Annotated in this window: 512 protein-coding genes, 7 tRNA genes, 2 rRNA genes and 1 other RNA gene (2 of these 522 only partly in view); 242 read left to right on the top strand and 280 right to left on the bottom strand. The window is 40.3% G+C overall.

Annotation, left to right across the window (positions count from 1 at the left end; genetic code table 11):
* The 14 genes from R9C00_21860 to R9C00_21925 all read right to left on the bottom strand — a co-directional run.
* Positions 1-167, bottom strand: the beginning of a protein-coding gene (locus tag R9C00_21860; protein ID WPO34349.1) for a DUF4174 domain-containing protein. 286 nt of this gene lie to the left of the window's left edge; the window shows 167 of its 453 coding nt (coding positions 1-167); its start codon is at positions 165-167; the stop codon falls past the left edge of the window.
* A gap of 116 nt (positions 168-283) precedes the next feature.
* On the bottom strand, positions 284-748 hold the full coding sequence (locus R9C00_21865; protein ID WPO34350.1) for a hypothetical protein: 465 nt from the start codon (positions 746-748) through the stop codon (positions 284-286).
* Positions 749-924: 176 nt separating this feature from the next.
* On the bottom strand, positions 925-1650 hold the full coding sequence (locus R9C00_21870; GenBank protein WPO34351.1) for a carbon-nitrogen hydrolase family protein: 726 nt from the start codon (positions 1648-1650) through the stop codon (positions 925-927).
* A 57-nt stretch (positions 1651-1707) separates the two neighbouring features.
* Positions 1708-2109 (bottom strand): ACT domain-containing protein, encoded by a 402-nt coding sequence (locus R9C00_21875; GenBank protein WPO34352.1) that lies wholly within the window; start codon positions 2107-2109, stop codon positions 1708-1710.
* A gap of 62 nt (positions 2110-2171) precedes the next feature.
* Entirely contained in the window at positions 2172-2615 is a 444-nt protein-coding gene (locus R9C00_21880; GenBank protein ID WPO34353.1) for a hypothetical protein, read from the bottom strand.
* Positions 2616-2758: 143 nt separating this feature from the next.
* On the bottom strand, positions 2759-3343 hold the full coding sequence (locus tag R9C00_21885) for a sterol desaturase family protein (protein ID WPO34354.1): 585 nt from the start codon (positions 3341-3343) through the stop codon (positions 2759-2761).
* Positions 3344-3598: 255 nt separating this feature from the next.
* On the bottom strand, positions 3599-4366 hold the full coding sequence (locus R9C00_21890; protein ID WPO34355.1) for an OmpA family protein: 768 nt from the start codon (positions 4364-4366) through the stop codon (positions 3599-3601).
* A 136-nt stretch (positions 4367-4502) separates the two neighbouring features.
* Positions 4503-4892 carry a hypothetical protein gene (locus tag R9C00_21895; GenBank protein ID WPO34356.1) on the bottom strand — a complete coding sequence of 130 codons (390 nt, stop codon included), beginning with the start codon at positions 4890-4892 and terminating at the stop codon, positions 4503-4505.
* Between the two features lie 63 nt (positions 4893-4955).
* Positions 4956-5873, bottom strand: a complete 918-nt coding sequence (locus R9C00_21900) for a mechanosensitive ion channel family protein (GenBank protein WPO34357.1) — start codon at positions 5871-5873, stop codon at positions 4956-4958.
* A gap of 3 nt (positions 5874-5876) precedes the next feature.
* The gene (locus R9C00_21905; protein WPO34358.1) at positions 5877-6062 is read right to left on the bottom strand and encodes a CsbD family protein; all 186 of its coding nucleotides are present in this window, start codon (positions 6060-6062) and stop codon (positions 5877-5879) included.
* Between the two features lie 74 nt (positions 6063-6136).
* Complete coding sequence (locus R9C00_21910; protein WPO34359.1) at positions 6137-6322, bottom strand: CsbD family protein; 186 nt, start codon at positions 6320-6322, stop codon at positions 6137-6139.
* A gap of 262 nt (positions 6323-6584) precedes the next feature.
* Positions 6585-8012 (bottom strand): ATP-binding protein, encoded by a 1428-nt coding sequence (locus R9C00_21915; protein ID WPO34360.1) that lies wholly within the window; start codon positions 8010-8012, stop codon positions 6585-6587.
* A gap of 301 nt (positions 8013-8313) precedes the next feature.
* The gene (locus tag R9C00_21920; GenBank protein WPO34361.1) at positions 8314-9705 is read right to left on the bottom strand and encodes a sigma-54 dependent transcriptional regulator; all 1392 of its coding nucleotides are present in this window, start codon (positions 9703-9705) and stop codon (positions 8314-8316) included.
* Between the two features lie 80 nt (positions 9706-9785).
* On the bottom strand, positions 9786-10142 hold the full coding sequence (locus R9C00_21925) for a response regulator (GenBank protein WPO34362.1): 357 nt from the start codon (positions 10140-10142) through the stop codon (positions 9786-9788).
* A gap of 365 nt (positions 10143-10507) precedes the next feature.
* Between R9C00_21925 and R9C00_21930 the strand changes: the two genes are divergently transcribed.
* Positions 10508-11014, top strand: coding sequence for a DNA starvation/stationary phase protection protein (locus tag R9C00_21930; protein ID WPO34363.1), 507 nt, complete (start codon positions 10508-10510; stop codon positions 11012-11014).
* Positions 11015-11568: 554 nt separating this feature from the next.
* On the opposite strand, the gene R9C00_21935 is transcribed toward R9C00_21930, so the two are convergent.
* The 8 genes from R9C00_21935 to nifJ form a co-directional block, all read right to left on the bottom strand.
* A complete protein-coding gene (locus tag R9C00_21935; protein ID WPO34364.1) occupies positions 11569-12093 on the bottom strand; it encodes a glycine zipper domain-containing protein in 525 nt (174 codons plus the stop codon).
* 37 nt (positions 12094-12130) lie between these two features.
* Positions 12131-12631 (bottom strand): nuclear transport factor 2 family protein, encoded by a 501-nt coding sequence (locus R9C00_21940; protein ID WPO34365.1) that lies wholly within the window; start codon positions 12629-12631, stop codon positions 12131-12133.
* A gap of 55 nt (positions 12632-12686) precedes the next feature.
* Positions 12687-13256: a DUF4136 domain-containing protein gene (locus tag R9C00_21945; protein ID WPO34366.1), complete on the bottom strand. Its 570-nt coding sequence runs from the start codon at positions 13254-13256 to the stop codon at positions 12687-12689.
* A 264-nt stretch (positions 13257-13520) separates the two neighbouring features.
* A complete protein-coding gene (locus R9C00_21950) occupies positions 13521-14567 on the bottom strand; it encodes a 2-oxoacid:ferredoxin oxidoreductase subunit beta (GenBank protein WPO34367.1) in 1047 nt (348 codons plus the stop codon).
* Positions 14564-16414, bottom strand: coding sequence for a 2-oxoacid:acceptor oxidoreductase subunit alpha (locus R9C00_21955; protein ID WPO34368.1), 1851 nt, complete (start codon positions 16412-16414; stop codon positions 14564-14566). The genes R9C00_21950 and R9C00_21955 overlap by 4 nt, the downstream gene beginning before the upstream one ends.
* Before the next feature lie 225 nt (positions 16415-16639).
* Positions 16640-17152 (bottom strand): flavodoxin, encoded by a 513-nt coding sequence (locus R9C00_21960; GenBank protein WPO34369.1) that lies wholly within the window; start codon positions 17150-17152, stop codon positions 16640-16642.
* Positions 17153-17211: 59 nt separating this feature from the next.
* On the bottom strand, positions 17212-18255 hold the full coding sequence (locus R9C00_21965; GenBank protein ID WPO34370.1) for a dihydroorotate dehydrogenase-like protein: 1044 nt from the start codon (positions 18253-18255) through the stop codon (positions 17212-17214).
* 159 nt (positions 18256-18414) lie between these two features.
* Entirely contained in the window at positions 18415-21630 is a 3216-nt protein-coding gene (gene nifJ, locus R9C00_21970; protein ID WPO34371.1) for a pyruvate:ferredoxin (flavodoxin) oxidoreductase, read from the bottom strand.
* Positions 21631-22246: 616 nt separating this feature from the next.
* On the opposite strand from nifJ, the gene R9C00_21975 reads away from it, so the two are divergent.
* From R9C00_21975 to R9C00_21995, 5 genes are all read left to right on the top strand, one after another.
* On the top strand, positions 22247-22879 hold the full coding sequence (locus R9C00_21975) for a hypothetical protein (GenBank protein WPO34372.1): 633 nt from the start codon (positions 22247-22249) through the stop codon (positions 22877-22879).
* A gap of 227 nt (positions 22880-23106) precedes the next feature.
* A complete protein-coding gene (gene rpsU, locus R9C00_21980; protein WPO34373.1) occupies positions 23107-23301 on the top strand; it encodes a 30S ribosomal protein S21 in 195 nt (64 codons plus the stop codon).
* A gap of 260 nt (positions 23302-23561) precedes the next feature.
* Positions 23562-24437 carry a tyrosine-type recombinase/integrase gene (locus tag R9C00_21985; GenBank protein ID WPO34374.1) on the top strand — a complete coding sequence of 292 codons (876 nt, stop codon included), beginning with the start codon at positions 23562-23564 and terminating at the stop codon, positions 24435-24437.
* A gap of 50 nt (positions 24438-24487) precedes the next feature.
* A complete protein-coding gene (raiA, locus tag R9C00_21990; protein WPO34375.1) occupies positions 24488-24793 on the top strand; it encodes a ribosome-associated translation inhibitor RaiA in 306 nt (101 codons plus the stop codon).
* Positions 24794-25017: 224 nt separating this feature from the next.
* Entirely contained in the window at positions 25018-25491 is a 474-nt protein-coding gene (locus R9C00_21995) for a lysozyme inhibitor LprI family protein (GenBank protein ID WPO34376.1), read from the top strand.
* A 67-nt stretch (positions 25492-25558) separates the two neighbouring features.
* Here R9C00_21995 and R9C00_22000 read toward each other — a convergent pair whose 3' ends face one another.
* Positions 25559-34636, bottom strand: a complete 9078-nt coding sequence (locus R9C00_22000) for a choice-of-anchor D domain-containing protein (protein WPO34377.1) — start codon at positions 34634-34636, stop codon at positions 25559-25561.
* A 695-nt stretch (positions 34637-35331) separates the two neighbouring features.
* Between R9C00_22000 and R9C00_22005 the strand changes: the two genes are divergently transcribed.
* Both R9C00_22005 and R9C00_22010 read left to right on the top strand, forming a co-directional pair.
* A complete protein-coding gene (locus R9C00_22005) occupies positions 35332-36609 on the top strand; it encodes a hypothetical protein (protein WPO34378.1) in 1278 nt (425 codons plus the stop codon).
* Positions 36610-36664: 55 nt separating this feature from the next.
* On the top strand, positions 36665-37483 hold the full coding sequence (locus R9C00_22010) for an OmpA family protein (protein WPO34379.1): 819 nt from the start codon (positions 36665-36667) through the stop codon (positions 37481-37483).
* Here R9C00_22010 and R9C00_22015 read toward each other — a convergent pair.
* Together R9C00_22015 and R9C00_22020 are read right to left on the bottom strand one after the other, a co-directional pair.
* Entirely contained in the window at positions 37480-38223 is a 744-nt protein-coding gene (locus R9C00_22015; protein WPO34380.1) for a hypothetical protein, read from the bottom strand. The two genes, R9C00_22010 and R9C00_22015, sit on opposite strands and share 4 nt — an antisense overlap.
* A 15-nt stretch (positions 38224-38238) precedes the next feature.
* Positions 38239-38670, bottom strand: coding sequence for a hypothetical protein (locus tag R9C00_22020; protein WPO34381.1), 432 nt, complete (start codon positions 38668-38670; stop codon positions 38239-38241).
* Between the two features lie 392 nt (positions 38671-39062).
* On the opposite strand from R9C00_22020, the gene R9C00_22025 reads away from it, so the two are divergent.
* The 3 genes from R9C00_22025 to R9C00_22035 all read left to right on the top strand — a co-directional run bounded on the left by R9C00_22025 (position 39063) and on the right by R9C00_22035 (position 41645).
* Positions 39063-39575 carry a hypothetical protein gene (locus tag R9C00_22025; GenBank protein ID WPO34382.1) on the top strand — a complete coding sequence of 171 codons (513 nt, stop codon included), beginning with the start codon at positions 39063-39065 and terminating at the stop codon, positions 39573-39575.
* A gap of 482 nt (positions 39576-40057) precedes the next feature.
* Positions 40058-40486, top strand: a complete 429-nt coding sequence (locus tag R9C00_22030; GenBank protein WPO34383.1) for a hypothetical protein — start codon at positions 40058-40060, stop codon at positions 40484-40486.
* 757 nt (positions 40487-41243) lie between these two features.
* Positions 41244-41645, top strand: coding sequence for a hypothetical protein (locus R9C00_22035; protein WPO34384.1), 402 nt, complete (start codon positions 41244-41246; stop codon positions 41643-41645).
* A 138-nt stretch (positions 41646-41783) separates the two neighbouring features.
* Here the strand turns inward: R9C00_22035 and R9C00_22040 are convergent, their stop codons facing one another.
* Entirely contained in the window at positions 41784-47474 is a 5691-nt protein-coding gene (locus R9C00_22040) for a fibronectin type III domain-containing protein (GenBank protein ID WPO34385.1), read from the bottom strand.
* Between the two features lie 491 nt (positions 47475-47965).
* Here R9C00_22040 and nhaC point away from each other — a divergent pair, with 491 nt between their 5' ends.
* The 3 genes from nhaC to R9C00_22055 all read left to right on the top strand — a co-directional run bounded on the left by nhaC (position 47966) and on the right by R9C00_22055 (position 51666).
* The gene (gene nhaC, locus R9C00_22045; GenBank protein WPO34386.1) at positions 47966-49447 is read left to right on the top strand and encodes a Na+/H+ antiporter NhaC; all 1482 of its coding nucleotides are present in this window, start codon (positions 47966-47968) and stop codon (positions 49445-49447) included.
* Positions 49448-49590: 143 nt separating this feature from the next.
* Positions 49591-49806: a DUF6728 family protein gene (locus R9C00_22050; GenBank protein WPO34387.1), complete on the top strand. Its 216-nt coding sequence runs from the start codon at positions 49591-49593 to the stop codon at positions 49804-49806.
* A gap of 228 nt (positions 49807-50034) precedes the next feature.
* A complete protein-coding gene (locus R9C00_22055; GenBank protein ID WPO34388.1) occupies positions 50035-51666 on the top strand; it encodes a DUF4038 domain-containing protein in 1632 nt (543 codons plus the stop codon).
* 62 nt (positions 51667-51728) lie between these two features.
* Here the strand turns inward: R9C00_22055 and R9C00_22060 are convergent, their stop codons facing one another.
* Together R9C00_22060 and R9C00_22065 are read right to left on the bottom strand one after the other, a co-directional pair.
* Positions 51729-52424, bottom strand: a complete 696-nt coding sequence (locus tag R9C00_22060) for a zinc metallopeptidase (GenBank protein WPO34389.1) — start codon at positions 52422-52424, stop codon at positions 51729-51731.
* Positions 52425-53364: 940 nt separating this feature from the next.
* Complete coding sequence (locus R9C00_22065) at positions 53365-55725, bottom strand: family 78 glycoside hydrolase catalytic domain (GenBank protein ID WPO34390.1); 2361 nt, start codon at positions 55723-55725, stop codon at positions 53365-53367.
* A gap of 245 nt (positions 55726-55970) precedes the next feature.
* On the opposite strand from R9C00_22065, the gene R9C00_22070 reads away from it, so the two are divergent.
* On the top strand, positions 55971-57035 hold the full coding sequence (locus R9C00_22070) for an aldose epimerase family protein (protein ID WPO34391.1): 1065 nt from the start codon (positions 55971-55973) through the stop codon (positions 57033-57035).
* Positions 57036-57301: 266 nt separating this feature from the next.
* On the opposite strand, the gene eat is transcribed toward R9C00_22070, so the two are convergent.
* A complete protein-coding gene (eat, locus tag R9C00_22075) occupies positions 57302-58633 on the bottom strand; it encodes an ethanolamine permease (GenBank protein ID WPO34392.1) in 1332 nt (443 codons plus the stop codon).
* Positions 58634-58907: 274 nt separating this feature from the next.
* On the opposite strand from eat, the gene R9C00_22080 reads away from it, so the two are divergent.
* Positions 58908-60242: a hypothetical protein gene (locus tag R9C00_22080; protein ID WPO34393.1), complete on the top strand. Its 1335-nt coding sequence runs from the start codon at positions 58908-58910 to the stop codon at positions 60240-60242.
* A 52-nt stretch (positions 60243-60294) separates the two neighbouring features.
* Complete coding sequence (locus R9C00_22085; protein WPO34394.1) at positions 60295-61074, top strand: hypothetical protein; 780 nt, start codon at positions 60295-60297, stop codon at positions 61072-61074.
* Positions 61075-61133: 59 nt separating this feature from the next.
* On the opposite strand, the gene rplI is transcribed toward R9C00_22085, so the two are convergent.
* From rplI to rpsF, 3 genes are read right to left on the bottom strand one after another with little or no spacing between them, the layout of a single operon-like run.
* Positions 61134-61577 carry a 50S ribosomal protein L9 gene (gene rplI, locus R9C00_22090; protein WPO34395.1) on the bottom strand — a complete coding sequence of 148 codons (444 nt, stop codon included), beginning with the start codon at positions 61575-61577 and terminating at the stop codon, positions 61134-61136.
* Between the two features lie 38 nt (positions 61578-61615).
* Positions 61616-61867 carry a 30S ribosomal protein S18 gene (rpsR, locus tag R9C00_22095; GenBank protein WPO34396.1) on the bottom strand — a complete coding sequence of 84 codons (252 nt, stop codon included), beginning with the start codon at positions 61865-61867 and terminating at the stop codon, positions 61616-61618.
* Positions 61864-62250, bottom strand: a complete 387-nt coding sequence (gene rpsF, locus R9C00_22100; GenBank protein WPO34397.1) for a 30S ribosomal protein S6 — start codon at positions 62248-62250, stop codon at positions 61864-61866. Before rpsF ends, rpsR begins: the two co-directional genes overlap by 4 nt.
* 344 nt (positions 62251-62594) lie before the next feature.
* On the opposite strand from rpsF, the gene R9C00_22105 reads away from it, so the two are divergent.
* The 3 genes from R9C00_22105 (at position 62595) to R9C00_22115 (ending at position 65358) form a co-directional block, all read left to right on the top strand.
* Complete coding sequence (locus tag R9C00_22105) at positions 62595-63170, top strand: NUDIX hydrolase (GenBank protein ID WPO34398.1); 576 nt, start codon at positions 62595-62597, stop codon at positions 63168-63170.
* 10 nt (positions 63171-63180) lie between these two features.
* Complete coding sequence (locus R9C00_22110) at positions 63181-63285, top strand: MetS family NSS transporter small subunit (GenBank protein ID WPO34399.1); 105 nt, start codon at positions 63181-63183, stop codon at positions 63283-63285.
* Between the two features lie 291 nt (positions 63286-63576).
* Complete coding sequence (locus R9C00_22115) at positions 63577-65358, top strand: L,D-transpeptidase family protein (GenBank protein ID WPO34400.1); 1782 nt, start codon at positions 63577-63579, stop codon at positions 65356-65358.
* A gap of 73 nt (positions 65359-65431) precedes the next feature.
* Here R9C00_22115 and R9C00_22120 read toward each other — a convergent pair whose 3' ends face one another.
* Together R9C00_22120 and R9C00_22125 are read right to left on the bottom strand one after the other, a co-directional pair.
* Entirely contained in the window at positions 65432-67492 is a 2061-nt protein-coding gene (locus R9C00_22120; protein WPO34401.1) for an OmpA family protein, read from the bottom strand.
* A 276-nt stretch (positions 67493-67768) separates the two neighbouring features.
* Positions 67769-68737 carry a N(4)-(beta-N-acetylglucosaminyl)-L-asparaginase gene (locus tag R9C00_22125; protein ID WPO34402.1) on the bottom strand — a complete coding sequence of 323 codons (969 nt, stop codon included), beginning with the start codon at positions 68735-68737 and terminating at the stop codon, positions 67769-67771.
* Positions 68738-68942: 205 nt separating this feature from the next.
* Between R9C00_22125 and R9C00_22130 the strand changes: the two genes are divergently transcribed.
* The 5 genes from R9C00_22130 (at position 68943) to R9C00_22150 (ending at position 72866) form a co-directional block, all read left to right on the top strand.
* Positions 68943-69557, top strand: a complete 615-nt coding sequence (locus tag R9C00_22130; GenBank protein WPO34403.1) for a TetR/AcrR family transcriptional regulator — start codon at positions 68943-68945, stop codon at positions 69555-69557.
* Between the two features lie 61 nt (positions 69558-69618).
* Positions 69619-70542, top strand: coding sequence for an alpha/beta hydrolase (locus R9C00_22135; protein ID WPO34404.1), 924 nt, complete (start codon positions 69619-69621; stop codon positions 70540-70542).
* A gap of 47 nt (positions 70543-70589) precedes the next feature.
* Positions 70590-71804, top strand: a complete 1215-nt coding sequence (locus tag R9C00_22140; protein ID WPO34405.1) for a molybdopterin molybdotransferase MoeA — start codon at positions 70590-70592, stop codon at positions 71802-71804.
* A 55-nt stretch (positions 71805-71859) separates the two neighbouring features.
* On the top strand, positions 71860-72138 hold the full coding sequence (locus R9C00_22145) for a helix-turn-helix domain-containing protein (protein WPO34406.1): 279 nt from the start codon (positions 71860-71862) through the stop codon (positions 72136-72138).
* On the top strand, positions 72051-72866 hold the full coding sequence (locus tag R9C00_22150) for an IS630 family transposase (GenBank protein ID WPO34407.1): 816 nt from the start codon (positions 72051-72053) through the stop codon (positions 72864-72866). Before R9C00_22145 ends, R9C00_22150 begins: the two co-directional genes overlap by 88 nt.
* Positions 72867-72896: 30 nt before the next feature.
* Here the strand turns inward: R9C00_22150 and R9C00_22155 are convergent, their stop codons facing one another.
* From R9C00_22155 to R9C00_22165, 3 genes are all read right to left on the bottom strand, one after another.
* Positions 72897-73940 carry an alpha/beta hydrolase gene (locus R9C00_22155; GenBank protein ID WPO34408.1) on the bottom strand — a complete coding sequence of 348 codons (1044 nt, stop codon included), beginning with the start codon at positions 73938-73940 and terminating at the stop codon, positions 72897-72899.
* Between the two features lie 98 nt (positions 73941-74038).
* Positions 74039-75097 carry a histidine kinase gene (locus R9C00_22160; GenBank protein WPO34409.1) on the bottom strand — a complete coding sequence of 353 codons (1059 nt, stop codon included), beginning with the start codon at positions 75095-75097 and terminating at the stop codon, positions 74039-74041.
* A 6-nt stretch (positions 75098-75103) separates the two neighbouring features.
* Entirely contained in the window at positions 75104-77065 is a 1962-nt protein-coding gene (locus R9C00_22165; GenBank protein ID WPO34410.1) for a tetratricopeptide repeat protein, read from the bottom strand.
* 501 nt (positions 77066-77566) lie between these two features.
* Between R9C00_22165 and R9C00_22170 the strand changes: the two genes are divergently transcribed.
* The 4 genes from R9C00_22170 (at position 77567) to R9C00_22185 (ending at position 80993) form a co-directional block, all read left to right on the top strand.
* On the top strand, positions 77567-78439 hold the full coding sequence (locus tag R9C00_22170) for an ADP-ribosylglycohydrolase family protein (protein ID WPO34411.1): 873 nt from the start codon (positions 77567-77569) through the stop codon (positions 78437-78439).
* A 149-nt stretch (positions 78440-78588) separates the two neighbouring features.
* Positions 78589-79134 carry an RNA polymerase sigma factor gene (locus R9C00_22175; protein ID WPO34412.1) on the top strand — a complete coding sequence of 182 codons (546 nt, stop codon included), beginning with the start codon at positions 78589-78591 and terminating at the stop codon, positions 79132-79134.
* 24 nt (positions 79135-79158) lie between these two features.
* Positions 79159-79935 carry a hypothetical protein gene (locus R9C00_22180; GenBank protein ID WPO34413.1) on the top strand — a complete coding sequence of 259 codons (777 nt, stop codon included), beginning with the start codon at positions 79159-79161 and terminating at the stop codon, positions 79933-79935.
* A 50-nt stretch (positions 79936-79985) separates the two neighbouring features.
* Positions 79986-80993: a hypothetical protein gene (locus R9C00_22185; protein ID WPO34414.1), complete on the top strand. Its 1008-nt coding sequence runs from the start codon at positions 79986-79988 to the stop codon at positions 80991-80993.
* Between the two features lie 84 nt (positions 80994-81077).
* Here the strand turns inward: R9C00_22185 and R9C00_22190 are convergent, their stop codons facing one another.
* From R9C00_22190 to R9C00_22205, 4 genes are all read right to left on the bottom strand, one after another.
* Entirely contained in the window at positions 81078-85214 is a 4137-nt protein-coding gene (locus tag R9C00_22190) for an ATP-binding protein (GenBank protein WPO34415.1), read from the bottom strand.
* A 362-nt stretch (positions 85215-85576) separates the two neighbouring features.
* Complete coding sequence (locus R9C00_22195; GenBank protein WPO34416.1) at positions 85577-85756, bottom strand: hypothetical protein; 180 nt, start codon at positions 85754-85756, stop codon at positions 85577-85579.
* Positions 85723-86025 (bottom strand): hypothetical protein, encoded by a 303-nt coding sequence (locus R9C00_22200; GenBank protein ID WPO34417.1) that lies wholly within the window; start codon positions 86023-86025, stop codon positions 85723-85725. Before R9C00_22200 ends, R9C00_22195 begins: the two co-directional genes overlap by 34 nt.
* Positions 86026-86054: 29 nt before the next feature.
* Positions 86055-86951: a mechanosensitive ion channel family protein gene (locus R9C00_22205; GenBank protein WPO34418.1), complete on the bottom strand. Its 897-nt coding sequence runs from the start codon at positions 86949-86951 to the stop codon at positions 86055-86057.
* Positions 86952-87088: 137 nt separating this feature from the next.
* Between R9C00_22205 and R9C00_22210 the strand changes: the two genes are divergently transcribed.
* Positions 87089-87160, top strand: a tRNA-Arg gene (locus R9C00_22210).
* Between the two features lie 175 nt (positions 87161-87335).
* Here the strand turns inward: R9C00_22210 and R9C00_22215 are convergent.
* The 7 genes from R9C00_22215 to R9C00_22245 all read right to left on the bottom strand — a co-directional run bounded on the left by R9C00_22215 (position 87336) and on the right by R9C00_22245 (position 99069).
* On the bottom strand, positions 87336-89429 hold the full coding sequence (locus R9C00_22215; protein ID WPO34419.1) for a glycoside hydrolase family 92 protein: 2094 nt from the start codon (positions 89427-89429) through the stop codon (positions 87336-87338).
* Positions 89430-89434: 5 nt separating this feature from the next.
* The gene (locus tag R9C00_22220) at positions 89435-90700 is read right to left on the bottom strand and encodes a YdcF family protein (GenBank protein ID WPO34420.1); all 1266 of its coding nucleotides are present in this window, start codon (positions 90698-90700) and stop codon (positions 89435-89437) included.
* 32 nt (positions 90701-90732) lie between these two features.
* Complete coding sequence (locus R9C00_22225; protein WPO34421.1) at positions 90733-91953, bottom strand: Ca2+-dependent phosphoinositide-specific phospholipase C; 1221 nt, start codon at positions 91951-91953, stop codon at positions 90733-90735.
* A gap of 119 nt (positions 91954-92072) precedes the next feature.
* Positions 92073-93734, bottom strand: a complete 1662-nt coding sequence (locus tag R9C00_22230) for a RagB/SusD family nutrient uptake outer membrane protein (GenBank protein ID WPO34422.1) — start codon at positions 93732-93734, stop codon at positions 92073-92075.
* 60 nt (positions 93735-93794) lie between these two features.
* The gene (locus R9C00_22235) at positions 93795-97214 is read right to left on the bottom strand and encodes a TonB-dependent receptor (GenBank protein WPO34423.1); all 3420 of its coding nucleotides are present in this window, start codon (positions 97212-97214) and stop codon (positions 93795-93797) included.
* A 188-nt stretch (positions 97215-97402) separates the two neighbouring features.
* Positions 97403-98437: a FecR domain-containing protein gene (locus tag R9C00_22240; GenBank protein ID WPO34424.1), complete on the bottom strand. Its 1035-nt coding sequence runs from the start codon at positions 98435-98437 to the stop codon at positions 97403-97405.
* A 71-nt stretch (positions 98438-98508) separates the two neighbouring features.
* Positions 98509-99069, bottom strand: a complete 561-nt coding sequence (locus tag R9C00_22245; protein WPO34425.1) for an RNA polymerase sigma-70 factor — start codon at positions 99067-99069, stop codon at positions 98509-98511.
* 624 nt (positions 99070-99693) lie between these two features.
* Between R9C00_22245 and R9C00_22250 the strand changes: the two genes are divergently transcribed.
* From R9C00_22250 to R9C00_22260, 3 genes are all read left to right on the top strand, one after another.
* Positions 99694-100386, top strand: coding sequence for a porin family protein (locus R9C00_22250; protein ID WPO34426.1), 693 nt, complete (start codon positions 99694-99696; stop codon positions 100384-100386).
* A gap of 270 nt (positions 100387-100656) precedes the next feature.
* Positions 100657-101097, top strand: a complete 441-nt coding sequence (locus R9C00_22255) for a fasciclin domain-containing protein (GenBank protein ID WPO38787.1) — start codon at positions 100657-100659, stop codon at positions 101095-101097.
* A 60-nt stretch (positions 101098-101157) separates the two neighbouring features.
* Positions 101158-102246, top strand: a complete 1089-nt coding sequence (locus tag R9C00_22260) for an oxygenase MpaB family protein (GenBank protein ID WPO34427.1) — start codon at positions 101158-101160, stop codon at positions 102244-102246.
* 27 nt (positions 102247-102273) lie between these two features.
* Here the strand turns inward: R9C00_22260 and R9C00_22265 are convergent, their stop codons facing one another.
* The 4 genes from R9C00_22265 to R9C00_22280 all read right to left on the bottom strand — a co-directional run bounded on the left by R9C00_22265 (position 102274) and on the right by R9C00_22280 (position 107916).
* Entirely contained in the window at positions 102274-103911 is a 1638-nt protein-coding gene (locus tag R9C00_22265; GenBank protein WPO34428.1) for a VWA domain-containing protein, read from the bottom strand.
* A gap of 98 nt (positions 103912-104009) precedes the next feature.
* Positions 104010-105686: an FAD-dependent oxidoreductase gene (locus tag R9C00_22270; protein ID WPO34429.1), complete on the bottom strand. Its 1677-nt coding sequence runs from the start codon at positions 105684-105686 to the stop codon at positions 104010-104012.
* Between the two features lie 531 nt (positions 105687-106217).
* Positions 106218-106982, bottom strand: a complete 765-nt coding sequence (locus R9C00_22275) for a hypothetical protein (GenBank protein ID WPO34430.1) — start codon at positions 106980-106982, stop codon at positions 106218-106220.
* 58 nt (positions 106983-107040) lie between these two features.
* Positions 107041-107916 (bottom strand): UbiA family prenyltransferase, encoded by an 876-nt coding sequence (locus R9C00_22280; protein WPO34431.1) that lies wholly within the window; start codon positions 107914-107916, stop codon positions 107041-107043.
* Positions 107917-108256: 340 nt separating this feature from the next.
* On the opposite strand from R9C00_22280, the gene R9C00_22285 reads away from it, so the two are divergent.
* Positions 108257-109462 carry a tol-pal system protein YbgF gene (locus tag R9C00_22285; GenBank protein WPO34432.1) on the top strand — a complete coding sequence of 402 codons (1206 nt, stop codon included), beginning with the start codon at positions 108257-108259 and terminating at the stop codon, positions 109460-109462.
* 29 nt (positions 109463-109491) lie between these two features.
* Here R9C00_22285 and R9C00_22290 read toward each other — a convergent pair whose 3' ends face one another.
* The 3 genes from R9C00_22290 to R9C00_22300 form a co-directional block, all read right to left on the bottom strand.
* Positions 109492-110883, bottom strand: a complete 1392-nt coding sequence (locus R9C00_22290; GenBank protein WPO34433.1) for a hypothetical protein — start codon at positions 110881-110883, stop codon at positions 109492-109494.
* A gap of 2 nt (positions 110884-110885) precedes the next feature.
* Entirely contained in the window at positions 110886-111416 is a 531-nt protein-coding gene (locus tag R9C00_22295) for an RNA methyltransferase (GenBank protein WPO34434.1), read from the bottom strand.
* A gap of 77 nt (positions 111417-111493) precedes the next feature.
* The gene (locus tag R9C00_22300; protein WPO34435.1) at positions 111494-112909 is read right to left on the bottom strand and encodes a hypothetical protein; all 1416 of its coding nucleotides are present in this window, start codon (positions 112907-112909) and stop codon (positions 111494-111496) included.
* A 402-nt stretch (positions 112910-113311) separates the two neighbouring features.
* On the opposite strand from R9C00_22300, the gene R9C00_22305 reads away from it, so the two are divergent.
* The 6 genes from R9C00_22305 to R9C00_22330 all read left to right on the top strand — a co-directional run bounded on the left by R9C00_22305 (position 113312) and on the right by R9C00_22330 (position 124534).
* Complete coding sequence (locus R9C00_22305) at positions 113312-116383, top strand: T9SS type A sorting domain-containing protein (protein WPO34436.1); 3072 nt, start codon at positions 113312-113314, stop codon at positions 116381-116383.
* A gap of 26 nt (positions 116384-116409) precedes the next feature.
* A complete protein-coding gene (locus R9C00_22310) occupies positions 116410-117261 on the top strand; it encodes a family 16 glycosylhydrolase (protein ID WPO34437.1) in 852 nt (283 codons plus the stop codon).
* A gap of 177 nt (positions 117262-117438) precedes the next feature.
* On the top strand, positions 117439-119277 hold the full coding sequence (locus R9C00_22315; protein ID WPO34438.1) for a sulfatase-like hydrolase/transferase: 1839 nt from the start codon (positions 117439-117441) through the stop codon (positions 119275-119277).
* Positions 119278-119341: 64 nt separating this feature from the next.
* Entirely contained in the window at positions 119342-121189 is a 1848-nt protein-coding gene (locus tag R9C00_22320; GenBank protein ID WPO34439.1) for a sulfatase-like hydrolase/transferase, read from the top strand.
* 514 nt (positions 121190-121703) lie between these two features.
* Entirely contained in the window at positions 121704-122789 is a 1086-nt protein-coding gene (gcvT, locus tag R9C00_22325; GenBank protein WPO34440.1) for a glycine cleavage system aminomethyltransferase GcvT, read from the top strand.
* Between the two features lie 65 nt (positions 122790-122854).
* Complete coding sequence (locus R9C00_22330; GenBank protein WPO34441.1) at positions 122855-124534, top strand: hypothetical protein; 1680 nt, start codon at positions 122855-122857, stop codon at positions 124532-124534.
* On the opposite strand, the gene R9C00_22335 is transcribed toward R9C00_22330, so the two are convergent.
* On the bottom strand, positions 124531-126618 hold the full coding sequence (locus tag R9C00_22335) for a ComEC/Rec2 family competence protein (GenBank protein WPO34442.1): 2088 nt from the start codon (positions 126616-126618) through the stop codon (positions 124531-124533). The two genes, R9C00_22330 and R9C00_22335, sit on opposite strands and share 4 nt — an antisense overlap.
* 107 nt (positions 126619-126725) lie before the next feature.
* Positions 126726-127490 (bottom strand): alpha/beta fold hydrolase, encoded by a 765-nt coding sequence (locus R9C00_22340; protein WPO34443.1) that lies wholly within the window; start codon positions 127488-127490, stop codon positions 126726-126728.
* Between the two features lie 213 nt (positions 127491-127703).
* Between R9C00_22340 and R9C00_22345 the strand changes: the two genes are divergently transcribed.
* Positions 127704-128204: a hypothetical protein gene (locus R9C00_22345; GenBank protein WPO34444.1), complete on the top strand. Its 501-nt coding sequence runs from the start codon at positions 127704-127706 to the stop codon at positions 128202-128204.
* On the opposite strand, the gene R9C00_22350 is transcribed toward R9C00_22345, so the two are convergent.
* Entirely contained in the window at positions 128199-130049 is a 1851-nt protein-coding gene (locus tag R9C00_22350; GenBank protein WPO34445.1) for an ABC transporter ATP-binding protein, read from the bottom strand. The two genes, R9C00_22345 and R9C00_22350, sit on opposite strands and share 6 nt — an antisense overlap.
* A gap of 335 nt (positions 130050-130384) precedes the next feature.
* Between R9C00_22350 and R9C00_22355 the strand changes: the two genes are divergently transcribed.
* Positions 130385-132226: a SulP family inorganic anion transporter gene (locus tag R9C00_22355; protein WPO34446.1), complete on the top strand. Its 1842-nt coding sequence runs from the start codon at positions 130385-130387 to the stop codon at positions 132224-132226.
* 107 nt (positions 132227-132333) lie between these two features.
* Here the strand turns inward: R9C00_22355 and R9C00_22360 are convergent, their stop codons facing one another.
* From R9C00_22360 to R9C00_22390, 7 genes are all read right to left on the bottom strand, one after another.
* Positions 132334-133458, bottom strand: coding sequence for a metallophosphoesterase (locus R9C00_22360; GenBank protein WPO34447.1), 1125 nt, complete (start codon positions 133456-133458; stop codon positions 132334-132336).
* A 108-nt stretch (positions 133459-133566) separates the two neighbouring features.
* Positions 133567-134538 carry a phosphatidylinositol-specific phospholipase C gene (locus R9C00_22365; protein WPO34448.1) on the bottom strand — a complete coding sequence of 324 codons (972 nt, stop codon included), beginning with the start codon at positions 134536-134538 and terminating at the stop codon, positions 133567-133569.
* Positions 134539-134561: 23 nt separating this feature from the next.
* The gene (locus tag R9C00_22370; GenBank protein ID WPO34449.1) at positions 134562-136082 is read right to left on the bottom strand and encodes a RagB/SusD family nutrient uptake outer membrane protein; all 1521 of its coding nucleotides are present in this window, start codon (positions 136080-136082) and stop codon (positions 134562-134564) included.
* A gap of 37 nt (positions 136083-136119) precedes the next feature.
* On the bottom strand, positions 136120-139536 hold the full coding sequence (locus tag R9C00_22375; protein ID WPO34450.1) for a TonB-dependent receptor: 3417 nt from the start codon (positions 139534-139536) through the stop codon (positions 136120-136122).
* Positions 139537-139960: 424 nt separating this feature from the next.
* Positions 139961-141007 carry a FecR family protein gene (locus tag R9C00_22380; protein ID WPO34451.1) on the bottom strand — a complete coding sequence of 349 codons (1047 nt, stop codon included), beginning with the start codon at positions 141005-141007 and terminating at the stop codon, positions 139961-139963.
* A 171-nt stretch (positions 141008-141178) separates the two neighbouring features.
* Complete coding sequence (locus tag R9C00_22385) at positions 141179-141781, bottom strand: RNA polymerase sigma-70 factor (protein ID WPO34452.1); 603 nt, start codon at positions 141779-141781, stop codon at positions 141179-141181.
* A gap of 188 nt (positions 141782-141969) precedes the next feature.
* A complete protein-coding gene (locus R9C00_22390; protein ID WPO34453.1) occupies positions 141970-143004 on the bottom strand; it encodes a GNAT family N-acetyltransferase in 1035 nt (344 codons plus the stop codon).
* Positions 143005-143299: 295 nt separating this feature from the next.
* Here R9C00_22390 and R9C00_22395 point away from each other — a divergent pair, with 295 nt between their 5' ends.
* The gene (locus tag R9C00_22395) at positions 143300-143551 is read left to right on the top strand and encodes a hypothetical protein (protein ID WPO34454.1); all 252 of its coding nucleotides are present in this window, start codon (positions 143300-143302) and stop codon (positions 143549-143551) included.
* A 56-nt stretch (positions 143552-143607) separates the two neighbouring features.
* Here R9C00_22395 and R9C00_22400 read toward each other — a convergent pair whose 3' ends face one another.
* The 7 genes from R9C00_22400 to floA all read right to left on the bottom strand — a co-directional run bounded on the left by R9C00_22400 (position 143608) and on the right by floA (position 150426).
* Entirely contained in the window at positions 143608-144105 is a 498-nt protein-coding gene (locus tag R9C00_22400; GenBank protein ID WPO34455.1) for a metallophosphoesterase family protein, read from the bottom strand.
* Entirely contained in the window at positions 144102-145124 is a 1023-nt protein-coding gene (holA, locus tag R9C00_22405) for a DNA polymerase III subunit delta (protein WPO34456.1), read from the bottom strand. The genes R9C00_22400 and holA overlap by 4 nt, the downstream gene beginning before the upstream one ends.
* A gap of 197 nt (positions 145125-145321) precedes the next feature.
* Positions 145322-147589 (bottom strand): tetratricopeptide repeat protein, encoded by a 2268-nt coding sequence (locus R9C00_22410; protein WPO34457.1) that lies wholly within the window; start codon positions 147587-147589, stop codon positions 145322-145324.
* 125 nt (positions 147590-147714) lie between these two features.
* Positions 147715-148038: a DUF2752 domain-containing protein gene (locus R9C00_22415; GenBank protein ID WPO34458.1), complete on the bottom strand. Its 324-nt coding sequence runs from the start codon at positions 148036-148038 to the stop codon at positions 147715-147717.
* Between the two features lie 2 nt (positions 148039-148040).
* Entirely contained in the window at positions 148041-148538 is a 498-nt protein-coding gene (locus tag R9C00_22420) for an RDD family protein (protein WPO34459.1), read from the bottom strand.
* An 82-nt stretch (positions 148539-148620) separates the two neighbouring features.
* Entirely contained in the window at positions 148621-149301 is a 681-nt protein-coding gene (locus tag R9C00_22425; GenBank protein WPO34460.1) for a hypothetical protein, read from the bottom strand.
* Between the two features lie 120 nt (positions 149302-149421).
* A complete protein-coding gene (floA, locus tag R9C00_22430; protein WPO34461.1) occupies positions 149422-150426 on the bottom strand; it encodes a flotillin-like protein FloA in 1005 nt (334 codons plus the stop codon).
* A 400-nt stretch (positions 150427-150826) separates the two neighbouring features.
* Here floA and ispG point away from each other — a divergent pair, with 400 nt between their 5' ends.
* Positions 150827-152806, top strand: a complete 1980-nt coding sequence (ispG, locus tag R9C00_22435) for a (E)-4-hydroxy-3-methylbut-2-enyl-diphosphate synthase (GenBank protein ID WPO34462.1) — start codon at positions 150827-150829, stop codon at positions 152804-152806.
* Between the two features lie 149 nt (positions 152807-152955).
* On the opposite strand, the gene R9C00_22440 is transcribed toward ispG, so the two are convergent.
* The 4 genes from R9C00_22440 to R9C00_22455 form a co-directional block, all read right to left on the bottom strand.
* Complete coding sequence (locus R9C00_22440) at positions 152956-153333, bottom strand: hypothetical protein (protein WPO34463.1); 378 nt, start codon at positions 153331-153333, stop codon at positions 152956-152958.
* 301 nt (positions 153334-153634) lie between these two features.
* Complete coding sequence (locus R9C00_22445; protein WPO34464.1) at positions 153635-156463, bottom strand: prolyl oligopeptidase family serine peptidase; 2829 nt, start codon at positions 156461-156463, stop codon at positions 153635-153637.
* Between the two features lie 191 nt (positions 156464-156654).
* Positions 156655-157458 carry an IS4 family transposase gene (locus R9C00_22450; GenBank protein ID WPO34465.1) on the bottom strand — a complete coding sequence of 268 codons (804 nt, stop codon included), beginning with the start codon at positions 157456-157458 and terminating at the stop codon, positions 156655-156657.
* On the bottom strand, positions 157352-157819 hold the full coding sequence (locus R9C00_22455) for a DUF4372 domain-containing protein (GenBank protein WPO34466.1): 468 nt from the start codon (positions 157817-157819) through the stop codon (positions 157352-157354). The genes R9C00_22450 and R9C00_22455 overlap by 107 nt, the downstream gene beginning before the upstream one ends.
* Before the next feature lie 228 nt (positions 157820-158047).
* Between R9C00_22455 and R9C00_22460 the strand changes: the two genes are divergently transcribed.
* A complete protein-coding gene (locus R9C00_22460) occupies positions 158048-159469 on the top strand; it encodes a hypothetical protein (protein WPO34467.1) in 1422 nt (473 codons plus the stop codon).
* 639 nt (positions 159470-160108) lie between these two features.
* A complete protein-coding gene (locus R9C00_22465; GenBank protein WPO34468.1) occupies positions 160109-162424 on the top strand; it encodes a glycoside hydrolase family 65 protein in 2316 nt (771 codons plus the stop codon).
* Positions 162425-162455: 31 nt separating this feature from the next.
* On the opposite strand, the gene R9C00_22470 is transcribed toward R9C00_22465, so the two are convergent.
* Positions 162456-162842, bottom strand: a complete 387-nt coding sequence (locus R9C00_22470; protein WPO34469.1) for a DUF4296 domain-containing protein — start codon at positions 162840-162842, stop codon at positions 162456-162458.
* A gap of 302 nt (positions 162843-163144) precedes the next feature.
* Between R9C00_22470 and R9C00_22475 the strand changes: the two genes are divergently transcribed.
* The 7 genes from R9C00_22475 (at position 163145) to mnmA (ending at position 170490) form a co-directional block, all read left to right on the top strand.
* The gene (locus tag R9C00_22475) at positions 163145-164023 is read left to right on the top strand and encodes a DUF58 domain-containing protein (GenBank protein ID WPO34470.1); all 879 of its coding nucleotides are present in this window, start codon (positions 163145-163147) and stop codon (positions 164021-164023) included.
* Positions 164024-164167: 144 nt separating this feature from the next.
* A complete protein-coding gene (locus R9C00_22480; GenBank protein WPO34471.1) occupies positions 164168-165058 on the top strand; it encodes a hypothetical protein in 891 nt (296 codons plus the stop codon).
* Positions 165051-166094, top strand: coding sequence for a VWA domain-containing protein (locus R9C00_22485; protein ID WPO34472.1), 1044 nt, complete (start codon positions 165051-165053; stop codon positions 166092-166094). The genes R9C00_22480 and R9C00_22485 overlap by 8 nt, the downstream gene beginning before the upstream one ends.
* Before the next feature lie 139 nt (positions 166095-166233).
* Positions 166234-166596: a hypothetical protein gene (locus R9C00_22490; protein ID WPO34473.1), complete on the top strand. Its 363-nt coding sequence runs from the start codon at positions 166234-166236 to the stop codon at positions 166594-166596.
* Between the two features lie 153 nt (positions 166597-166749).
* Positions 166750-167514 (top strand): N-acetylmuramoyl-L-alanine amidase, encoded by a 765-nt coding sequence (locus R9C00_22495; GenBank protein WPO34474.1) that lies wholly within the window; start codon positions 166750-166752, stop codon positions 167512-167514.
* A gap of 259 nt (positions 167515-167773) precedes the next feature.
* Positions 167774-168988: a thioredoxin fold domain-containing protein gene (locus R9C00_22500; protein ID WPO34475.1), complete on the top strand. Its 1215-nt coding sequence runs from the start codon at positions 167774-167776 to the stop codon at positions 168986-168988.
* A gap of 299 nt (positions 168989-169287) precedes the next feature.
* The gene (gene mnmA, locus R9C00_22505) at positions 169288-170490 is read left to right on the top strand and encodes a tRNA 2-thiouridine(34) synthase MnmA (protein ID WPO34476.1); all 1203 of its coding nucleotides are present in this window, start codon (positions 169288-169290) and stop codon (positions 170488-170490) included.
* Here the strand turns inward: mnmA and R9C00_22510 are convergent.
* Positions 170480-171913, bottom strand: a complete 1434-nt coding sequence (locus R9C00_22510; GenBank protein ID WPO34477.1) for a M20/M25/M40 family metallo-hydrolase — start codon at positions 171911-171913, stop codon at positions 170480-170482. The genes mnmA and R9C00_22510 overlap by 11 nt on opposite strands.
* A gap of 292 nt (positions 171914-172205) precedes the next feature.
* Positions 172206-173111, bottom strand: coding sequence for a hypothetical protein (locus R9C00_22515; GenBank protein WPO34478.1), 906 nt, complete (start codon positions 173109-173111; stop codon positions 172206-172208).
* Between the two features lie 259 nt (positions 173112-173370).
* Here R9C00_22515 and R9C00_22520 point away from each other — a divergent pair, with 259 nt between their 5' ends.
* From R9C00_22520 to pheA, 5 genes are all read left to right on the top strand, one after another.
* Positions 173371-173895: a hypothetical protein gene (locus tag R9C00_22520; protein ID WPO34479.1), complete on the top strand. Its 525-nt coding sequence runs from the start codon at positions 173371-173373 to the stop codon at positions 173893-173895.
* Between the two features lie 200 nt (positions 173896-174095).
* Positions 174096-174168: transfer RNA gene (locus R9C00_22525), tRNA-Gln, on the top strand.
* A gap of 106 nt (positions 174169-174274) precedes the next feature.
* Complete coding sequence (locus R9C00_22530; protein ID WPO34480.1) at positions 174275-175207, top strand: ribose-phosphate pyrophosphokinase; 933 nt, start codon at positions 174275-174277, stop codon at positions 175205-175207.
* Positions 175208-175301: 94 nt separating this feature from the next.
* Positions 175302-175892, top strand: coding sequence for a 50S ribosomal protein L25/general stress protein Ctc (locus tag R9C00_22535; protein ID WPO34481.1), 591 nt, complete (start codon positions 175302-175304; stop codon positions 175890-175892).
* Positions 175893-176041: 149 nt separating this feature from the next.
* Positions 176042-177106 (top strand): prephenate dehydratase, encoded by a 1065-nt coding sequence (gene pheA / locus R9C00_22540; protein WPO34482.1) that lies wholly within the window; start codon positions 176042-176044, stop codon positions 177104-177106.
* Here the strand turns inward: pheA and pdeM are convergent.
* Complete coding sequence (gene pdeM, locus R9C00_22545) at positions 177103-177765, bottom strand: ligase-associated DNA damage response endonuclease PdeM (protein WPO34483.1); 663 nt, start codon at positions 177763-177765, stop codon at positions 177103-177105. The genes pheA and pdeM overlap by 4 nt on opposite strands.
* A gap of 379 nt (positions 177766-178144) precedes the next feature.
* Here pdeM and R9C00_22550 point away from each other — a divergent pair, with 379 nt between their 5' ends.
* Entirely contained in the window at positions 178145-179656 is a 1512-nt protein-coding gene (locus R9C00_22550) for a hypothetical protein (protein WPO34484.1), read from the top strand.
* 77 nt (positions 179657-179733) lie between these two features.
* Here R9C00_22550 and R9C00_22555 read toward each other — a convergent pair whose 3' ends face one another.
* From R9C00_22555 to R9C00_22570, 4 genes are all read right to left on the bottom strand, one after another.
* Complete coding sequence (locus R9C00_22555) at positions 179734-180465, bottom strand: SDR family NAD(P)-dependent oxidoreductase (GenBank protein WPO34485.1); 732 nt, start codon at positions 180463-180465, stop codon at positions 179734-179736.
* An 80-nt stretch (positions 180466-180545) separates the two neighbouring features.
* Positions 180546-181130 (bottom strand): Crp/Fnr family transcriptional regulator, encoded by a 585-nt coding sequence (locus tag R9C00_22560; GenBank protein WPO34486.1) that lies wholly within the window; start codon positions 181128-181130, stop codon positions 180546-180548.
* The gene (locus R9C00_22565; GenBank protein ID WPO34487.1) at positions 181100-181276 is read right to left on the bottom strand and encodes a hypothetical protein; all 177 of its coding nucleotides are present in this window, start codon (positions 181274-181276) and stop codon (positions 181100-181102) included. Before R9C00_22565 ends, R9C00_22560 begins: the two co-directional genes overlap by 31 nt.
* 125 nt (positions 181277-181401) lie before the next feature.
* Positions 181402-181944 carry a YMGG-like glycine zipper-containing protein gene (locus R9C00_22570; GenBank protein ID WPO34488.1) on the bottom strand — a complete coding sequence of 181 codons (543 nt, stop codon included), beginning with the start codon at positions 181942-181944 and terminating at the stop codon, positions 181402-181404.
* A 384-nt stretch (positions 181945-182328) separates the two neighbouring features.
* Between R9C00_22570 and R9C00_22575 the strand changes: the two genes are divergently transcribed.
* The 3 genes from R9C00_22575 (at position 182329) to R9C00_22585 (ending at position 187106) form a co-directional block, all read left to right on the top strand.
* A complete protein-coding gene (locus tag R9C00_22575; protein WPO34489.1) occupies positions 182329-183588 on the top strand; it encodes a DEAD/DEAH box helicase in 1260 nt (419 codons plus the stop codon).
* 176 nt (positions 183589-183764) lie between these two features.
* Positions 183765-184820: a nucleoid-associated protein gene (locus R9C00_22580; GenBank protein ID WPO34490.1), complete on the top strand. Its 1056-nt coding sequence runs from the start codon at positions 183765-183767 to the stop codon at positions 184818-184820.
* Positions 184821-185117: 297 nt separating this feature from the next.
* A complete protein-coding gene (locus R9C00_22585) occupies positions 185118-187106 on the top strand; it encodes a hypothetical protein (GenBank protein ID WPO34491.1) in 1989 nt (662 codons plus the stop codon).
* A 13-nt stretch (positions 187107-187119) separates the two neighbouring features.
* Here the strand turns inward: R9C00_22585 and R9C00_22590 are convergent, their stop codons facing one another.
* Positions 187120-187524 carry a GNAT family N-acetyltransferase gene (locus R9C00_22590; GenBank protein ID WPO34492.1) on the bottom strand — a complete coding sequence of 135 codons (405 nt, stop codon included), beginning with the start codon at positions 187522-187524 and terminating at the stop codon, positions 187120-187122.
* 96 nt (positions 187525-187620) lie between these two features.
* On the opposite strand from R9C00_22590, the gene R9C00_22595 reads away from it, so the two are divergent.
* Positions 187621-188919, top strand: a complete 1299-nt coding sequence (locus tag R9C00_22595) for an amidohydrolase family protein (GenBank protein ID WPO34493.1) — start codon at positions 187621-187623, stop codon at positions 188917-188919.
* 84 nt (positions 188920-189003) lie between these two features.
* On the opposite strand, the gene R9C00_22600 is transcribed toward R9C00_22595, so the two are convergent.
* Positions 189004-190008, bottom strand: a complete 1005-nt coding sequence (locus R9C00_22600) for a methyltransferase (protein ID WPO34494.1) — start codon at positions 190006-190008, stop codon at positions 189004-189006.
* A 323-nt stretch (positions 190009-190331) separates the two neighbouring features.
* Between R9C00_22600 and rlmN the strand changes: the two genes are divergently transcribed.
* Together rlmN and R9C00_22610 are read left to right on the top strand one after the other, a co-directional pair.
* Positions 190332-191384 carry a 23S rRNA (adenine(2503)-C(2))-methyltransferase RlmN gene (gene rlmN / locus R9C00_22605; GenBank protein ID WPO34495.1) on the top strand — a complete coding sequence of 351 codons (1053 nt, stop codon included), beginning with the start codon at positions 190332-190334 and terminating at the stop codon, positions 191382-191384.
* A gap of 159 nt (positions 191385-191543) precedes the next feature.
* Positions 191544-191984, top strand: coding sequence for a MarR family transcriptional regulator (locus R9C00_22610; GenBank protein ID WPO34496.1), 441 nt, complete (start codon positions 191544-191546; stop codon positions 191982-191984).
* Positions 191985-192017: 33 nt separating this feature from the next.
* Here R9C00_22610 and R9C00_22615 read toward each other — a convergent pair whose 3' ends face one another.
* A complete protein-coding gene (locus R9C00_22615; GenBank protein ID WPO34497.1) occupies positions 192018-193064 on the bottom strand; it encodes a hypothetical protein in 1047 nt (348 codons plus the stop codon).
* 492 nt (positions 193065-193556) lie between these two features.
* Here R9C00_22615 and R9C00_22620 point away from each other — a divergent pair, with 492 nt between their 5' ends.
* The 5 genes from R9C00_22620 to R9C00_22640 all read left to right on the top strand — a co-directional run bounded on the left by R9C00_22620 (position 193557) and on the right by R9C00_22640 (position 200300).
* Positions 193557-194753, top strand: coding sequence for a hypothetical protein (locus R9C00_22620; protein WPO34498.1), 1197 nt, complete (start codon positions 193557-193559; stop codon positions 194751-194753).
* Between the two features lie 666 nt (positions 194754-195419).
* Positions 195420-196895, top strand: coding sequence for an RNA polymerase factor sigma-54 (gene rpoN / locus R9C00_22625; GenBank protein WPO34499.1), 1476 nt, complete (start codon positions 195420-195422; stop codon positions 196893-196895).
* Between the two features lie 208 nt (positions 196896-197103).
* A complete protein-coding gene (locus tag R9C00_22630; protein ID WPO34500.1) occupies positions 197104-197328 on the top strand; it encodes a hypothetical protein in 225 nt (74 codons plus the stop codon).
* Between the two features lie 654 nt (positions 197329-197982).
* The gene (locus R9C00_22635; protein WPO34501.1) at positions 197983-199614 is read left to right on the top strand and encodes a sulfatase; all 1632 of its coding nucleotides are present in this window, start codon (positions 197983-197985) and stop codon (positions 199612-199614) included.
* 80 nt (positions 199615-199694) lie between these two features.
* A complete protein-coding gene (locus R9C00_22640) occupies positions 199695-200300 on the top strand; it encodes a hypothetical protein (protein ID WPO34502.1) in 606 nt (201 codons plus the stop codon).
* Between the two features lie 14 nt (positions 200301-200314).
* On the opposite strand, the gene R9C00_22645 is transcribed toward R9C00_22640, so the two are convergent.
* Entirely contained in the window at positions 200315-201400 is a 1086-nt protein-coding gene (locus R9C00_22645) for an IS4 family transposase (GenBank protein WPO34503.1), read from the bottom strand.
* A 653-nt stretch (positions 201401-202053) separates the two neighbouring features.
* On the opposite strand from R9C00_22645, the gene R9C00_22650 reads away from it, so the two are divergent.
* The 4 genes from R9C00_22650 to R9C00_22665 all read left to right on the top strand — a co-directional run bounded on the left by R9C00_22650 (position 202054) and on the right by R9C00_22665 (position 205499).
* Entirely contained in the window at positions 202054-202845 is a 792-nt protein-coding gene (locus R9C00_22650) for an SDR family NAD(P)-dependent oxidoreductase (GenBank protein ID WPO34504.1), read from the top strand.
* Positions 202846-202915: 70 nt separating this feature from the next.
* Positions 202916-203983: a VOC family protein gene (locus R9C00_22655; protein WPO34505.1), complete on the top strand. Its 1068-nt coding sequence runs from the start codon at positions 202916-202918 to the stop codon at positions 203981-203983.
* Positions 203984-204067: 84 nt separating this feature from the next.
* Positions 204068-204778, top strand: coding sequence for a DUF2071 domain-containing protein (locus tag R9C00_22660; protein ID WPO34506.1), 711 nt, complete (start codon positions 204068-204070; stop codon positions 204776-204778).
* 202 nt (positions 204779-204980) lie between these two features.
* Complete coding sequence (locus R9C00_22665) at positions 204981-205499, top strand: DinB family protein (protein ID WPO34507.1); 519 nt, start codon at positions 204981-204983, stop codon at positions 205497-205499.
* A gap of 169 nt (positions 205500-205668) precedes the next feature.
* Here R9C00_22665 and R9C00_22670 read toward each other — a convergent pair whose 3' ends face one another.
* The 4 genes from R9C00_22670 to R9C00_22685 all read right to left on the bottom strand — a co-directional run bounded on the left by R9C00_22670 (position 205669) and on the right by R9C00_22685 (position 209720).
* Positions 205669-205926 carry a Txe/YoeB family addiction module toxin gene (locus R9C00_22670; GenBank protein WPO34508.1) on the bottom strand — a complete coding sequence of 86 codons (258 nt, stop codon included), beginning with the start codon at positions 205924-205926 and terminating at the stop codon, positions 205669-205671.
* A 1-nt stretch (position 205927) separates the two neighbouring features.
* Positions 205928-206182 carry a type II toxin-antitoxin system prevent-host-death family antitoxin gene (locus R9C00_22675; protein WPO34509.1) on the bottom strand — a complete coding sequence of 85 codons (255 nt, stop codon included), beginning with the start codon at positions 206180-206182 and terminating at the stop codon, positions 205928-205930.
* 116 nt (positions 206183-206298) lie between these two features.
* On the bottom strand, positions 206299-208683 hold the full coding sequence (locus tag R9C00_22680; protein ID WPO34510.1) for a TonB-dependent receptor: 2385 nt from the start codon (positions 208681-208683) through the stop codon (positions 206299-206301).
* A gap of 467 nt (positions 208684-209150) precedes the next feature.
* The gene (locus R9C00_22685) at positions 209151-209720 is read right to left on the bottom strand and encodes a Crp/Fnr family transcriptional regulator (GenBank protein WPO34511.1); all 570 of its coding nucleotides are present in this window, start codon (positions 209718-209720) and stop codon (positions 209151-209153) included.
* A 223-nt stretch (positions 209721-209943) separates the two neighbouring features.
* Between R9C00_22685 and R9C00_22690 the strand changes: the two genes are divergently transcribed.
* The 4 genes from R9C00_22690 (at position 209944) to R9C00_22705 (ending at position 216152) form a co-directional block, all read left to right on the top strand.
* On the top strand, positions 209944-210453 hold the full coding sequence (locus tag R9C00_22690) for a DUF4199 domain-containing protein (GenBank protein WPO34512.1): 510 nt from the start codon (positions 209944-209946) through the stop codon (positions 210451-210453).
* A 482-nt stretch (positions 210454-210935) separates the two neighbouring features.
* The gene (locus R9C00_22695; protein WPO34513.1) at positions 210936-213767 is read left to right on the top strand and encodes a TonB-dependent receptor; all 2832 of its coding nucleotides are present in this window, start codon (positions 210936-210938) and stop codon (positions 213765-213767) included.
* 49 nt (positions 213768-213816) lie between these two features.
* On the top strand, positions 213817-215256 hold the full coding sequence (locus tag R9C00_22700; GenBank protein WPO34514.1) for a hypothetical protein: 1440 nt from the start codon (positions 213817-213819) through the stop codon (positions 215254-215256).
* A 353-nt stretch (positions 215257-215609) separates the two neighbouring features.
* Complete coding sequence (locus R9C00_22705) at positions 215610-216152, top strand: hypothetical protein (protein WPO34515.1); 543 nt, start codon at positions 215610-215612, stop codon at positions 216150-216152.
* Here R9C00_22705 and R9C00_22710 read toward each other — a convergent pair.
* The gene (locus R9C00_22710; protein ID WPO34516.1) at positions 216142-218550 is read right to left on the bottom strand and encodes a heavy metal translocating P-type ATPase metal-binding domain-containing protein; all 2409 of its coding nucleotides are present in this window, start codon (positions 218548-218550) and stop codon (positions 216142-216144) included. The two genes, R9C00_22705 and R9C00_22710, sit on opposite strands and share 11 nt — an antisense overlap.
* A 634-nt stretch (positions 218551-219184) precedes the next feature.
* On the opposite strand from R9C00_22710, the gene R9C00_22715 reads away from it, so the two are divergent.
* Together R9C00_22715 and R9C00_22720 are read left to right on the top strand one after the other, a co-directional pair.
* Positions 219185-219730 carry a DUF2062 domain-containing protein gene (locus R9C00_22715; GenBank protein ID WPO34517.1) on the top strand — a complete coding sequence of 182 codons (546 nt, stop codon included), beginning with the start codon at positions 219185-219187 and terminating at the stop codon, positions 219728-219730.
* A 222-nt stretch (positions 219731-219952) separates the two neighbouring features.
* Entirely contained in the window at positions 219953-222145 is a 2193-nt protein-coding gene (locus tag R9C00_22720; GenBank protein WPO34518.1) for a radical SAM protein, read from the top strand.
* Positions 222146-222413: 268 nt separating this feature from the next.
* On the opposite strand, the gene lpxK is transcribed toward R9C00_22720, so the two are convergent.
* A complete protein-coding gene (gene lpxK, locus R9C00_22725; GenBank protein WPO34519.1) occupies positions 222414-223502 on the bottom strand; it encodes a tetraacyldisaccharide 4'-kinase in 1089 nt (362 codons plus the stop codon).
* Positions 223503-223681: 179 nt separating this feature from the next.
* On the opposite strand from lpxK, the gene R9C00_22730 reads away from it, so the two are divergent.
* The 3 genes from R9C00_22730 to R9C00_22740 all read left to right on the top strand — a co-directional run bounded on the left by R9C00_22730 (position 223682) and on the right by R9C00_22740 (position 227683).
* On the top strand, positions 223682-225862 hold the full coding sequence (locus tag R9C00_22730; GenBank protein WPO34520.1) for a DUF748 domain-containing protein: 2181 nt from the start codon (positions 223682-223684) through the stop codon (positions 225860-225862).
* A gap of 301 nt (positions 225863-226163) precedes the next feature.
* Positions 226164-227183, top strand: coding sequence for a protein-methionine-sulfoxide reductase catalytic subunit MsrP (gene msrP, locus R9C00_22735; protein WPO34521.1), 1020 nt, complete (start codon positions 226164-226166; stop codon positions 227181-227183).
* 236 nt (positions 227184-227419) lie between these two features.
* Positions 227420-227683 (top strand): YtxH domain-containing protein, encoded by a 264-nt coding sequence (locus R9C00_22740; GenBank protein ID WPO34522.1) that lies wholly within the window; start codon positions 227420-227422, stop codon positions 227681-227683.
* 75 nt (positions 227684-227758) lie between these two features.
* Here the strand turns inward: R9C00_22740 and hemH are convergent, their stop codons facing one another.
* Entirely contained in the window at positions 227759-228820 is a 1062-nt protein-coding gene (gene hemH, locus R9C00_22745; protein WPO34523.1) for a ferrochelatase, read from the bottom strand.
* A 339-nt stretch (positions 228821-229159) separates the two neighbouring features.
* Here hemH and folD point away from each other — a divergent pair, with 339 nt between their 5' ends.
* Together folD and R9C00_22755 are read left to right on the top strand one after the other, a co-directional pair.
* A complete protein-coding gene (gene folD / locus R9C00_22750) occupies positions 229160-230038 on the top strand; it encodes a bifunctional methylenetetrahydrofolate dehydrogenase/methenyltetrahydrofolate cyclohydrolase FolD (GenBank protein ID WPO34524.1) in 879 nt (292 codons plus the stop codon).
* A 9-nt stretch (positions 230039-230047) separates the two neighbouring features.
* Positions 230048-230695, top strand: coding sequence for a 7-carboxy-7-deazaguanine synthase QueE (locus tag R9C00_22755; protein WPO34525.1), 648 nt, complete (start codon positions 230048-230050; stop codon positions 230693-230695).
* 69 nt (positions 230696-230764) lie between these two features.
* On the opposite strand, the gene R9C00_22760 is transcribed toward R9C00_22755, so the two are convergent.
* The 3 genes from R9C00_22760 to R9C00_22770 all read right to left on the bottom strand — a co-directional run bounded on the left by R9C00_22760 (position 230765) and on the right by R9C00_22770 (position 235429).
* Entirely contained in the window at positions 230765-233119 is a 2355-nt protein-coding gene (locus tag R9C00_22760) for an ABC transporter permease (GenBank protein ID WPO34526.1), read from the bottom strand.
* A gap of 312 nt (positions 233120-233431) precedes the next feature.
* Positions 233432-234889: a sugar MFS transporter gene (locus R9C00_22765; protein ID WPO34527.1), complete on the bottom strand. Its 1458-nt coding sequence runs from the start codon at positions 234887-234889 to the stop codon at positions 233432-233434.
* A 327-nt stretch (positions 234890-235216) separates the two neighbouring features.
* A complete protein-coding gene (locus tag R9C00_22770) occupies positions 235217-235429 on the bottom strand; it encodes a hypothetical protein (GenBank protein ID WPO34528.1) in 213 nt (70 codons plus the stop codon).
* A gap of 369 nt (positions 235430-235798) precedes the next feature.
* Here R9C00_22770 and R9C00_22775 point away from each other — a divergent pair, with 369 nt between their 5' ends.
* From R9C00_22775 to R9C00_22815, 9 genes are all read left to right on the top strand, one after another.
* Positions 235799-237064 (top strand): nucleotide sugar dehydrogenase, encoded by a 1266-nt coding sequence (locus R9C00_22775; GenBank protein WPO34529.1) that lies wholly within the window; start codon positions 235799-235801, stop codon positions 237062-237064.
* Between the two features lie 40 nt (positions 237065-237104).
* Positions 237105-238523, top strand: coding sequence for an oligosaccharide flippase family protein (locus R9C00_22780; GenBank protein WPO34530.1), 1419 nt, complete (start codon positions 237105-237107; stop codon positions 238521-238523).
* Between the two features lie 41 nt (positions 238524-238564).
* On the top strand, positions 238565-239332 hold the full coding sequence (locus R9C00_22785; protein ID WPO34531.1) for an FkbM family methyltransferase: 768 nt from the start codon (positions 238565-238567) through the stop codon (positions 239330-239332).
* A gap of 238 nt (positions 239333-239570) precedes the next feature.
* A complete protein-coding gene (locus R9C00_22790) occupies positions 239571-240599 on the top strand; it encodes a glycosyltransferase (GenBank protein WPO34532.1) in 1029 nt (342 codons plus the stop codon).
* 191 nt (positions 240600-240790) lie between these two features.
* A complete protein-coding gene (locus tag R9C00_22795) occupies positions 240791-241645 on the top strand; it encodes a glycosyltransferase (protein WPO34533.1) in 855 nt (284 codons plus the stop codon).
* A gap of 1 nt (position 241646) precedes the next feature.
* Positions 241647-242843 (top strand): hypothetical protein, encoded by a 1197-nt coding sequence (locus R9C00_22800; protein ID WPO34534.1) that lies wholly within the window; start codon positions 241647-241649, stop codon positions 242841-242843.
* Between the two features lie 690 nt (positions 242844-243533).
* A complete protein-coding gene (locus tag R9C00_22805) occupies positions 243534-244667 on the top strand; it encodes an O-antigen ligase family protein (GenBank protein ID WPO34535.1) in 1134 nt (377 codons plus the stop codon).
* Positions 244609-245697 (top strand): DUF1972 domain-containing protein, encoded by a 1089-nt coding sequence (locus tag R9C00_22810; GenBank protein WPO34536.1) that lies wholly within the window; start codon positions 244609-244611, stop codon positions 245695-245697. The genes R9C00_22805 and R9C00_22810 overlap by 59 nt, the downstream gene beginning before the upstream one ends.
* Before the next feature lie 103 nt (positions 245698-245800).
* Positions 245801-246949, top strand: a complete 1149-nt coding sequence (locus R9C00_22815) for an MraY family glycosyltransferase (protein WPO34537.1) — start codon at positions 245801-245803, stop codon at positions 246947-246949.
* A 168-nt stretch (positions 246950-247117) separates the two neighbouring features.
* Here R9C00_22815 and R9C00_22820 read toward each other — a convergent pair whose 3' ends face one another.
* The 9 genes from R9C00_22820 to gshB all read right to left on the bottom strand — a co-directional run bounded on the left by R9C00_22820 (position 247118) and on the right by gshB (position 256021).
* Positions 247118-247309, bottom strand: coding sequence for a cold shock domain-containing protein (locus tag R9C00_22820; GenBank protein WPO34538.1), 192 nt, complete (start codon positions 247307-247309; stop codon positions 247118-247120).
* 221 nt (positions 247310-247530) lie between these two features.
* A complete protein-coding gene (gene bshA / locus R9C00_22825) occupies positions 247531-248673 on the bottom strand; it encodes an N-acetyl-alpha-D-glucosaminyl L-malate synthase BshA (GenBank protein ID WPO34539.1) in 1143 nt (380 codons plus the stop codon).
* Between the two features lie 163 nt (positions 248674-248836).
* On the bottom strand, positions 248837-249178 hold the full coding sequence (ytxJ, locus tag R9C00_22830; GenBank protein WPO34540.1) for a bacillithiol system redox-active protein YtxJ: 342 nt from the start codon (positions 249176-249178) through the stop codon (positions 248837-248839).
* A gap of 182 nt (positions 249179-249360) precedes the next feature.
* Positions 249361-250257 carry a DUF3078 domain-containing protein gene (locus R9C00_22835; GenBank protein ID WPO34541.1) on the bottom strand — a complete coding sequence of 299 codons (897 nt, stop codon included), beginning with the start codon at positions 250255-250257 and terminating at the stop codon, positions 249361-249363.
* 95 nt (positions 250258-250352) lie between these two features.
* Positions 250353-251180, bottom strand: coding sequence for a mechanosensitive ion channel (locus R9C00_22840; GenBank protein ID WPO34542.1), 828 nt, complete (start codon positions 251178-251180; stop codon positions 250353-250355).
* Positions 251181-251304: 124 nt separating this feature from the next.
* Positions 251305-252105, bottom strand: coding sequence for a DUF3298 domain-containing protein (locus R9C00_22845; GenBank protein ID WPO34543.1), 801 nt, complete (start codon positions 252103-252105; stop codon positions 251305-251307).
* A gap of 211 nt (positions 252106-252316) precedes the next feature.
* The gene (locus R9C00_22850; protein WPO34544.1) at positions 252317-252763 is read right to left on the bottom strand and encodes a 6-carboxytetrahydropterin synthase; all 447 of its coding nucleotides are present in this window, start codon (positions 252761-252763) and stop codon (positions 252317-252319) included.
* 239 nt (positions 252764-253002) lie between these two features.
* Positions 253003-254997, bottom strand: a complete 1995-nt coding sequence (locus tag R9C00_22855; GenBank protein WPO34545.1) for a flavohemoglobin expression-modulating QEGLA motif protein — start codon at positions 254995-254997, stop codon at positions 253003-253005.
* Entirely contained in the window at positions 254990-256021 is a 1032-nt protein-coding gene (gene gshB / locus R9C00_22860; protein WPO34546.1) for a glutathione synthase, read from the bottom strand. The genes R9C00_22855 and gshB overlap by 8 nt, the downstream gene beginning before the upstream one ends.
* Positions 256022-256513: 492 nt before the next feature.
* On the opposite strand from gshB, the gene R9C00_22865 reads away from it, so the two are divergent.
* Positions 256514-258094: a sulfatase gene (locus R9C00_22865; protein ID WPO34547.1), complete on the top strand. Its 1581-nt coding sequence runs from the start codon at positions 256514-256516 to the stop codon at positions 258092-258094.
* A 131-nt stretch (positions 258095-258225) separates the two neighbouring features.
* On the opposite strand, the gene R9C00_22870 is transcribed toward R9C00_22865, so the two are convergent.
* The 3 genes from R9C00_22870 to R9C00_22880 form a co-directional block, all read right to left on the bottom strand.
* Positions 258226-261066 (bottom strand): PAS domain S-box protein, encoded by a 2841-nt coding sequence (locus R9C00_22870; protein ID WPO34548.1) that lies wholly within the window; start codon positions 261064-261066, stop codon positions 258226-258228.
* Between the two features lie 36 nt (positions 261067-261102).
* On the bottom strand, positions 261103-262206 hold the full coding sequence (locus tag R9C00_22875; protein ID WPO34549.1) for an FIST N-terminal domain-containing protein: 1104 nt from the start codon (positions 262204-262206) through the stop codon (positions 261103-261105).
* A gap of 69 nt (positions 262207-262275) precedes the next feature.
* Positions 262276-263619, bottom strand: coding sequence for a sigma-54 dependent transcriptional regulator (locus R9C00_22880; GenBank protein ID WPO34550.1), 1344 nt, complete (start codon positions 263617-263619; stop codon positions 262276-262278).
* Positions 263620-263821: 202 nt separating this feature from the next.
* On the opposite strand from R9C00_22880, the gene R9C00_22885 reads away from it, so the two are divergent.
* The 8 genes from R9C00_22885 to R9C00_22920 all read left to right on the top strand — a co-directional run bounded on the left by R9C00_22885 (position 263822) and on the right by R9C00_22920 (position 274340).
* On the top strand, positions 263822-264202 hold the full coding sequence (locus R9C00_22885; protein ID WPO34551.1) for a response regulator: 381 nt from the start codon (positions 263822-263824) through the stop codon (positions 264200-264202).
* Between the two features lie 10 nt (positions 264203-264212).
* Entirely contained in the window at positions 264213-265352 is a 1140-nt protein-coding gene (locus R9C00_22890) for a sugar transferase (protein WPO34552.1), read from the top strand.
* Between the two features lie 33 nt (positions 265353-265385).
* Positions 265386-267416: an LruC domain-containing protein gene (locus R9C00_22895; protein ID WPO34553.1), complete on the top strand. Its 2031-nt coding sequence runs from the start codon at positions 265386-265388 to the stop codon at positions 267414-267416.
* 25 nt (positions 267417-267441) lie between these two features.
* On the top strand, positions 267442-268143 hold the full coding sequence (locus tag R9C00_22900; protein ID WPO34554.1) for a TolC family protein: 702 nt from the start codon (positions 267442-267444) through the stop codon (positions 268141-268143).
* Positions 268144-268176: 33 nt separating this feature from the next.
* Positions 268177-270402: a Wzz/FepE/Etk N-terminal domain-containing protein gene (locus R9C00_22905; GenBank protein ID WPO34555.1), complete on the top strand. Its 2226-nt coding sequence runs from the start codon at positions 268177-268179 to the stop codon at positions 270400-270402.
* 157 nt (positions 270403-270559) lie between these two features.
* Positions 270560-271750 (top strand): glycosyltransferase, encoded by a 1191-nt coding sequence (locus R9C00_22910; GenBank protein ID WPO34556.1) that lies wholly within the window; start codon positions 270560-270562, stop codon positions 271748-271750.
* A gap of 11 nt (positions 271751-271761) precedes the next feature.
* Positions 271762-273258, top strand: coding sequence for an O-antigen ligase family protein (locus tag R9C00_22915; protein ID WPO34557.1), 1497 nt, complete (start codon positions 271762-271764; stop codon positions 273256-273258).
* Positions 273255-274340: a glycosyltransferase family 1 protein gene (locus R9C00_22920; GenBank protein ID WPO34558.1), complete on the top strand. Its 1086-nt coding sequence runs from the start codon at positions 273255-273257 to the stop codon at positions 274338-274340. Before R9C00_22915 ends, R9C00_22920 begins: the two co-directional genes overlap by 4 nt.
* A gap of 135 nt (positions 274341-274475) precedes the next feature.
* On the opposite strand, the gene R9C00_22925 is transcribed toward R9C00_22920, so the two are convergent.
* The 7 genes from R9C00_22925 to R9C00_22955 all read right to left on the bottom strand — a co-directional run bounded on the left by R9C00_22925 (position 274476) and on the right by R9C00_22955 (position 281845).
* On the bottom strand, positions 274476-275360 hold the full coding sequence (locus R9C00_22925) for a glycosyltransferase (protein WPO34559.1): 885 nt from the start codon (positions 275358-275360) through the stop codon (positions 274476-274478).
* Complete coding sequence (locus R9C00_22930; GenBank protein ID WPO34560.1) at positions 275350-276678, bottom strand: oligosaccharide flippase family protein; 1329 nt, start codon at positions 276676-276678, stop codon at positions 275350-275352. Before R9C00_22930 ends, R9C00_22925 begins: the two co-directional genes overlap by 11 nt.
* A gap of 2 nt (positions 276679-276680) precedes the next feature.
* The gene (locus tag R9C00_22935; protein WPO34561.1) at positions 276681-277490 is read right to left on the bottom strand and encodes a methyltransferase domain-containing protein; all 810 of its coding nucleotides are present in this window, start codon (positions 277488-277490) and stop codon (positions 276681-276683) included.
* 165 nt (positions 277491-277655) lie between these two features.
* Positions 277656-278714: a glycosyltransferase family 1 protein gene (locus R9C00_22940; protein ID WPO34562.1), complete on the bottom strand. Its 1059-nt coding sequence runs from the start codon at positions 278712-278714 to the stop codon at positions 277656-277658.
* 32 nt (positions 278715-278746) lie between these two features.
* Positions 278747-279655, bottom strand: a complete 909-nt coding sequence (locus R9C00_22945) for an FkbM family methyltransferase (protein WPO34563.1) — start codon at positions 279653-279655, stop codon at positions 278747-278749.
* Positions 279656-279682: 27 nt separating this feature from the next.
* A complete protein-coding gene (locus tag R9C00_22950) occupies positions 279683-280720 on the bottom strand; it encodes a glycosyltransferase family 2 protein (GenBank protein ID WPO34564.1) in 1038 nt (345 codons plus the stop codon).
* Between the two features lie 204 nt (positions 280721-280924).
* Positions 280925-281845, bottom strand: coding sequence for a glycosyltransferase family 2 protein (locus R9C00_22955; GenBank protein ID WPO34565.1), 921 nt, complete (start codon positions 281843-281845; stop codon positions 280925-280927).
* A gap of 244 nt (positions 281846-282089) precedes the next feature.
* Between R9C00_22955 and R9C00_22960 the strand changes: the two genes are divergently transcribed.
* Complete coding sequence (locus R9C00_22960; GenBank protein WPO34566.1) at positions 282090-283304, top strand: glycosyltransferase; 1215 nt, start codon at positions 282090-282092, stop codon at positions 283302-283304.
* Positions 283305-283311: 7 nt separating this feature from the next.
* Positions 283312-283938 carry an acyltransferase gene (locus R9C00_22965; GenBank protein WPO34567.1) on the top strand — a complete coding sequence of 209 codons (627 nt, stop codon included), beginning with the start codon at positions 283312-283314 and terminating at the stop codon, positions 283936-283938.
* Between the two features lie 101 nt (positions 283939-284039).
* On the opposite strand, the gene R9C00_22970 is transcribed toward R9C00_22965, so the two are convergent.
* From R9C00_22970 to cobT, 6 genes are all read right to left on the bottom strand, one after another.
* Positions 284040-284585 carry an FKBP-type peptidyl-prolyl cis-trans isomerase gene (locus R9C00_22970; GenBank protein ID WPO34568.1) on the bottom strand — a complete coding sequence of 182 codons (546 nt, stop codon included), beginning with the start codon at positions 284583-284585 and terminating at the stop codon, positions 284040-284042.
* Positions 284586-284658: 73 nt separating this feature from the next.
* Positions 284659-285669, bottom strand: coding sequence for a DHH family phosphoesterase (locus tag R9C00_22975; GenBank protein ID WPO34569.1), 1011 nt, complete (start codon positions 285667-285669; stop codon positions 284659-284661).
* Between the two features lie 273 nt (positions 285670-285942).
* Positions 285943-286887 (bottom strand): acetyl-CoA carboxylase carboxyltransferase subunit alpha, encoded by a 945-nt coding sequence (locus R9C00_22980; GenBank protein ID WPO38788.1) that lies wholly within the window; start codon positions 286885-286887, stop codon positions 285943-285945.
* Between the two features lie 186 nt (positions 286888-287073).
* The gene (locus R9C00_22985; GenBank protein ID WPO34570.1) at positions 287074-287289 is read right to left on the bottom strand and encodes a hypothetical protein; all 216 of its coding nucleotides are present in this window, start codon (positions 287287-287289) and stop codon (positions 287074-287076) included.
* Between the two features lie 556 nt (positions 287290-287845).
* Positions 287846-288931 (bottom strand): IS4 family transposase, encoded by a 1086-nt coding sequence (locus R9C00_22990; protein ID WPO34571.1) that lies wholly within the window; start codon positions 288929-288931, stop codon positions 287846-287848.
* Positions 288932-289125: 194 nt separating this feature from the next.
* A complete protein-coding gene (cobT, locus tag R9C00_22995; GenBank protein WPO34572.1) occupies positions 289126-290175 on the bottom strand; it encodes a nicotinate-nucleotide--dimethylbenzimidazole phosphoribosyltransferase in 1050 nt (349 codons plus the stop codon).
* A gap of 161 nt (positions 290176-290336) precedes the next feature.
* On the opposite strand from cobT, the gene R9C00_23000 reads away from it, so the two are divergent.
* A complete protein-coding gene (locus tag R9C00_23000) occupies positions 290337-291320 on the top strand; it encodes a lipid A deacylase LpxR family protein (GenBank protein WPO34573.1) in 984 nt (327 codons plus the stop codon).
* Positions 291321-291602: 282 nt separating this feature from the next.
* On the opposite strand, the gene R9C00_23005 is transcribed toward R9C00_23000, so the two are convergent.
* Genes R9C00_23005 through R9C00_23015 form a run of 3 tightly spaced genes read right to left on the bottom strand, consistent with a single transcriptional unit; the run spans position 291603 to position 294792 of the window.
* Positions 291603-292496 (bottom strand): hypothetical protein, encoded by an 894-nt coding sequence (locus R9C00_23005; protein WPO34574.1) that lies wholly within the window; start codon positions 292494-292496, stop codon positions 291603-291605.
* A gap of 16 nt (positions 292497-292512) precedes the next feature.
* Positions 292513-293178 (bottom strand): hexitol phosphatase HxpB, encoded by a 666-nt coding sequence (gene hxpB / locus R9C00_23010; GenBank protein WPO34575.1) that lies wholly within the window; start codon positions 293176-293178, stop codon positions 292513-292515.
* Positions 293179-293199: 21 nt separating this feature from the next.
* Positions 293200-294792 (bottom strand): hypothetical protein, encoded by a 1593-nt coding sequence (locus R9C00_23015; GenBank protein WPO34576.1) that lies wholly within the window; start codon positions 294790-294792, stop codon positions 293200-293202.
* Between the two features lie 106 nt (positions 294793-294898).
* Here R9C00_23015 and R9C00_23020 point away from each other — a divergent pair, with 106 nt between their 5' ends.
* Positions 294899-296173 carry a 2-isopropylmalate synthase gene (locus R9C00_23020; protein ID WPO34577.1) on the top strand — a complete coding sequence of 425 codons (1275 nt, stop codon included), beginning with the start codon at positions 294899-294901 and terminating at the stop codon, positions 296171-296173.
* A gap of 234 nt (positions 296174-296407) precedes the next feature.
* Here the strand turns inward: R9C00_23020 and guaB are convergent, their stop codons facing one another.
* The gene (guaB, locus tag R9C00_23025) at positions 296408-297880 is read right to left on the bottom strand and encodes an IMP dehydrogenase (GenBank protein WPO34578.1); all 1473 of its coding nucleotides are present in this window, start codon (positions 297878-297880) and stop codon (positions 296408-296410) included.
* Between the two features lie 456 nt (positions 297881-298336).
* Between guaB and R9C00_23030 the strand changes: the two genes are divergently transcribed.
* The 3 genes from R9C00_23030 to R9C00_23040 all read left to right on the top strand — a co-directional run bounded on the left by R9C00_23030 (position 298337) and on the right by R9C00_23040 (position 301495).
* Positions 298337-299581, top strand: coding sequence for a hypothetical protein (locus tag R9C00_23030; GenBank protein ID WPO34579.1), 1245 nt, complete (start codon positions 298337-298339; stop codon positions 299579-299581).
* A 76-nt stretch (positions 299582-299657) separates the two neighbouring features.
* A complete protein-coding gene (locus tag R9C00_23035; GenBank protein ID WPO34580.1) occupies positions 299658-300692 on the top strand; it encodes a histidine kinase in 1035 nt (344 codons plus the stop codon).
* Between the two features lie 35 nt (positions 300693-300727).
* The gene (locus R9C00_23040; protein WPO34581.1) at positions 300728-301495 is read left to right on the top strand and encodes a LytTR family DNA-binding domain-containing protein; all 768 of its coding nucleotides are present in this window, start codon (positions 300728-300730) and stop codon (positions 301493-301495) included.
* 26 nt (positions 301496-301521) lie between these two features.
* Here R9C00_23040 and R9C00_23045 read toward each other — a convergent pair whose 3' ends face one another.
* Positions 301522-302757 carry a DUF418 domain-containing protein gene (locus R9C00_23045; GenBank protein ID WPO34582.1) on the bottom strand — a complete coding sequence of 412 codons (1236 nt, stop codon included), beginning with the start codon at positions 302755-302757 and terminating at the stop codon, positions 301522-301524.
* A 169-nt stretch (positions 302758-302926) separates the two neighbouring features.
* Between R9C00_23045 and R9C00_23050 the strand changes: the two genes are divergently transcribed.
* The 5 genes from R9C00_23050 to R9C00_23070 all read left to right on the top strand — a co-directional run bounded on the left by R9C00_23050 (position 302927) and on the right by R9C00_23070 (position 308808).
* The gene (locus tag R9C00_23050) at positions 302927-304612 is read left to right on the top strand and encodes a glycosyltransferase family 39 protein (protein WPO34583.1); all 1686 of its coding nucleotides are present in this window, start codon (positions 302927-302929) and stop codon (positions 304610-304612) included.
* A 109-nt stretch (positions 304613-304721) separates the two neighbouring features.
* Positions 304722-305822, top strand: a complete 1101-nt coding sequence (gene hisB, locus R9C00_23055; protein WPO34584.1) for a bifunctional histidinol-phosphatase/imidazoleglycerol-phosphate dehydratase HisB — start codon at positions 304722-304724, stop codon at positions 305820-305822.
* 238 nt (positions 305823-306060) lie between these two features.
* Positions 306061-306606: a DUF2911 domain-containing protein gene (locus tag R9C00_23060; protein WPO34585.1), complete on the top strand. Its 546-nt coding sequence runs from the start codon at positions 306061-306063 to the stop codon at positions 306604-306606.
* Positions 306607-306669: 63 nt separating this feature from the next.
* Complete coding sequence (locus tag R9C00_23065; GenBank protein ID WPO34586.1) at positions 306670-307062, top strand: hypothetical protein; 393 nt, start codon at positions 306670-306672, stop codon at positions 307060-307062.
* Between the two features lie 207 nt (positions 307063-307269).
* On the top strand, positions 307270-308808 hold the full coding sequence (locus R9C00_23070; protein ID WPO34587.1) for a hypothetical protein: 1539 nt from the start codon (positions 307270-307272) through the stop codon (positions 308806-308808).
* A 220-nt stretch (positions 308809-309028) separates the two neighbouring features.
* Here the strand turns inward: R9C00_23070 and R9C00_23075 are convergent, their stop codons facing one another.
* From R9C00_23075 to R9C00_23090, 4 genes are all read right to left on the bottom strand, one after another.
* Entirely contained in the window at positions 309029-309772 is a 744-nt protein-coding gene (locus R9C00_23075) for a LytTR family DNA-binding domain-containing protein (GenBank protein WPO34588.1), read from the bottom strand.
* Entirely contained in the window at positions 309769-310785 is a 1017-nt protein-coding gene (locus tag R9C00_23080) for a histidine kinase (GenBank protein ID WPO34589.1), read from the bottom strand. Before R9C00_23080 ends, R9C00_23075 begins: the two co-directional genes overlap by 4 nt.
* A gap of 217 nt (positions 310786-311002) precedes the next feature.
* Entirely contained in the window at positions 311003-311656 is a 654-nt protein-coding gene (locus R9C00_23085; GenBank protein WPO34590.1) for a hypothetical protein, read from the bottom strand.
* A gap of 82 nt (positions 311657-311738) precedes the next feature.
* The gene (locus tag R9C00_23090; protein WPO34591.1) at positions 311739-313892 is read right to left on the bottom strand and encodes a TonB-dependent receptor; all 2154 of its coding nucleotides are present in this window, start codon (positions 313890-313892) and stop codon (positions 311739-311741) included.
* Positions 313893-314300: 408 nt separating this feature from the next.
* Between R9C00_23090 and R9C00_23095 the strand changes: the two genes are divergently transcribed.
* Positions 314301-316463, top strand: coding sequence for a GAF domain-containing protein (locus R9C00_23095; GenBank protein ID WPO34592.1), 2163 nt, complete (start codon positions 314301-314303; stop codon positions 316461-316463).
* Between the two features lie 301 nt (positions 316464-316764).
* On the opposite strand, the gene R9C00_23100 is transcribed toward R9C00_23095, so the two are convergent.
* The 4 genes from R9C00_23100 to sppA form a co-directional block, all read right to left on the bottom strand.
* Positions 316765-319200, bottom strand: a complete 2436-nt coding sequence (locus R9C00_23100) for an ABC transporter permease (protein WPO34593.1) — start codon at positions 319198-319200, stop codon at positions 316765-316767.
* A gap of 239 nt (positions 319201-319439) precedes the next feature.
* The gene (locus tag R9C00_23105) at positions 319440-322634 is read right to left on the bottom strand and encodes an ankyrin repeat domain-containing protein (protein WPO34594.1); all 3195 of its coding nucleotides are present in this window, start codon (positions 322632-322634) and stop codon (positions 319440-319442) included.
* A 429-nt stretch (positions 322635-323063) separates the two neighbouring features.
* Entirely contained in the window at positions 323064-323432 is a 369-nt protein-coding gene (locus tag R9C00_23110; protein ID WPO34595.1) for a hypothetical protein, read from the bottom strand.
* A 129-nt stretch (positions 323433-323561) separates the two neighbouring features.
* A complete protein-coding gene (sppA, locus tag R9C00_23115; GenBank protein ID WPO34596.1) occupies positions 323562-325325 on the bottom strand; it encodes a signal peptide peptidase SppA in 1764 nt (587 codons plus the stop codon).
* 312 nt (positions 325326-325637) lie between these two features.
* On the opposite strand from sppA, the gene R9C00_23120 reads away from it, so the two are divergent.
* Positions 325638-327227 carry a DUF4384 domain-containing protein gene (locus tag R9C00_23120; GenBank protein WPO34597.1) on the top strand — a complete coding sequence of 530 codons (1590 nt, stop codon included), beginning with the start codon at positions 325638-325640 and terminating at the stop codon, positions 327225-327227.
* A gap of 237 nt (positions 327228-327464) precedes the next feature.
* Here the strand turns inward: R9C00_23120 and R9C00_23125 are convergent, their stop codons facing one another.
* The gene (locus R9C00_23125) at positions 327465-327896 is read right to left on the bottom strand and encodes a hypothetical protein (protein ID WPO34598.1); all 432 of its coding nucleotides are present in this window, start codon (positions 327894-327896) and stop codon (positions 327465-327467) included.
* Between the two features lie 225 nt (positions 327897-328121).
* On the opposite strand from R9C00_23125, the gene R9C00_23130 reads away from it, so the two are divergent.
* Positions 328122-328625: a hypothetical protein gene (locus R9C00_23130; GenBank protein ID WPO34599.1), complete on the top strand. Its 504-nt coding sequence runs from the start codon at positions 328122-328124 to the stop codon at positions 328623-328625.
* 5 nt (positions 328626-328630) lie between these two features.
* On the opposite strand, the gene R9C00_23135 is transcribed toward R9C00_23130, so the two are convergent.
* The 4 genes from R9C00_23135 to R9C00_23150 all read right to left on the bottom strand — a co-directional run bounded on the left by R9C00_23135 (position 328631) and on the right by R9C00_23150 (position 333306).
* Positions 328631-329353, bottom strand: a complete 723-nt coding sequence (locus R9C00_23135) for a class I SAM-dependent methyltransferase (protein WPO34600.1) — start codon at positions 329351-329353, stop codon at positions 328631-328633.
* A gap of 443 nt (positions 329354-329796) precedes the next feature.
* Positions 329797-330795, bottom strand: coding sequence for a cytochrome d ubiquinol oxidase subunit II (locus R9C00_23140; GenBank protein WPO34601.1), 999 nt, complete (start codon positions 330793-330795; stop codon positions 329797-329799).
* Positions 330796-330833: 38 nt separating this feature from the next.
* Complete coding sequence (locus R9C00_23145) at positions 330834-332168, bottom strand: cytochrome ubiquinol oxidase subunit I (protein ID WPO34602.1); 1335 nt, start codon at positions 332166-332168, stop codon at positions 330834-330836.
* A 184-nt stretch (positions 332169-332352) separates the two neighbouring features.
* Complete coding sequence (locus tag R9C00_23150; protein WPO34603.1) at positions 332353-333306, bottom strand: hypothetical protein; 954 nt, start codon at positions 333304-333306, stop codon at positions 332353-332355.
* A gap of 860 nt (positions 333307-334166) precedes the next feature.
* On the opposite strand from R9C00_23150, the gene R9C00_23155 reads away from it, so the two are divergent.
* On the top strand, positions 334167-334415 hold the full coding sequence (locus R9C00_23155; protein WPO34604.1) for a hypothetical protein: 249 nt from the start codon (positions 334167-334169) through the stop codon (positions 334413-334415).
* A 75-nt stretch (positions 334416-334490) separates the two neighbouring features.
* Positions 334491-334829 (top strand): hypothetical protein, encoded by a 339-nt coding sequence (locus tag R9C00_23160; GenBank protein WPO34605.1) that lies wholly within the window; start codon positions 334491-334493, stop codon positions 334827-334829.
* Positions 334830-335015: 186 nt separating this feature from the next.
* Here the strand turns inward: R9C00_23160 and R9C00_23165 are convergent, their stop codons facing one another.
* A complete protein-coding gene (locus tag R9C00_23165) occupies positions 335016-335417 on the bottom strand; it encodes a hypothetical protein (GenBank protein WPO34606.1) in 402 nt (133 codons plus the stop codon).
* Between the two features lie 455 nt (positions 335418-335872).
* Here R9C00_23165 and R9C00_23170 point away from each other — a divergent pair, with 455 nt between their 5' ends.
* The gene (locus tag R9C00_23170; protein WPO34607.1) at positions 335873-338662 is read left to right on the top strand and encodes a pitrilysin family protein; all 2790 of its coding nucleotides are present in this window, start codon (positions 335873-335875) and stop codon (positions 338660-338662) included.
* A gap of 74 nt (positions 338663-338736) precedes the next feature.
* Here R9C00_23170 and R9C00_23175 read toward each other — a convergent pair whose 3' ends face one another.
* From R9C00_23175 to R9C00_23205, 7 genes are all read right to left on the bottom strand, one after another.
* On the bottom strand, positions 338737-343815 hold the full coding sequence (locus R9C00_23175; GenBank protein ID WPO34608.1) for a C25 family cysteine peptidase: 5079 nt from the start codon (positions 343813-343815) through the stop codon (positions 338737-338739).
* Positions 343802-344887 (bottom strand): PorV/PorQ family protein, encoded by a 1086-nt coding sequence (locus R9C00_23180; GenBank protein ID WPO34609.1) that lies wholly within the window; start codon positions 344885-344887, stop codon positions 343802-343804. The genes R9C00_23175 and R9C00_23180 overlap by 14 nt, the downstream gene beginning before the upstream one ends.
* Positions 344888-345567: 680 nt before the next feature.
* On the bottom strand, positions 345568-347202 hold the full coding sequence (locus R9C00_23185) for a DUF4957 domain-containing protein (GenBank protein ID WPO34610.1): 1635 nt from the start codon (positions 347200-347202) through the stop codon (positions 345568-345570).
* Positions 347203-347231: 29 nt separating this feature from the next.
* The gene (locus tag R9C00_23190) at positions 347232-349016 is read right to left on the bottom strand and encodes a RagB/SusD family nutrient uptake outer membrane protein (protein ID WPO34611.1); all 1785 of its coding nucleotides are present in this window, start codon (positions 349014-349016) and stop codon (positions 347232-347234) included.
* Between the two features lie 28 nt (positions 349017-349044).
* Positions 349045-352341 carry a TonB-dependent receptor gene (locus R9C00_23195; protein WPO34612.1) on the bottom strand — a complete coding sequence of 1099 codons (3297 nt, stop codon included), beginning with the start codon at positions 352339-352341 and terminating at the stop codon, positions 349045-349047.
* Between the two features lie 584 nt (positions 352342-352925).
* Positions 352926-353771 (bottom strand): SDR family oxidoreductase, encoded by an 846-nt coding sequence (locus R9C00_23200; GenBank protein WPO34613.1) that lies wholly within the window; start codon positions 353769-353771, stop codon positions 352926-352928.
* Between the two features lie 509 nt (positions 353772-354280).
* The gene (locus tag R9C00_23205) at positions 354281-356149 is read right to left on the bottom strand and encodes a glycoside hydrolase family 2 TIM barrel-domain containing protein (protein ID WPO34614.1); all 1869 of its coding nucleotides are present in this window, start codon (positions 356147-356149) and stop codon (positions 354281-354283) included.
* 385 nt (positions 356150-356534) lie between these two features.
* Here R9C00_23205 and R9C00_23210 point away from each other — a divergent pair, with 385 nt between their 5' ends.
* From R9C00_23210 to R9C00_23230, 5 genes are all read left to right on the top strand, one after another.
* A complete protein-coding gene (locus tag R9C00_23210; GenBank protein ID WPO34615.1) occupies positions 356535-357131 on the top strand; it encodes an RNA polymerase sigma-70 factor in 597 nt (198 codons plus the stop codon).
* Positions 357132-357217: 86 nt separating this feature from the next.
* Entirely contained in the window at positions 357218-358255 is a 1038-nt protein-coding gene (locus tag R9C00_23215; protein WPO34616.1) for a FecR domain-containing protein, read from the top strand.
* Positions 358256-358450: 195 nt separating this feature from the next.
* Positions 358451-361903 carry a TonB-dependent receptor gene (locus tag R9C00_23220; protein ID WPO34617.1) on the top strand — a complete coding sequence of 1151 codons (3453 nt, stop codon included), beginning with the start codon at positions 358451-358453 and terminating at the stop codon, positions 361901-361903.
* A 6-nt stretch (positions 361904-361909) separates the two neighbouring features.
* Positions 361910-363316 (top strand): RagB/SusD family nutrient uptake outer membrane protein, encoded by a 1407-nt coding sequence (locus R9C00_23225; protein WPO34618.1) that lies wholly within the window; start codon positions 361910-361912, stop codon positions 363314-363316.
* Between the two features lie 59 nt (positions 363317-363375).
* The gene (locus R9C00_23230) at positions 363376-364347 is read left to right on the top strand and encodes a glycerophosphodiester phosphodiesterase family protein (protein WPO34619.1); all 972 of its coding nucleotides are present in this window, start codon (positions 363376-363378) and stop codon (positions 364345-364347) included.
* Positions 364348-364866: 519 nt separating this feature from the next.
* Here the strand turns inward: R9C00_23230 and R9C00_23235 are convergent.
* From R9C00_23235 to R9C00_23245, 3 genes are all read right to left on the bottom strand, one after another.
* Positions 364867-365922 carry a hypothetical protein gene (locus tag R9C00_23235; GenBank protein ID WPO34620.1) on the bottom strand — a complete coding sequence of 352 codons (1056 nt, stop codon included), beginning with the start codon at positions 365920-365922 and terminating at the stop codon, positions 364867-364869.
* Between the two features lie 181 nt (positions 365923-366103).
* A complete protein-coding gene (locus tag R9C00_23240; GenBank protein ID WPO34621.1) occupies positions 366104-366580 on the bottom strand; it encodes a hypothetical protein in 477 nt (158 codons plus the stop codon).
* 32 nt (positions 366581-366612) lie between these two features.
* On the bottom strand, positions 366613-368448 hold the full coding sequence (locus R9C00_23245; GenBank protein ID WPO34622.1) for an AAA family ATPase: 1836 nt from the start codon (positions 368446-368448) through the stop codon (positions 366613-366615).
* 426 nt (positions 368449-368874) lie between these two features.
* Here R9C00_23245 and R9C00_23250 point away from each other — a divergent pair, with 426 nt between their 5' ends.
* The 6 genes from R9C00_23250 to brxL are packed head-to-tail and all read left to right on the top strand — an operon-like array spanning position 368875 to position 381939.
* Entirely contained in the window at positions 368875-369471 is a 597-nt protein-coding gene (locus R9C00_23250; GenBank protein ID WPO34623.1) for a DUF1819 family protein, read from the top strand.
* Positions 369471-370046 carry a DUF1788 domain-containing protein gene (locus R9C00_23255; protein WPO34624.1) on the top strand — a complete coding sequence of 192 codons (576 nt, stop codon included), beginning with the start codon at positions 369471-369473 and terminating at the stop codon, positions 370044-370046. Before R9C00_23250 ends, R9C00_23255 begins: the two co-directional genes overlap by 1 nt.
* A gap of 11 nt (positions 370047-370057) precedes the next feature.
* Positions 370058-373552, top strand: coding sequence for a BREX system P-loop protein BrxC (gene brxC, locus R9C00_23260; protein WPO34625.1), 3495 nt, complete (start codon positions 370058-370060; stop codon positions 373550-373552).
* Entirely contained in the window at positions 373552-377397 is a 3846-nt protein-coding gene (gene pglX, locus R9C00_23265; protein WPO34626.1) for a BREX-1 system adenine-specific DNA-methyltransferase PglX, read from the top strand. The genes brxC and pglX overlap by 1 nt, the downstream gene beginning before the upstream one ends.
* A gap of 7 nt (positions 377398-377404) precedes the next feature.
* Positions 377405-379903: a BREX-1 system phosphatase PglZ type A gene (gene pglZ / locus R9C00_23270; protein ID WPO34627.1), complete on the top strand. Its 2499-nt coding sequence runs from the start codon at positions 377405-377407 to the stop codon at positions 379901-379903.
* Between the two features lie 11 nt (positions 379904-379914).
* The gene (brxL, locus tag R9C00_23275) at positions 379915-381939 is read left to right on the top strand and encodes a BREX system Lon protease-like protein BrxL (protein WPO34628.1); all 2025 of its coding nucleotides are present in this window, start codon (positions 379915-379917) and stop codon (positions 381937-381939) included.
* Positions 381940-382051: 112 nt separating this feature from the next.
* On the opposite strand, the gene R9C00_23280 is transcribed toward brxL, so the two are convergent.
* Both R9C00_23280 and R9C00_23285 read right to left on the bottom strand, forming a co-directional pair.
* Positions 382052-382291: a hypothetical protein gene (locus tag R9C00_23280; GenBank protein ID WPO34629.1), complete on the bottom strand. Its 240-nt coding sequence runs from the start codon at positions 382289-382291 to the stop codon at positions 382052-382054.
* A 211-nt stretch (positions 382292-382502) separates the two neighbouring features.
* Positions 382503-383165, bottom strand: a complete 663-nt coding sequence (locus R9C00_23285; protein WPO34630.1) for a helix-turn-helix transcriptional regulator — start codon at positions 383163-383165, stop codon at positions 382503-382505.
* A 178-nt stretch (positions 383166-383343) separates the two neighbouring features.
* Between R9C00_23285 and R9C00_23290 the strand changes: the two genes are divergently transcribed.
* The 5 genes from R9C00_23290 (at position 383344) to ssb (ending at position 386100) form a co-directional block, all read left to right on the top strand.
* Positions 383344-383550: a hypothetical protein gene (locus tag R9C00_23290; GenBank protein WPO34631.1), complete on the top strand. Its 207-nt coding sequence runs from the start codon at positions 383344-383346 to the stop codon at positions 383548-383550.
* Positions 383551-383619: 69 nt separating this feature from the next.
* Positions 383620-383901, top strand: coding sequence for a hypothetical protein (locus R9C00_23295; protein ID WPO34632.1), 282 nt, complete (start codon positions 383620-383622; stop codon positions 383899-383901).
* Positions 383885-384103 carry a hypothetical protein gene (locus R9C00_23300; GenBank protein WPO34633.1) on the top strand — a complete coding sequence of 73 codons (219 nt, stop codon included), beginning with the start codon at positions 383885-383887 and terminating at the stop codon, positions 384101-384103. Before R9C00_23295 ends, R9C00_23300 begins: the two co-directional genes overlap by 17 nt.
* 12 nt (positions 384104-384115) lie before the next feature.
* Positions 384116-385564 (top strand): hypothetical protein, encoded by a 1449-nt coding sequence (locus tag R9C00_23305; GenBank protein WPO34634.1) that lies wholly within the window; start codon positions 384116-384118, stop codon positions 385562-385564.
* 35 nt (positions 385565-385599) lie between these two features.
* Positions 385600-386100 (top strand): single-stranded DNA-binding protein, encoded by a 501-nt coding sequence (ssb, locus tag R9C00_23310; protein ID WPO34635.1) that lies wholly within the window; start codon positions 385600-385602, stop codon positions 386098-386100.
* Positions 386101-386245: 145 nt separating this feature from the next.
* Here the strand turns inward: ssb and R9C00_23315 are convergent, their stop codons facing one another.
* On the bottom strand, positions 386246-386605 hold the full coding sequence (locus R9C00_23315) for a hypothetical protein (protein ID WPO34636.1): 360 nt from the start codon (positions 386603-386605) through the stop codon (positions 386246-386248).
* On the opposite strand from R9C00_23315, the gene R9C00_23320 reads away from it, so the two are divergent.
* Both R9C00_23320 and R9C00_23325 read left to right on the top strand, forming a co-directional pair.
* Complete coding sequence (locus R9C00_23320) at positions 386579-387406, top strand: hypothetical protein (protein ID WPO34637.1); 828 nt, start codon at positions 386579-386581, stop codon at positions 387404-387406. The genes R9C00_23315 and R9C00_23320 overlap by 27 nt on opposite strands.
* A complete protein-coding gene (locus tag R9C00_23325; protein ID WPO34638.1) occupies positions 387406-388647 on the top strand; it encodes a tyrosine-type recombinase/integrase in 1242 nt (413 codons plus the stop codon). The genes R9C00_23320 and R9C00_23325 overlap by 1 nt, the downstream gene beginning before the upstream one ends.
* A gap of 121 nt (positions 388648-388768) precedes the next feature.
* On the opposite strand, the gene R9C00_23330 is transcribed toward R9C00_23325, so the two are convergent.
* The 5 genes from R9C00_23330 to R9C00_23350 all read right to left on the bottom strand — a co-directional run bounded on the left by R9C00_23330 (position 388769) and on the right by R9C00_23350 (position 394232).
* A tRNA-Arg gene (locus R9C00_23330) sits at positions 388769-388842 on the bottom strand.
* A 76-nt stretch (positions 388843-388918) separates the two neighbouring features.
* Positions 388919-389614: a response regulator transcription factor gene (locus tag R9C00_23335; protein WPO34639.1), complete on the bottom strand. Its 696-nt coding sequence runs from the start codon at positions 389612-389614 to the stop codon at positions 388919-388921.
* Positions 389607-391250, bottom strand: coding sequence for an ATP-binding protein (locus R9C00_23340; protein WPO34640.1), 1644 nt, complete (start codon positions 391248-391250; stop codon positions 389607-389609). Before R9C00_23340 ends, R9C00_23335 begins: the two co-directional genes overlap by 8 nt.
* A 245-nt stretch (positions 391251-391495) precedes the next feature.
* The gene (locus R9C00_23345) at positions 391496-392521 is read right to left on the bottom strand and encodes an endonuclease/exonuclease/phosphatase family protein (GenBank protein ID WPO34641.1); all 1026 of its coding nucleotides are present in this window, start codon (positions 392519-392521) and stop codon (positions 391496-391498) included.
* Between the two features lie 229 nt (positions 392522-392750).
* A complete protein-coding gene (locus R9C00_23350) occupies positions 392751-394232 on the bottom strand; it encodes an aminotransferase class V-fold PLP-dependent enzyme (protein ID WPO34642.1) in 1482 nt (493 codons plus the stop codon).
* 344 nt (positions 394233-394576) lie between these two features.
* On the opposite strand from R9C00_23350, the gene R9C00_23355 reads away from it, so the two are divergent.
* Complete coding sequence (locus tag R9C00_23355; protein WPO34643.1) at positions 394577-394792, top strand: hypothetical protein; 216 nt, start codon at positions 394577-394579, stop codon at positions 394790-394792.
* Positions 394793-395394: 602 nt separating this feature from the next.
* Positions 395395-395577 (top strand): hypothetical protein, encoded by a 183-nt coding sequence (locus R9C00_23360; protein WPO34644.1) that lies wholly within the window; start codon positions 395395-395397, stop codon positions 395575-395577.
* Positions 395578-395658: 81 nt separating this feature from the next.
* Here R9C00_23360 and fabG read toward each other — a convergent pair whose 3' ends face one another.
* The 4 genes from fabG to R9C00_23380 form a co-directional block, all read right to left on the bottom strand.
* A complete protein-coding gene (gene fabG, locus R9C00_23365) occupies positions 395659-396405 on the bottom strand; it encodes a 3-oxoacyl-[acyl-carrier-protein] reductase (GenBank protein WPO34645.1) in 747 nt (248 codons plus the stop codon).
* 308 nt (positions 396406-396713) lie between these two features.
* Positions 396714-396902 carry a PspC domain-containing protein gene (locus R9C00_23370; GenBank protein ID WPO34646.1) on the bottom strand — a complete coding sequence of 63 codons (189 nt, stop codon included), beginning with the start codon at positions 396900-396902 and terminating at the stop codon, positions 396714-396716.
* Between the two features lie 188 nt (positions 396903-397090).
* Positions 397091-398002, bottom strand: coding sequence for an ROK family protein (locus tag R9C00_23375; protein ID WPO34647.1), 912 nt, complete (start codon positions 398000-398002; stop codon positions 397091-397093).
* Between the two features lie 16 nt (positions 398003-398018).
* The gene (locus tag R9C00_23380) at positions 398019-398675 is read right to left on the bottom strand and encodes an HAD family phosphatase (protein WPO34648.1); all 657 of its coding nucleotides are present in this window, start codon (positions 398673-398675) and stop codon (positions 398019-398021) included.
* A 481-nt stretch (positions 398676-399156) separates the two neighbouring features.
* On the opposite strand from R9C00_23380, the gene gap reads away from it, so the two are divergent.
* The gene (gene gap / locus R9C00_23385; GenBank protein ID WPO38789.1) at positions 399157-400167 is read left to right on the top strand and encodes a type I glyceraldehyde-3-phosphate dehydrogenase; all 1011 of its coding nucleotides are present in this window, start codon (positions 399157-399159) and stop codon (positions 400165-400167) included.
* Positions 400168-400248: 81 nt separating this feature from the next.
* Here the strand turns inward: gap and R9C00_23390 are convergent, their stop codons facing one another.
* The gene (locus tag R9C00_23390) at positions 400249-403908 is read right to left on the bottom strand and encodes a TIR domain-containing protein (GenBank protein ID WPO34649.1); all 3660 of its coding nucleotides are present in this window, start codon (positions 403906-403908) and stop codon (positions 400249-400251) included.
* A 278-nt stretch (positions 403909-404186) separates the two neighbouring features.
* Here R9C00_23390 and R9C00_23395 point away from each other — a divergent pair, with 278 nt between their 5' ends.
* The 3 genes from R9C00_23395 to R9C00_23405 all read left to right on the top strand — a co-directional run bounded on the left by R9C00_23395 (position 404187) and on the right by R9C00_23405 (position 409305).
* Positions 404187-404789, top strand: coding sequence for a DUF4468 domain-containing protein (locus R9C00_23395; protein ID WPO34650.1), 603 nt, complete (start codon positions 404187-404189; stop codon positions 404787-404789).
* Between the two features lie 41 nt (positions 404790-404830).
* Positions 404831-406129 (top strand): amino acid permease, encoded by a 1299-nt coding sequence (locus tag R9C00_23400; GenBank protein ID WPO34651.1) that lies wholly within the window; start codon positions 404831-404833, stop codon positions 406127-406129.
* 572 nt (positions 406130-406701) lie between these two features.
* Positions 406702-409305, top strand: a complete 2604-nt coding sequence (locus R9C00_23405; GenBank protein WPO34652.1) for a PAS domain S-box protein — start codon at positions 406702-406704, stop codon at positions 409303-409305.
* A gap of 6 nt (positions 409306-409311) precedes the next feature.
* On the opposite strand, the gene R9C00_23410 is transcribed toward R9C00_23405, so the two are convergent.
* The 5 genes from R9C00_23410 to R9C00_23430 all read right to left on the bottom strand — a co-directional run bounded on the left by R9C00_23410 (position 409312) and on the right by R9C00_23430 (position 412885).
* Positions 409312-409962 carry a hypothetical protein gene (locus R9C00_23410; protein ID WPO34653.1) on the bottom strand — a complete coding sequence of 217 codons (651 nt, stop codon included), beginning with the start codon at positions 409960-409962 and terminating at the stop codon, positions 409312-409314.
* A gap of 102 nt (positions 409963-410064) precedes the next feature.
* A complete protein-coding gene (locus R9C00_23415) occupies positions 410065-410736 on the bottom strand; it encodes a GPP34 family phosphoprotein (protein ID WPO34654.1) in 672 nt (223 codons plus the stop codon).
* A 106-nt stretch (positions 410737-410842) separates the two neighbouring features.
* Entirely contained in the window at positions 410843-411682 is an 840-nt protein-coding gene (gene blaOXA, locus R9C00_23420) for a class D beta-lactamase (GenBank protein ID WPO34655.1), read from the bottom strand.
* A 225-nt stretch (positions 411683-411907) separates the two neighbouring features.
* Positions 411908-412276 carry a hypothetical protein gene (locus R9C00_23425; GenBank protein WPO34656.1) on the bottom strand — a complete coding sequence of 123 codons (369 nt, stop codon included), beginning with the start codon at positions 412274-412276 and terminating at the stop codon, positions 411908-411910.
* Positions 412277-412363: 87 nt separating this feature from the next.
* On the bottom strand, positions 412364-412885 hold the full coding sequence (locus R9C00_23430; protein ID WPO34657.1) for a DinB family protein: 522 nt from the start codon (positions 412883-412885) through the stop codon (positions 412364-412366).
* A gap of 84 nt (positions 412886-412969) precedes the next feature.
* On the opposite strand from R9C00_23430, the gene R9C00_23435 reads away from it, so the two are divergent.
* From R9C00_23435 to R9C00_23490, 12 genes are all read left to right on the top strand, one after another.
* Positions 412970-413110, top strand: a complete 141-nt coding sequence (locus R9C00_23435) for a hypothetical protein (GenBank protein ID WPO34658.1) — start codon at positions 412970-412972, stop codon at positions 413108-413110.
* Between the two features lie 114 nt (positions 413111-413224).
* Positions 413225-414151 (top strand): ABC transporter ATP-binding protein, encoded by a 927-nt coding sequence (locus tag R9C00_23440; protein WPO34659.1) that lies wholly within the window; start codon positions 413225-413227, stop codon positions 414149-414151.
* Positions 414152-414178: 27 nt separating this feature from the next.
* Complete coding sequence (locus tag R9C00_23445) at positions 414179-415510, top strand: ABC transporter permease (GenBank protein WPO34660.1); 1332 nt, start codon at positions 414179-414181, stop codon at positions 415508-415510.
* Positions 415511-415792: 282 nt separating this feature from the next.
* On the top strand, positions 415793-417103 hold the full coding sequence (nqrF, locus tag R9C00_23450) for an NADH:ubiquinone reductase (Na(+)-transporting) subunit F (GenBank protein ID WPO34661.1): 1311 nt from the start codon (positions 415793-415795) through the stop codon (positions 417101-417103).
* Between the two features lie 372 nt (positions 417104-417475).
* Entirely contained in the window at positions 417476-418360 is an 885-nt protein-coding gene (locus R9C00_23455; GenBank protein ID WPO34662.1) for a hypothetical protein, read from the top strand.
* A gap of 93 nt (positions 418361-418453) precedes the next feature.
* Positions 418454-421840 carry a transcription-repair coupling factor gene (gene mfd / locus R9C00_23460; protein ID WPO34663.1) on the top strand — a complete coding sequence of 1129 codons (3387 nt, stop codon included), beginning with the start codon at positions 418454-418456 and terminating at the stop codon, positions 421838-421840.
* A gap of 151 nt (positions 421841-421991) precedes the next feature.
* Positions 421992-423236: a gliding motility lipoprotein GldJ gene (gldJ, locus tag R9C00_23465; protein WPO34664.1), complete on the top strand. Its 1245-nt coding sequence runs from the start codon at positions 421992-421994 to the stop codon at positions 423234-423236.
* 609 nt (positions 423237-423845) lie between these two features.
* Entirely contained in the window at positions 423846-424037 is a 192-nt protein-coding gene (locus R9C00_23470; GenBank protein ID WPO34665.1) for a hypothetical protein, read from the top strand.
* Positions 424038-424199: 162 nt separating this feature from the next.
* Positions 424200-425165, top strand: a complete 966-nt coding sequence (locus tag R9C00_23475) for a sensor histidine kinase (GenBank protein ID WPO34666.1) — start codon at positions 424200-424202, stop codon at positions 425163-425165.
* Positions 425162-425938, top strand: a complete 777-nt coding sequence (locus R9C00_23480) for a LytTR family DNA-binding domain-containing protein (GenBank protein WPO34667.1) — start codon at positions 425162-425164, stop codon at positions 425936-425938. Before R9C00_23475 ends, R9C00_23480 begins: the two co-directional genes overlap by 4 nt.
* A gap of 167 nt (positions 425939-426105) precedes the next feature.
* Complete coding sequence (locus tag R9C00_23485; protein WPO34668.1) at positions 426106-427077, top strand: YHYH protein; 972 nt, start codon at positions 426106-426108, stop codon at positions 427075-427077.
* A 12-nt stretch (positions 427078-427089) separates the two neighbouring features.
* The gene (locus tag R9C00_23490) at positions 427090-427713 is read left to right on the top strand and encodes a hypothetical protein (GenBank protein ID WPO34669.1); all 624 of its coding nucleotides are present in this window, start codon (positions 427090-427092) and stop codon (positions 427711-427713) included.
* Between the two features lie 87 nt (positions 427714-427800).
* On the opposite strand, the gene R9C00_23495 is transcribed toward R9C00_23490, so the two are convergent.
* Both R9C00_23495 and R9C00_23500 read right to left on the bottom strand, forming a co-directional pair.
* Positions 427801-429285, bottom strand: a complete 1485-nt coding sequence (locus R9C00_23495; GenBank protein WPO34670.1) for a Gfo/Idh/MocA family oxidoreductase — start codon at positions 429283-429285, stop codon at positions 427801-427803.
* A 127-nt stretch (positions 429286-429412) separates the two neighbouring features.
* Positions 429413-430960: a hypothetical protein gene (locus R9C00_23500; GenBank protein ID WPO34671.1), complete on the bottom strand. Its 1548-nt coding sequence runs from the start codon at positions 430958-430960 to the stop codon at positions 429413-429415.
* Between the two features lie 198 nt (positions 430961-431158).
* On the opposite strand from R9C00_23500, the gene R9C00_23505 reads away from it, so the two are divergent.
* The 4 genes from R9C00_23505 (at position 431159) to R9C00_23520 (ending at position 435282) form a co-directional block, all read left to right on the top strand.
* Entirely contained in the window at positions 431159-432895 is a 1737-nt protein-coding gene (locus R9C00_23505; GenBank protein WPO34672.1) for an ABC transporter ATP-binding protein, read from the top strand.
* A 53-nt stretch (positions 432896-432948) separates the two neighbouring features.
* The gene (locus R9C00_23510; protein WPO34673.1) at positions 432949-433722 is read left to right on the top strand and encodes a TIGR02757 family protein; all 774 of its coding nucleotides are present in this window, start codon (positions 432949-432951) and stop codon (positions 433720-433722) included.
* 12 nt (positions 433723-433734) lie between these two features.
* A complete protein-coding gene (locus tag R9C00_23515) occupies positions 433735-434232 on the top strand; it encodes a hypothetical protein (GenBank protein WPO34674.1) in 498 nt (165 codons plus the stop codon).
* Between the two features lie 324 nt (positions 434233-434556).
* Positions 434557-435282: a hypothetical protein gene (locus R9C00_23520; protein ID WPO34675.1), complete on the top strand. Its 726-nt coding sequence runs from the start codon at positions 434557-434559 to the stop codon at positions 435280-435282.
* A gap of 160 nt (positions 435283-435442) precedes the next feature.
* On the opposite strand, the gene R9C00_23525 is transcribed toward R9C00_23520, so the two are convergent.
* The gene (locus tag R9C00_23525; GenBank protein ID WPO34676.1) at positions 435443-436990 is read right to left on the bottom strand and encodes a hydroxymethylglutaryl-CoA reductase; all 1548 of its coding nucleotides are present in this window, start codon (positions 436988-436990) and stop codon (positions 435443-435445) included.
* A gap of 178 nt (positions 436991-437168) precedes the next feature.
* Here R9C00_23525 and R9C00_23530 point away from each other — a divergent pair, with 178 nt between their 5' ends.
* Positions 437169-437345: a hypothetical protein gene (locus R9C00_23530; protein WPO34677.1), complete on the top strand. Its 177-nt coding sequence runs from the start codon at positions 437169-437171 to the stop codon at positions 437343-437345.
* Positions 437346-437370: 25 nt separating this feature from the next.
* The gene (locus tag R9C00_23535; GenBank protein ID WPO34678.1) at positions 437371-437715 is read left to right on the top strand and encodes an Hpt domain-containing protein; all 345 of its coding nucleotides are present in this window, start codon (positions 437371-437373) and stop codon (positions 437713-437715) included.
* A 12-nt stretch (positions 437716-437727) separates the two neighbouring features.
* On the opposite strand, the gene R9C00_23540 is transcribed toward R9C00_23535, so the two are convergent.
* The 4 genes from R9C00_23540 to truA form a co-directional block, all read right to left on the bottom strand.
* Positions 437728-439527 carry a M23 family metallopeptidase gene (locus R9C00_23540; GenBank protein WPO34679.1) on the bottom strand — a complete coding sequence of 600 codons (1800 nt, stop codon included), beginning with the start codon at positions 439525-439527 and terminating at the stop codon, positions 437728-437730.
* A 181-nt stretch (positions 439528-439708) separates the two neighbouring features.
* The gene (locus R9C00_23545) at positions 439709-440530 is read right to left on the bottom strand and encodes an energy transducer TonB (GenBank protein ID WPO34680.1); all 822 of its coding nucleotides are present in this window, start codon (positions 440528-440530) and stop codon (positions 439709-439711) included.
* 546 nt (positions 440531-441076) lie between these two features.
* Positions 441077-442138: a M42 family metallopeptidase gene (locus R9C00_23550; protein ID WPO34681.1), complete on the bottom strand. Its 1062-nt coding sequence runs from the start codon at positions 442136-442138 to the stop codon at positions 441077-441079.
* Positions 442139-442274: 136 nt separating this feature from the next.
* Positions 442275-443024 (bottom strand): tRNA pseudouridine(38-40) synthase TruA, encoded by a 750-nt coding sequence (gene truA, locus R9C00_23555; protein ID WPO34682.1) that lies wholly within the window; start codon positions 443022-443024, stop codon positions 442275-442277.
* Between the two features lie 940 nt (positions 443025-443964).
* Here truA and R9C00_23560 point away from each other — a divergent pair.
* Positions 443965-444897 carry a HAMP domain-containing sensor histidine kinase gene (locus R9C00_23560; GenBank protein ID WPO34683.1) on the top strand — a complete coding sequence of 311 codons (933 nt, stop codon included), beginning with the start codon at positions 443965-443967 and terminating at the stop codon, positions 444895-444897.
* Here R9C00_23560 and R9C00_23565 read toward each other — a convergent pair.
* Entirely contained in the window at positions 444875-446212 is a 1338-nt protein-coding gene (locus R9C00_23565; protein WPO34684.1) for a hypothetical protein, read from the bottom strand. The two genes, R9C00_23560 and R9C00_23565, sit on opposite strands and share 23 nt — an antisense overlap.
* 113 nt (positions 446213-446325) lie before the next feature.
* Between R9C00_23565 and R9C00_23570 the strand changes: the two genes are divergently transcribed.
* Positions 446326-446604: a hypothetical protein gene (locus R9C00_23570; GenBank protein ID WPO34685.1), complete on the top strand. Its 279-nt coding sequence runs from the start codon at positions 446326-446328 to the stop codon at positions 446602-446604.
* A 110-nt stretch (positions 446605-446714) separates the two neighbouring features.
* On the opposite strand, the gene R9C00_23575 is transcribed toward R9C00_23570, so the two are convergent.
* Positions 446715-446909, bottom strand: a complete 195-nt coding sequence (locus R9C00_23575) for a hypothetical protein (GenBank protein WPO34686.1) — start codon at positions 446907-446909, stop codon at positions 446715-446717.
* A gap of 525 nt (positions 446910-447434) precedes the next feature.
* Between R9C00_23575 and R9C00_23580 the strand changes: the two genes are divergently transcribed.
* On the top strand, positions 447435-448886 hold the full coding sequence (locus R9C00_23580; protein ID WPO34687.1) for a S41 family peptidase: 1452 nt from the start codon (positions 447435-447437) through the stop codon (positions 448884-448886).
* A 68-nt stretch (positions 448887-448954) separates the two neighbouring features.
* Here R9C00_23580 and R9C00_23585 read toward each other — a convergent pair whose 3' ends face one another.
* A complete protein-coding gene (locus tag R9C00_23585; protein WPO34688.1) occupies positions 448955-449416 on the bottom strand; it encodes a GNAT family N-acetyltransferase in 462 nt (153 codons plus the stop codon).
* Positions 449417-449460: 44 nt separating this feature from the next.
* Positions 449461-449934 carry a DUF4293 domain-containing protein gene (locus R9C00_23590; protein WPO34689.1) on the bottom strand — a complete coding sequence of 158 codons (474 nt, stop codon included), beginning with the start codon at positions 449932-449934 and terminating at the stop codon, positions 449461-449463.
* A 141-nt stretch (positions 449935-450075) separates the two neighbouring features.
* On the opposite strand from R9C00_23590, the gene R9C00_23595 reads away from it, so the two are divergent.
* A complete protein-coding gene (locus tag R9C00_23595; GenBank protein ID WPO34690.1) occupies positions 450076-451071 on the top strand; it encodes a hypothetical protein in 996 nt (331 codons plus the stop codon).
* Positions 451072-451242: 171 nt separating this feature from the next.
* Here R9C00_23595 and R9C00_23600 read toward each other — a convergent pair whose 3' ends face one another.
* The 6 genes from R9C00_23600 to R9C00_23625 form a co-directional block, all read right to left on the bottom strand.
* Positions 451243-451647, bottom strand: a complete 405-nt coding sequence (locus R9C00_23600) for a response regulator (GenBank protein ID WPO34691.1) — start codon at positions 451645-451647, stop codon at positions 451243-451245.
* Between the two features lie 202 nt (positions 451648-451849).
* Positions 451850-452470 carry a hypothetical protein gene (locus R9C00_23605; GenBank protein ID WPO34692.1) on the bottom strand — a complete coding sequence of 207 codons (621 nt, stop codon included), beginning with the start codon at positions 452468-452470 and terminating at the stop codon, positions 451850-451852.
* 92 nt (positions 452471-452562) lie between these two features.
* Positions 452563-453069: a phosphoribosyltransferase family protein gene (locus tag R9C00_23610; protein ID WPO34693.1), complete on the bottom strand. Its 507-nt coding sequence runs from the start codon at positions 453067-453069 to the stop codon at positions 452563-452565.
* Between the two features lie 93 nt (positions 453070-453162).
* On the bottom strand, positions 453163-454152 hold the full coding sequence (locus R9C00_23615; GenBank protein ID WPO34694.1) for an aldo/keto reductase: 990 nt from the start codon (positions 454150-454152) through the stop codon (positions 453163-453165).
* Between the two features lie 152 nt (positions 454153-454304).
* Positions 454305-455846 carry a DUF5723 family protein gene (locus R9C00_23620; protein WPO34695.1) on the bottom strand — a complete coding sequence of 514 codons (1542 nt, stop codon included), beginning with the start codon at positions 455844-455846 and terminating at the stop codon, positions 454305-454307.
* 425 nt (positions 455847-456271) lie between these two features.
* The gene (locus R9C00_23625) at positions 456272-457927 is read right to left on the bottom strand and encodes an FAD-dependent oxidoreductase (GenBank protein WPO38790.1); all 1656 of its coding nucleotides are present in this window, start codon (positions 457925-457927) and stop codon (positions 456272-456274) included.
* Positions 457928-458163: 236 nt separating this feature from the next.
* Here R9C00_23625 and R9C00_23630 point away from each other — a divergent pair, with 236 nt between their 5' ends.
* From R9C00_23630 to R9C00_23645, 4 genes are all read left to right on the top strand, one after another.
* Entirely contained in the window at positions 458164-459642 is a 1479-nt protein-coding gene (locus tag R9C00_23630; GenBank protein ID WPO34696.1) for a nicotinate phosphoribosyltransferase, read from the top strand.
* A 349-nt stretch (positions 459643-459991) separates the two neighbouring features.
* The gene (locus tag R9C00_23635; protein WPO34697.1) at positions 459992-462475 is read left to right on the top strand and encodes a DNA translocase FtsK; all 2484 of its coding nucleotides are present in this window, start codon (positions 459992-459994) and stop codon (positions 462473-462475) included.
* Positions 462476-462658: 183 nt separating this feature from the next.
* Positions 462659-463306, top strand: a complete 648-nt coding sequence (locus tag R9C00_23640) for an outer membrane lipoprotein carrier protein LolA (GenBank protein ID WPO34698.1) — start codon at positions 462659-462661, stop codon at positions 463304-463306.
* A gap of 164 nt (positions 463307-463470) precedes the next feature.
* The gene (locus R9C00_23645; protein WPO34699.1) at positions 463471-463896 is read left to right on the top strand and encodes a hypothetical protein; all 426 of its coding nucleotides are present in this window, start codon (positions 463471-463473) and stop codon (positions 463894-463896) included.
* Positions 463897-463955: 59 nt separating this feature from the next.
* Here the strand turns inward: R9C00_23645 and R9C00_23650 are convergent, their stop codons facing one another.
* Positions 463956-467420, bottom strand: a complete 3465-nt coding sequence (locus tag R9C00_23650; protein ID WPO34700.1) for a sialate O-acetylesterase — start codon at positions 467418-467420, stop codon at positions 463956-463958.
* Between the two features lie 160 nt (positions 467421-467580).
* Positions 467581-470019, bottom strand: coding sequence for an FtsX-like permease family protein (locus R9C00_23655; protein WPO34701.1), 2439 nt, complete (start codon positions 470017-470019; stop codon positions 467581-467583).
* Between the two features lie 705 nt (positions 470020-470724).
* Between R9C00_23655 and R9C00_23660 the strand changes: the two genes are divergently transcribed.
* The 4 genes from R9C00_23660 (at position 470725) to R9C00_23675 (ending at position 476826) form a co-directional block, all read left to right on the top strand.
* A complete protein-coding gene (locus tag R9C00_23660; protein WPO34702.1) occupies positions 470725-472623 on the top strand; it encodes a hypothetical protein in 1899 nt (632 codons plus the stop codon).
* A gap of 385 nt (positions 472624-473008) precedes the next feature.
* Complete coding sequence (argH, locus tag R9C00_23665; protein ID WPO34703.1) at positions 473009-474343, top strand: argininosuccinate lyase; 1335 nt, start codon at positions 473009-473011, stop codon at positions 474341-474343.
* A 35-nt stretch (positions 474344-474378) separates the two neighbouring features.
* The gene (locus R9C00_23670; GenBank protein WPO34704.1) at positions 474379-475998 is read left to right on the top strand and encodes an aminopeptidase; all 1620 of its coding nucleotides are present in this window, start codon (positions 474379-474381) and stop codon (positions 475996-475998) included.
* A gap of 21 nt (positions 475999-476019) precedes the next feature.
* Entirely contained in the window at positions 476020-476826 is an 807-nt protein-coding gene (locus R9C00_23675; protein WPO34705.1) for a DUF5995 family protein, read from the top strand.
* A gap of 92 nt (positions 476827-476918) precedes the next feature.
* Here R9C00_23675 and R9C00_23680 read toward each other — a convergent pair whose 3' ends face one another.
* Positions 476919-477326 carry a DUF1573 domain-containing protein gene (locus R9C00_23680; protein WPO34706.1) on the bottom strand — a complete coding sequence of 136 codons (408 nt, stop codon included), beginning with the start codon at positions 477324-477326 and terminating at the stop codon, positions 476919-476921.
* A gap of 178 nt (positions 477327-477504) precedes the next feature.
* Here R9C00_23680 and R9C00_23685 point away from each other — a divergent pair, with 178 nt between their 5' ends.
* Complete coding sequence (locus tag R9C00_23685; protein ID WPO34707.1) at positions 477505-478782, top strand: HAMP domain-containing sensor histidine kinase; 1278 nt, start codon at positions 477505-477507, stop codon at positions 478780-478782.
* Positions 478779-479474, top strand: a complete 696-nt coding sequence (locus tag R9C00_23690) for a response regulator transcription factor (GenBank protein WPO34708.1) — start codon at positions 478779-478781, stop codon at positions 479472-479474. Before R9C00_23685 ends, R9C00_23690 begins: the two co-directional genes overlap by 4 nt.
* A 51-nt stretch (positions 479475-479525) precedes the next feature.
* Here R9C00_23690 and htpG read toward each other — a convergent pair whose 3' ends face one another.
* Entirely contained in the window at positions 479526-481352 is a 1827-nt protein-coding gene (gene htpG / locus R9C00_23695; GenBank protein ID WPO34709.1) for a molecular chaperone HtpG, read from the bottom strand.
* Positions 481353-481744: 392 nt separating this feature from the next.
* Here htpG and R9C00_23700 point away from each other — a divergent pair, with 392 nt between their 5' ends.
* Positions 481745-483280 carry a LysM peptidoglycan-binding domain-containing protein gene (locus R9C00_23700; protein WPO34710.1) on the top strand — a complete coding sequence of 512 codons (1536 nt, stop codon included), beginning with the start codon at positions 481745-481747 and terminating at the stop codon, positions 483278-483280.
* Between the two features lie 244 nt (positions 483281-483524).
* Here the strand turns inward: R9C00_23700 and R9C00_23705 are convergent, their stop codons facing one another.
* Complete coding sequence (locus R9C00_23705) at positions 483525-484949, bottom strand: AAA family ATPase (protein WPO34711.1); 1425 nt, start codon at positions 484947-484949, stop codon at positions 483525-483527.
* A gap of 12 nt (positions 484950-484961) precedes the next feature.
* Positions 484962-486248, bottom strand: coding sequence for a kynureninase (kynU, locus tag R9C00_23710; protein WPO34712.1), 1287 nt, complete (start codon positions 486246-486248; stop codon positions 484962-484964).
* 202 nt (positions 486249-486450) lie between these two features.
* Between kynU and R9C00_23715 the strand changes: the two genes are divergently transcribed.
* From R9C00_23715 to R9C00_23770, 12 genes are all read left to right on the top strand, one after another.
* Positions 486451-486534, top strand: a tRNA-Tyr gene (locus tag R9C00_23715).
* Between the two features lie 70 nt (positions 486535-486604).
* Positions 486605-486677, top strand: a tRNA-Gly gene (locus R9C00_23720).
* Between the two features lie 11 nt (positions 486678-486688).
* Positions 486689-486760: transfer RNA gene (locus R9C00_23725), tRNA-Thr, on the top strand.
* A gap of 73 nt (positions 486761-486833) precedes the next feature.
* Entirely contained in the window at positions 486834-488021 is a 1188-nt protein-coding gene (gene tuf / locus R9C00_23730) for an elongation factor Tu (protein WPO34713.1), read from the top strand.
* 175 nt (positions 488022-488196) lie between these two features.
* Positions 488197-488269 (top strand) — tRNA-Trp (locus tag R9C00_23735).
* 59 nt (positions 488270-488328) lie between these two features.
* Positions 488329-488523 carry a preprotein translocase subunit SecE gene (secE, locus tag R9C00_23740; GenBank protein WPO34714.1) on the top strand — a complete coding sequence of 65 codons (195 nt, stop codon included), beginning with the start codon at positions 488329-488331 and terminating at the stop codon, positions 488521-488523.
* An 18-nt stretch (positions 488524-488541) separates the two neighbouring features.
* Positions 488542-489114 carry a transcription termination/antitermination protein NusG gene (gene nusG / locus R9C00_23745; GenBank protein WPO34715.1) on the top strand — a complete coding sequence of 191 codons (573 nt, stop codon included), beginning with the start codon at positions 488542-488544 and terminating at the stop codon, positions 489112-489114.
* 7 nt (positions 489115-489121) lie between these two features.
* Positions 489122-489565: a 50S ribosomal protein L11 gene (gene rplK, locus R9C00_23750; GenBank protein WPO34716.1), complete on the top strand. Its 444-nt coding sequence runs from the start codon at positions 489122-489124 to the stop codon at positions 489563-489565.
* A 76-nt stretch (positions 489566-489641) separates the two neighbouring features.
* The gene (gene rplA / locus R9C00_23755) at positions 489642-490337 is read left to right on the top strand and encodes a 50S ribosomal protein L1 (GenBank protein ID WPO34717.1); all 696 of its coding nucleotides are present in this window, start codon (positions 489642-489644) and stop codon (positions 490335-490337) included.
* A gap of 2 nt (positions 490338-490339) precedes the next feature.
* Positions 490340-490876, top strand: coding sequence for a 50S ribosomal protein L10 (gene rplJ / locus R9C00_23760; protein WPO34718.1), 537 nt, complete (start codon positions 490340-490342; stop codon positions 490874-490876).
* A 102-nt stretch (positions 490877-490978) separates the two neighbouring features.
* Positions 490979-491356: a 50S ribosomal protein L7/L12 gene (rplL, locus tag R9C00_23765; protein ID WPO34719.1), complete on the top strand. Its 378-nt coding sequence runs from the start codon at positions 490979-490981 to the stop codon at positions 491354-491356.
* 209 nt (positions 491357-491565) lie between these two features.
* On the top strand, positions 491566-492615 hold the full coding sequence (locus R9C00_23770; GenBank protein WPO34720.1) for a site-2 protease family protein: 1050 nt from the start codon (positions 491566-491568) through the stop codon (positions 492613-492615).
* Positions 492616-492647: 32 nt separating this feature from the next.
* Here R9C00_23770 and cas6 read toward each other — a convergent pair whose 3' ends face one another.
* Positions 492648-493445, bottom strand: coding sequence for a CRISPR-associated endoribonuclease Cas6 (gene cas6 / locus R9C00_23775; GenBank protein ID WPO34721.1), 798 nt, complete (start codon positions 493443-493445; stop codon positions 492648-492650).
* Positions 493446-494564: 1119 nt separating this feature from the next.
* Between cas6 and R9C00_23780 the strand changes: the two genes are divergently transcribed.
* Entirely contained in the window at positions 494565-495260 is a 696-nt protein-coding gene (locus tag R9C00_23780; GenBank protein WPO34722.1) for an SAM-dependent methyltransferase, read from the top strand.
* Positions 495261-495265: 5 nt separating this feature from the next.
* Here the strand turns inward: R9C00_23780 and R9C00_23785 are convergent, their stop codons facing one another.
* The 4 genes from R9C00_23785 to R9C00_23800 form a co-directional block, all read right to left on the bottom strand.
* Complete coding sequence (locus R9C00_23785; GenBank protein WPO34723.1) at positions 495266-495910, bottom strand: histidine phosphatase family protein; 645 nt, start codon at positions 495908-495910, stop codon at positions 495266-495268.
* 310 nt (positions 495911-496220) lie between these two features.
* Positions 496221-496841 carry an HAD family phosphatase gene (locus R9C00_23790; GenBank protein WPO34724.1) on the bottom strand — a complete coding sequence of 207 codons (621 nt, stop codon included), beginning with the start codon at positions 496839-496841 and terminating at the stop codon, positions 496221-496223.
* A 32-nt stretch (positions 496842-496873) separates the two neighbouring features.
* Positions 496874-497617 carry a hypothetical protein gene (locus R9C00_23795; GenBank protein WPO34725.1) on the bottom strand — a complete coding sequence of 248 codons (744 nt, stop codon included), beginning with the start codon at positions 497615-497617 and terminating at the stop codon, positions 496874-496876.
* 301 nt (positions 497618-497918) lie between these two features.
* Positions 497919-498896: a polyprenyl synthetase family protein gene (locus tag R9C00_23800; GenBank protein ID WPO34726.1), complete on the bottom strand. Its 978-nt coding sequence runs from the start codon at positions 498894-498896 to the stop codon at positions 497919-497921.
* 229 nt (positions 498897-499125) lie between these two features.
* Between R9C00_23800 and R9C00_23805 the strand changes: the two genes are divergently transcribed.
* On the top strand, positions 499126-500040 hold the full coding sequence (locus R9C00_23805; protein WPO34727.1) for a hypothetical protein: 915 nt from the start codon (positions 499126-499128) through the stop codon (positions 500038-500040).
* 178 nt (positions 500041-500218) lie between these two features.
* On the opposite strand, the gene R9C00_23810 is transcribed toward R9C00_23805, so the two are convergent.
* The 12 genes from R9C00_23810 to R9C00_23865 all read right to left on the bottom strand — a co-directional run bounded on the left by R9C00_23810 (position 500219) and on the right by R9C00_23865 (position 516516).
* Positions 500219-501286: a hypothetical protein gene (locus R9C00_23810; GenBank protein ID WPO34728.1), complete on the bottom strand. Its 1068-nt coding sequence runs from the start codon at positions 501284-501286 to the stop codon at positions 500219-500221.
* Positions 501287-501343: 57 nt separating this feature from the next.
* A complete protein-coding gene (locus R9C00_23815; GenBank protein ID WPO34729.1) occupies positions 501344-501799 on the bottom strand; it encodes a hypothetical protein in 456 nt (151 codons plus the stop codon).
* A gap of 7 nt (positions 501800-501806) precedes the next feature.
* Positions 501807-503597, bottom strand: a complete 1791-nt coding sequence (locus R9C00_23820) for an arylsulfatase (protein WPO34730.1) — start codon at positions 503595-503597, stop codon at positions 501807-501809.
* Positions 503598-503732: 135 nt separating this feature from the next.
* Positions 503733-504773, bottom strand: coding sequence for a sugar phosphate isomerase/epimerase family protein (locus R9C00_23825; protein WPO34731.1), 1041 nt, complete (start codon positions 504771-504773; stop codon positions 503733-503735).
* Between the two features lie 660 nt (positions 504774-505433).
* Positions 505434-506345 (bottom strand): hypothetical protein, encoded by a 912-nt coding sequence (locus R9C00_23830; protein WPO34732.1) that lies wholly within the window; start codon positions 506343-506345, stop codon positions 505434-505436.
* Between the two features lie 140 nt (positions 506346-506485).
* Positions 506486-509590, bottom strand: a complete 3105-nt coding sequence (locus tag R9C00_23835; protein ID WPO34733.1) for an ATP-binding cassette domain-containing protein — start codon at positions 509588-509590, stop codon at positions 506486-506488.
* A 133-nt stretch (positions 509591-509723) separates the two neighbouring features.
* The gene (locus R9C00_23840; GenBank protein WPO34734.1) at positions 509724-510086 is read right to left on the bottom strand and encodes a DUF1987 domain-containing protein; all 363 of its coding nucleotides are present in this window, start codon (positions 510084-510086) and stop codon (positions 509724-509726) included.
* A gap of 22 nt (positions 510087-510108) precedes the next feature.
* Positions 510109-510657 (bottom strand): SiaB family protein kinase, encoded by a 549-nt coding sequence (locus R9C00_23845; protein WPO34735.1) that lies wholly within the window; start codon positions 510655-510657, stop codon positions 510109-510111.
* Positions 510658-510706: 49 nt separating this feature from the next.
* On the bottom strand, positions 510707-514180 hold the full coding sequence (locus R9C00_23850; protein ID WPO34736.1) for a PAS domain S-box protein: 3474 nt from the start codon (positions 514178-514180) through the stop codon (positions 510707-510709).
* Positions 514181-514211: 31 nt separating this feature from the next.
* Positions 514212-515030, bottom strand: coding sequence for a GAF domain-containing protein (locus tag R9C00_23855; GenBank protein ID WPO34737.1), 819 nt, complete (start codon positions 515028-515030; stop codon positions 514212-514214).
* On the bottom strand, positions 515027-515623 hold the full coding sequence (locus tag R9C00_23860) for a chemotaxis protein CheB (protein WPO34738.1): 597 nt from the start codon (positions 515621-515623) through the stop codon (positions 515027-515029). Before R9C00_23860 ends, R9C00_23855 begins: the two co-directional genes overlap by 4 nt.
* A gap of 65 nt (positions 515624-515688) precedes the next feature.
* On the bottom strand, positions 515689-516516 hold the full coding sequence (locus R9C00_23865; GenBank protein ID WPO34739.1) for a protein-glutamate O-methyltransferase CheR: 828 nt from the start codon (positions 516514-516516) through the stop codon (positions 515689-515691).
* 765 nt (positions 516517-517281) lie between these two features.
* On the opposite strand from R9C00_23865, the gene R9C00_23870 reads away from it, so the two are divergent.
* Genes R9C00_23870 through R9C00_23880 form a run of 3 tightly spaced genes read left to right on the top strand, consistent with a single transcriptional unit; the run spans position 517282 to position 519482 of the window.
* On the top strand, positions 517282-517827 hold the full coding sequence (locus tag R9C00_23870; protein ID WPO34740.1) for a DUF4199 domain-containing protein: 546 nt from the start codon (positions 517282-517284) through the stop codon (positions 517825-517827).
* 34 nt (positions 517828-517861) lie between these two features.
* The gene (locus R9C00_23875; protein ID WPO34741.1) at positions 517862-518833 is read left to right on the top strand and encodes a glycosyltransferase family 2 protein; all 972 of its coding nucleotides are present in this window, start codon (positions 517862-517864) and stop codon (positions 518831-518833) included.
* Position 518834: 1 nt separating this feature from the next.
* Positions 518835-519482: an NAD(P)H-binding protein gene (locus tag R9C00_23880; protein ID WPO34742.1), complete on the top strand. Its 648-nt coding sequence runs from the start codon at positions 518835-518837 to the stop codon at positions 519480-519482.
* A gap of 1 nt (position 519483) precedes the next feature.
* Here R9C00_23880 and R9C00_23885 read toward each other — a convergent pair whose 3' ends face one another.
* Positions 519484-520374: an alpha/beta fold hydrolase gene (locus R9C00_23885; protein WPO34743.1), complete on the bottom strand. Its 891-nt coding sequence runs from the start codon at positions 520372-520374 to the stop codon at positions 519484-519486.
* A 140-nt stretch (positions 520375-520514) separates the two neighbouring features.
* On the opposite strand from R9C00_23885, the gene guaA reads away from it, so the two are divergent.
* Positions 520515-522044: a glutamine-hydrolyzing GMP synthase gene (gene guaA / locus R9C00_23890; GenBank protein ID WPO34744.1), complete on the top strand. Its 1530-nt coding sequence runs from the start codon at positions 520515-520517 to the stop codon at positions 522042-522044.
* A 75-nt stretch (positions 522045-522119) separates the two neighbouring features.
* Here the strand turns inward: guaA and R9C00_23895 are convergent, their stop codons facing one another.
* Entirely contained in the window at positions 522120-522503 is a 384-nt protein-coding gene (locus tag R9C00_23895) for a DUF1573 domain-containing protein (GenBank protein WPO34745.1), read from the bottom strand.
* A 50-nt stretch (positions 522504-522553) separates the two neighbouring features.
* Between R9C00_23895 and R9C00_23900 the strand changes: the two genes are divergently transcribed.
* From R9C00_23900 to R9C00_23930, 7 genes are all read left to right on the top strand, one after another.
* The gene (locus R9C00_23900) at positions 522554-523084 is read left to right on the top strand and encodes an HAD family hydrolase (GenBank protein ID WPO34746.1); all 531 of its coding nucleotides are present in this window, start codon (positions 522554-522556) and stop codon (positions 523082-523084) included.
* Between the two features lie 76 nt (positions 523085-523160).
* Positions 523161-524642, top strand: coding sequence for a hypothetical protein (locus R9C00_23905; protein ID WPO34747.1), 1482 nt, complete (start codon positions 523161-523163; stop codon positions 524640-524642).
* Positions 524643-524864: 222 nt separating this feature from the next.
* Positions 524865-525017, top strand: a complete 153-nt coding sequence (locus R9C00_23910) for a lmo0937 family membrane protein (protein ID WPO34748.1) — start codon at positions 524865-524867, stop codon at positions 525015-525017.
* A gap of 240 nt (positions 525018-525257) precedes the next feature.
* Positions 525258-526328, top strand: a complete 1071-nt coding sequence (locus R9C00_23915; GenBank protein ID WPO34749.1) for a DUF748 domain-containing protein — start codon at positions 525258-525260, stop codon at positions 526326-526328.
* Positions 526329-526627: 299 nt separating this feature from the next.
* A complete protein-coding gene (locus R9C00_23920; protein ID WPO34750.1) occupies positions 526628-527416 on the top strand; it encodes a peptidylprolyl isomerase in 789 nt (262 codons plus the stop codon).
* Between the two features lie 133 nt (positions 527417-527549).
* Positions 527550-528182: a NeuD/PglB/VioB family sugar acetyltransferase gene (locus R9C00_23925; protein WPO34751.1), complete on the top strand. Its 633-nt coding sequence runs from the start codon at positions 527550-527552 to the stop codon at positions 528180-528182.
* A gap of 68 nt (positions 528183-528250) precedes the next feature.
* Complete coding sequence (locus R9C00_23930; protein ID WPO34752.1) at positions 528251-528892, top strand: peptidylprolyl isomerase; 642 nt, start codon at positions 528251-528253, stop codon at positions 528890-528892.
* 89 nt (positions 528893-528981) lie between these two features.
* Here R9C00_23930 and R9C00_23935 read toward each other — a convergent pair whose 3' ends face one another.
* Complete coding sequence (locus R9C00_23935; protein WPO34753.1) at positions 528982-530478, bottom strand: hypothetical protein; 1497 nt, start codon at positions 530476-530478, stop codon at positions 528982-528984.
* Positions 530479-530578: 100 nt separating this feature from the next.
* Here R9C00_23935 and R9C00_23940 point away from each other — a divergent pair, with 100 nt between their 5' ends.
* Positions 530579-531247 carry a VOC family protein gene (locus R9C00_23940; protein WPO34754.1) on the top strand — a complete coding sequence of 223 codons (669 nt, stop codon included), beginning with the start codon at positions 530579-530581 and terminating at the stop codon, positions 531245-531247.
* 63 nt (positions 531248-531310) lie between these two features.
* Here the strand turns inward: R9C00_23940 and R9C00_23945 are convergent, their stop codons facing one another.
* The 4 genes from R9C00_23945 to R9C00_23960 form a co-directional block, all read right to left on the bottom strand.
* Complete coding sequence (locus R9C00_23945; protein ID WPO34755.1) at positions 531311-534250, bottom strand: SNF2-related protein; 2940 nt, start codon at positions 534248-534250, stop codon at positions 531311-531313.
* A gap of 255 nt (positions 534251-534505) precedes the next feature.
* Entirely contained in the window at positions 534506-535552 is a 1047-nt protein-coding gene (locus R9C00_23950; GenBank protein WPO34756.1) for a glycosyltransferase family 39 protein, read from the bottom strand.
* A 208-nt stretch (positions 535553-535760) separates the two neighbouring features.
* On the bottom strand, positions 535761-536573 hold the full coding sequence (locus R9C00_23955) for a 2,3,4,5-tetrahydropyridine-2,6-dicarboxylate N-succinyltransferase (protein ID WPO34757.1): 813 nt from the start codon (positions 536571-536573) through the stop codon (positions 535761-535763).
* A gap of 149 nt (positions 536574-536722) precedes the next feature.
* Positions 536723-538264: an HNH endonuclease gene (locus tag R9C00_23960; protein ID WPO34758.1), complete on the bottom strand. Its 1542-nt coding sequence runs from the start codon at positions 538262-538264 to the stop codon at positions 536723-536725.
* Positions 538265-538495: 231 nt separating this feature from the next.
* Here R9C00_23960 and R9C00_23965 point away from each other — a divergent pair, with 231 nt between their 5' ends.
* On the top strand, positions 538496-539098 hold the full coding sequence (locus R9C00_23965) for a hypothetical protein (protein ID WPO34759.1): 603 nt from the start codon (positions 538496-538498) through the stop codon (positions 539096-539098).
* Between the two features lie 253 nt (positions 539099-539351).
* On the opposite strand, the gene R9C00_23970 is transcribed toward R9C00_23965, so the two are convergent.
* The 13 genes from R9C00_23970 to R9C00_24030 form a co-directional block, all read right to left on the bottom strand.
* A complete protein-coding gene (locus tag R9C00_23970) occupies positions 539352-540119 on the bottom strand; it encodes a GNAT family N-acetyltransferase (protein ID WPO34760.1) in 768 nt (255 codons plus the stop codon).
* Positions 540120-540529: 410 nt separating this feature from the next.
* The gene (gene rsxA, locus R9C00_23975) at positions 540530-541102 is read right to left on the bottom strand and encodes an electron transport complex subunit RsxA (protein WPO34761.1); all 573 of its coding nucleotides are present in this window, start codon (positions 541100-541102) and stop codon (positions 540530-540532) included.
* A gap of 218 nt (positions 541103-541320) precedes the next feature.
* Complete coding sequence (locus tag R9C00_23980) at positions 541321-541962, bottom strand: electron transport complex subunit E (protein WPO34762.1); 642 nt, start codon at positions 541960-541962, stop codon at positions 541321-541323.
* Positions 541959-542537: an RnfABCDGE type electron transport complex subunit G gene (locus R9C00_23985; protein ID WPO34763.1), complete on the bottom strand. Its 579-nt coding sequence runs from the start codon at positions 542535-542537 to the stop codon at positions 541959-541961. Before R9C00_23985 ends, R9C00_23980 begins: the two co-directional genes overlap by 4 nt.
* Complete coding sequence (locus R9C00_23990; GenBank protein ID WPO34764.1) at positions 542530-543531, bottom strand: RnfABCDGE type electron transport complex subunit D; 1002 nt, start codon at positions 543529-543531, stop codon at positions 542530-542532. The genes R9C00_23985 and R9C00_23990 overlap by 8 nt, the downstream gene beginning before the upstream one ends.
* Positions 543531-544883: an electron transport complex subunit RsxC gene (gene rsxC, locus R9C00_23995; GenBank protein WPO34765.1), complete on the bottom strand. Its 1353-nt coding sequence runs from the start codon at positions 544881-544883 to the stop codon at positions 543531-543533. Before rsxC ends, R9C00_23990 begins: the two co-directional genes overlap by 1 nt.
* 141 nt (positions 544884-545024) lie before the next feature.
* Positions 545025-546032: an RnfABCDGE type electron transport complex subunit B gene (locus R9C00_24000; protein WPO34766.1), complete on the bottom strand. Its 1008-nt coding sequence runs from the start codon at positions 546030-546032 to the stop codon at positions 545025-545027.
* Between the two features lie 60 nt (positions 546033-546092).
* Positions 546093-546515, bottom strand: a complete 423-nt coding sequence (locus R9C00_24005; GenBank protein WPO34767.1) for a SoxR reducing system RseC family protein — start codon at positions 546513-546515, stop codon at positions 546093-546095.
* Between the two features lie 633 nt (positions 546516-547148).
* Entirely contained in the window at positions 547149-547415 is a 267-nt protein-coding gene (locus R9C00_24010; protein WPO34768.1) for a hypothetical protein, read from the bottom strand.
* Positions 547416-547606: 191 nt separating this feature from the next.
* The gene (locus R9C00_24015) at positions 547607-548989 is read right to left on the bottom strand and encodes a hypothetical protein (GenBank protein WPO34769.1); all 1383 of its coding nucleotides are present in this window, start codon (positions 548987-548989) and stop codon (positions 547607-547609) included.
* Between the two features lie 13 nt (positions 548990-549002).
* A complete protein-coding gene (bshB1, locus tag R9C00_24020) occupies positions 549003-549725 on the bottom strand; it encodes a bacillithiol biosynthesis deacetylase BshB1 (GenBank protein WPO34770.1) in 723 nt (240 codons plus the stop codon).
* 96 nt (positions 549726-549821) lie between these two features.
* On the bottom strand, positions 549822-550496 hold the full coding sequence (locus R9C00_24025) for an RNA methyltransferase (GenBank protein ID WPO34771.1): 675 nt from the start codon (positions 550494-550496) through the stop codon (positions 549822-549824).
* A 27-nt stretch (positions 550497-550523) separates the two neighbouring features.
* Positions 550524-552239 carry an ABC transporter substrate-binding protein gene (locus R9C00_24030; GenBank protein WPO34772.1) on the bottom strand — a complete coding sequence of 572 codons (1716 nt, stop codon included), beginning with the start codon at positions 552237-552239 and terminating at the stop codon, positions 550524-550526.
* A 214-nt stretch (positions 552240-552453) separates the two neighbouring features.
* On the opposite strand from R9C00_24030, the gene cysS reads away from it, so the two are divergent.
* Positions 552454-553956 carry a cysteine--tRNA ligase gene (gene cysS / locus R9C00_24035; GenBank protein WPO34773.1) on the top strand — a complete coding sequence of 501 codons (1503 nt, stop codon included), beginning with the start codon at positions 552454-552456 and terminating at the stop codon, positions 553954-553956.
* Positions 553957-554088: 132 nt separating this feature from the next.
* Here the strand turns inward: cysS and R9C00_24040 are convergent, their stop codons facing one another.
* The 6 genes from R9C00_24040 to rnpB all read right to left on the bottom strand — a co-directional run bounded on the left by R9C00_24040 (position 554089) and on the right by rnpB (position 559601).
* Complete coding sequence (locus R9C00_24040) at positions 554089-554943, bottom strand: dienelactone hydrolase family protein (GenBank protein WPO34774.1); 855 nt, start codon at positions 554941-554943, stop codon at positions 554089-554091.
* A gap of 151 nt (positions 554944-555094) precedes the next feature.
* A complete protein-coding gene (locus tag R9C00_24045; protein WPO34775.1) occupies positions 555095-555508 on the bottom strand; it encodes a hypothetical protein in 414 nt (137 codons plus the stop codon).
* Between the two features lie 62 nt (positions 555509-555570).
* On the bottom strand, positions 555571-556752 hold the full coding sequence (locus tag R9C00_24050) for a sulfite oxidase (protein ID WPO38791.1): 1182 nt from the start codon (positions 556750-556752) through the stop codon (positions 555571-555573).
* A 468-nt stretch (positions 556753-557220) separates the two neighbouring features.
* On the bottom strand, positions 557221-557811 hold the full coding sequence (locus R9C00_24055; protein ID WPO34776.1) for a hypothetical protein: 591 nt from the start codon (positions 557809-557811) through the stop codon (positions 557221-557223).
* A 153-nt stretch (positions 557812-557964) separates the two neighbouring features.
* On the bottom strand, positions 557965-559116 hold the full coding sequence (locus tag R9C00_24060) for a sigma-54 dependent transcriptional regulator (GenBank protein WPO34777.1): 1152 nt from the start codon (positions 559114-559116) through the stop codon (positions 557965-557967).
* A 74-nt stretch (positions 559117-559190) separates the two neighbouring features.
* Positions 559191-559601, bottom strand: an RNA gene (gene rnpB / locus R9C00_24065) — RNase P RNA component class A.
* 268 nt (positions 559602-559869) lie between these two features.
* Here rnpB and R9C00_24070 point away from each other — a divergent pair.
* The 5 genes from R9C00_24070 (at position 559870) to R9C00_24090 (ending at position 567994) form a co-directional block, all read left to right on the top strand.
* Positions 559870-560865 (top strand): Gfo/Idh/MocA family oxidoreductase, encoded by a 996-nt coding sequence (locus R9C00_24070; protein WPO34778.1) that lies wholly within the window; start codon positions 559870-559872, stop codon positions 560863-560865.
* Positions 560866-561037: 172 nt separating this feature from the next.
* A complete protein-coding gene (locus R9C00_24075) occupies positions 561038-563206 on the top strand; it encodes a hypothetical protein (GenBank protein WPO34779.1) in 2169 nt (722 codons plus the stop codon).
* Between the two features lie 142 nt (positions 563207-563348).
* Positions 563349-564032, top strand: coding sequence for a response regulator transcription factor (locus tag R9C00_24080; GenBank protein ID WPO34780.1), 684 nt, complete (start codon positions 563349-563351; stop codon positions 564030-564032).
* Positions 564033-564043: 11 nt separating this feature from the next.
* A complete protein-coding gene (locus R9C00_24085) occupies positions 564044-565309 on the top strand; it encodes a HAMP domain-containing sensor histidine kinase (protein ID WPO34781.1) in 1266 nt (421 codons plus the stop codon).
* A gap of 213 nt (positions 565310-565522) precedes the next feature.
* Positions 565523-567994, top strand: coding sequence for a TonB-dependent receptor (locus R9C00_24090; GenBank protein ID WPO34782.1), 2472 nt, complete (start codon positions 565523-565525; stop codon positions 567992-567994).
* A gap of 81 nt (positions 567995-568075) precedes the next feature.
* Here R9C00_24090 and R9C00_24095 read toward each other — a convergent pair whose 3' ends face one another.
* The 4 genes from R9C00_24095 to R9C00_24110 all read right to left on the bottom strand — a co-directional run bounded on the left by R9C00_24095 (position 568076) and on the right by R9C00_24110 (position 572923).
* Positions 568076-568564, bottom strand: a complete 489-nt coding sequence (locus R9C00_24095) for a hypothetical protein (protein ID WPO34783.1) — start codon at positions 568562-568564, stop codon at positions 568076-568078.
* Between the two features lie 195 nt (positions 568565-568759).
* A complete protein-coding gene (locus R9C00_24100) occupies positions 568760-569956 on the bottom strand; it encodes a Na/Pi symporter (protein WPO34784.1) in 1197 nt (398 codons plus the stop codon).
* Between the two features lie 46 nt (positions 569957-570002).
* Positions 570003-571280, bottom strand: a complete 1278-nt coding sequence (locus R9C00_24105; GenBank protein WPO34785.1) for a porin — start codon at positions 571278-571280, stop codon at positions 570003-570005.
* A gap of 740 nt (positions 571281-572020) precedes the next feature.
* Positions 572021-572923 carry an aldo/keto reductase gene (locus R9C00_24110; protein WPO34786.1) on the bottom strand — a complete coding sequence of 301 codons (903 nt, stop codon included), beginning with the start codon at positions 572921-572923 and terminating at the stop codon, positions 572021-572023.
* 186 nt (positions 572924-573109) lie between these two features.
* Here R9C00_24110 and R9C00_24115 point away from each other — a divergent pair, with 186 nt between their 5' ends.
* Positions 573110-573580, top strand: coding sequence for a DUF1456 family protein (locus tag R9C00_24115; protein ID WPO34787.1), 471 nt, complete (start codon positions 573110-573112; stop codon positions 573578-573580).
* 191 nt (positions 573581-573771) lie between these two features.
* On the top strand, positions 573772-574365 hold the full coding sequence (locus tag R9C00_24120) for a non-canonical purine NTP diphosphatase (protein WPO34788.1): 594 nt from the start codon (positions 573772-573774) through the stop codon (positions 574363-574365).
* Positions 574366-574445: 80 nt separating this feature from the next.
* Here the strand turns inward: R9C00_24120 and asnS are convergent, their stop codons facing one another.
* From asnS to R9C00_24140, 4 genes are all read right to left on the bottom strand, one after another.
* Positions 574446-575876 (bottom strand): asparagine--tRNA ligase, encoded by a 1431-nt coding sequence (gene asnS / locus R9C00_24125; protein ID WPO34789.1) that lies wholly within the window; start codon positions 575874-575876, stop codon positions 574446-574448.
* 168 nt (positions 575877-576044) lie between these two features.
* Positions 576045-576776: a hypothetical protein gene (locus R9C00_24130; GenBank protein WPO34790.1), complete on the bottom strand. Its 732-nt coding sequence runs from the start codon at positions 576774-576776 to the stop codon at positions 576045-576047.
* A gap of 228 nt (positions 576777-577004) precedes the next feature.
* On the bottom strand, positions 577005-578120 hold the full coding sequence (locus R9C00_24135; GenBank protein WPO34791.1) for a complex I subunit 1 family protein: 1116 nt from the start codon (positions 578118-578120) through the stop codon (positions 577005-577007).
* Positions 578121-578208: 88 nt separating this feature from the next.
* Positions 578209-579360 carry a hypothetical protein gene (locus R9C00_24140; GenBank protein WPO34792.1) on the bottom strand — a complete coding sequence of 384 codons (1152 nt, stop codon included), beginning with the start codon at positions 579358-579360 and terminating at the stop codon, positions 578209-578211.
* A gap of 443 nt (positions 579361-579803) precedes the next feature.
* On the opposite strand from R9C00_24140, the gene R9C00_24145 reads away from it, so the two are divergent.
* Positions 579804-580460 carry an ABC transporter ATP-binding protein gene (locus tag R9C00_24145; protein ID WPO34793.1) on the top strand — a complete coding sequence of 219 codons (657 nt, stop codon included), beginning with the start codon at positions 579804-579806 and terminating at the stop codon, positions 580458-580460.
* A 57-nt stretch (positions 580461-580517) separates the two neighbouring features.
* On the opposite strand, the gene R9C00_24150 is transcribed toward R9C00_24145, so the two are convergent.
* Complete coding sequence (locus tag R9C00_24150) at positions 580518-581498, bottom strand: pyruvate dehydrogenase complex E1 component subunit beta (GenBank protein WPO34794.1); 981 nt, start codon at positions 581496-581498, stop codon at positions 580518-580520.
* A gap of 135 nt (positions 581499-581633) precedes the next feature.
* On the bottom strand, positions 581634-583376 hold the full coding sequence (locus R9C00_24155) for a hypothetical protein (protein WPO34795.1): 1743 nt from the start codon (positions 583374-583376) through the stop codon (positions 581634-581636).
* A 593-nt stretch (positions 583377-583969) separates the two neighbouring features.
* Here R9C00_24155 and R9C00_24160 point away from each other — a divergent pair.
* Complete coding sequence (locus R9C00_24160; GenBank protein ID WPO34796.1) at positions 583970-584188, top strand: PspC family transcriptional regulator; 219 nt, start codon at positions 583970-583972, stop codon at positions 584186-584188.
* Here R9C00_24160 and R9C00_24165 read toward each other — a convergent pair.
* The 6 genes from R9C00_24165 to R9C00_24190 all read right to left on the bottom strand — a co-directional run bounded on the left by R9C00_24165 (position 584185) and on the right by R9C00_24190 (position 589258).
* On the bottom strand, positions 584185-585204 hold the full coding sequence (locus tag R9C00_24165) for a glycosyltransferase family 2 protein (GenBank protein WPO34797.1): 1020 nt from the start codon (positions 585202-585204) through the stop codon (positions 584185-584187). The genes R9C00_24160 and R9C00_24165 overlap by 4 nt on opposite strands.
* Before the next feature lie 149 nt (positions 585205-585353).
* The gene (locus R9C00_24170; protein ID WPO34798.1) at positions 585354-585680 is read right to left on the bottom strand and encodes a YbaB/EbfC family nucleoid-associated protein; all 327 of its coding nucleotides are present in this window, start codon (positions 585678-585680) and stop codon (positions 585354-585356) included.
* Positions 585681-585742: 62 nt separating this feature from the next.
* Entirely contained in the window at positions 585743-586969 is a 1227-nt protein-coding gene (gene clpX, locus R9C00_24175; protein ID WPO34799.1) for an ATP-dependent Clp protease ATP-binding subunit ClpX, read from the bottom strand.
* Between the two features lie 125 nt (positions 586970-587094).
* Positions 587095-587772, bottom strand: a complete 678-nt coding sequence (locus tag R9C00_24180; GenBank protein WPO34800.1) for an ATP-dependent Clp protease proteolytic subunit — start codon at positions 587770-587772, stop codon at positions 587095-587097.
* Between the two features lie 208 nt (positions 587773-587980).
* Complete coding sequence (thiE, locus tag R9C00_24185) at positions 587981-588625, bottom strand: thiamine phosphate synthase (protein ID WPO34801.1); 645 nt, start codon at positions 588623-588625, stop codon at positions 587981-587983.
* A gap of 57 nt (positions 588626-588682) precedes the next feature.
* Positions 588683-589258 (bottom strand): hypothetical protein, encoded by a 576-nt coding sequence (locus tag R9C00_24190; protein ID WPO34802.1) that lies wholly within the window; start codon positions 589256-589258, stop codon positions 588683-588685.
* Between the two features lie 187 nt (positions 589259-589445).
* On the opposite strand from R9C00_24190, the gene R9C00_24195 reads away from it, so the two are divergent.
* Both R9C00_24195 and R9C00_24200 read left to right on the top strand, forming a co-directional pair.
* The gene (locus R9C00_24195) at positions 589446-591422 is read left to right on the top strand and encodes a hypothetical protein (protein ID WPO34803.1); all 1977 of its coding nucleotides are present in this window, start codon (positions 589446-589448) and stop codon (positions 591420-591422) included.
* 93 nt (positions 591423-591515) lie between these two features.
* Complete coding sequence (locus R9C00_24200) at positions 591516-592232, top strand: tetratricopeptide repeat protein (protein WPO34804.1); 717 nt, start codon at positions 591516-591518, stop codon at positions 592230-592232.
* Between the two features lie 262 nt (positions 592233-592494).
* Here R9C00_24200 and R9C00_24205 read toward each other — a convergent pair whose 3' ends face one another.
* Both R9C00_24205 and R9C00_24210 read right to left on the bottom strand, forming a co-directional pair.
* Complete coding sequence (locus tag R9C00_24205) at positions 592495-592833, bottom strand: hypothetical protein (GenBank protein ID WPO34805.1); 339 nt, start codon at positions 592831-592833, stop codon at positions 592495-592497.
* A gap of 112 nt (positions 592834-592945) precedes the next feature.
* Entirely contained in the window at positions 592946-593755 is an 810-nt protein-coding gene (locus tag R9C00_24210; protein ID WPO34806.1) for a prolipoprotein diacylglyceryl transferase, read from the bottom strand.
* Positions 593756-593982: 227 nt separating this feature from the next.
* Between R9C00_24210 and R9C00_24215 the strand changes: the two genes are divergently transcribed.
* Together R9C00_24215 and R9C00_24220 are read left to right on the top strand one after the other, a co-directional pair.
* Positions 593983-596067: a PAS domain-containing protein gene (locus R9C00_24215; GenBank protein WPO34807.1), complete on the top strand. Its 2085-nt coding sequence runs from the start codon at positions 593983-593985 to the stop codon at positions 596065-596067.
* 224 nt (positions 596068-596291) lie between these two features.
* The gene (locus R9C00_24220) at positions 596292-598703 is read left to right on the top strand and encodes an FtsX-like permease family protein (GenBank protein ID WPO34808.1); all 2412 of its coding nucleotides are present in this window, start codon (positions 596292-596294) and stop codon (positions 598701-598703) included.
* Positions 598704-598766: 63 nt separating this feature from the next.
* On the opposite strand, the gene R9C00_24225 is transcribed toward R9C00_24220, so the two are convergent.
* From R9C00_24225 to R9C00_24260, 8 genes are all read right to left on the bottom strand, one after another.
* Entirely contained in the window at positions 598767-602855 is a 4089-nt protein-coding gene (locus R9C00_24225) for a two-component regulator propeller domain-containing protein (GenBank protein WPO34809.1), read from the bottom strand.
* A gap of 319 nt (positions 602856-603174) precedes the next feature.
* Positions 603175-606015 (bottom strand): glycoside hydrolase family 31 protein, encoded by a 2841-nt coding sequence (locus tag R9C00_24230; protein ID WPO34810.1) that lies wholly within the window; start codon positions 606013-606015, stop codon positions 603175-603177.
* A gap of 135 nt (positions 606016-606150) precedes the next feature.
* A complete protein-coding gene (locus R9C00_24235) occupies positions 606151-607653 on the bottom strand; it encodes a cellulase family glycosylhydrolase (GenBank protein ID WPO34811.1) in 1503 nt (500 codons plus the stop codon).
* A 189-nt stretch (positions 607654-607842) separates the two neighbouring features.
* Positions 607843-609792, bottom strand: coding sequence for a hypothetical protein (locus R9C00_24240; protein WPO34812.1), 1950 nt, complete (start codon positions 609790-609792; stop codon positions 607843-607845).
* A gap of 32 nt (positions 609793-609824) precedes the next feature.
* A complete protein-coding gene (locus R9C00_24245) occupies positions 609825-611420 on the bottom strand; it encodes a RagB/SusD family nutrient uptake outer membrane protein (protein WPO34813.1) in 1596 nt (531 codons plus the stop codon).
* A 12-nt stretch (positions 611421-611432) separates the two neighbouring features.
* Positions 611433-614600, bottom strand: a complete 3168-nt coding sequence (locus tag R9C00_24250) for a TonB-dependent receptor (GenBank protein ID WPO34814.1) — start codon at positions 614598-614600, stop codon at positions 611433-611435.
* Between the two features lie 433 nt (positions 614601-615033).
* On the bottom strand, positions 615034-617451 hold the full coding sequence (gene galB, locus R9C00_24255) for a beta-galactosidase GalB (GenBank protein ID WPO34815.1): 2418 nt from the start codon (positions 617449-617451) through the stop codon (positions 615034-615036).
* 280 nt (positions 617452-617731) lie between these two features.
* A complete protein-coding gene (locus tag R9C00_24260; GenBank protein ID WPO34816.1) occupies positions 617732-621097 on the bottom strand; it encodes a two-component regulator propeller domain-containing protein in 3366 nt (1121 codons plus the stop codon).
* A 486-nt stretch (positions 621098-621583) separates the two neighbouring features.
* On the opposite strand from R9C00_24260, the gene R9C00_24265 reads away from it, so the two are divergent.
* From R9C00_24265 to R9C00_24290, 6 genes are all read left to right on the top strand, one after another.
* On the top strand, positions 621584-622228 hold the full coding sequence (locus tag R9C00_24265) for a hypothetical protein (protein ID WPO34817.1): 645 nt from the start codon (positions 621584-621586) through the stop codon (positions 622226-622228).
* A gap of 22 nt (positions 622229-622250) precedes the next feature.
* Positions 622251-622661: a transposase gene (locus R9C00_24270; GenBank protein WPO34818.1), complete on the top strand. Its 411-nt coding sequence runs from the start codon at positions 622251-622253 to the stop codon at positions 622659-622661.
* A gap of 21 nt (positions 622662-622682) precedes the next feature.
* On the top strand, positions 622683-624224 hold the full coding sequence (locus R9C00_24275; GenBank protein WPO34819.1) for a hypothetical protein: 1542 nt from the start codon (positions 622683-622685) through the stop codon (positions 624222-624224).
* Positions 624225-624303: 79 nt separating this feature from the next.
* The gene (locus R9C00_24280) at positions 624304-625374 is read left to right on the top strand and encodes a histidine kinase (GenBank protein WPO34820.1); all 1071 of its coding nucleotides are present in this window, start codon (positions 624304-624306) and stop codon (positions 625372-625374) included.
* Positions 625375-625639: 265 nt separating this feature from the next.
* Complete coding sequence (locus tag R9C00_24285) at positions 625640-626695, top strand: histidine kinase (GenBank protein ID WPO34821.1); 1056 nt, start codon at positions 625640-625642, stop codon at positions 626693-626695.
* Between the two features lie 51 nt (positions 626696-626746).
* Complete coding sequence (locus R9C00_24290) at positions 626747-627529, top strand: LytTR family DNA-binding domain-containing protein (GenBank protein WPO34822.1); 783 nt, start codon at positions 626747-626749, stop codon at positions 627527-627529.
* Positions 627530-627660: 131 nt separating this feature from the next.
* Here the strand turns inward: R9C00_24290 and tpx are convergent, their stop codons facing one another.
* Positions 627661-628158: a thiol peroxidase gene (tpx, locus tag R9C00_24295; protein WPO34823.1), complete on the bottom strand. Its 498-nt coding sequence runs from the start codon at positions 628156-628158 to the stop codon at positions 627661-627663.
* Positions 628159-628218: 60 nt separating this feature from the next.
* On the opposite strand from tpx, the gene R9C00_24300 reads away from it, so the two are divergent.
* The 5 genes from R9C00_24300 to aat all read left to right on the top strand — a co-directional run bounded on the left by R9C00_24300 (position 628219) and on the right by aat (position 633114).
* Positions 628219-629241, top strand: coding sequence for a polymorphic toxin type 23 domain-containing protein (locus R9C00_24300; protein ID WPO34824.1), 1023 nt, complete (start codon positions 628219-628221; stop codon positions 629239-629241).
* A 149-nt stretch (positions 629242-629390) separates the two neighbouring features.
* Positions 629391-630635 carry a DUF4105 domain-containing protein gene (locus tag R9C00_24305; GenBank protein WPO34825.1) on the top strand — a complete coding sequence of 415 codons (1245 nt, stop codon included), beginning with the start codon at positions 629391-629393 and terminating at the stop codon, positions 630633-630635.
* A gap of 143 nt (positions 630636-630778) precedes the next feature.
* Positions 630779-631453: a tRNA (5-methylaminomethyl-2-thiouridine)(34)-methyltransferase MnmD gene (mnmD, locus tag R9C00_24310; GenBank protein WPO34826.1), complete on the top strand. Its 675-nt coding sequence runs from the start codon at positions 630779-630781 to the stop codon at positions 631451-631453.
* A 257-nt stretch (positions 631454-631710) separates the two neighbouring features.
* The gene (gene gcvH, locus R9C00_24315) at positions 631711-632088 is read left to right on the top strand and encodes a glycine cleavage system protein GcvH (protein WPO34827.1); all 378 of its coding nucleotides are present in this window, start codon (positions 631711-631713) and stop codon (positions 632086-632088) included.
* A 318-nt stretch (positions 632089-632406) separates the two neighbouring features.
* On the top strand, positions 632407-633114 hold the full coding sequence (aat, locus tag R9C00_24320; GenBank protein ID WPO34828.1) for a leucyl/phenylalanyl-tRNA--protein transferase: 708 nt from the start codon (positions 632407-632409) through the stop codon (positions 633112-633114).
* Positions 633115-633119: 5 nt separating this feature from the next.
* Here the strand turns inward: aat and R9C00_24325 are convergent, their stop codons facing one another.
* The 3 genes from R9C00_24325 to R9C00_24335 all read right to left on the bottom strand — a co-directional run bounded on the left by R9C00_24325 (position 633120) and on the right by R9C00_24335 (position 634714).
* Positions 633120-633344 carry a hypothetical protein gene (locus R9C00_24325; protein ID WPO34829.1) on the bottom strand — a complete coding sequence of 75 codons (225 nt, stop codon included), beginning with the start codon at positions 633342-633344 and terminating at the stop codon, positions 633120-633122.
* A gap of 220 nt (positions 633345-633564) precedes the next feature.
* Positions 633565-634251: a hypothetical protein gene (locus tag R9C00_24330; GenBank protein ID WPO34830.1), complete on the bottom strand. Its 687-nt coding sequence runs from the start codon at positions 634249-634251 to the stop codon at positions 633565-633567.
* Positions 634252-634258: 7 nt separating this feature from the next.
* Positions 634259-634714 (bottom strand): hypothetical protein, encoded by a 456-nt coding sequence (locus tag R9C00_24335; GenBank protein WPO34831.1) that lies wholly within the window; start codon positions 634712-634714, stop codon positions 634259-634261.
* 312 nt (positions 634715-635026) lie between these two features.
* Here R9C00_24335 and R9C00_24340 point away from each other — a divergent pair, with 312 nt between their 5' ends.
* Complete coding sequence (locus tag R9C00_24340; GenBank protein WPO34832.1) at positions 635027-635929, top strand: sialate O-acetylesterase; 903 nt, start codon at positions 635027-635029, stop codon at positions 635927-635929.
* A gap of 62 nt (positions 635930-635991) precedes the next feature.
* Here R9C00_24340 and R9C00_24345 read toward each other — a convergent pair whose 3' ends face one another.
* Positions 635992-636717, bottom strand: a complete 726-nt coding sequence (locus R9C00_24345) for a DUF6090 family protein (GenBank protein WPO34833.1) — start codon at positions 636715-636717, stop codon at positions 635992-635994.
* A gap of 86 nt (positions 636718-636803) precedes the next feature.
* Positions 636804-638612, bottom strand: a complete 1809-nt coding sequence (gene uvrC, locus R9C00_24350) for an excinuclease ABC subunit UvrC (GenBank protein WPO34834.1) — start codon at positions 638610-638612, stop codon at positions 636804-636806.
* 713 nt (positions 638613-639325) lie between these two features.
* Between uvrC and xerD the strand changes: the two genes are divergently transcribed.
* A complete protein-coding gene (gene xerD, locus R9C00_24355) occupies positions 639326-640258 on the top strand; it encodes a site-specific tyrosine recombinase XerD (GenBank protein WPO34835.1) in 933 nt (310 codons plus the stop codon).
* A gap of 194 nt (positions 640259-640452) precedes the next feature.
* On the opposite strand, the gene R9C00_24360 is transcribed toward xerD, so the two are convergent.
* The 8 genes from R9C00_24360 to R9C00_24395 form a co-directional block, all read right to left on the bottom strand.
* On the bottom strand, positions 640453-641538 hold the full coding sequence (locus R9C00_24360; protein WPO34836.1) for a BF3164 family lipoprotein: 1086 nt from the start codon (positions 641536-641538) through the stop codon (positions 640453-640455).
* Positions 641539-641640: 102 nt separating this feature from the next.
* Entirely contained in the window at positions 641641-641832 is a 192-nt protein-coding gene (locus R9C00_24365) for a hypothetical protein (GenBank protein WPO34837.1), read from the bottom strand.
* 393 nt (positions 641833-642225) lie between these two features.
* Positions 642226-642618 (bottom strand): hypothetical protein, encoded by a 393-nt coding sequence (locus tag R9C00_24370; GenBank protein ID WPO34838.1) that lies wholly within the window; start codon positions 642616-642618, stop codon positions 642226-642228.
* Positions 642619-642674: 56 nt separating this feature from the next.
* Entirely contained in the window at positions 642675-643415 is a 741-nt protein-coding gene (locus R9C00_24375; protein WPO34839.1) for a hypothetical protein, read from the bottom strand.
* A 190-nt stretch (positions 643416-643605) separates the two neighbouring features.
* Entirely contained in the window at positions 643606-644379 is a 774-nt protein-coding gene (locus R9C00_24380; GenBank protein WPO34840.1) for a sterol desaturase family protein, read from the bottom strand.
* Between the two features lie 102 nt (positions 644380-644481).
* Positions 644482-645258, bottom strand: a complete 777-nt coding sequence (locus R9C00_24385; protein ID WPO34841.1) for a LytTR family DNA-binding domain-containing protein — start codon at positions 645256-645258, stop codon at positions 644482-644484.
* A gap of 14 nt (positions 645259-645272) precedes the next feature.
* Positions 645273-646310 (bottom strand): histidine kinase, encoded by a 1038-nt coding sequence (locus tag R9C00_24390; GenBank protein ID WPO34842.1) that lies wholly within the window; start codon positions 646308-646310, stop codon positions 645273-645275.
* A 141-nt stretch (positions 646311-646451) separates the two neighbouring features.
* Entirely contained in the window at positions 646452-647558 is a 1107-nt protein-coding gene (locus tag R9C00_24395) for a bile acid:sodium symporter family protein (GenBank protein WPO34843.1), read from the bottom strand.
* A 169-nt stretch (positions 647559-647727) separates the two neighbouring features.
* Between R9C00_24395 and R9C00_24400 the strand changes: the two genes are divergently transcribed.
* Positions 647728-648645: a sterol desaturase family protein gene (locus tag R9C00_24400; protein WPO34844.1), complete on the top strand. Its 918-nt coding sequence runs from the start codon at positions 647728-647730 to the stop codon at positions 648643-648645.
* Between the two features lie 236 nt (positions 648646-648881).
* Entirely contained in the window at positions 648882-649403 is a 522-nt protein-coding gene (locus tag R9C00_24405) for an RDD family protein (GenBank protein WPO34845.1), read from the top strand.
* 395 nt (positions 649404-649798) lie between these two features.
* Here the strand turns inward: R9C00_24405 and uvrA are convergent, their stop codons facing one another.
* The gene (gene uvrA, locus R9C00_24410; protein WPO34846.1) at positions 649799-652615 is read right to left on the bottom strand and encodes an excinuclease ABC subunit UvrA; all 2817 of its coding nucleotides are present in this window, start codon (positions 652613-652615) and stop codon (positions 649799-649801) included.
* A 341-nt stretch (positions 652616-652956) separates the two neighbouring features.
* Between uvrA and R9C00_24415 the strand changes: the two genes are divergently transcribed.
* From R9C00_24415 to R9C00_24440, 6 genes are all read left to right on the top strand, one after another.
* Positions 652957-653256, top strand: coding sequence for a hypothetical protein (locus tag R9C00_24415; protein WPO34847.1), 300 nt, complete (start codon positions 652957-652959; stop codon positions 653254-653256).
* Positions 653257-653651: 395 nt separating this feature from the next.
* Entirely contained in the window at positions 653652-654713 is a 1062-nt protein-coding gene (locus R9C00_24420) for a pyridoxal-phosphate dependent enzyme (GenBank protein ID WPO34848.1), read from the top strand.
* Positions 654714-654942: 229 nt separating this feature from the next.
* The gene (locus R9C00_24425) at positions 654943-656019 is read left to right on the top strand and encodes a DUF1611 domain-containing protein (protein ID WPO34849.1); all 1077 of its coding nucleotides are present in this window, start codon (positions 654943-654945) and stop codon (positions 656017-656019) included.
* Complete coding sequence (locus tag R9C00_24430; protein ID WPO34850.1) at positions 656020-657537, top strand: hypothetical protein; 1518 nt, start codon at positions 656020-656022, stop codon at positions 657535-657537. It begins immediately after the preceding gene.
* Positions 657534-658334, top strand: a complete 801-nt coding sequence (locus R9C00_24435; protein ID WPO34851.1) for a creatininase family protein — start codon at positions 657534-657536, stop codon at positions 658332-658334. Before R9C00_24430 ends, R9C00_24435 begins: the two co-directional genes overlap by 4 nt.
* Positions 658335-658367: 33 nt before the next feature.
* On the top strand, positions 658368-658970 hold the full coding sequence (locus tag R9C00_24440) for an SET domain-containing protein (protein WPO34852.1): 603 nt from the start codon (positions 658368-658370) through the stop codon (positions 658968-658970).
* A gap of 125 nt (positions 658971-659095) precedes the next feature.
* Here the strand turns inward: R9C00_24440 and R9C00_24445 are convergent, their stop codons facing one another.
* On the bottom strand, positions 659096-660256 hold the full coding sequence (locus R9C00_24445) for a BtaA family protein (GenBank protein WPO34853.1): 1161 nt from the start codon (positions 660254-660256) through the stop codon (positions 659096-659098).
* A 231-nt stretch (positions 660257-660487) separates the two neighbouring features.
* On the opposite strand from R9C00_24445, the gene R9C00_24450 reads away from it, so the two are divergent.
* Positions 660488-661648, top strand: coding sequence for a hypothetical protein (locus tag R9C00_24450; GenBank protein WPO34854.1), 1161 nt, complete (start codon positions 660488-660490; stop codon positions 661646-661648).
* Between the two features lie 41 nt (positions 661649-661689).
* Positions 661690-662322 (top strand): LysE family transporter, encoded by a 633-nt coding sequence (locus R9C00_24455; GenBank protein ID WPO34855.1) that lies wholly within the window; start codon positions 661690-661692, stop codon positions 662320-662322.
* Positions 662323-662739: 417 nt separating this feature from the next.
* Here the strand turns inward: R9C00_24455 and rrf are convergent.
* Positions 662740-662851, bottom strand: a 5S ribosomal RNA gene (gene rrf, locus R9C00_24460).
* A gap of 74 nt (positions 662852-662925) precedes the next feature.
* Positions 662926-664539: ribosomal RNA gene (locus R9C00_24465) — 23S ribosomal RNA — on the bottom strand; it runs 1207 nt beyond the window's last position.

The raw sequence follows: 664539 nt of genomic DNA on the forward strand, positions 1-664539 counted from the left end.
TGTTTTTTGAGCGCTAAGAGCTGTTCATCTGATTTTTCCTTAGCAAAAACCAACAGCAAACGGTTTTCCCATTGGTATTGGGAAAGTGGCAAAGGAACTTGCCTTACCTCTTGAAACTTAATCGTAGCAATTAGTGAAAAGAACAGAATATGGATAAAATACAACATAGCCTTTTTCTTGATAAGCTTCTGTTTGAGGTTTCTGTTTTCCCTTACTTAAATAAGAAAACAAAAGGCTAGCTAATAAATCAACTAACCTTTTGTCATTTTTCCTAAAATCAGTTCTATTTCGCTTTGTCCAACACTATTCCTATTTCCATGGCCAAGTTCAGCGTATCGCGGGGCATCGCGTGGGCTATTTCGTAGGTATAAGTCCCTGTTTCTTCGAAGGTTTTGCTAGGAGCTACTTTGTGCTCGCTATCCCAAATATCGAGACCAGGTTCGCCTATGTAGTCACCATTTTGGTCTACTACTATCATATCATATTCCATCTCCGTTACCTTCCCGCTGGGGCTGGTTTCGGTCACCTTCACTTTGGCATGTGGATATTGGTAGCCGTTTACAAAGCGAAAAGTTAATCCCATGTCGTAGGGAACGCTATTGTCTTCTATGGGCACTTCAAATGTACGGGTGTCGCTTCTAAGCCATTGTACTTCGGGCGAGAGTTCTTTATGTTTTTCATATACCCTTCCTTCTGGTAGGCAACCTACCAAAGCGAGTAACAACAATGTGGCGATTTTTCGGATCATGATTTTATTTTTAATGGTTAAAACTGTTTATACCTAAATTATTTACCCTCTGTACATCTTTATTCCCACCTTCCTTTGTATGCAAAAAATGACTTTGATTGGAAAAATATTGCGCTAATGATGCTTATTATTCTGTTGACAAGTTAGTACTTTTTTGTTCCCGACCTTTACACAATCTACTTTTTCTCCCATATGCCTTCCCTTTTCTCCACTACAAGCAAGCCTTCTTCTTGGCTATCCAACTCTCCAAGCAGCTCACCTTTTTCGTTCCAAAAAGCACTTCTTCCACCTGCCTCATAGCCCCAGGCTTCCCCACAATAGTTTGACATTAGCACTGCTAATTGGTGTTTTTGGGAATAGCCCTGGAGCAATTTGTGCCCCTCTCCTATTCCGTTAGTCGTGAAAAATATGCTTGGCAAATAGATCGAACTACCCGCCTCACAAGCAGCATTGGCATGAACCGCATGGTCGATATCTGCACAAATAGCCAAGGAAAGCTGTTCCTCTTCTAGCTTTAGTTGGGGATTAAATGAAAAAGAAGAGCTGAAAAACTCGTCTTCCCCCTCGTGCAAAAACTGTTTGGTGTAAATGGAAATAGGTTGATTTGGGGAAAGGATAAACGAACCGATAAAAAGCTCATTTTCTAGTTTGATTGGCGCTCCGGCAATGATGATGATTCCATGCTCCGAACTTAATTTCTGAAGTCCTTCCAGTCGGGCATCGTCTTTCTGGAAAGCAAGCGTTTGAGCATTTTTCCTTTCATAGCCCGTGAGGGACATTTCAGGAAACGTGATCAGCTGAGCGCCTTTTCTAGCTGCTTCATTTATAAGTCGGTAATGCGTTTGGAGGTTCGCCTGAATTTCTCCTTGCGCAGAGCAAATTTGTGCGGATGCGAGTATCATTTTAAAGCCTTTTTTGGAATAATATCATTCAGCCCGCAATCTAGCTTATCTCACTGTTCATTTATAGTTTTTTGATAAATCGGAGAGAACTTTCATCGCTTTTTCCGCATCCTTTTTATCCACAAAAATATGGTCGTGGTAATAGCCCGCAATTACATTGCAACTGATGCCAAACTTTGCCAGATCGGCAGAAAATAATGCTGTCAAACCAACGGCTTCGAGGGAAGAATGAATTTGTAAAGTGATCCACGAAGCAATGTAACCGTAGGTAAACCCTAATTCATCGGCTTTGCCCTTCTCTATCACTACCGTTACTCCTTCCTCTTCTTTGAACTCACAAACCGTATCGTTCCTATCAATTTTGCTTAGGTCTGTTACGGTCAGAAAAACGTATTCCCCATCGTTCAGCTTCGGGGTCATTTCCTTTATAAGCTTGGCTAAGTTTGTTTCTGCTGGCATTTTTTAAAACTGGTTCTAGGAAAGCTTTTAGTTTCGGCTATAGCCGAGTAATGCTTAGCTTTTTATTGATTCATCAACTGTTTGCTTGGGTCAATAATCATTTGAGAAGGTTTTTCAATTGGCTCAATATTAAACTTGAATAGTTCGGGCTCTTCGGTTTCCATATCATAAATTAGGACAAAGCGTAAGCTATCGCATTTGAGAAAATATTCATATATGAATGCCGTACTTCTTTTTCCATTATTGCTCATTGTAAAAAAGTCCACAAATTTTCCTTCTCTATTTTCCCAATCACAATTTGTTTTAATATCAGATAAGAGCTGTTCTGTTTGGTCTTTTGGAAAGTACTTTTCAGAGAATTCTTTGGCAATACCGTCCTTGGTTAAATTCTCCATAATAAAATCTGATTTATCTTGACCTTTATTATGCTTGTCCAAATTCTCTTGAACATTGCATGAAGAAATCAACATGATCAAACAAAAAATTGCGATGAGATATTTTTTCATTTTTTTAGCTTTTATTATTGGAACAACATCCGAATAATAGAATACTGTCTGTTGTCCCATTATATTTATCCCCTAAAATTAACCGCAAAAGAATATTTTCCCATTGAAATAGTAAAATAATTACCTAAAAGAAAACTACTTGCCTATTTACCTTCTTTGGCAAAAGTCCCAAAAAGTTTGTCCCAAAGCAAGGTGTAAAACCCATAGTTGCAGTCATATTGTGTATGATGCGTTTTGTGGAAAATATGATTTACAAATACGGTTGGTTGGCTTGATGAATTGGTGTTGAGATGTGAAATGACTCCATAAAGCCAATTGAATACCAAAAAGACCAAGAAACTATAAATATTGACGGGAAACAAGAAGCAGGCAACTGTCAATAAAAGCCCGAAAGAAAAGGATTCAAAAGGGTTCATGACGTACAAACTAAATACATTGAAGGAGGTATGTGTATGATGGTCATTGTGAAGAGACTTGAGAAACTTTACTGTATGCGATAAATAATGCAGGAAGTACATGCTAAAATCAAACCCGATTAAAAGTAGCAGAAGATCGATGAAGAAATGGTGTTCCGTAAACTGGATGTACCCCTTGGTGTACAAAAAATAGCCGGGAATGGCAACTAGGATGTTGATAAGCAGCGTCAACAAACTGTTATTGACATCTGATTTTGTCACGGAAAGGGCTTCCATTTTATGCACCCTAGTCCATATATAGTTGATGCACATATTTATCACGTACATCAGTATATTACCGCAAATGAGCACTCCGAAAAAAATGAAGTGATTATCAAGTAAGCTAATCAAGGCTCTTCTTTTTTGGTGGATGATGATAGATTAAAAACCCATTTCAACCTTCTCTTGCAAGTTAACGGAAAAATTGAGAAGATGGGGTCTTGTTCTAGTTTGACCTTGTTTCTACTTTGACAAAAAAAAAACCCAAAGATTGCTCTTTGGGGGATTTGGATCAATTTACTGATAAGGTTATCTTCTTCCTTGTACAGTTTCTATATATTCATGGCTTTCTATCAGGTCATCAAGCCTTGGGATAATCCTAAACTCTACCCGCCTGTTCATGGCCATATTTTCTTTATCCGAATTGGGTGCTACAGGGTCGTATTTACTTTTACCAGCAGCTACCAATATTTTGGGGTCAACACCATAAGAGTCAACTAGCATTTCCACTACCTCAATCGACCTATCTACTGACAAATCCCAGTTATCTTCCTCCCCTTTTATGGGCGAGCTATCGGTATGGCCCTCCACGGCTACTTCTACATTTTGTACACCTTCCAGTACTGCGGCAAAGTGCTTCAAGGCTTCTTTACCTTCTGAGTTAAGATTTGCGCTACCTTTTTCAAACAAGAAGCTTTCTTTCATGGTGATCAAAAGCTCACCATTTTCAGGTTCTACATCGGTATATTCGGTATCAAATTCTTCAAATACCCTTGCAAGCTCTTCCACGGCTCTCTGCCTCATTTGTAGCTGCCCATCTTTCAGTGCCAGCTCAGCCGAGGTCTCCAGCGATTCTTGTACTAACATAGTTTTATCTCTCCTCAGATTCATGTTTTCGTTAGTCACTGCCATCAGCTCATTAAATAGCCTTGTACTGTCTTCCCGGAGCCTGTCTATCTCCATTTGGGCATCTATCTGTGCTGTGGCAAATTTCTTTTCGGAAACACAACTCGACAAGATAGTTGCTGCAAAAATGGAAAGTAAAAATGTTTGTATAACATAGTTTGTAGATTTCATGATATGTCTTGTTATGGGTTAGTAATCGTATTTTTTGATCAGATAAAGAGGAAACCTACCAAATTGGTAGGCATCTCTTCAAATTAAAATACATTTAAATGATGTTAGTGGTATCGGTTAAGGCAAGAGGCATTTATTATCCAAATATCTCTTCTAGCTCAGATTCTACTTCGCTAAAAACATCGTTTGCCTCTTTTTTTACATCTTTCCAAGTATCTTTAGTAGATGATTTTACTTCTTTCAACTCCTCGTTCAACTTGTCCAGTTGCTTGTTGATATCTTTTTTGAGCTCATCAGAGTTTTCCTCTGCGTTCTCATCTATTTCTTTCAAGTCCTGGTTCAACTTATCTATCTGCTTTTCAAATTTGTCTACTAATTCCTTACGCTCTGTTTCGAGGTAGTCTTCTGTAGCTTCGTAAGCCTCTGCAATTTCTTCTTGTGCTTTTTCCTTGTCAGTTTTTTGCTCACAACTGTTCAATGAAAATACCAATGCGATTGCCGAGAAAATGATCAATATACGTTTCATAATATTTCTTTTTTAAGTTATAGGTTCAGTTTTAAATTGAGTGTTATTTGTCGTTAGTTTTGTTTAGTTATAATGTCCGTTGTTTCCATCTAAGCTCAATTCCATATCGGAAAGCTTTTCGCCTCCTTTAGCACCAAAATCCAAGGTGCGGATTGGGAATGGTATAGTTATATCGTTGGCATCCAACGTTTCTTTCACTGTGATAACCATATCGTTACAGGCATCCAAATAACCCGGATTATCAACAGGGAAATCGATCCAAAGCCGTAGGGTAAGAATAATGGAGCTGTCTCCAAATTTCATGAAGTGCGCCATCACATCCTCATCCGACTTCACATAAGGAAGCTCTCTTATGGCCTTCCAAATTACTTCTCTTGCTTTTCTGAGGTCATCTCCATACGATACCCCAATGTCCATGTCAATCCTTCGCCTACCAAAGGCACTATAGTTTACAATGGAATTGTTCACCGTCTCTGAGTTAGGGATCAATACCCGTTGCCCCTGGAAGGTCTTGACATTGGTAGTCCGAAGGTTTACCCCTTCAACCGTACCCATATGCCCCTGTATTTCAATCACATCACCTACCTTGAATGGTTGCCTAATGGCCAAGGTAATACCCGCTATAAAATCTGAAGCAAGTTCCCTGAAAGCCAAGGTAAGACCTAGTCCTACTATACCCGCACCGGCTAAGAGTGATGAAACGGTTTTGTCGAGCTGCAAGGTACCTAAGGCAACAAAAACCCCTACTATAATTACCGTAACAAAAACAATGGTGGACAGTAGATTCCTGATGATATCATTCCAAGATGTTTTGGAAATCAACTTATTTGTAACGTTCCTAAGAACCCTCGCCAAGTAGGCAAAAAGCAATAGTACTAGTACCGAGACAACCAAATTGGGGAGCATACTTATACCCGTTTCTCCCCAATTTTGTAATTTGCCAATCAGCAAATCATATGATTTTTGTAGGTCGGCAGTCATTAACTATAGTGCTTCTACTTCTTTTTCGACCTCTTCTTTCGTCTTACCAAGCTTCTTTTGCAATAGCCCGACCAACTGCTCTCTTTTACCGTCTATCCTTCTGAGGTCGTCATCGGTGATGTTACCATATTTCTCTTTTATTTTTCCTCGGAGTGTGTTCCACTCACCTTTTATCTGTAAGTTATTCATAGTTAATTGTTGGTTTATAGTTTGAAAAATGCCCAATCAACGATCAGGTTTTTATATTTATAGCACCTTTATTTTTATAGTGCCTCTACTTCTTTTTTTACCTCTTCTTTGGTCTTACCAAGCTTCTTTTGCAATAGCCCGACCAGCTCATCCATTTTACCATCAACCTTTTTCAGATCATCGTCGGTGATGTTACCGTATTTTTCTTTTACTTTTCCTTTAATCACATTCCATTCACCTTTTACTTGTAAGTCGTTCATATTTCTATTGTGTTTTAAGTTCAAATTATTGATTTACGCTTATTGTAATAGAAATACCATGCCCCTTGCCAAAAAGGGGATTTAAAGCTCAAAAAGCAGGTTTTAGGAATATTCTTGAGTGTAGGATTCTACAAAGGTGTGGAATGAGTTACACAACATAGAGAAGGGAGACAAAATAAGAATTAGGAACTATTGAAATAAACAAAAGGCTTCGCTGAATGCGAAGCCTTTTGTTTATTTTTCAAATCACCCTCCTTGGTAATTACCCCAAAGGAAGTTTTATTAGGAACGACGTCCCTTTACCCACTTTGCTTTCAACATCTATCTCACCTTTGTGCCCAGTAATGATGTTTTGGGTGGCAGTAAGCCCAAAGCCTACCCCGCTTTTCTTGTCGGAGTAGAAAGGGTCGAAAAGGTTTTCAATTTTCGATTTCTCTATTCCTTTTCCGTTATCTTTTATTTCTATTTCGCAAAAACCTTCTTTACTGGTTTTACTGTTTATCATCAGCTTGGGCGTCTCTATTCCTTCCATTGCCTCTATGGCATTAATGATCAAATTGGTCATTGCCAAAATCATCTGTTTTTTATCCACCAATATATCACACTCATCCTCATCGTACTTTTTAACCAGCTCTACTCCTACCAAGTTAATTCTGTCGGTAGCATTTTGCAGAGAAATATCTAATATTTCATTTATAGGGACTTTTACTTTAGACAAATCGGGCTCTGATGAGGAACTCAAAATATCGGTGATAAGCTGGTTAATCCTACCCGAGTTTCGCTTAATGAGGTCAAGGTACAAACCAACATCATCATTTTCTCCCACCTCCGTATTCAGTTGCTCTATAGCTAGGTTGATATTATTGAGCGGGTTTCGCACTTCGTGGGCAATTTTACGAGCAAGGTTTGCTGCCACCATCAGCTTCTGATGCCTCATTTCCAAATACTTAGCCCGTTTTATTTGCGATATATCATGGACAATGCATTGGTAATCGCCTTTGATTTCCTCGTCCAAGGGAATAACATTGACAAGGACGTTGATCGGTTTTTTATTTTTAGCACAAAGCACTGTTTCAAACTCCCTTACACTGCCATTATGCAGTTGCTCCCTAAACCTTTCTAGCTCCTTTTTCTTATCAAAGAGTTTCTCTAGCCGAAGGGTTTGTAACTTAACTGGCGAAAAGCCTAGTAGCTTCACCATTGCCAGGTTTGTTTTGATAATGTCAAAGTTATCGTTGAAAATGAAAATAGGATCGAGCGAACGGTGGAAAAGGCTTTCTAGCTGTCGGTGCTTCGCCCGCTCTATAGAAAGGAATTTGTAGTGCTCAAGGGTATAATGGATGGTTTTGTATAGCAGTGGGGCAGTTAGGCTGTTTAGGTAAATATCGTCGGTAGCAACTCTTCTCACTATAAGCAAATTGCTTTCGCTTAGGTGGAAGGGCAAAATGGCAATCAGCGGTATTTCTAAGGTAACTTCCTTAATAAAAGCAGTACACTGTTCAATACTCTGCTCGTCGGAAAAGGTGAACTCGTGTAAGACAAGATCATAGTTTTCTATCACCTCTTTTGCCTCTATCTCTTCCGAGGTAAAGGTTAACGACAGATTGCTGTGGTTGGAAAGGAACAATTGGATTTTGTGCTTAAAATGTTCTGTTTCATACACACACAATATGTTTCTATCTTGGTTCATTGCCAATTGTTTAGTTTTAAATTGAGTTAAAATAATACTCCGCTAAAAGCGAATAGGTAGCAAAAAATTAAGAGACATGGTTTTATGATTTTACTTGAGGCCTCTGGAAAACATAGCTTATTGGTGGCTGGTAACAGTTCGGCGCCTCGAAGTTTAAGAGAGGTTGGAAGCTAGAAAAAACACCTCTTAAAGTTTAATTTTTTTCTAACCTCTTAACTCTCAAGCTTAAAACCGTTCATTACTTGAGCTATCAAGTAGGTTTATAAAAAACCAGAGTCATTCTAAAAAAACCCACTCTTCTCTAATAATGGATATTGTATTCCTTCAGCTTGTTATAAAGGGTTTTTCTATCAATCTTCAGCTCTTTGGCCGCTTTCGATTTGTTATTAGCGCAGTCTCTCAGCGTCTTGATAATTACCTCACGCTCTGCAGAACCTGCAGCTGTTTTTAAGTTGCTTGCGTCGTTGCTATCCATCTCAAACTGGAACTCCTCCGCCTGATGCTCTATAATTTCCCTCGGCAATACATTGCTTTCCAAAGAGCCACCCACTGTAAGCAATACCGCTCTTTTTACCACATTTCGCAGCTCCCTCAAGTTCCCTTCCCAAGGATAGGTCATGAAGTAGTGCTCTGCATCTTTGGAGATACCTTGTACGTTCCTTCCAAGCGCTTCGTTCGATTCCTTTATGAAATGCATGAGGTAATGCTTGATGTCTTCCTTCCTCTCCCGCAATGGCGGGATGAATAGGCTAAATTCGTTGAGTCGATGGTAAAGGTCAAGCCTAAATGTCCCGTTTTCGGCAGCCTCTTTCAGGTCTTCATTGGTAGCGGCGACTATCCGCACATCTACTTCAATATCCTTAGAACTACCTAGCCTTCGCACTTTTCGCTCTTGGATAGCTCGCAGCAGTTTCACTTGGTTGTCGTAAGATAGGTTGCCGATCTCATCCAAAAATATAGTACCTCCGTTGGCAGTTTCGAAACTTCCTTTCCGCTGGGAAGAAGCTCCTGTAAACGCCCCTTTCTCATGACCAAAAAGCTCGCTTCCGGCAAGCTCGTTACTCAGCGCACCGCAATCAATAGCCACAAATGGCTTTCCTTTCCGTTGGCTGTTTTCATGAATTAGGCTAGCGATATTTTCCTTACCTACACCAGTTTCTCCCTGCACCAATACGGACATCATTGTAGGCGCTACCAGCTCGATATGTTGGTACACATTTTTGAGTTGGGGGCTTACGCTTTTGATAAATTTCTTGGTGGGCATGCCTGTTTGCGGACTAGCAGGTGCCTCGGCAATCGTGCCATTTCCACCACCTACTGAAACCATCGCTGGCTTAGCAACCATAGCTTCTTTTACGGTAGCCAATATTTCGTCGGGGTAAAGCGGTTTGGTCACATAATCAAACGCGCCTTTTCGTATAGATTCGATGGCGACTTTTACATCTGAATAGCCCGTAATGATGATGACGGGAATATCTGGATTGATAGACTTAAACTTTTGGAGCAAATTAAGCCCATCGATATCAGGCAATCTGAAATCACTTAAAATAACCTGATAGGTATTCGTTTTCGCATTTATGACCGCATCACTTCCCTTGAAGCAAGTATCTACGGTAAATTGTTGCTTCTCGAAAAATTTCTTGAGCAATACACACGTATCGGCATCATCATCAACTATGAGCAATCGGTTCATAATGTAAAGTTAGTGTCTTTTAAATCACGTTTGAAGGATAAAAAATACCATTTCGCTGTAAGCAAGTATACTTCTCCAGTTTAATTAGTACATTCTCTTATCGTATTGATAACTTTTTCAATTTTAAAAGGTTTTTGCATGTAGAAATCAGCACCTTTTTCAAAGGCTATTTTTTTGTTATCTCCACCCAGTGCGCTCACCACAATCACAAAGGGAGGATTTTCCACACCCTTTATTTGAGGAATTAAATTATACCCTTTCCCATCTGGCAAATTGATATCTAACAGCACACCTGCCGGTGTACCTTCTGAGAAAATATTCCAGCCTTCCTTCAAGTTGAGCGCATACTTGGTTTTGAAACCCTGTTTTTTCAATATTGAAGTTAACAATATGCATGTATCCAACTCATCATCTATAATTAGTAAGTAATCTTTCATATCCAATCTATCATTAAAAAAAATAATGCTGCACTTTTATTTATTATCGGGAAAAGTATGCCAAGGTATTTAAAGCGCACCCTAGCAACTATTCAAGTAAAAAAAGCAAAAACTAGTCGTTTTTTTTCTACAAATACTGTGGTTTTTTTTCTACACTTTATCACATAGACCAAACTGCTATTCTTTGTTAAGGAAAATAGGGCACTTGGCATGTCCTTTTCACTAAACTGAAGTGCAAGTGTAAATATGGAATTCGACTAAACCAACGACAAAACTCTTCCATACAGCTTAAAAAGATGGAAAGCTTTGCTGATGGCAATTTTTCACTTGCTTAATTTATTTTTAACTAAAAAAAGAAATAACAAATGAACTACCTAAATCTTGATAAAAAGAAAGTAGAAATAGTAGGAGCAAAACTAAATGAACTTCTAGCTTCATACCATATCTTTTACCAAAACCTAAGAGCCTTTCACTGGAACCTGCAAAGCAATAGTTTTTTTGTGCTGCACGAAAAATTTGAGGAACTCTACAACGATGCTCAAGGAAAAGTAGATGAAATAGCTGAAAGGGTATTGACCCTACGTGTGAAACCTCTGAGCCGTTATTCAGAGTATTTGCAAGTATCGCAAATTGCCGAGGCAAACAGCCAATTAAAAGACAGGGCTATGCTAGAGGTAGTATTGAAAAACTACACAAAACTCATAGAGCAAGAAAGACAAATAATAGAGGTAGCCGAAGATGCCAACGATGAAGGTACAATCGACCTCATTGGTGCGATTATCAGGGAAAGTGAGAAAACTTGCTGGATGATCTCCTCATGGCTAGAGCAAAACGAAAAGTCCGAGCAAAAGGTGGAAATGTCATTTAACTAAAAATAAAAAACACCTTGAATATCCGACAAAAGCTGCCATTTGAGGCAGCTTTTGTCATTTCAACATCAACTACATGAAAAGCATTTTTTGTACAAAAAAGCTACTCCCAATTGAAGTGGCTTCTGTATCCAATGCTGATTTGTATCTTATTATTGAGCTAAGAAATTTTTATTTCCAAAAGTATCTGTCAAGCAGACTGCTTCGTGGTTATAAGGATCATATTCGATAATGACTGCAGCATTCTTCCCAAGAGCTTGATTAGGAATAGTATATTTAATGATCGAATCATCATTGTAAGACACATTTCTTATTTTCCATTGGCCATTTGGCTGCCTAGCCGATGTAGCTTTAACCCAAACACTTACTTGATATCCTGAATACTGTATTTTCAAGGAGAGGTCACATGTATTTGTGTATCAATGTATTGATAAATATATGATATCTAGGCTTTATGACGACATAAACAAGAAGCCTTTAACCTTTCTAACAAGGTAGGGATAAAACAAAAGCCACCCCTCGAGGTGGCTTTTGTTCATTATCAAAGTTAACTAACTCTATTTCACTGTATATCCTTTTCCTTCCATGCAAGCCGAATAAGCTTTTTTGAAATTATCCATCAATTCTTTTTCTGTTGCAGCTGCAGCTTGGGTATTTTGCTGCTGCTGCTTGGCATCACCATAAGCTTTAGCCCTTCGACCTCTCATTGCACCAGCCACTGCTCCTATTGCTGCACCCTTTCCCGTATCGCCAGCTATGGCTCCAATAGCTGCACCCGCAGCTGCACCCCTTGCTGATCCAACTATAGCGGATCCATCCGCTGACCTATCCACTTGCTCTGCTTGAATTTGGGGAGGGTTGATTGGGTCGACTCCTGTTTGCTCCATTGCCCATTTGTAGCAGGCAAGTTCATCAGCATCTTGAGTAGCTGCATCTTGATTTTTGGTGGGGAATATAAATAGCCCAAGACTTTTTCCGATGTTAACCGCCGAAGCAGTTTGAGGAGGTTGGTTTTGCGCATTCAACAATCCAGAAATAAAAAATGCAGTAACTGTTATAAAGATATATCTAATTTTTTTCATCTTTCTAGTTTAAGTAGTGAACAACTTGGATCCGAAACTAATAGGGTGCAACAAAAGAATAACCTAATTGCCTCAAGGCATCGGCTTCGTTGTAGAAGGTAAAGCTTTTTACAATTTTACCATCTTCTACTTGATAGACCGAATTGGCAAGAATAGTCACCTTTCCTCCCCGATTTTTGTAAGTAATCTGAAGTTCTGCCCAGTTGGAAACCCACTCTCCTTTGTTATCGCCATCGGGCACTACCACAGCTATGCTCCTCGACTTGTTGTACTGAATTTTCTCGTAGAGGTTATCTGAATTGTATTTCCAGTTTTCCACCGCTTGAGCTTTATTGGTGGAATCGCCATAAGAAGGACCTAACCCAACATAATTTTCAGCTAAAAACGACTCCATGGCATTGTGATCCATCGCCTCTACAGCACCTACAAAACTTTCGACTAGCGCAACGTTTTCCTTAGAGTTGTCGGGAGCTTTTTGTTCGCAGGAACTAAAAATCACCGTCATGCTTAATACAAGCAGAATTATTGAATTTTCCATGTTATAAGAATTAATTTTTAGTGTTAGCTTTTAATATCTTTCAACACGCTTTACATCATTTTACAGGCTGGATAGGGAATTTACTCATCAGTGCAGTGACAGCTTTAGGGATAGACTTTTCTCGTTTTGCAGAATTTTCTTCTACTGTCTTAGTAGCTACTCCTTGCCAAATCAATTCACCAGCTTTTTCATCAAAAACATCCATCACCATTGTTCCTTTCAGATAATCGCTTTCAGAGTAGGTGGTAGTAGAGCTTCCCATACCCATGCCCCAGCCATAGCTGCCATACCTATACCTACCACCATAGCCGCCATAATAATCGGTATAAGCTGTGGTGCTAGTTTCTTTGTTAACCACCAAAAACAATGAAACAGCCATATCTCCGCCCTTTTCTACGTATTTGAGGTTTCGTTTTTGAAACTCTTCCTTAAAAGCTTCCCTCATTCGTTTTTTATCAAAATCGTTTAAAATTTTATCACTTTCCTTTTGCCACCCCAAAAAGCTATAGGTTTGGTACTTGCTAAAATCAGTTGTCTTATCCGAATCAGAAGTTACCTTCACACTCGAACAGCTAGCTATGATCAGACTAGAAAACAATAAAATGAATGGATAAAATAGTTTCATAGTTGTAGGTTTTTAAATCGGTTAAATAACACTTCGATAGTAATTTATCTCTTTGTTATAAAACAAGCAATATAATCTTTGGATTTATAGCTTTCTCCTTAAACTATAGATGAATTTTTAGCGAATACTATATAAAGAAAAAGTAGCCTTTTTATAAAATTGGAAAATAATGAAGCCATGCCTCTTAAGAAACTAGGTCAACAAAAAAAGCCATCCCGAGGGATGGCTTGCTAATCATTTTCAAACTAGACGATAAGGGAAATTCTATTCCACTACCCAACTATCTTTCCCCCTCAGTAATTTTTGTACATCGGGTTTTCCTTTGGCCTCTTGCTCATGGGCAATTTGCGCTTCGGTAAGTTGGTCGTAAGATGGTTTTACAATACTTTGGAGAATGCCCATAGCTCGAGGTAACTCAGGGTTGTGGTACGACATCTGGGCAATGATATACGCAAGAGCTACATCGTGCTGGTCATGCACTAAAAAATCACTTACAGAGTATCCATCTGCCAACGAAACTACTTTCGGTTTGAATCCATCCATGATAATTCCTTTATCATCATTTTCCCCAAAAACGAGCGGTTTTCCATGCTCTACATTTACCGTATGCTCTTTACGAGACTGCCTAGAGGTAAATGGGTCGAAGGCAGAATCATTAAAAATTACGCAGTTGGTATATAACTCTATGAACGAAAGCCCTTGATGATCATGGGCTGCTTTAAACATATTTTTCATCCCTGCTGCATCCCTATCGAATCCTCTCCCGACCATGGTTGCACCCGAACCTAGCGCTAATCCAGCAGGTACAAACGGTTCTTCCAACACTCCCAAAGGCGATGATTTGGTTACCTGACCTTGCTGCGAAGTAGGTGAATACTGCCCTTTGGTGAGGGAATAGACCTCATTATTGAACATTAGCACATTGAGGTTGATGTTCCTTCGGCAAGCATGGATCATATGGTTACCACCTATACTCATACAATCGCCGTCACCCGTAGCTACCCAAACGGAAAGATCGGGGCGGGCAAGTTTCAACCCAGAAGCAATGGCTATTGGTCGACCGTGGATGCTATGGAAACCGTAGGTATCTACATAGTAAGAAAACCTGCCAGAGCAGCCAATACCCGAGATAAACACAAACTTCTCTTTGGGCACGCCCAGCTCAGGCAGTATTTTTTGTACTTGGGAAAGGATGCCATAAGAGCCACAACCCGAGCACCATCTCACATCGTTTTCAACCTTAAAATCAGCTGGTTTATAAGTAGTATCACACCCGCAAGACTTACTTATTTCTTCTAATATATTGGTCATACTAGTTCTGTTTCGGTTTGAATGATGGCCTCGACTTCGGAAGCTATTTCCATTGCTTTGAATGGGATTCCTTTTACCTTATTTACCTGAATTACCTCTTTGAGGTATTTGGCACGCAGCATGGTAGCCAATTGCCCTTTGTTCATTTCGGGGACAATTACTTTGTCATAATTCTTAAGCACATCTCCTAAGTTTTGAGGGAATGGGTTGATGTATTTGAGTTGAGCTTTCGCCACTTTCACACCTTTTTCATTCAAAATTTTATAGGCAGATTCGATAGCCCCGTAGGTACTTCCCCAGCCCAAAATGAGGCAATCGCTTTCGGTATCGCCTTCCACCTTGAGCAATGGAATATCGTTAGCAATCCCATCTACTTTTTGCTGTCTCAAATCGACCATCAGCTGGTGATTATCTGGATCGTGGCTCACTTGCCCTGTAATGTCAGCTTTTTCCAAACCACCAATTCGGTGTTCAAGCCCTTTCATACCAGGCACAGCCCACTTGCGGGAAAGCGTATCATCGTCCCGTTTGTAAGGTTGATAGGGTTCAGCTGGATCGGCTAATTGCACCTCTACTTTAGGCAGCATATTCAAATCAGGAACTTTCCAAGCTTCGGTACTATTGGCCAAGTAGCCATCGGTAAGTAAAATTACCGGAGTCATGTATTTGAGTGCAATCCGGGATGCTTCATAAGCCATATGGAAACAGTCGCCTGGCGATGCTGCTGCCAATACAGGCATAGGCGATTCTCCGTGCCTACCCCATACAGACATAAGTAAATCCGATTGTTCGGGCTTGGTGGGCAAACCGGTACTCGGACCTCCTCGCTGCACATTGATAATTACCAAAGGCAATTCGGTCATTACTGCCAAACCACTCGCTTCTACTTTGAGCGCCAAACCTGGTCCACTCGTGGTGGTAAATGCCAAGCTTCCTCCGTACGAAGCACCGATAGCGCTACAAATACCGGCAATTTCGTCTTCTGCTTGCAAATGGCGCACGCCAAAGCTTTTGTAAGAAGAAATAAATTGTAAAATTTCGGTAGCTGGAGTAATAGGATACGAGCCTAAAAACAGCTCTAACTTTGCATTTTCGGCAGCAGCGACCATGCCCAAGGCGGTGGCTTCGTTACCCGTGATATTGCGGTAAGTACCCGCCTGCATACTAGCATCGTCTATTATAAACTGCTCAGGCAAGCCTTCAAACCTTTGCCCAAACAAGTAACCAGCATCTAACACTTTGAGATTGGCTTCAAGCATTTCAGGCTTTTTGCCAAATTTCTCTTTTAGCCAGTTGGCAGTAGAGGAAATATCGTGCCCTGTAAGCCAAAAGACTACTCCAAGCACATAGATATTTCTTGTTTTCTTTATGTTTTTGGGAGACATCCCCAAGTTGGAGAGCTCTTGTTGAATATTCTTAGTTACATCGAGCGCGAGCAGGTTGTACTCTTCTAACTCACCTGATTCGAGCGGGCTTTCCTCGTATTGAGAAAGCCTCAGATTCTTACGATTGAACCCTTCCGTATCTGTGATGATGATCCCGCCTTTTTTGAGCAGTTTAAGGTTGGTCTTCAAAGAAGAAGCGTTCATAGCGACCAAAATATCCACTTCGTCGCCAGGAGTATGTACATCTTCTTTACCAAAATTCACCTGATAGGCACTCACTCCGTAGAGCGTGCCTTCTGGGGCTCGGATTTCAGAAGGGAAGTCGGGAAATGTTCGGGCAATTTTTCCAGAGCTGGCTGCCGCATTGGCGAAGAGCTTGCCTGAGAGCTGCATTCCATCGCCTGAGTCTCCGGCAAACCGAATGGTTAGCTTATCGAAATATTTTTGAGTTTTATCCATCATCGGAATGTTTTAGGTCCGGATAAGTGAGAAAATAATAAGTGGTTAAAAAAAAGATTCTTTTAACCGATAGTGATGGAGGCAGGAAAGTTTACCAAAAATAACAAAGCAACCTACTAGCCATAAGACCAGTAGGTGCACTTCGTTGATACTCATTTATAAACTAAACTTATGAATGGTTGCTAAGCTAAGCCTAACACTGAATTTGAATCATTGATTGAAGGCAGCTTACAGACCAGCTTCTTCTTTTACTTGAGCAACCCAAGCAGCAATTCTCTCATCAGTTTTGCCTTTTTCGTTATCCTCATCGATACCTAGACCTAAGAATTTGCCATCTAAAAGACCTTTAGAATCTTCAAACTCATAATCGTCAGTTGGCCAAGTACCTACCAGCTTGATATCTTTATCGCTGATTTTTTCATAGATAAGACCCATTGCATCCAAGAATGTGTCAGGATATCCATCTGCGTCGCCCGTACCGATGAACGCAACAGTTTTCCCATCAAACTCTACATCGTCCAACTCATCAATAAAGTTATCCCAATCCTCTTGAAGCTCGCCAATTTCCCATGTAGAAGAAGCAAGGATAACTATTTCATACTCTGCCATGTCGTCCGCTGAAGCAGACTCTACGTTGTGCAATGCTACTACGTCTTCACCGCCAAAAGCTGCTTGAACTTTACCAGCTATTCTTTCAGTATTACCTTCGGTAGACCCGAAAAACAAACCAATTTTTGCCATTTTTTTAATTATTTTAGATTGAAATAATAATTATGTTTTGAAACTATTTTTTATTCAAATTATACTTCCTCATCATCACTTCCGTGAACCGAATCCACTGGGTTGTAAGGGAATATTTCATCTGAATGCATCAAGATGTCCACATACTGTGCACGCTTGTAGGTAAATGGGTTTTTGAGTTTTTCTTTGGAAAGCTTTCCTTGGAAATCCTCAATATTGTTGTACCCTTTACGCTCCATCCACTCTTGCATTTCCTCCAACACTTTGCCCACATAGCTGATACCTTTTTTGTAAAGTGCACTTACAATTTGCACCACATCGGCACCAGCCAATAGCATTTTTATAGCGTCTTCGCCAGTCAGGACACCTGTATTGCTACAAATATTTCCTTTGATGGTCCCGTGCAACAAACCTGCATAGCGAAGGGCAATGCGGTTGTCGTTAGAGCTACTGAAGTTGTAAGGAAGTTGGTGCTCTTCTTTTTCGATGTCTATATCTGGTTGGAAAAGCCTGTTGAACATCACAAATCCGTCCACCCCTACTTTGTCCATTTGCTTCACTAGGTTAAGAGTGTTGCTGTAATAAGGGCTTAGTTTTACACTTACTGGTATGTTTACCGCAGATTTGATCTCTTTCAATACTTTGATCTGTTCCTGCTCTACATCTTTGCCCGATTTGGTTGGGTCAATCGCATTTGCATAGAAGTTCAGTTCTAGGCCTTCTACACCCGTGTTTGCCATTTTCACGGCATAGTCCATCCAAGTGTCTTCGTACACTGCATTCAGGCTTGCTATGATCGGGATGTTCACTTGCTGTTTCGCTCTCTTAAGGTTCATGAGGTGCTCAGCAGGCCCTGCATGTTCCATTTCAGGGAAAATTGAACCTCTTTCAGAATCTAGATCATTGAACGAACCCAAATCTTGCTCCATGTGGAGGCTTTCGAGCTGGATTTGCTCTTCAAACAAAGATTTATAAACGATAGCCGCTGCTCCGGCTTCTTCCATTTTCTTTAGGTTTTGAGTATCCTGCACAAGGTTACTAGCACCTACGATGATAGGGTTTTTCAACTCTATCCCCATGTATTTGGTTTTAAGCTCAGCCATTTCTTGAGTTAAATTAAATGCTTAAAAAATCAGTTAAAAAATAATAGCCAACTAAATAAATTGAATTCAATATACTGAAATATCCAGTTGGAAGAAGTAGCCTCCAAAAAGCATTTTTGTTAATTTTCAATGAACTTTTTGGAGACTATTATGGGAACCTTATTCGGCTTCTTCAACAGCCCCAAGGTGTTTTAAATCACTGAACCTTCGTTCGTTGTCTTTTATAGCCAACTCTATGAGGCGCTCGGCTTCTTCAGGGTTGCTTCGCTGAAGCGTTCTGTACCTGATTTCGTTGCCTACATAGTCTCTAAAGTCAGCAGCAATTTCTTCGGTTTCCCAAATAAATGGCTTGTCTGCAAGAGCAGGATTGTAGCGGTAGATTGGCCAGTATCCTGACATCGTTGCTTTTTCAGATTGCTTTTTGGCAAATTTCATATCGTACCCGTGAGCAATACATGGAGAGTACGCAATAACTACAGAAGGTCCTTCGTGTTTCTCAGCTTCTACCATGGCAAGTGCAGCCTGATCTCTGTTCATGCCCAAGTTAACTGATGCTACGTATGCATTTCCGTAGGTTGACATCATCAAGCCAAGGTTTTTCTTGCCAGTTTTCTTACCATCGGCGGCAAATTTCGCAACCGACCCACGTGGAGTAGCTTTAGAAGCTTGACCACCAGTGTTAGAATAAACCTCGGTATCGAGTACCAATACGTTTACGTTTCGGTCAGAAGCCATTACGTGATCTAGGCCACTAAATCCGATATCGTAAGCCCAACCGTCGCCACCAAATATCCAGATACTCTTCTCAATGAAGTAATCTTGCAACTCAATGGTTTTTCTTATGATTGGTTTTAATGTTTCGCTTGCTTCTTTCTGCGCCGCAGGCAAGGCTGCTTTTATTTTCTCTGCGTTTTCTTTTGCTTCTTTTGTTACTTCGTTCCACAATTTCTTCGCATTTACCAAACCCTCGGTCAACTCTGCTGTAGTTCCTTCTGCAAGGATGGCATCTACATTGTGCGCTAATTGAACCCTGTTGGCATCAACTGCCAGCCTCATACCGAAACCATATTCAGCATTGTCTTCGAAGAGCGAGTTCGCCCAAGCTGGACCGCGACCGTTAGCATCTTTGGTGTAAGGAATAGACGGGAAAGTACCGCCGTAAATTGATGTACAACCAGTAGCGTTGGCAATGATCATACGGTCACCAAACATCTGGGTAAGCATGTGGATATAAGGAGTTTCTCCACAACCTAAGCAGCAACCTGGATGTTCGAAATATGGATCAGTTACCTGGATATCGAAGTCGACAAACTCCAGTTTTTCCACCCATTTGGTTGGGTTACCAGCCTTGCCTTTTCTTTCGAATTTCTTCGTACCAGTAGGAACAGCACCATTAAGCGGCATTTGGGAAACTTTCACTTGGTCACCTTTTAGTCTCAATACAGGTTCCATCACCTCGTCGGCCCAAGCACCAAGTCCTGCAGGAACAACTTCTTGCATTTTTCCTGACTTTTCAGTGCTTTCAGGAATAGTCACCTCTTTCACACCGTCTGAAGCTGCGTCTATCGCATTCCAGTTCATCTCTACAATTTCACGACCTTTTCTCAAGAATTGTTTCTCTACATATTTCTTAATCATCTCGATGGCATCTTTCTCTGGAAGCACACCTGACAATTTGAAGAAAGCAGTTTGCATCACCGTATTGATACGGTTACCAAGCCCTACGCTCTTCGCAATTTTAGAAGCGTCAACTGCATAGACTTTGATATTTTTCTCCTTGATGGTTTTCTGCATGTCCTCGGTGAACATATCGAAAACCGCCTCAGGTTTTTTACTTGTATTGATCAGGAATGTGCCACCCTCTACTATACCCTCTAATATATCGTACTTACCAATATACTGCGCTCTATGGAGTGCGATGAAGTTACTATTATTGAGCAAATATTCTGAGCGAATCTTGTCGTTGCCAAAACGAAGGTGGGAAATGGTGTATCCACCAGATTTGTTAGAGTCGTACTCGAAGTAGCCCTGAACATACATATCGGTTCCTTCACCAATAATTTTGATGGAGTTTTTGTTAGCACTGACTGTGCCATCCGATCCGTATCCCCAGAATTTGCAACGAACCACATCTTCTGCCTCTGTATCTAACTGCTCTTTTACTTCAATAGACTTGTGGGTTACGTCATCTTCTATACCCACGGTGAAATCGTGCCATCCATCGTTGTCGAGGTGGTCGAACACCGCTTTTACCATAGATGGGGTAAATTCTTTAGAAGAAAGTCCATAACGACCACCTATTATCTTAACATCATTGCGGTCTTGCAATGCAGTAACCGTATCCATATAAAGAGGCTCACCAATAGAACCTGGCTCTTTGGTACGATCAAGTACTGCTATTTTCTTTACAGAAGCAGGAATTTTGTCAACAAAATCGGCAACTGAGAAGGGTCTGTACAACCTAACTTTTAGAACACCTACTTTTTCGCCTTTGGCTAGCATATACTCCAAGGTCTCATCGATGGTTTCTACCGCAGAACCCATTGCAATGATAATTTTCTCTGCATCTGGAGCACCTACATATTCGAAAAGCTCGTATTTACGACCTGTTTTCTCCGCATACATTTCCATGTATTTCTTCACGATAGCAGGTGTAGCTTCGTAGTATTTATTTACAGTTTCCCTTCCTTGGAAATATACGTCGGGGTTTTGCGCCCCAACTTTACAAACAGGGTCTTCAGGTCTTAGCCCTTCTTTTCTGAAATTCTCAATCGCCTCCACGTTTACCATGGACTTGAGCGTTTCATAATCAACCTCCTCAATTTTTTGGATAGAGTGAGAAGTTCTGAAACCGTCAAAAAAATGAAGGAATGGGATTTTAGCTTCTAAAGTGGAAAGGTGGGCAATTGCTGCCATGTCTTGCGCTTCTTGCACATTGGCAGAAGAAAGCATACAAAAACCAGTCATTCTCACGGACATCACATCGGAGTGGTCGCCAAAAATAGAGAGAGACTGCGCGGCTATTGATCTTGCAGATACGTGGAAAACAGTTGGCATCATTTCGCCAGCTATTTTGTACATGTTGGGGATCATGAGTAGCAAGCCCTGAGAGGCTGTAAAAGTGGTGGTAAGCGCACCAGCCGACAATGAACCGTGGATGGCTCCAGCGGCTCCTGCCTCAGACTGCATCTGAACTACAGATAGCTTTTCTCCAAAAATATTTTTCCTGCCGACAGCGGCCCAGGCGTCAGCCTTTTCGCCCATGTCTGATGACGGAGTGATTGGGTAAATAGCAGCTACTTCACTGAAAGCATACGCCACGTGAGTAGTCGCCGTGTTACCGTCACAAGTCACAAATTTCTTTTCTTTTCCCATCTTAAAAAATTGTTTATAGATATGTATGTTAATAAGCTCATGAGATTCAAACAAGGAGGGTTTGAACCAATGCCGTGAAATTACAAGGCATGATCTTGATTAGGTATGAGCCTTATCATTTCAGCCTAATGACTTATATCACGTTTCAATTGCAAAACTTCAAAAAAATAAGACTATTAAAAAACTACATATCAGCATGTTATGAAATTTAAAACGTTTACTAAAAAGATAAAACCAAGCTAGTTTGCTAACCAATTTTTGAAGTAAAGCATCTAATTTTCAAGTATTTTCACCCAATAACTCGACTACTTTTGCCAGGACATATTCTTGAATTATGGTGTAAATATGTACTTGTCATTTTTTCCTACCCAAATAGTTGATGTTTAACCTAGGAGCCCTTTTGTTCTAAATAAATGTTAAAAAAGCAAAAAGTATTCAAATTGTTACATGAAACAATACTCCTTATTAGTTTCGGAAAACCAACTACTTATATCACTTACCATCAAAAAAGCATTATAAATACACTACACTGAACGGCGTGGTTTTTTCTGTTTATATAACTACACGGAATAACACTAAAAAACTTTCAAAAACACAGAAAACTAAACCTACTGCAATGAACAACACACTACTTTCCACTACTTTTATATTTTTTTCACTTTTGATGTTTGGTACACAAACAGCACAAAGCCAAACATATGCTAGCTCCACTCCTATTTCGGATAATGGAATTCCAAAAACTATCAGGCTAGAATGGGATAGAGACAACAATACTGGTAGCTTGCCTTCTAACAACCAAATAGCGTATAAGCTTCTGTCGGCTGCAGCTAAGGGTAAAATCAATACTTATTGGTCTGGCGATTTGAATATTCAAATGACTAGCCAAGAACTTTTTCAAAAGGTTAATGACCTTATTAATAGCTACCAAATGGAGAACAAGACCTCTTCAAGAAGTTTTTCTACTTCTGCTATTACAAACCTGACTGGTTTTGATAATTTGGAGAGCTTTGAGAAGTTTTGTGATGAGCTTCATTTTACACTTACTGTCGAAAGCACAAGTGTTCACCAATTAAAATCTCTAACTCTGAGCATCAACAGAGAGTCTACTTATAATAATAAGGAGGTAATGTTAGGTACATTTTCTTTTAGGGAAATGAAAAACACATTGGTAGTAGATATTCCTGATTCGGTTTGGAACAAGTATATCAGCCAAATGAAATCTGATTTACAAAGATCGTCTATGGATTAAATTAGAACAGTGATATTTAGTATAGATAAATTATTTAGGAAGGGCTGCTCAATTGGGCAGCTTTTTTTGGTAAAAATGAGTACTACAAAGGGGTTGAATGCAAATAATCTCCCAAATGAATAAAGAATTATAGCAATACTTTTCAATAAAATAAAAAAGAACTAACTTTGCAGACCTAAAAAAGGAATCACAAGAAATTTATTAAGTATATAAATAAAGAGGTAAAAATGTTAATCATTAAAGTAAAAGACAATGAGTCTGTAGATAGGGCTCTAAAAAGATTCAAAAAGAAATTCGAAAAAACAGGCGCTCTTAAAGAGATCAGGTCAAGAGCTTTCTATGAAAAACCTTCTGTTGCTCGTAGAAACCAAAAAATCAAAGCGGCTTACAAACAAAAAATGTACGCTAACGAGAACTACTAGTTTTCAATTGGTTTTCTGAAAAGAGACTTAGAGCACTTGCTCAAAATATATTTCCACCAGACCTTCATTGGTTTCTGGTGGTTTTTTTTTATCTTAAACTTCGAAGTAAGTAAATACTTGTATGAGATTAGGCACAAGACTTTCTTAACACAAAAAATAAAATCCGATGAAAATCAAGACTTTGCAATATTTCATAAAATAATCTCATACTAAATACTAAATCTTCCGTATAAATAGTATACAAACCGAACCCAATCCATATGACCAACTCCTTCTTAAATTATCTTTTATATGAAAAGAGGAGTAGTAAACATACCATAAAGGCTTATGAAACAGATTTGTTGCAATTCGAAGAGTTCTGCCTCTCAAGCCAGCCAGATATGGCTAAGTTCGATCCCACAAAAGTTCAGTACGATGATATCAGAGCCTGGGTACTGTCTTTACTAGACGAGGGTATTTCCCCCAGATCGATCAACAGAAAAATTGCCTCCCTCAATGCTTATTATAGATTCTTGCAAACCAAAAAGGTGATAGCCGATGCTCCATCTAGAAAGATGCAATCGCTCAAAACTGAAAAAAAGCTTCCCACATTTGTAAGGGAGAATGAGCTTGCTCAGCTTTTTTCGGAAGAACTATTTGCCAACAGCAAAAGCCCCTTAAAAGACAAGTTGATAATTGAGCTTCTTTATGGGACTGGTATTAGGCTTTCGGAGTTGATCAACCTTCAGGTTCACGACATTGATTTGGGGAGTAAAAAGCTTAAAGTACTCGGAAAAAGAGGGAAAGAAAGAATTATTCCGATATACAATAGCTTACAAGAACTGTTGACAAAATATTTACAACAAGCTCAACTAAACGAGGGTTACGTAATAAGAACTGAAAAGGGGAAAAAAGCCTACCCCGTAATGGTACAGAGGATAGTACAAAAGTACCTTCAACTTGCCACAAGTTCAGAAAAGAAAAGCCCACACGTTCTCAGACATACATTTGCTACACACTTGCTCGAAAATGGAGCAGAGCTTAACGCTATTAAAGAACTGTTGGGCCATGCAAACCTTTCGGCAACGCAAGTGTATACGCATAATTCGATAGGTCGGCTCAAGAAAGTTTTTGAGCAAGCACACCCGAAATCATAGAGTGTTGACCTTATTTAAATTAATTGTTCACTTTTAAAATTTAAAGGTTTATGAAATTACAGATGCATTCGGTTCATTTCACAGCAGATCAGTCGCTGCTTGATTTCATACAAAAGAAGGCAAATAAATTAGATACATTTTTTGACCGAATACAGGATGGCGAGGTGTTTTTGCGCATCGAAAAAGGAAGTCATAGTAGGGAAAACAAGGTCATCGAGATAAAATTAAATATCCCTGGAACTACACTGTTTTCCAAAGAACTATCTACAAGTTTTGAAGCAGCTACTGATGCTGCAGTAGAATCACTGAGAAGGCAACTAAAAAAACATAAAGAGAAAATAATCGCTAAGCATTAATCAATAGCTTAATAAGAATAGTTGAAAGGTTTCGGGTTTCCGAAACCTTTTTTTATATCCGCTACCTGCCTTTTAACTTCCAACCCTTCAAAATTGAAGAAGAACCTTATATTTGAGCTGAAATTTCAACGTTTCCAGTTTACAAGTATCTCATTGGGGAAATTACTTTGTAACCGAACCCAATGCTCAAGTTGATACATTCATTCAAAAACAGAATTTTTAACATGGAATTTAGAAAATTATTTTTTTTGCTTGTAGCCAGTGCAGCCAGCTCTTTGCTTATGATAAGCACCTTGGCTTATGGGCAGATAGAACAAACAACTTTACCACAAGTACAGCAAGTTCAACAAACCCAACAAGTTCAGCAGCACCCTATTGATATTGAAATTGCCAACTGCTACAGTGTAAAGCCAAATACAATGGGGATACTGGAGTGCGAGATAATGGGATATAACAAGTGGAATGGAGAAATGGAACGACTCTATGACCAACTTGCGGCAAGGCTTAACGAAGATGCTAAACTTGTGCTAAAAGACCAGCAACTCGCATGGATGAAATATAGAGACTTGCAGTTCGAGTTTTTTGAGAAAATCTACGGAGACCGAATTCCTGTATTGGCGGCAAACAGAACGGATGTTATTAGAAAAAGGGCTAAAGAACTTCAAGTTCACCTTGATGCCATGAATTCTCAAAAATAAGCTTTAAGCCATAAAAAAACTCCAAACTTAAGTTTGGAGTTTTTTTATGGTCAATGATTTCATCTCATCATTGCTTGACTTCTATAAAGCCTGTAAGAGGTCTTTCCCCATTGCCAAGCTCTATTACATAGAAATATGTTCCTTCTGGCACAGTACCACTCCCAAGTGATAGACTTCTATTCGATGAACCATCCCAGAGTACATCTTCGTTGTTATACCCTTCCATTTCAAATACTGTATCTCCCCAACGGTTAAATATTTTCACCTTATTGTAAGGAAAATATTCTATGCCTTCCACTATCCAAGTATCATTTATTCCATCTCCATTAGGAGAAAGACCTTTTTTGGTTACCAGAACTTCGCTCACTGGCACTTCTACAAATACAAAAATGGTATCTGTATCACATTTTCCTGTAAGGTCACAAACTTCATAGATCAAATAATCTTGACCTGTAAAGTCCACCCTTGAATCATAAATAACTATCCCTTCATCTTCAATCCTCACACTATTCCCACTCATTGGCTCCTCAATAATCCTTACCGAACTTGGGTCTAGGTCTCCATCAGGATCTATATCATTTTCAGTCACATCAATGAATAATGTGCCGCCTTTTATTACTGAAATAACATCCGAAACAGCTTGTGGAGGATTCGAAACTGTCACAAAAACAGAAGCAGTATCGCATAGCCCATCAGGGTTACAAATAGCGTATTCAAATACATCTGTTCCATCAAACGTGCTAATTGGAGTATAGACTATTTGCTTATAAGTATTGATACTCACACTTCCGTTTGCCGGATTTTTGGAGATGAATAAGCTCAGTCCCAAGCCATCGGGCTCAGTATCGTTTGCCAATACATCAATAATCACCGAGGACCCATAAGGAGTAACAGCTTCGTCATTTACCGCAGTAGGATAATTTACCCAAGCCAAGACTGTAATTTCTACAGATGCAGTATCACACAAACCTCCCGTATCACAAATCTGGTAAGATATTCTATCCAACCCAGCAAAATTATAATTCGGCATATAAACTATCTCTTGATCTGAATTTACCGAAGCACTACCATTTACTGGAGGTGAAATTATCAGCGTGGTCAGCCCTAAATTGCGAGTATCAATATCATTTGCCTGAACATCTAAAACCAACTCTGTATTTGCTCTCTCAGTAGCCTCGTCATTTACGGCTACAGGTCTGTCACTTGGATACAAGGTTATCACTATCAAACTAGTTGTATCACAGAAACCATATTGGTCACATATTGAATAGAACACCTGATCTGAACCGAAAAACCCATTTTCTGGTGCATAAATTATTTTATCCGTACCCAGCAAACCCGCAGTTCCATTTACAGGGTCGCCCACAATTTGAAGTGTAAGAGGGTCACCGTCAGGATCTGAATCATTTGCCATTACTTCCACTTCAACAGATCTATTCTGCACTACATAAGCAGTATCTATAACAGCTATTGGAGCTTTATTCACCAAGCTAACCGTCACAGTTACTCTCGCTGTATCCAACTCACCTGCGGCATCTACTATGGTATAATCAAAAGCATCTTCACCGTAAAAATCAATATTTGGAATATATTCAACACTTGATTGGGAAATCACTGAAACAACACCGTTAGATGGATTGGTTAAAATATTTGTAATAAACGATTCACCATCAGGATCGGTATCGTTGTCTTGTACATCAAGCTCTACAGATTGGTTCATAAGAGTAAAGCCTTCATCATCAACAGCAATTGGCTTACTATTTAGATTCACCACAGTGATAGCTACTGTTGCCGTATCACACAAACCATCAGGATCGCAAATTTGATAGGTAAGATTATCTTCACCACTGAAATCTTCATTTGGTGTATAAAGCAAACTATCTCCATTTGTTACAGATACTAATCCGTTTAGAGGTTTATAAATAATAGCCGTTGTCAATACTTGCCCATCGTCATCACTATCGTTTGCCTGAACATCTATGTAAGTCGGTGTTTCTTCATTGAGTGTGATGTAATCATTTTCAGCAACTGGCTTAGCTAGTGTTCCTACACCTTCTATTTGAAAAGTGAATGTCCCCTCATCTAAATCTGAATTTCCAATTATAATTTGAGCTACTCTCTGCCCAATTGCCGAAGGATTAAACTCTATTTGGAAAACAGTATTTGCCGAAGCCGCAAGTATGGTACTTCCAGGCTGCGTTACCACAGTAAAATCACCTTTGTTCAAACCATCGATCTCAATAATTGGTGCTGAAGTAAAAGACAATTCGCCATTACCTGTATTTTCAATAGTGAAAGAGTGAACTTTAGTTTCACCCGAAACTTTCATTTCACCAAAGCTTGTGTTGTCAGTAGTTGAAACTACCGTACTCCCATCTACTATTTCGACACCATTTCCAGAAACAGCTATTTCGGCATCTACACCTACTCCTTGGAGGGTAAATGAATAAGACGGTTCATTCAAATCATCACTTTCAATAGTAAGTACCACTTGTTTTATTCCTGCTGATTGTGGGTTAAAGACCACGCTGAACGGAGATATGCCCCCCACAGCAATTGCAGTTGCAGGAAATGTAGTAACAGAGAAATCAGCAATATCCCCTGAAAGACTTACCACGGGGCTTCCTGTTAAGTTCAGTTGTAAGTTTCCTGCATTGGTGATTTCAAAAGTCCTTTCTAAAGAGCCGATATCTACCAATATGTTTCCAAAATTAGTTAAGTCATTCACCGAAGGAGTGATGTCCCCATTTACTATTTCACGGCTGTTTCCTTCAACAACTATCTCAGGGGTCAAGCCATTTCCTTCTACTTTAAAAGTATAGGTGCCTTCATCTAAGTCATCGTTGATGATAGTGACTAGCGCTTCTCTTATTCCTACATCAGATGGGCTGAATTTCAATTTAAATGCGCTGTTTAAAGCCACCCCTATAGAAGTACTCGGCAATTCTACAACCTCAAAATCAGTTGCATTAGCCCCTGAAATAGCCACTAACGGGCTACCAGACAAATTCAAATCGGAAGTCCCACTGTTGGTAATTGTGTATTCATATGTGACCGTATCCACTCCAATAGAAAGAGAGCCAAAATCGGTATTGTTTGTGTTAGAAACAGTAGAGCTTCCATTTGAAATAGCTACTCCATTTCCAGAAACTTCTACTTCAGGGCTTACCCCTACTCCGCTAATAGCAAAATCGAATACCGTCTCATCCAAATCATTGTTATCGAAAGTTATAATCGCAGACCTACTCCCTAGGGCTTGAGGCGTAAAGCGAATCACGAAACTAGTGGTATCACCTACTGCTACAGGAGATACAGGTAATCTGACAATTGAAAAGTCACTACTTTCCGACCCTGAAATCTCAACCAATCCTGTTGAGGTCAAATCTAACGCTTCTGTTCCTGTATTGTAAATTACAAATGTTTGGTCTTGGTATTCCCTATCGAGAATTACCTCACCAAAACTCGTCCCATCGGCTACTTCCGGAGTATTGTCTCCATCTATAATCTCTATTCCCAAACCTCTTAAGCTTACTTCAGGACTCACCCCAGTTCCTTGAATGGCAAATGTATAATTACCTTCGTCCAAGTCATTGCTACTAACTTCTATTACTGCGGACTTCAATCCTAAGCTAGTGGGGCTGAAACTGACTTCTGTAATTACACTATCCCCTGGCATAAGGATGCTCTTAGGAAGCGCATTAATTGCAAATTCGCTGCTATGTGTTCCAGAAATGTTAGGAGCTTGTAAATCCAACAAGCTAGTACCATTATTTTTGATTACAAATTCTCTCCATACTGTTCCATCCGACACTAAGGCAACTTCAAAATCGGTACCATCTACGGTTGATGGAGTGATATCGCCAGATACAATTTCGTTTCCTTTTCCATAGACTGTGATTTCAGAACTAAGCGCTTCCCCTTGAATAGTAAAAGTATAAGGGCTGGCATCCCAGTCATCATTCGCAATTGTTATTGTCGCTGTTTTAGTACCTATACTGTTAGGCAAGAAAACTACCCTAAAACCGGTTTGGTCACCTGCTACTATAGCACTATCAGGCTCGGAGATAATATAGAATTCACTTGCATCTGCACCAGATATGGATACTTTCGGGTCACCTATCAACAGCAATTCACTTGTACCTGCATTCTTGATCGCAAAATAAGCATCTGCGCTATCTAACAAGACTACATCTCCAAAATCAGAGAAATCTATTTCTGCTGGTGTGATATCACCATTGGTAATAAAACTTCCATTACCATGCACTTCCATTACAGGTTTTACGCCAACACCTTCAATATTAAAAGTGAAGGGGTTTTCATCCAGATCATTCGTACTTATTTCTACTGTAGCTTCTCGTAAGCCTAATCCTCCTGGTAAAAACCTTAAGGTAAAACTCACACTATCATTCACGGCTACAGGTCCTACCGGCTGGGTAAGCACTGCCCAATCACTTGCATTTGTACCAGTAATATTAATAGCGGGTGTACCTGAAAGCACCAAGCCTGTTGTTCCATTATTTTTAATGGTATATGTATATTCTAGCGTATCTATCTGAACAACATTTCCATAATCAGTAAGATCAGCTATACTAGGCGTATTATCACCAGATTCAATATCCTTATTATTTCCTTCTACAACTATCTCGGGACTAATACTACCTCCTTCAATAGCAAAAATATAGGTACTTTCGTCTATATCATCACTTTCAATTCTTACTACAGCACTGAAAGCTCCTAGCGTCACTGGTTTATAGGTCAACTCAAATGTGGTGCTATCACCAGCGGCTATAGTGGTAGCTGGCAATTCAGTTACTTCCCACAAAGAGGCATCTCCTCCAAAAAGGCTTACCTCTGGTGTACCGGTCAAATTCAACGGACTTGTACCTGTGTTTTTAATTGTATATATAATGGATAAACTATCACTTGCCAGCACTAGCCCAAAATCAGTACTATCCGCCACACTTGCTGTAAAATCTCCGTTGACAATTACCGCATTATTACCCAAAATCTCAATTTCAGGACTGACGGCATTGCCTGTAATATCAAATTCATAAAACCCTTCGTCTGCATCGTTTGATTTAATAATTACTACAGCTTCCTGTTCTCCCAAAGCTATTGGATCAAACGTCACATCAAATTCTGCAAATGCTCCTCCTAACACAAATGATGATGATGGTTGAGTTATTTGGTATGAAGTTGCTCCTGTACCCAGAATACTAACAAAAGGAGTTCCTGTGAGCCATAGAGTATCATTTCCTGTATTGTGAATTTGGAAAGTGTGGGCAATAGTTCCAGTCCCAACAATCAAGTCTCCGTAGTCGGTAAAGTCGGCAACTTGAGGTGTTGTATCTTGATTGGCAATAGACAAGCTATTTCCCATTAAATCTATTTCTTGACCTATTCCTGTGCCTGTTACTGTAAAATTGTAAGTTCCTTCGTCTACATCGTTTGTAGATATTTGAAGTTCGGATGTAAGCGCTCCTAAATCGGTAGGATCAAACGTCAAAACCATTTCGATGGAATCTCCTGCCAATACATTCGCAGGAAGCGCAGAAGCAAAGTCTACTGAAAAAGATGAAGCATCTCCACCCACAAAACTGCCTGCTGTTATAATAAGAGTTGCATCGCCACTATTCTTTACAAAGAATGAATGCTGAACAGTATCGCCATAGACATTTACAGATTCGAAATCAGTACCATCTGCTACTTCAGGAGTATTATCCCCATCTACAATTTCTACCCCTTGCCTAACTACACTTACTTCGGAACCAACTCCAGTTCCTTGAATAGTAAAATTATACAGCGACTCGTCCAAATCATCGCTCAGTACTTCAATCACAGCTGATTTCACCCCTAAGGTAGTAGGGTTAAAACTTATTCTGAACACAGTGCTATCTCCAGCAGCAACTGGGTCGCCTGGCATAGTTTCTATGGAAAACTTAGCAGCATCTGCACCACTCAACGCCACTTTTGGAGTGCCTAAATCAAGCTGGCTCGAACCTTCATTTTTAATACTGAACTCTCTCCATTTATTTGCCGAAACATAAGTATTACCAAAATCTCTATTATCTGTAGTTAATGGAGTTACATCTCCATCAGTTATGGCATTTCCATTTCCATAAATTGCAATTTCAGGACTTTGCGCTACTCCCGTGATATCAAAAGTATAAGATGGAGTTACCAAATCGCTGTTGACTATGGTTACGGTAGCGTTTTTTGTACCGACCGAACTTGGCAAGAACACCAACCTAAAACTAGTTTGCCCTCCCTGAGCAGTTATGCTATCAGGCTCTTCCAACACATACCATTCGCTCGCATCGGCTCCTGAAAGGGTGACTTTTGGAACATTGGTAAGTTCCAATTGGCTTGTACCTGTGTTTTTGACTACAAATAGAGAAATCACACTATCCGTTAGTATCACACTTTCAAAATCTGTAAAATCGGCAGTTTCAGGAGTATTGTCACCATTGGCAATAGCATTCCCATTTCCTTCTACCTCTATTACAGGTTTTACAGCAGTACCTTGTATATCAAAGACATAAGGGGCTTCGTCTAGGTCATCATTGCCTATACTTACCGTAGCCTCTCGTAGCCCTAAAGCACTTGGTGAGAAACGAAGCGTGAAAGACACGTCTCCTGCCGCTGCCACGGTAGTAGTAGGCTGGGCAAGTACCGACCAATCTGCAGCATTTGTTCCAGAAATAGTTACAGGTGTTGCTGAAAGGTTCAGGGTAGAGCTTCCCGTGTTTTTGATGGTGAAAGTATAATCTTGGGTATCGGTAAGAATAACATTTCCGTAATCGGTAAAGTCGGCAGTGCTTGGTGTATTATCTCCCGAAGCTATTTCTGTACCGTTCCCTTCTACCGATATTTCGGGACTTTGTGCCTCGGCTGTTATATCAAACGTATAAGTTGGAGTAGATAAATCATTACTAGTGATACTAACAGTTGCATTTTTCACTCCTAAGGTAGTGCTTTGGAAAACCAGTTTAAAATCAGTTTGTCCACTTGCAGCGATAATACTATCAGGTTGATCTAGCACATACCAACTGCTGGCATCTGCTCCAGCAATGGAAACTTGAGGATAACTTGTTAGGTTCAATGCCCCAGTTCCCGTGTTTTTCAGAACATAGGTCATAATAACACTATCAGGCTTTATAACTAACCCATAGTCTGTAAAATCAGCTACAGCTGGTGTCACATCTCCAGAACCTATCAGTGTTCCATTTCCATGCACCTCAATTACCGAACTTACTCCTGTCCCTTGGATGGCAAAATCAAAGAGGGGCTCGTCAAGGTCATCACTCAACACTTCAACCACAGCAGACTTCAATCCCGTACCCGTAGGGTTAAAGCTCACCCTGAATACAGTGCTATCTCCAGCAACAACTGGGTCGCCAGGCATAGTTTCTATGGAAAACTCAGCGGCATCCGCACCACTCAAGGCTACTTTGGGAGCGCCTAAATTGAGCTGGCTCGTCCCTTCATTTTTAATACTGAACTCTCTCCACTTATTTTCAGAAACATAGGTATTTCCAAAATCACTATTGTCTGTACCCTGAGGAGTTACATCCCCATCGGCTATAGCATTTCCATTTCCATAAACTGCAATCTCGGGGCTTTGTGCTACCCCTGTAATGTCAAAAGCGTAAGATGGAGTCACCCAGTCGCTGTTTACTATAGTTACGGTAGCCGTTTTAGTTCCAATGGAAGTTGGAAGAAAAACCAACTTACACTCAGTTTGCCCACCTGCAGTAGTGATGCTATCAGGCTCTTCCAACACATACCATTCGCTGGCATCCGCACCTGAAAGGGTGATTTTTGGAACATTGGTAAGTTCCAATTGGCTTGTACCTGTGTTTTTAACAACAAACAAAGAAATCACACTATCCTCCAATACTACACTTTCAAAATCTGTAAAATCGGTAGCTTCAGGTGTATTGTCACCATTGGCAATAGCATTCCCATTTCCCTCTACCTCTATTACAGGTTTTACAGCAGCCCCTTGTATATCAAAGGTATAAGGGGCTTCGTCTAGGTCATCATTGCCTATACTTACTGTTGCCGCTCGTAACCCTAAAGCACTTGGCGAGAAACGGAGCGTGAAAGACACGTCTCCTGCCGCTGCCACGGTAGTAGCAGGCTGGGCAAGTACCGACCAATCTCCGGCATTTGTTCCAGAAATAGTTACAGGTGTTGCCGAAAGGTTCAGGGTAGAGCTTCCCGTGTTTTTGATGGTGAAAGAATAATCTTGGGTATCGGTAAGAATAATATTTCCGTAATCAGTAAAGTCGGCAGCGCTTGGTGTATTATCTCCCGAAGCTATTTCTGTACCGTTCCCTTCTACCGATATTTCGGGGCTAATCCCTTCTCCACTTATAGCAAAAGTAAATGTGGGATCAGTACCACTATCACTTATAATTTGGACAACAGAACTAAAATTACCAGCAACAGTTGGGCTAAACGATAAGTCAAAAGTTAAAGACCCTGAAGCTGGAACTACTAAAATACCAGGCAACGTTTCAGACCAAAGAGCTGCATCACCTGAAGTGGCTTGAATAGAAGAAATAGTAAGATCAGCCGTACCAGTGTTATTAACCGTAAATGGCAAAGTAGAAGCACCTCCAGCCAAGACCTGTCCAAAATCTGTATTATCCGTCACACTCGTTGTCAAATCCCCATTACTAATTGTATTTCCATTTCCTTCAAGTGAAATTTGGGGAGTTCCTCCTCCACCCACTGAAGTTTTAACTACATCAGGATCATAAGAATTTCGGCCTTCTGAGCCGCCCCTAGCAGGAGCAGCAACATTTAACGAAAATGAAGTTGCATCAAGATAAATAGTACCACCTGCTCCATCATTGCCTGTATCTGAAGCAGGGCTTCCGTTTGTTGTTATATTTTCTCCCCCACCTCCTATTATTTCTATTTCGGAAGCTTTACCAATCACAAATCCACCACCATCTTCAAACGTCTTTCCTTCCCCTTCATCTACCACATTTACAGCCGTTATGCAGATAACTTTTACATAGGCATTTACAAGTCCCTCAGCATAGGAAGCAGACACACTTGCAAAAAGGAAAAGTACACAAAAAGCTAAGTAAACTAGTGGCTTACCTTTGGTTTGAAAAATATTATTTCTCATTGATAACAGAGGACTGAACACCATCTTCGATATATTATTTCTGGCTGATTTATACATGTAATAAAACTGTTATAGCTCAAGCTATAACAAAAACTCGCTTACCTGTACAAACGTATAATTGCCGAATAACTTGCTATATATTACTTATGTAATATAAAAGAGGCTTGGCTAATGGTATAATTTATGTATAAAACACAAATGATTCTATTGTAGAATTAATTTCAAAATAATAGTTGGCACTAGAGTTAAAAGAACAAATATTTACCACATTCAAAATAAAGAAAAGAGATGAGCTTCATGTGAGGTTTTAAAACCAATTATCAACTCTAGCACCTTAACAATTGTAAACCATAGTATAAATCACAATTTCTTTCTAAGAAAAAATGCTTATCACCTGCCCCTAATATTTCACCACTTTTAGCATCTAAACTTCTCATAGATTTTGCTACTTATGCCCAACCCTTCCTATATATTTGCTTTTTTCATCAAAAAAATTAATTCTATTTTGAATTTTAATCTCAAGAATTATGATAATTGCCTTTTTTATTGTTAATTATCTCTTTATTTAGAAAGCCCTTAATACAAGTGGTAAAAACCCTAAACTTTTATATAACTCTAGAGACTTGCAAGCACCATTAGTGCTTATTGACTCTGTTATTCAATTTTAGAACCTAATAACTAAATTAATTCATACCATGCTCAACGAATTAGATCCAATTCTCATCCTTGAAGTTGTCATCGTCCTTATTATTATCATTTCCCAGGTCATTGTATTTTCTGGCAATAGGTTGACGATCAATAACCTAAAAAAAATATTCCCTGCCGGCCATTCTCTTGATATAGAACTACTGCCTCTAACTGGCAACGATACTGATGACGAGGCTGACGACAAGAAGGATAGCCCTACAAAAATGGCTTTGATCAAAAATGACAACCGTTTTAGCAAGCCCTTTCAAGAAATTGTAGAATCTAGTAACAATTACATTCTCAGAAATAAAGGAGGAGTAACCTTTGTAGGTCTAGAAAGCATTGCCGAAAGAAAAGGTGAGTCTATTGAAGGCTCGATAGAACAAGTTTTAGCGTTGCCTCTTTACTTAGGTCTGCTAGGTACCTTTACCGGTGTAATCATCGGTTTGGTAAAAATTGCTATCGTCGGCGTAAGCGACGTTGCTATCCAGTCTTTCATAGGTGGTGTATTAGTTGGTATGATTGCCAGTGCTTTTGGTCTTTACCTCACCGTAAGAAGCAACTCCGTTTTCAAAAATGCTAAGAAAAAAAGAGATGCCGATTTATATGATTTCTTGCAGTTCGTAAGAATGAACATCGTTCCTCGCACACCAAAATTAATGCCCGACGAGCTCAAAAAGCTTCAATACAACATTGCTTCGTTCACCGATGAGTTTGTGAATTACCAAAAACAACTCAACAACACGCTTTCTGATTCTCTAAGAAGATTTGAAGACCTCCAATCTGTCTTCAACAACATAAGAGGGCTCGAGCCCGACTTCGAAAACATGAAACATTTTCTCCAAAACAATTCAACGTTAATGGAGCGCCAAGTAACCAACCTAGAATTGGTAAACCAACGTACGGCAGATTTGGCTGGAGAGATAGACCATAGGATGCAAGCTGTAGACCAACGCATCAGATCACTTGAAACAGGTGATGCTACCACAGTTTCAGCACGGACTGGCAATGGAGAAATACTCGACCAATCAGAGCTTATCAGTCTCAACAAGGCTTTGCTAGACAAAATGGAAAGCTCTGAGAACAATAGCAGGCAAATGGCCACACATATTGGCAACCTTTATAGCTTTTTACAATCCGAACTTCCCAACAGCGGCTCGGGTGGCGGCCCTACTAGCTCTTTTGGATTTAAGTTCTTTACCTTGCTTGGCTCAGTCGCTTTCGCCTTGGGCATAGGCATAGGAATATGGTATATAGCCAATGAAATCGTCCCTCTTTATATGTAGAATGAGCTAATACTTCACAAAAGCTCAATTTTTCAACTCAATAAAGAAAATAAACATGAAACATAATTCAGGGAATTTCTTTTGGGCAAGTTATGCCGACCTGATGACCGCTCTTTTTATCATCACGCTCACACTTTTTGTATTGAGCTATAAGATGTTCAAAGACAAGCAAATCAGGATTAAGGCCATGCAAGAACAATTAGACCTTAAAAGCAAGCTAATGGCGGAGAAAGAGCAAGACTTAATAGAAATAGAAGGGTATCTTGTCTCTGAAAAATCGCTTGCCGACTCGCTCATCCAACAATTGGAGGCTGAAAAAGGAAGGCTTCTGGTGCTTGAACAAGAGTATAGAAAACTTAAAGAAATAGAAGAAGCAATATCCAAACTAGACAAGAAATACTTTGAATATCAGCCGAAATACAAGAGACATATTTTGAAGTCTGATGTTCAGTTCAAAACAGGTAGTGCCGCTATTGATGGCAAATATCACGAAATGCTGAAAAATGCAGGGCAAGAGCTCAAATCTCTTATAGATAGCTTAGAAGATAAGAGCATCAAGTATATGCTAGTAGTAGAAGGAAGTGCATCTAAAGACAACTATGCAAGAAACTACGAACTTAGCTACGCTCGTGCCCTCCAACTCTACAAACTTTGGGAAAGACAAGGCGTTGAATTTGATCAGGACCGTATCCAAGTCATTATATCTGGTAGCGGAACCAGCGGTATAGGTAGGGTAGTTGGTAACGAAAAGCTCAACCAACGTTTCTTGATTCAGATTATACCTAAAATTGGCACAATTGACTTGGCTGATATTGAAGAACTAAGAGAACTGAACAGACAAGTTCAGGAAGGAAGCGTTCCTCCTGAAAATTAAGTATTAGACTCAATTCCAAGTTCTATTGATAAAGCTTCCCTAGTTTCTGCAAAAGATTTTTGCCATACTGGGGAAGCTTTTATTTTCCACAAAGGCACGGGAATCAAGTTATTCGCCGCCAATCGCCTCATCAAAACTTTTTCATCGCCAGGCTCTCGAGAAAACATAAATGGATTTCGGTAATGCTGAGTTCTTAACCTCGAATACTTCTCATCATCTGCAGCTATCAATTCCAACAGCTCTTTCCCCCGGAAAATAAGCGACTCCAAAAACTTCATGGAAAAAGGGGTTATACATGCCCGGTTCGCTTCATCTTTTTTCACCCATTTTGCCCAGTCAAACCCATAGGTAAAATCATGTACGTAGCGAAACCTAATGGCTGAATTACAGCCAAAAAGCTCCAGCAACTGTATTGTTTTCCTACAAAATAGTTTTATATAGGAATACTGTTCCAAGCTATTTTCTTTAGCCAAAGCATGGTTCAACAAGCTCCCAAGCAGAAAGTCAAAGTCCCAAAATATATTTTCTGGAAAATTGACTATTTGAGCCTCTAAAACACCGTGAAATTCTTTTGCTATAAAACAAATAAGCTTCTCATCCTCGCTAATTTCCAGCAACACACTTCCCAATTGGTGAAAAGAAGTAATAAACTCTTTCTGAGGATCGAGTGATAAAAGTGGTTGGGAATTGTTAGTTTTCAAAAAATTGTCCAACTCTCGAAACATCTTTAATTCCGCCATATAAATAAACAGTAGTTAATCAATCACTTCAATTAATTTCGCTTTTTCAAGGCTGTATATTAAAGAGAAAAAATCTTGATCATTCAGTTTGAGCATTCCTCTCACTCTTACTTTTTTATCTACAATACTAATCTTCTTTTTAATATCTACTTGCATTACCGTCTCTGGCCCAGCTCCGCCACAAAAGAAACAACTAGCATAAGGCAAAGAGGACAGCACCACCAAATCACCTTCAACTTCAACGGGCAGTATGTAACCCTCTAGCTCAACCTCTTCTCCATCTAATGCTTTAATCTCATCACCAAAAATAGGCTTTTGTACTTCCATACCCATTGCAGGGTCATTTATCGATTCCCACCTCAATTTGGATAAAGTTTCCCACACATTGCTGTCTTGAACAACAGCTCCAGAAGTAATAAAGCAAAGTATTATCAACAATAATTTCATATACATATTTCTTTTTAGAACTTCAACTATAACAAATCCATCTCAACAACATCCAACAAAGCCATTAATAATGGAATAAATCTTTCCACGACCATGGCACTTCATGTAACTTTCCACTTCATATCACATTTTAGTTATCCCAACTTTACCATAATTTGGCTTTGGAATTGATGTTAGTAAAGTAATGACTGCATCATCCAACATTAGGTTAGCTTTTTCCTACACCTAATTTCTCCTGAATTTTTACAATTCCTACTTACTAGCAGTTATCAAGATTCCAGTTGAACTAACCTGATTTTTGGCAAAGGTCCATAGCATTTACTATTGTAATATTGAAAAATATCACATATAACAGTAGTTGGCTAACAAATAAACCGAAAAATAATAATAAAATGAACAAGCTACTTATAATATCCTTATTGACTTCCATAACTATATCATCGTATGGTCAAATTACCAGCAGCACTGGCAAGGCTGTAAAAACCCCAGTCCAAAAGAATTTTTTCCTCGGTTCTTTCAGCTTTATTCAGGTTGAAGAACAAAATGGAAAAAACATCGCTTCTTCTAAAGATGCTTATAAAAGAATGTCAGGTGAAGGGTTTAGAAACTACTATACATCTTATGCTATCTCTTCAACCAAGCCCCATAAATCGAACTTAAAAATGGCCATCTACCCAAATTATAAAAAAGGTAGCTTGGTAATACAAGGAAAGAAAAACAAACAGTTCATTGCTATTTCTGTAAAGGACAGCTTTGGAAAAATTGTTAATAACAAGTCTTTTTCTCAGGAAATATTTTCATTCGAGCAAGATCTTAATGCTATTAAAACAGATATCTTTTTCATAGAAGTTTCAGGAAAAGATGGCAATGAAATAAACACATATGTGATAGAGCCAGCTGAATAACTCTCAAAAAAATACTCTTTACTGTCAAAACTGACCACCAAAAAAGTCCTCTCAATGGTGGACTTTTTTGGTGGTTCATTATGATTATTGATCCTTTCAGAATAAATTTGCGCCAATAGCAGATATTCCAGTAGATTTTATATGTTTTTATGGCAAAACATCCTCTACTATCAACTGGTTAACAAGTGTTTAAACAATAACAAACAAATAAAGATTAGCATATAATTGACTTTTACTAATATTAAATATAACTTTATCACAACTTCTTAAGCAGAGCATAAAAAACCAACAACTTCAAATTACACTCATTAATATCAAAATTGCTTTCAAACACTACATTCGTAAGACGAACATACTTAATAATATCCAGTTGGAGACTAGCGTTATGAGACTGTATTACTAAACGAAACACGAACATACGCTTAACAATTAATCCTACTATAATTTCTTATGAAGAAAGTGTTAACAAAATTATTTTTTAAATGGTAAGTTTTAAGTTAAATGTTTTAGCGTTAGCTACATTATTGATAGTCAGCGTTGGTTTTTCTTCTTATAGTTATCGAAGGGATAAAAAAGTTAATAAGCTTAGCACCTTTATCAAAAATACTTCTTGGCAGCTTAAAGGCTCTGAGTGGAATGAAAATAAGGCTAAGCTCGATTTGTCTTCTTATTCAATAGAGTTCAAGAACAAGAGTACATATAGAAGAAAAGATCTTTTTGCAAAGGTTCATGTTGGAAACTGGAAACTAAAAGAAATCGATAGAGAAAACTTCATTGTATTAGATGAAGGAACACCAGTAGAAGAGACGTATAAAGTAGTTGAATTTGATACCAAAGACAACTCTTTACGATTGGAAAGAATCAATTCCTCATCAGGATTCTCCAATGTCATCTACGAATTTGGGAGGTAAAAAGTAGAAAAAATATACAAAGACCGCAGTTGCGGTCTTTTTTTTACCCAAATCTTACATCGGTTCTAGTCTATTTTTAAGCAATAAGCATTGAAAGTCTTGGTTTAGCAAAATTCTTATTTTGTAAACACTCTCTTATTCTTGCCTACCCTATTCTTTCCTTCATCCAGATCTCTTCCAATAACTTCATAGTTTAGACACCCCTACTACAAGCTCTATCCCAAAACCAATCTGATTACCTCTTAATTGTAATTATTTCAACTCCATCCAAGCCAGAACGTTGTAGCCCAATAAAATATATCAAAGATTTTACTTTGTTATTCATACGTCACCCCTATACCGTTATCCCTAAACTTTATAACTAAGAAGGAAAGACGTCACAAATTACCTAAGGGGGCAAACGATTTATCTAAAAGGCTTAATCACATTTGAAATAAAATTGTTTTCTATGTTGAAAAATAGGGGTTTTGCAATTATAAATAATGAACTTATACAGTTTAACACCTTTTAAAGTATTATTGGCTAAATATTAAAATCAGCTCTTGGTCAATGAACCTTAAAAGGAGAAATCATTGTTTACTTTATAAGCAGTACCTCTGTGAAGCAACAATTATTAACTCTTTTTCCTAACTAAAAATAGGCTATGAGTAACTTCTAGTCTCAGAATTCATTTCCCTATACCCACTAAATAATAGTTTATACTCTAGCATTTGAATATATAATTATTGAGTTAAGTTTCAATTAACCATAAACAATCATGGAAAAAGTTATTGCTATCAACGAGTTTTACTCATTAGCTGTCGATTTAGAAAAACAACGGCTTTATGTAGAACTGAAAGGTCAATGGATGAACCTAAAGCTACTAAATAGTTTTATGTCAGATGCTAAAGAGAGTGCTATTCATTTTTTTGATACTTATAGCTGCATTACAGATCTAACCGGTCTGATGCCATTCAACGAACGGCAAGCCAAACCTATCGCAATTTCCATTGTAGGCTTTCTTACAAGTAATAGTATGAGGAATAGTGCTCAAATTCTTCCCGAAAGCCATGAAGCAAGTCAACAAGTAATTTCATTGGTACGTCAAACAGGAAAAGTACTTACTGTATTTGGAGATAAACTAACGGCCGAAATGTACCTTGACTCTCATGCTTCTTGAGTATAAATAAGGTTTTACCGAAATTTCTCACTAAATTCCTTATAAATACAAAGGTCTTGAACTTTATTATCAGAATAGTATATACTAAAAAAAGCCACAGCACAAAGTACTGCGGCTTTCTAATGATATATATGAATTTTACTGTCTAAGTATTTTCTTCGTCCAAGTCTTGTTCTTACTTGCGATCTTGAGTAAGTAAACCCCACTAGGAACTCTAGCTAAATCAAGCTTTATATTAATCCCAGATATTGTTATATCATTTATGTAGAGCTTTCCATGGTAGTCAAATATACTCACTGACACCTCCCCTAGCCCAGCTGGTATCTCAATATTCAAATCGCCCTGAGAAGGATTAGGATAGATAAAGAAATGATCGATACTGATATTATCTTCTAACTGCCCAGTGAATAATTGGTCACCAGCTGCTGTCCTTGCAGAAGCTCCATCTAAACTCCACACCTCAATACCACTGATAGCAGCCTGATCTCCAATTGTTTCTATGCTAATTTCTCCATCACTCACTTCTACTTGATACGGACCTAATTTCATCCATTCAGAAGAATTTAGACCAAAGCCACTTTCCACCACATTTCCGTTTATGCTGATATCATAGGATTTATTATTTTCCCACTCCATCATCCATAAATACACGTCATAGCTGCCATCAGGTACATTTGTCAAATCTACTCCTGTTCCACCTCCACTTTTAATCAAAGTTTTACCCAACATGGTGTTTTTATTAGCATCTGTAGGAGCATCTACCAAAGGAATCCACCCCATATTGAACGAGCCTCCTCGAACAGTCATGTTCCCAGTCCATCCAGGCTCCCAATCATTTCCATCGATGGTAATATTATTTCCAGCAAAATTAATTGCACGGTAGAAAACTGGATCAAGCCCTACCACAGGTGGAATATACTCCCAAACAGCCTCGTTGCTGTAACCTGATTCCCCGTCGGCGTTCCATGCTTTTATCCTATAAGAATAATCTTGGGTCGTATCGGGAAGCGCAAATGCGTAAAGTTCCAAGTCGGAAGAAATGCTGTCCAGCCAACTGAAAGAGCCTTCCCCCTCCGATTTTTGCTCGATAATGAAACCTGATTCGTTGTCAGAGTTATCTGACCAAGATAGCTCGAAATTGCCGCCGTTTACCGCAAGCACCAAGTTTGATGGAGCGGATGGCGGATTCGGTAACGGAGCTACATACTCCCAAACTGCCTCGTTGCTATAAGCCGATTCCCCGTCGGAGTTCCATGCTTTCACTCGGTAAGAATAATCTTGGGTCGTATCGGGTAGCGCAAATGTGTATAGCTCCAAGTCGGAAGAAATACTGTCCAACCAACTAAAAGAGCCCTTGCCCTCCACTTTTTGCCCTATCACGAAACCTGATTCGTTGTCAGAGTTATCTGACCAAGATAGCTCGAAATTGCCGCCGTTTACCGCGAGCACCAAGTTTGATGGAGCGGATGGCGGGTTCGGCAACGGTGCCACATACTCCCAAACTGCCTCGTTGCTGTAACCTGATTCCCCGTCGGCGTTCCATGCCTTTATCCTATAAGAATAATCTTGCGTAGTATCGGGAAGTGTGAATACATAAAGTTCCAAGTCGGAAGAAATGCTGTCCAGCCAACTGAAAGAGCCTTCTCCCTCCGCTTTTTGCTCTATCACGAAACCTGATTCGTTATCTGAATTGTCAGACCAAGATAGCTCGAAGTTCGAACCGTTTACCGCAAGCAACAAGTTTGTTGGAGCAGATGGTGGGTCAAGTGGAGGCGTTGCGTTCAATAGCGGAACTAAAGTTTCAAACCATTTTCGCCCCATTTTAATCTCGCCCCAAGGAGTTGGATGAACTCCATCGTAAGTATCTTGTGCTGCATCAAACCCTGTGGCTTGATCTACCAAAATAACTGGAGAGTTTGCCGTACTTTTTGTTGCTGGTATTCCCGCAACAGCATTGTTGAACGGCGTAAAATCCGTTCCCCAAGTATTTGGGATAATTTGAGCAAGCAGTATTACAACATTTGGATTATCCGCCCTCAATACATCAATTATTTGTTCCAATTCCAAAATAGTAGAAGCCACATCTTGCCCCTGCAAAATATCATTTGTACCTAAATGAATAAGTGCAATATCTGCATCATAGCCGTTGAGCCAAGTAGGCAAGTTTGCCAAAATCTCATCGGCTCTCCAGCCCCAGTGTCCTTCATGGTCTTTATCGAAATTCAGATTCGGATACGAAGTATTCCCCCCATTGTTGGAAGTTTCCGAACCAACAAAATCAACATTTGCACCAATCGAATCTAATAATTCCCAAAGCTCGTAGCGGTAGCTGTACCTTTCTGAAGCTCCTTGAGTAATAGAATTGCCTATGGTCACAATACTCGCCCCGTCGAAGGTAGGAATAGAAATATGCTCCCACTCCGCTATATTTGAATATTCAGAAGTATCAGCTCCTTCATAAGCTCTTATTCGGAAATAATGTTTCTGAACCGTATCTGGAGTTGCGGTAGTATACTCAGTTAAGTCTTTCGAAATATTTGCCAAAAATGTAAAACCCAAGTCAATTTCGGCTTTATATTCCATCACAAACCCATCAATGTCAATATCGTTGTTTTGCCAAGACAGTTGAAGTATTCCAGCCGATTCTGACACCATCAGGCTACTAGGAGCTGCTGGAGGAGACGCTGGTTCTGGCAACGTGGAAACCTGTAATGTGGCACTCGCAATTGATATATTTCCAGCAATATCTTCTGCTTTTACCATAAAATCATACTCTGTATCAGCCGAAAGGCTGGTCACATCAAAACTGGTATCAGAAAGAATACTTCCGTTCAATTGGTTTCCATCTTCAAATACGTAATAGCCAGCTACACCAGAATCATCATCGGTAGAAGAAAGCCAAGTCAGTTTCAAACTTGTTTGTGTGATTTCCGAAGCTATCAAACCTGTTGGTACAGAAGGAGGTGTCGTATCTGATGAACCGGCAGCTGCGCCTTCCCACACTTCTACCCCGCTCAAAGCTGCTTGGTCGCCGACGGTTTCTATGCTAATTGTCCCATCCGTCACTTCTACTTCGTATGGACCAATTTTCGTCCATGCGGTAGAGGCTAAGCCAAAACCACTTTCAACAGTAACCCCATTGACCAAAATATCATAAGACTTATTATTTTCCCATTCCATAATCCAGAGATAAATCTGGTACGTTCCGTTTGGCACATCCAACAAATCTACTCCTGTTCCCCCACCATTTTTGATGAGCGTTTTACCCAACATTTCAACCTTATTTGCATCAGCGGGAGCATCTAAAAGAGGAATCCAGCCCATATTAAATGCATCACCTCTGGTAGTCATATTGCCAGCCCAATTAGGCTCCCAATCATTTCCTTCAATAGTAATGTTATTCCCACCAAGGTTGATGGCTCGGTAAAAAGTCATTTCACCAACTGGAGGCGTAGGCGGAATATAGTCCCAAGTGGCAGTATTGCTCAAGGCAGACTCTCCACCCTCATTCCATGCCTTTAGGCGGTAAGAATAATCTTTTGTAGTATCTGGAAGAGGAAAGGAATACACTTCCACATCGGCTGAAATACTATCTAACCAAGAAAAGTTGACTTCACCCTCTGCTTTTTGTTGCAAAACAAAACCTTCTTCATCAGAAGCATTGTCCACCCAAGTGAGTTCGAAATCCCCTCCATTTATTGATAATACCAAGTTTGTAGGAGCTGCAGGCGGGTCAGGAAGTACCTCTACATATTCCCAAGTAGCTACATTGCTAAACTCAGAAGCTCCATACATATTCCAAGCTTTTATACGATAACTATGATTGAGCAACGTATCGGGCATCGGGTAAGAATAAGCAGCTAGCTCCGCATCTATACTATCTAAGAAAGAATAGCTTCCATTACCTACTTTATGTTCAATCACAAACCCCTCTTCATCATCCGAAGTATCGTTCCAAGTGAGTTGGAATTCTGAACTTACCAAAGTCAATATTAAGTTGCTTGGGGCATCGGGAGCGCCAGGAGGTTCAGGCAGGGTAGAAACCTCTAATACTTCACTTTCATCAGAAGAATTTCCAGCTGCATCTTTCGCTATCACAGTAAACTCATACGCTGTTTCAGCTAATAAACCAGTCACCTCAAAACTCGTATCAGCAACTTGTTCGGTATTCAATTTTGTATTTCCTTGGAAAACATCATAACCCACCACACCAACTTCGTCTGTAGCTGGATACCAGTTCAAAGTCAAGCTAGTCTGAGAAATTCCATAAGCCATCAGGTTGGTAGGTACTGAAGGAGGCGTGGTATCTGGAGGACCTTGCGAACCTTCCCACACTTCAAAGCCACTCAATGCCGCTTGGTCACCCACGGTTTCTACACTAATTGTTCCATCCGTAACCTCTACTTCGTAAGGACCAATTTTTTCCCACTCAGTAGAAGCCAACCCAAAACTGCTTTCTACAGTAGCTCCATTGATCAAAATATCGTATGATTTGTTGTTTTCCCACTCCATTATCCAGAGATACACTTGATACGTTCCATTGGGAATATCCAACATATCCACACCAGTTCCTCCTCCACTTTTGATAAGTGTTTTACCCAACATCTCCACTTTGTCAGCATCAGAGGGAGCATCTACAAGGGGAATCCAGCCCATATTGAGAGAGTTTCCTCGGACAGTCAAATTTCCAGCCCAACTAGGTTCCCAATCATTTCCTTCAATAGTAATGTTATTCCCACCAAGGTTGATGGCTCGGTAAAAAGTAAATGCCCCTGCTGGCGGAGGCGGTGGAGTATACGTCCATTCGGCAATATTACTTGGAGCCGATATACCCGCTATATTTTTCGCTTTTACCCTGTACTGATGGTCGATTAAAGTATCTGGGATAGGAAAAGAATAAGTTGTAATATCAGCACTTGCCGTATCCAACTGACTGAACTCAGCATCTCCATCTGCTTTGTGCTCGATCACAAAATAATCTTCGTTGTTCGAATTATCTGTCCAGTCAAGTTCAAAGTTACCTCCTACTAAGCTAAGTGCCAAATTAGTCGGCTTAGCGGGTGTGGTAACAATTGGACTGCCATCTAGCAAAGGCTGCAACATGCCATACCAAACATGAGCCATCTTCACATAACCATTATCGTTGGGGTGAAGGTTGTCATGAAAATCTCCATCATTATAAGGAGCAGAGTCATCTACTTGGTAAACCAAGCCAGCACCAACTTCCATATCAACAACTACTATTTTATCGCCATCGTTGTTGATCCTATCTTGCGCCATCAACTCCACTTCGGCATTGAAATTCGTTACATCTGCCGCATTATTTGGAGCTACATTGATAATCTTCGCCAAAAGCACTGTGATTTCCACACCATTATCCGTCTCGTACCTATCAACTTCATCGAGCAAATCCGCAACTTTTTGTGCCCTAGAAGCAGGAGTTCCAACACCTAAGTCGTTAGTACCAATATGCAGCATGATGTATTGCGCAGGATTAGCAGTCAATAAATTATAAACCCTATCCTTTATAAAATCAATACTCATCCCAGGATAGCCCTCATTATCTATGTCAAATACATTTGGATCTCCCGCTTGCTGGCTCCCTACAAAATCGAAGGCGTAGCCATTGAGCGTAAGAAGGCTATCTAAAGGTCTTCTGTAGCCTTTCCTCTCTATAAGAGGAGTATTATTTAAGTTATGATAAGTGTTGTTATCGAAAGTAATCGAATTACCTAAGGGCATGATTCGAACTTGTGCTTGGAGCGAAGCCGAAAGGTTAAAAAATAAAATCGCACCCAAGCAAAGGCGGATAAGCAATGAATTTCTCATCTGTTTATAGTTTCTGTGAATTTTATCTTTGGCAAATACAGTTAGCTGCATCTACCTATTACATTTAAAATCAGTTAGTAAACCTCTTATTAAGAAGTTGGAGCTATTTAGAAGGAACTGAATCCTGCTTCCTAATTTTCTTTGATAGTAATTAGTAAATTTTATTTGTTGATTAATGGAGTTGGCAAGTGGTTGGGTCTTGCCTTTTGGTAAGTTTGATTTGGTAAAAATACAGGTATGTAAAATGGCCTGCAATTAATATATGTTAAGCCCTGAAAACAAAAGTAAAGGCTACCAACCGAACCCTAGCCAACAAATTGTTTGTGATAAACATTGCTTTGGCTAACTTTGCTAGCCAACTCCTTATACATGCACACCTCTGAGGTGTTTGGATATTTGATAAACCTTCAAATTTCCAATTTTTCAAATCACCTGAAAAAGCGACCAATCATCACCAGCTCAACTATATTGAACCACAATTACATCATATAATGGATAAAAACATCAAAAAACCAACCCTTTTAGCAGCTCTCATTCCTATTCTCTTTCTTGTTATTGCCCTATTTATCAATGTAATGATTTTTGGCGATGATGGCCTTTCGGGCTCCAACCAATTAATTTTGGTGTTGGCATCGGCGGTAGCTGCCATTGTAGCCATGACCCTAGGAATGAGCTGGGACCAGATGCAATCGGGAATCGTCAAAAGTATTAGCTCTGCCATGCCTTCCATGCTTATTTTGTTACTGATAGGCTCTTTGGCAGGAACTTGGTTGCTCAGCGGCATCGTGCCGGCCATGATCTACTATGGTCTACAAATACTCAATGCTAAAATATTCCTTTTCGCCTCTTGTGTTGTTTGTGCTATTATTTCCCTCGCTTCGGGAAGCTCTTGGTCTACCGTAGCAACCATTGGTGTAGCCTTGCTTGGAATTGGAAAAGCCTTAGGTATGTCCGAAGGGCTCATTGCCGGCTCTATCATATCAGGGGCATATTTCGGTGATAAAATGTCCCCCCTTTCCGACACCACCAACCTTGCCCCAGCCGTAGCAGGAACGGACCTGTTTACCCACATACGTTATATGACTTATACCACTATCCCTTCCATTTCCATTGCCCTTATTATCTACTTGGTGCTGGGCTTTGTAGGGACAGAAGGGACTGCCCCAGGCGATATTGATGCCATCCTCGGTTCTATCGATGCTGTTTTCAATATCAACCTCGCACTTTTCATAGTTCCTGTAATTGTGATTGGAATGATTGTAAAAAAAGTCCCTGCCGTTCCCGCCTTGCTCGCTGGTATTTTGTTAGGAGCTGTATTTGCCATTATTTTCCAACCTCAGGTTATTCAACAGATTTCAAGTGATGGAAGCATTGCTTATAATACTTATGTTGCCGTAATGAAATCGATGTACGGTGATATTGCCATTACGACAGACAATGCAACTGTAAACGATCTGCTTTCCACAGGAGGTATGGCGGGAATGCTCGGTACTATCTGGCTGATCCTTTGTGCGATGGTATTTGGCGGAATAATGGAAGCCAGCGGAATGCTCCACAAGATCACCGAGACCATCATCAATTACGCACATTCTACTGGTTCGCTCATAGCTTCTACCGCTACTACTTGTTTGTTCTTCAACATAACTGCATCCGACCAGTACCTAGCAATTGTAGTCCCTGGGAGAATGTTCTCGGAAACCTACCGAGACCGAGGCTTAAAGCCAGAAAACTTAAGTAGAGCGTTGGAAGACTCTGGAACTGTCACTTCGGTTCTTGTCCCTTGGAACACTTGCGGAGCTACCCAGTCCAACGTATTAGGCGTGGCTACAATAGCTTACCTACCCTTCTGCTTTTTCAATATTATCAGCCCGATCATGACCATTATTTTCGGTTATTTTCAGATCAAACTGAGCAAATACACAGCAGAAGAACTGAAAGCCAAACAAGCAGAAGATTTGGCAGCTGCTAATTAACAGCTACTTAAAAAGATTTAACAGCCTCCGCTTTGCACATGCTCAAGGCGGAGGCTGTTTTCGTTTTTATCCACTTATTGAAAACTTTCCCACAAACAGCTAGTTTTTTTTGTAAATAGCATTCAATATCTAAAATTACTAGCATGGAAAAAGACCAAGAAGTAAAAAAAGGGACTCAAAATACAGTAGAAGAATATTTTGCCATAGGTGAAGTATTTACTTATTTCTTCAGAAAAAAAGACCCTAACCGCAAAACCAACTTCAATTTGAGAATGATGCATGGTATCAATAAAATATCGATGCTCATATTTTTGATTGGGGTAATAGTCATCATTTTAAAAAGATTTTTCACTTCCTAGCACCGAACCTTAGCCCTACTTAAGCCTTTTCCAATAAGACATCCTCCATTGGAAAACCTTTCTATTTGGCAAATAACCAAAGTTAGAGCAGTTTAATTTTCTGCCTTTCATCTCATTCCTTACCTACCCCAGTTCTTTTTCAAAACTTGGAAAGGCAACTTGATATCCACAGCTTTTCCACCTATTTTTCAAGTATCAAACATTCATTTTCATTCCTTAAAAAGGGAAATGATCAAATCTGTAACCTTACTTGCTATGCTGCTCTTTTCTTGGTTTTCCAAGCCCCTAGCTGCGGGAGATATTGCCATATGGCAAAAGCTAGAGCTTGAGTTTGAAAGCTCAAAACCGTACGAAAATCCACTATACGATGTAACTTTTAATGCCGACTTCGTTTCGCCCACTGGCAGAACTATTAAGATCAATGGCTTTTGGGGTGGAGAAAATAACTGGAAAATCCGCTTTGCTCCCGACGAACTCGGAGTTTGGACTTTTACCACCAACTGCTCTGAAAAAACAAATCTTGGACTTCATGGAAAAAAAGGAAGCTTTACTTGCGTAAAAAGCGAAAGCTCCCTACCCCTGTTCCAAAAAGGAGCTATTACACGAAGCAAAGGAGCATATCACCTCACCTACTCCGATGGAACACCGTTTTTCTGGACAGCTTGCACAGCTTGGAACGGAGCGCTCAAATCTACCGACGAAGAATGGGAGGATTATCTAAGCCAAAGGGCTAAAAACAACTACAATGTCATCCAATTTGTGACCACCCAGTGGCGAGGATGCGAAACAAATGCTGAAAGAGAAGTTGCATTTACGGGCAGCGGACGAATAGAACTCAACCCTTCCTTTTTTAAGCGAATAGATGAAAAAATTGATAAAATAAATGAATTTGGCTTAGTCGCAGCGCCTGTTCTGCTTTGGGCGCTGCCTTCAGGAGAAGGGATGCATTTAAGCCCGGGCTACTTCTTACCAGAAACTGAAGCAGCTTTACTCGCCAATTACCTTGTGGCTAGGTATGGAGGCAACCAGATAGTTTGGATCCTGGGCGGAGATGGAAAATATACAGGGGAATACGAGCAGCGTTGGAAAAAAATAGGACAAGCTGTATTTGGAGAAGAAAAACCGGGATTGGTAGCCCAGCACCCTCATGGTAGTTCATGGATTGGAGAAATCTATAAAAATGAGCACTGGCTCGACATTGTAGGATACCAATCGAGCCATAGTAATGGCAAGCCGGTAGTCGATTGGGTAAATAAAGGTCCGATGGCTAAAAGCTGGGACAAACTTCCTCCAAGACCGATCATCAACATGGAGCCTTGCTACGAAAAAATTTTTAATATTACTGCAGAAGATGTTCGCAACGCCTCTTATTGGAGTGTATTTGCCACACCGTTGGCTGGCATTACCTACGGAGCAAACGGCATTTGGCCTTGGATACAAAAAGAAGGCGACTTAATAGAAAACCATGGTGGATTGAGCAAAATACCTCCCGATACTTGGAGGCAAAGTATCGATTTCCCTGGGAGTTTGCAAGTTGGCTACCTTTCTGGCTTTCTTCAGCAGTTTGACTGGTGGACACTTAAGCCCACACCAGAACTTCTAACCAAACAGCCTGGAAATACCCAATTCAATCATTTCATTTCGGTAGTAAGCACTGACAGTAAAGATTTGGTGATGGCCTATGTCCCCAAAAAAACCACATTTAAACTTAGAAATCCCTTGGGGAAAACTTATAAAGTCCATTGGTTCAACCCTATAGAAAACACCTACCTCGCAGGAAGCTTTACCGAAAAAAATGGGTTGTTGGAATTTTCCTCACCTAGTTCGCAAGATTCTGTATTGGTATTAGAAGAAAAATAGAACTACAAAAAAAGGCATTTCGAGTAGTTCGAAATGCCTTTTTTATCAAAATCTTTTTGGGATTAGTCATCCATTCCCATGTACTGAAGCACATAGTAGAATAGCATAGTAATGGAACTAAGCGCGGCAATTACATACGTCATCGCTGCCCATTTAAGTGCATCTTTCGACATGGCATGCTCTTCTCTGGTCACTACCCTTTCCCTGTCTATCCATGCCAAGGCCCTTCTGCTGGCATCAAACTCCACGGGCAAGGTGATGAGCGTGAACAACGTGATGGCTGAGTACGCACCAATAATAATCAGCAAGGTGGTATCCCAAGGCAAAAAGCTTGACCCAAAGAACAATGCACTACCAAAACTCACGATAAAAATAAAGTTCAAAATTTTAGAACTTGCATTTTGGATTGGCACCAAGGCACTTCTCAATTTCAAGAAGCTATACGCCGTAGCATGTTGCACCGCATGACCACATTCATGGGCAGCAACCGCCGCTGCCGCAGCATTCCTTCCGTGGTACACCCCTTCGCTCAGGTTCACCGTTTTGGTGGCTGGGTTGTAGTGGTCGGTAAGATCACCTGGGGTGGAAACCACCTGCACATCGAAAATACGATTATCCCGTAGCATTTTATGTGCTATTTCCGCACCGCTCATTCCAGACCGCAAAGGTATCTGAGCATATTTCCTAAATTTCGATTTGAGCCTTCTGCTTACTACAAAGCTCAAAATCATGAATCCAATAATGATTACCCAAATCATAGTTATATCGTTTTTTTAGTTGTTGAATCTAGTTTGTTTACTTAATCAATACTATAACAATTTTACTACAAAATTGTGTTTTCAGCCAAGATGGCAGCACAGAAACGATTCCCAAAGACGTTTTCAGTCGAAATGTCCTCTCATTTGATTTCAACAAGTTGCTATGGGCAATTTTGTCAGCTTTTTTCAACATTCCTGCTATAACATCCATTAGCTAGTTCGCTCCTATGGAGCTAATCCCAAATGATTTCTTCAGGCTACAAACAGGCCACCTCTACGAGGTTTTAATTTTTCTAATCATATCCTAGCAGCAAATTCCTTTCTGCTTCTCCACCGTCGCGGGCGGTCGAAACAACCACAACGAAACCTTTCATTTTTTTTCATCAGCACATCGAATAATTTCCTCATCATCAAACCATCATTTGGGCGTACTCACACAAGCCCGTCCCGTGCAGCCAAGCCACCCAGCGCACAGCCTATTTCGGTCTTGGCTTTGCCCTCTTTCCCCAGTACGCATTTCACATCCAACATTACTGGTGGAATCAAATTTAGTCCGCTCCTACGGAGCTTGACCCAATAAACTTTCCGCTTTCTACAAACAGGACACCTCTACGAGGTTTTTCAACAACACATCAAAAAGTCACATATTGCAGACGGCTCACCGTTGCGGTGCCGCTTGAAAACATTGCTTGTAACGTCTAATCAAAAAACCTTTGACTAATTGATAGAGCGTCGTGGGTGGTAGAAACGACCACGACGGAAATTTTAATCAGCACATTAGCACATCAAATAATTTATTCATCATCAAACCATCGGATAATCATATCATCACACCCTTCCTTTTTGGCTTCTCCACCGTCGCGGGCGGTCGAAACAACCACAACGAAACCTTTCATTTTTTTTCATCAGCACATCAGCACATCGAATAATCACCTCATCGTTATAGCTTCACCTGCTGCTTTCCGCTTTTCAAGCTCATCGTTTTACCCTTCCATTTGAAAGTTCCTGTAAGCCCTTGTGGCAAGGTAATTTGCCCAGAAATACTGTCCCCGTTCCCCTTCTCAAACTCCACCAAAATATCGCCGAGTGGGTGGGGCATTTTTCCTTTCACATTTTCCAAACTTCCTAAGCTCGGGGCTATTTCCACCGTTTTGAAGCCTGCCGAAGCAGGAGCTATTCCGCAGATAGTGTTGAGAAAATCGAAGTTGGGACTGGCGCTCCATGCATGGCAATCGGAGCGTTGCAAATGTGGCTCACCTGTTTCCCCAAACGTGGTCAGCCCTTGGGAAAGCATCAAGCGCCACTTGCCAAGTTGGCGAACATAGCCATCTGCCAAGCCTGCTTTTTTCATCGCCCTAAAGAGGTAAAACTTGAAATACAAAGTAGTTTGGATCAGGTCTTCTTCCGAAAGCACTTTTTCCATCAAAGCCTGTTGTTTTCCTTCGGGAATAGTATTGGTGAGCACTGCCATGATATTGCTATGTTGGCTAAATTGCATCTTTTCAGGAGTTTCGGCAATCAAACCTCTCTTGCTATCATAGCATTTTTCCAACACAGCTGTTTTTATCTTTGATGCTACTGAAAGCCAATGTTCAGCGTCAGCCTCTTTTCCATAAGCTTTATAGAGATCGGCAGCAAGCTGAAGCGTGTACACATATTGCAAAGAAAGGTTGGCAGAATTGCCTGTAGCAGCCCCTTTGGGCACGCCACTTTCAAACTCTTTAGACCAATCGGTAAATTGCCACCAAGGCAATGCCCCTAGCAAGTTTTCTTCGTTTAGATGCCTTTCGAACCATTCCAACACACCTGCTATTCCATGCAAATGTTCTTCTACAAAAGCAGGATCGTTACGATATCGATGGTAGTCGTGCAGCATCGCTATCCAAAAGAGGGAGTAGGGAGGTATGAGCTGTTTAATCTCCGAGGGATAGCGGGAAAGTGTAAGCCCGTTGGGCTGGCGGGAATTATCAAAATGGCGGATAGCATCTCGCATAAGCCTATCGTCCCCAGACACATAGAGGGAAACCAAGGCTTGGATACGGGTATCGCCTATGTAGTTGAGCTGCTCGTAATAGGGGCAATCGGTGTAGCTTTCTGTAGCGCAAAGCCTAGCCGTGCGCCAGCCCACTTTCCAAATATCGCCCAACGTATTATCACCGCTCTCAAACTGGGCATTTTGTTCAAAAGGATAGGCAGTAAAAATGTGTTTGTAATCTTTGATATGAAGTGCTTCGCTAGTAGTTTCAATATCGAGCTGTACATAGCGGAAGGTTCTCAACCATAGTGGACGAAACATTCTATCTTCGCCACCATCGGGAAGAAAAGCATCGTGGTAACCTATTATTTTTCTTCCTTTAACTTCATTTCTGTTTCCCTTCTGCTGGTTCTCATCGTAAAGGGCTTCTGCATAGGTAACTTTTATCTCGCTATCTTTTCCCTTGCTCACCAGCAACTCTGGATAGCCTACGGTTTCCACGCCCATATCGAGCAAGAGCGTTACCCTACTTCGGGTGGGGATAATGAGTGTTCCCTCGCCCTTCAAAAACCCCTCGTCCGATTTTATGCCCGCACTACGGGCTATCTTGGCAAACCGCTCCACTTTTTCTTCTAGTTGGGGAATGGTTCGGGGCACTAAAAAGCGTGAATTTCCAAATATATAGCCTCTTCCCGTTGCAGGTCCCGCCTCTTTAGCTTGCATCCATTTGCTGTCATCAAACCCAGGTTTTTCCCAGCCCCAAGGGTAAAACCCCCCGTTCACCCTGTCGGTAGGTCCACAGGCATAATAGCCTGTTTGGGACTGGTGGGCAATTGCTGTATGTCCCACATTCTGGATCGTTTTCCAACTTTTTCCTGTATTTACCACCGCATGCTCTTTGTGCTTGGCTTGCAACAAAAAACCCGTCCCCGCAGATATTTGAGCTACTTGTGCCTTATCTCCAAAGTTTACCACCAAGGCTGCCAACACATTTTTCCCCAGTTTTAACTTCGAAGTAATATCATACGTTTCGTACCGCCAATTGGATAAATCGCCCCTAGCAGGACCCATGCCCACAGGCTCGCCGTTCACAAACAGACGATAACGGTTGTCGCCCGACACGTACACTACAAAATCTTCGGGCTTCTCGCTCAGCTCAAATGTTTTTCTAAAATGAAAAACGCCATAATCTACTTCAGATGCGGTTGGGTGGTTGATCCAAGGCGCACTCCACATATACGACATTTTGGGGTTATTTTCTTGAGCGAAACTGTTAGTAAAAAGCAAAAAATAAGTGAAGGCAAAAACTAGGTAGATTTTCTTCATTTTATGGTGTTTATTGTTGAGGTCAGGCTAAATTGACAATACAATAAATATAGAATGGAAAATTATCAATTACCGAATCTTGTAGGAAGATATTTTTTTAACATTAAATTTGAATCGGTGGGAAAAACAAGAAGACCCAGCATTCCAATTACGCAGTCATTTTTTTGGACTTGTAACAACTAGGTCTTCCAGCTTGTTTAATTATCCTCAAAACAAAGAAGAGTAACTCAACAAACTAAATAATAATGAAAGATATGCATATCGAAAAAAATCCTTTTGGATTTCTACCAAATGGGCTTCAGGCAGACAAATATGTGCTGAAGAATAAAAATGGGATGGAAGTAACCATCACGAATTTGGGGGCTACGCTCATTGGTATTAAAGTACCAGATAAAAAAGGAGATTTTGACGATGTTTTGTTAGGTTACGATGATCTTGATGGGTATTTGGCAAACGATACGTTTATGGGAGTGGTCTGCGGAAGGTACGCTAACCGCATAGCCAATGGAAAATTCACTCTCGATGGAAAAAAATATTCTCTGGCAATTAACAACGGTCCCAACCATTTGCATGGAGGAGAAAAAGGGTTTGACAAAGCTCTTTGGAAAGGGTCAATTATTGGCAAGGCGGACTTGGTAGGTGTAGAAATGCGCTTGTTTTCCAAAGATATGGAAGAAGGCTACCCCGGCAATGTGGAAGCACGGGTGATCTATTCCCTCAACAATGATAATGAGCTTACCATCGACTATATGGCCGTTAGCGATAAATCTACGGTGATCAACCTTACCAACCATGCCTATTTCAACTTAAAGGGCGAGGGTAAAGGCGATATTTTAGACCATGAGCTGAAACTAAACGCCAGCCGCTTCACCCCTACCGATAACACCAGTATCCCTACTGGAGAACTGCGAGATGTGGCTGACACCCCTATGGATTTTATGGAGTTCAAAGCCATTGGCAAGCAAATAAACGAAGAAGATGAGCAACTAGCTTTTGGAAGCGGCTATGACCACAACTTTGTGATAGATGGGCCTCTTCGCATGCTCAATAAGGTTGCGGAGGTGAAGGAACCGACTTCGGGCAGGACAATGGAACTGTATGCCACCCAACCCGGCGTACAATTTTATACTGGGAATTTTGTGGAAAATGTGAAAGGAAAGGGGAAAAGTATCTACCAAAAAAGATCAGGATTTTGCCTTGAAACCCAGCACTTCCCCGACTCGCCCAACCAACCTAAGTTTCCTTCAACGGTTTTGAAAAAAAGCGATACTTACGCCCAAAAGGCAGTTTTCAAGTTCATGGCAGGATAATTTTTTGGTATTCTGCCATAGCATAAGGCACTTTATGAATCTACTTGATAATTCAGAATCTAAGATTGATAATTAAGAGGTTAGATGCCAGAAATTAGAGGTTAGAAAAAAGTAAAACTCAAAAAGGGTGTTTTTTCTAACTTCTAGTTTCCAGCCTCTAACTTCCCTTGCCCACGAGACATCGGATCATTATCAGTCGCGAATTAGACTACTTTTTAGGTATCAAGAAAATCATTGAGAACCATAATAACCATGGGCAGAAAACTCTATACTTCTGTTTCTTTCCAAAAAAGCTTAAAGGCAAAAAATGAAACGGCTACAAAGCCAAAGAAAATTGCGGCAAGCACTAGGTTGTAAAAAGTCATGGCTATAAGGGCGATGATGGCAATACCCAAGGCAAGTGCTGGGAATAATGGATAAGCGGGAACTCGGAACGGGCGAGGCATATCGGGCTCTTTTTTCCGTAAAGCAAAAAATGCTAGCATGGAAATGATATATAAGCCAAGTGCCCCAAAGCAGGCAATAGTTATGATTTCCCCAGTTTTCCCTGTGAGCAAAGCTATTATCCCGACCAACATATTGATAAGCAAAGCATTTGCAGGTGTCCTAAATTTTTTATGCACTTTTCCCAACCTCTTGGGAGCATAACCCACTCTTCCAAACTCAAAAGTAGCCCTTCCTGCCGCTAAGATTATTCCATGAAAAGAAGCGATCAAACCAAACAACCCAACTGTGACAAGTAGTTCATACATAAAAGAACCTTCGCCCACTACTTTCCCCAAAGCCAAGGGTAAAGGAGAGTCGGAGGCAACATCACTCCCTTCGGGAAAAACAACCGCTTCCCAACCTGCAACCCCTACTGAAGAACTAAATGTGAGCAAGCACAAAACTACCAGGGTCAAAATGGCTGAACCAAAGCCGATCAGTATATTTCGCTGCGGATTGACAGTTTCTTCGGCTACATTAGCCACACCTTCTATAGCCAAGAAAAACCAGATAGCAAATGGAATAGCGGCAAAAGCACCTTCTATTCCATTAGGAAGAGCATTCTGTTGTAAATTCTTAAACTCAAACTCAGGCAAAGTCACTCCGGCAAAGAGAAGCAATTCACCTACCGCTAAAATAGTAATGATAAGCTCGAAAGAAGCGGCAGCTTTTACCCCGTAGATATTCAAGCCTGTAAAAATCAAATAAGCTACAATGGCGATGGCAATGGTATCGAACTGGGGAAACGAAAGGTGGAAATATGCTCCAATGGCCAGTGCAATGGCCGGCGGGGCAAATACAAATTCTACTATCTGGGTAATGCCGGCAATAAAGCCCATATTTTTGCCTAGCCCTCGGTCGGCATAATCGAACGCCCCTCCAGCCTTGGGAATGGCGCAGGCAAGCTCCGTGTAGCTAAACGTAAAGGTCAGGTACATGATGATGATGAAAAATGTGGCGATGGCTAGCCCAAGTGTTCCGCCTTTTTCCAGCCCCAAATTCCAACCGAAATACATGCCCGAGATTACGTACCCTACGCCTAGCCCCCAAAGCATAAGGGGACCTAATGTCTTTTTTAATTTTGGAGAAGAAACACCTTTTTGTTCTGTCATTTGAGGAAATAGCTAGAATATTTAGAAAAGAGGTGATAATTGTAGGTAGGTAAGGTGTCGACTTCAAGATTACAAAATTTGGGGGCAAATATCAAAAAAGAAGAGAGATCGTGATTTATAAATTACCTAAGCCTGTGGTTCTACTTTTTTTGAAACCGCTACAACTTTTATTATGCATTTAGTGACTTACACTATAGGTACCTATAAAAATAGGAAATGCTTAATCTGATAACTACTAGCTGATATTTTTAAAGCATCTCTAACACACATTACAATGAAATCAAAAAATTACATCGGAGAAATTAGGCATTTTTTGCCACTAAGTTTGACGCTTCTGTTATTAAGTTTTCTTACAAGTTCATGCGAAGACAAGGTTGAATACACCCGTGAATACACGGTAATGGAGCCTGTTTATATGAGCCTCGAAGAAATCAGAAAATCTGTGGTGATAGACGAGCCACAGGAAATCAACAACACTGGTAAGCTCTACCTTTACGGACAATATATCTTGATAAATGAGCCAGGGGAGGGTATACACTTGATCGATAATGCCAATCCTTCAGATCCTAAACCTATTAATTTTATCACTATCCCGGGGAACTACGAAATGGCTGTAAGAGGCGATGTTCTATATGCCGACAGCTACATCGACTTAGTAGCCTTGGACATCAGTAATCCTCTAGCCATAACCGAGCTAAACAGGGTTGAAGGTATTTTTAGAAACTCGAATACGCTAGGGTTGTTCGATATGGAAAAAGGAGCTATTATCGACTGGAATGCTGTAGAAAAAATAGAAGTGACCAAAGGAGAAGTTGGCGGTACCTTCCCAAGCTTTTTTAATAAAGGGAACAATGGGTTTATAGCTATCGATGCAATGAGTTTTTCTGCTAGGGAAATGTCAGTGTCTTCTTTTATTGCGCCACAAGGACAATCTACTGGCATAGGAGGCTCAATGGCCAAGTTCACCATTGTAGATAAATACCTCTACAGCATAGACAACAACAACCTTCAGGTATTTGATCTTTCAGACAAGGAAAACCCCTTAGCTTTAAATCGTCAAGAAGTAGGCTGGGGAATAGAAACCATTTTCCCTACTGCCGACAAACTATTTATAGGCGCTCAAAACGGAATGTATATCTACGATAACTCCAACCCTGCTTCTCCACAATTTTTATCTCAGTACCAACATGTAATGAGTTGCGACCCAGTAGTGGTAGATGGCGATTATGCTTTCGTTACCTTGCGCGACGGCTCAGCTTGCCGTGGAGGTTTTACTAACCAGCTAGATGTTATTGACATTAGCGATCCGGCCAGCCCCACGAATGTGATCAGCTACCCTATGTCACACCCACATGGATTAGGTGTAGATGGCGATTTGCTTTTTATTTGCGAAGGCACTTTCGGGCTTAAAATCTTCAATAAAAAAGATTTGATGGCAATTACCTCTAATGTGGTGATGAATACCAATCAGATGCATGCATTTGATGTAATTCCTTATCAAAATAACTTGCTGATGATTGGCGATGACGGCTTGTACCAGTACGACTATTCTGACCCCGAGGAAATCAAGCAAATGAGCGTATTACCTATTGTAAGGGAAGAAAACTAATTCAATCACCAACTTCCTTCTCTTTCGGGAAGGAAGTGTTTTTTAGATTACGATGAAGAAAAACTACCTACTGCTTTTGCTTATATTGGTTTTTCCACTATTGGCTGAAGCCCAATCGACTTCCTTCGCCAAGATACAGCTCAAAAATGGGTCAAAACTTAAAGGCAATATATTAGAATCTATCGATGAAACAGGAATAGTATTAAGGCTAGACTCCGCAACGCTCAAAATCCATCTGAACGAGGTAAAAAGCATCCGATTTTATGATTCTTCAAAAAAAAGGTTTATCCAATCTCAAACTGACATTGAGGCTATTGGACATAAAACCAGTGGCTTTTTCCATTCTATAAAAGGCGGAGTAGTTTTCGGGGATGACAACACGAACGTAAATGCCCATACAGTTAATGGTATTATGTTCAAAGAGCGCTTTGGTGCTGGAGTAGGTATTGGCTACGACCAGCACAACCCACTTTCTACCCTTCCCATCTATGCTCATTTGCGAGGCTATTTGAAGCAAGGCAAGGTATCTCCTTACTATTTTGCCGACCTCGGCTATGCCAACGCTTGGGACAATAGCGAGGATCAATTTGTAGAGGTTCACAACGTTGATGGAGGGTTATTTTTCCAAACTGGAATGGGTCTGCAAGTAAATTACAAAGGTATTTCCATGGTTTGGGGGGTGGCTTGGAGAAGCCAAAAAAGCCAAATTGACTACTCTTATTATAACTATTGGCCTACTTGGAATAGCTTTGCTCCAACTTCTGGTGGTGAGAAAATTTCGGAAAAGCGTAGCATTCGAGGACTTGAAGTCTCACTTGGTTTACTTTTCTAATAAAAAAAATGCCCCGCGCTAAGCGTGGGGCATCTTCCAAATAAGTAAGTAACCTATAATTAGTTGGCAACCACCACAAATTTGATCTCATGCTTCACTTCTTTGTGAAGGTCAAGAGTTGCAGTGTACTCGCCCAACATTTTTACATCATCTTTAATGATGATTTTTCTTCTGTCGATATCAAAGCCTTTTTCAGTCAAAACATCGGCAATTTGGGTGTTAGTCACCGCTCCGAATATTTTACCTGACTCACCAGCTTTCGCTTGGATAGTAAGTGTAATATCACCTATAGACTGTGCTTTTTCCTCAGCATCAGCTTTGATTTTATCTGCTTTGTGAGCTGCTTGTCTGATATTTTCAGCAAGCACCTTTTTGTTAGAAGCAGATGCCAAAATAGCATACCCTTGGGGGATTAAGTAGTTCCTCCCATATCCTGGCTTCACGTTCACTATGTCGTTTTTATAGCCAAGACCTTGTAGATCTTCTTTAAGAATGACTTCCATTATAAAAAGAATTTTTTAATCAGAATCGAGAATAAATTTTATTTGAAACCGTCAGTTACGTAAGGCAACAAAGCAAGTTGTCTTGCTCTTTTTATTGCTCTAGAAACGCGTTTCTGGTATTTCCAGCTAGTACCGGTCAACCTTCTTGGCAAGATCTTACCTTGCTCGTTGAGGAATTTGGCTAAGAAATCAGGATCTTTGTAATCAATATACTTGATATTGTGCTTTCTGAACCTACAATATTTCTTTTGTACTTCAGTCCTGCTAACAGATTCGTTCATTAATGTCATGATTTCACCTCCTCTTTTTTATCTGATTCTGTTTCTTTTTTCTTTTTGTTGAATTTGCCTTGTCTTCTCTTTTCATTGAAGTCAACGCCATACTTGTCAAGCGACACAGTGATAAAACGCATCACTTTCTCGTCCCTTTTCAACTCGATCTCATACTGTTTGATAACCGAAGGATCTGCCTTAAACTCAAAAAGTTGGTAGTACCCAGTCGTCTTTTTGTCGATAGGATAAGCCAGCTTTTTAATGCCCCAGCTCTCTTCATTGTAAATGTCAGCACCAAGCTCTTTCAGAGTTTCTTGGAATTTCTGTACGGTTTCCTTTATCTGTTGCTCAGATAAAACGGGAGTTATAATGAAAACCGTTTCATAATGTTTCAAACTCATTGTAAATTAATGGTTTAAGATTTACTTAATTTTTTCGAGGTGCAAATATAGGTGAATTCCTACGAATAAACTACCTCTTTGTCATATAAAAAAAGCTCAATGGGCTAACAAACAAAGAAAAAATAAAATGTTACCAGATTAAAAAGCTGAATTTTTAGGGCGCACTCACGCAAGCCCCTTCCCGAGCAAGTGAGCCGCCCAACGCACGAACCCATTTCGGTCTCTCTTTTGCTCCCTTCCCCCAGTGCACATCATCGCCAAAATACTGCATGCAAGCTCGAAAGCAATCATATTTTAGTATCTTTGGCAAACGGACTTCCAGCCGATTTAGCAAACCAACAACCATGAAAAAAGTAGAGATCAACAAAAGCCAGCTATTACTCAATGATTTTTTTAAGATTGAAGAAGCTTTTCTCAAATTTGAAAAATACAATGGGGAAATGAGCAATGAAGTAAGAAGGCTCAACCTCGATAGGGGCGACTCGGTCACTGCTATACTTTGGCACAAAGACAGGCAAAAAATGATCTTTACCGAACAGTTCCGTTACCCTACCCACCAAAATGGCGATGGATGGATGCTCGAACTCCTTGCCGGAGGAGTTGCCAAAGGAGAAAACCCTGAAGAAGCTCTTATTAGAGAAATAGAAGAAGAAGTAGGCTATAAAGTAAATATCGTCAAATACCTCTGTAATTTTTACGCTTCCCCAGGCGGCACCTCGGAGCGGGTGTTTTTATACTACGCTGAAGTAGACGATAGCATGCTGGTTGGAGAAGGCGGTGGGCTTGACCACGAGGATGAGGACATCAAAGTAATAGAATATTCCTTAGAAGAATGCTGGGAGCTCTTCATGTCTGGAAAGGTGAATGACGCCAAAACTATAATCGGATTATTAATGTTCAAAAGAGAACTAGCCAACTAAACGAAAAGTTATGACACTGTCAAGTATAATCAGTATGCTACTAATAATAGGTTTTATTGTTGGCGGATTCATATACTTCCTATCTGTTGCCTTTAGGGAAGAAAAAGATGAATAACTGGTTAACAGCTATTCACAAAAACAATCACCTAACACAGAAAACATTTAAACAGGTCTTTATCAAAGTTAACAAAGGCTAATCTTCCTATTTTTTAAATTCCTCTATTAAAATAGGGCAACCTGCAAAAAACAGCCGTTTACCACTATATTTTTTTACTATTTGCCCATTTTACAGAATAATACCCTTGTCTTGGCTGTATTTGCCAAACCCCTCCTTTATAACCCTGTATTTTCGAAGGCGTATACTTAAAGACAACGACTTCGAAGATAAACCCTAACTGACGTTATAATGATGAACAACAAATTCACAAATAAACTAATACAACTACGATCTAGCTTTTTAAAACTGGTGGTAAATGATCCTGAATCCATCATTCGCAATTTCAAACCGAACGTCCAAACCATGATATTTAAAAACTACAAACTCTCCTCACTACTAGCTATTATAGCTCTGTTTTCATTTTCAAACCTGCAAGCTCAATTGCTTGAAGATGGGCGCTACACAAGCACTCAGAAATATATCGAGGTCAGCATGACCTTTGCCGAAGAAAACCTCCAAAACATTAAAAACCCTCGTGAAAAACAACTAGCATGGGAAGTTCAGGCTTTTTACAAGTCAAGAAACTCAGAACCAGCATGGATAAATACTGATGGAACCCTAAAAGCCATGGCTTATCAAATGCCTGCTTATGTATCTGACATGATGCACCCATCTTATTTTAACTTTCAAAAGCTATTCAACTTATTCGAAAAATATAATGCGATTGTAGCATCGGGAGCAGTACCTAGTTCGAGGATGTTGGGCAAAATGGATTTATTTCTTACTCAAACCTATCTGGCTGTGGGCATGGTTAACCTCAATGGATATGTGTTGCCAGAAGAATTAACAGGTATTGAATGGTATTTACCAAGCCGTACTGCAAATGTTGTTAATAACCTCACTAAAGCAGTAATTGAAGGCGATGTAAAAACTCAACTTGATAATCTATTACCTAAAGATGATGCCTACCCTAAGTTGGTAGCACATTTGGATAGGTACAAAGAAATAAAGAAAAATGGAGGCTGGCCGATGGTTTCATCTGAAATTTTGGATGTAGAAATGGGCGATACAAGTGCCGTAGTATCTACCTTGCGCAAAAGGTTGGGAATTACTGAAGATTTAGCTACAATATTTCTTACAGGAGAAGTATACGATGAAAACCTAGTAGAAGCGGTTACATTTTACCAAAAGAGAAATGGGCTTGCAACCGATGGAAAAGTTGGCAAAAACACATTAGACAACTTGAATATTAGCGTTGAGGAACGCATCAGGCAACTTGAATTGAATATTGAACGCTATAAGTGGCTTCCAGACCATAAAGGCAGAAAATATATTTGGGTGAATATTCCTGAGTATATGTTGAGAATGTATGAAGACGGTCAGTTGGTAAAAGAAAATGTAGTAGTGACAGGGGCAAAAAGACATCAAACCCCTTGTTTCCAAAGCAAGTTAACTAACATCGTTTTTAACCCTTATTGGAATGTGCCCATCTCTATTGCTAAAAATGAAATAGGTCCCAAAGTAAGCCAAGATGCCCAATATTTATTAGATAAAAATTACGAAGTGGTGAACGGCTGGGGCACTAATAAAGCGCTGGATAGCACTGAAAATATAGACTGGAATGATAAAAGTTCATATAATAAAATAAGGTTTCGCCAAAAGCCTGGCCCTGGCAATGCATTAGGAATCGTGAAATTCAACATGCCAAATAAATGGAGTATTTATCTTCACGATACTCCTTCTAAAAGCAAGTTTAAAATGGCTCATAGGGCGTATAGCCACGGTTGCGTGAGAGTAAGCGACCCAACTAGCCTAGCCGTTTCTGTATTGGAAAATGATCCGAGATGGTCAGAAAATGATGTACAAAAAGCAATAGCTACGGGAAAGACACAAAGAATACAAATAGTAGAAGAAATTGATGTTTACTTGGTCTATATGACGGCATGGGTTGATGATAATGGTCAACTTCAATTGCGTGAGGATGTATATGGAAGAGACAAAAAACTAGATGCCAAGTTGCAAAATATTTAAAAAACTCATAGCTGTACAAACACAAAAGCCTCGCAGTTAACCTGCGAGGCTTTTGTGTTCTTCAGGGTAAAAATTATTCAATTACAACTTCAGCTCTTCTATTTTTCCTTCTGTTTTCCTTAGTAGTATTCGGCACAAGTGGATTATTTTCACCTTTACCTGATACGCTAATTCTACTTTCGTCTATCCCATTTTTCTTCAAGAATTTAGCAGCAGCTTTTGCCCTTCTTTCCGAAAGCTGCAAGTTATAGTTTGCATCTCCAGTACTATCAGTATAACCAGTGATCGTCACCTTCGTATTGGCATATTTTTGCAAATAGGCAACCACATCCTCTAAGTTATTAAATTGCTGACCTGAAATAATTGCCTTATCGAACCCGAACTGCAAATGGAAAGATTCAAATTTAGGAGCAATTTCAGTTGGAGTTAAATCCTCCCCTACGCCTCCTACTGCTCCATCGCCATCAGCTGATGCAATAAGCTCTTCTGGCTTCACCAAGTACTCATCTGGTATTTCAGTTGAGTTAATCAAGTTTTCATTGTCAAGCTTATTTGAAGTATAAAACTTGATCTTACCTGATTTAGACTGAACCAATGCTCCTTCTTCTCCTCCTACTAGGAAGTCATAATTAGCATTTCTTCCAGCAAAGAAAATATTGATGGCAACTTTGTCCTCAAATATATTTTTATCTCCTTGGTCAATTTTTACATCAAGCTCTTTTTCAAATGGGATTACGATCTCATATTCACCATTTTCATTACTTACAGTCTGATAAGTTTGCCCATCATGCACCATCGTAATCATTGCATTGTCAATAGTCTCTTTTTTCTCTTGGTCGTAGATTTTACCAGCCAAGCGAATCCTATCGAAAAGGTATGCACCATAGATATCTAATGAGCCAAAACCATCATTTCTTGAAGAAGAATAATAAGCATATTTGCCCGACACATTATAAAACACATCTTCGCCTACCGTATTTGTAGGATATCCTAGGTTTTGAGGCTTGCTCCATGTCCTATTGGCTGAGTTATAAGCACTTTTAAATATATCATAACCACCCATAGATTTATTACCTTTTGAGCTATAATAGAAATACCCATCTTCTGCCAAGTAAGGCGAATCTTCATCGTAAGGAGTGTTCAACTCTACAATTGGTACTGGCGCAGTCCACTTGTCATCATCTTCCTTATAAGTAACATACAAGTCCAAATCTCCATTTTCAGAAGCTAAGTCTGAAGAGAAATAGATAGTGCGACCGCCATCGGCTATAAAACAATGTGACTGATAAGCAATAGAAGTCACAGGCTTAATCTTTTCACCTTTAGACCACTTGCCTTCAACATAATCGGTTAGGAATAAATTTCCATTTCTGAAAACAACCAGTTTGTTCTCATCATACATCATTTGAACCGTAGCATCGTGGTGTTTTGGCTTTGTACCATCTGTTATTTCAACAGGAGTTGACCATTCATCATTTTCATCTAGCGTTGTTTTATAGATTTTTTCAAACGTATAACCATCTTCCGCTATTTCCGATTCACCACTTTTTGGCTGTCTAGAAGTGTAAAGTATAGTTCGATAATCATCCATCATCACAGCACTGTACTCCATGTCTTTGGAGTTGATATCAGAACCTAAATTTTTCACTACCATCCCTTTTACAGGTTGAGCATAATACTTTTTAGCTAAAGTAATATTATCCTTCAAAAGGTTGATTTCATCTTCGGGACGTGGCGAGTCTCCTTCTATTGCCTTCAATGCTAACAGAGCCTCATCAAACTTTTCATTTTGATGATAGGCCATTGCCATATAGTAATGGTATCCTCTGTCTATCGAAGGAATTTCAGTATCCTTCAAATCCAATAGCATTGACAAAGCTTCTTTTGGCTTTTTATCATGCATCTCCAAGTAACATCTCGCTTGGAAATATGTTGCTTTAAGTTTTTCCTCATCTGCAGCAGCGGCAGCTTCAAAATAACCCAATGATTTTCTTATATTACCTTCATAATATTCATGAAGGCCTTTTTTCATCATACCTCTATCGGCTTGCCCAAACAATGCCAAGGGTAAGGTGAAGATCAAAATGGAAAGTACCCATTTGCCAAAACAGGTTTTATTAACATATGAAGACATAAGTGTAAGGTTTTTTTAGTTAATATATCATTCACATCCTTTTTGTGAACATACCTTAATTACCAATCTAACGCCTTCATTTCCAAGTATTATGAAAACAATGAAAAGAATTATTTTAATTTTTATTTTATAGTACCATCAAATATTGGTAAAATCCAATATCATACATGGTTTCCTGCTAAAAACCTATTTTTACTACAAAAGCTACAATGTGAAGAAATACTTTATTAGGTTATTTTTTATTCAAAAAAAGTAGTACTCCAGTAAAAAAATTACCTAAGGAACATAATGCTTCCCATCAATCAAGTCACTGCTCTTGATAGTTTTCACCGCATAGGTAAAGCCTTTGTGAATACAGTAAGCCCCTGTCTCTCCATTTTTATTGAGAGCCAAAAATCCAATCTGCACATCTTTATAATTTTTATTCTTCTTCACTATTCTTTCCACGGCTACCTTACAAGCTTCTTGAGGCGATTTTCCTTGCCGCATCAATTCCACAACCAAATGACTACCTACTATTTTTATTACTTCTTCGCCCATGCCAGTTGCTGTAGCACCACCAACTTCATTATCTACAAATAACCCAGCTCCTATGATAGGTGAATCCCCTACTCTTCCATGCATTTTGTAGGCCAACCCGCTGGTAGTGCAAGCTCCAGAAATATCCCCATTTATATCCATCGCCAACATTCCTATAGTATCGTGGTTCTCAACATTGATAACAGGCTCGTAGTTATTTGTCTCTTTCCACTTTTCCCAAGCTTTTTTAGAGTCTTTGGTCAGCAAATCTTCTTTTTTGAAACCTTCCGAAAGAGCAAATTGTAAAGCTCCATCTCCTACCAACATCACATGTGGTGTTTTTTCCATCACTGCTCTGGCAATCAATACAGGGTTTTTAATATGTTCCAAACACGCAACAGAGCCACAGTTGCCTAATTCATCCATAATGCAGGAATCTAGCGTAACCCTTCCATCTCTATCGGGCCTACCACCATAACCAACCGAGCTTTCGGTAGGATCAGACTCGGGAACCATCACACCTTTTACTACTGCATCCAACGCCCTACCCGATTTTTCCAGCACTGTCCAAGCCGCTTCGTTGGCCTCCACACCAAAATTCCAAGTAGATACAACAATAGGCTTGGTCTCTTTTTTAGGCCGTTTTGCCAATAACTTTCCCATTGGTACTCCTACAAATGAGGCTGCCATCGCTGCACCTCTGATAAATTTTCTTCTTGAGTTCATGTTAAATTAGATTGTGGTTGTATAAATACCTGATCGAAAATACATTTAATAAAATAGCACAAGTGCTTATCTTGAAAATTTAGGCTGTTTAAGAGGTAATTCAAAGCTTTAAGCTTCTAAGCGAGAAAAATAATTCAGAATAAATTATACCAACCGGTATATTTCTATTATATTAGTTTCAGAATTAAAGTAATAATTGAGTAAAATGTCCAAAAAAGAGCGTACTACCCAGTTTATCCTTGAAAAAGTTGCTCCCATTTTTAATAAGAATGGGTATGTCGCTACAAGTATGGGTAAAGTGTCCTCAATCACTGGTCTCTCAAAAGGATCGGTATACAGTAATTTCGATAGCAAAGAAGATTTGGCAATCAAAGCCTTCAATTACAATATAAAAAAGGTGATGGGCTATATGAAAACTCATCTTGACAAAGCCAATTCAGCACTTGACAAACTCAAAGCTATTACAAATTTCTATCGCAAATATTACGATTACACCATCACATTTGGAGGTTGCCCTCTTTTAAATGTTGGAGTGGATGCTAATTACCAAAACCCCGCTCTTTTAGCCAGAGTAAGGCATGTGATTAAAAAACTAGAAAGTTCAATAGCCAGAATTATTGAAGAAGGCGTGGTACAAGGAGAGTTTAAACCTGAAATCATGCCTAAAACCGAAGTACTGGCAAGGAGCATTTTTGCCTCGCTAGAAGGTGCTATTTACATGTCTGTCACGCTTGAAAACACCAATTATTTACTTGAAATGGTAGATCAGATTGACAGAATGATTGAAAACGAATTAGTACTAGTACCGAAATCAACATAGAATAGAATCTCTTTTTTTATATAAAAATATACCAACTGGTATATTTAATAAACCCAACCTAATGAAAACATTAATTTTATCATTCCTCAAGGCTTATTATGGCATTCTTTCGGCCATCTTACCTAACCTTGCTGCCAAAAAAGCATTCATGCTTTTTCAGAAAACGAAAAAGATGAAGCTCAAACCCAAAGAAGAAAAGCTATATGATAAGGCAAGACATTTCCAAATCCCTACTAGTAATCTAGACGAAGATGTACATTGCTATCATCTTAAAAACGAAGAAGTACCACCCAATGGAAAAACAGCAGTATTGGTTCATGGCTGGGATTCAAATGCGGGTAGTTTAATGGGGATTGCCGAAAAACTACTATCAGAAGGTTTTGAAATATACGCCCTCGACCTTCCCGCCCATGGCAAATCGAAACTTATCCACTGTAACCTTTATATCTCTTCTCTTGCCTTAAAAGCCCTTTTAGAGTTTGTAGCAGACCCAAAACAAACAATTTATTTGATTTCTCACTCTTTTGGCTCAGCAGTAGTCGGCTACGCCCTCTGGAAGACCGATGCACACGTTGACAAAGTGGTCATGCTCACCACTCCTAACAAAATGACAACTATCTTCAGGGAATTCCAACAGTTTATAGGCCTGGGTGAAAAATCTTACCAAAAAATGTTGGACATCACTAAAAACATAATTGGAGAACCACTTGAAAACGTAGAAGTAGCAAAAAAACTAGCGCTGGCAAACATTCCTCAACTTAGCATTATTCACGATAAATTTGATAAAGTTGTCCCATTTCAAAATGCGAAAGATGTAGTAAGCGCTATTCCAAATGCAAAGCTGATCACCTATGAAAAAATAGGACACTATCGCATGCTCTGGAACGAAGAAGTCATCAACCAAGTAGCAGCAATTTTGAGCAACAAACAGAAAGAGCTTAAAATTGAAAAGAGTGAGGTTCAGCAAAAAGTAAAAATAGCTTAATGGAAGAATTAACTATTTTTGCCCAACACAGATCAAAGTAATTCAATATGATAACCGTAGCTGAAGCCAGTAAAATCATCCAAGATTCCGTTCATATTTTCCCAACTGAAACAGTTCCATTTGGAGAAGCAACTGGCAGGATACTGAGAGAAAGTATCCACGCAGACAGGGACTTTCCTCCCTTTGACCGAGTGATGATGGATGGAATTTGCCTACGGTTTGAACAACTGGAAAAAGGTCAAAATAAGTTTGCTATAGAAGGAAGGCAATTGGCAGGGTCTCCCCCGTTGGAGCTTACCAACCCAGAAGGTTGTTTGGAAATAATGACAGGAGCTCCCCTTGCCAAAGGCGCTGACACAGTGATCCCTTTCGAGGATTTTGACGTAGAAGAAGTGGATGGAAAAAAATATGCAGTCATCCAAATTGCCCCTTCAAAAGCATTCAAAAATGTTCATTTACAAGGTACAGATAAAAAAACAGGCGAGGCTTTACTCGGTAATGGAAGAAAATTGACTTCACCCGAAATAGCCGTAGTCGCAAGTGTAGGGAAAGCAACAATAGAAGTTACCCAAAAGCCTAAAATTGCCATCGTTTCCACGGGGGACGAATTGGTAGATGTACATGAGCAACCATTGCCACATCAAATAAGACGGAGCAATAGTTATGCTATCCAAGCCGCACTTGCCCCTCTACCAGTTGAGTCCAAAAGCTTCCACCTCACAGATGACAAAGCAAGTCTCAAAGAAAAGTTAGGGGAAATTATTGACAATTATGATGCTGTCATTTTAAGTGGTGGAGTTTCCAAAGGAAAAGCCGATTTTGTACCCGAAGTGTTGGAAGAACTAGGAGTTGAGAAACTTTTTCACAGGGTAGCACAGCGCCCAGGAAAACCATTTTGGTTTGGGAAAAACGCAGATGGGAAAGTTGTTTTTGCCTTACCGGGAAACCCTGTTTCTACGTACATGTGTTTCTATAAGTACTTTCTTCCTTGGCTCATTTCAAGTTTAGGCTTAGAACAGCCAAAGCCACTTTATGCTATTCTAGAACAAGATTTCAACTTCAAACCTGACATCAGCTTCTTTTTACAAGTAAAAGTAGTTTCAGGAGAATACGGCCAGCTTAAGGCTATTCCTTTTGCCGGAAAAGGCTCTGGCGATTTTGCAAATTTGCTCCAAGCAGATGCTTTTCTTGAACTACCACAAGGCAGAAGCGACTTTCACAAAGGAGATGTGTTGAAGCTAGTACCGTTTAGGGAACTGTAATTTTAAGTAAGTGGACAAAAGAAACCGTATAATAAAAAAGCCTTAAATTAGCTTGATGGAAAAACGCTATATCACACTAAGTGCGTCAGAAGAGATGGAACTAAAAACCTTGAAAAAGCAGGGTGGTTCTGAACGCGAGCGCGACCGTGCCCATGCGCTGCTCCTGAGCAACAAAGGACATACGATAGATATGCTCAGGGACATATTCGAGGTGCGCAGGGCCACCATCTCGGAGTGGTTTGACAGATGGGAATCCTCAAAGGCGGCAGGATTGATGGATGCCCCCAAGAGTGGGCGGCCGAGTATCTATACGGTGGAAGAGCAAAAAAAATAGCATCCCTTGCCCGGGAAGGGCCTGTCACCTGTCTCCGTTTTTTTGCCCAAGAGGTCTCCACCAAGTTCGGCAAGGACGCCTGTGGGAAGACCGTCAAGCGGATATTGAAAAAGTCGGGTCTTGTCTGGAAGCGCATGCGCAACTCCCTGGAAAACAACCGTGACGAAGAGATGTTCCGTTTCTTCCAACAAGAACTCGACTGTCTGGGACAGCAGGCCCGGCAAGGGGAGATCGACCTGTGTTATTTTGACGAGACGGGGATAAGCCTGTGCCCGAACGTTCCGTATGCGTGGCAGCCCGTTGGCACGGCAAACAAGCTGCCCGCCCGGCGGGGCAACGGGGTCTCCGTCTTGGGCATACTCGACCCGTTGGCCAACACCTTCACGGGGAGCTATTACCATGGCGCGGCAAACTCGGCATGTGTCATACAGGTACTGGACAGTTTCTCCGAGACGATCACGAAGAAGACCGTACTGGTCTTGGACAACGCAGCGATACATAGATCCAAAGAGGTAGGGGAAGCTATGGGAAAATGGAAGAAAAAAGGCCTGTACCTACAGTTTATCCCTGCATACTGTCCCGAACTCAACCTGATAGAGATCTTGTGGAAGATGCTCAAGCATTATTGGATCAGGCCAAGGCACTATGCATCCATGCAATCTCTCATAGAGGCCACCTTGTACATCCTACAAAATTATGGAAAACAATATTCGATTTCTTTTGGGTAGGTACTTAAAACCAAGCTCCTGTTTGGTTGGCTACTTTTTTAACCTTTCATGGAACTTGAGCACTTCTTCAGGAACCTCATCTACTGGAGGAAGCCCAAGTTTTGTACCTAAAAAATAAAGAGTTGAATCACGAACTGCTTCCCATGCATTGGATTTTATATCTGAGCAAATAACATGGCGACCAGCTTTTGGGAAAGCTAAGCTTTTTTTCATGGTAGGATCGGTAGAAAGTTGCTCGAACATTGGGTGCATCGCCGACACATCTACTACCTTATCTTGCTCATCGTCGTTCTTATAATAATATCCCAAAAACACAGGGCATTTCACCTTGGAAAAAGTCTCAGAAGTCATTATTTGGTTTTTTAAGCCCGAAAGAGATTGCACACCCTCTAGCCTATACGAGGTAGTCCAATAGCTGAGCGTCTTAGGATTGTTGGGTTTGAAACTAGTGGACTCTCCACCAATTATCGCCCTAGCCAAATTTAGCCCCCAAGGCTTAGCCACTAGGTTGGCATTTTTATCAGCAAAATCTATTAGGGGAGAATAAAGTATAAGAGCTGCAATATCAGGATTTTCCGCAGCGAGGTAAAGGCCAAACATTCCTCCCGTAGATGTCCCCAATACAATAACTTTTTCCCCAATCAACTTCCCGACTGCAACAGCCTTTTTGGCAGAAGCCAAGTAGTTTTGCGGAGTGAGCGAGTAGAAAGTCGAATCACTTTCTAGCCCATGTCCTTCTAACCGAGAGAGGAACAAGTTACAATTGTAATATTCAGCAATTTGCTTGTGAACAGGCAGCCCTTCCCCTTGCGAAGCAGAAAAACCATGTAAATAAACAATGCTATAAGGCGTCTTTTTCCTTTCCCCATTTGCCCAAACAACCCTAGCTTCGTTATCCTCTTTTATATTTGAATAGGCTGACTCCCAAAGTTTAATAGAATCATCCAGTTCTTCCAAAGGAATGGACAGAGTAGGTAGTTCACCATTTATTCCATCCAAATCAGGTTGAGGGCCAAGGAAATAAACCCCAACCATCACCAACAAAAAGACACCAGTCCACTTAAGGAATTTCATTTGATAAATTCAGATTTAACGTTGATAAAAAATGGTAAAAACGAGTACTCGTGATATCCACACCTGATAATCAAATAATCACATTATCGAACATCACCTCATCCCTCAATCTTTTCCCTTATGAGCGGCACTTTTGCGAAGTAAAAACCACCCTTTTCGCTAAACTCCGGCAGCTTCCCAGTAATATACTCGTATCGGCTCAAAAGGTTTTTCTGCCCTGTTTTGGTAGACTCTATATGCTCGTTCCTAGGTTGAATATTGTTTTTCACTACCAACCAATCATCCTCGTTGTATATTTCAATAGAAAGCGGCTTATGCTCCCCTGCCACATTGTGTTTTATGGCATTTTCCACCAAAAGCTGCATAGTAGAAGGCGGGACAAAAGTATCGTAAATACGCTCTTCCACACGGATATCTACTGTAAGACCCTCTTGAAACCTAATATGTTGGAGGTAAATATAATTTTCTATAAAAATCATTTCATCGGCCAACGTTACCAAATTTTGCTCCTTAAACTCCAACGAATATTGGTACACTTTCGAAAGCTTCAGCAAAAACTTCCTTGCCGCACTCGGATCTTTTTTCACCAAAGCCCTAGCCATATTTAGCGAGTTGAAAAGAAAATGTGGGTTCACCTGCTGGCGCAATTTTTCCAACTGAGCCTTTATATTTTCCTTTTCTTGCCTTTCCGCTTTCACCAGCAGCTCCTCCTTATCGCGGGTAAGCTGGCGGTTTTCCATCTTCAGCCGATAAGCCTCCAAGGCTTTTTCTATAATGATCTTAAACTCCTCATATTCCCAGGGCTTAGATACATAATTGTAGATTTTACCACGGTTTACCGCCTCTATGGTCACCTTCATATCGCTGTAACCCGTCAATAGCATACGCATGGCATCAGGATCTATCGCCAATGTCTTCTCCAAAAACTCAACCCCTGTAGTACCCGGCATCCGTTGGTCGGAAATAATCAATTGAATATCAGAGTTCTCCTTCAATATTTTCAGTCCTTCTTCAGCCGTGTTGGCAAGGTGGATATTATACTCTCGCCTAAAAACCGAGCGAAACGAGCGTAAATTCTCCATCTCATCATCTACATAAAGCAGCGTATGTTCAAACTTTTTGCTACGAGCCTTCCCCTTATTCATCAAATCTTCCATAAAAATTCAGCGTAGATTCTTCAACGATATTAAAATTTTAGATGCCTTAGCCGAATGAAGCTCGGCCATACCCTTTTCACCCAATTCTTTGTAGAGAGCCGAAAGGTTTTTGTTTGCCTCCAAGGCCAAGGTAGTTTTTTCTTCAAATACCTTGTGTGAAAGCCTCCAACCCGTTTCAAAATATGAGAGCGCAAGCCTTTTTTTATCTGCTAACATCAACACATTCCCCATTAGCAAACAAGAATTAGGCATCATAATATGAATTCCATGATAGACATTTTCATAAAAAACAGATTCCCGCTTGGCATAATGATAGGCCGAATCCACTTCCTTTAACTGGTAATAATTCAAGGCAATGGCATGATAAACCGAAGCCTTCTGATTGTTCATCTGCTCTGGCAACACCTTCAGCACTTCTTTCCAAGCCGTTATTGCCGCCTGAGGTTTTTCAGTTTTCCCGTAGGTAATACCCAAGTCCGTCCACACATCGGCCAAAAGCGCCAGATACCTCTTTCTATCTAGCTGAAAAATAGAAGCCGCAATCCCTAGCTTTTCAATGGCCAGGTCATTATCACCCAAATCCATGTAGTGCTTCCCCAGCTTTCTGGCCAATAGAGCAACCTCCACCGAGCTGTTTCCAAAAACAGCTTTATGATAGTTAAAAGCCCCCTCATACAGTTCAAAAGCATAATGATAGACCAATTCACCTCCAAAAGCATTCGCAATGTTAATGTATTCTACGGCTAGCTCTCGCTGTTTCAAACTATCACCTAACACCCTATTCTTTTTCATATCGAGGTACGCCCTGTACCACTCCGCCGAAGTCGTATAAGCCCTCGCCAAAAAGTACTGCTTGCCCAAAAAGCTCTTATAATTGATCAGCTCCTCCCTTTTCTCCGGCAACTGCTCATAAATATCCACTACTTTTGCTCCTACCATAGAAGCACTATCATACTGCCCGTTCCTAAAATGCACCGCCGCTATCGAGCTATACACCAAGGCCACCTCTTGCGAGTTTTGCCCATAAATATGCTTCGTAATTTCCGTAGATTTTCTCAAGTACTTCAGCGCATGCTGCGTAGAATCGCTTTCCATGTACGACCGCCCAATGCTCTCATACAAATTTGCTATATTTTGGTTCAGTTCACCTGTTTCAGGCAAAATAAAATTGCTTGCCATTTCCAAGTACCTCGCCGACATCAAAAACTCTTCCTGTTCATAATAAACATTCCCCACCAATACATATAAAAGCACCGATTCGTCCGTAGGCAACATCCCCTCCTCCTCCGAGTAAATATCCAACGCCCTCAAAATATAAGGCAGCGCAGCCGTATTTCGCCCCTGCACCCTATGGATTTTCCCCAGCAACAAATACATAGAAGCCAAAGCTTTCCCGTCCACCTCTTGCTGGCTTTGCGTAATCAACAACGCTTTTTCAGCATACGGCACCGATTCCGAAGCATAGCCCCTATCCGCCAATAGCTTAGCCGTCACCTTCAGCACCCTCGCCAGCCGAATATCATACTCCTCATAAACCATTTGATAAAGTGCAATCGACTCATCAAAATTCAGCAGCGCATTAACCACATCATTTTTCCGCAGCAGCGAATCGCCCACGGCAAACTTCCTATTGGCAAAATCAGCCAACACCTCCCTACTGTCTACCTTGCTCACCTGCGCATGCAAATCGCTCGCCCCACCAACACAGAGCAGCACGCAAACCACCAAAAAGACATACCTGATTTTTCCCATCTCCAAACAAAACCAATGTTCTCCTGCTAAAGTTTGAGAAAACAAACGACATATACCACACCAAAGCAGAAAAAACTTTGGGCGCACTATGCCCAGCCCGAAAATGGGCAAGGGCAAACCCCGCCCCGGCTGGTCAAGCCACCCATCGCACCAGCCATTTCGGTCTTGCCCTAGCCTCTTTTCCCAGTGCGCATACAAGAGCCGTAAAAAATTCACTGGGGGGGCTTTATTAAGATGGACTAAATAACCGTCATTTTTGTAAAGATATTTAGAGAAAAAAACCTGTAGGGGTTTCACAATTGTAGTAATTAGCATAAACATTCTATCAACCCCGTGAGGGGTTGCAGAAACCTACATTTTACACAAATTCTGCAACCCCTCACGGGGTTGTTTTTCATTTGCTTCGCCAAATCTACAATAATGGAACCTCTACGAGGTTCTTTTACATCTAATAAAATCTCCAAACGGGACAGTTTTCAATGTTGCAGATGGGCCACAGGCTACTATTTAGACATAATCAATTATATCGCTTAAAAAGTCAATCTTAATAAAGTCCCCGTTTGGCAAAAAACAACATCGGCTTTAGCCTAAACCAAACCATGATATCACCATTTATAGAAAATGAAAAAACTCAAAAGCAGCACGGATCTTTACTAATTCCCTATTTTCACTACCTTCGGAAATAACAATACGAGATGAATTCTTAATGAGAAAACAATGCAATTAAAGGACAGATTAAAAGGATGCCTGATTTGCGGAGCAATAGGCGACGCTGTTGGTGGAAAGTACGAAGGAAATGAAATAAATGAAGATATTGATTTTGATTTCGATTGGTCAATTTCCGATGATACCCAACTCACTCTAGCCACTTGTGAAGCCATCTTCAATACCCAAAAAGTCCTGCCTGAAAAAGTTGCCGCTAGGTTTCTCGACTGGTACAACCGAAGAAAATTAACAGGATTGGGCTCTAGCACCCTAAAAGCATTGCGCGAACTGCAAGTTGGCGGCCATTGGGCCCTAGTAGGCCGCTCAGGTGAGTTTGCCGCAGGAAATGGCGCTGCAATGAGAATTGCCCCTCTTGCTTTTAAGAAAGAGATAGACAGGTTAACCATCAAAGACGTAAGCAATATAACCCACAAAAATGACGAAGCATATACAGGAGCTTTAGGGATATACTATTCCGTTCTTCACGCCATTAACGGCAACTGGACTGGCGAACAAAACCTCATCAGTCTTATTTTACCCGATTTACCCGACACCAGAGTGAAAGATAGATTAATCGAATTAAACCAACACTCAGGCTTATCCATATTGCAGATTGGCCAAAAACTCAAGGCAACTGGATACGTGGTTGACTCTGTACCCATTTCAATTTTTGCAGCTCAGAAAATAGGGCAGATGGAATTTAACACCATCATCACCGACCTGATAAAAATAGGCGGAGATACTGACACCACTTGCTCGATGACCGGTCAGATTATTGACACTTTAATAGGCACCGAAGCAATCCCCAGCGACTGGGTGTCAAAATACCAAAGCCTCCAAATTTCAGAGTTAGTTGATGAATTAGCTGAGAAATGGAAAGCTTAGCAATAAACCAGTTCCCTCACCGCCCAAATCATCATTTGTAAATCCCCCCTTCTAAAACCCACTTTTTTTTATGAATTTGGCAGCATCGTGCAACTATCTTTGGTACGAGTTGTCATTAAATCAGAATAGCACTAGAGCTTACATACACTTTGGAAAACAGAAAATATTTAGAACCAAACAAGTCCGTGATAGAAGGCTGTTTGGCTGGCAGTAGAAAAGCACAGTTTGAAGTTTATAGCCTTTATTCAAAGGCAATGTTCAATGTTTGCATGCGTATAGTCAATAATACCGAAGAAGCAGAAGACATTTTGCAAGAAGCTTTTTTGAGTGCTTTCAAGAACATAAAAAGTTATAAATGGGAAGCTGCTTTTGGTGCTTGGCTCAAGCGGATAGTCGTAAACTATTCCATCAATCATATTAGGAAAAGAAAACTGGAAGTGGTTTCTATGGAGGAAAGTAACCCTGTAGAAAAAGTGGAAGAAACTCCACCAGATTACGAACTAGAACTGACAGTGGAAAAAGTAAGAAATGCTATCCAACTGTTGCCCGACGGCTATCGGGTCGTGTTTTCGCTCTACTTGTTGGAAGGCTACGACCACGGAGAAATTGCGGAGATCTTGAACATTACCGAATCGACTTCTAAATCGCAGTACAACAGAGCCAAAAAGAAACTAAGAGAGCTTATTGCCGCATAACCACAAGAATTAGAACAACTAGAAATGGACAAATTAGAAAAATATATCACCGAAAACTTACCAGCCTTTGACCAGCATCGCCCTCCAAAAGCGGTCTGGGCAAAGATTCGGAAAGAGTTGGACGAGGATGCGCTCATTGCTTTTATAGAGCAAAATAAGCAAGAGCTGGAAACACTTTCGCCAAACGAAAACCTTTGGAAAAAAATAGCTGAGAAGCTGGAAGACCAACAACTAGGCGGCTGGATGGAAAACCACCGAGCAGAACTAGATCAATTTAGCCCAAGCAGCAGCCTTTGGGACAAAATTGACCAAGAGCTGGACTCAGAAACTCCACAAAAAACAGCAGCCAAAGAGGTGAAAATGGTGCCTGCAAGCCTGCTGTGGAAAGTTGCCGCTTCATTTTTGATATTACTCGTTTCTGTATCTACATTCCAATATTACCTGAGCCAGCCTACTGAGGACGGTGCATTCCAAGTTCCCGACGAAGAAAATTCGATAGCCGAACTTGTGGAAGCAGAGCAGTATTACACTTCTCTCATTCACCAAAAACAGGTGATAATCAATAATTTCGACTTAGAAAACGAAGAGCTTACGGAAGATTTCCAACAGGAAATAGCCGAATTAGACTCGATGTACCAGCTAATGAAAGTAGAGTTTGAAGAAAGCCAACACAATGAAAATGTGATGAGCGCCATGATTGGCAACCTCCAGCTCCGAATAGAAATTTTGAACCAGCAACTTCACATACTAGAGAAAGTGAAGGCTTTGGAAAATGGCCAAACCCAAAGCATCAATCTCTAGAACGAACCATTCCCAAATCATTTAAAATACTATCAAAACACGCACAAACAATGAAAAATATCGCAATATATAGGCTTTTCATCTTGGCATTCACCTTGGCTTGCTTCACGCAATTTGCCCAGGCTCAAGACAGAAAAAATGAGATCCAGAAAAAAATCAACAAGCAATATAGTGTTGATAAAAATGTACTGGTAGACCTTTCGAACCGCTATGGCGAAGTGAGGGTAAATACATGGCAAAAGAATGAAGTGACCATAGAGGTGACAGTTAAAGCATGGGGGAATAACCCTTCCCAAGCACAGGAATACCTCGATAGGGTAACCATCAATTACAACAATTCGAGCGATTATATCAAATTTGAGACGAATGTAGGAAATAATAATTCTAACTGGAAAAGAGGTGGTTTTGAGATCAATTACTTAGTGAACATGCCAGCAGCCAACCCCCTGAAGCTGATAAACAAATACGGAGCAACCTATGTGGGCGATTTGCAAAACGATGTGGATGTGATAGTGGCATACGGAAGCTTCACCGCCGGCAACCTTTCCGGGTCAGAAACCGAAATAGATGTGAGCTACGGAAGTGCGGAAATTGCTTCGGTAAAAGATGGAGAGATCAATACCAAATATTGTAAATTCCTCAATGTGAAGGAAGGGAAAAAGTTGAGCATCGTAGATAAATATGGCAGGGTAGAGATTGGGGAAATTGACGAGCTGGACATTGAACTAGGTTACTCCAAGCTAGACATAGAGCGAGTAAGCAAACTGCTAAAAGTATATGCAAAATATTCTGGTGGCAGAATAGAAAATGTGGTAGATGGCTTTGAGGAAATCTACATCAAAACCTCCTACGGCTCTTTTGACATAGGCCTGGACGATGCCAACAACTTTGAATTTGAAGTTGAGACACGTTACGGAAATTTCAAAAACTCCACTTCGGGGCTGGACATCAAAAAACAGATTATTCATAATACTTCACAAGAATATGCGGGAGTAAAAGGTAACGGAAGTGCCAAAATCTCTGTGTATGCCTCGTATGGCAGCGTGAAGTTTCAGTAACAGTTAAAAACCATTGGAACTAAAGCCGTCTTTCAGCACACTGGAAGACGGCTTTTTCTTTTTCATCAACACATCAACTCATTCCTACCTTCCACTTTTTGACTGCTTCCTCACTTCAGAAGGTTGAATATTGTATTCTTTCAAATAAGCCCGACTAAAATAGCTTGGTTCGTTGAAACCTACCTTAAAAGATATTTCAGCTAGAGTGAGATCTGTAGTTTCCAGCATTTTCCTAGCCTTTTCTAGGCGATGGAAACGGATATAGCCCGAAGTATTTTTCCCTGTTATCGAAGTGATTTTCCTATGAAGCTGGGTACGACTCATCGCCATTTCTTCGGTCAGGAAAGTAATATCGAAATCAGGGTTTTCCAAGTTTCCATCTATCACCTTATTGAGTTTGATGAGGAAATTATCCGTCACTTTAGTAGGTAGGTCGTCGGTACTTGGAAAAGGACCAAGCTGGGCATAGCGGGTACGCAACTGCCGCCTTATAGCTACACATCGGCTAACGGTCACCAGCAGCTCTTCCTTGTGGAAAGGCTTTGTGAGGTACGCATCAGCCCCCAAATTCAAGCCATTTATCCGGTCTCCGACTGTAGCTTTTGCTGTTAGGAACACTATGGGAATATGGCTGGTTTTTTCATCTTGTTTCAGTCGTTTACACAGTGCTAGTCCATCCAGCTTTGGCATCATGATGTCACAAACAATCACATCTGGAATAAAATGTAGCGCTTTTTCAACCCCCTCTACCCCATTGGTGGCAAGCCTGACCTGATACGTATCACCCAAACATGTTTTCAAATAAGCCCTCAAATCGGGATTATCTTCCACCACCAAAGCAACATTCCGCTCTTCTGGCTCCCCAACTTCTGCCTCCTCTATCTCGTCCACTTCGGCCAGCACATCCGTCACTGTCCAGTTGCTTGTGCTGTACTGTTCCTTAGGTGACATCATTTTGGCTTCGTTGGTAATAGGAAGTAAAATACTGAATTCCGTTCCTTCATTTGGAACTGACTCAACTGATATTTCCCCTCCCATCAACCGTATCAAATCTTTGGCAAGCGCAAGCCCGACCCCGCTGCCCTCATGTTCCCGAGTAGTAGCATCATCGGCTTGGTAGAACAAATCAAAAATATGCTGGAGCTTATCTTCGGTAATTCCAATTCCCGAGTCTTTCACGCTCAATAAAAAATACTCATTTCCCCAAGCTTCCTCCTTTGCGACCCGCACTGTCACCCCTCCTTTTTGGGTAAATTTCACTGCATTGGATAGCAAATTAGATATCACCTGATTGAGTTTTTCAGGATCATAATCCATTACCAACTTCTTCACTTCTGAGTCTACCGATATCGAAATCTTTTTTTTCTCTGTCAAAGCTTGAAAAGGCTCCACGGTATATTTGACAAAAGCAACCACGTCGCCTTGCTGGAACTGGAGAGCCATGGAGCCTGCCTCTATTTTAGAAAGGGCAAGCAGTTGATTTACCAGATTGAGCAAAGCCCGGGCATTTCTGCGGATCATGTTGCTGGCGTCTAACAGGTTGCTTGCCGAGCTATGCACCAAATTATCGGTCAGCCCTAAAATTACGGTCAGTGGCGTGCGGAACTCATGAGTGATATTGGTATAAAACCTCGCCTTAAAATCATTGAGTTCTTTCAAGCGGTTCATGTCCGCTACTTGTAACCTTCTCTTGATCTGAAACCTATAAATAAGCACTAATACAGTTGCAAAAATCAGGAAATAGCTTGTGTACGCCGACCAAGTAGCCCACCAAGGCGGAGCGATGTTTATTCGTAGCGAAATCCCTTCCTCATTCCAAACGCCATCATTATTCGAAGCTTTTACCCTAAACACATATTCCCCTGGGGAAATATTTGTGTAGATGGCTGTCCTTTCCGTACCTAGTTCACGCCAGTCGCGGTCATTTTTTTCCAAAAAAACTTTGTAGTGGTTTTTCTCTGGGCTATTAAAATGAAGGGCTGAAAACTTTATAGAAAGGTCGTTTTGCCAATGTTCTAACTGAACTTCTTCGGTAAGAGAAATATGTTGGGAAAGCGGTGAATCTCCACCCACTTCCAGCTCTTCTCCAAACACTTTAAAGCTTGTAAAAACCACTTGGGGCGTGATGGGGCTCTGAATTATTTCGTCGGGATGAAAGCTCAGAACTCCTTTGAAAGAAGAAAAAAACAGCTCCCCGTTTTTGCTTTTATAAGGATTTTTCCCCGTTATCGAGTTAATAGGCAATCCGTCGGACTGAAAGTAGTTTTGGAAGGTTTCTGTTTGAGGATCGAAGCAAGAAAGCCCGTGGAAAGTCCCAATCCATATACAGCCCTTGTTGTCTTCCAATATCCCATACGTTTTGTTGTGTGCAAGTCCATCTTCGGTGGTAAACTGCTCAACTTCCTTCGTTTTGGTATTGATCCGAACCACGCCCGAAGCATACGTTCTTGCCCACAAATTTCCTTGGCTATCTACAAACTTCGGCTTCCCACCCGTAATTTCATATTTCTCAAAAAGATCATCGGTCGCCATTTCGGTTTCGGGAATTTCATCAGGGTTGAAAGAATAAAATGTGTTCCCCTCACTTCCCAACCATACCGTATTAAAATCATCTACCACTATAGAAGTGATCACCTCACTGAAGCTTCTTCTTTCTTGATAGCCCGGATATCGGTAATGCTTTATCACACCAGTTTCGGGCTCCCAATAAGTAAGCCTTCCCGAAAAACTAATCCACAAATTCCCCTTTTTATCCGTTGCCACCGCATCGCACTTTTCCAAGGCATCCACCTTGTCGTGCAAGCCGTCAATCTGTATAAAAGATCCGTCCGAGGGGTTGAATTTTTCCAAACCATGGTCCGCCGCCAACCACACATACCCATCCTTCCCAAAAGCCATATCCCACACATAATTATGGTTCGTAAGAGCAGTGCTTTCGTTTTTGGCATTATGAATACGATATGGATATCTATAATTAGTATAAATCCCACTTTCAGGATCAAACCTATCAATTCCTTTTTCTGTAGAAAAAAACACATTTTCCTTTTCATCCGAAAAAATCACGCTCACATTATCGCTACTCAAGCCATTTTTAATAGCGGGGTTATGCCTCTTCAGGCTAAACGAACTATTTTGAATAGCCATTTTGTACAGCCCCCCCGAGCCACCAACCCACAAATTCCCCGAGCGATCTTGGCAAATCGAATTTATCCAGTTCCAGTCCATCAGGTTTGGCTTATTCGACGCTAGCCTAACCTCCACAGGCTCAAACATCTTGGTGCGCAAGTCAAAGGTCAAGAACTTCCAAAACTTCTGGGGCTGCAGATCCAAGAACAAAGCTGAAACCCAAAGTTTGTTCGTGTTTTTTTGGTGAAAATATACTTCTAAGCAGTTGTGGACTGGCTTTTTCATCAAGCTATTTTCTATTAGGCTATCTCCATAGGTATAGGAACTGAAGGTCTCTGTCTGGATATCAAAAATCTGTAAGCCTCCATCGAACGAACCAGTAAAAATGGTGCTATCCTTCACCCAATCCGCTCCTTCTATTAAATAATTTACATAGTTGAAAGCAGTATCCGGAACTGGTTGGTAAACCTTTCCCCCCATACTCTCTTCATGAAAACGGAACAAACCATAATCACCCAATGCCCATAGCACACCACCGCTTCCTTCAAACAGATGAAAAACCCTTCCTCTGTACTCAATCCTATCATTTTCGTGGGTAAACCATGTTACATCTTTAATCTCCCCTGCCTTTTGATGGAATGTAGAAGCATCCGGCTCTACTTTAAAAAAACCAGATTTATTCCCCATTCCCAGCCAGATATTTCCATCCGAATCTGGCAAGAGCGTTTGGACTTGCCCAGTCCGCATTACACTATCGGCAAATGCAGAAGTAAGCTTCGGGTTCTCATTATCGGGTTCACTTTCTGACGAGTTTTTTTGTAAAGGCTTCCAACTGAAAGGCACCAAACGGTTATTTTTCCGGTCAAAACGTGCAAGTTCCCCATGGATAGTCCCTATCCAAATATCTCCGTTTTCTGCTTCTTCCAACACGCTTATCACAGCTGTATGTGCTTTATCGAGACGGCTTTCATCTATCACCGGAATTTGGAAGACTTCCATCTCATAACCATCGTATTTTACCAACCCATTTTGAGTGCCCACCCACATATATCCATAGCTATCTTGGATGATTTTTTGGATAAAATCATCTGGCATTCCTTGTTCTATCCCAATCTCTTGCAGTCGAATTGTTTGAGATTGGGCGTACCCCTCCCCTAAAAAAAATAGAAGGGTTATATAGATTAATGTGGCTAAGCGCAATTTTAGTCAGCGTTAAAAACAGGTTGAATCGATAGTTTGCAACCAAAAATGCACAGGTTATCTGCCCTCATTTTAATTAAAAACAAACGAGGAGGAAGTATGCGGAGTTTAGTACCCTATTTGGTTAGCAAATGCTGGTAATTAGTAATATGTTGGAGCAATACAGAAGTTATAGTAATTATATTGAATTTACACGAAATGATGAGGAAATTCAAAAAACAAGGCGTTTTATATTGAGTTAGAAATGTTTTTTACCCTTATTCGGGGGAAACAGCTGACTGCCCACTAAGCAACTTCCAGCCATCTTCTCGTTTGATCACCGTCCCCGATTCTATAATAGTTACATTGGTTTCTACACCACTTTTATCTACCATACGCCCCCTTACCGTACCAGAATAGTTGGCTATTTCATTGGTAAGAGGGAAAACCTCAAGCACCTTCCAGCTTGATATAATAAAGCATTAGTTTCCAAAATCCTTCTTACCGAATCATAATTCATGGCAGTAGCAGAGCCTGGGGGCACCCAAAAAAAATCACTGCTCGAATCTAAAAAATAGAATTCTCCCTTAAGTCCCTCTTTTTTGATAGCCGCATGATACTCATCAAACATTTGAGCTACCTCTTCTTTTACTTTTTCTTTATCCAACTGGTGGGATTGGCAAGAGAAAAAAGCCAGCATGATAAGAGTAACTTTGAGTAAATTCATAATCGTGAATTTGAACTATGGATGGGAAATCAGCCTTTTTTAGGCTTCAATTGTTCCTCACCGCCATTCTTGAAAACAAGCGTGCGATGGGGAAATGGAATTTCGATCCCTTCGGCATCAAACCTTTTCTTGATGCTATAATTTAGGTCACAATTCATAATAAAAGCAGAGGGAGTATCTTTGGCCCACACATAAGCCCGAAGCCTTACAGCAGAATCCATAAATTGGGTAAGGCGGATAATCACCTGGGGAGCGCCTTCTTTCTTATCTTCCTCGCTGCGGTTATCGAGGCAACTGGGATGAGCCAGTGCTTCTTCCTCCATTATTTTCATGGCCTTGTCCACATCCGAATCGTAGCTGATATCCATTTCTACAAAGCGGCAGATTTTTTCATCGGTAATGGAAGAATTCACGATCGTATCGGAACTTATGGACGAGTTCGGGATAATAATCCGGCGATTTTCCAGCCCATTTATCACCGTATGTCTGAGTGTGATATCTTCCACTTGCCCTAATATATCGGCTCCTATCTTTATAAAATCACCTACCCTAAAAGGCTTGAAGATGACGATAAAAATACCGCTCACGATATTGGAAAAGGCCTGCTGTGAGGCAAAGCCCAAGAAAGCGGCAAAAATACCCGCACCTGCAAAAAGACTGAGGGCAAGGTGCTTGAATGCTGGAATGAGGTAGATCACCGTAAAGGAAGCGGCAATAAATATGATAAACGTAACCGCATTTTTGAGGAAACGGTATTTGGTTGCCTCCACCCTTATGAGAGCTGAAGACTTCTCAAAAAAACGGTCGAGGAAAATTCTCAAGACCTTAGCCAGCACAAAAGCCGCTATGATAATCCCTATGATTAGCAACAAATTTTCATGGCGGTCTGAAAAACTCAGTATGTTATCAAAAATATCTTTCAGCATATGTTCAGGAAGTTGAAGGTGTAAAAAAAGCAAGTAAAAGCGTCAGAGCAAAAAAAAGAAGATAAATCGGCAGAGGTTAGACATATTTTTTGAAAATCAACAAGAAAAACATAATTTTGCACACCGAAATACAGAAAGGTCCCGTAGTTCAATGGATAGAATAGGAGTTTCCTAAACTCTAGATGCAAGTTCGATTCTTGCCGGGACCACAAGGCAAGAAACACAAAACCTATTTTTGTACAAAAACAGTCTTTTTCCCGCAAGAAGGCTGTTTTTTGTTTTTCATGGTTTCCCAATGCAGTTTGCCCCTTTTGCAAAAGACATAAAAAAGCCACCCATTCAATACTATCAAATGGGTGACACTGTATGGTTTCAAGTATTTTCTTATTGACCTTCAGCTAATAAGTTCTTCCCTGAAACCCATTGGTTTTGGATTCCCCAAGAAATATTTGGTTCGGAAGCTGTGGTGATTTCCAATTCCCCTCCCTCCAGTATTTCTTGGTGGGTGAGCCAGTTCCGTTCCAAAGGCTCCCCATTGAAAGTGGCTTTTTGGATATAAGCATGTGCCGGATTATAGTTTTTGACCTTGATCAAAAAGCTTTTCCCATTTTCCCAGTTAAACTTAACCTCTTCCAATAAAGGAGCATGAAGGTAATACACAGGCTCACCTATGCAAGCGGGGAACAATCCGCAACTTGCCCACACATACCAGCTCGACATAGTTCCCGCATCGTCGTCCATTGTACGAAGATAAGTTGCCGGATCATTCTTATAAATCCGTCCAACAAAAGAACCTGTTCCTCGACTGTTGTTATTAAAATAGTGCTGTACAACAGTATCTACAGCTATTTTGTGGATAATTGCCTGTGACTTCCAAGGCTGGGAAGTACCTTGGTACATTCCAGTAGTTTGCAAATCTGGTTGGTTGGCATGGTTGTAAAAATCTCCCTCAAAAAACTTATCTAGCTGGCTAATAAACTCTTCTTCACCACCAGTCAATTCCACTAACCCTGTTTGGTCAAATGGAACAAACCAACGATACTGCCAAACAGTGCCTTGGTACATCCCCCTTGCCCCCATTCGGTCCACATCATTTTTAGAAAGGTCTTTAAAATCCTTTATCCAATAAGATTTGTAGCTCAAAGCCTTGTCCAAGAATTTCTTGCTTTGTTCTTTCCTGCCCAAAGAATCAAGGATCTGAGAAAGTGCCCATTCATCGTAAGATGCTTCTAGGGCTTCTTCAGGGTGATTATAAGGCAACTTTTCAACCTCGCTTACAAGTGAATCTGCAATTTTCTCAAAATCCAACTCCACTCCTTTTCTAAAGGCATCTAACAGCACCACAATGGCATGCTCCGTCCTCACCGTAGGAGAAGGTTCGTTTTCCGTGGCGAAATCTTTTTTCCCATAAGGGTAGAGATTGGCGATAGAAGCAGCAATATGTTGGAAGCGTTCAGGATAAACCAAAGAAAGCAACGGAAACTGTGTACGGTAATTATCCCAAATTGCCCAACCATTATACTTAGGCGTTGTTGATTGTCTCACAGAACCATCAATGGTGCGGTAATGCCCATCTTCCTCAGTAATCACATAAGGAGATTGGATGGCACGGTACAAAAATGAGTAGAAAAGCCCTTTACGCTCTTGGTCACCTTTTACTTCAATATGCCCGAGTAACTTGCTCCATGCTAATTCACTTTCCGCTTTCATTTGCTGGAAAGTATATTGCTTGACTGCATTTTTTGCATACTCTACATTTACCGAAGAAAGTGCAATATGGATTTCTACCTCTTTTTGATCTGGGCTGAGCAGAGCTTTCAGCTGATGATCAGCTAGTTCTGTCCATTCTACAGGTTGGCTTACCTCTAAGTAATAATAAATCTTGTATTGGCCATCCCCACAGGTGGTTCGTGCTTCAATCCATCCGCTCAAAGAATTTCCTTCTATATGGTGCGATTCGTTCCTGAACCTGTTCACAATAGAGTGCCCTAGGTCAAAATACAGTCCTTTTTCCCCTTCGGGAAATGTATAACGATGCATTCCATAGTTGCCCGTCACGGTAAACTCAGCAGAGAGTTGGTTGGTAAAAGCTACGCTGTAGTATCCGGGAGAAGCACTGTCTCCTGTCTTCATCAGTTTTGATGTCTCCCAGTTGTTACCTAAAAAAGGTTTTACCAGAATATTACCACCACTTCCTTGGCAACCCACTCCTTCAAAACGGTTGTGCGAAAATCCCAAAAACTCTTTTGCATAGTACTCATACCCAGTATGTGTTGAAGGATATGTATGCGGACCTATACTCAGCATGCTAAAAGGATAAGAAGCAGCAGGAGACATTTGCCCATGATCACCCGAAGTACCTAAGAATGCATTTACCAACTTTATTGGTTCCGCCGCATTTGTTACAGGTTGAGCTCCTTGTTTCTGCTGAGAACAAGAAGCGATAAATAATAATGTGAATAACAATAATAGTCGCATGATGTCTATGGATCTAAAGGTTCTAGTGGATTTTGCTGAAACGAGTCGATACTAGGTAGCCATTCTATGGTAGTTGGAGAGATCCTTTCCAATAATTTGCACGGCATATACCCTAGTTCTTTCATATTCCTATCATAGAAATTTTGCGAACTCACGTAATCGCTATGTCTAAAATTAGTAGTGACTAGGTTGGGCTTATCAGTAGGCACTCCGTACTTAAATAGCAAGCGGGAAGCATTGCGCACATTAGTAGTTGTGTGTCTCGCATGTGGTTCAATAATGATATGCTTTTCAGCAATTCCATATTTCTCCATCAACTCCTTTTTCATTTCAATGGCTTCGCAAGAAGGAGTGCGGTAAGGGTGAACATGCCCTCCAGAAACAATGATAAGAGGCGCCTTTCCTTCTTTAAACTGACGGGCTGCAACCCTAAGGTTGAACTTGCCCAAAGGAGTAAGCGAAACCCCATAAATCTCTGAACCAGCACCAAGAACCAAGATAGAAGCATACGGGTACTCTCCCCAAGAAACAGAAGGGATATAATCCACCGCTGCTTGGTTTCCGAGGCCTTCCATAGGTTCATAGCGTGCAGCTTCGTCTTTATGGTTGAGGTATAAGAGCGAATTGGTAAAATCAAGGCTTCCCCCGAAAAACAAAGAGCTTTTTTCTGCTTGTACCAAAATATCACTTGCCCATGTGTGGATAGTATAGATATAACTTCTACTGTTTACATCATACACTACCGAATCGATGTTAGGATAAATAGCTTTGTCGCCGTTTCCATATACTTTTATAGAATGGTTCATCCCTTCGGCGCAAACCTCCCATGCCTTTTTCAAAAGCTCGGCATCAGAAAGTGAATCATATAACTGGTAAGCCATAGATGGGCGGATGTGTTGGCTGATCAAGCTTGCCATTGCCCCATTATTTTCAAGCAACTTTTCTAAACTCTTGCTTGCCTCAGCAATCTCGCTCTCTGACCACACAAAAGAATCCACTACACAAGCGCGGTCTCTTGAGCAAGTTTCTACAGCTTTTCGAATTGCCTGAAGCTTCGTGTCCTTCAGTTTTGTTAAATTTTTATCACTAGCCAATAACTCTTTTACCTCAGGAATCTTTTGGAAAAGGGTTAGCAAATAAAAATTCTTGTCTTGCACCAAAGAGGCTGACTTTACTTTTCGGTAGCCAGTATTGCTAGAAGCAATGGATTGCCCCCAGCTCATATGTACGCACAACCAAAAGGTGATACATAGAAGAATATTTTTTTTCATATCGATGATGTAAATAATTTAGGGTTTGAAGCTTACTTTAAGTTCCCATTTACTGGATTGACCCTTACAGGTTTTTTATTGGGCAACTGGACGAAATAATCCGTCCCATAATTATTGCCCGGCTTGAAGAAATCGGTAGAAATGACTTGCGCACCACTTTCAAAAGCAGCATTTGCACGGGTCATATCATTCACCTTTGCCTCATAGGTTTCGATATCGGAGCGAGTACGAACTAAGTACCCTTTTTCCACAAAAGCCCTAATCTCTTCCTTCCTAAGAATAGAGTTGTCCAACAATAAAAAAGCAGCATGGTCTTGCCCTGGTTCCGATTGTACAAACATAGCCCTGCCTTCTAAGTTGGGACGATTTTCTACATAAGGGCTGTTTAATGACATACCTGCAGTAGAAGGCAAAAGCATGAATACAAACTTTCCGAGAGATTCTGACAGCCTAGGCCAGTTATGCGCCAGTACTCCTTCTTCTAGTGTAGGGTATTTACCTCTAACCACGTCGGGAGTAATCACCTTTTCCTTTCCTAAAACAGAGAATACAAGCTTATCGAGCTCGTCAAACACCTCCGCCGTATAAGGCAACACTTCCGCAGAATTAGGGAAGATAGGTTTTCCTTTGTCCTTCGCCTCTATCATGATAAAAATAGGAACATGGCTAGGGTGCTTTTCTGACCAGTTTTTTAATGCGGTTAGCGCTTGCTCAAAAGTGGTATAATGAGTACGGAAATCTATATCTGGAATATGAAGCACCTTAAAACCAGGCTTTTCCAACCCCACGCTATCGTATGGCAAGAGGTCAGTCTTACCCATTGTCCTCAAAGTAGAATAAATAGCAGGCTTGCTGAATCGGTTGCCAGTTGGATCGTAATAGACATCAATTTCAAAAGAACGTAGCCCCGAATCCAGTTGCTCATTAAAATCAGGATGATCGTAGGAAAGCCCTTCACTCATTTTCACCTTATTAGGATGGTATTCTTCAAATTTTTCCCTTTGGTCTTCAGGCATTTTCTCAAAATATTGCCCCATCAACTGTTCGAAAATTGGGTCAATATAATTTGAAACGGCGGTATCAAGTGGCAAGGCATAGCTGTTGTGAGTTCCCAACACTTGTATCTGGTTGATCTTGATACTTTCAGGAAAAGAAATTGCTTCTTCTGCGGTAAACTGTGCAGTATTACAAGCGTGCAATAGTAAACCCAATAGAAAAGCGCTTGATCTATTTAGTATATAAATCAGTTTCATGGAAAACTTTATAGAGAGAGGATTAATGAGAAATTAGACATAGAAAAAGAATCTGCCAGGCAAGTTTGCCTGACAGATAAATAGAAAAGCTAATGTCGAAATACAACTTCACTCATTTATCAATAACCCGATCTCTGAGTCACTTTGTCATCTCCCACTACGTCAATATATGTCTGAGGGATTGGGAAATATTCGTTCACTCCTTCTGTGAATTGAGCATTGGTAAGATGCGACCTTTTTGTTTTTTCAACTTCTATATACTCATTTATCGTTTCAGCCGCTACACCCCATCTTACAAGATCGAAAAAACGATGCCCTTCCATAGCCAGCTCTAACCTTCTTTCTAAACGAACCGCTTCAAGAGCTGCATCTGCATCAGTCCAAGCCTCGGTATATAGCTCAATATTGTAATCATCTGCTGGTGCTGAGCCATCTAAAGTCATTACGTATTGGCTATTTTTCGCACGTTCGCGCACTTCGTTTACAACTGCTCTAGCTCCTTCCAAATCGCCCAAAGCTACTTGAGCCTCAGCTTTCCATAAAAGCAAATCGGCATAGCGGATGATGTAATAATTGAGCGCACTTACATATGGCCAACTTTTAACTTGATAATCTGAATTTACAGAAACGATCCTTTTTTTAGGACCATAAGGACCGTAAGTAGCAAGATCTCTAGCCCAACTTGATTCGTATATAACACCCAAATCTAAGTAAGGAATTTCTGGCCTTCCCACAGTATGATCCAACCTAGGATCCACCATATCTATATCTGTAAGGTCTACATTATCGTTTACAGGCAAACCATCCACACCTGTTTTATAAGCATTTATCAAGTTTTGAGAAGGACGGTGGAATCCATATTGGGAATAAAAAGGTCCCCCTGGTGCCGATAACCTATCACCGATACTACCATTATAATTACTTGTTCCCCCATCATTTACAGAATGTTGAACCGCAAAGATAATCTCCAAACTATTATCATTTTCAGGAAGAAACACATCTCTAAAATCAGGGAGCAACGCGTACTTATTACTTTCTATCACTTCATTAGTAGCAGCTAATGCATCACTCCATTTTTGCTGATATACATAACATTTTGCCAAGTAAGATTTTGCCGTCATTTTGTTTGGGCGACCAACTTCTTCTTGCTCTAGCGGAAGGTTATCATATGCAGTTTGGAAATTCTCTTCTATCTTGCCCCATAGTTCATCAGAAGAATATTCAGTGTTTGATGCATAATAATCTTCAATTAATACTGCCGACTCATCTATGTAAGGGATCTGATTATAAATCCTCTTAAGCTCAAAATAGTAATGTCCTCTCAAAAAATGTAATTCACCCATTCTCACAGACTTTAAACTCGCATCAAAATCACTTGACTGTTCCAATAGCTGAATCGCTACATTTGTTCTTTTTACACCTTCGTAGAGAGCGCCCCACTTACGTTGAATATCCGTAATGGTCGGGTTGATGTTGAATATTTCCATTTGATGGATTTGGTTTTGGTCACCGGTACCTCCACCGCCTTTGTAGCTATCATCTGACATTACATCGCCAAAACTCCAGTTGGATGCAGGTGAGTTAAAAGCACTACTTGCCCCATCAAATTGTCCATTAAGCACACTGTATGCCGCTACGATAGCTCCTTCTACATTTTCAGGATCTGTCATATTATCAGGATCAATTTCACCATAAGGTGTTTCGTCCAAAAAAGTATCTGAACAAGAAGCCGTAAATAAAAATGCTGTTGTTAGAAATATATATATGAATGTATTTTTCATTTTTCTGTTCGATTTGAAATTTTTACAATAAAAAACTGATCTTCAGAATAGTCACTACTATTAGAATGAAGCATTCAAACCTAATGTGAAGGTTCTTGATGGAGGGTAAATACCACGGTCTATACCGATATCAAGGTTTCTATTGCTTGAAGAATAGTTCTGAAGACCAAGCTCTGGGGACATTCCATCGTAACCAGTTATGGTAAATAAGTTGGTAGCCTGGCCAAATACTCTTACATCAAGTCCACCAAGCTTTTCCGTCGGGAATGTATAGCCTAGTTGTAAATTATACAGTTTGAAATAAGAACCATCTTCTACATAATAAGAAGATACCCTAATATTGTTGTTAGGATCATCCAAACTCAAACGAGGGATACTAGAATCAGGGTTTTCAGGAGTCCAGGCATCAAGAGTCGACTCACTTTTGTTATAAGCTGCTTGGTTGAAAAACTCTGTCTTATATTTAGTAAGGTTATAGATGTCACTTCCAAAAGACCCGTTAAACAACATTGCCAAATCGAACCCTTTGTAATAAAAGTTCATGTTGACACCTAATATCACATCAGGATGAGGTGAACCTATAAAAGTACGGTCGTCGCTGTCCAGGTCCCCATCATTATCTACATCATTGAACCTGAGATCGCCAGGTTGGGCATTTGGCTGGATTCCGTGGGCATCTATTTCAGCTTGGGTTTTAAAAATCCCTGCTTCTTCATATCCATAGAAAGAGCCAATTGGCTGGCCAATGGTTGACCTAGATATTTCTTGACCAAAGTTTACTCCGTGCAAAGAAGAGCTTGGGATACCTAGGTAAGAAACACCATCCAATTCTGTTAACTCATTCTTATAAGCGGTGAGGTTGAACCCTAGGTTATAGTTGAACTCGTTTGAATGACCTTTGTAGTTCACAGTCAGCTCTAGCCCACTGTTTTTCATTTGACCACCATTGATCCACGTTCCATCACTTGTCCCCCCATAGGTTAGCGGAATAGGTGAATAAACAAGAATGTCGTCGGTAACTTTGCTAAAGTATTCTGCAGTGACATCTAGTTTGTTGTCAAAGAGACCTAAATCCAAACCAATACTTGTTTGGGTTGTCACTTCCCATTTCAAATTAGGATTTGCAACTCTGGTCTGTACCAATCCAGTATATACAGACTCCTGTGCACCATCAATAGCATAATTTGAATACGTCGCATTGTTTTGGTAGCTAAACAACGTAGAGTAAGATGGGACTTGTTGGTTACCAGCCTTACCCCAGCTCGCGCGAAGTTTTAAAGAATTCACAGGGGCTACATTAAAGAAGGACTCGTCACTGATGATCCAACCAGCAGAAAATGCAGGGAATGTTCCCCAGTTGTTTTCACTCAATCGAGAAGTACCGTCTCTTCTCAAAGTGGCAGAGAACAAATATCGGTCAAGCAAACTATAGTTCACTTTACCAAAGAATGATAATAAAGACCAGTCGCTAGCACCACCAGAGTTTAATTGGTTATCTGTACCGTTAGATAGGTACCAGAAATTTGGGTCTTCGTACAAAAAGCTTTGCCTTGAAGCTGAAAAACTTTCAGCATAAAACTCAATTGATTCTTGACCTAACAATACATCAAAACTATGCTCGCCAAGTTCTTTCTGATAAGCCAACGTATTTGACCAAGTTAACTGGTAGTTAAAAGAGTTGCCGGTACTCAAGCTGTTTATAGCATTTGCCGATAATATTTCATCGTATACCGGAGAGAAGTTCCTGTAATTATTGCTATTGAAATCGATACCTAGATTTGTTTTTAGTTCCAAGTCACCTAGTTCAATGCCGGCAAAAACATTTCCTAATAGCCTGATTCTTTTGTCCACATTGTCCTTACCTCGATCTAATTGCCCCAATGGGTTGCTTATATCGTTAATGGGGTTGCCTCCGTAATTTCCATTAATGTCTCTTACAGGTACAATGGAAGGAAATTGGAATGCATTATAAATGATACTCCCTAATGAAGAGTTGACCCCAACATCTGTTGTGCGTGAAAATGTGCCTGAAAAGTTTTCACCTATATTTATCAGGTCCTTTATCTTGTAGCTTGAATTAAAGCGGGCAGTAATTCTGTCAAAACCAGTGTGTTTAACGATTCCTTCTTGATTAAAATAACCCAAACTAAAAGCATGTCTTCCCGTTTCATTTCCCTTAGAAACCGAGAGGTTGTAAGACTGAACTGTTGCCGGGTTAAATATTTCTTGTACCCAATCTACATCAGCACTTGGTATAGTTTGATCATCATCTAAAAAAGCTGGGATAACTGCTTGGTTTGGATCGTTTCCATAAATATCACTTGCAGGAGTGCCACCATCATTCTTGGTCGCTTGCCATAGCATATCGCCATACCCTTGAGCCGAAAGCATTTTTGGTAAGTTAAATGCTTTTTGAACACCTGCATAAGCATTTAACTCAATCACGCTTTCATCACTGCTCCCTTGTTTCGTTGTGATTACAACTACTCCGTTGGCAGCTCTTGATCCATAAATAGATGCCGCAGCAGCATCTTTCAACACCTGAATAGTTTCAATATCCGCTGGGTTTATACTATTCATACCGTTTGATACTGGAATACCATCTATAATATACAGCGGGTCGTTATTGTTGATAGTACCGTACCCTCTTACCCTTACCGTAACATTACCTCCAGGTGCATTATCTGTAAGTACCTGAACACCAGCCATACGACCATCTAGCATTTTATCAACACTTGAAGTAGGAATCGAACTTATTTCCTCCGTATTGACAGTAGCAACAGAGCCTGTTACATCACGCTTTTTCTGTGTGCTATAGCCCATAATGACGAGTTCCTCCAGTTGAGCCACATCTTGTTTTAGAGCTACCTCAATAGTGCTTTTGTTTTCAATATTGATAATTTTCGGTTCAAATCCGGTGAAAGAAACAGAAACTTCCTTGTGAATTGCCGGAAATGTCAACTTGAACTCTCCATCCAAGTTAGAAACAGTACCTAGGGTAGTACCTACTACAATGATAGAAGCCCCTGGAAGCGGATCGTTTGTCTCTGAATCGATCACCTTTCCTGTAATAGTCACATTTTCTTGATACTCTTCTATAGAAGGTTTTTGCTTTTTGCTACCCTCCCTTTCTATCACATAGATATTGTTATTGATACGCTTGAAATCAAATGCCGTTTGCTTGGCTATTTTTTCCAAAACATCCCTTAAACTACCATTTTTAACTCTAATATTTATCAGCTCAGAACTTTGGTTTACCTTCGGGTTATAAGCAAACTGAAGGTCAGTTTTTTCTTCTATCTCATGCAATACATTCGATAATTTAGCCTTACTTATATCAATTGAGATATGGATTTCTTCAAGGCTTTGGCTTGACGACGGATTCGCTAACAAAAACTGGATAGCGATCACTTGAATAACGGAAATATAGATTAATTGCCTTGACACAACCAGTAGTAGGTTTTGTAAGTGAAATTTCATAATTTTATAATGATTTAGTTTTGAATCGTTTTTTTGCCCAAGCCTGAACTCTTGGGCGGAAGATTTTGTCCAGGGCTGCGCCAACAGTTCTGGACTTTTTTTTAATCTCCCACCTTGTAGGAAATTAAAGCTAATTCGTATCGTCTTTTTAACTCATAAGCATTCTATTTTTTGTTAAAAGCTTTATTTTATTCTTTACAACTTCTTCCTCTTATGGATATATTTTTTTTCTCTGTAAACTTATATTCAAAGTTCACCAACAGTTTTAGCCCCTCAAGTACGTTCACCAAATTTTCGTTCGTATAATTTGCACGTACCATGCACTGGTTTGCCAGTTCGTTTTCAAAAGTGATTTCAATATCGTACCATCTCTCTAGCGTTTTTATTACCGTGGCAAAAGGCACCATATCAAAATATAAAGTATTGCTTTTCCACGCTAAATAGGGAGTAAGCTCTACATCTGTGACTGCTATGGAGCGGTCATTGGGATTGAAACTTGCCTGTTGGTTTGGCATTAATAAAGTTTCTTTGTCAAGGAGCGAATCTAACGGAACATCAATTCTACTGACCGTTGGTGCCACCTTCACTTTCCCTGTTGCTACCGTTACTTCTACTTGCTGGGCAGGAAAAGCCCTTATATTGAAAGAAGTGCCCAACACGGTTGTGAACAGCCCATTTGATTCTACAACAAAAGGTTTGTTTGGATTTTTCGAAACATTAAAAAATGCCTCGCCCTGCAAAACTACTTTTCTTGCATCGTCTGAAAACTGCTCGGGATACCTAACCGAGCTTTCCGTATTCAAATTGACCAATGATCCGTCGGGTAGCTTAAAGCTTATCCTTTGCCCTTTCTTTGTTGATTTAGTAACATAATGTACTTCTTTGGGCAAGTTTTTCTGGGTTAGAAAATTCACATATGCCCAAGTAAAAATGCCCAACAGCAGAAATGCCGCTGCCATCCGAGAAATTTGTTGATAACTAAAACTTACTCTTTTGGTAGCAATGGGTAGCTTTCCCTTTATCTGTGATAAAATAAAAACCGCTTCCTGCCTATCCAATTTGTGTTGGCTTTCCATTTCCCATTCTTGCTCGAGTATCTTCTCCAACTCTTCTGGAGAACCATACTTATCAAGCAAGAAATATAACTCCTTGAGCTCTTCCTCGCTACACGCACTTTGCTGCAGCTTCTTTTTTAAGAACTCTTTTCTTCTGACCTTATTCACTAAATTATTTTTACCCTAATACTGAGAACAAAGGCCAAGGGGTGAGTAAAGAAATTGAATATAACAGCTAATTAATGTGTAATTAATATTGTGATAATTATAAGAAGGAAATCGGTGATAGGTGAAATGTGTACCCTCAATGTTTTTAGAGCCAAACGGAGATGAGTCTTTACTGAATTCACAGAAATCCCCATATTGTCAGCAATTTCTTGGTGCGAAAGGTGCTTGTGACGACTTAATATATAGACTTCTTTCTGCTGGGGAGTCAGGTCATTGACAACCTTTGCCTCCATCTTTTTTATTTCATTGAAATTCAAATCATCCAGCACCTCAACAGAGAAAGAAGAATCATTGCTAGGCAAGCTCGAAGATAATTCATAAGCTTTACTATAGCTGTTTTGATGATCTTTGATCAAGTTTTTGGAGATGGTAAACAGATAAGAACTTAAAGATTTTGTTTCATCTATTTTCTGGCGGTTCTCCCAAAGTTTTATAAATGTTTCTTGAACTACATCCTTGCTCAACTCTTCGGATGCGAGTAGTTTCAATGAAAATCCGTATAGTTTATCTCTATATAAGTCATATAAATGTTCAAATGCAGAGACATCTCCCTTCTGCAACCCTTTAACCAACTTTTTAAGTGATATTTCAGACGGAGTTTTAATATGGGTATGAGTTTGTTTAAAAAAATATTCGCCACAAAAAACAACAATTAAGACCTGTTAAACAATCTTGCACTAATCAATTAATTGTTAAGTCTTATTCCTTTTTTAAACAGTATTATCCATTCAATAAAAGCACAAGAATTCTTATTGACTGAAAACCAAGCCATTTATATTGAGGAAACAATAATTTAATTTTAAAAAACTTCACCAACAGATTGAAAACCAAGACTGTTCAAAATCTTGCCAGGACCACGGCCTGAAAATTTTCTAGTTCTTGGAAAATTCATTTCCATATGAAAAACAGTCTTTTTAAAATTACTAAGAGCATGTTTAAAATTTAGGTTTTCAAGCGAAAATGCTCAGATTGAGGTTCTCGCGAAGGAAGAAAATTTTGTAATAGCAGCGCTACCGAGTGTCGGCCCAGTGAAAAATTTTATTTCGCAGTGAGGTTCTCGATATGTGCATTTGCAGCGAAATAGATAAAATTTAAACATGCTCTAAAGGAGATTCCACTGACTAACTTCCCCATATCAATTTTTCTTGAACTCAGGAAAAGCTCTATATTTATTTCGTACAAGTAAAAACCATACTATGAAAAAGTGTATACCTCTCTTTCTGTTGATGTTTATCAGTTTTAATCTGCATTCACAAGTACTCATATCATTACTTTTGGGAGATAAGCTCAACTCGCCAAACTTGGAATTTGGGCTGGAGGGTGGATTCAACTGGTCGGGTAACTCGGGGTTTGAATCCAATAAAAAACTGAGGACTTTTAACCTTGGCTTTTACTTCGATATCCGCCTTAAAGAGCAATTGTTTTTATATACAGGAGTGTTGGTGAAATCTAAACTGGGAGCGGCTAAACTCAGCGATGCCGACCTTGCCATTCTCAAAATAGATAAATTTCAAGAGGAAGGAGACTATAGCCAAGTTCTCCAGTCTTTTGTCATTCCTATTTTTGCAAAATATAAGCTAAAAAACCATTTCTATATTGAAGGAGGTCCTCAGTTGGGGTGGCAATACAAATCTTGGGTTGAGTTCAACCAGTCTAACGCTGATATGAAATCTAAGGTTGAAGTTTTCAACAAAGATGATGTTACCATGCTAGATGCAGGTTTTGCCGCTGGTTTTGGGTATCAGCTTATGAAGGGGAAGGGGATGACTTTCGGTGTAAAATACTATTATGGACTGGTAAATGTCATGAAAAACATTCCCGACTCAAAAAACAACTCCTTATTCCTGAAAATGAACATTCCCGTTGGTGCTGGAAAGAAGAAGGAATAGCTTGGTGAGACTAGGATAAATAAAGTATGAAAAGTTATCATTTACAAGGTAACAATACTTGTCTCAATGTATATCTATCTTCATCTTCCAAAAAACAATAAACTACAAATAATTGACAATCATATCTTTATATGCTTTTAATACAAAAAAAGCAAGTTAGGTTTAAACAAAAAAGTTACTCCCTTCCTTAGGTGCGTATATTTAACCTAACAAAATAATTCAATGAAAACTAGTCTAAAATTAGTAATAGGATTTGTACTTGCTTGTACTATGAGCTTTACCTCTTACGCTCAGAAAAAAAACATTGTTGAGCTTGCGGTGGGCTCTGAATCTTTATCAACTTTGGTAGCTGCAGTAAAAGCTGCAGGCTTGGTGGAAACTCTCAGCGGTGATGATCCCTTTACCGTATTTGCCCCTACTAATGAAGCATTTGCCGCACTTCCTGCTGGCACATTGGAAAGCTTATTGAAGCCAGAAAACAAGCAAACATTGATTTCTATCCTAACCTATCACATAGTACCTGCAAAGGTGATGTCTACCGGCCTGAAAGATGGACAAGAAGCAGCTACGGTACAAGGAGAAACGGTCACCGTAGATTTATCATCAGGTGCTAAAATCAACGGTGCCAAAGTTGTAAGTGCTGATATCAAAGCATCAAATGGCGTAATACATGTGATTGACAAGGTAATCCTTCCTCTATCTATGAACTAAGACCATAAAACTTGGAGAGGCAAAATATCTCTTCAAGTTTTATTTTTTATACCTCAAACCATGAAATACACGAGTGAATTTCTCCAACCGTACAGAACGAAAGGCGACCCCCTTGCTGACGAGCTAATAAGTCAGATTTATTCGGAGGTACAAGCTGGGGCTACGCTACGAGGTTTTATTGCCAGCGTATCTAGAAACAATGAGCCCCTACCAAATGAATTCCCTTCTTTTATATCTGATTTTTTTGAAAATACGAAAGAACTCCCGAGCTGGGCTGATCCTGTAAAAATGAAAAAAGGTGCAGGTGTATTTGCCACCAATGCCCAAGAAATTATGTCGTTACTGGGCTACTATTCCCTCCCTTACTGCTATGCAGCTGCCAACGGAGCAAAAGTGCTTTGGCTCTCCGAACGAACCAAAAGCGATACTTTCCAACGGTTACTAGAGACTGCCCAGTTCATTTTTGATGTATTGGATAAAAATGCATTTGAACCTGATGGGTTTGGAATAAGGAGCATCCAAAAAGTAAGGCTACTGCACGCCGCCATTCGCTTCCATGTACTTCAAAAGCCTGATTGGAAAAGTAAAGAATGGGGAATCCCTGTAAACCAAGAGGATATGGCAGGAACAAACCTAGCCTTTTCACTTATTATACTGAGGGGGTTGAGAAAGATGGGGAAAGGCGTATCTGCCGAAGATGCAGAGGCTTATTTGCACCTGTGGAACGTAATAGGCTCTATGATGGGTATTGAAGAAGAATTGATCCCAAAAAATGCCAAGCAGTTTTTTTGGTTGGAAAAAGGAATAACCGACCGGAATTTTGCACCCTCAGCAGAAGGGACAGGGCTTACCAAAGCCCTGCTCAATAATTTTGGCAAATTACCCATCTCTTTCCCCAAAGGATACCATGTGAGCTTTATGCGCTTTCTGATGGGAGACGATTTAGCTAACTTGCTAAATATCCCTCCCTCTAATTGGACAATGACCTTGGTAAAACAACAGAAAAACATCACTGCACTTTTTCAGTTCGTCCAAGCAGATTATAACAAAAGGAATAGCTCCTCTCTCACAAATACAAGAAGTACTATCGAAAGATATAAGGTGAGTAGAGCATACAAATTACCAAACGGGCTGGGGAAAAAAGCTTAGGATAACTTTTTAGAAATAGCAAAAAAACTACCTCTCTCCTTGCACCCGCTGAGCTTCCTTCATCAGTTCAGCATCGGCATTTTGTTCGGTAATATGCTCGTAATTCCCCTTACATTCCTTGGCTAACCTACGAAGCGATTCCTTTTCCTCTTCTGATATATTTATCCCAAAAGAAAAGATACTTAACTTGATTCCTTTGGAAGCAAACCGATTGGTCAAATCCAGAATTCCTTGACTGATAGTCACCTCCCCATCAGTTGCCAATACCACCCTATTGTTCCCATTTTCCTTATAATTCCGTTCAGCCATTCTATAAGCCATTTCCAATCCATTATAAAGGTTGGTTGCCCCTGAAGCTTTCAGTTTTTGCACTGCTTTTTCTATTTTCTTTTGCTCTTTGGCAGAAGTAGGCAACAATATTTTTTGAGCTTTCCCTGCATATGCCACTATTCCTAGTTCATCTTGCCAACGCATTTGTTCACAAAGGTGAAGAATGGCTTTCTGGAGCATAGGCAGTTTATCCTTTCCACTCATTGAGCTGGAAACATCTAGCAAAAACACCATATTATTGAAAACATATCCATCAAATGCCCCTGACTTTTCCATGATATAAACCGTATCTTTTTGATACAAAAAAATGGTATCTGAACTACGTCTGTTGCTAGCCTCTTGAATTGCAACCGTATGCCCTAGCTCTGTGGGAGAAGTAGTAGGAAAAGTATAGTCTCCGATGTAAAACTCTTTGAATGTTGGGAGTATATGCACCGGCCTGTACGGAGTTGCAATAGGCTTGAAGGAACGACCTGCAGCCATATCTACAAATTTGTGGTAATAATCTACCACTTGATTGAAATAGGAATTGAACTTAATACAATCATCATCCGAAGTAAGAGGCTTTGCAGAACGAAGTACCCTTGCCAACATTCCCAGCCTTTCATTTACTTGCCTATACAAGTGATCTGGATTACCCGACCTCCTTGGGTTCATGCGTTTTATACCGTTCAGATTCATTTCTTTATACCCGTCAAAATCTTCCAAAGCTTGATCTAAAGCAGCCAATCTACTTGAAGCTATTTCTTTGTTGACAGAAGTATATTTCACTACCTCCCTACCTGTTTCCAACAAACGAAACATGGCATCACCTGTTTTTTTCCAAGGGTTTTCTTCTTCGCCTGCCGTTATTGTCTGCTCGTCAACCAGCTTTTTAACAGCTCGAAAAGAGGCTTCGTACTGTCCAACTAATTGCCGGTAAGAATTAAGGTTTTTGTCCCATTCCCCCTGTTTATCGTTCTCAAAATTGCCCAATTCCCATTGGGTGGATAAAACCGAACCCTGTTTTTTTATCCGAGGAATCAGATTGATGATGACCAACAGTTCCCTTTTTATTTGCGCCGCGCCTTCAAGTTCACTTGACCATGAAGCAGAAGCAGCCACTATACCTTCTAACACCTCTGTGTCAATAGGTTTGAAATAAGTAGTAGGATCTACAAACTTTTGCGAAAGTGCTGACCAGGAATATTGCCATTGCAGCCACGTATTATAGATATTCAGTTGATCGACCAAACTATCTCTAAACTGAACTGTTGGGTTTTCTTTACTTTCAGAAGCAGAAGCCCGCAGCAAAAACGATACACATAAAAACGTAAGGAGGTAAAATTTGAACATGCTCTTATATTGATTCCTATTTTTTTAACCTGCAAACATAAAAAAAACAGGCGAAGCAAAAGCTCCGCCTGTTTCTAAACCCAAATACTGATGCAACATTACACCAATTCCTCTACTGGCATTTCCACTTCGCCTACTATTTTGTTCCAGGCTGTGAATCCACCCGAAAGATTGCTCACATTTGTGAAGCCGTTATGAAGCAAAATCATCGTTGCTAAATATCCTCGCAAGCCCTTTGCACAGTAAACTATTGTTTCTTTGGCTTTATCCAACTGATCTAGCTGATCTCGCATGCCGTCCAAAGGCAAGTTGATCGCCCCTTTTATCTTTCCTTGCTTCTGAAGCTCAACCGGATTTCTCACATCCACTAGCTGAAATTCATCAACCGTTTCGGCTAAATATTGCTTCAGTTCCAAGCTATTGATCTCATCAAAATCACCTTTTGAGCTATTTTGTGCTACATAACCAGCAACTATCACCGCATCTTTGGCAGGTGAGAACGGTGGCGCATACGCCAAGTCCAAGTTCGGAAGATCATCAATGGTGAGTTTGGCATAAATGCACGCGCTCAGCACATCTATTCGCTTATCGACACCTTTCTCTCCAAATACCTCAGCACCAAGCAACACCTTCGTTTCCGCATGGTAATAAATCTCTACTATCAAATCCTTCGGAGTTCCATAAAACCCGGGCGTTGCCCCCACTATTACTAAGGTCGATTGGTAAGGGATTCCCTCTTTTTCCAAGCGCCTAGGGTTCATGCCCGTGCGAGCCAGCGTGTAGTCAAACACTTTCACGATCGCTGTTCCATATGCCCCTCCAAATTGTTCATTTCCACCGGCGGCATTTGCCCCAGCAGCCCTACCGCATTTGTTGGAGTGCGTGCCCATTGGAAAAAAGTCCGACTGCCCAGTAATTCGATTCGTAATACTTGCACAATCCCCAGCCGCGTACACATCAGGGATGCTCGTCTCCATCTTTTCATTCACTATGATAGCCCCATTTTTTAGGTGCTCCGCCCCTTCTTTTAGCAAAAGCTCCGTATTGGGTTTTACCCCCACGCCCATCAGCATATAATCCGTATCGAGTACCGAGCCATCGCTCAAGTGCAACTGATTGTTTTCAGCATCTATTTTTTGCAAGCTCACGCCCGTTCTTACATCAATCCCATTATCTTCTAACACCTTTCCGGCCAGCGTGGCAAATTTCTCATCGTAAATAGGCAACACATACGGGGCAAGCTCTACCACCGTCACATTCTTTCCAGCCCTTTGGAGGTTTTCCGCCACTTCAATCCCAATTAGCCCTGCTCCTACTACCGTAAAATTCTTTTTATCTTCCAATACCCCATCCGCCACTATCTTGTCGTAGTTTTCGATCGTCTTGCAATGTGACCATTTCTCATATTCAGCCAAGCCCTCAATTGGCGGCGTCACAGAAGTACCACCCGTGGCAAATACCAATTTGGTATATTCATACTCACCTTTGTTGGTAACTATCGTTTTTTTCTTGGTATCTATCTTGTGAACCGGTTCGTTCAAGTGCACATCAATGTTGAACCTTTTCCTCAGCAAATCCGCCTTCACCACCATCAGCTTATCTCGGTCTTTTATCCTTCCCGAAAGCGCATAAGGAATCCCACAAGTTGCATAACTGATGTTCGCTGTTTTCTCAAAAAGCAAAATTTCACATTCTTCGTTCGTCCTCCTCGCTTTTGCCGCTGCCGAAGGCCCTGCCGAAAGCCCTCCAACTATGATGATTCGTTCTTTGGTCATTTTTATTACTGTTGTTTTGAGTGAATTACCATGTAAAAGAAAGCTTCTCTGCCTCCCCTTCCAATGACATTTGTCATACACAACTATATATTAACATATTTTCATATGTATATACTAAAACAGCACTCCCGAAGCCAAATTATAGGATAAAAATAACTAATCATAAAGTGAAAACACAGCATTCTTCACCAACAGATTGAACACACAACAACTGATCATCGGTACTTTTCAACGTAATACTTGGGCGCACTTTGCCCAGCCTGAAAAAAGGCAAGGGCAAACCCCGTCCCGGCTGCGCAAGCCACCCAACACACAAATCCATTTCGGTCTTGCACGAGCCTCTTTCCCCAGTGCGCGTTTCACCCATCGTGGTCGTTTTTTACGCCCACGATGCTCTGGAAGAAAGTAATTTCAGGGTGACAAGCTTCCTAGAACTTCATTATTTATTACGGAAACAAAGGTCTATTTGAGGAGTACTGACGAAGTATTTACACAAGTGAAGGACTTCTTGGTTAAAACTGTTTCACTTTGTCACATACTATCGTTTATTTCTTTTTCACTCCGATAGTCCAACGGAATTGGATAATGAGTTGGATATTTATTCAAGGTTAATGGTAATTCATTCATCATTTTTATTTTTTCGTAATGCTTAAAATCCGTTATTTCCGACAATTGTAATATGCGTTTCGGATTGTCAATATTCAACACAAAACCAAAAGGTCTAAATGTGAATTCGCATACTACTCCATGAAGGTTTGTAAAATGAATGTGCCCATTTCTATTTTGTCCTTCGTTATTTAAGTACATATAAAACCTAAACTTTTCAGGTAATTCAGTAAGCTTTTCATTTTTCACAAATTCCAAAAGTTCGGGATAACTCTCAGTGAATGAATGATTATTTGAAGCAATGAAAATGGCAATTATCTGCTTTAAAAATTTGAGCAGATTTATAGCCGAAATATCAAATTCAAAAGCTTTAGCATTCTTATCATTCGACTGAATGATACCCATTGCTATTTGTGCAAACTTTTTATAATCCCGAACATATTTTGAACCTAAAAATCCGTTACAGTCAAAACAAAAGCTATATTGCCCAATCCCCCCTTGTTCCTTGCGTGATTTAGGCTTAAGGTTCTCAAATGTATATGCCTTTGCTTTTTGATAATATTCAGTTTGGTCAAGGATATAATATTTAGTTTCTTTATTAAAAGCTGAACGAGGTGGAGTATGCTCAAAATTCAACTCCTTCGTTTCGAGGCATAGTTTACATCTTCCTATTACAGTTCCTTTACTCATTTTTTTCTTTTTAATATAACACTTGCATACCCTCTACCCTACAACACCCAACATTTCCCTACCTAAAAAACTGCACCAAAAAGCACCAAAGAAAGAAGGTGTTAAAGCAAATAGCTGAGATGAAATTTAGACGCATGGTGGAACGGAAATCAGCATTTTTTTCATCTTTCAATACGCTAAAAAACCAGCGAAAAAAATACAGCAGCACAGGCGAGGCACAGCCCAAAAGCGCCAGCGCATGGTAGGTAGTTTGGAAGCTGAAGTAGTAAGTGAAAAAGCCCGCCATGGCTACCCCAAAAAACAGCATGGTGAACACAAATGTCCCACGGATTCCGAGTAGCCTACTGAGGGTCAGGTCACCTCTTTTCCCATCTTCTTCGTGTTGGTAAATCTGGGTCATGGGGTACGAACCCAGTAGCATCATGGAGCTTAAAATAGCAGGGAACAAAATTTCCCACCTCCACACCGAAGCAAGACTTTCCTCACCTATTCCTTCTTGCACCACCATAAAAATGAAAAAACCTTGGAAACTCCCCACCACCAGCCAACTGGCAATTGGGTACTTTTTTAACCTGATTTTATCGTAACTATAGGCTTTGGAAATAAGCCCGTAAAGAAACATGGCAAGGGCAAAAAGCGGGCTCACGAACCAGCCTAAAAGGATTGCCAAACCATCGAAAAGGATCGCTGCGTTCCAAAGGCTTTTATCTACCAGTGGTGGTTTTTCCAAGCCACCGATGCTGCCTTCGTCTTTGTCGTAGTAAGAATTGTAGCCATTGCTAGCGGGGTATAAAAACAAATGGATGGCTAAAAAAGCCAAGGCTATATCCAGCCAATCAAAACTCTGCGACACGCTGATGGAAAAAAGAAAAACAGGCATCAGGAAAAAGGAAAATGGAATGCGGAGATGAAGAAGTGTCGATTTGCTAAGCATTTTTGCTTTTATATGTAAGTCTTTGATCAAAAATAAGTACAACCTATTGTTTCATGAAGCATTGATTACCAACACCTAGTTCTTTGCTTAAAAAGCACTGGTGCTTAGTAGAAAAAATCACAAGTGATTTCCTAACCTCAAAACCCAGCGAGATGTTTGTTAGGAGTCTGTTTAAAAATTTAATCGTACCTCAATAAATCACAACATCCCTTATCTTTGGGAATAATTTCTGATGAAAAACAAACCAAAGGTGTTAAATTGTCATTTATACCAAAGAATAGTGTTCGATCATTTTGGCAAACAGATTGAGCAAACAATTGTATGCACACACTACTAAAGTATGAAAAAAAACTTTTTGCTCGCTCTCTTTTTGATGATACTGGCTTGCTCTTCACTGAAAGCGCAGCGGTTGCCAAGTCTTGATAGCGTAAAAACGCTCCTTACCAACATGACCCTCCAGATCGAGATCACGTCTGGGGTTGACGACTTATATAATTTCAAATTTGCGCGTGCAGAAAGCCAATTCCACTGGATAAGAAGGGCGTACCCCGAGCATCCTCTCCCCTATTTCTTGCTCGGGCTTTCCAACTGGTGGAAGATCGCCCCCAATGTAAATAAATACGCATATGATGATGTTTTCTTTGCCTACATGGATTCTTCCATCATGTATGCCGAAGAGATGTTCGATGAAGATGAAACCAACTTAGAAGCCCCATTTTTCTTGGCAGCGGCCTATGCGTTCAAAGCCCGATTGTACTCCGAAAGGAGCAACTGGACCAAGGCGACTTTTGCAGGAAAAAATGCCCTCAAATACCTAGAATACAGCAAAGCACATAGTGAACTCAGCCCCGAGCTGCTCTTTGGCGATGCGCTGTACAATTACTTTTCCGTCTGGATTCCCGAAAACTATCCTATCCTCAAGCCTATCCTCATGTTTTTTGACAAGGGGGATAAAGAACTGGGGATTGAGCAACTGGAAACGGTGGTAAAGGAAGCTTTTTACGCAAAAGTAGAAGCCCAATATTTCCTCATGAGGATCTATTCTTTTGAAAAATCCCACATGCGCAAAGCGCTAGGACTAGCTGAATACCTTCACATGAAGTACCCAGACAACCCATATTTCCACAGGTATTATGCTCGTTCGCTCTATTCGGTGGGCAACTTCGAAAAGCTCGCCAAAGTATCGCAAGACATCCTCAACAAAATTGATAGCGGAATGGTAGGCTACGAAGAAATAAGCGGAAGGTATGCCGGCTTCTACCTAGGCGACTATTACCGAAGAGTGGAACACAACGATAAACTTTCGAGGAATTATTACCTTCGAGCGGTCAATTTTTCCGAACAATTAAAAGCGTTTGATTCGGGGTACTATTTGTATTCCCTTTCCAACTTAGGGAAAATTGCTATAGAGCTAGAAGAAATGGACGAGGCAAAAATCTACTATGATAAGATTTTGGAGCATGCCGAACGAAAGCACCCCGCCTACAAATCCGCAAAGGAGTTCAAAAAAGAATATAAACGATACCAGAAGGATAAAAGTAGTTGAAAAAGAGAGGCTGATAACTTTCCCTTTGTTCAATTACACACCTTTTGGGCATATGCCAAAATAGCTTGAAAATAGGTTTCGGCTACTTCTTCAATTCTTTTGGATGGCTTGGGATCTCCGTTTTCTAAGCTGGTTTGGCTCAGGGCCAGGTACTCTCTCCTATTATCTTGAAAAAGACCCTCTCCATAGCACATGGGGCTATTTATAAGCCTTGTAAGTGCCAAATTCCGAGCATATACGCCTGGCTCTCCTGCTGCTATACAACTCGTCCCCAAGTACCTCACCGTACGCTCATCTCCGGAAGGGATGCCCAGCTCAGCATCGTACCGCTGGCAAACTTCATTGGAAAATAGCACCGACCTTTTTAAGCCCTCGGAAAGTAATAAGCGCAAAAATGCCAACCTAGCTTCGGGCTTTTCCAACTCCCCTTCCATAAAGCTGCCCGGCACGAAAGCCATGCTGTAGTTCAGCTTGCTTGGCGTCATGTTTCCCTCATCGTCTCGGTGATGCAAGAAGTTTTCCTCATCTACATTGTAATGGACTATAAGCGTGAGGTCAGGGGCAAATGCGTTGATCCGACGAGCCCGCTCCATAAATTCGTAGTGCTTAAAAAACCTGTGGAACACATTCTTTTTATCCGTTTTCCGAAGAAAGCGGGCTTGTTTTTTATCAATTTCATCGGTGGCAAGGGCTTTTTTGATGGCAAGATCGAGGCTATCGGCTAGCCACGTATCGTAATCCATCCCAAAAGAAGTAATGCCCGGCTCGCTGCGGGTAAGCATCACCGTTGCGCCTAGCTCTTCCAGCTTTTCTCTCAACAACAGCACCGTCACCAAGTTCAAGTTGCCCTCATTGAATTTTATGATATCCCCACTTGGCTCTTTTATCTTCACAAACTTCCCTTCAAGCTCTGCCATTTCTTGGCTGCCACCCATATGCCCGGGGTCTAGGGCTATTTTCCATCCGCTAAGCAGGCCATCTTTCGTTTCTTTTTCAGGTTCGAGCGTATCTATTTCCAAGCCCATTTCCCCAAAAGTCAGCAAGCCCTTTTTCTTATAAACCCCTAGTACTTCTTCGGGGGACATCTCTTCAAACAGCTTCAAAAACTCTTTCCTTTCCGAAAAGAAAACTTTGCATTCTCGCTTGTTTTGGGTCTTTGCCCAAGGACTATTGAACATACTAATCCCATCTTCCTCTATGCTAAACCACTCTTCTAACCGCTGGTCTTTTAGCATCAGACGGAGCTTTTCTTGGTAGGTAAAATCAGTGAATTTTTCCATGGGGATGAGTGGCGTTGCCATTTTTCGGATAGGTTCGGGCTTAAATTTGGTTTCGTAGGAGAAGAAGGTGGAAAACCAAAAAAGTGTGCCAAGGAAAAGTATAATACCTAAATAGGTTAATGCTCGACGGAAGATGTACATGCTTAAGCGTTAGTTTTTGAAATATAATCCCAAAGAACAACGCCAACTGTTACCGAAACATTGAGTGAGTGCTTGGTTCCGAACTGAGGAATTTCTACAAAAAAATCGCAGTCGCCCAAAGCTTCTTCCGACATCCCAAAGGCCTCGTTACCAAACACAAAAGCATATTTTTTATCAGTCTTGGGGGCAAAATCATTCAACTTTACCGTTTCGGTTACTTGCTCTACCCCTACCACTTCGTAGCCTTCTTTCTTCAACCGCTGCAGGGCAAGGTTTGTCCCTTCCTCGTATTCCCAACTTACCGACTCAGTAGCCCCAAGGGCAGTTTTGTGGATTTCCCTATGCGGAGGGCGGGCGGTAATTCCGCAGAGCACCACCTTTTCCACATTGAACGCATCCGCCGTTCGGAAAGCAGAGCCTACATTATGCATGCTTCGCACATTATCAAGCACAATTGCTATCCCGTTTTTTTCTTGTTGTTTGAACCCTTCAATATCTACGCGGTTCAGCTCGTCCATTTCCAGTTTCCTCATTCTGTAAATCTATAAAAGGTTTAGAAGCATCTTTTCAAGTTTTACTACTATTTTGATTTTGGAGGCTAGGCGGCAGCCTAAACAGCTTTCATAAATTCCTCCAAACTAGCATTACTTTCCAAATGCAACTTCTTTCGGATACGGTAACGTGCAGTATGGACGCTTGCCTCAGTTATTCCCAATAACCTAGATATTTCTTTTCCCTTAAGACTTAACTTAATCAAAGCGCAAAATTTCAAATCGTTAACCGTGAGGTCTGGAAAATTTTCCTTTAGTCGCTTATAAAAACCTTCATGTATATTTACAAAACGTTTTTCAAACTCTTCCCATAAGTTCAGAGCCAATTGCCTTCGAGCATGTTTCAACGACTTGGCTTCTACATCCTTTTTATCATTGATGTAAGCAACAAATTTATCCAGCAAGTCGTCTCGCTCCATTAGCTGTAGAGTGTAGGTCGCCAGTTCACGTTTTTTATAAGATAATTCTAACTGAGATACCTTTTCTTTCTCTTCGGCTCTTTCCCGTATCACTTTTTGCTCGCTTAACAATTTCGTTCTTTGCCTTCTATTCCAGTACAGCAAGCCTCCTATTATTAGGAAAGAGAGGATAATCAAAATGGCTATTCTTAAGCGTAAGTTTGCCTTTGTCTTATTGGCAAGCATTAAATTCATACCCAACAATTCCTTCTCTTTTTCTTCCAGCTTTTCTATGTGGCTATTCCTGATTTTTAATACCCCTTTATTGCGTTCGCTTGTTGTTTTTAAATATTTTTCGGTGTAATTATAGGCTTCTGTTTTATACTTATAAGCAAGGTCATACCTTTTTTTCCTACTGTATATTGAGGCTATCTGGTTCAAGACAAACGCTTGGTTATCCACCTTTTTTTGCAAGCGTTTTGTCAAATCTAAGCTTTTAAAAAGGTACTTCAGAGCAACCTCATCTTTGCCCAGTTGTGAATAGATCTTCCCAATACTTGCACATACTAGGATCGAATTGCTGTAATAATTCGTAGTATTTGCTTCTGTGATTGAAACCACATCAAAGTGCTTGTCTAATGGCAGCAAAATATCCAACGCCTGGTCTAAACTATCCACAGCAGCAAGTACTGTTGCTTTTACCCGTAAAATATGAGCCGATTCACTGTAAGAGTAATCGTAAGTATCTACCAATAATAAACAGGTATCGAGGTAGTGCAAGGCAGTTTCGTAATTGCCCTTTCGCCTTTCTAGCTCCGCTACATTGGTATAAGAAAACACCAATGACTTATGGGTTATTTTTTTTTCTTTTATACACCTCAAAAGCAACTTGTGCGATTTCATTATGTAGTCAGTCCCTTCTTCTAAGTGCCCAAACTTGCAGTATAAATTCCCCAAGTTGCGAAAAATGAATGCTTCATCTGCAATTGAGCCTACTTTGTTGGATAAATGCAGAGCCTCTGTATAGTAGTTTAAGGCCTCGGGAATACTCATCTGACTATATTGAATATCACCCATTCGGCGCAAACATTTTATCTGACCAAGTGTATCATTACTTTCCCCGCATGCATGGTAAAGTTGCTGATAATATATAAAAGCTGAATTAGGTTGAACCCTATATAATGAGTCTGCAATTCGAAAGTCGGGTAGCTGGCTATTAGCTTTTGCCTCAAGTAAGCATGGAGGTAAACCATTTAGGCTAAAGAATGATATAATAAGGGTGCACAATTGCAACTTCATTTTCGTAACAGTTTTATTTACAAGAACATAAGTACGAACAAAATATACAAACCAACAAGTAAAATTGATGTTAGGCTGAGGGTAGATAAGTTCAATATTGAGGTCAAATTGAGATGCAATTTACATTTAATACGCCAGTTAGGCTGTTAATTTGTAGAACGTAAAAATTAAATATAGAAAATGAATTATAAGTCTACCAGCTTTTTTTTAGCCCTACTATTATTACTCTCATCAGCGGTTTATTCCCAGAGCGCATTCCACGTTTACTCAAACGAAATTCCTTGGAAAAATTCTGAAGTAATTAAAGAAGAAGGAAAAACCTACAGCATCGCAGAAGCTATTCAGAATGCTTCGGCAGGTGATTCTATTATTATCCACGAAGGAATTTATAGAGAAACACTCAAGGTTGACAAAGACAATTTGGTTATTGAAAATTACCAGAATGAGTACGTACTGGTGACAGGATCTGAGGTAGTAACCAATTGGACAAAAGCCTCGGGTATGGCAGATGGAGTAATGGTCGCCGATATTTCAAGTTTTACTATCGAGACCCCATATACCCAACTTTTTGCCAACGGTGTAAACCAGATGATGGCACGTCACCCAAATAACACAACTGGGGATATGATGGAGCCCATGGACCTGAACAGCGGATATGCTTTGCTGAGCAATGTACATAAAGATGCAGGCGTAGGAGCTAACGGTTATGCAACCTTAGAGGGCACTACCCTCCCCGATGTAGATTTAACAAATGGAATATTCAGGGGGACTACAGGCAAAATGCGCCACTATGTTTTCGGAAAAATTTCTGCCTCTTCGGGTAATTCTGTCACTTTTAAAGGAATGAATAATAGTATTTGGAAAGAGGAAGCCGCCATTAAGAACACGCAAATAAAATTCAGTTGGGGTTTTGTGATGCACAAAAATTTGATTGACGTGGCTGGCGAGTGGTATGCCGAAAACGAGAAGTTGTATTACCTGCCTGAGGAAGGAAAGAATATAGATTCTACCCGCATTGAAATTCAGGTTCGAGAAAGAGTATTGGTACTCAATAATACTACAGGAGCGACAATAAAAGGGATCAACTTTATTGCGGGTAACACCGACATGCAAAATACAAATGGCGCTACCATCGAGGCATGCTCCATGCGGTACCTTCATCCTTTTTGGACACCCAACGGATATGGTCAAGGAGATACTGATAAAAAAGGGGTTTATCTCTCCAATAGTTCTGACAACATGTTTAAGGACAATTACATTGCACACTCTTGGGGCAACATGTTTGCCTTGCACGATGGGCAAAACAATAGCTTCCAGAATTGTATTATCAAAGATTTTGGCTGGGTGGGCGTATTTACATCAGGAATCCATATCAACGAAAGCGACAACACCAACATCAATAACTGCACGTTTGGCGATGCTGGCAGGTTCCAAGTAAGAGTAGATGGTGGCGATGCGAAAGTCAATATCATGGACTGCGATTTTTATGGCTCCATGCAAATGGGTGAAGATGCAGGGCCGATAGAAGCAACCAGCACTGGCAGAATCGGGACGATTGACATGAAAGGAAGTGTGATCGCTTACAACAAGGTTCATGATGTGATTGGAGTACCCATATCGAATGGAAACTATAATAAGGTGAAGGCAACTGCTTTTTACATGGAAGATGTGGAAAACTATACGGCACACCATAACCTTATTTACAATATCAAACACGATGCATACGACGGACCTCACGAAATCACAAGAACGGGAGAGTTTTTGTACTTAGGGCCTCGTTACAATGCCATGCACAAGCCTGTTAAGTATTACAATAATACCATTTGGAATGTAGACGAAAACATTAGTATTTGGAATGTTCAGATCGACAATTGGGAAGAGTTGGGAATTACTCCACCAGATACTACTGGCTTGATAGAAAACGGCCACTTTGCCAACAACATCTTCATGAATGGGCCTATCTATAAAATGAGTACTAATAGGCAAGTGCTGAACAGTAAAGGAGGTAAAATTGACTGGGCACAAAACCCTGAAGGAGGCAGCATTTCAACCTATGATTTTACTGAATATGTAGCCCACAGTGCCAAATGGGGGTATCATCTCAATCCAGAAAACAACCAGTTTTATGATTTTGCCGATGCTGATAAAAACTTTGCCGATACCGCAAACGGTGGCTTCAGTTTGCTAACCGCTTCGAGTTCAATTGGTGCAGGTGTAGCCTTGGGTGGAATTACTAGTTCGGCTATGCCAGACTGCGGAGCACTCGAAGGCGGAAACCGTGTCCTAAATGCCGGTGCAGTTCTGTCAGCTCCTGATTTTCAAGAAGAAGGAACGAACTTTATACCACCAACAGAGTGGGTTAAGTTGATCGATTTCAAAACAGAACTTCCTGATACCACCACTTTATTTGAATTTGATGTCCACTACAACACCTTCGAACAAAGAGATATTATTGTTGCTTTATATACTCCTGAGCCAGAAAATGTATTTGTAAACAACAGCAAGGTGACGGTCAGCAAAGGGAGCGATACAGTAACCGTTGCTTTCATGTTGGATTCACCACAGCCTGCTGCAAGCGATTACAAGGTATTGGCAGCACTGCGCCCTGTTGATGGAAATTGGCAGACGAACATTGCAGTCCACACACTATATACCAATTTGGCAACTCCAAAACCCGAAACTGTCGATTTCAAGGGCTTACCTTCGGAAATGTACCCAACGGATAAAACCATTGCATTTGATGTTGATTATGCCATTAACTCACAACGCAAATTACTCGTATCTCTAATATCCCCTTCCAATGAGACAGTTGCCCTCGATAGTGTTCTTTTGAAAGAAGAAGATAACACGACTTCATTTACTCTTGAACTTACAGATACTTTATCGGAAAACTCTACCTACACTGTGAAGCTAGCGGTTCAATCTGTCAATGAATCTCCTGAATATATAGTCGCTGAAGCCTCGAAACCAATAAAAGTATTGCCTAATCCTCCGTTGAGCCTTGGGTCTACAGAGGAATTAAAGCCTATCGTTTACCCTAATCCAACGCAAGACATACTCAATATCCAAATCACCCAAAATAACTCTAGAAACCTTCAGGTGGAAATATATTCTACCACAGGCGTCCTGATGTACGCCGATAAAGTCACGCTCAATGCCACAAGTGCCCATATAAATACCGCAAACCTGCCAAATGGGGCTTATATATTGAGAATACAAGGATACCTGAATGTTATTTTTTCAAAAAATTAGCATCGAATAAATAGTAAAACAGGAAAATGAAAAATTCAATTTTATCATCAATCTTTATATTGTTATGTATCATCTCTTACGCCCAACCCAAAGTACAAGGGATGAAATGGGAAAAGGTGGAAGAATTGAGTGATGAGTTCGCTGGTACTAAAATAAACGAGACAAAGTGGAACATTGACCCACAAGGGCACTCTGAGTTAAACTGGCGTGGACGTGCCCCTGCCCTGTTCCAGAAAGAGAGCTTTGGAATAGGAAATGGCTACCTAACGATTGAAGCAGGCAAATTGCCTGAACCGGTTACTATAAAATCTGGTGGGAAACCCATCACATACACCTATTACGGAGGTATTTTGCGCTCAAACATTACTACGTCAATTGGTCATTATTACGAGTGCCGAATGAAGATGAACAAGACTGAAATGGGCGGAGGATTTTGGCTTTGCCATGCAGGTGAGTGTGGAAACAAGCACGAAATTGACATTACAGAATCGGTTGGGCAACTCACCGAACAGACTCACAAATGGGCTTTTGACTGGGATCAGATCATGCACTCAAACGCAATTCACAGAAAAACTGGATGCAATGAAGCTTCAAGAGACCAGGCCAAGATGATTCCTCCTACAAAAAATTCGGAACGCTTCTACACATACGGCTTTTATTGGAAAAGTGCCAACGAGCTCTTGTTTTACCTCGACGGGAAATATGTATATACACTTACCCCTCCCGTCCCGTTTGACAGAAATTTGTTTCTACAATTCTCCATTGAAGCCTACGACTGGAACCCCATTCCTGAATTGAATAGTAAAGTGGCCACAAGCAGCCTTGAAGATAGAACTACTTATATTGATTACATACACGTCTACAAATTGGTGGATTGAAACAGACTAAAACACTTGCAACCTTTCAATTCAACTAATCCAAATATGGTAAGAAGTATTGGAGAAGGAGCTTCGCTTTGAAAAAGATGGAGCATTAAAAATAAAATAAAGTGACTATGACATGCATCCCTTAGGATGCAAGTACGAAATAGCCACCGTTACATTGGAACTAATAAAATGAAATCATCTTCAAACACAAACCCTGCAATTACCATTAGTCTACTTCTAGTGGTATTAGGCTCATGCTTGTATTCACCTTTCACTGAAGCACAGCCCAATATTCTTTGGATAGTTACCGATGACCAACGAGCCGATGCTTTGGAATGCTTCAACATGGCAACACGAGGCAAAAAAGAAAGTGCCTTAGGTTATGTATCATCGCCTAACATTGATAAGCTTGCCGATGAAGGTGTTTTATTTGTAAATGCTTTTTGCAACTCTCCCGCATGCGGTCCATCAAGAGGATCTATGTATAGCGGGCGCTACCCTTTCCGAAATGGACACTATGCTTTTGAGTTAAGCCATCAAAATCCAGACTTTGTAAAACCTAGCTTTGGTCAAACGTTGCAAAAACAAGGATATGGAACTGCTGTATTTGGAAAAGGAGATTCCTACATCTATAAATGGGGGCCAGGTCAAGGGTATTATTACCCTGGTCACTTCAACTACAAAATGCATTTCAAGCATGACCTCCAGAAAAACAACGTAGGTGATTTGTGGGCACCTGCAACTCAAGGAGATAAAAAGGAATTCGTTTCGTTTCCCGATGGCAGGTTAATTATTTATAGCTATGACAAGAAAACAAAAGAAGCTACAGGTGACGATAAGGTAAAAAAAGACAAAGTCGAAAAAGAGCTGGACATCCTCCGGGCATATACCCGGCTCAACAAAAGCTTGATTTTGGGAGGGGTAAACCCACAGCCTGCTGGAAAAACAGTAGATGGCATGATCGTACATGAATTCAAATCGTATCTGAAAAACCAAAATACTGATTACACCACTAGCTGGGGAGCTACTGCCAAAGGTGCTGACGCCAATAAACCGCTAATGGTCAATCTTGGGTTTCACCTACCCCACACACCCGTTTTACCCCCCAAAGAATTTCGTGACAAGTTCAAGAAATATCAATACGAAGTACCAGAATTCGATACGAAAGAATTGGATCAGCTTCCACCTCAAATGAAAAAAATGTTCAATAGCTTGAATATGTCGCGCATGACCGATGAAGACAAGCAACAAGCTATTCAGGATTACTATGCGTTTTGTGCGTACGGTGACGCCTTGATTGGAGAAGCTGTTGAGGAATTTAAGGCATACTGCAAAAAAAACAACCAAGAATATGTAATTCTATACACCGTTGGTGATCACGGATGGCACCTAGGCGAGCAGGGCATTGAAGCCAAGTTTGGCCCATGGGATAAATCTATTCATGGGGCACTAATAGTTGTAGCATCCGACAAGGCAAAAGTACCTGAAGGACTCATCCAGCGCCAGCTTGTGGAATATGTGGATGTTACACCAACAATCCTTGCTACTGGAGGGGTAGAAATCGAAAAAGAAGAATTCGAATACCTCGATGGTTTTGACCTCATGAATTTTATTGGTAACAAAGAAGAAAAGCGCGAGTATATTGTTGGAGAAATCCACCTCGTTGCTGCTCCCAGAGCCTACTTGCGCTCTAAAGAGTTTGCATTTTCTATGCGAACAAAGCCCGGCAATAAGGCTAATCTAAACGAAAATATCCGCTGGGCATTGGATTGTCCTGTGGAAGATGCTGAGCTGGCCTTATACGATTTACGTACCGATCCGCTAGAGCGCAATAACGTAGCAGCACATGAAAAATATGCCGAGCTGGCACAATGGTTCCGCCAAAAACTTGGCAATATCGTACTAGGCGATGGGCGAATTGAGTGCGATTGGTCTAAACCCAACACCTACGCCTTGAGCAACTTCGCACAGGGTGCTGACAATAAAAAATTGGATATACCCGAAGGATTAATACCTAAAACCCACTAAATAAACCCAGTAGCCTACACTTCACAACTGACTCATTATCATTTATATAAATTATACAAAAAAAATGAAATCACTATACCCATATGTAATCATCAGCATCATTCTTTTAAGTATTTCTGGATGCGCAAAAGTACAAGAGGCACCACAAGAGGAACAGAAACCGAACGTGCTTTGGATCGTAACCGACGACCACCGATACGATGCCATTCGGGCATTTAACAAAATGCTTCACGATCGAGAAATGAGTGAACTTGGATATGTTGAGTCGCCAAATATTGACCGATTGACCGAAATGGGTACAACGTTTATAAGCACATTTTGCCAAGCGCAAGTATGCGCTCCTTCCAGAGCTTCTATGCATTATGGACGCTACCCCTTCCGCTCGGGTATTTATGAATTTGAATACCATAACAACAACGCAGAGCATTGTAAGCCTACCTTGCCCGAGCAGATGGCTCAATTAGGTTATCAAACATTTCATGTTGGCAAATTGGGGGTTCGTATCAAAACAATAAAGGATGGAAAGACTAAATCCTACCCTATTTACCAAAATGATATCAGTTTCAAACAAATGGCTAAAGATGGCCTCACGGGCTGGGGGAAAGATTGGTTTCGGGAGTTGGATGGAGAGAAATTTGACAACCCGATAAAGAACTTAGTTTTCTTTGTCACTCCTGACGGGAAGTTTGAATACAACTCGCTTGAGCTTGAAAAGCAAAGGCCCGAATATGCGGGAATGTCTGAAAAAGTAATAGAGAAATATGACCTACTCAGGCACTATAACGATAGAAAGGGAAAACACCTAGATAAGGGCATGATCCTCTCTGGAGTCAGCTCACAGCCTGCTGGAAAAAACCGAGATGGTTATTACACCTCAACTCTAACCGATTACCTTAAAAATACAGATTCTACCTTTACGGTCGGTTCGCAAACTGTTGGTGGAATAGATCCTTCAAAACCTTTATTTGTTCACATTGGGTACGATTTCCCCCATACCCCTGTACTCCCTCCGGCAGATTACAGAGAGAGGTTTCAAAAATACAAATACAACGTACCTGTATTCGATAAGAAAGAATTTGAAAAAATGCCAAAGCAGCTGATCAATCAGTGTAAAAATGGAGAAACAGACCATTTTTCAGACGAGGAAAAACAAAAGATGGTACAGGATTATTACGCCTTCTGTGCATATGGTGACCGCCTAGTAGGTCAGTCAGTAGATGCCTTTATCGAGTATAGCGAAGCCAAAAAACAGTCATGGGTAATTGTATATGTAAACGGCGATCATGGTTGGAAACTAAACGACCATGGCGCAGTATCGAAATGTACGCCTTGGATAGAAGATAGCCTCAACCCGATTGTAGTGGTATCATCTGATAAAAAGATGTTCCCCGCAGGAAAAGTGGTGAGAGAATATACCGAATTCGTGGATGTTGCACCTACTATATTGGCAGCAGGAGGAGCTGATTTGAAAGATAAAAAATACAATTATCTAGACGGAATGGACATGGCAAAAATCGCTAAAGGCGAAGCTCCTGTCAGGGATTATGTAATTGGAGAGAGCCATGCGGGAACAGGGCCAAGAGCTTATATACGAACAAAAGATTACGTATTCTCCATGAAAACACGCCCAAATAAAAACAAAGGTGAAAAGATGGACTGGGCACTGAATGCTTCTTTCAAAGACCTAGACCCTGGCTTGTATCACGTTACAAAAGACCCAAAAGAGGTAAATAATGTGGCATTTGACCCAGCTTATGAACATATAGCCATGACCATGAAAGATAAACTCATGAATATTGTATTGGGCGATAACCGAGTTGAAGTCAATTGGGAAAAATGGGGTAGTGGAACAGAAATCTACCGAAGTAACTTTGCACCTGGTGCACATGACTACAAGTTGAACTTGAAATAAATTACCACCAGAAGCACCCATACCTCTTTCGTGGCAGAGGCGTGGGTGTTTTTTTCTATGAATATCTAAACCTACTTATACACGCGACCATACCTTCCCAAACTGATAGTATCAACCCACCCACAATCCTCAAAAGCAAAAAGGATTATTCTATCATATCGTAAAACACATCCACTACACTGTAAACTAAATAATCGATTTTTTTTAATAGTCTTCATTATGTTCATTTTTAGACCTAGCTGACAGTTGCGAGTTTCTAGTTACGGGTTACTGGTTATGGACGGTTCGACGCTGCGGTTTCAATAAATTGAATAAGCATTGCCAGCAACCAGGAACAATCAGCGATTGTTATAAATTGACAAACGGCTTAAAAAAAACATACGAAAACTTAGTTTACAATGTACTCACTATCTCCTTACATTCCCCATTTTCCCCTATTATAATCCCAAACCGCTCGCCATCATTCGGGCGTTTTCGTTAGTTTTGCGGAGGAATCACCAAAAGCAACCGCAAAATGGAATTGAAAAAAGTAGCATTAAACGATATACACGAGCAACTCGGTGCCAGAATGGTCGAGTTTGCTGGCTATAACATGCCTGTAAAATACGGCTCAGAAGTAGAAGAGCACAAAACGGTAAGAAACGGAGTGGGCGTATTCGATGTGTCGCACATGGGCGAGTTTATGCTCAGAGGCGAAAAAGCGCTCGACCTTATCCAAAAAGTAACCACCAACGATGCCTCAAAGTTGTTTGATGGCAAAGCGCAATACTCTTGCCTACCCAATGGCAAAGGGGGAATAGTAGATGACCTTTTGGTCTATAAAATGGACGACCAAACCTACCTTTTGGTAGTGAACGCTTCCAACATAGAAAAGGACTGGAACTGGATTGAAAGCCACAACACCTTTGGCGTGGAGATGGAAAATATTTCTGACCAAACTTCGCTCTTGGCAGTGCAAGGGCCAAAAGCTACAGAAGTGATGCAAAAGCTTACGGAGGTAAACCTAAGCGAAATGGGCTACTACACCTTCACCAAAGGAGAATTTGCCGGACAAAAAGATGTGATTATTTCGGCAACAGGCTATACGGGCGCAGGCGGTTTTGAACTCTACATACCCAATGCCGCTGCCGAAGAAGTTTGGAAAAAACTTTTTGAAGCAGGAAAAGACGAAGGCATCAAGCCCATAGGATTGGCAGCAAGGGACACTCTTCGCTTGGAAATGGGTTTCTGCCTCTACGGAAACGATATAGACGATACCACTTCCCCTATAGAAGCTGGCTTGGGTTGGATCACGAAGTTTAGCAAAAACTTCATCAACGATGATATTTTCCAAAAGCAAAAAGAAGAAGGCGTGAGCCGCAAGCTTGTAGGCTTCAAGATGATAGACCGAGGAATCCCTCGTGCCCACTACCCTATCCTCAATGCTGAAGGCGAACAAATTGGCGAAGTGACTTCGGGAAGCATGTCGCCGATGTTAGGTACTGGAATTGGGCTTGGCTACGTTACAAAGGAAATGAGCAAGCAAGGCACGGAAATTTTGATTGGGGTGAGAAACCGCCAGTTGAAAGCCGAAGTAACCCGACCACCGTTTTTGAAGTAACCTTCTTGCCAAGGGTTTATGAATACCAAGCCCTTGGCTATTAGATTCCCAATAACTACAAAGACATGAAACCAGCTAGTTTTTCCCTCTTATTCTTTCTAACTTTTTTGTTTCTTAGCTTAATTTCCTCAGCCCAACCCCGCCCTGAAAACGGGGTATGGAACTACCTTGATAGCGCTAGCCAGCGAGAAATAGTAGCAGAAATTAAAGATGGAAAGCTAAATGGCACTTGGCAGGAATTTGAAAATGGAAAACTTGCCGCACAAGGGCATTTTGCAGATGGAAAGGAACAGGGAACTTGGATTGAGTTTTATGAAAATGGCGATACTTCCCTTGTCACGCACTTTACTGCGGGGATAAAAAACGGGGAGGAAAAAGCGTACTTCGAGCAGCACAAGACCCAAAGTGTTGTTTATTTTTTACTGGGAAAAGAGGAAGGAAAAGCCTACCAGTTTTATCCTAATGGCACACTAGAAATAAAAGCCAGCTACCGAGATGGCGAACCTCATGGCCTATGGGAATGGTTCGACCCTCAATCCAACACCCTTGAAAAAGCCACCTATAGCCATGGAATGTTGGACGGCGAAAGAACCCTATATTTCCCCGGCGGGAAAGTTAAAACTACAGAGCTTTGGCGAGATAGTTTGCTGGTAAGCGTAAGCCCGACCAACAGCCCTACAGGCGGGCAGCTACCTACTGGAGATTTGAAAAACGGCAACGGCAGCCGGTTGCTTTACAGCGACATGGGCAAGCTCGAAGCAAAGGAAATGTACGCTGGTGGAAAGCTCCATGGCTTAACAGTCTTGTACGATACACTAGGAAACCCTGAAGCGGAATATACCTATACAAAAGGAACACTCTCAGGTCCTTACCGAGCCTTTTTCCCCAACGGCGCCATAGCAGAACTCGGTAGCTATGAAAACGACCTGCCCCACGGAAAATGGGTGGAATATGCTGGCGACGGACTGCCACAAGCCACCGGCAATTTTGTAAATGGCAAGCGTGAAGGCATCTGGCACGAGCTGCACATCGACAGCGCCGTAGCGGGAGTTGGGCAATATGCCAGCGATGTAAAAAATGGGGAATGGAAGTACTTTGACGAAGAAGGAAACCTGATTGCAAAAGCCACCCACCACCCCGACCAAACTGCCGATTTTGAAGAATACGAGTGGGACGAAAACGGAGAAAGTTACGTTGCCGCAAAGGGCAAAACCAGCCAAGGCAACCGCACTGGCAAGTGGCTTGAATTTTATCCTGACGGAACGGTGATGTCTTCAGGTCTGTATGAAAATGGGCTGGAAGTTGGTAATTGGAAAAACTTCCATGCCAATGGAGAGTTCATGCAAGAAGAAACTTGGACTGCAGGACTACTTATGGACGTGGGACCGTACTTCAACCTCAAAGGCGACTCGCTCTATACAGGCTCGATCAAAAATGGCGAAGGCTATCGCAAAAGCTTTTACCCCGACGGCACGCCGCTTTCTATGGGAAATTATAAAAAGGGAAAGCCTGAAGGCGAATGGAAATTCTTCACCTCCGATGGTTTTTTAGAAGCAGAAGGCTTGTATGAAAATGGGGAACGAACCGGAACATGGACAGTTTACCAACCCAATGGCAAAAAGAAAGCCTCTGGTGCTTACGAAAAAGGGGAGATAGTAGGCGAATGGAAATTCTACAACAAAAAAGGCAAAAAGGTCGAATACGTAGAAGATTATGGCGAGTATATTGGGGAGCAGGGGTCTTAATGTTTCAGTACCAAGGCTTCCTCCTTTTGGGTCAAATATATAGGGATATTCATTTCCTTGGCTTGCTGTTCCAATTTTTGCTGGGTGTAAAACGAGTTACTTCCATCTACTATCAGCAGCTCACACCTGGGTGCGTACTTCAAGTCTCTGAGCGCATTATTGCTTGCCAATGCATAGTCGAAAACTACAGTGGAGGAAACCTTTCCCCTACTCCGAAGCAGCAGTATTTTCTTTCCTTCCCACACCAACACCACATTGCCATTTTCCAACTTTCTAATGGGTAAATCCTCTATTTTCCCATCTAAACTATACCAATTCTCCTCTTCAATTCCCTTTTCGAGCAGGTGCGGGGCAATGTGAAAAGACTTAGCTTTTTCATCTGACAGTAATTTGCCATCGGCTATGAGGGCAGCTTTTTCCCCTTCCAACATCCCTATGGCAGAATGTTTATTTATCGCATAAAAAACCAAAACCTTCTGCTCCCTCACAGCATAAGCACTTCCCAAGCTCAAGGAAGAAAGCAGCAAAGTCACAGCACTTAGCCCAATGAGCCAACGAAACTTGTAGGAAACCCAAAATAACCCAACCAAAAACACCAGCGCATAGAGTAAAACCAATTCAGCACCTGTGAGGTGGATTTGCGTGATTTGGGAAAAAGGCAGGTGGAAAATCCAATCGATGAGGAAGTTCAAGCCGAACACAAAATAGCTGAGCAAAAAGCCAATTCCCGAAGCAAGCATCGGTACGAATGAAAGCGCCAACAGGCTCAACCCTGCATACAAAATCACCGCAGCAGCAGGAATTACGATCAGGTTAGCCAACCAAAAGTAACTGGGGAACTGGTGGAAATAAAACATACTGATAGGTCCCGTAGCCAATTGCGCTGCCAGCGAAACACAGGTGATGCTCCACACCGCGTCCAATATTTTGGAATCGAATTCCAGCAGATCATAAAACTTTGGGTGAAAAAATACGATGCCAAAAACAGCCGCAAAAGAGAGTTGAAAACCAACTTGGGTAAGCATCATAGGATCGTAGCAAAGCAGGATAAAAGCCGCCACGGAAAGGGTGTTGTAAATATTGGTCCGTCGGCTGAAAGCTTGCCCAACTACCACGAGGGAAAACATGGTGACAGCCCGCATCACCGAGGGGGAAAGCCCCGTGAGCATGGCGTAGAACCATAGGCTCGCCAAAATAAGGAAGGCAAAAAGCAGCTTGCCCCTTTTCTTCCTTCGCAACCCACTTAGCAGCCAAGAAAGCACTTGGAAAATGATGCCTACATGCAAACCAGAAACGGCCAACACGTGCATAGCCCCCGCTCCCGAATAGGCATCTTTTATCTCGTTGTCCAAGCCTTCTTTTATCCCCAAAATGAGGGCGACCACAATTTCTTGGGAAGCTTTGTCGGGAATATATTCTCTGAAAACAGCTTCGCATTTTCTTCGCATTTGGTAGGCAAACCCTAAGAAGTCCATTTCCCCATGGGCTACTAACCGAAAGGAATTTTCGGGAGCATAATGTTGGTGAAAAATGCCTTGCCGAGCCAAGTAGCTTTTGTAATCAAATTCGGCTGGATTGAGCGGCGCACTCACTTCTCTTGGAAAGCCTTTGAATAAAAGTTTATCGCTATAAGCTAGCTTGGTAGAATCCGTCAAAGCAACATAGACTTGCACCTGCCCTCTTGTATCTTTCCATCCTTCAGAAACCTGTACTTTTTCAAGCGACAGCACAAACCGCCGAGTCTTCCCTTTTTCGGTAACCTCACTGGTTATTTCGCCCACAAAAAATTTAGTATTTTCAGTAGAATGGAGAAAATGCTCCGAAGAAGAAAGTGGATTTTTGAGTTCGCAAAAAACATAACCAAAGAGAAACACGAGCGATAAGCCTACCGAACCTACAAGCCAGCTAAGCCGCCTTCTCAATTTCTTGGAAAAGCTAAAAACGAGGGCTAGGTAAACAGCGGAAAAAGTTACCAAAACCCATGAAGCACGGGGAATATCCCAAGGGGCATGCAAATAAAACAATATTCCCCCAATGAGGAAAATCGTCAACCTAAGAAATGCGAAAGATGTCCAAAAGTTCATGTGGTATGCATTGGTACGCTACCAATATAACATCTTTCTTCTTAAGAAAAAAGCAGCCAATTGAGAACACCTCAACTAGCTGCTTTATGTTATCTAACAAGTATTGCTTACCCCGCAATAAAACGATTGAGCACTTCTATAAACTTAACAGGTTGTTCGGCATGAATCCAGTGACCTGCATTGCTTATCATTCGGATTTCGGCTTTTGGGAAAATAGCTTTTATATCGGTATGGTCCGACTCTACGATGTATGCCGAATTCGTTCCGCCCATAAATAGCGTAGGAACATCAACGGGAGCATCACTTTGGATCAGCTCGCCTACCGCCTCTATTTTTTCGGTGATAACTGGTAGGTTAATCCTCCAATCGAAAGCTCCTGAACTATTACGATAAAGGTTTTTAAGTAAAAATTGCCTCACAGGCTGAATGGGTTCATGCTGTGCCAACGCCATATCGGCATCGGTTCTGCTCTTCAAAGAGGAAAGATTGATGCTGTTTAGCCCTTCCAAAATCTTTTGGTGATGGACTGGATAGGCTCTTGGAGCAATATCTACCACTACTAACTTCCTGAGCATTTCGGGGTATTTGGTGGCAAATTTCATGGCAACTTTTCCTCCCATAGAATGCCCAACTACAATAGGCTGAATAATTTTATGCTCTTCTATAAAGTCTCGAAGATCTTCCGCCATGATCTCATAATTAAATTCTGGCGTATTTTCCGATTGACCGTGGTTTCGTTGATCTACGAGGAAAACTTTGTAGTTTTCTGAGAGTTTTTTACCAATGGACATCCAGTTGTCGGAAGACCCAAATAGTCCGTGGAGAATAATAACAGGTAGCCCTTGGCCACTTTGTCTGTAAAATAGTTTCATTGTTATTAGATAGATTAAGTAGGATAAGCACGAATGCTTTTTTTAAGATTATTTTGTACAAATATGTAACTAAATACTCGGTTCAAATTAACTAAACCTTCACATTTTCAGTTAATATTTGCAGATTAGGCGAGGAAAGTGGATTCTTAATTGTTAAGCAGTTTCTGCTTTAAATGTTAGTTTTGCTGTTGACTCAAATTCAAACCCAAAGTTATGAAGCTTTTTTTATTTACCTTACTTTTTCTTGGAAGTGTGCTCGCAATCTCTTCTTGCAAATACGAGTCGGAAACCAACATGAACTCCGAGGAAATGGAGCAAGAACGGCAGGTTCGTGCTTTCAAAAAGCTTTCGGCAGGTGAAATATCAGAAGCTGCTTTTGAAAAAGGGAAAGAGATAAAAGAATTGATTTTGAGTAAAAAAGATAGTTTTTCCATTGACGACTGCCATAAAGACTTCCAGAACCTTTTAGATGAAAAAACTTCAGATTTGGTGATAGAAGCAAAAATAGTTTGCGATGCCGCAGATTTGAAAGAAGAAAAGGCAAAAATGGTTTGGGAAGCCTATACATACAATATTCAAAACGAAATTGCACTAGAAGATAACCTTCAAGAAATAAACGGGAGCTTTTATTATACCATCCCAAAAATGATGGAGGGAAACCTATCCATTCTTCTCATAAAAATAGATAAGAAAAAACTCATCGTTTCCTTATAAAGAGCGATAGGGAGGGGGATTTTGCAGTTTTCTCCTGATCACAGCTTTTCTCACATCCTCGAGGTCACCTTTCGGAATCGCTTTTATTAGTTGCTGGGTGTAAGGCTTCTGGGGTCGTTCGTAGATATTTTCGGCAAAACCGATTTCTTCCACTCGCCCTTTGTTCATCACCAAAATCCGATCGGCAATAAATTTGACCACAGCCAGGTCGTGAGATATGAAAATATAGGTCAGGTTATACCTCTCTTTTAGTAAGTTGAGTAAATTGAGCACTTGAGCTTGTACCGACACATCGAGCGCAGAAACCGACTCATCGCAAATAACGAACTTGGGCTTTAGTGCCAACGTTCGAGCTATGCACACTCGCTGGCGCTGCCCTCCCGAAAACTCATGCGGATATCGGCTGAAATAGGTACTACTTAGGTTCACCGTTTCCAACAGCTCCATTGCCCAATCAGCACGCTCCTTTTCAGTTTTAAAAACCTTGTGCACCCGCATAGGCTCCATTATGGCCTCGCCTATGCTTATCCGAGGGTTGAGCGAGGCGTAAGGATCTTGAAAAATAATCTGGATATCTTTTCGGAGTTGCCTAAGCTGATTTCTTTTCATGGAAAGGATATTTTCCCCTTCAAAAAAAACTTCTCCTTCAGTAGCTTCCACTAATCGTAAAATAGTTCTTCCCAATGTTGTTTTCCCACAGCCTGATTCCCCCACCAAGCCCAAAGTCTCGCCTGGGTACACTTCAAAGCTTACCCCATCTACCGCTTTCACCACTTCTTTGGGTTTGCCCAATAGTGTCTTTCGGATTGGAAAATAGGTTTTAAGCTCATTTACCTGTAAAATAGGTTCATTCGCCATATAAGCTTCTCGCTGTTTTTCAACATCCTCGCTACTTTTTACACTCATCATCAGTGCTTCACCTACCGATTTAAACTTCGCATCGGACACACCCGTGATGTTCCCTTCCAGGTCCGAACGCATAAAATCAGTAATGATAGGAAGCCTCTCCAATCTCATGTTGAGCCTTGGCCTGCACGCCAGCAAACCTTTGGTATAAGGGTGCTTTGGGTTGGCAAAGATATTCCAGACAGGACCCGATTCTACAATTTTCCCACGGTACATCACCAATACCCGGTCAGCTACTTCGGCTATAACACCAAGATCGTGGGTTATGAAAATCACAGAAGTTTCTTTGGCATGCCTAAGTTCTTGCATCAGATCCAAAATGGCTGACTGTACCGTAACATCAAGTGCCGTAGTAGGCTCGTCGGCAATCAGCAAAGAAGGGCGACAAGCCAAAGCCATGGCTATCATCACCCGCTGCTTTTGCCCACCCGATATTTCATGGGGATATGCTTTATAAATTTGAGCTGGGCGAGGGAGTCTTACTTTTTCAAAAAGGGATATTACACGCTCTTTCGCTTCTTTTTTTGATACTTTTTCGTGAAGGAGAATCGTTTCCAACACCTGATCGCCACAGGTAAAAACAGGGTTGAGCGAACTCATCGGGTCTTGGAATATCATGGAAATATCCCGTCCTCTTATTTTCCTGAGCGCTTTTTCAGATTGTTGGTAAAGGTCAAACTGCCCATCATTTATCGATTTGAACATCGCCTTACCATCTGTAACCAATCCAGGGTCACTTATCAGTCCTAATAGAGACAAAGCACTTACCGATTTGCCAGAGCCAGACTCCCCTACTATCCCGACCGTCTCTCCTTTAAAAACCTCAAAATCAATACCTTTTACCGCATGTGTAGCATGAGCGTTATGATAGAAATCTACCTTTAGATTACTTACCGTCAAAATTTTTTCTCCAACTTTATTTTGTGCAGGTACTATCATTCAGAAACGGATGCTCAGGTTATTTTTTGATAGGATTATAAAATGTTAAACTATCCCCACGTGGATACATGATATGTAACGAAGCTTTTGGAATAGTAAGATATTGAAACTTAAAAACTTGAAGAGGAATACATTTTAGGTTAGCTTATCATCATTTATTATCAATAGATTCACTTCTGTTTTACCCCAAGCCCTTGCCTTCTTGTGAAATAACCGTACTTTTGCGGCTTGATTTTATCGACCACACCTTTTACCAATACTCAGCTATTTATTTTAATTAGAAATCTTTTGATACCCGTTCGTATTGAGTGGGTGGCTCAGCTAATATAAACTCTATGGAATTTGTAAGAAAAAGAATGGCAAACGTCAAAAATGACGTGCTTTCGGGCTTGACGGTTGCCCTGGCCTTGGTGCCAGAAGCTGTTGCATTTGCCTTTGTGGCAGGGGTTGATCCTTTGGTAGGCTTGTATGCTGCATTCATGATCGGGCTTATCACTTCCATCTTCGGCGGAAGGCCTGGAATGATATCAGGAGCTACGGGCGCATTGGCCGTGGTAATGGTTGCCTTGGTAGCCAAAGGAAACGCCATGGGTGCCGAAGGAGAAAACTTGGGCTTATACTACCTATTTGCCACGGTTATCCTGATGGGCTTTATCCAGGTTGCAGCCGGCTTGTTCAAACTTGGAAAATTTGTCCGCCTTATCCCTCATCCCGTAATGATGGGTTTTGTAAATGGGTTAGCCATCGTAATTTTCCTTTCTCAAATGGGAATGTTTAAAGAAGGGGTAAAAGATGCATTTGGCAATAACAAATGGGTGGCTGAATCTACCGTAAAGAAGTTTGGGATAGAAGGAAAAGAGGTCTACGATGTAGATACAAAAAGGGTAATGTACTCTTTGGAAGGTAATAAACTAGTCAATCCAAAAACAAACGAAGCTGAATATTTGATAGCTGATGAGCAAGTTTTCAACGCCGAAACCAAAAGCATCAAATTCAACCTTGAAGAAGATGGCATTTATTTGATTGAGAAAAAGGGAAAAGAAAAAGTCTTTTTGCCTACGAACCAACTTCTTCTGATGGCAGGTTTGGTTTTGCTCACTATGGGGCTAATGTGGGGCCTGCCAAAAATCTCTTCGAAAATACCCGAGGCATTGGTCGCTATTGTGGTCGTTTCCATGATCGTAATCTTTGGAAAATTAGATGTGGCTACCGTGGGTTCCTTCATCCGCAGTGGTGGTGGCGAAGGGCTTAAAGGAGGCTTGCCTACGTTCCAGTGGGATATTTTTAATAAAGTCCCTATGACTTGGGAAACCTTGCAATTCATAGGTCCATATGCCTTGATCTTGGCAGCAATCGGTCTTATTGAATCGCTTATGACCCTCAACTTGGTAGATGAACTTACCGAAACTCGTGGCCATTCTAACAGGGAATGTATCGCCCAAGGCGGTGCTAATATTGTTACCGGCCTTTTCGGTGGAATGGGTGGTTGCGCCATGATCGGCCAGTCGATTATCAACATCAAAAGTGGAGGCCGTACTCGTATCTCGGGCATAGTTGCGGCTGTTACTTTACTCATCTTCATCTTGTTTGCCTCAGGGCTTATAGAGCAAGTGCCCATAGCAGCGCTAGTTGGGGTGATGTTCATGGTAGTAATTGGCACTTTCGCTTGGTCGAGTTTCCGAATCCTTCACAAAATCCCTAAAACGGATGCATTTGTACTGATTTTAGTCTCTTCACTCACTGTTATTTTTGATTTGGCAATAGCTGTTATTGCCGGGGTGATCATCAGCGCCTTGGTATTCTCTTGGGAAAATGCCAAGCGAGTGAGAGCCAGAAAAACAACGAGGGCAGATGGCGTGAAACTCTACGAAATATGGGGACCTTTGTTCTTTGGAAGCATCTCAGCATTCAACAGCAAATTTGATGTAAACAACGACCCCGAGGAAGTGGAAATTGACTTTATAGATGCCAGAATCTGGGACCATTCGGCACTAGAAGCCGTGCTCAACCTTGTGGAGAAATACGAGAAAGCAGGCAAAAAAGTAACATTGAAGCACCTTAGCGAAGACTGTAAAAGGATAATGGGCAAAGCATCGCCTAAGTTTGAAACGGTGATAGAAGATGCCATTGACGACCCTAGGTACTACGTAATGTCTGGACAAACCCACGAGCATTAGCAGTAACCGTTTCTGTTATAGCAAAACACCCCTGCTGGCTTAGGCTAGCAGGGGTGTTTTTGTTATAAAAATCCCAAGTTAAAATAAAGTCAAACTTTTAGTACTATTTAGTTTGCCGTATACTTCAACACATCCCTTTCGGAAAATGAACCTTCTTCCAAATACTTGTAAGAAACCGTTGCCGTATCCCCAGCTATTTCCACTACCGAATAGCCAAAATCTTTGGAGGTACTAACTGGCTGAGGTGTATAACCTCCATTATACCCATCGTACTCAGGGCTTATATTTTTACCAGCTCCAGCAGTTCCTACCACTACTTGGTGCATGTCGTTGGATTCATCGCCGTCACCATCATCTATGCGCGCATGGGCAAAGCCATGGTCGTGCCCACAAAAATATACCCGTGAGCCCGCTTTCGCCATACTCTTCCAAAACTGGTCTCTATGGGCTGAATAATCTAGTCCATACGACATATCTCCATGCATGCAGTCTTTGTGATCTACTTTAAATGCGGGCTCGTGCGTAAAGGAAAATATGTGAGAAGATGTATTTTTAGCTAAAATCGAATCGAGCCAAACTTGGTTTACCCTTTTGGTTGCCGGCTTAGGAATGCTTCCATCCAGATTTGCCACAGTTCCATCTGCTGCGGTGTATAAATCCAACCCAACTATCAATACATTTTTATGCTCCACACTAAATGTCACATTTTTTTCATTTGCTGGTCCATTCTGAGGCATAGCATATTTGCCAGAAAAAACTTGGTCCCACACTTTTTTGGTCTCAGGCCAGATAGGGCGATGGGCTGGTGTTCCTGCCGAATCGGGTAAATATTGGGTCGTTTCATGGTTTCCCCTCACCAAATAGACAACAATATCGTTTTGGTAAAGTGGCTCAATTGTATTCCTGAAAGTCATCATTTCTTGCTGAAGCTTCACTAAAGCCAAGCTATCACCTAATTCTTTTCTTCGGGCGTGTCCATAGCAAATATCCCCTGTAAATAGCACAAAATCTGGTGAGTCTTGCACAATTTGCTTTACTAATTTATCAAGTATTTCCACGTTGACCCCACTCCCTTCACTTGTGCCTCGGCAATCGCCAAAGGCTACAAACTTCCATTTTTGCTGAAGGTCAGCTGTGCCTATTTCTTCATTGATTTTAGCATCCTTTTTCTCACACGATATAAGTATGGCAAGTATGAGCAAGAAGCTGGTTGAAAGTATATTCTTCATCATAATATCATTTGTTTAAATAAGGGGTATAGTTTTTTCAATGAAAAAGAGCGGAATACTCCGCTCTTTTAAGTTTAGTGTTGTTTGATTGGATATACATTTCTCAAAAACTTATTGGAAATTTGATTGAACTATCAAATTATTCTTGGTTGACTCTGCAAAATCCATTACCAAAATCCCAAACCTCCCGTACTTTTGAGGTGTGAAATAGCCTTCTATTTTGGGGTTGATAAAATTGGAAACAGTAGGGATACTAGGGATACCAAACCAACCAGGCTTGTAACCACTTTCAAAATTGATATATAATTTATCCGAACTGTTTGCCTTTGCCTCGTTTAACAAGCCTTCTACATCGTTCCATTTATCATTATTATTAGGCACAGTATACTTGTCTTGTACTTTGATGTTAGCTTGAGAAGTATTCATCTCAAAAGTGGTATTGTCTTGCCATGCCGAAGCGTTTATTCCTTTGGGAATATTACTTGCACCAAACCTCCTTAGCAATACAATTTTACCCCTCACATCTTTCAAAGCGGGCACATTTTCGGCTAAGTACCACCTGTTAGGATTGGCAGCTACGTAGCCATCAAAAGTAGCTTCAAACGACTGGGTATTTCCTTCGTCTGTATGCTCTTTTTTTACTGACATAATGATGGTTTCAGAAGGATTTGCATCTAGAAAATTGAAGCAATAGTTCAACACATCGTCAAAATTCATTTGCTGATAAACCACTCCATGATGGATGGTAAATGAATCATAGTAATGCCTACACCTTATGTCCAAAAAACGAGTGCCACTTTCTAGCTGTTGACCAATAGTAAGGTCTTGGCATTTGGCTGTACCCGATAAAATTGCGTGATCGAACCTAGCTCCCGAATCGTGAGTGCCTGGTATAGTAAATTGGGATAGTATTAAGTTGCCATCTATCGCCCCCATCCAATTGGATAAAGAATAAACCGCTGACTTATGCTCATTCGAAAACTCTTCCTCTTGCCCAATTGTATTAGGCTTGATCTCATCCTCTTGGCAGCTCTGCAAAAGAACTAGTGCTACCAAGAGGGTTTTTAATAATTTTCTCATCATTCAAGAAAAGAACCTTTAGCTACTTACCAGCCTGCGTTTTGACTTAATACACCCTTGCTAGCTTCCACTTCGTGAGGAGGAATAGGCCATACGTGGTGAATAGCTGGGTCGAACTGTGGTCTTGCTGGCCAAGCTTCGCTGCCGTCATGTGCATGCAATGGTTCAGCATAGGCAGCATCGGCATCGCCCCATCTTACCAAGTCAAAGTGCCTGTCGCTCCACTCACCAGCTAGCTCACACCTTCTTTCATGCTTAAGATCAGCCATGGTCGCACCTGACTTTGGTGCTAATCCTGCCCTTTCCCTTACCATGTTCAATGGCGCGTCTCCATTTTTTCCATCGGCTATCAATGCTTCCGCTTTTATCAGCAATACTTCAGAGTACCTCATCAAAGGTACGTTCAAGTCACAAGTAGGCTTGTCACCGTTAGGGTTTACTCGCGCCTCGCTGCTGAAAGGCTCAGTGTATTTTCCGAACATATAGCCCGTAACGTTATTTGAAGTTTGTGTCCAAGTAAAGTCTTCTCCAAAGTAATTGAAGACCGTTCCTTCTTTAAAAATAGTCACATCTCTTCTTGCATCACCAGCTTCGTATTCGTCAAACAGCTCTTTGGTTGGTTGGTAATAGCCCCAGCCGTTGTATTTGCCCCAACCTTTGTTTTCGAACATTACTCCAGGAAGAATGCTACCTGTAAGCGTATTGGAAACTACTGACCAAATGTACTCTTCGCTCCAGTTGTTCGCCGAGGTAAATACACCCCTATAATCGGCAGCCGGATTACCTGTTTTTATCAAAGAATGTTGCCCAGAACTAATCACTTTATCAGCAGCTTCTACAGCTTTGGCATATTTAGAGGCATCATACTGAGCCCAGTAAAGATAAGTTTTAGCCATAAAAGCGTTGGCAGCATGCTTATGAGCCCTACCTCTATCGGCAGCGCCATAGCTGCTGAACAACGGAAGTAATTCACTCGCTTTTTCAAATTCTGAAATGATGTATTCGTAGTTGTCAGTTACGCTTTCAGCTCTTGGAATATTAAACTCAATCAAATTATCCCTATCAACAATAGGTACACCCGCTTTGCTATCGCCATACCTATAGGCCAAATCGAAGTACATCAGTCCAGACATAAAATAAGCCTCGCCTAATGCCCTATTTTTAAGAGCAGGATCAATACCTTCCATCTGTGGTACGTTCACGATAATATCATTTGCTCTTTTGATGATTTTGTATTTGTTACCCCAGATATTTCTGGTATATCCTTCATTTCCTGTACAAATGAAATTTTTCATTTTATCAGGATCAGCCTTTACCCTACCTGTTACCATATCATCACTCGCATTGATGAACCAAAAATACCCTCTTCCGTACATATCGTCCCATGTGAGTGGCTCGTACATCCCGTTCAAAGCAGCTATTACATCAGCTTCGTCTTTCCAAAAGCTACCTGAAGATGGACCGCCTTGAGGATCTAGCTCAAGAAAGTCTTCGCTACAAGAGGTAAATAGAAACAAGAATAAAACTATATATTTAATCAATTTCATGATGTTATTTTTTTTAAATAGTGAATAACTAAATAGCCTAGAAGCCAAGGTTTAAGCCAACAATAAAGCTTCTTGACTGTGGGTATCTGCCCATATCAATACCATGGTTTACAATAAGCTCAGGGTCCATTCCAGAATAGTCTGTGAAGGTGAGAAGATTGGTACCTGTGAAGTATAGCCTAAACTTCGAGATTTTGGCTTTTTCCAACACAGTAGCAGGAAGGTTGTAACCAATGGTAAGGTTTTTTAGCCTGAGGTAAGAAGCATCTTCCAAATACCAATCTGATTCTGTTCCGAAGTTGTTGTTGTTATCGTTAAGAGAAAGCCTTGGTATATCAGAACCTGTGTTTTCAGGAGACCAAGCACCTTTGATATCAGAAAGCATGTTATAGCCTTGGGTAGGTTTGAGCGTAGAGAATTTCAAGCCGTTGAAAACAGTTACGTCACTCACACCTTGGAAAAACATGGTGAGGTCAAAGTTTTTGTATTCAAACCTGGCGTTGAATCCATAAGAAAACTTAGGGAATGCGCTTCCTTTGAATACTTTGTCTTCGAGGTTGATAGCACCATCGCCATTTTGGTCAATGAATTTCAGGTCACCTGGCTTAGCCAAAGGTTGGATAAGGTTTCCTTCACTATCCTTGTAGTTATTAATCTCCTCTTCTGTTTGGAAAATACCGTCTGTTTCTATCAGATGGAAAGAATAAGCAGGCTGACCAACATCTGTTCTCAAAGGCTGTAAAACGCCTCTCACATTATCGCCGTGACCGATACCTCCTTCAAAGTCTTTACCCAACACTAGCACTTCATTTTTTATGCTGGTAATGTTGGCAGATAGCTCATACTTAAATGCTTTTTCAAACTCCCTGAAGCCTAACGTCAACTCAAAGCCTCTGTTCTCCATTTCACCCACATTTCGGATAGGACCATTACTAACACCTGCTGTTCCATTTACGGGAAGCCTGAGAAGCATATCTTTGGTAGTTTTTACAAAATAATCGGCCGTAAAAGACACTTTAGAATTTAGCATTTCAAGGTCAATACCAAGGTCGCTTTGTACTGTAGTCTCCCACGTTTTGTCAGGATCGATCAATTCGTCTATTTTGTACCCAAAGTAGTTATCGAACGATGCCGGGTCTCCAAGGAGTGACCTTGTCCTTACAAGAGGCACCGTATAATAATCTCCAATAGCTCCTAAGTTACCAATTTCACCCCAGCTAGCCCGAAGCTTCAAGTCATTGATGATAGACACATCTGACATGAACGATTCATCAGAAATTCTCCATGCGGCAGATACCGAAGGGAACACACCAAACCTTTTATCTTTAGCTAGTTTGGAAGTACCATCTCTCCTCACTATACCTGTAAGCAGGTATTTATCTTTATAGCTATAGTTAAGCCTAGCCAATGCTGAAGTCAACCTATTTTCAGATGCTCCTCCGTTTACTCTCAAGTTTTCAGATCCATTTTGCAAATACCTAAGGCTTGCATCTTCCCTATCAAAACCTCTTGCGGAAGCTGAGAACCATTCATTTGAGTTCATCTGAACTGTATATCCTGCTAAAATATTGAAGTTGTGAACACTATTGATCGTCTTATCATACGAAAGCGTATTTTCAAACAAGGCGATGGTAGTGTTGCTGCTGCTTTGGTCTAGCTGGTTAAAGTTGAAGATCTTACCCGGCTCTAAAATTTTGCTTGTGAAGTTTTTAGCATTTTCATTGATCCTAGTGAGGCCTCCGTTGAACTTATAGCTAAGCCCTTCTATCACTTCATAGTCCAAATAAACATTACCATAAAATGTAGTAGTAGGTCTTCTGTGGTCAAGTCTATCAAGCGAAGCCACTGGGTTGATCAAGTCACCGTAAGAACCTGCATAGGTAAGGTCACTTCTTGGAGTAACACCGCCGTATAGCCCAGCTTCTTCATCTTCCCACACGCTTGCACTTGGAGGGTAGTAAATAGCGGTAATAATTGCACCAGTATAACCAGAAGTAGTGTTTGCACCGTAGTTACCATCAGTATACGACATAGAGAAATTCTCTCCAACAGTTATTTTTTTGCTTAGCTTATAAGAAGAGTTTAGCCTCAAAGAGAACCTTTCCGATTCGGTATTTTTCAACGTACCTTCTACTTTTCTGTAGCCAAGTGCCGTATAATAGTTGCCTTTTTCAGAACCACCGCTCACCGAAAGGTCATAGTTTTGCATCGCCCCTGTCTGGAAAACTTCATCCATCCAGTTAGTTCTGGTTACCAAACCATCAGGGTTTTTAGCAGGGTCTATATAATCCCTTCTCGAATCATCAGCACCAATACCTGCATTATCAAAAGCAAGGTTCATTACGTCTGCATATTCTTGAGCATTCAAAGCATCTAGCTTTTTCCACACTTGCTGCGTACCAGCGTAGGCGTCTAACGTTACTTGAGGTTTAGAAACACCACCTTGCTTGGTCTCTACCAAAATTACCCCAGCAGAAGCCCTTGCGCCATAAATAGAAGCAGAAGCAGCATCTTTCAAAATGGTTATTTTGGCAATATTCCCAGGGTTTGGCATTGGAGCATTTACCACACCATCTACTACATAAAGAGGTTGTTCCTCGTTAAGCGTACCTACACCTCTTACCCTAATCAAAGGAGCGGCGGTTGGGTCTCCACTCGTGTTTATCACAGTTACACCTGCAACATTTCCTTGCAACACATCACCCACATTGGTAATTGGACGAGAAGCAATTTCTTTCACCGCTTTCACATTTTCAGCAGCTCCAGTCATATTTTTCTTGTCAACAGAACCATAACCTACGATCAATACTTCTTCCAACTGCCTCAAATCGGCTACAAGGGAAATATCAAAAGAAGTCTGGTTTCCTACTTCTATTTCTTGGGTAGTGTATCCCACAAAAGCAATGATAATGGAAGAACCTTCTTCTACCGACATTTTAAATTTGCCATCAAAATCAGTTACCGTTCCAATGGTAGTTCCTTTTACCAAAATACTAGCACCGGGAATTGCCGAACCATCAGCAGCATCTTTTACAGTACCAGTGATCGTTATTTCTTCCGTAACCTCCATCACCTTCGGGGTATTCACTTTCTTCAAAGATGGCTTAACCACTATTTGGTCGTTGATGCGCTTGAAGCTCACTTTTGCATCAAGAGCAATTTTTTCCAATACTTTCTGAAGGTCTGTGTTTTTACCATCTATGTTCACTTTTGCCTTCAAAGGAATTGTGCCTTTTTCGTAGGCGAAAGTAAAATCGGTACGAGATTCAATGATCCCAAAAGATTTTTTGAGGGAAACATCGCCTTCATTTATGGTAACTATTACCTCGTGAAGTTTTTGTGCTTTTGCATGGTCAGAGGCAAAAACAATCGATATCATTAGTGTCTTTATGATGAGCCCAAAAAGCAAGTTTCTGGATATTTTTAATAGTTTCTTGTTAAAAGTTTTATTCATGATTTCATTAGTGATGTGAAAGATCTTAAGTTTGAAGATGCAGCCAGCAGTACCTTCATTAGCGTGTTCGAGTACTGATTCTGGTCTTGTTGAAATTGGGGTGCCGCGCAGGCATCCCTTTTTTTGTACCCTGATTTTAGTTCATAAGCAACATCAATGTTTAAGTGAAAGACAGTATTATTCAGTTATTTTTATCCATGAGCTCTCAATGGGAATAGACGATTCTATTCCTGTTTTTTGATTCAAAACTTTCCGATAAGGAACAGCAGTAACTGTTCGAATTTTACCTTTCGAAAAATTTCTATTCTAAAAAAAAGCTGTTAGTTTTCTTCTAAAAACTGAGATAGTACAGTGCACCTTTTCAGCTCTATAGCAAGTATGTTAAAGCAACTGAAAACCAATTAAAATAAACCAATCTTCAGCTCTAGCCACACCCTTTCCCACTGAAAGTGATTATCCCTTCGCTATCTTTTGTATACTCCAGTGAAGTAGCGTATTTTAATACTTCAAGCACATTTTTAAGCGATTCATTTTCAAAAGACGCTTTAATCAAACAAGCCCTGAGCGCTGGGTTTTGAAAGCGTATTTCTACTCCATACCAGTCTTCTACAACCTTTGCCACATCGCCTAAGGAGTCATTATCAAACAATAAAATATTATCCCGCCAAGCTATCATTTTGCTTAAATCGACCGATTCAAACACTTGCCCTTCTTTGCTTTTTTTATCAAAAACATAGCAATCCATAGGCGACAAAATCTCAGGGCTCCTATTGTTAGAATCTATTTTGTTATCAACTACTTCCACCCGCCCCTCTACCAAGGCTACTATGGCTTGAGGCTCTTGGGGAAAAGCCCTTACGTTGAAGCTCGTGCCCAACACTTTTGTACTTACTGTATTTGTTGTTACAATAAAAGGTTTTTTCTTATTCTTCGTCACCTCAAAAAAGGCTTCGCCCTCCAAAATAACTTCTCTGGTATCACCCTTCAAAAAATCCTTTCTAAACCGAATCTTACTATTGGAATTCAATTTTACTTTACTGCCATCTTGCAAAATGTAAGTCACCCTCGCTCCTTTTGGGGCGAACTTTTCTTCCCAAGCCAGCTCTATATTTTTCTCAGCATTGAAATACATATTGAAAACAGATACTCCTATAAGTAAAAACACCGCGATGGAAGCCGCTACCAAAAATGGTTGGTTTACCGACCAAACTCTCCTTGAAACTGCCTTCTTTTCCAGGCTTTTTACGCTCGTTTGATAGTTCTCTATTTTCTGCCTGAGCTTTCTCTGCCCTCGCTTTATATCATAAGAAGAACCTTCCCTTTTATGCTCTAGCCAAATCTTGCTTACCTTCGCAAAAAATTCTTTGTCATCCCCATCTGCTTTTATGCTCGCCCGCAATTCTTCCACCTCTCTTTTCGATGCTTCTTTCGATAAATATTTTGAGATCAATAACCGTAGTCTATCTTCCATGTAATTCCTGTTTTCAGCTTAAAGACAAAAAAAGGAACTACGATTGACTATCGAGGTAAGTAAAGTTAATGTAAACTATTATCGAGATTAGTATGAATGAAAAGTGGGGAATATGACCATTACAAAACATGTAGGACTGACAATTATCAGCATTCTTTATAATAGCCATTATTACAGCGGAAGGGGAAAATAAACGAAAGCCATAGAAAGACTTATGATCCCAGGAAGTAACTCTGGGGCTTTCTCAGTTATATATTTGTTGGCTTTAGTCAGTTGATTATGAACGGTATGAACTGATATAGAAAGGGCATCTGCTATTTCTTGGTACTTAAAACCTTCTAACCTATTCATGGTAAAAATAAGCCTGCGCTGGGGTGGCATGCTTTTGAGCATGTTATTAACCGCCAAACTTAGCTCTTCGTAGTCCAGCAGGGAATCTGCATCGTTTTTTGAAGCAACACTTAGCTCATTATCCAAAGAACTTACGACATGCTTGTTATGCTTTTTTAAAAAATTGAGACTCTTATTTTTTGTAGAAATAAAAAGGTAGCCTTTGATATTGCTTTCAATGGATAATGCTCCTCTTTTCACCCAAAGCTCTAAAAACAAGTCAGATACGACCTCTTCTGAATGATATTCGTTGTCCAAAAACAACTCTGCAAACTCACATAAAGGCTGGTAGTATTTTTCAAATAATCCATCTAAGCCTTTTTGGTCACCACTTTTCAACAGCTCGATGCAGCGTAAATCAAAGCCATTTGTATTTACTTCCATAAATTCGTCTTGGATGAGTCAATAAATACTTTTTTGAGATGAGCAAAAGTATCTAACCCACTCCTAGAAACGAGAAGGAAAGTAATTAAGATAACATGAATTTTTTTGGTAGAATGCAAGGTGTAAATAAAGAAGGGCTTCGGATATACTCCGAAGCCCTTCTTTCAAATATGATACATGGCTAAGTTCTAAGCCAAGAAATGTCTTACATCGAAATAGACCAAAGCATAAGTTTTCCCTTTGGTATCGGTCACCCTTACCAAGCCCTTATTGCCCATAGGGAACGAGAACTTCAGTTCGTATTCCTCATCACTGTGCATCGGCTCTATATTCACAAAACGGTGGTTTTTGGTCACCATGTTTTGCTTAAAGTCCATCTGCCAGTTTATCTGCTTCAAAATATGCCTGTTCGATATTTTCTCCGAATCTCTTTCTTCTGCCTTTATGATAAAAGGAACATAAAAAGGATTGAAAACAGATTTATCGAGCAACGCATTTATATGAATAGTACTTGTAGTATGATGAAGCGTGAACCCTTCTTTCGTCCAAAGCTTTTGTACCGCTATATTTTCAATTTGTGTAATAGTGCGAATAAACTCTATTCCCTCCCGCTCTTTTAAAGCGTAGTTTTGAGCATAGCGCATAATGTCGGTGAACAATCCTGTCCTCCTTTCAGAAGGCAATACACCGTATAATATTCCTTTTACCTTCCCTTCTGTCTCAAAGTTAAACGTTCCAAAGCCAACGGGCTTGTCCCCTCTTCTCACTATCCAACATAGCCTGTTCGGATCACCCTCAGCATAGCTTTGCATCCAGTCCATATACCCCTCGGTCACATCTTGGTTATCGAAAAACGGATTCACACGGTAGTGGTTCACGTAATTCCCAAATGTTTCTCTCACCAAAAAATTCAAATCTTTGTGCTGCTCCAGCCCTGCCAACTCAAAAGTGACATCCTTATTTATCAACTCTTGCTCTCCAACACCCGCCAAATCTTTGTGATAATATGCCAATGTATCGGTCACAATAAACGGCATCGCCAACTTCTCAAAGCTAAGTATCTCACTCAATTTTGGGGTAGGAAGCCTTACAATTGCCACATCTACATTGTTCTCAACTATCTGGGACACAATACTTTGATACTCAACCTCGTCAATTCTTGAGCGGTAAATATTCAGACCAAACCTATTACTATCCGGCTTGTGGTGTTTCAAGTAATTCATATGTTTTTTAGATAGAAGGGGATTAAGAAAAATCAAAAAAAACTGTGGAAAGCTAGCCAAATGACGATGGTAACAAGCAGAAGGCTACCTATCAAATTAGCTGGAAACCTAGCTTCAATCCTCAGCAATTGGCAATTTTAACAATGATTCTATGATTTTTTATGTTTTTTTTGAATTTGTTTGGCTATACTCTTGGTAACCACTGCTTTTTTTTAAATTTCATTTCACATATAGGATAAAAAAGGCTAGATTTGCAGCCTTTAAATCTGATAGTTCAAAATTCATTTATAGAGCAATGGCAATAACGAGACTTAAGCGTAAAGCAAAGAGAAATAAATCTAGGGCAAAGAATAGAGTAGAAACCATAAAAAGGTTAAATGCTAAACCTGTTATCAAAAATGTTGATATCGAGGATCTAAAGAAAGATTTCGCCCCAGTAGCAGAGGAGAAGCCAGCAAAGAAAAAAGCTGCCCCTAAAAAAGAAGCAGCACCAGTTGCTGAAGCAAAGGAAGCTCCTGCTAAAGAAGAGAAAAAAGACGAAGAGTAGTAGAACTCGACGTAACCACATAAAAAAGGCTGCCTTTCTAAAAATGGCAGCCTTTTTTATACCCTAGCCCCTAACTCCACCACTTCCATATTAGAAATCTTCCCCACATTAAGCTCAAACCTTATCAGCGTCCTTACCTTATGGAAGCCCTGAATGCCAGCAGCTCCTGGGTTTATATGCAAAAGCCCTCGCTTTTTGTCAGGTATCACTTTCAAAATATGCGAATGCCCACAGATAAAAATATCGGGCTTTATCTTATCCAACTGTTCCCGAATCTCTGTGGTATATCTAGGCGGATAACCACCAATATGCGTCATCCAAACTTTCTTCCCTTCGCAGTCAAAAAGTTGGTTTTTAGGGCACTCCACCCGAAGATCCTGCCCATCTATATTCCCAAACACCATCCTAACAGGCTTACCTGTAGCTACCAGCTGCTTAGCCACATCCAATGTACCAACATCCCCGGCGTGCCATATCTCGTCGCAGGGAGCAAGGTAGCGAAGTATAGCCTCGTCCATATACCCGTGGGTATCAGAAAGCAATCCTATTCTCATGTATGCAATATCTTAAAGGTGAGTTCTTTCAATACTTCGTGGCTATCCGTCACGCTATCCACCCCTTTTGTCTGCAAGTCTGCTTTGTGCAAAAAGTGGATAATATTCATCGTTTTGGAAAGGGGATAATTTTGGGCTGCTTGCTGATATTCTTTCAAAAAATAAGGATTTACCTTCAGCAGTCTAGCCAATTGGTCTCGCTCCATAGTTCGGTTGTGGTGCAAGAGCAATATCTTGGAAAAGTACGAATACAGCATAGAAACCACAGGAATAACAGGGTTATCCTTAGGATTTGATTGAAAGTATTTGATGATCTGGTTGACCTTAAATACCTTTTTGAGAGCAAGTGCCGATTGCAATTCAAACACATTATATTCCTTGCTTATCCCCACATGTTTTATCACCATGTCCTCGTTGATCTCCACAGTGGAATTATAATTCACCAGCAACTTCTCTACCTCGTTGGCTATCCTGTTCAGGTCATTCCCAATAAACTCAGCCAACATCAGCGCAGCCTTATCGGTAATTCCATGCCCAATATCTTTGCAGTGCTGCGTCACCCAACCAGCCAACTGGTTTTCGTACAGCTTTTTGGTTTCCACCACCACCGCATGCTTGCCCAGCACCTTCGAAAGCTCGCTTCGCCCATCCAGCTTTTTGTGCTTATAGCAAAAAACCAATATGGTAGAAGGAACAGGGTTTTTAGCATAATCTACCAAATGAGCCTGCGCATCCTTCTTCCCAAAATCTTGGATTTCCTGCGCCTCTTTCACCACCACCACTTGCCGCTGTGCCATCATCGGAAACCGGCGGGCACTGTCAACCACCTGCACCAGCTTCACATCCTTTCCATACACCACCGTCAGGTTAAACCCCTTTTCCGATTCCTTCAGGGCATTTTCTTCCACATAATCCGCCAGCTGGTCTATGTAAAAAGGCTCATCGCCGTGCATAAAGTACAAGGGGGCATAGTTGTTTCCCCTCATGTCCTTCAATACTTCCTCTGGTTTTTTCGCCATTTTTTTCTCAAATAAACAAATTCAGTACTTTCTCTTACGCTTATCATTTGGGCGCACTCACGCAAACCCCGCCCCGGGTGGTCAAGCCGCCCATCGCACCAGCCATTTCGGTCTTGCCCTACCCTCTTTGCCCAGTGCGCAATTCGTTCAACATTCGAAAACGTAGAGACGCATTGAATGCGTCTCTACGTTTTTTTCTAATTCATCCCTTTCGCAGCATCCAGCATTTGCTGGAACTGCGGCTGATCAGGGTACATTTCTATCAGTTTTTTAATATATACCTCAGCCTCTTTGTTCTTTTGGATTTGAAGGTACAAGCCAGCTATAGCATAGTTGATATCTGGCGAATTAGGATCTAATTCTAGCCCTCCCAAAAAAGCTTTTTCCGCATCGGCATTTCTGCCAAGCTGCTGCAAAGCCAAGCCCCAATTGTAATAAATCCTTGGGTTATTGCCCACTAGCTTAGCCCCTCTTTCCAAGAAACTCACGGCTTGCTCCATCCGTTTCATTTCCGCAAGCAACAGCCCCATCGAATAATAGGCTGGTCCGTAGCTCGGCTCTTGTTTTATCACATCTTTCAGCAAAGCCATCGCCTCTTCGTTTCTGCCTTGCCTATTGTAAAGGTGCGAAAGATTGATCCTTGCCGGGTTGAAAAGCTCATCCAGCTCAAGGGCTTCTTTGTAAGCAGCTTCGGCTTCGGCAGGCCTTCCTTGCCGATCATGGTACTGCCCAATAGTCATCTGCCCCGGGGCAAAATCCGCTCGTACGTTCAGCATAGTTTTATATTCAGGCATCACTTTTTCTATCTGGGTCTTCAGCTCTGGGCTGACCTGGTCCAAAGGAATTTCGAGCAAACCGCCCATAGCCGAAACTCGTATCGAACGAAGCGAATCGTTCAAGTGTTTGGTCAGATGCTCGTACCTCAGCTCCTGTGGCCAATCGTACATAGAATGAATGGCAGTATGGCGCACATAAGAAGCTTCGTCGTCCAATGCTTTTATCACTTCATCCATCGCTTTCTGATCGGAAATTTGGTTGAGGTAATGCACCGCCGTAGCCCTTGCAATGTCTGGTTGAGATTTATCGTTGAGCAACTCAACCAGCTCTTTTACCGCCTCGGGCGAGCGTGTGCTGCCCTTGGTAAGCGCATCCGAAAAATGCGGGGCACGCTCATCGCCGTACCATTCTACCACCTTTTCGGCAGCCCATTGGTCGGTCTGATCTTCGTGGCAGCCCGTACAGGCATTGGGCGTCCCAAACTCCACCGACTGATCGGGGCGAGGAATCCTAAAACTATGGTCACGGCGGAAATCGTTGCCCATATACACCCTGCCAGTCATATGGCAGCTCACGCATTCGGCACTTTCCGTTTGCATAGGGTGAAAATGATGCTCTGGCGTATCGTAATCTTGGGAAACATGACACTGATTACAGACCATATTCCCCTTAAATTTCAGTTCTAAACTATGAACATTGTGACAGTTAGAGCATTTCACATCGTTGTGGTACATTTTGCTCTGAACAAATGAGCTGTACACATAATCTTCGTCCATGATCTGCCCGTCGGCAAAGTACAGTTCGTCCCTCAAAATCTCTGGAAAATAATCATCCCTAAACTTATCCCCATTTTCAAAGCCGTTTACATAATGCACCCTCCTGGAGTGACAACGAGCACATTCTTCTACCTGCTCTTCCGAAGTAAGGCTAGAGGTCAAGTGCAAATGCGCTTCTGCATTGTAAGGATCATTTTCATTGAAATTGGGCGAATTGACAAACTCCACATGCTCTTTCCCCGGGCCGTGGCAAGCTTCGCAGCTTACGTTTATGATGGAAAAAGTAGTGTTGAAAGAGTTGGTTTTATCATCGTAGTTTTTCTTCACATTGGTAGAATGGCAATCTGAACACATCGTGTTCCAGCTTAGGCCACCCTTCGTCCAGTGAAGCCATTCTCCTGTAGAAATTTTCAGGTCTGGGTACAAATCATACCACTTGTTTTCCAAGCAATCCCATGCTGTACGCAAACATTGGTAGTGACCATTGGGGAAAGCGACGATGTATTGCTGCAAAGGATGTACGCCAAACGTGTAGATAATTTCGTAATCGTAATATTTGCCATCAGGCCCTTCGGTATTTACCATAAACTTTTCTCCATCGCGGAAAAACCTTGACTTCACCCCTTGACTTTCAAAGGTCACGTCGTTAAAATCTGCCAACACCGAAGAATCGTTAGCCTCCATCATGGCTTGGTCATGCTGGGAGCCTATCCAGTCTTCAAAAGCCGACTCGTGGCAAGACTTACAAGATTCGCTCCCCAGAAACGAAGGATCGTTATCCACTTTCACAAAAGGCTTATCTTCTTTTTTCTCTTCTTGACCACAGCTTACCAAATAAGCTGCTTCGATAATAAACAAAGCGGGTATAATCAGGTAAAAAAATATGCGACCTGTTTTAGAAATACGAGGCATTTAGTTTGTTTTTTAAGGGTAAACCTGAAGTTAAAATTCATTTTCATCTATCAAAACAGGTGTTGTTTTGATTTCGGGATAAATATACCTCAAAAAAGAGCATTTCTGATTTCAAGCCAAAAAAATCACATTTTCACCACAAGGTTCACCACCCAAAGTACAAGTAGCAGAGGCAAAATATTTTTGGAGAGGAAGCGCTGCAAAAGGGAATAAAGCCGAGGCTTTAAGAAATAGCTTGCAAGCATGGCAAGGATGAGCGCACAAATAAATGGACCTAGGGGATGATAAGCAAAAGCATCGCCAAAATTAAGGGAAAGAGTACTTAGGCAGCTGCGGGTCATACCGCAAAGCGGGCAAGGGATACCTGTGAGGTTCTTAAAACCACAACTCCATCCCAGAACTGGGATGGAGCGGAAAAAATCAGTTTCTACAATATCAATGAGCCTCATCTTTATTTGGCTTCCGCAGGTACTACTTTCGTATTACAAATTTTGTCATGCCAGCCCCTTTTTTCATTGTCCCAAATCACCCACAAAAAGCCGAGGAAACAAGGAATATAAGATAATATATAACTAAAATATCGACCAATAGCTGTTCCAATACCAATTGGACCACCATCATCGTTTCTTACAACTTTGATTTTCACAGCCTTTTTACCCAAGGTCGCGCCGTCAGCATATACCCACATTCCCACATGATATACTATTCCAAAAAAGGTCGAAATTCCCATCAAGGTATAATAATCTGGTCCAAATATACTCATCGGATCCATTGGATCTTCTGGTTGCATAGTCCAAGTTCCAAACATTGCATAAGTTATTACTGCCTGTACAGACCAAAGAAGAATGCCATCAATAATGATCGCCGCCAACCTCAGTCCAAAACCGACATTATTTTCTGGACCCAAATTTTCTGGATTTCCTTCAAAATCTAATAGTTCGTCTTGCATGAGTGTGATAGGTTTTAAAAATGATAGATATAAGTTATGATTAATATTTTACTGCTGCTCTACAGCTTCAACGTTTGGTACTTTAATAGCGCTGGTTTTCTAGAATGTCTTCATAGGCAACATAAATGGCGATGCCACTTACGGGAATTGTGACCAACAAGCCTATACCCAATACAAGAGCTCCTGCAAAATTCAACAAGACCAATATAATTACAAAGCCAAAAACGCTCCACCAGTTCTTTGTGATGAGCCTGCGGCTGTATTCCATCGCGGGCCAAAAATCTTGGTTTTCGAAGTAAATAATGAGGGAAACAAACACATAGCATACTCCCAAGAAAATGCCGGGAATAATCAAAAATACGCTTCCAATAACCACAAAAATACCGACAATCAAGCCTCCCAAAAACAACTGAAGGACTGCATCGAACCCCCTAAAAAAGTCTCCAAACTCATATGGTTCATCTCTTGATATTTTGCGGGCCATTATGGCATAGCCAACTCCAAGGGGAGCATTGATGACCAAAGCACCAAGCGACCCTAAAAAAGGGATAAAGTTCAAAGCCAATTGAATTACCATATAGAGAAGGGCAAACCCAATAAAGTAACCAATATTTTGTTGGAAAATATCGAAGGCTTTACTTATGTAATCCCCCATTCTGAATTCATAGCCATCGCGGATTTTTTGTTCTATTCGCTGTTCGAAAGAAAGTAAATCGGAGTCGTCCTCATTGAGGAAATCATCAAGTATGTCGTCTTCTTGCATAAGTGTTAAGTTATTTTTTTAGTAAAGAATGAATGTGTAGAGCAATTAAAAAGGCTCGGTTGTACCGAGCCTAAAGGATAATCAAGGAAAATCGGTTCATAACTTCTTTATGCCGTTATGCTATTTAGATGAATCATCATCTGAACTTTTCTTCTTCTTAGGTGTATCTCCGGTATCAGCAACGGAAGCCCTCATATCGGTATCTGCTTTTATGTTTTGCATTTTGTAATAGTCCATAATACCCAAGTTTCCACTTCGGAACGCATCCGCCATCGCCATTGGTATTTGCGCTTCTGCTTCTATCACCTTAGCCTTAGCCGACTGCGCCTTCGCTTTCATTTCCTGCTCAACTGCAACCGCCATTGCTCTACGCTCTTCAGCTTTGGCTTCGGCCACTTTCAAATCGGCATTTGCCTGATCTATTTGGAGCGTCGCGCCTATATTCGATCCAACATCTATATCGGCAATATCAATAGACAAAATTTCAAATGCTGTTCCCGAATCCAAGCCTTTTTCCAATACGAGTTTGGAAATTTTATCAGGGTTTTCCAACACATCTTTGTGCGACCTAGAAGAACCAATGGAAGTTACAATTCCTTCTCCTACTCTTGCCAAGATAGTTCCTTCACCAGCGCCACCAACCAACTGGGCAATATTAGCTCTTACGGTCACCCTTGCTTGGGCTTTCAGTTGGATACCGTCTTGCGCCACAGCAGAAACGACAGGCGTATTGATTACTTGCGGGTTCACAGAAATCTGAACTGCTTCAAATACATCTCTACCCGCCAAATCGATAGCAGCTGCTTGTTTAAATGAAAGCTCAATATTAGCCTTATCGGCAGAAATCAATGCTTTGATAACCGAAGGCACATGCCCACCTGCCAAATAATGCGTTTCCAAATCAGCGGTGGTCAATTGAAGACCCGCCTTGGTAGAAGTAATCAGCGATTCGACAATTAACCTTGGAGGCACATTCCTCAAACGCATAAAAGCCAAAGGAACCAATCCGACATGAACTCCTGAAACTATGGCCGTTACCCAAAGTTTCACTGGAATCACGTAAAGGAAAAAGAATATTGCGATGATTATCCCGGCTGACCAAAGCAGAACAAGAGTTAAATCCATGAATATAGTAATATTTTGTGTTTTGCACGGTAATAGCAACTTGCTAACCGTTGTTTAATTAGTTAAAAGCACGGGGATAATAAAGAAAAAATAGAATCTCCCGATTTGGATTCTAATGTAATAATCTTCTTTGGAATAAGCACACCTTTCAGAAAAAAATAGGGTAAAAGGAAGGTTTAAGTTTAATGACGTAGAAGTTTGACCTAATGTTTAAGTGCAAGTAAAATTTCTTCCTGTTATTTTCTAAAACCCTATCTTCTCCAGATCAATGTAGAAAAATATCCAACATCAACAGCTAATTTTTGTTGTTTGATTTGAAATACTTCCATTATACTAAAGGAACATATTGAATAAAGCTTGAAGGCTTACTAACTTCGCCACTTCAAACAATCTCAAATCCATGGAATCATCAAAGGTTATCCACCCTTATAAATATTGCAACAGTCTGACATCCTACCAGCGTAGGGAAACCATAGAGGTGAAAATTGGGGACATCGCCCTTGGCGGAAATAATCCTATCCGAGTTCAGTCGATGACTACCGTCGATACCATGGACACCCTCGGCAGCGTAGAACAGACCATCCGCATGGTGGAAGCTGGTTGCGAATATGTGCGGATCACCGCCCCAAGCATAAAAGAGGCGGAAAACCTCGCCAATATCAAAAAAGAACTCCGGGCTAGGGGCTACAATGTCCCTCTCATAGCCGATATTCATTTCACCCCCAATGCAGCCGAACTTGCTGCCCGAATAGTGGAAAAAGTGCGGGTAAACCCAGGCAACTATGCCGATAAAAAGAAATTCCAAGTAATAGAATACGACGATGCTTCGTACCAGACCGAGATTGATCGGATCAGGGAAAAATTCACCCCACTGGTAAACATTTGCAAGGAACATGGAACAGCGATGCGGATTGGCACCAACCACGGCTCTCTTTCCGATCGAATTTTGAGCCGCTATGGCGATACGCCCATCGGAATGGTGGAATCTGCCTTGGAATTCCTCCGCATTTGCGAAGACTTGAACTACCACGACATCGTACTTTCCATGAAAGCCAGCAACACACAGGTGATGGTACAGGCTTACAGGCTTTTGGTACAAAAGATGGACGAAGAAGGATTGAAGCCTTATCCGCTCCACTTGGGTGTAACCGAAGCTGGCGATGGCGAAGATGGTAGAATAAAATCTGCGGTGGGCATAGGCACATTGCTGGAAGACGGCCTGGGCGACACCGTTCGCGTTTCCCTTACTGAAGAACCAGAATTTGAAGCGCCCGTAGCCGCTGCGCTTATCAACCGCTACACCCAAAGAGCCGAGCTTTCCAAACCAATTCCAAGCTTAGAAGACAGCCCTAAAAACCCTTTTTCTTATGCTAAAAGAGAAAGTGCAGAAGTACTTTCGGTAGGCGGGGGAAATGTGCCCAGAGTTATAGCCGACTGGAGCAAGGTTAGCGAAACGGAAATGAAAGACCTGAAAAACGTAGGTCACCATTACCTGTCCGAACTGGATAAATGGGCAATGGGCGAGCAAGGTGGTGATTTTATCTATACAGGAAAAACACCGTTGCCTTTTATGCCACCTAACGGTCTCAAGCAAATTATTGATCATGCTGGCTGGCTGGAGTTGGATGACAAAGACAATAGTTTTCCATTACTAAGCAAGGAAGAATTAATCAACGAAGCGCCTCTACACCATCAGCTGAACTTTATCACTTTGAGCCTTTCAGATTTTGATCCGAAGCTTACGCAGTTACTTGAATGGCGAGATAATTTGGTGATTTTGCTTTCTACCGAAAACGAACATGCCATGCCTGAGCTGCGCAAGGTATTTTTCGATTTGATGGATAAGAAACTAAAAACTCCAGTAATTGCCCAACGAGATTTTGTTCCGATGAGTGATGATAAATTGCAGCTTTTTGCCGCTACGGATGTAGGTGGATTGCTCATAGATGGTTTTGGCGATGGAATCATGCTCGGTACTTCCAAGCTTGAAACTTTAGCCAAAGAAGAGCTCCTTAAAAAAATCACTTCGCTCAATAGTCTTTCCTTTGGCATTTTGCAGGCTGCCCGTACCCGCATGACCAAAACGGAATATATTTCCTGCCCTTCTTGTGGAAGAACCCTGTTCGACCTGCAAGAAACCACAGCAATGATCCGCAAGCGTACCGACCACCTCAAAGGGGTAAAAATTGGGATAATGGGCTGCATAGTGAACGGACCTGGGGAAATGGCCGATGCCGATTATGGCTACGTAGGCTCTGGAAAGGGAAAAATCACCCTCTACAAAGGTCAGGAAGTGGTGAAGCGTTCTGTCCCTTCGGAAAATGCCGTGGACGAACTTATCAACATCATAGCCGAAGGCGGCGATTGGGTGGAACCGTAGTTTAGAGGTCAGGTGTTGTGTTAGAAACGTAAACTTTCTCAGGTTATATCAAAAGAAAGATTATACCTTTTCTTTTTCCACAAAAAATGCCCATCTCCAATGGAAACAGGCAAATTACTTTTATCAAATTTAAGTCAAGTGCTCATCAATTAATGGCTCTTGGCAAACTTCCTATTATGGTTGATGTGCTTAGGAAAAGTAGATTCTCCTTTTTCTCTCATCACTAAGCTACCAGCTTCACTCGGCATGTGAGTAGCCTTATGAAGTTTATGGTTGTTTTTCTTAAAATCATTTGACCTAGGCGCTACGGAAATAGTTTCTTTCTGAACAACTATAGGGGCTACTGCACCTTTTAATTTATGGTTATAAGCCAAGTAGCTTCCACTTTTTTTGCTTTTGGTCACAGCCTGTCCTTTTTTAGGTTTTTCCCCTTTATTATCCTTTCCTTTTTCTGGTTCAGTTCCGTTAGCCAAAGCTAGGCTAGCTCCTAAAAAAGTAATAGCAATAATCATTATTAACTTTTTCATAATTATGTGTTGGTTTAGGTGAACTGTGACCTCAGTGCTTGTTTTCCAAGCCAAATATCAATATTATTTCGAGATCACTATTTATTACTTTTTGATTGATGATATAAAAATATTGCTTTCTATTTATATATAAGGAAATGAACAAAGGTTTGTTACGTCCCTAGGTTAAAATCAGGGTTTATACGTATAGTCACCCTACTGGTTTTATGGCTATTTTTTGAGGTTTTTCGGTATTATATGATTTTTCTCATAAAAAAAGGGGCGAATCAACGCCCCTTTTTTTATTTTATTTAAAATTGTACTATTCTTCGTTTTTACCTACTGGCTCATACCCGCTTTTTATGCCTTTATGGATAGCAGGTACTCCGCTGCCCATCCATTGGGGAATGGGTTCACCCTTTAGGTAATGATCAAAGAATTGCCCCATCCTTATGGCAAAGTCTTTTTGGTTTTGCCACTTGAGTGGCCAGTGGGGTTCGCCGTTATAGTTGAGCATCCATGCGGGCTTTCCCAATCGCCTCATCCCTACAAACAATTCAATCCCTTGGTACCACGGCACGTGTCCGTCGGCATCGTTATGCATGATAAGAAGTGGAGTATTTACCTTGTCGAGGGTGAAGATGGGAGAGTTTTCCAAATACCTGAGCGGATACTCCCAAATAGTACCACCTATTCGGCTCTGGGTGTTTTCATATTGAAACATGCGGCTCAGTCCTGTCCACCATCTAATTCCGCCGTAGGCGCTGATCATATTTGGAACGGGTGCGCCTGATTCGGCAGCTTTGAAAAGGTCGGTTCGGGTAACGAGATAAGCGACTTGGTAACCGCCCCAGCTATGGCCCTGCACCCCTATATTATCCTTGTCTATGTAGCCTTGGCTTATCAAGTTGGTAACGCCCGGCATCACCGCATTGAAACAGCTTTGCCCAGGGTAGCCTACTTTATAAGGAATATCTGGCACAAAAATCACGTAACCATTACTCACATAATAGGGGTAATTGATAGTGGAGCGATGTGGTTCCGGAATACGGTGACGATGCAGGTTATGAGAATTCCTTTCGTAGAAATTGACCAACAACGGATACTTTTTATTCGGATCAAAACCTTCGGGTTTGTAGAGCAATCCTTCAAGAGGAATACCGTCGAGGGAAACCCAAGTGACTACCTCGGCTGTACCCCACTGGTAATCGGCTTGCTGTGGGTTGGCTTTGCTCACTTCTTTTACATTTTCAAACGAAAGGTCGGAAAGCTGCACATCAGGAAATTTCACATAGCTTTCCATAGTAAAAAGCAACTCATCACTGTTTTTAGCTTTTATAGGGTTGGAAAGCGCATGCTCGGTTTCATAAAGCTTCGTAAGCGTGATTTTCTTCTTATAATCGAGTTGGTAAAAACCTTCGGCTCTGCTTTTTGCCTGAGTGCCATGCAATAAGATCGGCTTTTTAGAATCAATGTATTTTATCTCATCGTCAAAATGGATATAACGGTAAGAAGTATTTGTTTCCCTGCCGTTTTGGGTAATCCGCTCTGCCTTCCCCTCTACACTTGGGTCAAACGCCCAAATATCGTAGCGGTCATAAATCAAGAATTTTTCATCGCCTTTTGTCCAACCCGCACTTCCATAAGAAGAAGGATAGTCAGGGTAATCGTGGAACTCGCTATAAAATTGGTTATCGATGCTTCCGCTAAGGTTGGAAAGTTGCTTTTTTGTGATATCGTAGGTGAACCAAGCCGTATCGGTTGCCGAATACCAGTAGAAAAAGCGTCCTTCTGGGGAAATACGCGGGTTGCCTTTCACCTTGGCCGCAACTTTGGTTTTTCCCCCCGACCTCACATCTACCAAATAAATATCATTGTAAGGAGGATAACCGTCCCAAGAAAGGGCTTGTCCATAAGGCAAATTCGAATAGCCCAAAGCTACATCGGCATTTCCCTCGGCAGCAAGGATAATTTCGGGAACTTCTGGCGAGCCGAGTAACGAAGCTACCTCATCACCAAGATCATACATTGCCAAATATGCCCGCTTCTTTTCCATTTCCGCCTCAATATTTTGCTGCGTTTGCAAGTAAGTATCCTTGTAGCCCCAAACTTCTACATTCACAATTTCCTCCTCTAGCAATAAGGTATCTTGCAAAACAGGTTCTGGAGAAAAACCAAAATACAGTTTGAAACCATCTCTGGAAAAATGCGGTGCATAATATTGGTTCACCACCCACCCATCAAGCGCAACGTTTGAAGATTCATCAATAAGCTTTTGGGCAGAGTCAAGGCTGTTAGTCCAGTAGTACAAACCAAATTTCCTGATCTGTGCCTCAGTCGTGTCCGTATCGGCAAGGAAGCTGAGCTGTGAGCCCGTTTCGTCCCACGTGAGGTGGCTAAATGTAGCCTCGCCCCGCATCATCGGTTGCAAAGCTTTGTTAGAAATATCATACAGGTAGACTCCTTTTTGGAAAAGGCTGTCGTCGCCAGTAGAGTGGAACATCAAGCCTGTCCCCGTTTTGGAAAGGGAGTATTCGGTCACGTACATAAAGGTGTCTTGCCTGCCTGTTTCCAGTTCGCGCAAAATGAGCTTCGTACCGTTTTCTTCCGACTCTTGCTTTGGCTCGGGCATATTGGCAATGGCAACGCTGTCGCCAGCAACTAGTGAAGTATCTTTTTCGACCTTCTGCTCTTTAAGCAAATAGGCAAGCCAACCGCCTGCTTTCTCGGGCAACTGAAAAGAGGCAACTTCGGCAATTCTGACCGTGTCGGGCTTGGAAAGACCAACAATCAAAAGAGAGTCAGTAGGCAAATCGCTGTCCTCTACTTTGCGACGGCGCATTTCGGCAAGGCTGTCCAAGTGGGGCTTTAAGGTAGCCACTACGTATTTTTCATCGTAACTAAAAGCTGCTCCGCTGGCTCTCTCAAAACTAAATTCAGAGGTAGATTTCGAGTTTTTAATTTTCAAAGTTTCGTCTCCGTGCTGAGGCCGCAAAGAGTAAAGCAACCAATTCCCCTCGGTGGAAATACTTTTGTTACCAACTCGCTTCCAGTCATCGTACACCTCGTGGGTCAGTACTTTTTTTGCCTCTTGGGCAAATGTGCTGCTGCTTGCAACCAATAGGATTGCCGCTATCAAGATTTTTTTCATCGTAGCTATTTTTGTGGTTCGATATTGTCAATAAAACAAATATAAAGGGAATGGTTACAAAACAGGTTTATATTTCGATCAGATTAGTTTTTAATAAAAGCCCTTGTTCAGATTCATTGAATAACCCGAAGCTTTAGCATTATAGATATTACTTAAACCTTCACTAGTGTCCCATTAAAATTGGGACGTTATCAATAATTAAACAAATTTGGCTCATTCAGCCTAAAACGTTCTTTGTCATTTTGAAATTTAGTTCTCTGGAAGAGGTCTCGAAGATGAGTTTTATCGGTCAATGATATACTCAATATCTGTAAGACCTCATATGTGCTTCTGTCAAGTTTCATGTCTTTCTGGACAATTGCCACCAAACAGTAGGTGCATATAGCAACATAGATCTGTATACGGACCGCATTTTCAGTAGTACCCCAGAATTTTTTGATTTTCAGATGTTGCTTTAACCATTTGAAGAACAACTCGACTTGCCAGCGATTTTTATAAAGCTGGGCAACTTGCAAAGCAGAAATGTGCATTGCATTGGTCAAGAATAGAAGCTGGCGCTTTTGTTCTTCATCCCAATATCTGACGAGCCGAAGATGTCCTGGATAATATTGTTTTGGATAAAAACCAGTCAATTCAATTGTAACATCAGAAAGTACGTTCTTGGGCAACCTCCGTTTCCATTTGATTGTCTTGCATTGGAGGTTCTTTTTTGCCCTGACAACGAAGAAAGCCCCTATCTGATGAATCTTATACAACATCTTGAAGTGGTTATATGCACGGTCAAATATGTAATAAGATCCTGGTTCATAAGGAATCTCTTTCATCGCCGTAGAATCGTGTACAGAAGCTTCTGTAATATGAAAGAATGCGGGGATCTGCGTCTCTACATCATATAAATGTATGCACTTTGATTCCGCCTTTTTTCTTACGGAACTTCGCCCACCAGAATACAGAAAGGCACAAGTCAATCGTAGTAGAGTCAAAAGCGTAGACATTGCCGTCAAGCTTGAAGATGTCAGAAACCCGTTTCTGACGGGCTTCATCAACCAGATAGTAAGCATACTCTTCAAAGATGCGATGGTCCCTGTCCTGGTTGGCCCTAGACAAGGATGACCTAGAAACATTCTTGCCCAAACCCAAATGATAAGATTTGGAATGATGGGCATCAAGTGCGACAATCAGATCTCTCAGGCTTTCACGATTGGATAATTGCCCAAACATCAGGGCAAGCAGCTGGTTCCAACAAGTGAAATGCTTCACGTATTTGTTTCCGTCATACTTACGAACGATGTAGTTAAACTTATTCCTATCCAGAAACGATGCTAACTGAGCGAAAACGTATTTATCCTTATGCATTTGCTATTCTCTTTAGGAATGAATGGCGAAAATGCAAATTGAAATCCGTTTAATCGAAAAACACCTACAACTAACTAAATTTCAAATATTTAAAAGAGTCTTATTGGATTTTAATGGGACAGCAATGTTAAACCTTATCAAATTAAGCTTCTGTTTTTGCCAGATTTTTGCTCTAAGTAACGTTGTTAAGAACGGCATAGATAGACTATTTTTTAACCAGCATACAACATGAAACAACTGATTTTTATAATATCCTCTTTCTTAGTAACCAACTTCACGTTTGCCCAAGAAGAAGAGCCAAAATACCACGGTCTAGTTATAGGCGAGGCTTTAGTTGAAGGTGATACAAAATTCGAGCACCTATTGGACGGGTTAAAAAAAGAAGCCCAATCTTTTTCCATTGACAGCAATGCAGATACGGTACTGGAATTGACATCGGGTACTAAAATCACAATTCCAAGTGGGGCATTTACTAATTCTAGTGGGACTACCATCAATGGTGAAGTAGCTGTTTCATTCAATGAGTTTATCAGTATTTCTGATATGATTTTGGAAGGATTATCTACTGTAGATACCGAAGGACGATTACTAGAAAGTGGTGGGATGTTCAACTTGAACGCAACTGATAAAAAAGGCAATGAACTAGCAATTGACGAGGCTAAGTCACTTCAGATAGAGTTAGTGACAGATGCCAAGCCCAAGCCTTTCAAGTTGTATAAAAGTAAAATAGGTAACAGATGGAAACTCCAAAATGAGGGGCGATTGTACCTCATCCCACTTGTGTTTTTTATATCTCCTAATAAAATAGAAAATGGACTACGGCTTGTCAATGGATCCAAATCTGTTAAATACGATATTCTATTTGGAGGCTCTATGGTCGAGTATTACTACCATCCTTATAAATTAGGTTATCCATTTTCCGATAATTTCCCTTTTTCCTTGAAAAATGAGGATGTCAACTTTTTAGATTTTGTTTTTCCTAAGCTAGTGGATAAAAACAAAATCGTAAAAATCATTTCCAACAAAGGAAAAGAAATTACAGCCTTAAAAGTACGCCTTAAAGAGTATAAAACTGATGGGAGTCTAGATTCTGTAAAAATCGATATTCTGAGTAAAAACAACCAATTTAATACAGATATTCTTGAAGAGAAATTGACATCTGTAGTCAACTTAGCTATCCCTTTCCCAAATCTTTACAACCCATCAGAAAACTTGGTAATCAGAGTAGTGACATACAAAACACCAATACTGCCTTCAATTGGTTTGTTGAATGGTATTAATGTCTATACAGCTAATATTATTTCTATGGGATTTAAAAACCTAGATCAATTAATAGATGAACAATCGCCTAGGGTAAGTATAAAAATCAAAAGCGATGTGATACCTGTTGGTCGTTGCTATATCACTTTTAAAAACAGAAAAGTGGTAGCATATGAAACTTTTCAATACAAGAATGAAACGACTTTCGAACAGATTGTAAAAGATGAGCCATGTAAAATAATAGCTTTTGGCATGAAAGAAGGAAAGGTGGTATTTGCTGAAAAAGATTTTGTGGCAACTGGAGAAGAAACTGTTTCGCTTGAGTTTGAAGAGCTGAATTCCAATGAAGATTTGAAAGCCAGAATTCAACGTATTTTTGCTGAGGATTAACGGGTTCAACCCCTATTCGGGTTCATTGAACTAACACGAGGCTTATAGGTGAAATTTATGCAACCCCTCACGGGGTTGTATTGAATTATGGCAACTCCTTCTACAATTGTGTAACCTCTACGAGGTTGAGGTTTGCACAAATATTCTACCCCGTGAGGGGTTGCACAATTGTAGCAATCCATCTTACCCCCAAAACAACGCCGTAGAGCCTGTCACGCATTTCGGAGGATGTGCACAAAATGTTTGCAGTCGTTTTTATAAACCCATGCAATCAACTCCCCTCCCAAATAAAAATCAAAAAAAGGGTGCTTTTTTAGCTTTAATAATGCAAATTGGCCGAAAGATTTTCGCCTTTGTTTTTTATTCCAAACTGATTCAAATTCAACTGCCACCCAAGCTTTTAGATCTTGGGAAAAATATGTTCATCATCCTTGGCAACGACTGGATTATATTTAGAGCATGTTTAAAATTTAGGTTTTCCGAGTGTCGGTCCAAAACCGAAAATGCTCAGATTGAGATTCTCGATATGTGCATTTGCAGCGAAATAGATAAAATTCAAACATGCTCTTATTGAATATCAAATACTTGTAACCATAGGCAACAATTATTTTTGAGGTAATTCTTAAATTCTCAAACATTATGAAAGAATATTTGAAGCACGACGAGTGGTCGATCATAGAAGAAGGTTTCAAACCCGAATACAACCGAATTTCAGAAAGTGTGTTTAGCATTGGCAACGGACACATGGGCATGCGAGCCAATTTTGAAGAGCAATATAGCGGAGATTCCTTACAGGGAAGTTACTTGGCTGGAGTGTATTACCCCGACAAAACAAGAGTTGGATGGTGGAAAAATGGCTATCCCGAATATTTTGCCAAGGTGATAAACGCTCCCAATTGGATTGGGATAAATATAGAAATAGCAGGTGAATCCTTAGATTTGGCACATTGCGAAGTATTGGACTTTCGCAGGGAGCTAAACATGAAAGAAGGCTACCTCGAACGATCTTTTACCGCAAGGTTGAAAAGCGGGAAAGAGGTGGCAGTGAATGCAAAGCGGTTTGTAAGCCTTCCTGCCAAAGATATTGGGGCGATCAGGTATGCGATAAAGCCACTCAACTTTTCTGACTCTATTGAATTCACCCCTTACCTCGATGGCGATGTCCACAACGAGGATTCTAACTACGACGAGCAGTTTTGGGATGAAATCAGCCGAGAAATCCCGACCGAAGACGAAGGGTATTTGGTTTCAAAAACCAAGAAAACAGGTTTTGTTGTTTGTACAGGAATGAAGTTCAGCCTTACCCAAGGCGGAAGGACGGTACAGCTGAACCCAATTCCTTCGGAAAAGAAACAATATGTTTCCCACACATTTACTGTAGATTGTAAAGAGGGTGAAGAAACCGTGCTTTTCAAATTTGGCTGCAACGTTACCTCGCGCGATTATCCTGAGGCTGAGCTTACAGATATTTGCAAGAAATTGCTCAATACCTATGCAGAGAAAGGCTTTGGCGTTCTGCTCCATGAGCAAAGCAGGGCTTGGGGCATGAAATGGGCTACCAGTGACATTATTATAAAAGGAGACGTAGCTGCACAGCAGGGAATCCGCTTTAATATTTTCCAACTCAACCAAACCTACACGGGCGAAGACGAACGCCTGAACATTGGGCCAAAAGGCTTCACAGGAGAGAAATACGGAGGCGTAACTTACTGGGACACAGAAGCATATTGCCTACCATTTTACCTCGCTACGCACGAGCCACATGTTGCCAAACAACTGGTAGTTTACCGCTACAAACACCTGCAAAAGGCGATAGAAAATGCGGAAAAACTAGGCTTTAAAAATGGAGCTGCACTGTACCCAATGGTGACCATCAACGGTGAAGAATGCCATAACGAGTGGGAAATTACCTTTGAGGAAATCCACCGAAACGGAGCCATTGCCTTTGCCATTTTCGATTATATCCGCTACACAGGCGACCATGAGTACATGGTGGAATATGGCTTGGAAGTGTTGATAGCTATTTCAAGGTTCTGGGCGCAGCGTGTGAATTTCTCGGAAGCGAAGCAGCAATATGTGATGCTAGGCGTGACGGGACCCAACGAGTACGAAAACAACATCAACAACAACTGGTACACCAGCACGCTAGCTTGCTGGACGATGAAATATACGATTGAGTCGTTGGGCTATGTGAAGTCGAAAAACGAGGATAAGTACGATGACCTCATTGCAAAAGTGAACTTCAATTTTGAAGAAGAGACAACAAAATGGCTCGACATTTTAGAAAAAATGTACCTTGGCGAAGACAGCAAAAAAGGCATTTTCCTCCAACAAGATAATTTCTATGATAAGGAATTGATTCCTGCGGCAGAACTTCCTGCGGAGGAGACCCCTATCCACGAGCACTGGTCGTGGGACAGGATTTTACGCTCTTGCTACATCAAGCAAGCAGATGTATTGCAAGGAATTTACTTGTTTGAAGATCAGTTTGACAAAGAAACAATTGAGCGGAATTTTGATTTTTACGAGCCGCTTACTGTTCACGAGTCTTCGCTTTCGCCTTGCGTGCATTCCATTTTGGCGGCATCCATAGGCAGAAGGGAAAAAGCCTACGAGATGTATGTGAGAACTTCTCGCCTCGACCTAGACGACTATAACAACGACACAGACGATGGCCTGCACATCACCAGTATGGCGGGAACTTGGATGTCGGTAATCAAAGGATTTGGGGGAATGCGTGTGCAAAATGGAGAGGCTTACTTCGAGCCGTTTGTTCCTGGCAACTGGGAAGCACTCGCATTCAAGGTGTACTTTAGGGGGCATTTGCTCAGCGTAATGGCTACCAAAGAGAAGGTTGCCATTAGCAACCAAAGCGAAGAGCCGATCAGGCTTCACTTGTTTGGCGCAAGGCACAAAATAGAGCCAAACGGCGTGGTAGAAGTAGATGCCAAATAGATGTTTAAGGTATCAAGAAGTAGCCCTAGGGCTACTTCTTTTGCGTTGGTATTGGTTTGTTTGGTTTCGTCTTTTCTTTTGCCTTGTCTCTATGCTCATCTCTAAGAGCATCGATGGAATCGTTTACTGCTTTAAAGATATCGCGAGAGTCTGCCAGCCTATTCATATAATAGTCGAAGCTTTGGGTATAAATTGCACTATCGATACCGTGCTTTTTATATAATTCATTTTGCAAGGCAGTAAAATATGCCTTTTGTTCCTCTTTCCCTTTTATCCTCATGTCCACTTTCGATTCGAGCATCTGCATGTCGACCGTTACATCTATCATCTGATCTTTAGGGATAACACCTTTGGGCAGCTTATTTTTATCACAAGCAACAAGGGATACCAACAAAAGGAAAAAGCCTATTTTTTTCATGTTCCAAAATTATGCATTTCATTTTTGTATAAAACATTAAAAGCCTAGTTTTCATTTTACCGAGGTGGACAAACATAAAGACTCTGCTATCAAAAGGACAGCCCAAAATGAAGGATGGTAGGGGGAACTTGGCGAGCATCTGCGTTAAAAACTGTTAAATATAGAAAAGCAGAACTATTAAGCCCACTAGCGGTTTAAATTTGTTTGCTAGAAGCTGTTCAGAAATATAATTCCCAAACAGTTTCTTACATTTGGCAAACAACCACCAATTTGGACTGGTTGCTAAACAAAACCACGGATATATGAATCTTCAGGAGATAATAGGAAAACTGAGGAATTACGAGATACGGATAAGAAAGGCGATAAACTCGCAGATGCAAGGCGATTACCATTCGGTGTTCAAAGGCTCAGGGCTGGAGTTTGACGATGTGCGCTCCTACCAATACGGGGACGATGTTCGGCATATTGACTGGAACGTTTCGGCTAAAGGGCATGGAGCGTTTGTAAAAACCTTTAAGGAAGAAAAGGAACAAAACATCTTTTTTATTTTGGATGTGAGTGCTTCGCAAGAGATTGGAGCTGACGGAAAGCAAAAAATAGACATAGGAAAAGAAATTTTGGGCGTGCTTACCCTTTCGGGAACAAAGGAGGACAGTTCTATTGGTTTGTTATGTTTTTCGGATAAAAAAGAAAAATACATTAAGCCCAACAAAAGCATCAAACATGCTTACGAGATCATCAGTACGGTATATAAATTGAAGCCCGATTCGTCCAAAACGAACCTTCGCGAGGCAATGGGGCTGGCGTTGAATACCATTAAGAGAAAAAGTATCTTCGTGGTTATATCCGACTTTTTGGACCAAGGGTATGAGCGGAACTTGAAGGCTATTGCCCAAAAGCATGATCTGATCATCATCCATATTTCCGATGAGCGGGAAACTGATTTACCGAAGTTGGGCATCGTACCTATGTACGATAAGGAAAGCAAGCAAACCGTATGGGTAAATACTTCATCGGCAGAGTTTAGGCAAAACCTCAAGCACTTTTACACCGATGGAAGAGCGACGTTGGAGGATATTGCCAAGAAATTCAATGCTAGTTACTTACATGTAAACACACAGGAAGATTACATTCCTAAGTTGATTAGGCTCTTTAAAGTGAGAAATAGACATAAAAGATAGAGTATGGAGCAGGAGTTTGAGGCAAGAGAAGTGAGTTGGGCGGTTTAGAAAAAGAGATAAACATTATTGAACAATATAAAAATAAAGATATTGAACACAGTGCAATTGAGCTATAATGATTTTTTTGGGGCAAAAAGGCATTGTTTGGCTAAGGGATTAGGATTGCTTCTATTTTTGTTAGCTTTTGTAGGGCTTTCTGAAGAAGTTGCTGCACAACAATTGCCCAAGGGAAGGTTTATGAAAGATACGCTAAAGCTAGGTGAGCCAGTGGAGTATTTGCTAACTTTCAAGCACCCTTCTGATATGGAAGTGGTTTTTCCCGACTCCTCTCACGATTTTTCCCCTTTTGAGTTCTTGGAAAAAAAGTACTTCCCTACACAAACTGATAGCACGGGAAGTCTTGATAGTGTCATCTATGTGCTTGCAACCTTTGAGCTTCCTCCCGTACAACATTTGGCAGTTCCTGTGTTTGTAGCTGGCGAAGAAGGAAAAATGGATACTTACAATCCTTTTTCCGATAGCATTTGGCTACAAGAAGTAGTAACAGCCATTCCAGATTCGGTGGTGATGAAGGAAAACACCACTTGGGCTATTGTTCAAAAGCAATTCAATTTCCCCTTGCTTTGGCTTGTGTTGGCCACCATTTTGATATGGGCAATCGTCCTATTTATTATTTTCAACAAGCCGATTAGGAAGAAGTACAAACTTGGCAAAATGAATACCCACCACTTGCAGTTCCTTGAGGATTTTGAGGAACTGGTGAAGGGCAAAAAAGATCACCAAACACTCAATAGGGCTTTATTGATTTGGAAAACATACACCGGCAAGCTTATCGACTTGGCGCTGGTAAGTTTCACTACCAAAGAAATAAACGGCTATTTGCGAAACGATAAATTGCATCAGTCCCTAAGAAATATTGATAAGGCAATTTATTCGGGAGTGATCAATAAAGAAATAGAGCAAGACTTTGAGCTGCTCAAAGAGTTTACTGTTGAAAAGTACAACGAGAAAGTTGAAGAGCTGAAAAATGGATAATTTCAATATAGATTGGTTCAGTTTTAAATGGCTAAGTCCCGCTACGCTTCAGGGATACGAATGGCAGCAATTTTGGGTGCTTTATTTGATCCCTGCCGCTATCATTATCTTGCTGTTGCGCTGGCTTATTCTCAACCAGATGCGCCAAAAGCTGGAAATAGCCCTGCCAGAAGGTAAGGTTCGAAAAAGCAGTTCAGCTTGGCTGAGGTTCATCCCACCTGTTTTTATGGCACTGACCTTGGTGTTTTTATTGGTTGCCTTGGCTCGCCCACAAAAAACCAACGAGCAGATAGAGCAATGGACCGAGGGAATTGACATCATGCTGGTATTGGATATTTCGGAGTCTATGCAGATAGAAGACTTTGTGCCCAACCGGCTGGAAGCTGCCAAAAAAGTAGCCCGAGAGTTTATTGGAGGACGCTTTCAAGATAGAATTGGCATCGTTATCTTCTCAGGAGAAGCTATTTCCTATTCCCCGCTTACCACCGACTACGAGTTACTAAACTCACTGGTAGATGATATAGATTTCAATATGATAGCCAAGGGCGGAACAGCTATTGGAAGTGCAATTGCTGTAGGAATAAACCGCATGCAAGAGTCTGACTCTAAGTCGAAAGTTCTTATTTTGCTCAGTGATGGGGAAAATACAGCGGGTAGCCTAGATCCGATAACAGCAGCAAATATGGCGTATGCTTACGGAATAAAAATGTACACCATTGGGGTGGGAAAAGAAGGGAAAGTTCCTTTTGGCACGGACATGTTTGGAAGGAAGCGTTACATTGAGCAAAGTCTTGATGAAACTGCATTGAGGGAAATTGCCAAAATTGGTGAGGGAAAGTACTTTAGGGCTACCAACAACCGAGCGTTGGATCAGATTTTTAAGATCATTGATGAGTACGAAAAAGCGGAAATCAAAGAAACCCGTTTCAAAGATACGCGCGATTATTACTACATCTATCTCATTTATAGCATCATTAGCTTTTTGGTTTGGCTGGGGCTCAAGAGCACATTCATGAGCAACGTTTTGGAAGATTAAGAAGCTGTTTTGAATTTAATCAATCAAGACTTTCGTCGCCACTAGGCAAGTTAGTTGTCTTATTTGCCTAAAGCACGATTCTTGAGTTTACCTATTATACCTGTAAAGGTGTAAAAGCTTCACAAACCAACTAAAAACTATGTTTGCCTATATTTTATTATTTTTCACACTTCTCCTTGCTCCTACAGAATACACAGAGGAGTGGAAAAAAATAGCCTCCAAAGATGGCGTAGAGGTATATGTGTTGCACAAACCGTCCAAGATTTCCAGTTCGGTAAGTACCGTAGTGAAGCTTAAAAACACAAACTCGTACCAAGTTAAGGTAATTTTCAACCTTTCCATTACTTGCGGACACAGTAGCGAGGCTAAAGCACAGGGGAAAAAATCGGTCATTTTAGCTCCAAACGACGAATCATCACTCCATCATTACAAAGCCTGCCAGAGCAATGGAGCTACAGAAGCCACCATAAAGCTCCTAGAATTTACCGTGACTTCGCTTTAAACTACTTTTGCCTACTCCAAAGTTGCTTCAACAAAATATGTCGGATGTAGGGAATAATTATTTTTTCTATTGTCTTTTGTTATTAATGCATTATATTGATGCTGATTAAAAGCCAATAAGCTTAATTATTCAAAAAGCGAAGATTTTAATGAAATGAGGCAGACATTAGACCAAAACAAGGTAGTATTGGAGCGGATGTATGGGAAGACCGATTACTTCTCTGAAATCAATCCTAAAAGGCAAATTTATATCCACCATAGCGTTTCCCATCCCAACCCTAGGCAAGTAATACAAAGTTGGAGAAAAAGCTCTTATCGTAAAGGAGCGGCATTTGTGATAGCAGGAAAACCTTACGAAAACGAGACTTCTTATGAGGACGGGACTATTTTTAGCGCATTCTCTTCCAAATATTGGGCTTTGCACCTTGGAGTTCACAATGAGAAAAACGAAATTCCCAAACGATATAAAAACAGGACACATACCAGGTTCTTAGAAAAGTATTCCATTGCTATTTCTATTTGCAACGCAGGAGAGGTAACTTGGGAAAGTGGTAAATTCTATTCAGCATTTCGGACAGTTGTGCCCGACACGGAGGTGATAGAATATGTAGACGGCTACAGAGGGAAACGTTTTTTCCATAAATATACCAAAGCACAAATCGAAAGCTTGAGGCAATTATTGGTTTTCTTGTGTAACAAATACGATATTCCTGCCAACTATCAGCCAGATATGTGGGAATTGAGTGAAAATGCTCTTTTGGGAAGATTCGGGATTTTCACATTGGCAAGTGTCCGTACCGATAAGGTAAGGTGTCACCCTCAACCCGACTTGGTGGAGATACTGATGGATTTACACAAAGATGCCGTGATGCCAGAAGACCAAGCAAAGCAGCAAGCCGTTGGCGAGGCAACAACATAAAATGTAACATTATAAATATCACTTTTTCAAAAGGGCAAGGGAAACTTTGCTCTTTTTTTATACCTTCAATTTTCCCTTTCATCTACATTTTAACAAGGATTAAGGCTTTTTAGACTGGGGAAATGGAAAATATCACATAAATTGCATAATTAAATCATTTTTCATCTTAGACAAAAAACGTAATCTTGGCGTCTGGTATTAGTAACTTTTGTGCAATACCACTATGAATCGTTAGCTTGTTTAATAAAATTACTATAATATGAACTTTGTAAAGCAACCCAAAAATCTACTAGCAGCACTAATCTTATTCCTATCCATCAATATTGCTACACATGCAGAAGGAATTGCTTTCGAGGAAATTTTGGGGGAAGAAAACTGGAAAGAAGTACTAAGCAAATCATCTGAAAATGAGAAGTTGATTTTTGTAGACCTCTACACAACTTGGTGCGGGTACTGCAAAATGATGGATAAAAATGTGTTCAGCGACGAGGGTGTTGGGAGCTACTTCAACGAACAGTTCATCAATGTAAAACTTGATGCCGAAACTGAGTTTGGGGCAAAGCTGACTACAGAAAACAAAGTCTCAGGTTTTCCAACCTATTTATTTGTAGATAAAAATGGAAACACGGTAAAAACCGTAGTTGGCTATATGGAAGCCGAAGAATTTTTGAAAGCAGGGAAAGGCTCACTTACTCTTTGGAAAAACTTCAGCGAGCTAGACGATGCCTACAAAAAAGGTACACTCAAAAAAGAACAAGCGAGCGAATACTTAGCCGCATTGAAAGAGAAAGGACTTGAAGACAAAGCGATAGAAGTTGCCAATAGTTTCGTAAAAAGCTTTAAGGAAGATGATTATAAACATGAGGCTAACAATGATTTAGTACTGTATGCGGGCTATGACCTAGAAGGGACAGCTTTTAAATATGTGTTGGATAATAAAGACTCTTTTGATGCCGACTATTTGAAGTCTTTTGTAGAAGCAAGCTACAATCACAACTTGATGAACGCGATAGCTACGCAAGATGTAACAGTAATAGATAAAATCGTGGAGAAAATTGTAGCTTATAACTCTGAAACTGATGATGAATTAGCTCAGGGAGAGTTTTATACAAGGAAAATTTTTTATTTCCAACTTGGCGAATGGGAAAAATACTCAGCCTTGATTAACGATTACAGGAATGAATACGCAAGCACCGATGATGAATTTTTGTTTAGAGAGGCATATTCTATTATTGAAAACTCTGAAGACAAAAAAGGGCTTGAACTAGCAATAAGCTGGATTGAAGAAACTGAAAAAGAAAAACCTGAGTTTAAAGTATTTTTATTGCACTCGTATGCCTTAGGAATGGTTTCCGAATTTGAAGAAGCCTTGGTTTATGCTAAAAAAGCGGAGGATATTGCGGCAAATGAGGAAGAAAAGCAAACAATAAATGAAGTATTTGGTCTGCTCAACAAAGCTATGCAGGCAAAATAACTCTTTCAATAGCATTAGATTGGCAGAATATAGTTTTTGCCAAATAATCGTATTTTTGAGCCCAGTTTCACTGGGCTTTTTTAGTTTTTGAACTTTTTGGGTCTAAAGCGGATTTATACTAATTTACTTATAAAAGGACGCATAAGGTTCGTCAGCTGATATGACATTGTCGGAGGCAAAAAACGCAGGCTTAGCAGCGCTAAGGCAAGGCTTTTTAACGAACGAGAAGGACATAGCAGTCAAAAGATTAAGTGTCATTTTGTGAGTATATTAGTATTAAAGCTTAAAAAATAGTAGGAATGGAACGAGTAATAGTAGGCATGTCGGGTGGAGTGGATTCGAGTGTAGCAGCTTATCTGCTCAAAGAGCAAGGATACGAAGTAGTGGGCTTATTTATGAAGAACTGGCACGATGAGTCGGTGACGATAAGTAAGGAATGCCCATGGCTAGAAGACAGCAACGATGCGCTGATAGTAGCCCAAAAGCTCGGTATTCCCTTCCAAGTAATAGACCTTAGCACCGAGTACAAAGAAAAGATTGTGGATTACATGTTTGCCGAGTACGAGAAAGGCAGAACTCCCAATCCTGATGTGCTCTGCAACAGGGAAATAAAATTTGATATCTTTTTAGAAAAGGCTCTTGCACTGGGTGCTAAATATGTGGCAACGGGCCATTATTGCCGAAAAAGCAGCTTTGAAAACAAAAATGGTGAGGTAATCCACCAACTGTTGGCGGGCAAAGATGACAACAAAGACCAAAGCTATTTTCTATGCCAGCTCAACCAAGCGCAACTTTCCAAAGCACTTTTCCCAATAGGCGAACTGGAAAAATCTGAAGTAAGGCAAATTGCTCGTGAACAAGGGCTGATCACTGCAGAGAAAAAGGATTCCCAAGGCTTGTGCTTCATTGGTAAGGTGCGCCTACCTGAGTTCCTGCAACAGCAACTCAAGCCAAAAAAAGGGCAGATCATTGAAATGGATAGAGAGGCTGAAGTATTTAAGCCGGTAGAGCTAGCTGTTTCAAGCGAAAATGCGTTTGACCAAACCGATTTAGAAGCTTTAGCTGAGCCTTTTGCTTTGCAACCTGAGCTTGGAAAAGTGGTTGGTGAGCACCAAGGAGCACATTATTTCACCATTGGCCAACGCAAGGGGCTGAATGTAGGGGGAACTCCCGAACCACTTTTTGTGATAGGAACAGATGTGGAAAAAAATATTGTTTACACGGGGCAAGGCTCGGATCACCCTGGGCTTTATCGCCAAGCTATATTCTTAAAAAAAGAGGATATACATTGGATAAGACCAGATAAAGAACTGCAAATTGGGTTTTCGGTCAACTATCTTGTTCGTATAAGGTATCGCCAAGACCTAGAAAAAGCTACGCTATACGCCACCGAAAAAGGAATATTTATCTTGTTTGAAAAACCACAGCGTGGAGTAGCGCCAGGGCAGTTTGCCGCTTGGCACGAAGGCGAAGAGCTAATTGGCTCAGGCGTTATTGATTAGATTTTGCCACTTTCCCTTTGTTAGTCATCACGAAGTAAATGAAATCTTCAAATACTTGGATGCCTTTCAAGTATTGCTTCACAGAAATCCTTTCATTGGTCCCGTGAATGCAAGCAAACTGGCTGTTATCCATAAGCATGGGCATTATCCCAAAAGTGGGGATGCCCTTTGCTCTAAAAAAGCCATTGTCCGAAGTAGCAGGCAAAAGCATAGGAAGCACCTCAGCATCCGTATAATTTTTCTGGATAGCATTTTTAAAATAAATGAAAAAATCATTTGGGTTACTCATGGGAGCGTCTACACTTTCCCCTATAATAGACACATCTATTTTCCTCCCAAACCCTCTCAACAACCCTTTTAGCTCTTTCAGAAAAGCTTCTGTGCTTACGCCGGGCAGCAATCGGCAATCGAGCGTAGCAGATATTTTATTGGCTATTTGATTTGCTGGCCCTGGAGGGTTCATTATTTTGGTAATTACAATAGTATTCGTACTAATAGCCAAAGTATTTGGATCGGCTATGAGCTTCTTTTTAAGTACAGAATTGAGAGGACCTCTGCCTGCATTTCTGAGCGCCATTCCTTTTAACCCAGTTTCAACCTTGCCTAGTTCACGCAACATTAGGATGTTTGCAGGCACAAATTGCACCTTCGGTTTTCTTCGAGTAAGTGCATAAAGCGAAGCCAGCATAGTTTTGTTGGCATACCTGCTAGGAGGTGCTGCACCATGTCCATACGCCTTCGATTTTAGGTCAAGCTTGAGCCACAAACTCTTTTTCTCTGCAACCGAAACCCCAAAAACAGGTCTTTCAGGATCGGCACTGAGTACACCTTTCATTCCTCCTCCGCCTTCGCCAAATACCACTACGGCATTCAATTCATTCAAATACTGGTTTATAATAATTTCTGCACCATTTTGTCCTCCAACTTCTTCCCCCGAAACACTTAACAGCGTTATATTATAAGCTAAATCAGCCTTTTTTGCGGTATCAACAAAAGCTTCCATAGCAGCTAATTGCATTGCACCAAGCCCTTTGCAATCGAGCGCTCCCCTAGCCCACACGGTATCATTTGCAACCATCCCGCTATAAGGATCATATTTCCACAAACTTTTATCACCAGCCTCCACTACATCTATATGATTTAACAAAATCACATTCGGCTTGCCTTCGCTTAGCGGATAAAGTGAAGCGGCAAAATTATACCTGCCCTGCTCTTGGGTAAAAGTTCGGATATGAAGCCCCATTTCGGCAGCCTTTTGGGCAAGAAACGTCCCTGCCTCAAGCTCATTTCCTGTTACCGATGGAATCTGTAGATACTCGGAAAGAAGCCTGACTGCCTCGTCTTCAGTAGTAGATTGCGCAAAACTCCCTGCAAAAGAGAGAATGCTAAGTAGTAAAATTAATAGTGTAGCTTGCTTTCTCAAAATGCCCGTTAATTAAAAATTTGCAATCAGAATAGGATTGAAAAACTCCTCCAATTTAATGAATTATCGCCTCAGTTATGAGGAGGCTGTTTTATTTAACAATTCTTTTATTTAAAACGGGTTATTAGGAATTTTGGCGTAATGTACCAGTACTATTTACCTGAATTGGGAAAACAAGCTAAGCAACTGATTTGAGGAAGGATAAATGGTAGGGAGTAAAAATAAAATGCCCGGGATTTCCCGGGCACTTTGTCTGTTGTTCATTGAACAATTAAACCAATTTGCTCTTTTATTAGTCTACTTTTACTACTAAGTATTTCGACGTTTCCCAAAATTTTTCAGGATCAAGGATCACTAAGCTAGAAAGGGCTTTTCCACCATCTTCAGCTTCTATTTTATACGATCCGTTAGGGTGAGCTGTGATAAGCTCTGCCTTTTTACCTGATATTGGGATAGACCTTGTTTCAGTTATATTTATCTTGTTAAATGCTTGAACACTAGCATCACTGTTTATCTGAGCAGATTTTCCAATTCCTAAGAATCCACCGTCTTTTACAACTACGTTGTTTTTGATAAGCTCTTTGCTAGAGCCAGTAGCATAATAAGCAGTGTTTAGCTCAGTAGTTTGCTCAGCAATCATCGTTGCTTTTTCTGTAAGCATGCTATCTTGAAGCGCATTGGCCAATGCCATTTCCTCAAGTTTTCCATTCAAATCTTGGATAGTGAAATCCATGCTCTCAAGTTCTGTTTTCAACATTGCTATAGAAGAGTCACGGCTAGAAAGCTGTACTTCATAATCTTCTTTAAGCGCTGCTATCGACTTTTTCAACTTAGAGTTTTGATACCAAGAACCTTTCAGTTTTTCGTCCAATTCTGCTATTTTTTCACGGTTTTGCTCCATAAGTGAATTGATCACCTGAATGTCTTCCGATATTCTCTGACGTGCATCTACGTCCATGTTTGCTCTGTCACCATTTCCAAGCTCTATATTTTGCTCGCGCTCCCTAATTTCCATTAGGTTTAAGCTTATCTGGTTGAATTCTTCCATAGCAGATACAAAAACAGAATCCTGCTCACTGATTTCCGAAACAAGTTGCTGGTTCTTGCTTCTTAACAATTCTACTTCTTGTACCAACTCTTTGTCTTTACAAGAAGCGAGTGTAATTACTGCTAAAAAGATAATACTAACTTTTTTCATCGTTTTATAAGATTTAGTTAAATCCATTCTATTTGCGTAACTCCTATTAGAAAGGTCGTGCCAATTCCCAAAAAGTGTGTTTTTCGAGCTGAGAAAGGGGATAGACTACAGAATTATGGAGGAGAACACTACCAAAGTGTAGAGTTATTCAACAGAAATGAGGAAAAAAGTGGATACAACCCAAATGAATTTCGGGAGAATCAAACTCAGCCTCTATCTTTATGGTTTAGAATAGGTATTCTCATAGATTAAGAAAAGGTTGAAAACCAGTTATCATTATATACCCAAAAAGCAGAAGGTCCAAAAGTACTGGTATCCTTACCAAGGGACAGGCACGCCCAGTGGAAAACACCATTATAGTTATACCTATAATTACGACTGGCTAAAAAAAGAAGAAAACATACTTGACAGTTGTAAGATAAGTGTATTCCAAGAATTGAAACTGACGGAAAACCAGCTTGAACTAGTTCAGGAGAAAAAGACAAACACCTTCCCCCTTTCTCACCTAAAAAATATTTCCGTGAGCTATAGGTACATCATGCTGCCTATTATTATCGGTGGAATACTCGCGCCGTTTTCATTGGTAGCTATTTTTGGAAACCATGCCCAAGGCTGGTCTGGTATAGTTGGGCTTTTTGCCGGGGTCATGCTTTTGTACTATGGATTCAATGGCTCATACCAACTGGTGATAGAAATGACACATAATACATTTACGACCTTTATAGGTGAGCAAAAAAACGAAGTTGAAGGTTTTGTCCAGAGGATGAAAAGTAAAAGAAGATGAAATCTGCATAAGCTTTAATAGCAAGAGCTTGATTACGGGCAAAAAAACAAAATAATTTTTGCTTCATTAAAGCACTTATTTACAGTAAATTACATTCTCACATCATTTCACACAAAGCATTATTTTAACTTTTTTATGAAAAGAAGTTTGCACAAAAAAATAATTGATATAATTTTGCATCCTCAATCGAGTAATACTCTTGTCCGATGGTGTAACTGGCAACACGTCTGGTTTTGGTCCAGAAGAGTCTAGGTTCGAGCCCTAGTCGGACAACTTGCTAAAATTACTTGATAAAAATAGAAGGAAATGGTCTAAACTGATCGTTTCCTTTTGTTCTTTTAAAAGACCTTTGACTTTAGTCAAATACTAAAAAGACCTCATGTCCACCGTTAAAATCTTTTCCGCTTCGGCTTCAAAATATTTAGCCAAAAAAATATCACATTCCTACGGAAAAGATTTGGGAAAAGTAACCCTCCAGCGATTTAGTGATAATGAAATAGGTCCTTATTACGAGGAATCTATAAGAGGGGTCGATGTCTATATCATCCAATCTACTTTTCCACCCGCAGAAAATATGATGGAGCTTTTGCTGATGATAGATGCAGCAAAAAGAGCCTCGGCAAATACCGTAACCGTTGTATTGCCCTATTTTGGCTATGCCCGACAAGACAGGAAGGACAAGCCAAGGGTTGCAATTGGTGCTAAACTGATAGCTAACTTGCTAACTGCTGCAGGGGCAAGCAGACTAGTTACTTGCGACCTCCATGCCGACCAAATTCAGGGCTTTTTCGATATTCCTGTGGTTCACTTACAAGGTACGGCTATTTTTATGCCTTATATTGAGTCATTAGAACTAGAAAACTTTATCTTTGCAGCCCCAGATATGGGAGGGGTCAAAAGAGCCCGAAAATATGCTAAGCATTTCAAGACTGATATGGTCATTTGTGACAAGTACAGGACCAGAGCAAATGAAATTGCTTCCATGCAAGTGATAGGTGATGTGACTGGTGCCCATGTGATTTTGGTAGATGACATGATTGACACAGCAGGAACACTCACTAATGCAGCAGACTTGATCATGGAAAAAGGGGCGCTGAGCGTAAGGGCAATTTGTACCCACCCTGTTTTGTCTTCGGATAAAGCTTACGAACGAATAGAGAACTCGGCTCTTGAAGCTTTGGTGGTAACAGACACAAAGCCATTGAGGAAAAAGTCGAGCAAAATAAAAGTACTTTCTGTAGCCGACCTTTTTGCGAAAGCTATCAGGAAAATAAATGACAACGAGTCTATCAGTTCATTGTTTTTGGATTAATTATCCTATAAAAAATACTTCATTATACTCTCGGGATGAAGAAAGCAAACTGAGTACCGAGACATTTATTCATATATTTTAAAATTGCTATAGTATGAAAACTATTGAAATTGTAGGTTACAAAAGAGACGGTCTAGGAAAAGGAGATTCTAAAAGGCTAAGAGAAAATGGTGATGTACCATGTGTATTGTACGGAGGTGAAGAAAACGTTCACTTTTATGCTCCAATGATGCTTTTTAGAGATTTGGTTTATACTCCAAATGTTCACTTTGTAGAGCTAAACATTGAAGGAAAATTATACAAAGCTATCCTTCAAGATCTCCAAGTACACCCTGTAAGTGAAGTATTGCTACACATCGACTTTTTGGAGCTTAACGAAACAAAAGAGATCAAAATGGAGATCCCTGTTAAATTCACTGGATCTGCTCCTGGCATCTTGAAAGGTGGTAAATTGGTTACAAAGCTTAGAAAGCTGAAAGTACGTTCACTTCCACAACATATGCCTGAGTTTATCGAGGTATCTATCAATGGTTTGGAGTTGGGTAAATCAGTAAAAGTAAGTTCACTTAAGGCTGAAGATTACACTATCCTCAACAACGAAATGGTAACCATCGGTACTATCGAGATTCCTAGAGCTCTTAAAAGTGCTCAAACAAAAGCTGGTGACTCTGAAGACGAAGAATAGTCATTATTGTTACAAATTATATAAGGAATCCCGGTTTTGCCGGGATTTTTTTTGTTTCAATACCTACCAGAATTTTATTAATGCGCTTGGCTATGTACTTTTGGAAGCATTTGACCTAAAACGTGTAGAAAAATTAAGACTAGATAAAGATGGATCTGGATCAACTGAGAGATCGAATTGACAATATTGACACCCAGCTACTAGAGCTCCTGTCCCAACGGATGCAAGTGGTGAAAGATGTGGGCGAGCTTAAGCGGGCGCAAGGCTCAATTATCTATCGCCCAGAGCGTGAAAAAGCGATAATTGATCGTCTTTCTTCGCTCAATAAAGGATTACTTACCAGAGCTGCCATTCAAGATATCTTCTTGGAAATATTTGCAGTGAGCAGAAACCTTGAGCTTCCTGAGCGCATTGCCTATTTGGGTCCTGAAGGAAGTTTTACTCACCAAGCAGCAGAAAGCAGGTTTGGAGCAAACAGCGAATATATTTCACTAAGAGATATAAAATCTGTTTTTGAAAATGTGGAAACAGAGCGGGTAAGGTTTGGGGTGGTACCGTTGGAAAATAACCAACAGGGAACTGTACCCGAAACCGTAGATATGCTTTGCAGCAAGGACGTCAAAATAGTGGCAGAAATTCCTATGGCTATTCACTTTACCTTTGCTACCAAAGAGGAAGATCTTTCAAAAATCACTAAAATCTACTCGAAAGATATAGCTTTCAGACAGTGCCGCAATTTTATAAATGAGTATTTTGATGCTTCAGTTTCCGAGGTAGAAGTAGCTTCTACTTCTAAGGCAGCGAGACTAGCATGCGAAAATGAAGGCAGTGCGGCTATTTGCTCTCATATAGGCGCTAAGCTCCACGGCTTGCCCGTGCTATATGAAAACATAGAAGACAGTTCTTACAACATGACCCGTTTCTTGATTATTAGTAAGAACATCAAAAATCAGAAAGGTGACGCTGATAAGACCACGGTAGTCCTTAAAACACCGGACACACCTGGTTCGTTGGCTGTGCTTCTAGATGAATTCGAGCAAGAAGGGATCAACTTGAGCAAGTTGGAAAGCCGTCCGGCAAGAGATGGAACGACCTTCAAATATTGGTTTATCGTTGATTTTGATGGCCATTATAAGGATGAAAACATCAAAAAAATCTTCAAAAGACATAAAGAAGACCTCAAGTTCCTAGGTAGTTATGTAAAACTTTGCTAGCAAACTTGAAGAACTTTTCCTTCAACTATTGCAAAAATAGCATCACCGGGTTTGGCAGAAACACCTACAAACCCGGTGAATTTTCCAAATGCAGGCATAATTCCCATTTCCTTCCCAAAATAAAAACAAGGCAACTGCAAGTGTTGTCGCCCTGCCCCTCTCAGCTTTACCGAAGGATGAATATGCCCACAAAGATTATAACACCCTTGTGGAATTTCATCTATAGAAAGTGGCTCATGGCTCAAGACCAATCTTCCTATAATATAATAAGGTAACCCATGAGCTTTAAGCTTTTGGGGTAAGCTATCCATACTGTGCACGTCGTGGTTTCCAACTATCAATTCGAAGGAAATATCCTTCATTTCTTCAAGCCAAAGGCTTAAAATCCCCCACTCATAGTTAGCACGGCTGTGAAACATATCGCCTAACACAAGTACTTTTTCTGCACCCAAAGCTAAAATGGTTTTTTTGAGAGTTCCAAGGTCGGCTAAATGAACTGTAGGCGGAAGTGCTAAGCCCTCCTTTCTGAAATGGCCAACCTTTCCAAAGTGCAAGTCAGCAAGTAACAACATCTTCTTGCTAGGTAAGAAGATGCATTTTTGCGGCAAGAGCCAAAGCTCTTCTCCATAAATGAAATGTTTGATATATATATGTGACATATAAAAAGAAACTCCACTGTCGATTTCCAAACTCCCTTCTTCCTCAAAGTAAAGCTGAAATTATCCCAAATAATCTTCCTCTATTCTCATGACCCACCTAGACTCCCTACCCTTCTAAGATTATTCATCCAAAATTTTCTTTGCTGGTCATATAGGAAGCTTGTTTTTGAAGCGTTAACAAGACTATAAGCAAAAGAATAAGACGTGATAAAATCCGTTATTAGTCTGATTTCTAAAGTTACGAGATGCCGTTTAATTAAGCATTCTATTCAGCTGTGAATATTTTGTTCTTTAAACAAGAAGCTATTTGTAGTCAATTGTTTCAGTAAGATTTGAAACCAGTAGTTAAAGAAAAACTAATATAATAATGAGGAATAAGATGAAATTTTTACTCTGTATAGTTTTGTCCTTGTTCATTTTGGGAGCTGAAAGTTCGATGGCTCAGACCAAAGACAAGGCGAAGTACAAACAATATAAGACAGAAGGGGATACCTATTTACAACAAGGTGCACTGCTCAAAGCAAAAGAGGCATATACTACTGCACTAAACAACAAGCCTAATGATAAATATGTAACGGCTCAATTGGCAACGGTTACTACATCTATTGAAACAAAATACAAAGAAACCATTGCCCTTGCCGATCAGAAATTTGGCAAAGGGGATTACCAAGCAGCCCAGAGCAAATACGAAGAAGCACTAACCTTCAAGCCTAATGATAGCTATGCAAAATCTCAAATAGGCGCATGTAATGTTGATTTGTCAGGTACTTTTGTCAAGAACTTTGGCGGTCGTAGCTACGATGAAGCCCGCGCAGTAATTCAGACAAAGGATGGTGGTGTAGTAATTGCCGGTCGCTCATCCCCAAGTACATCCAGTAATACAGATATGATCATTCTTAAACTTGACCGCGATGGCAACAAAGTTTGGGAAACAAAAATTGGTGGTGACGAGACTGATGAAGCAAAAGACGTAATTGAAACAGCCGATGGAAATATCATTGCCGTAGGCCATTCTGACTCTTACAATGGTCAGCCTGGCATGAAAGATATGTGGGCAGTGAAAGTGGACGGAAACGGAAGTGAGGTATGGAACAAAACTTTTGGTTCGGACATGTCCATAGATGAAGCGAGTGCGGTAGTTGAGACTGAAAGCGGTTTCCTTTTAGTAGGCAATTCTTTTGTTGAAAGCTCTTTGGACATCAAAGCATTGATGATAGACAAAGACGGAGAAAAAGTATGGGAGAAAACATATGGCGGTGCTGCCAGTGAAGAAGGTTCTGATGTAATTTCTACTGAAGAAGGCTTTGTAATTGTTGGCAACACCGAATCGAAAGGTAAAGGAAAATGGGACATTTGGTTATTGAGCATCGATAAAGAAGGAAACCAGCAATGGGACATGACTTATGGAGGTGGAGATAACGAAACTGGAAACTCTGTAATACAAACTACAGATGGAGGCTTACTGATTGCTGGTTCTACTTACAGCTTTGCCTACGCCAGCCAAGATTTTTGGTTGATAAAAACTGACAATAAAGGAAAAGAAGAATGGAATAAAGCTGTTGGCGCATTGGCTGCCGAAGAAGCTTTCACAGTGAAAGAAACAAAAGAAGGTAGTTTCTTGGCTGTTGGTTTCCAAGAAATTTGGAACGAAGAAGAACAAGCGGTTAGTTCAAAAGGATATGATATATTCATGGTTAGCCTTGACCCTAAAGGCGAAAAGCTTTGGGAAAGAAATATAGGTGGCGATAGTGACCAAAGAGGGTTTGATGCTTTGATTATGGAAGATGGTGGAATCATCGTAGTAGGGATGACCAAAATTGACCCAAAACAAGGTGTTGATATCTTGGTAATAAGGGCAAATAGCTCTGGAATGGTAGCCCCAGTAAAATAAATTTTCTAGTATTCATTTCACTCATTGATGGTGTAAAGCCAGCTCCTTTGGGAGCTGGCTTTTTTTAGTATCATTCGCTACAGGTTTTTATGCAAAATCTTGTAAGCAAGGTTTGGAAACAAGAAGGCAACCCAAAGAAAAAACCGAACTTTCGAAGTAGTCAGCAGTCTATAATCTTTTTGGAGTTGGGGTAAAACTTCTGCTATTAAATCCTCAGGCAAAAGCACTGCCTCTTTTCTACCTTCCGTCATAGGTGTAGCGGTAACAGGCGGAATAAACTCCAAGACGTTAATTGAAGAGCTATTCAGGCTATTCTTTAGCCCAATTGTAAAGTTTCGAAGTCCCGATTTTGCAGCACTATATACCAAACCATTCGATTTGGGGAAAGCTCCAAGAGCAGAGGTAGTGTTGATAATAGTTGCTTGCTTTTGGGTGTTCAACAAAGGAATTAGCAATTGTGTCAAAATGATTTGCCCTGTTAAATTAATATTGATTTCCTTCCTTATTTTTTCAAAAGGAATAGCTGTTCCACTGAAGGAATAGTTGAACTGTACTCCAGCATTGTTGATAAGGCAATTGAGGTTTGGGTATTTATTTCCAAGCTCCAGTACTGCTGCTTCTATCTCTTCTTGGACTTCAAGGTCACACTTTATGATATGGAAACCAAGCTTTGCAACTTCCTCAAGTTTTTGTTGGCTTCTTCCCAAAAGAATTACCTTGTTGCCCTTTTCAGCAAAAGCTTTTGCCCATGCCAAGCCTATCCCTGAAGCACCTCCAGATATCAAAATTGTATTTCCTGATAAGTTCATATTATAATGTTAGATTTGGTTACAACTCAAAGATGAGCAGACCCAATCCCTTGGTCATTAACATAGGTTAATAAGTCAGATCAAGAAGCAGAATTAGCAAGTTTAGCCCTAATTCTACTCAACTGGATGGGAGTGATTCCTAGGTAGGAAGCAATGTGATATTGGGGAATTAGTTGCTCAAGCTTGGGAAACTCTTCTTGGAAAATCTGATAATTTACCGTAGCAGAATTGGTGACCATGCGGATATCATGCTGCTCTTTTTTTATCCAATTGAACTCCATGATTTTGAGAAAAAGTAACTCCAAACAACGGTGAGTGTTGAACAGTCCCCGAAAACTAGCATAAGAAAACCGTAATAATTTGACTGGAGTAAGTGCCTGAAAATTGAGTTGGGAAGGAGCAGCAGAAAGAAGGGCAGTAAGTGGAGTGGGAAAAGTACCCTCTACAAAAAAAGTCTTGTTATACTCAGATTCTCCGTTGCTATAAAATACCCTCACAACTCCTTCTACCAAAAAGTAGCAATAGCTTGCTTTTTCACCTTCACTTATCAGAAAAGCATTTTTTCGAATATTCTTTTCTTCTAAAGTCATGTTCAAATCGTCCCAAGCTTTAGCCGTAATAGGATGAAGCTGATTCAGCGTACTATAAAAGAACTGATTCTCCATGATCTACTTTTTCCAAGTTTCAGTTTTCCAATCAACACAATTGGGTCATTTTCTTCAAGTTCGGTATAGGTTTCTAAAAGTAAAACCTCGAATTTCTCACTAAAAACCTTATCCAAATCCATTTCCAAACGATAATTGAAAAACATTCCATGCACCGTTTCAAAACCCTCTCCTTTCCAAAAGGTATCTCTTTTAAAAAACAGAAACAAAAAAAACCTCCCTGAACGAGTTCAAGAAGGGTTGTTTTGAATTTATATATATCAATACTGCTTTATTTCACAGTATATCCTCTACCTTCCATACTAGCGGTAAATGCCCTTTTAAAATTATCGAGCATTTCAGCTTCTTGTTGTTCGGCACTTGCATTTGCGGCAGCTTGAGCATGTTGACCACGGGCTTTCCTTCCAGCATGCCCTCCAAGTGCTCCTGCCGTAGCACCAATAGCAGCTCCCTTCCCTGTATCGCCTGCAATTGCTCCGATCAATGCTCCTGTGGCAGCCCCACGAGCAGCACCTCTTACAGCTGATCCGTCAGGACCTGTTTCTACTTGTTCAGGCCGAACTTCTGGCATACTCAATGGATCAATCCCAGTTTGTTCCACCGCCCATTTATAACTTTCAAACTCATCTTTTTCCTGTTGCTTGGCATCCTGACCCTTGTTAGGAAAAACATACAACCCAATTTTAGGAGCGATGGCATAGATACCGCCACCATCTTCACTAACTACAGCAGTTTGGGCATATGATGTAGTTCCTAAAAATAAAACTGAAACTAATAATGCAACAATCGGTGTACTCAAAAATATCTTTCTCATGGTTAGTTTTAACTTTAAATTGGCAATCCGTTTTGATTTACGATGCTAAGGTGGGCAATTGGGAAAAAACACGAAGCATATAGAGCAGCGAAGCAGTTATTTTTCCCTTGAACAGGAATTTTTTCCCATGAACAAATGGGGATATTTCCAAACTAGAACAGGTGCAAAACAGAAGGCAGATACTTGGGTTTTTATTTACCCCAATAAAAAACGCTCATGTTCAGTCCATTACACCAAATATTTCAACTGTAAAGCTTATATTTGTTGAAATATTATTAAAAACGGATGTTTTTGAATACCTAAAAAGCATGTAGCCCAGTGAGCGGCAAAGTTTTTTAAAGCGTGCTTTGCAGTTTTTACTATCAATTACCAAAAGAATACATTTTGAAATTCGAAGAACTTAATTTGAAGGAGGAGGTACTAGAGGGCATTTTTGCGATGGGGTTTGATGAACCCACTCCAGTACAAGAGCAAGTAATACCAGTAATATTAGAAGGAAAAGACGTGATAGCCTGTGCCCAAACAGGAACAGGGAAAACAGCGGCATTTCTGCTGCCCATCATGGATATGACCTTAGAAAGTACTGGGAAAATCAAAGCATTGGTAATTTCTCCCACACGTGAACTTGCACAGCAGATAGACCAACAGCTCGAAGGGCTTGCTTATTTTACCAACACAAGCTCTATTGCCATCTATGGCGGCGGGGACGGCGCAGGCTGGGAAAGAGAAAAAAGAGCGTTGAAAGAGGGAGTAGATATAGTAGTGGCAACCCCTGGGAAACTACTTTCTTACCTCAAGCAAGGCATAGGTGATTTTAGTGGCTTAGAATTCCTGATTCTAGATGAAGCTGACCGCATGCTCGACATGGGCTTCCTTGACGACATCATGACCATTATAAACATGTTGCCCAAAAAGCGTCAAAACTTGCTTTTTTCGGCGACAATGCCTCCTAAAATCCGTGATTTTGCTGCAAAAATGTTAGTAGAGCCCGTGGAAGTAACACTTGCTATTTCCAAAACTGCCGCAGGTGTTGTACAAGCAGCCTTCATGGTGTATGAAGAACAAAAAATTGATTTGGTTTCTTATCTGCTTAGGGATGATGATGTGCCAAGTGTCATCATATTTTCGAGTACAAAACGAAAGGTGAGCGAGATTACAAAAGCTTTAGCTGCCAAAAACCTTTCGGTAAGGGAAATGCACTCGGGCTTGGATCAGAAGGAACGAGAAGATGTAATTCGCCAGTTCAAAAATAAAAGCTTCAACATCATGGTGGGGACGGATATTGTGGCGAGAGGAATCGACATCGACTCTATAAGCATGGTGATCAATTTTGATGTGCCTAACGATGCCGAAGACTATGTACACCGGGTGGGAAGAACCGCAAGGGCTGCCTCAACGGGCGAAGCAGTTACATTCATCACCAAACAAGAAGCATATAAATTTTCCCAAATAGAAGAACTTATAGGACAGGAAGTACGAAAAGTGAAGCTTCCAAAATCCATTGGCGAAGGTCCTGTATACGACCCAAGTCAAAAAGAATCGAGAGGTGGAGGAAGAGGTTACGGTAAGAAACCTGGTAACAAATCAGGAAAGAAAAAAGGTAGCTTCACAAAAAAACCTAGGCTAAAAAAGAGAAATGACTAGTTCTTTTATCAACTATAGTTTCTGAAAAACAGGGCAAGTGACTGACTTCACTTGCCCTGTTTTTTTTATTTAGCGTCAAAAAAAATCAGACTAAGCATGTTGCAATTCAACTTGTAATGAGATATTTGCAGCTTGATTAATTTGCTTTTAGTTACAATCTTAACCATCGTCCCTATATGCCAAGTTTCGAAAACCTCAGCTTCGGAGAATTAGTAGTCCATTTTGTGGGAAACAAAACCCACGAAGAATATTTGTCGCTCTCGGAGCGTGCCGTAAACCTTGCCCCTGAGGTAGAAGAATTACTCAAACATTTCTTTCTTACCCCTTTCAAAACCGAAACCTATTACCATTTCGACTTGGAGAAAGCGGAAGGACGGAATAGTGTTTTTGAGCTGGTGAAAAGGCTTTTTGATAACGAAAGTGATTTGGTGCCTATTTCTAGGGCTATTGCCGAGCTGCTTTACGAAGAATCGACCCACCCAAAAATAAAAGGTGGTGAATTCTACGTGGTCTATTTCAAAGATTGCATAGTAGAAGACGAAATTGCCGATGCCATTGGTTTATTCAAGTCGGAGAATAAGGAAACCTTCATCAAAGTATATGAAACGGACAATAGCTTTGACGTAAGTGGAGAAGAAGGTATAAACATCAATAAACTGGACAAAGGTTGCCTTATTTTCAATACTGAGCAGGAGCATGGCTACAAAGTAAGCATTGTAGATAACCTCAACAAAGGAGCAGAAGCACAGTATTGGTTAGATGCATTCCTAAAAGTGAAATTGCGTGACGAAAATTTCTACCACACCCAAAACTACATGAACATGTGCCTGGAGTTTGTGGACGAAGTACTTACAGAGGAAAAAGGCGTGGACAAGCTCTCAAAAGTTGCCATCAAAAACGACTCAGCGAAGTATTTCAAAGAAAAAGAAGACTTTTCGGAAGAAGAGTTTGTGGTAGAAGTGATCCAACAACCAGAAATAATTGAAGCATTTAAAGAGTACAAAGAAGAGTACAAAGAACGACCAGAGCGAGCTGAACAGCCCGTTTTTGAAGAGTTCAATATCTCCCCCAATGCGGTAAAAAGCACCAATAAGTTCTTCAAAAGCGTATTGAAGCTTGACAAAAACTTCCACGTCTATATTCATGGAAACAAGGAAAACGTAGAGCAAGGCTTCGACGAGGAAAAAGGAATGAAGTACTATAAACTCTTTTACAACGAGGAAAAGGAGTAGAATCCTTAATGATCCCCACCCTTATAAATTCACATTGATTGTGTTTCCCCGGCTTTTTCGAAGCCACATTTTTCATAAAATTGAATAGCACCTCCTCGGCAACTAAGATTTGCTGGTGGAGGTGTTTTTTGTTTATTAAAACTTAATGTAATTCACAAGAGAGATATGCAAATATTTGCAAACAGAAACCTCAAACATCGCACTGTAAAATATTTATAGCTTATTATATGCTTTTACAAAAAACACAACGTTAAAAATTTAAAGAATAATTACATATAAACAACCTTAATTTTTATCATGAAAAAAATATTGACAAGTCAGCTATTATTGATGTTTCTTTCAATAATTATTTTTTCTGGCTGTGATGAGAAAGAGCCTGTAATAGAAGAAGTAGAGCCTACTTTATCTCAGATTATAATGTCCCCTGGCAAATTATACTTCAACGATACCGATACCAGTAAAATTAGCCTTTCTACACAACCGAGCGGCAGTGAGTTCACATGGTCTGTTAGTTCCAAACCTGAGTGGTTAGAAATAAAGACCTTAACTGGTGAGATAAACCAAGGTATCTTAGAATTAGAAGTGATATCAAACCCTGAAGGACTTGATATAGGAAAGCATGACGGTACTATTGAAATCATTACCAGTGGTGCAGGAAAAGCTCTCTCGGAAGTTCAGCTTTATATAGATGCAAAACCTCAAATAAAAATCACAGAACAACCTGTTACAATTGATGAAACGGAATCTTACAAGAGATTTACAATTTCAAATGAAGGAACTGGTTTTTTGAACTGGAAACTTGACAACACTATTCCATGGATAAGCTTTGATATAAATAATGGAACAATTGCTGAGGATAGAGCAATAAGTGTAGGAGCATATATTAATAGAGATAGTTTAACAACACCTGGCACTAAAAGCATTTATGTACCTTTAGTATCTAATGCTATTGGTGGCGATACTGCTGTATTTTTTGATATTATTGTTCCAGAAGTATCTAGACTATCGAGAGTATGGCCATCCCCATGGTATTATGATTTAGTTTTTGACTTTACCGAACAAAAAGATACTGTACAGTTTGTAAATACTGGGAACAAGGCAGTTAACTGGGAGTTAGCAGATGTAGAAGAGTATTTAAATATAAACATTAATTCGGGCTCAATAGCAGTTGGAGATACCGTCGAGCTAGTTCTCACAATCGATCGCTCAAACCTCACCGAAAATTTGACCGCCTCCAGCTTTAAGATAAAATATGGAGAAGAGTACGGGTTAGATATCCCTGTTAAGATATATGACTACAAGGAGTCAAAAACATTAATCGATGGTCAAATAATAGATGCTGAATATGATAGGCGCAACGATGTCGTAATTGCGGTAACCACATCGCCAAATAAGTTGTTAAAATATGACCCCTCTACCCAAACCTTTACATCCATGCCGCTGAATATGTACCCGTTCTGTGTCTCAGTCAGTAAGGATGGTAATTATGCTGTTGTAGGTCATGATGGCAGGTTTAGTTATGTTGATTTGGGCAAAATGACGACCTTGTTTACGGAGCACATACAATTTAATATTGATGACATTATTATTTCACCTGACAACAACTGGGTCTATACATTCAAGGGATCATCAAGCTCATATAATAACTATGCCAGCTATGACTTGTCTAGGGATACAGTGATTTACGGTAGCGGATCTTATTATTGGGGAACTGCAAAATTGCATCCTACTCAAGATTATATATATACACTTGGATATTCGTACTCTTATTGGAATAAGCTAAATATTGCTGGTGGAGCTATGGTCAGAAATACCTACTACTACAATAGCAACTATTCAATAGGTAGCAATATGTGGATCTCAGATGATGGAGAAAAGATCTTTGGTCAAAGTGGAACTATATTTACCTCCTCTACAGATCAAAATTCAGACATGAAGTATTATGGACGTTTACAAGGGAAAGATGGGTCTTATAATGCCAATCTTATAGCTTTTGATTATAATTCGAAGAATAATATCGCAGCTGGAATCCTTGGGGACTCCTACAGTTCTAGCACGATTGCATTTTATGATGCAGAATATCTGACAAAACAGAATGAAGTAAGGCTACCTGGTTTTTTTGAAGAATCAGAAGCTAATGTAGGCAGGGGAAAAGTAGTCAACTCTTTAGGACAATTTGGTTTTTTTAATGAGGCCGGAACCCAATTCTATGTATTGTTGAGGAAAAACAATAGTAGTTCGTACTACCTAGATGAATGGGCTATTACAACAATAGACGTAGAGTAAGAAAAGGCGGGGCTTAATGATCCCCACCCTTGTAAATCCACATGGACTGGGTTTCCCCAGCTTTTTCAAACCCACATTTTTCATAAAATTGAATGGCACCTCCATCGGCAACTAAGATTTGCTGGTGGAGGTGTCCGTATTTTTGGGCAAACTTTTTCATAATCATCTTGCCAACACCTTTCCCATGGTACTCGGGAAGCACCAACAAATGTGGGTAATATACTACCAAATATCCATTGGAAAGCGCATTTCCAATTCCCACAAGTTTTCCAGCATCCCTAGCGGTCACCAAGTAATCGGAATTTAGCAAAGCTTTATAAAGTTCGTCGGGCTTCTTGGCCGACGACCATTTATTTGCTTCGTATAAGGCTACTATTTCTTCTTGGCTCACTTCTCTAGCATCACTTATCTTTATCATTTGCAGGATTTTTAGGATGTGTACTTTTAATAGCCTTAAAACAATCTATATTTATAGAGAATGAAAAATTTTATTTAACGATAAATCCCCCCACTCATGAAAAAAAACTACAACAACCTATTAACACTACTCGCCCTACTTCTTCTCAGCAGTCAATTTTCTTTTGCCCAACAAACCTATATCCACTGTGGAAAGTTGATAGATGGCGTGGGCGACAAAGCACAAAAAAAGATGACAATAGTGGTGGAAGGAGAAAAAATTATTTCGGTGCAAAAAGGCTTCAAAAAGCCGGGTGACGATGATAAGTTGATAGACCTTTCTTCCCAAACGGTAATGCCTGGCTTCATGGACATGCACGTGCATTTGGAACAGGAAACCAGTCCTACTCGCTACATGGATCGTTTTCGGAAAAATGAGGCAGATATTGCCTTTGAATCTACTGTTTATGCGAAACGTACCCTAATGGCAGGCTTTACCACCGTGCGCGATTTGGGCGGAAGCGGGGTAAATATATCCATGAGAAAAGCCGTAGATGCTGGCTATATCGTTGGTCCTAGAATTTTTACCAGCGGAAAATCAATTGCTACCACAGGCGGACACGCCGACCCTACCAACGGAATGAAAAAGAGCCTAATGGGCGACCCTGGCCCTGCCGAAGGGGTGGTGAACAGCCCTGAAGATGCGAGAAAAGCCGTTCGCCAACGCTACAAAAATGGGGCTGATGTGATAAAAATAACTGCTACGGGTGGCGTACTGAGCGTGGCAAAAGACGGGCAAAGTCCCCAGTTCAACATGGAAGAGCTTAAAGCTATTGTTGAAACCGCCAAGGACTACAACATGATCACTGCGGCTCATGCACACGGAGCTGAAGGCATGAAACGTGCAGTACTTGCAGGAATTACTTCGATAGAACACGGTACAAAAATGACGGAAGAAGTGATGGATTTGATGATAGAACGAGGAACTTACCTCGTGCCGACCATTACGGCAGGTAAGTCGGTAGCTGAAAAAGCTAAAATCCCTAATTATTATCCAGCTGTAGTAGTTCCCAAGGCGTTGGAGATAGGTCCTCAAATTCAAGGGACTTTTGCAAAAGCTTATGAAAGAGGTGTAAAAATCGTTTTTGGAACGGATGCCGGCGTATTCCCCCATGGCGAGAACTGGAAAGAATTTGGATACATGGTAGAGGCAGGAATGCCAGCGATGGAAGCTATCAAATCGGCAACTATGGAAGCTGCCAAACTGCTCCGCATGGAAGACGAACTTGGCTCGATCCAGCCTGGCAGGTTTGCCGATATAGTAGCCACTCCCGAAAATCCGCTTGAAGAAATAAGCACAATGGGAGAAGTTATGTTTGTGATGAAAGGAGGGAAAGTTTACAAGTATACAGAGTAGCGGACAAAAAGCCCAGAAACAAGAAAAGGCAAAGGTGCATTAATTGCAGCTTTGCCTTTTCTTGTTCAAATGCGTTTACATCATTTACACTAACTCAGCTTCCAAAATATACAATGGGGACTTTGTAGGGATCACTCTTGTAAGCTTAAAGCCCGCCTCATTCAATAAGGAACTAAACTCTTCTCTGGTACGCTCGGCTGCCTGCAACAACATCAACATAACCACGTCCATTGATTTTTCAAAAACCTGCCTTTTGTCGTTATCAATCAACATTTCTACTATAAGCAACTTCCCTCCTTCTCGCATCGATTTTCTGCAATTTTGGAGAATCTTCAAGCATTGCTCATCTTTCCAATTATGCAACACATATTTTATGAGTATGCAATCTGCCGGTGTTTTTATCTCTTCAAAAAAGCTACCTGCTTCATAGGCTAAGCCACTATCGGTCGCTTTCACCTGCTCTATTACATGTGGCAAATCGAACAATACAGCGTTGATTTCTGGAGATTTCTGTTTAATATTTTTCAACAAGTTACCTTCCGCTCCGCCAATATCCAAGAGGGTATCAAATCCAGAGAAATCATAACTATCAGCCACTGTAGCGTCATAGGTAGAAGACATACTCGACATCGACTGCGAAAATATCTTCCCTCCTTCAGGATTGATACTCGAAAAATATTGAAATAAATTATCAGCTGCTGGAAAGGCTTGGCTAAAGCTACTTTCTCCTGTTTTTACACTGCTATCGAGATGGTTAAAAATAGTCCACATCCAGTCGCTACCCATCATCCTGATGAAATTACGTTGCGAACCCGGCACATCGCTTCTCAAAAACTCAGATACATCCGAATTAGCCACATACCCTTTCTCGTCGAATATGAAAATACCTTGATCAACTAGGACACGTAATAATCGGAAAAGAACTTTGCTTTCTGCCTCGCATTTCTGTGCGATCTCATCGACTGACATTGACCCATTGGCCACAATATCGGCAATGTTCAATTCAGCAACAATGTTAAGTGATTTGGTCAATAGCATTTGAGGAAGATAACCCTTCAAAATAGCTTGTGGAGGCAATTGATTATGCATGTATACAAAGTTTTTTTTAATAAAAAGGATTCTGATAAAAAACAAACGAATATATACATATAAAGTATACTTATAAATAAAGCTCACAAATATTTAACACTGAACCTGTGCATATAAAAATAATTGTTCTTAATGTTTTTGGTATAACAAAAACATACACAAAAGCCCCTACCCCAAAATCAAAATACGTTAGAACATTGTCTTTTTTGATAGTAAACAATAGACTTTTTATATGAAGGCGAGGTTCTAGGCAAAAACAAAGCCATCACCCAAGGTGTTTCCCTCCAAAAGTTGCTACCTTTGCAGCTTACAATAGTATGTTTATGTCAGAAAATCAACCTGTTAAGAAGGATATACGCAAGTTGGACTTGCCCGCCATTATCGATTTTTTTGAGAGCAATGGCGAAAAAGCATTCAGAGCCAAGCAAATATATGAGTGGCTGTGGAAAAAATCTGCCCAAAGCTTTGCCGAAATGACCAACCTTTCCAAAAAAACAAGGGAAATGTTGGAAGCGAACTTTGAAATAAAGCCCGTTGCCGTCCACCAGTCTCAAAAAAGTAGCGATGGCACGGTAAAATCATCTTTCAAGCTTCACGATGGACACTTGGTAGAAGGTGTATTGATCCCCACCACCACCCGAATGACAGCTTGTATTTCCTCCCAAGTAGGCTGCTCGCTTACCTGCAAATTCTGCGCTACAGGCTACATGGACAGGCTCAGAAATCTCGATGCATCAGAAATCTATGACCAAGTAATTGAAGTAAAAAAGCAGGCGGAGGAAAACTTTGACATGCCTCTTTCTAATATCGTTTATATGGGAATGGGCGAACCTTTACTCAACTACAAAAATGTGTTGCAATCGGTGGAGTTTATCACTTCTCCTAAGGGCTTGGGCATGTCCCCAAAACGGATCACAGTTTCCACGGCGGGCATTGCCAAAATGATCAAAAAACTAGGGGACGACGAAGTGAAGTTCAATCTAGCGCTTTCCTTGCATGCAGCCAACGATGAAAAGCGCGATAAAATCATGCCCATAAACGAGCAGAATAGTTTGCCCGTACTGAGAGATGCTTTAAAATACTATTTCCAAAAAACGAAAAACCCGATTACTTACGAGTACATCGTTTTCCATAATTTCAACGATTCACTCCAAGATGCTGAGGAACTTTACCGCTTCACCAAGCATGTCCCTTGTAAGGTAAACATCATCGAATACAACCCTATTTCCGAGGCAGACTTTGTGAATACGGAAGCCGACAAGCTAGATAAATTCAGCGCCTATTTGGAGCGAAAAGGGGTAAATGTACATGTCCGCCGAAGCAGGGGAAAAGACATTGACGCAGCTTGTGGGCAATTGGCCAATAAGGGAAGTTAGCGGATGTTTTATCATTTTATGTGAAACTTCTGTGAAACTACCACACTTTCTAGCCTTGGTGTTTTAGTTTGTTTTTTTTTCTTTTAAATTGGACGACCGCCCGTGTTGGGTAACTTTTTATCTAAAAAAATTATTGTTTAAAGATTTCTCGCTTAGCCAATGGAGACGGAAAAAGTTTTGTTTGAAATCATCGATTTCATAGCCAAAGCTACCAAAGAGAACAAAGAAGGGGTATTGAGCGAAGATGAGTTTTCCCGACTAACTATCAATCAGTTTTATTACCTCGACCTGATAGGGCGTCTTGAAAAACCCACGCTTTCCAAACTTGCCGAAGAGCTGCAGATCACACGCCCTTCGGTTTCTGCTATTGTGAACAAACTCATAGAAAAAGGCTATGTGTACAAGACCCAATCGGAAGACGACCAGCGAATCTTTTATCTATTTGTATCGGACAGGGGACGGGAGCTCATAGATGCCGAACACAAAATTTACCGAGCTTTTGCCCTCCATGTAAAAACCACGCTCAACCAAGAAGAGCTTACCCAATTCACAAATATCCTCTCCAAAATCCTCAAAAATCTTCCTGATGTAAATCAGTAGTCTTAGATGGAAAGCTCCTATCTCCAACTCCGCTTATTCTACAAACACCTTTCTACTTGGTTGGCGAAATACCATATCGAGGTTCATAAATAATATCTCGCCCATATTTTTACATTGCATAAAGCTTTTTTCTCCATAAAATTCACTGAGCTCAGCACGTAGCTGGCGAATATTTTCTTGTGTAGAAAGGGTATCTTTTGCCATTGTACTTAGCAGAGCATTTAGCTCCTGTTGGGCACTTTTTATCCTTGTCGCTATTCTCGAGCGCTCTTCTTTCTCGTATTGAGCTTGGAGCTGGGGAGTCATATACTTAAGCCCTAGCTGGATAATAGGGTTGTTTTCCTTAAAATACTGCGGCATATAAATCGCCCGCCTGCCCTCATAGCAATGCTGGTCAAAGTCTATGGCCCGCAACCTAAAATACACCTCATCAAAATCGGGGATAATCTCTACCACATAGTTGTCGGAGCGCATATCGCCCAAAAGCTGCACCAAGCAACGCTCGTTGAACTTCACAAACTCTTTTGCCAAACGGTGTTCTTGAACCCCTCCTGCATTGAGGTGGTCTTGGATAAATTTATCGCCAGGAATACCAGCTATATGCTCTTCTATAAGCGTATTCCCAGTTACCAAATAGTTGATTTTATTGGGTGAGAGCAAATGTTCTATTTCCTGACCGTAAATCCGCGAAGCATCAGCTTCTTTCACATAAAAATAATCAAAAAGGTCATTGATTTTGTTCACTATCCTGATGCGGAAAGGTTTCGTATTTCCGTGGAGGCAAATATCAATTCTATCGATATAAAGATGTTCAAAAACAGAGGTATCCCCGCTCGACTTTAAGTGGGCATAAACAAGTTTCAATCCCTGGTGAATCTGCTCTCTGTCCGAATCCGAATAAAACAATGTTTCCCAAAGTGTATCTTCGCCTCGGCTGTCTTGCAGCGCTACAGACCCAGAATAATGGAATAAGTCCGTGTAGGCAAATGGGACAGAAATTTCCCGGTTAGACTCTATCAAATAGCTCCTTAGGTAAGGACTTATTTCAAAGGCTGGTTTTTTGGTTGTGATTACTGCCATGTAAGTGCTGGCATAAGCCTATTTCTAGTTAAAAAAATAAAAGAAAATCAGTGCCAGAATTAGCTCAAAAAAAATAGCTTCATCCTTTAATTTCACTGCAGTTTTTACTCTCTGTAAAAATAAACGATTTTTTCAATACTCTCGCTTTTGAATACCCCATTCTTTTTGATGATAATCGTCATGTTTCTCCGACTGTAATATAGCCTACTTTATTTTTTTTAGGCAAAAAACACTAATAACAACCCCCAATTAATAACTAGATATTGTATTTAGAACCCTTTTTTTGGTAAAAGACAAAAAAGTACCTCTTAATAAAATGATTGCATACCTACCCCGTTTTTAAGCTGTAACTGAAAAGTGCTATACAACTAACTTAGCTTAATTCAACCATCCTTTTAGCAAAAATATCTTACAACAAATTCAATAAAACCAATACCGATCAACGAGCTGCTTCAATAGCAACTATTTCTATATGTTAAAGTATTAATTGAAATGAAACTCAACCTGTATTATCTATTTATTTTCGGATTCTTTCTGCTCTTTGCCCATCAAAGTGAAGCCCAAAAATGGAGAATGTCTTTCCAGCCTGAAGAGCCTGTAGATTTTTATATGACCCAAAGTGATGGAAGCGTGTATGCTATGCTGAAGTCGGAGAACTCCCAGAACTTGTTTCTGAGAGTTACCAATAATGAAGGAGTGCATTCACGCTATTATTTTAAAGAAGACCCTTATATCCAAGTCCCCTTACCCGAAAATGGATACATAGCACTTATTTCAGAAAATACCGATAAAAGAGTGCAATATGTTTATGCATCGCAGCGGATAAACAGACTAGCCTATTCGGATACTAAGAAATTTTTCAGTGCCGCAGAAGGCGCTACGCCCAAAATGATGCTACAAGGACAAAAATCCTCTAAAAGAGAACCTGAAACAGTAGCTGAAAGTGATGGTGGAGTTGCTAATATCCAAGACAATGGTGATTTCGAGCCAACCCGGAAAAAGGATATCAAAAAGGTAGAAAAAGAAGTAGCGGCATTGGCAGAGCAAAACTTGAGTGAAAACCAAAGTACTGCCGAAAGCGCTAGGCTCACCGAAGCACTTGCTGCCAACGAGGAATATAAAAACAAAATGGAAACATTGGAAGCCAAGCTCAACAAACTCAACCAAGCCGTTGATCAGCTTCAGAGCGAGCTAGAGGCTTGTGATGGCAAAGTAAGAAACTATGAATCACCAGTGTATAGCAACAAAAGCATAGTAGTAGGTTTCTCAGGTGGCTTTTTCAACATAAATGAAAAATGTGAAGAATGTGATTTAGAGAAGATTACAGGCACCCCTGCAACTTTAGAAGTAGGCATTTCTTTCAATACTGGCAAAATACACAAAGCAGTAATGGTTACTGGCGGTATGCTTCCTATCAACAAAACTCCCGAATCGTATGTGATGAATCCTATTTTTGGATTGAAAGGAGTATTACAAGCTAAAAAATATGGCGTTTCTGGAGCTATCCAGATGACATCGGATATGAAATATACTTCTGGAAAAGCAGGATTTGGACTTTGGGTAATGCCAAATACATTGCTAATGGCCGAAGTTGGGTTTGTGGCAGGAGATATGAATTTACTTAATACCAAACAAGTAGCACCTTCAGTTGGCCTTTCATTGGTAAGAAACTTTAGAAAATTAAAATAAGGGTTGGTTAAATGGTTTCTATTTGTTCCGAAGGAGGCGAAAGCCTCCTTTTTTTATTATAAATACGTTAGATGAGTAGAAACCCCAAAGTGTTTTCTACAATGTTTGTCCACAAACAAAGGACAGGTGTCATAGCAAAGACCAATTATTCAACTTCAGGTTTTATTCTTCTGGGGCAAATAGCCTTCCCAAAAAAGCCGTACGCAAAAGCCTAAAACAGCTTAAAGAAAAATGTGGTTGCTAGAAAACAGAACCACTTTACACCTTATGTACAAAAGTTTCCAAAAAAGCTAAGCCTTTGGGCTTAGAATAACGTAGAAAACTGAAGTGAAGAAGTGGAAAATTTACTTTGGGACAAAAACCAATAAGGATGTTAAAAAATCGTTTTTATAAAAAAATAAAAAATCCCTAACAAATTTTGAACCAAATACGGAAAAGTATCGTATTTTTACTAATATTCGAACTTTCAATTGGCATCAAAACATGTCAATATTCAAATAGATGAATCTAATAGTCAACGTAACTAACGAAGGGCTTTTTCAATTAAGTTTTAACCTAAATAATATACTATCAATCTATTTCCTGTAGTTTATTGATTATCAATTACTGCGGCTAATAAAAGAGCAACATGGTGCTTGAGCGATAAAATCCCTAAAAACTACCTGTATGCAAAAACTCAATTTAACCCAATCACTATCGCAGAAACTATCTCCGCAACAGATACAGTTTATAAAACTGTTGCAGATACCTACCATGGAACTTTCTAGCAGGATAGAAGAAGAGCTAGAGATTAACCCAGCTTTAGAAGAAGGAAAAGACGAAGGTCCGGAAGATGAAGCAATTGGCTCCGATAGCGAAGAGGACTATGCAGATGATTACGATGAACTTGCCGATGTAGACCCTGTACAGGAAGTCAACATAGAAGAATATATAAGTGGTGATGATATCAGCGGTTACAAAATGCAAGGTGATGGTGGAATGGAAGAAGAAGATAGGGAAATGCCTATTGCTACCATGTCTACCCTTACAGAATCCTTGCTCGACCAACTGGGCTATTTACGCCTAGATGAAAGGCAGCTTACCATAGGAGAACAATTAATAGGCAGTATAGATGGAGATGGGTACGTAAGAAGAGATATTGAAGCTATAGTAAATGACCTTGCTTTTACAAGAAATATCGATACTACCGAGCAAGAAATCGAAGCAATTTTAAAGCAAATTCAACACTTCGATCCGCCTGGAATTGCTGCTAGAGATTTGCAAGAATGCCTGTATCTGCAACTTCTTCGCAAAGACCAAGAAAGCCTAACGGTAAAGCACGCTATCAAAATAGTGATGCTTTGCTTCGAAGAATTTAAAAAGAAGCATTATAGCAAAATAGAAAAGAAGATTGGGCTTACCGAAAGCCAGCTGAAAGATGCTATAAGCATTATTATAAAGCTTAACCCCAAACCGGGCGAAAGCATTAGCTCGTTCTCCAAGACCCAATACCTCACTCCCGACTTTATATTAAAAGAAGTAGCAGGGCGACTTGAAGTTTCCCTCAACTCTAAAAATGCCCCCGAACTCCGGGTGAGTAGGTCTTATGCCGATATGCTCGATTCGTACGACAAGAGCAAGAATAAGAAAAAAGACAAAAAGCTGAGACAAACAGTCACATTTGTAAAGCAGAAACTCGATGCCGCCAAATGGTTTATAGATGCCATTAAACAGCGCCAAGAAACGCTACTAAAAACCATGCGGGCAATCATCATGTATCAAGAAGAGTTTTTCTTCACCGGCGATGAGGGCAAACTCCGCCCCATGATCCTCAAGGACATTGCCCAAGAAATTGGGATGGATATTTCCACTGTATCGAGGGTGGCAAACAGTAAATCTGTTCAGACTGATTTTGGCTTATTTCCCCTAAAGTTTTTCTTCTCCGAAAGCATCACTACCGATACGGGCGAAGATGTAAGTAGCAAAGAAGTGAAACATGTGCTCAAAAATATTATTGAAGCAGAGGACAAACGTAAACCGCTTTCCGATGATAAATTGGAAAAAATGCTAAAGGACAAAAGCTACCAAATTGCCCGACGGACAGTTGCCAAATACCGCGAGCAGTTAGGCATTCCCGTAGCAAGGCTCAGGAAAGAGCTTTAAATACTCACCAAAAAGACACTACCTGTAGGCGCAAGAAATTGCGCCTTTTTTTATCCCTCATCATAACAAAATTCCAAACACACCATCTTTTTAGAGCTACAAGGTTTGGATAAAAACAAAACATTGTGTATATTAAAATAATATTCTCACACACCCAGTTTCAACTCCACTTCACACCACTCTCTTTTTTAACTCATACATTAAAACTATGAAATCAGTTTTTTTACTTGCCCTATTATTTGCACTTACTTCTACTTCTTCCTTTGCCCAAAAAAAGCTCATCCCCATAGAAAATCTTATAGTTGGAATAGGCTATGGAAAGCTACTCGATGGTTGGGGAGATATCCCTGGAAAACACTTTTATATTAGCGCCCAAGCACCACTCAAACAAAGTCGTTTTTTTACCGTGGCAAGCAAGGTTAGGTGGAATTAAAGCTGAACAAGTACACTACGATTATATAGCACCTGTATCGGAAAAGAACAATGGGGTAAACTTGGATGGAGAGATTGCTTTTCACCTTAAAGTAAAACGTTTTGATTTTTTCCCTTCATTAGGACCTTCTCTGAGGTACCATTCTTCAAGGCATATGAAAACCGGGTCTTTCCTTACAGAGGTAAAAGGAGGTGTGGAAAAACTATTAGATTATAGGTGTAAATTATACCGAAAAAGAAGGTCTTGAAATAGGCTACGTAGCCGCTGTAAACTTGGACATTTGGATTGAAGAAAATCTGATAATTGGAGGAAGGGCAGGTTGGATGTCTTACACACATAACACAATGATGCCCAACTGGTCTATTACCCTCAAATATAGGTTAGGAAATGGCTGGTAACTTTAGATAGTTACTTTCCCCTATCAAAACTTGCAATCTACTTTTGTTTGGGCTTACTTAGAAGCTGTTTTGAAACTAAATTTAAAAATGGTTATAGCTTATTTTGGATGCAGAATGAGGAAAAATCGACAAAGATAGTGGATCTATCTGCGGAGATTTTAACAAAATTATGCACCGAAAGAAGCTATAATAAATTTGAAGTTATGTTTCCAAACAGCTTCTTAGATCAAGTATTTTTTATCACAAAAGACCCAACATGAAAACGAAAAGCTCCCTGATAGTAAAATCGCTACTTTTGAGTATGCTAACCGCATTCACTCTTTCTTGTACTAAGCAAGAGGAAGAGGTAAAAGAAGAAACTCCTAAGCCCCCAAACATCGTCTTCATCATGAGCGATGACCATGCCTACCAAGCCATCAGCGCTTATGGCTATGGACTAAACAACACTCCTAACATTGACAGGCTAGCAGATGAAGGGGCTCTTTTTACCCGTGCTTGCGTCACCAACTCAATTTGTGCGCCTAGCCGTGCCGTAATGCTCACGGGCAAGCATAGTTTCATCAATGGCAAAGTAGATAATGTCCAGCCATTCAACTGGGACCAAGACAACTTCCCCAAACTGCTCCAAAAAGCAGGCTATCAAACAGCCATGATCGGCAAAATTCACCTCGATGGCTTGCCACAAGGTTTTGATTACTCGATGGTACTTCCCGGACAAGGACATTATTACAACCCCGATTTTTTGGTAGATGGAGAGAAAAAAAGGTTTGAAGGCTATTGTTCTGATATCATCACCGAAGAGGCACTCAAATGGCTGAAGGAATCGAGAGACGAGGAAAAGCCATTTTGCCTACTCTATCACCACAAAGCTCCGCATAGAAACTGGAAACCTGCTCCAAAATATCTCACACTTTTCGATGACACTACGTTTACTCCACCTGCCAATTATGTAAGCGATTACTCAACCATGGGCACTGCTGCCCAAGAGCAGGAAATGCAGGTTGATGGCCACGCACGCTGGGGACATGATTTCAAGCTGAAAGTTGACCCAGATGGCAATGAAACCGAAATTAATGGAGAACTTAAACGCTTTAGCGAAAGCCAATTGGAACAGTGGGATGCCGCTTACGAGCCAAAAAACAAGACGTTTTTAGATGCAAAACTGGAAGGCGAAGAGTTGGGTGTTTGGAAATTCAACCGCTACATCAAAGATTATTTGCGTACCATCCAGTCGGTAGACGACGGCGTGGGCGAGGTACTTGATTACCTCGATGCCAACGGGCTGACGGAAAATACCATCGTAGTTTATACTTCCGACCAAGGCTTCTACCTAGGCGAGCACGGCTGGTTCGATAAACGATTCATGTACGAAGAATCGTTCCGTACCCCGCTCATTATCCGCTACCCAAAAGCGGTGAAGGCGGGAACGAAGATCGACAAGCTGGTTCAAAACCTTGACTTTGCCCCTACTTTCTTGGAATATGCTGGCGTGGAGATTCCTACCGATATGCAAGGAGAATCGATGAAAGACTTGGTAGAAGGAAAAGCGAGCGAGTGGAGAGATGCCATTTACTACACCTACTACGAATATCCTTCGGTTCATATGGTAAAAAGGCACTACGGCGTAGCAACCGACCGCTACAAGCTCATACATTTTTATTACGACATAGACGAATGGGAGCTTTACGATTTGCAAGAAGACCCTTCGGAAATGAAAAATGTGTATGACGACCCCGCCTATGCCGATGTGCAAGAAATGATGCACAAACGCTTGGTAGAAATGAGGGAAAAATACGGCGACTCCGACGAGAACGACCAAAAATTCTTAAAAGCCTACCTCGACCATATTGAGAAAAGGAAGAAAAAACAAGCCCAGAAGAAAGGGTAGCGAAATTTCCTTCAATTAGATTTAACCCTCCCAATATATAGATTTGGGAGGGTTTCGTTTTATAAATAAATTAAAACGCAATGTTTAGTTATCAACAAGTTGGGAAGAAGGTAATTGTGAAGTACAAAAAGAAGTATGTAAATATTATACAGAAGTTGATAATGTTGATATTCAGTTTGATGGTTTCTTCAATAGGTTTATTCATGTATTTAAAGTCTGTTTTTGACGAAGATTCAGAGGATAAGGTGTTTTTGTTATCATTGGGCTTGTTTTTCTTGCTTTTAGGGCTTTTTGGCGTTATTATGTACGTTAGGGAAATTGTTATTTATTCTAGGTGGCAATTAGAAATTGAAAACCAACAGATATCAATTAAAAATATTCATGGACTAATGGAACCTATATATGGGGTAGATGAAATTGTGCTACAAGGAAGAATAGAGAGGGGAAATAAATATGTGAATTATTATATACAATTGAACTTGTTCAACAAAAAAAGAGAGCTTTCAAAAGCAATTTTTGAATCACCTAGAAGGTGGAGTATTTATGCTGCTATTGATGATTCTTTCAAAGAAATGGAAGAGCTTGCGGAAGTGCTTTCAACTGCAACTGGAAAAGAATATAGAATTATTGAGGAATTTACTGAGGTGACACATGAGTCAAAGTTAGATACATCCTATATTAGTTAATTATTAAAATATTTCTAAGTACATGACAAAAAAATCTTAAAAGCGATTTTGATGTCGTTTCTAATTGTATTGATAAAAGCATTGGTAAGGAAATCAAGCCCGTAAGTAAAGAAGCTTACGGCCCTCCTGCCGTGGTTTTTAATTGCTATTTTTTTGACACAATCATTAAGGTAAATGCCTACGCTGTAAGACCAAACAAAAGCAATGGAAATGACTTTTATCAGGGTGTCTAATCTTTCATAATCAGTAATATGGGTATCTTCCAAATTAAAACCAGCCGACTTGAAAGCCCTGAACATAGTTTCTATCTGCCAACGGTTTTTATAGATGTCTAGGCTTAAGTCTTCTTGGTTATAGGAAACCAATATCAGGTAATCAATTTTTCCATTTTGACCAACATATTTAATACCTGAGAAATAGCCCAACGTATCATTGAGATAAACAATTTTAGGGTGAAAATATACTCGGTTTAGCCGTTGAGCCATTAATAACCAATAAGCTTTCACCGTTTTGCCTTCCGCCAAAGTAATATGCATATTATTGCGGACCCTGATAAAATAACGGATTTGATGGCTCGTCAAATACGCCAACCAATCTTGGCCAACAAACTCTCTATCAGCTGTCAAATAGGCAATCTTATCATCTCCAAAGTTGAGCATAAAACGATTGAGTAGGTCTTTTCGCTCTTTTTGAGAGGAATTGCCCCGCTTATTTCCCAATGTGCACCAAAATACGGGCAGGCCTACTCCTTTATAAATTACTGATAAGAACAAAATGTTGATGTTGAGCTGTCCCAGCTTCCAATTTGTCCGGTCCAGGCTTAATTCATATTTACCTTCTATTGGTAAGGTTTTCATTATCAGCTTACAATAAAGGGCTTCTGCAAAGGTGAATTGGCTGAAGAACCGCTGGACTCTACGAAGTTTTGATGATAGAAGAACCCCATTATCATATCCTGTCGCCAATCGTTTGAAATTCACGCTCCTTACTTTCAAAACCGATATGATTAAATAACTCAACAACGTTATTCTGGCTTTATTTCCTCCCAACTCTTGCTGCAAAATCAATTGCAATTCTTTACTTTTATACAGGCTTGTCATCTAGGTTGTTTTTTTGTCTCGCAACTCAAAAATAACCTTTTGATGGCTTGCCTTTTATTTTTGTCATGTACTCAGAAAATATTTCTTGTAATTCTTTAGACTGTATCACAGTTTGCCACATGGGTGATTTTATATAATTGGAGTAAATCAAAAAAACTATACAAATCAAACCGTGATATAGTCTTTTGTTTAAGAGGGTTGGTGATTTCACCAACCGCCAACAATTAAACTTCTCGTTGCCTGTGGCTCACCTGCAACATTGAGGGTGTATCGTAATATACTATTTTGTTTCGGTCTGTGTAACTTTTCCTTCCCACAACAGGCTTAGGCTTTTAACCAGAGACTTTGAAGTAAACAATCCCCTTTTAGCTAGAAGCTTAGGAGGGGTTATTTTTTATAAGTCAGTAGGTCGAGCTTCCAGCTCGACAATCAATTAAAAACGGTCAGGATGACCGTGCTAAGTCAACTCAACATCATTGCAAAACCCTACCTCGGAAAACCTCATTCCAATACAAAATTCAGGCGTCGTGCCAATAACAACTTGTTTTTTTAGATAAGTAGGGTTTGTTAAGCAAATTCAGGCTAGGTGTGCCAAACTCTTTGGAGGTAATTGTTAATTTGCGAGTAGGTTAATAATTAAACATTGATGGCGGATGAATTTTACAGGGAAAACTTTTTGGCTTACTGGCGCATCGTCAGGAATGGGGAAAGCAACAGCCATAGAGTTAGCAAAATATGACACACGGTTAATTATTTCGAGCCGTGATGTGAATGGGCTAGAAGATACTGCCGAAAGCATTAGACAACTGGGAAGTGAAGTAAGGATAGAACCTCTCGATATGTCAGATACAGAAGCGATTTTTGCTGTAGCTGAAAAAGTGTTGGCAGATGAAAAAATTGCCGGGCTTTACCAGTTTGCAGGAATTAGCCAGCGATCTTTTGTATCTGAAACCCCTTTGGAAAATGATCGAAAGATCATGGAGATCAACTTTTTTGGTGTAGTCGCTTTAGCCAAAGCCGTATTGCCGCACATGTTAAAAAATGGTGGAGGACAATTTGCCGTAGCCTCAAGTTTGGTTGGAAGGTTTGGCTTTCCCTACCGCTCCGCTTATGCAGCTTCCAAACATGCTTTACATGGATTCTTCGAAAGCCTATTGGCAGAAAATTATAAAAATGGCATCCGAGTTTCCATGCTTATGGGCGGGCGGATTCAAACAAACATTTCGAAATTTGCCCTAACCAAAGACGGAAAAGAACATGGTGAATTGGATGCCGGCCAAGCCAATGGCATTTCTGCAGAAAAAGCTGCCAAACAAATAATTCGTGGACTAAAGCGTGATAGAAAAGAGATACCAGTAGGTGCTGGGGAATTGATCATGTTAAAAATCAAGAGGTATTTACCCGCATTACATTATAAATTAGCAAGGACAATTAATCCATTATAAATAACTTTAGGCAACTTCATAGATTAGGTGGGGAAACTCAAAGAAAATAGAAGAACAAATGACAAACAAAATGGCGAAAAGAATTAATGGTATCCAACAACTCGGCGTAGGAGTTATCGATGTAAAAGAGGGCTTTGATTGGTATAGGAAACATTTTGGCATGGATGTGAAAATGTTTGAAGAAGCAGCAGTTGCAGAACTAATGTTACCTCATACTGCTGGGGAAACAAGAGAACGCCACGCAATTTTAGCTCTGAATATGCAAGGCGGTGGCGGATTTGAAATATGGCAACATACCGCAAAAACCCCTGAATTACCAAAATTCGATTTACAAATTGGAGATTTAGGAATCTGTATAGGTAAGTTGAAATCAGCAGACTTACAAAAAGCCTATGCACAATTTCAGGAATTAAAGATTGATCTTCTTACCCCAATAGTTAAAGACCCTTCCGGCAACGAGCATTTTTATTTGAAAGATAGCTACGGAAACATTTGGGAAGTTGTGTATGATGCCTATATATTGAAAAATAGAAAAAACCTTGTAAATGGAGGCGTCTATGGCGTTGTGATTGGGGTTAAAAATATGGAGGAAAGCCTAAAAGTCTATAAAGATATTTTGGGTTATGATACTATTGTTTACGATAAAGATGGCTCGTTCGATGATTGGTCTGGCGTTCCCGGAAGCCAAAATAAGTACAGAAGGATGCTCTTAGAGCATTCGGAATCTCGCAACGGTTCGTTCAGTCCTATGTTTGGCCCCAGCCAAATTGAATTGGTGCAAGTGCAAGACCGCGAAGCTCGCGATATTTATGAAGGGCGGATTTGGGGCGATCCGGGTTTTATCCATCTCTGCTTCGACATCAACGGCATGGACGAATTGAGAAAAGAGGTGAAAGAGAAAGGCTTCCCATTTACCGTAGATAGCGCAAAAGCCATGGATACTTTTGACATGGGTGAGGCAGCTGGCAACTTCGCCTATATTCAAGCCCCTGAAGGAACACTGATCGAATTTGTAGAAACCCACAAAATCCCATTACTCAAAAAAATGGGCTGGAACCTCGATTTGGTAAAACGTGGAGAGAAACCTCTACCCAGATGGATGTTTAGCATGTTTGAGTTTATGAGGGTAAAAGGGTAGATACTTAATAGAGTAAGCCAACCGAAAGGTTGGCTTTTTAGTTAACCTTAATAATTTCCCGATATACTAACTTAACTGCGCAAGATGTCCTTCCTCAAAGCCGAATGGCGAAAATTAGCGATTGCGAATTATGAAGTTGATCCTTCTGTGCTGAAACCACATGTTCCCTACGGCACGGAGCTAGATTTGTGGAATGGTACCTGCTATGTGAGTTTGGTCGGTTTCATGTTCCTCAACACCAAACTCCTTGGGGTCAAAATCCCTTTCCATGTCAATTTTGAAGAGGTGAACCTGCGGTTTTATGTGCGAAGGAAAGTAGATGGAGAATGGCGCAGAGGCGTGGTGTTCATCAAAGAAATTGTGCCCAAACCTGCCCTTACTTTTGTGGCAAATACGGTGTACAAAGAGCATTACGAGACCATGCCCATGTTGCACCGCTGGGAGGAAACTCAGGAGGCAAGAGAAGTGGAATACCTGTGGAAATGCAAGGGAAACTGGCAACGATTTAAGGTAACGGCAGACTCAGAAGCTACGGAAATGCCACTCGGTAGCGAGTCCGAATTCATTACAGAGCACTACTGGGGTTATGCAAAAGTAGGCGAACAAAAAAGCAACGAATACGAAGTAACCCATCCCAAATGGCTGAAATACGATGTACAATCTTACGAAGTAGAAGTAGATTTTGCCCTGACCTACGGACAAGAATTTAACTTCCTCAACCAAATAAGCCCGGTTTCCGTCATGCTTGCCGAGGGATCGGAAATTACGGTGGAAGGGAAACAGGTGTTAAGATGATCTGAGGTTTCGCAATAACAACTTCCTTGTTCTTTGCTTATGACGTACTGGTTGCTGGTTACTTGTTCCTAGTTGCTGGATGAAAAATAAAAATCGATACAACCTGAAATTAAAGGATAACAAGCAACCCAATCAGAAGCGTTAGTAGATAACCAAAATACTTACTAATTTGACTTACCATTAAAACTTAAAACATTGACCTATGAAATCCCCTACCCTCGTCAGTGAATTTGTAGAACAATCTATTTTTAGACTGAAAGAAAACCTTGGGAAAATTGAAAAATGTGTGGCAGAACTGAGCGAAGAGGAAATTTGGAAGCGACCAAACGAATCATCGAACAGCGTGGGAAACCTGATAGTCCACCTGTGTGGAAACGTGACACAATACATTATTTCCTCCCTTGGTGAAAAAGAAGATTTGCGAGAAAGGAACAAGGAGTTTGAAGCCAAAGGGGGTTGGAGCAAAGCCGAACTGCTCGCCAAGCTTTCGACAACAGTACGGGAAGCTTCGGAGGTAATAAGCACAATGGATGAAGAAACCTTATTGAAAATGCGCTCGGTGCAAGGCTACGAGTTTTCCAGCTTGGGAAATATCCTTCACGTAGTTGAACATTTCTCCTATCACAGCGGGCAAATCGCCTTTTGGGTAAAACTCCTCAAAGACAAAGACCTAGGCTTTTATGCTGGTCTGGATTTGAATGCTAAAAATAAGGTGGGGTGATGGCTGCGCGATGGGGAATGTCGCAAAAAATTGAGTACGTGGACAAATATTACCATACAATAAAAACCCGTGGTTTGTCCACTTTTTGGAACAACGGCTATGAGACTAGAATCTAAGAGGCGTCCCCACCACAGCCCTAGGCATTAATTGATTTCTTTTGGGCAGGTACTTAATCGTAGTGAAACCTACACTTTGCAATTAAGATTTCATCTTCTTGGTATTTATAAATGAGCCTATGTTCACTATCAATTCTTCTCGACCAAAATCCTGAATATTTGTGTTTTAATGGCTCAGGTTTGCCTATCCCGTCAAATGGGTTTCGGGCAATATCTTTTAGCAATTCGTTGATTTTCTTTAGCTTCTTTTTATCTGTTTTTTGCCAATACAAATAATCTTCCCAAGACTCATCCACAAAAACATACCTCATCTTATTCCTCGATTAAGCCTTTTGAAACACCCTTTCCAGCTTTTAGTTTTTCAATAGCGGAATCTAGCCTCATTTCATTTTTTCGGGACGATAATTCATGACTAGTAGCCATGAGGGAGTTGTATTCTTCCAAAGACATTACTACAATACCAGACTCTTTCCCTCGATTGATAATCAAGGTTTCAAAGTTCTTTGCAACTTTGTCTAAATAGGATTTGATATCTTTTCTGAAATCTGAAACAGTTGTGGTCAGCATATTTTTTTGTATCTAATGATGTACAAATATATGTACATTATTAATACAAGTCAAGTTTTATATATGGTAAAAACCGACGACGTCGTTTGAAACGACGTCGTCGGTTTGTTTGCAGCCTAAAACAAAATCCTAAACTGTGGAATGGGGAATAGCCCCATTTGGTATTGTGTCACTATCGAATTGGAACGAGCATTAAATGTGTGCCTGTACTCGTTTTTCCTGTTCGTAACGTTTTGGATATCGATGGCAAACTCTTGGGTAGTTTTCTTCTTATTCACCCGATAAGTAATTTTCAGATCGGTTCGGAAATAATCACTATACCTTTCCGAGTACGCCAGCTCTTCAAGCCTTTCTTCCTGCCCTGTCTCAATAGATTTTTCAAGATCTATTGGCGTGTAGTAACGGCCCCCAGCGCTAGTCAGTTTCAAATCCACCGCCAACACCTTGTTCTTACTTCCCAAATTCCACTCTTTTCCACCCAACACATTCACCACATAATTCCCATTAAAAGCCGTATTTCTTTCTATCCCGTCACTCCCCTCGTACTTAGAATTAAACAGAGAAGTAGTTGCTAAAAAGTAGTATTGCTTGCTAAATACCTTTTCCAATGTTAGTTCTAGTCCATAGTTCGTCCCTTTTCCCTCGTTCACTAAAAAACCTTTGTCGGGCGTACCGAAATTATCTCCAGCATTGAGCATGGAAAAAGAGCTAGGGAAAGACTCAACCGGTGCATTTTGGAGCTTTTGATAATAGGCTTCAGCTTTTATCCTGAAATCGGGGAATAGCTGGTAGTTGTAGCCAAGGACAAAATGGTGGCTTTGGGTAAAATCCATGTCTTTATTAGAGCTGACAAACGAGCCATCCGCCAATTCGGAAAGTGTATAATACGTAGGCAACGGCTGTACTTGATGGTGCAATCCATAGCCAGCGTTAAGCGATTGTTTAGAGTTTAGGTTTATCCTAAGCCCAAGGCGAGGCTCTAGTGCCTGGCTTCCGCTTAGGTCAAAATATTGATGATGGAGACCCGTATTAAGGACTATATTTTGCGAAAACTTATGTTGCCAAGTCACATAGCTCCTTACAAGCGTGCTAAAGCCCTCGCCTTGTTTTATTGGAATCCAACCCGTCTCAGTTAGCGTGCTATCCACAAATTTGATGTCGTAAATATCCACTATCGAACCAACCAAAAGATTATCTTTCGCATTGAACTTATGGCTAAACATCAGGTGCGCACTATATTTATTTTGCCTATTATTGATGCTCGTATTATGGATAATTTGGCTTCTATCTTCCACACTTACCGAATCAATTTCCACCGACTCTTTCTGGTGTGTAGCCGCTACGGAAAGTTTGTAAGAAGTATTTGGGGTAAAAAAGTAGGTATGCGAAACACCAAAAACACCTGTTTTTGTTTTGTTATAAATATCAATATTTTCATCGCCATACAAATCGTCTTCCTTTTCACTAGCTACATCCACTTCACTACCTAGCAACTCGATATTGCTATCCCCACCCAAGCCGAAAACGGTGAACGTGCCTGCATTTTTGGTCGGGAGGTTGATTTTGAAATTGAGGTCTTGGTATTGAGGTACTGCTGATCCCGTACCAAAGTTTATCCCCAAGGCTTTGAACACCCCAAGGGTAGAATAGCGGTAATTTACAGAATAAGAGGCTTTAGACTTTGAAGAAAAAGGCCCTTCCGCCCCAAACTCGAAGCCGTTGAAGCCTATTTGCCCCAAAAACTCTCGCTTGCCATTATTTCCATTTTTCATTCGGAGGTCAAAAACACCTGCCAGCGCATTGCCATATTCGGAAGGGAACGCAGCCGTCATAAAATCAGATTTTGCCAAAGAATTGTAGTTCAGCATGCTCACAGGCCCACCTGTGCTGCCAAAAGATGAAAAGTGGTTGGGGCTTGGTATATCAATTCCTTCTAGCCTCCACAGCACCCCGTTGGGCGAGTTTCCCCTGATAATGATATCGTTACGAGCATCGTTTGCTCCGCTTACTCCGGCAAAATTGGTGGCCATTCGGGCAGGATCGTTCCTTGCCCCGGCAAATCTTGCTGTCTGTTCCATGTCAAACGAACGGGCGCTCACCACGGCCAAGTCGTTGTTCAAATCATCAATGCCACCATCGTTAGCGGTTACCACTACTTCACTCAGCTCGGTAATACTCTCCACCAATTGCAGATTGACTTGGGCTTCTTTCCCAGAAAGCACCAAAATATTGGGCACAATCATCTCCTCATAGCCAATCGCACTTATTTTCAACTCCTGCCTTCCAATAGGAACATTTTTAAGGGTAAAATACCCATTTGGGTCGGTTGCCGCACCTATGAGCGGATCGCTACCTACCACCGTTACAGTAGCTCCAATTATGGGCGATTTTGCATCTTTATCAGTTATTTGCCCTCTAATAGTCTGGACAGATTGGGAAAAAGAACTAAAGGAAAAACATAGGAGTACTGAGAGCAAAAATATTTTTTTTACTTCGTTCATAAGGTTTTAAATAGGTTAATGAATGAGTTAGTATACAGGCTGTAATCCTTTAAAAACCGGGGTTACCTTGGTTTTTAATCATAAAGAACCTACAGACCTGAAAGTATTTTCAAGACATAATGGTAAAACAATACCCGACCGAAGGATTCGACCAGTAGCTAGTTGGGGTTGTAGTTATGAGAAGCAGGTGGTTGTATTCTTCTTCCCTTTGGTGTGATCACTCTGCAAATATGTGCAAGCTTGGAGGTATATTTCATTGACGCGCGTCAAGAAAGTAAAACTAAATACATTGTAAACTAAGTTTTCGTTTTTTTTTAAATAAAGCATATTGTTGATTTGCTACCGTAATTGATTGTTGCTTAGTTGAAACTAGTAACCCGTAACTAGCATCTAGTAACCGTCAGCAGGGTCTAAAAATCAAAATAATTAGCATCATTAAAGCACTCGGTTATTTAGTTTACAGTGTACTAAACCGTAATTCTTTTCCGGATCCTGCTGAGCGTTTCGGCACTTACGCCTACATACGAGGCCAGCATATATTGTGGAATTTCTTGGATAAGCCTCGAGCCTTTAGCTAGCAACGCTTGATAGCGTTGCTCTGGAGTTTCGTACACAAAACTTTCGAGCCTTCGCACTATCATGGCAAACAGGCGCTCCGCCATGAGCCTTCCTAAGCGTTCTAGTTGGTGACTTTCCTCAAACAGCCTAACCATGTCTTCTTTTTTGATTTTCCATACCGCCCCATCTTTCATGCAGTCTATGTAGTAAGTAGAAGGCTCTCTGTTCGTAAAACTTGGATAATTGCTCATCATATCATTTTCGAAAAAAAATCCAGAAATTTTCTCATCTCCTTCCTTGAGGTGGAAAAACCTAAAAATACCGGATTCAACAAAAGCCACAAAGTCACAAACATCACCTTCTGCAAGAAGAACCTCTCCTTTCTTATAGACCGTCTTTTGGAAGCAGCTCCCTATCAATTCCCAGTTTTCATCATCCAGTTGATACAGCCCATCAAAATACTTACGGATTTCCTCCATATGTTTTAATTTCAAGTTACAACACCAGTTTGCACAAACTTAAAAAAGCAGGCAATAATGCATACGAAACAACTCTATGTCGGGTCTACATAATTATGATGAAAGGCAAATTCCTTACAAACAAGTAATAATAAAACGACAATCTCTCTTTCCATTAAATTTCAAAACTAAAAAACACAATGAGTTTATTTATACTTGCAATAAAAAAGACCTTACCCGTATAATGAACAAAGGAATAGTACAAAACGCTACAATTACTGGGCTGCTATCTGCCCTTTCGGTTTTTATTTACCTCCTCCTGCTCCACCTTCTTGGGCAAAACCCTTTTGGGCAATACAAATTTATGTATATAGGTATCTATGCCCTCATTTTTGCACTTGGTCTCCGCCACTTTCGCGACAAGAAAAACCACAACCGCCTAAGTGCCACCCAAGGTCTTGGTTTTGGATTTATAGTAACCGCCGTAGCCGCAATAGCTTGTACGTTGATGGTTTTTGGATTCCTTAATAGTTTTGGACAAAGCGCTTTTGATCTCTACCTCAAAGAATCTATTGAACTTCTGGTGGCTTCTAAAGATTTTATAGTAGAGCAACTGGGGGAAGATGCTTATTTAACTACTTATGATAATTTACAAAAACTAACACCATCCGAGCTTGCCCTAGACCATTTTACCAGCATGTCACTAACTGGTGTCTTCCTAACATTCTTATTTATGCTAATTTTTAAAAATTAAAGAAGGTACTTTTTTAAAATATACGTCAAACAATATTTCATTTTGCTTGTTTGAATTGTTGAAAAATTTTTAATTAGCAGTTACTTTTTATATTATCGGCAAGCAGTGTTTGCGCTAAATAAGTCAGCCAAACTATTCTTGTACTACTAAAAAATCTACCTTAAATTATTGACTTGGTTCATACTTGTTTGAAATTGATGAAAAGATAACCTTTCATTAAATGAACAATGTCTGAAAAAATATTTGCGCAACATAAGCCACCTGATAAGTGAGTTCACTTATTTGGTGCTGTTATACGTGCAAAAGCTGACTCACTAAACCCAGTCAAAACTACCTCAGTTCTACTTTTTTATTCACAACCAACTTACTTGGAATCACTGAGTAGGAACTGTGATATACATCACTAAAAAATGACGGCTTGGTGAAAAGACAAGCTTCAATTACAATCTATTTAATTAACATAATCCAAATTTAAAGTAAATATGAGAAACCATAACTCCACATTTTTCAAATCTATCGTTGCCAGCCTGGCAATGATATTATTCATGCTTCCGGCGTATGCCCAGACTTCCATCACAGGGAAGGTCACCGATAAGGAAACGGGCGAACCAATGGTAGGCACCAACATCGTCATTAAAGGAATGACCATTGGCGCAACTACTGATATAGATGGAAATTTTAAGCTTCAAACTAAAGTAAGCCCTCCTTTTACACTCGTCTTCTCTTCTATTGGGTATGACAACCAAGAGGTAGAAGTTACTTCTGCTAGTCAAGTGATAAATATGGGTTTGGCTTCCTCTGTTATTATGGGGCAAGAAGTGGTAGTTTCTGCTTCTAGGATTGAAGAAAACATCATGGAATCACCCGTTACCGTAGAGAAAATGGGAATCTTAGATATTCAAGAAACTGCTACCCCAGACTTTTACGATGCCATAGCCAATATGAAAGGTGTGCAAGTAAACAAGGGTAGCTTGACTTTTACCTCGGTAAATACCCGTGGTTTTGCCACCAACGCCAACACCCGATTTGTCCAGTTGGTAGATATGATTGATAATTCAGCTCCCTTGCTCAATTTCCCTACCGGTAACTTAGTTGGAATTGATGAGCTTGACCTAGAGTCGGTAGAACTTGTACCCGGTGCCGCATCTGCTCTTTACGGACCAAATGCCTTCAATGGAATTTTGTTCATGACCAGCAAAAACCCGTTTGACTACCAAGGACTTAGCGCCCAAGTAAAGTCGGGAGTTACCCGCTCTGATGCTCAAGGGGAAACCAACCCTATGTGGAGTGGCTCTATCCGTTATGCGAAGGTGTTCAACGATAAGCTAGCAGTAAAAGTGAATTTCTCGATGTTGGATGCTACGGACTGGGTAGGCAACGACTATGCTTCCGACAGGCGCTACCCTAACCAATTTGTGAGCAACGACCCAGGCATTACGCCAGACTTTGATGGACTGAATATGTATGGCGATGAATTTAAAATTACCATCCCCATAAACACCTCCATAGCAGATGCGGCTGAAGCAGGGCTATTGCCTGGCTTACCAGCCAGCAAAACATTGGCCGATGGTTTCAGAACGCTTGATCCAATATCTGTAACAAGAACTGGCCTGAGGGAAGAAGACATTATAGATGCCTACGAGGCAAAATCGATAAAAGCAGATGCGGCTATTCATTACAAAATTAATGACGACCTTGAAGCGTCCTACACCTACCGCTACGGTTCGGGTAGCTCTATCTACCAAGGTGGCGAGAAGTACGCCATTAGGGGCTTTAGCCAACAGTTCCACAAAGCGGAGTTACAAGGGAAAAACTATTTCCTAAGAGGATATGCTACCTTAACTGATGCTGGTGATTCGTACAACATGACTGCTTTGGCCACTTTTACCAACGAAGAATTTTCTCCAACAGCAGCAAGGTGGGCGCCTACTTATGGTATTTACTATGGGTTGGCAAGATTGGGCTTGCTCTATCAAGCAGACCCTAGCGTTCCTGCTGGAAAAATATACTCTGAGGAAGAAGCGCATAGGATAGCTCGCGGGGCAGCAGATGCTCCACCTCCACCCGAAGGTGGCTTTGGTATTCCTCCAGCTGGTTCTCCAAGGTTTAATGAAGTAGTAAAAGATGTGAGGGAAAACCGTTATTTCCAACGTAACCCTCCTGGCGCTAGGTTTATAGATAACTCAAGAACTTACCACGTGGAAGGTAATTACAACTTTGCCGATGTAATAGACTGGGCCGAACTGATGGTTGGTGGTAACTTCAGGAGGTACTCGCTACTTTCGGAAGGAACTATCTTCAACGAAGACCCTGAAAACGGGGAGAACTTTGAAAGGATCGCCATCGACGAATTTGGTATTTATGCCCAAATAGCCAAAAAGTTTATTGAAGATCGCCTGAAATTGACAGGTTCATTGCGTTTCGATAAAAATGAGAACTTTGAAGGGCAAATCACACCAAGAATTTCTGCGGTAATGCGTGCTGGTGACAACCATCACTTCCGTACTTCATTCCAAACTGGTTTCCGTAACCCCGATACCCAAGCGCAATTTATCTACTTCCCTTCTACTTCAGGCATATTGCTTGGTGGTACGGAAAGCAATGCGGGTAGGTATGGAATCTACAAAGGAGGTGCGATTTCCCCCCGAACTGGCGAAACGCTCAACCTAGATTATGTGCAGCCAGAGAAGCTTTCTGTATGGGAAGTTGGCTACAAAAGCATTATCAACGGCAACGTGATGGTAGATGTAAACTACTACTATAACTGGTACCAAGATTTTATGAACCAGATAGTGGTGGCATCTAAAGAGCCTAGCACACACCAAGGGCAAACCTTGCCAGCAGGTACGCTTTTCGCCCCTTATATAAATGCAGAAGAAGAAATCACCTCGCAGGGTATAGGCCTAGGGGTTACCTACAAATTGCCAAAAGGCTTTACTTTCAATGGCAACTACAACTGGGCTAAAATGAAACTGAACGAAGATGAAGGAAGTGACTTCATTCCTGATTTCAATACTCCTGAAAACAGGTTCTCACTCTCGTTGGCTAATAGAGATTTGGTAAAAAACCTTGGGTTCAACGTAAGCTACCGTTGGCAACAACAATTCTACTGGTGGAATACTTTTGGTGCAGGCAACATGCCATCGTATGACGTAGTGGACGCACAAGTTAGCTACAGGATAAAAAGTATCAAATCGATGATCAAGGTTGGGGGAAGTAATTTATTTGGTGGAGATTACCGTACCAGTATAGGCGCACCTTTTGTAGGCCAGATGTATTATATCTCTGTTACTTTCGACGAAGCAATGCGCTAGGCTTTACTCAACCCGACTTTTACACATTAAAAAAATTCAATATAGAAAAATGAAAAGACTTATATATATAGTATTTGTCGCTGTCATCTCATTTCTGACAGCCTGCGAAGACAATCTATTAAAAGATACGCCAGCTGTTCCTGCGCCACCACCAGATGTGCCAGCCACGCCGGGAAATGCAGATTTTACCACCGTAGTTTCATTAGGAAACTCGCTTACTGCTGGCTATATGGACGGGGCTCTCTATGACCGAGGGCAAAACAACTCTTTCCCCAACCTTTTTTCTAAGCAATTGATGGAATTGAGTGAAAATACCCTTACCGAGTTCAACCAGCCAGATATAAACGCCGAAAACGGCTATTTTGGCTTAGGCCCGGGTGGGATAATTTTAGGTAGGTTAAAGTTGAACGCAAGCTCACTTCCCGAGCCAATTATACCTGGAGATGCAGTAACTGCCTATGCTGGAGACAAAACGAAGCTCAACAACTTTGGCGTACCTGGCATTTTGCTAGGCCAAGCACTCACGCCAGATACGGGAAATCCTAACTCGCCCCTTTACAACCCCTTATATGCAAGGTTTGCTTCTGCTCCTGGCACCTCCACTATTATAGGTGATGCTGTAGCTAGGCAACCATCGTTCTTTACCTTTTGGCTAGGAAGTAACGATGTATTGGGCTACGCCATTTCTGGTGCTACCAACGATGCTATTTTTACCGATCCTGCTGCTTTTCAATTACAATATGGAGCTGCCATGCAAACATTGCTAGCTACAGGGGCAGATGGTGTAGTGGCAAATATTCCAGATGTAGTTGATATTCCTTTTTTCAAATTGGTGCCTTACAATGCTTTGGTATTGGATCAAGCTACAGCAGACCAACTGAACGACGGCTTTGCCCCTTTCAATGCTGGAGTTGATTTGTATAACTCAACACCTGGCTTGCCAGAAGAAATGAAAAGGTCAAAAGTAGCATTCCAAGCTGGTCCTAACAATTTTGTGATAGACGACAAAGACCTGCCACAAGTGCCGGGCTTGCCAAGTATTCGCCATATAGATGCAACAGAGTTAGTGGGATTGACAGTACCCCAAGATTCTATTTCCATTTGGCTAGCGCAGGGAAAGGGCATTCCTGATAGGTACGTACTTACATCGCCTGAAATCACAAAAGTTTCGGAAAGAACAATTGAGCTAAACCAGATTATAGCGGGAATAGTAGCAGCAAATTCTGAAAAAGTAGCCCTAGTGGATATTTACAATATCTTCAAAGAATTAGCTGGCGCTGGTGTAACCCGGGAGTATGACGTAACTATTTCGGCTGATGTTGCCCCGCCTTATGGAATGTTTTCACTTGATGGCGTACATCCTAATGCAAGAGGCTCAGCCTATGTTGCCAATAAGTTTATAGAGGCTATAAATGCTAAGTTTGGAAGTACAATAAAGTATGTTCCTTTGGAAAATTCTCCTATCAACGATTTTCCTCCTTCAAACTGATCAAGAAAACTGACCCAGAATCAAAATGGCTTCAGAAGGTAATCTGAAGCCATTTTTTTACGTTTTTACCCAACAAAAAGCCTAGTGCTTTCCCGAGGGTTTGGGCAAAGGCTAAAAGGACCTTCTCACTTTTATTTGTTAAAAAGCCAACCTTATTTGTCATATCCTTGTTAAACAACATAACAAGCTTTTGAATAGCCAACCAATCTATTCAAAAATACCCCACAATCACAATCACTTCAACCATTCACTAACACCAACATTCCCAGTAGAACTTACTACCTTAGCACACAAACGCAAGCGACTCTTCAAAAAGACTTAGACCATTTTTAATTTAGCCTTAGGTGCTTAAGATGAAAAGAATTATACTTGTTGTCCTCTCGGTATCACTATTTGTAGTTACCCAAACTACTCAAGCCCAACGCTATACTAGCGATGAGCAATTTGAAGTAGCCTTTGGGCTGGGTTATTTGGACTTGCTCCATGCTGGTATGAAGTACAAGCTCACTCCTGTAAATAAGATTGCAATGAGCTACGGAGGGCTCTTTAACTTGGGGAATAGTGAAAGAAAGCGTTCATCGATTACACTCGAACATCAATACCATTTTGGCAAGACGACATTCCACAGCAAGTCTCCCATATTCTACTTTTCCCAAAAGCTCACCATGCTGAGAGACAACAACTCTACTTACAATACCCAAATGGTATACGTTACCCCTTCTATTGGCAAAAGCTTTTATGGTGATGGACCTTATGGAATAAATGTAGATATAGGCGTAATGGCAAAAATCCACGATTACGGAGAGTCTTTTGGAAATATTCCAGAACAGCAAAACCGACCCAAATATCCAGCATTTTTCCCTGCTATTCGTTTTCAATTTTTCTTTAGCTTATAACCTTCATCTTCTTCCCATATACATTCGTCACTAAGGTTACAAAACCAACTACCGAAACCGAACTTAGTGGCATAAGAATAGCGCAAACCAACGGTGTAAGAACACCCGTTACCGCAAAGCTCAACCCAACTATATTGTAGAGAAAAGAGAGCACATAGCTCATTTTCACCACCTTTACGCTACTGCCCGAAAAGCTGATAAACTTATCTAGCAAATGAAACTTACCTGCTTCCAAAATGGCATCGCAGGCAGGGGAAAAATGATAAACATCATCGCTGATGGAAATCCCAACATCGCTGTTTCTCAAAGCCCCAGCATCGTTCAGCCCATCTCCTACCATCAACACTTTCTCGCCTCTATTTTTCAACTTGCTGATGTAATCAAGCTTATCTTGTGGTGATTGGTTAAAGTTCAATTGGTCTTTTTCGGTAAAAAAAGCAGAGAGTTTTTTCCGTTCTTTATCATTATCTCCTGAAAGCAAGTGCAAATTATATTCGCCCGAAAGTTTGCTTATAACCTCTTCAAAGCCTTTCCTATACGTATTGCTAAACACAAAGCAACCTTTCGGCTTCCTATCTATCGATACATATACTTTGCTACCTTGCTGTGAAACAGGTTCACTTTCGGTGAAAAACTCTGATCCTACTTTAAACTGCACCCCTCCTACTGTAGCCAAAATCCCCTCGGAAGGAATTTCTTCAAAACTTTCGAGTTTGGGTGAGTGAACTTTACTTTCTAAATGCTTCGCCAAGGCTTGACTCAAAGGATGAGCCGAATTACCCACAACCGCTTTTATCTTGGCAATTTGTAACTCATTTAATTTCGAACCCACATAAGTAATTTCTTGCTGCTGATTATCAGTTAGTGTCCCCGTTTTATCAAAAACGATGGTATTGATCTTCGATAAATTTTCAATAGCCTCCGTATTTTTTAGGAATAGCCCGTTTTTTCCCAACAGCCTCAAACTATTGCCAAAGGTGAACGGAATACTGAGCGCCAAGGCACACGGGCAAGCAACAATCAGCACCGAAGTAACCGTGTTCACGATCATGCTGCTATCGGTAAAGTACCAAAAAACCGCCGTAAGCAAGCTAATGAGTAAAATGCTAATGGTAAAATATTTCCCGACCGTAGCGGCAAGATTGGAAATTGCTGACGAACTTTCTTTCTTAAACACATCCTGATCCCAGAGCTGGGTAAGGTAACTTCCCTCCACAGCTTTGGTAATTTCTATCTCTATCCCCGTTCCTATTTGCCTTCCCCCAGCATAAAGCACATCGCCACTTCTCCTCGAAATAGGCTCCGACTCTCCCGTCACAAAACTGTAATCGATATTCCCTTCGCCTCTGAGCAACACTGCATCGGCAGGAATAAGCTCGTGGTTTCTTATGCGAATCCTATCGCCTTTTTGGAGTTGCTTAATAGGTACTGTTTCCTCTTTTGCTCCCAAAATCCGAGTAACGCCTATGGGAAAATACGATTCATAATCTCGGTCAAAAGAGAGGGCTTGGTAGGTTTTGTGTTGGTACCATTTCCCTATCAGAAGAAAGAAAACCAGACCTGCCAAAGAATCCATATAACCTGTCCCCGTATCGCTCAAAATCTCGAAGGCACTACGGAAAAACAGAGTGATAATTCCTAAGGAAATGGGCACATCTATATTGATATATTTCTCTTTTAAGCCTTTCCAAGCAGAAACAAAATAGTCGGTGCCAGCATAGAAAAAGATGGGTAAGGACAAAAGTAAGTTGAGGTAACCAAAAAATGAGCGAAACTCCTCGTCAATGTCATAACCTGCATCGAGGTAATCGGGCAAGCTAAGGAGCATGATATTCCCAAAGCAAAAACCCGCAACACCTAATTTTATATAAAAGCTTTTGTTGAAAGCCTGTTGCTTTTCCTTTTTTCCCGAAGCTAAATTGATTTCAGGTGCATAGCCAATCCTAGCCATCAGCTCCACCAACTGTCGCAGGCTTATATCTTCTTCCGAGTAGGTCAGCGTAGCCTGCTTTTTAGGAAAATTCACTACCGACTGCCGTACGTGCGGGTTCAGTTTATGCAAATTTTCGAGCAGCCAAATGCAGGAGCTGCAATGGATATTGGGAATAAAAAAAGTCACTTTAGCTAATCTCCCATTGCTGAAGGAAAGCAATTGTGCCTTTATTTCTTCATTATCGAGGTAGGCAAACCTATCCCCAAAAGCATCTTTTTGCTGCTTTCCAGGGCTCTGCTCCAAGTCATAATATTCGCAAAGATCATTCCCTTGCAAAATCTCGTACACCGTTTTGCAACCCTCGCAGCAGAATACCTGATTATCGAATTCTACAGGATGCGAATCGCAATCTTCTCCACAATGGTAGCATTGCTGCTTTTGATCTATATCAGCCAGTTTAGCCAAACCTTTACTTTAATTTTTAGATTAAAATCAAATTATTGAGTGCAATTTACACCCAAACCTCCGCACTTTATGAATAAATCAAAACAATCCCTATCCAAAAAAAATCCCCTTCAAGAGACTTGAAGGGGTTCTAAAAAAATATATGTGTACTAATCTACTGGTCTAGGAAAAGGTAAAAGTGAATTATTATGTGACAAAGGTACATGTCCCCAAGGTATACTCACATGACTATTTCCCTTTAAAAAGATGATTAATATCAGTAATCGGGAACGTTCACAAATCTTATTTGCCTACACAAGCAACCTACATGTACCAAATTGTATTTTAAAGAGAAAAAACAAACTTTCCTAAGAAATAAAACCTTAGGTAGGAACAATAAATCAAGAATAATAACCAACATTAATTGTCTAAACCCAAATTAGCATTGTCTTAATAACAATTGTTAAAATATTTGAGAAAGGTAAGTTTTTAAGCTATTTTCAAATGTTTTAATAAAAACATCAACCATTCAACCCATTTTATTTTCCTATAGTTGAAGAAGAAAATGTGCTTATTAAAAGCAAACTTTAGATCACTGTCAAAAAAGTCAGAATTGTAACATTTTGACTTTTTCCAAAAACCTCTTTTTAACTATTTGCTCAAAACTAGTGAAACATTGAACATCAAAGGCATCCATAGGATCAGTTCCAACAAAGGAATCCAAGCAATTATCGGATTCTTGCGACAGGGCATTTCCCCAAAGAAACTTGCTCTTTCGGTCGCAATCGGGATCGCCCTTGGTTTTTTCCCTTTTCTGGGGCTTACTACCGTGTTCAGTGCCTTGGCGGCCATCACCCTCCGTCTCAATATGCCTACCATCCAGTTAGTCAATTACCTCATGTATCCTATCCAAATTGCCCTGTATATTCCGCTCATCAGCCTTGGCGACTTCATGTTCGATGCAGCACCCTTCCCTTTCACGCTAGGGCAAATTTTCGAGCAATTAGAAAAAGACTTATTCGGCACAATCAATACCCTTTGGCTCGCTAACTTGCGTGGAATTTTAGCTTGGCTGATCTTTTCTTTCCCAGTAGGCTTCTCTGCTTACCATATTTCCTTATTCCTTTTCAAGAAAGCACTACCCAAAACAAATTCCGATACCGAACCTCCTCTCAGCACAGCTAGCAGCTTGGCTGCCTAAATCAATGGGTTCGCTCCGATGGAGCTTTGTGCAATCTAGCTTGTGCTACAAACAGGTCGCCCCTAGCGGGGCTAAATACACAAGCCCAATGACGTCTGTCCTGTCTTCAATAGATCAAACCAGCAACTAGAAACCTGCAACCGGTAACTAATCAGCTTACATTACACTTAACCACTTCCTTTGTTTTGGTTTAAAACCCTATCTTTGGCACAAAAAAGTACTTTGAAAGATATTCTCCTTATTACGCCTCCCTTCACGCAACTCAACACCCCCTACCCTGCTACGGCGTATTTGAAAGGCTTTTTGAACACGAAAAATATCAGCTCCTTCCAGCTTGACTTGGGAATTGAGGTGATTTTGGCACTTTTTTCTACGAAAACCCTGCCCTCTCTTTTTGAATTTGCCCAAAAGAACAATACCATCTCCTCTGAAAATGCCCAACGGATTTTTGCCCTCAGGGGGGAATACATCCAAACCATAGACGAAGTGATTGCTTTTTTGCAAGGGGAAAACCAGACGTTTGCTCGGCAAATTTGCTCCGAAAACTTCTTGCCTCAAGCTTCCCGCTTTGCCCAACTCGAAGACATGGAATGGGCTTTTGGCAACATGGGCATGCAGGACAAGGCAAAGCATCTTGCCACCTTGTACCTAGAAGATCTTTCCGATTTTATCATCGAATGTGTGGACGAGAACTTTGGGTTTAGCCGCTATGCGGAAAGGTTGGGGCGCAGTGCCAATTCCTTCGATGAGCTTTACGAGTACCTGCAAGGCGACCCGACCTACATCGACCAACTTACCTTGGCTCTGCTGGAAAAAAGCATGCAGGAACAACAGCCTAACTTGGCTTGCTTGTCCGTCCCTTTCCCAGGAAACTTATACAGTGCTTTTCGCTGTGCGCAGTTCATTAAAAAGCATTTTCCAAGTACCCAAATTTCCCTTGGCGGAGGTTTCCCCAACACCGAACTGCGTTCCATTTCCGACCCTCGAGTGTTTGAATTTTTCGATTTCATCACCCTCGACGATGGCGAGCTACCCATAGAACTGCTGCATGCTTTTGTGAAAAAAGAAATTGGGAAAGAGGAGCTAAAAAGAACGTTTTTGTTGGAAAATGAAGAAGTCGTTTACCACAATTCTTCCCAAAAAGCAGACTACAAGCAAAGCGAAGTCGGCACGCCCGATTACTCGGATTTGCCGCTCGATCGCTACATTTCGGTGATAGAAATAGCCAACCCTATGCACAGCTTGTGGAGCGATGGGCGATGGCTCAAACTCACCATGGCACACGGCTGCTACTGGGGGAAATGCACTTTTTGCGATGTTTCACTCGATTATATCCGCCTGTACGAACCGATAGCCGCAGGTATTTTGGCAGACCGAGTGGAAGAACTGATAGAACAAACAGGGGAACGGGGCTTCCATTTTGTGGACGAAGCCGCTCCGCCTGCGCTCATGCGGGCTTTTGCCTTGGAAATTATCCGCAGGAAACTGACCATCACTTGGTGGACAAACATCCGCTTCGAAAAAAACTTTTCGGCAGACCTTTGCCGCTTACTCAAAACCTCGGGCTGTATAGCGGTTTCGGGTGGGCTAGAAGTCGCTTCGGACAGGTTGCTTGCGCTGATAAAAAAGGGCGTGACCGTGGAGCAAGTCGCCCAAGTGACCCGCAACTTTACCAAGGCGGGGATTATGGCGCACGCCTACCTCATGTACGGCTACCCCACCCAAACCGAGCAGGAAACGGTAGATAGCCTAGAAATGGTGCGGCAGATGTTCGAGCTCGGCATTTTGCAATCGGGATTTTGGCACCAGTTTGCCCTCACCGCCCACAGCCCTGTGGGCATCAGCCCCTCCGACTTCGGGATTATCCCGCAGGAAAAGGAAATCAGCTTCGCCAACAACGACGTGGAATTTGAGGACTCGACGGGAATAGACCATGGCAAATTCAGCTTTGGACTCAAAAAATCGCTATTCAACTACATGCATGAGGTTTGTTTTGAATTTCCTTTGCAGGAATGGTTTGACTTCCGCATCCCCAAAACCACGGTGGAAAAGGACTTTATTGTAAATAGCCTAGAAAGCGAAGAGGATTTTCTCCTCAAACCAAATGCGAAAATTGCTTGGCTAGGCGGAAAGCCTGTGGTGCAAGAATTCACCAAAACGAAAAGGGGAAACTCGTGGCAAGTTCTCCAGCTCGACTTCCATTCCAAAACCGATTCCTTCAACATTTCGGTGGAAAAGGAAAAAGGCGAATGGTTGCTGGAAATGCTGGAAAAAACAAGCGTTGCAGGAGGGACACTCCTCACTTTTGAAACCCTAAAAAATTCTTTTGAAGCTGCCCTCGAAGAAGATTTCGAACCTTTCTGGTACTCCAAACCGATTTACACGCTGCGGGAAGCGGGGCTTTTGGTGCTTTAGAGGTTAGAAGTTGGAGACTGCAGGTTAGAGAAAAATGATTGAACTCTCGCTCCCCAAACCCGTCATTCTCAGCTTGACTGGGAATTTCCCTCCCGCATGCAGTAAGCAAGAGACCCTGAATCAAGTTCAGGATGACTCGTATATTTGGATGGGATGATGAAATTAAATATCAGAAATGACCGAACTCTCGCTCGGCTAGAGCCGAGCGGCATTAGAAAATTCCTGCCTGCGCGGGAATGACACGAATAGCCCCACAACTAGCAACCAACTATTCCTCGCCCTCTGGCTGTAACGCTTCTACTTTTCCCAATACCTGTTTTGCAAACTGCTCTGCTTCTCCGCCAAGGAACTTCACTTCTATGGGAAGGGCAAAAACGGGTAGTTCTTTTAGCATTTCCCCAAGCTCGCCATTTGCCAGTTTGGTCGCATCTTTTTCGGTGGTGATGACGGATACATATTCGCCCGCTTTTTCCACCGAAGCTTTTATTTTGTCAATAATTGCTGCGGTGTATGTGTGGTGATCGGGGTAGCGAAGGTGTTCCACCATTTCGAAGTGCTTGCCGATGTATTCTTCCAAATATTTTGTATTTGCAATGCCTGTAACTAGCACTATTTTTCTCGGGGTTTCGGTGGGAGCACCCAGCAACTGGACAGGTTTTCCATAATCGAAGCAGGTGAAATAAATAGGAATTTGAGAACTGATATAAGCTCTGATCTCTTTCTTAATCGCCAACATATCGTTGGGCAACAAATTGGTTGGGCACTTACTCACAATCACTATATCTGCTCTTTCCGCTCCTTTCCTGCTCTCTCTCAACCTTCCTGCCGGTAGCAGCAAGTCTTTATAAAATGGTCGGTTAAAGTCACTCAATAAAATATTCACTCCAGGTTTTACCTGCCTGTGTTGGTAGGCATCGTCCAGCAAAACGATGTCGGTTTCGGGTTCTTCCATCAGGATGGCAGGGATGCCGTAAAGGCGCTCTTCGCAAACCGTTACCAATACTTCTGATCCGTATTTTTGGAAAAACTGCATAGGCTCGTCGCCCAATTGTGTTGCCGAAATCCCCTCTTCGGCTACCACAAATCCTTTGGTTTTCCTACCGTATCCACGGCTAAGCGTAGCCAGCTTGAAGCTTGGTTTGAGCAGCCTTATCAGGTATTCGATGTGCGGAGTTTTGCCCGTGCCGCCTACGGTGAGGTTACCCACACTAATGGTAGGCAAATCGAAACTGACAGAGTTTTTCATACCAGAGTCATAAGTGCGGTTGCGCAACCAAGTGGCAAAATGATAGAGCAAAGAAAATGGATATAATAGGATTTTGGCAAACATCTGTGTAGTAATTGTTTCTTGTCCCACAAAAATACAATCTGTAGGGTAAGCCATGGCAGATAAACAAGAATATTCACAGAATTCAGCCTTATTTTATCCCAATACCTAATATTTATCTTTTTTTTAACAACCCACGCTTTACTTCTGTTAAATTTTTCAACAAACTTGCAGGAGAATAAAAGTATGCTTTTAACACAATTTGAACCATGAGAAAAAAAATTGCTATCACTATCGGAATCCTAGTGTTTCTTATTGCGAGCACACTATTTTTCCTCTCCGAAATAGCTCGGCAGGTAACCGTAAAAAATGGCAAGGAATGGATAGGAAGAAGGGTAGCAATCGACAATATTTCCCTCAACTACTGGGATGGCTCGGTAGAAGTGGCAGGTTTTACGCTCTTTGAAGCAGATGATTCTACTAACTTCATCAGCTTCGATACGCTTTTTATTGACACAGAACCGCTTAGATTTATCAGCAATGAAATAGTGGTGGAAAAGCTCTTGCTCAAAGGACTGAATACGAATATCATCATGTACGATTCTACATTCAACTTTGATGACCTGCTGGCTTTTCATCAAAAAGAAAAGGCCATGCCTAAAGATAGTACCCAATCTGAGCCACTCAAGTTCAAACTTTCCAACCTAGAACTGAGCGAAGCCCTCATCACCGCCAGAGATGAAGCGATAGGCAAGCAATTTGAAATGAGAAACCTTGCCTTTTTCATCCCATTTATAGGCTGGGACCAAACCCAAGCGAGTGAAGCAGGACTAAAATTCGATCTTAAAAATGGAGGTTTTGTACAGTCAACCCTTAATTTCAATCCAAATAAAGGAGATTTTTCGGCTAATATCATCCTCGAAAAACTTGACCTAACAGGCTACTCCGACTTTGTAAAGAAATACCTAGCATTTGGGGACTTTACTGGGCTTGCGAGCCTAAGCCTCAACCTCAATGGCAATATCAAAGCTCCTGAAAAAACGCTAATAAACGGAAAAGTAGGGTTTGAGGATTTTAAGCTAAAAGACTTCAATAATTATGAATTTACCAAGCTAGCAAAGCTGGATGTAAAGCTAAAAGAAATTGATTTGGACAAGATGCGCTTCATCGTAGATTCGGTTACACTCACTCAGCCCTACCTCTATTTTGAGATGTTCGATTCTACCAACAATTTGCAAGAATTTGTCCAGCAGATGGCAGGAAAAGCCAATAAAACTGCTGCTGACAGATCCTCTAATAAACCTGCTAAGAAAAATGAGTTGTATTATGCGGTGAACAATCTTTATATAAAAGAAGGCATCATCGATATTATAGACAAAAGAACAACCGACCCTTTTAATTATCATCTTAGCCAAATTTCTCTTGCTAGCGACACTATTACCAGCACATCTAACTGGGTGGAAGCCAATGCAAATATGCTCCTCAATGAGCGGGGGAAATTGGTCGCGATGGTTGGGGCAGACCCGACCAACCCTATGGAACTCCTGCTGGACTACACCATCACCGATTTCATGCTCAGCGACCTCAACATTTACTCCAAATACTACATGGGTTTTCCGATTTTGTATGGAGATATGTACTACAAAGCTCGGACTGAAATCCGTTCGGGAGTCCTTACCAGTGAAAATAAATTGGTGATTCATAATGTTGAACTGGGCAGTAAATCGAAGGGCTTGTACGACCTTCCTATGAAGTTTGCCCTCTTCCTGCTCAAAGATAAGGACGGAGTGATCACCTTAGACGTACCCGTGAGAGGTGACCTGAATGACCCGAAAGTGCGGGTGGGAAAAATAGTTTGGAACACGTTTAAGAACCTGATTGTAAAAACTGCTGCCGCACCTGTAAAACTGCTTTCAGGCTTTTTGGGCACCGACCCTAAAAATATCAAAAGCATTGAGTATTCGTACCTCGATACTGCCTTTACCAATCAAAAACAAAAGCAGTTGGACCTCTTACTCGACCTCGAACAAAAGAAACCTGAGTTGGAAATTGAATTGGTCTATTTCAACGATATAGAAAAAGAAAAAGAGCAAATTGCTGTGTGGGAAATGGAAAAACGCTTTGCCGAAAAGAAAAAGAAAGACCCGAAAAAGGACAAAGAAGATTTTGAAAAATTTGTAAGAAAGCAAGCCAAATCGGATACGCTAGAAATTATGGATGCCAGCCTCCTATTAATAGCTCCTGAAATATTGGACTCCGTAGCCCTCGACCTTCAAACCCTACGCAGCCAGCAGCTAGAAACGTACCTTAAAGCCCAAAATGATTCTACCGAAATAGCCGTGCACCTTTCCAAACCAAACGCACCCAAAAACCTAGGCAGCGGTCCTATTTTTGAGGTGAAATACGGAATGAAAGAAGAGTTGTTAGAAAGTGGAAAAAGGGAGGAGTAGTCTTTGTTGCTTTTTAATTCCGAAGCGTTAAAAGCTGTTAAACAGGGGCAAAGCACTAAGGTGATGTGAACCAATTTTTTAGATGTTGGTTGAATTATCATACTGAAGTTGCTTAAGGTTTTTATTTGCAAGTGAAAATGGAAGTGTTTTGCCTTAGATAATCGGGACGCCGACCGGGCACTTTTCGAAGGGAATAGCAGAGCTATTGACGAGGAAAGTAACGAAATATAAGGTAAAACAAGCCATTTGTAACGTAAAGAAATAGCCTTAAACAACTTCACAAACCCAAAACCACAACTCTATGGCCAACATCATTTTCCCCAAACCTTGGGAACAAAACGGACTGAAACCCACCGAAGAAAGCACCTATAACAACCGCAGGCAAATTATAAAAAAACTAGGCTTAGCGAGCATTGGCGTGATGGCTTCCCCTATGCTCCTTGCCAACTGCACAGGCAAAAAACCAGCTGGCGAGGTTGCGGCAACAGCTCAAAAAGCACTTCAGGACAATAACTTTACCTTCCCCGGCATGCTGGACCTGTACCCTGCAAAACGCAACGAAAGGTACAAAATAGAGCGCCCGCTTACCGAAGAATACGATGCTACGCACTACAACAATTTTTATGAATTCATACACCCTAAGGACTCTAATATTTACAATGTATATAAATATGTAGATGATTTTGATACGAGGGATTGGTCGTTTGAGGTGAAAGGGATGGCGAAAAACACAGGGAAATATGACTTGGCTGACATCATGAAAAAAATCCAACTGGAGGAACGAACCTACCGCTTCCGCTGTGTGGAGCGCTGGTCGATGAATGTCCCTTGGACAGGTTTTTCTTTGGCTTCCCTCATCAAAATGCTAGAGCCAGACAGCAAAGCCAAGTACATCCGGATGAGAAGCCATTCGGACAAAAACCAAATGCCTGGGGTGAAAAACCAACCGTGGTATCCGTGGCCGTATTTTGAAGGATTGAAAATAGAAGAAGCAATGAACGAGTTGGCTTTTATGGCAACAGGCTTATACGGCAAGCCGCTTCCCAAGCAAAATGGTGCGCCTATGCGCTTGGTAGTACCTTGGAAATATGGCTACAAAAACATAAAATCGGTAGTGGAACTGGAGTTTACTGACAAAGAGCCCGAAACCTTTTGGCACAAACTTCAGCCAGCCGAGTATCCATTTATCTCCAATGTGAACCCAGAAGTGCCACACCCTAGGTGGTCGCAGGCAAGGGAAAAATCCATTCCCGACGGCGACTGGCGACCTACTTCCAAATACAACGGCTATGGCGAGTTTGTGGCGAAATTGTATGAGTAGGGAACGTACGAAGTATAAAAACTTTGAACAATCTCCCTTTCTAGCTGTTAACATTATAAATACTTCACCTAATACCTTAGCTTTTTTTCAACTAAATAGTGTAGGTGAAGTACTTTCTCCTTTTTTATTTCCTGAAATGAAAGAATCTTAAACTTATTCAGGGTTTTCCAAATCATTTCTTCTGAAAATTCCGTACTTTCAATTGTAACTATTTTTCAACTATAACACATTAGACGATGAACAATAACTCAAAGATATTTTTAGCTGCACTAGCAGGAGCTGCCTTGGGCGTGATAGGCGGAATCTTAGTTGCACCGGCAAGTGGCAAAGAAACCATAGAAGACCTACTAGATAGAGCAGATGATCTGAAAGACGAATTGGAAGACATTGCTGACAAAAGTAAAAAACAAGTGAACGACTTTGGAGACAAAGTTGCCCAAAACATCTCTGAAGCAATCAAAACTGCCAGCGAAACCATCGCTAAAGAGAAAAAAGCATAATCCACCAATTGCAAGAAACACAAAAGCCTGTCCTCTTAAAAGGGACAGGCTTTCACATTTCTATTTATTTTACCTTTACTTTCCAAACTCCGTCGAATTCAATCGTTTCTCATCGGGGCGAGCTTTTTCCATCACCAAGTCTTTAAGCGCTTGCACCCATAATGGGTGATCGTTGAGACTTTCTACCAACTGCAATTTCTCTCCGCCGTGCTCTTCAAAAATTTCTTTGTATTCCTCCCCAATTTCAATCACCGTTTCTAGGCAATCTGCGGTAAAGGCTGGGCTAAAGACTAACATTTTCTTCGCGCCTGTTTTTGCTTTTTCCTCCACTACCTTATCTGAAAAAGGCTGAACCCAAGGGTCGCTACCCAAGCGGGACTGGAACGCTACTGAATATTTTTCAGGTGGAATACCCAAACGCTGGGCAAGCAAACGAGTAGTTTCATAACAAGTCGCTTTGTAGCAGAAATGGTTCTCGTCGTTCACCTCATGCTCACAATCCCTGTCCGAGCAAAGTCCATCCTCATACACCTTATCTAGCTGGCGCTCAGGTAATCCATGATAACTAAACAACACATGGTCATATTCCTCGTGCGGGTATTGCTTTCCACGTTCTACAAACGCATTGATGTAGCCCTCATGGTTGAAATACTGGCTTACCGTGCTTATTTCAGGGATTACCCACCATTTACTGATGATTTCCATCGCCTTTTGCAATGCCGAACCTGTGCTCGAAGAAGCATAATGGGGGAAAAGTGGTAGCAAAATAATCTTCTTCAAGTTCATCTTTTTCATCTCACCCAGCACCACTTCCATCGAGGGTTTTTTATAACGCATGGCATAATCTACATGGAATTCATCACCCAACTCTCCCTGAAGCTTTTCCGCTACCGATTTTGTGTAAATCAACAAAGGAGATCCTTCCTCTGTCCAGAGTTCTTGGTAAATCTTAGCCGATTTTGGCGCTCTAAAAGGAACGATAATGAGGTTGACCAGCAAAGCCCTCGCCAGTGGAGCGATATCGATCACCCTTGGATCATTCAAAAATTGAAAAAGATAACTTCTTACATCGTTGGTGGAAGGACTGTCAGGTGTCCCCAAATTGATAAGCAATACTCCCGTTTTCCCGTTTTTCATTGTTTTTCTGGAGGCGAAATACATTACGCCTCTATATTTTTTTCTATTTCAATCTATTTCCTCGACGCATGCGATGCGTCTCTATAGTATTCTGTATTCTTGTTTGCCTTCTCTACAATTCTAATCTTTAGGTTGCAAACTTACTTAGCCTAACCAAATAAATCAGCGATGTTCTTATAATGAATTCTTATCTATCTATAACCTTTTAGGTAAAAGGTTGATATTGAAAGACAAAATCTTAAATCCTTCTTTTGCTGTAGGATGATTTTCAATGTGAAAGCCTTAACTTTGCAGCTCTTTAGAAAATCACTGAGAAGACATTCATAAAAATATTAGTATATGGAACTGATAGATGGAAAAAAGGTTTCCGGAGAAATAAAGGAAGAAATTGCTGCTGAGGTGAAAGAAATGTTGTCTGCTGGTAAGCGTGCCCCACATTTGGCAGCGATATTGGTTGGCAACGACGGTGGTAGCCAAACGTACGTAAAACACAAAATGAAAGCCTGCGAACAAGTAGGATTCCGTTCTACGTTGGTTCGCTACGACGATGATGTTACCGAAGAAGAGCTTATGGCAAAGATCGACGAGATGAACAAGGACGAAGAGTTGGACGGGTTCATTGTACAGCTTCCTTTGCCTAAGCATATCGACGAAACTAAAGTTACCGAAGCGATTGATCCTAAGAAAGATGTGGACGGCTTCCATCCAAACAACTTAGGAAAAATGCTGTTGGGCATTCCTTCGTATTTGCCTGCAACTCCTTACGGAATCATCCAATTACTGGAAAGGTACAACATTGAAACGGAAGGCAAAAAATGCGTGATAGTAGGAAGAAGCCACATCGTGGGAACACCTATGACTATTTTGATGAGCCGAAAAGCCAAGCCTGGCAACTGCACCGTGACCATGGCGCACAGCCGCACGGCAGATTTGGCTGCGGAAACCCGCCAAGCGGATATTTTGGTAGCAGCGCTGGGCAAGCCCGAGTTCATTACCAAAGACATGGTGAAGGAAGGAGCAGTAGTGATAGACGTGGGAACTACTCGTGTGAAAGACGATACCAAAAAGTCTGGCTTTGCCCTCAAAGGCGATGTAAAGTTTGATGAGGTTTCTCCCAAGTGTAGCTACATCACGCCAGTACCGGGCGGCGTTGGCCCCATGACCGTAGTAACCTTAATTAAAAACACCTTGCTGGCTTCTAAATTAGCCCAAGCATAATTTGCATAAATGACTGAAGAAACAACGATAGTGAAACAAGAGGAGTTGGTAGCCAAAGGGCTGCATTTGCCTGTGATGGAAGCCTTTTATACCATCCAAGGGGAAGGCTGTTTTCAGGGAAATGCCGCCTATTTTATCCGCCTAGCGGGTTGCGATGTGGGCTGCGTATGGTGCGACGTGAAGGAATCGTGGGACGCTGATTTGCATCCTGTGAAAAGTGTGGAGGAAATTGTAGCGGAAGCGGCAAAGCATCCGGCTAGGTTGGCAATCATTACAGGCGGTGAGCCTTTGATGTATGACCTTACCGAGCTTACCAAAGCATTGAAAAAAGAGGGCTTTCGCATCCATATTGAAACCTCTGGGGCGCATCCGCTTTCGGGGCAGCTCGACTGGGTTACTTTCTCTCCCAAGAAATTCAAAAAGCCATTGAAGGAAGTTTGCAAGCAGGCAAGCGAATTGAAAATCATTGTGTTCAACAAATCGGACTTTGCTTGGGCTAAAGAACATGCTGCCCTTGTGGGCGAAAAATGCAGACTCTTCCTCCAGCCCGAATGGAGCAAAACCCAGCAGATGATGCCGCTCATAGTCGAGTTTGTGAAGGAAAACCCCAACTGGCAAGTTTCCCTGCAAACGCATAAGTTTATGGATATTCCGTAAATTATTATCCCAAAAGAGCCAGAGATGTCATATCTCTGGCTCTTTTGGGTTTCCCCACATTAGTTTTATTTACTCGCTCCGCAAGCATTTGGTTGGATTTACGCTGGCGGCTTTGTAGGCTTGCAAGCCTACAGTTATCCAAGCAATGAAAAGGGCGAGCAATCCTGCACTGGCGAAGTACCATATTTCCATATCTATCCGGTAAGCGAAGCGCTCCAGCCACGTATTGACGATGAAAAAACTAATGGGGATAGCGAGTACAATAGAAGCCAACACCATTCGGGTGAAATCTTTGGAGAGCAATAAAACGATGTTGCTTACGCTTGAGCCCAATACTTTGCGTATTCCAATTTCCTTGAGTCTCCGTTCGGCAGTGAAGGCTGCCAAACCGTAAAGCCCGAGGCATGAGATAAGAATTGCCAAAGCGGCAAAGTACCTTGATAGCACGGCGACCCTTAGCTCGGCATTGTACTGCTCTTCGAAGCTTTTATCTAAAAAATGGTAGTCGAAGGTAAATCCGGCATTATAGGACTGATAGAAATCGGTAAGCTCGGCAATCGTATTTTTCTCTTCCCCTTTCGCTATTCTAGCCATCACATTCCATGTCATGTCTGGGTCTAGCCTGAAAAACAAAGGGTTTACATTTTCATGAAAAGATTGGAAATGGAAATCTTTTACCACACCTACTATTTCCATATCGTATTCATCCCAAAGGCGGATGGTCTTACCTATTGGATCTTCCAAGCCCATAATCTTGATAGCCGTTTCATTGAAAATAATTTTGCTGGTATCGGAAATATTTCCATCCATAAAGCTCCGACCTTCTACCATTTCTAGTTTCAAAGTCTCTATCATTCCGTAGTTCAAGCGAACATTTTCAAACAAAATCAAATCATCTGGGTCTTTTCCATCCCAGTTGAGCCCACTGGTATTATTTTGCCTCCCTACCAAGTTGTGACCGATGCTCGAGGCCGCCACTACTCCAGGAACCTTCCTCATTTCTGTCAAAAATGTTTCTAGGTTTTTCTCCACCGCTCCATTTATTTCGAAGTAAATAATATTCTCTTTGTCGTAGCCCAAGTTTTTGTTTTGGACAAATTCAATCTGCTTGAAGATGACAACTACCGATACAATGAGGATAATAGAAAGTGTGAATTGGAAGATCACCAAGCCCCGCCTTGCCCACAATTCTCCCAAAGAGCTTTTCACTTCGCCTTTCAGCACTTTTATAGGTCGGAAACCTGACAAATAGAGCGCAGGGTAGCTTCCTGATACCAAGCCTGTAATAAGAGTGATGGACAGCAGGGCCAAAAGCAGTTGGGAATCGAAGGCAAATTCAATTTGCTTATCGGTAATTCCATTGAACTGAGGCAAAAGAATAAACACGATGATGAGCGCTACAAGAAGTGATAAAATGGCAATCAGCATTGACTCGGCTAAAAACTGGGTAATAAGCGAGCCTCGTTTAGCTCCAAGTGCTTTTTTCACTCCCACTTCTTTTATTCGCCTCGAAGCCCTTGCGGTGGAAAGGTTCATAAAGTTAATGCAGGCAATGAGCAAAATAAAGCCAGCAATAACGGAAAATATCTGGATATATTCAATTCTTCCACCAGCTTGTACCCCATTTTCGTACCTGCTATACAAATAGCGATCTGTATAGGGAGCAAAAAACAGCGTCACATTACTTTCTTCATTTTTCCCTTTTATATATTCAGCTACTTTCTCATTTAGTGCTGCTACGTCTGTGTCTTCGTGTAGTATCAGATAAGTTTTAGGTCCATTGTTCCCCCAGCTCAATACCCAATCGTTATCGTCTTTGTATTCTTCGAAATTCAATACGAAATCGAACTGTTCGGAAGACGTAGTTGGAACATTTTCAAACACGCCCGAAACCATAAAGCTCTTTTCGTGCTGGAACTCGACCATTTTCCCTATCACATCCTCAGTTGTTCCAAACAAGTTATTTGCCAGCTCTTCGGAGATCACCATTGACATTTTATCTGCCAATACTTTGTCCGGATCGCCATGGATAAGCGGATAGGAGAAAATATTGAAGTAATCTTTTCCCACATGATATCCTTCAGCTTTTACATTATGGTCTTTGATAGAAAGCGTATATGGGCTCACCCAAGTAGTAGTTGCGGCATATTCTACTTCTGGGATTTCTTCTGCTATGGTTTCCGCCAAAATACCTGGTGTAGAAGAAGTTGTCATAATCTCTTCTGCATATTGCTGATGCTCCATCGCTCGATAGAGCCTATCGCTTTTTTGGTGGAACTGATCTTTTTTCAGTTCATCATTTACCCAAAGGTAGATAAACAGCGTACAGGCGATCCCCGTGGTAAGACCTATGAGATTGATGAAAAAAGAAACTTTGTGCTTTTTAAAATTTCGAAAAGCGAGTAAGAGGCTGTGGTTAAACATGGAGGTTTGGTTCTAATAAAAAAACAAGAAAGCTAGTCGAAAAAGCTTGTTGTAATGGAAATGGGTGGTGAAAGGGAAAAACAGAAAAGGTTTTGTAAGCTATACTTAAAAAGTATCAAATGGTTACACCTCTTCTTTCAGTCTTTTATTAAATAAATAAACGGATTCTCAATCTTAAAGGACAGGGGTTTGTGATAAGCGGTTGCTTATAGAGCAAAAAATCATAAAAAAAGCCCAACTTTTAGGAAAGTTGGGCTACAAAAAAATATTGAGCTATTTAAGGTCTTGAAAAATCAACCTTCAGATTCATGGTTATAACCCTAATTTTTTCTTTCCAATATTATGCCCTTTGAAACCAAAGAAGGCTAAGTAGATATAACAGAAAACTGGGACGAAAAAGGAAGCTTGCTCCCCAATAGCTTTCATATCTGCCAAAGCACCTTGCAGAGGAGGAATAAGCGCTCCTCCTAAAATCATCATAACCAATAGTGAGCTACCTTGGCTTTTGTACTTTCCTAAACCTTCAATGGATAGTGTGAAAATATTAGACCACATTACAGAATTAAACAAGCCGATGCCTATCACTGACCAGAATGCTAAACTTGAGTCGGTAAAGATAGTGAGTATCAACAGTACAATATTGATACTGGCGAAAATCCCAAGGGTTCTACCTGCCATCGATTTTCCAATAACAAATGCAGCCAAGTTTGCTGCTATTAAAATAAAAAATGGTGCAACAGAAGAAAGACTGAGTTCTTGCCCGCTTTTTACATATGCGGCAAAATAAATTACAGCAAAAGCAGCTATTGACACTCCCAACATCAGCATAAATTTCTTTATGCCCTGCTCCATCTGGCTAAGAGAAATTGCTCCTAAAAATCTGCCAATCATAGCTCCACCCCAATAAAATGCTAAGAAAATATCTCCTTCGCTTTTATCGAGCCCCATTATATTATCCAGTTCAAAAAAATTGATGAGCATGCTACCTATAGTAACCTCACCTCCTACATACATGAAAATAGCAATCATACCCAATACCAAATGCGGATATTTGAAAGCTCCTGCCCCACCTTCTATTTTTTCATCGTTGCTAAAGCTTGGAAGAGGTGTGATCCAAATAATTCCCGCTAGTAGCAAAAATACCGCAGAGAATACTAGGTAAGGAATTTTTACCGACTCGGCAGTTAATTCGCCATCGACGGCAAAATATTGAAAGACTAAATAACCACCTATCAGTGGGGCGATGGTAGTTCCGAAAGAATTGAAGCCTTGGGAAAGGTTCAACCTACTAGGGGCACTTTCTTCTGAGCCTAAAATAGATACATAAGGGTTTGCGGCAATCTGTAAAAGAGTAAATCCTATTCCTAAAAAGAACAAAGCACTCAAGAAATAGCCATACACCTTGTATTCAGCTGCTGGATAAAATAAGGCACAACTAACACATGAAATTAAAAGCCCTGCAATTATTCCATTTTTGTACCCTATTTTGGTAATAGGGTCTCCAAAAGTTGCGGAAATAATGAAATAAATAAGTGAGCCTATAAAATAAGCTCCAAAAAAGGCAAACTGGACCAGCATAGCCTGCAAGTATGTCAGCTCAAAAACTTCTTTTAAATAGGGAATGAGAATATCGTTCATACAAGTAAGAAATCCCCACATAAAAAATAGGGAAGTCAGTACAATGAGCGGTGTGGTGTAATTAGGTCTATTTCCATCTTCAAATTGTACAGCAGCATTTTCTGCTCCTGATATTGGGGCTCCTCCAGCCATAGTTTTTACTTTATTTTGGTTATTAAAAAAAATAGTTTGACCTACACAGTTCAGCTGAACCATGAAAGCGCCTAGTAAATATGGCAGATACACAAGCTGAGCAAATATAAAGTAAAAAACAGAAGGAGGGGTATTCAGAAGCTAGGGGAGCAAAAAAATATCAGGCAATATTCTCTTGGCCCGCAAGTGTTTGCAAAAAGGGTATAACTTGAATTTTGTTATGCAAAGGTTTTACCGCAGATGGAAGTTGAAGGAGTAAAAAAAACAGGTGAGTTGGAAAAAGGATTGTAAAAGAATAAAACTAATATAAAAACGTACAGATATTACCTATTGTTGGTAAGATACCTGCACGCCAACTTGTGTAACACCCACCTCATTTTGTGGCTGTAATGGTTGGGAATCTGATTTTAACCTCTCAACACTGCCTCCAAAAGAGGAAAGCAACATAAGAACAGCTAAAACAGCAAATAAAAAAGGCAAACAAGGAAGTTTTTGTACTAGTTGAGAAAGCATATTAAGATTTTTTGTGTTAAAGTTCATTAATAGACACGTTCGTTTAGCTTGAAACGCTGCACTCAAGTTTAGAAAAGTTTGAGATTTATTTTTTATTCAAGCATCAAAGCTCAATTTTGTCAAAAAACAATAAATGATGATAGTAAGTATGATATATAGAGTGGTAGTATATGCCAAAAGGTATTAATCAAAAAATATACTAGATGTCTGTTTGCTATTATGGAAACTTATTTGAATCCGAATAATTGTATAGCAATTACAATTAATTTTTGATAGTAGTATGCTTCTCATTTTCGAGAGCAAATATATGACCTTTTGATGGAAATAAGATTAAAAAGTTCTAATATTGGCGGATAATTCAATGAAACTTAACCTAACACCGAGGATTCAACCCGAATGAGTCAACAAGGAAAAAAAATTGCTATTATAGGATTAGGCTATGTTGGGCTGCCTTTAGCTGTCGAACTGGCAAAAAAGTACGAGGTACTTGGCTTCGATATAAAACAAGACAGGATAACTGAGTTAGAAAAAGGAGAAGACAGCACTTTAGAAGTTAGTGTTGAAGAGCTAGAAGAAATAGCTGGCAAAATTAACTTCACCTCCAAAAAGGAAGACCTAGCAGAAGCTCAAATTTATATAGTAACTGTCCCTACCCCTATTGACTCCCATAAAAAACCTGATTTAACCCCACTTATAAAAGCAAGTGAAACTGTTGGGTCGGTTTTAAGCAATGGAGATATCGTCATTTATGAATCTACCGTGTACCCTGGCTGTACGGAAGAAGAATGTGTGCCCGTATTAGAAAAGTTCAGTGGATTGAAATTTAATCAAGACTTTTTCTGTGGTTATTCCCCTGAAAGAATCAATCCTGGGGATAAACTTAGGCGGATTCATAATATCAAGAAAGTTACAAGTGGAAGTACCCCAGAAATAGCCGAAGAAATTGATGCTCTTTATAGGAGCATCGTTACCGTCGGAACCCATAAAGCATCTTGTATAAAAGTTGCCGAAGCTGCAAAAGTTATTGAGAATGCTCAACGCGACCTAAACATCGCTTTCGTAAACGAGCTAGCTTTGATCTTTGAAAGAGTAGGCATTGATACAACTGAAGTTTTGGAAGCTGCAGGAACAAAATGGAACTTCTTGCCCTTCAGGCCAGGCTTGGTTGGTGGTCATTGTATAGGTGTTGATCCTTATTACTTAACATACAAAGCAGAAAGCCTTGGTTACAACCCGCAAGTTATCCTCTCAGGTAGGCGGATCAATGACAACATGGGCATGTACATTGCCAATAGGATAGTGAAGTTGATGAGCCGCAAAGGTAGTCAAATAAACGGGGCAAATGCGCTGGTTCTTGGCGTCACCTTTAAGGAAAATTGCCCCGATATAAGAAACTCAAAAGTAATTGATATAATCTCCGAACTTCAGAGCTTCGGTATAAATGTAGATACATACGACCCACATGCTAGTGAGGCTGAGGTAAAAGAAGAGTATGGTATAAGTTTGACCCAAACTTTGGAAAAGAAATACGATGCCGTTATACTTGCCGTTTCTCATAGTTCGTTTGAAGAACTTAACTTATCTTCCATCCAAAATCCTAGCTCAGTTATTTTTGATGTAAAGGGCTTTTTGAGTAAGGGTGAGGCTGATGGGAGGTTGTAGAGAAGAGGTTATTTTCAGTTGTAAAAAAGGCAGGTAGGGCATGAGTCTCAAAGAGAGTTTTTTTAAAAATTTACTGACAGTTAGCTTTTTTGCTTATTTAGCCCAAGCATTTAATTACCTAGCTTCTATATTTATTTTTAGGATTATTACACCAGATGAATATGGTGTGGTTTCTATGATTGTCGTTTTTTCTGGGTTTATAGCCATCTTTTCAGATGCAGGCTTTTCTTTTTCTGTTATTAGAGGAAATTATAATCTCAAATTTCTTAATAAACTGTCAGGAGCAACAGTGATTTTTGGTCTACTTCTATCATTATTACTGGTAAGCATGGCAAAACCAATCTCTTGGTTTTATAATAGCCCTGAATTATTCTTGCCAACTATTTGCCTAGCCAGTACATTTTTTTTACAATCATTTTCTATTATCCCCAAAGCAAAGCTTCAGAAAGAAGAAGAGTTCAAAGCTATAGGCATAGCCACTGTGGCTATGCAGTTATCCAACTCATCTACTCAATTAGCATTAGCACTTTCTGGCTTTTCTTTTTGGGCATTTATCTGGGGACCAATAGTTGGATATATAGTACAAGCCATTGTATACTATAGAAAAACAAGACTCTCTATTAATATTACGTCATTGCAAGAGCTCAAAAAAACCTATACAGAGGTAAAGTCTTTAGTTGGCAATGTCAGTGGGTTCAATATGATTAATTATTGGGCTAGAAATAGTGACTATATGATGATAGGAAAGCTTTATGACAAAGCTACTTTGGGAGTATATAGAAATGCCTATTTTTTATTGATGTTACCAATCAATTTTGTAGGAATGGTTATCAATCAAGTATTCTTACCTACAATACAGAAAGCTGTTAATAGTTCGAGACAAAAATTTGAAAAAGAGTATATATACTTAGAAGGATCACTGTTCCTTTTTGCATTGCCGTTGACAATAATTTTTATAACACTCCCCAAAGAATTAGTTCAACTTATCTGGGGGAACAACTGGATAGCAGTCGCAGAATACCTGCCATACTTTGGTGTATTATGCTTCACACAAACTTCACTTAATCCTATAGGAATAGGCTATATCGTACTGAAAAAAGAACATGAGCTACTCAAAATTGGAGGAATTAATGCAATTATATTAATTATAGCTATAATCAGCGGAGCTATTATATCCACAGAAAGCTTAGTATTTTATTATTCAATTGCTTCAACAATTATTGTTAGCCCAATATTCATATATTTTGCCTTTATAAAAGCATTCAAATTTAATTTAAACAAAGTACTAAAAAATTGGATTCCAAAGATAGTACTCTGCTTTAGTATGCTCATCTGTATACACTTTGATTTTCAAAGTGTAATCTATTTATTATTATTGCTATTAACCATGATTACAGTTGTTACTGAATTCAATAAAATTTCTTGGGTTGTAAAATATATCATAAGGATAAAAAAATAGATATTCACTTTGTTAAATATAAAATAAGATTAAAACCTAAAATGAAACAAATTATCAGAATAACTATCCAAAAAATTAGGCAAGCTATCCTAAAAACTACTGGATTAACAGTTTACAGAAACCTACCTATAGGAATTGAGCCTTTAAGAGATCTTAAAAGTGATTTTAAAAATTATCAATTTCACACGTTCTTCGATGTTGGAGCAAATGTAGGACAAACAGCACTTCACTTTAAAAGACTTTATCCAAAATCTGTAATTTGGTGTTTTGAGCCAGTAAAAAAAACATATGAGGTCCTAAAATCAAATACAGCTAATAAACATATTAAATGCCACCAAATAGCTTTAGGAGCTAAAGCTATGACGCAGGACATCGAAGTACATAAAGATAATATTGATTCAACAATGAATAGCCTAATCAATCCAACTAGATTTGATAATAAACAGACAAAAAATGAATCAATTCAAGTTCAAACTTTAGATTTGTTTTGCAATGAAAAGTCAATTAGTTCAATTGATTATCTAAAAATTGATACAGAAGGTTATGATTTAGAGGTTTTAAAAGGAGGAGTTCAAAACTTGACTAAACAAAGTATATCATTTATTGAAGTAGAAGTAAGTATGAACCCAGAAAATACATACCATGTAAATTTTATAGAAGTAAAAAATTACTTAGAGAGATTTGACTATAGAATCTACGGAATATACGACCAAGTACATGAATGGCAAACACTAAAACCTATTCTTAGACGAGCAAATATCCTTTTTGTAGCTAAAAGAACTTATGATTTGTATAAAATTAAACTTTAACGAAACTATACCCCACACTGTACTATCAAACACATTGACTATCAATAACCTAAACCACAGATAATACTCCAAAAGGAATAAAGAGATTGTTAAATTATATTTTTTGAATATCCATGATGTTCTATTTTCAAGATTGGGAATACTTTGCCATAAAGAGTCACAAAAAGTCCAGTGTGAAAACCAACTTATTTGAAATAAACTAAACTTAGCATGTATTATATTAATAACTCTATTGCCAATGAAGCCATTAGTTAGCATAATCATCCCCGTTTTTAATGTTGATCAATATCTAGCTGAATGCCTTGAGTCAGTATGCAATCAAACATTGAGAGATATTGAAATAATTATCATTGATGATGGATCAACAGACAATAGCCCTAACATCATTAAATGTTTTAGACAAGAAGACGATAGAATTATTTTTCACTCCCAGGAAAACCAAGGACAAGGAATTGCAAGAAATTGGGGGATAGAAAATGCTAATGGAAAATATCTGGGATTTGTTGATTCTGATGATAGCATATCTCTAGATATGTATGAAAAGATGTATCAAAAAGCGGAAGCATTTAAAATAGATATTATTCAATGCGAATACAAGTTAACCAAAAAAGAAGATTTAATCATCGATGGAGGCGAAAAAGCAATTGAATTAAGTGCAAATGCTGAAATTTTTGTTTCATTTTGGTCAAAATTATACAAACGAAGCATTTTTATAAATAATCACATAAGGTTTCCTCTTTCGCCTCCCAAAATGAAACATCAAGACTTTGCTGTAGCTATTCAACCTTTATTTTTTGCAAAAAAAATATATTTGTTGAGAGAAAGGTTATATTTTTATCGAGAGAATAGATTTGGTTCAGTTATGAATACAATTTCTGAAGACCATTTAATTCATTTAGAAATAGCTTTGAATATTAACAAGTCATTTCTTGAGAAACACTCGGCATCAGATACTTGTCTACTTTATTATTCGAAAATTTATTTTTCACACTCTATTAGTAGGTTAAAATCCATAATAGAAAATATGAGACCATTTGATAAAAATAAAAAAGCACTTATTGAGCTTTGGATTAAGACTTTTAGGTCAAGTATTTTCTTTCAACAAGGGAAACAATATAATAAGAATATAACGATAAGCATTGTTATATTTTTAATTGATTGTTACAATTTGCAGCCAAAATTCACCATACTAACTCTAACTTTAGTACACCATATACTCAAATTTAAAAAAGACATATCACAAATGAATACAAAAATATCGTTTTAAGTAGCTCTACAGAAAACCAGCAAGGCAAAACATTCTTGTAGGGAATCGACTCACTTTGTTGTAAATGATATACTTTTGTATTCCTACAAAAAGTATACTTAAAACTATAATCTACCTTAAACTCAAGTTAATCTGGTCGATAATTATCCAACAGTAGCATATTAAAACAGTTTTTTTCTAATCTAAAAATTATGCAAAAAGTTGACGTCTCAATAATCGCAGCAAACTATAACAATGGTGCATATTTAGATGATTTTTTTGAAAGCATTAAAACATCATCTGTTGAGCCAAATGAAATAATAATTGTTGATGATGGCTCTACAGATGATTCATTATCTAAACTTAAAGAAAAGGAAGAACAATTTCCAAATCTTATTATTATACCTTTAAAAAAGAATATTGGATTTGCCAACGCGCTAAATGTTGGTATAAAACACTCTCAATCGGAGTTTATACTAAGAGTAGATCCAGATGATGTAATATTTCAAGATAGAATTAAAATCCAACATGCATTTTTAACTCAAAATAAAAATATTTCGGTTGTTGGCTCAAATGCAACATATTTCGCTAAAAGTAAGGAGCTTTTTAATACAAACTTCCCCAATAAATTTGAAACTATCAAGAAAAGGTATATTAAGGGCGAACATGGAATACTACATGGAACAGTCATGATCAGAAGAGATGCTATGAAAAAATATCAATATCGACAAGAGTTTGTTCCAGCTGAAGATTATGGCTTATTTGGAAGAATGATTGCCGATGGTCATATATTTGCCAATATAAATCAACCATTAACAGGTGTAAGAATACATGAAAACAGTGTTTCTAATGACCTCCCTTATAATACAATAAAAACGACTTTCGTACTCAGAGATAAAATATTTAATACTAAATCGAAGAAAATATTGATATACTGTACATATTTAAATCTCAAATTTTATAGGAAGTTCCTATTTAAAAAGCAAAACATAATAAAATATCTTTTTTTAATATTATCAATAACATTCCGACCAGACAAAGTTTTCAGAAGAATTTTCAACCGATAAAATGATTCATTTTAAAACACAAACTAATGTTGCTACTTTTATTTTCGGTTATGTTTTAATATTTTTTTTTATAGACTGTATTATAAATTATTTTATACATATACCTGTTTTGGTAATATCATACATGGGTGTATTACCTCTAGTATTAATTTTTAGTATAAAATATGATCATGATACTCTTATTTCAATTACAGCACTTACTATAATAGTTATTCTATCAAGCTACAGATACGGTATTAAAATTGAAGATACAGAGTTTATACATATAATTATTTATATATGCATCATTACAATTTATTCTAAAAACATAACTCACATCGAAAACTATGTACACCTTATTTTTTTTGTATCATTTTTCCTTTTCAGTTTTTCATTCATTGGAATTAATCAAGGAGGGTTATCTTCAACTTTAGATGCAAAAGTTTCTTTAAATGATGTTGAATATATTCGTGCTTATAATAACGGACTATTTAGAATACCGCAGATCGCCACATATTTTTTTGGATATATTGGTTTAGTTTACCTACAAATCTTTTTTCTTAAGAGAAAAAAAAGATTTGTAGGTTTATCAATAATATCAATTTTTCTGAGTCTATCTACAGGTTCAAGAACTTTAGTAGTATCTTTTCTTTTATCATTTTTACTCTATCACACTAAACTAACAATAAGAAAGCTTTTAATTGTTACTATATTTATAATTTTAACAATTACTTTAATTATTAAAATAGATTTTTTTCTCGAGCAGACAAAAGGCACTTTTATTTTTCAATACTTTTCATTTATTTATAGCATAAAGAACAACTTTATTAATATATCTAGAATTCAAATATGGAGTTCGTGGCTTTTAGAAGTAAAAGAGTTTTCTTTATTAGACTGGATGACTGGAAGAGCTTTCCATCTATCACATGATGTGAATCAAGAAAGGTTAAACTATAAGATATGGTTTCATAATGACTACCTTAGTATTTTTTATTCTTACGGTATATTTATATTACTTTTTTATATTCTTTTTTATATAAAAATTTATTTTAAATTTAAACGTCTAATAAAAGAAAATATAGTATTATTCATCTTTTTTGTATCTATTCCATTTTGTGCATTCTTTAATGGTTTTTATTATTACTTAACCCCAATACTTTTGTATTTACTTTTTTATCTCATTAAAATTGTATCAGATTACCGTCGTTCTATAACATGAAGTGGTAGCAATAGCCTTCTATTAATAAGGAAATGGCTATAAAAAAATATTAGACTAGGGCTTCATTAAAAGTTATCACGAAGATATATCCTTCTTGAGCTCTTAGCATAGAGATATCAAAGGAGTAATAAAGATTAAACTCCAGATTTGACTATGCTACGCTCTAAAACTGAAGTGTATTTTTTGCTTTTCTAGTTATATATAGCCCTATTTGTGATAATCTCTATTATCAGGTGTTTATAATCCAACCTAAAATGTCAAATATTTCTTTACCTTAAACCACTTAGTATTTCTAAATAATTTAAGAAGAAGCGCTAACTATAACAATGGATTGTTTAACAACAAATAAATTAAACATTGATGTTATTCATTCTTAGAAAAACTATTCTATACCTTGCTATTGGCATATTTCAGAAAAGAAAGAATCATTATGGATCAAAAGTAAGCATATTTTAAGACTAAGAAATCTGATTAAACATTTGATATTCTATTGACTATACATCAAAATACATGATTAGTTTAAATCACCTCGTAAAAAAACATATTATATCCAAGAACTTATTGTTCTTATTTTCAGTCTCTCTAGTTTTTTCTATTAAGTTTAATAGTATAATAATTATTCTTAACTTAATATTCGCAATATTTCACATTATTAAAACAAAATCTTTTATTATAAACAAAGTATCTATTTTGTACATAGCCCTATTCATATGGCTATGTATTGGTACACTTTATTCCTTAAATATAAATACTTCCATTTTTTATTTAGAAAAAAGTCTCTCATATATCGCTATACCTATTATTTTTTTTAGCAACTCTTTTTCTAAAAATGATATATTATTTGCAGTTAAAGGTCATGTTTATTCATGTCTCGTAGCTATTGTAATATGTGCATTAAATGCGATTTATTTAAATTGCACAGAAGCAATTGAATTAAATCGCGGCTTTTCTTACTACAATCCATGGTATTTTTCAAATGCCTTATTGTGTAAACCTATTGGAATACACCCTACCTATTTTTCAGTGTATTTAACTTTTTCATTTTTTGCTTTAGCAATATTTAAGTTCTTTAAACGCCAGAGTTTACATTATCTTGCTTTAACTTTATTCATTGGAATGATAATCATGTTATCCTCGAGGATGGTCATCATATCATTAATAATCAGTATATTTATACTTACAATTGGACATAAGTTTATTAGTAGAAAAAAAATATTTATCGCTTTAAGTATTATTTCTTCCCTGATTATAATAGATATAAATATTAATGATTTAAACAAAACTAGGGTACTTGAGGCAATAAGTTTCAATAAAGATATTAGCAAAGAACGCTTTGGGGGGAAAGCTTATAGATTAAAAATCTGGTCTTCAATAATTGAAGAGTTCCAAAAAGAATCTTTATCAAAACAAATAATAGGAGTAGGTTCTGGTGATGGTCTGGCATACTACCATAAAATATTTTATTCAAACAATCTGGAAGTTGCGTACAAAGAAAACTACAACGCTCATAATCAATATATTGATTATTTAGTTCACAATGGGCTAATAGGTCTTATCCTTTTTCTAATTATTTTATTACATATATTTATAATTACATTAAATCCAAAAATACCTGAAAACATTTTTGGATTTAAAATATTGTTACAAATGCTAGTTTGCATTGTAATATTTTCAATGTTAACAGAATCCCTTCTTTATGTACAGAAGGGAATAGTTTTCTTTGTATTTTACACTTGTGCATTGTATCACATAATTATTAATCGTATTGAAGAAAATAGCAATAATTGGCTCAGTAGGTATTCCTGCAAAATACGGTGGATTTGAAACTCTAGCGGATCAACTAGTAAAGCAATTAAAAAACAAGTTTAATTTTGTCGTTTATTGTAGTAAAAAAGTATATTGCCACAAGGATAGGCTTAATAGTTATAATAATTCTAAACTTGTATACCTTCCTTTAAGTGCTAATGGTGCAGAAGGAGTTCTATATGATATCATTTCACTTCTACACTCATATCTTATAGAAAAAGTAGAGTCTATACTTGTACTTGGAGTAGGAGCAAGCCCTCTATTCCCTTTTTTAAAATTCTTTTCAAAAAACACTAAAATCATATCTCACATTGATGGTCTAGAATGGACTAGGGATAAATGGTCCTCTCAAGCAAAGACTTATCTTAAGTTTTGTGAAAAAATTGCCGTTAAATACGCAGATATCATTATCTCTGATAATGAAGAAATATATAATTATGTTTATAAAAAATATGGATTAATAACACCCGTAATAGCTTATGGAGGTGACCATACAATTGTTTTACCAAATATAGAGCCTAATCCCTTTTCTAGTCTTAATGAAAAATATGCGTTTTCAGTTTGTAGAATAGAACCAGAAAACAACATACACATTATACTGCAATCTTTTTCCCTGCTAGAGTTAGATTTAATAATTATAGGAAATTGGAATGATAGTAATTACGGGCAACAACTCCGAAAAGAATATTCTAAATTCTCAAACATTCACTTACTAGATCCTATTTTTGATCAAATTAAGTTAGATAGTATTAGAAGAAATTGTTATTTATATATACATGGTCACAGTGCTGGAGGAACAAACCCATCTCTGGTTGAAGCAATGTGGCTAGGCCTTCCAATAATAGCATGGGATGTATTATACAACAGATATAGTACTAAAAATAAGGCAAAGTACTTTGATTCGCCAGAATCTCTTAAAATAATCATCAAAGAACAAAACTCTCAAACAATAAAGCAATTGTCTCTTCAAATGAAGGAGGTTGCACATGAAAACTATACATGGACAAAAATAGCCTCGGAATATAGTATTATTTTCAACAACGATTAAAATTCTCACCCTTAGTTTTCAAATAATTATATTAGCCATGCTATTAATCTCTTTCCCCCAATTTTCCCTACCTTTGCCCCATAGTTAAGGAAAATACAATGCAATGCCCGATATAATATCAAGTTTCATTACGGCTTTTATGCTTTCTTTTATGCTGTTACCTTTGGTCATCAAGGTCTTCAAATGGAAGAATATCGTTGATACTCCTGGGGGTAGGAAAATCCACAAAGGTCAAATTCCTTCTATGGGTGGGATTGCCATTTTCTTTGGCTTCCTTATGGCCGTGGTGATGTGGAGGCCTATCGAGGTTTTTGGGAACTTCCAGTATTTCTTCGCTTCTTTAGTGATCATCTTCATCTTAGGTCTTAGAGATGATTTAATCCCTTTAAAAGCTTACCATAAGCTCTTAGGGCAGCTTTTTGCAGCTTTTATGGTTGTTTACCTCAACGACATCAGGCTCAATTCTCTTTACGGGCTTTTTGGTATTGTACACGTCCCAGACCTCTTAGCTTATGCTATTTCAATTTTTACCATCATTGTCATAACCAATTCCTTCAACTTGATTGACGGACTGGACGGACTGGCAAGTACCCTAGCGGTTATTACGCTCACAGCTTACGATGCTTGGTTCTATTTAACAGGGCACAGCCTTTTGAGCTTAATGATTTTTAGCCTTTCTGGTAGTATTATCGGGTTTATAAACTTCAATTGGTCCCCGGCAAAAATATTTATGGGAGATACTGGCTCACTTCTTATTGGCTTCTTCTTGGCATCTATATCGTTGTACTTCATTGATGTGAATTACAACCTACCTGGTAGCTACCCATTGAAGTTTGAAGCTGGTATAGGTACCGCTGTTTGTGTAATGATGATGCCGATTTTTGATACTACACGTATCATGATTTCGAGAAAAATACGAGGTAAATCACCCTTCTCTCCAGATAAAACCCACATTCACCACTTGGTGATGAGGCTTGGTCTAAACCACGCCAATACAGCCTTGATAATGGGAGGAATAAATGTAGTGTTCATAATCATGGCTGTTGCGCTCAAAAACTATGGAGAATGGATAGTAATTCCTGCAGCAATTGCCTTAGCTTTTGGTTTTAGCTTTGTTTTAGACTACTTCCTCAAGGTAAAGTTCCCAAAAAAGAAATCTCTTCGTGCTCAAATATCCGATATGAGTAAAAAGGGAAAAGATGAAGATAGCAGTGATTTTTCTGACGACGATGCAGAAGATGAGCGAGCCTAAAAAAACCGCCATTGTGTAACTTACTGGAGTGATATCCGCCTCTCCCCCTATTCAATTTAGGCATTTGCACCTCACCCACCCCTTCCTTCAAACAAGAGCGCCTATAAAATGAAAAAGCCTATCACTACTGATAGGCTCTTCCCGTGAAAAAAAGACAAAGAATAAATATTAAATTACTTTGACATTTACTGCATTTAATCCTTTTCTACCTTCTTCTAGTTCGTATTCCACTGCATCACCTTCTCTAATCTCATCAATCAAACCAGATACGTGTACGAAGTACTCTTTTTTTGTGTCTTCATCGATAACAAATCCATATCCTTTGGACTCGTTGAAGAATTTTACTGTTCCTTTATTCATTATTGTATTGTAATATAATATATTAATTAAGTGACAAAGGTAGTGTTATTTTGCAGATAACAACAGAAATTTTCCAATTCATTTCAAAAAAAATTAAACCTTAACCTTTTAGCAATATTTTAGGTCACGTTATGTTACAGGCTTAACAATTTAAAAAACTATTCAAAACCTTCCTCAAAACCTAAATTGCCACTTCTCAAAATCCTCTAGTCATGCCCTATTCAGGACAACTCCAATGACTTGCTTTTCATCAGTACACGCTCATAATGTTTCTCATAAAGTGGTAATATTCTCTGAAGTTCAAAGTCTTTAGCCCTATTTAGTGCGTTTTCTTTGAACTTCGGTAAATTCTCATCTTGCAAGATGAAAAGGGCATTTTTAACCATATCCCGAACATCACCTATATTACTCATAAACCCAGTTACACCATTGATATTTAGCTCAGGAATCCCCCCTGCATTGCTGGTAATTACTGGTACTTCACAAGCCATAGCTTCCAAAGCTGCCAAGCCAAAGCTCTCTTTCTCAGAAGGCATCACAAACAGGTCGCATACAGAAAGAATCTCTTCTATCACCTGAAGTTTGCCCAAAAACCGGACATCTTCAAATATCCCTAGTTCATGGCAAAGGTTCTCCATTTTCCTTCTCTCAGGGCCCTCCCCTACTAGCAAGAGTTTTGATGGCATTTGCTTGTTCACCTCATAAAACATATTGATCACATCATCCACCCTCTTCACTTTTCTGAAGTTAGAAATATGGATCATCAGTTTTTCACCCTTAGGACATATCGCAGCTTTAAAATGATCTTTTTTCTGTTTCTTGAATCGTTTTAAATCTATAAAATTGGGAATTACTTCAATTTCAGTAGAAATATCAAAAAACTTGAAAGTATCGTCTTTTAACGACTGGGAAACGGCTGTTACCCCATCGGACTGATTGATGCTAAATGAAACCACGGGTTCCAAGCTCTCGTCCTTTCCCACCAACGTGATATCAGTACCATGCAAGGTAGTCACTACAGGAATGGTGATCCCTTGAGCTTTCAAAATCTGCTTGGCCATATAGGCAGCTGAGGCATGAGGAATAGCATAATGAACATGTAGAATATCCAATTTTTCCGTTTTCACCACATTCACCATCTTACTTGCCAAAGCAAGCTCATAAGGCGGATACTCAAATAGTGGATACGTCCTTATATCCACTTTATGATAGTACAAATTACTATTGATATAATCGAGCCTTGTAGGCTGGGAATATGTAATAAAATGGACATGATGTCCTTCCTCGGAAAGCGCTTTTCCCAGCTCGGTAGCAACTACGCCACTTCCTCCATAGGTAGGGTAACAGATAACTCCTATATTCATGAGATTTGAAAAATTGATCCTACATAATTGATACACCCAATCCAATAAACCGGGTATTCTGAAAATCTTGACTGCCTTTCGTATACTACCTCCAACTAAAAACAGTCTTAACGACAGTATGTTTAGCCGCCCACAAAAAAAGCCCTAGGAATTGATCCCTGGGCTATGCCGCACTCATCTTTTTTATTTCTTGGTAATTGATACCAAAATGTGAATCGTGGAAAACGCATTTACCATCTTCAATTAGCAACACCTGTGGAGACTGGTGTTCAACATCAAACTCTTCAACTATTTTGTTAGAAATTTCTCTGAACCTAATAAGATCTAAGTAGTAAGGAGTAACTCCTTCCATTTCCTTCTCATTCCAAGATCTTTTTAGTCGGTCATAAGCCATTGCACTTACCGAACAACGGGTACTATGCTTGAAAATCAATACTTTCTTATTTGCCGAAAGTTTTTTTATTTCTTCTAACTCTTCTGTTTTTGTTAATGATTCCCAGTTCATTTCAATTAGTTTGTTGATTCCATTATATGGTTCAAAATTAAGAAAAGATGAGCTATATGACCATGAATTAATCAAAATCTCATCATGTATCATACAACCGAAAATGTTTTTTGGTTCAAAAAAAATGGCAAGTACCAATAATTTGATACTTGCCATTTCTTAAAAAAACGTATTAAAGCCCCTTATTCTGCCTTCCTGTTTGCCACCTTGTACACAAAGCCAATGCCCATCGCTTGGCTGAGCTGTACGTCATCGTCTTGGTCTTTGTCATAAATAAGCGCTCCAGAAAGCCGCACACTTATGTATTTGGCCACTTTGGCCGTAATAGCCAAATCTAACCTATGATCAATTTCTTCTAGTGCAAACGTCTCATAGTTTGCATACATTAAATATCTTGCTTTAAGGTTAAGATTTTCAGTCAAATCTTTATCAAAGTCTGCCAATAGCTGAAATGCCAACCACTCTGAACGAACTTTGTCACCAATTGGCACACCATAATTTTTAGGAGGGTCAGCATCCTCGTTCAAATAAAGCGTGGTATCCGTCACAAAAGTAAACCTAGGAGAAAATGGGGATAGCCTTACCCAAAAATAGTCGGCAGGTTTGTATTCAAAACCCCATGAAGTAGTCAAATATCCTGGAGCCATAAACTTTGAAATCCTCCTAGATATCTCCTGACCATTGGCACCTGTTTCGTACTTGAAGCCATTGGCAAACTGGGTCAAAAAGTTGACAGATGCATACATTTGCCATTTTGAAGAAAGGTCATGACCTACTTTTGTGTCAAAAAACAACCTATCACTAGCTTTACGCAAGCTTTGCCCATCATTTTTAACCATCCCAAACTGTGCTTCAAACTCATTGTCCCAAGAAGTTTTATTCTTCTTATAGGCAGCTTTCGCATTGATAAGTGCATCAAAAGCTAGAGAGTTCACACCACCACCAGTCCAGTTACTACTGAAAGATGACTGGTTAAAGTTCAGGCTTCCATTAAATGAATTAGTCCAATAAGTAGTATCGGATTGCGCCATCAAGCCAACCGAAACCAAAAGGGAAACAAGTGTTAGAAGTAGTTTCATACTTTTTTATTATTTAATTAAAAACAAAGGCCATCGGGAGGCAAATGCCAACCGATAGGCCCATACAGAATGATTTTTAATAGGAAAATTGAAAATTATTTGCTGTCGTGCTTGTACAAATGCACATCCGTTTGTGGATAAGGAATGCCAATACCTTCTTTGTCGAAAGTAAGTTTTACTTTTTCCTGCATGTCGAAGTAAATTCCCCAGTAGTCTGCTCCTTTTGCCCAAACTCTCACTACAAAGTTCACAGAACTATCTGCAAGCTCTGAAAGAGCAATGAATGGCTCGGCAGGCTCTTTCAAAATTCTAGTGTCTGCAGCTATCAGATCAGCCAAAATTTGTTTTGCTTTTGCGATATCATCATCATAACCAATTCCAAAAGTCATATCTATACGACGCTTTTCTTCGGTAGAATAGTTAGTGATTGCCCCGTTGGCCAATGGCCCATTAGGAATGATGATCGTTTTGTTATCGAACGTTTTAAGGATAGTCACAAAAATCTGGATCTCGTTTACTATCCCAATAAAGCCTTGTGCTTCTATAACCTGCCCTACTTTGTACGGTTTAAAAATCAAGATAAGCACACCACCCGCAAAATTTGCCAAACTACCCTGGAGCGCCAAGCCTATTGCTAAACCAGCAGCACCAATTACTGCTACAAAAGAAGTAGTTTCAATGCCTACCATAGAAGCTACACTGATAAGTAACATTACTTTCAGTAAAACATTGAAAAGACTGGTAAGGAAAGGAACAAGAGATACATCTACATTTCTTTTTATCATCAAATTTTTCACAAACCCTGTCAAAGATTTGATGATGATCAAGCCAATGATAAGTACTACAATAGCCATTGCAATACCTGGCAAGTATTTCCAAGCCAAATCAATTAGTTGAGCTGAGTAATCGTCTAGTTGTTTCATAAAAATGCATTAGTTTTAATGTAATAATTAGTTTTAGAAATTGTGTTAGATTTTAGATAAAGAACTATCAATTTGAAGATAGCCTGAAACCTTAATAAGAGTTAATATAAAAAGTAAACAAATATTAAATTTTAGTAAAGAATGGTATATCCGCATAGCTTACAAATACCTTGGACGGACCTTCTGAGTAAGGAGCTATTTCGTAAGAGTTATAGTAAAAAACGACTCCATCATCCTTCAATAAAAAGTTATCGTTTGCCTCAAACTTATCCACATAACCCCTCAGTAATTCTGTCAGATCAACCTCAGTATCTATTCCTTTCATCTTTTTAAAAGCCGTCCCCACTGCTTCATCAAGCTTTGCCTTATCTGCCGTCTTTAACATATCTTTTAGCTCAATAACTTCCCCTGTTGTAAGATCATAGTTATAGTACAAGGTGTTTGAATTAGGATGAGCGCCTCCTGTAAAAGAACTGACCGAATAAGTGAGAGCTAAAACTTTACTATCTAGCCGGCTTACTTCACACTCCACTTCATGATACCACCCATAGGACGTATCTGGAAACTTCTCTGCAAATTCTTTGTAAGAATTAAAAAACTCGGATACCAATTCATCGACACTTGTTTTATCCTCATTTTCAGGGCGTATTCCTTGTGCTACACTTTTCAATATGTCTTCATTTATCCTATCCGCATGTAAACCAGATGAGATTTTGGGGAACTTTAACTTTACTGAAGTACAATCTTGGTATTCGTCGCAGTCTGGTATTGTCCTTACAACCTCCTTTATTTCAAAAGAAGTACAAGTGCAATCAGCATGATTGGGGCTTGAATGAGAGCAACTCCAAAAAAACACCAACATAAAAAAAAGAGAATAAAAAGCACGCATACCGTAGCCGTAAAAGCACAAAAGTACTTGGTTCAAACAATGAAAATTTGATAGTAAAATCCGTATTATGCTGGTTGGAGAATCTTGATAGTAATATACTGTACAAATATTAAAAAAAATAAACTGGGGTGGGAAAGTTTTGTTTGAAAATATATGCAACTAAAATAATTTTACCTCCACAAACAAAAATCAGCCACGGTAAAAAAGCTTACCGTGGCTGATTTTTAAGGGATAATATCCACCTATATCATTTGGGCTCGTATACCACATAATTTTTAGAATCTTCCCACATCCTTATCGCCGAAAACCTGATTTCGCCTGACTTCAGCCTTGGGAAATCCTCTTCCAATACTTCTTTAAACTTGTTGTATAAAAACATGGCCAAACCTTCGCAACTAGGCAAAGGCACCACTAATGGTTTAAAAAGCTCTGGATGCTCTTCAAAAACTAACTTTTTGAGCAACTCATCTTCTTGGTCCACTACTATCGCATGATCCAAATGATCAGCTATCCATTTTTTTACTTTCTTGAACTTCCCAAAATCTAACACAAAGCCATTTTCATCCAGCTCGTCACTTTCAAACTCCAGCTCCACACTCCAGTTGTGACCGTGCACTAACTTACAGTGACCATCGTGCTTTGGCTGACGGTGGGCAAAAGGTATATCGGAAAAACGTTTGCAAATTTTCATCATTGAACATTGGTTAAGGCAACTACTCTGCCTCGGTAAATAATTATCCTTCATTATCAGTAACGATAAGAAGACTTTCAAACCACAAAGATAACACGGCTTTCTATTTTTAGTCAGAGATTTTTGTAACTAGAAATGAAAAACCATGTCCATCCAGCAGTTGAAACTAATTACTTGCCCAGAAAACCTATTCATGAATTCGATTTTTGGGTAATCCTATTACTACCAAAAAGTACAGGTGCTTACCTAATACCACTAATGATAAAGTTTAAAATCTCACTGTTTTCCACCGGTTGCTCGTAAGCTGTAGTTTTGTATTTGGGAGGAAGCAATATTTTCCTCTCCACTAAGCTGTTAAGCGTATCGATGTACTGCAAAGAGGTTTTCCCTATAAGCAAATTATCGAGCGAATGGCCTTCCAAATAGTAGAGCAATACATTTCTAAACCCTCGCAGGTAAAGATAATCTTTGGTGAAGCCACCGCCCCTGAATATCCTTGCCGTAAGGTAATAAGCCGCATTAGTATCCATTTTCCCTTCCTCTACCAAGTAAGCAAAAACTTGGCTAAAATCCTTGTCTTGCAGCATTAGCTGGATCGCCATTACACGCAGAGCAAGCTCCTTGAGCCGTTTGATGGTGACATTGCCCGAAAGGTATTCGCTCAACACAGCTAAACCTTCTTGCGTAAGCGTATTGAGCGGCATACCCAGCCTCATGAGGTTAAGGGTTTGCAAACGGGCGTTGATAGTAGTGACCATATGCACACCTATTTCATGATGGGCGAGCGCTGCCACGCTTTTCTCCGAAAACTTCGCTCCCTTTTTTATCCGAACGGTCTTGGTACTGTTGAGCACCAAGGCTTTAGAAGCAAGGTTGGGTACCGTTTCTATTTTACACTCAAAACCATATTCGGCTACTGTTTGCCTAAAAATCTCCTCGGCGTCCTTGTCGGAAAGGTTTTCCTCAAACTTGGAGCTTGCTGGCTCTGGGCTGTACATCAGATATTGTGCATTTGCCAAGTCCTTTGCATTGGGCTCGCCAAAGTACCTCAACGAGTTGTAAAGAAATTTTTGAGTACCAATAGAAGACAAAATATCCACTTTATCGGCATAAGCATTTATACAAGACTGGTAGAGTTGCCTAATCTCTGGGTCGAGGATTTGGTTTACCTGAATATTGTACAACGCACTTTTGAACTCAAAAGGGTCGATGAGCAAGCTGCGATACTTGAACGTAGGGTTTACCTTGAATTTCGAATTGAAAAACTTCTTTTTCTCCGACTCTATATTGATCGGGTTGATGTAATAGAGAATCTCAAAGTTTCTTACCAAGTGGAAAAGCTGCCTATCCACATCAATGATATTTTGCTCAAGCTCAGCAGAAAGCAAGTGTGACCTTTTCACCACCTTGAGCGACGTATGCGTGCGGGCAAAAAGCTTAACTGAATTATGAATAGCCCCCTTGAATTGCTTTTGGATCAGGCTGATCATTTGAGGGTATAGCTCGCCCGAATCTTCATCGCAATAAACCTTTTTTACCTCCGTAGCAAGTACGAGGGTGTTTTCAAACTTATTGGTAAGGTTGCTAAGCAAATAACCTTTCCCAAAAAAAACATCATTGATCGCTGTCTCATTTTCCGTGTCGGGAAACTCCATCTTGCCCAATGAGCTTACCCATTTACTTATTACCTTGCCAAAGCGAACGTTGTCTACATTCACCGTTCCAAGATTGAAAAGCGGAGTATCCCTGTTCCAGCGCTTATGGTTATACGAATGGATATCGAACACCAAACACGCCCCAAACTTGGTTTCTATCTTTTGTACCAATGTCTCCAGCACCTTATAAAAGCCCTCGTGCTTTTGCAGGGAAACCTCCCGCTGCTGCGGAGTAATGGCATTTTTCCAAACAGTTTTTCCCCAAGCCGTATCATAAATAGCTTGAGCTGGCTCACGGTTGAGGTCGTACTCGTAGCGTGAATCCAACCCTTCCATTACGATGGGAAGGTCTTTTATAAAATCGCTGGTGTGAGGATCTTCTTCGTACCACCGCTCCTGCTGGGTGAGCAAGCAGTTTTCTAATAAATCTGGCCTAAGCTTAGCCCCATTGTGGACTGCCGCACAAATGTAGGCAGTGTATTCTTCGATCTTTAACTTGAAAGATCCATCTTTTGCTTCGGCATTGAAAGTAATCCCCCTTTCAATACGGCCGATCATCTCATCGACAGTTAACTTAAGCATCTTCTATTTTCTTACGGAAAGCATGTTTACGGGCAATAGCCTTTTCTTTATTACTCACTACATTCTCTACAAAATCAAGCACTTTTTGCTGAAGTTTCACTCTGTTAAATGCATTTATACGGGTAATCCCACCAGGGCTACAAACATTGATCTCGATGAGTTTTCCTCCGATCAAGTCTAAGCCTACAAAATACAAACCGTCGGCTACGAGCTTAGGACCAATTTTTTTACAAAGAGCCTTTTCCTCTTTCGTAAGCACATGTTTGTGAGCTGTTCCTCCCGCATGAACATTCGCCCTTACATCGTCGGAAGAGGGCACACGCTTCATAGCGCCAATAGCTTCTCCGTTAAGCATAAGTACGCGCACATCTCCATCTTTTGCACCTTCAAGGTATTCCTGCAAAATCACATAATGGTCTTCTCCCCTTTTGCCCGTTATGTAAAAATCGAGCAAAGATGTCACACTTTGCATGGCTGTTTTTTCGATCACAATCACCCCACTTCCGCCATACCCTTCCAGCGGCTTCAAAATCATCTTCTCGCTATCCGATTCTTTGATTACCTTTTTGAGGTAATCTTTATTTTTCGATACGTGGGTGATGGGAATAATCTTGTTTTCAGGATCTTCAAAAGCTGCCGAATACAATTTGTTGTTCGCCTTGCGCAAACCGTCAATATCATTTACTATAAAGGTATCGTCCTTTACAGAATCGAGAAAGTTAAGCATCACTGGGTCGAGCGGCGGGTTCGTCCTCACAAAAATGACATCGAAACCCGACATAGGTACGAGTTGCTCCTTGAACTCTGCCTTTTTATAAAAGCTCATGATGTTCTGCGGTACTTTTTCTTCCCGCTTCAGCATCCGGCAAAACCCGAAGGTCATGCTTTCCCTAATTGTCAGATTTTTAGGCATCAGGATAGCTACTTTATGCCTGCGCGAGGCGGCTTCATGTATCATCCGAAGCGTAGTATCCGTCTCTGGTGCAACCCTATCCCAGGGGTACATTAAAAAACATATGTTCATCAGACTTGAGATTAAGTATTTTAGTCCCTATTTTTTTGGAAATAAGGGCGGAAAATAGATGAAAGAATTAGTATTGGCAACGATGCTTAACTATTTATTTTCAATGAAGTCCCCCTCCCAAACCCAGCGGCAAACACATATACTTTAAATACCTGACTATCAAGCATAAGCAATGTATTGTTTTTTTATATTTAAGCACAAAAAAATCGTTGAATAACCTCATCCATAATCCACCATATTTCTTGCCAAATCACCCCCTTTGAAATCAGGTACTAAAAGAAAGGTTTACCAGCAAAAAAACGTCTAACACTTAGGTATTTATAAGGCTACACCTGCTCACGCATGAGCTATATATACCAGCAATCTCCCATCCATTTGCTCACCTCTCCTATTTTCTAGCTTTACCGTCGGATTTTGATTATAGAAAGTGCATCTTCCAGAAGATTTGCCGTAATTTCCTGACATAAATAAAATTGAAAAACTATATTAAATATGAAGTCTTATTATCAATTATTCATCTTGTTTATATCAATAAACTTATTTGCTTGCCAACCTGAAAAAGAGGAAGCGAAACGCCCAAATATTTTATTTTGCATAGCAGATGATGCTACGTTCGCCCACATGGGTGCATATGGCTGCAGCTGGGTAAAGACCCCAGGCTTTGACCGAGTAGCTCAGGAAGGTGTACTTTTTATGAATGCCTACACTCCAAATGCAAAATGTGCCCCTTCTAGGTCTTGCATCCTCACAGGCAGGAATTCTTGGCAGCTAGAAGAAGCTGCAAACCATGTCCCCTTTTTTCCTACCAAATTCACCACTTATGCCGAAACCTTAAAACAAAATGGCTACCACGTAGGCTACACCGCCAAAGGCTGGGCACCTGGCATAGCTCTCGATTCGACAGGAGACAAGAGGGAACTTACAGGAAAAGTTTACAACGAGTTCAAATTAACGCCTCCCACAAGCAAAATTTCATCCATTGATTACACAGCCAATTTCGAAGCTTTTTTGAAAGACAGAAAAGAAGGAGAGCCTTTTTGCTTTTGGTATGGCTCAACTGAGCCTCACAGGGCTTATGAGTTTATGTCGGGAGTAGAAAAAGGAGGAAAAAAACTTTCAGACATAGATGAAGTACCTGCCTTCTGGCCCGATACGGATAGCGTGAGGCACGACATGCTGGACTATGCTTATGAAATAGAGTATTTTGACCAGCACCTTTCAGCGATGATTGAACTATTGGAAAAAAACGGCGAACTAGAAAACACTTTAATAGTAGTCACTGCTGACAACGGCATGCCTTTCCCAAGGGTAAAAGGAAACAAATACGAGTTTTCGAACCATTTGCCTTTGGCTATTATGTGGCCTGCTGGCATCAAGGGCAAAGGACGAAAAGTAGAAGATTTTGTAAGCTTTATCGATTTCACCCCTACTTTTCTGGAAGTAGCTGGAGTGACCAAAAAGAATTCGAGGATGCAGCCTATACAAGGAAAAAGCTTAACCGACATCTTGTACACTGCAAAAGAAGGGATAATAAACCCAGCAAGAGATCATGTGCTTTTGGGCAAGGAACGCCACGACCTTGGCAGACCCAACGATTGGGGCTATCCGGTGAGGGGAATTGTAAAAGGAAAATATTTATACCTCCATAACTTCGAAACGAGCCGCTGGCCTTCTGGAAACCCAGAAACTGGCTACATGAACACCGATGGAGGAGCTACCAAGTCGTTTATCCTCAACGATAGGCGTACAAATGGGCACTCGAAATGGTGGGACTTGAACTTTGGAAAAAGACTGGAAGAAGAACTTTACGACATAGAAAACGATCCTTACTGCATCCACAACTTGGCTATAGGCACAGAAATGTCGGAGGTAAAAAACAACCTTAAACAACAGCTTTTTAAAGAGCTTGAAGAGCAAGAAGATCCAAGGATTTTGGGCGATGGGCAAGTGTTTGATACTTATATTTACTCACAAGAAAATGTAAGAGGCTATTACGAAAGGTATATGTCAGGTGAGGATGTAAAAGCTGGATGGATAAATGAAACCGATTACGAAACTGCTCCATTGGATTAGAATTCCAATGCTCAAAAGCCATATTTATACAAATAGCCCTATCTATTAAGTTAGATGGGGCTATTCTTGCATTAACTCACAATGGACAGATATTCTTAAAGCTATTCCTCTATCCTATTGAAACACATTGATTAGCGAAGCTTTAGTTCTTCAATCACATTCGTGCATATTGTTTTAGTATATGCCACCTTTTCTTCCAAATCTTCTCTTTGCAAATTGTTTTCTTTGTACCTCTCTATTTGGCGAATGGGTTCTTTGAGCAAATTGATTTTCAACAAATCAATAGTAGATTTTAATTTATGAGCTATTTCTGACATTTTTTGAAGATTATTTTCCTTCAATGCCTCTTCCAAGCTCCTCAAAACTTCAGGCGTATCATCAATAAAGATCTGTATCATTTTATTCAAAAATGCCGTGTTTTGATTGACATTAGATTGTAGTTTAGACAGATCGTACATAGGTTGGCCAGAAGAACTAGTTAAATTATCATCAATGGGTATACCTGACTTTGGACTTTCGGGTAGATAGTCATCAATTTTTTCAAGAAGCGTATGTTCTTCAAATGGTTTGACTACATAATCATTCATCCCAACTTTTTTATAATTCTCTAGGTCTTTTTGATAAGCATTTGCGGTCAAAGCAATTATTGGTACCTCCATTTTCAATTTATTTCGGATAATTTGGGTTGCTTCAATACCGTTCATAATTGGCATTTGAATATCCATTAATACTATATCAAAGTCCCCTTTCTCAAGCATCTCTATCCCTATTTTCCCATTTTCAGCCGTTTCAACTTTAAAACTTTTTTGTTCCAAAATAGTCGAAGCAAAAAAGCGATTGATTCTATTATCTTCTACTAAGAGGATTTGAAACCCTTTGTAATCACGGTTTTTAAACTCATCATCACTTTTAATTTCCAGTATATCCTGCGATGTTTTCTTAAAGGGAATAACGAAGGAGAAGATTGTCCCTTTTTTTAAGGAAGTTTTCACATTTATTTCCCCTCCCATAAGTTCAATCAGTTGCTTACTGATAGTCAGGCCCAGACCTGTCCCCCCATATTTCCGGGAAATACTTACATCAGCTTGTTCGAAACTATCAAAAATGTATTCGAGTTTCTCTTCAGGAATTCCTTCCCCAGTGTCCTCGACTTGAAACAGTAAATACTGATGCGTGGGGGTCTCTTGTTGCAAATTACACGAGAGTTTTACACTCCCGACCTCGGTGAATTTTATGGCGTTGTTCACCATATTCAGAAGTGTTTGATTCAGCCTTACTGGATCTCCCAATACGATTTCTTGAATAAGCTGGTTAAAATAAATATTGAAAACAATCCCTTTTTCTTCAGCTTTATGCTGTACTAGCTGATAGATATTTTCTATTACTTCTTCTATACTAAAAGGAATTTCCTCAAGGTTTAATTTATCTGCCTCAATTTTGGAAAAGTCTAAGATATCGTTGATAATAACTAGAAGATTTTTGGCAGAAAACCGAACAGCATCCAAGTACTTATTTTGTGTTTCACTCAGTTTCGTTTTGAGCATAATTTCCGACAGACCCAATATAGCATTCATAGGTGTGCGGATTTCATGGCTCATCTTAGCTAAAAATAACTCCTTCGCTTTTGCAGAGTCTTCAGCTACTTGCTTTGCTTCCAACAAATCCTTTTCTGCTTTTTTACGATCGGTAATATCTCTTACAAATGCACTAAAATGTAATTCATCTTCAAATGGAATAGGAGTAATTGCCAGCTCTATTGGAAATTCTTCTTTATTTTTTCGAATAGCGCTAATTTCGATACGCTGATTCAACACAACAGCTTTTCCAGTTTTTATATACCTATTCATCCCATCCGAATGAGCTGATACATATTGTTTTGGCATAATAAGTTCGTGTATATAACTGCCTATCGCCTCCTTTTCTTTCCACCCAAAAATTAATTCAGCCTGCTTATTCCACTGAGTAATTACACTCTTAGAATTAATCATAATTACAGCATCCAGCGCTGTATCAATAATGAGACTTAATTTCTCTTCACTTTTCTTTAGTGCTTTTTCTGCTAGTTTTCTTTGGGTAATGTCAGAAACCAAAGCAAAAGTACCTATGATGTTACCTTCTGCATCTTTGTAAGGAGCAGCATTTACCTGAATCCAAATCTTAGACCCATCTTTACAATATTGCTCTATTTCAAACCTTTCAGATTCTTCTGTTTGTTTCTTTTCAAAAGAATCCCAAGCACTGGGAGGAAGAAAAGGTTGAAAAGCCTTCTGGCCTATTAGTTCATCCAAACTGTAGCCTGTCAAGTTCGACATCTGCTCATTGGTGAAAAGGATTTTGTCTTCTTGGTCGGTAATTACAAAACCTTCTTGCAGGTTTTTTAAAAGGTCTATATAAAGCTTGTCTTTTTCTAATAATTCTTTTTCTGCCCTAATTCTTTGATCCGCCTCTATTAATCCTTTTTCATGTTCAAGGCAGGCTTGTATGGACATTGAAAATTTGGAAATCACACTATACAACTTGTTCATTTCCAATTTAGAATAAGTCTTTTCAGAGGCTGAAGAATACAACTTCAAAAAACCCAATTCCCCTAAGCGATAAATGACATAAACACCTTTCTTATCTTTTAATTTATCTACATCATTAAATAAGTTATCGTGCTCTTGAGCCGTAAAAGAGTTGAACTTATTCTGTCCAAAATTCTCAAAAAATGGGCTTTTGATGGAAACCAAAGAGGCTTTGAATAATTTTTGAGGATAGGAGTAAATAACTACAAAATCATTGTGTTCTGGCGATGATGCAGGTATAACCGACTCTTTTAACCATACAGTTGCATAAGTAAAATTCTTGCGTGCCAAAAGAGCTTTTAGAAAGAAATCACAGTTTTCTTTAAGCTTAAGGGACTTCCCTACAGAAAGTGATAACTCATAGAGAGTAGATATGTCTTGGATAATTTCGGTTCTTGTATCTTGCATGTTCGGGATACTGAAGTGTAATGTATTTTTCCAAATTTAATGAATTAGCCCCACTACAACTGTTTTGTTATAGAACTCAATATATCCCCGCCCAGAGGCAATTTCTCCAAGAGTCAAAGCACCTTGTATTTGCAAATCAGGGTTATATTTTTTTACATTCTCATTAATTTCATCTAGTTCGTGTTCAAAATCCTTTTCAAGATACAAAGACCTAGAAATACATTCTATCACAAGTACATCCGTAGATGTTCCGCTCATGCTTTCAATAGCATCTTTTGTAGCTTGCTTAGCTGCAGCAATCAAATTTTGAGGCTTACCTTTCAAAATACTTAAAACGGCATTTTCAGGTACTTCCCCAACACAAAACAACTCTCCTTTTTCATTAGTCGCAATAGGGTCTCGTACAATTTTCTCCTTGTTTTCTTTATTGATCCCCAATGGATAAGCCTTTGCTATTTCAAAAAAATTATCAACCCCTATTGTCTGTTGAGAATCGCTTTCAATTACAGACTGATAAATTTCAAACGCACTCTGCCAATTTAGCTCTTTTACGACATTTTTATGTGCGGAACTAGCTACAAAAGGTCCTTGAATGGTTTTCCAACCATGCCGCACACCAAGGCTGATAGGTTGAGGGAGAAAGACTAATAAAGCAGCATCCTGAAAAAAACCTTTATTGGTAAATATATTAGGTCTTTGTTGGAGGGTGAGAGAACCACAGCCTCCTCCTATATAATTTAAACCATCTCCCAATGTATTGAACAACTCCGATAAAAAGCTTGAGATATTGGCAGTAAGTCCATCGATAAGTACTAAAACACTTTTGGCTTTAGGAGAATATTGTTCAATTTCACTAAGCTTAAATTTTTCTTCATTGAGCCCTTCTATTACGAGTGGTGCGGCATCAATTGCTATTTTTTTTATGACTACACCTCTTTCAAACTTATGTTTACCATTCAGAATAGCTGGGAAAATACCACCAAAGAATTCCCATTTTTTTTTACCAAACTCCATGACTAGTTCATCAAAATCGAATGGAGTATGTTCTGTTGTCATGATTAAAATCCCTTCTGTCTTTTTTAAACCTAGGCTTTCAACATAGACTATGATCTCTTGGAGGTTAAAATTGGTGAAGTACATAATGAAAAATTTGGTTTATGAATACTGGACTTTATTATTTAATTAACTACAAATTAATAACATAGTTAATTATAATTCATTGTTTTTCATCATCTTATAAATAGTTGATTTACCAATTTCCAATACCTTGGCTACTTTCAATACATTCTTATCATACTTTTTCAAATACAATTTAATTATTTTTCTATTGTAATCAGCTAATGTCATTTCTCCTAACATCAATTGGGCTTCGTGATCAATTTCATCAAAAACTATATCTTCTTCCATGATTTCCTTACCATCCGCCATTACCGCTGAAAGCTCAACAATTGCCTTCAACTCCCTCACATTACCTGGATAAGAATAACCCATCAATTTCTTTTTGGCTTCATTTGTAAAAGAAAGTTTGCCCATCTTATTTTCTTTACAAAACTCTTGCAGACAAAATTTGGCAAGTAGAATAATGTCATTTCCGCGTTCTCTAAGTGGAGGAAGTTGAATAGGCAAGCCTAAAAGGCGATAATACAAGTCCTGTCTGAACTGCCCCTTTTTCACCAAGTCTTTCAAGTTTTTATGAGTAGCAACTATGAGGCGCACATCAATTTTTTTCACACCGTTACTTCCTAGTCTAGTAATTTCTCGTTCTTGCAATACCCGCAATAATTTAGCTTGTAGATCTAACCCCAAATCTCCTATTTCGTCAAGAAATAAGGTACCCTTGTCTGCTTCTTCAAATTTCCCTATTCTGCGGTTGACAGCACCCGTAAACGCTCCTTTCTCATGACCGAACAACTCACTTTCAAGCAATTCTGCGGGTATTGCCGTAACATTAACTGCCACAAAGGGCTTTTTCTTTCGGTCCGAATTGTAATGCACAGCCTTGGCGACCAATTCCTTTCCTGTTCCTGTTTCTCCTGTGACAGAAACAGTAATATTAGATTTTCCGGCTTTTCTTAATAAAGCAAACACTTTTTGTAGTGCTGGGCTATTACCTTTAATAATATCATTAAACTCGTACTTCTGGCTTACTTCCTCTTGCAATACCTGATAATCCTTCTTGAGCTGTAGATGTTCTACAACATTTCTTATCGTATTCCACACCCTATCTTTAGCATCGTCATTTTTCACAATGTAATCGTATGCCCCTTCTTTTAGCAGGTCAATTGCAGTTTCAACACTTTCTTGACCTGAAATAATAATAACTGGTATTTCAGGATTGAATAATTTGATTTTTTTGAGAAGCTCTTGACCCGTAAAATCAGGGAGAGAATAGTCCAACGTGATAATAGTAGGCTTTTCATGCAGATGGTTCAACATCTTTTTACCCGTATCGAACCATTCTACCTCAAAGTCAGGATTGAGTGAGAGTGTATATTTCAAATACTCTCCATACCATTTGTCATCTTCTACCAAAAAGATTTTACAATGTCCCATTTTACTAGCAATTGATGAATGTTACTCCAATATACAATTTATTTCTACGTAGTGGAATATTTTCTACCCAGTAGAAATACCAAGTCCACAATCTCAAGACTAGAACAATAATAAAACACAGATATTCAGATACTTATATAAACAAATGAAAATATGGTTTTAGTTTTGAAATAATACTTCCCAAAACCAAAACTATAAAATCATGAGTAAGAAAAACATATTATTAATAGAAGATGATAGAGCCTTAAGAACACTTTTAGAGTTTGTTCTATCAGAGGATTTTAATGTGATATCACAGGAAAATGCTATATCTGCATTGGCTTGGTTAGAGAAAAATACTTGTCCAGATCTAATCTTAACTGACCTTATGATGCCAGAAATAAGTGGAATGGAATTTACAAAAACCATTAGGTCAAGTAGTCTTTATAGGAACATTCCTATCATAATCCTTTCAGGCAAAGAGAATTCAGACTCTCGTATCCGGCTTTTGGCTATTGGCGCTGATGATTTTATCACAAAGCCTTTTAACCCAGTAGAAGTGGTGTTGAGAATAAAAAACATCTTCAAAAGAACAGTTGCCTAAAAACTATACCATGAAAATATTATACATCAATCGCCAGCCAACTCCGAAACTAACATCAATATTAGCCATGTGGGGAGATATAAAGTTTATTAGTAGTGGAAAAAAAGCACCACTGATTATATATAAGCATCCTCCGCAACTTGTCATTTTTGATCAAAAAAGTATCGACATGCCTGTTGATCTCTTTTTTCAAAAGTGTAAAAATGCAACCACTAACCGAGAAATCAGATACATCATGCTGACAGGTTCTGAAAAACGGATCGATACAAATCTATTACAAGACCGACGTTTGTATGACGTTTATAGAGCCCCATACGATTTAAAAGCTATCGCAACAAGGGTAAAAACTTTGAGCACGCATTGGGATAGTATAAATCAGAATTTTAAAACTGAAGAATCTATACCTGTTGAAAAAATCTATTCGACTAATTCTTTTTTGAAGCGTTTTTTAGATGTAACAATTTCATTTTCTGCATTACTATTGCTTTCCCCGTTACTAGCCTTGGTTACCTTATTAATTCAACTGGAGTCCAAAGGCAAAGGTGCCCCCATTTACAAATCCAAACGAGTAGGTAGTAAATACAAAATTTTTGAGCTATACAAGTTCAGGACCATGAGAGTAAATGCCGATAAGCTTTTAAATGATGTCAAAAAGGAAAACCTATACTCAAAACAAAGCAAACCCGAAAGTAGTATTGCTCCAACAGAACAAATATGGCTATTCCATGACAACAATAGCAGAGTATTGGAGAGCGAATTTCTACATCAAAAATCTAACTCCCAATCTAATTTTATCAAAATTAAAAACGACCCCAGAATCACCCGTCTTGGTAGGTTTTTAAGAAATACAAGTATTGATGAATTACCACAGCTTTTCAATGTTCTCAAAGGAGATATGTCTTTGGTAGGCAACCGCCCTTTACCGCTCTATGAAGCAGAAACATTGACTTCTGACGAGCTAGCCACTCGTTTTTTAGCACCAGCAGGCCTCACAGGTTTGTGGCAGGTAACCAAAAGAGGTAAAGGCGAAATGTCTGTTCAAGAGCGCATAGCACTAGACAATGAATACACTCAAAAACATTCTTTTTGGTTCGATTTGAAAATTATTCTCCGAACATTCCCTGCTCTTTTGCAAACTGAAAATGTCTAAAAAAGCCTCCAGCACTCTTTAAAATACTGACTTATGAAAACCATTACAACAATTGGTTTATTGTTAGCAATAAGCCTACTACCGTCATGTCTCTATGAAATGGAAAGTGACTTAAAGGAAGATGTGTCTGATGCAATATCTCCCCAAGAAGTAATTGAAAACTTAGTTGTTTCGGATAACTTTAATTACGAAACAACAAATCAATTTGAATTAAATATCCAGTTTGAATTACCAAACGGGACTACACTTTCATCCGTCCCTTTTACATTGGTAGACTCGGCAGCTAATCAAGAAAATGTTATTTTAAATGGAGTAAGCAACCCAAACGGAAAAAGTAAACTAAACCTGACTTTAGGAGCACATATCGAGAAAATATGGTTAAAAATCAACTTTGTCGGATTACCCACTACCCATGAAATACTACTAGAAAATTCAGTAATCTACTATAATGTAAACGAGTATTCTCATACTAAAAAATCTGTCCTGTGGAAAAGAACGACTGGAGTTGAGTCTTATAATACACTAGGAGGATGGAACTCATTGGGCGTTCCCGATTATCTATTGGCCACTGATGACAATGTAGACCAACAATTATTAATTGACATCAATGTTTCTTTGCCCGAAGGTGCACCCGTCCCTTCTGCTAATCCACAATATTTGAAAGATATAGATATGAATACACGCCTGAACGATGAAGCCGACTTGTGGGTTACTTTTGTTCATGAAGGGGCAGGCTATAAAAATACTCTTGGCTTTTTTACTTACAACCTGGCCTCTCCCCCAACTTCCATAAGCGAAGTACCAGATGATCAGATTTATATTATATTCCCAAATGTCTCTTTTAATAATAGTGGAGGCGGGTTGTACACTGGAAACAAGGTGTATTTAGGCAGATTTCCCGCTAATACTGGTATAGGCTGGTTTTTGATACCTAATGGGTGGAATAGTGGGACACAATCGGTGCAGCCTTCTTTTGAAACAAAGTACTCCATAAAAAGCATGAATGACTATGCAGGAGAAGCCTATCGGCAGTATTTAATCCAACTCAGAGATGATAAACGAGAACTGCTATTATTGGGCTTTGAAGACATTACCCGACCTGGGGGAGACAATGATTTCAACGATGCCATTTTTTATGTTACCGCCAATCCTTATTCAGCAATTACAACTGATGAATTAGAAAGCATTTCCACTTCTGTTGACTCAGATAACGACGGCATCCATGACTATGCCGATGAATTTCCTGCTGATCCGTCGCGGGCTATTTCACAGTATACACCTTCAAAAAATAGATTTGGGTCTTTAGCTTTTGAAGATTTGTGGCCGTCCAAGGGAGATTATGACTTCAACGATTTGGTGCTCGACTATAATGTAAGAAGCATTATGAATGCGAACTACATGGTAAAAGAACTGGAGTTTAGCCTCAAAGTAAAAGCTATTGGAGCTTTGTACCAGAATGGTTTTGGGATTGAGCTGCCTATTTCTTCAGACAAAATCCAAAGCGTTGAAGGCACTTTTTTGAATGAGGGATTTGTTGAGCAAAATAGTAATGGCTGTGAGTTAGGGCATGAAAAGGCAGTAATTGTATTTTTTGAAAATGCATCAAAACTCCTTCCTCGTTCTCCAGAAAGTAATTATACCAATGTTGAAAGGGGAAAACAGTTTGTAGAGCCTTTAGAGTTTATAGTAAAAGTAACATTACAAAATGGAGTATTCGACAACGAGTTGACTGGAGCTCCTTATAACCCTTTTTTAATCGTAAATAAGAATAGAGAACAAGAGATTCATTTATCAGGCCATGCCCCAACAACCAAAATAAATACAGCTCTCTTTGGGAAAAAAGATGACAGAACAAATTTGAGTAGTAAGTTTTATAAGACTGAAAACAATCTGCCTTGGGCCATACATACTCCTGTGTCGTTTGACTATCCCAGTGAAGGGAAAGTCATTACCCAATCGCACTTAAAATTTGCCCAATGGGCAGAATCTGGCGGGTCTATTTACAACGACTGGTACCAAAGCCAACCAAATTACCGCCATGAAGTCATGATCTTCAAAAAATAAATTCACCTACTAACATCAACCTGCTATGAAATACTTAGTCATTACCCTTATACTATTTTTGTTTTTAAATACTTATAGTATTGCCCAGATAACACCACAAGAATCTACTGTCGGGTTTCAAATGAACGGTCAAGAAAATCATATTATCGACTCTTTGGTAGAAGTTGCCTTCCAAAACTCTTATTACCTCCAAACGCTTCATGAGGAAAGAAGCATTCGGCAGACCAAAGTGTGGCAAGAAAAAAATAGCTGGTTATCAAGCTTTCGCTTTGGCGTTCAGCTTTTCAGCGTAACTAATGATTATCAAAGTGAAATCAGCAACACTGCCTTACTGCCATCTATGGGTGTTAATTTACAAATCAGCCCAGATAAAATAATTACCCTCCCAAGTAGAGTTCGCATAGCAAAAAGTAATGTTAGAACCTCAGAGAATGATATTTTGAGGCAACAAAAAATATTGAGGTCATGGGTTGAGCAAAAATACCTGGACTACTTACAAGCCCTTGAAGTTGTAAGGTTGCGTAAAGAACGGTTGCAAGCTCAGTTGGAAATGGCAGTGCTTATCAAAGAAAAATTCAAAATTGGAGAAGCAAAACTAGACGAGGTTATCCAAACTCAAGGAGGAATAGAACAGATGGAAGAAGGTTTAATACGCAGTCAGTTTGCAGCAGAGAAAATATTTCGAGAAATCAATGTGATGATCGGAGAAGAGAAAGCAAGTTTTTAAATCAGCTTTCAACTAGCCAAAGTATCATAAGCCATGACCAAATTTATAGAAATAATAAAAGTGCTATTAGCGAAGTGGAAACTTTGGATATTTTTCCCCATCCTTGCTGTAGTACTTGTTTTTTACCTGACGAAAGACTTACCAAGAGTTTACACTTCTAATGCCACCGTCCACGTCAACCTTCAAACTAATTCGGATTTGAGCCTTTCTGGGCAGGCTATCAAACAGTATGAAATAGGGATGTACTTTCAAAATTTACTGGAATTGCTCAAATCAAGAAGCACATTTGAATATGTGCGGTTAAAGGCTTTGAAAGATTATGTTCAGAAAAAACATCAACTATTCGACTTGGAAAAACCAGAAGGCGGTACCTATGACTTGGATTCTATTCGGATATTGACATTGATAGATAGTTGCCTAGAAAATAAAGGCATATTGAACCTTTCTCAACCAGAGCAGGCAGTTGTTATCCAGTTTTTGGAATCTAATGGAATGAGTAACAAGGCTCTAAACAGCATGATTAAAGGGTATCGTTTGGGGAATAGTTATTTTTTGAAAATAGAAACCAAGACAGATGGGGCATTTAAATCGAAATATTTTGCTGACCTATTCAGTGAGGCACTAATTTTTTATCACATCAACCTCTCACGTGAGCGTATCTCCAAAGACAGACAAATTATGGAGGAGTTAGTGAGGCAGGCTAAGCTCAAACTGGACATGAAAGTCAAAGCCTTAGAAGAGTTTAAAATTAAAAACACCATAATTAACTTGGGTGAATTGACCAAAGCAATAGTAAACCAGACTGTGGATATGGAAATTGCCCTTGCCAAAATTGAGGAAAAAGAAGCTGCCAAAAGGCAAGGAATGCTTGAAATAGAAAAAAATTTCAAAAAAAAAGGAGCGCCACTACCCCTCAGCTTAGATAAAAATGAAAAGGTCATTGAGCTCAAATCTAAATTAAGAGAAGTGCATAGGGCAGAAATTACTAATGCCTTTAAAGAGCAAAAAGATTTGCCGCTCGATTCTTTAGCACTCTTCACAGAGCAGGTGAAGAAAGACATTCAACAAAATATCAAGCATACCATTTCTGAAGTACCTTATGATCCGGCCATGACTCGCCAAGACTTAGTAAGCCGTTACATTGGTCTGCAGTTAGAAGCTGAAATGGCAAAAGAAATTATGCCCATTGTTAAAGCAGAAATCCAAAGGCTAAAAGTGTATGCAAATAGCTTTGCCCCACTAGAATCGGCAATTGGTACATTTGATAGAGAAATCAATACTTCCGAGCAGAGCTACCTCATCTTGCTCAATAAACTAAACTTGACCAAAACGGTAGAACAAGGCACAGGTATAAATGAACTGACTATAAATGATGAAGCATTTTTACCCATCAAACCCGAAGCATCCAAGCGCTTGTTTATGTTAGCAGGGGCTGGTTTAGCCGTTTTTGTAGTAATTATTGCATTTATTGTTGTGATCGAACTATTGGATAGAAGCATTGGAGCAGTAAGCCAGTTTGAGGCAAGCACTCAAATTCCTATGATTGCCGCCTTCCCAAATGCAAACGACAAACGAGTTGAACCTAACTCTCAATTAGCCAATTCGATAAAGCTTTTGGTAAGAGAACAAGTAAAAAACTTGCGGGAAAAAGTGATGGCTATTCCAGAAGGTAATCGTACTTTTTTGCTAACGAGTACCTATGAGTCAGAAGGTAAAACATGGATAGCCCAATCATTGAGCCGCAAATTAATAGACAGTGGATATAGTGTTTTGATGATTCAGGCTGACTGGTTTGGAAAAAGCGAAGTAGTTACTGAGCTAAAGTCCCTAGGAAATCATTTTACTCATTTAGAGTCAGTCACCGAATCTGGTTGCATTCAGGCAAATCATCAAAATGATTCTCCTTTTGACTTTGCAACACAAATGAAATGGAAACAAACCCTTTCTGATTTGAAAATGAAATATGATTTTATTTTCGTCATACCCCCTCCTCTTTCAATTTGTTCTGACTGGCAAGAATGGGCTACAATATTAGATAATAGCATTCATGTTTTTAAAGCTAACAAGACTTTTAGAGCAGTAGACCAACGTGCGGAAAAGGCTTTATTAGACTGCAAATTAAACAAAGTGGGTAGTGTTTTTAATAGAGTAAATATTGAACGCATGGAGGGTTATATCGGCGATGTGCCAAAGCTTCGTTCGAAATTCCGCAAGCTTGTTAAGAGGTGGGCTTATGGAGGATTTAAAAAAGCTGCCTAAGTTTTCCACCTGATGGAAACTTATCCACAGGATCGACTATTACTTGCAGCACTATCACCATTAAAATTAAACAATATACTGAAAATCAATATATTATAAACAAAAAATTTTATAAGCACAAGGTTTGTATTTCATATTCTAAAAAACAATATAGACTATGATTATACAAACCTTACTTCTTTTACTAGAACTTTATTTTATTTTCTATACTGTCCAATGGATTTTAGCTATTTGGGCAGGCAGAACAAAAAAACGGAATAGAAAAAAAACAGGAACAAAACCAACCAACCCTATTGTTTTGATCCCTGCGTACAAGCCAAGTAAAACCTTACTTAAAGTCTTACAATCTATTTTTGATTCCGAAAAGAATGCAAACGTCTTTGTCTTATTTCAAGAAGCAAACCCAATGATTGTTTCTGAAGCCCAAAGGTTTCCTATAAGTTTCGCAGAAAAATCTTTTAAGAATAGAGAGGGTAACCCTTATCACCACGCCCTCCGCTTTGCAGTTGAGGAGATCAATAAAATAGGAACAGTGCAGGGGAAAGACTTTTCCCACTTAATCTTATTAGACAAAGACAACATTGTGGATCGTAATTTTTTCCATAATATTCTTGAAGGCATCCAACAGGGCTATAGCATCGTTCAAGGCAAACGTAAGCCTCACCAAGCTATTTCAGCGTCAGAATGTTATGATACTATTTCTGAGGCAATTAATGATTGGATGTTTAGGCAAGCAAGAGTCAATACATTCGAGTACTTGGAACTAAGTGGCAGTGGAGTTGCTTTTGACCTGAAGGTTTTTAATGAAGCAATTTTACACTTAGATGCCAGAGCTCCCGGTATGGACAAAAATCTTATGGTTCAATTGCTAACCCGGTTTGAAAACCTGTCCATGCTTTATCAACCAAAAGCAATTGTCTATGATGAAAAAACCAATTCAACAGATGACCTACAAAAACAACGAACTCGTTGGTTTGGCAACCAATATTTCAATGCTTTTTATTATGGTACAAATTTGATAAAATCTGCTCTTAAACAACAAAGAATTGCTCCTTTAGATTACTTCCTTGTTTTGTGGAGACCTCCCCGCAGCTTACACATATTTGTAATCCAATTTCTCTTTTGCTGGGAAATTTTAGGCATTAATGACTCATTTCCTTTTTGGACCTTAACAAACCTGTTATTCATCTTCTCAAACCTCTTATTCATTCACAAAAGCCAATTGTGGAAAGAAACCTATAACATCCTCTTTGAAATACCCAAGTTCGCATTCAACAATTTAAAAGCTGTTTTAGCTGGAAGTTCTAGAAAAGCACAGGGTAAGTTTATTCATACCACACATAAATAGCAATCACGGCAGTGGAACTGAAAAAGTACTTTAATTCGGAAGGAGATGATGCCAAGGCGGCAATTCATTCTGGCTTGTATAACTGGCTAATAAAAGAGCGAGCACTTTCCATAGGTGCTTTAGTTTCCTGCCTACTTATTTGCCTTAGCATTAGCTTTCTCACGGTTAAAGTTCATTGGGTGCTACCTATTGTAATAGTAGCGGCTGTGATAGGAGGACCTTTCATTATCAGTGCTATGTTCAAGCCGAAAGTAGGAGTATACCTAATGATCTTCATATCGGTTTTCATGTCTGTTCTGCTCAAATTACTTTCGGGTATCCCCATCGGTTTAGTGATGGACTTCACCATTTTATGTATGATGTTGGGAATGTTGTACCGATGCTACCTGAGCCGAGATTGGTCAATTTTCCATACACCTATTACTATTCCCATAGTTCTATGGGCTGCTTATAATGTATTGGAGTTTGCTAACCCAATTGCCTCTTCACGGGTTGCATGGTTTTATGTTGTTCGTCCTGTCGTAGGCTATATTCAAATATTTTTTATCACTTATGGTATTTTAAAAACCCCAACACAGCTTAAAAATATCTTGGTTTTCCTCCTATGTATGTCCAGTATTTCTGGTATTTGGGGATTGTACCAATACTTTTTTGGCTACTTTGATTTTGAAATGCGGCATATCATCCGCAACGATGCGGTGCATTTGGTCTTTATCCAAGGTAGGTGGCGATCATTTGGAACAATGGGATCGCCTGCACATTATGGTATTGTGATGGCGTATATGTCTATTGTAGGCTTTCTAATGCTTCGTTTAAAGTTTCATTGGCTACTAAAAGTATGCCTTGTAATAATGGCCTTATGCTGCTTTGGAGGAATGATTTACGCGGGAGCTCGATCTGCATATGCAGTACTACCAATAGCAGGAGCCTGCATTGTGGGGCTTTCTAAAAGTGTGAAAATGTATGTGCTGGCTGTTATTGCAGGAATTGGGTTGTTCATTGTCATTATAATGCCTACCAACAATTATCATATCAAACGTATTCAGTCTACTTTCAATGCAAGTGAAGATAAATCTTATTTGGAACGGCAGCATAATCGAGACCGGATTAAGCCATGGATACTGAAGCACCCTATAGGTGGAGGTTTAGGTTCAACGGGTGTATGGGGCGGACGGTTCTCTCCAGGATCTTTTTTGGCATCTTTCCCTCCTGACTCTGGCTATGTACGGGTAGCTGTAGAAACAGGCTGGATTGGACTTATTATCTACCTCTTCCTGTGGGCAAACCTATTGATAAAAGGAGCCTGGGGGTACTTTTTCAATATGAAAGACCCCGAACTGAAAACTATAGCCCTATGTATTATTGTCATTATTTTCCCACTTGCTGTAGTAGAACTTGCTCAAGAAATTTTGGTCAAGCTCCCGTCTAACTTCCTCTTTTGGATTTATGTAGCTATTCTTTTTAGGGCAATTGAAATGGATAAAGAAAAACAAAATCAAGCATCATGAAAAATATAACGATGGTCTCTTGCCAGCATTTCCAATCAGGAATTGGCCATTACGGCTATGAATTGGCCAAGCATATATCCAAAAAAAATGGGCAAGTAGAACTTTACAAACCATTCAAGCCCAATCATCCAGACCAGCATTATCACCAACACAAATGGATCAAACCCATTCATTACCGTTCTTTTAGGCAAATGCATCCATACTTACTGCCATTGTTCATCCGCAATGCAATAGGAAAAACTTCTTCGGATGTGTACCATGCCCACTGGTTCATGTCAGGGTTGGCTTTAACCTATTTTGTTCAAAAACCAGTAGTAGTTACTATGCATGATGTATCCTTGCTCCATGTACTTGAGAAAGGCTCAAGGTATCAACAGTATTACCACTGGGCTATTGAGCGGTTTAGGAAGCGTAGGATTCCTTTAATAGTCGTTTCTGAAACAGCTCGGCAAGACACTATTCAATACGCCAATTATCCACAAGAATTAGTACATGCCATTCCCAACGGGATCAATTTTGAGCGTTTCTTCCCAACCCAAAAGAAGAAAGCTAATGAAAAGTTCACTATTGTATATGCTGGAGGATTAGGAAAGCGCAAAAATGTAGGCTTACTGTTAAAAGCATTCCAGCAGCTGGAAAAGAAATATTCTGTACAGTTGCGAATAGCAGGAGCTTTCCCAGAGCGAACCGAGTACCCTAACATCGCTAAAGAATTAGGCTTGAAAAATGTTGAATTCACTGGGTACTTACCCGATGAAGAGATGAATGCTTTTTACAACCAAGGAGATTTAATGATTTACCCATCTGAATACGAAGGTTTTGGCTTTGCTCCTTTAGAAGCGATGGCAGCAGGCACACCTGTATTATGTGCCAAAGGAGGAGCTCTTTCCGAAATTTCGGGAGGAGGCGCTATGCTTTTGGATTACAATGTAGAAGACCTGGTCAATAAGACCTCTCTATTGATTACAAACACCGACAAACGAATGGAACTAGCTGAAAGAGGGAAGCATTGGGTGAAAAAATACAGTTGGGAACGATGCGCAATGGAAACAACTGAAGTATACCAACATGTTATTCGGTAGGTTACGCTATTCTTATTAAAGCTGTTGAGATAAATCCTTCATCATTTAAATAATTTCATCTACCATTCTTAAAAGTTTATAGTCCGCAGTAAACAGAGACCCCACAATGATTGTATCAATGTGGGGTCTCTGTTTTTACTTGCTTCTCAAGCTCCAAAACCTAGGAAATAACCTCACCAAATCATACCACCAATAAAGAATCAAACCAAAATTTTGAAACATGAATACTGGTGTGGATATCTTTTTTAAGCTGCTTAAAAACTTGATAGGAAGATGCTTAAAAAATACTTCTCGGTAAATAGTATGCCATGGACTTGCATTGCGATATTTCTTATAAAGCACTGGATTCTTGTAAAACAGTAAAAACTCACTTTCCATAATTTTCATTCGCTTTTTTAGCTTTGAGAAATGCTCCAAACGAGGAGGATGATACACACATACCTCAGGGCAAAATCGAATTGTACCTAATTGGCTGATTCGCCAAGCCAGGTCCGCATCTTCATTATGCGGAAAAGGGAACGACTCGTCAAATCCCCCAACTTCCCAAAAAGCAGGTTTATAGTATATGGCATTGCATGTGGGTACAGCGTAACTCCCTTTCTCATTGTCAATCTGATGAGTAAGTGGAGAAGTCTCAACCCTGTTCGTATATGTTTTCCCCTGTATACCAACCAATTCGTTAGTAAATAACAACAGACTTTTTTCTAACCAATCCGAATCTGCTTGACAATCGTCATCGGTGAATGCCAAATAATTGCTTTTAGCTATACTAGCACCTAAGTTTCTTGCTACTGCAGGACCTTGGTTTTGCTGTTCCAGATAAATAAGATTAGGAAGTGAATAACAGAACAAATCTATAATTTCTTTTGTGTTATCCGTAGAACCATCGTTAACCACGATCACTTCAAAAAACAATGGATCTAGAGTTTGACCCGCTAAAGCTTTCAAGCACTGCTCCAATAATTGGCTTCGGTTGTAGGTAGGAATGATAACAGATATTTTAATTAGGTTATTTTTCATAATGAACGGAGGGTGAGTTTGTTTTAACATATTTTTTCCCAGATAGCAAAAGCTTTCTGTATTGTTCCAGAATCAGCTTAAAACAGCCGATGAAACTAATATTGAGTTCTTTTTTTAAAATTCGTTGTGTCCAAACTAGACCAATCACATTGGCTATAAGCGGAGCTACCACAACCCCTATCAATCCCCAGTAGTAGACGATAGTAAATAAGAGGACAATATTTAATAGGGAAATTCCTGTAACTACTTTTGTATTGAGTTTTGGTTTATTAAGTGCATTGACCACGCTTCCAAAGGCGTTGCCGAATGGTAAAGTCAGCGCCGAAGTAAAAACCATACAAATAGCAAGAGGAGCTGCATCTGTATATTCTGTACTGCTAATCAAAATAACCAGAGGTTTTGCAAAAAGACTAATTAGCAATGCCATTGGTAAAAGAATACTTAGCACCAGAGCTACCGTATTTTGAAAGAAAAACTTAAGCAGTTCAAGTTTTTTTGTATTGACAAGCTCACAAACCTTGGGGAAAAAGAGCGATTGAATAGCTGTATTAGGAATCACGATCAACTGAGTAAATTTAGATGCTACTCCTAGTAATGCAACATCTGTAAGTGTGAGGAAACTGGCTATTAGAAACACATTAATTCTCCCCGACAGCAACCCTACTAAATCTCTGAAAAAACCGTGCTTTCCAAACTGGAACATTTCCAAATGCAACCTCCATTTAGGCTTCGCTTTCCAGATCAATATTGGAGAAATATAAAAACATGCTAAGCCTACTGATATAGAACTTGCTATACCCAATACCAGTACTATGGAAGACAAAGGCTGGGTGGTAAAAAACACCCAAACTAATCCTGAAATCAATATGGCTACAAAGGCTAAATTAGTTCTAAAAATTGCTTCCACTTTCAGAGAAGATCGTAGTACTATCAATTGCCAACGATAAATTGCCCAAGCTGTAGCATAAAGTGGATAATAGATCAATAAATCACTTACACCGTGTGGTAAAACCCATCTGCCTGCTGTAAGTACCAATGTGGTAATTAATAAGTCAATTGAAATATTGAGGACAAAACTACATTGTAACACGTCCCAATATTCATTTCCTGTTTTTCCTGCAGAGAACTTTACCAATGCAGACTGTACGATGCTTTCTCTTATTTTCGTCACAAAATAAAATACAGCAGTGAATAGGGTCCAGATACCTACTTCTGAAGGAGTATATTTTTTACTTACCAGTATAAAAATGCCTACACCGACAAGTAAATCTATAGCATTATTAGCTACTGTCCACAATATTTTCTTGTAAGAAAGCATGGTTACACTTGGAAAGGATTTGTCTGGTGCTTTTGGCTTTTGTTAGGGAAAAAGTCAAGAGAAGGCATAAAAGCAGTTTGTACTTCATTCAACTTCCTAAGCGCATATTTCCAGCAGAGATGAGTTAAAATTTTTAGAGATTCTATAGTCTCATCTAGCCTATTGTACTTTGGAAACATCTGTTCTATTTGCTCTTTTGTCCAAGGTTTAGTGAAATAAGAAAGCGTTGCCTCATCAGTCGGATTGATAGAAAAACCAAAGCTTTCGTCCCATTCGATACGGACACTAAAAAGGTCAGGGTAATTCCTCTTCAGCATTTTAAATGGAATAGAATTTTGGGTAAGGTGATATAAAAACAAATCTCCAAAATCGTGAGTTGGCTTTTCCATCCCTAAATCACTCTTTTTTACAAGAGTAAGTTTGTTCTCAATTTCAAGGCTCACCCAAGTATGGGACGATTTTGGGGCTAGGAATTCACCAATCAAGGAAGGCACTTCGATGTAGCCTCTTTTTGCCACCCGCATCATCTCCTTCAAAAATTTTTCAGGGTTAGGAACATGCTCCAATACATGACAGCAGATCACATAATCAAATACTTTATCTTTAAAAGGTAATGATTCACCATCTGCTTCTACAAAAAACTGTTCACCCAATACCTTCAGGTCTCCACTTCTGTGCGTATTATCATGTACATACTTATCTACAACATAATCTGCACGAGGATGTGGATTGTGCCCTCCACCTATTTCTAATACCAAATCGGAAGAAGCTATTTTTAAGTCGAAGCGAGATTTTGGATTGTTTATTTTCATTTTAACACCATTAAAGTTCTTAGTTATATTTTACAATTAATTCAATACAAAAGCAGGCACGCTTTTCATAAAAAACTTACTACCAGAAAGTTACAATCAACTTAGGTTAAGTTATATTTATATAAATTACACTGAGCGGAATGAATTCCTCCAGATGGAAATGTTTTAGGCTAAAGAATGGTAGAGGGAAAGGGTCTCGCTCCCTGCTTTTGACCAATGGTATTTGAGAGCTTGGGCAATACCCTTCTCTTGCATAGTTTGTCTCATTTTTGCGTTGCCCATTACTTCAATAATTGCATTTGCAAAATCTTCTGGGTTGGGATCAACCAAATAACTAGCATTGCCCAATACTTCAGGTAAGGAACCTTTATTTGCCGCAACCACGGCAGTCCCGCAAGCCATTGCTTCCAAAGGGGGAAACCCAAACCCTTCGTATAGGCTGGGATAAAAAAACAGGTCTGCCCCTGCTAAGAAACTTCTTAATTCTACATCAGGAATGAAACCATTGAAATACACATTTTTTAACCCATACTCTTCAATGAGCTTTGCCAATTGTGTATTCGTCCCAATTCCACTTCCTATTTCCAACCTGAACTTAACATTGGCTTTTTCCAAAATACGTGCGGTTTCCACTAAAGCTATGGCATTTTTATGTGGCACACCTAAGCCTCCTATATAGCGAATAGTAAATGTTTCATTTTCCGTTACATTACCAGGGTAAAAAAAATCATGGTTTATTCCATTGTAAATCACATGTACGCGATCTTCAGAAATATTGGTAAAGCGAATAAGATCTTCCTTTGCTTGTTTTGAAACCACAATGAATGCATCTGAATACTTCATTGCCTGCTTCATGTTATATTCATAAAATTTAAAACTCAACTTATCTTTATAAAACAAGTAAGGAATAGCATCATGAACCGTGGTAACAACTTTGCCTTTCGTTTTCTTCTTGAAATGCAAAGAGGTAATCGCATCAGGATAATCTGCATGCCAGATGGTACTATCCTCATTCTTAATGGCCTGATACAAATAGTAAGGAGCAATATAATCTTTCAAAGATCGGAATGAGCGATATGGGTAGGCATTGATAAAAGATTTATCGCCTTCTCCTTTTCGATAGACTTGGACATCCTCTTGGTCATATACATAATTTGCCAACTCAGAAGTATAGCGTCCAATACCACAATTTGCATGACGACAAGATATATAGGTTATTTTCATAGTTGAAAAGTGAGAAAAGGGTCGCAAATCAATTAATAGGTAAATAAGAAGTTGGTACAAATACGCTCTGGGTTGATTTTCCCTGCCTTGAGCTTTTCTAGCAATTTTAAGTTGAATAGAGTAGGCGCATACTGAACACTTTCAAAGAAGGATAAAAAGCTTTCCAAAGTATCTCCGTTTGCCTTGAGTTTTTCCCCATTGAACTCTACCAAAATGTATTTGACCTTTTTATTTTCTAGCGTCTTTTTCGCGCCTTTCAACATCTGCAATTCGTGCCCTTCAATGTCTATTTTGATAAAATCAACTTGGTCAATAGCATGTTCATCTAAAAAATGATCCAGTGTACACGTCTCAATTTCAATTGTTTCAGCGGAGTACTGGGGTTGGAACGAAAGGCTTCCACAACCATAATGAGCCTCATCACTTCTGTAAAACTGTTGCTGGCTGATTTGGTCAGAAAGTGCTATAGGATGATGGATTACACGGTTGTCCACACTATTGATTTGACAGTTTCTTTGAAGTTTTGCATAAACTGCCGGATCTGGTTCAAAAGTATGAATGGTGCTTTTTGGCCTAAATTTCGAAATGTTCAATGTGTAAAAGCCAATATTTGCTCCCACATCTAGGCAAACCGCATTTTCTGGAATAATTTTTTTGATCAGCTGTAATTCTTTTTTTTCAAAAGCATTGAAATAAATACCTCTTTGCACATCGTCGTTAAGGTCAATCTCAAATTTGACACTATCTACCTCTGCAATAAAAGGCTTGACCGAATCGAAGGTATCACCCAAGTGGGCAACGATTCTGGACTTGAATTTTTCTGGCAAATTTATTTTACGTAAACCTCTCAGTAAATACTGTGAGCCAGAAGCCAGTTCTGCCAAATGAGCGGTGAATTTTAGGTAGAATAATTCCCAGAAATAAAGTTTAATCTGATTCATTTTTGATAAGTTTTTTATTGATATTGATTAGATTGATACCATTCCTTCCACTCGCTTTGATTTTTCCCAAGTAGCAGGTTGCTGGTCTTTTATAAATCGAAGTGCTCCTTGTACCACCGAGATATTCATAAACAAGAAGTAATATGGGATGTAGGCTATCTTGTTAGATTTGCCGTGCTTGGAAAGCCGATGTTCTCCCAAAGCCAATCCATAAAACCCTAACTGTCCTAAAAAGAACAGGAAGTAGATCACGCTGTCTAAGGCAATGTAAGTGTTGGATATGAGAAGTAATACGAGTGCCAAAGGGCAAATAGTCCAGCGGAAAACACGATGGGAAAAGTACTGAAATGAAAGCAGAGGATGACGGGTAATATTCCATAGTTGAGGTAGCCTGGACATTGCCTGAAAACCACCTGCACTTATTCTGACCTTCCTTTTGCGTTCTTCTGACAAACTAGAGGAAGGCAGCTCCATCGCTTTCGCATTGGGAGCATAAGCCACTTTATAGTTCTGCAAATTCACTTGGAATGATAGCATAAAATCATCCAAAATAGTATCTTCTTCCAAAGGTTGAAATAAAGCCGTTCGCATTGAAAAAAGCTCCCCTGCTGCACCTACTACGGAGTAAAAATCAGCGTCTTGCTTTTTTAAAAAGGACTCATAGGACCAATACAATCCCTCTCCGTTGCCCGTTGAACTCTTGGTACTTTTCGTAACAACCGTTTTTTCCCCTGCAACAGCTCCAACTTCATTATCTCGGAATTCACAGATTAAATGTTGAAGCGCATCTCTATTTAAGATAGTATTGGCATCACTAAAAACTACAATTTCAGAGTCTATATGTGCCATCGCTCGGTTAATAGCCGCTACCTTTCCTTTTCTTTCTGGAGAATATAAAAGTTTTACCCCATCAAAACTTTGAACAATATTATTAGTCTGGTCGGTGGAACCATCTGTAACAACCCAAATGTCTAAAAATGCTTTAGGGTAATCTAATTGTAGGGTATTTATAATTTTCTCAGCAATTACATCTTCCTCATTATAAGCTGGAATTATCAAAGTCACACTTCTCGTGTAAATTTTGTTTTGAGGTTTATCTTTATCAAATATTTTTTTGACTTGATTAAATATCGTTATCAAAATCCCATACCCGACATAAGTGTAAAATAAAATAGATAGTGCTATCCAAAATATTGAAATTGCCATAGTGATAGTTTGTTAAAAGTGCTTGTAGAAAAGTTTATTAGGAATCGTACTTGAAAATCCTTCTCAGGAAAACTCATATGGTGGGTAATATTTTTCATTGCTTAAAAGAGCAATAAGAGCATCGTAACTCCCTTTAAATAAGGCTTTAATATTCTGATATTCATTCTTAACCAGTTTGGTCAAAGTGGTTTTGGGCAAGCTGAAGACTAAAAAGAATAGAAGAAATAGGGAGAAGTTTGAAACAGAGAAACTTCTGTACATGAACAAAATACGATTGCGAGTTTGGTAATATGTTTTTAGAGGACTGTTTTCACCTACAGATCTCGATTCTTTGTGATATACCAGAGCATTAGGTTCGTAGTAAATCATATATTCTTTACTAATTTGGGTACTCCAATCCAGCTCTTCGTAGTAGATAAAATAATCTTCTGGCATCTTGCCTATTTTATGAACTACCTCACTCCTAACCATCATAGCTGCACCGTGTACATAAGCTGTTTCTTGGGAAGTATCATGTTGTCCCTTGTCTATTTCACCCTTGCCAATAGTCAGATTACGCCCTGTTAGCGGATTGATAGGAGTAAACCCTGCATATTGGATGATATTACTATTAAAGTATTTGATTTTTGGACTAACTGCACCAATGTGTTCAGAAACCAATAACCTCTGTGTAAGCCTTAGTATACATTGATTTGTAACTTCAGCATCATTATTCAAGAAGAATAAAAAGTCGCCTGTAGCAACTTGAATAGCCAAATTATTCGCTCCAGCAAACCCCAAATTCTTTTCGGAACGGATCACTTTCACTTTTGGCAGAATGGTTCTAAAAACTATTGTAGGGTCAAATTTTGATTCATTGTCAACCACAATTACTTCTAGATTGGGATAGCAATCTCTCTGCAGTGACTTAAGCATAGCAACGGTATGCCTCACTGAGTGAAAGTTGATAGCAATAACGCTTACTTTTTTATATAGATCATTCATCTGATGTAATTACTCTTCAAGTATTAACTACACCAACATATCCAAAAACTAACAAAAACAACATAACACATTGATTATAAGACACTTGAAATATAGCTCTTATTTCCAAAATATCCTTTTGGCGGAATGAATTCCATCTAACGGAATACATAGAGCAACACTATATGCATGTAAACAATTGATTTAAAGCATGTTGTACACAAAAGGAGAAGATTTGGATTATCTATATTAAAAACTAAACAGCATGCTTAATAACCAAAATATAATCTTCTTCGCCCTTCCTAAGTTTCATGGGACTTATACATCTACAAGTGCAAGCATTGCAAAAGAGCTAGCAAAAAGTAATCGAGTTTTGTGGGTAGAAAACCCTTTTACTTGGAAAGACATTTTCTCAAATAAAGTAGCCTTTCTAGCACTTTTACATCAATTAGGATTGGCGATAAGAGCCGATAAGGATAACAAAAAACAGATTTCGAAATCAAACAAAGGCATTTACTTCATCACCCCTTTGCCCGTTCTACCAATTAACTTTCTGCCACATGGCTGGCTTTATAACCAATTGTCAAAATTAAACCACCGAATAGTTCTCTACAGTATTAAAAAGAGCATCAGAAAAATGGGGTTTGAAAAATACATCTACATCAATTCATATAATTTTTACTATCCCAACTTGTCTGACCTACTTAATCCATTTTATAAAGTCTACCATTGCGTTGATGGTATGATGCGAAGTTATTCACTAAAACATGGGAAATATTTAGAAAACATCTTGCTTAGTAAGGTTGATTTGGTAATTACAACTTCTCCTCAATTGAAGCGGGAAAAGTCGGTTTATCATTCCAATACATATTGTATTCCTAATGCGGCAGATTTTCAACATTGCTCTAAAGCAACACAAGAAACCACGCTTGTTCCCCCCAATGTGAAACAATATGGTAAAAACCTGATAGGCTATGTTGGTAATATAGAACGAAGGATAGATTTTCCACTGCTCAAGAAAGTTATGACTAACAATCCGAACTGGGACCTTCTGATGATCGGACCAACTATGTCAAACTATATTCCCAGGTGGATTTACGATGTGCCCAATATCCATTTTGTCGGAAAAATTCCATATGCCCAACTTCCCAATTACTTAAAAGCACTCAAAGTAACTTTGATTCCCTATAAAATAGATGCTATTAGCAAAACCATTTTTCCGCTAAAGCTCTACGAATATTTAGGTGCAGGCAAGCCAGTGGTAGCTACCAACTTCAATACAGAAATATTAAATCCAATTTCAGATTTGGTATATGTTACTGATAATTCCTCAGCATTTGAAAGAGCAATAAACCACGCTTTGGAAAATGACAGTAAAGCTATACAAACTCGTCGCCTTGCTTTGGCAGAACAAAATACATGGCAAGAACGAGGAAAAGAATTCCTATCACTTTTAGAGAAAAATGTACAACTTAAGTAGAGAGATAATGAAGAAAATAATAACATATATAAAAACTAATCCTAACGCAAAATACTGGGTTTTAAAAATGCTTTTTCGTCCTAAGCCTTATTCTTCAAGATTGAGATTTTGGGCTAAATGTATCTTCATATTTCCAAAATACCTCCAAAAGGGTATTCCATTGAAATGTAGACTAGATTTAGCGCCGTTTCACAAGCTTGTGATTGGCAAAAAATGCCGAATTGAAAAAGATGTAGTTATTAATAATGGTATGGGAGATGTGGTTTTAGGAGAAGAGGTACATACAGGAATTGGGTGTATTATAAGTGGCCCTGTTACCTTTCACAAACATGTAGGTTTGGCACAATATGTCAGGGTAATTGGCTTACATCATGGCATTCGTGCAGATAGCCCTCATCACTATCAAGAAGTTACTAAAGCCCCGGTTATCTTAGAAGAAGACGCTTTTGTGGGTACAGGTGCTGTGATTATGGGCAAAAAAAATGGTGAGCCGCTAACATTAGGTAAATATTGCCGGATTGGAGCCAATGCTGTTGTAACGACAGACATTCCTGCATATTCAATTGCTGTAGGAAACCCTGCAAAAGTTATTAAGAAATGGGATTTTGAAAAGGAGAAATATGTAAAGGTTTAAATAACTACCACACTATTAAAACAAACATATTTCTGTCACCAAAAAAGGCTAACCAATTGAATTGATTAGCCTTTTTTGGGTTTTCCCTTACAATTTTAATTTTACAAAGGAAGTATTTCCAATAGTTCAATATCAAAATAAATAACGCTATTCCCAGGAATACTGCCCGAGCCTCTTTCTTTATAAGCAAGTGCGGAAGGTATGTAAAACCTCGTCTTTTCCCCTAGCTTCATCAAACTAACAGCTTCTATCCAACCGTCTATAACCGTCCCCGAAAACACAGGCTCGCCATCCTCGTCATATTCTGATACAATTCTGCCTGTGGTAGCCTGAAATTCAAACGGCTCGTCTCTATAAACTGAGCTATCAAATACATTTCCATAAAGCAGAGAACCCGTATAATGAACTTTTACTATTGCCTCATCTGGCACGGTGCTACCTGCCCCTTCAGTTTCTACTATATAATACATCCCCGACTCCGTACTTTCGTATTCGGTAATATCATTTTCCTCAAAATAGTCCAAAATAACTATGTTATCTCTTACCGCCTGATCTTGCCCTTCTGGCCCTGTATCTTCCTCACAAGAAAAAATAAATGCAGGAAAAATAATTGCCAACAAGGTTACTTTTAAGATTTTATGTATCATTCTAATTGTGTTTTTCTTTGGGAAATCTGTTTGTATAAATGCCAAAAAACAGGCTTTGGTTGCCTTTTTAGTGTTACTTATTAAGCTGCTCTCTATAAAAAGGCAAGAGCTTGTTGAAACGCTCCACCACCTCATCTAAGGTCATATTTTTCACGGCAGCACCCGAAGCATTTTTATGCCCACCTCCGTTGAAATGTGCATTGGCAAATTCGCTTACCGAAAAGTCGCCCACCGAGCGGAAGGACATCGAAATATGCTCGCTTCTGTCGGTAAAAAGGACTGCAAGCTTTATTCCTTGGATAGAAAGGGGGTAGTTTACCAGTCCTTCTGTATCGCCGGTTTTCAGCTGGAAACGAACCAATTCTTCAGCGGTAATAGCTATGTAAGCTGTTTTGTATTCGTGGAGGATCACCAATTTTTCATTGAGCGCATAGCCCAAAAACTTGATGCGGTTTTCTGTATTTACATCAAAAATATTCCGATGGATTTCTTCTTGCTTCAGCCCCCTGTCTAGCAAATCAGCTATAATTGTATGTGTTTTGCCCGAAGTGCTGGAATACTTGAACGAACCCGTATCGGTCATAATTCCAGCATAAATACACTGCGCCATAGGCAAGTCGATTGCATTGCTGTCACCAAACAGGTTGATAAAATCGAAAACAAGCTCGGCTGTAGCCGCCGATTTAGGGTTCCAAAGTTCAAAGTCGGCAAAATCTTCTTTCCCCAAATGATGATCTATCAGTACTTTAGTCGCAGTAGACTTGGCAACTATAGGCCCTAGGTTATCTATACGATCGAGGCTCGAAAAATCGAGGCAAAAAAGAACATCTGATTCGCTAATTAAATTTTCTGCCTTCGTATTGTTCCCTTCATACACCAACACACACTCATTCCCTGGCAACCAATTCAAAAAATCAGGATAGTCAGTAGGCGAAATCACCGTTGCTTCATGCCCCTTTTTATTGAGAAAAGCAGCTAGAGCCAAACTAGCTCCCAACGCATCTGCATCAGGCTTGCGATGAGGGAAAATCACAATCTTTCTAGGCTGGTCTAATAGCTCTTTTAATGCCTCAAAATTATCCATACAATCGTTTTTTGCAGAAGTTTCACAGTCATACCAACATCATTGTAGCTGGCAATATCAGATGCGGGTTTTTCCATCTGACTGTAAATCTAACTACGTGTTTTAGAATCTGCAAAGTTGGAAAGATTTTAACTATTATCCAACCCTAGTTTTTTGCCATAATTGCCACAAAAAGCGAAACATAGCACTCTATTTTCTTTTTCACAACGTGTAAAAAAAATAGCTCCCCTTCTGGGAAGCTATCCAACTTCTATTTTTTCAAACTGCCCAGGCCTATTTATACACGCCCATGTTGGCAAATTTATCAATACGCTTGGAAATACGCTCTTGTGGCGAAAGCTTCAACAGCGCTTTTGTTTCTTTCAAAACAATTTCTTTTACAATATGCGCCATCCCAACCGGATCGGTATGCGCACCGCCCATAGGCTCAGGAATAATCCCATCAATAAGCTTTAGCTCTTTCATGTCTTTTGCCGTAGGCCTTAGCGCCTCAGCTGCCTGCTCTTTAAACTCCCAGCTCCTCCACAATATAGAAGAACAAGACTCAGGAGAAATCACCGAATACCATGTATTCTCAAGCATCATCACCTTATCGCCAATCGCAATACCCAATGCACCGCCCGAAGCACCTTCACCTATAATAATACAGATCACCGGCACTTTCAGCATAAACATTTCCTTCAAGTTTTTGGCAATAGCCTCAGCTTGCCCCCTTTCTTCGGCTTCTAGCCCAGGGAAAGCACCCGGAGTATCAATAAGGCAAACAATTGGCTTGTTAAACTTCTCGGCTATTTTCATGAGGCGAAGCGCCTTCCTATAGCCCGAAGGGTTGGCCATCCCGAAGTTACGGAGCTGACGTTGTTTCGTATTCCTTCCTTTCTGCTGACCAATAATCATGAACGTTTGTCCATCTATACTCGCCAATCCACCCACCATCGCCTTATCATCTTTGATATTCCTATCGCCATGAAGCTCTATAAAATCGTTGCTTATCTGGTAGATATAATCGAGGGCATAAGGGCGTGCCGGATGGCGCGAAAGCTGAACCCTCTGCCAGCGGGTGAGGTTTTGAAAAGTACTGACTTTGAGTTCTTTTATCTTGTCTTCCAATGTCTTAATAGCATCTGATACATCAACATTATTGCTCTCGGCCAAGGCCTTCATGCTGTTTAGCTTTTCCTCCAAATCAACTATCGGCTTTTCGAAGTCTAAATGCATTTCCATGGATTTTCTGTTTTGGCGCTTACAAGCACCGGTTTAGTTTGCGAATATCTTTGCTTCCTTGAATAGCACCACTTACATAGTTGGCATTCCCAACACGCTAGCACCTTGCTATTTAAGGCAATATGAACTCATTATCAAGAAAATAGGCAGCTTTTCTTTAAGCATGCCTGCAAATTCCAGCTATTTCTCGACCTGCAAATGTAAATATAATTTCCAGTTGGCAATGTTGGAATGAGTAAAATTTGATTTCCTAGCCCGAAACCAAGTTTTATGAATAGGGCGCACTTTGTGCCGCAGCCTAAAAAGAGGTGCAGCACAAGCCCCGTCCCGGGCAGCCAAGCCACCCAGCGCACCAGCCACTTCGGTCTTGGCTCGCCCTCTTTCCCCAGTGCGCATGTTGGAGATTAGAAGCTAGAAATTAGAGAATAGAAAAAAAGCAAATGACAATCCGTAAAGATTGCCACAAGCCGAGATTTTTTCATAAATCAAGTGGTTCGCCCCGATGGGGCTTATGTATTTTGTTGATTTTAAGTAAGTGGACAAATGAAAACGTACAATGGAAAGTCCTTTAAAAGAGTAGATCGTCTGTAAGGTTACATTTGCCGAGCCTTATTTTGCTCAGTCCAAAGCCTCGAAGAGGCGACATGTTTATAGCCACATAATATAGCTTAGGGTACAGCCCTGAAGGGGCGAAATAAGTATGTCGCCCCTTCAGGGCTAGTTTATTTTTTTGCCCTTTCTATAAATATACCGTCCCTTCGGGACTTAAGAAACTGATTGTTTTCAGTCATATAAAGTTCCATGCCGAATAGCTGATTTTTTATGGTCAGGTACACAGATCGCCTCTATCGAGGCTAAAAATTTGCATGCTCCATGGGAGCATCCTGTTTGTAGCATCTGCAAAACCTTAACCTGCAAGCCCTATCGGGGCGACCTAGAAGAGCCAAATAATCTAAGTACATGACAAAAAAATCTTAAAAGCGATTTTGATGTCGTTTCTAATTGTATTGATAAAAGCATTGGTAAGGAAATCAAGCCCGTAAGTAAAGAAGCTTACGGCCCTCCTGCCGTGGTTTTTAATTGCTATTTTTTTGACACAATCATTAAGGTAAATGCCTACGCTGTAAGACCAAACAAAAGCAATGGAAATGACTTTTATCAGGGTGTCTAATCTTTCATAATCAGTAATATGGGTATCTTCCAAATTAAAACCAGCCGACTTGAAAGCCCTGAACATAGTTTCTATCTGCCAACGGTTTTTATAGATGTCTAGGCTTAAGTCTTCTTGGTTATAGGAAACCAATATCAGGTAATCAATTTTTCCATTTTGACCAACATATTTAATACCTGAGAAATAGCCCAACGTATCATTGAGATAAACAATTTTAGGGTGAAAATATACTCGGTTTAGCCGTTGAGCCATTAATAACCAATAAGCTTTCACCGTTTTGCCTTCCGCCAAAGTAATATGCATATTATTGCGGACCCTGATAAAATAACGGATTTGATGGCTCGTCAAATACGCCAACCAATCTTGGCCAACAAACTCTCTATCAGCTGTCAAATAGGCAATCTTATCATCTCCAAAGTTGAGCATAAAACGATTGAGTAGGTCTTTTCGCTCTTTTTGAGAGGAATTGCCCCGCTTATTTCCCAATGTGCACCAAAATACGGGCAGGCCTACTCCTTTATAAATTACTGATAAGAACAAAATGTTGATGTTGAGCTGTCCCAGCTTCCAATTTGTCCGGTCCAGGCTTAATTCATATTTACCTTCTATTGGTAAGGTTTTCATTATCAGCTTACAATAAAGGGCTTCTGCAAAGGTGAATTGGCTGAAGAACCGCTGGACTCTACGAAGTTTTGATGATAGAAGAACCCCATTATCATATCCTGTCGCCAATCGTTTGAAATTCACGCTCCTTACTTTCAAAACCGATATGATTAAATAACTCAACAACGTTATTCTGGCTTTATTTCCTCCCAACTCTTGCTGCAAAATCAATTGCAATTCTTTACTTTTATACAGGCTTGTCATCTAGGTTGTTTTTTTGTCTCGCAACTCAAAAATAACCTTTTGATGGCTTGCCTTTTATTTTTGTCATGTACTCAGCCAAATAATAACAAGTGGTAAGCTTGCGCAACATCATTGTGCTATAAAGATAAAACCATAAAAAAAGCCAATGCACCTCATAGGCATTGGCTAGTCTTTCAATTATGTAAAAAACAAGTCTATCCCTTCACCCCTTCGTCGCTCACGCCCGCATCTTCAAAACTCGACATCTCGTTCACAAAATTCACCGCCGACTGCACCAACGGATAAGCCAAAGCAGCTCCCGTACCCTCACCCAAACGGAGCGAAAGATGAAGAATAGCTCTCACATCCATATACTTAAGCATTTTAGCGTGACCGCCTTCATCTGAGTGATGGCAGAAAACGGCAAAATCTTTTACCAACGGGTTAATCTGATAAGCCGTAAGAAATGCCGAAGTAGCTATAAACCCATCTACCAAAATCACCATACCCATCGATGCAGCTTGGAGCATCGCACCGGTCATTTGAGCAATTTCAAACCCTCCAACTTTTGCCAAAGTATCAACAGGGTTGCTAGGGTTAATTTCATTCACTTCAAAAGCCTTTTTAAGAGCGTTGATTTTTCTTTGTAAACCTGCATCGTCCACCCCTGTGCCTCGCCCTACGCTTTCTTCTGGAGATATCCCAACAAAGGCGCTCAACAAGGCACTTGCGGCTGTCGTATTTCCTATTCCCATCTCTCCAAACCCGATGATATTACATCCTTCTCCGGCTATATTTTCTACTACTTCCGCCCCTTTATCTATCGCCTCTTCGCACTGCGCTTGGCTCATGGAAGGCCCTTGCATAAAGGAAGCAGTCCCTTGGGCTATTTTGGTGTCTATCAGCAAATCATTTTTCTCAAAATCAAACTTCACACCTGCGTCTACTACTTTCATTTCGATGCCATGTTGACGACAAAAAACATTGATAGCAGCTCCTCCAGCCAAAAAATTCATCACCATCTGAAAGGTAACTTCTTGGGGGAAAAGACTCACGCCTTCGGCAGCTACACCATGATCGGCGGCAAATACCACCATATTAGGCTTTTTAAGCTCAGGGCTTAACGTGTTTTGAACCAAACATACTTTCTTGGCTAAGGTTTCCAATTCGCCTAAAGCGCCCAAGGGCTTGGTTTTGAAGTCTATCTTGTGTTGGATTTTTGGTAGAAGAGCTTGATCAGGTTTGTTTATCAAAAATTCTCTCATCGTGAAAATGGGTTTTAAATAAGTTGAAAAAATTGAGCTGCAAAATTGGCCTTGAAGAGAGTCAAAAGCAAGGCTGGCAAGCCATTTATTTTAAGTACCGAATTATTGGCAATAAATGTGCAAAGGATTCCTTAGATTAGACTAACCAATTAACTATTTGAATGAACCCAATAACTTTACGTCTTCTTATAAAAGCTGCGGCTGTTACTATCTATTTACTCACTTTCCAACTCGCCCCTTCGGCAGGACAAAACTTCGACTTTGAAGCTTTTGTAAGGGCTGATAATGATGTATTAGTACATGTGAATCTCGACCGCTACTATACAAACGGGTTGGAAATTGGGTTTAGAAAAAGGCTCGAACACCCTAATTTTCTGGCGAACGGGGCATTGCTGCACCAATCTGAAGGCATCTTGCTCAACCTGTCTGTAGCACAGCAGATGTACACCACGCGCTTTAAAAGCTTCAAAAACCCTGAAAACATGGACAGACCCTACGCAGGCTGGCTGTTTGCCAACTTGGGTCTGGGCTACTATTTCAAACAAGCTATCATCCAAGCAAACCTCGATGTAGGGATAGTGGGTCCAAGTTCTTTGAGCTACGAAACCCAATATTATGTCCATGAATTTTTGGGAGTGCGGCAGCCCCAAGGCTGGGACTCTCAAATAGCCAATCATCTCTCGGCCAATCTGGCGCTCAGCTACAGGCACGAGACACGCCTAGTCGATAATTTTTCACTTGGGTTTGGAGCAAAAGGAAGCGGAGGAATCACGCAAAGCAACGTAGAAGGCGCACTTTTCTTCAGGTGGGGCAAATTCCACAACCTTGGCAACTCTATGTGGAAAGGCGGTGTATTGAATAATCCAAAAAGACCTTATGCTTACGGAAAAGAGTTTTTTATAGCAGGTGAATTGCTGCCAACATATGTAGTATACAACTCGCTTATAGAGGGAGGAATGTTTGAAAACGAAAGCCCACTGACCGCCACTATTTCCCCATTTATGCTACAAAGCACGCTTTCATTCAACTACTCAGGCAGGCGAACTTCTCTACAATTTGTTTATCATTTACTCAGCAAAGAGCTTGAAGAAGCCTTTGTCGGGTTTCATGCTTTTGGCAGAATTCAGGTAGGATATAGGTTTTAAAAGCACTGTAAATTAAGGTTTCGTAACTTATGATTTCTCATTCTGTTATTTTTCCCAACCTAGCTGAAAGTTACAGGTTGCGTGTTTCTAATTACTGGTTATTAGGCATGGTATCCTTTATTTTATTTGAACGAGAAAAATCAGATGACAAGACCATGAAAACAATGTTTATTCGCTGAATAATGAATAAAATCAGCAACCCGAAACCAGCAACCGTCAACTAAGAACTGAAGGCAAAAATACCTGCCATAATTTAGTTTTCAGTATTCTTAACCAACATTTCTATACCCCATATTTTCTAGCTCCACCAAAGTAAAAGCGTTTCTTATTTTCAATAATCTCAGCAAAATTTGCTTCGCCTTTCAGTACTTTTTTACCAAGCTCGTTGAGCTGCAAAATCTCGCCTTCTTTTGCCAGAAGTGGGGCAAGCAAATCCAAATACCAGAAGTACTGCAAATCACCAAACCCGAAGTAATTTTCCTTCCTGAGCATGCTGCCAACCACTTTTCTTTCAGTACCCAACCCCTCTTCTATCAGTTGTAGCATGTCGGTTTCCAATTGGTTTAGCCCAGTAGCCTTGTCAGGAAAACGGGTAAAATGGGCTTGGAGCGCAGGAGCGAGGTACTTAAAAACAGCATGCTCTTCCTCTGAAAACGGACGGAGCTGCTCATGGTCAGAAGCACACCAGGCCTCCCACACCTTCGCCGCAAAGGCAACATTCTCGCTGGAAAGCTGAGTTCTACTAGCAAAAAGTTCGGGATAATACCCAAAAGCAAGCTCCCCCAAGCCAAGCAGCTTAGTTGAACTTGGGTGCTCCCCCAAGCAAATGAGGGAAATGGGAATATCTACATTCAGCGCTTGGCAAGTTGCAAGTGCAGCAAGCATATTTATTTGGCAAAAAAGGTCGTATTCGAACCAAAGCACGAGTTCATCGAACTTTTGCCAACCCGTTAGTTTATCAAATTCCCCTATGGTTTTTTTTGCATATTCTTGAGCAGGCGTCTCCAGTTGGACCTCAAAAAAATCTTTCCTTTCCGCCCAAAAGGTTATTTCTCCAGGAGTCGCAGTAGCTTTCCCTTCGCAAAGCATTTCCCGCCAAACCATCAGTTCTCCGGGAGTCGCACTTTTTTTGATAGGCTCTACGATAGCATCGCCATTGAGGATGTGGAGTTTCATTTTTTTTCTTTTCTGTTTAATACAAATCATTCAATCGTTCAAAATCTGCTCCTGTAAATTCGGTAAGTGAGCGAAGTTGCAAGTCGGCTATGGAAAAACGAGGATCATCAAAATGGGCATGATCAGGTACTACCACGGTTTTTAGCCTACCCGATTTGGCGGCAAGCAAACCTGTGAAGGAGTCTTCAAATGCCAAGGCTTCAGAAGGCTTCACCCCCAGCTTTACTGCCGTACTTATATACACTGCAGGGTGGGGTTTTCCATACTCTTCATTTTCCGCAGTGGAAACGACTTCGAAATAAGGGCGGATTCCCATTTGCTGAGTCATTGCCTCAATCAGCATTAGTGGAGAAGATGAAGCCAAACCTATCCGCAAGCCTTTTTCTTTAAAAAAATGAAGAATCTTCTCTGCCCCGGGCATCAGCTTGCCTTCCCGTTGAATAATGCCTAAAAACTCTTTTACAATAACCCCTTCCATTTCTTTAGGCTCCATTCCCTCCCATGAGTGTTTTTTGAACACATAAGCTACCGACTCATCGGTACGCATACCGAATGTTCCTTCTATAATTTCATCGGTAACTTTTACCCCAACTTTGGCAAACGAAATAGTTGCAGCTTCGCTCCAATGAGGCTCCGAATCGATCAGAAGACCATCCATGTCAAATATTACAGCTTTTAGCATATACTTAAGGTTGATGTAGGATCATTCTATTTCCTCATCGCTATCTGCCAAAACTGGCAGCGGCTGCTCGGTAATGACCCTCGCTTTTCGCTTTACCACTTCCTGCACAGGCACTTTTTCAATTTTGCAGTCGAGCCAAGATACGATGTCGAAATAAATAAATGCCCGCTTTTCGTAGCGACTATTCTCAAGTGGAAGTAGTTGCGATCGCAGATTTTTAAAACGTAAGATCAATTCTTCTTCCGTCATATCTTTGGTCAGGTTTTTCATAAAACCCAATATGTATTTTTGGAAGTTATGAAGGTCATCTTTTTTCAACAAAAAACGGTATGTTGCCCGAATATAATAGTCAATCACATCGGTATTACCAAGCTCGTAGTGGCTTATGAGCATCACGATGCGGGCAAAGCAGTGAACATCTTCCCTCAAATCAATTTCTTGGGTATTTATCACCTTGTTCAACCAAAAAATCACTTCGTGGTAATTGCTATTACCAAAGTACAAACAGGCGATTTTGTAGTACATAATTAGCTGGGAATGCTTATCGAGCCGGCTTACATATTTCTCCAAATTGTTGGTAATACGGCTAATCCGCTCCACACCAACATCAAAGTCCCCCAACATAAAGTATCGGTTGAACTCATGTACATAAATGTATTTGTAGAGCCTTACCAAAATATTTTCGTTCAAATCTAGCCCTGGTATTTTCCTAACCGATTTTAGCTTTTTGTTGGTTTCCACAAAATCATGATAGAAAAAAAGCTTGTATTGGGCAATCATCAAGTTATTGATCCCCTTAATGTACATCTCCAAATTCGTAACCGTAAACTCCCCCGACTCTTCAATCATTTCCACCCATTTTTTTGCATAGAAATGTCCTTGTTTAAAATCTTGGATAAAGAAACAGTACCCAACTTGCAAATCGTACAAATGAAGTTTTTCCCTGAAAGAAAGCTCCTCTTCCTTAAAATCCGGGAGATTTTCTCTAAAAAAAAGCTTTATCTGGCGGTAACTCTCCTCGTCCCTAATAAAGCCCACCCGCAGATAAATAGAGTTAAGCTTTGCTGATAAGTTGGTGAATTTATTGATAATATTAATGCGGTTATTCACTTCCTGTACCTCGCTCACAATTGTATTTACCCGCTCTTGATTTCCCCTTTTGAAAGTATGTCCCATTACCGATTTCTCCCACTTGTAAATATCAAGTAACAATTCTAACGCTTCAATTTTTTGTGCTTTCCGCTTCGCTTTTCGGAGCACTTCGGCACATTGGTCGTAGAGGCAACGGTTATACAAAATCACTGCGCTGTCCAATAATTCCCGAATCTCAATTTCAGGATTTTGAGAAGAATAATACATCCGCAGACTTTGTAGAATCTTAGAATAAAGATGTGCCTTTAGGTTGGGAAGTTGGCTACTTTTAAAAGAAGGCTCTTGGTTTTTAATCCAAGCATCATCTGCCTGGCTGTTCTTTTCTATAAGGTCAAAAAGCCGAACAAATTTCTTTTGCCCACCAGCACCCTCCTTGGCCATTAGCAACTTAAAATACCTTTTCTCACTCTTCTTTAGTGATTTAATCAGGCGCTGGAGCTTATCAATTTTCACTTTAGACATCGTATTTAAAATTGTATAATCAAGCTGGATTTTGATTTTTAACAGCAATTTTAACAAAATGAGTTCAATTTAGAAATCGTATTAGATTTTAAATTTTGTTTTGCTAATGAATATACTTCCTCCTACTTTAGAACCCACTATTGCAAAGGGGAATACTTCAGCCAACAAGTACCCTTACGATATCACACTTATTCAAATAGGATTTTTAACAATGAGCGAAAAAGTTGACATTTTTGACACCACCCTTAGAGATGGGGAGCAAGTACCGGGCTGCCGGTTAGATTCACAACAAAAATTGATGATCGCCGAAGAGCTGGAATCTCTGGGCGTAGATATTATAGAAGCTGGTTTCCCGATTTCTAGTCCTGGTGATTTCAAATCTGTAAACGACATAGCAAAACTGGTTAAAAACGCTACGGTATGTGGGCTTACCCGCGCCGTTGAGAATGATATTTTAACTGCTGTAGAAGCACTCAAGCCTGCCAAAAGACCTCGTATCCATACAGGGTTAGGCACTTCGGATCAGCATGTATTCACCAAGCTCCGTATTAGCAAAGAAGAGGTGATAGAGCGTGGGCTTTTCGCCGTGAAACTTGCAAAAAAATACGTGGAAGATGTAGAGTTCTATGCCGAAGATGCCGGAAGAACAGACAATGAGTATTTGGCAAAGGTGGTTGAGGCGATGATTGGCGCTGGTGCCACGGTCGTAAATATTCCCGATACCACGGGTTATTGCATACCAGAAGAATACGGACAGAAAATCCGTTTCTTAAAAGAGAACGTAAAAAACATCCATAAAGCAACCATTTCTACGCACTGCCACAACGATTTGGGCATGGCTACCGCCAATTCCATTACGGGTGTGCAAAATGGTGCGCGCCAAGTAGAATGTACCATAAACGGCATAGGCGAGCGAGCAGGCAACACTTCTCTAGAGGAGGTGGTAATGACTTTGAACAAGCATAAATGGTTGGATTTCCATACCGATATAAATACTACCCAAATCTACCCCATCAGCCGATTGATATCGGATACAATGGGTATGTTGGTTCAGCCCAACAAGGCAATTGTGGGAAGCAATGCTTTTGCCCACTCATCGGGTATCCACCAAGATGGGTTTATCAAGAACAGGGACAACTATGAAATTATAGACCCTAGGGAAGTTGGAGTGGCTGAGTCTTCCATAGTGCTTACCGCCAGAAGCGGAAGAGCTGCTTTGCATTACCGCATCAAGGAATTGGGCGTGGAGCTTAGCAGAGAAGAGCTGAATGTGGCATATACTGCCTTCTTGGAAATGGCAGACCAAAAGCAAGAAATTCAAAAAGATGATTTGATAAAATTGCTCGATACAAAGCTGACTATAAAAGTAGCTTGGGCCTAAAAAAGGATTAATAATGCAACTATAAATAACTTGAGATTAGACAAATGATGTTTAGCAACTATTTATTTGGCTCCTTAACATCTCAGTTATAACCAGAAAGCATGGCGAAGCGCAGAAATGCAGTTTTGCCATGTCTTTCTTTTTTATAGGGTTTTCAAAGAAGTTCTCTAAACTAAAAAACCAGCCTTGCACGAGGCAAAAGCTGGTTTTAGATATTTTCAATAAAACTTTATGTTACTTTCTGCTGTAATTAGGAGCTTCCCTTGTAATAGAAATATCGTGAGGATGGCTTTCGGCAAATCCGGCAGCAGTGATTTTTGTAAACTTGGCTTCTTGTAGCTCAGTGATGTTTTGAGAACCACAATATCCCATTCCAGCCCTAAGACCTCCAATTATTTGGTAAATCACTTCACCTACAAAACCTTTGTAAGGAACTCTACCAGAAATACCTTCAGGAACTAGCTTTTTGATATCGTCTTCCACATCTTGGAAATAACGGTCTTTCGAACCGTGCTCCATCGCCTCTACCGAACCCATTCCTCGGTAAGACTTGAACTTACGCCCTTCATAAATGATCACTTCGCCAGGAGCTTCTTCCGTTCCTGCAAGTAAAGAACCAATCATGATACTGCTTGCTCCGCCCGCTATGGCTTTCACCACATCGCCAGAGAATCGGATACCACCATCGGCAATGAACGGAACGCCTGTGCCTTTCAATGCTTCGGCTACTTCAAATACGGCCGAAAGTTGAGGAACACCTACACCGGCAATTACCCTTGTAGTACAAATACTCCCTGGGCCTACGCCTACTTTCACTCCATCTGCCCCGGCATCTACCAATGCTTTTGCCGCAGCTCCTGTAGCCACATTCCCTACTATTACCTGAAGATCTGGAAACTCAGCTTTTACCCTTTTCAAGGCCTCAAGAACTCCTAAAGAGTGTCCGTGGGCTGTATCTATACACACCACATCTGCCCCTGCATTTTTCAATGCACTTATCCTTTCCATGGCATCTGCAGTAACACCTACAGCAGCTCCCACTCTCAGGCGACCAAACTGATCTTTACAGGCATAAGGCCTATCCCTGTTTTTGAGAATATCTTTGTAGGTAATTAGTCCTGCAAGTTTATAATTGCCATCTACTATAGGCAGTTTTTCAATTTTGTATTCTTGCAAAATCTCTTCTGCACTTTCGAGACTTACACCTTCAGGAGCGGTGATCAAGCCTTCTTTGGTCATGATCTCGCTAACTTTCTTCCCAAGATCTTTCTGGAAACGCAAATCGCGGTTGGTCAAAATCCCTATAAGGGTGCGCTGGCTGTCTATTACCGGAATCCCACCTATTTTGTAGTCTTTCATGATCCGGTTGGCATCTGCCAAGGTCTCATCTGGACTAAGCGTGATAGGATCGAGGATCATCCCACTTTGCGAACGTTTTACTTTTCTCACTTGGTCAGCCTGCTTCTGGATGCTCATGTTTTTATGAATGAAACCTATCCCTCCTTCCAGTGCCATAGCAATAGCCAATTGGGCTTCGGTCACTGTATCCATAGCAGCAGCTATAAGAGGAATATTAAGCTTGATTTCACGAGTAAGAAAAGTGCTGGTATCTGTTTCGCGCGGGAGAACTTCCGAGTAATTCGGGATTAACAAGACATCGTCATAGGTGAGTGCCTCGTATAAAACTTTGGATGAATTTGATGGCATAGCAAATAAAATTTACCTTAGATTATTTGCCGGGCAAAATTAGGGATATTCCGGATTATAACACAACTATTTTGAATAGTATTTTTAGATAAACGTTTTTTTTGATCAAAACTACGCTTAGTAAGCTCTGGATGTTTATTCTTTGGTATTAAAAAGAAGACAGAATAGCTTCCAAACATTTTTGGATTCACACTGTTAAGCATAATCTGACTGAGAAGGTTTCAAATTAACTGAAGACATAAACAGTCAAATGTTATAATTTTTTAAAATTCTAAATAAGAGCGAGTAAAACTCGGTTTTTTAGTTATTTTTGAAATAACAAGGAAAAAATAGGAGAGTGTTTTTGAAGGGAATTTTCCGCCAAAGCTTGTCTTTGATACCAAAATTACATTCTGAGTTTTATAATTAACCATAAACTGAACATCGATCGGGGAAACCCGGACAAATAAATTTAGTATGTTCATTAAGTATTTGAAATACCTATACTTCACAATTGTTTGCCTCTGTGCATCACTAACCACAAATGCCCAACAAAACCTGAGTAGCGGCTTTCTCTATGGAAAAGTCACCCTCAATAATGGTGAGCATTATGAGGGTCAACTGCGTTGGGAAAATGAGCAGGCAATGTGGGGCGATCTTTTCAATGCTATCAAACTTGAACCTCCCTACCACGATGCCATCGACCTTGAAAAAGTCAGAAGCCAACAAAATAATGATTCCGAATCTGGTTTCGATATGGGCTTCATGAAGCTCTGGGAAGACCGAGCCCCTCAAATAAAATACTACTTCAAATGCCAATTTGGCGCTTTGCTCCGCATCCGTTCCATTGACAGCGAAAGGGCCGAAGTATTGCTAAAAGACCGCAGCGCTATCCAATGTAAGAACTTCAAAGGTGATTTAAATAAAGGGATTTCCATCTTCGACCGAAGTGTTGGGCTTTTGGAGTTCGACTGGGAAACAATCAAACAAATTGATTTTATAAGCACTCCCTCCAATGTGCGCAGCTCAATAGGCAAACCACTTTATGGCAAAGTCTTGACCAACAATGGTAGCTTTGAAGGCTTCATCACTTGGGATATGGAAGAGCGCACAGAAGACGACCTGATAGATGGATACATGCAAGGAGGCACAAAAGTGACCTTGCTGATGAAAGATATTCAAAAAATACAATCGGAGCGAGATGGCTCTATGATCACGCTAAAATCTGGAAGGAAAGTCTTTTTGGGTAGGCACGACGATGTAGGCAAAGGCAACCACGGAATAGTGATAAGAACCAAGGAGATGGGAAATATAAAAGTAGCATGGAATAGTTTTATTTCCGTCAAGTTTTTCGAAGCTCCTCACGCTGCCCCTTCCTACGACGAATTCCCTCTGCCTACAGCCATCCGAGGGCAAGTCACATCTACCGAAGGAAAGTCCTACGAAGGGAGGCTACTTTTTGACCTAGACGAATCAATAGATGCTGAGGTGCTTGACGGGGAAAACGATGATTTCTCTTATTTCATCCCTTTCAATCTTATTGCTTCTTTGATACCAGAAAATTATAACTATACGCTTGTAGAGCTCAAAAATGGCACTGAACTGCTGCTAGGCAAGCGAGATGATGTGACTTATAAAAACCTTGGAATACTTATATGGGAAGCGAACAAACAACCCGTTTATATCCCATTCAAAAATGTACGACAGGTTTTATTCAAATAGCGAAGTACAGGTTTCAAGTTGCAAACTGGAAACCTGTACTTCCACCTAGAATGATTGATAAACACAGAAGAATACATTGGCGAAAATCCTAAAAAAAATATTATTTCCGCTGCTTTACCTTATTGGGCTGCTTGTATACTACTTTGAGTTTTGGCCCGACGAGGAAACTGCTTCGGCTATCTTTTACATTGCCGCTTTTTGGCTGGCATGTGTCATTTTTTTGCTTTGGATAGGAAATTATCTTATTTATTCCCTACTCAACAGGGCTCTACCTTGGACAAAAAAAACACTCGCTAGGTTTTATGTCCAGCTTGCCTTGAGCGGAATTTACTCGCTCTCTTGCGTAAACCTTACGTATTACCTCTTCAAAACAAACTTTACCGAGCTCCCCCCCGATTCTTATCAGCTTACATTACTCAATATCTATGGCATTATTTTTACCCTACCCGTCATTTCAATCCAGTTTGGGATTTTCTTTATGAACAAATGGAAAAAGGTGGCAGTAGAGAAAGAATCGCTCGAAAAAGAACGGATAACCACGGAACTTCTAGCACTCAAAAGCCATATCGATCCCCATTTTTTGTTCAACAACCTCAACATCCTTTCTTCGCTCATAGAGCCTGACAACGACCCGGCCCTTGCCTTTCTCGATAAGTTTTCGGAAGTATATCGGTATGTGCTCAAGAGCAAGGACAGTGAGTTTGTGACGCTCGATAACGAACTTGGGTTCATTGAAGCCTATTTTTTTATATTGGAAAAGAGGTTTGAAGGACAAATGAAAATCAACTATAAGGTAGACGATAAGTACAAAATGAGGCAAATACCGCCACTTGCTCTCCAAATGCTCATTGAGAATGCATTGAAACACAATAAATATTCTTACAAAAGACCACTGACCATCGATATATTCACCAGCGAAGATGGAGAGCTGCTCACGGTAAGGAACAACTTCCAGCCCAAAGAGCAAATTGGGTCCCAAAAACATGGCGGTTCGGGCTTGAATAACATTCGCAAACGGTATGAGCTTGTGTCCAATGAAGAAATTGAAGTGGAAAAAACGGAAACCCATTTTAGGGTAAGCATCCCTCTCATAAAGCTTGTAGAAGCCTAAAATCCGACCTGTTTCCTGAGCTAAATTTGAAGTGTATGAATATAGTGATTATTGAAGATGAAGCCTTAGCTGCCAATAAACTAGAGCAAATGGCCATGAAGTACGACCCCAACACGGTCGTATTAGAAAAAATCAGTTCGGTGGAAGACGCCGTAGAATGGTTCAAAGAAAACGATCTGCCCGACTTGGCTTTTCTAGATATACAGCTATCCGACGGCACATCTTTCGATATATTGAGAGAGGTAGAAATTGATTGCCCCGTGATTTTCACCACTGCTTACGACGAATACGCCCTCCAAGCTTTCGACCTCCACAGCATTGCCTACTTGCTCAAACCTGTGACCTTCGAAAAACTTTCTACCGCTATCGATAAATTGAAAAAAATGCTAGGAAGCTCCGAAGAAATTAAACCTTCGGAAGCTATAGATAAGCTATTGGGCGCATTGAACCAAGAGAAAAAAAGCTATAAAAGCAGGTTTTTGGTCAAATCGGGAAATACTATTCTTTCAGTGGGCACTGAAAAAATAGCCTACTTCTTTTCCGAAGACAAGGTGGCTTTTTTGGTTACCCACGAAGGAAAAAAATATGCCCTCAACCAGTCCCTCGATCAGCTGGAGCAAATGCTCGATCCCTATTATTTCTTCAGGGTGAACCGGCAAATAATAGTACGGGTAGAAGCTGTGAAAGCCATCCATCCGTATTTCAAAGGCAGGTTGCTCTTGGACTTACAGCCCGATGTAAGCTTTGAAGTAGTGGTGAGTAGCTCCAAAGCGCCTGAGTTAAAGGATTGGCTCGACCAATAGCATATACTCCAAAATAGTTTTCATGCTTACTTCTTCTCAATTTTCTTAATAGGAAACCATTTGCCGTATGTAGCACATCTCCACAACCATTCGATAGGACCAAAGTGGAAAAACTTGAACCAAACGACGCTAAATATGAGCTGGATAACCAGAATAACAACCGCTCCATAATAGATTTCTTCCAAACTTAGCAAGCCAAAATACCCCCATCCAATGATTGGGTAAAACACGAGAATCCCTAAGAATGTGTGCCCCAAATACGAGGTCATAGACATCCTACCGTAGTCTTTGAGCCAAGTGAAACCGATGAATTTTGGAAATGAATCGACCAATTTGGAAAGGATGCTGACATAAGCCAGAGCTAGAGAAAGTTGCCCAATCTCATGAAGAAGCTTATCAAAAATATCAACCCAGCTTTTGGAAAAAGAAGAAACACTTCCTGTAAGGAACATGGTGATGCTGGTAAAGCCTATGCCCAAAGAAAGGAACAAAATGATAGATTTCCACTTTTTTGCATGGACTGTGAAAAAGTCTGCTGAGAAAAGCAAATAGCCCAAAAAGAACAGCCCAAGAACTTTGAACGGGCGACCAGAAGGGATGAAATCGTACCAACGCCAAATAACGTTATGAAAATTTGTTTTGAACACGGTAACCAAATCCGTGCTTTGGAAGCCTAAGACAATTTCCTCGGGCGAAGCATCCGGATACACTTTGAGGGCGGTTTTCTCTAGCACGGGCAGGTCAGCAGCAAACGTGTACATATAAATCACATCCAAAATGATGGGAAAGAAGTACAAGCCTAGCCCCACCCAAATTGCTTTTTTTACATCAACATTTCGGAGTGCGAGCAAAATCATCCCCATTAGTGCATAAAGCATCAGGATATCGCCAGACCAAACCAGGGCATGGAGCAGCCCGATGATCATAAGAAGGAAAAGCCGCTTGAGGTACAATGGGGGAAACTTAGGATTATCTTTGTTTCGGGAAATCTGGATACAAAAACCTACACCAAATAGCAGAGAGAAAATGGTGTAAAACTTGGTATCTACAAAGAATTTGAGATACTGATAAAGCGTTCGATCCACATCAAAACTTCCCATATCTACAATGCTATCGTAGGGTAAAAACTTGATACCACTCCAGCTCAAGATGTTGGCAAATAAAATCCCAACAAGGGCGAACCCTCGCAGGATATCTAAAAAAACAATTCGATCTTTGGCTTTGGTTGGTTGTTTTACTTGGGGCTTTGTAGTTTCTGGCATAATAAAAAAATTAGAGATGGAGTGTTAGACTACCTATCTTTACACAAGGAAGTTGATGAGATAAATCCTAACACAATAGTATGATTTTTCATCTCGATTTCTAAAAAATACCTGAGTTATCGCTATACTTCCACATATTTTTCTGAAACACCCAAATCACTGACCAATCGTGACTGAAAACGCACTTCAAAGCCCATCCAAGCAACGGACAATTTTTTATGCTATTTGGCTTCTCATTTCCCTCATGCAGGCTGGCTTCACCGAGCTTTTCCACGACGAGGCGTACTATTGGCTGTATTCGACCGAAATGGCTTGGGGCTATTTTGACCACCCGCCTATGGTAGCATTTTTAATAAAACTAGGGTATTCTATTTTTGGAAATGAGCTGGGGGCAAGGTTGCTTATCGTCTTACTCAATACGCTAGCGATTTTCCTATTGGAAGAACTTATAAAGCCCGAAAAACCACTCTATTTCTATTTGGTGGTAGCCTCAGTGGCGGTGTTCCACGCAGGCTTTTTGGCCACGCCTGATGCTCCTTTGCTTTTTTTCTCGGCAAGTTTTTTCTGGGTATACAAACGCTTTCTTGATAAACCTTCTTCCCTTACTATTTTACTTTTGGGGCTAAATATGTCCCTGCTTTTACTCAGCAAATATCATGGAGTTTTAGTTATTGGCTTCACAGTACTTTCCAACCTCAAACTCCTTAAAAATGGCAAGTTTTGGTTAGCAGCGCTCATTGGAATAATAGGTTTTGCACCGCACCTCTGGTGGCAATACGAAAACGGCTTTCCCACATTTATGTACCACTTATTTGAGCGCTCGGGCGATAAATACCGCTTTAGCTTTACGTCGGAATATTTACTAGGGCAGCTCTTTGTTCCTGGACCTATTATCGGTTTTTTACTGCTTTACCTAGGCTTCAAGTTCAAGCCTCAAAATAGTTTCGACAAAGCATTAAAATTCAACCTTTACGGAATTTACCTCTTCTTTTTGTTTATGAGTTTCAAAGGAAGAGTTGAGGCACATTGGACATTTGTAGCGGCTTTACCCTTGGTTTATACAAGTTTCAAAAATCCAGCTTCGGCAAAAGCATTTTCCAAAAGCTTGAAAATAATTGTGCCTATTTCTTTGGTACTGTTGCTAACAGCAAGGGCCTTTCTTATGTACAACTTCCTCCCTCAGGGAAAAGTAGAAACCGAGTTCCATGGCTGGGACGAGTGGGCAAAAGACCTTCAAAAAGAAGTAAATGGCTTACCTGTTGCCTTTATGAATTCCTACCAAAATGCCTCCAAATACACTTTTTATACTGGGGAGAAAGCCATTTCTCTCAATAATCCTTACGGCAGGCGCAACCAGTTTGGACTTTGGGACTGGGAAAAAGAAATGCAAGGAGAAGAAGTGATTTTGGTGGCCAATTACGATGCAAAAGGCTACGATTCCCTTCAGACCGATATTAAATTAGTGTTGTATAAAAACATAGAGAACTTCCGCACCTTCTCATACATAAAAATGCCTGTAGAGCAACGAGATTATGAAGTGAAGCGAGGAGAACCTTTCAAAGTAAGGTTTAAATTTGATATTTCAGATTGTCCTAATATTGACCTCGAAAACAACCCTAAATTCAAGCCTGTGGTATATTTTCACTTGCTGGATGGAAAAAGGATGGCACAACAAGGGGTAACGCCCATCAAACCTACTAATGAAATGGTACGAAGCGGGGAAACATTTGAGATCGAATTGGTCATTAATGAAAAGCTCACCGAAGATCGGTATTTCCTGATCCTTGGTATCCGACCAGGTGGGATACCCGCAGCCATCAGCTCTCCTACCATGAAAGTAAAGGTGTTGGAGTAAACAAAAAGGATTTATTTCACAGCAAAAATGACTGGCAGGAAGAATACATCCCAAATCGTGATATTTCCACTCAGAAACTTATTTTTGCAGAAAATGAAATGAATAAAAAATGAAAAAGAAAGTACTTTTTATAGATAGAGATGGGACGATCATTGTAGAACCCCCTGTCGATTTTCAGGTTGATTCTTTGGAGAAGCTCGCTTTTGTGCCAGGGGTGATTACTTGGTTGAGAAAAATAGCTCTAGAAACAGATTTTGAGCTCGTAATGGTAACCAACCAAGACGGCTTAGGTACAGATTCGTTCCCCGAAGATACGTTCTGGCCTCCGCAAAACAAGATGATGGAAACCCTAGAAGGTGAGGGAATTGTATTTGACGAAGTATTGATAGACCGAACTTTTGAACATGAAAACGCGCCAACTCGCAAGCCCCGCACTGGGTTGCTTACCAAGTACATGGACGGTAGCTACGATTTGGAAAACTCGTTTGTGATAGGCGATAGGCTTACTGATATTGAGCTTGCCAAAAACCTTGGGGCACAAGGGATTTACATAGCAGAAGAGGCTTCGGAAGAGGCAGTGCTTAGCACTACTAGCTGGAAGAAGATTTACGAATTTTTGAAGCTGCCAGCTCGCCGTGCTACGGTGGTGAGGAACACGAGCGAGACCAAGATAAACATAGAGCTGAACCTAGATGGAGAAGGAAAGTTTGACCTAAAAACAGGACTAGGCTTTTTTGACCATATGCTGGAGCAAATCACGAGGCACTCGGGCTGCGATCTCAAAATCCATGTGGATGGCGACTTGCACATTGACGAGCACCACACCATTGAAGATACGGCACTTGCTCTTGGCGAGGCATTTTACCAAGCCCTTGGCGATAAGAAAGGCATTTTCCGCTACGGCTGCTTCCAGTTGCCCATGGATGAATCTTTGGCGCAGGTAGCCCTCGATTTTTCTGGGAGGAACTGGTTGGTATGGCAAGCGGATTTCAAAAGAGAAAAAGTGGGGCAAATGCCTACGGAAATGTTCTACCATTTCTTCAAGTCATTTTCCGACACTTCTCGCTCAAACCTCAATATAAAAGTAGAGGGCGACAACGATCACCACAAAATAGAAGCGATTTTCAAAGCATTTGCCAAATCCATTAAAATAGCGATAAAGCGCGACCCTGAAAACATGGTGATCCCGAGTACGAAGGGGGTTTTGTAGAATTGTTAGAATAAATAAGTTTCGGATGATTTGTACCGAGAAACCTATTTCACTTTGGCTAAAAGTTACAAGTTGCTGACGATTCACCGCTACGATTCTTATTACTAGTTTTTTATTATTAGAAAGTGAAAAACCAGAAACCAGTAACTCGTAACCAGCAACCTTCAGCAAAGACTATAAAGTGAGTAAATAACTACTTTAATTAAGTCTGTAAACTTAATTTACAATGTATTCAACTATGAAAAAACTAATTTTCATAACGCTTTTAACTTTTGCCTTTGCAGGGCTTTTTGCCCAACAGAGCAATCCTAAAAAGCGACGAAGCGAGGTAGGTTTATCCACCTTCAAAAAAGGCGAATTCTATGCAAAAGTGACTTACGGCCGCCCTCAGATGAAGTGGGAAAAATCGTACCCATTTGGCTATAATGTGCCTTGGCGCAAGATTTGGCGCACGGGCGACGACGACGCTACCGAGCTGACCATCACCAAGCCAGTAGAGATTTTGGGGCATCAAGTTGATCCGGGAACTTATGCTATTTTCACCATCCCCGATACTGCCCAGTGGACGGTCATTCTCAACGATGAGCCTGGGCAATGGGGACTGTACAACTACAAACCCCAAAAGGATTTATTTAGGGAAAAAATACCAGTGTACCATCCGCCTGGGCAAGTACGTCAGTTTACTATTTCCATTGTAGAATCGAAGCGTGGTGCTGATATTTTTTTGGTGTGGGACCAAACTTCTGTAAGCATTCCTATGGTTTTTCTGAAAGAAGAATGGTAGATTCCCATATTATTACTGGAAAGTCAAAATTAAAACTGAAACTCAAAACTTAAAATAAAACCCATGGCATCTAACCTTAAAAAGAAGCTTATTAAGATTGGCGTTGGTGTATTGGCACTTATTATCGTGTTTTTTGTAATTGTGTATAGCATCAGCGTAAGCGAAGGCATTCGCTCGGGAACAGTAATGAAAGTGAGTAAAAAAGGGATTGTTTTCAAAACTTGGGAAGGACAACTCAATACTGGAAGCATCGCTCAAACTGGTGCTGCAGGTACAGGGGTTTGGGAGTTTTCCATACCTAAAGACAGAGAAGATATTTTCAATGAACTGGTAGAAGTTTCTTTGAGCGGCGAGCGTGTGAAGCTTGTTTATAAAGAAAAATATGCCAAATTTTCGTGGCAAGGCGATACCAAGTATTTTGTGATAGATGTGGAGAAAATAGGGGAAGGAAAATAACTTTCCCATCAAAAACTCCATTTCTTGGGGAAATTTCTTGATCTGTGGTCAGCTGTTCTCAGCCATCAGGTGAGGAAGTTTCCCTTTTTTATTTTTATTCTATCTCCTAAAAAGCACAAAAACCTTCCCGCCTCTCCCCTTTCAGGTTTGAATAGCATTCACCATCTTTGTGACAATTCTGAACCATTTATTCGCATTTCAACCACCATGACGAACAAAATCTTTTCCTCCCTCCTCTTTTTATTGCTCTGCTGCTTTTCTCAACTGGCTGCCCAATCTGTGGTGTTACCCAAGCCTACTGACAAAGAGCAATACATCCAGCTTCGGAACATGCTAAAAGCCACGGACAGCGCACGGGCTTTTGATGCCGACGTAATACTCAGCCCGACCGAGCAGCGGGTAAACCAAAAATTGGTGGCGCTGCGGAAGGAAATGATTGCAGGCTACAAAGCGCAGCATTTTACCCCACCAGCAAGATATTTTTACCAGTCGCAGGAATACATGCTCAACACGAAGCTTTTCGGGCTGTTGGAAAAAATGCCCAAGGGCGGAATCATGCACGTACATTCTTCGGCTATGGGCGATTTCCACTGGATAGTGGACAAAGCCGCAACGCAAGACGATTGCTATGTCTTTTGGGAAGAAAACAATGAAAAGTATGTGAAAGGGCAACTCCAGTTTTTTAAGAAAAAAGATGTACCAAAAGGTTTTGAGTCGGTGAAAAAGCTGGCGAAAAAACACAAAGGCTTTAAAGAAGAATTGTACGATCTCCTGACGTTTGATGAAAGAATAGACGGCGATTCGGTAGATATTTGGTTGGAATTTGAACATAGTTTCCAGCGAATTTCTGGGTTTACCCGCTACCAGCCTATGTTCAAAGCTTACCACACCGATGCCCTTAAAATTATGGCGGCAGACGGTGCGCAACATGTAGAGGTACGGGAAATCCCCATTGGCGGCTTGTACGATCTCAATCATGAAAAAGGGGCATATTACACCTCGGACACAATCATCCGCTACTGGAAGGATATGGAGATGGAGGTGCAAAAGGAATATCCCGATTTTAGCTTGCAAATAGTCTATTGCTTTTTGCGGTTTATGAACAACGAACAAGTACTTTATGATTTGGAAAATGCCTACCGCTTGCGTAAGCAATACCCTGATTTCATAGCAGCCTATGACCTAGTGGCCGAAGAAGATGCGGGGCATTCGACCTTCCATTTTTTAGATACTTGGATGAAAATTGATTCCCTCAACAAGGTTTACGGAACAGATATGCCGCTCTGCCTCCACGATGGTGAGAGCGATTGGGAGTCGGTGGACAACCTCTACGATGCCTTCTTGCTCCGCAGCCACCGCATTGGGCATGGTTTCAACTTGTTCAAGTTTTCCGTGTTGCAAGACTTGGCTAGGCAAAACGATGTAAGTATAGAAATAAGCCCGCTCAGCAACCAAATTTTGGGCTACGTTCGCGACCTTCGCATCCACCCTGCCACCTACTACATGTCCCAAGGCATCCAGATTTCTCTCAGCCCTGACGACCCCGCCATTTTCGGCTACCGAGGTATCACTCCCGATTATTGGGCAGCCTTCATCGCTTGGGAGCTGGACTTGAAATCCCTAAAGAAAATAGCTCGAAATGCGTTGACTTATAGCAACTTGCCTACTGATAAAAAGCAAGCGCAGCTAGAAGTATTTGAGCAAAAATGGCAGGAATGGGTAGTGTTTTTGGATGGAGAGTTATAGGTGATTTGATTTGTTGACTACCACTAATGAAGTTGAAAAATAGCCCCCATATTCCGTCATTCCAGCCTTGAGCTGGAATCCCCTACCTACTTTCATCAATGCCAACTCTTTTGAACAATAGGATGGAGATTCCTGCCTACGCAGGAATGACAACAATGGGGGGCATTCCATTTTTTCATTTCGAATATTGACGAGCCTAGTTGAAAAGCATAAACCTCCCCTACCTATCCAGCCACTGCTTGAAATTTTGAACCCTTTCCCTTGCCACTACTACCTCCTCTTCCTCATATGAATTGATGATAATTTGTAGCCTTGAATTGGAATAGGCGATGATGTCTTTTATGAAGTGAAGATTGACGATAAACTTTCTGGAAACTCGAAAGAAAACCGTAGTGTCTAGCATTTCTTCTACTTTGTCCATGGAATGATCCAATACAAATGACTTCCCATCTTTATCAAGCACATAAGTAGCCTTGAATTTACTATAGACCAACTGGATATTTTTGGTTTCTACAAACCTCAGGTGCTCCCCTATTTTTACCAAAAAGCGTTCTTTTCCTTTCTTGGAAAAAGCATTTATTATAGCATCAAGCTCTAGCGGCTTTTGCTGACTGAAGTTGCTTTCAAACTTTCTAAGCGCTTTTTCTAGCTCTTCTGGATCAAGCGGTTTGAGCAAGTAGTCGATGGAGTTTTGCTTGAACGCCTTGAGGGCATATTCGTCGCAGGCAGTGGTGAAAATGACGGGGGCATTTACCGAAATCTGTTCGAATATCTCGAAGGAGTTTCCATCGGCAAGTTGGATATCCATGAACACCAGGTCGTAGTTGAGGCTTGGCAATGCCCGGCAAGTTGCCTCTACCGAATCGAACGTAGCGAGCATGATATAGGTAGGTTTAATCTCTGCAACCAACTTTTCCAATCGCCTTGCGGCAATTTCCTCGTCTTCTATTATCACAAATCTCATAGCGAACTTTCAAGTTTTAACACTGGCAATTTCACCAAAAACACCTTTCCATCGTTGCTGATTTCCACAGGTGGTGCAGGAAGCAAAGAATACCTCGATTTAATATTTTCTAAACCAATTCCAGTACTGTCTTTCACCTTTTTCTCATGAATGGAATTAGTAACCGAGACAAATTCCCCATCCAGCACTAGCCGAACGGTAAGGGGATAATCTTTAGAAACCACGTTGTGCTTTATGGCATTTTCTACCAACAGTTGGATGGACAAAGGAGGCACAAATCCCTCCGTTTTTTTGGTATCCAACTCCAACTGCAAATTCTCACCAAAGCGGATTTTTTGCAAAAAAACATAGTTTTCCAAAAAAGCTAGCTCCTCTTTCACTTCTACCAATTCCACCTCTCTGTTATCCAACACGTACCGATAAATCTCCGAGAGTTTCCGGATGAAAATCACGGCTTTCTTTTGGTCATCGTACACCAAAGAGCTGAGGGCATTGAGCGAATTGAACAGGAAGTGTGGATTTACTTGGTTTTTGAGCGATTCGTACTGCGCTTTCAAGTTTTCATTTTTCAAGCGCTCTACGTTATAGAGCGCTTCCTTCCAGTTAAGGTAAAAAGCTCTTCCGTGCAAAAACATAGAGATAACTAAGGTGATTAGGATGGAAAAGATCAAAGTATTAATTCCAATTTCCTTAATGATACCATCAACTGGATATCCTTTTACAAAATAGTAATATGAAATAATGATGGTAACAAGAGCCAATACTGTATAGGATACCGAAGTCACAATCCCTATTAGCACTCTCATTACTGGCTTCTCCAACCAACGTATTTTTATCCCGACCAAACTATTCACATAAGAATTCCCCTTGTAAAGAAACACCCAAATTAAAGCAGATACAATTAGCTCATCTATCCCATCTCCAAAAAATATGGCATTGAATATGACTCCCACCACAGCAAGAATTACAATATCTCTTAGTTCTTTAAGGATGGTAGATCGGGCTAATTTCATCTGCTTTTCTTAGGTTTATATTTTATTGGAGTTAATCGCGGTTTGATAAGTATAGACTTTTCACCTTATAAAATGGCTTAGAGTTTCGGCTAAAGCCAATAATCGTTTTAACTTCCAAACGGGGCTTAAAAGCCCCGTCCAGTAATTTTTTATAGTAGTAAAGAGCTGAAAAACTCATTAAAACAAACCGTGATATACTATATTACAATCTAGTTTTTTACTTGCCGCACATATCTATGTACTTTTTGGCACTTTCCATTCCCCAGGCAGGCATAATTGTCTTTTCTTGCCCCTGTTGCTTCTCAAATATAGCATAAGCCTTCTGAATGGTGGCACAAGCATCTTCAGTTCCTCCCCCGAAATATTCAGCTGAACCATACTGCATTTGCCCTAAAAATAGCATCGCACGAGGGTTTTGGGAATCTAACTTTAGTGCCTTTCCATACAATTGATTAATAACTGGAGGAAGCAAGGGACCTAAATTTTGTGGATCATTTCCTAATTTCAACATATTTATAAATCCCTTTAGGGCCAACACCTCAGAATTTTCCTCAATTTTTTCAGCACTTTCCAATACCTTCAAAGCTTTGTTGAATTCTTGATCTTTTTGTTTGACACCTTCCAAATTATTGGCAGCAAAGCTCATGGCAAAGGCTTGGTAATAGACTGGAAGCCATTCGTCAGTTTCTTTTTTAGCAATTCGCTCGAAGTAGTTTATTGCTTTTTGGAAATCGCCAGTAGCATGGCCTTCACCCAGCAATGCCTTCCCTTTCAAAATTGCAGTCTCGTATTTTGAAGACTGGGCAAAACAAGTGCTTGACAATAAGAAAAGAACAAAAAACACATTCAATACTAAAGCTACTTTTTTCATTTTGACTATGAGTTAAAGGGTTAAATTAAATTTCAGTAATTGATTTATCTTGTTGCTATAATTCTTGATTAGAACTCTTCCGCTACAATTCCTCCAATTTTTGGTTGGCACTGCGGCCTATGGTGACGAAACAGCCCAACACAAAAAACTGCTTGGCAGATAGTTTCATAGGCTCACTGGGGTAGTACCCGGTATCGTCTGGCTGCTCGCTAAACTGGTAGCCAAAGACTTGGTCTGCACTCAAAATATTGGAAGCCGATAGGTAGATGATCACATTTTGCTTAGGCAAATACGCCATATTAAAGCTCAGGTCATGGTAAGCCTTGGTCTTGCCCTCGTTAAAACCATCTTTGTTGAGGTCGTTGTAAGGCCTGCCCGAAGTGAAGGAATAGGTAAATCCTATTTGGCTTTTGAGCGTTGGTAGAAACTTCTTTACCACCAGAGAAAAATTATGCTCCGATGTAAAAGTAGGCATCGCTTTTACGGGGAAATCTCTGTAGAGGCGTTCCGATTTCATCCACGAGTAACTTACCCAATAGTCTAGGCTTTTTGCTTCATTTCTATTTCTCCAAAAAAGCTCCGCCCCATATGCATAACCGTCTCCTTCGTTTCCATAAGTCTCGGCATCGTATTCATCTGCAAAGGTCAGCAGGTCATCGTACTTTTTGTAGTACCCTTCCAGTCTAAATATCTGATTGTGAACCACTCGCTGGTAGTTGAGCAAAATATGACTTGCTCGCTCCTGTTCGAGCTTATGAGAAAATCGGAGGAAATTTGTTGCAGGGTTTTGCAAGAAAACACCCGTTGCTAAAGAGATTTGGTCGGTTGCGCTGAGTTTGTGAGCCAGTGACAAACGAGGTGAGAAAGTAGTTCCATCTAAATAAGATCCGTACTCGAATCGTCCACCTGCTTTCACCACCCATTTCTCCGAAAAGTATTGACTCAACTCTACAAAAGCAGTAGAGATTGTATTTTGGAAATTCCCCAAAAGCTCCCTTTCGTCATCACTTACCAAGCGAGATTCGTAGTCTTGAAAATATAGCTCGGTACCTGCATTGAGGAGAGTCTGCGGTGTGAACTCATGACTGTATTTCAACTTTACATGAGAATTGAAGGAAGAAGTCCATTCGTTATTCTCATTAAAATACTTGTCATCTTCATTCAGACCGATAGAGCCACCTACATAAAGTACTCCTTTCGACCTAATAGGCGTTTCCCACACCGAATTGAAAAAAGCATTCTTGTTCGTCACTTTAATATGATCAAACCCCTGTTCGTTCAATAGGGTGGGCTGCTCCAGTTCAAAACCATTGGTAGAACCCATTGCCATCATCCGAATCTTCCCGCCATTTTCCAACTTCTTTTTGTAAGACAAAGTCCCATTCAAACTTTCACTCGCATTTATCCAGTTTACCCGCTGGGGAACTAGCTTTGTATAAGGATTCAAGTTGTTATAAGATAGCTCGGCATAAACCGATTCATCTTCAAAAGCTTGGTTGACAGCTACCGACGCCCCTACCGACAAAAGCGATAACTCGACCGAGGGAACAGGATCGGGATCGGTAGAGTTTAAAGACAGCACCGAGGACAATGCCTGTCCATATTCTGCCGAATAGCCTCCTGTACTAAAGAAAGTCCCTTTGAACAAAAAAGGTGAAAAGCGGCTTCGGGAAGGCAAGCCCGTCACCGTGGTCGAATAGAAGTTGGATACCTCCACTCCATCTACAAATGCCTTTACTTCCCTCGATTCTCCACCACGGACGAACAAACGACCACTTTCCCCTACCTTCTGCATACCTGGCAAAGTAGTGAGAGCGCCCACAATATCGGCACTCGCCCCGGCGGTCATTGCTATGTCCAAGCTCTTCAGCACTACCCCTTCTTTCTCGTCACTTGCCTCTAGTGAGCCTGCGGTAATTGTCACAGCATCTACCGTATTAAATGCCTCTTTGAGCGTGATATTTACATACACAGAGTCGGAAATAGTGATACCTACTTTTTGGGTTTCATAACCGATAAAGCTCACCACCAACACCTGCTTTCCTACTTCTTCTGTCTCAAATGCAAAAGTTCCATCTGGCTTGCTCGTACCGCCATCGTAGGTATTATCCAAATATACATTTGCCCCCACAAGGCTTTCCCCTTTTTCATCTGCCACATAGCCTTTTATAAGGACTTGGGCAGAAAGCAATTGAGCCGAAAAGATCACCAAGAAGAGAGGCAGTAAGTGTTTCATTGTTTTTCTAGTTTTGATAGTTCAAACATCACTAGAAAGAACCCTTTTGGAAACTTTATCTTACCGAACTGTTGAATAAGCCAGACGAGTTGTAATTCTTGGGGCGAGAGGGGGTTATTTGCTCTTAGCCATTATTTAAAATAGTATTTTATTTGGTTTTATTTGCACTTTACAAGTGCATGCAGTAACATTTTATCAAAAAAAACATTAACAGATTAAACAGATTGCTTTTTAAATAAAAGCAAAATATTATTCCCACATACAATCAATATAAGAAATAAAATACTTTTTAAAAGTAAAAAAATCTACTCTTAATTTAATATTAGGTTCATCATACTATCATCGCTTCATTTTACTTTTGTCTTACCAAACAAACTATTTCAACTTAAACTAACAATACAAACACTGATGAAAACCATCAAAGCAAAGATAAGAGCATCTTTTATCTTTATAATACTAGTCTCTGGGCTAGGGGGAGCTGCTTCGTATGTAGTTTCAGACAAGACCAATGCATTTCAAGAAAATAAAAACAATGTAGACAGGCTATTACTTAATTGGGCTGAAGCCAGAAAAAGCGAAAAAGAATTCATATTAAACGACAGAAAATCTATTGATTTTTTAGAAAAAGGAACAAGCCTATCGGTTGAAAAAAGCAAAGAACATACGCACAAATTCAACCAAGTTTTATCCGAACTTAAATCAAGTATTGCAGCAGAAGATGAATACGTGCTTTCAAAACTCACGATGGCAGGCAACCTCATGAATGAATATGAAAACACCTTTGAGGAACTAGTTAAAGAATTCCATCAAAGAGGGTTTAAAGACCACGGCCTGGAAGGAGAGATGAGAAGTTTTGTACATAACCTGCAAAAGGGTATTTCCAGCGAAGAAAAAGTATTTGCCCTTACCCTCCGAAAGCATGAGAAGGATTATATGCTCAGAAAAGATACCCGCTACATCCAAAAACTTCAAAATACCGCAAAGGAGTACAAGCGATACATTACAGAAAGTACAGCAGAGCACGCAACTGCTGAATACAAAGAACAAATGCTTGGCTATATATCAGCTTATGCGAATCAATTCGATAAAATTGTAAAATCAGAATCGAAAATCGGATTTGTGGGGGAAAGAGGCCTCATATCCCAACTATCGGAAATTTCTACTGAAATACAACCTGTTGCAGATGAACTCCAGTTCCTTATCAATGCCAAAGTGGAAAGAGCTAAAGCCTATACCATGTTCTTTTTGCTCGCTTCGATAGGTATAATGATTCTAATAGGCGTGTTTATGACCATTTATTATGCCCGTATTATTTCCAACCCAATTAGTTGGCTAGATGGTAAAGTAAAAAGCTTTATCGAGAATAAGGAAAGTTTTGATACTGAAGCGTTGAAAAGCTTGAACAAGGACGAAATAGGTAACCTGACCTATAGTTTTAAAGACCTCGCCATAAATATCAAATCCAACTTGCAAGACATTTCCGAAAAGAACAAAGCACTAGAACTAAAAAGTTTGGAAGATGAAAAAAGGAATTGGTCCAACGAGGGGTTGGCTCAGTTTGCCGATGTGATAAAAAGTAGCTTTAAAAGTTTAGATGACCTGGCGTTTGAAACACTTATGCTCTTGATAAAATACACAGGTAGTAACCAAGGAGGTATTTTTATTAAAAATGAAGAGCGAGATGTAATGGAACTACAGGCTTCGTATGCCTACGACCGAAAAAAGTACTTAACAAAGGAAATTGAAAAAGGCGAAGGATTACTTGGAGCAGCTTGGCTTGAACAAGATAAAATATATATGTCGGATATTCCTGATAACTATATAAATATCACTTCTGGTTTTGGGGATGCCAACCCCAATTATCTCCTTATTGTACCAGTGATGACCGACAATAACGTAGAAGGACTCATCGAGCTTGCTGCTTTCAAAGACTTCGGACCTCATACCATTGAGCTAATTGAAAATATAGCGTCGAGGTTGGCTACTACAATTTCTTCGGTGAAAACCCAAAACCTCACCAATAGGCTTCTTGAAAAATCGAAGGTAATGACTGAACAGCTTCAAGCTAGTGAAGAAGAGTTGAGGCAAAACATGGAAGAGCTACAGTCCACCCAAGAAGAAATGTCAAGATCAAACGGTGAGCTTCAAGAAAAAATGGCGCAATACCAGCTTTATTACGAATTGTACGACCATGTGCTATCTAGCTTTTTTGATGGCTTTATAGTAATTAACAAAGATTACAGTATAGAATATATAGACGATGCTTTCACCAAGCTTGGGTTCTTCAAAAAAGAGAACTTGATAGGACAACATATTGGAAAACTTTTCAATGGCAACCACTTAGCGATACATTTCCTTACAAATGCCGCAAATATGTACAGCTCAAGTAATGAAAACAAAGCACTCACCAATAAAATAACCCTTCATGATGAGCGAGGCAATGAATGGAATACCTATGTTACCGTTGTGGAAAAGAAGAAGAACGAGGAGAATGTCTATTGTATACTGTTTAGGCTTGGTTTGGATCCACAAAATAAGAGAGAAAAAAATATTCAACACATGATCAATTAAGTACCTGACCAAAAGAAACCTAAAGAGTTGCGTGTTGAATTTCTTTGCTATTGAAAGCTTTAGTTTAGGCTAAAGCCAAATGTACTTATTTGCTAAACGGGGCTTAAAAGCCCCGCCTATTGAGTCTTTTATCACTAGCAACGGGTTTTAACCCGTTGTAAACCATTCTAATCAAAACGGCTTTAGCCCAAACTAAATACCAGTTTATTGTACGGTTACATTTGTCCACTTACTTAAAAACGAAACTAAAAAGCCGCAGATAAAAATCTGCGGCTAGTCTCTATTGAGTGGTAATAAAACCTTATTCGTATTTGAGGGATTTGACCGGGTTTGCCCTAGCCGCCTTCACAGATTGATAGCTTATGGTAAGCCAAGCAACCAAAAAGGAGGCAACTCCCGCTAAAGCGAAAACTTCCCAGCCAATATTTGTGCGATAGGCAAAATCTGAAAGCCATTCTTTCATAGTGTACCAGCCCAATGGCATAGCCAGCGCAAAGGATATCAAAATAAGCTTTCCAAAGTCTTTGGAGAGTAAAAGGACAATTCCTCCTACCGAAGCGCCCAACACTTTTCTCACGCCTATTTCTTTGGTACGCTGCTCGGCGGTAAACGTAGCCAAGCCAAACAAACCTAGGCAGGCGATGAAAATTGCCAGAAATGAAAATACACCAAAGATATTACCCGTGCGCTGCTCAGCCCTGTAAGCATCATTAAATTCTTCATCCATAAATGTGTAATTGAACGGATTGCCCGGCGCCATTTTTTTCCAGTTAGCCTCCAAGCTTGTAATCACGTCGGCTACATTTTCCGTTTTCAACCTAAATGAAATTGAGGATGTACTTCCATCAAGGTGCATCAATAATGGATCTATATTATTCCTCAATGAACTATAGTGAAAATCTTTTACTACCCCAATTACTTCAAAATTCTCAATTTTTCCATCGTTAGAAGTAAATGTACCCAAGCGCATTCCAAGAGGCTTTTCCCAACCAAAATGCTTCACAAGTGCCTCGTTTACCACAATCCCTGTAGAATCCGTCACGCGGTTTTCATCAAAATTCCTCCCTTTTATAATTTCCATCCCCATCGTACCTATATAATCTGTATCCACATTGAAAGCGCACACCACTGTAGTCAACTCACTATCGGGCTGATTTTCAGGAAAAAATGCATTATTATTTCGATTAGAGGCCACGGGTAAAAAGCCTGAAACAGATGCTGATTCTACATTTGCGTTGTTCAACATTTCATTTTTAAATACCGTAATATTATCTCTCAGCACATATGCATCGTTCAAGATCAATACTTGTTCTTTGTTGAAACCTAATTTCGTATTTTGAACAAAATTGAGTTGCTTATAAATCACCACCGTACCTATGATCAGGAATATGGATGCGGAAAACTGAAGGACTACGAGCACATTTCTTAGCAAACCGCTCTTCATTCCCGATTTCACCTTCCCTTTGAGCACAGCTATGGGCTGGAAAGATGCCAAGAAAAATGCAGGGTAACTTCCTGCTATAAGCCCTACCAACATAACTGCAAGCATAAAAAGAGGCACGGTCATCCAAGAATCTAGGTAAGAAAACTGAATATCTTTCCCCGCCAATTCATTGAAATAAGGCATGGCGATTGGGATCACCAACATGGCAATGAGGAAGGACAAAAAGCTCAATAAGGTCGACTCAGCCAAAAACTGCCCTACCAACTGTATACGGTAAGAGCCTAGTACTTTTCGTATCCCCACTTCTTTTGCCCTCTTTGCCGACCTGGCTGTAGACAGGTTCATGAAATTGATACAGGCAATAAGCAAAATGAACAAGGCAATAGCCGAGAAAATGTATACATACTTGATATCGCCGTTAGCCGCCAGCTCACCATCTAAGTCGGAATGCAAATGGATATCGAGCAAAGGTGTCATCGAGAAGCCGGCTTCATTTCCCGCACTCCTAAATTCCTTTAGCGAAGCCCCTATGAATTTCTCTATTTCAGGGCCAATATAGGTTTCCACCATGGCGGGGAACTTCTCTTCCAAGGCTTTGGCAGATGCCCCTTCCTTCAACCGTACATACGTATTGAAATTCATACTCATCCAAATCCCTTCCTTCACCTCGTCGAGCGTGACAAGTGAAGCTATTACAGAAAAGTCAAAATGGGTGTTGGTAGGAATTTCCTCGAAAACACCTGTTACTTCATACTCGTATCGCCCACCGCTTACCACCGTTTTGCCGAGAGGGTCAGCATCGCCAAAAAACTTTTTTGCCGTTACTTCATCCAGCACCACGGTGTTGGGGCGAGTAAGACAGGTCAAAGGATCGCCTTTTAGCAATTTGACAGAGAAAAAGTCAAAAAAATTGGAATCTGCATAGATCACATCTTCTTCTTTGAAACTCTGTGGCCCTCTTTCTGGATCTTCGTATTTCATTAGCCAGCTTCCATGTGACCTGAACCTTACAAAGTCCTCCACTTCGGGGAAATCAGCCCGCATCGATTCGCCAACAGGCGCTCCTACTTGGGCAATTTCCAAATCGTTCCCCCCAAACCTTCCATGAAAATCTACTCTATGAATCCTTTCGGAGTTAGCATGGTACTTATCGTAACTCAACTCATCGAGCACATAAATGGAAATAAGCGAGCAACTGATGACGCCTAAGGCCAAGCCAAAGACATTGATAAACGTAAAGAAGGAATTTTGTCGAAGGCTTCGAAGGGCTACTTTGAAATAGTTTTTAATCATAATTAAAGAGGCTTGGCTTGTAGTAAAAATTTGACACTAGAAATATCATCCGCTTAAATGACAACAGTTGAGGCAGAAAGTCCTAAAAGGGAGAATATATTATTTGAAAAGACGGGCAGTGCCGAAGTCTAGTTGCAAATAGGAGAATGTTTTTGACCAGAGGAAAACAAGTGGGATGGGAGGTAATAAAAAACCCCAGCCAAATGGGCTGGGGTCCTATTTTTGAGATATAATTTTCTTTAAAGCATCTTCTTCACATTTCGTTTTTTCATTTTCTTAGCGAGCTTTTTGGGATTCCAGTTGCGGTTATCTTTTATTTTTTTGTTGGCACCATTTTGCAGCACCACACTCACCACCCTCGGGTTGTCCGTCTGGGCGGCATAATGCAAGGGCGTCATCCCCAAATTATCTTGGTCGTTTATTCCAAACCTGCCTGCTAGTCTGCTTATTCCCTCTACAAACTCCACCTTTGCCGCTAAGTGCAACGGAGTTAGCCCATTTACATCTTTCGACGAAGTATTATACAGATGATCTAGCAAATAAGCTGTGTACTTCATACTCTTTTCCTCCACGGCCAAATGCATTGCCGAATACTTGCTATTACTAGTTTTCCTTTCAGGATCTGCTTTTAATAACAGCTCAAAAATATCCATCCTATCCTTCTGAATGGAATACCTCAATAAGTTTGGCTGACTAGCCTGCTCCCTGAAACCTATATATGGCTCATATTCTACTGAAATTCTGGCTAGTTGGGTGTCATCATTTGCTATGGCGTACTTCAGCACCTCGGCACTTGCCTTTTCTATAAAGCCTCGTTTTGCACTTTTCTTGGCAAACTCCATTGTGGTCACTACATCTACTCCCCTGCTCAACAAAAGCTCGGTTATCCGCTCTAGGTCATTTTGAATTGCCCAATACAGCGGAGTCTCCCCTTTTAAGTTGGCAATATCTATGTTATGCCTACTCATGATCAAGATCTCCGCTATGGAAGACTGTGCCGTTTCACAAGCGATCAAAAGAGGTGTTTCACCTTGTCCATTTTTCAAATCAGCCTGTACGCCCTTTTCCACCAAGACCTGAGCCAGTCCTGATTTTTTTTGTGCAACCGCAAGGTGCAAAGGTGTATTTTGCTCGCTGTCAGTCACGTTGATATTTCCCCCAGCGCCTATCAGCATACCTAATATTGCCCTTGAGTTATTTTCTATTGAAGCAAAAATATACCTTGCGGGAATTGGCTGATCGTACTTTTTCAAAAGCACCTCTACCAAAGGCGGGTAGTCTTTCGCCACAGCTATATCGAGTGGGGTTTTCCCTCCTGTGCCTTGTACGCTCAACCTTGCCCCCGCCGCTAGTAACTTCTGAGTTCCAGAAAAATCATTGTTTTTCACCGCCATTACCAGAATAGGGTCTTTGCCTTCGGGCTGGTAGTTTACATTGGCTTTTTTCTCATTGATCAAGAAGTTTGAGCAATTGGAAACCCTTTCGGAAATAGCAAAATAAAGCAATTCATTCACGTTGGTATTTATCGTAGAATTAAGCGTGTTTTTATTTTTCAATAAGAAATCAAGTGCTTCTTCCTGATCGTGATGAATGGCATGTTCCAAAATATTATGCTCACCACTTGCCCCTACATTTCTCAATAGTCCTTTCTTGGAAGCCATTTCCAAGTACTCTATATCGCTTATGGCTACTTTCTCGTACACCTCGCTATAGAAATTCCCTTTGATGTTTTCTTTCTTCATCAGAGCCTCTTCATTGGACGGGTTGATAGCCAACGCTTGGTTGAGCAAAGCCATTTTTTCCATTGAGGTCTCCGCCAAATCTGCCTTGAATACAAACGCATCGGCATTTCGAGGGTTCAGCTGGATAGATTTGTCCAAGTATTCATCCCTATAGTTTTTGAAAGAGATGTGCTGATACTCGGCAAACAACTGGCTTTTTCTCTTTGCAACTTCCAGTAATTGTTCTGCCGAAGCATTATTAGAAGCCACTACCGGCTGACAATTAACAGGAGCACAGTTCTGAGCAGGCATGATGTAAGCTGCTTCATAAAGCTGGGCTTCCATCTCTTTTTCAGCATTGTCCCTCAGTTCTGAATAATGATCTGACTGGCAGTCGAAATACACCGCATTTGCGACAAAACACCTTTCGTTTTCAATGCTTATTGCCGCAGCAGCTTTATCATATGCCTCATTCCTCTTGAAGATAGACTCAGAAATCTGATCTGTATATTTCTTGTTGATAAGCTTGAGCACTATTTTTTCAACCTCTTCTTTTTTAGCTTTTGCCTCAGGTTTTTCAGGGTAAATCAAAGAAGCTTCTCGGAATGCCTTTGCCGATTCTACATAATTTTTTACGCTCAAAGCTTTTTCACCATCCTGCAAAAAATTATTGTACTCAAGCCCAAGCTCATAATTTACCTCTTCTATCCTCTGATCGATATACGTTTTTTGGTCAATCGGCATCAAAGCTAAAGCCGTATTAAATTTTTGTTCGGCTTGTCTTAATTCTCTCCACGTATCGGCTTCGGCCAAAAGTTGGCTAGCCTGTTCTTCTATTCTTTTGAAATCGGCAATTTTTTTGTTTATCAGCTCAATTTTTTCCTCTGGAGCTTCTTGGTCAGGAATTTCCTTAACGGCAGCCTTGTAATCCGTAAGTGCCGCATAATATTCTTTTTTCTTAAAATGAGCTTCGGCTTTTTTCAGGTAATCATCGTACCTTTTCAACCGCACCTCTAAGGTCATTTTCTTATTCTTCGCTTCCAGCCTACTCGGATGAACCGTATTTGCTTTAGTATAGTAATCTAAAGCTTCCCTAAACTTCCCCGATTCTTCGTAGGTTTCTGCCTTGGTCAGCATTCTTTCATAAGCAGATTGCCTAAACTGCTCTGTTCCACCAAAGTCAATTTGCTCTATGCGAAGGTTCCGCAATGAAACGCTTCTCCTTAAAACTAACTTGGAAGCTTCCCCAGATTTGCCCACCAACAAGGAAGACCAAGCTCTTTTTTCGGTGATATCTGCTCCCCAAACCCCTCCAGAAGACGGGGTTTTTCCTAAGTCAAAATTAATTTTGCCCACATTGGCAGAACCTGAATACACATCCGCAGATATTTTGATGGTGATAATACTGAACTTCGACAGGTCGCTGGAAGTAACATAAGGACTTTTGATTTCCTGCCCGTTTACATAGACAGAACTCCCCAAGTACCACTGCATACTCATTGTCACTTTACAAGCCTCATCTGTTGGCTCAAACCTGTATTTTATGGCAGTAGAGCTTATAGCAGGCGCCAACTGGCTTTGGTTGGGTCGCCAGTTAGACTTTTTAACCGTACCAGAAGAAACCTGATAAGAAGCAGCAACTGGAGTTGGAGTTTGGGCAAAGCCCTGAAAGGATAGTAATAGAATGGAAAATACGATTAATAGTCTGGTCATGATTGAATAAAGTTATAACAGAAGCATCTCTTTTAAGCTTCTCCTAAAAAAGTAGTAATTACTAGTTTATAACGGCAAATTATTCACTTATACAAGATAAATACCCGAAAGCTTTTGTTTTTACGTAGCATATATCAAAACGTTTGAAAAAGGGGGCGGTGATTTCTTTATTTTGGTGCAAAGCTCCTGATCAGGCAGGTGCTTTTGTAAATGCTGAAAAATAACATAAAAAGTCATTGAGTATTTCCGCCTAAAATTCGAGAAACATACAAAAAAGGTTCAATGAAATTGCTTTCATTGAACCTGATATAAAGAGCATGTTTAAATTTTAACTTTCCAATAGAGCTTCCAAACGGGGCTTAAAAACCCCGTCTATTGATTTTTTTCAGCAAACCGTGATATAGTCTAATATTGAATGAAAAACGTTTCCTATTCTATTTTTTCCCCACTTAGCTCCACAGTTCCTTCCGAATAAGTAGCTTCGCCTTTGAAAGCCTTCTCCTCAAAAGTCAAATTAAATGAAACATATTCGCCCTCGAAGTACGCCCCGAAAGTAAGGGTATTGCCTTTCTTTTGGAGATCTTCCCAAGCCATTTTACTATTTTCAGGACCTAGGAAAGCTCCTTTCAGTTCTTTTCCTTCTTTTTGGATTTCAAAATACCCTTCTTGGTACTCGTACGGAGCAGTAGGAGCTTGGAACTTCCATTTGCCTACAGGATCGGCGGCTGGAGCACTTGCTGCGGCCATTAAGCCCAAAAGCAGCAGCTCTAAAAAGATAATTCTAACTATGGTTTTCATTTTGTAATGGCATAAAGTGAAAAAGGTGTTTTTTGTCACTAGCAAGATAGTGAAATGCATAAGAAAACCCCAAGCTTTGCACATTGCAAAACTTGGGGTTTTAAGTTAAATTTTCTTGAGCAGCTCACCTTATCTCAAGCTATAAGGCTCAAACGGCATAAGCACCTGGACTTTTCCATTTTGCGCTTTTAACTTCTTCATTTCTTTTAGTACAGGGTACAATTCGCCTAGTTCGCTTTCCAGCTGGCTTTGCTTCATTTGAGTACTCATCCCTTCCAACAACTCGGTTAAGAAATCTTTCTTTTGTGGGAAATATTTGAGTTGGAAATCACCTGCCTCCAGTTCCGCTTTTTCCGCAGCAATAGCCACAGATTTTTCAAAGTCCCCTAGCATGTGGATAAGCCCACGGTCAAATGCCTGCTGCCCTGTCCAAACCCTACCCGAAGCAAGTTCTTTCACACTATCTTGGCTCAGGCCAGTTCCATCAGCTACTTTTTGGGTGAATATCTCATACGTACGCTCAACCGAAGTTTGGATAATCTGCCTTTCTACGTCCGTCAGTTCATGGCCTACACTTCCAAAATCGGAAAGCTCACCTGTTTTTTCCACATCAAAAGTGATCCCCAGCTTTTCGGTCATCAACTCATTAGGATTGAGGAACATTCCAAACACGCCAATAGAACCTGTAATGGTGTTCGGCTGTGCCATAATGGTATCGCAAGCTGCAGCAATGTAAAACCCGCCCGAAGCAGCTACGTCGGACATAGAAGCAATCACTGGTTTTTTTTCTTTCAGCAACATCAATTCTCTCCAAATAAGGTCGGCTGCCAGCGCACTTCCGCCAGGAGAGTTGATTCGGAATACCACTGCTTTCACATTATCATCTTTACGAACTTTTCTTATTTCAGAAACAATAGTTTCAGCACCCATCACGCCATCGGTACTTTTACCCATTTGCATTTCCCCTTCGGCTACTAGCACCGCTATTTTATTCTTGTTGTACTTGCTTGCACCTTTCACACCCGCTTTCGAATATTTCCCCAGGCCAATAAAGTTGATTTTATCATCGCTTTCTAGCCCAAGCTTATTTCTCAAAATATCCATCACCTCATCGTGGTAGGCAAGGCTCTCGATCAAGCCAAGCTCTTTTGCATCTTCCGCTTCCCTCACCAATGATTGGTCAGAGATTTCAGTAAGTTTCTCTAGAGGGATTTCTCTGTTTTCACTTACCCTAGCAAGGTAAAAATCATACAAGCCGTTGATATAAGCAGAGATTTGCTGCCTGTTTTCCTCACTCATTTCTTTTCTGATATAAGGCTCCACCGCACTTTTGTATTTGCCCACCCTAAAAATCTCAGGCTTCACGCCTATCTTATCAAAAAGACCTTTGTAAAAAGTAAGTTCTGCGCTGAGCCCGTTCAGCTCAATAGCACCCAGTGGATGTAGATAAGCCTCGTTTGCAGCTGCTGCCAAAAAATAGGCTCCTTCGGAAAAATATTCCCCATAAGCCACCACGAACTTGCCCGAATCCTGAAAAGCTACCAACGATTTGCGAATTTCTTCGAGTGAAGAAAAACCAGCACCTACCGTACTGAGATCGAGGTAAATTCCTTCTATCCTGTCATCCATCGCTGCTTTTGCTATGCTTTGCTTTATCTGGTCGAGCCCCATAGGCAGCTCAGGAGCAAAAGGGATGTTCAATTCGGAAAAAGGATCTTCTTGCCCCTGCTCTTTTATGGGCTTATTAAGCTTGAGCGTCAGAATAGAGTTGCTCTTAACCGCGACTTCGTCCCCTCCACTCATGGAAGCAATTCCAATAAGGATGACAAAGAAAAAACCAAAAAAGAGCATGAGTGCAACAAGCGTTGCTATTACGTTTCTGATAAATTTCATAGAGAAGCTATAAAGTTGATATATTACTAATTACTATAATAGGAAAGTTAAGGTTCTTGTTTCGTGGTCTAAAGATAGGGCAAAACGTGATTTGTTGTTTGTTTGGAGAAAATAATTGAGCAAAACGAATCTATTTTTGACAGAATCAGTATAATAAAGCTGTTATCCTAAAAGTTGGCTTCTATATGAAGTGATTCTTTTCTTGTGGCATTTTTATCCTAACACTCAAAAAATACCCTATTTTGCTTTTAATCCATAAAAAAGAATAAACCACCCACTTTTCTAAAATTCGGAAAACAAAACCTCCTTATAATGTTAAAAACACACATTTTCTTTAAAGGTTCGTTTCTTCTTTTATCTCTTTTTTTGACGAATATGTTGCTTGCCCAAGCCCCTGCTTGGACCAAATACGATGAACGCCAGTCGATGTACCCAAAATCGCGCTATGTGATCGGCTTCAATTCGGAGCGAAACGTACCTGAAGCCGATGCGGATGCTGCACTCGACAGACTACTAGACTATGCACGGCTTGAGCTTGTAGAGTCCATCAACGTAACCATTAAGAGTGTGGGCACCATCAACATCACCAACGTAAACTCGAAAACCCACGAATATTTCAAGAAAACAAGCGCTTCGTATTCGAAAGTAAACCTTACTGGCTTGCAAGTAGATACCTACTACGACAAGCGTAAAAAAGAAGCTTTTGCCTTTGCCTTTGCCGACAAGCAAAAACTGGTAGAAGCCTACAAAATCACGCTCAATAAAAATGCTGAGGCCATTAAAAGAAAAGTGGCTACAGCCGAAGAGTTTATAGCTGCCGGAGATAACCAAAATGCACTTAAACATTATTTTGAAACCTTGCCCATGTTCCGTGAATTTGAGGAAGGCTTCACGGTAATAGTAGCCCTCGACCCTGCCAAACTAGCTGAGCTAGACCAGGCAATCACTTCAATAGATGAGCTAAAAAACGGTGTGAACCAAGGTGTTGCCCAACTGCAAAAAGGGGAAACCCTCACCCTCGACGACGTAGCCTACATGATGGCAAAAGGTTATCACCTTCAGCTCAAAAAGCCTGAGCAAACGGTAAAGTTGGCAAACTTCACCTACCAAGATACCAAAATGGCTTCCCCGCTTTCAAAGCGCTGGACGAGCTTATTTGAGAAGAAATTGGTAGATGTAGCCGATTTTCCAGTGACCACAGGAGGGACTAGTTCTTTTTACCAAGGAGGAAACCCATACACGGAAAACACCCAAAAAGAAGTAAAATACGTGATTACAGGCACATTTTGGGAAGAAGGCGACAAGTTGAAGTTCATCTCGATTTTTAGGGAGCTGGAAAGTGGAAAAGCTTTGGCAAGCATGGAATCGACTATGATGCTTTCGTGGCTTGAGCAAAACCAAATTGGCGTGAAGCCCCAAAACTTTGAAGAGGCTTATTCAAACCTCAAGGTGTTTTCTAGGGATGAAATTGTTGGCGGAGGGCTGATGATAGACTCGTGGACCAACAAGGGCGATGAGAATTTGATATTCACCGAAGGGGAGACGATGAAAGTATATGCAAGAGTGAACAAGCCTTGTTACTTGCGATTTATCTACCATACGGCCGATGGGCAACGTGTGCTTCTGCTCGACAACTACTACATAGACCAATCGAAGGTAAATAAGGTATATGAAATTCCTGAAGAATTCACCTGTACCGAACCGTTTGGCGTAGAAACCTTGCAAATAAATGCACGAACCGAGCCATTCGAGGCACTCCATACCTCTTCCCAATACGGTTACGATTTTATAGTGGATAATTTGGAAGAAGTAGTGGCAAACACCCGTGGTTTCAAAAAGACGAAAAATGCCAAGGTGCTCACCGCCGAAAAGCGAGTGATGATCACTACCATGACGGAATAAAACAATTGCCATTGGAGATATAAAATGCCCCCTTGCTGATGTAGCAAGGGGGCATTTTTAGTTTAAGTTAGGCTAAAGTCACTTCGTTTTTACTTCCAAACGGGGCATAAATACCCTGTCTATTGATTTTTTTATAACTAGCAATGGTTTTATCACAAACTAAGCACCCTTCTTAACAAAAATAGCCGACCCTAACAGGCAATGCCCCGGGCCGGCTACGAGCTGGTTATGAAATTTTTATATTTTCCGCGCTTTAAAAGTACCATCTTGGTAAGTAGGTACTCCTTTGGCATCTAAGCCTGTGAAGACCAAAAAATCGCCTACTAAAAACCCATCTGGGTTTACTTCTGCTTCTATCAATGTTCCCGTAAGGTCTTCATCTGGGTTGATGGTAAAAGTGGCACTTTCTACCTCCGCTATGCCCTCCTTATATTCTTGAGAAACTGACTGTAGATTATTTTGCAATAGCCCTTTTTGAGGTACCACACTTATTTCGTAAAAAGTTACAAAAGCCTGCTCCCCCCTTTCTTCTATTTCAAAGTACACGCTTTGTTCTTGACTAGTCTGCCCTTTCCAAAGTCCGTCTATGGCTTTAGGTTCAAAATCAGAAGTATCACTACATGCCGCAAATAAAAACAAGGCTGCTATGGCTAAAAATATCTTTTTCATGGTTTCTAGGTCTTTTGTTTAGATTGATGGTCCAAAGATGCAGGTTTGCCTCGACCTAGGCTACAAAGAACTGGTGAGCCAGTTCTTTTTCTGGTGAGGGGGAAGATTAGGTAATGAGGGGATGGTTTGATTATTCGATGATGGGAAGATTTGATAATGTGCTGATGTGCTAATTTAGTAGTTCAATAGAGGAAATTTCACATTGCATCAAAACCTCACTTTCTCATGAAAAAATTTGTACTGATTTTGCTTTTAAGCTGCTTACAGGCTTGTGGCAACCCTTCAAAACAACTCAATGAAAAAGATAATAAAATTACTCTATTAAATGAAAAAGCAGACTCTTTAGAGAAAGCTCTACACCTTTTAGATAGTGTTGCATTCAAGTATCCTCCCCATGATTATATCAAACTTTTTTTAGGCAACAATCCAATAGATCTAAAACTAGGAGTCTCATTATCTCAGAAGAATCATAAAGGGTTTACTATTCAAATGAACAATCCTCATTTATTGACTAATGATAAATCAAAACCAATAGGCTTGGTCATTTACCTTGCAAGAGATCGAAAACAGCTTTATAAAAAAGATTTCGATAATTATACTGAGTTCAACAACTTCAATAGTTCCAAGCTTGTGTTTGAAAGCCATTATTATCAGAAAAGGCTAATTTTCGAATTTACAAATACAACATTAAGTCAAAGACATGTTATAAATGTTCCATTGATCGATTAGGTAATTTACCCAGCCTCCACTATCAACGGCATAGCATTCTCCTCGTAGGGCTTGCGCTGGAAGTTGCTGTAAAAGTTGATTTTGGTGAAGCCTGCCTTGCGAAGCAATTCTTCTGCCTCGGCTTTGCGGAGCGGGTACAAGTCAATGGCGTTGGATGTTTCTTCGCCTGTGGCTTTTACCTTGAACTTGGTGGCAAACTTTATCTTGTGGGTTTCGGGTAGGTACTCGTAGTTTCTTTCGAAGGTAATTTCTTCTTTGTCGAGCGTAGGGAGAGCAGTGATGTTTTGGTCGAGAATACGGTCGTAGTTAACTATTTGGAAGAGGAGCTTCCCTCCTACTTTCAGGACTTTTCGTGCTTGAACAAAGAAATCAGCTATTTCTTCAGTGCCATCAAGGTGCACCAAGGTATTCCCAAAACAGGCTACTATATCAAAAGCCTCTGCCCCACAAATCCCTTCTATTTTGAGCATATCAAGCTCTTGGAAACTTAGATTGGGCAAGTCATTTTCTTCCTTGGCTCGCTCGATCATCCCTTCGTCCAAATCTATTCCCACTACCTTCCCAAAGTGCTGGCAAAGCTGAGCCGAAAGCCCGCCAATGGCGCAGCCAATATCCAGCACGGATTGAGTTTTTCCAGCTATTTCGGTATTTTTCACAAATTCGACCTGCGGTTTTCCCGTAGAGAAAATAAGGTGGTAATATGTTGCTATGCTTTGGTAGAAGGTCATCTTTTTTAGAGGTTAGAAGCTGGAGAATAGAGATTAGAAAAATAGCAAGGTCTAGCTTCTCCAGTTTTGATGGAGTTTATTTAACATCTTTCCAATTTGATTCAATTCATCGGTATATATCCCGAATAATTCTTCATCGATATAACCGCACCCTAATGCAAATAAGAGCCAAGTTTCAGACTCTGCGCAAACCCATAGCACTTACTTAAATGCTGTTTGAAAACATTTTCATATTGCCTTTTAGCCCACCCTTCTACAATATTTGCACTAACAGATCTCGAGGACCGGACAATTTGAGAGGTGAGAGAATATGTTTCTTCCTTAGGAAATTTTCTAGTCATCCAAAATATGTCCATTGCCAACTTAAATGACCGAGAATACACTTCTAAATCCTTATATGACTGTATCATATCACTTTTTTTCTAATCTCTAACATCCAGCTTCTAAATTTTAATTTTAAATATCCTGAACAAATAATATAGAGAAGGGAAGATGCTGCAAACGCCAAATACTAATGCTCCGAAGAGAATTTTCATGGTGATTTCGGGGGCGGAGGCATCGTAGATGGAAAGGGTACTTCCATCGGTAAACAAGATGAGGTTGGGGTACTGGATCATGAGCCAACCTATAAGGATAGCGGTGATCTGAATTCCTGCCAATAGTCTTGTCCGCCAGACTTTTTCCCCATTTATCAGCTTGAAAATGAATGGAACGAGCACGGTAGCCAACACGCCACAAGCTAGGGAAATGGGCTGCTTGAAAAAGGCTTCGTGAAAGGCAAGTTCTTGGTAATACGAAGAAGCAAAAATGAATAAGCCACAAACGACAGCCGCAGCAAAAAGTCGGTAGGAAAACTTACGGATAAGGTTGTACCCATCTTCAGATTTCACTTCTCCCAACAAAAATATAGCGGCAATATAGGCGGAAAGAATGGTAAAAAAGATTCCTACAAAAAGGGAAAACAGGTTTGCCCAAGGTGCGATGAAATAGGCGTAAAATCCAACATCTACAGAAGTAGGAATGGTTCCGCTAAACATGGCGGAAACGGTAATGCCCAAAAACAACACGGTAACGATGCTGGAAACCCGAAAGATCAGCGAATACCATTTTTCCGAACCATCTTTGAAGGCATCGTAGTGGCGGAAGGTGAAGGCTGCACCTCGGAAAATGATGCCGATGAGGGCAATAAGTATGGGAATGTGCAAAGCTGTGGAAAAAACCGCATAGGCTTCGGGAAAACCGTTGAACATGATCACCACGGCGATGATGAGCCAAATATGGTTAGCTTCCCACACCGGAGCAATTGCCTTGGAAATGGTCTCGTTTCCGCTGTCGCCGGTGAAGAGTTCGATGATACCTGCACCAAAATCGGCTCCACCAAAAATCACATAAAACACAATGCTGATCCCCATTATCAGGGTGACTAATTCGGTAAAAATCATGTTGGTTCTTTTATTTTTTTAATCAAAAAATCATCGCATCATCTAATGACCAAATCATCATTCCCCTTCCCTTCATATTTCTGGTGGATGGCTTTTACTTGGCGGAACATCAGCCAAATTACCGCCAAAGTGAGCAGGGCATATATTGCTACTATGAGGTAAAATGAATACTGAATGCCTGGCATGGCGGTAAGCGCATCGGAAGTTCGCATCACGCCGTAGATAATCCATGGCTGGCGACCTACTTCGGTCACGGTCCAGCCAGCTTCCAAAGCGATGAAACCAATGGGTGAAGCTACTGTCAAAGTCCACAACCACCATTTTAGGTTGAGGTAATTCTTCTTTTTCCAAGCCAAGAAAAAATAAATGATCCCAATAAGCATCATCAGGCTGCCCAGTCCCACCATAATTTGGAAGGCAAAGTGCGTGACGATAACAGGAGGCTGTTCATCTTTGGGAATTTGGTCGAGCCCTATCACTTCCGACTCAAAATCGCCATGTGCCAAAAAACTCAGCGCACCGGGGATTTTTATGGCGTAGTCTACCTCTTGTCGCTCGTCGTCAGGAATACCTCCTATAATGAGCGAAGCACTTTTTTCGGTATGGTAATGAGCCTCCATAGCCGCAAGCTTGGCAGGCTGTCTTTTGGCTACGTCTTTTGCTGCCAAGTCGCCCGTGATGGGCATGGCAAAAGCTGCCACTGCCCCAAAAACCAAAGCTATTTTCAGAGCCTCTTGGTGAAACCTGATTTTATGTCCTCTCAATAACATTAATGCGTGTACCCCTGCCACGGCAAAGCCCGTACTGGCAAATGCTGCAAAGGTCATGTGCAAAGCTTGAGTAAACCATGCATCGTTGAAAAGAGCGGCTATCGGGTCAATATTGGTGTATTCCCCGTTCACGAAATCGAAGCCCGACGGACTGTTCATCCAGCCATTGGCGGCAACTACAAATATTCCAGACATCACACCCGAAATACCTACCACCAAGCCCGAAATCCAGTGGGCAGTTGGGGAAATCCTGTTCCAACCGTAGAGGAAAACCCCAAGGGCAATCGCTTCGATGAAAAATGCCGTTCCTTCCATGGAGAAAGGCATTCCGAAAATAGGACCAGCATGTTTCATAAACTCGGGCCAGAGCAAACCTAACTCAAAAGAGAGCAATGTGCCCGAAACGGCACCTACGGCAAAGAAAATTGCCACACCTTTTGCCCAAGACTTTGCCAAGTCAAGATAAATTTCTTCTTTGGTTTTGAGCCATTTCCATTCGGCAAAAGCCATAAAAAAAGGCATGGCCATGCCGATGCAAGCAAATACAATGTGCCAACCGAGAGAAAATGCCATTTGGAGGCGGGCGGCGAGTAATTCGTCCATATGATAAGTAGTAGCTATGGTTAAAAATCGAACATTCAAAGCTACTTATGAAAAGGCGTTTAGCAAGGGAAATGTTTGCCTTTTTGAGGAAGGAGAGAAACAAAAAAACCGCCCCAATATTTGGGGCGGTTCTAATTCATTGGATTTAAAACTTATAGATTGGATTATCTAAATTTACTCGTACTTATTTTTTAGAGACATTCACTGCGTAATCTCTGATGACAGTCTTACCAGAACCTTCGATAACCTCATTACCCAACTCAAGACTTACGATTTTTTCGTTAGGGTTGATCAAGTTTTCTTTTTCCAACCAGTCGATGAAAGGAATGAAGTCAATAGTAGCTTCAGTGATATCATTTCCATCAGCAGGGATAAAGGCCACATAAAGCTGACCACTTCCACCTACAGTTACGTTCCATCTTCTTCCGTCAATCAACTGATCGTGGTGTGAGATTGGCATACCAAAGTGAGCTTGCATCCAGAACATATACTCACCAGTGATGTTGTTACCACCTGCACGAGTTTTGTTGATATACTCATCATCGCTGTGGTATTCTTTTACCGTCCAGAATTCGAATGCTAAGTTATATTTACCTGAAGCATTTGTTTCACTTTTAAAATGTGCATTAAATACTTCTAGCTCGTTCGGTGAAAATGGGAAGCCTTCGCCAAGAGTGTAGTGGAAAAATGGTTTATGACCTACAACTGATTGCAAATACATTTTAACATTGTTGTTCAAACCAGAAGGCGTGCTCCATGTCCAACCGTAAGAGCCATCGGCATTCGTTATAAGACATGATTGGTAACGACCATCGCCGTTGGTACCCCATACATTATTCTCAAGTTCAATGTTACCTGTTCTAACTCTTTTCCAAGGCGTACAGTCATTGTTTGTTTCATTACCTGGTAGAGATACAAATGTACCTACTTCTCCGCCGCCAGTTTCGCCTCCTCCGGTTTCACCACCGCCAGTCTCTCCGCCGCCGGTTTCACCTCCTCCGGTTTCGCCGCCACCAGTTTCGCCTCCTTCTGAAGGTTCTTCTGTTTCAGGCTCACAAGGTTCTACTTCATATATACAGCTGGTTGAGAAAGAAAATAAGAAAGCAAGAGCAAGTGTTAGGAATAAATTGGATTTCATAGCTTATTCAAGTTTAGTGTAATGTTTTAAAATTGGATTCATGTATCAAACCTTGAGTTTGGGCAATATTCTCCCACCCCAATGTTTGGGTATTTTTTAAAATTGAGTTTAAATTTTACTGCTTGGCAATGCGATCTTTACATTGCTGCTTAGTCTAAGATAGTGTTTGGCATTAGCGTTATTTTGAGCACTCTTTGACCTGATATTTTCAAAAAGGATACCAACTATTAATATTTATTAACAAGAAATAAATATCATGTAATATTCACGTGTTTCATGTCAAAAAAAATATAATACACTTAAAGGATGAAAAACATATAACACACTGCCATCAATAAAAAGGGTTAAAAAAAATAAAAATTGTATTATTTCAATATTCAACCACACACAAACTTATTCTTATTTTTAAAACGTAATATTTATTTATTTTTAAAAAAGCCTATAATTCAATAAAAAACACATTTTTAGAAACAAAAAGCAGCTTCATGGTACGTACACAAAGATTTTGTTAATAAAATCACGAATTACATGAAATTTAAGTAAACCAAGAAACAATTTTGTATAAAATGGGGATTACTGTGTGATAATTCCACAGTTTGCCACGGCCTAGCCACAAAAATCTTGCTAAAGCAAATTATAATTGGCATAAAGTAGCTACGCACCCTCTCTTTATTGGTTAGTAAAAGGTAAATCCCCCTAATCCTAGCTATAGACAATCATCATGTATTTTTGAAAAATAATACTATCAACTATTTTTATTCTAAATAACCCATTAGTTATTTTCCTTTGTTTAGTAAACCTCGAGCATTTGCCCAACCACACAACGACTAACCCAAGATTGGGAATACCTTCAAAGCGACTTGAGGGCATATGGGAAGCCATTCGCCCAGCTAAGCCTGGCAGACCTGAGACCGTACCTATCTGGACGAAAGTCCCCCTCTGCTACAGATGCTGTTCACCCCGACCTCAATTACTACCAAGGACCGGGCTGGTACCGCAAGCAACTTATCCTCAATAATCCTTGCCCAAATGAAAGAATATTGCTCCATTTTGAAAGTGCGGTGCAAAAATCGCAAGTATGTACACCCAAAAGGTTAGAGAGCACGTAGGTGGCTAAGACGAATGGACGGTAGATACCACCGATGCCATTGCCAAGTTTTTGGACAGAGAAGAAAGCAAACGCTTTGAAAGAAAAAATCCCAATAGTTATCCGTTGCGATAATTCGCACGACTTGGAAATGATCCCTTCCGACCTTTCGGACTTCAATGTATATGACGGACTTTACCGTTATGTAAACCTCAACCATGTTCCCGCTACGTACCTCAATGATCTTAAGCTTTACGCAAGCGCAGATGAAAAGGGCAAAAAAGGCTCTTTGACCATAAAGGAAAAGTTTGAAGGAAACGAAAAAGTGGAGTTGGTTTTAGAAATCATCGATCCGGAAGGAAAAGTAGTTGCCACATCCAGCACTTCTATTTCCCCACAAACCGATTATATAGAACTAGGAGAGGTTGTATCCTAAAAAAAGCCTTAGCTATGTAGCACTACAACTCCACAGTTATATACTCGTAAAGCAACTGGAACAGTTGGCAAGAGTACTCAACTAGTAGAAAAACAATTTGGATTTAGGCACTTTGAACTTGTAGTAGGCAGAGTATTTAACTGGATATAAGAAAAATGGGGATGCTTGTGAAAGCACCCCCATTTTTTATGAAAAAAGCCATACTTCTGCTTCTTTGTAATCACCAAACACCCTTCTTTGTACTTTTGAGTTAACTGCCTCATCAAAAGTTTGCTCTATGGACAATTCCATAATAATATCAGGAGGTACTATTACCGCTGTCTTCTGCAGTCCGGCTTTTTCTCCCCTTCTCAATATATTTTCTTCCATCCAATGTTGCAAACTAGGTTTCAAGGCATAGGAAACTTCCGCTACATCAATCAACACAAATTTGACATTGTGTTTCTCTACAAGCTCTATATAGATCAACATTTCTGATTTGTACCATTCCTCACCTTTTTCCTCAGCCCCCGAATTCCATTGCATTTTGAACAAGGATTTTTCCTCAAAAAACTCAAACTTATGGTAGTCACTCTGATGTAAAATCATTTCTTACTTAACTATGAAAAATGGGACAGATAAATTTAAAAAACAGAATAGGTTAAGAGCATGTTTAATTTTTTTTTTGCTTTGCTTCGAGTGTCCACAGAGCGTCTGTCCGGCTGTTAAACCTCGCTTGAAAACTTAAGTTTCAAACATCCTCTAACTTACTTTTTAAACCCCTTTCTAGTCAGATACATTTTCTAAAACAAATTTATTCTCATGAAAGTTATAGCAAAAATTAACTTAGAGTAAATCAATACGGGTTTTTATTTCTCCTACTCTAAAAAGCAGGAGTGAATTAATAAACCAATAATATAATGAACAACACACCGTCTATCCTATATTTTTTACTTCCAACACTCAAAACAAAGGTTCTACAAATCCCTCATTTGAAATACTACACTAATAGAATAAATTAGATACGGTTTAGAAATATCATTTCAACAAATCATAATTATCGTATGAAAACTATAAGACTCATTGCATTTAGTTTAGCTAGTCTGATGATTTCTGCTAGTCTTTCTTTTGCACAAGAAAAGGCTCTATTTAGCCCAGAAGACATCGACGTTCCTTATAAGAAATATGTATTGGACAATGGATTACGACTTTTGGTACACGAAGACCACAAAGCCCCGATAGTTGCGGTAAATGTGTGGTACCATGTGGGTTCAAAAAACGAAAAACAAGGAAAAAGTGGATTTGCCCACCTTTTTGAGCACCTGATGTTCAACGGAAGTGAAAATTATAACGACGATTATTTCCAAGCACTAGAGCGCATAGGCGGCACTGACCTAAACGGCACGACTAACCACGACCGCACCAACTATTTCCAAAATGTGCCCACCGCCGCTTTAGAGCAAGTTCTTTTCCTAGAATCTGACAGGATGGGACATCTATTGGGCGCAATTGACCAGGCAAAGCTTGACGAACAACGCGGGGTAGTTCAAAATGAAAAAAGACAGGGGGAAAACCAGCCTTACGGAAGGATGTACGAACTTGTGAACAACAACAGCTTTCCAAAAGGCCACCCTTATAGTTGGACCGTTATCGGCTCTATGGACGACCTAAACGCAGCTTCGCTAGAAGATGTACAAGAGTGGTTCAAAACCTATTATGGGCCGAACAACGCTGTACTTTCTATTGCCGGCGATGTTGATCCTGATGATATTTTTGAGAAAGTGAAGAAATATTTTGGAGACATTCCTCCAGGGCCTACCTTGGCGAAGCCAGAAGTTGACCTTGCACTTAGAACAGGTGAAAAAAGGTTCAGTTTTGAAGACAGAGTTCCCGAAGCACGGATCTCGATGAACTGGAACGTGCCGCAATGGGGAACAAAAGAAGCTGCTTATCTCGACCTTGCATCAGACATATTGACAAGTGGAAAAAATGCAAGACTTTACAAAAAACTGGTGTACGACGAGCAAATAGCCAGTAGCGTTTGGAGCTATATTGATGCACGTGAAATTGCTGGTGTTTTCAATATCACCACCAACGTGAAACCAGGAGAAAGTGTGGAAAACATAGAAGCAACCGTAGCGGAGGTTTTGGAAACGCTTATTACAGATGGACCAAAGCAAGAAGAAATTGACCGAGTGAAATCGCAATATTTTGCCTCTGCGATTAAAGGGTTAGAGCGAATTGGTGGTTTTGGTGGAAAATCGGATATTTTGGCAAACCATGAAGTGTACGGAGGAAGCCCTGATACCCACAAAGAATGGTTAAAATGGGTTTCGGAAGCGACTGCAGAGGACATCCACAATACAGTAAAAAAATACCTTTCGGATGGTAAACTGACCGTAGTTGCCACTCCTTTCCCCAACTTTACTGCTTCGGGAGAGGGTGTAGACAGAAGCCAGCTCCCTCCTCTTGGAAAGCCAGTTGCCGCTTCTTTCCCCGATATCCAAAAAGCTGAACTCAAAAATGGGATGAAGGTCGTATTGGCTCAACGAAAAGGAGTGCCTACAGTAGTAATGAATATGATGTTTGATGCAGGCTATGCTACCGACAAGGCTTCACAGGCAGGCTTGGCTTCCTTGGCTATGAATATGATGGACGAAGGAACTAGTGAAATGAATTCACTCCAAATCAATGAGAAGCTTCAGACGTTGGGAGCTTCGGTAAACACGTATTCTGACCTCGACAATTCGTACATTTCTATGAACACATTGAAGCCATCGTTTGATGCCAGCCTCGATATTTATTCTCAGATCGTACTCTCTCCTGCTTTTCCGGAAGGAGAATTTGAGCGCCTCAAAAAAGAACAGCTTATCAATATTCAACGCCAAAAATCATCTCCTATCCAATTGGCCATCCGCGTGATGCCTAAGTTTTTGTATGGTGAAGGACATGCCTATAGCATGCCATTGCAGGGTTCTGGATACGAAAACACGGTTTCTTCGCTCACCAAAGCTGACATGGAAAACTTCTACAAAACATGGATAAAGCCAAATAATGCAACCGTAGTTGTAGTTGGCGATATTGAAATGAGCGAGCTGAAATCGAAACTGGAAGAGCGATTTGGAAAATGGAAAAAGGGTGATGTACCTACCAAGAATATTCCTATGGTAAAAGCAACGAAGGGAAATACCTTATACCTAATGGACAGGCCCGAGTCGCAGCAGTCGGTGATTATTGCTGGCTACCTCACCAGCCCTTATGGCAAAATAGATGAAATAGCCAAAGAATCGATGCTCAATGTGCTTGGTGGCGATTTTACCTCTAGGCTCAATATGAACTTAAGGGAGGACAAGCACTGGGCTTATGGCGCAGGAGCTTTCGTAATAAATGCAAAAGGTCAGCGCCCTATGTTGGCTTATGCCCCTGTTCAGACGGATAAAACTAAGGAATCTGCCCAAGAGATTGTGAAAGAATTCAAGATGTTTGTGGGTGACAAGCCTATTACCAAAGAGGAGTTTGAAAAGACCCGTGGGAATACAATTCTCCAATTGCCTGGGCAATGGGAAACCAATGGTTCGGTAGCCAGCTCGCTCAATAACTATGTAAAATATAAGCTCAGCGACGATTATTATAAAACCTATGACCAAAAGGTAAGAAACTTGACGTTGGAAGAAGTCCAAAAACTAAGTAAGCAGGTAGTTCTGCCCGAAAACTTAAATTGGTTTGTGGTGGGCGATAAGGAAAAAATCCTTTCAAGCCTTGAGGAAGTCGGATTTGATGAGATTGTGATCCTAGACGGAGATGGCAATCCTATTCAGCCCGAAGCGGTGAAGATGAAAAGTGAGGGCAAATAACCCTAACTGGAAACAGAAAAAAGGCTGTACTTCCATGGAAGTACAGCCTTTTTAAATTTATACTTTTCTATTTCTTACTTCATCAAATACATCTTGCCAAAACCTTCTTTGAAATACTTATCGCCCGAAGTTTCTCTATGGTCCATTTGCTGGCCATTCATTTGGGTTATCACTCGGTAAAGATAAACGCCATTGGCAAGCTGGTCGCCATATTCGTCTTTCCCATCCCAAGCATATTGCGTCATGTTGTTTCCTATCCGAAGCGCCCCAATTTCATCTTGGGTTATTTCCCGCACTACCCTACCAGAAACAGTCATAATCTGGATTTTCAACTCATCTGGAATTTCCGTTCCCGTAAGGGTAAACACAAACCGGACATTGTCGGAAAATGGGTTTGGATAAGGATAAAAATGGGTGATTTTCGATTCGGTTATCACCTCAAAACTAACTTTATAAGGTTTTACTCCAGCCTTGTTCCCAATCACATCAGCTCCTTGTACCATAAAGGTATAATTCCCATCCGTGAGCTGATCGGGCTGGTAATACACTTGGAAATCATTTTCCCCTACCTGCGACCAATTTATCGTAGGGTCGGAAAAAGGAATTCGAATAAGCTCGCAGCTGTCGCAGGTGGTCATAAACAAGTCGACCCCAAGCGTATCTTCTCGCACCAAGTACTTATTTTCATCTTTCAGGCTCACGGTGATCATAGGGGAAGGTGAAACAATATCCCCATTCATGATATGTTGCCCATCAAAAACTACATCGAGCACCGGATTGGTACTATCCCGACCGACTTGGTAGAAGGACTCCAAGATATTATTTTCATACACCTGTTCAGCCTGCACCCTAGGGTTGACATAAATATTCAACTTATTTTGCCCCACCCACTCTCGCGTATCAAGCTCCACGGAAAACTTTAAGGAATCAAATGCTGCTAGGCTATTTAGCGTATCGTAGAAAGTTGATTGCTTATTTGTCGTCTGATTTTGGAGCGTGTACCTGATAATGAGCGAATCGGAAAAAGTTGAGCCAGTCACATTCTTAAATGTATAGCTAAACCTTGTAGTATCTCCTTCCTCATAATAAGGAATTTGGTCAGTTGGCGCATTATCAGCATAATACAAAACCCCTTCGGGCACTTGCTCAAAAATCACTTTCCAGTCATAAAGCTGCACCGGAGTTTTATTTACAGAATCTTCCGTATTGGCTACCAACTTCAAATAAGGATATTGGGCAGCATCTATAAAACCGATCTCAGTTAGCCCTTCATCCACATCTGAAAGCAAAATTTGCTCTATACCCTGCTGGTTTACACCCACCAAATCAACTTGCCACTTATCGTGGTTCTCCTCTTCTTTACTCACCAAATACAATTGGTCCCATTGCTTAGATGGACCTATCCTTGGTGTGGCTATATCGCCCGAACTTGCTTCCAAGTTTAGGTTAAATGTGTGCTCAATTTTTTGGGCATTGGAAGGAGTCCCGGAAGTATAGCGCGGCAAAAATTCTTGAGCAGTGCCTGGAGCTGCACCTTTCACACCCAAAGCAATGTATGGATCGCCATTATTGATAACATTTCTTAGATTATTTCCATCTATGCCAACCATTTCTAGCGCTTCCAAGTGCCGGTCTCTCAGGTTAGAAAAGTTATACTGACCCGAAGTAATAAACACCACATAATCACCTTCGTTCATTGTGTTTAAAAAGATATGAAACACTTCAGAATAGACAAAGTCTTTTCCATTTGCGGAGGAACTATTTCTCAAGAAAGCAGCAAAACCTGGCTCTCCAAAGCCACAAGAATAGAACTGGATATCGCCCATTTCTCCAGGAGGATCATAGCTTGGCAATGGATAAGGCAAACCTGTTTCCTTATTTATAAACATCATAATGAGTCTGTTGCGGGCGCATTCTCCGTTCACCACCACTTCAAAATCGTTGAGCTTTATGTAATGATCTTGCCAATCTGTCACCGCTCCTCCTACTGATTTCACCTCAAGTTTTAAGTTCGTTTTCACAAACCCCCACTCCCTGTCTCCAAAAGCTTCTAGCTTATTCAATTTGTTTTTATCAAACTGAGCAGCCTTGGTTTGTGACCAACCATTCGGTCCTTCGTTGATAAACGTAAACGAGCTTTCTGTCCAAAGGGAATCCTCTGCATTGCTGATGTCAGAGTAGCGGGTCCTCCAATAGAAAACCGTACTATCGGCAATATTATTCTCTCCTGGCAGTGCCGTTGCCCATTCGGGAGTTAAGCCTGCAAAAACACTCGTTTCTGTTAATAAAGGGCTATTAAAATTCGAGCTTGTATCCACTTGGAACGTATAAAAGCGATCTGGGCTAAGCGGATCTGCATTTTGTGCCAAAAACTCAATATTTTTTCTGCCTACTATGCTAAAAGGACTTGGAGTCAGGATGATCATGTTATTTTTGGGCAAGAACAAATTGAGCATTGCCGTATTGTTATTTTCATCCATTTCGTCCACGGCATTAGAGGCATCTATGCTTACCTGAAAAAGATTGTTCCCTCCTGAAATCAATTTTTCCTCTTCAGATACACGTACAGTATAATACAGCGTGTCGCGATAGACTACCGCACTATACGTTTGAGGGTCATATACTTTAGTAGAACCATCGCTGAATGTACGGCTCACCGAAACTGTAAAATCATTCCCATCGGTAATACCAAGATTGGTCACACTTATTCCCAACTGAATAGAATCTGACTGAGCCGATAGCTTTTCCTCTATATCAAAACTTTTGGCAAAAACACTGCTTTCATCCACCATATAATCAGGAAGGTAGGAAGGAAAAAGCCTTACTGCCGGATCGCCCTGAAGCAAAAATTGCTGTGCATTTGCCTCTGCCAACTCACTACTGGAATATTTCGCTCTATATGCTTTAATAGCTTGTTGCATAATGACCCCAACAGGTTTGTCCACCAAGGCCTTATTGGCAAAAGCTGCTTGATAAAAATAGTTTGTATAATTGAATTGCACACTAGCAAAACCCAAATAAACATGGGCAATGTACCCAATAGCGCCTTTATCGGGAGTCAAAATCCAGTCTTCTCCCAATGAACGGCTTGTTGTAAAAACATTCCCAGAGTTACAGCCATTCAAAAACATAAAGGGGTACTTTCCTTGGTTTTTAAAACCTAAAACAGAATTGCTACAATACCCGATTTCAATATCGGTGGTACTGGTACTTGAATGACCAATGAACGTCATCAGCCCAACACCATCGTTAACCTCCTGGGTCACATCTATAAATTCAACATTTTCAGTGGTAGCTTTTACGATATGCTTTACCTTTGCCCCCCAATAATCACCTATTATTATATCTTCAAGGCTATCCATGTAGCCTTTTAGCTCTTCATGTTCTTCTATACTTATGCCTCCACTCAAGTGCAATACATTTTTCTTCCACATCCCAAAGTTTTCCGGAAGCTCATACTCAATTACCTTGTTGAGGTAAGAGGCAAGTTGAGTTGCATTAATGGCTGAAATCCTACCTGTTGGAATAGCGGGTTCGTCCCCTACTGAACCTTTTAGACCCGAAGAATAAGCATTATCAGAACCGGGAAAACCATATGGAGGGATGAGACTTTGGTACGACCAAGCTTCGCTACTAGGCTTATATCGCTCATATTGTTGAGTCAGCTCTAACCCTTTCCCTGCAATAAGCAAGAATTTCGGCTTGCCATTTTGCAAAGTATAATCAGCAAATCTTCTTATAGCCAATGGATTGACTTCGCCATATGTAAATTGATTGTAAATATTATTTATATCGACTGCTGTAGCCTCATAGCTTCCACCTTGCTCCGAAGATCGGTATGCAGCATAATCGAAGGGGACATTTTCATAATCGCCTGAGGATCCTGACACATTGGGGTGGTAAATAATGTAATAATCGAACTGTTCCGGTCGAATAGGAGACATATCCGCCTTACTGATACTATTCACCGATTTTGTAGCCGTTTCCAAAGCTAACTTTCCATTAGCGGAAGAGAAACCGGGAAAAGCCAGAGTGAGTTGTTTGGAAGCATCATCGTAGTCACTTACTAAGGATCTTATGGAATAAATATCTGTGATATCCCAAGCTCGGGTATCAGGCAATACATTATCAATTTCCAACCTCACATTCGCTTCGCTTTGGGGCAAAATGGTAAGTGCTTTTCTAGCAGCTTCGCCAGCATCTGTGAGTTGCGGATAAGTTAATTTAATGTAGGAAAGTGATACTATTTCATTGAGAGATGTAACTTGACTGATTTGATAGCTGATAAACACACTATCGGCATCCGTAGGTAAATCGTCGTGCCTGAGGTCTACCGAGAACAAACCATTTTCATATTGACTAAAATTAATAAAGCCCACACTTCTTTGGTTCGCAGGGTCTACCCCTACCAATATTTCTACAACATGTGGGGTATTTGATCTTCCCGTCATATTTACCTCCAAGTGTGGCACTACACCTGATGTAGTATAATTATCCAAATAAAACACATTGTTTTCTTTGTAGCTTCCTCCTCTGTACTGTCCAGTATACCCTTTTCCCTGGGTAAAAGTGGAAAGCAATGCTCCTTGATTTTGAATAGACTGGATAAAGGTAGGATACAAAGGTCCTCCACTAAAATTATTAGACCAGTGATAAACCCTCTCTTGCAAATGGTAAGGAACAATGGTAAGCCCAGTTGGGTCTTGATTTATCTCTTCTATCCTTTTTCCCTCGCTTTCATCGAGCGAATACGTTAAGAAATAAAAACTTTCATCACTATAAAGATTATAAAATGGGTTTGTTTGTCCATTTTCATCTTCATACATGAATTTATCTGTAGTACCATCGTTTTTCTGGCCGTAAAATTCGATATAATCGCTCTCATTGAAAATACCATCAGCTTGCCCACTTACCACTATCGCCATTTCCTTTCCTCTGTGAAAAAGCTGTATGTTCTTCGGGTTGATGGTGGATATAGGAAAACCTGCATTGTCCAGTTCGGTATAAGTGAGGCGGTAAATTCCATCTTGCTTCACGCCAACTTTAAAATAGTCTTGGCTAAAATTTATCCAACTGTTAAAATCTTGTGCAAATAAGCTACTTGAGATAAGTAGTAATAACCAAGCCAAGTGCTTCTTTTTATTCCTGTTCATACTCAAATCTTGGTTTTGTAAATTTAGATTTACCCATTCCTAGTTTGATGGAAAAAACATGTGAATATAATGCCTCAGAAGAATCACCAATGTCGGTGAGGGCATAATCTATCACAAAATTTTTGAGGCGAATTCCCACCCCAAAGTTTGGCTGAAAAGTCATGTAGGTAGTGCCATCAAAGTTTTTGATTTCTTGGAACTGCCCTACTCCCCCTCTTAGGTAAACAAGTTGCTGGTAGTCAAGTTCCAGCCCTACATGCGGGTCGAGCGAAAAGGCATCGGTTTTTAGCACTGTATTCCGCTTTCCATCAAGGGTCATGTCAAACTCAGCAGCAAGCAATGCCCCAAATTTATTTTTGATGCGGACCGAATAAGCAACTCCACCTAAGATTCTCGGCAAGGTTACTTCCACCGAGTTGTTGGGGATTGTATTTCCTGTTTGAGAAAAAATCTCGTAGAATGTATCGGGGTTGTAGTTCCAAGTGTTGTAGGTCCCTGTTACATCACGAGCAGCCAAACCAAAATGCCAATTTTTCCTGTCCAGTTGTGCGCCTATGTCTATTCCAAACCCCCAGGCATTGGCAAATATCCCTACCGAACGATGAATCACTTTGAAATTAGCCCCCAGCTTCAAGCCCTTTACAAGCAGCGAACGCCTTGCATAAGAAAACATAAAAGCATAATCGGCAGCGGAAAATGAGCGGATGTTATCATAATTGAGTGAGCCGTTGGCATCGAACAAAAAGCGGGTGTCGGGGATATCATCTACCGCAAAGCGGATGAGCGTGACACCAATATGGCTTCTTTTATCTACTGGAGTGGCAAAACCTACGTAGTCATAGTTAGCAATTCCAGCAAAATAGGAAGCATGCATTGCCGAAACGCTATACTTCTCTTTGATGTTTAGCAACCCCGCCGGGTTCCAGTACCCTGCCGTGGCGTCGTCTACTATAGAAACTTGGCTGTTGGACATTGCCATGCCCCTAGCTCCTACACCTATCGCCAAAAACTCATTACTGTATTTTGGAGTTTGTTGAGCAACCGCTATTTGAACTCCTAATAGCATGAACATGAAACATGTAAAGCTGATGCGAAGTTGTTTTTTTAGCCCCTGATTAAACAGATTGGATATTTCGATATTCATAAACTGTTCCCTGATGTACAGACCGATTTTACGAGATTTTTTTTACCAAACAATAAATTTGCTAGACAAACAATGTATTAAAACAGCATTCCCCATACAAAACGTATAAAAGAGAATAGATATATCAAGTTGGTAGAGTGTGTGTAAGTCCTTGTTTGTCAGGTAGGTTTTTTCCTAATTCCAAAACCTTGGAGGTAGTTATTCAGATTACTAATTCTATTTAGAGACCTATCCAGATCAGCTTTTTTCTTAACGGCATTTTCCTTACTTCCGTACTTTGGCAGCAAGGTGTTTATGGTAAAAAATAAAGAATGAATTAGAAGTATCTAAGGTTATGAGAGTAGGATATTTGATAGTATGCCGAATGCGAAGGTACAAAGTAATCGGCTAAAATTGTAAAACAAAATCTCCATAGAAAATGAGTTGGATAGAAGCATTCGCATTTTCTACAAAAACAACAGCCTTGCCAATGAGATAGTTAGGAACCATGTACATACAAAAAAAGCGTGCTCAAAAAAATGAGCACGCTTTATCATTCATATATTCCAAATAGTTTTTGACTTACCTGTTTAGCAAAAAAGCTAAACCTAACCTGCAAACCTTTAATATTATAACCCTATTCTCCAGCGAGGATCACCGCTATCGCCTTTGCCGGCAAAACTCTGATCTTTAAAATTAAAATCAACACCTTCGTAAGGTGACTCCCAAAGGTCAGCCGCACCACCAGAATAAAGGAAATTAGGGAATCCAGGGATTTCACTTCCAGAAAAAGAAAAATCAGAAGTAGTATATGTATTGATAACATTAAAATTAGTATTGGCCAACCCCTGAAACCCAGCCACTGCATAATCAGGCTCGCCATCTTTATTCCAGCCATGTCCCCAGATTGTATTCTGGATTGTAATACCATTTACTACATCATTTTCACCATCTGAACCTCTCCACCTGAAAATCTGGCGACCTTTCTCTGGAGTTTCGCTGATAGTACACCCATCAATTAACACAGAGTTTGTATTCGATCTACTTATTAAGAAATAAATCACTTTGCTGAAAGTCGAGTTCGTGAAGGAAATATCACCTGCTTCCCAGCTATCTTTATCCACAGCCAATACACCATAACCATTGATACTATCAACAACACAATCGTTAATAGTGAATTTACCAAGCGTACCTACTCCGCCTTTTATACGAGCGATACCTCTTAATGACCTGATTTGACATCCTTCATATTTGATTTCGCCAACTGTACCACTCTTATCTATGTTGAAGATATAGTTGCCTCCAAAGTCACCTGAGAAAGCTACATCTATAAATACTAAAGAATCTATAGTACTGCCTTCAACAATATTAAAGTTTGATCCACAATCGATCAATGGCAATGCAGGAGTAAAGCTATATCCACTTCTGATCATCACTGATTTGTCAAACGCATGCCCATTAGCATTATAAGTCCTTCCTCCTTCTAATAGTACAACGCTACCGCTTTCAATAGATGGGAGTGTGTCGGAAAGAATATCAGGGTTGTCAATTCCAACGAGGTCAACTACCTTATCACCAAAATCAAGCCCCTCTTTGGTCTCGTAAACCTCCCAGCCTCTTACTTTCTCGTCACTATAAATAGCTAGTTGATATTGGCTCAAGGGATCCAATCCTGAAACAATTTTTTCCTCAGCAGCTCTTTCAGCATCACTCACTGTAAATTCTGCTAAAGGGTTCTCCAAACGTAAATCATCAATGGCAAAAACTTTCACAGTTGTAACAGGCGCTCCCACAGTTGACCAGAATACTCTAGCTCTTGTATCGGTAACATCGAAGAATGTTGGTGCCATCATGTTAGATGGGAACTTTTGAGTACGAACATTTCCCAAATCAGATACCTTGCTATCAAAATCAGCCACATCGGCATGTGCAGTAGCCTGTACTTGATAAATAGTATACCACAACAGCTCTTCACCTACTATTGACTCATCTATGATCACAAAGTTTGTATCTGACTCAAATGTGTAATCCACCGTTTGAAACGTATCACGACTTACAGTAATGGTGTAAGATGTAGCTTCCTTCATATTGCCCATGTTTACAATGATTGTGTTTTCTTCAGAAAACAACTCCTCGTTTAGCACAGGTCTGAATAACCTTGTTCTTGGAAAAACTTCCTCGTCTTCTTTACATGATATAAAGACCACGAAGCTTGAGAACACTATTAAAAATATAGAGTATATATTAATTTTTTTCTTTTTCATAACATTACAAATTAGATGTAAAAATCAGCTTAGAATCCATAGCCGTCATTTGTGAGCACTCCCCTACTATTGTCAATTCCTATGGTTGGAATAGGGAATATGTAACGAACTGGCGAAGTATAGTTAGCCCAATCCCTCGTAATCCACTCAGAATAAGTACCTAAGTTTGCGTCGTACATATTGATAAGCCATGATTGGCGCGTCCAAGTATCATCAGGAGCTCCTGCTACTTTTCTAAACTTGTTATAAATCAAGAGGTCGCCGTTATCATCAAGCTTTGTATACAAATAGTCAGGTAAATCGCCTGCGCCTGAATTGGCATCATCAGCCATTTTTTTCAGGTCAGTCACCATCTTAGTGATTTTTGTATCATACAAGTTCCATCTGATAAGCTCGTATTTACGGATCATTTCACCGCCAAACTCCCAAGCTCTCTCATCTACAATTGCATTGAAGAAATTCTCTTTACTAGTGCTCACATTGCTGATGTACAGATCTACTTTATCAGCCCAATCAGCTTCATCAAATGCACGCTGCCTAACTCTTCTTAAAGCACTTTGAGCATCGGCAGATGGACCGTTTAGTTCGTTTTCTGCTTCTGCATGCATTAGCAACACGTCAGCATAGCGCATCATAGGCCAGTTAATACCAGTGCCTTTCGATGTAGATGCACCTGGAGGTGTATCTAGAAAATGACGGCTCCATTTACCTTGTGAAATGTTCATTCCAGATGACGAAACCAGCTCTTGTTCGAAGTCTGAGTTGATCATATACAAACCACATGTTACATCCACTCTTTTATCGAGTGGATCGAATGAGTACAAATAAGTAGGAGGCATGGCCATATAGTTACTACCAGAACCATAAGGGTGGTTACCTGCATCTACTCTAATACCAATGTTCCAAGCTACATCCCCTTCTCCAACAGCAAATGGAACCTCAAAAAGCATATCTTCATTTACTGGAGAGATGAATTTACATTGGTTCATGAACACTTGCCTAAAATCAGGAGTCAACTCCCTATCTTTTAGTTCGATAAGTTTTTTAGCGTAGTCATTGGCAATTTTATAATAATCGAGGTAATCTGCCTCTCTTTCCATGGCCATACTAGGAGTTAGATAATATCCTCCACGCTGCAAAGACAACCTTGCAATCATACCCATGGTATATTCCCTGTTCACTTGCTCAATCCCGAAAGGCAACTGATCAGCCCACATCATTCTTTCTTCTACATCTATCAGGTCTTGAATAACCGTTGAAAGGATCACATTTCTATCCTCTTTGGGTAGGTTGAACTCAATTCCTACTTTAGGAGCTTCAGCAGAAAATGGCACATCGCCAAAATAAAAAATCAACATACTGTACCAGTATGCCCTTAGCGTATAAGCTTCGCCTAACAAGTGGTGCATCATATCTGAAAGTTGAACATCAGAGGAGTTTAGCGCCTCACTATCCTCTATGCCTTCTATAGCTATGTTGGCATCACGAATTGCTTTGTAGCCAATATCCCAAATGTAACCAAGGTCACCATTGTTTTCTTGAGCATCGAGTCTCCATATTTGGTACCTAGCACCGTCGCTAGACCCACCTTGGTGCTCTATATCGGTATTACCCGTCATGTTGTTTGATAGCCTTGACCTGAAACCATCGTGGCTGAAGTGAACATAAATGGCATTTACTGCTTTTCTAGCATCTTCTGCATTTGAGAAGATATAATTACTATCGAAAGTTGATAGCGACTCTGGAGCTAGGAAATCGTCACAAGCCGTCAGCATGAAAGCTGCCAAAGTCATGATTATAAACTTAAATTTCATATCTACTTACTTTAAAGTCCTTTATTAATTAAAAAGTAATGTTAACACCAGCTGTATAAGACCTACTTCTAGGATATGCTGAGTAATCAATACCAGGAGTTAAAGCAGCATAGTTGTTGCTTCTTGTGGTACTCACTTCTGGATCATATCCTGAGTAATTTGTCCATAAGAACAAATTGTAACCAGTAACATATATTCTACAATTCTGCATCTTGATTTTAGAAATCAAGTTTGCTGGCAATGAGTAACCGAGCGTAGCATTGTTCAATCGGATAAAAGATCCGTCTTCTACAGCCCAATCGTGTATAACAGCAGTTGCTGTTCCATAGCCATTGTGAGACCACATTTCTTTACCGTTATTCATTGCCCTCAATTGCTCAAGGTCAGTAACTACGTCACCTGCAACGCCTGTGTAAGAACCATCCACATCAATATACGTGAACCTATTGGCCATGCTCATATTATCTAGCATGTTACCGTACGTAGTCCTGTAGTATTGGTTGAACTCAAGTTTACCTGTATTGTAAATATCGTTACCGTATGAGAAGTTAAAGAATACAGAAGCATCAAAGCCTTTGAAGTTAGCATCTAATCCGAAACCACCAGTTGCTTTAGGCAAAGCGCTACCTATTACTTGCCTGTCTTCACTATTGATCTCACCGTCGCCATTCAAGTCTTTCAACTTCATGTAACCAGGCTTGAGACTGGCTACTCCTAGCGTTTTACTATTGTCAGGCACGCCTTCTTCTAGCGTATAGTTTCCGGAAACCTCATCATATCCTGCAAAATCATCTACAGAGTACATTCCATCGTTCACATAACCATAGATCAAACCGATAGTACGCCCTACAGCTAGGTAGTAATCATCTCTGTCTTTCAAGTCAGTACTTGCCCAGTTTGACTGGAAGAAACGCTCATCAGTTCCATCCAACTCATCTATAGTAGATCGGTTTATACCAAAATTCACACTTGCTTTTAAGCTGAAATCATCTTTCTCAAGAATATAACCGCTCAATGCCAGTTCAACACCTTTGTTAGAAGTAGTACCTACGTTGTTCCACTGAGTATTAAAACCAGAAATAGGAGAAATTGCAGAAGCTAAAAGAAGGTCTTTTGTAGAATTGTCATACACATCTATATTACCATAAATCCTTGCGTTGAAGAGTGTAAAGTCAAGACCGATGTTTCTGTTAATAGTAGTTTCCCAAACAATATCTGGGTTATATAGCGTACGACCCTCTGGCGAATAATAAGCGTTATAATCATTAGTTCCCATACCAGGGCCATTCGATGTATTTGGTGTAAACAAAAACTGAGTGGCATTGGCAGGAATCCTATCGTTACCTGTTTGACCATAACTAGCCCTCAATTTCAATTCCTCTACAAAACCAGCGCCTGACATAAATGGCTCTTCGGAAATTTTCCATCCTACCGCAATTGCTGGGAAGATTCCTAATCTGTTAACCTCAGAGAACTTACTACTTGCATCAGATCGAACAGTAGCTGTTACTAAATACTTATTATTCAATTGGTAGTTTGCCCTAGCGAAGAATGAAAGCCTGTTGCTCTCAGTAGACTCATAAGTAGAATATTCTACAGTATTACCCAAAGCCATGTTGGCAAACATTTCTTCTGGCTGCATTGACTCCCTGAACTCTTCAGCTCTTACAAAGCTTCCATTTCCTCCATTTGAATACGTCTCATGGCCTAGCAAAAGGTCAAGATCATGCATTTCACCCAAATTAAATTTGTAGCTCAACGTATTCAACCATCTGAAAGAAGTTCTCTTACTGTCAGTGATAGTACCAAGTGGAAGGCTACTACCTTCTTTTTGTGATTCACCTGTAAGCGGACCATAATACCTATACCTTGTGTCAAAACTATTTTCAGAAGTGAAAGTACTCTTTAAGGTAAGATTCTTCACGATATCCCAAGTCAAACCAGCATTAAATACATAAGAGTTGGTTTTCCTTTTTCTCCAGTCTTGCTCTGCAAGTTCTGTTGGGTCTATCAAGCTCAATAAGAATGACTGATAATCATCAGAAGCATCAACTGTATTAAGATCAATGTCCAATTCATCGGCAATACCATTCATAGGCCTAGAAGTGACAGCATCTTTTACACGAAGTTGTGAGCTACCAGAAGTACCAGCACCGTCAACTTCAGTATTTGTCACCCTTGCAGATGCATCAAGTTTCAATCCTTTAAAAACCTCATGGTTTATCTTGAAGTTCACAACATCTCTAGTAAACCCAGAACCAACTAAAATACCTTTGTCGTCATTGTGAGTTAAACTCAGTACCAATTTGGTCTTTTCCGTACCTCCATTGATGCTCAAGTTGTGAAATTGAGATACAATAGAGTTTCCGAAAAGCTCATCTTGCCAGTCAGTTGCCTTTTTGTAGTTGTATAGCTCAAGGTCATCGTACTTACCATAATACTTCTCAAAGTTCCTAAGATCAGCCTCAGATCTTAACTTAGCATTTTCGTATTGAGCCATTACGTACTCATAAGGACCAAGCACATCAAGCTTTCTGTCTTGTGGCAGTTGCTTCACCTGAACAAAGCCATTGTAATTTACCTCAGTCTTACCTGCTTTTGGAGATTTGGTAGTGATTACTACCACACCATTCGCTGCTTGTGCACCGTAAATGGCCGTTGCCGCTGCATCTTTCAGTACGTTTATACTTGTAATATCAGCTGGGGGAATGTCTCTTATGCTACTTACGATAAACCCATCTACTACATATAATGGTGAGTTGTCTTGGGTTACAGAACCACCACCCCTAACTCTAATTACGATTTCAGCATCTGGGGAACCATCTGTGGTCAATACATTCACACCTGGGATTCTACCTGAAATAGCTTCAGCCGCACTAGATGTTGGTGCTTTCCTAAGGTCTTCACCCGAAAGGGTTGCAACCGACCCGGTAAGATCAGATTTTTTTACTGTTCCGTACCCAACTACTACTACTTCTTCTAGCTGAGTAACATCTTCTTTTAAAACTGGATTGATTACCGACTGGTTACCTACTTCTATTTCCTGAGCAACAAATCCCAAGAAACTGAATATCAAAACAGCACCCTTAGGTACAGTGATGCTAAACGAACCATCGATAGAAGTGATTACACCATTTGTAGTCCCTTTTTCTACAATACTTACTCCGGGCAAACCCTCTGGGTCACCTACGGAAGTCACCTTACCTGTTATCTTAGTATCTTGTGCGTACAGCGCACCTGTTAAAAGCAATAGGAGAGCATTACCTAACAAAAAATTTCTTGCCAAGGGCATGAAAAACCTTCGTAAACCTCTTTTCATTTTCATTAAATTTAATTTTAGTTAATTAACCTAATAATTATTTCTAAAGGCACATTTGGGGCTTTAGGAAATAAATTTAACGAAACAAAGCTATGTATAAACCCACCAAACCAAGGGGGCTAAACTATCTGAAAAATGGGTGTAAATTGTTTAAAATACACTTATAAGACAAATAAACATAACTTTAACCCTCTACCCAGAATACACCCATACCAATTATGCTTTCTTTTCAAGGAATTCCAAGGTGGTTCAATAATAAGTTTACAACTTGTCAAACAAGTACTAATAAAACATCAAATTCTTATAAATCCTTCTTTTACTAGCTCGACATCTACCCTTTTTCGGAAATTTGAAAAGCAAAAACCATTAGTTGAGGAGAGGCGAAAATAAATAGGCAAAAAAGAGAAGTTTCTGTGCATAATATTTCAAGGGTGTTAAAATTGATAGAAAAATAAAAAGCAAGCAGGCTTGGTCATTTCGCAGTAGAATTAAAAAGATGGCTTAACACAAAAAAGGATGTTTCTACTGACTAAGCCAGCAAAAACATCCTTTTCAAAAACTTTCTGAATTCTAACTAAAATTTCTATTAGTTAAACGCCACTATATGCGCTGAAGCCTCCATCAATAGGAATCACCACTCCTGTCACAAAACTTGAAGCAGGGTCGCACAACCATGCAAGAGTCGTATTCAAATCTTCTGGCTTGCCAAACCTTCCCATAGGAGTCTGACCTATGATCTGCTCACCACGAGGCGTAAGACTACCATCTTCTTTGGTAAGCAATGCCCTATTTTGGTCTGTTAAGAAAAAGCCAGGTGCCAATGCATTTACCCTAATATTTACTTTTGAAAAATGCACCGCCAACCACTGTGTGAAGTTACTTACCGCAGCTTTTGCACCACTGTATGCAGGGATTTTGGTAAGTGGCGTGAAAGCGTTCATAGAAGAAATGTTTATCACCGAACAACCTTCTCTTCCTACCATGTCTTTAGTAAACACTTGAGTGGGAAGCAACGTCCCTAAAAAATTGAGATTGAATACAAATTCAATCCCTTTAGGATCGAGGTCAAAAAATGAAATTAAGCTCTCATCTTCAATATCTTCAGGTTGGAAATGCTCTTTACTTGTAGTTCCTTTTGGATGGTTGCCGCCAGCACCATTTACCAAGATATCACAAGGACCCAATTTCTCAAGCACTTCGCTGTGGGCTACTTCTAGCAGCTCTTTGTTCAGTACGTTCGCCTCTACGCCAATTGCCGTACCGCCAGCCTTATTAATTTCAACAGCAAGCTGGTCGGCAGCTTCTTTTTTCAAATCCAATACTGCTACTTTAGCTCCTTGTGCAGCCAACATTTTAGCCATTTCTCCACAAAGTATGCCGCCGCCGCCAGTGACTACTGCTACTTTTCCTTCAATGTTATTAAGTGAAGTTTTCATAAAAAAATTATATAAATTAAAGTTATAGATATGTTTCGATATTAACTGGAAAAGCAACTTACCAAAACGATTAGTGATGAACGTACAAGACTCTCAGTTACTTTTTTGTATTTGCAGCATTTCGGCTTTTATGGCTTATGCACCCTTGTAATTCCGATGCAAACTACTACCCATGTAGCAAAACACCAAAAAGATTAGTTGTGAAAAACCAAACTTGGTCAAGTGTAACTCGCACACAGATTTCCCTCCCACCATCCTCTTTTTAGGTACTAAAAAACTTCTATTACTTACGAAGGCAACCTTAAGCAGACTCTTTCTTAAAATGGATGATTATCGGCAAGAACCTCTTCTGAAAATGAGTGCGAACAAGGATTAACGGAAGTGATTCAAGAACCAGAAAAAGTATACAACCTACTGGTTCTTGAGTTACTATCTGCTATATAGATATTCAATTTTTCAACTTGTAGTTCCTTTGCAGGCTATCATTAATTTTTTTAAACTTCACGAGCTTACTTCTTTTGATTTTTTTCTACATATTCAGTTTGCTTCACCTCGTAATAGTTTTTAAGTACATAAAATGCTTTTTTCTTTTCCCCTACTTCTGAAATCAAGCCTTTTCTGTTCCATCCATCTTGTATATCAGGTAAGACACGACGAGGAGACCGGAAATCTGCCAAAATCCATGGGTTTGTACCACGCAGCTGAGGAATTTTTTCGAGCATCTTCAAGGTCTCATCAAATAAATATTCCTGAAATTCTTCTGTCCATCTTTCTTCTTTGCTACCGTATAAACCTTGCAATGCACCTGCCCCAAACTCCGAGATCACGACTGGCTTGTTAAATTGGATATCAAATTCAGCAGTCTTGCAGTCTTCTGGCAAGCCTGCATACCAGCCTATGTATTGGTTGAAAGCGATAATATCTACATATTCCTGCAAAGGATCTTCAATCACTTGAGTATTTTTTGTTCCTTTTTTGGTATGCCTTTCCAAGGCTGCGCTAATCAACCTAACAGGGTCGAGGTCATTTGCCGTCTCGATCATTTTCTTCAAAAATTCGGTTCTATCGGGAGATACAGGAGTTTCGTTTGCCATTGACCAAATAATTACAGACGCACGGTTTTTATCTCGTGTAATCATATCCGTGAGCTGGGCTTTCGCATTGCTGAAAGTAGCTTCATTTTTCCACTGTATAGTCCAATAAACAGGGACTTCCGACCAAACCATAATTCCCAACTCATCGGCCACTCGGGTCATATTTTCATTGTGGGGGTAATGAGCCAAGCGAACGAAATTACAACCCAATTCTTTTGCCCAACCTAACAACATCCTTGCATCTTCTTCTGAATAAGCACGCCCACCTCGGATTCCATTTTCCTCATGAATACAAATCCCTCTCAAAAATACAGACTTGCCATTTACCAAGATGTCAGCACCTTTGGTGGTCAAAGTCCTAAAACCAATTTTATCAGTCAAGACATTTCCTGAATGGATCAACTTCACGTCGTTCAAGTAAGGGGTTTCTGGCGACCAAAGCTTCAATTTTTTCACTTTAATTTTTCCTTCTGCAATGCCTTCGCTGTTAGTGATGAGCGTAGCTATTACTTTTGCCTCAGGTATTTCCACCGTTACTTCTTGGCTAGCTTTGTTAGGCCCATTCAAGGTTACAGAAACCTCCAATTCTTCTGTATTGTCAAGGGCTAACTGTACATAATAATCTTGAATAAACGTTTCAGCCACTTCTATAATTTCTACATCACGGGTAATGCCGCCATAATTCCACCAGTCAGTATTAATGGTTGGTACTTTCTCAAGCCCACGGGTATTATCCACTTTCAGGATCAAGAAATTTCCTTCTGGTTTTAGCTTACCAGTTACTTCAAAATTGAAAGGAGTAAACCCTCCAACATGCTTTCCTAATTTTTTTCCATTGAGATACACATCTGCTTCGTAATTAACCGCCCCGAAGTAAAGAAACTGACGCTTATTATTCGTCTCTTTTTTGTAGTCGAAAGCCTTAAAATACCAAACAGATCCCTCATAATAATAAAGCTTTTCCTTTTGGGAATTCCAATCTCTTGGAACAAGGATATTATCAGCTTTTTCAAAATCATATTCTACACGGTCGGAAGGAGATTGTCGCTTGTAACCTAAAAACAGGGACTCTGCGGTACTGGGGTTTGCTTGTTCATCGCGCACCTCGCGTCGGTAATCATAATATCCCGTTTCGTAGGGATCGACAATATATTTCCACACACCATTCAGGGTCATCGACTCTCTATTTCCAATGTTAGTGATTTGCGCTTCCTGACCAATTACCGCCAGATTAGATAGCGCCATGATGAAAGATATTAACAATGGGTACTTGAAATATTTCATGTTTATAAAACTTAGATATTGTGTTTTGTAAATTAGTAAATCAACTAATTCAAATCTAATCTTTTGCTAGCCAACTAACACATAATACTCGCCTATTTCTAAATACCTTTCCCCTTAGCTGCTTGAGTAGCTTAGATGCGCATGGATTCAATTTTTAAAAGTTTCTTTTGAGCTTCTGGAAATTCTTTATTGCTAAGAGGATAGGGTTCTTCAATAGAATATCACCGTATCAATGGCTGATGGAAGCTGCTTAACTTAAAGTGCTTAGTGATTTTTCTTTACTCTCGAAAAACTAAAAATATAAATATTTGGAGGCTAATTATTGACAATAGCTTAATCGCTTTTATTTACAGATGATCGTTTTTTTCAATTCCTTTGCTACGATATGAATTGGGGAAATCTAAAAGATGAGGAATTAATTTGCTGTATTAAAGAAGGCGAGGAGAAAGCTTTTCAAGCTTTATTCGATAGGTATTTTTTTAAACTTTGCGATTTCTCCTACAAATTCTTAAAAAATGAATTCCAGTGTGAAGAAGCCGTTTCTGATGTTTTTATGAACATTTGGTTAAAAAGGGAAACTCTTGAGAAAGATATAAACATCAAACCTTATCTTTTTGTAGCTACCAGAAACCAAGCTTTCAGCCTATTGAGAAAAGAAAAAGAAAGCTCAAAAGACATAGCTGAGCTTACCTCTTCAGAAACGCCCCAAATTAATACTACAATAGATCAAATCAGCTACCAAGAGCTCGAACACGAAATTGAAAAAATAATAAGTAGCCTACCTGAGCAACGTCAACTTATTTTTAGACTGAGTAGATTCGAAGGACTTCCTTACAAAGAAATAGCACAAATTCTCTCCATCTCACCAAATACAGTCCAAAATCAAATGGTGAAAGCCATTCAGCAAATTGCAAGTAGATACTCAAAACTGAAATCGGAGTGGGAACTTGCTCAACTCATCATCACAATACTGCTCCCTTAATGGAATAATGCTTTTTTGTTAACCATTTGGCAACAAAAACAGATGGTAGATTGAGCATACGTATTGCGTCATAAGAATAGAAAGGTATGAAAGAGACTAAATTTATTACATTAGTTACTAAGCGATTGGCTAAAGAACTATCAGCAAAAGAAAGCGAAGAGCTTGATGAGATGCTTCAGGTAAAGAAAAACCGTGAGCTATTTATTTACATCAAAAAAGGATGGGACAATTTTTCGGACCACATCCATAAAGAAAAATTTTCTCATAGAAGGACTCAAAATATGTTAGTTGATAAAATCAAAAAACATGAACCTAATTTCGGATTATCCAAAGTCCAGAAGGAAGAGGCCAAAGTGGTAAACCTTTATAGGTTAGCTTCCAAGGTAGCTGCGGTTGTCGCTCTTTTCGGCATGTTACTGTACGGGTTATTGCAATTCAATAGTGAAAAACAAAATAGTCCATCATTTGATCTTGTAGAGAAAATCACCGAACCGGGTCAGCGCAATACGATTAAGCTTGCAGACAAATCGGAGATTATCATGAATGCGGAAAGTCAATTGACCTTCAAAAAACCTTTTCAAAATAAATTGAGAGAGTTCGATTTGGAAGGCGAAGCTTTTTTTAAAGTAGAAAAAAATCCAGAAGCCCCCTTCAGGGTAAACTTCAAAGGGCTTATAGTGGAAGTAGTAGGAACTCAATTCAATATAAGTAGCTATCCTGAATCCGATTCCTCCTTTATCTCTCTTGTGGAAGGAAGCATAAAAATATTGAATGAATCTGATAGTCTCCTTTACACCTTAGAACCCGGAGACCAGCTGGTTTTTGATAATTCGTCAAAAACATATAAACTGAGCTCATTTGACCTTGTAAAAACAATTGGGTGGAAAGATGATATTTTAATCTTTGATAATGAAAGGTTGGGCGATGTATTGCCAATACTTGAAAGGCACTATGGGGTCGATTTCAATGTAAGAAACCCATCTATACTTAATTGCCAGATCAAGGCTGACTTTGACTCAAAGCCTTTGAGTATTATACTTGAATCCCTCCAATTTGCTGGAGATTGGGAATTCAATACTACAGATCAAAAACATTATATTTTACATGGCCATGGTTGTAAATAACTATTTAAACAAACCCAAAAAATTTATGCAGTAATACAGTACAAACAAAACATTTTCAAAAAAAAAGCTCCTCTGCCAAGGAGCTTAGTATTCATTTGTTTTTGGTACAGAGTAAAAACACCTGCCAGTGTCAGCTACTCTGGGTAACCTTTTATTGTCTTAACACAACTCTATATGCTAAAACAGTTTAAAATTATGAATTTTATTTTACAAACGTTCAAAAACGCAATGCGGTTTTTTATCTACGGAACATGTTTGCAATGTTTTTTCTTGACACTGACCTTTGCCGAGTCGCTAGCCCAACATAAAAAATTGGAAGAGATATCCATTTCCTTATCAAGCAAAGAAATAAGCTTGGAAGAGACATTTAGTTATGTTGAAAAAGAAACAGGGTTAAAGTTTACGTACATCAAATCAAGGATTCCACTTAAAAAGAAAATAGAAATCGAGTCGTCACACGACATGATGTCTTTATTAGAGACATTGGCCAATGAGTATAAACTCCATTTCAAAAGGGTAAACAATCAGATTATTGTCCGAAAAGCATTTGTCAAACAAAAGATAGAGGAAATAATTATTGTTGACGATAGAGTGATCAGCGGAAAAATAAAAGATGCGGAAACAGGAGACCCACTACCGGGTGTCACCGTACTGATTGCCGGCACTACTATAGGCACAGTAACGAGTATAGATGGTGAATACAGGCTAGACGTGCCCGAGACAGCAAAAGTTCTTCTATTCTCATTTGTAGGTTATGCTACAAAAGAAATCGAGATCGGCAATCAAACGCAGATAGATGTAGCGATGGAGTTACAAGCATCTGAACTAGATGAAATTGTGGTTATTGGTTACGGTTCTCAGTCAAAAGTTAAGGTAAACGGCGCTATTTCCAGCACAAAATCGGAGGAACTACAACAATATTCTTCTCCTAATTTTGAACAACAGTTGTCAGGGAAATTATCTGGTGTATTGGTCAATGAAACTGGCGGACAGCCAGGTTATGATGCTCAGGTAATCATAAGAGGAATAGGTACGCTTACCGCAGGTACCTACCCACTAGTAGTGGTAGATGGTGTTCCTTTGAGCGAAGGCTCTACGCTCAGTTCTATCAATCCTAATGATATTGAAAAAATAGATGTTTTGAAGGACGCTGCTTCTGCTGCCATTTATGGATCAAGAGCCAGCAACGGGGTCATTCTTATTACGACTAAAAAAGGTAACTCTGAAAAACCTGTGATTTCTATCGATGCTTATACTGGGTTTCAGCAAAGAGCCGATAAAGTATCATATGTAGATGCCTATGAAGCAGCTCAATATTTTACAGAGGCCCGAGATTATGGCTATGTATCGAAAGACCCTACAAATAGAAGCATCGCAGACGACAGGGCTACAAGAATAGCAAATGGGGCGAGTAAAAGGCAACTAAGGTTGCATTACCTTGATCCTTATCTGGCAGGCGAACCGGGTCTCACTAATACCGATTGGCTCGACGAAATATTTGACAAAGCAATGATGACCAATATAACCACCTCTATCTCAGGAAAAAGTAAAAACTCTGAGTATTACGTTTCCGGTGGATACTTCAAACAAGATGGAATCGCTATTGGAACTAACCTAGAAAGATACACATCAACTTTAAAATTGAAGACCAAGCTCACTGATTATATTGATTTCAACATAAACCTCAGCCCCTCTTACTCCAAACAAAAAGACACCAATTCTGGTGACTGGAATGCAGACCCTGTAGCCGTTAGTTATACAAGTTATCCATTTTTTAGTCCTTATAAACCAGATGGTTCGCTGAATATAAGTGAGCAATTAGTGGCAAATACCCCTGAAGACGGGGCTTTGCAGGAAAACCCTGTAGCCTATGCTAACTTGGTAAAAGATGAAAAATACCTGTTCAGGACTTTTGGCAACACTTTCTTAACCATAAAGCCAATAAAAGGTCTGGAAATCAAAGCATTGCTTGGTGGTGATTACCGCAATAAGTTTTATGATTACTATGATCCATCTTTCCTTGGTCATTACAGAGCTCCTGCTCCAGACCAGGCTTCCACTAGTGAAACCAATGGACGAATTGTCAATTTCCTCACCGAATACACCGCCAATTATTTCAATACCTTTGGTGACCATGAAATAGATGCATTGGCAGGTTATTCTTTCCAAAAAGAACAGGGACAATCTTCTAAAGTAACAGGTACTAATATTCCTGATGACAACATTACCAACGTTGCAGGGGCAAGCGCACACTCACTTTCTACTTCTAGGTATATTTGGACTCAAGTATCTTGGTTTGGCAGATTCCAGTATTTCTATAAATCCAAATATCAGCTATCTGCGGCCATTAGAAGAGATGGGTCATCTAGATTTGGGGATGATTCAAAGTGGGGGCAGTTCCCCTCTGTTTCGGCTGGATGGATCGTTACCAACGAATCTTTTTTCCCTAAATCAGCCATCCTGAGCTATGCTAAATTAAGGGCTTCATGGGGTAAAACAGGAAACAATCAGATAGGTTCTTACGATTCTAAAGCATTAGTCAAATCGGATAATTATACATATGGCGGGGAGTTAGCTCCCGGGTTTGCTGCTACTACTTCACCAAACTCTGCACTTTCGTGGGAAACCAGTGCTTCTATCAACTTAGGCATCGACTTGAGTTTCTTCAACACGCTCTCTCTTTCAGCTAACTATTATACCATTAATACCGAGGGCTTATTGTTGGAAGTACCCGTACCCGAACAATCAGGTTATAGTTATTCATTGCAAAACATTGGAGAGGTAAAAAACTCAGGAATCGAACTGGAGCTATCAAGCACTGGAATTAATCTCGGTCCTGTAGTATGGAACGCCTCTGCAAACTTTACTTCCAATACCAATGAAGTACTGGCTCTAGGAGATGGGCAAGAAGAAATTAAAAAAAGTGGAAATGGTGCGGCTTGGATTACCAAAATAGGTGGACCAATATCAGAAATCTATTCTTATGAAATTGATGGCATTTATAAAACTGAAGATGAAATTGCCCAATCACCACATCTAACAGGCAGTATTCCCGGAGATTACATTGTAAAAGACATCAATAATGATGGTATAATAGATGAGCTAGACCAAACCTCAAGGGGAACTTATGCTCCTAAATTTTTCTACGGGTTTAGTAGCTCCTTCTCGTACAAAAACATTGACTTTAGTTTTAGTCTGAATGGCATTTCTGGTAGGACAGTCTACAATTATGACCAAGGGGTGATCACCGAAACAGGAGAAGGGTTTGGCGTCCCAACAAAGTATTATTTTGACAACCGCTATCATCCAGAAAATAACCCTAACGGATTTTTTGCACAGCCTAACATGGGAAATTTCTCCTCTGCCAGAAAAAACACAAGAGCATCTGATATCTATATGCAGGATGGTGATTACTTAAGGCTTAGGTCGATACAGATCGGATATGCATTACCAACTAACCTCATCAACAGGTTGGGCCTACAAAAACTGCGTATGTACCTATCTGCAAATAACCTCTTTACAATCACGGATTACAGAGGGTTCAATATGGATGCAACAACCAGTGATATATTACAGGCTGGCTATGCAAGAAATAACTATCCTATAGCACAATCCTTCATTATTGGTACCAACATCACTTTAAAATAGCATATCATGAAAAAAACAACTTTATATATTCTACTAGTTTTAGTATCTACTCTTCTTTTTTCCTGTAAAGACGAGCTCTATCAAGACCCTATAACAGATAAATCTGCAAGTAACTTCTTCAAAACTGAAACAGAAATAGAAGAAGCCGTAAACGGAACTTATGCGAAATTGCAAGCAGGGAGCTTGTACGGCTTGTACCTCCCAATTATTGGAGAAATCCCATCTGACAACTCTTTTGATGAAGTTCCAGCCAACGATGGCGGTAATTATGGACAACTAGATGAGTTCACCACCATTACCACCAACTCATTGATTACCAATATCTGGCAGAAGTCTTACCAAGGGATTCAACGGGCAAATACGTTAATAAACAGAATAGGAGATGTTTCCTTTGAAGATGAAACCGTAAAAGCCTCACGCTTAGGAGAAATGCAGTTTATAAGGGCTATTTTATATTTTAACCTTGTAAGGTTATATGGTGATGTGCCATTGGTAACTGAAGAAACTTCCAACCCCAACGACTATTTTGGTCAGGAAAGAACGCCTGTAGAACAAGTGTATACACAGGTGATAACCGACCTGAAAGCGGCAATTCAAAACCTTCCACTTACCAAATCTGAGGTAGGCAGGGTAAGAAAAACAGCGGCACAGGCTTTATTAGGGAAAGTACACCTTACGCTTAAAAACTATAATGATGCTATTGCCATACTGAACGAGTTGAAAACCTCTGGTGTTCATCAGTTGCTAGACGAACCTGCTGATATTTTTGCACTGGAAAATGAAAACAACGACGAAATCATTTTTGATGTACAATTTGCCAGCGGGCTCAACGGAAATGATGAAGGAAGTAGCATGTTTCAACAAACTTCGCCTTCTGGAACGGTGAGCGGGGCCAAAGGGCATAACTTACCTACTATCAGCCTGTATAATTTGTATGATAAAAACGACAAAAGATTTCAAGCATTTATGGGATTGACCAGTGAGGGAATTCCATTCTCAAAAAAATTGAAAGAGCCTTCTGGCTCACCTTCTGATGGAGGAAGTAATGTTATTGTACTTCGCTATGCAGATGTTTTATTAATGCTGGCGGAAGCCCAAAATGAGGTAAACCAAACTTCTGAAGCTATAAAAAACCTTAATTTGGTAAGAAAAAGAGCTAATGTCGCTGAACTAACCTCAACTTCACAAACTGAAGTAAGAGATGCCATAGCACTCGAACGAAGACTAGAATTAGTGTCAGAAGGACACCGTTGGTTTGACCTGCTCAGAACTGGAAAAGCTATTTCTGTTATGAACAAATGGTTCGCTGATGAAGGGATAAATATCAGCATCAATGATGATGATTTGCTGATGCCCATTCCTCAGTCTCAGATAGATACTGATCCAGCTATCAAACAAAATACTGGCTATTAATCAACAACCTGTTGGAAGTGCCTTTAAAAGGCACTTCCATTCTAAACTGAAAAACTATCATGAGAATCTTTCTACCTATTATTTTTTCTGTTATTCTGATTTCGTGCCAACTAAAAAACGACTCAGCTAATAACAGTACCAGCGAGCAATCACACCCAAAGAAACAGAAAAGTGCAGAATCCATTCTTGCTCAGCTAAAAAAACCTACTAAGGATCGTGTACTAGTTGTTTCTCACCGGGGAGACTGGAGAAATGCGCCTGAAAATTCTATAAAAGCAGTTCAAAATTGCATTGAAATGGGCGTTGATATAGTTGAGATTGATGTGAGAATGACACTTGACTCCCAACTGGTAATTATCCATGACAAAACACTTAACCGTACCACCAGTGGGAAAGGTAAAGTAGATGAATGGCCTTTAGATTCGATCAAAACTCTTTACTTAAAAAATGGAGCTGGGGGGCGAACTGCACACCAACTCCCTACCTTAAGAGAATTAATGGAATTTGTTAAAGACAAACCTATATTAATCAACCTTGACAAAGCTTGGGATTATTTACCCCAGACCTATGCCTTGCTAAAGGAAACCAATACGGTAAAGCAAGGTATTTTTAAGGGTAATGAGCCTATAGAATTGATGAAGAAAAAGTATGGAAACTACATGGATAGTGTACTTTATATGCCGATGGTTTGGCCTCTGAATTACAGTATTTACAAGCGCGACTCAATTCTTCATCCCATCGATTATACAAAAGGATATATTGAAAACTATGAGCCTATAGCATTCGAAGTTATCTATGACCAATATGACTCAAGCGTAATGCAAAATATCGAATATATGACCAACAACAACACCTCTGTTTGGATCAACACCTTGTGGGATGAATTGTGCGCAGGACATACTGACGAAAAGGCATTGGAACAACCTGATGATAATTGGGGATGGGTAATTGAAAAAGGGGCAAATGTGATCCAAACAGATAGGCCTCAACTACTTCTTGATTACTTAAGAGAAAAAGAGCTGCACGACTAACCTTTCTTTTGATAGAGAAAACAATCTTCGAAAACTTCACTGAAAAACCAAAGGAAGAAATTCACTTTTTATAGCATCAAAAAAGCCCATTATTGTAAGAATAATGGGCTTTTTTACTTGTCATTTGTGACTCCGACAGGATTCAAACCAATTTAGGTATATCAAAGATAGTCAGCTACTTATGTTGCTTTAAGCTTTTACCTTCCTTTGAGCTTCTGGGGAAGGTGTAATATCAGATACTTTTTAGACTAAAAACGAAGTTTCAGAAAATGGTAGTGGAGCTTACATCATTATAGGTGTGTGTTTTAAATAACACTTATCTTGTATTAGCTTTTTACATTTTTAAAAAGCCTTATTGCCTATTGAGATTGCAGGGAATTACACCCGAGTGAACTGGTAGGTGATGGACTTTTTTGATTTAAAAACACATCCCTATATCAAATTCTATCCCAAAATAAGCTAAGAAAATTCGCTCCAAACCAAAGTATGACCCAAATGACTAAACCTTTTGATACGCCTCTAATCCGATGCTACATCGTACCTACCCAAAGCCTTCAACATTAATGGAGTGTAGAAAATAATCTCACTGTATTGGTACTTATATTCTAACTTAAATGATGATGGGTTTAGGACATATAAAGAACCATTTCCTTCCTTCCATGACATCTCGGTTACAATTGCATTAGATTTATCTTCAACTTGAATCCAAGCATGCCTTTCGTTAGAAACAGTTTCTAATTCTAAGGGTCTATTTACATGATCTACAAACGTATCATCCTCCTCTTCATCTATATAGCCAGAGCTGTTTAGCGAGCCCTCAGTATAGTATGTTTCCCACTCTCCTTTATTGTAAAAGTTGAGTGTGGCTGTCTTCTCTCCAAAAATAAACAATGAATGAGGCTTTAGGCTTGGCAACAACTTCATGTTTTCATCCAATACCGAATCGGCAAATACCAAACGGTAAATATATGGATTCGAATTACTCAAAGCGTACCCCCATGTAACGCCATTCAATGGGTTTACCGTGATTTCTTCTGCTTCAGATGAATCTTCACTATCTCCCCAATCCCCACCCCCACTCCATTCTCCATCCGACTCCCCACTATCAGCAAATTCTTTTTTTGCCTTTTCCTTTTCCGCTCTTTCAAGGAGCGTAGCTGCTTCCATTTCATACCCATAAGACTGCATCAGGCTTGGTTCATCCTTGTACTTATCGTAATAGTCCCCAATTAACCAGATCTGGTCATCTGTAAAAGAGCGGACACTCTCTATCCTGTACCACTCTTTGTTCCCCAGCCCTTTGTCCAATTGGAACACATTAGCTTTTGAAGAAAAGGAAGCCTTTGCTTGAATATTTGCCCCATCCGTAGAAACTAAAGACCAACTATTCTCTGAAGAATACTCGCCTACTTTGAATTTTGTTTGTAAATAATCCGCCCCGCCGTAATAATAACCGACAGATAAAGTATTGCTCTTGGTATCGTGAACTATCACTCCTTCAAAGGGTCTACTCAGCTTATCGTTTATAGCTACGGGCTTTCCTTTGGAATAATACAACACTTCGCTAAAGGCCATTACCTTGAATCGTTTGTTGTTCACTTGGCCGTAGATAAATTGATTGCAAAACAAGATTATGATGCAAAAAATCAGATGTTTAATGATTAGTTTCATAGAATTGTTAAACATAGAAAACATATAAAAACCAGTGTACGCACACTGCTAATTAATAAATCGATATGCATATCAGATCAAACACTTATTTTTTCAATCCAACTTTTAGAATCGCATTGATCTCTTCTTCTGATAAGTTTTCAGAAAGTCTAGTTTTAATATCGTCTTTATATATATCAAATAATTGTTCAGCAAGAGGAATAACAAAATCATCTCTATACGATTCTAAAAATAGAAGTAATTGCGATTTTAAACTTGAATTTGAATTTCCTTTTAAATTCAAAAACTTCTTATAGTCGTTACCATCCACAATCTTATCACCACTAATCCGTAATAATGAATTAATATTACCATATCCCATTACACTCCCAATACACCTTGATACTTTATTACGATCTACATCCGTCCTATTTAGCCCAAGCTTTTTTAAGATCTCAAAATCGGCAATACAACTTGTTTTTTTTTGATATGCATTGTTTATAAAAACGAGCCCGCTTTCTTCTTTGTCATACTTAAGCTCCAAACTCTCTTCGACTACTTTTATGAATTCTTCTTTTGTCATTTTTTTTATTGTTATTTAATTGGTACTTCATTTTAAGCAAACAGTGACTGATCTTGCTTATGCCAATGCTTAGGATAGCCCTCCCCAAAATCTTTATATCTAGGATTAGCATTTATGACGATCAAATTCTGTCTTGTTCTTGTAATAGCGGTATAAACCATTGAGTCTAATTTCCTCAAACTCTCATGTCCCGCCTCAGGTATAAGAAGTACAATATTTCTTAATTCCCAGCCCTTAAAACTATGGATGGTAGAAATCTTCAACCTTCCATCACCCATCCAAAATGATTTCTTATGCTTACGATCAAAAACATGGTTAGCTTCTATATTATAATTTTCGCCAAATAAGCGAACTGCGTCAGTTCCAATTTCCTTATTTGGAATCAGAAACACCATATCCGAGGGGTGCTCCGACTCTCTTTTTAACCTTAAGAAAGCATTCTTTATATACCCTTCCCATTCGCCCTCCATTATGTTTAGCCATATAATATGTGGGGAATCAACATTATTAAACCCTACTTGCATGGTCATCTCAACTTTTCTCATCTGTAAGCTTTGATCCATATCAAAATCTTCACTAAACCGAACCGCCAAGTTTTGAACTTGGGAAGGCATTCTATAGGAAGTAGAAAGGTCTATATACTTATCTTCAAACTTTTTCAGGAAATTGCTATTTGATCTCTTGTCAAGCCAATCTAACTTCCTCTCGTATATGTTTTGCTTCTTGTCGAGTACAACCAATAACTCATCTCTAGATGTCAAAAAATGGTCATTCAATAACTGATACCAATCTAAATGGTAGTCTTGGCCTTCATCTATTAATATTGCATCGTATTTAACTAACCTTTGCCTTCCTCTCTTCATTAAAACAGCTCTAACATACTCAGGTACAACTGTTTTAAAGAAATACTTTTTCTCTTCTTCCGACTCTTCTGCATTAGAAGAGTTAGGCCACTTTTCCCCAAGGCTATATAAGACATCTTTACAGAACCCATGAAAGTGATTGTAAGTGATATAGTTTGTATAAAAGTCAAATGGGGTTCTCATAACCATATCTCTTATATAATGCCATAAGGTGATGTTATAAGATATTATCAGCACATTTTTCCCCATAGAAGCTAATTGTGCGGCTCTCCATGCTAACGCAAGTGTCTTACCACTTCCTGCAACACCCCTAGCTCTATGATGGCCTTCTTTAGGTCTAGCTATTACTTTTTGGTTTTTACTGAGGTTTAAAAAAACTCCATCATCTTTTGAATGGAAAGGAGGTTTAAGCCAATAAAAAAGGTCTTTGTTCCAAGAACGATTCCAAAACCTACTTTTTGTTATATGTACATCAGGAACGATTTGGTTCAACCGTTCTTCATGAAGAAAGTCAAAACCAAACACTGGAAAATAGTCAAAACCCTTTATTTTTTTTTCAAAGGCATCTTGAGCATCTTTGGTGCTAACTTTATGAAAATAAAGAGCAGTCTTGATTAGACCATAATTTTTAGGGTTACTGTCAATGACTTCACCCATGTGAGGAATAAGCTGACCTATTATTTTTTCTTTGTAGTGTTCTACCTGCCTCAAAGGGCTAAGGCTATTATAATCCTTAACGCTGTCAAGGTTTTTCCAATCCTTCACCTCATAAATCACAATTCCCACAAACGGATTGAAGATTATAATATCAGGTCTAGTACCATTTAAAAATGGTTGTGCAAAAATCAGCCAGCCATCATAATCAGTTAATGGTTGGTCTTTAGTCCACCTTCTATCTACTGGAAGATATTTATCAAGATAAGTAAGAAGGGTTTTCTCACCTTCAGTGAGGGGATTGTTTAGTTCATTAAGCTCACCCCAATTTGGGAAAATTCTACTTTCCATAATTTTATATGGCTAGATAAAAAATAGTTTTCGTAGATAACGCACAAAACTTATTTAAGTATCTCAAATCTAAATATTTAGAAAGCTAACATGCTTTTTCTGCCTCTCCATGAAAGCCACTATTACTTTCCAATTCAGTATCTGTTATTTCTAAATAAACAAAAAGCTACGCACCATTTTTTCTAATTCAGATTTTTACAAAAAGACACAAAACAATATGTATATTCACACGTTGTTTTAGCATTCGAAATGGCAGGTGAGTATTTTTGTTTTTATCTCACAATTATTTTTTTATACCTCTCTTTCTCGGTTTATCAAAGACCTTAAAAAGGTTTTACCTTTAAAATTCCTTTTTTAGATAGCTTATTAAATGAGAGCTACTAGAAATAGTAGTAATGGAATTAAAAAAAGCAAACCGAAAAACTTATGACTACTGAATACAACTTCTCTTTTACAGGTTTTTCTCTCAAAGTAAAAGAAATGAGTAAAATAGCCTATAAAATTGAACAGGGTGAAGAGATTGACTATACTAACGAGTTGGGGCATGGCAAAAAGACAACTGGGCAAAGAGCATTTAGTGAAATAGCTAAAAGGCTGAATGTTTTGACTGAAAGGCAAAAAGAGTTACTGATCAATGGAGATTTGGTTTCTCAAAAGCAAATTGCCTTGCTCTCTGTTTGTAAGTGCCATTTTTTCCTGAGGGATTTTGTAGTTGAAGTGCTAAGGGAAAAGCAGTTGGTCTTTGATTACCAACTGACCTTTGGAGAGTTCGCCTCCTTTATAAGGAGAAAAAGTGAAGTACACGCAAACTTGGAAGAGAAAAGTGATTCATCCATTTACAAAATCAGAAAAGTCACTTTTCAGATATTAGAAGAGTCAGGGTTGATTGATAACAATAGGGATAAAACCATTCAACCTCAAATTTTAGCGCCAGAGGTGGTCAATGCAATTTGCCAAGACGACCCAAATTGGCTAAAATTATTTTTTGTGAGCGATATTGACATTCAAAAATTAACGGATTGATGAAAGAAATAGCAGATAAGTTTGAGCATTTATTCCAAGTAGTTTCATCTAAGACTTTTTTAAACAAAGAGGCATTAGGCGGGGAAATCCCATTTTTTATCTCTGCTTATGATGCAACAAAAGAAAACGAAGTGGCAAGGGCTATCAGAGGGTTGGTAAACAAACTGGAGGAAAATGGGATTCACGTGCTTGAACTGAATTTGTTTGACATCTGCTGCCAAATACTTGAAGAAAAAGGGGGGATTGAAAGAATGTTTAGAGTTGAGAGGGCAAAGTCAAAAGACAAGTTTTTGAGGGCTTTGCAGTCAAGCCTCAACATACATAGCGTGCTAATGCCCAAAATAAGCGAGCTTATTGATGCGGCAGAGGCTGATGTATATTTTTTAACTGGAATAGGTTTGGTGTACCCTTACCTACGTTCGCACAACGTGCTGAACAACCTTCAGAATATTGCCAAAGAAGCTCCTACTGTCACGTTTTTCCCTGGAGAATACGATGGGCATTCCCTCAACCTATTTGGGGCACTCAAAGATGACAATTACTACCGTGCATTTAATATCGAAAATATCAAATAACCTAACCAACAATGAAAATAAAGGACATTTTTTCAAAAGACATTAACCGAACCATAGAAACGGTTATAAAAGCCGACGATAGGTCTCACATTGCCGACGAAGTAACAGAATACGTTGTGACACATGAAATCGCAAAGAAAATAAGAGATTTTTTTCAGGAGTACAAAGACTACAGTGGGGCGAACGGGGTTTGGATTTCTGGTTTTTTTGGGAGCGGTAAATCACACCTTCTCAAGATTTTGTCGTATGTCCTTGAGAACAAAGAATGCAATGGGTATAAAAGCGGCGAACTGTTTGCCGAGAAGATTGAGGATGACGAGATGCTGAAAGGGGACGTGCTTCATGCAACCACGCTCCCATCCGAATCCATCCTGTTCAATATTGACCAACAAGCGCAAATAACCTCTAAGTCTCAGGAAAACGCTATTTTATCGGTTTTTTACAAAGTCTTTTTTGACCATTTGGGTTACTATGGCTTCCAGACCCATGTAGCCGAATTTGAGATGTGGCTCGACAAACAAGGAAAATACGAAGCGTTCATCCAGCAGTTTGACCAGAAGCATCCGCAGGAGTGGAAAAAAGCGAGACTCGATTATTTTGACCCCTTGGTAACCGACGATATTGCCGAGGTACTTGGTGAATTGTTTGGCAACGACCCTTCCAAATACGAAAACATACTTGACGATATAGAAGAAAAACAAAAGCAGTCCATAGAAGACTTTTGTGAGAGGGTACACGAATATATTTCAAGCAAACCCAAAGGGTTTCGCCTCAACTTTTTTGTAGATGAAGTAGGGCAATACATTAGCGACAATACCAAGCTGATGCTCAACTTGCAGACGATAGCCGAAACATTGGCTACCAGAACCAATGGACATTCTTGGATTTTGGTCACTAGCCAAGAGGACATGGAAAAAGTGGTGGGGGATATGAACAAAAAGCAACAGAACGACTTTTCTCGGATACAGGCTAGGTTTAAGTTAAAAATCCCGCTGACATCGGCGAACGTGGACGAAGTGATAGAAAAGAGGATTCTCGAAAAAAATGGGGATGCGAAGGAGTTGTTGGCAAACAAATGGGAGGAAGAACACGCCAATTTGGAAACATTGCTTTCCTTCTCCGATGGGGGCGTGCAGTTCAAGCACTACAAAGATAAAAATGACTTCACCAACAAATACCCTTTTGTAGCCTATCAGTTCGAGCTGTTCCAGCATTGCCGAAGGGCACTTTCTACCCACAATGCTTTCCAAGGGAAGCATTCGGCAATAGGCGAAAGGTCTATGCTCGGGGTATTCCAACAAGTCTCGCAGCAAATAGAAGGAAAAGAGGACAATGCCCTTGTTTCGTTCGACCTTATGTTTGAAGGGATTAGGAACGAGCTAAGGGGAGAGATACAAAGCTCCATTACACTAGCCGAAAACAACATAGACGATTTATTTGTCATCTCGGTGCTCAAAGCACTGTTTTTGGTGAAATACTTCTCCAACTTCAAGCCTACCAAAAGAAACGTCTCGGTGCTAATGCTCAGCGACATACATGTTGACCTGAAAGCACACGAAAGAAAAGTGGAAGAAGCCCTCAACCTGCTCGAAAACCAAAGTTACATCCAACGAAATGGGGAGCTTTTTGAGTTTTTGACCGACGACGAAAAAGACGTAGAGCAGGAAATAAAGGCTACGGATATAGACGACCAGTCCGTAAACACCTTGCTGAAGGAAATATTTTTCGATGAAATCATCAGGGACAACAAGATAAAGTTCATCGACAACAAGCAAGACTATGACTTCACTAGCAAGATAGACGGCATAAGCCTTGGGAGGGAAAAGGAGCTGGAGATAGAAATAATCACGCCTAACTACCCGAGCTACGAGTCTGCCGATATTCTTAAAGCACAAACCATGGGCAGCAATGGGATGAAAATGGTATTGGCTTCCGATGCTATCTTCTTGAAGGACTTGAAAATGTATTTGAGAACCGACAAATACATAAAGCAGAACCAATCTACCGCCAACAGGGCTGAGCTAAAGCGGATATTGCAAGAAAAAGCCCAGCAAAATGCACAAAGAAGGCGCAGCTTGGTACGGCTGGGCAACGAGCTGCTAGCTGCTTCCGATGTGTACTTGAACGGCAGCAAACTGGAAATGAACGCTGCTGGCGAAGGGAAAAACAAAGTGGCGAATGCTTTCCAATTCCTTGTAAAAGTAGCTTACCCAAACCTGAGGATGTTGGCAAACCGACCATTTTCGGAGGCGACTATCCAGCAAGAAATGAATAGCTCGGACGACAGCCTTTTTGCTGCCGACGACAAGACCATGACCGAGGCGGAGCAAGAAATACTGACGCTGATACAGCGCAGGAAAAGCCAGTCTGACCGAACTTCTCTTAACGACCTACGGGATAGCCTGACCAGAAAGCCCTACGGGTGGTATCCGAATGCTATTTGGACACTGGTGGTAAGGCTTTACAAAAGAGGAAAGCTTGAGCTAAGGCAAAACACGAACTTGCTGGACAATGGGGCGGTGGTAGCTACGCTTTTGAATACCAAACAACACCCCAATACGCTGCTGGAACTACAAGCCACCATTGACCCCAAGCTGGTGAGGGAGCTAAAGGAGACCTACAGCGAGGCATTTGACCAAAACTGCCCCTACTCCGAAGGGAAAGACATCGCCAATGCGTTCAAAGAAGAAGTGGGAAAAATGGAAGGGCAGGTAAGGGAATTGTTGCAAAGAAAAGGCGACTACCCGTTTTTGGCTATGCTCGAAGAGCACCATGCTTTTTTGGATAAGCTTGGCAAAAAAGAATATGCCTACTATTTGCAAGAAGTCCGACAGTTTTCGGACGAGCTGTTGGATTTTAAAGAGGATGTGTATAGCCCGCTTATGCGCTTCTGGAACGGGGAACAGCGCAAAATATACGATGACATCCGCCATGTGCTCAACGGCGATACCTCCAACCTCGACTATGTGGAGGGCGATGAGCTACAGCGGCTCACAGAAGCCTTTCAGCACCCTAAGCCTTTTGCGGGGAACACTATAAAAGAGGCGAAAGCCGTAAAAGAACAGCTCAGGAAAAAAGTGCTGGAGAAGATAGAAAACGAGAAAAAGAATGCACTAGCCGAAGCCAATAAGGCACTGGGAGAGCTAAGGGAAAGACCTGATTTTACTGGGCTGGAGCTACACCAGCAAGCCCAGATAGCCCAACCACTTGAGGAAGAGATAAGGAAGATAAGCGAGCAGAAATACATTGGCAATATCCAAGTAGCGAAATCAAAAATTAAAGAAATGCTCCTGCCGAGGCAACTCAACGAAATGGCAAGGCTCAACGCCGAAAACCAGCCAACGGCTGCAAACGAACCTACGGTAAAATACAACCGAATAAGTAGGGTGCAGGTGAAATACGACAAAAAGGAAATCCATACCGAGCAGGAAGTGGAAGAGTACATAGCCGCTTACAAAGAAGCCCTTTTGAACGAAATAAAAAACAACCACAGAATAGTGCTATAATGAACACCAACGCCTTAAAGAAATTTGCACAAGATGCAAGGAGAAAACTGATGGAGCAAGTAGGCTCTAGGCTGGAATATGTGCTGAACAACGATACTTCCGAACTTAGGGAAAAAGCCAAAAGCCTAGCAAAGCTCCAAAAGGAGATACAGGGTTCTTCCAAAGAGCAGGTGGTGGAAAAGGTAGCCTATACGTGGTTCAACCGCTTTGTAGCCTTACGCTTTATGGATGCCAATGGCTACCAGCCCATAGGCACGAGGGTGCTAAGCCCCAAAGAGGGCTTCACCATACCCGAACTGCTGGACGAAGCCAAAAAAGGACACCTGTTTAGCGAGCTGGATGAATATGGCTTGGTGGACAAAAACAGGCTATACGGCTTGCTAGACGGAAAAATACCGAGCGGAGACCCTCAGAACGACGCCTATAAGCTTTTGCTGATAGGGGCTTGTAACCACCTTAGCGAGGTGTTCCCTTTCCTTTTTGAGCGAATAGACGACTATGCCGAGCTGCTGCTCCCCACAGACCTTACCTCAGAATTTTCCATACTCCACGATGTGCTAGAGGGAATGCCTTTGGAAGACTGCCAAGAGGTAGAGATTATTGGTTGGCTCTATCAGTTTTATATTTCGGAGAAAAAGGACGAGGTGTTCGCCAAAAAAGGGAAGGTAGAAGCCGATGAAATTCCTGCTGCTACCCAACTGTTTACGCCCCGTTGGATTGTGGAGTATATGGTGCAAAATACCCTTGGGAAGTTGTGGTTGCAGAATAGACCACAATCGAGCCTAAAGGAATACATGCCGTATTATATTGAGTCGCCTTCTTCTACAGCGGAGGACTATTTAAAACTCAATAGTCCTGAAGAGCTGACTTTATTAGACCAAGCTTGTGGTAGTGGACATATTTTGGTTTATGGTTTCGATTTGTTGGCAAAAATATACGAGGAGGAAGGGTATAGCAATAGTGAGATTCCCCAACTGATTATAGAAAAGAATTTGTTCGGGTTTGAGATAGACGAGCGAGCTGCGCAACTTTCTGGGTTTGCCCTAATGATGAAGGCAAGGGAATATTACAGAAGGGTATTTAGAAAGTCTTTGTCTCCCCAAATTTTATGCTACCAAAATTCAGAGTTAAAAAGTTATCTTGGCGATAAAAATGCTGAAACTTTTTTTATAGACAGTAACAAGCTAAAAGCTTTTTGCCCCTACCAATATGTACTTGCCAAAAACGTAGAGGTGATTAAAAAAGAAGCCTTCCTAGATGACGATACAGGAGAGACTGTTAAGATTGAAAGGGTTGAAACATTTCAAAAAAAAGGGTCGGAGATTAATGAAAAAACAGTAGCGTTTTTAGTGGAAAACCACATAGAAGGCGTAGAGTGTTATGTTGATGAGGTTAAGGATGTTTTAAGAACTTTGGGCTTTCCATTCTCCAGTGAAATATACAGGGACTTGAGGGAGATGACTTTCGCTACTAATTTTGGCTCTCTGATAATGCCATGGAGTAGCTTGAAAAGCCGAAACGCCCTATTGCAACTCGCTACGGAAGAAATAGCAAAAGGCACAATCCATAATAATAAGCTTCTGACATTAAAGAAAGCTTTAGAGCAGCTTGCTTTGCTAGGTAGGAAATACCACTGTATTGTCGATAACCCACCGTATATGGGCGGGGGGAATATGAACAAAGAATTGGCTGATTTTGTAAAACACGAATACCCCGACTCCAAAGCGGATTTGATGGCTTGTTTTATGGAAGCAGGTTTGAAAATGTTGGAACCGAAAGGTTTTTTGGGGATGGTAAATCAGCAGTCTTGGATGTTTCTTAGTAGCTATGAGTCGATGCGAAAAAAGATGCTACAGGGGCATACAATAGATAGCTTAATTCAAATTGGTTATAATTCATTTCCCGAGCTAAATTCAAAAGTAGTTCAGTGCAGTGCTTTCTGTATTGTGGCAGAAAGTGAACTAAAGAAAGGGGTGTATTTTAACTTGAACGATGTAGGGCAATCCGAAAATAAACGCAATGTTTTTGTTGATAAATTGGAAAGTTCAAGCTTCTACACCGCCAACCAAAACGACTTCCAAAAAATCCCTGGTAGCCCGATTGGGTATTGGTTGAGTGAGATGGCGATGAAGTCATTTGCTAAATATTCCCGTCTTTCGGTTTTATGTGATACAAAAAAAGGGTTAGCAACTTCAGATAATAATCGTTTCTTAAAATCATGGTTTGAAGTCAAAAACGAAGATACTTACTTTAATAGAGGTGAAGAAAAGAAATGGTTTCCGCACCATAAAGGGGGGGCGAGACGTAAATGGTTTGGTAATCATGAGTTTGTGATTAATTGGGAGAACGATGGGGATGAAATAAAAAATTTTAAAGATTCGAATGGTAAATTAAGATCGCGCCCGCAGAATTTAAATTATAATTTAAAGCAAGCTGTAACATGGTCTAAAATTACAAGTGGAGATTTTTCTTCTCGAATATGCTCTGGTGGTTTTTTGTTTGATGATGCAAGTGCAATATGTTATAATTCGGATTTTGATGTTTTGAAAAAAGTTAATCTTTTTCTTAATTCAAAGGTTTCTCAAGTACTTCTGAATAGTATAAACCCTACTTTAAATATACAAATTGGTGACATTGGGGGGCTACCTGTTAATATTGAAAATGATATAAAGGTACATGATAATTGCTTAGTCATTTCCCAATCCGAATGGAACTCCCGCGAGACTTCATGGGACTTCACGACCAATGAACTTTTAAAACAAAACAAAAGCACATTAGCCGAAGCCTATGAGGGGTATTGTGCACATTGGCAGGAGCAGTTCGAGCAGTTGCATGCCAATGAGGAGGCACTGAACAAGGAGTTCATCGAGATCTACGGCCTGCAGGAAGAGCTGACGCCCGATGTGGCGCTGAAGGACATTACGATTTTGCGGGATGAGGTGGATCAGAAGCAACTGGGGCAGTTGTCGGAGGCTTTCGGTTCAGGCTGGGAATTATCAGGCGACCAATGGCACCTCAAGAATGAAAACCCTTACGCCAACTTCCAATTGCCATTCGATCAGGCAGAAATCATCAAGCAGTTCATCAGCTATGCAGTAGGCTGTATGTTTGGCAGGTATAGCCTAGACAAGGAAGGGTTGGTTCTTGCCAACCAAGGGGAGACGCTAAAAGAGTATATAGAAAAAGTAGGTGCTGAAGCCCTCTCCCTCACTCCAGACGAAGACAACATTATCCCACTATTGAATGACGAATGGTTTGAAGACGATATTGTAGCCCAGTTCCAAGCCTTTCTAAAAGCCAGCTTTGGTTCGGCACACTTTTCTGAAAACCTCCGCTTTGTAGAAGATGCGTTGGGCAAGACCTTGCGCAAATACTTCATAGCCGACTTTTACAAAGAGCACATAAAGCGTTATAAAAAACGCCCCATCTACTGGCAGTTTAGCAGCCCCAAAGGCAGCTTCAATGCCCTTATCTACATGCACCGCTACACGCCCGATACGCTCAACCGTATGCTCAATGGCTATTTGAGGGAGCTACAAGAAAAAGTGCGTTCACGAATGGAGCATTTGGAGCAGGTGTCCGTCTCGGGCAGTTCGGCAGAGCAAACCAAGGCGATAAAAGAGAAAGAAAAATATGCCGACATCTTGCGGGAGCTGCAAGCCTACGAGCGTGAGATTTTGTACCCCATAGCCACCGAGCGTATTCCCATCGACCTCGACGACGGCGTGTTGGTGAACTACAACAAGTTTGGCGCAGCCATAAAAGACGTGGCAGGGCTAAACGACAAAAAAGCAAAAGACAAAGTGAAGCAGTTTGACTGGACAGATACGAGCTTGATAAGGTAACAGCGATATGAAAAACAATATAACAAAGGCTCTGGAGAAAAACTTCGAGCAACATAGAATCATATTTTGGTACGATGAAAAGGGCGACTTGAAGGAGGAGTTTGACCAAGTAGCCCTTGACGACGTAACCAAAATCCATGTGGAAGGCAACGAGTTTGAGGTAAAGCACCTAGTGAGCCAAAAGCAGCCTGCCGCAAAGTTTTTACTGTATTTTGATAAGGAAAAACCAAGGGTGGAGGAAAATTGGTTGTTGGATTTGGAATTAGCCAACTTCGAATTCCATACCGACCAAGAGGCGATGTTTTTACAAGAACTCGGCTTGGACTTTTATTTTAAGGAGTTGGTAGCTACCCACATAGAGTTTTTTAAAAACAAAGAGCGAAGGCTGGGGCTAAAAGGGCTTTTGGGCGAAGGGGATACGCACAAGGAGATAAGGTACAAAATGCTGGCGGTCGTTTTTGAAAGCGAGCATGTAAACCTCAATACTTTTCTGCACAAGCACGCCAGCCTTTTTCTGGAAGAAGACACAAGCTTGGAGAAAAGCCTCGACCGCTTTTGCCTTTCGGGTTTTTATTGGGGAGAGCTGAAAGCAAAGTACAATTACCAAGGCGAGCCTGTCGGTATTTATGACTTTATGCTCGAAGCTTTTATGAACAATTTTGAGCTGGGCAAAAAGACAGGGCTTACCAGAGAGGCGGGGCTGATGCTTTCCCTCTGGCAAGACAGCTATAGCATACGGGATAGTTTTAAGGAAATGTCGGCAAAAATAGCGGCAGACACTCAACTGGAAAGTTTGCTTTCCGAAGCCAACCTAGACCAACTGATTGACGACAACCTCTTTGAGCTGACAGAGCAAAGGGTGATCCACGAGCTGGTTGGGCTTATTGTAGATGAATCGATTTCGAAGCAAAAGACGCTGGAGCTGACCAAGCTTCGGGAAAACAAGTTTTGGTATGCTGGTTATAAAAACTTCTACGATTGCTTAAAATATGCAGTCGAATTGATGGATTTGGTAAAAAAGAACAAAGAGGTGACGTTTGCCTCCAGAGAGGAAGGGATTAGGAGCTATACACAAAACCTGTATCAGATTGACTATGTGTATAGAAAGTTCGTCAAAAAATATAGAGACACCCACCAGTCTGGCAAACTGAAAGAGCTGGCAGATAAAGTTGAAAAGGTGTATTCGAACGATTGGCTGCTGGCATCAAACAACGAATGGCAGTCGGTAGTGGACAAGCTGGAAAAATGGCAAGAAGTGGGCATGGACAACCAAAAAAGCTTTTATAACATCCACGTTGCCCCATACCTTGAGAAAAAACAACGGTTGTTTGTAATCATTTCCGATGCCTTCCGCTACGAATGCGGGGTAGAGTTTCATAAGCAATTATTGAAGGAGAACAGGTACGATGCCGAGCTAGGTCATTTGGTAACCAACCTCCCTTCTTATACCCAACTGGGCATGGCTTCATTGCTTCCGCATAAAAATATAAGCTTTAAGGAGAAGTCTGATTCCATAATGGTGGACGGCACATTGGCAAACGGGATAAGTGGTAGGAAGAAAGTATTAGCCGAAAAAGTGGGGGCAAGGGCTACAGCAATTCAAGCAGATGAGTTTGTTAAACTGAAATCCTCTACAGAAGGGCGGGATTTTGTGAAAGGCTATGACCTGATTTATATTTATCATAACAGGATAGACAAGCAAGGCGACGACAAGTCGAGCGAAGAGCAGGTATTTGATGCAGTGGAGGAGGAAATTGATTTTTTGAAGACTTTGCTGAAAAAGATAGCCAGTATGAATGGCAACAATATGATTCTTACTTCTGACCACGGGTTTATTTACCAGAACCAACCCTTGGAGGAAAGTGATTTTTGCCAAGTAGCAGCAGAAGGAGAGGTATGGAAAGAGAATAGGAGGTTCATCCTTGGCAAAGAGTTGAAGCCAGATGTGGCTACCAAATACTTTTCTTCAGAAAGCCTTGGTTTGGCAAAGGGAGTAGATGTGTTGATTCCTAAGGGCATCAACAGGAACAGGGTAAAAGGGGCAGGCTCAAGGTTTATCCATGGGGGAAGCAGTTTGCAGGAAACGATAGTTCCTCTTATCAAAATATCCAAACGCCGAAAAGATACCATAGACCAAGTCGAAATTGATATCATCCAATCGACCAACAAAATAACAACAAATATCCAAGCAATTTCATTTATCCAAAACGAACCTGTTTCGGACAAATCCTTGCCGAGGAGTATTAAAGCAGGTTTTTATGCGGGTTCGGGAGAGCTAATAAGTAATTTGTTTAAGTTCAATTTTGATTTTGAAGGAAGTTTGCCCCAACAGCGGGAGGAAAAGCATAGGTTTCAACTTAGTTCGAAGGCAAGTGGTCAGTATAAAAACCAACAGGTATTTTTGAGGCTGGAAGAGCCTGTGGCAGGCTCGTCACAATGGAAACCATACAAAGAATATAGCTTTACTCTCAATATTTCGTTTACAAGCGACTTTGATGACTTTTAAACTACGCTGCAATGAAGAACCTAGATTTGAAATTGAATGAGCATTTTGGAGGGAAGGTAGTTAGAAAAGACTTGACCAAGCATGTAAAAGGGAATGCTATAGTGCCTAGTTATGTGCTTGAGTACCTTTTAGGGCAATATTGCGCCACTGACGATGACGAAACCATACGGCAAGGGGTAGAAACTGTCAAAAATATTATAGCAAAACACTTTGTCCATAGAGATGAAGCCCAAATCATTAAATCTACGGTAAGGGAGAAGGGCTCTCACCGAATAATAGACAAGGTTGCTGTAAAGTTAAATGACAAAAAAGACATCTACGAAGCCAGTTTTGCCAACTTAGGGTTAACTAAAGTTCCCATTTCAGATTCAATCATCAAACAACACCAAAAGCTTCTTTCGAGTGGGGTTTGGTGTATCTTGACGTTAGCTTACCTGCCTTCTGAGGAGCAGGGCGTGTCGCCTTGGATAATTGAAAACCTGAAGCCTATCCAAATTTCCAATGTGGATTTGGAAGAGTTCAAAAATGCTAGAAAACATTTTTCGAAGGAAGAGTGGATTGATGGACTGCTGCAGTCTATTGGGCTAAACCCTTCTGAATTCACTTTTCGCTCCAAACTGCTCCAGTTGTCAAGGCTTGTGCCCTTTGCCGAAAACAACTATAACCTGATAGAACTAGGCCCTAAGGGCACAGGGAAAAGCCATATATATTCGGAGCTTTCCCCACATGGTATTTTAATTTCTGGAGGGGAGGTTTCCAAGGCTAAGTTGTTCGTGAACAATAGCAATGGGGAAATAGGCTTGGTGGGTTATTGGGACGTGGTGGCGTATGACGAGTTTGCTGGGAAAACCAAAAAGTCGGATAGGGGCTTGGTAGATATTATGAAAAACTACATGGCGAACAAGTCCTTTTCTAGGGGTACGCAAGTGTATGGGGCATCTGCCTCTATGGTTTTTGTGGGCAATACCGATCACTCAGTACCTTATATGCTCAAGCATAGTGATTTGTTTGATGCCCTTCCAAAAGATTATTATGACACTGCCTTTCTGGATAGAATACATTCTTATGTAGCAGGTTGGGAGGTTCAAAAGCTACGAAACGAGATGTTTACGGAGGACTACGGTTTCATAGTTGACTACCTAGCCGAAATCCTGAAAGATTTGAGAAAAGAAGATCGCTCCAATGAACTATTAAAGTTTTTTGAGCTTTCTGACACCATCACCACACGAGATAAAACGTCCATCTCAAAGACGTTTTCTGGGCTTGTGAAGGTGATTTATCCTCATGGAGAATTTAGCGAAGTAGAAGCAAAAGAGCTGTTGGAAATTGCGATTGAAAACAGGATGAGGGTAAAACAGCAGTTATGCAAAATGGACGAGACCTTTGCCGAGGAAATTGATTTTAGCTATGAAATCAAGTCTTCAGGCAAAAGGGTAAGTATAGAGACGTTAGAGGTATTAGAATACCAGGCCTCTATGGAAGGGGATGAAACCCACCAAGAGAGTTCAGAATTGCCAAAAAGTAGTTCCGATGCAACTGAAACAGAAGATAGAATCGAGCTTACAGAGGGGCAAAGAATCATTTTTGACAACCAGAAAGGAGTGTCGTATGAAAAACTATTTGGGCAATATCTTTATGATTTTGGTTCAGTGGAAATAGTTGATCCGTACATCCGTCTCCCTTACCAGCAAAAAAACTTTATGGAGTTGGCGATTCTGCTTTCAAAGAAGAAGAAAAAAGAGGAAGAAGTGAAACTGCATTTGGTGACAAATAATGAAGAAGAGCGGATTAATGATAGTACAGAAGCCTTTCAAGCGATGGCTTATTCTCTTGAGTCCATTGGAATCATATTCACTTTTGAGTTCAAAACAGAGATACACGATCGTTCCCTCGTCATAGACAATGGTTGGAAAATAGTTTTAGGACGGGGGCTGGATATTTGGCAAAAGACAGGAGGCTGGCACGACATCAACGAATACCTTCAAGAAAGACGCACTTGCAAGGCATGTGAGATTACTTTTATTAAACAGGGCTAATATAAAAAAGCCGAACTCTTTTGAAGTTCGGCTATACCTCAATCCATACGGGTTTTGCAGACCGTGGGCAGGGAGGTTTAAAAATCACAGTGTTTTTAATGAAAAAGTTCAACTACTTTTCCTTTCCAACCCAATTCTTCCCCAAGGCAGGGGTGATCCCCCTTTTCCTGAGCCTGCTCACGGCTATGGAACAATTGGTGGAACATGCCAAACTATCCACCCTAGTAGCGGTGTACTCCTTACCACAGCGGTAGCAAACCTTTTTGTACCCAATCCCATAAAACTCCCTTTCAAATACCTCGACTATATTTTTTTGCCCCAATTCGGAGGCTTTCTTTCTTGTTGAACCCATGTTATTTCTACTATAATTATTGACTAAAATAGATGTAATCATGCCTTAAACTTGCCTTAAATCTGTAAGGAAGCAGTAGTAATTTACTAAAAATGGGTGGGAAAAAGGAGTAGTTTTGCTTATAAAAACTGTGTTTTTGGAGCTTTATGGCACAAAAAAGAGCTGCCCTGTTAGATTGGGGCAGCTCTTTTGCTTATAGGTCAATTTTGAATTAGCTTTTACCTTTATTCATATGCTCTTCAAAAGAATTAAATAAGAATAAAAACTGTAAAGCAGTAACCAAATCTTCTATTAGATGTACATTAGTATAATCGACTAAATTTGATTTATCTGAAAAACATTTTACAAATGCTTCCCAAATAACTTTGGTTTCAGAGGGCTCAATATTGATTTTTGAAAGTTTAGACGAATGTTTTTTAATACTTTCGTTCATCAACCTATTTACATTACCTATAAAGTCTATTGTATTATCCTCTCCTAAGTTTTCAATATCACTTATTTCTTTTTCTAGTGGTAAAAAATATTCAAGATAGTTATTGATAAAATCATCAAACAAACCTATTTCTTTTAGATAATAAGCTTTTAGTAGGACTACTTCTTTTTCGAGGTATTTTGAAATTTTTTCTTTGTCCTTTAGCCTTCCCTTGAGGTTATCCATTTCAACTGAATCAATATCATTACCGAACCCCAATAACTTACTTGGGCTAACCTCAAGAATTTCAGCAATCTTCCATATTTTTTCGATAGTAGTATTACGTCCTTTTTCAATTTGCTGATAACCCGGATAGGTTAAGCCAACCTTTGCGGCTACATCATTCATACTTAGCCCTTTTTCCTTCCGAATACTCCTAATATTATCTCCGATATTTTCCATGATATCATAAAAATAAAATGTAAAGCTAAAAATAGTCTCAAATTTATTTTATTGATTAACAAGAAGTTATATTATTTCTAAAATATTATTACATAATAATATTATTATACAGTTTTATTTAATATCCTCACAAGCTATATTTGATATGTAGAACAATCTCAAACAAAACCAGAAACCCATGGATTTCTCAGAAGTATTTCTCCAAGAAAAGGGGCTTTTTACAAGAGAGCAGGTAATGACCATGCTCGGTATCACTAATTATGGCTGGTATAAGCTTGTGAACGAGGGGCTGCCTGTGATAAAAGTGACCTCCAAAGCTCAGTTCGTAAAGAGGCAAGACCTTGAGTCGCACCTAGAAAAAATGTATGAAAAGAAATCGGCATAAAAAAAGCAGATGGCGGCTACCATCTGCTTTTTGTTTTGCTGTTTTCCCAAACTCTAAACTGGTAAAAACATGTCCAAAGATAACCAATTCTTTGCCAACGGGCAAGCTATGCCCAAAAACTGGCTCGACCAGTTGTTCAAAAAACTTTTTAAAAACACTAAAGACCATGAGAAGCCACACGGCTCGGGGGACGGAGGGCGCAAGCCCTTCCCCCCTTTTCCCAGCCAAGACCCAAAGGCTGGCTTTCATGGCTTTTCCACCAATGGCGGCATTGGCACTCCCGAGCTCATGGAGACCTATTTCCAAGCCCTTGCCAGATCAAAATCCATAGACCATGAAGGTACGTTCTGAGGCGCAGCTCGCCGTCAAGTGGGCATGCGGCGGCTGGACTTGCTATCGGGTAACAAAACACAGGGACTTTGGCGGCTTGGTGGATTATTTCACGGGGCTGCCCCACTTCCGCTTTGCCGTCCTCTACGAGTGGGATCGAAAGACCAAGGCGAGGGGCAGGCAGATCGGCTACTTCAGCAAGAAAGAATCCTATATCATCTAAATCGAAAAGCACATGGAAAGCTATTGCAAAAAAACAGTATTCCAATTCAAAAAAATATCGAAAACATCGGACAGCCCGTCAAGTAGTACGGGCACTATCTCTACAAAACCCAACCCGACAGGCAACACGGGACGGGACTATTTTATCAAAAAATATGTCTGCAACCTAGACTGGTTTCAATGCACTATTGTAGGTTGCCCCTTTGCCCAAGAAAAAGAAGAGTATGCCAAAGGGGATTTTCGGTTGGTCAAGCGATTTACCGACACGGGCACTACGGGCACGCCACAGTTCGGCGTGACCTACACCATCTTTTACCGCAAGCTAAAGTTCGGGCAGCTACACGCCAACCCCCGTTCCGACAAGATCATGCGGGACGAGACCATGGGCATGTTCAGGGCAGAGAACGAAGAGCTTTACAGGGAAGGCTTTCCCATGCGGTTCTTGTACTTCCTGCAAGCATGGGAACTAGGTTTCAACAACTATTCGAGGATCGACATCGCACTAGATTTCCCCACGAGCCACGAGTTCCTTTCCTTCATTCAGTCCATACAGACAAGGGACAGCCCCTACTCCCTCTTGGGCAGGAACAAGCTCTTGAGCATTAGGTCACATAACGGGAAACTGACGGGCTTCAGCCTTGGGATGTCGAGCTCCAACAAGTCCATCACCTGCTACGACAAGAGCGGGGAGATACGGGAGAAAAACCACAAGCCCTACATTGTGGAGACGTGGCTGGGCGCAGGGCTCATACCCAACCTCAACCAGCACCACATGACGAGGCTGGAGGTGAGGATGAAAAGGGACGAGCTCATAAAATATGGGGCGATGGTAGAGGAGGAGTTCAAGGTATTGCCCCCACTCTACCTCAACAACTTGCCGAGGTTCTTGGAAATGGTGATGAAAGACTTTTTCGAGTTCGGCATCAAGTCCAAGGACACCAACAAGTCGAGGTGGGAAAGGCTGCCGGTCATCGACTTCGAGGGGGTGAAAAAGCCCCAACTGCTCTTCAAGAGGAGCATCAAGCCAGAAAAGAACAACCTGATAAGCCTCAAAAGGTATCTCAAGAAAAACCTTGCCCTTTTCCTTGAGACGGGCGACTCCGACTACCTCTATGCCTTGGCAAACACCGCCATAGGCTCGGGGCAATGGGAGTTCGTCTCCGAAAAGCTGGAATACTGGCACAAGGACATCACGAAAAAACTGGAGACCACCGAACACCCCCCTTTCGACTTGTTGTGGAAAACACTTGCAAGGATAGCCAAGGACATACAGCGTACCCAAGAACTGGCAAAGAAAGCCAAAAAGGAGTACCACGAACCGAGCGAAAAACTCTTGGGGGACATAGAGAGGGAACACTCCTTCTTTTTCTGGCCATCCAATACGGGCAAGACCAAGAACAGGTACGCACCGGGCTTCCACAGGGACGTAGAATTCTTGGACTCCGAACAGACACCATTTTAAACAGATAATTTTTACCAACCTAAAACCATACGATTATGCTAAATGAAGTACAGTTGCTCGGCAGGGTCGGACAAGCCCCCGAACTAAAGAAGCTAGATGGCGGCTCGACCGTCGCCACGTTTTCCATTGCCACCACCGAGAAGTGGAAGGACGAAAAAGGAGAGCTGAAAGAGGCCACCGAATGGCACAACGCAGAGGCATGGAACGGAATAGCCGATACCGTCTCCAAGTATGTGGAGAAAGGCGACATGATCCTCATCAAAGGAAAGCTCAAGACCGAGAAATGGGAAAAGGACGGGCAAAAGCATTCCTCTACAAAAGTTAGGGTCACCAACCTCCATTTGCTCCCCAAGGGGAAAGGCGGCATGTCCGACCAAGACAAACAGGACGTCCAACAGTCCAAGGAGCTCTTGGAGTACCTAGGCTCACTACCAGAAGCGGAAAAGACGGCTTTCAAGGAGAAGTTCATCAATTTCAAGAAGTTCATCAGCGAAGAGAACCTGAACAAGGACACGGCTGGTTTCTTGGGCTTTTAAACCCTTTCAATCCAAACACAAGGCATGGACGAACCCTACCATAAAAAAGCCCCAGTGCTGGCACACCGAGGCTCGTTAGGAGGGGCAAGTCCATGCCCCAACAATTATCAAGATGGCAAATATTACAAAAATCTACAGGGAAATCCTATCCCGAAAGGATTTCCAAAAGGAAATAGACGGGGCCAGGGAGCAGTTCCGCTTCCGCCCTTTCATAGAGGAATACCGTCCGTTGAAGCTCTTCGCCCGTTGGGGCAGGTGGCTCTTGGCACTTTTCAGCATCGCAACGGGACTCGGATTCCTGTTCTACTCGCTGGCGGGCGCACTCCCCTACTGGGCGGCTTTCCCAATCGCCCTTTCTGTCTTGCTCTTCATCGAGCTGCTCAAGAATTTCTCGGTGGGCATCAGCGCAAGGGGCTATTACCTCAACGGCAAGTTCCCTTTGGTCTCGTTGCTCGCTGCGCTGGCGTTTAGCCTCTCTGTGTTCCTCAGCCTCAGCGGTGTCCAATCGCTTTTCGAGCGGCACAGTTCCACGGTCTCCGGCTTTGAAGAGGCACACCTCGCCCAGTCCGATAGCATCGCCAAAGCGTATGAAGCCAAACTGGAAAAGCTGGAGATAGAAAAGATCGGGTTTGAGGAATCCGTGAGCTGGTTGGGAAAGATAGACGTGAGCAACAAGGATGTTTCTGCCACGCTGGGCAGCTTTACCAGCAGGCAGGAACGGCTGGAAAAGGAAAAAGCCGAAAAGCTGGCTGGCTTGGAAAAAGAATACGAAACAGGAAAAGCCAAAGCTTTAGAGGAAAGCGAGCTGAACCTTTGGCTGTGGGTATCGCTCTCGGCTTTTGTGGAAGCCGCCATCCTCGCCTGCCTCTGGTTCTTGGTCTATTATGCCTACCGTGTCCAGTCCGAGTCGGAGCTGTTCCTTGCCGAGAACCAAAAATGGTGGGTGGGTATCAACGACCTGAAGGGCTTTGCCGATGCCTTCCTAGCCAATGCGGGAAACCTGTTTGTCTACCCCACGGGCACGGTGGACAGCCCTTCACGGATCGGGTTTGCACAGGGTGCAAAAAAGAAAGGAGACGGAGACGAAAAACCCGAGAACACCCTATTTAAAGAGGGGTTTAAAGGGGTGCAAGACGTGGAAAAAGAACGGGAGGAGCTAAGGGCTTTCTTGGCGAAATACCCCGAGGTGGTAAAGTGCATAGAAAAGGGCGTAAACACCAACCAGACCGCCAAAGACTGCGGGGTTTCCACCTCCACCGTCCATAATGTGAAACGATGCCTCAGGACATTAAAATCTTATAAGTAATGAAACAGTTGACGATAAGGTTTTATCTGCACACAGCCACATTTAGCAAAAAAAGAAAGGATTACAGACTTTATTTCAGGGTGACCTATGATAGAAAGTCGTGGGAGAGCAGCACGGATCATAAGCTAAAAAAATCTGAGTGGGACAAGAACAATCAGGTATGCAAATCCAATGACTTGGTAAATCAGGAAATAGCTTGGATCAAAAACAGGCTTTACGAGATCAAATTACAATTGCAATACAGCCAAAAACCTATTTCTGCTTTATCTATTAAAGATATTTTCACAGGAGGAAGTGAGCAGGTAAGCCTATTATTGTTTTTGGAAAAGCACCTTGAAGCATTAAAAATCTCCCCTGACCACACCGAAGGGACTGTAAGAAATTGGGGAGTAAAGGCGGCAAAAATCAGGAGCTTCCTAGCCGAAAAGAAGCTTCGAAATATCACAGTCAATGAAATAGACTTGAAGTTCCTCCAAAAGTTTGACGAATGGCTTTCCACACAGGTAGGGGAGAAAAGTAAAAAAAGCTTTGAAAGAGGGTACATCAATGATGTCCATAAGAAACTTCGTGCATTGCTTTATAAAGCTGTTGAAGATGAAATCATTCTCAACAATCCCTATCAAAAGTTTAAAATGAAGTCCGACAATCGAGAGCAAAAAATTCGCTACCTCACTTCTGAAGAGCTGGAAAAAATCTATTTCTCCGAACTGGATGGCAACCTAAAGCTTCAAAAAGTGAGGGACATCTTCGTTTTTTCGGCAATGACTGGCTTGAGGTACTCCGATGTTTCTAGCCTGAAAGTTTCCCAAGTAAAATATGATGAGGAAAATAACATGTATTACATCGAGAAAGAGCAGGTAAAGACCAAAAGCCAAGTGATCATTCCCTTACTGAAATGGGGCGAAGAGATTTACAAGAAATACAAGGACAGCGACTCGGCAGAGATCACGGGTCGCCTGTTGCCCATCTATTCTAATGAGAAAGTGAACGACTATTTGAAGTTAGTGGCTCTACATGCTGGGGTGGACAAGCACCTTACCCACCACATGGCCAGGCATACTTGCGGGACGATGCTAATCAGTAATGGAGTTCCGATAGAACAAGTTGCCGAAATATTGGGGCACAAGAAACTTACGACCACAAGGATTTATGCCAAGATTACCAAGCACAGTTTAACGAGTACCGCTAAGAAAATGAATAATATATTGGATAAAATAGAGCGGGGGAAAAGAACCTTCTAACATTTGGATTTACCTTCTAACAATTGGGGCAAAAAACCATGAAAAAAGGCTGTTTTTAACTGATCAGATCAGACAAAAACAGCCTTTTTAGCTTTATTTTAAAGGTTTCAACCTTTCTATGTGACTCCGACAGGATTCAAACCTGTAACCTCCTGGGCCGTAACCAGGTGCACTATTCAGTTATGCTACGGAGCCATCCCTCTTGCCTTTCGGCTGTAATGGGACTGCAAAATTAGTTTTTTTATTCAATTATCTAAATTTCTTCTGAAATTTATTTTTGCAACTCTATCAGCTTGAAGCCTTGCCCGTGCACATTGAGAATCTGGAGGTTTTCGTCGGGCTTCAAATATTTTCGTAACTTGGTGATATACACGTCCATACTTCGAGAATTGAAATAATTATCGTCCAGCCATATTTTTTTTAACGCTTTCGACCTATCCATCACTTGGTTTTTGTGCAAACAGAGCATTTGCAAAAGAGCCGACTCTTTCGAAGTTAGCTTTTGCTCGTTCCCATCCAAGACCAACTTCTGTGAGGAATGGTCGAAAGAGAAGTTTCCTATCTGAAATTTTTCCTGATTATTTTCCTCTTCCTGCTTGAGCGTGCGGCGTAAAATAGCCTTGATCCTCAGCAGCAACTCTTCCATGCTGAACGGCTTGGTAATATAATCGTCAGCCCCCGCCTTAAATCCGTTGATAGCATCTTCTTTCATGGACTTTGCCGTCACGAAAATGATTGGGATATCAGCATCGCTTTTTCTCACTTTTTCGGCTAAGCTAAACCCATCGAGTTTGGGCATCATTACGTCAAAAATGCAAAGATCGAATTTGCCTTTATCAAAGCTTTTGTACCCTTCTTCCCCATCGCGCGCAAGAATGGTATCGTAGCCTTTTACGTTAAGGTATTCGTTGAGTATTTGCCCGAGGTTGAGATCATCCTCTACTAGAAGTATTTTTGGGTTATTCATGATGATAGGGTAAAAATATGGTAAAAACAGATCCTTTATTGAGTTCGCTTCTTACTGAAATACTGCCTCCATGGGCTTCTACCATGGTTTTCACATAACTAAGCCCAAGCCCGAAGCCCTTTACGTTATGCACATTCCCTGTGGGAACTCTGTAAAATTTATCGAATATCTTATTGAGCATGTCCTTGGAAATCCCTTGTCCTTTGTCGGAAACAAACAGCTTGATTCCATTCGAAGAATCAACCGTACGAATGGTAATTTCCGGCTTTTCTGGTGAGTATTTATTGGCATTGTCCAGAAGGTTGTAAATAATATTGGTCACGTGCAAACTATCGGCTTCAATTACGGGCTGAGTTGCATCCAAAACACTCTCCAAGGTACCATCTTTCTTTTCTATTTGGATTGCAATGTTTTTGATAGCCTTGTCCACTGCCTCGTGGATATTCATCTGCATCTTTTTCAGTTTGAAATCTCCCCTATCCATCCTGGCCGTTTGTAATACTTTCTCCACCTGCAAAGCCAAGCGGTTGTTTTCATCTTTGATGATTCCCAGATAGCGTTCACTTTGGTTGGGCAATGCCCTTATGTCAGGGTCGAGCAAAGCCTCGGTTGCCAAAGAAACCGTTGAAATAGGCGTCTTTAGCTCATGGGTCATATTACTGATAAAATCATTGGTAATCTCAGAGATTTTCTTTTGCCTCATAATGGTAAAAACAGCAAAGGCAAACCCATAGATAATGAGAGAAATAAAGACCGTAGAAGATGCCAAAACCAGCCACATTTTTCGAATAATGAAGGACTGCTGGTCGGGAAAATACACGTAGAGCAAATGCTGGTTTCCAAACAAATCACTGGGGAAAAGAGTGGCTTTGAAGCCTAATTTCTTAATAGTTTGCCCCGCACCTGGCGCATCGGTCATCACCACGGTTTCTAAGCCTTGCGAGCCATCGACCACGGCAAAATCGTATTCAATATCAAGCCCTCTGTCGTGCAAAGCTTCTGTCAACAATGAATCTAACCGTTCTTTATCTACTCGGGAATCAAAGTCCTTGCTTTTTCTGATCAGTTCCACCACAATATCGGAAACCATATCGGTCATTTTAGAAAGCTTCGCCCTGCTCTGCTGACTTATCCGCTTGTACCACCTTGCCGAGTCCACTTTATCGTTGAGAACCATAGGTGAACTTCCAAGCGCCTTGGTTCCTTCCGAACTTATACTGGAAAATTTCTTGCGTGCGTACCCCGATTTGCTAATTCTTGCCTCCTCTTCTACTTCATAGGAAAACCCTGCGGCAGCCATTTCTTCCGACTCTATGGTTTGGGTAAACTTGATGGTTTTTCCTTCTTCCCAACGTGCATTTCCCATCGAATCAAAATCCATCAGGAAATAATCGTCCACCACATTTACACTGTTGGCAAATTGCTGCTTGGCCAAAAAAATAGCTTCTTCTTTTTCAAGCTTCAGCACCACATCGCCCATGGCACTTCGTACATCGTGGGCAAAGCGCTCGTTATTGACTTCCACCGAAACATTGAGCCAGTAAAACTGGAGCACGATCAGCCCAACCAAGGCAAAACCTAACAGTACTGCCGTAGTAAGTAAACTGCTTTTTTTTAGGAAAAGGTTAGACTTCAATATATTATTACTTTTCTTAATAGACTCTCAAAGTTATTATCCCAACATTTGTCAGAACTTATGTAATTGGATTAAAACGGTTTTTCAAGGCTGTTAAACACTCAAAAAAACAGTTTCTACTCATCAAAAATGCCCAAACACACAAAGTTTGAACAGCTTAACAACATCAAATTTACAGCAGCGGTTGATGGCAAAACTGTATTTAACATAGTTTAACTTGGAAAAACAGCCTTGACAGAGAGTTATCAAGGGTTTTGAGAAAGCTTGTAAAAAGCTTTTATAGGGAAATGATCGGAGTTTTGTTGCCCTTCCAGAGTCTGAAAACTTGAGGGCTTAATACCTTCAGTGTAGAATTGGTTATCGATACGAAGAAAGAAAAGTCGGTTGCCATTGTAACTAAAACCCAACCCAGTTCCTGCCTTTTCAAAAGCATTTCCCATCAGCATTCTTAGCTGAAAATAGGTGTAACTATACGGTGTATCGTTCAAGTCTCCACAAAGAATTACCTTGTGGGGCGAGCTCTCGATATGCTCTTTCAACTTGTCAAGCTGACGTGTTCTGGTCGTAAAACCAATTTTCATCCTACGGATCACATTTTTGGATGTGTTCTTTATATCATCGTTCAACAAAACCCCTTCTTCCCTAAAATTCAGTGATTGAAGGTGAATATTATAGATTCGCAACGTATCCGTTTCCATAAGGACATCTGCAAAAATAGCGGAGTTTGTAGAGTTCTGCCTCAATGTTATGCTACCCTTATTCACTATAGGAAACTTGGAAAAAATGGCTAGTCCAAATTCTCCTCCCTTCGAGTTAGTGACAGTTGGGTTTACGTATGAATAATACTTGCCGTTTACTTCTAGTCGCTTAGCCGTGGCAAACTGCTTTTTGTTAGCGTTATTATAAAATTCCTGAAAACATTTGATGTCCGAATCTTCTTCTTCAACCCACTTTATCAGCGCTTCGCTGGTAGTATAATCGTGAGATTTATCATTTTCATACAGGTTGAACACTCTCACATTGTAGCTAAGTACTGAAAAACCTTCTTTTTCCCCTGGTAAGTTCCATCCAAATGACGCTCTTAAAAAGGGAAGGCCAATCAACAGGGTGACCAATGGCCACCAAAAATATTTTTTCTTTTTTCGAAGCCACAACACAAGAAACAGAAAATTAACGACAAGCAATGTAGGGGTCGCCAAAGCGAAAAAGCCCGCCGGCCAAAAGTAAGAAGGGGAAATTAACACGCTTAAATAAGCGATTCCCGCTGCCAAACAGCATAATTTGTTAATGAAAAATGCGAATTTCAATACAAGAAAGATTAGTTAAAAAAACTACTTGGTAGACAGGGAAAATGAAGTTGCGTCGCAAGTTAAGAAAAAGGAATCAGTTTTGAAGGAAAGAAAGTTGGAAAAGTAAATGTACCTACTAGTATAAAAGCTTGAGCTTGGTTTAACACCCTCACCAAGCTCAAGCTTTTTCTTTTCAAAAAAAGGCTACTTCTTACATCTGAACCACACTCTTTTTACCAAACCACTGATCTACCATTTGGTCTTCTACTTCCACCTTATTTTTGTGGGCATACTCATTGGTAAGCGGGTTATATTCGTAATCTTTCGCCCATTCAGCTTGATTTTCCGCCAACTCACTAATGGATTTGGCAATATACTTAGCTTCCTCATCGCTCATTACGGGGTGGATGCTCATCCGTACCCAACCTGGTTTTTCGGAAAGGTCGCCGCAGCTAATTTTGTCAGTAATATTTTTTGAGCGATTAGGATCTACATTTAGCAAGAAGTGACCGTAAGTTCCAGCGCATGAGCACCCTCCCCTCACTTGAATACCGAACCTATCATTCAATATACGCACGGCAAGGTTGTAGTGCATTTCTTCGAGGTAAAAGGAGATAATCCCCAAACGCTGGCGCACATGTTTCGCCAGTATATGAAGCTTAGGCGCTTTTGTTAGCTCAGGCCAAATGATATCCAAGATTTCCTCTTCCCTTTCCAACATCTTTTCCACCCCCATTTCTTCTTTGAGTCTAATACTCAGCGCAGCACGAATAGTCTGCAAAAATGCTGGTGTTCCTCCATCTTCTTTCGCTTCAATATCATCCACATATTTATGTCCGCCCCAAGGGTTCGTCCAATCTACCGTTCCTCCACCTGGATTGTCAGGCACTTTATTACTATATAATTTCCTGTTGAAGACCAACACGCCTGTAGACCCAGGACCTCCAAGAAACTTGTGAGGGGAAAAGAACACCGCATCGAGCGATTGAGCTAGGTTTTCTGGATGCATATCAATTTCTACATAAGGAGCCGAACAGGCAAAATCGACAAAACAATAGCCTCCGTAATTATGGATGATTTCTGCAATTTGATGGAAAGGAGTTTTAATTCCAGTCACATTTGAACAAGCCGTTACCGAAGTGATTTTCAGCTTCCTATCACTGTATTTCTTAACTGTTTCGTCAAATAGATAAAGACTAAAGAGTCCATTTTCATCAGCTGGGACTACCACTACATCGGCAATGGTTTCCAACCAAGTAGTTTGGTTGGAATGGTGCTCCATATGCGTAAGAAAAACCACTGGGCGGTCATCTTCGGGAAGGGTAAAATATTTATAATGTTTCTCATGAACTTTCATCCCGAGGATACGCTGAAGTTTATTCACCACTCCAGTCATTCCCGAATTGGAAGAAATAATAATATCTTCTTTACTGGCATTTACATGCTTTTTTATGATATAAAGAGCTTCGTGATACGCCTTGGTCATGATAGATCCTGTCACCGATGTTTCGGTGTGTGTATTCCCCACAAAAGGGGCTATCTCCTTGAGCAATACTTTTTCAATGGGTTCATATAATCGCCCACTGGCTGTCCAGTCGGCATAAACAATGGTCTGCTCCCCATAAGGAGTGTCAAACTTTTGCCGATTGCCAATTACCTGTTCTCTAAACTTTTCAAAATATTGCTCTAGCATGTCTGTCTGTGGTTGTGGTTGTTTGCAACCAATGCGGTTGCATGTACAAAAATAGTTATTTTAAGGCTTTACAGGATTTGAATGAGTGAAGTTGTTTAAAGTTTTTATTTGCAAGCGAAAATGGAAGTGTTTTGTCACCAGGTAAAGCACTTTCCATAGGGAATAAAGGCAAAACAAACCATTTGTAGCGTGAAGAAATAACTTTAAACTTCTGCACTAAACCGTCAAAAATCTTGCTCTAATAACAGAAAAATGACCACAACTCGTTTAACAGATTAAATATAAGTGCTAGTCTTATAAGAAAATCATAAATTGTCTCATCAACATTTCTTACACCCCCCACTATGATTAATGCTACAAAGGTTAAAAAATCAAAAATTTATGTCTTTTTAGGTGTTTTGGGTATCGTACTAGGATGCACATGGTCAGTGATAAAATTTTATGAAAATAACATGAACCAACCTTTTGACTGGTTCTTTGCCGCCTGGGCAGTATTGATTGGCTTTGGCTATTTATTTCTAGGCTTTAGAAAACATCTATCCAATAAGATAGAAACCTGACACTAATTCGGGAAAAGGGTCGATTGCCCTTAAATAGATCTGGAAATTTTCATGGATTTGATTTTGGGAACCTGTATAGTTGGAGGAAATTTGAAAAATTCGACAGGGTTGACTGTATAATCATTTCCTAATAAAACAGTTGGGTGGTCAGCTTCCATAATGAAGGCATCTCTTCAAGTTTTATCTTCTGTGCCTACACCATAAAATTCTTTTACTCTTGCTTTACAGTAACCACCGTCTACCTAGTCAGTTTTGACTCTGAACTCAAAGATGTTTCTTGAACTGCTTGGATAGTAGCTACAAGTTGATCTAAATTTACCCCGTTGGTGATGTTTTCAGTGATGATCGTTTCAGTTAAATTTTAGATTGATAAATTGTTTTGCCCAATCAATTACAAGCCAAAGACAAAAAACACATAAACAACATTTAATCAATCACTTAACCACAAACAGAAAAATCATCACTTTATACGAAAATTCATAGATCAACGAAATTTCGGGAAAAACCGAACCTGAAACGAATTAACACTGTTGATATATGTACATACACGAAATGGCTATACAAGAAATAGAGATTTTAATTTTAAATACACTTATAATAAGATGAGCAAAAAGAAATCAAAAGCACTTCCTAAAGTAAGTCCAGAACTTGAAGGATTCAATATATCAATAAACTCAGCGGGGGAAATTGTATCGACCCATACGACCGACGATCTCAACAAGTTTTTGAACAAACACGTTGATGATAAAAAACTGAGGGATAGAGAAGATATGGATGCGGAGTAACATTAGTTTTCCTCCAAAAAGCTAAAAAAGCCTTGCAGATTTAATATCTGCAAGGCTTTTTTAGTCCGAAAAATGAAACTCTTAGGTATTCATTCCACCATTTATTTCTAATACTTGTCCAGTAATATAAGTAGACATATCCGAAGCCAAGAAAATAGTAAGGTCAGCTACTTCGTCGGCCGTGCCCCCTCTTTTCATTGGGATAGCATTTTTCCACTCATCTACCACTTTCGGGTCTAGCACCTCAGTCATTTCTGTTTCAATAAAACCAGGAGCAATCACGTTTGCCCTCACGTTCCTAGAGCCAAGCTCCAAAGCCACCGACTTGGTGAACCCAATGATGCCCGCTTTAGAAGCAGCATAGTTTGCCTGACCTGCATTTCCTTTTACACCAACTACAGACCCCATATTAATAATAGAGCCAGCTTTTTGCTTCATAAGCGTGCGGCAAGCAGCTTTGGTCGTATTGAAAACAGACTTAAGGTTCACATTGATTACCTGGTCGAACTGCTCTTCGCTCATTCTCATAAGCAAGCCATCTTTGGTGATACCAGCATTGTTGATCAAAGCATCCAAAGAACCAAAATCAGCAACAAAATCGTTGATAAGTTGCTCGGCAGCAGTATAATCAGACGCATCTGAGCGGTAACCTTTCGCTTTGATGCCTGCTTCTTGGAGCTCAGCTTCAAGCGCCTGTCCTTTTTCCACACTCGAAAGGTAGGTAAAGCCTATGTTGGCTCCGTGCTCAGCACATTTTTTGGCAATAGAACGACCGATGCCTTTTGAAGCACCCGTAATCAATAAGTTTTTTCCTTCTAGTAATTTCATTTGTATAAAATTTAAAAAGCCCAGCTTGAACAAGGCAGTTCGTTCATGAAAAGGCAAATATTACAAGAGTCGCTCAAAATCGAGTGCAAAGGCACAAAAAAAGCAACCCTTCAAATTTGAAAGGCTGCAATTTATGTATAAAGCGGTTGATTATCCAAAAAAAGAAACACAAGGTAGGTATTTCTCTAATTACCCGACCTATTAAGCTAAGTTACGCATGCAGGTACAAAACCTTTAGAAAGCCCCGTTCTCCATACATTTTGAAAAACGTCTTCTCAGCATCAAAACCTATTGCGTAACTTTAATCATTATATATAATGGTCTTTAGGCATCACAAGAGCTAAGATAACGTAAATGATAATTGGTGAGCCAATGCCCAGCACTGTTGCTATAGCAAAAAGAATCCTCAGCAACGTCGCATCCATATTAAACGACTGGGCCAATCCGCCACACACCCCAAAAACCATTTTATCATAAGTGGACTTTACAAGTTTCATTTTTTCTGTTCTGTTATTTTGATTAATACTGCTATCCTTTTATAAGGATATGTCGAGAAAAAGTTGCCCTACTTTTATGAATCCACACTTTTAATCCATGAGCGGTAGAAAATGAGATAAGTGGAAATAGAATAAAGATTGTAAAATCTCGCATCTCCCCTATCAATACTCAAACTATTACAGCTGATTTACCCCCACAACATCGCCGCGCCAAAAACCCCTGCACTGTCCCCAAGCTTTGGTTTCAAGAATTTTGTTTCCAATACCTTATTAAATACATGTTTCCCCGCTTCTTTTGCCCCTTCGGTGTAGAGCAAATCGATATTTCCCACACCTCCGCCAAGCACCACCGCATCGGGATCGAGTATATTTATAACATAGGCAATGGCTTTTCCAAAGAAAGTCAGCAAGCGTTGGATCGTCTGCGATGCCAGGGGGTCAGTTCCATCCAAATGCCTTTGGTAGATTTCGGGAAGGCGGATAGATTCACCACCACCTATGGAGCGGTAATACCTTTCCAGCGAAGGACCAGCCAAAATTGTTTCCACATTTCCGTGCAGCCCGCTATAGCTTTTTCCCCCTGACTTGTCCAAAAAATTATGCCCCCACTCACCTCCTATCCCATGCCTTCCGTTGAGCACTTTTCCATTTACCACCACCCCTCCACCTACTCCTGTGCCCATAATTACCCCAAACACCACCTCGGCATTTGGAACTTCATCGGGCACTATGCCCATCGTAGCTTCCGCTAAGGCAAAACAATTGGCATCGTTCGCCATTAGGATGGACATGCCCAGGGCTTCTTCCAAGTCTTTTTTGAAAGGCTGCCCGTTTAGGCAAGTCGTATTGCTGTTTTTCATGGTTTGGGAAGTCGGATCCAACGCCCCTGGCGTGCCAATTCCCAAGCGCTCAATCTTCAAGCCCGATTCTTTTTCAAGCATTCCCCGCAATTCCACTATTTTACCAATGATATTTTCATATCCTTTGACCGCTTCGGTAGGAATCCGCATACGGTGCAACACCTTCGGGTTTTCGGCACTTTCCAATAGAACCCCTTCTATTTTGGTTCCTCCTAAATCTATTCCACAGAGTACTGACATTATATATCTGTTTTGGTTAGTCGAACAAAGCCGCCACTTGCTCTACGGTAAGGTGGGTAAAATCAGGAACTACCAAATCTGCTTGGTGAAGCTCTTCAGGTGTATGGGTAGAGGCTATCCCAACAACTTTTGCCCCCGCTCTTTTTCCAGACTCCACTCCCGCCAGCGAATCTTCAAACACCACCGTATTGGCTGGGGCATATCCCATCGCTTTGGCAGTATTTAGGTAAATTTCTGGGTGAGGCTTGCCCTCGGTCACGTGGCTAGAATTGAGCTTCACCCCAAACATCCCTTCCAAATTGGTTTTTTCCAATGTAAAATCCACATTTTCGGGAGGTGCCGAAGTAGCCACCGCTCGGGGAATTCCTGCCGCTTCCAGCTCTTTCAAAAAATCGACCAAGCCTGCTAGGGGCACTATATCATCTTTATAAACCTCACGGAACAAAGCCTCTTTCTCGTAAGAGTACTTTTCTATTTCCTCCTCGGTAAGGTCTTCTCCAAAAATAAGTGGAATCCACTCGGCATTGCGCCTGCCAAATAACTTCGTCCTCAGGTCTTCCTCGGTGAAAGTGAACCCGTATTTCTTGCAAAAAATTTCTAGGGAAATTTTGTGGAAAGGATTGCTATCGATAATTACCCCGTCCATATCAAACATTGCTGCAAATTTCTTCATGCTGTTTCTTTATGTTTTGTGTAAAAAGGATTTCTACCCAAAAATAGAAATAAGATGACACAAAGGAATTTTTTCTAGCCTGTCTGTATATAATACAATTACAATACTGAATTTCCTCCAAATATCAATCTTCACCAACCCTCTAAAAAAGAATTTACCCCACTAGTGTTTACGCACTATTATTACAGGTTTGCAAAACTTGCTTTTCGGATTTTGAAACCCTTAAAAAGTTTATGACTTTTTGCAGGGCAATTCTATGATTAAACACACCTAAAACCTTGACTTGAAGCAGTATTAAAATTGAAAATATAGAATTATCCGCTAAGGCTTTAAGTAACTGTGAAATTTACTGTTAGGGTTGCAAAAGCCAACATAAAGCCGTTACTTTGAGATGAAAAAGGAGTATCAAACATGGATCTGATTCACGAATTGAATTAAAATAATCCAATTTTTTTATTCTTAAAACATAACTCAAAAATCTATCAAAATGACTAAAATTGGTATCAATGGATTTGGCCGAATAGGACGTTTCGTTTTCCGTGTGGCTGCAGCAACTGAAGGTATTGAAGTAGTAGGTATTAATGACCTTATCGGTGTTGATTACATGGCTTACATGTTGAAGTACGATTCGACTCACGGTCGTTTCAATGGAACTGTAGAGGTAAAAGACGGTGCTTTGATAGTAAACGGAAGTACTGTCCGTGTTACTGCTGAGCGTAACCCTGCTGACATCAACTGGGGTGCAGTTGGCGCTGAGTACGTAGTAGAATCTACTGGTCTTTTCTTAACTAAAGAAAGTGCGCAAGGTCACATAGACGCTGGTGCTAAGAAAGTTGTAATGTCTGCTCCTTCTAAAGACGACACTCCAATGTTCGTTATGGGTGTTAATCAAGACAAGTACACTTCTGACATGACTTTCGTGTCTAACGCATCTTGTACCACAAACTGCTTGGCGCCTATCGCTAAAGTATTGAATGATAAATTTGGAATCGTTGAAGGTTTGATGACTACTGTTCACGCAACTACTGCAACTCAAAAAACTGTTGACGGTCCTTCAATGAAAGACTGGAGAGGTGGACGTGGCGCTGGTCAAAACATCATCCCTTCTTCTACTGGTGCTGCTAAAGCAGTAGGTAAAGTTATCCCTGAGCTTAACGGCAAATTGACTGGTATGGCTTTCCGTGTTCCTACTCCTGACGTTTCTGTGGTTGACTTGACAGTTCGCCTAGAAAAAGCAGCTCCTTATGCTGAAATCTGTGCAGCTATGAAAGCAGCTTCTGAAGGTGAAATGGCTGGTGTTCTTGGTTATACTGAGGATCAAGTTGTTTCTAACGATTTCGTAGGCGAGTCTTGTACTTCAGTATTTGACGCTGGTGCAGGTATCGGTCTTACTGACAACTTCGTAAAAGTTGTTTCTTGGTACGATAACGAAATGGGTTACTCTACTAAAGTTGTTGAGCTTATCAAGCACATGGCTTCTGTAGATGCTTAGTCATCTCCTGATATAAATAATGAAGCCCTCACACTACGGTGTGGGGGCTTTTTTGTGTTCTATAGCCACCTATCTCTACTTTTATTCCCTAGGCAACCCTAATTGCTTTCGCTCTTTAGCAGTAAGAGGGAGAATATTTTCTAGCTGTTTCCAATTAGAAACAATTGAGCTAACCGATTTTTCATCAGCTTCTCGGTATAACTTATTCTCCTCCCACATATAGCTTTTTCCATTACTTGCTACAAACAAATTATCGGAAGGTGTGAAAAGAGCGTAAGATGTATAATATCCTATATTTTTTAGTTCCTGTACCTTATCTCCGTAATCTTCATAGATCACAATATTTGAGCCTGAACTTGCCAAAAACCTATTCCCACTCTCATTGAACCCAACAGATACTACCCCCCAGTTATGATCTCTTGGAAACTGTTCCTTATGTGGTTCCTCCCCTGAATCATTTAAGCTAAATGAATAGTTCACTCCTCCTATCAGGTACTGATCTTCATTGCCCACTATCACATTCACCCCCCATTCTCTAATGTACGTATATTCCTTTTTTCCTTCCAAATCCCATTGAATGACTTCATCATCTCTACTACCAGATACAAAACCTTTGTTATAATCAATAAAAACGAGTGCACGCACTTCACTTTTATGTGCCTTGTACGTCCTTATTAGGCTTCCTTTTATGTCCCAGAGGTTAATTCTACCCGTAGCATCACCTGAAAGAATATGCTGCCCATCCGAAGAGACTGCCAAGGCGGTATATTTCCTTTTTTTCCTTTCACCAATTTTTCTTAGCAAATTACCCTCTACATCATAAACACCAATAGCAACGCTGTTCTCACCCTCAATTCCAACTAAAACCTTTGCTCCGTTTTCTAAAAAAAGAGCTGGTGCAAATGACAAATAATCTTCAGATGCCGTACCGTCTGGAGTGTAGATTTCATTAATAGATTCATCCTCCATATTTACCAACTGAACCGCCCCAGTTCTTTCATCTATAGCCAAAAGTGTGGATCCATCGGCGGAAAACTCAAGGGGATAAAGCTCCTTTCCTTCCAACAGTTCCTTGCTTTGGTAATACACTATTGAGTTATTTACATCTCTTATTGAGCTCTCCAATTCTTCAGGAATATCTATCCCTTCACTTTTGATAGAGTCATAGGCAAAGATTAGCGCATGCATGGCTTGACTGTAGTAACCTTCGTTCAAATAATCTTTTGAGATACTTACATTCCGTAAAGCCCAAGAAATTTTTCCATTCACTATCGCCTGTTCTTTGGCTATCACCGCCTCTATTCGTCTCACTTCAGCCGAATCTCTCGCTACTTCTGCCAACCACTTTTCTTCTCTCAGCTCCTTGCTTTTTACAGCTAGTGCAGCCAATGCATTTGTAGCTTTTTCCTTTTCAAGCTCCGCTTCTAGTGCTTTTTTATCTGCTCTAGTTTTTTCAAGCTTTGCTTCATTTAATGCCTTTTGAGCTTCTATAGATCTTTGCTCAGCCAACACCGCACTTCCACTTGCCTTTTGTTCATTTAGTAGTGCTTCATCTGCTTTTTTGGCTGCTAATGCTTCTTGCCTATTACTTTCATAAATAAAATAGCCTGCCACTACCAAAAGTAAAAGAGAAGCCATCAAACTAACCCCAGCCAATTTCAACCTACTTTTCAGCCGCCTGGCCACCTTCTTTTCTTTCTCTTCTATGGCTGCTATTTCCCCACGGCTGGTGCTGATAAACCTATTTTGGAGTTTGGTGATGGAAGGGTTTTTCCCTTCGGCTTGTTGCACCCATGCTTCAGCAAGATCGCATGCTGTTTTGTTGAGCAAAAGATCTTTTGAGTAGTTATGATTTTTCCATTCCAAAGCTCGTTGTTGCCATTTCACATGACCTTCCACATGCTCTCTGTCCGTGTCTAGCAAAAGCTCCAAATCGTGGTATGCCTTGTCAAAATCTTGCCCTTCAAAATCTATCCACTGCGTATTTTTGTAAGCTTCTGGAAGCTTCGACTCGTAATTTTCCGCACTTTTCAGCAAAATTGGGATAAACCTTTTTCGATGTTTGGCAGCAAACTCTAACTCTCGCTCGCAAAACTCCGAATCTACCGCATCGGGCGTAATTACAAATACAAAGTTGAACGAACGCTCTATTCCCTTAAAAATCTCTTGGTCGAAATCTACCCCCGAGGCTATGCTCTCTTGGTCGAACCAAGTGATTCTTTCTGCATTTTGTAGCTTCTGGTTGAGCTTACGGGCAAAGTCGCCATCTTTCCTCGAATAGGAAATAAATACTTCGGTAGCGTGAAGCCCTTTGCTTTTGTCACTGGTAGAGATGAACTCTTCGTGAAGGGAAACTGGCGGATGGTCTCCCCTATTTTTGTGCAGCCTCAGCCAAGTAATCGCATTGTCGAGGTTGTGCCCTGCGAGCAAAAAAGCGGCTTTGGGCTGCTGCTTCCAGCGAAGTGCCTGGGCAAGCAGAACTTTGTGTTGGAAATAATATTCTTTGTCCCTTTCCAGCTCGGTGAACACTTCCTCCATGTCCAGCTCAAAGTCAGATTTACCATTTTCATCTTCAAACCCAGCTCGGTTGTTGGTAAAATCAACATGCTGGAAGCGGAGTAATTGGCGGACAATTTCTTCTTCGTTGCCCGCTTTATTAGGAAGCGTGTAGCCTTTTGGGTCTTTTATATAAAGTGGAATAATTCGCTTATTGAGTGTAATAGCATGGTTGAGTTCATGCAAACACCATTCAGATTCCAAGGAACTTTTGGAGATAAAAAAGAGGAAGTTGTCGGCTTCTTCTATACCTTTCGTAATCTCTTTTTCATACACCTTGGTCTTGTCTATGTCAAAGCTGTGCAGCCAAGTGGTCACCCCTTTTCGTTCCAAAGCATCCTTTACGGTTTCCATCATCGCCTTGTCTTTCAGCGAGTAGGACAGGAAAACTTCGGTCATTAAGTTATTTCCATTCTTCTTGGAAGCACAAATATAATCCGCTTGGAGTTGAGTAATTTCTGAAGGAGGCAATTCACCTCCTCTAAATTCTTTTTGAAGCCAATTCACGGCATCTTGGCGCTCTTTCCCCACCAAAAGTTCGGATGTTGGCTTCCCCAACTGCGCCCAATCATACGCTTGGTTGAGCAATGTGGTATGTTTTTGTACAAAAGCTCTATGCCTCTTAGTGTTTACCAACAGTTTTTCGACCACACTTTCTAGCGTGTCTACTTCTTCCGCTTCCACGGGGCACTTCCACGTTTCTAAAAAGCGCTTATCCTGATGTTGTGCCCAATGGTTTTCATGCTGCTCTTTCCACTCTCCTAGCGCCTCAAGCTCTACCATTTTTTCACGTGCATATATCCAGTCACGCCGTCCTATAATCTCAAAAACTTGTGTTCGAATATTGGCTTGCTCTTCCGTATATCCCTCGGTTTCCGTTTCTTCAATGTGGAGAAGGGGGAAAATCCGCTTTCCAGACTTGGCAGCGTATTCAAGCTCAGCAAGACAATAAGGGCTAGTGATTGACGTGGGCGACATTACAAACAAAAAGTTCTGCGCATCCCTTATCCCAGCATTTATCCTTTCTTGAAAATCGTCTCCTGAAGGGATATTTACTTTATCGAACCATACCTGTGTACCTTGCAACTGCAGTTTTTGGTGCAATTTTGCAGCAAAAGAAAGGCTATGGCTCCTTGAATAGGATATAAAAAAAGCTTTATGATTTACACTAGATTTTTTGGTCATGTCAAAGGATTGTTTGTCTGGTAAGCAGTTTGAGTTACTCCGAGAAGTTTCCTGAGCGCTGGTGTAGTAATCATAAGGTTTGCGCAATCTCGAAATACCGATTTTACAACGAGCCTATAATCACATAGGTATCAGCTATTAATATTTTTTGTGCTCCTACAGTTTTTCTGAAACAGGGAATTACCAAAATAGCTTAAATCGGGTTTACTTATTCTTTCAAAATCATTTGTTTCCATATAAACCCTATCTTTGTACTTTTGGATAAAAAAATAAGTTGCATGAAAAAATTAACAACAGCTTTCCTCCTCCTTTTGGGGTGCGTATATAACTTTTCCCAAGCGCAAGACTTCCCACTCCCAACCAACGAGACTGGAGCAATAGAATACACCGAAGTAGTTGAACTAGCGGACTTTGACAAAGAGCGATTGTTCAAAAATGCCAAGGGCTTTTGTGAGTCTTTAGTTCCAAATAAAAAAACTAGGAAAGGCTCTTTCTCCGAAGATGCCGAAGCAGGAACTGTCACTATCACCAACACATTTAAGGTGCTAAAAAAAAGCGTGACCAAACAAGTAAGTGGAGAAATTCGCTATGACCTTGAAATTGAGGTAAAAGATGGAAAATACCGCTATTTTTTCAAGTCATTTGCCTTCACCCCTTATACACGCGATAGGTACGGAAAATTCAAACCCATGAAGCGGGAAACCACCGTAATGATCCCAGTAAGCAAACCACTGAGCGTGGGAGAAGGACTTTGGAAAAAACACCTCGAAAGCTGCAACAACCACGTGACCTACTGGATAGAACAACTCAAGTTCGAAATGCAGCGCAAAGCGGACGAGCCAAAGAAAAAAGAGAAAAAGAAAGAAGAGATTCAGTGGTAAGCAACTGTTAGACATAACTATTCCTTCATTATTTAGCACCCATGACCACAACGAAAAAAATAACGCTATACACTGCCACAGCCGTAGTAGTGGCCAATATGATAGGCACTGGGGTTTTCACTAGCCTAGGTTTCCAAGTGGTCGATATCAAATCTATTTTCCCCTTGCTTTTGCTCTGGGTGGTTGGTGGAATTACTGCGCTTTGTGGTGCGCTAAGTTACGGAGAACTGTCCGCAGCCATGCCCCGCTCGGGCGGTGAATACCATTTCATGCGGGAAATCTATCATCCTTCTATTGGCTTTGTGTCGGGTTGGGTGTCGGCTACTATCGGGTTTTCCGCCCCTACTGCACTTGCCGCCATGGCTCTGGGAACTTATGCACAAAGTGTGTTACCTTCGGTAAATGCAACGTATTTGGCAGCAGCCACCGTGATTGGACTTACTATCATCCATGCAACCAACAAAAGCATCGGCAGCAAATTTCAGAATATTTTCACCTCCATCAAAGTTGTACTCATCCTCCTGTTCATAGTAGCAGGTTTTTTCATGCCTTCTTCCAACGAAATCACCCTTTTGCCGCAACCAGGTGATTGGGAGTTGCTAACAGGCTCTGCTTTTGCCGTTTCGCTCATCTATGTTTCCTATGCCTACACAGGCTGGAACGCTGCAGTTTACCTTGCCGGAGAAGTCAGCAACCCCAAAAAGAATGTACCAAAAGCACTATTTTTCGGCACTTTGCTTGTCATGTTTCTCTACGTGTTATTGAACTACACTTTCTTGCGCTCCACGCCCATAGCCGAGCTTGAAGGGCAAGTGGAAATTGGTTACATAGCCGCTACCAACATCTTTGGAATTCAGCTTGGCAAAGCCATGGGGCTGATTATTTCCTTGTTGCTTGTATCCACGGTAAGTGCAATGGTGTTTGCCGGGCCTAGAGTGATGCAGGTAATGGGCGAAGACATTTCCCAACTAAAATTTTTGGCTGTAAAAAGAAACGACATACCCACCAATGCAATTCTTTTTCAAGGAGTCCTTACACTTTGCTTCATTTTTAGCTCTACCTTCGACCAAGTACTTACCTATGCTGGGTTCACACTGAGCTTAGTTACCCTCATGACCGTTGCGGGTGTATTTGTACTTCGTATAAAAAAGCCCGACCTTCATCGCCCTTACAAAGTTTGGGGCTACCCTTTTACACCTGCTATTTTCATGGGCTTGGTTATTTGGACACTCATTTTTTTGCTTAGGGACAAACCTATGGAATCTCTAGCCGGATTTGCCACTGTTTTACTCGGGCTTTTGGTATTTTTCGTCTTAGAGAAGTTCAAGGGCAAAAAATAATCATTACTTTTTTTCAATTTTTTTTAAAAATCCTGTTTACAACTCTTAACATATTTGTATGGAAATACGTAGGCTTTAGGCATCAAATATACCCTAAAGTAGGTATTGTCTTACATGGATTACTCTTGTAAGTTTGTATAAGCTTAAAAAGAGAAATTAAAGTCTTTGATATAAAGTATAATAATAGATGTAACTCTTAATCGTATTTTACTTTTTAGAGTTAAAAGTTTGCGATTGATTAACCTTGGCAATTAGAAATTGCATCAACATTAAAAAGAGACTTAGTAAGTCTCTTTTTTTTATCAACAAAGCGGATATATGTAGCAATATGCAATCAGTCCCAAACTTCTCTTCCATCAAATTAGTGATCGGAAAATCAAGCATTTAAAAGTTTAACACTAAGCCCTAATCTATTTTTTATATCCAACACAAGCACACTTTCCATCATATCCTTCACAATTCCGTTATTTTCATACAGCACAAAAAATCAGATTAAAAGCTCATTTAATAAGGTTTTTTAAATAAATTTCAATTTGATTTGGATCTATGTTTAGAAGATAAAACTCATTCTAATGTTATTAAACTTTTCTGGTGACCAAGGCGAAGCTCTGCTCCAGACTATTTTAGATAATAGTCAAGAGGGGTTATTTACGCTTGATCCAGACTATTTAATAACAATCTGGAATAAGACATCTGAAAAAACAACAAACAAGAAACATGAAGAAGTTATAGGTAAAAGCTTTCTAGAAGTCTTTCCCCAACTTTCAGATTTATTTCAAAAAACAAAGATAGCTATAACACAAGGGCATTCTTTCACCACTGACACCTTCAAGCTACAGCTTTCAGATATTTACTTCATTCCGCTTTCCATCAAACTCGTTCCCTTTCAGCTGCCTGACGGCAAACAAGCTGGAGTTTTAGGTACTATCAACAGCGTAGGACTTAAAAAAATAGACAAAAATACCGTCTCTTTGGTTGAAACAGCTTTGGATGTTGCGAACTGTAGCACTCTTATAATAGAAGCTGATGCGGAACATAACACCCACATTGTTTATTGTAATGCAGCATTTACCAAACTTACAGGGTATGAGCCGAACGAAGTGTTAGGGAATGACTTTCAGCTTTTATTTGCCAAGGATACTCTTCAGCTCGCTTTAAAGCAATTAAGGCAAGGCATTGCCGAAAATAAAAAGCGCAAAGTGATTTTGCGGAGCTACCGTAAAGATGGCAGTATGTTCTATAATGAAGTCAGCTTATCTCCTTTTGGAGAAAAGACTGAAAGAAAGCAAAAGTTTGTATTAGCTATTATAGACCTGACGGAGAAAATACAAACTCAGCGCAAGCTTGCCGAAAGCAGGGCTAATGCAAAAGCAATATTGGACAACATCATTCAAGCTCATGTACTGATTGCACCTGACCTTCGGATTCTGTCGTACAATAAACTAGCTAAATTTTTCTCACAGAAGTATCTTTTAAAAGAAATGGAAGTTGGTAGCTATTACCACGAATATTTCCCTCCAAATACCTTTGAAGCAGTAAGGCTTAGGATAGAAAAAGTGCTGCAAGGCGAAAAAGTATCAACCGTTATTCACATAACCAACGATAAAAAAACACTTGAAGAGAAAAAAATAAAATGGTTTGAGCTAAGTTACTTGCCAGTTGTCAATGAACTGGGGGATGTATTTGCCATCAACTTTTCCGCATTAGACATCACAGAACAAAAAAACTATGAAAACTCACTAAAAAGCAGTGAGAAATATTACAGGTTGCTTTTCGATGCCAATCCGCACCCCATGTGGATTTATGATATCAATACACTCGAATTCTTGGCAGTGAACAATAAAGCGCTGAAACAATATGAATACACTGAAGAAGAGTTTTTAACGCTCACCGTACTAGATATTAGACCCCAAGAAGAAGTCGATGCATTTTTAGCCTACCTAGCCAAAAATACAAATAATGAGTCGCATCTTCTCCCTTCCATACATATTACAAAAAGTGGAAAAAAGATGTACGTAGAAATATTTTCGAGTAGTATAGAGTTTGAAGATAGAAATGCAAGACTGGTTTTGGCAAGCAATGTGACCGAAAAGAGGAAGGCCGAGATTGCTTTAGAAAAGAGTGAAAAAAGGCTCTATGATGTACTCAACTCACTGAGTGAGGGAGTGTGGTCGGCAGATTATCCTGCTTTAGATTTTAACTACATTAGCCCTGCGGTGGAGCAAGTTTTTGGCGCTCCTATCGAGTGCATTGCTTCAAAACCCTGCTGGATAAAATTGGTAGTGGAAGAAGACAGGCACTTGGCAGAAGAAATTGACCTTAGCCTTTTGGATAATGGGGAGTCAGATTCGATCTACCGAATTAACCACCCTTCTGGAGAAATACGCTGGATAAACGATAAGCGTAAACTTATCAAAAATGAACAAGGGGAAATCTATAGGATAGAGGGGATTGTAATTGATGTAACTAAATTACAAAATGCCCGAGAAGAACTAGAACTACGAAACAAGGAGCTTCAGACATTTGTCTATAGCCTGTCCCACGACCTCCGAGGTCCTATGAGCTCGATAATGGGCTTGGTAAACCTCTGTAAAATTGAAACCAACATACAAGAGGTGTCTACATACATGGAGTTAATCGAGGAGCGAATGAACCGAATGGGACTCTTTACCAATGACATTCTGAATCACTCCCGTAACCTCAACTTGCCAATTGAGATCAAAAAAATTGATTTCACTAAGTCAATTAAAGAAGCGCTTAAAAAGCTGAAATATGTACCAGAGCTCTACCAATCTAAAATGAGCCTCAATGTAGAACCTTTTGAGTTTTATACTGACAAATTTCGGCTAGAAGAAGTTTTCAAGATTATTTTAGCGAATGCATTCCAATACATCGATCATGGACAAGATGTATTTTTGGTAGATGTGGCAATAAAACAAGAAAATGGATCTGCCATCATTACCGTTGCTGATAATGGTAGCGGAATAGACGATGAAGTGAAACCAAGGGTGTTTGAGATGTTTTACCGTGGCCACCTCAAATCCAAAGGGGCAGGTATTGGACTTTACATTGCAAAACAAGCCATAAAAAGCATAGAGGGTGAAATTGAATTTGAAAGCACTATAGATGTGGGCTCAACTTTTACCATTAAAATACCAAATTTAAAGCATTTTTAGAATTACTTACTTCCCCGAAAGATTCTTTTCACTCAAGAGGGCTTTCATATTTTCCATTGTTTTGAACACACTTCCCACCACTATTTTCTCCACCAACCAGTTTGGTAAAAAATCATTAGCTTCGGCATACATCGTATAGGCTATTTCGGTTTTGCCTTCTTTTTCATAAAACTCCCATTTGCCTTCCGAATCTTTAATGCGAGCCTTTCCTTCCTCTTCAGGCAAATAATCTGGTACACTTTCCAAAGCAACACAGATATGGCTGCCCAAAGAATCTGAGGTCACTGAATTCTTACTGATAAGGTCTTTATTTTGAAACGGCCAAGGAATTCCTATTTCACCATAGGTATACCACACCGAATCATTTTCTGCATCAATCAATTCAAACTTCACCATCCTATCTATCCAGCTCGTAGCTGCTTCAGCATCCTGAATAAGTGCGAGACAAGTGGTAGGAAATGCATCTGTTTTCATTTTGGCGAGCACTTGCCTAAACCCTGAGGTTTCCATCCTACGAACATATATCTCTATTCCCTCTTCACTTTTGCTCAGCTCCCATTTTTCAGATGTTTGGGCATAAAGAGCACTCAGCCTACAAAAAAACAACAGCAGAAACAGGAATACATACTTAGAAGTTTTCTTTGTTATTGATAACATAATATTAGAACAAGCTCTAAAAACCAACCCGAATAAAAAGGTTTTGTTCAAATAAAAAAAGCAGTGGTTCTCACTGCTTTTTCATATTTCTCAGTACTGAAATTAAGAAGTAATCACTACTGTAGTAACCACAATCATCATCACAGCCATAAGTTCTTCATGGATAGCTTTTATAGCTTTATGCATCGATTTGGCTGAAGGCGAGTTTTGCGCCAAATCTATTATCTTCTCTTTTATTGCTTTGGCATTATCTTTCCCAAAAACCTCTTTCACAAGCTCGCAAGTAGCCACTAGGCTAAGTAGCATTACTTCTTCTAGGTTTGGCTCTGCTTTTCCCACGATAATTTGAGACAACTTATTTCTCAAATCAACTTCTGGAGCTGGGTCTTGCGTAGGGTATTTGTTGTATTTGAACACCCAAAGGATTTTTCCTTCTTCTTCAAACAAAATCCGTTCTTTCACCATTTTCTCTATCGACGCTTTTTTGATCTTGGTCGCCTTATTTCCAAATTCTTGCACCCAATGCTTTATAGAGCGCTCTTTTCGGGAAGAAGAGATTTTCTCGAAATAAAAGTCAATATCAACGTCTCCTGTAGGTGAGCTATTCAGCACCTTCACTTTTTTACCGTTAATTTCTATCCGGTTGCGCAAGGCAAGTTCCAAAATAATCGTACTTGCTAATGCATAGGGGAAAGTAGTAGAATCGGCAACTAACGTCCCTTTTTCGTCGTCAAGCGCAAGAAGGGTCAACTTGTCAATGAGGTTAAGTTCCATATTTTGGATTAAGTCGAATAAATGAATATAGACCGAACGGCCATATTTGGTTTACGAGTTTGTTCTTTTAGTGTTTTGCTTATTTGGAAAAAGGTCGAAAACAAGTCTATATCACTATCCCTAAAGCCTTCATAGAAATATCCACCCTTGTTTTGGCAAAATCATCCATATCAAACCCCTCGAGAGGCTCTATATTCGTTGCCACAAAATAGACATTTCTCCCTTTTTCCAAGAAGCCTACAAACCATCCATTATCCACGTCATTTTGGGTTGACCAACCTGTTTTTCCGCTCAGCTGATATTTATCTTTATCCCGCATCAGCATCATGCTTTTCATTATCTGCTCCGTACGAGGTTCAATTGGCAGCTTGGAAAAATACAGCCTTGAAAGGAAGTCGATTTGCTCCCATGGGGTAATTTTAGATTCTCCACGTAGCCAAAACTGATCGATATTGCTCGAGTCTACTACCATATGCCCGTAATTAAGCTTATCCAAATATTGGTTCATTCTTTCAGCTCCTATTTTTCGGGCAACTTCTTGGTAGCACGGTACGCAAGAGAGTTGAAAAGCATCTCTTAGGTACATGTCTTTTTCCCAAATAGCCAAATACCGCTCCTCTCCGTCCCACTCAAAAAATGCGCTATCGTCTTCTACCACACCCGTTTCTAGGGCGATGATCGAATTTGTTATTTTAAAGGTAGAAGCTGGCAATTGCCCTTTTTCTGTCCAATCAAAATCATTGGAATAATACTGGTTAAGTTGAGGGTCAAATACTAAAACAGCGCCTTGTACCCCCTCATCATCTATCACGTTTTGCAGTTCTACAGAGGTGACTTTTTTTATAGCTGAGCCATCAACTTCAGGCAACTCAAGCACTTTCTCTTTTTTAGGAGAGCATGCCAGCAAAAAGGCAAAGGCACAGCATAGCAAATAGTTTTTTTTCATAGTTTGGAGACTTGAGACGAATGGATGGTTACAAATATTGTTTGGGAAAATAGAATTTACAACCCAAATTTGGTTGAGGCAAAATATGAAAAACTAAGGAGTAAGCTTTTTAAAATATTTGGTTGGTTATTTTAGAGCGCGTTCGGATAGAAAAAGCGTGTTTCTCTAAAGCTTAGTAAAAAAGGATACCCCGCCAAAATAAGCAGGGTATTTTTTGTTTTGAAACTAATCTTCTGGATACGGCACAAAAACGAAGTTCACAAAGTCTTCATCCACCACAAAGAGACAACAAAACTCATCAGGGTCTTTGTATGCCGCTTTAAAATCTGCAATATTTTCCTCGCTTATCAATCCTCTTTGCACAAACTCGTCGAGGTAGGAGAAATTGTAGTTCCAGTTAAGAGCCATTTCTTCCTTAGCGATCAACAACTGCCCTATTTCCATTTTTTGCTTGGCTATTGGGAAAATTGAATACTCGGAAATGTTGCGCTTCTTGAGCTGATAAGCAGCTTCTTTGAGCGTGTTTGCCGCGGCAACAAAATCTTTGGTGATGGTACCCAGGTATTTTCCATCGAGTTCCGGATCGTTTAGCATGATATGATTATCGTTTGTTTTTCAATTTTATTGCAAAATTGAACAGATAAAAGCTAAAAGGCAAACCTTAGCTAGGCAGGCTATCATTTACCAGCCCACGTACGTAGGAGGTTTGATCCCGTTCATCCTAAGATAAACAATGGCCTGCGCTCTATGATGGGTCATATGATCGCGCATCAGGTAGACCATCTGCCCTATGCTCAGGTTTTCCCCGGCAAACTTCACTCCTTTGGTTATTTGCAAATCATTCAGGTTGCCTATCGACTTGGAAGTATATTTAAAGGACTGTTCCAAAAGGGCAATCACCTCGTCTTTACCAAGCCCGTCATAGTCGTCACTTTTCATTGGATTTTCTTCGGCCATAATATAGGTAGAATTAATCCAGCTCAAGTTTTCTGCAATATGCACCATAAGCTGGGCGAAAGTGAGCTGCCCATCGCTAGGTTTGTAATCGTATTTTTCGGGAGGCATGAGGTTCGCTACGGCTAGAGTGTACTCCGTGGCGTTTTCCCATGTGGGCATAAATTGCTTGGAGAAGCTTTTTTGCCGCTGGGCAGTGGCCTCAAAACCGAGAAGAGCTAATAGTATAAATGGCAATAGTTTCTTCATTGGAGAAATAGGGTTTGAATTTATTCATCCAAATTAGGTCGATTTTTCTTTTGATGCGAATCTTGTCATAAGATTATTAGGAGCATGGCTACAGAAAAAATTGCGCACTGGGGAAAGAGGGTAAGGGCAAGACCGAAATGGCTGGTGCGCTGGGTGGCTTGCCCACCCAGGACGGGGCTTGCACCTGCCCATTTTCGGGCTGGGCAAAGTGCGCCCAAGGTTTAATTTGAAAAAATCGGGTCTCCTTGTTTGTTGTTAGTTGCTGAGTTCTATTTTTACGGTTTGCTATTTTGCTGCTCAAGCTTTTACCAAACCATAGCTCATACTGAACGAAGATAGATGGAGAACACAGATATTTTAACTGTTGACAAGGTTACGAAACGATATGCCAAGCATACGGCACTGGAGGAGGTGAGCCTAAACATGCCAAAGGGGAGTATTTTTGGGCTGCTGGGACCTAATGGCGCCGGGAAAACATCGCTTATTAGGATTATTACGCAAATTACCGCTGCTGACGAAGGGAAGGTGCTTTTTAATGGGCGTACATTGCAGCGGGAGGATATTGCCCGAATAGGGTATCTGCCCGAGGAAAGAGGGCTTTATAAAAAAATGAAAGTCGGTGAGCAACTGATTTATTTGGCACGGCTGAAGGGGCTTTCGATGCACGACGCAAAGAAAAGAATAAAGTTTTGGTTGGAAAAATTTGATATGACAACCTGGTGGAACAAGGCAATTGAGGACCTTTCGAAAGGGATGCAACAAAAGGTGCAGTTCATTGCGACGATCATCCACCAGCCAGAGCTGTTGATTTTGGATGAGCCTTTTTCGGGCTTCGACCCCATAAACACGAACTTGATAAAAGATGAGATAATGCGGCTGAGAAACGAGGGCTGCTCAATCATTTTTTCGACGCACCGGATGGAATCGGTAGAGGAACTGTGTGATTATATTGCGCTCATAAACCAGTCGAAAAAAGTACTGGAGGGCAAAACGAAGGAAATAAAGGAGAACTACAAGGAGGGAATTTATTTTGTGGAAACGGACAGGGAGATTGCAAGTGGCGGAGAGGATTTTAGTGTGCTTTCGGCAAAAGAAAGTGGGGACGGAACGGTGCAACACAGGGTGAAAATCCATCATGGTTCGCTGAATGATTTTGTGAGCAAGGTGGTGAACCAAGTTTCTATTTGTGCCCTGAGGGAGGAAATCCCTTCGGTGAACGAAATTTTTATCCGAACCGTGGGGGAAACGAATGGTACTTCTCTCTAACTTTATCCAACCTAAACACGAAAAACGGTGAACAAGATATTATTAATAATTAGCAGGGAGTACCTTACCCGGGTGAGGAAAAAGACATTTTTGATTATGTCGCTGATAGGGCCGCTCTTGATCGCCTCGGTATATGTGGTGCCTATTTGGCTTGCCACGCGCGATGGGGATGAAAAAACGGTGCAGGTGGTGGACGACAGCGGGCTTTTTGACCAGAAGTTTGAGAGCAGGAAAAACCTACGGTTCATCTACAACAGCGATAGGATAGAAGAAACGAAAGAAAGCTTCAAAAACAGTAATTACGATGCGCTGCTGTATATTCCCGATATAAACGTGGAAGACCCAACGGGCGTGACGATTTACTCTGAAAAGGGAATTTCGAGCATTACGAGAGAGGTCATTGAGCGTACGATTGAAAAGGTAATAAAAGATATAAAACTGGAAAAAGCAGGGCTTGACAGGGAGGTTCTGAAATCGCTAGATTCCAATGTGGACATCCGTACAATCAACCTTTCGGATGGAGGGGAAAAAGACAGCAATGCAAATATTTCCACCGCAATCGGGCTTTTTGCTGGGTTGCTTGTTTACTTTTTCACCTTTATGTACGGTGCTCAGGTGATGCGTGGGGTGATTGAGGAAAAAACGAACAGAATTATTGAGGTGATCATTTCTTCGGTGAAGCCTTTCCAACTGATGATGGGGAAAATAATAGGAATAGCTGCTGTTGGCCTGACCCAAATACTCATCTGGATAGTATTAGTTACCATTGTCATAAATGTTTCGAGTATGTTCTTGGATACTGGAGCAGTTGCCAAAGACACCCTTAGCAACCAACAGGGCATTATGTCGGCAGCTCCAATTGAGCAACCTATAAAAGTGGAGGCGAATGTATCTGACAACCAAAAAGCTGAACTGTTTAAAGCTATTTCTACGGTTAACTTTCCGTTAATTATCGGAAGCTTTGTCTTTTACTTCTTGTTCGGGTATTTGATGTACGCTTCGCTTTTTGGGGCAGTAGGCGCTGCGGTAGACAGCGAGACAGATACACAGCAATTTATGCTACCCATTACGATTCCACTCATTTTATCGATGATAGTTTCGGGAGCGGTAATAGCCGACCCGCATGGTTCTTTGGCATTTTGGTTCTCCATGATTCCATTAACCTCGCCTGTGATAATGATGGTACGCTTGCCGTTTATCGGGTTTTCGTGGGAGCTTTTCCTCTCTATGGGTCTTTTAATTGCAGGTTTTGTGCTTTCTACTTGGGTTGCCGGACGGATTTATAGGGTTGGAATTCTGATGTATGGGAAAAAAGTGAGTTGGAAAGAGCTGAGCAAATGGTTTTTTTATAAGCCTTGATTGTATTTAGCTTAAAAACTTACGTTTAGGTCGGAAAAAGTCCACTTTTTACTTTCAAAAAGGCAGTACTTTTGATAACGGCAGGGTTACTTGGACAAACCTTGTTTTTGGGAAATGATTGAATTACAAATTGATTGGGCATAAATGCCTTTTTTTCGCTAGAATTGCAGTCCCTTTTAAACAAAGTCATTATACGACCTATTTTATTTCCAAGCGGGTTTTATGGATTGAAACAAAGGGCTATATTTGCGTAAATTTTTCAGAATCTAACAATACAATCAAATGGAATTAACAACAGTTGTTGTTGCGTCAATTGTAGCGTTTGCGATCATCATCTTATTTTTGGTCGTTTTGCTGCTCTTCGCTCAGTCAAAATTGGTACAAAGTGGTGATGTAAAGATCATCATCAACGGTGATACTGAAAATCCAGTAGTTACCTCGGCAGGTTCAACTTTGCTCAGTACGCTTTCTGGCCAAAAGATTTTCTTGCCTTCAGCCTGTGGTGGCGGTGGTACTTGCGCTATGTGTAAGTGCGTGGTAGAAGATGGTGGTGGGGAAGTATTGCCTACAGAAGTTGGCCACTTGAGCCGTAGCGAGCAAGCTGAGAACGTAAGGCTTTCTTGCCAAGTGAAGGTAAAGCAAGACATGACCATCAGGATACCTGAAGAAATCTTCGGTATTAAGAAGTGGGATTGTGAAGTGATATCGAACTACAATGTCGCTACATTCATTAAGGCATTTATTGTAAAACTTCCAGAAGGTGAAAACCTTGACTTTGAGGCTGGTGGATATATCCAGATAGATGTGCCTAAAGTAGAAGTTGATTTTAAAGATATTGATATAGCTCCAGACCCAAGCGATCCGGCTGGTCCAGAAAAATTCAAAGAAGACTGGGATAAGTTCGGTCTTTGGGATTTGAAAATGAAAAATGACGAGGAAGTATTTAGAGCTTACTCGATGGCCAACCACCCAGCAGAAGGAAATATCGTGATGCTGACTATCCGTATTGCTACTCCACCTTGGGATAGAGCTAAAAATGCATGGATGGACGTAAATCCTGGTATTTGTTCTTCTTATGTTTTCTCGAGAAAACCAGGTGATAAAGTAACTATTTCTGGTCCTTATGGTGAATTCTTCATCAAAGATACAGATGCAGAAATGATCTACGTAGGTGGTGGTGCTGGTATGGCACCAATGAGGTCTCACTTGTTCCACCTATTCCACACATTAAAAACTGGTAGAAAAGTAACTTACTGGTACGGTGGTAGGTCTAAGAGAGAATTGTTCTACGAAGACGATTTCAGACAAATTGAAAAAGAGTTCCCTAACTTCCAATTCGAAATTGTATTGTCTGAGCCACTTCCTGAAGACAACTGGAAAGAGAAAAAATCAATTGATGATAAAGAAGGTGACGGTTTCTTAGGTTTCGTTCACAATGCCGTGATCGAACACCAACTGAAAAACCACGATGCTCCTGAAGATATTGAGTTCTACTTCTGTGGACCTCCTATGATGAACCAAGCCGTACTCAAGATGTGTGAAGATTGGGGTGTACCTGATGAGAACGTATCATTCGATGATTTCGGTGGTTAAGATTTCAACTGAAAAATTTGCAAGGCGGGACAGATGTCCCGCCTTTTTTGTTCCTTTCCTCTTACAGTTTATCTCCCTTTGCTTATCTCTTATAAGAGCATATTTTAAACTTTACCTATTTCAATGTAAACGAACACATAAGCGCCTATCCGATTCAATAATCTCACTTAAAATAAAATTCTTCAATAGCGAGCGCTGTTATTTTCGAGTTTTCTTCTTTCGCGAGAACCTCAAAATGGGCCGCCGCTGTGGTAATCATTTTCGCCTGAAAACTTAAATTCTAAACATACTCTAATTTGACTGACCAGAAATCCCCAAACTACTTTTGTTTGAGGATAAAGTCATTATTTTTGTTCCATTAGACGAACAACTATGAATTACCAAAAAAAGAAAATAGCTGAAGCCCCAAGGCATGTTCCTTTTTCGACTGCTGTCCAAGTGATTTTTGGAGGTCTGAGTAATCGAATAGGTTGGCCTATATTTGGTTTTGGGATGATTTTCTTTTGGTTTTTCTCTTTTCGCTCCGAGCTCACCCACCTTCCTTTATATTTTGGAAAAACAGTAACTGTACCCGGTAAAGTGAACCAGGTAAGGGAAACAGGCACGGTGGTAAACGAGCAAAGTATAGAAGAATATTATTTTTCTTTTTGGACGAAAGAGGGGGAAAAGCTAGAAGGCTCGTCTTTTGGAACCGATTACCAATATCACGTTGGCAGTAAGGTATCAGTAGAATACTTGAAAAGCAACCCTGAATATGCCAGAATTGAAGGTTGCCGAACTGCTGAAAATGGGATTGCCATTGGCTTACTTCCTCTTGTGATCCCGCTCATTGGATTGGTAATGGTCACTATAGCTCTCAACGGGGGAATACGCTCATATTGGCTTCTGAAAAAAGGGGTAGCAGGTTATGGAAAACTTACCAGAAAAAAGGCAACGGGAAGGGAAATAAACGATCAGGTTATTTATAAAATGTTCTTCAAGTTCAAGGCCATTGATGGAAATGAATATATGGCGGTGACCCACACTCACGAAACAGATGCACTAGAAGACGAAGAAAAGGAAGTGCTGTTGTATAACCCGCAAAAACCTAGGGAAGGAATACTTTTCGACAATTTGCCCGGTTCTCCTCAGCTAAATGAACTTGGGGAAATCATACCAGCCACCGATGCCAGTGTTACAACATCTTTGCTCATTCCTGTAATTTCTTTATTAGGGAATTTTTTTTATCTTTTTTACCACTTGCACCAAGGACTCTAATTTTTACTTTGTAGAGTTCTCTCAAACCCTTTGAATAAATAAGGGGTTTAATGATTGTTTGAAATCAATACTAGACCATATACACTACGTGCTTTGAAAGCAACAGAATCAAAATCGCCTACTACTGACGTACTATTGGAATTAGATGAGTTTTTCAGCTTCTTTGAAAAAGACAGCTTTCATTCAACGGCTTTAACCGAATTAAAAAACCGGAATGTTGTTCAATTTAAGGGTTTGACGGGAAGTATGGATGCGGTCATTGCAGCTAGCCATTTTCGTAATAGCCCAAGTAGCCATATGTACATCCTGCACGACAAGGAAGAGGCTGCTTATTTCATGAATGACCTCCAACAGCTTCTTCCTACTACCGATATTTTAATTTTCCCCACTTCCTATAAAAAGCCTTACCAGTTTGCTGAAATAGAAAATGCCAATATTCTCCAGCGAGCCGAGGTGCTCAACCAGATAAATGGAAAAAAAGAGGATGTGCTGATAGTTACTTATCCTGATGCCCTCACCGAAAAGGTAATTAACCAGCGGTCTTTGTTGGAAAACACGTTTTCGGCAAAGCTAGGGGAAAAAGTAAGTGTAGATTTTGTAAGCGAACTACTGATAGAGTACGATTTTGAGAAAACAGATTTTGTTTACGAAGCAGGGCAATTTTCGGTAAGAGGAGGAATCATTGATATCTTTTCCTATGCAAATGAGCTTCCCTATAGGTTAGAGCTATTTGGAGATGAAATTGATAATATCCGAACTTTTGACCCCATCACCCAACTTTCTGTTGAAACCAAGACGTTTGTTTCCATTATCCCTAATGTTCAAACAAAACTTTTACAGGAAGTGAGAGATTCTTTTTTGAACTTCATTCCTAAAAACACAGTCGTTTGGCTTAAGGATTACCAACTCACCACCGATACTTTTTCAAAGTATTTTCAAAGTGCTACAGAGGATTTCAATTCTATTTTAAAAGCTTGCGGAGATACGCAAGTAATAAGCCATCCTGAAGACTTATTTGTTTCTACAGAAGTATTTGAAGAACAGCTTTCTGCCTTTACCAAAGTTGAATTTGGAAACCGCTTTTACCTCAAAACAAAACTAACTTTTGATTTTAACTCATCGCCCCAGCCCAATTTCAACAAGGATTTTAATTTGCTAAAAGATGAGCTAGACCAAAAGGAATCGAAAGGGTATAAAAATATAATCATAGCAGAGTCGCAACGCCAGCTCGATAGGCTAAAAACGATTTTTGAAGAGATTGACCCGGACTTGGAGTACAGAGAAATGCGCCTTTCGCTCCGATCGGGCTTTATCGATGAAATCACAAAAGTAGTTTGCTATACCGATCACCAGATTTTTGAACGGTTTCATCGCTATCACGAGAAAAAAAAATATTCTAAGTCAAAAGCCCTCACCCTAAAAGAACTCCGAGAGCTAAAAGTTGGAGATTATATCACCCATATTGACTATGGCATCGGTCGCTTTGGCGGGATGGAAAAGGTGGTAAATAATGAGCGCCCTCAAGAAGCTATCCGGCTCATCTATAGAGATGATGATATCTTATACCTGAGTGTACACAGCTTGCACAAACTTTCTAAATATTCTGGGCAGGAAACCAAAGCGCCGAAAATGAGCAAGCTAGGCTCGCCCGAATGGGAGCAGAAAAAGACCAAAGCGAAGAAGAAAATCAAGGATATAGCCAAAGACTTGATCACGCTCTACGCAAAACGGAAAACAGCACCTGGCTATCAGTTTGGAACAGACAATTACATGCAAGCTGAGCTTGAGTCGTCTTTTTTATACGAAGAAACACCTGACCAGGCAAAAGCCATTGAAGATGTAAAAGTAGATATGGAACAGCCTCACCCTATGGACAGACTGGTTTGCGGCGATGTAGGATTTGGCAAAACGGAAGTGGCAGTACGTGCGGCTTTTAAAGCAATTTGTGACAGCAAACAAGTTGCTGTTTTGGTACCTACTACTATTTTGGCCGTACAACACTACAATACATTTAAAAATAGGTTAGATAAATTTCCCTGTCGGATTGAGTTTATAAATAGATTTAAAACTGCAAAAGAAATACGGAAAACACTAAAAGAAGCAGCAGAGGGCAAAATTGACATTCTGATAGGTACTCACAGGATCATAAGCAAAGATGTAAAATTCAAAAACCTTGGGCTTATGATCATAGATGAGGAACAGAAGTTTGGGGTGAAAGCAAAAGAACGCTTGAAAGAACTATGCATTAATGTAGATTCCCTAACCCTCACGGCGACACCAATCCCCAGAACTTTGCAGTTTTCTTTGATGGGAGCGAGAGATTTGTCCATTATTTCCACTCCCCCACCCAACCGCCAACCTGTTACTACCGAGCTTCAAACGTATAGCGATGAAATTATACGAGATGCCATACGCCGGGAATTGTACAGAGGAGGTCAAGTTTTCTTTGTTCATAACCGAATAAAAGATATTGAAGCAGTTGCAAATAGTATTTTAAGCCTAGTACCTGATGCTCGGGTAGCTTATGCTCATGGGCAAATGGACGGTGTGAGGCTGGAAAAAATAATGATGGCCTTTATTGATGGAGATTATGACGTGTTGGTTTCTACCAATATTATCGAGTCAGGGCTTGATATTCCAAATGCTAACACCATTATTATAAATCGGGCCCACACCTTTGGTCTTTCAGATCTTCACCAAATGCGTGGAAGAGTTGGACGATCCAATAAAAAAGCTTATTGTTACCTCATCACCCCAGCATTAATTGGCCTTTCGGCAGATTCGAGGAAAAGACTAAGTACCTTGGAAGAGTTTTCTGATCTTGGCGATGGGTTCAAAGTTGCTATGCGAGATTTGGACATTAGGGGCGCTGGTAATTTATTGGGTGGAGAACAAAGCGGTTTTATTACCGACCTAGGTTTTGACACTTATAATAAAATACTAGAGGAGGCAATTGGCGAACTGAAAGAAAAAGAGTTCAGAGATTTGTTCAAAAAAGAGCTAGAACTTACAGAGGGACAATTAAAAGTTGACTGTACGGTTGAGACAGACTTTGAAATATTGATCCCAGAAGATTATGTCACAAATATTTCTGAACGTTTGAACCTCTATATAGCTGCAGATGCTGTTTCTAACCCAAAAGGTTTAGAAAAGTTTTCAACTTCACTAATCGATCGCTTTGGGCCTCTCCCAAACCAAGTAGAGGACTTATTGGAGACAATTAGGCTTAGGTGGAAATGTGAAAAATTGGGTATTGAGAAACTTATTTTAAAATCTGGTACGCTCAAATCCTATTTAGCTGAACATGAGAATGCTTCGTATTATCAATCCAACCTTTTTGGGAAAATATTGAAATATGTTGGAAAAAATCCGAGGACTTGTAGATTAAAAGAGGCAAAAAAACGTGTTATTTTTATAGTAGAAGACATTTCTTCCATACATGAAGCTATGCACTGTATAAATGAAATTTTGGAAGAATAGTTTTTTAGGTACAATTATTGAATTAGTTACATCGATATATTTTTACCTTCCAATTTCCAGTGGCAATAAAAATATACAGTCTTAGTTAATTAGAAAGTTAATCAAAATCTTGAGAAAGATACATAGCCTGAAATCATTTAATAAATTAATTATGAACAGATTGAAAAGCCTTTTTCACTTGCTTTTTCTACTTTCAGTCTCAACACTCATCTTGAGTAGTTGCGGTAAAAAGAATGACTTTCCATCTGCAATGGATCCAGGTAAGCGAAGTACCACTACAGGTATGGCTTACAACGGAAAAGATGAGAATTCTTTTGGAGTAAGAAAATATTATGGACAACCAGTAGGACCAAACCTTCGCTATATTGAAGGTGGTAGAGTTGTTTTAGGATCTTATGAAGAAGATCTTATGGGCTCTATGGATAACCTAGAAAGAACAGTTACTGTATCGTCTTTTTATATGGACGAAACAGAGATTACCAATATCAACTGGCAAGAATACCTTCACTATGTAAGAGATTCAGGCGCTGTTTATTGGGAAGAGGCTTTGCCAGATACAACAGTTTGGTCAAAAGAACTTGCTTTTAACGATCCATATGTTGATAATTACTTCCGTTACCCTGGCTTCAGGTTCCACCCTGTAGTAGGTGTAAGTTGGTTGCAAGCAAAGAACTACTGTACATGGAGAACTTCAGTGGTAAATCGTAACCTAGTAATGAAAAACGGTACTGACGAAGAAGTTTCTGCAGCAGAAGCGGGTGATAAAATTCCTCTTGAGTCTGGTATTGTAGTTCCAAACTATAGGCTACCAACCGAATCTGAGTGGGAATATGCAGCACAAGCACTAATAGGTGTACAAGAATATGACGAAAACCAAAGCCACAGAAGACTTTATCCTTGGGATGGTCACTCTACAAGGAATCCATATGGAGATCAAATGGGCAACTTTATGGCCAACTTCAAAAGAGGTCGTGGTGACTATGCTGGTATCGCTGGTAAGTTGAATGATGGGGCTATGATTACTGAACCTGTTTACAACAACCCTCCTAACGATTACGGTTTGTATAACATGGCTGGTAATGTAAGTGAGTGGGTTGAAGATATTTACCGTCCACTTTCATACCAAGATATGGAAGACCTTAACCCAGTTAGGAACAGTGGTTTCTTAGATGATGCAGCTTGGGATTATGTTTATGACAAGCCACAATGGTCTACATTTATTGATAACCATGTAAGGGTTTATAAAGGTGGTTCTTGGAAAGATGTAGCTTACTGGTTATCTCCTGGTACAAGAAGATACCTTGAAGAAGATTCAGCAACTGCTACCATTGGTTTCCGTTGTACGATGATTGCAGCTGATGCAACTCCTCCAGATGGCAACAAGCTTAAAAGATAAGAATAGATTAAAATTCTAAAAAAAATACCTGAAGAGGAAATTCCTCTTCAGGTATTTTTTTATGTTCAAGAATAAACTTCTGGCATGGTGAAGTACAAAGTAGCCGTAGCTCCCTTCTTTTCCTCGTTCTCTAGCCAAATATCACCTTTGCGCATCTCCATTATTTTTTCACAGCTTGCCAGACCAATACCACTTAAAACTTGACGCTACCGTAGACCATGAAACTGAGAAGTTAGTTAAAACTCTGAAAATAAATCACAAACAAAGGTTAACGAATAACAACCTTTGGCATTGTTGCTTTATAAAAGTCAACTTTTGTAGCCAACCTATATCAAGGATAGTCACTAGTCCAGTTTTCCCTGAAGTTGGCTTACAGCTTGAGTTCTAAAAATTTCATATTCTATAATTATTACATCCCTTCATGATTGAAAAAATGTGTCCAATCTAAGGAGATTAAGAACTATAAACCTGTAATTCTCAGTAGAAGCTAATAAAAGAAATGTATCTCCTAAATTACTTAATTGAGACCGCGCCGAACTTACCAACCCCACTTTCCGTTAAAAAGTCATACATTTGCATCAATATCTAATTTTAAAAAATCCATAAATCATGAGCAAACAGAAAAAGAAGCGGCAAAAGCGACCTGCTGAGCTGCAAGCACTGAAAGTAGCAATTACCAATACCCTGAAAACACGAGTGGTAAAAAGTAAGAAAACCTATACGAGGAAGATGAAGCACAAAAAGCTAGAACCTTCCTCTTTTTTTATGTCTTTTCTAGCCAATCGACTTCTTTTTTCATAACCTTCTCCCCTCCCCTTCAACAAATCAATGCCTTTCTTTTCTGTTTCACTTCCCCATTTTTCCACTTGAGTTCCAGTCTATTTGTCAAACCCATTTAATTATTCTTCTTTTGAGAAAGGTATGCCCTAGTCCAAAGAAGTCAGGTATTACCTATGAAAACGTATGAAGAAATCTTACAAAAAAGTCTTCTTGATCATAGTAGTTCTCATGCTCTCTGGACCTATTATGGAAAGCATTCGAATATCTATGGGTAGGCATCGGCTGCCACTTCCTGTTCTTTCCGGCATTCAGCTACTGTGCATTTTGGGAAGTATTTTTCTTGATAGCCAACTTACCAAGTACAATAAAAAACCGTTTGTTTCCTATATTTCAATAAGTATTGCCAACATTTTATTTGTATCCTTAGCATTATTCATTTTCCATTCCATCACACAAACTCCCTTTATTTATATCCGCTCTATCAGCATTTCTTTCACCGTCAGCCTGTACTTCATTTTTGCAGATCAGATAGAAAGAAACCGAGCTAAAAAGCAAGAAAACGAGGAGTTAAAAAGCCAAAAGTCGAAGGCGGAAATGGAGGTGCTAAAGCAACAGATAAACCCGCACTTTTTGTTTAATAGCCTTAACACGCTCAAGGAGCTGATAGAAGAAGACCAAGGAAGTGCTGTTCAGTATCTCCAAAAGTTTTCGAAACTTTACCGCTATGTTCTCGCTTCCAACGGGCAAGATTTGGTAAGAATAGAAGAGGAGCTAGAATTTTTAGAAAAGTATTTCCAACTGCTGCAAAAGCGCTTTGGCGATAGACTAACCATGAGCCTCCACAATTCGGAAGTGGCGAAGGGCAAGCTTATACCGCCCATGAGCTTACAACTTTTACTGGAAAATGCCATTAAGCACAACGAGGTATCCAACGAACACCCGCTCCATGTCGATTTTACTTTCCATCCAGACAGTGTGGAAATTGAAAATAAAGTAAAAAGCAAAACTTCTTTTGTGCAAAGCAATGGACTAGGGCTAAGTAACTTGGAATTTAGAGTTCGGCACTTTTTGCATAAAGAAATCACTTTTGGGTTCACGGAAAATCAAGATAAATTCAGGGTTTTATTACCAATTAGCGAACAAATATGAGTAGAAAATTCACAGTTTTACTGATAGAAGATGAAAATGCCGCCAAGCGGGCATTAAAAAGAGCATTGGGCAAGCTCAATTTTGAGCACCAAATTCTTGAAGAATTTGAGACGGTAAAAGGAGCTGCAGCGTGGCTGAAAACCAACAATACCCCCGACCTCATTTTTATGGACATCCAACTCTCCGATGGAATTTCCTTCGAAATTTTTGACAAAGTTACCATCCAAAGTCCCGTAATTTTCACTACGGCTTACGATGAATATGCCATCCAGGCCTTTCGGGTAAACGGACTGGATTATCTCCTAAAACCCATAGACGACGAAGACCTTTCTGAGGCAATTGAGCGGTTTAAAACCAACTTCTCTACCAACTCAACCAGGGCCGAGGACTTGAGCAGCTTGCACCAAGTGCTGCAAAAGCTTCACAAGCCTGCATATAGGGAAAGCTTTTTGGTACACCACAAGCACAAAATGCTAATGATAAACGTGCAGGACATTGCTTATTTTTATGTGAACAATAAAGTCACGTACATCAAAAGCAACAAGAACCAAGACTATGCGCTCGACATAAAAATGGAGGAAATTGAGAAACAAGTTGACCCTGCCCAGTTCTTCCGTGCCAATAGGCAATACCTCGTTTCTAAGCGTAGCATCCAAGAAATCGAGTTCTATTTCAATAGTAAACTAAGCCTTACACTGCATCCTCCCACCCTCGAGCTTGTGACCATTAGCAAGGAAAAAGCTCCTAGCTTTAAATTCTGGGCAAATAAGTAATCCGTTTCAGTTCTCGATTCGGAGGTTTCAGTTTTGAGTTTCGCCGTTTTGGCTTTAATCGCCAGCATTGAGGGTATACAGCTCGTATTTTTATAGTGTAAATCATTCTTATCCAAACACCAATTTGGAAAAAGGTCTAAATACTAACACAACAAAAATACATTCTAATGAAAACTCCATTGAACATGCATACGCTTTTACTTTTACTTGGCCTATTCATCGCATCCTGTGATGGAAATGACGGTGAAATAGAAGAAGAAGTACTAGATCCAAGTGATTGTGACGATGTAGCAACTGTCGACCTTGGCAACCGAGGGGTTTGTAGTGAATCGTTGAGCTATACTTCTGAAGTCAACTTCAGTATAGATGGAGATAGCCGGGTGATTACTTCCAATGCTATTCCCGACCATAAAGTTGGGCTTTTTGGTGGGGGGCAAGGCTCGCTCAATCCAAATGCAATTGGAGAGGTGGAAGAGACCTACCGAATACCACTTTTTCCTAGTCTTTCGGGTAGTATTACCCCTTTGCTCAGTACTACTTCTGGTCCGCAATATGAATTTGGAATAATGCTAAATGGGGTCATTCTGGATCCGGAAGCCGCAGAGCCATGGCCGCACAGTGGAAGTTTTTTCAACTCAAACGTCAACTGGGAGTGGAATTTGGATGCGATGTCCATAAATCTTGGCCTAGATTGCAACAATGCTCATGTTCAACCAACGGGAAAATATCATTACCATGGTGTACCTACTTTGTACCTAGAATCAATAAATGCTACTTCCAACCAAATGACCTTGATAGGCTATGCTGCCGACGGCTTCCCCATCTACTACATGTACGGTTACAAAGAAGCAAGCAACAGCTCAAGTGGAATTACTGCACTCAACTCGAGCTTTTCCCTCAAGCAGGGCGACCGACCTGGCGATGGCGACTCTGCCCCTTGCGGCGAATACTCTGGAATTTACACGAATGACTACGAATATGTGGGTGGAGATGGTGATCTGGACGAGTGTAACGGAAGAACAGGAGTAACGCCAGAATACCCAAATGGCACCTATTATTATGTAATAACGGAAGATTTCCCTTTCCTTCCACGCTGCCTCAAAGGAACACCTTCAGCAGATTTTAAAATTGGAAGGTAATACTCTAAAGCTATGAAAAAAACAGTTATAATACTTGTAATCGGGTTGCTCAGCTTTATAAATATTGCCTTGGCTCACAGCCCCAAAGAGACTTACGCTACCCTGGAAATCAAAAACAGTAACCTTATTGTGACCTTAGATGTACCTTGGTCTATAAACAATGCATTGAGAGAAGGTAATCCTTACATAAAGGATGATATTGATGAGGACGTATTTATAGAATTTGCCAAAACGTACCTTATTTTAAATTTTGAAGTAAGAAAAGAAGAAGAACTAGTGCGACCAACTAATATTGAAATACTGGAGGGAGATCATTTCCACAATGCACGAATCAGTATTGAATTTCCATGCAGTGAACTAGCGGGACTATCTATCAAAAACACTTTACTTTTCAACCTCAATCCTAATCAAAGAAATTACCATAAGGTGAAAATTACTGATGCAACTCCTAAAAACTACATCACCTTCCAAGAATTACCCACTTTTCAGATCAAAGGAAAAAGCCAAATGGCAGGCATAGCCCCAATAACCATTGGTTCGATAGCTACCCTAGCTCTTATCAGCATATTTTTTCTTATTGTAAGAAATAGAAAAATTCGAATTATGAAAATTCAAGACAGTTCTTACAGTGTGTAGTTTTTCAAACGACCTCACTGTAAGCTTTCCAGCAGCCCCAAAGAGTTCTTATTCTCTTTGGGGCTGTTATTTTTATAAACCTGAAGTTTATAATGACCAACCTTCTCTGTAATCCCTAAATACATATTGGTTGGCATCCTCACTATTGGTGATTTTCATACTTTTTCCATCCCATAAGAAACGTTTTCTTCCCTCAAACTCCAATCGTTGCTTCTCGTTCATCTTACCATGTTGGTAACTCCGGATAGCCAAATTACCCATCAGCACCGTTTCGGTCAGAGGGCCTGCATAATCGAATGATGATCTCAATCCTTTATGTTTCTTACCATTAAACCCATCTTTGATCGCATCTGTCCACAATACTTGATGACCGTATTCTGGTTTCGTTTTTTCATAGATATTCTTGCCATCGTAGCCTTCTGGCATAGTCAGTTTCTCACCGCTGTTCAGATAGACCATTGGTCTCAATCCGTAGACCCCACAAGTCATAATTCCCTTATCGCCAATCATCATCACGCCATTTTGAGAGCTTTCATCACCCAAAGGATCATCTGCGGGGATAAGTTCTGGGTGGAATGGCCTAATGCCGCCATCGTACCAAGTCATGGTAATTCCTGACTTGTTCTTTTTGGTTTTAGGAAACTTGAGCTGTACATGTGACGAAGGAGGGCAACCTTCTGGAATATACTCCGGTGTCCAATCTTTGGTAAATACCTGACCTACGCTGCACTCTACCTCGGTTGGGTAGCCAAGTTCCAACACTCTAAAAGGAGGGTCGATCAAATGGCAGCCCATATCGCCCAATGCACCTGTTCCAAAATTCCACCAACCTCTCCATTTGAACGGGTGGAAAAGTGGATGGTAATCTACGTACTCGGCAGGACCGATAAACTTGTCCCAATCATCTTTGGAGATATGTTCTGGTACGGCTGGTTTTTCAGTTGGGAACGGAATTCCTTGTGGCCACACAGGGCGGTTAGTCCAGACATAAACTTCTTTTACCGTACCAATTAGCCCTTTTTCAAACCATTCTATCATCTGCTGCTGACCAGGGTTAGATGCACCTTGGTTTCCCATTTGCGAAACGATTTTGTATTTCCTAGCTGCTTCGGTAAGCGTACGAGCCTCCTTAATGTTATGAGTAAGAGGCTTCTGAACATACACATGCTTGCCTAGTTGCATAGCGGCCATTGCCGCAGTTGCATGAATGTGGTCTGGAGCAGAAATAGTTACAGCATCTATTTCTTTCATTTCCTCCAGCATTTTTCTGAAATCGTTATAGTATTTGGCTTTGGGCCATAGATCTGTAGCATTTTTGCACCTATTTTTATCCACATCACAAATACCTACAACATTATCTCCGCCTTCGTTCCACGCATTTTTGATATCTGACCAGCCTTTCCCGCCAGCACCGATCGCCGCAATATTCAGTTTGTCGCTAGGCGCTTTGTAGCCTACTCCGCCAAGTACGTGCCGCGGTACAATCATAAAGCCAGCCGCAGCCAATGCCGAACCTTTCAGAAATTCTCGTCTCTGTGTTTTTTGGGTCTTTGGGTATTTGTCTTTTTTCATTTTAGGGGTTTGTTTTAATTATCTTATTTACTAGGCAAAAGCTTGAATCTGTCCATTTCAAACGTTTGCTTTAAGTTAAAACATCCTTTCTGTTTCCCCTAAAAATGTGGCATTGTTTTTTTGATTTTTACTTCTTCGCTAGGTATTTCCAGAAAAAACTATCGGTTTTGCCCATGTATTGTTTGGTTATTACATCTCTAAATTCTACATCGGTAATCCAAGGAGAGTGCTCTGGAGTAGATATGGGAAAAAACTCCGCTCCAAGATATGAGCCCATAATAGACATTGACATCATGTGGATAGGAGTAAGTGCTGCTGTAGCTAGTAAAAAAACAAATACCCAAAACCGTAAATTTCTTCGTGCATGTGCTAAGAAACGTATAATCAATATCCAAAAAATCAAAAGAATGGAGAAAGGGACATCAATCAACCAGTCATTGTAAAAACCTAATTTATAAAAGGGAAGCAATATCAGTATTCCTATAACCATCAAAAAGTCAGTTTTAAATGATTTCATGCGGTAAAAAGGGTGAACAAGAAATGCATATATGCCAAATTCAATGAGATAGAAGAAAAACAAAACAAAGGGAATAGTCCTCCAATTTATAAATTCCCAGAGAAACCCTTTAGGTGATATGGGGTAATGAGCAAGTAAAAAAGATAACATCACTAAACCAAGACCAATTGCTGTAAACAAATTATGAGTACTGAAATTGGTTTTGAAGTCATTTCTAAAAAGGTAAACCAGAGCTAAAAAAACACATCCAATAGCAGCTAACGTGGAGATGTTTATCGTCAGTACTACTATTAATCCAATGTATATATTTTTTTTCTTAAAACTCCCTTCCCAATAAATCCAAGCTCCTGCCAACCAAGCCCCCATTGCATGTTGTGGCATCCAACTGATAAACCTGTTTATATCCCGATAGTTAAAGTTTTGAGCTTTTGCGGCAGCTCCCCAATTATGTAAAAGCATACCATCTAAACCATTGTATAATACAATTTCCCAAAACGAATCATCAAACCCATGGTGTACTACAGACTGCACAAGCCGATAAACAGCTGCGTAAACATCAAGGCCTGCCAAAAGTGGGAAAATCAAAAAAAGCAAACTTCCTTTTTTTAACCCAGCAAGTTTTCTAATCCAGAAAAAGGTCAATACAACCCCAATCCAAGTCCAAATAAAAAGATAAATATTTGCATACTGAATGTGGGTAAGTTTACTTAAAAACGCCGTAGGAAGGTAGTAACCTAGATAATAACACAGAAAGGTAGTCTCTCCTTTTACAACATCGGAGTCTCCAAGAATTACTGGCCAAGCCTTTTCCGTAAGTTCTCTTACAATAGAATTATGTTTTTCGTAATCACCAAACTGCCTAAACACCCCACCTGAACCTGCCACTAACAACCAAACAGTAACCACAATAACCATTAACCACAAAGCCTTTTTTGTGATTTCGGACTTTGCCCAAGGAAGTGATGCTTCTTTATTTTCGAGGTAGATTCTCCAACCTGACCAGAGCAAAGCCAATGAAACCGGAATAGCGATGTACCAATGCAGCCAACCTAGTACAAAAATAAGATTTGGAATGCCTAAATAAAGAAAAGTAAAAATAACCAACCAGCTCTGTTCGCTAGCTTTATAGGGGGGCAGTTTGGGGCTTAGAATTTTCATCACCCCCAATTTTAAGCAACAGCGCACAAAATACAACACAAAACCCTCTCCTATTATGAAAAAAACTATAGTTTTTGAAAAGTTGCCTAAGCGTGAACAGTTGATACTTTTTCAATTTTTTTTATTTTTTCTGACCTTTTTTGGCTCAATTTGGTTATCCTTCTTTGATACACCTCCAACTATCATTTGACATTAAGTATGAGTAAACAAAAAACGACGGTCTCACAAGTCTTTAAAGAGTTTATATGGCCGCGTAAGCTGCTGATTTTTTGGGGTTTGATATTGATTATTATCGGTCGGATGGCCAGTTTGGTGCTCCCTTGGAAAAGTAAGGAACTGATTGATGATATTGTGCCTAATAATGATCTGGAAGGGTTAACAAACCTGCTAATCATAGTAGGAATAGCCATTTCAGCACAGGCAATCACCTCCTTTTCCCTTACAAAATTATTAAGCGTGGAAGCCCAGCGGTTGATTTCAGAATTAAGAGCTCAAGTCCAACGCAAAATATTGACACTCCCCATTTCCTTTTTCGATAATAATAAATCAGGGGCGCTGGTATCTCGGATTATGACGGATGTAGAAGGAGTAAGAAACTTGATAGGCACGGGGCTAGTACAGCTATTTGGCGGGACGCTCACAGCTATCATTTCACTTGGGTTGTTGATCAACATCAGCCCGACCATGACCTTGTATGTATTGGTGCCCGTGGTTCTATTTGGAGTAATCGCCCTTAAAGCATTTGGGTACATCCGCCCGATATTTAGGAACAGGGGGAAAATCAATGCTGAAGTAACGGGAAGGCTTACCGAAACGCTAAATGGCGTGCGAGTAATTAAAGGTTTTAATGCAGAAGAGCAAGAAAACAAGAGTTTTGAGAATGGGGTAAATAGGCTCTTTTTGAATGTAAAAAAGAGCTTGACTACAACTGCCATGGTCACAAGTACTTCCACTTTTTTACTGGGTTTGGCAAGTACGGGTATCATGGGAATTGGTGGATATTACATAATCAATGGAGATTTGACTTTTGGTGAATTTCTTTCATTTACGCTCTATTTGGGCTTTTTGATTGCCCCAATTGTACAAATGAGCAATATAGGAAGCCAACTGACCGAGGCATTTGCTGGCTTGGACCGTACGTCCGAAATCATGGAAATGTCTCCTGAAAATGACCCGGAAACCAGAACAGTGAAACTAGGAGAAATTGTTGGCGACATAAGGTTTGATAATGTATCTTTTGCCTATGATGAAGATAAGGACGTATTGCACAAGATTTCGTTTGATGCGCCGAAGGGTAGTGTTACTGCTTTGGTGGGAACTTCGGGGTCGGGCAAATCGACAATTGCGAGCTTAGCGGCTTCTTTTTTAAACCCTCGTTCAGGAACGATCACGGTAGATGGACAAGACTTATCGAAGGTAAGTCTCGATTCTTTCCGAAGCCAGTTAGGAGTGGTACTCCAAGATGATTTCCTTTTTGAGGGTACTATCAGGGAAAATATCCTTTTCCCCCGCCCCGAAGCCTCAGAAGAACGATTGATTGAAGCGGTAAAAGCTGCTTATGTAGATGAATTTACAGACCGGTTTGAAAAAGGGTTAGATACGGTAATTGGTGAACGAGGAATTAAGCTTTCGGGTGGACAGCGCCAGCGAATAGCTATTGCAAGAGCTATTTTGGCAAATCCAAGGGTGTTGATTTTGGATGAAGCTACTTCTAACCTAGATACAGAAAGTGAAATGTTGATCCAAAAGAGTTTGGCAGAGTTGATGAAGGGACGAACAACTTTCGTAATTGCGCATAGGCTAAGCACCATTCGCCAGGCTGACCAGATTTTGGTGATAGAAAATGGTAAAATAGCTGAAAGGGGAAATCACCAAGAATTAATTGATAGCGAAGGTAGGTACTTTCAGTTATTTACTTACCAGAGCAGGATTTAAAAACCAACAGAGGTTGAAAGGTAAAATTTGCACATTGATATTTTCATTATAAAGTGGAGGCAGCGGAAATTAGAGACTTACTGGAAACAAAGGCGGAAGAATACAATCAACCAGGGTTTATCAAAGATGATCCTATTTGTATCCCTCACCTTTTCACAAAAAAGCAAGACATAGAAATAGCGGGATTTTTTGCAGCAATGTTGGCTTGGGGACAACGGAAAACGATTATAAATAAGTGTAGGGAGCTGATCGGGATGATGGACAATACTCCTTTTGATTTCATCAAAAATCATCAAGATTCTGATCTCAAATCTTTTCTGAGTTTCAAACATAGAACTTTTAACGCCACGGACACGCTGTACTTCCTCGAATTTTTCAAACAGTTTTACGCTGAAAACGAATCCTTAGAAATGGCTTTTTCCAAACATATTTCTGCTGAAGAAACTAATGTGGAACAAGGACTGAGGGGGTTTCATGACATCTTTTTTAGCTTACCCGATTTTCCTGAACGCACAAAAAAACATATTGCCACCCCAGCGCGAAAATCGGCTTGTAAGCGGCTGAATATGTACCTACGCTGGATGGTGCGCAACGATGAAAAAGGAGTAGACTTTGGTATTTGGAATACGATAAAACCTTCCCAGCTAATCTGCCCGCTAGATGTTCATGTAGAGCGTGTGGGAAAAGCGCTTGGTCTCTTACATCGCAAACCAACTGACTGGAGAGCCGCTACCGAATTGACGGGAAATTTGAAAAAAATTAATCCAGATGATCCAGTTCGGTACGATTTTGCATTGTTTGGATTAGGGTTAGAAGGTTTTAAATAAAAAAAAATTATCATGAGAAACATTATTGTGTTCGTTACATTATTCAGCCTTATTTTAGTTTCATGCGGTGATGATAATCTCGACCCATCAAACAACTTAGATGATGGAATCGGTCCATCGGACAAGGAGATGGCGGGAATGGTTGAGGGTAATATTGTAAACCAAAATAATGGCCCTAAAAAAACGTATTTGATAGATTCAGCTTTTGTTACGGAAACTACTCCTGAATCCATAGCCCATTTGTATTACGATTTTCAAGGTGAAGATTCACTTACGCTTACGCTATGGAGAGTCACTTCTGATTACAATTATCATACACCTATGGACAGCAGCCAGAACAGCATCTTATTTGCCGAGCTAAATGGAGATACGCTGGAAATGATTCCAAGTGCTGTTTCTATACAACCTCGACCAGAATTCAACGCTTATCATGTAGTACTCAACTTGCACACGGTGGCGAATGGAGATTATAATGGAACTGCTGATAGCGTCATCAAAGTAAATTATTAGGCACATCAGTAGGACGTTTTAGTTCATATCAGAAGGCGAAGTGCGTTAATTTGCACTTCGCCTTTTTTGTTTGGCGACCAATTCAACATCTTCAGTTTTACCCAAATCCTTATGTGAGAATCAGATGCATTTTTTACTTTTTACTCATACCTCAAACCCCAGGGCCTATTTTTGTAAATAAAACATCAAAAAAACTTACACGAAAAGAGATACTTAGGATAAATCCCCCGTTATTTTATTAACTTTTATTTAAGTATTGGATAAGGTAAATTATACCAATCAGTTGTTATTTAGAAGATAAGTAAACTGGCACAAAAGGCAAAGATGTCCTCATTAATCTGTGCTAACCCAAAACCAAGTATTAATATCCTAATTATTTATATGAAAGCTTTTGTGACAAAGATCTATCTCACCCTTGCCCTTAGCTTCTTTTCATTCCAATACCTTTCCGCTCAAGATCCCGTAAATGATCCTTTGGGAAAGCCTGATATCTGGAAACTGATAAAAGTTGATTACCAAGATACAAGCCTATGGGCTAGCTATGTTGGCACCCCTTGGGACCAGATGACAGAAAGTACTAGGTCCCTAATACTAGGGTGGCAAGCAGAATTAGCTGAATTTAGCTTTGCAAATGGTGTGACTATCCTTGCAGAAACAACGGTAGAAGAAGATTCTGAAAGCGATGAGTTTTGGGGAATAGAAGAAGAAGAAGCAAGTAGCAGTAACCAAATGCTTGAAGAAATTGAAGTCACAGCAGAAGAAGAGCAAATTGACTACTTAAGAGATCTAAAAGATATCATGCTCTTCGACTCTCCTGAAGAAGAAGATTTGAAGGCAAACATCAACCAAAACTTCTTTATTATAGAAGATCTCTATACTGAAGAATATGCCGCACTGGGCGTTAAATATGTAAATTACGAAACTGTTTACCCTAATTTTGACTACGACCAAGTTCAATGGGTGGAAGACAAGGCCAAAGAGTTAAAAATGTTGAAAGAGAAACAATTCAATGAGATAAAAATCAATATGCTGGCTGGCGAAGACTTCTAGCCTCCCAACTAAGAGCATACATTTTTCTTATTCGATTCGAAAAGTAAACAATCATCCCATTTAATAACAAGAAATATCTTACAAGCAAAGGCAACAAAAAAGCCTCCCTTAAGGACGGCTTTTCTTATGTAAGAATTTCATTACGCTTCAACCTTCTTTTTCATCTATTTCTACCGTATTTTTCATGACTAGAAACCCAATCGGAGGAGGAAATAGCTGCCCCTAGCGAAATTTCCCCAGCTAAGGCAACCGCACCAATAATTTCAGCCAATTTATTCACCTTACCTCTTCCATAACAGTCTAAAACTTCTAGGCATTCGCGCTGGGTTGGCAAACCTGTCCCCCCACCAAAAGTGGCCACAATTAACGATGGGATGGTAAGTGAGAGATACAAATCTCCTTCAGGAGTTACCTCGCTATAAAAAATACCTGCCGAAGACTCCGCTACATTTGCTACATCTTGCCCTGTCGCTATAAAAATAGCCGTGATAGCATTTGGGGAATGGGCACCGTTGTTATTTGCCCCGCAAAAAAATGCGCCTAGTGTAGAAATATTTGAGTGATAGTTGAGCTGTGAAGGTTCCACTCTCATTTGTTGGATTAGCACATCACGTTTAATTGTTGCTTCGGCTATCACTCTTTTGCCCCTTGTCCTCATCACGTTTATCTGTGATGCTTTTTTATCGGTTGCAAAATTAGACTCGAGGTAAAAGTTGCTAACAGGGTGTTCATAATGATCCAAAATCCAGCTACATGCTGCAAAAGTTGCCCTGCCCACCATATTCTGTCCAGCCGCATCTCCTGTTGAGTAATTAAACCTTAGGTACACAAATTTATTGGTAAGATATGGATCTACATACAGCAGTTTTGCTATCGAAGAAGTGGCTTCTGCATGGTCTCTGATTTCATCCATATTTTCATTTACCCAATCCACAAAAGCCTTGCACTGCCGAGCATCTTCAAACACAAAAACCGGTGCTCGCTGCATAGCATCAGCTACTACAGTAACTTTTACACCACCACACAAATTAACCACTTTTATCCCTCTGTTATATGAAGCAACCAATGTTCCTTCAGAGGTAGCAAGAGGTACTACAAATTCCCCTTTGGCATGCTCTCCATTAATATTAATAGGACCGGCAAAACCCAATGGAACTTGTGCTACTCCTGTAAAGTTCTCACAGTTACCTTGTGTGAGAGTAGGGTCAAAGGAATAGCTAAAAATATGCTTGAGCTCCGACTCAGTTAGGCTATTTATAAAATTTTGACGTTCTTTTATGATCTTTGGGTTATAATCATCTAAATCATTCCTAGGAATACGCACAAGGTGCTCATCGCCTGAGGAGATACTGTCTTCTACTTTAAGATGGAGTTTACCATGCTTCTTTACCTGAAATAGAATCTCTATTTTATGCTTGCCATCTTCCAACTCCACACCATCAACAAAAACTCTAATCACATGCCTTAGAGGAAAAAGCTGTGGCTGTTTTTTGGTCAACTCAGTAATGGGCATCACTTTTCCCTTTCCAAAATCAAGCATAACCTTTCCAAGGGGAATACCCTTCTTATTTATCTTGATCTCGCTTATCTGTAAAAGCTCCACATCTGTCAACCGGTTTTTGAGTGCAAACTCAATTCCCCCATTTACATTTTCTAAGCTATTTCTATTGTATAGTTGTTTAAGTAAAAGGCTAGGTATGATTGTCATGGCTATAAAATTAATATGTAATGACTATGTGTTGAAAAAATACAACTCCTTGAAGTTATATGCTTGCCAATTTAAAAAACACTAGAACTGAAGGACTAGTGTTTTTTCGCTTTTGAATTTATAAACTTGCAAAAACGGATGTGTTCGTTTAGTTTGTTGCTCAAAATACAACCTGTATATGAATTTAGGAAAAAATAAAGTGTTAGTGTTTATAGTTGCCGCCATATTATTAGCTGGGCTAGGTATTTACTATTTTTTATTTGAAAGGCAGCACACCGAATGGTGGTTGGTTTTGCTTGGAGGAGGTCTGCTAAACCTTTATTTAGCTTATCAGGCAAAGTCAGGAAAGTTATAATATATCAATAGTTAAACCCAAACCCATGAAAATAGATTTTAGCTATATCACAGACGTAGCAAATGGCAGGACAGAATTGCTAGTAAAGCTCTTAAAAACCATATCTGCAAACCTTGAAGAATACCCCATAAATATGCAGAATGCTTTTGATAAAGGTGATTATATGAGCTTGGGAGAAATAGCCCACAAATACAAATCGAGTGTTGGTTATTTGGGAAATGAAGGGTTTACACAACTTCTCACTATGATTGACCAAATCCGTGATGAAGAAGTGGTTGATGCCGAAGAAACAAAATTATTTTTGGATGAAGTTATCAATCATTCAGCCAGCATTAAAGCTCAAATTGATCTAAAACTGAAAGAGTTTTAGATCAATTTGAGGCTATAACCTTGTTTGGTATACCTTCTTGTTTCCTGCCTTATCCGTAACTTCTAGTTTGAAGTCTCCTTTAAGGCTATCAGAACTTTCCATCAATTTCGTCCAAATTACCGCTTTCCGTGGGTCATACTCCATCATGACCCACTTCCCATTTATTGTTGCTCTGTAGGAATCTATTCCTGATAACCTATCACTGATAATGCACCGGACATACTGTCTACTCCTACTTATTACCCGTATAGTTGGAGGAATTGAATCAGCCAACAACTCAAACTCACCTAGCCCTCTAGTACTGAACGAGACAGTCGCACCTTCCCAATTTCCACCTATGAACGAGGGCTTATTTCTTTTTCCAATTCTATAAACATGGTATTTTTCCTCATGCGGAAGGGAGTCCGGAACATGAAAGTCAATTTTGATTCGCTCAAAAATAGGTGTGTAATACTCGGCAATTTGTAAGCGTTTATTTTTGATACCTAAAGTGAGGTAAAGGGTGTCGCTAAGAGCATCGGCAGGAATGTGAACATCGGCTAACTCATTATAAAAACTTGTAGATTTTTTAGGCAAAAAACCATGTAGCAAATCTGTTGTCTCTAAACTATCTGAAAGCAACAAAGAATCGGGCAACCCTTGTCTTAAATCCCATGCATATAGATAACCTTTCTCACTTTTGTAGTTTGGTTTTATTTCATATTCAAGTCCACCTACATTTACAATTTGAGATAAACTATCTGCATACCAAACAAAATGCTTCTGCCTTACTCCACTTTCTAATTCTGTTACCAAAGCCCCCTTTTGCACAGTAGAACTTTCGTTCCCCCTCAACTGGATAAGAATAGGCGTTGTATTGCCATAACTATCGATCAAAAAGATCTTTAACTCATGGAGCTTGCCATCTGCTTCAATCTTAAAAAAGCCATTTGTTGGGCTTTCTTCATAAAAAGGTAATTTATTCCCTAAGTCTTGATAACACTTTTGAAAAATTTTCCGATGTTCTCCCCATTGGTAATAATCAGTAAAAAGATTGATATATTGGGTTAGTTCAAAAGGTATTCCTTCTATTTCATGATGATAGATCAGCTTCCTATCTAACTCAACCTTCACCATATTTATACCATACGTATTGCTTGTTTCATTTGCTCTGTCAACTCCTTGAAACTCCACTCCTAGCAACCCAACTGCATCAATCACCCCTGAAGCTTTGTACATATTGCCACTTCTAACAACCTTTCGTTCTATCCTACCCATTTTCCCATTTAGCCTCGCATCCATAGAAAAAGTTTTGAGTGCAACTCTATAAGCAACGGGGCTTACCTTATCTTTGATTTCAGAAAAGCCGTATTTGGCAGGGTTCAGAGCTACATCATTGTTTTGCCGAATCTCAAAATGCAAATGTGGACCTCCCGAAGAACCCGTATTGCCCGAAAGCGCAATTTCCTCACCTTTTCGTACCCCAAACTGGTTCGCATTAGGAAATAGTTCTATACTAAAACTTTCCTCCTCATATTGTTTTTGTAAAACAAAGTCTTCCATATCCTTTCTGAACTTGTTTAGATGGGCATATACCGACCTCCTTCCATTGGTATGCTGAACATAAAGCACCCTTCCATAACCTGTGGGAGAAATTTTGATACGGTAAACGTAACCATCGGCAACAGCATATACAGGTAGGTTTTCTTGCCCTTGAGTTTTAATATCGAACCCTGCATGAAAATGATTAGAACGTATTTCCCCCATACTCCCTGAGAGGTAATTTTGAACACCAGGTCGAATAGGAAATATATACTTTTCTGTCTGAGCCATCAGCCCAACCCAATTGCCGAGTATGAAAAATAAAATAAGAAGATATTGAATCAACTGTTTGTGCATAATTTGGATAATAAACACTGAGAGAAGGCAAAGATTAAAAAAAATAGAGGTATAAGCACAAAAAAAGCCCAGACAATTCGTCTGGGCTTCAATATCTGTTTAAGGAAACCTTAGGTTACCCTAGCTTAAAGTTAACAGGAAGTACGATTCTTTGCTTTACAGCACGTCCCCTCTGCTTACCAGGCTTCCATTTTTTTGCTTTTTGCAAAACTCTAATAGCTTCTTCGTCACAGCCTGCACCAATTCCTCTAATTACTTTCACGTCAGTAAGAGACCCGTCTTTGTCCACAACAAACTGAACATAAACTTTACCTTCTACACCCATCCTTTTGGCTTGGTTAGGGTATTTAACGTTCTTACCTACCCACTTCAAGAAAGTAACCATACCGCCATCAGGCTCAGCACCTTCCTCTACAATTTCGAAGATCTGATCAGCAACCTCTTCTTCTACTTCTTCAGGTTCTTCCATTACCACTTCTTCGATAACAGTTTCCTCGTCAGCTTCCATATCTAGATCTACCTCAATCTCTTCTTCAATTTCTTCTTCATCAGGTACCTCTATAATTTCAGGAGCTTGAATTTTTGGTGGTGGAGGTGGCTTTTGCTCCGTAGGAGGTATTTCCATCATCTCTTCCATTTCTGCATCTAACGTGCCCAAATCAACCAATTCTTGGTCATCGAAGTCAGGCATCTCGAAGGCAGCAAGCACTAAACCTAAGCTTAACGCTAATCCAACATTACGAACCAACCCTCTGTATTTGTGGTTGTCCACCGAATAATACTTTTTGGTCAAATAGTCTCCATCTTTTCCCTCAGAGATAATCTTTTCAGTTTTCTTGTTGATTATCGACCTGAGAATTAAGATAGTACCTATGACCAATAACACGAAAATCAAAATGATTCCCAGCATTCCAATTGAGTCAAGAAATCTTAACATAGTACTAAAATAATGAGGTTTACAATATTTTTGAAACAGCTTACTATAACTTCCCTATAAAGATAGGACTATTATAATAAGTAACAAATAAAATAAAATATGGTTTTGTTAGTAAAAGGTGGTGGATTTATATTAGTAACCTTAGAAAAAAAATTGGTTAGTAATTTTAGATCAAATTGAACGCCTTGGTTAGTAATTTTAGATTAGACTGTGAATGTGTTAAAAATCAGTCAGTAATTTTAGATTAATCGAACAATCTGATGATCATTCTTTTTTGGCTTTCAAATCAAACAACATGACCTCCAACCTTTAAGTTCATGCAAATTTAAATTTTTACTGATTTTATGGTACTTTTCAATTGATTAATTTCTAAAATAATTCAAACAAAGTATTTAAATAACTGATTACAAGTCATTTAATAATGTTAATTTTGCATTTTAAAAACTTGATAAAAATCATTTTTCATTTAAAGCCTTATACAAATAGCCAAGATAAATAATATATCTTGGCTATTCGAATTAAAGAAACTAGTCTTAGCGTATACTATTAATGAGTCCAATTATAGCTATCGACCTCTTCCAATGCTGCTGTAAGTAAGTCTATTGTCGCTATTACATCGTCTTGGTGAGCCATTTCAGTCACTTGGTGCACATAGCGAAGAGGTATAGATAAAGCTCCTGCTATGGCACCATTTTTTCCCATACGCTGCAAACCTGCTGTATCCGTACTTCCACCCGTAAGTACTTCTGGCTGCCAACTTATATCATTTTTCTTAGCCGTCACTTTAAGGAAATCAACCATTCTTCGGTCACAAATCACTCCCGCATCGTATAATTTAACCGCAGTACCTTTTCCCAGCTCAGTAACCTTCTCGTGTGCCTGCACCCCTGGTGAATCATTGGCTATGGTAACATCTATAGCAAGCCCAAAATCAGGGTTTATTTTATGCGCTGCAACACTCGCACCTCTTAGACCCACTTCTTCTTGCACGGTAAATGTTGCATAAACATCATATACTGGTGATTTTAACTTGCGAAGTGTCTCGATCAAAATATAAACAGATAACCTATTATCAAGTGATTTACCATTGATCATTTCACCTATTTCAATTAGGTCTTGTTTTCTGGTAATTGCATCGCCCACCGAAACCATTTTCTCGACCTCTTCTTTGGGCAAGCCCAAGTCAATATAAAAATCAGAGAGCTTAGGTGCTTTCGTCCTCTCCTCTGGGGACATTATATGAATTGGCTTGCTTCCCATTACCCCCACCAAATCTTTTGTGCCATGTACCAGCACCCTCATCGAGGTCAACGTTTTGGAATCAAAACCTCCTAATGGCTGAAATTTAATAAACCCAGCATCATCTATATGGGTAACCATAAACCCTATTTCATCGAGATGAGCAGCAACCATCACCTTTTTATTATGTGGGTTGTTTACTCCCTTTTTTAAGGCAAAAATATTCCCAAGGTTATCTACTTCTACTTCATCTACTAAGCCAGTAATTTCTTGCAACACAAAATCCCGAATATTCTTTTCAAAACCAGGAGCACCAGGTATTTCACAAATACTACTTAGCTTACTTATATCTACTTTTCTTTTACTCATTAGAAATATATTTTAAATGTATCACCACAATAAACCTTATAATCTTTTAAAAATAAAGAGTTTTTTAGAAACATGTACCCTATAATTGATGGAAATAGGAATGGGTATTTACTTGATTCCTTTTAACTTACCACTTTTAGTTTTCAAGAAAAACATGATTTGGATACTCTACTTTTTTGAGGTACAAGCCATGAGCAGGGACAGCAAAACTCTTAGTACCCTGCTCTTTTTTTTCAAGGATCTCAGTCAAAAAAGAAGCAGCTTGATTTCCATCCCCCACCTCAAGCAAAGCTCCAGTCACCAAGCGAACCATCCCCCTCAAAAAACGATTTGCTTTGATAGTAAAAACCAATAGCTCACCTCTTTTTTCCCACTTTGCTTCCATCACTTCGCACAAATAATGGCTCACATCAACCCTCGTTTTGCAAAAAGCTTGAAAATCATGTTCTCCCAACAATACTTTACAGGCATAGTTCATCTCCTCCAAATCCAAATCTACTTTGCTCTGGTGTGCTAAACCCTGCCAAAAAGGGCTTTTATGGGTGATAATCAAATACTCATAAGTTCTTCTGATGGCATCGAACCGAGCATGGGCATCAGGTTTTACTTCCTTTAGCGAAAGAACAGCTATATCGTTGGGTAAAAATGAATTTAATTTGTGCAAAAAATCCTGAATAGGAAGTGGCTTCTCAAGATCAAAATGAGCAAATTGACTCCGACAATGGACACCCGTGTCAGTTCTACCACTTGCTACCAAATCAACCGGCTGACGTAACATTTTTGACAAGCGATCTTCCAAAACAGCTTCCACTGTATTTGCATTTTCTTGAATCTGCCATCCGTGATAACTACTTCCGTTATAAGCTATTTCTAAAAAATATCTCATGCTCAGTTTTTAAGTTCCCTCAAAAATAGCAGTTATATCAAAGCAATTAAAACAGAAACAGACAATACTCGAAAGTTACTCATAATAAAGGTATTAGAAGGTATGAACGAGAAGGTGTTAACACTTAAGGAGTGACATTAAGTATAATTCACAATCAAATTGATTGTTCAGACACTTGTTGTATAGAAGCCACGTTCTAAATACACAAACACCATGTGTAGGCGTTATAACATCTATTATATGTGAAACCAAAAGCCTTAGCGTAGACTAAACTGACAAACAACCATAGGTAATTTACTCACTTATGATTAATTTAAATGATAAAAATGAGTTTTTGAAAAAGGTTAGGAATGGTATTCCTTCAGCTTCTGCGAATGATTGCCAGAAATTCAAAGACTGCTACTCAAAAGAAAACCTTAAAAGGGCGGGACAACTTAATATACTTGTGCTATTACTGACAGGTATATTGTTAGTAATCGACATTGTCTTCACTCCTTTCAAGGGTTACCTTACTTATGATGTATTTGCATTTTCAGCATCAGTTCTTTTTTTAATTATTAGCCGATTGCCCAAAAGCATCAAATCCCTCAATAGTCTTGTTTTCAACAATATCTATATCCTTTTTTTACAAACATCACTCGTATGGGCTTCACTTATTAGCTTAACAGAAATCAGTTCAGGAAGTGGAGGGTTTGAAACATATATAATTGTAAGCATTTCAATAGCCAGTATCTTCACTTTCAATAGCAAACAGTTCTCTATCGTTTTTGCCCCTAGTATTATCACCCTACTTTTGGCAACATATCTCAATCAAAATATTACACCTACTGAGCTTTTAACCAAGCATTTTGCGATTTTTAGTCTCATACCTATCCTTTGGGCAATATCTAGGCTTATGTACAAAACCAAACATAAGGAACTACAATCCAGAAGAGACAGCATGGAAATACAAGAACTACTCAAACATGAAATTCAAGAAAGAGTAGCAAGTGAAGCTTCATTAAAAAGTCTCACAGGTAAACTAGAAACACTAGTTGCCCAAAGAACTAAAAACTTAGAGCAAACGAACAATGAACTTCAAAAAGAAATACTTGAAAGAAAAGCTATAGAACTAGAAAATTTTGAAAGCAAAAAGCAACTTCAAGAACAGAATCTTGCTCTCAGAAAGGTCAATGATGAACTTGATATGTTCGTTTATAGAACCTCTCATGACCTCCGAGCGCCTTTATCATCATTACTTGGTCTGATAAATATTTCTAGGGGAGAATATAACTCAGAAGAATCATTAGGATACTACCTTGACTTGATGCAGAAAAGCGTCAACAAGCTCGATAATTATATTAGCGATATTTTAGATTACTCTCAAAACACAAGACTTAGGGTAAGGAAAAATGAAATCAACTTTCATACTTTAATTGAAGAGATTCTTGATGGGCAAAAATACCAAGACCCATTTCAACAAGTTGAAATAGAACTAGATATCCAGCACCCAACTGCATTCTTTACAGATCAAAAAAGACTTCAAATCATACTCAACAATATAGTTTCAAATGCCTTTAGGTTCAGAAAGACGAATGAACCACACCAAAAAATACAAATAAAATTCCATGTCAAAAATAACACTGCTTTTATTGAAATTTCTGATAATGGTCAAGGCATAGAACAAAACCGAATCAATAAAATATTCGAAATGTTTTACAGAGGAGCTGAAAATAGCAAGGGTTCAGGTCTCGGTTTGTACATTGTAAAAGAAGCTGTAAACAAAATAGGTGGAACCATAGCAGTTGATTCAGAGGTCAATCACGGTTCGACTTTCAAACTGGAAATCCCTTCACAGAAAAAGGTAAAAGCTAAAGTAGCCGTTCCTGCTTAGTTGAATTCATTCTACTGAAATCCCAAAATTCATAAAGCACTATACATATCACGGCTAACAGTGATATAGTTAAATACTTTCCTTCAAATAATTCTTCTTTGAACAGAAAGGGCACGTAGCACGATAGTGAAATCAAATTCATAGCTATTGCTACAAACCATAATCTCCCCACAAAGAATACATAAACAATAGCAAAAATATCTGCAGCAAAAAAGTACCTCTCATGCATTTTAGGTAGAAAAAAAGGTATCACCATCACAGAAATAAAAGCTATTCGTATTAGAACTTCTTTATTAAACTTTATATCTAATTTTAATACTACTCCTACAAATAGCATCACAAAACAGAATGCCAGTATGATTCCCCAAGTATTAAATAGCTCAAATGGAGCATTGGGGAATAAATTATACAAGGATGGTGAATTATAGGCTAAAGAGGGATAACGCACTACCTGCCTTGCATAAATCAGAAGCAAATCAAAGAAACTTCTCCCAAGTAGCACATTAGGTAAGATTGTTATAACCCAAACTAAGGGGATGATCAGAAACTCCCATAGCTTAACTTTTCTAGATAAATATATAAAAGTAAGTGGTAACACAAAAAAGACTGCTTGTAATTTGAACATCAGACCGAAGGCAAAAAAGACTATCGCTAACCTGAAATTTGGAAGGTCTTTGATCATATAATACAAAGACCAAAGTAAAAATGCAGTAAAAATCATATCGCATTGTGCCCACAGTGCCCCATTAAACAAGACAGTAGGAGCCAATAATAGGACTAGAGCTGCAAAAAAGGGACGAAAACCTGTAGGGTTCTTCAATGCAACAATTTTGAATAATGCCCACGCACCTAAAAAATCAAACAAAACTGTAAGAAGCTTAATGGAATAAAGCTTATGAATAGGCAAGTAGGTCAATCCCGCCATTAGGTATAAGTAGAGCGAATTGTAATCAGAGAAATTCCTATATTTTAGTGCAGCAAACCCTCCATTGTCTTTTATGTAGTCAAACCAAACTGATAGGGCTTCTCTATAATCATCTGTCTGGAAATCGAACAACCCAAACCTCAAGGCTAAGGAAGCTAACAATAACAACAACCAAGAAAGCCTCCCTGTATAGCGTTTTCTATACATTTCATTTGACAAAAAAACATCAAACAACAACACACTAGTAAGAAATATGACAGATGCTACCAAATACTTATTAATGGTTCCGTAAGGAGCTAGGGTATGATAAAAAACAGATAACGGGACATGGAATGGCAACAGGAACAAAAGCAAGCAAGGACTTAACGTAAGCAAGAATTTCTTTTTCATATATTCTCTTTTTATAAAATCATAGCCCTTTCAGCAATGATATTCTCCTAACTTTGAGTTGATACTGATTCGCCATGCTTTCATCAGACGTTTTAATTCAAGCCCAATTCTAAATGGAAGAAATAGAAATAAAAAACATACTCTTAAAGAATATAGAAAAGTTCGATATAATTGAGTTTTGCCCCAATGGAGGTTGGCCAAATTTTAAAAAACTGAGGGTCATAATTAATAAAGCAGAGCAAAATGGAGATACCTATATATTGAATATCACTCTTCTTTATCAGTGTGATATACCGGGAGGGTGTTTTGCTGGTAACGACTTGCTAGAACAAATCCGCAAAACCGTCAAAATACACAAGAATGAGTTGGTCGATATCTCACCAACAAATTAAAACAAAACCCTCCAGCGTGCCTGAAGGGCGAGTCGTACCATAGGAAATTATAAAAGTATTTCCTTAAAAATCTTAGTCCAAAAATAGCCGCGGCTTTCTACACTAAAAAATTAGTTCATCTTGCTTTTGGAAGTACCCAAAGTTGGGAAATCATGCCATTTGGTAAACGAATCAGCTTTTGCCATTATCTTTTTGTGCAATTCTTTGGTGTATTTACCTTCCAACTCATTGAATTGCTCGTCGAAGTAACCAAATGTTTTAACCTGATCATCAGATAGTAAGTAAACTGCCTTAATCCTTTGCATAATAGTATTGATTAGTGTTGATATAAAATATTTATTTTCCCTTATACTACATTTCTAGAATACAATTAAGTAATTTCTTATAATTCAAGAACACAAACACGCAATAACAGTTTGTTAACAGGTTGTGAAATTTACTTAAAACACTAACAGAGGATTGCCTAAAAAGATACGCACATGATGTGCCTATAGGCAAAAGATTGGCAATATGGATAGATATGTGGTGATTCTGTTATCTTGGTGATAACGAACAGGATTTTTTTGAGTGTAACAAATCTAATACAAAACATCCAAAAAGAAGTGAGATTGAAGAATTATCTTCCAAATCAAAACTACAAAAAAATCTTTTGCTATAAATCATAATGCCCTAAAGCAAACTCCCTTCTCAACTGTTTAAACCCCTACCCTAGCTTCTGTTTACCTTTATTTTGCTAACAATATTTAAAAAAAAGGTGCTGGACAACCCTTTCTTTTATTTAGGAGTTAAAATAATTACATTTGAATTACGTAATTTATTAAACTGAAACTATGAAAAAACTAACAATAACCTTCGCTATTCTTGTATTTGTTACAAGGATACTAGCCCAAGGATTAAGCGAGGAAGCACTACCAAAAGGTACTATACTCTCTCCAAAAGCACTTACAGAAGACTTTGAGCAACTTAACAACCTCTTAAAAACTTATCATTCTGGCTTATTTTGGTACATGGATAGATTTACGTGGGATAATGAAGTAAAATCAATAAAAAACCAACTAACGGAACCTATGGGTGAAATGGACTTTTATCGTCTTGTAAACCCGTTAATAGCCAAAATAGCCTGCGGCCATACCGCCATAAGACCTTCCCATTCCTTCTATATAGATTACAATCAAAATGGAACTATGTTTCCTGTACAAGTAAAGTTCTTGGAAGGAAAAGCATATGTGCAACAAGACTTTAGTAAAACACCAGGATTAGAAAAAGGGCTTGAAATAACGGCAATAGATGGTAAGCCTATTGAAGAAGTACTCACTTTGATTATGCCACATATTACTGCAGATGGTAACATCAAATCAGCAAAATTTAACGAGCTAGAGTACTGGTTCCCCTTATTCTACACAAGGTTTGTTCAAAATACTGACACACATATCCTTACCCTGACCAAAAATGGGAAAGAGGCTAATATACCAGTAGATGCGGTAAAGCCTGCTGTTGTGAAACCTACTATTTCTCAACAAGAACCAATTTCTTTTTCCTTTTCAAAAGTAAAAGGGAATGCAAAGCCTGTTAGGACCTTAGATATAAACACTTTTAGCCAGTGGGATATAGAAGCTGCAAAAATCGATTATGACAAGTTTTTAAAACAAATATTCACCACTCTTAAAAAAGAAAAAGCTCAAGAGCTAATTATCGATTTAAGAGGAAATAATGGTGGCAATGATGATTTTGGCGCAAAGCTATTCGCCTACCTCAGCCAAGAGCCTTTTGCATATTACAGCTCAGTAGAGGTAAACCCTGAAACCAAATATGCCATTCCTCTTGCCCGACGAATGTCATACAAGTTCAAAGAAATTGATGGCAAGATACTGTATACAAATCACCCTGCGCTTGGAAAACTCCAGCCTGAAAATTTAGCTTTTGAAGGTGATGTTTATGTCCTTATTGATGGAGGTACATTTTCTGCCGCGGCAGGCTTTGCTGCTATTGCCAGCGACCAAGGAAGAGCTATTCTTATAGGAGAAGAGACAGGTGGCGCGAAATTAGGCAATACAAGTGGAGTTATTTTAGATGCTGTTTTACCTAACACAGGACTTCGCCTTTCATTACCGACCTTCCGTTATTCATTGGCCCTTCAAAACCCATCTAACAAAGGAGTAGGAGTAATTCCTGATCACAAAATCACTCCTACGGTAGAGCAATGGCTTGCTAATGAAGATGCCCAAATGGAATATGTATTTTCACTCATTGGTCAGGTAAAACTTGCACAAGCTTCCAGATAATCACAAACTCCAACAAAAAGCTTCTTATGATTTATCATAAGAAGCTTTTGTTGGACACGAGAAATATGCTACATCACTTTTGTAGCAGCGTCAGAGGTGCTGAGGAAATAGAAAAAGTCTTTACTTTTCACAAAGCCAAGTTTCTCATACAAGCCTTGAGCGGTGGTATTAGCAGCCTCCGTTTCAAGCATCACTCCCGCAGCCCCAGTACCAACTGCTAGTTGCCGAGCTTTTTCCATCAATGCAGCGCCTATCCCTTTTTTCCTAAATTCTTCTGCAACAAACAAATCATTAAGTAACCACAGCCTTTTCATAGCTACTGATGAAAACAACGGAAATAAATGGGTAAAGCCCGCAGGTTTTCCATCTACCACTGCCATGTAAATAACCGTTTCATTGTTTTCTATCCTTTCTTTCAAAAATGCTTTTGCCCCAGCCAAATCGCTAGGCTGGCGGTAAAACACTCTGTAAGCGTCAAATAACGGGGCTACTAAATCAAGTTCTGCCAAGCTTATTTCTTTTATATCCATTGCCAATGATATTTGTTCGGATTGAAAAACAGGAACTTATAATGCTATCTGAACCGTTCTGCAGAACGAACCATATTTTCATCTCTTCTAATAAACCTATTCGCCATAGAGTTAAAGAGCAAAGCAGCTGCCGGCAAGAAAAATGCAACACCAAATGCTCCTTGCATTTCAACATCAAACAATTTTTCCCCTTCAAACACAAAGTAAATATTTAAGCCCATTACCGCAGCAATAAAAATTGTGTTGAACAAATTGAGTTTCATTTGTTTTAGGCGATTAGAATAGCTAAAAATAGAGCCAACTGCCAGTACGCTCGACAAAAAAGCGGCAATGGCAATGTAAATAGTAGTTTGACTCGCTTGAGAATCACCTACATCCGAATAAACCAAGCTGAGAGCAGTAAGGGTAGCAGTTTGGCTGGTCTCTGGGTTAGTTTTATTCCAAATAGGCAAGAAAATCACCAAAAACATGCAGATGGCCACTAAAGCCAAAAATATAGTTTGAATACGCTGTATCATACAGAAAATGAAGTTATAAATACTTAAAATTTTGGGCGAAAATACAGAATCCCTATCAAGAATACCCAATTTTAAAATAGTTTTAAGCCATGTACATTCTTGTAGTTACACCACCACTAAGGCTCTAATCACCAATAACCCATGCTGAAAATCACTCGATCACTTATAAAGCACCTAAATACGAAAGAAGGAAACCTTCAAGCCACATCTCTTCCTCTTCTTATAAATACCATTTTAAGATACGGGAACAAGGTAGATGGCAACGCTATTATTGAGAGCTGCTTGGTAAACCCTTATTCCCATGACATGGGTTTATTTGCTCCAATTATTGAAAAATGGGGTGACTTATCTACAGCAAAGCAACTAGCTAAATGTTATATCAAAAATGGGGAACTGATAGATACTGATTTCACAGAAGTTTTAGAGTTATTAGGCAACCTCAAATATGAGCCTATCAAACCCTTACTAATAAAACATGCCTTTTCCGAAGAATCAGACCACTATACGAGCAAAAATGCTGTTCTGGGATTATTAAATTTCGACTGCTCAGATATCCAAGACATACTGTTGGAACAAATCGAAAATACTTATGGCAAGAACTTATTCCATGAATACATTCCCGCATTAGTATGCAAAATCAGCAATAGAAGAGCTATTTTAGAAAAATTATTTGAGTTAGGTGACACCACTTGTTCCACAGACTGCAATGCAGGTATCATCTTAGGTTTTTCTCTTTGCCCAGAAGGAGTTACTTACTTCAAAAAAGCCATTTTCAACCCAGACTGGGAAGCCTGTTCATCTGCCACAGGAACTATCCATGCGACTTACCAAGGTATCAAAAACCTTAATATTTCATTTTCCGAGCTTTTTGCAGATATACAAAAGCTAGAGGGTAAAAGTCAAAAAGAAGGGTTAGAAAACCTCTTTGACCTCCTGAAAATAAAAATAGACGACCTTTTTCCACATGCGGAATCATTTATGGAGCTCCACAAAGACTTTTTCTCTTTTGATGGAAAAAGCTCTTTATATTCTATTTCAGACAAAACAGGCTTAATCAACACATTTTATGAAACCCAAAAACTTATAGAATTAAAAGCAAGTGAAGAACTTATACTTCGTTGCCAAAAGGAGGAATAAAAAAAGCATCACGCTAAGCGTGATGCTTCTATATGAATGTTGTCTGTTTTCAATGTTTAGCCCTAAAGCTAAGTTTATTTTTTAAGGAACTTATGGTTGTAATTGAAAGGCCAAAAGACTTCCTCACCCAATAAGTGTAGGGATGTATGTTTTGGGCAAAGAAAGGTTTTTTTAACTGGCAACTGATGTCAACGTGCTTGAACCAAATACATTCTTGAATGTCTCCAACAATACATTTTTGTAAACAGGCTTAGTAAGGCAGTAATCAGCCCCAGCCTTTAGAATACTCCTTTTTTCAGCTTCCAAAGTATGAGATGCGATACCCACTACAGGAATCCTACGTTTTATCTCTCTTTCTAAAGCTTTTATTTTGCGAGTAGTCTCAATTCCCGTTACTTTCGATTGATTGCTATTCACTAATACAAGAGAATATTTTCTTTCTCTAAGCTTATGCAAAACTTCCATTTGGTTACTTGCCAAATCGCTTTCCCAACCATTCCTTTCTAACATGCTCCTTAGATATGCAGCATCTATTGATTCAAATTCTGCTACCAATACTTTTTGTTTATCTTTCATTACAAGTCCCTTTAAAATGTCATTTGATCCACCTTTACATCAAATATAATAATATTTAAAGATAAAATTGCACTATTCTTCTTAGAATTCTATCCTTTATACTATTAACGTTTATTTGCTTTTAGCAATATGTTGCAATTATAAGACCAAGCTAAAACCGCTTGCTACTACATGAAAGGTTTGGAGGAAAATTGAAGAAAAACTAGCGAGATAATAGAAAACTGGCAAAAATAGCAATCCAAAGCAAGTCCATAAAATGCCAATAAATGTATAGCATCTTAATACGCATTTTTTCATATGCACTTGAAAAGTATAAGAGCGCATGTATAGGGTCATTACCTAATTTCTGGACTTTGCGATAAACTACGAGTAGAAAAACAAGCCCGCCCAACAAATGAGCAAGATGCAAGCCTGAGAGTAAAAAAAGATAGCCATCCGAAGCTTTTCCATTTAGGTAAACTCCATGCTCGGACAGCTCTAGCCAGCCATATACTTGTAAGCCACAGAACACCAGACCCATTCCGAATATATATTGCAGATTCTTTTTAAGTAGGTCTAATTGGTCGTGAGCAAAATAAAAATTCAATTTATTGAGGAAATAACCGCTTGCAAGAAGCACCAATGTACTAATCACAAAGGCTTTGGGGAAATAACGAGGAGCTACATCAAGCTCCAGATCGGGTGTGGAGGAAATAAACCCTCCCAACAAAAATATAAATACCAGTGAAATCCCACCTATTGCCAAATAGATCAGGAACATGTATGGGTGTGTATTTTCTAATGTATAAAACTTAGAAGGCTTACTTCTGCCGGTTTCCTTCATTATTAGGTTTATGTTAGAGTAAAAGTTACTGGTAGGTCAACAAAAGTCTAGGCAAAAAGTTTCGAGCTATTCAAACCTAACTTGATGTTTGGCTAATGTAAATACACGCCAAAACCATCCTGTTCTTGCCTTACTTCTACACGCTCGTTTACTGTGGTAGAAAGCGAGTAGCCTACAAAATCAGCTGAAATAGGATAGCGATGGTAAGCCCTGTCCACGATGACCGCCACCTGGATACGTTTGACAGTGATATCCTGAAAAGGCTTCAAGCTATAGGCAAATGTCCTTCCCGTATTCAATACGTCATCCACAAGTATGATACACTTGTTTGAAAGCAGGTCCATTTCACAATCAAGCGTGATCTTACTTTTTAGAGGTTCTTTTTTATCAATGATCAATTGAGCCAAATGGCACTTTACAGGCGCAATTTTGGCAAACTCCTCTTGGAGAACTTTGCCAATCTCATACCCCGTACCATTGATGCCCGCTATTACAATTTCATCTTCCTCAAAGTTACTTTCATATATTTCAAAAGCGATCCTCTTGATCTTCTGAGAGGTCTGCTTTTTAGTCAAAATCAAGTTATCAGGATTGGTCATACTTATTGGTACATGTTATAAAAACGAAAGCTATAAAGAAGAAAAACAAAAATCAAAAATGCATAGAGAAAAGGAGTGAAAATAACACTCGGCTTAATTCCATCTCAAAGTGCTTCTCTTTGCCCAATACACCTCTGGTTCTTCCTTAAGACTAACCAAACTTACCAAATCTTCCTCCTTCAAACCAATTGCTAGAGCAGCTACATTCGATGTAAGATGAGCAACGGTAGCAGCACCGCTCAATACGGTGGATACCCAAGGTTGGGCAATAATTGCGGCTAAGACTACTGAATCTACCGAAACATTATATTTTTCTGCCAGTGAAGTCAATATGGCCATCTTAGGCTTAAACTCTTCATCCCCATTTCTGCCAGTAAGCCTTCCATTTGCCACCCCTTCTTTTATAATCACCCCCAAGCCTTCCTTGGCAGCTTGCTCCAGCATTTCCCCCGGTGAGGTTTCTAATATATTCCAAGTAGCCTGCACAGCATCAAAAATCCTTATGCCATCCACTTTTACCGCTAAAGCTTTTTCTATTACCCATGGCTGTTTTGGTCCGCTTACCGATAGCCCGACCAACACCCCTTCATTTTTTAGCTTTGCCAACTGTTCCAATACGGAGATATTTTCAAGCACACCGCTCTCCAACGTAGCCGAATGAATTTGGTAAAGATCGAGGTGGGAAGCCAAGTTCGCTTTAGTTTCGTCCCATTGTCTTTGGAGCACAGGCAGACTATGCTCTTTTACTTCGTGAGCCTCTGCTTCTATTTTCCAATTTGCCGTATAGGTATAGCCCCATTTTGAACCTATAGCTACATTTTTATACCCCCTAGCTTCCAGCCAATTCCCCAAAAACTCTTCCCCAGCACCATAAGACCTCGCCGTATCGAAATAGCGGATCCCCAATTTCCACGCTTCATCCATCACGGCATAAGCCCGCTGTTCCATTACTTGTTTATCATAATTCTCTTCCAAGTCTTGGGAGTGCCCCAAGTTTATGTATCCTGGTCGCCCTAAAGACGCTAAACCTAAGCCGATTGGGGTAACTTTCAAACCGGTAGTTCCTAATTCTCTTAATTCCATATAATTGCCAGTTTTTTAAAATCAGCCCCGAATATGGAAGGTATTTTTTTCAATGCAAAAAGGATTTGTTTAAAAAAAAGAAAAGCCTCACGCTGTTGCATGAGGCTTAGTTAAGGATAGTTTATTTGGTCTATAGAGAATTTATATTTTGGTTATAGTTTAAATCGTAAAAAACCGGCGGCAAATGGTACGGTACTACCGCCGAAGTCGCCAAAGAATGTCGTGATATCACGAGTGGCAATCCCCGTTTCGTAAAAGCCTTTTCTCGCCATATAAGTAATACCAGCAGGTAGATTGACCTTCGAATCGTTATTTCCACCAAAGTTGAACCCTGTAGAAACCTTGATTATTTTGCTTACTCTAAAATCACCACCAACAGCATATAGTGGCTTTTCGAGGTTACCTGCTATCCTATTTCTCGGGACTACTACATCAATCCCCACATGGAAGGTTCGGTAAATTTCATAGCTTCCGCCCAAACGGATAGTACTTGGAAGTTCTTGTGTTATACTGCTAGACCCTTCCCATGAAAACGGTGATTTGTCCCCCGCAAACTGGAACGCACCTTGGCTACTGGCTAGCAAGTTATAGTTATCAAATCCGGCTCCGGCAAATTGAACCAATTTTCCATCGGTTACTTCATACACATTTCCATCCCATTTTATATTACCCAAATTGGTGATGGCCAAGCCTACATATAAGTTTCTTTTTATGCGCATCGTAATACCAAAATCAAGCCCATATCCTTTACCAACTGGGTTTGGAGTTGCCAACATATTGAACGTACTTACTTGATTGGAAGGCTCAAAGGTAGGGTTTGTAACTTCAAGAGAGTCGCCAAAACTCAGCCCAAAATCGGAAGACATAGAAATATTGGAAGAAACAAGTTCACCATTTTGAGCAGCAAGCTCTATAAGCATCATACCTTGGATATACCTCACTCCCAAACCGGCGTAAAGTGAAAAATCATAGGTTTCTACTAATTGTTTTCCATAACTCAGGTTAATTTCTCTAAACCAAGAACTTGAAATTCTAGAACCGTCCAAAATATCGGAATAGTTACTGGCATTATCGTCACTTAAAAATAAGCCATTCACTACTTGATCGAGCGTTTCTTGCGAAAGCTCGGTCATACCTTCATTGGAAGGGTGTCTTGGGTTGGAAATTACACTACCGTCAGACAGCAATAATTTGGGAAAATAGCCGGCAGAAGCGCCCATAAAAGCAATTTCCGCAGCATTTTCATTTATTTGGGTATAAAGCTGAATCCTGTCTCTTATACTAAAGGCAACTCCCTGATTATTGGGCAATTGCAAACCAATACCAATTAGCATCACATCCGCATTGAGGGAAATAGCCGTATTAGCCAGTTTATTCGCAGCAAGCTGTTTTTGTTCTGCGGTAAACTGAACATCTGTGGATTTGAACATCGCATCGAATAATTCTTTCCTGCTCATAGCCTCTGAAAAGAAAGTGGTATTCATCTCCAAAAAACCGATGGTTAGCTTAGGATCCCTAAAGCTTTTATGAAAGCCTAGATTAGCAGGATTGATACCGATAGTTTGATAATCGGTAGTGAAAGTAGTAGCCACCCCCCCCCGACCAGGAGCCGAGAATGCTGTGGATTCCATTTGTGCCAGTAATTTTCCGGTTGAAACAAGCAGCATCAACAAAATGGCAAACTGCTTCAGCATAATTTATTAGTTAGTTTGTATAACAGGAGCTCCTGATTAGTGTATAAAATAGCTTTGGACCTGGAAAGATTTCCAAAGGAACTTAACCTGAATTAAAATTGAGTACGATATTTCAAAGTTGATAACGCCAGCTTTTTCCTGTTCTTATTGACTGGGTACAGAAAGAAAAAATATTCCGAAGCAGAGTAGAGTTTACTTTTTCTTAGCAATTTCAATTTTCACTATGTTGAAAGGTCTATGTGCCAATAAAGTGAAGCCATTTATTTCCAATATTTCTGCTACTTTTTCAGGTGAAAAATATGTTTTACGATAAGAACTCACTTTTTGATCCCAATTTTCTATTTACAACAGGTCTTCACACAAAAACAAAGCTCTTGATGTACTTATAAGTAAGTATAAATGCTGATTATTAAGAACACTCAAGTTTAAAACCGCTGTCCATCCGCTTCTAATCTTGCTTTTAATTTTTCATACGCAACATCTTGAACAGGTTGTTTGTCATCAATAGCGATGCAAGCCGCCGCAGCCGCACTTTGCCCCAAAATCATGAATACTGGCTCCATCCTGATAGAACCAAAAGCAATGTGTGAGCTAGATACACATATCGAAACTAGCAAGTTTTCGCATTCTTCTTTTTTAGGAATAAGTGAGCCGTAAGATATTTGGTAAGGGTTTTTGGGGTGTACGCCAATATCCCCTTCATTTTGCACAAAACCATCGGGCTTTATATACCGCTGGGTATTGTGCGAATCGAGGGCGTACGAACCCATCCCCACAGGATTTGGCACTGGTTTTCTTCCCATCACCTCATTTTCCGTCATCACAAATTCGCCAATCATCCTACGAGCCTCTCTCACATAAATTTGGTGTGGCCAATTTCCGTTATCCGTAAATTCATCTTTTGCTAAGCCCCACTTCTGCATTTCCTCCCTAATTTCGGCAGGTACTCGTTCATCGGTCGTCATAAAATACAGCAAACCTTTTTGGTAGACTTCGTGCTCTTTTATAATTTCCATTCTCCGTTCGTAGCTAGCATCAGGATAATCGTAGTTCATCCCAATATTATCGGTGCTAAAAGGTCCATGGTTGTTTGTATCTGTCTTTTTGTTGGGTATGGGGTCATACTTGCGGAACAACTCTCTCCACCCCGAGTCAAAAACCCTTGCCAGCAGTTCATACTGTGCAGGGTCGTAGCCTTCGGGCTTGGCAAAAGCTATGCGGTTATCTGGATGTTGGGTAAGGCACATACGGAAGCAATATGCCTGCACTTTATCGTCCCCTTGCCCGTATTCGCCAGGATGCTCGGTAGAAATCCTTGGCAACACCCCACTGCTTGGGTCGCCAGGGATTTTATACGGATCTATGTCCGACTTGAAATGATGGTCATGATGCAAGACACCAGTCTGAACTCCGTTCCATTCTTCTCCATAGACACTGTTTGCCTCTCTGCCCACATGATAGCTCACCCCCGCAGAAGCCAATAAGTCACCCTCATACGTAGCATCAATGAACATTTTTCCTGCAAACTCTTTCCCGCTCAATGTCTGTATTGAGACTATTTTTCCACCTTCTTTCTCAAGCCCGTGCTCCCTGTCTAGCCATTCATCTCGGTACACTTTTATACTATTCTCCTTCACAAACTGTTCAAAAATATTTTCTGCTACGTGGGGTTCAAAAATCCACATGGTCCGATCTGTGCCATCCATAGCCCGCGTGCCTTGACCTTTGTTGCCATACGCATCTTTTTCTTGCCATTTCCACGCCTTTGGAGTATTGTAATGCAGGTACACTCGATGGTAAAACTCCCTTGCCAAGCCACCAATTACCGATTTGTTGCCTGTGTCGGTCCAGCCCAAGCCACCAGAAGAAAGCCCTCCCAAATGCGTATCGGGGGACACCATTACCACAGATTTGCCCATTTTGGCAACTTGTACCGCAGCCATCACCGCAGCAGATGTTCCCCCATAGATCACCACATCGACAGTGACTCTATTTGGGTTTTCCTCATTTTCATTTGTAGCTTTTGGAGAACAGGAAATAATTAAAAACAGGAGGGCAGCAACTAAAACAGTTGATTTCATTTTCATATTAAGAGATAGTTGATATGTGAAGAATAAAAAAAAAACAAAAAGTAGTTCAGAATTTTACTCCTATGTTATACTGGAAATATAAAAAGAAAATACCTATTAGCTTTTCAAAAACAGCCTTGTTTTAAGAAAGCCCTACTACTTTCTTCCTCTTTCTTTACCTTAGTAATGAAGCACTACTACTTATAAGTTGTTATTTTTGGCAAAAAAAACCATTATCCCAACCTCAAATGAAACTGACTCAAGACCTATATCGCTCTTCACTCGCTCTTTTTACCGATTTCTACCAGCTCACAATGACCTATGGTTATTGGAAAACGGGTATGACGGACAAGGAGGCTTCCTTCAACCTTTATTTTAGGAACAATCCATTTAAAGGTGGTTTTACCATAGCTTGTGGGCTAGAATATGTGATAGATTATTTGGAAAGTTTCAAGTTTGAACCTTCAGATTTGGAATATTTGGCCACCATAGAAGGAAATGATGGAAAAAAGCTTTTTGAAAAAGAGTTCCTAGATTTTTTGGCTGACCTCAAGTTTGAATGCGATATAGATGCCATGCCCGAAGGTACGGTGGCTTTTCCTTACGAACCGCTCATCCGCATTACGGGACCACTTTACCAGTGCCAACTACTGGAAACACCTTTGCTCAACATCGTAAATTTTCAAAGTTTAATTGCTACAAAAGCCTCTCGCTTGCACCAAGCTGCCAAAGGCGAGCCTGTGCTAGAATTTGGGATGCGCAGAGCACAAGGGATTGACGGGGCATTGGCGGCAAGTAGGGCTGCCTATATTGGCGGGGCTTCTTCTACCTCTAACGTGCTGGCAGGCAAGCTTTTTAATATTCCTGTAAAAGGGACACATGCTCATAGTTGGGTGATGTCTTTCGACTCAGAAATGGAAGCTTTTGATGCCTATGCCAAGGCTATGCCCAATAACTGCGTCTTTTTGGTGGATACGTACAACACGCTGGAAGGTGTGAAAATAGCGATTGAAGCTGGTAAAAAACTAAGGCAACAAGGCTACGAAATGACAGGGATTCGCCTTGACTCGGGTGACTTGGCATACCTCAGCATAGAAGCTCGGAAAATGCTCGATGAAGCAGGTTTTGAAAAAGCGGTAATAGTTGCCAGCAACGATCTTGATGAAAATATTATCACCAGTTTGAAAGCACAGCAAGATGCCAAAGTGAATGTTTGGGGCGTTGGCACTAAACTAGCCACAGCCTACGACCAGCCCGCTTTGGGTGGGGTTTACAAAGTATCCGCAGTAAGAAAAGGAGAAGGTTGGGATTATAAAATCAAGCTCTCCGAACAGTCGACCAAAACTTCAAACCCGGGTATCCAACAGGTGAAAAGATTTTATATAAACGGTCAAGCTAACGCTGACATGATATATAATGAAGCAGAACCTTTGCCAACAAAAAAAGTATCGATAGTCGATCCCTTGGATAGTACGAGAAGGAAAAAAATAAAATTAGATGAAATCGAGTCCAAAGATCTACTCGTTCCCATATTCAAAAAAGGGAAATTGGTCTATGATTTGCCTAAGATTGCAGAAATTAAAAATACAGTTCAAGAAGAGCTTTCCACATTCCACAGTAGTATCAGGAGGTTTAGCAACCCCCACAGCTATCCTGTAGGGTTGGAAAAAGGACTTTACAAACTTCGGACATCCCTCGCTCTAAAATTACGAGGAGATGATGAATAGGGAAAAAAGGCATGTGACTATCCTATCAAAAAAAAGCTTTTTCCCCACAGTGGATGGATGATAAAAATAACATTTGGTATTCCCGATAGCTCGGGCTTGCTTTGATTTTTTAGTAGCAAATACTATATTTTTGTAGAGAGATTAGAATGGAATTTCACTTTCTTTTGTCTATTTGAATAAAATATGACAATTTTAATTAAACAAATCCAACAGCAAACTATAAGTAACTGATAGTTAATGCTTTTTAAAGCTTTCCTTAAAGAACAAAATCTGATTGAGAATTGCATTAAAATAAGGTCAAGCGCTATTGATTATTTTTTTGAAGAAAGCATAAAAACACAGAAGATAAATGGCAAAAAAAACAAATACATATAGAGGCAAGAAGAAGAACAAGGGGACGAAAGATTTTATGGACGGGAAAAAAATCAGCTTCAGCTTTTTGGAAGACCGCCGTTTCAAATTGAGCGTAGGGCTTTTGGTATTGATCTACTCGCTATTTCTGTTTCTATCGCTCCTTTCTTTCGTATTTTCTGGGCAAAGCGACCAAAGTGTTGTTGAGTCGTTGAGCTTTGGGGAATTAATCACCTCGGGCAAAGAAGTTAAAAACTGGCTAGGCCTCACTGGCGCATGGATGGCTCACTTGTTTGTGTACAAATGGTTTGGTATCGCCTCTGTCCTACTTGTCCCTTTGCTTTTTTCTTACGGAATAGAGTCTGTTTTTAAAAAGAGAATTTTCCCACTAAAGCCTGCTTTTCAGTTAGCAGTATTTTCCATGCTATGGATCAGCCTGCTTATGGGCTATTTTGTCCATATATCCGACCAGCCAAACAACCTCAATTTCCTCTGCGGAGGCATCGGTCTTCGAGTAGCCGAGGTTTTTGATAGCCTCATAGGCTGGGGAACTATATTTTTCTTGATCTTCTCCATGGGTGTTTTCTTGATTTACTTCGTACAAAACACCGAATCGTTGAAAAAACTATGGCCATTTGGTAAGAAAGAAGAGCAAGAGAAAGCTGCTGGAGAAGAAGGAACTGAAGGCGATTTGGAAGATGAACTTGGAATGGAGCAAGAAGGTAACCTCCAAGAAGACGAAATGGAAATGGGGACTTCAATGGTGCTGAGCACAAATACTAGTTTGCAACCAGCCTCGCCGAAGCCTCCTACTCCTTCGGATAAAAAGCAACCAGCTGAGCTTGATTTCAGTGTAGAAGATAAAACTGAGTTTTCTGAAGCACAAGTAGAGGTTTCTAACCAATTGCCACCGCCTCCGTTGGGGCAAGGGAATGGTGTTTCTGGGGAACAACTTACCATAGAGGATGGCGATCTGTATGACCCTACCCTCGACTTGGCAAGGTATGAAAAACCCCCGCTCGAGCTCCTAAAAGACGCTGGTCCTAGCAAGGTAAAAGTAACCACGGAAGAACTTCAGCAAAATAAAGACAGGATTGTTGAAACCCTCAACAACTTTAAAATAGGAATCTCTTCTATAAAAGCGACAATTGGCCCTACGGTTACGTTGTACGAAATAGTGCCAGAAGCTGGGGTCAAAATCTCTCGGATCAAAAACTTGGAAGACGATATCGCCCTAAGTTTAGCTGCTTTAGGAATCAGGATCATCGCCCCAATCCCAGGAAAAGGAACGATTGGTATTGAAGTACCAAACAAGAACAGGGAGATGGTGTCCATCCGATCTATTCTTTCTACCGAAAAGTTCCAAAATACCAAGAGAGAGCTTCCCGTAGCTTTAGGGAAAACTATTTCCAACGAGGTGTTTATTTCCGATTTGAGCAAAATGCCTCACTTGCTTATGGCAGGTGCTACCGGTCAGGGTAAGTCGGTTGGGCTGAACGTCATCATCGCATCGTTGCTTTATGCGAAGCACCCAGCCGAGTTGAAGTTTGTGCTGATTGACCCTAAAAAAGTGGAACTTTCCCTTTTCAATAAGATCGAGCAGCACTATTTGGCTTCTTTACCCGATTCGGAAGAAGCCATCATTACCGATACTAAAAAAGCAGTTGGCGTCTTGAACTCCCTCTGCAACGAAATGGATATTCGTTACAACTTGCTCAAAAATGCAGGCTGCCGAAACCTGAAAGAATACAATACAAAGTTCAAGCAAAGAAAACTGAACCCCGAAAGAGGTCACCGCTTCTTGCCTTATATCGTGCTGCTTATGGATGAGCTTGCCGATTTGATGATGGTGGCTGGCAAAGAAGTGGAAATGCCCATTGCAAGGCTTGCACAGCTCGCTAGGGCAATCGGTATCCATTTGGTAATAGCTACACAGCGCCCTTCGGTAGACGTGATCACAGGTATTATCAAAGCCAACTTCCCTGCCCGCTTGTCCTTTAGGGTGAGTTCAAAAGTCGACTCAAGAACTATTTTGGATACGAGCGGTGCAGAACAATTGATAGGTATGGGAGATATGCTCCTTTCCAACGGATCGGAAATCATCCGACTACAATGTGCCTTCATAGATACTGAGGAAATTGACAGGATTTGTGACCATATTGGTGATCAGCAGGGCTACGACACAGCTTACCAACTTCCTGAATACGAATCGGAAGATGAGGGTGGCGTAAAAGCGTTTGATATTAACCAACGAGATGCACTGTTTGAAGATGCGGCAAGGTTGCTCGTCCTTCACCAGCAGGGAAGTACTTCTTTGGTACAAAGAAAACTGAGCCTTGGCTACAACCGTGCGGGTAGAATTATTGACCAGTTAGAAGCTGCCGGAATTGTCGGTCCTTTTGAGGGGAGCAAAGCTCGTCAAGTACTTATGAACGACCAAGATCTGGAAATTTTCCTAAGTACATTAACCAATAGAGGCTAGGGGCTCATTCTCTTAAAAAATCCTAAATAGGGAAAGATTCATAACTAAATACTTGTTGCCTCGTAAGAACAGTTTGTCATATTCAGAACCAATTGGGCAAATGCTTGTTCAATGAATACAATGCTTTCTTTTTCAATTAAAAAGTATAAAAAGGAAGCAAACCACATAAAAATTGAAAGTAAGATGAAAAAAATATTATTTACGCTCCAGCTACTCGCATTTATGTTCAGCACTGCTTTGGTGTACGGTCAGTACGACCCAAAAGCGAAGTCTATTTTGGATGCGATGAATAAAAAGTATAGAGACTTTCCTGCATTTAAAGCAAACTTTAGCTGCACGCTTAGTAGCCCCGAAGGAGCAGATGATACGTTTGAAGGGGAAATTACCGTAAAAGACAATAAGTACCGCCTTAACCTAGGTCAACAGGAAGTATACAATGACCTAAGCACAGTTTGGACGCTTTTTAAAGAAGAGCAAGAGGTAACCATCACCACTTTTGAAAAAGATCCCGAAGACTTACTCCCATCCGATATTTTCGATATCTACAAAGAAGGTTTCAAGTATGTATTTGTAGAAGAGAAAAAAATAGAAGGGAAAACGTATGAAATTGTAGAGTTGAGCCCAGAAGATACAGATCTCAAGTTTTATAAAATCAGATTGGAGATCGCCAAAAATGACAAAACCCTCCGCAGCTACGATATGTACGAAAAAGGTGGAAGAATTTACAAATACAAAATCACCAACTTCACACCTAAAAGCAATGTAGCAGATTCTTATTTTGTGTTCAATGCAAAGGAATACCCTGACGTAGAAGTCATTGATTTAAGATAACAACATCAAAATGTATATATTTGCAGCCTTGAGAAATCGGGGCTGCTTTTTTTGTTTTAAAAAACACTAGACCGTAAATCCCTTACGATCTGCCAAGGTATATTAGTATTGTAAAACTTTAGAATCCAAATCAACGACTTTGAGTTCTATTTTTCACTTAAATAATGCTGATGATTATAGGGACATTACAAACTATTATTGAACAAACTTCAACTGCTTACGAATTTTCTTTGGCTAGGACTAATTTCTTATTACTAGCTTCCCAACACGGTACCGCCATTGGTCGATCGGCTACTCTGATCGAAATCTGTTCATTTGTGATCGTTTCATTTGTGATGTTTGCTGGGCTAACGGCCTATACCAAAAGCTTGGAAACCATTCCTTGCGAAGAACCGCCTACTATGGAAGAGCAACTCTTGGAAAAAGTAGAACTCGAACAAGTTCACCCTTTCCTTAAACAAGGAAAAATTTTGCTCCGAAAAGATGAAGAAGATAGCCACATGTTGGTTTCGATAGTGAAACTAGACGAACGCCTCTATCCTAAAAAGGAGCAACCTTGGTATGCTAAGCTTTTAGGAATAGAAAGTTGATAAATGAGAGACTGAAAACTAAAAAACAATTTCTTAGAGGCATCATGAAAGTGGTGTCTCTAATTTTTTTCTATCAAAAATTGTAACTGCTGTTCGAAGGTTGCCGCCGAATTTATTTTAAGGTTTCCAAAGGCTTTTTGCTTCGTATATTCCGAACGAATCCCCCTCAATTCTCCACTCAAAATAGGCTTGTTCGCCGTGTCTTTTCCTTCGCTTAGGAACAAAGCCCTTGGTGCAATCAGCTCAGCTACATCGGGTACATCAGCAAATTTCAAGATATTGGTCTGGAAAATGGCAAACGGCCAATCATGCCAAAAGCTTTCGGAAGTCCCTGCTGCTTTATAGGTCATGAGCGGTCTTGATATCACCGTAGTTTTTACCTGATCGTCCAAAGCTGCTACATAAATAGCAATCAGTGAGAATAAACTACTATCTGGAGACAGAAGAGCTATTTTATCCAAATCACAAACTTTCCTTCTAGTTTTGATGTAATCCAACCCTCGCAACACATCAAATACTTTTTGCCCAAAAAGTGGCTTTCCTAAGAAAACCCCACTAGAAAAAGTCAAATATTCTAGATCTATTTTGTTCCTACTTTTATTCCTTTCTCCATTATTTCCAGCCCGCGGTTCCATTTCAAAAACAGCAAATCCTTGCTGAACCAAAGAATCTTTTTGCCCTTCACTTCCTCCCAAAAGATAGACTACAGGATTGTTTTTTGTATTCTCCTTATAATAAAGTTCCCCTACCAACTGCACCTCTGGCTCAGTTTCCACAATCACCCGCTCCTTTACCACCGAATCCTTGTTGTTCAGCTCAGGTGTGCTCGCCCTAATTTCCAAGCTGGGCTGATAATAGGTGGAAAAACCCAACACATCTTTTATTTTTTCTTTCAGCGCATCGCCTTCCAGCTTGGTGTCAGGCAAATTTCTACTTCGATTATAGGCTACGGTCGAAAGCGTTGCAGCAGAATAGGAAGGCATCCCCACTGTTAAATTCTCAACTGCTTCTACTGTTATTTCAGGCTCGTTGCTAGGCGCATCTACATTGAAATTCTTATTGAAAAAAGCATTTACCGACTCTCGGTGTTGGGGTGTATAAACATGCCCTGTATCAATGGCTTCTATTTGCAGGTTCTCCCCTGCTCCATACAATTCATAAATTTTTTTCGCATTCTCGTAAGTTTCCATAGCAGCATCTATGGGAAAAAAATCTTGCTCGCCCACGCCCATAAAAACAGGTCGGGGAGCTATCAGGCTTAAGAGTTGCGATTGCTCAAAATACATTCTTGGGTGCACCACATAATTATCCATCGTATGAGCTTTGCTCGAACGGATCATGCCTTCATACGAGGCTATGTACATGATAGGAGCTGCACATTTTATGCGCTCGTCTATGGCAGAAAGGTAAAAAGTGTGAAATGCTCCGCCCGAATGACCTGTTGCTGCAATTCGGGTAGTATCAACCAAATCGGTGCGAGAATGGAGGTAATCCACCGCCTTAACTCCATCTCTCACTTGCAAACCGCCTGGACTTGTTCCCGTGAGGTAAAGGTATGCTCCCGTCTGGCCTGTAAACTTCCGTTCCCCTCCACCAAGCTCGTCTGGCCCTAGCACTACGTAGCCTTTCTTGGCAAAGCTGATCATGGCTTTTTGGTAATCTTCGGTAAACTTCCCTTCGTAAGTATGCCCAGCAAAATACACCACCGCCGGATAAGGAGCTTCCCCTTTTTTAGGAATATACAAATTTGCCGTCACCCAAAAACCAGTTTCTGCCTCGTATAGCAATTTCCTGATCTGATAATCAGGATAATCGAGTGGTGCACCAACAAACCTTGCCCGTACAGGTTTCGCCCCCGGCATATCTGAAGGACGCAACCCAAGGGATTCCATTACTTTTCCACGGTAATAGTCCCTTTGACCTTTCCACTCTTTCAGATTTTCTGGTTGGGGAAGTGCCAAAGGAGGTACTTTAGCAGAAAGGTTTTCCATCGAACGATTGGCTACATCTACGGTATCGATACTTTCTTTTGGTAAAAAAGCTTGCCTTATATTCACCGAGTCGGTGATGCCTGGCCAGTCGTCGGTGCGAAAAGGGGAGGCAGGTAAACCTTCTTTATTTATCAAATTCGCTTCAGCGGGGTTTATAGCCCATGCATAGCGAACTGCCATCGGCTTGGAAATAGAATCATTAAAAACCACTAATTCATTTGCTGAAGTGATTTCCGCTTTCGCCCAGCTAAACTCTCGGTTTTCACCTGCTATGGAAAAACTCTTTAAGTAGCCATATTTATCCGTAGAAGCCAAACCTGAGCCTGTTTCTGTAAATCGGATTTTCATTTTATTTCCTTCTACCCAAGCCGAATCGTAAAGGGGACCTGAAGAAACGACGTCCTTCTCGCCATAAGCCTGAGAAAGTGCTGCCAACCCAAGCCTTCGCCCTACTTCCTGTTTGTTTTTAGGATGAATATTAGTTGCATCACCAATGTCGATGGTAACCGCCATTCCTGTTTTGGGCAACTCCAAAGTCTTCAATTGCGCTTCTCTCAACTCTGCCCAGCTATTCTCTTCTGGATACTCGGCAGCTTTTTTGAAATTTGCCAACTGCACAAACAAAAAAGGAAATTCTTGCCCCCACTTTTCCCGCCAACTGCTGATAAGTGTGGGGAAAAGCGTTTGGTATTCGTACGATTCATTCCTGTTAGCATTCGCTTCACCTTGGTACCAAATCACTCCTTTAATCGTCATCTTGGAAAAAGGGGCAACCATGGCATTGTAGATCAGTGAAGGGTATTTGTTTTTATCGAGCGGCTTGCCTTGGCTTTTTTCAACTTCCTCTACCGTACCTGGTAAGCCTTTCGTAAGCTCAATGGGTGTTTTGTATTTCGGGTTATCAATCAGGCTCTCGGAAGGCATCCAGGCTTGTACATTCGTTCCGCCCCAGCTCACGTTAACCAGCCCAATGGGCACTTGCATTTTTTCATACAAAAACCGTCCAAAGTAGTAACCGACTGCAGAAAAATCACCAATAGTTTCTGGCAGGGTTTCTTCCCAAACCGCAGGAGGCATATCAGGGGCAGGGCGGAAAGATCGGGCAGTAGGAATATTGAGCAACCTAATGGCGGGGTAGCGAGCATTTTGAATTTCCTGCTCGGCATTTTTAGAATCTTTCACCCTCCAGCGCATGTTCGACTGCCCAGAGCAGAGCCAGACATCCCCTATCATTACATTATCTATGGTAATCAAATTTTTTCCCAACACATTGAGCTGAAAAGGACCACCCGCTGGCAACGGATCCATCATTACTTCCCACTCCCCTGCCCTGTTCGTATAGGTCACATAGCTCCTTCCTCGAAGTGTTACCGCTACCCTTTCTCGTGGGTTTGCCCAGCCCCATACCCGCACTGGCATATCTCGCTGAAGCACCATATTTTCCTGAAAAACAGCAGGAAGGGTAACTTTGGCAAAAAGGGAGAATGTTGATAAGCAAATAAAAATAACGAAGAATAGGATAGTTCGAAGCATAGTCAGAGGTTCGTGAAAGTTTTTGATGAGGGAATTTAAGAATAAACTCAGAGACTAAGCAGACCTTTGGCGTAAAGATTTGAAGACAATAAAATATATGGCTCAATATCAGCAATATTCTGATATTGAGCCTCTGAAAATAGGGTCAAGATTGACTCTACTACTCATCTCTGAGTGCATGTATGGGGTCTGAAGTTGCTGCTTTTACGGTTTGAAAACTAACGGTCAGTAGCGCTATGCACAAGATAAACAGCCCTGCGAATACAAAGACAGCCCACCCCGTTTGGATATGAAAGGGGAACGATTCCAACCACCTTTCCAACACAAACCAAGCAGGTGCCCAAGCCAACAGGTTGGCAATGAGGATAAGGCGGATAAAATCTCTGGACAAGAGCATGAAAATCCCTCCCGCTGAAGAACCTAACACTTTTCGGATGCCAATTTCCTTGGTGCGCTGGATGGCAGTATATGCCGAAAGACCAAATAGCCCTAAGCAAGCAATAAATATGGCCAAACCTGCAAAAATGCCGAAAACACTTCCAAACTGCTGGTCGTTTTCGTATTGTTTGTTGAAAAACTCATCTAAGTAAAAATAGTCGAAGGGATTACCAGAAAAAAATGCATTCCACTGGGATTGAACATCTTCCATCACGTTGGAAAATTCTCCATTTTCTAGTTTAATAGAATAAAAGCTCCTCGCATCGGGTCGCAACTTAAATAAGATGGGAGCTTGTGTGTTTTTGAGCGACATTTGGTGATAATTTTCCAACACGCCCACTAGCTGCAAAGTATCTCCGCCGTTTACCAAATACTCGCCAATTGCCTCTTCGGCTGACTCAAACTCCAGGATTTCAATTGCCGCTTCATTTAAAATGATTGCAGAGGAATCGGAAGGATAATCGAGAGAATAGTTTCTTCCAGCAACCATTTCGAGCTGGAAAGACGGGACGTAATCGTAATCCATGCCCACATTGTACATCACAATATGGCTCTCAGGTCCGCCATGCAGCCGCTTTATCCCGTTCGTCCAGTAAATTTCATCGCCAGGTACATTACTCGAAGCCGTTACACTTTTTATTTGGGCATTGCTTCGCAAAAGCTCATTTTTGAATGTTTTAAACTGAGAAACATAGGTAGAATCTACCACTTCAGGCGCTTTTACCACCAACGTTTTATTCATATCGAACCCCAAGTCTTGATCCATCATGAAGTCAAGCTGGCGATACACGGTGACAGTCCCCGCGACCAACACAATGGTGGCGGCAAATTGGAAAATCACCAACCCCTGCCTCAAAAGCACGCCTCCTTTGGAGCTAGAAAATTTTCCCTTCAGCACCGCAACTGGCTTATAAGACGAAAGCACCAAAGACGGATACCAGCCCGACAAAACTGCTCCAATGAGGAACAGCGTTGGCAAGGCTACCCAAAACCAAGTTTGGCTGAACACGGCAAATGAAAGTGGCTTTTGGGTAAGCTCTTGGAAATAAGGCAAAAGCAAACTGACCAATGCCAGAGCTATGAAAGTGGCCAGCAAATTGAGCAAAACAGACTCGAACATAAATTGCTTTACAAGCTGCCCTCGGTACGCCCCCATGGCTTTTCTCACTCCTACTTCGTTGGCTCGCTCAGCAGCCCTTGAGGTAGAAAGATTCACATAATTCACCCAAGCTATCAGCAAGATAAACCCTGCTATTATCATCAAGAACTTCACAATATCACCGTCCCCTTGCTCTTGTGGCTCAGACTCTTGCAAAAGGTTGGAATACAAATGAATGCTCGTGAGCGGCTGAAGCTCAAACCTTGACTTGGAATTTCGTTTTTCCCACTCCTCCTTTTTTTCGTTTTCGAGCCAAGCATCCCATTTTTCTTGGAAAGCAAACGGGTCAACCCCTTCTTCCAGCTCCACGTACGTATTGAAATCGTACCAACCCCAAGCTGTTTCCGCAGCATTATCCGTTCGATCGTTGAGTGCTTGGTAAGAAATGAGGAAATCAAATTTGATGTGGGAATTTTCTGGCACATTTTCCATAACCCCCGACACACTTAGGTTTATCTCATTATCGGAAAGCCCGCCCAAGTCAAGGATTTTCCCAATTGGGTCTTCTTCTCCAAAATATTTCTTGGCAGCCCGTTCGGAAAGCACCACTTTATCCGAGCCTTCCAATGCTGTTTCGGGGTTGCCCTTCAGCAATTTGAAGGAAAACATGGAAAATACTGAAGGTGTGGCAATTTGCATTTTTTCTTCCCGTAAGGCAATGGAGAAGCCATCGGGGCGCACATACGTCATCACTCCGCTTATGGGAAATAAGCGGGCGTACTCCTTGACTTCAGGGAAATTGTCTTTCATGGCCGGGCCTACGGCAGGCACAGCCGCCGCACATTCTATGGTTTTCTTTCCATTTTGCCATACATCGTAGCGCACCCTGTATATCTGATCTGCTTTTGCATGGAAAGTATCGTAGCTGTACTCGTAAAAGACATATTGTAAAATCAATAGAAAGCCAGCTATGCCAATGGCAAGCCCCATGACATTGATCACCGTAAAAACTTTTCTTTTCCAAAGGTTGCGAAGTGTGATGAGGAAGTAGCTTTTGAGCATGGCACTTTTTAATAAGAGGTTAACAATTAACCATATTAAAGACTTTAGCTCAAAAAAACTGATGTTTTTACACGGGTGGTTGGATTTTGAAAAGAATAGTTTATTTCCTTTAAAGCCCAAAGTCGTCAAAAAATGAGCTATAGATTTTATTTACCTAATATTATACGTTAATAAACCACCTACTGAATAATGTTTATAAAGATATCATTAAACTAAAATTCACTTACTGTTTTTGGAGATTGTTATTTTTGTTACGTTATTCGTCGAATGAAATATCTACTATTTTTTATTCCGTTATTTGTTTTTTTTTCTCCTTGCTTTTCTCAAATACAATTCAAAAACAATACATCTGTGTCCTCAGCAGTTTTTGTGGGAAAAAATCAAAATTCGTATTCTGGTGTTATTGGTAACATCTACACTTTTAAAAAAAGTAAGAATTCCAGCAAAAATATTGATGTTCAATTCAATGAAAGTAAATTAATTATTTACCCTAATCCATCTTCTGAATATATACAGGTAGGTATTCAGAATTGGACATTACCCTTTAAGTATTCTATTATAAACAGTAATGGCAAGAAAGTATTAGACAACTTAATTTATACCCCTCAGATTCAAATAGATATATCCAACTTTCCTTCTGGGATATATTATTTTATAGTAAACTCCGAACACAAACTATACGCTAAATTTTTTAAATATTAAGACATGAAAATCAATATGCTTTTTTTCAGCTTTTTTCTTATGCTGAGTATTACTGTTATGGGCCAATCGCCTAAAATGTTTAATTTTCAGGCCTTAGCAAACCCAAATGGGAATCCCATTATAGAAAAAAATATACAAGTAAAAGCTAGTATATTAGAAGGAGGTCATTCAGGAGTAGTCGCATATCAAGAATTAATTGATTCCGAAACAGATGATCAAGGCTTTTTTAATGTACAAATTGGTTCTGGAGCTACTATTTCTGGAGTTTTTGCTCAAGTAAAATGGGAGAACGGAGTATTTTTCATTAAAGTAGAAGTGAGTGAAGACAACGGTAGTACTTTTCAACTATTAGGTGTGACTCAGTTACTATCTGTTCCCTATGCTTTTTATGCTGATAAATCTGAAAGTCTTTCAAATATTCATTTTTATAGCTCCTCTAGTGAGATGTCCTTTGATCAAACATTGACAGAAGGAGAAATAGTAAAAACATTAGGTTTTTATGAAGCTGGAGATGGTGGAAATGCAACCTATAAAATAACAACAAATGGAGGGGCAGGGACAATAGGATTGGAAAATGGTCTCAAAGCATCTTTAGTTGTAGAAAAATCAACTGTTGATGTGAAGCAATTTGGAGCGATGCCAAATAATGGAAATGTATATGGATTGCTTTCAGAAGCATTAGAATTCTCTTCAAACAATAACTACACCTTGTTTTTTCCAAATGGAACATACAATATAGACCAAACCCTAACTATTGCTGGAACTAACATTAATTCTTCTCTTGCAGATAAACCTGTTACAATTAAAGGTGAGAGCGCATATGGAGTCATGATCAATATGCTTGACAGCCAAACAACTTCTATAGACTTTTCCAGAAGCAAACAAGTTAATATTGAGAACATTTCTTCAAATACGCTAATTAAATTAGTGGAGTATGGTGAAGAGTTTATCCCTCTCTCACAAAAAAGAGAAGTTTTTGCTAAAAATGTGTACACAAATACTTTAACAGAGGAAGATATTAATTGGGGATTATTAATCAATACCCCAAAACCTGCTCAATATGCAGATAATAGTGGAGGAGCTTACGCAAGATATCCTGTAGAGATTATTAATAATAGTGGATATAATGCTCTAATGATAAATAATTTTGCTGTTAATGAAGCTGGAGATGTCGAATCACCAGTAGACAATAGTGCTATTGGTATCATAGATAAAGTAAAAAATAACGCTGGTTCTTTTTTAATTGAAGGAGGGTATCGTCCTTTTCTGGTTTTTAAAAATGAAAATAGTTCATTGAAAAGCAGTGTAATAGAGGGGAGCGTTTTTTCAATATCTCCTGAAGGAAAAATCGGGATCAATGCCAGTCATTATTATAGTGACGAGCAAGCTCCTGGGACTTACACAATGAAAATAAGAGATAACAGACCATCAATAGCATTATACGATGCTACTGAAAATAACAAATCAGTACAATTGAGTTATGCAGGTAAATATTTTACTATTTCAGATAGCCAAGGGGATGTGTTAATGAAACTTGGTACACACGCAAATGTATTTGAACAACTTGGAAGTGGAGGTTTTGCAACAAGCCTTATTATTAGAGACGCCGCATATAATAGAGGTCTAAGGTTTTGGCGTCTTCCATCTTCACCAAATGGCGAGAAACATAGAATCATCTACACGGATAGCAACAACTACTTAAGAACATACCCTTGGGCAAGTGCACCAGAAGATGAAAGTGGCGAACTACTACTGACGAATAAAAATGGATATTCCAACCAAAGACCAAACTTGGATGATAGTGAAAACGTTATTGGATTCATGTTTTTTGATAGAACCTTAAATATTCCAATATGGTGGAATGGCAGCAAATGGGTTGATGCCAGTGGCAATGAAAGATAATAAACATTATAAAATATATTAAAGTGAGCCACCTTTACAGGTCAAAGGTGATTTATTTAGTTATAGAGAATGAGTGATTAAAAAGGCATACCTCAGCAGAATTTGATGTAGACCGCCCTTTACATAATGAAAAGCCTTTCTCTTAAATTAATACTTATGCCATATCATTGTGACAAATAACTACCCAAAGAGTATTAATACGTTCCCACTACTTTATTTTTTTGAAATATCTGCATATGATAAGGTCATTTTAAAGCTCACCCCAACCTGATTTGAAGCTTAAAACCTTACACAAATGAGCTTCAAATATTTCTTTGCTTTATTTTCGTCTAGAAAAGTAACTTTGCGAGCAAGTGAAGAAATTAAAAACAAATCACCTTGATATATGAAACTTTGGCAGAAAGGATTTTCCATAGACAAAAAAATTGAAGACTTTACCGTAGGTAGGGACCGAGAGCTGGATCTCAACTTGGCGAGGTTCGATGTGTTGGGTTCCATTGCCCACATTACCATGCTCGAAAGCATCGACTTGTTGAAAAAAAGCGAGCTAGATATTCTGACCAAAGAACTTAGGAAAATCTACGAAGAAGTAGCCGAAGGGAAATTTGAGATTGAAGATGGAATAGAAGATGTGCACTCGCAGGTAGAAAAATTGCTAACCGAAAGGCTGGGCGATGTCGGAAAAAAAATCCACAGCGGTCGCTCACGCAACGACCAAGTTTTGCTAGACCTTAAGCTCTACATGCGAAGCGAGATCATGCAAATCAGCCAGATGACGAACGAGCTTTTTGAAACGTTGCAAGCTCAAAGCGAACGCTATAAAAATGTGCTTATTCCAGGCTATACGCACTTACAAGTTGCCATGCCGTCATCATTTGGACTGTGGTTTGGGGCTTACGCCGAAAGTTTGGTGGACGACATACTGTTGCTCCAGTCTGCATGGAAAGTTGCCAACCAAAATCCCCTTGGATCGGCTGCTGGCTATGGATCTTCTTTCCCTCTCAACCGAAGCATGACCACCAAGCTGCTAGGCTTCGACGACCTGAACTATAATGTGGTCTATGCCCAAATGGGACGAGGAAAATCGGAAAAAATATTGGCTTTTGCCCTCAATTCAATTGCCGCTACGTTGGGGAAACTGGCAATGGACATCACGCTTTATATGAACCAAAACTTTGGTTTCCTTACCTTCCCCGACCAGCTCACCACAGGCTCTAGCATCATGCCGCACAAGAAAAACCCTGACGTATTTGAGCTAGTAAGAGCAAAGTGCAACAAGGTTCAAGCTTTGGCTGGGGAAATAATTGCCATCACATCCAACTTGCCATCGGGCTACCACCGAGATTTCCAATTGGTGAAAGAATCGTTTATGGATGGAATAGCCGACCTGAAGTCTTGCTTGGAAATAAGCGAATATGCCCTGCAACAGGTAAAAGTAACTGAAGGAATTATTGAAGACCCTCGCTACCGTTTCTTGTTCAGCGTAGAAGCCGTGAACGAGGAAGTGTTGAAAGGCGTACCGTTCCGTGAGGCATACCAAAAAATAGGCAAGCAAATAGCTGACGGTTCGTACCAAGACAAAACTGATGTAAACCACACGCACGAAGGAAGCATCGGCAACCTCTGCACGGCAGAAATTGGGGCAAAAATGGAAAAAGCCTTGGCAAGTTTCAACTTCTCAAAAGTGATGGCAGCAGAGTCTGACCTATTATTAGGATAAGCAAGTTTCAGGTTTGACATGAAAACAAATTCCAAATGCTCATTCGAATAATTTGCCGGTTCTTTTTGTGGCTTTTTGGCTGGAAGGTAAAAGGAAAAGTGCCCGACGGCACCAACAAATACCTTGTGGTAGTGATGCCCCATACTAGTACTTGGGATTTCATTGTGGGCATCATGATCAGGCCCTTGCTAAACATGCCCGAGTGCCACTACCTCGCCAAAAAATCACTTTTTGATTCTAAACTTGGCTTCTTGTTTTACTGGCTGGGTGGCACTCCCGTCGACCGTAGCCGAAACATGGGTTTGGTGGACCAAGTGGTGGAGAAGTACGAAGAGAGGGAACGCTTTGGCATTGCCGTCACCCCAGAGGGGACAAGGGCACTTGTCCCTACCTTGAAAACGGGATTTTACCACATTGCCTTAAAGGCAAATGTCCCGCTGGTGTTGGGGTATTTTGACTTCAAAACCAGAACTGGAGGCGTAAGCGAAGAACTTATTTATCCAACAGGCGACTATGAAGCCGACTTGAAAAAGATAAAAGCTTTTTATCAAACCATTGGCGCAAAGCATCCTGAAAAATTCCTTTGGCACCAAAACTGGAAAAGTAAAATCCCATGGTTTGCCAATCCTTTCAAATTCACGCTCAAACTGCTCCTTGTTTTCATATTAAGCTATTTACTCATCAACTTCAAGCTGGTTCATTATGGGCTGAAGCAAGGCTATGGCCAATTGGAAATTTTGGTGAAAGCCAAGCCTATCGAAAACTTTTTGGCAGACCCAAATTACCCCGATTCGCTGAAGCAACGCATCAACTTGGTACAGGAAATAAGGCAATATGCCTTCGACTCGGTCGGGCTTGACCAGAGCAATAGTTACACTAAAATGTATGACCAAAAGGGCAAGCCAATACTTTGGGTAGTAACCGCTTGTAAGCCTTTTGCATTGAAAAATAAAGTATGGGATTTCCCCGTGCTAGGTCGGGTTTCTTACAAAGGTTTTTTCGATTCTTTGGCATTGAAAAAAGAAGCCAAGGCGCTGAAAGAAGAAGGTTGGGACACTCGGGTGAGGCAAGTGAATGCTTGGTCAACCTTGGGGATTTTGAACGACCCCATCCTTTCTAACATGCTCTATCGCAGCGAGGGCTACCTTGCCGAGGTGATCATTCACGAGCTTACGCACGGCACGCTTTTCATCAAAGACAACTTGCAGTACAACGAGAACTTGGCAAATTTTGTGGGAGAAGAAGGAGCAAAACGCTTTCTGTTACATAAATACGGGATGGATTCGCCTGAATATAAAAATTATCAGCAATCGCAGCCCGACTATGAGCAATTTGCCAATTATACGCTGAACTTTACCAAAACACTCGATTCGCTCTATAACACCTTTGATGAGCAGATGACTTATAAGGAAAAATCAACACTTAAAAACAAATATATTGAACGTTATATACAAGGAATAGATTCTTTAGAATTTACTAACCCGAGGTATTATGGTTATTTTAAAAATTTCCATCCAAACAATGCTTTCTTTATGGCATTTGTAAGGTATAGAGCCAGCAAAAACCAGTTCAGAGAGCAATTTGAAAACGAGTTTGAGAGTAATTTTGTAGACTACATTACGTATTTAAAAGATACTTACCCTTCTATTTTCTAACAACCACCACTTACTTAAACCATGAAAATAAATCAGGCTGAAACCATTGAAGAAGTTATTAGCGAACTAGATAAGATCATTCTTTGGTCCTTGGAAAATAAAAGTTCTTTGGGCTATTTTCCAAGTCTTTACAAGCAGGTGACCGCCCGAGTAAAAGAAGGAGTTGAACAAGAAGAGTTTGCCGATAATCACCGAATGGAACGGTTAGATGTAGCTTTTGCCAACCGCTATTTGGAAGCCTTTGCTGCATATCTAGAAAATGAAACGCTTACCAAATCTTGGCAATTGACTTTTGATGCCCAACGACAATGGTGGCCCTTGGTCCTTCAGCATTTATTGGTAGGAATGAACGCACACATCCACCTTGACCTTGGAATTGCTGCAGCCCAAACTTCTCCAGGAGATAGCGTTCACCACCTTAAAGAAGACTTCAATGCAATTAATGCTTTACTCTGCTTAATGATAGACCAAGTACAAGAAGCTCTTGTATTTGCATGGAAACCGCTAAAATTGATTGATGCGGTAGCGGGGCAACTAGACGAAGGAATTGCTGGTCATGGTATCCGTTTTTCCCGTGATTTTGCTTGGGGAAATGCACTTCGGTTTTCAGGAATGCCTTATGGTGCTTCGGTGTGGGGTGAGGAGATTCTAAAGCTGGACGGAAAAGTTTCTAAATGGGGAAACAAAATGATAAAACCAGGAGGTCTGTTTGGCTTAACAGCGAAATGCATCCGAATTATGGAAAACAAAGATGTTGTGAAATGCATAGAATCACTGAATAACAATAAGGTAGTATTGAAAAAGCAAAGCCTATCCAAATCTGAATAGGCTTCTGATAACTTATGGTGGTTCCATAGGTTAGCCGTTCTGTTAAAATTAAGCCTATAATAACAGCAGCTAATTTTTTAACCGTTCACCTTTTACCTCCCCACTGTCGTTTCCACCACTTCTCCTTTTATTACTAATACGGCAACAGGTGTAGTCGAATTACTATACACCCTGATACTTTTGTGGAAAACTCCTTTGTTGGCTGCATTATAGGTCGCTTTTATACTCGCAGTTTCCCCTTTTTGCAGCGGCTCTTTGGGCCAAGAAGCAATGGTACATCCGCAAGTTGGCTTCACTTCGGTGATAATGAGCGGTGCTTTTCCCTCGTTGGTAAACGTGAACACAGCTTCGGCAGGAACGCCTTTTTTGATTTTTCCCAAATTCACTTCTTGGGCTTTCCAACTGAAAGTAGCTGCTTCTGTACCAATAACTTGTGCCTGCTGAGCATAGCTTGCTGCGGCAAAAAATAACATGAGCAGGGGAAGAATTACTTTTTTCATAAGTAAGTTATTTTTTTGGTTTGACGAATAAAAAATTTCTTGTACCAAAAATAGCTTTCCACCCGATGCAGTTGAGTTAACGAAAACCCAAGTGCTGTTAATGAAAAGTTAAAGGAAAGAAATGGATGGGCTGGAGCGTCAGAATGAAGTAATTTCAGGAAAGGAAAAGTAAATTGAAGTGGAACGAAAAGCTTTACGTGTATTTGTGGTGCTGGCCTTGCTCTCCATTAGTGGAATAGTGGTAGTTCAAGTATATTGGTTTCGGCAGGCTTTTGATGTAGAACAGAAAAACTTTGAAGAACAGGTGACGCATGCACTTTCCAGCGTACACAAAAGGGTGCTGAATTACCAACAACTCGATGCTTCGATACTAAAGCCCGTCCAGCAGGTTTCGCCAGGGTACTATGTGGTAAATATTTCGGAAGAAGTCGCCCCTAGCGTGTTGAAGGAGCTTTTGAAACAGGAATTTTCTCGCCACCATGTAGAGCATGACTTTGAGCTAGGCATGTACAATTGTTCAGAAAAAGACATTTCCTACAAGCAATACGTCTGCCTCAGCGAAGAATGTGATCCACATCAACTCGCCTCTTTTCCATTTTCTAGCTCGGGAATTGACCACAATTACTTTGGTATTTATTTTCCAAACAGAATAACCAGTGTGGTTTCTAATATGGATATTTGGCTATTTTCCTCTGCGGTAATCTTCATTGTCCTTCTCTTTTTCTTCTATTCCTTATTTTTTATTTTAAAGCAAAAAAAGCTTTCGGAGATACAGGCCGATTTTATCAAAAACATGGCCCATGAATTTAAAACCCCAATTTCTACCGTAGCTATTTCGAGCAAAGTACTCATGGAAAGCGAAGCAAGTGCATCAGCAGAAAGGCTTTCGACCTATGCGGAAATTATACATAGGGAAAATGGTAGATTAGAAGCCCAAGTGGAAAAAGTATTGCAACTGCTTACGGTAAACAAAAGCAGCCAGCAGCTCCAGTTTGAAGAGGTAAATGTGGTGGAAATAGTTGGAGAATTAGAAAAAAGCGCACAAGCAGCACAGTTAGGTACAGGCTTTTCTATTGAGGTTGATTGCACAGAAAAAGCAGTAATAATTTGGGCAGATAAGCTACATTTTTCGAATATCCTCCATAATTTGTTGGACAATGCGGTAAAATACCGAGGTGAAGCCCCTCCCCAAATTGTGGTCGGGATTCGATGCATTGACAAAAAGGCGCAGGTTACCATAAAAGATAATGGCTTGGGGATCGCTCCTGACCAACAAAAGAAAATATTTGATAAATTTTATAGGATCTCTACAGGCGACGTCCATAATGTAAAAGGGTTTGGACTTGGGTTGAGCTATGTAAAAAAGATGGTGAAAGCCCATGGGGGAAAAATATCATTAAAAAGCGAATTGAGAAAAGGGAGCGAGTTTATATTATATTTTGATAGAAAGGCATGACAAAAGCAAAGTTACTTTTGGTGGAAGACGACCCGAGTTTGGGGTTTGTGGTAAAAGATAATTTGGAACGGGAAAACTTTGAGGTAAAGCTTGCCACAGATGGGCAAAAAGCGGTGGATTATTTCCGAGCCATCCCATTCGATTTGTGCCTGCTCGACATCATGCTACCCAAAAAAGACGGATTTTCCGTAGCAGAAGAAATGAAAGCTGAGCAACCCAAATTCCCCATCGTTTTCCTAACTGCCCGCAACATGAAAGAAGACAAAATCCGTGGGTTCAAAACAGGCTGCGATGACTATGTGACCAAGCCTTTCAGCATAGAGGAGCTGGTGTTGCGAGTGGAAGCCGTGCTGAATCGCTGTTTGCCCAATGGAAATTCAACTCCTATTTTGAAGCAATTCAATCTTGGAAACTACCTTTTCGATAGTAAAAACCAAGTATTGGCTTTGGGAAAAGAGACAAAAGGCTTAACCAAGCGGGAAAGCGATTTGTTGGTAATGCTGGCTCACAACCAAGGTGAGCTAGTACCAAAAGGCGAAATACTCGAAAAACTATGGGGGAAAAATGATTATTTCAACGGAAGGAGCTTAGATGTTTTTGTATCGAAACTCAGGAAATACCTCAGCCAAGATGAGAAAATCAGTATAGAAAATGTGCATAGCTCGGGGTTTAGGTTGGTGGTAACCAGATAAAAAAAGCCAGCTCAATGAGCTGGCTTTTCGTATATAAAAATTGCTTCAGAATTATTTTTCGTCAGCAATCATGGATATGCTTCTTTCTATAAAAGTAGTAAGCGATTCTCCTTTCAGCATATTTTGCGAAAGCAAAGCCAAATCGTAAGCTTGCTTAGCTACACTAATTTGCTCTTCCTCGTTTTCAGCTTTTACTATTTTGCCTATAAGCGGGTGGTTTCCGTTGATAGTAACCGCCTGCATGCCCGGCATATCTCCGCCAAACATCATATTTCCTTGCATCTGTTGCATTTCTTGCATCCTGCGCATGAACTCAGGTTGGGTAATCACCACTGGCATAGCATCTGCCGACATGGCCGTTACCTCAGGTGCAACATTTTCCTTAGCTATCGCTTTTTTGAAAATTTCTACCACTTTCTCCTCTTCTTCTTTGCTCAGTACCGATTCTATTGCCTCGTCTTTTTCTATCAGCTTTTCGGCAACATCGGCATCTACACGCTTCAAGCTCGTTTTTTCCAGTTTTTGCTCCAACGTACTGATGAAGTGGCTATCGAGCGGACCGTCCAATATCAAAATATCATACCCTTTCTTTTGCGCAGCTACTATATAAGAATGGTGCAGCTCTTGGTCGTTGGTATAAAGGAATACCTTGTTCCCGTTTTTATCCGTTTGGGCTGCTTCCACGTGTTTCCCATATTCCTCAAAGGTGTAGAATTTACCCTCCAAGTTTTTCAGCAAGCCAAACTTCTTAGATCGGTCGTAGAATTTCTCATCGGTAACCATTCCGTATTTCACAAACAAACCAATGCTTTCCCATTTTTGCTCAAATGACTCTCTATCACTTTTAAACAAGTCACTTAATTTATCGGCTACCTTCTTGGTGATGTAAGAGTTAATCTTCTTCACACTGCTATCCGACTGCAAGTAGCTTCTTGATACGTTGAGCGGGATATCTGGTGAGTCGATGACGCCGTGCATGAGCGTAAGAAACTCTGGCACAATCTCTTTCACCTCATCGGTGATGAACACTTGGCGAGAATACAGCTGTATTTTGTCGCGGTGAAGCGTGAGATCGTTTTTCACTTTTGGGAAATATAGGATTCCCGTAAGGTTGAATGGATAATCAACATTGAGGTGAATCCAGAAAAGTGGTTCTTCTGAGAACGGGTAAAGCGTTTTGTAAAACTCTAGGTAATCTTCGTCCTTGAGGTCAGTTGGGTTTTTGACCCAAATTGGGGCTGTAGTATTTATTACCTTTTCTTCAAACTCGATTTCGATAGGTAAGAACTTGCAGTATTTGTTCAAAATACCACCAACCTTTCCGCTTTCAAGGTAATCTAAGGAATCTTCGTTTACATGGAGGATGATATCTGTACCCCTTGTTTCCTTTTCTCCTGCAGTAATTTCAAAATCGGTACTGCCTGTACAAGACCAACGAGCTGCCTCAGAGCCTTCTTTATACGATTTGGTAATGATTTCTACCGTATCGGCAACCATAAATGCCGAATAGAAACCCAAACCAAACTTACCTATTATCTGGTTCGCATCTTTTACATCCTTGAATTTCTCAACAAATTCGGTAGCGCCTGAAAAAGCGATTTGGTTGATATATTTCTTGATTTCCTCGGCAGTCATCCCGATTCCGCTGTCGCTTATCGTGATTTTCTTGTTTTCTTTGTCAATACTTACCTTGACTTTTATTTCGCCAAGCTCCTCTTTAAACTCTCCGATCGATGCAAGTTTCTGAAGCTTTTGTGTAGCATCTACTGCATTTGATACCAATTCCCGTAAAAATATCTCTTGGTCAGAATAGAGAAATTTTTTAATAATTGGGAAAATGTTTTCGGTATTGACCGAAATCGTACCTCTCTCTTCCATGTGTATTTTCGTTAATAAAAGTTACTAAAATTAATATTTTGATTGCTTTCCAAACCTTTTGCCAAAATCTGTTCCAGTTGTTTTTTTAAGACAAATTGTCAGCAAGACAAAGACAAAACATCACTTAAAAACCATTGATAGTCACTACTTTTCAGGAAAAATAAGCCTTTTTGTCTGTTATAGATGACATTTAGAGAAGGTAAACATTGTAACCTATTTTTTTTTTAGAGCGTAAGAAACAATTCAAAAAAACAGGATGTCTATGCACGACAGGCATGATTCATGCAATATTTAAATTATTGTTGCAAAAATGCAATAAACTATTAGATTTGTAATATCACTTTTGTGATAAACATTACAACCAAAACAATTAAACCAAACCGCTCAATAAAATGACTACTAACTCAAAAGGATTAGTCCATGGAAATGGACTGTATCAACATTTCCTTACCTCAACTAAAGAGGAAAACACTTGCGCCGCTCTTGGCAACAAGACTTCTTACACCAGACTTGCACTGGTTACACTCGCATCTATTTACTTTCTTTTCTTATTTAGCGCCTCTACATTATTTGCTAATAATGATAATGAACGCTACCACAGGGTAAAAGAAGGAGAAACAATACAAAAAATAGCCCGTAGATATGGTATCCCTGAAACCGTGTTGATGAAAAACAACGATTTGTATTCAGGAACACTCCACGCAGGACAATTGTTACTAGTATCTATAGAAGCTTCTACAACTACTATAGCTTCTAATACTGGAAGACAAAGCAAGCTAACAGGTCTTTCTGGAGGTATGACTAGCACTTCTACTGCATACGATCCGGCTAACCCGATGGTAAGGAGAGAAGCACCACGCAAGCAAATCACCAATAAGACCATCACTTCACAACCTGAAAACAATGCTGTAGCTTATCAACAAGTGATCGCTAATGAAACACCTAGCAAAATACAAAAACTACCAGGGCTCACTACAGAAACTCAATTGACTTCTGAAGTGCCAAATGGAATCAATGATGCTAGAGAAATATTTAAAGTAGAGCAAGAGACCACAAACCAGCCTTGGTTCAACCTTTATTTCAGGACTATGAGAATAGCAAGGTTCAGAGATAATGTTCCTAGTAAATACACAAAAAGAAAAGACGGTATCCAATATAGTGGAGGAACAAAAGTAACAGAAGATTTGATTTCTAATTTTGGTTACCCTAAGGAAGCTGCTGCTGCTTTGTCCTTCGTATCTTCGAATGAAGGCGGTGTGAGCGACTTGAACTTTTACGATGGCGCTGGTTCTTTTGGATTTATCCAGTTCACTTTGAAATATGGTTCACTAGAAAACTACTTGGCTATTGTAAAAAACGATAAGCCAGAAATTTTTCAAGCTTGCCTAGCGCAGTATGGTTTTGATTTGGAAATATCTACTGACAGATATGGAAAAGTGAAAAACACATTGGTAGTTTATGCTCCTGAAGGTTTCAAGGGCAAAACAAAGCTTCAAGGCGATGACCTAATGGACTATCTTTTGGCAAACAAACAATTGTTCGGTCCATTGATCCTTTTGGGCGAGCAAACTAAAGGTGAGCAAATCAAAGCTGCTTACGAAATGTACTACTTGGTTGCCAAAAACATCAACTTACCTGTAAATGGTATCAATATGATTACTGGCGATTTGTTCGATACAAAAGCTGGCGTAACTGCACTTACCGATTTGTGTGTGAAACTTGGTGCAACTGGTGCAAGCAACGAACTTGCTACTGCGGTAGCAAAGGTAATGAGCGATAATGGCATCAATTCTTATAATGACTTGAAAGGTTTTGATGAATTAGCCATCATCAAAACTCTTACCATGACTACTTCTAACGATTTGGTAAAAAGAAGAATGAGCAAGCTTTTGGCGGAAAATCAAATGAGCGCATTGGTTGGAAGATAATTTGACTAGACTTTAGTAACCGTTCGTCACTACATACTTTTTGAGATATTTAAACAATACCCTTCAAGTTTTGTGGCGTACCCTTACGAGTCGTGTTCGAATAAAAATTAACTAAACTTCAGATGAGCGTAAAGAAAATAGTTATGGAAAACAACATTTCTTTCAACCAACTATCAAGGTAAATACTCCAGAACAATAAACGAAGCCCTGTTTGGTATAAAATCCACTCAGGGCTTTTTTATGGTTAATCTTTAAAAAAATCGGGCTCAAAATTGACAAGGAAAAGTTCGTCCGTTGAACGGGTAATCGCTGTATAAACCCAACGCATCAGCTCCACATTTTTCATCTCATCGTTGAGGTAGCCCAAATCGACAAATACAGCTTTCCACTGGCTACCCTGTGATTTGTGGCAAGTAAGGGAATAAGCATATTTTACCTGCAACGCATTTATGTAGGGGTTTTCTCTTAACAGAGTTTCTACTTCCTTCGGGTTTTCAAATGGTCCATTATCCTCTATCACTTGCTCTTGAATTTTATTTAAGTCCTCCATGGGTAAATTAGGGGTGAAACTATGAAGCGTATCCAAAAGCACTTTCGCATCAAATGGCGTCTCATCTGGATAATCGATCAATTGCAAACGGAGGTTGGCAAACCGAAACCCTCCCATCTCTTCTACCGAACCTACTCTCATTACCTCGGCAAACTCACCATTGGCAAGAAACCCCGCCCTAGATTCATCATCCAACCAGAAGTAATTGTTTTTGACCACCATCAAAATATCACCTGCCGATAGTTCTTCTTCGTAGTACAATATCTGTTTGCGGATGAACTGGTTGTACAATGTAGCCGAACGGTTGGATCGGCAAATCAGGGAAGTGTTTTCAACACCATATTTGTCATAGGTATAGCGCAGCCCATTTTCTAACTTCTGACTAGGCATCCTAAAAATATCCTTGTACTTTTTGGTATTGAGGTTGATTTGAAAATTCCGCTTTGCTATTTGGAGACGAATCGCTGTAGCATTTTCCAAAATCCCAGAAGCTTGTTGCTGCCTCACCACATCTGTAAGCATATGAGGCATTACCTTCAACATACACTCTTGCTCCAAGTGCAAAACATCTAAAGCAGGGCTAATATCTTTATGCACTGGAGGAAGCTGAGCAGTATCCCCCACCAGCATTAACTTGTTTCCCGAATTAGGTTTCTCAAATACATAACTAACCAGCTCCGTAAGCAACCCATTACGATAACCATAATCACTTCCATCGTCTATCATGGACGCTTCATCTACTATAAAAACCGTATTCTTACTCTGGTTAGGCTGCTTTTTGAAAACGATTCGTCCCGAGGCAGGGTCTTCGGTTGGTTTATAGATAATCTTATGGATGGTAAAAGCTTGCCTTTTTGCATAAAATGAAATTACTTTCGCCGCTCTGCCAGTAGGAGCTAGCAAAGCATATTTGTAATCGAAATGCCTCAAGGTCTTTACCATGGCGCTGATCACCGAAGTTTTTCCCGTACCCGCATATCCTTTAAGCAAAAAAGTGAGCCTATTTCGCTTTTTTTCTACAATAAACTCACCCAGTTTATCAAAAAGAGTTGCCTGACCAGGAGTTGGCTCATGGGGGAAGTACCTATAAAAAAGATCTTTAGGGTCGGACTTTTGCATCCTGTAAGTAATTTACAAGGTTTTGAATGTATCTTTGAGCACAGTATAAAACTGAAAGATTTCCTCAAAGGTATTATATAAAGGTACTGGTGCAAGCCTTATTACATTTGGTTCTCTCCAATCAACCACAATTCCCTTTTTAATCAGATTATCAAAAATCTTCTTCCCCTGTTCCACTACCAAAGATAGTTGTGCTCCACTTTCACTCGGGCTTTCTGGAGTAACAATTCGTATTGTCTCCTCACCAATTGCTTTATTTATGTCATCGATCAAAAACCGCAGATAGGCAACCATTTTTTTACTTTTCTCTACCAATTTTTCCATTCCCACCTCTTCAAAAATATCTAACGAAGCATGCAAAGCCGCCAATAATAATACGGGAGGAGTACTCAATTGCCATCCGTTAGCCCCAATTGCAGGCTGAAAGTCTTTTTGCATAAGAAAACGGGTCTTTTCATCGTTTCCCCACCATCCCGACAAGCGTGCAACACCTTTATCTTTTCCATGGGTTTCATGCACAAATAAACCTCCGATTGTACCTGGTCCGCCATTCATGTATTTGTAATTACACCAAACGGCAAAGTCTACACCCCAATCGTGAAGCTTTAGTGGCACATTCCCTACTGCATGCGCCAAATCAAACCCAACAACAGCACCAACTCCGTGAGACACTTTTGCTATTTTCTCTAATTCAAACAACTGACCAGTATAATAATTAACCCCTCCCAACAATACCAATGCGAGCTCTTCTGCATTTTCTTCTATTACAGAAAGAATATCTTCGGTCCGCAGTGTTTCTTCCCCTTCTCTTGGTGTAAGTTCTATAAGCCCATCTTCTGGAGAACATCCATGAGATTGTAATTGAGATGCCATTGCATACTGATCAGATGGAAAAGCTCCTGCCTCCATCAAAATCTTATACCGCCCTTGGCTCGGTCTATAAAAAGATACCAACAAAAAATGTAGATTGACTGTGAGTGAGTTCATCAAAGCCACTTCACTAGGCTGTGCGCCTACAATAGGACAAAGCTTTTTTGATAGCTTATACTGGTATTCCATCCATGAAGGCTCACCTTCAAATGCATTGAAAAAACCTTCTACTCCCAAATCTTGCCAACGGCTTAATTCCCTTTCAATATGGGAAGCCGTTTTACTTGGCTGTAAACCAAGTGAATTGCCACAGAAATATATATCTATAGGAGATTGGGAAGATGGTAGTAGAAATTCGCTTCTATATTTTTTTAGCCAGTCCTCTTTGTCTAGATTCTTGGCGGTTGATAAAGCACTCGTAAAACCCATTTATTACCTAGTTTAAATAAAAACACAAATTTATTACACTTTATCTACTCAGCAAATAATACTGATAATGAGAGGATAAGGCTATATAGCAAATAAATATTTTAAAGACGTTGTGAAATTTTATTTAAAATATTTGAACTTATAAAAAAAGCGTATAGCTTTGCAGACCAATTCAGAAAAAATGTCGGACACAGACATTTAGGGGGAGGTTCCAGAGCGGTCAAATGGGACGGACTGTAAATCCGTTGCTTCGGCTTCGCAGGTTCGAATCCTGCCCTCCCCACCAAAAGGTAAGTTGTTTGGTTATTTAATTGCTACATAGCGATTTAATAGCCATTCATGCTGTTAAAACATAAGCGGGAGTAGCTCAGTTGGTAGAGCGACAGCCTTCCAAGCTGTAGGTCGCGGGTTCGAGCCTCGTCTCCCGCTCACTGTTTTAAGCCGATGTAGCTCAGGGGTAGAGTGCTTCCTTGGTAAGGAAGAGGTCACGGGTTCAAATCCCGTCATTGGCTCTGAGTAATTCACTTTGTATTGAAATCATACACACATATAAGAATAGGTTGTTAATTTAATAATTGGAAAAAAATGGCTAAAGAAACCTTTGACCGTTCCAAGCCTCACTTGAATATTGGAACTATAGGTCACGTTGACCACGGAAAAACAACTTTGACTGCTGCTATCACTAAGGTGTTGGCAGATGCAGGTCTTTCTGAATCTCGTTCATTCGACTCGATTGACAATGCACCAGAGGAAAAGGAAAGAGGTATTACTATTAATACGTCTCACGTTGAGTACCAAACTGCTACTAGGCACTACGCTCACGTTGATTGCCCAGGTCACGCCGATTACGTTAAAAACATGGTAACTGGTGCAGCTCAAATGGACGGGGCAATACTAGTTGTTGCTGCTACTGATGGTCCTATGCCACAGACAAGGGAGCACATTCTTTTAGCTCGCCAAGTAGGTGTGCCTGCTTTGGTAGTATTCATGAACAAAGTTGACATGGTAGATGACGAAGAGCTTCTAGAACTTGTTGAAATGGAAGTTCGTGAGTTATTGTCTTTCTACGAATTCGATGGTGACAATATTCCTGTTATCCAAGGATCTGCTCTTGGCGGTCTTAATGCCGAGCAAAAGTGGGTTGATACTATCATGGAGTTAATGGATGCAGTTGATAACAGCATTCCAATTCCTGAGCGTTTGGTTGACAAAGATTTCTTGATGCCTGTTGAAGATGTATTCTCTATCACTGGTCGTGGTACTGTAGCTACTGGTAGAATCGAAAGAGGTGTAATCAACTCAGGTGATCCAGTAGAAATCATCGGTATGGGAGCTGAGAAGCTTACTTCAACTATCACTGGTGTTGAAATGTTTAGAAAAATTCTTGACAGAGGTGAAGCTGGTGATAATGTTGGTCTTCTTTTGAGAGGTATTGACAAAGAAGCTATCAGACGTGGTATGGTAATCTGTAAGCCAGGTTCTGTAACTCCTCACACTAAATTCAAAGCTGAGGTTTACGTATTGTCAAAAGACGAAGGTGGTCGTCACACTCCATTCTTCAAAGGTTATAACCCTCAGTTCTACTTCAGAACAACAGACGTAACAGGTGAGATATCTCTTCCTGATGGTGTAGAAATGGTTATGCCAGGTGACAACATCACCATTACTGTTGACCTTCAGAAAGAAGTTGCAATGGAAGCTGGTCTTCGTTTTGCAATCAGAGAAGGTGGTAGAACAGTTGGTGCTGGTCAAGTAACTGAAATCTTAGCGTAATTTACGCTTGATAATAAATTGAAAGCTCTGCCTTGTGCAGGGCTTTTTTTTTGAAGAGGTCTTTTTAGGCAAAGAAGAGTATTTATCCTTCTTTTGATCAAATATTTTATCCGATAAATTTGATAATGTTCATATAGTTCATACCTTTGCACACCAATTAGAAATCTAATCATACACGGGTGTAGCTCAGCTGGTAGAGCAACGGTCTCCAAAACCGTAGGTCGTGAGTTCGATCCTTACCGCCCGTGCTAGTTATACTGGCTTTTGTCAGTATAATTTTTTTTTACTGGTTAATCAGTATTTAGCAATGTTTACTAAGATAAAAAATTTCATTAAGGAGTCTTACAACGAGATGATCCATCACGTGACATGGTCGAAGTATGATGAACTCCAAAGTAGTTCAGTGCTGGTTTTGATCGCATCATTCATTTTTGCCTTGCTTATAGGCTTGATCGATACTGTGTTCAAATACGGCTTGGACTTGTTTTATGGTTCCTTCTAAAAAAAGGCTTTAAAAATTATGAGCGAGTTAAATTGGTATGTGGTAAGGGCTGTGAGCGGGCAGGAAAAAAAGGTGAAAATCTATCTGGAAAAAGAGATATCCTTGAACAACTTGGATGAACATATTCCGGAAGTGTTAACACCCACTGAAAAAGTGTACCAAATTCGCAAGCTTAAAGATGGCAAAAGCAAAAAGATAGCTGTAGAAAAGAATTTTTACCCTGGATACGTGCTAGTTCAAGCAAATATCGAACACGGTGAAGTGTTGCACACTATCAAAAGCATTCCTGGTGTTATTGGCTTTTTACAAGTTGATGGTAAGGGACCTAACGCCAAGCCTACCCCTATGCGCGAAGCAGAAATCAACCGTATTTTGGGTAAAGTAGAAGAAACTGCCGAAGGCGAAATTACAGATGAAGCTACATTTATAGTAGGAGAAACCGTGAAGGTCATGGACGGGCCCTTCAATGGTTTTACCGGAACCGTTCAAGAAGTGTTCGAAGAGCGTAAGAAACTTAATGTCATGGTTAAGATCTTTGGTAGAAATGCTCCAGTCGAACTTAATTATGTTCAAGTAGAAAAAGTAGATTAAAAACAAAATGGCAAAAGAAGTTACCGGATTTCTAAAATTGCAGATTAAAGGAGGACAGGCTAATCCGTCTCCTCCAGTGGGACCGGCACTGGGTAGTAAGGGTTTGAATATCATGGACTTTTGTAAACAGTTCAATTCAAGAACCCAAGAAAAACAAGGAGTACTTACTCCAGTTGTTGTTACTATTTATTCTGATAAATCGTTTGATTTTGTAATCAAAACCCCTCCAGCGCCAGTATTGCTGAGAGAAGCTGCAAAAGTAGCAAAAGGTTCTTCTGAACCTAATAGGGATAAAGTTGGATCAGTATCTTGGGATCAGGTAAAAGAGATCGCAGAACTTAAGATGGCTGACTTAAATGCTTTTACAGTAGAATCGGGCATGAAAATGGTCGCAGGAACAGCTAGAAGCATGGGTCTTACAGTCTCAGGTGATGCCCCTTGGGCCGAGTAAATTTAATTTTAGACCTTATGTGAAGTGTCTTTTTCTAACCATTAGGAGCAAGGCTTTTCACTAAAAAAATAAAACAATGGCGCTTACAAAAAATCAAAAAGCTGTTCTAGCTAAATACGATAAAGAAAAAGATTATGCTATAGCCGAAGCGTGCTCTCTTGTAAAAGAAATTACTTATACAAAGTTTGACGCTTCTGTTGACTTGGATATCAAACTTGGTGTTGACCCAAGAAAAGCAGATCAAATGGTGAGAGGTGTGGCTGTATTGCCACATGGTACTGGTAAATCACTTAAAGTTTTAGTTCTTTGTACTCCTGACAAAGAAGAAGAAGCTAAAGCTGCGGGTGCTGACTACGTTGGTCTCGACGAATATGTTGACAAGATCAAAGGTGGATGGACTGATATTGATGTAATTATCACTATGCCTACTGTTATGGCTAAAGTTGGTCAGTTAGGTCGTATTCTTGGACCAAGAGGCTTAATGCCTAACCCTAAAGCAGGTACTGTTACACTTGAAGTGGGAAAAGCAGTAAACGAAGTAAAGGCTGGTAAAATCGATTTTAAAGTTGACAAGTTTGGTATCATCCACGCTAGTGTAGGTAAAGTCTCTTTTACTTCTGAGAAATTAAAAGAGAATGCTGAAGAACTTATTAACGTAATCAACAGATTGAAGCCTTCAGCGGCAAAAGGAACTTACATGCAGAGCATAACGCTTTCAAGCACGATGAGTCCAGGTATTAAAATCGAAAAATCTTCAATTTCAGGTATATAATCATGACTAAAGAAGAAAAAATCCAATACGTTGGTGATTTGACGGAAAAGTTATCAAACACTGACAATTTCTATATAACTGACTCATCTGGGATGAGTGTTGCTCAAATCAACGAATTTAGAGGCGAATGCTTCAAAAACGGTCTTGAGTACAAAGTAGTTAAGAACACATTAATAAAGAAGGCTTTAGATAATCTTGAAGTTGATTACGAAGAGTTTTCTAGTGAAGTATTAAAAGGCTTTTCTGGTATCATCTTTTCTCCTGAGACTGGTAATCTTCCAGCTAAGGTTCTTAAAGATTACCGCAAAAAAGCAAACTCTGTAAGACCAATTCTGAAAGGAGCTTCAGTTGATAGCGCTACGTACGTTGGTGATGACCAACTTGATACACTTAGTAAACTTAAGTCCCGCTTGGAGCTTATCGGAGAAGTTATTGGCTTACTTCAATCGCCTGCTAAGAATGTTATTTCTGGCTTGCAAGGTGGAGGTCAAAAGCTTGTTGGAATCCTTAAAACCCTTGAGGAAAGAGGAGATAACTAAGATAACGCCCTTTTTAGTTTTTTTTAAATCGAGTTACGCACGATACATATATTGCTTCCACAATTTTTGTATTATTAATTTTATTGTTAAAGAGGTATTAAAATGGCAGAATTAAAAGAATTCGCAGAACAATTAGTTAACTTGACTGTAAAAGAAGTTAACGAATTAGCACAAATATTAAAAGACGAGTACGGCATAGAGCCTGCTGCTGCTGCTGCAACTGTAGTTGCTGCTGCTGGTGGTGGTGATGAAGCTGCTGCTGCTGAGCAAACTGAGTTTGACGTTATTCTTAAAGCTCCAGGTGGTGCTAAGTTAGCCGTTGTTAAGCTTGTGAAGAGCTTGTCAGGTCTAGGTCTTAAAGAAGCTAAAGCTCTTGTAGATGAAACACCATCTACTATCAAAGAAGGTGTTTCTAAAGAAGAAGCTGAAGATTTGAAAAAGCAGCTTGAAGAAGCTGGTGCTGAAGTTGAATTGAAGTAGTAATTCACTTTAAGTAAATAGGAAAAAGGCTTTGCATCATGATGCTTAGCCTTTTTCTTTGTTTATAGGACTTTAAGAAAACCTCCATTAAGTTTTCTTGTTATTCCATAAGGTCATAACCTATCATATCAGTTTTGAAAAGAAATCTCATACACCTACTACTTTTCATCATTACCATAATCACCACTACTTTTTCGGGAGCCGAGTGGATGTTTGGAAATATTTTCTTTTTTTCCAATGCCCCATTAGATTATGATAATTTTCTAGCTGGATTTTACTTTTCAATTCCTTTTTTATCCATCCTAACAGCTCATGAATTTGGGCATTACTTTACCGCAAAATATTACAAACTCAAAGTCACCCTTCCCTACTACATCCCCATGTGGTTTTTGGGCTTTGGTCCTAGCATAGGAACTATGGGAGCATTCATCCAAATCAAAAGCCCTCTCCATACTAGAAAACAATTTTTTGATGTAGGGATCGCAGGACCATTAGCAGGCTTTATTTTGGCTATCGGTGTCATTTTTTATGGCTTTACACACCTTCCCTCCCCAGAACAGATATTTGAGATTCATCCAGAATATGCTCAATATGGATTGGATTACGCCGACTATGTTTATGAAGATATGCCTGAAGGCTCAATAGTAATGGGAACAAACCTACTCTTTGAGTTCTTTAAAGAATTTGTGGTTGAAGACCCTTCTCTTATTCCAAATGAATATGAGATTATGCACAGTCCTCTTTTACTTGCAGGCTTTCTTGCTTGCTTTTTTACCGCACTAAATTTAATTCCCATAGGTCAACTCGACGGAGGACATATTCTGTATGGCTTGATTGGACCACGCCTTCACAGATGGGTTTCTCCAGCTTTATTTATACTGTTTATATTTTTTGGTGGGTTAGGTCTCTTTTCCGCTCAAGATTTTCATGTAGACTGGAGTCATAACCTTGAAATGACGCTAATTTACCTAGTATATCTTTACTTCACATTCAGTAAAATAACTAAGGATCCAAAGTCTATTGCATTAATAGCAGTTTCTGTGTATACGGCTCAATTTTTATTTAAATCGATGGTTCCAACGGTTGAAGGATATACAGGCTGGCTAGTATTTGGCTTTTTAATAGGTAGGTTTTTGGGGGTATATCACCCCCCTGCAATTTATGAACAGCCAATTGGGTGGAAAAGAAAAGTGATAGGCTGGCTATCACTCATCATTTTCGTTATTTCTTTTTCTCCTACGCCTTTTATTATAAAATAAGGAGATGAGAGTATTAATCAGGAAGGTTTATACTATGAACCCTGCTGCATAGAACGGTCGTAAATAACTTCTCTTGCTACTTCTTCAACAGATGCCATATCTAACATACCAAAGCCATTTTCTGTCAATTCGCCAAACCCACAATTGTATATAAACTCCTGTACTCTTGGATCAGCATATAATGAAAATGGGAATGTATACCCTCTTACTTCTTTGATTTCTCCTTTGGTTATTGTCGTATAAATACGGGCAAATTTCTTGTCTTGACGAGCAATCTTATCGAGATAGATTTTATCTGGTACGATTTGAAACCTAAAGAATGACTCTATCTCTTTTGCGTCGTACAGCCCTGAATATTCCATCCTCTCCATCGTAGATTCATACAAATAATCAGAAAATGTATCATTTGTTGGATGGATAAATTCTTTATTCTGCTCACTACTTTCTTCATTAATTACCACCAAAGGTGATAAACAAAGATATCTACATGAAGATGTGAGAGGCTTGGTAAGTTCTTTTTCTACATATTCTGGTTCTAAAATAAGATCACCCAAAAGCACATGTTGGTTTTTGAAAAGTTTATCAATAACTGTATTGATAAACTTTTCATCCATTGCAGAAAAAACAAGCGTTACTCTTTTTGAAAAGTAATGCAATCCCTCTCGACCAACCTTAGTTTGGCCCTTCAGTCCAGAGTAGTTAAAAAGGTTGGTGCTATTCAATAGCTCATCTCCCAACACTTCTTTAAGCAAAAAACGAATTTGCTTTTGGTGATGAAAGGGCAAGATAGCGCCTTTGTTCTTTAGCTTAAAAATTATTCTTATCCTCAAAGTGTAAAATGTTTTAAGGTAAAAACATGAAAAAGGAACGAGTACAAAGCTGATTTTAACAGAATGAGTAATTCATAGAATTAAACATGCCCCATTTAGATATATTGTGCCTGTCCTATTTATGGTTTATAACTATAAAAATGCCATAAAGTTAAAACTCAAAGAAAGTGTTTCTTGAAACCTCAACTTTTTTGACTAAGATATTGTATGATAATATTGCCTGAAAGGGCAATGACCTTATTAATACTATACTTCACAAATCGACTCATCAAAACAATTCACTTCACTTAAAAAGTTTTAAGCCTGATTTGTTTGGGTATAACTACATAAAACAAACTTTGTTTTATGTAGCTGACCAAATTGAAACATATTCTATTTAGGCATAAAAAAATACTCTAATCTTATATTAGATCAACATTCCTAAGTACCCAGTCGTATAAGCAAAATCTTAAAAACCGCGCACTAGCAAAAAGTATATATTTCTTAAATTCAAAGCTCAGGAAACCTGATATAATACTAACCAACGCAAAGGGTAACGACGTTATGGCAACTAGTAAAATAAGTATTCCCTCATATTTTTATAGCGTAAAACATATTTCTGCGGGCTTTTACTCTTTAATAGCTTTCTTAAATAAGAGAGCTGTACTGAAATATTTACCCAAGCTAAATGCAGGTGCAAGATATAATATTTACTTGGCTCACCTATAATCAACATCATAAAAAACTCAGGAGGGATAACTCCTAAACATATTTCGGAAATAAAAAACATTAAACAGACTAAAACCGGTCTAGATGATAGAGGCGAAAGCCACTCCAAATAATTCCCGAAACATATGTTGGATTAGAACTACTACTATAAGGATAAATATAAAGTACACTATAGATTGCCAAAGTGAGGTTTTCACAAAACTATAATCATCACTTTCCATCTTTTATAAAGTAGCTAGCAAAATATTTAACCTAAGGTTTCAAAAAGATACTACTTTTACAAATAAGCTATCAATTATATAAAGTATTAACTGAAAAATAGGCTCAATTGCAATTATTTATAGCCTTTTTGAAGAAATTCAAGCATTTTTATTGAAAACTAAGTTCTCATCTCACCAAAACCCTTCTTCTGTGAAGTTATTTCTCATTCCAAGCCCTCTTGCCGATACTAATTTAAACTGGGTTTCTCCCCAACTGCGTGAAGCGGTTTCATCATGCGATTATTACTTGGTGGAAAAAGAAAAAACGGCTAGGAGATTTTTGGGCTCGTTAAGCATTAAAGAGAGTATAAGAGATCTTAATTTCTTTGTCCTAGATAAAAAAACAAAGCTTAGAGAAATCGAACTTTTCTTCAATAAAATCCCTACTACCGAAAATGTGGGGGTGATCTCTGAAGCTGGATGCCCTGGCATAGCCGATCCTGGGGCGATGGCTGTGGAATACGCTCATAAAAAAGGAATAGAGGTGGAGCCTATAGTAGGACCTTCCTCCATTTTCCTAGCATTAATGTCTTCGGGGCTTTCTGGGCAACGGTTCGTGTTCCATGGTTACTTGCCCATTGATAAAAGCAAAAGGCTGGCATACATAAAGAAAATGGAGCAAGCTTCTGTTAGAAATAGGGAAACTCAAATTTTTATGGAAACCCCCTATAGAAACAATCACTTAATGACGGACTTAATCGCTACATGCCAAATCGATACCAAAATTTGCATTGCAGCAAACATCCATCACCCCGACCAAATGATTAAAACAAAAACAGTAAATGGATGGAAAAAGACGACAGTAGAACTTCATAAAAAGCCTACTATCTTCCTTATAATGGCTTAAGAGGCTTAGCCTACTTTCCTAACTTGCAGAGCTTGGTACTTCTTTATATGTTCTACGTCAGATCTTTTTAAGATCTCGTACCTTCCATCGCTATATCTTAAATGATACAGACATAGGTTTTTGTGCTCAAATTGATCCATATCTTTTAGCTCAGTTCCTAAAAGGAAGCACAAAAGAATCCGAATAGCTCTACCATGCATGCAAACAAGCACTTTACTCTCATGCTCATTTGACATAATATATTTCCATGCTTTTTTCTGCCTTTCCTGCACTTCGTAAGGACTTTCACCGCCTTTGGGTTTTCTATGGTAATCGCCACTTCTCCACCCTATGAGCATGTTTGCATAATCCTCATCATCTTTACTAGTGAGTGGTCTCCCCTCTTTGTGCCCCCAAGAAATTTCGTTCAGGCCTTCTAGCTGCTGCCAAGGCAAGCTTTCATCAATGAAGCTCCTAACAGACTGATGAGTCCTCTTTAGCTTTGATGTATAAATCTTATCAAACCCCACTTCTTGATAGTGATGAAAAAATGCTTTTGCCTGCATCACTCCTGTCTCATTTAAGTCAGAATCGATTCCACTTCCCTGAACAAGTCTTTTGTTATTATAGTCAGTCTCTCCGTGTCGTATTATGTAAATATCTTTATCCATACACATTCATATTGATGCACCTTGTTAAATAATTCTGCAAATTTACCTTATCTATATTAGACTTGTACATAACAGCCTAAATAATTAACGTAATATTTATAATTCCTTAGTTAGGACTTGATTATATATAAACATTAAGGCAACAACCATACTACTTTAACACAATTGCAATTTGCGAAGTTCTTGACTAGCATAAAGGAGTCAAATACAGAGCCGAAAAGCATTGTTACAAAATAAGCTAGCCCTCTGTTCTGTATATTTTACAAAAGGCTAGCTTTCACAATTAAGTATCTGTATAATGTATATATACCTAAATAAGACCTAAATCGAGAATAGTAGTAGGTAATTGGAGGTGAATAGCTTCCAAACCAGCTTTTCTAGCACCTTCTACATGTTGCAAGGTATCGTCGATAAAGACGGTTTCACTAGGTTTCAACTCGTTTTCATGACAAACCATTTGAAAGATACTCACATTTGGCTTGCGATCGTGTGAGGTATGTGAATAGTATGCTTGTTCAAATAACTCTTCTATATCCCCTCCACCCACAGTATCTGAATAGACTTTGTCGAAATAGGTTTTGTGTAAAGCATTTGTATTACTTAGTAAAAACACCCTTTTCTCCTTTCCTACTTTTTTTACAAACTCGATTCGTTCTTTAGGAATATCGCCTAGCATAGCATTCCAAGCCTTATCAATAGCATCATCTGCTAATTGAGGCAGCCCAAACATTTCCCTCAATCCGTCTCGAAATTCTTCGGTGGTTGAACGACCTGTTTCGTACTGATCTATTACTGGATCTTGTTTGTGTTGGGCAAATATCTCTTTAAAATCTTGACCGATCAACTCATTAAAAGCATCGTAAGTTCGGTCAAAATGGAGGTTCATTATCACCCCTCCCAAATCAAATATTACATTCTTGATGTGCTGCATAGAATTAGATGGAATTTATTTTTGAAGCCAAATTACATCTTCGACTTCAATTCTTCCATTTTTTTTCCAGCTTGTTGGCTTCCTGCTTCATAAGCAAGCTTATAAAGCTGGTAGGCTTCTTGGTAGGCTTCTTTTTTCTTTTTAGGGGCAAACTGTGTTCTATTGGCAAGTTCTTCAGCAGCAGCAGCTTTTTCCATATAAGAATCAGCCTTGGCTATTGTCATTTTTTTCGAAAGAGAAGTGATACTATCTTTTAACCGATCCAACTCCTTCTCTTTTTCATTTATTTCATCTTCAAGGCTTGTGATCTCTTGCCTCTGCAGATCTATTTTTCGGACCAACTCATCATTTTTTCCCTTGTACCTTACTACTTGCTCAGAAAGTCTTCCTATTACCGAATCCTTTACTTCAAGCTCCTCATGATATTGCGCAATGATCTGCTGTAAAAGTTGATTTTGCCCATCACTACTCCCTAAGTCATTCTCTAGTTTTATCAACTTTTGACGAGTGTATTCTACAAATGCTTCAAACCCTCGGATACGGTCTAGGTGATCGATGAATTTAGTACCATCGTTTAACCTTTCTTCAATAAGGCTTTCAGTTATGGCCACAGAGTCGAGCAAATAGGCTACTTGTTCAAACCTTTGCTGATATCCATTAGGAATTTCTACTTCGCTCAAAGTAATTTTGGAAGAGACCTTCTGTTCTTTGGTGTTTCCGCAACTCCATACGCCAAAGGCTACCCAAAGGAGGACGAAAAAAGTGGTTTTTGACATTTTTTGGTTCATTTTCGTTGATGTGAATGGATTGATTGTTAAATCAGTTTCATTAATTTTTTTATATACCAAACAGTACTATTCAGCTAACCAAACCATTAAAATCAAAAGATTATTTGGAATAGCCTGTTAAAAAAGAATTAATGCAGTTGCTCGTTTGTGGAAAGTAATGAAAGTAGCGGTGAAAAGCACCATTTGAATTTCTAGTAGCTTCCAAAAATAAATATCAAAACTAGATTTACAAAAGTTATGATTTTAATTTTTTGAAAGTGAGAGGATTGAGTCGAAATAAATACGTCCATTATTTTTCGCGGTTGATAATTTTCTCCACAAAAGCGATAAGTTCAGACCTCTTATCTTCGGTTGTATCTATTTGCTCAATTAGCTGGAAAGCTTTTGAAAAATACAACTCCATCTTTAACTCTGTAGTATACTTGATTTCTAAATTATTATAAATTTTTGTGACAGCCTTTACTTTCTTCTCGTTATCAAAGTCCTTTGCCGCAAGCCAATGCGCCAGTTGTTCGGCATCTTCCCCTGTTGCTTTTTCCAAAGCTTTTATCAAAAGAAATGTCTTTTTGTTGGCTATTATATCGCCACCAACCTGTTTGCCAAATTTAGATTGGTCTCCAAATACATCTAAGAGATCATCTTTAAGCTGAAAACCCATTCCCAAATTCACCCCAAACTCTCTCAATAAATCCGCATTTTTATCATCTGCCCCTCCTACTATTGCTCCCATCTGTAGGCTCAACCCAAGTAAAACAGCAGTTTTGAGCCGAATCATGTTCAGGTAATCCTCCTCAGAAATACGATCAATTTTTTCAAAGTTCATGTCAAACTGCTGTCCTTCACAAACTTCACATGCACAGCGGTTAAAAAGTTTAGCCATTTTACCCATATGGGGCACGTCATTTTCTAACAATAACTCATAAGCCTTTACCAACATCACATCTCCCGATAGGATAGCTACATTATTACCCCATTTTTCATGCACGGTCTCATTTCCCCGCCTGAGAGGAGCATTGTCCATTATATCATCGTGCATCAGGGTAAAATTATGAAACACTTCAATAGCTAAAGCTGGATAAAGGGCTTTGGAATAATCATTGGAAAATAAATGACAACCTAGCAAAGTAAGAACAGGGCGCATCCTTTTCCCTCCCAAATCAAGTATGTACCTAATCGGTTGATAAAGCTCTACTGGCTCTACTTCTAAATTGATCTTATTAATTTCTTCAGCTAAAAAAGACTGCGCTTCACTAATTTCGAATTTCATAAAAATAAAAAGTGGTTTGATTCAAATCGTTTGGCAATGGAGTTTACCTTCCAAATTTATACTTTAGCGGCGATACTTCTCCCGAAAAAAAATGCTTTCTACTTTTGACCATAGATAAGAAGCATATTTTTTCACCAAACTTCCTATTTTGATATGGGTTAGAACCCAAAAATCAGAACTAGGTTATAATAATTCTTAAATTGCTTTTAGAAAAAGCTAAAAAAGCCACATGACGAGTAAATTAAAAATTCTTATTGGGATCAATATTGCTTTAGCCATTGGAGTTGTTCTATCATTCCAGACCTCTGAAAGTTCTAGCACTCTCGATATGAACACAAGGGTATTTTCCCTTAACGATACGACCCTCACTATCACCAAAATTCAGTTAGGCGAGGATATACTAGAAACAAAAGGCCCTGAACAATGGATGCTGAACAGCACCTATCCTGTAAATGCTCAGCGGATAGAATCATTGGTTCAGTTATTTCAAAAAATTGAGGTAAAGCGCCCCGTTGGCGATTCTTTTAAGGCTGAAGTGGAAAAAGAACTAGCACGAAATCCCATAGACATCCATGTGTTTTCTGGTCCGACCGAAGCCTTGAACTATAAAATAGCCAAGCAGGGAAACGAAACTTATGCATCACTTCCCGACGGACAATTGTTCAGTATTTATGTACCAGGCACATATCTGGATTTGTACACTATTTTGGATATAGACGAGCAAGACTGGCGCGACAAGCGAGTACTTCTCACCAGTTGGAGAACCCTTAAGAGGATGGAGGTAAAATACCCAGGGGATACTGAAAACAGCTTTACCGTAGAATTTGACTCTGTATTTTATAAAGTACCAGGTATCCAACAACTGGACTCTGCAAAACTCTACGCCTATATCCAACAGTTCCAAACCTTTAGGGTAGAAGAATTTGTACAAAGAAGCTCTTTGAGAGATAGTCTTAGAAGACAGCAAGCCATGTGTATAATCACTCTTAACGACCTTTACCGAGAGCAAGACAACGAACTATTACTCTACCCAGGAAAAGATGTTTTTTATGGAATATCTCAAAAAACAAACGAAGCTGTAACCCTCAACCGAAATATGCTACGAAACTTTTTAGTGAGCCGAAAAGAGTTTATAAAACAATAGGCTATATCTTGTTTGTGACAAGAAAGATATTTCCAAATAACTACTAGCGGGTACGGTTTAGACCAAAGCCGAATAGGGAAAAGCCAAAAAACAAGGCTGTTTTCGATTGGTTCGGTTATCAATTCCCATGGGAAGAAAGTTTAAATAGTGAGAATTCTTCAGAAGCTTTTGCGCTATTTTAAAATGTACCAGAAAACTCTCTGAAATTAATTTTTCGTATGACCCTTCTGATGTTCCACGAGATACGTGTATTGGTGCTGTCAACTGTTGCGGCTTGCTTATAAGAAACTAATGCCTCATCTAGGTCATCCAGATAGTATTCATAAATATATCCTAACTCAAAGTACCCATTTTCAATATCTGGTTTTTGGACTAGGGCCCGTTTGTAGTACGTTTCTGCTTGGGAAAAAGCACCTTTCTTGAGTTCGTACCGTGCTTTTTTAATATTCGCTTCCCACATTTGCTTATTCATCCTAAGTGCCTGATCGTACCAATAATTGGATGAATCGATCCCAAAAACCTTCTCAACAGCTTCGCCAGTTTGGTAGTAGAACAAATCGTCGGGCTGGGCCAAATCTAGGCCCTTATTCGCATACTCCAATGCTATCTTAGGTGCTTGATATTTATTGTACAATCCTATAAGCTGATTGTAGGTAGGGGTATTGCCTGGATACAATTCTAATGCATGGTTCAACTGCTGAACTGCTGCCGTAGTATCTTCCATTTCGACTAGGATACTTCCAATATAATGTGGGATTTGATAGTGACTGGGAAGGCTACCTTGCGCTTTCCTCAAATAGGCTAAGGCATCTTCTCTGTTGCTGTCCAAGTAACAAAGTTCTCCCATAAGCATGTCTAATTCAGGCAAAATAAACCCCTTCCTCTCCGCTGCTTTTGCAGCTGCCAATGCCTCGCCATACTCTTCTTGCTCTTTTAACACCTTGGCCTTCACGAAAAAGTACTTCCCTTCACTGCTCTCTCGCTGAATAGCTCCATTTATATCTCTCAATGCGGCATTTATCCTTTCTGCATCTAGGTTCAGTAATGATCTTTTGTAATAATAGTAATCGTTATTTGGATTACTCCGAATCACATCGTTCATAAACTGAATTTTTACCACTAGCTTATTATTGGCTTCGCTAGGCAAAGGTGCAATGTAATCATCTTTGAGCCTTGCAGGTCCGCATGACCACAATCCAATTCCAGCAACAGCTAATAATAGGTATGAATAAAAACGTATCTGCATAAAGTAAAACAATATAAGGGAAAACCGTAACCTCCGATAAGTTACTAATACCACTTGTTAAAAATAAAAAAAATAGCCCAAAAGCCCCATTACCGATACAATTATAAAATAACCCGGCAATGTGATAAGGTAATGCTCAACTTTTCCCGTTGGGTTTCTGATTGAAGCCTGACCTTTCAACGCTTTTCGCTGCTTACGCCCCGACAAATATAGGTAAGACGAGCATGGTATTACCCAACTCAGAAACAAGGTAACGGAAGAATAAAGTAATATCCTACTGATTCCCCACAATTTGTCTACAGGTAGCATCTCTCCCAAACCCCACAAAACTGCACAAATAACTAAAACGATTACTGTTGCCGACAATACTGAAGCCCAACCGACTTTCACCTTGTTTTTTGCACTTCGGATGGGGTCTCTTTGGGGCAAAAGCATTGCTAAGGCTAAGCCCAATAGTACAAAAAGCCCTGGAACTACAACTATGTTCAAGGTAAAATAGATGAGTAACTTCATCAGCAATTTATTCCGTTTTGATTAGTGTCAAATTTTTAAACTCGCCAACTTGGCTTGTAGGCACTTCCGTTGCCCTAATGGTAAGCTGCCTAACTCCAGGAGATATTTCTATCTCCCCTAACTCTACAGTCTCCCAATCTTTCTCGTAAACTTCCTTTCTAGAGATTCGATCTGGACTTGGGTAATAACTTGGATCAAAGGGTTTTATAATTTTCCCTACAACCTTATTTTCCCCTGCCGTAAGTTGTATCTGCGAACCAATATTCTCTTCTGGGCAAGTATAAGAAATATATGCTTTGTACTTACCATATGCTGCTACTTCCACCTTCCAATATAATTGGTCTGAAGTAGAAGTCCAGTTTACGAGCCAATCGTGAGCCCAACCATGCCCTTCCTTGAATTTGAGCCCTCCTTCAAAATTACTCTCATGAGCAGGTAGTACTATTTTTTGCTGATCTTCAAAACCCATGGGAATACTTCGCAAATCATATACTTCGGCAGACACATCCGCAAACCAAGTTAGGTATTCACCTTTTAGACTATCGAGTAAACCAGGCTTTTCTTCTGAAAGGTCATGCTGCTCTCTTGGGTCTTCTAGCATGTCGAAAAGCTCGCCACCTTTATTGCCTTCAAACACCAAGCGATATCTACTATTCCTTAAAGCCCCTTTTTTGAACGGATCTAATTCTCTATCAGATTGTTGGGTGAAAATTATTCGATCTGGCCAGCCTTCCTCTTTCCCCATTAACAAAGGAGAAATATCTTTTCCATCTAGCACTAACCCTTTGGGCAAATCAATTTGGCAAAGAGACGCTAACGTAGGTAACACATCAATATGAGCCGCAAGCTTTCCCGATTTGACACCCTTAGGAAAATGACCTTTCCATTGGGCAAAAAATGGCACTCTTACCCCACCTTCATGTACAGAACCTTTTATTCCTTTCATGCCTGCATTGAACCTATGACCATTGGGTCCATTATCTGTCAAATAAATGATAATCGTATTTTCTGACAGCCCCAACTTTTCTACTTCAGTAAAGATTCGACCAACATTCTCATCCATATTTTCACACATTCCATAAACCGCAGCAGCCTTTCTACGCTCTGCCTCATCTTCAATGGCTGTGAGATTATTATAATACTTATCGTAATACTTATCAGGAACTTGAAACGGGCTGTGAGGAACATTATAGGGAATATAGCATAGAAACGGCGCATTTTTATTTTCTTTAATAAAAGAAATGGCTTCATCCGTTAGCGCGTCAGTAATAAAACCCTTTGTTGAAAAAGGCTCTCCATTTTTTTCAAGTTTTGTTCCGAAGTAGTTATTCCAATGACCTGCACAAAACCCTATAAACTCATCAAATCCTTGCTGATTTGGGTGGTAAGGAAAATGAGCTCCATTATGCCACTTCCCAAAGCATCCAGTTTTATATCCTGCGTTGTTAAAAACTTCCCCTATGGTAATTTCTTCCCCTCTCATATTTTCCAAACCATCTGAAACCCAACGAGTACCTGTCCGGAGGTTATACCGACCAGTTAGAAGACTTGCTCTTGTTGGTGCACATAAGGGAGATACATAAAATCTATCCATCCTCACCCCATCTATTGCCATCTTATCCAGTACTGGAGTATGAATACTTTCATTTCCATGGATACCCAAATCCCCATAGCCCTGATCATCGGTAAGGATTAATATTACATTAGGACGAGTAGTTGCTTTTTCAGGGTTCCTCTCCTGATCTGAGCAAGAAAAAAGTATAGGTATATAAATTAAAAATAGTAAGAGGTTTTTCATCTTCAATTTCGTAAAACACGGTAACTCTTAGTAATCGACAAAGATAGCCTCCTTATCAAGTCAGAGTTTGGTTGATAGTTTTAAAAGAAAAGGCAACCTTTTTACAGGCTGCCTAAAATGTCATAATTCTGTAACTTATGAATATTGAGGAGTTAACTCTTCCCTTACTCTTTCAAGTAATTGCTTAGTTTGGAGAATGCCTTCTTCTTCGGGAAGGTTACTTCCTTCAAACTCAATTCCAACATATCCCCTGTAACCTGCATCTAGCACTATTTTCATCATCTTGTGATAATCAATATCTACCTCATTTCCATCGGGATTAAAATCATAGGCTTTAGCACTCACTGCCTTTGCATAAGGCATAAGCTCAGTAACACCTTGATAACGATCGTACATTTCCGTTTCGCTAATTCTAAAGTTACCGAAATCAGGTAAAGTACCCACCCTAGGGTGATCAGCCATTTTCATCACTTCAACCAACCACTTTCCATTACTTGAAAAGCCTCCATGATTCTCCACAATTACATTTATACCATGTCCATCCGCAAACTCACCCAACATTCTTAACCCTTCTGCCGCTCCTTTTTGTTGTTCTTCATAAGTACCAGAACTTTGAGCATTAACTCTTATGGAATGACAACCTAAAAACGCTGCAGCCTCTACCCATTTATAATGGGCCTCTACCGATTTTTTACGTTCTTCTGCATCTGAATTCCCAATTGCCCCTTCATTGTCACACATAATCAAAAGGCTTTGTATCCCTTCACCCTCACACCTATTTTTGAGCTCTGCCAAATACTTAGTGTCCCTTGCTCTATCAAAAAAGCAAGTATTCACATATTCTACAGCATCAAAGCCTAACGAGCGAGCTTTGGCTGGAAAATCAATATTCTTGAGAGAGCCTTGTGATATTATGGATTGATAATCATTTTTCATCCGGTAGGCGAAATCTTGCCAATCAGTTATATTTTTTATGGAGTCACCAAAAATCGCATTATGAAATGACCATTCTGCAAGGGAAATCTTAAATATTGGTGCAGCAACAGTAGCTTTTCCCTCAGTAACAATTTCTTTAGCTTCTTCTTTTTGGGTACTTGTAGAGCAAGCTGTAAAAGTACCAACACTCAAGCTTGCCGAAACAGCAGCAGTCGTTTTAATAAATTTTCTTCTCTTCATGTTTTGGTAGAATTAGGTTCTTTTAAAAAAATCTAAAGTAAGTTAAAAAAGAATCGGGAAAACCTCTAAACCTAAATTCAAAAAGCCATATACTCCTGTAAAATATAAATGCAATAAAAAAGGGAGTGGCTAAGCCACTCCCTCTGATAAGTATAAAAACTTATTTTTACCGTCGAAAAGCAAGTACAGCTGCTCCACAGTAACTTTTCGAATTCTTAAATGTAAAACTCAAATAATAAATCCCAGTAGAACGGCATTTGAAATTCCACCCCTCCAAAAATTTGTTATTATAAAAGTTAGATACCATACGAGTTCTTTTAGAATCATACAATGTCCCTATAAGACCTTGAGCCCCTCCATCTTTTCCACTAATCTTTATCTCATAATTGGTATCCTTACTGAATACACAAGTATATTCTATTTTAGGTCTTCTACCTCCTCTGCCGTCTATTCTATAACTTTTGGAAAATTGAAACCCTGGAGATAGTGATTTCATACTTTTATTTACATATAACTCTGCATTACATTGAGAATATGCCACAGAACTAGTTAATATTAGAAGAATAAAAAAAGAAAATTTATATATTTTTTTCATGGTAGTTATCAATAATCAAACGGTCCAAACTTGATTAAATAAGTGGAGATAATATTTTTACAAGCTTAGTTTATAATCTTTCTTCTGATCGACTTTAAAAGACTTGTAATACTATCTATATCCCTATCTGTAATTTTAACAACACTTTTTGTGTTATCAACAACTACTAACATACCATCTTTTTCAACCATTGTAGGCTGACCATACACTGTTTCTATTTCTATTTGGTCATAGATCTTTTGAAGCTCTTTCAAATCATTTATCAATTCAGGAAAGTCTCTTCTATCCTTATAGACATCAAGAACTAATAAAATCCTATCTAGTACGATTTTTTGTTCGCCTATTTTTTCTCTCAAGACTTCATTTTTGGTTCTATCATGAACCATAGTAGTCAAATAAAGAGCCTCTACCCATCCACCAGTAAGCAAAAGAATACTCAAGTATTCACGTTTTTGTTGCCTAAGATGGTAGTTGATCTTTTCAAAGTTAGCTGTAGTTGTTCTTAACAACTCATCAAGATTTTCGTCAGCACTCTCTGCCAACTGCTTAAGTGTATTGTAATCGAAAAACTGACCAATACTGATTCCTTCAGCTAGTTTCTGAACAGAATTTAGATAACTTAAAGCATCTTGATTTTTGTTATAAATGTTTGCATACCCTAAATCTGTACCATAAATACCTAAGTTTAAAGCTTGCTTAAAACTTGAGTTATATCTAGATACATTATTATAGTCATTCAAATCTGACTTTTGATACACAGTACCAACCTCTTTGATCAGTAAAGAAATTTCAAGTGGTGAAGGTATTGATTGTAATATATCGTTGATGATATCATCTGATAATTGAGGCGCCAATTCCTCCACAACGACTTCTTTATCATGTTTGACTTCATTGCCCTGCTCTTCATTAGATGCATTATTATCTCCGCAACCAAGTAAAAAAGCGATTGTAAATATACTTAGATACAATGTTTTCATAAGGTATTATATCTATTAGATTTAAGAATAGTTAAAAATGGATTCAAGAAAAATATTGATACGATAAATTAGTGATTTTTTAAACGAATCTAAAACAATCCCTCTTATTATAGCATCTTAAAAACGATTGGTTCTCAAAGTTATTTTGATAACGGTCTCTTTGTATTCATTCTACTTATAAGTTTTGAAGCTTTAGTCCAAACTTCATAATATAAAGTAATATACAGTATTAGGGTCATGAACCAAATAGCACAAAGGTTAAAGTAATACGTATTGAAATATACACCAAACAGATGTTTTTTAGGAGCAAAAAACTGAGCCCTGTAATTTAAAAGTTGACCATTGTTATAAGGTAATTGAAATACAGGATCTAGTATTTGGATGATTTTTCCGTCTACAATATCAATCCTCTCTTCTGCGGAACTATTAGTTAGAACACTTTCTAGCTGATCATTAAAGTGCTTGTCTTTAAACTCTGTTAAGGAAACCCCTTGAGGCAAGCTATTTTCCATACTATATAATACTGAATCTTTAGCATCATTTGCCCTTGCAAGCAAAAGGCTATAGTAACTAGATGCATTCTCCAAATGCTCCCAAATCAAGCTGACATCCTCCGCATTAAATGAGTCAAAATCTTTATCCTTAAATGTAATATCCAAATTTGCTTGGCTATAGGAATCTTTAATCAACTCATACTTTATAATTTCATACTTAGTCTTTAATTCTTCACTGAGTGAGTCAGAAATAACTTCTTGCTCTAAAATAGTTCCTGATGACATAAGTAATTCTTGCATCTTAGGAATCCAATAAGCGACCTTGAAGTTATTCGTACTTTCTTCAGCCTCATATTCAAATATGTGCTTTTCAAATTTATTTGATTTGAATTGCTGAACAGCTATTGCCTCATAGCCCCACCTAGATGACATAATATCAGCTATGATCGGTACTTGTCCTCTTCCAGAAATAGAGTTATTTAGCTTGCTAAAATCAAAGATCACACCGCTAAATATCATTTGTGGAATAATTAATAGCGGGATAATTATATAGACAGTAACTGCAGAATTAAATGCCGATGAAATATTCAACCCTAAAACATTCGCATTACATGAAATAGTAAAGAGAACAAACCAGTACATTATATTAACACCCTGAATTTCAAGTACTGTGTTACCAATTAAGACAAATGTTAGGGTCTGAAGAGCAGATAAACCAAATAGAATTAAAAGTTTGGATATTAAATAACTACTTCTACTAAGGTTCAAAAACTTCTCTCTCTTTAATATTTTTCTATCCCTAATAATTTCTTCAGCACTGACTGTTAATCCCATAAAAAGCGAGACCAAAATCGAAATCAAGATATAAGGAGGGATATTATCATTATGCCTAAAAATATAGCTATCGTCTCCTGAAGCTACATACCTAATTACTAGTGAAAGTAAAAGAGCTAATATAGGAGCTTCAATTAAGTTGATTATGAGGTACTGTTTATTACTGACCTTAGACAGAAAATCCCTAATCGTAAAGATGGATGCTTGAATTAACTTAGAAGGAATTCTAAGGTTTTTAGGAGGAGCCTCTTCTATGTCATCATTTCTATTTAGGCTAAAGTTCTCCTTAAAGAGTTTGTTCCAATCTTCAGGAGCAACTTTTCTTTTGTTTGTGAATTCACCGTATTCATCAACTACCCTTGCCTCAATAATATTAAATAACTGCTCTGGATTAACATTACCACATGTATTACACTGCCCTTTCTCGCTACCTACCTGACCAGTTACAGATTTAAAATATACAACTGCTTCAACAGGATTTCCATTAAATATTGGATAACCACCTGTATCCATCAAAATCATTTTATCAAACATTTTATAGATGTCTGACGATGGTTGGTGGATAACCACAAAAATCAGCTTTCCTTTAAGTGAAAGCTCTTTTAATAAATCTATAACATTTTCTGAATCTCTAGATGAAAGACCTGAAGTAGGCTCATCCACAAAAAGAACAGATGGCTCCCTTATTAACTCGAGAGCTATATTTAGCCTCTTTCTCTGACCACCACTTATTTTTTTATTAAGGGCATTACCAACTTTTAGATCCTTTATTCTATCTAAACCTAAGTTCGCCAAAGCTTCCATCACCTTTCCATCGATAGCCTCTTCACTTAAGCCTTTGAAACAAAGTTTGGCATTGTAATATAAGTTTTCATAAACAGTTAAATCTTCGATAAGAAGGTCATCCTGAGAAACATAACCAATTACACCCTCTACTTTGTCTTTTTGTTTGTTGATATCAAACCCATTAATCAGAATACGACCCTTAGAAGGCTGCTCTATACCTGCCAATACATTTAATAAGGTAGTTTTGCCAGCCCCACTTGCTCCCATTATACCTATCAACCTTCCAGTATTTTCTGAAATATTGACATCATTCAAACCTATCGCTCCATTTGGAAACTTAAATTCAATATGATCGGCATTAAAAGAAATCTTATCAAGTTCACCCTCACTGTTATACTTGCTAACTAGGTCACTATAATAAAGAGGAGCTCCTTTAGGAGTTTTAAATACACTTCCAGGGGTAAATTGGAGAATGGTATCTTTCTTTACTTGTTGGTTGTTTAGTGAGATTTCATCTTCACCTGTATATTTTGTAAAATATAAACCAACGCTTTTGACCCTTACAAATATTATTTCACCATCCAATAGACCTGAATCAATATACCTGATATTGCTTCCTTCTGGTGGTTTTTCATCATCGAAGATTAAAATATCATCATTATCCAAGCGAGATGAATGCTCCTCAATGACAAAATCTTCAATCTTTTTATACTCCTCACTAGGAACATTAAACACAGTAGACACTGTGTTAATTATTTCCATCCTTTGAGGAGTGAAAGATCTGTCAGATGCTAATAACTCAAGCAGCTTAACCAATACAATTGTTTTCTGCTTCTGGTTAAGTGTTTTATTGATTTTTCGGCAAATCCCCAAAGTACGAACCGAATCTCGAACGTTTGTCAGCTTCTTTTTAGCCTTTTTCTTCTGAGAATCGGACAGATCTTCATTACTTTCAACTCCATAATCAGCAAATTTATCATATAGCGCTACGTACTCAGCAACACTCTTGCGATCTAGCTCTTGTCTAAAAAAGCTAATAACGAAATTGCGTTCCCCTTCCGTAACTCCACCATCTTGCTTACAGATTATGGCGAATAGTTGCGTTAAAGCTTTGAGTATTTCTTCACTCATCTAAAACAAATCTAAGTAGCTATTAATAGCTTATGGTTAGGATAATTACTTCTTTTCAACCAAAATATTTGGTTGTAAGAAAAGGGATCACAGCTTCAAAACCGCAATCCCTTTTCTTGAGATTATTCTTGGACTAGTAGATTTTAAATTCAAAATCCACTTCCACAAGCTCAGAAAACTCTTCGCCTGCTTCTTCCATATCTTCATCATCTTCGTGATAATACCACAAAATATCTACCCCATCAATTTCTTCTAGTTGAGATAACACATCCAAAATCAATTTAGAAGAAGCTGTGTTAAAGTACTCAAGTTTAAATACAAATTGAGTTTTTGGGTTTGGCTCTAAGCTGTATTTACTAAGCCAGTCAAGTATGGGTTGATAAAATTCTGCTGCATCTTCAGGTAAAGACCTTCCTGATAATTCAAAAATTTCATTCCCTTTATCTAACAAGACACTCGGAGTATCTTCAGTACCTTCAAGGTTTAATAATTCCATCGCTTTATATCGTTTTTTTGTATTAGATTCTTGGTATTGTAGTCTGTAGTGAGAAAAATGTCAATTTATCATTGATTGGCTCAAAATCAAAAATAAGTTTCTGTCCGGATTTCCTAGCCATATCTACAAAGCCAAGTCCAGCTCCTCCTTTGTCAGAAATTGAACCATTTCTTATAATACTTTTGTAAAGATCTTTTAGCCCTGCTTTATCAAGACTATTAATATTTTCGAGCTTTGAAGCCATATCAGGCACATACTCCGATAATATAGCATTACCAGAAGTGATGAAGTATACAGAATCTTGTTTCCCTATCATGAATATAGCATTAGCCATTCCTTTACCATATTCACTTTCATCGAAACTTTCTGCGTGTTTACAGATATTCTGCAAACACTCTACCATCACGTTAAAAACTTTGCGCTTAATATTGGACTCTTCTCCGAAGGAATCCATATTCCTCTCAGCCATTGATAAAACCGACTTGGTTATTTCTTGGGTAAATTCTCCCTCATAAACCAATATCAGGTTTTTTTTCAACATTGTTTTGTGTAAATCATATATATACTTCATGACAAGCTGTTTTTTTCTGAGTCAATTCGGAATTTTAAAAATTACTGATTTAAATATTTTGAAACTTCAACCCTATAAGAAGGATGTCGTCAGTTTGCCGTTTATCACTTTTCCAGGTTTCAAATGAAGACTCAAACAACCTCTTCATTTCACCCATATTCTGATGATTACTATTTAGGATTAAATCCCTTATTCTTTGGTTACCAAACTTCTTATTGTCAACACCTCCAAATTGGTCTGGCAAACCATCTGAAAAGAAATACACTTCATCTGAAGGGGTAATTTCAACTTCGCTCGTTTTGAAATTCGTCCTCGTCTTGTATTGACCTCCACCTATTGGGAACCTATCTCCCCTAACCTGCTTTAATTCACCATTTGAAACGTGGTACAAAGGTCTGTGCGCTCCTGAGAACTGGATGATATTACTTTTCTTATTCACTTTTACAAGAGCTATATCCATTCCATCTCGTGTCTTAGAGCTAACATCTTGACGCAAAGTTTTGGTAACTCCATCATTCAATTGGTCTAGTACCTCTCCTGAGCTTAATGAACTGTTACCGCTATTGTTTATTATATCATTTAGAATAAAATAACCGATTAGAGATATCAATGCTCCAGGAACACCATGACCTGTACAGTCTACTGCAGCTATATACACATCATCGCCTTTCTGAAAGAACCAAGGAAAGTCTCCACTTACAACATCTCTAGGTCTGTAAAAGATAAACGAATCTGGGAATACGGTTCTGATAGCTTCATCATCTGGAAGTATAGATGTTTGAATTCGTTGAGCATAGTTAATACTCTCCGTAACCTTTTTATTGGTTTCCCTAATTTCTATTTCCGCCTTTTTACTTTCAGTGATATCATGCGATACCAAAAGCACTGACTCTAAAGCATTTTCTTCGCTGAACTCGGGTATTGCATTTACTTGCATTATCCTGTTCTCAAAACCTTCTTCTTCTATTTTAACCTCTATTTCGGTAGAAACCTTTTCATTTTTAAGAGAAACCTCTTTAAAAATCTCTATCCACGCCTCTTTTAAAGATGTATCTATATCTACTTCATAAATAGATTTAGATAAGAAGAACTCAGTAGGCTTTCCTGTAATCTGTTTAATAGTAGGGTTCACATAGAAGAATATACCTTCACTATTTACTCTTTTAATAAGGTCTGGAGAGTTTTCAGAGAGCGCCTGCATTTGACTTCTCATTCGCTCTTCTTTCTCAGCCCTTCTTCTCTCTGTAATATCCCTAGAATTAATTACAATCCCTTGTATTGCGGCATCACCTAATAGGTTTGTACCTGTAGCTTCCAGCCAGACAGTCTGACCATCTTTTTGTTTGTACTCATATTGTCTGGTAACCCTATAATCAGGCGTCTCCAACAACTCATCAAACATCTTTCTGAAAGTATCCGTACTATCCGAATGAACATTACTGATGTCATTCACTCCAATAAGCTCGTCTTGGGTATATCCTAAAATAGGCTCTACAGATGGACTTATATATCGTACCCTTCCATCTTTTTCATAAATAGTGATTACTTCCGAAGCATTTTCAAGTAAAACTTGTAATCTCTTTTGTGTCCTATTTACCTCTAATATTTGATCTTCTAACCTATGGTTCGTTCTCTTAAGCTCTTCTTGAGTGGCTTCCATTTCCTCAGCATTCTGCCTTAGAATTTCTTGCTGAAGCTTAAGCTCCTCGCTCATTTTTTGTGACTCTTCAAGAAGCTTTACAGTTCTTTCGTTTACTTTGATATTGAAAATAGTCCTTGCTACAATAACACTAATTTCTTGGACAAATTCAATTTGGGTTTTCGTAAACTCTTCAAATCCAGCAAACTCTAAAACCCCGTAAACTTTTTCATTCGTAATTAATGGAACTAGCAACAATGAACTTGGCTTCTGTTCACCTATTAAGCCTGAAGTTACTGTTACATAACTATTTGGTATTTCAGTCCTATAAATTACATCCTGCTCTGCGGCACATTGACCAGGAAGTCCTTCGGCAAACTTGAAACTCGCCTTTAGATATTTTTTCTTTTGATAAGCATAACTAGCTTTCATTTCCAAGGTAGGAGTACTGCTGTTATCATCATCTACGGTGTAGAACGCACCCTGAATTCCGTGAATTTTATCAGTTATAAACCCTGTGATTTCATCACCCAAATCTTCAAGGTTATTATGAGACCTTAATATTTGACCAATTTCGGCAACTCCAGTTACAATCCAGTTACGTTCGCTATCTTTTTGCTCAGCCTCTTGAATGCTATCACTCATTGTGATAAGTGCATTTCCTAGCATATCATCATCACTCATTGGCTTAAAATCAGCATCGTGATTTCCCCTACCAATTTGAGAAGCAAAATCTGCAGTTCTTTTAAGCGCCCCTACCAACTCTTGTACAGCTGAGGCCATTTGCCCAATTTCATCATTGGTTGTTTTCTCTATCCTATCAGGCAAAATTCCCTTAGCCACTAAATTCATCTTAGACTTTAAGGACATAATAGGATTTGTCAGTAGCCTAGAGAAGATTATTGCTACTAGTATTGAAAACAGAACGATGATAGCACCTGACTTCACAAAAGTCCAACCTAATGTATTTAATGAGTATAAGATCTCATCCTGATCCATTTTCACTACAATACCCCAATTAACACCTGGTACTGTAGACCAATATGCTACCGTCACTTTCTCTCTATAATCAACATCTTCAACTACACTAGGCTCTTCATTTGAGGCAGCCTTCTGCATTGCAACCGATGCCTTATCTTTTAACAAAACACTATAAGAGAGAGGCGAAATATCTAAGTGTCGTAATGGACTAATAAAGTCAATTTTTAAACCTGATCTTTTGGATAACAAAATTTCTCCAGTAGCTCCAAGACCAGTTCTATCTTCAACAATAGGATAAATATTGCTTTTTACATCATAAACTAAACCTAAATAACCGGAAAGCATTCCGCTTTCATCTGTAAGGGTTTTGATAGCATTTATATAAACTCCACCAGCATCTACATATAAATCTGAATAAAAGACAGAGTCAGTTTTTATTTCACCTTGGATATATTCGAAATCAGGAAAAACCGCACTTTCTTCTATATTGGAAACACTTGGTTTACTAAGGTAAGTAACTTCCCCGCTAGAAGAAATTAGAAAAATACTGGAATAACCATAACCTTTTTCTACAGACTTGAATTTAGAACCATACTGGTTTTTAATCTCACTCTTTACCGAATCCTGAAGATCATAATCTGCATCCATCGAATACTCAGACAAAAGCGTTGGCAAGCCTTCAGTACCACTTAGGATTTCAATATTAGACTCTAAGTTGTTGAAAATTGCACGCAACTGCTCCGCTTTCAACGAACCAAGGGCAGCAAAGCTTTCTGCATACCTTTTCTCAGTGGAGTCTTTAATCTGGACATATGCCAGATAGCTGATTGCGGAAACGGACAATACAACAACTGAGAGCAGTAGTGTTGTGATTTTAGTCCCTATTTTAATTTTTTTGAACATTGTATTAGCGTAGTTATTAATCTTCAAAAGGTTATGAAACAGTCACATCCTCGGTTTCAAGCAAGCCTATTATGATCTTTGAAGTCTCGCGAATAAACTCAACATCAACATGGGAAAAAGTGGTAAATGAAGCGATTTCAACCACTCCTTTAACGAAATCTTCCTGTTTTATTGGGAGTATTATTAAATTATTTGGAGTACTTTCCCCTAAGCCCGAAAACACTGTTATATACCCGTTAGGAACAGACGATGTTTGAAGCTCTTTTCCCGACTTCGCAGCTTGACCTGCTAAGCCTTCACCGAACTCGTATCTTATCTTTTGGCTATCAGGTTTTTGAAAGGCAAACCCACCTACAAACTCTAAAAAATTCAAGCCATCTTCGGTTATAGTCTTGTAAATAGCACCAGTACTAGCCTGTAGTTCTTTACAAAGAGCACTAATAGCTTTGTCCAGCACTTTCGATTCATCATCTCCTGTGATAGCATCAATTTGCTCTCTAAACCTTTCTAGCCTTTCTAATAAAAGAACCTCATCATAATTAGACGATTCAGCCTCACTCTTCTTCACGGTAACATCTTTCTCCACATAGACTATATTTTCTGCCTTATGATTTAAATTATAAGTCGAAAACATAAATATCATCAACATGATAATGAGTAGGTCTAACCCTAAAGCCCAATAAGCTTTTTGAGTGACTTGCCGTGCAACTTCAACTTTTGAAGTTTCGTTAATATCAAGTGCTTTCAAAATATCAGTCGGAAGACCGAAAAGTTCAAAAGCTGCGTAGATCGTCACTAAAATAAATGACACTACCAGTAAAATGCTAAAGCTTCTTGTTATTGATTTCATGCGATTCTGAATTGTTTGTCCAATTCCAGTAGAAATTTTATAATTTGATCTGTCTGTAAAACATAATCTATCTGAGTCATAGCTTGTGCCGCACTCGGCATAGTATTGATCATGCTTTCCTCAGGATCTTGTATTACTGTCGTCCCTCCCCTTTCCTTAATCCTCTTCATCCCATAAGCACCATCTTTATTGGCACCTGAAAGCAAAATCCCTATCAACTTATCTCTGTAGGCATAGGCCGCAGACTCAAGGGTAATATCAATGGCAGGTCTCGAGTTGTTTACCAACTCTTCTGTGGTTAGCGAAAAAGAGTTACCGAGTTCGATTGACATATGATAATTGGCCGGAGCTAAATACACCAACCCTCTTTTGATCATTTCTTTATCATAAGGCTCACTCACCGGCTTCACACTTTTGATCGTCAATGCCTCCACAAACCCATGCCTGACGTGTTTTAAACGGTGCAGGCATAGAAATATTGGCAGAGGGAAGTCTTTTGGCAAAGATGCCAATATCTTCGTGATTGGCTGGAAACTTCCCGCCGACCCTCCTATTGCTATGGCCTTATATTTATTATGTAGTTTGAATCTCATTTGCAGTCTTTCTAGCGCATACAAACTTCTCACTTAAGTTCTAATAGTATTGCTCAGAGTAGTTACTACTCCTTTATTTTCTTATACACCTTCTCTTCATTGTTCACCACAATGAACTTGTTGGCTATATCGCACCATATAAGAGACTCCTTCGAGCCTATGGCCAAATAGCCATATTTGAAAAGACTTTCGTGAAGTTTGTACAGCACATCATTTTGCAATGTCTGGTTGAAATAGATCATCACATTTCTACATAGAATTAAATCGAACTTAGAAAAGACGATACCCTGAACTAAATCATGCTTTCTGAAAGACACCGGCGCAAGTAGCGAAGGATCTAAAATAGCTTTACCATTCTCTTCGGTATAATACCTGTCCATTGTGTACCTTCCTTCAAATCGGATATAGTTCTTCGAGTTCAGGTCCATATTCTTCATATTGATCACGCCTTTTTTAGCACGATCGATAATCTCTGTATCCACATCTGTAGCCACTATATGAGACTTGTCTAAAATGTCCATTTCCTTGAGCAAGATAGCCATAGACATCACTTCCTCTCCAGAGGAACAGCCAGCATGCCAAATACTGATCTTATTATGGTTCAGTAATATATTAGGGATTATCTGATCTCTCAGCACTTTCCAGAAAGACGGATCCCTGAACATCTCTGTCACATTCACAGTAATCTCAGAAACAAACTCTTCAAAGAAAGAAGGAGTGGTTTCAAGTTTATCAATTAATGCATCAACCGATTTGAACTTATATAACTCTGTTATACGCTTAATCCTTCTTTTGAAGGAAGACATCGCATAATTTCGAAAGTCAAAATCATACTTTTCCTTTACGAGCTGTGTCAGCTTTCTCAAATCTGCTATTTCAATTTCTTGCTGCATTGTCTCTTTTGTTCTAATAAGTATTGTGTTGCTCCAATTAGATTGCCCTGTGGTAAAATATAAAGTGATGGCTACCTATACAGAAGTTTTTAATTTTTTGTGTTTTTGAGTTACCAATTCCCAAATACCCCTCACAACTTTACACGAATTGGTTTTCCAGACTGCCAGAAAAACTCTTTCTTACTACGATGGAAGTCCTAAAAATGGTATTAGCATTTCTTTATTTATTCTAGAAAAATCAAATAATAAAAATATGGATAGTAAGGTAATAAACCCTTTATCTTAGATTTCAATCAATTCACCTAAGTTTTAAGCCTTTGTAGAAAAGCTTCCTTATAGACTCAAAAAGTTTTATTCTGGTACTTTTTATTAGCTGGGTATGAAGTAATGTTGGGCAATTGCAATTCTCAAAAAAAGCTCTTCCAAAAAAAATAATCAAAGAAGGTAATTCATTTATCAGGGAAATACCTAAAGCTAAATAAGCAAAGAATAACCCATGGCTTAAGCCAAAACAAACAATAGCGAGTGAAATAGGTAACTAAATTAGCTGTGGTTGAGAGTGCACTTGACCTAGAAATGTGCGACCCAATTTACATTTTATCTTCAAATATCCGAACCTCTTGCTTAAAAACTCTCCTCCAAACAACTAAGAAAATATTTTAGTCCAAAAAAAAGCTGCCTCTAAATTGCTTTTTGTTATTTCTATTACCTTTGTTCTCAACAATAAAAGATATTTCATTTTTCTAAAACAACCTATCTACTGAAATGGAAGATAATTTACTTGATTACCAGCAAGAGCCAGTTTCCTCTAAATCTATAGCTATAAAATATGGACTGATTTTAGGTGTGGTAAATATTATTTTCACCTTGATCATCCTTTATACAGGTTTGTTGGGAAATACTATCATTGGTTTTTTAGGATATGGTATCTATTTCGCATTCCTTTTTTTAGGAATGAAAGAGTTTAAGGGTGACAACAACGGGGTTATGACTTTCGGCAAAGGGTTTGGCTTAGGCACACTCGCCTCGCTCATTGCAGGGTTGTTCATGTGTGTATTCTTCTATGTATATCTTTCATTTATAGACGACTACTTGTTGACTTTTATGCTCGATTTTACAGTTACTCAACTTGAAGAATCGGGTACGGTAGACCAAAATGCCATAGATATGGCCATGAGTATATATGAAGATTATCTTTTCACTCCTTTGGGCTATTCTATATTGGCTTTAGTTTCAGGTTTTTTTGTAGGAATGATCATTTCTTTGATTACTGCCGCCATAACTAAGAAAAACCCGGAAGTACCTTATTAAACAATCATTTTTTTGAGTAAGCTAAACAACACTTATGATTACCCCAGAAATAGACATCTCTATCGTCGTCCCGCTTTTTAATGAAGAGGAATCTCTGCCCGAGCTTGCCGCTTGGATTGATCGCGTTTTGAAAAAAAACAATCTTTCCTACGAAATTATAATGGTAGATGATGGCAGTACAGATACTTCTTGGGAAGTGATCAAAGGCTTGAAAAAGGACTTTTCGTCTATTCGAGCGTTTAGCTTTCTCAGAAATTATGGCAAGTCCGCTGCCCTCCAAACAGGCTTCCAAGCTTGTAAAGGGAAAGTGGTGGTAACGATGGACGCCGACTTGCAAGATAGTCCAGACGAGCTCCCCGATTTATATAAAATGATCACTGAAGAAGGCTATGACCTTGTATCGGGATGGAAAAAAGTACGCCATGACCCCATCATGAAAACAATCCCTTCCAAGTTTTTCAATTACGTGACCAGGGTGTTTTCAGGCATCAGACTCAACGACTTCAACTGTGGGCTCAAAGCTTACCGCCTTAAAGTGGTCAAAACCATAGAAGTTTATGGTGAAATGCACAGGTATATCCCTGTGATTGCCAAATGGAATGGGTTCAAGAAGATTGGGGAAAAAGTAGTAGAACACAGGGCAAGAAAATATGGAGTGACCAAGTTTGGGCTCGAAAGATTCATAAATGGTTTTTTGGACTTACTTTCTATCACCTTTGTGAGCCGGTTCAAAAAAAGCCCCATGCACTTCTTTGGCACGTTAGGTTCACTTTCATTTTTACTAGGTTTTATCTTTTCCGCCAAAATCCTCATCGAAAAAGTATATACTTCCAATGTATTGGGAATCCAACTTGAAAGAGAAGTAGTAGAGCAGCCTATATTTTTCCTTGCGCTCGCCGCACTTATCATAGGTACTCAACTCTTTTTGGCAGGCTTCCTTGCCGAGCTAATCTCACGAAATGAACCTAAAAGGAACGAATATCACATTGAAGAAGAAATAAAATAACATGGGTAAAAAGGCAGCTATTATTGGGGCAACAGGACTTATTGGCTCACACCTTCTTCAGCTACTCGAACAAGACAAAAGCGTTGACGAAGTTGTGGTGCTGGCCAGAAGAACTTTCAAGGCTTCTAGCCCAAAAACGGTTATTCATGAAGTTGATTTCAATAACCCAAAAAGCTATGGCAGCCTCCTGAAGGGTTGTACCCACGCCTTTTGCTGCCTTGGCACTACTATGAAAAAAGCAGGCTCAAAAGAAGCTTTTTACCAAGTTGACCACGAGTATGTCCTCAGCTTTGCCCGCCAGACCCATCTTCAAAACTGCACTTCTTTCTCCCTCGTTTCTTCACTGGGCGCCGATGCAAGCTCTGTATTTTATTACAACAGGGTAAAAGGGAAAATAGAAAAAGCCATCCAAGAAATTCCATTCAAAACTATCCACATTTTCCGCCCATCATTGCTCTTGGGCAACAGGAATGAAAAACGACAAGGAGAAAATTTCGCCAAATGGGCAGACAAAACTTTTTCGTGGCTTATTCCCAACAAATACAAGGGAATAGAAGGAGCTAAAGTAGCAAAAGCAATGCTTGAAAAAGCAAATAACCCAGTGCAGGAAACTGCTATTTACGAATCTGAAGAAATCAGAAAAATGTAAATCATTCCCTACTCAAAAATGCCCATATTTTTCTATTTATAGCTTCTTTCTCCTCTTCCATCACGAAATGCCCACTGTTTTCGAAAGTATAATAATCAGCATTGATAAATGCCCCTTTCATTTTTTTAAAATAATATTCACCCAAAAATGGGTCTTTCATCCCCCACAAAAACAATATTTCCTTCTCGGAAATCACCTCTATTTTTTTCCAAATTTCCTCAAACCACTCTTGCTCATACAGTAAACTTTGGGCAAAGCCCAACGTGCCCATTCGCTCTTTGGGCAACCCAAAAGGTGCGGTATAATGTGCATGTACTTTGGGGATAAGCACCTTCTTTTTAGCATAGCCTTTTGGTAACAGATACTTCGCAGAAAAATTAAATTGCTTGTACAAAAATGGAAGGAAAGGGTTTCGCAAAACCTTCTTGACTTTATTAAAGCTCGGGTCTTCTTCCATAGAAAACGACCAAGTATTCATACAAATAATCCGATTGATCCGATGCGGATTATTTACGGCATAATTCAACCCTATCGGTCCTCCAAAATCATGTACGATCAAATCAAATTTTTCTACCCCAAGCTTATCTACAAACTTTCCGAAATTTTCCGAGTGCTTCTCAGCAGAATAAGGATAATCCACTGGCTTATCAGAAAGCCCAAAACCAATATGGTCAGGTGCAATGCAGCGTACATTGTCCGAAAGAGCTTTGATCAAATGACGATAAACAAATGACCAAGTAGGCGTGCCGTGCACCATCACCGCAGTAGATGCCCCGTGTTGGCTATCTATAAAGTGCATTTTTTGCCCATCAATTTCAGTATAATGAGGGCGAAATGGATACGATTTTATATTGAGCCATTTGGGCTTAGAAGTAATGCTCGACACTTTCATTTTATAATTAGGCTATCTTTTTCAAGTAATTTACTTGATTCAAATTTCATTAAAGAAAAAATCTATTCTCGTATTTCAAAAAAAACAAGGCGATTAAGGCTTTTCCTGAGCAACTTTTCCCTTTTTGTTTAACTTTGCGAATGGAACAGAAAATTTTAATCTTTGACTTTGGTTCCCAGTACACACAGCTCATCGCCAGACGAGTAAGGGAACTAAATGTATATTGCGAAATACACCCCTACAACCACCTTCCAAAGGTTGACAAAGACGTAAAGGGAATCATCCTTTCGGGCAGTCCACATTCCGTACTCGACGAAGATGCGCCTATGATTGAGCTAGATTCTATCAGAGGCGAGTTGCCGATGCTAGGAATATGCTACGGTGCTCAGATGACTGCTTTTGAAGCAGGCGGAGAAGTAATGCCTTCCAAAATAAGAGAATATGGAAGGGCCAAACTGAGCTTCATGAACGACCAAAGCCCGCTCATGAAACACATCACCAAAGACACGCAAGTGTGGATGTCCCACGGAGATACCATCAAGGAACTTCCCGAAGACTTCGAGATCATTGCCAGCAGCGACGACGTACAAGTAGCAGCCTTCCAAGTAAAAGGCGAGCAGACCTTTGGCTTGCAGTTCCACCCAGAGGTAACCCATTCTACCGAAGGTAAGCAAGTTCTCAAAAACTTCTTGGTCGATATTTGCGGTTGCGACCAAAGCTGGACTCCAGCCCATTTCGTAGACCAAACCGTTGACGAGCTCAAAGAAAAGCTAGGAGACGACAAAGTAGTGATGGCACTTTCTGGCGGAGTGGATTCTACCGTAGCCGCAATTTTGGTGCACAAAGCCATCGGAAAAAACCTTTACTGCATATTTGTAGATAATGGCTTGCTCCGAAAATACGAGTTTGAAGAAGTTCTCCAGTCGTACAAAGACATGGGGCTGAACATAAAAGGTGTAGATGCCAAAGAGAAATTTTACACCGCCTTGGCAGGAATTTCAGAGCCAGAAGCCAAAAGAAAGGCAATTGGCAACGCATTTATAGAAGTATTTGACGATGAGGCGCACCTCATCCAAGACGTAGTTTGGCTAGGTCAGGGAACAATTTACCCCGACGTAATCGAATCTATCTCGGTGAAAGGACCTTCGGCTACTATCAAATCTCACCACAACGTAGGCGGACTTCCCGACTTCATGAAGCTGAAAGTAGTTGAGCCGCTCAACACGCTGTTCAAAGACGAAGTGAGAAGAGTTGGTAAGGAATTGGGAATCAAGCAATCGATCTTAGGTCGCCACCCATTCCCAGGTCCAGGCTTAGGCATCCGAATTTTGGGCGACGTTACTCCTGAAAAAGTGCGTATCCTCCAAGAAGTAGATAATATCTTCATTAAAGGATTGAAAGATAGCGGACACTACGACGACGTGTGGCAAGCCCTAGCCGTGCTTCTGCCTGTACAGTCTGTGGGTGTAATGGGCGATGAAAGAACCTACGAAAACGCCGTTGCCCTCCGAGCAGTTGGCAGCCTCGATGGCATGACCGCCGATTGGAGCCACCTTCCCTACGAGTTCTTGGCAGAGATCAGCAGCAAAATCATCAACCAAGTGAAAGGTGTAAACCGAGTGGTGTACGACATCAGCTCCAAGCCACCAGCCACTATTGAGTGGGAATAAAAAATCAAAGCCCTCATTTCTCTATGAAATGAGGGCTTTTTCTTTAAGAATCATCATTTACACCAAACCATCAACCTAAGGCACCACATTCGCTTTAATCTTTATCCGCACCTGAGGCTCTGTTCCATTGGTATAAACCGTGATGATTTTATTCTGAATCCCCATTTTCCCCTGTGTATTAAATACGATAGTCACCTCTCCAGTTTCATTTGACATAATCGGTTCCTTAGGATAAGAAGGCGCAGTACATCCGCAGGTAGTTACTATGTTTGAGATCAACAAGGGAGCTTTGCCCTCATTGGTAAAGCTAAAAACATGGGTAACTTTTTCTCCCTGCTTCACATCCCCAAAATCATGTTCGCTCACAGCAAATTTGATAGATGCACCTTCAGCATCTTGAGCAAGGGTTGGCAAAACCATCACCAAACCTAAAAACAAACTCAACACTATTTTTTTCATGGTCAATTATTTTCTCTTTATTTGAACGTAACAATTGCAAGACAATAAACATGCAAAGAAACGATATAAAAACAAAATGCGTCTTTTTGGACAGGGATGGAGTCATCAATCACGACCCAGGACATTACACGTTTGAAGTAGACAAATTCGATATAATTGAAGGCGTGCCCGAAGCCATTGCCAAGTTCAAAGAAGCTGGCTATTTGGTCATTATCATCACCAACCAAGCGGGGATAGCCAAAGGGCTGTATACAGAAAAAGAAGTAATGGCTTGCCACCAAAAACTCCAAGATGCATGCGGAAATTTGGTGGATGACATTTACTTCTCGCCCTACCACCAAAACTTTACCAACTCACTTACCCGAAAACCTGGCTCGCTCATGTTCGAAAAAGCCATAGCCAAATACCATATCGACCCAGTCCAATCATGGATGGTGGGCGACAGCGAACGGGACATGACTCCTGCAATAAAGCTTGGTATCCGAACTGTTCGCATCGCTCCAGAAGGAACGGAAACCGAAGCAAATTATATTTGCCAAAGCCTATGGCAGGCTACAGAGCTGTTTATTTTGGGGAAATGAAAAATACTTTTCTAGCAACCATTTCAAAGGGAATAGGTTAAGTACTCCAACACTTCAACCAGTATTTATACCATTTATGAAGAAAAAATACTTCATCGGATTTTTTGCAGTACTGCTCATTTTCGGTCTAGCCCTTCCTCCTTTATTCATTCATTTTCTGAAAAAAGAGCTTTACAAACAAGCTGAGGAAAATACTATATTCAATATTTCTCTGGGTGAAGTATCTGTTGAGCTTTTTCCATTAAGCATTCTCTTGGATGATGCCCGCATCACAACAAATCCAGCCGATTCTTCAAGTAGTTTCCCTCAGCTCGACGTGAAATTCCCAGCTATTTCGCTCAAACAGATCAGCTTATGGTCTTATCTTTTGGATGAACAAATCCAAGTTGGAACACTCAACCTTTCCCCTGCCTCAGTTCAGGTAAACTTTACAGCGGATACTTCTTCCTTATTCGATTCGCTTTCTTGTCTCCTCAGCCTCCAAACAAGCAACCTTTCTTTTGACAAAAAGCATCCTGAAAACATTCAGCTAGAAAACCACCAATTGTCTATAACCCAATTGAAAACCAACACTTCGGATGGGTTTTATTCCTTCACACTGGAAGAGCTAAAAAGTGAAGGGAAAGAACAATTACAACTAGAAATGAGTGGGCTCAACATGACTCCCAACTACTCAAAAGCCGAATTTGCCCAACGGAAAAAGTACCAAACTGAACAAGCCAAGCTCTTCATAGAAAAAGCAATTTTTACCGATTTTAATCTTGCCAAAGCCATTAAGGAAAAGTATATTGACCTCAGCTCTATTCAATTTCAAGGACTTAACCTAGAACTGTTTAGAGACAAGCACTACCCTCGCAAACCTAATCAGTTCAAGCCCTTGCCCCAAGCCATCCTTCGCAACTTACCTTGGAAATTTGCCATCGGCAACACCGAATTTGCCAACTCTTTTCTACAATACGAAGAACTCATAAAGGAAGCTGAAAACCCGGGCAGCTTGTTTTTTGAAAGCATAAATGCAAATATCTTGAATATAACCAACGATTCTCTCGTGAACCCTTCTGGAAAGTTTTCTATGAAGGCAAAAGCTGATTTTATGGGAGAAGGGAAACTGGACGTAGCGTTCAACTTTGACATGTTCCGAGAAGATAATCAATTTGATTTTTCAGGAAGTCTCAGCACCATGTCCCTTACCAGCATCAACCCTATTCTCGAAAATATCGCTTTGGTGCACATAGAAAGTGGTAAAATGGAAAAAATGGATTTTTTCATCACCGCTGACGAAAGCCAAAGCATCGGCAACCTCCACTTTTATTACTCCGACCTTAAAGCCAAGCACCTCCCTCCAACATCCCATGCAAATGCCAACATTTTCAAGAAAGTACTTTTCGACCTAATGGAAAGCATGCTAATACCCAAAGAGAACCTTGCCGGTAAAAAATTTAGGAAAGGCAAAGTCAATTTCCAACGGGATAAAGAAAAATCAATAGTCAACTATTGGTGGAAATCTATTTTCAGCGGACTCAAATCAACCGTTGGCATTAAGAAACCTGCCCAATAGGGAAAATATTTGCCCATTCGCCCGCCAAATGTGTGGCTTTTTTTCCTCAACAGTTCTTTTCTACAGGTAAGTCGTAAAATCATTAGATTTATTTCACACAAACATAACACCCTCATTTAAAGTAGAATAACACTTATAATCCACACATCCTGTAAGCCACTGACAACTTGTTGGTACAAATCTTACAAATAGGTAAGTACGTTTAACCAAACCAATCTTACCATGTCAAACATACTCTATTTAATTGCAATTATTCTTGTTATAGGCTGGCTACTAGGATTCTTCGTACTCAACTTAGGTAGCCTCATCCATGTACTTCTTGTCATCGCACTAGTGGCAGTTATTTTCAGGCTTATCAGAGGGCAGCGGATTTAGCGAAAACTCATATCCTTATTCAATATATAAGGGGAAAGAACCACGAAACCAACACTAAGCTCTAATTCTCAACAACTAACAACAATTAGAACACGTAATTGACACAACCAACTTCTTTCCCCGCTCATTTTTTAAACAGACTAACTGAACAACATAGCATTTAACAATTAAACCAAATACCCTTAAAACCAATCAACATATTAAACTATCAAACTTTCACATCACCTTATCCTTACCTCCATGAAAAAGCGATATTACATATTTATAGCAATTGCCCTCCTGCTCATAGTTGGACGATTGGTACTACCGCACTATGTGGCAAAATATGTGAATAAAACGCTCGATAATATAGAGGGATATCATGGGCAAATTGAGGATGTTGACTTACACCTGTACCGTGGGGCTTACGTGATTAAGCAGCTAAAAATTGTAAAAACAGACGGCGACGCCCCCGTACCTTTTGTAGATATTCCCACTACCGATTTGTCTGTAGAATGGAAGTCTTTGTTCAAAGGGTCTTTGGTGGGAGAAATTTCCTTTACCAACCCTGAGCTCAACTTTATAGCGAGTGTAGAAAGTGAAAGCACTGAAAAGGCAAAGACCACGAAGCAGACGGGAGAAGAAGTGGACTGGACCGAACCGCTAAAAGAGCTTTTGCCCATAAAAATCAACCACCTAAAAATAGTAGATGGGAAAATCACCTTCCAAGACCTCATGGCAAAACCTCAGGTGGAACTATTCATAGACAGCCTATACATGGATGTTTCTAACCTGAGCAATGTGGTGAGAAACGACAAAAAGCTTCCCTCTGTGGTAGCGCTCACGGGTAGGTCGATAGGCGAAGGCTCACTAGACATTTCGGGGAAAGCCAATTTCGTGAAACAAATTCCCGACCTCGATCTCAAAGTGAAATTTACGGAAGTAGAGCTAGTTGCCCTCAACAAGTTCTTTAATGCCTACGGGAATTTCGATGCCGAACGAGGGGAATTCAACTTGTTTTCGGAACTAACTATTGACAATAACAACATAGACGGATATTTAAAACCGTTTATGAGCAACGTAAAAATATTTAACCTCCAAAAGGACGTAGAGGAAAAGAACTTTTTCCAAGCTATGTGGGAGGGAATTACTGGAGTGGTTTCGGAAGTGGTGGAAAACCCCAAAGAAGACAACATAGCCACTGAAATTCCACTACAGGGGGAAATTTCCGAACCTGAAACCAATGTGGCAAAAGCAGCAATCAATGTACTCAAACACGCTTTTATAAAAGCTTACGACGAAAGTTTTAACGATAAAGGAAAGCCTGAATAACTAATTTTCGCCTTCCTACTATAACTGAATTGGGCACCTTATCCTTATTTACCAAACCGAAACCCCTTTCCTGTTTTCATCTCGGAATCAGATCAAGGGGTTTCTCTATTTAATACACTGTAAATGTATAATGAAGATCCGTGTGGCGCACAAATCACTTTTTAGAACAACAGGGCTATGCGCCACAGCTCTAGGGATAGTTGATTTCTTTTGGGCACGTACTTAATTACTTTTTGGGCAAATGAGTTTAACTTTGCTTCTCTTCCACATTGAACAAAAGCTCAAAAATTAAAATAAGCATGAATTTCAACTATTTAAAGCTTCCAATCTATCTTTTGCTTATCTCACTCTTTACGTTTTCCTGCTCGGAACAAAAAAACAAAGAGGAAAAGAAAACGAAGGCAAAGGTGGAAGAGAAGAAAAAAGCAAAGGCAGCTGAAAAATTCATCAAGCTCGACAACTCAAATGCAGCGGCATTTTTGGAGGAGTATGGGAAGAAAAATAAGGAAACGATCCTCCTACTCAAAACCTCAAAAGGCGACATGAAGATCAGGTTGTATGAAAACACACCTTTGCACCGAGCCAATTTCCTGATGCTTTCCAAGCGGAAGTATTTCAACAAAACCCAGTTTTATAGAGTCATCAAAAACTTCATGGTGCAGGCTGGCGACTCGGACGATAGGGAGCTGGGCAGGGTCAAAAAGAACATCGGCAAATACCAAATTCCTGCTGAGTTCCGTGCAGGAAACTTCCACAAAAAAGGTGCGCTGGCCTTGGCTAGGGAATACGAGCAAAACCCCGAGAAGAAATCCTCTTCATTCGATTTTTACATTGTACAAGGAGAAAAATACAACAAACAATCGCTCGAAGCCTTGGAGATGGAAAACAACATCACTTTCAGCCCCGAACAGGTGCAAATCTACACTACCTTAGGCGGTACTCCCCACCTCGACGGCGAGCATACTGTTTTTGGGGAAGTGATAGAAGGGCTCTCGGTCATTGATTCGATTGCTGCTGTGGAAGTGAGCGCTGAGGACAACTGGCCCGTGGATGAGGTCAATATCCTAGATGTGGTGGTACTTCAATAGTTATAAGCAACTCCCCAAAGGTGCAGCCCTTACCAAGCATTTGATTAACTTTGCGCCTTGGATGGAACCGATCATCATTTTTGATCAGTAAGTCTTAACCAATTCTCAAAACATCTAATTATTTCGATATAAAATGGAAAATCCAGTAATCATATTAGGAGCGAGCGGCATAGGAAAAGTTGCCCAAGATATTTTCAACAGCAGAGATATTATTGTTTATTGTTTCTTGGACGATGACAAGTCTCTCCACAATACAGAAATAAATGAAGTTAGTGTACTCGGAAGCACTAGCGACGATGGCTTTTTGAAGTACATTGGCAAAAAGTGCGAGGCTTTTGTGGCCATAGAGGAAAGGTCGGACAGGGCAGATGTGGTAAAAATGCTCAACACACGCCGAAAAGTGATGCCCGTAAATGCCATCCACGCCAATGCGGATATTTCTGAGAGTGCCATCTTGGGTTATGGCAACTTCATAAACGCAGGCGCAGTAGTGAACGCTAGTGCAACCCTTGGCAACCACATTATCATTCATTCCCTCGCTTTGGTGGAATACGATGCGGTAATCTCAGATTTTGTTCAGATTGGTGCTAGGGCTACCGTAGGGGCAAGGGTAGAAGTAGGTGAAGGTGCGTTGATAGGTGCCGGAGCCATTATTACTTCTGGGGTTAAGATAGGCAAAAATGCCAGCGTAGCTCCTGGCTCGCTCGTAATGACCGATGTAGAAGAAGAAACTACCGTATTTGGCATTCCAGCAAAAGCAATTTAAGATACTGTAAATCACTTTTCAGTGTTTTAAGAAAAACCTATTTTCAATCACACAACCTAACTGTTTCCATGAATAAACTGAAGCTTGCTTTATGCTTTGTCTTGTTGGGACTTATCGCCTCGCCTTCTTTTGCCCAATCGAAAAAAAAGAAGAAAAGCAAAAAAGACGAGGTAGTTATGCTTTCGACTAGCTATGGCACTATCCATATTTTGCTGTACGATGAAACCCCCTTGCACAAGGCAAACTTTTTGAAACTTGCCAAGGAGGGCTTTTACGACAGCCTGATTTTCCACCGAGTGCTCAAAGATTTTGTGGTACAAGGTGGCGACCCCAACTCTCGCCCAGGCACTGAAGGTGAAGTAGGAAAAGGAGGTCCCGGCTACACCGTTGAAGCAGAAATAGTGGAAAGCCTAAAACATGATTACGGAGCTATTGGAGCTGCAAGGCAAGGAGACAGGATGAATCCCGAACGCCGCTCTAGTGGAAGCCAATTTTATATAGTCCAGGCCAAAGATGGCTCGCACCACCTCGACGATTCTTATACTGTGTTCGGTACGGTTATCAAAGGCATGGAAGCAGTGGATAAAATAGCGGAGCAAAACGTCCGCCGAGGAGGCAGGCCCGTGGAAGATATCCGCATGGCTATGAAAGTGGTGAAGCTCAGCAAAAAGAAAATTACTAAACTGTATGAATATCAGTTTCCTGAGTAGGGTTGGTTTCTTTATGTGCTATTCATAAAAAGCCGATGGTCTTGTTATTAAGCAAAACCATCGGCTTTTGTACTTCTTTTACAAACTCATTACTCAAATTTCACCTTGCTTACAAAAAATACCTTCCGAGCTGTAGGTACCTTGTCATCCAATTTATTTTTGATTTTTTGCTCTCCGTAGGTCAAAAAATAATTATCGTACCAAAAATCGATATAGGTTCTTCCCCGCTTGGCATAATCCCCTTCATAGACTGTTTCTATCCTTTCAGATTCTTTCTCTTGAAGCACCGTTCCATCTATCCCTATCACCTTCGATACAATCTTGTTCATGTTGGGGAAAACCAACTTTAGCGTTTGCTTATTTTGTTCTTCAAGTGCTATAAATTTTTTGACCGTGAAAGGTTTATAGCTAGGCCTCAGTTCAAAGGTTTGGTCCCACAGAAGCTTTCCATCAAGCCCAAATTTAGCTATGACCGCATGGGTATAATAATAACCATCAAACTGCTGCACGTACCTGGTATTCCCACTTGCAGAGTAAACCGCTTGCGAGACATAAGTAGGATAATACACCTCACCCAACATCACAAAACCATCTTCTTGCCTGATTATATCATGGTTCACTAGCTGGTAATTGTAGGTAAGCTCTTTCCCTTGCTGTTTTTTTCGCTCTTTTTTTCTGGCTATTTTCTCCTGCTTTTTCTCAGGAAGGTAAGAAAGAAAATTGTCTAAATCGAGGAATTTATAAAACTCGATATGTCCTATTTCATCACCTATGGTGCTGCAAAAAAAGACTCCTTCTGAAGCTCTTCTCGTATTAGTAGTGTAAGTTCCTGTAAAAATATATTGGTCTTTGGCTATGTTAAAAGCCGAAATCCCGACCACACTTTCCTCCAACCCATCCGTTAGGCTGTACATGTCTATCTTCTCTCCCTTATCGTTCAGGCGGATGATAAATGTTTCTGTCCTCTTCGGCTCTACTTCTGCGCTGGCATACAAAAAGATTTCATTGGTACTTTTTAGCAGTTGAAAGTTGTCGAAAGATATTTTCTTTGGCTGTATGCCATAAACAGAAACTGGAATAGGTTTTTGCTGTCCAGTTTTCCAATTGATTGAAAATAGATAAGGATGCTTTTTAATGCGAGTTTTGAAATAGGCAAAATCACCCAAAACAGCCATTTCATTTATGCCTGCTTCCTTGGTCACCATCCCTTCCACGGTAAAAGTTTCCATGGTACTAATATTAATACTCACCACCGTAAACTGCCCTTTTTTAGTTTTGAACAGTGTGTGAATATGTTGACCCAAAACCAGTGTTTCGGCAGCAAGGTACTTATGGTGGATATCTATCTGTTTGCTCTTAACTTGGGTAAGGTTAGTATCGTAAAAATCAAATTTCCACTCTCGCAAATTTTCTAGCCTGCTGCTCGCCTTCGTCCTAGCCACAAACCCATTTTTCCCCAATGGGAAAATCCTATGGTCTTCATAGCCTTCCTTCAGCTTATGCTCTATCCTCTCCTCATAAGAAACTTGCGAAAAGCCTACCAAAGGAAGGGTAAACACTACTATATACAGGATAAGATTTTTCATTTATTTTTAGTTTTAAATTCATCAATAGTTAGCTCATTCCTTTTAAACTTTTTCCTTCTAAAACCTCTTATTTGTATGCATATCCAAACAAATAAGCAACATGAATTTCAAAAAACTCAAGCTCTTCACCACTAACCCCAACCAGCAAAAAGAGTTTTATCAACAAATACTAGGCCTACCTACCTTCGGCGGAGAAAAAGGTATTTCCTTCTCGGTAAACATAGGCTCCACAGAGCTAGAATTTATCTATGGTCAAAATGCTACGCCTTACCATTTTGCCATCAATATCCCTTCATCTGATACCGAAAAAGCACTCGCTTGGCTCAAAGAACGGGTGGAAATCTTAAAATACGGCGATGCTGAAATAGCTGATTTTAAAAGTTGGAATGCAGCGTCCATTTACTTTTACGACCCAGATAAGAACATTGTTGAGCTTATTGCCAGAAAAAACTTGAAAACCCCAAGCCACAGCATATTCGACCAAAACTCTTTTCTGAATATTAGCGAAATAGGAATCCCAGTAACTGACATTAAGTTTCTCTACGACACCCTCCAAAGTATTCACCCAATCGAGATCTACGACGGTAACTTTGAGATCTTCTGTGCCATGGGGGATGAAAATGGACTGTTCATTGCCATTGATATAAAGAAAAAGACATGGTTTCCAATAGGCGACACTCCCTACGCTTCAGAATTTGATATAGAGCTGGAAACCAATGGTAAACCGTATCAATTAACTTTCAAAAATGGAGAGATTTGGAAGGTTTAGTGTGGTAGGGTTGGAAATTAATTAAATTAAAAAAGAGACGCTCTAATAGAGCGTCTCTACTTCCTAGCTCAACAGCGCCTCAATATCATTTTGACTTAGACTTTTGATGAAGGTGTCTTCGGTAGTAATCAGGTCTTGGGCGAGCTTCAGTTTGTTTTCTTGCAAAGCCAATATTTTCTCTTCTACAGTGTTACGAGTAATGAATTTATAGGTAAAGACTTTATTTTCCTGACCTATTCGGTGCGCTCTATCTACTGCCTGCGCTTCAATAGCCGGATTCCACCACGGATCTAAGATAAACACATAATCGGCTGCGGTGAGGTTCAGGCCAAGCCCACCTGCTTTCAGGGAAATAAGGAAAACACGCATGTCTTCATCCGACTGGAAATTATCTACTTCTTCTTGCCTGTTTTTAGTTGCCCCATCTAGGTAGGCGTATTTTACTTTCTCCTTGTCCAAGTATTCCTTGAATATGCCCAAATGCTTTACAAACTGGCTAAATATCAGTATTTTATGCTTTTCACTAATAGCTGTTTCCAACATAGAAAGCACGCTTTGCATCTTGCCCGATTCACTATCCGACTCCACATTTACCATTTTGGGGTGGTTAGCCAATTGCCTAAGCAACGTCAAGCCTTGCAAAAGCATGATTTGCGAGCGGGACACACCCTTCTGCTCTATGTGTTCCAGTATTTTATTTCGATAATATGACTTGGTTTCCTCGTATTCTTTCTCTTGCTCAGCTGTCATATCGCAGTACTGAACCTTTTCTATTTTCTCAGGTAAGTCCTTTGCTACCTGCGACTTGTGTCTTCTCAACACAAAAGGTTTTATCAACGCATGAAGCCGCTGGCTCTTATCTGCATCGTTCTTTTTTTCAATCGGGATTTGATATTCCTGCTTGAAATATTTCATGCCACCCAGCAGCCCCGGATTCACAAAACTAAGCTGCGACCAAAGATCCAGCGTAGTATTTTCAATAGGCGTACCCGTCAGGATCAAGCGTTTTTTGGATTTCAACCTACTCACCGATTTGGCAATGATCGAATTCGGATTTTTAATGATCTGCGACTCATCCAAAATCACATAGTTGAAATAGTATTCCTCCAAAATATCCGAATCTATCCGGGCTATTCCGTAGGAAGTTAAGATGAGATCGTAGTCTTGAAAAATCTCCACATTTTTCTCCCTTGAAGAACCTGTGTAGCAAAATACTTTCAAGTTGGGGGTAAACTTTTTTGCCTCCATTTCCCAGTTATAAAGCAGGGAAGTGGGCATAATGAGCAAAGTTGCATTTTGTGCCCCTTGGTCTTTTTCATTTTGGAGCATAGCCAAGGTCTGCACGGTTTTACCCAAACCCATATCGTCGGCCAAACAGCCTCCAAAGTTGTATTGGCTCAAAAACTGTAGCCAATTATAACCCGCTTTTTGATAAGGGCGCAACACCCCGTTGAAATTGGGTGAAAGATCAAAATCATCTATTTGGGAAAAATCACGCAACTTTTCCAGCTTCCGACTCATAGTCACTTGTGCCAGATTGTCCGTTTGGAGGTCTTGTACCAAGGCAACATGATGCTTCTTTAGCATCGAAGTTTCGTTGTCTTCGTCTACAAACTGGAACAAATCTGAATAGCGGGTGAACCACGATTCAGGAATTACCGCTGTTTCCCCATTGGGCAGGGTAAACTCGTTTTTGTTGGCAACTATCAGTTGCCTTAGTTTTATAAAAGGAATCTCGTAGTCCCCAAACTTTACAATGGCATTGATATCGAACCAGTCCTTATTTTCCGTGATCTCCACGTTGATAAACGATTGACCCAAAAAGTATTTCTTCCCACTGCTTTCTACCTTCTGCTCTATTTGGAAACCGTCCCGTTCTAAGGCTTCGATGTGCTCTGAAATGAAGCTAAATGCCTTCGATTTATCAATAATAAGCTTTCCATTGTTGATCGGGAGCCCAAGTGATTTCAGCTTTTCCCTCGTTTTCGACTCAAAATCTATATCCCTTTTCACCTTATAAAAAGTGTAGGAATCTTGACTGCTATCGTGCTTCATTTTCACGCTAGCAGGGTTCGGCTGGTCTGCCGAGAACTTAAAATCCCCGTAGCGAAAAGAAAGCTTAAACACCATTTTTGAATTATCCTTCGCACTTCCATTACTTTTTCCGTTCCCTTTACTTTCAAACAAATTGGCAGTATTGCTCTGCAACAGCTCCGTAATAGAAAGTCGAGGGCGTGCATCAGTCAATAAATTTTTTATGTCGAAGCCTTTTGCCGTTACATTGAACGACTCGATCATTTGGGAAATAAACTTCTTATAATATGTCCCCTCCATGCTCTTAGGGATGGCAATGAACTTTTTATTAAGAAAAGGCTTGAGCTTTTTCCCATCCAGCTTTTGGTGGAAACTGATCAGCTTTCCTTCCAGCATCATCCAAGCAGGCTCGTTGCACAAGATGATCGCATTTCTATACCTAAATTCTAATTTTTCGCCTTTGAACTTTATCGTTGGGAAGTAATGGGTATTCTCGTCATTTCTCCGGAAATGGAATAAAATAGATGCTTTTTCCTTCTCAACATTTATTTTTTTGTAAGTAGGGTCACCGTCGTTGCCCATCTCAAATACCATTTTCCCCTCTAGCAACCCAAGTATTTTCGAGCGTTTTCTTTCGAGGTAAGAATCGATAATTTCAATCAGGGCATCATCTTTTTTGGTTTCATACACCGTTTCAAAAAACTGGGAAGGCAATACTTTTTTCTTATAAAACCTCTTCATTATCTCCTCTTGGCTGCATTCGTCCATCAGTTTGATCAGCTTGAAGTCGGTTTTGTCCAAGCCTTCGCCAAACTCATGAGCGTTCATCGAAGAAATATTCTGGTACTTGAGTGTCAGGTTATTCAGCTCGTTTACTTCCACCACAAACGACTCAAACAAGTAGCCGAGATACTGGTGCTCGAAAAGAGAGTAAACAATTTGAAAAGGACTTTTAGTAGAGACTTTCATTAGGTTAGTGAAGCTTGTTAAAAAAACGTTTTTTATTCTAAGAGTAGCAAGCTTGCTGTCAACGTGTCCAATTTGAGTTGCCAACAAATCAATTAAGACATGCTAGTAATTCGGTTAAGGCTGATTTTACGCTCTTATCCAACTTTCCTGTTCTATTTTTAAGGAACCGCTGAACGAGCACAAAACAGTAAAAAATGCCCCATTAAATTTTGGGCAACTTTCAAAGGTAATGAAATAATCAGTTATAAAACAATGCTAAATGTCATATACGGTCTTTTTGCGTGTTGGCTCGCCAGCAAAGAAGAGGAGAAGGTAGAAACTAGGAACGATGAACACTGCATAAGGTCCATTGTCGTACACTAGGAGGTAAAATAAAATAACCGAGACGATGGAGAAAATGATCAAAGGATGGAAAAAATCTTTTTTGAGGCGAAGCATACCAATGAGCATGCTGGCAAATCCTGCCAAAATCAGCGGGTACTGCTGCTTAGGGATGTAATAAGGGTGCTCGCCCAAGCGCGTGTAGCCCACCATTTTTTGAGTGTAAAAGCTGATAAAATGCTCCCAATTTTCGAAGGCGTATAAATACCAAGCAAGGTAAGGAATAAGAATTGGCACAAGCCAAAGGGCAAATGCGGAAATGCTACGTTTTTTATTCCTGAAGAAAAATTGAAGCCAAAGCAGTCCGTAGCCAAAGAATAAAATACCTATCCGAGGGGTGGTAAGCACCGCCAGCCCCGTAAGCAACCCTGAGAATAAAATGGGCAACCAACTTTTCTCTTCATCGCTCTTTTCCTTTTGGGTAAACCTTAAAAACAACCACAAGCTTCCGAGCAAAAAGGCGATGGTGGTAAGATCGTTCCGCCCTTCGTGCGTGCAGCGTAGGTAGAATGGATCGATAGCCATGAGGGCAAAAACCAAAAAGCCCCTTCCCTTCTTTTCGGTCTTGCTTTGGAAAAGCTTCATAGTAAGCCAGAGGACAAGCATTCCACTCAGCCAAGCGACCATGCGGTACTGAAACACTCCAAAGCCAAAAAGCTGGTAAACTGTAGAAATAATCAGGAAAAATAAGGGACCATACACCAAATCCTCTTGCCCATCTACTGCATGATAGGCTACGCCAGGGGTAAATTTCCCCGTTTGGTTAAATTCCAGCGCAATGGACGCCATGTAGGTCTCGTCGTACCAAGGTAGCGGGCTATACACCAACGTACCTAAGCTAATGGGCAGGTAAAGAAGCAAAAAACCGATAAAAAGCCGCTTTTGGTTGCGAGCCAAAAAATGATCGAGTTTGGAAAGCATGGATGGATAAAGCTTTCTTTTTTGGTGGGTATAAGTTTTGGCTAAAGCCTTTGTTTTACATTGAAATTTCACGGGGCTTAAAAGCCCCGCCTAGTGATATCAATAGATTTTTATCAATAGTACAAATCAATAAAACAATTGGCTTTAGCCTAAACTTTTATTTTCTAAAGCGCATCTCCAGTATTAAATGAAGACGATTCTAATACACTTAAACCGAAACGTCGTTTTCCCTCAAAGCATCGTTGAGCGAAGTCTTCAAATCGGTGCTAGGCTTGCGCTGGCCAATGATCAAAGCAGCAGGGACTTGGAAATCGCCAGCAGGGTATTTTTTGGTGTACGTACCTGGGATTACTACTGAACGCTCAGGAACGTATCCTTTGTAAATAACTGGCTCATCACCTGTTACATCAATAATTTTTGAGCTACCCGTAATGGTTACATTCGCACCCAATACCGCTTCTTTTCCAACTCTCACGCCTTCTACCAAAATACACCTAGAGCCAATAAACGCTCCTTCTTCGATGATAACTGGCGCAGCCTGAACTGGCTCTAATACACCACCAATACCTACTCCACCGCTTAGGTGAACATTTTTACCGATCTGAGCACAGCTACCTACCGTCGCCCAAGTATCTACCATAGTGCCGCCTTCCACGTACGCACCAATATTCACATACGAAGGCATCATCACCACGCCTTTCTCTACATACGAACCATAACGAGCGATGGCATGAGGCACTACCCTTACACCTAGCTTGTCGTAACCCGTTTTCAATTTTATCTTATCGTGGAACTCGAATGGGCCCACGGTCTGAACTTCCATTTTTTGGGTAGGGAAATAAAGGATCACCGCTTTTTTCACCCACTCGTTCACTTTCCACCCGTCCTCAACTGGCTCAGCTACTCTCAACTCACCCTTGTCGAGCATTTCGATGATATCGTAAATGGCAGACAAAGTTGCCTCGTCTTTCAAAAGGCTTCTATCTTCCCACGCCTTTTCAATAATTTCCTGATATTCCATTTTGTAATTTTAGGTTATGCCAAAAATAAGGTATTAAAAATCACGCAATAATACGGAACATTGGCTAGCTGGCAAAGCAAGAGGGCGTATGGTAAGTAGAAATTGTGGAAATTAGTGAGGTTTGCACGGTACAAATAAAGATATTTCTATTAAGAGGTTAGGGAGTTATTGTTTTTGTATCTTCTGACTATATTAAACTTTTTGTGAATAGGGAGAATTGCATTTTTTTTTGAAAAAATCGAATAATATCCTTTTACTTCAAATATATCATTAAAGCTAATCTCTAAACTTAATTCTTCACCGTGATTTAATGTTAAATTAGATATTTTGGTTATACCGTTAATTTTAATTTCTTGGATTACCGTTTTTTCATGTTCCAATTCTGCAATTATTATTTTACTTATATCATGTTTAATTTTTATTCTGTGATAGTGCATTATATCAGGAATAGTATTGAATATTTCTCCTTGGTATAACAAGTCACCATTATTTTTTTGAAAAAACAAATGAGGGCACGATCCGCAATTCCAATATCCATCTATCCAATATAAATTGGAAAAGTCAAAGTCGTGAATGTCTTCATATTCTTGATTTTCATCAATTTCATAATTAATTTTTAACGGAAAGTAATTCATTCCTAAGTATTCTATTTCTTCATCTTTTGAAGCAGAAGTATGATCTAGTACAATAGATCTATCTCCTTTTATTTCATTAAACCTTATGAAATCGTCAGCTTTTTCAAGGTCATCAAATTCGGTCAAGAACATTCCCAATGGTATAACCACGCTCTGATTAGGCTCGATTAGTATTGGTGGAAAATGTATAGCATTTTCACTGTTTATTGATTCGGCATGATAAAGTATTCCATTATATGACTTACAAATTAACTCTTTCAATTTGATGTGTGCATTTGAAATATTTGTCACAACTAAAAATTTAAAATATACAGGTTTAAGTAGATAAAGTTCACCAAAAGAACCATTATGATCTCCACACCCTCCTGCTTCTGTATAAGTTAAAATTTTGGATATTTTTTCTGGTGGCACTTTATTATTTAACAAAAACTGTGTTAACCCATCATTTTTACAATTAATCGCGACATCTCTAACCATAGGCATTCTCTCATGATGATAAAAAGGATATTCATTTTCATCATATTGAAGAACTTCAACATCAGGGTATTTTGATAAGTATGCTTCAGGTGTACAATCTAGATTATTTTTAATTTCTAAATCTCTGTATTGTTGATTTTTAAATATTTTCCTAAAGTGTTTCAGCGAGTAGTTTTCAAGAAAAATGCAATTTGTTATAGGTATACCTGATAAATCTTTTTGTGAAATACCTTTTATTATATCAAACTCTTTCGTAATTAGGTATCTAGCGTGAATTCGATTCTCTTTCTTTTCAGGTATATTATTCTTTTTTACTATTTCAAACCACTCTTTCTTATGTTTTTTTAGCTCATTGATTGAAAACTTTGTACCCTTTGGATGCTGAGCATGATAGTGTCCAGCATCAGAGTGGCAGTCAAAGCATAAAGGAATTGCATTTTCAAAAGTATCCTCGCCTCCTTGTTCTTTAGGTAAAATGTGGTGAATTTCAATTTTAACACCTTTGTACCTATGGCAGACACAACAATGCCTTGCGCTTGATACTAAAACTTCTTCTTTAACCTTTCTTGAGAACCCCATGATTTGCTTTGTTTATAAAATAAATATAACATGTTATGTAGGCTTAATCAAGTTTAAATAAATACACCTTATTTCCTTTAGAGGAATGATCACGTGATTTGGACATGAATAGATGACTTTTATAAAAGCATCTTTTCACAACCTATCACAACTGTTTCTTCGTGCTTTTCTTTTGCAAACAACCCTTAGCCTCGGTAAATTGATCTCATCTTTTAAATAATCGACCTTCACATGAAAAGTGAGTATATCTTTCAATCTCTTCTAATTTTCGCCAGCGTTTTTTTGGGGATAATGGCTAGCAACTGGAACGATGACTTCAAGCAGAAAAGAAAAACGAAGCAATTTTTGGAAAGCCTGACCGCAGAGTTGGAATCTAACCATGCAAAAATTGAAAAAAGGCTCACCTACCACATTGAACTTGGGGAAGTTGCGGACAGTGTCATGGATTCTATGAGCAAGGAAGAACTCCAATTACCAATTAGCGCATCTCCCTCCTTCGCAGACAGTGGGTTCTCCACTATCCCCAAATGGCAAGGGTTGGGCATCAGCCCGATTGAAACCGCTGTGTATGAGTCTGGTGTTACCAGTGGTGTATTTGAACATCTCCCCATCGACCTGCTTACCAAAATATCTACGGTGAATTCAATGCAGAATGAATACATTCGATTTGGACAAATACTTTCGGAAAAACTGCTCAATTACAACTCTGACACTAAAACCATTGAGTTTTTTATCATTATGAAAATACTAGGAGGCGATCAAGTTCACCTCGAAAAAGCAATGGTCAGTAATTACGAAAAACTCATTTCTGAGCTGAAGAAAAGGGATAAATGACTTTAGAGGTGACAATAACCACACACACCGAAATACGTTCCCGTATTTTTTCATGTTCTATAAAAGAAAATCACATCAAACTTTATAACTATGATTACTTTATTATTAGGGCTAGTGGTTATCGTCGTAGCCGTACTTATAATTGCTAAAGTCACAAAAAGGAGTAGATCCGCCCATGACGAAATCTTGGATGATCCTGAAGATTTTGAGTAGAAGACTCCGACTTTCGTGGGAATAGCGGATAGCTCCTTGCCTACATAAACTCTCCCAAAAACTTATCGGAGTACTTTTCATTCAAAATGTGCTGGGTAACGAACTTTCCATTGTAAAAAATGGAATACATCGTATGAGGCACGAAATGATTTTGTGCCTCTTCCCTGCTCAGCTTTTTGGCAGTGAATTTCAGCCCTCTTTTTGCCGCCACCGATTTGAGCTCGGTATTCACATAGTACTCGGTGAAAGGGCAAGCATTGGTATAATACACCGCAAGACCTTCTTTTATATCGCACTCAGCTTTTTGTGTAATTTCTTTGAATGTTGGGCTAAGGTTTCCCTCGGCAAAAGGCTTGTACCAAAGTTCGAAGTAGGGTGGAGCAGTATCACAAAGTTCAAAGCCTTGAAGCTTGAAAAACTTCTTCTCCGACATAAATGGCTGCTTTTTGCTTCCTGCCACTAGCACTATACCATCCATTCCTTTTTCCTTTGCCTCTGCTTCGCAGGCTTGAAAAAGCTGTTTGCCAAAGCCTTGCCCCTTATACTTTCCTGAGACCCAGAAGCAATTGATGAGCATGAAGTTGGGAGCATCAATCGGCAGCCAACCATTTTCCACAGGTACGTATTCGATGAATACTTTTCCCCGCACATCCATTTTCTTAAACACATAACCGTCGTCGAACTGCTCAGCTAGCCAGTCCTTTTTGGCTTGATAGCCTTCAGCACATTTCTTGTCTGAAAAAGCACCGCAGATGTGTTCGTCTTGAATATTCTCCTTGGTCAGGGTTTTCATTTCTAGCGCTTCCATTAGTGAGAGGTTTCCTTGAAAAATTGAAAGCTAGTAGTGGTGGATGTTGGAGTTGTTTTATGAAAGTTTAGCTTGTTTTGACAACAACCCAAGCAGATGCTTAATGTAGTCAACTTTAGAGTTTCAGTACTGCTAAAGCTGCATAAACTGGGATGCTGAAGGTCATTTTAAAGCACGTGCGGACGCTCAATGTCGTTAACTTAAGAATGTTTTTGAAAGTTCAGCGAGACGCTGAACTTAATTTTAAGCACAAGGGAGACCCTTGCGCTATGTATTTCTAATTTAATTTGAAACACAAAAATGCTTAAGTTGACAGCATTGAGCGGACGCTCGCGCTAGTGCAACCGAGATTTTGTAAAATGCCTTTGTATTTAAATATATGTCTTTTTTTACCTGTAACACGAAACCCGCTAAACTATTCCCGCAAAACCCATAAATGCCATGGAGAGCAAACCTGCTACTACCAAGGCAGCGGGGACGCCTTTCATTCCTTTGGGGATGTTGGCAAATTCCATGTGCTCGCGAAGACCTGCAAAGGTGACGAGGGCTAAGCCAAAACCTGCAGCACTGGCAATGGAGAATACCACGCTTTCCATCAGGTTATAATCTTTTTGGATCACCAAGATGGCTACACCGAGGATGGCGCAGTTGGTGGTGATAAGTGGTAAGAATACACCCAAGGCTTGGTACAGCGCAGGGCTGACTTTTTTCAAAATGATTTCCACCATTTGCACCAAAGCGGCAATTACCAAAATAAAAGTGATGGTCTGCAAGAAGGGCAAGCCCAAGGGAATAAGCACATAGTGCTGGATGAGGTAGGTAACAATGGTCGCTACGGTCATGACGAAGAGCACCGCACCGCTCATACCCATGGAAGTGGATACTTTTCCCGAAACGCCAAGGAATGGGCAGATCCCAAGGAATTGGGCCAACACAATATTGTTGATGAAAATAGCCGAGATGACAATGATGATGTATTCCATAATTTTATTTGTTCAATATCAACAGATTAAAACCTGTTTGTGAAATCACTTTTTATAATAGCCAGCTTCTTAGGCTTGTTCCTTTACTTTTTGCTTGAACAAAAAGTAAAGAACTGCAAATTCAAGGGTCGTATGGATAAATTATAATTTTTCTATCCATTTTTTAACTAGTAACCTGTAACAAGCAACCAGCAACCTTTTTTCAACTCGCAACCCGTTTACGCTTCCACTGCCTCTTCTTCTTTCTTTTTCCCCAACTTTATTGGGTTATCGCGGAGGTGGTTGATGATGGCGATGAGGAAACCGAGTGCCAAGAAAGCGCCTGGTGCCAATACGAACACCAACATGCCGTCGGCATCAACGAACTTCCAGCCGAAGATGGACAAGCTTCCCAAAATCTCCCTCACCGAACCGAGCAGGGTAAGTGCAAAGGCAAAACCTAAGCCCATTCCCAAGCCATCGACCGCGGCGTAGGCAACGGTGTTTTTGGAAGCAAATGCTTCGGCACGACCAAGTACGATACAGTTCACCACAATGAGCGGAATAAACAAACCGAGTTGCTCGTGAAGTGCAGGTAAAAAGCCAGCCATCATCAAGTCTACCACGGTTACAAAAGTGGCGATGATGACGATAAAAGCCGGGATCCGTACCTTATCGGGTATAATGCTTTTTACAGTAGCAATTACCACGTTAGACATGAGCAAAACAAAGGTAGTTGCCAGCCCCATTCCGAGGCCGTTGATAGCGGTTGAAGTCACCCCAAGGGTTGGACAAAGCCCAAGTAATAAGGCAAAAACAGGATTTTCACGAATAAATCCTTTAAAAAAATTATCTTTCTGCGTTAGCTTTTTCTTGCTCATTTCTGACCTCCTTCTTTGTAAATATCGTATGCCAATTGGACTGCTTCGCAAAACGCCCTAGAGGAAATAGTTGCACCAGAAATGGCATCAACTTCCCCACCGTCTTTGCCCACGGTCATTTTGAACGTATCAGGATTTTTCTCTAAAAACTGGTTCAAGAATTTCTCGGTAGACATTTTAGAACCAAGCCCCGGTGTTTCTTTATGCTCAAGTACCACAATGTTGTTGATAGCTCCTTCGGGCGTAAACCCGACCATTATCCAGATATCGCCGCTGTAGCCCCTTGGCGATTTGGTTTTGATGGCTGTTCCCACCAATTCCCCACCTTGCTTGGCCGGGTAACACTCCAGGCTGTCCTTGCTATCGGGAATGGGCAATTTGTACATCTCTGTGAGCGGGTCACTATCGAAAGCGGGAACTACTCCTGCAATCGCTTTTTTCTGCTTCTCCAACTTAGCCAGGGCAATAGGCTCTTTGGTAAACTCGTACACAAAGCCGAGCAAAGCCGAAGAAATAAGCGTCACCAGCGTGAGGGTGATCACCATGTTTGCGAAGTTTGATTCTCTTTTAGCCATTTTTTACCTCCTTTCCGAACCTTGCGGGTTTCACGTATTTATTGAGTAATGGAACAAATGCATTCATGATGAGGATAGCGAAAGAAATCCCTTCTGGGTAAGAACCGAAGAATCGGATCATCATGGTAATAAACCCGATACCTATGGCATAAATGATCATGCCCTTAGCCGTCATGGGTGAAGTCACATAATCCGTAGCCATGAATATTGCGCCGAGCATCAGGCCACCTGTGAGCAAGTGGAAAATAGGGTCGGCAAATTGTTCGGGGTTTACCATCCAAAAAACAGTACTAATGGCTAGCACCGTACCGAAAATGGTAAATGGAATGTGCCAAGTGATTATCTTTTTATAAAGCATGTAGCCCAAGCCGAGCAACAGTGCCAAGGCTGAAATTTCACCCGTAGAGCCTCCTTGCAAGCCAAAGAAGAAATCGAGGTGGGAAGGAATTTCGCCCATGAGCTGGGAAACGCTGTCCCCGTTTTTCAAACCATCTTTTAACAAGCCTAGCGGAGTTGCACCTGTTTCCCCGTCTATAGCGAGCAGGCTTTCCCCAGCCTTGGGCCAGCTTGTCATTTGCACTGGGAAGGAAATGAGCAAAAACACCCGACCGACCAGCGCAGGGTTGAAGGGATTATTTCCCAAGCCCCCGAAGGAAAGCTTTCCTATGCCGATAGCGACCAACGCTCCTATGAGGATAATCCACCAAGGAAGGTTGGAAGGAACGTTGAAGGCAAGCAACACCCCCGTGATGGCAGCAGAGCCGTCCATAATGGTGGGGGTTTTCTTCAACAAATATTTTACGATCAGGTATTCGAACATGATACAGAATGCCACGGACAGGGCTGTGACATACACCGCGCCCACACCGAAGTTATAGACCGAGACGGCAAAGGCGGGAATCATGGCGATGACCACTCCCCACATAATGCTGCTCACCCCTTGGTTTTGGTGGATGTGCGGTGACGACGATACAGTTAATAATTTGGTGCTCATTAGTTCTTTGCTCTTTCTTTACGAATAGTGTTCACTTTCACTTTGCTCAACCTTATCCAGTCTAGCAGTGGGCGGTTCGAAGGGCACTCGTACACACACGAGCCGCATTCTATGCAGTCCATCACTCGGTCGTTTTCCGACTCCTCAAACATGGCTTTTTCACCTTGGGTCATCAGCAAATAAGGCTCTAAGCCCATAGGGCAAACGCCCACACACTTGCTGCATCGGATACAAGCTTCTACTACTCCCCTTCTCGATTCGTTTTCAGGAATAATCAATACACCAGAAGTTGCTTTGGCAACGGGAATGTCGGTGCTGGTGAGGGCTTTTCCCATCATAGGTCCACCGCTTATTATTTTGCCCGTATCTTCTGGCAAACCGCCAGCAGCTTCTATCAGCTCGCTTATTGGCGTTCCTATTCTCACCATAAAGTTGGAAGGCTTGCTTACCGATTTTCCAGTAAGGGTCACTACCCTTTCGAGCAAGGGCTTGTTTTTCTGAACTGCCTGGTACACCGCATAGGTCGTACCCACATTATGAACCACTGCCCCAACATCGATGGGCAGCCCTCCCGAAGGAACTTCTCGGTTGATTACCGCTTTTATCAGTTGCTTTTCCCCTCCTTGCGGATATTGCACTTTTAGTGCTTGCACCGAAATGCCTTCGTAGTCTTTTGCCTTTTGGCTCATTACCTCTATGGCATCCAACTTATTATTTTCTATACCGACTATACATTTGGTCACGTCCAGCGCTTTCATCAAAATTTGCGCCCCTACCATTATTTCATCCGCTTTTTCGAGCATCAGGCGATGATCGGCAGTGAGGTACGGTTCGCATTCTACCCCGTTCAGTATCAAGTATTCGGCTTTTTTACCCCTCGGCACAGAAAGTTTTACATGAGAAGGAAATGCTGCACCCCCCAACCCTACTATTCCGTTATCCAATGTTTTTTGGATGATGTCTTTCGCTTCAATGGAGATTTCTTTCACCAAATCTGGGCTGCGGTCAATGCTTTCTTCCCAATCGTCGCCTTTTACCCTCACAGAGATGACCGTGCGGACAAAACCGCTACTGTCGATCATGTTTTGGATTTTGGCAACTTTTCCCGAAACCGAAGAATGGATATTGGCAGAAACGAAGCCTGCACTTTTGGCAATGATTTGCCCCACTTTCACCGCTTCTCCTCGTTCAACTACTGGCTCAGAAGGAGCGCCTATATGTTGGGAAATAGGGATATGCACCATTTTGGGCAATGGCAGTTCCTCTATGGCAGCTCCCGCCGAAAACTTGTTCTCGGGAGGATGGACACCGCCTTTGGGAAAGGTTTTTAAACTATCGAATAACCTGAACATGTGCTTATGTCTTATTGGTGGATTAAAAAAATCAACACCTTTGGTAAAAAGTAACTGGGTATTCCAACCTAGCTTATTGGTAAATAATTTAGTGTTATGTATAAAATAAACACCGCTTCAGGACAGTGCTTACCTAAAAATTTATTCCTTATCTTTTTCGTCAGTCGAGTCTTTTTTCTCTTCTTTTTTGAGGTTTTCGGCAGCCATCGCTACCACGTCCACAGTGCCTGTAGCTTGAGCTGGTGCTTCAGTTGGTACCGCTTGGGCTTTTTCAGCACGAGATGCTCTTTCTCTTTTTGGTTTTTCCTCTTTTGGTGGGCGCACTTTTTTAGGTGGGAAGTTCACAGCTTGGATTACTTCCGAAGCACAGACATCCACACATTTTTGACAAAGTTTACACAGATCGGCATCTATATAAGCCAAGTTGTTTTCAACCGTAACCGCATCGTATTTACATACATCCTCACATTTGCTACAAGCTGTACATGCCGAAGAACAGTGCTTTTTGGCAACTCCACCTTTTTCCTCGTTCATACAAGAAACATAAATCCTCCTGTTCCTACGCCCCATCGGCCTAAGCTCCATAATGTCTTTCGGGCAAGCCGTTACGCAGGCATTACAGGCAGTACACTTGTCTTGGATTACTACAGGCAAACCCGTTTTTTCATCCATGTACATAGCATCGAAGGTACAAGCATCCACACATTCGCCAAGCCCAAGGCAACCGTGGGCACAGCCCGTATCACCGCTGTAAAGCTGGGCCGCTATCGTACAAGAACTCACGCCATCGTACAAATTGGTTTTCTCTCGGTGCTCCACCGAACCCGAGCAACGGACTACCGCTACATACGGGTCTTTTTCCACCGCCTGAAGCCCCAAAATATCTGCAACCTCGCTCATGGTCTCATTGCCACCAGGAGGGCAATGCAACCTATCGAGGTCTTGCTCCCTTACCAATGCTTCGGCAAAGCCGCGGCAACCAGGATAGCCACAGCCACCGCAATTGGCACCGGGCAAAGCTGCCTCCACATCGTCGATGCGGGGATCTTCCACTACCTTAAACTTGGTGGATACAAAATATAAAATGAGGGCTGCTACAGCGCCTAGGCTGCTCACAACAGCGATGGTATAAAGAATGGTGGGGCTCATATTAACTTTGTTCTATATCTGATCTATGTTTTCTTTTCATTTTCTACCTCAACAGAGGTACTATACTACTCGGCTCACTCTGAAGCTAAATGAGCTTTTCATCATCTTCCTTGTAAGGTAAAGTCCTAAATAATACGGCAGCAAAACTGCAAGGGAAATCAATCCTGAAACTTCTTCTTTTAACTCAAGGCTAGTCCCAATAATAAGGGCAGACAATACCAATAAGAATGGAAGGAGGTAGCCATAAAAAAGGGCTTTGAAACCCGTAGCTTGGTTAAATTTCACTTCTACCTCTTCACCTACCTTATATTCCCCTTTGTTGGCTTGTACCTCAACCACTTTCGCTTCGGCATCGGCCACACCACAAGAAGATTTCACATGGCAAGCTGAGCAAGCGGAAACTTTCACTAAGCTTACCTCAATGCTTTTCTTCCCAACCGACCGTACTATACCTCTGTGTGCTATTTCTTTGTCGAGTGACATTTTGATTCCTTTATGGGTTTTGATATCCGTAAAAATAAAGAAGCCAACACCCGTAAAATATGATATTCATTAGCTTTTTCCTTGGCTTTTATCACCCGAAAAAACCGCCTTAAAAAGGGAAAAACAGCGATTTTAACGCACAAAAGCCATTGGGAATGTTTGCACTCAACCTATAGGGCAAACCTCTGTTTTTCCCCCGTCCAGACAACTACTTTGTTGAGAGCCCAAACATTTAGAACTAGTCTAAATAATGTTGTAAGAGTAAAGATTATTTGGGCGCACTCACGCAAGGCTCGCCCCGTGCAGCCAAGCCACCCAACGCACCAGCCATTTCGGTCTTGCCTTTGCCCTCTTTCCCCAGTGCGCTTTTGAAAGCCTGCCGTTGTATAGTAGCGGCACAGAAAACTCGAAAGACAACAGATAGTTTGATGATGTGCTAGGAATGAAGAAGTAAAAGAGCACTAGGGGTATATTGGTAAGAACAACTCTGCAAGTTGTGCGAAAAAATAGGCAAAAAAAAAATTGCCAGCCGATTTCGCCCGGACTGGCAACTACCTTTTGACTTTCCTGAATGATGAAACTGGCTAGCAGTTAAAGAGGTGCGTAAAAAAAATCGAGTCTGTAATTGGATTTCTATTGCTCCTTTAAAGCTTTTTCCAAATCCTCAATCAGCTTTTTCGAAACTTGACGTGGCTTTTGCTTTTTGTAAGCTGTTAATGAGCTAAGAGCAATGCCTCCTACTTCGTAAAGCCCTTCAGGGTTGCCATCGTTGGCATAGCTGCCTAGGACCCAGTCCAGTTTCCCTTTTACTTCACTAAAATCCTCACCCAGTTTTTCAAATTTGTCCCGGGCATTTACACAAGCTTTCTCGATTCTGTCATTTGTTGATACTTCACTCATACGATCTATGATTAGGTTTAAAATTACAGAAACAGAATTGTTTGTTAGAAGCTGTCTAAAGTTGTTACCTCATGCCACAAATGGTCTATTTTCGCTAATAAACTAAAACATTAGATAGCTTCTTTTCTTGCTACAAAAGAAACAATGATTCGGAATTAAAAAAATGTTTTTGATAGAATACTTCGGAAAAATTACTCGAATAGCCGATTATGCCTAATTTTCCCCCATATCCTCATAAAAAAACTTACTATTTCCGCTTTTTCCTTACCAATATTAAGGTATACCACGACTTCGTAACATAGCCAAGCGTAAACTATAATATATTCAGCACCCACCAACCATAGGTTTTCCGCATAACTAGAGGAACGGTAAGCCGCATAGGAAAACAAGGCTAAAAATGACCACATTAGCCCAAAGCGGAATTGGGTAAAGACACAAAGTAACATTACGCCAGTAACATACCAAGGATGGACGATGGTAGCCAAAAAGAAGTAAACGCTCAAGGAAAGCAGCATTTTGAGTAACAAGTCCTTGAAACTATTGCGCTGGTTTACCATCAACACTAAGATGAAAACTAAGGTTGCCAACGATAGACGCGGACCTGCGGTCTGGATAATATTATAGCCCCTCACATGATATCCTATCCACCTCACCACATAATAGATACTGGCATTGAACTCAAATTTTCGGAAGTACAAATCGACGCTATTCCCTATGTGCTCCACAAGCTCTACGCTTAGAAATGGCAAAAAAGCTAGGAGGGTAAAAAAGCCTGTAATAAAATAAAACTTGATGCTTTTCTTCCATCCCAAGTAAAAGAAGAAGAGTGGAAGGAACATTAAAGGAACCAGCTTTGCAGTGATTGAAAGTGCCATAAAAACTGCTGAAAGGAGGATTTTTTCCTTTTGAATGAAATACAACGCAAACAGCAAAAAGCAAATCATAAGTGCCTCGAAATGCAGGTTGCCTACCAACTCTACTACCACCAAAGGGTTCAAGGCATAGAATAAAATATTCCGCTGAGGCTGCCCCACTACTTGAAGCAATTTAGGAATGACCCAAAGCGTAGCTATCTCAGCCAAGACTATCGTAAGCCGCATAGCTACTACGCCAGGCAATAAATCCCCTAAGGGACTGGCAACTGCTCCTATAAAAAACACCCCTTGCAGCACTGGAGGATAGATGGTAAAATACTCGGGAGAGTTGAGTTGGGAAAAGAGAGATGCGTCAATTCCTTGCACTGAAATGTTGGAGCCCATCAATTCAGAAGGAAGGTACACGTACGGATTCATCCCGGCAAGGCTCAAGCGACCGTCCCAAAGAAAGCGAAAGTAATCGTCGGAAAGGTTGGGGAGAACAAATAGCAACAAGAGCCTGAAAAACACACCGACATAAATGAGCTTTTTGGTAGACAGACTACTGCGATAAAGTGCAAAAGTTAAGGCAAACAGCAAGGAAAAAAGCACCATCATCGCTCCAAAGTCTGATCTTTGGTGGAAATACCCGAGCTTCACATAAATAACTACTGAAAGGGTAACTCCTAGTGCGGGAAGGTACTTTTTTATAGAATCCATAGGATGGTTCTATTTATACAAAATCAAATAAATCTTTCATGACCAAGGGAAGTTCTTTGGTAAAACCCTCAGCGTATTCTACTCCGCCGAGCTGACCGTATTCCCTCGCTCTCGATTCTATAAACTTCATAAACTTAGGTGTGGAAATAAAGGTTTGTGCTCCTTCTGTACTTTTATCTCCTACAAAAAACTGACTTTGGAAAGCCTTGATCGATGCAACTTTGGTTTCCCAAAAATCACTAATATCCACTACAAAATCTGGCTCAATATATTTGCTCTGCACATAATGAAACACTTTAGAAGGTCTCCAAGCTTGTTGGATTTCTCCTTCGAGCCTTGTTTCTACTTTAGCTAGCCCGCTAATAAAACAAGCATCTGTTGCTAAGCGAGCTCCTTTTCCATGGTCAGGATGGCGGTCATCTACGGCATTGGCAAGCACAATTTCTGGCTGATACTTTCTAACCATTTTGGCTACTTCTAGCTGATGCTCTTTATCGTTTGTATAAAATACATCGCTGAACCCCAAGTTTTCCCTCGCCGAAAGCCCGAGCACTTTTGCCGCTGCTGCTGCTTCTTCCATCCTGAGCTGCGGAGTTCCTCGTGTGCCCATTTCTCCTTTGGTAAAATCAACAATCCCTACTTTTTTGCCTTGTGCTACATGGCGAGCAATGGTTCCTGAACAAGAAAGCTCTGCATCGTCGGGATGAGCAGCCAATACCAATATGTCTAATTTCATTTGTAGTTGATTTGAAAAGTTTGATGTTTAGCCAAGAGAAACTTCATTTGGAGCAGCAAAGTTCGTTTGGCCATCTTTTGCAGAAGAGTTACTAGGTTATTTGTTGTACTTGTTATAAAACTCCTTCACCATTATCTCCCCTTTCTTAATGGTCTTTTCTGCCCAATCGGCTTTCAAATCCCATATTTCCTCTTCACTGAGCTGCCAGTCGAGGTTCGATTTGTGCAATTTGGTAACCATATGATTAAGGCAAATAGCCGCACTTACCGATATATTGAAACTTTCGGTAAAGCCAAACATGGGGATTTTGATACTGACATCTGCTGCGGCTGCAACCTTTTCACTTATTCCAGTTTGTTCTGTACCAAAAACCACAGCTACTTTATGGTCGATAGGAAGCTCGTCGAGAGAAATAGAAGCTTTGCCTGGCGTAGTAGCAGCTATCAAATAACCATTGCCTTTCAGCGCAGAAATGGCTTCATCTGCGGTTTCGTACTTGTGGATATCCACCCAGTTGGCAGCTCCCCTCACCACATCTCGGTTGATCACGTACTCATTTTGGTTTTCTATCACATGCACATCTTGAATACCAAAACAATCACAAGTACGAACCACCGCACTTGCATTTTGCGATTGGTAAATATCTTCCATCACTACGGTAATATGACGGGTACGCTTGGAGGAAATCTCCTCGAACATGACTCGTTTATGCTCGGTGATGTATTCCGAAAGGAATTGGTATAATTCTTTACTCAACTTCTTCTTTTCCATACTCCAGTTATTTTGCGAATAAGGTGTTTATTCGTTCGGGCTTTCTTCTTCCTCAGTTGGTTGAGGGTAATTCACAATTTTCAAAAGCCCTTCTTCAAATTTCAAGATAGTCACAAACTGATTGTCGTTTCCTCCTTCATAATCAAAGCCTGTCAAAATATGACCAGGCACAAATTTTTGCGTATGAAGGTCGGCATAAAAACCTGTGCCGTATTTATGCAGCATTTTCCCAAAGAAATACATGGTTTCGTAACCCATATAGGCATATGCCGATGGAATCAGGTTGTTTTTGTTCACATAGCGGCGTTCAAAATCCTTGGTAAGTGGCTTACTCGAATCTACATACCTTGGGTAGATAAAATGAACCTTGTTCCTCTCCATTTGCTTATAGGTCAATTGCCTAAAATCCAGCCATTCGGATGGAGCAATAATGTTGATATTGGCTTGGAGGTTTTGCAAAGCGCTTACCGTGTTTACTGCTACAACAGGATCGGAACTACTTACAAAAACATGTGGAAGGCTGTCTTCTGCCAGCGGCTCAAAATCCTTTAACATCATCTCAAAACCTTCTTTGCTGTAATCGAAATACTGCTTGAGCACAACCTTCCCTCCTTTGCTTTCAAAATGGCGGGCATACACATCTGCCATGGCGGCATCGGTAGCCGAAAGCCCAGAAATAATATATACTTCTTGGCTAGCCAAAGAATCGAAAGCATAATCTGCGGCACGGCGAGCCTGTGTCGCTTTGGTAGAAGAAGTTAAAAATGCATATGGATTTCCCGTGATAATTTTCTCGTTAGAAGAAACAGGATTTATCATTACCTTACCAAACGTACCTGCATAATCGGCTACTACAGGGATGGTATTGCCATAAAGTGGGCCAATGAACATATCTACATTCCTAAAACCAGGATCGGTAAGAAGATCGATGGTTTTTAAGCTATCCTTTTCGGTATCGAAAGCAAGCAGTTCTATTTGAATATTTTCCTCGGCAAGTTTTTCTTGGGCTACGGCTATACCTTGGTAAATATCCAGCACAGCTTGATTTTTTCTGTCAAAAGACTCGACGTTTGTTTCTTTTTCAAAAAAAGGAAGCACAACCGCTACCGAATATACTTCTCTTTTGATAGATTTTATTTCGGTAGCCATTCCAGAAGAATCGGCTAATCCAAGCTCTTCTTGCAGCAACTCATAAATTTCTTTGTGGTTTGGGTATACTTCTACTTTTTGGAGGGCATCCCAAGTGATTTTGGCGAGCTTATCGGAGGGATAATTCATATAAAGGTTGCCCAATGTAGAAACAGGCTGGTTTGCCAAACCGTTATTGATCAAGTTTTCAACATCATCGGCAAATTTTGGGTCGGTAATCTTTTTAAGATGTTCATAGCCTTGGATAAAATTTTCTTCTTTGAACTCTATCAACGCCAATACATAATAGGCATCTTGGATTTTATCCCACTGCGGATGTTTGAAGGCTAGCTCTAGCAGCGCATTTTTTGCCACATCATTTTTTCCCGACTGATAGGCACTATACCCAAAGAAATATAGGGCATGCTCCAAATAAGGGTTTTCGGTTTGAACCGAAGCCAAAGAACGGAAAACTTCCATGGCTTGGAGGTATTGTTCATTATTTAGCAATGATTTTCCGTACTCGTATTTCTTGAAGTTAGCCTTGTTAGATTGGGCGAACGAAATAGAGCATAACGCAAAAATTGCTACAAAAAGCGTAAATATTTTTTTCATTGTATTAGCTGATTTCCCTGTTTAAACCACTTTGTCGGCATAGACACGAAACTACATTTATGTTGCCAAAATAGCCTAGAATGGGGCAAAGATAGGGGATGTAAAGAGGATTATTGACTTTTAACAGAAATTATCAAAACCCTTTCCTCATTTTCGGGCTTATTGATTCAGTTGTTTTTTTTAGCTAATCAAAGAATTTACTTAATTTTGCCCGATGCAACAAGAACTGAAAATATACAATACCTTATCAAGGGAAAAAGAGGTGTTTACCCCAATAAGTGCTCCTTACGTGGGCATGTACGTATGCGGACCTACGGTCTATAGCGATGTGCATTTGGGCAACTGCCGTACTTTTACCGCTTTTGATATCATGTATAGGTACTTGCTGCACAGCGGGTACAAGGTGAGGTATGTCCGTAATATCACAGATGTGGGGCACTTGGTAGGCGATGCCGACGAAGGAGAAGACAAGATTGGGAAGAAAGCAAAGCTGGAAAACTTGGAACCGATGGAGATAGCGCAACGCTATACCACGGACTTCCACCGAGTGATGGAAAAGCTCAATAACTTACCTCCTAGCATCGAACCTTCGGCTACTGGTCATATCCTAGAGCAAATTGAACTGGTACAAACGCTTTTGGAAAAAGGCTTGGCCTATGAAATAAACGGATCGGTTTATTTTGATGTACGCAAGTACAACGAAGGCAACGACTACGGCAAGCTTTCGGGAAGAGTGTTAGATGAATTGATGGCTGGAGCAGGAACACGAGAACTAGACGGACAAGAAGAGAAGCGTGACAGCATCGATTTTGCCCTTTGGAAAAAAGCTTCGCCCGAACATATCATGCGCTGGGACTCGCCTTGGGGCGTAGGCTTCCCAGGCTGGCACCTTGAGTGCTCTGTGATGAGCAACAAATACCTTGGAAAGACTTTCGATATCCACGGCGGCGGAATGGATTTGAAATTCCCACACCACGAATGCGAAATAGCCCAAGGAACTGCTGCAAATGGGCAAGATCCTGTTAAATATTGGATGCACACCAACATGCTCACCATCAACGGTCAGCGAATGGGCAAATCTGTGGGAAATGCTGTTTTACCTAACGAACTTTTTACTGGTTCGCACGACTTGCTCGACCAAGCATATAGCCCTATGACCTTGCGCTTCTTCATGTTGCAAACGCATTACCGCAGCACTATGGACCTCTCCAACGAAGCATTGAAAGCAGCTTCAAAAGGTTATTTGAAATTGATGAATGGCTTGAGAACAGCTCAAAAACTGACTTATGTTGAAGAAGAAGGAGTAGAAATCAATGAGAAAGCTGCAAAGCAAGTCGAGAGCATAGTCAACGGAATTTACCGAGGAATGAACGACGATTTGAATACGGCTGTAGCTATTGCAGGCTTGTTCAACTTGCTTAAGAAAATCAACTCTGTTCACTTGGGGCAACTGAAACCTGCCGAGTTGGGCAAAGAGTTGTTCGATAAAATGATAAACACCCTTCAAGTATTTACCACCGAAGTGTTGGGCCTAAAAGAGGAAAAACCAAGTGGGTTTGAAAAAATGTTGGGCTTGGTGTTGAAAGAATATAAGGTTGCCAAAGAAGCCAAGGACTACGGAAAAGTAGATGAGATAAGGGCAAACTGCAAAGAACTCGGCATCGCCATCAAAGATATGAAAGACAAAATCGACTGGGCTTACGATGAGCAGATTTAGGGTTGCAAGTAAAAAATAAACTCAAAAAAGTACGGGGCATCTCTCATGAGGGATGCCCCGTACTTTTTTATTGTCTTCACTAGCGCGAACCTCCGGTTCGTGCCCTATTTGAAAAAGCAGCACATATCTTTCTTACTCAGCAACCACTTCTACCGAAATTTCTCGCTGGTATTGGAACATCCAATCGTAGATACTTACGCTGAAAGCATCGTACTCGGCACTTTCCGTTCCCATGCCTGTTCCATCATAGGTTTTTGACCATGAATTGTGGCCAACACCCGGATAGATAGTAAGCTTGGCTGGAACTTTTGGAGTAAGTTCATTTATTTTTGAAATCATGTTCATGGCGCTGCCCGGCTTCACCGTCGTATCTTTATCGCCGTGGAACGTCCAAACGGGGATATGTTTCATGCCCTCAGCCTTGTTGGCATTTGCCCAACCGCAAATTGGAACTGCCGCAGCCACATACGCTTCGCTTCCTTTTTCGGTGAGGTAGGTAAATGTTCCGCCACCGCCCATGCTCAAACCTGTGAGGTAAATCCGCGATTCATTTACTTGGTAGGTCTTCACCAAGAATTCTATAAATTCATGGAGTTTATCAGCATTCCAACCACCATCGTGGCACTGAGGGGAAACTACCAATGCAGGATATGTTGGATTCCATTTTTCTTTTTTGATCATCATAGGTGGGCCATTTCTCAATACCAAATCCAACTTCGCTTGGTCTGTTTGGCTATTTCCTCGCTCACCCGACCCGTGTAGAAAAATAATGAGGGGAAACTCTGCACCATCGGCAGTGTAGCTGCTTGGGGTGTACGCATAAAACCCATAAGGAGAGGTGGTGCTTCCAAGGTAAAAAGGTTTCTGGATGCCACCCGTATCCGCAGGTAAATTGCTCAAAATATTAAAGTCGGTTGGGTCAACATCATTGCTGCTGCACGATGCAAAAACTACAAGTACGGCAATGGCTAAAATCAAGTTTTTCATTTGTTTGTGTTTGGTTGAAAAGATTGGATAGAACCTTTAAAAAATACTGAAGACTGTTACCAGCTTTGTGTTAACACTTGCAAACACAACGCCAAAACCATCCCAATTCGTCTAATTGACTTCCTTCAGACCAACACAATTAACAAAAGACCTACTCTTCTAACTCATACCATTCTACATTTTCTAGTGGAACTCTCCTTCCCGTTTGCTCAGGCGCATAATTTTTTGCCAAATAATCTAAGATTTTATCTTCGTTAGGTCCCAAATCCCATAACTTTTGCTCTTTCTGCATCCAGCGAATCATACTTTTCCAGCCATCGCGTGTTGCCCTATTTTGGGTCACCAAATTCAGAGAATGGCAGCTGATGCAATTTGTCCGAACCAATAAGTAACCATCGTCTACAATTAGCCCCTGTTCATCTACACTATCGGGCTTCGTAACTTCTTCGGCTAGCGCAATAGGAATTTCTGTTTGGCTTTCCTCCGTTTTGGAGCTGCAGGAAATAGCTATCGCTCCCAGAAGGGCGATGGCTAGCCATAAGGTGATATTTTTAACTAAAACCATTGGTTTAAATATTTGATAATCAATGTAAATGACATATTGTGCAAAACGCAATGCATTATATTTTACACAACTTTTACCGCAATACGGTGGCAGGCATTATTAAGATAGCCCCGTGGGTTCCAGCCCGGAACTACCATTGGTTGAGATTTGCCTTGGCTGTCTGTTGCTTTTGCCCATACCTCGTAATATCCCTTGGCGGGGAACTTGATTTTTGCTTCCCAATGTTGCCAAGCTAAGCGGTTGACAGGCTTTTCCAAGCTGCATTTTTGCCAAGTAGCCCCAAAGTCGATCGACACTTCCATGCCGCTCACTTCAAAGTCACCAGCCCACGCATGCCCCCGGACTTCTAGCACTCGTTCAGGCTTAATCACCGCCCCAGATTTTGGGTAGGTTATCAGCGATTTTACAGGCATCGATTCTATAATACACATTTCATCTTCGGGAACTTCCGTGCCTGGCGCTACGGACTTGCAAGGTACTCGGTACGACATCCCTGTCATCTTTGTACCGTCATGTTCCTTGTTTCTGATTACTATTCTTTCCAGCCACTTGCCCGAAACCGAGGCAGGCCAACCGCCCATTACCAAACGCAGCGGGTATCCGTTCATCAGGGGCAGATCCTCCCCATTCAGTGCCCAAGCAATCAGCGATTCTTCTTCCAAGGCTTTTTCAATAGGTACACCCCTCGAAATAGTCACTTTCTTCGGATCACCGCTCAGGTGCGTATCCTTTCCATAATAACCAATGTACACTGCATCCTCTTTTATCCCCACATCCATCAGCACATCTTTGAGTTTTACGCCAGTCCATTCGGGGCAGCCGACTGCGCCTGTAGTCCACTGGTTTCCCTTGGCAGGAGGGTTAAATTCACTCCTACCATTCCCTCCACATTCGATAGTAAGTTGGAAGGTATGATGCTCAAATTTTTCCTTAAGCTCTTTGAAAGTATAGGTCTTTTTTTGCTTGGCAGATTCGCCCTCAATGGTCAGCGTCCACGTTTCAGGGTCGGGCTTTTTAGGAACAACTCCATTGTTTCGGATGAAAAGCTTATCGCCAGGCGTTTTTTTGTCATCAAGTAGGTGGGGAGGGGTTTCCACGTTCCAAGGTCTGTCGTTGAGGATGGTGAGTCCTTCGTGCTTTCCTATTAGTTTGAAAGGCTCATCGGTTTGGGCAAGTGCTGCGGGAATAAGCCCAGCGGGCATCAGGTCGGCATAGGCTACCTTTGCCCCCAATACACTTCCCATCAGAGCCAAAGCCCCTTTTTTCAAAAATCCCCTTCGGGTATTTGGGTCACTTTCCCTACCCCAAAGTTGGCGGTCGGCTTCTATCGGATCTTCTCTGTAAAGCTCGTGGATGCCTTTTTCATTTTTCATACGTTCCTGCTCTTTTCCTATTTGAGTTGAATGATTCTGAAAAATAAGCGAATGAAACCGAGAAAGGCAAAAAGGGAGGGGGAAATATATCCTTGCAATAAATATCAAAGGCTATTTATGAACTTGCTTATCAAATTAAGGTAGTGTTGAAGCACCCTTGGACACGAGCAGTTTGAAAAATGTACTGGCTTGGATAGTGGGATTAACGCCGTTACTCCTTGATTAACAGAAAAGCTTTTGTATCCACTTGCTGACCTTGTCTAAAGATCATAACCCAAGACAGGAAACATGAAAAAACTTATACTTATACCCATACCTTTAAACAGTGAGACAGCCGGACTACTTTTTACTACCAAAAACATGATTTGGCTGTTTTAAACAAGACTTAGGAGTAATTCTTCCATTTTTAAAAAAATAAACATTGGAACAAGCAAAGCCTAATGAGGTTCTGTAAAAATCCATATGAAAAAGGTCATTACTTCCCGCAGGAACAAAACCAATATCTGCAACCTTATTTGTTTTAGTGAAAATATTATTGAAGTAGTAAAAAGGGTATGAAGATAAAGAATATTGCACAGTCGGGTGTTTTATCAAAATAATATGGCTTTCAAATTTGACAATCCCTATACCAGCTTCATTTGTATCCCAAAACACTTCATTATCAAAATCTTCCCATTCTGTCCCAATGATATTATAGAAAGTTGTATCGCCCTTAACTTTGTAGAAATCAAGTGCCCAAATAGTGTTTTTCTTTCTACCGAATACTTTATTGCTGTAATATGAACACATCTCACAAATAGATAGAAAACTACTGTCTTTTATTTCATATGTTGGCAGTGTTAAGTATTGTTTTTCTTTTTTTTGAGAAAAAACAATATTTGAAAAAAACAAACAACAAATTATCAAAATGGTGATTGTATTTACCTTCATTATCTTATTCCAGTTTTAACTTTTGTTCATCCCCCTCGACCTGAGCATATCGCTCAAACCTTGCTGACATCGACTTTCCCACAAACCTACTCCCAACTAACAAAAAAAGCCACCCAAACTTGGATGGCTTCAATTTTACTAGTAGGAATTCTCTTACAAATACTTCACTACATCATCACCTGAAATCTCTTCTTGGCTCATGATGATGAGTCTTTCTATCACATTTCGGAGTTCCCGAATATTCCCCGACCAGTCGTAGGCTTTTAGTTTTTCAATTGCCTCTTCGCTTACCGTCTTTTTTGCAGCGCCATACTCGTTGGCTATGTCTTGCAAGAATTTATCTACCAAAAGAGGGACATCGTCGCGCCTGTCGTTGAGTGCAGGGACTTTCACCACTATTACGCTAAGGCGGTGGTACAAATCTTCCCTAAATTCCCCATCAGCTATTTCTTTCCTTAAATCTTTGTTGGTTGCGGCGAACACCCTCACATTTACCTTTATCTCTTTATCACCTCCTACTCGTGTGATCTTGTGCTCCTGCAAAGCTCTCAGCACTTTCGACTGAGCCGAAAGGCTCATATCGCCAATTTCGTCCAGAAAGAGCGTGCCTCCATTGGCTTGCTCAAACTTGCCTATTCTTTGTTTGTGAGCTGAGGTAAATGCTCCTTTTTCGTGGCCAAAAAGCTCGCTTTCTATTAGCTCCGCGGGAATAGCAGCACAGTTTACTTCAACCAAAGGAGCTTTAGAACGGTTACTTTTAGCATGTAGCCACTTGGCAACCAATTCTTTTCCCGAGCCGTTTGGTCCTGTTATTAACACCCTTGCTTCGGTTGGGGCAACTTTATCTATTGTCTCTTTCACCTCCAAAATAGCAGGCGATTCGCCCACTATATCGTGAGCTTTATAAATCTTTTTCTTGAGCACTTTGGTTTCTTGTACCAAGTCCGATTTGTCGAGCGCATTGCGAACCGCTAAGAGCAAACGGTTCAAATCTGGAGGCTTGGGAATAAAATCGTATGCCCCTTTTTTGGTAGCCTCTACTGCTTGGTCTATGGTGCCAAAAGCAGAAATCATGATAAACTGAAGCTCTTTGCCCAGCTCCATTGCCTTATCCAACAGCTCTATTCCGTCCAACTTTGGCATTTTTATATCGCAAAGCACTACATCATAATTTCCTTTTTGGATCATTTCGAAGCCTTCTTCGCCATCTTTTGCTTCGTCAACTTCATACTTTTCGTATTCCAAAATATCCCTTAAGGTGTATCGGATGCTCTTTTCGTCATCAACTATGAGGATTTTCGCCATAATATGATTTTAAAAAAAATTGGTTTCTTGTTTTAAATATAACCGTTTGTCTAGCAAATGGAGTGCATTAAAAAAACAAATACGGGCATATAAGCCGGGTTCTGTACTCCCTAGGGAGTCCTTATCATTTATCTGGGCCAGCAGTTGCCCACTGGCTCAATCAACCTACCCACTATACTCTCCTTTCGGATTTTGGACGAGCCGCCCTTCTATCCCGCCGGGTGGCGAACCACCAAGGCGGAAAAAAGCAAAGCCTATTTGGTCTTTCAGCCCGTAAGGTTTACCATGCCCCTGTTGTCACCAACAGAGCGGTGAGCTCTTACCTCGCCATTTCACCCTTACCCCACCGAAGCGAGGCGGTATTTTTTCTGCTGCACTTTCTGTCACTAGCCTAAGCCAGTGCCTTCCTGTTAGGAAGTACGGTGCCCTGTGCTGCCCGGACTTTCCTCACCGGCTTGCGCCGGAGCGATAAGGCTGCCCGTATCTGTTTCTATGTAAAAATAGCACAAATTGCTTTCATGTTCAGGCTTTGAGAGCCATTTCCGAGCCAAAGAATCTTTGGTTGCTAACTCTATTACACATAAAACGTTATTTTAAAGCTTAGAATTGAAGATGAGGGCGATAAAATATAGTTGGTAACTATAAAAGTTATCAGCTTTTTTTTAGAAATTCCGACCCCTCCAATTTGCAATTGAAATCTTCTTCTTCCTAACTTCCCGTTTCTTTTTTTACCAAAAGACAACAAAAACGATCATGAAGATAAAATGGGGAATTATCAGTACTGCCAAAATAGGACGCACCCGAGTGATACCTGCCATGCAGCAAGGTGACTATTGTGAAATAACAGCCATTGCCTCGCGCAACCTTGCCCAAGCAGAAGAAGCCGCCAAAGAATTAGGGATTCCAAAGGCTTATGGCTCTTACGATGAGCTTTTGGCTGATCCAGAAATTGATGCGATTTACAATCCTCTCCCTAACCACTTGCACCTAGAATGGACAACCAAAGCCATGGAAGCAGGAAAACATGTGCTATGTGAAAAGCCTTTGGCACTGACCATAGCCGAAGTGGAAAAAATGATAGAAGTGCGGGATAAGTGTGGTGTGAAGGCAGGGGAAGCCTTTATGGTAAAATCACATCCGCAGTGGAAAAAGGCGAGGGAAATGGCGCAAAGTGGAGAACTGGGAGACCTCCGGTTTATCCATGCTGTTTTTTCATATTACAATGACGATCCGCAAAATATCCGAAACATCAAAGAGTATGGCGGTGGCGGTGTGTGGGATATTGGCTGCTATCCAGTTACCACCACGAGGTATGTATTTGGGGAAGAGCCCATCCGTTTGGTCGCTACTCTCGATAATGACCCAAAAATGGGAACAGACCGCTTGGCAAGTGTGATCATGGAGTTTTCTGGTGGGAAACAAGCCATTTTTACCGTAAGTACCCAAGCGAGTGGGCATCAGTTTTTCTCCGTTTCGGGTACAAAAGCCCGTCTGGAATTCCAAACCTCTTTCACGCCAGACAAGCGCCTTATCAAGCTTTTCCTAGACAAAGGAGACATTTTCAGAGAGACTTGGGAAACCATAGCGTTTGATGCAGGCGACCAGTACAAGCTCCAAGGCGATGCTTTCTCCAAAGCGATATTGGACGACACAGAAGTACCTGTCACTTTCGAAGACGCCCTCAAAAACACCAAAGTCTTGCTCGCTATTTTCAAATCAGCCGAGACCGGTGGCTGGGTTGAAGTTTGAAAGTAGCAATCATGCATTAGAAGAACATAAAAAATCCCTTTCGGTAGCAAACCTCGCTATGGAAAGGGATTTTCTATAATACAGGGATTCAATAATTTAATGTCACGAGCCCTTATTCGAAAGGACTTAGTACTTATATTTACCAATAACGCTGAAACTAAAACCTAATACTATGAGATTTTTTGTATTGCGAATACTTCCCCTGCTCATATTTGCCCTCTCGTTTGCTAGCTATGCACAAGAATTCAAGTATGAGTGGCCGAAAGAGATAGATACTAAAGATGGCCTTATCACTTTATACCAGCCACAGCTAGATGCCTTTGAAAATAACATCATTGATGCCCGAATGGCAATTTCCATCAATCTTCCTGACAGCAACCTTGTTTTTGGGGCTATCTGGTTTAAAGCAACCATGGCTACCGACAAAGAGTTAAGAACTGCAACGCTTGAAAAGATTGATATTATCCGTGTGCATTTTCCCGAACTTGAAGATAAAACCCAACTAGATAAATTAGAACAGTTCCTCACCAAAGAGTTTGAAACCTGGGATTTGGAGATGTCGCTCGACCGCCTTATTGCCAGCATGGAAGAAATAGAAGGGCTCAAGCACACCTCTGACAAATTGAACAATACGCCTCCTGAGCTATATTTTAGAACGTCCCCTTCTGTGCTTATTTCCATAGATGGAGAACCACAATTTAAAACAGATGAAAATTCAAAAATAGAGTTTGTGTTGAACAGCCCTTTTTTGATTGTAAAAGAAGCCAACAAAAAGAAATACTACCTGAAGGGCGGAAAGTTTTGGTACACTTCTGCTAATATAATATCTGGCTGGGAAGCAACTGAACAAGTACCTGCTACCATCGAAAAGTTTGCCACTGAAAACATAGAAGAAGGAGAACTGGATTCTATAAGTGCCCAAGCTATCGAACCTCCGGCTATCATAGTTTCTACCAAACCTTCGGAACTGGTTATCACCGATGGCAAACCTGAATATGCTTCTATAGAAGGAACAACTTTACTTTATGTAAAAAACACAGAAAGTGATATCATTATGGAAATTGATTCCCAAAACCATTATGTGCTTTTGGGAGGCCGTTGGTATTACTCTAAATCCTTGGCAGATGGCGATTGGAAATTTATGGAACCAGAGGATTTGCCAGCGGAGTTCAGTAAAATCCCATCCGAGTCGCAAATGAGCACAGTGCTGGCTAGCGTTCCGGGTACGCCCGAAGCTACCGATGCTGCCTTGGAGCAAAGCATTCCCCAAACTGCCACAGTAAGCAGAAAGGAAACAACTGTAGAAGTAAAGTATGATGGAGAGCCCAAGTTCGAAAAAATTCCAAATACAGATGTCTCTTATGCGCCCAATACAGACAAAACAGTCCTTCTTATCAAAGGGAAATACTACTGCGTTGATGATGGGATTTGGTTCATATCAGACAAGGCCACGGGCCCATGGGCAGTTTCTGACACCCGCCCTAGCGAGGTAGATCAGCTACCTGCAGATTCACCCGTTTATAATGTAAAATACGTTTATATCTACGATTCTACACCTGAGGTAGTCTATGTTGGCTACACTCCTGGTTATACTTATTCTTATATGTATAGTGGTGTGGTTGTATACGGAACAGGCTACTACTATCGCCCTTGGTACGGGCATTATTACTATCCTCGCCCATGCACTTGGGGTTATGGCGTTCACTACAATCCCTGGACAGGTTGGGGGTTTTCCATTAGCTTCGGCTATGGTTGGATAGGTTGGAGTTGCCATCCTTACCACTACGGTTACTGGGGCCCAAGAGGCTATTACCGAGGCTACCGACATGGTTATCACAGAGGATACCACGCTGGATATAGAGCGGGGTATCGTGCCGGGTACAGAGCTGGGCAACGCAACCCGTCCCCTAATCTTTATGCTAGAAGACCAAAAGGGGTAGCCACTAGGGATATAAGAAAAGGGAATCTCCCAAACAAAAATGTGAATAGCAAGGCAAGGCCTTCTACTCGGCAAAATAATGTTTATACAGATAGGAATGGAAATGTGTACCAGCGAAACAAACAGGGAGGTTGGGACAAAAAAACTAACAAGGCAACCCGTCCGCAAAATAATACGCCAAGTACACGGCCATCTTCGCCAAGCACACGACCATCTTCGCCAAATACACGGCCTTCTACCAAACCGAATACTACAAGACCTGCAACCAAGCCATCTACTCGTCCTTCAACGGGGCAAAGTAGACCTGATCTAAATCGATCTTACCAAAACAGGAGCAGAGGAGCGCAAAACTACAACCGCTCAAGATCTGGCGGAGGCGGAAGACGTGGAGGTAGGTTTTAACATAAATACCACTTCTTTGTAGCCTGAAATAGCTTTGGATGGATCAATGTTGTTTCAGGCTTTTCTATGGGTTGGACTAAAAAGCATCACAAACCACTTTCTCTTCAAAATCTCTTCAGAATGTATTGGTAACTTAGCCGCAATGAAGATTTTAATAGTAGAAGACAACTACGAGCTATCCGAAACCGTCCAAAACTACATGGAACAGGAAGGGGCAGTCTGTACCACCGCATACAGCAAGAGCGATGCTATGGAGGCATTGGGAGCTTTTGTTTATGACTTGGTGGTGCTTGATATCATGCTGCCTGACGGAAGCGGGCTGGATATTCTTACCCACATAAAAAAAGTAATGCACGAAACCGGTGTGTTGGTTGTCTCTGCAAAGGATTCTCTGGACGATAAGCTGGACGGGCTCAACCTCGGTGCAGATGACTACATTACCAAGCCTTTCCACCTTTCTGAGCTAAATGCCCGCCTCAAATCAATCTATCGGCGCCGAAACTTTGGTGGGAAAAACGAAATTATTTTCAACGAGATCAGCATTAATGTAGATACTTTTGAAGTACAGGTTTTGGAAAAGTCCTTGGTGCTCACCAAAAAAGAATACGAACTGTTGATTTACTTTTTGGCCAACAAAGACAGGGCACTTACGAAGCAATCGATAGCCGAACACCTCTGGGGCGACCATGTGGACTTGTACGACTCCTTTGATTTTATCTACCAACACATCAAAAATCTCCGCCGGAAAATAACAGCTGCGGGTAGCCGAGATTACATTACCACCATTTATGGCGTAGGCTACAGGTTCAATACTTCGGTTTCATAAACATTTCATACATGAGGTTACTCGTAAAAACAACTATCTATTTTCTGGGTATTTCCCTTGTGGTGTTTGGGGTAGGGTTTTTTACTACTTTTTACGTGCTCAAATCGGACCTAGACAGGGAGACGGACTTCTTCATTTGGGAGCAAATGAAGTTTATAGAAGAGGGGTTGAAAAAAGGCGTGGATGCCGAACAAATTGCCAACTATAAAATCCATATAGAAGAACTAGAGGGGGAATACGAAAAGCAAAGACCTGTTTTTGTAGACACGCTAATGGAGCACCGCTGGATAAAACGCTTGGAGCCTCACCGCAAAATGACGGCAATTAGGCAAGTGGGCGACCAGTATTACCGCATCGTGATCACAGATGTGATTATTGAAGAAGACGATATTTTTGAAGGGACATTTTTCTCTCTAGCTACGCTTTTTATTTTGCTTGCAGTGGTATTGGTAGCATCTAGTTTGCTCGTCTCCAAAATCCTTCTCCGCCCTTTTGAAACCACACTAGAGCGAATAGAAAATTTTAAAATACAAGAAAACAAGGCATTTGAGCCTGTAAAATCGAAAATAAAAGAGTTTAATGTACTAAATTCTTTTATCAAAAGCATGACCGATAAGATTCGGCATGATTACAAAACCCTAAAAGAGTTTTCGGAAAATGCCTCTCATGAAATGCAAACACCTTTGGCCATAGCCAAGGGAAAAATGGAACTTCTGCTAGAGTCGCCCAACTTGGACGATGGGCAGGCTAAGTTGGTTGGCTCTGCTTTTGATGCTGTCGGCAAACTTTCAAAATTAGGCAGAACCTTAGCGCTTCTTACCAAAATAGAAAACCAAGAATTTGCCAAAAAAGAAGAACTGGATTTTACTCTACTGCTAGAAGACTCTATTTATAATTTTAAAGAACTGACAGAGCTAAAAAACATTACGGTCTCTAAAAACCTTGCCCCAGATGTACGGCTGTTTATCAACCCGATGGAAGTAAATATTGTGATATCCAACCTCCTCCAAAATGCGATAAGGCACAATATAGAAAATGGGAAAATAGACATAGCTCTTGATGCTAATTCCTTGGTGATAAAAAATACAGGAGAAGTCCCCACGCTTCCCCTCGAACAAATGTTTGAGCGATTTAAAAAGAACAACCAAAGCCAAAACTCTTTTGGACTTGGGCTATCTATTGTCAAAAAAATCTGCGATCAGAACCATTATGGTGTTCATTATTTCTTCAGAAATGGTCTCCACGAACTACAAATCAATTTCGTGAAACCAGAATAACCCTGTCGTTTGGATGCTTAAAACTGCTTTTGAGCGAAAAACAATAACCGAAGCCCCCAACTTCAGATTCTCTACAAAATTGGCTACTAGTTTTGAAGCATAAATAAACTAGACTTATGTACATACATAATAGTAAGCCTAGAATGTTGGTACTGTTTCCAGCATATACAACAAATACCCATACCTTTTTTTACATTAACCCAAACGATTAACATGAAACAATTACGCAACTATCTACTAGTAGTAGGCTTCGTTATTGCATTAACTACCATGTCCATTGCCCAAGTGAAACACGGAGGAGGGGCAGCTTCACAAGATGCCGAAACAATGATAGTGGGTCAAGTGATCGACTCAGAAACCAAAGAACCCATCGAATTTGCCACGGTTTCCGTATTCAACCCAAGTGACAACTCGCTCATGGGTGGCTCCATCACCAATGAAAAGGGGAAATTTAAGGTTATAGTGCCTTTAGGTACTTACAAGGTAAAAGTAAGCTTTGTGTCTTTTGAAGACCTTGAAATAAGTAACGTAACCGTTGGTCAAGGTAAAAAAATAGCAAACCTTGGGGAAATAAGCCTTTCGGAGTCAGCAGAAATGTTGAGTGAAGTGGAAGTAGTGGCGAAAAAGGGGCTGATGCAAATAGAAATGGACAAGAAGGTGTTTAATGCCGGGCAAGACGTTTCGAACATAGGCGGAACGGCTGCAGATTTACTTGATAACATTCCATCTGTCACGGTAGATGTAGAAGGGAATGTAGAGCTAAGAGGAAGTAGCAATGTTCGGATCTTGATAGATGGACAGCAATCAGGTCTGATTGGTATCGACGGATCAAGCGGGCTTCAAAACATCCCTTCCAACCTTATTGACAAAGTAGAAGTGGTAACCAATCCCTCGGCAAGGTACGATGCAGAAGGCATGGGTGGAATTATCAATATCGTATTGAAAAAAGACAAGAAAAATGGAGTGAACGGCACGTTTGATATGAACCTTGGTATTCCGCATAACCATAATGCCTCTATCAATATGAACTACAGAAGAGAAAAGCTAAACTTCTTTGGACTATATGGTATCAGGTATAGGGAAAGCCCGGGCTCTGGTTACACAAAAAGGTCTCTTTTTGATGAGAACGGAGAGTTGACTTCTCGCCTAGACCAACTGAGTGATTTTTCTCGTAATGAACTTTCTCATACTTTCCGTTTTGGTGCGGACTATAATATTGATTCTAAAAATACGCTAACAGGCTCTTTCCTTTACAAACTCGGAGACCAAAACTCTCTTTCACATGTTGACTACTATGACTATGACAATAGTGGTAACCTTACAAGCGCTAGTATTAGAGATAGTGATGAGACAGCAGATGACAATAACTTAGACTATTCATTGGTCTATAGAAGAACTTTTGATACGAAGGGCAAGGAATTCACTGCAAATGTACAATACACAAGCAATTGGGAAAATGAGTTTTCCGATATCGTAGAAAAACCACTAATCGATTTAATAGCTAGCGATGAAGACCCTATTTTTCAACGGTCAACAAATGACGAAAGCCAGAGCAATTTGGTATTCCAAGCCGATTATGAACAGAAAATAGGTGAGACGGGTATATTTGAGGCAGGGTACAAAGGAAGCATTCGTGAGATCAGCAATGACTATATTGTGGAAGAAAACATAGATGGTAGCTGGGGAGAGATAGATGGTGTAAGCAATGAATTTGTTTACAATGAAGACATCCATGCAGTCTATGGGATTTATGGGAATAAAATAAAGAAGCTTTCTTACCAAATAGGATTGAGGGCAGAAACCACTGAAATAGCAACCAACCTCATCCGTACAGATGATTACAACACAAAGACCTATACCAATTTCTTCCCAAGTGGCCATTTGTCGTACAGCTTGCCTAAGAGCAACCAAGTACAACTAAGCTATAGTCGCAGGCTACGCAGACCACGTTTCAGGTATCTGGCTCCATTTTGGAACTACAGCAATCCATGGAGTATCCGTAGTGGAAACCCAGACCTAGATCCTGAATTTACCGACTCGTATGAGATTGGGCATTTGAAAGATTGGGAAAATGTATCTATAAGCTCTAGCATCTATTACCGTTATGCCACTGGTGTGATCCAATGGGTGAGCGAAGTGGATGAAGATGGTGTAACCTATAGCAGGCCCGAAAACCTTGCTACTGGCCAAAACTTTGGAGCTGAACTGGTCACTTCGTCCAACATTACCAAATGGTGGAAACTAAATGCGAATTTCAATTTCTTTAGGAACATTACCGATGGAGGAAACTTAGGGGAGGAATATTATGCAGACTCTTATACCTGGACTGCTGGTGCCAACTCAAAAATGACGCTGTTCGAAAGCTTAGATTTCCAAGTAATGTTCAACTACCGTGCTCCACAAGAGACCGTACAGGGAAAGCGTTTGGCATATTCTTACCTTGATCTTGCTTTTAGTAAAGATGTAATGAAGGGAAAAGCAACCACCTTCTTGAGGGTAAGCGATGTGTTCAACACCCGAAAATATAGTTCAGAGACTTTTGGAGAGAGCTTCTTTACGGAAACCCAATTCCAACGCAGATCTAGACAAGTGATATTTGGTTTTTCATACAGACTAAACCAAAAGAAAAAACGAGGCGGTGGCGGTAGGCGTGAATATGACGGTGACGGAGGCGATATGTTCTAAACTTTCTCAACATATATTTATAACCACAAAAAACACTACAACAAAACCCTGGGCAAAATACTCAGGGTTTCTTTTTTTACGCTACTTTTTACTAAAAATGCTTTTTACTATCAGCCGGTTACTCACTTGCTCGCTTGGCAACACATTTTTGATATTTTCAAACAAGGTATTCAATTTGCCTTTTGACCAATCCCCTACTCTTTGGTATTGAGCCATAACCAATTTGGAACCTTCTTTTATCTCAAACTTATACAATCTGCCACGCCCAGCAGCCATGCGGAAGCTTACATGGAGGTCTTTATCATCAATTTCTTTTTCCATCAAGGTATTATACGAATAATACACTAGCTTCCATTTCCCATCTTTCTTTGACAAATCGACCAAATAATGCTTTGCCCTATTAATAAAGAAATACAGGTTGACACATAAAGCAAAGCCAAACAATACAACCAAGGGATAGAGTTCCATATAAATGATCATGGCAATGGGAAGAAGTTGTACGGTAATACCCAACCAGAAAACACCGTTAAATAATCTGTTTGTAAAAATTGAATAGTCCTTATTACTCATGTTTATTTTAATGTTTGAACCCAAATGTCGTCATAAATAGATTAACTGCATATGACCTTGGTAAAACCGAAAGAATGATTTTCAAACGCTTCTGATTCTATGACCAATATTGAGAAGGCTAGAATTAAGTTACTTAACAAAAAAAGCAGCCCTTTTGGGGCTGCTTTAGGTCTTGTCTTAAAAAACTAACTATTGCTAGTTCGAGGTTTGGTTTACCGGTACTTGTTCAACCTGTTCCACTTTTGGTGCAGGAATATCGCCCGAACCATTATTTGCTGTAATGTAGATCAGTACAAACGGTACTAAAAAGAAGGTAACCAACACATAAGCAAATCCTGTAATTCTATGTTTCACAGTAGCTTTACCTAAAGATTCTGCCAAGAATATTGGGATTTTCCTCAAAATAGGGATTGGGAATAAAATTACTACGCCAATAAGGTTGAACAACAAGTGGCACAAAGCAATACTAAGAGCTGCTTCAGTCTGTGAAGCAGCAGCTATCAAAGCAGTTACCGTTGTTCCAATATTTGCACCCATTAGGAAAGGAAATGCTTTTTCAAGGCTTAGCTTGTTTGTAGCTACCAATGGTACAGTTACCGAAGTTGTTACTGAGCTAGATTGTACGGCAGCGGTAAGGCCAGCACCCCACAAAAGGGATTGTAATGGCTTACTAAATACATACTGCTCCATTTTCTTCTGCGAATCGCCAATCAAAAGCTTTTTGAGCAATACGGTGAAGCTTCTCAATGAGAAGAATAAAATCACGATAGAAACACCAATTACAAGCCAGCCATTACTACCTAACAAAGAAATAATAGCTTTGGCAGTAGGCTTTACAGTAACACCCATGATGCTGAACATTTTTACACCTTCATCAGCAGATCCACTGTACAAGAAACTTCCGATAGTACCACCTATAGTAGATAGAAAACCAAAGAAATATTCGAGAGGGAAAAGAACCAAAACTACGATAAGGTTAAAAAAATCATGAACCGTAGCCGCCGAAATCGCTTTGCCTATTTCCGCCTTACGGGTAAGGTGACCTAAAGCTACAATCGTACTTGTTACACTAGTGCCAATATTTGCACCCATAATCATAGGGACAGCATTTTCCAGCGTAATTGCTCCAGAAGCAACAATGGCAACAATCATAGAAGTAGTAGTAGAGCTACTTTGCACAAGTGCTGTAGCCAAAAGACCTACAAAAAGCCCTATAAATGGATTAGATGTAGCTAGCATTATTTCTTCAGCGACTCCTTTACCCAACAATTTAAAGCCTCCGCTCATTAGGCTAAGAGAAACTAAAAACACAAATAGCACTAACAACACCATGAGAACTCTCTTAATTATCTCGTTCACGTTTGGTGCTTTTTTTAATTCTGCAATTGCCATTACTTTAAAATTTGAATTGTTTTAGGTGATTTTTTATTAAATGCTGTTAGAAAGAAAGTTCAAGTTGTAGCCTATATATCAGTGCTTCTTGCTCCGCTTCTTCTTTTTGATAGCTAATATCAGTTTGGGCTTTTACCTTATGCCCTATAATATACTTGGAAAGCCCTAGCGTATATTCGGTTATTTCATTACTCCTTATCTCGTCTTGTGGGTCTATAAAAGTGTACCTACCTGCTATTTCCCAATTATTCTTGAACAAATACCCAACTTGCATATTAAGCCCTGTTCCTACATAAAACGTCTCCAAGTCTCCATCAGAAGTTTGGCTTACAATAGGACTCACCTCAGAGGTACTTCTAGTAGTATACTCTCCCATAAAAGAGAATCCATTATATTTGAACATCGCATCTACATACCATGAAGAAAGGTCTGTAGGTCTTGATAACAAATCACCTCTTTGCCCCTGAGCTCTAATCGCATTATCGTTATAATCGAAACTCACACCTACTGAAAGCTTAGGCGTTTTTTCACGAGCTAGGTCCGAGCCAGAATAATCTCCTTTGCCACTGAACTTTCCGAAAGGCAAAAATTCCAACCTTCCTGTGTATCCATACCCTTCGTGGGAAACACCTTCTTTATTATTTGAGAAATTTTTCCCTTCCCCTCTCGATACCGATAAAATTTCTCTTACCACAAACTCGCCAATATTAAAATGGTGGCGGAGCTGTAAACCTAAATCACGATCTATATTATATTTCTTATTGAGCAATGATCTATCTACCAATTGTAGATTGGCAGAAGAAATCACCCTTTCTCTATTCCCTGGCAATTTAGTTTGCCCTGCCCATAGGGTAAAATTCCCTATAAAATTGTATTTCAATACGGCATCTAATATCTGCCCTCCTAATACATCCGCTTCAAACTTGAAACCTACTCTAGGGTTAAACAAATAACCATCGGCTTTCACCCTAGCTCTCCTTACATACATATCCCTTGAAAACCCATTGTTTTCCGAGCCATTCATCAGCCGCTTGGCATCAAATCGAGTTTGCACCCTAGCCCCATATTTTACTACTGATTTCGATTTACCAGCAATAAACTCTATTTGCCTTCCCGTAACTGAATTCTTGTGCAAAAAACGCTTTTCTACTGATGTAGCCGAATCTGGCTTTAAAGCAAGTGCTGCGGTAGGATGAATAGTTTTTGAGGTAGATAATGCTCCTAATAGTGGACTTGAGCTTTCCGTTTGTTGAACAACAGAATCGGTTTGAGCTAAAACTCCAAACGCTGCAAAATTAAAAAATAAGACCGCTAAAAACTTCACTATATTGTAAACTGAATGTTTAATTATACCATACTTACCATTAAGTAATGGTGCAATGATCAGTTTTAAAATTCAACTAAAATTGAATATATATTGAACCTATTGTTAAGTATTTGAAACACCAGCAATATTTATCTACAACAAAAAACTAAATAAACAAAAATAAAAATCTAAAATAAAATTAATATATAAAATATTATTCTTAAAAAATTATAATAAAAGAATTTTAAATAACCTTAAGTATAAAAAACAAAATAATCAATAAAAATCAAATTCTTTGTTATGTAACATGTTTATTCTAAAAAGCAACTATTAAACATCTTAATTTTATGTTAACTAATTAATCACAAAGATTCTATTATTAATAAGATTATTGATAGTTAGTATCTATAAAATAACATCGCTAAGAATTATCAACAAAATTCGATATTACACTAAAACAGTTTAAAATGATCTTAAAGTCATTTTTTGGAAATTTCATAAACACTAAAAAAAACATTTGACAATTTTATTTATTAAATTAATTGTACTTTTCAGTGAATAAATACAAAATCCTATATTAAATTTTAACATTAAATTTTATTTAGGTTAATATTAAAACATATTAATTCATATTAAATTAACTAACCAAACACATAACATGTAAAAAAACACGCCACTAATGGCTGTTAACTTCGGTTTAAAACAAAAAAAACCAGAACAAAGATGTTCTGGCTTATAAATTACGCTGGGGTAATCAGTTAAGGCATTGGAAAACCTTGTGCTGCTACCAATATTTTATACCACATTTCTCTGGTCAACTCTAATTTTTCTGCCTCTATCGCCACTCTCAACCTTTCCAATTTTCCCGAACCTACTATGGGCATTATCTTAGCCGGGTGCATAAGTAGCCAAGCATAAGCTACTTCATCTATACCTGTAGCCTCTACTTGTTTTGCCACTTGTTCAAGCTGGGCTTTCACCCTTATCCCCTTCGCATCTTTAGGTTTAAAAATCTGCCCTCCTGCTAGCGGTGACCAAGCCATGGGCTTAATTCCTTCTTTAAGAAAAAACTCAATGTTTTCATTTTGGAAATGTTCCACGCAATAAGGTGATATCTCGACCTGGTTGGTAACTAATTTTCCAGAAAAATGGCATGCAAGCATCTCGTACTGCATAGGAGTGAAATTAGACACACCAAAGTTGAGCACCTTACCCGATTGCGATAGGTCATCGAAGGCCTTTGCAACTTCAGCAGGATCCATCAATGGGTCTGGTCGGTGAATCAATAATAAGTCGATCCGGTCTGTCTTGAGCTTTTTGAGGGATTCTTCGGCACTACCTATTATATGAGCGTAGCTTGTATCATAATGATTCATTTCTCGCTTAGGATATTTCCCTGAAGTAAGCTTAATACCACACTTAGTAATCACCTCTAGCTTGTCCCTAAGGCTAGGATCGTGGCTAAGGGCATCACCAAACAAATTCTCACATTCATAGTCCCCATATATGTCAGCCAAGTCCATAGAGCTTACGCCCATTTCCAAAGCCTGATTGATATAAGTAGATAAATCTTTGGGAGATATCCCCCAGTCTGTCACGCGCCATAAACCTAGCACAATGCGAGAAAGATGTAAGTTTTCGGATAAGGTTATTTTCTCCATGTTTTCAAATCTGTTAATTAGCAAAACTGTATCTGCCACAAGATAGTGATACAAATGACTTTGCCCAACGCTTTGGCAAATCATCTTCTGAAGCTAACACTTAGGGCATTATTCAAAAAACAGGAAGCTTCCCCCTTTTAGATTGCTTATTCCTTATTTTTGCAGTTCACAATCTTTTTATACCATATGAACAACAATGATATTCTTCGACGTGTCCGCTACACCTTTGACTTTAGCGACTCCAAAATGATTGCACTTTTTGCCCTTGCTGATAAACAAGTTACAAGGGAAGAAGTGAGCAACTGGCTGAAAAGAGAAGAAGATCCTGACTTTGTTGCTTTGTATGATAAGGATTTGGCTATCTTCCTGAACGGACTGATAAATGACAAACGGGGCAAGCGTGATGGGGAGCAGCCTAAACCTGAGAAAACCCTCAACAACAATCTTATCCTGAGAAAGTTGAAAATTGCTTTAAACTTGAGAGACGACGATATGTTGGAAATTCTTTCCCTTGCCGATTTCAAACTAGGCAAACACGAGCTTAGCGCCTTTTTCAGAAAACCTACCCAAAGCCAGTATCGCCTTTGTAAAGACCAAGTCCTTAGAAACTTCTTGCACGGTTTGCAACTCAAGTATAGAGAAGCAAACCCATCCTAGTAACACTAAGTATAATTGCACCAAACCAATAAAAACTACATAATCTTATAACAAACATGACTAATGCCCTGTGCTTTTAGCCTTTAAGGTTTTAACTTTGGTAACCAATAACTTACTAACTAAAAAGCTCCTGCCTGAAAAGGGTGGACGATAGCTATAAAAAATTTGATTTCACCTAAAATGTTACAAAAATGAAAATTTGCTTTGCAACAAACAATCGACACAAAATCGATGAAATTCAGAAAATTCTAGGAGATAGTTTTGAAATATTGAGCCTAGATGATATTGGTTGCACAGACGAGCTTCCCGAAACTACCGATACATTGGAAGGTAACTCCAAGCAAAAAGCCGAATATGTATGGAAAAACTTTGGCATCGACTGCTTCGCCGACGATACTGGACTTGAAGTGAGAGAGCTTAATAATGCCCCTGGTGTTTTTTCTGCCAGGTATGCTGGCCCTAGTAGAAATGATGACAAGAACATGGATTTACTGCTCCAAAGGCTTCATAATACGCCTGACAGAAAAGCAAGGTTCCGTACCGTGGTAACGCTCGTGATTGATGGAGAATTTACCCAGTTTGAAGGAATAGTAAACGGACACATCACCCATGAAAGAATTGGGAATGGTGGTTTTGGCTATGATCCTATCTTCACCCCTGATGGTTTTGAAGGTACTTTTGCACAAATGAGCACGGAAGAAAAAAATAGTGTAAGCCACCGAGGAAGAGCTATAAGGCAGCTGGTGAACTACCTAGAAAAAAGTACTGCCGACCTAGAGCAATAGACATCTACTTTTTAGGAAACAAAAAAATCCCCATGCTGTAAGACGTGGGGATTTTGCATATAAATAGTTTATTTTCTCCTCTAAAACTCTGCACTTTTTGGTGCTCTTGGAAATGGGATTACGTCTCTGATATTACCCATACCCGTCACGAATAATACCATACGCTCGAAGCCCATACCAAAGCCGCTATGCGGTGCAGTACCAAACTTCCTCAACTCCAAGAACCACCACAAGTCTTCTTCTGGCACATCCATTTCCGCCATTCTTTTCGAGAGCTTTTCATAGTTCTCCTCACGCTGCGAACCGCCAATTATCTCACCTATGCCTGGGAAAAGAACATCCATAGCACCAACTGTTTTCCCATCCTCATTTTGCTTCATATAAAAAGCTTTAATGTCTTTAGGATAATCAGTCAAGATCACTGGCTTTTTGTAGTGTTTCTCTACCAAGTAGCGCTCATGCTCCGACTGCAAGTCAATCCCCCACTCCACAGGATATTGGAATTTCTTCTTCTTATTTGGCTTCGAATTCACCAAAACCTCAACAGCCTCTGTATAAGTCAATCGCTCAAAATCATTTTCAACAACAAACTTCAAGCGCTCTATCAAGCCCATTTCGCTCCGCTGATTTTGCGGCTTGCTTTTCTCTTCCTTCTCAGCTCGCTGATCGAGGAAAGCTAAATCGTCGGCACAGTTATCCAGCGCATATTTAATAAGGTACTTTGAGAATTCTTCCGCTAAGTCCATGTTGTCTTTCAGCTCGTAAAAAGCCATTTCCGGCTCTATCATCCAGAACTCAGCCAAGTGCCTAGCCGTGTTTGAATTTTCCGCTCTAAATGTAGGTCCAAAAGTATAGACCTCGCCCAAAGCCATAGCGCCTACTTCAGCTTCCAGTTGCCCAGAAACGGTAAGGTTGGTCTCTTTTCCAAAGAAATCTTCTTTATAATCTACCTCTCCTTCCTCTGTAGTTGGCGGGTTCTGAGGGTCTAAAGTACTTACCCTGAACATTTCACCTGCACCCTCGGCATCCGATCCCGTGATGATGGGCGTGTGCATATAATAAAACCCCTTATCATTAAAAAATTTGTGGATGGCAAAAGCTAACGAATGCCTAATTCGCATCACAGCGCTTATAGTATTCGTTCTGAAGCGCAAGTGCGCTTTTTCCCTCAAAAACTCCAAAGAATGCTGCTTAGGCTGCAAAGGATAAACATTTGGGTCTGAATCACCATAAATATGAATATCCTCGGCAATGAGCTCGACTTTTTGCCCTTTACCCATTGATTCTACCAACTTTCCCTTTGCCATAATACAAGCACTGGTGGTAATCCTCTTTAGCAAAGTATCATCGAATTGCTCAAAATCTACTACTACTTGCAAATTATTGATACTCGATCCATCATTTAATTGTATAAACCTATTGCTCCTGAAAGTTTTTACCCACCCTTTCACAAGCACTTCTGTTCCAATTTTTCCAGATTCTAATAGTGAACCAATCTTTGTCCTTTCCACTGCTCTCTGTTTTTTTAATGTGATGTTAAAAAGTATCTTTTTACAAGTTTGTCATATTCTTCCAAGCTTTATTTTTGGTTATTGACAAAAATAAAACCCTCGATAAAATCGAGGGTAAGGAAGCATCTCACAAAAAAACTGTTTTTTATTTTTTAATCAAAGCATATCCTATTTTGTGTGGGTATTTAGATGCGCCCCAATAGCATTTTCATCTAAAATATCGGATAAGTCGCTCCATTTGATCTTGAAAGATTCTGGGCAATCCTCACGATTCCCATTTGAATTATTCAATGTCAATACCAAATGCTCGTCTTCAATGCAGAAGTTGCCTAAAAACTTAGCTTTTTTGATTTTGCAATAATCAGGATTCGAATTGATCTTGTCCATTAAAATGGTTTTGTAATCAATTCCTTCTTTGAAAATATCTTTCAGAAAAATAAAATCTTTTTTCTCAAGGTCATAATTGAGGGTAAGGTATAAAAGAGAAGGATGGTCGATGCCTACAAAGTGGGTGATTTTAACAAACCTAACACTTACCACAGTTTCTAACTGCCTGCATACATCATAATCGAGTGTGAGGTAGCTATAGCCCTCTTTTTCGTTCGCTTTCTCAGTATATATTTTACTTTGAAAATCAGAAATAGCTCCACTCATGATTTCCTGAATCGCCATGTTTAATTCATAGTCGATATCAGGCTCATCAATTCTTACTACAGGGTAGCTTATATTCAGCTGATAATTATAAAGAAGGTTTTCTTTATTAAAGCCTTCTTTCGTGATTTTCAGACTTTTCTCAGCTAAACTATAGTTACTTGCAGTGTTGGTAGGCTTTGAGAAATCAACTCCCAAAAAACCTGACCATGCCCATAAAAATCCAGTTACTAATAATAATATCCTCATCCGTATTGAATGAATAGGTAAACATTACGTAAAAAACTTGTGGATTATTAAGGAAATTATGGTATTGTAGGAATGGTAGTTTGTTAGTGAACGTAGGAGAGAAAGCAAAAATTGCTATTGTTTTATATGCTTAAAAATACATGAAGTTTCGCAATTATGTTATAAAAGGTCTCCTTTTTTTACAAATATAACGTCATAAAAGTTTGTAAGGTGCAAATAAATCTTAATTTATATCATAAACAACCTCCACACCGCACTTGCGATAATCATAACTAGTGAAATTGGTATCAAATACTTCCAACACAATGACATAAGCTGGTCAACCCGAAGTCTTGGGTAAGTCCATCTTGCCCACATCTGCAAGAAAATTAATCCAAAAGCTTTTGTAAATAACCAGAAAACGCCCCAAATATTACTTATTATAGAGCCTGGTTCTCCACTTGTGAGTTCTGCCAGCTTCCACTCCCCTATATTTGGTAGTGGAGTATTCCAGCCTCCAAAAAATAGCACGGCAGCCAAAAGGCTTACCAGTAGCATCACTGCATATTCGGACAACATAAAAAGTGCCCATTTAAAACCAGAGTACTCAGTATGATACCCTCCTATCAGCTCTGACTCCGATTCTGGCAAATCGAAAGGTGCTCGGTTAGCCTCAGCCAAAGAAGAAATAAAAAAAATGATGAACACAAAAATCATATGAGGAGCACGGAATATATTCCATGTGAAAAAACCTCCCCAAACAGTAGTCTCTATACCTAAGCTTTTTATTCCGAACAAGTAGTTTTGTGCATCTCCTGTAGCTGTTGCATTTTCATAACTTCCAAACCAAACTCCCTGCTGAAAACACATTTCTTGCAAGTTGAGTGTTTGGCTGATCATTACCACAGCCAAGACCGACAAGCCTAGTGGAATCTCATATGAAACAATTTGAGCTACAGAACGCATTGCTCCAAAAAGCGAATACTTGTTGTTAGATGCCCAGCCTGCCATTAATACGCCTATTACATCCAATGAAATGATAGCCATGAGGTAAAACACACCTATGGGAGCATCAGACCCAACTACGTTCATATTGACCGGCATTACAGCAAAACCTGCGAAAATAGATGTAAAGATGACAATGGGTGCCAAAGCAAACAAAAGCTTATCTGCCGACTTTGGTATTACATCTTCTTTTTGAAGCAATTTTAGCAAATCTGCCACAGTCTGGATCAATCCATATTTGCCAGTTTCCATAGGACCTAACCTATCTTGCATAAATGCAGAAACTTTCCTCTCTGCATACACTACAAATACGGTATAGGTCAGAATAAAGGGTAAAAAGAACAAAAATGCTATAACCATTGGAGATTTTTTTATCCTTCCCAGACTAGGAAGGAAATACCTACTTCAGACAAGCAGCAATATTACAATTTTTTTTCCATTTCAAGCTTTATTTACCCCTATAGCCTTTAATGAGCATTGGGATCCACCCAACTACAGGGATGAAATAAGTAAGCAAGAATGGGTTTTGTAAAAAAATTCTGAACACGGAAAGGAAACCTAGTTTCATTTTAACTTTACCAGCTCCATTTTTCTTGTACTGTCTCATAAAATCGGAGAAAAGTAAAGGCCAGCCAAAGGGGAGATAGTAGGGAAAGTACTGTAAATTGACCCAAGCTTTTTTTACAAGCTCTCTGAGCTTATAATGCTTTTGTCCATACTCTTTTACAGCCGTATCCAATTGCGCTTGCATTATAGACTGAACCTTATCACGAAGCATTTCTAAATCTTCCCTTGTTACTTCTTCAAATGGCTTTTGAAGCATCTTATATGGCTTGATTCTTTTACCTCGCACATAAATCAACTTTGCAGGCATGGCAAAATAAAAAAGCCAAGGCTGCAACAAAAGTATAATTGTAAGATAACCAAGAGGCAAAAATGGGATACCAATTTTATTGATAAGCTTATTTATGAAAGCATTACTATAATGGAGAGGGTTGATATACTCTCCATTAACCGTCGCTACGGGGATGATATCCGTTTTATATTTCAAGCTCATCCGCAGCGAAGAGGTTGAAAAACGCTGCAATTGATATTTTTTATCGAACCCTTTCCCAATGCCTGGCACCCCTTCTGGGTAGATGAGCAAGTTATAATCCGTTTGCTGCATCATTGTTTCAAAATTGAGTGTGGTGGCATCTATACTTCCTACCCTTTTCCATAGGTTTTTAGTTAGAAAGGGGTTCATCAATGCCGTTTGTGAGAGCATAGGCGAAGTAAGTGGGCGACAAGCATTTTCGCCATAACCAGCAATATGAAAAAAAGCTGCAGCCATTACAATCCCATCCCAAGGGAAAGCCATACCAGAATGGTTACTAGCAAAAATCAAGGGGCAGTCTACCCTATTTCTTTTAGGAAAAGTATCAAAACCAATAAACTCTGGACGGAAATAAACACGCAAAATCAAGTCCATCACATGCTTGTAAAGCTCTTTCAGAAAGTCTTTATCGAAGTACTCGTCATAAATTCCCACATTCGCCTTAATGTACTCTTGCAACTGCTCTTCTGTGAGCGTCCTCAGATTAACTTTTCGATTTTGCATAATTGAAGGACTTCTTCTGCTATTTGTATCTACCTTCCTATTTCTCTTTCACATAAGAAGTAAAAAATCAATATCGTTTTGCGCTCAAACAAGTCGCTTCTTTAGCTCTTTTAATCCTAAATCTATTACCAGCTTTGAGCTTGTTTCATTTCCATAATTAATGGATAATCATTAAACTAGCAGATTCACAATTGATAAATTAACATAAGGGGACTTGACTTGGATACAAACCAATTGACTTGGTCAAGTATAAAAACAATCGTCGGTATTTTCAGTATTCAACTAACATTTTTCACCTGACCATGTTAATTTCGTGAATTTTAAAGGCAATCAATAATGCCTCAAAACCAAATGCACCTATTTAGCCGTAAGACATTGGTTTGTAAAGTAAAATTTAATTTCAAAAAAATAGCACTAGTGCTTACATCACATACACTTATAAAATGTTAAAAGCTGTTGGGCTCACAAAGCAGTACGGAGAACTGCCTGTTTTAAAAGGGATTGATATCCATGTAAAAAAATCTGAGGTTGTATCAATAGTAGGCGCCTCTGGAGCTGGAAAAAGCACCTTGCTCCATATTTTAGGAACATTGGACACTCCCGATACAGGCAAAATGAGCATTGCCGATACAGACGTATTTTCCCTTTCGGGAAATGAACTGGCGCAGTACCGAAACCAACGTATTGGTTTTGTGTTTCAATTCCACAACCTCTTACCTGAATTCACCGCACTCGAAAATGTCTGCCTACCTGGCTACATCAGCGGAAAAGATAAAACAGAGGTGGAAAAAAGAGGGAAAGAATTATTGAAACTGCTAAACATCTCCTCGCGCGAAGGGCATAAGCCTTCCCAGATGTCGGGTGGAGAACAGCAAAGAGCTGCCGTAGCAAGATCATTGGTCAATAACCCCTCTATTGTATTTGCAGATGAGCCAAGTGGCAACCTCGACTCTAAAAATGCAGATGAACTCCACAACTTGTTCTTCAAACTACGGGACGAGCTGGGGCAAACTTTTGTAATAGTGACCCACAATTCTTCTTTTGCCCAAATGGCAAATAGGATGTTGGAAATAAAAGATGGTGTAATGGTAGTAGAATAAAAAAAGAGCTTGCCAAAACTGGCAAGCTCACTTTATATAAGAATAGGTAAAACCTAATTACTTCACGTACATTACAGATTTCACTGCCTCTATAGTCCTTTTTACGTTTGGTAATGCAGCCTCGATAAGCGTAGGCGCATATGGCAAAGGAACATCCAAGTTGTTGATTTTGATAACTGGAGCATCCAAATAATCAAAAGCATATTTTTGAACATGGTAAGAGATCTCAGAGGCAATAGAAGCCAATGGCCAAGATTCTTCCACTATCACCAACCTATTTGTTTTCTTCACAGATTCCAAAATAGCTGGGTAATCAATTGGTCTTACCGACTGCAAGTCGATCAGCTCTACCGAAATATTATCTTTTGCAAGCTCAGCAGCAGCTTCCTTGGCAACTTTCAAAAGCTTACCATAAGAAATCATAGTAACATCTGTTCCTTCTTGTACAAGGTCAGCTTTACCTATTGGAATTAAATATTCACTCTCAGGAACCTCTCCCTTATCGCCGTACATCACTTCCGACTCCATGAAAATAACCGGGTCGTTATCACGAATAGCAGATTTCAAAAGCCCTTTGGCATTGTAAGGAGTAGAAGCAACTACTACTTTCAAACCAGGTGTATTAGCATACCAGTTTTCGAAGTTCTGAGAGTGCTGTGCACCCAACATACCTGCGTTACCTGTTGGACCTCTAAATACTATAGGAATATTAAATTGCCCGCCAGACATTGACTTCATTTTAGCTGCGCCATTGATGATTTGGTCAATAGCTACAAGCGAAAAGTTAAACGTCATGAACTCAATAACAGGCCTAAGATCGTTCATTGCTGCACCAACTCCTATCCCTCCAAAACCTAACTCTGCAATTGGCGTATCAATAACTCTTTCAGGACCAAACTCATCGAGCATGCCTTGGCTCACCTTATAAGCTCCATTGTATTCAGCAACCTCTTCACCCATCAAAAAGACATTCTTGTCTCTGCGCATTTCCTCAGACATTGCTTCTCTGAGCGCTTCTCTAAATTGAATTTCTCTCATTTGTACTTAGTATATATCGTTGGCGTCAGCTATTTAAAAATTTATTAACGCTGCAAATTTATTACAAAAAAAACAAAGCCTGCTTTATTTTGTTAAAGCAGGCTCTGAAAATTTATAATTTTTTTATCAAATCCCTTATTTGGTAGCTTCAGCTACTGCAGATTGGAACTTAATAAACTCAAGATCTTTAACAGCCATTTCCTTCAAGCTTCCATCAGCCTCAATAGCTTTAGCAAGATTAGAAGTCAATTTTTCAGCATCGCCTACTCTTGCAGCAGTTATAGCAGCACCGTAGTAAGCCAAAGCGTTTTTGCTGTCAGCAGCGATTGCATCTTCAAAAGCACTCATTGCTTTAGGATAAGAATCAGCATCCATCTCTTTGCTAGCTTTCAACAAGATAGCCAAACCTTTGTTGTAAAGAGTTTCTGAGCTGTTTCCACCTTTTTCAAGATCGCTGATCGCAGAAGCGTAGCTAGCTTTTGTGATGTTTACATAACCTTTCAAAGCACTAATTGAAGCAGCAAGTTCTGGAGAAGAAGCTCCTGATACTTTACCGATAGTAGAGAACGCTTCGTCTTTTTCATCTAACAATAGTTGAGCACTCGCCAAGTTAGCATAAGCCTCAGTAGACTCTTGCTTTTGAAGGCTAAGCTTGAAGTTAGAAGCAGCATCCTTGATAAGTTTTGTTTTTTTGCTTTCGCTGCTAGCGTTAGCAGCCATTTCCATATAAACAGCACCAAGGTTGTTGTATGCAGCATAGCTGTCGCTCATTTTGATAGCAGACTGATAGATTTTTTCTTTCTCAGCCAAATCAGGAGTCATAGAAGCAGCGTAGCTCATTTGAAGTGCGTTAAGCTCTTCAGTTTCGTCACCGTTAGCAATTTTCTTTGCACGTACCATGATCTCAGCATCAGTTGGCTTGTCTTTGATCTCAAGGATCTCAGCTTTAGCAGCTCTCAATGGAGGATAAACATCTCTGAAGATCATTTTGTAGAAAGAAAGTGTTTGCAATTTCAATTCTTTAGAAACGAAATCACCAGGACCGTTCAAGATATCAAGAACTTCGCTTTTTTGAGCATCAGTCAATCTATCGTAAGCACTAAGAGCAGCTTTGAAAGTAGACCAATCTTCTACTACTGGCTTCAATTGGAAGTTGATACTATCAACAGCATCTTCGTAATCGTGTTTTTTAGCAAGTTTCTTGTAGAAATCCTCAACTACAGCAGCTCTTTCGTTAGCAAGTTTGCTGTTTACGTCAGTAGGGCCTTCAGGAGAGTGCATACCTGATACATTAATTGTGCGAACAGGTTTGTTAGCTTGAACATAAGAGTCCAATTCTTTACCTCTTTCGCCTCTTCTTTCGCTGTAGCGAAGATCTGAACGACCTTGCAAGAAGAAGAAGTCAACGTTAGTTGGGATATACTCTTCAGAGTTGTCATAACCGTGAGGAGCATAGTTAGCCAACAGAGGAGCTTGAACCAACAAAGAAGTAGTAATTACTCCTTTTGCTGCATCACCTACTGGAGGGAATGGAGTCAACTCGCTCGCTTTTACTTTCTCTGGCTTAGTTTTTTTGTAAGCTCTTCCTATGAAAGCAACATTACCTTCCTTGTATTTCTCATCGTAAATAAAGCCGAAATACTGCTCTGCAGATGGAGCTGGGTTTTTGGCTAAAGCATCCCCATCAAATTCCATTTTGCCAAGAGACAAAGGCTCATTGTCTGGAGTAGCATAGAACATCTCTACTTCATACATGATCTTTGGCTTAAGAACATTTTCTGGCAATGTAGCAGAAGCTACAAATGCAACCGAGTCTCCGTGTAATTCTACTGGAGAAGGTTTTACAACAAATTGACCACCACCCGCTTTTTTAAGCATTGGTGTCAATGAATCACAGCTTGCAAAAAATAGTGTAGCTGATAGTAAAATAAATGATAACGCCCGTTTGTACATATTCATAATATTTAAAATAGATTAATATCTTCGATAAACACAAAAATATCTTGATAAGATCATTATTCCAAAATCTCAGCTTTAAAAGACTGCTTTAATTTTAGGCGTGAAGCTAATAATAATTCTTCACATCATCAGTAAGTAGCATAAAGTTATTGTTAACACCCATTAAACTTTATACCTCACTTATTGTTTCTAACAATAGGAATAGCGAGCATTGCGAATAAAAAATACTACCTCACAAAAAACAATACAGCTTTTAAAGAAGAATTAAATTTAATAAAAGTCTAGGTCAGTACAAATAAAAGATATGGATTGTTTGCCTGATCTATAATTTCTACCCAAAATATACTACTTAGGCAAAACTTGCAGCTTGTGTCGCAGAGCAGTTTACCCCACGAGAGATAAAAGAGTATATATAATAAATCTTAAAGGAGGGAACTAGCATTCATAGGAAACCGTAATAATTGAAACGGTTTAAAAATTTCTAAATTCAATTGATACAAATGTTATTTAAAATGAAAAAGCTTCAATTTTTTCTCGAAAAGCGTGCATTTGGCGTCTGTAGTGTTATTGGTGAAACGGTTGGAATCTCCAGTGGTGTAATTAGAATGTATTTTATTTATACCTCTTTTCTTACCTTCGGATCACCTGTTATTGTTTACCTCGCCCTCGCCTTTTGGCTCAATATCCAAAAATATATGCGTCGCCGCGCCATGATCAAAGACCTGATCTAGAAGTCTCTATATGTTTTTTTTCCCAATACAAAATGCTGCCACACAATACTTTTTTTGCAGACTTCTTGAAACGTTAAAAAACTCTTTTTCCCTTCTACCATCTTTCTTTTCTGTAGTAGCAAAAAAATATTTTTGTAAATAGAAAGGTGCGCCTTTGCAATTGCCCAGCAATGCTTTCCTTCACCCAGCATCAGGAACCGAAGCCCTGCTACGCCATCAAGAACTAGCCGAATAAACATAATAGGCACTAGCCTAAAAAATGGTAGATTTTTCACCAAAATCACCAAAGCATTCCGAAAATTGAAAAAGGTCTTCCGCGGACTCGACTTGCTAAGCGTCCCACCACCAATATGAAACACCTCACTTTTGGAAGTATAGCACACCCTATAACCCGCATTTTTCAACCTCCAGCACAAGTCTATTTCCTCCATATGGGCAAAAAAGAATTCATCAAACCCTTTAAACGATTTGAACAAATCAGCCCTGATGAGCAAACTAGCGCCCGTAGCCCAAAAAATATCAGCAGAACCCTCGTACTGACCTTTATCTACCTCCAATTCGTCAAACACCCTTCCTCTGCTAAATGGATATCCCAAGAAATCGATCATCCCACCAGCAGCCCCGGCATACTCAAATTTTTCTTTCTCCGAATACGATTTTATTTTCGGTTGGCAACAAGCAATCGTTTCGTCACTTTCCATCAGCTCGTACATAGGTTCTAGCCAGTTTGGCGTAACCTCAATGTCGGAATTGAGGAGTAAAAAATACTTGTTTTCCAGAAGAGATAGGGAGTAATTGTACCCTGCACAAAAACCTAGGTTTTCAGGGTTATTGACGAGTTGAACATCGGGGTGGTGGGTCTCGATAAAAGCAGCTGAACCATCATCCGAACAATTGTCCGCCACTACTATTTTGGCATCCTCACTATAGGCTTTTACCAAGGGCAAAAACTGCTCAAGATACTGCTTGGTGTTGTAGTTGAGGATAACGACGGAAATATCTTGAAATCTGCCCAAAAGGATGTGGTTGTTTAAAACTGGTTTTGTAAAAAGTGAAATCAAAAATACAGTTTCTTCTCTAAAACAATGAGGGTTTCGCTATTAAAAAAAAGCATCCTACCCATAATTATTTTAGGCAGGATGCTTTACTAAAAACTTGCTAACAATTAAAGGTTTCCGAAATCGAAACCGGGGATATTTGGTATAAACCCTTGGGTTGATTTCTTCATTTCCTCTTTTGCTTTATCGTCCACATCGGTCATAGCTTTGTTCACCGCCGCTATAATCAAATCTTGGAGCATATCTTTGTCATCTTTAGTAAGAAGGGAATCGTCTAATTCCAGCTCAACCACTTGCTTCAGTCCATTCACCGTAGCTTTTACCATACCTGCACCAGACTCTGCAGTAGTAGTCACATTTACGAGGTTTGATTGGGCTTCTTTTAGTTTAGCTTGAACATCTTTCAGCTTCCCCATCATGTCCATCATATCCATAGGTACTCTTTTTTAGTAGTTAAATAATGAATTTGAAGCTATGTTTCCAAACAGCTTCTAAGTTAGGCAACTTTTAAGTTCTTTGCCTGAGCAGAACGCTCAAAGTTTTTGGCAGCAAACTCTCTGTCTATCACCAGCTCTTTTACCCTCACATTAGAAGGCATTTCAAACATAGGTTCTAGCATAATAGCTTCACAAATAGACCTCAAACCCCTAGCACCCAAACTATATTCCATGGCTTTTTCAACCACATAGTCTAGCGCTCCGTCAGTAAAAGACAACTTAACATCCTCCATCTCAAACAGCTTTTTATACTGTTTAGTGATCGAGTTTTTGGGCTCGGTAAGGATTCTTCTCAATGCATCTTTCTTGAGCGGGTCGAGGTGGGCAACAACAGGAAGCCTACCTATCAGTTCGGGAATCAACCCAAAAGCTTTCAAGTCTTGAGCGGTGATGTATTGAAGCAAGTCTTGCTTTTCAAGCTCTGCCAGCGCATTGGCATCTCCTGAAAAACCGATTGGCCTAGTGTTTAGCCTAGAAGAAATCCTATCTTGAATTCCGTCGAAAGCACCACCACATATAAACAATACATTCTCCGTATTGATCGCTATCATTTTCTGCTCAGGGTGCTTACGACCACCTTGAGGTGGAACGTTCACCACCGAACCTTCTAATAATTTCAATAACGCTTGCTGAACACCTTCGCCACTTACGTCGCGAGTAATGGAAGGATTGTCAGACTTACGTGCTATTTTGTCAATTTCGTCAATATAAACGATGCCCCTTTCGGCAGCTTCTTGGTCATAATCGGCTGCTTGGAGCAATCTGGTCAAAATAGTTTCCACATCTTCGCCCACATAGCCCGCCTCGGTAATCACCGTAGCATCGGCAATACAGAAAGGAACTTGAAGTTGCTTGGCAAGGGTTTTCGCCAACAAGGTTTTCCCCGTTCCTGTCTCTCCTACCAATATAATATTTGACTTTTCGATGTTCACATTATCTTTCCCATCGTCCTGCATGAGTCGCTTGTAGTGGTTATAAACCGCCACCGAAAGCACTTTTTTCGCCTTTTCTTGCCCGATCACATATTCATCCAGCCTTTTCTTCATGTCAACCGGCTTGATCAACTTGAAAACTGGGCTTCCTGCTTGCCTCGGCTTCCTTTCCTCGTTCAAAATTCGCCAAGTCTGCTCTATACATTTATTACATATATGAGCATTCAAACCTGACACCATCAGTTCTACCTGATCTTTCTTTGCCCCACAAAATGAACAAACAATATCTTTCATCTAAAAACTATTTAAGCACGTTGTGCTAATTAAAAAAAACAATCCTTGGTTGGCGGGATTTACATCCCGCCAACCAAGGAAACATCAACAACTAGGATTGATTGTATAATATATTATACTCAAAATTAAGATACATGGTGTTCCAATACTTCATCAATAATTCCATATTCTTTAGCTTCGGCAGCAATCATCCAGTAATCACGATCAGAATCATCATAGATTTTTTCGTAAGACTGACCTGTATGCTTCGCTATGATATCATACAGCTCTTTTTTGAGCTTCATGATCTCTCTAGCAGTGATCTCCACGTCGGAAGCTTGACCTCCAGCACCACCTAGCGGTTGGTGAATCATCACCCTTGAATGTGGCAAGGCAGACCTTTTTCCAGCCTGACCAGCAGTAAGCAACACAGCTCCCATAGAAGCAGCAAGCCCAGTACAGATTGTTGCTACATCAGGACGAACATATTGCATGGTATCGTAAATGCCCAAACCTGCATACACGCTGCCACCTGGGCTATTAATATACATTAAAATATCCTTTTTGGCATCAAGAGACTCCAAAAAAAGCAATTGAGCGATAATGATATTTGAGATATAATCATCTACCCCAGTTCCCAGAAAGATGATCCTATCTGCAATCAACCTTGAAAAAACATCAATTTCGGCAAACCTTCTCTCTCTCTCTTCTATCACCGTTCTGGTCATGTTATCCACATTGCCCATATATTGATCTACTACCAAACCGTTCAGCCCCTGCCCTTTCACTGCGTAGTTTCTAAATTCGCTTCTTATATCTTTCATAGATTTTATTTTTATAAGCCTGTTTATGTAATGCAGGTATATTTTTTTGGTTAAACTATTATTTTATGTTTACAAAATTGTTGCAATTTATCGCTTGTCTGCCAAAAAGTCAGCGATTAACTAATCAACCATGGAAAAAAGCAAATCATTTCCTCAAAAACAAATCTCGTTCAAAAAATAGGCACTTCGCTATTACTTACTTCAAAACCTATTTAATAAGTTCCTGTTTGCTTACCCCATAGAAAAGTTTGTTCAGCTGAGCTACAGCAATGGAAGGATTTTCCGAAGAGCAAACTGCTGAAACCAATGCCACTCCATTTGCCCCCGTACCTGCTACATCTTCTATAGTCGTTTCATTCATTCCTCCTATTGGGAAAATGGGCTTGTTGGTATAGGCTACTATTTTGCGAAGCTCTTCCAGCCCCCAAGGCTCTCGGCTTGTCTCAATAGAATCGGTAGGGAAAATTGGTCCCACGCTCAAATAATCAGCATCTGAGTTTTGGGCAAACTCCAAATTTTCCCAGCTCAAGTTCGATAGACCTATAATCGCATCTTTGCCCAAAATCTTTCTTGCATAAGCATATGGCATACTTTCAATGCCCAAGTGCACGCCATCTGCCCCTACGGCAAGGGCAACATCTACCCTATCGTAAATCAAAAATGGAATGCCCGATCCTTCCAAAACCACTTTTAGCTTTAAAGCTGCTTCTACCAAATCCTTGGTATCAAAAGTTGGTTCCCAAAGCTGAACAGCTGCCAAGCCGCCCCCTTCCAACGCTTCTGCCACTACTTTTTCTATTGGCTTGCCTAGGCAAAGCGCTTCGTTCACTACTAAATATATTCCTTTCATCATGTGAAAAAATCGGATTTAACTCTTGAAGCTATTGGGAAAGAGTAAAAAAAGGATGCTTTAAAATACAAAACCAACTCGGTATTGCCACGGGCTCGAATAAAGTGAGTGGGTCTGGCTATAATTCACATTGTATAAAGCCGTAAGCATTATCCGCCCTTTCTTTCCCACTGGCTGCATAAGCCCAGCTCCTAAAAACAAAGCATCGTACCACGTTTTTGTATCCGAATTATCGAACTTCACATAAAGTGATTCATATTCTACATAGGGGAAAAACATATCAGCTATTACATATCTGGCAAAAGCCCTTGGTCCCACAATATTGTAGCCCGAATTATACCTATTGTCTTCATAATACCGGTAGCTAAACCCCGCTCCAGCAGAAAACTCGGGAGTAATTCTGTAACCCACTAATGGCGATACATCTATGTAAGTGATAGTACCAAATGACAGGCCTAAATTCCCTCCTATATAAATACGGTCTTTCAACGGTGGTTTATTAGATGTTCGCCTCACATCTTCTTCGGTTACGCCTTCTTTTGTTGAGTCTTGCTCAGATGGAAATGGAACTTGTGCCATTGCAACATTTCCAACCAATAGCCCAATTGCAAGTATAAAAATGAGTTTCAGTTTCATGTTTTGAATATAATATTAAGTGGTACGAGATTGGCAAAGTATGCTGTATTTCTTTAAAAAGGCAAACCCAATATCTTAATTTTGAATTTATAAATAGCAGAGCGGGTTTTGTTACCCAATAATTGAGTTGGGGAAAAGCAAATACCTGACTTAAATTTACACGGCTTCATGTGAAAAATCATACTCGGTGAGATTAACAAACGTACTCATATCTTTCATGTTGGGAATACTATGTCTGATGGCAGCCCCATCTTCCGTATTTTCCCAAGAAAAAATAGCCGGTCCTCACACCGCCGACACCCTCAAACTAAAAACGGGGAGCATCTTAATTTTAGACAGCACCTCCCAAACCATAGAAAAAGACACAACTATTATCGTAGATGTTGGCTTGCGCTACGAGATAATAACCAAAAACATGCTTAGGTCCCAAGCATTTTACGATTCCCTCAAGAGCAAAGCCACAAAACACACTTTACTTTCCGAGCTCTATGAAACACTTTTTGTAGAAGCCGATAGCCAAAAGAGAGAAGAAAACCTTACGCAGTTCACACGGAGCGAAGAATATTTCGCTCAATTTTCTGGAAAAACCATTGGCAATATTGGGCTAAAACAGGTCGATATACTGGAAGGTTTGGTAACCGATACCACTCGGAGGGCAGTAACTTGGTTTGCCCAAACTGCCAATACCTTGCATATCTCCTCCCGCGAATTTGTGATTTACAACAACTTACTTTTCAAAGCAGATGATATACTGACACCTTTCACCCTTTCTGACAACGAGCGGATACTTAGGCAACTCACCTTCATTCAAGACGCTAGAATTCTAGTTGCCCCCCATCAAGACGATCCCCAAGTAGTCGATATCATTGTAGTTACCCAAGATGTTTTTTCTATAGGAGCAAGGGCGAAGGTCAGCGGGATAGACAACTTTGGGGGGGAAATATACGATCGCAATTTTGGTGGGCTTGGCCATGAGTTCAGCATTTCAACGCAGTTCACCACCAACGAAAACCCTCCTGTTGGGTATGGAGTTAGGTACAGGCTGCAAAATTTAGGGGGCAGCTTCGTAGCCGCCGAAGCAAGTTATTCTAATAACTTTGAAGGGAAAATTACTCGCCTCAATTTCCAACGGGAGTTTCTGACTCCTCAAGTACGATATGCTGGGGGAGCTGATATTTCTTGGTACAATACCTTTAAAAACGAACGCTACCCCGAGCAACAAGACACCACTTTCCGAATCCCTTACTCGGGCAGCTACCAAGACCTTTGGATAGGGCGAGCTTTTCAGCTAAAAGGGAATAACCAAAGAGGAAATATCGTATTTTCGGGAAGATATTTCAACAAGCAATTTGACGAAAGACCAGAAGTAGCTCCTGACTCCAATTATTTTTACCATAACTCTTCTCTCTACATGGCAGCCGTGGGCTATTCATGGCAAAAGTACCTCACCTCTTCTATGATCACAGGATATGGACGAACAGAAGATTTGCCCCTCGGTTATTTCTTGCAAGGAATATATGGCTACCAACAAGGAGAATTTTCCAACCGCCCCTACCTCGGGTTAAAACTAACAGGGCTAAATCTTTGGGAAGGAGTTGGCTATTTTGGATATACCTTCCAAACAGATGCATTACTCCGCAACAACACCATAGAAGACAACAGCCTCCTGCTAGATGGAATCTATTTCAGCGAACTTCACCCCATTGACCGGTGGTATATCCGTAATTTTGTGCGACTAACTTTTTTTACAGGAGGGAAAGCTTGGGAAGAACCTTGGACACCTGTTCGAGAATTTATCAGATGGCACTCTGGCGGCGATATAGTAGGCAACCAAGCGCTCAGCCTCAATTTAGAATCTGTGCTCTTCAGCCCTTGGTACTTTTATGGATTCAAAATCGCTCTTTTTGGATTTGCCGATGCAGCTTTTGTGGGGCAGGAAAAAAACTTTTTCTCTCATAATAATTTCTTCACTGGCGTAGGCATAGGCTGCCGAGTACTCAACGAAAGTTTGAGTTTTGGCACTATCCAATTTTCCATTGGCTTCTATCCACAAACCATTGAAGGACGTAGCCATTTCAGCTTCAATTTCGATTCTGGCCAACAAAGATTATTTGATGATAGATTTAGCTTCAAGCCTACTATGGTAAAGAAAGGAGGGTATTAAAGATTAGCAAAAAAAGAGTTTGGGTAAAAAGAAAATACCACGCTACTTTTGTAGCAGTCGAAAATAGCAGCAATACAAAAACTTTCAAAAGCCATGAAAAACAACTTGATATATATTTTTGCCCTTTTATTGACACTCTCGGCTTGCGGGCCAACTCCTGAAGAACTGATAAGCGAGGGGAAAAACCGATTGAGAGATGGGAAATTTAGCGAAGCTGCTTCGTTGATAGCCGAGGCGGTAAAAGCCGATCCGCAAAACCACGATGCGTTCAATGCACTGGGCGTAGCCTATTACAACTTAGAGGAAAATGGAAAAGCAATGGAGGCATTCAACAGTGCGATTACCCTTTTCCAGCAAGACTACAAATACTATTTCAACAGGGGAAATGTAAACCGAAAACTCAACCAGCCCGAAAAAGCCATAGAAGATTATTCTAATGCCATAGCGCTCGATGCTACACACTACGACATTTTCCTCAACCGAGGCTTGTCCTACATGACCGAAAACAAACTAGCCGAAGCACTAAACGATTTCCAAAAAGCCTCCCAACTCGACCGCTCCCAAGACAAAAATGTAAGCTACTATTTTGCCCTCACCCTCCTCCGCTTCGACCGCTTCGAGGAAGCCCAAAAAGCCCTGCTCACCAGCATAGCTATCGACCCGGACTTTGCCGAAGCTTACCACCAACTTGCCCTAGCAGAGTTGGGCATCCAAAAAGGAGCATCGCCCGAAGTATGCCGCTACCTCGCCAAAGCCATTGAGCTAGGCTACCAGCCCTCTCTTGAATATTCGAAAACCTATTGTGAGTAAAAAAGGGTTGCTGGTTTCTGACGGTTCGCCGCTGCGATTGCTGGTTAGCCCCATTCAACTCCTGTGGCCGAGCCCAACCCACAGGATTATCTCTTAAGTAATCCTGCTAAACCAAGCCTCGTAGAGGCGACCTATTTATAGCCTCAAAACTTCAAAAGAAAAAAGCTCCGTAGGAGCGACCTCCTCATCTTTGCGATCATAAAACAAGGCAGAAGATATGAAAAAAAGTCAACCCCTTGCTTAAAACATAAGGGATAGGTGTTTAAAGCTTTGTGAAATGGAATTTCATAAAAACAAATAACTCTTCAACGTCAAAGGTATGGCATTCAATTTCATCATTTTCAGTAAAAATAAATGCGCTGATTTTAAATCTTGAACCATCTTGGTTAGCATATATTTCACCTTTTTTGTTTGCATCTTTATATACCTCCAAGTTTAAATAACCGTCTTCTTCAATACATTCAAGATATACATCTAACCTTTTAAAGTTTTTCTTTATGAAAACAGCTATTTCTTTTAAAAGTGAAAACTCTAAATATGGATCTCCAAAATCTGTATGCCATTCTGGAACCTTCCATGAATTGATATTAGGTGAAGTCATAATTTTGAATTTCTTAGTATAACCCAAATTCTCCCTCTAGTACAAACCTCCGCTCAAAACTAAAACCAAATCGCCAAATAATCGCTAGTTAAAAAAAACGTAATCCAAAAATTCACCCCCTACTCTCCATCATCTTCTTGCGATAAAACCAGGCCACGACAGAAAGCATCACCAAAGCGATGAGCTGGGAGTGGGATAGCCAATCGCCGATCACGAAGCCGCGATGAACGTCGCCACGGAACATTTCTATGATGGAGCGACCAATGGCATACAGTACTGCATAAAGAAGGAAAAGCTGCCCATCAAATTTTTTGCGGGGCTTGAGCCAAAGCAACAACAGCAAAATACTACCTATGAGCGTGACGCTGTAGAGCTGGGTAGGATGCAAATCGGTGTGTAAGGGCTTAGCCATGCTGGCGGCATCGTTAAATTGCACGGCGCATACGCCGCCTTCCCAAGGCAAACCGTAGCAACAGCCCGCCATAAAACAGCCCATCCGCCCAAACATATGGACAATACAGGCGGTGATCGCCATTACATCGAGCACTCCCCAAACTGGCAGTTTGTTCAACTTCAAGTAAACTAGTAAAGAAGGAATGCAAAACAGCAAAGAGCCATAAAACACAAACCCTTGCCCTAGGTTTTCGAGCATGCGGGAAGGCTCGCTAAAATAATAGCCTGGGTCTTCCAAATAGAAGAAAAACCTTCCGCCCACAAATGAGGCCAAAAGCAGGATCAGCGCCATATCAGCCGACTTATGGAAGGGGTGCCCATATTCTTTTTTGAGCTTCGTACCTGCATACAAAAAGGCAAAAGTCGCCCCAAGGGCTATCAGAAAACCATAGCTATAAATGGTGACGGTATCGGGGAAAATCCCTTTTAAAAAATCTGGTGTTTCAAATTCAAAGAAAACAGGATGCATTTCGTTTCTCTAGGTCAAAATGAGTACAATTCTAAGGGCGAAAGGTAAGTAATTCCCTCTCTTTTGACAAGGTTATTTTAAGAGAGCGCATATGTGGTAAGCCTGCCGTTACTCACCTTTTTCACCAAAAGAATTATTTCAAAATCTCATTTTTTATCGTAAATTGTTGACAAGTATCTTCATCTGAACTTTCCTACTATCTTTCTAAAAAAAACCAACAAAGCCGAATGCCTAGGTCCCAAACCTCCTACAAGTCGCTTCAAGAACAAGTGGAAAAATTAGAGTCTGAAAATATTTTACTCCAAGCTTTGCTCAAGGAGTCTTCCATCATGGAAAACTACGGCAAAGCTGAGCAGTTGAAAAACGGAGCTTCTAAGGGCGGCGCTACTTCTAACAACGACCTATTTGTACTAGCTGCAGACCTCAATAAAATGTCGGTATGGGAATGGTATCCCAAAGAAGATTTGGCAATACCAAACAAATACTCATATGAACTTTTTGGGTTTGCAGTAAATGAAGAAAATAATATACTCAAGAGATGGGGCGAACGCTTACACCCTGACCATGCAGAAAAAGCTAAAAAAGATTTAATAGATCATTTGATGGGACGTAGCCCCCATTATAATTCAGATTTCAGGTATCACCACCCTGAAAAAGGGTGGGTATGGATCAACAGCCTAGGCAAGGTAGTAGATAGAGATGAGAATGGAAATGCCATCAAGCTTATAGGCGTAAGCCAAGATATCACCAACCGAAAAGAAGTAGAACAGGCCCTAAAAGAAAATGAATTCTTCCTGAATTTTTCCCAAAAAATAGGAAACATGGGAAGCTGGCTGATTGATATGAAAGAAGGCACAGAACACTGGTCGGAGTACATGTTTTTACTTCATGGCTTACCCCCAGACAGAACTGTTCCAGACATACAAGAATACCTAGAAAACGTACACCCTGACGACCAAGATAACTTGAGCTGTTACATGGACGATGTAATGGAAAAAAAGCAAGAACCACCCCCTATAGAATTTCGGTACAACCGCCCCGATACTGGGGAAACTCTTTATTTTCTTAACAGAATTACATTTTTAGACATAGAAAAAAACATCATTGTAGGCGTAACCAAAGATATTACTGCTGAACGAATAGCCCAAGAAGAGCTAAATGAAAACTATGCCTTCCGCAATTCTATGATCAATAATGCCGCAGAGGGCTTATGTGTTTTCCACAATTGTGAAGAATTCCCTTTTGTCCATTTCACGGTCTGGAACGACCAGATGATCAAACTCACCGGCTACACCCAAGAGGAGATAAACGAGCTGGGTTGGTACCAGTCACTCTACCCAAACCTCGAGGTACAAAACAAAGCCATCATCCGAATGGGGCAGATGCGAGAAGGAGTAGACATTACAGGTGAAGAATGGACCATCCGAACCAAAGACGGTTTCGACAAAACTATTTCGCTATCAACCTCCATCATCAAAGTAGAGGACCAGCGTGTGTTTGTGATGGCTCTCCTTTCAGATGTAACCGAAAAAGAACGCTACAAAAAAACCATTGAGCGGCAGAACAAGGAACTTCTCCTGCTCAATGCTACCAAAGACAAGTTCTTTTCCATCATAGCCCACGACCTCAAAAACCCAACGTTCCATTTGCAAAACCTCACGGAAATGCTTTCCAAAAACTACGAGGCAATGGACGACTCGCAACGAATGACCTTCTTGCAATCGCTCAATGACAGCTCAAAAAAAATGGCTTCCCTCCTAGAGGATTTATTGATATGGGCAAGAAGCCAAATGGGCAGCCTTAATATTCAGCCTCAAGCTTTTAACATCAACGACTTGGTGAAAGAACAACTGCATTTGGTCTCTGACCTGTTTGAGGAAAAAGAGCTTAGCCCCGAAATGATTCTTAACAATAGGCAGTTTGCTTTTGCCGACCTCAACTGCGTAAAAACAGCACTCAGAAACCTCATTTCAAACGCCATTAAATTCTCGAACCGAGGGGGGACAGTTACCGTGGAAACAAGCCAATTAAAAAATGGAACCATACAAGTAAGCGTTACAGATGAGGGAGTCGGCATACCCAAAGAACGTCTCAAAACCCTCTTCCAAATCGAGCATTCCATTACCACATCAGGCACCGAAAAAGAAAAGGGCACGGGCTTAGGGCTAATTATCAGCAAAGAATTTCTAAACAAAAGCCATTCAGATATTTGGGTAGAAAGCAAAGAAGGCAAAGGTAGCTGCTTCACCTTCATCCTGCCATCTATCCAAAAAATGAAAAAAGAACTGGATAAACCAACTGCTTGCCCTTAAACCAGCCCATTTGCACTCGACCATACCTAATACTTTCCAAACCAAGTTGTTGGATTATCTGATACCCTCTTATAAATACTGCCCGATTTCGGGCAAAACTATCCGCCTCCGCCCAACCAACCAACAACTAAAAAACACATATACTATTAAAAATCAATAACTTACAAAAACGGCATATTTTTTAGATAACTTATAGTAGACTCAACACCTCCAAGATCTTTATTATGCTCAAAAATTATTTTAAAGTTGCCCTCCGAGGCATGATGTCACAAAAGGTTTTTACCTTTATCAATATTTCTGGTCTCGCAACTGGCATAGCCGCATGTTTGCTCATTCTCCTTTTTGTGAAAGATGAAATGAGCTACGACCGCTACCATAAAAATGCTGATAATATTTACCGGGTTTCCCGAGAATGGTTCGGGCAAGACGGCAAAACATCCCTTCATCTCGGTCACCTTGCACCACCTTTCAAGCCCCTTCTGCTCAATGATTTTGAAGGAACGATCCTCGAAGGCGTTCGTCTTCTTTCCGACGGGCCGCTCATTACCTATGGTGAAAAGAAAATAGTAGAAGAGCACACCTTCTTTGCCGAAGCATCTATTTTCAATATTTTCTCTTACGAAATGGTGAAAGGCAATCCAGAAACAGCACTGAGCGAGCCCAACAGCCTCGTAATGACCGAAAGCACTGCTCAAAAATATTTTGGGGATGAAGAGCCCATTGGCAAAATGGTAAATTATGACAACCTGACCGAAATGAAGGTAACTGGCATAATAAAAGACGTACCACAAAACTCACATTTCCATTTTGACATCCTCGCATCTTTCTCCACCGTCGAAAACTTTTTTGGCGAGGAAGAAATGATGACCAACTTTGGCAGCAACAACTACTCTACTTTCTTGCTCTTGCCTGAAGGCTACAACCCAGACGATTTGGAAAGCCAGTTCCCAAGCTTTTTGAACAACCATTTACAAACGACTTCCAACGGTATTAAACCTGAGCAATACAACAAATTTCACTTAATGCCGCTGACAGATATCCACCTGCACTCGCACCTCGATAGTGAAATTGAAGCCAATGGAGATATCGCCTATATCTATATTTACAGCGTAGTTGCGCTGTTTATTTTGCTCATTGCCGCCATCAATTTCATGAACCTTTCCACTGCGCGTTCGGTGAAGCGTTCCAAAGAAGTTGGCGTACGAAAAGTAATGGGGGCAAACAAGCTTACACTCATCAGGCAGTTTTTGGTAGAATCAATTATAGTTACCTTTTTGGCAGTGATATTGGCAATGGTCATCGTCACATTTGCCATGCCTTACTTCAACGATTTTGCCCAAAAAGCCATTGATTTGCACTTAAACGATCCCTTCATTTGGTTTACCTTGGCAGGCGTCACCATTTTGGTTGGGCTGATGGCAGGAAGCTATCCTGCTTTTGTACTTTCAAGTTTCCGCCCAATAGCAGTGCTCAAAGCCTTGCCCCAATCGGGTAAAAAAGGAGCTGGTTTGCGCTCAGCCTTAGTTGTTTTACAATTCACCATTTCCATTGCCCTCATAGTTGGCGTAGCCATTGTGCACCAACAGCTCGACTTTGTAAAAACCAAATCACTTGGCTTCGATGAAGCAAATATCCTTTCCCTTCCTTCTAGCGATGAAATAGGGGAACAATTTGACATGATAAAAGAGCAGTTAGAAGCTCATCCGGGTATAGTAAGTGTATCCAACTCTAGCCGAGTTCCTTCAGGTAGGTTGCTGGATTCGCAGGGCACTACTGCCGAAGTTGGTGGTGAAATGGTCGTGATCAATTCTAGAATAGCCGACATCCATGTGGGCCACGATTTCTTCAAAACCTATGGAATGGAAATAACAGAAGGACGTGGGTTCAACAAAGAAATTGCAAGTGACTCGTTGGACGCTTTTGTGTTGAACGAATCGGCCGTGAACGCCATAGGCTGGGAAAACCCAGAAGAAGCCATTAATAAAAAGATAACTTATGGAGGAAGGACAGGCTATTTGGCAGGGATAGTAAAAGATTTCCATTTCGAAAACTTGCGCCAGCCCATCGTGCCTATTATCTTCTTGGTTTCACCCCGTCGAAACAGAAATGTATCAATCAAATTCGTACCAGAAAAAAGGGATGAAGTAGTTGCCATGCTTCAAGAAAAATGGTCTTACCTACGCCCTGGCCATCCTTTCGACTACCAAGTAATTTCCGATAGGTTCGATCAGCAATACGGGGACGAAGAGCGTCTTAGCGAATTGATTACGCTATTTTCGGGCTTGGCCATCATTATCGCCTGCTTGGGCTTGTTCGGCTTAGCCTCTTTCACCGCCGAGCAGCGCACCAAAGAAATCGGGATCAGAAAAGTGTTAGGAGCTTCCGTAGGGCAAGTATTCATGTTGCTTATTAAAGGAATTGTTGCTTTAGTGGGAATTTCGCTCGTTTTGGCAAGCCCCATTGCCTATTATTTCATGGACCAATGGCTCGGGGAATTTGCCTACAGCACATCTATTAACCTCTGGGCATTTGTGATCGCCGGTGTAGTAGCCTTGCTCATTGCTATAAGCACAGTAGGCTACCAAGCCCTCAAAGCTGCTATAGCCAATCCAGTTAAATCGCTGAGGAGTGAATAAAAGTCTTGCACAAAAAAGCCTGCCAAATTATTCTATGGCAGGCTTTTTTGCTTCTGAACCCCTTCAATGCTTTTTCAAGTACTCTGACGGCAAGACACCAAACTCCTCTTCAAAATATTTACTGAAATACCTTGGGGTATTGAACCCAACTTTGTAAGCTACTTCGGAAATAGTCATTTGGCTTTTTTCCAATAAAACAGCTCCTCTTTTCAAGCGGATAATCCGAATAAATTCGATGGGGGTTTTTCCTGTTATGGCCAAGAGTTTTTTATAAAGATGCACCCTGCTCATTCCCAATTCATGGCTTAGGTTCCCGACCGAAAATTTAGGATCGGCAATATTTTTTTCCACCAAGGCAAGGGCTTTTTTTATAAGCTTTTCGTCTATAGATGATATTTCTATTTCGGATGGGTTCACCTCCATTTTTTTCTGAAACCGCTCTTGGCTGCTTTTCTGTTTCTCCATCAGTTTCTGAACCCTGAGCAAGAGCAAGTCCAAGTTGAAGGGTTTTGTAATGTAGTCGTCCGCCCCTATTTCCAGCCCTTTTATCTTATCTTCATCGGCAGTTCTGGCTGTAAGCAAAATGATGGGAATATGAGAGGTACGAAGGTCGCCTTTCAATTTGCTACACAGCTCCAAGCCACCTACCTGAGGCATCATCACATCACTAATTATCACATCTGGCAGTTTGGAATAGGCTATTTTTAGCCCTTCCTTTCCATCTGGCGCTTCAAATATTTTGTAGTGATCAGCCAAAGACTCCCTCATAAAAGAGCGGAAGTCCGAATTATCTTCTACCAGCAAAATAGACTGGTTATTCTGGGCAATTTGTGTGGTACTTTCACTAGGCTCTCGAACTCCTTCTTCCTCCAACACCACTTCCTGCGCTTTCACCTCTGCCTCTACCTCTCGGCGCACACCTTCTACAGCACTCAAGGGCAAACTCACCACAAACGTAGCACCTTTGTTTATCTCGCTTTTCACCTCTATTGTACCTTGGTGTAGCTGCACCATCTCCCGAACCAAGTTCAACCCAATTCCACTTCCCGAAATCCCCATCGCATTATTCCGCTCCGACTGATAGAAGCGTTCAAAAATCTTCTCTTTTTCTTCATCCAAAATACCGACACCTGTATCTTCCACTTTAATACAAACAAACTCTTCTTCGCTATTTGATAAAGTTTTTTCTACCGAAACTAGTACGCTGCCCTTTGCCGGGGTAAACTTCAATGCATTGGAAATCAAATTCATCATGATCTTTTGCAGTTTCTCATGATCAAACTCAAAGTTCAGCGACCCTAGACTACTTTCAAATTCTAGCAAAACCTCTTTCTTCTGAAAACTATCCTCAAAATTTTCACATACATCGCGCAAAAAAGAAATCAGGTCTCCATAAGATGGCTTGTACTGCAAGCCTTGCAAGTCCAGTTTCCGAAAGTCCAACAACTGGTTCACCAGCCCTAGCAACTGATGGGCATTTCGGTTGATAGTTTCCAACAGATGATGCTCTTGTTCACCATTTTTCAACTTCATCAGTTTATCGAGCGGGGCAAGAATCAGGGTAAGCGGTGTCCGAAATTCATGGCTGACATTGGTCAAAAACCGCAATTTCATTTCATCCATCTCCAAATGCCGCTTGGTCATCAGGCGTTCTTGTTCGTAGTGAAATTTCAACTTTGTCCGCTTGATCATCATATGCCTGTAGTACAAAAGGAAACCGACAATGATCAAAATGTAGGTGGCATAGGCAAAGGATGTCTGATAAAATGGCGGAAGAATGACCAACTGTAATTGGCTGTAGTTTTCGTTCCAAAGCCCATCATTATTCGAAGCCTTTACTTTAAAAGTATATTCCCCAGCATTAAGATTGGTATAGGTCACTTTCCTCACATCTCCCCCTAGCATAACCCACTGCTGATCAAAACCTTCTAATATATATTTATACTTCCCTTTGTTAGGGATGAAGAAATTTAAGGCGGCAAATTCGATGGAAAACACATTCATCGATTGCTTTAGTTCTATTCTACCGGTAAGCACAATCGACTTATCTAAAATGGTTTTGTACAAAACCTTCTCCCCAACTTTTACACTGCTATTAAATAGCTGAAAATCGGTAAATTCTACTTTAGGAAGCACCGAATTGTAAATAATGTTTTCAGGTTGGAACAAATTGAAACCATTTGCCCCTCCAAAAATCAGTTCCCCTTTCGAGGTTTTATATTTTGCATTTACATTAAACTCTTTGCCCTGCAAGCCATCTGCTTCCGAATAGTGCCTAAATGAAAATTCATAACCGCCTTCTATTTGCTTCTCTACAACGTTGATTTGGCTCAACCCCGACGATTTGCTGATCCATATTGCTTTTTCATCGTCCTCTTCTATGCAATTGATAATATCGGTGGAAAGCCCATTCACCTCTTCAAACATGGTCACCTGATCGGTATTTGGGTCGATCAGGTTCAAACCAGAGCGAGTTGCTATCCAAAGCAAGCCCCGAGAGTCTTCAAATACATCGTTCACAAGATTATTGCTTATGCGAAGAGGCTCCTTGTTATCGTAAAATGGATGGTTGATATACTGCTGCCTGTTCATATCATAAAAAATAACACCTACAGAAGTTGCAATAAACATGTTCCCATTCCGCATTTTATGAATAGCAGTGACAACACTAGAGGGAAGTTGTCTTTTAGCTTTGTTAGGTGGCAGCATAAAACTATCCGATGCCTTGTCGTATAGCACAATTCCGCTTCCTAGCGTTCCTATCCACATCCTACCTTGGTTATCTTGGTTTATCGTCCAGATATTATCATTTGGCAAACTATTTTTAATTTCTTTGGAGAAGCTGTACCTCTTAAAATTTTTCCCGTCAAATGTATTTAGTCCTCCTGTATACGTACCAATCCACAACAGCCCCTCGGCGTCTAGGTAAATATTGACAATCACATTATTGCTCAAGGAGTTCGCATTATCAGGGTCATTTTTATAAACCTTATAAGTTCCTTTTTCACGGTCAAAATAAAGCAATCCACCACCATTTGTCCCTATCCACAGATTTCCTTCTTTGTCTTCGGCAAAACAGTTTACATCTTCGAAAGGCAAGCTTGTATTGTCAGAAGAAAGGTGGTTATAAAGTGGAAATTTATAGATGCTTTCATGATAATAACAAAAGCCACTTTTGTACGTCCCTATCCAGACTATTCCGAAGTCATCTAAAAAAAGATCGGTGATAGAGTTTTGGGACAAGCTTTTAGGGTCTTCGGGCTCATGATACAATTTCGTGAGGCTATGGCTCGACTTATTGTACAAATCAATTCCGCCATGATCCGTTCCTAGCCAAATAACCCCTTCCTTATCTTGGATTATTTTGGATATAAGGTTGCTCGAAAGCTTGATATCTTCCGAATTGGTGGTAAAATGGTGCCACTGCTTGCTAGCTGCTTGAAAATAATAACAACCGTCTACCCCTGCGTATACCCAAATATCTGATGAGTTATCTACAAATATTTCGTAGTTTAGGTTCTCAACCCCCAATTTTCCGTTGAGGTGTCTATCCCTATAGATCAGCTGATAATTTTGCCCATCAAAGCTCTCTATAGTGCCATCTCCGTAGAGGTAATAATAGTTGATACCATCGTGGTAAAAACTCGAAACTGCCGACTGAACCTCTGAGTTAGCCCTAAAAGGATTCGAAAAACCATTCTCACCGTTTGGGGTAATATAATGAGACTGGCTTGCGAGCTTAAACCAAGATTTTTTGTTCTTATCTACATAAATATCTTCTACCGTGTCGCCTATTCCGTACTTTTCCAAAAATGCTTCTTGCTTGAGGAACACCTCTTTTTTAATATCGTACAGCGTATATCTTCCAGTAGTCCTTATCAAGATATCCCCTGACTCAACTTCCTCAATATCAGAAATATCATTTTCGATAATAGTAGAAGAATCATTCCTGTCGTAACGGAAATTCTTGAAGCCCGACCCATCGAACCGGCTTAGGCCCGATGATGTGCCTATCCAAACAAAACCGCGGGAGTCTTTGAAAACAGAAGTAACTTGATTGTTGACCAAGCCATGGGAAGTATTGATCCTTAAAAAGGAATATTGCGGCTCATCTGCCAGAACAACGCCACAAGTCAATGCAATGAGTAGCATCAATATTGGTACTAGTGCTCTAAGATGGAAACCGGACAGCATAAACAGTGGAGGCTTTTAGGTGAATTGTTTTACCTCAACAACCATTACAGTTGGTATTGGTCTAGTAATAATAAGAATAAAAAATTATTGGTAGTGAATCAAAACGAGAATCTTTAACTTCTCAAAAAAGAAGAGAAAAACTATCGGTAGTTACTTATTGCAAACCGAAACCTGCCAACTACCGACAGTAAATAGTATAAATATGAAGATGAACTAAGCGCATATGGATCTTTGGGCTTCTTTCAAAACCTAAAAATCAGCTTTGTCCACATGAATTCTAGTTTAAACTTACTTTGATCTCATTTCCATCGTAAAGTACTTCTTCTACAGGAGCGGCTTCATCAATAGAAACCGGGTTCTCTTTGGAGACGAACACTACACGAATAGTTCGCTGTGACAACATGCCCTCAAACTGGCCTTCCCTCGCCCCAATCGTCAGCGTTTTATTTTCTTCCGACCATGAGAAATTAATATTGGTAAATTTCCCTTCTTCGTAGTTGTAATTTGTGCCCTCGTCTTCGTACAGGTCAAAAGTGGCATTGTCGCCCGTGTACACATACACCGTGAGCGGATCTACAGCTTTTTGAGTAGTATATTCTATCTCAGGACCAAACGGAATAATAGAGCCTGCTTTGGCAAAAAGAGGCATTTTTTCATAAGGGGCATAGGCTTCTATAGTCTGACCACCTTCTGCAAATTCTCCAGAATGCACATTATACCATCCTTTGGAAACTGGCAGATAGACACTTCTTGAACTTTTGCCATATTCGGTCACGGGGTTTACCAACAAAGAAGGCCCGTACATGTATTGGTCACCGATGTTCCATACATTTTTGTCTTCAGGAAAGTCCATTGCCAAGCCCCTCATTATCGTATAATCTTTGGCATACGTCCAACCTGCTAAGCTGTAGGTATAAGGCATCAATTTATATCTCAACTTGATGTAATAGAGCATGGACTCATACGCCGGATGACCTTCTGGAGCTAAGTTAAATATCTCCCGGTAAGGGTACTGACCGTGGGCACGGAACAAAGGTACAAATGCTCCAAACTGAAACCATCTTGCATTTAGCTCCCTCCATTCTTTTAGGTCTTCACTTCCTTCTTTGGCAGTTTCGTAGCGCTTTTCAACACAGAACCCGCCAACGTCCATGGTCCAATAAGGCAAGCCCGACAAGGCAAAATTGATACCCGCAGAAACTTGCGCTTTCATATCTTCCCACCTCGTGCCGATATCGCCACTCCAAGTTACCGCTCCATAATTTTGCAGGCCTGCAAAACCAGATCTGGTCAAAATGAAGACCCTTTCATCTTCTTTCAAAGACCTTTGCCCTTCATAAATCCCTTTTGCGTTCATCAGAGCATATGCGTTGAAATATTGGGTAGATGGCCCTAAAGCCGTAGGGTTCATCAAATCTTTTCGGTACTGCACGCTTGCATTGGATAAAATATCTGGCTCAGTGGCATCTAGCCACCATGCATCTATATCTTTAGAATAATATTTTTCCTTGATCTGCTTCCAAAACAACTCCCGTGCACCAGGCTCGTAGGCATCGTAAAACGAACCCAAATAACCTGGGTAAATCCAATCTTTCACACTGTCTTCAATCGCCCTTGTGTACATCCATCCCTTTTCGTCGAACTGTTTGTAATGTTCGGTGGTAGGGTAAAACTTCGGCCAAACGGAAATCATGATCCTTGCATTTTGCTCATGCACTTGGTCGATCATGCCGTCGGGATCGGGGAAACGCTCGGGGTCAAACTTGTGGCTTCCCCATTCGGTAACAGGCCAGTGCGACCAATCCAAAACAATATTATCAATTGGAATTTTTCTTTTCCTAAACTCGCTAAGCACGTCCAACAGCTCCTCTGAAGTTTTGTACCGCTCCCTGCTCTGCCAAAAACCCAACGACCATTTTGGCATCACTTGCGCTTTGCCAGTCACTGTTCTGTATCCACTGATCACTCCATCCAAGTTTTCGCCAGCTATGAAATAGTAGCGGATATCCTCGCCCATTTCCGAGTAAAAAGAAAGCTTTTGTTGTGTTTCGGAAGCTACAGGAGAAAGTGCTTTCAAACCGATGTACGAAACTCCCCCATCAGGAAACCATTCTAATTTGATGTGTTTCTTTTCGCCTTGCTTCATGTCTACATTGAACTTGGCAACGGATGGATTCCATGCAGTACGCCATTTATCAAACTGCAGCTCACCATCTACCCAAAGTTTTGTGTAGCCAGCGTAGTAGCAAAGGAATTTATAAATACCAGATTCTTTTGCTTCAATATCCCCTTCCCATGTAATTTTCGCATTGGTAAAGTTGAAATCTTTTGGGAATTTATCTACTGTTTCTAGGTTTTCGTAATCAATCTGATTTTCTACCCTTTCCAAAAAGATACTCTCCGTATTCTTATCATCAATGTACGTGGCGGTAAGCCCACCTTCTTTTCCTTCTTTGTCATAAAGAACAAATTGGTCGATGTTGGAATACGGTCTAGGATCGCCAAATCTCGAAAGAGAATAATTGTCCCACAAAATCCCGTAATTCTTGGTAGAAACCACAAAAGGTACAGAAACCTTGGTGTTGTACTGGAAAAGCTCTTCGTTCTTGCCCTTATAGTTCATCTCATCAGCTTGGTGCTGGCCCAATCCATATAGCGCTTCATCGTCTGGCGTATCGAATACTTGGTGCAGTTCATAGCCTTTTGTGCCATCAACTTCCATGGGGGTAAAGGTTCTGCCCAATGCCGCATCTTCGCTCATAATTGGCGTTCCATCTGCTTTGAAATAGCTGATCGCCCCAGTTTCTTTTGAGATTTTCACTTGCAACTTCGCAGTGCTGATGACCACCTCTTTATCGTTTTCCTCTGTCTTAAACGCTACCTGCTCCGAGCGAGGAATTGCTATCAAGCTTTCGGTAGCATCAAATATTTTTGTGGCAGAAGCCTCTATTTTGGCTATGTCTTCTGCCTCCATAGTCACCTTCACAGCACCACCTTGCCCATCGGCAAAAGGATATACTATTACGCTATTCTGCTCAACCTTAAAGCCCACACTACCAGGTGAACATGCCGCCAAAAATGCAACTAGGCTTAAATGAAAAATTAGTTTTTTTACCATGTCAATTGTCGTTTTTTAAGATACCGACCATAAGCATTTCATCCCCTATGGTCAGTACCAAAAAATTGTTTATTCAGTCTTCATATTGTAAAACATATCCTGCAGCTGAGCCGCATTATAAGCTTCTTAAATATATTAAAACACCTCCACTATTGCGCTAATAGCATCGGGATAAACTTGCTCACCAGTACTTCTATCGAACAGCGCAAAACCTTTGTCTCCTTTGTTCCCATTGTCCCAATAAACTGGTATCATCCCATTGGCTTTCGCCGCCGCAGTTACATAATTCAAATAATAATTTCTTGCTTTTACATGATCGTCATAAGCCTGACCAGCCAATGAAGTTCGGAGGATCGCTCCATATTCACCCAAAACAACAGGTATTCCTTTGTCCACAAAGTTGGTTTTCATTAAGCCAAAAACTTCGTCGACCCAAGCTTCATCCCCCCATGTAGCAACATCTCCACCTGCAAAGTCTTTTCCCCACTGCGATTTACCTCCTGCATCTTCTTTCAGGGCAAATTCATAAGGATCGTAAAAGTGTACTTCAACCATCAGCTTATTGTCCACGCTATCGGTAGGGGTTATAAAATGATTGACCGTATGGGTAATGTTTGTATTGAAGCCCTGCACTACCAAATGACGGTAAGAGTTTCTCCCACCAGTAGCTCGCACAGCATCTACAAAAGTTTGGTTAAATGAATTTTGAACAGCAACATGTTCGGCAGTTGGGTCACCCCAATCGTTTTCTACATGAACTTCATTCGTTCCCGCAAAAAGCAAGTAATCGCTGTGATCTCGGAAATGAATGGCAATCTGTTTCCAATATGCCGCCAATCTTTCGTTTATCACATCTTGCTGGTCGTAGAAAGGATGGTCCATCCATCCCCCATCCCAATGCACATTGATGATGGCATACATCTGATTACTAGTAACATAATTGGCTACTTCTTCTACCCTTTCCAGCCATTCCTTTTTAATCTTATAATCCGTTCCTTCTTCTATGTTATGAGACCACGATACGGGAATCCTTACCGCATTGAAGCCGGCTGCTTTTATCGAATCAATCAACTCTTGCGAGATTACCGGGTTGCCCCAAGTAACTTCACTTCCTGTCAGTTTTCCTCCTGAAGAACTTATCGCTTCCAAAGAGTTCCCTACATTCCATCCTGCACCCATCAACTCCGATAGCTGCAATGAAGTAAGATCTCTCATGCCTGTGTTATCGGGGTCGATATAGGAAGGCTCTTCTGGATCAGGCTCAACTACCACTGCTTCACTTCCTTTTTGGGAAATGGCAATGACCACATCTGCAGCACCTTCTGCGGTAAGTGTTAGCGAGGCACTTCTTTCGGCAGTATCTTCATTTTCATCTGCTATGATGTCGATAGAAGCATCTCCTTTTACGCTTTGTATAGATGGGCGATACCATTCACCTGTAGTGTAGGCTATTTTCCAAACAGCATTGCTGGTAATGGCTAATGTATGCGTCCCACCTTCTGCCTCAAACTCAAAAGAAGCTGGAGTAGCCGATAGGGTAACCGGATCTTTAATCTCTTCTATTTCACCACTTTCCTCTGTACAAGAAACAAAACAAAAGCTTATCAAGAAAATCAAATACATATTGAAACACCTCATAAATTTTAATCAATTCTTTAATAAAAAACACAGTAGGGAGGTAAATAAGTTACAAGAGCTGCCATCAACCTTACTGATAGCCCCAGTAATAATTATTCTTTTATAGCGATCAGAAATTTGAAGGGATACTCCTTGGGAGTTGGAAAACAAATAAATATCCCAACTCCCAGAGTATCATAACTTACAGCCTTATTCGGCAGGAACAAAAAGGTAGGTCATCAAAAACTCATCCTCACCAGAAAGGTCTTTATCTCTCAAAGCCTGTAAGAAAAGTGCATTTTCTTCTAGTTTATGGATGGTAATCGCGCCCCAGTCAGCTACTGCATAATCACACGTCCATGGATGTAATAACCCGACAGACATCGTAATTTTGTTGTTTTCAAGGTCTAATGACCAAGTTCCATTTAAAGTAACCACCTCATCGGTTTCCAATACATCTGTTGCCTCGGGCATGCCACTGCGCACTACTGTAGCCCCGCCATCATCATAGGTATAAACACGCTTGTGTTGGTTAACCACTACAGTTCCATCCATTTCAAACTTCATAGTTCCATAATCAACACTTGCTTCGCCCGATGCATAGTGCTCACCTGGCAAAGGATTCCAAGCCCAAGTGGCAAAATCTGAGAACATCATAGGCCCTTGTTCAGCTCCCCAGCTTGTAGTTACATCGTACGTCCTGTCAGAATCTAGTTTCCAAGTTTTGGCTGTAATCAGCTTTTTAGCTTCTTCTACTGGATCTTTCTCCGCAGCACCCGGTGCTTGTGGGATCAATTTGAAGGCTGCATATTCAGGTTTGGTTGGATCTAAAGCACCAACCCACATTCCTGTTACACTTCCAGTGGCATCTTTCTCAATCTGAAGGATTCTCCATTGATTTTCTGCTGTGGTAAACAAATTCACCCAAGAGCAAATGTTGAAACCTGGAGTAACGCCATCAAACGTGTAAATTCCTTTTTCATCTAAGGCATAAGTTCCTGTAGCTTCAGCTCCAGAGGGATCTACATATTTGACAGTGTTGTCTTGAGAATTCAATGTCAATGAGAAATCTTCGTAAGTTGCAGGAATGGAAGCATTGAAACCTGTCCAATCTGGGTAATCTGTTACAGTATTCCAATCATTTAGCATCATCCCATCAAGCCCAGCCCAGTTGAAAGGAGTTTCTGGGGAAAGAACCCATTTAATTTCATAACTCACATTGGTAGAGATATCGCCTTCCCAACCTTCTGGCAGTGCTGGCTCGGGATCTTCTTCCAAAGGTGGAGTCCAGTTATCAGCATAATCTTTTGAAATGTAGTTATAAATCAAGAGAGCAGGTCCCTCTCCCGATAGCCCTTCGTCACGAAGTGCTGCTAACTGCAAGGTATTTTCAGTAATGCTTATCACTTTTAATTTACCCCAGTCTACTACTTGTCCATCCCTTCCTTCATCGTGCAAAGGTCCGGCATCCGTCATGCTCAGCGTCTTCGCTTCTGCATCCAAAAAGTAAGTACCATTCTCAGTTCTACCAAGCATTTTGTGGTCAACTGATACACTTGCACCGCCCTTTAGGCTGAAGGTCATCGAACCATAATCCCCCTCAGGCATTAGCCAAGCGTTACCAGGATAATCAGGATCCCAATTCCAGCAATCTACATCGTCCACACATTCATTTCCCCAGCCCATGCTTAAGCCTGAGAAATATAACGGACCAAGAAAATACTTGCTTTGCGCATCAGCATCCAAATCGAGATACCACGTTTTCTCATTTCCGACTCCTCCCGTGAGTAGTTCCCACATAGGATCATCGATATAAGAAAAGTTGTTGGTAGAGATCGTCAACTGAAATACATCGTCTTTTACTATGCCACCGGCGCTCATTACCCCATAGGTAAACTCATAATCTCCCGCAAAAGGGATTCTCACCGTATCTGATACTCGAACAGATCTGCCAGTAGGAGTATTCCAAATAGGAGCCGCACCCGATGTCATACTTTCCAAAATCACCATGTTAGGGTCATTTGGGTTTTGAGTGATCGAATATTTTAGGTCACTTTTTGTAAGAACTTCTCCCAAAGAGAATTCCTCTGGCTGACAAGACAAAAGCCCTACAACTAAGCCTATCAGCACTATTAGTAGTTTATTTAAATTCCTTTTCATTTTTCTTGTCTTTATATGGATTAAAAGCCTAATTATTCCCATCCAGCATTTTGCTTCAACACTCCATCCGAACGGGTGATCTGATTTTGAGGAATTTGCTGTAATCCACGTGTTTTGGTAATATTGCTTCCAAGAATCGATTTTGTAGCTTCTACGCCTCCATTAAGAACCCTTGTTTGTTCGTCGATAGCGGCAGCAGCTACGCCTACTCCTTGCCTCAGCAAATCCCAGTAACGAATACCTTCGAGGGCAAATTCAACCCTCCGCTCTTTCATTATATTATCAACAGACAAAGCCACAGGTGCTAAGCCAGCTCTTGCCCTTACCTCGTCAAAATATGTTTGGGCATTGGCACTACCAAGTTCGGCAGCCATCAACAGCACATCCGCATAACGCATCACTACATAGTCTTGAAACTGGCTAATCTGGAAACTAACACCACCATTGGCTTCAGACACATCTTGACCGTCGGGGTTCGCTAGTGTTGTATATTTTTTGAAGGTATAACCGGTGTACTCACGCTGGTCAGAATTATCAAAATCAAGCCCTTCTTCCTCTATCGCAATAATAGAAGCTTCTTTTCTCGTATCGTCTGGTTCATAAGCCTCGTACAATTTAGCACTGACGGTGCCTCCGCCCCAGCCTCTTCCATATGGGCTAAAAGACTGAGCTCTCAAACCAAGCATTACCAACCAGTGGTTGCTATCCACAACACCATCCCAGTTTGAGGTAATGTTATACTTGATAGCAAAAAGTGTTTCTGCATTGTCTTTTCCAGCATAGGTAGTTTCCAACGCATCTCCAGCTTCGTTTATGCTAGTAGAAGCCGCTGGCCATAAGTTTTTGTACTCTTCTATAAGGCTATATCCTCCTGCCGAAATAACTTCTTCAAGACCGTTGAGCACATCACTTTTAGAAATACCGCCAACTAATTCTGACTGACCATAGTACCCTGTGTAAAACAAGAATACCCTTGCCAAATAAGCTTTTGCTACCCACTTGTTTACCCTACCTGCTTCTACTGCCTCACTGCCATTTTCAGCAGCAAACTTCAAGTCTTCGGCAATTACTGTATAAATATCATCTGCTTCTGACTGTGGAATGTTTGCGTTTAAAGGCTCTGTAAGCAATGGAACTTTCTCCCAAAGCCTAGTCATATCGAAGTAGCAATATGCACGAATAAACCTTGCCTGCGCTTCAACTGAATTTTTGTAAGCTTCATCTCCTTCCCAATCGATCTGCTCCATTTTTGAAAGCAAAGTATTTACCCTGAAGATCGCCTTATAATAAGCTATCCAGTTGGCATCGAAGATGTTCACTTCGCCTGAAGAACGGTTGATGTCGAACTCGTCAATTACTTGATAGTTGTACCCATCGTTGTTTCCTACTCCTCCGAAACAGTTGTCGGAAAACACCTCTGATGCAATGGGAAAAGCAACCCCACCCGAAGAATACAGTAACTGAAGACCATCGTAGCAGCCTACCAAGGCCATCTCGGCATCAGCCTTTGTTTTATAGAAGTTCGAGTCGGTAACCAAGTTAATTGGTTCGGTATCTAAAAAACTGTTGGAACAACTTGTAGCTACAAGTATCCCAAATATGATTAATGATATTTTTATAATTTTCATTTTCATCTCACATTAAAAATTAACATTTAGACCAAGTAGATAGGTTCTAGGACGTGGGTAAAAACCAAGGTCAACACCTGCAGAACCATTTTCCAATCCATAGCCTACTTCTGGATCCATACCATCGTAATTGGTGAATGTAAGTGCATTGAGAACAGATGCGTAGAATCTAACTTTGTTCACTACATTGCTTTCGAAAAGCCTGCTGAAATCGTAACCTATGGTCACGTTATTGAGCCTCACGAAATCGCCGTCATGCACAAATACATCTGAGAATTTATAGTTAACATTTGCCTCTGTTACCCTTGGGATAGTGTTTGAGGTACCCTCTCCATGCCACCGACCTAAAATAGATTTGCTATAGTTGGCAAAGCCATTTGCGTGGTTGCGGTAAGACTGAACTATTTGGTTTCCTGCAACGCCATATGCAAGGATTGAAAAATCAAAACCTTTGTAATCGGCAGAAAATGACAAGCTAAAAGTGTAGTCCGGATTAGGGTCGCCCAACATTGTTTTGTCATCATCGTTGAGTAAACCGTCGTTGTTCAAATCCACATACTTCAAGTCACCTGGCAAAGCATTTGGTTGGATTAGGCCACCATCTGAGCTTGTATGAGCGTCAACTTCTCCCTCGTTTTGGAATACACCATCGGTTTTCCAACCCCAGAAATATCCAATAGGGAAACCTGTTTCCGCTCTTCTATAAAACACGCCAGAATTATCATACAACATGTTTTCCAAACCTGGTACTATACCGTCTTCGGTAGGCACTTCCAATACCTCGTTTTCGTTTTTCGCAACTGTTCCATTAATTGAGAAATTGAAATCTCCAATTGACTTTCTCCAAGTTGCGGCCAGTTCCACACCCATGTTCCTTACATTGCCACCATTGAAGAATGGAGCATCTGTACCGTCCGTTGCATATCCAGGCTTCTGTAGTATCCAGTCCTTTGTGGTCTTGTTGTACCAGTCAGCAGCTAAAATCAACTCTCCGCTGAAAAAATGTGCATCGATACCAACGTTGGTTTGTTCCGAAGTTTCCCACCTCAAGCTTTCGTTGGCTAACCTAGAAGGGTATGCGCCTACTACATTTCCCGAAGCATCAAAATCGGCAGAACCAAAGTAATAGTTAGAGCCTCCAACATTGATAGGAGCTAAATACTGGAATGCATTTACATTTTGGTTACCTACTTGCCCCCAACTAGCCCTAAGCTTCAAGAAGTCCAACCAGCCATCTTGATCAGACAAGAAAGCCTCATCAGACAAAACCCAACCTGCTGACACTGATGGGAAATAGCCCCACCTGTTGTTTTCGGCAAATCGTGAAGACCCATCTGCTCTGAAAGTAGCATTGAGCAAGTATTTGCCTTTGTAATCGTAGCTTACACGACCTAGGTAAGACAAGAGCTTCGACTCGTCGTAAGGAGAGCCATTGAAAGAAAGCTTGGTGAAATCTGTATTTGTAGTATTATTTATATAGGCATAGGTAAGTCCAGGGATTTTTAAGTCAGCATTTTGTGTGTACATGGAAGAACCATTGTTTTTATAGCTAAACATACCCGCCATCACGGAGAGATTATGGTTTCCCAACTCAAATTCATACGTAGCTGTATTGTCAAAAGTCAATGCTAGTCCTTTGTTAAGGCTTTGGCTTGCTTGGTCAAAAGTACGTTGGCTATAAATCGACAATTCATAGATGGGCTTATAACCCCTTGACTCGCTAGTATAAAAATCAACACCCAAACGACTTCTGATCTTCAAATTTTTGATTGGGCTAAGCTCTACATATACATCACCAAAAACCTTTTGATCGTTATTCTGATTTTGGTTTTCATACACCATAGTTGCATATGGGTTACTTTCACCTGGCGCCCATGGCTCCCACTCTTGACCTTGGTACATCACCCCCGCATTAGCAGAGTTGTTCAGGAAATTTCCAGCGTCATCGTACATTGGAAGGAATGGACTTGTATTAAATGCACTCCTAAATGTGTTGTTGTACTGGTTTCCTACCGAAATACCATTTTTGTCAACATAAGAGAAAGTCAAGTGCTGACCAACTTTTACTATGTCATCGAAAGCGCTGTGCTCAGTATTGACACGGAAAGCGTACCTGTTATATTCAGAAATACCAGGTCCGCCAACTATACCTTCTTGGCCAGTGTACGACATGGAAAGTGAATAGATCGACTTTTCAGTACCGCCATTCAGTCCAAGAGAATAGTTTTGGGTAACGGCATCGTTGTAGATCATTTCATCTATCCAGTTAGTGCCACCGCCCATCGCATTTATTTCTTCTTGGGAGAAATAAGGAACTTTACCAGAGTTAACCGCCGCCTCGTTCATAATCACCGCATATTCTGTACTGTTGAGCATGCTTATTTGGCGAGATGGCTCTTGAAGACCGTAAAAAGCATCAAAGGAAAAATTTGACTTTCCTGCCTTACCTGTTTTAGTAGTGATCAACACTACACCGTTGGCAGCTTGCGAACCGTAAATAGCGGCAGCAGCAGCATCTTTCAACACATCGATGCTCTCAATATCGGAGTTGTTCAGGTAAGAGATGTCGCCCGTTTGCATTCCATCTACCACATATAGCGGTCCCGAACCGTTGATAGTACCAGCACCACGAATGGTCACTTTCATGCCCTCACCGGGCTGACCCGAAGTAGAGGCAATGTTTACGCCGGCAACTTGCCCTTGCAAACCCTGCATGGCATCTGTTGCGCTTAGCTTTACAAATTCATCGCCTTTTACCTGACCTGTAGCACCTGTAACCAGCTTTTTTTGCTGTACACCGTACCCAATAACCACCACCTCTTCTAGCTCGGAAATATTATCTTCCAAAGCCACATTGATTTCTGTTTGGGTCGTGATCTCTATCTCTTGCGTGATATAACCCAAGAATGAAACCACCAATACGTCATTTGGATTTACTTTGAGTTCGAAGTTGCCATCGTAATTTGTGATGACACCTGTTTCTGATCCTTTGATCAGCACCATTGCACCCGGTAGACCTTCCTTATCAGAAGCAGATACAACCCTGCCTTTTATTGTATAAGATGATTGTGCCAACAATGGCATGCCCATTAAAAGCATTCCAAAAGCCATCGCACATCTTAAGAACAAAGATCGGCTGGGATTTTTCCATTTTCTATTCACTAGATTCCTCATCGCCATATTTAGTTAGTTAATTAATAAGTATTTAGAGGGTCTAAAAGTAAATCTGAAGGCGATGCAAGCCGAAAATCTCGGTTAACTGTATATGCACGGTTTGATAACTAGAAGTGATAATTTGTAACTATCTTATGTATAAAATGATAATTACATCACCCATAAACACCTTATTTACAATAAGATAAGAAAATCATAAATTCAACAAGAAATGCTCAAGGGTTCAAAGCCCAAAAACAAGGGGATTCTCACAAAAGAAGAGTAAAGAAAAAGAACAAGTTTAGTTTATTTAATGTTACAAGATTATAATATCCAATAAACCATTATTCCTTTGCACTCAGATTGGGTGCAAAGGAAAGCTCGACCTTCTAAAGTTTGTAAACTTTAGAAGGTCGAGCTTTAACTAAACATAATTTTATTCTTTATTACCAGAACAAAATTACTTTACATTAATAACCAACTCTCCGTCTTCAAGTCCATCAGAATTGGCTACCAGTTTTACAGTTCCAGCCTCACCAGTTGACTGGATAACCACCAAGCATTTTCCATAAAAAGCTTTTATCGTTTTTCCTTTGAATGACTCGTGGCTGTTAGGGTTTCCATTATCTACTCCTACTATTTTACCAGGTCCTTCTAGTTCAAAAGAAACTTGGTGATGGGCTTGTGGATGAATCGTTCCAGCACTATCTACTACCGTTACCGTCACAAAAGACAAGTCCACGCCATCTGCCTGAATAGTTCCTCTATCGGCTTCTAAGTTTATTTTATGTGGTTTTTCAGCCGTTTTCAATTCTTTTACCAACTCTTTTCCATCTACCGCAGACTTAGCTGTTATCGTACCTTTTTCAAATGGCACTTTCCACATCAAATGCAGCTCGTCCCCTTCTTTTTCCTTCTTGCCCAATGATTTCCCATTCAAAAACAGCTCTACCTCATCCGCAGTAGCATACGCCCAAATATCGACAGAATCGCCCTCAGACCAGTTCCAGTGGGGATAAATATGTAAAACCGGGTCTTCTGCCCAAAGTGATTTATAAAGGTAATAGGTATCCTTGGGGAAACCAGCCAAATCGACTATTCCGAAGAAAGAGCTCCTTGATGGCCAAGAATATGGAGTAGGTTCGCCAAGATAATCAAAGCCCGTCCAAACAAACATGCCTGAAAGGTAATCGTGCTTCATTATTACTTTTAGCACCTCCTCGTGGGTTGCACCCCAAGGCGTGCTCACATGGTCGTAAGCAGAAACGGTATTATCAGGATTTCCTTGGGTGAAAGGAATATCCCAGCGCACAGGCCAACGCTGAACAGTATCGGAAGGCATATCATAATAGCCCCTAGTTGCCAATGCGGAAGTTGTTTCAGTTGCTATAAAGCATTTTCCGGGAAAGACTTCTGGGAAATTTTCATACAAATCCAGCGCATAATTGTAACCTATCAAGTCCAAAGCCCCCGATTGTGCTATCGTATTTTCGGGAGATGGTGGGTTACAAGCAACGGTGATAGCGCGAGTTGTATCTAATTCTCTCACCACAGCAGCCAATTCTGTCGCTATTGTTTTCCCCGCCTCGTCCCATTGTTCGGGGATTTCATTGCCCACACTCCAAATAATGATGCTCGGATGGTTCCTATCTCTTTTAATGAAATCTTGAAGGTCTTTCACATGCCATTTGTCCCAATTAAGGGAATAATCAAATTCAGTTTTACCCTTTTTCCACATATCAAACATCTCATCCATTACTAAAAAACCCATCTCATCGCACAGATCAAGCAATTCTGGGGCAGGAGGATTATGCGTAGTCCGAATGGCATTCGCGCCCATTTCTTGCATGATCTCCAGCTGGCGACGCAGCGCCCTTGTATTAATAGCTGCACCAAGGCTTCCAAGATCATGATGATTACACACTCCTTTGATTTTCATAGGCTTGCCATTCAAGAAAAAACCTTTTTCAGGATCGAAGTCAAAATACCTTATACCAAATGTATTGGACGTTTTATCCACTAATTCCCCTTCTGCATACATGCTTATGGTTGCTTGGTAGAGGTTTGGATCTTCTACCGACCAAAGTGCAGGAGAGGGGACTTTTATGTTTATATCCACTCCTTCGGTTGAGTTTTCACCCAATACAAGCTCGTGGGAATAAATGAGCCCCTCACTCGAAGCTTGTTTTTTGACCTCTATCGCATATTTAATATTCCCTTCTTGTTTGGTCGCATTCCTAAGTTTTGCCTTTATGTTTACAATTGCTCTTTCAGTACTAACCTCTGGTGTAGTAATAAATGTCTCGTTCTTTTCTACATATATTTTCTCTGTACTTTCTAGCCAAACATTCCTATAAATACCTGAACCAGAATACCATCTGGAATTAGGTTGCGGAGAGTTGTTTACCTTCACTGCCAATACATTAGGCTCTTCTCCAAACCCTAAATGAGGCGTAAGGTCATACTGGAAGGAAATATACCCATTGGGTCGATTACCTAAAAAATGCCCGTTTATCCACACTTCGCTGTTGCGATAAACACCGTCAAAAATCACTGTAAATAGCTTGGCGCTATCGGCAGCTGATAGTTTGAAATATTTTCTGTACCAGCCAACCCCTCCCGGAAGTGCTCCTCCTCCTACGGTAGCAGGGTGGTTTTCATCAAATTCTCCTTCAATACTCCAATCGTGGGGAATATCGAGCGTACGCCATTGCCTATCGTCGAAGCTTTTTACTTCTGCACCTTCCGGTTCGCCTAAGTAAAATTTCCAATCTTCCGAAAGCAAACGCACTTTTCTCGGATTGTTTTCATTTTCATTGTTCCCTGAACACGAAAAAAACAGTACAGGAATAACTAGTATAAGAAGTAAAGTTCTCATTTTTTTGATGTTAGAATACGTGGGAGAATTATGTCCAAAAAAAGCTAATGGGTTTGACCAAATTAATTTGACCATCCTCATTAGATTTGGGTTACTAATTCTGCGAATAAATTCAATGTAAAAATTGAAAGGGCTAAAAAACTGATCCTCATAAGGCGATGAAGGATTGGGGATTGAACTCTCTAAATACTAAACCCCCTTTCAGCTGCCCCAAAGGTACGAAAAAGATGAGTGAGATCACCTTTCAGATAAGAACTATTCTAAAAAAACGACCTGCTGTCTAGCCTATATTTCGGATAGGCAAAGTAATGATCATGGTAGTACCTTCCCCCACTACACTTTCCACCTTTATTTTTCCAAGATGCTCTTCTATAATTCCTAAGGTGATCGAAAGCCCCATGCCCGTACCTTTGCCTACTTCTTTGGTAGTGAAAAAAGGATCGAAAATATGCTTGATATCTGCTGGAGCAATGCCATTTCCTGTATCTCTTATTTTTATCACCACATTCTCCCCTTCTTCCGTAGCCGAAATGTAAATATTCCCCTCGCCTTCAATAGACTGAACCGCATTTACCAATAGGTTCATCAGCACCTGATTGATCTGGCTAGGTGAGCACTCAATCTCGTGGAATACATTTATGTTTTTAAATACCTGTATCCTATCCTTCGTAAGGTGGTTGATCAGCAATAAATTATTATCTATTCCCTCAGCTAGGCTATAAGAATAGGTCATCTTCGTATCCGAACGGCTAAATGAGCGCAGTCCTTTCACTATGTCTGCTGTCCGCTCCACACCCGTATTTATGTGCCGAGTGATTTTCACGGCTTTCCCCATCATCATATCAAACTTGAGCACCTTTTTCAGCTCATCTATTTCCTTAACTTTCTCCACAGCATTTTCTGGAGTCACTTCTTCATAAAGTTTTGCTACTTTTTCAAACTCCTCTATTACTACCTGTAACCCGCTTATACCTGACTTTATAAAATTGACCGGGTTGTTTATTTCATGAGCTATCCCTGCGGTGAGCAAGCCTAAAGATGCCATTTTTTCCGATTGGACCAATTGTGCCTGAGCCATTTTTAACTGGTCCAACGTAGACATCAGTTCTTCATTGTGCAAAGAGAGTTCTTCTTGCTGACTTTGAAGCTCTTCGTTCAGTTGATTTAGCTCTTTGTTTTGATCTTGGATTTCAGTGTTGGCTTCACGCAGTTCAACCGTACGTTGATCAACCATTTTTTCCAACATCTTTTGCGTCCTTTTTAACCTACCAGTTCGATACCTGAATATAGAAATGACGACACCTATTGACAACAGAGCACAAAACATCCTAAACCACAAAGTAGTCCACCAAGGAGGTTGCATTTTTATCTTTATCGACCGCCCTTCTTCGTTCCAAACCCCATCGTTATTAGAAGCTTTTACCTTAAAGACATAATTGCCAGCGCTCAGATTAGTGTACGTAACAAAACGCTGGTTCCCCACATAATTCCATTCTTTCTCTAGCCCTTCCAACATGTAGGCATATTGATTTTTTTCTGGCGAAGAAAAATTCAACGCCGCAAAACTAAACGTTAAGGTATGCTGCCGATGCGTCAGGACAATCTGCTCTGTTTTATTGATATGGTCTTGCAAAATCCCATCTTGCCCCCCAACATCCACCTGCTTATTAAAAAGCTTTAAACCTGTAAAGGCTATTTGTGGAACCAACGGGTTGTCCTTTATGCTGTCTGGATGAAATAAATTAAAGCCATTGCTTCCGCCAAAAATCATTTCACCGTTTTCTAACTTACAACTGGCATTGAAGGCAAACTCTGTCCCTTGAAGCCCGTCACTTACATCGTAATTCACAAACTCCCCCCGTTCTCCACTACTCATCAAATGGTCAATATCCAAATTAGGAGGTGGGGAAAACTTTGAAAGCCCATTGGTAGTCGATACCCAAAGGTTTCCATGCCCATCTTCTTCTATACCGACCACTCCATTACTGGCAAGTCCATCTTTTTTTGTAAAGGCAAAGAAACGGTTCGTTTCCCTATCCATCAGGTTCAAGCCAGCAAAAGTACCTATCCAAAAGTTTCCTTTACTATCTTCAAAAATCGAATAAACTCTATTATTACTCAGAGAGTATTTCTCATTTGTCCGTTGGTAAAAAACAAAAGAGTATTTATCACGGTCATATTTACCTAGTCCACTATTTGTTCCCACCCAAAGGGTGCTATCCTTTGTTTCGTACAAATCTTTCACCCTATCACCAAGCAAACCAGATTGATTCCTATTCCTTGTATTAAAGTGGACAAAGCCAGACTTACCTGCTTCCCGCATATCTACCCCTTCGCTTCCGGTGCCTACCCACAGAGCCCCTTTGCTGTCCACCAGCACATCGTACACCTTATCTTGAGAAATGCTCTCAGGGTCGTTTTCTTCACTCCGGAAATGCTCAAACCTACCCGTCTTTTTATCGAAAAGGTTGAGCCCTCCGGTAAACGTAGCTACCCACAATTTATCTGGTCTAGCATCATTAATCGAAAGTACGTAGTCGCTACTTATACTCAAAGGATCATTTTCATCTGGGCAGAAGTTTGTAAAAGTCCCTTCTGCCCTATCAAACTTGCTTAGACAACCACCTTCTTTTGTCCCTATCCAAATATCTCCGTCCCTATCTTGGAACATACACCTCACGTTGCTATTGGGCAAGCCATCAGGTCTGTAGTTGAACTTGAAATGCATAAAAGGTTTCCTCCACCTATCTATAAAACCCACCCCTTTATCAAAGGTACCAATCCACAAATTCCCTTCCCTATCCTGCAACAATGCAGTTATCGCATTGGTTCTTAAGCCTTCTGGTTCATAAATATTATAATAATAACCCTGCAATCTCCCTTTATCCGAATCGTAAAAATACAGGCCTTCGTCTTTTGATGCTACCCAGTATTTGCCAGGCCCAGCCTCCACCATACCCTCTATCTGACCCGAAGTAAATACTTTTTGTCCCTCCCCCATTCTTGTGAACCTATTTCCTTCTAAACAAAACAGCCCTTTCTTTTCCGTACTTATTATATATTTTCCGGAAAGTACTTTTTGAATAGCCAATACCACACAATCCTTTATTATTGGTTTAATAGAATTGGTACGCAAGTCCAAACGCCCAAGACCAGTATCAGTACCCACTAGGTACTCACTACCCCCAACTATGGCGAACTCCCTGATAGAGTTAGTTTTGCTTTCGAAAACCAAGTCAAATTCAGCAGTAGAGGGATTACGCTTATAAATTGCCCCGTTGGCCAGAAGCATCAAGTTTTTTTGAGAATCAAATACAAGTGAACGTATATATAAAAGAGGAAAACCGATCAGCTCGAATGACTGAAGGTCTTTATCAAAAGAAAAAAGCCCTTCGGTAGTACCTACCCAAAGATACCTTCCGTCATTACTTTCGAGAATGGAGGTAATAATGTTACCCGTTAACCCTTCTTCATCTTCTACAGTATGCCTGAACACTTCAAAGCCATGCCCGTCGAACCTATTGAGCCCATCTACTGTACCTACCCAAATATACCCATCTTTACATTGAGTGATAACTGTGACTTGGTTATTGGAAAGTCCTTCTTCTTTGGCATAGTGAGTCAATACCAACTGGTCTTTGTACATACCACTGGTTTGCGCGCTTAAAAAATGCCCGTGTAAAAGAAAAAGGTTGATGAGTATAAGAAGAGTTCTTTTCACCTTCTAATCATTATGTATGGGTTTCAAAATAAAGCATATGTACCCTTTTTCACATATAAAAACAATGTAAATGTAAAACCTATCGATTGCTTTATGGCAAACCATCTACATTTTTTTTATATAACCCCAGTCTTCATTGCCAAATTCACATACTTTGTTGTATGTCTCACAAAAAATATTGTTGACCTAATCGGCATTTCCAAGCATAACCCAACAATTTCACCCCATCCATTTTACAGTTCACGTATAAATCTTGACGATTGGCTTCATTGGATTTGAATAACCCACTTCCCCAGTTCATATTTGGAGTATTCTTTCTAGTGTAATAAAAAATTTCTGAGTACATGACAAAAATAAAAGGCAAGCCATCAAAAGGTTATTTTTGAGTTGCGAGACAAAAAAACAACCTAGATGACAAGCCTGTATAAAAGTAAAGAATTGCAATTGATTTTGCAGCAAGAGTTGGGAGGAAATAAAGCCAGAATAACGTTGTTGAGTTATTTAATCATATCGGTTTTGAAAGTAAGGAGCGTGAATTTCAAACGATTGGCGACAGGATATGATAATGGGGTTCTTCTATCATCAAAACTTCGTAGAGTCCAGCGGTTCTTCAGCCAATTCACCTTTGCAGAAGCCCTTTATTGTAAGCTGATAATGAAAACCTTACCAATAGAAGGTAAATATGAATTAAGCCTGGACCGGACAAATTGGAAGCTGGGACAGCTCAACATCAACATTTTGTTCTTATCAGTAATTTATAAAGGAGTAGGCCTGCCCGTATTTTGGTGCACATTGGGAAATAAGCGGGGCAATTCCTCTCAAAAAGAGCGAAAAGACCTACTCAATCGTTTTATGCTCAACTTTGGAGATGATAAGATTGCCTATTTGACAGCTGATAGAGAGTTTGTTGGCCAAGATTGGTTGGCGTATTTGACGAGCCATCAAATCCGTTATTTTATCAGGGTCCGCAATAATATGCATATTACTTTGGCGGAAGGCAAAACGGTGAAAGCTTATTGGTTATTAATGGCTAAACCGAGTATATTTTCACCCTAAAATTGTTTATCTCAATGATACGTTGGGCTATTTCTCAGGTATTAAATATGTTGGTCAAAATGGAAAAATTGATTACCTGATATTGGTTTCCTATAACCAAGAAGACTTAAGCCTAGACATCTATAAAAACCGTTGGCAGATAGAAACTATGTTCAGGGCTTTCAAGTCGGCTGGTTTTAATTTGGAAGATACCCATATTACTGATTATGAAAGATTAGACACCCTGATAAAAGTCATTTCCATTGCTTTTGTTTGGTCTTACAGCGTAGGCATTTACCTTAATGATTGTGTCAAAAAAATAGCAATTAAAAACCACGGCAGGAGGGCCGTAAGCTTCTTTACTTACGGGCTTGATTTCCTTACCAATGCTTTTATCAATACAATTAGAAACGACATCAAAATCGCTTTTAAGATTTTTTTGTCATGTACTTAGAAAAAATTTAATCATATACCCATGCAAATGAACCGTATCTACTTCCGCATTTTTTCACTCATTATGTTGCTGATGAGCACCCAAATGGTATTGGCCCAAACCACCACACGAATTTCCGTCAACGACAACACCTATTCCTACAAATCGAAAGATGCTTTTTCGAGTTATGAAATCAAATACAAGGGCAAAGTTGCTATCACTGAAGATGACCAAAGCATCAAGAGCATAGAACCAGGCGGATTCTTAAAAATAAGCAAAACTACTTTCGGAAATAAACGGGCAGTCATCATCGAAAGCAATTCGAGGGGAACGCTTACCAAAGAATACTATGTAGGCCGAAGTTCTGAGCCTTTCGAACCAGAAGGGGCAAAATGGCTGGCAGATGTACTCCTCGACGTGATAAGAAAAACGGGAATAGGCGCAGAAGACCGCGTGAAGAGGTTCTACAAAAAAGGTGGCGCAACAGCTGTGCTCAACGAGATCAACCAGATAGAAAGTAGCAGCGTAAAAGCGAAGTATTTTGACTTTTTGTTAGAGCAACCAGGGCTGGTTGAAAAAGAGCTAGTGGCAATCGCTTCTGGAATTACCTCCATAAGCTCTTCAAGCAGCAAAGGAAGTCTCTACAGAAAGCATAGTTCACAGTTTATGAAAGGCAACGAAGTATCGGAAGCCTTTTTTAAAGGGATATCGACTATTAGTTCTTCTTCGGAAAAAGGAGCTACGCTCAGGCATATTTTAAAAGAGCACCAGCTCATTGACCAACAAAAAATCTATTTGTTAGAAACTTGCAACAAAATTAGCTCTAGCTCCGAAAAGGGATCGGTAATGCGTGAATTCAACGATATATTTTCCAACAAAGAGAATGTAGTAGACGCTTACTTCAAAACCTTAAACAGCATAAGCAGCACAAGCGAAAAAGGATCGGTTTTGAGAAACTTGCTCAAAGAATACGAACTAGCCCCCAAAGCTCAAGTGCGGCTACTGAAAAGTGTGGGCTCGATAAGTTCCAGCTCTGAGCAAGGCTCTGTTTTGAGAACCTGCGTACCCCAACTTACAAACAATGATGAAGTGGTCGCCGCTTATTTTGACGCAGTTAAAAGAATAGGGAGCAGCTCCGAACAGGGCAGCGTGCTAAGAAGTATTTTAGACAAACCCGAACTAATTTCTGCACCTAATGCTATCCTTTTACTTGAAGCCACATCAAGTATCAGTTCCGATTCGGAAAAGGGCAGCGTGATACGCAAAGCGCTCCCTCTGATAGAAAAATCCGATGCGGTTCAAAAAGCTTATTTTGACGCAGTCAAAAGGATAAGCAGCACTAGTGAAAAAGGAAGTAGCCTTAGGGCAGCAGCCAACAAGGGCAACCTTAGCAGGGCAGGAGTCATTTCCCTCTTAGATGCTACCAAGTCCATCTCTTCCAGCTCGGAAAAAGGGACGGTGCTCAGAACCGTAAGCGACCTAATCTCTGCGGATGATGCCGAACTAATAGAAAAATACAGGGAATGCGCCCGAACCATCTCTTCCGACTCAGAATACAGAAGGGTGATTGAAATGATTCATTAGGATAGATTTGAGCAAGGCTTTAGGGCAAGAGGAAATGAATTCCTCTTGCTCTAAAGCCACACTCCATACTGATTAAACTATGCACAAGATATTTTGGCGAGGCTTTGCCCTCAGTAGTATTTCGGGATTGTTGCTCTACACTTATTTGGTGTATGGCAACTCGGGTTCGCTGCCTAGCTTGCCTGATGACCTCGGGAATTTTGCTGGGGTAATTCTCCTTGCCAATGCAGGTGGCTGGGCACTGTGGGGACTTGGCTCCCTACTCAATAAAATTTTGCCTTGGCAACGGTTTCTTTTCGTACGCTTACTGGCAGGCATTACCCTCGGAACTCTCCTAGTAAACACGGTTGTGTTGAGCATTCCTTACCTCTACACACTGCTGGCAAGGGGCAGCTACGAAGCCGAAATGCTCGCCAATGGCAACACAGAGTTTGTAATAAAACTTTCTATCCTGATTTTCTTTAGTGTCATTACCTATACTTTCATCAATTTCACTACCTATTCTTACCACGAATATGCCATTACGCAGGTGCAGCGGGCACAGTCTACCCGAAAGCAATTGGAAATGCAGTTCGATATGCTCAAAAGCCAGCTAAGCCCCCATTACCTTTTCAATTGTCTCAACACCATTTCTTCGCTCATTTACCAAGATGCAGACTTGGCTGAAAACTTTATCCGAAACTTTGCCCAAACCTACCAATATATCCTCCAGACCAACAGCAAAAAACTGGTGAGCCTACAAGAAGAAATTGACTTCGTAAAAGCATATATTTTCTTATTAAAAGTAAGGTTCGATGAAGGGTTAAAAGTAGATATCGACTTACCCCGAGATGTGCTCAAAAGTGAAATCCCCCCACTTACCTTGCAGCTTTTGGTGGAAAATGCGGTGAAGCACAACATCATTTCGGAAGAGTCGCCCCTGCATGTTCAAATCAGCCTTGACGATGACAAAAAGCTGGCAATCATCAACAACAAAACAGCCGAGCCTGAGCAAAACGAATCGTTTGAAATTGGGCTGAAAAACATCAAAAAACGGTACGAGTATTTTACCAAAAACCCGATCATGATCACCAACGGCGAACTATACAAGGTAAACCTCCCGCTCATCAATTACACACCTAGCAAGGGAAGTATGTTGATGATGTTTTAGAATAGAGATTGGAAGCTAGAGGATAGAAATTAGATAATGTAGAGATACGAAATAAAGTAGAAATAAGGAGATAAATTGTAAGAATGCCCTTCTTCCATAAAAGATATAAAAAGCCTCGTAGAGGCGACATGTTTGTAGTCTTGAAGCCAAAAAGATAGTAAGCTCCGTAGGAGCGACCTACTCTACTCGTTTAATCGAACTCAAAAAACTAGAAACCGCAGCGGCGGACCGTAAGCAACCCGTAACTAGTAACCAAGAAAGAAAAATGAACAAGAATTTTATACACAAATTCACTTACCGGACAGTCAGCCCCATTGCCTATGGAACGGTGGTGTACATCATGATTTTGCTGATTTTCGATAGGGCGGGAAACTTGGCAGAAAACTTTGAACTTTTTGAATGGTTGCTTTGCCTCATCCTCACCTACGGGCAGTTTGAGGCAACTCGCTTGCTCATCATCTTTTTGGATAAAAAAGTCCCTTTCAATAAAAATATTAAACTAAGACTATTCACCCAATTCGGGTTAAGTGCCGTCCTTTCCATCCTCATTGTCTCGGCAGTTATCTCGGCATATTTCATCTATTTGGTACAGTTCAGCTCGTTCCTCCCCGAGCTCTATACCTTCAATTCTTTGCTACTGACCATCAGCATTTTTCACAATTTGCTTTATACAAGCATCTGCTTTTTGGGCAAGCAAAACGATGAAGAGCTGGCAAAAGAACATTCGTTGAGAAAAACCCTAGAATTTCAGCTCCAAGCTTTCAAAAACGAGATCAACCCAGAATTGCTCTATTCCAGTCTCGAAACCGTCATTTCCCTACTCCACCAAAACCCTAAAAAAGCGGATAACTTTATCAACCAACTTTCCACGGTCTATCGCTACACGCTCGACAACAAGCAGTACGAACTCGCCCAGCTCAAAACAGAATTAAATGCGGTTGACAATCTTTTGCAGCTGCTCAATATCCGCCACCACGGCAACTTGAGTTTTAGCTCGGAAATCCCCCAAACCGAGCTAATAAAGGAACTGATCCCTGGTACCTTACCCATGCTGGTAGAGCATTTGGTAAGGACTTCGATAGTTTCGAGCAACCAACCTCTGCACATCCGCTGCTACCTAGATGGGGAAAATACCCTAGCGGTTCAAAGCAGGCTCAATGAACGTATAAGACCGATTGATAAGCCCAAAAAAGAGTTGAAAAATTTACAAAAAGCGTATTCATTTTACACTTCCGAACCTGTAGTGAAAGTAAAAGCCTACGACGAGGTAATCATAAAAGTGCCTTTGCTCCAACTGGAATTGGAAGAGGAGGTTTTGTAAATATTAGAGGTCAAATTAGCCGGAAATGGCATTATATATATATTTAAAAAAGTGAAAATTGTAATCATAGAAGACGAAAAGCCTGCGGCAGATAAGCTCCAGCGTTTATTAAAACTTTCGGTGGAAAACAGTGAGATTTTGGCGGTGTTACCTTCCATTCAAAAAGCGGTAAAGTGGTTTGGACAAGGTGAGGAATATGACCTTGTGTTTATGGATATCCAACTGGCAGATGGGCTATGCTTTGAGATTTTCAAAAAAGTGACCATCCAAAAACCCGTCATTTTCACCACTGCATACAACGAGTACGCCATAGAAGCTTTCAAGGTAAACAGCATCGATTATTTGCTGAAACCCATCACTGCCGAAAAGGTAGAAAGCAGCCTCAATAAATTGGAAACCTTGCGCCAGAACCTTCCTTCACCACAGCAGCCGAACCAACTGGAACAGATCAACCAAATGCTGGCCTCGCTCCAAAAAAACTACAAGTCGAGATTTATGGTGAAACTTGGCGAACATATCCGTTCCGTAGCAGTGGAAAAAATAGCCTATTTCCTCGCCGAAGACCGCCATGTTTCGCTCTTTACACTCCAAGGACGCCGATTCCTGATCGATTATAAAATGGAAGAACTGGAAAACATGCTCGACCCTAAGCTTTTTTTCCGAGCCAACCGAAGTTTTACCGTTGGGATAAATGCCATCCAAGATGTACTAGTGTATTCGAACAGCCGACTAAAAATAAGTACCGAACCTCAATCCGAAAAAGAAATAATTGTAAGTAGGGAAAAGGTCGCCGCCTTCAAAGATTGGTTCAACGATGGAGAACTAGAAAATTAGAAACCAGTTGTGGCCAGTAAAAGCGTAAAATTTTACATCTCATCACCAAATAACTTGAGGTTAAAAAACAAAAGAACCGATGCAAATAAGAGCATCGGCTCAACTTGTATGAAGTTAAAAGGAGCAAAATATTAAAGTAAAGCTAACGCTTTTTCATAGTCAGGCTCTTGGCCTATTTCTGGAACTTGTTCTGTATATTTTATGAGCCCATCTTCACCTATTACAATTACTGCCCTAGAAAGCAAACCTTCAAAAGCGCCATCTACTATTTTTAATGCATAAGCATCCGAAAAACTACTGTTTTTATATTCCGATGCAGGAATTACATTGGTAAGTCCTTCTGTTTCACAGAAACGGCTGTGGGCAAAAGGCAAATCTTTTGAAATACAGATCACCACCGTATTTTCCAAAGAAGAGGCTTCTTGGTTAAATTTCCTTACCGAGGCAGCGCACACGCCCGTATCGATACTCGGAAAAATGTTCAATACTATTTTTTTGCCTGCATAATCGGACAAACTAGCATCCGATAAATCTGATCTGGTGAAAGTAAAATCTGGTGCTTTGCTGCCTACTGTGGGCAACTCGCCTGCTGTATGGGTTTCGTTTCCTCCAAGTGTGATCTTAGACATTGATTTTCGTTGGTTTAAAAAGTTTAAAATGCTAGAATTATTATCATAAAAATTTGTTGAATGACATTGTTTTCAAATTCAATAGCTTTTTTTGCCATAACTCCTAACTTGCCCCCCAATTCTTGCAGTACGTTGATAAACTTTGGCTCTTACAACAAAATGCTACCCAAAAAAACGCTTTTTATCTTAGTATTTTTGCTTAGCACTACAAGCACCTTCGCCCAGTTTGATAACTGGGGTGTGACAGGCGGATTGACATTTAACTACGGAAGCACCCTCCAAAGGCTTGGGTTATTTTTTGGCGGCTACTATTACGAAGACCACGTTCAAGTAAACTTAAATGCCCGCTTCCATAGGAATTTCAAATCGTATGGACCAACTGACAGGCAAGGAAACGAGTGGCAAATCCATGCTGGCCTAGTATATTCCTATGGCAATATCGATTCTGTTAAAAATCAATTCCTCTCCGAGGTAAGCAGCCAAATGGCATACAAAAACTCTATTGGCTACGCTTATAATGTATTCATCGACCAGATAAAAACCTCTCAAAACACAGGCACGATATCTTGGCAACTTGACAAATTCAACCTCATCATAGAAAATGACATTTTGGGCTCACCAGGCTCAGACCAGTTCCGCACAGGGGCTTTTCTGCTTTCTTACAACGATGGGCAAAACCAGCTTGCCATCAGCAATGTACTCTGGACGGGCAATCCACATTCTGAGCAAACTGTATTGTACGATTCTTGTTCGTTTGCCCGCTTTGGTTACAAGGACATCTCGAAAGCTCCTTACGGCGGATATTCCAATGGCATCTTAAAAATCCAGTACCGCAGGGCTTTTGACATTATCCAACATGCCGGTTTTGATATAGGGATAGATGCAGAACAGATCAGGAATGTGATCCAAAATAAAATTATGCACGACTTTATCTTCTGGCCAGCCAAGTGGAACCCTGTCAAAAACAAGCATTTGCCCATGGTGGACTCGGAAGGAAATGCGTATATCTACGAAGAGGGGCAAAAAATCCGGCCCGCTAAATTTTATTGGGACATGAACATGAATTCCGTACTGACCTACTAGAGTTGGGAGTTGCAGCTTTTTCAGAACTAGGTTTCTCAAACAGTGCGCTATCCGTAGTTTTTAGCTCTATGGATTTGTAAAAAAAAACAGTCAATCTGCCAATTGGCTCCATAAAAGGCAAAAACCCGTAACAATCAGACCTTTTAAAATTGAATAAACTTTTTGCATGCCGCATTGATGCTAAGCGAAACCTTGTATTTTTGGGCAAACTCAAATCTGTTTATCCCATGCGCTTTTTAAAGACTTTTCTCTTCATTCTTTTAGCCCAACAATTTGCTTTTTCCCAAGCTAAAGTCCCCCAGCTTTCAGACCGTGCATTTGTATCGGCCATCACCATTGATCCCGGATCAGAAGTGTATTCTATTTTTGGGCACAGCGCCTACCGAGTGGCTGACCCAAGGCTCGGCTTGGACAGGGTCTATAACTACGGCACCTTTGACTTTGACGACACCTTTGTGTTCAAGTTTGCTCGTGGAAAACTAAACTACAAGCTTTCTATTGAGGATTTTAGCCGATTCGAATACAAATACCATTACTTCAACCGCTCGTACAAAGAGCAGGTGCTCGACCTGAACCAAGCCCAAGTCCAAAAGGTTTTTGAATTTTTGGAAACCAACCACCTCCCCGAAAACAGGTACTACCTCTACGATTTCTTTTACGACAACTGCGCCACCCGAATGATAGATGTGGTGGAACAATCCTTGGGCGACGAAGCTACTTTCGACCGTACTCCTCCTGCCAATGAAATTTCTTTTAGAGATATGATCGACAACTATGTGGAGGAAAAAGCGCCGTGGCTCGACCTCGGCATCGACATGGCACTGGGCCTTCCCGCCGACAAGATCATGACCAACCGAGATTACACCTTCTTGCCCGATTATGTGTACAAGGACTTGGAAAAAGCCACTTTGGAAGGAGGAAAACCTTTGGTAAGAAGCTCCAAGCAACTCTTCGAAGCACTTCCCGAAGAAAGCGGTTATTTGCCCCACCCCAACCTGATTTTTTGGTCTATTTTCTTACTTATAGCAGTTGCTACGGTGATTGGGTTTAGGAAAGAAAAGCGAAAGCGCTGGATCGATTTCACCCTATTTCTAGTAGCAGGAATAGCAGGGTTGGTCATTGTTTTCTTGTGGTTTTTTACCGACCATACCACCACCGTCAACAACCTCAATATACTTTGGACAAATCCTTTGCACCTAGTGGCAGCATTTTTTGCCCTCAAAAAACAACTCCCCAACTTTTGGAAAAAGTACTTCTTGGTGATAGGTGGGTTAAATTCACTAATCATCGTGCTTTGGGGAGTTCTTCCACAAGACTTACCATCGCCCATGATCCCGATGATTTTGGCGCTGACCATGCGGGCTTTTTATATTTTTTATTCTCAGAAGGATTAGTGGTGAGTATTAAAGTAAACTCACATACTAACTTTGGATAAATTAAGTGGGTGCTTGAAAGAGTAACGGCACGAGCGAGACGCTCGCACCAGAGCCAATAAAACTTACTCGCAATACGAAACCTGAAACACGCTACTCAAAATATGGGCAAAATAAAAATCATAGAAACAAAAGACGGTTCGCACAGCCTCTACCACGAGGATTTGGACGAAACCTACCATTCTGGGCACGGTGCTTATACCGAGTCGCAGTTTGTATTTATAGATAAAGGCTTGAATTATTTGCTGGAAAGAAAACAACCCAGCAAGCTGACTATATTGGAAATTGGTTTTGGAACAGGTCTCAATGCCATTTTGACCATAGTCAAGGCAATGGAACTAAAGCAGGAAATTACCTTCATAAGCCTCGAACCTTTTCCTCTTTCCGATGAGTTAATTCAATCACTCAACTATAAAAAGTTTTTACCTGAAAAAGTGCATGCCCACTTCGATGAAATCCACCTTGCCCCTTGGGAAGAAGAGGTGCAGATCTTGCCCAATTTCACCTTGAAAAAACTGAAGCTAGGCTTGGAAAACTTTACAACAAGCTCTGCCATTGACTTGGTGTATTTTGATGCTTTTGCCCCTTCCAAGCAGCCCGAAATGTGGACGGTGGATTACCTAAAAAAAACGGTAGATGTGATGGGGGAAAATTCGCTTTTTGTAACCTACTGTGCCCAAGGCCAATTTCGCCGCAACCTGATCAGCTTGGGCTTGGAAGCAGAAAAAACCCCTGGACCTCCTGGTAAAAGGGAAATGGTACGGGCGGTAAAATGGTGATTTTTTTGAGTAATAGGAGCGATGAAAATCCCACATATTTATCACTTATCAAATCAACTTTTGCAGAGCAATTACGGGTTACAGTTTTTTGATTTCAAGCTTTTGGGAAAAAATCCAGAGCGAGATGAATGTTTTGAAGCTTTAAAAAACTTTTGTAAAACGGCATTTAATTGAAAAACAAAACATTTATCTTTGGGCTTAGTCACGAAATCATAAAAAGCAGCAGTGCTTATCTCATTATTTTAACCACAATACACATGGAATTCCCAGAAAATCTTAAATACACAAAAGACCACGAATGGATTCGCCTTGAAGGTGATGTAGCATACATTGGCGTAACTGACTTCGCTCAAAAAGAACTAGGTGATATTGTTTATGTGGATATCGCTACTGTGGGCGATTCTGTACCCGAAGGCGAGGTTTTTGGCTCTGTAGAAGCTGTAAAAACCGTTTCGGATTTGTTTATGCCCATCGCTGGCGAAGTGTTGGAATTCAACGAAGAAATAGAAAACGAACCAGAATTGGTAAACTCTGATCCTTATGGAAAAGGCTGGATGATCAAGATAAAACCAGATAACGCTGCTGACCTCGACGGTTTGCTCAACGCTGCCGACTATGAGGCTTCTTTAGGATAAGCAAAAAACTTTTTCAAAGATCCCCTTTCAACTTCTCAGTTGTTGGGGGATTTTTTATTTAAGTACCTAAACACAAAAAATTGTGAATTTGGATTCTTTCTTTTTCCACTATGCTTCGACTAGCCGTCCGCAATAAAAAATCATTCCGTAGCTAGGTTATGCAAGGGTTTTTTGCCTCGCCTAACGAAAAAATAACCTCGTCCAAATATACGCTTTCTTATGTCCAGGCACTTAAAATTCCTTCGATTTTTATAAATTAGCAAGCTCAGGTCGAGGGTATGTTTATGGCATACTCTTATTCAAACTTCCCAATTAGCTATGCCCGTTTTCGAACTTGACCCTTTGGAAATTTATTTTCCCCCAGCCTACCTTGCCGACGAATCGGGGCTGCTGGGCATTGGTGGTGATTTGACTCCAAAAAGACTTGTAGCGGCATATCAGCAGGGGATTTTCCCTTGGTTCAACCCCAACGAACCCATCCTTTGGTGGTCGCCCAACCCTCGCTTTGTGCTCTTCCCCAAGGACTTGAAAATCTCAAAAAGCATGAAGCAAGTGCTCCGTAGCAGAAAGTTTGAAGTAACCTTCGACCAAGATTTTGAGGGGGTGATAGAAGGCTGCCGCAGCGTGTATCGACCTGGGCAAAACGGCACCTGGATCTCCGATGAGATCGTCCAATCTTACAAAGAACTGTTCGATTTGGGCTTTATCCACACCGTAGAAGTCTGGAGAGAAGGCAAGCTGGTTGGCGGGCTTTACGGCGGGAGTATGGGAAAATGTTTTTATGGCGAATCGATGTTTGCCAAGGAGAGCAACGCCTCCAAAGTAGGCTTCATCACCCTCGTCCGCAACCTGTACGAACACAACTTTGAGCTGGTCGATTGCCAAGTATATACCAAACACCTCGAAAGCCTAGGTGCCACCATGATGCCCCGCATGGAGTTCCTCCAAATAGTAGAAAAAAACAGCGTTAGTATATTTAACAAACGGAAATGGCATGAGGTATTTAAGACGGCGGTTGAGGTTTGAGAACATCAACGACTTTCTTTGATTTTCTCTTTCAATTGTGCTAACTGAGCAAGGCTTAAGCCTGTAAGCTCTATAATCGTTTCATCACTCTTTCCCTGCTTAATACCATTTATTGCTACTATTTCTAACCCTTTTTCTATTCCCTCCTCAAAAGCAGTATCCAGCGAATTTTTCAAGATCAGGGCATGATTTATCAAATCGCCTTGAATGGTTTTCATAACTTCTTCCATCTAAGTTTTTAAGCACCGCTACCGCTTTGTGCAACACCTAACGGCGTTGTTCACTTTTTAAATCTCATTTCTACAATTGTGTAACCTCTACGAGGTTGGGGATTGGCTAGATGTATCTTGCTTTTTACCCCGTGAGGGGTTTCAGAATTGTAGAAATAGTCTGATGGTAAAATCAACGCCGTAGGTGTTGCATAAATAAGGTCTTTATGTAGATGAAAATTTACCTCATTAAACCCAACAACACCTCTATTTCATTATCTATATCAATGAAATGCGTCTTTGATTTGTCGGTAAAAATAATGGAGTTTGTATTTTCGACTGCTTGAGTAAAAAAGACTTTCTTTTCTTCACTTTCGTAAGAAATAGCGTAGACCTTCACTTGATTTTTTCTAAATATTGACTCTCCTACCAAATAGCTGAGATCTAGCATGTCCATATCAAATTCTCCCCTAGAAGTAGAAACACGCCCACAGTTCAATATTATACTCAGCATTTCAACTACCTTTCTCCCTTTAATAAGATGTATTTCATAGTTAAGCCCGCACAAATGGATATCAAAGGATCTTTCACCTATCATTTGAGTTTGATAAAGTTGAAGTAAACTATCATCCTCGACTAAATAAGCATTTTGAAATTCTTCGATCTGAATCCCATTTTTATTATAAACAGACCCATCACCTTCTTCTATTTCAGCTTCAATTACTACATCAATAGAATCTTCTTCCCAAAGTCTATTTTCAATTTCAGAAGTCACAATTTTCTCTTCATAATCTATTTTGTTGATTATAAGCCTTAAACTATCTCCTTCAAAGTCAAATGCTTCAAGAATTCTTTCTTGGGAATATACTTCTGTCCAACTGAAAACTCCAGTTAAGATGAGAGGTATGGATATGAAAAATCTGGGCATAACCATTTCAACTCGCTTTAAACTCGAACCAAATCGTTAAAACATTTTCAGCAGTATCCATTTCAATATCTCCTGATGTATTTATAACCAATAAAGACAGATCATCAGTTAACTTATACTCTGCTCGCCTTGTACTTGACCAAATTGGTCCAGATTGTTCCTTATCTAATTCTTCCCCATTATGATAACATCCTCCAATCACATAATATGGAATTAGATACAAATGATAACCCTCATAATCATGAGGTATTAATTCATCCATTCCTTGCCCAACGTCTCTACTCAAATCAATTCCAAGCTCAATGTCAATTCCATTTAATAAAGTTTGTATATAAGGAACTTTGCTTACATAATTTGTACAGTCAGAACATTTACAAGTAAATCCACTTTGTTTTTCGTAGAATTTTCTCGTCCGTACCTCATCAGCTTCAATCGTAATATTTCCAAGTTTTAAGATCTTCATATATATGGTGCTAATACATATGCAACACCTAACGGAGTTGTCTTCTTTACCAATCTCATTTGCTACAAATATGCAACCTCTACGAGGTTGGAAAACTGCCCCATTCCTTTATTTATCCCCTGAGGAGATTCAGAATTGTAGTATTTGAACCCGACCAATCCAACACTGTAGGTATTTCACAAACTAACAAATCTCTACCTAAAGCCCGCTTGTTTTTCACAAAACACTCCTTTAAATCAAATGTTCTTTTGATTTTGGATAGAAATAATGAAACTTAGGTGCTTATTGACTTTTCACAAAGAACCATTGAAAATGAAAGCTTTTTTGTACCTCCTTTTTTGCCTATTTCTACTTCAATTTACCGCTTTTGGACAAACCGAGTTCAAACTATTTTACCTTGGTGGGCAATCCAATATGGACGGCTTTGGCTATGTAAAAGACCTTCCCGACTCGCTCAACACCACTTTTGGGAATGTGTGGATTTTCCACGGCAACTCCGCCCCCGACGAAGCGGAAACGGGCGGGCTCGGCATGTGGGACAAGCTAAAGCCTGGGCACGGCACTGGTTTTTCTTCCGATGGGAAAACCAACAAGCTTTCCAACCGCTTCGGCATCGAGCTTTCCTTTGCCAAAAAGCTCCAACGGCTTTACCCCAACCAAAAAATTGCGATCATCAAATATTCAAGAGGCGGCACTTCGATTGATACGCTCGGCTCTCCCCGTTCGGGAACTTGGGATGCTGATTATATAGGCTCAAACGGGCTCAACCAATACGATCATTTTTTGACAACTATGAAACACGCACTGAAAACAAGCGACATTGACGGCGATGGAAAACCTGACACGCTCATTCCCAGCGGTATTTTGTGGATGCAGGGCGAAAGCGATGCAGGAAGCGAGGAGATTGCCCTAAAATATTATGGCCACCTCAAACGTCTCATGGACTTGATCCGCGCAGCCATGCTCACCGACGACTTGCCTGTGGTGATCGGCAAAATATCGGACTCATGGAACGATGCCGATGGAAAAGTATGGGATTACTGCGAACTGGTGCAATATGCCCAAGAAAAATACATCCGCACGGATAAAAATGCTGCCATTATCCGCGACACTCGCTATTATAAATACTCGGACAAATGGCATTATGACAGCCCAGGCTATATCGACTTTGGGGAAAAATTTGCCGAAAAAATAGCCGAATTAGGCAAGCGATAGAGGTTGTTACAAACTAATTTTAAAAGAAGAAATGAGTAAAAATGGCTTTCGTAGTATCAGTCCTACCTCTCCGCCAGTTGATTTTCTATCATCCTAATCGTTTTTTCAATCTCATCTTTGGTCTGCTGAGTCCGGTATTTCAAATAGCTTTGGTTGGTGTTTCGCAAGGTCTTCACATAGTAGGTATATTCATTGTCGGCTTTCAGTTTTTCTGCATTAAGGGGTTTCATCACCTTGTTGGAAAATGTCATTTCCTCAAAATGCCTTGGACTGAAGGACTTTAGTTTATTCGCATCTTCAATATAAACACCCAAAATATCTATATAAACCGGGTAAACTATATCGTAAAGGTTTGCGATCTGGTTTCTGAGTGAATCATTTTTAATCCGCCTCATACCATATTGCTTCAGGGTTTCGTAAGGACCTTCGTTCACCGAGAAAAACGAATAGGAATACATGTTCTTGAGATAAAAAGAAAGGGAATCATGAAAAGGTTGATCGTTTTCGAGCCAGTCAATGAGCTTACTTTGATTCACTATCCTTCTCTCCAAAGTATTTAGGTTCAGCTCCACATCAGCCAAGTCACTTTTTAGGCCAGTACTTACCTCTTCTACCAGTTCTATTTCTAGGCGCTTCGCCTTCCTTTCTTCGTTCCAATTATTGATTTGTAAAGCAATCAGAATTCCGATAACTACCAGCGCTATTTCTCCAATAGCATACAGAAGGTATTGGCTAATATTTCCCTTACCAAGCATTCCTCGTCTATATTTTCTAAATAAATTTATCATTTTTTGTACAAGCCAAGGCATGCTTTGACCCTACTATTTTATCCTTTCCCAATCAATTTCCAAGACACTTTCAAGGCGTCTCTACATCATTTATCCTTCTCAAAACTCTCCAACAAAATCTCTGCTTTTTTCTTCCCTATCACCGAAGCGAGTTCCGTCATTCCAGCTTCCTTCACCTTCTTCATCGATTTGAAATGCGTGAGTAGCTTTTGCACCGTTCCTTCGCCTATCCCTTCCACCTCTAGTAAGGAAGAATTAAGGCTTGCTTTGCTTCGCTTGTTGCGATGATGGGTGATGCCAAAACGGTGGGCTTCATCCCGCGCTTTTTGGAGCAATACCAGCGAGCGAGATTTTTTACTGATATGAAGCGGCAAAGAATCTTCTGGAAAATAGATTTCCTCTAACCGCTTAGCAATGCCTATAATCGGGATTTCTCCGTACAAGTCCAAATCTTTCAATGCCTTCACCGAAGCACTGAGTTGCCCCTTTCCCCCATCTATCACAATCAAATTTGGCATTGGCAAACCTTCTTCCTTGAGGCGTTTGTACCTCCGGGTAACTACCTCGTACATGGAGGAAAAATCATCGGGACCAACCACGGTCTTTATGTTATAGTGCCTATATTCTTTCTTGGCAGGCTTTCCATCTTTGAAGCAGACCATTGCCGAAACTGGGTTTGTTCCTTGCAAGTTTGAGTTATCGAAGCACTCAATGTGGCGGGGAAGCTCCTTCAGGTTCAAGTCCGCCTTCAGCTGGATCAGCGTATAATTCTTGTTCTTATTTTTCTGGATTTCGATCTTCTGCGTTTCCTTTTCCTTCTTAAAATACAGCGCATTTTTGATCGACAATTCCAATAGTTTTTTCATGTCCCCTATTTTGGGAACGGTTATCTCCACATTTTCAAAAGGAAGCTCCACAGGCACATTGAGCATGATCCGCCTAGAATGGCTATTGAACTTACCCCTAAAATCAATGATTGCCAGGCTCAAAATATCCTCTTTCGGCTCGTCCAACTTCTTCTTCACCTGCACCGTTTCCGTTTGTACTATGCAGCCATTCACGATCTTTATAAAGTTCACATACGCCTCCGACTCTCCATCTATGATCGAGTACACCTCCAAGTCCGTCACCTTCGGGTTGGCTACCAAAGATTTGTTCTGGAAGTTGCTGATAAGTTCATACCGCTGCTTGTACATGCCCGCCTTTTCAAATTCCATCCTTTCTGCAGCAGCTTGCATGTGTTCTTTAAAATACAGCTTTGCAGGAGTCAAATTCCCCTTCAAAATCTGTAGCACTTGGGCGATGTCATTGTTGTATTCTACCTCGTCTTGCAAGCCTTCGCAAGGTCCTTTACAGTTTTTGATATGATATTCTAGGCAAACCTTGAACTTGCCTGCTTTTACATTTTCCTCACTCAGCAAATAGTTACAAGTACGAAGGGTAAAAAGCTGACGTAATAGCTCTAAAAGTGTGTTCATCGCCCGGACACTTGCATAAGGACCAAAATACTGGTGACGACGATCGGTGATATTTCGGATGGAAAACACTTGGGGAAAGCGCTCATTGGTCACGCAGATGTACGGATAACTCTTGTCATCCTTCAGCAAAATATTGTACTTCGGCTGGTTTTCCTTTATGAGGTTATTTTCCAACAGCAGCGCATCAAACTCCGAGTTCACCACCACAAACTCCAGCCTGTGAATCTCGCTCACCAAGCGCAGCGTCTTGCGGTTCATCCCCGTCGATTTATTGAAATAGCTACTTACCCTATTCCTCAGGTCCTTCGCCTTTCCTATATAAATAATCGTCCCTTCCTCATTGAAGTACTTGTACACCCCCGGTTCGTGCGGCAGGTTCGACACCGCCTGAGCCAATTCCTCGTTCTTTGCTTGCATCCTGATGCGCTAATTTTTTAATCCTTCCAAATCTAACTTAAATAAACATTTCTTGGTTTCGGAAAACAAATGTTCTCCGTAGAGTTTTTTCTCTACGGAGCAATCAAAAATAGTCAATCTCCTGATTGACACCTTAAAAGACAACAGGGCTACATCTTTGCCCACTAGGTTTCGCAAATCGGGAGATTTGCCCAATAAAAACTTCTGAGAGGGCGCAACGCTAACTCTCAGAAGAACATGGAAAAGTGGAAGAGATGCAGAATAAATTTACAAAGATGAATTCAATGAGGAAATTCTAAAGCAGTTTTGGAAAAGCTAATAAAAATGTGGCAGTGAGACCTTCCCACGATGGAGTGAATGTGGGCTATTCTCGTCTTTCACCCACATTCCTTGAATTCACAGAATTATAAATATAATTCTAACCTTGCGTGTTCTACCTAAAAAAAAGTAGTATCACGAGTATTATTGCCAAAATCACTTTTGCCAACTCTTTTAACGCTGTGATAAAGCGCGCAGAAACCTCAAATTTTAACTTCATTTTATCGAAATTATCCTTATACAGTATACCACAGATTTATTAGCAAATACAACTTACAAAGTAGTAAAGTAAAAAACAAATTAATTAAAGATTCCAATCACAACTTGTAACTATAGAATTCATCCATCATTGTTCTTAAATTTTTCTTTTCTTTGAGAAACAGAAAGCAGCGAACATGAGCCCGGAAAGCCAACTAATTTGGGAAAGAGAAATAAAAGCCTTTAGAGATTACATAAAGCTAGAGCGATCGCTTACGCAAAATACCGTGGAGGCGTATTTGAGGGATATCAGCAAGCTAAAAGAGTTTTTGGAGCTGCATGCGATTGATAAAATTCCTACACAAATTCAATCGCTCGACATTGAGCAGTTCCTTGTTTTCCTCTACGAACTCAACGTTTCGCCCTACACCCAAGCACGGATTTTATCGGGACTGAAGGCTTTTTATAAATTTTTATACTTTGAAGATAAACTGACGGAAGACCCTACCAGCCTTATTTCCTCTCCCAAGCTCGACAGGAAATTGCCTGAAGTGCTGAGCGTGGAGGAAATTGACAAAATGACCGCTGCTATTGACCACAGCAAGCCCGAAGGAGCAAGAAACCGTGCGATTATTGAAACGCTATACAGCTCGGGGCTGCGGGTTTCGGAGTTGGTGAACTTGCAGATAAGCAACCTGTTTTTCGACCTCGGCTACATCCGTGTGTACGGCAAAGGCAGAAAAGAGCGACTAGTACCTATTGGCAGCGAAGCCATGAAATACGTGGAAATTTACATGAGCGAAGTGCGGAATAAAATAAAGATAAAAAGCGGAGAAGAAGATATGGTGTTTTTGGGAAGAAGGGGCGGAAGGCTCACCCGAGTAATGATTTTTTTGGTAGTGAAAGATCTTGCAGCCAAGGCGGGTATTCACAAAACGATAAGCCCGCATACTTTCAGGCATTCATTTGCCACCCACCTAGTAGAAGGCGGCGCAGACCTCCGAGCCGTGCAAGATATGCTGGGTCACGAATCCATCACCACTACCGAAATATACACCCACCTCGATATGGATTACCTAAAATCCGTCATCCAAGATTTCCATCCGAGGAATGGGGGGGGAGGAATATGATCTGGCAGAAAGAAAAGGCATGCCTTGGCTCTACATTTTCGGTTCTTTATGATTTTACTTAATACCTTATCCGTCTAGTTGATGGATGATAGTTAACGGTTCGACGCTTCGGGGTTTAAAAGAAGTTAGAGGCTAGAAGTTGAAATAAAATGTGTTTTTTCAGCTTTGCCTTTTTCTCACCGCTAATCTTTTTTTCATATCTCAAAGGTCAATAACTCTCCTGAGTTGGTTGATATTCCATATAACCTATTTTTGTTAGGCATTTTGGTTAAGCAAATGATTTCCTCGTCGAGCTTACAGCCTTTCACAAAATCACCTTCCCAATCGTATATGAGTATTTTATTGCTGGATCCATCGCTGTATGGGTTTTCCTTGGTTTTCACCTTTCCCGAGTACAAGGCATATATATAATCTTCATCCACGTCTATTGTGGTAAAGCCCATTTGGTTTCCCATTTTCAATGCAGACCCCACACCTCCCCCTTCCCTAGTTGCTTCATATTTTACTGTACCATGCTGAATGCTATTAACCAACGCTAAGGTATCCTCCCTTAGCATGTATGTTTCCATTATAGGCGAGTACCAACAAACCCATACCACTTTATCTCCCATTGCCATCGTACTCCCTTGGTAAGCCATAGACTTAAAAATATTTTCTGACTGGTCTTCTGGGTCAAAAGTATATTCGTATGCATAGTTAAATACACGGTCTTTAGTATCGTAAATACTCCATCGGTATCGGTCATTAAAAATCCCTTGCCCTATTATTCGGCTATTTCCTAGGCTTATATACTCTTTTCCAGAGTAGCTAAAAAAGCTCATTCCAGAAGGCCTGATCATGTCAATTTTTTTAGGGATATAGCCTTTAGGATCGTTCAGGCACGAATCTAGGTTATACCTCATTATAGCCCTCAAGCCAATATCATACACCTCAAAATAACCTTCGAGGGGACTCCGAACCAGCGAATAGGCCATAATTAGCTCGCCAACGCCCCTCCCCTTCATACCCGCCTCACTGATCTCATTATTCCTCAGATTGACCAAGGTCAGGTAGCTATCAACTTTATCACTGAGTATGACAATACAAGAATCAAAAGCAATCATCCTGCTGCCGTCACTGATGATCAACTGCTGATCTAAAGTGTCTGGAAGCACTTTTTCAGTCGTAGTATTTTCCAAAACTAGGTTATCAAAGCTTTCCGTAGTTTCAGGTTTACTTGAACAGGATTGGCTGATAACCCATAGTATGAGAAGACTGAGTTTTTGTAATTGTATTTTCATTACCTGGTATTGGTATGCGTTCAAAAAAATATAGACAATTGAAGAAACCAAACAGTTTTAATTAAGCCTGTTTGGTTTCTAGTGTAGATGTAGTTAAAAGGACTATTCCTCTACAACTTCTTTCTTTCCTTTGATTACTTGTCCGTCAGGAAATGTCAAGCATGTTCCAGAAGTTCCTCTACATATAGTTTCGCCAGGAGCATCAGCTTTTGCGTTGAAATTATGAAATATACCTAAAGTTAATGATGCTAAAAATGAAGCGCCGAATAAGTAACTTAATGCTTTTGTTTTCATGATTTAATTAGATTTAAAAGGGTTGATAAATGTGTAAATAATTATATTACAATACACATTTAAAAAAACACAAAATACAGCTTGTTTTTTTTAAATTTTCGCAATTAAACTTAAGGTCTAAATATTTTTCAAGAAAGAGGAAACTCTGGCGCAAGTCTCTCGCTCGTGCCGAAATTACTTTTTAAGCATCCGCTTGAGTTGACCCCAAGCTAGCCTGTCAATTCATCTAGCCTCTTTACTCTCAATCCTAACTTTTCTATTACTCGGCTTAATCAAGTAATTTCATAAAGAGCCAAGATTTCCATCCGAGGAATGGGTGAATTCCTATTAATTCATCATCAAAAAAAGGACGGAGAATATCCCAGTCCTTTTTATCAACCACACCGTTTCCAATTAATTGGAACTCCTTCGAGCTCGGAAGTTTTGTTTCAGCTCCTTTGTCATATCCTCCTGCATTTTGAGGTATGCCATGAACTGGTCTTCTGTCAACACTTTTTCCATTTCAGCGTTTTTGTCCTCGGATAAACTTTTTAGCTTTTGGAACTTTGAGACCTTGCTATCTTCGCTGTCTTTTAACGGCTCAATAGCTTCTGCATATTTCAAGTTGATTGCATAAACTTGCATTTCCAAATCACCTTCAATGGCCAATTTTTCCACCATTTTCTCGGTCTGGATCTTTGCCCTTTCCTCAGGAGTTTTATCTTTTAGTTTTTCTACTGACTGAGCTTGTACTTGGAACATAAAGAATAGACAAATTGCACTGATAAGAAATTTAATTGATTTCATGATTTTCAATTTTAAATAAAGTTTGATTTAGTTTCCTTTCAGATAAAAGGAAAGTATTACCACTGGATTGAATAAGTCGCACCACTTGCCATTACCAGCATACCTTGCCTATTGCCTAAGAACGTAAGTGTACCGCTATAGCTGAAGGTTGTCCCTGTTGAGGTTGCTCCAGAAATGGTTACTTCTACCGTTCCAGAAAGGATTTCGTATGTCAATTTATCTACTGCCAAATCAGCAGATTTTAAAGTGGTGGTGCTTGTGAATGAACTCTTGTTCCCGATTTTAGATGTTTGACTGCCTTGGTTTACAAATTCCAAGTTAAATAGCAGCTTACTGCTTGAAAAAGAAAGTCCTTCCACAGTAAGTGCACCAGTACGGGTGTCTGCTGAAGCTATTCTAGGAGCATCATAACTGGCTTGCCCTGTATAGTTGAAGCTGAATTGCTGAGGTGTGAAGTTGTTACAAGTGAGTGCATAATCCCAGCTAAGCGTATATTCATAAACGATGGTTGCGCCAGTGCTACTCGAGGCCGAAATAACGGTATCCATTGAAATACCGCAATTGTCAATATTTTCTACAGTCATAGTAGATGCATCCTCTATTTGGACTACTACTCCTCCGCTTTCCGCCTCTACAGATTGGATCACTACCTCAGCCGCTTCCTCTTCTGAGATGATCATGGTGTCATCTAGGCTGTCCTCAGAGCAAGAAAACAGTAGGCTTCCAAAAGCAAAAGCCAAGATTGTTTTTGAAATGAATTGATTGGATTTGAAGAAAAATGAATTACACTTTTTCATGGGTTCTTATTTAATTAAATTAAAGAGTTAAATAATGATATGACTAAGATGTAGGGTTTTCCAAAGCTGTGAAGGGCTTATCGGGGTGAAGCTGAAAAATGGAGGGGTGAACTAACTCGGATTGAGCGTGGAGAAAACTTGAGTGGAATTTCAAAAGATGAGAGCTATAGCGCCCCCTCCTTTCAGTCGATTATCCTTTATATCTCATTTTTCCTTTGAACAAGTCAATGAACCCTTTAAAATTCAACACTAACGGATTATTGCTGATAAAACCTGTGGTAATACCATATTTCACCTTTTCGGTCTCAGGTTGATAAGTGCCGAATATCCTGTCCCAAATCAGCAGAACACCTCCAAAGTTTTTGTCGATGTACTGAGGATTGGAACCATGATGGACCCTGTGAGCGGATGGCGTATCTATCCAGCCTTCTATCGGTCCCAGCTTCCCAATGGCTTCAGTATGGAGGAAAAATTGGTAAAGCAAGTTCAGGGCATAACTGATCACAATGAAGTCTGGAGAAAAACCTGCCAGTGCTAAGGGCACAAAGAAAAGTGGGCTAATAATAGCCGAAAACCAATTTAGCCGATAGGCTGTAGTGAGGTTCATGAAAAGGCTGGAATGATGAATAAGGTGAAATGCCCAAAGCGGTTTCCAAACATGCGAGGCGCGGTGAAACCAGTAATAAATGAAATCAGCTAAAATAAACGTGGCGAGAAAAGTCCAAATATTTTTGGGGATATCGAACAGGGCAAGCTTGGTAAATGAGCCTAAAACCGCCAGTTGATAGCTTGCAAAAATAAATTTAGAAAATTGAAAGCCAAAAAGAATAGCGAGGTTGGTAAAGGTTTCTTTTATCTGGTACACTTTCTTATCTCTCCGCCAGCTCCAGGCAATTTCTAAAAGGATAAGTGTAACTAAAAACAACAACACGCTTCCTCTATACTGTGTAAGTTGGGTATCCATACGATTTCTTATTTAAGTGAAACATTGTATGGTGAATTTACCCAGAACGCTGCTGCCTTGCCTTTGGAAAAGAGGCGAAGCTGAAAAAATGAGGGGTGAACTTTAGGCGTTCATCCAAACCTTAAACTCAGGTGCTTTCGCCTTGCTAATCAAAATTTGCTCATTTGATTTTGGGGTGGTATTCACAATAAGCCTTCCATTAAAATAGAAATCAATATCCTGAATGGCTTTGCGGCAAACGATAAACTGACGATTGACCCTGAAGAAATGTGTAGGGTCTAGTTGCTGCTGAAGCTGCTCCAAGGTAAAGTCGATGATGTACTTATTGTGGTCACTTGTATATGCATACACTAGTTCATTTTCGGTATAAAACCAAGCAATTTTCCCCACATCCAACGGTAAAAGTTTTTCTCTGTGTTGCACCAAAAAAGACTTTTTAAAAGAACTTGGCCCTGCTTTCAGGTTTTCCATCAAGGTAATAAGTTCACTATAATTTTGTAGAGCAGGTGTACTTATGGAAAGTTTCTTGAATTTAACTAGAGCTTCTTCCACTTCGTCTTCATCGTAAGGCTTAAGGATATAGCCAATTCCATTTGCCTTGAAAGCCTGGAGCGCATATTCATTGTAAGCCGTTAAGAAAATTACTGGCGGATCCACTTTTACCTTTTCGAAAATTTCAAACGAAAGCCCATCTGACAATCGGATATCCATAAATATCAGTGCGCATTGGCTTTGGTTAGCTTGCAGCCATTTTACCGAAGCAGCAACGCTTGGTAAAACGACCAACACTACTATGTCTGGCTCGATAGATTGCAGGATATATTCAAGGTTTCTGGCGGTAGCGGGTTCATCCTCAACTATTACAACTTTTAATGGCATGTTGGCTGGCTGTTTTATTGAGCAGTGGATAGTGGCAATTTAACGATAAAATCAGATTCATTTTTAACGATTTCAATTCCTTTGTGCAAAAGAATTTGAAATCGGTCATTCAAGTTAGCCAATCCTATCCCCGTGCCACTTTCAGGAAAGGGAACTGGCTGAAAGTTATTTTTTATCACCAAAAACCTGTTTTCTGTATAAATTCTTACCGTAAGCGGATTTTCCAATGATACAGCATTGTGCTTTGCTGCATTTTCCAGCAAGGGCTGCAATGACATATGGGGCAAATGGTTGCCCAACTCAATTTCGGGAATATCTATCTGTAGCTGAAACCCCTTTTCATGACGCATTTTTAATAATTCCGCATACGATTTTAGCGCTTTTAATTCATCGGAAAGAAGCACCAAGTTTTGGTCTGATACCTGCAAAGAATACCGGAACACTTTAGATAAATGACTGATATACTGCTGTGCTTTGGGTGGGTCTTCCCTAACTATGCTTGAAAGGCTACTTAGGGCATTAAAGAAAAAATGAGGGTCTAACTGTCCTTTCAAAACTCCTAATTCTGCTTTTAGGTAAAGAGATTTCAACTGCTCGTTCTCTATATCTTTAGCCCTACTTTCTTCTACCAAAAGGTAAATCCTAATACCTATTAGAATAAGGGTAATACTCAGTAAAAAACGAAAGAAATACCCACCCACCAAGATAATGAAATAGTCAAAGTTATTGAACAAATACCTTTGGGAAATGATACCTATAGCAGCAAAAATGAATACAGCCAATAGGTTGAGGGAAATTAGTGACAAATACTCTTGGAGGCTCCTCTTGCCTTTAAGGCGTTTCCACTCTTTTAAATTAAAAAATGTAATAAGGAGGCAAAAAAGGAAGTTGTAAAAAGCCTGATAAAAAGATTCATACATGCCTATATTTGCTTTCGAAAAAGAGCCGGCTAAGAAGCTTTCTTTTGAAACAAGGATTCTCGGCAAATTGATGGCAAGGGCGATAAACAAGGAGCTATAAAAAGCTAATTTCTTTTCTGTAGTTGTATTCATCTTGCTAATGTCAAAAATAACGGATGAAAACAGTTAAGATAAAAGGCGAAGCTGAAAATTTGGGGAGTGAAGTCACTTGTGCAGAGGGTAAAGTCAAACGTTATTTCAATTGAAATGCCATAAATAGACGTCTTTAATTTCTCAACCCTCCTCCTTTTTTTCCTCCTCCCCCGTAGGTTTGCCTCTCCACCAAGTTGCTAGGGAAGAACCTGTAATATTCATGAGCGGGCCAAATACCGCTGGGGCAAGCCCGACCGTTGCCACTTTACCCATTTCCAAGGCGATGCCCGAAGCCAAGCCCCCATTTTGCAGCCCAACTTCTAGGGCAACGGTTCGGCAAGAACGTTCGTCCATTTTGAAAAGGCGACATGCCCAATACCCCAAAAAATACCCCATCGTATTATGGAGAAATGCTGCTAATATCAGTGTTAAGCCTATGGTAAGCAAGCTATCACGCCCTTCGGCGGTAATGATAGTAATAATCACCGCTATGCCTCCCATAGAGATTATTGGCATGGCATTGTCAAGCCATTTTGCCCTTCCGTGGGCTATCTTATTGAAGGCTAAGCCGGCAACAATAGGAAAAATCACCATTTTCATAATACTCCACATCATTCCCAAAAAGTCGATGGGGACGAATTGTCCTGCAAAGAGTTTCATGAGCAAAGGGGTGGTAAAAGGAGCTAATAAAGTTGCCACAGCAGTGAGTGTAACAGACAAGGCAAGGTTTGCCTTGGAAATATACGCCATCACATTGGAAGCTAAGCCACTGGGCGAGGAACCAACCAACACAATTCCTGCCGCTATTTCAGGAGGAAACCCAAATAGAGTAGCGATGCTCACCCCTACAATCGGCATGATGGTAAACTGGCAAAAAACACCTATAATCACACCCTTCGGCATTTTAATAACCCCTGCAAAATCTTTCAAACTCATCTGCGAGCCCATCCCAAACATTATGAGCTGGAGCAGGGGGACGATGAGCACTGTCAGCTCAAAACCGTTGATCTCCCTAAAATAGGCAGGGTAATACATGGAAGCTGTTACAGCGGCAAAAATCAGAATGGTAAAAGCAAAACCTTTCAAGGTTTCGTAGCCCCGAAAACCAAGGGCAAGTGCGAGAAAAAAGGTGATAAGAAAGGGCCCTGCGGTGGGATAATCGCCCATTATCATAAATACGATGCTGGCAAGGAGACAAAGAATAGCCACTCCAAGGGCTACTTTATAGATTGGTTTCGGAATTTTCATATTTCAATGAGTTGAAAGTTACTACCCAATGATACTTCAAAGCAAGAAAGTAGTCAAGCGAGAGTTTGGAAACTTTTTATCATATGAATAAATAATCATATATTCATGAACGATTGGTTTTGACAGACTGTTTAGATGAAAACAACAACTAAAAAACTCATCTCGACTGATGGAAAAATACATTGAGCTCTTCAAAAATGGATATGTGAACTATGCCAATTGGGTATGGAACCAAATCACATTCAACTACAGCGAACCTTGGTGGAAAAACTATTTCTACTACCTCATTGCCATTTCTGCTTTCTTTTTCCTGCTCGAGCTGGTAAAGCCTTGGCGAAAAGAGCAGCCCAAGTTCCGCAAAGACTTTTGGCTCGATTTCTTTTACATGTTTTTCAACTTTTTCCTCTTCTCTCTCATTATTTTCAATGCGGCTTCCGATGTGTTCGTGAACCTGTTCAATGATTTCTTGGACATTTTCGGTATCAATAATTTGGTAGCCATCAATGTGGGGCAGTGGCCCGTGTGGGCGCAACTCGCCTTACTTTTTGTAGTCAAAGACTTCGCCGAATGGTGGGTACATCGTTTGTTGCACACCGTCCCCGCACTGTGGGAGTTCCACAAAGTCCACCACTCGGTGGAGCAAATGGGCTTTGCCGCCCACCTCCGCTACCACTGGATGGAAAATGTGGTCTATAAATCCATCGTCTATTTGCCCCTTGCCATGATCGGCTTCGGCATCGATGATTTCTTTGTGGTGCATATCTTCGCCATCGCCATTGGGCACTGGAACCACGCCAACTTCCGAGTAAAAATAGGTCCGCTAAAATACATCCTCAACAACCCCAACATGCACATGTGGCACCATGCCTACCACATGCCCGAGAGCCATCCAAGAGGCATAAACTTCGGCTTGACCCTCAGCATTTGGGATTATATCTTCCGCACGGCCTACATCCCCCACAGCGGAAAAGACATCAAACTCGGCTTCCCCGGCTTAGAAAAATTCCCTAAATCGTTTGTGGGGCAAAGCCTGCATGGATTGGGCTTGAAGAAGGGGAAGAAGGAGGAATCTTCAAAAGTCATTTAACCGTAGAGATACGATTAATCACGCCTCTACCAAAAACCAGTGTCATTCCCCGCTTGATGGGGAATCTCCCGCCCATGCAACAGCCAATACTGCGGAACTTTGCTCATTCACATAGCTTCAGAAGGTTGAATCCCGTGTCGGGGCACGGGATGACCATACCGACGCTTCGTTGTTTGTGTTGTTTTAATTTGTTAGGTTTAGAAGGAAAACTGAAACAAAAAGATTTAAAATAAACAATGACGATAAAAACCGAAGCCAAGTTACTCCGAAGAGTACTTTCAGCAGCAATTGATTATGGGCTGTTTTTTACTTTTTTTCTTTGGCTGGTCGTAACTTATGGTGTGCCCAATGACGAAGGAGGATATACACTTAAAAATGACCCTAAAGGTTGGCTGATTATCCTTTTTTGGCTTATTTATTTTCCTGTAACCGAATCATTCAAAGGCAAAACACTTGGCAAACTAATCGCAGGTCTAAAGGTGATTGCTATTTCAGGAGCTCCTATTACATTTGGGAAGGCAGTCAAACGTCATTTGCTCGACTTTTTTGATTTATTCTTTTTTGGTACTATAGCTTTCATTACCATTAAAAATACTCAAAATCACCAACGGCTAGGTGATCTTTGGGCAAAAACGATAGTAATTGGTGGGGAGTCGGTTATTTGCCCAAATTGCAAGGAAAAATTATCTCTTACTCCCAACGAATTACTTTCACAGAAATATGTCTGCCCGTCTTGCCAAGCATCTAATTCACTTTGAACAACTCTTCAAAAACTTAAAACACTGCTTTAGCTAGGTGGGAGATTCCTGCTTTCGCAGGAATGACTCGATTTTTTTTGGAGGGGATAGGAACCGAGAAATGAATTAAAGAAAAAAGAAACCTCGAAAAACCAGTGTCATTCCCCGCTCGACGGGGAATCTCCATCCCATACACCAGCCGATACTGTGGAACTTTGCTCATTTACATAGTTTCAAATAGGTTGGAGATCCCGTGTCGGGGCACGGGATGACTCGAATTGGAGAGTGGGAGACCGACGAACATTTTGAGTTCACCACGTGCCTACAGCGTCGTGGGCAGTCGAAACGACCACGACGGAAATCAGCAGTTATGCACACTATCTCATAATCAAATCATTGCATAATCAATTTCCTCATCACCCAACTTTCTCCTTTAAAAAGCCTGCGGTATGGTTGTTTTTTATCTTCGCCATTTCCTCTGGAGTTCCTTCAAAGCAGATCATTCCTCCGCCGTCGCCGCCTTCTGGGCCTAAGTCAATCACCCAGTCGGCTGATTTGATCACCTCCATGTTATGCTCAATGATGATCACCGAATGCCCTTGCTCTACCAGCGCATTGATGGAAGTCATCAGCTTGTTGATGTCGTGGAAATGCAACCCCGTGGTGGGTTCGTCGAAGATGAATAGGATTTTTTCCCCTTGCTTTAGGTTTCCTTTTACGAGGTACGAAGCCAGTTTTACCCGCTGGGCTTCCCCACCACTCAGCGTATTGGACGATTGCCCCAGCTTGATGTAGCCCAAGCCTACTTCAAAAAGCGGACGAAGCTTGTCAGCTATTTTTGGCTTTTCGGCAAAGAACTCGATCGCCTCGGCAATGGTGAGGTCTAGCACTTCGGAAATATCCTTTTCTTTATACTTTACTTCTAATATTTCATTTTGGAAACGCTTGCCTTTGCAGCTCTCGCAAGTGAGGTAAATATCTGCCATAAACTGCATTTCCACCTTCACAAACCCTTCGCCTTGGCAAGCCTCGCACCTGCCACCATCCACGTTGAACGAGAAAAAAGCAGGTTTGTACCCTCGTTGGGCTGCCAAGCCTTGCTCAGCATACAATTGCCTGATGACATCGTAAGCTTTCACATAGGTTACGGGGTTGGAACGGGAAGATTTTCCAATGGGGTTTTGGTCCACAAATTCCAATCTATTAATCGCATTGAGGTCTCCCTCCAGCTTGTCGTACTTGCCTGAGAGGTCATTGTATTGCCCCAAGAATTTGCCCAAAGCAGGTTGGAGAACTTGCTTGATAAGCGTAGATTTCCCAGACCCGCTCACACCCGTCACTGCAGTGATCACGTTGAGCGGAAAGTCCACATCCACACTTTGGAGGTTATTTTCCCTCGCCCCTACTAGCTTTATAAACTTATTAGCTTTCCTGCGCTTTTTGGGAACAGGAATCACTTCTATTCCATGCAAATAGCGAGAAGTGTGGCTCACATTTTTATCCATCAACTCGTTCATATCGCCTTGGAACACAAGCTCGCCACCATGCGCCCCAGCATCGGGGCCAATATCTATGATCTGGTCAGCAGCTTTCATCACCTCTTCTTCGTGCTCCACCACTATCACCGTGTTGCCCAAGTCTCTGAGTTCCTTCAGCACGCTTACCAAGTTCAGCGTATCCCTCGGATGCAAACCGATGCTCGGCTCATCGAGGATATACATCGAACCCACCAAAGCACTGCCCAGCGAAGTCGCCAGCTTGATTCGCTGATATTCCCCGCCCGAAAGGCTAGAAGTCAGTCGGTTGAGCGTGAGATAACCTAAGCCTACTTTTTCCAAATAGCCAAGTCTGTTGTTGATCTCAGTGAGCAACCTATCGGCTATTTTTTTCTCATGATCGGCAAGTTGGATAGTATCAAAAAAGCCATGAAGATCGCGAATAGGCAGCAGCACCAATTCGATGATGGACTTGCCCCCTACTTTCACATAACCAGCATCTTTTCTGAGGCGAGTGCCCTTGCAGTCGGGGCAGACCGTGCGCCCCCTGTACCTCGAATACATCACTCGGTACTGGATCTTGTGGCTTTTCGATTCCAAAAATTTGAAGAAATCATTCAGTCCTTTGAAGTAACTGTTACCCGTCCACAGCAATTGTTGCTCCTCTTCGGTCAGTTCCGAATAGGTTCGGTGGATGGGAAAGTCGAACTCAATGCCGTGCTTTATTAGCGGCTGCGCCCATTTGCTCATGGTTTCGCTGCGCCAAGGGGCAACCGCACCTTCAAATATCGAAAGGCTTTTGTCAGGAATAACCAAATCTTGGTCTATGCCCAACACATGCCCAAATCCCTCACATTTTTTACAAGCCCCATAAGGGTTGTTGAAGCTAAAAAGGTTGACGCTAGGCTCTTCAAAACTCAGCCCGTCGGCATCAAATTTATCGGAAAAGGTTCTCCTCACTTTCTCTTCGCCTTTCGGCAAAACCTCTATCACACATTCCCCGTGCCCCTCAAAAAATGCCGTCTGTACTGAATCGGCTATCCTAAACTGGTTGTCTTCGTCATCGGCTTTTACCGCACTCCTGTCCAGTAAAACCTCCAAACTTACATCTTCCGAAGCTGGCAAATCATCCTTTTCCACCAGCTCCTCAATGAAGGTCACTTCTCCATTGAACATCACCCTCGAAAAGCCTTGTTGCAACAAGATATTCAGTTCGTCTTTTACCTCTCTATCCTGCTTTACCACCAGTGGAGCAAGCACCATAAACCTCGTCCCGTCTTTGTACGACTGGATGAAGTTCACCACATCCGTCACCGTATCTTTCTTCACTTCTTCTCCCGAAACAGGCGAGTACGTTTTCCCTATCCGGGCAAAAAGCAGCTTGAGGTAATCGTAGATTTCGGTAGTAGTCCCCACCGTGGAGCGGGGGTTTCGGGTATTCACCTTTTGCTCCACTGCTATGGCAGGACAAACGCCCTTTATGTACTCCACCTCTGGCTTTTCCATTCTCCCCAAAAACTGGCGGGCATACGAGCTCAAGCTCTCCACGTACATCCGCTGCCCCTCGGCAAACAACGTGTCAAAAGCAAGGGAAGACTTTCCAGAACCCGAAACGCCCGTTACCACCACCAATTTGTTTCGTGGGATGGCTACGTTCAAGTTCTTTAAGTTATTGACCTTTGCACCTTTAACAATGATATGGTTCCTTGGATCTAGTTTATCAACGTTTACCGTCATGGGAGAATTTTTCTTTCAGATTTTTAAAGAAGTTATCTAAAGTAAAACCTTTCGCCTACGAATGGCTGATTTTACTCTATACTTCTCCAATTTTTCCTTAAATAACCTCCATTATTCGCGTCAAAATTGAATCGTCTAGACCAAAACCCTCTCATTCTCGGTACGAAATTCTTTACTTTAGACAACTTCAAAAACACCAATCAATATGACAGCTAAGCTAGCCATTTTGTTTTGGGAAATGCAAAGAAACAGAAAAGGAAAGAGAAGGGGGAATTTGGTGGGTTATTTTATTATCAAACCTATAAGGTTTTGAAAACCTTATAGGTTTCCGAAATTTGAATATGAAAAACTTAAAAATGACTGACCTTAAAGCGCCAATAGTTCTGAATACTTTAGCAGGTCTGATAGTATTAATTGGAATTATTTGGTTTATAAGATATCAAATTGAAGCCAGAGATAGTACTCAACTATTTTACAGGCAAAAAACCTCTTCATACATCATAAGCTCAACTTCTTATTTTGGTAGGTCAGAAGAGTTTCAACTTGACAATGGAGCTACAGTCTACTTCTTATATCCTGTAGGAAATAAAATTGCTATTGGTGACTCTATAAGTAAAGAAGAAAACACCTATTTTTTTTGATGTTTATAGAGAAGATGCTGACGCCCAATTTCAATTAATAGGCACATATGATTTACGTTCTGCAAATTAATTCATAACCGTTATCAACTTTCCAATTACGAACAGCTCCAAGAGCCTATAATTACTTTATTTTCCCCCAACCCTTGGCTTCTGATCTCCAACCTCTCTCTTGTGAAATCTTCTCTAATAACAAGCACACAAAAAGCCATTTCCCACATTGTTTTAATCATCAAAAAATCTTAAAAAATTTCTCTTGAAACTATTGTACGAGTCCTTTCCACAATCTATCTTCGCCCGCTTTTTTAGCAAGAATAATTCCTTTTGGAGCAAAAGATTAATAAATTGGTTATCAATGTTTTTAAGACTGTTTTTATGTTAATCTCACACATGCGCAAGTGAATATAAGAGACTCTGTTAAGTCAGCTGAGAATAAGGTCTCACCAGAGGCCTTGAGGCTTAGCGAACAGGTAAAAGATACTAGCCTCTCGCTCATAGATAGGTTGGAGTCTTTTGAAGATGTGATGAACATCGAAATTGGAGATTCGAGGCTGCACCGCTCCCGCACCTTGGAGCGTGATTTTGGCATCCGACAAGTATTATTGAAATTTGAAGGGGACAACCCTACGGGTACACAAAAGGATCGTATTGCTTTTGCCCAAGTCTATGATGCGCTACGGAGAGAGTATGAAGTCATTTCCTTAGCTACTTGCGGGAACTATGGCGTAGCGGTAGCGTTAGCTGCGAATCTTGCCGGTTTGCGCTGCAAGATTTTCATCCCTGAAACCTACCACACTGAGCGAATAAAGGAAATGGAAGGGCTCAATGCAGAGATAGAACGGATTGCGGGAAGCTACGAGGATGTAGTGAACAAGAGCACCGAGCTAGCCCAAGCGAATGATTGGTATGATGCCAACCCTGGCGGGAACAACACGCCTATCCAGATTGCTGCATACTCCCAAATAGCTTTCGAGATTTACGATCAGCTGCGCGATGCACCGAAATATTGCGCTGCGCCTGTTTCCAACGGAACGCTGTTCGCAGGGATTTATCGTGGGTTTGTCTCGCTTTACAAAAGAGGAAAAACTTCTTGTATCCCTAGGATGATAGCGGGTTCTTCTACCTTAAAAAACCCGATCATCCAGTCTTTTAACAAAGGGTATGAAAGCTGTGTGGACTTGAAGCCCGAGGAAATAAGGGAGACCAAAATAAACGAGCCGCTTATCAACTGGCATAGTTTCGATGGGGAAGAAGCGCTTTATGCTTTGAAACAAACAGATGGTAAAGCATTTAATATCAGCGATAAAAGTATGAAAGATATGAGTTCTTTCTTGCTCAAAAAAGAGGGCTACCGAGTACTACCTGCTTCTACTGCTGGGCTTGTCGGGATGCTTCGTTGGCACGAAAAAGAGCCTTTTGAACCCGATAGGTATGTGGCGGTTCTTACGGCAAAGTATTAGAGGGGTTGGGGATGATTTGATGATGAGATGATAAAAGAATGAGATAATTTATTTCGGTAGTAGGTGAAAATAGTTGTTTTCAATAGCTTATAACTAAGGCAACCAAACAGTTCGCCCCTATGGGGCTGATTAGTTTTGGAATTATTTGCTACAAATGGCAAGTTTTTCAGAGTACCATTATAAAAAAACTAATTTGACCTATCACCATTTATTTCAACAACAAAATAACATGAAAAAAAGCATTGACGGAACGGCAATCGTGTATTGCCAAAACGCATTCAACACTCCTGAAGGAAAAACTGCTCATGGCTTGGTGAGGTTCACCGAGCGCTTTGAGGTATTGGGGGTGATCGACAGCCGCTATGCAGGCAAAGATGCAGGTGAAATACTCGACCAAAAGCCAGCTGGCATTTTGATTTACAACAGCTTTGAAGAAGCCTTTAACAGCCTGAGCAAGGAGGGGAAAATAATAGACAACTTTGTGGTAGGGCTTGCCCCTGATGGCGGTCGGCTGCCCAAGGAGTCAAAATCCGAGATAAAAACTGCCCTTGAAAAAGGCCTAGATGTAGCGTCAGGCTTACACGATTTCCTTACCAACGATGTGGAGCTAGTCGCCCTTGCCAAGGAAAAAAACTGCACCATAAAAGATGTGCGAAAAACCCCTGACCGTGACCAGCTTCATTTTTTTACTGGAGATATAGAAAAGGTGGACTGCCTGAAACTAGCCATCCTCGGAACGGATTCGGCTATTGGCAAGCGAACTACGGCTTGGCTTTTGGTACACGGCTTAAGAGCTGCGGGCATTAAAGCGGAAATGGTAGGCACTGGGCAAACGGCGTGGATGCAAGGGGCGAAATACAGCATGATAATGGATAGTTGCATCAACGATTTTGTATCGGGAGAGATAGAACATGCGGTGGTGAGCGCTTGGAAAGAAGGGCAGCCAGAGGTGATCGTAATAGAAGGGCAAGGCAGCCTGATGAACCCTGCTTACCCTGGTGGTTTTGAGATTTTGGCAGCCGGTCGTCCAGATTATGTCATTATGCAACATGCGCCTACACGCCTCGAATACGACGGTTTCCCCGGTTACAAATTGCATCCGCTTCCTGAGCAAATCAATGCCATAAAGGCAATTTCGGGCAGGGGTGTGGCTGCCATCACCCTCAACCATGAGCTGATGAAAGCAGAGGAAATTAGCCCAGCCTGTGAAAAAGTGACGGAAGAAACGGGCTTACCTTGCTACGACGTACTGGCACATGGCGCAGATAAATTAGTGGGACTTATCATTTCTAAACTCAAGAAATAAATGGCAGAACTAAGGGACTTGGTGATTTTTGAATACCTAAAAATCCATCAGTTGACCATAGAACCGAAAAAAGTCAAAGCGACTTATACCGTCAAAAAAATGGCTGACCAGACCGAGGTAAGCAATGAATTGGTGTACTCATACAACTCCACTTTTTTTGATAAGAAAGAAGCGGATGATGTGAACCTTGCCTCCATGATGCTGGTGCAAGTTGCCATCAACTATGGGCTTTTCTGTAAAGAAATCATTTTCGATGGACTCTTCGACGAAGCGGACAAACGCTTTATCCAAGATATGGTGGAAAACACATCGAGGGAGATTTATATCAATAAATTTTTGAGCCCGAATGAATTCCTTAAGCCTCCCTTCGACAAGTTGGAAGCAAAGCAAATAGAACGCTACACGGCTGCGAAGCTCGTGTTTGAAAACACATTATTTCCCCACCTCAAGCTAACCAAAATGCAGGCTAGCCCTGCGGCAGATAAGTTCGCTATTTTGAGCAGTGGTGGAAAAGATAGTTTGCTTACCTATGGCTTGGTGAAGGAAATAGGTGAAGCGCACCCTGTTTTTATCAACGAGGCGGGAAGGCACTGGTACACGGCGTATAATGCCTATCATCATTTTGAGGAAACAGAACCGAACACGGTGAAACCTTGGTGCAATAGCGATAGGATGTTCAACTGGATGGTAAGGCAACTACCTTTTATCAAGGAAAATTTCCAAAACATCCGTGCAGACATCTACCCTATCCGACTTTGGACGGTGGCGGTGTTCCTTTTTGGTGTGTTGCCCGTAGCTCGTAAGCGTAACATCAAGCATGTACTGATCGGTAATGAATACGATTCTACCGTGAAGACGATGCACAAGGGCATTACTAATTATAATGCCCTCTACGATCAAAGTAAGTATTTTGACAATGCGCTTACCCGCTATTATCAGAAGAAAGGCTGGAATATGTTGCAGTATTCTATGCTGCGGAGCATGTCCGAATTGCTTATTCTCAAAACCTTGGTAAAACGGTATCCAGAGCTTCAGCGCCACCAAGTTTCTTGCCATGCCGCTCACAAAGAGGGCGAGGTGATGAAGCCTTGTGGAAACTGCGAAAAATGTCGCCGAATAGTTGGGATGCTCACGGCACTCGACGAAGATCCGAAGCGCTGCGGCTATACCGATGTCCAAATAGAAAAAGGACTAAAAGCTCTGGAAACCAAAACAGTAAAACAAATAGGTTCGGATGCTTCCCAACTTTATTACCTGCTGGTTTCCAAAGGGAAAATCTCTAAAAATGAAAGCACGAGCAAGCTGGCAAAAGAACACAAGGAAATCACGATGCTTCGATTCGATAATGAGCGAAGCATGCTACGAGATTTGCCTGAGGGCATTCGCCAACCGCTGTTCAACATATTAATGGAACATGCCGACGGACAAGTGAAGATGACCGATAGGAAATGGAATAGCTTCACACTGGACGAAAACGCATTTTCTCAACCTTATTTTCTTAACGAAAAACAATCATGACAACAAGTCAACACAAATCTGGGTATCTCTGGGAAGAGATGACCTGGGTAGAAATAGAAGAAAAGCTCAAATCGGTAGATACCGCCATTTTGCCTTGCGGAGCTATCGAACAACACGGACCTCATTTGCCCGTGGATATTGATTATTTCGATGCCAATTATTTGGCGAGGAAAGTGGCAGAAGCTTGCCACGAACCTAAACCTTTTGTGCTGCCTACCATTCCCTTTGGGGTCTCTTACCATCACGAGGCGTTCAAAGGCACGCTCAGCGTAACTAATAACGCACTTTCGGCTTTTGTTTACGACATAGGTATGGGCTTGGCAAAAAATGGAATCAAAAAAATCATCTTGCTCAATGGACACGGCGATAATGCGCCTACGCTCAACTATGCTGCGCAGATGATCAACCGAGATGCGGGTATTTTTGTCTGCGTGGAAACGGGTGAGACCAGTGACGTGGATATTTACAACCTCATAGACACGCCCAACGATATCCATGCGGGAGAAATTGAAACCAGCACTACGTTGGCTATTCGCCCCGAAATGGTAAAGATGGACAAGGCGGTGAACGAAACGCTCAACTTTGGCAGCAAATTTTTGGACTTCGACAACGACCGAGGCGTTAGCTGGTACGTTCGTACCCACAAGATTTCAGATAGCGGAGTAATGGGCGACGCCACCAAAGCAACTGCCGAGAAGGGCAAACAAATGTGGGAAATTATGGAAAAGCAATTGGTGAAGTTTGTAGAATCAATCAAAAGCAGCTCTTTGGACGATCTTTATCAAAAGAAATATTAATTAACTTAATCTATATTTTCATCTATTACTCAGATGATACACCCAAAAACAGAACTTAGATTTATTAGTAACGAAGTAGGATACGGCGTTGTCGCTACGGAGTTCATCCCTGCCGGTACCATTACGTGGGTACTGGACAAACTCGACCGAGAGTTTAGCCCTCAGGAGTTCCAAGACATGGAACCCATTTACCAAGATATCTTGGACTATTATACCTTTCGGAACAACCATGGCAACTATGTGCTTTGCTGGGACAATGGTAGGTACGTAAACCATAGTTTCAACTCGAACTGCCTCACTACGGCCTATGACTTCGAAATTGCCATCAGGGACATCAAACCTGGTGAGCAACTCACGGACGATTATGGCTATCTCAACATCACCCAACCATTTAGAGGAATAAATGAAGGCACTAGGAGGAAAGTGGTCTACCCCGATGACCTGTTGAAATACTACAAGGTTTGGGACAAAAAGTTGCTTAAGGTTTTTGGGAAAATCCCACAGCTAACACAGCCTCTCAAAACCCTGATCACTGGTGAAGTTTGGAGGGAAATAGAGGATGTTTCTGCCAAAAGAAAAGAGATGGAATCTATCCTCAAAAACTTTTACTCGGCTGAGGATGTCTTGCAGAACTAAGAAGCTGTTTTGAAACTAAATTTGAAGTTATGTTTCCAAACGGCTTCTAAGGATTAAAAAAGTTATAAAACAGTAAGAGTAGCGTCCTGTCAAGGAACTGCTACTCTTACTGTTTTTTTATACCCCTATTTCACCGTACCCAAATAGGTACTTCCATAAGTTCCCACTCGATCAGTTTTGTGCCATTTGGCAGTAAGCCCCTTATCGAAACTTACTTTTTCCAACACAAAATCGGGAATGAAATCTATTTCAAGAGCTGCAGAGCGCATCAAGATTTTTGTTCCGGGCTTCGAGTTTTCCAAAATCAACATCCACTCTTCTTCTAATGCAGCTACGTCGTGTGAGGCAAGCCAGTCCTGGTGATCGAGCAAAATGTAGTGGGAATATTGCCCAGGTTTCCTCTTCAAAAAACTACTGATATAGGTAGTATGTGTGCTTATGCATTCTTCTTTACCTTGCAAAAAGCTGTAGTTCTCTTCTTTCAAATAATTAGGGCAACACGTCTTTGTGTACCTACCGGTAATGTAGAGTCTCCAAAAATAATTATCTGTAATAGGCAGCTCGGTAAAAATATGTTTGAGGTTATCCCGGATATACCCTGACATCCCTCCTGGGTATCCATCCCGGATAAGCTGCCGCTGCGGATGCGGCACACCTAACATCGACATGGTCACATGCCTATCCATTAGCCACTTGGTCACCTTATTGATGATGCTTGGCTCTAGCTCAGCATAAATTTCCTGTTGCTCTTCCAAGCTTTGAGCTTCCAGCAGCGCATCTACCAACTTGCGTGCTTTCTTACTCGAATCGAGGTATATCTTAAACACCCAAGCAAAGCTCCCCGAAGTCCCTCGGAAGTAAAAACTCTTCTTGTTTTTCTTTGGTAAGAAGTAGGCTATTTTTTCTTCCCAATAATCAGAAGCAGCTGTCGGCATTAAGTCTTTTAGCGATTCTTCTAATAGTTCTTGAGCATGTCTGTACTGCCCAACTCCAAACATTTTGAATAGCGCATTGTAATCCCCGTTTTTGAAAAGTGATTGCTTTAGATTGAGCAGGGCATTTTGCCTTGGATTCACATCTATACAGTAGATATGCTTGGGGTCATCGAGGAGGTAATCAAGCGCATTACAACCAGCGCTGGTGATCATCACTATTTCGCTGTCTTTGTCTAACTCCAGCAAAATCCTATCGACCTTCGGGTCTTCCCAGCAGGTGTTGTACACCAAATTGTTCCCGTGGATTTTCTCAAAAAACTTATCTCTTACTTTATTCAGTGCCTTCTTCATCGTTCTCTAAATTCTTCTGTCCTATTATTTAGAACCAAATGCCATTTTTATATACTTCAGCCTAATTTTGCTTGCCAATATTAGGCATTAGAAAGTGATAAACAGATACTGTACACAATTTGATAATCTGGACTTGCTGTATAAAAATGCATTGCAAACCAAAGTTTGCCAAATTGTTTAGATTCCTCCTTTCAAGGTTCAGCGAGCATAAAAAAAACTAGCTTTGGCTACATGGAAATTAAGCTTTTTGACAAAAGAAATATAGAAGAGTTAGCGTGGGAATCTTTCTCCAATGGGCAAGAAGCGAAAGCGTATCTGCTGCCCTTGATTCAGGAAGGAACACAGGCTTTTATCGATAATCTCATTGCCGAAGTGAGTGTATTGGCAGCAGGAAAGACATTGTTGCCCATCGTCAAGCCTCAACGCAAAACGAAAATCCCCAATTCGTATATAGCATCCAATATCACGCAGTACTTCCACTACTCCCAAGAAGAAATTCTCAACAATGCAAAGTACTCTCCATTTCTCAAGAGGCTTAGTAAGCTCGCCTTCCCTCCCGTTATCAGTCTCGCTAAAGCAATGGGTTTTGAAGATGTTGTATTTATAAATAATTGGCTACTTTCTAGCAACCTAGCTCCACAGCTAGACCTTCAACTCCTTCCCGATATCAAAGCTTGCCTCACCAAGCACTTTCCGAATTCAGCCCTAGTCTTTAAGGGAGTAACGGAAGCTACCGACCAGCAGCTTAAAGTATCTTTGGAAAGTATTGGTTTTGCATCAGTAGTGAGCAGGCAAGTGTATGTGATGAAACCCGAAACTAAAAAGTATAAGAAAAAACGCCCTTGGGTGACAGATAAAAAGCTGTGGGAGAAAGCAAAAGAAGAAGGAATGGAATGGAGTCAAATACAGCTGCTCTGCAATGGCGATGCTGCACTTACTAACCAGTACTACACAGAATTGTATTTGGAAAAATATTCGTACTTTAACCCTCAGTACACCACTGGCTACATCGAACTTGCACAAAAAGCAGGGATACTCACATTTCATCAGCTAAAAGAAAAAGGAAAAATACTTGCGGTACAAGCCTTCTCGGAAGTAAACGGCGTACTAACCACCCCTTTTATAGGTTATAAACAAGATGAACCGCTAGAAAAAGGACTGTACAGAATAATGAATATGAGGCTAATGGACGAGGCCATCCAGAAGGGTTTGGTACTGAATATGAGCTCTGGGGCTTCTAAGTTTAAGAAAGCTAGAGCTGGAGAAGCTTCTTTCGAATACAACATGACTTATTCCTGTCATCTTCCCTTCTATACTCGATTTATCTGGCAAATAATGCTTTTCTTTTCAGAAAAATACATAAAACCAAGCATGATTAAATACGAGGTGTAAATTTGTGGATTCTAAATAGAGCTTGACTAGATTTTTATACAATGCACCCACTCATTGAAGGAATATTACTTGGAGGTTTTTTAATGCTTTTCATTGGTCCATCCTTCTTCTATTTGGTTGGCGTAGGTATCAAAAAAGGATTTTTAGAAGCTGGACTTTTTGCCCTAGGTATCATCACTAGCGACCTGGCAATGGTCTTAGCCATCTTCTTTGGGCTTTCCCATTTTTTTGAACTACCACTTTTCCAAGAAGTTTTTAGCATAGTAGCAGGCACTGCCGTACTCGTGATAGGAATACGCTACATCCTTAAATCACAAAAACATGCCGCAGGAACTCAGGATATGCAGCTTCCCGTGTATATGTTTTATTTTAAAGGATTTGCTATCAATGTGCTTAACCCTTTTACATTCTTGATTTGGATAACTGTGATAGCAGGGTTGAATCTAGAAAAAAACTATTCCTCTGAAGATTATACTCAATTTTTCATTGGTTTACTTGGCACCATTTTCACTATGGATTTGCTCAAAGCCTTCTTGGCCAACAAGCTAGGCGACCTTCTCAATGAAAATACTATCCGCCGCATTGACAAAGTGCTTGGCATCATTTTCATTCTTCTCTCTCTCCGTCTTTTCTACCACTTTTTTGAGGTATGGGCTGGTGCTCCCAGCCTTTAGTAAAATACAATAGGAATCTATTTCTTATGACTCACTTCCATAAATACTACTAATAGCAGAGAGATCCCCTACTTATCAAAATAGTATAAGCGGTCCTCAATCAAGTATCTAGTGCCTGCCTATTCACCATTATGTTCCTTGTTGAGTTTCCGCAGCGGGTGTAGTAATGATGGGGTTTTGTCCTTTATTTCAATTATGTGAATAGGAAAAAGCAACTAACTATTTGGGCACAGCCTAAATGTATTGTCCTCGACCTCGTATCTCTGGTTGAAATGCCTTGTTGACGGTAGGTAATAATAGCTGGGAGCCATCTTTCCGTTGGATTTTTTTTTGTGTGGGGGGGGCATTGCCTGCCTGTGGGGCGGTTTGGCAGGGGCAAAAAAAAGGGGGACGCCCTTCGGGCGCCCCCGCATGGTGGGCTGGCGATCTCCTACTCTCCCACGTGTTACCGCAGTACCATCGGCGCATCGGGTCTTAACTTCTCTGTTCGGAATGGGAAGAGGTGGGCACCCGCGCTGTCGTCGCCATTTTGTCTTTATATGTCTTTAGTCCTGGCATGTCTCAGATAAGAAAGGGTATCCCTCGGCCAACGGTCTGCCGGCGTGAAGGAAGCTGACGGGCAATTAGTACCGCTCGGCTTTGCCATCTCTGGCTTTACACCTGCGGCCTATCGACGTGGTCGTCTACCACGGCCCTTAAAAGAAGCCTCATCTCGAGACGGGTTTCGCACTTAGATGCTTTCAGTGCTTATCCCTTCCGAACATAGCTACCCTGCGGTGCGGCTGGCGCCACAACAGGTACACCAGAGGTTCGTCCAACCCGGTCCTCTCGTACTAAGGTCAGGATCTCTCAAGCTTCTAGCGCCCACAACAGATAGGGACCGAACTGTCTCACGACGTTCTGAACCCAGCTCGCGTGCCACTTTAATGGGCGAACAGCCCAACCCTTGGGACCTTCTCCAGCCCCAGGATGTGACGAGCCGACATCGAGGTGCCAAACCTCCCCGTCGATATGAGCTCTTGGGGGAGATCAGCCTGTTATCCCCAGAGTACCTTTTATCCTTTGAGCGATGGCCCTTCCATGCGGAACCACCGGATCACTATGTCCCAGTTTCCTGCCTGCTCGGCTTGTAGGCCTCACAGTCAAGCACCCTTGTGCCATTGCACTCCGCGCACGATTACCGACCGTGCTGAGGGTACCTTTGAAAGCCTCCGTTACTCTTTTGGAGGCGACCACCCCAGTCAAACTACCCACCAAACGCTGTCCCCGGCAAGGGGTTAGGCACCAGACAAACAAAGGGCGGTATTTCAACATTGGCTCCACGATGCCTGGCGACACCGCTTCAAAGCCTCCCGCCTATCCTACACATTATTTGCCCAATACCAACGTTAAGCTATAGTAAAGGTTCATGGGGTCTTTCCGTCCCGTTGCGGGTATCCGGCATCTTCACCGGAACTACAATTTCACCGGAGTCATGGCCGAGACAGTGCCCAGATCGTTGCACCATTCGTGCAGGTCGGAACTTACCCGACAAGGAATTTCGCTACCTTAGGACCGTTATAGTTACGGCCGCCGTTTACTGGGGCTTCGGTTCAACGCTTCGCCGAGGCTAACGTCCCCCCTTAACCTTCCAGCACCGGGCAGGTGTCAGGCCTTATACTTCCTCTTGCGAGTTCGCAAAGCCATGTGTTTTTGTTAAACAGTCGCCTGGGCCTTTTCACTGCGGCTTCCTCATAAATGAGGTAAGCACCCCTTCTCCCGAAGTTACGGGGTTATTTTGCCTAGTTCCTTAGCCATGAATCTTCCGAGCACCTCAGGATCCTCTCCTTGACTACCTGTGTCGGTTTGCGGTACGGGCCGCCATGGTTCGCTTTTCTCGGAAGGAGTCCAGGTCGCTATCCGCTCCGCCGTAGCTTCGCGGTACTCTCGCCCGAGGGCTTCAACGCACTATTCCGTCAGTGCGCGTACCTTAACCTCCTTCGTCACTTTTTAGCCCATGGCGGGTACTGGAATGTTGACCAGTTGTCCATCGACTGCCCCCTTCGGGTTCGCCTTAGGTCCCGACTGACCCCTGGATGATTAGCATTGCCAGGGAAACCTTAGTCTATCGGTGGGCGGGTTTCGCACCCGCCTTATCGTTACTTATGCCTACATTTGCTTTTCCAAGCGCTCCACCAGCCCTCGCGGGACGGCTTCGACGCCCTTGGAATGCTCCCC

This window comes from Flammeovirgaceae bacterium SG7u.111 (genome assembly GCA_034044135.1).
Taxonomy (GTDB): Bacteria; Bacteroidota; Bacteroidia; order Cytophagales; family Flammeovirgaceae.

Coding starts and splice junctions, on each gene's coding strand:
- R9C00_21865 (WPO34350.1), bottom strand. CDS start 748: ATGATCCGAAAAATCGCCACATTGTTGTTACTCGCTTTGGTAGGTTGC.
- R9C00_21870 (WPO34351.1), bottom strand. CDS start 1,650: ATGATACTCGCATCCGCACAAATTTGCTCTGCGCAAGGAGAAATTCAG.
- R9C00_21875 (WPO34352.1), bottom strand. CDS start 2,109: ATGCCAGCAGAAACAAACTTAGCCAAGCTTATAAAGGAAATGACCCCG.
- R9C00_21880 (WPO34353.1), bottom strand. CDS start 2,615: ATGAAAAAATATCTCATCGCAATTTTTTGTTTGATCATGTTGATTTCT.
- R9C00_21885 (WPO34354.1), bottom strand. CDS start 3,343: ATGTGCATCAACTATATATGGACTAGGGTGCATAAAATGGAAGCCCTT.
- R9C00_21890 (WPO34355.1), bottom strand. CDS start 4,366: ATGAAATCTACAAACTATGTTATACAAACATTTTTACTTTCCATTTTT.
- R9C00_21895 (WPO34356.1), bottom strand. CDS start 4,892: ATGAAACGTATATTGATCATTTTCTCGGCAATCGCATTGGTATTTTCA.
- R9C00_21900 (WPO34357.1), bottom strand. CDS start 5,873: ATGACTGCCGACCTACAAAAATCATATGATTTGCTGATTGGCAAATTA.
- R9C00_21905 (WPO34358.1), bottom strand. CDS start 6,062: ATGAATAACTTACAGATAAAAGGTGAGTGGAACACACTCCGAGGAAAA.
- R9C00_21910 (WPO34359.1), bottom strand. CDS start 6,322: ATGAACGACTTACAAGTAAAAGGTGAATGGAATGTGATTAAAGGAAAA.
- R9C00_21915 (WPO34360.1), bottom strand. CDS start 8,012: ATGAACCAAGATAGAAACATATTGTGTGTGTATGAAACAGAACATTTT.
- R9C00_21920 (WPO34361.1), bottom strand. CDS start 9,705: ATGAACCGATTGCTCATAGTTGATGATGATGCCGATACGTGTGTATTG.
- R9C00_21925 (WPO34362.1), bottom strand. CDS start 10,142: ATGAAAGATTACTTACTAATTATAGATGATGAGTTGGATACATGCATA.
- R9C00_21930 (WPO34363.1), top strand. CDS start 10,508: ATGAACTACCTAAATCTTGATAAAAAGAAAGTAGAAATAGTAGGAGCA.
- R9C00_21935 (WPO34364.1), bottom strand. CDS start 12,093: ATGAAAAAAATTAGATATATCTTTATAACAGTTACTGCATTTTTTATT.
- R9C00_21940 (WPO34365.1), bottom strand. CDS start 12,631: ATGGAAAATTCAATAATTCTGCTTGTATTAAGCATGACGGTGATTTTT.
- R9C00_21945 (WPO34366.1), bottom strand. CDS start 13,256: ATGAAACTATTTTATCCATTCATTTTATTGTTTTCTAGTCTGATCATA.
- R9C00_21950 (WPO34367.1), bottom strand. CDS start 14,567: ATGACCAATATATTAGAAGAAATAAGTAAGTCTTGCGGGTGTGATACT.
- R9C00_21955 (WPO34368.1), bottom strand. CDS start 16,414: ATGATGGATAAAACTCAAAAATATTTCGATAAGCTAACCATTCGGTTT.
- R9C00_21960 (WPO34369.1), bottom strand. CDS start 17,152: ATGGCAAAAATTGGTTTGTTTTTCGGGTCTACCGAAGGTAATACTGAA.
- R9C00_21965 (WPO34370.1), bottom strand. CDS start 18,255: ATGGCTGAGCTTAAAACCAAATACATGGGGATAGAGTTGAAAAACCCT.
- nifJ (WPO34371.1), bottom strand. CDS start 21,630: ATGGGAAAAGAAAAGAAATTTGTGACTTGTGACGGTAACACGGCGACT.
- R9C00_21975 (WPO34372.1), top strand. CDS start 22,247: ATGAACAACACACTACTTTCCACTACTTTTATATTTTTTTCACTTTTG.
- rpsU (WPO34373.1), top strand. CDS start 23,107: ATGTTAATCATTAAAGTAAAAGACAATGAGTCTGTAGATAGGGCTCTA.
- R9C00_21985 (WPO34374.1), top strand. CDS start 23,562: ATGACCAACTCCTTCTTAAATTATCTTTTATATGAAAAGAGGAGTAGT.
- raiA (WPO34375.1), top strand. CDS start 24,488: ATGAAATTACAGATGCATTCGGTTCATTTCACAGCAGATCAGTCGCTG.
- R9C00_21995 (WPO34376.1), top strand. CDS start 25,018: ATGGAATTTAGAAAATTATTTTTTTTGCTTGTAGCCAGTGCAGCCAGC.
- R9C00_22000 (WPO34377.1), bottom strand. CDS start 34,636: ATGAGAAATAATATTTTTCAAACCAAAGGTAAGCCACTAGTTTACTTA.
- R9C00_22005 (WPO34378.1), top strand. CDS start 35,332: ATGCTCAACGAATTAGATCCAATTCTCATCCTTGAAGTTGTCATCGTC.
- R9C00_22010 (WPO34379.1), top strand. CDS start 36,665: ATGAAACATAATTCAGGGAATTTCTTTTGGGCAAGTTATGCCGACCTG.
- R9C00_22015 (WPO34380.1), bottom strand. CDS start 38,223: ATGGCGGAATTAAAGATGTTTCGAGAGTTGGACAATTTTTTGAAAACT.
- R9C00_22020 (WPO34381.1), bottom strand. CDS start 38,670: ATGAAATTATTGTTGATAATACTTTGCTTTATTACTTCTGGAGCTGTT.
- R9C00_22025 (WPO34382.1), top strand. CDS start 39,063: ATGAACAAGCTACTTATAATATCCTTATTGACTTCCATAACTATATCA.
- R9C00_22030 (WPO34383.1), top strand. CDS start 40,058: ATGGTAAGTTTTAAGTTAAATGTTTTAGCGTTAGCTACATTATTGATA.
- R9C00_22035 (WPO34384.1), top strand. CDS start 41,244: ATGGAAAAAGTTATTGCTATCAACGAGTTTTACTCATTAGCTGTCGAT.
- R9C00_22040 (WPO34385.1), bottom strand. CDS start 47,474: ATGAGAAATTCATTGCTTATCCGCCTTTGCTTGGGTGCGATTTTATTT.
- nhaC (WPO34386.1), top strand. CDS start 47,966: ATGGATAAAAACATCAAAAAACCAACCCTTTTAGCAGCTCTCATTCCT.
- R9C00_22050 (WPO34387.1), top strand. CDS start 49,591: ATGGAAAAAGACCAAGAAGTAAAAAAAGGGACTCAAAATACAGTAGAA.
- R9C00_22055 (WPO34388.1), top strand. CDS start 50,035: ATGATCAAATCTGTAACCTTACTTGCTATGCTGCTCTTTTCTTGGTTT.
- R9C00_22060 (WPO34389.1), bottom strand. CDS start 52,424: ATGATTTGGGTAATCATTATTGGATTCATGATTTTGAGCTTTGTAGTA.
- R9C00_22065 (WPO34390.1), bottom strand. CDS start 55,725: ATGAAGAAAATCTACCTAGTTTTTGCCTTCACTTATTTTTTGCTTTTT.
- R9C00_22070 (WPO34391.1), top strand. CDS start 55,971: ATGAAAGATATGCATATCGAAAAAAATCCTTTTGGATTTCTACCAAAT.
- eat (WPO34392.1), bottom strand. CDS start 58,633: ATGACAGAACAAAAAGGTGTTTCTTCTCCAAAATTAAAAAAGACATTA.
- R9C00_22080 (WPO34393.1), top strand. CDS start 58,908: ATGAAATCAAAAAATTACATCGGAGAAATTAGGCATTTTTTGCCACTA.
- R9C00_22085 (WPO34394.1), top strand. CDS start 60,295: ATGAAGAAAAACTACCTACTGCTTTTGCTTATATTGGTTTTTCCACTA.
- rplI (WPO34395.1), bottom strand. CDS start 61,577: ATGGAAGTCATTCTTAAAGAAGATCTACAAGGTCTTGGCTATAAAAAC.
- rpsR (WPO34396.1), bottom strand. CDS start 61,867: ATGACATTAATGAACGAATCTGTTAGCAGGACTGAAGTACAAAAGAAA.
- rpsF (WPO34397.1), bottom strand. CDS start 62,250: ATGAGTTTGAAACATTATGAAACGGTTTTCATTATAACTCCCGTTTTA.
- R9C00_22105 (WPO34398.1), top strand. CDS start 62,595: ATGAAAAAAGTAGAGATCAACAAAAGCCAGCTATTACTCAATGATTTT.
- R9C00_22110 (WPO34399.1), top strand. CDS start 63,181: ATGACACTGTCAAGTATAATCAGTATGCTACTAATAATAGGTTTTATT.
- R9C00_22115 (WPO34400.1), top strand. CDS start 63,577: ATGATGAACAACAAATTCACAAATAAACTAATACAACTACGATCTAGC.
- R9C00_22120 (WPO34401.1), bottom strand. CDS start 67,492: ATGTCTTCATATGTTAATAAAACCTGTTTTGGCAAATGGGTACTTTCC.
- R9C00_22125 (WPO34402.1), bottom strand. CDS start 68,737: ATGAACTCAAGAAGAAAATTTATCAGAGGTGCAGCGATGGCAGCCTCA.
- R9C00_22130 (WPO34403.1), top strand. CDS start 68,943: ATGTCCAAAAAAGAGCGTACTACCCAGTTTATCCTTGAAAAAGTTGCT.
- R9C00_22135 (WPO34404.1), top strand. CDS start 69,619: ATGAAAACATTAATTTTATCATTCCTCAAGGCTTATTATGGCATTCTT.
- R9C00_22140 (WPO34405.1), top strand. CDS start 70,590: ATGATAACCGTAGCTGAAGCCAGTAAAATCATCCAAGATTCCGTTCAT.
- R9C00_22145 (WPO34406.1), top strand. CDS start 71,860: ATGGAAAAACGCTATATCACACTAAGTGCGTCAGAAGAGATGGAACTA.
- R9C00_22150 (WPO34407.1), top strand. CDS start 72,051: ATGGGAATCCTCAAAGGCGGCAGGATTGATGGATGCCCCCAAGAGTGG.
- R9C00_22155 (WPO34408.1), bottom strand. CDS start 73,940: ATGAAATTCCTTAAGTGGACTGGTGTCTTTTTGTTGGTGATGGTTGGG.
- R9C00_22160 (WPO34409.1), bottom strand. CDS start 75,097: ATGGAAGATTTGATGAATAAGGGGAAGGCTCGTAGCAAAAAGTTTGAA.
- R9C00_22170 (WPO34411.1), top strand. CDS start 77,567: ATGCAATTAAAGGACAGATTAAAAGGATGCCTGATTTGCGGAGCAATA.
- R9C00_22180 (WPO34413.1), top strand. CDS start 79,159: ATGGACAAATTAGAAAAATATATCACCGAAAACTTACCAGCCTTTGAC.
- R9C00_22185 (WPO34414.1), top strand. CDS start 79,986: ATGAAAAATATCGCAATATATAGGCTTTTCATCTTGGCATTCACCTTG.
- R9C00_22190 (WPO34415.1), bottom strand. CDS start 85,214: ATGCCAGATGATTTTATCCAAAAAATCATCCAAGATAGCTATGGATAT.
- R9C00_22200 (WPO34417.1), bottom strand. CDS start 86,025: ATGAATTTACTCAAAGTTACTCTTATCATGCTGGCTTTTTTCTCTTGC.
- R9C00_22205 (WPO34418.1), bottom strand. CDS start 86,951: ATGCTGAAAGATATTTTTGATAACATACTGAGTTTTTCAGACCGCCAT.
- R9C00_22215 (WPO34419.1), bottom strand. CDS start 89,429: ATGCGACTATTATTGTTATTCACATTATTATTTATCGCTTCTTGTTCT.
- R9C00_22220 (WPO34420.1), bottom strand. CDS start 90,700: ATGAAAAAAAATATTCTTCTATGTATCACCTTTTGGTTGTGCGTACAT.
- R9C00_22225 (WPO34421.1), bottom strand. CDS start 91,953: ATGAAACTGATTTATATACTAAATAGATCAAGCGCTTTTCTATTGGGT.
- R9C00_22230 (WPO34422.1), bottom strand. CDS start 93,734: ATGAAAAATACATTCATATATATATTTCTAACAACAGCATTTTTATTT.
- R9C00_22235 (WPO34423.1), bottom strand. CDS start 97,214: ATGAAATTTCACTTACAAAACCTACTACTGGTTGTGTCAAGGCAATTA.
- R9C00_22250 (WPO34426.1), top strand. CDS start 99,694: ATGAAAAAGTGTATACCTCTCTTTCTGTTGATGTTTATCAGTTTTAAT.
- R9C00_22255 (WPO38787.1), top strand. CDS start 100,657: ATGAGCTTTACCTCTTACGCTCAGAAAAAAAACATTGTTGAGCTTGCG.
- R9C00_22260 (WPO34427.1), top strand. CDS start 101,158: ATGAAATACACGAGTGAATTTCTCCAACCGTACAGAACGAAAGGCGAC.
- R9C00_22265 (WPO34428.1), bottom strand. CDS start 103,911: ATGTTCAAATTTTACCTCCTTACGTTTTTATGTGTATCGTTTTTGCTG.
- R9C00_22270 (WPO34429.1), bottom strand. CDS start 105,686: ATGACCAAAGAACGAATCATCATAGTTGGAGGGCTTTCGGCAGGGCCT.
- R9C00_22275 (WPO34430.1), bottom strand. CDS start 106,982: ATGAGTAAAGGAACTGTAATAGGAAGATGTAAACTATGCCTCGAAACG.
- R9C00_22280 (WPO34431.1), bottom strand. CDS start 107,916: ATGCTTAGCAAATCGACACTTCTTCATCTCCGCATTCCATTTTCCTTT.
- R9C00_22285 (WPO34432.1), top strand. CDS start 108,257: ATGAAAAAAAACTTTTTGCTCGCTCTCTTTTTGATGATACTGGCTTGC.
- R9C00_22290 (WPO34433.1), bottom strand. CDS start 110,883: ATGTACATCTTCCGTCGAGCATTAACCTATTTAGGTATTATACTTTTC.
- R9C00_22295 (WPO34434.1), bottom strand. CDS start 111,416: ATGAGGAAACTGGAAATGGACGAGCTGAACCGCGTAGATATTGAAGGG.
- R9C00_22300 (WPO34435.1), bottom strand. CDS start 112,909: ATGGGTGATATTCAATATAGTCAGATGAGTATTCCCGAGGCCTTAAAC.
- R9C00_22305 (WPO34436.1), top strand. CDS start 113,312: ATGAATTATAAGTCTACCAGCTTTTTTTTAGCCCTACTATTATTACTC.
- R9C00_22310 (WPO34437.1), top strand. CDS start 116,410: ATGAAAAATTCAATTTTATCATCAATCTTTATATTGTTATGTATCATC.
- R9C00_22315 (WPO34438.1), top strand. CDS start 117,439: ATGAAATCATCTTCAAACACAAACCCTGCAATTACCATTAGTCTACTT.
- R9C00_22320 (WPO34439.1), top strand. CDS start 119,342: ATGAAATCACTATACCCATATGTAATCATCAGCATCATTCTTTTAAGT.
- gcvT (WPO34440.1), top strand. CDS start 121,704: ATGGAATTGAAAAAAGTAGCATTAAACGATATACACGAGCAACTCGGT.
- R9C00_22330 (WPO34441.1), top strand. CDS start 122,855: ATGAAACCAGCTAGTTTTTCCCTCTTATTCTTTCTAACTTTTTTGTTT.
- R9C00_22335 (WPO34442.1), bottom strand. CDS start 126,618: ATGAACTTTTGGACATCTTTCGCATTTCTTAGGTTGACGATTTTCCTC.
- R9C00_22340 (WPO34443.1), bottom strand. CDS start 127,490: ATGAAACTATTTTACAGACAAAGTGGCCAAGGGCTACCTGTTATTATT.
- R9C00_22345 (WPO34444.1), top strand. CDS start 127,704: ATGAAGCTTTTTTTATTTACCTTACTTTTTCTTGGAAGTGTGCTCGCA.
- R9C00_22350 (WPO34445.1), bottom strand. CDS start 130,049: ATGATAGTACCTGCACAAAATAAAGTTGGAGAAAAAATTTTGACGGTA.
- R9C00_22355 (WPO34446.1), top strand. CDS start 130,385: ATGGAATTTGTAAGAAAAAGAATGGCAAACGTCAAAAATGACGTGCTT.
- R9C00_22360 (WPO34447.1), bottom strand. CDS start 133,458: ATGATGAAGAATATACTTTCAACCAGCTTCTTGCTCATACTTGCCATA.
- R9C00_22365 (WPO34448.1), bottom strand. CDS start 134,538: ATGATGAGAAAATTATTAAAAACCCTCTTGGTAGCACTAGTTCTTTTG.
- R9C00_22370 (WPO34449.1), bottom strand. CDS start 136,082: ATGAAATTGATTAAATATATAGTTTTATTCTTGTTTCTATTTACCTCT.
- R9C00_22375 (WPO34450.1), bottom strand. CDS start 139,536: ATGAATAAAACTTTTAACAAGAAACTATTAAAAATATCCAGAAACTTG.
- R9C00_22380 (WPO34451.1), bottom strand. CDS start 141,007: ATGGAAGATAGACTACGGTTATTGATCTCAAAATATTTATCGAAAGAA.
- R9C00_22385 (WPO34452.1), bottom strand. CDS start 141,781: ATGGAAGTAAATACAAATGGCTTTGATTTACGCTGCATCGAGCTGTTG.
- R9C00_22390 (WPO34453.1), bottom strand. CDS start 143,004: ATGAATTACTTGAAACACCACAAGCCGGATAGTAATAGGTTTGGTCTG.
- R9C00_22395 (WPO34454.1), top strand. CDS start 143,300: ATGGCAATAACGAGACTTAAGCGTAAAGCAAAGAGAAATAAATCTAGG.
- R9C00_22400 (WPO34455.1), bottom strand. CDS start 144,105: ATGAGAATAGGATTGCTTTCTGATACCCACGGGTATATGGACGAGGCT.
- holA (WPO34456.1), bottom strand. CDS start 145,124: ATGGCGAAAAAACCAGAGGAAGTATTGAAGGACATGAGGGGAAACAAC.
- R9C00_22410 (WPO34457.1), bottom strand. CDS start 147,589: ATGCCTCGTATTTCTAAAACAGGTCGCATATTTTTTTACCTGATTATA.
- R9C00_22415 (WPO34458.1), bottom strand. CDS start 148,038: ATGAGGCTCATTGATATTGTAGAAACTGATTTTTTCCGCTCCATCCCA.
- R9C00_22420 (WPO34459.1), bottom strand. CDS start 148,538: ATGCAAGACGAACTATTAGATTTTGAAGGAAATCCAGAAAATTTGGGT.
- R9C00_22425 (WPO34460.1), bottom strand. CDS start 149,301: ATGCAAGAAGACGACATACTTGATGATTTCCTCAATGAGGACGACTCC.
- floA (WPO34461.1), bottom strand. CDS start 150,426: ATGGATTTAACTCTTGTTCTGCTTTGGTCAGCCGGGATAATCATCGCA.
- ispG (WPO34462.1), top strand. CDS start 150,827: ATGGAATCATCAAAGGTTATCCACCCTTATAAATATTGCAACAGTCTG.
- R9C00_22440 (WPO34463.1), bottom strand. CDS start 153,333: ATGAAAAAGTTAATAATGATTATTGCTATTACTTTTTTAGGAGCTAGC.
- R9C00_22445 (WPO34464.1), bottom strand. CDS start 156,463: ATGAAAAAAATCTTGATAGCGGCAATCCTATTGGTTGCAAGCAGCAGC.
- R9C00_22450 (WPO34465.1), bottom strand. CDS start 157,458: ATGTCTACGCTTTTGACTCTACTACGATTGACTTGTGCCTTTCTGTAT.
- R9C00_22455 (WPO34466.1), bottom strand. CDS start 157,819: ATGCATAAGGATAAATACGTTTTCGCTCAGTTAGCATCGTTTCTGGAT.
- R9C00_22460 (WPO34467.1), top strand. CDS start 158,048: ATGAAACAACTGATTTTTATAATATCCTCTTTCTTAGTAACCAACTTC.
- R9C00_22465 (WPO34468.1), top strand. CDS start 160,109: ATGAAAGAATATTTGAAGCACGACGAGTGGTCGATCATAGAAGAAGGT.
- R9C00_22470 (WPO34469.1), bottom strand. CDS start 162,842: ATGAAAAAAATAGGCTTTTTCCTTTTGTTGGTATCCCTTGTTGCTTGT.
- R9C00_22475 (WPO34470.1), top strand. CDS start 163,145: ATGAATCTTCAGGAGATAATAGGAAAACTGAGGAATTACGAGATACGG.
- R9C00_22485 (WPO34472.1), top strand. CDS start 165,051: ATGGATAATTTCAATATAGATTGGTTCAGTTTTAAATGGCTAAGTCCC.
- R9C00_22490 (WPO34473.1), top strand. CDS start 166,234: ATGTTTGCCTATATTTTATTATTTTTCACACTTCTCCTTGCTCCTACA.
- R9C00_22495 (WPO34474.1), top strand. CDS start 166,750: ATGAGGCAGACATTAGACCAAAACAAGGTAGTATTGGAGCGGATGTAT.
- R9C00_22500 (WPO34475.1), top strand. CDS start 167,774: ATGAACTTTGTAAAGCAACCCAAAAATCTACTAGCAGCACTAATCTTA.
- mnmA (WPO34476.1), top strand. CDS start 169,288: ATGGAACGAGTAATAGTAGGCATGTCGGGTGGAGTGGATTCGAGTGTA.
- R9C00_22515 (WPO34478.1), bottom strand. CDS start 173,111: ATGAAAAAAGTTAGTATTATCTTTTTAGCAGTAATTACACTCGCTTCT.
- R9C00_22530 (WPO34480.1), top strand. CDS start 174,275: ATGTCCACCGTTAAAATCTTTTCCGCTTCGGCTTCAAAATATTTAGCC.
- R9C00_22535 (WPO34481.1), top strand. CDS start 175,302: ATGAAAACTATTGAAATTGTAGGTTACAAAAGAGACGGTCTAGGAAAA.
- pheA (WPO34482.1), top strand. CDS start 176,042: ATGGATCTGGATCAACTGAGAGATCGAATTGACAATATTGACACCCAG.
- pdeM (WPO34483.1), bottom strand. CDS start 177,765: ATGTCACATATATATATCAAACATTTCATTTATGGAGAAGAGCTTTGG.
- R9C00_22550 (WPO34484.1), top strand. CDS start 178,145: ATGAAATTTTTACTCTGTATAGTTTTGTCCTTGTTCATTTTGGGAGCT.
- R9C00_22555 (WPO34485.1), bottom strand. CDS start 180,465: ATGAACTTATCAGGAAATACAATTTTGATATCTGGAGGTGCTTCAGGG.
- R9C00_22560 (WPO34486.1), bottom strand. CDS start 181,130: ATGGAGAATCAGTTCTTTTATAGTACGCTGAATCAGCTTCATCCTATT.
- R9C00_22565 (WPO34487.1), bottom strand. CDS start 181,276: ATGTTTTTCAATTATCGTTTGGAAATGGATTTGGATAAGGTTTTTAGT.
- R9C00_22570 (WPO34488.1), bottom strand. CDS start 181,944: ATGAGAAAGATATTTTTGAGTACACCGATTGTTGCATTATTAGTTTCA.
- R9C00_22580 (WPO34490.1), top strand. CDS start 183,765: ATGCCAAGTTTCGAAAACCTCAGCTTCGGAGAATTAGTAGTCCATTTT.
- R9C00_22585 (WPO34491.1), top strand. CDS start 185,118: ATGAAAAAAATATTGACAAGTCAGCTATTATTGATGTTTCTTTCAATA.
- R9C00_22590 (WPO34492.1), bottom strand. CDS start 187,524: ATGATAAAGATAAGTGATGCTAGAGAAGTGAGCCAAGAAGAAATAGTA.
- R9C00_22595 (WPO34493.1), top strand. CDS start 187,621: ATGAAAAAAAACTACAACAACCTATTAACACTACTCGCCCTACTTCTT.
- R9C00_22600 (WPO34494.1), bottom strand. CDS start 190,008: ATGCATAATCAATTGCCTCCACAAGCTATTTTGAAGGGTTATCTTCCT.
- rlmN (WPO34495.1), top strand. CDS start 190,332: ATGTCAGAAAATCAACCTGTTAAGAAGGATATACGCAAGTTGGACTTG.
- R9C00_22610 (WPO34496.1), top strand. CDS start 191,544: ATGGAGACGGAAAAAGTTTTGTTTGAAATCATCGATTTCATAGCCAAA.
- R9C00_22615 (WPO34497.1), bottom strand. CDS start 193,064: ATGGCAGTAATCACAACCAAAAAACCAGCCTTTGAAATAAGTCCTTAC.
- R9C00_22620 (WPO34498.1), top strand. CDS start 193,557: ATGAAACTCAACCTGTATTATCTATTTATTTTCGGATTCTTTCTGCTC.
- rpoN (WPO34499.1), top strand. CDS start 195,420: ATGCAAAAACTCAATTTAACCCAATCACTATCGCAGAAACTATCTCCG.
- R9C00_22630 (WPO34500.1), top strand. CDS start 197,104: ATGAAATCAGTTTTTTTACTTGCCCTATTATTTGCACTTACTTCTACT.
- R9C00_22635 (WPO34501.1), top strand. CDS start 197,983: ATGAAAACGAAAAGCTCCCTGATAGTAAAATCGCTACTTTTGAGTATG.
- R9C00_22640 (WPO34502.1), top strand. CDS start 199,695: ATGTTTAGTTATCAACAAGTTGGGAAGAAGGTAATTGTGAAGTACAAA.
- R9C00_22645 (WPO34503.1), bottom strand. CDS start 201,400: ATGACAAGCCTGTATAAAAGTAAAGAATTGCAATTGATTTTGCAGCAA.
- R9C00_22650 (WPO34504.1), top strand. CDS start 202,054: ATGAATTTTACAGGGAAAACTTTTTGGCTTACTGGCGCATCGTCAGGA.
- R9C00_22655 (WPO34505.1), top strand. CDS start 202,916: ATGGCGAAAAGAATTAATGGTATCCAACAACTCGGCGTAGGAGTTATC.
- R9C00_22660 (WPO34506.1), top strand. CDS start 204,068: ATGTCCTTCCTCAAAGCCGAATGGCGAAAATTAGCGATTGCGAATTAT.
- R9C00_22665 (WPO34507.1), top strand. CDS start 204,981: ATGAAATCCCCTACCCTCGTCAGTGAATTTGTAGAACAATCTATTTTT.
- R9C00_22670 (WPO34508.1), bottom strand. CDS start 205,926: ATGAGGTATGTTTTTGTGGATGAGTCTTGGGAAGATTATTTGTATTGG.
- R9C00_22675 (WPO34509.1), bottom strand. CDS start 206,182: ATGCTGACCACAACTGTTTCAGATTTCAGAAAAGATATCAAATCCTAT.
- R9C00_22680 (WPO34510.1), bottom strand. CDS start 208,683: ATGAACGAAGTAAAAAAAATATTTTTGCTCTCAGTACTCCTATGTTTT.
- R9C00_22685 (WPO34511.1), bottom strand. CDS start 209,720: ATGGAGGAAATCCGTAAGTATTTTGATGGGCTGTATCAACTGGATGAT.
- R9C00_22690 (WPO34512.1), top strand. CDS start 209,944: ATGAACAAAGGAATAGTACAAAACGCTACAATTACTGGGCTGCTATCT.
- R9C00_22695 (WPO34513.1), top strand. CDS start 210,936: ATGAGAAACCATAACTCCACATTTTTCAAATCTATCGTTGCCAGCCTG.
- R9C00_22700 (WPO34514.1), top strand. CDS start 213,817: ATGAAAAGACTTATATATATAGTATTTGTCGCTGTCATCTCATTTCTG.
- R9C00_22705 (WPO34515.1), top strand. CDS start 215,610: ATGAAAAGAATTATACTTGTTGTCCTCTCGGTATCACTATTTGTAGTT.
- R9C00_22730 (WPO34520.1), top strand. CDS start 223,682: ATGAGAAAAAAAATTGCTATCACTATCGGAATCCTAGTGTTTCTTATT.
- msrP (WPO34521.1), top strand. CDS start 226,164: ATGGCCAACATCATTTTCCCCAAACCTTGGGAACAAAACGGACTGAAA.
- R9C00_22740 (WPO34522.1), top strand. CDS start 227,420: ATGAACAATAACTCAAAGATATTTTTAGCTGCACTAGCAGGAGCTGCC.
- hemH (WPO34523.1), bottom strand. CDS start 228,820: ATGAAAAACGGGAAAACGGGAGTATTGCTTATCAATTTGGGGACACCT.
- folD (WPO34524.1), top strand. CDS start 229,160: ATGGAACTGATAGATGGAAAAAAGGTTTCCGGAGAAATAAAGGAAGAA.
- R9C00_22755 (WPO34525.1), top strand. CDS start 230,048: ATGACTGAAGAAACAACGATAGTGAAACAAGAGGAGTTGGTAGCCAAA.
- R9C00_22760 (WPO34526.1), bottom strand. CDS start 233,119: ATGTTTAACCACAGCCTCTTACTCGCTTTTCGAAATTTTAAAAAGCAC.
- R9C00_22765 (WPO34527.1), bottom strand. CDS start 234,889: ATGGCTGGAGGAGCCCCAATATCAGGAGCAGAAAATGCTGCTGTACAA.
- R9C00_22770 (WPO34528.1), bottom strand. CDS start 235,429: ATGAACTTTAACACAAAAAATCTTAATATGCTTTCTCAACTAGTACAA.
- R9C00_22775 (WPO34529.1), top strand. CDS start 235,799: ATGAGTCAACAAGGAAAAAAAATTGCTATTATAGGATTAGGCTATGTT.
- R9C00_22780 (WPO34530.1), top strand. CDS start 237,105: ATGAGTCTCAAAGAGAGTTTTTTTAAAAATTTACTGACAGTTAGCTTT.
- R9C00_22785 (WPO34531.1), top strand. CDS start 238,565: ATGAAACAAATTATCAGAATAACTATCCAAAAAATTAGGCAAGCTATC.
- R9C00_22790 (WPO34532.1), top strand. CDS start 239,571: ATGAAGCCATTAGTTAGCATAATCATCCCCGTTTTTAATGTTGATCAA.
- R9C00_22795 (WPO34533.1), top strand. CDS start 240,791: ATGCAAAAAGTTGACGTCTCAATAATCGCAGCAAACTATAACAATGGT.
- R9C00_22800 (WPO34534.1), top strand. CDS start 241,647: ATGATTCATTTTAAAACACAAACTAATGTTGCTACTTTTATTTTCGGT.
- R9C00_22815 (WPO34537.1), top strand. CDS start 245,801: ATGCCCGATATAATATCAAGTTTCATTACGGCTTTTATGCTTTCTTTT.
- R9C00_22820 (WPO34538.1), bottom strand. CDS start 247,309: ATGAATAAAGGAACAGTAAAATTCTTCAACGAGTCCAAAGGATATGGA.
- bshA (WPO34539.1), bottom strand. CDS start 248,673: ATGAATATAGGAGTTATCTGTTACCCTACCTATGGAGGAAGTGGCGTA.
- ytxJ (WPO34540.1), bottom strand. CDS start 249,178: ATGAACTGGGAATCATTAACAAAAACAGAAGAGTTAGAAGAAATAAAA.
- R9C00_22835 (WPO34541.1), bottom strand. CDS start 250,257: ATGAAACTACTTCTAACACTTGTTTCCCTTTTGGTTTCGGTTGGCTTG.
- R9C00_22840 (WPO34542.1), bottom strand. CDS start 251,180: ATGAAACAACTAGACGATTACTCAGCTCAACTAATTGATTTGGCTTGG.
- R9C00_22850 (WPO34544.1), bottom strand. CDS start 252,763: ATGATGAAAATTTGCAAACGTTTTTCCGATATACCTTTTGCCCACCGT.
- R9C00_22855 (WPO34545.1), bottom strand. CDS start 254,997: ATGCTTAAGTTAACTGTCGATGAGATGATCGGCCGTATTGAAAGGGGG.
- gshB (WPO34546.1), bottom strand. CDS start 256,021: ATGAACATATGTTTTTTAATGTACCCCTGGGATAGGGTTGCACCAGAG.
- R9C00_22865 (WPO34547.1), top strand. CDS start 256,514: ATGAAGTCTTATTATCAATTATTCATCTTGTTTATATCAATAAACTTA.
- R9C00_22870 (WPO34548.1), bottom strand. CDS start 261,066: ATGCAAGATACAAGAACCGAAATTATCCAAGACATATCTACTCTCTAT.
- R9C00_22875 (WPO34549.1), bottom strand. CDS start 262,206: ATGTACTTCACCAATTTTAACCTCCAAGAGATCATAGTCTATGTTGAA.
- R9C00_22880 (WPO34550.1), bottom strand. CDS start 263,619: ATGGGACATTGTAAAATCTTTTTGGTAGAAGATGACAAATGGTATGGA.
- R9C00_22885 (WPO34551.1), top strand. CDS start 263,822: ATGAGTAAGAAAAACATATTATTAATAGAAGATGATAGAGCCTTAAGA.
- R9C00_22890 (WPO34552.1), top strand. CDS start 264,213: ATGAAAATATTATACATCAATCGCCAGCCAACTCCGAAACTAACATCA.
- R9C00_22895 (WPO34553.1), top strand. CDS start 265,386: ATGAAAACCATTACAACAATTGGTTTATTGTTAGCAATAAGCCTACTA.
- R9C00_22900 (WPO34554.1), top strand. CDS start 267,442: ATGAAATACTTAGTCATTACCCTTATACTATTTTTGTTTTTAAATACT.
- R9C00_22905 (WPO34555.1), top strand. CDS start 268,177: ATGACCAAATTTATAGAAATAATAAAAGTGCTATTAGCGAAGTGGAAA.
- R9C00_22910 (WPO34556.1), top strand. CDS start 270,560: ATGATTATACAAACCTTACTTCTTTTACTAGAACTTTATTTTATTTTC.
- R9C00_22920 (WPO34558.1), top strand. CDS start 273,255: ATGAAAAATATAACGATGGTCTCTTGCCAGCATTTCCAATCAGGAATT.
- R9C00_22925 (WPO34559.1), bottom strand. CDS start 275,360: ATGAAAAATAACCTAATTAAAATATCTGTTATCATTCCTACCTACAAC.
- R9C00_22930 (WPO34560.1), bottom strand. CDS start 276,678: ATGCTTTCTTACAAGAAAATATTGTGGACAGTAGCTAATAATGCTATA.
- R9C00_22935 (WPO34561.1), bottom strand. CDS start 277,490: ATGAAAATAAACAATCCAAAATCTCGCTTCGACTTAAAAATAGCTTCT.
- R9C00_22940 (WPO34562.1), bottom strand. CDS start 278,714: ATGAAAATAACCTATATATCTTGTCGTCATGCAAATTGTGGTATTGGA.
- R9C00_22945 (WPO34563.1), bottom strand. CDS start 279,655: ATGAATCAGATTAAACTTTATTTCTGGGAATTATTCTACCTAAAATTC.
- R9C00_22955 (WPO34565.1), bottom strand. CDS start 281,845: ATGAATGATCTATATAAAAAAGTAAGCGTTATTGCTATCAACTTTCAC.
- R9C00_22960 (WPO34566.1), top strand. CDS start 282,090: ATGCTTAATAACCAAAATATAATCTTCTTCGCCCTTCCTAAGTTTCAT.
- R9C00_22965 (WPO34567.1), top strand. CDS start 283,312: ATGAAGAAAATAATAACATATATAAAAACTAATCCTAACGCAAAATAC.
- R9C00_22970 (WPO34568.1), bottom strand. CDS start 284,585: ATGATACATAAAATCTTAAAAGTAACCTTGTTGGCAATTATTTTTCCT.
- R9C00_22975 (WPO34569.1), bottom strand. CDS start 285,669: ATGGATAATTTTGAGGCATTAAAAGAGCTATTAGACCAGCCTAGAAAG.
- R9C00_22980 (WPO38788.1), bottom strand. CDS start 286,887: ATGCATTTAGACTTCGAAAAGCCGATAGTTGATTTGGAGGAAAAGCTA.
- R9C00_22985 (WPO34570.1), bottom strand. CDS start 287,289: ATGCGCACTGGGGAAAGAGGGCGAGCCAAGACCGAAGTGGCTGGTGCG.
- R9C00_22990 (WPO34571.1), bottom strand. CDS start 288,931: ATGACAAGCCTGTATAAAAGTAAAGAATTGCAATTGATTTTGCAGCAA.
- cobT (WPO34572.1), bottom strand. CDS start 290,175: ATGAGAGAATTTTTGATAAACAAACCTGATCAAGCTCTTCTACCAAAA.
- R9C00_23000 (WPO34573.1), top strand. CDS start 290,337: ATGAACCCAATAACTTTACGTCTTCTTATAAAAGCTGCGGCTGTTACT.
- R9C00_23005 (WPO34574.1), bottom strand. CDS start 292,496: ATGAAACTCCACATCCTCAATGGCGATGCTATCGTAGAGCCTATCAAA.
- hxpB (WPO34575.1), bottom strand. CDS start 293,178: ATGCTAAAAGCTGTAATATTTGACATGGATGGTCTTCTGATCGATTCG.
- R9C00_23015 (WPO34576.1), bottom strand. CDS start 294,792: ATGTCTAAAGTGAAAATTGATAAGCTCCAGCGCCTGATTAAATCACTA.
- R9C00_23020 (WPO34577.1), top strand. CDS start 294,899: ATGAATATACTTCCTCCTACTTTAGAACCCACTATTGCAAAGGGGAAT.
- guaB (WPO34578.1), bottom strand. CDS start 297,880: ATGCCATCAAATTCATCCAAAGTTTTATACGAGGCACTCACCTATGAC.
- R9C00_23030 (WPO34579.1), top strand. CDS start 298,337: ATGTTCATTAAGTATTTGAAATACCTATACTTCACAATTGTTTGCCTC.
- R9C00_23040 (WPO34581.1), top strand. CDS start 300,728: ATGAATATAGTGATTATTGAAGATGAAGCCTTAGCTGCCAATAAACTA.
- R9C00_23045 (WPO34582.1), bottom strand. CDS start 302,757: ATGCCAGAAACTACAAAGCCCCAAGTAAAACAACCAACCAAAGCCAAA.
- hisB (WPO34584.1), top strand. CDS start 304,722: ATGAAAAAGAAAGTACTTTTTATAGATAGAGATGGGACGATCATTGTA.
- R9C00_23060 (WPO34585.1), top strand. CDS start 306,061: ATGAAAAAACTAATTTTCATAACGCTTTTAACTTTTGCCTTTGCAGGG.
- R9C00_23065 (WPO34586.1), top strand. CDS start 306,670: ATGGCATCTAACCTTAAAAAGAAGCTTATTAAGATTGGCGTTGGTGTA.
- R9C00_23070 (WPO34587.1), top strand. CDS start 307,270: ATGACGAACAAAATCTTTTCCTCCCTCCTCTTTTTATTGCTCTGCTGC.
- R9C00_23075 (WPO34588.1), bottom strand. CDS start 309,772: ATGAGATTTGTGATAATAGAAGACGAGGAAATTGCCGCAAGGCGATTG.
- R9C00_23080 (WPO34589.1), bottom strand. CDS start 310,785: ATGAAATTAGCCCGATCTACCATCCTTAAAGAACTAAGAGATATTGTA.
- R9C00_23085 (WPO34590.1), bottom strand. CDS start 311,656: ATGAAAAAAGTAGCTTTAGTATTGAATGTGTTTTTTGTTCTTTTCTTA.
- R9C00_23090 (WPO34591.1), bottom strand. CDS start 313,892: ATGAAACACTTACTGCCTCTCTTCTTGGTGATCTTTTCGGCTCAATTG.
- R9C00_23095 (WPO34592.1), top strand. CDS start 314,301: ATGAAAACCATCAAAGCAAAGATAAGAGCATCTTTTATCTTTATAATA.
- R9C00_23100 (WPO34593.1), bottom strand. CDS start 319,200: ATGATTAAAAACTATTTCAAAGTAGCCCTTCGAAGCCTTCGACAAAAT.
- R9C00_23105 (WPO34594.1), bottom strand. CDS start 322,634: ATGACCAGACTATTAATCGTATTTTCCATTCTATTACTATCCTTTCAG.
- R9C00_23110 (WPO34595.1), bottom strand. CDS start 323,432: ATGAAAACCATAGTTAGAATTATCTTTTTAGAGCTGCTGCTTTTGGGC.
- sppA (WPO34596.1), bottom strand. CDS start 325,325: ATGAAATTTATCAGAAACGTAATAGCAACGCTTGTTGCACTCATGCTC.
- R9C00_23120 (WPO34597.1), top strand. CDS start 325,638: ATGTTAAAAACACACATTTTCTTTAAAGGTTCGTTTCTTCTTTTATCT.
- R9C00_23125 (WPO34598.1), bottom strand. CDS start 327,896: ATGAAAAAGATATTTTTAGCCATAGCAGCCTTGTTTTTATTTGCGGCA.
- R9C00_23130 (WPO34599.1), top strand. CDS start 328,122: ATGAAAAAATTTGTACTGATTTTGCTTTTAAGCTGCTTACAGGCTTGT.
- R9C00_23135 (WPO34600.1), bottom strand. CDS start 329,353: ATGACCTTCTACCAAAGCATAGCAACATATTACCACCTTATTTTCTCT.
- R9C00_23140 (WPO34601.1), bottom strand. CDS start 330,795: ATGATTTTTACCGAATTAGTCACCCTGATAATGGGGATCAGCATTGTG.
- R9C00_23145 (WPO34602.1), bottom strand. CDS start 332,168: ATGGACGAATTACTCGCCGCCCGCCTCCAAATGGCATTTTCTCTCGGT.
- R9C00_23150 (WPO34603.1), bottom strand. CDS start 333,306: ATGAAATCCAATTTATTCCTAACACTTGCTCTTGCTTTCTTATTTTCT.
- R9C00_23165 (WPO34606.1), bottom strand. CDS start 335,417: ATGATTTTACATCAGAGTGACTACCATAAGTTTGAGTTTTTTGAGGAA.
- R9C00_23170 (WPO34607.1), top strand. CDS start 335,873: ATGAAAACTATAAGACTCATTGCATTTAGTTTAGCTAGTCTGATGATT.
- R9C00_23175 (WPO34608.1), bottom strand. CDS start 343,815: ATGAACAGGAATAAAAAGAAGCACTTGGCTTGGTTATTACTACTTATC.
- R9C00_23180 (WPO34609.1), bottom strand. CDS start 344,887: ATGTTCATGCTATTAGGAGTTCAAATAGCGGTTGCTCAACAAACTCCA.
- R9C00_23185 (WPO34610.1), bottom strand. CDS start 347,202: ATGAAAAAGAAAAAAATTAATATATACTCTATATTTTTAATAGTGTTC.
- R9C00_23190 (WPO34611.1), bottom strand. CDS start 349,016: ATGAAATTTAAGTTTATAATCATGACTTTGGCAGCTTTCATGCTGACG.
- R9C00_23195 (WPO34612.1), bottom strand. CDS start 352,341: ATGAAAATGAAAAGAGGTTTACGAAGGTTTTTCATGCCCTTGGCAAGA.
- R9C00_23200 (WPO34613.1), bottom strand. CDS start 353,771: ATGAAAACTTCACTTAATAACATTGAAGGAAAAGTAGCAGTAGTCACT.
- R9C00_23205 (WPO34614.1), bottom strand. CDS start 356,149: ATGAAATATTTCAAGTACCCATTGTTAATATCTTTCATCATGGCGCTA.
- R9C00_23210 (WPO34615.1), top strand. CDS start 356,535: ATGAATTGGGGAAATCTAAAAGATGAGGAATTAATTTGCTGTATTAAA.
- R9C00_23215 (WPO34616.1), top strand. CDS start 357,218: ATGAAAGAGACTAAATTTATTACATTAGTTACTAAGCGATTGGCTAAA.
- R9C00_23220 (WPO34617.1), top strand. CDS start 358,451: ATGAATTTTATTTTACAAACGTTCAAAAACGCAATGCGGTTTTTTATC.
- R9C00_23225 (WPO34618.1), top strand. CDS start 361,910: ATGAAAAAAACAACTTTATATATTCTACTAGTTTTAGTATCTACTCTT.
- R9C00_23230 (WPO34619.1), top strand. CDS start 363,376: ATGAGAATCTTTCTACCTATTATTTTTTCTGTTATTCTGATTTCGTGC.
- R9C00_23235 (WPO34620.1), bottom strand. CDS start 365,922: ATGGCCTTTAGCGAAGTGTTGTATTATTCCAAAGGAAAGCCCGTAGCT.
- R9C00_23240 (WPO34621.1), bottom strand. CDS start 366,580: ATGACAAAAGAAGAATTCATAAAAGTAGTCGAAGAGAGTTTGGAGCTT.
- R9C00_23245 (WPO34622.1), bottom strand. CDS start 368,448: ATGGAAAGTAGAATTTTCCCAAATTGGGGTGAGCTTAATGAACTAAAC.
- R9C00_23250 (WPO34623.1), top strand. CDS start 368,875: ATGACTACTGAATACAACTTCTCTTTTACAGGTTTTTCTCTCAAAGTA.
- R9C00_23255 (WPO34624.1), top strand. CDS start 369,471: ATGAAAGAAATAGCAGATAAGTTTGAGCATTTATTCCAAGTAGTTTCA.
- brxC (WPO34625.1), top strand. CDS start 370,058: ATGAAAATAAAGGACATTTTTTCAAAAGACATTAACCGAACCATAGAA.
- pglX (WPO34626.1), top strand. CDS start 373,552: ATGAACACCAACGCCTTAAAGAAATTTGCACAAGATGCAAGGAGAAAA.
- pglZ (WPO34627.1), top strand. CDS start 377,405: ATGAAAAACAATATAACAAAGGCTCTGGAGAAAAACTTCGAGCAACAT.
- brxL (WPO34628.1), top strand. CDS start 379,915: ATGAAGAACCTAGATTTGAAATTGAATGAGCATTTTGGAGGGAAGGTA.
- R9C00_23280 (WPO34629.1), bottom strand. CDS start 382,291: ATGGGTTCAACAAGAAAGAAAGCCTCCGAATTGGGGCAAAAAAATATA.
- R9C00_23285 (WPO34630.1), bottom strand. CDS start 383,165: ATGGAAAATATCGGAGATAATATTAGGAGTATTCGGAAGGAAAAAGGG.
- R9C00_23290 (WPO34631.1), top strand. CDS start 383,344: ATGGATTTCTCAGAAGTATTTCTCCAAGAAAAGGGGCTTTTTACAAGA.
- R9C00_23295 (WPO34632.1), top strand. CDS start 383,620: ATGTCCAAAGATAACCAATTCTTTGCCAACGGGCAAGCTATGCCCAAA.
- R9C00_23300 (WPO34633.1), top strand. CDS start 383,885: ATGAAGGTACGTTCTGAGGCGCAGCTCGCCGTCAAGTGGGCATGCGGC.
- R9C00_23305 (WPO34634.1), top strand. CDS start 384,116: ATGGAAAGCTATTGCAAAAAAACAGTATTCCAATTCAAAAAAATATCG.
- ssb (WPO34635.1), top strand. CDS start 385,600: ATGCTAAATGAAGTACAGTTGCTCGGCAGGGTCGGACAAGCCCCCGAA.
- R9C00_23325 (WPO34638.1), top strand. CDS start 387,406: ATGAAACAGTTGACGATAAGGTTTTATCTGCACACAGCCACATTTAGC.
- R9C00_23335 (WPO34639.1), bottom strand. CDS start 389,614: ATGAATAACCCAAAAATACTTCTAGTAGAGGATGATCTCAACCTCGGG.
- R9C00_23350 (WPO34642.1), bottom strand. CDS start 394,232: ATGCTAGAGCAATATTTTGAAAAGTTTAGAGAACAGGTAATTGGCAAT.
- R9C00_23355 (WPO34643.1), top strand. CDS start 394,577: ATGATTAATGCTACAAAGGTTAAAAAATCAAAAATTTATGTCTTTTTA.
- R9C00_23360 (WPO34644.1), top strand. CDS start 395,395: ATGAGCAAAAAGAAATCAAAAGCACTTCCTAAAGTAAGTCCAGAACTT.
- fabG (WPO34645.1), bottom strand. CDS start 396,405: ATGAAATTACTAGAAGGAAAAAACTTATTGATTACGGGTGCTTCAAAA.
- R9C00_23370 (WPO34646.1), bottom strand. CDS start 396,902: ATGAAACTTGTAAAGTCCACTTATGATAAAATGGTTTTTGGGGTGTGT.
- R9C00_23375 (WPO34647.1), bottom strand. CDS start 398,002: ATGTCAGTACTCTGTGGAATAGATTTAGGAGGAACCAAAATAGAAGGG.
- R9C00_23380 (WPO34648.1), bottom strand. CDS start 398,675: ATGAAGAAATTTGCAGCAATGTTTGATATGGACGGGGTAATTATCGAT.
- R9C00_23390 (WPO34649.1), bottom strand. CDS start 403,908: ATGACCAAAAAATCTAGTGTAAATCATAAAGCTTTTTTTATATCCTAT.
- R9C00_23395 (WPO34650.1), top strand. CDS start 404,187: ATGAAAAAATTAACAACAGCTTTCCTCCTCCTTTTGGGGTGCGTATAT.
- R9C00_23400 (WPO34651.1), top strand. CDS start 404,831: ATGACCACAACGAAAAAAATAACGCTATACACTGCCACAGCCGTAGTA.
- R9C00_23405 (WPO34652.1), top strand. CDS start 406,702: ATGTTATTAAACTTTTCTGGTGACCAAGGCGAAGCTCTGCTCCAGACT.
- R9C00_23410 (WPO34653.1), bottom strand. CDS start 409,962: ATGTTATCAATAACAAAGAAAACTTCTAAGTATGTATTCCTGTTTCTG.
- R9C00_23415 (WPO34654.1), bottom strand. CDS start 410,736: ATGGAACTTAACCTCATTGACAAGTTGACCCTTCTTGCGCTTGACGAC.
- blaOXA (WPO34655.1), bottom strand. CDS start 411,682: ATGAAAAAAAACTATTTGCTATGCTGTGCCTTTGCCTTTTTGCTGGCA.
- R9C00_23425 (WPO34656.1), bottom strand. CDS start 412,276: ATGCTAAACGATCCGGAACTCGATGGAAAATACCTGGGTACCATCACC.
- R9C00_23430 (WPO34657.1), bottom strand. CDS start 412,885: ATGAAGAAACTATTGCCATTTATACTATTAGCTCTTCTCGGTTTTGAG.
- R9C00_23435 (WPO34658.1), top strand. CDS start 412,970: ATGGCTACAGAAAAAATTGCGCACTGGGGAAAGAGGGTAAGGGCAAGA.
- R9C00_23440 (WPO34659.1), top strand. CDS start 413,225: ATGGAGAACACAGATATTTTAACTGTTGACAAGGTTACGAAACGATAT.
- nqrF (WPO34661.1), top strand. CDS start 415,793: ATGGAATTAACAACAGTTGTTGTTGCGTCAATTGTAGCGTTTGCGATC.
- R9C00_23455 (WPO34662.1), top strand. CDS start 417,476: ATGAATTACCAAAAAAAGAAAATAGCTGAAGCCCCAAGGCATGTTCCT.
- gldJ (WPO34664.1), top strand. CDS start 421,992: ATGAACAGATTGAAAAGCCTTTTTCACTTGCTTTTTCTACTTTCAGTC.
- R9C00_23470 (WPO34665.1), top strand. CDS start 423,846: ATGAGCAAACAGAAAAAGAAGCGGCAAAAGCGACCTGCTGAGCTGCAA.
- R9C00_23475 (WPO34666.1), top strand. CDS start 424,200: ATGAAGAAATCTTACAAAAAAGTCTTCTTGATCATAGTAGTTCTCATG.
- R9C00_23480 (WPO34667.1), top strand. CDS start 425,162: ATGAGTAGAAAATTCACAGTTTTACTGATAGAAGATGAAAATGCCGCC.
- R9C00_23485 (WPO34668.1), top strand. CDS start 426,106: ATGAAAACTCCATTGAACATGCATACGCTTTTACTTTTACTTGGCCTA.
- R9C00_23490 (WPO34669.1), top strand. CDS start 427,090: ATGAAAAAAACAGTTATAATACTTGTAATCGGGTTGCTCAGCTTTATA.
- R9C00_23495 (WPO34670.1), bottom strand. CDS start 429,285: ATGAAAAAAGACAAATACCCAAAGACCCAAAAAACACAGAGACGAGAA.
- R9C00_23500 (WPO34671.1), bottom strand. CDS start 430,960: ATGAAAATTCTAAGCCCCAAACTGCCCCCCTATAAAGCTAGCGAACAG.
- R9C00_23505 (WPO34672.1), top strand. CDS start 431,159: ATGAGTAAACAAAAAACGACGGTCTCACAAGTCTTTAAAGAGTTTATA.
- R9C00_23515 (WPO34674.1), top strand. CDS start 433,735: ATGAGAAACATTATTGTGTTCGTTACATTATTCAGCCTTATTTTAGTT.
- R9C00_23520 (WPO34675.1), top strand. CDS start 434,557: ATGTCCTCATTAATCTGTGCTAACCCAAAACCAAGTATTAATATCCTA.
- R9C00_23525 (WPO34676.1), bottom strand. CDS start 436,990: ATGACAATCATACCTAGCCTTTTACTTAAACAACTATACAATAGAAAT.
- R9C00_23530 (WPO34677.1), top strand. CDS start 437,169: ATGAATTTAGGAAAAAATAAAGTGTTAGTGTTTATAGTTGCCGCCATA.
- R9C00_23535 (WPO34678.1), top strand. CDS start 437,371: ATGAAAATAGATTTTAGCTATATCACAGACGTAGCAAATGGCAGGACA.
- R9C00_23540 (WPO34679.1), bottom strand. CDS start 439,527: ATGGCTCAGACAGAAAAGTATATATTTCCTATTCGACCTGGTGTTCAA.
- R9C00_23545 (WPO34680.1), bottom strand. CDS start 440,530: ATGTTAAGATTTCTTGACTCAATTGGAATGCTGGGAATCATTTTGATT.
- R9C00_23550 (WPO34681.1), bottom strand. CDS start 442,138: ATGAGTAAAAGAAAAGTAGATATAAGTAAGCTAAGTAGTATTTGTGAA.
- truA (WPO34682.1), bottom strand. CDS start 443,024: ATGAGATATTTTTTAGAAATAGCTTATAACGGAAGTAGTTATCACGGA.
- R9C00_23560 (WPO34683.1), top strand. CDS start 443,965: ATGGAAATACAAGAACTACTCAAACATGAAATTCAAGAAAGAGTAGCA.
- R9C00_23565 (WPO34684.1), bottom strand. CDS start 446,212: ATGAAAAAGAAATTCTTGCTTACGTTAAGTCCTTGCTTGCTTTTGTTC.
- R9C00_23570 (WPO34685.1), top strand. CDS start 446,326: ATGGAAGAAATAGAAATAAAAAACATACTCTTAAAGAATATAGAAAAG.
- R9C00_23575 (WPO34686.1), bottom strand. CDS start 446,909: ATGCAAAGGATTAAGGCAGTTTACTTACTATCTGATGATCAGGTTAAA.
- R9C00_23580 (WPO34687.1), top strand. CDS start 447,435: ATGAAAAAACTAACAATAACCTTCGCTATTCTTGTATTTGTTACAAGG.
- R9C00_23585 (WPO34688.1), bottom strand. CDS start 449,416: ATGGATATAAAAGAAATAAGCTTGGCAGAACTTGATTTAGTAGCCCCG.
- R9C00_23590 (WPO34689.1), bottom strand. CDS start 449,934: ATGATACAGCGTATTCAAACTATATTTTTGGCTTTAGTGGCCATCTGC.
- R9C00_23595 (WPO34690.1), top strand. CDS start 450,076: ATGCTGAAAATCACTCGATCACTTATAAAGCACCTAAATACGAAAGAA.
- R9C00_23600 (WPO34691.1), bottom strand. CDS start 451,647: ATGAAAGATAAACAAAAAGTATTGGTAGCAGAATTTGAATCAATAGAT.
- R9C00_23605 (WPO34692.1), bottom strand. CDS start 452,470: ATGAAGGAAACCGGCAGAAGTAAGCCTTCTAAGTTTTATACATTAGAA.
- R9C00_23610 (WPO34693.1), bottom strand. CDS start 453,069: ATGACCAATCCTGATAACTTGATTTTGACTAAAAAGCAGACCTCTCAG.
- R9C00_23615 (WPO34694.1), bottom strand. CDS start 454,152: ATGGAATTAAGAGAATTAGGAACTACCGGTTTGAAAGTTACCCCAATC.
- R9C00_23620 (WPO34695.1), bottom strand. CDS start 455,846: ATGCTGAAGCAGTTTGCCATTTTGTTGATGCTGCTTGTTTCAACCGGA.
- R9C00_23625 (WPO38790.1), bottom strand. CDS start 457,927: ATGAAATCAACTGTTTTAGTTGCTGCCCTCCTGTTTTTAATTATTTCC.
- R9C00_23630 (WPO34696.1), top strand. CDS start 458,164: ATGAAACTGACTCAAGACCTATATCGCTCTTCACTCGCTCTTTTTACC.
- R9C00_23635 (WPO34697.1), top strand. CDS start 459,992: ATGGCAAAAAAAACAAATACATATAGAGGCAAGAAGAAGAACAAGGGG.
- R9C00_23640 (WPO34698.1), top strand. CDS start 462,659: ATGAAAAAAATATTATTTACGCTCCAGCTACTCGCATTTATGTTCAGC.
- R9C00_23645 (WPO34699.1), top strand. CDS start 463,471: ATGCTGATGATTATAGGGACATTACAAACTATTATTGAACAAACTTCA.
- R9C00_23650 (WPO34700.1), bottom strand. CDS start 467,420: ATGCTTCGAACTATCCTATTCTTCGTTATTTTTATTTGCTTATCAACA.
- R9C00_23655 (WPO34701.1), bottom strand. CDS start 470,019: ATGCTCAAAAGCTACTTCCTCATCACACTTCGCAACCTTTGGAAAAGA.
- R9C00_23660 (WPO34702.1), top strand. CDS start 470,725: ATGAAAATCAATATGCTTTTTTTCAGCTTTTTTCTTATGCTGAGTATT.
- argH (WPO34703.1), top strand. CDS start 473,009: ATGAAACTTTGGCAGAAAGGATTTTCCATAGACAAAAAAATTGAAGAC.
- R9C00_23670 (WPO34704.1), top strand. CDS start 474,379: ATGCTCATTCGAATAATTTGCCGGTTCTTTTTGTGGCTTTTTGGCTGG.
- R9C00_23675 (WPO34705.1), top strand. CDS start 476,020: ATGAAAATAAATCAGGCTGAAACCATTGAAGAAGTTATTAGCGAACTA.
- R9C00_23680 (WPO34706.1), bottom strand. CDS start 477,326: ATGAAAAAAGTAATTCTTCCCCTGCTCATGTTATTTTTTGCCGCAGCA.
- R9C00_23690 (WPO34708.1), top strand. CDS start 478,779: ATGACAAAAGCAAAGTTACTTTTGGTGGAAGACGACCCGAGTTTGGGG.
- htpG (WPO34709.1), bottom strand. CDS start 481,352: ATGGAAGAGAGAGGTACGATTTCGGTCAATACCGAAAACATTTTCCCA.
- R9C00_23700 (WPO34710.1), top strand. CDS start 481,745: ATGACTACTAACTCAAAAGGATTAGTCCATGGAAATGGACTGTATCAA.
- R9C00_23705 (WPO34711.1), bottom strand. CDS start 484,949: ATGCAAAAGTCCGACCCTAAAGATCTTTTTTATAGGTACTTCCCCCAT.
- kynU (WPO34712.1), bottom strand. CDS start 486,248: ATGGGTTTTACGAGTGCTTTATCAACCGCCAAGAATCTAGACAAAGAG.
- tuf (WPO34713.1), top strand. CDS start 486,834: ATGGCTAAAGAAACCTTTGACCGTTCCAAGCCTCACTTGAATATTGGA.
- secE (WPO34714.1), top strand. CDS start 488,329: ATGTTTACTAAGATAAAAAATTTCATTAAGGAGTCTTACAACGAGATG.
- nusG (WPO34715.1), top strand. CDS start 488,542: ATGAGCGAGTTAAATTGGTATGTGGTAAGGGCTGTGAGCGGGCAGGAA.
- rplK (WPO34716.1), top strand. CDS start 489,122: ATGGCAAAAGAAGTTACCGGATTTCTAAAATTGCAGATTAAAGGAGGA.
- rplA (WPO34717.1), top strand. CDS start 489,642: ATGGCGCTTACAAAAAATCAAAAAGCTGTTCTAGCTAAATACGATAAA.
- rplJ (WPO34718.1), top strand. CDS start 490,340: ATGACTAAAGAAGAAAAAATCCAATACGTTGGTGATTTGACGGAAAAG.
- rplL (WPO34719.1), top strand. CDS start 490,979: ATGGCAGAATTAAAAGAATTCGCAGAACAATTAGTTAACTTGACTGTA.
- R9C00_23770 (WPO34720.1), top strand. CDS start 491,566: ATGTTTGGAAATATTTTCTTTTTTTCCAATGCCCCATTAGATTATGAT.
- R9C00_23785 (WPO34723.1), bottom strand. CDS start 495,910: ATGGATAAAGATATTTACATAATACGACACGGAGAGACTGACTATAAT.
- R9C00_23790 (WPO34724.1), bottom strand. CDS start 496,841: ATGCAGCACATCAAGAATGTAATATTTGATTTGGGAGGGGTGATAATG.
- R9C00_23795 (WPO34725.1), bottom strand. CDS start 497,617: ATGTCAAAAACCACTTTTTTCGTCCTCCTTTGGGTAGCCTTTGGCGTA.
- R9C00_23800 (WPO34726.1), bottom strand. CDS start 498,896: ATGAAATTCGAAATTAGTGAAGCGCAGTCTTTTTTAGCTGAAGAAATT.
- R9C00_23805 (WPO34727.1), top strand. CDS start 499,126: ATGACGAGTAAATTAAAAATTCTTATTGGGATCAATATTGCTTTAGCC.
- R9C00_23810 (WPO34728.1), bottom strand. CDS start 501,286: ATGCAGATACGTTTTTATTCATACCTATTATTAGCTGTTGCTGGAATT.
- R9C00_23815 (WPO34729.1), bottom strand. CDS start 501,799: ATGAAGTTACTCATCTATTTTACCTTGAACATAGTTGTAGTTCCAGGG.
- R9C00_23820 (WPO34730.1), bottom strand. CDS start 503,597: ATGAAAAACCTCTTACTATTTTTAATTTATATACCTATACTTTTTTCT.
- R9C00_23825 (WPO34731.1), bottom strand. CDS start 504,773: ATGAAGAGAAGAAAATTTATTAAAACGACTGCTGCTGTTTCGGCAAGC.
- R9C00_23830 (WPO34732.1), bottom strand. CDS start 506,345: ATGAAAACATTGTATCTAAGTATATTTACAATCGCTTTTTTACTTGGT.
- R9C00_23835 (WPO34733.1), bottom strand. CDS start 509,590: ATGAGTGAAGAAATACTCAAAGCTTTAACGCAACTATTCGCCATAATC.
- R9C00_23840 (WPO34734.1), bottom strand. CDS start 510,086: ATGGAATTATTAAACCTTGAAGGTACTGAAGATACTCCGAGTGTCTTG.
- R9C00_23845 (WPO34735.1), bottom strand. CDS start 510,657: ATGAAGTATATATATGATTTACACAAAACAATGTTGAAAAAAAACCTG.
- R9C00_23850 (WPO34736.1), bottom strand. CDS start 514,180: ATGTTCAAAAAAATTAAAATAGGGACTAAAATCACAACACTACTGCTC.
- R9C00_23855 (WPO34737.1), bottom strand. CDS start 515,030: ATGAAATCAATAACAAGAAGCTTTAGCATTTTACTGGTAGTGTCATTT.
- R9C00_23860 (WPO34738.1), bottom strand. CDS start 515,623: ATGAGATTCAAACTACATAATAAATATAAGGCCATAGCAATAGGAGGG.
- R9C00_23865 (WPO34739.1), bottom strand. CDS start 516,516: ATGCAGCAAGAAATTGAAATAGCAGATTTGAGAAAGCTGACACAGCTC.
- R9C00_23870 (WPO34740.1), top strand. CDS start 517,282: ATGGAAGATAATTTACTTGATTACCAGCAAGAGCCAGTTTCCTCTAAA.
- R9C00_23875 (WPO34741.1), top strand. CDS start 517,862: ATGATTACCCCAGAAATAGACATCTCTATCGTCGTCCCGCTTTTTAAT.
- R9C00_23880 (WPO34742.1), top strand. CDS start 518,835: ATGGGTAAAAAGGCAGCTATTATTGGGGCAACAGGACTTATTGGCTCA.
- R9C00_23885 (WPO34743.1), bottom strand. CDS start 520,374: ATGAAAGTGTCGAGCATTACTTCTAAGCCCAAATGGCTCAATATAAAA.
- guaA (WPO34744.1), top strand. CDS start 520,515: ATGGAACAGAAAATTTTAATCTTTGACTTTGGTTCCCAGTACACACAG.
- R9C00_23895 (WPO34745.1), bottom strand. CDS start 522,503: ATGAAAAAAATAGTGTTGAGTTTGTTTTTAGGTTTGGTGATGGTTTTG.
- R9C00_23900 (WPO34746.1), top strand. CDS start 522,554: ATGCAAAGAAACGATATAAAAACAAAATGCGTCTTTTTGGACAGGGAT.
- R9C00_23905 (WPO34747.1), top strand. CDS start 523,161: ATGAAGAAAAAATACTTCATCGGATTTTTTGCAGTACTGCTCATTTTC.
- R9C00_23910 (WPO34748.1), top strand. CDS start 524,865: ATGTCAAACATACTCTATTTAATTGCAATTATTCTTGTTATAGGCTGG.
- R9C00_23915 (WPO34749.1), top strand. CDS start 525,258: ATGAAAAAGCGATATTACATATTTATAGCAATTGCCCTCCTGCTCATA.
- R9C00_23920 (WPO34750.1), top strand. CDS start 526,628: ATGAATTTCAACTATTTAAAGCTTCCAATCTATCTTTTGCTTATCTCA.
- R9C00_23925 (WPO34751.1), top strand. CDS start 527,550: ATGGAAAATCCAGTAATCATATTAGGAGCGAGCGGCATAGGAAAAGTT.
- R9C00_23930 (WPO34752.1), top strand. CDS start 528,251: ATGAATAAACTGAAGCTTGCTTTATGCTTTGTCTTGTTGGGACTTATC.
- R9C00_23935 (WPO34753.1), bottom strand. CDS start 530,478: ATGAAAAATCTTATCCTGTATATAGTAGTGTTTACCCTTCCTTTGGTA.
- R9C00_23940 (WPO34754.1), top strand. CDS start 530,579: ATGAATTTCAAAAAACTCAAGCTCTTCACCACTAACCCCAACCAGCAA.
- R9C00_23945 (WPO34755.1), bottom strand. CDS start 534,250: ATGAAAGTCTCTACTAAAAGTCCTTTTCAAATTGTTTACTCTCTTTTC.
- R9C00_23950 (WPO34756.1), bottom strand. CDS start 535,552: ATGCTTTCCAAACTCGATCATTTTTTGGCTCGCAACCAAAAGCGGCTT.
- R9C00_23955 (WPO34757.1), bottom strand. CDS start 536,573: ATGGAATATCAGGAAATTATTGAAAAGGCGTGGGAAGATAGAAGCCTT.
- R9C00_23960 (WPO34758.1), bottom strand. CDS start 538,264: ATGGGGTTCTCAAGAAAGGTTAAAGAAGAAGTTTTAGTATCAAGCGCA.
- R9C00_23965 (WPO34759.1), top strand. CDS start 538,496: ATGAAAAGTGAGTATATCTTTCAATCTCTTCTAATTTTCGCCAGCGTT.
- R9C00_23970 (WPO34760.1), bottom strand. CDS start 540,119: ATGGAAGCGCTAGAAATGAAAACCCTGACCAAGGAGAATATTCAAGAC.
- rsxA (WPO34761.1), bottom strand. CDS start 541,102: ATGGAATACATCATCATTGTCATCTCGGCTATTTTCATCAACAATATT.
- R9C00_23980 (WPO34762.1), bottom strand. CDS start 541,962: ATGAGCAAGAAAAAGCTAACGCAGAAAGATAATTTTTTTAAAGGATTT.
- R9C00_23985 (WPO34763.1), bottom strand. CDS start 542,537: ATGGCTAAAAGAGAATCAAACTTCGCAAACATGGTGATCACCCTCACG.
- R9C00_23990 (WPO34764.1), bottom strand. CDS start 543,531: ATGAGCACCAAATTATTAACTGTATCGTCGTCACCGCACATCCACCAA.
- rsxC (WPO34765.1), bottom strand. CDS start 544,883: ATGTTCAGGTTATTCGATAGTTTAAAAACCTTTCCCAAAGGCGGTGTC.
- R9C00_24000 (WPO34766.1), bottom strand. CDS start 546,032: ATGAGCCCCACCATTCTTTATACCATCGCTGTTGTGAGCAGCCTAGGC.
- R9C00_24005 (WPO34767.1), bottom strand. CDS start 546,515: ATGTCACTCGACAAAGAAATAGCACACAGAGGTATAGTACGGTCGGTT.
- R9C00_24010 (WPO34768.1), bottom strand. CDS start 547,415: ATGAGTGAAGTATCAACAAATGACAGAATCGAGAAAGCTTGTGTAAAT.
- R9C00_24015 (WPO34769.1), bottom strand. CDS start 548,989: ATGGATTCTATAAAAAAGTACCTTCCCGCACTAGGAGTTACCCTTTCA.
- bshB1 (WPO34770.1), bottom strand. CDS start 549,725: ATGAAATTAGACATATTGGTATTGGCTGCTCATCCCGACGATGCAGAG.
- R9C00_24025 (WPO34771.1), bottom strand. CDS start 550,496: ATGGAAAAGAAGAAGTTGAGTAAAGAATTATACCAATTCCTTTCGGAA.
- R9C00_24030 (WPO34772.1), bottom strand. CDS start 552,239: ATGAAAAAAATATTTACGCTTTTTGTAGCAATTTTTGCGTTATGCTCT.
- cysS (WPO34773.1), top strand. CDS start 552,454: ATGCAACAAGAACTGAAAATATACAATACCTTATCAAGGGAAAAAGAG.
- R9C00_24040 (WPO34774.1), bottom strand. CDS start 554,943: ATGAAAAACTTGATTTTAGCCATTGCCGTACTTGTAGTTTTTGCATCG.
- R9C00_24045 (WPO34775.1), bottom strand. CDS start 555,508: ATGGTTTTAGTTAAAAATATCACCTTATGGCTAGCCATCGCCCTTCTG.
- R9C00_24050 (WPO38791.1), bottom strand. CDS start 556,752: ATGGGAAGTGTATTGGGGGCAAAGGTAGCCTATGCCGACCTGATGCCC.
- R9C00_24055 (WPO34776.1), bottom strand. CDS start 557,811: ATGAAGGTAAATACAATCACCATTTTGATAATTTGTTGTTTGTTTTTT.
- R9C00_24060 (WPO34777.1), bottom strand. CDS start 559,116: ATGGCGAAAATCCTCATAGTTGATGACGAAAAGAGCATCCGATACACC.
- R9C00_24070 (WPO34778.1), top strand. CDS start 559,870: ATGAAGATAAAATGGGGAATTATCAGTACTGCCAAAATAGGACGCACC.
- R9C00_24075 (WPO34779.1), top strand. CDS start 561,038: ATGAGATTTTTTGTATTGCGAATACTTCCCCTGCTCATATTTGCCCTC.
- R9C00_24080 (WPO34780.1), top strand. CDS start 563,349: ATGAAGATTTTAATAGTAGAAGACAACTACGAGCTATCCGAAACCGTC.
- R9C00_24085 (WPO34781.1), top strand. CDS start 564,044: ATGAGGTTACTCGTAAAAACAACTATCTATTTTCTGGGTATTTCCCTT.
- R9C00_24090 (WPO34782.1), top strand. CDS start 565,523: ATGAAACAATTACGCAACTATCTACTAGTAGTAGGCTTCGTTATTGCA.
- R9C00_24095 (WPO34783.1), bottom strand. CDS start 568,564: ATGAGTAATAAGGACTATTCAATTTTTACAAACAGATTATTTAACGGT.
- R9C00_24100 (WPO34784.1), bottom strand. CDS start 569,956: ATGGCAATTGCAGAATTAAAAAAAGCACCAAACGTGAACGAGATAATT.
- R9C00_24110 (WPO34786.1), bottom strand. CDS start 572,923: ATGGAGAAAATAACCTTATCCGAAAACTTACATCTTTCTCGCATTGTG.
- R9C00_24115 (WPO34787.1), top strand. CDS start 573,110: ATGAACAACAATGATATTCTTCGACGTGTCCGCTACACCTTTGACTTT.
- R9C00_24120 (WPO34788.1), top strand. CDS start 573,772: ATGAAAATTTGCTTTGCAACAAACAATCGACACAAAATCGATGAAATT.
- R9C00_24130 (WPO34790.1), bottom strand. CDS start 576,776: ATGAGGATATTATTATTAGTAACTGGATTTTTATGGGCATGGTCAGGT.
- R9C00_24135 (WPO34791.1), bottom strand. CDS start 578,120: ATGGTTATAGCATTTTTGTTCTTTTTACCCTTTATTCTGACCTATACC.
- R9C00_24140 (WPO34792.1), bottom strand. CDS start 579,360: ATGCAAAATCGAAAAGTTAATCTGAGGACGCTCACAGAAGAGCAGTTG.
- R9C00_24145 (WPO34793.1), top strand. CDS start 579,804: ATGTTAAAAGCTGTTGGGCTCACAAAGCAGTACGGAGAACTGCCTGTT.
- R9C00_24150 (WPO34794.1), bottom strand. CDS start 581,498: ATGAGAGAAATTCAATTTAGAGAAGCGCTCAGAGAAGCAATGTCTGAG.
- R9C00_24155 (WPO34795.1), bottom strand. CDS start 583,376: ATGCTTAAAAAAGCGGGTGGTGGTCAATTTGTTGTAAAACCTTCTCCA.
- R9C00_24160 (WPO34796.1), top strand. CDS start 583,970: ATGAAAAAGCTTCAATTTTTTCTCGAAAAGCGTGCATTTGGCGTCTGT.
- R9C00_24170 (WPO34798.1), bottom strand. CDS start 585,680: ATGGATATGATGGACATGATGGGGAAGCTGAAAGATGTTCAAGCTAAA.
- clpX (WPO34799.1), bottom strand. CDS start 586,969: ATGAAAGATATTGTTTGTTCATTTTGTGGGGCAAAGAAAGATCAGGTA.
- R9C00_24180 (WPO34800.1), bottom strand. CDS start 587,772: ATGAAAGATATAAGAAGCGAATTTAGAAACTACGCAGTGAAAGGGCAG.
- thiE (WPO34801.1), bottom strand. CDS start 588,625: ATGATGAAAGGAATATATTTAGTAGTGAACGAAGCGCTTTGCCTAGGC.
- R9C00_24190 (WPO34802.1), bottom strand. CDS start 589,258: ATGAAACTGAAACTCATTTTTATACTTGCAATTGGGCTATTGGTTGGA.
- R9C00_24200 (WPO34804.1), top strand. CDS start 591,516: ATGAAAAACAACTTGATATATATTTTTGCCCTTTTATTGACACTCTCG.
- R9C00_24205 (WPO34805.1), bottom strand. CDS start 592,833: ATGACTTCACCTAATATCAATTCATGGAAGGTTCCAGAATGGCATACA.
- R9C00_24210 (WPO34806.1), bottom strand. CDS start 593,755: ATGCATCCTGTTTTCTTTGAATTTGAAACACCAGATTTTTTAAAAGGG.
- R9C00_24215 (WPO34807.1), top strand. CDS start 593,983: ATGCCTAGGTCCCAAACCTCCTACAAGTCGCTTCAAGAACAAGTGGAA.
- R9C00_24220 (WPO34808.1), top strand. CDS start 596,292: ATGCTCAAAAATTATTTTAAAGTTGCCCTCCGAGGCATGATGTCACAA.
- R9C00_24225 (WPO34809.1), bottom strand. CDS start 602,855: ATGCTACTCATTGCATTGACTTGTGGCGTTGTTCTGGCAGATGAGCCG.
- R9C00_24230 (WPO34810.1), bottom strand. CDS start 606,015: ATGGTAAAAAAACTAATTTTTCATTTAAGCCTAGTTGCATTTTTGGCG.
- R9C00_24235 (WPO34811.1), bottom strand. CDS start 607,653: ATGAGGTGTTTCAATATGTATTTGATTTTCTTGATAAGCTTTTGTTTT.
- R9C00_24240 (WPO34812.1), bottom strand. CDS start 609,792: ATGAAAAGGAATTTAAATAAACTACTAATAGTGCTGATAGGCTTAGTT.
- R9C00_24245 (WPO34813.1), bottom strand. CDS start 611,420: ATGAAAATTATAAAAATATCATTAATCATATTTGGGATACTTGTAGCT.
- R9C00_24250 (WPO34814.1), bottom strand. CDS start 614,600: ATGGCGATGAGGAATCTAGTGAATAGAAAATGGAAAAATCCCAGCCGA.
- galB (WPO34815.1), bottom strand. CDS start 617,451: ATGAGAACTTTACTTCTTATACTAGTTATTCCTGTACTGTTTTTTTCG.
- R9C00_24260 (WPO34816.1), bottom strand. CDS start 621,097: ATGTACAAAGACCAGTTGGTATTGACTCACTATGCCAAAGAAGAAGGA.
- R9C00_24265 (WPO34817.1), top strand. CDS start 621,584: ATGACAAGCCTGTATAAAAGTAAAGAATTGCAATTGATTTTGCAGCAA.
- R9C00_24275 (WPO34819.1), top strand. CDS start 622,683: ATGCAAATGAACCGTATCTACTTCCGCATTTTTTCACTCATTATGTTG.
- R9C00_24280 (WPO34820.1), top strand. CDS start 624,304: ATGCACAAGATATTTTGGCGAGGCTTTGCCCTCAGTAGTATTTCGGGA.
- R9C00_24285 (WPO34821.1), top strand. CDS start 625,640: ATGAACAAGAATTTTATACACAAATTCACTTACCGGACAGTCAGCCCC.
- tpx (WPO34823.1), bottom strand. CDS start 628,158: ATGTCTAAGATCACACTTGGAGGAAACGAAACCCATACAGCAGGCGAG.
- R9C00_24300 (WPO34824.1), top strand. CDS start 628,219: ATGACATTGTTTTCAAATTCAATAGCTTTTTTTGCCATAACTCCTAAC.
- mnmD (WPO34826.1), top strand. CDS start 630,779: ATGGGCAAAATAAAAATCATAGAAACAAAAGACGGTTCGCACAGCCTC.
- gcvH (WPO34827.1), top strand. CDS start 631,711: ATGGAATTCCCAGAAAATCTTAAATACACAAAAGACCACGAATGGATT.
- aat (WPO34828.1), top strand. CDS start 632,407: ATGCCCGTTTTCGAACTTGACCCTTTGGAAATTTATTTTCCCCCAGCC.
- R9C00_24325 (WPO34829.1), bottom strand. CDS start 633,344: ATGGAAGAAGTTATGAAAACCATTCAAGGCGATTTGATAAATCATGCC.
- R9C00_24330 (WPO34830.1), bottom strand. CDS start 634,251: ATGCCCAGATTTTTCATATCCATACCTCTCATCTTAACTGGAGTTTTC.
- R9C00_24335 (WPO34831.1), bottom strand. CDS start 634,714: ATGAAGATCTTAAAACTTGGAAATATTACGATTGAAGCTGATGAGGTA.
- R9C00_24340 (WPO34832.1), top strand. CDS start 635,027: ATGAAAGCTTTTTTGTACCTCCTTTTTTGCCTATTTCTACTTCAATTT.
- R9C00_24345 (WPO34833.1), bottom strand. CDS start 636,717: ATGATAAATTTATTTAGAAAATATAGACGAGGAATGCTTGGTAAGGGA.
- uvrC (WPO34834.1), bottom strand. CDS start 638,612: ATGCAAGCAAAGAACGAGGAATTGGCTCAGGCGGTGTCGAACCTGCCG.
- xerD (WPO34835.1), top strand. CDS start 639,326: ATGAGCCCGGAAAGCCAACTAATTTGGGAAAGAGAAATAAAAGCCTTT.
- R9C00_24360 (WPO34836.1), bottom strand. CDS start 641,538: ATGAAAATACAATTACAAAAACTCAGTCTTCTCATACTATGGGTTATC.
- R9C00_24365 (WPO34837.1), bottom strand. CDS start 641,832: ATGAAAACAAAAGCATTAAGTTACTTATTCGGCGCTTCATTTTTAGCA.
- R9C00_24370 (WPO34838.1), bottom strand. CDS start 642,618: ATGAAATCAATTAAATTTCTTATCAGTGCAATTTGTCTATTCTTTATG.
- R9C00_24375 (WPO34839.1), bottom strand. CDS start 643,415: ATGAAAAAGTGTAATTCATTTTTCTTCAAATCCAATCAATTCATTTCA.
- R9C00_24380 (WPO34840.1), bottom strand. CDS start 644,379: ATGGATACCCAACTTACACAGTATAGAGGAAGCGTGTTGTTGTTTTTA.
- R9C00_24385 (WPO34841.1), bottom strand. CDS start 645,258: ATGCCATTAAAAGTTGTAATAGTTGAGGATGAACCCGCTACCGCCAGA.
- R9C00_24390 (WPO34842.1), bottom strand. CDS start 646,310: ATGAATACAACTACAGAAAAGAAATTAGCTTTTTATAGCTCCTTGTTT.
- R9C00_24395 (WPO34843.1), bottom strand. CDS start 647,558: ATGAAAATTCCGAAACCAATCTATAAAGTAGCCCTTGGAGTGGCTATT.
- R9C00_24400 (WPO34844.1), top strand. CDS start 647,728: ATGGAAAAATACATTGAGCTCTTCAAAAATGGATATGTGAACTATGCC.
- R9C00_24405 (WPO34845.1), top strand. CDS start 648,882: ATGACGATAAAAACCGAAGCCAAGTTACTCCGAAGAGTACTTTCAGCA.
- uvrA (WPO34846.1), bottom strand. CDS start 652,615: ATGACGGTAAACGTTGATAAACTAGATCCAAGGAACCATATCATTGTT.
- R9C00_24415 (WPO34847.1), top strand. CDS start 652,957: ATGAAAAACTTAAAAATGACTGACCTTAAAGCGCCAATAGTTCTGAAT.
- R9C00_24425 (WPO34849.1), top strand. CDS start 654,943: ATGAAAAAAAGCATTGACGGAACGGCAATCGTGTATTGCCAAAACGCA.
- R9C00_24430 (WPO34850.1), top strand. CDS start 656,020: ATGGCAGAACTAAGGGACTTGGTGATTTTTGAATACCTAAAAATCCAT.
- R9C00_24435 (WPO34851.1), top strand. CDS start 657,534: ATGACAACAAGTCAACACAAATCTGGGTATCTCTGGGAAGAGATGACC.
- R9C00_24440 (WPO34852.1), top strand. CDS start 658,368: ATGATACACCCAAAAACAGAACTTAGATTTATTAGTAACGAAGTAGGA.
- R9C00_24445 (WPO34853.1), bottom strand. CDS start 660,256: ATGAAGAAGGCACTGAATAAAGTAAGAGATAAGTTTTTTGAGAAAATC.
- R9C00_24450 (WPO34854.1), top strand. CDS start 660,488: ATGGAAATTAAGCTTTTTGACAAAAGAAATATAGAAGAGTTAGCGTGG.
- R9C00_24455 (WPO34855.1), top strand. CDS start 661,690: ATGCACCCACTCATTGAAGGAATATTACTTGGAGGTTTTTTAATGCTT.